General features: G+C 49.9%; 867 protein-coding genes, 22 tRNA genes, 6 rRNA genes, 2 other RNA genes, 9 pseudogenes, 1 CRISPR repeat array and 3 riboswitches (2 of these 910 running past the window's edge). Of the genes and pseudogenes, 483 read left to right on the top strand and 423 right to left on the bottom strand.

Going from position 1 to position 922746, the window contains the following annotated elements:
- From RRV97_RS11255 to murU, 24 genes are all read left to right on the top strand, one after another.
- Positions 1–820, top strand: the 3' portion of a protein-coding gene (locus tag RRV97_RS11255; RefSeq protein ID WP_036492804.1) for a nucleotide sugar dehydrogenase. It extends 488 nt beyond the left edge of the window; only the last 820 of its 1308 coding nucleotides appear in the window; its start codon lies beyond the left edge, outside the window; its stop codon occupies positions 818–820.
- Between the two features lie 168 nt (positions 821–988).
- The gene (locus RRV97_RS11250) at positions 989–2416 is read left to right on the top strand and encodes an oligosaccharide flippase family protein (RefSeq protein ID WP_315611558.1); all 1428 of its coding nucleotides are present in this window, start codon (positions 989–991) and stop codon (positions 2414–2416) included.
- Between the two features lie 42 nt (positions 2417–2458).
- Positions 2459–3769: an O-antigen ligase family protein gene (locus RRV97_RS11245; RefSeq protein WP_049322610.1), complete on the top strand. Its 1311-nt coding sequence runs from the start codon at positions 2459–2461 to the stop codon at positions 3767–3769.
- Entirely contained in the window at positions 3766–4836 is a 1071-nt protein-coding gene (locus tag RRV97_RS11240) for a glycosyltransferase family 4 protein (protein WP_315611557.1), read from the top strand. Before RRV97_RS11245 ends, RRV97_RS11240 begins: the two co-directional genes overlap by 4 nt.
- Before the next feature lie 13 nt (positions 4837–4849).
- Positions 4850–6022 carry a glycosyltransferase gene (locus tag RRV97_RS11235; RefSeq protein WP_314059974.1) on the top strand — a complete coding sequence of 391 codons (1173 nt, stop codon included), beginning with the start codon at positions 4850–4852 and terminating at the stop codon, positions 6020–6022.
- Entirely contained in the window at positions 6015–6632 is a 618-nt protein-coding gene (locus tag RRV97_RS11230) for a sugar transferase (RefSeq protein ID WP_036492790.1), read from the top strand. The genes RRV97_RS11235 and RRV97_RS11230 overlap by 8 nt, the downstream gene beginning before the upstream one ends.
- On the top strand, positions 6619–7593 hold the full coding sequence (locus RRV97_RS11225; protein ID WP_315611556.1) for an ATP-grasp domain-containing protein: 975 nt from the start codon (positions 6619–6621) through the stop codon (positions 7591–7593). Before RRV97_RS11230 ends, RRV97_RS11225 begins: the two co-directional genes overlap by 14 nt.
- Positions 7586–8278, top strand: a complete 693-nt coding sequence (locus RRV97_RS11220) for an HAD family hydrolase (RefSeq protein ID WP_036492784.1) — start codon at positions 7586–7588, stop codon at positions 8276–8278. The genes RRV97_RS11225 and RRV97_RS11220 overlap by 8 nt, the downstream gene beginning before the upstream one ends.
- A 13-nt stretch (positions 8279–8291) precedes the next feature.
- A complete protein-coding gene (locus tag RRV97_RS11215) occupies positions 8292–9071 on the top strand; it encodes a methionyl-tRNA formyltransferase (protein ID WP_049322614.1) in 780 nt (259 codons plus the stop codon).
- The gene (locus tag RRV97_RS11210) at positions 9064–10239 is read left to right on the top strand and encodes a DegT/DnrJ/EryC1/StrS aminotransferase family protein (RefSeq protein WP_315611555.1); all 1176 of its coding nucleotides are present in this window, start codon (positions 9064–9066) and stop codon (positions 10237–10239) included. Before RRV97_RS11215 ends, RRV97_RS11210 begins: the two co-directional genes overlap by 8 nt.
- A 109-nt stretch (positions 10240–10348) precedes the next feature.
- A complete protein-coding gene (locus RRV97_RS11205) occupies positions 10349–12250 on the top strand; it encodes a polysaccharide biosynthesis protein (RefSeq protein ID WP_188212277.1) in 1902 nt (633 codons plus the stop codon).
- Between the two features lie 43 nt (positions 12251–12293).
- On the top strand, positions 12294–13421 hold the full coding sequence (locus RRV97_RS11200; protein ID WP_070836772.1) for a polysaccharide export protein: 1128 nt from the start codon (positions 12294–12296) through the stop codon (positions 13419–13421).
- Between the two features lie 169 nt (positions 13422–13590).
- Entirely contained in the window at positions 13591–14040 is a 450-nt protein-coding gene (locus tag RRV97_RS11195; protein WP_004520878.1) for a low molecular weight protein-tyrosine-phosphatase, read from the top strand.
- A 26-nt stretch (positions 14041–14066) separates the two neighbouring features.
- On the top strand, positions 14067–16226 hold the full coding sequence (locus tag RRV97_RS11190) for a polysaccharide biosynthesis tyrosine autokinase (RefSeq protein ID WP_315611554.1): 2160 nt from the start codon (positions 14067–14069) through the stop codon (positions 16224–16226).
- A 135-nt stretch (positions 16227–16361) separates the two neighbouring features.
- Positions 16362–17351, top strand: a complete 990-nt coding sequence (locus tag RRV97_RS11185) for an NAD(P)H-dependent glycerol-3-phosphate dehydrogenase (protein WP_315611553.1) — start codon at positions 16362–16364, stop codon at positions 17349–17351.
- 74 nt (positions 17352–17425) lie between these two features.
- Entirely contained in the window at positions 17426–17749 is a 324-nt protein-coding gene (locus RRV97_RS11180; RefSeq protein WP_036492772.1) for a hypothetical protein, read from the top strand.
- Between the two features lie 11 nt (positions 17750–17760).
- A complete protein-coding gene (locus RRV97_RS11175) occupies positions 17761–18063 on the top strand; it encodes a cell division protein ZapA (protein ID WP_315611552.1) in 303 nt (100 codons plus the stop codon).
- Positions 18064–18070: 7 nt separating this feature from the next.
- Positions 18071–18251: non-coding RNA, 6S RNA (gene ssrS, locus RRV97_RS11170), on the top strand.
- A 178-nt stretch (positions 18252–18429) separates the two neighbouring features.
- Entirely contained in the window at positions 18430–18861 is a 432-nt protein-coding gene (rplM, locus tag RRV97_RS11165; protein WP_003684605.1) for a 50S ribosomal protein L13, read from the top strand.
- A gap of 12 nt (positions 18862–18873) precedes the next feature.
- Positions 18874–19266 carry a 30S ribosomal protein S9 gene (gene rpsI, locus RRV97_RS11160; protein ID WP_003681515.1) on the top strand — a complete coding sequence of 131 codons (393 nt, stop codon included), beginning with the start codon at positions 18874–18876 and terminating at the stop codon, positions 19264–19266.
- A gap of 94 nt (positions 19267–19360) precedes the next feature.
- Positions 19361–19870, top strand: coding sequence for a protein disulfide oxidoreductase (locus RRV97_RS11155; protein ID WP_315611551.1), 510 nt, complete (start codon positions 19361–19363; stop codon positions 19868–19870).
- A 340-nt stretch (positions 19871–20210) separates the two neighbouring features.
- Complete coding sequence (hpaR, locus tag RRV97_RS11150; protein WP_003681518.1) at positions 20211–20648, top strand: homoprotocatechuate degradation operon regulator HpaR; 438 nt, start codon at positions 20211–20213, stop codon at positions 20646–20648.
- Positions 20649–20658: 10 nt separating this feature from the next.
- Positions 20659–21159 carry a 4-hydroxyphenylacetate 3-monooxygenase, reductase component gene (gene hpaC, locus RRV97_RS11145; RefSeq protein WP_070625197.1) on the top strand — a complete coding sequence of 167 codons (501 nt, stop codon included), beginning with the start codon at positions 20659–20661 and terminating at the stop codon, positions 21157–21159.
- An 87-nt stretch (positions 21160–21246) separates the two neighbouring features.
- Positions 21247–21942, top strand: coding sequence for an N-acetylmuramate alpha-1-phosphate uridylyltransferase MurU (gene murU / locus RRV97_RS11140; RefSeq protein WP_315611550.1), 696 nt, complete (start codon positions 21247–21249; stop codon positions 21940–21942).
- An 89-nt stretch (positions 21943–22031) separates the two neighbouring features.
- On the opposite strand, the gene rarD is transcribed toward murU, so the two are convergent.
- The 5 genes from rarD to RRV97_RS11115 form a co-directional block, all read right to left on the bottom strand.
- Entirely contained in the window at positions 22032–22937 is a 906-nt protein-coding gene (gene rarD, locus RRV97_RS11135) for an EamA family transporter RarD (RefSeq protein WP_315611549.1), read from the bottom strand.
- 176 nt (positions 22938–23113) lie between these two features.
- A complete protein-coding gene (gene tsaD, locus RRV97_RS11130; protein WP_204788774.1) occupies positions 23114–24184 on the bottom strand; it encodes a tRNA (adenosine(37)-N6)-threonylcarbamoyltransferase complex transferase subunit TsaD in 1071 nt (356 codons plus the stop codon).
- Positions 24185–24283: 99 nt separating this feature from the next.
- Entirely contained in the window at positions 24284–25471 is a 1188-nt protein-coding gene (ccsB, locus tag RRV97_RS11125) for a c-type cytochrome biogenesis protein CcsB (protein WP_315611548.1), read from the bottom strand.
- Positions 25464–27416, bottom strand: a complete 1953-nt coding sequence (locus RRV97_RS11120; RefSeq protein ID WP_315612264.1) for a cytochrome c biogenesis protein ResB — start codon at positions 27414–27416, stop codon at positions 25464–25466. The genes ccsB and RRV97_RS11120 overlap by 8 nt, the downstream gene beginning before the upstream one ends.
- Positions 27417–27684: 268 nt before the next feature.
- Complete coding sequence (locus RRV97_RS11115) at positions 27685–28308, bottom strand: c-type cytochrome (RefSeq protein WP_003749030.1); 624 nt, start codon at positions 28306–28308, stop codon at positions 27685–27687.
- 215 nt (positions 28309–28523) lie between these two features.
- On the opposite strand from RRV97_RS11115, the gene yihA reads away from it, so the two are divergent.
- Both yihA and RRV97_RS11105 read left to right on the top strand, forming a co-directional pair.
- Entirely contained in the window at positions 28524–29165 is a 642-nt protein-coding gene (gene yihA / locus RRV97_RS11110) for a ribosome biogenesis GTP-binding protein YihA/YsxC (RefSeq protein WP_315611547.1), read from the top strand.
- Positions 29166–29510: 345 nt separating this feature from the next.
- Entirely contained in the window at positions 29511–29972 is a 462-nt protein-coding gene (locus tag RRV97_RS11105) for a PepSY domain-containing protein (protein WP_224783388.1), read from the top strand.
- Between the two features lie 104 nt (positions 29973–30076).
- On the opposite strand, the gene RRV97_RS11100 is transcribed toward RRV97_RS11105, so the two are convergent.
- Together RRV97_RS11100 and RRV97_RS11095 are read right to left on the bottom strand one after the other, a co-directional pair.
- Positions 30077–30295 (bottom strand): hypothetical protein, encoded by a 219-nt coding sequence (locus RRV97_RS11100; protein WP_315611546.1) that lies wholly within the window; start codon positions 30293–30295, stop codon positions 30077–30079.
- Entirely contained in the window at positions 30273–30506 is a 234-nt protein-coding gene (locus RRV97_RS11095; RefSeq protein WP_070496424.1) for an RNA-binding S4 domain-containing protein, read from the bottom strand. Before RRV97_RS11095 ends, RRV97_RS11100 begins: the two co-directional genes overlap by 23 nt.
- A 184-nt stretch (positions 30507–30690) precedes the next feature.
- On the opposite strand from RRV97_RS11095, the gene dnaE reads away from it, so the two are divergent.
- The gene (dnaE, locus tag RRV97_RS11090) at positions 30691–34125 is read left to right on the top strand and encodes a DNA polymerase III subunit alpha (protein ID WP_315612263.1); all 3435 of its coding nucleotides are present in this window, start codon (positions 30691–30693) and stop codon (positions 34123–34125) included.
- 270 nt (positions 34126–34395) lie between these two features.
- Here dnaE and RRV97_RS11085 read toward each other — a convergent pair whose 3' ends face one another.
- The 5 genes and pseudogenes from RRV97_RS11085 to RRV97_RS11065 all read right to left on the bottom strand — a co-directional run bounded on the left by RRV97_RS11085 (position 34396) and on the right by RRV97_RS11065 (position 38375).
- Entirely contained in the window at positions 34396–34695 is a 300-nt protein-coding gene (locus RRV97_RS11085; RefSeq protein ID WP_315611545.1) for a transporter associated domain-containing protein, read from the bottom strand.
- 183 nt (positions 34696–34878) lie between these two features.
- Positions 34879–35886, bottom strand: coding sequence for an IS5 family transposase (locus RRV97_RS11080; protein WP_315611544.1), 1008 nt, complete (start codon positions 35884–35886; stop codon positions 34879–34881).
- Positions 35887–35950: 64 nt separating this feature from the next.
- Positions 35951–37357, bottom strand: a pseudogene (locus RRV97_RS11075) (potassium/proton antiporter); the annotation flags it as partial.
- Positions 37358–37573: 216 nt separating this feature from the next.
- Positions 37574–37930 (bottom strand): hypothetical protein, encoded by a 357-nt coding sequence (locus tag RRV97_RS11070; protein WP_315611543.1) that lies wholly within the window; start codon positions 37928–37930, stop codon positions 37574–37576.
- Positions 37931–38039: 109 nt separating this feature from the next.
- The gene (locus RRV97_RS11065) at positions 38040–38375 is read right to left on the bottom strand and encodes a hypothetical protein (protein WP_003684489.1); all 336 of its coding nucleotides are present in this window, start codon (positions 38373–38375) and stop codon (positions 38040–38042) included.
- Between the two features lie 288 nt (positions 38376–38663).
- Here RRV97_RS11065 and RRV97_RS11060 point away from each other — a divergent pair, with 288 nt between their 5' ends.
- The 4 genes from RRV97_RS11060 to RRV97_RS11045 all read left to right on the top strand — a co-directional run bounded on the left by RRV97_RS11060 (position 38664) and on the right by RRV97_RS11045 (position 43135).
- Positions 38664–39158 (top strand): restriction endonuclease, encoded by a 495-nt coding sequence (locus tag RRV97_RS11060; RefSeq protein WP_315611542.1) that lies wholly within the window; start codon positions 38664–38666, stop codon positions 39156–39158.
- 21 nt (positions 39159–39179) lie between these two features.
- Positions 39180–40043, top strand: coding sequence for a mechanosensitive ion channel family protein (locus RRV97_RS11055; RefSeq protein ID WP_315611541.1), 864 nt, complete (start codon positions 39180–39182; stop codon positions 40041–40043).
- Positions 40044–40110: 67 nt separating this feature from the next.
- Positions 40111–40977, top strand: a complete 867-nt coding sequence (locus RRV97_RS11050) for a hypothetical protein (protein WP_315611540.1) — start codon at positions 40111–40113, stop codon at positions 40975–40977.
- A 121-nt stretch (positions 40978–41098) separates the two neighbouring features.
- Positions 41099–43135: a M3 family metallopeptidase gene (locus tag RRV97_RS11045; RefSeq protein ID WP_315611539.1), complete on the top strand. Its 2037-nt coding sequence runs from the start codon at positions 41099–41101 to the stop codon at positions 43133–43135.
- A gap of 180 nt (positions 43136–43315) precedes the next feature.
- On the opposite strand, the gene RRV97_RS11040 is transcribed toward RRV97_RS11045, so the two are convergent.
- Positions 43316–43579 (bottom strand): hypothetical protein, encoded by a 264-nt coding sequence (locus tag RRV97_RS11040; RefSeq protein ID WP_315611538.1) that lies wholly within the window; start codon positions 43577–43579, stop codon positions 43316–43318.
- Positions 43580–43813: 234 nt separating this feature from the next.
- Here RRV97_RS11040 and RRV97_RS11035 point away from each other — a divergent pair, with 234 nt between their 5' ends.
- Both RRV97_RS11035 and RRV97_RS11030 read left to right on the top strand, forming a co-directional pair.
- Positions 43814–44233, top strand: a complete 420-nt coding sequence (locus RRV97_RS11035; protein WP_036492713.1) for a CopD family protein — start codon at positions 43814–43816, stop codon at positions 44231–44233.
- 38 nt (positions 44234–44271) lie between these two features.
- A complete protein-coding gene (locus tag RRV97_RS11030; protein WP_070765232.1) occupies positions 44272–44742 on the top strand; it encodes a CYTH domain-containing protein in 471 nt (156 codons plus the stop codon).
- Positions 44743–44893: 151 nt separating this feature from the next.
- Here the strand turns inward: RRV97_RS11030 and ubiG are convergent, their stop codons facing one another.
- The 4 genes from ubiG to RRV97_RS11010 all read right to left on the bottom strand — a co-directional run bounded on the left by ubiG (position 44894) and on the right by RRV97_RS11010 (position 47926).
- Entirely contained in the window at positions 44894–45607 is a 714-nt protein-coding gene (gene ubiG / locus RRV97_RS11025; RefSeq protein WP_049333599.1) for a bifunctional 2-polyprenyl-6-hydroxyphenol methylase/3-demethylubiquinol 3-O-methyltransferase UbiG, read from the bottom strand.
- A gap of 162 nt (positions 45608–45769) precedes the next feature.
- Positions 45770–46303 (bottom strand): c-type cytochrome, encoded by a 534-nt coding sequence (locus RRV97_RS11020; RefSeq protein WP_315611537.1) that lies wholly within the window; start codon positions 46301–46303, stop codon positions 45770–45772.
- Positions 46304–46766: 463 nt separating this feature from the next.
- Complete coding sequence (locus RRV97_RS11015; RefSeq protein ID WP_315611536.1) at positions 46767–47039, bottom strand: GIY-YIG nuclease family protein; 273 nt, start codon at positions 47037–47039, stop codon at positions 46767–46769.
- Complete coding sequence (locus RRV97_RS11010; protein ID WP_315611535.1) at positions 47036–47926, bottom strand: LysR family transcriptional regulator; 891 nt, start codon at positions 47924–47926, stop codon at positions 47036–47038. The genes RRV97_RS11015 and RRV97_RS11010 overlap by 4 nt, the downstream gene beginning before the upstream one ends.
- 119 nt (positions 47927–48045) lie before the next feature.
- Here RRV97_RS11010 and RRV97_RS11005 point away from each other — a divergent pair, with 119 nt between their 5' ends.
- The 5 genes and pseudogenes from RRV97_RS11005 (at position 48046) to RRV97_RS10985 (ending at position 55021) form a co-directional block, all read left to right on the top strand.
- Positions 48046–48702, top strand: a complete 657-nt coding sequence (locus RRV97_RS11005) for an NAD(P)-dependent oxidoreductase (protein WP_315611534.1) — start codon at positions 48046–48048, stop codon at positions 48700–48702.
- Between the two features lie 91 nt (positions 48703–48793).
- Entirely contained in the window at positions 48794–50158 is a 1365-nt protein-coding gene (gene mnmE / locus RRV97_RS11000) for a tRNA uridine-5-carboxymethylaminomethyl(34) synthesis GTPase MnmE (RefSeq protein WP_315611533.1), read from the top strand.
- 1029 nt (positions 50159–51187) lie between these two features.
- Entirely contained in the window at positions 51188–52990 is a 1803-nt protein-coding gene (rmuC, locus tag RRV97_RS10995; protein ID WP_315611532.1) for a DNA recombination protein RmuC, read from the top strand.
- Positions 52991–53027: 37 nt separating this feature from the next.
- Positions 53028–53822: a glycosyltransferase family 8 protein gene (locus RRV97_RS10990; protein ID WP_315611531.1), complete on the top strand. Its 795-nt coding sequence runs from the start codon at positions 53028–53030 to the stop codon at positions 53820–53822.
- Positions 53823–54014: 192 nt separating this feature from the next.
- Positions 54015–55021, top strand: a pseudogene (locus tag RRV97_RS10985) (IS5 family transposase).
- Positions 55022–55212: 191 nt separating this feature from the next.
- Here RRV97_RS10985 and dapD read toward each other — a convergent pair.
- The 3 genes from dapD to fur form a co-directional block, all read right to left on the bottom strand.
- Entirely contained in the window at positions 55213–56034 is an 822-nt protein-coding gene (gene dapD / locus RRV97_RS10980) for a 2,3,4,5-tetrahydropyridine-2,6-dicarboxylate N-succinyltransferase (RefSeq protein WP_003749076.1), read from the bottom strand.
- Positions 56035–56296: 262 nt separating this feature from the next.
- Positions 56297–57043 (bottom strand): leucyl/phenylalanyl-tRNA--protein transferase, encoded by a 747-nt coding sequence (gene aat, locus RRV97_RS10975; RefSeq protein WP_315611530.1) that lies wholly within the window; start codon positions 57041–57043, stop codon positions 56297–56299.
- A gap of 77 nt (positions 57044–57120) precedes the next feature.
- Positions 57121–57618, bottom strand: a complete 498-nt coding sequence (gene fur, locus RRV97_RS10970; protein WP_079453813.1) for a ferric iron uptake transcriptional regulator — start codon at positions 57616–57618, stop codon at positions 57121–57123.
- A gap of 151 nt (positions 57619–57769) precedes the next feature.
- Between fur and RRV97_RS10965 the strand changes: the two genes are divergently transcribed.
- From RRV97_RS10965 to gyrB, 4 genes are all read left to right on the top strand, one after another.
- On the top strand, positions 57770–58165 hold the full coding sequence (locus RRV97_RS10965; RefSeq protein ID WP_311459078.1) for an outer membrane protein assembly factor BamE: 396 nt from the start codon (positions 57770–57772) through the stop codon (positions 58163–58165).
- A gap of 9 nt (positions 58166–58174) precedes the next feature.
- Positions 58175–58984, top strand: coding sequence for a 4-hydroxy-tetrahydrodipicolinate reductase (gene dapB, locus RRV97_RS10960; protein WP_315611529.1), 810 nt, complete (start codon positions 58175–58177; stop codon positions 58982–58984).
- An 89-nt stretch (positions 58985–59073) separates the two neighbouring features.
- Positions 59074–59961, top strand: coding sequence for a 50S ribosomal protein L11 methyltransferase (gene prmA / locus RRV97_RS10955; protein WP_315611528.1), 888 nt, complete (start codon positions 59074–59076; stop codon positions 59959–59961).
- Between the two features lie 194 nt (positions 59962–60155).
- On the top strand, positions 60156–62546 hold the full coding sequence (gene gyrB, locus RRV97_RS10950; protein WP_315611527.1) for a DNA topoisomerase (ATP-hydrolyzing) subunit B: 2391 nt from the start codon (positions 60156–60158) through the stop codon (positions 62544–62546).
- Positions 62547–62725: 179 nt separating this feature from the next.
- Here the strand turns inward: gyrB and queA are convergent, their stop codons facing one another.
- Positions 62726–63754, bottom strand: coding sequence for a tRNA preQ1(34) S-adenosylmethionine ribosyltransferase-isomerase QueA (queA, locus tag RRV97_RS10945; protein WP_315611526.1), 1029 nt, complete (start codon positions 63752–63754; stop codon positions 62726–62728).
- 355 nt (positions 63755–64109) lie between these two features.
- Here queA and accB point away from each other — a divergent pair, with 355 nt between their 5' ends.
- The 4 genes from accB (at position 64110) to katA (ending at position 68033) form a co-directional block, all read left to right on the top strand.
- Entirely contained in the window at positions 64110–64568 is a 459-nt protein-coding gene (accB, locus tag RRV97_RS10940) for an acetyl-CoA carboxylase biotin carboxyl carrier protein (RefSeq protein ID WP_315611525.1), read from the top strand.
- A 71-nt stretch (positions 64569–64639) separates the two neighbouring features.
- On the top strand, positions 64640–64831 hold the full coding sequence (locus tag RRV97_RS10935; protein WP_003680299.1) for a YqaE/Pmp3 family membrane protein: 192 nt from the start codon (positions 64640–64642) through the stop codon (positions 64829–64831).
- Positions 64832–64860: 29 nt separating this feature from the next.
- Positions 64861–66222, top strand: coding sequence for an acetyl-CoA carboxylase biotin carboxylase subunit (accC, locus tag RRV97_RS10930; protein WP_070822802.1), 1362 nt, complete (start codon positions 64861–64863; stop codon positions 66220–66222).
- Positions 66223–66518: 296 nt separating this feature from the next.
- A complete protein-coding gene (gene katA, locus RRV97_RS10925) occupies positions 66519–68033 on the top strand; it encodes a catalase KatA (RefSeq protein ID WP_315611524.1) in 1515 nt (504 codons plus the stop codon).
- A gap of 307 nt (positions 68034–68340) precedes the next feature.
- Here katA and groL read toward each other — a convergent pair whose 3' ends face one another.
- The 3 genes from groL to groES are packed head-to-tail and all read right to left on the bottom strand — an operon-like array spanning position 68341 to position 70702.
- Complete coding sequence (gene groL / locus RRV97_RS10920) at positions 68341–70044, bottom strand: chaperonin GroEL (protein WP_315611523.1); 1704 nt, start codon at positions 70042–70044, stop codon at positions 68341–68343.
- 46 nt (positions 70045–70090) lie between these two features.
- Positions 70091–70390, bottom strand: a complete 300-nt coding sequence (locus RRV97_RS10915) for a hypothetical protein (RefSeq protein WP_315611522.1) — start codon at positions 70388–70390, stop codon at positions 70091–70093.
- A 24-nt stretch (positions 70391–70414) separates the two neighbouring features.
- Positions 70415–70702 carry a co-chaperone GroES gene (gene groES, locus RRV97_RS10910; protein ID WP_003744509.1) on the bottom strand — a complete coding sequence of 96 codons (288 nt, stop codon included), beginning with the start codon at positions 70700–70702 and terminating at the stop codon, positions 70415–70417.
- 423 nt (positions 70703–71125) lie between these two features.
- Here groES and RRV97_RS10905 point away from each other — a divergent pair, with 423 nt between their 5' ends.
- The 7 genes from RRV97_RS10905 to RRV97_RS10875 all read left to right on the top strand — a co-directional run bounded on the left by RRV97_RS10905 (position 71126) and on the right by RRV97_RS10875 (position 79856).
- On the top strand, positions 71126–73138 hold the full coding sequence (locus RRV97_RS10905; protein WP_315611521.1) for a TonB-dependent receptor domain-containing protein: 2013 nt from the start codon (positions 71126–71128) through the stop codon (positions 73136–73138).
- Between the two features lie 114 nt (positions 73139–73252).
- Positions 73253–74215 (top strand): siderophore ABC transporter substrate-binding protein, encoded by a 963-nt coding sequence (locus RRV97_RS10900; protein WP_188212313.1) that lies wholly within the window; start codon positions 73253–73255, stop codon positions 74213–74215.
- Between the two features lie 181 nt (positions 74216–74396).
- The gene (locus tag RRV97_RS10895) at positions 74397–75365 is read left to right on the top strand and encodes an ABC transporter permease (protein ID WP_315611520.1); all 969 of its coding nucleotides are present in this window, start codon (positions 74397–74399) and stop codon (positions 75363–75365) included.
- Entirely contained in the window at positions 75355–76326 is a 972-nt protein-coding gene (locus RRV97_RS10890; protein WP_315611519.1) for an iron chelate uptake ABC transporter family permease subunit, read from the top strand. Before RRV97_RS10895 ends, RRV97_RS10890 begins: the two co-directional genes overlap by 11 nt.
- A 129-nt stretch (positions 76327–76455) precedes the next feature.
- Positions 76456–78321 (top strand): acyltransferase family protein, encoded by a 1866-nt coding sequence (locus RRV97_RS10885; protein WP_315611518.1) that lies wholly within the window; start codon positions 76456–76458, stop codon positions 78319–78321.
- Between the two features lie 65 nt (positions 78322–78386).
- Complete coding sequence (locus RRV97_RS10880; RefSeq protein WP_070836736.1) at positions 78387–79013, top strand: FmdE family protein; 627 nt, start codon at positions 78387–78389, stop codon at positions 79011–79013.
- 84 nt (positions 79014–79097) lie between these two features.
- Positions 79098–79856 carry an ABC transporter ATP-binding protein gene (locus RRV97_RS10875; RefSeq protein ID WP_003749115.1) on the top strand — a complete coding sequence of 253 codons (759 nt, stop codon included), beginning with the start codon at positions 79098–79100 and terminating at the stop codon, positions 79854–79856.
- 69 nt (positions 79857–79925) lie between these two features.
- Here RRV97_RS10875 and RRV97_RS10870 read toward each other — a convergent pair whose 3' ends face one another.
- Together RRV97_RS10870 and RRV97_RS10865 are read right to left on the bottom strand one after the other, a co-directional pair.
- Complete coding sequence (locus RRV97_RS10870; RefSeq protein WP_315611517.1) at positions 79926–81218, bottom strand: valine--pyruvate transaminase; 1293 nt, start codon at positions 81216–81218, stop codon at positions 79926–79928.
- Positions 81219–81331: 113 nt separating this feature from the next.
- Positions 81332–81631: a porin gene (locus tag RRV97_RS10865; protein ID WP_315611516.1), complete on the bottom strand. Its 300-nt coding sequence runs from the start codon at positions 81629–81631 to the stop codon at positions 81332–81334.
- A gap of 95 nt (positions 81632–81726) precedes the next feature.
- Here RRV97_RS10865 and RRV97_RS10860 point away from each other — a divergent pair, with 95 nt between their 5' ends.
- The 4 genes from RRV97_RS10860 to RRV97_RS10845 all read left to right on the top strand — a co-directional run bounded on the left by RRV97_RS10860 (position 81727) and on the right by RRV97_RS10845 (position 85641).
- Positions 81727–82557: a carbon-nitrogen hydrolase family protein gene (locus tag RRV97_RS10860; RefSeq protein ID WP_315611515.1), complete on the top strand. Its 831-nt coding sequence runs from the start codon at positions 81727–81729 to the stop codon at positions 82555–82557.
- Positions 82558–82567: 10 nt separating this feature from the next.
- The gene (ruvC, locus tag RRV97_RS10855) at positions 82568–83113 is read left to right on the top strand and encodes a crossover junction endodeoxyribonuclease RuvC (protein ID WP_036492619.1); all 546 of its coding nucleotides are present in this window, start codon (positions 82568–82570) and stop codon (positions 83111–83113) included.
- 93 nt (positions 83114–83206) lie between these two features.
- Positions 83207–84076: a lipid A biosynthesis lauroyl acyltransferase gene (locus RRV97_RS10850; protein ID WP_315611514.1), complete on the top strand. Its 870-nt coding sequence runs from the start codon at positions 83207–83209 to the stop codon at positions 84074–84076.
- Between the two features lie 770 nt (positions 84077–84846).
- Positions 84847–85641: a 3'-5' exonuclease gene (locus tag RRV97_RS10845; RefSeq protein ID WP_036492616.1), complete on the top strand. Its 795-nt coding sequence runs from the start codon at positions 84847–84849 to the stop codon at positions 85639–85641.
- Between the two features lie 85 nt (positions 85642–85726).
- Here RRV97_RS10845 and prmC read toward each other — a convergent pair whose 3' ends face one another.
- The 3 genes from prmC to tldD are packed head-to-tail and all read right to left on the bottom strand — an operon-like array spanning position 85727 to position 88486.
- The gene (gene prmC / locus RRV97_RS10840; protein WP_315611513.1) at positions 85727–86539 is read right to left on the bottom strand and encodes a peptide chain release factor N(5)-glutamine methyltransferase; all 813 of its coding nucleotides are present in this window, start codon (positions 86537–86539) and stop codon (positions 85727–85729) included.
- Positions 86529–86990, bottom strand: coding sequence for a hypothetical protein (locus RRV97_RS10835; protein WP_315611512.1), 462 nt, complete (start codon positions 86988–86990; stop codon positions 86529–86531). Before RRV97_RS10835 ends, prmC begins: the two co-directional genes overlap by 11 nt.
- A gap of 53 nt (positions 86991–87043) precedes the next feature.
- Positions 87044–88486, bottom strand: coding sequence for a metalloprotease TldD (gene tldD / locus RRV97_RS10830; RefSeq protein WP_315611511.1), 1443 nt, complete (start codon positions 88484–88486; stop codon positions 87044–87046).
- A gap of 265 nt (positions 88487–88751) precedes the next feature.
- Here tldD and RRV97_RS10825 point away from each other — a divergent pair, with 265 nt between their 5' ends.
- Positions 88752–89270 carry a DUF4189 domain-containing protein gene (locus RRV97_RS10825; protein WP_315611510.1) on the top strand — a complete coding sequence of 173 codons (519 nt, stop codon included), beginning with the start codon at positions 88752–88754 and terminating at the stop codon, positions 89268–89270.
- A 528-nt stretch (positions 89271–89798) separates the two neighbouring features.
- Here RRV97_RS10825 and RRV97_RS10820 read toward each other — a convergent pair.
- From RRV97_RS10820 to RRV97_RS10795, 6 genes are all read right to left on the bottom strand, one after another.
- Positions 89799–90641, bottom strand: a complete 843-nt coding sequence (locus RRV97_RS10820) for a hypothetical protein (RefSeq protein ID WP_004520957.1) — start codon at positions 90639–90641, stop codon at positions 89799–89801.
- A gap of 15 nt (positions 90642–90656) precedes the next feature.
- Positions 90657–92417, bottom strand: coding sequence for a bifunctional biotin--[acetyl-CoA-carboxylase] ligase/type III pantothenate kinase (locus RRV97_RS10815; protein ID WP_315611509.1), 1761 nt, complete (start codon positions 92415–92417; stop codon positions 90657–90659).
- Positions 92414–92920, bottom strand: coding sequence for an adenylyltransferase/cytidyltransferase family protein (locus tag RRV97_RS10810; protein ID WP_107723979.1), 507 nt, complete (start codon positions 92918–92920; stop codon positions 92414–92416). Before RRV97_RS10810 ends, RRV97_RS10815 begins: the two co-directional genes overlap by 4 nt.
- A 261-nt stretch (positions 92921–93181) precedes the next feature.
- Positions 93182–93257 (bottom strand) — tRNA-His (locus RRV97_RS10805).
- Between the two features lie 9 nt (positions 93258–93266).
- Positions 93267–93343, bottom strand: a tRNA-Arg gene (locus tag RRV97_RS10800).
- A gap of 27 nt (positions 93344–93370) precedes the next feature.
- Positions 93371–93448 (bottom strand) — tRNA-Pro (locus RRV97_RS10795).
- A gap of 200 nt (positions 93449–93648) precedes the next feature.
- Here RRV97_RS10795 and folD point away from each other — a divergent pair.
- The gene (gene folD / locus RRV97_RS10790) at positions 93649–94500 is read left to right on the top strand and encodes a bifunctional methylenetetrahydrofolate dehydrogenase/methenyltetrahydrofolate cyclohydrolase FolD (protein WP_188212325.1); all 852 of its coding nucleotides are present in this window, start codon (positions 93649–93651) and stop codon (positions 94498–94500) included.
- 84 nt (positions 94501–94584) lie between these two features.
- A complete protein-coding gene (locus tag RRV97_RS10785) occupies positions 94585–95658 on the top strand; it encodes an AI-2E family transporter (RefSeq protein ID WP_315611508.1) in 1074 nt (357 codons plus the stop codon).
- A gap of 66 nt (positions 95659–95724) precedes the next feature.
- Here the strand turns inward: RRV97_RS10785 and RRV97_RS10780 are convergent, their stop codons facing one another.
- Positions 95725–96729, bottom strand: a complete 1005-nt coding sequence (locus tag RRV97_RS10780; protein WP_315611507.1) for a DUF6236 family protein — start codon at positions 96727–96729, stop codon at positions 95725–95727.
- 209 nt (positions 96730–96938) lie between these two features.
- Between RRV97_RS10780 and RRV97_RS10775 the strand changes: the two genes are divergently transcribed.
- The 7 genes from RRV97_RS10775 (at position 96939) to RRV97_RS10745 (ending at position 103043) form a co-directional block, all read left to right on the top strand.
- Complete coding sequence (locus tag RRV97_RS10775; protein ID WP_315611506.1) at positions 96939–98180, top strand: aromatic amino acid transporter; 1242 nt, start codon at positions 96939–96941, stop codon at positions 98178–98180.
- A 93-nt stretch (positions 98181–98273) separates the two neighbouring features.
- Positions 98274–98726, top strand: a complete 453-nt coding sequence (locus tag RRV97_RS10770) for a cell surface protein (protein ID WP_315611505.1) — start codon at positions 98274–98276, stop codon at positions 98724–98726.
- Positions 98727–98737: 11 nt separating this feature from the next.
- Entirely contained in the window at positions 98738–99316 is a 579-nt protein-coding gene (gene gmhB, locus RRV97_RS10765; RefSeq protein ID WP_003749152.1) for a D-glycero-beta-D-manno-heptose 1,7-bisphosphate 7-phosphatase, read from the top strand.
- 75 nt (positions 99317–99391) lie between these two features.
- Entirely contained in the window at positions 99392–100123 is a 732-nt protein-coding gene (locus RRV97_RS10760) for a lysophospholipid acyltransferase family protein (protein ID WP_315611504.1), read from the top strand.
- Between the two features lie 49 nt (positions 100124–100172).
- Positions 100173–100868, top strand: a complete 696-nt coding sequence (locus RRV97_RS10755; protein ID WP_315611503.1) for a M48 family metallopeptidase — start codon at positions 100173–100175, stop codon at positions 100866–100868.
- Positions 100869–101039: 171 nt separating this feature from the next.
- Positions 101040–101411 (top strand): hypothetical protein, encoded by a 372-nt coding sequence (locus RRV97_RS10750; protein ID WP_036492581.1) that lies wholly within the window; start codon positions 101040–101042, stop codon positions 101409–101411.
- Positions 101412–101567: 156 nt separating this feature from the next.
- Entirely contained in the window at positions 101568–103043 is a 1476-nt protein-coding gene (locus RRV97_RS10745) for a surface lipoprotein assembly modifier (protein ID WP_315612262.1), read from the top strand.
- Positions 103044–103511: 468 nt separating this feature from the next.
- On the opposite strand, the gene RRV97_RS10740 is transcribed toward RRV97_RS10745, so the two are convergent.
- The 11 genes from RRV97_RS10740 to tssK all read right to left on the bottom strand — a co-directional run bounded on the left by RRV97_RS10740 (position 103512) and on the right by tssK (position 117801).
- A complete protein-coding gene (locus RRV97_RS10740; protein WP_315611502.1) occupies positions 103512–104741 on the bottom strand; it encodes a hypothetical protein in 1230 nt (409 codons plus the stop codon).
- A gap of 81 nt (positions 104742–104822) precedes the next feature.
- Complete coding sequence (locus tag RRV97_RS10735; RefSeq protein ID WP_315611501.1) at positions 104823–106151, bottom strand: phospholipase effector Tle1 domain-containing protein; 1329 nt, start codon at positions 106149–106151, stop codon at positions 104823–104825.
- Between the two features lie 49 nt (positions 106152–106200).
- Positions 106201–106833: a hypothetical protein gene (locus tag RRV97_RS10730; RefSeq protein WP_315611500.1), complete on the bottom strand. Its 633-nt coding sequence runs from the start codon at positions 106831–106833 to the stop codon at positions 106201–106203.
- Between the two features lie 45 nt (positions 106834–106878).
- The gene (locus tag RRV97_RS10725) at positions 106879–107373 is read right to left on the bottom strand and encodes a DUF3304 domain-containing protein (protein WP_128580293.1); all 495 of its coding nucleotides are present in this window, start codon (positions 107371–107373) and stop codon (positions 106879–106881) included.
- A gap of 47 nt (positions 107374–107420) precedes the next feature.
- Positions 107421–108194, bottom strand: a complete 774-nt coding sequence (locus tag RRV97_RS10720) for a hypothetical protein (RefSeq protein ID WP_315611499.1) — start codon at positions 108192–108194, stop codon at positions 107421–107423.
- A complete protein-coding gene (locus tag RRV97_RS10715; RefSeq protein WP_315611498.1) occupies positions 108194–110545 on the bottom strand; it encodes a type VI secretion system tip protein VgrG in 2352 nt (783 codons plus the stop codon). Before RRV97_RS10715 ends, RRV97_RS10720 begins: the two co-directional genes overlap by 1 nt.
- 143 nt (positions 110546–110688) lie before the next feature.
- A complete protein-coding gene (tssH, locus tag RRV97_RS10710; protein ID WP_315611497.1) occupies positions 110689–113508 on the bottom strand; it encodes a type VI secretion system ATPase TssH in 2820 nt (939 codons plus the stop codon).
- A gap of 71 nt (positions 113509–113579) precedes the next feature.
- Complete coding sequence (locus RRV97_RS10705) at positions 113580–114068, bottom strand: Hcp family type VI secretion system effector (RefSeq protein WP_107858381.1); 489 nt, start codon at positions 114066–114068, stop codon at positions 113580–113582.
- A gap of 70 nt (positions 114069–114138) precedes the next feature.
- On the bottom strand, positions 114139–115773 hold the full coding sequence (locus tag RRV97_RS10700) for an OmpA family protein (protein WP_315611496.1): 1635 nt from the start codon (positions 115771–115773) through the stop codon (positions 114139–114141).
- Between the two features lie 17 nt (positions 115774–115790).
- Positions 115791–116453, bottom strand: coding sequence for a DotU family type IV/VI secretion system protein (locus tag RRV97_RS10695; RefSeq protein WP_101756361.1), 663 nt, complete (start codon positions 116451–116453; stop codon positions 115791–115793).
- Between the two features lies 1 nt (position 116454).
- On the bottom strand, positions 116455–117801 hold the full coding sequence (gene tssK / locus RRV97_RS10690; RefSeq protein ID WP_315611495.1) for a type VI secretion system baseplate subunit TssK: 1347 nt from the start codon (positions 117799–117801) through the stop codon (positions 116455–116457).
- A gap of 159 nt (positions 117802–117960) precedes the next feature.
- Here tssK and tssB point away from each other — a divergent pair, with 159 nt between their 5' ends.
- Positions 117961–118461 carry a type VI secretion system contractile sheath small subunit gene (gene tssB / locus RRV97_RS10685; protein ID WP_070589491.1) on the top strand — a complete coding sequence of 167 codons (501 nt, stop codon included), beginning with the start codon at positions 117961–117963 and terminating at the stop codon, positions 118459–118461.
- Positions 118462–118499: 38 nt separating this feature from the next.
- Positions 118500–120035 carry a type VI secretion system contractile sheath large subunit gene (tssC, locus tag RRV97_RS10680; protein WP_188208735.1) on the top strand — a complete coding sequence of 512 codons (1536 nt, stop codon included), beginning with the start codon at positions 118500–118502 and terminating at the stop codon, positions 120033–120035.
- A 52-nt stretch (positions 120036–120087) separates the two neighbouring features.
- Here the strand turns inward: tssC and RRV97_RS10675 are convergent, their stop codons facing one another.
- The 12 genes from RRV97_RS10675 to RRV97_RS10620 form a co-directional block, all read right to left on the bottom strand.
- A complete protein-coding gene (locus RRV97_RS10675; protein ID WP_296117867.1) occupies positions 120088–120351 on the bottom strand; it encodes a PAAR domain-containing protein in 264 nt (87 codons plus the stop codon).
- 46 nt (positions 120352–120397) lie between these two features.
- The gene (locus RRV97_RS10670; protein ID WP_315611494.1) at positions 120398–121546 is read right to left on the bottom strand and encodes a hypothetical protein; all 1149 of its coding nucleotides are present in this window, start codon (positions 121544–121546) and stop codon (positions 120398–120400) included.
- Positions 121547–121595: 49 nt separating this feature from the next.
- Positions 121596–122249, bottom strand: coding sequence for an IS1595 family transposase (locus RRV97_RS10665; RefSeq protein WP_315611493.1), 654 nt, complete (start codon positions 122247–122249; stop codon positions 121596–121598).
- Between the two features lie 359 nt (positions 122250–122608).
- Positions 122609–124636: an excinuclease ABC subunit UvrB gene (uvrB, locus tag RRV97_RS10660; protein ID WP_315611492.1), complete on the bottom strand. Its 2028-nt coding sequence runs from the start codon at positions 124634–124636 to the stop codon at positions 122609–122611.
- A gap of 148 nt (positions 124637–124784) precedes the next feature.
- Positions 124785–125279: a type IV pilin protein gene (locus RRV97_RS10655; RefSeq protein ID WP_315611430.1), complete on the bottom strand. Its 495-nt coding sequence runs from the start codon at positions 125277–125279 to the stop codon at positions 124785–124787.
- A gap of 176 nt (positions 125280–125455) precedes the next feature.
- Entirely contained in the window at positions 125456–125743 is a 288-nt protein-coding gene (locus tag RRV97_RS10650) for a ComEA family DNA-binding protein (protein ID WP_049323884.1), read from the bottom strand.
- 380 nt (positions 125744–126123) lie between these two features.
- Positions 126124–126237: ribosomal RNA gene (rrf, locus tag RRV97_RS10645) — 5S ribosomal RNA — on the bottom strand.
- 95 nt (positions 126238–126332) lie between these two features.
- Positions 126333–129221 (bottom strand): 23S ribosomal RNA (locus RRV97_RS10640).
- 347 nt (positions 129222–129568) lie between these two features.
- Positions 129569–129644: transfer RNA gene (locus RRV97_RS10635), tRNA-Ala, on the bottom strand.
- A 5-nt stretch (positions 129645–129649) separates the two neighbouring features.
- Positions 129650–129726: transfer RNA gene (locus RRV97_RS10630), tRNA-Ile, on the bottom strand.
- A gap of 105 nt (positions 129727–129831) precedes the next feature.
- Positions 129832–131372 (bottom strand): 16S ribosomal RNA (locus RRV97_RS10625).
- Together the 16S, 23S and 5S rRNA genes with 2 tRNA genes alongside form the textbook arrangement of a ribosomal RNA operon.
- Before the next feature lie 449 nt (positions 131373–131821).
- Entirely contained in the window at positions 131822–132634 is an 813-nt protein-coding gene (locus tag RRV97_RS10620) for an inner membrane protein YpjD (RefSeq protein ID WP_315611491.1), read from the bottom strand.
- Positions 132635–132817: 183 nt separating this feature from the next.
- On the opposite strand from RRV97_RS10620, the gene ffh reads away from it, so the two are divergent.
- On the top strand, positions 132818–134188 hold the full coding sequence (gene ffh, locus RRV97_RS10615; protein ID WP_315611490.1) for a signal recognition particle protein: 1371 nt from the start codon (positions 132818–132820) through the stop codon (positions 134186–134188).
- A gap of 168 nt (positions 134189–134356) precedes the next feature.
- Here ffh and RRV97_RS10610 read toward each other — a convergent pair whose 3' ends face one another.
- The 13 genes from RRV97_RS10610 to RRV97_RS10550 all read right to left on the bottom strand — a co-directional run bounded on the left by RRV97_RS10610 (position 134357) and on the right by RRV97_RS10550 (position 145484).
- Positions 134357–135052, bottom strand: coding sequence for a thiol:disulfide interchange protein DsbA/DsbL (locus RRV97_RS10610; RefSeq protein WP_315611489.1), 696 nt, complete (start codon positions 135050–135052; stop codon positions 134357–134359).
- A 170-nt stretch (positions 135053–135222) separates the two neighbouring features.
- Positions 135223–137334: a TonB-dependent receptor gene (locus RRV97_RS10605; RefSeq protein WP_315611488.1), complete on the bottom strand. Its 2112-nt coding sequence runs from the start codon at positions 137332–137334 to the stop codon at positions 135223–135225.
- Positions 137335–137493: 159 nt separating this feature from the next.
- Entirely contained in the window at positions 137494–138027 is a 534-nt protein-coding gene (locus RRV97_RS10600) for an alpha/beta hydrolase (protein ID WP_315611487.1), read from the bottom strand.
- Positions 138028–138038: 11 nt separating this feature from the next.
- Positions 138039–138383, bottom strand: coding sequence for a hypothetical protein (locus RRV97_RS10595; protein WP_003749424.1), 345 nt, complete (start codon positions 138381–138383; stop codon positions 138039–138041).
- Entirely contained in the window at positions 138370–139149 is a 780-nt protein-coding gene (locus tag RRV97_RS10590) for an exodeoxyribonuclease III (RefSeq protein ID WP_003684015.1), read from the bottom strand. Before RRV97_RS10590 ends, RRV97_RS10595 begins: the two co-directional genes overlap by 14 nt.
- 44 nt (positions 139150–139193) lie before the next feature.
- Positions 139194–140507: an amino-acid N-acetyltransferase gene (gene argA, locus RRV97_RS10585; RefSeq protein WP_311477813.1), complete on the bottom strand. Its 1314-nt coding sequence runs from the start codon at positions 140505–140507 to the stop codon at positions 139194–139196.
- On the bottom strand, positions 140504–140899 hold the full coding sequence (locus RRV97_RS10580) for an MJ0042-type zinc finger domain-containing protein (protein ID WP_283121765.1): 396 nt from the start codon (positions 140897–140899) through the stop codon (positions 140504–140506). Before RRV97_RS10580 ends, argA begins: the two co-directional genes overlap by 4 nt.
- A gap of 99 nt (positions 140900–140998) precedes the next feature.
- Positions 140999–141640 carry an orotate phosphoribosyltransferase gene (gene pyrE / locus RRV97_RS10575; RefSeq protein ID WP_315611486.1) on the bottom strand — a complete coding sequence of 214 codons (642 nt, stop codon included), beginning with the start codon at positions 141638–141640 and terminating at the stop codon, positions 140999–141001.
- A gap of 145 nt (positions 141641–141785) precedes the next feature.
- On the bottom strand, positions 141786–142256 hold the full coding sequence (gene rlmH, locus RRV97_RS10570) for a 23S rRNA (pseudouridine(1915)-N(3))-methyltransferase RlmH (protein WP_036493712.1): 471 nt from the start codon (positions 142254–142256) through the stop codon (positions 141786–141788).
- A 161-nt stretch (positions 142257–142417) separates the two neighbouring features.
- A complete protein-coding gene (pyrH, locus tag RRV97_RS10565; protein ID WP_003708812.1) occupies positions 142418–143137 on the bottom strand; it encodes a UMP kinase in 720 nt (239 codons plus the stop codon).
- A gap of 220 nt (positions 143138–143357) precedes the next feature.
- A complete protein-coding gene (gene tsf, locus RRV97_RS10560) occupies positions 143358–144212 on the bottom strand; it encodes a translation elongation factor Ts (protein WP_036493709.1) in 855 nt (284 codons plus the stop codon).
- A gap of 123 nt (positions 144213–144335) precedes the next feature.
- The gene (rpsB, locus tag RRV97_RS10555) at positions 144336–145064 is read right to left on the bottom strand and encodes a 30S ribosomal protein S2 (RefSeq protein WP_002258397.1); all 729 of its coding nucleotides are present in this window, start codon (positions 145062–145064) and stop codon (positions 144336–144338) included.
- 177 nt (positions 145065–145241) lie between these two features.
- On the bottom strand, positions 145242–145484 hold the full coding sequence (locus tag RRV97_RS10550; RefSeq protein WP_063076190.1) for a hypothetical protein: 243 nt from the start codon (positions 145482–145484) through the stop codon (positions 145242–145244).
- Between the two features lie 78 nt (positions 145485–145562).
- Between RRV97_RS10550 and RRV97_RS10545 the strand changes: the two genes are divergently transcribed.
- Both RRV97_RS10545 and RRV97_RS10540 read left to right on the top strand, forming a co-directional pair.
- Positions 145563–146153 carry a 5-formyltetrahydrofolate cyclo-ligase gene (locus tag RRV97_RS10545; RefSeq protein WP_315611485.1) on the top strand — a complete coding sequence of 197 codons (591 nt, stop codon included), beginning with the start codon at positions 145563–145565 and terminating at the stop codon, positions 146151–146153.
- Positions 146154–146248: 95 nt separating this feature from the next.
- Positions 146249–146836 (top strand): GNAT family protein, encoded by a 588-nt coding sequence (locus tag RRV97_RS10540; protein ID WP_315611484.1) that lies wholly within the window; start codon positions 146249–146251, stop codon positions 146834–146836.
- 157 nt (positions 146837–146993) lie between these two features.
- Here the strand turns inward: RRV97_RS10540 and mnmG are convergent, their stop codons facing one another.
- Positions 146994–148889, bottom strand: a complete 1896-nt coding sequence (mnmG, locus tag RRV97_RS10535) for a tRNA uridine-5-carboxymethylaminomethyl(34) synthesis enzyme MnmG (protein WP_315611483.1) — start codon at positions 148887–148889, stop codon at positions 146994–146996.
- Between the two features lie 84 nt (positions 148890–148973).
- Positions 148974–149978: an N-acetylmuramate/N-acetylglucosamine kinase AmgK gene (gene amgK / locus RRV97_RS10530; RefSeq protein ID WP_003749406.1), complete on the bottom strand. Its 1005-nt coding sequence runs from the start codon at positions 149976–149978 to the stop codon at positions 148974–148976.
- A 69-nt stretch (positions 149979–150047) separates the two neighbouring features.
- Between amgK and RRV97_RS10525 the strand changes: the two genes are divergently transcribed.
- The 3 genes from RRV97_RS10525 (at position 150048) to RRV97_RS10515 (ending at position 154357) form a co-directional block, all read left to right on the top strand.
- The gene (locus RRV97_RS10525; RefSeq protein ID WP_410505874.1) at positions 150048–152447 is read left to right on the top strand and encodes an LPS-assembly protein LptD; all 2400 of its coding nucleotides are present in this window, start codon (positions 150048–150050) and stop codon (positions 152445–152447) included.
- Positions 152444–153433 (top strand): peptidylprolyl isomerase, encoded by a 990-nt coding sequence (locus RRV97_RS10520; RefSeq protein WP_101756329.1) that lies wholly within the window; start codon positions 152444–152446, stop codon positions 153431–153433. The genes RRV97_RS10525 and RRV97_RS10520 overlap by 4 nt, the downstream gene beginning before the upstream one ends.
- 114 nt (positions 153434–153547) lie before the next feature.
- The gene (locus RRV97_RS10515) at positions 153548–154357 is read left to right on the top strand and encodes an alpha/beta hydrolase (protein ID WP_101756328.1); all 810 of its coding nucleotides are present in this window, start codon (positions 153548–153550) and stop codon (positions 154355–154357) included.
- A gap of 233 nt (positions 154358–154590) precedes the next feature.
- Here the strand turns inward: RRV97_RS10515 and RRV97_RS10510 are convergent, their stop codons facing one another.
- Both RRV97_RS10510 and rsmI read right to left on the bottom strand, forming a co-directional pair.
- Positions 154591–155211 carry a DUF1269 domain-containing protein gene (locus RRV97_RS10510; protein ID WP_315611482.1) on the bottom strand — a complete coding sequence of 207 codons (621 nt, stop codon included), beginning with the start codon at positions 155209–155211 and terminating at the stop codon, positions 154591–154593.
- Between the two features lie 219 nt (positions 155212–155430).
- The gene (rsmI, locus tag RRV97_RS10505) at positions 155431–156318 is read right to left on the bottom strand and encodes a 16S rRNA (cytidine(1402)-2'-O)-methyltransferase (protein ID WP_315611481.1); all 888 of its coding nucleotides are present in this window, start codon (positions 156316–156318) and stop codon (positions 155431–155433) included.
- 65 nt (positions 156319–156383) lie between these two features.
- On the opposite strand from rsmI, the gene RRV97_RS10500 reads away from it, so the two are divergent.
- The 6 genes from RRV97_RS10500 (at position 156384) to RRV97_RS10475 (ending at position 160231) form a co-directional block, all read left to right on the top strand.
- Complete coding sequence (locus RRV97_RS10500; protein ID WP_315611480.1) at positions 156384–156731, top strand: YraN family protein; 348 nt, start codon at positions 156384–156386, stop codon at positions 156729–156731.
- 4 nt (positions 156732–156735) lie between these two features.
- Positions 156736–157329, top strand: coding sequence for a phosphoheptose isomerase (locus RRV97_RS10495; protein ID WP_315611479.1), 594 nt, complete (start codon positions 156736–156738; stop codon positions 157327–157329).
- A gap of 73 nt (positions 157330–157402) precedes the next feature.
- On the top strand, positions 157403–158014 hold the full coding sequence (locus RRV97_RS10490; RefSeq protein ID WP_070615178.1) for a BON domain-containing protein: 612 nt from the start codon (positions 157403–157405) through the stop codon (positions 158012–158014).
- A gap of 67 nt (positions 158015–158081) precedes the next feature.
- Positions 158082–158687: a hypothetical protein gene (locus tag RRV97_RS10485; protein WP_315611478.1), complete on the top strand. Its 606-nt coding sequence runs from the start codon at positions 158082–158084 to the stop codon at positions 158685–158687.
- 63 nt (positions 158688–158750) lie between these two features.
- Complete coding sequence (gene map, locus RRV97_RS10480; RefSeq protein WP_036493672.1) at positions 158751–159530, top strand: type I methionyl aminopeptidase; 780 nt, start codon at positions 158751–158753, stop codon at positions 159528–159530.
- Positions 159531–159934: 404 nt separating this feature from the next.
- Positions 159935–160231, top strand: a complete 297-nt coding sequence (locus RRV97_RS10475) for a helix-turn-helix domain-containing protein (RefSeq protein WP_003680641.1) — start codon at positions 159935–159937, stop codon at positions 160229–160231.
- 94 nt (positions 160232–160325) lie between these two features.
- On the opposite strand, the gene RRV97_RS10470 is transcribed toward RRV97_RS10475, so the two are convergent.
- Genes RRV97_RS10470 through RRV97_RS10460 form a run of 3 tightly spaced genes read right to left on the bottom strand, consistent with a single transcriptional unit; the run spans position 160326 to position 162715 of the window.
- The gene (locus RRV97_RS10470) at positions 160326–161276 is read right to left on the bottom strand and encodes a YheT family hydrolase (RefSeq protein ID WP_222571338.1); all 951 of its coding nucleotides are present in this window, start codon (positions 161274–161276) and stop codon (positions 160326–160328) included.
- A 12-nt stretch (positions 161277–161288) separates the two neighbouring features.
- Positions 161289–161915 carry a phosphatase PAP2 family protein gene (locus RRV97_RS10465; RefSeq protein ID WP_315611477.1) on the bottom strand — a complete coding sequence of 209 codons (627 nt, stop codon included), beginning with the start codon at positions 161913–161915 and terminating at the stop codon, positions 161289–161291.
- On the bottom strand, positions 161915–162715 hold the full coding sequence (locus tag RRV97_RS10460; protein ID WP_315611476.1) for a competence/damage-inducible protein A: 801 nt from the start codon (positions 162713–162715) through the stop codon (positions 161915–161917). The genes RRV97_RS10465 and RRV97_RS10460 overlap by 1 nt, the downstream gene beginning before the upstream one ends.
- Before the next feature lie 110 nt (positions 162716–162825).
- Between RRV97_RS10460 and argG the strand changes: the two genes are divergently transcribed.
- From argG to RRV97_RS10425, 7 genes are all read left to right on the top strand, one after another.
- Positions 162826–164169, top strand: a complete 1344-nt coding sequence (gene argG / locus RRV97_RS10455) for an argininosuccinate synthase (protein ID WP_036493659.1) — start codon at positions 162826–162828, stop codon at positions 164167–164169.
- Between the two features lie 43 nt (positions 164170–164212).
- Positions 164213–164428 (top strand): DUF4177 domain-containing protein, encoded by a 216-nt coding sequence (locus tag RRV97_RS10450; RefSeq protein WP_003749376.1) that lies wholly within the window; start codon positions 164213–164215, stop codon positions 164426–164428.
- The gene (locus RRV97_RS10445) at positions 164421–164636 is read left to right on the top strand and encodes a hypothetical protein (protein ID WP_049330864.1); all 216 of its coding nucleotides are present in this window, start codon (positions 164421–164423) and stop codon (positions 164634–164636) included. The genes RRV97_RS10450 and RRV97_RS10445 overlap by 8 nt, the downstream gene beginning before the upstream one ends.
- Before the next feature lie 129 nt (positions 164637–164765).
- Positions 164766–165215 (top strand): DUF3290 domain-containing protein, encoded by a 450-nt coding sequence (locus RRV97_RS10440; protein WP_315611475.1) that lies wholly within the window; start codon positions 164766–164768, stop codon positions 165213–165215.
- 14 nt (positions 165216–165229) lie between these two features.
- A complete protein-coding gene (locus tag RRV97_RS10435) occupies positions 165230–165862 on the top strand; it encodes a DUF421 domain-containing protein (protein WP_315611474.1) in 633 nt (210 codons plus the stop codon).
- A 130-nt stretch (positions 165863–165992) separates the two neighbouring features.
- Complete coding sequence (locus RRV97_RS10430; protein ID WP_315611473.1) at positions 165993–166178, top strand: hypothetical protein; 186 nt, start codon at positions 165993–165995, stop codon at positions 166176–166178.
- Positions 166141–166962, top strand: coding sequence for a hypothetical protein (locus RRV97_RS10425; RefSeq protein WP_315611472.1), 822 nt, complete (start codon positions 166141–166143; stop codon positions 166960–166962). The genes RRV97_RS10430 and RRV97_RS10425 overlap by 38 nt, the downstream gene beginning before the upstream one ends.
- A gap of 206 nt (positions 166963–167168) precedes the next feature.
- On the opposite strand, the gene RRV97_RS10420 is transcribed toward RRV97_RS10425, so the two are convergent.
- The 3 genes from RRV97_RS10420 to RRV97_RS10410 form a co-directional block, all read right to left on the bottom strand.
- Positions 167169–167540 carry a DUF488 domain-containing protein gene (locus RRV97_RS10420; RefSeq protein ID WP_315611471.1) on the bottom strand — a complete coding sequence of 124 codons (372 nt, stop codon included), beginning with the start codon at positions 167538–167540 and terminating at the stop codon, positions 167169–167171.
- Between the two features lie 64 nt (positions 167541–167604).
- Positions 167605–168387: an indole-3-glycerol phosphate synthase TrpC gene (gene trpC, locus RRV97_RS10415; RefSeq protein WP_315611470.1), complete on the bottom strand. Its 783-nt coding sequence runs from the start codon at positions 168385–168387 to the stop codon at positions 167605–167607.
- Between the two features lie 141 nt (positions 168388–168528).
- Positions 168529–170001 (bottom strand): malate:quinone oxidoreductase, encoded by a 1473-nt coding sequence (locus tag RRV97_RS10410; RefSeq protein WP_315611469.1) that lies wholly within the window; start codon positions 169999–170001, stop codon positions 168529–168531.
- A 431-nt stretch (positions 170002–170432) separates the two neighbouring features.
- Between RRV97_RS10410 and RRV97_RS10405 the strand changes: the two genes are divergently transcribed.
- The 4 genes from RRV97_RS10405 to RRV97_RS10390 all read left to right on the top strand — a co-directional run bounded on the left by RRV97_RS10405 (position 170433) and on the right by RRV97_RS10390 (position 174822).
- Positions 170433–170927, top strand: a complete 495-nt coding sequence (locus RRV97_RS10405) for a hypothetical protein (RefSeq protein WP_315611468.1) — start codon at positions 170433–170435, stop codon at positions 170925–170927.
- An 82-nt stretch (positions 170928–171009) separates the two neighbouring features.
- Positions 171010–171639, top strand: a complete 630-nt coding sequence (gene rsmG / locus RRV97_RS10400; RefSeq protein ID WP_036493627.1) for a 16S rRNA (guanine(527)-N(7))-methyltransferase RsmG — start codon at positions 171010–171012, stop codon at positions 171637–171639.
- A 67-nt stretch (positions 171640–171706) separates the two neighbouring features.
- The gene (locus RRV97_RS10395) at positions 171707–172477 is read left to right on the top strand and encodes a ParA family protein (RefSeq protein WP_049336841.1); all 771 of its coding nucleotides are present in this window, start codon (positions 171707–171709) and stop codon (positions 172475–172477) included.
- Between the two features lie 575 nt (positions 172478–173052).
- Positions 173053–174822, top strand: a complete 1770-nt coding sequence (locus tag RRV97_RS10390; protein WP_315611467.1) for a retron Ec67 family RNA-directed DNA polymerase/endonuclease — start codon at positions 173053–173055, stop codon at positions 174820–174822.
- Between the two features lie 40 nt (positions 174823–174862).
- On the opposite strand, the gene RRV97_RS10385 is transcribed toward RRV97_RS10390, so the two are convergent.
- The 6 genes from RRV97_RS10385 to RRV97_RS10360 form a co-directional block, all read right to left on the bottom strand.
- The gene (locus RRV97_RS10385) at positions 174863–177820 is read right to left on the bottom strand and encodes a DUF3418 domain-containing protein (RefSeq protein ID WP_315611466.1); all 2958 of its coding nucleotides are present in this window, start codon (positions 177818–177820) and stop codon (positions 174863–174865) included.
- Between the two features lie 66 nt (positions 177821–177886).
- Positions 177887–179464: a lipooligosaccharide phosphoethanolamine transferase gene (gene lpt3, locus RRV97_RS10380; protein ID WP_315611465.1), complete on the bottom strand. Its 1578-nt coding sequence runs from the start codon at positions 179462–179464 to the stop codon at positions 177887–177889.
- 138 nt (positions 179465–179602) lie between these two features.
- A complete protein-coding gene (gene hrpA / locus RRV97_RS10375) occupies positions 179603–180997 on the bottom strand; it encodes an ATP-dependent RNA helicase HrpA (protein ID WP_315611464.1) in 1395 nt (464 codons plus the stop codon).
- A gap of 108 nt (positions 180998–181105) precedes the next feature.
- Positions 181106–181492, bottom strand: coding sequence for a ribosome silencing factor (rsfS, locus tag RRV97_RS10370; RefSeq protein WP_002246503.1), 387 nt, complete (start codon positions 181490–181492; stop codon positions 181106–181108).
- A gap of 58 nt (positions 181493–181550) precedes the next feature.
- A complete protein-coding gene (gene nadD, locus RRV97_RS10365; protein WP_315611463.1) occupies positions 181551–182156 on the bottom strand; it encodes a nicotinate-nucleotide adenylyltransferase in 606 nt (201 codons plus the stop codon).
- 18 nt (positions 182157–182174) lie between these two features.
- Positions 182175–182759, bottom strand: coding sequence for a carbonic anhydrase (locus tag RRV97_RS10360; RefSeq protein WP_315611462.1), 585 nt, complete (start codon positions 182757–182759; stop codon positions 182175–182177).
- Between the two features lie 123 nt (positions 182760–182882).
- Here RRV97_RS10360 and RRV97_RS10355 point away from each other — a divergent pair, with 123 nt between their 5' ends.
- Positions 182883–183773, top strand: coding sequence for an NUDIX hydrolase (locus RRV97_RS10355; RefSeq protein WP_315611461.1), 891 nt, complete (start codon positions 182883–182885; stop codon positions 183771–183773).
- A gap of 15 nt (positions 183774–183788) precedes the next feature.
- Positions 183789–184730, top strand: a complete 942-nt coding sequence (locus RRV97_RS10350) for an ABC transporter ATP-binding protein (protein ID WP_315611460.1) — start codon at positions 183789–183791, stop codon at positions 184728–184730.
- Between the two features lie 76 nt (positions 184731–184806).
- Here the strand turns inward: RRV97_RS10350 and RRV97_RS10345 are convergent, their stop codons facing one another.
- The 8 genes from RRV97_RS10345 to RRV97_RS10310 all read right to left on the bottom strand — a co-directional run bounded on the left by RRV97_RS10345 (position 184807) and on the right by RRV97_RS10310 (position 194118).
- The gene (locus RRV97_RS10345; protein ID WP_315611459.1) at positions 184807–185379 is read right to left on the bottom strand and encodes a hypothetical protein; all 573 of its coding nucleotides are present in this window, start codon (positions 185377–185379) and stop codon (positions 184807–184809) included.
- An 88-nt stretch (positions 185380–185467) separates the two neighbouring features.
- On the bottom strand, positions 185468–185932 hold the full coding sequence (locus RRV97_RS10340; protein ID WP_315611458.1) for a hypothetical protein: 465 nt from the start codon (positions 185930–185932) through the stop codon (positions 185468–185470).
- A 97-nt stretch (positions 185933–186029) separates the two neighbouring features.
- Complete coding sequence (locus RRV97_RS10335) at positions 186030–186257, bottom strand: enterochelin ABC transporter (protein WP_315611457.1); 228 nt, start codon at positions 186255–186257, stop codon at positions 186030–186032.
- 66 nt (positions 186258–186323) lie between these two features.
- Positions 186324–189155: a valine--tRNA ligase gene (locus RRV97_RS10330; RefSeq protein WP_315611456.1), complete on the bottom strand. Its 2832-nt coding sequence runs from the start codon at positions 189153–189155 to the stop codon at positions 186324–186326.
- A gap of 96 nt (positions 189156–189251) precedes the next feature.
- Entirely contained in the window at positions 189252–190061 is an 810-nt protein-coding gene (gene zupT / locus RRV97_RS10325; protein ID WP_002224778.1) for a zinc transporter ZupT, read from the bottom strand.
- A gap of 179 nt (positions 190062–190240) precedes the next feature.
- Complete coding sequence (locus RRV97_RS10320; RefSeq protein ID WP_315611455.1) at positions 190241–191497, bottom strand: D-amino acid dehydrogenase; 1257 nt, start codon at positions 191495–191497, stop codon at positions 190241–190243.
- Between the two features lie 82 nt (positions 191498–191579).
- On the bottom strand, positions 191580–192971 hold the full coding sequence (locus tag RRV97_RS10315; RefSeq protein WP_049322442.1) for an alanine/glycine:cation symporter family protein: 1392 nt from the start codon (positions 192969–192971) through the stop codon (positions 191580–191582).
- A gap of 304 nt (positions 192972–193275) precedes the next feature.
- Positions 193276–194118, bottom strand: a complete 843-nt coding sequence (locus tag RRV97_RS10310; protein WP_315611454.1) for a glutathione synthetase — start codon at positions 194116–194118, stop codon at positions 193276–193278.
- 124 nt (positions 194119–194242) lie between these two features.
- Here RRV97_RS10310 and RRV97_RS10305 point away from each other — a divergent pair, with 124 nt between their 5' ends.
- From RRV97_RS10305 to RRV97_RS10285, 5 genes are all read left to right on the top strand, one after another.
- Positions 194243–195478 (top strand): FAD-binding domain-containing protein, encoded by a 1236-nt coding sequence (locus tag RRV97_RS10305; RefSeq protein WP_315611453.1) that lies wholly within the window; start codon positions 194243–194245, stop codon positions 195476–195478.
- A gap of 147 nt (positions 195479–195625) precedes the next feature.
- Positions 195626–196345: a septum site-determining protein MinC gene (gene minC / locus RRV97_RS10300; protein ID WP_004520214.1), complete on the top strand. Its 720-nt coding sequence runs from the start codon at positions 195626–195628 to the stop codon at positions 196343–196345.
- A 26-nt stretch (positions 196346–196371) separates the two neighbouring features.
- Entirely contained in the window at positions 196372–197187 is an 816-nt protein-coding gene (gene minD / locus RRV97_RS10295) for a septum site-determining protein MinD (RefSeq protein WP_315611452.1), read from the top strand.
- Positions 197188–197190: 3 nt separating this feature from the next.
- A complete protein-coding gene (gene minE, locus RRV97_RS10290) occupies positions 197191–197454 on the top strand; it encodes a cell division topological specificity factor MinE (RefSeq protein WP_003680625.1) in 264 nt (87 codons plus the stop codon).
- Positions 197455–197457: 3 nt separating this feature from the next.
- A complete protein-coding gene (locus RRV97_RS10285; protein ID WP_003749313.1) occupies positions 197458–198378 on the top strand; it encodes a hydrogen peroxide-inducible genes activator in 921 nt (306 codons plus the stop codon).
- Between the two features lie 63 nt (positions 198379–198441).
- Here the strand turns inward: RRV97_RS10285 and RRV97_RS10280 are convergent, their stop codons facing one another.
- The gene (locus tag RRV97_RS10280; RefSeq protein WP_003684747.1) at positions 198442–198654 is read right to left on the bottom strand and encodes a glycine zipper 2TM domain-containing protein; all 213 of its coding nucleotides are present in this window, start codon (positions 198652–198654) and stop codon (positions 198442–198444) included.
- A 254-nt stretch (positions 198655–198908) separates the two neighbouring features.
- On the opposite strand from RRV97_RS10280, the gene RRV97_RS10275 reads away from it, so the two are divergent.
- Positions 198909–199358: a CopD family copper resistance protein gene (locus RRV97_RS10275; protein ID WP_036493576.1), complete on the top strand. Its 450-nt coding sequence runs from the start codon at positions 198909–198911 to the stop codon at positions 199356–199358.
- Positions 199359–199391: 33 nt separating this feature from the next.
- Positions 199392–200366, top strand: coding sequence for a TerC family protein (locus tag RRV97_RS10270; protein ID WP_315611451.1), 975 nt, complete (start codon positions 199392–199394; stop codon positions 200364–200366).
- Positions 200367–200429: 63 nt separating this feature from the next.
- Here RRV97_RS10270 and RRV97_RS10265 read toward each other — a convergent pair whose 3' ends face one another.
- Positions 200430–200828, bottom strand: a complete 399-nt coding sequence (locus RRV97_RS10265; protein ID WP_003684724.1) for an Ag473 family lipoprotein — start codon at positions 200826–200828, stop codon at positions 200430–200432.
- Between the two features lie 183 nt (positions 200829–201011).
- Between RRV97_RS10265 and RRV97_RS10260 the strand changes: the two genes are divergently transcribed.
- From RRV97_RS10260 to cas2, 7 genes are all read left to right on the top strand, one after another.
- Positions 201012–201087: transfer RNA gene (locus tag RRV97_RS10260), tRNA-Lys, on the top strand.
- 299 nt (positions 201088–201386) lie between these two features.
- Positions 201387–202829 (top strand): aldehyde dehydrogenase, encoded by a 1443-nt coding sequence (gene aldA / locus RRV97_RS10255; RefSeq protein ID WP_049323417.1) that lies wholly within the window; start codon positions 201387–201389, stop codon positions 202827–202829.
- A gap of 178 nt (positions 202830–203007) precedes the next feature.
- The gene (lysS, locus tag RRV97_RS10250; RefSeq protein ID WP_315611450.1) at positions 203008–204519 is read left to right on the top strand and encodes a lysine--tRNA ligase; all 1512 of its coding nucleotides are present in this window, start codon (positions 203008–203010) and stop codon (positions 204517–204519) included.
- Positions 204520–204781: 262 nt separating this feature from the next.
- Complete coding sequence (locus RRV97_RS10245; protein WP_070814094.1) at positions 204782–206206, top strand: alanine/glycine:cation symporter family protein; 1425 nt, start codon at positions 204782–204784, stop codon at positions 206204–206206.
- A 269-nt stretch (positions 206207–206475) separates the two neighbouring features.
- Positions 206476–209724, top strand: a complete 3249-nt coding sequence (gene cas9, locus RRV97_RS10240) for a type II CRISPR RNA-guided endonuclease Cas9 (RefSeq protein WP_315611449.1) — start codon at positions 206476–206478, stop codon at positions 209722–209724.
- A 65-nt stretch (positions 209725–209789) separates the two neighbouring features.
- Entirely contained in the window at positions 209790–210704 is a 915-nt protein-coding gene (gene cas1 / locus RRV97_RS10235; RefSeq protein WP_315611448.1) for a type II CRISPR-associated endonuclease Cas1, read from the top strand.
- A complete protein-coding gene (gene cas2 / locus RRV97_RS10230) occupies positions 210697–211023 on the top strand; it encodes a CRISPR-associated endonuclease Cas2 (RefSeq protein ID WP_036493500.1) in 327 nt (108 codons plus the stop codon). The genes cas1 and cas2 overlap by 8 nt, the downstream gene beginning before the upstream one ends.
- Before the next feature lie 63 nt (positions 211024–211086).
- Positions 211087–212640: a CRISPR direct-repeat array (repeat unit 36 nt; unit sequence ATTGTAGCACTGCGAAATGAGAAAGGGAGCTACAGC).
- A gap of 111 nt (positions 212641–212751) precedes the next feature.
- Here the strand turns inward: cas2 and rplQ are convergent.
- The 48 genes from rplQ to rsmD all read right to left on the bottom strand — a co-directional run bounded on the left by rplQ (position 212752) and on the right by rsmD (position 246011).
- Positions 212752–213126 carry a 50S ribosomal protein L17 gene (gene rplQ / locus RRV97_RS10225; RefSeq protein WP_036493502.1) on the bottom strand — a complete coding sequence of 125 codons (375 nt, stop codon included), beginning with the start codon at positions 213124–213126 and terminating at the stop codon, positions 212752–212754.
- 24 nt (positions 213127–213150) lie between these two features.
- Positions 213151–214137: a DNA-directed RNA polymerase subunit alpha gene (locus tag RRV97_RS10220; RefSeq protein WP_315611447.1), complete on the bottom strand. Its 987-nt coding sequence runs from the start codon at positions 214135–214137 to the stop codon at positions 213151–213153.
- Between the two features lie 25 nt (positions 214138–214162).
- Entirely contained in the window at positions 214163–214783 is a 621-nt protein-coding gene (rpsD, locus tag RRV97_RS10215) for a 30S ribosomal protein S4 (RefSeq protein ID WP_003749296.1), read from the bottom strand.
- 19 nt (positions 214784–214802) lie between these two features.
- Positions 214803–215198 (bottom strand): 30S ribosomal protein S11, encoded by a 396-nt coding sequence (gene rpsK / locus RRV97_RS10210; protein WP_002216249.1) that lies wholly within the window; start codon positions 215196–215198, stop codon positions 214803–214805.
- A gap of 19 nt (positions 215199–215217) precedes the next feature.
- Complete coding sequence (rpsM, locus tag RRV97_RS10205) at positions 215218–215580, bottom strand: 30S ribosomal protein S13 (protein ID WP_003749295.1); 363 nt, start codon at positions 215578–215580, stop codon at positions 215218–215220.
- Positions 215581–215647: 67 nt separating this feature from the next.
- Positions 215648–215761, bottom strand: a complete 114-nt coding sequence (gene rpmJ / locus RRV97_RS10200; RefSeq protein WP_003697674.1) for a 50S ribosomal protein L36 — start codon at positions 215759–215761, stop codon at positions 215648–215650.
- An 18-nt stretch (positions 215762–215779) separates the two neighbouring features.
- The gene (gene infA, locus RRV97_RS10195) at positions 215780–215998 is read right to left on the bottom strand and encodes a translation initiation factor IF-1 (RefSeq protein ID WP_003684714.1); all 219 of its coding nucleotides are present in this window, start codon (positions 215996–215998) and stop codon (positions 215780–215782) included.
- A 4-nt stretch (positions 215999–216002) separates the two neighbouring features.
- Positions 216003–217298: a preprotein translocase subunit SecY gene (gene secY, locus RRV97_RS10190; protein ID WP_254343428.1), complete on the bottom strand. Its 1296-nt coding sequence runs from the start codon at positions 217296–217298 to the stop codon at positions 216003–216005.
- A gap of 13 nt (positions 217299–217311) precedes the next feature.
- Positions 217312–217746, bottom strand: coding sequence for a 50S ribosomal protein L15 (gene rplO, locus RRV97_RS10185; protein ID WP_254343427.1), 435 nt, complete (start codon positions 217744–217746; stop codon positions 217312–217314).
- Between the two features lies 1 nt (position 217747).
- Positions 217748–217933 (bottom strand): 50S ribosomal protein L30, encoded by a 186-nt coding sequence (gene rpmD, locus RRV97_RS10180; RefSeq protein ID WP_003684808.1) that lies wholly within the window; start codon positions 217931–217933, stop codon positions 217748–217750.
- Entirely contained in the window at positions 217926–218444 is a 519-nt protein-coding gene (gene rpsE / locus RRV97_RS10175; protein WP_003684704.1) for a 30S ribosomal protein S5, read from the bottom strand. Before rpsE ends, rpmD begins: the two co-directional genes overlap by 8 nt.
- A 17-nt stretch (positions 218445–218461) precedes the next feature.
- Positions 218462–218815 carry a 50S ribosomal protein L18 gene (rplR, locus tag RRV97_RS10170; protein WP_003749287.1) on the bottom strand — a complete coding sequence of 118 codons (354 nt, stop codon included), beginning with the start codon at positions 218813–218815 and terminating at the stop codon, positions 218462–218464.
- A 13-nt stretch (positions 218816–218828) separates the two neighbouring features.
- Positions 218829–219362, bottom strand: a complete 534-nt coding sequence (rplF, locus tag RRV97_RS10165; protein WP_003749285.1) for a 50S ribosomal protein L6 — start codon at positions 219360–219362, stop codon at positions 218829–218831.
- Positions 219363–219375: 13 nt separating this feature from the next.
- The gene (gene rpsH, locus RRV97_RS10160; RefSeq protein ID WP_315611446.1) at positions 219376–219768 is read right to left on the bottom strand and encodes a 30S ribosomal protein S8; all 393 of its coding nucleotides are present in this window, start codon (positions 219766–219768) and stop codon (positions 219376–219378) included.
- Positions 219769–219782: 14 nt separating this feature from the next.
- Positions 219783–220088: a 30S ribosomal protein S14 gene (gene rpsN / locus RRV97_RS10155; protein ID WP_003684736.1), complete on the bottom strand. Its 306-nt coding sequence runs from the start codon at positions 220086–220088 to the stop codon at positions 219783–219785.
- 2 nt (positions 220089–220090) lie between these two features.
- The gene (gene rplE / locus RRV97_RS10150) at positions 220091–220630 is read right to left on the bottom strand and encodes a 50S ribosomal protein L5 (protein WP_003684750.1); all 540 of its coding nucleotides are present in this window, start codon (positions 220628–220630) and stop codon (positions 220091–220093) included.
- A 9-nt stretch (positions 220631–220639) separates the two neighbouring features.
- On the bottom strand, positions 220640–220963 hold the full coding sequence (gene rplX / locus RRV97_RS10145; RefSeq protein WP_070850872.1) for a 50S ribosomal protein L24: 324 nt from the start codon (positions 220961–220963) through the stop codon (positions 220640–220642).
- A gap of 11 nt (positions 220964–220974) precedes the next feature.
- Positions 220975–221343, bottom strand: a complete 369-nt coding sequence (gene rplN, locus RRV97_RS10140) for a 50S ribosomal protein L14 (RefSeq protein WP_002215434.1) — start codon at positions 221341–221343, stop codon at positions 220975–220977.
- A 227-nt stretch (positions 221344–221570) separates the two neighbouring features.
- Positions 221571–221834 carry a 30S ribosomal protein S17 gene (gene rpsQ / locus RRV97_RS10135; protein WP_003749281.1) on the bottom strand — a complete coding sequence of 88 codons (264 nt, stop codon included), beginning with the start codon at positions 221832–221834 and terminating at the stop codon, positions 221571–221573.
- Positions 221834–222025 (bottom strand): 50S ribosomal protein L29, encoded by a 192-nt coding sequence (gene rpmC, locus RRV97_RS10130; RefSeq protein WP_315611445.1) that lies wholly within the window; start codon positions 222023–222025, stop codon positions 221834–221836. Before rpmC ends, rpsQ begins: the two co-directional genes overlap by 1 nt.
- The gene (gene rplP / locus RRV97_RS10125; protein ID WP_003749279.1) at positions 222025–222441 is read right to left on the bottom strand and encodes a 50S ribosomal protein L16; all 417 of its coding nucleotides are present in this window, start codon (positions 222439–222441) and stop codon (positions 222025–222027) included. Before rplP ends, rpmC begins: the two co-directional genes overlap by 1 nt.
- On the bottom strand, positions 222425–223117 hold the full coding sequence (gene rpsC / locus RRV97_RS10120) for a 30S ribosomal protein S3 (protein ID WP_036493507.1): 693 nt from the start codon (positions 223115–223117) through the stop codon (positions 222425–222427). The genes rplP and rpsC overlap by 17 nt, the downstream gene beginning before the upstream one ends.
- A gap of 9 nt (positions 223118–223126) precedes the next feature.
- Complete coding sequence (gene rplV / locus RRV97_RS10115; RefSeq protein ID WP_003749277.1) at positions 223127–223456, bottom strand: 50S ribosomal protein L22; 330 nt, start codon at positions 223454–223456, stop codon at positions 223127–223129.
- 8 nt (positions 223457–223464) lie between these two features.
- Entirely contained in the window at positions 223465–223743 is a 279-nt protein-coding gene (rpsS, locus tag RRV97_RS10110) for a 30S ribosomal protein S19 (RefSeq protein WP_002215422.1), read from the bottom strand.
- A gap of 5 nt (positions 223744–223748) precedes the next feature.
- Positions 223749–224582: a 50S ribosomal protein L2 gene (rplB, locus tag RRV97_RS10105; protein ID WP_003684813.1), complete on the bottom strand. Its 834-nt coding sequence runs from the start codon at positions 224580–224582 to the stop codon at positions 223749–223751.
- Between the two features lie 5 nt (positions 224583–224587).
- On the bottom strand, positions 224588–224902 hold the full coding sequence (rplW, locus tag RRV97_RS10100; protein ID WP_003749274.1) for a 50S ribosomal protein L23: 315 nt from the start codon (positions 224900–224902) through the stop codon (positions 224588–224590).
- Positions 224899–225519, bottom strand: a complete 621-nt coding sequence (rplD, locus tag RRV97_RS10095; protein WP_003684798.1) for a 50S ribosomal protein L4 — start codon at positions 225517–225519, stop codon at positions 224899–224901. Before rplD ends, rplW begins: the two co-directional genes overlap by 4 nt.
- Positions 225519–226163, bottom strand: coding sequence for a 50S ribosomal protein L3 (rplC, locus tag RRV97_RS10090; RefSeq protein ID WP_003749272.1), 645 nt, complete (start codon positions 226161–226163; stop codon positions 225519–225521). Before rplC ends, rplD begins: the two co-directional genes overlap by 1 nt.
- 249 nt (positions 226164–226412) lie before the next feature.
- Positions 226413–226724 carry a 30S ribosomal protein S10 gene (rpsJ, locus tag RRV97_RS10085; protein ID WP_002642322.1) on the bottom strand — a complete coding sequence of 104 codons (312 nt, stop codon included), beginning with the start codon at positions 226722–226724 and terminating at the stop codon, positions 226413–226415.
- Between the two features lie 17 nt (positions 226725–226741).
- Positions 226742–227926 carry an elongation factor Tu gene (tuf, locus tag RRV97_RS10080; protein ID WP_003684779.1) on the bottom strand — a complete coding sequence of 395 codons (1185 nt, stop codon included), beginning with the start codon at positions 227924–227926 and terminating at the stop codon, positions 226742–226744.
- 85 nt (positions 227927–228011) lie between these two features.
- Positions 228012–230117, bottom strand: a complete 2106-nt coding sequence (gene fusA / locus RRV97_RS10075; protein WP_036491326.1) for an elongation factor G — start codon at positions 230115–230117, stop codon at positions 228012–228014.
- An 18-nt stretch (positions 230118–230135) separates the two neighbouring features.
- The gene (rpsG, locus tag RRV97_RS10070) at positions 230136–230606 is read right to left on the bottom strand and encodes a 30S ribosomal protein S7 (RefSeq protein WP_002240962.1); all 471 of its coding nucleotides are present in this window, start codon (positions 230604–230606) and stop codon (positions 230136–230138) included.
- Between the two features lie 117 nt (positions 230607–230723).
- On the bottom strand, positions 230724–231095 hold the full coding sequence (gene rpsL, locus RRV97_RS10065) for a 30S ribosomal protein S12 (RefSeq protein ID WP_002218431.1): 372 nt from the start codon (positions 231093–231095) through the stop codon (positions 230724–230726).
- A 252-nt stretch (positions 231096–231347) separates the two neighbouring features.
- Positions 231348–235523 carry a DNA-directed RNA polymerase subunit beta' gene (gene rpoC / locus RRV97_RS10060; protein WP_315611444.1) on the bottom strand — a complete coding sequence of 1392 codons (4176 nt, stop codon included), beginning with the start codon at positions 235521–235523 and terminating at the stop codon, positions 231348–231350.
- Between the two features lie 155 nt (positions 235524–235678).
- Positions 235679–239857, bottom strand: a complete 4179-nt coding sequence (rpoB, locus tag RRV97_RS10055) for a DNA-directed RNA polymerase subunit beta (RefSeq protein WP_315611443.1) — start codon at positions 239855–239857, stop codon at positions 235679–235681.
- A gap of 189 nt (positions 239858–240046) precedes the next feature.
- Entirely contained in the window at positions 240047–240418 is a 372-nt protein-coding gene (rplL, locus tag RRV97_RS10050) for a 50S ribosomal protein L7/L12 (protein WP_003677916.1), read from the bottom strand.
- Positions 240419–240475: 57 nt separating this feature from the next.
- Positions 240476–240976 carry a 50S ribosomal protein L10 gene (gene rplJ / locus RRV97_RS10045; protein ID WP_049323748.1) on the bottom strand — a complete coding sequence of 167 codons (501 nt, stop codon included), beginning with the start codon at positions 240974–240976 and terminating at the stop codon, positions 240476–240478.
- A 223-nt stretch (positions 240977–241199) separates the two neighbouring features.
- Positions 241200–241895 carry a 50S ribosomal protein L1 gene (gene rplA, locus RRV97_RS10040; protein WP_003749260.1) on the bottom strand — a complete coding sequence of 232 codons (696 nt, stop codon included), beginning with the start codon at positions 241893–241895 and terminating at the stop codon, positions 241200–241202.
- Positions 241895–242329 carry a 50S ribosomal protein L11 gene (gene rplK, locus RRV97_RS10035; RefSeq protein WP_002220151.1) on the bottom strand — a complete coding sequence of 145 codons (435 nt, stop codon included), beginning with the start codon at positions 242327–242329 and terminating at the stop codon, positions 241895–241897. The genes rplA and rplK overlap by 1 nt, the downstream gene beginning before the upstream one ends.
- 105 nt (positions 242330–242434) lie before the next feature.
- Positions 242435–242968, bottom strand: a complete 534-nt coding sequence (gene nusG, locus RRV97_RS10030) for a transcription termination/antitermination protein NusG (RefSeq protein WP_003749258.1) — start codon at positions 242966–242968, stop codon at positions 242435–242437.
- Positions 242969–242970: 2 nt separating this feature from the next.
- The gene (gene secE, locus RRV97_RS10025) at positions 242971–243246 is read right to left on the bottom strand and encodes a preprotein translocase subunit SecE (RefSeq protein ID WP_003749256.1); all 276 of its coding nucleotides are present in this window, start codon (positions 243244–243246) and stop codon (positions 242971–242973) included.
- A gap of 133 nt (positions 243247–243379) precedes the next feature.
- Positions 243380–243455 (bottom strand) — tRNA-Trp (locus RRV97_RS10020).
- Between the two features lie 6 nt (positions 243456–243461).
- Positions 243462–244646, bottom strand: coding sequence for an elongation factor Tu (gene tuf, locus RRV97_RS10015; RefSeq protein ID WP_003684779.1), 1185 nt, complete (start codon positions 244644–244646; stop codon positions 243462–243464).
- Between the two features lie 48 nt (positions 244647–244694).
- Positions 244695–244769 (bottom strand) — tRNA-Thr (locus tag RRV97_RS10010).
- A 9-nt stretch (positions 244770–244778) separates the two neighbouring features.
- A tRNA-Gly gene (locus RRV97_RS10005) sits at positions 244779–244852 on the bottom strand.
- Positions 244853–244882: 30 nt separating this feature from the next.
- Positions 244883–244966, bottom strand: a tRNA-Tyr gene (locus RRV97_RS10000).
- A gap of 98 nt (positions 244967–245064) precedes the next feature.
- Positions 245065–245316, bottom strand: coding sequence for a YfhL family 4Fe-4S dicluster ferredoxin (locus RRV97_RS09995; RefSeq protein WP_003679513.1), 252 nt, complete (start codon positions 245314–245316; stop codon positions 245065–245067).
- A gap of 122 nt (positions 245317–245438) precedes the next feature.
- Positions 245439–246011, bottom strand: a complete 573-nt coding sequence (gene rsmD, locus RRV97_RS09990; RefSeq protein WP_315611442.1) for a 16S rRNA (guanine(966)-N(2))-methyltransferase RsmD — start codon at positions 246009–246011, stop codon at positions 245439–245441.
- 257 nt (positions 246012–246268) lie between these two features.
- Between rsmD and RRV97_RS09985 the strand changes: the two genes are divergently transcribed.
- A complete protein-coding gene (locus RRV97_RS09985; RefSeq protein ID WP_295863621.1) occupies positions 246269–246964 on the top strand; it encodes a hypothetical protein in 696 nt (231 codons plus the stop codon).
- Between the two features lie 73 nt (positions 246965–247037).
- Here RRV97_RS09985 and topA read toward each other — a convergent pair whose 3' ends face one another.
- The 11 genes and pseudogenes from topA to def form a co-directional block, all read right to left on the bottom strand.
- Positions 247038–249344, bottom strand: a complete 2307-nt coding sequence (topA, locus tag RRV97_RS09980; protein ID WP_315611441.1) for a type I DNA topoisomerase — start codon at positions 249342–249344, stop codon at positions 247038–247040.
- Positions 249345–249418: 74 nt separating this feature from the next.
- Positions 249419–249874 carry a DUF494 family protein gene (locus tag RRV97_RS09975; RefSeq protein WP_003749244.1) on the bottom strand — a complete coding sequence of 152 codons (456 nt, stop codon included), beginning with the start codon at positions 249872–249874 and terminating at the stop codon, positions 249419–249421.
- A gap of 24 nt (positions 249875–249898) precedes the next feature.
- Positions 249899–250054: pseudogene (locus tag RRV97_RS11505) on the bottom strand (DNA-protecting protein DprA); the annotation flags it as partial.
- A 104-nt stretch (positions 250055–250158) separates the two neighbouring features.
- Positions 250159–251089: pseudogene (gene dprA / locus RRV97_RS09970) on the bottom strand (DNA-processing protein DprA); the annotation flags it as partial.
- Between the two features lie 235 nt (positions 251090–251324).
- A complete protein-coding gene (locus tag RRV97_RS09965; RefSeq protein ID WP_254343405.1) occupies positions 251325–252599 on the bottom strand; it encodes a sigma-54-dependent transcriptional regulator in 1275 nt (424 codons plus the stop codon).
- Positions 252586–254712, bottom strand: a complete 2127-nt coding sequence (locus tag RRV97_RS09960; RefSeq protein ID WP_315095175.1) for a PAS domain-containing sensor histidine kinase — start codon at positions 254710–254712, stop codon at positions 252586–252588. Before RRV97_RS09960 ends, RRV97_RS09965 begins: the two co-directional genes overlap by 14 nt.
- 3 nt (positions 254713–254715) lie before the next feature.
- The gene (locus tag RRV97_RS09955; RefSeq protein WP_049322230.1) at positions 254716–255309 is read right to left on the bottom strand and encodes a DUF4390 domain-containing protein; all 594 of its coding nucleotides are present in this window, start codon (positions 255307–255309) and stop codon (positions 254716–254718) included.
- Positions 255275–256534: a 16S rRNA (cytosine(967)-C(5))-methyltransferase RsmB gene (gene rsmB, locus RRV97_RS09950; RefSeq protein ID WP_315611439.1), complete on the bottom strand. Its 1260-nt coding sequence runs from the start codon at positions 256532–256534 to the stop codon at positions 255275–255277. Before rsmB ends, RRV97_RS09955 begins: the two co-directional genes overlap by 35 nt.
- 46 nt (positions 256535–256580) lie before the next feature.
- A complete protein-coding gene (locus RRV97_RS09945; protein ID WP_315611438.1) occupies positions 256581–257099 on the bottom strand; it encodes an O-acetyl-ADP-ribose deacetylase in 519 nt (172 codons plus the stop codon).
- Positions 257100–257132: 33 nt separating this feature from the next.
- Positions 257133–258059, bottom strand: a complete 927-nt coding sequence (fmt, locus tag RRV97_RS09940; RefSeq protein ID WP_315611437.1) for a methionyl-tRNA formyltransferase — start codon at positions 258057–258059, stop codon at positions 257133–257135.
- Between the two features lie 135 nt (positions 258060–258194).
- The gene (gene def / locus RRV97_RS09935; RefSeq protein ID WP_003678675.1) at positions 258195–258698 is read right to left on the bottom strand and encodes a peptide deformylase; all 504 of its coding nucleotides are present in this window, start codon (positions 258696–258698) and stop codon (positions 258195–258197) included.
- Between the two features lie 234 nt (positions 258699–258932).
- On the opposite strand from def, the gene RRV97_RS09930 reads away from it, so the two are divergent.
- Entirely contained in the window at positions 258933–260198 is a 1266-nt protein-coding gene (locus RRV97_RS09930; protein WP_315611436.1) for a LysM peptidoglycan-binding domain-containing protein, read from the top strand.
- Positions 260199–260507: 309 nt separating this feature from the next.
- Here RRV97_RS09930 and RRV97_RS09925 read toward each other — a convergent pair whose 3' ends face one another.
- Together RRV97_RS09925 and pyk are read right to left on the bottom strand one after the other, a co-directional pair.
- The gene (locus RRV97_RS09925; RefSeq protein ID WP_315611435.1) at positions 260508–261923 is read right to left on the bottom strand and encodes an OmpP1/FadL family transporter; all 1416 of its coding nucleotides are present in this window, start codon (positions 261921–261923) and stop codon (positions 260508–260510) included.
- 176 nt (positions 261924–262099) lie between these two features.
- Entirely contained in the window at positions 262100–263572 is a 1473-nt protein-coding gene (pyk, locus tag RRV97_RS09920) for a pyruvate kinase (RefSeq protein WP_315611434.1), read from the bottom strand.
- Positions 263573–263793: 221 nt separating this feature from the next.
- On the opposite strand from pyk, the gene RRV97_RS09915 reads away from it, so the two are divergent.
- Entirely contained in the window at positions 263794–264297 is a 504-nt protein-coding gene (locus tag RRV97_RS09915; RefSeq protein WP_036491365.1) for a hypothetical protein, read from the top strand.
- A 65-nt stretch (positions 264298–264362) separates the two neighbouring features.
- On the opposite strand, the gene RRV97_RS09910 is transcribed toward RRV97_RS09915, so the two are convergent.
- From RRV97_RS09910 to pyrB, 5 genes are all read right to left on the bottom strand, one after another.
- Positions 264363–264488, bottom strand: coding sequence for a hypothetical protein (locus RRV97_RS09910; RefSeq protein WP_269428978.1), 126 nt, complete (start codon positions 264486–264488; stop codon positions 264363–264365).
- 23 nt (positions 264489–264511) lie between these two features.
- Positions 264512–265375 (bottom strand): GNAT family N-acetyltransferase, encoded by an 864-nt coding sequence (locus RRV97_RS09905; protein ID WP_003749223.1) that lies wholly within the window; start codon positions 265373–265375, stop codon positions 264512–264514.
- Positions 265376–265650: 275 nt separating this feature from the next.
- Complete coding sequence (locus RRV97_RS09900) at positions 265651–266316, bottom strand: hypothetical protein (RefSeq protein WP_315611433.1); 666 nt, start codon at positions 266314–266316, stop codon at positions 265651–265653.
- A gap of 193 nt (positions 266317–266509) precedes the next feature.
- Positions 266510–266968 (bottom strand): aspartate carbamoyltransferase regulatory subunit, encoded by a 459-nt coding sequence (gene pyrI / locus RRV97_RS09895; protein WP_315611432.1) that lies wholly within the window; start codon positions 266966–266968, stop codon positions 266510–266512.
- Between the two features lie 10 nt (positions 266969–266978).
- Entirely contained in the window at positions 266979–267899 is a 921-nt protein-coding gene (pyrB, locus tag RRV97_RS09890; protein ID WP_188213381.1) for an aspartate carbamoyltransferase, read from the bottom strand.
- On the opposite strand from pyrB, the gene RRV97_RS09885 reads away from it, so the two are divergent.
- Entirely contained in the window at positions 267898–268194 is a 297-nt protein-coding gene (locus RRV97_RS09885; protein WP_315611431.1) for a hypothetical protein, read from the top strand. The genes pyrB and RRV97_RS09885 overlap by 2 nt on opposite strands.
- A gap of 745 nt (positions 268195–268939) precedes the next feature.
- On the opposite strand, the gene RRV97_RS09880 is transcribed toward RRV97_RS09885, so the two are convergent.
- The 3 genes from RRV97_RS09880 to RRV97_RS09870 all read right to left on the bottom strand — a co-directional run bounded on the left by RRV97_RS09880 (position 268940) and on the right by RRV97_RS09870 (position 270785).
- Positions 268940–269434 carry a type IV pilin protein gene (locus tag RRV97_RS09880; protein WP_315611430.1) on the bottom strand — a complete coding sequence of 165 codons (495 nt, stop codon included), beginning with the start codon at positions 269432–269434 and terminating at the stop codon, positions 268940–268942.
- A gap of 176 nt (positions 269435–269610) precedes the next feature.
- The gene (locus tag RRV97_RS09875) at positions 269611–269907 is read right to left on the bottom strand and encodes a ComEA family DNA-binding protein (protein ID WP_315611429.1); all 297 of its coding nucleotides are present in this window, start codon (positions 269905–269907) and stop codon (positions 269611–269613) included.
- Between the two features lie 164 nt (positions 269908–270071).
- Complete coding sequence (locus RRV97_RS09870; RefSeq protein WP_315611428.1) at positions 270072–270785, bottom strand: helix-turn-helix transcriptional regulator; 714 nt, start codon at positions 270783–270785, stop codon at positions 270072–270074.
- Positions 270786–270987: 202 nt separating this feature from the next.
- On the opposite strand from RRV97_RS09870, the gene RRV97_RS09865 reads away from it, so the two are divergent.
- The 52 genes from RRV97_RS09865 (at position 270988) to RRV97_RS09610 (ending at position 305758) form a co-directional block, all read left to right on the top strand.
- On the top strand, positions 270988–271251 hold the full coding sequence (locus RRV97_RS09865; protein ID WP_079453753.1) for a helix-turn-helix domain-containing protein: 264 nt from the start codon (positions 270988–270990) through the stop codon (positions 271249–271251).
- Between the two features lie 43 nt (positions 271252–271294).
- Positions 271295–273322 carry a Mu transposase C-terminal domain-containing protein gene (locus RRV97_RS09860; RefSeq protein WP_315611427.1) on the top strand — a complete coding sequence of 676 codons (2028 nt, stop codon included), beginning with the start codon at positions 271295–271297 and terminating at the stop codon, positions 273320–273322.
- Between the two features lie 17 nt (positions 273323–273339).
- Positions 273340–274236: an AAA family ATPase gene (locus tag RRV97_RS09855; protein ID WP_315611426.1), complete on the top strand. Its 897-nt coding sequence runs from the start codon at positions 273340–273342 to the stop codon at positions 274234–274236.
- Between the two features lie 77 nt (positions 274237–274313).
- The gene (locus RRV97_RS09850) at positions 274314–274553 is read left to right on the top strand and encodes a hypothetical protein (RefSeq protein WP_049336928.1); all 240 of its coding nucleotides are present in this window, start codon (positions 274314–274316) and stop codon (positions 274551–274553) included.
- Positions 274554–274658: 105 nt separating this feature from the next.
- The gene (locus RRV97_RS09845; RefSeq protein ID WP_315611425.1) at positions 274659–274817 is read left to right on the top strand and encodes a hypothetical protein; all 159 of its coding nucleotides are present in this window, start codon (positions 274659–274661) and stop codon (positions 274815–274817) included.
- Positions 274814–274936, top strand: a complete 123-nt coding sequence (locus tag RRV97_RS09840; protein ID WP_256388733.1) for a hypothetical protein — start codon at positions 274814–274816, stop codon at positions 274934–274936. The genes RRV97_RS09845 and RRV97_RS09840 overlap by 4 nt, the downstream gene beginning before the upstream one ends.
- Positions 274937–275007: 71 nt before the next feature.
- The gene (locus RRV97_RS09835; RefSeq protein WP_004520475.1) at positions 275008–275175 is read left to right on the top strand and encodes a hypothetical protein; all 168 of its coding nucleotides are present in this window, start codon (positions 275008–275010) and stop codon (positions 275173–275175) included.
- Positions 275175–275615 (top strand): hypothetical protein, encoded by a 441-nt coding sequence (locus tag RRV97_RS09830; RefSeq protein WP_315611424.1) that lies wholly within the window; start codon positions 275175–275177, stop codon positions 275613–275615. The genes RRV97_RS09835 and RRV97_RS09830 overlap by 1 nt, the downstream gene beginning before the upstream one ends.
- A complete protein-coding gene (locus RRV97_RS09825) occupies positions 275612–276439 on the top strand; it encodes a hypothetical protein (RefSeq protein ID WP_315611423.1) in 828 nt (275 codons plus the stop codon). The genes RRV97_RS09830 and RRV97_RS09825 overlap by 4 nt, the downstream gene beginning before the upstream one ends.
- A gap of 1 nt (position 276440) precedes the next feature.
- A complete protein-coding gene (locus RRV97_RS09820; RefSeq protein ID WP_315611422.1) occupies positions 276441–276686 on the top strand; it encodes a hypothetical protein in 246 nt (81 codons plus the stop codon).
- A gap of 15 nt (positions 276687–276701) precedes the next feature.
- Complete coding sequence (locus RRV97_RS09815) at positions 276702–276902, top strand: hypothetical protein (protein ID WP_315611421.1); 201 nt, start codon at positions 276702–276704, stop codon at positions 276900–276902.
- Between the two features lie 11 nt (positions 276903–276913).
- Positions 276914–277060 carry a hypothetical protein gene (locus tag RRV97_RS09810; RefSeq protein WP_168162674.1) on the top strand — a complete coding sequence of 49 codons (147 nt, stop codon included), beginning with the start codon at positions 276914–276916 and terminating at the stop codon, positions 277058–277060.
- Positions 277053–277574, top strand: a complete 522-nt coding sequence (locus RRV97_RS09805; protein WP_315611420.1) for a host-nuclease inhibitor Gam family protein — start codon at positions 277053–277055, stop codon at positions 277572–277574. Before RRV97_RS09810 ends, RRV97_RS09805 begins: the two co-directional genes overlap by 8 nt.
- Positions 277574–277759, top strand: coding sequence for a hypothetical protein (locus RRV97_RS09800; protein WP_315611419.1), 186 nt, complete (start codon positions 277574–277576; stop codon positions 277757–277759). Before RRV97_RS09805 ends, RRV97_RS09800 begins: the two co-directional genes overlap by 1 nt.
- Positions 277756–277965, top strand: a complete 210-nt coding sequence (locus RRV97_RS09795) for a hypothetical protein (protein ID WP_315611418.1) — start codon at positions 277756–277758, stop codon at positions 277963–277965. Before RRV97_RS09800 ends, RRV97_RS09795 begins: the two co-directional genes overlap by 4 nt.
- 118 nt (positions 277966–278083) lie before the next feature.
- Positions 278084–278263: a hypothetical protein gene (locus RRV97_RS09790; protein ID WP_082815512.1), complete on the top strand. Its 180-nt coding sequence runs from the start codon at positions 278084–278086 to the stop codon at positions 278261–278263.
- Between the two features lie 14 nt (positions 278264–278277).
- Positions 278278–278874 carry a hypothetical protein gene (locus RRV97_RS09785; RefSeq protein ID WP_315611417.1) on the top strand — a complete coding sequence of 199 codons (597 nt, stop codon included), beginning with the start codon at positions 278278–278280 and terminating at the stop codon, positions 278872–278874.
- A 149-nt stretch (positions 278875–279023) separates the two neighbouring features.
- Entirely contained in the window at positions 279024–279428 is a 405-nt protein-coding gene (locus tag RRV97_RS09780; RefSeq protein ID WP_315611416.1) for a gp16 family protein, read from the top strand.
- A gap of 2 nt (positions 279429–279430) precedes the next feature.
- Complete coding sequence (locus tag RRV97_RS09775; RefSeq protein WP_315611415.1) at positions 279431–279868, top strand: Mor transcription activator family protein; 438 nt, start codon at positions 279431–279433, stop codon at positions 279866–279868.
- A gap of 146 nt (positions 279869–280014) precedes the next feature.
- A complete protein-coding gene (locus tag RRV97_RS09770) occupies positions 280015–280560 on the top strand; it encodes an N-acetylmuramoyl-L-alanine amidase (RefSeq protein ID WP_315611414.1) in 546 nt (181 codons plus the stop codon).
- A complete protein-coding gene (locus tag RRV97_RS09765) occupies positions 280557–280730 on the top strand; it encodes a hypothetical protein (protein WP_002245587.1) in 174 nt (57 codons plus the stop codon). The genes RRV97_RS09770 and RRV97_RS09765 overlap by 4 nt, the downstream gene beginning before the upstream one ends.
- Before the next feature lie 168 nt (positions 280731–280898).
- Positions 280899–281135 (top strand): hypothetical protein, encoded by a 237-nt coding sequence (locus tag RRV97_RS09760; protein WP_049343846.1) that lies wholly within the window; start codon positions 280899–280901, stop codon positions 281133–281135.
- Entirely contained in the window at positions 281107–281526 is a 420-nt protein-coding gene (locus tag RRV97_RS09755) for a hypothetical protein (RefSeq protein ID WP_254321199.1), read from the top strand. Before RRV97_RS09760 ends, RRV97_RS09755 begins: the two co-directional genes overlap by 29 nt.
- A complete protein-coding gene (locus RRV97_RS09750) occupies positions 281423–281740 on the top strand; it encodes a hypothetical protein (RefSeq protein WP_315611413.1) in 318 nt (105 codons plus the stop codon). The genes RRV97_RS09755 and RRV97_RS09750 overlap by 104 nt, the downstream gene beginning before the upstream one ends.
- Positions 281737–282066, top strand: coding sequence for a hypothetical protein (locus RRV97_RS09745; protein WP_070823971.1), 330 nt, complete (start codon positions 281737–281739; stop codon positions 282064–282066). The genes RRV97_RS09750 and RRV97_RS09745 overlap by 4 nt, the downstream gene beginning before the upstream one ends.
- 11 nt (positions 282067–282077) lie before the next feature.
- Positions 282078–282344: a hypothetical protein gene (locus tag RRV97_RS09740; protein ID WP_004520458.1), complete on the top strand. Its 267-nt coding sequence runs from the start codon at positions 282078–282080 to the stop codon at positions 282342–282344.
- Positions 282341–282538, top strand: a complete 198-nt coding sequence (locus RRV97_RS09735; RefSeq protein ID WP_004520457.1) for a hypothetical protein — start codon at positions 282341–282343, stop codon at positions 282536–282538. The genes RRV97_RS09740 and RRV97_RS09735 overlap by 4 nt, the downstream gene beginning before the upstream one ends.
- Positions 282539–282540: 2 nt before the next feature.
- Positions 282541–283047, top strand: a complete 507-nt coding sequence (locus RRV97_RS09730; RefSeq protein ID WP_004520456.1) for a DUF1804 family protein — start codon at positions 282541–282543, stop codon at positions 283045–283047.
- On the top strand, positions 283040–283861 hold the full coding sequence (locus RRV97_RS09725; protein ID WP_315611412.1) for a DNA (cytosine-5-)-methyltransferase: 822 nt from the start codon (positions 283040–283042) through the stop codon (positions 283859–283861). The genes RRV97_RS09730 and RRV97_RS09725 overlap by 8 nt, the downstream gene beginning before the upstream one ends.
- A 4-nt stretch (positions 283862–283865) precedes the next feature.
- Positions 283866–285506 carry a phage terminase large subunit gene (gene terL / locus RRV97_RS09720; RefSeq protein ID WP_315611411.1) on the top strand — a complete coding sequence of 547 codons (1641 nt, stop codon included), beginning with the start codon at positions 283866–283868 and terminating at the stop codon, positions 285504–285506.
- Entirely contained in the window at positions 285506–287062 is a 1557-nt protein-coding gene (locus RRV97_RS09715; RefSeq protein WP_315611410.1) for a DUF935 domain-containing protein, read from the top strand. Before terL ends, RRV97_RS09715 begins: the two co-directional genes overlap by 1 nt.
- Positions 287049–288338, top strand: a complete 1290-nt coding sequence (locus tag RRV97_RS09710; protein ID WP_315611409.1) for a phage minor head protein — start codon at positions 287049–287051, stop codon at positions 288336–288338. The genes RRV97_RS09715 and RRV97_RS09710 overlap by 14 nt, the downstream gene beginning before the upstream one ends.
- A 109-nt stretch (positions 288339–288447) precedes the next feature.
- The gene (locus RRV97_RS09705; protein WP_315611408.1) at positions 288448–288861 is read left to right on the top strand and encodes a phage virion morphogenesis protein; all 414 of its coding nucleotides are present in this window, start codon (positions 288448–288450) and stop codon (positions 288859–288861) included.
- 230 nt (positions 288862–289091) lie between these two features.
- Positions 289092–290162 carry a phage protease gene (locus RRV97_RS09700; protein WP_315612260.1) on the top strand — a complete coding sequence of 357 codons (1071 nt, stop codon included), beginning with the start codon at positions 289092–289094 and terminating at the stop codon, positions 290160–290162.
- On the top strand, positions 290162–291070 hold the full coding sequence (locus RRV97_RS09695) for a Mu-like prophage major head subunit gpT family protein (RefSeq protein WP_315611407.1): 909 nt from the start codon (positions 290162–290164) through the stop codon (positions 291068–291070). Before RRV97_RS09700 ends, RRV97_RS09695 begins: the two co-directional genes overlap by 1 nt.
- A gap of 61 nt (positions 291071–291131) precedes the next feature.
- Positions 291132–291503: a hypothetical protein gene (locus RRV97_RS09690; protein ID WP_315611406.1), complete on the top strand. Its 372-nt coding sequence runs from the start codon at positions 291132–291134 to the stop codon at positions 291501–291503.
- Complete coding sequence (locus RRV97_RS09685) at positions 291503–291931, top strand: gp436 family protein (RefSeq protein WP_315611405.1); 429 nt, start codon at positions 291503–291505, stop codon at positions 291929–291931. Before RRV97_RS09690 ends, RRV97_RS09685 begins: the two co-directional genes overlap by 1 nt.
- Positions 291915–292568 (top strand): phage protein Gp37, encoded by a 654-nt coding sequence (locus tag RRV97_RS09680; RefSeq protein WP_315611404.1) that lies wholly within the window; start codon positions 291915–291917, stop codon positions 292566–292568. The genes RRV97_RS09685 and RRV97_RS09680 overlap by 17 nt, the downstream gene beginning before the upstream one ends.
- The gene (locus RRV97_RS09675) at positions 292555–292749 is read left to right on the top strand and encodes a DUF2635 domain-containing protein (RefSeq protein ID WP_315611403.1); all 195 of its coding nucleotides are present in this window, start codon (positions 292555–292557) and stop codon (positions 292747–292749) included. The genes RRV97_RS09680 and RRV97_RS09675 overlap by 14 nt, the downstream gene beginning before the upstream one ends.
- Positions 292749–294164: a phage tail sheath subtilisin-like domain-containing protein gene (locus RRV97_RS09670; protein WP_315611402.1), complete on the top strand. Its 1416-nt coding sequence runs from the start codon at positions 292749–292751 to the stop codon at positions 294162–294164. Before RRV97_RS09675 ends, RRV97_RS09670 begins: the two co-directional genes overlap by 1 nt.
- Positions 294165–294226: 62 nt before the next feature.
- Entirely contained in the window at positions 294227–294604 is a 378-nt protein-coding gene (locus RRV97_RS09665) for a phage tail protein (protein ID WP_315611401.1), read from the top strand.
- A 3-nt stretch (positions 294605–294607) separates the two neighbouring features.
- Positions 294608–295009: a hypothetical protein gene (locus RRV97_RS09660; RefSeq protein ID WP_315611400.1), complete on the top strand. Its 402-nt coding sequence runs from the start codon at positions 294608–294610 to the stop codon at positions 295007–295009.
- Entirely contained in the window at positions 295006–295170 is a 165-nt protein-coding gene (locus RRV97_RS09655; protein WP_315612268.1) for a hypothetical protein, read from the top strand. Before RRV97_RS09660 ends, RRV97_RS09655 begins: the two co-directional genes overlap by 4 nt.
- A 338-nt stretch (positions 295171–295508) precedes the next feature.
- The gene (locus tag RRV97_RS09650; RefSeq protein ID WP_410505873.1) at positions 295509–297578 is read left to right on the top strand and encodes a phage tail tape measure protein; all 2070 of its coding nucleotides are present in this window, start codon (positions 295509–295511) and stop codon (positions 297576–297578) included.
- Complete coding sequence (locus RRV97_RS09645) at positions 297575–298906, top strand: DNA circularization protein (protein ID WP_315611398.1); 1332 nt, start codon at positions 297575–297577, stop codon at positions 298904–298906. Before RRV97_RS09650 ends, RRV97_RS09645 begins: the two co-directional genes overlap by 4 nt.
- Positions 298896–300104 carry a phage baseplate assembly protein gene (locus tag RRV97_RS09640; RefSeq protein ID WP_315611397.1) on the top strand — a complete coding sequence of 403 codons (1209 nt, stop codon included), beginning with the start codon at positions 298896–298898 and terminating at the stop codon, positions 300102–300104. The genes RRV97_RS09645 and RRV97_RS09640 overlap by 11 nt, the downstream gene beginning before the upstream one ends.
- On the top strand, positions 300101–300763 hold the full coding sequence (locus tag RRV97_RS09635; protein ID WP_315611396.1) for a phage baseplate assembly protein V: 663 nt from the start codon (positions 300101–300103) through the stop codon (positions 300761–300763). The genes RRV97_RS09640 and RRV97_RS09635 overlap by 4 nt, the downstream gene beginning before the upstream one ends.
- Before the next feature lie 117 nt (positions 300764–300880).
- On the top strand, positions 300881–301228 hold the full coding sequence (locus RRV97_RS09630; RefSeq protein WP_315611395.1) for a phage GP46 family protein: 348 nt from the start codon (positions 300881–300883) through the stop codon (positions 301226–301228).
- A gap of 13 nt (positions 301229–301241) precedes the next feature.
- The gene (locus RRV97_RS09625; RefSeq protein ID WP_315611394.1) at positions 301242–302294 is read left to right on the top strand and encodes a baseplate J/gp47 family protein; all 1053 of its coding nucleotides are present in this window, start codon (positions 301242–301244) and stop codon (positions 302292–302294) included.
- A 4-nt stretch (positions 302295–302298) separates the two neighbouring features.
- On the top strand, positions 302299–302874 hold the full coding sequence (locus RRV97_RS09620) for a YmfQ family protein (RefSeq protein WP_315611393.1): 576 nt from the start codon (positions 302299–302301) through the stop codon (positions 302872–302874).
- Complete coding sequence (locus RRV97_RS09615) at positions 302867–304972, top strand: hypothetical protein (RefSeq protein ID WP_315611392.1); 2106 nt, start codon at positions 302867–302869, stop codon at positions 304970–304972. Before RRV97_RS09620 ends, RRV97_RS09615 begins: the two co-directional genes overlap by 8 nt.
- A gap of 3 nt (positions 304973–304975) precedes the next feature.
- Positions 304976–305758 carry a hypothetical protein gene (locus RRV97_RS09610; protein WP_315611391.1) on the top strand — a complete coding sequence of 261 codons (783 nt, stop codon included), beginning with the start codon at positions 304976–304978 and terminating at the stop codon, positions 305756–305758.
- A gap of 646 nt (positions 305759–306404) precedes the next feature.
- Here the strand turns inward: RRV97_RS09610 and rrf (RRV97_RS09605) are convergent.
- The 9 genes from rrf (RRV97_RS09605) to RRV97_RS09565 form a co-directional block, all read right to left on the bottom strand.
- Positions 306405–306518, bottom strand: a 5S ribosomal RNA gene (rrf, locus tag RRV97_RS09605).
- 95 nt (positions 306519–306613) lie between these two features.
- A 23S ribosomal RNA gene (locus tag RRV97_RS09600) occupies positions 306614–309502 on the bottom strand.
- Positions 309503–309849: 347 nt separating this feature from the next.
- Positions 309850–309925: transfer RNA gene (locus RRV97_RS09595), tRNA-Ala, on the bottom strand.
- A gap of 5 nt (positions 309926–309930) precedes the next feature.
- Positions 309931–310007, bottom strand: a tRNA-Ile gene (locus tag RRV97_RS09590).
- A 105-nt stretch (positions 310008–310112) separates the two neighbouring features.
- Positions 310113–311653: ribosomal RNA gene (locus tag RRV97_RS09585) — 16S ribosomal RNA — on the bottom strand.
- Between the two features lie 457 nt (positions 311654–312110).
- Positions 312111–312527, bottom strand: coding sequence for an RNA polymerase-binding protein DksA (gene dksA / locus RRV97_RS09580; RefSeq protein WP_003747644.1), 417 nt, complete (start codon positions 312525–312527; stop codon positions 312111–312113).
- Between the two features lie 232 nt (positions 312528–312759).
- Positions 312760–313317 (bottom strand): YggT family protein, encoded by a 558-nt coding sequence (locus RRV97_RS09575; RefSeq protein WP_315611390.1) that lies wholly within the window; start codon positions 313315–313317, stop codon positions 312760–312762.
- Positions 313318–313319: 2 nt separating this feature from the next.
- On the bottom strand, positions 313320–314117 hold the full coding sequence (gene proC / locus RRV97_RS09570; protein ID WP_315611389.1) for a pyrroline-5-carboxylate reductase: 798 nt from the start codon (positions 314115–314117) through the stop codon (positions 313320–313322).
- 76 nt (positions 314118–314193) lie between these two features.
- A complete protein-coding gene (locus tag RRV97_RS09565) occupies positions 314194–314892 on the bottom strand; it encodes a YggS family pyridoxal phosphate-dependent enzyme (protein WP_295701159.1) in 699 nt (232 codons plus the stop codon).
- Between the two features lie 117 nt (positions 314893–315009).
- Between RRV97_RS09565 and RRV97_RS09560 the strand changes: the two genes are divergently transcribed.
- The 3 genes from RRV97_RS09560 (at position 315010) to yccS (ending at position 319677) form a co-directional block, all read left to right on the top strand.
- Positions 315010–316056, top strand: a complete 1047-nt coding sequence (locus RRV97_RS09560; protein ID WP_070822537.1) for a type IV pilus twitching motility protein PilT — start codon at positions 315010–315012, stop codon at positions 316054–316056.
- 86 nt (positions 316057–316142) lie between these two features.
- Positions 316143–317372, top strand: a complete 1230-nt coding sequence (locus RRV97_RS09555; RefSeq protein WP_070646398.1) for a PilT/PilU family type 4a pilus ATPase — start codon at positions 316143–316145, stop codon at positions 317370–317372.
- A gap of 163 nt (positions 317373–317535) precedes the next feature.
- Complete coding sequence (gene yccS, locus RRV97_RS09550; RefSeq protein WP_315611388.1) at positions 317536–319677, top strand: YccS family putative transporter; 2142 nt, start codon at positions 317536–317538, stop codon at positions 319675–319677.
- A 95-nt stretch (positions 319678–319772) separates the two neighbouring features.
- On the opposite strand, the gene RRV97_RS09545 is transcribed toward yccS, so the two are convergent.
- Complete coding sequence (locus tag RRV97_RS09545; RefSeq protein WP_036493913.1) at positions 319773–320951, bottom strand: phosphoglycerate kinase; 1179 nt, start codon at positions 320949–320951, stop codon at positions 319773–319775.
- Positions 320952–321145: 194 nt separating this feature from the next.
- Between RRV97_RS09545 and RRV97_RS09540 the strand changes: the two genes are divergently transcribed.
- The 4 genes from RRV97_RS09540 to RRV97_RS09525 all read left to right on the top strand — a co-directional run bounded on the left by RRV97_RS09540 (position 321146) and on the right by RRV97_RS09525 (position 324996).
- On the top strand, positions 321146–322495 hold the full coding sequence (locus RRV97_RS09540) for a pitrilysin family protein (protein ID WP_315611387.1): 1350 nt from the start codon (positions 321146–321148) through the stop codon (positions 322493–322495).
- A gap of 58 nt (positions 322496–322553) precedes the next feature.
- Positions 322554–323852, top strand: a complete 1299-nt coding sequence (locus tag RRV97_RS09535) for a pitrilysin family protein (protein WP_315611386.1) — start codon at positions 322554–322556, stop codon at positions 323850–323852.
- A gap of 128 nt (positions 323853–323980) precedes the next feature.
- Positions 323981–324376, top strand: a complete 396-nt coding sequence (locus RRV97_RS09530) for a DUF2628 domain-containing protein (RefSeq protein WP_410505889.1) — start codon at positions 323981–323983, stop codon at positions 324374–324376.
- Positions 324377–324528: 152 nt separating this feature from the next.
- The gene (locus RRV97_RS09525; RefSeq protein ID WP_036492498.1) at positions 324529–324996 is read left to right on the top strand and encodes a CinA family protein; all 468 of its coding nucleotides are present in this window, start codon (positions 324529–324531) and stop codon (positions 324994–324996) included.
- 78 nt (positions 324997–325074) lie between these two features.
- Here the strand turns inward: RRV97_RS09525 and efeB are convergent, their stop codons facing one another.
- The 3 genes from efeB to efeU form a co-directional block, all read right to left on the bottom strand.
- Positions 325075–326340, bottom strand: a complete 1266-nt coding sequence (efeB, locus tag RRV97_RS09520) for an iron uptake transporter deferrochelatase/peroxidase subunit (protein ID WP_063068633.1) — start codon at positions 326338–326340, stop codon at positions 325075–325077.
- 134 nt (positions 326341–326474) lie between these two features.
- Positions 326475–327641 (bottom strand): iron uptake system protein EfeO, encoded by a 1167-nt coding sequence (gene efeO / locus RRV97_RS09515; protein ID WP_315611384.1) that lies wholly within the window; start codon positions 327639–327641, stop codon positions 326475–326477.
- 12 nt (positions 327642–327653) lie between these two features.
- Positions 327654–328478: an iron uptake transporter permease EfeU gene (gene efeU, locus RRV97_RS09510; RefSeq protein ID WP_049349150.1), complete on the bottom strand. Its 825-nt coding sequence runs from the start codon at positions 328476–328478 to the stop codon at positions 327654–327656.
- 381 nt (positions 328479–328859) lie between these two features.
- Between efeU and RRV97_RS09505 the strand changes: the two genes are divergently transcribed.
- From RRV97_RS09505 to RRV97_RS09495, 3 genes are all read left to right on the top strand, one after another.
- Positions 328860–330035: a cytochrome-c peroxidase gene (locus tag RRV97_RS09505; protein ID WP_315611383.1), complete on the top strand. Its 1176-nt coding sequence runs from the start codon at positions 328860–328862 to the stop codon at positions 330033–330035.
- A 139-nt stretch (positions 330036–330174) separates the two neighbouring features.
- Positions 330175–330504, top strand: coding sequence for an FKBP-type peptidyl-prolyl cis-trans isomerase (locus tag RRV97_RS09500; RefSeq protein ID WP_094192864.1), 330 nt, complete (start codon positions 330175–330177; stop codon positions 330502–330504).
- Between the two features lie 125 nt (positions 330505–330629).
- The gene (locus RRV97_RS09495) at positions 330630–330878 is read left to right on the top strand and encodes a BolA family protein (protein ID WP_003686612.1); all 249 of its coding nucleotides are present in this window, start codon (positions 330630–330632) and stop codon (positions 330876–330878) included.
- A 66-nt stretch (positions 330879–330944) separates the two neighbouring features.
- Here RRV97_RS09495 and RRV97_RS09490 read toward each other — a convergent pair whose 3' ends face one another.
- Both RRV97_RS09490 and bioH read right to left on the bottom strand, forming a co-directional pair.
- The gene (locus RRV97_RS09490) at positions 330945–331751 is read right to left on the bottom strand and encodes a methyltransferase (RefSeq protein WP_314513172.1); all 807 of its coding nucleotides are present in this window, start codon (positions 331749–331751) and stop codon (positions 330945–330947) included.
- A 60-nt stretch (positions 331752–331811) separates the two neighbouring features.
- The gene (gene bioH / locus RRV97_RS09485; protein ID WP_222570629.1) at positions 331812–332558 is read right to left on the bottom strand and encodes a pimeloyl-ACP methyl ester esterase BioH; all 747 of its coding nucleotides are present in this window, start codon (positions 332556–332558) and stop codon (positions 331812–331814) included.
- On the opposite strand from bioH, the gene RRV97_RS09480 reads away from it, so the two are divergent.
- From RRV97_RS09480 to rnpB, 7 genes are all read left to right on the top strand, one after another.
- The gene (locus RRV97_RS09480; protein WP_315611382.1) at positions 332557–333273 is read left to right on the top strand and encodes a ComF family protein; all 717 of its coding nucleotides are present in this window, start codon (positions 332557–332559) and stop codon (positions 333271–333273) included. The two genes, bioH and RRV97_RS09480, sit on opposite strands and share 2 nt — an antisense overlap.
- Before the next feature lie 64 nt (positions 333274–333337).
- The gene (gene trmL, locus RRV97_RS09475) at positions 333338–333802 is read left to right on the top strand and encodes a tRNA (uridine(34)/cytosine(34)/5-carboxymethylaminomethyluridine(34)-2'-O)-methyltransferase TrmL (RefSeq protein WP_036492475.1); all 465 of its coding nucleotides are present in this window, start codon (positions 333338–333340) and stop codon (positions 333800–333802) included.
- Positions 333803–333850: 48 nt separating this feature from the next.
- On the top strand, positions 333851–334570 hold the full coding sequence (locus tag RRV97_RS09470; protein WP_315611381.1) for a septal ring lytic transglycosylase RlpA family protein: 720 nt from the start codon (positions 333851–333853) through the stop codon (positions 334568–334570).
- A 98-nt stretch (positions 334571–334668) separates the two neighbouring features.
- Positions 334669–335253, top strand: a complete 585-nt coding sequence (ruvA, locus tag RRV97_RS09465; protein ID WP_315611380.1) for a Holliday junction branch migration protein RuvA — start codon at positions 334669–334671, stop codon at positions 335251–335253.
- Between the two features lie 13 nt (positions 335254–335266).
- Positions 335267–335500: a hypothetical protein gene (locus RRV97_RS09460; RefSeq protein WP_049322987.1), complete on the top strand. Its 234-nt coding sequence runs from the start codon at positions 335267–335269 to the stop codon at positions 335498–335500.
- A 54-nt stretch (positions 335501–335554) separates the two neighbouring features.
- Positions 335555–336265, top strand: a complete 711-nt coding sequence (locus RRV97_RS09455) for a hypothetical protein (RefSeq protein ID WP_315611379.1) — start codon at positions 335555–335557, stop codon at positions 336263–336265.
- A gap of 53 nt (positions 336266–336318) precedes the next feature.
- Positions 336319–336680: RNase P RNA component class A (rnpB, locus tag RRV97_RS09450), an RNA gene on the top strand.
- 107 nt (positions 336681–336787) lie between these two features.
- Here the strand turns inward: rnpB and RRV97_RS09445 are convergent.
- On the bottom strand, positions 336788–338110 hold the full coding sequence (locus RRV97_RS09445; protein WP_315611378.1) for a murein transglycosylase A: 1323 nt from the start codon (positions 338108–338110) through the stop codon (positions 336788–336790).
- Between the two features lie 89 nt (positions 338111–338199).
- Positions 338200–338772, bottom strand: coding sequence for an RDD family protein (locus tag RRV97_RS09440; RefSeq protein ID WP_315611377.1), 573 nt, complete (start codon positions 338770–338772; stop codon positions 338200–338202).
- A gap of 240 nt (positions 338773–339012) precedes the next feature.
- Here RRV97_RS09440 and asd point away from each other — a divergent pair, with 240 nt between their 5' ends.
- A complete protein-coding gene (gene asd, locus RRV97_RS09435) occupies positions 339013–340128 on the top strand; it encodes an aspartate-semialdehyde dehydrogenase (RefSeq protein ID WP_049333106.1) in 1116 nt (371 codons plus the stop codon).
- A gap of 90 nt (positions 340129–340218) precedes the next feature.
- On the opposite strand, the gene RRV97_RS09430 is transcribed toward asd, so the two are convergent.
- The gene (locus tag RRV97_RS09430) at positions 340219–341016 is read right to left on the bottom strand and encodes a factor H-binding protein (protein WP_315612259.1); all 798 of its coding nucleotides are present in this window, start codon (positions 341014–341016) and stop codon (positions 340219–340221) included.
- Positions 341017–341212: 196 nt separating this feature from the next.
- Between RRV97_RS09430 and RRV97_RS09425 the strand changes: the two genes are divergently transcribed.
- Positions 341213–341695 carry a dihydrofolate reductase gene (locus tag RRV97_RS09425; protein ID WP_049349171.1) on the top strand — a complete coding sequence of 161 codons (483 nt, stop codon included), beginning with the start codon at positions 341213–341215 and terminating at the stop codon, positions 341693–341695.
- Between the two features lie 81 nt (positions 341696–341776).
- On the opposite strand, the gene RRV97_RS09420 is transcribed toward RRV97_RS09425, so the two are convergent.
- On the bottom strand, positions 341777–342043 hold the full coding sequence (locus RRV97_RS09420; RefSeq protein ID WP_003686685.1) for a DUF3079 domain-containing protein: 267 nt from the start codon (positions 342041–342043) through the stop codon (positions 341777–341779).
- Between the two features lie 167 nt (positions 342044–342210).
- On the opposite strand from RRV97_RS09420, the gene RRV97_RS09415 reads away from it, so the two are divergent.
- Entirely contained in the window at positions 342211–342666 is a 456-nt protein-coding gene (locus RRV97_RS09415) for a GNAT family N-acetyltransferase (protein WP_254343348.1), read from the top strand.
- Between the two features lie 68 nt (positions 342667–342734).
- On the opposite strand, the gene dinG is transcribed toward RRV97_RS09415, so the two are convergent.
- Complete coding sequence (gene dinG, locus RRV97_RS09410) at positions 342735–344885, bottom strand: ATP-dependent DNA helicase DinG (protein ID WP_315611376.1); 2151 nt, start codon at positions 344883–344885, stop codon at positions 342735–342737.
- Between the two features lie 164 nt (positions 344886–345049).
- Positions 345050–345268 carry a DUF2061 domain-containing protein gene (locus RRV97_RS09405; protein WP_152899936.1) on the bottom strand — a complete coding sequence of 73 codons (219 nt, stop codon included), beginning with the start codon at positions 345266–345268 and terminating at the stop codon, positions 345050–345052.
- A gap of 128 nt (positions 345269–345396) precedes the next feature.
- On the opposite strand from RRV97_RS09405, the gene RRV97_RS09400 reads away from it, so the two are divergent.
- A complete protein-coding gene (locus RRV97_RS09400; RefSeq protein WP_315611375.1) occupies positions 345397–346347 on the top strand; it encodes a D-2-hydroxyacid dehydrogenase in 951 nt (316 codons plus the stop codon).
- 158 nt (positions 346348–346505) lie between these two features.
- Here RRV97_RS09400 and RRV97_RS09395 read toward each other — a convergent pair whose 3' ends face one another.
- Both RRV97_RS09395 and RRV97_RS09390 read right to left on the bottom strand, forming a co-directional pair.
- Positions 346506–347351 carry a mechanosensitive ion channel family protein gene (locus RRV97_RS09395; RefSeq protein WP_315611374.1) on the bottom strand — a complete coding sequence of 282 codons (846 nt, stop codon included), beginning with the start codon at positions 347349–347351 and terminating at the stop codon, positions 346506–346508.
- Positions 347352–347464: 113 nt separating this feature from the next.
- Positions 347465–348466, bottom strand: a complete 1002-nt coding sequence (locus tag RRV97_RS09390; RefSeq protein WP_315611373.1) for a thiamine ABC transporter substrate-binding protein — start codon at positions 348464–348466, stop codon at positions 347465–347467.
- Positions 348467–348530: 64 nt separating this feature from the next.
- On the opposite strand from RRV97_RS09390, the gene RRV97_RS09385 reads away from it, so the two are divergent.
- The 4 genes from RRV97_RS09385 (at position 348531) to glmS (ending at position 352996) form a co-directional block, all read left to right on the top strand.
- The gene (locus RRV97_RS09385) at positions 348531–349178 is read left to right on the top strand and encodes a pyrimidine 5'-nucleotidase (protein WP_315611372.1); all 648 of its coding nucleotides are present in this window, start codon (positions 348531–348533) and stop codon (positions 349176–349178) included.
- A 61-nt stretch (positions 349179–349239) separates the two neighbouring features.
- Positions 349240–349524, top strand: a complete 285-nt coding sequence (locus RRV97_RS09380) for a membrane lipoprotein lipid attachment site-containing protein (RefSeq protein WP_188213326.1) — start codon at positions 349240–349242, stop codon at positions 349522–349524.
- 98 nt (positions 349525–349622) lie between these two features.
- On the top strand, positions 349623–350996 hold the full coding sequence (gene glmU, locus RRV97_RS09375) for a bifunctional UDP-N-acetylglucosamine diphosphorylase/glucosamine-1-phosphate N-acetyltransferase GlmU (protein WP_204788950.1): 1374 nt from the start codon (positions 349623–349625) through the stop codon (positions 350994–350996).
- A gap of 161 nt (positions 350997–351157) precedes the next feature.
- A complete protein-coding gene (gene glmS, locus RRV97_RS09370) occupies positions 351158–352996 on the top strand; it encodes a glutamine--fructose-6-phosphate transaminase (isomerizing) (RefSeq protein ID WP_315611371.1) in 1839 nt (612 codons plus the stop codon).
- 64 nt (positions 352997–353060) lie between these two features.
- On the opposite strand, the gene gnd is transcribed toward glmS, so the two are convergent.
- The gene (gene gnd / locus RRV97_RS09365) at positions 353061–354509 is read right to left on the bottom strand and encodes a decarboxylating NADP(+)-dependent phosphogluconate dehydrogenase (RefSeq protein ID WP_315611369.1); all 1449 of its coding nucleotides are present in this window, start codon (positions 354507–354509) and stop codon (positions 353061–353063) included.
- 483 nt (positions 354510–354992) lie between these two features.
- On the opposite strand from gnd, the gene ggt reads away from it, so the two are divergent.
- On the top strand, positions 354993–356762 hold the full coding sequence (ggt, locus tag RRV97_RS09360; protein ID WP_315611368.1) for a gamma-glutamyltransferase: 1770 nt from the start codon (positions 354993–354995) through the stop codon (positions 356760–356762).
- A gap of 235 nt (positions 356763–356997) precedes the next feature.
- Here the strand turns inward: ggt and lpxC are convergent, their stop codons facing one another.
- A complete protein-coding gene (gene lpxC / locus RRV97_RS09355; RefSeq protein WP_315611367.1) occupies positions 356998–357912 on the bottom strand; it encodes a UDP-3-O-acyl-N-acetylglucosamine deacetylase in 915 nt (304 codons plus the stop codon).
- Positions 357913–358564: 652 nt separating this feature from the next.
- Between lpxC and gap (RRV97_RS09350) the strand changes: the two genes are divergently transcribed.
- Positions 358565–359569, top strand: a complete 1005-nt coding sequence (gene gap / locus RRV97_RS09350; protein WP_070591971.1) for a type I glyceraldehyde-3-phosphate dehydrogenase — start codon at positions 358565–358567, stop codon at positions 359567–359569.
- Positions 359570–359664: 95 nt separating this feature from the next.
- Here the strand turns inward: gap (RRV97_RS09350) and tsaA are convergent, their stop codons facing one another.
- The gene (gene tsaA / locus RRV97_RS09345) at positions 359665–360339 is read right to left on the bottom strand and encodes a tRNA (N6-threonylcarbamoyladenosine(37)-N6)-methyltransferase TrmO (protein WP_315611366.1); all 675 of its coding nucleotides are present in this window, start codon (positions 360337–360339) and stop codon (positions 359665–359667) included.
- A 170-nt stretch (positions 360340–360509) separates the two neighbouring features.
- On the opposite strand from tsaA, the gene RRV97_RS09340 reads away from it, so the two are divergent.
- The 5 genes from RRV97_RS09340 (at position 360510) to RRV97_RS09320 (ending at position 364710) form a co-directional block, all read left to right on the top strand.
- Positions 360510–361145, top strand: coding sequence for a nicotinamidase (locus tag RRV97_RS09340; RefSeq protein ID WP_315611365.1), 636 nt, complete (start codon positions 360510–360512; stop codon positions 361143–361145).
- 46 nt (positions 361146–361191) lie between these two features.
- On the top strand, positions 361192–362160 hold the full coding sequence (waaC, locus tag RRV97_RS09335) for a lipopolysaccharide heptosyltransferase I (RefSeq protein ID WP_315611364.1): 969 nt from the start codon (positions 361192–361194) through the stop codon (positions 362158–362160).
- A gap of 184 nt (positions 362161–362344) precedes the next feature.
- On the top strand, positions 362345–363094 hold the full coding sequence (locus RRV97_RS09330; protein WP_003686610.1) for an electron transfer flavoprotein subunit beta/FixA family protein: 750 nt from the start codon (positions 362345–362347) through the stop codon (positions 363092–363094).
- Positions 363095–363104: 10 nt separating this feature from the next.
- Positions 363105–364037 carry an electron transfer flavoprotein subunit alpha/FixB family protein gene (locus RRV97_RS09325; protein ID WP_315611363.1) on the top strand — a complete coding sequence of 311 codons (933 nt, stop codon included), beginning with the start codon at positions 363105–363107 and terminating at the stop codon, positions 364035–364037.
- Positions 364038–364098: 61 nt separating this feature from the next.
- Complete coding sequence (locus tag RRV97_RS09320) at positions 364099–364710, top strand: YigZ family protein (RefSeq protein ID WP_315611362.1); 612 nt, start codon at positions 364099–364101, stop codon at positions 364708–364710.
- Between the two features lie 54 nt (positions 364711–364764).
- Here the strand turns inward: RRV97_RS09320 and RRV97_RS09315 are convergent, their stop codons facing one another.
- Positions 364765–365076, bottom strand: coding sequence for a DUF4298 domain-containing protein (locus RRV97_RS09315; protein ID WP_293187334.1), 312 nt, complete (start codon positions 365074–365076; stop codon positions 364765–364767).
- Between the two features lie 140 nt (positions 365077–365216).
- Here RRV97_RS09315 and purD point away from each other — a divergent pair, with 140 nt between their 5' ends.
- From purD to RRV97_RS09300, 3 genes are all read left to right on the top strand, one after another.
- On the top strand, positions 365217–366488 hold the full coding sequence (gene purD / locus RRV97_RS09310; protein ID WP_315611361.1) for a phosphoribosylamine--glycine ligase: 1272 nt from the start codon (positions 365217–365219) through the stop codon (positions 366486–366488).
- A 71-nt stretch (positions 366489–366559) separates the two neighbouring features.
- Complete coding sequence (locus RRV97_RS09305; protein ID WP_315612258.1) at positions 366560–367129, top strand: L-threonylcarbamoyladenylate synthase; 570 nt, start codon at positions 366560–366562, stop codon at positions 367127–367129.
- 187 nt (positions 367130–367316) lie between these two features.
- The gene (locus RRV97_RS09300) at positions 367317–368324 is read left to right on the top strand and encodes an IS5 family transposase (RefSeq protein WP_315611360.1); all 1008 of its coding nucleotides are present in this window, start codon (positions 367317–367319) and stop codon (positions 368322–368324) included.
- Between the two features lie 407 nt (positions 368325–368731).
- Here the strand turns inward: RRV97_RS09300 and RRV97_RS09295 are convergent, their stop codons facing one another.
- Complete coding sequence (locus RRV97_RS09295; RefSeq protein ID WP_049323011.1) at positions 368732–369172, bottom strand: surface-adhesin E family protein; 441 nt, start codon at positions 369170–369172, stop codon at positions 368732–368734.
- A gap of 210 nt (positions 369173–369382) precedes the next feature.
- Here RRV97_RS09295 and purB point away from each other — a divergent pair, with 210 nt between their 5' ends.
- A complete protein-coding gene (gene purB / locus RRV97_RS09290) occupies positions 369383–370753 on the top strand; it encodes an adenylosuccinate lyase (protein ID WP_070837262.1) in 1371 nt (456 codons plus the stop codon).
- A 622-nt stretch (positions 370754–371375) separates the two neighbouring features.
- Here the strand turns inward: purB and msrAB are convergent.
- Positions 371376–372944, bottom strand: a complete 1569-nt coding sequence (gene msrAB / locus RRV97_RS09285; protein WP_315611359.1) for a bifunctional peptide-methionine (S)-S-oxide reductase MsrA/peptide-methionine (R)-S-oxide reductase MsrB — start codon at positions 372942–372944, stop codon at positions 371376–371378.
- Positions 372945–373089: 145 nt separating this feature from the next.
- On the opposite strand from msrAB, the gene ftsY reads away from it, so the two are divergent.
- Positions 373090–374622 carry a signal recognition particle-docking protein FtsY gene (gene ftsY, locus RRV97_RS09280; RefSeq protein ID WP_315611358.1) on the top strand — a complete coding sequence of 511 codons (1533 nt, stop codon included), beginning with the start codon at positions 373090–373092 and terminating at the stop codon, positions 374620–374622.
- 158 nt (positions 374623–374780) lie between these two features.
- Here the strand turns inward: ftsY and RRV97_RS09275 are convergent, their stop codons facing one another.
- From RRV97_RS09275 to RRV97_RS09255, 5 genes are all read right to left on the bottom strand, one after another.
- Positions 374781–375677: a farnesyl diphosphate synthase gene (locus RRV97_RS09275; protein WP_315611357.1), complete on the bottom strand. Its 897-nt coding sequence runs from the start codon at positions 375675–375677 to the stop codon at positions 374781–374783.
- On the bottom strand, positions 375661–375888 hold the full coding sequence (locus tag RRV97_RS09270) for an exodeoxyribonuclease VII small subunit (RefSeq protein WP_003681131.1): 228 nt from the start codon (positions 375886–375888) through the stop codon (positions 375661–375663). Before RRV97_RS09270 ends, RRV97_RS09275 begins: the two co-directional genes overlap by 17 nt.
- 135 nt (positions 375889–376023) lie before the next feature.
- Complete coding sequence (locus tag RRV97_RS09265) at positions 376024–377880, bottom strand: ribonuclease catalytic domain-containing protein (RefSeq protein ID WP_315611356.1); 1857 nt, start codon at positions 377878–377880, stop codon at positions 376024–376026.
- Between the two features lie 108 nt (positions 377881–377988).
- Positions 377989–378909, bottom strand: a complete 921-nt coding sequence (locus RRV97_RS09260; protein WP_049333053.1) for a patatin-like phospholipase family protein — start codon at positions 378907–378909, stop codon at positions 377989–377991.
- A gap of 99 nt (positions 378910–379008) precedes the next feature.
- Positions 379009–379626 carry a tellurite resistance TerB family protein gene (locus RRV97_RS09255; protein WP_315611355.1) on the bottom strand — a complete coding sequence of 206 codons (618 nt, stop codon included), beginning with the start codon at positions 379624–379626 and terminating at the stop codon, positions 379009–379011.
- A 151-nt stretch (positions 379627–379777) separates the two neighbouring features.
- Between RRV97_RS09255 and rsgA the strand changes: the two genes are divergently transcribed.
- Positions 379778–380644 carry a ribosome small subunit-dependent GTPase A gene (gene rsgA / locus RRV97_RS09250; protein ID WP_315611354.1) on the top strand — a complete coding sequence of 289 codons (867 nt, stop codon included), beginning with the start codon at positions 379778–379780 and terminating at the stop codon, positions 380642–380644.
- 108 nt (positions 380645–380752) lie between these two features.
- On the opposite strand, the gene RRV97_RS09245 is transcribed toward rsgA, so the two are convergent.
- The 6 genes from RRV97_RS09245 to RRV97_RS09220 form a co-directional block, all read right to left on the bottom strand.
- The gene (locus RRV97_RS09245; RefSeq protein WP_315611353.1) at positions 380753–380947 is read right to left on the bottom strand and encodes a virulence regulator; all 195 of its coding nucleotides are present in this window, start codon (positions 380945–380947) and stop codon (positions 380753–380755) included.
- A gap of 27 nt (positions 380948–380974) precedes the next feature.
- Positions 380975–383029 carry a methionine--tRNA ligase gene (metG, locus tag RRV97_RS09240; protein WP_315611352.1) on the bottom strand — a complete coding sequence of 685 codons (2055 nt, stop codon included), beginning with the start codon at positions 383027–383029 and terminating at the stop codon, positions 380975–380977.
- A 127-nt stretch (positions 383030–383156) separates the two neighbouring features.
- Positions 383157–384410 carry a UDP-N-acetylglucosamine 1-carboxyvinyltransferase gene (murA, locus tag RRV97_RS09235; RefSeq protein ID WP_070814733.1) on the bottom strand — a complete coding sequence of 418 codons (1254 nt, stop codon included), beginning with the start codon at positions 384408–384410 and terminating at the stop codon, positions 383157–383159.
- 196 nt (positions 384411–384606) lie between these two features.
- Positions 384607–385524 carry a permease-like cell division protein FtsX gene (gene ftsX / locus RRV97_RS09230; RefSeq protein WP_003747810.1) on the bottom strand — a complete coding sequence of 306 codons (918 nt, stop codon included), beginning with the start codon at positions 385522–385524 and terminating at the stop codon, positions 384607–384609.
- Positions 385521–386171, bottom strand: coding sequence for a cell division ATP-binding protein FtsE (gene ftsE, locus RRV97_RS09225; protein WP_003681151.1), 651 nt, complete (start codon positions 386169–386171; stop codon positions 385521–385523). Before ftsE ends, ftsX begins: the two co-directional genes overlap by 4 nt.
- Positions 386172–386418: 247 nt before the next feature.
- Positions 386419–386901 carry a TlpA disulfide reductase family protein gene (locus tag RRV97_RS09220; protein ID WP_315611351.1) on the bottom strand — a complete coding sequence of 161 codons (483 nt, stop codon included), beginning with the start codon at positions 386899–386901 and terminating at the stop codon, positions 386419–386421.
- A 169-nt stretch (positions 386902–387070) separates the two neighbouring features.
- Here RRV97_RS09220 and arsC point away from each other — a divergent pair, with 169 nt between their 5' ends.
- On the top strand, positions 387071–387430 hold the full coding sequence (gene arsC / locus RRV97_RS09215) for an arsenate reductase (glutaredoxin) (protein ID WP_004519164.1): 360 nt from the start codon (positions 387071–387073) through the stop codon (positions 387428–387430).
- A 25-nt stretch (positions 387431–387455) separates the two neighbouring features.
- A complete protein-coding gene (locus tag RRV97_RS09210) occupies positions 387456–388112 on the top strand; it encodes a YdcF family protein (protein ID WP_049323693.1) in 657 nt (218 codons plus the stop codon).
- A gap of 71 nt (positions 388113–388183) precedes the next feature.
- On the opposite strand, the gene RRV97_RS09205 is transcribed toward RRV97_RS09210, so the two are convergent.
- Positions 388184–388435, bottom strand: a complete 252-nt coding sequence (locus RRV97_RS09205; protein ID WP_070826712.1) for a hypothetical protein — start codon at positions 388433–388435, stop codon at positions 388184–388186.
- A gap of 117 nt (positions 388436–388552) precedes the next feature.
- The gene (locus RRV97_RS09200) at positions 388553–389647 is read right to left on the bottom strand and encodes an ABC transporter substrate-binding protein (protein ID WP_315611350.1); all 1095 of its coding nucleotides are present in this window, start codon (positions 389645–389647) and stop codon (positions 388553–388555) included.
- A 159-nt stretch (positions 389648–389806) separates the two neighbouring features.
- Between RRV97_RS09200 and gltX the strand changes: the two genes are divergently transcribed.
- Positions 389807–391201 carry a glutamate--tRNA ligase gene (gene gltX / locus RRV97_RS09195; protein WP_315611349.1) on the top strand — a complete coding sequence of 465 codons (1395 nt, stop codon included), beginning with the start codon at positions 389807–389809 and terminating at the stop codon, positions 391199–391201.
- Positions 391202–391266: 65 nt separating this feature from the next.
- Here the strand turns inward: gltX and RRV97_RS09190 are convergent, their stop codons facing one another.
- Positions 391267–392223 (bottom strand): DUF2167 domain-containing protein, encoded by a 957-nt coding sequence (locus RRV97_RS09190; RefSeq protein WP_314595051.1) that lies wholly within the window; start codon positions 392221–392223, stop codon positions 391267–391269.
- Between the two features lie 443 nt (positions 392224–392666).
- Between RRV97_RS09190 and RRV97_RS09185 the strand changes: the two genes are divergently transcribed.
- From RRV97_RS09185 to RRV97_RS09145, 9 genes are all read left to right on the top strand, one after another.
- Positions 392667–393005, top strand: coding sequence for a hypothetical protein (locus RRV97_RS09185; RefSeq protein ID WP_315611348.1), 339 nt, complete (start codon positions 392667–392669; stop codon positions 393003–393005).
- Positions 393006–393064: 59 nt separating this feature from the next.
- Positions 393065–393400, top strand: a complete 336-nt coding sequence (locus RRV97_RS09180) for a zinc ribbon domain-containing protein YjdM (RefSeq protein WP_315611347.1) — start codon at positions 393065–393067, stop codon at positions 393398–393400.
- Between the two features lie 216 nt (positions 393401–393616).
- Entirely contained in the window at positions 393617–395926 is a 2310-nt protein-coding gene (recQ, locus tag RRV97_RS09175; RefSeq protein WP_315611346.1) for a DNA helicase RecQ, read from the top strand.
- Positions 395927–396149: 223 nt separating this feature from the next.
- A complete protein-coding gene (locus RRV97_RS09170) occupies positions 396150–396599 on the top strand; it encodes a DoxX family protein (protein WP_315611345.1) in 450 nt (149 codons plus the stop codon).
- Between the two features lie 109 nt (positions 396600–396708).
- The gene (locus RRV97_RS09165) at positions 396709–396981 is read left to right on the top strand and encodes a hypothetical protein (RefSeq protein WP_049333024.1); all 273 of its coding nucleotides are present in this window, start codon (positions 396709–396711) and stop codon (positions 396979–396981) included.
- Positions 396982–397067: 86 nt separating this feature from the next.
- A complete protein-coding gene (locus tag RRV97_RS09160) occupies positions 397068–397910 on the top strand; it encodes a DUF692 family protein (protein ID WP_315611344.1) in 843 nt (280 codons plus the stop codon).
- On the top strand, positions 397900–398586 hold the full coding sequence (locus tag RRV97_RS09155; RefSeq protein WP_315611343.1) for a DUF2063 domain-containing protein: 687 nt from the start codon (positions 397900–397902) through the stop codon (positions 398584–398586). Before RRV97_RS09160 ends, RRV97_RS09155 begins: the two co-directional genes overlap by 11 nt.
- 142 nt (positions 398587–398728) lie before the next feature.
- Positions 398729–399307 (top strand): sigma-70 family RNA polymerase sigma factor, encoded by a 579-nt coding sequence (locus tag RRV97_RS09150; protein ID WP_049349246.1) that lies wholly within the window; start codon positions 398729–398731, stop codon positions 399305–399307.
- Positions 399308–399319: 12 nt separating this feature from the next.
- Positions 399320–399493 carry a hypothetical protein gene (locus RRV97_RS09145; RefSeq protein WP_049323681.1) on the top strand — a complete coding sequence of 58 codons (174 nt, stop codon included), beginning with the start codon at positions 399320–399322 and terminating at the stop codon, positions 399491–399493.
- Between the two features lie 239 nt (positions 399494–399732).
- On the opposite strand, the gene RRV97_RS09140 is transcribed toward RRV97_RS09145, so the two are convergent.
- On the bottom strand, positions 399733–403881 hold the full coding sequence (locus RRV97_RS09140) for a translocation/assembly module TamB domain-containing protein (RefSeq protein ID WP_315611342.1): 4149 nt from the start codon (positions 403879–403881) through the stop codon (positions 399733–399735).
- Between the two features lie 78 nt (positions 403882–403959).
- Positions 403960–405801, bottom strand: coding sequence for an autotransporter assembly complex family protein (locus tag RRV97_RS09135; protein ID WP_315611341.1), 1842 nt, complete (start codon positions 405799–405801; stop codon positions 403960–403962).
- A 446-nt stretch (positions 405802–406247) separates the two neighbouring features.
- On the opposite strand from RRV97_RS09135, the gene sstT reads away from it, so the two are divergent.
- Together sstT and RRV97_RS09125 are read left to right on the top strand one after the other, a co-directional pair.
- Complete coding sequence (gene sstT / locus RRV97_RS09130; protein WP_315611340.1) at positions 406248–407471, top strand: serine/threonine transporter SstT; 1224 nt, start codon at positions 406248–406250, stop codon at positions 407469–407471.
- 227 nt (positions 407472–407698) lie between these two features.
- Positions 407699–409555, top strand: coding sequence for an ABC transporter ATP-binding protein (locus RRV97_RS09125; protein WP_315611339.1), 1857 nt, complete (start codon positions 407699–407701; stop codon positions 409553–409555).
- Positions 409556–409665: 110 nt separating this feature from the next.
- On the opposite strand, the gene RRV97_RS09120 is transcribed toward RRV97_RS09125, so the two are convergent.
- On the bottom strand, positions 409666–410394 hold the full coding sequence (locus RRV97_RS09120; protein ID WP_315611338.1) for a TIGR00730 family Rossman fold protein: 729 nt from the start codon (positions 410392–410394) through the stop codon (positions 409666–409668).
- A 141-nt stretch (positions 410395–410535) separates the two neighbouring features.
- Here RRV97_RS09120 and truC point away from each other — a divergent pair, with 141 nt between their 5' ends.
- The 35 genes from truC to murJ all read left to right on the top strand — a co-directional run bounded on the left by truC (position 410536) and on the right by murJ (position 446774).
- Positions 410536–411252 (top strand): tRNA pseudouridine(65) synthase TruC, encoded by a 717-nt coding sequence (truC, locus tag RRV97_RS09115; RefSeq protein WP_315612257.1) that lies wholly within the window; start codon positions 410536–410538, stop codon positions 411250–411252.
- A 97-nt stretch (positions 411253–411349) separates the two neighbouring features.
- Positions 411350–412453 (top strand): peptide chain release factor 2, encoded by a 1104-nt coding sequence (gene prfB / locus RRV97_RS09110; protein ID WP_039407069.1) that lies wholly within the window; start codon positions 411350–411352, stop codon positions 412451–412453.
- A 709-nt stretch (positions 412454–413162) separates the two neighbouring features.
- Positions 413163–414620, top strand: coding sequence for an oligopeptide:H+ symporter (locus tag RRV97_RS09105; RefSeq protein ID WP_003747865.1), 1458 nt, complete (start codon positions 413163–413165; stop codon positions 414618–414620).
- 325 nt (positions 414621–414945) lie between these two features.
- Positions 414946–415302 (top strand): NADH-quinone oxidoreductase subunit A, encoded by a 357-nt coding sequence (locus RRV97_RS09100; RefSeq protein ID WP_003747867.1) that lies wholly within the window; start codon positions 414946–414948, stop codon positions 415300–415302.
- On the top strand, positions 415293–415775 hold the full coding sequence (locus RRV97_RS09095) for a NuoB/complex I 20 kDa subunit family protein (protein ID WP_002215610.1): 483 nt from the start codon (positions 415293–415295) through the stop codon (positions 415773–415775). Before RRV97_RS09100 ends, RRV97_RS09095 begins: the two co-directional genes overlap by 10 nt.
- A gap of 12 nt (positions 415776–415787) precedes the next feature.
- A complete protein-coding gene (locus tag RRV97_RS09090; protein WP_315611337.1) occupies positions 415788–416381 on the top strand; it encodes an NADH-quinone oxidoreductase subunit C in 594 nt (197 codons plus the stop codon).
- Positions 416371–417627, top strand: coding sequence for an NADH dehydrogenase (quinone) subunit D (nuoD, locus tag RRV97_RS09085; protein WP_002231605.1), 1257 nt, complete (start codon positions 416371–416373; stop codon positions 417625–417627). The genes RRV97_RS09090 and nuoD overlap by 11 nt, the downstream gene beginning before the upstream one ends.
- On the top strand, positions 417627–418100 hold the full coding sequence (gene nuoE / locus RRV97_RS09080; protein WP_003750572.1) for an NADH-quinone oxidoreductase subunit NuoE: 474 nt from the start codon (positions 417627–417629) through the stop codon (positions 418098–418100). Before nuoD ends, nuoE begins: the two co-directional genes overlap by 1 nt.
- Before the next feature lie 82 nt (positions 418101–418182).
- Entirely contained in the window at positions 418183–418767 is a 585-nt protein-coding gene (locus RRV97_RS09075) for a cold shock domain-containing protein (protein WP_315611336.1), read from the top strand.
- Positions 418768–418946: 179 nt separating this feature from the next.
- Positions 418947–420245, top strand: a complete 1299-nt coding sequence (nuoF, locus tag RRV97_RS09070; protein WP_315611335.1) for an NADH-quinone oxidoreductase subunit NuoF — start codon at positions 418947–418949, stop codon at positions 420243–420245.
- A gap of 66 nt (positions 420246–420311) precedes the next feature.
- A complete protein-coding gene (locus tag RRV97_RS09065; RefSeq protein WP_315611334.1) occupies positions 420312–420782 on the top strand; it encodes a hypothetical protein in 471 nt (156 codons plus the stop codon).
- 338 nt (positions 420783–421120) lie between these two features.
- Positions 421121–423382: an NADH-quinone oxidoreductase subunit NuoG gene (gene nuoG, locus RRV97_RS09060; RefSeq protein WP_315611333.1), complete on the top strand. Its 2262-nt coding sequence runs from the start codon at positions 421121–421123 to the stop codon at positions 423380–423382.
- A gap of 2 nt (positions 423383–423384) precedes the next feature.
- Positions 423385–424461 carry an NADH-quinone oxidoreductase subunit NuoH gene (gene nuoH / locus RRV97_RS09055; protein ID WP_002216340.1) on the top strand — a complete coding sequence of 359 codons (1077 nt, stop codon included), beginning with the start codon at positions 423385–423387 and terminating at the stop codon, positions 424459–424461.
- Between the two features lie 81 nt (positions 424462–424542).
- The gene (gene nuoI / locus RRV97_RS09050) at positions 424543–425022 is read left to right on the top strand and encodes an NADH-quinone oxidoreductase subunit NuoI (RefSeq protein WP_070837200.1); all 480 of its coding nucleotides are present in this window, start codon (positions 424543–424545) and stop codon (positions 425020–425022) included.
- 11 nt (positions 425023–425033) lie between these two features.
- Complete coding sequence (locus tag RRV97_RS09045; protein WP_070624915.1) at positions 425034–425705, top strand: NADH-quinone oxidoreductase subunit J; 672 nt, start codon at positions 425034–425036, stop codon at positions 425703–425705.
- On the top strand, positions 425702–426007 hold the full coding sequence (nuoK, locus tag RRV97_RS09040; protein ID WP_003747881.1) for an NADH-quinone oxidoreductase subunit NuoK: 306 nt from the start codon (positions 425702–425704) through the stop codon (positions 426005–426007). Before RRV97_RS09045 ends, nuoK begins: the two co-directional genes overlap by 4 nt.
- Before the next feature lie 2 nt (positions 426008–426009).
- Positions 426010–428034: an NADH-quinone oxidoreductase subunit L gene (gene nuoL, locus RRV97_RS09035; protein WP_315611332.1), complete on the top strand. Its 2025-nt coding sequence runs from the start codon at positions 426010–426012 to the stop codon at positions 428032–428034.
- A gap of 70 nt (positions 428035–428104) precedes the next feature.
- Positions 428105–428410 (top strand): chorismate mutase, encoded by a 306-nt coding sequence (locus RRV97_RS09030; RefSeq protein ID WP_314591570.1) that lies wholly within the window; start codon positions 428105–428107, stop codon positions 428408–428410.
- A gap of 76 nt (positions 428411–428486) precedes the next feature.
- A complete protein-coding gene (locus RRV97_RS09025) occupies positions 428487–428807 on the top strand; it encodes a cupin (protein WP_036492304.1) in 321 nt (106 codons plus the stop codon).
- 178 nt (positions 428808–428985) lie between these two features.
- A complete protein-coding gene (locus tag RRV97_RS09020; protein WP_315611331.1) occupies positions 428986–430482 on the top strand; it encodes an NADH-quinone oxidoreductase subunit M in 1497 nt (498 codons plus the stop codon).
- Positions 430483–430491: 9 nt separating this feature from the next.
- Positions 430492–431934 (top strand): NADH-quinone oxidoreductase subunit NuoN, encoded by a 1443-nt coding sequence (gene nuoN, locus RRV97_RS09015; protein ID WP_315611330.1) that lies wholly within the window; start codon positions 430492–430494, stop codon positions 431932–431934.
- Positions 431935–432151: 217 nt separating this feature from the next.
- On the top strand, positions 432152–432451 hold the full coding sequence (locus RRV97_RS09010) for a DUF2818 family protein (RefSeq protein WP_039861891.1): 300 nt from the start codon (positions 432152–432154) through the stop codon (positions 432449–432451).
- Positions 432452–432632: 181 nt separating this feature from the next.
- A complete protein-coding gene (gene frr / locus RRV97_RS09005) occupies positions 432633–433190 on the top strand; it encodes a ribosome recycling factor (protein ID WP_003747893.1) in 558 nt (185 codons plus the stop codon).
- Positions 433191–433247: 57 nt separating this feature from the next.
- Positions 433248–433994: an isoprenyl transferase gene (locus RRV97_RS09000; protein ID WP_036492295.1), complete on the top strand. Its 747-nt coding sequence runs from the start codon at positions 433248–433250 to the stop codon at positions 433992–433994.
- Positions 433995–433999: 5 nt separating this feature from the next.
- Complete coding sequence (locus RRV97_RS08995) at positions 434000–434794, top strand: phosphatidate cytidylyltransferase (RefSeq protein WP_070646488.1); 795 nt, start codon at positions 434000–434002, stop codon at positions 434792–434794.
- Between the two features lie 33 nt (positions 434795–434827).
- A complete protein-coding gene (locus tag RRV97_RS08990) occupies positions 434828–435577 on the top strand; it encodes an SIMPL domain-containing protein (protein WP_315611329.1) in 750 nt (249 codons plus the stop codon).
- A 117-nt stretch (positions 435578–435694) separates the two neighbouring features.
- A complete protein-coding gene (ispC, locus tag RRV97_RS08985; RefSeq protein ID WP_315611328.1) occupies positions 435695–436876 on the top strand; it encodes a 1-deoxy-D-xylulose-5-phosphate reductoisomerase in 1182 nt (393 codons plus the stop codon).
- Between the two features lie 131 nt (positions 436877–437007).
- Positions 437008–438348 carry an RIP metalloprotease RseP gene (rseP, locus tag RRV97_RS08980; protein WP_315611327.1) on the top strand — a complete coding sequence of 447 codons (1341 nt, stop codon included), beginning with the start codon at positions 437008–437010 and terminating at the stop codon, positions 438346–438348.
- 3 nt (positions 438349–438351) lie between these two features.
- Entirely contained in the window at positions 438352–440754 is a 2403-nt protein-coding gene (gene bamA, locus RRV97_RS08975; protein ID WP_315611326.1) for an outer membrane protein assembly factor BamA, read from the top strand.
- A gap of 111 nt (positions 440755–440865) precedes the next feature.
- Positions 440866–441375, top strand: coding sequence for an OmpH family outer membrane protein (locus RRV97_RS08970; RefSeq protein WP_315611325.1), 510 nt, complete (start codon positions 440866–440868; stop codon positions 441373–441375).
- A gap of 101 nt (positions 441376–441476) precedes the next feature.
- Positions 441477–442517 (top strand): UDP-3-O-(3-hydroxymyristoyl)glucosamine N-acyltransferase, encoded by a 1041-nt coding sequence (gene lpxD, locus RRV97_RS08965; protein ID WP_070649350.1) that lies wholly within the window; start codon positions 441477–441479, stop codon positions 442515–442517.
- 73 nt (positions 442518–442590) lie between these two features.
- Complete coding sequence (fabZ, locus tag RRV97_RS08960; protein ID WP_003681704.1) at positions 442591–443040, top strand: 3-hydroxyacyl-ACP dehydratase FabZ; 450 nt, start codon at positions 442591–442593, stop codon at positions 443038–443040.
- 75 nt (positions 443041–443115) lie between these two features.
- On the top strand, positions 443116–443892 hold the full coding sequence (gene lpxA / locus RRV97_RS08955) for an acyl-ACP--UDP-N-acetylglucosamine O-acyltransferase (protein WP_315611324.1): 777 nt from the start codon (positions 443116–443118) through the stop codon (positions 443890–443892).
- Positions 443893–444050: 158 nt separating this feature from the next.
- Positions 444051–445226, top strand: coding sequence for a lipid-A-disaccharide synthase (lpxB, locus tag RRV97_RS08950; RefSeq protein ID WP_315611323.1), 1176 nt, complete (start codon positions 444051–444053; stop codon positions 445224–445226).
- A 9-nt stretch (positions 445227–445235) separates the two neighbouring features.
- Complete coding sequence (gene murJ, locus RRV97_RS08945; protein ID WP_049349283.1) at positions 445236–446774, top strand: murein biosynthesis integral membrane protein MurJ; 1539 nt, start codon at positions 445236–445238, stop codon at positions 446772–446774.
- 90 nt (positions 446775–446864) lie between these two features.
- Here the strand turns inward: murJ and thiC are convergent, their stop codons facing one another.
- Positions 446865–448754, bottom strand: coding sequence for a phosphomethylpyrimidine synthase ThiC (gene thiC, locus RRV97_RS08940; protein ID WP_315611322.1), 1890 nt, complete (start codon positions 448752–448754; stop codon positions 446865–446867).
- Between the two features lie 93 nt (positions 448755–448847).
- Positions 448848–448947, bottom strand: a riboswitch (TPP riboswitch).
- A gap of 109 nt (positions 448948–449056) precedes the next feature.
- Here thiC and RRV97_RS08935 point away from each other — a divergent pair.
- A tRNA-Met gene (locus RRV97_RS08935) sits at positions 449057–449133 on the top strand.
- Between the two features lie 158 nt (positions 449134–449291).
- On the opposite strand, the gene RRV97_RS08930 is transcribed toward RRV97_RS08935, so the two are convergent.
- A complete protein-coding gene (locus RRV97_RS08930; RefSeq protein WP_070837173.1) occupies positions 449292–450437 on the bottom strand; it encodes an FUSC family protein in 1146 nt (381 codons plus the stop codon).
- Between the two features lie 154 nt (positions 450438–450591).
- Between RRV97_RS08930 and rnhB the strand changes: the two genes are divergently transcribed.
- A complete protein-coding gene (gene rnhB / locus RRV97_RS08925) occupies positions 450592–451185 on the top strand; it encodes a ribonuclease HII (protein WP_314591617.1) in 594 nt (197 codons plus the stop codon).
- Between the two features lie 56 nt (positions 451186–451241).
- Here the strand turns inward: rnhB and RRV97_RS08920 are convergent, their stop codons facing one another.
- The gene (locus RRV97_RS08920; RefSeq protein WP_315611321.1) at positions 451242–452246 is read right to left on the bottom strand and encodes a quinone-dependent dihydroorotate dehydrogenase; all 1005 of its coding nucleotides are present in this window, start codon (positions 452244–452246) and stop codon (positions 451242–451244) included.
- A gap of 248 nt (positions 452247–452494) precedes the next feature.
- On the opposite strand from RRV97_RS08920, the gene RRV97_RS08915 reads away from it, so the two are divergent.
- Positions 452495–454504 carry an OPT family oligopeptide transporter gene (locus RRV97_RS08915; RefSeq protein WP_254343229.1) on the top strand — a complete coding sequence of 670 codons (2010 nt, stop codon included), beginning with the start codon at positions 452495–452497 and terminating at the stop codon, positions 454502–454504.
- A 348-nt stretch (positions 454505–454852) separates the two neighbouring features.
- On the opposite strand, the gene waaA is transcribed toward RRV97_RS08915, so the two are convergent.
- The 10 genes from waaA to RRV97_RS08865 form a co-directional block, all read right to left on the bottom strand.
- Entirely contained in the window at positions 454853–456115 is a 1263-nt protein-coding gene (gene waaA, locus RRV97_RS08910; protein WP_315611320.1) for a lipid IV(A) 3-deoxy-D-manno-octulosonic acid transferase, read from the bottom strand.
- A gap of 138 nt (positions 456116–456253) precedes the next feature.
- Positions 456254–456685, bottom strand: coding sequence for a plastocyanin/azurin family copper-binding protein (locus RRV97_RS08905; protein ID WP_070848976.1), 432 nt, complete (start codon positions 456683–456685; stop codon positions 456254–456256).
- 164 nt (positions 456686–456849) lie between these two features.
- Positions 456850–457617: an ABC transporter ATP-binding protein gene (locus RRV97_RS08900; protein ID WP_036492254.1), complete on the bottom strand. Its 768-nt coding sequence runs from the start codon at positions 457615–457617 to the stop codon at positions 456850–456852.
- A 10-nt stretch (positions 457618–457627) separates the two neighbouring features.
- Positions 457628–458674 (bottom strand): FecCD family ABC transporter permease, encoded by a 1047-nt coding sequence (locus RRV97_RS08895; RefSeq protein ID WP_254343220.1) that lies wholly within the window; start codon positions 458672–458674, stop codon positions 457628–457630.
- Positions 458675–458790: 116 nt separating this feature from the next.
- Positions 458791–459906, bottom strand: coding sequence for an ABC transporter substrate-binding protein (locus tag RRV97_RS08890; protein ID WP_315611319.1), 1116 nt, complete (start codon positions 459904–459906; stop codon positions 458791–458793).
- 517 nt (positions 459907–460423) lie between these two features.
- Entirely contained in the window at positions 460424–462187 is a 1764-nt protein-coding gene (gene ptsP / locus RRV97_RS08885) for a phosphoenolpyruvate--protein phosphotransferase (protein WP_315611318.1), read from the bottom strand.
- Positions 462187–462456 carry an HPr family phosphocarrier protein gene (locus tag RRV97_RS08880; RefSeq protein WP_188212848.1) on the bottom strand — a complete coding sequence of 90 codons (270 nt, stop codon included), beginning with the start codon at positions 462454–462456 and terminating at the stop codon, positions 462187–462189. The genes ptsP and RRV97_RS08880 overlap by 1 nt, the downstream gene beginning before the upstream one ends.
- 43 nt (positions 462457–462499) lie before the next feature.
- Positions 462500–462928, bottom strand: coding sequence for a PTS sugar transporter subunit IIA (locus tag RRV97_RS08875; RefSeq protein WP_003747942.1), 429 nt, complete (start codon positions 462926–462928; stop codon positions 462500–462502).
- A gap of 57 nt (positions 462929–462985) precedes the next feature.
- Positions 462986–463549 (bottom strand): hypoxanthine-guanine phosphoribosyltransferase, encoded by a 564-nt coding sequence (locus RRV97_RS08870; RefSeq protein WP_003747943.1) that lies wholly within the window; start codon positions 463547–463549, stop codon positions 462986–462988.
- A 110-nt stretch (positions 463550–463659) separates the two neighbouring features.
- The gene (locus RRV97_RS08865) at positions 463660–465189 is read right to left on the bottom strand and encodes an iron ABC transporter permease (protein WP_315611317.1); all 1530 of its coding nucleotides are present in this window, start codon (positions 465187–465189) and stop codon (positions 463660–463662) included.
- Positions 465190–465421: 232 nt separating this feature from the next.
- Between RRV97_RS08865 and RRV97_RS08860 the strand changes: the two genes are divergently transcribed.
- Together RRV97_RS08860 and pdxA are read left to right on the top strand one after the other, a co-directional pair.
- The gene (locus RRV97_RS08860; protein WP_315611316.1) at positions 465422–465952 is read left to right on the top strand and encodes a cytochrome b; all 531 of its coding nucleotides are present in this window, start codon (positions 465422–465424) and stop codon (positions 465950–465952) included.
- Positions 465953–466108: 156 nt separating this feature from the next.
- Positions 466109–467113, top strand: a complete 1005-nt coding sequence (pdxA, locus tag RRV97_RS08855; protein WP_063076560.1) for a 4-hydroxythreonine-4-phosphate dehydrogenase PdxA — start codon at positions 466109–466111, stop codon at positions 467111–467113.
- Between the two features lie 191 nt (positions 467114–467304).
- Here pdxA and RRV97_RS08850 read toward each other — a convergent pair whose 3' ends face one another.
- The 11 genes from RRV97_RS08850 to galE form a co-directional block, all read right to left on the bottom strand.
- On the bottom strand, positions 467305–468300 hold the full coding sequence (locus RRV97_RS08850; RefSeq protein ID WP_315611315.1) for a S49 family peptidase: 996 nt from the start codon (positions 468298–468300) through the stop codon (positions 467305–467307).
- A 54-nt stretch (positions 468301–468354) separates the two neighbouring features.
- Positions 468355–469377 (bottom strand): lysozyme inhibitor LprI family protein, encoded by a 1023-nt coding sequence (locus tag RRV97_RS08845; protein WP_315611314.1) that lies wholly within the window; start codon positions 469375–469377, stop codon positions 468355–468357.
- A gap of 105 nt (positions 469378–469482) precedes the next feature.
- Positions 469483–470697 (bottom strand): sodium/glutamate symporter, encoded by a 1215-nt coding sequence (gltS, locus tag RRV97_RS08840; RefSeq protein WP_315611313.1) that lies wholly within the window; start codon positions 470695–470697, stop codon positions 469483–469485.
- A gap of 216 nt (positions 470698–470913) precedes the next feature.
- Complete coding sequence (locus tag RRV97_RS08835; RefSeq protein WP_315611312.1) at positions 470914–472320, bottom strand: tetratricopeptide repeat protein; 1407 nt, start codon at positions 472318–472320, stop codon at positions 470914–470916.
- A 361-nt stretch (positions 472321–472681) separates the two neighbouring features.
- Complete coding sequence (locus tag RRV97_RS08830) at positions 472682–473941, bottom strand: capsule biosynthesis protein (protein ID WP_315611311.1); 1260 nt, start codon at positions 473939–473941, stop codon at positions 472682–472684.
- Positions 473942–474077: 136 nt separating this feature from the next.
- Positions 474078–476102: a capsular polysaccharide biosynthesis protein gene (locus RRV97_RS08825; protein ID WP_315611310.1), complete on the bottom strand. Its 2025-nt coding sequence runs from the start codon at positions 476100–476102 to the stop codon at positions 474078–474080.
- A 44-nt stretch (positions 476103–476146) separates the two neighbouring features.
- A complete protein-coding gene (locus RRV97_RS08820) occupies positions 476147–477268 on the bottom strand; it encodes a stealth family protein (RefSeq protein ID WP_315611309.1) in 1122 nt (373 codons plus the stop codon).
- A gap of 55 nt (positions 477269–477323) precedes the next feature.
- Positions 477324–477866 carry a dTDP-4-dehydrorhamnose 3,5-epimerase gene (rfbC, locus tag RRV97_RS08815; RefSeq protein WP_254343201.1) on the bottom strand — a complete coding sequence of 181 codons (543 nt, stop codon included), beginning with the start codon at positions 477864–477866 and terminating at the stop codon, positions 477324–477326.
- Between the two features lie 53 nt (positions 477867–477919).
- Positions 477920–478786 carry a glucose-1-phosphate thymidylyltransferase RfbA gene (rfbA, locus tag RRV97_RS08810; RefSeq protein WP_315611308.1) on the bottom strand — a complete coding sequence of 289 codons (867 nt, stop codon included), beginning with the start codon at positions 478784–478786 and terminating at the stop codon, positions 477920–477922.
- Positions 478787–478856: 70 nt separating this feature from the next.
- Entirely contained in the window at positions 478857–479924 is a 1068-nt protein-coding gene (gene rffG / locus RRV97_RS08805) for a dTDP-glucose 4,6-dehydratase (RefSeq protein ID WP_315611307.1), read from the bottom strand.
- 117 nt (positions 479925–480041) lie between these two features.
- Positions 480042–481058: a UDP-glucose 4-epimerase GalE gene (gene galE / locus RRV97_RS08800; RefSeq protein ID WP_315611306.1), complete on the bottom strand. Its 1017-nt coding sequence runs from the start codon at positions 481056–481058 to the stop codon at positions 480042–480044.
- Between the two features lie 221 nt (positions 481059–481279).
- Between galE and RRV97_RS08795 the strand changes: the two genes are divergently transcribed.
- From RRV97_RS08795 to RRV97_RS08785, 3 genes are read left to right on the top strand one after another with little or no spacing between them, the layout of a single operon-like run.
- Positions 481280–481510 (top strand): acyl carrier protein, encoded by a 231-nt coding sequence (locus tag RRV97_RS08795; RefSeq protein WP_003747973.1) that lies wholly within the window; start codon positions 481280–481282, stop codon positions 481508–481510.
- A 2-nt stretch (positions 481511–481512) separates the two neighbouring features.
- A complete protein-coding gene (locus tag RRV97_RS08790; RefSeq protein WP_315611305.1) occupies positions 481513–482952 on the top strand; it encodes an AMP-binding protein in 1440 nt (479 codons plus the stop codon).
- Between the two features lie 2 nt (positions 482953–482954).
- Positions 482955–484328 (top strand): XcbB/CpsF family capsular polysaccharide biosynthesis protein, encoded by a 1374-nt coding sequence (locus tag RRV97_RS08785; protein ID WP_315611304.1) that lies wholly within the window; start codon positions 482955–482957, stop codon positions 484326–484328.
- A gap of 227 nt (positions 484329–484555) precedes the next feature.
- Here RRV97_RS08785 and RRV97_RS08780 read toward each other — a convergent pair whose 3' ends face one another.
- Together RRV97_RS08780 and RRV97_RS08775 are read right to left on the bottom strand one after the other, a co-directional pair.
- A complete protein-coding gene (locus RRV97_RS08780) occupies positions 484556–485791 on the bottom strand; it encodes a hypothetical protein (RefSeq protein WP_315611303.1) in 1236 nt (411 codons plus the stop codon).
- A 9-nt stretch (positions 485792–485800) separates the two neighbouring features.
- Entirely contained in the window at positions 485801–489241 is a 3441-nt protein-coding gene (locus RRV97_RS08775; protein WP_315611302.1) for a CDP-glycerol glycerophosphotransferase family protein, read from the bottom strand.
- A gap of 494 nt (positions 489242–489735) precedes the next feature.
- Between RRV97_RS08775 and RRV97_RS08770 the strand changes: the two genes are divergently transcribed.
- From RRV97_RS08770 to RRV97_RS08735, 8 genes are all read left to right on the top strand, one after another.
- The gene (locus RRV97_RS08770; RefSeq protein ID WP_315612256.1) at positions 489736–490911 is read left to right on the top strand and encodes a polysaccharide biosynthesis/export family protein; all 1176 of its coding nucleotides are present in this window, start codon (positions 489736–489738) and stop codon (positions 490909–490911) included.
- Positions 490912–490922: 11 nt separating this feature from the next.
- Entirely contained in the window at positions 490923–492092 is a 1170-nt protein-coding gene (locus RRV97_RS08765) for a capsule biosynthesis protein (protein ID WP_315611301.1), read from the top strand.
- Entirely contained in the window at positions 492092–492889 is a 798-nt protein-coding gene (locus RRV97_RS08760) for an ABC transporter permease (protein ID WP_285070929.1), read from the top strand. The genes RRV97_RS08765 and RRV97_RS08760 overlap by 1 nt, the downstream gene beginning before the upstream one ends.
- The gene (locus tag RRV97_RS08755; protein WP_036492188.1) at positions 492886–493536 is read left to right on the top strand and encodes an ABC transporter ATP-binding protein; all 651 of its coding nucleotides are present in this window, start codon (positions 492886–492888) and stop codon (positions 493534–493536) included. The genes RRV97_RS08760 and RRV97_RS08755 overlap by 4 nt, the downstream gene beginning before the upstream one ends.
- 201 nt (positions 493537–493737) lie before the next feature.
- Positions 493738–494757 carry an FRG domain-containing protein gene (locus RRV97_RS08750; protein ID WP_315611300.1) on the top strand — a complete coding sequence of 340 codons (1020 nt, stop codon included), beginning with the start codon at positions 493738–493740 and terminating at the stop codon, positions 494755–494757.
- A gap of 74 nt (positions 494758–494831) precedes the next feature.
- The gene (locus tag RRV97_RS08745) at positions 494832–497105 is read left to right on the top strand and encodes a Tex family protein (protein WP_315611299.1); all 2274 of its coding nucleotides are present in this window, start codon (positions 494832–494834) and stop codon (positions 497103–497105) included.
- A gap of 144 nt (positions 497106–497249) precedes the next feature.
- Positions 497250–498317 carry a Fic family protein gene (locus RRV97_RS08740; protein ID WP_315611298.1) on the top strand — a complete coding sequence of 356 codons (1068 nt, stop codon included), beginning with the start codon at positions 497250–497252 and terminating at the stop codon, positions 498315–498317.
- Between the two features lie 130 nt (positions 498318–498447).
- The gene (locus RRV97_RS08735; protein ID WP_315611297.1) at positions 498448–498789 is read left to right on the top strand and encodes a hypothetical protein; all 342 of its coding nucleotides are present in this window, start codon (positions 498448–498450) and stop codon (positions 498787–498789) included.
- 57 nt (positions 498790–498846) lie between these two features.
- Here RRV97_RS08735 and RRV97_RS08730 read toward each other — a convergent pair whose 3' ends face one another.
- On the bottom strand, positions 498847–499737 hold the full coding sequence (locus RRV97_RS08730; protein WP_315611296.1) for a LysR family transcriptional regulator: 891 nt from the start codon (positions 499735–499737) through the stop codon (positions 498847–498849).
- A 128-nt stretch (positions 499738–499865) separates the two neighbouring features.
- Between RRV97_RS08730 and RRV97_RS08725 the strand changes: the two genes are divergently transcribed.
- Positions 499866–500261, top strand: coding sequence for a DoxX family protein (locus tag RRV97_RS08725; RefSeq protein ID WP_315611295.1), 396 nt, complete (start codon positions 499866–499868; stop codon positions 500259–500261).
- Positions 500262–500276: 15 nt separating this feature from the next.
- Entirely contained in the window at positions 500277–500882 is a 606-nt protein-coding gene (locus RRV97_RS08720) for a nitroreductase family protein (RefSeq protein ID WP_295696778.1), read from the top strand.
- 112 nt (positions 500883–500994) lie between these two features.
- Here the strand turns inward: RRV97_RS08720 and cysS are convergent, their stop codons facing one another.
- The 7 genes from cysS to RRV97_RS08685 form a co-directional block, all read right to left on the bottom strand.
- Positions 500995–502416 carry a cysteine--tRNA ligase gene (cysS, locus tag RRV97_RS08715; protein ID WP_315611294.1) on the bottom strand — a complete coding sequence of 474 codons (1422 nt, stop codon included), beginning with the start codon at positions 502414–502416 and terminating at the stop codon, positions 500995–500997.
- Positions 502417–502480: 64 nt separating this feature from the next.
- The gene (locus RRV97_RS08710; protein WP_315611293.1) at positions 502481–503095 is read right to left on the bottom strand and encodes a zeta toxin family protein; all 615 of its coding nucleotides are present in this window, start codon (positions 503093–503095) and stop codon (positions 502481–502483) included.
- A complete protein-coding gene (locus tag RRV97_RS08705) occupies positions 503076–503264 on the bottom strand; it encodes a hypothetical protein (protein ID WP_070452636.1) in 189 nt (62 codons plus the stop codon). The genes RRV97_RS08710 and RRV97_RS08705 overlap by 20 nt, the downstream gene beginning before the upstream one ends.
- A gap of 70 nt (positions 503265–503334) precedes the next feature.
- The gene (gene obgE, locus RRV97_RS08700; protein ID WP_315611292.1) at positions 503335–504489 is read right to left on the bottom strand and encodes a GTPase ObgE; all 1155 of its coding nucleotides are present in this window, start codon (positions 504487–504489) and stop codon (positions 503335–503337) included.
- A 143-nt stretch (positions 504490–504632) separates the two neighbouring features.
- Complete coding sequence (locus RRV97_RS08695) at positions 504633–505121, bottom strand: TlpA disulfide reductase family protein (RefSeq protein WP_315611291.1); 489 nt, start codon at positions 505119–505121, stop codon at positions 504633–504635.
- Positions 505118–505501: a thioesterase family protein gene (locus RRV97_RS08690; protein ID WP_315611290.1), complete on the bottom strand. Its 384-nt coding sequence runs from the start codon at positions 505499–505501 to the stop codon at positions 505118–505120. The genes RRV97_RS08695 and RRV97_RS08690 overlap by 4 nt, the downstream gene beginning before the upstream one ends.
- Positions 505501–505863 (bottom strand): VacJ, encoded by a 363-nt coding sequence (locus RRV97_RS08685; RefSeq protein ID WP_070823632.1) that lies wholly within the window; start codon positions 505861–505863, stop codon positions 505501–505503. Before RRV97_RS08685 ends, RRV97_RS08690 begins: the two co-directional genes overlap by 1 nt.
- A 432-nt stretch (positions 505864–506295) precedes the next feature.
- Here RRV97_RS08685 and RRV97_RS08680 point away from each other — a divergent pair, with 432 nt between their 5' ends.
- Genes RRV97_RS08680 through RRV97_RS08650 form a run of 7 tightly spaced genes read left to right on the top strand, consistent with a single transcriptional unit; the run spans position 506296 to position 516541 of the window.
- The gene (locus RRV97_RS08680; RefSeq protein WP_315611289.1) at positions 506296–509571 is read left to right on the top strand and encodes an ImcF-related family protein; all 3276 of its coding nucleotides are present in this window, start codon (positions 506296–506298) and stop codon (positions 509569–509571) included.
- 2 nt (positions 509572–509573) lie between these two features.
- The gene (gene tssA / locus RRV97_RS08675; RefSeq protein ID WP_315611288.1) at positions 509574–511196 is read left to right on the top strand and encodes a type VI secretion system protein TssA; all 1623 of its coding nucleotides are present in this window, start codon (positions 509574–509576) and stop codon (positions 511194–511196) included.
- A gap of 9 nt (positions 511197–511205) precedes the next feature.
- Positions 511206–512972, top strand: a complete 1767-nt coding sequence (gene tssF, locus RRV97_RS08670) for a type VI secretion system baseplate subunit TssF (protein WP_070765555.1) — start codon at positions 511206–511208, stop codon at positions 512970–512972.
- Positions 512936–514045 carry a type VI secretion system baseplate subunit TssG gene (tssG, locus tag RRV97_RS08665; RefSeq protein ID WP_128580432.1) on the top strand — a complete coding sequence of 370 codons (1110 nt, stop codon included), beginning with the start codon at positions 512936–512938 and terminating at the stop codon, positions 514043–514045. Before tssF ends, tssG begins: the two co-directional genes overlap by 37 nt.
- Positions 514046–514064: 19 nt before the next feature.
- Entirely contained in the window at positions 514065–514604 is a 540-nt protein-coding gene (tssJ, locus tag RRV97_RS08660) for a type VI secretion system lipoprotein TssJ (protein WP_049332881.1), read from the top strand.
- On the top strand, positions 514604–515017 hold the full coding sequence (gene tssE, locus RRV97_RS08655) for a type VI secretion system baseplate subunit TssE (protein ID WP_049332879.1): 414 nt from the start codon (positions 514604–514606) through the stop codon (positions 515015–515017). Before tssJ ends, tssE begins: the two co-directional genes overlap by 1 nt.
- Positions 515018–515062: 45 nt before the next feature.
- On the top strand, positions 515063–516541 hold the full coding sequence (locus tag RRV97_RS08650) for a hypothetical protein (protein WP_315611287.1): 1479 nt from the start codon (positions 515063–515065) through the stop codon (positions 516539–516541).
- A 406-nt stretch (positions 516542–516947) separates the two neighbouring features.
- Here RRV97_RS08650 and RRV97_RS08645 read toward each other — a convergent pair whose 3' ends face one another.
- The 10 genes from RRV97_RS08645 to rpmE form a co-directional block, all read right to left on the bottom strand.
- A complete protein-coding gene (locus RRV97_RS08645) occupies positions 516948–517955 on the bottom strand; it encodes an IS5 family transposase (protein WP_315611286.1) in 1008 nt (335 codons plus the stop codon).
- Positions 517956–518037: 82 nt separating this feature from the next.
- The gene (locus RRV97_RS08640) at positions 518038–518865 is read right to left on the bottom strand and encodes a VacJ family lipoprotein (protein WP_315611285.1); all 828 of its coding nucleotides are present in this window, start codon (positions 518863–518865) and stop codon (positions 518038–518040) included.
- On the bottom strand, positions 518862–519140 hold the full coding sequence (locus RRV97_RS08635) for a lipid asymmetry maintenance protein MlaB (RefSeq protein WP_036493932.1): 279 nt from the start codon (positions 519138–519140) through the stop codon (positions 518862–518864). The genes RRV97_RS08640 and RRV97_RS08635 overlap by 4 nt, the downstream gene beginning before the upstream one ends.
- Positions 519141–519203: 63 nt before the next feature.
- On the bottom strand, positions 519204–519794 hold the full coding sequence (locus RRV97_RS08630) for a phospholipid-binding protein MlaC (RefSeq protein WP_070823637.1): 591 nt from the start codon (positions 519792–519794) through the stop codon (positions 519204–519206).
- A gap of 32 nt (positions 519795–519826) precedes the next feature.
- Complete coding sequence (mlaD, locus tag RRV97_RS08625) at positions 519827–520321, bottom strand: outer membrane lipid asymmetry maintenance protein MlaD (protein ID WP_003681819.1); 495 nt, start codon at positions 520319–520321, stop codon at positions 519827–519829.
- 49 nt (positions 520322–520370) lie between these two features.
- Entirely contained in the window at positions 520371–521147 is a 777-nt protein-coding gene (gene mlaE, locus RRV97_RS08620; RefSeq protein ID WP_003748013.1) for a lipid asymmetry maintenance ABC transporter permease subunit MlaE, read from the bottom strand.
- Between the two features lie 65 nt (positions 521148–521212).
- Positions 521213–522013, bottom strand: a complete 801-nt coding sequence (locus RRV97_RS08615) for an ABC transporter ATP-binding protein (RefSeq protein ID WP_315611284.1) — start codon at positions 522011–522013, stop codon at positions 521213–521215.
- A gap of 222 nt (positions 522014–522235) precedes the next feature.
- On the bottom strand, positions 522236–523123 hold the full coding sequence (locus RRV97_RS08610; protein ID WP_315611283.1) for a hypothetical protein: 888 nt from the start codon (positions 523121–523123) through the stop codon (positions 522236–522238).
- A gap of 138 nt (positions 523124–523261) precedes the next feature.
- Positions 523262–524920 carry a glycosyltransferase family 39 protein gene (locus RRV97_RS08605; protein ID WP_315611282.1) on the bottom strand — a complete coding sequence of 553 codons (1659 nt, stop codon included), beginning with the start codon at positions 524918–524920 and terminating at the stop codon, positions 523262–523264.
- 235 nt (positions 524921–525155) lie between these two features.
- Positions 525156–525371, bottom strand: coding sequence for a 50S ribosomal protein L31 (gene rpmE, locus RRV97_RS08600; RefSeq protein WP_003681847.1), 216 nt, complete (start codon positions 525369–525371; stop codon positions 525156–525158).
- Between the two features lie 279 nt (positions 525372–525650).
- Here rpmE and RRV97_RS08595 point away from each other — a divergent pair, with 279 nt between their 5' ends.
- A complete protein-coding gene (locus tag RRV97_RS08595) occupies positions 525651–526166 on the top strand; it encodes an acyltransferase (RefSeq protein ID WP_315611281.1) in 516 nt (171 codons plus the stop codon).
- 79 nt (positions 526167–526245) lie between these two features.
- On the opposite strand, the gene RRV97_RS08590 is transcribed toward RRV97_RS08595, so the two are convergent.
- The 12 genes from RRV97_RS08590 to RRV97_RS08535 form a co-directional block, all read right to left on the bottom strand.
- Entirely contained in the window at positions 526246–526701 is a 456-nt protein-coding gene (locus RRV97_RS08590; protein ID WP_188208880.1) for a four-helix bundle copper-binding protein, read from the bottom strand.
- Between the two features lie 229 nt (positions 526702–526930).
- Positions 526931–527785: an amino acid ABC transporter substrate-binding protein gene (locus RRV97_RS08585; RefSeq protein WP_315611280.1), complete on the bottom strand. Its 855-nt coding sequence runs from the start codon at positions 527783–527785 to the stop codon at positions 526931–526933.
- A 76-nt stretch (positions 527786–527861) separates the two neighbouring features.
- Positions 527862–528593 (bottom strand): amino acid ABC transporter ATP-binding protein, encoded by a 732-nt coding sequence (locus RRV97_RS08580; RefSeq protein WP_315611279.1) that lies wholly within the window; start codon positions 528591–528593, stop codon positions 527862–527864.
- 1 nt (position 528594) lies between these two features.
- Entirely contained in the window at positions 528595–529263 is a 669-nt protein-coding gene (locus RRV97_RS08575; protein WP_315611278.1) for an amino acid ABC transporter permease, read from the bottom strand.
- A complete protein-coding gene (locus tag RRV97_RS08570; RefSeq protein ID WP_315611277.1) occupies positions 529253–529912 on the bottom strand; it encodes an amino acid ABC transporter permease in 660 nt (219 codons plus the stop codon). Before RRV97_RS08570 ends, RRV97_RS08575 begins: the two co-directional genes overlap by 11 nt.
- Before the next feature lie 164 nt (positions 529913–530076).
- Positions 530077–531294: an MFS transporter gene (locus RRV97_RS08565; RefSeq protein WP_315611276.1), complete on the bottom strand. Its 1218-nt coding sequence runs from the start codon at positions 531292–531294 to the stop codon at positions 530077–530079.
- Positions 531295–531594: 300 nt separating this feature from the next.
- Positions 531595–532023 carry a hypothetical protein gene (locus RRV97_RS08560; RefSeq protein WP_036492127.1) on the bottom strand — a complete coding sequence of 143 codons (429 nt, stop codon included), beginning with the start codon at positions 532021–532023 and terminating at the stop codon, positions 531595–531597.
- A gap of 8 nt (positions 532024–532031) precedes the next feature.
- Complete coding sequence (locus RRV97_RS08555) at positions 532032–532547, bottom strand: outer membrane protein assembly factor BamE (protein ID WP_049332857.1); 516 nt, start codon at positions 532545–532547, stop codon at positions 532032–532034.
- Positions 532548–533007: 460 nt separating this feature from the next.
- Entirely contained in the window at positions 533008–533646 is a 639-nt protein-coding gene (locus RRV97_RS08550; RefSeq protein ID WP_295696833.1) for an MBL fold metallo-hydrolase, read from the bottom strand.
- Between the two features lie 60 nt (positions 533647–533706).
- Positions 533707–534216 carry a DUF4189 domain-containing protein gene (locus tag RRV97_RS08545; protein ID WP_315611275.1) on the bottom strand — a complete coding sequence of 170 codons (510 nt, stop codon included), beginning with the start codon at positions 534214–534216 and terminating at the stop codon, positions 533707–533709.
- A gap of 55 nt (positions 534217–534271) precedes the next feature.
- A complete protein-coding gene (locus RRV97_RS08540) occupies positions 534272–534922 on the bottom strand; it encodes an HAD-IA family hydrolase (RefSeq protein WP_315611274.1) in 651 nt (216 codons plus the stop codon).
- Between the two features lie 10 nt (positions 534923–534932).
- Positions 534933–535919 (bottom strand): RluA family pseudouridine synthase, encoded by a 987-nt coding sequence (locus RRV97_RS08535; protein WP_070823151.1) that lies wholly within the window; start codon positions 535917–535919, stop codon positions 534933–534935.
- 515 nt (positions 535920–536434) lie between these two features.
- Here RRV97_RS08535 and RRV97_RS08530 point away from each other — a divergent pair.
- Positions 536435–539326: an Rne/Rng family ribonuclease gene (locus RRV97_RS08530; protein ID WP_315611273.1), complete on the top strand. Its 2892-nt coding sequence runs from the start codon at positions 536435–536437 to the stop codon at positions 539324–539326.
- Positions 539327–539407: 81 nt separating this feature from the next.
- On the opposite strand, the pseudogene RRV97_RS08525 reads toward RRV97_RS08530, so the two are convergent.
- From RRV97_RS08525 to fabI, 3 genes and pseudogenes are all read right to left on the bottom strand, one after another.
- A pseudogene (locus RRV97_RS08525) lies at positions 539408–539518 on the bottom strand (IS5/IS1182 family transposase); the annotation flags it as partial.
- 168 nt (positions 539519–539686) lie between these two features.
- Positions 539687–540130 (bottom strand): large conductance mechanosensitive channel protein MscL, encoded by a 444-nt coding sequence (gene mscL, locus RRV97_RS08520; RefSeq protein WP_070837090.1) that lies wholly within the window; start codon positions 540128–540130, stop codon positions 539687–539689.
- Between the two features lie 448 nt (positions 540131–540578).
- On the bottom strand, positions 540579–541367 hold the full coding sequence (gene fabI, locus RRV97_RS08515) for an enoyl-ACP reductase FabI (RefSeq protein ID WP_003748060.1): 789 nt from the start codon (positions 541365–541367) through the stop codon (positions 540579–540581).
- Between the two features lie 208 nt (positions 541368–541575).
- On the opposite strand from fabI, the gene ppk1 reads away from it, so the two are divergent.
- The 7 genes from ppk1 (at position 541576) to RRV97_RS08480 (ending at position 553370) form a co-directional block, all read left to right on the top strand.
- The gene (gene ppk1 / locus RRV97_RS08510; RefSeq protein ID WP_315611272.1) at positions 541576–543633 is read left to right on the top strand and encodes a polyphosphate kinase 1; all 2058 of its coding nucleotides are present in this window, start codon (positions 541576–541578) and stop codon (positions 543631–543633) included.
- Positions 543634–543735: 102 nt separating this feature from the next.
- Positions 543736–545751 carry a prolyl oligopeptidase family protein gene (locus RRV97_RS08505; protein ID WP_315611271.1) on the top strand — a complete coding sequence of 672 codons (2016 nt, stop codon included), beginning with the start codon at positions 543736–543738 and terminating at the stop codon, positions 545749–545751.
- 167 nt (positions 545752–545918) lie between these two features.
- Positions 545919–547904: a site-specific DNA-methyltransferase gene (locus tag RRV97_RS08500; RefSeq protein WP_315612255.1), complete on the top strand. Its 1986-nt coding sequence runs from the start codon at positions 545919–545921 to the stop codon at positions 547902–547904.
- A gap of 10 nt (positions 547905–547914) precedes the next feature.
- Complete coding sequence (locus RRV97_RS08495) at positions 547915–550560, top strand: DEAD/DEAH box helicase family protein (protein ID WP_315611270.1); 2646 nt, start codon at positions 547915–547917, stop codon at positions 550558–550560.
- Positions 550561–550850: 290 nt separating this feature from the next.
- Complete coding sequence (acpP, locus tag RRV97_RS08490; RefSeq protein WP_003679644.1) at positions 550851–551087, top strand: acyl carrier protein; 237 nt, start codon at positions 550851–550853, stop codon at positions 551085–551087.
- A gap of 162 nt (positions 551088–551249) precedes the next feature.
- Complete coding sequence (gene fabF, locus RRV97_RS08485) at positions 551250–552497, top strand: beta-ketoacyl-ACP synthase II (RefSeq protein WP_254345393.1); 1248 nt, start codon at positions 551250–551252, stop codon at positions 552495–552497.
- Positions 552498–552680: 183 nt separating this feature from the next.
- Complete coding sequence (locus RRV97_RS08480; RefSeq protein ID WP_315611269.1) at positions 552681–553370, top strand: hypothetical protein; 690 nt, start codon at positions 552681–552683, stop codon at positions 553368–553370.
- Positions 553371–553425: 55 nt separating this feature from the next.
- Here RRV97_RS08480 and RRV97_RS08475 read toward each other — a convergent pair whose 3' ends face one another.
- The gene (locus RRV97_RS08475) at positions 553426–553755 is read right to left on the bottom strand and encodes a rhodanese-like domain-containing protein (protein WP_315611268.1); all 330 of its coding nucleotides are present in this window, start codon (positions 553753–553755) and stop codon (positions 553426–553428) included.
- Between the two features lie 52 nt (positions 553756–553807).
- Positions 553808–554464, bottom strand: a complete 657-nt coding sequence (locus RRV97_RS08470) for a protein-L-isoaspartate O-methyltransferase (protein ID WP_315611267.1) — start codon at positions 554462–554464, stop codon at positions 553808–553810.
- Positions 554465–554646: 182 nt separating this feature from the next.
- On the opposite strand from RRV97_RS08470, the gene tpiA reads away from it, so the two are divergent.
- The 5 genes from tpiA to RRV97_RS08445 all read left to right on the top strand — a co-directional run bounded on the left by tpiA (position 554647) and on the right by RRV97_RS08445 (position 557025).
- A complete protein-coding gene (gene tpiA / locus RRV97_RS08465; RefSeq protein WP_003748082.1) occupies positions 554647–555420 on the top strand; it encodes a triose-phosphate isomerase in 774 nt (257 codons plus the stop codon).
- A 7-nt stretch (positions 555421–555427) separates the two neighbouring features.
- Positions 555428–555787, top strand: coding sequence for a preprotein translocase subunit SecG (gene secG / locus RRV97_RS08460; protein ID WP_036492092.1), 360 nt, complete (start codon positions 555428–555430; stop codon positions 555785–555787).
- A 15-nt stretch (positions 555788–555802) separates the two neighbouring features.
- Positions 555803–555888: transfer RNA gene (locus RRV97_RS08455), tRNA-Leu, on the top strand.
- A 90-nt stretch (positions 555889–555978) separates the two neighbouring features.
- The gene (locus RRV97_RS08450) at positions 555979–556536 is read left to right on the top strand and encodes a UbiX family flavin prenyltransferase (RefSeq protein WP_315611266.1); all 558 of its coding nucleotides are present in this window, start codon (positions 555979–555981) and stop codon (positions 556534–556536) included.
- 54 nt (positions 556537–556590) lie between these two features.
- Complete coding sequence (locus tag RRV97_RS08445; RefSeq protein ID WP_315611265.1) at positions 556591–557025, top strand: pyridoxamine 5'-phosphate oxidase family protein; 435 nt, start codon at positions 556591–556593, stop codon at positions 557023–557025.
- A gap of 52 nt (positions 557026–557077) precedes the next feature.
- Here the strand turns inward: RRV97_RS08445 and ppk2 are convergent, their stop codons facing one another.
- Positions 557078–558007, bottom strand: coding sequence for a polyphosphate kinase 2 (gene ppk2 / locus RRV97_RS08440; RefSeq protein WP_036492084.1), 930 nt, complete (start codon positions 558005–558007; stop codon positions 557078–557080).
- Between the two features lie 166 nt (positions 558008–558173).
- Between ppk2 and RRV97_RS08435 the strand changes: the two genes are divergently transcribed.
- From RRV97_RS08435 to RRV97_RS08385, 11 genes are all read left to right on the top strand, one after another.
- Positions 558174–559955, top strand: a complete 1782-nt coding sequence (locus RRV97_RS08435) for a bifunctional anthranilate synthase component I family protein/class IV aminotransferase (protein ID WP_315611264.1) — start codon at positions 558174–558176, stop codon at positions 559953–559955.
- Between the two features lie 101 nt (positions 559956–560056).
- Positions 560057–560914 (top strand): ParB/RepB/Spo0J family partition protein, encoded by an 858-nt coding sequence (locus RRV97_RS08430; RefSeq protein ID WP_070849077.1) that lies wholly within the window; start codon positions 560057–560059, stop codon positions 560912–560914.
- Between the two features lie 280 nt (positions 560915–561194).
- On the top strand, positions 561195–561548 hold the full coding sequence (locus RRV97_RS08425; RefSeq protein ID WP_188214028.1) for an ATP synthase subunit I: 354 nt from the start codon (positions 561195–561197) through the stop codon (positions 561546–561548).
- On the top strand, positions 561538–562404 hold the full coding sequence (gene atpB, locus RRV97_RS08420; RefSeq protein WP_315611263.1) for a F0F1 ATP synthase subunit A: 867 nt from the start codon (positions 561538–561540) through the stop codon (positions 562402–562404). The genes RRV97_RS08425 and atpB overlap by 11 nt, the downstream gene beginning before the upstream one ends.
- Before the next feature lie 64 nt (positions 562405–562468).
- Entirely contained in the window at positions 562469–562705 is a 237-nt protein-coding gene (gene atpE / locus RRV97_RS08415; protein WP_003748101.1) for a F0F1 ATP synthase subunit C, read from the top strand.
- A gap of 73 nt (positions 562706–562778) precedes the next feature.
- Positions 562779–563249, top strand: a complete 471-nt coding sequence (locus tag RRV97_RS08410) for a F0F1 ATP synthase subunit B (RefSeq protein ID WP_315611262.1) — start codon at positions 562779–562781, stop codon at positions 563247–563249.
- A 4-nt stretch (positions 563250–563253) separates the two neighbouring features.
- The gene (locus RRV97_RS08405) at positions 563254–563787 is read left to right on the top strand and encodes a F0F1 ATP synthase subunit delta (protein WP_003683778.1); all 534 of its coding nucleotides are present in this window, start codon (positions 563254–563256) and stop codon (positions 563785–563787) included.
- A gap of 10 nt (positions 563788–563797) precedes the next feature.
- On the top strand, positions 563798–565345 hold the full coding sequence (gene atpA / locus RRV97_RS08400; RefSeq protein ID WP_049331699.1) for a F0F1 ATP synthase subunit alpha: 1548 nt from the start codon (positions 563798–563800) through the stop codon (positions 565343–565345).
- A gap of 24 nt (positions 565346–565369) precedes the next feature.
- Positions 565370–566245, top strand: coding sequence for a F0F1 ATP synthase subunit gamma (gene atpG / locus RRV97_RS08395; protein ID WP_315611261.1), 876 nt, complete (start codon positions 565370–565372; stop codon positions 566243–566245).
- A gap of 38 nt (positions 566246–566283) precedes the next feature.
- Entirely contained in the window at positions 566284–567681 is a 1398-nt protein-coding gene (atpD, locus tag RRV97_RS08390) for a F0F1 ATP synthase subunit beta (RefSeq protein ID WP_003748111.1), read from the top strand.
- A 10-nt stretch (positions 567682–567691) separates the two neighbouring features.
- Positions 567692–568117, top strand: coding sequence for a F0F1 ATP synthase subunit epsilon (locus RRV97_RS08385; protein ID WP_036492070.1), 426 nt, complete (start codon positions 567692–567694; stop codon positions 568115–568117).
- Positions 568118–568492: 375 nt separating this feature from the next.
- On the opposite strand, the gene RRV97_RS08380 is transcribed toward RRV97_RS08385, so the two are convergent.
- The 5 genes from RRV97_RS08380 to RRV97_RS08360 all read right to left on the bottom strand — a co-directional run bounded on the left by RRV97_RS08380 (position 568493) and on the right by RRV97_RS08360 (position 573335).
- Positions 568493–570205 (bottom strand): flotillin family protein, encoded by a 1713-nt coding sequence (locus tag RRV97_RS08380; protein WP_295696875.1) that lies wholly within the window; start codon positions 570203–570205, stop codon positions 568493–568495.
- A 211-nt stretch (positions 570206–570416) separates the two neighbouring features.
- Positions 570417–571082, bottom strand: coding sequence for a YqiJ family protein (locus tag RRV97_RS08375; RefSeq protein ID WP_315611260.1), 666 nt, complete (start codon positions 571080–571082; stop codon positions 570417–570419).
- A gap of 214 nt (positions 571083–571296) precedes the next feature.
- Positions 571297–571959 carry a PspA/IM30 family protein gene (locus RRV97_RS08370; protein WP_315611259.1) on the bottom strand — a complete coding sequence of 221 codons (663 nt, stop codon included), beginning with the start codon at positions 571957–571959 and terminating at the stop codon, positions 571297–571299.
- Positions 571960–572001: 42 nt separating this feature from the next.
- Positions 572002–572763 carry a hypothetical protein gene (locus tag RRV97_RS08365; RefSeq protein WP_315611258.1) on the bottom strand — a complete coding sequence of 254 codons (762 nt, stop codon included), beginning with the start codon at positions 572761–572763 and terminating at the stop codon, positions 572002–572004.
- A 71-nt stretch (positions 572764–572834) separates the two neighbouring features.
- Positions 572835–573335, bottom strand: coding sequence for a hypothetical protein (locus RRV97_RS08360; protein ID WP_004518995.1), 501 nt, complete (start codon positions 573333–573335; stop codon positions 572835–572837).
- Between the two features lie 181 nt (positions 573336–573516).
- On the opposite strand from RRV97_RS08360, the gene polA reads away from it, so the two are divergent.
- The 6 genes from polA to RRV97_RS08330 all read left to right on the top strand — a co-directional run bounded on the left by polA (position 573517) and on the right by RRV97_RS08330 (position 585553).
- A complete protein-coding gene (gene polA / locus RRV97_RS08355; RefSeq protein ID WP_315611257.1) occupies positions 573517–576312 on the top strand; it encodes a DNA polymerase I in 2796 nt (931 codons plus the stop codon).
- Between the two features lie 83 nt (positions 576313–576395).
- Entirely contained in the window at positions 576396–579299 is a 2904-nt protein-coding gene (locus RRV97_RS08350) for an Eco57I restriction-modification methylase domain-containing protein (protein ID WP_315611256.1), read from the top strand.
- 237 nt (positions 579300–579536) lie between these two features.
- Positions 579537–582824, top strand: coding sequence for a DUF2339 domain-containing protein (locus tag RRV97_RS08345; protein ID WP_315611255.1), 3288 nt, complete (start codon positions 579537–579539; stop codon positions 582822–582824).
- A 273-nt stretch (positions 582825–583097) separates the two neighbouring features.
- Positions 583098–583478 (top strand): putative zinc-binding protein, encoded by a 381-nt coding sequence (locus RRV97_RS08340; RefSeq protein ID WP_003748129.1) that lies wholly within the window; start codon positions 583098–583100, stop codon positions 583476–583478.
- A gap of 342 nt (positions 583479–583820) precedes the next feature.
- Positions 583821–584729: a TauD/TfdA family dioxygenase gene (locus RRV97_RS08335; RefSeq protein ID WP_315611254.1), complete on the top strand. Its 909-nt coding sequence runs from the start codon at positions 583821–583823 to the stop codon at positions 584727–584729.
- Positions 584730–584752: 23 nt separating this feature from the next.
- Positions 584753–585553, top strand: a complete 801-nt coding sequence (locus tag RRV97_RS08330) for a sulfite exporter TauE/SafE family protein (protein ID WP_003748132.1) — start codon at positions 584753–584755, stop codon at positions 585551–585553.
- 68 nt (positions 585554–585621) lie between these two features.
- On the opposite strand, the gene uvrD is transcribed toward RRV97_RS08330, so the two are convergent.
- Entirely contained in the window at positions 585622–587829 is a 2208-nt protein-coding gene (gene uvrD, locus RRV97_RS08325) for a DNA helicase II (RefSeq protein ID WP_315611253.1), read from the bottom strand.
- Between the two features lie 100 nt (positions 587830–587929).
- On the bottom strand, positions 587930–588958 hold the full coding sequence (gene gap / locus RRV97_RS08320) for a type I glyceraldehyde-3-phosphate dehydrogenase (protein ID WP_315611252.1): 1029 nt from the start codon (positions 588956–588958) through the stop codon (positions 587930–587932).
- Between the two features lie 828 nt (positions 588959–589786).
- On the opposite strand from gap (RRV97_RS08320), the gene RRV97_RS08315 reads away from it, so the two are divergent.
- From RRV97_RS08315 to RRV97_RS08305, 3 genes are all read left to right on the top strand, one after another.
- Positions 589787–591268 carry a sodium-dependent transporter gene (locus tag RRV97_RS08315; protein ID WP_410505888.1) on the top strand — a complete coding sequence of 494 codons (1482 nt, stop codon included), beginning with the start codon at positions 589787–589789 and terminating at the stop codon, positions 591266–591268.
- Positions 591268–591360 carry a methionine/alanine import family NSS transporter small subunit gene (locus RRV97_RS08310; protein ID WP_036472778.1) on the top strand — a complete coding sequence of 31 codons (93 nt, stop codon included), beginning with the start codon at positions 591268–591270 and terminating at the stop codon, positions 591358–591360. The genes RRV97_RS08315 and RRV97_RS08310 overlap by 1 nt, the downstream gene beginning before the upstream one ends.
- 296 nt (positions 591361–591656) lie before the next feature.
- The gene (locus tag RRV97_RS08305) at positions 591657–592199 is read left to right on the top strand and encodes a hypothetical protein (RefSeq protein WP_315611250.1); all 543 of its coding nucleotides are present in this window, start codon (positions 591657–591659) and stop codon (positions 592197–592199) included.
- 80 nt (positions 592200–592279) lie between these two features.
- Here the strand turns inward: RRV97_RS08305 and RRV97_RS08300 are convergent, their stop codons facing one another.
- Together RRV97_RS08300 and RRV97_RS08295 are read right to left on the bottom strand one after the other, a co-directional pair.
- Positions 592280–592975 carry an LrgB family protein gene (locus RRV97_RS08300; protein WP_295698305.1) on the bottom strand — a complete coding sequence of 232 codons (696 nt, stop codon included), beginning with the start codon at positions 592973–592975 and terminating at the stop codon, positions 592280–592282.
- A 15-nt stretch (positions 592976–592990) separates the two neighbouring features.
- The gene (locus tag RRV97_RS08295) at positions 592991–593464 is read right to left on the bottom strand and encodes a CidA/LrgA family protein (RefSeq protein ID WP_003748145.1); all 474 of its coding nucleotides are present in this window, start codon (positions 593462–593464) and stop codon (positions 592991–592993) included.
- A gap of 14 nt (positions 593465–593478) precedes the next feature.
- Here RRV97_RS08295 and RRV97_RS08290 point away from each other — a divergent pair, with 14 nt between their 5' ends.
- The 5 genes from RRV97_RS08290 (at position 593479) to RRV97_RS08270 (ending at position 597998) form a co-directional block, all read left to right on the top strand.
- On the top strand, positions 593479–594372 hold the full coding sequence (locus RRV97_RS08290; protein WP_003748147.1) for a LysR family transcriptional regulator: 894 nt from the start codon (positions 593479–593481) through the stop codon (positions 594370–594372).
- A gap of 245 nt (positions 594373–594617) precedes the next feature.
- Positions 594618–596090 (top strand): magnesium transporter, encoded by a 1473-nt coding sequence (mgtE, locus tag RRV97_RS08285; protein WP_315611249.1) that lies wholly within the window; start codon positions 594618–594620, stop codon positions 596088–596090.
- A 146-nt stretch (positions 596091–596236) separates the two neighbouring features.
- Complete coding sequence (gene thiE, locus RRV97_RS08280; RefSeq protein ID WP_315611248.1) at positions 596237–596854, top strand: thiamine phosphate synthase; 618 nt, start codon at positions 596237–596239, stop codon at positions 596852–596854.
- Positions 596855–596896: 42 nt separating this feature from the next.
- Complete coding sequence (thiS, locus tag RRV97_RS08275; protein WP_315611247.1) at positions 596897–597091, top strand: sulfur carrier protein ThiS; 195 nt, start codon at positions 596897–596899, stop codon at positions 597089–597091.
- 118 nt (positions 597092–597209) lie between these two features.
- Positions 597210–597998: a thiazole synthase gene (locus RRV97_RS08270; RefSeq protein ID WP_314596130.1), complete on the top strand. Its 789-nt coding sequence runs from the start codon at positions 597210–597212 to the stop codon at positions 597996–597998.
- Between the two features lie 71 nt (positions 597999–598069).
- Here the strand turns inward: RRV97_RS08270 and RRV97_RS08265 are convergent, their stop codons facing one another.
- From RRV97_RS08265 to RRV97_RS08230, 8 genes are all read right to left on the bottom strand, one after another.
- Complete coding sequence (locus RRV97_RS08265; RefSeq protein ID WP_315611246.1) at positions 598070–598831, bottom strand: uracil-DNA glycosylase family protein; 762 nt, start codon at positions 598829–598831, stop codon at positions 598070–598072.
- Entirely contained in the window at positions 598825–599268 is a 444-nt protein-coding gene (rimI, locus tag RRV97_RS08260) for a ribosomal protein S18-alanine N-acetyltransferase (protein WP_315611245.1), read from the bottom strand. The genes RRV97_RS08265 and rimI overlap by 7 nt, the downstream gene beginning before the upstream one ends.
- Positions 599265–599939 carry a tRNA (adenosine(37)-N6)-threonylcarbamoyltransferase complex dimerization subunit type 1 TsaB gene (tsaB, locus tag RRV97_RS08255; RefSeq protein WP_315611244.1) on the bottom strand — a complete coding sequence of 225 codons (675 nt, stop codon included), beginning with the start codon at positions 599937–599939 and terminating at the stop codon, positions 599265–599267. Before tsaB ends, rimI begins: the two co-directional genes overlap by 4 nt.
- Positions 599940–600036: 97 nt before the next feature.
- Complete coding sequence (locus RRV97_RS08250; RefSeq protein WP_315611243.1) at positions 600037–600429, bottom strand: hypothetical protein; 393 nt, start codon at positions 600427–600429, stop codon at positions 600037–600039.
- Positions 600430–601596 (bottom strand): beta-ketoacyl-ACP synthase III, encoded by a 1167-nt coding sequence (locus tag RRV97_RS08245; protein WP_315611242.1) that lies wholly within the window; start codon positions 601594–601596, stop codon positions 600430–600432.
- A 19-nt stretch (positions 601597–601615) separates the two neighbouring features.
- Positions 601616–601861, bottom strand: a complete 246-nt coding sequence (locus RRV97_RS08240; RefSeq protein ID WP_254345353.1) for a GNAT family N-acetyltransferase — start codon at positions 601859–601861, stop codon at positions 601616–601618.
- Positions 601862–601895: 34 nt separating this feature from the next.
- Positions 601896–602804: a dialkylrecorsinol condensing enzyme gene (locus RRV97_RS08235; RefSeq protein WP_315611241.1), complete on the bottom strand. Its 909-nt coding sequence runs from the start codon at positions 602802–602804 to the stop codon at positions 601896–601898.
- Positions 602805–603112: 308 nt separating this feature from the next.
- Positions 603113–603188: transfer RNA gene (locus tag RRV97_RS08230), tRNA-Phe, on the bottom strand.
- 204 nt (positions 603189–603392) lie between these two features.
- On the opposite strand from RRV97_RS08230, the gene RRV97_RS08225 reads away from it, so the two are divergent.
- Positions 603393–603953, top strand: a complete 561-nt coding sequence (locus RRV97_RS08225; protein ID WP_315611240.1) for a hypothetical protein — start codon at positions 603393–603395, stop codon at positions 603951–603953.
- Positions 603954–604000: 47 nt separating this feature from the next.
- Here the strand turns inward: RRV97_RS08225 and coaD are convergent, their stop codons facing one another.
- The 3 genes from coaD to RRV97_RS08210 all read right to left on the bottom strand — a co-directional run bounded on the left by coaD (position 604001) and on the right by RRV97_RS08210 (position 605744).
- Complete coding sequence (coaD, locus tag RRV97_RS08220) at positions 604001–604513, bottom strand: pantetheine-phosphate adenylyltransferase (protein ID WP_315611239.1); 513 nt, start codon at positions 604511–604513, stop codon at positions 604001–604003.
- A 106-nt stretch (positions 604514–604619) separates the two neighbouring features.
- Positions 604620–605306 carry a Bax inhibitor-1 family protein gene (locus tag RRV97_RS08215; protein ID WP_315117987.1) on the bottom strand — a complete coding sequence of 229 codons (687 nt, stop codon included), beginning with the start codon at positions 605304–605306 and terminating at the stop codon, positions 604620–604622.
- Between the two features lie 162 nt (positions 605307–605468).
- Positions 605469–605744: an oxidative damage protection protein gene (locus tag RRV97_RS08210; RefSeq protein ID WP_003682648.1), complete on the bottom strand. Its 276-nt coding sequence runs from the start codon at positions 605742–605744 to the stop codon at positions 605469–605471.
- Positions 605745–605871: 127 nt separating this feature from the next.
- Here RRV97_RS08210 and glnE point away from each other — a divergent pair, with 127 nt between their 5' ends.
- Entirely contained in the window at positions 605872–608556 is a 2685-nt protein-coding gene (gene glnE / locus RRV97_RS08205) for a bifunctional [glutamate--ammonia ligase]-adenylyl-L-tyrosine phosphorylase/[glutamate--ammonia-ligase] adenylyltransferase (RefSeq protein WP_315611238.1), read from the top strand.
- A 106-nt stretch (positions 608557–608662) separates the two neighbouring features.
- Here glnE and RRV97_RS08200 read toward each other — a convergent pair whose 3' ends face one another.
- Positions 608663–608824: a cell division protein gene (locus RRV97_RS08200; RefSeq protein ID WP_314059133.1), complete on the bottom strand. Its 162-nt coding sequence runs from the start codon at positions 608822–608824 to the stop codon at positions 608663–608665.
- On the opposite strand from RRV97_RS08200, the pseudogene RRV97_RS08195 reads away from it, so the two are divergent.
- Positions 608789–608953: pseudogene (locus RRV97_RS08195) on the top strand (IS1595 family transposase); the annotation flags it as partial. The gene RRV97_RS08200 and the pseudogene RRV97_RS08195 sit on opposite strands and share 36 nt — an antisense overlap.
- A 38-nt stretch (positions 608954–608991) precedes the next feature.
- Here RRV97_RS08195 and RRV97_RS08190 read toward each other — a convergent pair.
- Entirely contained in the window at positions 608992–610419 is a 1428-nt protein-coding gene (locus RRV97_RS08190; protein WP_070837033.1) for a TIGR00341 family protein, read from the bottom strand.
- A gap of 362 nt (positions 610420–610781) precedes the next feature.
- Between RRV97_RS08190 and RRV97_RS08185 the strand changes: the two genes are divergently transcribed.
- From RRV97_RS08185 to RRV97_RS08170, 4 genes are all read left to right on the top strand, one after another.
- Complete coding sequence (locus RRV97_RS08185) at positions 610782–611876, top strand: FAD-dependent oxidoreductase (protein WP_315611237.1); 1095 nt, start codon at positions 610782–610784, stop codon at positions 611874–611876.
- 168 nt (positions 611877–612044) lie between these two features.
- Positions 612045–614108 (top strand): glycine--tRNA ligase subunit beta, encoded by a 2064-nt coding sequence (gene glyS / locus RRV97_RS08180; protein WP_315611236.1) that lies wholly within the window; start codon positions 612045–612047, stop codon positions 614106–614108.
- A 164-nt stretch (positions 614109–614272) separates the two neighbouring features.
- Positions 614273–615352, top strand: coding sequence for an iron-sulfur cluster carrier protein ApbC (gene apbC, locus RRV97_RS08175; RefSeq protein WP_315611235.1), 1080 nt, complete (start codon positions 614273–614275; stop codon positions 615350–615352).
- A gap of 59 nt (positions 615353–615411) precedes the next feature.
- A tRNA-Lys gene (locus RRV97_RS08170) sits at positions 615412–615487 on the top strand.
- Between the two features lie 195 nt (positions 615488–615682).
- Here the strand turns inward: RRV97_RS08170 and RRV97_RS08165 are convergent.
- From RRV97_RS08165 to RRV97_RS08145, 5 genes are all read right to left on the bottom strand, one after another.
- Positions 615683–616936, bottom strand: a complete 1254-nt coding sequence (locus tag RRV97_RS08165; protein WP_315611234.1) for an ABC transporter permease — start codon at positions 616934–616936, stop codon at positions 615683–615685.
- Positions 616933–617847, bottom strand: a complete 915-nt coding sequence (locus tag RRV97_RS08160; RefSeq protein ID WP_315611233.1) for an ABC transporter ATP-binding protein — start codon at positions 617845–617847, stop codon at positions 616933–616935. The genes RRV97_RS08165 and RRV97_RS08160 overlap by 4 nt, the downstream gene beginning before the upstream one ends.
- Positions 617848–617874: 27 nt before the next feature.
- Entirely contained in the window at positions 617875–618618 is a 744-nt protein-coding gene (locus RRV97_RS08155; RefSeq protein ID WP_315611232.1) for an SH3 domain-containing protein, read from the bottom strand.
- Positions 618619–618699: 81 nt separating this feature from the next.
- The gene (locus tag RRV97_RS08150; RefSeq protein WP_315611231.1) at positions 618700–619698 is read right to left on the bottom strand and encodes a BtrH N-terminal domain-containing protein; all 999 of its coding nucleotides are present in this window, start codon (positions 619696–619698) and stop codon (positions 618700–618702) included.
- 71 nt (positions 619699–619769) lie between these two features.
- On the bottom strand, positions 619770–620618 hold the full coding sequence (locus RRV97_RS08145; protein WP_315612254.1) for an RnfABCDGE type electron transport complex subunit B: 849 nt from the start codon (positions 620616–620618) through the stop codon (positions 619770–619772).
- A gap of 164 nt (positions 620619–620782) precedes the next feature.
- Between RRV97_RS08145 and RRV97_RS08140 the strand changes: the two genes are divergently transcribed.
- On the top strand, positions 620783–621250 hold the full coding sequence (locus RRV97_RS08140; RefSeq protein ID WP_315611230.1) for a YchJ family protein: 468 nt from the start codon (positions 620783–620785) through the stop codon (positions 621248–621250).
- 266 nt (positions 621251–621516) lie between these two features.
- Here the strand turns inward: RRV97_RS08140 and RRV97_RS08135 are convergent, their stop codons facing one another.
- Positions 621517–622305, bottom strand: a complete 789-nt coding sequence (locus RRV97_RS08135; protein ID WP_070645626.1) for an inositol monophosphatase family protein — start codon at positions 622303–622305, stop codon at positions 621517–621519.
- A gap of 164 nt (positions 622306–622469) precedes the next feature.
- Between RRV97_RS08135 and RRV97_RS08130 the strand changes: the two genes are divergently transcribed.
- From RRV97_RS08130 to RRV97_RS08115, 4 genes are all read left to right on the top strand, one after another.
- On the top strand, positions 622470–623195 hold the full coding sequence (locus tag RRV97_RS08130) for a 16S rRNA (uracil(1498)-N(3))-methyltransferase (protein WP_263340246.1): 726 nt from the start codon (positions 622470–622472) through the stop codon (positions 623193–623195).
- Positions 623196–623277: 82 nt separating this feature from the next.
- On the top strand, positions 623278–623568 hold the full coding sequence (locus RRV97_RS08125) for a phosphopantetheine-binding protein (protein ID WP_315611229.1): 291 nt from the start codon (positions 623278–623280) through the stop codon (positions 623566–623568).
- The gene (locus tag RRV97_RS08120; RefSeq protein ID WP_315611228.1) at positions 623565–624623 is read left to right on the top strand and encodes a beta-ketoacyl synthase N-terminal-like domain-containing protein; all 1059 of its coding nucleotides are present in this window, start codon (positions 623565–623567) and stop codon (positions 624621–624623) included. Before RRV97_RS08125 ends, RRV97_RS08120 begins: the two co-directional genes overlap by 4 nt.
- Positions 624605–625291, top strand: a complete 687-nt coding sequence (locus RRV97_RS08115; protein WP_315611227.1) for a hypothetical protein — start codon at positions 624605–624607, stop codon at positions 625289–625291. Before RRV97_RS08120 ends, RRV97_RS08115 begins: the two co-directional genes overlap by 19 nt.
- Before the next feature lie 109 nt (positions 625292–625400).
- Here RRV97_RS08115 and RRV97_RS08110 read toward each other — a convergent pair whose 3' ends face one another.
- The 3 genes from RRV97_RS08110 to cyaY form a co-directional block, all read right to left on the bottom strand.
- Complete coding sequence (locus RRV97_RS08110) at positions 625401–626945, bottom strand: hypothetical protein (RefSeq protein WP_315611226.1); 1545 nt, start codon at positions 626943–626945, stop codon at positions 625401–625403.
- A 184-nt stretch (positions 626946–627129) separates the two neighbouring features.
- Complete coding sequence (gene luxS, locus RRV97_RS08105) at positions 627130–627636, bottom strand: S-ribosylhomocysteine lyase (RefSeq protein ID WP_315611225.1); 507 nt, start codon at positions 627634–627636, stop codon at positions 627130–627132.
- Positions 627637–627690: 54 nt separating this feature from the next.
- A complete protein-coding gene (cyaY, locus tag RRV97_RS08100) occupies positions 627691–628014 on the bottom strand; it encodes an iron donor protein CyaY (protein WP_049323082.1) in 324 nt (107 codons plus the stop codon).
- A gap of 71 nt (positions 628015–628085) precedes the next feature.
- On the opposite strand from cyaY, the gene lptM reads away from it, so the two are divergent.
- On the top strand, positions 628086–628256 hold the full coding sequence (gene lptM, locus RRV97_RS08095; RefSeq protein ID WP_036472795.1) for an LPS translocon maturation chaperone LptM: 171 nt from the start codon (positions 628086–628088) through the stop codon (positions 628254–628256).
- A 16-nt stretch (positions 628257–628272) separates the two neighbouring features.
- Complete coding sequence (gene lysA / locus RRV97_RS08090; RefSeq protein WP_315611224.1) at positions 628273–629493, top strand: diaminopimelate decarboxylase; 1221 nt, start codon at positions 628273–628275, stop codon at positions 629491–629493.
- A gap of 102 nt (positions 629494–629595) precedes the next feature.
- Here the strand turns inward: lysA and RRV97_RS08085 are convergent, their stop codons facing one another.
- On the bottom strand, positions 629596–629823 hold the full coding sequence (locus RRV97_RS08085; RefSeq protein WP_004518924.1) for a SlyX family protein: 228 nt from the start codon (positions 629821–629823) through the stop codon (positions 629596–629598).
- 1 nt (position 629824) lies between these two features.
- A complete protein-coding gene (locus tag RRV97_RS08080) occupies positions 629825–631198 on the bottom strand; it encodes a Na+/H+ antiporter family protein (RefSeq protein WP_315611223.1) in 1374 nt (457 codons plus the stop codon).
- 349 nt (positions 631199–631547) lie between these two features.
- Between RRV97_RS08080 and RRV97_RS08075 the strand changes: the two genes are divergently transcribed.
- Together RRV97_RS08075 and adhE are read left to right on the top strand one after the other, a co-directional pair.
- Positions 631548–632867, top strand: a complete 1320-nt coding sequence (locus tag RRV97_RS08075; RefSeq protein ID WP_315611222.1) for an MFS transporter — start codon at positions 631548–631550, stop codon at positions 632865–632867.
- Between the two features lie 316 nt (positions 632868–633183).
- Entirely contained in the window at positions 633184–635799 is a 2616-nt protein-coding gene (gene adhE, locus RRV97_RS08070; protein WP_315611221.1) for a bifunctional acetaldehyde-CoA/alcohol dehydrogenase, read from the top strand.
- Positions 635800–636061: 262 nt separating this feature from the next.
- On the opposite strand, the gene leuS is transcribed toward adhE, so the two are convergent.
- Positions 636062–638782 (bottom strand): leucine--tRNA ligase, encoded by a 2721-nt coding sequence (gene leuS / locus RRV97_RS08065; protein WP_315611220.1) that lies wholly within the window; start codon positions 638780–638782, stop codon positions 636062–636064.
- Positions 638783–638992: 210 nt separating this feature from the next.
- Here leuS and dnaJ point away from each other — a divergent pair, with 210 nt between their 5' ends.
- From dnaJ to RRV97_RS08050, 3 genes are all read left to right on the top strand, one after another.
- Positions 638993–640150 (top strand): molecular chaperone DnaJ, encoded by a 1158-nt coding sequence (gene dnaJ / locus RRV97_RS08060; protein WP_254345310.1) that lies wholly within the window; start codon positions 638993–638995, stop codon positions 640148–640150.
- A 297-nt stretch (positions 640151–640447) separates the two neighbouring features.
- On the top strand, positions 640448–641026 hold the full coding sequence (locus tag RRV97_RS08055) for a TMEM165/GDT1 family protein (RefSeq protein ID WP_315611219.1): 579 nt from the start codon (positions 640448–640450) through the stop codon (positions 641024–641026).
- Between the two features lies 1 nt (position 641027).
- A complete protein-coding gene (locus RRV97_RS08050) occupies positions 641028–641687 on the top strand; it encodes a TIGR01621 family pseudouridine synthase (RefSeq protein ID WP_315117506.1) in 660 nt (219 codons plus the stop codon).
- Between the two features lie 63 nt (positions 641688–641750).
- Here the strand turns inward: RRV97_RS08050 and RRV97_RS08045 are convergent, their stop codons facing one another.
- A complete protein-coding gene (locus tag RRV97_RS08045) occupies positions 641751–642677 on the bottom strand; it encodes a LysR family transcriptional regulator (RefSeq protein ID WP_003748251.1) in 927 nt (308 codons plus the stop codon).
- A gap of 175 nt (positions 642678–642852) precedes the next feature.
- Here RRV97_RS08045 and RRV97_RS08040 point away from each other — a divergent pair, with 175 nt between their 5' ends.
- The 6 genes from RRV97_RS08040 (at position 642853) to RRV97_RS08015 (ending at position 647714) form a co-directional block, all read left to right on the top strand.
- Positions 642853–643602, top strand: a complete 750-nt coding sequence (locus tag RRV97_RS08040) for a Nif3-like dinuclear metal center hexameric protein (protein ID WP_315611218.1) — start codon at positions 642853–642855, stop codon at positions 643600–643602.
- A gap of 123 nt (positions 643603–643725) precedes the next feature.
- Complete coding sequence (gene petA / locus RRV97_RS08035; protein WP_004518903.1) at positions 643726–644307, top strand: ubiquinol-cytochrome c reductase iron-sulfur subunit; 582 nt, start codon at positions 643726–643728, stop codon at positions 644305–644307.
- A gap of 18 nt (positions 644308–644325) precedes the next feature.
- Positions 644326–645675, top strand: coding sequence for a cytochrome b (locus RRV97_RS08030; protein WP_003681866.1), 1350 nt, complete (start codon positions 644326–644328; stop codon positions 645673–645675).
- A 14-nt stretch (positions 645676–645689) separates the two neighbouring features.
- Positions 645690–646478 (top strand): cytochrome c1, encoded by a 789-nt coding sequence (locus RRV97_RS08025; RefSeq protein WP_003748257.1) that lies wholly within the window; start codon positions 645690–645692, stop codon positions 646476–646478.
- A gap of 214 nt (positions 646479–646692) precedes the next feature.
- A complete protein-coding gene (locus tag RRV97_RS08020; RefSeq protein WP_003685910.1) occupies positions 646693–647298 on the top strand; it encodes a glutathione S-transferase N-terminal domain-containing protein in 606 nt (201 codons plus the stop codon).
- A gap of 11 nt (positions 647299–647309) precedes the next feature.
- Positions 647310–647714 carry a ClpXP protease specificity-enhancing factor gene (locus RRV97_RS08015; protein ID WP_070850837.1) on the top strand — a complete coding sequence of 135 codons (405 nt, stop codon included), beginning with the start codon at positions 647310–647312 and terminating at the stop codon, positions 647712–647714.
- A gap of 139 nt (positions 647715–647853) precedes the next feature.
- Here the strand turns inward: RRV97_RS08015 and RRV97_RS08010 are convergent.
- The 3 genes from RRV97_RS08010 to RRV97_RS08000 all read right to left on the bottom strand — a co-directional run bounded on the left by RRV97_RS08010 (position 647854) and on the right by RRV97_RS08000 (position 649270).
- Positions 647854–647929 (bottom strand) — tRNA-Ala (locus tag RRV97_RS08010).
- A 6-nt stretch (positions 647930–647935) separates the two neighbouring features.
- Positions 647936–648012 (bottom strand) — tRNA-Met (locus RRV97_RS08005).
- A gap of 106 nt (positions 648013–648118) precedes the next feature.
- A complete protein-coding gene (locus RRV97_RS08000) occupies positions 648119–649270 on the bottom strand; it encodes a class I SAM-dependent methyltransferase (RefSeq protein WP_315611217.1) in 1152 nt (383 codons plus the stop codon).
- A gap of 402 nt (positions 649271–649672) precedes the next feature.
- Here RRV97_RS08000 and mraZ point away from each other — a divergent pair, with 402 nt between their 5' ends.
- From mraZ to ftsZ, 24 genes and pseudogenes are all read left to right on the top strand, one after another.
- Positions 649673–650128 (top strand): division/cell wall cluster transcriptional repressor MraZ, encoded by a 456-nt coding sequence (gene mraZ, locus RRV97_RS07995; protein WP_003748265.1) that lies wholly within the window; start codon positions 649673–649675, stop codon positions 650126–650128.
- Positions 650125–651087 (top strand): 16S rRNA (cytosine(1402)-N(4))-methyltransferase RsmH, encoded by a 963-nt coding sequence (gene rsmH / locus RRV97_RS07990; RefSeq protein WP_315611216.1) that lies wholly within the window; start codon positions 650125–650127, stop codon positions 651085–651087. Before mraZ ends, rsmH begins: the two co-directional genes overlap by 4 nt.
- Positions 651088–651149: 62 nt before the next feature.
- A complete protein-coding gene (gene ftsL, locus RRV97_RS07985; protein WP_003681879.1) occupies positions 651150–651413 on the top strand; it encodes a cell division protein FtsL in 264 nt (87 codons plus the stop codon).
- Between the two features lie 74 nt (positions 651414–651487).
- Positions 651488–653236: a penicillin-binding protein 2 gene (locus tag RRV97_RS07980; RefSeq protein ID WP_315611215.1), complete on the top strand. Its 1749-nt coding sequence runs from the start codon at positions 651488–651490 to the stop codon at positions 653234–653236.
- A 26-nt stretch (positions 653237–653262) separates the two neighbouring features.
- On the top strand, positions 653263–654741 hold the full coding sequence (locus RRV97_RS07975; protein WP_315611214.1) for a UDP-N-acetylmuramoyl-L-alanyl-D-glutamate--2,6-diaminopimelate ligase: 1479 nt from the start codon (positions 653263–653265) through the stop codon (positions 654739–654741).
- Between the two features lie 180 nt (positions 654742–654921).
- A complete protein-coding gene (locus RRV97_RS07970; RefSeq protein ID WP_315612253.1) occupies positions 654922–655443 on the top strand; it encodes a M23 family metallopeptidase in 522 nt (173 codons plus the stop codon).
- A gap of 24 nt (positions 655444–655467) precedes the next feature.
- On the top strand, positions 655468–656322 hold the full coding sequence (locus RRV97_RS07965) for a peptidase (protein ID WP_315611213.1): 855 nt from the start codon (positions 655468–655470) through the stop codon (positions 656320–656322).
- Entirely contained in the window at positions 656322–656852 is a 531-nt protein-coding gene (locus tag RRV97_RS07960) for a hypothetical protein (RefSeq protein ID WP_315611212.1), read from the top strand. The genes RRV97_RS07965 and RRV97_RS07960 overlap by 1 nt, the downstream gene beginning before the upstream one ends.
- A complete protein-coding gene (locus RRV97_RS07955) occupies positions 656849–658216 on the top strand; it encodes a UDP-N-acetylmuramoyl-tripeptide--D-alanyl-D-alanine ligase (RefSeq protein WP_315611211.1) in 1368 nt (455 codons plus the stop codon). Before RRV97_RS07960 ends, RRV97_RS07955 begins: the two co-directional genes overlap by 4 nt.
- A 2-nt stretch (positions 658217–658218) precedes the next feature.
- Positions 658219–658650: a hypothetical protein gene (locus tag RRV97_RS07950; RefSeq protein WP_070504278.1), complete on the top strand. Its 432-nt coding sequence runs from the start codon at positions 658219–658221 to the stop codon at positions 658648–658650.
- A 266-nt stretch (positions 658651–658916) separates the two neighbouring features.
- Complete coding sequence (mraY, locus tag RRV97_RS07945) at positions 658917–659999, top strand: phospho-N-acetylmuramoyl-pentapeptide-transferase (RefSeq protein WP_036493428.1); 1083 nt, start codon at positions 658917–658919, stop codon at positions 659997–659999.
- Positions 660000–660115: 116 nt separating this feature from the next.
- The gene (locus RRV97_RS07940; RefSeq protein ID WP_315611210.1) at positions 660116–660604 is read left to right on the top strand and encodes a group II truncated hemoglobin; all 489 of its coding nucleotides are present in this window, start codon (positions 660116–660118) and stop codon (positions 660602–660604) included.
- Between the two features lie 47 nt (positions 660605–660651).
- Positions 660652–661806, top strand: a complete 1155-nt coding sequence (locus tag RRV97_RS07935) for an SEL1-like repeat protein (RefSeq protein WP_315612252.1) — start codon at positions 660652–660654, stop codon at positions 661804–661806.
- Between the two features lie 89 nt (positions 661807–661895).
- Positions 661896–663662: an SEL1-like repeat protein gene (locus RRV97_RS07930; RefSeq protein ID WP_315611209.1), complete on the top strand. Its 1767-nt coding sequence runs from the start codon at positions 661896–661898 to the stop codon at positions 663660–663662.
- Between the two features lie 42 nt (positions 663663–663704).
- Entirely contained in the window at positions 663705–665042 is a 1338-nt protein-coding gene (gene murD, locus RRV97_RS07925; RefSeq protein ID WP_315611208.1) for a UDP-N-acetylmuramoyl-L-alanine--D-glutamate ligase, read from the top strand.
- Between the two features lie 13 nt (positions 665043–665055).
- On the top strand, positions 665056–665616 hold the full coding sequence (locus RRV97_RS07920) for a murein L,D-transpeptidase family protein (RefSeq protein WP_315611207.1): 561 nt from the start codon (positions 665056–665058) through the stop codon (positions 665614–665616).
- Positions 665617–665819: 203 nt separating this feature from the next.
- Positions 665820–667315 (top strand): annotated as a pseudogene (locus tag RRV97_RS07915) (amidase).
- A gap of 272 nt (positions 667316–667587) precedes the next feature.
- On the top strand, positions 667588–668850 hold the full coding sequence (locus tag RRV97_RS07910; RefSeq protein ID WP_315611206.1) for a putative peptidoglycan glycosyltransferase FtsW: 1263 nt from the start codon (positions 667588–667590) through the stop codon (positions 668848–668850).
- A gap of 4 nt (positions 668851–668854) precedes the next feature.
- Entirely contained in the window at positions 668855–669922 is a 1068-nt protein-coding gene (gene murG / locus RRV97_RS07905) for an undecaprenyldiphospho-muramoylpentapeptide beta-N-acetylglucosaminyltransferase (protein WP_315612251.1), read from the top strand.
- Positions 669923–670087: 165 nt separating this feature from the next.
- On the top strand, positions 670088–671497 hold the full coding sequence (murC, locus tag RRV97_RS07900; protein ID WP_036493406.1) for a UDP-N-acetylmuramate--L-alanine ligase: 1410 nt from the start codon (positions 670088–670090) through the stop codon (positions 671495–671497).
- An 88-nt stretch (positions 671498–671585) separates the two neighbouring features.
- Positions 671586–672500, top strand: coding sequence for a D-alanine--D-alanine ligase (locus tag RRV97_RS07895; protein WP_315611205.1), 915 nt, complete (start codon positions 671586–671588; stop codon positions 672498–672500).
- Positions 672490–673209 carry a cell division protein FtsQ/DivIB gene (locus RRV97_RS07890; protein WP_315611204.1) on the top strand — a complete coding sequence of 240 codons (720 nt, stop codon included), beginning with the start codon at positions 672490–672492 and terminating at the stop codon, positions 673207–673209. Before RRV97_RS07895 ends, RRV97_RS07890 begins: the two co-directional genes overlap by 11 nt.
- A 74-nt stretch (positions 673210–673283) precedes the next feature.
- A complete protein-coding gene (ftsA, locus tag RRV97_RS07885; protein ID WP_003682483.1) occupies positions 673284–674537 on the top strand; it encodes a cell division protein FtsA in 1254 nt (417 codons plus the stop codon).
- A 252-nt stretch (positions 674538–674789) separates the two neighbouring features.
- Complete coding sequence (gene ftsZ, locus RRV97_RS07880) at positions 674790–675989, top strand: cell division protein FtsZ (RefSeq protein WP_003682480.1); 1200 nt, start codon at positions 674790–674792, stop codon at positions 675987–675989.
- A 119-nt stretch (positions 675990–676108) separates the two neighbouring features.
- Here the strand turns inward: ftsZ and ispH are convergent, their stop codons facing one another.
- The 12 genes from ispH to carA all read right to left on the bottom strand — a co-directional run bounded on the left by ispH (position 676109) and on the right by carA (position 689919).
- Positions 676109–677077: a 4-hydroxy-3-methylbut-2-enyl diphosphate reductase gene (ispH, locus tag RRV97_RS07875; RefSeq protein WP_049331909.1), complete on the bottom strand. Its 969-nt coding sequence runs from the start codon at positions 677075–677077 to the stop codon at positions 676109–676111.
- 13 nt (positions 677078–677090) lie between these two features.
- Positions 677091–677597 carry a signal peptidase II gene (lspA, locus tag RRV97_RS07870; RefSeq protein WP_049331903.1) on the bottom strand — a complete coding sequence of 169 codons (507 nt, stop codon included), beginning with the start codon at positions 677595–677597 and terminating at the stop codon, positions 677091–677093.
- 148 nt (positions 677598–677745) lie between these two features.
- Positions 677746–678645, bottom strand: a complete 900-nt coding sequence (gene glyQ, locus RRV97_RS07865) for a glycine--tRNA ligase subunit alpha (RefSeq protein ID WP_003685919.1) — start codon at positions 678643–678645, stop codon at positions 677746–677748.
- Between the two features lie 81 nt (positions 678646–678726).
- The gene (gene yacG, locus RRV97_RS07860; RefSeq protein ID WP_003682475.1) at positions 678727–678909 is read right to left on the bottom strand and encodes a DNA gyrase inhibitor YacG; all 183 of its coding nucleotides are present in this window, start codon (positions 678907–678909) and stop codon (positions 678727–678729) included.
- On the bottom strand, positions 678906–679526 hold the full coding sequence (gene coaE, locus RRV97_RS07855) for a dephospho-CoA kinase (protein ID WP_315611203.1): 621 nt from the start codon (positions 679524–679526) through the stop codon (positions 678906–678908). Before coaE ends, yacG begins: the two co-directional genes overlap by 4 nt.
- Positions 679526–680413 carry an A24 family peptidase gene (locus RRV97_RS07850; protein ID WP_315611202.1) on the bottom strand — a complete coding sequence of 296 codons (888 nt, stop codon included), beginning with the start codon at positions 680411–680413 and terminating at the stop codon, positions 679526–679528. The genes coaE and RRV97_RS07850 overlap by 1 nt, the downstream gene beginning before the upstream one ends.
- A 1-nt stretch (position 680414) precedes the next feature.
- Positions 680415–681656 carry a type II secretion system F family protein gene (locus tag RRV97_RS07845; RefSeq protein WP_315611201.1) on the bottom strand — a complete coding sequence of 414 codons (1242 nt, stop codon included), beginning with the start codon at positions 681654–681656 and terminating at the stop codon, positions 680415–680417.
- Positions 681657–681736: 80 nt separating this feature from the next.
- A complete protein-coding gene (gene pilB / locus RRV97_RS07840) occupies positions 681737–683416 on the bottom strand; it encodes a type IV-A pilus assembly ATPase PilB (protein ID WP_315611200.1) in 1680 nt (559 codons plus the stop codon).
- 407 nt (positions 683417–683823) lie between these two features.
- Entirely contained in the window at positions 683824–687039 is a 3216-nt protein-coding gene (gene carB, locus RRV97_RS07835) for a carbamoyl-phosphate synthase large subunit (protein WP_315611199.1), read from the bottom strand.
- Positions 687040–687078: 39 nt separating this feature from the next.
- Positions 687079–688338 (bottom strand): endonuclease NucS, encoded by a 1260-nt coding sequence (locus tag RRV97_RS07830; RefSeq protein ID WP_049322554.1) that lies wholly within the window; start codon positions 688336–688338, stop codon positions 687079–687081.
- A gap of 56 nt (positions 688339–688394) precedes the next feature.
- Positions 688395–688652 (bottom strand): SemiSWEET family transporter, encoded by a 258-nt coding sequence (locus RRV97_RS07825; protein ID WP_288971045.1) that lies wholly within the window; start codon positions 688650–688652, stop codon positions 688395–688397.
- Between the two features lie 136 nt (positions 688653–688788).
- Positions 688789–689919, bottom strand: a complete 1131-nt coding sequence (carA, locus tag RRV97_RS07820) for a glutamine-hydrolyzing carbamoyl-phosphate synthase small subunit (RefSeq protein ID WP_315611198.1) — start codon at positions 689917–689919, stop codon at positions 688789–688791.
- A 481-nt stretch (positions 689920–690400) separates the two neighbouring features.
- Here carA and pilC point away from each other — a divergent pair, with 481 nt between their 5' ends.
- Positions 690401–693796 (top strand): PilC family type IV pilus tip adhesin, encoded by a 3396-nt coding sequence (pilC, locus tag RRV97_RS07815; RefSeq protein ID WP_315611197.1) that lies wholly within the window; start codon positions 690401–690403, stop codon positions 693794–693796.
- A gap of 274 nt (positions 693797–694070) precedes the next feature.
- Here pilC and RRV97_RS07810 read toward each other — a convergent pair whose 3' ends face one another.
- From RRV97_RS07810 to tal, 3 genes are all read right to left on the bottom strand, one after another.
- The gene (locus RRV97_RS07810; RefSeq protein WP_049348785.1) at positions 694071–694805 is read right to left on the bottom strand and encodes a LytR/AlgR family response regulator transcription factor; all 735 of its coding nucleotides are present in this window, start codon (positions 694803–694805) and stop codon (positions 694071–694073) included.
- A 239-nt stretch (positions 694806–695044) separates the two neighbouring features.
- Positions 695045–695932: a tRNA glutamyl-Q(34) synthetase GluQRS gene (gene gluQRS / locus RRV97_RS07805; protein ID WP_315611196.1), complete on the bottom strand. Its 888-nt coding sequence runs from the start codon at positions 695930–695932 to the stop codon at positions 695045–695047.
- Between the two features lie 153 nt (positions 695933–696085).
- Complete coding sequence (tal, locus tag RRV97_RS07800) at positions 696086–697141, bottom strand: transaldolase (protein WP_315611195.1); 1056 nt, start codon at positions 697139–697141, stop codon at positions 696086–696088.
- A 134-nt stretch (positions 697142–697275) separates the two neighbouring features.
- Between tal and RRV97_RS07795 the strand changes: the two genes are divergently transcribed.
- From RRV97_RS07795 to hpf, 7 genes are all read left to right on the top strand, one after another.
- Positions 697276–698250 carry a KpsF/GutQ family sugar-phosphate isomerase gene (locus RRV97_RS07795; protein WP_314574373.1) on the top strand — a complete coding sequence of 325 codons (975 nt, stop codon included), beginning with the start codon at positions 697276–697278 and terminating at the stop codon, positions 698248–698250.
- 66 nt (positions 698251–698316) lie between these two features.
- Positions 698317–698853 (top strand): KdsC family phosphatase, encoded by a 537-nt coding sequence (locus tag RRV97_RS07790; protein ID WP_254322320.1) that lies wholly within the window; start codon positions 698317–698319, stop codon positions 698851–698853.
- Entirely contained in the window at positions 698850–699431 is a 582-nt protein-coding gene (lptC, locus tag RRV97_RS07785) for an LPS export ABC transporter periplasmic protein LptC (protein WP_107792121.1), read from the top strand. The genes RRV97_RS07790 and lptC overlap by 4 nt, the downstream gene beginning before the upstream one ends.
- Positions 699412–699942: a lipopolysaccharide transport periplasmic protein LptA gene (gene lptA / locus RRV97_RS07780; protein ID WP_003748337.1), complete on the top strand. Its 531-nt coding sequence runs from the start codon at positions 699412–699414 to the stop codon at positions 699940–699942. The genes lptC and lptA overlap by 20 nt, the downstream gene beginning before the upstream one ends.
- A 70-nt stretch (positions 699943–700012) precedes the next feature.
- A complete protein-coding gene (lptB, locus tag RRV97_RS07775) occupies positions 700013–700747 on the top strand; it encodes an LPS export ABC transporter ATP-binding protein (RefSeq protein WP_003679854.1) in 735 nt (244 codons plus the stop codon).
- Between the two features lie 165 nt (positions 700748–700912).
- Positions 700913–702268: an RNA polymerase factor sigma-54 gene (gene rpoN, locus RRV97_RS07770; protein WP_315611194.1), complete on the top strand. Its 1356-nt coding sequence runs from the start codon at positions 700913–700915 to the stop codon at positions 702266–702268.
- Between the two features lie 49 nt (positions 702269–702317).
- The gene (gene hpf, locus RRV97_RS07765) at positions 702318–702632 is read left to right on the top strand and encodes a ribosome hibernation-promoting factor, HPF/YfiA family (RefSeq protein WP_003748344.1); all 315 of its coding nucleotides are present in this window, start codon (positions 702318–702320) and stop codon (positions 702630–702632) included.
- A 73-nt stretch (positions 702633–702705) separates the two neighbouring features.
- Here the strand turns inward: hpf and RRV97_RS07760 are convergent, their stop codons facing one another.
- Both RRV97_RS07760 and pgi read right to left on the bottom strand, forming a co-directional pair.
- Positions 702706–703983: an AmpG family muropeptide MFS transporter gene (locus RRV97_RS07760; RefSeq protein ID WP_315611193.1), complete on the bottom strand. Its 1278-nt coding sequence runs from the start codon at positions 703981–703983 to the stop codon at positions 702706–702708.
- Between the two features lie 204 nt (positions 703984–704187).
- Positions 704188–705828, bottom strand: coding sequence for a glucose-6-phosphate isomerase (pgi, locus tag RRV97_RS07755; RefSeq protein ID WP_315611192.1), 1641 nt, complete (start codon positions 705826–705828; stop codon positions 704188–704190).
- Between the two features lie 257 nt (positions 705829–706085).
- Here pgi and RRV97_RS07750 point away from each other — a divergent pair, with 257 nt between their 5' ends.
- The 8 genes and pseudogenes from RRV97_RS07750 to RRV97_RS07720 all read left to right on the top strand — a co-directional run bounded on the left by RRV97_RS07750 (position 706086) and on the right by RRV97_RS07720 (position 716019).
- On the top strand, positions 706086–707129 hold the full coding sequence (locus RRV97_RS07750) for a LacI family DNA-binding transcriptional regulator (protein ID WP_049348777.1): 1044 nt from the start codon (positions 706086–706088) through the stop codon (positions 707127–707129).
- Positions 707130–707324: 195 nt separating this feature from the next.
- Positions 707325–708647, top strand: a complete 1323-nt coding sequence (locus tag RRV97_RS07745; RefSeq protein ID WP_315611191.1) for an MFS transporter — start codon at positions 707325–707327, stop codon at positions 708645–708647.
- A 207-nt stretch (positions 708648–708854) separates the two neighbouring features.
- Entirely contained in the window at positions 708855–711158 is a 2304-nt protein-coding gene (gene parC / locus RRV97_RS07740; protein WP_315611189.1) for a DNA topoisomerase IV subunit A, read from the top strand.
- A gap of 69 nt (positions 711159–711227) precedes the next feature.
- Positions 711228–712814: a HAMP domain-containing sensor histidine kinase gene (locus tag RRV97_RS07735; protein ID WP_315611188.1), complete on the top strand. Its 1587-nt coding sequence runs from the start codon at positions 711228–711230 to the stop codon at positions 712812–712814.
- Positions 712807–713257 (top strand): annotated as a pseudogene (locus tag RRV97_RS11500) (response regulator); the annotation flags it as partial. The gene RRV97_RS07735 and the pseudogene RRV97_RS11500, both read left to right, overlap by 8 nt.
- Before the next feature lie 164 nt (positions 713258–713421).
- Positions 713422–714432 (top strand): annotated as a pseudogene (locus RRV97_RS11495) (sigma-54 interaction domain-containing protein); the annotation flags it as partial.
- A 48-nt stretch (positions 714433–714480) separates the two neighbouring features.
- Positions 714481–715233, top strand: coding sequence for a class I SAM-dependent methyltransferase (locus RRV97_RS07725; RefSeq protein ID WP_315611186.1), 753 nt, complete (start codon positions 714481–714483; stop codon positions 715231–715233).
- 102 nt (positions 715234–715335) lie between these two features.
- Positions 715336–716019, top strand: a complete 684-nt coding sequence (locus RRV97_RS07720) for a 2,3-diphosphoglycerate-dependent phosphoglycerate mutase (RefSeq protein ID WP_293199373.1) — start codon at positions 715336–715338, stop codon at positions 716017–716019.
- A 138-nt stretch (positions 716020–716157) separates the two neighbouring features.
- Here RRV97_RS07720 and RRV97_RS07715 read toward each other — a convergent pair whose 3' ends face one another.
- A complete protein-coding gene (locus tag RRV97_RS07715; RefSeq protein WP_188213342.1) occupies positions 716158–716949 on the bottom strand; it encodes a DsbC family protein in 792 nt (263 codons plus the stop codon).
- A gap of 135 nt (positions 716950–717084) precedes the next feature.
- On the opposite strand from RRV97_RS07715, the gene RRV97_RS07710 reads away from it, so the two are divergent.
- The gene (locus tag RRV97_RS07710; protein ID WP_315611185.1) at positions 717085–719274 is read left to right on the top strand and encodes a primosomal protein N'; all 2190 of its coding nucleotides are present in this window, start codon (positions 717085–717087) and stop codon (positions 719272–719274) included.
- Positions 719275–719354: 80 nt separating this feature from the next.
- On the opposite strand, the gene RRV97_RS07705 is transcribed toward RRV97_RS07710, so the two are convergent.
- The 3 genes from RRV97_RS07705 to RRV97_RS07695 form a co-directional block, all read right to left on the bottom strand.
- Entirely contained in the window at positions 719355–720029 is a 675-nt protein-coding gene (locus tag RRV97_RS07705; protein ID WP_315611184.1) for a hypothetical protein, read from the bottom strand.
- Between the two features lie 335 nt (positions 720030–720364).
- The gene (erpA, locus tag RRV97_RS07700) at positions 720365–720703 is read right to left on the bottom strand and encodes an iron-sulfur cluster insertion protein ErpA (RefSeq protein WP_003680162.1); all 339 of its coding nucleotides are present in this window, start codon (positions 720701–720703) and stop codon (positions 720365–720367) included.
- A 131-nt stretch (positions 720704–720834) separates the two neighbouring features.
- The gene (locus RRV97_RS07695) at positions 720835–721521 is read right to left on the bottom strand and encodes a helix-turn-helix transcriptional regulator (protein WP_003680158.1); all 687 of its coding nucleotides are present in this window, start codon (positions 721519–721521) and stop codon (positions 720835–720837) included.
- A 261-nt stretch (positions 721522–721782) separates the two neighbouring features.
- Here RRV97_RS07695 and RRV97_RS07690 point away from each other — a divergent pair, with 261 nt between their 5' ends.
- The gene (locus tag RRV97_RS07690; RefSeq protein WP_003748371.1) at positions 721783–722058 is read left to right on the top strand and encodes a hypothetical protein; all 276 of its coding nucleotides are present in this window, start codon (positions 721783–721785) and stop codon (positions 722056–722058) included.
- Between the two features lie 76 nt (positions 722059–722134).
- On the opposite strand, the gene argC is transcribed toward RRV97_RS07690, so the two are convergent.
- Positions 722135–723181, bottom strand: a complete 1047-nt coding sequence (gene argC / locus RRV97_RS07685) for an N-acetyl-gamma-glutamyl-phosphate reductase (protein WP_315611183.1) — start codon at positions 723179–723181, stop codon at positions 722135–722137.
- 170 nt (positions 723182–723351) lie between these two features.
- Here argC and RRV97_RS07680 point away from each other — a divergent pair, with 170 nt between their 5' ends.
- Complete coding sequence (locus RRV97_RS07680; RefSeq protein WP_315611182.1) at positions 723352–724359, top strand: IS5 family transposase; 1008 nt, start codon at positions 723352–723354, stop codon at positions 724357–724359.
- Between the two features lie 418 nt (positions 724360–724777).
- Here RRV97_RS07680 and RRV97_RS07675 read toward each other — a convergent pair whose 3' ends face one another.
- Both RRV97_RS07675 and RRV97_RS07670 read right to left on the bottom strand, forming a co-directional pair.
- Entirely contained in the window at positions 724778–726481 is a 1704-nt protein-coding gene (locus RRV97_RS07675; protein ID WP_315611181.1) for an ABC transporter ATP-binding protein/permease, read from the bottom strand.
- 129 nt (positions 726482–726610) lie between these two features.
- Entirely contained in the window at positions 726611–728806 is a 2196-nt protein-coding gene (locus RRV97_RS07670; protein WP_315611180.1) for a TonB-dependent siderophore receptor, read from the bottom strand.
- Positions 728807–729356: 550 nt separating this feature from the next.
- Between RRV97_RS07670 and serB the strand changes: the two genes are divergently transcribed.
- Entirely contained in the window at positions 729357–730187 is an 831-nt protein-coding gene (gene serB, locus RRV97_RS07665) for a phosphoserine phosphatase SerB (protein WP_003748382.1), read from the top strand.
- Positions 730188–730258: 71 nt separating this feature from the next.
- Here serB and lpxH read toward each other — a convergent pair whose 3' ends face one another.
- The 6 genes from lpxH to rpsT all read right to left on the bottom strand — a co-directional run bounded on the left by lpxH (position 730259) and on the right by rpsT (position 737046).
- A complete protein-coding gene (gene lpxH / locus RRV97_RS07660; RefSeq protein ID WP_410505887.1) occupies positions 730259–730969 on the bottom strand; it encodes a UDP-2,3-diacylglucosamine diphosphatase in 711 nt (236 codons plus the stop codon).
- 153 nt (positions 730970–731122) lie between these two features.
- On the bottom strand, positions 731123–732508 hold the full coding sequence (locus RRV97_RS07655) for a PIG-L deacetylase family protein (RefSeq protein WP_003748388.1): 1386 nt from the start codon (positions 732506–732508) through the stop codon (positions 731123–731125).
- A 239-nt stretch (positions 732509–732747) separates the two neighbouring features.
- Positions 732748–734556, bottom strand: a complete 1809-nt coding sequence (gene aspS, locus RRV97_RS07650) for an aspartate--tRNA ligase (protein ID WP_070625059.1) — start codon at positions 734554–734556, stop codon at positions 732748–732750.
- A 64-nt stretch (positions 734557–734620) separates the two neighbouring features.
- On the bottom strand, positions 734621–735322 hold the full coding sequence (locus RRV97_RS07645; RefSeq protein WP_315611178.1) for a DUF502 domain-containing protein: 702 nt from the start codon (positions 735320–735322) through the stop codon (positions 734621–734623).
- Between the two features lie 152 nt (positions 735323–735474).
- Positions 735475–736614 carry a phospholipase A gene (locus RRV97_RS07640; protein WP_315611177.1) on the bottom strand — a complete coding sequence of 380 codons (1140 nt, stop codon included), beginning with the start codon at positions 736612–736614 and terminating at the stop codon, positions 735475–735477.
- Positions 736615–736782: 168 nt separating this feature from the next.
- Positions 736783–737046, bottom strand: a complete 264-nt coding sequence (gene rpsT, locus RRV97_RS07635) for a 30S ribosomal protein S20 (RefSeq protein WP_002212556.1) — start codon at positions 737044–737046, stop codon at positions 736783–736785.
- 308 nt (positions 737047–737354) lie between these two features.
- On the opposite strand from rpsT, the gene RRV97_RS07630 reads away from it, so the two are divergent.
- Positions 737355–738497 carry an extracellular solute-binding protein gene (locus tag RRV97_RS07630; protein WP_315611176.1) on the top strand — a complete coding sequence of 381 codons (1143 nt, stop codon included), beginning with the start codon at positions 737355–737357 and terminating at the stop codon, positions 738495–738497.
- 75 nt (positions 738498–738572) lie between these two features.
- On the opposite strand, the gene RRV97_RS07625 is transcribed toward RRV97_RS07630, so the two are convergent.
- Positions 738573–739004, bottom strand: coding sequence for an EamA family transporter (locus RRV97_RS07625; RefSeq protein ID WP_003680126.1), 432 nt, complete (start codon positions 739002–739004; stop codon positions 738573–738575).
- Between the two features lie 176 nt (positions 739005–739180).
- On the opposite strand from RRV97_RS07625, the gene RRV97_RS07620 reads away from it, so the two are divergent.
- Positions 739181–740857, top strand: coding sequence for a formate--tetrahydrofolate ligase (locus RRV97_RS07620; protein ID WP_049321972.1), 1677 nt, complete (start codon positions 739181–739183; stop codon positions 740855–740857).
- 65 nt (positions 740858–740922) lie between these two features.
- On the opposite strand, the gene RRV97_RS07615 is transcribed toward RRV97_RS07620, so the two are convergent.
- Positions 740923–741852: a glycosyltransferase family 2 protein gene (locus tag RRV97_RS07615; protein ID WP_049321973.1), complete on the bottom strand. Its 930-nt coding sequence runs from the start codon at positions 741850–741852 to the stop codon at positions 740923–740925.
- Positions 741853–741979: 127 nt separating this feature from the next.
- Positions 741980–743044, bottom strand: coding sequence for a class II fructose-bisphosphate aldolase (gene fba, locus RRV97_RS07610; RefSeq protein WP_003748401.1), 1065 nt, complete (start codon positions 743042–743044; stop codon positions 741980–741982).
- A 150-nt stretch (positions 743045–743194) separates the two neighbouring features.
- Here fba and RRV97_RS07605 point away from each other — a divergent pair, with 150 nt between their 5' ends.
- Entirely contained in the window at positions 743195–743623 is a 429-nt protein-coding gene (locus tag RRV97_RS07605; protein ID WP_315611175.1) for a thioesterase family protein, read from the top strand.
- Between the two features lies 1 nt (position 743624).
- The gene (locus RRV97_RS07600; RefSeq protein WP_036492017.1) at positions 743625–744521 is read left to right on the top strand and encodes a tyrosine recombinase XerC; all 897 of its coding nucleotides are present in this window, start codon (positions 743625–743627) and stop codon (positions 744519–744521) included.
- A 216-nt stretch (positions 744522–744737) separates the two neighbouring features.
- On the opposite strand, the gene RRV97_RS07595 is transcribed toward RRV97_RS07600, so the two are convergent.
- Positions 744738–745745, bottom strand: coding sequence for an IS5 family transposase (locus tag RRV97_RS07595; protein ID WP_315611174.1), 1008 nt, complete (start codon positions 745743–745745; stop codon positions 744738–744740).
- A 346-nt stretch (positions 745746–746091) separates the two neighbouring features.
- On the opposite strand from RRV97_RS07595, the gene RRV97_RS07590 reads away from it, so the two are divergent.
- The 6 genes from RRV97_RS07590 to RRV97_RS07565 all read left to right on the top strand — a co-directional run bounded on the left by RRV97_RS07590 (position 746092) and on the right by RRV97_RS07565 (position 751116).
- Positions 746092–747015, top strand: coding sequence for an energy transducer TonB (locus tag RRV97_RS07590; protein WP_315611173.1), 924 nt, complete (start codon positions 746092–746094; stop codon positions 747013–747015).
- A gap of 102 nt (positions 747016–747117) precedes the next feature.
- Positions 747118–747777 carry a MotA/TolQ/ExbB proton channel family protein gene (locus RRV97_RS07585; protein ID WP_049337031.1) on the top strand — a complete coding sequence of 220 codons (660 nt, stop codon included), beginning with the start codon at positions 747118–747120 and terminating at the stop codon, positions 747775–747777.
- A 3-nt stretch (positions 747778–747780) separates the two neighbouring features.
- On the top strand, positions 747781–748218 hold the full coding sequence (locus RRV97_RS07580; protein WP_003748410.1) for an ExbD/TolR family protein: 438 nt from the start codon (positions 747781–747783) through the stop codon (positions 748216–748218).
- A 132-nt stretch (positions 748219–748350) separates the two neighbouring features.
- Complete coding sequence (locus RRV97_RS07575; RefSeq protein WP_315611172.1) at positions 748351–750012, top strand: electron transfer flavoprotein-ubiquinone oxidoreductase; 1662 nt, start codon at positions 748351–748353, stop codon at positions 750010–750012.
- A gap of 83 nt (positions 750013–750095) precedes the next feature.
- Complete coding sequence (gene folP / locus RRV97_RS07570; protein ID WP_070615488.1) at positions 750096–750947, top strand: dihydropteroate synthase; 852 nt, start codon at positions 750096–750098, stop codon at positions 750945–750947.
- 93 nt (positions 750948–751040) lie between these two features.
- Positions 751041–751116 (top strand) — tRNA-Ile (locus RRV97_RS07565).
- Positions 751117–751715: 599 nt separating this feature from the next.
- On the opposite strand, the gene RRV97_RS07560 is transcribed toward RRV97_RS07565, so the two are convergent.
- On the bottom strand, positions 751716–752174 hold the full coding sequence (locus RRV97_RS07560) for an RrF2 family transcriptional regulator (RefSeq protein ID WP_049337024.1): 459 nt from the start codon (positions 752172–752174) through the stop codon (positions 751716–751718).
- 146 nt (positions 752175–752320) lie between these two features.
- On the opposite strand from RRV97_RS07560, the gene RRV97_RS07555 reads away from it, so the two are divergent.
- Both RRV97_RS07555 and RRV97_RS07550 read left to right on the top strand, forming a co-directional pair.
- Positions 752321–752701 (top strand): hemerythrin domain-containing protein, encoded by a 381-nt coding sequence (locus RRV97_RS07555; protein ID WP_315611171.1) that lies wholly within the window; start codon positions 752321–752323, stop codon positions 752699–752701.
- A gap of 87 nt (positions 752702–752788) precedes the next feature.
- Positions 752789–753946 (top strand): NnrS family protein, encoded by a 1158-nt coding sequence (locus RRV97_RS07550; RefSeq protein ID WP_315611170.1) that lies wholly within the window; start codon positions 752789–752791, stop codon positions 753944–753946.
- 102 nt (positions 753947–754048) lie between these two features.
- On the opposite strand, the gene RRV97_RS07545 is transcribed toward RRV97_RS07550, so the two are convergent.
- The 3 genes from RRV97_RS07545 to ispB form a co-directional block, all read right to left on the bottom strand.
- Positions 754049–754123: transfer RNA gene (locus RRV97_RS07545), tRNA-Arg, on the bottom strand.
- Positions 754124–754141: 18 nt separating this feature from the next.
- Positions 754142–754588 (bottom strand): DUF441 domain-containing protein, encoded by a 447-nt coding sequence (locus RRV97_RS07540; RefSeq protein WP_315611169.1) that lies wholly within the window; start codon positions 754586–754588, stop codon positions 754142–754144.
- A gap of 4 nt (positions 754589–754592) precedes the next feature.
- Positions 754593–755567, bottom strand: coding sequence for an octaprenyl diphosphate synthase (ispB, locus tag RRV97_RS07535; protein WP_315611168.1), 975 nt, complete (start codon positions 755565–755567; stop codon positions 754593–754595).
- Between the two features lie 263 nt (positions 755568–755830).
- Between ispB and rplU the strand changes: the two genes are divergently transcribed.
- From rplU to ubiM, 3 genes are all read left to right on the top strand, one after another.
- On the top strand, positions 755831–756139 hold the full coding sequence (rplU, locus tag RRV97_RS07530) for a 50S ribosomal protein L21 (protein WP_002216394.1): 309 nt from the start codon (positions 755831–755833) through the stop codon (positions 756137–756139).
- A gap of 27 nt (positions 756140–756166) precedes the next feature.
- Positions 756167–756439 carry a 50S ribosomal protein L27 gene (gene rpmA / locus RRV97_RS07525; protein ID WP_002212328.1) on the top strand — a complete coding sequence of 91 codons (273 nt, stop codon included), beginning with the start codon at positions 756167–756169 and terminating at the stop codon, positions 756437–756439.
- 274 nt (positions 756440–756713) lie between these two features.
- Positions 756714–757898, top strand: coding sequence for a 5-demethoxyubiquinol-8 5-hydroxylase UbiM (gene ubiM, locus RRV97_RS07520; RefSeq protein WP_004518804.1), 1185 nt, complete (start codon positions 756714–756716; stop codon positions 757896–757898).
- 68 nt (positions 757899–757966) lie between these two features.
- Here the strand turns inward: ubiM and RRV97_RS07515 are convergent, their stop codons facing one another.
- Positions 757967–758644 carry a 7-cyano-7-deazaguanine/7-aminomethyl-7-deazaguanine transporter gene (locus tag RRV97_RS07515; protein WP_070814256.1) on the bottom strand — a complete coding sequence of 226 codons (678 nt, stop codon included), beginning with the start codon at positions 758642–758644 and terminating at the stop codon, positions 757967–757969.
- A 100-nt stretch (positions 758645–758744) separates the two neighbouring features.
- Positions 758745–759218: a preQ(1) synthase gene (queF, locus tag RRV97_RS07510; protein ID WP_003748427.1), complete on the bottom strand. Its 474-nt coding sequence runs from the start codon at positions 759216–759218 to the stop codon at positions 758745–758747.
- Between the two features lie 3 nt (positions 759219–759221).
- Positions 759222–759266, bottom strand: a riboswitch (PreQ1 riboswitch).
- 147 nt (positions 759267–759413) lie between these two features.
- Between queF and rfaQ the strand changes: the two genes are divergently transcribed.
- Positions 759414–760496, top strand: a complete 1083-nt coding sequence (gene rfaQ, locus RRV97_RS07505) for a putative lipopolysaccharide heptosyltransferase III (RefSeq protein WP_315611167.1) — start codon at positions 759414–759416, stop codon at positions 760494–760496.
- 6 nt (positions 760497–760502) lie between these two features.
- Here rfaQ and RRV97_RS07500 read toward each other — a convergent pair whose 3' ends face one another.
- On the bottom strand, positions 760503–761483 hold the full coding sequence (locus RRV97_RS07500) for a hypothetical protein (protein WP_315611166.1): 981 nt from the start codon (positions 761481–761483) through the stop codon (positions 760503–760505).
- Positions 761484–761845: 362 nt separating this feature from the next.
- Here RRV97_RS07500 and RRV97_RS07495 point away from each other — a divergent pair, with 362 nt between their 5' ends.
- Positions 761846–763141 carry a M23 family metallopeptidase gene (locus RRV97_RS07495; protein WP_003748435.1) on the top strand — a complete coding sequence of 432 codons (1296 nt, stop codon included), beginning with the start codon at positions 761846–761848 and terminating at the stop codon, positions 763139–763141.
- Positions 763142–763234: 93 nt separating this feature from the next.
- The gene (gene pncB, locus RRV97_RS07490; RefSeq protein WP_315611165.1) at positions 763235–764455 is read left to right on the top strand and encodes a nicotinate phosphoribosyltransferase; all 1221 of its coding nucleotides are present in this window, start codon (positions 763235–763237) and stop codon (positions 764453–764455) included.
- A gap of 39 nt (positions 764456–764494) precedes the next feature.
- Here pncB and mtgA read toward each other — a convergent pair whose 3' ends face one another.
- Positions 764495–765196: a monofunctional biosynthetic peptidoglycan transglycosylase gene (gene mtgA / locus RRV97_RS07485; protein WP_003748438.1), complete on the bottom strand. Its 702-nt coding sequence runs from the start codon at positions 765194–765196 to the stop codon at positions 764495–764497.
- Positions 765197–765198: 2 nt separating this feature from the next.
- Complete coding sequence (gene aroE, locus RRV97_RS07480) at positions 765199–766008, bottom strand: shikimate dehydrogenase (protein ID WP_315611164.1); 810 nt, start codon at positions 766006–766008, stop codon at positions 765199–765201.
- A 175-nt stretch (positions 766009–766183) separates the two neighbouring features.
- On the opposite strand from aroE, the gene RRV97_RS07475 reads away from it, so the two are divergent.
- The 16 genes from RRV97_RS07475 to RRV97_RS07400 all read left to right on the top strand — a co-directional run bounded on the left by RRV97_RS07475 (position 766184) and on the right by RRV97_RS07400 (position 787677).
- The gene (locus tag RRV97_RS07475) at positions 766184–766570 is read left to right on the top strand and encodes a surface-adhesin E family protein (RefSeq protein ID WP_315611163.1); all 387 of its coding nucleotides are present in this window, start codon (positions 766184–766186) and stop codon (positions 766568–766570) included.
- A gap of 238 nt (positions 766571–766808) precedes the next feature.
- Positions 766809–768227 (top strand): type I glutamate--ammonia ligase, encoded by a 1419-nt coding sequence (gene glnA, locus RRV97_RS07470; protein ID WP_315611162.1) that lies wholly within the window; start codon positions 766809–766811, stop codon positions 768225–768227.
- 210 nt (positions 768228–768437) lie between these two features.
- The gene (locus RRV97_RS07465; RefSeq protein ID WP_315611161.1) at positions 768438–769676 is read left to right on the top strand and encodes a hypothetical protein; all 1239 of its coding nucleotides are present in this window, start codon (positions 768438–768440) and stop codon (positions 769674–769676) included.
- 72 nt (positions 769677–769748) lie between these two features.
- Positions 769749–770399 (top strand): site-2 protease family protein, encoded by a 651-nt coding sequence (locus RRV97_RS07460; protein ID WP_315611160.1) that lies wholly within the window; start codon positions 769749–769751, stop codon positions 770397–770399.
- Between the two features lie 131 nt (positions 770400–770530).
- On the top strand, positions 770531–771535 hold the full coding sequence (gene dusB / locus RRV97_RS07455; RefSeq protein WP_070836975.1) for a tRNA dihydrouridine synthase DusB: 1005 nt from the start codon (positions 770531–770533) through the stop codon (positions 771533–771535).
- A 44-nt stretch (positions 771536–771579) separates the two neighbouring features.
- Positions 771580–771951: a toxin gene (locus RRV97_RS07450; protein ID WP_315611159.1), complete on the top strand. Its 372-nt coding sequence runs from the start codon at positions 771580–771582 to the stop codon at positions 771949–771951.
- 108 nt (positions 771952–772059) lie between these two features.
- Positions 772060–772683: a LysE family translocator gene (locus tag RRV97_RS07445; RefSeq protein WP_315611158.1), complete on the top strand. Its 624-nt coding sequence runs from the start codon at positions 772060–772062 to the stop codon at positions 772681–772683.
- 264 nt (positions 772684–772947) lie between these two features.
- Complete coding sequence (locus RRV97_RS07440) at positions 772948–773187, top strand: Fis family transcriptional regulator (protein WP_003684241.1); 240 nt, start codon at positions 772948–772950, stop codon at positions 773185–773187.
- A gap of 43 nt (positions 773188–773230) precedes the next feature.
- Complete coding sequence (locus RRV97_RS07435; RefSeq protein ID WP_315611157.1) at positions 773231–773965, top strand: glutamine amidotransferase-related protein; 735 nt, start codon at positions 773231–773233, stop codon at positions 773963–773965.
- A 76-nt stretch (positions 773966–774041) separates the two neighbouring features.
- Positions 774042–774917, top strand: coding sequence for a DMT family transporter (locus RRV97_RS07430; RefSeq protein WP_315611156.1), 876 nt, complete (start codon positions 774042–774044; stop codon positions 774915–774917).
- Between the two features lie 63 nt (positions 774918–774980).
- Positions 774981–775799, top strand: coding sequence for a hypothetical protein (locus tag RRV97_RS07425; RefSeq protein ID WP_315611155.1), 819 nt, complete (start codon positions 774981–774983; stop codon positions 775797–775799).
- A 108-nt stretch (positions 775800–775907) separates the two neighbouring features.
- A complete protein-coding gene (locus tag RRV97_RS07420) occupies positions 775908–777077 on the top strand; it encodes a chloride channel protein (protein ID WP_315612250.1) in 1170 nt (389 codons plus the stop codon).
- 163 nt (positions 777078–777240) lie between these two features.
- Entirely contained in the window at positions 777241–778821 is a 1581-nt protein-coding gene (gene purH / locus RRV97_RS07415; RefSeq protein WP_315611154.1) for a bifunctional phosphoribosylaminoimidazolecarboxamide formyltransferase/IMP cyclohydrolase, read from the top strand.
- Positions 778822–778894: 73 nt separating this feature from the next.
- On the top strand, positions 778895–779410 hold the full coding sequence (locus RRV97_RS07410) for an SMI1/KNR4 family protein (protein ID WP_315611153.1): 516 nt from the start codon (positions 778895–778897) through the stop codon (positions 779408–779410).
- 200 nt (positions 779411–779610) lie between these two features.
- Complete coding sequence (locus RRV97_RS07405) at positions 779611–779739, top strand: hypothetical protein (protein WP_256388401.1); 129 nt, start codon at positions 779611–779613, stop codon at positions 779737–779739.
- A 765-nt stretch (positions 779740–780504) separates the two neighbouring features.
- A complete protein-coding gene (locus RRV97_RS07400; protein ID WP_315611152.1) occupies positions 780505–787677 on the top strand; it encodes a YadA-like family protein in 7173 nt (2390 codons plus the stop codon).
- A 308-nt stretch (positions 787678–787985) separates the two neighbouring features.
- Here RRV97_RS07400 and RRV97_RS07395 read toward each other — a convergent pair whose 3' ends face one another.
- The 6 genes from RRV97_RS07395 to RRV97_RS07370 form a co-directional block, all read right to left on the bottom strand.
- Positions 787986–788993, bottom strand: a complete 1008-nt coding sequence (locus RRV97_RS07395) for an IS5 family transposase (protein WP_315611151.1) — start codon at positions 788991–788993, stop codon at positions 787986–787988.
- Between the two features lie 105 nt (positions 788994–789098).
- A complete protein-coding gene (gene ilvC, locus RRV97_RS07390; RefSeq protein ID WP_315611150.1) occupies positions 789099–790112 on the bottom strand; it encodes a ketol-acid reductoisomerase in 1014 nt (337 codons plus the stop codon).
- A 60-nt stretch (positions 790113–790172) separates the two neighbouring features.
- Positions 790173–790466 (bottom strand): putative quinol monooxygenase, encoded by a 294-nt coding sequence (locus RRV97_RS07385; protein ID WP_003748478.1) that lies wholly within the window; start codon positions 790464–790466, stop codon positions 790173–790175.
- A gap of 66 nt (positions 790467–790532) precedes the next feature.
- A complete protein-coding gene (gene ilvN / locus RRV97_RS07380) occupies positions 790533–791024 on the bottom strand; it encodes an acetolactate synthase small subunit (protein WP_296116250.1) in 492 nt (163 codons plus the stop codon).
- A gap of 10 nt (positions 791025–791034) precedes the next feature.
- Positions 791035–792762 (bottom strand): biosynthetic-type acetolactate synthase large subunit, encoded by a 1728-nt coding sequence (ilvB, locus tag RRV97_RS07375; RefSeq protein ID WP_070625001.1) that lies wholly within the window; start codon positions 792760–792762, stop codon positions 791035–791037.
- A 389-nt stretch (positions 792763–793151) separates the two neighbouring features.
- A tRNA-Leu gene (locus tag RRV97_RS07370) sits at positions 793152–793236 on the bottom strand.
- A gap of 283 nt (positions 793237–793519) precedes the next feature.
- Between RRV97_RS07370 and RRV97_RS07365 the strand changes: the two genes are divergently transcribed.
- From RRV97_RS07365 to hisD, 4 genes are all read left to right on the top strand, one after another.
- Entirely contained in the window at positions 793520–794182 is a 663-nt protein-coding gene (locus RRV97_RS07365) for an SCO family protein (RefSeq protein ID WP_049349096.1), read from the top strand.
- A gap of 82 nt (positions 794183–794264) precedes the next feature.
- The gene (hisG, locus tag RRV97_RS07360) at positions 794265–794918 is read left to right on the top strand and encodes an ATP phosphoribosyltransferase (protein WP_315611149.1); all 654 of its coding nucleotides are present in this window, start codon (positions 794265–794267) and stop codon (positions 794916–794918) included.
- Positions 794919–794973: 55 nt separating this feature from the next.
- Positions 794974–795699, top strand: a complete 726-nt coding sequence (gene nfsA / locus RRV97_RS07355; RefSeq protein WP_315611148.1) for an oxygen-insensitive NADPH nitroreductase — start codon at positions 794974–794976, stop codon at positions 795697–795699.
- Between the two features lie 71 nt (positions 795700–795770).
- Complete coding sequence (hisD, locus tag RRV97_RS07350) at positions 795771–797063, top strand: histidinol dehydrogenase (protein WP_070825920.1); 1293 nt, start codon at positions 795771–795773, stop codon at positions 797061–797063.
- 112 nt (positions 797064–797175) lie between these two features.
- Here the strand turns inward: hisD and RRV97_RS07345 are convergent, their stop codons facing one another.
- Complete coding sequence (locus RRV97_RS07345; protein ID WP_293197841.1) at positions 797176–798057, bottom strand: prephenate dehydrogenase; 882 nt, start codon at positions 798055–798057, stop codon at positions 797176–797178.
- Between the two features lie 297 nt (positions 798058–798354).
- On the opposite strand from RRV97_RS07345, the gene RRV97_RS07340 reads away from it, so the two are divergent.
- The 4 genes from RRV97_RS07340 to RRV97_RS07325 all read left to right on the top strand — a co-directional run bounded on the left by RRV97_RS07340 (position 798355) and on the right by RRV97_RS07325 (position 803346).
- Positions 798355–798849 carry a MarR family transcriptional regulator gene (locus RRV97_RS07340; RefSeq protein WP_003748495.1) on the top strand — a complete coding sequence of 165 codons (495 nt, stop codon included), beginning with the start codon at positions 798355–798357 and terminating at the stop codon, positions 798847–798849.
- A 49-nt stretch (positions 798850–798898) separates the two neighbouring features.
- Positions 798899–800305: an efflux transporter outer membrane subunit gene (locus tag RRV97_RS07335; RefSeq protein WP_315611147.1), complete on the top strand. Its 1407-nt coding sequence runs from the start codon at positions 798899–798901 to the stop codon at positions 800303–800305.
- A gap of 222 nt (positions 800306–800527) precedes the next feature.
- Positions 800528–801718 carry an efflux RND transporter periplasmic adaptor subunit gene (locus tag RRV97_RS07330; RefSeq protein ID WP_315611146.1) on the top strand — a complete coding sequence of 397 codons (1191 nt, stop codon included), beginning with the start codon at positions 800528–800530 and terminating at the stop codon, positions 801716–801718.
- Positions 801719–801819: 101 nt separating this feature from the next.
- Positions 801820–803346: a DHA2 family efflux MFS transporter permease subunit gene (locus tag RRV97_RS07325; RefSeq protein ID WP_315611145.1), complete on the top strand. Its 1527-nt coding sequence runs from the start codon at positions 801820–801822 to the stop codon at positions 803344–803346.
- 326 nt (positions 803347–803672) lie between these two features.
- Here RRV97_RS07325 and RRV97_RS07320 read toward each other — a convergent pair whose 3' ends face one another.
- From RRV97_RS07320 to RRV97_RS07295, 6 genes are all read right to left on the bottom strand, one after another.
- Positions 803673–804131, bottom strand: a complete 459-nt coding sequence (locus RRV97_RS07320; RefSeq protein ID WP_315611144.1) for a pilin — start codon at positions 804129–804131, stop codon at positions 803673–803675.
- Positions 804132–804233: 102 nt separating this feature from the next.
- Positions 804234–804683 carry a pilin gene (locus tag RRV97_RS07315; protein WP_315611143.1) on the bottom strand — a complete coding sequence of 150 codons (450 nt, stop codon included), beginning with the start codon at positions 804681–804683 and terminating at the stop codon, positions 804234–804236.
- Positions 804684–805472: 789 nt separating this feature from the next.
- Positions 805473–808031, bottom strand: a complete 2559-nt coding sequence (glnD, locus tag RRV97_RS07310) for a [protein-PII] uridylyltransferase (protein WP_315611142.1) — start codon at positions 808029–808031, stop codon at positions 805473–805475.
- A 19-nt stretch (positions 808032–808050) separates the two neighbouring features.
- The gene (locus RRV97_RS07305; RefSeq protein WP_003680870.1) at positions 808051–808347 is read right to left on the bottom strand and encodes a helix-turn-helix domain-containing protein; all 297 of its coding nucleotides are present in this window, start codon (positions 808345–808347) and stop codon (positions 808051–808053) included.
- A 422-nt stretch (positions 808348–808769) separates the two neighbouring features.
- Positions 808770–809210 carry a TIGR01244 family sulfur transferase gene (locus RRV97_RS07300; RefSeq protein ID WP_315611141.1) on the bottom strand — a complete coding sequence of 147 codons (441 nt, stop codon included), beginning with the start codon at positions 809208–809210 and terminating at the stop codon, positions 808770–808772.
- A 78-nt stretch (positions 809211–809288) separates the two neighbouring features.
- Positions 809289–811040 carry a M61 family metallopeptidase gene (locus RRV97_RS07295; RefSeq protein ID WP_315611140.1) on the bottom strand — a complete coding sequence of 584 codons (1752 nt, stop codon included), beginning with the start codon at positions 811038–811040 and terminating at the stop codon, positions 809289–809291.
- Between the two features lie 332 nt (positions 811041–811372).
- Here RRV97_RS07295 and ccoN point away from each other — a divergent pair, with 332 nt between their 5' ends.
- From ccoN to ccoP, 4 genes are read left to right on the top strand one after another with little or no spacing between them, the layout of a single operon-like run.
- Complete coding sequence (gene ccoN, locus RRV97_RS07290; protein ID WP_003748780.1) at positions 811373–812806, top strand: cytochrome-c oxidase, cbb3-type subunit I; 1434 nt, start codon at positions 811373–811375, stop codon at positions 812804–812806.
- Between the two features lie 24 nt (positions 812807–812830).
- Positions 812831–813442: a cytochrome-c oxidase, cbb3-type subunit II gene (ccoO, locus tag RRV97_RS07285; protein ID WP_003748778.1), complete on the top strand. Its 612-nt coding sequence runs from the start codon at positions 812831–812833 to the stop codon at positions 813440–813442.
- A 4-nt stretch (positions 813443–813446) separates the two neighbouring features.
- A complete protein-coding gene (locus tag RRV97_RS07280) occupies positions 813447–813644 on the top strand; it encodes a cbb3-type cytochrome oxidase subunit 3 (protein ID WP_003748776.1) in 198 nt (65 codons plus the stop codon).
- Positions 813644–814990: a cytochrome-c oxidase, cbb3-type subunit III gene (gene ccoP / locus RRV97_RS07275; protein ID WP_315611139.1), complete on the top strand. Its 1347-nt coding sequence runs from the start codon at positions 813644–813646 to the stop codon at positions 814988–814990. The genes RRV97_RS07280 and ccoP overlap by 1 nt, the downstream gene beginning before the upstream one ends.
- Positions 814991–815143: 153 nt before the next feature.
- Here ccoP and RRV97_RS07270 read toward each other — a convergent pair whose 3' ends face one another.
- From RRV97_RS07270 to RRV97_RS07205, 14 genes are all read right to left on the bottom strand, one after another.
- The gene (locus RRV97_RS07270; RefSeq protein WP_003748771.1) at positions 815144–815590 is read right to left on the bottom strand and encodes an SCP2 domain-containing protein; all 447 of its coding nucleotides are present in this window, start codon (positions 815588–815590) and stop codon (positions 815144–815146) included.
- Positions 815577–816494, bottom strand: coding sequence for a U32 family peptidase (locus RRV97_RS07265; RefSeq protein ID WP_315611138.1), 918 nt, complete (start codon positions 816492–816494; stop codon positions 815577–815579). The genes RRV97_RS07270 and RRV97_RS07265 overlap by 14 nt, the downstream gene beginning before the upstream one ends.
- A 10-nt stretch (positions 816495–816504) precedes the next feature.
- Entirely contained in the window at positions 816505–817512 is a 1008-nt protein-coding gene (locus RRV97_RS07260) for a peptidase U32 family protein (protein ID WP_003748766.1), read from the bottom strand.
- Positions 817513–817846: 334 nt separating this feature from the next.
- On the bottom strand, positions 817847–818467 hold the full coding sequence (locus tag RRV97_RS07255; protein ID WP_315611137.1) for a DUF2238 domain-containing protein: 621 nt from the start codon (positions 818465–818467) through the stop codon (positions 817847–817849).
- A gap of 108 nt (positions 818468–818575) precedes the next feature.
- Entirely contained in the window at positions 818576–819565 is a 990-nt protein-coding gene (locus RRV97_RS07250) for a phosphatidate cytidylyltransferase (RefSeq protein ID WP_049348281.1), read from the bottom strand.
- Positions 819562–820269 carry a lysophospholipid acyltransferase family protein gene (locus RRV97_RS07245; protein WP_315611136.1) on the bottom strand — a complete coding sequence of 236 codons (708 nt, stop codon included), beginning with the start codon at positions 820267–820269 and terminating at the stop codon, positions 819562–819564. Before RRV97_RS07245 ends, RRV97_RS07250 begins: the two co-directional genes overlap by 4 nt.
- Before the next feature lie 62 nt (positions 820270–820331).
- On the bottom strand, positions 820332–820706 hold the full coding sequence (locus RRV97_RS07240) for a hypothetical protein (protein ID WP_315611135.1): 375 nt from the start codon (positions 820704–820706) through the stop codon (positions 820332–820334).
- A gap of 2 nt (positions 820707–820708) precedes the next feature.
- Complete coding sequence (locus RRV97_RS07235) at positions 820709–821995, bottom strand: phosphatase PAP2/dual specificity phosphatase family protein (protein ID WP_315611134.1); 1287 nt, start codon at positions 821993–821995, stop codon at positions 820709–820711.
- Between the two features lie 64 nt (positions 821996–822059).
- On the bottom strand, positions 822060–823802 hold the full coding sequence (locus RRV97_RS07230; protein WP_315611133.1) for a bifunctional alpha/beta hydrolase/class I SAM-dependent methyltransferase: 1743 nt from the start codon (positions 823800–823802) through the stop codon (positions 822060–822062).
- Between the two features lie 113 nt (positions 823803–823915).
- Complete coding sequence (locus RRV97_RS07225; protein ID WP_315611132.1) at positions 823916–825907, bottom strand: DUF262 domain-containing HNH endonuclease family protein; 1992 nt, start codon at positions 825905–825907, stop codon at positions 823916–823918.
- Positions 825894–826850: a hypothetical protein gene (locus RRV97_RS07220; RefSeq protein ID WP_315611131.1), complete on the bottom strand. Its 957-nt coding sequence runs from the start codon at positions 826848–826850 to the stop codon at positions 825894–825896. Before RRV97_RS07220 ends, RRV97_RS07225 begins: the two co-directional genes overlap by 14 nt.
- A gap of 105 nt (positions 826851–826955) precedes the next feature.
- Positions 826956–827963, bottom strand: a complete 1008-nt coding sequence (locus tag RRV97_RS07215; protein ID WP_315611114.1) for an IS5 family transposase — start codon at positions 827961–827963, stop codon at positions 826956–826958.
- 61 nt (positions 827964–828024) lie between these two features.
- On the bottom strand, positions 828025–828435 hold the full coding sequence (locus RRV97_RS07210) for a DUF262 domain-containing protein (RefSeq protein ID WP_315611130.1): 411 nt from the start codon (positions 828433–828435) through the stop codon (positions 828025–828027).
- 41 nt (positions 828436–828476) lie between these two features.
- Positions 828477–829229, bottom strand: a complete 753-nt coding sequence (locus tag RRV97_RS07205) for a PP2C family protein-serine/threonine phosphatase (protein ID WP_315611129.1) — start codon at positions 829227–829229, stop codon at positions 828477–828479.
- Positions 829230–829463: 234 nt separating this feature from the next.
- On the opposite strand from RRV97_RS07205, the gene RRV97_RS07200 reads away from it, so the two are divergent.
- Positions 829464–829748 carry a PepSY domain-containing protein gene (locus RRV97_RS07200; protein WP_003684382.1) on the top strand — a complete coding sequence of 95 codons (285 nt, stop codon included), beginning with the start codon at positions 829464–829466 and terminating at the stop codon, positions 829746–829748.
- A gap of 166 nt (positions 829749–829914) precedes the next feature.
- Complete coding sequence (locus tag RRV97_RS07195; RefSeq protein WP_315611128.1) at positions 829915–831777, top strand: Pycsar system effector family protein; 1863 nt, start codon at positions 829915–829917, stop codon at positions 831775–831777.
- Positions 831778–831916: 139 nt separating this feature from the next.
- On the opposite strand, the gene RRV97_RS07190 is transcribed toward RRV97_RS07195, so the two are convergent.
- Complete coding sequence (locus tag RRV97_RS07190; RefSeq protein WP_315611127.1) at positions 831917–832516, bottom strand: CDP-alcohol phosphatidyltransferase family protein; 600 nt, start codon at positions 832514–832516, stop codon at positions 831917–831919.
- A 71-nt stretch (positions 832517–832587) separates the two neighbouring features.
- A riboswitch (PreQ1 riboswitch) is annotated at positions 832588–832633 on the top strand.
- A 3-nt stretch (positions 832634–832636) separates the two neighbouring features.
- Here RRV97_RS07190 and queC point away from each other — a divergent pair.
- Positions 832637–833326, top strand: a complete 690-nt coding sequence (gene queC / locus RRV97_RS07185; protein ID WP_315611126.1) for a 7-cyano-7-deazaguanine synthase QueC — start codon at positions 832637–832639, stop codon at positions 833324–833326.
- 61 nt (positions 833327–833387) lie between these two features.
- Here the strand turns inward: queC and RRV97_RS07180 are convergent, their stop codons facing one another.
- Positions 833388–834449: a L,D-transpeptidase gene (locus RRV97_RS07180; protein WP_315611125.1), complete on the bottom strand. Its 1062-nt coding sequence runs from the start codon at positions 834447–834449 to the stop codon at positions 833388–833390.
- Between the two features lie 139 nt (positions 834450–834588).
- Between RRV97_RS07180 and rlmD the strand changes: the two genes are divergently transcribed.
- The 9 genes from rlmD (at position 834589) to RRV97_RS07135 (ending at position 843070) form a co-directional block, all read left to right on the top strand.
- Positions 834589–835914: a 23S rRNA (uracil(1939)-C(5))-methyltransferase RlmD gene (gene rlmD, locus RRV97_RS07175; RefSeq protein WP_315611124.1), complete on the top strand. Its 1326-nt coding sequence runs from the start codon at positions 834589–834591 to the stop codon at positions 835912–835914.
- A gap of 124 nt (positions 835915–836038) precedes the next feature.
- A complete protein-coding gene (locus RRV97_RS07170; protein ID WP_315612249.1) occupies positions 836039–837526 on the top strand; it encodes a 23S rRNA methyltransferase in 1488 nt (495 codons plus the stop codon).
- Positions 837527–837549: 23 nt separating this feature from the next.
- Positions 837550–838653 carry a response regulator gene (locus tag RRV97_RS07165; RefSeq protein ID WP_315115773.1) on the top strand — a complete coding sequence of 368 codons (1104 nt, stop codon included), beginning with the start codon at positions 837550–837552 and terminating at the stop codon, positions 838651–838653.
- 10 nt (positions 838654–838663) lie between these two features.
- Positions 838664–839200: an ATP/GTP-binding protein gene (locus RRV97_RS07160; RefSeq protein ID WP_315611123.1), complete on the top strand. Its 537-nt coding sequence runs from the start codon at positions 838664–838666 to the stop codon at positions 839198–839200.
- A 1-nt stretch (position 839201) separates the two neighbouring features.
- A complete protein-coding gene (locus RRV97_RS07155) occupies positions 839202–839843 on the top strand; it encodes a peptidase M23 (protein ID WP_315611122.1) in 642 nt (213 codons plus the stop codon).
- 39 nt (positions 839844–839882) lie between these two features.
- The gene (locus tag RRV97_RS07150; RefSeq protein ID WP_003679682.1) at positions 839883–840242 is read left to right on the top strand and encodes a roadblock/LC7 domain-containing protein; all 360 of its coding nucleotides are present in this window, start codon (positions 839883–839885) and stop codon (positions 840240–840242) included.
- Between the two features lie 98 nt (positions 840243–840340).
- A tRNA-Asn gene (locus RRV97_RS07145) sits at positions 840341–840416 on the top strand.
- Positions 840417–840661: 245 nt separating this feature from the next.
- Positions 840662–841057: a hypothetical protein gene (locus RRV97_RS07140; protein ID WP_036494005.1), complete on the top strand. Its 396-nt coding sequence runs from the start codon at positions 840662–840664 to the stop codon at positions 841055–841057.
- A 453-nt stretch (positions 841058–841510) separates the two neighbouring features.
- Positions 841511–843070: a TerC family protein gene (locus tag RRV97_RS07135; protein WP_315611121.1), complete on the top strand. Its 1560-nt coding sequence runs from the start codon at positions 841511–841513 to the stop codon at positions 843068–843070.
- A 64-nt stretch (positions 843071–843134) separates the two neighbouring features.
- On the opposite strand, the gene RRV97_RS07130 is transcribed toward RRV97_RS07135, so the two are convergent.
- Positions 843135–844238 (bottom strand): anhydro-N-acetylmuramic acid kinase, encoded by a 1104-nt coding sequence (locus RRV97_RS07130; protein WP_315611120.1) that lies wholly within the window; start codon positions 844236–844238, stop codon positions 843135–843137.
- A gap of 153 nt (positions 844239–844391) precedes the next feature.
- Here RRV97_RS07130 and RRV97_RS07125 point away from each other — a divergent pair, with 153 nt between their 5' ends.
- Complete coding sequence (locus RRV97_RS07125; RefSeq protein WP_003748724.1) at positions 844392–845966, top strand: inorganic phosphate transporter; 1575 nt, start codon at positions 844392–844394, stop codon at positions 845964–845966.
- 341 nt (positions 845967–846307) lie between these two features.
- Here the strand turns inward: RRV97_RS07125 and RRV97_RS07120 are convergent, their stop codons facing one another.
- From RRV97_RS07120 to secA, 3 genes are all read right to left on the bottom strand, one after another.
- The gene (locus RRV97_RS07120) at positions 846308–846748 is read right to left on the bottom strand and encodes a ProQ/FINO family protein (RefSeq protein WP_314060533.1); all 441 of its coding nucleotides are present in this window, start codon (positions 846746–846748) and stop codon (positions 846308–846310) included.
- Positions 846749–846865: 117 nt separating this feature from the next.
- The gene (gene aroC, locus RRV97_RS07115) at positions 846866–847966 is read right to left on the bottom strand and encodes a chorismate synthase (RefSeq protein ID WP_315611119.1); all 1101 of its coding nucleotides are present in this window, start codon (positions 847964–847966) and stop codon (positions 846866–846868) included.
- Positions 847967–848098: 132 nt separating this feature from the next.
- A complete protein-coding gene (gene secA / locus RRV97_RS07110; RefSeq protein ID WP_315611118.1) occupies positions 848099–850852 on the bottom strand; it encodes a preprotein translocase subunit SecA in 2754 nt (917 codons plus the stop codon).
- Between the two features lie 154 nt (positions 850853–851006).
- On the opposite strand from secA, the gene RRV97_RS07105 reads away from it, so the two are divergent.
- The 10 genes from RRV97_RS07105 (at position 851007) to RRV97_RS07060 (ending at position 859321) form a co-directional block, all read left to right on the top strand.
- The gene (locus RRV97_RS07105) at positions 851007–851429 is read left to right on the top strand and encodes a DciA family protein (RefSeq protein WP_036493295.1); all 423 of its coding nucleotides are present in this window, start codon (positions 851007–851009) and stop codon (positions 851427–851429) included.
- Between the two features lie 291 nt (positions 851430–851720).
- Positions 851721–852299 carry an azurin gene (gene azu / locus RRV97_RS07100; protein ID WP_003748712.1) on the top strand — a complete coding sequence of 193 codons (579 nt, stop codon included), beginning with the start codon at positions 851721–851723 and terminating at the stop codon, positions 852297–852299.
- A gap of 92 nt (positions 852300–852391) precedes the next feature.
- Complete coding sequence (locus RRV97_RS07095; RefSeq protein WP_315611117.1) at positions 852392–852901, top strand: hemerythrin domain-containing protein; 510 nt, start codon at positions 852392–852394, stop codon at positions 852899–852901.
- A gap of 33 nt (positions 852902–852934) precedes the next feature.
- Positions 852935–853555, top strand: coding sequence for a glucose-6-phosphate 1-dehydrogenase family protein (locus tag RRV97_RS07090; RefSeq protein ID WP_004519621.1), 621 nt, complete (start codon positions 852935–852937; stop codon positions 853553–853555).
- 111 nt (positions 853556–853666) lie between these two features.
- On the top strand, positions 853667–854800 hold the full coding sequence (gene dapE, locus RRV97_RS07085; RefSeq protein ID WP_314060520.1) for a succinyl-diaminopimelate desuccinylase: 1134 nt from the start codon (positions 853667–853669) through the stop codon (positions 854798–854800).
- A 106-nt stretch (positions 854801–854906) separates the two neighbouring features.
- Positions 854907–855392, top strand: coding sequence for a hypothetical protein (locus RRV97_RS07080; RefSeq protein WP_315611116.1), 486 nt, complete (start codon positions 854907–854909; stop codon positions 855390–855392).
- A 173-nt stretch (positions 855393–855565) separates the two neighbouring features.
- On the top strand, positions 855566–856321 hold the full coding sequence (locus tag RRV97_RS07075) for a methylated-DNA--[protein]-cysteine S-methyltransferase (protein ID WP_315612248.1): 756 nt from the start codon (positions 855566–855568) through the stop codon (positions 856319–856321).
- 143 nt (positions 856322–856464) lie between these two features.
- On the top strand, positions 856465–857460 hold the full coding sequence (argF, locus tag RRV97_RS07070) for an ornithine carbamoyltransferase (RefSeq protein WP_315612247.1): 996 nt from the start codon (positions 856465–856467) through the stop codon (positions 857458–857460).
- An 87-nt stretch (positions 857461–857547) separates the two neighbouring features.
- Complete coding sequence (locus tag RRV97_RS07065) at positions 857548–858201, top strand: IS1595 family transposase (protein ID WP_315611115.1); 654 nt, start codon at positions 857548–857550, stop codon at positions 858199–858201.
- 112 nt (positions 858202–858313) lie between these two features.
- Entirely contained in the window at positions 858314–859321 is a 1008-nt protein-coding gene (locus RRV97_RS07060; RefSeq protein WP_315611114.1) for an IS5 family transposase, read from the top strand.
- A 183-nt stretch (positions 859322–859504) separates the two neighbouring features.
- Here the strand turns inward: RRV97_RS07060 and RRV97_RS07055 are convergent, their stop codons facing one another.
- From RRV97_RS07055 to hemN, 4 genes are all read right to left on the bottom strand, one after another.
- The gene (locus RRV97_RS07055) at positions 859505–860491 is read right to left on the bottom strand and encodes a TraB/GumN family protein (RefSeq protein WP_315611113.1); all 987 of its coding nucleotides are present in this window, start codon (positions 860489–860491) and stop codon (positions 859505–859507) included.
- A 33-nt stretch (positions 860492–860524) separates the two neighbouring features.
- Positions 860525–860770, bottom strand: coding sequence for a DUF1289 domain-containing protein (locus RRV97_RS07050; protein WP_003748694.1), 246 nt, complete (start codon positions 860768–860770; stop codon positions 860525–860527).
- Positions 860771–861135: 365 nt separating this feature from the next.
- On the bottom strand, positions 861136–861468 hold the full coding sequence (locus RRV97_RS07045; protein ID WP_049323937.1) for a hypothetical protein: 333 nt from the start codon (positions 861466–861468) through the stop codon (positions 861136–861138).
- A 131-nt stretch (positions 861469–861599) separates the two neighbouring features.
- Entirely contained in the window at positions 861600–863021 is a 1422-nt protein-coding gene (hemN, locus tag RRV97_RS07040; protein ID WP_315611112.1) for an oxygen-independent coproporphyrinogen III oxidase, read from the bottom strand.
- A 161-nt stretch (positions 863022–863182) separates the two neighbouring features.
- On the opposite strand from hemN, the gene fnr reads away from it, so the two are divergent.
- Positions 863183–863917, top strand: coding sequence for a fumarate/nitrate reduction transcriptional regulator Fnr (fnr, locus tag RRV97_RS07035; protein WP_039862092.1), 735 nt, complete (start codon positions 863183–863185; stop codon positions 863915–863917).
- 86 nt (positions 863918–864003) lie between these two features.
- On the opposite strand, the gene RRV97_RS07030 is transcribed toward fnr, so the two are convergent.
- Positions 864004–864954, bottom strand: coding sequence for a CysB family HTH-type transcriptional regulator (locus tag RRV97_RS07030; RefSeq protein ID WP_070503716.1), 951 nt, complete (start codon positions 864952–864954; stop codon positions 864004–864006).
- 442 nt (positions 864955–865396) lie between these two features.
- On the opposite strand from RRV97_RS07030, the gene RRV97_RS07025 reads away from it, so the two are divergent.
- Positions 865397–866158 carry an OmpA family protein gene (locus RRV97_RS07025; protein ID WP_315611111.1) on the top strand — a complete coding sequence of 254 codons (762 nt, stop codon included), beginning with the start codon at positions 865397–865399 and terminating at the stop codon, positions 866156–866158.
- Positions 866159–866292: 134 nt separating this feature from the next.
- Here RRV97_RS07025 and RRV97_RS07020 read toward each other — a convergent pair whose 3' ends face one another.
- Positions 866293–866721 (bottom strand): DUF4149 domain-containing protein, encoded by a 429-nt coding sequence (locus RRV97_RS07020; RefSeq protein ID WP_315611110.1) that lies wholly within the window; start codon positions 866719–866721, stop codon positions 866293–866295.
- Positions 866722–866818: 97 nt separating this feature from the next.
- Positions 866819–867295: a transcription elongation factor GreA gene (greA, locus tag RRV97_RS07015; protein WP_003684304.1), complete on the bottom strand. Its 477-nt coding sequence runs from the start codon at positions 867293–867295 to the stop codon at positions 866819–866821.
- A gap of 344 nt (positions 867296–867639) precedes the next feature.
- Here greA and RRV97_RS07010 point away from each other — a divergent pair, with 344 nt between their 5' ends.
- On the top strand, positions 867640–869049 hold the full coding sequence (locus tag RRV97_RS07010; RefSeq protein ID WP_315611109.1) for a PepSY domain-containing protein: 1410 nt from the start codon (positions 867640–867642) through the stop codon (positions 869047–869049).
- A gap of 214 nt (positions 869050–869263) precedes the next feature.
- Here RRV97_RS07010 and rplS read toward each other — a convergent pair whose 3' ends face one another.
- The 9 genes from rplS to RRV97_RS06965 form a co-directional block, all read right to left on the bottom strand.
- The gene (rplS, locus tag RRV97_RS07005; protein WP_003679470.1) at positions 869264–869629 is read right to left on the bottom strand and encodes a 50S ribosomal protein L19; all 366 of its coding nucleotides are present in this window, start codon (positions 869627–869629) and stop codon (positions 869264–869266) included.
- Between the two features lie 14 nt (positions 869630–869643).
- Positions 869644–870393: a tRNA (guanosine(37)-N1)-methyltransferase TrmD gene (gene trmD / locus RRV97_RS07000; protein WP_315611108.1), complete on the bottom strand. Its 750-nt coding sequence runs from the start codon at positions 870391–870393 to the stop codon at positions 869644–869646.
- Positions 870393–870902 carry a ribosome maturation factor RimM gene (gene rimM, locus RRV97_RS06995; RefSeq protein WP_315611107.1) on the bottom strand — a complete coding sequence of 170 codons (510 nt, stop codon included), beginning with the start codon at positions 870900–870902 and terminating at the stop codon, positions 870393–870395. Before rimM ends, trmD begins: the two co-directional genes overlap by 1 nt.
- 15 nt (positions 870903–870917) lie before the next feature.
- Positions 870918–871166: a 30S ribosomal protein S16 gene (gene rpsP, locus RRV97_RS06990; RefSeq protein ID WP_003684452.1), complete on the bottom strand. Its 249-nt coding sequence runs from the start codon at positions 871164–871166 to the stop codon at positions 870918–870920.
- A 75-nt stretch (positions 871167–871241) separates the two neighbouring features.
- Positions 871242–873632 carry a GNAT family N-acetyltransferase gene (locus tag RRV97_RS06985; RefSeq protein WP_315611106.1) on the bottom strand — a complete coding sequence of 797 codons (2391 nt, stop codon included), beginning with the start codon at positions 873630–873632 and terminating at the stop codon, positions 871242–871244.
- Positions 873633–873687: 55 nt separating this feature from the next.
- Positions 873688–875085 (bottom strand): HAMP domain-containing histidine kinase, encoded by a 1398-nt coding sequence (locus tag RRV97_RS06980; protein ID WP_315611105.1) that lies wholly within the window; start codon positions 875083–875085, stop codon positions 873688–873690.
- 15 nt (positions 875086–875100) lie between these two features.
- Positions 875101–875778: a two-component system response regulator MisR gene (gene misR, locus RRV97_RS06975; protein ID WP_003748666.1), complete on the bottom strand. Its 678-nt coding sequence runs from the start codon at positions 875776–875778 to the stop codon at positions 875101–875103.
- A gap of 206 nt (positions 875779–875984) precedes the next feature.
- Positions 875985–877817, bottom strand: a complete 1833-nt coding sequence (locus RRV97_RS06970; protein ID WP_315611104.1) for a PglL family O-oligosaccharyltransferase — start codon at positions 877815–877817, stop codon at positions 875985–875987.
- Positions 877814–878170, bottom strand: coding sequence for a DUF2069 domain-containing protein (locus RRV97_RS06965; protein ID WP_308904303.1), 357 nt, complete (start codon positions 878168–878170; stop codon positions 877814–877816). Before RRV97_RS06965 ends, RRV97_RS06970 begins: the two co-directional genes overlap by 4 nt.
- A gap of 217 nt (positions 878171–878387) precedes the next feature.
- On the opposite strand from RRV97_RS06965, the gene hisC reads away from it, so the two are divergent.
- The 15 genes from hisC (at position 878388) to RRV97_RS06890 (ending at position 889327) form a co-directional block, all read left to right on the top strand.
- Positions 878388–879473 carry a histidinol-phosphate transaminase gene (hisC, locus tag RRV97_RS06960; RefSeq protein WP_315611103.1) on the top strand — a complete coding sequence of 362 codons (1086 nt, stop codon included), beginning with the start codon at positions 878388–878390 and terminating at the stop codon, positions 879471–879473.
- A gap of 18 nt (positions 879474–879491) precedes the next feature.
- Complete coding sequence (gene hisB / locus RRV97_RS06955) at positions 879492–880448, top strand: imidazoleglycerol-phosphate dehydratase HisB (protein ID WP_315611102.1); 957 nt, start codon at positions 879492–879494, stop codon at positions 880446–880448.
- Positions 880449–880616: 168 nt separating this feature from the next.
- Positions 880617–881261 carry an imidazole glycerol phosphate synthase subunit HisH gene (gene hisH / locus RRV97_RS06950; RefSeq protein WP_315611101.1) on the top strand — a complete coding sequence of 215 codons (645 nt, stop codon included), beginning with the start codon at positions 880617–880619 and terminating at the stop codon, positions 881259–881261.
- 73 nt (positions 881262–881334) lie between these two features.
- Positions 881335–882072, top strand: a complete 738-nt coding sequence (hisA, locus tag RRV97_RS06945) for a 1-(5-phosphoribosyl)-5-[(5-phosphoribosylamino)methylideneamino]imidazole-4-carboxamide isomerase (RefSeq protein ID WP_315611100.1) — start codon at positions 881335–881337, stop codon at positions 882070–882072.
- Between the two features lie 164 nt (positions 882073–882236).
- Positions 882237–882554, top strand: coding sequence for a hypothetical protein (locus tag RRV97_RS06940; RefSeq protein ID WP_036493171.1), 318 nt, complete (start codon positions 882237–882239; stop codon positions 882552–882554).
- A 40-nt stretch (positions 882555–882594) separates the two neighbouring features.
- On the top strand, positions 882595–883362 hold the full coding sequence (hisF, locus tag RRV97_RS06935) for an imidazole glycerol phosphate synthase subunit HisF (protein WP_315611099.1): 768 nt from the start codon (positions 882595–882597) through the stop codon (positions 883360–883362).
- 43 nt (positions 883363–883405) lie between these two features.
- Positions 883406–883813: a phosphoribosyl-AMP cyclohydrolase gene (gene hisI, locus RRV97_RS06930; protein WP_410505872.1), complete on the top strand. Its 408-nt coding sequence runs from the start codon at positions 883406–883408 to the stop codon at positions 883811–883813.
- A 31-nt stretch (positions 883814–883844) separates the two neighbouring features.
- Positions 883845–884168, top strand: a complete 324-nt coding sequence (locus RRV97_RS06925) for a phosphoribosyl-ATP diphosphatase (protein ID WP_070712264.1) — start codon at positions 883845–883847, stop codon at positions 884166–884168.
- Positions 884169–884286: 118 nt separating this feature from the next.
- Entirely contained in the window at positions 884287–884610 is a 324-nt protein-coding gene (locus RRV97_RS06920; protein ID WP_049348603.1) for a histidine triad nucleotide-binding protein, read from the top strand.
- Positions 884611–884651: 41 nt separating this feature from the next.
- Positions 884652–884855, top strand: coding sequence for a Sec-independent protein translocase subunit TatA (gene tatA / locus RRV97_RS06915; protein ID WP_003679438.1), 204 nt, complete (start codon positions 884652–884654; stop codon positions 884853–884855).
- Positions 884856–884858: 3 nt separating this feature from the next.
- Complete coding sequence (gene tatB / locus RRV97_RS06910) at positions 884859–885521, top strand: Sec-independent protein translocase protein TatB (protein ID WP_004519655.1); 663 nt, start codon at positions 884859–884861, stop codon at positions 885519–885521.
- 15 nt (positions 885522–885536) lie between these two features.
- Positions 885537–886313: a twin-arginine translocase subunit TatC gene (gene tatC / locus RRV97_RS06905; RefSeq protein WP_070712267.1), complete on the top strand. Its 777-nt coding sequence runs from the start codon at positions 885537–885539 to the stop codon at positions 886311–886313.
- Positions 886314–886385: 72 nt separating this feature from the next.
- Positions 886386–887039: an oxygen-insensitive NAD(P)H nitroreductase gene (gene nfsB, locus RRV97_RS06900; RefSeq protein ID WP_315611098.1), complete on the top strand. Its 654-nt coding sequence runs from the start codon at positions 886386–886388 to the stop codon at positions 887037–887039.
- Between the two features lie 292 nt (positions 887040–887331).
- A complete protein-coding gene (locus RRV97_RS06895) occupies positions 887332–888717 on the top strand; it encodes a GntP family permease (protein WP_049322781.1) in 1386 nt (461 codons plus the stop codon).
- A 91-nt stretch (positions 888718–888808) separates the two neighbouring features.
- Positions 888809–889327 carry a gluconokinase, GntK/IdnK-type gene (locus RRV97_RS06890; protein WP_315611097.1) on the top strand — a complete coding sequence of 173 codons (519 nt, stop codon included), beginning with the start codon at positions 888809–888811 and terminating at the stop codon, positions 889325–889327.
- Positions 889328–889386: 59 nt separating this feature from the next.
- Here RRV97_RS06890 and dtd read toward each other — a convergent pair whose 3' ends face one another.
- The 6 genes from dtd to RRV97_RS06860 all read right to left on the bottom strand — a co-directional run bounded on the left by dtd (position 889387) and on the right by RRV97_RS06860 (position 892771).
- Complete coding sequence (gene dtd, locus RRV97_RS06885) at positions 889387–889848, bottom strand: D-aminoacyl-tRNA deacylase (protein ID WP_315611096.1); 462 nt, start codon at positions 889846–889848, stop codon at positions 889387–889389.
- Positions 889849–889945: 97 nt separating this feature from the next.
- Positions 889946–890710, bottom strand: coding sequence for a peptidylprolyl isomerase (locus RRV97_RS06880; protein WP_315611095.1), 765 nt, complete (start codon positions 890708–890710; stop codon positions 889946–889948).
- Between the two features lie 44 nt (positions 890711–890754).
- A complete protein-coding gene (locus RRV97_RS06875; protein ID WP_315611094.1) occupies positions 890755–891627 on the bottom strand; it encodes a peptidyl-prolyl cis-trans isomerase in 873 nt (290 codons plus the stop codon).
- A 51-nt stretch (positions 891628–891678) separates the two neighbouring features.
- On the bottom strand, positions 891679–891951 hold the full coding sequence (locus tag RRV97_RS06870) for a BolA family protein (protein WP_070814802.1): 273 nt from the start codon (positions 891949–891951) through the stop codon (positions 891679–891681).
- The gene (locus RRV97_RS06865) at positions 891948–892238 is read right to left on the bottom strand and encodes a YciI family protein (protein WP_004519663.1); all 291 of its coding nucleotides are present in this window, start codon (positions 892236–892238) and stop codon (positions 891948–891950) included. Before RRV97_RS06865 ends, RRV97_RS06870 begins: the two co-directional genes overlap by 4 nt.
- Positions 892238–892771: a septation protein A gene (locus RRV97_RS06860; RefSeq protein ID WP_315611093.1), complete on the bottom strand. Its 534-nt coding sequence runs from the start codon at positions 892769–892771 to the stop codon at positions 892238–892240. Before RRV97_RS06860 ends, RRV97_RS06865 begins: the two co-directional genes overlap by 1 nt.
- A gap of 353 nt (positions 892772–893124) precedes the next feature.
- On the opposite strand from RRV97_RS06860, the gene RRV97_RS06855 reads away from it, so the two are divergent.
- From RRV97_RS06855 to RRV97_RS06810, 10 genes are all read left to right on the top strand, one after another.
- Positions 893125–895044, top strand: coding sequence for a FimV/HubP family polar landmark protein (locus tag RRV97_RS06855; protein ID WP_315612245.1), 1920 nt, complete (start codon positions 893125–893127; stop codon positions 895042–895044).
- 227 nt (positions 895045–895271) lie between these two features.
- Positions 895272–896117, top strand: a complete 846-nt coding sequence (gene truA, locus RRV97_RS06850; protein ID WP_315611092.1) for a tRNA pseudouridine(38-40) synthase TruA — start codon at positions 895272–895274, stop codon at positions 896115–896117.
- Between the two features lie 313 nt (positions 896118–896430).
- Positions 896431–897513 (top strand): trimeric porin PorB, encoded by a 1083-nt coding sequence (gene porB / locus RRV97_RS06845; RefSeq protein ID WP_315611091.1) that lies wholly within the window; start codon positions 896431–896433, stop codon positions 897511–897513.
- Positions 897514–897983: 470 nt separating this feature from the next.
- Positions 897984–900278, top strand: coding sequence for a 4Fe-4S binding protein (locus RRV97_RS06840; RefSeq protein ID WP_315611090.1), 2295 nt, complete (start codon positions 897984–897986; stop codon positions 900276–900278).
- A 109-nt stretch (positions 900279–900387) separates the two neighbouring features.
- The gene (gene nosZ / locus RRV97_RS06835) at positions 900388–902355 is read left to right on the top strand and encodes a TAT-dependent nitrous-oxide reductase (protein ID WP_070646250.1); all 1968 of its coding nucleotides are present in this window, start codon (positions 900388–900390) and stop codon (positions 902353–902355) included.
- 198 nt (positions 902356–902553) lie between these two features.
- The gene (locus tag RRV97_RS06830) at positions 902554–903933 is read left to right on the top strand and encodes a nitrous oxide reductase family maturation protein NosD (protein ID WP_371460289.1); all 1380 of its coding nucleotides are present in this window, start codon (positions 902554–902556) and stop codon (positions 903931–903933) included.
- Positions 903934–903989: 56 nt separating this feature from the next.
- The gene (locus RRV97_RS06825; protein WP_003748608.1) at positions 903990–904889 is read left to right on the top strand and encodes an ABC transporter ATP-binding protein; all 900 of its coding nucleotides are present in this window, start codon (positions 903990–903992) and stop codon (positions 904887–904889) included.
- Complete coding sequence (locus tag RRV97_RS06820; protein WP_036493197.1) at positions 904886–905716, top strand: ABC transporter permease; 831 nt, start codon at positions 904886–904888, stop codon at positions 905714–905716. The genes RRV97_RS06825 and RRV97_RS06820 overlap by 4 nt, the downstream gene beginning before the upstream one ends.
- A complete protein-coding gene (locus tag RRV97_RS06815) occupies positions 905713–906207 on the top strand; it encodes a nitrous oxide reductase accessory protein NosL (RefSeq protein WP_003748604.1) in 495 nt (164 codons plus the stop codon). Before RRV97_RS06820 ends, RRV97_RS06815 begins: the two co-directional genes overlap by 4 nt.
- 117 nt (positions 906208–906324) lie before the next feature.
- The gene (locus RRV97_RS06810; RefSeq protein WP_315611089.1) at positions 906325–907344 is read left to right on the top strand and encodes an FAD:protein FMN transferase; all 1020 of its coding nucleotides are present in this window, start codon (positions 906325–906327) and stop codon (positions 907342–907344) included.
- 581 nt (positions 907345–907925) lie between these two features.
- Here the strand turns inward: RRV97_RS06810 and RRV97_RS06805 are convergent.
- The 5 genes from RRV97_RS06805 to ybeY form a co-directional block, all read right to left on the bottom strand.
- Positions 907926–908837, bottom strand: coding sequence for a MetQ/NlpA family ABC transporter substrate-binding protein (locus RRV97_RS06805; protein WP_036493205.1), 912 nt, complete (start codon positions 908835–908837; stop codon positions 907926–907928).
- A gap of 189 nt (positions 908838–909026) precedes the next feature.
- Complete coding sequence (locus tag RRV97_RS06800; protein ID WP_315611088.1) at positions 909027–909713, bottom strand: methionine ABC transporter permease; 687 nt, start codon at positions 909711–909713, stop codon at positions 909027–909029.
- 1 nt (position 909714) lies between these two features.
- Complete coding sequence (locus RRV97_RS06795; protein WP_315611087.1) at positions 909715–910452, bottom strand: methionine ABC transporter ATP-binding protein; 738 nt, start codon at positions 910450–910452, stop codon at positions 909715–909717.
- The gene (locus tag RRV97_RS06790) at positions 910449–911291 is read right to left on the bottom strand and encodes an HlyC/CorC family transporter (protein ID WP_003748594.1); all 843 of its coding nucleotides are present in this window, start codon (positions 911289–911291) and stop codon (positions 910449–910451) included. Before RRV97_RS06790 ends, RRV97_RS06795 begins: the two co-directional genes overlap by 4 nt.
- A 1-nt stretch (position 911292) precedes the next feature.
- Positions 911293–911808, bottom strand: a complete 516-nt coding sequence (ybeY, locus tag RRV97_RS06785) for an rRNA maturation RNase YbeY (protein WP_070836898.1) — start codon at positions 911806–911808, stop codon at positions 911293–911295.
- 118 nt (positions 911809–911926) lie between these two features.
- Between ybeY and hemC the strand changes: the two genes are divergently transcribed.
- A complete protein-coding gene (hemC, locus tag RRV97_RS06780) occupies positions 911927–912862 on the top strand; it encodes a hydroxymethylbilane synthase (protein WP_107810756.1) in 936 nt (311 codons plus the stop codon).
- A gap of 63 nt (positions 912863–912925) precedes the next feature.
- On the opposite strand, the gene yegQ is transcribed toward hemC, so the two are convergent.
- Positions 912926–914281: a tRNA 5-hydroxyuridine modification protein YegQ gene (gene yegQ / locus RRV97_RS06775; RefSeq protein WP_003748589.1), complete on the bottom strand. Its 1356-nt coding sequence runs from the start codon at positions 914279–914281 to the stop codon at positions 912926–912928.
- A 327-nt stretch (positions 914282–914608) separates the two neighbouring features.
- Between yegQ and RRV97_RS06770 the strand changes: the two genes are divergently transcribed.
- Positions 914609–915355, top strand: a complete 747-nt coding sequence (locus tag RRV97_RS06770; protein ID WP_049336696.1) for an amino acid ABC transporter permease — start codon at positions 914609–914611, stop codon at positions 915353–915355.
- 75 nt (positions 915356–915430) lie between these two features.
- Here the strand turns inward: RRV97_RS06770 and nagZ are convergent, their stop codons facing one another.
- The 6 genes from nagZ to lnt form a co-directional block, all read right to left on the bottom strand.
- Positions 915431–916516, bottom strand: a complete 1086-nt coding sequence (gene nagZ, locus RRV97_RS06765; RefSeq protein WP_315611085.1) for a beta-N-acetylhexosaminidase — start codon at positions 916514–916516, stop codon at positions 915431–915433.
- Between the two features lie 96 nt (positions 916517–916612).
- A complete protein-coding gene (locus RRV97_RS06760) occupies positions 916613–918133 on the bottom strand; it encodes a Na+/H+ antiporter NhaC family protein (RefSeq protein ID WP_315611084.1) in 1521 nt (506 codons plus the stop codon).
- Positions 918134–918266: 133 nt separating this feature from the next.
- The gene (locus RRV97_RS06755) at positions 918267–919766 is read right to left on the bottom strand and encodes a DegQ family serine endoprotease (protein ID WP_254345130.1); all 1500 of its coding nucleotides are present in this window, start codon (positions 919764–919766) and stop codon (positions 918267–918269) included.
- 240 nt (positions 919767–920006) lie between these two features.
- On the bottom strand, positions 920007–921260 hold the full coding sequence (gene hemA, locus RRV97_RS06750; protein WP_036493228.1) for a glutamyl-tRNA reductase: 1254 nt from the start codon (positions 921258–921260) through the stop codon (positions 920007–920009).
- A 149-nt stretch (positions 921261–921409) separates the two neighbouring features.
- Positions 921410–922273 carry an RNA polymerase sigma factor RpoH gene (gene rpoH / locus RRV97_RS06745; RefSeq protein ID WP_004519690.1) on the bottom strand — a complete coding sequence of 288 codons (864 nt, stop codon included), beginning with the start codon at positions 922271–922273 and terminating at the stop codon, positions 921410–921412.
- A 280-nt stretch (positions 922274–922553) separates the two neighbouring features.
- On the bottom strand, positions 922554–922746 hold the end of the coding sequence (lnt, locus tag RRV97_RS06740) for an apolipoprotein N-acyltransferase (protein WP_315611083.1). Its footprint extends 1355 nt past the window's final position; only the last 193 of its 1548 coding nucleotides appear in the window; its start codon lies off the right edge, out of view; it ends in the stop codon at positions 922554–922556.

The following is a 922746-nucleotide window of genomic DNA, read 5'->3' as shown; positions in this document are numbered from 1 at the left end:
GCGTGAAGACCCGGGTAACCCTAACTTTGAAACCCGTACCATTCCAAAAGTCATCGGCGGCCATACCCCTGCTTGTTTGGAAGTCGGCCTTGCGCTGTACCAACCTGCCATCGATAAAGTTGTTCCAGTAAGCTCCACCAAAGCTGCCGAACTGACCAAACTTCTGGAAAACATCCACCGCGCCGTAAACATCGGTTTGGTGAATGAGATGAAAATCGTTGCCGACAAAATGGGCATCGACATTCACGAAGTCATCAATGCCGCTGCAACCAAACCGTTCGGCTTCGTTGCTTATTACCCAGGCCCTGGCTTGGGCGGCCACTGTATCCCTATCGACCCGTTCTACCTGACTTGGAAAGCACGCGAATACGGTGTAAACACACGTTTCATCGAGCTGGCCGGCGAAGTGAACTCCCACATGCCCGACTACGTTATCGAAAAAGTCGGCCTGGCTTTGAACGACCACAACCGTTCCATCAAAGACAGCAAAATCTTGGTATTGGGTATCGCCTATAAGAAAAACGTGGACGATATGCGTGAGAGCCCGTCTGTGGAAGTAATGGACCGCCTGCACAAACTGGGCGCAGTGGTTTCCTACTCCGACCCGCACGTTCCAGAGTTCCCACACATCCCCGGCCACCACTACTTCGACTTGAAGAGTGAAGCGCTGACCCCTGAAACTGTCGCCCAATACGACTGCGTGGTTCTGACCACCGATCACGACAAATTCGACTATGACATGATTACCGAACATGCCAAACTGATTGTCGATACGCGCGGCAAATTCCCAGTGAAAAATCCTAAAGTCATCAAAGCATAATCTTGCTTCAGACGCATCCGGCTGCCTCCGGTTTCCCCGACCGGGATGGCGGCCGGTTTCCCAAGGCCATTTGTTTTTCAGACGGCCTTGGGAAACCGGCAACGGTAACAACGCATCTCTTACGAAAAACGCTCAGCTCGAACTTCCGGCCGTCTGAAAACAAATAATATGAACGCGAAAAAAATCCTCGGCTACGCATTGGGCCCGATAGGAAGCGCCGCTTTCGGCCTGCTTTCCCTGCCGCTCATCTCATGGTACTTCCCTGCGGAAGACATCGGCCGTATCGTACTCTTGCAGACCATTGCCGGACTGAGCATCCTGTTGCTGGGCCTGGGGCTGGACCAATCCTATATTCGCGACTATTACGCTGTTAAAGACAAGGCCGCGCTGTTCAAATCCGTTTTTTTATCGCCATTGATTCTGACGGTGGCGGTTGTGGTTTTAGTGTTGCTGATAAACGCATCATGGCCGTCTGAAATCATTTTCGACATCCCCAGTGCGAATTTGGGGATTCTCTTCCTGATTTTCTTGGCCACCACACTGATTATCCGTTTTTTAGCCTTGATTTTGCGGATGAAAGAGCAGGCACTGGCTTTTTCACTCAGCCAGCTTGCACCGAAATTTTTGATTTTGGTGTTGGTTTTTGCCGTGATTGCTTCCGGCCTGCCCGCCAATACCACTTCGCTGGTTTTTGCCTACACCGCCGCCCAAGTGCTGACCGTTGCGCTGTTGATCTATCAACTGCGCCGAGACCTGCAAGCTGTTTCCCATGCGAAATGGTCGCCCGAGCTGCATCGGGATGGCCTGCGCTACGGCCTGCCGCTGGCATTCGGCAACTTGGCCTATTGGGGTTTGACTTCGATTGACCGTTTTGTCCTCAAAAATATCTCGGGCTTGGACGAGTTGGGTATTTATTCGATGGCGGTCAGCTTTGGCGCCGTCGCCTTGATTTTCCAAAGCGTGTTTTCCACCATTTGGGCGCCTTTGGTGTTCAAATGGGTAGAAGAAAAAACCAATCTGGACAAAATCGGCGACATCACGCTTTCCATGACCGTCCTCATCAGCGCAATGATTTGCCTCATCGGGATTTTCTCGCCGATGGCGACTTGGATACTGCCGGAAAAATACACGCAGGTTCAATTTATCCTGCTCTCGTGTATGCTCTTTCCCCTGTTTTACACGCTGACCGAAGTCAGCGGCATCGGTTTGAACGTCGTCCGCTCGACTTGGCTGATTACCGTCATCAACATCGTTGCCTTTATCGCCAATACCGCCCTGCTCTATCTGCTGGTGCCGAAATTCGGTGCAAAAGGTGCGGCTATGGCCAGCGCAACGGCTTTTTGGCTGTTTTTTATCTTGAAAACCGAATTCTCTTCACGCCTGTGGCAACCTTTGCCGCGCCTGAAGATTTATACCAACTCAACGCTCTGCCTGATAATCTGCCTTGCCTACACTTGGCTGGGTACGCGAGACAACTATATTTGGTTTGCGCTGGCATGGGCAGTCGGACTGGGTTTCCTGTTCCTAAAATACAAACACGCATTATTTGCCGCGACCGAAAAAATCAAAGCCAAATTAAACCGTTCGGCAAAATAGCCAACCTGAGATTCACGTCTCTACGATAACAACAGCACGACTATGAAAATAAAACGTCTGAACTTATACACTTACATCCTCTACATCATGCTCGCAGCCTATATGCTGGGGCCCGCGCTGTCCTTTAAGGTCGGCGTGCCGCGTATCGACAACCCCTTGACCCTGATATTTGTACTGCTTGGTTTTGTCGTATTTTTTCTGGAAAGCAAGCATATTCCGCGCAAGATTTTTGCCATGCTCTGCGCCCTGACCGCCATGTGTATCTGGCCTGCCATCCACATGGGCATTACGTCGCTGACGCCGACGCAGTACATGGATATTTTGTTTTTTATGGCGGTTCCGGCTTTCTTCTACTTGTTTTACCAAGTATTGAAGCGCGCCGACGACCCTCTGAGGACAATTCAGAAGTTCCTCGTCGTATTTACGCTGTTTATCGCCGTGCCGCCGTTTGCAGAGCTGGCCACCGGTATTCAGTTTGTGAGTGCCAGCGATGAGTTGGCTATTGATGAAGGCTCGCTCAAAGGCTTGTTCTTTAACCCGAACAACCTTGCCGCCACCGCAGTCTGCCTTGCGCCTGCCATTTTGTTTTTCTTCCAACTCCAAGGACGGAAACACAAAGAAAAACTGCTGGGCTGGGGCTTGTTCCTGCTGTTGGGTATGGCCATTTTCGCCAGCGTATCGCGTACCGCCATCGGCTGTTACCTGTTGATTTTGCTGGTTTATACGGCCTATCGCAAAAACGGTTTTATTACGGTCGGCGTCGCAGGTTTGCTGGCGTTGGTGTTGTCGATGATTCCGTCACGCGCGATTGCGGAATTTTTGCTGTCGCTCAACGGCAACCAGTTTTTGGAACGCTTTTCCAGCCGCGTGTACCTCTTCCTGTACGACTTGGGCAGCGACAACTCCGTGTCCTACCGTCAGGAGATTTACAACTACTTTTGGAACAACCCGCCCCTGCTGCTGACCGGCTACGGCCCTAAAAACTTCCGCGAATATTTCGGCGGCCATTTGAGCGGCAGCTTGGGCTTTGAAAACCCGCACAGCTTCATCATCGAGCTGTATTTGGGTTTCGGCATGATTTCCTTACTCGGCTTTATTGCCTTTGTGGCGTGTTATTTCCTCTACACCGCCTCAAACCGCGCAGTAACCGGCAAATCACGCGTTTTGGCCTGGGTTGCCTTGGGCATTTTCCTTCTGGCCGGTTTTATTCCGTCCACCATTTTGCGTATGCCGTTTATCTGGCTGCCCTGCCTGCTGATTTTTATTTACAGCGTATTTGTCGCGCCCAAGCTGAAAGATATGGCTGCTTACGCATACAACGAAACACTATACGATACGAAGAAACCATCATGAAAATCATCCTGACTACCTCCATGTCCGGCCTCGGTGGCACTGAAAACGCCACTTTCCGCCTCGGCCGCCTGCTCAAACAACGCGGACACGATATCGTATTGGCCTCTTCAGACGGCCCTTTGATTCAGGAAGCGCAAGCATTGGGCATCCGTTGGCAGCCGATTGATTTTTACCAAGGCGGGCTTTTGGGTTACATCAAAGGCATGTTTGCCTACATGAAACTGCTGAAAAAAGAGAAACCCGATGTGATTCACTGCCAAATGGCGCGTATCGTTCCGGCCTGCGCCATTGCTGCCAAGTTCGCTTCGCCGAAAACCAAAGTGTTCTACCACGCGCGCGGCCTTGATCCGGAAACTTATCCGAAAATTGCCAAGCTTTTCGACAAGCTGGGCGTGTACATCATCGGCAACTGCAAACACGAACGCGAAAAACTCATCCGTTACGGTTTCCCTGCCAACCGCATCACCTACACTTACAACGCCCTGCACAAAGCGGATTACGTTCCCGAAAAAACAGTCAAAGACTATGTCCAACTGGGCACGCTTTCCCGTTTGGACACCGTCCGTGCTGTGCATCTGATGTTGGACATTCTCAAGAAAATGGTTGACCGCGGTATGCCTGTACGCCTCAACGTTGCAGGCATCGGCGAAGAAATGGACAACCTCAAAGCCCAAGCCAAACGTTTGGGCATCGAAGACAAAGTTACCTTCCTCGGCGGCGTCCGCGACTTGACCGGCTACTTCAAAGAAGTTGATATTTTGGTAAACACGCCGCATTGCGTGGGCGACCACGGTGCAGGCGTCGGCAACAATATTTTGGAAGCCGGCCTCTACGACACACCTGTCGTGACCTACAACATGGCGGGCATTTCCGAAATGGTCATCACCGGCCAAACCGGCTACTGCATTCCTTTCGGCGATGAAGAAGCGTTTATCGAAGCCGTCGATACACTCATCAAGCATCCAGAGCTGCGCAGTCAAATGGGCAAAGCCCTGCACAAACACGTCGAAACTTTATGCTCCGACGACGAAATCTACCGCACCACCATGGCTGCGTACGAAATGTAAGGCCGTCTGAAACATGAACATTACCATCGTCGCCCCTTATTGCTCGCTGCCGTCCGAGCCGCATTTCAACCGCTTCTGGTATCTTGCCGAGCTGTTGTCGCAGTCGCATGACGTATTGCTGATTACCAGCAACTTCAAGCACTACGACAAATCTTTCAGACGGCCCGAAGATGCAAAGGCCGCCTCACAAGGCCGTCTGAAAGTGATGTTGTTGGAAGAAAGCGGATACAGCAAAAACGTGTCTTTAGGGCGCGTGACCAGCCATCACCGCTTCGTCAAACATTTTGAAAAATGGTTGGAAAACTGCCGTCCGGGCGAGCAAGACGTCGTCTTTTCCGCCTATCCGCTGATTGCCACCAACCTGCTGTTGGGCAAACACAAAGCGCGTTTGGGCTACAAGCTGATTGTCGATGTGCAGGACGTATGGCCGGAGTCCTTCTCTTCGGTCGTACCGTTTTTGAAAAAAGTACCGCACAACCTGCTGCCCTTTGCTTCGCGCGCCAACCAGGCCTACCGCTACGCCGACGCGCTGGTTGCCGTATCGCAGACTTATCTCGACCGCGCCAAAGAAGCCAATCCGAACGTACCCGGCGAAGTCGTCTATATCGGCGCGGATTTTCCCAAACTCGATGCCGCGCCTGCCAAAGATTTTGGCGACGACAAAACCCGCTTCTTCTACTTGGGCACGCTCAGTTACAGCTATGACGTGGAAACCGTGTGCAAAGGCGTTCGGAAACTGTTGGATGCCGGCGAAAACGTCGAATTGCACATCATGGGCGGCGGCCCCGATTTAGACAGGCTCAAACAATACGCCTGCGACGGCATCAAGTTTTACGGCTACATTCCTTACGCCGAAATGATGTCGGTCGCCAAAGGCTGCGACATTTCCGTCAACGCCATCCACTCTTACGCCATGCAGTCGATTACCAACAAACTTTCCGACTATATGGCTTTGCAAAAACCAATTCTGAACAGCCAGGTCAACGACGAAGTTGCCGAAGTCCTTACCCTGCTGCCGCACGCAAACTACCGTTCCGGCGATGTGGACAGCTTCGTTCAAGCCGCCAAAGATATTTTGAAGCGTAAAGACGATCCTGTTCAGTCCGAAGAAATCGTCCGCCGCTTCAAGCGCGACGTTGCCTATCAAAAAATCGTCAACCTGATTGAAAGATTAGCTCATGAATAAATTTTTCAAACGCCTGTTTGACATTGTTGCCTCCGCCTCAGGGCTGATTATCCTGTCGCCTGTGTTTTTGATTTTGGTGTACCTCATCCGCAAAAACTTAGGCTCGCCCGTGTTCTTCATCCAAGAGCGGCCGGGCAAAGATGGCAAGCCGTTTAAAATGATTAAATTCCGCTCTATGCGCGACGCAATCGATAAAGACGGCAACCCGCTACCGGACAGCGAGCGCCTGACCGATTTCGGCAAAAAATTACGTGCCACCAGCTTGGACGAACTTCCTGAATTATGGAATGTCTTAAAAGGCGAGATGAGTTTGGTTGGCCCTCGCCCGCTGCTGATGCACTACCTGCCGTTGTACAACGACTTCCAAAACCGCCGCCACGAAATGAAACCGGGCGTAACCGGTTGGGCGCAAGTCAATGGCCGCAACGCTATTTCATGGGACGAAAAGTTCGCCCACGATGTTTGGTACATCGACCACTTCAGCTTCTGGCTGGATATTAAAATTTTGTTCCTGACGGTTAAAAAAGTCTTCGTCAAAGAAGGCATCTCAGCCGAAGGAGAAGCCACTATGCCTTATTTCACGGGTAATAAAACTGATGAAAAAAAATAACATACTGATTCTGTCGGCAGGCCGCCGCGTCGAATTGGTGCAGGACTTCCAAACCGAAGCCGCACGTTTTTCAGACGGCATCGGCGTATTTGCCACTGACCTCAATCCCCACATGTCTTCAGCCTGTCATGTCGCCGACCGCGCTTTCAGCGTACCGCGCATCGACGCAGCCGAATACATCGACAGCATTTTCAAACTGGCCAAACAACACAACATCGGCCTGATTGTGCCGACCATCGATACCGAACTGCTCAAGCTGGCCGAAGCACGCGACCGTTTTGAAGCCGAAGGAATACACATCGTCATTTCCGACGCCAAACTGATTACCCTGTGCCGCGACAAGCGCCTGACCGCAGGCCTGTTTGCACAATACGGCATCCGTTCGCCTGAAATTTACGAACGAGACCGCCTGGCCTTCCCGTGTTTTGCCAAGCCTTATGACGGCAGCCGCGCCATCGGTGCGAAAAAAATCAACACTCCGGCCGATCTGACTGCCGACATTGCAGAAGATCCGAAAATGATGTTCGCCCAATACATCGATATTGAAAATGCTTTTTCCGAGTTTACCGTCGATATGTATTACGACCGTCAAGGCCGTCTGAAATGCGCCATTCCTCGCGAACGTTTGGAAGTGCGCACCGGCGAAGTCAGCAAAGGCGCAACCCGACGCAATACCCTGTATGAAGAGTTGGTTGAAAAAATGGCCGTATTGGAAGGCGCACGCGGCTGCATTACCGCGCAATTCTTCGTCAGCAAAACCGACAATACGACCTACGGCGTGGAAATCAACCCGCGTTTCGGCGGCGGTTTCCCACTGACTTACGCCGCAGGCGGCAACTATCCGGGCTGGCTGATTCAAGAATATATCGGCGGACAAGACATTCCCTTCTCCGACGACTGGGAAAACAATTTAATCATGCTTCGTTATGATGCTAAGGTTTTGGTAAGAGAACATGATTAAGCCGGAAGAATCCGTCATCGTTTTTGACCTTGACGATACGCTTTACTCCGAACATGACTACAAATGCTCCGGAATACGGGCAGTTGTAGAGATGATTACGTCGCTTTATCCGCAATACAATGCCGGCGTACTATATGAAATTGCCGACAATAAAAGTAAAGACTGGCTCGACAATTTGTGTCATCATTGCAAATTAAACGAATCAGAGAAACAATCACTCTTGTGGCAATATCGGCTGCATCGGCCTGCCATCCGACCCTATGTCGAACCGTCTTTTTTACGGAAGCTGATGCGCCCTTTTGCCGCACGCGCCCTGATTACAGACGGCCGCAGCCTGACACAGCGGTTGAAAATACAGGCCTTGGGCCTGACCGATTTGTTTGACGACATTTTGATTTCGGAAGCCATGCAATCGGAAAAGCCCGACGACAAGCGTTTCGTTTTCCTGCAAAACAAATATCCGGCCGCAAAACGTTTTATTTACATCGGCGACAACATCAAAAAAGATTTTGTCGCCCCCAACAAACTGGGTTGGCTCTCCATAGGCATCATGCCTAAGCCGCACAATATTCATCAAGCCGAGCCCGAGCAATACGGCCGTGAATACCAGCCCACCCTTTGGATAAACACCCTGGAAGAATTGACTACACTGACAACTTCCGCCACCGAAAAAGCAAATGCATAAGGGACATTTCTCCATGAAAATCTTATTTATGGGTCGTAAACAGGTTTCCGCCAACCTGCTTCGTTTTTTGACCAAACAAGACCATATCGAAATCGTCGGCGTTTTGACCGACAGCCATCTGCAAGGCTCGCCGACCACGGCTGCCGCGCAGGAATTGGGCCTGCCCCTGTACACCTTCGATACGGCTTTGGAAGCAATGCGTGAAGGCCGTCTGAAATACGATTTGGGCTTGTCCGTCCTTTACTGGCGCAAGCTGCGTGATGAATTCCTGAGCATTCCGACTTTGGGCACGATCAACTTCCACCCTGCGCTGCTGCCCGAATACAAAGGCACAGGCGGCTACAACCTGGCCATCATGGATGAGCTGAACGAATGGGGCAACACCGCCCACTACGTCGATGCCTCCATCGACACCGGCGAAATCATCGAAGTGGACCGCTTCCCCATCGACGCCGAAACAGAAACCGCCCAATCGCTCGAACGCAAAACCATGCAGGCGCTGGAGCCGTTCGCACAACGCATCATCGCCCGCGCCATCGAGTCGAAAACCAAATTGCCGACCACGCCCAACATCGGCGGCCGCTACGTCAGCCGCGACGAAATGGAAGCCATGAAGCAAATCCTCGACGGCGACAATATCGAGAAGAAAATCCGCGCCTTCTGGTTCCCTCCTTACGACGGCGCATACGTCGAAATCAACGGTCAGAAATACACCCTGATCAACCGCCAACTGCTGGAAGAAATCGCCCCCAAAGGCTCAACCAGTCTTTTCGCAGGAAAAACAAATGCTTAATACATCACTCTCCCCATGGCCAAGCTTTACTCAAGAAGAAGCCGATGCCGTTTCCAAAGTCCTGCTGTCCAACAAAGTCAACTACTGGACAGGTACGGAATGTCGCGAATTTGAAAAAGAATTTGCTGCCTTTGTCGGCACGCAATACGCCGTCGCCCTTTCCAACGGTACGTTGGCTTTGGACGTAGCCCTCAAAGCAATGGGCATCGGCCAAGGCGATGATGTGATTGTCACTTCGCGCACCTTCTTGGCTTCAGCGTCCTGTATCGTGACCGCCGGCGCCAATCCGGTTTTCGCCGATGTCGATTTAAACAGCCAAAACATCAGTGCCGAAACCATCAAAGCCGCGCTGACGCCAAACACTAAAGCCATCATCGTGGTTCACCTTGCCGGCATGCCTGCCGAAATGGACGACATCATGGCTTTGGCCAAAGAACATAACTTGTGGGTTATCGAAGACTGCGCCCAAGCGCACGGTGCGAAATACAAAGGCAAATCTGTCGGCTCTATCGGCCATGTCGGCGCTTGGTCGTTCTGCCAAGACAAAATCATGACCACCGGCGGCGAAGGCGGCATGGTCACCACCAACGACAAAGAGCTGTGGAGCAAAATGTGGTCGTACAAAGACCACGGCAAAAGCTACGATGCCGTGTACCACCGCGAACACGCACCCGGTTTCCGCTGGCTGCACGAAAGCTTCGGTACCAACTGGCGCATGTTGGAAATGCAGGCGGTCATCGGCCGCATCCAGCTCAAACGCATGCCTGAATGGACGGCGCGCCGCCAAGAAAACGCCGCCAAACTGGCTGAAAGCTTGGGCAAATTCGCCAGCATCCGTTTGGTTGAAGTGGCCGACTACATCGAACACGCGCAATACAAGTTCTACGTTTTCGTCAAACCCGAACACCTCAAAGAAGGCTGGACGCGCGACCGCATCGTCAGCGAACTGAACGCGCGCAAAGTCCCCTGCTATCAAGGCAGCTGCTCCGAAGTGTATTTGGAAAAAGCCTTCGACAACACGCCTTGGCGTCCGAAAGAGCGGCTGAAAAACGCTGTCCAACTGGGCGACACCAGCCTGATGTTCTTGGTACATCCGACCCTGACCGATGAAGAAATTGCGTTCTGCAAAGAAAACATAGAAGCCGTATTGACTGAAGCCACGGCATAATCATTTTCAGACGGCCTGCAACTTCAGGCCGTCTGAAAAAAGCAAAACAGCCTGCTTCAAACAATCCGTACCAAGCCACATTACAACACTCAGACACAAGAAATATAAAATGAACTTGGAAACCCTGCTGGCTCTGCCGCGCAATCTAAAAAAAACCTTCTTCGTCATTCACGATATCTTGATGATCTTCGTGGCGTTTTGGTTTGCCCAAAGCCTTAAAGTGCAATACTCCGACGAATGGTTGAGTATCGCCAACTGGCTGGCTTTCGGCAGCACCGCGTTGCTGACCATCATCCTTTTCATCCGTATCGGCCTCTACCGCGCCGTTACGCGCTTCGTCAGCGTCCGCGTCCTGACCGCCGCCGCATTCGGCAGCATTATTTCAGCGGTCTTGTTCTGCCTGACCACCCTGGTTTTTGAACAAAAACTGCACCTTGCCCTGCCCATCGTCTATTTCTTGGTCTTGGTGGTCGGCGTGACCAGCTCGCGCATGATCCTGCGCGCGATTCTGACCGACCACCACCGCAAACAGATGACGCCCGTCATCATCTACGGCGCAGGCCAATCCGGCCGCCAATTGTTGGAAGCCATCAAACAGGTTAACGAATACTCGGCCATCGCCTTTGTCGATGACAACCCGAAAATCCAACGCACCGTCATCTATGACCTTGCCGTCTACAACCCCAACGAAATCCCGATGCTGATCAGCCGCTACGGCGTACGCAAAATTCTGCTGGCGATTCCAAGTTCTACGCCTGAAGAACGCAAAGACATCATCCGCCGCCTCGAAGCCTACAAATGCGAAGTCCTGACTATTCCGGGCATGAAAGATTTGGTGGACGGCAAAATCAGCGTCAGCTCATTGAAAAAAATCTCCGTGGTCGATTTGCTCGGCCGTGCCCCTGTGGCACCGCGCCCTGAATTGATGAGTGCCGACATCAGCGACAAAGTCGTGATGGTGACCGGCGCAGGCGGCTCTATCGGCTCCGAACTTTGCCGTCAAATTCTCAACTGCCGTCCGACCAAACTGCTGTTGTTTGAATTGTCCGAATTCGCCCTGTACAGCATAGACAAAGAATTGCGCGAAACCCAAGCCGCGCAAGGCAGCCAAGTCGAAGTCGTACCGCTTTTGGGTTCGGTTCAAAACAAAGAACGCCTCAGCAGCGTCATGAAGGCCTATCACGTCGATACCGTCTATCATGCCGCAGCCTACAAACACGTCCCTATGGTCGAGTTCAACACCATCGAAGGCATTCAAAACAACGTGTTCGGCACACTCTGCTGCGCGCAGGCTGCCGTAGATGCGGGCGTTTCAACCTTTGTTTTGATTTCCACCGACAAAGCCGTCCGCCCGACCAATACCATGGGCGCCAGCAAACGCATGGCCGAACTCTGCCTGCAAGCCCTTGCCGCCGAGCCGGAACAAAAAACACGCTTCTGCATGGTGCGTTTCGGCAATGTATTGGGTTCGTCCGGCTCCGTTGTCCCAGTATTTGAAAAACAAATTGCCGAAGGCGGTCCGATTACCCTGACCCACCAAGACATTACCCGCTACTTCATGACCATTCCCGAAGCAGCGCAACTGGTTATCCAAGCCGGCGCAATGGGTAAAGGTGGCGACGTCTTCGTCCTCGACATGGGCGAATCCGTCAAAATCATCGACCTTGCCCGTCAAATGATTGTCCTCAGCGGCCTCAAAGTCAAAGACGAGCAACACCCGCACGGCGACATTGAAATCAAGATTACCGGCCTGCGCCCGGGCGAGAAACTTTATGAAGAACTGCTCATCGGCGACGAGGTGCAAAAAACCACTCATCCCCGGATTATGACCGCCAGTGAAGTAATGCTTCCATGGACGCAATTATCTGACATACTGTCGGAACTCCAAACCGCTTGTCTCCAAAGCGACCAAAACAGCCTGCGCCAGCTTCTGCTGCGCGCACCGACAGGCTTCGTACCTAAAGACGGCATCTGCGACTTGGTTTGGCAACAAAACAACAAGGCCGTCTGAACATTTTCAGACGGCCCGGACACCATACTGCAAGGACTACTACATGAAAAAAACGCTTTCCCTGCTTACTCTATTTGCACTGGCTGCCTGTAACAGCACGACAGTCATTCCCGGTTCGACCATCAAAACCCGAACCAAAACCATTGTTTACACCGACAACGACACCGCAGCCGATACCAACCTCGACAGCCGCGTTGCCGTTTACCCCATCACGCCTAACCTGATTGAAAAAATGCGTACGCCGCCCGTACTTTCCCAAGCCAACCAAGGTTTGGAGCAAAGCAAGAGCGCTTACCGCTACCGCATCGGCAGCGGCGACGTCCTCAACATCATGGTTTGGGCGCATTCCGACCTCAACTCCCCCATCCAGCAAAGCAACCCGCAAACCAACCAAGTCAGCCGCGGCGCTTGGGTGGATGAGGGCGGTTACATCACTTACCCATTGGCAGGCAAAATCCAAGCCAAAGGCAAAACTTTGGACGAATTGCAAAACATCTTGACCAACCTTTTAAGACGCTACATCAAAAACCCTCAAGTCGCCATCAACGTTACCGAGTTCCGCTCGCAACGCGTTTCCGTTTCCGGCGCCATCAACCAAGCCGGCCAATTGCCGATTACCAATATCCCGATGACCATTTTGGATGCCATCAACCAAGCCGGCGGCGTTACCCAAAGCGCCGACACCCAGCACATCAAATGGACGCACAACGGCGTCGACCGCACCATCTCCCTGCAAAACATGCTGCAATACGGCGATATGTCGCAAAACCACCTCCTCAGCCATGGCGACATCGTTTACGTTCCTAACAGCAGCAACAACAAAATCTACATCATGGGCGAAGTCGGCAAACAAGCGACCCTGCCGATCGGCAACCACGGCCTCAACCTGACCCAAGCGCTCGGCGAAGTGGGCGGCATGAACCAAGCCTATGCGGATGCAACCGGCGTATTCGTAATCCGCCGCGTACCTGAAGATGCGGCCAAACCTATCCACATCTACCAGCTCAACCTGAAAGATGCGACCTCTTACGCGCTGGGCAGCGAATTCAAACTGCGTTCCGAAGACACCGTTTACGTTACCTCCGCCCCGGTTACCCGTTGGAACCGCGTAATGTCACAAATTACCAACTCCATCAGCAACGTCAACACCCTCGACAATACGTTTAAATAAGCAGTGGTTCCTGCTGTCAGACCCCGTTTGACAGCAGGATACAAAATCACGCACAATCCGACCAAATTACATAAACGGCATATAAAAGCCGTACACACCGCACAAACGGAAAAGCAGTACCTTATAGTCTGACTCACGCTTTTTTCAGACCATAAACCGAAACAATATCATGTACCACAACATACTCATTGTCTGCCTAGGCAACATCTGCCGCTCCCCCACCGCAGAGCGGATTATGCAGAAAAAACTACCCGGCCACCGCATCAGCAGCGCCGGCATAAAAGCACTGGCAGGTAAGGATGCCGATTTCCAAGCCATCAAAACCGCACTCAAACACGGCGTTATCGTTGCAGGCCATACGGCACGCCAACTGACTGCCCAAATGTGCGAACAGGCCGATTTGATTCTCGTCATGGAGCCCTGTCAAATCGACATGGTGGCCGACATCCATCCGCCGGCACGCAGCAAAACCATGCTGTTTGCCCAATGGTTGCCGAAGAAAACCGTACCTGACCCATACAAACAAAGCAGCGAAATGTTTGAAGCCGTTTTCGAACAGCTCAATGCTGCCGCAGACACTTGGAAAACCAAACTAAACGGAAAAACTCAACCGGTATAAAACCGGCATGAACAAGAAAGCAAGCAATGAAAAAAACGACCTACACACCTTATAGCGCAGACAACGACGAAATCGACTTCGGCCAACAGCTCCGCGTCATTTGGATGCACAAATACAAAATCCTCGCCGCCCTGCTTGCAGGCGGCATACTCGGCGCGGCCTTCAGCCTGGCATCCACCCCGCAATACCGCGCCGACGCCATGTTAGAAATTGAAACGCGGCAAAACCAAATCCTGACCGAAATCAACAACATCTTCAACAACCAAACCACGCCGTCTGAAGCAGAAGTCGAGCTGGTTCAATCACGCCTGGTGCTGGGTAAAACCGTTGACGACCTCCAACTCGACCAAGAAGTCAAAGCCAAATACACGCCCGTTATCGGCAGCCTGATGCACAATCTCAGCGGCAACCCCGATCCCAAACTGACCGTCGGCAACTTTACCGTACAAGAAGAATGGTTCAACAAAACCTTCACGCTGACCGTCAAAAACAACAAAGCCTATACCCTCACCCTGCCTGACAAACGCGTCGTCGAAGGCAAGGTCGGCGTACCTCTGAAAATCAACAACCAAACCATCCTCAAAATCGATCAAATCCTGGCCGATCCGGGCCAAGAGTTTGCGTTGACCAAATTCTCACGCATCAGCGCCATCGAAAACATCCAAAGCAAACTGGCGGTCATCAGCAAAGGTAAAACCAGCCCCATCATCAACCTTACCTTTACCGGTACCGACCCTAAACGCACCAGCGTCATCCTCAACAGCATTGCCGACAACTACGTTGCGCAAAACCGCGAACGCGACGTCCAAGTCGCATCCAGCGGCTTGGCTTTCATCAGCGAAGAATTGCCACGCCTGAAAGAAACCTTACAAGACGCTGAAAACAAACTCAATGCCTACCGCCAACAATCAGGCTCCCTCGACATCCCGCTCGAGTCCAAAGGCGCATTGGAAAGCCTGACCGGCATCGAAACCCAAATTACCCTGCTCAAAACCGAAGAAGCAGGGTTGGCCGAGCTGTACACGCCGGAACACCCTTCCTATAAAGCCGTATTAGACAAACTCTCCGTCCTCGAACGCGCCAAAAACAAAATCAACCAACAAATCGCCGAATTGCCCAATACCCAACAAGAAGTCATCCGCCTGACCCGCGACGTAGAAACCAACCAAGCAACCTACGTCCAACTGTTGAGCAAACAACAAGAGCTCAACATCATGAAAGCCAGTGCGCAAGGTAATGTCCGCATCGTCGATTATGCTTACGTCCCTGAAAACCCGGTTGCACCGCGCAAAGCCGTCATCACGCTCCTGAGCGCACTTGCCGCAGGCTCGTTGACCGCTTTGTGGCTGATGATCCGCAACCGCATGAAAAACGGCATTACTTCATCCGAAGAAATCGAAAACCTCAACTTAGAAGTCGTTGCTCTTGTTCCGCACTCCAAAACCCAGCAAAAACGCGACTTCTTCAAAAACAAATTCAAGAAAACCGGCGGCCGTTCCAACTATCTGCTGGCCAGCGAAGACCGTACCGATACGGCCGTCGAAGCCATTCGCGCCCTGCGCACCAATATCTACTTCTCCATGCTGGACGCGCCCAACAACGTCCTCATGATTACCGGTGCCGCGCCTGAGGCAGGTAAATCCTTTATCTCCGCCAACCTCGCCGCCGTAATGGCGCAATCGGGCAAACGCGTCCTGCTTATCGATACCGATATGCGCAAAGGCTACCTCGACCGACTCTTCGGCCTTACCCCCGAGTTCGGCTTGTCCGACATCCTAAGCGGCAAGGCGGCTCCGGCCAAAGCCGTACAAGAGACCGGCATTGAAAACCTCCACCTCATCAGCAGCGGCAGCTATCCCAGCAATCCGTCCGAGCTTTTGATGGACAACCGCTTCAACGAGTTGCTCGCCCACGCGCGCCAACGCTACGATTACGTCATCTTGGACACGCCGCCCGTATTGGCCGTGACCGACGCCGTCATCATCGGCCAACATGCCGGCACCGTCCTGATGATCAGCCGTTATGCACACACCCGTGCACGAGAGCTTGAGGCCAGCGTCGAACGCCTCAAACAAAACCACATCAACATCAAAGGTGTCGTCCTCAACGGCATGAAGCGCGAAGCCAACAACAGCTACGACTACTACGCCTACGATGCCTACCATTCCGGCAACAATAAATCATAAACCGAAGCAGGCCGTCTGAACTTTCAGACGGCCTGAGGCTTTTTAAACGGCACAAAATGTTTTTCACAAACGCCGCCCTTGCACCCCAAAGCCGTTTGTTTTAAAGTAAGCCCCGTTCCCATATGGAAGAAAAACATGAAAATTACCGTCATCGGCGCAGGTTCGTGGGGTACAGCTCTCGCGTTGCACTTTGCGCACCACAACAATGAAGTCGCCCTTTGGACACGCAATCCCGACCAAATCCGCACCCTGCAAGCAGACCGCGAAAACAAACGCGGCCTGCCCGGCTTCCCTTTCCCCGAGTCCCTGACCGTTTATGCCGATTTGGGCGAAGCGCTGAAAGATAGCCAACTTGCCTTGATCGTTACCTCCGTAACCGGCCTCAGAAGCAGCGCCGAGCTGCTCAAACAGCATAACGCCGCCGACATTCCCGTTCTCGCCGCCTGCAAAGGTTTTGAACAAGATACCGGCCTTTTGACTTTCCAAGTACTGAAAGAAGTCCTGCCAAACAATAAAAAAATCGGCGTTCTCTCAGGCCCGAGCTTTGCCCAAGAACTGGCCGCCCAACTGCCTTGCGCCGTCGTTCTCGCCTCCGAAAACAAAGAATGGGTGGAAGAAACCACCGCCCAACTGAACACCAACGTAATGCGCCTGTACGGCAGCACCGATGTCATCGGCGTTGCCGTGGGCGGTGCCGTTAAAAACGTCATGGCGATTGCCACCGGCCTTTCAGACGGCCTCGAATACGGACTCAATGCACGCGCAGCCCTAGTAACGCGCGGCCTCGCCGAAATCACCCGCCTTGCTATCGCCATGGGCGCGCAACCCAAAACCATGATGGGTTTGGCCGGCATCGGCGACCTTATCCTGACCTGTACCGGCGCACTCTCGCGCAACCGCCGCGTCGGCCTCGGCCTCGCAGAAGGCAAAGAATTGCATCAAGTGCTTGTCGAAATCGGCCACGTTTCCGAAGGCGTCAGCACCATCGAAGAAGTCTTCAACACCGCCGCCAAATACCAAATCGATATGCCCATCACCCAAACCCTGCTGCAACTCATCCGCAAAGAAATGACCCCGCAGCAAGTCGTTGAACGACTGATGGAACGAAGCGCGCGCTTCGAATAAACGGTCGCACCGTCTGCCATTCAGACGGCCTGACGCACAATATGACGGCCATCAGGCCGTCTGAAGGGAAACACATGAACCAATCACTGAACAATCTGGAAATCAACGTTTACCAACTTGTCCAAAAATTTGAAACGCTGGTATCAGAAAACCGCCGTCTCAACGAAGAAATCGACAGACTCAAACTTGAGCAAGAGCAACAAAAACGCCAACACGACGCAGCCATTGACGAACTCAGCGAAGCCTTGCTGGTTCAAGTCGGCAAACTCAAAGAAGACCTGCAAAGCAAAATTGACAGCCTGACCGTCGAAAAAGAAAACTACCGCAACGCACTGGCCCAAAGCGCAGACCAAATCCGCAGCCTCATTGCCCGACTGCCCCAAGAAACACAACAATAAAAGGACGCCCCGTGAGTATCGAACAAGTCAATCTCGACATCATGAATGTCAACTTCACCATCAACACGCCGAGTGAAGAAAAAGCCACCCTCCTGCAAGCCGTTGAAATGCTCAACAAAAAAAGCGACGCGATTAAAGAAAGCGGCCGCATCGTCGGCACGGACAAAATCGTCGTCATGGCAGCCCTCAACGTCGTACACGACCTTTTGAAAACCACCCTCAACGACGATTTGGCAATCGGTGAATTTGAGCGTAAAATAACCGACATGAGCAACGCGTGCCAAAAAGCACTGGCGCGCTTGGAGCAAAACTAATTTCCCCTTTTCCCTGCGGTGTTCGCGAAGGCATATATTCCTTTGAACCAATACGTTCGCTTTAGGTTGCCGGGAGTTGTAGTGGGCGCGAGCGTCCGTTTGCCGGACGCACCCGAAACTACCCGAGGTGACCGCCTTGTCAGCAAGGTTCAAGCGGATTCAGCCCAAACGGCACTCGTGGGGATTCCCTAAAAAAGCCATACCGAAAGGTGTGGCTTTCCCCTTTCCGAGTAAAGACTTTCGTAAAGATTTCCGGCCGTCTGAAAAAACCGCATATTCATGCATCAAACACGCTCAATTAAGATTGACAAAAACCAATCTCCTCTTTAAAATCCATAACTTTCTATATATATCTGGATTCCAACCATGAAAACCTTCTCTGCAAAACCCCATGAGGTGAAGCGCGAATGGTTCGTCATTGACGCAGAAGACAAAGTTCTGGGTCGTGTCGCAGCCGAAGTCGCACACCGTCTGCGCGGCAAACACAAACCCGAATACACCCCTCACGTTGATACCGGCGACTACATCATCGTCATCAATGCAGACAAACTGCGCGTGACCGGTGCTAAATTCGAAGACAAAAAATACTTCCGTCACTCTGGTTTCCCAGGCGGCATCTACGAGCGCACTTTCCGCGAAATGCAAGAGCAATTCCCTGGCCGCGCTTTGGAACAAGCCGTAAAAGGCATGTTGCCTAAAGGTCCTCTGGGCTACGCCATGATCAAAAAACTGAAAGTGTACGCCGGTGCCGAACACGGCCACGCTGCACAACAACCTAAAGTTTTGGAACTGAAATAATAAGGACACGACATGAACGGTAAATACTACTACGGCACAGGCCGCCGCAAAAGTTCAGTGGCTCGTGTATTCTTGACTAAAGGTACCGGCCAAATCATCGTAAACGGCCGTCCCGTTGACGAATTCTTCGCACGTGAAACCAGCCGCATGGTTGTACGTCAACCTCTGGTTCTGACTGAAAATGCCGAATCTTTCGACATCAAAGTTAACGTAACCGGCGGCGGCGAAACCGGTCAATCCGGCGCTATCCGTCACGGCATCACCCGCGCCCTGATCGACTTCGACGCAGCCCTGAAACCAGCTCTGTCTCAAGCAGGCTTCGTTACTCGCGATGCTCGTGAAGTTGAACGTAAAAAACCAGGTTTGCGCAAAGCACGTCGTGCAAAACAATTCTCCAAACGTTAATACGTTTTCAGAATCGAATCAAAAGCCTTGCTCTGCAAGGCTTTTTTCATTTATCAAACAAACAATCATTCAATCTTTTTTCACGGCACAATACATGAAGAAAACCCTGCTCCACTACACCAAATCATTGCTTCAGGCCGTGATTATTTTCATTTTTCTCTCCTTGATTGTCGACTGGGTACGCAAACCCGACCAACCCTTACAATCAGCAGCGCAAACCCTCACGCTAACCAACGGACAAACCACTTCCCTCCAATCCTTCAGCCAGAACCGTGTTGCCATTGTTTACTTCTGGGGTAGCTGGTGCGGTATTTGCTCGTACACATCGCCGACCATAGAAAAACTGCATCAAGACAATATTCCGACTCTGGGCGTAGCCTTACGCTCCGGAAGCAACAATGATATTGCCCGCCATATGCAAGAAAACAATCTATCCTTTCCAAACGTCAACGATTCAGACGGCCTGATGGCCCAAAAATGGAATATCGCCGTCACACCGACCATTATCATATTAAAAGATGGAAAAATGATTCATCACACATCCGGACTTTCCAGCTACATCGGCTTAAAAATCAGAATTTACTTAGCAGACATCTTCGGCTAAATTCATTGAAAATCCACTAAAAATAGAAAATCCAAAGAATCATCTCCGCCGAATATATTTACCCTATTCCACTTCATAAATAAATAAACTATCTCTTTCCCGATAACATATGATTTTGTTGAGATTATAAAGAAAATAGACTAAGATATAACCATAAGAACAATTGGAAACATTATTATCAAAACAAACTGTTAGAGATCTTCATCTAATATTGTGGCCGTGATGCTTTTGTTCCCATAGACCCGGTTGCCGACGGCAGCCTTAAAACAGCAATATTCGCCTTTATTAATTTACCTCACGCTTCAACGGTTTGATTTTTGATAACCCCGGAGACTTAGTAATGCCCAACCAATCTAAACATGCATCTATCAATATCGGTCTGATTCAGGCAAGGGAAGCATTGATGACCCAATTCCGCCCTATTCTGAACCAAGCCAATATTACTGACCAGCAATGGCGTATCATCCGGCTCTTAGCGGAAAACGGCACACTCGACTTTCAAGACTTGGCCAATCAGGCCTGCATCCTCCGTCCCAGCCTGACCGGCATTCTGACCCGCTTGGAAAAAGCAGGTTTGGCCGTGCGCCTGAAGCCTTCCAACGACCAACGCCGCGTTTATCTGAAACTGACGCCCGAAGGCGAGAAACTCTATGAGTCCACCGGCGCATTGGTTGACGAGCGCTATGACGCAATTGAAAAAGTCCTTTCCAAAGAAAAAATGGCACAACTCAAAGAACTCTTGGCAGAGCTGGCAAAAATCGAACAGGCATTAAAATAAAGCGAGCCGGATGACAGATTCAACACACACACTCAAGAGATCCTTCCGAGATGCCATGGCCTCCTGTGCCGCCGGTGTACACGTTATCACGACAGACGGTGAAGCAGGGCGCTATGGCATTACCATGACTGCCGTCACCGCCGTTACCGACGAGCCGCCGACGGTCATGCTGTGCATCAACCGCCAATCCGCCATCATCCCCATCCTGCAGGGCAACCGCGATTTGTGTATCAACACGCTCAACGACAGCCAGCAGGATGTCGCCGAACACTTTGCCGGACTGACCGACCTCTCGCCCGAAGAACGCTTCGAATACCATATTTGGCACAGGGGGCAAACCGGACAGCTCGAAGTCGAAGGCGCGCTGGCGCACCTGCACGGCAGCATTGTCGATCAACGCGAAATCGGCACGCATTACGTCTTTTTCGTTCAGATCAACGAAATCCGCAATACCGACACGCAAGCGCCGGCATTGCTGTATTTCCGTAGGCAATTCAAATCTTTGGCATAAATAAAGGTCTCAGACCGTCTGAAACATCGGTTTCATTTTTTCAGACGGCCTGAGACTTTTTCTGTTTCATACATTATAGGCACACCCATGAAAGCAATGATATTGGCCGCCGGTCGCGGCGAGCGCATGCGCCCCCTGACCGACCACACGCCCAAACCTTTACTCGAAGTAGCAGGTACGCCGCTTATCGGCTGGCACTTACGCCGCCTGCGGAAAGCAGGTTTCACTGAAATCGTCATCAACCATGCCTGGCTTGGCCAGCAAATCGAAGAGACATTGAAAGACGGTTCAGCCTACGGCGTACACATTGCCTATTCTCCCGAACGCGCCGGAGGCCTGGAAACTGCCGGAGGCATTGCCACCGCCCTGCCGCTTTTGGGCGACGAGCCGTTTTTGGTCGTCAATGGCGACGTATTGACCGACATTGATTTCCAAGCTGCACGACTGGCTGCCCAGCGCATACAGGAACACAACCTTCTCGCCCATTTGTGGCTGGTGGACAATCCGCCCCATCATCCCGAAGGCGACTTCGGCCTGCTTTCAGACGGCCTGGTATCCGCATCATCCACAAACGGCCAAGCCATGACTTTCAGCGGCGTGGGTGTTTATCATCCCGCGCTTTTCAAAGACACACCGGCACACCAGGCTGCCAAGCTTGCCCCTCTGTTGCGTCAAGCCATGAGCCAAAACCAAATCAGCGGCGAACACCATAACGGCCTTTGGTTGGACGTCGGCACAGTCGAACGCCTGCAAGAAGCCGACCGTATCGCCCAAAGCTGGTAAAACAAAAGGGACGTATCCGATACGCCCCTTTTAATATTCAAGGCCGTCTGAAAACATTGATCAAATCATTTTCAGACGGCCTCAATCCATCAATCAAATTTTGCCAATTTCTTTTCTTTCTTCATTCCCAACAGGCCATTGGCAATCATCACGCACAATCCCGACCAAATCAGTCCGTAGCCGATCAATGCGCCGCCTTGCACCGGCTCGTCCAGCCACACAATCGACACAATAAAAAGCAATACAGGCTCCAAATAGCTCAACATACCGAACACCGCCACCGGCAGCAACTGATTTGCCTTCAAATTCAAATGCATGGATATTGCACTATTAAAACCCAGCAAAACAATAAAAAAGATTAAAACCGGTTTGGCCGCAATCATCGCCGGCGTATCCGTTGCCAGCACAATATACGCCAACGCAAACGGCGTAATCATCATCAAATCAAAGGTCAGCCCGATTAAGGAAGGCACGCCCAGCTTGCGGCGCAGCAGATAATAAAACGGATAAGTACCGAACACCCATACAGTCGTCCACGAAAACGCACCCGACCGTAACAATTCACATGCCACGCCTGCACATGCCAATACAACGGCAACCATCTGCAATCGGTTTAAACGCTCTTTAAACCAAATCCGCCCACCCAGCATCATCGCCAAAGGAAACAGGAAATAACCCATGGCGATGTTTACCCCCTCCCCATTGACCGGCCCCCAGACAAACAGCCACAACTGGCTGGCAAATATCGGCGTCGGCAATACAATCAACAGCCACCGCTTCCAATCGCGGCCGACGCCATAAGCAAAACGCATTGCCGCCTGCCAACCGTTGACCATGGTCATCAGCACGCACAAAGCCGACAGCATGGCAACCATGCGCCAGGCAAACACCTCCGTCCCCGTCATCGGCCTCATCCACATGCCGTACAGAAACAGCATGGAAAACAACAAATTGGACGCTACCGCAGCCAGCAAACCTTTGGATAAATTCGTCATTTCAGACGGCCTTTTGCAATCAATCAAAGTTAATATTGTAGAAAAAACGGATGAAAAAATTACTCATCTTTTTGAATGAAGTTTTACCGCAAACATCTATTTCATTAAAGGCCGTCTGAAAACCCTGTCTTCAGGTTTTCAGACGGCCTTTCATTACATCGAAGCAGTCTAATGCATCAACCCTGCTTCACAATATCCGACAGCGGCCAGCGCGGCTTGACATTGAATGCACCGACAGCCTGACGCTCGGCAAGACGCATCGCGCCGGCAAAGGCAATCATTGCGCCGTTGTCGGTACAATATGCCATCGGTGGGAAATAGACATTGATTTTTTCTTCCTGCGGCTTGGGTTTGCCTTTTTCAGACGGCATCTTGACGGTCAAGCGCGAAAATTCATCGCGCAGTTTCCAGTTTGCACCCACACCGCCGGCAACCACCAAAGTTCTGAAACCGGTATCCAACAATGCTTTTTTGGCTTTGGCCGCCAACACATCGACTACCGCATCTTGGAAGGCGCGGCAAATGTCGTTGCGTGTTTGTTCCGGAATTTCATCGCTGCCGGTTTCGGCGCGGACTTTTTCGACAGCGGTCAAAACGGCGGTTTTCAAACCGGAAAAGCTCATCTGCAAATCGTGCGAATGCAGCATGGGGCGTGGGAACGTGAAGGCATCAGGCGTGCCGAGTTTGGCCAACTCGGATAATTTGGCACCGCCGGGATAAGGCAGCCCCAACAGCTTGGCCGTTTTGTCGAACGCCTCGCCTGCCGCATCGTCCACGCTCTCACCCAGCAAGGTGTAATCGCCGATACCGCGTACAGCCATAAATTGCGTATGTCCGCCCGACACCAGCAAAGCGACAAATGGAAATTCAGGCTTGTCGTCTGCCAACAAGGGTGAGAGCAAATGGCCTTCAAGATGGTGGACGGGGATAACGGGCTTGCCGATGGCAAATGCCAACGCATTGGCAAAGCCTGAACCGGCCAGCAATGCGCCGCCCAAGCCCGGGCCTTGCGTAAAGGCAACCGCGTCGATGTCGGCATAGCCTACGCCTGCTTCCTTCAAGCAACCTTGCGTCAACGGCACCACACGGCGGATATGGTCGCGGCTGGCCAATTCGGGGACAACGCCGCCGTATTCGGCGTGCATCGCCATCTGGGTGTGCAAATGATGCGCCAACAGGCCGCGCTCGGTATCGTAGAGCGCAACGCCGGTTTCGTCGCAAGATGATTCAATTCCTAATACCAACATGGTTTGAGGCCGTCTGAAAAAATGATTAAAAACGATTCAGACGGCGTTTTCTCCGAAAACGGAAAAAGGCCGTCTGAAATAAAGTGCGGAATAAGCGGTTTACAAAGTGCCGTAAGAGTGCAGGCCGCTCAAGAACATATTCACGCCGATAAAGGCAAAGGCGGTAATGACCAGGCCGATGACCGCCCACCAAGCCAACACTTTGCCGCGCCAGCCTGCCACCAGCCGCAAATGCAACCAGACCGCGTAATTCAGCCAAACGATGAATGCCCAAGTTTCTTTCGGGTCCCAGCTCCAATAGCGGCCCCACGCGTCGGCCGCCCACAATGCGCCGAGAATGGTGGCAATCGTGAAGAACAGGAAACCGACGGCAATCGCTTTGTACATGACTTCTTCAATGACTTGAGATTGCGGCAGCCATGATTTTTTGCCCGCATCTTCTTTTCTGAGCGCCAACAGTTCGGCAATACCCAGCATGGCGGCGATACAGAATGCACCGTAGCCGATAAAGTTGGCCGGAACGTGGATTTTCATCCACCAAGACTGCAAAGCAGGAATCAGCGGCTGAATGGTATGCGCCTCGCGCGAAACGCTGTACCACAAGACAAATCCGACCACGACCGCCATAAAGCTGAAGACAAATCCGCCCAGTTTTTGTACGGCAAAACGGCCTTCGTAATAGAGATACATCAGCGCCGTAATGACCAAGAACAAGATGAATACTTCGTAAAGATTGGAGACTGGAATATGGCCGGCATCGGGACGCAGCAGATAGCTTTCATGCCAGCGTACCAGCAGGCCGACAAAGCCCGCCATCGCGGAAACCCAGGCAAACACGCTCCCCATGCCCAAAAGCGTATTGGTCGGCACATTCTTGCGCACCGCCGCTATCGCGCCGACGATATAGGCAAACAAGGCAAAGAACACAAACGCGCATTGCCACATAATCGCCGACTGGCTGCTTAACAGGTATTTGAGCAGGAAGCCGTCTGCGCGTTTGATGTCGCCGCCATACAAATCAACGGCAAAATACGCCAGGCACACGCCCACAGGGATAAACCAGCGCATCGGTTTGAAAAACCAACCCAGAAAAACGGCAATACCGGCACTCGCCCACAAAATCACCATTTCGTAGATGTCCATGTGCAGACCGGCCTGGGTTTGGGCAATAAACGCACCGATGGCAATCAGCAGTGCGAATGCCCAGTCGAAGAGGTTGAGGTTTCGGATAAATGATTTGTGTGTCAGAAGCTCATGCTCGGGCAAGGCCTGATGTTTGTTATTCATGGTTCAAATCCTTGGCAAGCTGCTGCAATTGCCGTGTGTGTTGCGGAAATTCTTTCTGCAAGTCGCGTTCGTTGCGGCTGGAAGACATGGCAAAACGGATACGGCCGTCTGAAAACAGCAGCCAAGCGCGTTTTTCACGAATATAGAACATAAACACCGTACCCAACACTAGCAATACCGAACCCAGATACACCAAGAATGCGCCCGGCGAACGGGTCATCTGCAATCCGGAAGAGCGCACTTCGGAATAGCCGTCCAATTGCAGCAACATCGGCGCAGGATACTCGGTCAAGCCGGTGTAAGCATCCATTGCATGCAGCAGGAAGCGGTTGCGCTTTTCGTCTTGCGGCCAAGCCGGCAGGTTGTATGTACTGATCGTGTCTTCCAAAGCGGCGTTCATCACGCCATAGAGCATCTCGTAGAAATAGCCCTGCATTTTTTCCTGCTGGTCTTTGGGAATATTGGTGGTAACAAATTTGTCCAAAGCCAAATAGCCGCCTTTGGCAAAAATCGACAAGGTATTTTCCGCCGCCGCCATGAATTGCTCGCGGATTTCGGCGGGCGCGCCTTTGACGGCGTTGGCAACAGTTTTACGGCGTGCCGCATCGTCTTTCAAATATTGGCGCAAAGCCATAAAGGTATCGATTTTACCGTTTTTATCCATCGGAATGCGCAACCAGCGGTATTGCTGCGCCAAGCCGCTGCGCGTGCCGGTAATGAAGAAATAGTCTTCATCTTGTTTCAGCGGCAACATATAGTTTTTATATTCGACCGCCTGCCCCGCTTTGTCGCGGATGCGGTAAACGATAGACGGGCCGATATTGGTGTATTTTTTGTCCTCCTGACGGACGGAGCGAACATCGTTGAGGGCGGATTTCAGGTTTTGCTCTTTTTCAGACGGCTCGCTCATGTCTTCGACGTTCATCGAAGTAAACTGGTCGAATTCCAGTTTATAAGAGGTCTTGCCCAAATCCAGCGGAAACTCGCGCATGGAAGTCGCTTTGAGTTTGACCGGAGTGCGGTCGGCATCGGCCAGATTCCACGCTTTAAACGTCAAGTCCGAGCCGCCGTCGGCGAAACTTGCCTGATAAACCGTAATACCGTGCAACGTCAAAGGATGGTTGACGCGGATGGTGTGTTCGCTGACTTTGCCGGTCGCCTTGTCCGTGACTTCCAAGTCGCTGGCGAAATCGCGCGGCATACCGGTATCGTAAAAATCAATATGAAATTTCTTCAATTTGACGGAAAACGGCAAGTCTTGCACGAGTATGCCGTTATCCGCATTCAGAAACACTACGTCCGCGCTCTGCCCTTCCGAAATATTGACATTGCCCCTAAACGACAAATTGGACGCACCCAACACGCTTTCGGGCTTAAAGTCTTTGGCGTAAACCGCCGTATTGTCCGGCACGACCCGGCCGGTGAGCATGCCGATTTTCAGCAGGATGTTGCTGTCTATCAAACCGCCCAAACAAATCACAATCAGCGCGGCATGGGCAAAGATATAGCCCCATTTGTTCATCGCGCCTTTTTTCGCCGCCACCAAAACCGAACCGTCTTCACGCGTAACGGTTTTGCAGCCGTAGCCCTGCACTTCCAAATAACGTTGTGCAACTTCGGGCGTTACCTGTCCGTCTAAAACGATGGAATGACGCATTGCCGCCAGCGATTTTTCCTTGGCGTTTTCACGGAAGGAACGAATCTCGCGCAAAAACGGCGGAACATTGCGAATCAGGCACAATCCGGTGGAAATCACCAAAAACATCATGATGACAACGAACCACGCCGAGGCGTACACGTCGTACAGGCCCAAAAAGCCGAAAATCTGCGACCAAAACGGGCCGAATTTCACCAAATAATCGACTTGCGGCTGGTTTTGCTGCAAGACCGTACCGATAATCGAAGCCACGCCCAACAGGCTGAGCAGGGCGACGGCAAAACGCATGGAGCTGAAAAAGGCAAACCACGGTCTGCGGATGAGTGGGACGGATGATGAAGATTTACTCATGTCTCAAATGTCGGCTTGGGGCAACCCGATTGATGGAACGGACTGCAATGACGTGTGATGCGAAAGGAAGAATACTGCATATTGCAGTAAAAATCTTGCCGTCGCTATTTGAAAAAACCAATCAGGCTTATCGGTTTATATTGGCTAAGGCCGTCTGAAGGGTTTTCAGACGGCCTGTATCAATAAACTCGTTTCAGAACGAAATTTAGTGCAAACCTTGAATAAAGTTGGCTACTGCGTTCAACTCTTCTTCGCTCAGGCGGTTGGCAATATCGGCCATGATGGCGTTTTTACGTTGGCCAGATTGGTAAGCTTTCATTTGCTCGACAACGTAAGCTTTGTGTTGGCCGCCCAGACGAGGATAGGCTTGGATTTCAGTACCGCCGCCAGGGATACCTGCGCCGCTAGGACCGTGGCAAGACATACATGCCGGCAGTTTTTTAGCGCTCAGGCCGCCGCGATAGATTTTCGCGCCCAGCTCCGGGTTTTCTTTAGGATTGGCTTCGCCCGGTTTGCCTTGTTGTTTGGCGTAGTAGGCGGCAGCGTCGCGGATGTCTTGTTCGGACAAGTTCATCACCATCGGTTTCATCACGCCGGCAGCACCGTGGGTACGGGTACCGTCTTTGATGGCCATGGTTTGGCCGTAGACGTAGGCCGCAGCCTGACCTGCCAGTTTAGGATAAGTTGCGATACCGCTGTTACCATCGGCTGCGTGACACGCCGCACAGATAGTAGTCGCTACCTGTTTGCCTTTTTCAGCATCTGCTTTAGGTGCAGCGGAAACCGCACCGGCAGCCAATACCAAGGCCAATAAAGTCAATCGTTTCATGGAGTGCTCCTGATTACAGCATTGCGTACCGCGTCAATGCCTTTTTTATACTCAAATACCGGGGAATTTTCCCGATTAAAACCGATAATTCTATAAACGTGCTATTCTATACCAAGTTTACATTAAATTACTACTCAAATTACCAAACTGCTGCAACATAAATGCCCGATACAAATTATGATGTTGCAGTTTTGTTTCCATGCAAGGAAATACTGATGAACCTTTTTCAAAACGCCAAATTCTTTACAACGGTCAACCATCTGAAAGACCTGCCCGACACGCCGGCCGAAATTGCCTTTGTCGGCCGAAGCAATGCCGGCAAATCCAGCGCCATCAATACCTTAACCAATCATGTGCGCCTTGCCTATGTTTCCAAAACACCGGGCCGCACCCAACACATCAATTTCTTTGAGCTGGAAAACGGCAACTTCATGGTCGACTTGCCCGGCTACGGCTACGCGCAAGTACCGGAGGCCATCCGTGCGCACTGGGTCAAACTCTTGGGCGATTACCTGCAACAACGCCGCCAACTGATCGGCCTGATTCTGATTATGGACTCGCGCCATCCGCTCAAAGCTTTAGACATTCAAATGCTGGACTTTTTCCACATCACCGGCCGCCCTGTGCATATCCTGCTGTCAAAAGCAGACAAGCTGTCTAAAAACGACCAGATTAAAACTTTGGCGGCGGTAAAAAAATCACTCAAACCCTACACCGACCGCCAAAAAATCAGCGTTCAACTGTTTTCCAGCCTGAAAAAGCAAGGTATGGACGAAGTCAATCAAGTGGTCGGCTCATGGTTTAACGCGCATCGCGAAGAAATCGAGAATTTTGCAGGAGAAACATCGCCTGAATGATTGTAAAACAAGGAGGAATAAGATAAGTTGACCAACCGCAAATCTTATTCCGTCATTTGGTTTCTCAACATCGCGTTTACCATTTAATTCGGGGCATGTCTCACACATGCCCTTTTTTTTCATCACGCTTTTTTGTTTTCACACGCAAACCACAATCTCCACCAAATATACCATCACAATATATCAGCAAGACCGTCTGAAAGCGCGGCTTCAATCTCCATTATTATTAAAGTGTTAATTTTAGTATTGCAACTAATTACACATCTTAGCATTTTGCTCATATTCAGCTAATTGTTGAGGCATAGAATGCATTCATCGTTCAACAACACAGTAGGAAAGAAAATCATGAAACGCATTAATGCTTTTATTTCAAAAAAACTCATCATTGCCGGTATTATTGCTTCAAGTTTGGGCGTTGCCGGTGCTGCGGGTGCCGTGGCTTTTAAAGAAGGCATGTTTGCGCAGGTTTCCGGTCAGCAAGCGGCAGCAACGGCAGTGGCGCAAGTTGGCGGCGTGGCCAAAGATGTTGATTATAAATACAAACAGCATTTGGGTGGCCGTTATAAGGTGGAAATTTTAAAAGACGGGGTCGAATATGAGGCTCTGGTTGATGCTCAAAGCGGCAAAGTATTGGCGGTAGCGCAAGATAACGATCAAGACAAACGACACTTTGATAAGTATGATAAGCATCATAAACATGACAATGCTGAGCCCTCTTCATCGCAAAATACAGATTATCAGGCTCCTGCCGATGCTGCACCTGGCACACCTGAAAATGCAACCGCTTCCGAGGTAACAAAATCTTAATTTATTTAAACTTTAAAAAAGCCAATGCCGTCTGAAACTTTCAGACGGCATTGGCTTTAATGCAGCATTGTTTGAAACACAGCTCCTATCAAGCCCAATCGTTTTCAGACGGCCTTTGCCTCATCTTCGCCATCAGTCCAACCCGCTTCTTTCAATTTCCGCTGTTGCGCATCATATCTGGCTTTTTCCGCCCAATACATTGTCTGAATACAGGCATCGCCGCACTCGCTGCTGCAACATTCCCACGACTCGGGACGGACGGGTTCGTCTAAAAGCGGCTCGCCCAAGATGGCTTCGGCCTTATTCTTCAGGGTCGTATCCATCGGCGATTTCCAAGCACGCACCGTCAAACTCAATCACTTCGCCGCCTCGTATCTTGGCGGTTTTACGCGTTTCGGTTTCGCCGTTGCGCAACACCAGCCCTTCGGCGATAAACGCTTTTGCCTGTCCTCCGCTTTCGGCAAGTCCGGCCAGTTTCAACAGGTCGCATAAGGCGATGTATTCGTTGTCTTCAAGATAGACAGTGGCTTCCATAATTCAATCCTTTTTAATGATGGCAATATTTTAACATGGCCGTCTGAAAGAAAATCCTCCTCCTGTTTTATTCATTCTGATAAAACTTGCTACGCTTAATTTTAGCGAAACTCGCTTCTCTCATTTCAGACGGCCTTTGTCAACCCTGCTACAATACAGCTTTTCTTTTTCCGCCGATTTTGCCATGACCGAGCCGACCTATATCCCCCTGCGCCTACATACCGAGTTTTCGATTACCGACGGTATGGTGCGGATTAAAAAACTGATCGCCAAAGCGCAGGAATACGGTTTGCCTGCTTTGGGCATCAGCGATTTGATGAACGAATTCGGTTTGGTGAAATTCTATAAAGCCTGCCGCAGCGCAGGGATTAAGCCCATCGGCGCGGCGGACGTGTGGATAGGCAATCCGAATGCGCCCGACAAGCCGTTCCGCGCCATGCTGATTATCCGCAACGATGCGGGCTATCTGCGCTTGAGCGAGCTTCTGACGGCGGCTTATGTCGGCAAAGACCGCAATGTCCATCATGCGGAACTCAATCCCGAATGGCTGGAAAACGGTGACAACAGCGGCTTGATTTGTTTGAGCGGCGCGCATTACGGCGAAGTGGGCGTGAATCTCTTAAACGGCAATGAAGACGCGGCGCGTGCGGCAGCGTTGAAATATGCGGCGTGGTTTCCCGATGCGTTTTATCTGGAGCTGCAACGCCTGCCCGAACGTCCCGAATGGGAGGCTTGCGTTTCGGGCAGCGTGAAGCTGGCGGAGGAGTTGGGTTTGCCGGTGGTGGCGACGCATCCGACGCAGTTTATGAGCCGCGACGATTTCAACGCGCACGAGGCGCGGGTGTGCATCGCGGGCGGCTGGGTGCTGACGGACAAAAAACGTCCGCGTGATTTTATGCCGAGCCAGTTTTTCATTCCGCCGGAAACGATGCTGGAGCGTTTCGCCGATTTGCCCGAGGCCCTAGAAAACACGGTGGAAATCGCCAAACGCTGTAATCTGCACATCACATTGGGCAAAAACTTCCTGCCGCTCTTCCCTACTCCGGGCGGCCTGTCGCTGGACGATTATTTGGTGAAACTGTCCAACGAGGGCTTGCAGGAACGCATGGTTCAGCTTTATCCCGACGAGGCGGAGCGTGCGGCAAAGATGCCGGAATATCAGGAACGTTTGGATTTTGAGCTGAACATCATCATCCAGATGAAATTCCCCGGCTATTTCCTTATCGTACAAGACTTTATCAACTGGGCGAAAACGCACGGCTGCCCGGTCGGGCCGGGCCGTGGTTCGGGCGCAGGCTCGCTGGTGGCGTATTCATTGAAGATTACCGACCTTGATCCGCTCAAATACGCACTGCTGTTCGAACGCTTCTTGAACCCCGAACGCGTTTCCATGCCCGACTTTGACGTCGACTTCTGTCAGGCAAACCGCGGCCGCGTGATTGAATATGTGCGCGAGAAATATGGCGCAGATGCGGTGAGCCAGATTGTTACCTTCGGCACGATGTCGTCCAAAGCGGTGATCCGCGACGTGGGGCGCGTGCTGGAACTGCCGTTTATGCTGTGCGACAAACTGTCCAAGCTGATTCCGTTGGAAGCCAACAAACCCCTGAGTTTGGAAAAAGCCATGGAGGCCGAGCCACAGATTCAGGAATTGATTGAAGCGGAAGAAGCGGATGAACTGATTACGTTGGCGAAAAAGCTGGAAGACCTGACGCGCGGTCTGGGTATGCACGCGGGCGGCGTGTTGATTGCGCCGGGCAAGATTTCCGATTACAGCCCCGTGTATCAGGCGGACGAATCCGCCTCGCCCGTATCCATGTACGACAAGGGCGACGTGGAAGACGTGGGTTTGGTGAAATTCGACTTTTTGGGTCTGCGCAACCTGACCATTATCGAAATGGCGCAGAACAACATCAAAAACACCACCGGCGATATTGTCGATGTCGGCAAAATCCCGCTCGACGACCAGGCCGCCTACCAAATCTTCCGCGATGCGAACACCACCGCCGTCTTCCAGTTCGAGTCGACCGGCATGAAAAAAATGCTGAAAACGGCGCACACCACCAAGTTTGAAGAACTCATCGCCTTCGTATCGCTCTACCGCCCCGGCCCAATGGACAACATTCCCGACTTCGTCGCTCGCATGAAGGGGCAGGAATTCCAATACATCCACCCGCTGCTGGAAGGTATCCTCGCGCCGACCTACGGGATTATGGTGTATCAGGAACAAGTGATGCAGGCGGCGCAGATTATCGGCGGCTACTCGCTCGGCGGTGCGGACTTGCTGCGTCGTGCCATGGGTAAGAAAAAGCCCGAAGAGATGGTGAAACACCGCGAAATCTTCGCCGAAGGCGCGGCAAAACAAGGCATTTCGCGCGAAAAATCCGACGAAATCTTCAACTACATGGAAAAATTCGCCGGCTACGGTTTCAACAAATCCCACGCCGCCGCCTACGCCCTGATTTCCTACCAGACCGCATGGCTCAAAGCCCATTACCCCGCCGAATTTATGGCGGCGACCATGTCGTCTGAATTGGACAACACCGACCAGCTCAAGCATTTCTACGACGACTGCCGTGCCAACGGCATCGAGTTCCTGCCGCCCGACATCAACGAATCCGACTACCGCTTCACGCCGTATCCGAACATGAAAATCCGCTATGCACTCGGCGCGATTAAAGGCACGGGCGAAGCCGCCGTCGAATCCATCATCGCCGCGCGTCAAAGCGGCGGCAAGTTTACCGGCCTCTTGGACTTCTGCGAGCGCGTCGGCAAAGAACACATGAACCGCCGCACCCTCGAAGCCCTGATACGCGGCGGCGCGTTCGACAGCATCGAACCCAACCGCGCCATGCTCTTGGCAAATATCGACCTCGCCATGAACAACGCCGACCAAAAAGCCGCCAACGCCAATCAGGGCGGGCTGTTTGACATGATGGAAGACGCCATCGAACCGGTGCAGCTCATCGACGCGCCCATGTGGAGCGAATCGGAAAAACTCGCCGAAGAAAAAACCGTCATCGGCTTTTACCTGTCCGGCCACCCGTTCGGCCCGTATGCCCAAGAAGTCCGCCAAATCGCCCCGACCAAATTAGGCCGTCTGAAACCGCAAGACAGCGTGCGCCTCGCCGGATTCGTGACCGCCGTGCGCACCATGATGGGCAAGCGCGGCAAAATCGCCTTCGTCGGCCTCGAAGATTTGAGCGGACAAATTGAAATCATGGTCAGCGGCCAGACGCTGGAAAACTGCGCCGACTACCTCAAGTCCGACCAAGTGCTGATTATCGAATCCAAAGTCAGCCGCGACGACTACGGCGGTGGCGACGGTCTGCGCATCATGGCAAACCAAGTCATGACCCTGCAAATGGCGCGCGAACGCTACGCCCGCAGCCTCAGCCTCGCCCTCGCACCCGGCCACGACATCACGCGCCTCGCCGCCATCCTCACCGCCCACCGCCTGCCCGATACGGCGCACATCCCACTGCAACTGTCGTACAGCAACGGCAAAGCATCAGGCAAATTGAAAATTGCGCCCAAATGGATGGTAACGCCAAGCACCGCTTTGTTTGAAGAACTGGAAACATTGCTCGGCAGCAGGGCAGTCCGCGTGAATTGGTAACACTAAAGGCCGTCTGAAACCATACGTTCAGACGGCCTTTTTCAATTTCATTACAAAAGCTATTTTCCTTTATGATTTTTCTAGAATGAAAGTATTGCCATAAAATAAATACCCTGTAGTTTTAACAAATTCTATCCGGCGTATTCATTCCTAAATCAAAATATTGTGCCCAAACATAAGACCGTACCATCACCGCAATAAATATTGCAAGCACCAATATACAGAAAATCTGTCGTCGTTTGGTCTTTTATGTAGAAATCACGACATAGCCTAGCTTTCCCGACGTGGTACTTTCAACCCCATACTCTTCACGACACCGTTCTGATCGGTTTCTTTAACCGTCAATGAAAACCCGTCAACGACAATGCGGTCGCCCTCGACGGGCTGCGCGCTGCCTCCTCTGGATTGAAACCATTCGAGCAGGCTCATACCGGCTTCGCCGTCTTCCAGCTTCAACCCGTACGCCGCTGCCAAATCGCCGGTATTGACATACGGGTCGACGGCAAATTCGCCGAAGAAATCAAAATTTTCGCGCACATTCTGCCCGGTTTCACTGAAGTATTTCGCCATTTTGTCCACTTGGCTGTCAGGCAGGATATACCAAGCCGAGACCTTTGCAAAATTCCTTTCCTTCCGACAGCCGAGATCCAAACAAAGATTTTCGGCTGTTTTTGTTTCAAATATGCACTGCTTCTACTCAAATCCCCCCTTAATCCCCCTTGGATACCTGATAATCAGGCATCCGGCCGCCTTTTAGGCGGCAGCGGGCGCACTTAGCCTGTTGGCGGCTTTCAAAAGGTTCAAACACATCACCTTCAGATGGCTTTGTGCACTCACTTTAATCAGACCGAAATAGGCTGCCCGGGCATAGCGGAATTTACGGTGCAGCGTACCGAAACTTTGTTCGACCACATAACGGGTCTTCGACAAATATCGGTTGCGTTTGGTTTGCGCTTCCGACAGCGGATGTTTGCGGTGGGCTTTGCGCATAATACCGTCCTGCAGCCGATGCTCTTTCAGATGTTGCCGGTTTTCCTTACTGTCGTAGCCTTTGTCGGCATAGACGGTCGTGCCTTCGGCAATGCCCTCCAACAAAGGGGAAAGATGGTTGCACTCATGGACATTGGCGGGGGTGATGTGCAGTTTCTCGATATAGCCTTCCTCATCGGTACGGGTATGTTGTTTGTAACCGAGTTTGTAGAGGCCGTTTTTCTTTATCCAACGGGCATCGCTGTCTTTACTCGGTGTGGCTTGGCCGCTGACTTGTCCTTCCTCGTCGACTTCTATGGCCTGGCGCTGTTTGCTGCCGGCGGTCTGAATAATAGTGGCATCAACGACGGCGGCGGATGCTTTCTCTATTTTTAGGCCTTTTTCGGTCAGTTGGCGGTTGATCAGTTCCAGTAGTTCGGACAGGGTGTTGTCTTGCGCCAGCCAGTTGCGGTAGCGGCATAAGGTGCTGTAATCGGGGATGCTCAGTTCGTCAAAACGGCAAAACAGGTTGAAATCGATGCGGGTGATGAGGCTGTGTTCGAGTTCGGGATCGGAGAGGCTGTGCCATTGTCCGAGCAGGACGGCTTTGAACATGGACAACAGGGGATAGGCGGGACGGCCGCGGTGGTCTCGGAGGTAACGGATTTTTTGACGATTCAGGTATTGTTCGATCGGTTGCCAATCAATCACCTGATCCAACTTCAATAGCGGGAAGCGGTCGATGTGTTTGGCAATCATGGCTTGTGCGGTTTGCTGGAAGAAGGTACTCATGAAAAATCCCCTAAATGTCTTTGTGGGAATTTAGGGGATTTTGAGGAATTTTGCAAAGGTCTCAAGCCGTATCGCCTTCCCTCAAAACCGTATCATTCTGCATTTCGATTTTCCGCCCGTCACGTATCAGCGCGAAACAGCGCAAGTCAAACGACTCCGAAATGGGGGTGACGGCATCGGGATGCTTGCCTTCCGCCTCAGATTCCTTCGTTACCTTAAAAGAAAACAAAGCCACGGCTTCGTGTTCCGACAGCCAAATGTCGTGCATTCCTTCCGGCTCGGGTTTGGGCGGCATGGCGACCTTGAGCAGACGCGCCATGACGGGTATCGTCGTTCCTTGAATCAGCAGGGAAAGTACGACGACGGCAAAGGCGACATTGAACAACAGTTCAGAATTCGGCACGCCCATGACCAAAGGCATCATCGCCAAAGAAATCGGTACTGCGCCGCGCAACCCGAGCCAACTGATGTAGGCTTTTTCACGCACACTGTATCCGAATTTCCACAAGCCGCTGAAAACGGCAAGCGGACGGGCGACCAGCATGAGGAATACGGCGATAACCAAGGCATCGACGCTTTTTTCCCAAACGCTGCTGGGCGTTACCAACAAACCCAGTACGACGAACAAAGTCGCCTGCGCCAGCCACGCCAGGCCGTCCATCACACGCCAAACGTGTTCGGTTGCGCGGGTATGCTGGTTGCCGACGATAATCCCCGCCAGATAAACCGCCAAGAAGCCGCTGCCACCGATGGTATTGGTAAATGCGAATACCCACAGGCCGCCTGACACAATCATCAGCGCGTACAATCCTTCCGCAAGGTTCAGACGACGTACGAGTTTCGCCAACACCATTCCGCCCGCCCACCCCATCAGCAGGCCGAAGCCGATTTGGAGCAGCAGCATCCATAAAAATGCCAACACACCTGATTGTTCGGGGTTAGTAATCATGGTAATCAGGGCGGTAACTAAAAAAATCGCCATCGGATCGTTCGCACCGGATTCGATTTCCAAAGTCGCCTGTACCCTGTCATTTAGGCGCACGCCGCTGTGGCGCAGCAGACTGAACACGGCCCCCGCATCGGTTGAGCCGACAATCGCCGCCATCAGTACACCGAATTTCCAATCCAAACCCAAATAAAATGTGGCGAACAATCCCAAAGACAACACGGTGGCAAACACGCCCCATGTCGCCAATACCGCAGAAGGCTTCAATGCAATTCGGAAACTTGAAAGCTGGGTCCGCAACCCGCCGTCAAGCAAAATGACGGCTAACGCAAGCTGACTGATGACGTTGGCCAAAACGAAATTGTCAAAATCGATGCGCCCGATACCGTCCTCACCCGCCAACATTCCAACCGCCAGAAACACTAACAAAAGCGGCATCCCCAGCCTTGCCGACAAAGTGGTCGAAACCACGCTTAAAAACAATAACGCCCCGCCGAGCAAAAACAGATTGTTCATCCAGTCCACGTTGCAAAAGTCCTACCGTTAATAAAAACGAGGCGAAATTGTATCATAAAATCAATAAGATTTACTGAAGGCCTACCCATTATACAGAAATAAAAAAACCGTCTGAAAGACGGCTTCGTTCATACAACAAACCGCTTTACCCAAACGGCTTTTTCTGCCAATAAAACTTACCCCTTCTCAGACGGCCTTATTGAATAGAGCAATTATCTGAAAAGTTTACTGCAAAAAGCCTTTGACTAATAAGGAAAGATAACCCACAACAAAGGGGAGCGACAATGCCGAAAGAATGCCAAGCACCCAGTAAATACATTGGTTCAGTACAGTTTTTGAGGCGGTAAGCCGCAGCAGTTTGAAATACAGAGAGAACCAGGCGGATGACAAGACAATAATCAGCACAAAGCTGACTAGGGAGAAGGAACCGGAGAAAACGTATCCCAGCATTGTCCCTATCGCGGCATAAAGCATGCCTGCGCCTAGCGCCCATTTCCAGATGGGATAAAGCCTATCGGGGAAATTCAGTGTTCCGGAGGCTTGGAGCCTGCCGAATACCAATACAAATATGATGTCAAACATGATAATGGCTGTTTTAGTGTAGGGTACGACAATATATATGAAAAGGGGGTGAAAATACACCCCCTTTCCCTACAGATGCCCCATATCAGAGGCCGTCTGAAAAACAGTTTTATTTAACGATTTCAACCGGACCGTGGTCGTCGCAGTGGTCGCCGTGTTGGTGATGCAGGCGGCCGTTGACGATGTAGTCGACGTGATCGCCGTGCGGTACGGCTTCATGGCCGCAACCTTCGCCGTGAACGTGGCCGTGGCAGGTGTCAACCGGATGGCAACCGTCAGGATTGGTTTCATTGACGCTCAGGGCGTGCTCGTCGTAGTGGCCGTTGTGTTCATGGTGCAGGTGGCCGTCGTGCAGATAATCGACGTGGCCTTCGTGTTTGATGGCAGTGTGGCCGCAGTTTGCGCCGTGAACGTGGTCATGATGTTCGTGGGTTTTACAGGTCATTTTTTCTCTCCTAATGTTCAGTGAATAGCAATCTTTCGCGATTGATTTTTTATCTTATCTTTTTTTGATGCAAACGTAAAAAATTTTACAGTTATTAATATATTGTTACGATATATCATCTGTTGATATATCAGCCTATTTTATTTTTCAGACGGCCTTTTATTTATCATTCATTTATTTTCAGTGGGTAATTTAACCCTTTCCGCCTATGCTGAATATCGAATTTTTCAGCCGTAACGGGTAATATTGAAACCAAGGGATGAATCCTTCAAACAAACAGGTACTGCAATGGGAAAACAAGCCAGACTTTATATGGTTCGCAGCACGCAAGGTGCGCTTTATGATGTATTTTTTGAACGCGGCGTGGCGGCGTTGGCCTGGCCCATGCTGGCCGAAGCGGCGGCCAAGGGTTTTGGCCGAGAGGAACTGACGGATATTTACCGTTCGGCCGTGCCGGATGTGAAGTTGAGAACGGCGCAATCGGGTGCGGCTCAGATGTGGCGGTTTGTTAATGAGTTGGCCGATGGAGATGCCGTACTGACCTACTCGCCTGCCCTGCGCCGTTATCGGGTCGGCAGGGTTACGGGCGGCGCGGTGCATTGTCCGCAATGGGACGATGAAAAAATGTCGCTGGTGCGGCCGGTTGAGTGGCTGGGCGAAGTGTGCCGCGACGATTTGAGCGCGGCGGCGCAACGGGCTTTGGGCAGCGTGGCGACTTTGTTTGCGGTATCGGAAGCGTGTGCGGCAGAAATTTTTGAACGCATGGGTTTTCAGACGGCCTAAGAAGGGAAAGGAAACAGGATTATGTGGAACACCATGCATGAATGGCTGAACGCTTTGCCTGTCAGTGAAGAAATCATTAAATCGGCATTGATGTCGGTATTGATGATTGTGGCCGTTATTGCCGGACGCAGCATTTTGCTCTCGGCGCATTTTCGCAGCCATCCGGATTTGAGCATTGAAAACAAACGCCGCTCGCTGGTGTTCAGCCGCAACGTAACCATGCTGCTGATCCTGCTCGGGCTGGCGATGATTTGGGCGGCGCAGATTCAAACTTTGGCGTTGTCCATGTTTGCGGTAGCCGCAGCGATTGTGGTGGCGACCAAAGAGCTGATTATGTGTTTGTCCGGCAGCATCCTGCGCTCGGTAACCAAACAATACTCCATCGGCGACTACATCGAAATCAACGGCCTGCGCGGACGGGTGGTCGATATCAATATGCTGAACACGCTGATGATGCAAATCGGCCCTAATCCGTTGATCGGCCAGCTTTCCGGCAAAACGCTCTCGTTTCCCAACAGCCTGCTTCTAAGCCACACCGTGCGCCGCGACAATATTTTGGGCGATTATGTGATTCATACGGTGGAAATCCCCGTACCGATTCATTTGGATTCGGACGAAATCATAGGCCGTCTGAAAGATGTTCTTGAACCCTTGTGCGAGCCTTATGTCCCTGCCATCAAGCAGCATTTGGAAAACGTGCAAACCCAAAAATTGTTTATCACGCCCGCCGCCCAGCCGCGTGTATCCCGAGTGCCACATGATGACAAAGTGTACAACATCATCGTGCGCTTTGCCTCGCCCGTAGCCAAACGCTTGGAAATCCAACAGGCGGTTTTGGACGAATTCTTACGCACGCAATGCCGATTACTCAATAAATTAAAATAGTCCAGTTTATATATACTATCAAATACCTTACAATACCGAGGTTCACAATAAACAATAAGGAAAACTCATGTTGCCCGAATCAGCACTTGCCGAAATGTACCCAGTCATTATGACCCCCAGCCATGACGGCAAATATTTCCACAACTACACCCTCTCGCTTCTGAACATCGTCCACACCAACGCCGCACACGGCCTGCCGCTTCAAGTAATGATGCAGCGCGGCGAAAGCCTGATTACGCGCGCGCGCAACAACTGCGTGGCCAGATTTTTGGAAAACAAAGAATGGACGCATTTATTCTGGATTGACTCCGACATCGGTTTCTCTCCCGACTCATTCTACCGCCTGCTCTTGGCAGACAAAGACGTTGTAGCAGGCATTTATCCGCTCAAACGCGACAACTGGCCTGAAGAAGGCGTTCCGGCTGGCACAACCCAAGCCGACTTCGAGCGCATGTACACTTCTTATACCATCAACACCAACGACAAAGACGAAAACGGTGAAATCGTACTGAAAGTCGATGAAGACGGTTTTATGAAAGTCCATGACGCGCCAACCGGCTTTATGGTTATCAAGCGCAGCGTATTTGAAAAAATGATGGCAGCCTACCCCGAGTTGAACTACATCTCCGACAGCGACTACAACAGAGAAGACAAAGGCCTACACTACCGCTTCTTCGACTGCATGGTTGATCCGAAAAGCAAACGCTACCTGTCCGAAGATTACACCTTCTGCCACCTCTGGCGTCAAATCGGCGGCGAAGTGTACGTCGATGTACAATCCAACCTGACCCACCAAGGCGCAAAAGTATATCGCGGCTCGTTTGCCGAATCCCTGCAAACCAATGTTGCCAATGCCGTATTTGCTCCGAAAGGCACACCGATGCGCCTCGAACTGGCCGCCCCGTTGCACGCCAATCCGCGCGGTCCGGAATAAGGTTGGCCGACAGGCAGGCAAAACACTTTAATTCTGCCTGTCTGCCACCATATAACGCCTATCGTTTTCTTTTCAGACGGCCCAAAGGCCGTCTGAAACCATCTTATTCAGGAGAAACCATATGAGCGACAACGTCCTGCTCCACTTGGGCGAAGAACCCCGTTTCGACCAAATCAAAACCGAAGACATCAAACCCGCCCTGCAAACCGCCATTGCCGAAGCGCGCGAACAAATCGCCGCCATCAAAGCGCAAACGCACACCGACTGGGCAAACACTGTCGAAAAACTGACCGACATTACCGAACGCGTCGGCCGCATTTGGAGCGTGGTTTCCCATCTCAACTCCGTAGTCGACACGCCCGAGCTGCGTGCCGTATACAACGAATTGATGCCCGAAATCACCATTTTCTTCACCGAAATCGGTCAAGACATCGAGTTGTACAACCGCTTCAAAATCATCAAAAATTCTGCCGAATTCGACACCCTCTCCCCGGCGCAGCAAACCAAGCTCAACCACGACTTGCGTGACTTCGTCCTCAGCGGTGCCGAATTGCCGCCCGAACAGCAGGCAGAACTGGCGCAATTGCAAACCGAAGGCGCGCAACTGGGTGCCAAATTCGCACAAAACATCCAAGACGCAACCGACGCTTTCGGCATTTACTTTGACGATGCCGCGCCGCTTGCCGGCATTCCCGAAGACTCCATCGCCATGTTTGCCGCCGCCGCGCAAAGCGAAGGCAAAACAGGCTACAAAATCGGCCTGCAAATTCCGCACTACCTCGCCGTCATCCAATACGCCGACAACCGCGAACTGCGCGAACAAATCTACCGCGCCTACGTTACCCGCGCCAGCGAATTGTCCGACGACGGCAAATTCGACAATACGGCCAACATCGACCGCACCCTCGAAAACGCATTGAAAACCGCCAAACTGCTCGGTTTCAAAAACTACGCCGAGCTGTCGCTGGCAACCAAAATGGCCGACACGCCCGAACAGGTTTTAAACTTCCTGCACGACCTTGCCCGCCGCGCCAAACCGTTTGCCGAAAAAGACTTTGCCGAAATCAAAGCCTTTGCGCGCGAGAGCCTGAATATCGAAGATCCGCAATCTTGGGATTTGAGCTACGCCGCCGAAAAACTGCGCCAAGCCAAATACGCCTTCAGCGAAGCCGAAGTGAAAAAATACTTCCCTATCAGCAAAGTATTGGCAGGCCTGTTTGCCCAAATCAAAAAACTGTACGGCATCGAGCTGGCTGAAAAAACCGTCCCAGTTTGGCACAAAGACGTGCGCTATTTCGAGCTGAAACAAGACGGCCAAACCATCGGCGGCGTTTACATGGACTTGTACGCACGCGAAGGCAAACGCGGCGGCGCATGGATGGACGGCTACAAAAGCCGCCGCCGTTTCGCCGACGGGACGCTGCAACTGCCGACCGCCTACCTCGTCTGCAACTTCACCCCTCCGGTCGGCGACAAAGAAGCGCGTTTGAGCCACGACGAAATCATCACCCTCTTCCACGAAACCGGCCACGGCCTGCACCACTTGTTGACCCAAGTTGACGAAGTGGGCGTATCCGGCATCAACGGCGTCGAATGGGACGCGGTCGAGCTGCCTAGCCAATTCATGGAAAACTTCGTTTGGGAATACGACGTATTGGCGCAAATGTCCTCGCACGAAGAAACCGGCGCAGTATTACCGAAAGAGCTGTTCGACAAAATGCACGCGGCCAAAAACTTCCAACGCGGTATGTTCCTCGTCCGTCAAATGGAATTTGCCCTCTTCGACATGGAAATCTACCATCAGGAAGATGAAGGCCGTCTGAAAGAATGGTCGCAAATCTTGGAAAAAGTGCGTCAAGAAGTCGCCGTAACCCAACCGCCGGCATACAACCGCTTTGCCTTGAGCTTCAGCCACATCTTCGCCGGCGGCTACGCCGCAGGCTATTACAGCTACGCATGGGCGGAAGTTTTGAGCGCAGACGCTTACGCAGCGTTTGAAGAAAGCGACGATGTGGCCGAAACCGGCCGCCGCTTCTGGAAAGAAGTGCTGGCCGTCGGCGGTTCGCGCAGCGCAGCCGAATCCTTCAAAGCCTTCCGCGGCCGCGAACCAAGCTTGGATGCCCTGCTCCGCCACAGCGGTTTCGACAACGCAGCTTGATTTGAAAACCCGCCGTTTTAATTGCTGATTCAACGCTAAAGGCCGTCTGAAATGTTTCAGACGGCCTTTCGGTTGGCACAATTAATGAGGAACAATAAATACGTCCAATCTCTAACAATTTTTTCGGGAGAACTTGAAGCACGTATTTCAAAACCCAATCTCCCCGGCCCATCACTAAAATTAGTTTTTGCCCTTTTTATCGCCGGTGGCCAAACGCATATTGATAAATTCCATCATCAAATCTTTTTTCGTCCAGAAAAAGGTTTTCATTTTTTCCAAAGAATAGATTTTCCGAATCATCGCCGGCAATCCTGCGTGAACGATGGCCGCGACTTCGCCATTGGTTGTTTCATTGTCCATGGCGGCTTTGAGGTTTAGATTGCGCGTATTTAGGTAGTCGCAAAGCGCTTTTCTGACGCTGCTGCTGATTTCAAATTGTTTCATGTTTTCCGTCCATAATGCTTTTATAGTTAAATAGCATAGGATTCTAGCAAGTTTTTTGCATTGTGCATATCTCAATGTGCATATTATTGCGGAATTTACAATTTGGCTTTTGGGTAAAATCATGCCTGCAACACATTGTTGCGGCGCACCTTGTCGGATTGTTTTGACTATTTTGTTTCGGCTTGGGCCGCATTGCGGATAAAATAACGGTTTTAGGTGTTGAGGCCGTCTGAAATGTATTTGTGGTTTAAGCTGTTACACATATTTTTTGTAATTTCTTGGTTTGCCGGACTGTTTTATCTGCCGCGGATTTATGTGAATCTGGCACAATTGGAACCCGGCAGCGCGGAATATGTACGGCTGACGGATATGTCCCGGCGGCTGTACCGCTTTATGTCGCCTTTGGGCTGGGGAACACTGATATTCGGCGCGGCCATCGGCTTTGTCAACAATTGGTGGGGCAACGGCTGGCTGGCGGTTAAATTATTGTGCGGCCTGCTGCTCTTGGCTTACCAGCTTTATTGCGGCCTGCTGCTGCGCCGTTTTCAAAACGGCAGCAATGTGTATTCGCACCGCTGGTATCGGGTATTCAACGAACTCCCCGTATTGATGATGGTGGCCGCGCTTTATATGGTGGTTTTCAAGCCGTTTTGATCTTCAGACGGCCTGTTTGGTAAATAAGGAAAGAATTCATGACGGTCGAAATCGAACGCCGCTTTTTGCTGGCGGATGACAGTTGGCGCGAAGCGGCAAGCGAGCCGCTGGTGTTGCAACAGGGCTATTTGAGCGTGGAAAAAGAGCGCACCATCCGTGTGCGGATTATCGGTTCGCAAGCCTGGCTGACCCTGAAAGGCTATATTTCCGACATGACGCGCAGCGAGTTTGAATACGAAATCCCGTTGGCTCACGCGCAGGCGATGATGGCGGATATGTGCCCGTTTAAAATGGAAAAATACCGCTATCGTGTCGAATTTGAAGGCTTTGTGTATGAAATCGACGAATATTTCGGCGACAATGCGCCCTTGATTGTGGCGGAAATCGAATTGCCGTCTGAAGATACCGAGTTCCCCAAACCGTCTTGGCTGGGCAAGGAAATCACGTCTGACGGTAAATTCACCAATGCGTATTTGAGCAAACATCCGTATTCGTCTTGGACGGAATAACGAGTACGACCCACATACAAAAAAGGCATGTATCGCACATGCCTTTTTTCTTTTCAGACGGCCTGATTTGCCTTACCGATATTTGCATCGAGCTGCTTTCGACATACCGTTTCAAATATCGGGCAAGCCCGTGTATTTTATCCGTTGAACCTTATGCCGGACGGCAGGCCACCATGTAGTTGACTTCGGTCGAATCGCACAGGGAATAACGGCCGCTCAACAAATTGTAGGTCATGCCCTTGCTGCCGACGGTATCCAATCCGGCTTGGCGGCACATGCGCGCGAGTTCTGCCGGCGTGATGAATTTTTTCCAGTCGTGCGTGCCTTTGGGGACAAATTTCAACAGATATTCCGCGCCGACAATCAGATGCAGATAAGATTTGGGATTGCGGTTGATGGTGGAGAAAAACACCATGCCGTCTGGTTTGACCAGTTTCGCACAAGCTTGAACGATGGCGGCCGGATCGGGAACGTGTTCCATCATTTCCATACACGTTACCACGTCAAAGCTATGCGGCTGCTCGGCGGCGAGGTCTTCGACGCGGATGCAGCGGTAATCGATATTGGCAACGTGTTGGGCGGCCGCATGGGCAGCGGCGGTTTGCAGGGATTTTTCCGCCATATCGATGCCGGTAACGTGTTCTGCGCCGCGTTTGGCCATGCTTTCCGACAAAATACCGCCGCCGCAGCCTACATCCAGCACGCGTTTGCCCGCCAATCCGGCATAGCCGTCGATATAGTCGAGGCGCAAGGGGTTGATGTCATGCAGGGGCTTGAATTCGCCGTTTTTATCCCACCATTTGTCGGCAATTTGGCTGAACTTGGCGATTTCGCCGGCATCTACGTTGTCGTGTTGATTGCTCATGGTTTGCTCCTGCATAAAATCATTCGCCTGATTTTAGCCGATTGCGCTTCAAAATAAAATGTTTCAGACGGCCTTTGCCCGTTTATCGGCCCTATTTCAACTTTCATCCGCCTGCCCATAAAAAACGCACCTTGTGACAAGGTGCGTTTCAATCGGCATGATTTAGAATTTAGCGCCGGATTCGTTGGCCATGTAGTCAACTGCGGCTTTCACTTCGTCGTCGCTTAAGCTGCCGTTGCCGCCTTTGGCAGGCATGGAATTGAAGCCTTCGAGGGCGTGTTTGTGCAAGGTGTCTTTGCCTTGTTTAATGCGAGGCGCCCAGTCTTCTTTTTTGCCTACGGCCGGAGCGCCGGGAATCAAGCCGCCGTGGCATGCTTTACAGTTCGCTTCAAAAACAGCTTTGCCGTCCACTTTGGCGGATTCGGCAGGCTTGGCTTCAGTGGCAGGCGCTTCGGCTTTCTCTTCGGGCTTGGCGGCTTCTTCAGGTTTGGCAGCTTCCTCTGCTTTGCTGGCAGCGGCTTCAACCTTATCAGCTGCTTCTTGAGCGGCAGATGCAGTCGCATCGGCAGCAGAAGCGGCTTCGGTTTTCACTTCAGATGCAACGGCTTGAGCAGTCTCTTGTGTCTCCTGTTTAGCCTCTTGGGAACAAGCTGTCAAACCAGCCATCATCATTACGGCAATCAGTAATTTGTTCATGTTCTGTCTTTCCTTAATTTTATTTAAATCACTGTTTTATATAAACAGCTCAAAAATTCTAACACAGAAACTAATACTTTCGACCTACACTATAATAAATATTGGTATAAATCAGATTTTGTCTCAAAAACTGAAAAACATATTGACACCACCTCTCTACTCGGATAGAAATTCACCCCATTTGTCATGAATCGAGATAACTTTCATTTTATTGTTCAAGCAGTTACTAATCTTATTTTCAAAGTTTCTTTTAGAATTCAACTTTTTACAAACTTTCCAGATAATACCACAAGCATTAAAACATCTTTTATCCTAAAAAGGCCGTCTGAACCCCAATCAGGTTTCAGACGGCCTTTTTGAATCATGTTAATAAACATTTGCCGCTTGGCCATGCAAAAGACACCGGCAGGCCTACTTGTTTATAGAGTTTTTCATATTCCGACTACGATTTAATCCAATACCATTAGCCTTTTGCCAAGGTTTCAGCTTCAGCCCACAAGTCCCGCTTCTGATCCGCCGTCAATTTCTTAATCCCAATTTCCCGTTTCAGCGCCTCACTTTTAGTCAGGCCGTCTGAAACGATGCGCATCTCGACAGGCTTGTTCAAACGCGTGTATTTCGCGCCTTTTCCTGACAAGTGCGCCGCAAACCGCTCTTGCGGACGGTTGCTGATGCCGCAATAAAACGCGCCGTTTTCGCACAAAATCAGATAAACACACCAATTTTCCGCGTTCATAAATCCCCTTCCTTGGCAAAACTCTCAGTAAAAATGCGCACGGCGGCTTCGGTTTTGGCAGACTGCACACGATAAGGCGTAACCAAATAAAGGCTGACCGGCGGCAATGTCCATTCGGGTAAAACGCTTTTCAGACGGCCTTGGGCGATTTTCTCCCTCACTTCGCCGCCCACCTGCAAAGACAAACCAAATCCGCTTTCAGTCAGATTGCACACGGCGGCGAGATGCGTGCAGGCAATGCTGTCGGCGACGTCGAGGAAATAGCTTTCCTCACCGTTTTGCAAGGTCGTGCGGACAGGTAAAAAATGCAGCCAGCGGTGCGCATGAAGCTGCGCGGGATGGGTAATGGGCGGATGGCGGTCGAGATAATCGGGCGCGGCGCAAATGATGTACGGCCAGGTAACGAGATGGCGCGCGACCAGATTAGCATCGTCCAAAGCGCGGTCGCCGCCGCGTATGGCGATGTCGGTCTGATTGTGTTGCAGGTCGTCCAAAGTATCGCTGAAATTAAGGATAGGACGGATTTTAGGGAACTCGGTTTGCAATCGCGAAAAGGCTGTCTGAAAAGCGCGGGATTCGATGACCGTAGAAGTCAGGGCAATCCGCAATTCGCCGACGGGTTCGGTTTTCAGATTGTCGATAACGGTACGCGTATCGGCAAGCGTGGCGGCGAAACGGCGGCAGTATTCGCCCAAGGCGCGACCGGCATCGGTAGGCGCAAGGCTGCGCGTGCTGCGGTTTAACAGCTTGATGCCGTGCAGGGTTTCGAGGCGGTTGATGTGCTGGCTGACTGCCGACGGGGTCATGCCCAGCGCGGCAGCGGCGGCGTTCATGCTGCCGTGTTCGAGGACGGCGGCGAAAACGAGCAGGGGTTTGATGTCTTGCATTTCGACTGATTATGTAGTTCAACTTCACAATCATAACAGCAAAACAGGGATTATCAAGCGTTTCAGACGGCCTTACAATGCACTCATCTAATCAATCACATCCCCACAAGGAGTCAAACATGAAAATCGCAGTCATCGGTGCAACTGGTTATGTCGGCAACGCAGTCGTGCAAGAATTGGCAGGCCGCGGTCATGAAGTAACCGCTTTCGCCCGCAATACAGACAAAGTGTTCCAAGCGCAAAATGTTGCCGCCGTCTCCGCAGATGTCAACGCGGCGGACTTCGCCGACAAGCTGGCCGGTTTTGACGTCGTGGTCAGCGCGTTCAATCCTGGCTGGACCAATCCCAATATCGGCGCGGATTTCACACGCGGCGCAAACAGCATCGTCGAAGCGGCAAAAGCAGCGCAAGTGCCGTATCTCTTGATTGTCGGCGGCGCGGGCAGCCTGTATGTCGCGCCCGGTTTGCAAGTTGTCGATACGCCCGACTTCCCGAAAGAAATTTACGACGGCGCCAATGCCGCACGCCATCTCTTGGCAGAACTCCTGCCGCGCCGCGACGTGAACTGGTCTTTCGTTTCCCCTCCGGCACGACTGGGCGCGGACGGCGGTTTCAACGAAGACAAAACCGGCAAATACCGCTTGGGCAAAGACGATTTGCTGATGGACGGTGAAATTCCGGCAGGCATCAGCGTGGCCGATTTAGCAGTCGCCATCGCCGACGATGCGGAAAACAAAGCGCATTTGTTTGAACGCTTTACCGTCGCCGCCGCTTAACTGCCTTCATTTAAAGGCCGTCTGAAACCCAAAGTTTCAGACGGCCTTTTGCTATAATACGCCCATTAAATTTACCTATACGCGAGTTCTCATGTCCGCATCCCAACCCACCATCGCCGCCATCGCCACCGCACCCGGACGCGGCGGCGTCGGCGTGATCCGTCTTTCCGGCAAAAACCTGCTGCCTTTGGCGCAAACCCTCAGCGGCGGTAAAACACCCAAACCGCGCACCGCGCTTTACACGGACTTTCTCGGCGGCGACGGGCAGCCGATAGACAACGGCATCCTGCTCTACTTCGCCGCCCCCGCCAGCTTTACCGGCGAAGACGTGATTGAATTGCAGGGACACGGCGGCCCCGTCGTGATGGACATGCTGCTTTCGCGCTGCCTCGAACTGGGCGCGCGTATGGCGGAGCCGGGCGAATTTACCAAACGCGCCTTCCTCAACAACAAACTCGACCTTGCCCAAGCCGAAAGCGTCGCCGACCTTATCGACGCCTCCAGCAAATCCGCCGCACGTATGGCGTTGCGTTCGCTCAAAGGCGCGTTTTCCCAACACATACACGAGCTGGTGGACGACCTTATTACCCTGCGGATGCTGGTTGAAGCCACGCTTGACTTCCCCGAAGAAGACATCGACTTTCTCGAAGCCGCCGACGCGCGCGGCAAGCTCCAAGCCCTGCAAGGCCGTCTGAAAACCGTGCTCGCCAGCGCGGAACAAGGTGCGATTTTGCGCGAAGGCATGAATGTCGTCCTCGTCGGTGCGCCCAACGTCGGCAAATCCAGCCTGCTCAACGCCTTGGCGGGCGACGATATCGCCATCGTGACCGACATCGCCGGCACCACCCGCGACACCGTGCGCGAACAAATCACCCTCGACGGCGTACCCGTCCACATCATCGACACCGCCGGCCTGCGCGAAACTGACGACGTGGTCGAACAAATCGGCATCGAACGCAGTCGCAAAGCCGTCTCCGAAGCCGATGTCGCCCTGATTCTGATTGACCCGCGCGAAGGCGTGAATGCCAAAACCCAAGCTATTTTGAACAGCCTGCCCGAAGGTTTGAAAAAAATCGAAATCCACAACAAAGCCGACCTGACCGGCGAACCCGTCGCCGTCCGTTCAGACGGCCTCGCGCAAACCGGCGCGGACACCGTTATCAGTCTGTCCGCCAAAACCGGCGCCGGTCTCGATTTGCTCAAACACGCGCTGTTGCAAGAAGTCGGCTGGCAGGGCGAAAGCGAAAGCCTGTTCCTCGCCCGCAGCCGCCATCTCAACGCCCTGCACGAAGCCGAAGCCGAGCTGGAAAACGCCGCCCTCTGCAACAACAACCAAATCGAGCTTTTCGCCGAACACCTGCGCCTCGCCCAAAACGCGTGCAGCGAAATCACCGGCGAATTTACCGCCGACGATTTGCTGGGCGTGATTTTCTCGCGCTTCTGCATCGGCAAATAAAACGGTTTGCCATCAAATACAAAGGCCGTCTGAATGTTCAGACGGCCTTTTTTATCACCAAAACAAACTTAATTTCACTTGCGTTTATTTATTGGCAGCTTCTGCCATATTTTTTGCGATTTTGGTCGCGCCAACTGTCAAACCGGACATGCCGATCAGAGAAGCCGCGGCCAATTTGATTAATGTTTTCATTTTAACTCTTTTCTGTGTATTTAAGGGTGTGTTGTGTATTTTTTATTTGTCGGCATCAGCCATATTGTGGGCGATGTTGGTTGCGCCGACGGTCAGGCCGGACATGCCGATTAAAGAGGCTGCAGCCAGTTTGATTAAAGTTTTCATTGTTTGTCTCACTTTCTTGTCTGTTGGCCGAAAAACGGCCTAAGTTGCGTTTTCTAAGGTATTGTAATTGCTTCGTTTATAATTGAATTATTTGTGTACAGCCGTTTCGATATTACGGGAGATGCCGATGGCAGAAGCGGATATTCCGGACATACCAATTAAAGAAGCGGCAGCAAGCGTTATTAAATTTCCCATTTTAAGTAGTCCTTTTTCATAGAAACAAAATGTTATTTAACAACATACACATTTTTTTCATCGGCATCTGCGCTACCGACAGGGCGAATCATACCGTTTTAAATGTAAACTAATGCAGCTTAATCGTAAATATATAGCGCAAAAATCAAACATACCAATATTTTTTGTTAATTTTCATTATGTTTTGAAAATGACACCGATGTCTTACCAAATGACACCGATGTCTTGATTACATGCGCACTACAAACGTGTTTCATTTCCCCCATAAAATCGCGCTTTTTTTGTTGCAAAATTGCACTCTAAATAAAATATATTTTAAAATTCAATATCTTATAAATTTATATTTATTGCTACAAAAATAACTATTTAGCCAAAAACAATACCCTTGATAGCTTCTTTTAAAAGAAAACCCACGTTACCCGCACACATCCGACCATAAAATGCGTTGCAAATATATGATATAGTGAAACATTCCGCATATTGACTATTTCCAGCATGAACACCACCCTAATCCTGACCGGCGCGGCCGCATTTTTAATCGGCGCGCTGTTTGCTTGGCTGATGACACGCTACCAAGCCCAAAGCCGACACTTTACCGTTTTGCAAGAATTGGCCGAAGCCCGCCGCCTGCATGAGTTTGCCGAGCAGGTGCAGGCTCAAACTGCGGCAGACTTGGCGCAAAGCCGCCATACCGTGCAGGAATTGCAAGACGAATTGCAGGAGACGGGCAACCGCTTTGCCGCAGCCGAAAAACAGATTGCCTATCTGCAAGATTGCGAGGCCGAAGCCGAAGCTTTAAAACACGAATGTGCAAAATGGCAGCAAAGCGCGCAAAACCTGCAAATCAACAATGAGCGCCTAAACACTCAGCTGGTTCAAGAGCAGGCCTTGAGTGCGGATAAAAATACGCTTTTACAACAGCAGGAAACGGAAAAAGGCCGTCTGAAACAAGAATACGACACGCTGTTAGAGCAAAACCATGCGCTGCAAGTCCAAAACGAACGCCTCTCCACACAACTGACCCAAGAAAAAGCCAATATCGACGACAAAAACAGCCTTTTACAGCAACAGGAAGCCGAAAAAGGCCGTCTGAAACAAGAATACGCCGCCCTTTTGGAGCAAAACCACGCGCTTCAAGTCCAACACGAGCGCCTCAGCACCCAATCGGAAAAAGACCGTCAGGCCGCCGAAGAAAAATTGGCCCTGCTGGCAGATGCGCGTCAAAACCTGAGCGACCAGTTCCAAAACCTCGCCAACACTATTTTGGAAGAGAAAAGCCGCCGCTTTACCGAGCAAAACCACGACCATCTCCAACAACTGCTCAATCCGCTCAACGAACGCATCCACGGCTTCAGTGAGCTGGTGCAACAAACCTATGAAAAAGAAGCCAAAGAACGCCTGACCATCGAAAACGAGCTCAAACGCCTGCAAACCCTCAACACCCAGCTCCACCACGATGCCAAAGCGCTGACTACCGCGCTGACCGGCACGCAAAACAAAACCCAAGGCAACTGGGGCGAGATGATTTTGGAAAGCGTATTGGAAAATTCCGGCCTGCAAAAAGGCCGCGAATACATCGTCCAAGCTTCCAGCGTCCGCCATGAAGCAGACGGCACCCAACGCCGCCTTCAGCCCGACGTCCTCATCAATCTGCCCGACAACAAACAAATCGTCATCGACTCCAAAGTATCGCTGACCGCCTACGTCCGCTATACGCAAAGCACCGGCGCAGAAGCAGAACGCGAGCTTGCCAACCACGTCGTCAGCATCCGCGCCCACATCAAAAGCTTGGCAGCAAAAGATTACACCGACCTTGAAGGCGTCAAAACGCTGGACTTCGTCTTTATGTTCGTCCCTGTCGAACCTGCCTACCTCCTCGCCCTGCAACACGATCCGAACCTCTTCCAAGAGTGTTTCGACAAACGCATCATGCTGACCGGTCCCAGCACCCTGCTCGCCACCCTGCGCACCGTTGCCAACATCTGGCGCAACGAGCAGCAAAACCAAAACGCGCTGGCGATTGCCGAAGCCGGCAGCAAACTCTATGATAAATTTGTCGGCTTTATCGAAAGCATGGACGGCATCAATAAAGCGCTTGGCCAGGCACAATCCCAGTTTCAGACGGCCTACAGCCGTTTGGTTTCAGGCAGGGGCAACCTCATCAGCAGCACTGAAAAACTGCGCAAATTGGGCATCAAAGCCGGCAAACAGCTGCAACGGGATTTAGTAGAAAAGGCCGTGTCGGAAACCGAAGACTACGCCGCTTTACCCACCACGCAAAATCAAGAAAATAACTGACCAACTCCAAAACATTGTAAAAAAGGGAATTTAATCAATGAGCGACATCACCATCGTCCTTGCCGCCGATACCGGCTACGCCGAGCAGGTTCATACCCTGATGAAGTCCGTCTGTACGCACAATACAGGTGTCAATTTCTACCTCATGCACAACACTTTCAGGAAGGAATGGATCAACTATACCAACCAAAAACTCGCCGCCAGCGCCAGCCGTCTGAATGATGTCAAAATTGAAATGGACTTCAGCCAATATCGCCGCCTGTCCCATATTTCGGATGCCGCATTTTTCCGCCTGATGATGCAGCACCTGCCGGTCGATCGCGCCCTTTATCTCGATAGCGATATGGTGGTTACCCAATCCTTACACAATTTGTTCAACCTCGATATGCGCGGCTATCCCGTTGCGGCGGTACAAGATTCCTTTCTTGCCCGTACCGAATGGAATCACCCGACCGGCCTGCACACCACGCCCTATTTCAATTCCGGTATGTTGTTGGTAGACCTGGCGCAATGGCGGGAACACAATATCGCGGCGCAACTGCTGCAAACTGCTGCCACCATTGATAAATCCGTTCCCTACGGCGACCAATGCTTTCTAAACACCGTATTTCAAAAAAACTGGCTGCAATTGGAAGAATCTTGGAATTTCCAAACAGGCGCAGTCGAATACTTCCAAAAACGAAACCTCGGCGAAGTATTCCCCAAACCCGACACCGTTCCGCCCGTTATCCACTACACCACACGCGCCAAACCGTGGTTGTGCGATTACGGCGAAATTCCTTTTATCGAAGTCTATTGGCAATACTATTGCGCCGACTGGCCGGAAGCGTAGTCTCAGACAGGGAATACCCTTCCCTTGCCTCAATTGACCTTAAAACACCCTATCATCAAAAACAAAAGGCCGTCTGAAATCGTTTCAGACGGCCTTTAAACCATAAAAAACAGGCAGAACATTCTGCCTGAGACCTTTGCAAAATTCCTCAAAATCCCCTAAATTCCCACAAAGACATTTAGGGGATTTTTCATGAGTACCTTCTTCCAGCAAACCGCACAAGCCATGATTGCCAAACACATCGACCGCTTCCCGCTATTGAAGTTGGATCAGGTGATTGATTGGCAACCGATCGAACAATACCTGAATTGTCAAAAAATCCGTTACCTCCGAGACCACCGTGGCCGTCCCGCCTATCCCCTGTTGTCCATGTTCAAAGCCGTCCTGCTCGGACAATGGCACAGCCTCTCCGATCCCGAACTCGAACACAGCCTCATCACCCGCATCGACTTCAACCTGTTTTGCCGTTTTGACGAACTGAGCATCCCCGATTACAGCACCTTATGCCGCTACCGCAACCGGCGGCGCAAGACAACACCCTGTCCAAATTGCTGGAACTGATTAACCGCCAACTGACCGAAAAAGGCCTAAAAGTAAAGAAAGCATCCGCCGCCGTCGTTGACGCCACCATTATTCAGGCCGCCGGCAACAAACAGCGCCAGGCCATAGAAGTCGATGAGGAAGGACAAGTCAGCGGCCAAACCACACCGAGTAAAGACAGCGATGCCCGTTGGATCAAGAAAAACGGCCTCTACAAACTCGGTTACAAACAACATACCCGTACCGATGAGGAAGGCTATATCGAGAAACTGCACATCACCCCCGCCAATGCCCATGAGTGCAAACACCTGTCGCCTTTGTTGGAAGGTCTGCCCAAAGGTACGACCGTCTATGCCGATAAAGGCTATGACAGTGAGGAAAACCGGCAACATCTGGAAGAGCATCGGTTACAGGACGGCATTATGCGCAAAGCCTACCGCAACCGTCCGCTGACGGAAGCGCAAACCAAACGTAACCGATATTTGTCGAAGACCCGTTATGTGGTCGAACAAAGCTTCGGTACGCTGCACCGTAAATTCCGCTATGCGCGGGCAGCCTATTTCGGGCTGATCAAAGTGAGTGCGCAAAGCCATCTGAAGGCGATGTGTTTGAACCTGTTGAAAGCCGCCAACAGGCTAAGTGTGCCTGTTGCTGCCTAAAAGGCGGCCCGGATGCCTGATTAATCAGGTATCCAAGGAGGATTAAGGGGGGGATTTGGGTAGAATCAGTGGATATTTGAAACAAAAACAGCCGAAAATCTTTGTTTGGATCTCGGCTGTCGGAAGGAAAGGAATTTTGCAAAGGTCTCAGGCTTTTTCACCTACCCTCAACCGGCGTCATCGTTATCCGATTAAATACCGCGCAACAATTCATTCACGCTGGTTTTCGCACGGGTTTGCGCGTCCACACGTTTGACGATAACGGCGCAGTAGAGGCTGTGGCTGCCGTCTTTAGAAGGCATACTGCCGGATACGACAACCGAACCAGCCGGTACGCGGCCTTGATAGATTTCGCCGGTAGTGCGGTCGAGGATTTTGGTGGATTGACCGATGAACACACCCATAGAAATCACGCTGCCTTCTTCGACAATCACGCCCTCAACGATTTCAGAACGCGCACCGATGAAGCAGTTGTCTTCAATGATGGTTGGGCTGGCTTGCAGAGGCTCGAGTACGCCGCCGATGCCGACGCCGCCGCTCAAGTGGACGTTTTTACCGATTTGCGCGCAAGAGCCGACAGTCGCCCAAGTGTCGACCATCGCACCTTCGTCAACGTATGCGCCGATGTTGACATAAGAAGGCATCAACACGACATTTTTCGCCACAAAGCTGCCTCGACGGGCAACCGCACCCGGAACTGCGCGGAAGCCTGCGCTGCGGAATTCGTCTTCCGACCAGTCGGCAAACTTGGTCGGCACTTTGTCGAAGTATTTGTTCACACCGTCGTTGAGGATTTCATTGTCCTGAATGCGGAAAGACAGCAATACGGCTTTTTTCGCCCATTCGTTGACTTTCCATTCGCCCACGCCCAAGCGTTCGGCAACGCGCAGTTTGCCGGAGTCGAGTTGATGAATGGTTTCCAAAACCGCTTCACGCACTTCCGGAGTAACGGTATTCGGATTGATTTCGGCACGGTTTTCAAAAGCCGTTTCAATGATGTTTTGCAAAGACATGTTGATTCCTTCAAGAGATCAGGGCCGTCTGAAACCTATTCAGGCCACCCCATTACAAATATTTAACTCGTTATTTTGCCATGTAAAAGCGATTTCGTCAGCTATTAACATGATGAGCGCCGCGCGTTACACGGCCAGATTTCGGCTAAGCCAAGATTTTCAGACGGCCTGTTCAAGAGAATGGAATGGCGTTTATTTTCCAACTGGTTTCCCAATCACAATATGCAGACTGTCGATTCTACCGACACGCCGTGCCGATAAATCAATCTTCGCCGCCAATCTTTTGTAGAAGATTTTCAGCCACCACGCCGCATTCGATATTCCGCTTTAACGGTTTCGCATTTAAATCCTTCAAGGCCGTCTGAAAGTCGGCAAAATCCATCAATCGCGAACCGAAACGGCGCATATGTTCCGTATCCTGCTGACAGTCTATCAGCGCAACGCCCAAATCCGCCAAAAACGGGACGGCGCAGGCAAACGCAATCTTGGACGCATCGGGACGCAAGGCAAACATCGACTCGCCATAAAACACGCAGCCGATTTGCACGCCGTAAAACCCGCCGGCCAACTGCATTTCGCCTTGCTCATCCGGCAGCCAACATTCAAACGAATGCGCATACCCCTGATGGTGCAGCTTCAAATAGGCCGTCTGAAACGCAGGTTCTATCCACGTTCCGTCCTGCTCCGGACGCGGCACATCGGCACAATGGGCAATCACTTTTTCAAAACAGCGGTTGACCGTTACCCGATACGGCTTGTGGCGCAAAGTTTTGGCGAGCGAACGGCCGATATGCAGGCTTTCCGGCACAATCACGGCTCGCGGCGCAACCGCATACCAAAAAAACCAACCGTCGCGGCTAAACCACGGAAAAATCCCCTGCCGATACGCCGACAACAGCCGCCCCGTATCCAAATCGCCGCTGACGCCGACCAAGCCGTCGCATTCGGCCAAAGCGTAAGACGGGTCGGGGAAACGATAATCCCGTGGCGCAAGTAAAGGAATCTTCATCGCAAAGCCCATAAAGTTTCAGACGGCCTCAAGCTGAAAATGCCCAAGGCCGTCTGAAAAATCAACATCCAAACTGATTAACGTTTGGTTTTGGTTTGGCAATCGCCGCATACGCCGTACATATACAGCGCGTGGTCGACAATGCGGTAGCCGTTTTCTTCGGCGATTTTGTCTTGCAGCGCTTCGATTTCCGGATTGTGGAATTCGGTTACTTCGCCGCATTTCACGCAGACGATGTGGTCGTGGTGGTCGCCTTTGTCCAATTCGTAAACCGCTTTGCCGGTTTCAAAATGGTGGCGTTGCAAAATGCCGGCCTGTTCAAACTGGGTCAGCACACGGTAAATCGTCGCCACGCCGATTTCCACGCCCTCTTCCAACAGGATGCGGTACACATCTTCCGCACTCAAATGCTCCTCGGCATGAGTTTCAAACAAGTCCAAAATTTTCAAACGCGGACCCGTAACTTTCAAACCACTGTCTTTCAATTGCGCAATGTTGCTGAATTTTTCCATAATATTCAATATCCCTGTAAGGTAATAACCGTTATAATACGCACTTTCCGCCCGTTTGCCCACTATTGGGCCGTTAAAGGACGGCAATCTGCCGCCGGTCTTGCAATTGAAAATCGGCGAAAAGAAAAATTAAGAAGATGATTATCGTTTGCTTTTTAAAAATATTCAAGCGATGATAAACATCTTTTCCGAAATGACACAGAAAGGTAAGCCCGTGAATAAAGCCTTATGCCTTGCCATCGCCGCTATTTTAGGTCTGGCCTCATGCAGTGCCGAGCGCGTATCCAACTTTCCATCCTACAAACTCAAAATCATTCAAGGTAACGAGCTCAATCCCCGCGCCGTGGTTTCCCTGCGCCAAGGTATGACCCGCGACCAAGTCCAACTGCTGCTCGGTACGCCGCTCCTGCGCGACGCCTTCCATGCCGACCGCTGGGATTACACTTTCAACACCAGCCGCAACGGCATCATCAAAGAACAAAGCAACCTGACCCTGTACTTTGAAAACGATGTCCTCGCACGCGCCGAAGGCGATGCCATTCAAAAATCCATCGAAGCCGTTCAAGCCGGACAAAACATCGTTCCGACCACCGAAACCAACGCGAAATAAGGAAGTCCCATGAGCGCATTGAAAATCGCCATTGCCGGCGTCAACGGCCGCATGGGTCGCGTTTTGGTTGAAGCGGTCAACAACCATCCCGATGCCGTCCTCTCCGGCGCACTCGAGCATTCCGGTTCGGAAGTATTGGGTTTGGATGCAGGCTTCGCCTCCGGCCTCAAAACCGGCATCGCCATTTCAGACGACGTGGATACCGTGCTGGCTCAAAGCGATGTCCTCATCGACTTTACCCGTCCCGAGCCAACCCTGAAACACCTGCAAAAATGCGTGGAAAAAGGCGTCAACATTATCATCGGCACCACCGGTTTTGACGACGCAGGCAAAGCCGCCATCCAAGCCGCAGGCGAGAAAACAGGCGTCGTCTTCGCCGCCAACTTCAGCGTCGGCGTCAACCTGACCTTCCACATCCTCGACACCGTCGCCCGCGTGTTGAACGAAGGCTACGACATCGAAATCATCGAAGGCCACCACCGCCACAAAGTCGATGCCCCAAGCGGTACCGCATTGCGTATGGGTGAAGTCATCGCCGACGCCCTCGGCCGCAACCTCAAAGAATGCGCCGTTTACGGCCGCGAAGGCCATACCGGCCCGCGCGATCCGTCCACCATCGGTTTTGCCACCGTCCGCGCAGGCGACATCGTCGGCGACCACACCGCCCTCTTCGCCACCGACGGAGAGTGCGTGGAAATCACCCACAAAGCCAGCAGCCGCATGACCTTTGCCGCCGGTGCCGTACGCGCCGCAGTTTGGGCAAACGGCAAAAAAGGCCTGTACGATATGCAAGACGTATTGGGTTTGAAAAACCGATAAACCCGCATTATCAGGTTTCATCCCTGACAAGGCCGTCTGAAAGCACAACGTCGATTTTCAGACGGCCTTATTAAAAAGAAAGCCCCACCATGTCCTATCAACAAATCACCATCAACGTCAACGATGCCGTCGCCGAACGCCTTGCCGACGCGCTGATGGAACACGGCGCATTGTCCGCCGCCATTGAAGATGCCTACGCCGGTACAGAAAACGAGCAGGCCATTTTCGGCGAGCCGGGCATGCCGACCGAGCAAATCTGGCAACAAAGCAAAGTCATCGCCCTTTTCGGCGAAAGCGACGATGCCGCTTCCATTATCGAAGCCGCCGCGCAGGAATGCGGTTTGAACGATTTGAAATACACCGGCGAAATCCTTGAAGATCAAGACTGGGTACGCCTGACCCAAGCGCAATTCGACCCGATTCAAATTTCCGACCGCCTGTGGATTACCCCGTCTTGGCACGAAGCGCCCAACGGCAACGCCGTCAACCTGCAACTCGACCCGGGCCTTGCCTTCGGCACCGGCAGCCATCCGACCACCCGCCTCTGCCTCAAATGGCTCGACACGCAGCTCAAAGGTGGCGAAAGCGTATTGGACTACGGCTGCGGCTCCGGCATTTTGGCCATTGCCGCCCTCAAACTCGGCGCAGGTTCCGCCATCGGCGTAGACATTGACGAACAAGCTATCCGCGCCAGCAAAGACAATGCCGCGCAAAACAACGTCGACGCGCAGTTCTACCTGCCGGACGGCCTGCAGCAAGGCCAATTTGATGTCGTTGTCGCCAACATTCTGGCCAACCCGCTGCGTATGCTCGGCGAAATGCTTGCCGCACGCACCAAACAAGGCGGCCGCATTGTCTTGTCCGGCCTTTTGGACGAACAAGTCGAAGAACTCAGCGGCATTTACAGCCAATGGTTCGACATCGAGCCTGCCGAAATCGAAGAAGGCTGGGCGCGATTGAGCGGCGTCAAACGCTAAAGCTGTTTTCCGATACAAAGGCCGTCTGAAATTTAAGCTTTCAGACGGCCTTTTTGCACTTAAAACGCTGAATATTCCAGCAAAATCAGGTATAATTGCCTATTATTTTGACCTTTCGGAACACATCCGCCGCGCCCGTTTGACATTTCATTGCGCGCACGAAAAATTTCCTTGAAATTCAGCAAGAAAAGACCATGACTGACCAAAAACACGAAGAATACGGCGCCGACAGCATACAAGTGCTGGAAGGCTTGGAAGCGGTACGCAAACGCCCTGGTATGTATATCGGCGACACGCAGGACGGCAGCGGCCTGCACCACATGGTGTTCGAGGTGCTCGACAACGCCATTGACGAAGCGCTCGCCGGACATTGCGACAAAATCACCGTAACCATCCATGCCGACAATTCCGTCAGCGTGGCCGACAACGGCCGCGGCATGCCGACCGGCATCCACCCGAAAGAAGGCCGCTCCGCCGCCGAAGTCATCATGACTGTCTTGCACGCAGGCGGCAAATTCGACAACAACAGCTACAAAATCTCCGGCGGCCTGCACGGCGTGGGCGTCTCCGTCGTCAACGCACTGTCCGACTGGGTAACGCTGACCATCTACCGCGACGGTAAAGAACACTTCGTCCGCTTCGTACGCGGCGAAACCGAAGAGCCGTTGAAGGTTGTCGGCGATTCCGACAAAAAAGGCACGACCGTGCGCTTCCTCGCCAGCGCGGAAACCTTCGGCAATGTCGAATACAGCTTCGACATCCTTGCCAAACGCATCCGCGAGCTTTCCTTCCTGAACAACGGCGTGGACATCGAACTGACCGACGAACGCGACGGCAAACACGAAAGCTTCGCCCTCTCCGGCGGCGTGGCCGGCTTCGTGCAATACATGAACCGCAAAAAAACGCCGTTGCACGAAAAAATCTTCTACGCGTTCGGTGAAAAAGACGGCATGAGCGTCGAATGCGCGATGCAGTGGAACGACAGCTATCAGGAAAGCGTGCAATGTTTCACCAACAACATTCCGCAACGCGACGGCGGTACGCACCTGACCGCATTACGCCAAGTGATGACCCGTACCATCAACAACTATATCGAAGCCAACGAAGTGGCCAAAAAAGCCAAAGTGGAAACCGCCGGCGACGATATGCGCGAAGGCCTGACCTGCGTGTTGTCCGTCAAACTGCCCGATCCGAAATTCTCATCGCAAACTAAAGACAAACTGGTTTCCAGCGAAATCGGCCCCGTTGTCAACGAAGTCATCAACCAAGCCCTGACCGACTTCCTTGAAGAAAACCCGACCGAAGCCAAAATCATCACCAGCAAAATCGTTGATGCCGCCCGCGCGCGCGAAGCCGCCCGCAAAGCCCGCGAAATCACCCGTCGCAAAGGCGTGATGGACGGTTTGGGACTGCCGGGCAAACTCGCCGACTGCCAAGAAAAAGACCCTGCCCTGTCCGAACTCTACCTCGTCGAGGGCAACTCCGCAGGCGGTTCCGCCATGCAGGGCCGCGACCGCAAATTCCAAGCGATTTTGCCGCTCAAAGGTAAAATTTTGAACGTCGAAAAAGCACGTTTTGAAAAAATGCTGGCCAGCCAAGAAGTCGCCACGCTGATTACCGCTCTAGGCGCAGGCATCGGCAAAGAAGAATTCAATGCCGAAAAACTGCGCTACCACCGCATCATCATCATGACCGATGCCGACGTGGACGGCGCGCACATCCGCACCCTGCTCCTGACCTTCTTCTACCGCCAAATGCCCGAGCTGGTCGAACGCGGATACATCTACATTGCCCAGCCGCCTTTGTACAAAGCCAAATACGGCAAACAAGAGCGCTATCTCAAAGACGAATTGGAAAAAGACCAATGGCTGCTCGGTTTGGCCTTGGAAAAAGCCAAAATCGTTTCAGACGGCCGCACCATCGAAGGCGAAGAGCTTGCCAATACCGCCAAACAATTCCTGTTGGCCAAAACCGTCATCGAGCAAGAAAGCCGTATCATTGACGAACTCGTCCTGCACGCCATGCTGCACGCTTCGCCGGTTGACCTCAGCACTGCAGAAAGCGCAGACCGCGCCGTTGCCGAATTGAGTGGCCTCTTGGACGAAAAAGAAGTCGCACTCGAACGCATCGAAGGCCACGAAGGACACCAGTTCATCAAAATCACACGCAAGCTGCACGGCAATGTGATGGTGAGCTACCTCGAGCCTAAGTTCCTCAACAGCAAAGCCTATCAAACCCTTACCCAAACCGCCGCCGCACTCAAAGGCATGGTCGGCAAAGGGGCGAAGCTCTACAAAGGCGACAACGAATACGACATCGACAGCTTTGAAGCCGCTTTGGACATCTTGATGAGCGTTGCCCAAAAAGGCATGTCCATCCAGCGATACAAAGGCTTGGGCGAGATGAATCCGGAACAACTTTGGGAAACCACGATGGATCCTACCGTCCGCCGCCTCCTGAAAGTCCGCATCGAAGACGCCATTGCCGCCGACGAAGTGTTCGTCACCCTGATGGGCGACGAAGTTGAACCGCGCCGCGCCTTCATCGAAAACAACGCCCTGCTGGCACAAAACATCGACGCCTAAGCATGGAAAGATAAAAGGCCGTCTGAAAAACCATTTTCAGACGGCCTTTTTGTTTTTGTACTTTGTTTCTTACAACTCAAATCCCAACAACTTCACGTATTTTAGTAGAACGTTCCAACTGATTCAGATTCGGGTCAATCCCAAATAACCCGTTTGAAACGCCCCAATCCGCTTCCGATTTATTCCGCTTTTCCCAAAATCATCGCATCGCCATAGCTGAAAAAGCGGTATTCCTGTTCCACGGCATGGCGGTAAACGCTGCGGATATGCTCCATGCCCGAAAACGCGCTGACGAGCATCAGCAAGGTTGATTTGGGCAGGTGGAAATTGGTAATCAATCGGTCGGCAACATTGAAGCGGTAGCCCGGCGTAATGAAAATATCGGTATCGCCGCGACCTGCTTTCAGACGGCCTGTTTCACGTGCGGCGGATTCCAAGGCGCGCATGGAGGTTGTGCCCACTGCCCACACTTTATTGCCGCGCGCTTTGGCGGCTTCAACGGCGGCAACGGTCTCGGCCGGTACGTCAAACCACTCGCTGTGCATTTTGTGTTCTTCAATTTTATCGACGCGCACGGGTTGGAAGGTACCGGCACCGACGTGCAGGGTTACTTCTGCGGTTTCTACGCCTTTGGCTTTCAGACGGCCCAATAATTCATCGGTAAAGTGCAAGCCTGCCGTCGGTGCGGCCACTGCGCCTTGATATTTGGCGTACACGGTCTGATAGCGGCTGTCGTCTTCATCATCGGCCGCGCGTTCGATATAAGGCGGCAAGGGCAGATGGCCGTTTTGCTCTAAAAGTTCGTAAACGGTTTGCTCGCCTTCAAATTTCAGGCAAAACAATTCTTCCGCACGCTCCATCATGACGGCACGGATATCGCCTTCAAAAATCAATTCTGTACCCGGTTTCGGCGATTTGGACGAACGGATATGCGCCAATGCGGTATGCGCGTCCAATACCCGTTCAATCAGGGCTTCAATTTTGCCGCCGCTGGCTTTTTGGCCGAACAGGCGCGCCTTCATCACTTTGGTATTGTTAAACACCAGCACATCGCCCGATGCGACATAATCGGGTAAATCGCCGAAATGTTTGTCTTCAATCGGCAATGTAGGCAAGGCAACCAGAAGCCTGCTGCTGCCGCGCACTTCCGGCGGATGCTGGGCAATCAGTTTTTCGGGCAATTCAAAATCAAAATCGGAAATATCCATTGTCGTGCATAATTTAAAAAAACAGGCGCCATTATACGCGCAAAGTGGGTTTTCAGACGGCATGTTTTGTCGAAAAACCAATAAATTAGAATAAACGCTCTTGGGGAAATCTCTTTTTAACGAAAATCAGCGTTCCTTTCTTTTTTCGCCGAAAAACGCCTTTTTTCTATCTTTTACTGGACATTTACCGACAAGTTCGGGAAAATAACCAGATTCATTTCTCAGGCTCCGCCCTGTTCCGACATTATTTAAACGCCGGATGGCAAACCTGCCTTCCGACGTCTCAGGAAATCATCTAAAACCACAGCGGCGCATACCCAATATGCACTTTATGCCGCGCTAAAAAGGAAAAGCAATGGATTTGCGTAAATTAAAAAAACTGATTGATTTGGTCGAAGAATCAGGCATTGCAGAAATTGAAGTTACCGAAGGCGAAGAAAAAGTCCGCATTACGCGCACCACTGCCGCCGCAGCTCCCGTTTATGCTGCTCCGGCACCTGCCGCAGCTCCGGTTGCCGCCCCTGTTGCTGCTGCTCCGGCCGCAGCCGCTCCAGCTGCCGCCCCTGCCGCTCGCGATTTGTCCAACGCGCAAAAATCGCCTATGGTCGGTACGTTCTACCGCGCCCCCGGCCCGAACGCCGCCGCTTTCGTCGAAGTCGGCCAACAAGTCAAAGCCGGCGATACTTTGTGCATCATCGAAGCCATGAAGCTGATGAACGAAATCGAAGCCGAGAAATCCGGTGTCGTTAAAGAAATTCTGGTTGAAAACGGTACTCCGGTCGAATACGGCGAGCCGCTCTTCATCATTGAATAATCCGCTTTTTCAGACGGCCTTTATCTTCAAGGCCGTCTGAAATTCCTTTTTCTGTTCATTAAGGACAAACCATGCGTCTGATTTTGGCTATTTTCTTGCCATGGTTGCAGTTTTTCACCATCGGCCGTCCGTTTGCAGGCATCATCTGTCTGATTCTGCAATGTACGCTGGTTGGCTGGATACCGGCAGCCATGTGGTCGGTTTACGCCTTGAGCCAATACAAAACCGACCAAAAAATCCGCAACGCATTAGGCGGCCGCTGAGGCCGTCTGAACCATCCGGAAAGATTATCATGCTGAAAAAAGTATTGATCGCCAACCGGGGCGAAATCGCCCTGCGCGTCCTGCGTGCCTGCCGTGAAATGGGCATCGCCACTGTCGCCGTCCATTCCGAAGCCGACAAAGACAGCCTGCACGTCAAACTCGCCGACGAATCCGTGTGCATCGGCCCTGCCGCATCCGCACAAAGCTACCTCAACATTCCCGCTCTCATTGCCGCTGCCGAAGTAACCGAAGCCGACGGCATCCACCCCGGCTACGGCTTCCTCGCCGAAAACGCCAATTTTGCCGAACAAGTCGAACAATCCGGCTTTGTCTTCATCGGCCCTAAAGCCGATACCATCCGCCTGATGGGCGACAAAGTATCCGCCAAACACGCCATGATCGAAGCCGGCGTACCTTGCGTTCCCGGCTCTGACGGCGCATTGCCGGACGACGGCGAAGAAATCCTCAAAATCGCCGATAAAGTCGGTTATCCCGTCATTATCAAAGCCTCTGGCGGCGGCGGCGGTCGCGGTATGCGCGTCGTCGAGAAAAAAGAAGACCTCCTCCAGTCTGTCGAAATGACCAAAGCCGAAGCAGGCGCGGCATTCGGCAACCCGATGGTTTACATGGAACGCTACCTGCAACGTCCGCGCCACGTCGAAATCCAAGTGATTGCCGATGAACACGGCAACGCCATCTACCTCGCCGAACGCGACTGCTCCATGCAGCGCCGCCACCAAAAAGTCATCGAGGAAGCACCGGCTCCGTTCATCACTGAAGAAGAACGTGCCAAAATCGGCAAAGCCTGTGCCGACGCTTGCAAACGCATCGGTTATCGCGGCGCAGGTACGTTTGAATTCCTGTACGAAGACGGCGAATTCTTCTTTATCGAGATGAACACACGCGTTCAGGTTGAGCATCCGGTTACCGAGCTCATCACCGGCGTGGACATCGTCCAAGAGCAATTGCGCATCGCATCCGGCCTGCCTTTGCAATACAAACAGGAAGACATCCAAGTTGAAGGCCATGCGTTTGAGTGCCGTATCAACGCCGAAGACCCGTACAACTTCATTCCAAGCCCGGGCCTGATTGAAAGCTGCCACCTGCCCGGCGGCTTCGGCGTCCGCATTGACAGCCATATTTATCAAGGCTACCGCATCCCTCCTTACTACGACAGTCTGATCGGCAAAGTCTGTGTCGTCGGTAAAGACCGCGACCAAGCCATGGCCAAAATGCGCGTTGCCCTCGATGAGCTGGCAATTACCGGCATCAAAACCAATACGCCGCTGCACCGTGACTTGTTCAGCGATCCGGGTTTCCAAAAAGGTGGTGTCAGCATCCACTACTTGGAACACTGGCTGGAAGAACGCAAAGCCAAACAGGCTAAATAATCCCTTGTTTTGACTAAAAATCAGGCCGTCTGAAACGCAAAATAAAGTTTCAGACGGCCTTTTTTATAACACTATCATTTATAAAAACAAACAATATTAGATTATTAATTAATAATATTTATTCTAAATCGGTTTCATAGTTCCAATAGTGAAAATCTTTCTGTATAGTTTGATTCATAGCTTGAAACAAACTATATTTAAATATCGATATTGAAAATTTATTATATTTTGTATAGAAGCATTCCGTCTTGGAAACCATTTCATCAACCTATAACAACTTCACAAAGGAAATCACTATGTCTATCTCCAAATGCCCAGTCACCCATCTGACCATGAACAACGGCGCGCCCGTTGCCGACAATCAAAACAGCCTGACGGCTGGTCCGCGCGGCCCGTTGCTGGCGCAGGATTTGTGGCTGAATGAAAAACTCGCCGACTTCGTGCGCGAAGTCATCCCCGAACGCCGTATGCACGCCAAAGGTTCGGGCGCGTTCGGTACGTTTACCGTGACACACGACATCACAAAATATACCCGCGCCAAAATCTTCAGCGAAGTCGGCAAGCAAACCGAGATGTTCGCCCGTTTCACCACCGTAGCAGGCGAGCGCGGCGCAGCAGATGCGGAACGCGACATCCGCGGCTTTGCGTTGAAGTTTTATACCGAAGAAGGCAACTGGGACATGGTCGGCAACAACACGCCTGTGTTCTTTCTGCGTGACCCGCGCAAATTCCCCGACCTGAACAAAGCCGTCAAACGCGACCCGCGCACCAATATGCGCTCCGCCACAAACAACTGGGACTTCTGGACGCTGCTGCCCGAAGCCCTGCACCAAGTCACCATCGTCATGAGCGACCGCGGTATCCCTGCCAGCTACCGCCATATGCACGGCTTCGGTTCGCATACATACAGCTTCTGGAACGAAGCGGGCGAGCGTTTTTGGGTGAAATTCCATTTCCGCAGCCAGCAAGGCATTAAAAACCTGACCAACGAAGAAGCCGCAAAAATCATCGCTGACGACCGCGAAAGCCACCAGCGCGACCTGTATGAAGCCATCGAGCGCGGCGAGTTTCCGAAATGGACGATGTACATCCAAGTCATGCCTGAGGCCGATGCGGAAAAAGTGCCGTATCATCCGTTTGACTTGACCAAAGTTTGGCCGAAAAAAGACTATCCGCTGATTGAAGTGGGCGAATTCGAGTTGAACCGCAATCCCGAAAACTTCTTCGCCGATGTGGAACAATCCGCCTTCGCACCGAGCAATCTGGTTCCCGGCATCGGCGCCAGCCCCGACAAAATGCTGCAAGCCCGTTTGTTCAATTACGCCGACGCGCAACGCTACCGCTTGGGTGTGAACTTCCGCCAAATCCCCGTCAACCGCCCGCGTTGCCCTGTTCACAGCAACCAGCGCGACGGACAAGGCCGCGCCGACGGCAACTACGGCAGCCTGCCGCACTACGAACCCAACAGCTTCGGCCAATGGCAGCAACAGCCCGACTTCGCCGAACCGCCTCTGAAAATCAACGGCGACGCGGCGCACTGGGACTACCGCCAAGACGATGACGACTACTTCAGCCAACCGCGCGCCTTGTTCAATCTGATGAACGACGCGCAGAAACAGGCTTTGTTCGACAACACCGCCGCAGCCATGGGCGACGCCCCCGACTTCATCAAATACCGCCATATCCGCAACTGCTACTATTGCGACCCGGCATACGGCGAAGGCGTAGCCAAAGCCCTTGGACTGACTGTCGAAGATGCCCAAGCGGCACGAGCCAACGACCCGGCTTTAGGTCAACCTGGTTTACTGTAAGGAGGCATTATGTGGATAGAAATTGAAGAAATCTTGTCTCAAGCTGTCCGATACAGCCGTTCAAACAAAAAGTAACGGTTTAGATTATTAAGCAGGCCGTCTGAAACGCAAAATAAAGTTTCAGACGGCCTTTTTTGATGATGAAGTTTATTTGATTGCTTCTGATTCAATGGAACTTGGCTATCCTTATTTCTCTGTAAATCATGGCATGCCCTCTGCACCATCTCACACCTCTACCGGCAAATAAAAAAACCGCACGGCTGCTTGCCGTGCGGTTTTGCTTTTTATCTGAAGGTTTCAGACGGCCTTACAGCATGCCGCCCATACCACCCATGCCGCCCATATCAGGCGTAGCAGGTTTTTCTTCAGGGATTTCAGCAATCATGCAGTCTGTGGTCAGCATCAGGCCGGCGATGGATGCGGCGTGTTGCAGCGCAGAACGGGTTACTTTGGCAGGATCGAGTACGCCCATTTCGATCATGTCGCCGTATTCGCCGGAGCCTGCGTTGTAACCGTAGTTGCCTTTGCCTTTCAACACTTTGTTCACAACTACGCTAGGCTCGCCGCCTGCATTGGCAACGATTTGGCGCAGCGGAGACTCAATTGCTTTAAATATAATCAAAGCTCCTGCAAGTTGATCGTTATTAGTTAACATCAAATGTTCAGGTAAGATTTCTTTTAATTTAGAAGTAATCTCTGACAACTCTTCTGCATCTGGTTTTATTTTCTGAATTATAGCTTGATAAGCACGCAACAGGGCGACGCCGCCGCCTGCAACCACGCCTTCTTCAACGGCTGCACGGGTAGCGTGCAACGCGTCTTCCACGCGGTCTTTTTTCTCTTTCATTTCCACTTCGGTAGCGGCACCGACTTTGATCACTGCCACGCCGCTGGCCAGTTTAGCCACGCGCTCTTGCAGTTTTTCTTTGTCGTATTCGCTGGTTGAGGTTTCGATTTGTTGGCGGATTTCGGCAACACGCGCTTCGATTTGGGCTGCGTCGCCGAAGCCGTCGATGATGGTGGTGTTTTCTTTACCGATTTCGATGCGTTTGGCTTGACCCAAGTCGTCCAAAGTCGCTTTTTCCAGAGACAGGCCGACTTCTTCGGAAATCACCACGCCGCCGGTCAGGATGGCGATGTCTTGCAACATGGCTTTGCGGCGGTCGCCGAAGCCAGGGGCTTTAACGGCAACGGTTTTCAGGATGCCGCGGATGTTGTTCACGACCAAAGTCGCCAAGGCTTCGCCTTCTACGTCTTCAGCGATAATCAACAGCGGACGGCTGGCTTTGGCCACTTGTTCCAAAACAGGCAGCAGGTCGCGGATGTTGCTGATTTTTTTGTCGAACAACAATACAAACGGATTGTCCAGCGCGGCGATTTGTTTTTCCGCGTCGTTGATGAAGTAAGGAGACAGGTAGCCGCGGTCGAACTGCATACCTTCAACCACGTCCAGCTCGTTTTCCAAAGATTTGCCGTCTTCAACGGTAATCACGCCTTCTTTGCCGACTTTTTCCATCGCTTCGGCGATAATTGCGCCGACTTGTTCGTCAGAGTTGGCGGAAATAGAGCCGACTTGGGCGATTTCTTTAGAAGTGTCGCAAGGTTTGGCGATGTTTTTCAGCTCGTCAACCAAAGCGGCAACGGCTTTGTCGATACCGCGTTTCAGGTCGGTCGGGTTCATGCCGGCGGTCACGTATTTCATGCCTTCGGCAACGATGGATTGTGCCAATACGGTTGCAGTAGTGGTACCGTCGCCGGCTACGTCGTTGGTTTTAGACGCCACTTCTTTCACCATTTGCGCGCCCATGTTTTCGAATTTGTCTTTCAATTCGATTTCTTTTGCAACAGACACACCGTCTTTAGTGATGTGCGGGCCGCCGAAAGCGCGGTCGAGCACCACGTTACGGCCTTTAGGGCCCAAAGTTACGCGTACGGCGTTTGCCAATACATTGACGCCGTTTACCATTTTTTGGCGAACTTCATTGCCGAATTGTACGTCTTTTGCTGCCATGTTTTATCTCCAGAAAATATAATTAATTTTCAATGCACTATAACTCTTAGAGCCGTGCTTCTTGCAATTTCATTTCTTGTTGCTGTTCTTCACCAAATGCTGTGCTTTGGATATGAATATCACCATTAATCAAACCTTGGGAAATGGAAATAAACCCAACCACTTGTTCATCTGATTGATTTTGCAAATCAGGAAAAATTTGTTTCATTTGCTGAACTGTAACACCTGCTTTGTCAGCTCGTGCTAAAGTTGCAGCACCTGATAGCAGCCTTGCAGTACCTGCTGGATTTGAAAAAGTATTGATTGTGGCATCAATAAATTGTTTGCCAGTTTCTTTAATAGACATTCACTTTATCCTCAAAAATCAGGTTTATTCCACAATCCCGAAAATATCTTCTTCACGCATTACCAACAGCTCTTCGCCGTCGGCTTTTACAGTTTGGCCGCTGTATTTGCCGAAGATCACTTTGTCGCCGACTTTGACATCCAGCGGACGGCGCGCGCCGTCTTTACCGATTTTGCCCGCACCCACGGCGATTACTTCGCCCATGTCGGGTTTTTCAGCGGCCGCACCCGGCAAAACGATGCCAGAGGCGGTTTTTTCTTCAGCTTCCAAGCGTTTGACGACGACGCGGTCGTGTAAAGGACGGATAGTCATGTTTTATGCTCCGATAAATAGTTTGAAAACAATCATCTACCTTCATCCGGCAGATACGGTTTGAAAAAGTAGGCGGCAAGTTTGTCGACAAACTTACCTGAACACAGCGACAAATTAGGGTTTGACCCGATAAATTCAAGAGAATAATGTAAAAATTTTCCATTTAAGGCCGTCTGAAAACAGACACGATAATTTCGCACCCTCTTTCCCTATTTGCAACGCCGGCCAAACTGGCAAATATTTTCAGACGGCCTCTTACCAAAAGCAAACGCCAAACGTCCCAATCAGAAAAAGACACTGTTAAGTACAAACCTATGCACACCTTTACAAAATGATATCCTAACTTTAAAATAATAAATAGAAATTATTATTAATAAATATTTTTTGTTGAAGAACTAAACTTATCCCCAAAAGGAAATTTCTATGACTTCACCCCTGTTCCGATTCAGCCTGCTTTCACTGGCACTCGCCGCCGGCTTTGCCCACGCAGAAGACGAAGCGAAAGAAAGCGTTACCCTTGATACTGTTACCGTGAAAGGTCAGGCTACAAGCGCCACACACCGTGTAACGACGAAACGTATGGAAGAAACGACTTCCACTGATTTAAAAGACGTATTGTTCAACGAGCCTTCTATCAGTTTCGGCGGTGGCAACGGTCAGTCGCAATGGGTAACCATCCGCGGCATGGGGCAAGACCAAATAGACTATAAAGTTGACGATACCTACACCGACAGCCAGATTTTCCACCACAACGGCCGCTTTATGCTTGACCCTGCATTGGTAAAAGTCGTTGCCGTGCAAAAAGGTACAGGTTCTGCCTCCGCAGGTATCGGTGCAACCAGCGGCGCGATTGTTGCCGAAACGGTTGAAGCCAAAGATTTGCTGAGAGAAGGTCAAAATGTCGGTTTCAAAGTCAATGCCGGCATCAGCAGCAATAAAGGCTATTCTCGCGGCGTAAGCGTTTATGGTCAGGCAGGCGGTTTTGACGCTTTGGTTTCAGGCAATTTCGTACGTGAAAAAGAATACACGGCAGGCAAAGGCTACCGTAATCTGCTCGGAGGCGATAAGGTTTTGAACAGCGCATTGGGTTCGCGCGGTTTGCTGGGCAAAATCGGCTATCGTTTTAACGAAGACAACCGCATTGAATTGAGCCACCGCCAAGAAAAACAATATGGAGAACGCGCCCTGCGTGAAGAGTTCGATTTCTCGCAAGTCTTCCAAACCGACCGCAAGGGTCAATACGTTTTGGATGCCAACGGCAACCGCATTCCGAATACCGCCAACAACGCGCCGCGTTACCGCACGCTGACCCAAGACACCACCAACTTGGAATTCAAAGGCGGAAACTTGGGCTTTATCGACAAAATCAAAGCCAATGTTTACCGTTTGAATACCAAACGTGACGAAGTCCCCAATCCAAATTATGAATTGGACGGCGAAGTACGGACATACGGAGCCAATCTGAATCTCGACAGCCGTCTATTTGACCGCCATACCCTGAAATACGGAGTAAACTGGCGCACTCAAAAAAGCAGCTCAAACGGAGAAGGCGGCGAGAAGAAAAACGATGCCGGCGTATATGTAGAAGGCATTTGGGATTTCTCTCCGGTTACGCTGACCACAGGTTTGCGCTATGACCGTTGGAAAATGAAAACCAGCAGTAATACAGAAAATTCAGACGGCAACCTCAATCCAAGCATTGGCTTAGTTTATGACATTACCCCTGATTTTTCCATCAACACCAGCCTGAACTATGCAACCCGCAGCCCTCGCCTGTACGAAGCAGCTTTAGCAAACAACAGGCCGATTGTTGCATCGCCTGACTTGAAAGCAGAACGCTCGCGAAATGCAGAAATTGGCTTTAACTACCACTGGAATTCTGCCCTGACGCTCTCCGGCAGCTATTTCCATCAGCAAATCAAAGATGTACAGGCCATCCGTCAAGAAGGGCGAAACTACGTCTGGTATAACGGCGGCAAGCTGAAAAACAGAGGTTACGAACTGAACGCCGCCTACCGTTGGAAAGGTCTGACCGCCCGCGCAGGCGTAGCTTACAGCAGACCGAAGCTGAACGGCGATACAGCCGACATCGTGACAACCGCCATCCCGATGGGACGCACATGGACAACCGGCCTGTCTTACCAATTCGACAATCCGAATCTGGAAATCGGCTGGCGCGGACGTTATGTCCAAAATGCAGGCTATGCCCCGACCTCGCGTGGCTCTGATGTGGCTCTGAATGTCGTCCGTGCAGGCTACGGCGTCAACGATATCTTCGCCAACTGGAAACCGACAGGCAAAGACGACTTGAACGTCAACTTCTCCGTCAACAATGTCTTTGATAAAAACTACAAGCCGCACAGCCAGCGCGCAGGTGCCAGCGCCCTATCTGAACCAGGCCGCGATGTCCGCTTGAGCGTAAACTACCGCTTCTAAGCAATCAGCTTGAAAAGCCGTCTGAAAACAAAAGTTTTCAGACGGCATCTAGCTTTATAATCCGATACAAGTTATCATTTCGATTTACTTTATTCCCGACCACGGAGAAACCCTATGTTACGTTTGACCGCTTTAGCCGTATGCTGCACCCTTGCTTTGGGTGCGTGCTCACCGAAAGATTCTGCTTCCAACCAAGCCCAAACTGCTTCCGCTTCTGCCGCCCAAACCGAAGGCGCAGGCCTGACGGTGAAAACCGCGCGCGGCGATGCGAAAGTGCCGCAAAATCCTGAACGCATCGCTGTTTACGATTTGGGCATGCTCGATACTTTAAACAAATTGGGTGTGAAAACCGGTTTGTCCATCGACAAAAACCTGCTGCCTTATTTGGACGAATATTTCAAAACGACCAAACCCGCCGGCACGCTGTTTGAGCCGGATTACGAAGCACTCAATGCCTACAAGCCGCAGCTCATCATCATCGGCAGCCGTGCAGCCAAGGCGTTTGACAAGTTGAACGAGATTGCGCCGACCATCGAAATGACCGCCGAAACTGCCAATCTGAAAGAAAGCTCAAAAGAGCGTATCGACGCGCTGGCGCAAATCTTCGGCAAACAGGCCGAAGCGGACAAGCTGAAAGCAGAAATCGACGCTTCGTTTGACGCGGCGAAAACTGCGGCACAAGGCAAAGGTAAGGGTTTGGTGGTATTGGTCAACGGCGGTAAGATGTCGGCTTTCGGCCCTTCCTCACGTTTGGGCGGTTGGCTGCATAAAGACATCGGCGTTCCCGCTGTTGATGAATCAATTAAAGAAGGCAGCCACGGCCAGCCTATCAGCTTTGAATACCTGAAAGAGAAAAACCCTGATTGGTTGTTCGTCCTTGACCGCGGCGCGGCCATCGGCGAAGAAGGCCAGGCGGCAAAAGATGTGTTGAACAATCCGCTGGTCGCTGAAACGAATGCCTGGAAAAAAGGACAGGTGGTTTACCTTGTTCCTGAAACCTATTTGGCGGCCGGCGGCGCGCAAGAATTGCTGAACGCTTCCAAACAGGTTGCCGACGCATTCAACGCGGCGAAATAGTTGTTTCGGCGGGCGGCAATGCCCACCCTTCCGTTTCACGGCATCCGGACGGCCTTTGCCCGAGCTGTATTTTGGTTATCAGGCCGTCTGAAACGGGCATTCTTGCCCGTTTGCTTCGTTATCTTTGAAAACGATACAACTATAAAATAATGCCTTTGTTTCTTTTACGACCTTATCGTTTATGTTTCACAAGCCCTTTTATTTGAACCTTATCAACGGCATCGCGCTTCTGATATTGTTTGCCGTCAGCCTGTCGGTCGGGGTCGCCCAATTCGACTGGTCCGCCCTGTTTTCGCTCTCCGACAGCCAACAGGTTATGTTCATCAGCCGCCTGCCGCGCACGTTTGCCATTGTGCTGACAGGCGCATCGATGGCCGTGGCCGGCATGATTATGCAGATTTTGATGCGCAACCGTTTTGTCGAACCGTCGATGGTGGGCGCAAGCCAAAGTGCGGCTTTGGGTTTGCTGTTGATGTCCTTGCTGTTGCCGGCCGCGCCGCTGCTGGCAAAAATGTCGGTTGCCGCCGTTGCCGCGCTGATCGGGATGTTGGCCTTTATGCTGCTGATCCGCCGCCTGCCGCCGACCGCGCAGCTGATGGTGCCTTTGGTCGGGATTATTTTCGGCGGCGTGATTGAGGCGGTGGCCACCTTTATCGCGTATCAAAACGAAATGCTGCAAATGCTGGGCGTGTGGCAGCAGGGCGATTTTTCCGGCGTGTTGCTCGGGCGGTATGAGCTGTTGTGGGCAACGGGGGTTTTGGCTTTGTTTGCCTATTTGATTGCCGACCAGCTGACGATTTTGGGTTTGGGCGAAACGGTGAGCGTAAACTTGGGGCTGAACCGGACGGCGATTCTGTGGTCGGGGCTGATTATTGTGGCGCTGATTACGTCTTTGGTGGTCGTAACGGTCGGCAATATTCCGTTTATCGGCCTGGTCGTGCCGAACATCATCAGCCGCCTGATGGGCGACAAGCTGCGCCAAAGCCTGCCGGCGGTGGCCTTGCTGGGCGCGTCTTTGGTGTTGCTGTGCGACATTGTCGGACGCGTGATTGTGTTTCCGTTTGAAATCCCTGTATCGACTGTTTTCGGAGTCATGGGTACAGTGTTGTTTTTGTGGCTTTTATTAAGGAAACCTGCTCATGCCGTCTGAAAAAAATATCGATTTTATGGCAGGAAGCAGCCGTCCGTTGTGGGTGGCTTTTGCGCTGTTGCTGGTTTCCTGCGCCCTATTTATGACGCTCAACGTCAAAGGCGATTGGGACTTTGTTTTAAACCTGCGCCTGACCAAACTTGCCGCGCTGCTGATGGTCGCCTATGCGGTCGGCGTGTCCACGCAACTCTTCCAAACGCTGACCAACAACCCGATTCTGACCCCTTCGATTTTGGGTTTCGATTCACTGTATGTGTTTTTGCAGACCTTGCTGGTGTTTACGCTCGGCGGCGTGGGCTATGCTTCCCTGCCGTTGACGGGCAAATTCGGCTTTGAGCTGGTCATCATGATGGGCGGCTCGCTGCTGCTGTTTTACACGCTCATCAAACAGGGCGGACGCGATTTGTCGCGCATGATTTTAATCGGCGTGATTTTCGGGATTTTGTTCCGCAGCCTGTCGTCTCTGCTTTCGCGCATGATTGACCCCGAAGAATTTACCGCCGCACAGGCGAATATGTTTGCCACCTTCAATACCGTCCACTCGGAATTGTTGGGTATCGGCGCAGTCGTGTTGCTCATCAGCGCCGCCGTGATCTGGCGCGAACGCCACCGCCTCGATGTTTACCTGCTCGGCCGCAATCAGGCCATCAATTTGGGCATCAACTACACGCGCAATACCTTATGGCTGCTGTTGTGGATCGCCGCACTGGTTGCGACCGCGACCGCCGTTGTCGGCCCGGTAAGCTTTTTCGGCCTGCTGGTGGCCGCGCTGGCCAACCATTTTTCCCCGTCAGTCAAACATTCCATCCGCCTGCCGATGACTTTTTGTGTCGGCGGCATCCTGCTGGTCGGCGGGCAAACCATCTTCGAACACTTCCTCGGCATGCAGGCCGTATTGAGCGTGGTCGTCGAATTTGCAGGCGGCTTAGTATTTTTATATTTGGTGTTGAAAAAGAAATAAATTAAACGCGCCCAAACAGCTTTAAGCCGTCTGAAGCCCGTGTTAAAAAATATTTAACCATTGAAATGAAACTAAATTTCTGACATGTACTCATAGTAAACATCACTAAATTTACTAAAATTACAAAAAATGAGTACGACATTAAAATACCGTCCCGACTTAGACGGCATCCGAGCTTTGGCTGTCTTGGCCGTTATTATTTTCCACATCGACGCCGCTTGGCTGCCCGGCGGCTTTCTCGGCGTGGATATGTTTTTCGTTTTGTCCGGCTATCTGATCACCTCCATCATCAGCCGCGAAATGCAAAACGGCAGTTTTTCGTTTTTAGAATTCTACAAACGCCGCGCCAAGCGTATTTTGCCCGTTTTCGCCTGCGTATTGCTGTGTACGAGTTTGGCCGCCGCAATCTTTTTCTTGTCGTTTGACCTGCGCCAATACGTCAAATCGGCAGTGTTTGCGTTGCTGTTTTCGGCTAACCTGTTTTTTGCACGGCGCGGCGGTTATTTTGATGCCGACGCGGCGGAAAAACCTTTGCAACACATTTGGTCTTTATCGCTGGAAGAGCAGTTTTACTTTGTTTTTCCGGTTTTGCTGATTGCCTTTTTCCGCTTCAGCAAAGGACGCAGCATCCGCCAATTCATCCTTTTGCTGATTGTATTGAGCCTGCTGTCCGTCTTTTTGCCCACCTTCGGCATGGACCCTTATTTCCTGCCTTATGTGCGCGCATACGAGCTGCTGATCGGCGCACTTTTCGCCTTTATTCCGCCCTCGCAAAACAACGACCGCTTCAGCACGCCTTTGGTCGGCTGGGCGATGATGGCGGTGATTGCCGCCATGCTGCTGCTTCCTTACGGCGTGTTGCCCGGTGAAGGTAATATCGAACGATTGCTGTGCTGTACGGCGGTCGGCGGCTTGATTTACTCGGGCAAAGCCCTGCAGACGCAAAACGGCTTCAATACCGCCAAACTGTTGAGCCTCAAGCCTGTTGTGTTTATCGGTTTGATTTCCTATTCGCTGTATTTGTGGCATTGGGTGGTCTTGGCCGTCATGCGCTATGTTTACATGGACAACGCTTTACCGATGTCCGCGATTGTATTGGCCGTGGTGCTGATGTCAGGCTTGTCCGTTTTGTCCTATTACTTCGTCGAAACACCAGCGCGACGGATAAAGAATTTCACCACCCCAAAATTCATCGGGGTAATCGCCGCCTATTTCGCCCTGCTGATTCCTGCCGCCGGCTACCTGCTGACTGCCAAACCGGCCGCATACGAGGCAAACCTATATACGGTTGATGAAAGTAAAATCTGCGCGGATACCTTGACCAAAACCGACTGCGCCGTCGGCGCGGAAAACCAAAGCAGCAAAGTCCTGCTGATGGGCGATTCCCACGCCGCCCACCTGACGCCCTTTATCGATATAGTGGGCAAACGGGAAGGCTTTGCCGCCGACGTTATCTCGTCCAACAGCTGCGGCGTTGCCTTCGGCTTTATGTTACCGCAAAGCGACCGCCGTGCCGACCGTTGCAACCCTTACAACCGCTTTATCGCACAAAAGATCGAAAACTATCCGGTGGTCTTTATCTCGCAACGTTGGTTCCTGCATACCGAAAAGCCCGGTTTTACGGAGCATTTCGGCAAAATGCTCGACACCCTGATTCAACAGGGCAAGCAGGTTTACGTCTTTGCCGACACGCCGATGAACGCGCAACTGCCCCTGCGCCATTACTACCTGAAACAACGCCTCGGCCTCGACATGCAATACGTTTCCGAGCATAAAAAAGCCGAAATCGCCCGCTCCGCCGAAGCCGACAAGACCATAGAAAACATTGTCAAACAGCGGCCTGCCGTGCATTGGGTCAACATCATGGGGCCGATTCCGGCAGACAAAACCATAGACGGCCTGCCGATATATTTCGACACCAACCACCTCAACACCCACGGCGCGACAAAACTGGCCGAAAAATTTATACAGGACAAACAAATACTCTTAAAATAACATCCATGCCAAAGGCCGTCTGAATATTTCAGACGGCCCGGGCAAACCCGCAAAGGACAACCCTCATGACACAAGAACATTTCCCATCATTCTTCAACCAAGCCCCGACCATCACCGTCCAAGACGCATTGGCCGACTTCCTCGGTGCAGCCGAAAACGGCATCCTCACTTACCACTACGCCGATGCCGTACGCCTGTGCGGCCACTCCTGCCCGACTGTCGCCGGTGCCTACCTGATGGTCATCAAGGGCCTGAAAGCCCTTTACGGCGAAGAGCTGCCGCAACGCGGCGACATCGAAGCCTTTATGCAGGGCGAGCGTGACGAAGGCACGACCGGCGTTACCGCTTCCGTTGTCCAACTCCTTACCGGCGCAGCACCCGAAACCGGCTTTGGCGGCGTAGGCCCTGCCGGACGCTTTGCCCGCCGCCATTTATTGTCCTTTGGTGCAGGCGAAATCAACGGCACACTCGCACTCCGCCGACGCGATACCGGCAAAACCGTTGCCGTCAGCCTCAACGCCGCACTCCAACCCTTCGCACCGCAAATGCGCGACATCATGCCCAAAGCCGTCAGCGGCAGCGCAAGTGCCGACGAACTCAAACAATTCGGCGAGCTTTGGCAAGAACGTGTCCGCGCCTTCCTGATCGATCAAGCCGACAATCCCGAATTTGTGACCGTCAGCGAAATCTAACCACTCCATACAGAAATAAAATTCAGACGGCCTCACGCTGAAAGGCCGTCTGAAACCCCAAGTTTTCCATACTCGAATCCGCCTATGATTACCATCCGCAACGTCAGCCACACCATCGGCAGCAACCCCATCCTCAACGACGTCAGCCTCGACATCCCCGAAGGCGGCATTACCGCGCTAATCGGCCCGAACGGCGCAGGCAAGTCCACCCTCCTCTCCTTTATGGCGCGCCTACAGCCCTTGGTACACGGCGACATCAGCTACGCAGGCAAAGACATCAAAACCACCCCCACCGCCGAACTCGCCCGCACGCTCTCCATCCTCACCCAAGAAAACAGCATCATGAGCCGCATTACCGTGCGAGACCTGCTCATGTTCGGCCGCTATCCCTACCACCAAGGCAGGCCGTCTGAAACGGATAAAACCATCGTCGAAGAAGCGCTTGCCGAGTTCCACCTGCAAGGCTTTGCCGACCGCTACCTGACCGAGCTTTCCGGAGGTCAACGCCAACGCGCCATGATTGCCATGGTGTTCTGCCAGCGCACCGACTACGTTTTATTGGACGAGCCGCTGAACAACCTCGACATGTATCATGCCCGCTCCCTCATGCAAATCCTGCGCCGGCTGACCGACGAGTACAAACGCACCACCGTCGTCGTCCTGCACGACATCAACCAGGCCGCCGCCTACGCCGACCACGTTGTCGCCATGAAAAACGGCCAAGTCGCCATGCAGGGCGCGCCCAACGATATTTTTACCGCCGAAAACATCAAATCCCTATTCGATATGGACGTCAACGTCCTCGATTACGAAGGCAAAAAACTGGTTATCCACCACGTTTGAATCCAATAAAAAAGGCCGTCTGAAACCCGATTCCCCACGTTTCAGACGGCCTTTGCCTATTCAAAAAATTTATTTTTTATCGTACAAACCGCGCACTACCCTGCCGATGGCGGCGATGCCTTTTTCCAGCGTTTGAGCATCCTGAGCGATGCTCATGCGGATACACTCGCGGGCGTGCGGGTAATCCCGCGTGTCGATGCCGACGAAGAAATGTTCGCCCGGAATAATCAGCGTGCCCTCGGCCTTGAGCATTTCGTACAAGGTTTGCGACGAAACCGGCAGGTTTTCAAACCAAAGCCACAAGAAAATCGCACCTTCAGGCTTGTGGATTTTCAACGGATACGCACCCAATTCGCGTTTGAGCAGGGAAACCGCCGTTTGCGCCTGCTGACGGTAAAACGGCTGAATCACTTGGTCGGCCAACTGTTTCAGACGGTCGTCGTTTAACAGCGGCGCCGCAATCGCCGCGCCAAAACGGGTTGGCGACAAATTCACAATCGCATTCAAACTGCTGACGGCTTTGACCACTTCCGGCGCGGCGACAATAATGCCGGTACGCACGCCGGGCAGGCCGATTTTAGAAAGGCTGAAGCAGAGGATGATGTTTTCGTGCCAGTTGAGCGTTACATCGCTGTAGATAATATTCGGGAACGGCATTCCATAAGCGTTGTCGATAATCAGCGGAATCCCGTGTTCCTGCGCCAACGCGTCCAAACGCGCCATTTCGTCGTCGGTCAGCACATTGCCGGTCGGATTGGTCGGGCGCGAACAGCAAATCGCACCGATTTTGCCCGCTTTCAATTCAGGCAGGCTCTCCAGCGCGTCAAAGTCCACACGGTATTTGAAAAAGCCCGCTTCACCTTCGTGTTCGACATTTTCGATTTTCGGTTTTACCGAAATAAAATGCTGCCCTTCGACATGCACGTCGGCATAACCGATATATTCAGGCGCAAGCGGCAACAAAATGGCTTTTTCAACCGTTTGGCCGTCTGAAAGATTGAATTTGCCGCCGAACAGGTTGAACAAATAGAAAAACGCGTTTTGCGAACCATTGGTCAGCGCAATATTGTCCGCCGTCAGATTCCAGCCGTATTCGCGGTTGAGAAACTCAGTCAAAGCCGCAATCAGCGCCGCATCGCCCTGCGGATTGGAATAATTGCCAATATTCTCAACCGCGTGTTCCGCCGCCAGTTTAGAAAACACATCGGCGAACACCGCATTGACTTCCGCAATCTTCGCCGGATTGCCGCCGCCAAGCATATTGACGGGCTTGTCGCTTTTGAGCGCGTCGCCCAAATCGTCCATCAATTGCAAAATGCCGCTGTGTTGCGTGAATTTTTCGCCGAATGCTGAAAACTGCATGGAAACTCCGTTGCTGGGTGCGTGAAAACAATAAACCGCTATTATAAGAACAAAGGCCGTCTGAAAACCAGTTATCCTGATTTTCAGACGGCCTTTACTATTCAATCTTTCCTTTAACGGCCAAAATTGTCTCGACGTTCACGCCAGTCTTGGCGGATGGAGCCACTTTTGCCGACCGGCGTGTCTTGTTCGACTTCCCAAATAAAATTCGTTCCGCCACCTATCGGATGAGAACCGCGCAAGCCGATGTGGCTGCCTTGGTCGGCAATGGCAGTGCTGCTGTGTGTTTGGCCGCCGAAACGGGTTTGCGAGGTTTCGATGCCGCTTTTGATGCTGCCATAAAGCTGTACGTCGGCATGTGCGGCGAGTGCGGCGGTGGAAAGTGCGGCAGTGAGGAGAAGTTTCAAGTTCATGGTTTATCCTTTTTTTGGAGAGGAATTGTGAGGCGATTGTATCGGCCTTGTGCGTAAACAAGTTACAATTCTTGCAAAATCTGACAGGAGTTTTGATGATGCGCTCTTTACGCGCCGCCGCTGTGCAAATGGTGTCGTCCACCGACCCCGAAACCAATATTGCCACGATGAAACGCCTTGTTCGCGAGGCGGCCGAACAAGGGGCGGATTGGGTGTTGCTGCCCGAATATTGGCCGCTGATGGGCAAAAACGATACGGACAAGCTGGCATTTGCCGAGCCTTTGGACGATGGACGCGTTGGCGAAACCTGCGACACCCTTTTTCAGACGGCCTTAAGCGAAACAGCAAGGGAATGCGGCGTGGTGTTGTTTGGCGGTACGATTCCGCTGCAAAGCCCAAACGCGGGCAAGGTGATGAATACAATGCTTGTATATGACCGCAACGGCAACCGAATCGGGCTTTACCACAAAATGCACCTTTTCGGCTTTTCCGGTTTGGGCGAACGCTACGCCGAAGCCGATACAATACTGGCAGGCAGCGATGTGCCGAAGCTGAGCGTGGATGATGTTCCGCTGGCAGCCGGCGTCTGCTACGATTTGCGCTTTCCTGAGTTTTTCCGCGCCCAGCAGCCGTTTGATGTTTTGCTGTTGCCGGCCGCGTTTACCTACACGACCGGCAAGGCGCATTGGGAATTGCTGCTGCGCGCCCGTGCGGTGGAAAACCAATGCTACGTCATCGCGTCGGCACAAGGCGGACTGCATGAAAGCGGCCGCCGCACATTCGGCCACAGTATGATTATCGACCCTTGGGGCGATGTGTTGGCGACGTTGCCCGAAGGCGAAGGCGTGATTTGTGCCGATTTGGATACCGCGCGCCTGCAAAGCGTGCGCACGCGCCTGCCTGCCCTGAAACACCGATTACTTTAAAACACGCACTATGTCCCACTCCCAACCTACACGCATTCTCGGCATCGACCCCGGCAGTCGCGTGACCGGCTTCGGCGTTATCGATGTCCACGGCCGCGAGCATCATTATGTTGCTTCCGGCTGTATCAAAACGCCGACCGGCGCGTCGCTTTCCGAACGCATCGCCGTGATTGTCCGCCATATCGACGAAATCATCCGCCACTATCAGCCGCATCAGGCGGCCATCGAACAAGTGTTTGTCAACGTCAACCCGGCCGCGACGTTAATGCTCGGTCAGGCGCGCGGTGCGGCGATTGCCGCTTTGGTCATGCACGATTTGCCCGTGTTTGAATACACCGCGCTTCAGGTCAAGCAGGCGGTGGTCGGCAAGGGCAAGGCCGCCAAAGAGCAGGTGCAGCATATGGTGGTCCAAATGCTCGCGCTTTCAGGCACGCCGCAAGCCGATGCCGCCGACGGACTCGCCGTCGCCCTCACCCACGCCCTGCGCAATCACGGATTGGCTTCGCAACTCAATCCCGACGGCCTGCAGGTCAAACGCGGCCGTTTCCAATGGTAAGCCAACATTCAGGCCGTCTGAAATCGTGTTCCAGCCCGTTTTCAGACGGCCTTTCGGTTATAATAGCCCTTTGCCCACATACAGCGAGCCTTCATGAAAGCCGCCTTCCTTTTTCTCTACCTCATCCGCCTGCTGCCTTTTTGCGTGTTGCACAAAATTGCCGACGCGATCGGTATTCTCGCCTATTACGCAGTCAAACCGCGCCGCAAAGTCGGCGAGGTCAACCTCAAAAAATGCTTTCCCGAGCTGAACGACAGCCAGCGCACCGCCCTGCTCAAACGCCATTTCCAACACATGGCCAAGCTGATGCTCGAATACGGCCTCTACTGGTACGCGCCTGCGGACAAACTGCGCTCGTTGGTGCGCTATCAAGACAAACACCATCTTGACGAAGCCCTCGCCGCCGGCGAAAAAGTCATCATCCTCTATCCGCACTTTACCGCATTTGAAATGGCGGTTTACACGCTCAATCAGGATGTACCGCTGACGAGTATGTATTCGCACCAAAAAAACAAAGCCCTGGACGAGCAAATCCTGAAAGGCCGCCACCGCTACAACAATGTTTTCCTGATCGGCCGCACAGAAGGCCTGCGCGCCATCATCAAACACCTGCGCAAAAGCGATGCGCCCTTTCTTTATCTGCCCGATCAAGACTTTGGCCGCAACGATTCCATTTTCGTCAATTTCTTCGGCATTCAGACGGCCACGATTACCGGCCTCAGCCGTATCGCCGGCATGACCAAAGCCAAAATCATTCCCGCCATCCCCACGCGCGAAGCCGACAATACCGTAACCCTGCGCTTCTATCCGGCTTGGGACAATTTCCCGACCGAAAATATCGAAGCCGACACCCAGCGTATGAACGACTTCATCGAAGAGCGGGTACGCGAGCATCCCGAACAATATTTCTGGCTGCACAAACGCTTCAAAACCCGTCCCGAAGGCGAAAGCAGCTTTTATTGACTACATAAAATTACAATTTAAGCATGAAAAAGCGGCAAAACATTTCTTTTGCCGCTTTTTCATTTTAATTGTATCAAACCCAAGCTCGGCTTCAATTTCAAACAATCAAATCAAATTCCACTTTAAATGCTTTAAAAACAACTTTTTTCAGAGCAATTGAAACTTTCAAACAACCTTATATTTTTTCTCAAATAAAAATTGCTCTATTCAATACCCTTTTCATTTATATGTTAAATTTAATTTAATTTAAAAACAAAATGTTATAGAATAACTTTTAAAATAAAACAAATTTTAATCATTCGAAATATGAAATTAAATTAAATTTAAAGCAAGAAATACAAAATAAACATCTAATTTTAAATTAATTATGAAATTTAATTGCAAAAATATGACAATAACTGCAATTCACCCCGAACCAAACCTTCAGAAAAAAATACTTGGCAAACTGTAAAAATTCGCGTAAATTTCACTACATCAAATTACAAAGCATTCAGACGGCCTAGGCCGGTTTTAAATGTTTTTGTAAGCAGTTTTCTGATATTGCAAGCAATTGCAGTATTTTTAGAGGATTTCGGTGCAATACCCGAAATGAAAGTTTACCGGTGCAGAGTTGAGCTGCATCTGTAAAGCCGCAGGTGAAAGCCTGTATTGTTTGTGAAGCGTAAATCTCTGATTTGAGGTATTGGGGCAATCCTGTGGGGGATTGCCTCTTTTTTTATCTGCGCCGTCATGCCACAATGGCATCATTCCTTATCCAACCCGATCACGCCATGACCCCGATACTCGCCTTCGACATCGAAACCATTCCCGACGTAAACGGCATCCGCCTGCTTTACGATTTGCCTGCCGATTTGCCCGACAACGAAGTTGTCCTGTTTGCCCAACAGCAACGCCGCGCCAAGACCGGCAGCGACTTTATGCAACACCATCTGCACCAAGTCGTCGCCATCTCCTGCTGTATGCGCTGGGGTCAGGACAAAATCCGCATCAGTACCATCGGCGATCCTGAAGACAGCGAAGAAGTCATGATTGCCAAGTTTTTCGAGGTCATTGAAAACTATACGCCGCAACTCGTCAGCTGGAACGGCGGCGGTTTCGACCTGCCCGTCCTCCACTACCGCGCCCTGATACACGGCATCAGCGCCGCCCGCTATTGGGATATGGGCGACGGCGATTTTGGCGACAGCCGCGACTTTAAGTGGAACAACTACATCAGCCGCTACCACACCCGCCATTGCGACCTGATGGATTTGCTCGCCCTCTACCAACCGCGCGCCAGCGTGCCTTTGGACGATATGGCCAAACTCTGCGGCTTCCCCGGCAAACTGGGCATGGACGGCAGCAAGGTTTGGGACGCTTATCACGCAGGCCGTCTGAAAGACATCCGCGACTATTGCGAAACCGATGCCGCCAATACCTACCTGATGTACATGCGCTTTCGCATGATGAGCGGCGCGCTCGACGCCGACGAATACGAAGTCGAAATCAAACGCATCAAACACTATCTGGCCGCACAAGCCGAAGAAAAACAACACTGGGCGGAGTTCGTCGCCGCTTGGCGTTAAACCAGGCTGTCTGAACAGCTAAACAAAAAAAACCAAAAGGGCGTGATTAACACGCCCTTTTTTATATTCAGACAAACCATGCCCACTAAGTAGGCAAACGCCCCAGCGTGACCCTGTCCAATCCTGCCAAATCCTGTTCGGTTGCCACTTCGACAAAACCGTTCTCCAGCATAATGTTCCGCACTGCTTCGCCTTGGTCATAGCCGTGTTCAAACAGCAGCCAGCCGTTGGCCTTCAGGTATTTGGGGGCTTCTTGGGTAATGTGGCGGATATGGCTGAGGCCGTCTGAAAAGTCGGTCAGCGCGTTTTGCGGTTCAAACCTCAAATCGCCCTGCGACAAATGTTTATCGCCGTCCTCAATATACGGCGGATTGGAAACAATCACATCGTATCGGCCTTCAGACGGCCTGTCGGTATCAAACCACGAACCCTGCGCAAACTCGACTTTTGCGCCCAATTTGGCCGCATTTTGACGGGCGGTATCCAAAGCACCGGCGCTGATGTCGGATGCGCGAACATCGGCATCAACGCGTTCAAGCGCGATGGTCACGGCAATGGCGCCGCTGCCCGTTCCCAAATCCCACACGCGGCCTTGCTGTGGCAAGAGTTTAAGCACAGCTTCCACCAAATGCTCGGTTTCAGGGCGTGGAATCAGCACATGGGGATTGACGGCAAAGCGTCGTCCGTAAAACTCGCGTTCGCCCAACAGATAGGCCATCGGCTCGCCTTGCAAACGGCGTTGCGTCAAAATCTCCAAGGTTTGCAGGGCGGATTCTGCCAAATCGTCCGTACCGCGTGTCACTAGCTGCGCGCGCGTATAACCCAGCGCATATTGCAACAACATCCGCGCTTCATTTTTGGGCAGTGCCGATTGGCGCAACCATTCATCAAGCGTCATTTTTCGTCCCATCTGCCAGCATTGCGGCTTTTCTTTCCTTATTCTTTCCGGCAAACGTGCCGATGGTGGCAACCGCAAATGCGGCATACCACAAATAAAACCCTGCACCGTAACGCACGATATCCGCTGTATTCCCTGCTTCATCGACGTGTACGGCTTTCACACTGAAAGCCACCAACGCCAAACCCCAAAGTGCCGCATGGACAGGCACGACCTTCTTCCGCAACGCCAGCAACACAATGGCCGCCAACCAAACATAATTGGCATAGGCCGCACAATACCTGATATCCAAAGAAGCAAATATCGACCCCAAAATCAAAACGGTCACACCCTTCATGCTTTCATGATTGCCCAAATAAAATGCAACATTGGATAAAGACGCTATCCACAGGGCAACCGACACCAGCAACGTCACTATAGGAAAACTTGATTTCCGATTCTGTTCCTGCATGGTTTTATCCTAATGTAAAAGGCCGTCTGAAAACCTTTCAGACGGCCTGCCGTTTAAATTTCGCTACCGCCGACGGTCAGTCCGGCATCAATCCTCAGGGTCGGCTGTCCGACGCCGACAGGAACACTTTGCCCTTCTTTGCCGCAGACGCCGATGCCGCTGTCGAGCGCGGAGTCGTTGCCTATCATGGAAACGTGTTTCAGCACTTCGGGACCGTTGCCGATGATGGTCGCGCCTTTGACAGGGTATTGCAACTTGCCGCCTTCCACCCACCACGCTTCGGATGCGCTAAACACAAACTTGCCGCTGGTAATGTCCACTTGTCCGCCGCCGAAGTTAACGGCGTAAATGCCCTTGTCGATGGACGCGATGATTTCTTCCGGCTCATAGCCGCCATTTTCCATAAAAGTATTGGTCATGCGCGGCATAGGTGCGGAGGCGTAACTTTCGCGGCGGCCGTTGCCGGTCGATTGCGTACCCATCAGACGGGCGTTGGTTTCGTCCTGCATATAGCCGACCAAAATACCGTCTTCAATCAATACAGTGCGGCGGGTTTCATTGCCTTCGTCGTCGATATTGAGCGAACCGCGTCTGTCGGCAATATCGCCTTGATCCACAACGGTAACGCCTTTGGCGGCGACACGCTCACCGATTCGACCGGAGAAAACGCTGGTTTCTTTACGGTTGAAATCGCCTTCCAAACCATGTCCGACCGCTTCGTGCAGCAACACGCCCGGCCAGCCGTTGCCCAAAACGACGGTCATCTCGCCGGCAGGCGCAGGACGGGATTCGAGATTGGTCAGCGCTTGTTTGACGGCGGAATCGACAAACCGATGCACCAAGTTTTCATCGAAATACGCCAAATCATAACGCCCGCCGCCGCCCGCGCTGCCCTGCTCGCGACGCTCGCCCTGCTTGGCAATGACGGTAACGTTCATGCGCACCATCGGGCGGATGTCGGCAGCGTGTTTACCGTCCAAACGGGCGATGTACACCATGTCGTATTCGCAGGTCAAACCGGCCATCACTTGCATGATACGCGGATCGGCGGCTTTGGCCAGCGTTTCGACTTTGTTTAACAGCGCGACCTTGGCGGCGGAATCAAGACTGGCAATAGGGTCAATCGCCATGTGGACAGGTTTGCCGTAGGCAGGTGTCGGTACTTTGACGCTGGCCTCGCCGCCGGCCGCACCAATCACGCGAACGGCTTTGGCAGAGCGGTTGATCGAATCGATACACAGGCTGTCGGCGTAGGCAAAAGCAGTTTTATCGCCCGAAACGGCACGCACGCCCACACCCTGATCGATTTGGAAGCTGCCCGATTTGACGATGCCTTCTTCCAAATGCCAGCTTTCATAGGCAGTACGCTGACAATAGATGTCGGCATAATCGACATGGTTGGCGCCGATAATGCTCAGGCTTTGGGCGAGCAAATCGGGGGAAAGGTGGTTGGCTTCGAGCAAATCTCGCTGTACGGCGGCATAGGTTTGTTGCATAATTTTTCAGACGGCCCGACAAGCAGGCAAAGTTAATTTGGCCTTGATTATACGGTATTTTATATGGCTTTGGATATGTTGATTGCTTGGGTTTATGAGTGATTGAAACAAATCAAAAGGCCGTCTGAAATATAGGAATATAGGGTTGAAATGTTTGCCTTGCCCTATTTCAACGTCAGCCGCGTAAAGAAGATAACAAATCATCGTATGATTGATGCAGCGGCAGACTGATAAAAATTTAAATCATAAATAGATCGGACTTGAAATGAAAAAATTACTTGTTGTATTGTTGGGACTGATAAGTCTTAATGTTTATGCCAACGGCTGTGGTGGTGAATACCAGCCTGCAACTGGAACCTGTCGCATTATTGACAGCTCCGGTAGACAAATTTTATATAACGTTCCATCTCAATCAAATACTCATACACAACCTAAGAAAATTATTTATTATGATGTAAAAGTTCCTTCCAAATTTGGAGCTTTAGCTTTTGATGCAAGGTCTGGGAATATAGGTGGAGCATTAAATCAAAATTCAAAAGCTGAGGCACAGAGAGCTGCGATTAAACAATGCGGTGCTGGAAATAAAAATATTCATTGTAAAGTACTCAGTTGGGTTCGAAACGGATGTGTAGCTGCCGCTACTGGAAAACTGAATAAACAAACTAGAGTCATAGGAGGTGCTGCAGAACAAGGAGCTGCAGAAAAGACTGCTTTATTAAATTGTAAGAATGAAGGAATGACTGAATGCAAAATTGTTATGCCTGAAGGTTGTTCTCTGCCTTAGTAGTTAGATAAAAGTGTACTGTCTGAAATTTCAGATTTAACGAGTACAACACGATAAAACGCTTATCCAGTTTTGTTTTAACTGCGACACTGTTGCCATTTTCTGTCTCTGCCGGCAAGCTGCCGACAGGAGATGCCAAATATGCTTGTAGGTCATCAACGGCCTTTTCAATCACAGCAAAACCAACACTAAAACTTAATTTCCATACAAAACAAACTATTATAGAAAAATCCCTTATTTTTTCAATTTTGCTATTGATAATAGTTATTATTAGCGTATAATCAAAACCACTCGGAAGACGTCCTAATCCGAGCCATTAAACGACAGATTTTATCCCCCTCTTCCCCATTATCTCTTGATACTCGGAGTGCGCATATACGAAACATACCTGTTCCCCTTTATATCAGATACTCAAAACCGAAAAACATGAAACCCACTGCCGATACAGTGGGTTTCGTGTTTTACGGCGTTCGGTTTATCAGGCTTTTCCGGCTGCTTATCAGGCCGTCTGAAACCGAATAGGCCTGATCATCGACAGGTTTTCATGTTCAATTTGCCATAACGGCCGACAATGTTTCTGATGTCTTGGGCATCGCGCTCGTCAACCGCCATAAAGACCACGGTCATGCGCGCCACGCTCAAACCGGTATCGGGTGCGCTTCTGTCTTCCTGTTCGACAATACGCGCGCCGCCGAAACCTGCGCTGGACAAGCGTGAAATCAAAACTTGGGCGGAAGAGCGGCTGCGTGTTACGTCAATGCTGATTTCGCCGTTGTGAATGCTGCCGCTAAAGCCGCGGCTGCCCAAGGCGTCAAGCTGGGCAGAAGTGTCGCCGTCGGCAGGCAAGACCACGCGGAAGGTTTTGGAAGAAGTTTCACCACCGGATGCGCCGTTGCGTTTTTCGATACTGCGGCTGGCCGCATGGGGCCATTTGCCCAACAGGCCTTTGATGCGGTGGTAATCGTCTTCGTCCATTACCACGGTGGCGCTGCTGGTACACAAGCGTTCCACGCCGGCCGCGTCCATCTCTTCTTCGGCGGCGCGGCGTTCTTGCGCTTCTTTCTCGCGGCGCATTTTTTCTTTTTTCTCTTTCAACTGCTGCGCTTCTTGTTTTTTACGCAAGGCTTCTGCTTCTTCGGATTCGGGTTCGGCCATGATCAGGCCGTCTGATTCATCCGCCACCCAATCGGGCTGCGATGCCTGCTGCGGCTCGGCTTTGGGTGCGTCCAAAGAAGACGGGCGCAATAATTCGTGCGTGCCGCCTTCCAAGGCCGATTCGGGTTTGGCGGTTTTATGCTGTGTCCGATAGGCAACCATGCTGCCAAAAACAATGATGTTGAGTGCGACCAAGACCGCAAACAGCCATTTCATGATGCGTTTTCCTTTTTATTGTCCGTTGCGATGGGCAATCCAATGCAAGAGCCCGTGAATCACGAGATTATCGACGATTTTCACTTGATTGTCATGAACAAATGCCTCGGGCAAGGCCTGCACGACTCTGGCCGCACCGCCGCCCGTGATAATAATATCGACCGGTTTGCCCCCGCCCGTTTTGTCTTTCAGACGGCCATGCATCATCATCAGCGCGCCGCAAACGGCATCCATCATGCCGCTGGCAATGGCGTTCGGCGTTGTGGTCGGGAAAGGATATACTTTGCCGATGGGGCGGTTAAGGTTGGCGGTTTTAAGCGCCATCGCCTCTTTCATCAAGTGGAAACCGGGCATGATGGTGCCGCCGAGATAATGATTGTCTTCCGTCAGCGCGTCGGTGGTTACGGCGGTGCCGCAGCTGACGACGACGCAGGCGTTTTGCGTGAAGCGGCGGCTGCCCAGCGCATTAAACCAGCGGTCGGAACCATGTTCTTCAGGGCGGCGGTAATGATTGCGGATACCCAAAGCCTGCGGCATGGAAGACAGCCATTCGACTGGACGGGTTAATTGTTCTTCAACCATCGCTTTTTTTACCGAACCGCACACGGCGCAACCGACAATCTTCACATCATCATCGGCAAATTGCAGCCATTCTTCGCCCAGCTTGGCCAAATCACGATACGGCGCGCGGCTGACTTCGGTAAATGTGCCGTTCTCCACCCACGCCCATTTCAACTGGCTGTTGCCGCCGTCCAGCAGCAAAAAGCGTTCCGGCTTGGCGGCGGCAGGTTGTGCCGGGCGGTTATCCGGGCGCAAGCTGATTTCGCCGCTGACAATGGTTTTCTCGCCCTTGTCCGTCAGTAAACGCAACGCGCCTTGCGCGTCCACGCCTTTGACCACACCTTCGTGGACAACGCGCCCTTCTTGAAGCAGCAAGACCGGCCTGCCTGTGTCGCGGTTGGCGGCATCGTATTCGCCGACACATGATGCAAATCCGTTTTGCGCGTACTCGTTCAACAGCGCATCGAGTTGCGCCAACACCGCATTCAATAAGGCTTCGACGCTTACGCCCTGCTTAGAGGCCGTCTGAAACAAAGCCTGTACGGAAGTAGCGTTTTCCACTTCTTTCGGCAATACAAAATTAATGCCGATGCCGATGACGGCGACGGTTTTATTTTCCACCCGCGTCGTTTCAATCAACACGCCGGCCAATTTATCGTTGGCCACGACCAAATCGTTCGGCCACTTGATGTTCACGTCCAAACCAATATCGGCAAGCGCACGGCGGCAAGCCAATGCCACCACCAACGCCAGCGACCCCAACTCATACTGCGGCTTGTCAAACGCCCAGCCCAGACTGAACATCAAGCATTCGCCCTGTCGGTTGACCCAGCTTCGCCCCTGCCGTCCGCGCCCTTTGGTTTGAAAATGCGCCACACACAAGGCCTTGTGCGCCAAATCTGCCGACTGGCGCGCCAACGCCATGATTTCATCGTTGCTAGACGAACATTCGTGTTTCAACTGCGCGCGAAAACCATGTTTCCCGGCCATTTGTTGCAGAGATTCTTCGGCAAACACAGCCAATGGGCGCACCAAGCGCCATTGCCCGTCATGCTGGCGCAGCAAACCGCGGATATGCCCCGGCATCTGCTGCCAAAATCCGTTTAATTGTTGCGGCTTCATCCCGGCCGCACGCGCCAACTGAGAAACGTGTTGCGGCAGGCCGTCTGAAAGCGCGGCGAGCAAGGCCCAATGGCGGCTGTTCAAATCCGTCATGCGCCTCCTCCGGCTTCGCGGATTTTCGCCAAAGTTTTAGTGGTCGAAGTCTGATGTAAAAACGGAATCGAAAATACTTTGCCGCCGCGCGCAAACGTTTCGGCCGCACCGACAATTTTATCCACAGGCCAATCGCCGCCTTTAATCAACACATCGGGTTTGACCATTTCAATCAACGCGGCCGGCGTGTCGTCATCAAACCATGTAACCAAATCCACGCTCGCCAATGCCGCTGCCACTGCCGCGCGGTTTTCCAAAGGATTAATCGGACGGTCGTCCCCTTTGCCCTGACGGCGCACCGAAGCATCGGTATTCAACGCCAATACCAAAGCCGCACCGGCCGATCGTGCCTGCGCCAGATACGTTACATGGCCTCGGTGGAGAATATCGAAACAGCCGTTGGTAAACACCAGCGGACGGGGCAATGCCGCCAAACGCTCCGCCAGCTTTTCGGGCGGACAGATTTTGGATTCGAATTCTGGAGCTGACCATTCGGACATGATGCGGTTCCTTTGGGAATAAAACAGAAAATAATCGGGGTATTATAAAGGATAACGGCGAAACGCCATAAAAAGATACCGAACGGTACAATATTTGGGCTTGACTGCGTATTCATCGGCATCTGACAGACACCGAAGACGCCGTTTTTGCCGCTGCCATGATGAAACAGTTTGATGAATACTGTTTTTGAAACCCAATAAACTTGAATTAAAATTCAGGGCATAAACGGGAAAAAGCCTGCATACAATATGCAGGCTTTCATCTGGGGTGGCTGATGGGGCTCGAACCCACGACAACTGGAATCACAATCCAGGGCTCTACCAACTGAGCTACAGCCACCGTAAAAATTGGCACGCCCGACAGGAATCGAACCTGTAACCCCCGACTTAGAAGGTCGGTGCTCTATCCGGTTGAGCTACGGGCGCTCATGCCGATTCGTGCTTAGAATTTTGTGGTCGGGGCGGTGGGATTCGAACTCACGACCCTCTGCTCCCAAAGCAGATGCGCTAACCGGGCTGCGCTACGCCCCGACTGAAGACCCGAACTATACAGACCCTTTTCAATCCGGTCAACACTTACTTTGCTTTATTTTTCTATTCTTTATTTATCTTATTATTTTTAATCATTATTTATTTTTATGTTTCGTCATTGGGGTCACTCTTTTGTGTCAGGCCGTCTGAAAAATGCGATAATTTGAACGCAATATTTGTCCCTATTTAGAAGGAAAATCATGACTGCTCAACTTATAGACGGAAAAAAAATCTCTCAGCAACGCATCGAGGCGGTCGCGCAGGCGGTAAAGGCGCGTCAGGAAAAAGGTTTGCACACACCTTGTTTGGCGGTGGTATTGGTCGGCGACGATCCTGCCAGCGCGGTTTATGTACGCAATAAAAAACTGGCCTGCCAAAAAAGCGGCATTGAATCGCGCTCTTACGAGCTGCCGTCTGAAACCACGCAAGACGATTTGCTGAAACTGGTGGACGAATTGAACGGCGATTCTGCCGTTGACGGTATTTTGGTGCAACTGCCGCTGCCGGCCCACATCGACAGCCAGGCGGTTTTGGAACGTATCGTGCCGCATAAAGATGTGGACGGCTTCCACCCTTACAACGTCGGCCGCCTGGTCGTCAAAATGCCGCTGATGCGCCCGTGCACGCCCAAAGGCGTGATGACTTTGTTGGAAGCCTACGGCATCGACCCGAAAGGCAAAAAAGCCGTGATTGTCGGCGCGTCCAATATTGTCGGCCGCCCGCAGGCGTTGGAATTGCTGCTGTCCCGCGCGACGGTAACTATCTGCCACAGCGCCACGCAAAACCTTGCCGATGAAGTTGCCGCCGCCGATATTTTGGTGGTCGGCGTGGGCATTCCGAATTTTGTTAAAGGCGAATGGGTCAAACCCGGCGCCGTCGTTATCGATGTGGGCATCAACCGCTTGGACGACGGCAGCCTGTGCGGCGACGTGGAGTTTGACGTTGCCAAAGAACGCGCGTCCATGATTACGCCCGTTCCCGGCGGCGTCGGCCCGATGACGATTGCCACTTTGTTGGAAAACACGCTACACGCGGCCTCATTGCACGATTAACCGCCGTCATTAAATTAGGCCGTCTGAACATGGTTTTTCAGACGGCCTGACCTGTTTTTTGTTTTTTTACCTTATCGGCTTCACATGTCCTTACTCGCTTCCCACACCGACAACCCGACTTTCCGCAACGCTTCCTATATCCTGATGGGTTTGGCTTTGCTGATTGTCTTGCACTACCATTTGCTGCCGCTGCTGCTGTCGGTTATCCTGACCTATATCTTTATTACGCGCACCAACGGCGTCATCCTCAAACTCCGCCGTCGTGTTTTACCGCGCAACACGCGGCTGCATAAATCGCTCAATGCGCACAATATCAACCTGATTTCCACCACGCTGACGCTGGCCATCGTGTTCAGCATCATTGCGATGATGTCTTTGGGCATTTACCACCTGATACACGGCGGTCATGTTAGCTTTATGCTGGCGAAGCTGGCGGCGATTTTGGAAGATACCAAAAACAGCCAAGACCTGCCTGCAGCTCTTCTCAATATGCTGCCCAACAATATGGCCGAAATCAAAGCCTCGGCAATCAAGCTGATTGAAGAATACCGCGCCGCACTGACCCGCATCAGTAAAAACAGCATCACGTCCTTCGTGTACATCCTCATCGGCATCATCATCGGCGCCATGCTCAGTTTCCACCGCCTGAAAATGCGCAAAAACCGCCACAAAATGCCTCTGTTTAAAGCCGAATTGATGCGGCGCATCGTCAATTTTGAAACCAGCTTTGAACGCGTGTTCCTCGCCCAAGTCAAAATCTCGCTGATCGACACCTTCCTGACCGGTCTGTACCTCTACTTGGTTTTGCCGCTGTTCGGCGTTGACCTGCCGTTTAAAATGACCGTCCTGATCGTCGCCTTTATCGTCGGCCTGATTCCGGTGGCGGGCAACCTGATTTCCAACACCATCATCATTATTTTGAGCCTCGGCGCATCGCTTTACGTCGCACTCGCCTCGCTGGTGTTCCTTGTTGTCATCCACAAGCTCGAATATTTCCTCAACGCCAAAATCATCGGCTCGGAAATCGAATCCAGCGCATGGGAATTGCTGGTGGCGATGGTCGTCTTTGAACGCATTTTCGGCATCGGCGGCATCATCGTCACGCCGGTTTATTACGCCTATTTGAAAAACGAATTGAAACTGAGAAAATTGATTTGAGTGTTGACACGGTAATACAGAAAAGCCGTCTGAGAAATTTTCAGACGGCCTTTTTATATTTTTATATTATGAGTTTGTCTTAAATTCACGTCCCATTTTAAAAGTATAAGCAAAAGGACTATTTTCTACTGATTGTACAATCGGAGGACTTTTTAGCCATTTAGAACTAAAACAAAGCATTGCTCCTGCTGCTAATTGAACACCGATATCAGGAATATATGGAGCTAATAGCGGTATTTCTTTAGCAATGCTTGCAATAGTGGGAGGTGTAGCAAAAAGGCTATATTTATCTGTTGGTAATATATTTTGAAAATGTGCTTTCATCGAATCTAGTCGAGTACGTATTTTATTTTCATTAAATAATCTATTTAAGTCATATAAATCTTTTTGAATCTCCTGTATTTTTTTATGATAAGTTTTTTGCATCTCTTCAGATTGAATGATAGAATTATAAATAGTATCTAAATGTTCACGAAGCCTAATTAACTCATCTCTTCTTCGATATTTAAAGTCAAGAATTTCATAAATTGGTGTACTATCAATAGGAACAGGTAGTGAATTTATTAAATTAAACTCTATAATTTGCTTTTTATTATCTTCATTTATCAAAGGAAAGTATAAATCATCTGTCTCAAAAATATCTTGAGCAAGAGTCCATTGTCCTTTAGCTGATTTTATATGTTGCTCTAGAGCCCATAATTGTGATTTTAAAAATAAATCAGGATTAATTCCATTATTATAAAATGGATACATGGTTCTAGTAAGAATACCTTGCGCTTCTAACATTATTAAATCTGGATCAGCCAATCCTATAAAACATTGTGAATTTGCGGGATAATCGATTTTATCCCAATAAACTAAATATTTAATAATATCTGAAGCTCGTAAATTCTCTTTAAACGATAAACCACTAATTTCCTTTAACTCAAAAAAAGTCTCTCTCGGCGGAATCAGCAGTTTATTCCTGTAAGATATAAGACCTTCTACATGATTGGAGGGTTCTTTGGTTGAAGTTACTTTATATATTGGTTCGAATATATCTGAAATAACAACTCCACGCTCTACACACATTTTTGTTACCTTTCAAAGCTAGGAAGTAATTTAAGGTAGTAATTATATTGGGAAGTAATGATACATTTACAAGGATATTTTTAATTTTAATCTGATATAAAAAAGGCCGTCTGAAAACGACAATCGGGTTTTCAGACGGCCTTTGCTTTACCTTTTCTTACACTTTACGGCATAATGGCAGCCACGCATTTCTAGAAGAAAGATAAACAATGTCAACCAAAACCCCATCCCTATTCGGCGGCGCGATGATTATCGCCGGTACGGTTATCGGCGCAGGCATGCTTGCCAACCCGACCGCCACCTCCGGCGTATGGTTTACCGGCTCGCTGGCCGTGTTGCTGTACACCTGGTTTTCCATGCTCTCCAGCGGCCTGATGATTTTGGAAGTCAACACCCATTATCCGCACGGTGCCAGCTTCGACACCATGGTCAAAGACCTGCTCGGCCCGACTTGGAACGTCATCAACGGCGTTGCCGTCGCTTTCGTTTTATACCTGCTCACTTACGCCTACATCTTCGTCGGCGGCGACCTGACCGCCAAAGGCATCGGCAGCGCGGTAGGTGGCGAAATTTCGCTTACCGTCGGCCAACTCGTCTTCTTCGGCATTCTCGCCTTTTGCGTTTGGGCATCCGCACGCTTGGTTGACCGCTTCACCAGCATCCTCATCGGCGGCATGGTACTCACCTTCATCTGGGCAACCGGCGGCCTGATTGCCGATGCCAAAATGCCTGTCCTGTTTGACAGCCAAGCCCCTGCCGGCACCAGCTACTGGATTTATGTCGCTACCGCTCTGCCCGTCTGCCTTGCCTCATTCGGCTTCCATGGCAACGTCTCCAGCCTGCTCAAATACTTTAAAGGCGACGCGCCCAAAGTGGCCAAATCCCTGTGGGCAGGTACGCTGATTGCCTTGGTAATTTACATCCTCTGGCAAATCGCCATCCAAGGCAACCTGCCGCGCAGCGAGTTTGCACCGGTTATCGCCGCTGATGGACAAGTATCTATCCTCATCGAAACACTATCAAAATTTGTTCCTACCGGTAACATGGCATTAATACTGTCTTTCTTTTCCTACATGGCAATTGCTACATCCTTTTTGGGCGTAACTCTCGGACTATTTGATTACATTGCTGATATATTCAAATGGAACGATAGCCCCTCAGGACGCACCAAAACTGCAGCTGTTACTTTCCTCCCTCCCTTGATTTCCTGCTTGCTTTTTCCTACTGGCTTTGTCACGGCCATTGGCTATGTTGGACTCGTTGCTACCGTATGGACCTGCTCTACACCAATCTTATTACTGTTCCATTCCCGTCAGAAATTTGGTAAAAGCAAAACTTACACTGTTTATGGAGGTGCATGGCTAATTTACTGGGTAGCTCTCTTCGGTATCGTCAATATACTGGCATGGAGCTTAAACAAAATGGAGCTCGTTCCCGTATTTAAAGGTTAAATTCCCTTAAGGCCGTCTGAAACACCCTCTTTCAGACGGCCTAATTCATTATTTTCCGCTACAATACCCCCTTTCCCCCAACGAACACCGTCCATGTACGACAATATCCGTTTCCATCTCGACGAAGACTATCCCGACCAGCTACCGCCCGAAAACGCCGCCACCCACATCGGCATGTACTGGCAGTGGGCGGCAAAATCAGGCCTCGTCAACCCCGTCTGGCAAACCGCCCCCGAAACCGCGGCCGACTTCGCCGCCATGACCGCAGGCACAATCAGCGGACGGCACTTCCTGCTCAAACACATGGACGGCGCATTGACGGCGGACGACTTTACCGAACTCGGCCAACGGTTTACCGAGTTCTACTACACCGACGAAGAAGACGGCTACGGCGCATTTATGGAAGACTACGTCCTCGCCCTCGACACGCCCTCGCTCGGCGGCTTCTACCACGTCAAAAACACCCCGGAAACCTTCGCCAAACTGACACCCGTTTTTCAGACGGCCTTTGAAAAATGGCAAAGCAGTTTGAAAGCAGAAAAATAAGGGCCCGAACCATGAAACTCATCATCCTCGACCGCGACGGCGTCATCAATCAAGACCGCGACGATTTCGTCAAATCCGTTGACGAATGGATTCCCATCGAAGGCAGCATGGATGCCATCGCCTTTTTAACGCAGGCAGGCTACACCATCGCCGTGGCCACCAACCAATCCGGTATCGGCCGCAAATACTTTACCGTGCAAGACCTGACTGAAATGCACGCGAAAATGCACCGTCTTGCCGTTCAAGCCGGCGGCACCATCGACGGCATATGGTTTTGCCCGCATACCGCCGTCGATAACTGCGAATGCCGCAAACCCAAACCCGGCATGATTCTCGACATCATCGAACGCTTCAAGGCCGATGCCGCCGAAACCTGGCTGGTCGGCGACAGCCTGCGCGACCTGCAGGCCATTGATGCCGCAGGTGGCAAATCCGCGCTCGTCCTGACCGGCAAAGGCAAAAAAACGCTGGCCCAACATGAGCAAGACCTGCCCGAACACACCCAAATCTTCGACAACCTGCTCGCTTTCTCGCAATACATCATGCGCGAAAACACACAAATCGAAGAAACCGCGCAAGCTATCTTATAAACAAACAACAAGGCCGTCTGAAACCTGATCACACCGGCGTTCAGACGGCCTTCCAACGACAGACTTTTCCACGATATGCTGATTATCCGCAACCTGATTTACTGGTTCATCCTTTCCTCCAGCATTATTTTGCTGTTCCCCTTTATGCTGCTTGCCCTGCCCTTCCAAGGCGGCGCGCACAAAATGGCACAAGTTTGGGTACGCATCCTCAACTGGTCGCTCAAACACGTCATCGGTTTGAACTACACCTTAAGCGGTGCAGAAAACATTCCCGACCGCCCGGCCATCATTTGTGCCAAACACCAAAGTGGCTGGGAAACCCTCACCCTACAAGAAATTTTTCCGCCTCAAGTCTATGTTGCCAAACGCGAACTTTTCAAAATCCCTTTCTTCGGCTGGGGCTTGAAACTGGTTAAAACCATCGGCATCGACCGCAGCAACAGCCGCGAAGCCAACAGGCAGCTGATAGAGCAAGGCCTTGCGCGTAAAAACGAAGGCTATTGGATTACCATTTTCCCCGAAGGCACACGCTTGCCGCCCGGCGAAAAAGGCCGCTACAAGCTCGGCGGCGCGCGTATGGCAAAAATGTTTGAGATGGACATCATCCCCGTCGCGCTCAACAGCGGCGAGTTTTGGCCACGCAACTCCTTCCTCAAATACCCGGGCACCGTCAGCGTCATCATCGGCAAACCCATTGCCTACGGCAGCGGCAACGAAGCCGAAATCATGGCTCAATGCGAGCAATGGATAGAAAGCCAGCAGCCCCTGATTACCGGACAAGGTCCGTTCGCGCCACAAACCAAATAAATTATTCCATCGGGTGGGCCGCCATGCCCTCCCCTTTCCCTCAAACACCATGCCCCGCCTCCATACACACACTCTTTCAGACGGCCTAACCATTCATATCCAGCTCAAACGCAGTGCCAAGAAAAACCTCATCTTGCGCCCCGTTTCCGCCGATACCGTCAGCATCAATATCCCGCCGTTTGTGACCCAGCGCAACTTTACCCAATGGCTGAACGACAACGAGGCCATCCTGCGCCGCACCCTAAACAAAACACCTACTCGGCAAACACCTACCGACACGCTTCCCGAATGGATTTGGTATCAAGGCGTTCAGACGGCCTTGTCCGTCCACACAGCAAACCACATCCAAATCAGGCCGTCTGAAATCCTGTTGCCCAAAAAAGAAACCGCCGCCCAACTCACCCATTTGCGCCGCTTCCTGCACGAGCGTGCGCGTGAGTATCTGCTGCCGCGCCTCGAAAGCCATATCCGAACCACCCGCCTGACCCCGAGCGCCATTTCCCTTTCCAACGCCAAAACCTTCTGGGGCGTTTGCCGCCACACCACCGGCATCCGCCTCAACTGGCGGCTTATCGGCGCACCCGAATATGTCGCCGACTACGTCTGCCTGCACGAACTCGCCCACCTGCGCCACCCCGACCACAGCCCTGCATTTTGGGCGCTGACCCACTCGCTCACACCGCATGTTGACCAAGCCGAACAATGGCTGAAGGCGCACGGCGGCGAATTGTTCCGCCTCGGCTAAGTCTTTCCAGCAGCATTTTTCTGCAAGCAAACACCAGCCCAAAGCAAAGAATCAACGCCCTCCAAACAAATCATGTAGCCGCGCGTAAAATCAGGTTTATCCGCTTGCCGCCCCTCAGTCATGCCGATAAGATGATGCCGTTCTCAAAACCCTTTTCAGAAAGGAAAACCGATGACCAAAGCAAAATCGTTACTGGCCACCGGCATTTTGGCTCTTTTCTCTGCCACGGCATTCGCCTCCCCGCTGCCTTCCGAAATCTACCGTCCGGCAGGCGCGCACACCATCAAAGCCGACCATCAAGGCGACGGTGAGTTTGAATACGAAGCCGAACTTTCCGGCCGACACAATTCCATTCCTTCCCTGGCCAAAAAAGTGATCGCCCACGCGCGCAGCAAAGGTTTCCATGTGGTCGAGTCCGAAATCAAACACGACGATGCCGATCTGAAATTCAAACGCGGCAAACAAGAGCTGGACGTTTCCATCGAAGACAAAGGCCAAGGCCGTATCGAGTACAAAGCCGATTTGGACTTGGACAAAAACTAAATCCGATCCGCAAACAAAGGCCGTCTGAAATCCCATCGGGTTTCAGACGGCCTTTTGTCGTCTTTATCAGATAAAATGGCAATCGGTTTGCAAAATTTCCGACTCAAAACATTGTACAATCTGCCCACTTATACCGATAACATCCCCAACATTGCCATGAAAAAACGTCTGCTCCTGCTTGCCATCCTTCCCCTTTCCCTTTACGCCGCCGATGTGCCGCCCAACGTAAAACCCGAGCTTCAAGTCAACACTGCCGAACCTCAACAACCCGAAGCGCACAACATCCCTGCCGAACAGACAAACAGGCCGTCTGAAAAAATCATCAACGTCGATGCCGACACCCTGCTTGCCAACACCGAATTACTGGCACGCGCCATGTATTCCGCCGTCGTCACCCACAACATCCCCGGCATCAAAGCCGTTTTGCCCATTTACGAACAATGGCCCGAACACGACCGCGCCATGGCACGCTATGCCAAAGGTTTGCTTGCCCAATCCGAAGGGCGCGCCGCCGAAGCCATCGACCATTACCGCCGCTTTATCGCCGAGCAGCCCGACGCTTCCGCCGTCCGCTGGCAGCTTGCAACCGCCTTATTTGAAGACAAACAAAACGAAGCCGCAGCCGACCAGTTTGACAAACTGCAAACCGAGTCCCTCCCGCCCGCCTTGCAAGAACGCATCGAAACCTACCGCAAAGCCCTGCGCGAACGCGACTCATGGCAATTCAACGCCGGCCTGAACATCACGCGCGAACAAAACATCAACCAAGCCCCCGGCCAACGCCGTCTGGGCAACCACCTGAGCGACGAACAATGCCGCGCCGTGCGCCTTGTCTATCCCGACGACGACTGCTTCCGAGGCTGGACCTTCCCCGAGCCCATCGATGCCACCGCCGTCCACTACCAAATCGGTGCAGAAAAAAAATGGTCGCTGCCGCGCGGCTTCTATGCCACGGCAGGCGCAGACCATTACGGCAAAATCTATCCCAAACACACCAACTACAACGACCTCACCACACGCCTCTCGGCAGGCCTCGGCTATGCCGACCAGCGCAGCGATATCGGCATTACCCCGTTCCACGAACGCCGCTTCTACGGCAACGACCCCTACACCTACACCAACGGCGCACGCCTCCACTACAACCATTGGTGGCAACCCAAGCTGCAAACCCTCAGCGCATTTGAAGCAGGCCGTCTGAAAAACAGCCGCCGCGAACATTCCGACAATACCAGTCAACTGCTCAGCAACTCCATCGTGTACTACCGCAACGCGCGCCAATACTGGGTAGCCGGCATCGACCTCTACCGCGAACGCAACCGCGACGACAAGAGCGACAGCTTCAACCGCTACGCCCTGCGCACCACATGGGGACAAGAATGGCCCAAAGGCCTCTCCACCGTCCTACGCCTCAGCGCCGCCCAACGCCGTTACCAAGCCCCCGGCTTCTTCAGCAACGAACAAAACCGCCGCGACAAAGAAGCCTCCGCCTCCCTGAGCGTATGGCACCGCGCCCTCCATTTCAAAGGCATTACCCCGCGCCTGACCATTGCCCACAACAAAACATGGAGTAACGATAAGTTCTACGAATACGGCAAAACCAAAATGTTTGTCGAATTGAGCAAAACGTTCTGACAAGTAGAACCAATCTGTAGATAAAGCAAAAATGCCTGTCCTGCATACTGATTTACAAGACAGATTCAAACTTTTACAGATACCGGATAAATAGATCTTTTAAGGCGTAATTTCTTATTAAATTCATATTTATCAAATAGATGAAATTTAAGCCCATATTACTTTACAATGTAACGTACAACAATACATAACGTTACAAAAAAATCAGGCCGAGACCTTTTATTATTAGATTTCTAAATTTATCATAATGTCTATATTATAGATATATATTCAATATAACATTCACTCAAAATTTTTAAATTAACCCTTTATTATCAACACTAACTCATAAATAAAAGCCTAAAATTTAAAAATACATTTTAAATTTAATATCTTGGAATAAATTTTTAAGAATAAAATCAATAAAAAAGTAGTAAAGAATTCCTCATCAATTAAACCTGGTGGGGATCTACTTCCCAAAACAAGGAATTATATATCTAAAACAGAATGAAAAAAATGTGTCCCGTATCGTCCATCTATCTGTGTAATAGCTAATTGATTACCTTTTCCTGCCCCAACAAATTTTGCCGCACTAACTAAATTAATCCACCCTTGAATTGGTATCAAGTTACCACACAACATATCTAAATTATTCATTGAATGAGCAGAATCTAACGAAATCAAATCAATATTATGTTTATATAATACCTGTATCAACTCAGCCTGACTATTCGAATCCATATTACTTAACCACAATCCCAAAGGTGACTGTTTATCCAATTGATATTGGATTATTTGTTCAAGCATTTCATTTAAGTTTCCCTTAATCGTACTATTGGATCGAAGCATACGAATTTTAATTAATTCTTCTCGAATTAATGTTTTTCCAAGTAACAAGGAACATGCTGCTTCATTAGCATTAGTACTATTTACAGATAAAGCAATGATCAAAGCATGTTTAATTTTTTCTTTTTCCAACCAATCCTGAATTTCGTCAGGTTGAAAATCTGCAGCATTTTTTAGTAGGATATCAGGCATTTTTTGACAATTTTGTTCCTTTAATAAACGGATTACTAAATCAACGCTATTTTCCCCTAAACGACGATTTATCAGATCTTTCTCACTATGAAATTTGTCCTCCACAATAATAATTTTTAGATTTTCACCCTCTAAATCCTGTATTTTTTCTAAATCAGGCAAATGATGGAAAAGAATTTTTTCCAAAATAATTTCTTTCTTATCATAACGTTTGGCAAATAAATCCTTTCCCGTATCAAAAAATGAAAAAGGAGTAATTACTTGCTGAAAATTATGACGGATTTTTCCACTACTAACAGCCTCTATTAAAGGAATTTTAGTAATATCTATATTATCTGGCAAAATAAGAGTGTAATCATTAACATACCAATACATCTGCGCCCACTGCTGCCATTTCCGGTGAATATTTTCTTTTTCCACTTCCCATGATTCATGTTGCTGCTGTTTATTATATTTATAACTGAACTGCAAATAGAAAAATACTAAGCACACGAACAAAGGAGGAAGTGCAGCAATACCTAATCCAGTAATCAATGGGATACCAGAGTAGGTCATACTTATAGCAACCAATACACCAACAATAGAAATAACTATAAGAATAAGTAACCATTTCTGCCAATTTATTGGTTTGGGGGCTTTGAATTCTGGAATTTCAGGGATTGCCCAACGGGTTCGTTTCATATTTTAAAAATTTTAAAAAATTAAATAACAAAGATGCCGAAAACGGATATCTCCATTTCCGGCAACTCTTTCAGATATGGGTTAATTCGCTTTACCATTCAATCCAATATGTTGAGAAATATCTCCTTCGGGTTCGTATTTCATCCAAGTAGCTGTATTGCCCTCAATACGATAAATTCCCCGATAGCGTGCAAGTCCTTGACCATTACCAAAAACAAAGGTCGGCCAATAACTACTGCCTATCCTAACCCTACCACTATATTCCAACAATCCCATACCAATATAAAAACTAGCTTGAGAGTCATGAACATAGTCATTATAAAACAGTTTTATAGCTTTCTCCCCATATAAATCTTTTTCGTATTCATCATTTTTTTCATCAAGATATATACGAGGCCTCTCCCGATATTTTTCCAAAATACCTTTTACAGTTGGATGATAGCTATGTTTAACTCCAAAGGTAGATAACCACCGACGATTAAAAACACTCAAACCTTCTTCCAACAGATCATTAACCACCTTAAGCCCAATCACAGAATTAGAATTTGGCGGCTGTCTCTCCAAATGCTGCTCCAATTTATCTGGATCAAATTCATTCTCACGTTTTTTCTCTGCTTTACTGAGCGACATCGCAGGCACTTCGGAAATTGGTTTCTTAGTCGACTCTTGAGCTTGCGTCCTCTCTGCATCACCATTTGCGCGAAGATAAAAATCCTGCCACTCAAAACGAGGAACACTCTGTGAGCTACCATACCAAGTTTTAGTTTGAGTTTGATATTTAGATGGAGTCTTATTTGAAAGGGAAATCTTACGTAACATAATGCCTCGGTACACTAAATAACTTTGGTTATACTGAGCAATATTATTAGCATGAGTACAAACATCTCCTCCTTCTTGCGCAACGCCAATCCCTTTAAGCATCTTACTCATATCATCTTTTATTACATTAAACGCTGTGAAAAAATCATGGTGCGCTAATATCTCACCATAATCAGTATGTACATCATCTAATTTCATCTGGTTGATATTGTAAGGCATTAGATCTTTAAATGGAGTACCTCCACTAATAGCTTCATCATACATTTCTCTACCGGGTATAACAGACATATCGTATTTACCCTGCTCCATAAACCCATAACCACCACCTACATCCGAATGGGCTCCAGGATAAAGTTTAAGAGTATGATTACCTTGATGCTCCGTCATAGTCAATGGAAAACAGGCTCGAGCCTCATTACCGGCAATATAGTGTACACAGCGAATATTATCCGGTACAACTAGATTTTCAGGAGAAGCCCAAGACCAATGACCATCCACTAAACTACCAAACCAACGAGGCAGAATACCGTTACCACGGAATGACTTGATATCGACCATGCCTACCGAGGCTACAGTGTCGAAAATACCCATAAACTTTACTTCAACATCAATGCCACCAAATTTCAACTGCTCAGGCGAGCTACCACTCAATCGGGAAAGGCGGTTGACAAAACTGCGAGCCTCTGCTGCACCGCGCGAAAAGCCGAACACATACAGGATGATTTTGCTGACCTTGCTGGTTTTCTTCCTTTTTTTTTCCTGACTTTTCAATAGTTTCCCTTAAGTGCTTATTCAGATATTCAGGAAAAGTATCAACATTATTTTCAATTTTGTCTGGACGCTTGCTTTGTTCCCAATTAATCCCATTCTCAAGCCCTTCTTTATTCATTATAATTGAATAAAGTCTCCAAAAAGCATAACAAAGTCGTGCATTTCCTCCGTAGCCAAGTGCGGAGCCCAAAATACTACCTGCCCCCTCATTGGGATTACCTTCTTCATTTTCAGAAAAGGGAGTGCCTACGCCAGGAATATATTCTTTATATAAAGAGTTTTCATTATTCTCATCAAACAACAAAAATAGTTTCGCTACATTGCTTAAATAACTAGTAATTTTTTGCAACTGCTGCGAATCATAATTATCAACATTAAGCCTTTTAAGATATACTCTGGTTTTCTTCTCATCAGTAAATCTATTATTTCCCGTACCGTCAAAAAATAATCCAAATCGGATTTCTTTCTGGCAGGAAAATTTTTGTACTACTCCTGTCGGCATTTTTCTGTTCCTTTCTTAACTATTCCCAAACTCAATGACATTTACCTATTTTCTTTTCCGTTTAGGATCATCATTTTCTGCCCAGCCGTAAGGATAATCAGGGTAATCAGGCGTCTTAGCAGTTACAAAAGCTTTAATGGTGTCATTAGGAAAAAAGTGTATCGCCAAATAAAATAAATCTTTATCCTCATATTTCGGCAGTTTGACAAATGCCCGTTTCGGTTTGGTATAGATCTCATCATTACCCGCCCATTGGAAAAAAATGGTGTAATTGGGATCCCATTTATCGGGTACCCTCCACCCACTCCCTGAAGTTGAATGGTATGCAGATACTCCTCCACCATTTGCTCCCCATTCATAGCCTAATTCCCCCCCTTTCCAGTCTTTTTTAGTTGCATCAGTCATATTGAAATTAATAGCTTTAGACGTATGGTTATATACTTTGACGGAAAGGCCAATAGTATTGGAATGGCTACTGCATGCAGCAAGCAGGGCAGATAATCCCATGAACAATAAAGTAATAAGCTTTTTCATATTCATTGTTTACTCCTTAATTTCTTACAGTTAAATTTTTCAAAATGGCGTGTTCAAACATCTTTGATATTTTTTCGGATAAACTGAACCAAATTAGTAAAGCTTCCCTGTATTACATCCGTTTTCTCCAACAATTCAAAAATCCTGCTATATATTGCTGCAGAGTCCGTACTGTTGCCTGGATTATTTTTCTGTATTTTTGCCCAAATCTGATCGGGCAGACTTTGACTGTACAGCATTTCCAATTGATGATCATTTAAAATTAACGCGGTTGCCACCTGATTACTATAGGCAGGGGTATAACTGCAAAATTTCCCAAAGCGGTTTATCCATGCAAATTTCTCGATCGCACCAGCAATAGCAGCTTCTTGTGAAGCAGTAAAAAATTTATTCTGTGGATTAAATATGATGGAAAGTACCCGGGTATCAAAATACCTTAATAACAATGCTAATCCTTCTTCTGTATGTACATTTGCTATCCAAGTTAAAATATCTGGCCACTTATTGGGAGCGTTGTTTTTTATCCGTATAAAACTGATAAGGGGTAATTCTGCCGCATAATTCTTCAAAATCCCCCTCAACCATCCAAAATCATCCAAAGATAAGTGTTCTGCACGAATAAAAAGTGGCCCTAATTCTTCTACGTCGGAAAATATGTGTCCGCGCTGCCATAATCGCGAAAAACCAGCTAATTCGAAAATTGCCCGCTCATCATCATTTAACATAGAACCATCTATCAAGACGATGGTTTCGTTAGCTTTCTGCCCAACCCAACTAATTGCCTCCTCAATTACCTCTATATCAGGAGCTGAATGTAAATAATGCATTATTCCCTCCCTGCCAGCGGACTTCCGTTTTCCAAGGCTTTCTTCAAACATTCTTTACAAACTGCTTCAGAAAATTGGGGATAACTATAATCCAACGTATTCACACCTGTTTCTATGAGGCCTCCACTTCTATGCCAAATCTGATTTGGAGATCCCATTTCAATTGTCCCATCCTTGATACGGATATAAGCTGTACCACTAGTCAATAAAATCTCTTCCTTCCCTGCCAAAACGATTTTATTATCGGTACTCATCAACGTCATCTGCCCTTTAGAAGTTTGCTTTAATTCTCCACCTTGAGCCTGAATATCAATATCTTGTCTCGACGAGTAAATTTGCATTCCACCGTTATAACTATATAAACTGATTTTTTCTTTTGCAGAAGCAGTTAGATTATTCATGGACTGCAAATCGGTATTATTCTGACTAACTTGTAAAAGATTATTTTCTGTTGTTAGCTGTATACTACCCGAACTAACTGCAGCAATCCCATCAGGCGCACTCAACACGATAGCTTGTTGTTGCAATTGTTGATAGACATTTGTTAACTGGTTTTTTTGATCCTCTATATCGGCTAACTCCGCTCTAGCAGCCTGTATTGCATTATTAAGGTTTTCAACCTCTTCAACAGCTCGACGCAACTTCTCTAATGCTTTGTCCATATCCAATACTTTATCGTCAGGACTTTTACTATCGGTGCTAATAAAGATACCTTTACCCGCCCTTACCGCACCCCAACCGTCGGTTCTGAGTTCGAAGCCTTCGCCGTTCTCTCCGCGTTTGTTGCGGTTTGAGTCGACGATGTGGCCGAGGTTAAGTTGGGATTTCTGATAGTCGGTGGCGAGTTTGATGTGTTCCTGACCTTTTTGGTCTTCCATCCTGAGTTTATTGTTCGCCCAGGTACGGATGACGTTCCTTGTGTTCCAATCGGCAGGGATATGGTCGGGATGGGCGCTGTCGTGCATGACGCCGGAGATATACGGGCGGTCGGGATTACCTTGGACGAAGGAAAGCATCACTTCGGTGCTTTCGTGTAATGGGAAGTGGATGCCGTATTCGGGACCGGCATAGGGTTTGGCCAGCCGGACGGGACGGCTTTCGCCGCCGGGACTCCATTCGTCCAAATCAAACGGCAGTTTGACCCGGTAGCGGCCCATATCGTCGATATAGGCATAGGTGCAGTTCTCCGCCGCGGTTACCCGTGCGGGCAGTGTGCCGGCGATGTGCGGACGCGGGGTGGTGCGTTTGGGACGGTAGGCGAGTTGGGCGGGAATGGCGGTAAAGGTATGGCTGTAGGCGGTATCGCGGCTGCCGCTGTGTTCCATACTGAGCACCAGCCAGCCGTCGGGTGCTTCGGGGAAGGAGACATCGGTTTGGAACACCTTCATCGGCGTCATGGAGACGACGTTGCCGCTGCCGGCTGCGACGGTTTGGCGGCAGAGGACGGCTTCGTTCAACAGGGTCGTCTGAACTTGGGCTTCGTCGGGGGTTTTGGGATGAAGGCCCCAATGCTGCCGTTTGCCCAATAAGACGGTATTGTCGGCAGACTCTTCGGACTGTTTGTTGTTGGTTTCGGCAAAGAGGTCGGTATCGGCGCTGCGGTAGTTGTAGTCGGCCGTGCGTATGCCTTCGACGATGGGGTTGTGGCGGATGCTTAAGTTGAACAGTGCTTCGGTACCGACGCTTTCCAATCCGGCATGGGGGCGGTAGGAAACGGGCAGACTTTGGTCGCGGAAGTAGTGTTCGGGACTGTCGCCGAAGACGACTACGTCGCCATGTTGTTCATTCTGCTCGAAAGCATACCAAATACCCTCTTCTTCACACAGACGGTTGATAAAGTCGAAGTCGCTTTCGAGATACTGGGTCACATACTCGCGGACGCTGTAGTTGCGGCTCTTTTGGAAACGGTAGTCGACACCGGAGAAGCCGTGGTGTTTGAAGACCGCTGCAACGATGTCGGGGACGGTTTGGTGTTGGAACAGCCGGGAGGTTTGGAAATGTTTCATTGCCGCGAAACGCGGCTCTAAAACAAAGCGGTAAACGGTTTCATCCTTGGAAACGGACAACTTCTCGCATGAGGTGATAATGCCCTGCCATTGCCTCGCCGGAGGATCGTCTGAAGCAGACCCGAATGCACTGACCACTTCCGACAGTAAGCCTTCCTGCGGACGAATCTCAAACGCTGCGCGTTGGTTGAGGTAGGAAGAGAGAGGCAGCGAGGAATCGGTCGAGGTGGCGGTGATTTCGACACGGTAAGCGGTATTGGCCGCTTCGGATGCGCTGAAGGAGCGGACTGAAAGTGAAGGTGAGAAACGGGTAAAGGTGAGGTGGTAGGATTGGCGGGCGGTCATGACGGGACAATTTTAGAATGACAATGAATTTGATATATTAACTTGGATTATGACTATGGTAAAGCGAATGGGATAAATGGAAATAAGGCCGTCTGAAAGGCATCCGACCCATCGGCTCCCCTTCAGACGGCCTTTACTCCGCCTTATTCAAACAAAACGTCTATACCTTCTTCTCCAACCTCCAAGCTCGCTCGCTCCGGCATATGACCCGCCGTCTGCTGCCATTGTAAAAAGCTTTGGGCTATCGCCGGCATCACCTGACGGTTCAGCAGGTGGTCGATGTTGCGCGCACCGCTGTCGCCGGTCGTACAGGAATCGGCCAGCAGCGCCGCAAAGTCCTCACTGTAGCTGAGGCGCGTTTGATGGGCTTCATACAGCCGGTCTGCTATTTTATCCAACTTCAATCTGACGATTTGGGCCAATGCTTCTTTTTCCAATGGACGGTAAGGAACGACCTGCATGCGCGCCAACAATGCGGCCTGGAAGTGGTCTGTCAGTATCGGACGGATGGCTTCCGCCAGTTCTTCCAAGCTGTATTCGGGTGCTTCTTCTGCTTCGGCAGGGCCGTCTGAAACCTCGGTGTGCTCAGGGGAGGTTTCCGGCATTTGTGCAGAAAGTTCTACTTTGGTATCGGCGATCTGTTCTTGTCCATTTGCTTCTTGGTTTTCTTCTGCAGCGGCTTCTTCTGCCTCTTCTGGCTCTTGCGGTTTCAGCAACTGGGTCAGTTCGTTTGCGCCCAAGTTCGAAGTCATCAGGATAACGGTGTTTTTGAAGTCGATTTCCCGGCCCTCGCCGTCACGCATCATGCCTTTGTCGAAGACTTGGTAGAAGAGGTTGAGGATGTCTTTATGGGCTTTTTCGACTTCGTCCAGCAATACGACGCTGTATGGTTTTTGACGTACGGCTTCGGTCAATACGCCGCCTTCGCCGTAGCCGACATAACCCGGAGGCGAGCCTTTAAGTTGGGAAACGGTGTGTGCTTCGCGGTATTCGGACAGGTTGATGGTAATCAGTGATTTTTCACCGCCGAAGAGTGCGTCTGCCAATGCCAGGGCGGTTTCTGTTTTGCCGACACCGGATGGGCCGCTCAACAGGAATACGCCCAACGGGGAGTCGTTGGTTTTCAGGCCGGCTTTAGCGGCCCTTAAACTTTGCGCAATCGCATGGATGGCTTCGCTTTGTCCGACTACGCGTTGCTCAAGAAGGCTTTCGAGCTGCAGCAGGTTAGCCAGTTCGTCTTTGAGTACGCTGCCTGCGGGCACGCCTGTCCAGTCGGCGATAATGTCGGCAATCACGGTTTCATCGACGCTGGTAAAAATCAGCGGTTTGCCTGCGACGACGGCATCCAGCTGTTGCTGTTTCTCGGTCAGGCTTTGTTGTGCGGCTTCCCGCTCTTCGGAAGTCAATTCTGTATTTTTGGCGGCTTCCATTAAGGATTGGATTTCGTCCGCCAATTGTTTTTCTTCCTGATAGCGGCGGTTCATTTCTTCGCGTTGTTCGTTCAGCTGGGCAATTTCCTGCTCGACTTGTCGGATGTTTTCTTCTTGCGATGCGTTCAGACGGCCCAGTTGTTTGTCGGCATCCAATGCTTCCAATTCCCGTTGCAGCGAGGAGGCCTGTGCCTCCATCAAGCCGAAGATATGGGGAACGGTATCCAAGCTCATGCGGACACGGGCGGCGGCCGTATCCAACAAGTCTACGGCTTTATCGGGCAGCTGGCGGCCGGTAATGTATTTTCTGGAGAGTTGCACGGCTGCGATGACTGCGGAATCCTGAATATGGACTTTATGGTAGGCGGCATAACGCTGTTTCAAGCCGCGCAGCATGGTAAAGGCTGATTCGTCATCGGGCTCTTCTACTTTGACCATTTGGAAACGGCGCTCCAATGCGGCATCTTTTTCAAAATATTGTTTGTATTCGCTCCAGGTTGTGGCGGCAATAGTGCGCAATTCGCCGCGTGCCAAGGCCGGTTTTAAGAGGTTGGCGGCATCTGCGCCACCGGCGCTGTTGCCGGCGCCGATTAAGGTATGCGCTTCGTCAATAAACAATAAGATGGGTTCTTCGGAATTTTGAACGGCTTCAATCACGTTACGCAGGCGTTGTTCGAATTCGCCTTTGACACCCGCACCTGCCTGCAGCAGGCCCAAGTCCAAGACCAATACCTGTGTGTTTTCTAATATTTTAGGCACTTCGCCTGAGGCAATTTTCAAGGCCAGGCCTTCTACCAGTGCGGTTTTGCCGACACCTGGTTCGCCGACCAAAATCGGATTGTTTTTACGGCGGCGCGATAAAATATCCATCATTTGGCGGATTTCTGTTTCGCGGCCAAATACGGGGTCGATACCGCCTTGGGCTGCTTTTTCAGTCAGGTTGACGGTAAAGCGAGCCAATGCATCGTTTTGTCCGGTTGCTTTAACCGGTTGTGATTTGGATTCTGCCTGAGTGCCGTCCTGGCCTTCTTCGGCAGAAATTTGGGCAAACGTATTGTTGGTGCCTTCGATGGAGACTTCATCCAACCATGTTTTCAGACGGCCTATTTGGGTCTCCGTCAGACTCAACAGCGGCCATGCATCCTGCGTCATCAGACGGTAAGGGGATTTCAACAATGCCTGATACAGATAAGCGGAACGGATTTCCGATGCGCCTTCATCACTTGCCAGCAGCCATGCGTCTGACAATAGGCTGACCAGTGATTTGGACAGTGAAGGATTACCGCGGACATTGCGCGGCAGTTTGTCCATCGTGTCCAGCAAAGGGTTCCAGATGTTTTCCGAATCAATTTCGTAACGTCTCAATAAGGCGCCGACATCGCCATCCCCTAATTCCAATAACTTGATAAACAAATGGTCAACCGTAATTTCGGCATGACCCCGTGTTTGACATAAACCGGCGGCGGCTTCCATTGCCTGTTGGCAATGCGTATTCAGACGACGTAATAATAAGGCTTGATCATGTGCAGACATTTGATATCCCTGATGTAAAAATGTGTTATAAAAAAGTGCTACCTTTATCAGGCAGCACTTTATGTGGATGATTAAGCGCGGCTTTCGTTCCAGCTGTCGGAATGAATGATGTTGCCGTCTTTATAAGTCCAAGTGATTTTTTCGTAGCGCAATTCAACGCGTTCCAAGTGGTTGTAACGCTCGCGTGCAGGGTCTTTGATATTGTGCATTACAGGACCTACTGCGACAACTTTAACGTTGTCCAGTTTGGTATTGAAGTACTCTTTCTCTTGACCAGATGCATCAATTTGATACCACTTGATTTCTACTTCTTTTAAAGTTTGACCGGTGGTTACCGCTTTGTACAAGTATGGAGAAGACGCATCGTATTCTTTGTACAATACGATAGGTTCATGAACGCGGGTACCTGTCAGTTTGCCAGTATTGGCATCTGTAGGAATGCGGACGTTGTGTTGGAACTCAACGATCTCAACACTGTCTTCACGGCCGTGAACGTCAACGGAACCTTTAATAGCGGAACCGCCATCGTCTTTCAGCCACATATAAGCAGGAATTGCCATATTTTTACTCCTTAGTTTTATTAAAAACGCTTTAAGTTTTAAGGCTTAAAGCAACTTGTGCTGCATTGAATTACTGTGTTGCCGAGGGAATAAGGATAATCTCAACCCTACGGTTCTTGGCCTTACCGTCTTCTGTTTGATTGTCTGCAATCGGTTTGGTATCGCCCAAACCTTTGACTTCAAACCTGCCTTCCGGAACATTGGAAGAAATCACCAACCAATCTTTGACGGATTGAGCCCGTTTTTCTGACAACTGCTGATTGGAAACAGGATTTCCAACATTATCGGTATGACCTTCAATTAAAATGCGGGTATCCGGATGTGATTCGATTGCCTTCAATACGCCAATTAATGCTTTATTGGCATTATTTTTTAATTCAAACTGTCCGGTTTCAAAAAGTGCCAAACTGTCCAAGGTAAGAACTACCGGATCCGGCTTCTTAACAGGCTTGGGTTCGGGTGCTTTAGGAATTTCGGCAGGGATTAAGGCTTTTAATTTTGGGATATAGGCCTGCGCACGATACAGTCCCAAACCCAAATATGCAGGAACGCCGTGATCACGGTATCCTTCAAGCAATTTCAAGTCCTGCTTCAACAACCCTAATTTTCTATCCTGTTCGGCTTTATCCGTTTCCATACGGAAGTCCGCTATATGCATGCCAATTTGTTCCAACAAACGGCTGTTATTGACGGTTGAAAACGACGTAGCCAGAAAAAAACCGGCAACACCAACGAATAATACCTTAAAAATCATATCTGAAATATGATTTCTATGATAAACGGCATATTTATCCAGATATTCGGATAGGATGTATCTTACCGAATCATGTTGAACGCTTTTTGCCGTCGGAATAAGACCATCTGTATTTTTTATAAGATAAGCAGCCCATTCAGATGTATTTTGAAAATTTCCGCCATCGGCAAGGCTTAAACTGCATATGTCTACATACTCCCATCCGCTATCTGTATTTTTTAAGAATTTTTCTTCTAAAAAATTCAATGCTTCCATCAGGTAAATATATTGATGACTGTACCGAGCATTGCTGTCATGCAGGAATTTAAGGGACAGGGCATTTTTCAGATTCTTTAAGAATTCGTTTATCTGCAGTCGATTGTGTTCTTTCTTATTGATGATAGAAAAAACAGAATGGCTGTTTTTTCTATCAAACAAAAAAGATACCGGCGTTTGAATCAACCAGTGAACCGGGATAGTCAACCCCGTGTTCTTCTGCAGAAAAAGTATGTTACGCAACCATGTGCGTAAAGTGGTCGCAATATCAGTATTTTCCGCCAAGGAAAGCCACAGCTCCAGACTCACAGAAACATACTTATGGGATGTATTTTCAAGTAAATTGGAAACGACCGGATACAGATTTTCCGAACCCGATATATTGATATAGACGGTTTCATTTACCCTCTCCACCAACTTTCTCGGCGCAGAAGAGTCATGCAGACGAATGGTATAGCAACCCAAATCTCCGTTGGAATCCAATTCCCCTGAGATTTTCTTCCAAAAATCCGTATTGATTTGTTCGTGTTTTTTCTTTAGATAAAAACGCCAATAATAAAAGGCAGCCCCAACGGACAATGCCCAAGCACAGCCTTTGATTATCCAACCTGCCTGCCAATATACTGCGAACACATACAGTAAAACGAGCTCAAAAACAGCCAAGGTCGCCAGAACCGAAATTTTCCGATAAGTCATTATATAAACACTTGAAATTACAATGCTTGTATTTGCTCAACCAAACCATCCAGATAATATCTAAATGCAAAGTATGCAACCGCTGCTACAACAATGCTTCCTACAAGCAGCCAGGCAGGACGGAGGCTGAATGCTTTTTTCAGCGGCGTTCCCTTTTGATCTATATAAAACAACTTACCGTCTTCCGATACGGCATTGCTTGGGAAGGCAGGTGTGATTTTTTTCAACTGTTCCTGTGCGGTGTGCAATGCATCTTCATCCAGAACATATCGGCCCCTGAACCCCAAATTAATCACACTCAGATAGGTTTCTGCCACCAAGGGGCTGGCATCTTTGTGGTTTTTACACAAAGATTCGATTCGGTCACACAGGATATCCCCTGCATTATATGATTGGAAAAAACAAACCTGCATAGGGTTTCTTTCCCATACTTCCCTGTCGTTACCTTTCAGCGTGCGCAGTGCAACCTCATCCAAAAGGGCACATTGTGCATATGAAACTTCTTCAATATCCGCCTCTTTCCATCCAAGCTCGGCTAATTTTGCCTTTAAATCTTGAATCAGATTTTTGCAATGGGCATACCATGATTCGGAATGGTCAGGTGTAAAGCCGGCAGATAATGCGGATACCGCCAAAGCAGTATCTCTCAAAACGGTTCTAATTAAGGGTTGATTATTCATATTAAATACTCACTACTGCAAATAGGCTTAAATGTAAATCAGAAATAGAGGCCGGAACATAAATGCTGCATACTTGTGACTGCATCATCCTGTCAAACGCGACATGCCGTTTATCCAACCTGAAATACACATTGTCCATTCTAAAAGGCAGGCCCGGCGGAGTCTGATGGAGGTGATGTAAAGGTACGCCGACCACTGCCGTATTAATTACACGCTCCACATCATCGGGTGCACCGATTTTGCTGACCAAAGGCAGCTGTTTTTGCAATTCCAAGAAGTCGACGGAGTCGGAATGGGCGGAAAGGTAAAACTCTGCATCTGCATTGATTCGGTCATCAAATATCTGAGCACGCCAATGTGTCGATTTAAGATGCTCCAGCGACAATTCGATAACAGGGGAAGGAATAACTTCATCCAGCAAATCACGGATCTTTTGTTCCAAACGGTTGAATGTTCCAAACAAGTCAAAGTGATCATATGAGTCTATTTCTTTAACAGACTCGTTGGCTCTAAAGGTATACAGCATACCCAGCAGGCGTACCAAGAGTTTATAAAACTCTTCCGGATGTTTCTGCGGGTAATCATTCAGATGCTTCAATTCCGGATAAATGGTATTTAAGCCATGCAAAAACCAAAACAGCATCGAATCGGAAACTGAAAAATCGACAACACTTTCGCTCCGAGAACGGCGGCGGACAGACAAATTCTCTATACGAGATAATACCATCAAAGTGATGCGGTTAAGACAAGAGAATAAGGTTTCCGACCCCGTTATGGATAATAATGGCGGGATATAGTTTTTAGCCCAAACAAAAGCACCCGTCTCATCTTTCTCTATTGCACCGATAGGGCAGGTAATATAGTCGTCATTTTGCTCAAAGTCGAAACGAATGGAGAGATTCAATCCCTCTACCGCAAATTCTGTTTCTTCGGTAGAGAAAATATCCTCCACCTTCTCAAAGCTTTTAACAAAACGTTTGGGTGTATCTTTAGTTTCATTTTCATCTACCAAGTTTGAAACATGTGCCTGATAGACTGGCAGTGCCAACAATACAACATTTCGTTGCTGTAAAGGCAGACCTTCAATATTGCGCACATTGACGTGGCGTCCGCCGGCCTGCAAATCAATTAAGGTGCCATCCGGCAAGCATGCCTGAAGTGTATCTAATTTGATTTTTCCAACTTCTAATGCCTGACGGTCAAATTCACATTGAAAACAGCCCCATCTAAAATCCCCCATCATTCTCATTAACAGGGTATGCATATGATTGTTGAATTTGTCTTGTTGTTGAAAATGTTGAGGAGATAAGAGTACCCCTTCTTCCCATAATGGCTTGTGAAATTTCACTGAAAAACCTTTTTCCGGTAAATTTGAATACGATAGACAAGCTATCTGTCTAACATTTATACTAACCAATCAGGATATTTCCTGATCCCATACCTTGCATTTTATTTGAAAAAATGACATAAGTGTCATTTAATCTATCAAAAAAGGATAAATTTCATCGTGAGCAAAAGTTTTCAAAACGAAGTTCCGCCTTCCCGCATCAATATTAAATTGGATTTGCACACCGGCGGTGCACAAAAAAAGGTTGAGTTGCCGCTTAAGCTTTTAGTAACCGGCGATTATAGCAACGGTCAAGATAAACGCGACCTTGCCGAAAAAGAAAAAGTCAATATTAACAAAAACAACTTTGATTCAGTATTATCCGATTTCAATCCTAAAGCCAATCTGACCGTCAAAAACACACTTTCTCCTGCCGGCGGCGAGATGAATGTGAATTTGGATTTCAAATCTATGCGTGACTTCCATCCGGAGCAAATTGCCCAAAATGTACCGGAATTGCGTGCCTTGCTGGCTATGCGCAACCTGCTTCGCGATTTGAAATCCAACTTATTGGACGACTCTGCTTTCCGTCGCGAATTGGAAACCATTCTGCGTGACGAGAACCTGTCTGCAGAACTACGCGACCGTCTTGAAAAAATCGCACCTATCAATAATAAGTAACATTAAAGGCCGTCTGAAATACCCGTAAGGATTCAAATATGCAAAAAAGCCAAAAGGCCCAAGCCCAAACTACAGTGATCGAACAAGAAAGCACAAACAGTGTTTATGAAGATCTGTGTAAAAAAATCAATCTGAACGCCGTTGACTCCGTCATTGATATCGAGCAATTCCAAAGTGCCGAGAAAATGTCGGAAGCCTCTGCCGACGAACGTATCGCGGCAGCTGTCAGCGTCTTCATGAAAATGATCCAAGACTCCTCTCAAAAGGTGGAGCGCCTGGACAAAAGCCTGCTCGATTACCACATCGCACGTATCGACGAACAACTCAGCCGTCAACTGGATGAAATCCTCCATAACGAAGAATTTCAAAAAATTGAATCTGCATGGCGCGGTTTGAAATTCTTGGTTGACCGAACCGACTTCCGTCACAACGTTAAAATCGAAATCCTCGACGTCTCCAAAGAAGATTTGATTCAAGACTTTGAAGATGCACCTGAAATCGTGCAAAGCGGACTGTACCGCCACACTTACAGCAACGAATACGACACCCCGGGCGGCGAACCTATCGGCGCCGTAATTTCAAACTACGAATTTGACCGCAGCCCCCAAGATATGGCTTTGTTACGCAATATCTCGCGTGTTTCCGCTTCTGCACACATGCCCTTTATCGGTTCGGTTGGCGCATCCTTCTTCGGCAAAGAAAGCATGGAAGAAGTGGCCGCCATCCAAGATTTGGCCAACTACATGGATCGTGCCGAATACATCAAATGGAAAAGCTTCCGCGAAACAGACGATGCACGCTATATCGGCTTGACCCTTCCCCGCTTCCTCGCCCGTCTGCCGTACGGCAGCGATACCGTGCCTGTCCGCAGCTTCAATTACGAAGAACAGGTAAAAGGTACGGAACATAACCGCTATTTGTGGGCAAATGCATCATTCGCCTTTGCCGCCAATATGGTGCGTAGCTTCATCAATAACGGTTGGTGTGTTCAGATTCGCGGCCCGCAGGCCGGTGGCTTGATTGAAGACTTGCCTATTCACATGTATGACTTGGGTACCGGCAATCAAATGAAAATCCCGACAGAAGTCCTGATTCCGGAAACCCGTGAATTTGAATTTGCCAATCTGGGCTTTATTCCATTGTCTTTCTATAAAAACCGCGATTACGCCTGTTTCTTCTCCGCCAACTCGACACAGAAACCTGCGTTGTATGAAACCAAAGAAGCAACTGCAAACAGCCGTATCAACGCCCGTTTGCCTTACGTCTTCCTGCTTTCCCGTTTGGCGCACTACCTCAAACTAATCCAGCGTGAAAACATCGGTACCACCAAAGACCGCCGCATGCTTGAGTTGGAACTGAATACTTGGATTAATACCCTGGTAACGGAAATGACCGACCCGAGCGATGAGCTGCAGGCCACACATCCGTTGAGAGAAGCAAAAGTATTGGTGGAAGATATCGAGGACAACCCGGGCTTCTTCAAAGTCCGCCTGTTTGCCCGCCCACACTTCCAAATCGAAGGCTTGGATGTCAACTTGTCATTGGTATCTCAAATGCCTAAAGAAAAGAAATAAGCAATTTAGCAAGCTTGAAAAATCCTCTTTCCTTTTGGGAAAGAGGATTTTTTCAATCACTTCCAACACTGGGCAGGCTACTAATCAAAGCACATCCACACGCAGTCTTACAACCATCGACAGCAACTGCTTTGCCCTCAAAAATCATATACTGACTGCCTTCAATAATCGGATTATCACCATGACCGGGTATAGGGCAACTAACCAAATCGCCAACCAGGGCCGCAGGTTTTCCTTCAATAGTCATTTGAGAAGATGCTTGAATGACCATGCCACCATGCGTAGTAGAATCACCCAATCTAATAATACCCTTCATCTTTACATTCCTTTTTCTTCAAAATTCCTATAGGTCAGTTCTAGACTCAGACATTACTATAAGCCTGAATCAAACGCCCCATATAAAAACCCTTATCCGTATTCCAACCAAATAACTGATTTTTCTGCTCAGTATTCTCAACAGCCAAACCTAACATGAGCAATTGATTTTCCGAAGCAAGAGGTCCCATAAAAAGTCCAGGATTATGCCTTAAAATACTATTTCTGTCATAATGCCAGTCTCCTCCTGCTGCCTTAATACCATCCATATATTGCTGAATTTCCTCATAAGAGGAGGCAAACCATACCGCATCAACCGCTTCACCATGCAGTCCATAATCCACATATTTTTTCAACAACTGTGGCTGTTTTCCATCTTCCAACGTAATAGGTCGTTGTACCCATGCACGAATTGGTAGGTTATTCTGTTTAGCCAAATACAGAGAAGAAAAAACCATCCAAGTGACTGTCTCAGTAAATTCTAAATCGTCTATATCTGGATTTAACCAAGCAGACAAGACAGCATGGATACCTTCAGGTTCGGATTTCTCAAACCAATTATCGATAAATTCACTCATATCCTGCAGAGGCATTATGGCTAGATCCAAGTTTTCTATACCAATAGTTTCCGACATATTAATTAGCTTATTTTGCCAGGCTTCATAAATATCATTGTCAGGAGTATGGATATGCACAGTCAATTTTTTTGAAAACCCAGCCAAAGACTTAATTCTTTCTTCTAGTTGCCACACCGTTGTTTCATGACACAATGGTCGTTCAAAGCTATCTTCTTCATCATCAATAAAAGCAATGCAATCAAATCTCTCATTACCTTTAGTTTCAGCAATGACATCATTTAGTGCAATTTCAGACGGCAGAGCTACATAAGCGTCTATTACAGCAACCCTCTTACTAGCCCACTCTGTCCACTTCCTACGAATATTGTCTTTTTCTTTCTGCCATGCCTCCATAGCGGCATAACGATGGACTGAAGAAATATAGCGGTAAGAAAGTGCTGCAAACCATATAACAGGAAATACCAACGAATAAATTGCATACTTTTTCAGCAATAAAATCCATAGCAATGAACAGCAACATGCAAATGCCAAAGTAGCGGCCCACATCCATGGTTTTCCCCACTTATTTTTGACTTCTGGAACTAATGTTGCGGGAACTTCAGGAATATTCCATTGCATTTTAAATAGCCTTATACTCAAAAAATCAAGGGGCTGACGTAGATTAGCCCTAAATTCCACACCAATCCCGCAGAATTTTTAGTTGCCGGGACGGTGTGCCGAAGTTAAACCGAAATTCGCATTCTTTCAAGAACAGCGGGAAGGATTTGCGATCGATTCCGTTGTATTTGCGTAAGACGCGTTTTGCCTGATTCCAAAAATTCTCAATGCCGTTAATGTGGTTCTGACGGTCTGCAAATTCCTTGGAATGGTTGATGCGGTAATGAATAAAACCACTCACGTCCAACTTGTCGTAACTGCTCAGACTATCGGTATAAACAATACTGTCCGGCATAATTTCCTGTTTGATAACAGGCATCAAAGTATCGGACTTAGCATTATCTACGACAACGGTATAGACTCGTCCGTTGCGTTTCAGGATGCCAAAGACAACTACTTTTCCTGCTGCACCGCGACCACGTCTGCCTTTACGCCGTCCGCCGAAATAGCTTTCGTCCAGCTCAACAGAGCCCTCAAAAACCTCATCGGCAGCCAAGGCCAAATGATGGCTGATGACCATACGGATTTTACGGTAGAACAGGATGGCGGAGTTGGGCTGAATGCCCAAAATATCGGCAGCGGAACGAGCGGTAACTTGGAGTACAAAAAATTCAAGCAGTTTCTTTTGAAATCTCTTGCTTAATTTACAATTGGTTATCTGCATTTTCGTAGCCTAGCATAACTGCTAATCTACGTCAGCCCCAAAATCAATTATATATAAAAATAACCATATTGGTTAAACATTAGCACATAGATTCTTAATATTATCTATGTAACTATCTAGTCGTTTATTAACTAATTAAACGTTTAATATAGAACTATACAAGCTCTTCTAAAAAATTTTCACATCCTATATACAAGTTCATTTAACCATGGGCTTAACTATATGCAATATATCAAATTTATTCTAAGCTTCAAAAGACTTCCAAATAAAAGTCCAACCTGCTATAAAACAAAGCATTTTAAAATATTATCTTCAAACTAAAATACTTATGCGAAAAAACAGATAATTTCCCACTAAACTTATTCCGCTCCAAACAACAAATTCTCCTTGATCCCCCTAATCCTATCCCTTAACACCGCTGCTTCTTCAAACTGCAAATCCCTAGCCGCTTGCTGCATGGCTTTTTCCAGTTTGGCGATTTCTTTAATCGCGTCTTCTTCGTTGTGAATCTCGCCGACTTTAACCTTGTTTTTACCTTTCAGACGGCCTTTGCTGCTATCTTCTTCGTGGTACACACCGTCGATGATGTCTTTAATCTGTTTTTTAATCTGCTGTGGCACGATGCCGTGTTCTTCGTTGAATTTCATTTGTTTTTCGCGGCGACGTTCGGTTTCGTCGATGGCGGCTTTCATGGAATCGGTGATTTTGTCGGCGTACAGAATGGCGACGCCGTTTACATTGCGCGCGGCGCGACCTATAGTTTGAATCAGGCTGCGGTGGGAGCGCAGGAAGCCTTCTTTGTCGGCGTCTAGGATGGCAACGAGGGAGACTTCGGGGATGTCCAAGCCTTCGCGCAAGAGGTTGATGCCGACGAGTACGTCAAACAGGCCGAGACGCAAATCTCTAATAATTTCAACGCGCTCGACGGTGTCGATATCGCTGTGCAGGTAACGCACTTTGATACCGAGTTCGCTGTAATAGTCGGTGAGTTGCTCCGCCATGCGTTTGGTGAGGGTGGTAACGAGTACGCGTTCGCCTTTTTGGATGCGGTCGTTGATTTCGCTCATTAAATCATCGACTTGGGTGGCGACGGGGCGGATGATGATTTTGGGGTCGACCAGCCCTGTGGGGCGGACGACTTGTTCGACCACTTGTCCGGCGTGTTCTTCTTCGTATTTGGCGGGGGTGGCGGAAACGAAGATGGTTTGCGGCATGACTTTTTCAAATTCGTGGAATTTGAGCGGTCGGTTGTCGCGGGCGGAAGGCAGGCGGAAGCCGTAGTCTACGAGGTTTTGCTTGCGCGATGCGTCGCCTTTGTACATGCCGCCGATTTGGGTAACGGTAACGTGGCTTTCGTCGATGAACATGATGGCGTTGTCGGGCAGGTAGTCCATCAGTGTAGGCGGTGGTTCGCCTTCTTTTTTGCCGGAGAAGTGGCGGGAGTAGTTTTCGATGCCTTTACAGAAGCCCATTTCGTAGAGCATTTCGAGATCGAAGCGGGTGCGCTGTTCGATGCGTTGTTGTTCGACGGGGCGTTGTTCGCGGGCGAAAAATTCGATGCGTTCGCGCAGCTCTTCTTTGATGGACGCGCAGGCGCGCAATACGGTTTCGCGCGGAGTAACGTAGTGGCTGGACGGGAAGACGGTGTAGCGGCCGACGCGTTGGATAAGGCTGCCTGAAAGCGGGTCGAACATATCGAGGCGGTCGATTTCGTCGTCGAACAGGCTGATGCGCAAGGCGTTTTCGGAGCTTTCGGCGGGGTACACGTCAATCACGTCGCCGCGTACGCGGAAGCTGCCGCGTTTGAAGTCCAAATCGCCGCGTTCGTACTGCATAGAAACGAGCGTGGCGATGATGTCGCGCTGCTCGATGGTGTCGCCTTCTTTGACGGACAACACCATTTGTTGGTATTCGGTCGGGTCGCCGATACCGTAAATGGCGGACACGGTAGCGACGATAATCACGTCGTCGCGCGTCATCAGGTTTTTGGTGGCGGAAAGGCGCATTTGCTCGATGTGTTCGTTGATCGCGCTGTCTTTTTCGATGAACAAATCTCGGCTGGGCACATAGGCTTCGGGCTGATAATAGTCGTAGTAGGAGACGAAATATTCCACTGCGTTTTCAGGGAAAAACTCGCGCATTTCGGCGTAGAGCTGGGCGGCAAGGGTCTTGTTGTGCGCCATGATGATGGCGGAGCGGCCGCTTTGGGCGATGACATTTGCCATGGTGTAGGTTTTGCCCGAACCGGTTACGCCGAGCAGAGTTTGATAGGCCAGGCCGTCTGAAAGCCCTTCGAGCAGGCTGGCAATGGCGGTGGGCTGGTCACCGGCGGGCGGGAAGGGCTGGTGGAGTTTAAACGGAGAATTGGGATATTGGATGACTTCCATAAGACAGCCTGTTTTATATTCTGGGAAAGAGAAGATTATAACAAAGGGCCGTCTGAAAATTGATAGTAACCAATCTAACAAGACTAAATTTCATCTCCTCTCTTTGCTACTTGAGGCTTATTCTGTTGAATCTCTCCTCTTCATTCCCCTACCCCATAAAAGGCTTACACTCCGCATCATTACCCCTAAATATCTCCTCGCCGTCCGTACAACTGCCCTTCCCCTTCATCTTCCCGCACACCACCGCCGTCAACGACTCGTTCAAGCGCAGCACCCTCGGCTCCGCCTCCCTGTCCAGCGCCACCGCCTTCAAGGTAAACTTACCCTCCAGAATCCCCTTAGCCTGACCGCTCATCCTGATACAGAAACCGCCCGCCTCCTTCACCGGCAATTCCGGCCACTTCGTCGACGTCAGCTTAAAGCTGCCCTTTTTCGCGTAGAACTGCTCCATAAAGCGCGCATTTTCCAGCAGCGCGGCATGCGCCGCACGCAGGTTGGCCGAGCGGACCGATTCCCGATAGGCCGTAAAGGCCGTCATCGCCAAGATCGAAACCAGCAGCATCACCACCAACAGCTGTACCAAAGAATACCCCCTCTGCACAGTTGCTCCATTCCGTTTTCCGTCAAATGCTTTTAAGTACATATCTTTATTCCCTTTATCTTTTATATCCCCCATCCAACAAGAGGCTATCCGTTTGTCCCTTAACCCAATGTAAAGCCCCCACTGGTTCAAGCTTTATTCCCGCCCCAAACAAAGCCGCCCCGGGGCCCAACCGGCAAACGGTTCGGCCGCAGGGCGGCATACAGGCAGAGTCCGGCTTATTTTTTCACGGCAGGTTGGGCGGCCTTAGGCGCGGCAGAAGAAACCGTCGCCTCCGCCTTCAACTTGTTCAGCACCGCATCACCGATGCCCTTCACGTTTTTCAGCTCCTCCACCGATTTGAACGCACCGTTCTTCTGACGGTATTCCACAATCGCCTTCGCCTTAGCCGGGCCGATACCCGGCAATGCCTCCAGTTCCGCAGAAGAGGCCGTATTGACGTTCACGGCAGCCAAAGAGAACGCCGTACAAACGGCGGCAACTACACCAAATAAAAATTTCTTCATCAGGGTTTTCCTATAACGTGTCAGATTGAATCAACCGGGCCGTCTGCAGGACGGTTTTCCCCACCCCGCCGACACTGCCACACGACAGTAGAACACGGCCCCATTCCATATAAATGCATACGACATATTAACGCAAATACCGTTCGATTTCAAACATTCCAAACGGTTAACCGTAACTTTCGGTACTTTTGTGCAAGAATAACAACAGGATAAATATTTCTAATTCAAATGCCAAGATGCACGAATACTCCATAAACACCGGTACATCACTATCCCAATGTTTGACCCCAACACCTGTTATCCCAATTCTGCCGCCAAACCGATAGAAACGACAGGCATATAAAAAGCCCCCGACATCAGTCGGGGGCTTCGGAATGGGTGTTTGGCGGTGACCTACTTTCACATGGAAGAACCACACTATCATCGGCGCTGAGTCGTTTCACGGTCCTGTTCGGGATGGGAAGGCGTGGGACCAACTCGCTATGGCCGCCAAACTTAAACTGTTACAAATCGGTAAAGCCTTAATCAATTATTCGGTGATGACTGAATCAGTCAGTAAGCTTTTATTATTTGAAGTTCTTCAAATGATAGAGTCAAGCCTCACGAGCAATTAGTATGGGTTAGCTTCACGCGTTACCGCGCTTCCACACCCCACCTATCAACGTCCTGGTCTCGAACGACTCTTTAGTGTGGTTAAACCACAAGGGAAGTCTCATCTTCAGGCGAGTTTCGCGCTTAGATGCTTTCAGCGCTTATCTCTTCCGAACTTAGCTACCCGGCTATGCAACTGGCGTTACAACCGGTACACCAGAGGTTCGTCCACTCCGGTCCTCTCGTACTAGGAGCAGCCCCCGTCAAACTTCCAACGCCCACTGCAGATAGGGACCAAACTGTCTCACGACGTTTTAAACCCAGCTCACGTACCACTTTAAATGGCGAACAGCCATACCCTTGGGACCGACTACAGCCCCAGGATGTGATGAGCCGACATCGAGGTGCCAAACTCCGCCGTCGATATGAACTCTTGGGCGGAATCAGCCTGTTATCCCCGGAGTACCTTTTATCCGTTGAGCGATGGCCCTTCCATACAGAACCACCGGATCACTATGTCCTGCTTTCGCACCTGCTCGACTTGTCGGTCTCGCAGTTAAGCTACCTTTTGCCATTGCACTATCAGTCCGATTTCCGACCGGACCTAGGTAACCTTCGAACTCCTCCGTTACTCTTTGGGAGGAGACCGCCCCAGTCAAACTGCCTACCATGCACGGTCCCCGACCCGGATTACGGGTCTGGGTTAGAACCTCAAAGACACCAGGGTGGTATTTCAAGGACGGCTCCACAGAGACTGGCGTCTCTGCTTCAAAGCCTCCCACCTATCCTACACAAGTGACTTCAAAGTCCAATGCAAAGCTACAGTAAAGGTTCACGGGGTCTTTCCGTCTAGCAGCGGGTAGATTGCATCTTCACAACCACTTCAACTTCGCTGAGTCTCGGGAGGAGACAGTGTGGCCATCGTTACGCCATTCGTGCGGGTCGGAACTTACCCGACAAGGAATTTCGCTACCTTAGGACCGTTATAGTTACGGCCGCCGTTTACTGGGGCTTCGATCCGATGCTTGCACATCTTCAATTAACCTTCCAGCACCGGGCAGGCGTCACACCCTATACGTCCACTTTCGTGTTAGCAGAGTGCTGTGTTTTTAATAAACAGTCGCAGCCACCTATTCTCTGCGACCCTCCAGGGCTTACGGAGCAAGTCCTTAACCTTAGAGGGCATACCTTCTCCCGAAGTTACGGTATCAATTTGCCGAGTTCCTTCTCCCGAGTTCTCTCAAGCGCCTTAGAATTCTCATCCTGCCCACCTGTGTCGGTTTGCGGTACGGTTCGATTCAAACTGAAGCTTAGTGGCTTTTCCTGGAAGCGTGGTATCGGTTACTTCATGTCCGTAGACACTCGTCGTCACTTCTCGGTGTTAAGAAGACCCGGATTTGCCTAAGTCTTCCACCTACCGGCTTAAACAAGCTATTCCAACAGCTTGCTAACCTAACCTTCTCCGTCCCCACATCGCATTTGAATCAAGTACAGGAATATTAACCTGTTTCCCATCGACTACGCATTTCTGCCTCGCCTTAGGGGCCGACTCACCCTACGCCGATGAACGTTGCGTAGGAAACCTTGGGCTTTCGGCGAGCGGGCTTTTCACCCGCTTTATCGCTACTCATGTCAACATTCGCACTTCTGATACCTCCAGCACACTTTACAATGCACCTTCATCGGCCTACAGAACGCTCCCCTACCATGCCAGTAAACTGGCATCCGCAGCTTCGGTTATAGATTTGAGCCCCGTTACATCTTCCGCGCAGGACGACTCGACCAGTGAGCTATTACGCTTTCTTTAAATGATGGCTGCTTCTAAGCCAACATCCTGGCTGTCTGGGCCTTCCCACTTCGTTTACCACTTAATCTATCATTTGGGACCTTAGCTGGCGGTCTGGGTTGTTTCCCTCTTGACAACGGACGTTAGCACCCGCTGTCTGTCTCCCGAGGAACCACTTGATGGTATTCTTAGTTTGCCATGGGTTGGTAAGTTGCAATAACCCCCTAGCCATAACAGTGCTTTACCCCCATCAGTGTCTTGCTCGAGGCACTACCTAAATAGTTTTCGGGGAGAACCAGCTATCTCCGAGTTTGTTTAGCCTTTCACCCCTATCCACAGCTCATCCCCGCATTTTGCAACATGCGTGGGTTCGGTCCTCCAGTACCTGTTACGGCACCTTCAACCTGGCCATGGATAGATCACTCGGTTTCGGGTCTACACCCAGCAACTGTTCGCCCTATTAAGACTCGGTTTCCCTACGCCTCCCCTATTCGGTTAAGCTCGCTACTGAATGTAAGTCGTTGACCCATTATACAAAAGGTACGCAGTCACACCACAAGGGTGCTCCCACTGTTTGTATGCATCAGGTTTCAGGTTCTATTTCACTCCCCTCCCGGGGTTCTTTTCGCCTTTCCCTCACGGTACTGGTTCACTATCGGTCGATGATGAGTATTTAGCCTTGGAGGATGGTCCCCCCATATTCAGACAGGATTTCACGTGTCCCGCCCTACTTTTCGTACGCTTAGTACCACTGTTGAGATTTCGAATACGGGACTATCACCCACTATGGTCAAGCTTCCCAGCTTGTTCTTCTATCTCGACAGTTATCACGTACAGGCTCCTCCGCGTTCGCTCGCCACTACTTGCGGAATCTCGGTTGATTTCTTTTCCTCCGGGTACTTAGATGGTTCAGTTCTCCGGGTTCGCTTCGCTTATCCTATGTATTCAGATAAGGATACCTCCTAAGAGGTGGGTTTCCCCATTCGGACACCGCGGGATCATAGCTTTATTGCCAGCTCCCCCGCGCTTTTCGCAGGCTTACACGTCCTTCGTCGCCTATCATCGCCAAGGCATCCACCTGATGCACTTATTCACTTGACTCTATCATTTCAAGAACCTCTCTGACTTTGTTTACCTACCCGTTGACTAGGGAAGCAAACTTGAAATTCCTACTTTGATAAAGCTTACTGCTTGTTGTGTCTTAATCCTGCCTTTTGTGTTTCAGGATTAAGTCGATACAATCATCACCCAAATACTGTGTTTGTTTTCTTTTCTCTTGCGAGAGATTTTTTATCCTTTGCAAAGAATAAAAAATCAAAACAAACTCATTGTCTTTGTTTGTTGATTTCGGCTTTCCAATTTGTTAAAGATCGATGCGTCGATATTTCACTTCGCAAATCAAAATAAGCTGCTAAGTATAGCAGGCTTCCTTTGATTTGTAAAGTGCTTGGTGGAGGCAAACGGGATCGAACCGATGACCCCCTGCTTGCAAAGCAGGTGCTCTACCAACTGAGCTATGCCCCCGTTCTTGGTGGGTCTGGGAGGACTTGAACCTCCGACCCCACGCTTATCAAGCGTGTGCTCTAACCAGCTGAGCTACAAACCCGGATTCTCTTCTTAAGCGAATCTTGTCTTCACTCAAGCTTTTCTCTTCCGCATCTTTTACAGTTTACCGATAAGTGTGAATGCATCAGTCCTCTTCTTTCTCTAGAAAGGAGGTGATCCAGCCGCAGGTTCCCCTACGGCTACCTTGTTACGACTTCACCCCAGTCATGAAGCATACCGTGGTAAGCGGGCTCCTTGCGGTTACCCTACCTACTTCTGGTATCCCCCACTCCCATGGTGTGACGGGCGGTGTGTACAAGACCCGGGAACGTATTCACCGCAGTATGCTGACCTGCGATTACTAGCGATTCCGACTTCATGCACTCGAGTTGCAGAGTGCAATCCGGACTACGATCGGTTTTGTGAGATTGGCTCCGCCTCGCGGCTTGGCTACCCTCTGTACCGACCATTGTATGACGTGTGAAGCCCTGGTCATAAGGGCCATGAGGACTTGACGTCATCCCCACCTTCCTCCGGCTTGTCACCGGCAGTCTCATTAGAGTGCCCAACTTAATGATGGCAACTAATGACAAGGGTTGCGCTCGTTGCGGGACTTAACCCAACATCTCACGACACGAGCTGACGACAGCCATGCAGCACCTGTGTTACGGCTCCCGAAGGCACTCCTCCGTCTCTGGAGGATTCCGTACATGTCAAGACCAGGTAAGGTTCTTCGCGTTGCATCGAATTAATCCACATCATCCACCGCTTGTGCGGGTCCCCGTCAATTCCTTTGAGTTTTAATCTTGCGACCGTACTCCCCAGGCGGTCAATTTCACGCGTTAGCTACGCTACTAAGCAATCAAGTTGCCCAACAGCTAATTGACATCGTTTAGGGCGTGGACTACCAGGGTATCTAATCCTGTTTGCTACCCACGCTTTCGAGCATGAACGTCAGTGTTATCCCAGGAGGCTGCCTTCGCCATCGGTATTCCTCCACATCTCTACGCATTTCACTGCTACACGTGGAATTCTACCTCCCTCTGACACACTCTAGTCACCCAGTTCAGAACGCAGTTCCCAGGTTGAGCCCGGGGATTTCACATCCTGCTTAAGTAACCGTCTGCGCTCGCTTTACGCCCAGTAATTCCGATTAACGCTCGCACCCTACGTATTACCGCGGCTGCTGGCACGTAGTTAGCCGGTGCTTATTCTTCAGGTACCGTCATCAGCTGTCGGTATTAGCAACAGCCTTTTCTTCCCTGACAAAAGTCCTTTACAACCCGAAGGCCTTCTTCAGACACGCGGCATGGCTGGATCAGGCTTGCGCCCATTGTCCAAAATTCCCCACTGCTGCCTCCCGTAGGAGTCTGGGCCGTGTCTCAGTCCCAGTGTGGCGGATCATCCTCTCAGACCCGCTACTGATCGTCGCCTTGGTAGGCCTTTACCCCACCAACTAGCTAATCAGATATCGGCCGCTCGAATAACGCAAGGCCCGAAGGTCCCCTGCTTTCCTCCTCAGAGAATATGCGGTATTAGCTAATCTTTCGATTAGTTATCCCCCATTACTCGGTACGTTCCGATATGTTACTCACCCGTTCGCCACTCGCCACCCAAGAAGCAAGCTTCTCTGTGCTGCCGTCCGACTTGCATGTGTAAAGCATGCCGCCAGCGTTCAATCTGAGCCAGGATCAAACTCTTATGTTCAATCTCTAACTTATAACTTCTGGTCTGCTTCAAAGAAACCGACAGGACAATGTCTAAAACATCATCTTGTCTGTCTTTCAAACAGTGTGAGGCCTAATGCACTCACACTTATCGGTAATCTGTTTTTTAAAGAGCGAATCGAATTATACAGTACAATTTTCAAAAGTCAACTAAAATTATCGAAAATTTCAACCAACTGTGTTATACTGTCTGCTTCGTTTTCTTCACCGCGTCAGCAGCGAAGAACCGAACTATACGCCTCCCAACAAAACCAGTCAACACCTTTCTCGAAATTATTTTCGAAAATTTAATCACTCCCCTGTTTTAACAGGTTTTTTATTTTTCTAAAAACATTCAAATCTTCCCTATTCGCTTCCAAAATCCAACCCGATTCAATACTAAGGCCGTCTGAAAGAGTATTTCAGACGGCCTTTTTGTATGGTTTCTATTTATCCAATACGATGCAGGATAATTTCTAAGACAAATTTACTGCCTATATAGGCAAAAATCAGACTGACAAATCCGACAATGGTCCAAACGGCGGCTTTTTTACCCCGCCATGCGGTCATGCTGTGTTTCAACAATAATGCGCCATAAATCAGCCACGACATAATACTGAAGATGGTTTTATGCGTGAAGGTCATGGGTTTGCCGAAAACGGCTTCTGCAAAAAACGTACCGCTGATAACGGAATAGGTCAATAAAATGAAACCTGCCCAAATACCTTGGAACATGAGTTTTTCCAAACTCAATAATGGCGGCAAGAAGCTGACCAATGCGGAAAAACGGCGTTTGTGCAGATTGCGGTCGAGCAAAAGGATTAGGATGGCAAATAAGGTAACGATGCCAAATAGTCCGTATGCAAGCAATGATGATGCGATGTGCGACAGCGGCAATAAGTCTACGATTTGACGGCCTGTGAAATCTCCCGGGAAAAGGAAACCCAGCAATAAGGTCAATGTGGCACAGGGATACAATAAGAGTTGCACTCCGCGCAGACAATAAAAGAAGCTGCCCAAGCAGTACATCATCAGCATCAGCCAGACTATCAGACTGAGTGAATAACCAAAACCGGTAATCAATACCCTATCCTGCAATACCGGGAACATCAATGCTGCGCCATGTACCAATAATGCGCCACTCAAAATCAGCAGCTCGGTTTTCAGCGGGTAAGATTTATTATTGTGCTTTTTATGTTGCAACCAGGAAAATGCGCCCAATCCGGCATACACCAGCATCAGGCAGATTAAGACAATCGGCATAAATATCTTTCTCAATAGATACTATGAACACTTGACGTACGGCCGGCAGGGTTTCAGACGGCCTTGGTGTACGTGTTTGTGTTCTTGAAGCATAACTTCGGACTATCGTGTAAAATAATCCCAATTTTATTTTAACAAAGAATGCCCTGTATTGGGCAGCTATTCTCATTATCAAGGATAAGTATGTTAGACAACCTGACCAACCGCTTCAGCAAGGTACTTAAAAATATTCGCGGCCAATCAACGCTGACCGAAGACAATATTAAAGAAGCCTTGCGCGAGGTTCGTCTTGCCCTGCTGGAAGCCGACGTTGCATTGCCCGTCGTTAAAGAATTCGTCAACACAGTCAAAGAACAGGCTCTCGGTCAAGAAGTCGTCGGCAGTCTGACGCCTGACCAAGCCTTTATCGGCGTGGTCAACCAAGCCTTGATCGAATTGATGGGCAAGGAAAACAAAACGCTGGATTTGTCGGTTTCACCGCCTGCCATCGTTTTGATGGCCGGTTTGCAGGGTGCCGGTAAGACAACAACCGTCGGCAAACTCGCCCGCCTGCTGAAAAACGATCAGAAGAAAAAAGTTTTGGTGGTATCTGCCGACGTTTACCGCCCGGCCGCGATTGAACAGCTGCGCCTGTTGGCCGAACAGGTCGGCGTGGACTTTTTCCCGTCCGATACCAACCAAAAACCGGTTGAGATTGCAACTGCCGCTGTTGATTACGCCAAAAAACATTTTTACGATGTCTTGATGGTCGATACCGCCGGCCGCCTGGCAATCGATGAAGAGATGATGAACGAAATCAAAGCGCTTCATGCGGCGGTCAACCCGGTTGAAACTTTGTTCGTCATCGATGCCATGCTGGGTCAGGATGCGGTAAACACTGCTCAGGCATTTAATGAAGCCCTGCCGCTGACCGGTGTTGTATTGACCAAGATGGACGGCGACTCGCGCGGCGGTGCGGCATTGTCCGTACGCCATGTAACCGGCAAACCGATTAAATTTATCGGTGTCGGCGAGAAAATCAACGGCCTCGAACCTTTCCACCCCGACCGTCTTGCCAGCCGTATCCTCGGCATGGGCGACGTATTGACCCTGATTGAAGACGTTCAAAAAGGTATTGATGAAGAAGCCGCCGCCAAAATGGCGAAAAAGCTGCAAAAAGGCAAAGGCTTCGACCTCAACGACTTTAAAGAACAAATTCAGCAAATGCGCAATATGGGCGGCTTGGAAAACCTGATGTCGAAAATGCCGGGCGAACTGGGTCAAATCTCGAAACAAATCCCCGAAGGAACGGCTGAAAAAGCGATGGGCAAAGTAGAAGCCATCATCAACTCGATGACCCCTAAAGAACGCGCCAACCCTGCCCTGCTCAAAGCCAGCCGCAAACGCCGTATTGCGGTGGGTGCGGGCACGACCGTGCAGGAAGTGAACAAATTACTCAAACAGTTTGAACAAATGCAACAAATGATGAAGATGTTCAGCGGCAACGGTTTGGGCAAACTGATGCGTTTGGCCAAAGGCATGAAGGGAATGAAAGGCATGTTCCCGGGTTTGTAAGCTAATTTGACAGAAAACGCCGTCTGAAAAGTTTCAGACGGCGTTTTGGTTTTGTATTCAGATTTAAAACCAGAAGGCTTTAAGCAACCATCTATTCTATAAATCCTAAATATAAAAGGCCGTCTGAAATCCTATTTTCAGACGGCCTTTACTTATTCAGCCTTCAACTTATTGCGGTTTTTTCTGCTCTTCGCGTACTTTGTCCACCAGTTGGTCAATCGTGGTCATGCCGGACTGCCAGTCTTTAAATTCGACTTGGTATTTGCCGCCGACGATCACGGTCGGTGTGCCGCTGATTTGGAATTTATTGGTCAATTCTTCCATTTGAGCCGCACGTGCTTGGCTTTCGGGCGCTTCAAATGCAGCCAATACTTTTTTGCCGTCAAACGCTGTTTGCTCGGACAACCATTTTTTCAGGGTATCGGTATCGGCCAGATTGATTTTTTGGTTAACCATCGCATCGAAAATATGGCTGTTGGCTTTATCTGATTCACCGGCTATTTCCACTGCGGCCGCCAAACGTGCCAGAGGTTTCATTTCATCACCCCAAACGACATGCTCCCGGCGCATATAGGTATCGTCTTTAAACGTTTTGATGTGTTCACTCAAGACCGGCTCCAAATGGGCGCAATGCGGGCAGAAGTAGCCGAAGAATTCCAATACTTCGATTTTGCCGGCCTGCTGTTGCGGAATCGGGTTGGACAAGACGGTGTAATTGACACCTTCTGTCAATGCGGCAGGGGTTGCCGGGGCGGATGTGCTGCTTTGGGCGCTGTCTGCCGGAACGCTGGTTTCCGCCTGTTTGCCGCAAGCGGCCAATACCAACAGGGTTAATGAAGTCAAGGCTAAGGTTTTCAGTTTCATAGGTATCTCTTTACATTCAAATCAATGGGCGGATTTTATGGCATTTTGTTGGAGGTGTGTTCGATTTGAGTGAAAAAATGTGTTTAGTTTTATTTCGACCTTTATAAAAGGCCGTCTGAAATATGGCTTAGATCATAGCCTTATTTTCAGACGGCCTTTGCCTGATTTCATCAGAAACGGTAATTTACCCGGGCAGTATAGCCGTGCGGATTACCCGGCATGGCGTCCGAACGCCAATATTTTTGATTGAGCAGATTGGCTGCGGCAAAGGTAACGTTGACGTTTTTATGGTTCCAGCCGAGCATGGCATCAACTCGGGCAAAGCCGGGAAGCGTAGTCACTTCTTTGTTTCTTGAGTCGTAGCCGTAGCGTTTGCCCGTACCGGTTACGCCGATTTCGCCGTAGAGGTTTTCGGTCGGCGTGTAACGGAAGAACAGGTTGCCGGTAACGTTGCTGGTGTTGTCCAAATGAATGCCCACTCGGTCGGGATTTTCTTTGTCTTCAACGACTTTTGCCTGCATCACGCCCAACGATCCGCGCAGATAAAGTTTTTTGGGGATGATTTGTCCGATGGCGGACAATTCCACGCCACGCGAACGGTGTTTGCCGCCGACTGCCCAAGTGTAGGGATCATTTTGCGCGTCGGGACGGTAGCGGATATTAAAGCGTTCGATTTGGTAGGCGGACAATGTGGTGCTGAGGCGGTCGTCCAGCCAACTGCTTTTCACGCCGGTTTCGTATTGGCGGGTGTACTCGGGGTCGGCGTTGAACACGGCGGCAGACGACGTGTCGATACTCAAATAGCCGCCGCGTCCGCCATAAGGCGCGAAGCCTTTGTTATACGAGGCGTAAAGCGTGTGGGCGGGTGTTACGTTCCACACTGCGCCGATATTGGGGCTGAACGAATGGCCGCTGTATTGGCGGCTGCTGCCGGTGAGTTTATTTTCGGAATTAAAGGTGTACTTATCGTAACGGCCGCCGAGGACGAATTTCAAATCGGGCGTGGCAGAGAAGATGTTTTGCACAAAGATGCCGTAGGAGTCGGCTTTGTGGCGATTTTGGGTCAGGATAGGCTGCAATCTACCCGAAGCCGGCCAGCTTGCGCGGTCGTAGGGGTCGATGGAAGCGGAAAAGGCGCGGCTGTAACCCAATGTCGGGTTGCGGTGTTCGCGACTGTAGTCCATGCCTACGGTCAGGTGGTTTTCAAAACGCCCGATGTTGTAGTCGCCGTTGAGTGTGAAGTTGGACGACAGGGTTTTGTTGTCGGTCTGCTGCCAGGCGTAGTTACGCTTGATTAGGCTGCCGTTTTCGCTGCCTGCATAGAAATGGTCGAAATCCTGCGCCGCCGTGCGGTGGGCGAGCTGCCATTGGGCGCGCCATTTGTCGTTGAAGGCGTATTCGAGGTCGGAACGCCAAACTTGCAGCTTGTCTTTGACAAAATCGTTCGGGTGGGCGAAACCCATGCGGTAAGGCAGTCCGAAGCGGTCGTACACAGACTTGGTCGGACTGCGGTCAGGCGTGCGCTCCACATTGTCGTAGGTGTATTGCCCCGTCCACTTCAAGCCGTTGTCGAGTTTGACGGTAATACTGGGCGAAACCATGACGTTTTTGCTGTCTATGCCGCTGCGGAACGAATTGGCGCGCCCGACTTCGCCGGTGAGGCGGATGGCGACGTTTTTGTTCAGCACTTCGTTAATGTCCATATTCAGGCTGCGGTTTGCCCACGAGCCGTAAACTGCACCGATGTTGCGGCTTTGTTTGAAGTTGGCGTATTTGCTGACCATATTGATGACGCCGCCGCCGTTGGTACGGCCGTAAAGGACGGAAGACGGGCCTTTCAGGATTTCCACGCGCTCGATGTTGGCGGTACTGCGGCGGACCTGTCCGCTTTCGCGCACGCCGTCGCGGTAAATATCGGATGCGTCGGCTTGAAAACCGCGCAGGAAAATGCTTTCGCCGCGCATATCGTAGGCAGCGTCAATGCCGGCGTTGCCTTCGAGGATGGAACTCAAATCGTTCGCGCCGTAGTTTTTGTTTTTCTGGATGTTAAGCGTATCGACGGTTTGCGGCGTTTCTTTGATGAGCTGGCCGTTGCGGGTAACGGCGGCTTCGTCGTAGTTGATGTAGCCTTTGAGTACGCTGGTGTCGGACTGCCCAACCACGGAAACGGTGGGCAGCGTGGCGGTGTAATGTTCGCCATTATCCTGCGTATCGGCGGCAGCAACAGGGAAGGAAGCGATAATCAACGTGGGTAATAAAGCCAAATGAGATGGTATTTGCATTTTTATACTCAATTTAACGAAACAACCGAATTATATTGCTTCTAAAAAGAAATGAGAATAGTTTCTTTTAATTATATTTAACATGATATTTGCAAACAAAGGCCGTCTGAAACACATATCGGTTTCAGACGGCCTCTCTTCTTGATAGACACTTCTAAACTACTTACTCAACAGCATTTCCTGCATCAGCTTCATGCCCCATTGCCAGCCGCCGAGCGCGCCGTTTAACCGGCCGGAATGCGGCGATTGAAGCAGGCGCGCCTGCCAGCGGTCGGCCTGTTCTTGCGCCCAATCGCGTGGCGTGCCGTTTGTTTCAGCGATGACCAACGCCGTACGGCAAGGACAGCGGACGCGTTGGAACGTATGGATTTCGTCTTCGGGAAAAGCTTCGGGACGCGGCGAGACCAAAATAATATTTGTCAGGCGTTTTTGCGTCAGGATGTCGGTTTGATACAGCCATGCCAAAAATGCAGACACACCGACACCATGAGCCACGACGGCAATATTTCTGCTGACGATATGCTCAAAGGCCGTCCGAATGGCGTGTTGCCATTCGGAAACGGTTTGCCGACCATCGGCTTCGGCGGTTTGAACAATCGGATAGCTGACCGCCCAGCGGTCTATCCACATTTCCGCTTCATCCGCATCGCGTATCAGAAACAGTGCCATTTCTTCGAGTTCGAAGCTCTGCATTTTCAGACGGCCTATTTGAGCAAGTCGTTGAGTGTAAATGCGATCAACAAGGCGGCAGGCACGCTGAGAATGGCACAAGTCGCCAGACACAGTACGATGTTGGCAATCAGCCGCCAGCCCTTCCAAGCAAAGCATTTGGCCGCAATCAGCAGGCAAGGCAATGAAAACAGCAGCCACACCAACGCCCAAGTCGGATTGGCCTTGGTCGGCGCAACCCAGCCGGACATCCGCGCCAGCATAAATATTGCCCACACCAGCATAGGCAGCACAAATGCCGCCACAACCCAAACCGCACCTACGCCGGTTTTACTGTTTATATTCCAGTCGTACTTACCAAAAAACTTATTCGGCAACATAGTCATACTCCACAACTAAAGGGGCGTGATCCGAGAATTTTTCATCTTTATAAACATGTGCGGAAACGGCTTTGGCGGCCAGCTCCGGCGTAACCATCTGATAATCGATACGCCACCCGACATCTTTCGCATACGCTTGTCCGCGGTTGCTCCACCATGTATAGCCCGGCACATCGGGATAAAGTGTGCGCCACATATCCGTCCAACCGAGCTTGTGGATGACTTTGCCTATCCATTCGCGCTCTTCAGGCAAAAAGCCCGAATTTTTCTGATTGCCCTTCCAGTTTTTCAAGTCGATGTTTTGGTGGGCAATATTCCAGTCGCCGCAGACGACGATGTCGCGTCCTTCGTTCTTCATGGCTTCGAGCATGGGATAGAACGCGTCTAAAAAGCGGTATTTCACTTGTTGGCGCTCTTCTGCGCTGCTGCCGCTGGGCAGATACAGCGAAATTACCGACAACTTGCCGAAATCGCAACGGACAAAACGGCCTTCCCTGTCAAATTCTTCAATGCCCATGCCGATTTGCACATTGTCGGGTTTGCGTTTGCTGTACACCGCCACGCCGCTGTAACCGCGCTTTTCGGCGCAATGCCAGTAGCCGTGCATACCGTGCGGATTTTTCATATCGTCTGACAGGTCGGCTTCTTGAGCTTTCAGTTCCTGCACGCAGACAATGTCCGCGCCCGATGCGGCGATGTATTCGTAAAAACCTTTTTTATAGGCGGAGCGGATGCCGTTGACGTTGGCAGAGATGATTTTCAACATAAGATTTGAGTGATGTTTAAAAATAGATAATAGGATTGCAGTTTTCAGACGGCCTGCAAGTCATAAACAAATACTTTGGAATTGCGGCCGTTGGCATTGTATTCCTGCCGGCGTTCGGCAGGCAGGTCATCGGCCGAGGCCGTCTGAAAGCCCCGTTCGACAAACCATTCGCCCGTGTGCGTGGATAAGGCGAAAAGCGTTTTGATATTTAAGGCGCGCGCTTTTTGGAATAAATGTTCCAACAGCAATTCGCCGTAGCCGCCGTCACGAGCTTCGGGCGACACCACCAGGCAGGCCAATTCGCCGCAGTCCGGCTCGGCAAAAGTTTTCAGCGCCACGCAGCCGTAAATGTTTTGATCGTGTTCCAATACGGAAAAACTGGAAATATGGTTTTCCAAATACTCGCGGCTGCGGTGTAACAAGATGCCTTGTTCCGCCAGAGGACGGATTAAGGCGATGATGTGCGGAATGTCGTCGCTGCGTGCCTGACGGATGGAAACAAACGGCCCTCGGGCAATAGACGTACCGCTGCCCTCGCGGGTAAACAGCTCGCGCAACAGGCTGCCGTCTTCGCGGCCGTTGAGAATCTGCACCCGCGATACACCGTTTTCCAGTGCGCACACTGCCGCATGGAGTAAATCAACCGGCGCATCGGGATTGCCGCGCACCAATTCCTGCACTTCGCCGACAGACAACGTATTGGCCAACGAACCATCGGCGCGGCGGATACCGGCTTCTTCGGTCAGGAAAACCAGTTTCTCCGCCTGCAAAGCCATGGCCACTTCCTGCGCGGTTTCACACATACTCAGATTGAAGGTTTTGCCGCTGTACGAATGCCCCAAAGGACTGATCAGCACCACCGCGCCGCTATCCAAGCGCAAACGGATCTCTTCCGCGTCGATTTTGCGGACGGTACCGGTATAGCCCATGTCCACGCCGTCGATAACGCCTAACGGGCGGGCGGTAATAAAGTTGCCGCACGCGATAACCGGCGGCTTGCTCCGTTGCTGCGCAGATACGCTGCTGAACAAAGCTGCTTCGACATCGCTGCGGATAATCCCCGCCACCTGCTTCACTTCCATCAGGGTCGCTTCATCGGTAATCCGTCGGCTGCCGCTGTATTTCGGAACAAAATTCCGACCCGAAGCCAATTTGTCGAGCAAATGCCGCGAACCGTGCACCAAGACCAAACGCAAGCCCAAGCTGGCCAACAGGTTCAAATCTGCGGCCAAACGGATCAGGGTTTCGCCTTCCAACAGGCTGTCGGTCACGCCGACCACCATGGTTTTGCCACGCAAATATTGAATATAGGGCGCGGCTTCGCGAAAGCTGGCAACAAAATGAGCGATGTTACTCATAGCAGGGCAAGATAAAAGAGTTGCATAATCAAAACCGTCAGCGCAATCAGCGATGCCAGCGTCCAGTTGAAACCGTCCTTGCGCGTTTTGACCGCCGCCTGCTCTTCCGCCTTGGGCTCTTCCTTGAGCGCGCTGTTGAGCAAATCGGAAATTTCTTTGCGCGAAAGTTTGGAATGCTTGAGGATTTGCGCGCCGATGTTATGCACGAGGCGCACATCCGTTACCGCCACAGGCAAATGGGCAGGATCGGCCGGAAGGTTGCCCGACAGATAATCCTTGGCCTTAAACATCCCCGAACAACGCGTGCAGACCACGAAACCCTGCGCCACGTTCAATTGGGTATCTTTCACCCAATGCGGCGTTTTACAATGAGGACAAGAACAAGCAGGCATGAGTATTTTCCGTAAGTGTATTGAATCAAAAATATATTTTAGCCAATGCTTCAGGCCGTCTGAAAACTGTTTCAGACGACCTGAGCATGATGTTATGGTTTAAACCGCGCCGTAACGTTCGCGATAGGCTTTGACCGGCTCGAAGAAGCCGCCAAATTCGGCATTGTTTTGCAAGAGCGTGAACAAGTCGTTCAAGTTGGCAATCGAAACCACCGGCAGGCCGTATTGTTTTTCCACTTCCTGCACCGCCGACAATTCGCCTGTGCCTTTTTCCATGCGGTCGAGCGCAATGGCCGCTGCGGCAGGCGTTGCGCCTTCGGCCTCAATCAGTTTGACCGACTCGCGCACGGATGTACCGGCGGAAATCACATCATCGATGATCAGCACGCGGCCTTTCAAAGGCGCGCCCACCAACACGCCGCCCTCGCCGTGGTCTTTGGCTTCTTTGCGGTTGTAGGCAAACGGTACGTTTACGCCTTTTTCCGCCAACATCATCGCTGTTGCCGCCGCCAAAATAATGCCTTTATAGGCTGGGCCGAACAGCATATCGAACTTTACGCCGCTGGCAATAATGGCTTCGGCGTAAAACTTCGCCAGCTGCAAAGTCGATGCGCCGTCATTGAACAAACCGGCATTGAAAAAATAAGGCGACTGACGGCCGGCCTTGGTCGTAAATTCGCCGAATTTCAACACGTTTTGTGCCAAAGCGAATTTGAGGAAGTCTTGACGGAAATCGGACATTTGGGTTCTCCCGAAAGATGTTGATTTATCAAAGAAACGATTATAAAGGATTCATGCGGAAAAATCAGGCCGTCTGAAAAACGGGTTCGCCCCACTTTAAACCGACAAGGCGGCATTGCCGTCTTATCACGGCAATCAAAGCGAATTATTCCCGATGATAAGGATGGTTGTGCAAAATCGAAACGGCACGATAAAGCTGCTCGGTCAGCAAAACGCGCACCATGCCATGCGGCAGGGTCAGGCTGGAAAGGCGCATCATCATGTTTGCCTGCTGTTTCAAACGGTCGGTCATGCCGTCTGCGCCGCCGATAATAAAGCAGACGTGTTCGCCGTTTTGCTGCCAGCTTTTCAAATGTTGCGCCAATTCGACCGAAGTCGGCGCTTTGCCGCGCTCGTCCAATACCACCAAAAACGCGCCTTGCGGGATGGCTTCCAGCAGGCGTTTTTCTTCAGCCGCCATGCCCTGAGCCGCATTCACACCCGCGCCTCGTTTTTCAGGCTTGATTTCTTTCAGCGCATAATTGACATCGCGCCCGAAGCGTTTGGCGTACTCGCCGACGGCCTCATCTACCCAACGCGGCATTTTCGTGCCGACAGCCAAGACGGTGATATTCATGGAGTATCCTTTGTTATCGAATTGTCGGTTGGGCATTATGGTTAAACAAGTTCTCAACCTTTTCAAACCATGAGCCAATGCCCACGCAACCGACTGAAAATAAAAGGCCGTCTGAAAGCCGAATGTATCCCGTTCGGCTGTTTCAGACGGCCTTTCAATGATTAGCAGTGAACCAGCGTACCTTCGTTTTCGCCGGTTACCACGCGTTTGAGCGAGCCTTCTTTAGCAATGCCGAATACCACGATATTGAGCTTGCGTTCGCGACAGAGGGCGAAGGCGGTGGCATCCATCACTTTGAGGTTTTTCAACAAGGCTTCGTCAAAAGTAATGGTTTCGTAGCGTGTTGCCGATGGGTCTTTTTTCGGGTCTGCGGTGTACACGCCGTCAACGTTAGTGGCTTTGAGCATCACATCGCAGTTCATTTCCGCACCGCGCAATGCGGCAGCAGTGTCGGTTGTGAAGAACGGATTACCGGTACCGGCGGCAAAAATCACGACTTTGCCTTCTTCCAAATATTGAATGGCTTTAGGACGGGCGTATGTTTCAGCGATTTGCTGCATAGACAGTGCAGATTGAACACGCGCTTTGATGCCCAAGGTTTCAAATGCGTCTTTGAGTGCCAAGGCGTTCATCACGGTTGCCATCATGCCCATGTAGTCGGCAGTGGCGCGGTCCATGCTGCCTGCTTGTGCAGATACGCCGCGGAAAATGTTACCGCCTCCGACAACGATACCGACTTGCACGCCCATTCTCACGATTTCGGCAATTTCGCCGACAGTTTGAACGATGGTATCGTGATTGATGCCGAATGGATCAGAGCCCATCAGGGATTCGCCGGAGAGTTTCAGTAATACGCGTTTGTATTTGATTTGCTGTGTCATGGGATACCTTGCTTTCTTGAATGTCGTCGGTCGGGGGGCGGGCCGTCTGAATTTTCAAACGGTCGGAATATTAATGATAGGGTGTGTCGGTTTATTATTGTTTTGGTTTTCAGACGGCCTGAATATTCGGCCGTCTTAAATTAGGTACCGTAAACGGTTTTCTCAAAAAAAAGCACCCTGATTCGTTTGGAATCCAGGTGCTTTCTTTTTCATAAGTGCCTTACACTTTAGCAGCGGCAGCAACTTCGGCCGCGTAGTCAACAACGGCTTTCTCGATACCGTCGCCTACTTTGTAGCGTACGAAGCTGATCACTTCAGTGCCGTTTTCTTTAGCGAATTGGGCAACAGTTTGGTCAGGGTTCATCACGAACGCTTGGCCGTTCAGAGTGATTTCAGCCAAGAATTTACGGATACGGCCTTCGACCATTTTAGCGGCGATTTCAGCAGGTTTGCCGGAAGCAATGGCTTGCTCGGTGTAGATGTGGCGTTCTTTTTCGATGGTTTCGGCATCCACTTCGGCTTCAGATACGCATTGAGGTTTGGCGGCAACGATGTGCATACCGATTTTGCGTGCTACGTCTTCAGAGCCTTTGTACTCAACCAATACGCCTTCGGTAGCCAAAGCACCGTGGATGTAGGCAACCAGTTGGTTGGCAGTGTCGATCACTTGGAAGCGGCGAACAGACATGTTTTCGCCCAATTTAGCGATGATGGCTTTACGTTCTGCTTCAACCAATTCGCTCAGTTCTTCAACGGTAGCCGGTTTTTTCTCGGCAGCAGTTTTAGCAACGAAGTTAGCAAATTCTACGAAGCCGGCGTCTTTAGCAACGAAGTCGGTTTCGCAGTTTACTTCAACCAATGCGCCGACATTGCCGTTGATCGCGTAAGCCAATACGCCTTCGGCAGCAGTACGGCCAGCCAGTTTACCGGCTTTCGCACCAGATTTAATACGCAGGATTTCTTCGGCTTTGTCGAAGTTGCCTTCAGCTTCAACCAAGGCTTTTTTGCATTCCATCATACCCAGGCCGGTAGCGGCGCGCAGGTCGGCAACCATTTTTGCAGTAATTTCTGCCATTTTGAATCTCCTAGATTTTTGGGAACACGGCCATTGCCGTGTTTGGAAATAGTGGCCGTCTGAAACGGATTTCAGAACGGGATTTGAGAAAAGGGGCATAACGCCCCTCTTCCGTGTACCGAATTACTCGGCAGCAGCTTCTTGGGCAGCGGCTACAGTTTCTTGCAGCGCTTGGTTTTTGCCTTCCAAAACTGCGTCGGCGATGCCGCGGCAGTACAGGCGGATGGCTTTGGCGGAGTCATCGTTACCAGGGATAACGTATTTCACGCCGTCAGGGCTGTTGTTGGTATCGACTACGGCGATAACAGGGATGCCCAGTTTTTCAGCCTCAACCAGAGTACCTTTTTGGTAGCCGGTATCGATAACGAAAATCGCGTCAGGCAGGCCTTTCATGTTTTTGATACCGCCCAAAGAACGTTCCAGTTTTTCAACGTCGCGTTGCATTTCCAGAATTTCTTTTTTGTTGAAACCGCCTTCAGCAGCGTTTTCCAGGGCAGCAGTTTTTTCTTCCAGGCGTTTGATGGATTGCTTAACGGTTTTGTAGTTGGTCAGCATACCGCCCAACCAACGGTGATCAACGAAAGGCATACCGGCACGGGTAGCTTCTTCGCGGATGATGTCGCGGGCTTGGCGTTTGGTACCTACGAACAACACTGTACCTTTGTTGGCAACCAGACGGCGTACGGCTTCTTGCGCCTCCTGGAACATCGGCAGGGTTTTTTCCAAGTTTACGATATGGATTTTGTTGCGCGCACCGAAAATGTATTGGGCCATTTTCGGGTTCCAGAAACGGGTTTGGTGACCGAAGTGAACACCGGCTTCAATCATCTGACGCATAGTAATTTGAGACATGTTATTTCCTTGAAAGGGTTAAAGAGCACACATTCAATCGCATAGAACTTGATAGGCGGCGCCTATTGTCAAGCACCCTTCGGCGAAAGTGGGCATAAGTTTTAAAAAATAAAAGAGTGTTTCCGAAATGGAAAACTGACGGATTATAGCGGATAAGAGGCCGTCTGAAAAGGGATTTTATACCTTTCCGTCCTGTTTTTCATCCGCCTGTACCGCCTTTTGGCGGGCCGCTTCAAACTCCGCCTGCTCCTGCCGTTTCATCAGGCGGTTGCGGCGGCGGATGGTCACGACAAAGACCGTAAACACAGTGGGCAACACTGCCCAAAAAACCAAATAAATCAATGCGCGCGCAATACTCGGCTGCGCGGCGGAAAACATCACGGCAACAAAAAGATAGCCGATGGCGACAATGTGCCACATCGTGTGCGTCCTGTTTGAATGTTAACAAAATCGTTATAATCGCAACATTCTACCGCAATCCCGAAAGGCCGTCTGAAAATGAGGAATCCCGAAAAATCGGCACTACGCAAACAGTTCCGCCGCGCACGCGCCCAAATGAGCGCCGACGAGCGAAACGCCGCCACCGAAACCATCAACCGCCTGCTCAAACCCTACATCAAAAAAGGACGGAAAATCGGCGTGTATTGGCCGATGGGCAAGGAATTGCGATTGGACGGCTTTGTCCGTGCCGCACAAAAACGCGGCGCAAAACTCTACCTGCCCTATATCGAACCGCACACGCGGCGGATGTGGTTCACCCCCTACCCTGCCGACGGCGCCAAACAAGAACGCAAACGCGGCCGCGCCAAATTGCACGTCCCCCAATTCACCGGCAAAAAAATCCGCATCCACCAACTCAGCCTATTGCTGGTCCCCATCGTCGGTATCGACAAACGCGGCTACCGCCTCGGACAAGCCGGCGGCTATTACGACGCCACCCTCTCCGCCACGAAATACCGCCTGCAAACCAAAACCCTGGGCGTAGGCTTCGGCTGCCAGCTGACCGACACACTGCCGACCGAACCACACGACCTGCCGCTGGACGGGTTTGTATCGGAGTCGGGCGTGCTGATGTTCAAACATCATTAATCAATAGCTTTCAGAAGACCTCAGAGATGCCGTCCGTTAAGACACTATAAAAGGTCGTCTGAAAACTCAAACCATCAAATACAAAGGAAACCTCCATGACTGATTTCTCATCCACTCCCGTTTTATCCTTCGACCGCGTCCGTCTCGAACCTTTAACAACGGCACACGAAGCCGGTTTGCGCGAAGCAGTTTGCGACGGCGAAGTTTGGAAGCTGAACGTAACCACCGCGCCCGAACCCCACCAAGTAGCTGACTATATCCGCATCGCCATACAAACCCGCCTCGCCTTTGCCGTCATCGACGAAGACACGGGAAAAATTGTCGGCTCAACTTCGCTTTACCACATCGACCCCGCCATCCCACGCCTCTACATCGGTTTCACATGGTATGCCCTGTCGGCACAGCGCACGCACATCAATACCGCCTGCAAAATCATGTTGCTCGACTACGTTTTCGACACTTTAAACTGCCGCTGCGTCTGCTGGCAGACCGACAACCTCAATACCGCCTCCCAACGCGCCATCGAACGCTTGGGTGCACACCAAGACGGCATCTTGCGCTGCCACAAGCTGCGGAAAGACGGCAGCGTGCGCGATACGGTTGAATACAGCCTGCTGCGTGAGGAATGGCCGCAGGCAAGGGTAAAACTGCTCGAAAAAGCGGCAGCTTATGACGCGTCCTGAAAAAACGTTTTCTTCTTCATTTTTTCATCAGAATACGCCCATCTTGCTGACAATCCGAACTCTTTAAAAAATTAATGAAATAAGGTGCAACACCATCAATCCCCTGATAAATAAAGGCCGTCTGAAAGTTTCAGACGGCCTTTATTCGGATTAAACCTTACTTGGCATCCTTAAATCCACGCTTCAAATGCACCATCAGCAATGCGACGGCGGCAGGCGTTACGCCGGAAATGCGGCTGGCTTGGCCGACGGTTTCGGGTTTGTGTTGGTTGAGCTTTTGCTGCACTTCGGCGGATAAGCCTTTGACTTTGCTGTAATCGATGTCGTCGGGCAGCTTTAAGGTTTCGATGTCGCGGCGGCTGTCGATTTCTTCGTTTTGGCGGTCGATATAGCCTTGGTATTTGACTTGGATTTCGACTTGTTCGACCACGCTGTCGGCAAGTGCGGTTTCAGGTTGTGCGTCGGGCAGGGTCATCAGCGCGGCGTAGTCGAGGTTCGGGCGGCGCAGGAGGTCGTGCAGGTTGGCTTCGCGGCTGAGTTTTTGGCCGAATACGCGCAGCTGCTCTTCTTCGGCGAGTTTTTGCGGCGTGTACCACGTTGTTTTCAAACGTTGGATTTCGCGTTCGATGGCTTCGCGTTTTTCGTTGAACATGCGCCATTGTTCTTCACCCACCAAGCCGATTTTGTAGCCGTCTTCGGTCAGGCGCATATCGGCGTTGTCTTCCCTGAGTTGCAGGCGGTATTCGGCGCGGCTGGTAAACATGCGGTAGGGTTCGTTCACGCCTTTGGTGATGAGGTCGTCCACCAATACGCCGAGATAGGCTTGTTCGCGGCGCAGCAGGAGCGGGTCTTGTTCGCGGACGTATTGCACGGCGTTTGCGCCTGCAAGCAGGCCTTGTGCGGCGGCTTCTTCGTAACCGGTTGTGCCATTGATTTGTCCGGCGAAGAAGAGGCCTTGGATGGTTTTGGTTTCGAGGCTGGCTTTGAGGTTGCGCGGGTCGAAGTAGTCGTATTCGATGGCGTAGCCGGGGCGCAGGATATGGGCGTTTTCCAAACCTTTCATGCTGCGCACGAGGGCGATTTGAATATCGAACGGCAGGCTGGTGGAGATACCGTTTGGATAGTATTCGTGTGTGGTCAGGCCTTCGGGTTCGAGGAAAATCTGGTGGCTGTCTTTGTCGGCGAAGCGGTTGATTTTGTCTTCGATAGACGGACAATAACGCGGGCCGACGCCTTCGATTTTGCCGGTAAACATCGGGCTGCGGTCGAAGCCTGAGCGGATAATTTCGTGGGTTTGCGTGTTGGTATGCGTAATCCAGCAGGACACTTGGCGCGGGTGCATATCGGCGCTGCCGCGTACGGACATTACAGGAACGGGTATGTCGCCGGGCTGTTCGGTGAGCTGGGAAAAATCAATCGTACGTCCGTCGATACGCGGCGGTGTGCCGGTTTTCAGACGGCCTTGCGGCAGATTCAATTCGCGCAAACACCCGCCCAGCGATTTGGCGGCGGGGTCGCCGGCGCGGCCGCCTTCGTAGTTTTCCAAACCGATGTGGATTTTGCCGGACAAAAACGTGCCGGCGGTCAACACAACGGCGCGTGCTTTAAACTCCACGCCCATCGCGGTAACCACGCCGCTGATGCGTTCGCCATCAAGCGTTACGTCTTCGACGGCTTGTTGGAAAAGCTCCAGATTTTCTTGGTTTTCCAACATTTCGCGGATGGCGGCTTTATATAGGATACGGTCGGCCTGCGCGCGCGTGGCTCGCACTGCCGCGCCTTTACTGGCGTTCAAGCGGCGGAACTGGATGCCGGATTTGTCGGTGGCCAACGCCATCGCACCGCCCAATGCGTCGAGTTCGCGCACAAGGTGGCCTTTGCCGATGCCGCCGATGGAAGGGTTGCACGACATTTGACCGAGGGTTTCGATGTTGTGTGAAAGCAGCAGGGTTTGCGCACCCATGCGTGCGGCAGCAAGCGCGGCTTCGGTACCGGCATGGCCGCCGCCGACGACAATCACGTCGTAGGTTTTGGGGTAAATCATGTAAGTCATTTTTATGTGTTCTGTAAAGGTTTCAGACGGCCTTTTGTTGATCAGGCCGTCTGAAAAGTGGAATCAAATCTTAAAAAACCAAGCTTAGAAGGTATAGCCTGTTTCCAATTCGTCATCGCCGACCAATTCGACCAGCAACGCATATAGCGGCGCCAAATCGTTGTAACGGCGGGATACGCGGCGCAAATAGTTCAAGAAGCGCGGGATTTCCGGGCGGTATTTGTCTTTGCCGTCGCGGTAGTACAGGCGGGCAAAAATACCGGCCACTTTCAAATGGCGTTGTACGCCCATCCATTCAAACCAGCGGTAGAACTCGTCAAACTCGGCAGGCACGGGCAACTCGGCAGCGCGTGCTTTTTCCCAGTAACGGATGACCAAGTCCAATACAAATTCTTCTTCCCATTCGATAAACGCATCGCGCAACAGCGACACCAAATCATAGGAAATCGGGCCGTAAAGCGCGTCTTGGAAGTCCAATACGCCCGGGCGGCCTTTTGCCAGCATCAGGTTGCGGACGATAAAGTCGCGGTGGACATACACTTTGGGCTGCGCCAACAGGGGCGGCAGCAGCGTATCGACAGTTTGCTGCCACAACTGGCGTTGCTTGAAGGTCAGCTCGCGGCCCAATTCTTTGGCCACAAACCATTCGGGGAACAAATTAATCTCACGCAGCATGACTTCGCGGTCGTATTCCGGCAGTTTGCCGGGTTGGCTGGCTTTTTGCAGCTCGATCAGTTCGTCGATGGCTTCGAGCAGCAGGGCTTTGTGGGCGGTTTCACTGTTTTCCTGATTCATGGCAGTCAGGAATGTGGTGTTGCCCAAATCGTTCAACACCATAAAGCCCAACGCTTCATCCACATGAAGCACTTGCGGCACATTGACCATATTAAACAGTTTTTGCACTTTCAAATACGGCGCAACACTCATCTTCTCAGGAGGCGCGTCCATACAGATGACAGTCTGGCCGTCTGAAAACGTCGCACGGAAATAACGGCGGAAGTCGGCATCGGCTGCCGCAAAGCTCAATTCGAACGGCTGGTTCGGGTAAACAGACTCCAGCCAGTTTTGTAATTCGGTTTGTCGTTGCATAGCGGTATCGCAGAATTTCAGGTTACAATAACCGCTATTCTAACTGGCAAACCGATTTAAGGGGCGATTTTGGCTCGTTTATTTTCACTCAAACCCTTGGTACTCGCCTTAATTATGGGCTTTGGCGCAACAGCCGTGCGCGCGGAAGATGCTTCCGTTCCGCGGGCGGAAGACTATACCCCTGCCCACACCGCCGAATCCAAACCGGCAAAAACCGGCCAAAGCGAAGCCGATCCGCTTTCCTTGGGCAGCACTTGCCTGTTTTGCGACCACGAAGATGCCAAGCCGGCCGAAACCGCCGAAATCAAACGCAGCGGCGAGCCTGCCCTGCCTGCCGATTACACCCGCGTCAACGCCGATAAAATAGAAGGCCAGACCCAAGTCGGCGTCCGTGCCGAAGGCGACGTCATTGTCGAGCGCAATGCCGATGTTCTCAACGCCGATTGGGCGCAATACGACCAAGCCGCCGATACCGTTACCGCCGGCGACCGCTTTACCCTGTATCAAAACGGTTCGACCGTATCCGGCGACCAATTGGTTTACAACCTCAAAAACCAAACCGGTTCCGGCACTGCCGTGCGCCTCAATACCGAACAAGGCGGCCGCCGCCTTCAAAGTGTCAGCGAAAAAGCCGAACTCAAAGGCAAAGGCCTCTACAAACTCATCAATACCAAATTCAACACCTGTTCGCCCGGCGATGCCAGCTGGTATATCCAAGCGCAAAGCATCGAAGCCGATGAGTCGACAGGCATCGGCGTAGCCAAACACGCTTCACTGGTATTCGGCGGCGTCCCCGTCCTCTACACGCCTTGGGCGGACTTCCCCATCAACGGCAACCGCAAAAGCGGCCTGCTCGTTCCGACCATTGCCACCGGTTCAGACGGCCTTGAGCTGAGCCTGCCCTACTACTTCAACCTTGCGCCGAATTTGGATGCCACCATCCGCCCGGGCATCATCAGCAAACGCGGTGTGCAACTGGGCGGCCAAGTGCGTTATCTGCAACCGAATTACAGCGGCGAAGTCGATGGCGACTGGATGCCGAACGACCAAAAAAGCGTCCACAACAACCGCTACCAGTTCAAATGGAAACACCAGCAGCAGCTGAACAGCAAAATCAGCGGCGGCATCAACTACAACCAAGTTTCCGACGACGATTACTACCGCGACTTCTACGGCCGCGAGGACATCGCGCGCAACGTCAACCTTGACCGTCAGGCATGGCTCAATTACAGCGACAAACTGTTGGGCGGCAGCTTCGACGGCTCGTTGCGCGTACAAAAATATCAAACGCTTGCCAACCAAGACGGCTATAAAGACGAGCCTTATGCCATCATGCCCCGTCTGACCGGCCGTTGGCAAAGCCATCTCGGCAAAGCGCAACTCAACGTATTCAGCCAATTCACCCGTTTTGACCACGATACCAAGCAAGACGGCAGCCGCGTGGTGCTCTACCCGAGCGTCAAATGGGACTTCCACAACCAATGGGGCTACATCCGGCCTAAAGTCGGCGTACACGCCACTTATTACAGCCTCAACAGCTTCAACGGCCAAAGCAGCCGCAATGTCAGCCGCGTCCTGCCGATCATCAACGTCGACAGCGGCCTGACTTTCGAGCGCAGGGCCCGTCTATTCGGCGGAGAATACCTGCAAACGCTCGAACCACGCCTGTTTTACAACTACATTCCGACCAAGTCCCAAAACGACCTGCCCAATTTCGACAGCTCTGAAAACAGCTTTACCTATTCGCAGCTGTTCCGCGAAAACCTGTATTCGGGCAACGACCGCATCAATTCGGCCAACAGCCTGACGCTGGCCACACAAAGCCGTATCCTCAACCCCAACACCGGTGCGGAACTCTTCCGTGCAGGTATCGGCCAGAAGTTTTATTTCAAAAAAGACAACGTCCTGCCTGACGGCAACGTCAGCCGTTATCCGCGCAGCCAGTCCGACTGGGTAGCCTTTGCACACGGCAACATTACCCCGAGCATCCGCATCGACTTGGACATCCACTACAACCAAAACCAAAGCCGTGCCGAAAGCTACGCCGCAGGGATCGCCTACAACCCCGAACCCGGCAAAGTCTTAAGCGCGCGCTATAAATACGGACGCAACGAGCGCATCTATCTGCAAGCCAACGGCGACTATTTCTACGACAGGCTCAGCCAAATCGACCTTGCCGCCCAATGGCCGTTGAGCAAAAACCTGTACGCCGTTGCCCGTTACAACTACGAAATCGAAGCCAAAAAACCGCTGGAAATGCTCATCGGTGCAGAATACAAAAGCAACTGCGGCTGCTGGATCGCAAGCTTGGTCGGCCAACGATATGTTACCGGCGAAAACAGCCACAAAAACGCCGTATTCTTCAACCTCCAACTCAAAGACTTGAGCAATATCGGCAACAACCCATTCGAAAAACTCCGCTTAGCCATCCCCGGTTACAGCAAAACCAACGAGGTAGTCAAACAATGAACTTCAAACCCCTGATTCTCGTCGCCGCACTCACTCTCGCAGTAGGCGCACACGCCGCTCCTAAAGCCAAAGCAGGCAAAGCGCGCGCAGCCAAAGTAGCTGCCGTCAGCGCCACCACCATGCCTGCCGTACAAAGCGGTGTACATCTTTCAGACGGCATTGCCGCGGTTGTCGACAACGAAGTCATTACCCACCGCCAAGTAGCACAAGCCGTAGCGCAAGCGCGTCAAACCATGCCTAAAGGTACACAAATGGACGCCAACGAGCTGCGCCAACAGGTTTTGGCACAAATGATCAACCAATCCCTGATCCTCCAAGCAGGCAAACGCCGCAACATCCAAGCGACCGATAGCGAAATCGAAGCCGTTATCGCGCACAACCCCAACATCAAAAACCCATCTGCCGCCGTCCGTCAAGACATCGCCGACAGCATTATTGTTGAAAAAGTGCGCCAACAGGCCATCATGCAAAACAGCCGCGTCAGCGACTCCGAAGTAGCACGCTACATCGAGCAGGCCAAACAACAAGGCATCACCCTGCCCGAAGCCGACCCTGTGCGCCAATATCATGCCCAACACATCCTCATTAAAGCCGACAACGATAACGCCGCTGTCGGAGCAGAAAGCACCATCCGCAAAATCTACTCACAAGCCCGCAGCGGCGAAGATTTCGGCGGTTTGGCACGCCAATACTCTCAAGACAGCAGCGCCGGCAATGGCGGCGATTTGGGCTGGTTTGCCGACGGCATGATGGTTGCCCCATTTGAAGAAGCCGTCCACAAACTCAAACCCGGCCAAATCAGCGCCCCTGTCCGCACCCAATTCGGCTGGCACATCATCAAGCTGAACGACGTCCGCGAAGCAGGTACGCCTGAAGAGCGCCAACAAAACGCCGTCCGCCAATACCTGTCCCAACAAAAAGCGCAACAGGCGACCACCAACCTCCTGCGCGAACTGCACAGCAGCTCCTACGTTGACGTACGCTAATCGCGCGTATTGTTAAAAAGGCAGAAATCCGTACAATAAGGCCGTCTGAAATCCATTGTTCAGACGGCCTTTTCTCCTTTTCCTCACGCAACCCATTGATTAAAGCACCCCATCATGCCCATCCGTCCCAACTGGCAAACCGCCACCCTGCTGCAAGCCGAAGAAACCGCCCTGACTTCCGCCCATACCGGCCGCACCTACCGTATTCAAGCCGCTGCACTCGGCAAGCGTCCGGCAGGCGGCTATCCCGTGCTGTATATTCTTGACGGTGATGCCTTTTTCCCCGCCATCCTTAATATGGCGCAATCCCTGCTCATCAACCCCATCACCAAAAGCCATGCCGCCTGCCTGATTGTCGGCATCGGCTACACCGGCGGCACCATCCGCGACTTAAGCCAACGCGCCCTCGACTACACGCCGCCGCTGCCCGACAACGCGCCCGAATCCGAACGCAAACAATACGGCCAAGCCGACCGCTTCAGCCGCTTTATCGATGACGAACTCTCCGCCCTGCTCGACAGCAAATACCGCATCGATGCCCAAAACCAAGCCGTCTTCGGCCATTCATTCGGCGCACTGTACGGCCTCTATTCCCTGTTCACCCGCCCCGAACGATTCCGCCATTATTTACTGGTTTCGCCGTCTATCTGGTGGCAAGACCGCCGCGTACTCGATTGGCTGCCCGACACTTTGCCGCAAGGAATCGGCATCCGCCTCAGCGCAGGCGAACATGAGGGCAGAAACAACCGCCCCGACCAAACCAGCCGCGGCATGGTCGCACAAGCCAAAATCCTTGCCGGCACTTTGCACCACCTCGGCGCAGATGTCCGCTTTACCCTCTACCCCAACGCCAATCACGGCAACGCCCCGTTTTACGCCCTGACCGACTGCATCGAATATTTGCGTAGCGCATGGCAGCGTTGAAGCAGGTTTGCCAAACATCGCGGCCGTCTGAAACGCAAACTTAGAAGCGTATTGAACCTATTGGATCAATCTAAAATCCAATTATAAAAAGGCCGAGACCTTTGCAAAGGTCTCGGGGCATGAAAAAGGGAGAGGCTACCTGAAAAATAGATTTTCAGGTAGCCTCAAACTGGTTTGGCATGCATCCGAAACGGAAAATTTGAGCGGTTACATACCTTGGGTTGGTGGCAGTGTTATTTCAACTTGGCTGCCAATTCGTCGAATTTTTGTTTGATGTCGGCCTTGAAGGCTTCCACTTTCTCTTTGCGTTCGGCTTTGCGCTGTTTTTTCCACGCTTCGTGTGCCTGACGTGCCACTTCTTCCTGCGCTTCTATTGCTGCCAATACGTCCCGTTGGGCAACGGCTACATCTTGTCGGAGAATAACGGTTTTGAAACGGTGGAAGAAAGCATCCAATACAGCTTCGTTGGATTCTTGCGCCAAAATAATGATCGCAGTACTGCCGTTATCCAGTTTTTTGGCTGTATTTTCTAGCAACGCCCCCTCTCCCAATGTTTGGGCAGTGCCTACATCACTGCCGATGAGTGCGCCAGTAGCTCCACCCAACAGAACACCGATAGGACCGCCGAGGATGCCGACCAGCGAACCAATGAGGCCGCCCGTCCATGTGCCTTCGACCGTATTGGCGGTAAAGTCGGTGCTTTCTGCTGGGATAATCAGACCATTTTCCTTTTTAACCAAAACGGCTTGTGCCACCAAAGCATCTGTTGTCTGCGAGTAAGCTTTCAATTCAGAAAAGGCTTGATAAGCTTCGCTGGAGATGTTGAATAAGGCAACGATGATGTTTTGTTTCATAAGTCCACTCCCGTAGATTGAAAGATTTAAGAACATACTAGTTGTATGCAGTGTCATTGTAAATTACAAGGGGGGGGGGAGCAATGTGGCAAACAGAACTTTACCTATATAAAGCCTGTAGAACCGGCAAACGGATAACGAACAATACCCAGCCTTTTGCCTGTAGGAAATCGTCGCATTGTTCACACCACAAGTTGAGAAAAATAAGCCTGCAAGACCTCAAGCGTCGTCTGAAATCCGTTTCCACTCCAACGCTAAATCGTACAAGGTTTTTTTGCTTTCGCCGGTAATCTTGGCGGCAAGCTCGGCGGCTTGTTTGGTCGGCAACTCGGCCGCAAGGATTTTCATCGTGTTTTGCGCCGCCTCGGGCAAATCGCTGTGTTTCTCTTTCACGGCAGGGTGCAACACCAGCACCATCTCGCCGCGCGTTTGGTTGCTGTCGTTTTTAAGGGCGGCTTGGATTTCGGCAACCGTGCCGCTGAGGAAGGTTTCAAACGTTTTGGTGATTTCGCGCGCCAAAGTCAAACGGCGTTCGGGGAACTGCGCGACCATATCCGCAAGGCTTGCTTCGATACGGTGCGGCGTTTCAAACATCACAATCGGAAAATCGGCTTCTGCCCATTTGGCCAGCAGCTTTTGGCGCTCGCCGGCCTTAGGCGGCAGGAAACCGTTGAAGTAAAAATCGGATTCCGTCACACCAGCCACGCTCAACGCCCCCATGACCGCGCTTGCGCCGACCACAGGCACTACTTTAAATCCGGCTTCGCGCACGCGGGCGGCAAGTTTCGCACCCGGATCGCACACCGCTGGCGTGCCCGCATCCGAAACTTGGGCGACGCTCAGGCCGTCTGAAAGATGGGCGATGATTTTATCGGCCATTTGCTGCTCGTTGTGTTCGCGCACGCTCACGAGTTTGCCCTGAATGCCGTACGCACTCAAAAGCTGGGCGGTAACACGGGTATCCTCGGCGCAGATCATGTCGGCCTTTTGCAGCACGGCCAGCGCACGCAGCGTTATGTCGGCTAAATTGCCGATGGGTGTGGCGACAACGTATAATGTCTGTTTTTCGATGCTGTCGACGGCTTTTTGCAGGTGTTTTGTGTACATAGATTCAAGGCCGTCTGAAACGGCGTTTCTTTAAAAACAATAATTATATAACGGGTAAACTTTTCATGCGCTTAAACCACAAACAGGGGGCGGCGGCCGAAGATGCGGCACTGGCGTTCCTACAGACCAAAGGCTGCTCGCTGCTGGCACGGAACTGGCATTGCGCCTACGGCGAAATCGATTTAATCGTCAAAAACGGCGGTACGATTGTGTTTGTTGAAGTAAAATACCGCAAAAACCGAGGTTTCGGTGGTGCCGCATACAGCATCTCGCCGTCCAAATTATTGAAATTGCAACGAAGTGTAGAGTATTATCTGCAAAAGCACGGGTTAAACCATGCGCCCTGCCGCCTGGACGCGGTACTGATCGAGGGCGACGGCCCGCCCGAATGGATTCAAAATATTACAGGTTAACCTCATGACAACATTACAAGAACGCGTTTCCGCACATTTTGCCGAGAGCATCCGTGCCAAGCAGGAAGCTGAAAAAGTACTGGTCGAGCCGACCGCACAGGCAGCCGAGCTGATGCTGCAATGCCTGATGAACGACGGCAAAATCCTGGTCTGCGGCAACGGCGGTTCGGCTGCCGACGCGCAACACTTCGCCGCCGAAATGACCGGCCGTTTTGAAAAAGAGCGCATGGAATTGGCCGCTGTCGCGCTGACAACGGACACTTCCGCCCTGACCGCCATCGGCAACGACTACGGTTTCGACCATGTATTCAGCAAACAAGTGCGCGCACTCGGACGTGCCGGCGACGTATTGGTCGGCATCTCCACCTCCGGCAACTCCGCAAACGTCATCGAAGCCATCAAAGCGGCACACGAACGCGATATGCACGTCATCGCCATGACCGGCCGCGACGGCGGCAAAATCGCCGCCATGCTCAAAGATACCGACGTTTTGCTCAACGTCCCTTATCCGCGCACTGCCCGCATTCAGGAAAACCATATTTTGCTGATACACGCCATGTGCGACTGCATCGACTCCGTCCTGCTTGAAGGCATGTAACCCTTTCTTTTCAGACGGCCCATCCCTTAAAGGCCGTCTGAACGCCCACCCGTCCATACCCAAGGAAAAGGATATGAAGAACATCAAACGCTACGCCCTCCCCGTTCTGACAGCGACCCTCTTGAGCCTGAGTCTGAGCGGCTGCGTCGGCGCACTGATCGGCGGTGCAGCCGTCGGCACCAAATCCGCCGTCGACCGCCGCACCACCGGCGCGCAAACCGACGACAACGTTATGGCCTTGCGCGTCGAAACCACCGCACGCTCCTACCTGCGCCAAAACAACCAAGTCCAAGGCTACACGCCCAAACTGAACGTTGTCGGCTACAACCGCCACCTGCTCCTGCTCGGCCAAGTGGCCACCGAAGGCGAAAAACAATTTGTCGAACGCATCGCCCGTTCCGAACAAGCCGCAGAAGGCGTGTACAACTACATTACCGTCGCCTCGCAAGCGCGTTCGCTCGGCGACGTGACCAACGACACTTGGGGTACATCCAAAGTCCGCGCCGCCCTGTTGGGCCTCAGCCCGGCCACCCAAGCACGCGTCAAAATCGTAACTTACGGCAACGTGACCTATGTCATGGGCATCCTCACGCCTGACGAACAAGCTCGCGTGACCCAAAAAGTCAGCACGACCGTAGGCGTACAAAAAGTCGTCACCCTCTATCAAAACTACGTTGCCAACTGATTCACAGGCAACCCGGGGCCGTCTGAATATTCAGACGGCCATTCCTCCAACAATTACCTGCCACGTCATGTCCAAGAATAATAAAACCCCTTTCCAACTTAAGCCCAAACACCTAATCCGCGCTTTATTCCTTGTCAGCTTTATCGCCGTCGCAGCCCTTGTTGCCGGCGTATTCAGTACCCTAAACTCCAGTAAAACCGATGTACCCGAAAAAAGCCCTGCCGAACAAACCGACACACGCATTGAAGTTTGGCGCCCCAACGGCGCAGTCGAACCTGAAACCGTTCAGCCTGCCAAAGACGGCGACGCAAAAACCATCTCCGGCAATCCTGTCGTCCCACAGGACGAAAAAGGCGAAAAAGCGGAAGAAGGTGTAAAAACCGACCGCCCCGCTGCACACCGCAGCAAACGCACAGAAAACAAACGCGCTGAAGCCGACAAATCAGAAAACACACCATCTGACAACAACAGCCCTGCCGCTCAAAACACACCTCAAACAGACAGCCAGCCGGTAGCAAACAAAGCCGCAGAAAACAAACCGGCCGCACAAGCAGCAGAAAACAAACCGGCAAAAGCCAAAGCCCCCGAGTCCAAACCGACTCCCAAAGCCGAGCCTGAGGCCAAACCACAAACCAAACCGCGCAATAAAGACAATCTCGACAACCTGTTTTAAACAGACGGCACACCCGTCCCGTTCAGACGGCCCCCATGCCGTCTGAAACAAGAAGGAAACCTCATGGACAAAGTCATCATCAAAACCCCCGAAGAAATCGAAAAAATGCGCGAACTCGGCCGCTTGGTCGCCGAAGCCCTCGACTACATCGGCCAATTCGTCAAACCCGGCGTCACCACCAACGAAATCGACAAACTCGTTTACGACTACCACGTCAACGTCCAAGGCGGTTATCCGGCTCCCCTCAACTACGGCAACCCGCCCTACCCGAAATCCTGCTGCACCTCCGTCAACCACGTCATCTGCCACGGTATTCCCGATGACAAGCCGCTGAAAGAAGGCGACATCGTCAACATCGACCTGACCATCAAAAAAGACGGCTTCCACGGCGACTCCAGCCGCATGTTTACCGTCGGCAAAGTCTCCCCGATTGCCCAGCGCCTGATCGACGTGACCCACGCCTCCATGATGGCGGGTATCGAAGCAGTCAAACCCGGCGCCACCCTCGGCGACGTCGGCTATGCCTGCCAACAGGTTGCCGAAAATGCCGGCTACTCCGTAGTGCAAGAATTCTGCGGCCACGGCATCGGCCGCGGTTTCCACGAAGCGCCGCAAGTGGTCCACTACGGCCGCAAAGGTCAGGGCCTCGTCCTCAAACCAGGCATGATTTTCACCATCGAGCCGATGATCAACCAAGGCAAACGCCACCTACGCATCCTAAACGACGGTTGGACAGTGGTCACCAAAGACCGTTCCCTCTCCGCCCAATGGGAACACGAAGTCTTGGTTACCGAAACCGGCTACGAAATCCTCACCATCAGCCCTGCCACCGGCAAGCCTTAAACTTGAAAAATTTTCAGGCCGTCTAAAAATACAGATTCAGACGGCCTGAAATTTATCCGTTTTCCCGACCCGTCAAACCGAATAAAAGCTCAAAATTAAGTTTTTACCCATAATGAATTGTTTAGTTATGTAAAAATTTGCCCACGCCATATTTAAGATAACCGCATAATTTGATGATTTATATGCCAAAAATTATACGAAATAATGAATTAAGAAATATTTACACAAATTATGGCAAACAGCGGCAAACTTCTTTCGAATATACTGTCTAATTATCTAGATCAGTCATTTGCAATACGCCCACATATCACCCCAAAAGCCTACAGGAAAAGGGATGCCGGCATTCTTGCAGACCCATTTTTATGCCTAGAGGCATGCAACAAATACCACAATAAGGAAGATTCATGAAATCGTTCGAAAAAATTGAAAACATCCGCGATATCCGTAAAAAACTCGGCCTGAACCAAATGGACTTCTGGAGCCGCATCGGTGTGACTCAATCCGGTGGTTCCCGTTACGAATCCGGCCGCAATATGCCAAAACCTGTACGCGAATTGCTGCGTTTGGTACACATCGAGCGCGTCGATTTGGCTAAAGTAAACCGTGACGACTTGGCCGTTGCGTCCTTGCTGAAAAACCGCGACCCTGAGTTGTACGCTTCTCTGAAAAAAGAAGCCAAAGCCGACAACAAAGGCAAATAATCAAGCCATTCAAAAGGCCGTCTGAAATTCGTTTTCAGACGGCCTTTTTACTTTCTACACTCTAAGGGCATGTCGCATACATATCCTTTCTCCTTTACGGCTGATACTGCTTGAAATAGTCCAACACCGTTTGCGGCAGCCATTGCAGATTCAGACGGCCCCGATCGCGGCTGACAAAGCCGACATGACCGCCGTATGCCGGTTGCAGCAGCGTAACGGCCGAGGACACGTCCCGCCCGGTCGGCAGGGCTTCCGGCGGCAAGAAGGGGTCGTTGACGGCATTGAGCAGCAGCAACGGCGTATCCACGCCTTTCAGAAACGGTTTGCAGGAATTGCGGCGGTAGTAATCGTGGCGGTCGGCAAAACCGTGAAGCGGCGCGGTAAAGCGGTCGTCAAAATCGCCAAGCGTTTTGCAGTTTTGCCGGCTCAAGGCCGTCTGAAACTGAGGAATCGCTCGGGCTTTCGGCAGCAGCGAATTCAAAAAATAACGCGTGTAAATCAGTCGCGTCATGCCCTGATCAAAACGCGTACCGGCCGCCACGGCATCAACCGGCGCGGAAACGACGGCAGAAGCGCGCGGAACGGCATTACTGCCCTGCTCGCCCAAATATTTGGCCAAGGCATTGCCCCCCAAAGAAACGCCGACGGCGTAAATGGTTGAATAGCGTCGGGCCAGCGTGTTGAGCATAAAGGCGATTTCAGTCGTATCGCCGAGGTGGTAGAACACGGGCGCGGTGTTTGCGATGCCGCCGCAACTGCGGAAATGGGCAACCACGCCGTTCCAACCGCGCTGCTGTACGGCTTTCATCAGCTCGACCGCGTAATGGCTCTCGCTGCTGCCTTCCAGTCCGTGGAACAAAACCACCAGCGGCGCATCGGGGTCTGCGCTGTCGACAAAATCGTAGGCAACTTGGGTTTTGCCGGTGCTGTCGGGCAGAAGCTCGCGGCGGTAGTCGGGCGCCTTGCCTTGCAGCAGTTTGGCAAACAGGGTATCGGCATGGCCGTTTCTGAGCCAATAAGGCGTGTTGGGTGAACGTGTATTCATAATTCGTTTCTTCTATTTTTCAGACGGCCTGAAGATAAGCATATACACCAGCAAGGCAGTCAGCGTGCCGTTTGTCCAACCTGCCCAAACATCGGTGGGATAATGCACGCCCAAATAAATGCGTGAAAACCCGGTCAACAGGGCAAAGGCAATACCGACCACCCAAGCGGCGCGGCGGTAGCGCGTGCGGCGGCAAAGCAATATCAACATGACGGCAATGGCGGCGGAAAACGTGCTGTGGCCGCTGGGGAAGGAAAAATTGCTCTCTTCAATCAGGCGTGGCCAAAGCAGCGGACGTTCGCGGGCAAACCATACCTTCACAATCAGCATGTTCAAAGTCGGCACCAATGCCGCCAACACGCAAAACAGTGCTTCGCGCTTCTTATCGGCGAAATACAGGGCTGCGGCGACTGCGCCGATCAGCGGCACGGCAATCGCGGTTTTGCCCAGATAGTGCAACACGGTGGCAATCGGGTCAAACCATGTTCCCGCGTGGGCATGGACGGCGTGCATCAGCGGCGGCTCAAAAGCGAAGCCGCCATATTGCGCCAGCCAAATGCCGATAACGAGGGTCGGCGGTAAAAACAGCAAAGAGGCAAAAGTCAGTGCGCGTTTGGCTTGGGCCGGAGACAAGTGCATTATTCCACCGTTTCTTTCAAAGTCGCGCCAATTGCCTGCAAACCCTGCAATGCATCTGCCCACGCTGCATCCAGCAAGCGGCAGGCCTCGCCTTCCGCTTTGATGCCGAACTCGATATGCGGCGGAATATAACGGCCGTCTGAATCGGTACGACCCACGGTGGGCAGGCTGTACGAACGGACACCGGCGTAGGTGCGCTCAAGATGTTCCATAATCGGCGTAATGCGCGATTCGGGTTGGTCGAACACATACACGCTGCGGCTGCCGCGTTCGGTTTGGTTGAAGCGGTCGGCGTAATAAGTTTCCAATACCCATTCGGCCATCGGGTGCGCCATCACAGGGAAGCCGGGGAAGAAATAATGCCCGCGGATGGAAAATCCGGCGATGTTGTTAAACGGATTGGGCACCAATTCCGCGCCTTCGGGAAAATCCGCCATTTTCAGGCGTTGGGCGTGTTCCGGCGAATCAAGCGGCTCGCCGCGTTTCAAGGTTACGCCTTCGATAAACTTGGCGGCCTCAGGATGGCGGACGACGGGCAAATCCAAAGCAGCCGCTGCGGCTTGGCGCGTGTGGTCGTCAGGTGTAGAGCCGATGCCGCCGGTAACGAAAGTCGGCAAGCCGTCTGAAAAGCTGCGGCGCAGCTGTTTGACCAGCAAATCAGGTTCGTCAGGCAGATATTGCACCTGATTGAGCTTCAGCCCGCGCGATTCCAATAAAGATTTGAAAAAGGCGAAATGCTTGTCTTGACGGCTGCCGTGCAGGATTTCGTCGCCAATGATAATGAGGTTAAAAGCGTTCATGATGAAGTTTCTTTAATACGGCCCTCCGAACATTCAGACGGCCCAATTGCTGACAATGTATTCCATTTATAAGATAATGGTTTCAACTTTTCAAGTCTGGAGAAATTCCCATGAGCCAAAACCATACCATTTTACAAAATCTCCCCGTCGGTCAAAAAGTCGGCATCGCCTTCTCCGGCGGCCTCGATACCTCCGCCGCACTGTTGTGGATGAAACTCAAAGGCGCGCTGCCTTATGCCTATACTGCCAACCTCGGCCAGCCCGACGAAGACGATTACAACGCCATTCCTAAAAAAGCGATGGAATACGGTGCGGAAAACGCCCGCCTGATCGACTGCCGCGCGCAGTTGGCACACGAAGGCATCGCCGCCATCCAATGCGGCGCGTTCCACGTTTCCACCGGCGGCATCGCCTATTTCAACACCACGCCTTTGGGCCGCGCCGTGACCGGCACCATGCTCGTTTCCGCCATGAAAGAAGACGATGTGAATATCTGGGGCGACGGCAGCACCTACAAAGGCAACGACATCGAGCGTTTCTACCGCTACGGCCTGTTAACCAACCCGGCGTTGAAAATCTACAAACCTTGGCTCGATCAACAATTTATCGACGAACTCGGCGGCCGTCACGAAATGAGCGAATTTCTGATTGCCAACGGCTTCAACTACAAAATGTCGGTTGAAAAAGCCTACTCTACCGACTCCAATATGCTCGGCGCGACGCATGAAGCCAAAGATTTGGAGTTCCTCAACAGCGGCATCAAAATCGTCAAACCCATCATGGGCGTTGCCTTCTGGGACGAAAACGTCGAAGTCAAACCCGAAGAAGTCAGCGTGCGCTTTGAAGAAGGCGTGCCGGTTGCATTAAACGGCAAAGAATACGCCGACCCCGTCGAACTCTTCCTCGAAGCCAACCGCATCGGCGGACGCCACGGCTTGGGCATGAGCGACCAAATCGAAAACCGCATCATCGAAGCCAAATCGCGCGGCATCTACGAAGCCCCGGGCATGGCATTGTTCCACATCGCCTACGAACGCTTGGTCACCGGTATCCACAACGAAGACACCATCGAACAATACCGCATCAACGGCCTGCGCCTCGGCCGCCTGCTCTACCAAGGCCGCTGGTTTGACAGCCAAGCCCTCATGTTGCGCGAAACCGCCCAACGCTGGGTCGCCAAAGCCATCACCGGCGAAGTCACCCTCGAACTGCGCCGCGGCAACGACTACTCGATTCTGAACACCGAATCGCCTAACCTGACCTACCAACCGGAACGCCTGAGTATGGAAAAAGTCGAAGACGCAGCGTTCACACCGCTCGACCGCATCGGCCAACTGACCATGCGCAACCTCGACATCACCGACACCCGCGCCAAACTGGGTATTTACTCGCAAAGCGGTTTGTTGTCCTTGGGCGAAGGCTCCGTATTACCGCAATTGAATAATAAGGAGTAGAATCAGGGGGCTTTAAAGCCCCCTGATTTTTCAAAGGAATAAAATGAAAGAATATAAAGCCGTCATTTATCAAGAGAACCTGCTTTCCAGTTTGGTTTTCGGCAGCGCCAAAATCAATCCGGTCAAATTCAGCGATTTCCTCAACAGCCATGCTTCACAAGGCTGGAAGGTCGTTACCATGGAAAAAGACCAGCGCCGCATGCTGCTGTTTTTCGTGCGTGAAGCCTACGTCGTCATTTTGGAAAAAGAACGTGTTTAAACTCGGCGTCTATGCCTGTCTCGGATTGTTCGTCAGCTGGGTGTTGCTCTTGATTTTGCAACTTTGGTTTTCCTTCGTCGATGCCGATTTGTTTCTCAAAATCACCCTGACCATGGCAGGTCTTTTCATTATTATTCTGGCCAGCTTACTGGTCATCAGCCAGTATTTTTCCGAAAAGAAAATGAAAGACGACGGATTTATCAACTGATACTACTTCGGGAAGCGCCATGTATGCTTTATCCGAAACCTTGACGCAACATCCTTGTTTAATAGACAAGGCCGTCTGAAATGTAAGTTTCAGACGGCCTTATTACCCTTCCCAAATTTATCAAATACCATGAAATTCTTTTCTCACTTTTATCTTGAAAATCATATGTATTTCAACGACTACTTGAAATACATCCTGATTTTCGCCGCCCTCGTCATCCTCCTGCTCGCCGTATCGCAATACCTGCGCCACCGCATGGACACCAAATACCGCGACCTGAGCATAATTGCGCTGTTGCTGCTCATCCTCATCTGCGGCACGCAATATCTTTCGTACAGCGAGCGTCAAAACTTTGCCGCCGATACTTCGCACATGGTTGGCTTTCTCAATGCCTTGATTGAAAACCAAAAAGTCGAAAAACAAGACATCATCGTCAACAGCACGCGCCTGTTCAACGGCATGATTATTGGCATCAAAAACCAATACTACGAAGTCCATTTCAATCAAGACTTCTCCGCCTACACGCTGACGCCCATCAATTTGGTCAACAACAATATCAAACTCATCGATAAAGAATAACAGGATACACACACATGGAAGCATACTCCCTGCTCGCCCTCAAACTGCTGATGGGTATTTTAGGTTTGATTTTGCAAATCAACCTCTTAGGTAAAGGCAACCTCGCGCCGACCTCCGCCATGGACCAAGTGCAAAACTATGTACTCGGCGGCATCATCGGCGGCGTGATTTACAGCGACAGCGTCGGCCTGTTGCAATTTTTCCTCGTGCTGATTTTGTGGACGCTGTTGGTCTTGAGCCTGAAATTCATCAAAAACCACAACCGCTGGGTCAAATCCATCATTGACGGCAAATCCGTCTGGGTTATCGTCAACGGCAAAATCCAAACCGATGAATGCATGAAAAACGGCATCAGCGCACACGACCTCATGTTCAAACTCCGCGCCGCCGGCATCTACGAAATCTCTGCCGTCAAACGCGCCGTGATGGAACAAAACGGCCAGCTCACCGTCATCCAGTACGGCGACGAGAGCCTGCGCTATCCGCTGATTACAGACGGCCAAGTCGACCCCGACATCCTCGAAATCATTAAGCGTGACGAAGAATGGCTGCAACAAGAGCTTGACCGCCTCCACCTTGAAGCCTCACAAGTCTATATCGGCGAATACATAGACGGAAAATTGGTGGCACACCGTTATCCTTCTTGATTTGAAAATAGCAGGCCGTCTGAAACCTTGATTTCAGACGGCCTTGACAGTATCTCTACTCCACTTACTATTTACAGCTATAGGAAATTAAGTTATTGTTAGAATACCTTTTAACTGGTAGGAGATCGCCATGTTTTTGAAAAATTTGAAAAAGGCTGTTTCCAAACAAGTAAAAACTCCTAAAACAGCTCAGCGTATAGAGCAAGCTTTTAATGAGGCAGAAAAAAGTAATGCTGCTTTTGAAGCTAAAAAACAACGGATTATACAGGAAATGAGAAATGGCACACGACGAAGTAGTGGGAAACTCCCTATATGACTTTATTTATATTAATCATGAAGCCCTATCTTTATACAATGCTCAACTGGATAAAGATGGGCTTTTAACTCATCAAGTCATTACTAAATCTGTTAGTGATCAACAAAAAAACCAATTGGGAGCCAGTGCAAAAATTATTTCCGGAGGACTTGAAAATCAAAGCTCGGTATCAGAATCAATGCAAAGTAACTTTGATGCTAGCCGTGCAATGCCTCTAAATGTTATTCGGGAATTAAATCGGCTAGGATTGATTCAGAAAGATATAGAAAAAGCTAAGCTTGGTCAGATCGTTTTGTTTTCAGGAAGACTTCAAATTGTGGATTATGCTCTAATGGCTTCGCTTATTCGGCCTGCAATGCATATGCACATCCATGAAATGCCCTCAAAAACTCCTAACGATAAAATTAATAAAAAAAGCAAACAAGCTGAACTTGATGCTTTTGCTAACTTAATTGAACAAATGCCCAAATTAGTACAATTTCGATTATTTGATGATAACAATTCAGCTTGGGGAACAATTTCGGCAGGTAACCTAATGGTACATTCATTAGACTTTGTGATGAAACATTCGATCACAATTCCCGGCCAATGGCATATTTTAGCAGTTTTAGATGCAGTACCTGACAAAGACGATGAGGCAGAAATTGATAGTGCAGCTTTAAAATATATGACACAGATGGAAAGTGGCTATGTTGAAGCCTTTATGCATCTACGTGGCATGATGGGGCGACGCCTAAAAGAATATGGTGTGTCTCCACTAGCGATTTTTCGTAAAGTGGAATAAGTACGCAAATACAGGTCATCTTAAATTTCTTAGATGGCCTTTTTTCTACCCCAAAACTCTGTTTTCCCCATATAAACAACCTAAAAGTAGGTACTATCTTAGATTCTTTTAATAAAAACAAGTACGAAAAATAGCAAAAAGTTAGTAATGCTAACTTCCGTTTACTACAAAAACCACCTAAATCAAGATTTCCATCTATACCTTACCTAATCGCGATATTCAAACGTTGTGCCCAAAAATTGAGTCAGTGCAGAGACGTGGGAATGTCGGGGGTCTTTGACGGCGGTCAGCAGCAGGATATTGCCGTGTTGCCGCTCCAAATCCAGCAGCCGCTTAATGGCGGCTTGTGCAGTTTCATTGTGCAACTCTTCGTGATAACGGCTGACAAAACCGTCAAAATTTTGAGCCGGATTTTCATGATACCAGCGGCGCAGGTTTGCACTGGGCGTAATGTCTTTCAGCCAAAGCGCCGTAGCGAAAACTTCTTTATGGACGCCGCGCGGATAAAGGCGGTCGATAAAGACGGCGGTTTGTTTAGAATCGGGTTGATAGGCGTAAATGCGCTGTACGGTAAACATTTTTTCTCGTCTCCAATGGATTCAGGCCGTCTGAAAATTCAGACGGCCTGATGTTTTTTAGGGTTTAAAACAGTTTTTTGACTTCGGCTTCGATATCGTCGGCTCGCATAAAGGTTTCGCCGATCAGGAAAGTATGCACACCGTGGCCGCGCATGAAATCGACGTCTTCTTTGTTGCGGATGCCGCTTTCGGTAACAACGGTTTTGCCGTTTAATTCGGGCAAGAGGTCGAGGGTTTGTTGCAGGCTTACTTCAAACGTACGCAGGTTGCGGTTGTTGACGCCCCACAACGGCGTGGTCATGTTGCGGCATTTTTCCAGCTCGGACGCATCGTGCAATTCCAACAATACGGTCATGCCCAATTCGTGGGCAACGGCTTCAAAACGCTCAAGCTGCCCGGCTTCCAGTGCGGCGGCAATCAGGAGAATTGCATCCGCACCCCACGCGCGCGCCTGATAGATTTGGTATTCGTCGATGATGAAATCTTTACGCAAGACCGGCAGCGCCACGGCCGCACGCGCCTGTTTCAAATACTCGGGCGAGCCTTGGAAGTAAGGTTCGTCCGTCAACACGGACAAACAGGCCGCGCCGGCTTTTTCATAGGCGGCGGCGATTTCGGCAGGATGAAAATCAGGACGGATCAGGCCTTTGCTCGGGCTGGCTTTTTTGACTTCGGCAATAATGGCGGGCAGATTCTGCGCGTGTTTTTCACGGATCGAGCCGATAAAGCTGCGAACCGGCGCGGCTGCCTGCGCTTGGGCTTTGATGTCTTCCAAGGAAACGGCGGCTTTTTGGGCGGCCACTTCTTCTGCTTTGGTGGCAAGGATTTTGTTGAGAATATCGGTCATGGCGTTTTTCTACTGGGCTGATTTTCGGGTTTGAATCGTGCAACATGCCGTTGCCGATTAGGTTTCAGACGGCTTGAATGCCGTTATTTTAATGGTTTGAAAAAAGGCGGGCAAGAATGCCCACCTTTGTGCTTGCTTCAATTAGTGGTGTATGCCCAAAACGGTCGCGTTGTGGCTGATGATTTCGTCTGCCAAAGACGGATTGTCGTTCAGCTTGATACCGTAACCGGGCACCAATTCTTTCAGACGGCCTGACCATGATTCGGCATGATCGGGGAAGCATTGGTGGACAAGTCTGATCATCAGCGGAACTGCTGTCGATGCACCGGGAGACGCACCCAGCAATGCGGCCAGCGAGCCGTCGGCATGGGCGACGATTTCGGTACCGAATTGGAGTACGCCGCCTTTTTTCGGGTCTTTTTTGATGATTTGCACACGCTGACCGGCGGTAATCAGTTCCCAATCGTCAGGGTTGGCTTCGGGATAGTAGTCAAGCAGCGAGGCGAAGCGTTCTTCTTTGGTTTTGCGCAATTCGCCCAAGAGGTATTTGGTCAGCGGCATATTGTCCCAACCGGCGCGGAGCATAGGATAGAGGTTGTCCATGTGGATGGACATCGGCAAATCCATGAGCGAGCCTTGTTTGAGGAAGTTGGGGCGGAAGCCTGCATACGGGCCGAACATCAGATGGCGTTGGCCGTCCACGTTGCGGGTATCCAAGTGCGGAACGGACATTGGGGGCGCGCCGACGGAGGCTTGGCCGTACACTTTGGCGTTGTGTTGCGCGGCCGTTTCGGGATTGCTGTTGCGGAAGAAGAGGCCGGAAACCGGAAAGCCGCCGTAGCCTTTGCCTTCGGGGATACCGGATTTTTGCAGCAGGGTCAGTGCGCCGCCGCCTGCGCCGAGGAAGACGAAACGGGTGCGGAGTGTCAACGGGTCGTCATCGTCTTTGGTGCTGCTGGTTTTCAGCACCCATGCGCCGTCCGATTCGCGGTTGAGGTCGTCGACATGGCGGTTGAATTTGATTTTTACGCCTTTGTCGCTCAAGTATTTGACCATCTGGCGGGTCAGGCTGCCGAAATCGACGTCCGTACCTTCGGCGGAGTAGTTGGCGGCGATGGATTGGTTTTCATCACGGCCGTTGATGACCAGCGGCGCCCATTCGGTGATTTTGGCGCGGTCGGTAGAAAACTCCATTTTTTCAAAGAGTTTTTGGTTTTTGAACACGTCGAAACGTTTTTGCAGATAATCGCAATGATCGGCGTTCATCACCAGCGACATATGGGGGACGGAATTGATGAAAGAGCGGTCGGCCAGTTTGCCTTCTTCGACCAAACTCGCCCAAAACTGGCGGCTGATGTGGAATTGTTCGGCAATATTGAGGGCGCGGGTCGGATCGATCGTACCGTCGGCAGTCAGGGGGGCATAGTTCAATTCGCACAGGGCAGAGTGTCCCGTACCGGCGTTGTTCCATGCATTTGATGATTCCAACGCCACATCTTCCAAGCGTTCAATCAGGGTAATTTCCCAAGATGGTTCGAGCTCCTTGAGCAATACGCCCAAAGTGGCGCTCATAATGCCGCCGCCTACTAATACGACATCGGTTGCTTCAGCCATGGTTTTACTCCTACTAAAGTCAGGCATGGTTTGCCTTGTGGTTATCTATCATTATAAACAACTGATTTCAGAGGAATTGTTTTGTTTTTGTAGTGTGTGAAACTTTTTTGCCTGCTGAGTTTCCGAGCGTAAAGGGCGGGAGGCAGTTTCGGTTTGGGTTCCAGATTTCAGGTCTTTATAATATGTTATTGAGAATTTAGTAGATTTTACGGAGAAATGCAAAGATTTTCTGTTCGGTTCATATAAAAATAAGAGATTAGGCCGTCTGAAAACGTTTTCCTACCCTTTATCTGCCAAGGTTTGCCAAGAAAAAAGAATTTTTCATTTCTTTTTTAATTGACCGTTTTTGTCAGCAATTTCAGCGCTAACAAACGTGAATCAACCGCCAATCTGCTATCATTTCGACTTATCCCACAACAAGGCAAACCGCCATGTATCTGACACAAGAAAAACCCTACCGCCCCCTATTGGTGGCACTGATGTTCCTCACCCTGCCGCTGGCGATGATATTGCACAATATCGTGCAAATCGCCTTTTCAGACGGCCAAGGCCTGCTGATAACGGTCAAAGACGGCGCATGGGCATGGCAAAGCGGCTGGCAGGATTCCGTCGCATGGTTTGTCTGCGGCATGTTTGCCTTCCTCAACCTGCCGATTGCCGGCGGACTGACCAAGCTGGCGTATAAAAAAATGATGCGCCGGCATTCGCGTTACGCCCTATTCCTTGCCGGTGTCGCAGCGTGTGCCTCGGCGGCGACAGGCTTGATTTTTGAATCCATCTTAGGCAATGCCGCATTGGCCGGTATGCGCGGGCAAGGCGTGTTCTACTACACCCTCTCCGTATGGATCATCGCCATGCTGACCCTGCCCAAACAGCTCACGCGTGCGCCGGAGCAGCCCATCGTCTTTCACAAAATGAAACGTTGATTCAACAGGCGCAAACATTTTCAGACGGCATGCTTTCCGTTACCATTACATCCAACGCGTTTTAACCAATAAGGAATAACAAATGAATCAGGCGCAACAGCTCCGCGACGGCATACAGGCACTGGGTTTGGACATCGACGAAGCCAAACAGGCCAAACTGCTAGACTATGCCGCCCTGCTGCAAAAGTGGAATAAAACCTACAACCTGACCGCCCTGCGCGATCCCGCCCAAACCGTCAGCCACCATCTGCTCGACAGCCTGACCCTCTTGCCCTATATCGAACACGCGCAAACCATGCTCGACGTCGGCTCCGGCGGCGGACAGCCCGGCATACCCACCGCCATCTGCCGCCCCGACCTCGACATCACCCTCCTCGATGCCAACACCAAAAAAACCGCCTTTTTACAACAAGCCGTCATCGAACTCGGCCTTAAAAACGTCCGCGTCATCAGCGGCCGCGTAGAAGCCGCCGCCGACTGCCGCGCCGACGTCATCACCAGCCGCGCCTTTGCCGAACTCGCCGACTTCGTCAACTGGACCGAGCACCTCCTCAAAGACGGCGGCTACTGGGCGGCCATGAAAGGCGTATACCCACAAGAAGAAATCGACAAACTGCCCGAAAGCGTCGCCGTCGAAAAAGTCGAAGCATTGCACGTCCCCCAACTCAATGCCGAACGCCATATCGTCATCATCCGCAAAAAGGCCGTCTGAAAACAACCCAAGCATACCGAATAACGGTACAATCCAGCCATCCACACTTAACACGACAGCAAAGCACATGAGCGCACAAATCCTCGCCGTCGCCAACCAAAAAGGCGGAGTCGGCAAAACCACCACCACCGTCAACCTAGCCGCCTCCCTGGCCTCCAAAGGCCGCCGCGTCCTCGTCGTCGACCTCGACCCCCAAGGCAACGCCACCACAGGCAGCGGCATCAACAAAGCCACCATCGAAAACGGCGTTTACCAAGTCGTCCTTGGCGAAACCGACATCCCCAACGCCGTCGTCCGCAGCAAAGAAGGCGGCTACGACGTATTGGGTGCCAACCGCACACTGGCCGGCGCAGAAGTCGAACTCGTCCAAGAAATCGCACGCGAAATCCGCCTCAAAAACGCCCTGCAGCTCGTTGCCGACGACTACGACTACGTCCTCATCGACTGCCCCCCGTCCCTGACCCTGCTCACCCTCAACGGCCTGGTCGCCGCCAACGGCGTCATCGTCCCCATGCTTTGCGAATACTACGCCCTCGAAGGCATTTCCGACTTAGTGGCCACCGTCCGCAAAATCCGCCAAGCCATCAACCCCGACCTCGACGTAACCGGCATCGTCCGCACCATGTACGACAGCCGCAGCCGCCTCGTCGTCGAAGTCAGCGAACAGCTCAAACAACACTTCGGCAACCTACTCTTCGATACCGTCATCCCCCGCAACATCCGCCTCGCCGAAGCCCCCAGCCACGGCCTCCCCGCCCTCGCCTACGACGCCCACGCCAAAGGCACCCAGGCTTATCTCGATTTGGCCGACGAACTGATTGCACGGTTGGAAAAATAAACAGAAATATGAATATAAAAAGGCCGTCTGAAAGTGGAGAAATACTTTCAGACGGCCTTTGGTTTGATTGGAAAGAATATTTCTTAAAGACCGCGTGCGTGCGTACCGCACACACCCTACGTATAAATTTCAAACTCTTTATGATTCATAGGTAGGGTGCGTGCCCAAAGGCACGCACGCGGTTTGATGTAGGCTACAGCTTGCTGGTTCAGGCGACGTTTGGGGAGAGGGTAGAGGGAAGATTTGTTTGGCAAAGAGGCAAAAGGTCGTCTGAAAATGGGTTTCAGACAACCTTTAGGAAAAGAGATAGCCAGTTAGCAATCCAACAGATAACAATCTTGTCAAATGAGATTTTAACAACTTAAATTGTGTTTTTTAGGAATTTCTGTAAAATAACAGTTTGAGGTATAAATAGATTTGTTGTCCTGCTTCGGGATAATTTAAAACAATGTGCCAAGGGTAACGCGTCTCGTGCAGTCTGCACTCGTCGCTAATTACCCTTATCTTTCTTGACTGCATGAGAGTATTTATGCCTCTTCTTAACGATCCAATAACCATTTGAAACTTATAAAGTCATGTCTAACTACTTGAAAAAATTAAAATCATGTAAAACAGGCATCGATTTAGTCAATATTTTTTCTAATGAACTAGGAGTTCCTACCAAACTCTTTTGGGATACCATATATTCTCTTAATCATTTCTCACAATATACATCATTTATTATCCCCAAAGCATCAGGCGGAGAAAGAACTATCCTTATTCCTCCTCAACCGTTAAAAGACTTACAGAAAAAGTTTGCAACTATTTTAAATTTTTGCATACAAGAGATACAACAAGAAAATCCAAGCTACTTAGTCTGTAATCATGCTTTTGAAACAAAAAAATCTATTATAACAAATGCACAAATTCACAGAAATAAAAAATATATATTAAACATTGATTTATCTAATTTTTTTGGAAGTATTCACTATGGAAGAATTAGTAACTTTTTTAAAGCAGACAAATATTTTAAATTAAACGATAAAGTTGCAAAAACTATCGCTCAATTAGCATGTTTTCGCGATAAAAATAATAAAACTTTTTTGCCGCAAGGTTCACCGTTATCACCAATAATAGCTTCTCTCATTGGTAACTTGTTGGATGCAAGGCTAGTAAAAATTTCCAAAGAATACAAATTAACTTATAGTAGATATGCTGATGATTTAACATTTTCATCCAACAAACCAATTCATGAAGATTTAGTAAGGTGGAACAGTGAGAATTCTATATGGGAAGCTGGTGATAGATTAAGAAGAGTAATAGAGGATTCAGGGTTTAAGATAAACGACAAGAAAACCAGATTATTTTCTGCTAAACAACGTCAAACTGTTACAGGTATTATTGTTAATAAAACTCTTAACATATCTGAATATTACCAGAAGTACAATAGAGCAATGTTGTACAGTTTATTCACTAGTGGGAAATTTTCAATTGGTGATAAAGAAGGAACAATAAATCAGCTAATTGGGCGACTTAATTATGTCGCGTCAGTTAAATATCTAAAACAACACCATGATATGTCTATTCAAGAATGGGAAGAAGAAAGAAGGAAATTTGCTTATTTGTGCGCTTTTAATAACAAAGAAAACTCAAATCGCAGCATTAGACTATTAAGACAAGCAATTTTCTATAAATATTTTATTGGAAATGAGAAGCCAATAATTTTTCCAGAGGGAATAACAGACTCAATATACTTTAAATTAGCAAATAAAATCCTTAATCCAAATGAATATAAAGAAAACTATATTATTCAGTCAATAAACTCAGAACTTACAAAAATAAGCTTAGGTGGTGGAACTGCTTTAATTAATAGTTTTCTTTCACACGCATATAATGATTATTTTATAAACTTAAAAAATCTGAAAATTAAAAGCAAACATCCTGTTATATTTGTTCTTGATTATGACCAAGGGTTAGATGTTAAAGATAAAAATGGGAAATCAAAAAACAATATTCCTGAGACTCACAACATGAAAGATGGGCAACAATGGGTTCATGTTAGAGAAAATATTTATTTAGTTCTATTAAGACCATTAACCTTAGAAAATAAAAAACCAACATTCAGGAATATATCAGAGATGACTTGTATTGAAAATTTATTATCTCATATTTCTGTTGGAAAAATTAAAGTAGATGATGAAAATCATGAAAATATAAAATTTAGGAATAAAGTATATCCCAAAACCGTTTTCGCAAAATACGTTACGAAACACTCTACTCATTTTAATTTTTCAGAGTTCAAGAAAATATTTGAAATACTAGATGAAATCAAACAACATTTTTATCAAAATAGTGCTTCTGTTTAGAACCGAAAGGTCATCTGAAACTTTCAGACGACCTTTCTTTTTACCCTTTATCCAAACTCCCCCACTCCTTCAACAACCGCTTCACCGACACCGGATACGGTGTCTTCAATTCCTGTGCAAACAGTGACACCCTCAATTCTTCAATCATCCATTTAAACGCAGCGAGGTCGTCTGAAACGGGTTGTCCTTGTTTTATCAAGCTATCCGTTTTTTCCTGCCACATTTGTTCCAACTCCTGTATATCGGCTTCGCGGGCGGCGTCTCGTGATGGGTTGCCGCTGTATTTTTCGAGGCGCAGGGTCATGGCTTTGAGGTAGATGGGGAGGCGCGGCCATTGTGCCCACGGGGTTCGGGTGGCGAAACCGGCGGCGAGCAGGGTTTGCAGGCGTAGTCTTAGAAGGTGGGTCAATGGGTGTTTGCCGAGTTTGCCGTTCAGTTCGGCGTAGGCGGCGGCGGTTTCCTGCAAGTAGCGGCTGAGGGCTTCTTTGACGGCGGGCAGGCGGCTGCGGGCGCGTTTGATTTGTTCTTTGAAGGCTTTTTCGTTGCGTGGCAGCTCGTCTTCGCCGATAAAGGCGCGGTCGCAGACGGTCTGGGTGAGGTCGTCGCGCAGGGTGTCGGCGTTGATGTGTTTGAGCAGCATGGCGGCTTGGGTGAAGCCTTGGATGCCTTTGTTTAAATCTTTTACCTGCTCTTTTAATTGCAGCTTCATCAATTCGATCACGCCTTGACGGTGTGCCTGTTCGGCGGCTTCTATGGTGTCGAACAGGCGCAGGGCGATGCGGCCGTCTTTTTCTTTTTGCAGGCCGAGGTAGCCGGTGAGCTGTTGTTTGCCGCGTGCGAACTTGATGGATTCGGGCAGGGTGCCGATGTCCCATGCGGTAACGTTGTCGCGCTCGAATTCTTGGGTGTTGTCGCGGAAGGTAACGGCGGCGGCTTGGCCGAGCTGTTGTTGCAATTCGTGCAGTTTGCGACCGCCGGCAAGCTCTTGTCCGCCGTCGTCGATAATGCGCAGATTCAGATAGCAATGTTCGGGCAATTCTTGCGCCGCCCATGCGTCTTGGTCGATTTGCTCGAGAATCCGCATATCGCCTGCGCTTTTGGCGATAAAGTGCGCCAACTGGGGAATGATGGCCGCTTGACGGTCGGGATTGCTTTCGAGGAATTTGGTGATGAAATCGGGTACGGGCACGCAAATGCGGCGGATTTGCTTCGGCAGGGCTTTAATCAGCAGCTGGATTTTTTCGCGCAACATACCAGGCACCAGCCATTCGAGCGACGGCGCGTGCAGGCGGTTGAGGACGGTCAGCGGCACGGTCATGGTCACGCCGTCGAGCGGATGGTGCGGCTCGAAGCGGTAGGAAAGTTTGAACTTGCCGTCTGCGGTTTGCCAGAATTTGGGGAACTGCTCTTCGGTAATGTGCGCGGCGGCGTGTTGCATCAGATCGTCGCGGCTGAGGAACAGCAGGCGCGGATTGTCGCGCTCGGCGGTTTTGAGCCAGGCTTCAAAGGTGCGGATATCGGCAAGGGGCAATGGTTTCAGACGGCCTTTTTGAGATGCTGGCTGCTTTTTGGGTTTGGGGTCGTCTGAAACATTTTGTCGGGTATGTGAACTCGGTTCGCGCTCGCGGTTGTCCGCATCTTTGGAATCCGCGTGCGCGGCTTGCGCCACACGCCCTGCGTTTCGCTGGTTTGCTTGTCCGTTTTGTCCGGTTACATTATCCGACTGGGTTTGTTCGCCCTCTTCGCTTCCCCAAACGCCGCCTTTCGCGTCTTTCCACACCAGCTCGGGCAGCCGTTCGTTATAAAACGCAAACAGGGCTTCGTCATCGACCAATACGTCTTGCTTGCGCGATTTGTGTTCGAGTTCGGTAATTTCTTTAATCAGCTTTTTATTGTGAACAAAAAAGGCCGTCTGAAGATTGCTTTCCTGTGCCACCAATGCGCCGCGGATAAAGATTTCGCGCGCTTCTTCGGGCGCAACTTTGCCGTAAGACACGGGGCGGCGCGGCAATACGGTCAGGCCGTAAAGCGTCACGCGTTCGCTGGCGACGACTTCGCCGCGTTTTTGTTCCCAGTGTGGCTCGAAATAGTGGTAGCGGACGAGGTGCGGCGCTTCCTGCTCTATCCATTCGGGCTGGATAACGGCGACGTCGCGCGCGTAAAGGCGCGTGGTTTCAACCAATTCTGCCGCCATCACCCATTTGGGTTTGGCTTTAAACAGGGCTGAGGCGGGGAAAAGGTGGAAGCGGCTGCCGCGCGCGCCGGTGTAGTCGTTGCCGTCGGGCGATTTCATACCGACGTTGGCGATAAGGCCGGTCAGCAGGGCGCGGTGGATTTGTTCGTAACCGGCTTCTTTGGCGGCGCGGATTTGGGCGCGGTGTTGTTTCTTGTCCAGTTGTTTTTGTTTGAGTTTGGCCGCCAAATCTTGGTCGCCTTGACTTTCAGACGGCCTTAATTGTTCTTGGGAAGGAGGTTGTCTAAACGCGGCTTCTTTGGTGGTCAAACCCATTTCAATCGCGGTTTGGGCAAGCTGGTGGTGCAGCTCGCGCCATTCGCGCATCCGCAGGTGCGACAGGAAATATTGGCGGCACCACTGCACCAGCTGCTTGTTGGACAAACCTTTATCACGCTCGCGCTGGAAACTGTCCCAAATGTTCAGATAGGCAAGGAAATCGGATTGCTTGTCGGTAAAGCGCTCGTGTGCCTTGGCGGCGGCATCGCGCGCTTCCAAAGGCCGCTCGCGTGGGTCTTGAATCGACAGCGCGGACGCGATCACCAATATTTCTGCCATGCAGTCGTGTTTCTTCGCCGCCAACAAAATACGCGCGATTTTCGGGTCGATGGGCAGACGCGCCATTTGTTCGCCGAGCTTGGTCAGGCGGTAGCGCGTATTGGCACCGATATGGCCCGAACTGTTTTGCAGGCCGTCTGAAACATTGGCTGGGTTGGATCGGGCATCCGTGCCTGATCTGCGTGCTTGGTTTTTCATATTTTGCATAGTCTTGTCGGTCGGGCATCTATCCCCGACATCATCTAAATTTATCTTTATTGGTTTTCACGCCGCTTATTGCGGATAAACATACTCCGCCTTGCCGTCGCGAATGTTCAAGCTGCCTGCATCGCCTGTAATCAGGTTGCCCGTTACCGAGCCTTCGCTACAACCTGAAACCGGCATATCGTAGCCCAGTGTGTGAATCAGGAACGTTGAAAGCTGCTGATGGAAGGCAATCTCGCAAGGTGCAAAAGCTTGGTTGGCAGCCTGTTGCACGGCCTTATCCGGGCTGTACAACACCAGTGGCACAAGATAGCTGTCGGGCTGCACCGTGCCTTGATTGTAGGTATCTTGGCGCACATACTGACCATGATCGGAGGTATAGGCAAACAGCCAGTTGCCGTCAGGCTGCTTTTGCAGCTGCTCGAATACGGTTTGAATCATTTGGTCGGTTTTGTGGATGGTGTTGTCGTATTTATCCACAATATTGGCTTCGCCGAATACTTTATCTTGAGGCTGCAACAATGCGCCGTATGGAACGTGCGAACCGCGTTGGTGCAACACGATAAAATGCTTGCCCTGCTGCAAATTGATTTTGTCAAACAGCGGCAGCAGTTTCTCATCAGGCATATTGTCGCTGTTGCCGTAGCCAAGCTGCGTCGGCTGAATCAGATGGTCTATCCATTTCTTACCGATTAAGTTCAAAATTGCCATCTCGTTTTCCGCCTGCGCGCTGTAAAAATACGTTTCATAGCCCTGCTCTTTGGCGAGGCGGAACATATTGGTATCGCCGCTGCTGATTTGCTCGTAGCCGTTGGCATGCGGTATCGCATTGAAAAAGCTGGGCAGGGACACAGCCGTCATCAAAGCGGCGGAATAGCTTTGTTTCACAATCGGCTTAAATTCGGCTTGCGACAGCTGGGTCAAAAACGGCGAAGTCTCACGCCCGTAGCCAAACAGTTTCAAATGCGCCGCGCTTTCGCTTTCGCCCATAATCAAAACGATATTTTGAACACTGCCCTGCCCGATTTTGCTTGGCGCAGGCTGTTTGAACACAGGAATCTTGCTTAAATCAAACAACTGATACGGCAATACGCGCCCGACAAAATAGCCGAAGCTGAAATAATTGGCTTTGATACGACTGTATGTCGGTTTGGGCGAAATACCGTGTTCCTGCGTCGTACTGAATGAACGTCCAAAAATCAGCAACATCGCCGCAATAAACACAATATCGGCGGCAAAATGCGTCTTACGGCGGAACTTGGCAAGGCTGCAAAACAGCACGACTTCCAACACGCCCCACACCACAGGCAGCCACAACTTATCCAACATCGACGCGCCCGCGCTGCCGACTTCGGTAACCTCTTTCAGCATCAGCCAATAATTGATGCCCGTCATCCAACTTTGATAAACCGCATAATGCACATTATTGGCAATGATGCTGAACGCGAAAAACACCGCAATCAACAAACGCGTCGCCTTATAACGCGCAAACAGATACAGCGCAGCAATTACAAATGTCAGCGCAAACGTTTCCGCAATTTTCGCCGCAGGTAAGGTTTCAATTCCGAATACAAAACGATAGGCAATTTCGCTGGCAGTCAGTAAAGACGAATACAGAACAAGCGTGAGGAAAGATTTTTTCATCATTAATATTTCACAATAAAAAATTTACCGATTGAGTTTTAAAACCCAATATTCCCTTTTCAATAGTTTTTAGTTTCTCAATGATTTAGGCCGTCTGAAAATGAAACATGGCCTGCCTTTTTATGAAGAAAGTTTTTATTTTCAGACGACCTCTACCGCTCCCAATTCCAGCAACACCTGAAAACCGTCATTGATATACCGTGAATCGGGCATTTCTAAAAACGGGAATGCCGCCACATCGCCCAGGTTCAGCGATGCCATGCGCAGGATGACGGCGGCGAGGTTACTGCGGACGATTTCGGGGTCGGTGAATTCGGGGCGGCTGTTGAAATCTTCTTCTGAAAACAGTCGGATACATACGCCTGCGGAGACGCGGCCGCAGCGGCCGGAGCGTTGGCGGGCGGCGGCTTGGGAGATTTTTTCGACATGAAGCTGCTCCACTTTCGCCCGTGCGGAATAGCGTTTGACGCGCGCGAGGCCGGTGTCGATGACGTATTTGATGCCCGGCACGGTGAGCGAGGTTTCAGCGACGTTGGTTGCTAACACGATGCGGCGTTTCGCGCCTGAGGGGTGGAAGATTTTGTGCTGTTCGGCGTGCGACAGGCGCGCGAACAGGGGCAGGATTTCGTCGTTGCGGCGCAGCGTGGACTTGCGCAGGGCTTCTGCCGCTTCGCGGATTTCGCGTTCGCCCGGCAGGAACACCAAAATATCGCCTTCGCCGTAGCGCGCCAATTCGTCGGCTGCATCGACAATCGCGTCGGTCAGCTCGACTTCTGCATCGTCTTCGTCTTTGCTGGTCAGCGGTCGGTAGAGGATTTCGACGGGATACGTCCGTCCGCTCACTTCCAGCACGGGCGCGCCGTTGAAGTGTTGTGAGAAGCGTTCTGCGTCTATGGTTGCCGAGGTGATGATGACTTTCAAGTCGGGGCGGCGCGGCAGGAGCTGTTTCAAATAGCCCAAGAGGAAGTCGATGTTCAGGCTGCGCTCGTGCGCTTCGTCTATGATAATCGTGTCGTAGGCGGTGAGATAACGGTCGGCCTGGGTTTCTGCCAACAGGATGCCGTCGGTCATCAGCTTGATGCAGGCATCGCGCGAGGTGTGGTCGGTAAAGCGTACTTTATAGCCGACCGCGCTGCCGATTTCGGATTTCAGCTCTTCGGCAATCCGCTCTGCCACGGAGCGCGCGGCCAAACGGCGCGGCTGGGTGTGCCCGATTAGCCCCGCTGCCCCGCGTCCGAGTTCCAAACAAATCTTGGGCAACTGCGTGGTTTTGCCCGAACCGGTTTCGCCGCAAATAATCGTTACCTGATTCTCGGCAATGGCTTTTTTGATTTCGTCGAGTTTTTCGTGAACGGGCAGCGTGTTGTCGAACTCAGGTTTGGGCAGTTTGGACAGGCGTTGCAGATAAAGATCGTGCGATTTTTTGTATTTTTCTTCAACCTTGGCCAAGCCGCCGTATTTTTTTGGGTTTTTAAAGGCGGATTGCAGAAAATAGCGGTCTTTGGAGAGGGTTTGGGCGAAATCGGGTTGCGGCATGATGGTGCAATGAATTAAATAATGTGAAAAGAATGGAATTATAGCAAAAGGCCGTCTGAAACTTGCTTGCTTTCAAGTTTCAGACGGCCTTTGTATGGATAAACCGTTTTAGTCGGCGGCGTGCCAAGGTTTTTGCATACCGGCGTGGAAACTCGGTTTTTCTCCGCCCCACAAGGTGTCGATGTCGTAGAAGTCGCGCACGGCAGGGAGCATGACGTGGACAACGAGGTCGCCTGCGTCGACGAGCGTCCATTCGCCGCTGTCGCCTTCGGTGCTGAGGATTTCGAAACCGGCTTCTTTCAAATCGACGGCAACGTTGTTCGCCAGTGCTTTGACTTGGCGTGTGCTGTCGCCGCTGGCAATAATCATGCGGGCGAACAGGGAGGTTTTGTCTTGGGTTTCCAAAACGGAGATGTCTTTGGCTTTGATGTCTTCGAGGGCGTTTACGGCCACTTCGACCATTTTTTGCAGGTCTTGCAATTCTTGTTCGTTCATTATTTTCCTAGTTGAAATGTTTTCAGACGGCATTATAGCTTATCTGCCTGAATAAACGCTATTTTTCATAGAGTTTGTGTTGGCGGATGTATTGGGCGACAGGTTGCGGCAGGCCGTCTGAATGGTGCGTTTTGGAGAGATCGGCACGAATTTGGGTTGAGCTGGTGTTGTGCAGCGGCGCGTTGAGGATGCGGACGCTGCCGTTTTGCAGTGCTTCGCCGAGCCATGCGTGCAATTCGCGCGGTGTTTTGTTGAGGTTGTCGCCTTGTCGCATGGCGATGGCGATATGGGTCTGGCGCACGAGGGTTTGCCATTTTTTCCATGTGTGCAACTGCATCAGGCTGTCGCTGCCCATCAGCCACCACAGTTGCGCACCGGGAAATTGCTGGCGGAAGATTTGGACGGTGTCAAACGTATAAGTCGCGCCGTCACGGACGATGTCGCAGTCGCTGGCGGCGAATTTCGGCTCGTCGGCGATGGCGAGTTCGACCATAGTGAGGCGCTCTTGTGCCGGCGTGCGCGTGCTGTCTTTGTGGTACGGGTCGCCTGCCGGCAGGAAGACGACAAGGTCCAAACCGATTTCGTCGGCAAAGGCGCGGGCGATGTGGAGGTGGCCGTTGTGTATGGGGTCAAACGTGCCGCCGAATAATCCGATGTTTTTCATTTCGTGGTGGTGTCTGCGTTAGATGTTTTGGCCGTCTGAAGCAGGCAGGCTGCCGTCAACAATCAGGTTGAGCTTGCCTGTGGTCGGATGGATGACCAGGCCGTGGATGGCGATGTTGTCGGGCATCAGCGGATGTTTGCGAATCAGCTCGACGGTATGGCGCACGCTGTCTTCGACATCGTCAAAACCGGTCAGCCAGCCGTCCAAATCGATACCGGCATTGCGCAGGGTTTCGATGCGGTCTTCGGGGATATTGCTGTCGTGTACGCGTTGGAGGAACTCTTCGGCATGCAATCCGCGCATACCGCAGTCGTGGTGGGCAATGACCATGATTTCTTTCACTTTGAGTTCAAATACGGCCACCAACAAACTGCGCATCACCGAACCCCAAGGGTGGGTCACCAGCGCACCGGCGTTTTTGATGAGCTTGGCATCGCCGTTTTTTAAGCCCAAGGCATTGGGCAGCAATTCGATAATGCGTGCGTCCATGCAGGAAAGAATGGCCAGCTCGCGGCCGGGGTATTTGTTGGTGAAATATTTTTCGTACTCTCCCGATTCAACGAAACGTTGGTTGTAGGAAAGGATATCGGTCAATTCACTCATGATGATGTGCTCGTTTCGGATGATTTACTCTATTATAGCGGTTTTCAGGGGGTATGGTTGTTTTGCAAATTCGCCGTAAACGGCTAAAATCGACGTATCTTTAGTTCTTTTGGAGGATGCGCCATGTCTCAGTCTTTCCGTTTTGAACAGGTATTCACTCCCGATGTCCACGACGCATTGTGGGATTGGGCGCAGACAAGCTATGGCGCATCCGACGATTGGTGCATTCTGTATCTCAACGGCCTGCCTTTAGGCCGTCTGAACCCATTATGGCGCGAACGCCTCGGGCAAGATTGGACAGGCAGGAAGTCGACGCTTTCAGACGGCCTGAATTTGAAAACAGACAGCTGGCCGGAAATGGGCGACAGTTTACAAACACTGGCGCAACAATGGCACGATTGCGGTTGGCTCAAAGGTTGGCGCGGTGAAAAGTTCGACATCTGCGACCAGTCGGGCAAGCCTTTATGCACACTCGAACGCGCCGCCTTCCGTCCGTTCGGCCTGATGAGTCAGGCAGTTCACTTAAACGGATTGGTCGAAACAAAAGACGGTTTGCGCTTTTGGATAGGCCGCCGCAGTCCGCACAAAGCCGTTGATCCGAACAAACTCGACAACCTGACCGGCGGCGGTATCAGCAGCGGCGAGAGGCCGTCTGAAGCCGTCTGCCGCGAGGGCGAAGAAGAAGCTGGTATTCCCGCTTCTCTGACACCCCATATCCGACCGACTGCCCAAATATATAGTTTGCGCCCTGTTAATCGCGGTGTCCACAACGAAATCCTGTATATCTTCGACATCGTCCTGCCCGAAGGCTTCCAACCCGCCAACCAAGACGGCGAAGTCGCCAGTTTTGAACTGATGGACATCCCCACCCTGCTCGATGCCATGTTGGGCGGACATATGATGCACGATGCCCAGTTGGTCACGATCGAAGCCTGCCGGCGATACGGCCTGATCGACCCCAAACATCCGCTGTCCGCATGGCTCGACAGCATCCGTTGCCGCCCCCATTTTTAAAGGCCGTCTGAAACCATGTTACAACTCAAAAACATCAACAAACGCTTCGGCAGCAAAACCGTTGCCCAAGACATCAACCTAAACGTCGAAGCAGGCGAAATCCTCGCCGTGCTCGGCCGCTCTGGCTGCGGCAAATCCACCCTGCTCAAAACCATCGTCGGCCTGGTGCGTCCCGACAGCGGCGAAGTCTGGCTCAACGGCGACAACATCACCGACATGCCGTCTGAAAAACGCAATATCTCGCTGATGTTTCAAGACTACGCCCTTTTGCCGCATTTAACCGCCCTCGACAACGTCGGCTTCGGCCTCAAAATGCGCCGCCTGCCCAAAGCCGAAATCGAAGAACAATCCATGCAGGCCTTGCGCGACATCGGTTTGGAACACGAAGCGCAACGTAAACCCGAAAGCCTCTCCGGCGGCGAACAACAACGCCTCGCCCTAGCACGCGCCCTAATCACGCGCCCGTCGCTGTTGCTCTTGGACGAAGCCTTCTCCAGCCTCGACACCCACCTGCGCCACCACCTGCGCACCCTGACCGCCGAACGCATCCGCAGTCAAAACATCCCCGCCATCCTCGTGACCCACTCCGCCGAAGAAGCCTGCACAATGGCCGACACCATCGCCATCATGCACGAAGGCCGCATCCTCCAACACGGCACGCCGGAAACCCTTATCCGCCGCCCCGTCAACGCCCAAGCCGCCCTACTGCTCGGTTTGGCCAACACCGGCGACACACGCTACATCCCCCAACACGCCATCCGATTCGACCCGAACGGCACAGCCGTCCGCATCAGCGAAGCCGTCCCCCTCGCCGAAGGCACACGCCTCACCCTCGCCCATCCGCAATACGGCGATTTGATTTGGTATCCCCACGCCGACCACGATACGGACAAACCGCAAACCGGACAGGAAATCCGCATCAGCGTGGATGAAGGTCAAATTGTTTGGTTTGATTGAATTTGATGGATTGAGAAAAAGAAAAAGGCCGTCTGAAATTTAAGTTTCAGACGGCCTTTGTTATTATCAAGAACAATTAAGAGACCTCGTGTATAGTCACACAAGGGATGCCTGCAAATTCAGCAATTTTCTTGCACAAGCTGCTAGATGACACTTTGCCGACATCCGGGAAAACAACAGCAAAATCGGAATATGCCATATCGGCATAAGTGGTATTCGACGGTAAAAAGCAATAATACAAATCTTCAGTTCCACAAACAGAACAAGTGAGATGGCCACCTTCGTCATCAAAATCAAACGAAGGCAATAGCTCTTCTATATTCATCTCTTCACCTCGAGCATAATGTTGACTGCAATGCGGACAAACAAGCTCGCCTTCTCCAAAGTTTTCCAAAGCAGTGAACAGCGTCGGCTCATCTTCAATCTGAAAGTAGATGCCGTAGGAATATTGGGCATTTTTTTCACCTAAAAATTCAATAATTCCTTTATTGGTAAACGTATAACCTAGTTCTCCATAATAAAAAACTTCTTGCAACTCAGGATAAATCCAACCTTGCTCCAGCATATAATTTCGGATCTGTTCTGCAAGCTCCTTTTTTTTCTCCCCTACGGGAGATACAGGAACTATATAGTAGCGATGTTCAGACATTATTTTCCTTTCTTAAAAGAGGCTGTTTCAAACGGCCTTTTTTATTTATCCAGCAATCAGACAACACCATCTAACCGACGGTTGCTTTTTACTTCACTTTCGTACATACCTCACGGGCAGTCCCGTCTTCAGACACCAATTTGCCTGATTTATCCAGTTGATACACATCATCTTTTCCGGGTTTGTCCATCTCCGCGACCAATCCGGTGTACATCATGCTTTCCAAGAGTCGTCCATCCTCCGACTTTTCCAACCACGCCAGCGTTTCGGGGCTGTGCTGTCGTGAAACTTCGCTATATTTGATTTGGCTTTCCGTCAAGGCATTGTTTTCAAAACGCCATTTCCCTGAACCGACAACACGGTATGCTAAGATATTGCCGTCATCATCGATTTTGAATATAGCGTCGCCACGGAAACTGCCGTCCTGAAGATATTCGACTTTTGTATCACTGTGAATGTTTTCATCAGAGCCAACGCAATGCCATGTACCGACAATCGGAGAAGCCAGGGCAGTTGTTGCGGATAAAAGCATCGGCAAAATAAAGAGTTTCATCTATTTTCTTTTTTAAAGGGGCCGTTTGAAAAGTTGCAACGACATTGAGGCTGCATTTTCAGACGGCCTTTGCGGGTATTTTACTGCAGGCAGACGTTCAAGAAATATAAATCACGAGCCCGGCAATCAGCACCAGCTGGACACCCAACTTCATCAGCGCAGTACGACTGACAAAATAGATAAACCAAGTGCCGGTCAGAATCAACAGTAGAATAATCAGCCATGGCCGCCATTTGTTGAGGTGGACGGCTTCGGTAAAGCAGGTATGAATATGAAGTACGACGATGGCAACGATGGGCAATATAGGCATAATGAAGTCCATCATTTGATTTCCTTTTGATGAGGCCGTCTGAAATTTAAGTTTCAGACGGCCTTGTCTATTCAATCAAAATCAGTCTTTCAACTTCGCCAACTGAGTTTGAACTTTCGCCATTTTGTCTTCCAATTCCGCCAAATCGGCTTTGTCTTTTTCCACCAAATGCGCGGGGGCTTTTTCGGTGTAGCCGGGTTTGGAGAGTTTGGCGTTGAGTTTGTCCAAGGCTTTTTGCAGCTTCTCGGCTTCTTTACTCAAACGGGCGGTTTCGGCGGCTTTGTCGATTTCGACTTTCAGCATCAGGCGCGCGCCGTTGCAGACGGCGACAGGTGCGTCTTCTGCTTCGGGCAGGCTGTCCACCAGCTTGGCTTCGGTCAGTCGGGTCAGCGACGGCAGGTATTTGAGCAAGCCTTCGAGTTCTGCGCTGCCTTCGACGAAGAGCGGCGCTTTGACGTTTGGCGCGATACCCATTTCGCCGCGCAGTTTGCGCACTTCTTCCACCAAGTCTTTCAATGCGGCCATTTTGTCGAAGGCCGTCTGAACGATTTGTTCTTTATCGGCTTGCGGATAGGCGGCCAACATGATGCTGTCGGCGGTTTTGGCATTCGCCAGAGGCGCAACGACCTGCCACAACTCTTCGGTAATGAACGGCATAATTGGGTGCAGCAGGCGCAGGATGGTTTCGAGTACGCGCACGAGGGTTCGGCGTGTGGTGCGCTGAGTTGTCGGGCAGCCGGTTTGGATTTGCACTTTTGCCAGCTCGATGTACCAGTCGCAATATTCGTTCCACACAAATTCGTACAGCGTTTGCGCGGCAAGGTCGAAGCGGTAAGTTTCAAAGGCTTCGGCAACGGCGGCTTCAGCTTGTTGCAGTTTGCCGATAATCCATTGGTCGGCTAAAGTAAACGCCAACGGCTGCATTTCGTCTTGACCGCAATCTTTGTCTTCGGTGTTCATCAACACGAAGTTGGTTGCGTTCCACAATTTATTGCAGAAGTTGCGGTAGCCTTCGGCGCGTTTGAAGTCGAAGTTGACGCTGCGGCCGAGGCTGGCGTAGCTTGCCATGGTGAAGCGCAATGCGTCCGCGCCCATGCTCGGAATGCCTTCCGGGAAAAGTTTTTTGGTTGCTTCTTCCACTTTCGGCGCGGTTTCGGGTTTGCGCAGGCCGGTGGTACGTTTTACCAGCAGTTTTTCCAAGTCGATGCCGTCGATCAAATCCACAGGGTCGATGACGTTGCCTTCGGATTTGGACATTTTTTTGCCTTCGTGGTCGCGCACGATGCCGTGGATGTACACGTCTTTAAACGGTACTTTGCCGGTGAAGTGGGTGGTCATCATAATCATGCGCGCCACCCAGAAGAAGATGATTTCGTAGCCGGTAACCAAGACATTGGACGGCAGGAAAGCTTTGAGTTCGTCGGTTTCAGACGGCCAGCCGAGCGTGGAGAACGGTACGAGCGCGGAAGAGAACCATGTATCCAATACGTCTTCTTCGCGGGTCAAACCGGTTTTGCCGGCTTGTTTTTCGGCTTCTTCTTGATTGCGGGCGACGTAAACATTGCCTTCGTTGTCGTACCATGCAGGGATTTGATGACCCCACCACAGTTGACGCGAGATACACCAGTCTTGGATGTTGTTCATCCATTGGTTGTAGGTGTTGACCCAGTTTTCGGGGATAAAGCGCACTGCGCCGCTGTCGACGGCTTTTTTAGCTTTGTCGGCGAGGCTCAAGCCTTTGAATTCGCTGTCGGGTTCGCCGCCGTTTGGCGTTGCGGACATGGCGACAAACCATTGGCTGGTCAGCATCGGCTCAATCACTGAGCCGGTACGGTCGCCTTTCGGCGTCATCAGCGTGTGCGGTTTGATTTCGACCAAGAAACCTTGTTCCTGCAAATCGGCAACCATTTGTTTACGCGCGGCAAAGCGGTCTAAACCTGCGTATTTTTCAGGCAGGGCAAAGCCTTGTTGCGCTTCGCCTTTGAAGTTGAACACTTCGGCGTTTGCCAACACTTTGGCTTCCAAGTCAAACACATTAATCAGGCGCGTGTCGTGGCGTTTACCGACTTCGTAGTCGTTGAAGTCGTGTGCAGGCGTGATTTTCACGCAACCGGTGCCAAAATCTTTTTCAACGTATTCGTCAGCAATCACGGGGATGGTGCGGCCGGTCAGCGGCAGGATCAATTCTTTGCCGATCAAGTGGGTGTAACGTTCGTCTTCGGGATTGACGGCAACGGCAACGTCGCCCAGCAGCGTTTCGGGACGGGTGGTCGCCACGATAACGGCTTCGGCAGGATTATCCGCCAACGGATAGCGGATGTGCCACATAGAGCCTTGTTCTTCCACGCTTTCCACTTCCAAATCCGATACCGCCGTGCCAAGCACGGGATCCCAGTTCACCAAGCGTTTGCCGCGGTAAATCAAGCCTTGTTCAAAAAGGCGCACGAACACTTCGGTCACGGTTTCGGCGCGCACGTCGTCCATCGTGAAATACTCGCGCGTCCAGTCGGCAGAGCAGCCCACGCGGCGCATCTGCTGCGTAATCGTGCCACCGGAAACTTCTTTCCATTCCCACACTTTTTCCAAGAATTTTTCGCGGCCCAAGTCATGACGGGACACATTTTGCGCGGCAAGCTGACGCTCGACCACGATTTGCGTGGCGATGCCCGCGTGGTCGGTGCCCGGAATCCAGGCAGTGTTGCAGCCTTTCATGCGGTAGTAGCGGGTCAGGCCGTCCATAATGGTTTGGTTGAAGGCATGGCCCATGTGCAGCGTGCCGGTTACGTTGGGCGGCGGCAGTTGGATGGAGAAAGACGGTTTGGTCAAATCCATATCAGGCTGGAAATAGCCCTGCTTTTCCCAGTTTTGATAATGTTTGGATTCGATTTCGGCTGGATTGTATTTGTCTAACATGATGGAACTTTGTGAAATTAAGGTTATTTTTGATGTGCGGATTATAACGCAAAAAGGCCGTCTGAATCATTTCAGACGGCCTTTGGCATACGGGTTTTAAAAATGGAACAATACCAGACTGACGGCAATCACCGCCATGCCCGTTGTCAGGCCGTAAACGGTTTCATGGCCGTCTGAATAGCGTTTGGCGGCCGGCAACAACTCGTCCAACGCCAAAAACACCATCACGCCGGCTATCACGCCAAACACCGAACCAAACACGGCAGGCGATAAAAACGGCTGCAAAACCAAATAGCCCAAAGCCGCCCCCAAAGGCTCGGCCAAGCCTGATAGCAGACACGCCCATACCGTTTTCTTACGGCTTCGGGTGGCAAAATAAACCGGCGCGGCGATGGAAATACCCTCCGGAATATTATGGATGGCAATCGCCAAGGCCAAAGGCATCCCGACCGCCGGATTTTCCAAGGTGGCAAAAAACGTCGCCAAACCTTCGGGGAAATTGTGCGCCGTAATCGCAAACGCCGCCATCATGCCGACTCGCGCGATATGGCGGCGTTTACTTTCTTGAAACGACGGGTCTTGCGCGTCTAATGTTTCATGCGGGTTCGGCACCAGGCGGTCAATCAGCGCGATGCCGCCCATCCCGGCCAAAAATGCCATGGTCGCCGCCGCAAACGCGTGGTCTTTATCATAAATTTCAGCGAACGCCTCGCTGGACTTGCTGAAAATCTCCGTCAGGGAAACATACACCATCGCACCGCCGGCAAATGCCAAACCAAACGACAACACGCGCGGATTGGGCGTTTTGGAAAACATCACCAAGCCGCTGCCTAATACGGTAAACAAACCGGCAGCCAGCGTGATGGAAAAGGCAACGGCCAAATTGGACATCGAAAAATCGGGCATGAGAAAACCTGCGCTAAAAGCTGGGACAGGTTCAGACTAACACTTTTTAATGCATATGATAATAGTTATTATTTATTTTATTGATTGGATACCGGATTTTGAAACAAAAGACCGTCTGAAAAATGGTTTTCAGACGGCCCTTAAGTTTGAAATATCACCAAACCTTATCGCTTTCCAGCTTAAGCCTGATAGCGCGACAGGCTCAAGTCGTCGCTGCGGATTTCGGTGTCTTTGCCGCTCACGATATCGGCGGTTAATTTTGCCGAACCCAGCGACATGGTCCAGCCTAAAGTACCGTGGCCGGTATTCAGGAACAGGTTTTCAAAGCGGGTGCGCCCGATTAACGGCGTACTGTCGGGCGTCATCGGTCTGAGGCCGCTCCAGAACAATGCCTGATTCAAGTCGCCGCCTTCGGGGAACAAGTCGTTGACGACCAAAGCCAGCGTTTCGCGGCGTTTTTCGGGCAGTTTGATTTCGTAGCCGGACAATTCCGCCATGCCACCGACGCGGATTCTGTTGTCGAATCGTGTGATGGCGACTTTGTAGCTTTCGTCCAAAACGGTGGACACCGGCGCGCCGTCGGAATTTGTGACCGGCAGGGTCAAGGAATAGCCTTTGACGGGATAAATCGGCAGATTGAGATCCAACTGCGCCAACACCGTCCTGCTGAAGCAGCCGAGCGCGCAGACGAAAGCATCTGCTTCAAACCGTTCTGTTTCGGTTTCCACTGCGCTGATGCGCTGGCCGTTGTGGTCGATGCGGCGGATGGTTCGGTTGAAATGGAACTGTACGCCTTTTTCCAGACACAGTTTGTACAGGTTTTCGGTGAAGAGGTGGCAGTCGCCGGTTGCGTCTGCAGGCAGGTGCAGGCCGCCGGCAATTTTTGCGGTAACGCGTGCCAGCGCAGGCTCGAATTCTGCGCATTCTTCGGGCTTCAGACGGCGGTATGGCACGCCGTAGCGTTCCAAAACGGCAATGTCTTGTTCTGCCGCTTCGACTTCTTTGGTTTGGCGGAAAATCTGCAACGTCCCTTTTTTGCGCCCTTCAAAATTCATGCCGGTTTGCGCTTCAAAACGGCGGAACATTTCACGGCTGTATTCGGAAATCCTGACCATGCGCTCTTTATTGATTTGATAGCGCGCTGCCGTGCAGTTTTGCAGCATTTGCCACAGCCATTCGATTTGATACAGGCTGCCGTCAGGGCGAAACAGCAAAGGCGGATGGCTTTTAAACAGCCATTTCAGCGCTTTAGTCGGGATACCGGGTGCAGCCCAGGGCGTGGTATAGCCGTAAGAAAGCTGGCCTGCGTTGGCAAAACTGGTTTCCATCGCCACGCCCTCGGCGCGGTCGATGACCGTTACTTCATGTCCTGCCTCTGCCAGATACCACGCGGAAGATACGCCGGCAACACCAGCACCTAAAACAAGCACTTTCATTTTTCTCCTCCTCTGACTTTTTTCAAAACAAACTGATATACATCGGGCCGTCTGAATATTCAGATTCAGACGGCCTTGGACATCAATGCGGCAATTCGCCGTTTTTGATTTTTTGTTTGAAGTCTCGCGTTTCATTGACGATGACTTTCGCCATCAACAAAAGCGCAATCAGGTTGGGCAAAGCCATCAAGCCGTTGAATGTGTCCGAAGCCAGCCACACCAAATCAAGGCTCAACACGGTACCCAGCATGACGGAAGAGACGTAACCCACGCGGTAGAGGGCGGCAAAGCGTTCGCCGAAGACGTACACCGCGCATTTCTCGCCGTAATAACACCAGCCGAGAATGGTTGAGTAGGCAAAGAAAATCAGGCCGATGGTGACAATCCAGCCGCCGATGCCGGGCAGCATTTTTTGGAACGTGACGGTTGTCAGCGCCGCGCCGCTCAATTCCGGTTTGACAAACTCGCCGCCTGCGCCGAGCAGACCCATGACCAACACGATACCGGTAATCGAGCAGACAACGATGGTGTCCAAAAACGTACCGGTCATGGAAACCAAAGCCTGACGGACGGGGTGGTCGGTTTTCGCGGCGGCAGCGGCAATCGGCGCAGAACCCATGCCCGCTTCATTGGAGAACACGCCGCGTGCCACGCCGTAGCGGATGACCGTGCCGATGGCGCCGCCGGCCACAGCTTGCGCGCTAAACGCATCGGAGAAAATCAGTTTGACGGCGGGCATCAGCGCGTCAGAATTCACGACAATAATGGAAATACCGCCCACTACATAAAATACGGCCATGGCAGGCACGATAAAGGACGCGGCTTTGGCAATGCCTTTAATGCCACCTAAAAGCACGATGGCCGTTAATACGGTCAATATCACGCCGGTGTAGGCAGGTTCGACACCGAAGCTGGTTTGCACTGCCTGCGCAACCGAGTTGGACTGCACCGAGCTGCCGATACCGAAGGAAGCGAATGTGCCGAACAGCGCAAATGCGACGGCCATCCATTTCCAGTTTTTGCCCAAGCCTTTTTCGATGTAATACATCGGGCCGCCGGACATCTCGCCTTTGGAGTTGGTCACGCGGTATTTCACCGCCAACACGCCTTCACCGTATTTGGTGGCCATGCCGAAAATAGCGGTCATCCACATCCAAAATACCGCGCCCGGGCCGCCGGTTACCACCGCAGTCGCCACGCCGGCGATATTGCCCGTACCGATGGTGGCCGACAGCGCGGTCATCAACGCCGCGAAATGGGAAATATCGCCTTCGTGGTCTTCGCCGTCTTCATGCTTCTTTGACGGCACAAACGCCTGTTTCAGTGCATAACCCAACATGGTGAACTGCAAGCCTTTCAGCAAAACGGTCAGCAAAATGCCCGTACCGACCAGCAGCATCAACATAATAGGCCCCCAGACCCAGCCGCTGATGGTTTCAAAAAAGGCTTTGAGATTGTCTAAAAGCAATTGCATGGTTTTTCTCCTTTGTCTGTTTTATTTTTTTAAAACACCACTTTTTTGTAGTGTCCTGTAATTTCAGCACAGAATGTTTAAGATTACAACATATTTATTTTCAAAAACTTTTCGTATTTTTACCCTAAATAAAACCCAATCAACACCAAGAAAATTGTTTACAATCCAGAGCAGGCCTAGACCCCAGCCCAATTAAAATGACAAATAAAAGCATGCTTTAAAACATCTTCCTGCCAACTGTTTAAAAAAATTCAGGCCGTCTGAAAAAAATCTTTCAGACGGCCTGAATGTGCGTGCCGCAATCCTATTTCAGCAACCCGGCCAACACTCGGGCAAAACGCTCCGCCGCACCTTCGCTGGTGTGCAGGTACAGGGCGGGTTCGATGAGTTCCAACTCATTAAGCAGGAAGGTGTCGCCAATCAGTGTGCCGTCCACGCGGGCATAAACCGGCATTTGCGGCAAAGCGGCCAGTACGTCTTGCGCGGCACGGACGGCAAACTCGGGCGGCTCGATACCGAACACTGACACGCCATAGGCCGAGTTGGCGCGCCATTCGCCTTGCGGCGGCTGACGGCGCACGGCATGGCTGAATGTGCCGTTGAAAAACACCAGCGAGGTTTCGCCCGCTGTTTCGATTTCGCGGATATACGGTTGAACCATCATGCCTTGCGGATAATCCGCCATATCCACGTCCAATGCTTCCGCACAAACTTTAACCACGCCTTTGCCGCTCTGACCGAATGCGGGCTTGATAACTGCTTCCGTCCAGCCTTGTTGTTTCAGAATATCGGCCAATTTGTCTTTATGCGCGGGAACGAACACGCTGGGAATTACTTGCGCGCCGCGCGCCGCCAAATCGCACAAATAAGTCTTTTCCATATTCCAAGCCATCAATTCGGGCGGATTGATAAAACGCTGCCCCGCCTGCCCGGCTTGCTCCAGCCATTGGCGGAAGGCTTCGGGTTCGGCGGCATAATCCCATGCGCACAAAGGCAGCAAAAACGGCGCGGACGGATGGTTTTGCCACGTATCAAATACGGTTTTCACACCCATGGTTTCCAAATGCGCCGCCAATGTTTTCAGGTTGTCCGACGGTTCGGGATAGGTTTGGCAGGTAATGAGTGCCAAAACGGTTTGCTCGGTCATGGTTGCATCTCGTTGCTAAAACCAAAATTATATAGCGAAATCAAACCAAAAGATTTTTCAGACGGCCTGATACATAAGGCCGATTCTGATAAAATGGTTTCCCCTTTTCCGTCGGAACATGCTCATGAAATCTGCCCACGTCCTTGTCTGGTTCCGCCGCAACCTCCGCCTGCACGACAATGCCGCGCTTAATGCTGCCGTTGCAAGTGGTTTGCCCATCGCCTGCGTCTGGGTCAGCCAAAGGCCGTCTGAACACCACAATCCGCGTCAAAGCCTGTTCCATTATCAAGCCGCGCAAGAGCTGCATACCCGTCTGGCGGCACACCATATTCCCTTATATGTCGTCGCTTCTGACGAAGACCTCCTCCCCTTGGCTGCTGCGCTCCATGCACATACCGTCATCACTGACGAAGCCTACACCGAAGCCGAAATCCGCCAAGACAACCTCCTCTGGCACAATTTCGACCGCGCAGGCATTGCCCTGCAACACGCCAACGACCGCGGTATCTTGGCCAAAGCCCCCCTCATGGATGCCAACGGCCTGCCCCACACCGATTTTGCCGCCTATAAACAAGCATGGTTGCAGGCCTATTCAGGACAAAGGCCGTCTGAAACCGAATTGCCTGTTCAAATTGGACAAAACGTTCCACTGTTTCCAGCCCATACCGGCGCAGTATTGCCTGCCTATCAACAGGGCGGCGAAACCGCGGCCTTAACGCAATGGCACGCGTTCAAACAAAATTTGGTTCACTACCCGATTACCCAAAACTTTCCGGCACGAAAAAACACCAGCCTCCTCAATGCCTATCTGTCCGCAGGCTGCATTTCACCGCGCCTGCTGGCTGCCGAAGGCTTGGCAAACCGACATTTCGAGTGGCTGGACAAGCTTATTTTCCGCGACTACTGCTACCAGCTCGCCTACCACCGCCGCCTACCCGAAACAACCGATGCCGCCCCGGTGCGCGAATACTGGCGCAACGGCCGAACCGGCGTACCCGTCATCGACGCCTCCATCCGCAGCCTTGAAGCCACCGGCCACCTACATCCTGTTCTCCAGCAGCTGTGCGCCCACTATTTCTGCCACGCCCTCAACCTCGACCCCAACCAAGGCATCGCGTGGACAGCCTCCGTCCAAACCGGCACCGACCCTGCGCTCAACCAAGCCAACTGGCACCTTGCCGCCCAAGACACAGCCACCGTCCGCTATGCCCACCGTTCGCACCAAATCGACCCCGACGGCAGCTACATCCGCAGTTACCTCCCCGAATTGGCACACCTGCCGTCCACCCTCATTCACACACCGTGGGCGGCCGCCGATGACATCGACACACACGGCTACCCCTTCCCCAAGGCCGTCTGAAACAGAGCTTCACACCAAAAAACCACACTAAACACAACTAAAAAACGCCCAAACAAAATATTTTGGTTTCAGACGGCCAAACAGATTGAATAGCCAAGATTTACACGGTAAACTTACGTCATTAAAAAATTTTATTATTTCATTACAATGAAACCCGCATTCGACATAAAAACGTCACGTTTGGACGTCTTATCCATCCATCTGCACACCGCAGATCTAACCGAATTGGAAGAATTCCTGCGCCAACTAGCAGGCCAGTCCCAAGACGAATTCGTTCCCTTCATTTTAGACGTACAAGATTTCGACCATCCCGAATCCATCGATTTGGGTGGCATGATTTCCCTGTTTGCCCGTTACGGCATGCAAATTTTAGGGCTGCACCACACCAGCGACACATGGGCGGCAGCGGCAGCGCGTTACCACTTGGTCTTCAAACAAGGCAACTCCACACAGGCAGCCGACACACAGGCAGCGCCCACCCCGCGCCAAGCCCCACAGCCGCAAGACGTACAGGCCACCGTCATCAACAATCCGACCGTATTGGTCAGCACGCCCGTGCGTACCGGCCAGCAGGTGTACGCTGAAAACGGCGACCTCATCGTTACCGGCATCGTCAGCCAAGGTGCAGAACTTATCGCCGACGGCAACATCCATATTTACGCCCCCATGCGCGGCAGAGCGTTGGCCGGTGCAAAAGGCAACACCAACGCGCGCATCTTCATCCATTCCATGCAGGCCGAGTTAGTCTCCGTTGCCGGCATCTACCGCAACTTCGAGCAAGACCTGCCCGAGCATCTGCACAAAAAACCCGTACAAGTATCATTGCAAGACAACCGACTGGTTATCAGCGCAATCGACGCCGAATAAACATCAGTACTTAAAAAGGAAATATCGTGTCCAAAATCATCGTAGTAACTTCAGGTAAAGGCGGCGTAGGCAAGACCACTACCAGCGCCAGCATCGCAACCGGCCTGGCCCTGCGCGGCCACAAAACCGCCGTAATCGACTTCGACGTCGGTTTGCGCAACCTCGACCTGATTATGGGTTGCGAACGCCGCGTCGTGTATGACCTCATCAACGTCATCCAAGGCGAAGCCACACTCAACCAAGCCCTGATTAAAGACAAAAACTGCGAAAACCTCTACATCCTGCCCGCCTCGCAAACCCGCGACAAAGACGCGCTGACCCGCGACGGCGTCGACAAAGTGATGCAAGAGCTGTCCAGCGAAAAAATGGGCTTCGAATTCATCATCTGCGACTCCCCTGCCGGTATCGAACAAGGTGCACTGATGGCGCTCTACTTTGCCGACGAAGCCATCATTACCACCAACCCGGAAGTATCCAGCGTCCGCGACTCTGACCGTATCTTGGGCATTTTGCAAAGCAAATCCCGCAAAGCAGAACAAGGCAGCACTGTTAAAGAACACCTGCTGATTACCCGCTACTCCCCTGAGCGTGTGGCCAAAGGCGAAATGCTGTCGGTACAAGACATCTGCGACATCTTGCGCATCCCGTTGATCGGCGTGATTCCTGAATCACAAAACGTCCTGCAGGCCTCCAACGCCGGCGAACCTGTCATCCACCAAGACAATGCCGCCGCCGCAGAAGCCTACAAAGACGTTATCGCCCGCCTCTTGGGTGAAAACCGCGAAATGCGTTTCCTCGAAGCTGAGAAGAAAAGCTTCTTAAAACGACTGTTCGGAGGTTAATACATGTCACTGCTCGATATGCTGTTCGGCAGAAAGCCGAAAACCGCCACCGTCGCGCGCGACCGCCTGCAAATCATCATCGCGCAAGAACGCGCACAAGAAGGCCAAGCTCCGGACTATCTGCCGACCTTGCGCAAAGAGCTGCTGGAAGTCCTGTCCAAATACGTCAACGTATCATTGGACGACATCCGCATCTCCCAAGAGAAACAAGACGGCTTGGACGTTCTTGAGCTGAACATCACCCTGCCGGAACAAAAAAAGGCTTAACACATGACCTTGACCGAATTGCGTTACATCGTAGCCGTCGCACAAGAACGTCACTTCGGACGTGCCGCACGACGCTGCTTTGTCAGCCAGCCCACCCTCTCCATCGCCATCAAAAAGCTGGAGGAAGAGCTGTCGGTATCCCTGTTCGACCGTAGCAGCAACGACATCATCACGACCGAAGCGGGCGAGCGCATTGTCGCCCAAGCCCGCCGGGTTCTGGAAGAAGCCGAACTCATCAAGCACCTTGCCAATGAAGAGCAAAACGAATTGGAAGGCGCGTTCAAACTCGGCCTGATTTTTACCGTTGCCCCCTACCTTCTGCCCAAGCTCATTACCGCGCTGCGTGAAACCGCGCCGAAAATGCCGCTGATGCTGGAAGAGAACTATACCCACATCCTGACCGAGTCGCTCAAACGCGGCGATGTCGATGCAATCGTCGTTGCCGAACCGTTCCAAGAGCCGGGCATCGTAACCGAGCCCCTGTATGACGAACCTTTCTTCGTCATCGTTCCCAAAGGACATCACTTTGAAGAACTCGATGCCGTTACGCCTCAACTTTTGAGCGAAGAACAAGTGTTGCTGCTGTCCGAAGGCAACTGTATGCGCGACCAAGTGTTGGCAAGCTGTTCCGAATTGGCTTCCAAGCAAAAAATCCAGGGCTTGACCAATACCCTGCAAGGCAGCTCCATCAACACCATCCGCCACATGGTTGCCAGCGGTCTGGCCATCAGCGTCATGCCTGCTACCGCATTGACCGAAAACGACCACATGCTTTTCAGCATTATCCCGTTTGAAGGTACTGCACCGCACCGCCGTGTCGTTTTGGCTTATCGCCGCAACTTTGTCCGTCCGAAAGCACTGACTGCCTTGCGCACTGCCATTTTGCAATCGCAACTGACCGGCGTAACCTTCGTCAACGAATAAACCGCAAAACAAAAGACCGTCTGAACATTCAGACGGCCTTTTTATTTTTAACCGAATAAAGGATTAGTAGCGGGTATGAACTTGACTGCCGATAACGCCACCCAAAGCCGCGCCACCCAAGGTAGAGCCGGTATCGCCACCAATCAAATTACCTGCCACGCCGCCCAATACCGCACCAGCAGCAGTGTTGCGTTGGGTTTGAGTCATATTGGCACACGCGCCCAAAGAAGCGGCCAGCATGATCAAGGTCACAGTTTTTGCAAAAGTTTTCTTCATGGTTTGATTCTCCATCAGGGGTTAAGCTTTATGTGGAACAGTATGGCACAACCTTTCATTAATATATTTTCTGATAAGTAAAGACAGATTAAACTAAGATAACGCTCTTAATGAACGGTTAAATGCAAAAATAAACGGCAATTCCAAAGGAATATTTATAAAATTTAATATGTTTGGCATAAAATTGCGCATACATCAACCGCATTCGGTAGTGATACAATGACGACTTGTCTGAATTACCGGAAACACCCGTCATGAGTATCTACGCACTGGCACACATCATCCACGTTTATTGCGCGATTGCCTTTGTCGGCGGCGTATTTTTCGAAATGCTGGTCCTCTCCGTTTTACACACCGGCCGCGTTTCGCGCGAATCGCGCCGCGAAGTCGAACGTGCCATGTCCTATCGTGCCGTCCGCGTGATGCCGCCTGTCGTCATTACCCTGTTCATCAGCGGCATCGTGATGGTGTACAACCGCTACCTGCCGATACTGCACCACCCATTCGACAGCTCCTTCGGCATCATGCTGAGCATCAAAATCCTGTTGGCAGTGAGCGTTTTGGTGCATTTTGCCATCGCCGTTGTCAAAATGGCCCGGCACACCCTCACCGTCGGCTGGTCGAAATACATACACGCCGTTGTATTCAGCCATATGCTGTTTATCGTCTTTTTTGCCAAGGCGATGTTCTACCTGTCTTGGTAAACCTTACCCATACCCCACACACAAGGATTGTTTATGACCCAATACCCGTCCGTCGGCTCGCCGATGTTTTACGGCATCTTCTTTATTGCCGTCTTAATCATGATCGCCATCGATATGGTATCGCTGAAAAAAAACGGCGCCCACAAAGTCAGCATCAAAGAAGCCCTCGCCTGGAGCGGCATTTGGGTGGCCGTATCCTGCGCGTTTGCAGGCTGGCTCTATTTTGAACTGGCGGGCAACCCGACTTACGGGGCCGTTGTCGCCAAAGAAAAAGTCCTCGAATTCTTCACCGGCTATGTACTCGAAAAATCCCTCGCCGTCGACAACATCTTCGTTTTCCTGATGATTTTCGGCTATTTCAAAGTCGAACCCAAATTCCAACACCGCGTCCTGCTCTATGGCGTATTCGGCGCCATCGTCCTGCGCGCCATCATGATTTTCATCGGCGCGGCACTGGTACAGCAATTTGAATGGATTCTCTACCTTTTCGGCGCATTCCTGCTCTATACCGGCATCCACATGATGAAACCCGAATCGGACGAAGAGGAAGACCTTTCCCAAAACAAAATCCTGACCCTGCTCAAAAAAGTCATCCCGACCAGCCCACAGTTTGACGGTGAAAAATTCTTTACCATTGAAAACGGCAAACGCATCGCTACGCCGCTTTTACTGGTATTGATTATGATCGAATTGAGCGACGTCATCTTCGCCGTGGACAGCATTCCCGCTATTTTTGCCGTCACCACCGACCCTTTCATCGTCCTCACTTCCAACATTTTTGCCATCTTGGGCCTGCGTGCCATGTACTTCTTACTGGCAGACTTTGCCGAACGCTTTATTTTCCTCAAATACGGCTTGGCTTTCGTGTTGAGCTTTATCGGTATCAAGATGCTGATTATGCACTGGGTGCATATCCCGATTTCCATTTCCCTGTCCGTCGTCTTCGGCGCACTGGGCGCGTCCATCCTGACTTCTTTGGTGTACACGCGTCAGCAAGAGAAAAAATAATCTGCCGATATAAAAAGGCCGTCTGAACATTTCAGACGGCCTTTTCAAATATCAAACACCAGCTTATTTAGCAGCGTCTTTCAATTTATCGGCAGCTTCTTGAGTCGCATCGGCTGCTTTACCCATAGCGTCTTTAGCTGCGTCTTTGGCAGCATCTTTAGCATCAGAAACTGCATCTTTAGCTTCTTCAACCGCTTTACCTGCAGCATCTTTAGCGTCAGAAACCGCTTTATCCGCAGTTGCTTTAGCATCTGCAGCAGCGTCTTTAACATCAGAAACAGCTTGCTCAGCCGCACCTTTGGCTTCAGAAGCAGCAGCATCAACAGCAGACGCTGCATTTTCAGCAGCAGCGTTTACATCGGAAGCAACAGCAGAAGCCGCCTCTTGAGTTTCTTTTTTCGCTTCTTGTGTACACGCAGCCAGACCGGCTACCATCATTGCAGCAATCAATAATTTTTTCATATTGTATATCCTTTGGTCTAAAAAATATCTGCCAAAGCTGACAGACCCAAAAATCATAACATAATAAACGCTCAAAAAAGGGAGAATTAACGCCAAATAACAGCCGGTTTACGTTTTTTGAAAAAAAAATTCAAAAAAACAGTTGACGGAAAGAAACAAGCTCCCTATAATGCACAGCTTATCGGGTCGTTAGCTCAGTCGGTAGAGCAGCGGACTTTTAATCCGTTGGTCGAGCGTTCGAATCGCTCACGACCCACCAGATATGAAAACCTGCTTTGAAAAAAGCAGGTTTTTTTATATTCTCCATCAAGCCTCTCTTCACTCGATACCTTTCTCATCATCAAAATCAAGCAATATCCGAGTTTGTCACAATGCTGTTATGGACTCAACTCAAGGTATCACACCCGCACCAAACTCTATATCCAACTCCCCCACCCATCATCTTTTTCTAAAAGCTTCCAAACACCTACCATCAAACTACGCCAAATCCTCTTGTATGCCAGACAATTTAGGCATAGACTAAAACTACATCCAACTACAACAACAGGAGAAGGTTTGATGAAACAACTGTCTATGTATATCAACGGCCGCTTTGAAACCGATTTTAACGGCACATGGCGCGATGTATTGAATCCGGCAACCGAAGAAGTCATCGCGCGCGAGCCTAAAGGCGGAAAAGCCGATGTTGACCGTGCCGTTGCCGCCGCCAGAGAGGCGCAAGCCGCATGGGAGCGTTTGCCTGCCGTTGAACGCGGCGCATACTTGCGCAAAATCGCCCAAGGCATCCGTGAACGTGCCGACGAGCTGACCGACACCATTGTCGCCGAAGGCGGCAAAACCAAAGACTTGGCACGCATAGAAGTTATGTTCACTGCCGACTATCTCGATTATCAAGCCGAATGGGCGCGCCGTTATGAAGGCGAAATCATCCAAAGCGACCGTCCGCGCGAAAACATTTTATTGTTCAAACGTCCTTTGGGCGTAATCGCCGGCATTTTGCCGTGGAATTTCCCCTTCTTCCTGATCGCCCGCAAAATGGGCCCGGCTTTGGTAACAGGCAATACCATCGTCGTCAAACCGAGCAGCGTCACCCCAATCAACTGCCACATCTTTGCTGAAATCGTTCACGCTTCAGGCTTACCGGCCGGCGTATTCAACGTCGTCAACGGCCCGGGTGCAGAAATCGGCAATGCCTTGGCATCACATCCGCAAGTCGACATGGTCAGCCTGACCGGTTCTGTAGAAGCAGGCCGCCAAGTAATGGAAGCCGCCGCCACCAACATTACCAAAGTCTCATTGGAACTCGGCGGCAAAGCCCCTGCCATCGTTTTGAAAGACGCGGATTTGGACTTGGCAGTGAAATCCATCTTGGCTTCACGCGTCGGCAACACCGGCCAAATCTGCAACTGCGCCGAGCGCGTGTATGTCCACAGCAGCCTGAAAGACGCGTTTATCGAAAAAATGACTGCCGCCATGAAAGGCGTTCGCTACGGCAACCCGGCCGAAGCCGAACCCGGCGCGCTGGAAATGGGCCCGTTGATTGAAGAGCGCGCCGTCAAAGCCGTTGCCGAAAAAGTGGAACGCGCCGTCAAACAAGGTGCGACACTGGTCTGCGGCGGCAAACGTGCCGACGGCAAAGGCTACTTCTTCGAACCTACCCTGCTGACCGATACCGACAACAGCATGGACATCATGAAAGAAGAAACCTTCGGCCCTGTCCTGCCGGTTGCCACTTTCGACACGCTCGACCAAGTCATCGCTTTGGCAAATGACAGCGAGTTCGGCCTGACAAGCTCTGTCTATACCACCAATCTGAATGAAGCGTTTTATGTAACCCGCCGCCTGCGTTTCGGCGAAACCTACATCAACCGCGAAAACTTCGAAGCCATGCAGGGCTTCCATGCCGGTTGGAAAAAATCAGGTATCGGCGGCGCGGACGGTAAACACGGTTTGGAAGAATATCTGCAAACCCAAGTCGTCTATTTGGAAACCGATATCTAACCGCCGATACTGCCCTTCATGAAACAAAAGGCCGTCTGAAACCGATTTTTCAGGTTTCAGACGGCCTTTCTGCCTTTATAGAAAAAAACACCGACATCGCGTAAAATAGAGCCAATTTTTCACTTTATTCAGGCCGTCTGAAAACTCCGGCAGCCTGACTTATTTTCCGGAAAACACCATGAGCGAACAAAACAATCCTCAAATCGAGCCGCAGTTGGACGAAAACCAAATCATCGCCCTGCGTCGCGAAAAACTGCACAACATCCGCAAAGAACGCAACGCTTACCCTAACGATTTCAAACGCGACAGCTTTGCCGCCGACCTGCACACCCAATACGGCGAAATCAGCAAAGAAGAACTCGACCCGCAAGGCATTCCCGTCAAAGTGGCCGGCCGTATGATGCTCAAACGCCAAATGGGCAAAGCCAGCTTCGCCACCATTCAAGACGTGACCGGTCAAATCCAACTTTATCTGAACAACAAAGGCGTGAGCCAAGAAGTTTTGGACGACTTCAACCACTGGGACTTGGGCGACATCGTCGGCGCGGAAGGCACTTTGTTCAAAACCAACCACGGTGAGTTGACCGTGCGCGTGTCCAACATCCGCCTGCTGTCCAAATCCCTGCGTCCGCTGCCGGACAAACACAAAGGCTTGAGCGATCAGGAAACCAAATACCGTCAACGCTACGTCGATTTGATTGCCAACGAAGAATCGCGCAATACCTTCATCAAACGCAGCCAAATCATCCAATCCGTGCGCAATTTCATGGTGAACGAGCATTATTTGGAAGTTGAAACCCCGATGATGCACCCGATTCCTGGCGGTGCGACGGCGAAACCGTTCGTGACCCACCACAACGCTTTGGACATCCCGCTCTACCTGCGCATCGCCCCCGAGCTGTATCTGAAACGCCTGGTGGTCGGCGGTTTGGAGCGCGTGTTTGAAATCAACCGCAGCTTCCGCAACGAAGGCATGTCCGTGCGCCACAACCCTGAATTCACCATGATCGAATTCTACGAAGCCTTCTCCGACTACGAACGTATGATGCAAATGGCGGAAGACATCATCCGCAACGCTTCCCGCGCGGTAAACGGCACGGCAAAAATCAGCTACAACGGCAAAGAAGTCGATTTGGAAAGCCCGTTTGAACGCCTGACCATTCTCGAAGTCATCAAAAAATACAATCCGCACTATACCGACGAGCAGTTGAACGATGAAGAATGGCTGAAAAAAGAAATCGTCAAACACGGCGAAAGCCTGCCACCGTCCCCCGGTATCGGCAGCCTGCAACTGGCCCTGTTTGAAGGTTGCGCCGAGGGCAAACTGTGGAACCCGACTTTCATTATCGACTACCCTGTCGAAGTGTCGCCATTGGCACGCGCATCCGACAGCAAACCGGGTCTGACCGAGCGTTTCGAATTGTTCGTTGTCGGCCGTGAGCTGGCAAACGGCTATTCCGAGTTGAACGATCCCGAAGACCAAGCCGAACGCTTCAAAGCGCAAGTAGCACAAAAAGACGCCGGCGACGACGAAGCCATGCACTACGATGCCGACTACATCCGCGCCATGGAATTCGGCCTGCCGCCGACAGGCGGCTGCGGTATCGGCATCGACCGCTTGGTAATGTTGCTGACCGATTCGCAAACCATCCGCGACGTGATTCTGTTCCCGCAAATGCGTCCCGAATAACGCATTGAAATAAAATCAAGGCCGTCTGAAAACAAGACTCTGTTTTCAGACGGCCTTTTTGTTCAAATATGTAAAACGGAAGAGTTTAAATCGATAAATCCTTTACACCATAATAATAAAATTACATGATAATCAAAAAGATAATATAAAAAAGAATATGTAAACGTTTTTCAGTTTGTTGACAGTCTGCTAGAATACATCCAGTTACAGACAGCCTCCACACACAGGCCGTCTGAAAATACAGAAACTCTGAAAGGTTTGTATGGATCAATTTTTCGAACAGCTTCACGGCTTGGTAAACGCCATCAACGACCAAATGTGGTCGGGATTGGTATATATGCTTTTAGGCGCAGGCCTATTTTTCACCGTTACCACCGGTTTTGTACAATTCCGCCTCTTCGGCCGTAGTATCAAAGAAATGTTGAGCGGCCGCAAACAAGGTGATGATCCGCACGGAATCACACCGTTCCAAGCATTCGTTACCGGCTTGGCCAGCCGCGTAGGCGTAGGCAACATCGCCGGCGTGGCGATTGCCATCAAACTCGGCGGGCCGGGCGCGGTATTCTGGATGTGGGTAACCGCCTTAATCGGCATGAGTTCGGCGTTCGTCGAATCTTCACTGGCCCAACTCTTTAAAGTCCGGGACTACGACAACCACCACTTCCGCGGAGGTCCTGCCTACTACATAACTCAAGGCCTGGGACAAAAATGGCTGGGCATTTTGTTCGCCCTGAGCCTGATTTTCTGTTTCGGCTTTGTATTTGAAGCCGTACAGACCAATACCATCGCCGATACCACCAAAGCGGCATGGGGCTGGGATCAACACTATGTCGGTGTCGCCCTGGTCATTCTGACTGCCCCTATTATCTTCGGCGGTATCCGTCGCGTATCTAAAGCCGCGGAAATTATCGTTCCGCTGATGGCGGTTTTATATCTCGTCATAGCACTCTTCATCATTGCTACCAATATTTCCCTGATTCCTGACGTGTTCGGTCAGATTTTCTCCAACGCGTTCAACTTCGATTCGGCTGCAGGCGGTTTCCTCGGCGGTCTGATTTCGACCACCATGATGCAGGGTATCAAACGCGGCCTGTATTCCAATGAGGCGGGTATGGGTTCCGCGCCGAACGCCGCAGCCGCAGCCGAAGTGAAACACCCCGTCTCCCAAGGCATGATTCAAATGCTGGGCGTTTTCGTCGATACCATCATCGTCTGCTCATGCACCGCCTTTATCGTCTTGACCTATCAACAGCCTTACGGCGACCTGAGCGGTGCGGCGCTGACCCAAGCGGCAATCGTCAGCCAGGTAGGCGAATGGGGAGCGGGCTTCCTTGCCGTCATCCTGTTTATGTTTGCCTTTTCAACCGTTATCGGCAACTATGCCTATGCCGAGTCCAACGTCCAATTCATCAAAAGCCATTGGCTGGTTACCGCCGTTTTCCGTATGCTGGTTTTGGCATGGGTCTACTTCGGTGCAGTTGCCAACGTACCCTTGGTATGGGATATGGCAGACATGGCCATGGGCATCATGGCATGGATTAACCTCGTTGCTATCCTGCTCCTGTCCCCACTTGCCTTCCTGCTGTTGAAAGACTACACAGCCAAGCTGAAAATGGGCAAAGACCCAGAGTTCAAACTCTCTGAACACCCGGGCTTGAAACGAAAAATCAAATCCGATATCTGGTAAAACCAAAGGCCGTCTGAAATTTCAGACGGCCTTTTTAATCCCTGCCATTTAGACAAAACGATGCCCCTTAAAGCAGAAGCCTTAAGGGGCAGAGCGTTGCGGCACATCTTTTCAGACGGCCTTATTGTAGCAACGTTTCTCATTTCGCAGTGCAACAATATGGACAGATTCTAATTCCAAATCGGTACCTAGTCAAGTATTTCATTTGCATGGTAATACTTACCTAGGATATATTTATACTTACCAAACATCACATTACGGAGAAACTGATGGCTGCATTCAAACCCAATCCAATCAACTACATCCTCGGCCTCGATATCGGCATCGCATCCGTCGGCTGGGCGATGGTAGAAATTGACGAAGAAGAAAACCCCATACGCCTGATTGATTTGGGCGTGCGCGTATTTGAGCGTGCCGAAGTCCCGAAAACAGGCGACTCTCTCGCAGCGGCAAGACGCTTGGCACGCAGTGTTCGCCGCCTGACCCGCCGTCGCGCCCATCGCCTGCTTCGGGCCCGCCGCCTATTGAAACGCGAAGGCGTATTACAAGCCGCCGATTTTGATGAAAACGGCTTGATCAAATCCTTGCCGAATACACCATGGCAACTTCGCGCAGCCGCATTAGACCGCAAACTGACGCCTTTGGAGTGGTCGGCAGTCTTGTTGCATTTAATCAAACACCGCGGTTATTTGTCGCAAAGAAAAAACGAGGGCGAAACTGCCGACAAGGAACTTGGCGCTTTACTCAAAGGCGTAGCCGACAATGCCCATGCCTTACAAACAGGCAATTTCCGCACACCGGCTGAATTGGCTTTAAATAAATTTGAGAAAGAAAGCGGCCATATCCGCAACCAGCGCGGTGATTATTCGCATACGTTCAGCCGCAAAGATTTGCAGGCAGAGCTGAATTTACTGTTTGAAAAACAAAAAGAATTCGGCAATCCGCATGTTTCAGACGGCCTTAAAGAAGGTATTGAAACCCTGCTGATGGCGCAACGCCCTGCCCTGTCCGGCGATGCCATTCAAAAAATGTTGGGGCATTGCACCTTCGAACCGACAGAGCCGAAAGCCGCTAAAAACACCTACACAGCCGAACGTTTCATCTGGCTGACCAAGCTGAACAACCTGCGTATTTTAGAGCAAGGCAGCGAGCGGCCGTTGACCGATACCGAACGCACCATGCTTATGGACGAGCCATACAGAAAATCCAAATTAACTTACGCACAAGCCCGTAAGCTTTTGAATCTAGACGATACGGCATTCTTCAAAGGCTTGCGTTACGGCAAAGACAATGCCGAAGCCTCAACACTGATGGAAATGAAGGCTTACCACGCCATCAGCCGTGCGCTGGAAAAAGAAGGTTTGAAAGACAAAAAATCCCCATTAAACCTTTCTCCAGAATTACAAGATGAAATCGGCACGGCATTCTCCCTATTCAAAACCGATGAAGACATTACAGGCCGTCTGAAAGACCGTGTACAGCCCGAAATCTTAGAAGCGCTGTTGAAACACATTAGCTTCGATAAGTTCGTTCAAATTTCCTTGAAAGCCTTGCGCCGAATGGTACCTCTAATGGAGCAAGGCAAACGTTACGATGAAGCCTGCGCCGAAATCTACGGAGACCATTACGGCAAGAAAAATACGGAAGAAAAGATTTATCTGCCACCGATTCCCACCGATGAAATCCGCAACCCCGTCGTCTTGCGCGCCTTATCTCAAGCCAGAAAAGTCATTAACGGCGTGGTTCGCCGTTACGGCTCCCCTGCTCGTATCCATATTGAAACGGCAAGGGAAGTAGGCAAATCGTTTAAAGACCGCAAAGAAATCGAAAAACGCCAAGAAGAAAACCGTAAAGACCGGGAAAAAGCTACCGCCAAATTCCGAGAGTATTTCCCCAATTTTGTCGGCGAACCCAAATCCAAAGATATTCTGAAACTGCGCCTGTACGAGCAACAACACGGCAAATGCCTGTATTCGGGCAAAGAAATCGACTTAGGCCGTCTGAACGAAAAAGGCTATGTCGAAATCGACCATGCCCTGCCGTTCTCGCGCACATGGGACGACAGTTTCAACAATAAAGTGCTGGTATTGGGCAGCGAAAACCAAAACAAAGGTAATCAAACCCCTTACGAATACTTCAACGGCAAAGACAACAGCCGCGAATGGCAGGAATTTAAAGCGCGTGTTGAAACCAGCCGTTTCCCGCGCAGTAAAAAACAACGGATTCTGCTGCAAAAATTCGACGAAGACGGCTTTAAAGAACGCAATCTGAACGATACACGCTACGTCAACCGTTTCCTGTGCCAATTTGTTGCCGACCATATGCAGCTGACAGGTAAAGGGAAAAGACGTGTCTTTGCCTCAAACGGACAAATTACCAATCTGTTGCGCGGCTTTTGGGGGTTGCGCAAAGTGCGTGCGGAAAACGACCGCCATCATGCTTTGGACGCCGTCGTCGTTGCCTGCTCGACCGTTGCCATGCAGCAGAAAATTACCCGTTTTGTACGCTATAAAGAGATGAATGCGTTTGACGGTAAAACCATAGATAAAGAAACAGGAGAAGTGCTGCATCAAAAAACACACTTCCCGCAACCTTGGGAATTTTTCGCACAAGAAGTCATGATTCGCGTCTTCGGCAAACCGGACGGCAAACCCGAATTTGAAGAAGCCGATACCCCCGAAAAACTGCGCGCGCTGCTTGCCGAAAAATTATCTTCCCGTCCCGAAGCCGTACACGAATACGTGACGCCACTGTTTGTTTCACGCGCGCCCAATCGAAAGATGAGCGGGCAAGGCCATATGGAGACTGTCAAATCTGCCAAACGACTGGACGAAGGCATCAGTGTGTTGCGCGTACCGCTGACACAGTTAAAACTGAAAGACTTGGAAAAAATGGTCAATCGGGAGCGCGAACCCAAACTATACGAAGCGCTGAAAGCACGGCTGGAAGCACATAAAGACGACCCGGCCAAAGCCTTTGCCGAGCCGTTTTACAAATACGATAAAGCAGGCAACCGCACCCAACAGGTAAAAGCCGTACGCGTAGAGCAAGTACAGAAAACCGGCGTATGGGTGCGCAACCATAACGGCATTGCCGACAACGCAACCATGGTGCGCGTAGATGTATTTGAGAAAGGCGGCAAGTATTATCTCGTACCGATTTACAGTTGGCAGGTAGCGAAAGGGGTTTTGCCAGATAGGGCTGTTGTTGCTTATGCAGATGAAGAGAATTGGACGATAATGGATGATAGTTTTGAGTTTAAGTTTGTACTTTATGCGAATGATCTGATTAAGCTAACTGCTAAGAAAAATGAATTTTTAGGCTATTTCGTCAGCCTAAATAGAGCCACAGGAGCAATTGATATTCGTACACATGATACGGATAGCACCAAAGGGAAAAACGGCATTTTCCAAAGTGTTGGTGTCAAAACCGCCCTTTCATTCCAAAAATACCAAATCGACGAACTAGGTAAAGAAATCAGACCATGCCGTCTGAAAAAACGCCCATCTATCCGTTAAATTAATCTATCCCTGTTTCAGACGGCCTGAAGCAGGGATTTTTTATATAAAAATAAGGGAAAAACATGACTTGGCGCAGCCTGCTCATTCAAAACGGCGGCAAACTATCCTTGCAACGCCGGCAACTGCTGATTCAACAAAACGGCGAGTCCCATACCGTACCATTAGAAGACATCGCCGTTATCATCATCGAAAACCGCGAAACCCTGATTACTGCCCCGCTCCTATCTGCCTTAGCCGAGCATGGTACAACTCTGCTGACATGTGACGAGCAGTTCCTCCCCTGCGGACAATGGCTGCCTTACGCCCAATATCACCGCCAACTTAAAATCCTCAAGCTGCAGCTGAATATAAGCGAACCCTTAAAAAAGCAACTCTGGCAACATATCGTCCGCCAGAAAATCCTAAATCAAGCATTTGTCGCAGACGAAACAGGCAATGATCTTACAGGCAAACGGCTGCGCACTTTGGCAGTCGAAGTCCGTTCGGGCGACACCGGAAACCGTGAAGCCCAAGCTGCCGCCCTCTACTTCCAAGCCCTCTTTGGAGAAAAGTTTACCCGTAATGACAACAATGCCATCAATGCCGCATTGAACTATACCTACGCCGTACTCCGTGCAGCAGTTGCACGCGCCCTGACCTTATATGGTTGGTTACCTGCATTAGGCTTGTTTCATAGAAGCGAACTAAATCCATTCAACCTCGCCGATGACTTTATCGAACCCTTACGCCCATTGGCCGACCTGGTCGTTATACATTTGCATGAACAAGGCCGTCTGAAAACTGATCTGACCCCTAACATCAAACAAAACCTTATCAAGACCCTTCACTGTCAAATCTGCATCGAACGGCAACACTTCAGCACCTTGGCCGCTATCGACAAAATGATTTCTTCATTTCAAGCCAGCATCACCGACAAAAACGCCAAACAGCTGAAATTGCCTGAAATCTTGCCATTGAAAGAATACCAATATGAGTGAGGCCAAATTTATGAGGATTATCGTCTTCTTCGACCTACCGGTTACCACGGCGGCCAAGCGCAAAGCCGCCAATCAATTCCGCCAGTTTCTATTAAAAGATGGATACCAAATGCTCCAACTTTCCGTATACAGCCGTATTGTCAAAGGTCGAGATTCGTTACAAAAACACCACAATAGGCTATGTGCAAACCTACCGCAAGAGGGTTCAATCCGCTGTTTGGAAGTAACAGAAAAGCAATTTGCCACCATGAAACTGCTGTTGGGAGAGCTAAAAACCCAAGAAAAAAGGGTCAATTCAGACCAACTATTATTATTTTAAAGCCACTTTTTTAGTCAAAATAAAACGGGAAACCCTTATAGAATAAGGATTTCCCGTTGGAGTATTGTAGCACTGCGAAATGAGAAAGGGAGCTACAGCGATTCCACAGGTGTGCAATCAGGTCGGGTTATTGTAGCACTGCGAAATGAGAAAGGGAGCTACAGCTAATGCCGGTGGCTTGGCTCACGGATTTAAATTGTAGCACTGCGAAATGAGAAAGGGAGCTACAGCAACCAGTGGCATGATTGCGCCACAGGCTAAATTGTAGCACTGCGAAATGAGAAAGGGAGCTACAGCGACACTTTCAAATTTGCCAAAGACAGAATAATTGTAGCACTGCGAAATGAGAAAGGGAGCTACAGCATACATATCATATTCAACAGTTCCCGTCACATTGTAGCACTGCGAAATGAGAAAGGGAGCTACAGCTTCTACAATTTCATCAACCATTTGGTCAATATTGTAGCACTGCGAAATGAGAAAGGGAGCTACAGCAGCAGCAGACTTAAGCACATCAGCGGGAATATTGTAGCACTGCGAAATGAGAAAGGGAGCTACAGCTTGAATTTGTTGGAAATTCAGGCCACGGCGATTGTAGCACTGCGAAATGAGAAAGGGAGCTACAGCAAGCCGTGAGACCATCTCGTTAAAGTGTCTATTGTAGCACTGCGAAATGAGAAAGGGAGCTACAGCAAACAGCGTATCGGCTTGGCTGTCCTGTTTATTGTAGCACTGCGAAATGAGAAAGGGAGCTACAGCTGGTAGAGTAAAAACAAAAGATGGATGTTTATTGTAGCACTGCGAAATGAGAAAGGGAGCTACAGCATTTATTGCGCTCCAACGCCTCGACTTTCTATTGTAGCACTGCGAAATGAGAAAGGGAGCTACAGCGAGAATCTGCTTGGTCTTGTTCCGCGCTTCATTGTAGCACTGCGAAATGAGAAAGGGAGCTACAGCAAACAGGAGCATTGGCGCAAACAACGACACATTGTAGCACTGCGAAATGAGAAAGGGAGCTACAGCGTGTCGTCATTGATTGGCGTGATTAGCTCAATTGTAGCACTGCGAAATGAGAAAGGGAGCTACAGCATGAAAGCAGACAGCGGCTTCGACCGCGTTATTGTAGCACTGCGAAATGAGAAAGGGAGCTACAGCGTAGGCGTTTCCGTTATCTCCTGCGGTTGCATTGTAGCACTGCGAAATGAGAAAGGGAGCTACAGCTTTCCTTTAATGATTTTCGTCTCGCTGACTATTGTAGCACTGCGAAATGAGAAAGGGAGCTACAGCTCTAAAAGCTGACGCTGGTCTTCCTTATCCATTGTAGCACTGCGAAATGAGAAAGGGAGCTACAGCATGACTATGCTCACTTCTGCCAAGTCTGTGATTGTAGCACTGCGAAATGAGAAAGGGAGCTACAGCGACGAGGGCTGTGTAACGGCGGTTGCACTTATTGTAGCACTGCGAAATGAGAAAGGGAGCTACAGCAAAGGTTTGAGTGTGTCCGCCAGATGCAGAATTGTAGCACTGCGAAATGAGAAAGGGAGCTACAGCCTTCTTCTTGGTCTCGCCCGCCTTACCCTTATTGTAGCACTGCGAAATGAGAAAAGGAGCTACAACTATATTCACCCCATTGAATGAAACAATAAAATTGTAGCGTTGCAAAATAAAATAGAGACTTCCTAAATGAAAAAAGCACTACCTAAACAGGTAGTGCTTTCATATAATTGCTTATTCAGCAGAATCAGCTGCTTTATCAACCAATTCAACCAATGCCAAAGGAGCATTGTCACCTTTACGGAAACCGTATTTCAGTACACGAACATAGCCGCCGTTACGAGCAGCAAAGCGTGGACCCAATTCGTCAAACAATTTAACTACAACATCGCGATCGCGAGTGCGGTTAAAAGCCAAACGACGGTTTGCCAAAGAAGGTTTTTTACCCAAGGTAATCAAGGGCTCAACTACGCGGCGCAATTCTTTTGCTTTAGGCAAAGTTGTCACGATGGTTTCGTGAGTCAACAAGGAATTCGCCATATTGCGCAGCATCGCAGCACGGTGGCTGCTAGTACGGTTTAATTTGCGGTTGCCATTACGATGACGCATGTCATTATCCTTTAATCTTCAAACTTACGGCTTTTCTAAGCCTACAGGCGGCCAAGCTTCTAATTTGGAACCTAATGTCAGACCTTTAGAGGCCAACACTTCTTTGATCTCATTCAAAGATTTACGACCCAAATTAGGGGTCTTGAGAAGCTCGGTTTCAGTACGTTGAATCAAATCGCCAATATAGTAAATATCTTCAGCTTTCAGACAATTAGCTGAACGTACGGTTAATTCCAAATCATCTACAGGACGCAGCAAGATAGGATCGATAGGAGGTGCTTTTTCTTCAACCTCTTCAACCGGAGTACCTTGCAGATCTGCAAAAATAGACATTTGGTCAATTAAGATACGTGCGGCACTACGTACAGCTTCTTCTGGATCAATAGAACCATTGGTTTCAATATCCAAAACCAATTTATCCAAATCCGTGCGTTGCTCTACGCGTGCAGGTTCAACTTCAAAGCTAACACGACTGATGGGCGAAAAGCTCGCATCCAACTGAATCGCACCAATCTGTTTGTTCTCATCACGCAATACGCGACGACCTGAAACAGATTGATAACCACGACCTTGCTCTACTTTAATTTCCATGTCGATTTGACCATTGTCGGACAAGTGGCAAATAACATGTTCAGGATTGATGATTTCCACATCATGTGGCAAATCAATATCACCGGCTACAACAGCACCGGCACCTGCTTTTTTCAAAGTCAACTGAACGTGATTACGACCGTGAAGCTTAAATACGATACCTTTAATGTTCAAGAGAACGTCAACAACATCCTCTTGAACACCATCAATAGTAGAGTATTCGTGCAATACGCCAGAAATAACTACTTCAGTTGGGGCAAAGCCATTCATGGATGACAGTAAGATACGACGCAAAGCATTACCTAAAGTATGACCAAAACCACGCTCAAATGGCTGCATAGACACCTTAGCTCGAGTAGAAGACAAGGTATCTACATCGATTTGACGAGGTTTCAAAAATTCGGTTGTGCTATTTTGCATTTAACTGTCCCTCATTGAGCTAGCATTATTTAGAGTAGAACTCTACCACCAGCTGTTCATTAATATCGCCAGACAATTCTGAGCGATCCGGCATATTTTTGAATACGCCTTCCAATTTGTCGGCATCAACAGATACCCAGCTTGGCAAGCCAATTTGAGTAGCCAAGCTCAATGCCTCTTGGATACGTACTTGTTTCTTAGCTTTTTCACGAACAGCTACAACATCGCCTGCTTTAACTTGGAAAGAAGGGATATTAACAACCTGACCGTTTACAACGATAGCTTTATGAGAAACCAATTGACGTGCTTCAGCGCGGGTAGAGCCAAAACCCATACGATAAACGACATTGTCCAAACGGGACTCCAGCAATTGCAACAGCAATTCACCGGTAGAACCTTTACGACGATCAGCTTCCGCAAAGTAACGACGGAATTGGCGTTCTAACACGCCATAAATACGACGGATTTTTTGTTTTTCACGCAATTGCAAACCGTAGTCTGACAAACGTGGTTTTTTCGCACCGTGCTGACCAGGTGCAGAATCCATTTTACATTTTGAATCCAAAGAGCGACGTGCACTCTTCAAAAACAGATCCGTACCTTCGCGACGTGCTAATTTACATTTAGGGCCAATATAACGTGCCATGTTTTAAATCACTCCAATATTAAATACGACGTTTTTTAGGCGGACGGCAACCGTTATGAGGCAACGGGGTAACGTCAGTAATGCTGGTAATCTTGAAACCAAGAGCGTTTAAAGCACGTACAGAAGATTCGCGACCAGGGCCAGGGCCTTTAATGCGGACTTCTAAATTTTTAACGCCATACTCTTGGGCAACTTTACCAGCTGCTTCTGCTGCAACTTGTGCTGCAAATGGTGTACTTTTACGAGAACCTTTAAAACCAGCGCCGCCAGAGGTAGCCCAAGACAATGCATTGCCTTGACGGTCAGTGATTGTAATGATGGTATTGTTGAAAGATGCATGAACGTGCACAATACCTTCGCTTACGGTTTTACGTACTTTTTTACGTACACGCGAAGCTGTGTTTGCTTTAGCCATTAATCAAATTCCTTAAAATTTATTTCTTACCGGCAATCGCTTTGCGCGGACCTTTGCGGGTACGAGCATTTGTGCGAGTGCGTTGACCACGACAAGGCAAGCCACGACGATGACGGAAGCCGCGATAGCAACCCATATCCATCAGTCGTTTAATGCTCATCGTTACTTCACGACGCAAATCGCCTTCAACTTCATATTTAGCAACTTGCTCACGCAAAGCGTCTAATTGAGCCTCGTCCAAATCTTTTGCTTTAGTAGTAGGAGCAATATTTGCTGCCTCACAAATCAATTTAGCACGAGTCGCACCAATACCATAAATAGCCTGAAGGCCAATTACGATATGGGCATTATTAGGGATATTTACCCCTGCAATACGAGCCATATTTTTTCCTTTTTAGGGCAAAGTATGTCACTATACCACAAAATCAATAGTTAAGAAAACTAGCTTCTTAACCTTGACGTTGTTTGTGACGTGGGTCAGTACAAATTACGCGAACTACACGATTACGACGAATAATCTTGCAATTGCGACAAATTTTCTTTACAGAAGGTTGTACACGCATTTTATTTCCTTTTATCGTTTATCTTGCTCGGAAAACAATCCGAGCACGGGTTAAATCATAAGGAGTTAATTCAACTGTTACCTTATCACCTGGAGAAATACGGATATAGTGCATCCGCATTTTGCCAGATATATGACCAAGTACTACATGATCATTTTCCAGTTTTACTTTAAATGTTGCATTGGGCAAAGTCTCAAGGATTTCGCCCTGCATCTGTATGGTATCTTCTTTAGCCATAAGCCTACTTACGTGACAAAGATTTCATATCTGGACGACTCATCAAGTCTTCATACTGACTACTCATTATGTATGAATTAATTTGCGTCCTAAAATCCATTGTAACAACGACCAAAATAAGCAAAGATGTACCACCGAAATTGATAGTAACATTCCATGCAGTTGTTAAAATTTCAGGTATCAGACAGATTGTAGTAATGTACAAAGCACCAAATAATGTCAACCTTAGTACCACTTTTTCCAAATATCTAGAGGTTTGCTCACCTGGTCGTATACCTGGCACAAATGCACCACTCTTCTTCAAATTTTCTGCCATCTCTTTAGGACTGAATACTAAAGCAGTATAGAAATAGCAGAAAAAAATGATTGTTGACGCAAATAATACGATAAATAAAGTTTTACCATGCTGTAGTTGAGCTGCAATCTGATATAAAACAGAATTTGTATTATTGGAACCAAACCAACCTAAAAGTGTAGATGGAAACAAAATGATACTGGAAGCAAAAATAGGAGGAATAACACCCGCCATATTTAGCTTAAATGGCATATGAATGCTTTGTCCTGACATCATTCCCGAGCCAAACTGTCTCTTCGCATAATGAACAGGAACTTTACGCTGAGCACTCTCAAAATAGACTACAACATATATTAATAGCAACGTACCTAAAGCTATTAATACGGCAGTATGCGATTTCTGATCTAATAATTTAGTAATCCCTGATGGGACACCAGATACAATACCTGCTGTAATAATTAAGGAAATACCATTACCAATACCACGCTCGGTAATTTGCTCCCCTAACCACATCAGAAACATAGTACCTGTAACTAAACAGACCACTGTAGAAATATAAAACTCAAGCGCAGTCGTTACAACAACACCTTGTTGATAAACAAATGATGCAGCCGCAAAGCTTTGCAATACAGCCAACAATACCGTTCCATACCTAGTATATTTCGTAATTATTTTCCTACCAGCCTCACCTTCCTTCTTTAAAGCTTTTAAAGAAGGAATAATCTCCGAAGCAAGCTGTACAATAATCGATGACGAAATATAAGGCATAATGCCAATTGCAAATATAGTAAAGCGCTCCAACGAACCACCCGAGAACATATTTAACATTCCGAATATGCCGTCACGAGCGCCTTCGAATAATTTAGCTAACGCAACAGCATCTACGCCCGGTACAGGTATATGAGCACCAATACGGAAAACGACTAAAGCCCCTAAAAGGAACACTAGACGCTTTTTCAGATCACCAAATTTGGATAATCCTGATAAAGATTGTTGATTAGCCACTATAGTGCAAGCCTTATTCTTCTACTGTGCCACCGGCAGCTTCAATAGCAGCGCGTGCACCTTTAGTAGCTTTTACACCTTTCAAGGTAACTGCTTTTGAAATTTCACCAGAAGCAATAACTTTTACATTAGAAGCAGTTGCAGGAATCAGACCAGCTTGTTTAAGAACCAAGACATCAATCTCGTTCACAGCAATCAGATTTAATTCACTCAAACGAACTTCAGCATTAGCGGCAGCAGTCAAAGATTTGAAACCACGTTTCGGCAGACGGCGTTGCAAAGGCATTTGACCGCCTTCAAAACCTACCTTGTGGAAGCCACCAGAACGGCTTTTTTGACCTTTATGACCACGACCACCTGTCTTACCCAAGCCGCTACCAATACCACGGCCTACACGACGGCTAGCGTGAGTAGCACCCTCAGCAGGTTGAATAGTATTCAAAAACATATTAAGACTCCACTTTCAACAAGTAGCTGATCTTATTGATCATGCCACGGTTTTCAGGGGTATCCAAAACCTCTACTGTATGCTCACGGCGACGCAAACCTAAGCCACGAGCACAAGCACGATGAGATTCAATTGTACCAATCAGGCTCTTAACCAATGTAACTTTAATCTTTTTTTGCTCAGTCATGGTTAGCTCCCAAAATATCTTCTACTGTCAAACCACGTTTAGCAGCAATATCAGCAGGGGTATACAGTTTAGACAAACCGTCTAATGTAGCACGTACAATATTGTAAGGGTTAGTAGAACCATGCACTTTGGCTGAGATATTATGGATACCCATAGCATCAAATACTAAACGCATTGGACCACCAGCTTTTACACCGCTACCTTCTTTAGCAGGTTGCATAAATACCTTAGTAGCGCCATGACGACCAATAACTTCATGATGAATAGTACCATTTTTCAAAGGTACTTTAATCATAGAGCGGCGTGCTTGATCCATTGCTTTTTGAACAGCAACTGGCACTTCTTTTGATTTACCCTTACCCATACCGATGCGACCATCGCCATCACCAACAACAGTCAGTGCAGAGAAAGCCATAATACGGCCACCTTTAACTACTTTAGTCACGCGATTAACTGCGACCATCTTTTCAATCAGGCCATCACCGCGTTCTTCAATTTCATGTTTTGCCATCTGAAAGTCTCCAAATATTAGAAGCTTAAACCATTTTCACGTGCAGCTTCAGCCAAAGCTTTCACACGACCGTGATATTGGAAACCTGAACGGTCAAAAGCAACTTTTTCAACACCTACTGCTTTAGCTTTTTCAGCAATACGCTTACCAACTACAGCTGCTGCTTCAACGTTGCTACCTGATTTCAGGCTACTACGTACTTCAGCTTCCAATGTAGAGGCTTGAGCCAATACTTTATCACCTTCAGCACTAATTACTTGAGCATAAATATGATTATTGCTGCGGAACACACATAATCTTACCATTTTCAAGTCCGCAATACGCGCACGGGTTTTGCGTGCACGACGGAGTCGGGTTGTATGTTTATCCATTAGTGAACCTCAATTATTTTTTCTTGGCTTCTTTCATCACTACCACTTCACCTACATAACGAACACCTTTGCCTTTATAAGGTTCAGGAGAACGGAATGCACGAATTTCAGCAGCGACTTGGCCAACCACTTGTTTATCTGCACCAGTCAAAACGATTTCTGTTTGGCTAGGAGTTTGAACAGAAACACCTTCAGGCATTTCGTATACGATTGGATGAGAGAAACCCAAAGACAAGTTCAAAACTTTGCCTTGAGCTTGGGCACGATAACCCACACCAATCAATTGAAGTTTTTTCTCAAAACCTTCAGAAACACCCTTAACCATGTTATTAACCAATGCACGAGCAGTACCAGACATAGCATTAGCCTGTTTACTGTCATTCTTTGCAGCAAAAGTCAATTTACCATCGTTTAGTTCAATAGCAACATCGGAATGCAAAGGAAAAGACAATTCGCCATGTTTACCTTTGATTACCAATGCATCTGTTCCGAATTTTACTTCTACACCAGCAGGAACAGTCACTGGGTTTTTTGCGACGCGTGACATTTACATTTCTCCACTAGGCTACGATGCACAACAACTCACCACCAACACCCTCAGAACGGGCTTTGCGATCAGTCATCACACCTTTAGAAGTACTAACAATAGCAACACCCAAGCCATTCATTACGCTAGGGATCTCGCTTGATGCTTTGTAAATACGCAAACCAGGACGTGAAACACGTTTAATTTGCTCAATCACAGGGCGACCTGCATAGTATTTCAATTGAATTTCCAATACCGGTTTTGCATCAGCAGAAACCGTAAAATCCTCGATATAGCCTTCATCTTTCAGAACTTTTGAAATTGCACATTTCAATTTTGAAGAAGGCATGGCAACAGTTGCTTTATTAGCACGTTGCGCATTGCGAATACGAGTCAACATATCGGAAATAGGATCATGCATACTCATTATTTATACTCCTATTACCAGCTAGCTTTAACAACACCAGGAATCTCGCCACGCATAGCGATTTCACGGATTTTAATACGACCCAAACCAAATTTACGGAAAGTGCCACGAGGACGACCTGTTAAAGCACAACGACGACGTTGACGTACAGGTGCTGCATTACGAGGAATGGATTGAAATTTCAAACGTGCTTCAAAGCGTTCTTCTTCAGTCGCATTAGCATCATTAATAACAGCGAAAATTGCCTCACGTTTAGCTGCAAACTTTTTCGCCAATGCTTGACGTTTCAGCTCACGATTAATAAGTGCTTTCTTAGCCATGATTATCCTTTAAACGGAAACTTGAACAGTGACAACAAAGCTTTCGCTTCTTCATCAGTTTTTGCAGTAGTTGTAATAGTAATATTCAAACCACGCAAAGCATCAATCTTATCGTATTCAATTTCCGGGAAAATAATTTGCTCACGAACGCCCATATTGTAATTGCCCCGACCATCAAATGATTTACCGCTTACACCACGGAAGTCACGCACGCGAGGCAATGCAATAGTAATCAAACGATCTAAGAATTCAAACATTTGATCACGACGCAATGTTACTTTGCAACCAACTGGATAGTTATCACGGATTTTAAAACCTGCGATAGATTTACGGGCAACAGTAACAACTGGTTTTTGACCAGCAATTTTCTCTAAATCAGAAACAGCGTGCTCCATAACTTTTTTATCAGCAACAGCTTCACCCACACCCATATTCAAGGTGATTTTCTCAATACGTGGAACTTCCATTACTGATTTGTAGCCAAATTGTTTAACCAATTCAGGAACAACTGTATCTTTATAAAACTCTCTCAAACGAGCCATGTTATCTCCTTATGCTCCAATGATAGAGCCATTTGATTTGAAGAAACGAACGCGTTTAACTTTGCCTTCATTTTCAATCAGCTTAATACCAACACGGTCTGCTTTATTAGTTTCCGGATTCAGGATTGCAATATTAGAAATATCCAAAGGCATTTCTTTAGTAACAATGCCACCCTCAATACCACGCATTGGATTAGGTTTTTGATGGCGTTTTACAACATTCACACCCTCAACCACAACTTTATCACCCAACACTCGAACTACTTGACCTTGCTTACCTTTATCTTTACCGGCAATCACTACAACCTGATCGCCTTTAATGATTTTATTCATCGCGCTATTCCTTATAATACTTCAGGCGCCAATGAAACGATTTTCATAAATCGCTCAGTACGCAATTCACGGGTTACCGGGCCAAAAATACGAGTACCCAGAGGTTCAAGTTTATTATTCAACAACACAGCAGCATTGTTATCGAATTTAATTAACGCACCATCAGGACGACGCACACCTTTAGCAGTACGAACAACTACTGCATTGTATACATCACCTTTTTTGACACGACCACGTGGGGCTGCATCTTTAACTGCAACTTTAATAATATCGCCAACAGAAGCGTAGCGACGCTTAGATCCGCCTAATACCTTGATACACATCACGCGACGCGCACCAGAGTTATCAGCCACATCTAAGATGGTCTGCATTTGAATCATATTAGTACCTTTAAATTAACCAACTTAATTTACCACTTTCATATAACTTGCACCTTACTTTAAGCTGCTTATTAAATGAAACCATCATGGTTCTAGTAAACCAGTCTTGGATCCCGAAGGGAGAGAAACTTCCATAAGAAGCTGGAAGATAAGAAACGAAGTTTACACGCAAATTAATTTTGCTGCAAGACTTCGTTTCTTATTAAGCTGCATTACTGTATTTTAAATCAAACAGTACGTGCTTTCTCAACCAATTCTTTGACAACCCAAGACTTGGTTTTTGACAAAGGACGAGATTCTTCGATTACCACTACATCACCGATGCCATATTGATTGCTTTCATCATGTGCATGGATTTTAGTTGATAAACGAATGATTTTACCGTACAGAGGGTGTTTAACTTTACGCTCAACCAATACTGTAACAGTTTTGTCCATTTTGTCGCTTACCACTTTGCCTTGCAAAGTACGAACATTTTTAGCTTCGCTCATTACTTAGCACCTTTTTCAGTTAAAATGGTTTTAATACGAGCAATATCGCGACGTACACGTTTCAACTCGCTAGATTTACCCAACTGACCGGTTGCATTTTGCATGCGCAAGCCAAACTGAGCTTTCAACAAGTTCAACAAATCAGAGTTTAATTGCTCAATAGATTTGTCTTTCAATTCATTTGCTTTCATTATTGACCCACCTGTCTTACCACAAAGGTTGTAGGAATAGGCAATTTGGCAGCGGCCAATTCAAATGCTTCACGAGCTAAAGACTCAGGAACACCGTCCATTTCGTACAATACTTTGCCTGGTTTAATTTCAGCAATGTAATATTCCACATTACCTTTACCGCCACCCATACGAACTTGGATAGGTTTCTCAGTAATTGGTTTATCAGGGAATACACGAATCCAAATGCGACCGCCACGTTTAATATGACGAGTCATAGTACGACGAGCAGCTTCGATTTGGCGGGCAGTCAAACGACCACGGCCTACGGCTTTCAAACCGAACTCACCGAAACTTACTTTGTTACCGCGAGTAGCAATACCGGTGTTACGACCTTTTTGTTGCTTGCGATATTTCAGTCTAGTTGGCTGCAGCATTACGTCCACCTGCCTTTCTTTGTTTCTTCTCATGCTCAGGTTTAGCAGATTTAATATTACCTTCTGTATAAACCCAAACTTTCAGACCCAGTACACCATAAGTAGTATGCGCTTCGCTAGTTGCATAATCTACGTTCGCACGCAAAGTATGCAAAGGCACACGACCTTCACGGTACCATTCGCTACGAGCGATATCTGCACCATTCAGACGGCCTGAAGTCATGATCTTGATGCCTTTAGCACCAGAACGCATTGCATTTTGCATTGCGCGTTTCATGGCGCGTCGGAATTGAACACGTTTTTCAAGCTGCTGGGCAATACCATCAGCAATGATTTGTGCATCCAATTCAGGGCGACGGATCTCTTCAATATTTACATGAACAGGCACACCCATTAGGGCTTGCAAGTCACGTTTCAAGATTTCGATATCCTCGCCTTTTTTACCAATAACCACACCTGGACGAGCAGAGTGAATGGTAATACGTGCAGATTTAGCAGGACGCTCGATTACTACGCGACCAACTGAAGCATTTGCCAATTTTTTGCGCAAGTAATTACGAACATCAATATCTTGTTTCAAAACGGTTGAAAAGTCTGTGCTTTTAGCAAACCATTTTGAAGCCCAGTCTTTAGTTACCGCCAGGCGAAAGCCTGTAGGGTTAATCTTTTGTCCCATAGCTTTTCCTTAGTTGCCCACTGTCACATTAATATGACAAGTTTGTTTCTCGATGCGGTTACCGCGACCTTTGGCACGAGCTTGGAAACGTTTCAAGCTTGGGCCTTTGTCAACAAAGATAGTTACCACTTTCAGTTCGTCAATGTCAGCACCATTGTTATGCTCGGCATTGGCGATTGCTGATTCCAATACTTTTTTAATCAGCTCAGCACCTTTTTTAGGGCTGAATGCCAAGATATTCAAAGCTTGGGCAACGTCTTTACCACGAATCAAATCAGCTACCAAACGAGCTTTTTGAGCTGAAATACGGGCATTTTTATGTTGTGCACTTACTCTCATGATTCACCTTATTTCTTTTTAGCCTTTTTATCGGCCAAGTGGCCTTTAAAGGTACGGGTCAATGAGAACTCACCTAATTTATGACCAACCATGTTGTCACTGATAAACACAGGCACGTGAGTGCGACCGTTGTGCACAGCGATAGTCAGACCAATGAAATCAGGCAAAATGGTAGAACGACGTGACCAAGTTTTAATTGGGCGTTTGTCGTTGCTTGCACGAGCAGCATCTACTTTTTTCAGCAAATGCAGGTCTACATATGGGCCTTTTTTTAATGAACGAGCCATACTAATTAACCTTTATTTGAGTAACGACGACGAACAATCATGTTATCCGTGCGTTTGTTATTACGAGTGCGGTAGCCCTTAGCAGGAGTACCCCATGGGCTAACCGGTTCGCGAGCTTCACCAGTACGACCTTCACCACCACCATGTGGGTGATCGACAGGGTTCATGACAACACCACGAACGGTCGGACGAATACCACGCCAGCGGTTAGCACCAGCTTTACCAATTTTTTTCAGGCTTTGTTCTTCGTTACCAACCTCACCGATAGTTGCACGGCAATTTACGCTAATTTTGCGTACTTCACCAGAACGCAAACGAACTTGAGCGTAAGCACCTTCTTTTGCAAGCAATACCGCAGAAGCACCAGCCGAACGGGCAATTTGTGCACCTTTACCTGGTTTCATTTCGATACAGTGAATAGTTGTACCAACTGGAATATTGCGAATCGGCAGAGTGTTACCTACTTTGATAGCAGCTTCAGCACCGGAAACCAATACTGCGCCGGCTTGAATACCACGAGGAGCAATGATGTAGCGACGTTCACCATCTGCATAGCACAACAGCGCGATAAATGCAGTACGGTTAGGGTCATACTCGATACGCTCTACTTTTGCAGGGATACCGTCTTTGTTACGTTTAAAATCTACAACACGGTAATGGTGTTTATGACCACCACCTTTATGGCGGGTAGTGATATGACCATTGTTGTTACGACCGGCAGTAGAATTTTTCTTTTCCAGCAGAGGTGCATAAGGTGCACCTTTGTGCAAACCTTCTGTTACCACGCGAACCATGCCGCGACGGCCTGCAGAGGTCGGCTTCATTTTAACGATTGCCATTTTGTTTATTCCTTATCTGCAGCTGCAGCAGCGGCTTCCAAATCCAACTCTTGACCGGCAGCCAGGCTTACGTAAGCCTTTTTAACATCGCTGCGACGACCTAAAGTGCGACCAAAACGTTTAATTTTACCTTTAATGGTAACAGTAGTAACGTCTGCAACTTGAACACCGAACAACAACTCAACTGCTGCTTTAATTTCAGGTTTGGTTGCATTTGCCAAAACTTTAAACGTCATTTGGTTACGTTTTTCAGCCAATACGTTGCTTTTTTCAGAAACGATAGGTGCCAAGATTACTTGAGTCAAACGTTGTTGATTCATACCCATTGCTCCTCTAATTGTGCAACTGCATCTTTAGTGATAACGACTTTTTTGTAACGCAGCAAGCTGTAAGGATCAACTTGTTGGGCTTCCAAAACCAATACGTTAGGCAAGTTGCGTGAAGCCAAGTAAACATTCTCGTCGAGCTGTTTAGTTACAAACAAAACTTGCTCCAAACCCAAGTTTTTTACCTGTTCGGCAAAAACTTTGGTTTTAGGAGTTTCAGCAGTCAATGCTTCGATTGCAAACAAACGTTCGTCACGAGCCAATTGGGACAGAATAGTCGCCATACCGGCACGGTACATTTTACGGTTCACTTTTTGAGTAAAGTTTTCGTCAGGTTTGTTTGGGAATGCACGACCACCTTTACGCCACAGCGGAGAAGAAGTCATACCGGAACGAGCACGGCCGGTACCTTTTTGGCGCCATGGTTTTTTAGTAGAGTGATTTACTTCGGCACGAGTTTTTTGAGCACGGTTACCAGAACGGGCATTTGCCAAATAAGCAGTAACCAGTTGGTGAACCAGAGCTTCATTGTATTCGCGAGCAAACAAAGCATCAGAAACAGCCAAGCTGCCAGATACTTGTCCTTTAGCGTCAATTACTTTCAATTCCATTACGCACCTACTTTCACGCTAGGACGAACCACGACGTCGCTGTTAACCGAACCCGGAACAGCACCTTTAACCAACAAGAGTTGGCGTTCAGCATCAACACGTACAACTTCCAATTTTTGAACAGTTGCTTTAGTGTTACCGTATTGACCTGCCATACGTTTACCAGGGAACACTCGACCAGGGTCTTGTGCCATACCGATAGAACCAGGAACACGGTGTGAACGGGAGTTACCGTGGGAAGTACGTTGAGCACCGAAGTTGTGACGTTTGATCGTACCAGAGAAACCTTTACCTTTAGAGGTACCGGTTACATCCACTAATTGACCAACTTCAAACATGGAAACGGTAATTTCATCACCGGCTTTCAATTCAGCCAGCTTCTCTTCAGTTAAAGCAAATTCAACCAAACCACGGCCGGCTTCAACACCTGCTTTCGCAAAGTGACCAGCTTCAGCTTTGTTGACACGATTAGCTTTTTTCTGACCAAAGGTAACTTGTACAGCAGTGTAGCCGTCAGTATCTTTGGATTTTACTTGTGTAACGCGGTTGGCAGACATATCCAAAACAGTTACCGGAACAGAAACACCCTGTTCGTCGAACACGCGAGTCATACCAACTTTGCGTCCAACCAGACCTAAAGTCATGATTATTTTCCTTTTTAAGTAAAGGGGCGGGCTACGATTGGCCTGCCTTTCAGACAAAGTTAAACTTGATACGAATGTACCAAGTCCGCCATTATAATTGACAACTCAAAGAAATATCAACAAAAATTTCAATTTAACTTCTTAAGCCCCTCTTTTTTTCTGACAAATACTACAAAATATCAGAAATTTTCAGACGGCCTAAGAATTTTATAAAAAACCGAACAGCTAAGCTGTTCGGTTTTCCAGTTCTTATTGAACTTTAATTTCTACATCTACACCTGCTGGAAGATCCAGTTTCATCAGTGCATCAGTAGTTTTATCAGTCCAGTCCACAATGTCCATCAGACGCAAGTGGGTGCGGATTTCCAATTGTTCACGAGAAGTTTTGTTCACGTGAGGAGAACGCAAAATGTTGAAACGTTCGATTTTGGTTGGCAAAGGAATCGGACCTTTAACAACAGCACCAGTGCGTTTAGCAGTTTCAACGATTTCTTGTGCAGAACGGTCAATCAGACTGTAGTCATAAGCTTTCAGGCGGATACGGATTTTTTGGTTTGCCATTTATCAATATCCCTCAATTAAGCGATGATAGAAGAAACCACACCTGCACCTACGGTACGGCCACCTTCGCGAATCGCAAAGCGCAGACCTTCTTCCATAGCGATAGGTGCAATCAGTTCTACAGTAATGGTTACGTTCTCACCCGGCATTACCATTTCTACGCCTTCTTCCAAAGTAACTGCACCAGTTACGTCGGTAGTACGGAAGTAGAATTGTGGACGGTAGTTAGCGAAGAATGGAGTGTGACGGCCACCCTCTTCTTTGCTCAGTACGTATACTTCTGCTTTGAATTTGGTGTGAGGAGTGATGGTACCCGGTTTAGCCAATACTTGACCACGCTCTACGTCTTCACGTTTAGTACCACGCAGTAATACGCCTACGTTGTCACCTGCTTGACCTTCGTCCAGCAGTTTGCGGAACATTTCAACGCCGGTACAAGTGGTTTTTTGGGTTTCTTTCAGACCTACGATTTCGATCTCGTCACCAACGTGGATGATACCGCGCTCTACACGACCGGTTACTACTGTACCACGGCCAGAGATAGAGAATACGTCTTCGATAGGCAACAAGAAAGGTTTGTCCACAGCACGCTCAGGTGTTGGGATGTAGCTGTCCAAAGCAGCAGCCAGTTCGAAGATTTTTTCTTCGTAAGCAGCATCACCTTCCAAAGCTTTCAATGCAGAACCTTGTACGATTGGGCAATCGTCGCCTGGGAAGTCGTAGCTTGACAGCAGGTCACGGATTTCCATTTCAACCAGTTCCAACAGCTCGGCATCGTCAACCATGTCGCATTTATTCATGAACACGATGATGTAAGGTACGCCTACTTGACGGGCCAACAGAATGTGTTCGCGAGTTTGCGGCATAGGACCGTCGGCTGCGGAACATACCAAGATAGCGCCGTCCATTTGGGCAGCACCGGTAATCATGTTTTTAACGTAGTCGGCGTGGCCCGGGCAGTCTACGTGTGCGTAGTGGCGGGTTTCGGTTTCGTATTCTACGTGAGAGGTATTAATGGTAATACCGCGGGCTTTTTCTTCAGGAGCATTATCGATTTGGTCGTAAGCTTTTGCAGCGCCACCGAATTTTTTAGCCAAAATAGTAGTCAATGCAGCAGTCAGAGTGGTTTTACCATGGTCAACGTGACCGATAGTACCAACGTTTACGTGCGGTTTGCTACGTTCAAATTTTTCCTTAGCCATGAGCTAATTCCTTTACATATAAAGATCGATTAAAGAACAATGGCCGTCTGAAAATTTATTTTCAGTTTCAGACGGCCTTTTCTGATTAGCCTTTACGGGCTTCAGTTACAGCAGCAGCTACGTGAGCAGGAGCTTCAGCGTATTTTTTGAACTCCATGGAGTAAGTAGCACGGCCTTGGGTTGCAGAACGCAGGTCGGTTGAGTAACCGAACATTTCTGCCAGAGGTACTTCGGCACGGACTTTCTTACCGCCGATACCGTCATCATCCATACCCAATACGACACCACGGCGACGGTTCAAGTCACCCATTACGTCACCCATGTATTCTTCAGGTGTTTCCACCTCAACTGCCATGATTGGTTCCAACAGAGCTGGATTGGCTTTACGCATACCTTCTTTGAAAGCTTGAGACGCAGCCAATTCGAAGGCCAGTTGAGAGGAGTCAACGTCGTGTGAAGAACCGAAGATCAGACGTACACGTACATCAACTACTGGGTAACCGGCAACGATACCGTTAGGCAAAGTATCGCGAATACCTTTATCGACAGACGGAATAAATTCGCGAGGAATCACACCACCTTTAATTTCGTCGATAAATTCGTAGCCTGCACCACCTGGTTCCATAGGTTCCATTTTGATCACAACGTGACCGTATTGACCTTTACCACCAGATTGTTTGGCGTGTTTGTATTCAGCTTCAACTTCTTTGCGGATGGTTTCACGGTAAGCCACTTGAGGTGCACCGATATTTGCTTCCACGCCGAATTCGCGTTTCATACGGTCAACAATAATTTCCAAGTGCAGCTCACCCATACCGGAAATAATGGTTTGACCGGATTCTTCGTCTGTACGAACGCGGAAGGAAGGGTCTTCTTTCGCCAGACGGTTCAGGGCAATACCCATTTTCTCCTGGTCGGCTTTGGTTTTCGGCTCAACGGCAATGTGAATTACCGGCTCAGGGAATTCCATGCGTTCCAAGATGATCGGTGCACTTTCTGCACACAAGGTCTCACCAGTGGTTACGTCTTTCAGACCGATAGCGGCTGCGATGTCGCCAGCACGTACTTCTTCAATTTCAGTACGGTCTGCAGCAGTCATTTGCACCAAGCGACCGATACGTTCGCGAGTACCTTTTACAGAGTTCAATACGGTATCACCGGATTTCACCACACCAGAGTAAACGCGGATGAAAGTCAGCTGACCAACGTATTTGTCGTTCAACATTTTGAATGCCAACGCAGAGAATTTCTCTTCATCGCTGGCTTGACGGCTGTCAGCTTCTTCAGTGTTAGGGTTAACACCTTGAACTGGAGGAATGTCGGTAGGAGCAGGCAGCAATTCTACAACTGCGTCCAACATACGTTGAACACCTTTGTTTTTGAATGCTGAACCGCACAACATTGGTTGAATTTCGCCGGCCAAAGTACGTTGACGCAATGCGCCTACAATTTCTTCTTCAGTCAGCTCATCACCGCCCAAGTATTTGTCCATCAATTCTTCGCTGGCTTCTGCTGCGGCTTCAATCATGTTTTGACGCCATTCTTCGGCAGTCTCAACCAATTCAGCAGGAATATCGCCATAGGTAAAGGTTGTACCTTTATCGGCTTCATTCCAAATAATGGATTTCATTTTCAACAGGTCAACAACACCGCTGAAGCTGTCTTCCGCACCAACCGGAATCACGATAGGTACAGGATTTGCGCGCAAACGGGTTTTCATTTGCTCAACAACGCGGAAGAAGTTAGCACCTTGACGGTCCATTTTGTTTACAAATGCCAAGCGAGGTACTTGGTATTTGTTAGCTTGACGCCATACGGTTTCAGATTGAGGTTGAACACCGCCTACTGCACAGTAAACCATTACTGCGCCGTCCAATACACGCATAGAACGCTCTACCTCTACGGTGAAGTCAACGTGTCCCGGGGTGTCGATGATGTTGAAACGGTGCTCAGGGAACTGTTTCGCCATACCGGACCAATAAGAAGTCACAGCAGCAGAAGTAATGGTAATACCACGCTCTTGCTCTTGTTCCATGTAGTCGGTAGTAGCTGCGCCGTCATGCACTTCGCCCAATTTGTGAGTCAAACCTGTATAGAACAAAATACGTTCTGTTGTGGTTGTTTTACCCGCGTCAATATGGGCAGAAATACCGATATTGCGATACAGGCTGATAGGGGTCTTACGAGCCATTTTGTTAGCCTTTCGATATTAGAAACGGAAGTGAGAGAATGCTTTGTTAGCTTCAGCCATGCGGTGTACTTCTTCACGTTTTTTCAACGCACCGCCACGACCTTCAGCCGCATCAATCAATTCACCTGCCAAACGCAGGTCCATAGATTTCTCACCACGTTTACGGGCCGCATCGCGAACCCAGCGCATTGCCAAAGCCAGACGACGTGAAGGACGAACTTCAACAGGAACTTGGTAGTTTGCACCACCTACACGGCGGCTTTTCACTTCCACGATAGGTTTGGCATTTGCAATGGCTTCGTTAAATACTTCGATTGCTACTTTGCCGGTTTTTTTCTCAATTTGCTCCAGCGCACCGTAAACGATACGCTCTGCAACAGATTTTTTACCGTCAATCATCAATACGTTCATGAATTTAGTCAGCTCAACGCTGCCGAATTTTGGATCTGGCAGTACGTCGCGCTTAGGGACTTCTCTACGTCTTGGCATTTTAATTTCCTTTAGTCTATTCAGTTGGGTCTATTCCCATGAATACCCAATTAAGTATTCACTTACTCGGCCGTTGTTCAGCTTAGGCGGCCGACGTGCCTATTTGAGTCCCGATAATTATTTAGGACGCTTAGCACCGTATTTAGAACGGGCTTGTTTACGGTCTTTAACACCTGCAGTATCCAAAGAACCGCGTACAGTGTGGTAACGTACACCTGGCAAGTCTTTTACACGACCGCCGCGGATCAATACGACGCTGTGCTCTTGCAGGTTGTGGCCTTCACCACCGATGTATGAAATGACTTCAAAACCGTTGGTCAGGCGAACTTTACATACTTTACGCAATGCAGAGTTAGGTTTTTTAGGGGTAGTTGTGTATACACGGGTGCATACGCCGCGTTTTTGCGGGCAAGCTTCCAGTGCAGGCACTTTGTTTACGTACACGGGCTTTTGACGGCCTTTGCGTACCAATTGGTTAATAGTTGGCATATTTTCTCGTCCTGTTGAGTTAAATACTTGCCGACACCATGTCGACAAGATTGGAATTATATTTTTATTGCAAGGGTTTAGTCAAGCAAATGACTGATAAAGTTTAGTGTTTTTCTATTCATCTTTAAAATTTTGGAAGCAATGGCCGTCTGAAAGATTCAGACGGCCTCGCTCTCTACCCTATTTAAGCCCTCTATAAAATAAAACTGCAAAACTGGCTTGCGGTTTTATTTTCACGAAAATCCTTCCGGATTATTCGTCTGAAGCTTCGATTTCAGAAGTTTCTTGATCGGCTTGCTGCCATTGTTGGTGACGGCTACGGTGGTAGGTCAAACCTGTACCGGCAGGAATCAATCGACCGACAATCACGTTCTCTTTCAAACCGCGCAGCTCGTCTTGTTTGCCCATGATAGCGGCCTCGGTCAAGACGCGGGTTGTTTCTTGGAACGATGCAGCAGAAATGAAGCTGTCGGTAGACAAGGAAGCTTTGGTAATACCCAACAACACATTTTCATAACGTGCCGGCTCTTTGCCTTCAGCGATGGCTTTCTCATTGGCAAGCATCACATCGCTACGCTCGACTTGTTCACCGGTAATAAACTCTGTATCACCAGCATCCACAATGTTCACACGGCGCAGCATTTGGCGGATGATGACTTCGATGTGTTTATCGGAAATCTTCACACCTTGCAGGCGGTAAACCTCTTGTACCTCTTGAACAATGTAGCGAGCCAATGCTTCGATACCTTGAAGGCGCAGAATGTCGTGCGGATCTACGGCACCGTCCACAATGGTTTCACCGCGGTTTACCACTTGACCGTCGTGTACCAAAATCTGTTTCTCTTTAGAAATCAGCGTTTCGTATGCTACACCGTCTACGTCGGTAATAATCAGACGCTGTTTACCTTTGGTTTCTTTACCGAAGGAAACGGTACCGGTAATTTCAGCCAACATGCCGGCATCTTTCGGCACGCGTGCTTCAAACAACTCAGCAACGCGCGGCAAACCACCGGTAATATCGCGGGTTTTAGAAGACGCTTGAGGAATACGCGCCAGCACATCACCCTTACCGACTTCCTGACCTTCACGGACAGTAATCACTGCACCGACCGGGAACGCCATAGAAACCGGCGTAGTCGTGCCTGGGATACAGATTTCCAAACCATTTTCATCCAACAATTTGACAGTCGGACGCAACAGCTTAGAAGCACCGGAGGAACGACGTTTGCCGTCGATGACCACCAAAGTAGACAAACCGGTTACATCATCGGTCTGTTTCGCAACGGTTACACCCTCTTCTACGTTTTCGAATTTCACCAAACCTGCATGTTCGGTAATCATCGGACGGGTATGCGGATCCCAAGTTGCCAAAGTTTGACCGGCTTTAATGGCTTCGCCGTCTTGTACCAACAGGATTGCACCGTAAGGTACTTTGTGGCGTTCACGCTCACGGCCGATTTCATCGTGAATCACAACTTCACAAGAGCGGCCAATGACAACCAATTCGCCTTTGTTGTTGGCAACGTAACGCATTTGGCTGCTGAAACGAGCTGTACCGTTGGATTTGGCTTCCACTTGGCTGGCAGCAGCCGCACGAGATGCCGCACCACCGATGTGGAACGTACGCATGGTCAGCTGAGTACCTGGTTCGCCAATAGATTGTGCAGCAATGACACCTACTGCCTCACCGGCGTTAACCAGTTTACCGCGCGCCAAGTCGCGACCGTAACAGTGTGCACACAAGCCATGGCGGGTTTTACAAGTAATCGGAGTACGGACTTTGACTTCATCGACACCGGATTGGTCAATCATATCCACCAGTTTTTCAGTCAACAACGTACCGGCTTCAACTAAGGTCTCGCCACTTGATGGATCAACAACGTCAGACGCGGTAACACGACCCAAAATACGATCGCGCAACGCTTCAATTACGTCACCGCCTTGTACTACTGCTTTCATGACAAAGCCGTCTGAAGTACCGCAATCGTCTTCAACAACGACCAAGTCTTGAGTTACGTCTACCAGACGACGGGTCAGGTAACCGGAGTTCGCGGTTTTCAACGCGGTATCCGCCAAACCTTTACGCGCACCGTGGGTCGCAATAAAGTATTGCAATACGGTCAAACCTTCGCGGAAGTTAGAGGTAATCGGCGTTTCGATAATAGAGCCGTCAGGTTTGGCCATCAAACCACGCATACCGGACAACTGTTTAATCTGAGCCGCAGAACCACGGGCACCAGAGTCGGCCATCATGTAAATAGAGTTGAAGGACTCTTGATCAACTTCGTTGCCGTCACGGTCGATGACTTTTTGTTTGGACAAGTTGTCCATCATCGCTTTAGCGATTTTATCGCCGGCACGACCCCAAATATCGACTACTTTGTTGTAGCGTTCGCCGTTGGTGACCAAACCTTGACGGTATTGGTCTTCGATTTCTTTAACCTCGGCATTGGCTTCAGCCAACAAGGCTGCTTTTTCTTTTGGAATTTCCATGTCGTCAACAGCAATGGAAATACCGCCTTTAGCCGCAAAACCGAAACCGGTATACATCAAGTGGTCGGCGAAAATAACTGTCTCACGCAGGCCGCACAAACGGAATGATGCGTTAATCAGTTTAGAAATTTCTTTTTTCTTCAGCGCTTTGTTGATGTACTCGAACGGCAGGCCTTTAGGCAGGATTTCGCTCAACAATGCACGGCCGACTGTTGTTTCGTAACGGTTAACAACAGGTTCAAACTCACCTGCTTCGTTTTTCACCCATTCGCGCAGGCGTACGGTAATTTTCGTACCCAATTCAACCTGTTTGGTATGGTATGCACGATGTACTTCTTTCACATCGGCAAACAGGCTGCCTTCGCCTTTGGCATTGATACGGTCGCGGGTCATGTAGTACAGACCCAATACGATGTCTTGGGAAGGTACAATGATTGGTTCGCCGTTAGCTGGAGACAATACGTTGTTTGAAGCCAGCATCAAAGTGCGCGCTTCCATTTGTGCTTCCAAGCTCAATGGAACGTGCACGGCCATTTGGTCACCGTCAAAGTCGGCGTTAAATGCGGCACATACCAATGGGTGCAACTGAATCGCTTTACCTTCAATCAGGATGGGTTCAAACGCTTGAATACCCAAACGGTGCAGGGTTGGCGCACGGTTCAGCATAATCGGATGTTCGCGGATCACTTCTTCCAAGATGTCCCATACTTCCGGTACTTCTTGTTCTACCAATTTTTTCGCTGCTTTAACGGTTGAGGCCAAACCTTGTTTTTCCAATTTGTGGAAAATGAACGGTTTGAACAGTTCCAAAGCCATTTTCTTCGGCAGACCGCATTGGTGCAAACGCAGGTATGGGCCTACGGTAATCACGGAACGACCGGAGTAGTCCACACGTTTACCCAGCAGGTTTTGACGGAAACGACCGCCCTTACCTTTAATCATGTCGGCCAACGATTTCAGCGGACGTTTGTTGGCACCGGTCATGGCTTTACCGCGACGGCCGTTATCCAACAGCGAGTCAACTGCTTCTTGCAACATACGTTTTTCGTTGCGGACGATGATGTCAGGCGCATGCAGTTCCAACAGACGTTTCAGACGGTTGTTACGGTTGATGACGCGACGGTACAAATCGTTCAAATCGGAAGTGGCAAAACGGCCGCCATCCAATGGAACCAAAGGACGCAAATCAGGTGGCAATACCGGCAGCACATCCATAATCATCCATTCCAGTTTCATACCGGAACGATGGAAGGCTTCCAACACTTTCAAGCGTTTGGCAATTTTTTTAATTTTGGTGTCAGAACCGGTAGATTCCAGCTCTTGACGCAGGATTTCGATCTCGCCGGCAATATCCAAGGTGCGCAGCAATTCACGGATACCTTCCGCACCCATTTTGGCATCAAAGTCGTCGCCGTATTCATCCAGCTTATTGTAGTAATCGTCTTCAGTCAGCAATTGACGGCGTTGCAACGGAGTCATGCCGGGATCGGTCACCACGAATGCTTCAAAGTACAATACGCGTTCGATATCACGCAACGTCATGTCCAATACCATACCCAGGCGGGAAGGCAGGGATTTTAAGAACCAGATGTGGGCAACAGGTGCAGCCAATTCGATATGGCCCATGCGTTCGCGGCGCACTTTGGACAGGGTCACTTCCACGCCACATTTTTCACAGGTTACGCCTTTAAATTTCAAGCGTTTGTACTTACCGCACAAACATTCATAGTCTTTGACCGGGCCAAAGATTTTGGCGCAGAACAAACCGTCGCGCTCTGGTTTGAACGTACGGTAGTTGATGGTTTCAGGTTTTTTAACTTCGCCATAAGACCATGAGCGGATGGTTTCGGGAGAGGCAATACCGATTTTGATGGCATCAAACTCTTCTTCCATGCCGGCGGTTTGCAACGGATTAAATAAGTTCAACAAATTCATTTTTGCTCCTTGAAGGAAGTATTTTTACCGCGTGGCGGATTTTCGATATTGGAAACGGTACTTTTGATTTCAGACGGCCTAAATGCCGATTGCTTTATTCTTATTCTGAAACCGCTTTTTTAGACGACCTTAAAAGGCCGTCTGAAAACTTCTGTTTAGTAGCGTTCCAAATCGATATCCAAGCCCAGTGAGCGAATCTCTTTAACCAATACGTTGAAGGATTCAGGCATACCGGCATCGATTTTGTGTTCGCCTTTGACGATGTTTTCGTACATTTTGGTACGACCGTTCACATCGTCCGACTTCACTGTCAGCATCTCTTGCAACGTGTATGCTGCACCGTATGCTTCCAGTGCCCAAACCTCCATCTCACCGAAACGTTGGCCACCGAACTGGGCTTTACCGCCCAGAGGTTGTTGGGTAACCAGACTGTACGGACCGGTAGAACGGGCGTGCATTTTTTCATCAACCAAGTGGTGCAGTTTCAGATAGTGCATCACACCGACTGTTACCTTTCGGTCAAACGGTTCGCCAGAGCGTCCGTCATACAGCGTGATTTGGGTTTTGCTGTCGTTAAAGCCCAATTTTTCAACTTCTGGATCATCGCTTGGATAAGCCAAGTTCAACATTTCGCGAATTTCAGACTCTTTCGCACCGTCAAATACTGGGGAAGCGAAAGATGCGCCTTTACGCAAGTTAGAAGCCAATTCAATGATTTCTTCATCTGTCAGGCTGTCTAAATCTTCTTTCTTACCGCTGCTGTTGTAGAGTTTGTTCAAGAACTCGCGCAGCTCGCTGGCTTTGCGTTGCTCTTTCAGCATACGGTCGATGCGCTCGCCGATACCTTTTGCCGCCCAACCCAAGTGAACTTCCAAAATCTGACCGATGTTCATACGGGAAGGTACGCCCAACGGGTTCAGTACGATGTCCACCGGACGTCCGTCAGCCATGTAAGGCATGTCTTCCACCGGCAGAATGCGTGATACCACACCTTTGTTACCGTGGCGACCCGCCATTTTGTCACCGGCTTGCAGACGGCGTTTGATGGCGATAAATACTTTCACCATTTTTTGTACGCCCGGTTGCAGCTCATCGCCTTGAGTCAGTTTTTTCTTCTTAATCTCATACAACTCGTCCGCTTCTTCGCGTTTTTGTTGCAGGCTTAATTTAATCAGTTCCAACTGTTTGGCCAAATCTTCGTCAGACAGGCGGATATCGAACCAATCATGTTTGCTGGACAGGCTTGCCAGATATTCAGTAGTAATCTCGCTGCCTTTAGCCAGCTTCATCGGGCCACCGTTGGCTTTTTGGCCGACAATCATGCGCTCAATACGGTCAAATGCATCGTTATCAAAAATACGCAACTGGTCGCTCAAGTCTTGACGGTAACGTTTCAGCTCAGAATCAATAATGGATTGAGCACGTTTGTCGCGTTGGATACCTTCACGGGTAAAGACTTGAACGTCGATAACGGTACCGCTCATACCGGTAGGCATACGCAATGAAGTATCTTTTACGTCAGATGCTTTTTCACCGAAGATGGCACGCAGCAGTTTTTCTTCAGGAGTCAGTTGGGTTTCGCCTTTAGGCGTTACTTTACCTACCAAGACGTCACCAGCTTCTACTTCCGCACCAATGTAAACAATACCGGATTCATCCAAACGGTTTTGCATACGCTCAGACAAGTTCGGAATATCGCGGGTAATGTCTTCCGCACCCAGCTTGGTATCGCGGGCAACAACGTTCAATTCCTCAATGTGAATCGAAGTATAGCGGTCGTCTGCAGCTACTTTTTCAGAAATCAGAATCGAGTCTTCGTAGTTGTAACCGTTCCACGGCATAAAGGCGATGGTCATGTTTTGACCCAGAGCCAATTCGCCCAAATCGGTGGATGCACCGTCGGCAATCAAATCGCCGCGTTGCAAAACATCGCCTGCTTTGACAGCCGGACGTTGGTTGATGTTGGTAGATTGGTTGGAACGGGTAAATTTAACCAGGTTGTAAATATCGACACCTACTTCACCGGCAGTCGCCTCATCATCATGGACACGAATCACCACACGGTTGGCATCTACATACTCAACCACACCGCCGCGGCGGGCAACGATTGCAGTAGCAGAGTCAACGGCAACGGAACGCTCAATACCGGTACCAACCATCGGTTTTTCAGGGCGCAGGCAAGGTACGGCCTGACGTTGCATGTTGGCACCCATCAATGCACGGTTCGCATCATCGTGTTCCAAGAACGGAATCAGGGATGCCGCTACGGATACCACTTGACCGGTTGCCACGTCCATATATTGTACACGGTCAGGCGTTGCCATAATGGTTTCGCCTTTTTCACGACAAGTAACTAAATCGCCAATCAAATTGCCGTCTTTGTCCAAATCAGCATTCGCCTGTGCAATCACATAGCGACCTTCTTCGATGGCAGACAAGTAATCGATTTCTTCAGTTACCTTACCATTAACAACGCGACGGTAAGGTGTTTCCAAGAAGCCATAATCATTGGTGCGCGCATAAACGGACAATGAGTTGATCAAACCAATGTTCGGACCTTCAGGTGTTTCAATAGGACATACACGGCCATAGTGGGTCGGATGTACGTCTCGCACCTCAAAGCCTGCACGTTCGCGAGTCAAACCACCCGGGCCCAACGCAGATACACGGCGTTTATGGGTTACTTCAGACAATGGGTTGGTCTGATCCATAAACTGGCTCAATTGGCTAGAACCGAAGAATTCTTTAATCGCAGCAGAAACAGGTTTCGCATTAATCAGGTCATGCGGCATCAAGTTCTCAGATTCCGCTTGATTCAAACGTTCTTTAACGGCACGTTCTACACGAGCCAAACCACTGCGGAATTGGTTTTCTGTCAACTCGCCTACGGAACGAACGCGACGGTTGCCCAAATGGTCAATATCATCTACTTCGCCATGACCATTACGCAATTCAACCAATGTGGCAATGGAAACTACAATGTCTTCTACGCTCAGAACGTAACCGCCTTTTTCAGCTGCGCCGGCCAAAGTCTCATTCAACAGACGGCCATACCAAGAGTTTTGTTGTGCTTCAGACAATTTTTGCTCGTATGTGCGCGTATTGAATTTCATACGGCCTACACGAGACAAGTCATAGCTGTCTTCACTGAAGAATAAACGGTTGAAGAGCTGCTCGACAGCTTCTTCGGTAGGGGGTTCGCCAGGACGCATCATGCGGTAAATTGCTACACGCGCAGCTTGTTGGTCGGCAGTTTCATCTGTACGCAGAGTGCTGGAAATATAACCGCCTTGGTCCAATTCATTGATATACAGGGTAGTAATTTCTTTTACGCCGTTAATATCAAGTTTGGCCAACAGATCTTCTGTGATTTCATCGTTAGCAGAAGCCAATACTTCTCCGGTTTCCGGATCAATCAGATCAGTAGCCAATGCTTTACCCAACAGGCTTTCTGGTTCCACATCCAGTCGAGTCAAGCCTGCATTGGTAATATCACGGATATTTTTCGCAGTAATACGTTTACCTTTGGCAACCAATACATTGCCTTCTTTATCCAAGATATCAACTTTGGCAGTTTCGCCTTTCAGACGGCTTGCAACCAGATCTGTTTGAACACCGTTTGAAGACAAATAGAAAGTTTCTTTATCGTAGAAAATATCCAAGATTTGTTCATTGTTGTAGCCCAAAGCTTTCAACAAAATCGTAACCGGCATTTTACGGCGACGGTCGATACGGAAATACAGCAAATCTTTTGGATCAAATTCAAAATCCAACCATGAACCACGGTAAGGAATAATGCGGGCAGAGAACAACAGCTTACCAGAAGAATGAGTTTTACCACGGTCATGCTCAAAGAACACACCTGGAGAACGGTGCAACTGGGAAACAATTACACGCTCTGTACCATTGATGACAAAAGAGCCACTTGGCGTCATCAACGGAATTTCACCCATATATACTTCGTTTTCACGAACTTCTTTTACAGTCGGTTTAGACGCTTCTTTATCCAAAATCACCAAACGGATACGTGCACGCAATGGAGCCGCATAAGTAATACCGCGCAATTGACATTCAGGAATATCGAACAAAGGTTCGCCCAATGTGTAATGCACAAACTCCAATCGTGCATAACCATTATGGCTCACAATCGGAAAAATAGAATTGAATGCTGCTTGCAGACCATCATCAGTACGTTGGTCAAAAGCGTTTTCCAGCTGCAAAAATTTCGCATAAGAATCAATTTGGGTTGCCAGCAGGAAAGGAACATCCAAGACATTCTCTCGCTTTGCAAAACTCTTACGGATACGTTTTTTCTCGGTAAACGAATAGCTCATATACACTCCGAAAAGCAATTTTAAATAATAGGCCGTCTGAAACAACGGCATGCATCAATCTAATATTTACATTTATTTGCAATGATTTTATAAAGACTATGCAAATAAATGTAAACAATACCTGATGCTTATTTTAAGAAGCAAAATAAGGCTGGCAGAAAACTGCCAGCCTTCATAGGAAGCATCAAATTATTTGATTTCGACTTTAGCGCCGGCTTCTTCCAGTTGTTTTTGGATGTCTTCAGCTTCAGCTTTAGAAACACCTTCTTTCAGAGTTTTAGGTGCACCGTCAACGATGTCTTTAGCTTCTTTCAGACCCAAGCCAGTGATAGCGCGGACAACTTTAATCACGCCAACTTTTTGATCACCGGCAGAAGCCAATACTACGTCAAATTCAGTTTTTTCTTCAGCAGCAGCTGCACCAGCACCTGCAGGACCTGCAACTGCAACAGCAGCAGCAGAAACGCCAAATTTCTCTTCAAAAGCTTTAACCAAGTCGTTCAATTCCATTACGGTCAAAGAACCAACGGCTTCCAAAATGTCTTCTTTAGTAATAGCCATGCTATTTTACTCCAAATATTGTATTAAAAAATAATTGATTAAATGAAACAAAATCGATTAAGCGGCTTCTTCGCCGGCTTTTTTCTCTGCCAAAGCAGCCAAACCACGTGCAAAGCCTGATACAGGAGCTTGCATAACGAACAACAGTTTGGACAACAGCTCTTCGCGGCTTGGAATAGAAGCCAACTCAGCAACCTGAGCAGGATTCATCACTTCGCCATTGTAAGAACCGGCTTTGACGATGATTTTGTCATCTTTTTTCGCGAATTGGTGCAGCACTTTAGCAGCAGCAACAGCATCTTCAGAAGCAGCATAAACCAATGGACCAACCATTTGATCGGCCAAAGCTGCGAATGAAGTACCCTCTACTGCGCGACGAGCCAGAGTATTTTTCAGAACACGCAAGTAAACGCCTTCTTTACGTGCATTCGCACGAAGCTCAGTCATGCTGGAAACACTGATACCGCGATATTCAGCGACTACGAGAGTTTGAGCGTTAGCAATTGCTGCGCTAATTTCCTCTACGGCCACTTTCTTGGTTTCAATATTGAGACTCAAGGTCTACCTCCCACTGTTTATAAACAGGATACCGAAATGATATCCCACCAGCGCGGTAACCTAAAAAGACATCTTACAAGCAATCTTGCAATGTGTTTCAGGACTACCGTCTGCGTAGGGCAGTTACGATTAAATCTTACGATCCCTACGGTCTTGGACATCTACTTAATTTTAAGTAGCCCAAATTCAGGCAATCCAGAAAGCCGGATCACCTGAAAATTTCTTAGTTGTTCACGCTTGCAGTATCAACGCGAACACCCAAACCCATAGTGCTGGATACAGCAACTTTTTTCAGGTACTGACCTTTAGCAGCAGCAGGTTTGGCTTTAACGATAGCATCCAGTAACGCATTGAAGTTTTCTTTCAAGTCAGCTTCAGCGAAAGAAGCACGACCGATAGTTGCATGAACGATACCGGCTTTATCTGTACGGTATTGTACTTGACCTGCTTTTGCATTTTTAACTGCTTCAGCAACGTTAGGAGTAACAGTACCTACTTTAGGGTTTGGCATCAGGCCACGAGGACCCAAGATGGTACCCAATTGACCAACGATACGCATTGCATCAGGAGAAGCAATAACAACGTCAAAGTTCAGGTTACCAGCTTTGATTTCAGCGGCCAGATCTTCAAAACCAACGATATCTGCACCCGCTTCTTTAGCAGCTTCTGCATTTGCACCTTGTGTAAATACAGCTACGCGAGTTGTTTTACCGGTACCTTTAGGCAGAACGACTGAACCACGAATAACTTGGTCAGATTTACGAGGATCAACGCCCAAGTTGAAAGATACGTCAACAGACTCGTCAAATTTAGCGGTAGCAGCTTTTTTAACCAAAGCAATTGCTTCGTCGATTGCGTACAGTTTGTTAGCTTCAACAGAAGAGCGAAGAGCTTTCAAGCGTTTAGATACTTTAGCCATTATACAACACCCTCCACGTCCAAGCCCATTGAGCGAGCAGAACCTGCGATAGTACGAACAGCCGCATCCAAATCAGCAGCAGTTAAATCAGGCTCTTTAGTTTTAGCAATTTCTTCCAACTGAGCACGGGTCAATTTACCGACTTTGTTAGTCAGAGGATTAGAACTACCTTTTTGCAGACCAGCAGCTTTTTTCAACAAAATAGAAGCTGGTGGAGTTTTCATCACAAATGTGAATGATTTATCTGCAAATGCAGTAATCACGACTGGAATTGGCAAACCAGGCTCCATACCTTGGGTTGCAGCATTAAATGCTTTACAGAATTCCATAATGTTCAAACCACGTTGACCCAAAGCTGGACCTACTGGGGGAGATGGATTGGCTTTACCTGCAGGAATTTGCAGTTTAATGTAGCCGATAATTTTCTTTGCCACTTAAAGGACTCCTAAAAACGGGTATAACGCGGAACCATTCCGCTTCCCAAACAGAATTCGCGATTATATCCGCTTAAAAAAAAATTTTCAAGCGAATTAAACCACTTAAATCTTTTCAACCTGACCGAACTCTAATTCAACCGGTGTTTCACGACCAAAAATCTGAACTGAAACACGCAGTCTATTACGTTCGTAATTAACTTCATCAACAATACCGTTGAAATCAGCAAATGGGCCTTCGTTTACTCGAACTTGCTGACCAACTTCAAACTCAACTTTTGGTTTTGGCTTCTCAACACCTGTCTTAGCTTGTTGCAAAATAGCATCCGCATCTTTTTGAGAAATTGGGATCGGGCGATTTCCACTACCGCCTACAAAACCATTTACTCGAGGAGTGCTCTTAACCAAATGCCACGAGTCATCAGTCATTTCCATTTCGACCAATACATAGCCTGGATAGAATTTACGCTCACTGATGGTTTTTCGACCATTCTTGATATCTACTACTTCCTCGACGGGCACAAGAATCTGACCGAAATAATCTTCCATGTTTTCACGAGCAATACGCTCTTTCAATGTTTTTTGGACATTTTTTTCAAAACCGGAATAGGCCTGCACCACATACCAACGCTTTGACATCTTTACCCTTTCCTATTTAATAAAACATCAAAAAACAACCATGAAATAATTGTATCTGCCACATAAATGAAGGCTGCCAAAATCGCAACAAAGATAATTACAAATACAGTCATTTTGACCGCTTCATCCCGACTCGGCCAAACCACCTTCTTGAACTCGGTCCAAGAGCTCTTAAAATATGCAAACAGACCTTCTTTCTTTTCAGGAGCTGGCTTACTACTTACCACCACTTCCTTTTTCTGATGGCCTTCTTTGTGTCCAGACGAATGTTCTGTCATCTTTACTCACTTATCAATGCCCCACCCACCATCCATTTTAGATAGCAGCATTGATCCATATAATTAATTCTAGATAATCTTAAAACTTAAGTACAAAAAAATTAACCGGCACAAGGCCGGTTAATTTTTTATTTGGCAGGCCAAGAGGGTCTCGAACCCCCAACCCTCGGTTTTGGAGACCGATACTCTACCAATTGAGCTATTGGCCTCTAAACTTAAGCGATGATAGAAGAAACCACACCTGCACCTACGGTACGGCCACCTTCGCGAATCGCAAAGCGCAGACCTTCTTCCATAGCGATAGGTGCAATCAGTTCTACAGTAATGGTTACGTTCTCACCCGGCATTACCATTTCTACGCCTTCTTCCAAAGTAACTGCACCAGTTACGTCGGTAGTACGGAAGTAGAATTGTGGACGGTAGTTAGCGAAGAATGGAGTGTGACGGCCACCCTCTTCTTTGCTCAGTACGTATACTTCTGCTTTGAATTTGGTGTGAGGAGTGATGGTACCCGGTTTAGCCAATACTTGACCACGCTCTACGTCTTCACGTTTAGTACCACGCAGTAATACGCCTACGTTGTCACCTGCTTGACCTTCGTCCAGCAGTTTGCGGAACATTTCAACGCCGGTACAAGTGGTTTTTTGGGTTTCTTTCAGACCTACGATTTCGATCTCGTCACCAACGTGGATGATACCGCGCTCTACACGACCGGTTACTACTGTACCACGGCCAGAGATAGAGAATACGTCTTCGATAGGCAACAAGAAAGGTTTGTCCACAGCACGCTCAGGTGTTGGGATGTAGCTGTCCAAAGCAGCAGCCAGTTCGAAGATTTTTTCTTCGTAAGCAGCATCACCTTCCAAAGCTTTCAATGCAGAACCTTGTACGATTGGGCAATCGTCGCCTGGGAAGTCGTAGCTTGACAGCAGGTCACGGATTTCCATTTCAACCAGTTCCAACAGCTCGGCATCGTCAACCATGTCGCATTTATTCATGAACACGATGATGTAAGGTACGCCTACTTGACGGGCCAACAGAATGTGTTCGCGAGTTTGCGGCATAGGACCGTCGGCTGCGGAACATACCAAGATAGCGCCGTCCATTTGGGCAGCACCGGTAATCATGTTTTTAACGTAGTCGGCGTGGCCCGGGCAGTCTACGTGTGCGTAGTGGCGGGTTTCGGTTTCGTATTCTACGTGAGAGGTATTAATGGTAATACCGCGGGCTTTTTCTTCAGGAGCATTATCGATTTGGTCGTAAGCTTTTGCAGCGCCACCGAATTTTTTAGCCAAAATAGTAGTCAATGCAGCAGTCAGAGTGGTTTTACCATGGTCAACGTGACCGATAGTACCAACGTTTACGTGCGGTTTGCTACGTTCAAATTTTTCCTTAGCCATGGCAATATCCTATAATCTAAGCTTTTGAAAGAAAGGGTAATAATGAGATGGTGCCCATGGGCAGATTTGAACTGCCGACCTCTCCCTTACCAAGGGAGTGCTCTACCCCTGAGCTACATGGGCGAAATTGTTTGGAGCGGGTGAAGGGAATCGAACCCTCACCGTAAGCTTGGAAGGCTTCTGCTCTACCATTGAGCTACACCCGCATACTCACTATTTGCTCCAAGTAAGAATTTTGGTGGAGGGAGAAGGATTCGAACCTTCGAAGCTTACGCAACAGATTTACAGTCTGCCCCCTTTGACCGCTCGGGAATCCCTCCAAAAGAGAACGTTAGTTTATTTGCAACTCAGATTTCCGTCAAGATTTTTTTTCACTTATTTCTTTAAAAATATCCAAGTTTTTGCTTTTAAACATTATTTACTTAAACTGAATGATTTTTTCGTACTTGGCCATCAGTTCTTCGTGCGTTTCAGGATGTTCTTCATCGATCAAGATACAGTCGACAGGACATACCTGTTGGCACTGCGGCTCATCGTAATGGCCCACACATTGCGTACACAAATTTGGATTGATTTCGTAAATTTCTTCACCTTGCGAAATGGCATCATTAGGGCATTCCGGCTCGCACACATCGCAGTTAATGCACTCATCTGTAATAAAGAGCGACATTTCTATTTCCTTTTTTCTTAAATTATCAAAACCGATTGGGCGCGGATTATAGCACAAATGACGTCGGAACAATCCGTTTGAAAGAATGTTTTACACCTTGGGAATGATTCTCAAATTCCATACTATTCAGCAACTTGCGAATAGAGCAACAATTCAAACTTACTCATTCCCGCCTTTCCTTCCCGATAAGTTTCCAGCCAATCCGGTTTTTCAGGCAACTTCCCTGCTTCAATATAGACCATTGCCCCATTTTTCAAGTGGCTTTGCAATCGGATAAACAGATTTTGCCAATCTTCCCATGCAAACGGCGGATCAAGAAATACGACATCAAATTTTTCAGACGGCCTTGTCAGATAAATCATGCCGTCTGAACACTCGATTTCTGCCTGTTTCAAACCTAATTCACGAATATTTTTCTGAAGCGTTTGAACAGTTTGGCGGTCGTTATCGACCATTACCACTTTTTTTGCATTACGAGAAGCAGCCTCCATTCCCAAAGCACCACTGCCGCTGAATAAATCCAATACCGTTTTGCCGGTTAAATCCTGACCCAACCAGTTAAACAATTTTTCACGCACGCTGTCAGGTGTCGGACGCAAACCATCTGCGGACAGAAAAGTTAACTTTCGTCCCCTACATTGCCCGCCAATGATGCGTACTTGATTGGTGTGTTTGGAATGTTTGTTATTTGCCATAATTTTTTAAAAGATGCCAAGTTTTCAGACGGCCTCAATTATATAGTGAAACTGCTATCAAACCGTATTTCGATCTCTGCTTTTAGAGACAAAAGGTCGTCTGAAAATTTTTCAGACGACCTTTTCAGTTTGAATTTGACGACATGAAATACTGAACTATGTTTCACCGTGAAGTGCGTTTTAAACTTAAACTAGATAAATTACATTTACTTATTTATAATGAGTATTTCTCTGTGAAATGTTTATATAAGGTTATTATCATGTCAGACCTGAATCTCAGTAACAGTATATTCCAAGGTTACAACGACAAACATGGTTTAATGATTTGTGGGTATGAGTGGGGTTGGAGTAAAGCCGATGAGGTTGCTTATGTAGCAGGTGAATACAAACTCCCTGAAAACAAAATCGACCATACATTTGCAAATAAATCCCTCTATTATGGTGAGCAGGCAAAAAAGTGGCGTTACGACAATACGATAAAAAATTGGTTTGAAATGTGGGGACACCCCTTAGACGAAAATGGATTGGGCGGTGCTTTTGAAAAATCCCTAGTGCAAACCAACTGGGCAGCTACTCAGGGTAACAAAATTGACAATCCAAACAAATTTCTCCAACCCGAACACGTCGATAATTTTCTCTACCACATTGAGAAACTACGTCCTAAATTGATTCTCTTCATGGGAAGCAACCTGACAAATTATCTTAATTGCGCAAATGTATTGCCGCGCTTCGAGCAGCTTGTCGGAAAACAAACTCAACCGCTCCGAGTAGTACAAAAAGATTTTAGCGGTACACGTTTCAAAATCAGATTCCAATCGTTTGAAAATTGCGAAGTCGTCTGCCTGCCTCACCCCAGTGCCAGCCGCGGTCTATCTTACGATTACATAGCCTTATTTGAACCAGAAATGAACCGTATTTTATCGGACTTTAAAACGACACGCGGATTCAAATAAACCAATCACAGAAAAGCAAAAGGTCGTCTGAAAATTTTTCAGACGACCTTTTCTCTTTTAAACCGACCTAATCTCACTCTTTCGGTGCAGGCGGTTCAATCTGCTCTTTCCAGCCGCATTCTTTTTGCGGGCAGACTTTTTCCACGCCCCAGCGTTTGGTAGTTTTGATGGTCAAGACCGGCCAATGGCAGTTCGGGCATTCTTCGGCGACGGGCGGGTTCCATGTGGCGTAGTTACAATCCGGATAGGTACTGCAACTGTAAAACAGTTTGCCGTAGCGGGATTTGCGCTCGACGAGGTTGCCTTTTTTGCATTGCGGGCATTGGACGCCGGTGTCTTTGGGTTTTTCCAGCGGCTCGACGTGTTTGCATTTCGGATAGTTGGCACAGCCGATGAATTTGCTGCCGGTACGGCTGTATTTGTACACTAGGCGACCGCCGCATTTAGGGCATTCACGTCCGTCAAGTTCGGCTTGTTCGGCCTCGGCTTTGGCGATGCGCTCAGCGGCTTCTTCGGCGGTTTCGTTAACGTTGCGGGTGTAGCTGCACTCGGGATAGCCGGCGCAGGCGACGAAGCGACCCATTTTGCCGAATTTGATTTGCAGTTTATGTTCTCCGCATTTCGGGCAGGTTTCGTCGAGTTCCTGCGTGGTAAATTTGGCGCGTTCGATACCCTCTTTTTCTTCCACTTGCTTGATAAACGGCTTCCAGAATTTGTCCATAACAGGAATCCATTGGCGTTTGCCGTTGGCAATTTCGTCAAGCTGGTCTTCAAGTTTGGCGGTAAAGTGGTAATCGACATATTGGGCGAAGTGTTCGGTCAGGAATTTATTGACGATGTCGCCTGTGTCGGTAGGCATGAAGCGTTTTTGCTCAAGGGTAACGTATTCGCGGTCTTTGAGCGTGGAAATAATACTGGCGTAGGTAGAAGGACGGCCGATACCGTATTCTTCGAGGGCTTTAACCAGCGTGGCTTCGTTGTAGCGCGGCGGCGGAGTGGTAAAGTGTTGTTCTCCGTAAAGTTTGTCCACGGGCAGTTTGTCGCCTTCGCTCATTTCGGGCAGTTTTTTGCTGTCTTCGCCTTCTTCATCATCGCTGCTTTCTTCGTAAACGCTGAGGAAGCCTGCGAAGGTTTGCACTTGTCCGGTTACGCGGAATACGCCTTTGCCGACGGTAATATCGACGGTGGTTTGGTCGAATTTGGCGGGCGTCATCTGACAGGCGACAGTGCGCTGCCAAATCATTTGATAGAGTTTGAACTGGTCTGCGCTCAGGAAGGGTTTGACGCTTTCGGGCGTGCGGTACACGGAAGTCGGACGGATGGCTTCGTGCGCTTCTTGGGCGTTTTTGGATTTGGTTTTGTATTGTTTGGCGGCACTCGGCAGATATTCTTTGCCGATTTTGTTTTCGATGTAATGGCGGATTTCGGTTAGCGCTTCATCGGCCAAATTCACGCTGTCGGTACGCATATAGGTAATCAGACCGATGGCGCCCTGCCCCACGTCTATACCTTCGTAAAGCTGCTGGGCGGTACGCATGGTGCGGTCGGTGGTAAAACCGAGTTTGCGCACGGCATCCTGCTGCATGGTAGAAGTGGTGAACGGCGCGGCGGGATTGCGGCTGCGCTTTTTCTTTTCAATGGCGGTAACGACTGCCTCTTTGCCTTCGAGTTCTTTCAATATGTCGGCTTGCGCGGTTTCGTTCGGCAGGTCGAATTGTTCGAGTTTCGCGCCGTTGTATTGGGCGAGTTTGGCGGTGAACTTGCTACGGCCTTTGTGGCTGTCGAGATGCACCGTCCAATATTCCTGCGCTTCAAACGCGCGAATTTCGTTTTCGCGTTCGCAAATCAAACGCAGGGCGGGACTTTGCACGCGGCCCGCGCTCAAACCGCGGCGGATTTTTTTCCACAACAATGGCGAGAGGTTGAAACCGACCAAATAATCCAAAGCTCGGCGGGCTTGTTGTGCATCGACCAAGTCCATTTCGATTTCACGCGGATGGGCGACGGCATCGAGGACGGCGTTTTTGGTGATTTCATGGAACACGACACGCTGCGGCTTGATGTTTTTCAGACCGCGTTTGGATTTGAGGATTTCCAAAAGATGCCAAGAAATGGCTTCGCCTTCCCTATCCGGGTCGGTTGCGAGGTAGATGTTTTCGGCTTCTTTGGCACCGGCGACGATGGCATCGACGTGTTTGCTGTTGCGGCTGATCAGCTGGTACTTCATGGCAAAGCCGTTATCGGGATCGACTGCTCCGCTTTTGGGTACCAAGTCGCGGACATGACCGTAAGACGCTAAGATTTCAAAATCACCGCCCAGATATTTTTTCAGGGTTTTGGCTTTGGACGGGGATTCGACGATTAATAGGTTTTTCGCCATTGTTGTTCTCTTTTGGATGTATTGGGTTTATGTTTCAGACGGCCTTTATGATTGAGGCCGTCTGAAAAAAAAGTTTAGTGCATCACGTTTTGTCCGGTCAACGCACTCATCAAGTCGTCGCCAATCAGGACGGGCAACTCGCTCTTGTGCATCCACAACACCAGCAATACCAACACTTTGGCGGTATCGAGGGTGATTTCGTCTGATGGAATGTGCATCAGGGCGTGAATGACGATTTCGCGCTGCTCATAAGTAATTGCGTGTTCGGCAACCAAATACTGCATCAAGCCCATGACTTCCTGCGGCAGGTTTTCAGCTTCTTCACGGCAGAATACGCGCAGGGAATCGCTGTTAAACGGCTCGGCATAAAATTCGGATGTATTGAACAAGACTTCCATCATCATCAATGTGTTGCCGATTTCCGTAGCGTCAAAACCTGCATCTTCCAGCAGGCGACCCAAATCCTCCGGAGGCGGACAGTTGTCGAAATCTTGGAAGTGTTCGATTAAATAGGCAATGACTTCGGTCATGCTGGTTCCTTAAATATAGATAATTTATGCTTTGATGCGCTGGTAACGGCCGCCCGGCAAAGCGGCAACGATACCGTCGAGTTCGTATTCCAAAAGCTGTGCGTACACGTCTGCCGCCGCTGTATTGGTTTGTTGCGCCAAAATATCGGGGTGTATTGGGTCGTAGCCCATTGCTTCCAATAAAGCGCTTGTCGATGGGGCGGCAGATAGGTTTTCAGACGGCCTTTGCGGTTCATCCGCTATTGTTTTGGGTTGCAGACGTTTGGTTTGATCGTTTTTCGGTTTTACCGTCTTATTTATAGAATATGATGGAACAGGCGTATTTTGCAATAGCTGCGGACATTCGTGAAGAATATCGTCCAAACATTCCACCAATTTTGCCCCGTCTTTAATCAGCTTGTGGCAGCCTTTGCTGTGCGGATTGTCTATCGAACCGGGTACCGCCATCACTTCGCGTCCCATCTCCGCCGCCAGCTTGGCAGTAATCAATGAGCCGGATTCCAATGCCGCTTCGACCACCAATGTCAGCTGCGACAACGCGGCAATCAGACGGTTGCGGCGCGGAAAATTGCCTGCAAACGGACGCGTGTCTAAAGGGAACTCGCTGACAATCAATCCTTTTTCAGCGATTTCATAAGCAAGGTTTTTATTGGATGGCGGATAAATGCGGTCTATACCGGTTCCCCAGACGGCGATGGTACCGCCATCTGCCTGCAATGCGCCCTGATGGGCGGCGGTATCGATACCCGAAGCCATACCCGATACGACGGGAATGCCTTTTTCACTCAACGCCCTGCCGAAATCTTTGGCAATCCGCATGGCCTGCGGTGTGGCATGGCGGCTGCCGACAATCGCGGCAGAAGGTGTGTGCAACAGTCCTGCATTGCCGCGCAAAAACAAAACCGGCGGCGCGGTAATGCCTTGTGTCAGCATTTCAGGGAAATCATCATCTTGCAGCAGCAACAAACGGCAACCGTCCTGCATTTCCCATTGTAAAGCGGCTTCGGCAGACTGCTGCGCCAAAGCCCGTTTGTCCGCATTGCGCCATGACTCGGCCGCCTGTTTATGGCGTACCAGGGCGGCAATTTTTTCTGCCGGCGCATTCAAGGCAGCTTGTACACTACCGAATTGCTGCAACAGCACCAAAAAACTTTCTGCGCCGATATAGGGCGTAAATGCCAGTTGCAACCAAGCAAAACGCTCGTTTTCCGTCATCAATCTGTTCCCTTTTCGTAATGTTTTTTCAGACGGCCTGAAGTAAATAAAGGCCGTCTGAAAATTTTATTGGTATAAAACTTTTGTCGGCCCAAAATGCAAAACAACAATGCCGGGCCATATCATTATTCTTTATCAAATATTGCTTATCCAAGCAAACCGTCAAATGACGATGCCGTCTGAAAAACCTGATGGCTTTCAGACGGCCTCTTTTGTGTTTGAACCGATATTGCGCTTATTCTTCGGATTTGTCGGCGCTGCGGCGCGATACGCTGATACCGAGTTGTTTGAGTTTGCGGTAAAGGTGTGTACGCTCCAAACCGACCTTTTGCGCCACGCGGCTCATATTTTGGCCTTCTTGGGCGATGTGGTACTCAAAGTAACGGCGCTCGACTTCTTCCCTCAATTCGCGCAAAGGCATATTGAAATTGAAGCCACCGATGATTTCTGTCGCCGTCGCGTTTTCCTTCTGACCCAAAGCCACGGCAACGGCCTGCTCGTCCACTTCTTTGCCGTCCGATTCCAACATGATGTTTTTCACCGTTTCGGCAAGCTGGTCGTAATTGCCCGGCCAATCGTATTGGCGCAAAACCACCAACGCGCTGTCGCTGAATTTTACCGGCTGGATTTTTTGACTTTCGGCCAAATCGGTCATGATGCGGTTGATTAAAAAGACGATGTCGTCCGGTTGGCTGCGCAAAGAAGGAACATTGATGCGCTCTTTCAACAGCTCCGCCAGTCGGCCAGCAACGACGTCATCGGCGCTCTCACCGCGTTTAAAGCCGCATGAAGCAATCACACGGACATTGTAGCGGTCGGCTTTTTCCAGCAAGAAAGCAATGCCGTTTTGGATGTTTTTGCTGTAACGGGCAATATCGCCGACATACAAAATACCGCCCGATGCTTTTTGCAACAGCTCCAACGGCGTATCGACAATGTGTTCGACACGGTCGGTTGCCACCCAAGGCGTACCGCTTTTGTGCAGATAGCGGGCGACAATCTCAAACGGCGAGCCTGCCTCACCGGCCAACAGCAGCGGGCGGTTGTGTTTGGCGGCCGCTTCAATGCTGCCGTTCATTTCTTGAATGACGGGGCTGTTGCCAAGTTTGTCCAAAGTCATGCCGGAGGCCGTCTGAACTTCGCCATGTTTCAAGGCGCGTTCTACTGCGGACAAGAGTTTTTGCAGGGCAATCGGTTTTTCCAGAAAATCGAGTGCGCCGATTTTGGTGGCTTCAACCGCGGTGTCGATGCTGGCATGGCCGCTCATCATGACCACGGGCATATTGAGTTGGCCGTTTTTCGCCCACTCTTTCAACAAAGTAATGCCGTCGCAATCGGGCATCCAAATGTCCAGCAATACCATGGCCGGACGCGTTTGGTAACGCAATTGGCGCGCTTCTTCGGCATTTTCGGCCAAAGTAACGGTATAGCCTTCGTCTTGAAGGATTTCGGAGAGCAGGTCGCGGATGCCTACTTCATCATCTACAATCAAAATATCACTGCTTCGCATAAGTTTCTGCCATTTCCGGTAAAGCTATTTTGACGCACGCGCCGCCGCTGTTCTGATTGCTCAGGCTGATGCGGCCGCCATGCTCCTCGATAATTTTTTTCACAACGGGCAAACCCAACCCCGTTCCTGTCGGTTTGTCGGTAACGTACGGCTCAAAAGCATTGTGCAGCATTTCTTTGCTGAAACTTTTGCCGTTGTTGCAGACAGTCAGGAAAACCTGTCCGCCTTCGCGTCCTGTTTCGATGTTTACTTGCGGCGCTTCGTCCGACTCCGCCGCTTCTGCGGCATTCTTAAATAGGTTATGCAACACTTGGCGCATGGCCGTCGTATCGGCGGCAATCGGCAGGGCATCCGTGTTGAGCCGTGCATTAAATTTGCACGCGCCTGCCTCATATAATACCAATACTTCCGACACCAAACCGTTTAAATCTTGTTTTTCTAAATTCAGCGACGGCGCACGCGCATAATTGCGGAACGCTTCGACCATTTCTTTCAGCGCGGCAACCTGTTTGACGATGGTATCGGTTGAACGGCTGAGGATTTGGGCGTCTTGCTCGTCAAGTTTATCATGCAATTTCCATGCCAATCTCTCAGCGGAAAGCTGGATGGGTGTAAGCGGATTGCGGATTTCGTGCGCCAAACGTTTCGCCACTTCGCCCCATGCAGCCTCTTTTTGCGCGCGTATCAAGACGGTAATGTCATCAATCACCATCACCACGCCGTTATCGTTGTCTTCCGGCAGGATGGTGGCTTTGCCCAACAAGATTCGGGCATCGTCGGGCGCGGCGTATTCGACTTGGACGGGTTTGTCGCTGTCGGCGGTTTCATTGATGGCGGCAAACACATCGGCCAACAGGGTTTGCTGCGGCGATTTGCCGTGCCATTGATGCCAGTTGCTGCCCCACAAAGACACCAGCGAAACGCCCAAAATCTGTTCGGCGGCTTTGTTAAAGGTTTTCAGACGGCCGTCGGCATCCAAAGTAATCACACCTGTGGTCAAACTTTCCAACACGCATTCCAAATAATGGCGTGCGGCTTCTTCGCGCAAACGGTTGCGCTCGTCCGCCTCTTTGGCAATCGCCAATTGCTCGGTCATGTGGTTGAACAACTGGGTCAAACGGCCGAACTCGTCATTGCGGAATACCGGCCGGGTCTGGCTGAAGTCACCCTGAGCCACCGCCCGTGCACCCTCTGCCAGCGATAACACCGGCGCCACAAAACGGCGGGCAAAATACAAAGCCATCACCAGCGCCAAAAAGATGGCCAACAATGTCGCGACCAACAGCGTGGACAGGAAAAAGGTTTGCAGGCCTTTTTTGGTATAACTCAGCTCAGCGTATTTGGCGCGGGCCGCTTCGATCAGCGTCGCATCTTGGGCAACATCTTTCGGAATCGGCTGACGGAAAAACAACGCATAATCCTGATTTTTATGCGTACCGATCAGCATCCAGCCTTGAGCATACAGCACGCCGCCGATATTTTCCAAGCTGCGTACCGAGCCGGTCTGCTCCAGCTGCTCCCATCCTTCTTTGTTGAGCGTCGGTTGATTCAGTTTCAGGGGATTGATGCTTTTCTCGGCTTTATGGGTAGTCGCGTTGTAAAGCGCCAGCTGGGCAAATTCGGAAGTAGGCGCGGATTGGGTCAGCGTTTGCCCCAAGTCGCCGTCCAGCGAAGCGGCGCTGATTAAGTCGATTTGCACCGGCGTGGCGTTGCTGACCGCGTTGTCCACCGCCAAATTCAGCGCGGATTTGCTCAAATTTAAGCTGCGCTCCAAAGCCTCATGGGTGTCGTTGCCAAACCAAGAATTAATCGTGCCGTTAATAAACTGGGCGGAAATACCGAACAAAAACACGCCCGGCAATACGGCAACCAAGGTAAACATCCCTGACAGCCGGCGCGCAATCTGCGAGCCGAACACGCTTTTGCTGTTGTCGCGCATCAAAAGCACGACATAGCGCACCAACACCGCGGCCAACACCAGCAACAGCAAGCCGCACAAGGCGACAATCCACCAGAAATAATCGGACAATACGTTGCTGCTGCCCGTTGCAACAGTCAGACCGTACAACAAAACTACGGCGAATACAGCGGCAATCAGGAGAAAGCGGCGCATGGTTTACTCCTGCACGACCGACAAGGATTTCCACCCCGAATCCAAATGCCAATTTTTAGAAGTCAGGGCATTGATTTGGAACGGTTTGGGCAGCTTGGCGGTTGTCAGCAGCAGGCGGATTTCAGCCTTCGTGTCTTTGGCGGCCACATCACTCAGCGCGCCCTTGGACAAAACCTTCCAATTCGCAACCGCGCCCACTGCGCGCAAGGCGGCTTCAAGCGTGTCGTACTCGGTAGAAAACGTACCGACGGTAACGCGATAGCGGTTGGTCAGCGGATGGAAGGACAGTTTGTATTGAATCGTGCTGTCGTTGTTGAGCAGCTGGTCAAACTTGAATTTATAAGACGCCACGGACGGTGCCGACAGCTGCCAACTTAAATTGAAATGCAGGGGGACGCCCTGTTTGAGTGCTTCTTTGAGCTGATCGGGCAGGTCGGTGCGGAAACGGCTGCTGACGGAAAGCTGTCCGGCATGGGTCAGCTTTGCCTCGGCACGGGTCGCACTGATGCCCTCGCCCGCCGCGTTCAGCGACACGGCGAGCAAGAGCGGTACAATCAGCGTTTTACTGCTTTTTAATAAGCGCGTAATAAAAGCCATCTTGATGTTTGTTCGGTAAAAGCACATGCGATTCGATCAACTCGGCATCGGCATGGCGGTTAAGGAATTTTTGCAATTGACCGTCGTTTTCTTCGACAAAGACCGAGCAGGTAGCCAGCAACATCCTGCCGTTTTTCGTCAGGGTCTGCCACAGCGCGTCTAATAATGCTTCCTGTTGGCGTGCGGTTTTGACGGCATCGGTCGGTCGGCGCAGCCATTTGACGTCGGGATTGCGCCGCGCCACACCCGAAGCGGTACACGGCACATCGGCCAAGACAGCGTCAAAGGCCTTGCCATCATACCACGCTGTCAAGTCCTGCGCATCGGCACAAGCCAAAGAGGCCGTTTGAAAGCCTAAACGGTCAAGATTGCTCTTCACCCTGTTCAGACGGCCTTCGTCTATATCCAAAGCAGTAACATGACAATCTGCCAGTTCCAAGATATGGCCTGTCTTACCGCCCGGCGCCGCACAGGCATCGAGGATGCGTTCTCCGTCTTTCGGGTTCAACAAATAGGCAGCACGCTGCGCACCAAAATCCTGCACAGACACCAGGCCGTCTGAAAAACCGGGCAGGCAGCTTACCGGCACGGCTTCTTCCAACATCACGGCGTATTCGTCCAACGCCCTGGCCGCAATACCTTCCGCAGCCAGTTTTTCCAAATAACTTTCGGCATTGCCGTGTCGGCGGTTGACGCGCAAAGTCATCGGCGGATGCGATTGCAGCGCGGTGGTGATGTTGTGCCAATGTTTCGGATAATGGTTTTTCAAGTAAGCCACCCACCACAGCGGCAAATTGTGTTTCGCCACATCGTCTTTTTTGCAGGAAGCCGCGAGCTTGTCGCGTTCACGCAAAAAGCGGCGCAAAATCGCATTGGCAAACGAGCGGAACTGGCCGCGGCCGATTTTGGCAATGCTTTCCACCGCCTCATTGACCACGGCATGAGGCGCGTTGCGCGTGTAATGCAATTGGTACATCGCCGCCAAAAGCAGGCTTTCAAGCTGCGGATTGTCAATCGGCTTTTTCAGCATCTGCGCGAGCATATATTTCAAACTGCCCAAATAACGTTGGCAACCGTAGGCAATATCCTGCAACGCACCGTTTTCCTGCGCCGTCAGCTGCGGATGCGCCGCGCGGATTTCCGCCAAAACATCCTGAAGATTGCGCCCTTCGGCAACCGCGGCAACGCTGTCGGCGGCCAGTTTTTGGGCGAGGGACATACTCATATTTTTGCTTTCTGATTTATATTTGATTTCAAGTGTTCGGCGGATTTCAGACGGCCTGTTCGGCAGCCAGCAATGCCCGATAATATTCGGCATCTGTTTTGGAAAAACAGCAAAAGATGATTTTTTCCACTGCCGGACATTGCGGCAGGGTTTGCTTCAAACTCTCCAAAGCGATACGCGCGGCGGCTTCGGCCGGGAAGCGGTACACACCGGTGCTGATGCACGGAAAGGCGATGCTGTGAAGATCGTGTTTCTGGGCAAGCAGCAAAGAATTGGCATAAGATTGTGCCAATTTGGCCTCTTCATTTTGTTTTCCGCCAAACCATACCGGCCCGACCGTATGAATGACAAAACGCGCAGGCAAACGGTAGCCTTTGGTTATTTTGGCTTCGCCTGTGCGGCAACCGCCCAAAGTGCGGCACTCCTCCAGCAGCTCTTTGCCCGCGGCGCGGTGTATTGCACCGTCTACGCCGCCACCGCCCAACAGCGATGAATTGGCGGCATTGACAATCGCATCGACTGCCAATCGGGTAATATCGCCCTCAACCACTTCAAAAACAGCCATTATTTTCTTTCCTCTGCGTTGATTTCCAGCCTGTTACAAAACCGTTCCGACTTCAATCGTCCGGCCTGCCGCAAATGCCTGTATGCTCATGCGTTTGCTGCCGGAAGGCTGCAATTCGGTGATGTTCAGCGCGTTTTCACCGCACGCCACCAGCAGGCCGTCTGAAGTGCAGGACAATACTTCGCCTGCCTTACCCTGTTTGGCCACGACTTCGGCACGCCAGATTTTCATCGGTTTGCCTTGATACTCGACCCACGCGGCAGGGACGGGGTTAAAGGCGCGGATTTTGCGCTCGATAATGTCCGCGGACTCGTTCCAATCGATACGCGCCTCTTCTTTGCTTAATTTTTGGGCGTAGGTAACGCCTTCTTCAGGCTGTTTGACCGCGTTCAGACGGCCTTCCGCCTGCAAACGCTGCAAGTCGGCCACAATCGCTTCGGCACCCAAACCCATCAGCGCATCATGCACTTCGTTTGCAGTATCTGTAGGTTGGATGGCATAGCGGTGTTCGCTGACCACAGCGCCGGTGTCCAAGCCGATGTCCATCTGCATGATGCACACGCCGGTTTCTGCGTCGCCGGCTTCAATCGCACGTTGAATCGGTGCCGCGCCGCGCCAACGGGGCAACAGCGAGGCGTGGATATTGAGGCAGCCGTGTTTGGGCGTATCCAACACTTCCTGCGGCAAAATCAAGCCATACGCGGCCACCACCATCACATCCGCGCCCGTATCTTTGAGCATTTGCAGGGCTTCGGCGTTATTGCGCAACTTTTCCGGCTGCGCCACGGTCAAACCCAATTCCAAGGCAGCCTGTTTGACCGGCGATGCGGTCAACTGCATGCCGCGGCCTTTGGGGCGGTCGGGCTGGGTCAACACCAGCGGAATTTCAAAACCTGCGGCGGCGATGGCTTTCAAGGCGGCGGCGGCAAAATCGGGCGTACCGGCAAAGATGACTTTCATGTTGTGTCCTTGTGGAAATGGTTTGAATGGGCGCATTGGGCAAACTGTTTCAGCTGAAAAGGCCGTCTGAAAGATTGAAAACCGAAGTCTGCCTTCTGTTTTGTCTTTTCAGACGGCCTTTAAGCGATGCTTAGGTCAGATGGTGTGTTTCTGACGTTTTTTCAGTTTGGTTTTGATGCGGCCTTGTTTCAGCTGCGACAGGTGTTCGACAAACACGATGCCCATCAGGTGGTCCAATTCGTGCTGCACGCAGATTGCCAACAGGCCGTCTGCTTCCAGCGTGAATTTCTCGCCTTTTTCGTTCAAGGCTTCGACTTTGACGCGCTCGGCACGGGTCACGGTATCGTAAATGCCCGGCACGGACAGGCAGCCTTCTTCATAAGTTGTCTCGCCGTCTTTTTCGACAATGACGGGATTGATGAACACGCGCGGCTCGCTGCGGTCTTCGGTCAAATCCATCACGACAATGCGCTCGTGTACGTCAACCTGAGTGGCCGCCAAGCCGATACCGCGTGCTTCGTACATGGTTTCAAACATATCGGCAACCAATGTCTGGATGCGCTCGTCTATTTTCTCAACAGGTTTGGCGACCGTGTGCAAACGCTCGTCAGGGTATTGGAGGATGTTCAGTAAAGCCATAATATTCTCGTTTTATAAAGCTGATGTGTGATTTTCATACAGATTTGGTTTCCGCCGCCACAATCTCCTGTCATGACAGCAACATTCAATGCTAAAATAACGCCGAAAAATGTTAAGATAGCGCGACAGAGGCCGTTCGTTATCGTATTGATGGATGGGCGGCAGTTTCGCAAACTCCGGCCTTCTCTGTTTATCATCTGAAGACAAACCAAACCGATTTCAAGGGGAACGGTTATGCAACAACGTATTATAACCCTGCTTTGCATGGCAGGCATGGCTATTTCTGCCCACACTCAGGCAGCTTCTTTAAAAATCCGCCCCAATGCGCCGCAACGCTACGTCGTTAAAAACGGCGATACCTTGTGGGGTATTTCCGGCAAATATCTGTACAGCCCGTGGCAATGGAACCGCCTTTGGGGCGCCAACCGCAACGCCATCCGCAATCCACACCTGATCTATCCGGGGCAGGTGTTGGTTTTACGCTACGTCAACGGCCAGCCGCGCCTGGGTTTTGAACACGCCCAAACCCGTTCAGACGGCATTCCTGTGATCAAACTGCATCCGCGCGTACGCGAAACTTCCGGCTACGGTATTCCGACTGTCAACGTCAACCTCTACCGTATGTTCATGAAACATCCGCAGATTATCGCTCCGGAAGAAACCGCCAACGCGCCGCGCCTGATTGCAGGCCCCGACAACCGCGTCCTCTACACGCAAGGCAACCGCGTGTACGCATACGGCCTGACCGAACCCGGCCGCTACCTGACCTACCGCGTCAATAAAAACATCACCGATCCGGAAACCGGCAAATTCCTCGGCCAAGAAGTCGTGTTCAGCGGCATCGCCAACACGCTGCCTTACACCGACTCCGCCTTGGAACACCGCACCCGCGCTTCTGACGAAAAACTCAAAAGCAACGAGTATTACACCCAAGTCAACAAAGTCATGAAGCTGCGCACCCAGTCCGCGCAACCTTTGGTTATCGAAGAAGCCGTTTCCGAAATCCGCAAAGACGACTATCTGCTGAAACTGCCCGAAGGCCTCGACAGCTTCAATGTGATGCCTCACGCCCCTGCCCGTCCGATTCAGGCCAAAGTCGTTTCCATCTTCGACGGCGTGGGCGAAGCCGGCCAGTTCCAAACCATTACGTTGGATAAAGGCGAACTCGACGGCTTGGACAAAGGCACGGTGGTCAGCCTCTACAAACGCGGCCGCCAAGTCCGTGTCAATCTGTCCAACAACCTGATTCGCAAGCCGAAAGACAAAGATACGGTTGAATTGGTTTCCATTCCGGCGGAAGAAATCGGTTTGGCAATGGTGTACCGCACATCCGACCATCTGGCCTCAGCCATTATTTTGGAAAGCCTGAACAGCGTTTCCATCGGCGATACCGCCTCCGAGCCCGGCCGCGATTTGGACAATATGGCCGATGAAAAAACCATGGACAAACCGACCGAAGACGAACAGGAAAGAGAAATCGAACTGGAAGTCCGCAGCTGATTGAGCTTTTTTAGCAGCGATTCGGCAAACAAAGGCCGTCTGAAAACCTGTTTTCAGACGGCCTTTTGATTGCCTATCAGAATAAAGAAATCGGTAACACGTTGTTTAAAGCGCAAACAATATCCCATGTCTCCAGCCTTTAATCGGCTGCTCCCCTTTTCTATTGTCTTGCCGTTCTGCCATTCCAATCAGAAATATGAAAAGCCCGACACGCTATTTATTGCCTATTGATTGTTTCATCTGTTCCTGCCAATCAAAAAGGCCGTCTGAAATCTTCAGACGGCCTTTTTATCCACCACTCAAATCCGATTATTTGAATTTGTAAGTGTATTGCAAGCCCAAGATGTCCGCTTTGTTTTTGAAGCGAGCAGAGGATGCACCGCGGCTGTCCACGTCGTTGCCGCTGGCTTTGCCGGTACGGTAAACCGTGTCATTGATGTGGATATGGCTGTACGCCGCATCGATGACATGGTTTTTGCCCAGTTGATATTTAGCGCCGACGGAGAACCAAATACGGTTGCCGTCAGGCAGGCTGTTCATGCGGTCTTCAGCACTTTTAACCGGTGATTTGTCGAAAGCGATACCGGCACGCAGTTGCAATGGTTCGGTAACTTGGTAAGAGCCGCCGAATGCAACTTTATAAGTGTTGCGCCAGTTAGGCGTAATGACGGTACGGTCGGATTTGCCGTTGACAACGTTTTTGGTATTTTCAAACACCAGCTCGGCTTTGTTGAAGCGGCTGTGGCGCGTCCAAGTCACATCGCCGAACAGGTTAGTTTTGTCAGTGGCGCGGTACATACCGTGAACAGACAAAGACTCAGGCGTGACGATTTTTACGCTGGCTTTTTCGTTCGGCACATAACCGCGTGCAGCCATTGCACCCAAATCCCATGCGCGTTTTGCATATGCGCCGTCAGCTTCCCAATCGGCAGTACCTTTCAGCGTATGCGATACTTTGGAACGATAGTTCACACCCACGCGTGCGCGCTCGTTAATGTCCCACATCCACGCCAGTTGATAGCCGAAGCCCCAATCGTGGCCTTTTACATCGGCATGACCGTCAGCTTTGCCGGTCGCATCGACAGCAACGGGACGGCCTGCTTGACGGGAAGCCAAGCCGCTGGCCAACTGGCTGATGGCGCCGGAAGCATCCCAGTCGGAGTATTTGCGCAATTCGGCTTTAGAATATTGGGCAATCAAACCGGCACCGACAGCGTGCTGCTCATTCAGTTTCCACGCGACTACCGGCTCTATGGCAATGGTGGTCAAACCCAGTTTGTTGATGTTGTGGCGCAATACGGAATCTTTTTCGTATTCGGTTGCAGAGCCGAAGGGAACGTACATGCCCAAACCCAAAGTGATATCGTCGCTGGCTTTGTACGCGCCATAGATGTGCGGAGCAACGGTGGTTTCGGTAATTTTGCCGCTGGTCGAGCCGCTGACATCGGCACCCGTGCGGAAGTGTTTCGCAGATTCTGCCTCATAGTGAATGCTTGGGAAAACGATATTGGCGTTGACGGAAATTTGACTGCTGTCAATTTTGCTCAAACCGGCCGGGTTGTAGAAAATGGTTGATGCATCGGCGGCTTCGGCGGCGGCGGCGTTGGCCGTGCCTTGTGCGTTAACGGATTGTGTACCGAAGTGGTAGCCGGAGGCTTGGACGGCGGTAGATAACAGTGCTGCGCTTAAAATAAATGCTGTTTTTTTCAGATTGAAATGAATCATTTTGGTTTACCGTGAAAGTAGCGGACAAAGAAAAAGGCCGTCTGAAACGTCCTTTATTGATTTAGTATAGGTACTCAATTCTATACTACATCATTATTTTTGCCTAATCTTTTCTTTTTTTACACAAAAAAAGCAGGCTAAAACAGCCTGCTTTTCCAATCATCGGATCACTGCAATTATTTGACCTGCAACACTTCCAGCGTATTGGTCGAACCGGATTCGCGCATTTTCGAACCGCTGGTGATGATGTATTGGTCGCCGCTTTGGAGGATTTTGTGTTCTACCAACATGGCTTCCACTTCGTTCAGCGCGGTATCGTGGTCGGTACTGGTTGCCAAAATCAACGGACGCACGCCGCGGTACATCGCCATACGGCGTTGCGCTGAAACACTCGGCGTCAGGGCAAAAATCGGCAGGGTGATGTTGTGGCGGCTGACTTCGAAGGCGGTCGAACCGCTTTCAGTCAGGGCAACAATGGCTTTGGCGTGAACCGCGCGCGCCACGCTGACCGCGCCGCCGGCAATCGCCAAGTTGGTGCTGACGGCTTCGGGATAATCGACCTGTTCGGCAACGCCGTTGAGCGAATCTTGTTCTTTTTCCGCAGCCGCACAAATAATCGCCATTTGGCTGACGGTTTCAAACGGATACGCGCCGACGGCGGTTTCGGCGGAACACATCACCGCATCGGTACCGTCCAATACCGCGTTGGCTACGTCACTAACTTCCGCGCGGGTCGGTACGGGGTTGGTAATCATCGATTCCATCATTTGGGTTGCGGTAATGCTGAAGCGGCGCAACTCACGGGCGCGGCGGATCATGCGTTTTTGCAGGGCAGGTACGGCGGCATGGCCGACTTCCACTGCCAAGTCACCGCGGGCAACCATAATACCGTCGCTGGCAAGAATGATTTCATCTAGGTTTTCAATGGCTTCTACGCGCTCGATTTTGGAAACCAAACCGGGGCGTACGGCGGTGCTGCCTTTCATTTCTTCTTCGACTTTGGCGCGTGCGATGTGCAAATCTTCGGCAGATTTCACAAAGCTGATGGCCAAGTAGTCGCAACCGATGGCAATCGCGGTTTTCAAGTCGCGGAAGTCTTTTTCGGTCAACGCTCCGGCAGACAGGCCGCCGCCGCGTTTGTTGATACCTTTGTTACTTTTCAGCACATGGCTGTTTTCTACCCTTGTAATAATCTTACTTCCTTCAACCGCTTCAACGGTCAAAGTCAACAGGCCGTCGTCTAGCCACAAAACATCGCCGGCAGCGACGTCATTGGGCAAATCGCGGTAGTCCAGGCCAACCGCTTCGCGTGTGCCTTCGCCTTCAAGCGCGGCATCTAAAATCAAGGTTTCACCCTTATTCAGCTCGATGCTGCCGCCTGCAATTTTGCCCACGCGGATTTTAGGCCCTTGCAAGTCGGCAAGAATGGCGATTTCCTGACCCGCACGTTTCGCGGCTTCGCGTACGATACGGGCATTTTCTTCATGAAACTCCGGCGTACCGTGGCTGAAATTGAAACGGACGACATTAAGGCCGCCGACACGGATCATGTCTTCCAACAATTGTACATTGTTGCTGCCCGGACCCAGTGTGGCGACAATTTTGGTATTGTGGCTGATACGGGTTAAATCACGTTGCAATTGGCTCATGTAAACGTCCTTTCCTGTTGATTTCACGTTTGATAATGAAGAGGATTGTACTCTTAATGCAATAATGTTGGCGTAAAATTACATCATTTTCTGACTTAAACTAAATTTATTTTTGCATTAACCTACTTTTCTATCGGATACAATATACCCTCACGTCGTCATGTTTAATTTTCAGACGGCCTCACTCATCCGAATAGAATACTGAAATATCCGACCGATCCATGAAACGTTTTTTGACTCCTCTGCCCATCGGCATCGTTTTGGCCGACCTGATATACGGTTTCGTCCTGAATGTGATGCAAGGCTTAAACTTGCAACAAACTGCATCCAACCAGTCCGGCACGCTTTCCGTTACGCCCGACATCGCCTTCAACAGCCTGCAAATCGTTGCCAACGGCGGCATGGTCTGCATCATCGGCTTCGGTTTGATTGTTTTGTTCCAACTCAACCGCGCCGTATTACGCCGACAAATCCTGCCCATCGGCATTTTCCGAACCCTCGGCCTGTTGGCTGTTTTGGCATTCAGCATTTCGTCTTTGTGGGAATGGTTGCATGCCGCTTTGTCGCTGCTTTCCGGCCGCAATGTTTTAAACTTCAGCAACCCGCGTTATCTGGTTACCGCAGCCTGCATGCCCATTATTGCTTTCTTGTGCATCTTGCGCCTGTACAATTGGTATCGCCTGCATCGGACTGTTGCCACCGACGACACCTCCGCTACCCTCTAATTAAGCTGCAAAAAGGCCGTCTGAAACAGAAAAACCTATTTCAGACGGCCTTGTCATTATATATCTCAACGTTGATGGCTGGTTTCTACACCGGCCTTAATCTCGCCATACATTTGCGAGCTGCCTCCGCTGCCTGATGCGCAAGCCGCCAAACTCAGTGCCAAAACAGCCGCAGTCAAAATCTTCAACATGGGATTCCCTCTTTCTACAACCATTATTTCGGATCGCAACGGAAATGGTAGGCGCAAATTTCAAATCCGTTTTTGAAGTAGAGACGATGCGCATCTGCGCGGTCATGGTTCACATGGACATTCAGATGGATTTTGGTTGCGCCGGTTTCCGCACCGATTTTGCGTACTTCTTCCAACAAGCGCGAAGCATAGCCTTTTCGGCGGCTTTGAGGCATGGTTACGATGTCGTCAATATGGATGTGGTAACCGCTGGCCAAATTGTACGCGGCATGGAAACCGCATACGGCTACGGCATTTTGTTTGCCTTCTTCAAAAATACCCAACAGGCGGTAGCCGGTTTTGCGCTGATGCTCGTTGATTTGTTCGACAAAACGGTGAATATCGGTCAAAGAAGAACGCAAAATGCTCAATGCCGCAAAAGCGGTCGCAGTTTCTTCCGGCGGAATTTCACGCAATACGCCGACCACAGGCGCGGCAGCTTGAGGCTCGGGCTGGGTATCGGCCGCTTCCGCACGCTCGGCGGCGTGTTTTTCTTCAATCGCCTGCGCCAACAAAACGCGCTCGACCGGCACTTCGCCCTGCTGCTTGCTTTCTTGCTCTTTAAGTAAGGCTTTACAGTCAATCACGCGCAAATCGTTATCCGCTGCAAAATCCATCAAGAAACGGAACATTTGCGGATTGTCTTCTTCCAGTTTTTTATCGACTGCCACACAACGGACATTGTCCACCAAAATCGGGCGCACCCAATTCGAATAGGAAAGGCGGTTGTCTTTAGTGAAGGAAGACAAAATACCGCACAGGCGCTCCGCCCAGTCGCTTGGTCGGAAAATCTTGCCTTTGCTGGTCGTACCATGGATCACAACTTCATAAGGATTACACACTAACATAAGCAGCTTCCTGAGAGTAAATGGCTGAAGGAATATTTCGCCGCTGCCGACATCAGAAAAAGTTCCGATACATAGCAACAGATTATTGAAAAAATATCAGTAAGGTTTTGAAATACGACAATGATGAGACGGCTTGCCGATCCTGACAATCCGTTTCGAATTCTTTGATTATTATACCCGATACGCCTCTTTTTCTTCAAAAATCATTTGAAAAATAACAACAGGCCGTCTGAAAACAAGTATTTCGGTTTCAGACGGCCTGCATATTTTGAATATCAATACAACAATTTCTTGCGGGGCTTTTGCTCGCCACTGGATCTAATTTCTAACAAATTGAAATTCAATATGCTCAAATCCAAAACGCTTTCAGAAGTGCATTGATCGCCAAAGGCATTTTCATAAGTGGCTTTCAGTTTCAACACGCCGCCAAATGTCTGATCCGGCAATTCGGCAGCCAGCGCCAACATGCTTGCAAACACGCCGCCATACAATTCGCCCGATGCCAGCATATCCACGCCGCCGGAAAACATCTCCAAGCGCATAACCGCATCGGCAACCAGCTTGCTCGGCAAGTGATCCGGCAAAGCCTCAGCCTCAAAACGCACATTCTTCGCCAAGCCCTTACCGCTATTGCGGACAACCAAAACCAATAAATCTGTTTGCCCGTCAGAACGCTGCAACGTTGCATGCAAAACAGGATGAATGCTCTCTTTTTGAATCAGCTGCTCACGGTGCAACATCTTGCTTTTTGCTTTGGATCGCGCAGAGACGACAGCCCAAATCAACCAAACAAATGCAACGGCAGAAATGGCTGTAACCAAAAGGGGAAGGTTGGCCAAATAGGCTTGCTGATTAAACCAAACTTGTGCTGCTAAAAATCCGACAAAGAAAATCAAGACGTATAAAATTGGGGCAAACCGGCTTTGTATGGATGAGTGCATGAGTTTTCCTACATTTCGTATCATGTTATTAAAAAATAATGCCTTTCGGGCGAATAATGTCATCAACCCGGAAGGCATTATTTTAACGTAATTTTAACGCAATTTGCTTAATATCTTGCTTTTTATGAAACTAATGTATCAAGCAGACAACTCAAACCGTATAGCTGTATTTTCAGACGGCCTGAGATTTTTATCAGGCTTCGGCAACCGAATCACGCGAGAAGGTTTTTTCGCAATAATGACATTTCAAACGCGTCTGCCTATGATGTGAGCGGACATAAAAACGGCTGATGACCGGCTCGCCATGACTGGCGCAATTGGTATTCGGACAGCGGAATACCTCCGAAATTTCATCCGGCAATGATAAATGCTGTTTCTCAACGACCTTAAACCGATCGATTTTGTTGACCACTGCCTCAGGGGCAAACAAAGCCAAACGGTTTGCCGCATTGGCATCCAACCATACGCCGCTGATTTTAATAATGTCTTTGCTGCCCTGCGTTTTGCTGGGCAAATTGAAGCCAACCGTTACTGCATTGCCATAATGCAACAGCTTGAACTGCCTTAAAATGGCCAAGCCTTTACCGGCAGGAATATGGTCAATGACCGTACCTTGTTCGATCGCTTCCACGCTGAGTTTTGAGTTTTCCATCTTTCGCTCCTTAAACTTCTTCGTTCAATACCAAAGACAAAATTGCCATCCGTGCATACACACCGTTGGTTGCCTGTTCAAAATAATAGGCATGAGGTGTTTTATCCACATTCGGATGAATTTCATCTACCCTCGGTAAAGGATGCAAGACGCGCAAATTAAGTTTGGCATTTGCCAACATTGACGCATCAAGATTGAATTTACCCTGGATTTTGGCAAATTCCTGCTCATCAAAACGTTCGCGCTGAACGCGGGTCATGTACAAAATATCCGCCCATTCGACCGCTTCTTCCAAGCCGGGCAAAATTTGATAAGGGCAACCGGCCTCTTCCAGCTCTTCAGTGATATAGTCCGGCATCGCCAAGCTGGGAGGGGAAACAAACGCAAATTCACAACCCCAACGTTTCAGCGCCTGACATAATGAATGTACCGTACGGCCATATTTTAAATCACCGGCCATCGCAATCTTCAAATTGCTCAAACTGCCCTGCGTTTCATAAATCGTGACCAAGTCCAAAAGCGTCTGACTCGGATGTTGGTTGGTACCATCGCCGGCATTAATCACGGGCACGCTCGAAAACTCGGCCGCCACACGGGCCGCACCGTCTTTCGGGTGTCGCTGAATAATCGCATCCGTATAGCTGGAAATAATCCTCGCAGTATCCGCAAGCGTTTCACCCTTTTTCGCACTGGTATTCGCGCCATCGGAAAAACCGATAACTTTCCCACCCAAACGCTGTACCGCCGTTTCAAAAGACAAACGCGTACGGGTGGACGGTTCAAAAAAGCACGAACCAATCAACTTGCCTTCAAGCAAATCTTCACGAGGCTGCTTTTTCAACTTCAAGGCCGTCTGAAGCAGCAATTCGAGCTGCTCCGTCGTCAAATCTGAAATTGAAATAATATGTTGCCGATAAAGCGGATTAGGCATGACCATTCCTTCCCATAAAAAAACCCGCAAAGCGGGCGTTTCAAGCAAACCGATTCCATCGTTGTCCGGCATGATTCCAACCGGACAGTTTCAACCATGTTTCTACCACACCCATGAAATCTTCCGCATTATCGCATATTTAACAGACGACTGCTTCTATCAAATTTTCAGACGGCCTGATACCTTTGCAAAAAATCCTTCATCCTCAACAGCCAAAATTCAAACACAGGGATTTGACGGTTTCCTTTTATCTTCCCAATACTCGCATCTTGTAGGAGCAAACAAGCGCAAGTAAGCTGTTAACCACTTCAACGATTCAAACATATCGCTTTCGAATAGCGTTGCACACCCATGTTGCCTAAAGCAAATTAGGTTCACAGCCTGATTTACAGTAAAACGTAACAAAGCTTTGTTCAACTACATAACGGGTTTTTCAACAAATATTCGGTTGTGTTTGATTTGCGTTTCCGTCAATGAGTTGTTGCAAAGGGCTTTGCGATAATGTAGGTCTGTAGCTGATGTTTTTCTATGTGCTATCTGTTTTGCTGCCGTAGCCTTTGATCGAGCATTCTGCCATACCTTATCTCGTAGACATTGACGGAGTGATGTGCAGTTTCTCAATATAGCCTTTCAAAATAGATACAGATATATGTTTGCTGTATCAACCAGCTTTTTACCCTGCAGACAATGCTATCTTTGCTTGGTGTAATTTGTCTGCAGCCTTTATCTTTTATTGTCCTTACCCATGACCGCTCGGGCCGTCTGAATAATGTTGCATCAATAACTTAAACTACCGCTTTCTCTACTTTTAAACTTTTCCACTCCGTTTACAGTTAATTCCCAATAGTTCTGACCAGGGCATTACCTTCCGATGGCTGGTTGCAGTGTCAACATAAGGTACTGGATTTGAAATATTCAGTTCGTCAAAATAATAAAACGGATTAAGACAATAATGCTGTACTCGAGGTTGAGATCAGCCCTACCAAAAGACGTGCCCGCGCACGTCCTTTTTCTTCTCCTTTATCCATTCCACCCTATTGTTACCCCATAAAAGGCTTACACTCCGCATCATTACCCCTAAATATCTCCTCGCCGTCCGTACAACTGCCCTTCCCCTTCATCTTCCCGCACACCACCGCCGTCAACGACTCGTTCAAGCGCAGCACCCTCGGCTCCGCCTCCCTGTCCAGCGCCACCGCCTTCAAGGTAAACTTACCCTCCAGAATCCCCTTAGCCTGACCGCTCATCCTGATACAGAAACCGCCCGCCTCCTTCACCGGCAATTCCGGCCACTTCGTCGACGTCAGCTTAAAGCTGCCCTTTTTCGCGTAGAACTGCTCCATAAAGCGCGCATTTTCCAGCAGCGCGGCATGCGCCGCACGCAGGTTGGCCGAGCGGACCGATTCCCGATAGGCCGTAAAGGCCGTCATCGCCAAGATCGAAACCAGCAGCATCACCACCAACAGCTGTACCAAAGAATACCCCCTCTGCACAGTTGCTCCATTCCGTTTTCCGTCAAATGCTTTTAAGTACATATCTTTATTCCCTTTATCTTTTATATCCCCCATCCAACAAGAGGCTATCCGTTTGTCCCTTAACCCAATGTAAAGCCCCCACTGGTTCAAGCTTTATTCCCGCCCCAAACAAAGCCGCCCCGGGGCCCAACCGGCAAACGGTTCGGCCGCAGGGCGGCATACAGGCAGAGTCCGGCTTATTTTTTCACGGCAGGTTGGGCGGCCTTAGGCGCGGCAGAAGAAACCGTCGCCTCCGCCTTCAACTTGTTCAGCACCGCATCACCGATGCCCTTCACGTTTTTCAGCTCCTCCACCGATTTGAACGCACCGTTCTTCTGACGGTATTCCACAATCGCCTTCGCCTTAGCCGGGCCGATACCCGGCAATGCCTCCAGTTCCGCAGAAGAGGCCGTATTGACGTTCACGGCAGCCAAAGAGAACGCCGTACAAACGGCGGCAACTACACCAATGTGGGGGACTGTTAGTTTTTGCACAAATAGATAGGAACAAAAATCGGTGGAAATTCTTTTGATATAAGGATTTCCACCGATTTTTTCATTGAAAACGGAAAAATAACTTCTGCACAGAAATAGCAGGATTTGTGACAACTTTTGCACAAAAGCTATCGAAAAATGAACAGGTTTAAATAGGTTTTAAATCAGTTTACGGTACGGCCGAACCATTCGACGCGACCGACGATGGCAATGTCGTCGTCTGTATGGCTTAGGTCTATTTCAAAGGGGGCGTAATGTGGGTTGGCTGATGTTACCAATAGCTTGCCCGGTATACGTTGCACGCGTTTGACGAAAAGGTCGTTTCCTATGCGTAGGACGTACAGGCCGTCGCGCGGCTCGGTTTCGGCGTGGTTGATTAGGATGTTGTCGCCGTGGTTCAGGATGCCTTCCATTGAATCGCCTTTGACGGCGATTACGGAGAGCTTGTCTGTCTGCCGGGTAACGTAGTTTTCTATCCAGTATCTCCGGAAAGCCATGCAGAATAATGGTTTTTCATCATTCACCGCTTGTCCATGCCCTGCCGCCGCTTCCACGCTGTATCGCGGGATAAAGACAAACTCACGCAGATCAACCGGATTGCCCAAGGTATCTACCGCGCCCGAGCCGGTATTGGATACCGGGAAGGCTCCAACGTTTTCCGGTCTTGATTTGTCAGCAAACGGCAAACCTTTGCCGGTCAGTAACCAGTTTAAATCACAGCCGGTAACTTCTTGAATTTTTATAAGTGTTTCAGCCTTTGGCAAACCATCTTTAGCAAATACCTTATTCAGTCCCATGTAGGACATATCTATCTTGGAGGCTATATCCTCCAATGTCGAATCCGGCCATAAAAGCTGAAGTCTGCTTTTAAAAGTCATGTGTTTCTCTCTAACAAAAAGACTAACCAAAAAACCTTCCCTTTTGGTTAGAAATAATCTTAATCAAAAACAAAAGTTTATAAAATAATCGCCATTTGTTTGTAAATTAACTAACCAAAAGGGTTTACAACTATCCTTTTAGTTAGTATTATTCGTTTCACTAAGTCAAATGACTTAGCAAACAAACCCAAAAGGAATGTGTATGGAAACCCTAAAAGAAAGATTAATGGTAAAAATTGAAGATGCGGAAAGACAAAAACAAGATTGGCATCGTGCGGAAATTGTGGCAGCAGTTCGTAAACGCGGGAAAACAATTACTGCACTATCAATCGAATCCGGGTTAAGCGCGAATACATTAAAAAGCGCGTTGCAATTTAAATATCCAAAAGGCGAACGGATTATTTCAGACTTTCTCGGCATTCCACCTCAAGAGATTTGGCCTAGCCGTTATCCCAAACAGGTTTAACTTACTCAAAAGAGTAAACAAAAGTTTATATCAGGAGCAGTAAATGAGCAACACCATATCCTTAGAGGAGCTGAAAAATTTAAGTTTGCCCTGTCTTCCCAAGAACCTAGAAAGCATTAGATATCGTGCCAAAACGCAGGACTGGCCGTACATCGAAGAAGTTGGCAAAGCGCGTGGAGGCCGTCTGAAAAAATACTTGATCGCTTCCCTTCCCGCCGAAATCCGAGCGGAAATCATGAAACGGCAGGCTGACGAGATACTGGCTAAGTCTGACCCTCCGCCTTTACCCAGTACGACGAAGGTGCAACGGCAGAAGATGTTGCAGTTGGGGCTGCCAATCAATGAGTTGGCGGGGAGGTTGAACGATAAACAGCAGGATGTAAGCCATGCGCGGGCGGTGTTTGTGGCGGAGGTTTGCAAAATGCGCGATACCGCGGGAATGAGCTTAAGGGCTGCCGCGGTGTATGTTGAGAATCAAATCAAAATGGGGCTTTTGCCCGAGCAGTTGATGCGGTATGTGCCGATTGCTAATGCTAGAAGCAACGGTAAGCGCGGTATCAGCTGGCGGTCTTTAATAAATTGGGTGAAGGAATTGGAAGGTGTCGAACGCGGCAGTGCGGTTTTGGTGGCTCTGGCACCTAAAAAACCGCATGAGGAACGCAGTTTGATGGCGATTGAGTGGCTGCCGGCATGGTTGAGCGTGTGGGCAGACCCTAATAAGCCGAGCCTTAAACGGTGTTACCGGGTTTTTGCCCACCGATATGCGATGAAACATGGTGCCGATGCGGTGCCCAGCGAGGGTCAGGTTGCTTATGTACATAAGAAGCTGCCTGAGGTGCTGAAACGCCGCGGACGTGATACCGGTGCTGCCTATAAGGCGATTATGCCTTATGTCAGCCGTGATTGGCTGATGTTTGCGCCGAATACGATTTGGGTCGGAGACGGCCACGGTTTTAAGGCGAAAGTGGCCCATCCGATACACGGCGCTCCCTTCCAGCCTGAGATTACGGCGATTATCGATGCTTCGACCCGTTTTGTGGTCGGCTGGACGGTGTCGCTTGCGGAATCGACGGTTGCGCATGCGGACGCTTTGAGGAATGCGATGACGCACAATGAACCGCCCCTTATGTACTACACGGACAATGGCTCGGGCCCTACGGGCAAGATGTTGGACGATGAGGTAACGGGGATTTTGACCCGGCTTGGGATTGAGCATCCGACCGGTTTGCCGGGGAATCCGCAGGGTCGGGGCATTATTGAGCGGTTGTGGCAAACGGTAACGATACCTTTGGCACGCACTTATGAGACTTTTGTGGGCGATTCGGCTGATTCTTCTGTGAAAACGTTGAATATCAGGAAGTTGAACAGTGCGATACATGCGGAACGCCAAGGCAAGGATTTGTCGGAAGAGCAGTTGCGGTACCGTAAGAAGTTGCCGTCTTTTGCACAATTTTTAAGGGATTTGGAAAACGCTTTTAATGATTACAACTTGAATCATCTGCACTCGGAGCTGAAAAAGGTCGCCGGAGCGGAATTTGCGACACCTGCGGCTTATCGTGAGATGAGGTTGTCGGAGGAGCAGATGACGAATACGCCTTTGAGTCATACGGAGCTGGAGCTGATGTACCGGCCCGAGGTTGAGCGGACGGCTTCGCGCGGCTTAATCAGCCTGTTCGGCAACAGTTATTTCAGTATGGAGCTGGCTGAGTTTCACGGGGAAAGTGTCCGTGTGGGTTATGACCTGCATGATGCGAGCGAGGTCATTGTGAAGCGGATGGACGGTTCTTTCATCTGTAAGGCCCGATTCGAGGGGAATAAGGTGCCGGGTATGCCGGTAACGCGGATTGAGCAGCTTAAGGCGGAACGTGTCAAGAATGCTGTCAAACGGCATGAGGACAAGATTGCGCTGGCTAAGGCGGAGCTTAAACCTGCGCTTGAACATCAGCCTGATTACGGCCTTTTGGTCGGCAATGGGATGGTTATTGAGGCGGATTATGAGGTTGTACAGGCTGCCAAGGCGGAACCTGAAACGAAGAAGTATGTGATGTTTGAAAGTGATTTGGAAGATTAATCAATAGGAGTATGAAAATGAAAATGAATTTGCAAGTACGTTTGAGTCAGTTTTTAGAGGCTTCCGGCTACTCCCAAGTGGCAGTCGGCAAGGCTATCGGTATGACCAGCGCGGTTATCAGTGCTTATCTGCGCGGTAAATATACGGGTGATGTGGCGAAGTTGGAACGTAAATTGGAGGCGTTTTTAACGCTGGAGGAAAACCGCCGCAATGAGCGTAAGCTGAACATTGATTATGTGCGTACGAAAAGCGGCAAGCGTGTGGCGGATATTTTGAGACTAGCCCATGCGGATGGCCAGGCTGTGGTGGTAATCGGTCAGGCCGGTTTGGGTAAGACTAGCGCGTTGCGTGACTATGCGGTGCGTAATCCGGACGTGGTGTTGATTGAGGCTGATCCGACTTTTACGGCAAAGGTGTTGCTTAAACGTGTGGCTGAGAAGCTGGGCTGCGACAGTAAGGGCAATTTGAATGATGTGATGGAATCTATTGTGGACAAGTTGACTGATTCCGGCCGTCTGATTGCTGTCGACGAGGCGGAAAGCCTGCCTTACCGTGCGCTTGAGTGTCTGCGACGTATTCATGATAAGGCGGAGGTCGGCCTGGCTTTGGTGGGTATGCCGCGTTTGTTGGTAAATCTGCGCGGCAAGCGCGGTGAATTCAAGCAGCTATACAGCCGTATCGGTTTCAAGCTTGATTTGGGTACGGAACTGAGTGATGAGGAGTTGACGGAGATTGTGGTCAAGAATCTGCCCGAGGCTGACGATGAGACGATTGCGGAGCTGGTGGTCGCTGCGAATGGTAATACCCGGCGATTGGTCAAAATGCTGCATGGTGTAAGCCGTATGGCGAAAATTGCGGGCGAAACGGCAAATGCGGAGATGGTTAAGCAGTTTAAAGAGATGCTGATTCATTAAAGGATATGAAATGAGTGCGCAATAATTTTTTTGCCTTAAGGAAATATTAAGTAATTGATTTATAAGGAAATAGGAAAATGTCTAATTTGTTTTGCGAACGGAAAACCAAGTGGATCGGTTTGGCTTTTTGGTTGTTGTTTTGGGCGGTTTTGGCGGGAACGATGCTGCACAGCTGCTCTAAGCCGGTGGTGTCGGCGGCGAAATTGGAAATGTCGCGTCGCGAGCGGATGGCGGATTTGGAGGCTCAAGCCTTGGGCGAGCAATACGAATCTATGAGTACGGAAGAAAAAATGAAAGGGATTGTTTATGAGCGATAAGCCAATTTTATTGAACCCTGCGGCGAAAAAAGAAGCTTTGGCACGGGCGGTAAAGGAAATCCGCGCGAAATATGGCGATAAGGCGATTGTGAAAGGATGTGTGAAATGAGTTTCGGACGACGTAATACGGATTGGCAGGCTTGGGGACAACACCGCAGGCGTGCGACGGCGCGAATAGCGCAAAAAAGCCGGGAGCGTGAAATCGAGGAATATCAGGCGCGTTTTAAACGGCCTGCCGATGAGAAAAAGGAGGAGAAAAAATGATTTGGTTTGTTGTCGGATTGGCGGTGTTGGTGCTGCTGGGGATTTGGCTTGAAATGCTGGCCAGAATTGTCGTGTTGCACATGATCGGCGAAGGCCATGACGGGTATGACGACAATTAAGGCATTGATGTCGCTCTATATTTTTTTGCCTTATTAAAAATATAAGATATTGATTTAAAAGGATTTAAGAAATGAATCAAAAAGAAATTACCGAATGGCTCGAAGACCGTGGCGAGCTGATGATTATGAAAAAGGACGGCGAAGGCTTTGTGATTGCCGCGCGTGCGCCGGACGGGATGTGGAAAACGGCGGAGGCGGAAACTTTGGCCCGGGCGATAACTTTATGGGAGGAAGCGTGATGGACATTGAGCAATACAACCCTAAAAAAGACCCTAAATACATTGGCTATATTTTCCGATTTTTGAAGAAAAAAGCCAAACTGCTCGAAGCTTCAGGAGCTTATCCGCGAATTGTTAAGTTTAAAGATGGGTTCGGCTGGTATATCGGCTGGTTTATTGAAGACGGTCTTGGAGACTTTATTGGCAGCAGGATTTATTACGGCTCCGAAAAAGTTGAGACATTTTGTTTTGTTAAAACCCCTGAAACAGAGGTGGTTGCCGAAGTTAAATGGGACGAATACGAACGTATCGGAGGGTGTGCATTAACTGAATGGCATCATAAATGGATTTATGCCAATAAACAAACACGCAAATGCCGCCACTGCGGAAGATGGGAACGGAAAGTCGTCAAGACCGTTAAGACGATTGAACGTCGAACATTATGGGAGAGTGAGTCATGAACGTGAAATGCCCGAACTGCGGGGCGGTGCATAGCCTGGACGCCTTAATCAATGATGCAGAGGCTTCGGCGGTATTAAAGGCTGTGTTGGAGATGGATGCGGAATTGGGCAAGGCGGCGATACGGTATATCGGTTTGTTCCGTCCTGCGAAATCCCAGCTCTCTTGGGCGCGTACCGCGAAACTGCTGAACGAGTTGATGCCGATGATTAAGGCACAGGAGGCGGCACGCGACGGGGTTTGTTTCCCCGCTCCTACCGAGGCTTGGATTCATGGTTTTAACGAGACGGTCAACGCACGCGACCAAGGCCGTCTGAAACTGCCCTTAAAGTCGCATGGTTATTTGCTGGAGATTGTCAGCCAGTGGCAGGGTTCGAGGGTGCCCTCTCCCCAGTCCTCTCCAACAGGGAGAGGGGGCGAAGGTGGTGCGCCGTCCAAGCTGCGGCAGGGTGTGGCAGCCTTGGGCGAATGGGCAGGAGAAGATTGGGCGAAACGAGAAATCGCTTCAGGGTTTGCATTGCTCGCCGCGCTCAATCTGCCCGACCGCCCCGCAGCGCAAGACCTGACGGTAGTCGCAGAAATTTGGTATCGGCAACTGAAGGAAGCCAAGGAAATCGTCTCGCCGAAGTATGACCCGATACGGATTCAGACGGGGTTTAAGGTGTTGCAGGCGGCAGAAACATGGCCGCAACCCGCCGAACTGCGCCGCAACCTACCGCCACGGTTGATACCGAGGGCGATGTTGGCGAAGCCCGCGCCGGACAAAGAAAAAGGCCGTCAGAAAATGGCGGAAGTGAAAGATGTTTTAAACAAGAAAGGTAAGTGAAATGAAAGAGTATGTTTTTAAAATTATTTCGGAAAATGGGAAGTGTCGCGTCGAGTTGCCCGAAATCAAGCTAAACGGTGAGTATCAAGCTCCTGACCTGATGGCTGCGTTGACAATTGAATTTTTAGACAGCGTATGCAGTGATGCCGCCCGAGATACGGAAGGATTTATCAAGGCTGCTGTCACTAATTTAAAAGCATTGCAACTGGCAAGACAGTTGAGAGATGCGGAACGAAAGGTAAATTAAGGAAGGAAAAAGAAAATGGCTAAAGTCATTATTACTATTAAAGATAGTACCAAAAGCTTATTTGATTTTGAAATCAAAGGATTGGGAGACGATAGTGAAAAAACTCCTGCAATATTTGCCGGACATGCTGTAGCAGGCTATCTGAGAAAAAGGCAAACAGCCCTCCACGAGAATTTTTTAAGTCAAATTTTACGAGACTTATCAGATCAAGATTAAAGGAAAACATCATGATTGAACCGCACGAATACCGTCTATTGGACGAATATTTAGAGCAGGACTGGGATGCCTTTATCAGTTTTGCTGAAACTAAAGGATTTGAAGCAAGCGAAGTATATCAACTACTCAACAAACTGGAGGAAAAAGCAAATGGCTAAAACCCGAATCAAACAGCCCGCTATCGAAGCGGCACAAGACAAAGCGGAAGTTACTGCGTTTATCCGCAAAATCGGCGATTTGCAGCGCGAAGTCAAACGCCTGGAAACCGAAGCCGGAGACAAAAAAGCGGTTATCGAAGAAGAATATGCCGCCAAAGCTGCGCCGATGTGTGCCGAAATCATGAGCCTGACCGAACGTGTGGCCGCCTACTGCGAGGCACATAAGGACGAGCTGACGGAAAACGGTAAAACCAAAACCGTGGACTTTACCACCGGCCTGATTAAATGGCGCATCCGTCCGCCATCCGTCAAGGTAACGGGCGTGGCCGCCGTCTTGGCGTGGCTCTCGGAAAAATCCGCCTTTGCCGAGTTTGTCCGCACTAAAAAGGAAATCGACAAAGACGCCATCCTGAATCAAAAAGAGCGTTTTTCAGACGGCCAAGTGCTGGGAATTAAGATTGTGTCGGGGCTTGAGGATTTTGTGATTGAGCCTACTGAGCAGGAGTTGGCGTGATGGCGAAAATTGTAATTGAAATTGAAGATTTGCCTAATGGTAAAGTTAGCTATGTACCTCATGGAGATCTCCTTATCCGAGATGGCGGCACTCCTGCCCAATTAACTTGGATTGCTGTGCAAGATGTTATTGATATGCTTGGAAAGATTGGGGCTATACAAGGTATGTCAAAGGATGAATCATGAAGCAATGGGTCATCGAAATCATCCACAATATCGATATTTTGTGTAACGTTGCTTTTTGGATATCGGCTATGGCGCTATTTGCTTTGTCTCTTAATGGCGATCAATCTGCTAAAGAGATTGCTGGATTTTGGTTGAAAGTCTTTCTGGTCTCGTTATTTGGTGTTGTGGTTATACCGTCGAAAGAGGTATTAGAAGCAATGCTTTAAAAGGCATTTAAAGGCCGTCTGAAATGGGGTTTAAAACCTGTTTCAGACGGCCTTTTAGTTTATAGTCATACTGCGTATAATCAAACAACATTTTGACTATATCATATGAGGATAAATCATGAAGAAACTATTAATTGCCTGCGTCACTTTGGCTTTGGTGTCGATGCCTTTAACTGTACAAGCTAAGGGCCGTCAGCCTTGTTCGGGTAAAAAAGGCGGTGTGTCGCATTGTGCGGGGGATAAGTTTGTATGCCAAGACGGCAGTATTAGTAAATCAAAACGTATTTGCGGCCGTTAATTAAGGGGTTGGTCATGAAAAAATATTTAATGGGTATTGCGGTAGGACTGGCTTTAGCCGCTTGCGGGCAGCAGCAGTCGGAAACTCATCCGGCTCAACCTAAGCAGGAAATGACGGCAGAACAGGCAAAGTATGTGTTGTGCGGCCAAGCTTTGGATTTGACGGCAGAACAACTGTTGAAGAATATGGATGAGGGATTGCGGGCTACTAAGGCGTCACCTGCGATACTTGATCAGAAGCTCACTGCCAATGATTGCGGCTATACGTTGGAAATGGCCATGACTTACGGCACTATCCGTCTGGAATTGGATGAGCAACAGAAGGTGCGCAATTTGGCTGTCGGATATCAAAACATCAGCGGTCAAGAGGGATTGCTGAAAAATATGAATAATGCCTTTGCCTCTTTGCAAACGGTAATGTCGGTTAATGGGTCAACCAAATTCGGTGAAACGGAATTGGGGAAAAAGCTGTTTACTACTTTGATCGATTTGATGGCTGAGAATAAGAATTCCGCCGGTGCGGCTACCAGGGATGTTGATTTTGATGGTAAGCGTTATACTGTTGGTATTGAAGGCCGTACTGTGGCGATAGTTGTGCGGAAGATACCTTAAGGTTTTTGAAATTTGGGCTGTCTGAATTATTCAGACGGCCTTTTTTGCGTCTGTCGGTTTCGCAAAAAAAACATCGACTTAATACTACATATTGTATTTTATTGGTATAATATGCGCTAATTTATACTATATGTTGTATTGGAGAGATAATGCGCCGGGCGTTGATTGCGAAAATTAAGATTGCTCAAAAGGAGCTGGGCTTGGACGACGGTACCTATCGTGCGGTGTTGGAGCGCGTGACGGGCAAGCGGTCTTGCACCGAGTGCAGTATCCCTGAGCTGGAACGCGTGGTCGAGGATTTGCGCCAGCATGGGTTTACGCCTAAAGCTAAGGGGAATCCACATGGGAAACCCCATTTGCAGCGTACATCTGCTAAGGCGATGTTGGGCAAGGTGGAAGCCTTGTTGGCGGAAGGCGGATTGCATTGGAACTACGCGCATGCGATGGCTCGACGGATGTTTGGTAAGGATAAGGTCGAGTATTTGGACGATAAGGAGCTGCATAAGCTGGTAGCGGCCTTGCAAATCAATGAGAATCGGAAGAAAAAGGTGTAGCGATGGCGGATGCGGATTTGAGTCGGGTGCAGCATTTATTGCCTGAATCAATGATTGAGATTGTTGATGTGATTGGTATTAAAGCTGCTATTGAGTTGGTTAAAGCCATTGGCGGGGCGCGTTTTAAGTTTGGGCGCGGCCGGCGTGATACGGAGCGGCTGAATATTTTGTTTTCGGCCATCGGGGAACCTAAAACACATGCGTTGCTTAAGGTGTTTGGCGGTGAGGATTTATATGTGCCTCGGTGTGAGGAAGCGTTGCGCGAACTGAGGAACGAGCAGTTTTGTATGGAGTTCCGCGATTTGACTGAAAATCAGGGGGTCAGCCGTCTGATGGCGATGTCTAGGCTTTGCCCTAAGTATCAAATCTCGGAGCGAACGGGATATACAATTATCCGTAATCATTACGAGCCGGTAACTCGTCAAATTAGTATGTTCTGACGGAGATCTATTTGCCCTGCATTGTGCAGGGCTTTTTTTTTGGGTGTCGGGAATAGGGGTGAAATGCGTGCGGTTCTTTTAGGTTGATTGATAGAGGTTAAATAAGGTTTTGAAAATAAATTGTGATTTGATTTTTGGAGATGTTTATGGGCAAAACTGTAACTTTAACCGCCGGACACAGTAACACCGACCCGGGCGCGGTCAACGGCTCCGACCGGGAGGCGGACTTAGCGCAGGATATGCGCAACATCGTGGCATCTATCTTGCGCGATGACTACGGCTTGACTGTTAAAACCGACGGCACGGGCAAAGGCAATATGCCGCTGCGCGAAGCGGTCAAACTGATTCGCGGCTCGGATGTGGCGATTGAGTTTCACACCAACGCGGCGGCGAACAAAACGGCCACTGGCATTGAGGCGTTGAGTACCGTCAAAAACAAACGCTGGTGTCAGGTGTTGAGCAAGGCTGTTGCCAAGGCGACCGGCTGGAAACTGCGCGGCGAAGACGGCTTTAAGCCGGATAACGCAGGCCAGCATTCGCGCCTGGCTTATGCGCAGGCCGGCGGCATTGTGTTTGAGCCGTTTTTTATCAGCAATGATGCGGATTTAGCCTTGTTTAAATCTACTAAATGGGGCATTTGCCGCGCGATTGCGGACGCGATTGCGCTGGAATTGGGAGCGGCGAAGGTATGAAAAAGTCTTTGATTGCTTTGGCTCTGTCTGTCTTGAAACCGCAGATGCCTGAATTTGAGATTAAGCCTGCCAGTATTGGCTATTTAAAACAACATCCGTCTATGCGCCTGGGCAAGTCGGGCGTGGCGGCTGCCAAACGTGCGGCGCGTAAACGCAAGAATCGTCGTTAATCATGGGACAGGTTGAGTTTTACGAAAAGATGATTGAGCTATGGTCGCGCAAAAGCCGTGAGGCAAGCGAACGGGCAGACTTGCCTGCGTTTGAATTTGCGGAGGCGAACTGGCCAATTATCGGGAAATGCTGCAACGGCACCTACAAACCAAAACTATGGAATAGCAATGCGTATTTTGGATATTTTTAAAAACCCGGCTACCGGTAATGTGTCGCACTCTAAGCTGTGGGCAAACGTTGCCTGTGCGGCTGGGACGTTTAAGTTTGTGATGTTGCCCGACCCTTCGGCAGAGGTTTGGGCGGTTTATTTGGGCATCGTGGGCGGCTATGCGGTGGCACGCTCGCTGGTCAGCGTGAAACGTCAGGAGGTCGAGAATGAATCTCGTGAAACTGCTGGCGAATAACTGGCAACCGATTGCCATCATCGCGCTTGTCGGCACGGGCTTGGCTGTGTCGCACCATCAAGGCTACAAATCGGCGTTTGCGAAGCAGCAGGCGGTCATCGACAAGATGGAAAAAGACAAGGCGCAAGCCCTGCTGTTATCGGCTCAAAACTACGCTCGCGAACTGGAACAGGCACGCGCGGAAGCGAAAAAATATGAAGTCAAGGCGCACGCCGTCGGCATGGCTTTGGCGAAAAAACAGGCGGAAGTCAGCCGTCTGAAAACGGAAAATAAAAAGGAAATCGAAAATGTCCTTACTCAAGACCGTAAAAATGCAAGCGGTAATTGTATTGACGGCTTTGGCCATCACGGCCTGCAGCTCTACAATCGCGCCCTCGGCTACGGAAATTAAGGTTGTCGAAAAGGCGGTCATGCCGATGCCGCCTGCCGCGTTGATGGTCGCGCCGGTACGCCCGAATCCGCCGAAAGACGGCAAGACGGCCACGCTGTTGGAACACGCCGCTGAGTTTGGCGGCTATGTTTCGGAGCTGGAAAACCAAAATCAGGCGTGGCGCGACTGGGTCAACAGTCAAGCGAAAGTTGACGGTTCGGAGGGCGCGCGATGACGACTTATCGTGAGTTGGTACAACGCACGGTCGCCTGCCGCCATGCGGATTTAGAGCTGGGATTGAGCCGCGCACGCGAACAAGAGCCGTTTGTCATTCATGTTTCCAATCTGCTGGATAAGGCAGGATTTGAATATACGGTACGGATGAATAAGGATTTTCAGACGACCTTTTGTGTGGAGTTTTCCGCGACCGCTCCTGCTGATGTGATTGGTATTTTGCGGAAATATTACTCAGTCTTTTTTGACGGCCAAAAGGTTGAGGTGGCAAGTCGTCATCCCGAAGGCTATGCAGTGCGTATCGTATTCGGCGACGTGCCGGTTTAAAGGGGTTTTAAATGGACTTTGAATTTGGGTTTAAAACCCTGTGGCCGATTGCAACGGCGGCGTTTTGGTTTTGGGTCAACGGCATTTCAGGCCGTCTGAAAGAGGCGGACAAGCGTATCGACGACCTTAAAGAGGAGCTGCACGCAGTCAAGCTCTCTTATCACACCAAGGCGGACGCCAAGGCAGACAGCACTAATATTGCGGCGGCGTTGGAACGCATCGAAAACAAGTTGGAAAAAGTAAACGAAAAACTGGACAGGAAAGCGGACAAATCATGAGCGACCCGATTTTGGATGCCTTGGCGCGTATTGAAAACAAGACTGATCAAACTCTGAAAAATCAGAAGGAAATGCAGGCGGAAATTGCACAAATCCGCCAAGACACGAAACGCACGGCCATTACATTCGGCGCGATCGGCGGCGGTGTGATTACGGTCGGCTGGGAATTGCTTAAAGCGAAAATGGGACTTTAATTATGGCTCACCCGCAAGAAATCCGTGAAAAGTTACGCCGGCTCTATGTGAGCGGAGAGCAAACTTTGGAAACGGCGGCCTTGATGTGCGAAATCCCACAGGCCACTGCGCGTGCGTGGAAACGTGCGGATAAGGAAAAAGGCGACGACTGGGATAAGATGCGCGCCGCCTACACTTTGGCCGGCGGCGGTATTGAGGACTTGAGCCGTGCGATGTTGGCCGGTTTTATGGTGCAGTACAACAGCACGATGACGATGCTGCAGGATTCGAGTACCGAAGATTTGCCGCCGTCCGACCGCGCCAAGCTGTTGGCCAGCCTGGCCGATGCGTTTACGAAAACCGTATCGGCCAATGCCCGCGTGATGCCGGAAACGTCAAAACTGGCGACGGCTTTGGAATTGATTGAGTTCTTGATGGCGTTTGTGCAAGAAAAACACCCCAAACATTTGCCTGCCTTTGTGGAGGTATTGGAGCCTTTTGGGGCGGAAGTGGAGAAGAAGTTTGGATAAGCAAAAACCTACCGTCGGAAGCCTTTTTGCAGGTATTGGCGGGTTTGATTTGGGATTTGAACAGGCTGGTTTTAACACTGCTTGGCAAGTAGAGATTAATCCTGTACCCCGTGCAGTTTTGACCGACCGCTTCCCACACGCAAAACAGTTTGAGGATGTCAGAACGGTATTGTCAGAATTATGGCCGGTAGATGTGATTATTGGCGGATTCCCATGTCAGGATGTATCAATAGCCGGTAAGCGTAAAGGGCTTGCCGGGGAAAGAACAGGTTTATTTTATGACGCAATGCGCATTGTCGACCAGCTTAAACCCCGCTGGATTGTCCTTGAAAACGTTACGGGTTTGCTCAATAGCAACAATGGCGAAGACTTTCAAACAGTCATCCAGTCCCTTGCCGAATGCGGGTATGTGGGATACTGGCGCGTGCTTAATGCAGCATATTTCGGAGTCCCCACGGCACGCCGTCGGGTTTTCTTGGTCGCTGGCTTGGGAGAGTACCCCCCCTATGAGTTTATGGCTGACGCCGGCTCAATTGGAGTCTTACCTCGCGCGGTTGAGACGTATGGGCTACAAAAGCCACATGGTACTTTGCTTAGAGGGATTTCCAAGGGAGCCATTGACCGCTCAGGCGCAAATATTCTCGTTACGCCCAACGGACGGGGTGCGATGGTTGAGCGGCAAAGAGCGTCTAACGATGATGGGCTTTGCCTCGGAATGGATGAGGCCAACATTGCGGAGGCTCAAGCTGCGGGAAACGCCGTCTGTCCGCCGGTCTCACGCTGGATTGCCGAAAAATTGATTAAGACGTTTTAAACGCATGAAAACAAAAGAATTTCTCAAGTCTCTTGCCGAACTGGCCTCCAGCCTGCGCCAAGTCATCGAAGCGGAAGTGGACGGCTTCGATACGTCGCCTAAGGCTATTACTGCACGCCGTGCCAAGGTATTTGACCCGGTAGGCGGTTACGAATATTTCGTCAACACCTACTTCCCCCATTATATCCGCTCGCCTGAGAAATCCGAACTGCATGCGTTTTTATTCAGCCGTCTGCCGGAGATTATCCGCTCCCCAAAAGGGGAAAATGAGGCGGTGGGCGCGCCGCGCGGCGAGGGTAAATCGACGCAGGTTACCCAGCTGTTTACGCTGTGGTGTATCGTGACCGGCCAAAAACATTATGCCGTTATTGTGATGGACAGCATAGACCAGGCATATCCAATGCTCGAAGCCATCAAGGCGGAATTGGAATTTAATCCGCGTCTGAAAACCGACTTCCCGGAAGTATGCGGACAAGGCCGTGTATGGCAGGCCGGTACGATTGTGACGGCCAATGACGTTAAGGTGCAAGTGGCCGGTAGCGGTAAAAAGCTGCGCGGTTTGCGTCACGGCCCATACCGCCCTGACTTAACTGTTTTGGACGATATTGAGAATGACGAGCAAGTCCGCAACCCGGAACAGCGCGACAAACTCAATGCGTGGCTGACTAAAACGGTATTGCCTTTGGGCGGTGTCGGTCAGAAATACGATGTGATTTATATCGGCACGATTTTGCATTACGACAGCGTACTTAACCGCACTTTGAATAACCCGTTTTGGCACGGTATTAAGTTTAAGGCGATGAAACGCTGGCCCGACCGCATGGATTTGTGGGACAGATGGGAGGAACTTTTCCGAAACGACGGCGAGACGGTGGCCGAGGCGTTTTATCTCGCCAACAAAGACGAGATGGAGCGCGGCGCGCAAACAAGCTGGGCGGCTCGCGGCGTGTTGGCGTTGATGAAAATCCGCGCCCGTGACGGTCATGCGACGTTTGACAGCGAATACCAAAACGACCCGGTCAGCGGCGAAGATGCGCCGTTTGCCAATGCAATGCAGTTTTGGACGAGTTTGCCGGATGATTTGATTTACTTCGGTGCGCTTGATCCGTCTTTGGGTAAGGCAGGCTCAAGTCGCGACCCCAGCGCGATTATTATCGGCGGCTATCAGCGCGGCAGCGGCAAGCTGTTTGTGGTCGAGGCGCAAATCAAGAAGCGTTTGCCCGATTTAATCATTGAGGATGTCATCCGCCTGCACATGAAATATCGGTGCAAGCTTTGGTTTGTGGAGACTGTTCAGTTTCAGGAATTTTTGAAAGACGAATTGGTGAAACGCAGTGCCGCCCGTGGTGTTCCTGTTCCTGCGCGTGCAGTCAAGCCTCTGACGGATAAGTTGCTGCGTATCGAAACGCTGCAACCGCATATGGCTAACGGGCTGATTCTTTTACATGACAGCCAACAGGCCCTTATTCAGCAGTTTCGGCATTTCCCTAAAGCAGACCACGATGACGGCCCGGACGCGGTGCAGATGGTTTGGGCAGGTGCTGTGGCAAACTCTGCCCCAATAGAATGGCAGAGTGTTAAAGATGATGCGGATTTCGATGACGATGCGGATTTCGATAATATTAGAAGTAAGTGGGCTAAATAATGGCTAAAAAAGACAAAAAACTACGTCCTGATGCGGAGCTGCAAACCGATGTGGCGCAGATGACGGCTACCGGCCGGGTAATTGCGGAACATCCGTCGACTTTTATTACGCCTCAAAAAATGCGCAGCCTTTTTGAGGAGGCGGAAACGGGCGATATTACTGCGCAGCATGAGCTGTTTGCCGACATCGAAGAGCGCGACAGCGATATCGGTGCAAATATGGGGACGCGAAAACGTGCTCTATTAACTTTGGACTGGCGTGTATCGCCGCCGCGTAATGCTACTGCGGAAGAAGAGAAATTGACCGAGGCTGTCTTTGAAATGATGGATGGCTTGGCCGGTTTCGATGATTTGTTGATTGATCTGATGGATGCTGTCGGACATGGTTTTGCCGCGCTTGAGATCGAATGGAGGTTTTCAGACGGCCTTTATCTGCCGCATCACTTTATTCACCGTCCTCAAGGCTGGTTTCGATGGAGTAAGGATGACGAGCTGTTGTTAAAAACGCCCGATAATCCGATGGGTGCGCAGTTGTGGCCTTTGGGCTGGATCGTCCACAGTCATAAGTCACGCAGCGTTCAGCAAGCGCGTAACGGTTTGTTCCGCTCGCTGGCGTGGCTGTATATGTTTAAGCATTATGCGATACATGATTTTGCCGAGTTTTTAGAGCTTTACGGTATGCCTATCCGTATCGGCAAATACGGCGCGGGTGCGACCAAGGAGGAAAAGCGCACGCTCTTGCGCGCGGTGGCGGAAATCGGCCACAACGCGGCAGGCATCATGCCCGAAGGAATGGAAATCGAGTTGCACAATGTGGCCAATGGTACGACTGCTACCAGTAATCCGTTTTTGCAGATGGCGGACTGGTGTGAGAAATCGGCTGCTCGCTTGATTTTGGGGCAAACGCTCACCAGCGGAGCCGATGGTAAATCCAGCACGAATGCGCTGGGGATGATCCACAATGAGGTGCGCCGAGATTTGCTGGTGTCGGATGCAAAACAAATCGCGCAAACCATTACGCAGCAGATTATCCTGCCGTTTTTACAGGTTAATTTCGGCGACACCAGCCGTACGCCGCGATTTGAGTTTGATACGCGAGAAGCGGCTGATATTGCTGTGTTTGCCGAGGCTTTGCCGAAATTGGTGGACGTGGGTGTGCAAATCCCTGAGGGCTGGGTGCGCGATAAGTTGGTAATTCCGGAAGCGGCCGAGGGGGAGAAAGTGTTGTCTCGCGTTGTAACGGATAATCCAATCAACCGCACGGCTTTGGCGGCGTTGTCGGCGCAAAGGCCGTCTGAAACACGCGCAATCTCGCGCGAACAGGCAACACTGGATGCGGTGTCAGACGAAGCGTTTGCACAGCCCGACTTTAATGCCCAGCTCAACCCGATTATCCGCCAAGCTGTGGCCGCGCTGGCTGCCTGTGGCAGCTATGAAGAGGCTGATGCTGCATTGACTGCCCTGTATCCGGAACTAGACAACCGCGAATTGGAAATTTATATGCGTAATGCGTTGTTTTTGAGTGATTTGCTGGGGCAGGCTAATGTCAAAAATTAATTTTGTCCTAGGACTGGCTCCTGAAAAGGCTGTCGAATGGCTGAAAACCAAACAGGTAACGGCGGAAAGCTACCGTAATTTGACTGCCTCTGAAATAGCCAAGGTGTACACGATTGCGCGTATGACCGATTTGGATATGCTTAACGATATTAAGCAGAGCATGGTTAAGGCTGCATCGGACGGCCAGTCATATAATGATTGGCTTAAGGATATTTTACAGCACCTGCAAAACAAAGGCTGGTTGCACCCGAACGGCCATGACGGCAAGGTCATTATCGATCCGGGCAGCGGAGAAGTCTTCGGTGCGCCGCGCCGCTTGGAAAACATCTACCGCACCAATATGCAGATGGCTTACGGTGCAGGACAGTATCAAGGTTATATGGCCAATATCGACAGTCGCCCTTATTGGATGTATGACGCGGTGGGCGACCATCGTACCCGCCCTGCTCATGCGGCCATGGACGGCTTGGTATACCGTTATGATGATCCGTTTTGGACAACTTTTTACCCGCCCAACGGCTACCGTTGCCGATGTTCGGTTATTGCCTTGAGCGAACGCGATATGCAGCGCGATGGTAAGGTGTTGAGCGAGTCGGGCGAGCATAACTTAGTTGAGACCCATAAGGTGTACAACAAGAAAGGCGACAGTTATCTGACTATGGCTTACAAAGCCCCTGACGGCAGCCTACATACCACCGACAGGGGCTTTAATTATAATGCCGGCCGGATGAACTACCGGCCTGATTTAGACCAATACAACCGTGGACTGGCGCATCAGTTTGCGAAATCGGAAATGGGCGGTGCTGAGTTTAAAGCGGTTTTTAAACAGCTTTCGAGTGAGTTTTATGAAGTGAAAGACCGCTTGAAGATAGATGGTAAACCGAAAAAGGATGAGAAAATTGATATCCGCAACAAGCTGTCCCGTCAGGTAAAATTCGCCGCCGGCGTATTGGCCGATGATGTGCAGAAGGTTGCCGGGCTTAAACGGGCAACCGTATGGCTGTCGGATGATACATTGATTAAGCAGGTGGACAGCCGTGAAGGTCAGGATTTTGGAGCGGATTATTATGCGTTCCTGCCTGATTTTTTAGGGAATCCGGAACATATCGTCAGGGATGGCAGGGAGTTGGTTTTTACGACCCGTCAAAACGGCGAATATTTATGGGCGGTTTTGAAATATATCGATAAGGTTGAAGAGATATATTTACAGTCGTACCGAATCAGCAATGAGAAAGAAATCAGAAAACTGATGGAAAAGAAAGAGGTGTTGAAGTAAGACATCGGGCAAGGCTCGAAATCACTTGCACACGCTCTCGGTCTCCCTGATGGGAAGGCTGCGGTATCGAGATTGTCACCGCTTTTCCGATGTCTTGGGATGATTATAGATGATTGAAGTTCAAATCGACAACCTGTTCGTGGTTCAAAATCAGCTTGAACGTTTGGGGGACGGCGTACAAAACCGCTACTTGCTGATGCGCCGACTGTCGGAAACGATGCACAAGGGCGTGCGGGATAATTTTCGCGCCGGCGGCCGTCCAAATTGGCTTGGGCTGAAGTATCGAAACGGTAAGCCGTTAAATGACACGGGTGCGCTGCGCAACAGCTTCAGTACGCTCTCGGACAACGATACGGCATTGGTCGGTACGAATTTGGTTTATGCCGCCATCCATAACTTTGGCGGTATGGCCGGACGCAACCGGAAAGTACATATCCCGCAGCGTGAGTTTCTGGCTTTAACCAATACGGACAAACAAGCATTGATGGATGATGTTCAGGATTATTTCAGTAGTTTGATTTAAAGATTTCCAAAGGCGGCCAAAAACGCGATTTTACGCGTTTTAAGTGCTTAGATAGGCAAACCCCTATAAAGAGAATTTAAAGCTATCTGTGTGTGGCTTTAAAGGGTCTTTAAAGGGGTTTTGTTTTATTGGTTGCCTTGCTGGGAATATTTACGTTATTCAGGTTGAAGCACCTACTCTCCATGCGGTTTTATGGAAGGCGGAAAATTGAGGTATTGAAGGGAGTAGATATGCCAAAACACAAACAAAAGTTGATCTTGGCTGCATGCAGCTTTGAGGTGCAGCCACATGACGGCCGTATTCAGTTATTGCCGTATGGTGAGTTTCGTGCGATTGACGGTCGCCCGACGGATGCGCCGGCTTGGTATTTGACCGAGGAGAACGGCCGTGACGTGGTGGATTTGGCTAATGCTTCGCGCAACCAACTGGTGGTCGATTACGAGCACCAAACATTACACAAGGAAAAAAACGGCCAACCCGCCCCTGCGGCCGGTTGGATGACTTGGCTGTCTTTTACCCCTAAAGGTATTTTTGCCGATGTGGAATGGACAGACAAGGCCGCGGCTGCGATTGCGGCAAAGGAATACCGTTATATCTCTGCTGTGTTCTCGTACGACACAAAAGGTTATGTACGCAAAATTTTTCATGCCGCGCTGACGAACTATCCGGCGTTAGACGGTATGGACGAGGTGCTGGCGGCAGCGTCGGCGCAGTTTTTAAAACCGGAAACGGAGAAAAAACCGATGAATGAGTTGTTGCAACAACTGTTCGGTATGCCTGAGGCATCCGAAGAAGAACTGACGGCTGCCTTAACCGCGCTGTTAAAAGATAAACCTGAAAATGTTGCCTTGTCTGCCGACGTATTTGCCCAATTGGCCGAGAAGGACGGCAAGATTGCGGCTTTGTCTGCTAATTCGCCTGAGCCTGATTTGACAAAGTATGCCCCGGTTCAGGTTGTGCAAGATTTGCAACGCCAGGTTGCCGCGTTGACTGCGGAACGTGATCAGGAGAAAGGCGCGGATCTGATCCAGGCCGCCTTATCTGCCGGCAAATTGTTGCCAGCCCAAAAGGAATGGGCCGAAGGCGTACTGAAGCAAAGCAATGGTCTGGCATTTTTAACCGGCTTTATCGAATCGGCACAACCGGTCGCCGCACTGACCGGTATGCAGACAGGTGGTCAAGACCCGAGTCATACGCATGTTGCCGCACTGACTGCCGAGGAAAAACATGCGGCAAAAATGTTGGGTATGACCGAAGCGGAATATACCCTGGTTAATCAATCAAAAAAGGAAGGTAATTAATGGATAAGGCTGCAATTTTGGTGGCGTTGACTGCGGCATTCCGCAAAGAGTTCCAAGATGGCTTGGATGCTGTGTCAACGACATATAAACAGGTCGCAATGACTATTCCGAGCACTACTGCCACGAATACTTATGCCTGGCTCGGCAAGTTCCCGAAAATGCGCGAATGGGTAGGCCAACGCCAGATTAAGAAAATGGGCAATCAGGCAATGAGCTTGGCCAATAAAAAGTTTGAAGCAACCGTCGGTGTCGAACGCACCGACATCGAAGACGATCAGGTCGGTATGTATCGCCCGATGATGAAGGCGATGGGCGAATCAGCCGCCGAGCTGGCCGACGAGCTGGTATGGCCCCTCTTGCCCAAAGGTAAATCGACCGTTTGTTACGACGGCCAGTATTTCTTCGACACCGATCATCCGGTTTTTGCAAATGCCGATGGTACCGGTGCGAATACGCCTGCTTCCAATATCACTACCGGTACCGACAATACTGCGCCAACCTGGTATGTGATTGACGACACGAAAACGCTGAAGCCTTTTATTTTCCAAGAACGCACTGCCGCGGAATTTGAGACGAAATTCGACCCGTCTAAATCCGACAAGGTGTTTATGGAAGACATCTATTTGTATGGCTCACGCCGTCGTTGTAATGCCGGTTATGGTTTGTGGCAATTGGCCCATATGGCGGAAAAGACGGCTCTTAATCGTGCAAATTTGGCAAAAGTTGTTGCGCGTATGCAGACCATCAAATCAGACGGCGGTTATGTTTTGAATGTTAAGCCGAGCCTGCTGGTGGTTCCGCCGGAGTTGGAAGATGCCGCCCGTGAATTGTTGGAAGCCGACAAAATCAACGGCACAACCAATACCTTCAAAGGCCGTCTGAAACTGCACGTTTCCGTTCACCTGTAAACCAATCAACTTTAGGCGGTCTTTAAATCCTGTTTAAAGGCCGTCTAAAACGGAGAGAAAAATGGCTAAAACCACTGAAAATATTGAAACTGCGGCATCCGATGATGTTGTCAATGAAGTACAGGCACAACTGGATGCGGCAAAGGCAGAGCTTGAGGTCGTAATTACTGAAAACGAACGTTTGAAAGCAGAAATTTCCAGGTTGAATGCTCAATTGGCTCAAGTTCCGGCAGGTGCAACACAGGAAAACACGCAGCCTGCAGGCCGCGAAGATGATGAAATGCTGGTGTGTGCTGCCAACGGTACTGAATTTTGGCGTTGCGGCATCTTGTTTACCGGCCAATGGCAGATCGTGAAACGCGCCGATGTCGGCGAAGAGGCATGGGGGCGTATCTTGGACGAGGCCATGCTGAAAACCAAGAAGGTTAAATAATGGCTTACGCCGATGTAGCAGATATGGTGGCGCGCTTCGGTGATTTGGATGTGATTCAAATTACCGACCGCAACCAAGACGGTCTTGTTGATGAGGACGTGGCTTTAGTGGCGCTTGAAGATGCAACGGCGGAAATCGACACTTATTTAGGCCGCTTTAAACGTCCTTTCAAAGATACTCCGCCGATTTTGGTGCGCTTGTGTTGCGATATTGCCCGTTACCGGCTGACTGCGGCTTCGGGTGTATTGATTACCGAAGAAATCCGCAACCGCTACAAAATCGATGTGCTTGATTTGTTGCGCGCTTTGGCCAAGGGCGAAGTACAGCTCGGCTTGGATGATGATGGCGGACAGATTGAGGCAGATTCAGACGGTATTGTGTTTATGAATGCAAAAAATAGGATTTTTTCCCGTGATAACACGAATTGAGCAAGCTATTACCGACCGTCTAAAGCGCGGCTTGGGACAGATGGTTCGTACTGTTAAAAGCTACAACGGCGAAGCCGACGACTTGGCAGGACAAATCCATACCCTGCCTGCGGTGTGGGTAACATTCGGCGGCTGTAAGGTGGAAAAGGCCGATAGCGGCAATTTCCGCTACCGCAACAGCGGCGAGTTTGTGGTGATGTGTGCCACGCGCTCGTTGCGCAATGAGCAGGCTTTACGTCAAGGCGGCATCGATATCCGCGAGGTGGGCAGCAATGATTTGATTACCGCCGTGCGCCGTCTGCTTGATGGGCAGCGTGTGGCCGGTGATGATTCCCGTGGCCTGATCCCTAATGCGATACGTCCGATTGCCAATCATGTATTGGTGACGAATGCAGCGGTGTCGATTTATGCGGTCGAATATACATTGCACTGGAACAGTATGGCTTTAGAAAACGGCCGCTTCCCCGAGGAAGCCCGAGACCCTGCCGACCCCGATTACCTGTTTACCAAATACAAAGGCGAATTGTCCGCACCGTATCCGCCGTTTGAAATTATGGACGGCTTGATTATTGACCCAAAACGCGGCGCAAAACTGCCGCACCATTTTGATTTGAGGAAATCCGATGGACAAGATTAAAGTCAAGGCCGCCGACGGCCTGAATGTGCCGATGGCGCATAACCCTTATGAATATATCGGCGATATGCCGGTAGAAGTGGACAACGCGCTCTACTACCGCCGTCTGATTGCCGAGGGTGATTTGATTCAGGTTGCGAGCAGTGTTGAGTCTGAATCAGATAAAAAGAAAGGTGCTGAATAATGGCTGAAAAAATCTCTTTCGATACGATCCCCGGAGCTTTGCGCGTACCGGGTCAATACATCGAATTTAATACCCGTACTGCGGTACAGGGGTTGCCTCAGAATCCGCAGAAGTTGCTGATTCTCGGCCCGATGACGGCAGGCGGTAAACAGCCTGCACTGACTCCGGTGCAGCTTTACAGTGATGCGCAGGCGGGCGATTTGTTCGGTCAAGGCTCTTGGGCGCAGGCTATGGTCAAGCAGGTATTTTCCAATAATGCTTATTTGGACGTAACTGTTATCGGTGTGCCGGATCATGAGGCTGGCGTGGCTGCCGTCGGCAGTGTGGTCGTATCCGGCAATTCAACTTCTGCCGGTGCGGTAGATTTAATTATTGGCGGCGTGGAATACAGTATCGCTGTGCCTGCCGGTATTAGTGCCGAGGCGGTGGCCGATAAGTTGCGTGCCAAGCTGACTGCCTCCCCTGCCTGTCTGGTGGCCGGTGGCGGTTCAGGTGCAACGTTGTCGCTGACGGCTAAAAACAAAGGCGAAATCGGCAATGAAATCAGTGTTAAGGTTCAATCCGGTGCCGCGGGTCTGAATTTCAAGGTAACGGCAATGGCCAATGGTCAGAAAAATGCCAATATTAGCGAGGCGTTGGCCGTTGTCGCCGGTAAGCAATATCACGTTGTGGTGTGCCCGTTTGTCGATGATGCCAATGCCAAAGCGTTAAGCACTCATTTGACCGATGTATCCAATGCCATTGAACAGCGCGGCTGTATCGGTGTATTGGGCTGGCGCGGTACGCTGGCCACCGGTATTGCGTTTGCGGCAAAAATCAATGACGGTCGTGCGACCTGTGCCTGGTATAAAGGGGCGGTAGAAGGCAATGCTTTGATTGCCGCCGGGTATGCGGCTCAATTGGCCGCCGAGCAAGACCCTGCCAAGCCGTTGAATACGCTGGAAGTACGTGGTTTGACTGTTACGCCTGATGCGGATTGGCCGTTGTTCACCGAATGCAATAATGCACTGTACAACGGTATGACCCCGCTGACTGTGGTTAACAACAAGGTACAGATTATGCGTGCGGTCTCCACGTATACTAAATCGGCGGCTAATGTCGACGACCCTAGCCTGTTGGATATTACGACTATCCGCACGTTGGATTACACGCGCAAGGCTGTAAAAGAGCGTATTGCTCTGCGTTTCCCACGATCCAAGCTGTCTGACACCTTGGTACCTAAGGTCAAGTCGGAAGTTTTAGACGTGTTGATTAAACTTGAAGAAGCCGAAATCATTGAAAATGCCGAAGCCAATAAAGGTAAATTGCAGATGGTTCGTGCAGAAAATGACCCAAACCGTTTGAATGCGGTCATTCCGGCTGATGTGGTCAACGGCTTGCATGTTTTTGCCGGCCGCATTGATTTGATTTTGTAACCCTTTCAGACGGCCTTTAAGGCAATCTAAAGGCCGTCTGAGAATGAAGAAAAGGATATAGCATGAGCGACGCTACTTATGCAGGTGCGATTGTTATGGAGGTTAACGGTGCGGAAGTTGAAATCATCAGCCTGAAACCTCAAACAACGACAGGCCGAAAGCCAGTTAAAACCATGAACCGTAAAGGCCGCGTGTTGGGCTATGCCGACGGCGTGACCGAACATAAACTGTCTGTGACGGCCGCAATCCCGATCGATGGCACGGAAATTGATTGGGACAACATCACTAAAGCCAAAATCACAATCTATCCGATTAACAAAGAAGACCGCCGTACGTCTTATCTCGACTGCTTCACGATTGAAACATCGGAACAGTATGAGGCGGACAATGAAGCTCGTATCGATATCGAAATGCAGGCTTTGCATAAGGTTTTGGAGTAATACATGAAGCAGGATTTAGTTTTGACTTGGGGATTGCCATATCAAGACGGTATTTTTAAAAACGTCGTTGTCCGTCCATTGACCATTGGCGGCGAGTTGAACGCGTTGGCCGCTTTTGATGATTTTGCAGACGGTAAAGAGTTGGATAAAAACTCGACATCGGTTGCCATGACTTTGGCTTATTGGACTCAGCAGGTTGAGTTCGGCGGTGTCCCGGCCGAGGCGTTAACGGTGGATTATTTGATGAACAATCTTGTCGGCGAAGATTATCGTTTGATTATGGAGGCTATGGACGAGCTGCGTGCAAAATCCGCCGCCGCTACGGTGAACCGCGAAACCACCGCGGCGGCAGAAACGAACCATATAGCTACCGGACAGTCCACGGAAACTACCGGCGAATCGTGATACTGATGGCAAAAGCCGGCTTGACCGCTTGCGAAGTATCCTCTATGAGCCATGCCGAAGCCGCAGCATGGGCCGACGATGTCCTGCTCAGTATGGGTATCAAGCCGGAACGGGGCGATGTGATTATTTCGCAGCGACGTAAAAAGCAGGAACAGGAATAAGCCAGGCTGTCTGAGAACTTCAGACGGCCTTTCTCAGTTATGGGGTTGAAAAGCTTTAAATCCTGATTTAATAAGCCTTTGAACGATAATTGACCTTGAGTTAATTTAAGTTCAAGGGCTTTTTTATGGCTGACGGAAACATGAAGCTTTTGCTGCTGTTGCAAGGTAAAGACGGTGGCGCATTGCGGTTGATTAAGGATACCGAATCCCATCTTAAGCGGTTTGGCCCGGCATTGCGGGATTTAAATAAGCAAAGGATGGCAAACGCCCAATTGGGTATCCGCTCCGAAAAGGAGATCCGACGTGAGATCCAGCAGACTCAGGCAGCTTATAACCGGTTGGCGCGCAGCGGTCGTGCGACAGGTAATGACTTGCAGCGTGCGGCACTGGCGACGAAAAACCGTATCCGCGAACTGAATCAAGAATTAAAAGACGGCGTTGGATTGCAGGGTAAATTCGGCAAGGGGTTGGCCGTTGGCGGCGCGTTGATTGCCGGTGGAGCGGCCGCTTACGGTGTGCTAAAGCCTGCAATGGATAATGCCAAGCAACTTGATGCCAATATAACACAGGTTGCCTTCCAGGCTTTTGGTGAGGATAAGGATAAATCGGCGGGTTGGATTGCTACCCAAGGCAAGGCGGAAATTAAGGCATTGGCAACCGAGCTTGTCGATAAAAACGGCGGTACCGCAGATGCTGCCTTAGGTCTGATTAACAGCATGATGGCCAACGGCATGAGCTTCGAGCAGGTTAAAAATAATGCCCACTCGTCTCATCGGCAAATGTTGGTATCTGCTGAAAGAATCGGCGAATACAACCCTGATGAAGCGGCAAAACTGATGAAAGTTTTAGGGGATTTCGGATTCAAGGGCAATGATTTGGCCAAGGCTTTTGAGTACGCGATGAAGTCGGGGATGCAGGGGAACTTTGAAATTGCAGACATGGTCCGTGAGTTGCCTGCACTCCTCCCTGCTGCCAAAGCGGCAGGTATGGACGGATTGGAGGGCTTCGGCTTCCTGCTGTCAACTTTGCAATCTGCCGCGAACAAGGCGGGGTCAAACAGTGAGGCGGCAAATAATGTGCGCAACCTGTTGGAAAAAACATTATCGGCAGATACGGTAAAGCGGTTGAAGAAGATGACTAATCCAAGCGCGGATGGCAAGACAATAGACTGGGAAGGGTCTGTGTTGCGCGGTAAGGAAAAGGGCGAAAGCGCGGTGCAGGTATTGTCGCGTTTGGCGAATGCTATGCTGGAAAAGGACGCTCAATATCAAGCCTATAAAAAACGTGCGGATGCCGGTGATAAAACTGCCGAAAGCCAAATGAATATCATGAAGGGCTTTGTGTTGTCTTCTTTAATGCCGGACATCCAAGCTAAAGGCGGCTTATTGGCCGCCACCGATATGGCGCAAATCCAAGAGTATATGCAAGGGCTGATGGGGCTGGATCCTGCCGACAGCTTAGTCGATAAAAAGTGGCAGGTCATGAAGAGCTCTGCAACATTCCAACAGGAGCAATTAGACGCTAAAACTATGCTCGGACAAGATCCAAGTGTGGCTATTGAGGCGGAAACTGCTTTAAAACGGCTTTCTGCGGAGTACCCTAATGCGGCTCTTGCCGTTAAAACTTTGGCTGCGGCGGCAACGGCCGCCGCCGGTGCTTTGGGCATTATGTCTATTGCGAATATTGGCGGTATGGGCGGGATGATTGGGGGCGGCCTCCGTGGTGTTGGAGGGATGATCGGCGGAGGCATTCGTGGTGCTGGAGCGATGATTGGTGCCGGTGCGAGTGCAGTTGGGGGTTTTGCGATTCCTCTTGCCGCTGGTACTGCCGGTGGTTGGGCGGTATGGGACTCGCATGACCGAATCAACCGAAATGAGGGTAAGAAGTTCTTCGAGGGCGGGTGGGATAGCCGTGGCACTGGCTATTTGCAATCTACTGCGGGCGGTGCCGCTATTGGTGCGGCTATTGGTTCTATCGTCCCCGGTATCGGCACTGCCATTGGTGCGGCTATCGGTGGGGTTGGCGGATTGATTCATGCCGCGATTACTGATGCGGTGCGCGATACCCCACCTAGTACCCCAGTCGCTCAACCGGTTGCTCCTCCGCCTCCTCCTGCTGTTCCTATGCCTCCTATTCCTGCAGAGCCGCCTGAAAAGCTTTCTCCGTTCATTGTCCAGCAAACCGCTACTTATCAGGCCGCGATTATGCAACAGACGGGCGAGTACACGGCGGCGGTGCAGGCAAATGCGGAGGCCGTCGGTTCGCGTATCGACCAAGTGTCGGCAGCGTTGGCGGCAGTCAATCCGACGATTACTAATAATATGACGGTAAATCTTGATGGCCGGGTAATCGCCAATGAGGTGGCGCGTTATCAGGTGGCTATGTTTAGTCGGGGAGCAGGTCAATGAGTGGTTGGCATACTGTTTTACAAGAGGCTTCGTTTAAAGGTGTGCCTTTTGAGATTGAACGTATTGAAGAGCGTAACGCCAAGGATTTGGCCGCGCATGCCCGGCCTTTTACATCGGGTGTTGATTTGGAAGATATGGGCAACACCGGGCGTGAGGTTAATATCAGTGCGGTATTCTTCGGGCGGCAGTATTCGAGCCGACTGCTGAAGCTTTTGGAAGTATTGGAAGAAAGCGGCGGCGGTGTGCTTGTCCATCCTGTTTGGGGGCGGATGCAGAACATGATTCCGGCAAGTTGGAATTACCGTCATGAGGCCGATAATGTTGATTGGGCGGCGATTGACATCACGTTTCGCGAAGCCACGGAAGCGCAGCCGATTTTGGTGTTTGAAAACTCATTTTTAATGTCTTTGGAGCGTCTGATTGCGCGTATCGACTCTTACCGCAGTGTGGCTGAGGGATTTATTGACGCTATATTTGCGGTAAAAGGCGGTGTGTCGGATTTATGGGGCAGCGCACAGGGGCTGTTGAGCGGACTATCGGGGGTATTTGCATCTATCCGCTCGCTCTTGGGTTTTGATGCCATCGGTTGGCCTTTCAAGGGTGGGAGTTATAGCCAGGCTGCTTTCCACGTGGGGGCGAAAAATTCGGTGAAACAAATCGGCGAATTGATTGAGGCTGGTTTGCGCCAAGCAACCGATGTCGGCACGGCTATTGATGTTCAAATGGGCGGTTTTTCCGTGCGCCAACGGTTTGACGAGGCGGTTAAGGCCGGTGAATCGGTATTGGCAGTGCCAAACCGCTTGCGCCAAGACCACCGCGGCAATGCTGTATCGGATTTGAGCCGCCTGACGGACAGACAGCTACAGGCAATACGGCTTGTGCTTGAACTATCTGTTACCGGCGTGCTGGTGGAGATCGCGTCCGAAATGATTGAGGATTACGGCGAGGACATGAGTGCTCCGGACTTGATGCAACTCAACCGATCTGTGCGCTTGCGCGTACAGGCTGCAATTGATGCTTTGCGTGAGACTGAGAAGGCGGCTTTGTCTGAACAGTTGTCGGCGGAATCTGTTTATAGCACCTGCCATCAAACCATTGAGGCTATGCGTGAGACGGTAGGCCGTCTTAATGCGCTGGTGGTGGCGGCTATTGATCAAAAACCACCGCTGATTGTGCGCCGTGCGCCTTCGGACGGTACTATCCATCAAATTGCGTTTGCTTTTTATGCCGATATCGGTCGTGCGGATGAGTTGATGCGGCTGAATCCGCATATTACCCATCCTTCTTTTATCCGTCGAAATACTTTGGTCAATGCTTATGCAAAATAACAGTTATAAAAACACTATTTCCATCCGTATTGGCGGCAATGAGCACCGCGATTGGGAGGCTTATAGTATCGACAGTGATTTCTTGATTCCTGCCGATGCTTTTGATATGACGGTCGGCCTGCACTACGGTGCCGCTGAAATCCCTGATTTATCGGGAGAATCCTGCGAGGTATTGATTAATGGGCAAGTCGTCCTGACTGGCATCGTCGATAATCAAAGCGACGATAAAAGTAAAGGCCGTCGGGATTTGCGCTTGTCCGGTCGGGATTTGGCCTGCTTTTTGGTCGATTGTTCCGCCCCTCAACTCAATGTTAAAGGGATGACGGTATTGGCTGCGGTGAAGAAGCTGGTTGAGCCGTGGCCGCAGATTGCCAGGGTGGAACTTCGTGCGGAAAAGAATGAAACATTGGACAAGATTGACATTGAGCCTGGCGAAACGGTATGGCAGGCTTTGACGCATATCGCCAATTCGGTCGGCCTGCATCCTTGGTTTACGCCTGACGGCATATTGGTAATTGGAGGAGCAGATTACAGCAGTGAGCCGGTGGCAACGCTATGCTGGAGCCGTGATGATAAAAGGCGTAATGTGGAACAAATCAATATAGAACGCGGCGTTGAAAACCGTTATTCGGAGGTAACGTTTTTGGGGCAAAGCCATGCCAAGCGCGGTGACAGTAGTAAGCATGATTTGAAGTGGGTTCATAAAGACCCGACAATGAGCCTGCACAAACCTAAAACCGTTGTTATTCATGATGCCGAGAATTTGTCTGCCTTGCAAAAGCAGGCAAAAAAGCAGCTTGCCGATTGGCGGTTGGAGGGTTTTACGTTGACTATTACTGTTGGCGACCATAAGACCGAAGGAGGCGTGCTGTGGCAACCCGGACAGCGTGTTCATGTTATTGATGAGGAGGAAGGCATCGATGCTGTGTTTTTCTTAATGGGCAGGCGTTTCGGACTAAATCGGAGTAATGGCACGATTACTGAACTGCGCCTGAAGGAAGATGGTATATGGACACCTGATGCTTATCAGGTAAAAGCCGAAAAAGCGAGAAACCGCAAGGGTAAGAAAAAAGGCGTAACCGATAAGGGTAAAAAGGCGGCTGCCAATAAGCGCACTCAGGCACGCAAGACCCGTGCAACACAACGCAAGGCGGCTAAATCAAAATCAGGATTGGGCGGAACGGCGGTGTTTGAATGAGTTTGGCAAAAATGGCAAGGCGTGTCGGCCAAGTGGCGCGTGATATTGGCGATACCGTGCGTGCGGCGTTCCGCGGCAAGGTTACTTTAGTGGTTTCTTCGGAGCCGGTTCAACGCATACAGTTGAGCGGTCTGGCCGACGAGATGCTTCAGGACTTGGAACACTTGCAGGAGTTCGGGTTTACGAGCTGTCCGCCCGAAGGTACGGAGGCTGTGGTCATACCGTTGGGCGGCGATACTTCGCACGGTGTGATTGTGGCTACGGAGCATGGCAGCTTCCGGATTAAAAACCTGAAGCCCGGAGAAACGGCAATTTATAGTAACGAAGGCGCGAAAATCGTTATTAAGAAGGGGCGTATTATTGAGGCGGATTGTGATGTTTATAAGGTTAATTGTAAAAGTTACCAGGTCAATGCCAGCTTAGGCGCTGAATTTGACACGCCGAATCTGAGTGCGACCCAGCAAGTGACGGCGGCCGGACAAATCAACGGCAACGGCGGTATGGCCATTCAGGGCGGTAGCGGTACGTCTTTTACCGGAAATGTGAATATGGCCGGGGATTTGAAGACTACCGGTGCATTAACCAATAATGGCAAAGATGTCGGCAGTAATCACAAGCACTTCGAGACCAATGGCGCGCAAACCGGCGATGTTATTTAAGGTTCTTTTAAAGGCCGTCTGAAGCAGTATTTAAAGCTGTTTCAGACGGCCTTTTTACGCTTCGGGGTTGAAGGACGTTTTCTCTATCTGGTTATTTAGCTTGAATAAAATGATGAGATGGAAAAAGAACTTGATACGGTAACGGGTGATTACACCGGCCGCTCCATCAACAATTTGAAGAATGCTGTCTATATTCGCTTAAAAACGCCATTAGGAAGTTGGTGGGCCGATAAAAAAATAGGCTCCCTTCTGCACCTGCTTGAGCGTGAGAAAGACATCGATCGTGTTGGTCTGCTTGCTAAACAATATGCTGAAGAGGCTTTGCAGCCGATTATTGATGATGGCCGCGCTGAAAGTATTACGGTTGAGGCGGAGCAGCCACACAACGGCATTTTGTATCTGAATATTAAAGTGGTCACGGCCGATGGCGGATTTGACTACCGGCATGGTGTTTCGGTGATTTAAAAGAGGTTTAAAGATGTTTCAAATTCCGACTTTTGACGATGTGCGCTCTAGTATTCTGCGCGATACGAAGTCTTTAGATCCGTCAGCCGACATCAGTAATGACAGTGACCATTTTGTTCATGCTAGTCGGTTGGCAAGCGTTGCCGTCGGTCAATATGCTCATCAGGCATGGATTGCGCGACAAATTTTCCCTGACACGGCGGACAGTGAATATTTGGAACGTCACGCCAACCTGCGCGGCATACGTCGCCGAAATCCTACGGCGGCTGCCGGATATGCATCCGGTGAAGGTGCATTGGCCGATGCTTTGATTGAGGCGGGTATCCAAATCAAACAAGGCGAACGGTTCTTTATGACAACCGAGCAGGCAGTCGTGCAGTCAGACGGGCGTTATCGCGTGGCGGTAAAGGCGGTTGATGAAGGTTTGGGGGGTAATGTGTCAGACGGCCCGGCTCAATTTATGGCCGCGCCTGCAGGTGTGCCGAGTGGATGTGTGATTAATGCGGAAGGCGGTACCGATGCTGAGAGCGACGGTTCATTGCTGACACGTTTGCTGGCTCGAATCAGACGGCCTGCTGCCGGAGGAAATAAATACGATTTCCAAGACTGGGCTCTTGAGGTGGACGGGGTGACGAGTGCTTATGTTTATCCGTTGCGCCGTGGGCTGGGAACGGTCGATGTGGTGATTACCAGCGGCAATAAATTGCCTACGCCGGAAACTATTAAGGCCTGTCAGGATTATATCGACAGTGTGCGTCCGGTTACGGCCAAGAATGTGCTGGTAATGGCACCTAAGGCGGTAGAGGTTGATGTGGTCGTTGATGTGGTGATGCCCGGTATCGATGATGTGCAGACCCCTGTTGAACGTGCGATCAGTGAATATTTCGACATGCTTCTGCCGGGAGAGGATTTGGTTAAATCTCAAATTGAGGCAGCTGTCAGTGCGGTATCGGGTGTGGAAGACCGAATCTTGTATGAGCCGTTACGCAATATGTCGGCAGACAATGAAAACGATGATGTTATTTGGTTTCGTTTAGGTGATGTTGTGATTAACAGTATGGGTTGATGGGATGAATATTCAAAATACTCTGCTGGGGCTTTTGCCGCCTGTTTCTTATGCGCGAAATGCTGAATATGTAGTCAGACAGGCAAGGACGGATGGCCGGGTATTGCAAAATGTAGCCGATACGTCCGGCACGGTATCGGGCGCGGTCACGCCTGAGCAATCGAATGAATTGTTGAGTAGTTGGGAGCGCGTACTGGGGCTTGATAACTCTAATAAGCCCTATCAATACCGAGTTGCTGCGGTTGTTGCCAAGATTAACGATACGGGCGGTTTGAGTATTCCTTATTTTTTAAATCTGGCCGAGCAGGCCGGGTATGAGATTTACATCGACGAAGAGGATGTATTCCGCGCAGGAACCAGCTGCGCCGGAGATGAGTTGAACATCGAAGAGGCAGAATATCGATGGTGTGTCCAGGTGGTTAACGGCGATGTCAGTACATATCTATTCCGCGCGGGAGAGGCACGAAGCGGCGACCTTGTGTCGTGGCAGGCTGATCCGATAATCGAATCTATATTTAACGATCTTAAGCCGGCATGGACATATTGCCGTTTTGAATACCGAGAGGAAATTCATGCATAAAATTGGAAGTAAAACCGGATTGTTTGAGAACGGTACGCGTCGTGTTCCGGGTACGCCTGTGACGGCGGATTGGCTGAATGCCGTTCAGACCGAATTAATTAATATTATTCAAGAAGCGGGAATTGCGCCGGATAAGGAAGACCAGCGTCAGCTTTTAGGCGCGATAAAGAAAATTGTCGCTAATACGATTCAGGGGTTGGCCGGGTTGAGTTCGCCAAGCTTTTCGGGCGTGCCTGAAACTCCTGAGCCGGATGGGGCGAATAAGAACCAGATTGCGAACGTCGCTTATGTTGAGAAATTGTTGTCCGAAGCGTTGTTGAAGTTTGCGACTGAAAATCCCGGCTCTATCGAAGAGCTGCAGAAACTGCTTGCGAAGTCTGATAAGACTGATGCTATTGCGCTGTTGCAAAGTTTAATTAATCAATTGATGGCGCAGATGTCGGGGATTGGTGTTCACAATGTGGATATGTGGCTGGCTCAGGCCGTTACCGATGTTAACGGACAGGTGGCTTATGGTGTGACCCATGGCGGCGATTTTTATCAGCCGTCGGCGACTATTCAAAATAATGACAATTTCCCCGGCTGGGCTATGGTTGATCGTCGAAATCACTTGCTGTTTGGTTTCCATGCGCCCAACGGGGAGATGATGTTGCCCGGCGGTCATATCGGCCTGCATGAGGATACTGCTTATGTGGTAACTGACCAGGATGGCCGTGCGGCCACACATATCAAACCGGATGGTTCGGTTCATTTTTCGGGGGGTGTGGCAGATGATTCCGGTATGGTTTACCTCAAAGATGGTGATGTTTTCCGACAAAAAGGCGGTGTGACAACACGTATTACCCAGCGTGGCGATGTGGAGGCCTGTCAGGCATACGGCCAATCTATACGTTATGTTGCGCCACGTCGCGGCGTGATGCTGACATATGAAGTCACGGGCGGTAAAACTAAACAGGTCTTTGAGGAAAGTTCGACTGACGGCTATATCGTGACCGGCCAGTCATTGGCTGAAGGTGGTGCGAATCAGGCAGTCACTAAAACTCCTGTTGCCGTCGGCAGAGCCTATATGATGGATACTGGACCTGTTCCTAATCAATCCCGATCCGCAGGCAGTCGTCCGGTTGACCTGAAAGAGCAAGTGTACGAGACGATTTGCAGTTCTTTTGCCGCCTGTGATTTGAAAAGCCATGATCGCCGATTAATGATGATTGGGGCGGCTCACGGCGGCATGGTTTATAGCCGCTTGAAAAAAGGTGGGAATACCGGGACTTACGAGAAAATCATCAAGCAACTGAAAACAATGATGAACTTCCCTTTTAAGCCGACTTATAAAGCTTTATTCGTTATTCACGGTGAAGGCGATGGCAATATTAGTAATACTGCCTATGATAAGAATTTGATTGAGTGGCTGAACGATTTTACTGCCGACATCAAGGCTATTACCGGGCAAGAGGAGCAACCTGTAATGCTGACCTGCCAAACAAGCAGTGCGGCCGGTTATAAAGGTACGGCGGAAGGCCGGCATCAGTTTACAACTCCATTTTTACAACTCAAGGCATCCGAAGAGCATCCGCGTATTTTCTTGGTTTGTCCAAAGTATCAGTTCAACTATAAAGACTATGCGCATATTCTTGCTCCGGATACTAAATATTTGGGGGAATACTATGCGAAGGTTAAGAAAATCGTAGTGGACGAAGGTGGGGATTGGCTTGGTTTAAGACCTAAGACATTGACTAAGGTTGATGCCCGTACTGTAGATATTGAATTTCATGTGCCTGTTGCGCCATTGGTATTGGACGAAGAACAAGTGGTTAATCCCGGCAACTATGGTTTTGCGCTGTATAACTCGGGTACTGCCTCTATACATTCGGTTAAATTGCTGGCCAATCAAAATAAAATACGTATCACCTCAACCGAGGATATCCCGTCCGGAGCCAAGATTACGTATGCTTTTGACAACGGCGTTGGCGGTAAGAGCGGCAGAGCGGAGGGTTCTCGCGGTAATTTGCGGGATTCTGATACGGCAGTTTCTTCAGACGGCCAATTTAAATTATATAACTGGGCTTTTGCTTTCGAGCTGCCCGTCAATCAGGAGTAAATTATGGGACAACTTGTTCGTTTAAATACTGTATTCGGTAATAAAAAACTGCCGGTAATCATTGACCGCGATATTTCGGCGTTGGAAGCTGAAATCCGTGCCTTGCCAGGATTGCGAGCCTTTTGGGATATGAGCGATCCTGCAGTCCGCAATGTATCAGGCGGGCGTATTGTTAAAATTACCGATAAATCAGCTCTCGGCAACCATCTGACGGCGACACCGGAACAGGCTCCCTTACTGGATAACAGTATTTTAGGTGGGGTTTCATCTGCTTATTTTGACGGATCTAAGGGCATGGTTTCGGATACTGATGCCTTCAAAGCCTCAATGAATAACATGACGATTGTCGTGTTTGCTATGAAGAGTGAGGCAACTACTCCGGTAAGTTCGATTTTGGTTTCTGGAAAAGAAAATGCATTCGTTTCTGTTTATGCTCGTAATACAAGTATTTCAATCAACTCTGCCAATTTGGATTTGAATAAGGGTAATCTTATCGGTAAGCCGTTGTCTTTAATTGCTTCAACTGATTTCTCGGCAAACCGCAGTACCATCCGTGATGATAAAGGCTTTAATTCGGGAGCAAATTTAACGCCGCGAAAACTGAAAGACGAGCCCGCGCTTGTGGGTAAATGGCCTGCTTCTGCGAACCCGGAGAATGCTGTTGGCTGGAAAGGTTATGTCGGTCATGTAATGGTTTTTGATGGTTATATTGCAGATAATCAATATACCAGCGACTTGCTCCTTGAATATGCCCGCCGTAAATACAATACTCCGGCTTGGGAGTAATAATGCAGCCGCTTACCTGTAAACAGCGTTAAAATCCGTAGCAACTTCGATAAGGCAAAACAGTCTATCTATCTGTATGTCGAAGAGTGGAGTAATTAAGCGAATGTTTACTGGTTTTAAAACTAATAAAAGACCCATTTAAATCATTTTTAAATGGGTCTTTTGTGCAAAAGTTATTATCTTTGCTGTGCGGCTAGTTGTGTAAAAGTCGCCAATTAGGTGTGCAAAAGTTTTTACCGCCTTACACCAAATAAAAATTTCTTCATCAGGGTTTTCCTATAACGTGTCAGATTGAATCAACCGGGCCGTCTGCAGGACGGTTTTCCCCACCCCGCCGACACTGCCACACGACAGTAGAACACGGCCCCATTCCATATAAATGCATACGACATATTAACGCAAATACCGTTCGATTTCAAACATTCCAAACGGTTAACCGTAACTTTCGGTACTTTTGTGCAAGAATAACAACAGGATAAATATTTCTAATTCAAATGCCAAGATGCACGAATACTCCATAAACACCGGTACATCACTATCCCAATGTTTGACCCCAACACCTGTTATCCCAATTCTGCCGCCAAACCGATAGAAACGACAGGCATATAAAAAGCCCCCGACATCAGTCGGGGGCTTCGGAATGGGTGTTTGGCGGTGACCTACTTTCACATGGAAGAACCACACTATCATCGGCGCTGAGTCGTTTCACGGTCCTGTTCGGGATGGGAAGGCGTGGGACCAACTCGCTATGGCCGCCAAACTTAAACTGTTACAAATCGGTAAAGCCTTAATCAATTATTCGGTGATGACTGAATCAGTCAGTAAGCTTTTATTATTTGAAGTTCTTCAAATGATAGAGTCAAGCCTCACGAGCAATTAGTATGGGTTAGCTTCACGCGTTACCGCGCTTCCACACCCCACCTATCAACGTCCTGGTCTCGAACGACTCTTTAGTGTGGTTAAACCACAAGGGAAGTCTCATCTTCAGGCGAGTTTCGCGCTTAGATGCTTTCAGCGCTTATCTCTTCCGAACTTAGCTACCCGGCTATGCAACTGGCGTTACAACCGGTACACCAGAGGTTCGTCCACTCCGGTCCTCTCGTACTAGGAGCAGCCCCCGTCAAACTTCCAACGCCCACTGCAGATAGGGACCAAACTGTCTCACGACGTTTTAAACCCAGCTCACGTACCACTTTAAATGGCGAACAGCCATACCCTTGGGACCGACTACAGCCCCAGGATGTGATGAGCCGACATCGAGGTGCCAAACTCCGCCGTCGATATGAACTCTTGGGCGGAATCAGCCTGTTATCCCCGGAGTACCTTTTATCCGTTGAGCGATGGCCCTTCCATACAGAACCACCGGATCACTATGTCCTGCTTTCGCACCTGCTCGACTTGTCGGTCTCGCAGTTAAGCTACCTTTTGCCATTGCACTATCAGTCCGATTTCCGACCGGACCTAGGTAACCTTCGAACTCCTCCGTTACTCTTTGGGAGGAGACCGCCCCAGTCAAACTGCCTACCATGCACGGTCCCCGACCCGGATTACGGGTCTGGGTTAGAACCTCAAAGACACCAGGGTGGTATTTCAAGGACGGCTCCACAGAGACTGGCGTCTCTGCTTCAAAGCCTCCCACCTATCCTACACAAGTGACTTCAAAGTCCAATGCAAAGCTACAGTAAAGGTTCACGGGGTCTTTCCGTCTAGCAGCGGGTAGATTGCATCTTCACAACCACTTCAACTTCGCTGAGTCTCGGGAGGAGACAGTGTGGCCATCGTTACGCCATTCGTGCGGGTCGGAACTTACCCGACAAGGAATTTCGCTACCTTAGGACCGTTATAGTTACGGCCGCCGTTTACTGGGGCTTCGATCCGATGCTTGCACATCTTCAATTAACCTTCCAGCACCGGGCAGGCGTCACACCCTATACGTCCACTTTCGTGTTAGCAGAGTGCTGTGTTTTTAATAAACAGTCGCAGCCACCTATTCTCTGCGACCCTCCAGGGCTTACGGAGCAAGTCCTTAACCTTAGAGGGCATACCTTCTCCCGAAGTTACGGTATCAATTTGCCGAGTTCCTTCTCCCGAGTTCTCTCAAGCGCCTTAGAATTCTCATCCTGCCCACCTGTGTCGGTTTGCGGTACGGTTCGATTCAAACTGAAGCTTAGTGGCTTTTCCTGGAAGCGTGGTATCGGTTACTTCATGTCCGTAGACACTCGTCGTCACTTCTCGGTGTTAAGAAGACCCGGATTTGCCTAAGTCTTCCACCTACCGGCTTAAACAAGCTATTCCAACAGCTTGCTAACCTAACCTTCTCCGTCCCCACATCGCATTTGAATCAAGTACAGGAATATTAACCTGTTTCCCATCGACTACGCATTTCTGCCTCGCCTTAGGGGCCGACTCACCCTACGCCGATGAACGTTGCGTAGGAAACCTTGGGCTTTCGGCGAGCGGGCTTTTCACCCGCTTTATCGCTACTCATGTCAACATTCGCACTTCTGATACCTCCAGCACACTTTACAATGCACCTTCATCGGCCTACAGAACGCTCCCCTACCATGCCAGTAAACTGGCATCCGCAGCTTCGGTTATAGATTTGAGCCCCGTTACATCTTCCGCGCAGGACGACTCGACCAGTGAGCTATTACGCTTTCTTTAAATGATGGCTGCTTCTAAGCCAACATCCTGGCTGTCTGGGCCTTCCCACTTCGTTTACCACTTAATCTATCATTTGGGACCTTAGCTGGCGGTCTGGGTTGTTTCCCTCTTGACAACGGACGTTAGCACCCGCTGTCTGTCTCCCGAGGAACCACTTGATGGTATTCTTAGTTTGCCATGGGTTGGTAAGTTGCAATAACCCCCTAGCCATAACAGTGCTTTACCCCCATCAGTGTCTTGCTCGAGGCACTACCTAAATAGTTTTCGGGGAGAACCAGCTATCTCCGAGTTTGTTTAGCCTTTCACCCCTATCCACAGCTCATCCCCGCATTTTGCAACATGCGTGGGTTCGGTCCTCCAGTACCTGTTACGGCACCTTCAACCTGGCCATGGATAGATCACTCGGTTTCGGGTCTACACCCAGCAACTGTTCGCCCTATTAAGACTCGGTTTCCCTACGCCTCCCCTATTCGGTTAAGCTCGCTACTGAATGTAAGTCGTTGACCCATTATACAAAAGGTACGCAGTCACACCACAAGGGTGCTCCCACTGTTTGTATGCATCAGGTTTCAGGTTCTATTTCACTCCCCTCCCGGGGTTCTTTTCGCCTTTCCCTCACGGTACTGGTTCACTATCGGTCGATGATGAGTATTTAGCCTTGGAGGATGGTCCCCCCATATTCAGACAGGATTTCACGTGTCCCGCCCTACTTTTCGTACGCTTAGTACCACTGTTGAGATTTCGAATACGGGACTATCACCCACTATGGTCAAGCTTCCCAGCTTGTTCTTCTATCTCGACAGTTATCACGTACAGGCTCCTCCGCGTTCGCTCGCCACTACTTGCGGAATCTCGGTTGATTTCTTTTCCTCCGGGTACTTAGATGGTTCAGTTCTCCGGGTTCGCTTCGCTTATCCTATGTATTCAGATAAGGATACCTCCTAAGAGGTGGGTTTCCCCATTCGGACACCGCGGGATCATAGCTTTATTGCCAGCTCCCCCGCGCTTTTCGCAGGCTTACACGTCCTTCGTCGCCTATCATCGCCAAGGCATCCACCTGATGCACTTATTCACTTGACTCTATCATTTCAAGAACCTCTCTGACTTTGTTTACCTACCCGTTGACTAGGGAAGCAAACTTGAAATTCCTACTTTGATAAAGCTTACTGCTTGTTGTGTCTTAATCCTGCCTTTTGTGTTTCAGGATTAAGTCGATACAATCATCACCCAAATACTGTGTTTGTTTTCTTTTCTCTTGCGAGAGATTTTTTATCCTTTGCAAAGAATAAAAAATCAAAACAAACTCATTGTCTTTGTTTGTTGATTTCGGCTTTCCAATTTGTTAAAGATCGATGCGTCGATATTTCACTTCGCAAATCAAAATAAGCTGCTAAGTATAGCAGGCTTCCTTTGATTTGTAAAGTGCTTGGTGGAGGCAAACGGGATCGAACCGATGACCCCCTGCTTGCAAAGCAGGTGCTCTACCAACTGAGCTATGCCCCCGTTCTTGGTGGGTCTGGGAGGACTTGAACCTCCGACCCCACGCTTATCAAGCGTGTGCTCTAACCAGCTGAGCTACAAACCCGGATTCTCTTCTTAAGCGAATCTTGTCTTCACTCAAGCTTTTCTCTTCCGCATCTTTTACAGTTTACCGATAAGTGTGAATGCATCAGTCCTCTTCTTTCTCTAGAAAGGAGGTGATCCAGCCGCAGGTTCCCCTACGGCTACCTTGTTACGACTTCACCCCAGTCATGAAGCATACCGTGGTAAGCGGGCTCCTTGCGGTTACCCTACCTACTTCTGGTATCCCCCACTCCCATGGTGTGACGGGCGGTGTGTACAAGACCCGGGAACGTATTCACCGCAGTATGCTGACCTGCGATTACTAGCGATTCCGACTTCATGCACTCGAGTTGCAGAGTGCAATCCGGACTACGATCGGTTTTGTGAGATTGGCTCCGCCTCGCGGCTTGGCTACCCTCTGTACCGACCATTGTATGACGTGTGAAGCCCTGGTCATAAGGGCCATGAGGACTTGACGTCATCCCCACCTTCCTCCGGCTTGTCACCGGCAGTCTCATTAGAGTGCCCAACTTAATGATGGCAACTAATGACAAGGGTTGCGCTCGTTGCGGGACTTAACCCAACATCTCACGACACGAGCTGACGACAGCCATGCAGCACCTGTGTTACGGCTCCCGAAGGCACTCCTCCGTCTCTGGAGGATTCCGTACATGTCAAGACCAGGTAAGGTTCTTCGCGTTGCATCGAATTAATCCACATCATCCACCGCTTGTGCGGGTCCCCGTCAATTCCTTTGAGTTTTAATCTTGCGACCGTACTCCCCAGGCGGTCAATTTCACGCGTTAGCTACGCTACTAAGCAATCAAGTTGCCCAACAGCTAATTGACATCGTTTAGGGCGTGGACTACCAGGGTATCTAATCCTGTTTGCTACCCACGCTTTCGAGCATGAACGTCAGTGTTATCCCAGGAGGCTGCCTTCGCCATCGGTATTCCTCCACATCTCTACGCATTTCACTGCTACACGTGGAATTCTACCTCCCTCTGACACACTCTAGTCACCCAGTTCAGAACGCAGTTCCCAGGTTGAGCCCGGGGATTTCACATCCTGCTTAAGTAACCGTCTGCGCTCGCTTTACGCCCAGTAATTCCGATTAACGCTCGCACCCTACGTATTACCGCGGCTGCTGGCACGTAGTTAGCCGGTGCTTATTCTTCAGGTACCGTCATCAGCTGTCGGTATTAGCAACAGCCTTTTCTTCCCTGACAAAAGTCCTTTACAACCCGAAGGCCTTCTTCAGACACGCGGCATGGCTGGATCAGGCTTGCGCCCATTGTCCAAAATTCCCCACTGCTGCCTCCCGTAGGAGTCTGGGCCGTGTCTCAGTCCCAGTGTGGCGGATCATCCTCTCAGACCCGCTACTGATCGTCGCCTTGGTAGGCCTTTACCCCACCAACTAGCTAATCAGATATCGGCCGCTCGAATAACGCAAGGCCCGAAGGTCCCCTGCTTTCCTCCTCAGAGAATATGCGGTATTAGCTAATCTTTCGATTAGTTATCCCCCATTACTCGGTACGTTCCGATATGTTACTCACCCGTTCGCCACTCGCCACCCAAGAAGCAAGCTTCTCTGTGCTGCCGTCCGACTTGCATGTGTAAAGCATGCCGCCAGCGTTCAATCTGAGCCAGGATCAAACTCTTATGTTCAATCTCTAACTTATAACTTCTGGTCTGCTTCAAAGAAACCGACAGGACAATGTCTAAAACATCATCTTGTCTGTCTTTCAAACAGTGTGAGGCCTAATGCACTCACACTTATCGGTAATCTGTTTTTTAAAGAGCGAATCGAATTATACAGTACAATTTTCAAAAGTCAACTAAAATTATCGAAAATTTCAACCAACTGTGTTATACTGTCTGCTTCGTTTTCTTCACCGCGTCAGCAGCGAAGAACCGAACTATACGCCTCCCAACAAAACCAGTCAACACCTTTCTCGAAATTATTTTCGAAAATTTAATCACTCCCCTGTTTTAACAGGTTTTTTATTTTTCTAAAAACATTCAAATCTTCCCTATTCGCTTCCAATATCCAACCCGGTTCAATACTAAGGCCGTCTGAAAATCATATTTCAGACGGCCTTTTTGAGGTTTTATGTCTATTATTTTAGTCGGCAAACTGTTTTTTCATTCGTTCGCGTCGCTCTTGCGCTTCTACGGACAGTGTCGCGGTCGGACGTGCCAGCAGGCGTTTGAGGCCGATGGGTTCGCCGGTATCGGCACAGAAACCGTAATCGCCTTCGTCAATGCTGCGGATGGTCGCTTGTACTTTGCTAAGAAGTTTACGCTCGCGGTCGCGGGTGCGCAGTTCTAAAGCGTACTCTTCTTCTTGGGTGGCGCGGTCGGCAGGATCGGGGGCGGATTCGTGCTCTTGGAGATGGCCGGTAGTGGTGTTTGCATTTTCAATCAGCTCTTCTTGCATTTTAACCAGTAGTTCGCGGAAGAAGGCCAATTGGTCGCTGTTCATGTAGTCCTCTTCGGGACCATCCCAGTTTAAAATATCTTGTTCTGTCAGCTTTGCCATGGTGTCTGCTTTCGGTTTATGTTAATGATTTGGATGCTACGGGTTTGCTTTTATTGGGTTTTCTTGAATTTCCGTTTTGGAAATTGGGCGAATCATATCATGTTTTACCTATTCATTTGTTCTTTATATTTCGATTTGCACTTTTTTGCACTACCTTACGCCTAAATATATTAATGCGCTTTTTAGGACGTTGTATTTTTGGTCGTTAATACCTGCTGCGCTTTCAGACGGCCTATTGGAGCAACCATATATTCGTTTGCTGGATAAGCTGGGGAAACCATCGTGTCAGCCACAACCATAATAAGAGTGCCAGCAAACTGCCTGAAAAATCGTATCGCCCTGCGCGTAACAGGGAAAACGGTTTGAGCAATGGCTGCAGGATTCGTTCGATGGCATAGGTCAACGGCGAATAGCGGTCCTGTATACTGGACACCATTCTGATAATCAGAGCGATAAGTAATGTATAGGCTGCGGCTTTCAGCATATGGAGTGCGGCAAACCAGAAGTTTGCCAGAATCAGCTTATTGCTGATGGATAATGCCGGCGAGATGAAAATAATGGCGGTACAGGCAAGGTAATACACCAGAAAACCTGCGGGCAGGCAGTACCAATCGGTTTTCTCGCCGCTTGGAAATGCTTTTTGCCAAGGTTTGGTCAGCCAGCCTGTTGCCTGTATGCTGAATTTGAGCAGGGGATGTTCTGCCGCCAATCCTGCGTATCGGAGCAAAAAGCGTGTGATACACAGGATGGCAATTGCGTCTGCCAATAATAGGAGCAAGTCGCCGCGCATGTTCAGACGGCCTTGTATTGTTGCGCCATTTCTTGCGAACGTTTGACGCAGGCTTCCACGCCCTGTTCGATGGCCTCGGCAACGTGACGGGCTTTGAAGGTTTCGATGGCTTCGTGTGTCGTGCCGCCTTTAGAAGTTACGTTTTGCTGTAATTGTGCGAATGCTTCGCCGGTTTGTTCGGCCAAAGCCACTGCGCCTTTAAATGTGGCGAGGCTCAGTTCGCGTGCGTCTTGCTCGTTGAAACCTTGTGCCAAAGCCGCATTTTGGAGCGCGCCCAAAAGATAGAAAACATAAGCGGGGCCGCTGCCGCTGATGCCGGTAATATTGTGGAGTTGCTCTTCCTCGTTCAGCCAAACGGTTGTGCCGACAGAGCGCATGATGCCGTCTGCGGCTGCGCGGTCGGCTTCTGAAACACTTACATCGGCAAACATACCGGATACACCCAGGCCGATTTTGGCCGGCGTATTGGGCATGATGCGCACGATACGGCGTGTGCCGCCCAGATAATGGCTGAGGGTATCGATGGACAATCCGGCCGCTACGGACAACACCAGCGCGCCATTCAAACGGATGTTTTGACAGGCTGCCTGCATGTCTTGCGGTTTGACGGCGAGAATGAGGACGTCGTCCGCGCTCAATTCGGGCAGGTTTTCAGAAGTGGCTACGCCCAATTCTTGAACCAGCTGCGCCCGTCTTTCGGCGCCGCGTTCGACAATGTGGACACGATAGCCGTCTTGTTTGACCAAACCGCCTGCAATGGCAGTCGCCATATTGCCGCCGCCGAGAAAATAGATATTCATAATATATGTCACTCCTTTGTGATATCGATCAGGCCGTCTGAAACTGCTGTCTGCCCTGTTCAGACGGCCATTAATTTTACGCTTGAGGATAATGCCGCTTGCCGAAAATCGCGCTGCCGATGCGGACATGGGTTGCGCCGCATTCTACCGCGATTGGCATATCGCCGGACATACCCATAGACAAAACATCTGCTTCTACGCCTGCCGCGTTCAACTCAGCCAACAGCCGTTGCATGATGTGAAACTGGCTGCGCAACTCATCGTCGCTGCTGTCGGCCTTGGCCACACACATCAATCCGCGCACTTGAATATTCGGCAACTTGGCCACTTCAAGGGCCAGCCCGACCGCTTCATCGGGCGCCACGCCGTGTTTCGCCTCTTCCGCGGCAATGTTCACTTCAATGCACACCTGCAACGGCGGCATTTCAGACGGCCTTTGTTCGCTCAAGCGCCGCGCCGTTTTCAGACGGCCTATCGTATGCACCCAATGTGCGCGCTCGGCCACAAATTTGGTTTTATTAGACTGCACATCGCCGATAACGTGCCAAACAATATCCGGCAAATCGGCCAGCGTTTCCGTTTTTTCAAACCATTCCTGAATATAGTTCTCGCCAAAATCGCGCTGACCGGCCGCATACACTTCGCGGATATCGTCTGCCGGAAATGTCTTACTGACCGCCACCAGCTTTACCGCATCCGCAGGCCGCCCTGCAGCCTCAGCCGCCTGTTCAACCGCCCGGCATACGTCCCGATAGTTTTGTTGCAATACCGACATGGTTTTCTCCTTTAACCCGTTCATCACTCGGCATTTTGAAAATTTTACTTGGTCGAACGGATTTATCTATTTAAAATAAAGCGATTTTATTATTCTAAACCAAAACAAGGCCACATTATGCAGATTACCGACTTACTCGCGTTCGGCGTGAAAAACAAAGCCTCCGACCTCCATTTGAGTTCGGGCATTTCCCCTATGATACGCGTACACGGCGACATCCGCCGCATCAACCTGCCCGAGATGAGCTCGGAAGAAGTCGGTACCATGATTACCTCGGTCATGAACGACCACCAGCGCAAGCTCTATCAACAAGATTTTGAAGTCGATTTCTCATTTGAGCTGCCTAATGTTGCCCGTTTCCGCGTCAACGCCTTTATGACCGAACGCGGCCCGGCCGCCGTATTCCGTACCATTCCGAGTACCGTCCTGACGCTGGAAGAATTGCGTGCGCCGCGCATTTTCCAAAAAATTGCCGAAAATCCGCGCGGTTTGGTCTTGGTAACCGGCCCGACCGGTTCGGGTAAATCCACCACGCTGGCGGCGATGGTCAACTACATCAACGAAACCCAACCGGCCCACATTCTGACCATCGAAGACCCGATTGAGTTCGTCCACCAAAGCAAAAAGGCGCTCATCAACCAACGCGAGCTGCATCAGCACACCCACAGTTTCACCAACGCCCTGCGTTCCGCCCTGCGCGAAGACCCCGACGTGATTTTGATCGGCGAGATGCGCGACCCTGAAACCATCTCCCTCGCCCTGACCGCCGCCGAAACCGGCCACTTGGTTTTCGGCACGCTGCACACGACCGGCGCCGCCAAAACCATCGACCGTATTGTCGACGTATTCCCAGCCGGCGAAAAAGAAATCGTGCGCTCCATGTTGTCCGAGTCCTTGCGCGCCATCATTTCCCAAACCCTGCTGAAAACCCGCGACGGCAACGGCCGCGTCGCCGCGCACGAAATCCTGATTTCCACACCGGCCGTGCGCAACCTCATCCGCGAAAACAAAATCGCCCAAATCAACGCCGCCCTCCAAACCGGTCAGGCCCACGGTATGCAAACCCTCGATCAAGCCCTGCAAACCCTTGTCCGCCAAGGCACCATCAGCCCCGAGATGGCACGCAGCAAAGCGCAAAACATCGAAAACCTCTCTATTTTCTAAACTATACTCAGGCCGTCTGAACCCCATCATCCCGTTTTTAGACGGCCTTTGAGCCTGACCGAATACCCGTTTTAAAGAGAATCATCATGAGCGACCTCGCCCCTCTGCACGACCTGTTAAGCGAAATGGTGCAAGCCTACTCACAAAAAAACCAAGCACCGCACATCCCCACACCGGCCGAAATCGGCACGCATCTTCACCCCCTGCTCGACCGCATGTGTGAAGAGGCTGAAAAACGCAACGCTTCCGACATCTTCATCAGCGCAGGCTTTCCCCCTGCCATCAAAGTCGGCGGCACCCTCACGCCCATGCCCCACAAAGCACTGACCGGCGCGGACACCGCCGCCATCGCCGAATCCACCATGAACCCCGACCAGCTCGAAGCCTTCAACCGCGACTGGGAAATCAACTATTCCGTCCAATCGCGCAGCAACACGCGCTACCGCGTCAACGCCTACCACGAGCAAGGCCGCGTCGGCATGGTATTGCGCCGCGTCAGCCAAGACATTCCCGAAATGAAGACCCTCGGTTTGCCCGAAAAACTCCAAGAGCTCGCTCTTGCACCACGCGGCCTGCTGATCCTCGCCGGCCCGACCGGTTCGGGCAAATCCACCACCATGGCCTCCATGCTCAACTACCGCAACCAAAAGCTGCCCGGCCATATCGTTACCATCGAAGACCCCATCGAGTTTATCTACAAACCTTGCCGAAGCATCTTTACCCAGCGCGAAATCGGCATCGATACCGACAACTGGAAAACCGCCGTTCAAAGTGCCATGCGTCAAGCACCCGACGTCGTCTGTATCGGCGAAGTCCGTAGCGAAGAAAGCATGGAATACGCCCTCCAACTGGCTCAAACCGGCCATCTGTGCGTTTTCACCATCCACGCCAGCACAGCCTCCCAAACCATCGAGCGCATCATTAACTTCTATCCGGAAGACCGCCGCCAACAGGTTTTGATGGATTTGGCGTTAAACCTCGTCGGCATCATCGGCCAACGCCTCGTCGTCAAGAAAAACCGCCAACGCACGGCCGTTACAGACCTCCTGCTCAACACTCCGGCCATGCAGGACTTGATTTTCAAAGGCGAATTGCTGGAAATCCGCGACCTGATGGCACGCTCCGGCAGCAACGGCATGCAGACGTTCGACCAAAACCTCTTCAACCTCTATGCACAAGGCCAAATCGAACTCAGCGAAGCCCTGCGCCAAGCGTTTTCCGCCAACGATTTGCGCCTGCGCATTCAAATGCACGACGAGGGCAACAATACCGAGCGTCTCTACGACCGCATCAGCGACCTCAACCTGATGACCTGATGACGCAGGCCAAACAAGGCCGTCTGAACAGATGCGGAAACGAAATCAAGTATTTCGCCGTATCCGTTCAGACGGCCTTATCTCATTTAAAGCATTCTGAAACCGACTGAAAATCCTGTTAAAATCCAATCATTCATCTCATAACAAATAAAACAACCCAACCATGAACACCCCGCCGCTCAAACCTCTGATCATTGCCTCCCTACCCGTCTTCGCCAGCGTATTCATCGCCGCCACACTCGTTTGGCACTTTAACACCCCCAAACTCGCCATGCCCTTCGTACTCGGCATTATTGCCGGCGGTTTGGTCGATTTGGACAACCGCCTCACAGGCCGTCTGATAAACATCGTTATCACCGTCACCCTGTTTACCCTCTCCTCACTGCTTGCCCAAAGCACCATCGGCACAGGCGTTCCCTTCATCTTGGCCATGACCCTGATGACTTTCGGCTTCACCATCCTCGGCACCGTCGGCCTCAAATACCGCACCATCGCTTTCGGTGCGCTCGCCGTCGCCACCTACACCACGCTGACCTACACCCCCGAAAGCTACTGGCTGACCAATCCCGTCATGATTCTGCTGGGCACAGTCCTATACAGCGTCAGCACCCTGATCTTCCAAATCATCCTGCCCCACCGCCCCGTCCAAGAAACCGTTGCCAACGCCTACGATGCACTCAGCAACTACTTCGATGCCAAAGCCGACTTTTTCGACCCCGACGAAGCCGCATGGTTGGGCAACCGCCAAATCGACCTGGCCATGAGCAACACCGGCGTGATTACCGCCTTCAACCAATGCCGTGCCGCACTTTTCTACCGATTACGCGGCCAACACCGCCATCCGCGCACCGCCAAAATGCTGCGCTACTACCTCAGCGCGCAAGACATGCACGAACGCATCAGCTCCGCCCACGTCGATTACAGCGAAATGGCCGAGCAGCTCAAAAACACCGACCTCATCTTCCGCATCCGCCGCCTGCTCGAAATGCAGGGTCAGGCGTGCCGCAACATTGCCGCCACCCTGCGCAACAACAAACCCTACACATACAGCAAACGCCTCGGCCGCGCCATGGAAGGCTGCCGCCAATCCCTCGGCCATTTTGCCGAAACCCACGCCGACAATGCCAACCTCCACAATATCCGCCGCCTGCTCGACAACCTCAGCAGCGTCGATTACCAACTGCGGCAACTGCAAAACGATGCGTCCCTTGCCGAAAGCGACAACACCGACACCCGCATCGCCGCCCTTGAAAACACCAAGTTCCGCAACATCGGCGAAACCGTCCTCAGCCAGCTCAATTTCGAATCCGGCGTCTTCCGTCATGCCACCCGCCTTTCCATCGTCGTGGCCGCGGCCTGCATCATCGTCGAAATCCTCCATCTCAACCTCGGCTACTGGATTCTGCTGACCGCCCTCTTCGTCTGCCAGCCCAACTACACCGCCACCAAAAGCCGCGTGTACCAACGTATCGCCGGTACAATTCTCGGCGTGATTGTCGGTTCGCTCGTCCCCTACTTCACCCCGTCCGTTGAAACCAAGCTTTGGATTGTCATCGCTAGCACCACCCTGTTTTTCATGACCCGAAGCTACAAATACAGCTTCTCTACCTTCTTCATCACCATCCAAGCCCTGACCAGTCTCTCGCTTGCCGGTTTGGACGTGTACCACGCCATGCCCATCCGCATCATCGACACCATCGTCGGTTCCGTTATCGCATGGGCCGCCGCCACCTACCTCTGGCCCGATTGGCGTTACCTCACCCTCAGCCACACCGCCGCCCAGACCATCACTGCCAACGGCCGCTATCTCGACGCCATCCTCGACCAGCTGCAAAACGGCAGCCGCGACGATGTCGACTACCGCCTCACCCGCCGCCAAGCCCACGAAAGCACCGCCGCCCTCAGCAGCACCTTATCCGACATGAGCAGCAACCCGAAAAAATACCAAGACCGCCTGCAAGACGGTTTTACCCTGCTCAAAACCAGCTATGCGCTGACCGGCCACATTTCCGCCCTCGGCGCATACCGCGACCAGGTTCATCACGACGGCAGCGATACCTTCGCCCCATATGCCCGCCTGACCCACCACATCGCCGAACTCCTCAAACAAATGCCGCAGACCGAACCGGCCACCTTCGATGCAAGCATCGAAGCCATCCGACAGGAGTTTGCCGATTTGGAGCAGACCGACAAAGAGCAGTCCCAACAAAACCAAATCCTCAAACACCAGCTCGACCTTATCATCCGCCAGCTTGCACCGTGTTATCAGGCATTGCACAGACAGTCGGATACGCAAACCGCCTAAACCGATAACACATTTCAACAAAATAAATAAGGCCGTCTGAAACCTGATTTCCAGATTTCAGACGGCCTTTATTCAGCCATCGAGATTAAAACCGATTATGCGCCGCGTTTTTCCAAAGCGGCTACGGCAGGCAACTCTTTGCCTTCCAAGAATTCGAGGAACGCGCCGCCGCCGGTGGAAATGTAGCTGATTTGGTCGGTTACGCCGAATTTGGCAATCGCCGCCAGAGTGTCGCCGCCGCCGGCAATCGAGAACGCATCGCTTTGGGCAATCGCTTCGGCCAATACTTTGGTACCGCCGGCAAATTGGTCAAACTCAAACACGCCGACCGGGCCGTTCCATACGACAGTGCCTGCGGCTTTGAGCAGCTCAGCCAAAGCAGCGGCGGATTTCGGGCCGATGTCCAAAATCATGTCGTCTTCAGCAACGTCGGCAATGTCTTTCACCACAGCTTCCGCATCGGCGGCAAAGGCTTTAGCAACGACGACATCGGTCGGCAGCGGAACAGAGCCGCCTTTGGCCGCCATTTTCGCCATGATTTTTTTGGATTCTTCCACCAAATCGTGTTCGGCCAAAGATTTGCCGATGGCTTTGCCTTCTGCCAACAGGAAGGTATTGGCAATGCCGCCGCCAACGATGAGTTGGTCGACTTTGTCGGCCAAAGATTCAAGGATGGTCAGCTTGGTGGACACTTTGCTGCCGGCAACGATGGCAACCATCGGATGAGCCGGTTGTTTCAGGGCTTTGCCCAAAGCGTCGAGTTCGCCCGCCATCAACACGCCGGCGCAGGCAACCGGTGCGGCTTGGGCAACGGCTTCAGTCGAAGCTTGGGCGCGGTGGGCGGTACCGAATGCGTCGTTAACGAATACGTCGCACAAAGAAGCGTAGGCTTTGCCCAGCTCCAAGTCGTTTTTCTTCTCGCCTTTGTTGATGCGCACGTTTTGCAACATCACGACATCACCGGCGTTCAAAGTCGGTTTGTTTTCACGCCAGTCGTTCAATACTTTCACGTCTTTGCCCAACAGTTTGCCCAAATGCGCGGCAACAGGCGCTACATCGTCTTCAGGATGGAATTCGCCTTCGGTCGGACGGCCGAGGTGGGTCATCACGATCACAGACGCGCCGTTGTCCAAGCAGTATTTGATGGATGCGAGCGAAGCACGGATACGGGTGTCGTCGCTGATGTTGCCGTCTTTAAACGGTACGTTCATATCGGCGCGGATCAGAACGGTTTTGCCTTGAACATTTTGTTCGGTCAGTTTCAAAAATGCCATGATGATTCCTTTGTGATGGTTGGGAACGGGAATGTTTGGGATTATCCGCGAATGAGGCGCGACGGTAAAGATTGGCAACGGCCGTGCTTGATGTGAATCAGCAGATAAGGCCCGGGCCGTCTGAAACATTCGGCCAATCTTTGCAAATTTTCCGCTATACTTTGGCGATTGATTTTCATTTTACGGATTGAACCATGTTACGCCGAATTGCTTTAATGCTTGCCTTCGCACTGCCTGCCGCTTCATGGGCGCAGACGCTTTCTGAAACCCTGCCCAACGGTCTGAAAATCATCGTCAAAGAAGACCACCGCGCGCCAGTGGCCGTTTCGCAGATTTGGTACAAAATCGGCAGCGTGGATGAAAAACCGGGCAAAAGCGGCCTGAGCCACGCTTTGGAACACATGATGTTTAAAGGCACGAAAGATGTTCCCTCCGGCGAGTTCAACCGCCGCGTGTCCGAGCTGGGCGGGCAAAACAACGCCTACACCAACCGAAATGAAACGGTGTATTACGAAAACGTCGCCGCCGCCAACCTGCCCGAAATTCTGAAGCTCGAAGCCGACCGCATGCACAACCTCAACTTCAGCGACAAAGAATTCCTCAACGAGATGAACGTCATCCGCGAAGAACGCCGCCAACGCACGGAAGACACCGCCGACGGCAAAATGTGGGAGCAAGCCTATCTTGCCGCCTTTACCCAACCGTCTATGCGCGCCTCCGTCATCGGCTACATGAAAGATTTGCACACCCTCAAAGCCGACGACTTGCGCGCGTGGTACAAACAATATTACGCGCCCAACAATGCCGTATTGGTCATTGTCGGCGATGTCGATGCCAAACAAACGCTTCAGACGGCCGCCAAACTCTTCGGCGATATTCCCGCCAAAGCCCAGCCGCCGCGCAACAAACTGAATACCGAACCCTATTTGCGCAAGCCTGTTACAGTCAAAGCCACTTCTCCGGTCACACACCAGCCGCTGATTGCCATCAACTTCCGTGTGCCGAAACTCCAAAAACTCGATGACACGATGCCTTTCGCCCTCGACATCCTCTCCGATATTTTGGCAGGCAACGCGTCCAGCCGTTTTGACAAAAACCTCGTGCGCGGCAAGCAAACCGCATTGAGCGCAGGAACGCATTACGACATCATCAGCCGCGAAATGCCGCTGTTCAGCGTAATAGCCATGCCTGCCGAAGGCGTGAAAACCGATACTCTGATTGCCCAGCTGCGCCAAGAAATCAAAGACATTGCCGACAACGGCGTTTCCGAAGAAGAATTGCAACGCGTCAAAACCCAGGCAACGGTCAACGAAATCTACGCCAAAGACTCCATGTCTTCCCAAGCCTCCATGATGGGCCGCCTCGAAGCGCGCGGTTTCCAATATACCGACGAACAAGAAATCCACCGCCGCCTACAGGCAGTCAGCGCGCAAGAAGTACAGGCCGCCGCCCGGATGTTGACCGACGAGCGCATGAGTACCGTCATCATCGAGCCGCAAAAACCTGCCGCCGCGCCAAGCAAAAAAGCTGCCAAACGCCGATAAACATCAGGCCGTCTGAAAGCCCATACCCTTTCAGACGGCCCTAACAGAAAGCCACAACATGAAACCCACCCTGCTCGCCCTTGCCCTCCTCCAGCCCTTAAGCGTCCAAGCCGCCACCGACATCCAACGCTGGCGCAACCGCGACGGCACCCAAATCCTCCTTGTCGAACGCCACGAAAACCCCATCATCGACCTTGAAGTCAGCTTCAAGGGCGCAGGCAGCGTCGCCAATCCGGACGGCAAAAGCCAAGTTGCCGAATTTACCGCCGCCCTCCTGACCGACGGCACCCAAGAGCTGGACGAAGAAGCCTTCAATGCCGAAGCCGACAACATCGGCGCACAAATCAGCAGCGACAGCAATGCCGAGAGCGCGTCCGCAGGCTTCCGCAGCCTCAGCAAAGCCGACATCCGCGACAAAGCCGCCAACTTGCTCAACCACTCGCTAACCCGTCCGCGCTTTGACGAAGCCGTTTTCCGCCGCCGTCAAACCCAATCCATTACCGGCTTGCAACAACAAGAAACCACCCCCGACTACACCGCCACGCGCGAACTGACCAAACTCATCTACCCGAACCACCCCTACGGCAGCGGCGCAAACATAACCGTTGACAGCCTCAAACGAGTTAGTCTGGACGACATCCGCGCCTTCCACCGCACCCACTACGGCAAAGACAACGCCATCGTCGCCATCGTCGGCGACCTCAACCGCAAACAGGCAGAGCAACTGGTCGAACGCGTCCTCAAAGACCTGCCGGCCAAAGCCACTGCAACCCACGCCATCCCGCCCGTTTCCAAACAAACCGCCCAACGCCGTGACATCCCCTTTGCCGGCACACAAGCACAAGTCCTGCTCGGCACCTCCCTCATCAAACGCCACGACCCCGACTACTACGCCCTCGTTGCCGGCAACTACATCCTCGGCGGCGGCGGTTTCGACAGCCGCCTCATGAAAGTTTTGCGCGACCAACACGGCTACACCTACGGCGTATACAGCAGCCTTGCCCCGGCGACAGAAGAAGGCACGTTTGCCGTTTCCTACTCCACCCAAAAGAAAAACACCAAAGCCTCACTGGCCGATACCCAAGCCGTCATCGAACAGTTTATCGCCGAAGGCCCGACCGAAGCCGAACTGAAACAGGCCAAAGCCAACATCGTCGGCAGCTTCCCCCTGCGCTACGACTCCAACGACAAACTGCTCAACTACCTGAGCCTGATCGGCCTCTACGACCTGCCCAACGACTACTTGGAAGCCTACCCCAAAGCCATCAACAGCCTGACCGTCGAACAAGTCCGCGACGCATGGCAACGCCGCGTCAAATTCAAAGACCTCAACACCGTCGTTGTCGGCGCAGAATAAAACGCTTTAAAACAACAGGCCGTCTGAAAGATTTTTCAGATGGCCTGTTGTTTGACAATTATTCAGATTACTTATGCACTATGATACAATTTCTTACTTTTCAAATATTAATCATAAAAGGGGTTTTCATGAAAGTATATAAGATATTTAAAGATTCAATAGGCCAATATGAAGCGGTCAAACAAGGCTGGTCTTGGCCTGCATTTTTCTTTGAAGGTATCTGGGCATGTGTGAAGAAAATGTGGGGGGTGGGTATCATCCTTATTATTCTATCTATAATTTTAAGTTTTTTTAATTTTGGAGCTGAAAAACTGGTAAGTATGAACCCCGCCTTCGCAATCTTTCTCCCCTTTCTATTTCTTATTGGTATTACCATTAAAATCCTAATGGGTGCATACGGTAACAAACTACGTGAAAAAAATTTGATAAACCGCGGCTATCAATATCAAGAGGATGCCAAAGTTATCTTTGCTCAAAATCCTCAAGCTGCTGTCGCACAATATATTTCCGAATACAAAAAATAAATCAGGTTCTTAAAACATAAAGGCCGTCTGAAACCTTGAAATAGGTTTCAGACGGCCTGAGCCTTTGCAAAACTCTTTACATCTCAAACCTTTCTGAAATCCGGCGGGCCAAGCGCCTGCCCGGTTTTACCCTTTTCTATTAAGGAGCCGCCATGTCCCATCTGCAAACCATCGCCGAACACCTGACCAGCCGCCGCCAAACCGTTACCTGCGCCGAGTCCTGCACCGGCGGCCTGCTTGCAGGTGCGCTGACCTCCGTTCCCGGCAGCTCGCAGTGGTTTCACCAAAGCTTCGTCACATACAGCAACCAAGCCAAACAAGACCGCCTCGGCGTCATGCCCGACACCTTGCTGAAACACGGCGCAGTCAGCCGCGAGACCGTCTATGAAATGGCACGCGGCGCAAAAGCCGTCGCGCAGGCAGATTACGCCTTGAGTATTTCCGGCATCGCCGGCCCCGGCGGCGGCAGCGCGGCCAAACCGGTCGGCACAGTCTGGTTCGGCCTAGCCACGCCCGAAGGCTCGTTTGAGCAAACCGCGCTATTCACGGGCGATCGCGAAGCAGTAAGGGCGCAAGCCGTCGAATACGCATTGGCTTTCTTGGCGGAACATTTGGTTTGATAGCAAAAACTCAGGCCGTCTGAAATCTGGAAATCAGGTTTCAGACGGCCTTTTTATCTATTCAAACCATCGGCGGATTTATACGCCCAAAAGCTCTTTGCCGAGGAAGCTGCCTTTTTCGACACCCGGCAGGACGAAGAAATAGCCGCCGCCAAACGGGCTGATGTATTCCTCCAGCGGCTCGCCGTTGAGCAGGTTTTGCACGAAGATGAAGCCGTCGGCCAAGTTGGCCTGATAGCAGATAAACACCAAGCCGACATCGAGCTGGCCGTTGGCGGCGAGGCCGCGCGAGTAGTTGAAGGCGCGGCGGTAGAGCAGGTGTTTTTTCATGAACTCAGGATCGCGCGGATTGGCAAGGCGCATATGGCTGTCTTTGGGTGTGATTTTGCCGTCGGGGTCTTTGGCGAAATCGGCGGTATCGCCCTCTTTTTTACCGTCCATGGGCGCGCCGCTGTATTTGCGCCGACCGAAAATATCGGTTTGTTCCTGCATCGGGGTGCGGTCCCAAAACTCGACAAAGTGGCGGATGAGGCGGACGGCCTGATAGCTGCCGTTTTTCGTCCATGCCGGTTCGTCCAAGCTGTTGGCGGCAACGCCCGTCCAGAGGACTTGATCGGCGACTTTGGGATCTTCGACTTTAGGATTGCCGGAGCCGTCGCGGAAACCTAAAAGGTTGCGCGCGGCAATGGCACCAGGTTCGGCTTTAGGCAGCCAACCGTCTATGCTCCAACGGATGACGGCAAACTGGGCGGTATTTTTGATGATGTCACGCAGGGCGGCTTGGCAGGTTTCGGGGGAGAATGCGCAAATTTGCAGGCTGAGGTCGCCGTCGCACCAAGATTTTTGGAGTTTGTCGTTGGGGAAGTCGCGCATTTCCTGCAGGTGTTTCGGCTTTTTGTCTTTGAGGCCGAAGCGGTCGTCAAAAAGGCTGCTGCCGACGCCGACGGTAACTGTCAGTCCGTCGGGGCGGAATTGTTTGCCGAGGATGCCGCTGCCCGCAGGCGGGAGCTTGTCGTCGCCGTCTTGGTATTCGCCGCCTTGGGTGAGGAATTCGATGCGGGCGGTCAGGGCGCGGAACAGGTTTTCAAGTTGTTTGGCGTCTTTGGCGGTAACATCAAAGGCACACATGATGCCGAAGAGCTGGTGTGGCGTAACGATGCCTGCCTGATGCTCGCCGTAACACGGATAGGCCAGCTCGGAATGTTGGTTGTTTTGGGTCTCGGCGGCGGCTTCGCCTTGTTTTTTGCCGGCAAAATAACCGGCAACGCCGATGGCGCCGGCGGCAAGGGCAGTTTTGAAAAGGGTTCGTTTTTCGGGTTGTGCCGGTTGTTTGTTTTGGCTCATGGTCTGCTCCTTGGCAGGGAACGGAAAGATTGCAATCGTGTGAAGTAAGGTCGGTTTTCAAGCATATTTGTGTGGGCGGCAATAAGATTCAGACGGCCTTTCAATATCCAAAGGCCGTCTGAAAACGCGTTATCTTATTTCAAACCCAAAATGCCGCGCAGTTTGGCCAAGTCTTCTGCCAAAGCATTAATCGGCGCTTGCAGGGCTTTGCGGTCTTCTTCGCTCAGTTTGTCGTACAACTCGAAGCCGTCTTGTTTTTTGTATTTCGCCAAAATGTCTTCAACCTGTTTGAAGTTGGCATCGGTTTTTTCCAACAGCGCTTTGTCTTTGGCTTCAATCAGCGGACGGAACAAATCAACGATTTTTTTGGAGCCGTCTATATTCGCTTGGAAGTCGCTCAGGTCGGTATGGCTGTAACGGTCTTCTTCGCCGCTGATTTTGCTGCCGGCCACTTCTTCGATCAAAACAGCCGCGCCGCCAACCACTTTGCTTGGCGGGAAGGAAAGGGCGTCGATTTCTTTTTGCAGGGATTCAACGTCTTTCATCAGCTTGTCGGCAGTCTCTTTCACGCCGGATACGTCTTTTTTCACCCACAGGGCGTGTTCGATGCGGTGGAAGCCGGTAAAGGCCGCGTCGTTTGCGCCGTCTTTGAAATCGTCTTCACGCGCGTCGATGGCGGGGTCGAGTTCGTTAAAGAGTTCGGCAATCGGCTCGATGCGTTCGTAGTGGGTGCGGGTGGCGGCAAACAGGGATTTGGCTTTTTCGATGTCGCCGGCTTTGACGGCTTCGGTAAAGGCTTTGGTTTTAGCGACCAACTCTTTGGCTTCTGCCTGAACATAAGCTTTATAGTCGGCCAGAGGTTGTGCCAGTTTTTCCAAATCGGCTTCGTTGGCCGTGTCTTTGAAGCCGCTGTCGGTAACAATCAGCTTACCGCGCGGATTGGTCAACAGACCGCAAGTCATTTCGTATTCGCCCGGCAGCAGGGTAACGGTCATTTTGTCGGATAAACCCGGGGCGATGTTTTCACGCTCGTCCACCACCATCACGCCTTTGAGGATTTCCCATTCCAGCTTGCGGCCGCTGTCGTTTTTGATGTTAAACACGACTTGGCCGCTGGGGACGGTCAATTCCATCGGTTCGCAGGCAATATCGTTCACACCGATATTGACCGAACCGTCGGCATTGGCGGCAGCGGATGCGCCTGAAGCGGCAGGCGCGGCTTTTTCGGCTTCAGGCGGCTGACACGCGGTCAAACCCAGAGCCAACATTACGGACAAAGCAGTCAGATTGAATTTTTTCATTTTCATTCCTTTTTATTTAGTTAACGTTTTTGCCGGCGCGCTGCCGCGCAAAAACCAAATCATGACGGGAACCAGATACAGCAGCCAAATCAGGACTTCGCCTTCGGTCGGGTGGTCGGTATAGCCGAAGAAACCGCCGAGCAGCACGCCTAAAGGGCTGTCTTCATGCAAATATTTCGATGTGTCGAAAGCAATGTCCTGCATCACATTCCATACGCCGGCCTCATGCAGCGCGCGAAACGAACCGGCCAACAGACCGGCCGCCACCACAATCAGAAACGCGCCCGTCCAACGGAAAAACTTCGCCAAGTTCAGGCGCATACCGCCCTGATAAATCAGCGTACCGATGACAACCGCCGCCAACAGTCCCAACACTGCGCCTATCGGCATAGACCACGTCGGGCTTTGCTGGAACACGGCCAGCAGGAAAAACACACTCTCCAAACCTTCGCGCGCCACGGCCAAAAACGCCATGCCGACCAAGGCCCATCCCTGGCCGCTGCCGCGGTTCAAGGCCGTCTGAACAGAATCCTGCAGATGCTGTTTCATCGAACGCGCGGCCTTTTTCATCCACAAAATCATGTACGTCAGCATGGCCACGGCCACCAGGCCGATGACGCCGACCACCAATTCCTGTTCCTTCTGCGGAATCTCGCCCGTTGCCGAATGGATGCCGTAACCGATACCCAAACACATGACCGAAGCCAAAAACACGCCCAGCCAAACCTTCGGCATCAGCTCGCTGTGTCCCGACTGTTTCAAAAAACTGGCAACAATACCGACGATCAGGGCGGCTTCGATGCCCTCGCGCAGCATAATCAATAAAGCAATCAGCATAAAAAACTCTAAAGTGAAACGTTCATTTATTAACGCATTTATAACGCTTTATATTTAATAACGCAAATTATTTTCATTTTTTAATAACCCCATATTTCTTAAGATTTTTTAAAAGAAAATAACGGACGTAATCAATAAAAATTAAAAGGCCATCTGAATTTTATTTTTTCAGACGGCCTTAAAAACAGTAACTAATTGTAAATAAATAATAAAAAAGTTCCATAGTATAAATTTCCCTATCAGTGATATTTTCAAAATTTATCAAATTTAAAAGGTTGATTTACAACAAAAATTAAAACCGCCTTATCTTTTATAGTTGGTATATTGCTGGTGCAATCAGCAATCCATTACATAACAAACGCATAACAAAGGAACCCTCCTATGCCACGTTTAAAACTCCACCAAATCGCTTTGGCTTTGGCCGTTTCTGCCGCGCTGACCGCCTGCGGCGAGAAAACGGCTCAAACAACCGAAACCCCTCAAGCGGCTTCTGCCGCGAGCGCTGCCGATGCTGCCGCAAGCACCGCCGCCGTTTCAGCCCCTCAAAATTCCGCCGATGTTTCTGCCGAAGACAAAGCCCTGTTGGAACGCGCGCAAGCCGTGTTCAAACCTCTGCCTGATGCGGCCGAAATGCAAAAAATCCGTCCGTTTACCGAAGAGCAGGTCAAACTCGGCCAACAACTTTGGTACGAAACCCGCCTGTCCAAAGGCAATACCGTCAGCTGTAACTCTTGCCACAACTTGGCAACGGCCGGCGTAGACAACATGCCGACCAGCGCGGGCCACAAAAGCCAATTCGGCGCCCGTAACTCCCCAACTGCCCTGAATGCCGCCTTGTTGGGCAGCCAATTCTGGGACGGCCGTGCCGCCGATGTGGAAGAACAAGCCGGCGGCCCATTGCTCAACCCGGTTGAAATGGCCAACGCGACCGAAGCCGATGCCGCCGCCAAAATCGCCGGTATTCCCGAATACCAAGAGAAATTCAAAGCCGCATTCCCTGAAGACGGCGCGGTTTCCTTCAAAAACATCACCGCCGCATTGGGCGCGTTTGAACGCACCCTGCTGACCCCGACCCGTTGGGACGACTACCTCAAAGGCAACGTATCGGCCCTGAGCGAACAAGAACGCAAAGGCGTACGCGCATTTATGGACAACGGCTGTATGTCCTGCCACAGCGGCGTCAACTTGGGCGGTACCATGTTCCAAAAATTCGGTTTGGTGGACGGTCCTTACTGGAAACACATCGACGATCCTAAACACGACAAAGGCCGTGCGGACGTAACCAAAAAAGCCGAAGACGAATTCTTCTTCCGCGTTCCCGGCTTGAGAAACGTCGAACGTACCTACCCATACTTCCACAACGGCAGCGTTTGGGAACTGGATAAAGCCGTCAACATCATGGCGAAAGCGCAATTGGGTAAAACCCTGGCTCCGGAAGACACTGAAAACATCGTTGCCTTCTTGAAAGCCCTCTCCGGCAATGTTCCGGAGTCTGCCCGAACCATGCCTGAGCTGCCCATCTCCCACGATGTCAAATCCCAACCTGACAACAAATAAGGGTTAGCATAAAACAAAGGCCGTCTGAAAATCCGTTTCAGACGGCCTTTTTGCTGCCGGCCATATGGGCGGCTTTGTTTCACGATTGCGCACAATATGGTAATCTTGAGCCGATTTTCACCATACATCCGAAAGGAACATCATGAGCCTGATTATTGAAGACTTGCAAGAAGGCCACGGCAAAGAAGCCGTCAAAGGCAAAGAAATCACCGTACATTACACCGGCTGGCTGGAAGACGGCACCAAATTCGACTCCAGCCTTGACCGCCGTCAACCGCTGACCATCACCCTGGGCGTCGGCCAAGTGATTAAAGGTTGGGACGAAGGCTTCGGCGGCATGAAAGAAGGCGGCAAACGCAAGCTGACCATTCCTTCCGAAATGGGCTACGGCGCACACGGTGCCGGCGGCGTGATTCCTCCGCACGCGACTTTGATTTTTGAAGTCGAGCTGCTGAAAGTGTACGAATAAGCATTTGACGCTCCCAAAGGCCGAGGCCGTCTGAGACCCGAAGTTTGGTTTTTCAGACGGCCTGTTTTTATCAAGATTCGGTATAATGCCTGTTTTACAAACAAACCATTTCCCAAGGAACCCTCATGCTTTTACCCGAACAAGTCAAAACCCTGATTGAAGGCGTTACCCCTTGCGAACACGTCGAAGTCGAAGGCGACGGCCATCACTTCTTCGCCGTAATCGTTTCCTCTTCCTTTGAAGGCAAAGCCCGCCTCGCCCGCCACCGCCTGATTAAAGACGGCCTCAAGCCGCAACTCGAAAGCAACGAATTGCACGCGCTGTCGATTTCCGTTGCCGCCACGCCGGCCGAATGGGCGGCCAAACAGGCTTAATTCGGAATCAAACAAAAGGCCGTCTGAAACTTCAGACGGCCTTTTTGCATTCAAACCCAAGCAGCCTCAGCTTCCGGCCTGCATCTGTTTTTTCGGGAAAAACTGCACCACGTTCTCTCCTTGCGGCAACACCAATTTCTTCACGGCATGGCCGTACACGGTTTCAAGCGTGATGTTCAGACGGCCTTCGTTGGCAAAAATCTTATCCACAGCTTCCTTGGCCGCTTGCGGATTGCTGAACTTCAACGCATTCCACAATCCCAAAGTTTCCATGTCCTGCCAAAACGTCCCGGCTTTTTTATAGCTCAACTCAAGCTTGGCCGTGTCGGTTACCGGATCGTAAAAGCCGTTGTCGGCGAGCATATCGCCCAAGTCGTGCATATCAATCAGCGTGGGCGCTTCGCATTCGATGCCTTCATGGTTCAGACGGCCTGTCAGCTCGGTCAGGCTGTCGCGGCCAAAGTGCGTGAAAAACAATAATCCGTCGGTTTTCAAGGCAGCGGCCCAGTTTTTCAATACCGGCAAAATATCGTCGGCGCGGCTGAGGCTGAGGTTGGCCCACAACATATCGGCGGCTGCTTCAGGCAGCGGCGCGGTCAGGGCTTGGCAATGTTGCGGAATGGTTTTGCCGGTCAGCTTCTGCCAGAAACCGCCTTTGCGCGCGGCCGCTGCGGTTTTCAAAAAGTCGGCATTCGGATCGTATTCTTCAAACACGGCGTCGGGATAACGCGCGGCCAGCAGGCTGCGGCTGATGTCGGCATCGGCACCAATCAGCATGATGCGTTTGGGTGCATTGCGGACCAGCTGCAGGCGCTCGTCGGTGTCTTGGGCGAGATGGCGGTGAATTTGCCAGCGTTTGTCTTGTTCGGTCATGGTGGGTCGTGTCAGCGGGCTTTGCCCGACAATATTCTGTTTTTATGGTTGATGTTTGTTTCAGACGGCCTTTTCAACAAAATTACGGTAGGTTTCGGCAAATTCGTCGGCATGGCTTAAAAAGGGCGCGTGTGCGGCTTTGTCGATAAGGACCAGCTCGCTGTTGCTCAAATGGCGGTGTAAATATTCGCCCATGCGCGGCGGCGTAATGGCGTCTTTCTGTCCAAACACCAGCAATGACGGCGTTTGAATCAGCGGCAACAGCGGACGCGCATCGGCATGGTTGACCGCTTCAAGCGCGGCCTGTAAGGCGGAAGGCGTGCCGCAGCGCGCCAAATCGGGCAGCACCCGGTTTAAGATTTCGCCGGAATGGGGCGTGTGCAGCAGTTGCAGTTGTAGAAACTGTTTAATATGTTTGGCATAATCCTGCTGGAATGCGCCGACCATCTTGCCCAAGGCAGGTTGTGCCAAGCCTTCGGGATAATCCGTGTCGGCAGTCAATCGGGCAAAACTTGCCGTCAGGCAGAGCGATTGGATTTTGTCGGGATAAAGCGCGGTCAGATACAGGGCAACCAGTCCGCCCAGCGACCAGCCGAGAATGTGTGCCGGCGTGTCGATTTGTCCGGCGAAGGCTTCGGCAACGGCGGCAATATCAAACGGTTCGGCAAAAGGCGCATCGCCGTGTCCGGGCAAATCAAGCGCGCGGACGTCCCAACCGGCAGGCAGGCGCGGTATCAAATCGTCGAATACATGGCGGTTCGCCGCCCAACCGTGTATCAGATAAACTTTTTTGGCGGAGTGTGGCATGAATGTTCTTTCTTGGTGGCGCAATTTGAAACGGCTCAATGCGCGACGTTGCGTATTATGCCACGATTCCGTTTCAGACGGCCTTTGCCGAGGCTGCGCAAACGATTTGACGGAATATTTTATCGACGCGGCACAAAGCTGTCCTTTGTGTTTCCGCCATGTCGCGGGCGGGGCGGTGTGCGGCAGTTGTCAGAAAAAGCCGCCCGCATTTGATAGAATGTGGGCCTCGCTGTATTACGAACCGCCCGTCAGCAGCATGATACGCGAGCTGAAACACTTGGCCGACTTGGGCATGAGCCGTCCGTTGGCGGATTTGATGAGCCAAAACGCACCGGACTGGCTGGCGACGGAACACTTCGATTTCGTCCTGCCCATGCCTTTGAGCAAAGAGCGGCGGCTCAAGCGCGGATTCAACCAAAGCGAGGCGTTGACGGATATTTTGGCGAAACGTTACGGCTGGACGCTGCTGCCGCGCCACGCGGTTTTCAGACGGCATGGCGAGCCGCAAAGTACGCTGAAAAGCAACGAACGTCGGCGAAATATCAAGAATGCATTTAAAATCAAAGCCGAATTGCCGAAGGCGTGTAATATTCTGTTAATTGACGATGTCTTTACCACCGGCTCGACTTTGGACGAATTGGCAAAAACGCTGAAAAAATCAGGCGCAGGCCGGATTTGTTGTTGGTCTTTAGCGCGGCCGCCAATGAAAAAATAGCTTAAAGTTTTTGACACCCATGGAACATTTCGGCATTATGCCACTCTATAAGTGATTGATTTATATGTTTACCATAGTTTTGTACCAACCCGAAATCCCGCCCAATACGGGTAATATCATCCGCCTGTGCGCCAATACCGGTGCCGATTTGCACTTGGTTAAGCCGCTTGGTTTCCCGCTGGATTCGTCCAAAATGAAACGCGCGGGTTTGGATTATCACGAGTTTGCCAAACTGACGGTACATGAGAATTTCGAAGACTGCCTCAAGGCACTCGAAGGCCGCCGCATTTTCGCGCTGACCACCAAAGGCTCTACCCGCCCCGACGAAGTTTCCTTCCGCGAAGGCGACGTGTTGCTGTTTGGTCCCGAAACACGCGGCCTGCCTGCCGAAATTCTCGACAGCCTGCCTGCCGGACAAAAAATCCGCCTGCCGATGATGCCCGGCAGCAGGAGCATGAATCTTTCCAATACTGTCGCCGTTATTCTGTTTGAAGCATGGCGACAAAACGGTTTTGCCGGCGGCGTATAGCAGGCCGTCTGAAACCGCTGCGTTATCAACTCAAGAACGGAACCCGTTTTGACTTTTACCAAAAAAACCCTCCTTTCCTTAGCCGCCGCTACCATCGGCGTCCTTTCCATCAATGCCGCCGTTGCCGACAGCGTGGTCCGAGTCGAAAAACTGCATCCTTCTGCCAACCGCAGTTACAAAGTTGCCGGCAAACGCTACACGCCGCTGACCCAAGTTTCCTCTTTCAGCCAAACCGGCAAAGCCTCATGGTACGGTAACCAATTCCACGGCCGTAAAACTTCCAGCGGCGAGCGTTACAATATGAACGCCCTCTCCGCCGCCCACAAAACCCTCCCTATTCCCAGCTACGCACGCGTGACCAATATGCAAAACGGCAAAAGCGTCATCGTCCGTGTCAACGACCGCGGCCCTTTCCACGGCAACCGCGTCATCGATGTTTCCAAAGCCGCCGCCCAACAATTGGGTTTCATCAACCAAGGCACGGCCAACGTCAAAGTTGAGCAGATCATCCCCGGCCAAACCGCCGCTCAAACCATTATTTCCCCAAACAACAAAGAATTTTTTGTTGATTTGAAATCCTTCGGTACCCAACGCGAAGCACAGGCTTATCTGAACCAAGCCGCACAAAGCCTGCCGTCAGACAGCAAAGTCATGCTGGAAAAACGCAACTACGAATACGTTGTCAAAATGGGTCCGTTCAGCAGCCAAGAACGTGCCGCCGAAGCAGGCGAACGCGCCCGTCATCTGAATCTGGTGTCCGCCATCTGATTTCGTCCGCGTTAGCGCTGAAGTTTGATACAATACAAGGCCGTCTGAAACTCGATTGCAAGGTTTCAGACGGCCTTTTTTAATCACAGGGGAACACTATGATCAGCAGGCTCACAGGCAAATTGATTGAGAAAAATCCGCCGCAGGTCGTTATCGACGTCAACGGCGTCGGTTATGAAGCCGACGTTTCCATGCAGACTTTCTACAACCTGCCCCCCGTTGGCGAAATCGTCCATCTCTACACCCAGCTTGTCGTCCGCGAAGACGCGCATTTGCTGTTTGGATTCGCCTCAGCCGAGGAACGCGCCACCTTCCGCCAACTGGTCAAAGTCAGCGGCATCGGTGCCAAAACCGCATTGGGCATTTTGTCGGCCATGAATGCCGACGAGCTGGCGCAAGCCGTCGCCGAAGAAGACGTCAAACGCCTCTCCTCCGCCCCCGGCATCGGCAAGAAAACCGCCGAACGCATGGTGTTGGAACTGCGCGGCAAACTCGTGTCCCATACCGTTTCAGACGGCCTGTTTGCCCCTGATGCCGTTGCCGACGAAAGCCAAGACATCATCAACACCCTGCTTGCCCTCGGCTACAACGAACGCGAAGCCAAAGCCGCCACCAAAGGCATTCCCAAAGGCACGGAAGTCGGCGAAGGCGTGCGCCTAGCCTTAAAAAACCTGCTCAAATAAGGCCGTCTGAAACATGAAAACCGCCGTCCTGAGTGCCGCCTTGCTTCTAAGCGCGTGCGTTTATACCGAGACTCCGTACGGGCGCACCGCCGTCTTAGACCTGCCCGTCCACGCGCAAACCACTGTCAACAAAACCGTGACCATCAACGCTCCACCCGGGACGACCGTTATCTATCAAGACAGCGAACCCGTCCGCAATTACCCGGCCTATCCCGTTTATCCCCGCCGGGTTTATCGTTATCGATAAACAACGCTGACCGTTTGAAACCATAGGTTCAGACGGCCTGTTGAGAGACCAACCATGAAATACATCCTTCCCCTGCTTTTACTCCTGAGCGCCTGCACACCGGACACCAAGACCACCACGGATGCCGCATCCGCCCCCAAAACACACGGCTTCGCACACCGCCTGACCGAAGGCGAAAAACTGCTGACCCAAGCCCTCATCAAACAAGACCTCGCCGCCTACTTCAAACACGAAACCGGCGGCGCATTTGCCGAACAAGCCCCCTTATTCTCGGCCCAGCAACTTGCCGAACAGAAAAACATCCCCAAAAACGATGCCATCGGCGTTTACGGCAAAATCATCAAAACCCAAGGCCGCACCGCCTGGCTGCAAACCGACAAGCAAACCCTCAAACTCGATTTGGCCGAACCGCTGCAAGAAGCAGAAGGCGAAGTTACCCTCGTCTGCCAACATGAAAACACCGCATTCCAAGACTGCCAAACAGAAGCAAACTTCGCCCGACGCTTTACCGAACAAATCTTCTCGGCGGTCGAGTCCGGACGCGTATCCGCCCAAACAGACGCACCGGCCGAAGAAATCATGGCCGGCCGCCTCATCCCGTTTTTGAGTGCCGCCAGCGACTTTACCGGCAACTTCAAAGCCTGCGCCACCACCATGACCGAATACTGCACCAGCCGCCTGGCACGCGAAATGCCCGAATCCGCAGTCCGCAAAAAAGCACAGGAATTGGGTTTGACCGAAATAGCATTTAAAAAGAAAAAATAAATATTTAGGCCGTCTGAACCCTATGGCGGCTGTGTTATAATCCGCACCTCATACAGGTCGGACAGACAGTCGCCGCGTATCGCGTAAGGCATACGGGGAGGAAAGTCCGGGCTCCACAGAGCAGAATGCCGGCTAACGGCCGGGCGCGGCAACGCGACGGAAAGTGGAACAGAAAGCAATACCGCCGATGATTGCCTTCGGGCAAAACAGGTAAGGGTGAAAAGGTGCGGTAAGAGCGCACCGTGCATTTGGTAACAAAGCGCAGCAGGCTAAACCCCATTCGGAGCAAGACCAAACAGAACGCGATGACGCTGCTCGCCGAGCGTTCGGGTAGGTTGCTTGAGCACACCAGCAATGATGTGCCTAGAGGAATGACTGTCCGCGACAGAACCCGGCTTACCGTCCGAGCTGTATGTCCCCATACCGCGGCAGGTTTTTAAAACCTGCCGCATTTTTATAGAAATAAAAAGGCCGTCTGAAACCTGAATCTTGGTTTCAGACGGCCTTTTTTAAAACCGCTGTTTATGGGCGGTATTCCGGTTTCATGCCGTTGGGCAGAAGCTGCCATACATAGCCGGTGGTTTTCATTTTGCCGGCCACTTCGCCTGCCTCGTCGCCATAGCCCCAGAAATAATCCACACGGACCGCGCCTTTGATCGCGCTGCCGGTGTCTTGCGCCATAATCAGGCGGTTGAGGGCTTTTTTGGTAATCGGATGGGCAGTGGCGACAAACAGCGGTGCGCCAAGCGTGATGTAGTGGCGGTCAATGGCACCGGCGTATTCGCCCATCAACGGCGTACCCAATGCGCCCACCGGGCCGGAATCGCCGCTGCCGGTCAGCTCGCGGAAGAAAACGTAGCTTGGGTTTTGTCCCAAAACTTCGGCAAGGCGGCCGGGGTTTTGCTTCATATAGGCCTTGATGCCCTGCATGCTGGTCTGACCCAGCGGCAGATAGCCTTTGTCCGCCATATAGCGGCCGATGGAAACATACGGATGCTCGTTTTTATCGGCAAACCCGACACGGATGTATTTGCCGGACGGGGTTTTCAGACGGCCTGAACCTTGAATGTGCATAAAGAAAAGTTCGACCGGATCATCTGCATAACCCAAAATCGGCGCTTTGCCGTTAAGCGCGCCGCCGTTGATTTGACTGCGGGTGTAGTAAGGAACGAAACGGCTGCCTTCAAAACGGCCTTTCAGCGCAGTGCTGCGTGCTGTAATCGGGAATCTGGACAAGTCGGCCGTGTATGTGCCGCTGTTGTCGATGACGCCGCTGTTTTGGCCGGTTTGGCGGATGCGGACGGTGGCTTTGCTGCCCCTCAAGTTTGCAGCCAGCGGAACGGAAACAAAATCGTTCGGAATGCCGTAAATAGGGAAGCGGGATTGGCTTGTAGGCTTGTCGTCGCCGTGCAGGACCGGTTCGTAATAGCCGGTAATGGTACCGGCAGGATTGCCGCCGTTATCGACGCGCCATGCGGTGAAATAGCGCTCGAAAAAGTGTTTGGCTTGGAAATGGTGCGCCGGCGTTTGCATGGCTTGGATACAAACGTCCTGCCAGCCTTGGCGGTTTTTAAGTTTTTCACAGCCTAAACGGAAAGACTGCAGGCTTTTGGTAAAGTGTTGGAGGTCCCAGTGCGGCAATTCGTTGTAGGAAACTACGGTGTAGTTTGCTCCTCCCCCGCTCACTGTCGTACCGACGGGATCGGGCGTGCCGGTGGGGCGGTCGGGGCCTTTGATAACGCTGGTGTCGGTTTCGGGGAGGTTTTTAATGCTTTTGCTCGGACAGGCGGCAAGAATGGCCGCGGCAATGCTGACGAGCGTAATGCGGTACAAATGTTTTTTCATGGAATCAATAGCGTGTCGAAAGGCCGTCTGAAAGCGATTTTTCAGACGGCCTATGTTGGAAAGTGCTGATTTTAACACAAAAAAGCGTTTTATCGGCGCGGCGGCAATTTGACGACAACCGTATCGGCCAGCATATCGTAGAGCGTGCGGCGGTCGCGTTTGACGGAGAAGAGCATGATGAAGTTGATGAAGACTATAAGCAGAGAAATCAGGTTTCCACCCGTGTCGCTTATTGCCAATGATACAATAGTTACCACTACACCAACAGCAAGCGCCCAAACAACTTCGCGGATTAAAACCGTTCCTTCAAAACCTGGATTATTCCCGTCACTTTTTAACACGCGGATGCCCATAATTTTTTTACCTAAAGACTGACCGTCCCGGCTCATGTAATACAGTTGGAAGATACCAAAAACCAAATAGACAGCCAAAGAAATAAAAAATGTTATGACTGCATAGTCAGGGGTATTAGAAAGAGAAGACTCCGAAACTAATTCTTTGCTTTCATCAAAAGTGAAAACTACCATCACAATGAATGGTACCCATATCAAAAAAGTAAACAGATTATTCAACAAATATGCCGCAACCCTCACCCCCGGCGAAGCAATATGGACATCTACTATTTCTGTTTTAGGCAAATCCGACAAATTGATTTCGCTCATTTAATCTTCCTCTGTACCATTAATGAAATGTAGTTTCATTATTATTTTAACCTATTTTTCCATCATTCTAAAAAATTTCGATAAAAACCTTTACATTTTCCGCAGACGGCGTTAAAACGTTTGTTTTCCCCTTTTTTATAGTGGGTTAACAAAAATCTGAACAAAGCGGCAGGCGATGCCGTTCCGATTTTTGTTAATGCACTATAAACTTATCCGGATTTTCTTTGTAAGGAGTAACACATGAAAGTAGGTTTTGTCGGCTGGCGCGGTATGGTCGGCTCTGTTTTGATGCAGCGTATGAAAGAAGAAAACGACTTCGCCCACATTCCCGAAGCGTTTTTCTTTACCACTTCCAACGTCGGCGGCGCCGCACCTGATTTCGGTCAGGCAGCCAAAACATTGTTGGATGCTAACGATGTTGCCGAATTGGCAAAAATGGACATCATCGTAACCTGCCAAGGCGGCGATTACACCAAATCCGTGTTCCAACCCCTGCGCGACAGCGGCTGGAACGGCTACTGGGTTGACGCGGCTTCTTCCCTGCGCATGAAAGACGACGCGATTATCGTCCTCGACCCTGTCAACCGCAACGTCATCGACAACGGCCTTAAAAACGGCGTGAAAAACTACATCGGCGGCAACTGCACCGTTTCCCTAATGCTGATGGCTTTGGGCGGCCTGTTCCAAAACGATTTGGTCGAATGGGCAACCAGCATGACCTACCAAGCCGCTTCCGGCGCGGGTGCGAAAAACATGCGCGAACTCATCAGCGGCATGGGCGCGATTCACGCCCAAGTGGCGGACGAGCTTGCCGATCCTTCCAGCGCGATCCTCGACATCGACCGCAAAGTGTCTGATTTCCTGCGCAGCGAAGACTATCCGAAAGCCAACTTCGGCGTACCGCTCGCCGGCAGCCTGATTCCGTGGATTGACGTGGACTTGGGCAACGGCCAGTCCAAAGAAGAATGGAAGGGCGGCGTGGAAACCAACAAAATCCTCGGCCGCAGCGACAATCCAACCGTAATCGATGGCTTGTGCGTGCGCATCGGCTCTATGCGCTGCCACAGCCAAGCCATTACCCTGAAGCTGAAAAAAGACCTGCCTGTTTCTGAAATCGAAGCCATCTTGGCAGGCGCAAACGACTGGGTAAAAGTCATCCCCAACGAAAAAGAAGCCAGCATCCACGAGCTGACGCCCGCCAAAGTAACCGGCACGCTGTCCGTCCCCGTCGGCCGTATCCGCAAACTGGAGATGGGCGGCGAATACATCAGCGCGTTCACTGTCGGCGACCAACTCTTGTGGGGTGCTGCCGAGCCGTTGCGCCGCGTATTGCGCATTATCTTGGGCAGCCTGTAATTGAGGTTGGCATGAAAAAAGCAACGGTTTGAGCCATTGCTTTTTTTGGATAATAACAAGGCCGTCTGAACCTTTCAGACGGCCTTTTTCCTATTCTTTCTTACCGGCCAAACCGATTTCTTTGGTGGAATCGCCAACTTTGATTTGCGCCTTACCGGCAATTTCTTCAGCCTGCGGGCCGAAGAGTTTCAAATCGTAACGGCCGTTTTCGATACCGTTCAAACTGGTTTTACCGCTGATGGCGGCTTTGCCGTTGTTATTGGCAATGCCTGCGGCAAGCAGGTCGACATTATTGTGGGAAGCCATGCTGCTGATGTTGCCGTAACCTTGTTTTTTATCGAAATCAACGGTGTATTTCAGACGGCCGCTGCGGTCATCGCCGTTAAACGCGATGCCCGAATACTGATAGCTGCCTTGTTTGGGCAAATTGCGATACGCAGTTTCATCGCCTTGGACTTCGCCGACGGTGAATGTGTATGTATCGAGGTTTTGCAGCTTGCCTGCATCATCGGCTTTTTGTTTGGCGTAACGCGCGGCAACAGTGGAATAATTTTGTTTATACACTTGAAAGTCGCCTGTTTCCAAAGTGATGACTTGGCCGTTTACCTTGATTTTTTGGGCGTAGTCGTAAGAGGATACTTTATCGGTTTTCAAAAAGCCGGTATCGAGTTTGTCACCTTTTTGCAGGGTTTGCGTTTTACCGTTGGCCGTCAGATCCAACGTACCGTTTTCAGGGACGGATTCGTTTAATTCAACGGACAACACGCCTTTCGGATGCGGATTGAGCGGCTCGGTAACGGCATTCGACAAGCCGCTTGTTGCGCCGCCGCAGGCAGCCAACATCAAAGACAGGGAAGCCGTCAAAGCAGAAATGCGGAGGGTTCTCATCATTTTTTCCTTTCCTTTTTATTTGGTATGATATTTATCATATCCCTAAAAAAATGAACAATAAATGATTTTTGTCAAAATCAAGCATTTTGAATATTGATTTTATAAATATTGAAACATTTTTAAAATATCGGGTATTCAGTCTATTCAAAGTCCCTTCCGCTATAATCATTTTATTTTACAAACGGATTTCATCATGCCGAAAATTACCCTTATCGCCGCCTACGCCGCCCGCCGCTGTATCGGCATCAACAACACCATGCCTTGGCATTTGCCCGAAGATTTTGCCTTTTTCAAATCCTACACCACCGGCAAACCCGTCATTATGGGCCGCAAAACATGGGAATCGCTGCCGCGCAAGCCGCTGCCCGGCCGTCAAAATATCGTCATCACCCGCCAAGATTATCAGGCCGAAGGCGCACAAACGGCGGCTTCTTTGGAAGATGCGCTGGCTTTGTGTCAGGGGGTTGAAGAAGTCATCATCATGGGCGGCGCGCAAATTTATGCACAAGCCCTGCCGATTGCCACCGATTTGCGCTTGACCGAAGTTGGTTTGGATGTGGACGGCGATGCGTTTTTTCCTGAGTTTTCCACAGAAACATGGCAAGAAGCCTCTCGGGAAAACCATGTTTCCGCCAAAGGCATCGAATACGCGTTTGTGCATTATGTGAAGGCATAATCCGACAACACAAAGGCCGTCTGAAACCCTGTTTTCAGGTTTCAGACGGCCTTTTTATTTCGTTTGTTTACGGCATACCGTTTAAGCTGTTTTGTTTTTCAAAGGCAGTTTGATATGCGGTTTGGCCGGCTTGGGCGCTTCTTTCAGTCCAAGTTCGATTTGCTGCTCTTCGCTCAACAAATTGCTCCAGTCGCCTTTTTTATACCAGTCGCGGCCGTCCAATTCGATAGGGTGTTGGATACGTTCGCAACCGTTGCCGCATTGCAAATCGTCTTCTTTGCAGTATTTGTCGCAACCCCAGCAGATACGCTCGGGATTTTTCGGAAAAATGGGAAATTTCTTGGCCATGATGTTCTTCTTTTGTTTGTGTGCGGTATGGGCAGAATTATAAGTGATTTGAATGGGGCTGGCGGCGGGTTTATCGTGTTTTACGCTGATTTTTTAAGATGTGTTAACCTTTCAGACGGCCTATACTGTAAAAACTATCTCTATTCGGTACAACAAGAGGACCCAATATGAACATATGCCGTCTGAAGCCTGAATTTGTCGAGCCTTTAGCCCTCGCGCTGTTTGAGGAATGGCACGATTTTGCGCCGTGGTCGTCTCTGGACAAAATCCGTGCGTATTACGCGCAATGCCTCGATGGGGATAACTTGCCGCTGGCGTTTGCGGCTGTGGATAAGGAAGGGCGGCTGATGGGTTCGGCGGCATTGAAGCGGTTTGATATGGCGTGTTTTCCCGAATACGAATATTGGCTAGGCGATGTGTTCGTTTTGCCGCAGTTTCGAGGTTTGGGCGTAGGCAGGCAGCTGGTTTTGTTTTGTCTGGATAAAGCACGCGAACTGGGTTTGCCGCATCTGTTTCTCTATACGCCGGATGTGCAGGCTGTGTATGAAAAGTTCGGCTGGAAAGAAATCACGCAGACTTGGCACAACGGGGAAACCGTATCCGTCATGAAATTGGATTTATAGCTTGAAAAGAATAAAAGGCTGTCTGAACATTTGGTTTCAGACGGCCTTTTATTTTAAATTATCCACAACTACCCTATCCGTTTAAACGGCGGCAGACAGGCCAATAATTGCTGGCCGTAGCGTTGCGTTTTGACGCGGTTGTCGAGGATGGTCACGCGGCCGTAATCCTGTTCGGTACGGATAAGGCGGCCGACGGCTTGGATCAGTTTGATGCTGGCTTCGGGTACCGTAATTTCAATAAAGGGATTGCCGCCGCGTTGTTCAATCCAGCGGTTTTGCGTTTTCTCGATGGGGTTGTCCGGCATGGCAAACGGCAGCTTGGCGATAATGACCTGTACGCAGGCCGCACCGGGCAGGTCGAGGCCTTCGGCAAAACTGTCGAGGCCGAAAATAATGCTGGCTTTGCCTTCGGCAATGGCTTGATGGTGCCTTTGTAAAAGAACAGCCTTGGGCAACTCGCCCTGCACAAGCAGAAGCGGCAAGTATTCGTCAGGTAGGCGCAAGGCGACGTCCTGCATTTGTTTGCGCGAGGAAAACAACACCAGCGTGCCGATGGCTTCAACCGGCGAAACCAGCTTCGGCAACCATTCGACAATGGCGGCCGTATGCGCATCAGGGTCTTTGGGACTGGCATGTACGGGCGGAATATATAGCTCGCCTTGCGCATCGAAATTAAACGGGCTTTCCAATGCAAGCGTGGTGGTTTCGGGCAGCCATAATAGGCCGGTTTGGCGCAAAATCAGGTTGAAGCTGCCGAGCGATTGCAGGGTAGCCGAAGTCAACACCGCACCTGCCGCGCGCCGCCACAGGCTGTTGGCAAGGTGGGATGCGCTGCTGATGGGGCTGGCGTTGAAAATATAGTCGTTTTTGTCGTCGGCACGGCGGGTTATCCATTTTGCCAACGGCTCTTCGCCCTCAATGGGAACGGTGGAGAGTAAATCCCAAACCGCGCTGATTTGTTCGATACGGGCGATAAAAAGGCCGAACTCGCTGGTCAGGCGGTCGATGAGCGCGCCGTCCTGCTCTTTTTCGCGGCGGGCGACGGAAAGCGCATCGTTCAGCCCGATAACGTGTTTGAGCAGGCTGCGTGCAGCAATGGCCGTATTGGAAACTGTGGTTTCCAGGCCTTCGGGGATTTTGCCGTCTTCCCACAGCCAAGTCGGTTCGTTGTGTTTCCGCCTGTCGTTTTCAGACGACCCCAGACTTAAAGACGGCTCTTCCGCCAAGTGAAACTGCCATTCGTGCAGGCTGTCGAGCAAGGATGTGGCAGCTTCGTCGGCAAGGTTGGCAAGTTCGGCTTTATCGGTGAGCGCGGCAATTTTGCCGGTCAGCTGCGGCAATTTTTCCAGCGTCCAAACGGCAATATTCCATGAATGTTCGGCGGCAAAACGACTGAGGGCTTTTTTGGGCAGGTGGTGCGCTTCGTCTATGCAATAAAAACTGTTTTCGGGCGCAGGCAGAATCACGCCGCCGCCCATGCTGATGTCGGCAAGCAGAAGATCGTGGTTGGCAACGACGACATCGACGGTTTCCAAAACATCGCGCGCCAGGTAAAACGGGCATTCCGGACGGTTGGGACAGGCGGATTTCAGGCAGCCGTGGCGGTCGTTGGTCACTTTGAGCCAAATCGCGTCATCGATTTTTTCCGGCCAAGTGTCGCGGTCGCCATTAAAGCGGCGGGCGGAAAATTCATCGGCAATGTCGCGCAACAGGTTCAATTCTTCCGGCTTGGGTTTGCTGTCCCACAACACTTCCAGCGCTTCAAAACCAAGCAGGTTTTGCTGGGCGTTGTTTTGCGTCAGTTGATAGAGTTTGTAGGGGCAAAGATAACGGCCGCGCCCCTTGGCAAGCGCAAAGGTCAGCTCCAAACCGCTTTTTTCCACCAGAAACGGCAAATCGCGGTCAACCAACTGCTCCTGCAAGGCCACCGTCGCGCTGCTGACAATCAACCGTTTGCCGCGTGTTTGCGCCATGATGCCGCCGGCCAAAAGGTAGGCCAACGATTTGCCCACGCCGGTCGGCCCTTCGATCACGGCAATGCTCTCACCCTCGCGTTTGGGCGCTTCTTCGCCTTCTTCACGCGTCAACGTCCGCGAAAAAGCGTTGGCAATCGCCGCAATCATTTCCCGCTGCGAAGCGCGCGGACGGAAACCGGGTAGGTTTTTGCCGATGTTTTGGTAATGGTCGCGGATGGCGTTTTTTTCTAAATCGGTGAGCATTGAGGCCGTCTGAATGGGTTTGCAAGAATAGCGTATTTTAGCATTTTTACCTTCATGAAGCCTTCGTAAAGTCTTACTCTATTTTAGGGTTTGGCATTTTGATGGCAATGGCCAAACCGAAAAACCATAATCGGTTTTAATCAAGCAAAAGGCCGTCTGAAACTTTAGCCGCACTGATGCAGAGGCACCCACAATTTTTGCTTCTCGGATTTGTTTTTCTCGTAGCGGTTCCACGTTTTTTCGTGAAAATAAAAGACGACGGTATTGACGATGGGTTCGACCAAAGCCACCGCGCTGGAAACGCCGATACTGCCGGTCAGAATATAGGCGACACTAAATGCAACGCTGAAATGCAAAATAGCAAATGTAATGGTTTTAATCATTTTGTTTTCCTGATACATTGATGTTTTAATAGCTACATAATAATTATTATCAACTAAATCGTATATTTTAAATCCTTTTTCCTTATTTAGATTTTATAAATCGATATTTTATTTTTGATAGGAATTTTATGAATCCGCTCCAAATTGTCGTCCTCGACCGCGATACCCTCGTCAACCGCCCGTTTGACTTTGATTTTCCACATACATTAAGCAGCTACGGCACAACCGAAGCGCACGAAACGCTGGCGCGTATCCGCGGTGCGGACATTGTGATTACCAACAAAGTCGTGATTTCCGCCCAAGCATTTGCCGAAAATCCACAACTCAAGCTAGTTGCCGTTACCGCGACAGGCGTCAACAATGTGGATGTTGAGGCCGCCAAACAAAACGACACGGCAGTGTGCAATATCCGCGCTTACGGCAATGAATCCGTGGCGGAACACGCGTTTATGATGATGATTACCCTGATGCGCAACCTGCCTGCCTATCAGCGCGACGTTGCGGCAGGCTTGTGGGAAAACTCGCCGTTTTTCTGCCACCTCGGCGCACCGATGCGCGATTTAAACGGTAAAACGCTGGCGATTTTCGGTCGCGGCAATATCGGTAAAACGCTGGCAGCTTATGCACAGGCTTTTAAAATGAATGTCGTGTTCGCCGAACACAAACATGCCCAAAGCATCCGCGACGGCTATGTTTCCTTTGACGAAGCCATCCGCTCCGCCGATGTCGTGTCGCTTAATTGTCCGCTCACGCCGCAAACGGCCAACATGATAGGCGAAGCCGAATTGCAGCAAATGAAACCCGGCGCCATCCTCATCAACTGCGGGCGTGGCGGCTTGGTTGATGAAGCCGCTTTGGTTGCGGCGTTGAAATACGGCCAAATCGGCGGGGCAGGTTTTGACGTATTGACACAAGAGCCGCCACGCGACGGCAACCCTCTGCTGAAAGCCCGACTGCCCAACCTCATCGTCACGCCACACATTGCATGGGCAAGCCAAGAAGCCGCCAACCGCCTGTTTGACATCCTTTTGGACAACATCAACCGCTTCGTGGCCGGCAATCCGCAAAATCTGGTTTAATCTATGGAAAACCTGTTGATAAGGTTGTGAACAATTTTAAAGGCCGTCTGAGATATTCAGACGGCCTTTATTAATCTTTATTTATTTCATAAAGTTATCTATCAAATACTATAAATTGTTTCATTCTTTATTGTGGATAACCCTATAAAAAGCTGAAATCAGGCTTTCGGCTGAATGAGGTGGACATCACATTGTGGGAATGGGATGTTGATGTTGGCTTCGCGCAGGTTTTCGACGACCTGCTCGTTCAAACCAAATCGGAATAAGGCCAAATCCGCTTCGTTCGTCCATGCCCAAAGCGTGATTTCGATGGCGCTGTCGCCAAGGTTGGTAATGTATACGACGGCAGGTCGTTCTTCGGTTTGAACACACAATGGATGCTCGGTTGCCGCTCTCAATACGGCGTCTTTGGCAACTTTTAAATCACAGGCGTAATCGACGCCGACCACGACTTGGGCGCGACAGAGGGATAGGGAGGAGCGGTTGACGATGCTGTTGCTCATGACCATGCTGTTGGGCAGGACGACTTCTTCGTTGTCCGGCGTACTCAAAGAGGTCTGCACCATTTTGATTTCGCGGACGATGCCTTCAAAACCGTTGACGCGGATAAAGTCGCCGACTTTAAACGGGCGGAACAGGATAATCAGCGCGCCGGCGGCGAAGTTGGATAGTTGGTCTTTCAAAGACAAAGCCACGGCCAAGCCTGCGCCACCGATCAAGGCGGTAACGGAAGTGGTCGGGATGCCGAGTTTGCCCAGTGCGGCGATGATGATGAGGATCAGCAAACCGATATTGGCGACGTTGCCGAGGAAGCTGACCAGCGTTTTATCGATTTTGGCGCGAGTCAGCGCGGCTTTCATCAGTGTCACCACGCGTGTGGCGACCCAGCGGCCGATAAAGTAGATGGCTAAGGCGGCCAGCAGGTTCGTGCCGAAAGACATGCCGGTTTGGGCGAGTTGTTCCCAGCCGGAGAGCGAAGAGAGGGCTTGAAGATCGAAATTCATAATTGTGTGTACGTGTGAAGTTGTTTAAAAGGTCATTGTAAAACAAGGCCGTCTGAAAAACTAATGATTTGGTTTTTCAGACGGCCTTTAATCTTTCTTAAATCTTTTTCAGCTTAACGTAAAACGGTTTTGCTCCAACGGCTCACCCATTGTTTTTGTTTGGTGTTGATGTCGGCGCGGTTGGGGGAATCGCTGTGTTTCGGGGTTTGGGCAAACTCGAATACTTTGGGCAGCGACGTGTTTTTGACTGCCGGATAGACCCACATTTCGGCAGGCAGGGCTTTTTGCACGTCGCCGCTTTGCAGCCAGCTTACCAGTTTGGCCGCCAGCTCGGGTTGTTTCGCGCCTTTCAAAACGGCCGCGCCTTCAACTTGGCGGAATGTGCCGCCTTTGAGGAAGAGGTTGCCGGTGGGCGGGGTGCTGTATTTGCCTTTGGAGTAGTGGACTTCGGCCGCCGGGCTGGTGGCATAGCTGACCACGAGAGGATAGGCGCCGCCGTTTTGGGTGAAGTCGGTATAGTAGGCTTCGCTCCAGCCTTTGGCGATTTTCACGCCGTTTTGGCGCATTTGCGCCCACCATTTGAACGCGCCTTCTTCACCCATGCCGCCGATGTTGGCCAAGAGGAAGGAGAGGCCGGGCGAGGATGTGGCGGGAGACGGGGTCACCAGAAGGTTTTTATATTCCGGTTTGGTCAGGTCTTGCAGGGTTTGCGGCAGGGGCAGTTTTTTCTGTTCAAACCATTTTTTGTCGTAGTTGATGGCGACATAGGCGTAATCGACAGCCAGCGCATCGGGCAGGGAAGCGGTTACGGGCGCGGATTTGGGTTGGTTGGCGGCGAGGATGCCGGCGGCTTTGGCTTTGCCGATGTTGGCGTTGTCCAAACCGTAAACTGCATCGGCAATCGGGTTGGCCTTGCTCAAAATCAGCTTGTTGAGCATTTCGTTGCCGCTGCCTGCCTTGATGACGGACACTTTGGCATCGTTGGCTTTTTCAAATTGCGCGATGACGGATGGGGGCAGGCTGAAGGATTTGTGCACGGCCAAACGCACTTCGGTTTGTGCGTACAGGTTTGCCGAAGCCAGCAACAGGGCGAGGGCGGACAATTTCAGTTTCATTCTCTTTCCTTTGTACGGGTAAAATACGAAATATCATAACAAAATCTGCATATCAAGGCACGATATGAATCATTCCCCCGTTTGGCTGTTTGACCTCGACAATACTTTGCACAATGCCGAAGCCGGTATTTTCTACATCATCAACCGCGCCATGACCGAATACATGGCAGGCCGTCTGAAGCTTTCCGAAGAAGCCGCCTCCCAACTGCGCCAAGATTATTGGCACCGATACGGCGCGACGCTTGCCGGTTTGCAAATCCACCATCCCGAAGTCGATATCGATGAATTTTTGCGTGAAAGTCACCCGCTTAAGCAAATTTTGGCAAAGGTGGAGGGTATGGATGGAACTGATGATGTTTTAGGCCGTCTGAAAGGGCGAAAAGCCGTATTTTCCAACGGGCCTTCATTTTATGTCCACGCATTGGTTGAGGCGTTGGGCTTGGAAGCGCATTTTGACGGCTTGTTCGGCACGGACGACTTCGGCCTGCTCTACAAACCCAATCCGCAAGCCTATCTCAACGTCTGCCGCCTGTTGGGCGTCAATCCCGAACAGTGCATCATGGTGGACGACAGCGCCGACAATCTGCACCAAGCCAAAGCCTTGGGCATGAAGACCGTTTGGTACGGCGAAAAAGCCCATCCGTTGTCATTTGCCGACGGCATAGCAAAAGATATGCAGGGTTTGCTTGAATTTTGCACAAAACTGCCGTGAAATTTTTAAAAATCAAGTACAATACACGGTATTGACGACATTTAAAAACAAGGACAACATCATGCGTAAACTCGCTTTAATCCTGACCGCCGCCGCCGTTTTGGCCGGTTGCTCTTGGGAAACCTACACCAACGAATCCGGCCGTACCGCCGTACGCCAAAAATATGCTACCGGCACGCCTATCGTTTATCAGGACGGTACTTATTCTAAAAACATGAATTACAACCAGTTCCGCCCAGAGCGTCGCGCCGTCCAATCCAATCAAGCGGATCATGCTGAACACGGCGAACGCGGCCAACACTGGCAAAAACCGCAATTTGCCAACCCACAGCCAGCAACCGAATAACAATATCCCCAAGGCCGTCTGAAACGGAGTGAAAAACAATCAACACTTGTTGCCCCACTTTTCAGACGGCCTCAAACAACGACAACGGAAACCGTATCATGGCTCAGACAGCTTTAAATATCGTCATCCTCGCCGCCGGCAAAGGCACGCGCATGTACTCCAAAATGCCCAAAGTGCTGCACCGCATCGGCGGCCTTCCCATGGTTGAGCGCGTTATTGACACCGCCGCCTCCCTGAATCCCCAAAACATCTGCGTCGTCATCGGCCACGGCAAAGAGCAAGTCTTGGACACCGTCAAACGCGATGTCGTTTGGGTTGAACAAACCGAACAGCTCGGTACCGGCCACGCCGTCAAAACCGCCCTGCCGCACCTGTCCGCCGAAGGCCGCACGCTGGTGTTGTACGGCGACGTCCCCCTGATTGACGCAGCCACCCTCGAAACCCTGCTCGAAGCCGCAGGCAACGAAGTCGGCCTGTTGACCGACGTGCCCAACGACCCGACAGGCTTGGGCCGCATCATCCGCGACAGCAACGGCAACGTAACCGCCATTGTCGAAGAAAAAGACGCCGATGCCGCCCAAAAGGCCGTAAAAGAAATCAACACCGGCATTTTGGTTCTGCCTAACGCCAAACTTGAAGCTTGGTTGAACAGCCTTTCCAGCAACAATGCCCAAGGCGAATACTACCTGACCGACCTCATCGCCAAAGCCGTTGCCGACGGCATCAAAGTTCATCCCGTCCAAGTGCGCGCCTCCCATCTGGCCGCCGGCGTGAACAACAAACTCCAGCTTGCCGAACTCGAACGCATCTTCCAAACCGAACAGGCGCAAGAATTGCTCAAAGCAGGCGTCACCCTACGCGATCCGGCACGTTTCGATTTACGAGGCCGTCTGAAACACGGACAAGATGTCGTGATTGACGTCAACGTCGTCATCGAAGGTGAAGTCGAGCTCGGTGACAACGTCGAAATCGGTGCCAACTGCGTGATCAAAAACGCCAAAATCGGTGCCAACACCAAAATCGCCCCATTCTCCCATTTTGAAGGTTGCGAAGTCGGCGAAAACAACCAAATCGGCCCATACGCCCGTCTGCGTCCGCAAGCCAAACTGGCCGACGACGTACACATCGGCAACTTCGTCGAAGTCAAAAACGCCACCATCGGCAACGGCACCAAAGCCAACCACCTCACCTACATCGGTGATGCCGAGATCGGCAGCAAAACCAACTTCGGCGCAGGCACGATCATCGCCAACTACGACGGTGTGAACAAACACAAAACCGTCATCGGCGACGAAGTGCGCATCGGTTCAAACTGCGTCTTAATCGCCCCCGTAACGCTGGGCAACAAAGTCACGACAGGCGCAGGCAGCGCGATTACCAAAAACGTCGAAGACGGCAAACTCGTCCTCGCCCGTTCGCGCCAAACCGTCATCGAAGGCTGGGTGCGTCCGGAAAAAGGCGATAAGAAGTAAAACCGGCCTTTTATTTATTTTCAGACGGCCTTGAGAAACAACAGGCCGTCTGAAATCCAGATTTGCCGTTTCAATGAATATAAAACGGCGTTTTCCGACTGCCGCTTTCGGGAGCCGGAGCAGCAGTCATTTTCTCAAACTTTTGATACTAAGGAACTTATATGTGCGGTATCGTAGGTGCTATTCGCGCCAATCACAATGTAGTCGATTTTCTGACCGACGGTCTCAAACGCCTTGAATATCGGGGCTACGATTCGTCAGGTATTGCCGTAAACATGGACGGCAAAATCAAACGCGTCCGCCGCGTCGGCCGCGTGCAGCTGATGGAAGATGCAGCACGCGAAAAAGGCGTGTTTGGCCATATCGGCATCGGCCATACCCGTTGGGCTACCCACGGCGGTGTAACCGAGCCTAACGCCCACCCCCACATTTCCGGCGGCATGATTGCGGTTGTCCACAACGGCATCATCGAAAACTTCGAAGCCGAACGCGAACGCCTGCAAGCTTTGGGTTATACCTTCGAATCGCAAACCGATACCGAAGTCATCGCCCACAGCGTCAACCACGAATACACACAAAACGGCGGCAAACTGTTTGAAGCCGTCCAAGCTGCGACTGCCCGTTTCCACGGCGCATACGCCATTGCCGTTATCGCACAAGACAACCCTGAAGAAATGGTTGTTGCGCGCATGGGCTGCCCGCTGTTGGTGGCCTTGGGCGACCAAGAAACCTTTATCGCTTCCGACGTATCCGCCGTGATTGCCTTTACCCGCCGCATCGCTTACTTGGAAGACGGCGACATCGCCCTGTTGAATGCAAACGGTATCGAAAAACTGCTCGACAAAACCGGTGCGCAAACCGAACGCGCGGTTAAAGTATCCGAATTGTCTCTGGCTTCTTTGGAGTTGGGCCCATACAGCCACTTCATGCAAAAAGAAATCCACGAACAGCCCCGCGCCATTGCCGATACTGCCGAAGTCTTCTTGGACGGCGGTTTTGAACCTGAAAACTTCGGCGCCAACGCCCGAGAAGTGTTCGACGATATCCACAGCATCAAAATCCTTGCCTGCGGTACGTCCTACTATGCCGCGCTGACTGCCAAATACTGGCTCGAATCCATCGCCAAAGTGCCGACCGATGTGGAAATCGCCAGCGAATACCGCTACCGCGACGTGATTGCCGATCCGAAACAATTGGTCATCACCATTTCCCAATCCGGCGAAACCCTGGACACCATGGAAGCCCTGAAATACGCACAATCCTTAGGACACAAACACAGCCTGTCTATCTGTAACGTGATGGAATCCGCCCTGCCGCGTGAAAGCGAATTGGTACTGTACACACGCGCCGGTGCAGAAATCGGCGTCGCCTCTACCAAAGCGTTCACGACCCAACTGGTTGTCCTATTCGGCTTGGCTGTTACCTTGGGCAAACAACGCGGCCTGGTTTCCGACGAGCAAGCAGCTGCATACGTTGAAGAATTGCGCCAACTGCCGGGCAGCATTCAGCACGTTCTCAACCTTGAGCCGCAAATCGCCGCTTGGGCGCAAAAATTTGCCAAGAAAACCAGCGCACTCTTCCTCGGCCGCGGCATCCACTTCCCAATCGCCCTTGAAGGTGCATTGAAGCTGAAAGAGATTACCTATATCCACGCCGAAGCTTATCCTGCGGGTGAGTTGAAACACGGCCCGTTGGCCTTGGTGGACGAGAACATGCCCGTTGTCGTGATTGCCCCGAACGACAGCCTGTTGGACAAAGTGAAAGCCAATATGCAGGAAGTCGGCGCACGCGGCGGCGAACTCTTCGTCTTCGCCGACCTCGACAGCAACTTCAACGCCACCGAAGGCGTGCACGTCATCCGCGCCCCACGCCACGTCGGCGTACTCTCGCCGATTGTGCACACCATCCCCGTGCAACTCCTGTCTTACCACGCCGCCCTCGCACGCGGTACAGACGTGGACAAACCGCGCAACTTGGCTAAATCGGTAACGGTTGAGTAAGTAATTGACCGGTTAAAAAAGGCCGTCTGAAATACTCAGACGGCCTTTTGTTTGCCCAGGCAAATTAAATATCGTATGTGGTTGAAGCGGTATCGCCGCCTTTACCTGTCCAGTTGGTATGGAAGAACTCGCCGCGCGGTTTGTCGGTACGCTCGTAAGTGTGCGCGCCGAAGTAGTCGCGTTGGGCTTGCAGCAGGTTGGCAGGCAGGCGCGCGGAAGTGTAGCCGTCAAGGAAGGTAATGGCGGAAGCCATGCAAGGCATCGGAATGCCACATTCGATGGCTTTGGCAACGACTTTGCGCCATGCAGGCAGACAGGTTTCCAACACGCCTTTGAAATAAGGATCGGAACCCAAGAAGACCAAATCAGGATTGGCTTCGTATGCGTCGCGGATGTTGCCCAAGAACGCGCTGCGAATGATGCAGCCTTCGCGCCACAAGAGGGCGGTGTTGCCGTAATTCAATGCCCAATCGTTGTTTTCACTGGCTTCGCGGATAAGCATAAAGCCTTGTGCATAAGAAATGATTTTGGATGCCAACAGGGCTTGGCGCAACGCATCCACCCATGCGGCTTTGTCGCCTTCAATCGGGGTAATGATTTTGCCAAACAGGCTGTTTGCTTGGACGCGTTGGTCTTTGAACGCAGAAACGCAACGTGCAAACACGGCTTCGGAAATCAGCGTCAGCGGGATGCCCAAATCGAGGGCGTTGATGCCGGTCCATTTGCCTGTGCCTTTTTGACCGGCAGTATCAAGGATTTTTTCGACCAAAGGTTCGCCGTTTTCATCTTTGTAGCCCAAAATCGCGGCGGTGATTTCAATCAGGTAGGAATCCAGCTCGGTTTTGTTCCACTCGTTGAAGATTTGGTGCATTTCGTCATAAGACAGGCCCAAGCCGTCTTTCATGAATTGGTAGGCTTCGCAAATCAACTGCATATCGCCGTATTCGATGCCGTTGTGCACCATTTTGACGAAATGGCCCGCGCCGTCGCGGCCGACCCAGTCGCAGCAGGGTTCGCCTTGCGGGGTTTTGGCGGAGATAGCTTGGAAAATCGGTTTAACTGCAGGCCATGCGGCTTCGTCGCCGCCAGGCATAATGGACGGGCCGTGACGCGCGCCTTCTTCGCCGCCGGAAACGCCCGCGCCGATAAAGCGGATACCTTTTGCCGCCAGCTCGTGCGTGCGGCGGGTGGAATCGGGATAATTGGCATTGCCGCCGTCAATAATGATGTCGCCTTCGTCCAAAAACGGAACGAGTTGTTCGATAAAATCGTCAACAACAGAACCGGCGCGTACCATCATCATGATTTTGCGCGGTTTTTCTAATTTATCAACCAAATCTTGCAGTGAATATGCGCCGATAATATTGGTATTTTTGGCTGCGCCGTTTAAAAAATCATCTACTTTGCTGGTCGTACGGTTGTATGCGACAACTTTAAAGCCGTTGTCGTTCATGTTGAGAATCAGGTTTTGCCCCATTACGGCAAGGCCGATTACGCCAATGTCGCCTTTCATTTCGTGAAACTCCGTTATTGATTAATTTTATCAAGCGTAACTCTAGCTGATTTACACGTTTTTAACAATCCTTAACTTTTTAATTTTTTGAAAAGATGCCTTTACGTTTCAGACGGCCTTTGCCTTCGGGAAAACAAACTATAAATAAGATTTTAAACAATAAATAGAAGATGATATTGAGTATTGCCACAGCTTGTTGATAACTTTGATTAAAACAATTTTTCAAATACTTAGCTGATATTTTTTGATGAGGATAAAGTATGGTTGGCCTTGTTTGCGTATGTGGGTAAAAATTTTCTGCCGCTTCATTCTGTGGGTAACTTTTTGCCTGTGCACAATCTTAGCTTGTTTTATACTTCTCCAATCGGAACTGATTGAGTAGGGAAATAGTCAAATGGTTTTTTATTTCTGAATATTTTCATATTTCCTCTTGTTCAAGTTGGGAAAAGGCCGTCTGAAAATATTTAAATTTATGGAGTGAATATGAAATTTTCCTTTAGTATTAAATTGTTATCTGTTTTGGTATTGGCTGCTTGTGCGCAACAGCCGGCTCTGAAACCTCAAGTTGCCCTGCCCTCTGTATCTGTGGATAACCATGCGCCGGAACAAGGGACGGGGCTGACTGAGCAGAAGTTAATCCGCGCCAAGCATTATATGGCGGCGTCTGCCAATCCGTTGGCGACCGAGGCGGGATATGAGGTTTTGAAACGCGGCGGCAGCGCGATAGATGCGATGATCGCCATGCAGACGACCTTAGGTCTGACCGAACCGCAGTCTTCTGGTTTGGGCGGCGGCGCGTTTTTGGTGTATTGGGACAATAAGGCGAAAAAGCTGACGACGTTTGATGCCCGAGAAACGGCGCCGAAAGCGGCAACGCCGGCGCTTTTTTTGGATGAAAACGGCAAGCCGATGGGCTTTATGAACGCAGTGGTCGGCGGCCGTTCGGTCGGTGTGCCGGGGATTCCGAAGCTGCTGGAAGATGTCCACAAGCGTTACGGCAAATTGCCTTGGGCAAGTCTGTTTGACAAACCGATTGCTTTGGCGGAACAAGGCTTTACCGTTTCACCGCGCATGGCGAAATCCATCGAGCAGAATCTGGAGCCTTTGAAACGTTATCCGCAAACCGCCGCGTATTTCCTGCCCGACGGCAAGCCTTTGGCAGCGGGAACGGTGTTGAAAAACCCTGAATTTGCCCGCTCCGTACGCCTGTTGGCGGAAAAAGGCAGCGCGCCGTTTTATCAGGGGGCGCAGGCGCAGAATATTGTCCGTGCCGTTACCGGTGCTGTGGATACTCCCGGCAAAATCAGCATGGCGGATTTGAAAAACTACCGCGTTATCGAGCGCGAACCGGTTTGTGCGCCGTATCGTGAATACGAAGTCTGCGGCATGGGCGCGCCAAGTTCGGGTGCGATTGCTTTGGGCGAGATTTTGGGCATATTGCAGAATCAGGATATGAAGGCGTTGGGTGCGGAAAATATCCACAGTTGGCGCTGGATAGGCGATGCGTCGCGGATTGCTTTTGCCGACCGTGATTATTATGTCGGCGATCCCGCGTTTGTCAACGTCCCGGCCCGCGCCCTGATTTCTCAGGCTTACCTGAAACCGCGCGCCGAAGAAATCCGCAAAGCTGACAAGGCATTGGAAAACATTCAGGCGGGCAAGTTCGGCAAGGCATACGCGCAGGGTATGGCGGTCGAGCTGCCGTCCACCAGTCATTTGGTGGTTGTGGATAAAGACGGCAACGTCGTGTCGATGACGACTTCAATCGAAAACGCATTCGGTTCGGGACTAATGGCAAACGGCTATCTGCTCAACAATGAATTGACCGATTTTGCTTTCAACCCTGTCGGCGCGGACGGTAAAACGGTGGCCAACAGCGTGGCAGGCGGCAAACGGCCGCGTTCTTCGATGGCGCCGACCATTGTGCTGAAAGACGGAAAACCTTATATGGCGGTCGGTTCGCCGGGTGGCAGCCGCATTATCGGTTTCGTCGCTAAAACGCTGGTGGCGCATATCGACTGGGGCATGGACATTCAGGCGGCAATCTCCCTGCCGAATATGCTCAATCGCGGCAGCCAGTATGAAATTGAGGAAAAAACCGCAGCGACGGACAAAGCGCCAGCATTGGAAAAACTGGGCTATAAAGTCCAAATCCGCGATTTGAATTCCGGCGTACAGGGCATTGTGATCGGCAAAGACAGTTTGCTCGGCGGTGCCGACCCGCGCCGCGAAGGCAAGGTTATGGGCGATTGATATTGTCGGTTTGACATGAAAAAGGCCGTCTGAAACCAAGTTCAGACGGCCTTTTTAGTTTGGGAAAATATATGGATAAGATGTGTATAAGAATAACGTTAAATTTTAATATTTTTATTTTTCAATAAGATAAAAAGAATGAATATGTGGATAATTAATTGTGGAAAATGACATGATTTAGGCCGTCTGAAAGGTTCAGACGGCCTTTTCATTGGATTGCTTTATCTACTTTCTATCAGGCTGCCGGCAGCTCGTGAAAAGCGGTGGGCAATTCTTCGTCATCGGCAAACTCAACCCATTCATAAGCCGTTTCGTCTGCCAAAACGGCACGCAACAGCGCATTATTGATGGCATGACCTGATTTGTAACCTTCAAATGCGCCGATAATCGGATGGCCGACAATGTACAAATCGCCGATGGCATCCAGGATTTTGTGGCGGACAAATTCATCGGGATAGCGCAAACCTTCCGGATTCAAAACGTCTATGTCGTCAATCACAATAGCGTTGTTCAAATTGCCGCCCAATCCGAGATTATGGGCGCGCATCATTTCCACTTCGTGCATAAAGCCGAAGGTACGGGCGCGGGCAATTTCATCGATATAGGATTTTCCTGCAAAATCAATCTCGAAAGTAGGTGCGCTGCGGTTGAACACGGGGTGGTCAAATTCGATGGTTAAAGTAACTTTAAAGCCGTCGTAAGGCGTAAAGCGCACCCATTTTCCGGTTTCTTTGATTTCAACAGGTTTGAGGATTCTCAAAAAACGTTTTTGGGCTTTTTGATCGACAACGCCCGCATCTTGCAAAAGATAAATAAACGGCAGGCTCGAGCCGTCCATAATCGGGATTTCGGGTGCGTTCAATTCAATCAAGGCATTGTCGATGCCGTAGGCAGACAGAGCCGACATAATGTGTTCAATCGTACCGATGCGCACGCCTTTATCGGTAACAATGGTTGAAGAGAGGCGGGTATCGTTGATCAAATAAGGATTCAATTGGATGACTTCGCCCATTTCCCCGCTCAAATCAGTACGGCGGAACGAAATACCGCTGTTTTCTTCGGCAGGATGCAAAGTCAGAGCGACCCTTTCGCCCGAATGCAGGCCAACGCCGGTAACGCTTACTGATTTGGCTAAAGTCCGTTGCAGCATAATTGCTTCCTTTTAAAAAGTCTAATGGGCAAATGATACGTTAAAAAGGAAAAAACAAGCCATCATTTTTAATAGTATTTGCCAATATGGATGTTTTGCAGGGATGAACTTCACGTTTTGAATTATCCACAAAGGTGTGTGAAATTGAAGTGGGTAATTTGGTTTTTATCCATAGATAAATAGGGAAACTAAGATTTTATCCTTTTTTATTCCGACATTCAGTTGGGGTTTGCCTCAAAGATAAAAAGTAACTATCGAATTGGTTTTAAAGAAAGTTATCCCGTTATCCACAGATAGTTTGGTTCTTCATCAAAATCATCATTTTAAAAATTAAAATATTATGATTTGAAGAAAACACTGAGTTATCAACACAAAAAAGGCAAAATACGGAGGAAATAGAACTAAATTTATGAAAATCATAAACTTATAAAAAAACTAAAATAAAAAAATGAAATTTATGAAATAAAATACCAAAAAACAGGATTATTTAGACAAATTCGATATTTTCCTACAAACAAGAATTTCATGTTTTCTTTATTTAAATCAAACAACTTAAAAGTAATTATCTGTAATCCTAGAAAGTAATTTTGTTTCAGGATACAATGGCCTTACTGAAAAATTTTTCCCATTCCATCTAATTAGGAGTAGCAAAATGAGTATTAAAGTAGCGATTAATGGTTTTGGCCGTATCGGTCGTCTGGCATTGCGTCAAATTGAAAAAGCCCAAGGTATCGAAGTCGTTGCTGTTAACGACTTGACTCCTGCCGATATGTTGCTGCACCTCTTTAAATACGACAGTACTCAAGGCCGCTTTGAAGGCTCTGCCGAATTGAAAGATGATGCGATTGTTGTGAACGGCAAAGAAATCAAAGTATTTGCCAATCCTAATCCTGAAGAATTGCCTTGGGGCGAGCTGGGTGTGGACGTCGTCCTCGAATGTACCGGTTTCTTTACCAGCAAAACCAAAGCTGAAGCCCATATCCGTGCCGGTGCGCGCAAAGTTGTGATTTCTGCCCCAGGCGGCAATGATGTGAAAACCGTTGTATACGGCGTAAACCAAGATATTTTGGATGGTAGCGAAACTGTTATCTCCGCCGCTTCTTGTACGACTAACTGTCTGGCTCCTATGGCTGCGGTATTGCAAAAAGAATTCGGTATTGTTGAAGGCCTGATGACCACCATCCACGCTTATACCGGCGACCAAAATACCCTTGACGCACCACACCGCAAAGGCGACTTCCGCCGCGCCCGTGCCGCTGCCTTGAATATCGTACCGAACAGCACCGGTGCCGCTAAAGCCATCGGCTTGGTTATCCCTGAGTTGAACGGCAAACTTGATGGTTCTGCCCAACGCGTTCCCGTAGCTACCGGTTCTTTGACCGAACTGGTTTCTGTTCTCGAACGCCCTGTTACCAAAGAAGAAATCAATGCAGCCATGAAAGCTGCCGCCAACGATGCTTTAGGCTACACTGAAGATCAAATCGTTTCTTCCGACGTCATCGGTATTGAATACGGCTCACTCTTCGATGCCACTCAAACCCGCGTGATGACCGTAGGCGACAAACAATTGGTGAAAACCGTTGCTTGGTACGACAATGAAATGTCTTACACTTGCCAATTGGTTCGTACCTTGGAATTCTTTGCCAGCAAAATCTAAAGGATAACAGGCTGAATCAATCAGTCTGTGGATAACTCAAAGGCCGTCTGAACATTTCAGACGGCCTTTCGTTTGTAGAAAATTTCAATCTACAATCAGATTGTGGATAGTTTAATCACTGTGGCACATTTGTTTTCTATCCTAAACTGCACTTCATAATCCGCAATATTCATTACATAAATCCGTTCGGGAATATCTTGGTAGGCAGGACGGGGATCTTGGGCAATGCTTTGCTCAATAAGATGTTTTTCTTCTGTGGATAAATGTTCCGCAAGCGTACTTTCTGCCCAGACTACGCTCAATTCTTCAGGTTTGCCGCTGACAAAGCCCGATGATGCGTCAGGTTTGGATTCGACAAACGGGATGTAGGGTTTGATATCCACTACTGGAGTACCGTCCAACAGGTCTGCGCCGCTGCAATAAATGCGGACAGGTTTGCTTGTTTCGATGCGTTCGAGTTTTAGCAGGGATAAACCGAGATGATTGGGGCGGTGTGGGCTGCGCGTGGCAAATACGCCCATTTTTTGTTTGCCTCCGAGCCGTGGCGGACGCACCATTTGCGCCCAACCTTCATCCAATACGCCGTGGAAAATAAAACTTATCCATACATAATCGAAATCTTCCAAGCCCCGAACGCTGTCTGCGGTAAATTCAGGAGTGAGTTCAATGCAAATTTCTGCTGCAGGAACCAAACCGGGTTGGCGGGCAATACCGAATTTTTGCTTGTAGGGGGAATGAACGGTTGCAATAGGCGTAATCGAATAGGACATAATTTGTGGATAAATATACTGTGCAAATTGTCATCATATCACAGATGTTTTCCCACATTTTGCAGTCGTAATTTGTTATAATACAAAGCATTTATTCCAAATGTCCGAACATTGGCAATAAATGTAAAATTTAAATTATTTAAAATAAAATCAATAGGTTATATTAATCCATGATTGTTTCTATCGATGTAGATGCACAAAAAACGTTTACGCCTTTGTGTCCGAAAGAATTGCCTGTTGCCGAAGGTCATCTGATTGCGGATGAACTCAATGCCCAAGCCGCATTGGCGGATTTACGCGTGATGACGAAAGATGCGCATCATGTCGCGGCAAAATGGCTTGTGGATAATCCTGTTGATATGTTAAAACCGACGGGTTTACCCGATGCGGATTTGACTTGGGTGTCACATGCGATGGTTGGAACATATGGCTATGAATTGTTGGATGGCCTGCCTTCAGCCAAAGAATACGATTATTGTGTTTGGAAAGGCGTTGATCCTGAATTACACCCTTACGGCGCATGTTTTCACGATATTGAAGAAAAGCTCAGTACAGGTTTGATCGAATGGTTGCGCTGTCAAAATGTAGATACAGTTATTATCGGTGGCTTGGCTACGGATTATTGTGTGAAGACAACAGTTTTACAGTTGCTTAAAGGCGGGGCTTGGAAAGTTATCGTCAATCAGGCGGCTTGTCGCGGTATTGCTCCGGAAACGGTTGAATCCGCATGGCAGGAAATGCGTTCCGCTGGAGCTATTATTTTAGAAAACGCCGAAGAAATAAAAAAATACATTAATAATCAATAAAATATATTTTAAATTCTATTGTTTCACGTGAAACATCTTTCAAAATATGAAGATTTTACTTGTCCGCTTGTCCAGTATGGGCGATTTAATTCATACGTTGCCTGCAGTTGAAGATTTGGCGCGACAATGTCCTGAGGTAGAGCTCCATTGGCTGTGTGAGGCAGGATTTGCAGATATTGCCCGCTTACATCCTTTTGTCAAAAAAGTTCATGTAATGAAATGGCGGCAATGGCGCAAGCACCTTTTTCAGGCTGAAACGTGGCGTGAAATAGGCCGTCTGAAAACGGATTTACAGGCTGAATCTTTTGATTTTGTTTTAGATAGTCAAGGACTGATTAAAAGCGCATGTTTTGCCAAAATGGCGAAATCCCCTATTTACGGTTTGGATAAACACAGCGCGCGTGAAAGTTTGGCTGCTCTTGCGTACAGCAAAACGTTTGCCGTGCCGAAAGGTAAAAATGCGGTCTGGCGAAACCGTGAATTATTCGCCCAAGTTTTTGGTTATACAATGCCTGAAACGCAGGTGTTTGGTTTGTCGGTTCCTGAATCAGGCCGTCTGAAAAATGTGCAATCTCCCTATTATGTTGCTTTGCATGCAACCAGTCGCGACAGTAAATTATGGCCGGTAGAACACTGGCGTGCATTATTGAAGAAGTTGAATGAAAAACAACGATGCACCGTATATCTGCCGTGGGGAAATGAAACCGAAAAAATGCGTGCCGAACAGATTGCAAGCGATTTACCGTTTGTTTTCGTCTGCGACAAAATGAATTTATTACAGGCCGCATTTTTATTGAAAAACGCAGAAGGTATTATTGGAGTAGATACCGGGTTGCTGCATCTTGCCAATGCATTGGAAAAGCCTGTCGTTGGAATTTATACAGATACAGATCCGGCTAAGACCGGCGTTCAAGTTTCGGCTTATGCAAAGAATTTAGGCGGTATTGCTCAAATTCCCAATGTTGACGAGGTTTACCAAACCTTAATGGATTGTGTTGCAGCATACGGTAAATAATTGCTGGGGAGTTGGATTTATTTTCTGAGTAAATGCTTTAGAAATGATATAATTCCGCTCTATTTGCCAAGATTTATATAAATTTGGTTTTGTCATGTTGGTGAAAACTAAATTGGATTTTATATAAAGAATGTATCAAAAGCAGTATGCTTGATTTGATGGACATTCTTTTTAGGAGAATTGAATGAAAGCACTGGTCGCAGTAAAGCGCGTAGTGGACTACAACGTCAAAGTTCGTGTGAAAGCCGATGGTTCCGATGTGGATATCGGTAATGTCAAAATGTCGATGAACCCGTTTGATGAAATCGCGGTAGAAGAAGCTGTCCGTTTGAAAGAAGCCGGAAAAGTAAGCGAGATTGTTGCTGTTTCTCTTGGTGAGAAAAAATGCGAAGAGACGTTGCGTACTGCTTTGGCGATGGGTGCCGACCGTGCGGTTCATGTTGAGACTGATGCGAAATTGGAGCCTTTGGCCGTTGCAAAATTGCTGAAAGCTGTTGCGGATAAAGAAAATCCGCAAATTTTACTGCTGGGCAAACAGGCAATTGACGATGACGCCAACCAAGTTGCCCAAATGCTGGCTGCGTTGTTGAATGCGGCTCAAGGTACTTTTGCATCAAAAGTGCAAATTGAAGGCGAAGAAGCATTGGTAACCCGTGAAATTGACGGCGGCGAAGAAACTGTTGCGTTGAAGTTGCCTGCGGTGATCAGTGCGGATTTGCGTTTGAACGAACCACGCTTTGTCAAACTTCCTAATATCATGGCGGCAAAGAAAAAGCCTTTGGAAAAATTAAGTCCTGCCGATTTGGCTGTGGATATTTCTCCGCGTTTAAATACCGTGAAATTTGCCGAACCTAAAGCACGTCAAGCCGGTGTGAAAGTGGCTGATGTTGCCGAATTGGTTGAAAAGCTGAAAAACGAAGCCAAAGTGATCTAAGGAGTATGAAATGAGCGTATTGATTATTGCGGAACATAATAACCAACATTTGAATCCTGCTACTTTGCATGCGGTAACGGCTGCCGCCAAATTAGGGAATGTAGATTTATTGGTCGTCGGCAGTAATGCTGCTGCGGTGGTTGAAGAGGCAAAACAGGTAGCAGGCGTGGCGAAAGTTTTGGTAGCCGATGCGCCCTATTACGCTGAAGGTTTGGCAGAAGAATTGGCGCCTTTGGTTGTTAAACTGGCTGCGGATTACCGCTATGTGGCTGCGACTGCAACTGCGTTTGGCAAAAATCTTCTGCCCCGAGTAGCAGCCCTATTGGATGTGCCACAAGTTTCCGATTTAACCGAAGTTGTGGATAACTTGACATTTGTCCGTCCGATTTATGCCGGTAATGCGTTTGAAACTGTTCAATCCAATTCTGAAAAACTGGTGCTGACTTTCCGCGCGACAGCATTTGATGCTGCTGGACAAGGCGGTAATGCAGAAGTGGTCAATGTTGAAGCAACGCCTGCTCAAAACCTGAGCCGTTTTGTAAACCGTCAACTTTCCCAATCTGACCGTCCTGAATTGACTCAGGCTAAAGTAATTGTTTCCGGTGGCCGTGCGTTGGGCAGTGCTGAAAAATTCAATGAAGTATTGACTCCTTTGGCAGATGTTTTGGGTGCGGCTATTGGTGCGTCCCGTGCGGCAGTGGATGCCGAGTATGCGCCAAACGATGCCCAAGTAGGTCAAACCGGTAAAGTAGTTGCGCCGCAACTGTACTTCGCTATCGGTATTTCCGGTGCTATCCAACACGTTGCCGGTATGCAAGACAGTAAAGTAATTGTTGCCATCAACAAAGATGCTGACGCGCCTATTTTTAATGTGGCAGACTACGGCTTGGTTGGTGATTTGTTTGAAGTTGTGCCTCAACTGACTGAAGCACTGAAAAACTGATGTTTCACGTGAAACGTTCAGACGGCCTTTTATAACAAAGGCCGTCTGAAAATATTTTGGCATGATTACGACCTATAAAACCATTATCACACCGACACAGGCTGAATTTAAAGATAAAGGCAGCCGGTTCATTGCATACGCCTATCCGATTCGCACTTTGGCTGATGTGAAGAAGTATCTCGACCCATTAAAGGAAGAGCATCACAAGGCACGACATTGGTGTTACGCCTATCGATTGGGTATAGATGGAATGCAGTTTCGCGCAAACGATGATGGAGAACCGTCTGGAAGCGCAGGCCGCCCTATTCTGGGGCAGATTGATTCTGTCGGCGTAACGGATGTGTTGGTTGTGGTTGTGCGTTATTTTGGCGGTACGCTATTAGGCGTTCCCGGTTTGATTCATGCCTATAAGGAATCAACGGCTCAGGTACTGGCGATAGCTGAAGTTGTTGAAAAGAATGTTGAAAAAACGGTTTGGTTGAAGTGTGAATATCCGGTTTTGAATGAGGCGATACGGATTGCCAAACAATATCAGGCCGATATTGTGGAACAGGATTTACAGCTGGATTGTAAGTTGACAGTGAAAATAGCATTGGCCGATTATGAAGCTTGTATTACTGCTTGGAAAAATACGCGCCAAATTGAAGTAGATACTGAGAAACCGTTTGAATAAAAGGTCGTCTGAACATATTTGAGAAATCAAAAGTTTCAGACGGCCTTTGATGTTTTAGCCTTGGTATCTGTCTAAAGCATTTACGCTTGAGCGTAGGTGTTCCCAAGCCAGTTGATGAAATTCCCCCAGTGCGTTCCATAGGGCATCTTCGCTCATAATGCTGTATTCGCCCTGTGTGCGCAAATCAACATCTGCTCCTTCTTCAATGGCTTGATGGTATGCTTGGTATTCGTTGGTATAGAAGTCATCCATGTCTTGCATGAGGCTTGCAGCATGTTTCCAGCGGGCGATATCTGCTTCCAGTTGCGGCAGTAATTCGCACCATTCGCGGTATTTGCTTTGAATTTCGTCAATACGTTTTTGCATGATTTGTCCTTTCGTTGTTTGAAATTAGAGTATGGTTGTCTCGGTGCAATATTATTCTTAATTTGAAACAGCTATGCAAGATGGAACAATATTCCATCGATTGAATTTTATTTACAACATCTATTCTTCAAGGAGACGGTATGAAATTGCTCGTTATTGGTAATGGTGGACGTGAACACGCACTGGCTTGGAAATTGGCGCAGTCGTCTAAAGTAGAAACTGTCTTTGTTGCACCTGGTAATGCCGGAACGGCAATTGAACCTAAACTTCAGAATATCGCATTAACGGCGCATCAAGATTTGATTGATTTTTGCCGTAATGAAAATATTGCTTTTACTGTAGTCGGCCCTGAAGCGCCTTTGGCTGCAGGTGTGGTCAATGACTTCCGTGCTGCCGGATTGAAGATTTTTGGCCCGACTCAATACGCGGCCCAGCTGGAGAGCTCAAAGGATTTTGCTAAAGCGTTTATGGCAAAATATAACATTCCAACCGCGCAATACCAAACCTTTGAAAATGCCGATGCGGCACATGATTACGTCAACCGAAAAGGTGCGCCGATTGTTATTAAAGCGGATGGTTTGGTTGCCGGTAAGGGCGTGATTGTCGCCATGACTTTGGATGAGGCCCATGCCGCTATCGACGATATGTTGTTGGGCAACAAAATGGGCAATGCAGGCGCGCGCGTCGTGATTGAAGATTTCCTGCAAGGCGAGGAAGCGAGCTTTATCGTTATGGTGGACGGCAATCATGTTTTGCCGATGGCAACCAGTCAAGACCATAAACGCCTGCTGGATGACGACAAAGGCCCTAATACTGGCGGTATGGGTGCATACAGCCCTGCTCCGGTAGTAACGCCTGATGTGTACGAGCGTGCGATGAATGAAATTATTTTGCCGACTGTGGCCGGTATGAAAGCAGAAGGTCATGAGTTTACCGGCTTTTTATACGCGGGCTTGATGATTGATAAAACCGGTGCGCCTTATACCATCGAATTTAACTGCCGTTTCGGCGACCCTGAAACCCAGCCGATTATGAGCCGTTTGAACAGCGATTTGGTGGATTTGGTTGAAGCGGCAATCGACGGCAAACTGGATAGTGTTACCGCCGAATGGAATCCGCAGACTGCCGTAGGCGTGGTGTTGGCCGCACAAAACTATCCTGACTCTCCGAAAAAAGGCGATGTGATCTTTGGCTTGGATAAGGCCAATCAAATTGGTAAAGTTTTCCATGCCGGTACTGCAACGAATGAAAAAGGCGAAGTGGTAACCAACGGCGGCCGTGTGTTGTGTGTCGTCGGTTTGGGCGATGATGTTGCACAAGCTAAAAGCAAAGCTTATGAGGCATTGGAAACCATCCGTTTTGACGGTATGCAATACCGTAAAGACATTGCCGATAAAGCCATCAACCGTTAATAATGAATAGAAATAGGCCGTCTGAACACAGATTGTCTGACAATCGCAGTTTCAGACGGCCTTGGTATATGATGATGTTCCCCAGAATTTTATCGGCTGCAGCCCAACGCAGGTTGCAGGTGCATCTTAAAAAAGGCGGTTTGGTCGCCTATCCTACCGAGTCTTGCTATGGCTTGGGCTGTGTCCCTACTTTGCCTAAAGCACTCAATCAACTGATTCATCTGAAAAAACGACCGCAACACAAAGGCATGATTGTCATTGGCCATAGCTTGGAACAGTTGCAACCTTTGCTGCAAAGGCCGTCTGAAAATATCCAAACCATGCTGCATGAAGCATGGCCGGCTCCGAAAACTTTTTTATTGCCGGCCGGCAAAAAAGTATTGCCCTCATTGCGGGGAAAAAGACGCAGTAAATTGGCTGTCAGGGTTCCAGCGCATGCAGGTGCAAGGCGTTTGTGTCAGGTTTTGGAAATGCCTTTAGTCTCTACTTCATGCAATCGCGCAGGCAAACGGGCGTGCAAAACGGAAAGGGAAGTCAGAAGACAGTTTGGCAGGAAAGTATGGGTTGTAGGCGGATTGATAGGTAAGCAGAAAACGCCCAGCCAGATTATTGATGGAGAAACAGGGGCAAGGCTGCGTTAAAGAAGGGCTGCATCATCAAAGGAAAGGTATTCATTTGGAGAAGCAAATTTTTTCCAAAAGATTGGAATACCTGTTTGAAAAGTATTTAATGCAGATCCAGTTTGATACATAGCAGTCTGTAAATACAGATCGAGACTTTTGCAAAACTCCCCCCTAAATTCCCATCAAGACATTTAGGGGATTTTCCATGAGCACCTTCTTCCAGCAAACCGCACAAGCCATGATTGCCAAACACATCGACTGCTTCCCGCTATTGAAGTTGGATCAGGTGATTGATTGGCAACCGATCGAACAATACCTGAATCGTCAAAAAATCCGTTACCTCCGAGACCACCGCGGCCGTCCCGCCTATCCCCTGTTGTCCATGTTCAAAGCCGTCCTGCTCGGACAATGGCACAGCCTCTCCGATCCCGAACTCGAACACAGCCTCATCACCCGCATCGATTTCAACCTGTTTTGCCGTTTTGACGAACTGAGCATCCCCGATTACAGCACCTTATGCCGCTACCGCAACTGGCTGGCGCAAGACAACACCCTGTCCGAACTACTGGAACTGATCAACCGCCAACTGACCGAAAAAGGCCTAAAAATAGAGAAAGCATCCGCCGCCGTCGTTGATGCCACTATTATTCAGACCGCCGGCAGCAAACAGCGCCAGGCCATAGAAGTCGACGAGGAAGGACAAGTCAGCGGCCAAGCCACACCGAGTAAAGACAGCGATGCCCGTTGGATAAAGAAAAACGGCCTCTACAAACTCGGTTACAAACAACATACCCGTACCGATGCGGAAGGCTATATCGAGAAACTGCACATTACCCCAGCCAATGCCCATGAGTGCAAACACCTGTCGCCTTTGTTGGAAGGTCTGCCCAAAGGTACGACCGTCTATGCCGATAAAGGCTATGACAGTGAGGAAAACCGGCAACATCTGGAAGAGCATCGGTTACAGGACGGCATTATGCGCAAAGCCCACCGCAACCGTCCGCTGACGGAAGCGCAAACCAAACGTAACCGATATTTGTCGAAGACCCGTTATGTGGTCGAACAAAGCTTCGGTACGCTGCACCGTAAATTCCGCTATGCGCGGGCAGCCTATTTCGGGCTGATCAAAGTGAGTGCGCAAAGCCATCTGAAGGCGATGTGTTTGAACCTGTTGAAAGCCGCCAACAGGCTAAGTGTGCCTGTTGCTGCCTAAAAGGCGGCCCGGATGCCTGATTAATCAGGTATCCAAGGGGGATTAAGGGGGGATTTGGGTAGAATCAGTGGATATTTGAAACAAAAACAGCCGAAAATCTTTGTTTGGATCTCGGCTGTCGGAAGGAAAAGAATTTTGCAAAGGTCTCAGATCGATTAAGCAGATATTAAGTCAGTAAATAGAGTAGAAAGCAGTATTTTGTGAAATGCTCTGGCAAAGAATGAAGCAAATTTTGAGCGTAAATGAATCGCTGTAATAAATTATTTTTGAATAAACAAATTTTGTGGATAAATTTGAAGATAAATTTCCATAAAAACATAAAAAGGCCGTCTGAAACTTGATATTCAAAGCATTCAGACGGCCTTTTAAATATTTAAACTGTGGATAACTTTGTGAATAAGTGTGGATTAAAGCTTATGTCCGCACACTGTTTCGTATTGTTTTTCAGTAATCGTGCCGCTCATGACGCTCATTGGGCGGATGCTGGTCGGTGTATAGCTTTGGTTGGAAATCACCCGGCCGTGTTCGTCCATCAGTTGCAGTGCTGCCAAGCGATAGGTTTTGTTTGAGCAATGAATTTCCCAGCTGCCGATGGCCGTTTTATAGGCAGGTGTGTTGACGAAACGTTCCTCTTTCAGTTTGGAAACGGTTTTTTTATCGCGGAAAGTAACCAGTGCGCCATTTCTTTTAATGCTGCTTTTATCAATGGCCACTTTGATATTGCCTTCAGAGATGGTGCCGATGTTGGTCCAGCTGCCACCGCCGCTCGATGTGGTGGTTGTTTCACAGGCACTCAACATCAAAGCCGCAAATACGGTTGCAGCTAGGGAAAAACGTTTGATATTCATAAAACCTCATTATTTACAGAAAGTCAGCCGATATTATCCGTGAAGATGGCATATATCGTAAATCGATTTTGCAAAGTTGAACCTCTGAAAAGAATTTTATGAGAAATACGCTGAAAAGGCCGTCTGAAACCTGTCTTTCAGACGGCCTTGAAGTGTAAAATCATGTATAATTGCAAACAATTTGGTTTTCATCCCATAGGAAGATCCGACATGATTAACCCTATCGCTGCACTTTCCCCATTAGATGGCCGCTATGCCAAATCCGTTGAAGCATTGCGTCCGATTTTCTCCGAATACGGCCTGATGCGTGCACGTGTCAAAGTTGAATTAAACTGGCTCAAAGCCCTTGCCGCCGAGCCTAAGATTGCAGAAGTTCCTGCTTTCAGCGATTTTACGCTTGCTGAAATCGACAAAGTGATCGAAAACTTCTCGCTTGAAGATGCCGCCGCCGTCAAAGCCATTGAGGCGACCACCAATCACGACGTCAAAGCCATCGAATATTGGCTTAAAGAACGCTTCTCCGGCGTGCCTGAAGTGGCTGCTGCCAGCGAATTCATCCACTTTGCCTGCACCAGCGAAGACATCAACAACCTGTCCCACGCTTTAATGTTGCAAGAAGCGCGTGAGACTGTTTTGCTGCCGAAACTGGCCGAAATCATCGAAAAACTGACCGGCATGGCGCATGAGTTGGCTGCCGTCCCTATGATGAGCCGCACGCATGGCCAGCCTGCTACACCAAGCACATTGGGTAAAGAAATCGCCAATGTCGTGTACCGCCTGCAACGCCAGTTTAAAAACCTGCAAGCGCAAGAGTTCCTCGGCAAAATCAATGGCGCAGTCGGCAACTACAATGCCCATATGGTCGCCTATCCCGATGTGGATTGGGAAACCCATTGCCGCAACTTTGTCGAAATCAGCCTCGGCCTGACCTTCAACCCCTACACCATTCAAATCGAGCCGCACGACTATATGGCGGAATTCTTCCAAGCCATCAGCCGTGTCAACACGATTCTGATCGACTTCAACCGCGACGTTTGGGGCTATATTTCTTTGGGTTACTTCAAACAAAAAGTCAAAGCAGGCGAAGTCGGTTCTTCCACCATGCCGCACAAAGTCAACCCGATCGACTTTGAAAACTCTGAAGGCAACCTTGGTATGGCCAATGCCGTATTGGGCTTTTTGTCTGAAAAACTGCCGATTTCCCGTTGGCAGCGCGACCTGACCGACAGCACCGTATTGCGCAATATGGGCGTAGGCGTGGGCTATACCGTATTGGGTTTTGCCGCCCATCTACGCGGTCTGAACAAGCTTGAGCCGAATCCTGCCGCCCTTGCTGCCGATTTGGACGCTACTTGGGAGCTGTTGGCCGAGCCGATTCAAACCGTAATGCGTCGTTACGGCGTAGCCAATCCTTACGAGAAGCTGAAAGACCTGACACGCGGTAAAGACGGCATTACGCCTGAAGTATTGAAATTCTTTATCGAGTCGTTGGAAATTCCGGCAGAAGCCAAAGCCAAATTGCTTGAGCTGACCCCTGCGTTGTATGTGGGCAAAGCCGAAGAGTTGGCAAAACGAATTTGATTTATAAAAAAGCCATTTGAATCTTCAAATGGCTTTTTTTGAATTAAATATATATTATGAAAATAATGAAGGAAGTTTTAAATGTTTAAATACTTTCCAAGTAAGGAAAATTTGATTGTATGGTTACCAATCGGCTTGTTAGTCAGTATATTACATTTTCATGGAAAAATTCCTTTTAAAAATATATTTGATACTTTCATGGGTTTGACTCCAATATATGTATTATTGGCATATCTTCATTTTCTTAGGTTTCTACAATTATGTAATTTTTCGTATCTTGTTTCTATTCAAATAGAGGCAAGGATTATTGATGTTTTAAATAGCATTGTCTCTTTTCTAATCGGATTCTCGATATGTACAAGTTTTTTTATACCCTTTTGGAAAGAAAGTTCTAAAGGATATCTCTTTCTTTTATGTTTTAATATTGCGGTTCTAGTGTTTACGATGCTTCCTATATGCTTGCATTTATGGAAAGAAATTAGAGATAAAAAAATTAAATATATTTTGATATCAGTAATGTATTTAATATTTTCTATTGCATCATTTTATGACATGACTAAATAAATTATAAATTTAAGGCCGTCTGAAATCTTTTTCAGACGGCCTTTTTCGATTCAATCCGTTATTTCACTTTGTCTTTCAATGCGCCGTAGCCAGCAGCGTCCATTTCTTCCAAAGGAATAAATTTCAAACTTGCGCCGTTGATGCAATAGCGCAGGCCGCCTTTGTCTTGCGGGCCATCGGGAAAGACATGTCCCAAGTGCGAATCAGCGGCGTGGCTACGCACTTCGGTGCGGCGCATGTTGTAGCTGAAATCGTCGTGTTCGGTAACGGCGGCGGCGTTAATCGGGCGGGTGAAGCTCGGCCAGCCGCAGCCGGAATCGAATTTGTCGGCGGAAGAAAACAGGGGTTCGCCGCTGACGACGTCTACATAAATGCCGGGTTTGAACAGATGGTCGTATTCGTGGCTGAAGGCATATTCGGTCGCGCTTTTTTGGGTTACTTGGTATTGTTCTTCGGTCAGGATGCGTTTGAGTTCGGCATCGCTGGGTTTTTTATACGTCGCCGCGTCGAAGCCTTTGCCTTGCGGGGCGGCTTTGGTTTTGCCCGGCAGCGGTTCGTCGGCTTTACGGATATCGATGTGGCAATAGCCGTTGGGGTTTTTAATCAGGTAGTCCTGATGGTATTCCTCGGCGTCGTAGAAGTTTTGCAGCGGCTCGTTTTCGACGACGAGGGGCTGTTGGTATTTTTGCTGCTCGCGTTTGAGCGCGGCGGCGATGACGGCTTTTTCGGCGGGATCGGTGTAGTACACGCCGCTGCGGTATTGCGTGCCGGTGTCGTTGCCTTGTTTGTTGAGGCTGGTCGGGTCAACGACGCGGAAATAGTATTGCAGGATGTCGTCTAGGCTGAGTTTGTCGGCATCGTAGGTGACTTTGACGGTCTCGGCATGGCCCGTGTTGCGGTAGGACACATCTTCGTAGCTTGGGTTTTTCGTTTTGCCGTTGGCATAGCCGGATACTGCGTCAACCACGCCGTCTATGCGTTGGAAATAGGCTTCCAAGCCCCAGAAGCAGCCGCCGGCGAGGTAGATGGTGCGCGTATTCATGATTTTTGAATCCTTTTTCTGTGTGTCGGGTTTGTAGAACGAATTTTTCAGACGGCCTAAATCGGCATTCGGGTCGCGGATTAACGCCAATGCCTGCGCTTCGTTGATGCTGCCTTTGACGATGCGCTGCACGTCGCCGTCTTTACCGATTAACGCCCAAGAAGGGTAAACACTGATATTCAGGCTTTGGGCGATGGTGCCGCCGTTGTCGGTCACGACGGGCAGCTTGGGATAGTTCAGACCGGCATACCATTTTTGGAAGTCGCCGTCTTTTTTCTCGTGTAGAAAACCGGGCGAGGCAACGGTAATCAGGTTGGCAGAACTGAATTTTGTATCTTGCGCCCATTTTTCGGTTTGTCCCAGTTCGGACAAACACAAAGGACACCAACTTGCCCAAAATTTAATCAGGGTTGGTTTGTCTTTTTTCAGATAAACACTGGCAGGGCGGTTGTCAGGAGTTTTCAACGAGGACAATGCCTGCGGTACAGTTGCGGCTTCGGTATCCATCATTTTGGATGAGCAGGCACCCAGCGCAAGCAGGCAGCCGAACTTGGCACAAAGGGAAAAGAAGGTACGGGGTTTCATCTCTATGTTTCCTGTATGGATGGTTTGTCTCGTTAGACGTTGGAAATGCCAAAACCTGACAACCTTGATTTTCAGACGACCTTGCCACGTAAAATACGCTACAATACTCCCTATTTCAAGTTTCTAAAATTAAAAGGAAAATTTAATGTTCAGCTTCTTCCGTCGCAAGAAAAAACAGGAAACTCCGGCTCCTGAGGAGGCTCAAGTTCAGGAAACCGCAGCAAAAGTAGAATCTGAAGTTGCTCAAGTAGTTGAAAATATTAAAGAAGATGCCGAATCTTTAGCGGAAAGCGTCAAAGGGCATATTGAATCAGTTGTCGAATCGGCTGTTGAAACTGTCAGCGAAACCGTCGAGCAGGTGCGGGAAACTTTGACCGAAACGCCGTCTGAAACAGTCGAAAAAGTGGAAGAACACGTTGAAGCGGCAAAAGAAACGGCCGTTGAAACCGTCAGCGAGGCTGTTGAACAGGTTCAAGAAACCGTTGCCGAGATGCCGTCTGAAGCGGCTGAGGCTGTTGAGGAAGCAGCAGAACAGGCTGAGGCGGCAAAAGAAACGGCTATTAAAACCGTCAGCGAAGCTGTTGAACAGGTTCAAGAAACCGTTGCCGAGATGCCGTCTGAAGTAGCTGAGGCTGCTGAAGAAGCAGCAGGACAGGCCGAAGCAGTCAAAGAAGAAGCTGTTGAAGCATTTAGCGAAGCTGTCGAGCAAGTTCAAGAAACCGTTGCGGAAAAACCGGTTGAAGCCCCTGCTCCGGTGGAAGAACCCAAGCTCAGTTGGGCTGCGCGTTTGAAACAAGGCTTGACCAAATCGCGTGACAAAATGGCGAAATCGCTGGCCGGCGTGTTCGGCGGCGGACAAATCGACGAGGATTTGTACGAAGAGCTGGAAACCGTGCTGATTACCAGCGATATGGGCATGGAAGCCACCGAATACTTGATGAAAGACGTGCGCGACCGTGTCAGCCTTAAAGGCCTCAAAGACGGCAACGAATTGCGCGGCGCGCTGAAAGATGCGCTGTACGACTTGATTAAGCCTCTGGAAAAACCTTTGGTCTTGCCGGAAACCAAGGAGCCTTTCGTGATTATGCTTGCCGGTATCAACGGCGCAGGCAAAACCACATCTATCGGCAAATTGGCCAAATACTTCCAAGCGCAGGGCAAATCTGTGCTGTTGGCGGCAGGCGATACTTTCCGTGCCGCCGCGCGTGAGCAGCTTCAAGCTTGGGGCGAGCGCAACAATGTAACCGTGATTTCGCAAACCACAGGCGATTCCGCAGCCGTTTGTTTCGATGCTGTCCAAGCCGCCAAAGCACGTGGCATAGACATTGTGCTTGCCGATACAGCCGGCCGTCTGCCGACGCAGCTTCATTTGATGGAAGAAATCAAAAAAGTGAAACGCGTGTTGCAAAAAGCCATGCCTGATGCGCCACATGAAATCATCGTCGTGCTTGATGCCAACATCGGTCAAAACGCCGTCAACCAAGTGAAAGCCTTTGACGAAGCATTGGGTTTGACCGGCCTGATCGTCACCAAGCTAGACGGTACGGCCAAAGGCGGTATCCTTGCCGCCCTTGCCTCTGACCGCCCAGTTCCTGTCCGCTATATCGGCGTAGGCGAAGGCATCGACGATTTACGTCCGTTTAATGCCAAAGCGTTTGTGGATGCCCTATTGGATTAAACAGATAGGCTGAGGCTTTGTGAACGCAGTTTGCGGGGGATTTCTGAGCCGTATTTTGAAAGACTCCGTATTTGGTTGATACCAGCCAAACAGGCTGTTAAAAAGGCCGTCTGAAACCTAAAATTAGGTTTCAGACGGCCTTTATTTTATTCGCAGGTTCAGTTTTTCCGTGCAGTAACAAACTCTGCCAGTTGGCGCAGGCGCAGGGCTTTGCCGCCGAATGGCTCGATTAGGGCAACGGCTTCTGCAATCAGCGTTTCTGCGTAAGTACGCGCGGCGTGCAGGCCCATCAGTTTGACGTAGGTCGGTTTGTCGTTGTCCGAGTCTTTGCCGGCGGTTTTGCCCAAGGTGGCGGTATCGGCTTCGCAGTCCAATACATCGTCGATCACTTGGAAAGCCAGGCCCAATTTGGCGGCGTAGTAGTCTAAGGTTTGGATTTGCGCCGGTGTTAAGTCCGGGCAGGAAAGTGCGCCTAAGGCCACGGCCGCGCGGATGAGTGCGCCGGTCTTGAGGCTGTGCATCTGTTCCAGTTCGGCCTGATTCATGGCTTTGCCGACATTGGCCAGGTCGATGGCTTGTCCGCCCGCCATGCCGAGGCTGCCGGATGCCTGGGCCAGTGTGGACAACATGGCAAGCTGGCGTTCGGCAGGCAGGCCTGTCGGACGGCTCAATACATCAAAGGCTTGGGTTTGCAGCGCATCGCCGACCAAAAGGGCGGTGGCTTCATCGTATTGCACATGGCAGGTCGGTTTGCCGCGGCGCAGGCTGTCGTTGTCCATCGCCGGCATATCGTCGTGAACCAGCGAATAGACGTGCACCATTTCAATAGCCGCCATCGCCTGCTCGACGGCATTTTGGTTTGCTTCGCCCAATTCGGACGCGGCAAGCACCAAGAGCGGGCGCAGCCGTTTGCCGCCGCCGAGGGTAACGTAACGCATGGCTTCGTGCAGCGTGTGCGGCACTTGGCTTTCAGACGGCAAGAAATGCGCCAGCAGCAATTCGGTTTGCGCTTGGGCTTTTTGCTGCCATGTTTTAAGTTCATTCGCCGGGTTCAAGGTTTAACTCCTTCAGTTCGCCGGCATCCAAGACTTGCAGTTTCTGCTCGACTTCCGCCAATTTGGTTTGGCAGTATCTGACCAATTCGTTGCCTTCCTGATAGGCGGCCAGGGCGTCTTCCAGTGGCATTTCGCTGCTTTGCATGGCCTGGGTCAGGGTTTCGAGGCGGGATAAGGCTTCTTCAAAGGATTGGGGGGCGTTTTTTTTCATGGTTTGAAATGATGGGCAGAAAAGGGGAATTGTAGCATTTTTAGATGATGAAGGCCGTCTGAACAGGGATGAAAACGAAATCAAAGATTTCTGTTTCTGCGTTCAGACGGCCTTTTTTCAAACGGAATAACGTTATCAGCCCGGTAAAACGGCTTTTTGATAGTTGAGCGCGATAAACTGCTTCTCGGCATCCAATTCAGTGATTTTGAACAATGCCTGCGATTTGGGCAGCGCGTCAAACGGAATACCGGTCGCGCGCGTTACCAGCGGCAGCCCCTCAATGCGGACGAGGTCTTCTTTGAGGATGGTGGCCGTCAGCTCGCTCGTACCTTGCTGTTGCAGGTAGACGAGGCTCCAGTAGGCTTCCATTTGGCGTTGGAAGTCGGCGTAGGCTGTATAGGCGGCATCGAAGTCGCGCAGCGCGGCGAAAAGCTCGGCATCGCTGTTTTGATACAGCGGCTCGGCAGTGTCGTCAATCAGGCTGATCAGTTGCTTTTGGTTGATGTAGTCGGCGGCGCGGCGTAGCGGTGAGGTAAACCAGCCGTAATGCTGCACGCCCATGCCGATGTGCGGCTCGGATTTGGTACTCATGCGCACTTTGCCTGCCGGTTGGACGCGGAAAAGGCCGGGCAGCTCGTTTTCGTCCAGCATTTGCGCCCAAGTGCTGTTGGCAAGAATCATCATCTCGCTGACCAGCGTATCGATGGGCGAACCGCGTTCGCGGCGGACGACGGATACGTTGCCTTCCTCATCCAATTCGATGCTGTAATCGTATTGCGGCGCGCGGTCGGGTTCGTATTTGCCGCGCGCTTTTTGCAGGGCGATGGCGAATTGATAGAACCAAATCAGGTCTTGATGGTGGGCAAACATCATTTCGCCGGCTTCGTCCAAGCCGGTTTCGGCGTTGAAATGCGGCTCGATGGCTTGAATGCGCAGGTTTTCGGCGATGTTGACGGCTTCAATTTTGCAGGTTGGTGCGCCGATGTTGAACTCGCTGTCCACATCGAAATAAATGCTGACGGCAGGGCGGTACGCGCCTGCATCAAGGCTGAACGCGGCAATCCAGTTTTCGGGCAGCATGGTGATTTTGCCGCCGGGGAAATAAACCGTGCTCAAGCGTTCCATGATGTTTTTTTCCATTTTGTCGCCCGGTTTAACGGCAAGCGACGGCGCGGCGATGTGGATGCCGACGCGTTTCATGCCGTTGCCCAAGTCGGTCAGGCTCAAAGCATCATCGACTTCGGTGGTCGATTCGTCGTCAATGGAAAAGGCGGTAACATCGGCTTTGGGCAGATCGGGCATTTCAGGAAGCGGAAGATCGGGGAAACCTGTTCCTTTGGGGAAGTATTTGATTTCAAATCCGTCTTGCAGGTATTGCGGAATGGATGTAATGCCGCCCGTTTTTTTTGCCAATTCGTAGGCGGAGGTTTTCAGCGCGTCGGCAGCTTTGGTAAAGGCTTTGTAGGTCAGCGACTGCTTGTCGGGCGCGTGCAGGATGGTTTTCAAATCCGCCGCGATTTCAGACGGCATCTCGCCGCGTTTCAAGGCTTCCGCCCAAGCGTCGATTTGCGCGTCTTGCTGTTTTTTGCGTTCGATGGCGGCAAGCGCTTGTTTCAAAGTTTCTTCAGGCGCGGCTTTGAACACACCTTTGGCTTTTTTGTAGAAATACATCGGCGCGGCGTAAAGCGCAATCAAAGTTGCCGCCAGCTCGGTTTTGGTCGGTGCATGGCCGTAATATTCTTCGGCAATCGCTTCGGCGGTAAACTCCTCTTCGCCGCATACTTCCCACAATAAATCGGTGTCGATGTCCGCCACCTGCGCCTGCGCGTTCTCCAAAAACGCCGCCATATCGCCGTCAAACTCGGCAAAGACATTGTTTGCCTTCACTTTGGTGCGTTTGCCGTGTTGGGTATCGACTTGGTAGGTGGCGTCGTTTTTTTGGACGATGGAGGCAACTTTGAATTGGCCGGACTCTTCGTAAAAGATATTCATTTTTTTAGGATTTTATGATTTGTAGGAAACGCGTGATTTTAGCAGATTTGCACAAGAAAGGCCGTCTGAAAAACATACTTTCAGACGGCCTGTTCAAACGGCGGATGATTAATACTGATATGCCGCCAGTTTGCGTTTGATTTCAGGCAGGGCGGCGCGTGCGGCCTGTTCGCCCAATTGGATGGCGCGTTGTTTTTGGTCGAAACCGCCAACCGAACCCAGCTCCAAAACCTGCGGTTTGATGACCACATTGGCTTGGCCCAATTCTTGGTGTAAGGCGGTTTGACTCATTACGTTGAAGGTTTGGTCAAGATAGGAGAACATGCCTTGGCTGACGTTTTTGGCCGGACGGGCGGAAATATCGACGGCAATGATGAAGTTTGCCCCCAGTTTTTTCGCCGCGCTGACCGGTACGGGCTGAGACAGGCCGCCATCCACATATTTGCGGCTGCCGATAACGACAGGTTGGAACACGTTCGGAATCGAAGCAGAAGCGCGGACGGCCTGTCCGGCATTGCCTACGTTGAACACCACCGGTTTGCCGCTTTCAAAATCGGTCGCAACCGCGGCAAATTTGATGGGGAACTGCTGCATCGGGCGGTTGCCGACTTTGCGGTTGATGTAGTTTTGCAGTTTTTCGCCTTTGATAAAGCCGCTGGTGGACAAGGTCAAATCCACCAAATCGGTTTTACCCAAAATTTCCGCTTCCAATTCGAGGCGGTCGGGCGACATTCCCGAAGCGTACATACTGCCGACAATCGAGCCTGCGGATGTGCCGGTAACGATTTTGATCGGAATATTGTTTTCTTTCAAAACCTTAATAATCCCGATATGGGCAAAACCTTTGGATGCGCCGCCGCCCAAAGCCAGCGCAACCGTGGCTTTCGGTTTGGGTGCAGTATGAGAAACCGTATTTTGACCCTGCGTAGAAGGTTTGGATTGCGGCGCGTTGCCGCTCGGACAGGCAGCCAATACCAAGACGGACGAAGCGGCTAAAAACGTTTTGAATGTGGAAAAAAGTTTATTCATGTTCAGACAGCCTTTAATATGTCGAAAGGGTTATTTTACTCTGAAATTAAGTCGAAAGGCCGTCTGAAATTAGGATTCAGACGGCCTTTTAAATCCGGCTTAAGCCAATTCGAGCTGTTTTTCCAAACTTTCGACCAGCTGGTCGTCCAAATTCAAAGCTTGGGACAAACGGCTCAGGAACACGATTTCCTTGCGCGACAAGTCTGCGCAGACCAATCGGGCCGCCAGATAAGTTTCGGCTGCCAAAGCCTCGTCATTGCCGACAGAAGCGGCAATTTGCTCGATAGAGGCCGGTTGTGCATATTCCGCCTGCAGCCATGCCGCCGTTTCCGCATCGCTGCCACTTTCACGCTCAATGGCCGCGCGTTCCGCATCGTCAATCAGGCCGTCCGAAGCCGCCGCCGCAATCATTGTTTGCAAAATCACACGGCTGTGGTTTTCACCAATCAGGCCGGCAGGTTGGAACGCACTTTGCGGCAATTCGTCCTGCTGGCGGTTTTGTTTCCAGTTTTGATAGCCTTTATAAGCCAGAAAACCCAAAGCGGCAACCGAGCCGGCCTTGACCAGCTTCTTTGCGTTTTTCTTTTTCAACAGCATCGATGCCAAAGCACCCGTCAGCGCGCCGCCGCCGAAAGAATTGAGCGGGCTTTCCGCCACCGCTTTGCCGCCTTTTTGAGCCGCACCCAAAACCTGATTGAGCAACTGACTGAAATCCATAAAAAAATCTCCTGAAAACCAACACATTGCAAATATAGAGTAGAAACACCCAAAAACCAAGCCAAAGAAAGTTAAAAGGTGCAAACAAGTTTTCAGACGGCCATAGCCGACTTTCGGTACAATCACACCATTCCAAACAATAAACCCCATCATGACCGATACCGCCCAAATCATTACCAGCTATGGCCGCCGCTATATTGTCCGCACCCCTGACGGCCAAACATATGACGCTACCACCCGCAAAAAACGCGTCGATTTCGCCTGCGGCGACCAAGTCCGCATCAGCCCCATCAACGGCGAACAAGTCGTGATTGAAGACTACCTCCCGCGCGAAAGCCTGCTCTACCGCCAAGACGCGTGGAAAACCAAACTGATTGCCGCCAATGTTACCCAACTGCTCATCGTAACCGCCGCCAGCCCCTCACCCAGCGAAGCCCTGTTGCAACGCGCCCTCCTCGCAGCCGAAGCGGCCGGCATTAACGCCGTCATCGTCCTCAACAAAGCCGACCTCCCCGAAACCGCCCAATGGCGCGAGAAACTCAAATTCTACGAAACCCTCGGCTACCCCGTGGTCGAAACCAACGCATTGGAAAACGCCGACATCCTGCGTCCCATTTTAGAAGGGCAAACCAACATCCTGCTCGGACAAAGCGGCATGGGCAAGTCCACCCTGACCAACTCCCTACTCGGCAACCAAGCCGCCCGAACCGGCGACATTTCCACCGCGCTCGATTCCGGCAAACACACTACCACCCACGCCCAACTGTACGATTTAGACGCAGAAACCCGACTCATCGATTCCCCCGGCCTGCAAGAATTCGGCCTGCACCATCTCCAAGCTGCCGATTTATTACAATACTTCCCCGACCTGCGCCACCTTATCGGCCAGTGCCGTTTCCACAACTGCACCCACCGCGCTGAACCCGGCTGCGCCGTCAAAGCCGCTGCCGAATCAGGCGAAGCCAAACCCGAGCGTATTGAGTTTCTGCAACGCGTTACCGATGAATTGTTGAGATAAAGTTTGAGTGGAAATAAGCGTTTGGATAAATAAAAAGGCCGTCTGAAACTTTCAGACGGCCTTTTGTTGAAGTATAACCAAATTTACCTTTCAACCAGTATCGGTACCTTAGCGGGAAAGAGACGGTGCTTTTCGTGGCGGATTGATCATGAGAAGAACGGCTTCTTCAATTTGTTTGCCCTCCCGATCATGGAGCTCTACCGGAAACTTCAGACGCAATACTGTCACAATAGCGCCAACCGATAAGCCTGCATCATTAAGCAACTCAATTTCTTTAAGTACCGGAGCGGAAAGGTTTAACATGGTTTCTCCTTATGGTTTGGCTAAGCCTTAGCCCACTTTATCCCCGGGCTGCGCGCCTGCGTCAACGTCGAGGAGCTTCAGTTTGCCCTCTGCCGTGGCGGCGGAGAGGATCATGCCTTCGGATACGCCGAATTTTGCCATTTTGCGCGGGGCGAAGTTGGCGACGGCGATGACCATGCGGCCATTCAATTCGGCAGGATTTGGGTAAGACGCGGCGATGCCGGAGAAGATGATGCGTTTTTCAAAACCGAAATCGAGGTCGAATTTTAAGAGTTTGGTGCTGCCTTCGACGGCTTCGCAGTTCAATACTTTGGCGACGCGCATGTCGATTTTCATAAAGTCGTCGAAGCTTGCCTGTTCGGCAACTTTTTCGTATTTACTTTCTTCGGCGGCAGGCGCGGCGGCGGCGATGCTTTGTTTGTTGGCTTCGATCAAATCGTCCACTTGTTTTTGCTCCACTCGTTGCATGAGATGTTCGTACTTGTTGATGGCGTGTTCGCCCAAGGTTTCGCGTGTATTTGCCCAAGTGATGGCTTCCAAATTCAGGAATTTGGCGGCGTTTTCGGCCACTTTCGGCAATACGGGGGCGAGGTAGGCGGTCAGCATGGTAAAGGCGTTGATGAGCTCGCTGCATACTTCATGCAGGCGTGCGTCTTGGCCTTCTTGTTTCGCCAGTTCCCACGGTTTGTTGGCATCAACGTATTCGTTGACAATGTCTGCCAAGGCCATGATGTCGCGCAGGGCTTTGGCGTATTCGCGGCTTTCGTAGCATTCGGCAATGGCTTCGCTTTGCGCAGTCAGTTTTGCCAGCAATTCGCTGTCGGCAACGTCTTTCAGACGACCTTCAAAACGTTTGGCGATGAAACCTGATGCGCGGGCGGCGATGTTGACGTATTTGCCGACGAGGTCGCTGTTGACGCGGCTGATAAAGTCTTGCAGGTTCAAATCGATGTCTTCGATTTTGCTGTTGAGTTTGGCGGCGATGTAGTAGCGCATCCACTCGGGGTTCAGGCCTTGTTCCAGATAGGATTTGGCGGTAATGAAGGTGCCGCGCGATTTGGACATTTTTTGTCCGTCCACGGTCAGGAAGCCGTGTGCGTACACGCCGGTCGGGGTGCGGTGGCCGGAGAAATGCAGCATGGCAGGCCAGAACAGGGCGTGGAAATAGAGGATGTCTTTGCCGATGAAGTGGTACATCTCGGTTTGGCTGTCGGCTTTGAAGTATTCGTCGAAATCGATGCCGATGCGGTCGCACAGGTTTTTAAACGAGGCCATGTAGCCGACGGGCGCATCCAGCCAAACGTAGAAATATTTGCCCGGTGCGTCGGGGATTTCGAAACCGAAATACGGCGCGTCGCGGGAGATGTCCCAGTCGGAAAGCGTGGTTTCTTCGCCTTCGCCCAGCCATTCTTTCATTTTGTTGAGGGCTTCGGCTTGCAGATGGGGCTTGCCGTCGTGCGGGTTGTTGCCGGAAGTCCATGCTTTGAGGAAGTCGGCGCATTCGCCCAGTTTGAAGAAGAAGTGTTCGGATTCGCGCAATTCGGGTTTGGCACCGGAAACGGCGGAATATGGATTAATCAGTTCGGTCGGGGAATAGGTCGTGCCGCAAACTTCGCAGTTGTCGCCGTATTGGTCTTGGGCGTGGCATTTGGGGCATTCGCCTTTGACGAAGCGGTCGGGCAGGAACATTTGTTTTTCAGGGTCGAAAAGCTGCTCGATGACGCGGCTCTCAATCTTACCGTTGGCTTTCAATGCGCGGTAAATATCTTGGGAAAACTGTTTGTTTTCAGGGGAATGGGTACTGTAATAATTATCGTAGCCGATGCCGAAACCGGTAAAGTCGGCGAGGTGCTCTTCGCGCACTTTGGCAATCATGTCTTCAGGCGCGATGCCTTGTTTTTGCGCGGCCAGCATCACGGGCGTGCCGTGGGTGTCGTCGGCGCAGCAGTAGTAGCATTCGTGGCCGCGCAGTTTTTGGAAGCGTACCCAAACGTCGGTTTGAATGTGTTCGACCATGTGGCCGAGGTGGATGCTGCCGTTGGCATACGGCAGCGCGGAAGTGACAAGGATTTTGCGTGTCATGGTTTGTGCTTTTAAAAACAATGGATAAAGATGTCGGGAATTATACCGCAAAACAATACGCAAAGGCCGTCTGAAACCCGATTGCCGGTGTTTCAGACGGCCTTTTATTTATCGGCTGCGTATGGAATCAACCGCGTACACGTTCGATTTTTGCGCCTACGCCGCCGAGTTTTTTCTCGATGTATTCATAGCCGCGGTCGAGGTGGTAGATGCGTTCGACGATGGTTTCGCCATCTGCGACCAAACCGGCCATGACGAGGCTGGCGGAGGCGCGCAGGTCGGTTGCCATCACAACGGCGCCGGAGAGTTTTTCCACGCCTTTGATGTAGGCGGTGTTGCCTTCGGTGGTGATGTCTGCGCCCATACGGTTGAGTTCGGGAACATGCATGAAGCGGTTTTCAAAAATGGTTTCCACCACGCGGCTGCTGCCTTCGGCAATGGCGTTCATGGCCATAAACTGCGCCTGCATGTCGGTTGGGAAGCCTGGGTGGACGACGGTGCGGATGTCCACGGCTTTGGGGCGTTGTTGCATGTCGATGGAAATCCAGTTGTCGCCTGCTTCGATGATGGCGCCTGCTTCGGTCAGTTTGTTTAGCACGACTTCCATGGTTTTGGGGGCGGCATTGCGCAGGACGACTTTGCCGCCGGTCATGGCGACGGCGCAGAGGAAGGTACCGGCTTCGATACGGTCGGGAACGACGCTGTGTTCGCAGCCGTGCAGCTCTTTTACGCCTTCGATGGTCATGGTTGCTGTACCGATGCCGCTGATTTTTGCGCCCATTTTGACGAGGCATTCGGCCAAATCGACGACTTCGGGCTCGATGGCGCAGTTTTCGAGGATGGTGGTGCCTTCGGCGAGTGTGGCCGCCATCAGCAGGTTTTCGGTACCGCCTACGGTTACGACGTCCATGGTGACGCGTGTGCCTTTCAGACGGCCTTTGGCTTTGACGTAACCGTGTTCGATGGTGATTTCCGCACCCATGGTTTCGAGGCCTTTGAGGTGTTGGTCAACCGGGCGCGAACCGATGGCGCAGCCGCCGGGCAGGCTGACTTGGGCTTCGCCGAAACGGGCGAGGGTCGGGCCTAAAACCAAGATGGATGCGCGCATGGTTTTCACCAGTTCGTAAGGTGCGCAGGTGTTGTTGACCGTGCCGCCGTTGATTTCAAATTCGGAAATGTTGTCGGTCAAAACGCGTGCGCCCATGCCTTGCAGCAGTTTTTGGGTAGTTTTGACGTCGGCGAGCATGGGTACGTTTTTCAGGCGTAAAGTGCCGGAAGTCAGCAGGCCGGCACACATCAGCGGCAGGGCGGCGTTTTTCGCGCCGGATACGGTGATTTCGCCGTTGAGGGGGCCGTTGGCAGAGATTTTGAGTTTGTCCACAGGATGTCTTTCGTTATTTGTCTGCACGACTTATGCCGCACAAATGAAATGAGATGGGTAATAAACCATCAATTATAAGGGATTATGCCCTTGCTGTTAGATTTGGCAGTATTAAATTTTCACAAGGTTTGTTTACGTTGCGAAAGGATAAGATTTCAGGCCGTCTGAATGGTTCAGACGGCCTGTTTGCCAAGGTTTATTTTTTGGCTTTGAAGCCTAAGAGGTGTTGCGTGGTGGCCAGCCATGCGCCGAATACGCCCAGCGCGATGACGAAGCCGAATACCAGCGACACTTCGCTAAATGTGAAGAAACGCCAGCCGATGTTCAGACCGTAGGGTTTGAAAATCGCGTCCACCAGCGGCCGTACTTCGGCCAAAAGCCAGGCCGACAAGCCCAAGCTGACGGCGGCAGAGAAAATACTCTGCCACATTGCCTGATAAAGGAAAGGACGGCGGATGAAGGAAGCGGGCGCACCCAATAGCTTGGTGATTTCCAGCTCTTCCTTGCGGCTGAGGATTTGCAGGCGGATGGTGTTGTGTGCCACCAAGACAAAGGCCATGCCCAATGTCAGCGAGAGGAACCACAAAATCTTGCGGATAAATTCGTTAATACGATACAGGGTTTGTACCCATTCCGTATCCATGGTTGCCGATTCGACGCGCGGCAGCTTGGTAATGTCTTTATAGATGGCCTGCATCTGATCCGGAGAAGTGGCAGGGTCGGGCGTAACGATAAAGACGTCGGGCAACGGGTTGCCATCGAGCATGGAAACGAGGTTTTGGTCGAGATTGGTCTGCAATTCTTCCAAACCTTCCTGCTTGCTGATGAAGCGGACTTTATCGATACGGCTGTCGCGTTGGAGCAGGTTTTTCACCGTATCGGCATCAGAACTTGCCGCATCGGTGTCCATATAGACCGTAATTTGCGGCGACTCGTTGAGTTTGCCCAACACGCTTTGTCCGCTTTGGATACCCAAATACATAAACAGCGGCAAGGTCATGGCAACGGCAAGCATGAGCAGGGTCAGCAGCGTGCCGATGGGTTGGCGCAGAAGCTCTTTGAGCGCGGCGCGCGCCGATTCGACGTGTAACGAGATGTAGTGAATCATGCTCATGCGAGGCGTCCTTTCTGTAGGCGCAAGACGCGATGGCCGTAATCCGCCATCAGTGTTTCATCGTGCGCCGCCACGATCACGGTCGTGCCTGCTTCATGGAAGGTTTTAAACAATTCCATAATATCCAGCGCGTAGGCGCGGTCAAGACTGGCGGACGGCTCGTCGGCAATCAGCAGGCTGGGTTGGTGAACCACTGCACGCGCGATGCACAAACGCTGCTGTTCGCCGCCGGACAAAGTGATGGGCATATCGTTTTCGCGGCCTTTCAAGCCGACTTTCTCAATCGCAATACGCGCACGCTCTTCCGCTTTGCGCGGCTGATAGCCGCTAATCCGCAAAGGCAGGATAACGTTTTGCAAGACATTGCGGTCGTAGAGGATTTTGTGGTCTTGGAAGACAATGCCGATATGTTGGCGCATAAAGCCGATCTGATTGTCGCTCAAGGTGCCGAGGTCTTGGTTGTTGAACCAAACCTTGCCTTTGGTAGGCTTGGTAATGCCTGAAATCAGCTTCAAAATGGTGGATTTGCCCGAGCCTGAATGGCCGGCGATAAAAATCATCTCACCTTTGTTAATCTGGAAACTGACATTTTTCAGGGCTTCGAAACCGCCGGGATAGGTTTTGGAAACTTGTTCGAAACGGATCATGGGTTTTCCTGAAAATAGGGATTCAGACGGCCGGCGTCATCGATAGGCAACATGCCGTCTGAAAAAATGGGGATATTCACAGATTATAAATATTTCGGCTGCTTTTTGATAGTGAAACCCCGGTTCTGCCGGCGGATACACTGCCGGTTTGCAACACAAAACAACATGGTTTGAAAAAAGGCCGCCTGAACGGTTGGGTTTCAGACGGCCTCGGTATCAGCATAGGTTAAGCACCCTATCCGCTGTTTTATTTACATTTTGTTTTGGCCAAATTCACGGCGGCAGTCAGGCTTTTTTCGTTGACTTCTCCGGTGATGGTTTGTTTGTAGCCGCATTTCGGCGCTTCAACGACAGTGAAAGGCAATACGCCGACGTTGTTGCCGTGGGCTTTCATGAAGTTGCGGCTGTTGGCGCCGGTGTAACGCCAAATCGGGTAGCTGACCGGCGTTTGTTTCAGGAATTTGCCGATATTGTCGGTCGTATCCAGTGCGATGCCGACCATATCGACGCTGCCTTTTTTCTGCGCTTTGTACCATGCGGACATGGCAGGCATTTCTTTACGGCAGGGGCCGCACCAGGTTGCCCAAAGGTTGACCACGCGCACGGGGGCTTTGAGCGATTCTAGGCTTTGCGGTTTGTTGTCCTGCCAACCTGCCGTTTCATCGGCGGCAAAGACCGGTGCAGCGGTAAAAACGGCGGCGGACAAGAGAAGGGCGGTTAAGGCTTTCATGGTTGTATCCTTGAGGTTGCCAATCGAAATTGGGTTTATTGTAAAACGGTTTAGTGGGTATGCCTACCGATTCGTATCAAGATATCAAGTAAAAAGTTTGAGTAAAAATCAGTTGCAGACGATAATAACCGCCATCATTGAATGATTTTGCAATAATACGGAGAGTTTCATGCCGTCTGAATTCACACTTTATCACAACCCGCGTTGCAGCAAATCGCGTGCCGCGCTGGCTTTGCTCGAAGAAAAAGGCGTTGCCGCCGACGTGGTCAAATATCTGGATACCGCGCCCGATTTGGCGACTTTGCAGGATATGTTTGCCAAACTCGGTATCGAATCGGTGCGCGGCATGATGCGCACGAAAGACGATTTGTACAAAGAATTGGGTTTGGACAATCCCGATTTGGACAATGCCGCTCTGCTTCAGGCAATCGCCGAACACCCCGCCCTGCTCGAGCGTCCCGTTTTGGTAACGCCTACGCGCGCAGCCATCGGCCGTCCGTTGGAAAACATTGCCGCCCTACTCGGCTGATAGGGTTGGATAAGGCCGTCTGAAGATGATTTCCCTGCTTAAAAGCCGCAATGGCCTGCGATATTACCTGTTTCGCGGCCTTGCTTTGAGCGTTTTGCTGGTGTGCGGTATTTTTTTGAGCGGCACATGGCAGATTTACCGGACAGGTTCGCACACCTTGCCGAAGGACGCTCATGCCGATGCGGCGGTGGTGTTGGGTGCGGCGGCGTGGGACAAACGCCCGTCGCCGGTATTCCGTGAGCGCATCAACCACGCCATCACGCTCTACCAAAGCCATCGGGTTGGCAAAATCATTTTCACCGGCGGCACGCCCAAAAAGGGATTCATGACCGAAGCCGAAGTGGGGCGCCGATACGCGCTCAAGCAGGGCATACCGGCGCACAATATCCTGTTTGAAAACACTTCGCGCAACACTTACGAAAACCTGCGCAATATCGTCCCCATCATGCACGCCAACGGAGTCGGCAGCATTATCGTTGTCAGCGACCCGTATCATTTGGCGCGCGCAGAAGAAATGGCCGCCGATTTGGGCTTGTCGGACGCGCAGTTCTCCGCCACCCCGACCACGCGCTTTGACGAGCGCAACAAGAAAGCCAAGTTCCTGATGCAGGAGAGCTATTCCTTGTTTCTCTACCGTATCGGCAAATGGAGCGATGCGGTTTGGAATTGGATAGGTGGTTGAGCCTTCGGTAATCCATGTTAAAAGGCCATCTGAATCCTTTTAGGTTTCAGACGGCCTAAATGTATGCTTACTTATTGATATTGATTTGCAGCTGCACTGCCAAAAATGACTACAGCTACAGCCAGTACCAGATAGATGACAAACAGAATCAAGGCAGCCTTGAAATAATTGGCTTTATTCGGATTGGTGTTTGAGCCGAATGCCCATACAAGCGTCATAACTATATTGACTAGCGGAATCATCAAAATCAAGTTTGTTAGCAACCATTCTTTGATGCTGACGACCGGAGCCTGAGGCTGGTCGATTTGGTTTTGTCCGTTCATACGTACCCAGTAATTTTGTTGAAAGAACAGTAATTATACTCATTAAATCTTTATCGGCATAGCATGTTCAGGCCGTCTGAATCTTCAGACGGCCTGAGCCTATGATTTTTGCAGCCGCTATTTCAATCGGATGTAAAACGTACCGTCCGGCATGACGGGCAGGTATTTGCGGTAGAAGTCCAGATAGGTCTTGTTTGGGTCTATGTCGGCAAACTGCTGCGGATACAGGGTTTTGGCGATAAATTGCGCGCTGGCCAAATCGGTGAGCGAGCGGGAGGCGGTGTGGTAGATGCCGTAAACGCGTTTGTTTTTGACGGCAGGAATGTCTGCCCAGCCTTTGCGTTTGACAAATCCGGCCAGGCGGCGTTGCGCATCGGCCTGGCTGATGCCTATGCCCATCGCCATAATGTCAGGCTTGTCTTTATGGCCGTTTTCCGTCCCCGAAATGACGATGACGTCGGGTTTGGCCGTCAGGAATTTTTCAGGGTTTACCGGTCCCCAGTTTTTAACGTAAGGCGCGGCGATATTGTTGCCACCTGCTGTGTCGGCAATCGCGCCCCACATATCTTTGCCGAAGGTGTAGCTGTATTCGGACGGGCCTTTGTCGCCGAACTCGATATAGATTTTCGGTTTGGACTGCTTGGCGCGCGCGACGCGTTTTTGGATGTCGGCAATGCCTCGGGCGTATTCGGCGGCAATTTTTTGGGCGCGCGCCTGCGTACCGTTGAGTTCGCCGAAAATTTCCGCACTGCGCGTGTGCCGCGCGACGGTTTCGGCGTTGAAATCGACCACGACGACGGGTATGCCTGCCGCTTCGATACGCGGCAGGTGGGTGGCGACGGCCTTATACTGCCAGTCGGCCAGAATCAATACGTCCGGCTTGAGCGCGAGCGTTTTCTCCAGTGAAAACGTGCCGGTGTTGATGTTGCCGATGTCCGCAATGTTTTGCAGCGTAGGCAGCTTCTGTTTGAACATCGCCCAGCTGCCGGGATTGAATTTCTCCCAAAACTCACGCGAAATGCCGATGACGTTTTTAAATTTGTCCGCGCCCGTTACCGCGATATAGTCGGGGTAGTAAAACGCCAAAACCGCGCGTTTGACAGGGACATCGACTTTGACTTCGCGTCCCAATACGTCTTTGATAGTTTTGATTTCGGCTTGGGCAAAAAGGGGCAGGAGGGCGAGGGCGGCAAATAAAGCGCGTTTGTTCATGAGCGGATACTTTCAAAGAAATGATTATCATTTGTTTTGTTTTTAGGAGAAAAGTTCCCAGACGGTCCTTCTGCGCCGACATTATTTTCAGACGGCCTTACATTGTTTAAACCTTGCCGAAAAAGTAAAATAACCGTTTTAAAAGATTTTGGAGCCATCATGACCGTCAAAACCCGTTTCGCCCCCAGCCCCACCGGCTACCTGCACATCGGCGGCGTACGCACCGCCTTGTTTTCATGGGCGTTTGCCCGCCATCATAAAGGCGAGTTCCTATTGCGTATCGAAGACACCGACTTGGCGCGCTCTACTGCCGAATCCGTCAACATCATCCTCGACGGCATGAAATGGGTCGGCCTGGACTACGACAACGCCGACAACGTCGTGTATCAAACCCGCCGTTTCGATCGCTATAAAGAAGTCATTGCCGAACTTTTAGAAAAAGGCCATGCCTACTACTGCTATTGCAGCAAAGAAGAGCTGGAAGCCATGCGCGAGAAAGCCGAAAAAGAAGGCACGGCGACTTACGACCGCCGCTGGCGTCCGGAAGAAGGCAAAACCCTGCCAGAAAACCCTGCCGACGTGCAACCCGTCGTCCGCTTCAAAACACCTTTGGACGGCGTGACCAAATGGACGGACTTGGTCAAAGGTGAAATCTCCATTCCCAATGAAGCGCTTGACGACCTGATTATTGCCCGCGCCGACGGCACACCGACCTACAACTTCTGCGTTGTCGTGGATGACTACGACATGGGTGTTACCCACGTTATCCGCGGCGACGACCATGTGAACAACACCCCGAAACAAATCAACATCTTAAAAGCCATTGGCGCCACCCTGCCCGAATACGGCCACCTGCCCATGATTCTTAACGAACAAGGCAAAAAAATCTCCAAACGCAGCGGTGATACCGTTGCCATTACCGACTTCGGCGCAATGGGCATCCTGCCCGAAGCCATGCTCAACTATTTGGCACGCTTGGGCTGGGCGCACGGCGACGACGAATTCTTCACAATGGAACAATTCATCGAATGGTTTGATTTGAAAGACGTTTCCCCGTCTCCAAGCCGTATGGACTTGAAGAAACTCTACTGGATCAACGGCGAACACATCAAAATCACGCCCAACGAAAAACTGGCTGAACTCGTTAAACCCCGCCTCGCCCTGCGCGATATCCATGAAACCAGCAAGCCTGCTTTGGAAGACGTGTTGGCATTGGTCAAAGACCGCGCCCAAGACCTGAACACCCTCGCCGACGAGTGCCTCTACTTCTACGTCAAACAAACGCCTGCCGAAGCAGATGTGCAGAAACACTGGGACGATGAAGCTGCTGCCCGTATGCTGCGCTTTGCCGAACGCCTCGAAGGGCTGGAAGACTGGAACGCCGAAGCCATCCACGACCTCTTTAAACCTTTCTGCGACGAAGAAGGCATCAAAATGGGCAAACTCGGTATGCCTCTGCGCCTCGCGGTCTGCGGTACGGCGAAAACCCCAAGCGTCGATGCCGTATTGGCATTAATCGGCAAAGAAGAAGTGTTGAAACGGATTCGTTCGTAAGGCATGAATGATAAAAGGCCGTCTGAAATGTTTCAGACGGCCTTTTTATTTTGAACAGGATTTATTTATTCTTCTTCGTTCGGTTTGTTTTTATCTTTTTTGCGCCATAGGCCTTTAAACAATGCGCCTGCTGCAACAGCACCGAAAATAATCAGTTTGCCGAATTTAGCCAGTAATGCGCCGGCCAAGGCCAATAATCCCAGTTTTTTTGCAGCGATACCGCCAACCAAGGCAGCCAGTCCGTATTCGGCCACTTTGTCGGTTGCGGCATTGAAATCGCTGTAACGCTTGCCTTCATTGAATTCGATATTACCCAACAATTCTTGCACAATAGGTTTGTATTGATCTATGCTTTTCAAATCGGTGATCATAGTCAATTCAATATAGCCTTCGCGTCCCAGCTGGAAAGTATTGTAGTTGATGGTAGGATTGGGGTCGGGTTCGTTTTTATTCAGAATGTCAATCGACCAAATCAGACGATGGGTCTTTGCATCATATTGCGGTTTTTCTACCCAGCCGCGTGTTTCTATTTCCGGTATGTTGCGGGAGGCTCGCTCTTTGTTTTGTTCCTCGGTGCCTTCTTTCAGCTGCTCGAGCATGGCTTCAACATCCCATTCTTTGGCATCATCATCTTTGATGTAGCCGGAATCGGTAAAGGTCAGGTCTACTATCCAATTGGTGTCACCGTCCTCGTTTTCCGACTCGGGGAGAATCAGGCCGTAGCGGTTGGGATCTGTGGCGTTGCCTGCTTCCCTCATCATGGCGTTGGCGCGATTTTTTTTCACAAAGACCATTTTTGCAGGCAGTTTCAGTTTGGCCTGATTGCCCAAATCAACGGTTGCCGGGCCTTGGACGATCTGGTCGTCAACATAGTTTGTGGCAGAATCCGGAGCTTGTTGCGCTTCTTGCTCAGATGCCTCAACGGCAGAAGCAGTGTCAGCTTTGGCAGCAGACGCAGGTAAGGTTTGGATAGATAAGAGGGCGGCCAAAACAGCGTAGGCGAGACGGTTGCTTTTCATCATAGGGTTCTCATGAAAGAAGAATTAAAAAAGATGCAGACAGCCGCAACACCATATGCTCCGGCATGACTAAAGGGTAAATTTTACAATAAATAAATCATATTTACATATCTAAATATGACTGTAATTTAAAAAATACAGGAAAGTTTTTTGAGGGGAGGCAAAGTAATCGTTTTGAAATTTAAAAAGGCCGTCTGAAAATTTTCAGACGGCCTTTTCTAATAAAACCAGAAAATAATGGAATAAGGCGGAGAATATGAGAAAATAATAGCCGCCTGCCTGTCACAACTGCTGATCGAATTAACTTTTATCAGCAGCCTGAATGTCCGGATTGGATAAAATAAGCCATCAAGAACAAAGACCAATAAGCCTATTATGTAAACTTGGCGGCTGAAAAATCGGCTCTGCGCTTTACTTTACAAATCAAACAACTTTAAAGGAAACCCATGAAAAAAACCTTACTTGTCCTGATGATGTTATCCGCCGCCGCAGCGTATGCCGGTGAGGCGGAAGACCGTTTGCTGTCCGTCCAATCGGTTTACCGCGCTGCTTTGCATGAGCAAAACAGCAACGATAGCAAAATCATTTCCCTGCAAAGTGATTTGGAAAGCGCGCAGCGCCGTTTGCAGGCTGCGCAATCCGATATTGACCGTTTGAAAGGCGAAATTCAGACGGCCTTGGCTCAGAAAGAGCAGCAAAATGCCAAGCTGCAACAAGCCGGCCAGATGTTGGACGCGGCGTGGAATGCCGTTTACGGCGCAGGCGGCAGCAAGGCGAATCAATAATTTAGACATTGTATTATTTACGTTTTACGCTTCTTTTATCATATTTATAAGGAAACCTCATGTCCCTACCTCCCTGCCCGAAATGCCACTCCGAATACACTTACGAAGACGGCGCTCAATACGTTTGCCCTGAGTGCGCCCATGAGTGGAACGAGGCCGATGCTGCGGCTGCCGGCGATGATGTATTGGAAGTCAAAGATGCCAACGGCGCGGTCTTGCAAGATGGCGATACGGTTGTCTTGATTAAAGATTTGAAAGTCAAAGGCAGCTCTATGGTCATCAAGCAAGGCACCAAAGTCAAAGGCATCCGCCTGCAAGAGGGCGACCACAATATCGGTTGCAAAATCGATGGCAGCGCGATGAACTTGAAATCTGAGTTCGTCAAAAAAGCCTAAAGATTTTATTTTTGAAAGGCCGTCTGAAATCCGAAGATTAGGATTCAGACGGCCTTTATACATCTCATTCAAAATAAAATAAATCTTTATTTAAAATTAAATAAATTTAATAGGGTTGAATTCCAGGCCGTCTGAAAAAGCGGCGGCAAAATGTTCCACACATACGCGGGTGTAAAACCGTTAAAATAACGCTTTCCCCTATTCTACGGAACCATGATGCCTCAGCCGACCGCCAAACAGATTTTGCACGAAGTATTCGGTTATCCCGAATTTCGTGGCAAGCAGGAGGCTATCGTCAATGCTTTGGCCGGCGGCGAGAGTTTGATGGTGCTGATGCCGACGGGCGGGGGCAAGTCTTTGTGTTACCAGATTCCGGCGCTGATGCGCGAAGGCGTGGCGGTTGTCGTATCGCCGCTGATTGCGCTGATGAACGACCAAGTGGCCAGCCTGCATGTGGCCGGGATTGAAGCGGCGGCAGTCAACAGCAGCACATCGGCAGATGAGGCGCGTGAGATTGCCGACAAGCTTGCCCAAGGCCGTCTGAAACTGCTTTATGTTGCGCCGGAACGCTTGGTTACCGACCGCTTTTTACGTTTTCTCGACCAACAAACCGTCAGCCTGTTTGCCATTGATGAGGCGCATTGCGTCAGCCAATGGGGACACGATTTCCGCCCCGAATATCAACAGCTCGGCATGCTTGCCGAACGCTATCCGAACGTCCCGCGCATCGCCCTGACCGCTACCGCCGATGCGGCCACGCGCGCCGACATCAAGCATTATCTGCACTTGGACAATGCACCCGAATTTATTTCCAGCTTTGACCGTCCGAATATTTATTATCAGGTTATCGAAAAAAATAATGGCAAAAAACAATTACTGGATTTCATCCGCAAGCAGATGCATGGGCAAAGCGGCATTGTGTATTGCCTAAGCCGCAAAAAAGTCGAGGATGTGGCGCAGTTTTTGTGTGAAAACGGCTTGGAGGCGATTCCGTATCATGCCGGTTTGAGCATGGATGTGCGCGAGGAAAACCAACGCCGCTTTACGCATGAAGACAATATTATTGTGGTGGCGACCGTGGCGTTCGGCATGGGCATAGACAAACCCGACGTGCGCTTTGTCGCCCATCTCGATATGCCCCAAAGTGTCGAACATTTCTATCAGGAATCTGGGCGCGCCGGCCGGGACGGGCTGCCTGCCGTGAGCTGGCTGTGTTATGGCTTGAACGATTGGGTGTTGCTGCGCGAACGGATTGCCGAAGGCAACAGCGACGAAGTGCAAAAGCAAATCGAAATGCAAAAACTTGATGCCATGCTTTCCGTCTGCGAAACCGCCGCCTGCCGCCGCGTACTGCTGCTCAAACATTTCGGCGAAGAATCCGAACCCTGCGGCCATTGCGACAACTGCCTGCATCCGCCCGTGCGGTTTGACGGCACGGTGTTGGTGCAAAAATTACTCAGCTGCGTGTACCGCGCCGGACAACGTTTTGCCGCCGGTTACATCACCAACCTTTTACGCGGCAAAAGCGACGATTGGATACAGCGCAACGGCCATGACAAGTTATCCACATTCGGCATCGGCAGCGAACAGACCGACAAAGAATGGCGCAGCGTCATCCGCCAGTGCATCAGCTTGGGCTATCTCACCGTCAATGTCGAGCAACATCAAGCCCTGCAGCTGACCGAAGCGGCAAAAAAAGTCCTCAAGGGCGAAACCGAAGTCATGCTGCGTCCCCTACGCCGCGAAAAAACGGCCACCCAAAAGCCGAAAGACGATTGGTTGCGTACGGAACGCGAAGAGCGTTTGTGGCAGGCATTGCGCCAATGGCGGCAACAACGCGCCCGGGCAGAGGAAGTGCCGGCCTATGTGGTTTGCGGCGACAAAACCCTGCGCGATATTGTCGAAAAAATGCCCCGAAGTTTGGAAGATTTACATCAAATTTACGGCTTGGGCGAGGCGAAAATCAATAAATTCGGTTTGGAGATACTCGACGTTTGCGAAACGGCCGAAGCCGCTACGGTTTCCACAGACAGCGCACAAGTTATCTACAGCTTGGGCGAGCGCGAACAAGCCTTAAAACAGGCTTTGGAAACTTGGCGCGAGCAGCAGGCAAGTGCTGATCAAGTCACGCTGGGAACGGTATTCTCCAACGAGAGCATGGACGATTTGCTGACCAATACGCCTGCCGAACCCATCGACCTTTTGGGCGTGTATAAACTCGGCGAAAAACGCATCGAACAATACGGCGAGGGCATTTTAAACATCTGCCGCCCGTTTTCAGACGGCCTGAGCGAAGAGGACAAACGCAAACGCCGCTTGATGCGCCGCCTGCTTCAGTGGAACATCGATACTGCCCGCCATGAAGGCCTCGAAGCCTATCAGATATGCAGCAAAGTTACCCTGCGCGCCATTGCCGCCCGACGGCCGCAAGATTTGGCGGAGCTGGCGGAAATCCACGGCATGAATGAGGAAAAAACTGACAAATACGGCGCGGAAATTGTTGAATTGTGCAAACAAGCGGATTAATGGATTGCAATTATCATCAAAGGCCGTCTGAAACCCAATCAAACATGGTGTTTCAGACGGCCTTTTTGAATTTTTAATCTTTATAAAACAATGAATAAGAAAATATCTTCATTTGTTTTGTCAGTTTTTTAAAGCTGCCGCGTCTAAACAGGCATGAAAAATGGGATGGTGTCGATGGATTTTTCGTCCCATCCCATTCGACACACATCGATTAGGAAAATAAATGAACACCTCATCCAACCCCTCTTGGCAGGCCGCTTTCGGTTTGTTGGCACTCAGGCTTTTTACCGCGTATGAATTTCTTGAATCCGGCCTGGAAAAATGGAACGGGGAAAACTGGTTTGCAGAAATAAACAGTCAATTTCCCTTTCCGTTCAATTTGTTGTCGGATACGGTCAACTGGAATTTGGCGATGTATGCGGAACTGGTTTTGCCTGCGCTGCTTATCGTCGGCTTGGCAACGCGGCTGTCTGCGTTGGGATTGATGGTTGTAACGGCTGTCGCATGGTCTGCGGTACATGCCGGCTTGGGTTACAATGTGTGCGACAACGGTTATAAAATGGCACTGATTTATTTGGTGGTTTTATTTCCTGTCCTGTTACAGGGCGCTGGCCGTCTGTCTTTGGATGCACTGCTGAAGAAACGCTGTTGCCGCATCAAGCATTTTCTTTAAGGATTATCTTTAAGGATTATCTTTAAGGATTAATGGTCGCGGGCCGACTTTAAATGCCCGATATTATCCCTTGATTTATTTAAACCCATATTTTAAAAAGGAAGTTGAAATGAAAAAAAATGTAGCTGCTGCTTTGGCCGGTGCACTGTCCCTGTCTTTGGCTGCCGGTGTTGTTGCCGCTGATAAAGCCGCCAGCGACGTGGCCGTTGAGAAAACTGTTAAAGCTGCCGAAGGTACTTGCGGCGCGGCTGCCAAAGCCGGTGAAGGTTCTTGCGGCGCAGCCATGAAAAAAGCACACGCCAAAAAAGGCAAAGCATCTAAAGCCAAAGCTGCCAAAGTAGTAGAAGGCAAATGCGGCGAAGGTAAATGCGGTTCTAAATAATCCTGCAACATACCTTTAACAAAGTCGCATTTTACAAACGAAAATGCGACTTTGTCGTTCATACGGCACCATAACAGGACATCACCATGATTCAACATGCAGGCTTGGGCTACCGCCGCGACTTAGCGGAAGACTTCCTCTCGCTTTCAGACGACAGCCCGATATGCTTTATCGAAGCCGCCCCCGAAAACTGGCTGAAAATGGGCGGCAGGGCGCGCAAACAGTTTGACCACGTGGCAGAGCGGCTGCCGCTGGCATTGCACGGATTATCCATGTCGTTGGGCGGACAAGCCCCGCTGGATACCGCCTTGATAGACGGAATCAAAGAAATGATGCGCCGTTACGATTGCACGTTTTTCTCCGACCATTTGAGCTACTGCCACGACGGCGGTCATCTCTACGACCTTTTGCCGCTGCCCTTCACCGAAGAAATGGTGCAACATACCGCGCGCCGTATCCGCGAAGTGCAAGACCGGTTGGGCTGCCGCATTGCTGTAGAAAATACGTCCTACTACCTGCATTCCCCGCTTGCCGAGATGAACGAGGTTGAGTTCCTTAACGCCGTTGCACGCGAGGCCGACTGTGGCATTCATCTCGATGTGAACAATATTTACGTCAACGCCGTCAACCACGGCCTGTTGTCGCCCGAAACCTTTTTAGAAAATGTGGATGCAGGGCGCGTGTGCTATATCCACATCGCCGGACATGATGTGGAAACACCGGAATTGTTGATTGATACCCACGGCGCGGCGGTTTTACCGACCGTTTGGGATTTGCTCGAACTGGCCTATGCCAAACTGCCGACGATTCCGCCCACCCTGTTGGAACGCGATTTCAATTTCCCGCCTTTTGCCGAACTCGAAGCTGAAGTCGCTAAAATCGCCGACTATCAAATGCGTGCCGGAAAGGAATACCGCCGTGCAGCCTGAAACCTCCGCCCAATACCAACACCGCTTTGCCCAAGCCATACGCGAAGGCGAAGCCGCCGACGGACTGCCGCAAGACCGCTTAAACGTCTATATCCGCCTGATACGCAACAATATTCACAGCTTTATCGACCGCTGCTATACCGAAACGCTGCAATACTTTGACAGCGAAGAATGGGGCCGTCTGAAAGAGGGTTTCGTCCGCGACGCGCACGCCCAAACGCCCTATTTTCAAGAAATTCCCGGCGAGTTCCTCCAATACTGCCAAAGCCTGCCGCTTTCAGACGACCTTTTGGCATTGATGGACTTTGAACACACCCAGCTGCTCGCCGAAACCGCTCAAACCGACAGCGAAGCCTCGTCCGCCGATTCAGATGATTTGGCGCACACCCTTTCTCCCGCCGCTTTTGTGCGCCGTTATCAGTATGACGTGACGGACGAATTGCAGGAGGCGGAAACCGCCGTTTTGGTGTGGCGCGATAAGGAAGACGACGTGATGTATCAAACGCTTGATGGATTCGACGCCTTATTGCTGGAAACGCTGGCAGAGACGCCCACTTCCCTAAACGGCCTGCAAACCATGCTGGCAGAGTTCATGCCGTCTGAAAACGTTTGGCAGGACGCATTAAGGCAGAAATGGACGGATTGGCTGGAACAGGGCATTTTGGTTGCGGCATAAATCAAGGCCGTCTGAAACGGGCGCAGTCGGTTTCGGTAAAACAAAAATACTACTGAAATCGTTTATAGATTCAATCGCATGCTCTTGCCGTATCAGCGTAAAATCAGAAGCATATTGATCATTCCTTTCATACTGATACATTATGGCCCTACCCGAACTGACCGATGCCGAGCTTGCCGAATCCCGCAAACTGCTGCTGCGCTTTGCCCATATCCAGCTGCCCGACCGCCCCGATTTGGCGGAAGACCTCGTACAGGAAACCATGCTTTCCGCCTACCGCGCGGCCGAAGGTTTCAAAGGAGATGCACAAGTGAGCAGCTGGCTGTTTGCAATCTTAAAAAACAAAATTACCGACTGCCTGCGCCAAATCGGACGGCAACGCCAAGTTTTCGTCACGCGCGACGAGGAAGCCTTGGATGAAGCCTTTGAAGGACATTTTGCCGCAGACGGGCATTGGACGGACGAAGGACAGCCTCAGGGTTGGGACTCGCCCGAAGCCAGTTTGAACAATAAAGAGTTCTACCAAGTTTTGCAGACCTGCCTCTACCACCTGCCGGAAAACACCGCCCGCGTGTTCACCATGAAAGAGATTCTCGGATTTTCAAGCGATGAAATCCGCGAGCAATGCGGCATCAGCCATGCCAACTACCACACTATTATGCACCGCGCGCGCGAAACCTTGCGCCAGTGCCTGCAAATCAAATGGTTCTCCCATGTCTGACAGGAAAACGCCATGAAAAAATGCCGCAAAATAACCGATCTGATTTCCAAACAGCAAGACCAAGTGCGTCTCAGTCTTTTTAACCGCATTGCCCTTGCCGTGCACCTGTCGCTCTGTCCCCGTTGCCGCGAATATAAGAAACAGCTCGAATTAATCAGCAACGCCATGCACAAGATGTTTCGATGATTCAAAAAAAGGCCGTCTGAAACCTGCCCTGTCAGTTTCAGACGGCCTTTTTGTGTTCGCTTGATTTATCGCTAATCTTGAATAAGCCGTGGCTGGCCGCTCACTTTTTTAGTTGCCTTTATTTTCAAACTTGCGCCGTTGGCCTTTGTCTTTTGAGGCATGGGAGAAAGATTCTAATACGGTAGAACAAGATAAAGGCCGTCTGAAAGATGAATTTCAGACGGCCTTTTTCACGGCTTTTAGTGTTGTTCTTCCGGCTCGGGTTCGTCTTTGCCGAACCAGTTGTCAAAGCGGATGGTGTATTTCAATTCGCCGCCGGATGAGCGTGTGCCGATGCGGGCAATGGCTTGGATGGCGCGGGTCAGTTGGTACACGAGTTTGACGGATTGTTCGGCGCTGGAGATGCCATATTCGTAACCTACGTAGAGGTTGTTGGTGAGCTGTTTGCCGACGGTCAGGACCTGCTCGGCAGGGTTGAGCTCGCCGGTTTGGGCGTTGCGGCTGCGTTTGCTGGTAAAGCCCAAATCATCGACAAGGCCGATGCGGTCGTTGACTTGGCCGGCAAGCAACGCGCTGGCGGCGGCGGAGAGCGTGGCGTTGTCGCCGTCGCTGCCGCTGCTGGCACGGTTGAGGATGAGCCAGGAGAGTTTGTCTTTTTCGCTCATGGCTTCTTTGGCAACCAGGGTTACGCGCGGATTGGTGAGGCTGCCGAGAACTTCGACACCTGCGCCGACCGGGGAGAGGCGGCGTTCGGCACGGATGTTGAGATTCGGATCGGTCAGCGGGCCGACGAAGGAAACCGCGCCTTTGGTGATGTCGAGGTCTTGGCCGTAGGCTTTGTAGCGGCCTTTGACAACGCGCACGGTGCCGACGCCTTGGACGGCTTCGCCCGGGCGGGACGTGATGGTTAGTTTGCCGCCGATGGTAACGTCTGCGCCGTAGCCGACAAAGCGGACATTGTCGTTGATGTTCAAGACAAGGTTCAGATTAATCGGCGTGGTGGCCGTTGCTTCTTTTTTGGTTTCGCCCAGTACAACCACGTCGTCATCGAGGGTCGGCATGGAGGATTTTTGCGAACCAAACCTGCCGTAGTCGGTGTTGAGCGTGCCGTTGAGCGATACGCCTTTTTCCGGATTGTAGAGGACTTTGGCCGCGCCGGAGAGCTGCAGTTGGCGGTTTGGACGCGAGAGGGTGCGGTATTTGTCGAAGACGATGTCTACGTCGACATCGGGGTTGGCGTTGGCAAGGTTGACCGCGCCTTTGAGTTCAATCGTGCCGCCTCGGTGGAATTTGAGGCTGTCGATGACCCATTTTTGACCCTGCAGGCGTGAACGCAAGACGCCGTTATCGAGAATCAGGCCTTGGGTTTGATGGCGGTAATAGAGGTTGTCGCCGTTAATCAGTCCACTCAGTTGCGGATCGTTCAGACGGCCTGCCAAGTTGACGGCGGCGTTCAGACGGCCTTTGAGGGTTTGGCCGACGGGCAGGAAGTTGCGGAAGACTTCGAGGTTGGCAACGTTCAGGTTGAGCTTGCCGCTCAGAGGGGCGGTATCGAAGCTGGTACCCTGACCGATGTTGACAATGCCGTCTGCTCGGCCGTAATTGGTTTGGAGGTCGAGGTTGCTGTTGACAGTGGGCGAACCGAGTCGGCCGCCGATGGTGGCGGTCGCGTTCAGACGGCCTGCAATGCCTTGGGCTGTGGCCGGCATAAAGGATTTGAGCGAGCCCAAATCGGGAACGCTGATATTGACCTTGCCGCTGACAGGGGCGTTGTTGATGTTGTTGCCGAACTGTTGGGCGATGCCGAGCGTGCCGTCAACTTTGCCGAAGCGGGTGTTGCCTTCCAGCGTGCTGTCGATGCGGCCGTTTTGGAAACGGGTGCGCAGGGCGAGTGCGGAAAGTCCCAAAGGCTGTTTGTTTTTCGGGTCTTTGTTCGGCAGGATGATGTCGCCGCTTTGTCGGCTGATGTTGAGGAAGCCGTGCGCGTTTTGACTGTACGCCAAATCCCAGTCGCCGCCCAAGACGAGGTTGTGTTCGATGGGCGGGGTGTAGAAGTTGTGCAACTCGGTAATGTGCAGATTTTGTGCGCTGCCTTTGCTGGTAATGCCGGCTTTTTTGTCCCAAACGAAATTTTGCAGGTTGAGGCTGCCGCCCATGGCCGCCCAGCGTGCGCTGCTGAGGGAGACGCGTTCGCTGCCGGCTTCGAGGTTGAGGCGGTTTTGCAGTTTGAGGTTGAACGCGCCGCTGATGTCGAGCGTGTCGACCGTGCCTTTCCATTGGGTTTGGTCTTTGTTGAGGCCGCCGGCGGCGTCGAGGTCGAGCTTGTAGCGTTTGTTGTCCACCGCCATGTTGCTGTTGCCGCGGATGTGGTGGTGCGAGCCTGTGCCGCTGATAAGCAGGTTGACGTTGTCAATCATGGCTGCGCCGCCGGATACGGCGATGTGTTCGCCTTTGATATCGGCACTCAACGGACGGTTGGTGTCGGGCGAACCCTTAAGCTTGAAGTCGAGGGTGCGGATGTTGACGGCATCGGCGACTTTGAAGTTGCGCGCTTCGCCGTTCAAATCGGCTTCAAGGGTTTTGAGGCCGTCTGAAAAGCTGCCGGAGATGTAGCCGCGCGCGTTGAGCAGGCCGCCCAAGCCGAAGCCGAAACGCGACAAATCGGGGGCGGTAATGTTGAGGTTGAGGCGGTCGCCTTTTTTGCCGAAGCTGCCGTTGGTTTTGACGATGTTGCTGCCGAGGGTCAGGTCGGTCAGGGCGCGCGAGAGGTGTTTGTTTTCATAGGCGACGTCGGCTTTGCCGCTGAGCGGAACGCCGTTGAGCGTACTCGGTGCAAACTGCATTTTGCCGGCGAATTTTTCTTGCGCCAGTATGCCGGTCAAGTTGATGTTGCCGTTGACGCTGCCTTGCGGAAGCTGCGGATCGATACGCGCAGGGTTGAAGGCTTTGCTGACGATGTCCAATTGCAGTTTGCGGTCTTTGAAGAGCTCGAGCGAGCCTTTGGCGTTGAGTTCGCCGCCGTTTTGCGGAACCAGGCGGACGTTGTCGAGCTTGAGTGTGCGCTGGCCGAGCTGTTTGTCGGTTTGGAAAAACAGCATGCCGTCTGTACGCGCAAATCCGCTGTCGAGATTCCAGTTGACGACGGGGGAGGAGGTTTCACCTTTGACGTCGATGCTGCCGTTCAGACGGCCTGCGATGTTTTGACGGACAAAGTCGTCCGCGCCGGTATTGTTGATGCCCAGTGCGAGTTTGAGCTGGTCTTGGGCGGTGTCGATAGAGCCGGATACGTCAATGCTGCCGTCTTTGAGCAGGCCGACGCCGATATCTTCGATTTTGACCGTGCCTTTGTCGTCGACGATGAATTCGCCGAGGATGCGTTTGACGGGGATATGGTTTTCATCGGCAAAACCGGCTTGGTCGTTTTCCAAGTCTATCGAGCCTTCCAGCGCAACGCCGTCTGTAAAGGACGGAATGGTGGTGGCGTCGAAATTCAGACGTGCTTTGGGCAGGGTGGGCAGGAAGGCCTGCGGATTGATGTTGGAACCTTTAACCAGGATTTCGCCGACGGTTTCGTTGAGGCTGTCGGCGAATGGGTGGATGGTGGATTTGGCAGACAAATGAACGTTGTCGCCGTCGAGCAGCAGGTCGGTGTACACGTCTTGCAGGCTGCCCCACAGGCGCACCGTGCCGTGTATGGTTTCGCCCTCAAGCTGGCCTTTGGTGTAGATGGCGGTATTGAGGACGTAAGGTTTGTTCAAACTGAGCACCACCGCGCCTGTCGAGCTGCTCCAGGGCGTATCGGCGGTTTTGATGTGGAGGCGGTGTTCTTTTTTGTCGTAATGGTAGGCCGCGTGCAGATGGTCGAGATAGACGGTCTGCTTGTCAAAACGCTTGCCCACGCTGATTTTGCCGGTTTCCAAACGGTCGAGATAGGCGGTAACGGGCAAGTCTATGCTGTCGGGCAGGCCTTTTGACGGCTCTTCTTCTTTGGGCGGCGTGCGCTTGGTCACAATGGCGATGTCGCCGGCCACGACTTCGGTAATATGCAAAGACGGACGGAACAGCTCGGACGGTTTCCAATCAAAGCGGAAGCTGCTGATTTTGATGTCCGCACCGTCTGTTTCAATCAACCATTTGTCGCCTTCAAAACCTTCAATCAGCGTGCCCTTCAGTGTGTCCGAAGAGATTTTGACGCCGAACCATGACGGGATTTTGTACAAACCGAAACGCAAACCCGATTCCGTACCGACCAGCCAGCCGATCGCGCCGGCGGAAACGGTCAATACGCCCAGGGCGGACAGGACAAAGCCGCGCAACAGGCGTTTTTTGCGCTTTGGCGGGGCGGGCTGTTGTTCAGACGGCGTGGAAGTGTTTGCAGTATCGGTCATGATATTTTTCTGTTTGTCTGTTGTTCAGACGGCCTGGAATGGCTGAGGCCGTCTGAAAGAATGGATGGTGTATGTTTGTTAAAACCTTGTGCCCAAGCTGATGTGCCAGCGGATTTTTTTGTCGTGGTGGCCGTAGGCAATGTCGAAGGAGAACGGCGCAACCGGGCTGAACCAGCGCACACCCAAGCCGGTACCGTGTTTTAAGGTCATGTGTTTGAAGTTGCTTGCCGCGTCGCCGACATCGTGGAAGATGGCGCCGGAGAAGCTTTTGGTAACCGGGAATTGATATTCGAGGCTGCCGACCACCAAGGCGCGTTGCGGCAGGACGGAGCCGTTGGGGCCGGCCAAACCGATGCTGTCGAGTTCGTAACCGCGTACGGAAGTCGCGCCGCCGGTGCGGAACATCAGGCTGGACGGCACTTCTTCGCCTTCGCGGGCATAAACGTAGCCGGCCTGTCCGCGTACGATGAATGTACCGATTTTTTTGTTTTCAGGCGTGAAGAAATAGCCTGCCCGTGCCGTGGCGCGTGCCATTTGGGTGGAGGAGAGGAGTTTGCCCAAAGTCGTGCCGATTTTTCCGTCGAGGTAGTAGCCGTTTTGAGGGTGCAGCTCGGTTTCGATGCTTTGCCGTTTCCATGAGGCAGTCAGCATGGTGGCATGGCTTCGGCCCAAATCGTAGCTGGTGTCGGGGACTTTGCGGTCTTCGGTAATGAATTCGAGGCCGAAGCGGGCATCGATATTGTTGCGGTCGCGGACATACCAAATGCCGCTGGACAGGGCGCGTTTTTCAAGGTTTTGCGTGGTCGAGCGGTTGTAGGAAACGTTGCTTGTCCAGTAGTTGCCGCGGTTGTTGCGCGGCTGGCTGATACCGGCGGCCAGCGTGGTTTCGTATTTGTCCATGTCCCAAACGACCGAGCCGATGTAGCCCTTGTTAAAGAGGTTGTAATAGTCGTAGGCGATGCGGCCGCCGATTCCGTATTCGGAGTCGTAGCGGATACCGGTTTCCAGTTTGTGGCGTTTGACTTCGGTCACGTTGATTTTGACGGGAACGCGGTCGCCTTGCAGTTGATCGAAGTCGGCCTGTACGGACGCGCCGGAATAGTGGCCGTTTTGCTCGAGCGCCTGTTGCAGGTCGAGGATTTTGTCTAAGTCGTAAGGCGAACCGGGTTGGAAGCGCGCCATGCCGGAAACCACGCTCTCAGGGTAGCGGCGTGTGCCGGTGATTTGGAACTCGCCGAAGTAAATCGGGCGGTTGCTCTCCACGATGACGTTCAAGTCGGCTTTTTGGGTATTGGGATTGATGGTGGCTTGGGTGGTGGTGAGTTTTGCCAACGGATATTTTTTGCGTGTTACCGCGCTGAGGACGGAGGTTTTACTCGCACTCCAGCCGTCTTGGTCGAAGTTTTCGCCGACGGGCTGCTGCCAGTTTTCCATCGCATTTTGGTAGTACCCGGCCAAGTTGTCGTCATTCAATACGTCGCCGAGGATGGCCACGCTGACGTTGTCGACTTTGGTGCGCGGGCCGGGGGTAACGTTGACGGTGTAGCTTTCGCCGTGGTCTTGAATATTGACGTTGCTGTTGAAGTAGCCTTTGGTCCGGAGCATGGTTTTGACGTTGTCGGGCGCCTCTTCGGCGAGGAAGCCGACCTGCTCTTTGTCCAGCTCTTCGTCCTGCTGCTGGGTAATCAGCGGCAAGTATTCTTCAAGCATTTCTTTGACTTCGCTGTCTTGAGTGTCGATTTTGACGGGGAATTTGGGCTTGAGTTTGCCTGTTTGGTCGTCTTTGGGCTGCTTGGGCATTTCGGATTCGGGGACGGCCTCGTAGTCTTCCGCTTTGGGAACGGAAGTATCTACTGCCAACGCGTGTCCGTAGGCGAGCGCCAAAGATGCGAATAAAACAGGGTAGGTCAGTTTGGTCATGATGTTGTTCGACAGCGACAATTCTTCAGTCTGTGGATTTTAACATTATTTCTGCAAGGTTTCAGGCTATGGTTATAAACGGAAATTTAGCGCGATAATGTTGCCAAATGCGACTTAAGGGAAGATTTTGGTTTGTTTCTATACGATTGTAATATTTATGTTTTTGTGTTTTTACTGATGAAGTTGCCTTTGTCTTCGGCCTTATGGCGCAGATTTCAGGCCGTCTGAAATCAAGATACAGAGGGATAAGGCAATGGTATGGGTATGCTTTAAATTAGGGTTTGAGTGGGTTTGACTGTATTTTTGGCATAAAGTGCCAATTGTGTTATAAATGTTAAACTTTAATGCTGTTTTTGTGAGGTGTGCATGAAAACCTCGCCGACAAATGATTTTTTATTTTAGAATGTAAGACTTTTTTAACATATCTTTAAATTGAAGGAACGGATATGGCAAGTGGCAATCCGCTTTTGAACGCGCTCAACAGCGTCAGCCTGGTGGCACAAATCGCCATCGGCTTGGTTTTAGGTATTCTTGTGGGTGCAGTTGCGCCGCAAGTCGGTATCAGCGCAGGACTGCTGGGCAGCCTGTTTGTCGGTGCGCTTAAGGCTATCGCGCCGATTTTGGTATTTGTTTTGGTGACTGCCGCCATTGCGCAACACCAAAAAGGCAATCAGGCCCACATCAAACCGATTTTGATTTTGTATATTTTCGGTACGTTTGCAGCGGCTGTGGTGGCGGTTGTCGCCAGCATGGCATTCCCGACCACGCTGATTCTGCGTGCGGCCGGCGATGTATCCGTTGCACCGCCTTCCGGCATTATCGAAGTGTTGAAAACGCTGCTGATGAATTTGGTGGCCAACCCGATTAATGCGCTGGCCAATGCCAACTATATCGGCATTTTGGCTTGGGCCCTGATATTGAGTGCAGCTTTGCGCCATCACGGTTCGGATACGACCCGCCAAGTGGCGGCTGATTTGGCCGATACCGTTTCGACCGTTGTGAAATGGATTATCCGTTTTGCGCCGCTGGGTATTTTCGGCTTGGTGTCCTCTACCATTGCGGAAACCGGTTTTGAAGCGCTTGCCGGCTATATGCAGCTGTTGGCCGTATTGCTCGGCTGTATGCTGTTTATTGCGTTGGTGGTCAATCCGATTATTGTGTGGACGCAAATCCGCAGCAATCCTTTCCCGCTGGTGTTTACCTGCCTGCGCGAAAGCGGCGTGTATGCCTTCTTCACCCGTTCTTCCGCCGCCAATATCCCTGTGAACATGGCATTGGCGAAAAAACTGGGTCTGCACGAAGACACTTACTCTATCTCCATTCCATTGGGTGCAACCATCAATATGGCCGGTGCGGCCATCACCATTACCGTTTTGGCGATGGCTGCGGCGCACACGCAAGGCATTACGGTTGACTTCGCCACCGCCTTGCTGCTGAGCCTGGTGGCTACCGTCAGCGCGTGCGGTGCATCCGGTGTGGCCGGCGGTTCGTTGCTGCTGATTCCTTTGGCGTGCAGCCTGTTCGGTATCGACAACGATGTGGCCATGCAGGTGGTTGCCGTCGGTTTCATCATCGGCGTGATCCAAGACTCTGCAGAAACTGCGTTGAATTCTTCCACCGACGTTTTGTTTACTGCCGCTGCCGATTTGGGTCGTCAACGTAAAGAGTAGTTTTTAGGGTTAAGCCCAATCCGGCAAAGGCCGTCTGAAAAGTTTCAGACGGCCTTTGTTTTGGGCAAAGAAAAGGGATTTTTAGATGGCCAAGCCGATAGATTGGTTTGGTCGGACTGACGGTATCTGCTGTCATCAGTCGGATTTTTCCCGTAAAATACAGCCTTGAATGTATTTGAGTTATCCTTTTCAGACGGCCTGGCCGTCTTATCAAATTTGCAAAAACAATGATTAAAAAAATATTCTCATGGTTCGAGTCCCGCATCGACCCTTATCCCGAAGCTGCCCCGAAAACGCCAGAAAAAGGGTTGTGGCGGTTTATTTGGAGCAACATTGAAGGCGTGCGCAAATGGATCGCCGTGTTGGCCGTGTTTACGGTCGGCGTCGGCATCATGGAAGCCTTGATGTTCCAGTTTATGGGCAAGGTGGTCGACTGGCTCGGCACTTATACGCCGCAAACGCTTTTTGTTGAAAAAGGCCATGCATTAATCGGCATGATGGCCATGGTGGCATTTTTTGCCGTTTGGACCTTTTTCGCTTCCAATGTACGCCTGCAAACCCTGCAAGGCGTGTTCCCCATGCGTCTGCGCTGGAATTTCCACCGCCTGATGCTGGGTCAAAGCCTGGGCTTTTATCAGGACGAGTTTGCCGGCCGCGTGTCCGCCAAAGTCATGCAAACCGCGCTGGCGCTGCGTGATGTGGTGATGACCGTTGCCGATATGGTTGTGTATGTGTTGGTGTACTTCATCACTTCCGGCGTGATTCTGTCCTCATTCGATGCCTGGCTTATCGTGCCGTTTATCTGCTGGATGATTGGATTCGCGATGATTATGCGTTTCCTGATTCCTAAGCTCGGCAGAACCGCTGCGCGTCAGGCCGATGCGCGCTCGCTGATGACCGGCCGCATTACCGACGCCTACTCCAATATCGCCACCGTCAAACTCTTCTCCCACGGCGCACGCGAGGCCGCTTATGCCAAGCAGTCGATGGAAGAGTTTATGGTAACCGTCCATGCCCAAATGCGTTTGGCAACGCTGCTGCACACCTGCAGTTTTATCGTCAACAGCTCGCTGACCGTCGGCACGACCGCCTTGGGTATTTGGCTTTGGTATCACGGCCAAGTCGGCGTGGGTGCGGTCGCCACCGCTACGGCCATGGCATTGCGCGTGAACGGTTTGTCGCAATACATCATGTGGGAATCCGCCCGATTGTTTGAAAACATCGGTACCGTCAACGACGGCATGGCCACCCTGTCCAAACCCCACACCATCCTCGATAAGCCGCAAGCCCTGCCGCTGAAAGTTACCCGAGGCGAAATCAAGTTTGAACACGTCGATTTCTCCTACGAAGCAGGCAAACCGCTCCTCAACGGCTTTAACCTGAACATCAAACCCGGCGAAAAAGTCGGCTTGATCGGCCGCAGCGGCGCGGGCAAATCCACCATCGTCAACCTACTCCTGCGCTTCTACGAACCGCAAAGCGGCACGATTTCGATCGACGGCCAAAACGTGGACAGCGTGACCCAAGAAAGCTTGCGCGCCCAAATCGGTCTGGTGACGCAAGACACTTCCCTGCTGCACCGCTCCGTGCGCGACAACATTATCTACGGCCGCCCCGACGCCACAGACGCCGAAATGATTTCCGCCGCCGAACGCGCCGAAGCCGCCGACTTCATCCCCAACCTTTCCGACGCCAAAGGCCGGCGCGGTTATGACGCACATGTCGGCGAACGCGGCGTGAAACTTTCCGGCGGTCAGCGCCAACGCATCGCCATCGCCCGCGTTATGCTTAAAGACGCGCCGATTCTGTTGCTTGACGAAGCCACCAGCGCGCTCGACTCCGAAGTCGAAGCCGCCATCCAAGAAAGCCTCGACAAAATGATGGAAGGCAAAACCGTGATTGCCATCGCCCACCGCCTCTCCACCATCGCCGCGATGGATCGCCTCATCGTCTTGGACAAAGGCCGCATCATCGAAGAAGGCAGCCACACCGAGTTGCTCGAGAAACAAGGCCTGTACGCCAAACTTTGGGCACACCAAAGCGGCGGTTTCTTGAGTGAGCATGTCGAGTGGGAAAACAATTAAACGCTTTGAAAGAAGATAAAAGGCCGTCTGAAAACATTTTCAGACGGCCTTTATTCATGAAGCAAAGGGCAGGCGGGATAACCGCCCTTTTCAGTTGAAACCTTAGTTTTTTACAGCCCCAGCGACCAAGCATTTTGGTGTTCGGACAAATCTTCCAAGCGGTTTTCGTAATGGGCGAAGATTTCTTCGATGATTTCGTCTTCGTCGTCGATGACGCGGATCAGGTTCAAGTCCTCTTCCAAAATCAGGTTTCTGCCCAGCAACTGCTCGCGTATCCAGTCCAACAGTCCCGCCCAAAATGCTTTGCCTACTAAGATAATCGGGCGGTCGGGCGTTTTGCCGGTTTGCACCAAAGTCAGGCTTTCAAACAATTCGTCCAACGTGCCGAAACCGCCGGGCATGACGACATACGCCACGGCGTGTTTGACGAACATGACTTTGCGCGGGAAGAAGTGTTGGAATTTAATCGACAAATCTTGATACGGATTGGCTTTTTGTTCGTGCGGCAACACGATATTCAGCCCCACCGCCGGACTTGCGCCTGCAAACGCGCCTTTGTTGGCCGCTTCCATAATGCCCGGCCCGCCGCCGGAAATCACGGAAAATCCGGCATCCGACAGCTTGCGTGCCAAGCGCAATGTGAACGCGTAGTCGGGATGGTTTCCAGGTGTACGCGCGCTGCCGTAAATGCTGACGGCCGGCTGAATGGCGCGCAATTCTTCGCCGGCTTCGACAAATTCGGAAATAATCTTCAATACATGATACGACTCGCGCGCCTGAATATCGCGGCGTGTTTCGTCGGGCAGCATGGGTTTGGGCAGTTTTTTGAGCAGGCTCACGGCTTTTCCTTCGTGTTTTTATGTGCCGTATTGTAACCCGAAAGGGGCGGGCCGTCTGAAAGTCGGGTTTCGGCGGCAAGTGTGCCTGCTACATTTTCAAAAGCCCGTTACAATATCTGCTTTTATTCCGACTGCTCCGCCATGCTCGATATTATCCACCGCGACAGCCGCACCATCGCCGTCAACAAACCTGCCGGAATGCTGGTGCACCGAAGCTGGTTAGACAAACACGAAACCCGTTTTGCCGTGCAGACCCTGCGCGACCAAATCGGGCAACACGTCTATCCCATCCACCGCCTCGACCGCCCGACTTCCGGCGTTTTGCTGTTTGCCCTCGATACGGAAGCCGCACGATTATTAACGCAGCAGTTTGAAAACAAAACCATCGAAAAAACTTATTGGGCGATTGTTCGAGGTCATCTGCCTTCAGACGGCCTGATTGATTACGCCCTCAAATATATGCCCGACAAAATCGCCGAAGCGCAGACCGAAGCCACTTTGCAGGAAGCGCAAACCGCCTACCGCTGTCTGGCGCAAACCGAGTTGCCGTTCCAATCCGCCCTGCGTTACCCGACCTCTCGTTATTCGTGGGCCGAACTCACGCCGCACACCGGCCGCAAACACCAACTCCGCCGCCATATGAAACACATTTTCCACCCCATCGTCGGCGACACCAACTACGGCGATTTGCGCCAAAACCATGCCGTTGCCGAACATATCGGCACGCAACGCCTGATGTTGCACGCGCGAAGCCTCAGTTTTCAAAGCATAGGAGACGGCAGCCGGATGACCGTACAAGCACCGATAGACTATGACTGGCAGCTTTGGTTGGAAAAATTCAAAACCGAGGCCGTCTGAAAACCCAAACCGCACATTTTCAGACGGCCCGGTCATGGAAAAAAACAGGCAAATCCCTTACAATACGCCCCTAAAATTTTGAAAGAACACAAGAATCATGGAAGCCGAAGTAATCAACCAGCTTAACAACACCCTAAACGACTTGGAGAAGCGCAGCGAAGACATCCGCGTCTACATGGACTATCAAGGCAAGAAAGACCGATTGGAAGAAGTCATCGGCCTCTCCGAAGACCCGGAACTCTGGAACGACCCCAAACGCGCCCAAGAAATCGGCAAAGAGCGCAAAATCCTCGAAGGCATCGTGTTGACGCTCGACAACATCGCCTCAGGCATCGAAGACAACCGCATGCTGATCGAAATGGCCGTTGAAGAAAACGACGAAGAAGGTTTCGCCGCCGTGCAGGAAGATGTAGCCGGTTTGGAAAAACAAATGGCCGACCTCGAATTCAAACGAATGTTCAACCAGCCTGCCGACCCGAACAACTGCTTTATCGACATCACCGCAGGCGCGGGCGGTACCGAAGCCGAAGACTGGGCGGGCATGCTGTTCCGCATGTACAGCCGCTACGCCGAGCGCAAAGGCTTCAAAATCGAAATCCTTGAAGAAGACGACGGCGAAATCGCAGGCATCAACCGCGCCACCATCCGCGTGGAAGGCGAGTACGCCTACGGCCTGCTGCGCACCGAAACTGGCGTTCACCGCTTGGTGCGCTATTCGCCGTTTGACTCCAACAACAAACGCCATACGTCGTTCTCGTCCGTGTTTGTTTACCCTGAAATCGACGATTCCATCGAAATCGAAATCAACCCGGCCGACTTGCGCATCGACACTTACCGCGCATCCGGTGCCGGCGGTCAGCACATCAATAAAACCGACTCCGCCGTGCGTATTACCCACGAGCCGACAGGGATTGTGGTGCAATGTCAAAATGACCGCTCGCAACACGCCAACAAAGCCGCCGCGATGGAAATGTTGAAATCCAAACTGTACGAATTGGAAATGCGCAAACGCAACGAAGAGAAACAGGCGTTGGAAGAAGGCAAGTCCGATGTGGGTTGGGGCAGCCAAATCCGTTCGTACGTCTTGGACTCCTCGCGCATTAAAGACTTGCGCACAGGCTACGAAGTCGGCAACACCAAAGCCGTATTGGACGGCGACTTGGACGGCTTCATCGAAGCCAGCCTGAAACAAGGTGTGTAAACCGTAAGAGATAAACAGGCCGTCTGAAAGATTTCAGACGGCCTGTTTGTTAGTAACTATACCTACGACTACTGAAAAAATTAAATTGAAAAAAAAATCTAAATCTATAAAATATAGAAACGGAAATAAAAGTCCGTGTATCTGAAAACTTAAGTATAGAATGGAGCAATAATGGCAAATAATCAGACAGGCAACAGTAACCCAAACTGGCCAAGCAAAACAGGTAATCCGTCAGGCGGCGGACGTGGTAACAATCCCCCGTCAGGTAGCGGAAAATCTGGTGGGGGCAAAAAATAAACAATTTCTTTAAGCCCTACTTTTTTAAGTAGGGCTTTATTTTATCTGTTATTTGTATCACATAGTTTTCAGGCAGCCTGAAACTACTCTAAAGTCTTATCAGCCTAAATGGAATACCGAACGCAGTAAATATATCCGTTTTCGGCCACATGAAAAATACAATATAGAAAATCTAAAAATTAATGGGTTTTTGAATATGTAGGGCATGACGGAGATGGCCGCGATATCCTTGTTATGTAGCTATTGAGTTCTTTTTAGATACGAATCTTAATCTTTCTGTAAAAATATGCTTTTTAATGTTTTGCAAATGCAAAGATTGGCGGTAATATATAGTTTCTATAAAAATGATTGGTAGGTGCAATAGGCCGTCTGAAGCCTGATCCTGTCCAATATAATTAGGAGAACTTATTAAATGTCCGGTCAAAAGCTGTCTTCTGCCGAGAAAACTTTCTTCGGCCATCCTTTGCAATTATCCACCCTATTCCATATTGAGCTGTGGGAGCGTTTTTCCTTCTACGGTATGCAGGGCATCCTGCTGATTTATCTGTATTACACCGCGAGTCAAGGCGGTTTGGGTATGGATAAAGCCTTGGCCGGCGGCATTGTCGGCGCGTACGGCGGCAGCGTTTACCTGTCCACCATTCTCGGTGCGTGGTTGGCCGACCGCATTTGGGGTGCGGAGCGTACCCTGTTTATCGCCGGCATCGTCGTGATGACCGGCCATATTTTATTGGCGATCGTACCGGGTTTGATGGGATTGCTGCTGGGCTTGGTGTTTATCGCGCTGGGTAGCGGCGGCGTGAAATCGTCTGCCGGTTCGATGGTCGGTTCTTTGTATGAACGGGAAGACCTGCGCGAATTGCGTGATGCCGGTTTCTCTATTTTCTATATTTCTATCAATATCGGCGGCTTCTTAGGCCCGTTGTTGACCGGTATTTTGCAAGACAGGATGGGTTTCCATTACGGTTTCGGCGCGGCGGCCGTCGGCATGGCATTCGGCCTGCTGTGGTATTCGCGCGGCCGTAAAAACCTGCCGCATACGCCGGTTCCCAATCCGTTGCGTCCTGAAAAGGTGCAGACCGCCATGGCTGTCGGCGTGTTGCTGGTTTTGGTGTTGGGCAGCGTGATTGCTTCCGGCGCGCTCACCCTTGAAAACTTCTCCCGCTGGCTCTTGGGTGTGGTTATCGTTACCGTCGTCGCTTATTTCGCGCGCCTGTTGGGCAGCAGTCACGTTGAAGCAGCCAATAAACGCTATATTGTGGCCTATATTCCGCTGTTTTTGACCATTTGTATGTTCTGGGCGGTTTGGTTTCAGGTGTACACCGTTGCGACGGTCTATTTTGACGAAACGGTGGACCGTACTTTCTTCGGCTTTACCGTGCCTGTTTCATGGAAAGATTCGATACAGGCCATGTGGGTGGTCCTCTTTTCCGGCGTGATGGCGGCGGTGTGGACGAAAATGGGCAAACGCCAACCTAAAACGCCGTTGAAGTTTGCACTGGCCATGTTGGTAACCGGCGTCTCTTATTTGAGTTTTATTCCGTATATTTCATCCGGAACCCCGATGCCGATTATCGTGTTTATGCTGGTGTTGCTGGCGATTACGATAGGCGAGCTGATGCTGTCGCCGATTTCGCTGTCGTTTTCTACCAAAATCGCACCGAGCATGTTTAAAACACAAATGGTTGCTTTGAATTTCTTGGCATTGTCCATCGGCTTTACCTTGGGCGGAGTGTTGTTTAAAGACTACTACAATGCTCAGTCGCCATTGGACTTCTACTGGATGCTGGCCACCATCGGCGCGGTAACCTGCGGTATCCTGTTGGTACTCGCCCCGGTATTGAACCGCATGCTCAAAGGTGTCGATTGATTTTTCCATTTAAATGGATGTGATGTACGCAGGCCGTCTGAAAATAATCTATTTCAGACGGCCTCATGCTTTATTGGGAATTGGAAAGAGGGTGGATTCGGGGCATAAATCGGATAGGCGGAGAATCCGAATGAAATGATACATGATTAAACCGAAATTAAAATTTGGAAATATTAAATACAAATAAGAATTGTTCTCATAACTTTATTGAATTTATTGAGGTTTTTTTGCTGATTTGCTGATATTTACCTTTAAATGGCTTTTGAAATTCGATAAAATGGTAATCTATTTTTAAGATTTGTCTGTCAACCAGTTAGGTACGACCATGTTGGCCAGTTATTTTCCCGTCCTCGTATTCATCCTCGTCGGCCTTGCGGCCGGTGTGCTGTTTATCCTGCTCGGCACGATTTTGGGTCCGAAACACCACTACGCCGAGAAAGATGCGCCTTACGAATGCGGTTTCGAAGCCTTTGAAAACGCAAGGATGAAATTCGACGTACGTTATTACCTCGTCGCCATCCTCTTTATCCTCTTCGATTTGGAGGTTGCGTTTATGCTGCCGTGGGCAGTGGTATTTAAAGAATTGGGTACATACGGCTTCTGGTCTATGCTGGTGTTTATCGTCGTTTTGACGGTAGGCTTTGTTTACGAATGGAAAAAAGGTGCGCTGGAATGGGAATAGAAGGCGTTTTGAAAAAAGGTTTCATCACCACCAGCGCGGATACGGTGCTGAACTATATGCGTACCGGTTCGCTGTGGCCGGTTACTTTCGGTTTGGCCTGTTGCGCCGTGGAAATGATGCACGCGGGTATGGCGCGTTATGACCTTGACCGTTTCGGTATCATTTTCCGTCCGTCCCCCCGTCAGGCCGACCTGATGATTGTGGCGGGTACGCTCACCAACAAAATGGCGCCCGCACTGCGCCGCGTGTACGACCAGCTTGCCGAGCCGCGCTGGGTATTGTCTATGGGCTCGTGTGCCAACGGTGGCGGCTATTATCACTATTCTTATTCCGTCGTGCGCGGTGCCGACCGCGTCGTGCCGGTAGATGTTTATGTGCCGGGTTGTCCGCCGACTGCGGAAGCCCTGATTTACGGCCTGATTCAGCTCCAACAAAAAATCAAGCGCACTTCCACCATCGCGCGTGACGAGTAAGGAGAGGACGATATGGCAAGCATTCAAAACTTATACGAGACCGTCGTCGGCGTGCTCGGCGAGCAGGCAAGCAAAGTCATTTCCGCTTTGGGCGAGATTACCGTCGAGTGTCTGCCCGAACACTATATTTCAGTCATGACCGCATTGCGCGACCATGAAGATTTGCATTTCGAGCTTCTGGTTGACTTATGCGGCGTCGATTACAGCACTTACAAAAATGAAGTATGGCAGGGCAAACGCTTTGCCGTCGTCAGCCAGCTGCTTTCCATTAAAAACAATCAACGCATCCGCGTACGCGTCTGGGTTTTAGACGACGACTTCCCCGTGGTCGAATCCGTAGTCGATATTTACAACAGCGCGGATTGGTACGAACGCGAAGCCTTCGATATGTACGGCATCATGTTCAACAACCATCCCGACCTGCGCCGCATCCTGACCGATTACGGCTTTGTCGGACATCCGTTCCGCAAAGACTTCCCGATTTCCGGCTATGTCGAAATGCGTTACGACGAAGAGCAAAAACGCGTGATTTACCAACCCGTTACCATTGAGCCGCGCGAGATCACGCCGCGTATCGTCCGTGAGGAGAATTACGGTGGCCAATAAATTAAGAAACTACACCATCAACTTCGGTCCGCAACACCCTGCGGCGCACGGCGTATTGCGTATGATTTTGGAGTTGGACGGCGAACAAATCGTCCGTGCCGACCCGCATATCGGCCTCCTGCACCGCGGTACTGAAAAACTGGCTGAAACCAAAACCTATCTGCAAGCCCTGCCCTATATGGACCGCTTGGACTACGTTTCCATGATGGTCAATGAGCAGGCGTATTGTTTGGCAGTAGAAAAACTTGCCGGTATCGACGTGCCTATCCGCGCCCAATACATCCGCGTGATGTTCGCCGAAGTAACGCGCATCCTCAATCACTTGATGGGCATTGGTTCCCACGCCTTCGACATCGGCGCGATGACCGCCATCCTTTACGCTTTCCGCGACCGCGAAGAGCTGATGGACTTGTACGAAGCCGTGTCCGGCGCGCGTATGCACGCCGCCTACTTCCGTCCCGGCGGCGTTTACCGCGACCTGCCCGACTTCATGCCCAAATACGAGAGCAGCAAATTCCGCAACGCCAAAGTATTGAAGCAGCTCAACGAATCCCGCGAAGGCACCATGCTCGACTTTATCGACGCCTTCTGCGAACGTTTCCCGAAAAACATCGACACACTCGAAACCCTTCTGACCGACAACCGCATTTGGAAACAGCGTACCGTCGGCATCGGCGTTGTCTCTCCTGAGCGCGCCATGCAAAAAGGCTTTACCGGCGTCATGTTGCGCGGTTCGGGCGTGGAATGGGACGTGCGTAAGAAACAGCCTTACGAAGTGTACGACAAAATGGATTTCGACATTCCCGTCGGCGTCAACGGCGACTGCTACGACCGTTACCTCTGCCGTATGGAAGAAATGCGCCAATCCGTACGCATCATCAAGCAATGTTCCGAGTGGTTGCGTGTCAATCCGGGTCCGGTCATTACCACAAACCACAAATTCGCTCCGCCCAAACGTACCGAAATGAAAACAGGTATGGAAGACCTGATTCACCATTTCAAACTCTTCACCGAGGGTATGCATGTTCCCGAGGGCGAGACCTACACCGCTGTCGAACATCCGAAAGGCGAGTTCGGCGTTTACATCATTTCAGACGGCGCAAACAAACCCTACCGCCTGAAAATCCGCGCACCCGGCTTCGCCCACCTGCAAGGCATGGACGAAATGGCAAAAGGCCACATGCTGGCCGACGTCGTTGCCATCATCGGTACGCAGGACATCGTATTCGGGGAGGTTGACCGATAATGTTATCCGCAGAATCCTTAAAACAAATCGACATCGAGTTGGCAAAATATCCTGCTGACCAACGTCGCTCCGCCATTATGGGCGCATTGCGTATTGCCCAGACCGAAAAAGGCTGGCTTGCTCCCGAGACCATCGCTTTTGTCGCAGACTATATCGGCATCTCGCCTGCGCAAGCCTACGAAGTCGCTACTTTCTACAATATGTACGACCTTGAGCCTGTCGGCAAATACAAACTGACCGTCTGCACCAACCTTCCTTGCGCCCTGCGCGGCGGTATGGATACCGGCGAATATCTGAAGAAAAAACTCGGTATCGGCTACGGCGAAACCACGCCCGACGGCAAATTTACCCTTGTCGAAGGCGAATGCATGGGCGCATGTGGCGACGCACCGGTCATGCTGGTCAACAACCACAGCATGTGCAGCTTTATGACCGAAGAAGCAATTGAGAAAAAATTAGCAGAATTAGAATAGATCGTCTGAACATATTCGGTTTGTAATCAAACTTACTAGTTATTCCAAAATTTTAAAGTAACAATAAAAAGGGAAGCGGTTAATGAAAGGGATAATTGTTAAGTGGGATGATGAAAAAGGTTATGGTTTTATACGGATAGATGGTAGTAAACAAGAAATTTTCTGCCATATTTCTGACTTTTCCCAAAGAAGCCCTCGTCCTGAACTTAATGAGGCGGTTGGCTTTGAAGTATCTTCTAACGGAAAAGGAAAAAATGTTGCTAAACAGATTCGTTACTTGAATCGTGAGGCAAGAGATTTTAAGCAGAATCATAACCATTGTTCGAGTGCAAAGAAAAAATCATTTTTTGCCTTAGATACGTCGTCTTCCATATTGACGAAATTGGTAGGGTTGGCACTTTTCGGGTTAATTGGTTATCAGATATATCAATTCGCCGCAGCAAAATTAGTTCCTAAACAAACTAATGCACCAGTAGAGCTTAATGATCCAGCTGCGATACAAGCTAAAAAAAGCAATAGTAATAAATATCGTTGTGATGGTAGGCAATATTGTTCCCAGATGGTGTCATGTGAAGAGGCTAAATGGTTTTTACAGAATTGTTCTGATACCAAAATGGATGGTGATGGTGATGGTATTCCATGTGAAGATAAATGCGGTGGATGGTAATAACTTCAGCAAAGTAGGCTAGGTCTACAACCATGAAAACGAAACACAAGGTCGTCTGAAATATCAATTTTATAAACCAATATTTTTATTTAGTCGGCATGTAATCGATATACAAAGGTATATTAGGCCGTCTGAAACAACGGCTGCAACTTATACGAAAACGAACAGGCACACCAAAAATGGCTATTTACCAATCAGGCGTGATTTTTGACCAAGTGGATACCGCCAATCCCGATTGCTGGACATTGGACGAATACGTCAAACGTGGCGGTTATACCGCCCTGCGTAAAATCCTGTCCGAAAACATCTCGCAAAGCGATGTGATTGACGAGGTCAAAGCCTCCGGCTTGCGCGGTCGTGGCGGTGCGGGCTTCCCGACCGGTTTGAAATGGAGCTTTATGCCCCGTTCCTTCCCAGGCGAAAAATACGTCGTTTGCAACACCGACGAAGGCGAGCCGGGTACATTTAAAGACCGCGACATCATTATGTTCAATCCCCATGCCTTGATTGAGGGCATGATTATTGCCGGTTACGCGATGGGTGCGAAAGCGGGCTACAACTACATCCACGGCGAAATTTTCGAAGGCTACCAACGCTTTGAAGCTGCTTTGGAGCAGGCGCGTGCTGCAGGCTTTTTGGGTAAAAATATTTTGGGTTCGGATTTTGAATTTGAACTCTTCGCCCATCACGGCTACGGCGCATATATTTGCGGTGAAGAAACCGCATTGCTCGAATCTCTGGAAGGCAAAAAAGGCCAGCCGCGCTTTAAACCGCCATTCCCTGCTTCGTTCGGCTTGTACGGCAAACCGACCACCATCAACAATACCGAAACGTTCTCCTCTGTCCCCTTCATTATTCGTGACGGCGGACAGGCCTTTGCCGACAAAGGTATTCCGAATGCAGGCGGTACCAAATTGTTCTGTATTTCCGGCCACGTCGAGCGTCCGGGCAACTATGAAGTGCCATTGGGTACGCCGTTTGCCGAAGTCTTGAAAATGGCGGGCGGTATGCGCGGCGGCAAAAAACTTAAAGCCGTTATTCCCGGTGGTTCGTCCGCGCCAGTTTTGCCTGCCGATATCATGATGCAGACCAATATGGACTATGACTCGATTTCCAAAGCAGGCTCGATGCTGGGTTCCGGCGCGATTATCGTGATGGACGAAGACGTGTGCATGGTGAAAGCCCTTGAGCGCCTGAGCTACTTCTACTACGACGAGTCTTGCGGCCAATGTACGCCTTGCCGAGAAGGTACGGGCTGGCTCTACCGCATCGTCCACCGCATCGTAGAAGGCAAAGGCCGCATGGAAGACTTGGATTTGTTGGATTCTGTCGGCAACCAAATGGCAGGCCGCACCATCTGTGCCCTCGCCGATGCCGCCGTCTTCCCTGTCCGCAGCTTTACCAAGCATTTCCGTGATGAGTTTGTGCATTACATCGAACACGGCGGACCGATGAAGCCCCATAAATGGGGCAGCTAGTAAAGTGTAGACTGCCTAAACGCTTCGGATGGCACGAACGCTTTGATTAATCCAAGGAACAGACTAATGAAAAAGACAGCAGCATGTATTCTATTTACTGTATTTACCGCATTGAACACGCAACAGGTATCGGCCAAACATCATGACGATGCCCAAAAAATTGCAGTGGTCAAGGGTTTTTTGGATTGTAATGCCAAAGGCATTTGTGTTAATGAGAAAACTGCCGATGCGGCTACTAAACGCTTTCTCAGTAGGACGGCTGTCGCCGTGCTGAATCAAGAAAAAAGGCGTTTTCAGGCGGAAGATGATTGTAACGCGGTAGTTCCCAGATGTTACAGCAGCCTTTGGACGGAACCAGGCAATGGCGGCTTTGAGTGGCATACACCCAAATTTACGGTTCAGGGCAACACGGTATCTGCTGATTTCGGTAAAAAGGACGGCGTGGCCCGTTTCAAGCTAGTCAAGGAAAACGGGCGGTACAAAATAGATAACTCCATTCATGTTTTGCCTGCTTATCAAACAGTGTGGTGGAGATAGCGCTGTGCAGGCTACCTGAAACAGGAGTCAATATATGGCAGAAATGAGTGGTTGTTATTCTCGGTGTGATGGTCTGCTATATGGCCGTCAGCTATATTAATATTAGAGGGCTAAGGCGCGGTCAGACGTAGACAAAATCGTCACTATATTGCTCGGTAAACCCGAAGTTGCCGCATGGCTCGAACAGAATTTGACGGGCAGCAACGTGGTTGACAAAGGTTGTCCACCCGCAATTCGGGCTAGCACTGAGGGAAGTCGAAGCCCTGTTTAGACAAATATCAGGCGTAATGAAAGCAGCCTGCACCCCTTTTCAAAAATCCAGTAACTAGGAACGAACCATGTTACAAATCGAAATCGACGGCAAACAGGTATCTGTGGAGCAGGGCGCGACGGTGATTGAAGCCGCGCACAAGCTCGGTACTTATATCCCGCATTTCTGTTACCACAAAAAACTTTCCATCGCTGCCAACTGCCGTATGTGTTTGGTAGACGTGGAAAAAGCCCCCAAACCTCTGCCTGCCTGTGCCACACCGGTTACAGACGGCATGATTGTGCGTACGCATTCGGCAAAAGCCCGAGAGGCGCAAGAAGGTGTGATGGAGTTCCTGCTCATCAACCATCCGCTTGATTGTCCGACCTGCGACCAAGGCGGCGAATGCCAGTTGCAGGATTTGGCGATGGGCTACGGCAAAACCACCAGCCGTTATACCGAAGAAAAACGTTCTGTCGTCGGCAAAGACATGGGTCCTTTGGTTTCCGCCGAGGAAATGAGCCGTTGTATCCACTGTACCCGTTGCGTGCGTTTCACTGAAGAAATCTCCGGCGTGCAAGAAATCGCTATGGCCAATCGCGGCGAACATTCCGAGATCATGCCTTTTATCGGCAAAGCAGTGGAAACTGAATTGTCAGGCAACGTCATCGATTTGTGCCCGGTCGGCGCATTGACCAGTAAACCGTTCCGCTTCAACGCGCGTACTTGGGAATTGAACCGCCGCAAATCCGTTTCCGCCCATGACGCTTTGGGCAGCAACCTGATTGTACAAACCAAAGACCATACCGTCCGCCGCGTGTTGCCGTTGGAAAACGAAGCCATCAACGAATGCTGGCTGTCCGACCGCGACCGTTTCGCCTACGAAGGCCTGTATCACGAAAGCCGTCTGAAAAACCCGAAAATCAAACAGGGCGGTGAGTGGATGGACGTGGATTGGAAAACCGCGTTGGAGTATGTCCGCAGCGCGATTGAATGTATCGCCAAAGACGGCAACCAAAACCAAGTCGGCATTTGGGCCAATCCGATGAATACGGTTGAAGAGCTGTATTTGGCCAAAAAACTTGCCGACGGCTTGGGCGTTAAAAACTTTGCCACCCGTTTGCGCCAACAAGACAAACGTCTTTCAGACGGCCTTAAAGGTGCGCAATGGTTGGGACAAAGCATCGAATCTTTGGCTGACAACGATGCCGTATTGGTAGTCGGTGCGAACTTGCGCAAAGAACAGCCACTCCTGACCGCCCGCCTGCGCCGCGCCGCCAAAGACCGCATGGCCTTGAGCGTATTGGCCAGCAGTAAAGAAGAATTGTTTATGCCGCTGCTGTCTCAAGAAGCCGCACATCCCGACGAGTGGGCAGGCCGTCTGAAAAACCTGTCTGCCAATGCGGAACACGCCGTTACCGCCAGCCTGAAAAACGCTGAAAAAGCAGCGGTGATTTTGGGCGCGGAAGTGCAAAACCATCCCGATTACGCCGCCATTTATGCCGCCGCGCAAGAGCTGGCAGATGCGACCGGCGCAGTGCTAGGCATTTTGCCGCAAGCCGCCAACAGCGTTGGTGCGGATGTCTTGAATGTAAACTCCGGCGAGAGCGTTGTCGAAATGGTAAACGCACCGAAACAGGCAGTTTTGTTGCTCAACGTTGAGCCTGAAATCGATACGGTTGACGGTGCAAAAGCCGTAGCTGCCTTGAAACAGGCGAAAAGCGTGATGGCGTTTACGCCGTTTGTCAGTGAAACGCTGCTGGACGTGTGCGACGTATTGTTGCCGATTGCGCCGTTTACCGAAACCTCGGGCAGCTTCATCAATATGGAAGGCCGTCTGCAATCTTTTCACGGCGTGGTACAAGGCTTCGGCGATTCGCGTCCGATGTGGAAAGTGTTGCGCGTATTGGGCAACCTGTTTGACCTGAAAGGTTTTGAATACCACGATACCGCTGCGATTCTGCAAGACGCGCTGGACGCGGAAAGCCTGCCGTCCAAACTGGACAACCGCAGCACATGGGCAGGGGAGGGCGTTCAGACGGCCTCAGACCGCCTCGTCCGTGTCGGCGGCGTCGGTATTTATCACACCGATCCTATCGTGCGCCGTTCCGCACCGTTGCAAGAAACCAGCCATGCCGCCGTGCCTGCCGCGCGTGTAAATCCGAACACATTGGCGCGCTTGGGCCTGCAAGACGGACAAACCGCTGTCGCCAAACAAAACGGCGCAAGCGTATCGGTTGCCGTCAAAGCCGATGCCGGACTGCCTGAAAACGTGGTGCATCTACCGCTGCATACCGAAAATGCCGCGCTGGGTGCGTTGATGGACACTATTGAACTGGCGGGAGCTTGATCATGCAAGAATGGTTCCAAAACCTCTTTGCCGCAACGCTCGGTCTGGGCGATTTGGGCATCACCGTAGGCTTGGTGGTATCCGTCATCGTCAAAATCGTGATTATCTTGATTCCGCTGATTCTGACCGTTGCCTATCTGACGTATTTCGAACGTAAAGTCATCGGCTTTATGCAGCTTCGCGTCGGCCCGAACGTAACCGGCCCGTGGGGTCTGATTCAGCCGTTTGCCGACGTGTTCAAACTCTTGTTTAAAGAGGTAACCCGTCCGAAGCTGTCAAACAAAGCCCTGTTCTATATCGGCCCAATTATGTCGCTTGCCCCGTCTTTCGCGGCATGGGCGGTGATTCCGTTCAACGAAGAATGGGTGCTGACCAATATCAATATCGGTCTTTTGTACATCCTGATGATTACCTCGCTGTCGGTTTACGGCGTGATCATCGCGGGCTGGGCTTCCAACTCCAAATATTCGTTCTTGGGCGCAATGCGTGCTTCCGCGCAAAGCATTTCCTACGAGATTGCCATGAGTGCCGCGCTGGTGTGCGTTGTGATGGTATCGGGCAGCATGAACTTCTCCGACATCGTTGCCGCGCAAGCCAAAGGTATTGCCGGCGGTTCGGTATTCTCTTGGAACTGGCTGCCGCTCTTCCCCATCTTCATCGTTTATCTGATTTCCGCCGTTGCCGAAACCAACCGCGCGCCGTTTGACGTGGCAGAGGGTGAGTCTGAAATCGTTGCCGGTCACCACGTTGAATACTCCGGCTTCGCATTCGCACTGTTCTTCCTTGCCGAATACATTTTCATGATTCTGATTGCCGCGCTGACATCGCTGATGTTCCTCGGCGGCTGGTTGTCTCCGTTCCCGCAAAGCTGGGGCTTTATCGGTACGCCTTCCGCATTCTGGATGTTCGTGAAAATGGCGGCAGTGTTGTACTGGTACCTGTGGATTCGTGCAACCTTCCCGCGCTACCGTTACGACCAAATCATGCGTTTGGGCTGGAAAGTGCTGATTCCGATCGGCTTTGCCTACATCGTGATTTTGGGCGTGTGGATGATTTCACCGCTGAACTTGTGGAAATAAGTTTCAGACGGCATCTTGAGGCCGTCTGAACAAAGCGATTTTGAATACCTAACGAAATCCCTGTTTTGAGGGAACATAAATATGGCTAACTTAGTAAAAACCTTTCTGCTTGGCGAATTGGTCAAAGGCTTGGGCGTAACGCTCAAAAACTTTTTTGCCCGCAAAGACACAATTTATTTCCCCGAAGAGAAAACGCCGCAATCCGTGCGTTTCCGCGGCCTGCACGCGCAACGCCGTTATCCGAACGGCGAAGAGCGCTGTATTGCGTGTAAATTGTGTGAGGCAGTTTGTCCGGCAATGGCGATTAACATCGAATCGGAAGAACGCGAAGACGGCACCCGCCGCACCAAGCGTTACGACATCGACCTGACCAAGTGCATCTTCTGCGGTTTCTGCGAAGAGGCCTGCCCGACCGATGCGATTGTGGAAACCCATATTTTTGAATATCACGGCGAGAAAAAAGGCGACTTGCACATGACCAAGCCGATTCTTTTGGCCATTGGCGACAAATACGAACCCGAAATCGCCAAACGCAAAGCCGCTGACGCGCCGTATCGTTAAGGAGCAGACGAATGACTTTTTCCGCGATTCTGTTCTATATCCTTGCCGCCATCGTTTTGTACGGTGCGGTTCGTACCGTTACCGCTAAAAACCCTGTCCACGCCGCTTTGCATCTGGTGCTGACCTTCTGCGTAAGCGCGATGATTTGGATGCTGATGCAGGCCGAATTCTTGGGTGTGACGCTGGTGGTGGTTTACGTCGGCGCCGTGATGGTGTTGTTCCTGTTCGTCGTGATGATGCTGAATATCGACATTGAAGAAATGCGTGCCGGTTTCTGGCGTCATGCGCCTGTTGCCGGCGTGGTCGGCACATTGTTGGCGGTTGCCCTGATCCTGATTTTGGTCAACCCGAAAACCGACCTTGCTGCATTTGGCCTGATGAAAGACATTCCGGCCGATTACAACAATATCCGCGATTTGGGCAGCCGTATTTATACCGATTACCTGTTGCCGTTTGAGCTGGCGGCGGTATTGCTGCTGTTGGGTATGGTGGCGGCGATTGCGCTGGTTCACCGTAAAACTTTCAATCCGAAACGTATGGATCCTGCAGACCAAGTTAAAGTACGTGCCGACCAAGGCCGTATGCGTCTGGTGAAAATGGAAGCGGTCAAACCGCAAGTCGAATCTGCCGAAGAAAGCGAAGTTTCAGACGGCCTCAAGCCGGAAGGGGAGGGCAAAGCATGATTACCTTGACGCATTATCTGGTATTGGGTGCGCTCCTGTTCGGTATCAGCGCAATGGGTATCTTTATGAACCGCAAAAACGTGCTGGTATTGCTGATGTCCATCGAGCTGATGCTCTTGGCGGTGAACTTCAACTTTATCGCTTTCTCCCAATATTTGGGCGATACTGCCGGACAGATTTTCGTATTTTTCGTACTGACCGTTGCTGCTGCTGAATCCGCCATCGGTTTGGCGATTATGGTACTGGTGTACCGTAACAGAAAAACAATCAACGTTGCCGATTTGGATGAGTTGAAAGGGTAATCATGAACGACATGACTTTATATTTGGTAATTGCCCTTGTGCCTTTGGCAGGCTCGTTGATCGCGGGTTTGTTCGGCAATAAAATCGGTCGTGCCGGTGCGCATACCGTAACAATACTCGGTGTGGCGGTGTCTGCCTTGCTGTCGGCTTATGTGCTGTGGGGATTCCTCAATGGCAGCCGTACCAAGTTTGACGAGAACGTTTATACCTGGCTGACAATGGGCGGCTTGGATTTCTCCGTCGGCTTCTTGGTCGATACGATGACGGCGATGATGATGGTCGTGGTCACCGGCGTATCGTTGATGGTACATATCTATACCATCGGCTATATGCACGATGAAAAAGTCGGCTACCAACGCTTCTTTAGCTATATTTCTTTGTTTACTTTCAGCATGTTGATGCTGATTATGAGCAACAACTTCATCCAGCTCTTCTTCGGCTGGGAGGCTGTGGGTTTGGTATCGTACCTTTTGATCGGTTTCTATTTCAAACGTCCGAGCGCAACATTTGCCAACCTGAAAGCCTTTTTGATCAACCGTGTCGGCGACTTCGGCTTTTTGCTCGGTATCGGCTTGGTGCTTGCCTATTTCGGCGGCAGCCTGCGCTATCAAGATGTATTCGCTTATCTGCCTAATGTTCAGACGGCCACTATCCAACTGTTCCCCGGTGTGGAATGGTCTTTGATTACTGTAACCTGTTTGCTCCTGTTTGTGGGTGCGATGGGTAAATCGGCGCAGTTCCCGCTGCACGTTTGGCTGCCTGATTCGATGGAAGGCCCGACACCGATTTCCGCATTGATTCACGCCGCAACCATGGTTACTGCCGGTCTGTTCATGGTATCGCGTATGTCGCCGATTTATGAGATGAGCAGCACTGCGTTGTCTGTCATCATGGTAATTGGTGCGATTACTGCCCTGTTTATGGGTTTCTTGGGCGTGATTCAAAACGACATCAAACGTGTGGTGGCGTATTCCACCTTGTCGCAACTGGGCTACATGACCGTGGCTCTGGGCGCGTCTGCCTATTCCGTGGCGATGTTCCACGTGATGACCCACGCTTTCTTTAAAGCCTTGTTGTTCTTGGCCGCAGGTAGCGCGATTATCGGTATGCACCATGACCAAGATATGCGCCATATGGGCAACCTGAAAAAATACATGCCGATTACTTGGCTGACCATGCTGATCGGTAACTTGTCGCTGATCGGTACGCCGTTCTTCTCCGGCTTCTATTCCAAAGATTCGATTATCGAAGCAGCGAAATACAGCACCCTGCCGGGCAGCGGCTTTGCCTATTTTGCCGTCCTCGCCAGCGTGTTCGTTACCGCATTTTACGCGTTCCGCCAATACTTTATGGTGTTCCACGGCGAAGAAAAATGGCGCAGCCTGCCTGAACATCATGACGATCATCATGGCGAAGAACATCACGGCTTGGGCAAAAACGACAATCCGCACGAAAGCCCGCTGGTCGTTACCCTGCCGCTGATTCTGCTTGCCATTCCGTCCGTCATCATCGGCTATGTTGCCATCGAGCCTATGCTTTACGGCGATTTCTTCAAAGACGTGATTTTCGTCAATACCGACGCGCATCCAACCATGCACATCATGAAGGAAGAGTTTCACGGCGCATTGGCAATGGTGTCACACAGCCTGCATTCGCCTGTACTCTACCTTGCTATCGCAGGCGTGTTGAGCGCATGGCTCTTGTACGTCAAACTGCCGCACCTGCCTGCGAAAATTGCACAGGCGTTCCGTCCGATTTACGTTTTGTTTGAAAACAAATACTACCTCGACGCCCTGTATTTCAACGTCTTTGCCAAAGGCACGCGTGCATTGGGTACTTTCTTCTGGAAAGTCGGCGATACCGCCATTATCGACAACGGCATCGTCAACGGCTCTGCCAAACTGGTCGGCGCGATTGCCGCGCAGGTACGCAAAGTCCAAACCGGCTTCATCTATACCTATGCCGCCGCTATGGTATTCGGCGTATTGGTACTGCTCGGCATGACATTCTGGGGATTGTTCCGATAAAAGCGGGATTTCAGACGGCCTGTCTATAGTTTGTGTATAGGGCCGTCTGAAAAAGAAAATTTGAGCAACAATGATTGAAGACAAATTACCGCAAACCCTGGACGAAGTCCGCGAAGTCATCGATGGTTTGGATAAGGGATTAATCGAATTACTCGCCCGCCGGCAGAAATTGGTACGGCAGGCTGGTCGTCTGAAACCTAAAAATGATGTCCAGGCGGTTTCCGCGCCCGAACGGGTGGCTCAAGTGATTGCCTCTCGCCGCGCTTATGCCGAAAAGGCCGGTTTGTCGCCCGAAGTAGCAGAAGCAGTTTGGCGCAGCATGATTGATGCGTTCATTAAACTTGAGATGGACACCAACCGTACCGACGGAGCGTAGTCAAAATCTTCGGATAACGGTTTTGACAAGAAAAATAGGGAAGAGGCCGTCTGAAATATAAAGGCGAGAAAAAACCATGTCGGACACACAAATCATCTGCTCCGCCGAATTTACCGCTTCCCGCGCATGGGGCGCACTCGATATCGCCAATATGAACGGCATCACCGTGCGCCTGCACTGGACGAACCAGCCCTACACATGGCACATCAACGACGGCGAGGAAGTGTTTGCTGTGATGGATGGCGAAGTTGAGATGCACTACCGAGAAAACGGCGAAGAACACATCGTTCGTTTGAAAAGCGGAGATATCTTCTACGCAGGAATCGGCACGGAACACGTCGCCCATCCGTGCGGCGAAGCGCGGATTCTGGTGATTGAGAAAGAGGACAGTGTTTGAGGCCGTCTGAAAAGAAGGTTTGAGACAGCAACAGAATAAGAGAATGACGGCAGATATACATTTTTCTTGATTTTGCCGTACACAAAATACACAATCTTTTTCAGACGGCCTCCTGAAATGTCGTCTGGAAACCAACCCATACAACTATATTTTTTATTTTAACCACAGGTTAACCACTATGTTTTCCAACTACCTACTCAGCTTGGCAATATGGATACCCATCGCCGCAGGTGTGCTGGTTTTGGCGACCGGTAAGGACAGCCGTGCGCCGCTGGCGCGTGTGCTTGCCTTCATGGGTGCGCTTGCCGGTTTCTTGGTAACGCTGCCCCTGTTTACCGGTTTCGACCGTTTGAGCGGCGGCTATCAGTTTACCGAGTTCCACGAGTGGATTCCGCTGCTGAAGATCAACTACGCATTGGGCGTGGACGGTATTTCAGTGCTCTTTATCATCTTAAATGCGTTTATTACGCTGTTGGTGGTATTGGCCGGTTGGGAAGTCATTCAGAAACGTCCGGCGCAGTATATGGCCGCTTTCCTGATTATGTCGGGTTTGATTAACGGTGCGTTTGCCGCGCAGGATGCGATTCTGTTTTATGTGTTCTTCGAGGGTATGCTGATTCCGCTGTACCTGATTATCGGTGTATGGGGCGGTCCGCGTCGCGTCTATGCTTCGGTCAAGCTGTTCCTCTATACGCTGATGGGTTCGCTTTTGATGCTGGTTGCCATGGTTTACCTGTACTATCAGACAGGCAGCTTCTCTATTGTCGATTTCCAAAACATCAAACAGATTCCGTTGGGCGTGCAACAGCTTTTGTTTGCGGCATTCTTCCTGTCATTTGCCGTAAAAGTGCCGATGTTCCCTGTGCACACTTGGTTGCCGGATGCCCACGTTGAAGCGCCGACCGGCGGTTCGATGGTGTTGGCGGCCATTACGCTGAAGCTGGGTGCGTATGGTTTCTTGCGCTTTATCCTGCCGATTATGCCGGATGCAGCACGCTATTTTGCCCCCGTTATCATCGTATTGAGCCTGATTGCCGTGATTTACATCGGTATGGTGGCTTTGGTGCAAACCGATATGAAAAAACTGGTGGCATACTCTTCCATCAGCCACATGGGTTTTGTTACTTTGGGCATGTTCCTGTTCGTGAACGGCCAATTGAATGACTGGGCATTGAAAGGCGCAATCGTTCAAATGATTTCCCACGGTTTTGTGTCTGCCGCGATGTTTATGTGTATCGGCGTGATGTACGACCGCCTGCATACCCGCAATATTGCCGACTATGGCGGCGTGGTCAATGTAATGCCTAAGTTTGCGGCGTTTATGATGTTGTTCGGTATGGCCAATGCCGGTCTGCCTGCGACTTCCGGTTTCGTGGGCGAGTTTATGGTGATTATGGGCGCGGTTAAAGTGAATTTCTGGGTAGGCGCGTTGGCTGCCATGACCTTGATTTACGGTGCGTCTTATACCCTGTGGATGTACAAACGCGTTATTTTTGGTGCGATCCACAATCCGCACGTTGCCGAAATGAAAGACATCAATTGCCGCGAATTTGCGATTTTGGCGATTTTGGCGGTTGCTGTTTTGGGCATGGGTCTGTATCCGCAAGCGTTTATCGAAGTGGTGCATCAAGCGGCAAACGATTTGATTGCCCATGTGACACAAAGCAAGATTTGAGGTGTGTAAATGAACTGGTCTGATTTGAATTTAATGCCTGCCATGCCCGAAATCGTGCTGCTTGCGCTATTGGGTGTCGTATTGCTGGCAGACTTGTGGATTTGCGATAAAAACCGCTATCTGACCCATCTGATGAGTTTGGGAACAGTCATCATCATGGCCGTTACCCAGTTGGCGGTATGGGAGCAGGGCAGTGTCGATGCCTTTCACGGTATGTATATTGCAGACGGCATGTCCCGTTTGGCAAAACTGGTGCTGTATGCGCTGACTTTCGGTCTGTTTATTTACAGTAAACCGTACAACCAAGACCGCCAAATCTTTAAAGGCGAGTTTTACACCCTGTCGCTGTTTGCCCTGTTGGGTATGAGCGTCATGGTCAGCGCGGCACATTTCCTGACTGCGTATATCGGTTTGGAATTGTTGTCTTTGTCACTGTACGCCATGATTGCCCTGCGCCGCGATTCCGGTCGCTCTGCCGAGGCTGCGCTGAAATACTTCGTATTGGGCGCGTTGGCCTCCGGTTTGCTGCTCTATGGTATTTCCATGGTTTACGGCGCCACCGGTTCCCTCGATTTTGCTTCCGTCTTGGCTTCTGCTTTCAATGAGCAGGCCAATGAATGGTTGTTGAAATTGGGTATGGTGTTTATTGTGGTTGCCATTGCATTTAAATTGGGTGCGGTTCCATTCCATATGTGGGTACCCGATGTGTACGATGGCGCGCCGACATCCGTTGCCGCCTTTGTGGGTACGGCTCCGAAAATTGCCGCCGTTGTCTTTGCGTTCCGTATTCTTGTGACCGGCATGGGTACAGTACATTCAGACTGGGCACCGATGTTAGCCATCCTTGCCGTTGCTTCTTTGGTGGTCGGTAACCTTGCCGCCATCATGCAAACCAATATCAAACGTATGCTTGCCTACTCCACCGTATCGCACATGGGCTTTATCCTGTTGGCGTTTATGGCAGGCGCAGTCGGTTTTACCGCAGGCCTGTATTACGCCATTACCTATGCTTTGATGGCGGCAGTCAGCTTCGGCGTTTTGATGGTATTGTCCACCAAAGACATTGAATGTGAAAACATCAAAGACCTCGCAGGCCTTAACCAACGCCATGCATGGTTTGCCTTCCTGATGTTGCTGTCCATGTTCTCCATGGCGGGTATTCCGCCGCTGATGGGCTTCTACGCCAAATTCGGCGTGATTATGGCACTCTTGAAACAAGGCCATGTTTGGTTGTCCGTATTTGCCGTCATCATGTCGCTGATTGGTGCGTTCTACTACCTGCGCGTGGTCAAAGTCATCTACTTCGATGCACCTGACCATGACCAGCCGGTCGGCAGCAACTATGCCGCCAAATTTGTCCTGACGGTCAATGCCTTCCTGCTGCTCCTGTGGGGTATCATGCCGCAAACCGTTATCGACTGGTGTGCCAAAGCATTGATAAATACCCTGTAAGCTTCAAACAAAACCAACGGCGGCTGTTCCAAAGTCGCCGTTTTTGTTAGGATTCGCATTCGGATGAAATATACCCAAAGGTCAGACGGCCTCAAGCCTTTGAGCAATCATCAAGCGGGCATCATCGAGATATTGAATATTCCACGAATGATGGGTAAGAATGCCCGTTCAACATGTTAAAATCACACACAGGCCGTCTGAAAACAGAAAGACCACCATGACCGCATCCATGTACATTCTTTTGCTGTTGGCACTTATCTTTGCCAACGCCCCCTTTATTACCACCAAATTTTTCGGCATCGTCGCCCTGAAACGCAAACACATCGGCCATCACTTGATCGAATTGCTGGCGGGCTTCCTTCTTACCGCGATCCTCGCCTATATCCTCGAATCGCGCGCCGGTGCCGTACATGCCCAAGATTGGGAGTTTTACGCGACCGTTGTCTGCCTCTACCTGATTTTTGCCTTCCCATGCTTTGTATGGCGTTATTTTTGGAATGAGCGAAATAGAGAGTAGGAATCGGATTTGAATAGGGAAAAGGCCGTCTGAAAGATTTTCAGACGGCCTTTATTTTGTTTGATGTTAAATATCGGTTAGAAAACAAGGCTGTTGGGGCGTAAAGCCTTGTCGTGAGGGCGGTTTAACGGTACTATTCTCGGTTAATCCTGTTTTATTCCTATGAAATTGAAAGTATAAGATGATTAATGATATTCAAAAGACAGCTGAAGGCAAAATGCAGCGTTCTCTGGAAGTATTGAAAGAAAACTTGGCTAAGGTGCGTACCGGCCGTGCGCATACCGGCCTGCTTGACCAAGTGGAAGTGGAATACTGGGGCAGCATGGTGCCTGTGAGCCAAGTGGCAAACGTAACGCTTTTGGATGCGCGTACGATTGGTGTGAAACCTTTCGAGAGCAATATGGCTTCAAAAGTCGAGAAAGCGATCCGTGATTCTAACTTGGGCCTGAACCCTGCTTCTGTCGGCGATTTGATCCGTGTCCCTATGCCTATGCTGACTGAGGAACGCCGTAAAGATTTGATCAAAGTGGTACGCGGTGAGGCGGAAGAGGGCCGTGTGTCTATCCGCAATGTGCGCCGTGATGCAAACGACCACATCAAAAAATTGTTGAAAGACAAAGAGATTTCTGAAGACGAAGCCCGCCGCGGCGAGGAAGCGGTTCAGAAATTGACCGACAAATACATTGCTGAGGCAGACAAGCTCTTGGCTGCCAAAGAAGAAGATTTGATGGCGATTTAATCCTGTGTGCAAACCGTTCAGACGGCCTTTGGACGGTTTGCTCCCTGAAAGGCAGACATGAAAAGCAGTACGCAGACGATTTTGGAACACTCTGCCATCCCCCGACATATTGCCGTGATTATGGACGGCAACGGACGTTGGGCAAAGAAGCGTTTTCTTCCCCGTGTGATGGGGCATAAGCGCGGCTTGGATGCGCTGGAGAACATGGTGAAGCATTGTGCTGAGCTGGGTGTGCGGTATTTGACCGTGTTTGCTTTTTCGACTGAAAACTGGCGACGCCCCGAGGAAGAGGTTTCTTTTCTGATGGGGCTGTTTTTGCAGGCTTTGCAAAAGCAGGTGCGCCGTTTGCACGATAACAATATGCGCTTGAAAGTCATCGGCAGCCGTGAGCGGTTTAATGCTGAAATCCTGAAGGGGATTGAGGCGGCCGAGGCGTTGACGGCAAACAATACCGGTTTGACTTTGAGCATTGCCGCCGATTATGGCGGCCGCTGGGATATTTTGCAGGCGGCAAATCAGTTGATTGCCGAGGGTGCAACCGAGATTACGGAAGAGGCGTTGTCACGCTATTTGATGTTGGGCGATGCACCTGAGCCGGATTTGTTTATCCGCACCGGCGGCGAGACGCGCATCAGTAATTTCCTGCTGTGGCAGATGGCGTACGCGGAATTGTATTTTACGGATACGCTGTGGCCTGATTTTAATGAGAAATCGTTGAACGAGGCGATTGCTTCGTTCCAAAAACGGGAACGCCGCTTCGGGCGGACTTCCGAACAGCTGCCGCTTGAGCAGCAACGGGGTTGAGAATTATGTTGAGACAACGGATTTTAACGGCGCTGTGGCTCTTGCCGCTGATGCTGGGTATGCTGTTTTATGCACCTATGTGGCTGTGGGCGGCGTTTTGCGGCCTGATTGCTATGTTGGTTTTGTGGGAATATGCCCGCATGAGCGGCTTGGACAAGCTGAAAATCAATCATTATTTGGCGTCAACGCTGGTGTTCGGCGTGATTGCCTATGCCGGCGGTTGGCAGCTGCCCAATTTGGTTTGGTGTGTCGTATTGGCGTTTTGGCTGATTGTCATGCCTTGGTGGCTGAAAGCGAAATGGAAGCTAAACGGCGGCTGGCAGGCTTACACGGTCGGTTGGTTGTTGGTGATGCCGTTTTGGTTCGCACTGGTTTACCTGCGCCCTCAGCCTGAAGACGCGCTGTCTTTATTGGCGATTATGGGCTTGGTGTGGGTGGCTGATATTGGCGCGTATTTCTGCGGCAAGTCGTTTGGTAAGCGCAAAATTGCGCCGACCATCAGCCCGGGTAAAAGCTGGGAAGGTGCGATCGGCGGCGCATTGTGCGTTGCCGTGTACATGACCATCGTATGGAAAGCCGGTTGGCTGGCTTTTGAAGCCGGTTGGTTCAAAACGATTTTGATCGGCTTGATTCTGACCGTGGTCAGCGTGTGCGGCGATTTGCTGGAAAGCTGGCTCAAACGTGCGGCCGGTATCAAAGACAGCAGCAATCTGCTGCCGGGGCACGGCGGCGTGTTCGACCGTGTGGACAGCCTGATTGCCGTTATCAGCATTTATGCCGCCTTTGTATATTTGTTTTAAACCGCCTGTCTCACATGGCTGGAGGAGCTGATTATGTCCGAACAAAAACAGATTTCATCTTTATCGATTTTGGGCGTATTGTTGGCACTGGGATTGATGGCTGCGGCGTTTATTTTGGGCGTGCAGTTTAAGAATCTGCGTCAACCGGGGACGATTACCGTAAAAGGTTTGGCGGAGAAAAACTTCCAATCCGACAGTGCGACGTGGAATACGGGCGTAAATGCGCACGGCGAGAGCTATCAGGAAGTTTTGGATTTGCTGACGGCAAGACGCAAGAAGCTGTCTAAGTTTTTGGGCGAGCAAGGCTTTACGGCGGCTGAAATGAAAGTGGGCCTGCCCGAAGTGTCGCGCGTTTTCAATGAAACCCGCGACGAACTGGGCAATGTAACCCGCACGCCCAACGGCTACGACGGCGACCTCAATATTGTGGTCAACACCAAAAAACTGGACAAAATCCAAGCCGCCCAGCGCGCCATTTTGAATTTCCGTGCGCAAAATGAATTTATCCACTTCGACAATCCGCAATATTTGCTGGGCAATTTGGAAACCATCAAACGCGATTTGATTACGCAGGCGACTGAGGATGCGCAGAAACGCGCGGCCGAATTTGCCAAAACCGGCGGCGGCAAAGTGGGCGCCATGCGTTCTGCTTCACAAGGCTCGTTCAACATCTATGCCGACACCGGCAGCAGCGAGGATGACGAGTACGGCGGTTCTTACGATAAAAGCACCGTCGGCAAACAAGTCCGACTGGTTGTTACCATCGAATACGGCATTGAGTAATTCTTTCAGACGGCCTGTTTAGCCGGGAGGCAAAAGGCCGTCTGAAAATTGGAAACGGCAAAGAAATCTATTTCAAATACAATGAATACCGTTTGCACAGCACACAAAGAACACACCATGACACAACAAGTTCTGACCATATTAGGCAGTACCGGCAGCATAGGCGAAAGCACTTTGGACGTTGTTTCCCGCCATCCCGAAAAATTCCGCGTGTTCGCGCTGGCAGGGCATAGGCAGGTAGACAAGCTGGCGGCGCAATGCAAACAGTTCCGCCCGGAATATGCCGTTGTCGGCGATGCCGGCCATGCGGCCGAGCTGGAAAAGAAACTCAAACAAGAAGGCATCGATACGCAGGTTTTATATGGTGCTCAAGCCCTGATTGATGTGGCTTCGGCCGATGAAGTCAGCGGCGTGATGTGTGCCATTGTCGGCGCGGCCGGTTTGCCCTCGGCTTTGGCCGCCGCTCAAAAGGGCAAAACCATTTATCTGGCCAACAAAGAAACGCTGGTGGTTTCCGGCGCATTGTTCATGGAAACCGCCCGTCAAAACGGCGCCACCGTCTTGCCGATTGACAGCGAACACAACGCCATCTTTCAAGTATTGCCAAGGGATTACACAGGCCGTCTGAATGAGCACGGCATCAATTCGATTATCCTGACCGCATCGGGCGGCCCGTTCCTTAACACTGATTTAAGTACATTTGACAGCATTACGCCCGAGCAGGCGGTCAAGCATCCGAATTGGAGCATGGGTCGCAAAATTTCCGTCGATTCCGCGTCAATGATGAATAAGGGCTTGGAGTTGATTGAGGCGCATTGGCTGTTTAATTGTCCGCCGGAAAAACTGGAAGTCGTCATTCATCCGCAATCCGTGATTCACAGCATGGTGCGTTATCGCGATGGTTCGGTATTGGCGCAGTTGGGTAATCCCGATATGCGTACGCCGATTGCTTATTGCTTGGGCCTTCCCGAACGTATCCATTCCGGCGTGAGCGAGCTGGATTTCGGCGCATTGTCCGCGTTGACCTTTCAAAAGCCTGACTTTGACCGGTTCCCATGTTTGAAACTTGCCTATCAGGCCATGAATGCAGGCGGCGCCGCGCCTTGCGTGTTGAACGCCGCAAACGAAGTGGCCGTGGCCGCTTTTTTAGATAAACGCATTAAGTTTACCGATATTGCCAAAGTCGTTGCCCACTGCCTTGCCCAAGATTTTTCAGACGGCCATCATGATATTGAAGGTCTGCTGGCGCAAGACGCGCAAACACGCAGGCAGGCAGAAGCCTTTATCGGCAAACAATAAAGCTTCAATGACAGGCCGTCTGAAACGTCAACCGCTTGGCATTTAGGCAGACAAAATGGAACAACTGCCTTTATAATCGGTTTTCAGACGGCCTTATCCGTTGATTATCACATTCCACTCAGGGGATTTTTTTGCAAACCTTTTTAGCCTTTATCGTCGCCATTCTGATTTTGGTCAGCCTGCATGAGTTCGGACACTATATTGTTGCCCGCTGGTGCGGCGTTAAAGTCGTGCGCTTTTCCGTCGGCTTCGGTAAGCCCTTTTTCACCCGAAAACGCGGCGATACCGAGTGGTGTCTCGCCCCGATTCCGCTGGGCGGTTACGTTAAAATGGTCGATACGCGCGAAGGCGAGGTGGCAGAGGCAGATGTGCCCTACGCCTTTGACAAGCAGCATCCGGCCAAGCGTATCGCCATTGTCGCCGCCGGCCCTTTGACCAATTTGATTTTGGCCGTTTTGCTTTACGGTTTGAGCTTTTCCTTCGGCGTAACCGAGTTGCGCCCCTATGTCGGCATGGTCGAGCCTGCCAGTATTGCCGCCAAAGCAGGTTTTCAGGCAGGTGATAAGATTGTATCGGTCAACGGAATCGCCGTTAAAGACTGGAGCGATGCGCAAACCGAGATGGTGTTGAACCTTGAAGCCGGTCCTGTAAAAGTCGCTGTTCAGACGGCCTCAAATACCCAAGTCGTCCGCATAATTGATGCCGCCGGCACGCCTGAAGCAGGTAAAGTTGCGAAAAACCAAGGCAACATCGGCCTTTTGCCTTTTAGAATTACTAACCGCATCGGCAAAGTCTTGGCTGATAGTCCGGCCGAAAAAGCAGGCTTGAAGGAAAACGACAAACTGCTGACCGCCGATGGGAAGCCCATCGAAAGCTGGCAGGCATGGACGGAACTCTTCCGCGCCAGCCCCGGCAAACGAATCGAGCTGACTTACGAGCGCGACGGCAAAGTGCTGGCGACCGCTATCCGGCCGGACAGCGTCGAGCAGTCGGCTGGCGTGCTGGTAGGTAGAGCAGGGCTTGCCGCCCAGGCGGATAAAGAGTGGGATAAAACCATCCGCTACCGTTATACGCCTTCCGTTGCCCAGGCCTTTGAATTGGGTTGGAACAAAACCGTCAACTATTCGTGGACGACCCTCAAATTTTTCGGAAAACTGGTTACAGGCAATGCCTCTTTGAACCATATTTCCGGCCCCCTGACCATTGCCGATGTCGCCGGACAATCCGCCAAACTCGGATTGCAGAGCTATCTTGAATTTCTGGCCTTGGTCAGCATCAGCTTAGGCGTATTGAACCTTTTGCCCGTACCCGTTTTAGACGGCGGACATTTGGTCTTCTATACCGCCGAATGGATACGCGGAAAGCCTTTGAGCGAGCGCATACAGGCAGTCGGCCTGCGCTTCGGACTGGCAGCCATGCTTTTGATGATGGCTGTGGCTTTCTTTAATGACATCAACCGTTTGTTTGGATAATTTATGAAACTGAACCAGATTGCTTCCGCTTTAATGGTATTGAGCCTGTCGCCAATGGCATTGGCTGACTTTACCATTCAGGACATCCGCGTCGAAGGCCTGCAACGCACCGAGCCGAGTACCGTCTTCAACTACCTGCCCGTTAAAGTCGGTGATAATTTCAATGATGCGCGCAGTGAAGAAATCATCAAAAAACTCTACGCAACCGGTTTCTTTGACGACGTACGCGTCGAGACCATGGACAATCAAGTCCTGTTGACCGTAATTGAGCGTCCGACCATCAGCTCGCTCAATATTACCGGCGCGAAAATGCTGCAAAACGACGCCATCAAGAAAAACCTTGAAGCCTTCGGTTTGGCGCAATCCCAATACTTCAACCAAGCAACGCTGAACCAAGCCGTTGCCGGTTTGAAAGAAGAGTATTTGAGCCGCGGCAAACAGTCGGTCAAAATCACTCCGACCGTTACCAAACTCGCCCGCAACCGCGTGTCTATCGATATTGCCATCGAAGAGGGCAAATCTACCAAGATTACCGATATTTCCTTTGAAGGCAACGAAGTTTATTCCGACCGCCGCCTGCTGAAACAAATGTCCCTGAGTGAAGGCGGCATGTGGACTTGGGTGACCAAGAGCAACCAGTTCAATGAGCAAAAATTTGCTCAGGACATGGAAAAAATCACCAATTACTACCAAAACAACGGCTACTTCAACTTCCGTATTTTGGATACCGATATCCAAACCAACGAAGACAAAACCAAGCAGACCATTAAAGTAACCGTCAGCGAAGGCGACCGCTTCCGCTGGGGTAATGTACGCATCGAAGGCGATACGCTGGAAGTGCCGAAAGAAGATTTGGAAAAACTGCTGACCATGAAGCCGGGCAAATGGTACGAGCGTGCGCAAATGTCCAATTCGCTCGAAGCCATCCAAAACCGCATGGGTCAGGCAGGTTACGCATTCAGCGAAATCAATGTCCAACCGATTCCCAATGCCGAAACGCATACCGTTGATTTTGTGCTGACCGTCCAACCGGGCCGCAAAATCTATGTAAACGAAATCAACATTACCGGCAACAACAAAACCCGCGACGAAGTCATCCGCCGCGAGTTGCGCCAAATGGAATCGGCGCCTTACGACTCTGCCAAACTGCAACGTTCTAAAGAGCGCGTTGAATTGTTGGGCTACTTCGACAACGTTCAATTTGATGCCGTTCCTGTGGCCAATACCCCCGACCAAGTTGACCTGAACATGAGCCTGACCGAACGTTCAACCGGCTCGCTCGACTTGAGCGCAGGTTGGGTTCAGGATACCGGTTTGGTAATGTCTGCCGGCGTGGCTCAGGACAACCTGTTCGGTACGGGTAAATCCGTTGCCCTGCGCGCGTCCCGCAGTAAAACCACAGTAAACGGCTCGTTGTCGTTTACCGACCCATACTTCACACCGGACGGCGTAAGCTTGGGTTACGATATTTACGGCAAGACTTACGACCCGCGTAAAGCTTCTTCCAGCGCGAAACAATATAAAACCACGACTTTCGGCGGCGGTTTGCGTATCGGTATTCCGGTTACCGAATATGACCGTGTGAACTTCGGCCTGGCCGCGGAACGCTTGACTGTGAACACCTACAAAGGCGCGCCTAAACGCTATGCCGACTTTATCAACCAATATGGTAAAGGCGACGGCAGCGGCGTGGGTAACTTCAAAGGCTGGTTGTACAAAGGTACCATCGGCTGGGGCCGCAACAAAACTGACAATGCCTTGTGGCCGACCCGCGGTTACCTGACCGGCGTAAACGGTGAAATCGCACTGCCGGGCAGCGACCTGCAATACTACACCCTGACCCACAACCAAACTTGGTTCTTCCCGTTAAGCAAAGATTTCACATTGATGCTGGGTGGCGAAGTCGGCTATGGCAACGGCTACGGCAAAACCAAAACCATGCCGTTCTTTGAAAACTTCTACGGCGGCGGCTTAGGCTCTGTCCGCGGCTTTGAAAGCGGTACGCTGGGCCCGAAAGTCTATGACGAATACGGCGAGAAAATCAGCTACGGCGGTAACAAAAAAGCCAACGTTTCCGCAGAGTTGCTCTTCCCGATGCCGGGCATTAAAGACTCGCGTACCGTCCGTCTGAGCCTGTTTGCCGATGCGGGCAGCGTGTGGGACGACAAAACTTACAACGACAGCAGCAGCAATACTTATTACACCAATGGCGCGCTCCAAAACGTGTACGGCGTAGGCAAAACGCACAAATCGACATTCAAAAACGAATTGCGTTACTCTGCCGGTGCTGCCGTGACCTGGCTCTCTCCGCTGGGTCCGATGAAGTTCAGTTATGCTTATCCGATTAAGAAAAAAGAAGGCGACGAAATCCAACGCTTCCAATTCCAACTCGGTACGACATTCTGATGATGTTTAGGCCATCTGAAACCGGGTTTGTCCGTTTCAGACGGCCTCATGGCAGATTGGCGGCAGGCTTATTGCCAACCGCCCGTCTGTTTTCAAGCAAGGATTTTTATCATGAGTAAAATAGCCGACACCCTCCGTGTCCTCGCCGTAGCCCTGCCGGGTTTCGTGCTTTTGCCGCAAGCGGCGGCGGATGGCGTACAGAAAATCGGTTTTATCAATACCGAGCGCGTTTATCAGGAATCCAAGCAGGCGCAAAACATTCAGACGACTTTGGAAAAAGAGTTCAAAAGCCGTCAAACCGCCTTGCAAAAGCTGCAGCAGGAAGGCGAGGCTTTGGAGCAAAAACTGAGCAGTGACAAGCTCAGCGACAGCCAAAGGGAAGCGGAAACCCAAAAATGGCGCAATCTGGTACAAAAATTCCGCAAGGAGCAGGCCGAGTTGGCTGAAGACTACAACCTGCGCCGCAATGAAGAATTCGCCGCGCTCCAGCAAAATGCCAACCGCGTCATCGTCGATTTGGCCAAACGCGAAGGTTACGACTTCATCTTGCAGGACGTAATTTACGTCAACGGCCGCTACGACATTACCGACAGCGTTATCAAAGCCTTAAACGCACACTGACCCTGCTCGGCAGCGAATGCAACCATACAGACAAACCTAAGGCCGTCTGAAACCCAAACCGGCAACTTTCAGACGGCCTGACATCTTGACGGCAGATTATCATGACTTCACAAGCATACACCCTGTCCCAAATCGTTTCCCAACTCGGCGGTGAATGGAAAGGCGAAGACATCGCCATTACCGCCGTCCGTCCGTTGGATCAGGCGCAGGCGGAACACATCAGCTTTTTGGCCAACCCGAAATACAAAGCCGAAGTACACGACAGCCAGGCAGGCGCAGTGATTGTGTCGCCGAAAGCCGCAGACGAATTTGCAGGCCGCAACTTGATTGTGGCTGCCGACCCTTATCTTTATTTTGCCAAAGTGGCACGATTGTTCTCGCCGATTGTCAAAGCACAGGGCGGCGTACATCCGACCGCCGTTGTCGAGGCAAGCGCCAAAGTGCCGGCAAGCTGCGAAATCGGCGCAAATGCCTATATCGGCGCGAATGCCGTATTGGGCGAAGGCTGCCGTATTTTGGCCAATGCCGTTGTCCAACACGATTGCACGTTGGGCGATGAAGTCGTGCTGCATCCCAACGCCGTCATCTATTACGGCTGCACTTTGGGCAACCGTGTCGAAATCCACAGCGGCGCCGTCATCGGCGCAGACGGTTTCGGCTTGGCCTTTGCCGGCGATTCATGGTTTAAAATTCCGCAAACCGGCGCAGTCACGCTGGGCGATGATGTGGAAATCGGTTCGAACACCAATATCGACCGTGGCGCGATGAGCGACACAACCGTCGGCAACGGCACCAAAATCGACAACCAAGTCCAAATCGGCCACAACTGCAAAATCGGTTCGCACACCGTGATTGCCGCCAAAACCGGTATTTCCGGCAGCGTCACCATCGGCAATTATTGCATTATCGGCGGCGGCGTCGGCACGGTCGGACACATCGAAATCGCCGATAAAACCACCATCGGCGGCGGCACATCCGTTACCCACAGCATTACCGAAAGCGGCCAGCATTTGGCCGGTATTTTCCCGATGTCGGGCTACAAAGACTGGGCGCGCAATGCCGTTTATATCCACCGTTTGAGCGAAATGAACAAACGCCTCAAAACGCTGGAAAAACAGCTTGCCGACAGCGACGAAGCCTAAAGGCGGTGCAAACAGTCCGCGCCCCGCATCCGAATACGTTTAAACCCAATACAAACAAGGAAAGACGAACATCATGGACGTACAACTCCCGATCGAAGCCAAAGACATTCAAAAACTTATCCCACACCGTTATCCGTTTTTGCAACTCGACCGCATTACCGCGTTCGAACCGATGAAAACCCTGACTGCAATTAAAAACGTCACCATGAACGAGCCGCAGTTCCAAGGCCACTTTCCCGACCTGCCCGTGATGCCCGGCGTGCTGATTATCGAAGCCATGGCGCAAGCGTGCGGCACACTCGCCATCCTCAGCGAAGGCGGCCGCAAAGAAAACGAATTCTTCTTCTTTGCCGGTATCGACGACGCCCGTTTCAAACGCCAAGTCATCCCCGGCGACCAACTGGTTTTTGAAGTCGAGCTGTTGACCAACAAACGCGGTATCGGCAAATTCAACGCCGTTGCCAAAGTCGACGGCCAAGTTGCCGTTGAAGCCGTGATTATGTGCGCCAAACGCGTGGTGTAAGAATGGGACAGGCCGTCTGAAAGCTTCAGACGGCATCTTGCAGGCAATACCTGTATCAGACAGCAAGGAAACAGCATGACCCGTATCCATCCGACCGCCGTCATCGACCCTAAAGCCGAACTCGACTCCAGCGTCAAAGTCGGCCCGTACAGCATCATCGGCCCCAATGTGCAAATCGGTGCAAATACTGAAATCGGCCCGCACGCCGTCATCAACGGCCATACGACCATCGGTGAAAACAACCGCATTTTCCAATTTGCCAGCCTCGGCGAAATTCCGCAGGACAAAAAATACCGCGACGAGCCGACCAAGCTGATTATCGGCAACGGCAACACCATCCGCGAATTTACGACGTTCAACCTCGGTACGGTTACCGGCATCGGCGAAACCCGTATCGGCGACGACAACTGGATTATGGCCTACTGCCACCTCGCCCATGACTGCGTGGTCGGCAACCATACCATCTTCGCTAACAACGCCTCACTCGCAGGTCACGTTACCATCGGCGACTACGTCGTCTTGGGCGGCTACACGCTGGTGTTCCAATTCTGCCAAATCGGCGATTACGCCATGACCGCGTTTGCCGCCGGCGTACACAAAGACGTACCGCCGTACTTCATGGCCGCAGGCTACCGCGCCGAACCGGCCGGCCTCAACAGCGAAGGTATGCGCCGCAACGGTTTCACCGCCGAACAGATTGCCTCCGTCAAAGATGCGTATAAAACCATTTACCATCGCGGCATTCCGTTTGAAGAAGCCAAGGCAGACATTCTGAAACGTGCCGAAACCCAAAGCGAATTGGCGGTATTTAAAGACTTTTTTGCACAATCCACACGCGGCATTATCCGTTGATGGATGGATTGAAGGCCGTCTGAAACTTTTTCAGACGGCCTTTGGATTGCAAAAATCCGCGCAGTAGGGCAGGTTTCCTGTCCGTTTGCCGCAGATGCCGTCTGAAAACGGGTGGGCAAATATCTGCCCAAAATCTTTTAGCGTTTAAACCTCAACACATGAACTCCAATCCTTCCCCCCTTATCGCCATCAGCGTCGGCGAAGCTTCCGGCGACTTGCTTGGCGCACATTTAATCCGTGCCATTAAGGCGCGTTGCCCGAATGCGCGGTTTACCGGCATCGGCGGCGAGCGCATGAAGGCGGAGGGTTTCGAAAGTTTGTACGATCAGGAAAAGCTGGCGGTACGCGGTTTTGTTGAGGTCATCAAACGCCTGCCGCAAATTTTAAAAATCCGCAAAGGGCTGGTGAACGATTTAATCCGCCTCAAGCCGGATGTGTTTATCGGCATCGATGCGCCGGACTTTAATCTCGGCGTGGCGGAAAAACTCAAGCAGGCAGGCATTCATACCATTCATTACGTCAGCCCGTCGGTTTGGGCGTGGCGGCGCGAACGGGTCAATAAAATCGTGCATCAGGTCAACCGCGTGTTGTGCCTGTTTCCGATGGAGCCTCAGCTTTATATCGATGCCGGCGGCAAGGCCGAATTTGTCGGCCATCCGATGGCGCAAACCATGCCCGTGGAAGCGGATAGGGCGGCGGCGCGGCAGAAGCTGGGCCTTCCTGCGGATGTACCCGTGTTTGCCATTTTGCCCGGCAGCCGCGTGAGCGAAATCGATTACATGGCGGCGGTGTTTTTTCAGACGGCCTTATTGCTGCTGAAACGTTATCCGCAGGCACAGTTTTTGCTGCCTGTAGCGACGGCCGCAACGCGCAAACGCATTAGCGAAATTTTGGCGCAGCCTGAGTTCGCCGCCCTTCCCATCACGTTGACCGACAAGCAGTCGGATACGGTTTGCACCGCTGCCGACGTGGTATTGGTCACCAGCGGTACGGCGACTTTGGAAGTGGCCTTGTGCAAACGGCCTATGGTCATCAGCTACAAAATTTCGCCGCTGACTTATGCGTATGTGAAAAACAAAATCAAAGTGCCGCATGTCGGTTTGCCCAATATTCTGTTGGGTAAAGCTGCCGTTCCCGAGCTGCTGCAACACGATGCCGTCCCTGAAAAACTGGCGCAGGCCGTGGCAGACTGGTATGACCGCCCTGAAGCCGTGGCCGCGTTGGAACAGGATTTCCACGCCTTGCATCTGCTGTTGAAAAAAGATACGGCGGCATTGGCGGCGGCGGCAGTATTGGAGGAAGCCGGATTTTCAGACGGCCTGAAAGACAAGTAAGGAAAATACATGAATTTATTGGGAGCCTTGGCCAAGGTTGGCAGCCTGACGATGGTGTCGCGCATTTTGGGCTTTGTGCGCGATACGATTATCGCCCGTGCGTTTGGTGCAGGCATGGCGACGGATGCGTTTTTTGTCGCGTTCAAACTGCCCAACCTGTTGCGGCGCGTGTTTGCAGAGGGCGCATTTGCCCAAGCCTTCGTGCCGATTTTGGCGGAATACAAAGAAACCCGCTCTCCTGAAGCCACGCAGGCGTTTGTGCGTCATGTGGCCGGTATGTTGTCGTTTGTGTTGGTCATCGTTACCGCGCTGGGCATCCTCGCTGCGCCGTGGGTGATTTATGTTTCCGCGCCCGGTTTTGCCAAAGATGCTGATAAGTTTCAGCTCTCCATTGACCTGCTGCGGGTAACGTTTCCTTATATTTTATTGATTTCACTATCCTCTTTTGTCGGCTCGATACTCAATTCCTATCATAAATTCGGCATTCCCGCCTTCACACCGACATTTTTGAACATCTCCTTTATCGTCTTTTCCCTGTTTTTCATACCGTATTTTGATCCGCCTGTTATGGCGTTGGCGTGGGCGGTGTTTGTCGGCGGCGTGTTGCAGCTGGTGTTCCAACTGCCTTGGTTGGCGAAATTGGGCTTCTTGAAAATGCCCAAACTCAGCTTTAAAGACGCAGCGGTCAACCGTGTGATGAAACAGATGGGGCCGGCTATTTTGGGCGTGAGCGTGGCGCAGATTTCCTTGGTTATCAACACCATTTTTGCCTCGTTTTTGCAGTCCGGCAGCGTGTCGTGGATGTATTACGCCGATCGACTGATGGAATTGCCGACCGGCGTTTTGGGCGTGGCACTCGGTACGATTTTGTTGCCTACCTTGTCCAAACACGCAGCCAGTCAGGATACCGAGCAGTTTTCCGGTCTACTCGACTGGGGTTTGCGCCTGTGCATGCTGCTGACCCTGCCTGCCGCCGTCGGCCTTGCCGTGTTGTCTTTCCCTCTGGTTACGACCTTGTTCATGTACCGTGAATTTACGCTGCACGACGCGCAAATGACCCAATATGCGCTGATTGCCTATTCCTTCGGCTTGATCGGTCTGATTATGATTAAAGTGTTGGCGCCCGGTTTCTACGCCCGCCAAAACATCAAAACCCCCGTTAAAGTCGCTATTTTCACGCTGATTTGCACGCAGTTGATGAACCTTGCCTTCATTTCGCCGCTCAAACACGTCGGTCTGTCCCTAGCTATCGGTTTGGGCGCGTGTCTGAATGCAGGCTTGCTGTTTTTCCTTTTGCGCAAACACGGCATCTACCGCCCCGGCAAAGGTTGGGCTGCATTTTTGGTCAAAATGGCCATCTCTTTGGTCGTCATGGGTGGCGGTTTGTGGCTGGCGCAATATTATCTGCCGTTTGAATGGGTACACGTCGGCGGCTTTAAAAAAGCAGGCCAACTCTGCGTCCTGATTGCATTAGGCGGTGGCCTCTACTTCGTTTCCCTCGCCGCGCTCGGCTTCCGTCCGCACCATTTCCGCAGGGTGGAAAAATAAGCAGCTGCAGGGCGTATTGCTTGGTTTAAAGACTATTCGCTAAAAAGGCCGTCTGAAAATGTTCCAGACGGCCTTTTCTTATTTTACGTTTTAACTGTAAAGCTTCGCTCCTCTTTTGACGAACTCAATCGCTTTTTCTTCCATACCTTGCTGTTGGGCTTTTTGCTTGTCGGCATAGTCGCGCACTTCCTGCGTGATTTTCATCGAACAGAATTTGGGGCCGCACATCGAGCAGAAGTGGGCGATTTTCGCGCCTTCGGCGGGCAGGGTTTCGTCGTGGAAGCTCTCGGCGCGTTCGGGGTCGAGGCTTAAGCGGAATTGGTCGCGCCAGCGGAATTCGAAACGCGCCTTGCTCAGGGCGTTGTCGCGCAACTGTGCGCCCGGCCAGCCTTTGGCGAGGTCGGCGGCGTGGGCGGCGAGTTTGTAGGTGATGATGCCGGTGCGCACGTCTTCTTTGTCGGGCAGACCCAAATGCTCTTTCGGGGTAACGTAGCAGAGCATGGCTGTGCCATACCAGCCGATATTGGTTGCGCCTATGCCCGAGGTGATGTGGTCGTAGCCGGGGGCGATGTCGGTAACGAGTGGGCCGAGGGTGTAGAAAGGCGCTTCAAAGCAATGTTGCAGCTCTTCGGTCATGTTTTCTTTGACGCGTTGCAACGGCACATGGCCGGGGCCTTCGATCATGACTTGGACGTCGTGTTCCCATGCTTTGGCGGTCAATTCGCCCAAGGTGTGCAGCTCGGCAAATTGGGATTCGTCGTTGGCATCGGCAATGCAGCCGGGGCGCAGGCCGTCGCCGAGGCTGAACGATACGTCGTAGGCTTTCATGATTTCGCAGATTTCGTCGAAATGCGTGTAGAGGAAGTTTTCCTGATGGTGGGCGAGGCACCATTTTGCCATGATAGAGCCGCCGCGCGATACGATGCCGGTGAGGCGTTTGGCCGTCATCGGCACATAACGCAGCAACACGCCTGCGTGCAGGGTGAAATAGTCCACGCCTTGTTCCGCCTGCTCGATTAAGGTGTCGCGCACCAAATCCCAAGTCAAATCTTCGGCGATGCCGCCGGTTTTTTCCAAAGCCTGATAAATAGGTACGGTGCCGATGGGGACGGGCGCGTTGCGGATAATCCATTCGCGCGTTTCGTGGATATGCGCGCCGGTGGACAAATCCATAATCGTGTCCGCGCCCCAACGCAGCGACCACACCATTTTTTCGACTTCTTCGGTCAGGCTGGAAGTGACGGCGGAGTTGCCCAAGTTGCCGTTGATTTTGACGCGGAAGTTGCGACCGATAATCATCGGTTCGAGTTCGGGGTGGTTGATGTTGGCAGGGATAATCGCGCGTCCGGCGGCGATTTCTTGGCGCACGAATTCAGGCGTGATTTGGTCGGGGTGGGTTGGGATATTCGCGCCGAAACTTTGCCCTGCGTGTTGTTTCAAGAGTTTGGCGTATTCAGGCCGTCTGAAAAGCTCATCCAACTTCATGCGTTCGCGTATGGCGACAAACTCCATTTCGGGCGTAATGATGCCTTGTCGGGCGTAGTGAAGCTGGGTTACGTTTCGGCCTGCTTTGGCGCGGCGCGGACGGGTGATTTGGTTGAAACGCAGATGGGCGGTTTTCGGATCGTGCGCGCGTTCGGTGCCGTATTCGCTGGAGAGCTTGGGCAGGATTTCGGTATCGCCGCGTTCGTCCAGCCATGCTGTGCGGACGTGCGGTAAACCCTGTTTCAAGTCGATGTGTGCCGCCGGATTGCCGTATGCGCCGCTGGTGTCGTACACCGGAATCGGCGGATTGGCTTCCGTGCCTTGCGCCGTGTAGGTGTCGTCCTGACGGATTTCGCGCAAAGGCACGCGGATGTCGGCGCGGCTGCCCGGGATATAGACGCGGTCGGAGTTGGGATATTGGAAGCGGATGCCGATGTCTTCGCTCAAGTCGGAAAGACGGCGCGCCTCATCGCCGGTTTTTTTAGCGGTAGTCATAAAAATTGCTCCTGTTTCTCGGTTATGAAATGGAAACAGGAGCATTGCTTTTTTTCAGACGGCCTTGCGGATATCTTCAATCGACCGTCTAAAATCACCTTTGCCGAAACTCCCCACGCAGGTATTATCCTGTTCGGGTGTAAAGGGTATTTCTCAGCCGCTCGGTTTGAAAGCAGCACCCCTGTTTCTTTATTAACGAAAATTAAACCACGCGGCCGGTTTTTTGTAAAGCAACGTTTGGATATTTTCTGTCAAAAACGCTTGACAGCAATTCCGCCTTTCTGTATAGTTACAACTTCTGACGCGGGATGGAGCAGCATGGTAGCTCGTCGGGCTCATAACCCGAAGGTCGTAGGTTCGAATCCTGCTCCCGCAACCAAATATAAAAATCCCCTGCAATCGCAGGGGATTTTACTTTATGCGGCATGTGTTGCGAATTGCGGATGAATTGATGGAAAGGCCGTCTGAACCATTGAGCTTCAGACGGCCTTTTGCTGTCTTGCGGCGGGGTTTGGGTAAAAATACGACAGACTTTTTTCAGACGGCCTCTTCCGATTTGGGCTTGTTGTCGTTGCGCAGGTGTTCTTTGAGGCGCTGCAACTCTTTTTTGTCCAACCATTTATTGCGCGAACGTTGCAACAGGATTACCAATGCGGCGATTTCGTTACGCATATTGGTGCTGAGCCAGAGGAAGCCTTGCCAGTCGTAATGCAGGCGGGCGGCCGGTTTGCTTAGTTCGGCATTGAGCGAAGTATCGATGCGGATGCGGCGGGCGTAGTGGCCTTTGATGAGGCGGACGGTCAGGCGCAGTTCGCGTTGGAGCTGGTTGAAGTGGCGGTCGAGCAGGCGGATTTCGCTTTCGTTGAGCGTGGGCGCACGCAGTTTGGCGGCGGTGGTCAGGAGCAGCTCGGTGGTGTTGACGATTTTGCGGTGGGCATGCTGCATGGCTTCCATCATATTGTTGCTGATGTGGCTTTCGCCGGATGTGGCGGCCAGATGGCTGCGGCTTTTGACCATGCGGGCGTTGATTTGGCGCATTTTAATCATGTTTTGTTCCAAACGCTTGCGCGTCATGCGCTTGCCGTTGCTGATTTCGGCAATCATTTTGGCGCAGTCGGTGAGGTTGTCGGCAAGCATGAAGCGCCACATGAGTGTGGAGCGCAGGGGCAGGAGTTTGGCGGCGGCAATAGCGATGGCGGCACCAATCAAAACGTTCATGGCGCGCATCAGGCCGCTGTCGAGCCAGTGGTGGCTGCTGTCGCCGATGAGCATGCACATGGTCAAACCGGCAAGCATGGCGACATAGCCGTTTTTGCCGACCGCAGACCAACCGGCCACTGCGCTGGCGGCACCGATAATCAGATAGAAGAAAACGCCGTCTTGCAAATAATGCTGGTTCAACCATAAAACGGCCAAGCCGACGCCCAAACCGATGGCCGTGCCGAGCATGCGTTCGACTGCTTTGGAGTAAATCGCGCCTTGGAATTGCAGCATGCCGAGGACGACAAAGACGGTCATGCCGATCCACTCGCCGTGTTGCAGATGGAAGACTTTGGCCAAGAGGGTGGAAAACACGATCGCCAAGCCGAGGCGGAAGGCGTGGATATGGCGGCGATAGCGGTAGCGTTCGTAGGCGTTGAGCCAGCGTTCGGAAAAATGGAGGCGTTCGGATTGGGCAGGCATGTTGTAAGACGTATGGGTATGTGGGGATGTAAATTATAACTGATTGGTAAAGCAGATGAAATTTGAACTGCTTCCCAACGGTTTGAACTATTGCAGAATTTCTCTGCCGCAAGCGGATATAATGGCGGCTTTGAATCAGACAGGCGGTGAAGAAATGGCGACGGTTTTAAGCGCAGGCGTGGACGAAGCGGGGCGCGGCCCTTTGGTCGGCAGCGTATTTGCGGCGGCAGTGATTTTGCCGGAACATTTTGATTTGCCGGGTTTGACTGACTCAAAAAAACTGAGCGAAAAAAAGCGCGATATGTTGGCGCAGATGATTAAGGAGCAGGCGGTTGCGTGGAGTATTGCCTTTGCCGACCCCGACGAAATCTTGAGACTGAACATCCTGCACGCAACCATGGCCGCGATGAAGCGCGCCATCGAGGGGCTGTCGGTCATACCCGACAAAGTGTGGATAGACGGCAACCGCGTGCCGAAAGATTTGAATGTCCCTGCCGAAGCCGTAGTCAAAGGCGACAGCAAAATCATCGAAATTTCCGCCGCTTCGGTTTTGGCCAAAACCGCGCGTGATGCGGAAATGTATGAATTGGCGAAACGCTATCCGCAATACGGGTTTGACCGCCACAAAGGCTACGGCACGGCGCAACATTTGGCCGCCTTGAAACAATACGGCGTCTTGCCGGAACACCGCCGCGATTTCGCACCGGTCAAAACCTTATTGGCACAAGGCAATCTGTTTGAAGAATGAAAGCACATCAAAAGGCCGTCTGAAAGATTTCAGACGGCCTTATTTTTGGAAAAGTATTATTTCAACGCAGCCAAACACTCTTTAATCAATTCGGGGCCGCGATAAATCAAACCGCTGTACACCTGAACCGCACTGGCGCCCAAGCGGATTTTTTCTGCCGCGTCCGCGCCGTTCATGATGCCGCCGACGCCGATAATCGGCAGTTTGCCGTCAATGCGTTCTGCCAAAAGTTTCAACACCTGATTGCTTTTCTCGCGCACGGGCAAGCCGCTCAAGCCGCCTTGTTCGCCTGCGAGCGGATGGCTGCCCAAGCTTGATTTGTCAATGGTTGTATTAGTGGCGATGATACCGTCCATTTCCACGGATTTGACCACATGGGCGATGTCGTCGATTTGCGCTTCGTCTAAATCCGGCGCGATTTTGACCGCCAGCGGCACATATTTGCCATGCGCGGCCGCCAGTTGCGCCTGTTTGTTTTTCAAGGCTTCCAACAATGCGCTCAATTCGTCGCCGCCCTGCAAGGCGCGCAGGTTTTTCGTATTGGGGGAGGAAATATTGACCGTGATGTAGCTCGCGTGGGCGTAGGCTTTTTCCAGGCAAATCAGATAATCGTCGGCCGCGTTTTCAATCGGCGTAACGGCATTTTTACCGATGTTGATGCCCAAAATGCCGTTAAATCGGCTGTTTTCAATGTTGCGGATCATCGCATCGATGCCGTGGTTGTTGAAACCCATGCGGTTGATGATGCCTTGGTGTTCGGGAACGCGGAAAAGGCGCGGCTGCGGATTGCCCGGTTGCGGCTTGGGCGTTACCGTGCCGATTTCGACAAAGCCGAAGCCCAAAGCGGCAAACGCATCGATGCACTCACCGTTTTTGTCCAAACCCGCCGCCAAGCCCACCGGATTGGGCAGCTGCAAACCCATCAGCTCGGTTGGCCGGGTGTGGCTGTCCACCTTGGACAGCAGACCGAGTTTTTCGGCGGTACGCAAACTGTTGAGCGTGAAATGATGGGCCTTTTCAGCATCGAAACGGAACAGGATGGGGCGGACGAGTGAATACATGGCGGCGGCTTTCTGAACGGTTGATGAATTTGGCGTTATTTTACCTGAAACCGTCAAACTGCCCCAAACGTCTGTATCGATATGATTTTATGGTTTGGCGGCAAATGAAAATAAATAGGGCTTTTGCGTGTATTCGGATAGTTTATTAAAATGGCAAAAGAGAGGTTTTTCAGACGGACTGATGGATGTATCAAAAGGCCGTCTGAAAAGTTTCCGGTTCGATTGTTTACCTGAAAAGGAATATTTTTATGAAACAGGCGGTTGATCCTTATGCGAGTTTCCGTGAGCTGACGTTGCGGGGGATGATACTCGGCGCGTTGATTACGGTGATTTTTACGGCATCCAATGTGTATTTGGGCTTGAAGGTGGGTTTGACTTTTGCGTCTTCGATTCCGGCTGCGGTGATTTCGATGGCGGTTTTGAAGTTTTTTAAAGGCAGCAATATTCTGGAAAATAATATGGTGCAGACTCAGGCTTCGGCCGCGGGTACGCTCTCCAGTATTATTTTTATTTTGCCGGGTTTGCTGATGGCCGGTTATTGGGCGGGCTTTCCGTTTTGGCAGACAACGCTGCTGTGTATGTCCGGCGGTATTTTGGGCGTGATTTTCACTGTGCCTTTGCGTTATGCGATGGTGGTGAAGAGCGATTTGCCTTATCCGGAAGGCGTGGCGGCGGCCGAGATTTTGAAGGTCGGCGACCATGATGCGGACAAACAGGAAGGCGGCAGCGGTATCAAGGAGTTGATGTCGGGCGGCGCTCTGGCCGGTTTGATGAGCTTCTGCGCAAGCGGTTTGCGCGTGGTGGCGGACAGCGCGAGTTTTTGGTTTAAAGGCGGCGCATCGGTGTTTCAAGTGCCGATGGGTTTTTCGCTGGCTTTGCTGGGTGCGGGCTATTTGGTCGGACTGACCGGCGGTATCGCGATTTTGCTGGGTATTTCGATTGCCTGGGGCGTGGCCGTGCCTTATCTGTCGGCGCATATTCCGCAACCTGCCGATATGGAGATGATTCCTTTTGCGATGTCTTTGTGGAAGGAAAAAGTCCGTTTTATCGGCGCGGGTACGATCGGTATCGCGGCTATTTGGACGCTGTTGACTTTAATGAAACCGATGGTCGAGGGCATGCGCCTGTCTTTCCGCAATTTCGGCGGCGCGCAGATGACCGAGCGCACGGAACAGGATTTGTCGCCTAAGGCGATGATTGCCTGGGTGTTGGCGATGATGCTGGTGTTGGGCGTGTCTTTCTTCCACTTTATCGGCGACTCGCATATTTCCGGCGGTTTGGCTTGGCTGTTGGTGGTCGTATGTACGCTGCTGGCTTCGATTATCGGCTTTTTGGTGGCGGCGGCCTGCGGTTATATGGCCGGTTTGGTCGGTTCGTCTTCCAGCCCGATTTCGGGTGTGGGCATCGTCTCTATCGTCATTATTTCGCTGGTGTTGCTGTTGGTCGGTGAATCTGGCGGCTTGATGGCTGATGAGGCAAACCGCAAATTCCTGCTGGCGTTGACGCTGTTTTGCGGCGCGTCTGTGATTTGTGTGGCTTCGATTTCCAATGACAACCTGCAGGATTTGAAAACGGGTTATCTGGTAAAGGCAACGCCTTGGAAACAGCAGGTTGCGCTGATTGTCGGCTGCGTTGTCGGTGCATTGGTGATTTCGCCTGTGTTGGAGCTTTTGTATGAAGCCTACGGCTTTACCGGCGCGATGCCGCGTGAAGGCATGGATGCGGCTCAAGCCCTTGCCGCGCCTCAGGCAACTTTGATGACCACCATCGCCCAAGGTATTTTCTCGCACAATCTGCAATGGGATTATATTTTCACCGGCGTGGGCATTGGCGTGGCGTTGATTGCGGTCGATTTCACATTGCGCAAATCTTCCGGCGGCAAGCGCGCTTTGCCGGTATTGGCCGTGGGCATGGGCATTTACCTGCCGCCGTCTGTGAATATGCCGATTGTAATCGGCGCGGTATTGGCGGCGGTGTTGAAATCCGTTATCGCCCGCCGTCAGGAAAACCGTGAAGGCCGTCTGAAAAATGCGGAACGTATCGGTACGCTGTTCTCCGCCGGTTTGATTGTAGGCGAGAGCCTGATCGGTGTGATTATGGCGTTTATCATCGCCTTCTCCGTAACCAACGGCGGTTCGGATGCACCTTTGGCCCTGAACCTGGAAAACTGGGATACGGCCGCCAAATGGCTGGGCTTGGCGTTTTTTGTCTTCGGTATGTTCGTGTTTGCACGCCGCGTGTTGAAAGCAGGACGTTAAGTTTGTAGGTTGAGAAAAGGCCGTCTGAGACCCAAAACATTGGGGTTTCAGACGGCCTTTTCAGTGGAAATTTGTTTGGAATGATTTTAGAAAGTTTGGGTATAATTGTTGCGGGGCTAGGTAGTGAAACAGCCCCATGGCAGTGGGGCTGTTTTATTTGAACCTCCCTAGAAAGGAGAGTTTCAACATGAAACGAACCAAGCCGAAAGGTCGTTCATGGCTGAGACTGCGGACAGTCGTTAGGATTATCTTAACCCTGTTCCTGCTCTTAGTCAATTAAACGGCTGAAAACAAAAAACTGTTTTTCAGTTTCCGCCTGTTTGTCATGAACGGGCGGTTTTTTATTGTTTAACGCTGGTTCAAACAATCTGCAATCGCTTTAGCAATTTTGGCACTGGCGCCTTGGTGTTGCGAAATGAATTGATCGGTGTGGCTGATCAGCTGTTGGCGCAGCGTTTCGTCGTCGAGGTATTGGCGCGTGGTTCTGTACCAGGCTTCGGCGGTTTCGACGCTGACGGCGGCTTTGGCTTCGACTGCACCTTTGCAGGCTTGGGCGAAGTTGTAGTTGGAGTAGCCGAAGAGGGTGGGGACGCGGCAGGCGATGGGTTCGATGATGTTTTGGCAGCCTGCATCGACGAGGCTGCCGCCGACGAAGGCAATGTCTGCGCTGAGGTAGTAGGCGGCAAGCTCGCCCATGCTGTCGCCTATCCAAACCTGTGTATCGGGGGAAACGGGTTGTCCGTCGCTGCGTTTTTGGACGGTATAACCAAGCGATTTGGCGGTATCGTAGGCCGTCTGAAAATTTTCAGGGTGGCGCGGGACGATGACCAGCAAGGCATTGCCGCGGTAGCCCTGCCATGCTTTGAGGAGCAGCTCGGCTTCGTCTGTGCCTTTGTACACGCGCGTGCTGGCGCAGACGACGACGGCTCGTGCGCCGATGCGTTCTTTAAAGGCGGCGGCAAGCGGACGCAGGTCGTCGGGGGGCGTGATGTCGTATTTGGTGTTGCCGCAGACGTGGACGTTGGATGCGCCGATGAGGTGCAGGCGTTCGGCATCGGCGGCGGTTTGGGCAAAGCAGCCGGAGAGGGTTTGCATGGCAGGCTCGACCAGCTTGCGGATTTTAAGATAGCCACGTTGGGATTTTTCGGAGAGGCGCGCGTTGGCTAAAAAGAGGGGAATGCCTGCTTCTTTGCAGCCGTGCATCAGGTTGGGCCAGATTTCGGTTTCCATCAAAATGCCGCAGATGGGGCGGTGTTCGGCTAAAAATCGGGCGACCCATTCGGATTTGTCGTAGGGCAGGTAACGGCATTGCGCATCGGGGAACAGGGATTGCGCGGTGGCGCGGCCGGTCGGCGTCATTTGGGTAATCAGAAACGGCGAGTCGGGAAAATGGCGGCGCAATGCCTGCACCAAAGGCTCGGCCGCACGCGTTTCGCCGACCGATACGGCGTGTATCCAAATCGGGCGTTGCACGGGATTGGGATACGCCTGCCCGAAACGCTCGTCCCAATGCTCGAGATAGGCTGGGGATTTGAGGGCGCGTCGGCGCAGGTGGCGGCGGATCAGGAAGGGGGCGAGGTGCCACAGCGTGGCGTAAAGGCGGCGTATCATGCTTACGGGTCTTGTGTCGGAATAGGCCTATTTTATCGGAAACTGAAACGGAAGATATAGCTTTAATGCGGGTTTTACGCAAAGGAAATAGGCCGTCTGAAAGGTTTCGGACGGCCTTTGGTTCAGACGTAAACGCTTTTACTTCACTTGCGCCATGTATTTTTTCAGACGGCCTTTGCTTTGCATGGCGCGGTTTTCCATTTCATCGACAACGGCTTGCGCTTTGGCTTTGTTCACCGGTTTGCCGACCTGAATCACACCGCTCATGTTCATCATGCGGTGCGGCGGGCAGGTATAGACGTATACGCCTTCTTTATCGAGTTTGAGGGTGAAGTCTTTACCGTCTTCAGAGAGGAAGTCGGCAACGCCCTCGGGCAGGGCTTTGCTTTGCACCCAGTGGCCGCTGTTGGTGGCTTTGAAGGTTACGGTGTCGCCGACTTTGGCGTTGACGTAGCCGGGTTCGAACACCATACTGCCGTCTTTGCCGTTGTCGAGCATTTTGACTTCGTGGTTGGCGGCGTATGCGCTAAGGGACGCGGTCAGCATCAGGAGGAAAAGGGATTTTTTCATGGGGGAGTCCTTTCTAAGGATAAAAATATGGGTCGGGCTGATGAGTCGGAGAGGCAAGCCTTGGGCTTACCGCCCTCTCCCTAACCCTCTCCCACGGGAGAGGGGATGAGTTGCAGGGAGTTCGCAGGCCGGATGCTCAATCCGACATTTCAGGAGCGGTTAGGTTACGCACTCTGCCGCATCGGGCGGATAACGGGCAGACCCTTGCTGTCGTATAAGAGTTCGATATCCACTTTATACAGTCTGCCGATCATGTCCGCCTGCAACACGTCCTGCGGCGCGCCCTGCGCCTGTACTTTGCCTTCTCCGAGCAGAATCACGCCGTCTGAAAACTGCGCGGCGAGGCTCAAATCGTGCAAGACCATCAGCGTAACCAGATTGTGTTCGTGCGTGTATTGCACCACACGCTCCAAGAGGTTCAACTGGTGGTGCATATCCAGCGCGCTGACCGGTTCGTCCAGCATCAGGATTTCGGGGCGGCGCAGCATGACTTGGGCAAACATGACGAGCTGCCGCTGTCCGCCGGAAAGCCGCATGACGTCGCGGTGCGCCAGATGGCCGATGCCCAGTTCCGCCATGATACTTGCGGCTTCGTGCAGCAGTTCGTCGCCGACGTGCATGTGCAGCGCGTCCATGCGGCCGAGCAACACGACTTCCAGCGCGGTCAGCGAGGCTTCGGCGGCGGTGTCCTGCGGCATATAGCCTATGCGTTTGCGCCAGCTTTGCAGGTGGATTTTGCTCAACGCTTCGTCGCCGTAGCGGATGGTGCCTTTGTGCGCCACTTCGCCGAAAATCGTTTTCATCAGCGAGGATTTGCCCGTACCGTTCGGGCCGAGCACGGAATAGACTTTGCCTTGTTCCAGCGTCAAATCGATACTGTCGGCGACCACATAATCGCCGCGCCGGATGTGTACGTTTTCAAGTTTCAACATTTCAGACGGCCTATCGTTTCGTTAATACAATCCAGAAGAAGAACGGCACGCCGACAAACGACGTAACAATCCCCACCGGAAACAGCGCGCCGGGGATAATCACCTTGGACAACACGCTCGCGACCGATAAAAACGCCGCCCCCGCCAGCATCGCGCCGGGCAGGAAAAAACGTTGGTCTTCGCCCAAAAGAATCCGCGCCACATGCGGCGCAACCAGTCCGATAAAGCCGATGACGCCGACGAAACTGATGGCCGTCGCCGTCATCACCGCCACCAACACCAGTGTTTTCAGGCGCAAAAGTTGCAGATTGATGCCCAGCCCGACGGCGCGTTCTTCGCCCAAGCGCAGCGCGGTCAGCTTCCACACGTCGCGCGAAAGCAGAAACACGCATACCGCCGTAACCGCCGCCGTAACGATGACCGTCTCCCAAGTTGCCTTGGTCAAACTGCCGAACAGCCAAAATAGAATCTGCTGCGAAATCTCAGGCGCGGCGATAAACTGAATCAGCGACAGAATCGACTGAAACAGAAACAACAGCGCAATCCCCACCAACACCAGCATCGCCGAGTTGAAGCGGCGCGCCGAGGCAAACAGAAACAAGATGCCCGAAGCCAGCATGGTCATCACAAACGCGCCGATGGGGACGGCGACCGTTTCAGGCAGTCCGAAACCGCCGAACGCAATCACCACCGACGCGCCCAAACCTGCCGCCGCCGCCAAGCCCAGTGTATAAGGGCTGGCCATCGGATTGTTCAAGAGCGTCTGAATCTCCGCACCGCCGACACCCAAAGCCGCACCGACCACCAGCGCCATCACCGCGATCGGCAGGCGCAAATCCATCACAATCAGGCGGTTCATTTCATCGACTTCGGGTTTGCCCAGCAAAACATTGACCACTTCGCCGACCGGCAGCGTGTCCGTCATCGCCGGGCCGGTGGCGATGTCGAATAAAAAACTGACCGCCGCGATGATTAAAAACATCAACACAATCAACCAACGCTTGCCTTCCAACTTGCGCTGGTTTTTCACAATCTCGGCGACAACCGAATCATTCATGTTTCAAACCTTTAAAAAAGAGTGTTGTGAAAAGGGAGAACGGGTTTGCCTTTTTCTTCCGCAAAAATTTCAGACGGCCTTCCGATTTAAAAGGCCGTCTGAAAATCTAAACTACCTTATTGTCCTTTCGGATAGAGGTAGAACGTACCGTTTGGTACAACAGGCAGGTTTTGGCGGTAGAAGTCCAGATAGGTTTTCTCAGGGTTGAAATCCTTAAACAACTGCGGATAAATCGCTTTGGCCATAAACTGAATCGACGCGCTGTCGGACAGCGTGCGCGAGTTGGCGTGGTAGGCGGCGTAGAGGCGGTTGTTTTTAATCGCAGGCAGGTTGGCCCAGCCGGCGCGTTTGGCAAAGCCTGCCAAGCGTTTTTCCGCTTCCGCTTTTGGAATGCCCCAGCCCATCACCATGGCGGCAGGGTTTTTCTTCAATTCGGTTTCGCGGCCGGTAATCACGATCACGTCGGGTTTGGCAGCGAGGACTTTTTCAGGATTGATCGGGCCGTAGAATTCGACCGAAGAAGCGGCGATATTGTTGCCGCCGACCAGTGTCGCCATCGAACCCCACATGCTCTTGCCGAAGGTTACGCTGTGTTCGGCAGGGCCTTTGTTGCCGAACTCGACATAGACTTTAGGCTTGGGCAGGTTGGCTTTTTGCACGCGCGCTTGGATGGTGTCGGCAACGCGTTTGTAGTCTGCCGCCAGTTTGTCGGCTTTTTGCTGCTGGCCGGTCAATGTGCCGATGAGTTTGGTCGATTGAACGTGTTTGGCCACTGTTTGCGCGTTGTAGTCCAACACGACGATGGGGATGCCGGCTTTGTTGATGCGGTCGAGATCGGAACCCAGAGCCTTGTATTGCCATTCGGCCAAAACCAGCAAATCGGGTTTCAACGCCAATACTTTCTCAATCGAGAATGTGCCGACTTCCACTTCGCCCACGTCGGCAAGCTGGTTCAACTTAGGCACGGCTTTGCTGAAGGCCGCCCAGCTTGGCGGCGCCCAGTCGGCCCAAACCGCTTTGGAAAAACCGACGACGTTGTCCAGCGCGGTTTTGCCGCCGATGGCCATGTAGTCTTGGTAGTAGAAGCCCAAAACCACGCGTTTGGCAGGCAGGTCGACGGTTACCTTACGGCCGACGGTATCGGTCAGCTGAACGGGTTTGGCAAAAGCGGATACGGAGCCGACTGATAAAGCTGCGACGGCAATCAAAGCAGAAAGTTGCGTAAATCTCATGAATCATTCCTTTAAAATATGATGATAATTACTATCTTTTTATAAATTTACAAGGTATTGAATCTTTTTTCAAGTGAATGTAGGGATAGACATATTTCGAAATAAAAAGTTTCATCATTAAAACGAAGGGATAGTGTTTATATAGGGATTGGGTATGCTGAAGAATTAGTGAAAAGGAATGATATGGTGTGTCTAAAGCCATAGTGGGCAGTAGCAGGAAGGGATAGGTAAAGGGTTTTTTATTGCAAAAATAAAAGGTATCCGGTTGAATACAGCAGGCCGTCTGAAACCTTGCAATCGGGGTTCAGACGGCCTTTGGTGTGGGCATAAAAGTTTTATTTCACTTGCGCCCTATATTTTTCAGACGGCCTGTAAGCAGTGTTTGGGAAAAGTGAAAAAGGTTGGTTTTTGAAATGGCGAAATAGGGAAGAAGAGGGCTTGAGGGAGAATCGGGCATAAACTAAAAATGGGGACGAATAAAAAGGGCGTGTATCGAAACACGGCCCTTTTTAGAGATTCAGACGGCCTTGTCTTCGTTCTGCTCGCTTTGGTTGAGGATTTTAATCAGTTTCTCGGCTTTTTCCGGGTCTTCGCAGCGCAGGATTTTGGCGGCATCGTTTTCAAGATGGCCGGTGTGGCTGTGCAGGATGATGTTTTTAACCGAAAGCAGGTTGTTGGGATTCATGGAGAATCGGCGCAAGCCCATGCCGAGCAATAGGCGGGTAAAGACGGTATCGCCGGCCATTTCTCCGCAGATGGAGACGCCTTTTTCCATACGGTTGGCGGTGCGGATGATGTGCTGCAGCGTTTTGAGGACGGCAGGGTGGCCGGGTTGGTAGAGGTGGCTGACGCTGTCGTCGCCGCGGTCGACCGACAAGAGGTATTGAATCAGGTCGTTGGTGCCGATAGAGATGAAATCGACGAGCTTGAGGATGCTGCCGACGGTCATGGCGGCGGACGGGATTTCGATCATGCAGCCGATGCTGACCGGGCCGAAGGTTTCGCCGCGTTCGGCGAGTTGGCGTTGGGCCGTGTCCAGATGGATAAGGCATTGGCGCACTTCGGAAATGGACGTAATCATCGGCCACATCATGCGCACGGGGCCGTGGGCGGCGGCGCGGAGGATGGCGCGCATTTGGGTGCGGAACATGACGGGCTCGGCGAGGCACAGGCGGATGCCGGTCAGGCCGAGTGCGGGGTTGAGGCTGCCGTTGGGCGTACTGTTTTGGCCGAACCAGCGCGGATTTTTATCGACACCCAAATCGACGGTGCGGACGGTGATGCTTTTGCCTTTCATCTTTTTCACAATCGCGCTGTACACTTCGTATTGCTCGTCTTCAGACGGCATGGTGTCGCGGTTGAGATAAAGAAATTCGCTGCGGAACAGGCCGACGCCGTCTGCGCCGAAGTTGTGCAGGGCTTTGATGTCTTCGGCGGATTCGATGTTGGCCAAAAGTTCGATGTTGATGCCGTCGGCCGTGGTGGCGGCGGTTTTTTTGATTTTGTTGAGTTCGCGCTTGTGGCTGCGGTATTCGCGGGCAAGGCGGCGGTATTCGTTGAGGACGACTTCGTCGGGATCGATGATGAGGATGCCGTTGATGCCGTCGACGATGACGATTTCGTTTTCGGTGATGAGTTTGCGGGCGTTGTGCAGGCCGATGACGGACGGGATGTCGAGGCTGCGGCCCAAGATGGCGGTATGGCTGGTCGGGCCGCCGGCATCGGTCACGAAGGCGGTAATGTGTTGCTCTTTGAACAATACGGTATCGGCAGGCGAGAGGTCGTGCGCGATGAGGACGGTGTCGTCAAACAGGTTGCCGGCGAGGTTGATTTCGTTGCTTTGGCCGACAAGGTTGTTGTGGATGCGGCGGACGACTTGGAGCATGTCCTGTTTGCGTTCGCGCAGGTAGTCGTCGTCGATGCTGTCAAACTGGGCGGCGAGCTTGTCGCTTTGCAGTTTCAATGCCCATTCGGCGTTGATTTTCTGTTCGCGCAAAATGTCGATGGGTTCGCGCGAGAGGGTGACGTCGGTCAGCAGCATCAGGTGCAGGGAGATGAACGCGCCCAATTCGGTCGGGGCATTTTCGGGAATCGCGCCGCGCAGCTGTTCCAGTTCTTTGCGCGTGGCTTTGATGGCGTTGTCGAAACGGGCAACTTCGGCATCAAGTTTGTCGGGATCAATGTCGTATTGGGGAACTTCCGCCGCGCCGCGCGTGATGAGGTGGGCGTGGCCGATGGCGATGCCTTTGCCTGCGGCCACACCGTGTAGGACGATGCTCATTATTCGCCCTCGCCGAAGTAGTCGTTGATGAGGTCGGTCAACGCCTGCATGGCGGCGGCTTCGTCTGTGCCGTCTGTTTCCAGCTCAATCACGGTGCCTTTGGCGGCGGCCAGCATCATCAGGCCCATGATGCTTTTGCCGTTGACGCGGTTGCCGTTTTTGGTAACCCAGACTTCGCTTTGGAATTGGGAGGCGGTTTGGGTGAATTTGCTGGAGGCGCGCGCGTGCAGGCCGAGTTTGTTGATGATTTCGATTTCTTGTTTGAGCATGGATTTCCCCTAATGGTTGTAAAGTGAATGGTTTCAGACGGCCTTAGCCGTTTTCTTTGCACACCAGGTCTTCGGGTGCGGATGTAATGGCGAAAATGCCCCGGATGGCGGCTTCTTTGACGGTTTCGGTGAAGTCGGAGAGGTTTTCGGCTTGTGATGAGTATTGGATAGCTTTAATCATCATCGGGGCGTTGAGGCCGGTCAGGATGGCGGATTTGTTTTCGCGCACCAGCCGGCGTGCGGCGTTGCACGGGGTGGCGCCGAAGATGTCGGTCATGATCAGTACGCCGCGGTTGTCGGGAAATTCCTGCAAGGCGGCGATGGCGTTGTTGATGATGTCGTTTTGGTCTTCATTGGGCTGAACGCCGAGAATACGGACGTTTTCGGGAAAGCCGTTGGGGAAGAAATGGTGGGTCAGCCCTTGGTAGGCTTCGCCTATGGTTTCGTGCGTGATGATAAGCAGGCCGATCATGATGTGTTCCTAGTGTTGGTTTGAGGCCGTCTGAAAACCTTTCAGACGGCCTTGGTTTTATTTGTTGTTTAAGGCGTAGATTTCGCCGAGGTTGCGCCAGCAGCCGGCGGCATCCATGCCGTAGCCGAAGACGTAGCGGTTGGGCACGTCCAAACCGATATAGTCGGCTTGGGTCGGTTTTTCTTTATCGATCAGCTTGTTGGCAAATACGGCCGCACGGCAGCTTGCCGCGCCCATTTCCAACAGTTTTTCCTGAATGGCGGCCATGGTGTGGCCTTCGTCCAAGATGTCGTCCAAAACGACGACATGACGGCCTTTGATTTGCTCGGGGTCGGGCATGCGTTTCCAGTTGAACGCGCCGCCTGCGAGTTTGTCGCCGTAGCGGGAAACGTGGACGTAGTCAAAGTCCAGAGGGAAGCGCAACAGCGGCAGCAGCTGTCCTGTAAACACCACCGCGCCACCCATCACAGGCAAGAGCAGGGGATATTTGTCGGCCAAGTCGCGGGTAATGTCGTCGGCAACTTTTTGTAAGGCCGCGCGGCATTGTTCTTGGTCAAACAGCAAGTCGGCATTGTCCAGCATGGCTTGGGTTTCAAGGCGTTTGGTTTCTAAGTCGGTCATGATAGGTCGTGTTGGGTACGGTTAAAAACAAATTATATAGCGGATTCAATCAATTTTCGATACAGGCCGCAATGGCGCATGGGAAGGGAGAAAATTGAAACCGAACGCGTTCAGACGGCCTTTTGCCCTTCCGCTTCGTCCACCAGCAAAAATGCAGCCAAAGCCAAAGCGGTCAATACCGCCGTCAACACCATCGCCCGTCCGTAATTGTCCGCACCGGCGCGTCCGAGATAATCGTAAATCAAAGTGGTCAGCGTCTGCCATTCGGGACGCGACAGGAACAATGTGGCCGCAAATTCGCCGATACACGTTGCCGAAGCCAAAGTCAGGCCGCGCCGCAAGGCCGGTTTCAATAAAGGCGCGGTTACATAACAGGCCGTCTGAAAACCGTTTGCGCCCATGGTGCGCGCCGCTGCCGCGTAATCTTTGGGCAAACCGTCCCATGCGGCCAGTACGTCTTTGGCCACAAACGGATACGCCAACAGCGCATAAGTCGCCGTCAGCAGCCACAGCGAAGCCGTCCACTGCGGATAGAGCAGCAATACGCCAAACGCGATGCACACGGGCGACACCATAAACGGCAAAAACATCAGCGCGCGCAACCACGCCATTTGCCGCGCCGCCGCCGCATACAGCACGCCCAAAACCGTCGCCGCCGCCACCGCTGCCGCAGAAAAACGGACGGTGTTCCACGCAGCCGACCACGTTTGCGCTTCCAGCAAAACCGCCCACGAAGAGCCTGCCGCTGCCGCCTTGAGCCACACCGCCGCCAAAGGCAGCAGGCAGCACAGTACCAACATGGCCAATACCGTTGCCGTCAGCCATTTTTCCCAAGCCCGTACCGGCGCGCGCGGAGGCAAAGGTGAGACCGACTTATCCACAGCCACGCGCTTGCTCCAATACGCATACAAACCGCCTGCCGCCGCCGTAGCCGCCAGCACCAACCACACCAACACCGACGCACGCGCCATGTCCAACTCATACGCCACCAGCCGGTAGATTTCCACTTCCACCGTTGCAAAACGTTCGCCGCCGAGCAGTAAGGCCAGTCCGAAGCCTGAAAAACAATATAAAAACACCAGGCACGCGCCGCCGGCGACCCATGCACGCACCACCGGCCATTCGACCCAGACAAACCGCCGCCACGCGTCCGCGCCCAAAGATTGCGCCGACAGCAACCGCGCCTGCGGCACGCGCACAAATCCCTGATACGCCGAGCGCACCAAAACCGGCAGGTTGAAAAACACGTTGCCGTAAATCAGCAGCCACGGCGTGTCCTGCCAACCTGCCGCCAGCATGCCGTGTGCGCCAAACAAGGCCAGCACGCCCATGCCCGCCACCAAAGTCGGCATCACGAAAGGCAGCATCAGCAGACGCAAAACCATACGCCGTCCGGCAAAATCCATCCGCGCCAGCACCCACGCTGCAGGCACGCCCAAAGCTGTAACCAAGACGCAGGTCAAAACTGCCTGCGCCACCGTCCAGCCCAAGCGCAGGCGCATATAGTCATCAGCCACCACTTCCGCCCAAGCACCCTCGCCGTCGTAAAACGCCAGCGACAGCAAAGGCGCGGCCACCATGACCGCCAAGAAACCCAAAGGCAGCAGCAACAGCGCACACCGCCGAATCCAAACCTGCATCGATGCGTACCCGAGAATAAAAACGTCTATTTTAGCCCGAGTTCGGCATAGAAGGTGGTATTCCTACCCTTGTTTTCAGACGGCCTGGGCAGCCTGACGGATAAAACTGATGTTTATTCAAAATTTTCAAACATTTACGAAATGTCTTCAAAAAGGCAACATAATTGGTTGGGCATTTTTGATACAATCCGCCGCTTCAAAAAATCAAATAAATCAAAAACAAGGAAACATTATGACCACTACACGCCCCCAAACCTACGATACCGTCTCGCGCGCATTGCACTGGCTGACCGTACTCGGCTTCATCGGCATCCTGACCACCATCGCCATCTGGACCATTTATGACGGCGAAGAATGGGTCGGCGCACTCTTCGGCGTGCACAAATCCATCGGTTTCATCACGCTGCTGGTGATTATCGTGCGCATTGTTTGGGCCTTGCTCAATGCATCCAAACGTCCTGCCGCCGACAGCTTTGCCGCCAAAGCCGGCCACCTTGCCCTTTACGTCCTCATGCTTGCCGTTCCCGTTATCGGCATGATCCGCCAATACGGTAGCGGCCGCGGCCCTTTGAAAGTATTCGGTGTCCAAGTGATGCAGGGTTCGCCTGAAAAAATCGAATGGATGGCCAACCTCGGCAACATGGCGCACGGCAAACTCGGCTGGCTGCTCTTCGCGCTGGTCGCCGGCCACATCGCCATGGTCGTCGTCCACCGCATTCAAGGCCACGACGTTTTGTACCGCATGGTCGGCCGCCGTCCTTAAGTGTAAAACGGTAAACAGACAAGGCCGTCTGAAAACAGTTTGACCAAGCAAAACTGTTTTCAGACGGCCTTTTTGTATTTGTGTTAATCTGCAAAAGTAGAGTAGGCATTTCGCCTGACTGTTGTCTAAATACTGTAAACCGTACCGAGAAACACCATGACTGCTCCCATCCTCGCCATCACTTCCGGCGAACCGGCCGGCATCGGCCCCGACATCTGCCTTGATTTGGCTTTCGCCGACCTTCCTTGCCGCCCCGTTGTTTTGTGCGATAAAAACCTGTTGGCGCAAAGGGCCGGACAGCTCGGCAAGTCCGTCATCCTGCGTGATTTTCAAGCCCAAGCGGCCGATCCGTTGCCCAAGGGCGAACTCGAAGTCCTGCATATTCCCTTAGCTGCCGAATGTCGGGCGGGCGAACTCAATCCTGCCAATGCCGCGTATGTCCTCCGGCTGCTGGATACGGCGTATCAAGGCATTTCAGACGGCCTGTTTGCCGGTATGGTGACTGCGCCGCTGCATAAAGGCATCATCAACGATGCCCACGCAGGCAACGGCTTTTTCAGCGGCCATACCGAATACCTCGCCGAAAAAAGCCATACCGAACAAGTCGTCATGATGTTGACCGGCGGCGGCCTGCGTGTGGCGCTGGTCACCACCCATCTGCCGCTGAAAGACATTTCCGCCGCCATCACGAAGCCTTTAATCGAGTCGGTTGTCCGCATTCTTGAACACGACCTGCGCCATAAGTTCGGCATAGCCAAGCCGGTCATCCTCGTTACCGGCCTCAATCCCCACGCCGGCGAAGGCGGCCATTTGGGACACGAAGAAATTGACACCATTATTCCGGCGCTTCATGCCCTGCAGGCCGAAGGCATAGACGCACGCGGCCCTTATCCGGCCGATACTGTGTTCCAACCCTTTCTGCTCAAAGATGCCGATGCCGTCCTCGCCATGTATCACGACCAAGGGCTGCCGGTACTCAAATATGCCGGTTTCGGCGAAGGCGTGAATATCACCCTCGGCCTGCCCTTTATCCGTACCTCCGTCGATCATGGCACGGCCTTGAGCTTGGCCGGTACGGGCAAAGCCGATTCCGGCAGCCTGATGACCGCCGTCCGCGCCGCGCTCGATATGGCGCACAATATGCAGAAACAGGCCGTCTGAAGCGTGGAGGTTTGATCGTTTGTCGGCGTAAAGTGTTCCTGTAAGAGCATCATCAGGAAATATTTATCTGCCGATTTGATAAAGCCGATGAGTGTTTGGACAATAATCAGCGTTTTATTGTAAAAACCATATCAAAAGGCCGTCTGAAACCCCGATGTTTAGGGTTTCAGACGGCCTTTGAGTTTTTTGGTTTACCAAATTTCAGACAAAGTTTCTTTGACTTTGGCCTTCACTTCCGCACCGAAGCGGCGGCTGAGCATTTTGCTGAAATCGTCTTGCGGCGTGTAGTTGACCAGCTCGGGGGCTTTGACGACATCGCGGGCGACGCTGTAAATGCTGCCGAAGTCGTCAATCAGGCCGACCTGTTTGGCTTCTTTGCCGGTGTAAATACGGCCGCTGAAAACGTCGGGATACTGTTTGTCTTTCAACCTTGCACCGCGGCCGAGTTTGACGGCTTTGATGAATTCTTGGTGGATATCGCCCAACATGCTTTCCCAAATTTGGGTTTGTGCCGGGGTTTCAGGCGTGAAAGGGTCGCCCATGCCTTTGTTGCTGCCGGCGGTTTTCAGACGGCGTTTGACACCGGCTTTGTCCATCAGGCCGGTAAAGTCGAAACCGCCGCCGATCACGCCGATGCTGCCAACGATGCTGGAAGGGTCGGCGTAGATTTTGTCGGCTGCGGCGGCAATGTAGTAGCAGCCGGAAGCGCACATGTCTTCGGCAACGAGGTAAACGGGGATGTCTTTGTGTTCGGCCTTGAGGCGGCGGACTTCGTTAAAGGCTGTGTTGGATACGACAGGCGAACCGCCGGGGCTGTTGGCGCGGATGATGATGGCCTTGGCGTTGCCGTTTTCGTAGGCGGCTTCCATGCTGTCACGCAGGATTTGAACTTGGTCGTCGATGTCGTTGCCGATTTCGCCGGTCAGGTCGATAACGGCGGTGTGTTCGCTGCGGGCTTGGACCGACGTGGTTTTTCCTTCTTCTTCTGCAAGGCCGAAAATCAGGCTGAGGAAGATGAGGACGGCGACGCCGCGCCAGATATTGCGCCAAATGCGGGCGCGGCGTTGTTCTTGGTAGGCGGCGAGGAGGACTTCGCGCAGGGTGTTGCGCTCCCAGTTGTCAACGGGGGTGGAGGCGGAAGAGGGTGTGTTTTGGGCATTGCCTTCACGGTGGATTCGGTATTGCATGATGTGATGTGCTTTCGTGCAGGCCGTCTGAATGTTCAGACGGCCTTATCGGTTTTAGTTGATGGAATAGCCGCGCAGGTATTGCGTGCGTTCGCGGGTCATGCGGGTTTCACACTGCAGGCGCAGGTATTCTGCTTGTGCGGCATTGTCTGCGGACGCGGCGGCTTGTTGGCAGTTGAGTTTTTTGCTTTGAATCCAGGCGCGTTGCTCGCCGAGGATTTGTTGTTTGACGTCGCTGTCCATGCCGCCCCAGAGGTCGTTGATCTCGCCGTCCGCCTGACGGTTTTGCGCGCGCGCGTTGTCAAGTTCGCTTTGGCTGAGGCCGGGCGGCTCGTTGCGTTGGGTTTCATGGTCGGGGCGCAGGACTTCGTAATCTGAATCGTCGCCGTCATCGGTCAGGCCGGCAGCCTGGCTGGCGGCGTTGTTTTCAAGGATGTCTTGCGGATTGGGGGTGGGCGGTTCTTCCGTGTTTTGGTTTTGCAGCAGTTTGATGGCCTGCTCTTTGGACACGGGTTTGCCGTCTATCATGACGATGCTTTTCACGCCGTAGGGCAGCAGGGTGGCGGAAAGGGTTTGGGCGGTGGAACTCAGGGTATTGTCTTCGAAAATCGGTTTGCCGTCTTTGTCGGGGGTGTAGAGCAGGGTGGTGCTGAACGTGTTGTTTTCAAAGGTCAGGTTGCTGCCCATCAGTTTTTGTTCGAGTATGTCGGCCAACGGGGTGCTGCCGTAAATCAGCGGACTGTTGTCTATGGCTGTTTTGAGGATGGTGTCGGGAATGCGGATTTTGAGGTTGGCGCGGCAGATGGCTTTGCCGTCGTCTTCGGTTTCTTTGGGGTCTTCAAGCAGGGTTTCTAATTCGAGGCCGGCGGCGATGATTTTATCGGCGTCGACGAATTGGCGGTTGTCATTGCGGGCGAAGGAGCGCGCTTGTTGTTTGAGGGTGTCTTCGATGGTGGTACGGATGTTTTGCAGTGTGGCCGGTTGGGCGCAATCAAGTGCGGCTTTGGGCTCTTCTTTGCTGCATGCGGCAAGCAGAATCGTGCTTAAAATCAATACGGAAGCGGTTTTTTTGTACATAGGTACTCCTGAAGGTGACGGCCTTTCAGACGGCCTGACGTGCCTATCATAGCAAAAGCACTTGCAGCAAGTAAATGCGGCAAGTGCTTTTCTATGTCGGACGTATCAGCCTTTGATGACGCTGACGAAGCCGGAGAGGATGGCGGCGTTGAGCAGGTCAACGAAGAACGCACCCACCATAGGCACAATCAGGAAGGCTTTGTGCGAAGGGCCGAAAGTTTGGGTAATGGACTGCATATTGGCAACGGCAGTCGGGGTGGCGCCCAAACCGAAACCGCAGTGGCCGGCTGCCAAGACGGCGGAGTCGTAGTCGCGGCCCATGAAGACGTAGGTAACGAAGGTTGCGTACAAAATCATGACGACGGTTTGTACGGCCAGGATGATGGTTACCGGGCCTGCCAGACCGGTCAATTCCCACAGTTTCAGGTTCAGAAGGGCCATGGCGAGGAAGAGCGACAGGGAGGCGTTACCGAATACGTCGATGGCGCGGTCGAACATATTGACTTTGAAGGTTGCAGTCAGGACGTTGCGGATGACTACGCCGGCAAACAGACACCATACGAATTTAGGCAGGTCGAAGAAGGCTTTGTCGTAGCCGTCGACGATTTCGGCAAAAGCCAAACATGCGGCAAACATCGCGAGCGTTTCGACAGCGGAGTCAGCCGTAATCAGACGGGTACGTTGTGCTTTTTCGAAGACGTCGTCGGTTTGGTCGTTGTCAACTGGTTTTTTGTTTGTTTCCAGAGGTTTGCGACCCATTTTGTTGATCAGGCGACGGGCAACGGGACCGCCGATCAGGCCGCCGAATACCAGGCCGAAGGTGGCGGAAGCCATACCCAAGCCGGTTGCGCCGGTCAGGCCGAATTTGCTTTCAAAGTCAGGACCCCATGCGCCGGCGGTACCGTGACCACCGGTCAGGGTAATCGAACCGGTAATCAGGCCAATCAGTGGATCCAGATTCAATGCTGTTGCCAAACCGACACCGACGAAGTTTTGGACGATGATGAATGCACCCACCACGGCGGTAAAGATAACCAAAGGCAAACCGCCTGCTTTCAAACGGGAGAAGTCGGCGCTCAAACCGATGGATGTAAAGAAGATAAGCATGAACGCATCTTGCAGCGGTTTTTCAAATTTGAAGCTGACGCCGTAGGCTTCGTGCATGGCGAACAGGACGATAGCGGCAACCAGACCGCCGGCGACCGGCTCGGGAATATTGAAGTCTCGTAAGAATTTGATTTTTTGAACCAGAAATTTACCAACCAGCAACACGAGCGTGGCGGCAATCAGTGTGTAATAACTGTTGAATTCCCATTCCATGTTGTTTCACCTCCTAGAAATGTTTTTCCGAGTATCCGTTTCTTTCCGGATGTAGTGTGTTTCAACGCTTGGCGTTATCCGCCGAGTGTCATGGTATTGATGCGCGGACAAGGTGTTTCCGGAAAGAAATGAAAACGATGGCTTGTCCGTGAAAAATAACTGGCAAATATTAGGGGAATAGTTAAAGATTGTCAAAAAATGCGTGTGTAAATCTTTTCAGACGGCCTTTTCCCCGATGGCATGATGCGCTTCGCGGCGCCATTGTTCTAAGAGGGATGTTAATAACCCGGCCGAGGTATGCCCGTTGCCGATGGCGGCCTGCAGCCAGTAGCAGGCAGTCGGAACATGGCAGCTTACACCTTGCCCGTGATAGTAGAAACAGGCGAGGTGGTATTGGGCGGAAGGGTGGTTTTGTTCGGCAGCGATGGCGTACCAGTGGGCGGCTGCACGAGGGTCTTGCGCCGTACCGAGGCCGTAATGGTAGATGCGGCCTAAGGCCGCCGCCGCATTTTTATGATGGAACTCGGCCGCTTCCATGTAATTTTTGCGCGCGGCATTGTAGTCGGCAGGACGGCCGATGGCGCGGGCTTGTGCTTCCGCCAAACGGTATGCAGTCTCGGTTTGTTGCTGTTGCAGGGCGGCTGTTTTGATTTGTTCGTATTGTTGCGGATGGTACAGCGCGGCATCGCTGATGAGTTTTTGTGCGGCGGCGGCAGAACCCAGCGCGGCGGCACGGTGGTAGTAATCATGTGCGACATGGTTGTCGGCTTTGATGCCGAGGCCGTAGCGGTAGAGGTCGCCCATGATTTTCAAGGCTTCGGGATGGTTTTTCTCGGCGGCGGCTTTGGCGTAGCGTGCCGCTTGGAACGGGTCTCGTTCGGAAAGTTCTCCGGTCAGGGCGTATTGTGCCAGCTTGGTTTGAGCTTCCGCTTGTTCCTTGTCGGCGGCACGATGATACCATTCCAAGGCTTCGGGTCGGCGTTGGGCGGCAAGAAGGTCGGCCAGCAGGGTTTGTGCGGCGATGTGGCCGGCTTGCGCGGCTTGTTCGAGGTATTGTTCGGCTTGTGCGTGGTCGGGGCTGATGCCTGTGCCGTAGAAGTAGATTTGACCGAGTTGCCAACAGGCGGCAGTCACGCCGAGGGCGGCCGCTTTTTCGTATTGTTCGACGGCTGTCGCAACGTCGCCTTGGCGTTGATGATGGCGCGCCAGATGGTAATACGCGGGCGCGGCATATCGGGCGGCAGCAAGCTCCGCCCAGTAGAGGGATTGTGGGTCGTTACGTTGCGCGTGGTAACGCATGAGGATTAATTGGGCTTCAGGGTGTCCCTGCTCACCCAGCCAGGCATAGTCGTTAAGAAGCTGTCCGGTCGGGGTGCCGTTGTGTTCGCGCTGTTGCAGCAGGGAGAAGAGCGCTTTGGGATGGCGTTGGGCCGCGGCGGCTTCCAACCATGAAAGTGCCTGTTCCGGTTGGCCGTTTTGTAGCAGATGGTTGCCCAATACGAAAGCAGCTTCCGCATAACCTTGCTCTGCCGCCTGTTGCAACAGGGGCAGGGCTTGGGCGGTATGGGATTGTTCCAAAAGGGCGGCGGCTTGCCGGTAGAGGATTTCAGGAGCGGCGGTCATGGTTTGCGGGCGGATAAAGTGGAAGACGGGTGCTGCGGCATATAGACGGCGATGCCGGTCGATGGCTTTGTAAAAAAATAGGGTTCGGCACAGTTTTTCAGTTGCCTTAGCGGCCTGCCTTTAAAGATGTTTGGCTTGTTGTATTATTTTCCTGGGGAAACATCTCTATTCAGTACGTTACAAAGCTTTCGGCTTGAGTCGGCATGCGTTCATGACAGCTTGGTCATTATACTGTTTTTGTAATTTATTGTTAATGATAAATGCGGTTTTTTATGGTTTGTTTACATGACGGCGGCTGGGATGTTGATTGTTTCAGGCCGTCTGAAATGTTTTTCAGACGGCCTGAATTATTTTTGCTAAGTCAGGTTGTCGGAGTGGAAGAGTCGGAGGTTTTTTTGTCGGGGAAAAACACCTGGCTGTAGAAGTTGCCGTTAATTTGGGTTACGTTGAGGTGGTACATACGGTAGGCATGGAACAGGTCGCTGTCAGGCGGTGTCGGATGATTCCAAAATTCTGCCAAGGTATTTTGGTCGGTTATGCCGGGAATGTCGTAATGGGCGCGGCCGAGGACTTTGACAGGCATGTTGTGGATCAAGCCGGACAGGCCGCTGGTGCTGTTGATGGTAACCATGCCGAGGCCGTGGCGCAGGAAAACGGGCAGGGGGACATCATGGACGTAAGTGATACGGCCTTTGAGTTTGGGGTGTTTTTTGATAAAGCGTTTGATGTCGCGCGAGTAGTCGATAAAGCCGCGGTCCATCGGATGATGCTTGATGATGAGGTTGGTATCGGCAGGCGCGTGCGCGGCAAAGGAGGCCAAAACATGGAGCAGGAAGCTGCGGACGCTGGAAAAGTCGCAATGGATGCGGACTTGGCTGTCGTTGAATACCTGCAAGGGAACAATAAAAAACTTGCCGTATTTGCCCGCCTCCACGCGTTTGGCGATTTGGATGTCTTCAATATAGTAGTTCAAACGCTTGAGGATGGAGATTGACCACAGTTTGAGGTAATGGCCGGCATTGGATGCGCGGTGGTGGATGTAGTTCGGGTACTTGTTCGGGTTGCGGAACAATTCGATATAGTAACGGACGGCGTTTTTGGCCATAGGCGTAAACCCGCCGCGTACCGGTGTCGGCGCTTTGTATTCTTGTTGGGCCAGCTTGGGGAATTGTTCCAGAAAAAAGTCGGTACGGCGCGGCAACGGAGAAAATGCGTTGACGCCGTCTTTTTCTAATGTGATGTAGTAGGGGCGGAAATAGCCTTCTTCAAATGCCCAGAAACTGGCTTGGTTTTCGTTTGCAATGCGTTTTGCAATGACGTGATAAGGGCGTGTGTCGCCAAAGCAGACAACGGCTTGGATGTGATGTTGAACGATGTATTTTTGCAAAAATTCGGGAAAGGCATCGTAGCTGTCGTTAAACGCAACGGTATGCGCTTGAGTGGGCGGATAAAAATAGTCGTCGCCTGCATTAAAGTTGAATTTATGCACGGTTTTGCCGTTTGCGGTCAGCCAGCCGGCGAGGCGCTGAAAAAAATCGCCGACAGGGCCTTGAAGCAGCAGGATGTTTTCTGCGCTTTCAAGTAAGTTTTGCAGGTTGTTTGGGAGGACGGGCTGTTTCATGTCGCAATGTGATTTTGTTTTTTGTGTAATAGTTTTGGGTTGAACTTTTAAGCATACGCCAAGCGTATTAACGATGCAAAAGCAATGATGCCGCAATTGAAGCCGGTTTATGACGTATTGTTAATTTTGATGGCATTTATTTAAAAGATCGATATAGTTGTTTGATTTTACCTAATTTTTTGGCAAAGTACCCGCGATGTAATCCGTTGTTGTTTTTTTGCATATTTTTTTGTCGTATCAGGATTTGGGCAGCGGTTTCCGCATTGATGGCCTGATGGGTTTCGGGATGGATGTAGTCGGGGTAGTGGATGAGCGTGCCGGCGATCAGCTGCCAAAGTTCAAGCCTGCGGCTGCGGCGCGGAATAGGGAGCAGATCTTGGGTAAGCCCCCAGCCTGCGTAAAAAGGCAGGCCGTAGCAGCTGATTTTTTTGCCGCGCAACAAGGCTTCAAAACCGGTCAGCGAAGTCATGGTGTGAACTTCGTCTGCGTGTTGGAGACAAGTCAGGATGTCGGCCTGTTCGGCGGTTTGGTCGGCATATCGTGCCGTATCTTCAGGGGAGATATGGCCGATACGGTTACCGCTGACTACATCGGGATGCGGTTTGTAGATGATATAGGCGTCGGGGTTTCGTTCGCGTACGGTACGGAGCAAATCCAGATTGCGGTAGATTTTGGGCGAACCGTAGCGGATAGACGCATCGTTTTCAACCTGACCGGGAACGAGGATTACGGTTTTGTCGGTTGATGGGGCGGTAAAGTCCGAGCTGCCGACGTTGTATTTGCTGATGTGGTTTTCGGTCAGCATTTTTTGCAGCTTCAAGGCCGTCTGAAAGTCTTGATTGTCGAAGTCTTGGTTTTGCAGGATATGTTCAAGACGGGACGGGGTTTCGGCGTTGAAATAAATGCCCATATCGTCGGTAACGAGCGACAGCGGTGGGACTAAATTAGAACCAAGCCCGACCGAACGGATAAAGCCGTCTTCCATGCGCAACAGGGGGATGTGGTGTTGTTCGGCAAAACGGACGATGGCCTCTTTGCCGTTGCCCCAGGCGAGGATGCGTGCATCGTCGGATAGTTTGACCCCGGCCAGTTTTTGGGTGGAGGAGATAAATTTCAGACGGCATGAGGGTACGTTAAAGAACGGTTTGGCAACTGCGCGTTTCCACAAAGACATGCCGACGCAATACAACTCGCCACGCAATTTGTCGTTTTTGCGTTTGACCGTCGCCAGATAGTCGATGACATCAAAGAGGCTACCTGCTTCGCCGGTATTGGGGTTGAGGTAGCGGCTGTATTGCAGATAGGCCGCGGCGAAGAGCTGCAGCAAGTTGCGGGGGGTGCGGCGTTGGGTTTGAACAAGGCTGTCGATTTGTGGGTGGCGGTCGTCGCTCACTCCCCATCCGGCGTACCACGGCAGACCGAAAGTGGTCAGCGGTTTGCCGCACAAAAGCGCCTCAAAACCCATTTGCGAGGTAACGCAATAAACTTTATCGACGTTTTGCAACAAAGAAATCGGATTGATGTCTTCTGCCAGAAGATGGACGCGGTGTTGCTGCACCAGCCGGGTTAGATAGCCTTGTTTTTTGCCGCACAAAACATCGGGATGGGTTTTAACCCAAATATCGGCTTGCGGGTTTTCATTCAAGGCCGTCTGAAACATCAATTCAAACGTAGAGGCGTCTGCGCCGCCATACTGGATGGCCATATCGCCGAAGGTTTGGTCGATGATGAGGACGGTTTCGGGCTTGGATGGGGAACGCAAAGGATGATCGTCTGAAAGTTCGGGCGCGTGGTTGTATTTGGACAGGTGGTGTTGCAGGATGAAATCCATCGCCTGCTGCGCTTGAGCCAAGGTTTCAGACGACATAGTATCGGCAGCGAGAATCAGTTGTTCCAAACGCGAAGGACGCGTGGTGTCGTAGTAGATACCGATGTCGTCATAGACGATGGAGTAGGGCGGATAACCGGAGACGCCCAGTCCGACTGAACGTAAAAAGCCGTCTTCAAGATTGAGCAGGGGCAATCTTAAGATATGTGCTAATTTTCTGCGTTTGGGATGTTTCTTGCCCCAAAATAATGCGGTCTTATCCGTTGAAATTTTATCTAAAAATTTGGTTAGCAAGAGACGTTGTCTAAATAGGCCGAATGTTGAAAAAATCATTTTAAATTATTATGTTATCTATCAAATGTCATTAATGTAAGAATTTATTCTGCCTCTATTTCAAAGTAAGTGTCCATAAAATTTCGGAAATGTAGGGCATAGTTTTTATCCGCATTATTACTGCTTGAATCGTTAATGCAGAAGGAGTGGGGCATATGAAGGTATTTCTTCTTGAATAACAATTTCTTATATTGAGTCTGGGCGTGTGAACTGCGTATATTGAAATAGTAGCAAATTTCACGTTTCGGTGTGGCATATCCGTCAAGGTACATCAACCAAGGTACTAAAAAACTGGCCATATTAAGTTCAGAATTATGGCGTACCTTGTTATTTAGAAAAGAATTTATTTCATCTTCAAATAATGACCATGCTTTTTGAAAGGATGTTTTTCGTAGTGGAACGTAAGTATGTACTAGCGGTGTATTGATATTAATTGTCGGATAATGTCTTTTTAAGAGCTTTAATGCGTGTTCTGATGCGGTCAATGTCGGTGTGATTAGACCCCGTTGACGCATTTTTTGAAAACTTTTATTGGCAACAAATAGGGAAGCCAAGCCATTATTTTCAAAAAAGTGGTTAGGTGTCAGTGGTCTTGCAACGAAAACATCATCATTGAAATAAATAAAATGTTCACTTAAATCTGGAATTTTATATAAGTTTGCTTCAATGACGTGGGAATTGAACGTTGGTAAGTATTTGGCGTCAATAATTTGCGAATGATTGATTAATTTAATTTTAGAATGGGTGTTTTCATCTAACCATTTGGGTTTTTGATCCGCCGTTACAATAAAAATATTGCGGACCCACGGCATAAACTTCTGTACGGCCTGTACTGAATAAAAAAGTTCATTATGGTTGGAAAAGCGGGCAGGGTCGGTCGCATACAGGCCGATATCTTTCTGATCAATGGGCTGCAGGGTACGGTAATACTGTTCTTGCCATGCTTTATCGGTATTATCGACCCAAGTAAAAACAACATCGATGGGAAAGTTTGGCAAAACGTTTTCTGTGAGCGATGCAAGATTGGCATCTGCATTGATCAGAGTAAATTCTTCAGTTTCAGGAATAGGCTGTTCTACATTATAAGGAGGAAAGCGTTTATTTAGAAAATCCCTAAAGAAAATATGGGGCTCTCTAAAAAATTTTCTAATTTTATTTAAATTCATTTGAAACTTTCTAATACTACAAAATAGAAACAGTTGATTCTGTTATGTTTTGAAGTCATTCAAACGTGACGGCTTCGGCCAATACTTTGCCTGCCAAGTCTTTAGGCGACAGGTTCGGCTCACCTTGCAGCGGCCAGTCGATACCGACGGTCGGATCATTCCAAATCAGCGAGTGTTCGGCTTTGGGATTGTAATAATCCGTGCATTTATAGACGAACTCGGCTTCGTCACTCAGTACATAGAAGCCGTGAGCGAAACCTTCGGGTACCCACAGTTGGCGTTTGTTTTCTGCGGACAAGATCTCGCCTACCCATTTGCCGAACGTGGGGGAGTCTTTACGCATATCGACGGCTACGTCGAATACTTCGCCGACAACCACGCGCACGAGTTTGCCTTGTGTGTTTTCAGTTTGATAGTGCAGGCCGCGCAATACGCCTTTGCTGGATTTGGAGTGGTTTTCTTGCACGAAGGTGCGGTCGCAGACTTGGGTTTTGAACCACTCGTCGCGGAAGGTTTCCATAAAAAAGCCGCGCGCGTCGCCGAAGACTTGCGGCTCAAGCAGTTTTACGTCAGGAATGGCGGTATCAATGATGTTCATCGTTTTATCTTTCATCTAAAGGCCGTCTGAAAAGTTTCAGACGGCCTCAAACATTATTTTTTCAACAGGCGCAGCAAATATTGGCCGTATTGGTTTTTCGCCATCGGGCGTGCAAGCTCTTCCAGTTTTTCATCGGAAAGCCAACCGTTGCGCCAAGCGATTTCTTCCAGGCAGGCGATTTGCAGGTCTTGGATGTTTTGCACGGTTTGGACGAATGAAGCGGCTTCGTGCAGGCTCTCGTGGGTGCCGGTGTCCAACCATGCGAAACCGCGTCCCAAAAGTTGTACCGACAATGAACCGTCTTCCAAATACATTTGGTTGAGATCGGAAATTTCCAATTCGCCGCGGGCGGACGGTTTGATTTGTTTGGCGAACTCGACGACGCGTTGGTCGTAGAAGTACAAGCCGGTTACCGCCCAATCGGATTTGGGCTGTTGCGGTTTCTCTTCGATAGACAGAGCGTTGAAGTTTTCGTCAAATTCGACTACGCCGAAACGCTCGGGGTCTTTGACCTGATAACCGAATACGGTTGCGCCGTGGGTCTTGGCGGCGGCCTGTTTCAATGTTTGCGTAAACGATTGGCCGTAGAAAATATTATCGCCCAAAACCAAGCAGACATTGTCGTTGCCGATAAATTCTTCACCGATGATAAATGCCTGTGCCAAGCCGTCCGGACTGGGTTGCACGGCATAACTGATGGAAATACCGAAATCGCTGCCGTCGCCGAGCAGACGTTTGAAAGAGGCGTTGTCTTTGGGCGTGGTAATCACCAAAATATCGCGGATTCCTGCCAGCATCAATACGGACAGGGGATAGTAAATCATGGGCTTGTCGTACACGGGCAGCAGCTGTTTGGATACGCCGCGCGTGATGGGGTAGAGGCGTGTGCCGCTGCCGCCGGCAAGGATGATGCCTTTCATAAGTTTCTCCTGAAGGGGTGTGTTTTTAATTTTCAGACGACCTCTCTGACTGAGAAGGCCGTCTGAAAACTTATTTTCCTGTTCCTAAACGTTCCAAACGGTAGCTGCCGTTCAATACGTTTTGCCACCAGGTTTTGTTGTCCAAATACCATTGCACTGTTTTGCGGATGCCGGATTCGAATGTTTCCTGCGGTTTCCAGCCCAGCTCCCTGCCGATTTTGGCAGCGTCGATGGCGTAGCGCACGTCATGGCCGGGGCGGTCTTGTACAAAAGTAATCAAATCTTCATAACGCGCCACACCGGCCGGTTTTTCAGGAACAAGCTCTTCCAGCAGGGCGCAGATGGTTTTGACGACTTCAATATTGGCTTTTTCATTGTGGCCGCCGATATTGTAGGTTTCGCCGACAACGCCTTCGGTAACAACCTGATACAGCGCGCGTGCGTGGTCTTCGACAAACAGCCAGTCGCGAATTTGCATTCCGTCGCCGTAAACAGGCAGCGGTTTGCCGTCAAGCGCGTTCAGAATCATCAAAGGAATGAGTTTTTCCGGGAAATGGTAAGGGCCGTAGTTGTTGGAGCAGTTGGTTACAATGGTCGGCAAACCGTAAGTACGCAGCCATGCGCGGACGAGATGGTCGCTGGACGCCTTGGAGGCAGAGTAGGGGCTGGACGGCGCGTATGGCGTGGTTTCGGTAAACAAATCGTCTGTGCCGTGCAAATCACCATAGACTTCATCGGTGGAAATATGGTGGAAGCGGAAGGCTTCGCGCTTTTCAGACGGCATTTGTTGCCAATAGGCGCGTGCCGCTTCAAGCAGATTGAATGTGCCGACGATATTGGTTTGGATAAACTCGCCTGCCGAATCGATAGAGCGGTCGACATGGCTTTCCGCTGCCAAGTGCATCACGGCATCCGGCTGGTGTTGTGCGAATACGCGGTCGAGTTCGGCTCGGTCGCAAATATCCACTTGCTCAAAAGCATAGCGAGGATTATCGGCTACCTCGGCCAAAGATTCCAAATTGCCGGCATAAGTCAGCTTATCGACATTGACGACAGAGTCTTGGGTATTTTGGATAATATGACGGACAACGGCAGAACCGATAAAGCCAGCGCCGCCGGTAACAAGGATTTTTTTCATAAGTTTCAGAGGATAGTCAAAATAATATAAACGGATTATAGCAGACAGAATGTATGTTTTTCAGATTAAAGAAGCCGTCTGAAAACATCTCTTTCAGACGGCCTGTATCAGGTCAACTCAATCGTCGTAGCCATTTGGGTTGTTGCTGACCCAGCGCCATGAGTCTTCCATCATCTGCGCCAAATCGCGTTTGGTTTCCCAACCGGTCTGCGCTTTGGTGTAAGCAGGGTCGGCGTAGAAACAGGCCAAATCGCCATCGCGACGCGGTTTGATTTGGAACGGAATGGTCAAACCGGATGCCGCCTCAAAGGCACGGATGATTTCCAGTACTGAATAAGCACGCCCCGAACCCAAATTAAACAAGTGTACGCCCGAAACATCACTTTTTGCCTGCATCGCCGCCACATGGCCTTCCGCCAAATCCATCACATGGATATAGTCGCGCATACCCGTACCATCGGGAGTAGGGTAGTCGTCGCCGAAAACCGACAATTGCGGCAGCTTGCCTGAAGCCACTTGGCAGATATAAGGCAGCAGATTGTTTGGAATACCGTTTGGCTGCTCGCCGATCAAACCGCTTTCATGCGCACCGATAGGGTTGAAATAGCGCAACAAAATCACGCTCCAACGCGGATCGGCCTTTTGGATATCCGTCAAAATGCGCTCCACCATAGACTTAGACGTGCCGTAAGGGCTGGTCGTATCCCCCGGTTGCATATCTTCCGTATAAGGCACTTTACCCGGATCGCCGTAAACCGTAGCCGATGAGCTGAACACAATCTTAAATACACCGGCACGCGCCATTTCTTCAGCCAAAACCAAGCTGCCCGACACATTGTTGTCATAATATTTCATTGGTTCGGCCACGCTTTCACCGACTGCCTTCAAGCCGGCAAAATGAATGACGGCATCAATATCGTGTTCTGCAAAGATTTGACGCAACACTTCACGATCACGGATATCCCCTTGGTAAAAAGGCACAGACTTGCCGGTAATCTTTTCCAAGCGCGGGAGGATGTTGGCAGACGAATTGCATAAATTATCCAAAATCACGGCATTAAAGCCTGATTTCAGCAGGGAAACAGCGGTATGAGAACCGATAAAACCGGTACCGCCGGTAATAAGAATAGTCATTGGTTTCCCTTAATTAAAATTGTGTTTGGAAGTCGTGAAACCGGTTGGCTGAAAATACAAACGCTTTCAGCTGACCTGATGTAAATGTTGTCAAAGAGGGACTGTTTTATTTGGATATTGTATATTTAGTTACCTGAAAAGTTAAAAAATATGGGATAATTACAGTGTTATGCACAGGGTGCAAAGCGTTATCATTTCAATTTTAATAAAAGGATCTTACCATGTCAGTATCTAACGAAGTTTTGGCGTTGATTTCACAAGTTGCACAAAAACAAGTGTCAGCAAATGAAGAATTGTTGTCTACAGGACTTATTGATTCTGTGAGCGCAATGGATTTGGTTATGGCCATCAAACAAAAATTTGATGTTGATTTGCCGTTTGAGCAACTGGTTGATATTTTGGCAAACTCAGCCAATATTATTCAATATGTTGAGAATAATTATAAAGGCTAATCATGAAACAATTAAATGAATTCCAAAATCTTGATGATTTTTTGGAATACCGTTTCAACCAAACTTCGGGAAAAGCGTTAGTTAATGATACTCAGGAATGTTCTTGGGAAGAGTTGCGTGTAAAAATAGCCGCATTTATCGAGGCTTACAAAAGCATAGCAGATATTACCAAAAACATTCCTCTGGTGTTGCACGGCCATAAAGAAATTGATTTTGCAGTGGCAATTTATGCCTGCTTATTAAACAAAATCCCTTTTATTCCGGTGGATAGTATTTATCCTGAAAGCCGTCTGAACAATATCTGCCAACTGTCAAAAGCACGCTTTGTATACCGTTCGGCAACGCAAACTTTTGAAAAGCAGACTGACGAAGAAGTAGAGCTGGCTGAAAAAGATTTGGCTTACATCATGTTTACTTCAGGAACAACCGGCGCACCTAAGGGTGTGCAAATCGGTCGTGAAGCCGTGTTTAACCTGATGAAATGGATGAAAGAGCAGCTTAATTTAGCCGCACCTAATGTGTTTATGAATCAGGCTCCGTTTGCGTTTGATTTGTCAATGTACGAAATCTTTGGCAACTTGGCTTACGGCGGTTGTATTGTCATGAACAGTCGTGATGCTATTTCTAATCCTGTCACCTGGATTGATTTTTTGGCCAAACAACAAATTACTACTTGGGTTTCCACGCCTTCTTTTGCCATGCAGCAGCTGCTTAACCCTAAATGTAGTCAGGCTACTTTACCGAGTTTGAAAGAATTTTTGTTCTGTGGCGAAAAACTTGGCAAACCGGTAGTAAATATGATTTTTCAAAAATTTCCCGGTGTCCGTGTTATCAATACCTATGGTCCGACTGAGGCTACTGTAGCAACAACTTACGTTGATATTACACCTGATATGCTGGCGGCAGAAGAAGAGTTGCCTGTAGGCGTTGCCGTGCTTAATTCCAAATTAGAGATTGTTGACGAAGAGATTTGGATTAGCGGTAACCATGTAATGCGTGGCTATCTGAACAACGAAACTGAAAATGCCAAACGCTTGGTCGTACACAGTGCAGATAACCGTACTTATAAAACAGGTGACTACGGTTTTGAAAAAAATGGATTGTTCTATGTACAAGGCCGTAAAGACGAGCAGATTAAGCTCAATGGCTACCGTATCGAACTTTCAGAAATTGAAGAAAAAGTCCTTAACCTTAAGGAATTTGCCTTTGATAATGTGGCAGTAGTGGCTTTGAAACGCAACACAGGCGCAGTATTGCGTTTGGTGTGTTTCTATACAGCCAAGCAAAGTGCCGATACTCAGGAGATCAAAGACGCATTAGTACAAAATTTACCGTCTTACATGATGCCGTCTGAATTTATTCACATTGATGAAATTACAGTCAGCACCAACCACAAAACCGACAAAAAAGCATTGTTGGAAAAATATCAGCGAGGTTTATAAAAATGGATTTATATAAAATTCAGCAAAACATCTTACGAAAAACCAAGATTGATCCTCAAAAGGTTAACGCTTGGATTTATGACAATCAAAGTATAGTGTTCGATTTTCTGTTGAACGACTATTTTGTCAGCATCAGCTATTCAACATCAGGGCAAACTTTTAACTTTATTGAGCGTAATAAGAGCAAAGTTTCTAAAATTTCTATTTTTCCAAAATTCCTGAAATATATTTCAGAAGTTTATGGAAGTTACCCACAATCGGTTAATCAAGAAAAGACAGTATTGTCTTTTAAATTTGCTGAAGCCGATTGGGCAAAAATCGAGGATAAATTTAGTGAGATTTTAGAAGTTACTTCCATTTATCTTGGCAGCGAACTGTGCTACATCCTGAATGTTGAAAAACATAAAGGCATTAACTTAGCCGAGTACTTGAATAAGCCGGAAGTTGAATACATTGGTGTTAAAGGCGACAGTAATGAGTTTTTTCTAACCTATGCTCGGAAACATGGTTTAAGTAATTATGTTTATGAGCTAAATAATAGAGGCTTTTTAGCTGTTGAACACAAAATGGGCGTAAGTATGTTCCGTCGTGTGAATAAGCACAGTTATAAAGATCTTTTAGCCTATTTCCCAGACTCTTTCCATGAATTGGAAAATGTACTTTATACTGTTGAATCACCTAAATCCATTAACGCTAATAAGAAGAACTTATTAATATTATTTTCACATACGCATAAAAATAATGAAAATATGCTAGATAGGTATTATAGTCATCCATTTCCATTTATTGCTAATAGTATTATGCCTAATACCTATATTATCCGTGTAACTGATATAGCAGGTGCATTTGGTAGTCATGGTTTAAATACTAAGTTTGATGAAAATATTGAAGATAATATTCAGCGGTTTATCAAGAGTCTAATGAATATTTATGGAATAGAAAAGGAAAATGTAATACTCTCAGGATTCTCTTCAGGAGGTACTAGTGCTATCTATCATGGATTGATTGGGGGGTATAAAACTTTTGCTATTGATCCTTTTTTAGGTAATCATAATAGTTACTATAATGGGAAGGATCCTGTGTATTTATATTCAATCCGCAAACCGATTATGGAAACATTTAAAGAACTGCCTACCAAAATCAATCATAATTTTGAGAGTCAAGTGGTTATCTCCTCTGCTAAGGTTTCTGAGTTTTATCCAGATATTAAAGAATTTAAACGATCTTTGCCTGCAATCGTATTATATGAATTTGATTTTGAGAAGATCCAGAAACATACTGATTTCCCAAGTAATGCTTTATTCTTAATAAATACTATTATTAATAATCTACTGCTAGGAATTCACATCACTGATTCAGACATTAATTTGAATTAAGATCTGAAGTAAATGGATGGTAGAATTTGATTAGTTCAGCTATCCAATAGTAAAGGCCGTCTGAAAATATTTCTTTCAGACGGCCTTTATCAGGTCAACTTACATCTGCGCCAAATTAAGAATGTTAATACCAATCAAGAAATAGAGTATTTTTTAACCAGCTTAAAATCCTGCAAGTCTATAACAGTATCATGTATAAAAAAAATGAATTAAACTTTTTCAAAGCCTTATTCTTTAAATATTTCAAGTATTGCCAAAGATGAGTTACTGTTAAAATTAAAGGTATCAGAGGATTTTGTTAATGTTTTTTGCGAGCTTAATGCCAGTTTTGAATAGTACTCTCCAGATTTAATTGCAATATACAGTTGATATTCTGCTTTGGGTAAGTCAGAAATATCGATGCCTTTTAAATCAAGTGTTGTGAAATAGCCTTTGTCATAGATTACAAAATCACCATCAAACAGCTCTCTAGTCAGGTGGGGACGATGCAGTTTTGCTAAACCTTTGGTGTATGTTTCTCGAGTACGAGTATTCTGAAGAATCAGTTCATACTGTACATCGCTGTAATTGGATATGTGTACCCCTTTTAATACCGCAACACCTTCTATAAATAGAATCTTGTCTTTATATTCACAGTTTCTAACATCTACATAAGGAGTCGGATTCGCTACATTCGGTTTTGGTATTGGTTGAGTGCCAAAGAAATTGACTTCGCCTTGATTAAATCGGGGAGTCGCTTCCGAAGCTAATGCATAATAAATTCCAAGCAACAATGCGGTATGATGCGATGTAACCTGATTATGCTCTCGGACAAATGCCGAATAAGTTTTTAACAAGTTGAAATTCCGATATTTGCGGAAATCATCTAAATGCGGTTGAATCTCGGTTGGAAATTGGATATCGGCTTCCGAGGTCAGTAAATAAATATTCTTGTCTAAATCTTGATCTTTTTTCAATAGGTTTACTATTAGTTTATCAAGATAATCTATTTGTGCATTGTGATAGTTTTTTCCCATCATGTGGGTAGCAACTGATTTCCAGAAATTATCTACATAATTTCCGATATGAAGCTGAGGTACAGTAACCACAATGTTTTTAATATTCATGCTTAGGGCATGATAAAGGGCCGCACTCCCTCCTTTAGAAAACCCGGTAAAGGTGACATTTTCAGGAGATAGATTACGCTGATCTATTTGAGATTGGATGAATTCCTGTACGGCTTCTTTAACCCGAAAATCCATATCTATACACAGATAATAGGTATACATTCCTTGGAAATTATCATTAATCCAAATAACGTCAGCAGGACAGTCCGTCATAGCATTAATAAAGTCATAATTGCCAGGCGTTGCATTGAGAAAACCTGAAAATACGACGATTAAATGTTTAAAGTCATATTTACTGGGTTTATGTCGGTAAATAACTTCGATGCCATTACTGGCAGTAAAAATTTGTTCGTTCATTTTTCTTTCTTAACGGCTGGCTGCCTTATATGAGGCAATAGTTTTACTATCCGGGTACTTTTCTGTAAATTGTTCGAGCAATGTCTTTTCAGTTGTTGTGTTGCCTTGATTATGCAGTTCCTGCAGGTAGGCGGGAACCAGATCTTGCGGCATCATTAATAAATCTTGGCCAAAGGCACGGTTAATCTGAGTAAACAGTTTTTCACCGTTTTGACGCAGTTTTGCCAAACGTGCAATGGCAATTCGACATGCAATATCACCTCTTTGGTACTCTTCATAACGTACTAGATATTTATGAGCTTGTTGGAAATTGTTTAAGCGCATACAGAGATAGCTTGCTAAAAGTTCCAGCTTAAAGGTCTTTTTATCTTCAACTGTAAAAAATTTAGCCAATAATGTTTCAACCAGGGCAAGAGCAACAAAATACTCTTTTTTAAGAATTTTTTCAGCTAATAATTGAATTAGACGGTAATGTTCCGATAGCCCGGATGAAATATATTGGTTCAGTTTTTTTACTGATTTGACATTATTCTCTAAAGAGGCTGCCAGCATAGCAATTAATTTATCTTCTAAAGTACCAATATTGTTTTTAGAAAAATATTTAATTCCTAAAGTAGGTTTGCCAATTTGGAGGCTGACTTTAGCTTTCCAGTAGTCGGCATCAAAGGTAGGATGTTTCTCCAGCCAATTTAGTAATTCTATGAATCTATTATGTTTAAACAATATATTTGTACATTTGTTTTCATAATATATTCTTTCTTTCTGAGTTAGATCAGAATTTTTTTCAAGTAGAATTGAAATATGCGAAGCTATAATGCCCCAGTTATTAAATCGCTCAGCATTTACAATTTTATTCATAAGCACTGATTGGCTATAAGTACTTTCTGGTTTATCTAGATCGATAATAGCTTGATAGACTCGTTCGCAGTTACCACCTTGCTGGAATGGGAAAGTTTCCTCAATACGTTGTAAATATTCAGGCCTTGCTCTTCCGTCTTTCATAATTATACTTAATTCAGACAAGGTCTCTTCTTTGGTGAGGGTAACAGGCCCAAAGCCATCGTCTTCATAAGAAAAATAGCCTTTTTGATAGGTGTGGTTACCTGAAAAGAAAGACTCTTTATCAAATTGATAATAAATTATTGCTTTATTTAAATAAGCCATATCGAATGCGACAGATGAGTAGTCGGTAACTAATATGTTACAACGTCCAAAAAGGTTTTGAATGCTTTCTGTTTCATGTAAACCACTCCAAATTTTAATGTATTTAGGGACATCAAAAATTGCTAGATAAGGCTCAATATTTGGATGGGGAGCAAAAATTACTTCATAACCATATTTTTCAGTTAGCGCTTTCAGTTCGGATGAGTGTAGAAAAGTATGCCATTGCTGTGCATATTCTGTCTGCATGAAAGAATTATTTAATGTCCGAGTATTGCTGCCAATACCAATATTCTGACCAACAATATAGCTACGCCACGTCGGCATAATCAGAATTTTTTTGCTATCTGGTTGGTTTTTTTGTAATAATCTATCGTATCGAGGTAGGCCTGTTAATACGACTTCTTTTGCAGTCAATTTATATGGACCAAAATCAGCCTTTATTGATTCATATTCTGGTTTCGTTGTAGTAACAAAGCAATGCAAGTTTTTCTTAGTATTTATCCAAGCAGATAAGTTATCTTTAATAACTCCATGCTGTAAGAAAACAAATTTTTTGCTGTAATCATATAGATCATCAAAATAGTTATTGATGTGTTTTTCTAAGTGACTGGAAACAATTTTTTCCGCTTGACGTAAGCGTTTCTCAAATTCTTTACTACCAAATTCAACCAGTTTAAAACCTTCCTGTTTGAGACGATCCCAATCAGGAGCTGTTTTATTTAATGCAAAATAGCATGTTTGCTCAGGATGATTTTTCATCATATAACGATAGAAATGTTCAGCGTTATCATCCGCTTTAGTTTCTCTATCCATTAATAGCCAACTGCCATCTGACTGATATTTTTCAGACGGCGTAAATAAGCCAGTTAATTCTTCTATGGTAATACCCTTGGCAAAATTCTTTCCTCGGATGGAAATTCTCATCTTTTTTTGGTTTAAAAAGATGTTTAGGATAGCCGAGTGTTCAATATTCTCATATGAAACCCATAATCGTTTCTCATAAGCAAATAATTGTTCATTTAGAGTGTTAACAACTGTTTTCTCGTGAGTTGGAATAAGTTCATTATTGTCTGCTTTAATAGAATAGGGAAAGTCATGATGCGTGAAATAGCTGATTAAAAACTGTTTACGCTCACGATCAATATTTTCAATGTAGGCAATTTGGAAAGAAGGTTCTGCATTTTTAAATGCGCCTAACATACCAATTTTATGGAACATCCAAACGCCAGCTAAGTTAAACTCCATAACGGTTTTTTCATGGATGTATGAAAAAACAGTATTCATTAAGTTATAGAATTTTTGTTTTTGTACTTCGCTCAGAAAGTTAATTCGTTCAGGACGATTTAATAGGTATTGAACATACCAACTCATATCATAAAGTGCAGTTTTTTGAATAGAAGCAGGGACGGCTCCAAACCGTTCTTTATAGTTTTGGAGCATCGGGATGAAACCAAATTCAAATACATCTGAGTATTTTTCAAATTTTTGCCAAGAAGTATCGAGAGTTGACGTGCCATCATCTCGTTTACGGTAAAAATAGATTGCATCTTTATCAAAAATTACCTCGGAGTTCTGTAGTCCGAGTAGATAGTCAGCAATAAATTTACCATCTTCAAAATTTGGTTTAACTCTATGGTCAAACTGTAGTTGTTTTTCTTGGATTTTTGAATATCTGAAGAACGTAGAGGCTGCTGATAAATTAATAAATTTATCTAAATTGGCTACTTTAATAGCACGTGTTTTTTCAAATCGGAAACGTAAAGGATGTGTTGCTTTTATAATATTTTGATTTTCAATAAAGAATTCCATATTTGTTGCTAAAGCAACAGCAGATGGATTTTTACTTAAGTTACGATCTATTGATTTGAAATAGTCAGGGTGAAGAAAGTCATCAGGGTCTGTAAAAACAACCCATTCGGTTTCGACATATTGCAAGCCTAAATTACGCGCAGAGGCTTGTCCGCCGTTTTCTTTATAGAAATAGCGAATATTTTGAGGAAACTTCTGTTGCCACTTTTGAATAATCTCAGCTGATTTATCGACTGAGCCATCATCAACTAAAATAATTTGAATATGCTTTTTAAAGTTTAGTCTTTGTTTTGTCAGGCTGGAAAAGAAGTCATCTAGATATTTCTCAACATTATATACTGCAGAAACAACAGTATATTGGTTTTTCCCGGCTCGTTTAATTGGTAGATATCTTTTTACTTGTTTAATTCGTTTTTTATACATATCTACAAAAAAAAGTTTTGGGTCACGAAGAAGTTTTCTAAGCTTTCTATTCATTGTACGTTATCCAATATGCGTATTAATGTTCTTAATAGTTATTTAGATCAAATAGATCTTATTTGGGAAATTGTTGGTGTCGAAAAAGTAGAGTATTTAACCAAATTCTTCCAAAAAATTAATATGTTATACAGAGAATTTACTATAATGATAACATATTTTACAATGTGGTATAGGTGGAATAGCTGGCTTCTTGGCGTTATTTGGTATGGAATTTGTGGGGAAGGAGTGTTTCGCTATTTTTAACGAAGCTACATACCGTTTTGAAACTGCCGGTTTTAATAATGGAATGGTGAGTCAAGGAAGCGCATCGACAATTGTGATAAGGTATGATTTGCGAGGAGATTGCGGCCAGCAAAGAGGATGCTAGGTTTTTTAAGTCGTTTCATTTTTGCAATGTGGTAAAAATCGGACGTCGTTTTTCAGACGGCCTAAATTGATTTTCAGATGTTATAATGATGGAATTGAATTCCAAGTATATTAGGATTTTATCTGTGTTTAAAGCTAAATTTTTTGGTCAGCGCGGGATGTTGCTGATGTTCAGTACAGTATTGTCGGCGTGTAGTCTTCTTCCTGCTTCCGGTCCAAGTACTGGTAAAGTTGTTGCGTTGGGGCAACAGAATGAGGCAAATATTCCCGATGTGGAATTAGTAGATGTTAATGCTGATGTGGCTGCTTCTCTTTATCAAGCTCAAGTTGGTCAATCCTTGGCCCAGCTGGGAGAGGGCTATGCTTCTGTCGGTGCCATTGACGTCGGCGATATGTTGGATATTACGATTTGGGAAGCTCCTCCGGCTGTGTTGTTTGGCGGGGCTTTGTCGTCTACCGGTTCGGGTAATGCGCAGCAAACGAAGCTGCCCGAACAGATGGTCAGCTCTTCAGGCACGATTTCTGTGCCATTTATTGGCGATGTGTCTGTCCTTGGTAAAACACCGGTTCAGGTGCAAAACATTATTAAAGGCCGTCTGAAAAAAATGGCGAACCAACCGCAGGTCATGGTGCGCATGGTACAAAACAATGCGGCGAATGTATCGGTTATCCGTGCGGGTAACAGTGTACGTATGCCTTTGACGGCTGCAGGCGAGCGTGTGTTGGATGCGGTGGCTGCGGTGGGCGGTTCGACTGCGAATGTACAAGATACGAACGTACAGCTGACACGCGGTAATGTTGTGAGAACGATTGCTTTGGAAGATTTGGTGGCGCATCCGCGTCAAAATATTTTGTTGCGTCGCGGTGATGTAGTCACAATGATTACAAATCCGAGCACATTTACTTCTATGGGTGCAGTCGGTCGCTCACAGCAGATCGGTTTCTCTGTGAAAGGCTTGTCTTTGGCCGAGGCTGTGGGACGTATGGGCGGTCTGCAGGATTATAGTGCAGATGCGCGCGGCGTATTTGTATTCCGTTATGCGCCTTTGTCTGAGTTGCCGCCGGAAAAACAATCTAAATGGGCCGAAAAAGGCTATGGCGATCGCGCGGAAATTCCTGTGGTTTACCGTTTGAATTTGACAGATGCGAATTCTATGTTTTGGATGCAGCGTTTCCCTGTGAAGGATAAGGACGTGGTGTACGTATCGAATGCGCCGTTGGCTGAAGTACGTAAGTTCTTGTCATTTGTGTTCTCACCGGTGGTTAGCGGTGCGAGCAGTATTAGTAATTTAACGAATTAATGGGGAAAATAATGTCTGAACAAGTTTCTGCAAATGTGGATGTGAAACCGGAACAACCGGCTCCTGAAAAGAAAAAGACCAAGAAGTCTTGGTTGCGTAAGATTAATCCGTTGCTTTGGGTAACGGTTATCGTGCCGACTTTGTGTTCCGGTGTGTATTACGGAATATTTGCTTCTGATCAGTTCACATCCCAGTCTAGCTTTGTGGTGCGTTCTCCTAAGAGCCAATCATCTTTAAATGGTTTGGGTGCCATTTTGCAGGGTTCGGGTTTCTCTCGTGCTCAAGACGATATTTATACCGTGCAGGAATATATGCAGTCGCGTTCGGCTTTGGACGCGTTGCGTAAGAAAATGCCCGTTCGTGATTTTTATGAAAAAGAAGGCGACATTTTCAGCCGTTTTAATGGTTTTGGCCTGCGTGGCGAGGATGAGGCCTTTTATCAATACTACCGCGATAAGGTATCCATCCATTTTGACTCTGTCTCAGGCATTTCCAATTTGAGCGTTACATCGTTCAATGCCGGTGAATCTCAAAAGATCAATGATGCTTTGCTCAAACAGGGTGAGGTATTGATCAATCAGCTGAACGAGCGTGCGCGTCAAGATACGATTCGTTATGCTCAGGAAGTGGTCAACTCTGCTGAAGAGAAAGTTAAAGAAGCTTCTGCCCAATTGACAAAATTCCGTGTGTCCAACGGTATTTTCGACTTGAAGGCGCAATCTGATGTGCAAATGGGTTTGGTGTCCAAATTGCAGGACGAGTTGATTGTCATTCAAACCCAGCTTGACCAGGTAAAAGCCGTTACGCCTGAAAACCCGCAAATTCCAGGTTTGATTGCGCGTGAGAAGAGCTTGCGTAAAGAAATCTCGCAACAAATGAAAGCGATTTCCGGCGGCGGCGAGGGTTCGTTGTCCAATCAGGCGGCGGAATATCAGCGCGTGTATTTGGAAAACGAATTGGCCGAGAAACAATTGGCTGCGGCGATGACTTCTTTGGAAAGTGCGAAAGCGGAAGCAGATCGTCAGCAATTGTATTTGGAAGTGATTTCCCAGCCGAACAAACCTGACTTGGCGCATGAGCCAAACCGTCTGTACAACATTGTGGCAACGTTTGTCATCGGTTTGATTGTCTATGGCATTGCTGTGTTGCTGTCTGCAAGTATCCGTGAGCATAAAAACTGATGAAAGAGCTACATAAAACATCGTTTTTGGAGTCGCTGCTTATCCAAAAAAGGGTAATCGGCGCACTCTTAATGCGTGAAATTATTACTCGCTACGGTCGTAATAACATTGGTTTTTTGTGGTTGTTTGTCGAACCTTTGCTGCTGACTTTGGTTATGGTGTTGATGTGGAAATTCTTCCGCATGAACAACGTGTCAGCTTTGAATATCGTGGCTTTCACGCTGACAGGCTATCCGATGATGATGATGTGGCGTAATGCTTCCAATCGTGCCATCGGTTCGATTGCGGCCAACACAAGCCTGCTGTATCACCGAAATGTACGCGTTTTAGATACCATTTTTGCGCGTATGTTGTTAGAGATTGCCGGTGCCACCATTGCGCAGGTTGTGATTATGTTTGCATTGGTCCTCATCGGCTGGATTGATGTACCGGCAGATATTTTCTATATGTTGTTGGCTTGGCTGCTGATGGCAATGTTTGCCGTTGGGTTGGGATTGGTCATCTGTTCGGTGGCGTTTCACTTTGAGCCGTTTGGCAAGGTTTGGAGTACCATCAGTTTTGTGATGATGCCTTTGTCCGGCGTGTTTTTCTTCGTACACAACCTGCCTCAGCAGTTGCAACATTATGTATTAATGCTTCCGATGGTGCATGGTACAGAAATGTTCCGTGCCGGATATTTTGGTAACAGCGTTACGACTTACGAAAATCCTTGGTATATTTTGTTGTGTAACTTGGTTTTGCTGCTGCTTGGTTTGGCGATGGTGGCGAGATTCAGCAAAGGGGTTGAGCCGCAATGATTTCAGTTGAACATGTTTCCAAACGCTATCTGACCCGCCAAGGTTGGCGGACAGTCTTGCACGATATCAACTTCAAAATGGAGAAGGGCGAGAAAATCGGTATTCTCGGCCGCAACGGTGCAGGTAAATCGACGCTCATCCGTTTGATCAGTGGCGTTGAGCCGCCGACTACGGGCGAAATCAAGCGGACAATGAGTATTTCTTGGCCTTTGGCATTCTCCGGTGCGTTTCAAGGCAGTCTGACCGGTATGGACAATTTGCGTTTCATCTGCCGGATTTACAATGTCGACATCGATTATGTGAAGAACTTTACCGAAGAGTTTTCCGAGCTGGGTCAATATCTTTACGAGCCGGTCAAGCGTTATTCTTCAGGTATGAAGGCGCGTTTGGCATTTGCTTTGTCGTTGGCGGTAGAGTTTGATTGCTATCTGATTGACGAAGTGATTGCGGTTGGCGACTCGCGCTTTGCCGATAAATGTAAGTATGAGTTGTTTGAAAAGCGCAAAGACCGTTCCATCATTTTGGTGTCGCACAGCCACAGCGCCATGAAGCAATATTGCGATAATGCGATGGTGCTGGAAAAAGGGCATATGCACCAGTTTGAAGATATGGACAAAGCCTACGAATATTATAATTCGCTGCCTTAAAGCGATTGTTTTTAAATCAGGCCGTCTGAAATTTCAGACGGCCTGTCCGTTGGAATTCTATTGATGAACATTACTCAAATTCTCTCCCAAGAACTTTCGGCTACCGCCGCGCAGTGTCGCATTGGAAAAGTTTTGAAATGGTTGGTTCATTCAATATGAAAAATTTAATCCTAAAAATTTAATGTTAATAGAAGGCACCAAATGACCGAACAATCCAATGAAATCCAAAGTATTAGCGACTTAACTCAAATTCTTAAAGAATTGGGAGAGCCAATACATGGCAAAACACGCTTCTTTCGCGGGCATGCAGTACAAACATGGCAAATTCTTCCTAGCATTTATCGTGAGCAATACTTAATTGAGAACGAAGATAAAATCATCAAAGATGCTCTAACCAACTGCCCTGATGACTTTTCACCAAATGATACGTTATTTGAGAAACTAGTTAAGTTGCAGCACTATGGATATGCCACACGATTACTGGATTTAACAACAAATGCATTGGTTGCCTTGTATTTTGCTTGTAATAAAGAAGAACATCATGAAGAGCTTGGGGAGTTTATTATTTTCGACATTCCCGATACAAAAATTAAATATGGGGATAGTGATACCGTAGCTATCTTGGCTGCACTATCCCTTCGAAATAAAGATTTTGATTTCTCAGAATATATGAGGAATTCAGATATCATTTCTAATAGAGAGATAAAAGAAAAAGCTTTAGATGAGATACATCTTACAATTCAAAGAATGGAAACTCTTGAATACCTAAAAAAACAAGCACCAGATATAGAAAAATTTCTTCAACTAGATGGAACTAAACAACTATATAATCTTGATGCTATAAAATTAGAAAACTTCAATAACCAGAATGAGGTCATTTCATTGATACATGATGTTCGCACTGATAAACCTAGTTTTCGCCCAGTTATTGAACCAGAAGATTTAACCCAAGTTTTATGTGTCCGTGCCAAACTCAACAATATCCGGATTTCTAGGCAACAAGGTTGCTTTTTACTTTTCGGTATTAATAATGAAAAATGCAATCCTGCTGAAATTTCAGATGATTGGAAACGGCTTCCAACAAAAGGAAAAAGGTTTATCGTTAGAAATAAAAAACAAATCATGCAGGAGCTCAAAGCATTCGGTATTAGCAGGCAAACCCTCTTCCCCGAGCTCGAAAGCCAAGCTCAAGAAATCATGTCGCAATACAAGCCAAAATAACCTTTTAGGCTACCTGAGAATTTTACTTAAATCTATACCTAAAAAGCAGTTTGAACACATCAATAAGATCCCCCATGGACATCACCCAAATCCTCTCCCAAGAACTTTCGGCTACCGCAGCCCAAATCACCGCCGCCATCGAGCTGTTGGACGAGGGCGCGACCGTCCCCTTTATCGCCCGCTACCGCAAGGAAGCCACAGGCGGGCTGGACGATACGCAGTTGCGCCAGCTTGCCGAGCGGTTGCAATACCTGCGCGAGTTGGAAGAGCGCAAAGCCGTTGTTTTAAAAAGCATTGAAGAGCAAGGCAAGCTTTCAGACGACCTCAGGGCGCAAATCGAAGCTGCCGACAACAAAACCGCGCTGGAAGACCTGTATCTGCCCTACAAGCCCAAACGCCGCACCAAAGCGCAAATCGCGCGCGAACACGGTTTGCAGCCGCTGGCGGACGCGCTGCTTGCCGAGCAGCCGCAGGACGTGGAAGCCGCCGCGCAAGGCTACCTGAACGAAAACGTCCCCGACACCAAAGCCGCGCTGGACGGCGCGCGCGCGATTCTGATGGAGCAGTTTGCCGAAGACGCGGAACTCATCGGCACGCTGCGCGATAAGCTGTGGAACGAAGCCGAAATTCACGCGCAAGTCGTTGAAGGTAAAGAAACCGAAGGCGAAAAATTCAGCGATTATTTCGACCACCGCGAACCTATTCGCACCATGCCCAGCCACCGCGCGCTGGCGGTGTTGCGCGGCCGCAACGAGGGCGTGTTGAACATTGCGCTCAAATACCAGCCCGACGACACGCCGATTACGCAGCAAAGCGAATACGAGCAAATCATCGCCCGCCGCTTCAAGGTTTCAGACGGCCACAAATGGCTGCGCGACACCGTGCGCCTGACTTGGCGCGCGAAAATCTTTTTGTCGCTGGAACTTGAAGCCTTAGGTCGTCTGAAAGAAGCCGCCGACACCGACGCGATTACCGTGTTCGCCCGTAATCTCAAAGATTTGTTGCTCGCCGCGCCTGCCGGAAGACTGACGACTTTGGGTCTCGACCCCGGCTACAAGAACGGCGTGAAATGCGCCGTGGTGGACGACACAGGCAAGCTGCTGGATACGGTCATTGTCTATTTGCACCAAGAAAACAATATGTTGGCAACGCTGTCGCGCCTGATTAAGCAGCACGGCGTGAAGCTCATCGCCATCGGCAACGGCACCGCCAGCCGCGAAACCGACAAAATCGCGGGCGAACTGGTGCGCGGAATGCCGGAAATGGGGCTGCACAAAATCGTCGTTTCCGAAGCCGGCGCGTCGATTTATTCCGCGTCCGAACTGGCGGCGCGCGAGTTCCCCGACTTGGACGTTTCCCTGCGCGGCGCGGTGTCCATCGCCCGCAGGCTGCAAGACCCGCTCGCCGAGTTGGTCAAAATCGACCCCAAATCCATCGGCGTGGGGCAGTATCAGCACGACGTGAACCAAAGCCAGCTCGCCAAATCGCTGGACGCGGTGGTCGAAGACTGCGTGAACGCCGTCGGCGTGGACGTGAACACCGCGTCCGCCCCGCTCTTGGCGCGGATTTCCGGTTTGAATCAAACCCTTGCCCAAAACATCGTCGCCTACCGCGATGAAAACGGCGCGTTCGACAGCCGCAAAAAATTGCTGAAAGTACCGCGTTTGGGCGAAAAAACCTTCGAGCAGGCGGCGGGCTTTTTGCGGATTAACGGCGGCAAAGAGCCGCTGGACGCGAGCGCCGTCCACCCCGAAGCCTATTCCGTCGTCGCCAAAATGCTGGCGCAACAAGGTATTACCGCCGCCGAACTCATCGGCAACCGCGAGCGCGTGAAGCAAATCAAAGCGTCCGACTTCACCGACGAACGCTTCGGCCTGCCGACTATTCTGGACATCCTGTCCGAACTGGAAAAACCCGGCCGTGACCCGCGCGGCGAGTTTCAGACGGCCTCATTCGCCGAAGGCATCCACGAAATCAGCGACTTGCAAGTCGGCATGATACTCGAAGGTGTGGTCTCCAACGTCGCCAACTTCGGCGCGTTCGTGGACATCGGCGTCCATCAGGACGGTTTGGTGCACATCTCCGCCCTGTCCAATAAATTCGTCCAAGACCCGCGCGAAGTGGTGAAAGCCGGCGACGTGGTAAAAGTGAAAGTGCTGGAAGTCGACGCCGCACGCAAACGCATCGCGCTGACCATGCGTTTGGATGACGAACCGGGCGGCTCAGTCAAAGGCAACAGGCCGTCTGAAACCCGACATCAGGAACGCCGCGACCGTAAACCCCAACGCAACGACCGCGCCCCGACCAATTCGGCGATGGCAGATGCGTTTGCGAAGTTGAAGCGGTAACAGTAGTCGAAGTGCTATTTAAAGTAAAAACGTTTTAAAACAAATAAATAAAATTAAATTGTAAAAAAAATCCCGTTTTTTTATCATATCGAAGCGATATAGCAAAAAAACAGGATTTTTTTATCATTTAACCGAAACCCTAAAATGTACTCGATCGAACAATTCCCTCCCGAAATAGATTTCGAAACTGTCGCCGTCTTGAAAAAACTGGCTTCCGCCCATCGTTATCTGGCCGAATTAAAAGGCATCTGCCGCAGTATTCCCAACCAAGGCATTCTGATTAACACGCTGTCTTTGCAGGAAGCCAAAGACAGTTCCGAAATCGAAAATATCATTACCACCCATGACGAACTGTTCCGCGCAGGAATATCGGCAAGCCCGTCTAGTCCTGCCATCAAAGAAGTGCAGAATTATGCTTCAGCACTGCATTGTGGCTTCGAACTTATCCAAGAACACGGAATGCTAACCAACAATCATATTTTGACAATACAGGCCGAGTTGGAAAAGAACCGTGCCGGATTCCGCAAACAGTCAGGAACGATGCTGAAAAACGACCGTACAGGCGAAACCGTCTATACGCCGCCGCAACATATAGACGACATTATTTGCCTGATGAGCAGATTGGAAGCATTTATCAACAACGACAACACGGAAAAACCTATCGATCCGCTTATCCGTATGGCGTTGCTCCATCACCAGTTTGAAAGCATTCACCCGTTTTACGACGGCAACGGCAGAACAGGCAGGATTATCAATGTGCTGTATCTGGTTTTAACCGGATTGCTGGATATCCCCGTCTTATACCTCAGCCGCTATCTGGTACGGAACAAAAGTGAATATTATCGCCTGCTGCAATACGTACGCGATACGGGTGAATGGGAAGGTTGGCTGTTGTATATGTTGGAAGCCGTGGAACAGACCGCCAAGGACGGCATCGATACCGTGCAACATATCCATCAGGCAATGCTGGACTACAAACATCGTATCAGGCAAAAATTTAGCTTCTACAGTCAAGACCTGATTAACCATCTGTTCAATCATCCCTACACAAAAATCGATTTCCTGATGAAAACGCTGAACGTTTCTCGACCAAGTGCCGCTAAATATCTGGACGAACTGACAGAAGATGGGTTCCTTCACAAAGAAAAGATAGGCAGAAGCAACTACTATATCAATATCGCGCTGATGAATATCTTACTGCCAACTAATTGATAATATTTGAAATTTATATAATATTAAATCAATATATTATTTGCCATCATACTTGATGGCTTGCCGATATAAACAAGCGTATAGTTCCAAATATTACAAACTCATCATCACAACTTTAGGAGTTCAAACCATGAAACCTGTTTTGTTTGCCGCGCTGATTTCCTGTTTCTCCGTTGCGGCTTATGCGGCTTGTACCGACAGCCAGCAGCAGTGCGTGATTTATAAAAACGGTAATGTTGCGACAGAAGGTGGCTGTACAGTCAATAAGTGTCAGAATGCCGATGCGCAAGTGTTGAAATGGAAGCTGAAAAACGGCAAAGGCGTAACCATTGAAATCGGTAAAAACGGTAAGGTTTTGGTGAACAAGAAACTGGGTGCGAAAGCGAACAACAGCAATGCGTCAGGCATGGGTTTGACATGCTATGCCGCCGATGCGGACAAACGCGAACAGTTCTGCTCGACCAATTATTGATTGGATTGTTACTTTGATTAAAGGCCGTCTGAAAAGTGTTTCAGACGGCCTTGATGTTTATCCTTCCGATATTTTTTCATTGAGAAAGTCGATAAAGCTGCGCACTTTCGCGCTGAGAAAGGCCCTGTCGACATAGGTGGCGTTCAGTTGGTCTGTCCAGATGGTGTAATCGGGCAGGAGTTGGACCAATGTGCCGTCCTTCAATTCCTGCTGGACCGCCCAAAGGGGCTGATAGCCTATGCCTGCACCTGCTTTAATCAGCTCGCGGATCATCAGCGTGTTGTCGCTGCGGATAACCGGGGAGAGATGGAGAATGGCTTTTTCTGCGGTAGCGCGGTGGGTAATTTCCCAGTCTTGTTGACTGGTATAGGAAGGCAAGATGGCTTGGTGCTGCATGACGGCTTCGGGTGTATCGGGTGTGCCGTGTTGGGCAAGGTAGTCGGGGGCGGCAAGTAGGACGAACTCAATTTTGGCCAGCGGTTTGACGATCAGCGAAGGGGAGGGGGTTTTGGAAACGCGTAAGGCGAGGTCGAAACCTTCGGCGATGAGGTCGATATGGCGGTTGTCGAGGACGAGGTCGAGCGTGACTTTGGGATAACGCTGGCGGTATTCTGCCAACCATGCGCTCATATTGCCACCTGCAAACCACAAGGGCATGGTAACGCGCAACATACCTTGCGGCGTGTCGGCACCGCCTGCCGCTTTTTGGGCGGCGGTGTCCAAAGTATCCAGCGCGTAGCTGCATTGGCAGTAGTATTCTTCGCCTGCTTCGGTCAGATGAAGGTTGCGGCTGTTGCGGTGTAAGAGCTTGGCTTGAATGGTGTTTTCCAGATGGCTGACGTGTTTGCTGGCCATGGCGGTGGAGATTTCGAGCTGATCGGCGGCACGGGTAAAGCTGCCGCTTTGAACAACTTGGCGGAAAACTTTCAGGCTGAATAGGGTGTCCATGATTTCTTATTAGGAAACGTTGTATCAATAATTCGAGTATATATCTCTTGCTGGGAATTATCTATACTGTACTTATTGAAATTGCTCCCTACCTCTTTCAGGTAGCCATTAAAATAAGGATTATGAAGATGTCTGCCCTCAAATCATTCCAACCTGTTGTATTGTCCGTCTTGCGCATTGTGACGGCGTATCTGTTTTTGCTGCATGGTACGGCCAAGTTTTTCAGTTTTCCGATGTCCATGGGCGGAGCGCCCGAAGGCTTGATGCTGGTGGCCGGTATTTTGGAAATTGTCGGCGGTATCTTATTGATATTGGGCCTGTTTACGCGTCCGGCCGCGTTTGTTTTGTCCGGTCAGATGGCAGCCGCCTACTTTATGGCGCACGCGTCTTCTGGTAATGTTTTGTTTCCATTGGTCAACCAGGGTGAATCTGCCGTTTTGTTCTGCTTCGTGTTTTTGTACCTGGCAGTAGTCGGCGGCGGAGCGTGGGCTTTGGATAACGTTTTTGTTAAAGATAAAGATTAATTTAAGGAAAAGATCATGACTTATTCTGTTTTGCAACAAGCTGCTGAAACCCGTCGTTCTATCTATGCATTGAACAACACCCTGCCTCTGTCCAATGAGGAAGTAACTAAAATCATCGAACACGCCGTTTTGCATACGCCGTCTTCTTTCAATTCGCAATCTGCCCGAGTGGTCGTATTGTTTGGCGAAGAACATGCCAAAGTGTGGCATTTTGTCGAAGAAGCTTTGCGTGCGGTTGTCCCTGCCGAGCAATTTGAAGCCACTGCGCAAAAACTGAACTTGTTTAAAGCAGGCGCGGCGACAGTTTTGTTCTTTGAAGATCAAGATGTTGTCAAAGGCTTGCAAGAGAAGTTCCCATCTTATGCGGCCAACTTCCCGATCTGGGCAGATCAGGCAAATGCCATGGTTCAATATGCTGTTTGGACAACATTGGCGGCTGCCGGTATCGGCGCCAATCTGCAACACTACAATCCGCTGCCGGATGCGGCTATTGCCAAAGAATGGAACTTGCCGGAAAGCTGGTTGTTGCGTGCGCAAATGGTGATTGGCGGTATCGCGGCTCCTGCCGGCGAAAAAGCCTTCCAACCAATCGAAGGCCGTCTGAAAGTATTCGGCGCATAAATGAAATGATGTTTTAAACAAAGGGCACGATGTTTGCGCCCTTTTTGAAATAGCAAAATTAAAAAGGCCGTCTGAAAACAGTTTCAGACGGCCTTTTATCTATGACATAAAATCAACCGCGGCGCCAAGTCGTACCGCCGGCGTTGTCTTCCAGAATGATTTTGTGTTCGTTCAGAAGGTCGCGGATACGGTCGGATTCCACCCAGTTTTTATCCGCACGTGCCTGTTTGCGTCGGGCGATTAAGTCTTCGATTTCTTCGTTGGAGAGGCCGTCTGAAACCGCGCCGCCTTGCAGGAACTCAATCGGATCACGTTGCAACAGGCCGATGATGCCGCCCAAGGCTTTCAGGCAGCCGGCGAGGTGTGCGTCGTTGGTTTTGTTCACTTCGCCTGCCAGCTCAAACAACACGGCAACCGCTTCGACCGTACCGAAATCGTCGTTCATGGCGGCGTAGAAACGGCGGGTGTAGTCGTTGGCGTTTTCAGATAAATCAAACTCAGCCGCTGGTGTGTTTTTCAACGTGGTGTACAGGCGGGTCAACGCACCTTTTGCGTCGTCCAAATGCGCGTCGGAGTAGTTCAGTGGGCTGCGGTAGTGGGCGCGTAGGATGAAGAAACGCACAACTTCAGGGTCGTATTGTTTCAACACTTCGCGGATAGTAAAGAAGTTGCCCAACGATTTGGACATTTTTTCGCCGTCCACACGGATGAAGCCATTGTGCAGCCAGTATTTGACGTGGCTGGCGATACTTTGATCGTGGTGGGTTTGCGCGTGGTCGTGGCCGCAGGTATGCCCTGTCGCGCCGACACTTTGGGCGATTTCGTTTTCATGGTGCGGGAATTGCAAATCCGCACCGCCGCCGTGGATGTCGAAAGTATCGCCGAACAGGTTTTCACTCATGGCGGAGCATTCGATGTGCCACCCCGGACGACCATTGCCCCACGGGCTCTCCCATGCCGGTTCGCCTGCTTTGGCGGCTTTCCACAACACAAAATCAAGCGGATCGCGTTTGAAACCGTCCACTTCCACACGCTCGCCTGCGCGCAGGTCGTCCAACGATTTGCCCGATAATTGTCCGTAAGCGGCAAACTCACGCACGGCATAATAAACATCGCCGTTTGCTGCAGGATAAGCCTTGCCGTTTTGAATCAGGGTTTCAATCATGGCAATCATTTGCGGAATGTTTTCCGTCGCCTTCGGCTCAATATCCGGACGCAACACGCCCAAAGCATCGGCATCTTCGTGCATGGCCTGAATGAAACGCGCAGTCAGTTCGCCGATGGTTTCGCCGTTTTCAGCCGCACGGGCAATGATTTTGTCGTCGATGTCGGTGATATTGCGCACATAAGTGAGCGGATAACCACACTTGCGCAGCCAACGGGCAATCATGTCGAATACAACCATCACGCGGGCATGGCCTAAGTGGCAATAGTCGTAAACAGTCATGCCGCAAACGTACATACGCACGTTTTTAGGGTCAATGGGGGAAAAGGGTTCTTTTTGACGGGTAAGGGTGTTGTAGATGGTGGTCATGGAATTTTCAAATTTTGTGTAAACAGAGGGAAATTATTTTGGATTTTTTGTGCAGGCAAATTCTTTATTCATAAGTTAAAAAAGAATCAAAAATTAATCCATTTGAAATTATGGTTTGCTCGATTGGATTTACCCAATCGGCTAAATGTTTGTTTTTTAAATATTGATATTGATTTATCCATATTTGCAGCTGTGGATAAACCGATGAGTTATCAAAAATAAAACTTTCATCGGCAAACGGTAATGCGGTATGAAGGTTTTGCAGGCTCACATGGTAGCGTTTGAGGATTAACTCAGGATCTATCCAGTGTCCGCCGCTTGCGACGCGCTCCTGCATACGGCGGATATTTAATTCGGGCGTCGCAAGACCGATATAGTTGAGTATGACGTAGAATCCGGCATTGCGGGCCGTTTGAATGCGGGTAAGGGCGGATTTGCCGGATAAGGTCGATTCCATGGAAAAAGAAATTCGATTATCCAACGCTTGACGGAATAAGCGCAATGCAGTTTTTCCCGCTTCCATATCGGCTAAGCGAGGCATTTCAGGGTTAATTTCCGCTGCGATATGGTCAGAATCAATCACTAATGAGACACGGTCTTGATTGAATTGGCGCAGGGTAGATTTGCCCGAACCGTTAGCACCACAGTAAAAAATCGCTTTAGGCCGGTTGTTTGACATGGCCTACTGTTCTTTGATTACCGGAAGGATGATATTCGATCAGATTGCCTTCATTATCGACTACCGTGATTACGGCGTATTTCCGTTTTTCTGCTAGCCATGCCTGATACAAAATTTTAAGCATGGCTTGCTTTTTCGCCAACTCGGTACGTTGTTTATCAGAAATCATGCTCTTCCTTGCTTTTTATTCCTGTATTCGGACAGCCCTATATTATATTAAAAAGGCCGTCTGAAATTTTTTACTCCGGCTTAAATACGCCTGTATCTGTTTTAGGCTGCTGCTCAGTAATTTCGGCTTTTGCGGCTGCTTGTTCCGCTTCGGCTTTCTCCGCTTCGATGCGTTTTTTCTCGGTCAGGTATTGGTTGATTTGGTGTACCAATTCCTGCGTGCCTTGGTGGGTTAGGGCGCTGATTTGGAAGAGGCGCGGGGTTTCCATGTCGAATTGGAAGCGGTCGTCTGGTTTGGGGTAATCCCAGCCGATGGCTTCTAGGAAGGCAGCAGTACGCGCTTGGGCTTCTTCTTCGTCGAGCATGTCGAGTTTGTTCAGCACCAGCCAGCGTGGTTTATCGTAGAGTTCTTCGTCGTATTTGCGCAATTCGTTGATGATGGCGAGGGCTTCTTCGGCGGGATTGACGGTCTCGTCGAAGGGGGCCAAATCAACAACGTGCAACAGCAGGCCGGTGCGCGATAGGTGTTTAAGGAAGCGGTGGCCGAGGCCTGCGCCTTCTGCTGCGCCTTCAATCAGGCCGGGGATGTCGGCCATGACGAAGCTGTGGTTTTCGTCGATGCGCACGACGCCCAAGTTTGGATGCAGGGTGGTGAAGGGGTAGTTGGCGATTTTGGGGCGCGCGGCGGAGACAGCGGTAATCAAGGTGGATTTGCCGGCGTTGGGCATGCCCAATAAGCCGACGTCGGCGAGGACTTTAAGCTCGAGTTGCAGGGAACGGGTTTCGCCTTCTTCGCCGGGCGTGGATTGTTTTGGGGCGCGGTTGACGGAGGATTTGAAGTGGATGTTGCCCAAGCCGCCTTTGCCGCCTTTGGCGAGGCAGACGCGCTGTCCGTGATAAGTCAGGTCGGCGACGATTTCGTCTGTATCGAGGTCGCGGATAAGGGTGCCGACGGGCATTTTGAGGACAATGTCGTCCGCCCCTGCGCCGTAGCGGTCGGAACCGTGGCCTTTTTCGCCGTTTTTGGCTTGGTAGCGTTTGACGAAGCGGTATTCGACGAGGGTGTTGGTGTTTTCGTCGGCTTCTGCCCAAACGCTGCCGCCTTTGCCGCCGTCGCCGCCGTCAGGGCCGCCGCGGGGTACGAATTTTTCGCGGCGGAAACTGGTTGCGCCATTACCGCCTTTGCCTGCGGCGACTTCGATTTTTGCTTCGTCGATAAATTTCATGGTGTTCTCTTATGGGTATTCGGTTGTTTCAGACGGCCTTTGTTAATAGAGGAGCTTGGTGTCTGAACGGATAAAATGTTGCTTATTATAAAGGATATTTCGGTTTTAGGCCGTCTGAAATGTGGTTTCAGACAGCCTTGGATTTATTGGGCGAGAGCCTGGTCGATTTCTTGATAGAGTTGGGTGAAATTGGGTTCGCCAACGTAGGTTTTGAGGATGTTGCCGTTTTTGTCGATCAGGACGGAAGTCGGGTAAACCTGTGTGCCAAAGGCTTTTGCAGCAGTTTTGTCGGCATCGTACATGACGGTGAAGGGAAGGCCGTATTCTTTGACGTACTGATGGACGCTCTCAATAGGGTCGATGGGCTGGGCAATGCCGAGGACTTGGAAGTTTTTGCCTTGATAATCTTGGGCGGTTTTGATGATTTTAGGCATTTCGCTCACGCAGCCGGGGCAGGAGGGAAACCAGAAGTTAATGAGGGTAACTTTGTCTTTCAAATCGGCATTGGTAATGGTTTTGCCTTGCAGGTCGGGCAGGGCGAACTCAGGGGCGGCTTTGTTGCTGGGGATAAGGACGAAGGTAAGAAGCGCGCCAATTGTGGCAATGACAAGGAGTGTGAGTATTTTTTTCATGATTCGAGGTTTTGAATGGCGTGTGCTAAGGTTTGGGGAACGCTGATGCTGCGGCCGCTTTCGCTGCTGACGGACATAAGGGTCACTTCGGCTTCGATGGCGGCTTTGCCGTTGGGCAGGGTCGCGGTTTGGCTGAGGATGATGTGGCGTGTGCCGATGTCTTTCAGACGGCCTGTGAAGGTTAAAACATCGCCTTCAAGCGATGGGCGGCGATAGCGGATATCAACGCGTGCAACAACGAACATGATGCCTTTGAGTTCGGACAGAAGGTCATGTTCTTGAAAAAACGTCCAGCGCGCTTCTTCGAGAAATTCAAGATAGCGCGCATTGTTGACGTGGCCGTAGCCGTCGAGGTGGTAGTTGCGGACGGTCAGTTTCATCAGTTGAGATTGATGGGTTGGAACTCTTCGCGTGCGATTGGTTCGTGTTCGAGGTCGGTAATCACGGTGGAGAGCTGGATGTCGAACCATTCGTTGAAAATGTCGGCGTCCAAATCCGGCCATTCGCTTTCGTCTTCGCACCAGTCGGCCAATTCGGCAGCAAAAATGTCTTCAAAACGCGCTTCGATTTCGTCCCATACTTCGTCGGCGGTTTCGCACGGGCGAACGAGGTAGGAATTGGCATCGGCTTGGATATCTTCAAGCGTCAGGCCGTCCAAGTGATTGCCGGGCAGGGATTTCAGCCAGTTCCAAAAAGGCTCGAGGGGGATAAGCAGGAAGACGCTGCGGTTGACTTCGTACATGGTGTTTTCCTTGGTTTCTGTATAGTTGAATGATATAGCAAAGGTGGTGGACTGGCTATCTTTTGGGGGATAAAGGCCGTCTGAAGAAGAGAAGTACAAAATTAAGGTATATCTAGATAGAGTTTGAGGTTCAATTTCACCAGAAAATACGAATCTTTAAAAACTCAGAGGAATTGTTTTCCAAATCTGTTGTGTAAATAACACGGGTATTTTCTGTATCTATATGGTATTCGTAGGATGATGTCGGTTTGGTTGATTTTATGTGCGCAGAATGAATTGTTTCTATGAGTCAGGGGCTGAAGCAAAATTGAAAGGTGAAGATAAATATTGGGTTAAATGAATATTTATTCAAATAAGATTTATATGTAATAATGACGGAGAGGAAATATCCTATTATAATCCATCCCTTATCTTTTTCGAGAAAACTCTACTATGAAGCCTATTACAACAGGGGTAATCATCTTTATTGGAAGTGCCATCAGCGCAATCCTATTATACTTTTTTGGCCAAAATCTTGGCATTACGTCGACTATTGCAAAAATTGTGGTCTGGGCATGTGTATCAATTGTGATCTCATTGATACTCCTTACTCCTTTGATTACGAGATTTTTTTGGGCTAGGAGCTCCGATAAATACTCCGGTTTGAAACATTTAAATCCTGAAGATTTAAGTGGGGATAATGGAGAGTCTTCGACTCTGATTGGTATAGCGGAACGTTGGGAGCAGCTACGCCATATTTACTTATTGACTAGACAATATAAAAAACATCGTAAGCCTTGGATTTTCGTTGTAACGCAAGAACCAATGCTCTTGGATAGAGTTTTGCCTAATATTCGCCCGCAACTGTGGGTAGAAACGGCTTCTGCGATTTGGATAGATGCTCAGGCAATGGAACCTGCGAATGGTTGGCAGTATCTGAGGGGTGTGGGAAAACGTCCTGCAGAAGGTATTGTTGAGCTTCAAGGGGAGTTTTCAGTTCAGGAAAATACCGCTCAACTGCTTGAGTTAATGAAAAAACTTGGCTGGAAACTTCCAATTAATCAAGTTCATTTTGTAAATGATGCTAATGAAATGCCATCAGCAGTCAGTCATGCTTTGAAATATGGTTCAACAGTATCTTCAGCAGAGTTGATGAAAGAGTTGGATCAATTTGCCAATCAGTTGGCAGCTGTGGGCACACGATTGATTGAAGCCGATTTAGAACAAACACCCATTGCGAAATTGTCCGCCAAACTGCCGTCACAAACTCAGGCTTTGGCTGATTATATTGCTGCAGAAAAGCGGGGACTGGGCAAACTGGATACTGTTGCTGGTATTTCTTTTATCCAATCAAATCAACCTGAACAATCAGGAGATTTGATTTTCCGTGCATTCAACGATTTATCTGTTTTGGGTTCCGGAAAGAAACTGCGTTTTTCTAAAACGGAAAAAATTTATTTGGGCTTAAGTGCAGTTGCCTTGCTTGTCGGTGGTGCGTTTGCAGTCAGTGCGTATAGCAGCTATCAAGAAATCAGCCGTTTGAAGACCGATTTTGAAAGCGTACAGAAAGTAAAATCTCGTGCTGAGAAAGTAGCTACACTTATTCGATTGCAACAAGATATTACAGATTTGGAGTCTCGTCGAAGCTTCTCACAATATGCAGTTAAGTTTTTGGGGTATGAGCATCGACAAGAGCTCTTGGCCGTTGCTTACCGTAAATATAATAATTTGGCAAAAGATGTTATCAGCCGTCCTGCTACTGCATTCTTTGAGAACAAGTTAGATGAATTGGTAATGTTGGAAGGCAGAATTCCTGATGACTTTGAACTTCAGGATAGTGCTTATCAAGACTTAAAAGCATATTTGATGTTGACGTCTCATGTTGAGAAAACAAAAAGCACAAAAGATGCGGAATTCTTAGTAACCAAGTTGACACAGATGTTGACAACGCAAAATGTAGCGGAAAAAGATGCGCAAACGTTGGCACAATTTTTTGTGTCGCGTATGTCACAGAAAAATAATTTGGCAGAGCCTGAACAAACTGAATTGGTATCAAGAAGCCGTCAGGTCTTGGTGGACTGGATCAATCGCGACCAAGGCAGTGAGCAATTGTATAAACGCATTATTCAGGGTACGAATGCCAAATTGCAAACCATTACCTTAGACAAATTGCTTAATAAGGATTTGAAAGGTATTTGGAATGTTGGAAAACCTTTGCCGCGTATATATACGGTTGAGGGTTGGGAAAAATATATTAAGCCGGGATTAGAACAGGCAATTAAAGACAGCAAGAGCAATGATTGGGTATTGGGCGGTAATGTGTACCAAGCTTCGGTAACAGAAGCGGCAATCAATAGCCTGAAAGAACGCTACTTTAAGGAATATGCTACCGCTTGGTATAACATGATGAACAGCATTACATGGCAACCGAGAACAACCAGCTTGGATGCAGTTAATCAGCTTCACGTCTATGCGGATCCTCAACGTTCGCCATTGGTGGCATTATTTAATGCAGTGAAAGAAAGCAGTCAGCTGGATAGCAAGAAAGTTGATGTCAATCCTGCTGTTGCAGATGCAGCAAAACGTGTAGCCGCAAGACAACTGTCCACTCGTTCGCGTAAGGTTGCAGATGCGGTATTGAATTCTCAATCTGAAAATATTAATGCTTTGGAAGATAAGGTAAATGATTATCTGGCAGGGCCGTTAGAAGCGGAATTTGAAACTCTGTTGCAATTGATTGATGCACAAATTAATCCAAAGAGTGATTTGAGCCTGCAGCGTTACCTTGAACGTGTAACTACTGTGAAGCAGCGTTTGATTCAAATGACGGCATCCTCTGATACTGGAGGTGCGGCAAGAACAGCCGTGCAAGGTGTTTTAAACGGTGGTGATAATGAGTTCCTTGACGGTATACAGTACGCACGTTTGATTGAGGCCGGCGTGGGTGACAGATTGTTGCCGTTTGCACGAAATGTTTTTGTATTGCCGTTTAATTCCGTATGGGATTCAATTGCTGGTGTTGCTCAAAAAGACATCAATAATTTGTGGGCAAGCAATTTTGTCAATCCTATGCAGTCTGAACTGGGTGGCCGATATCCATTTGCTCGATCAGAAATTGAAGTTTCGATTCCGGTATTGGCAAAATATTTGGATGTTAACAAAGGTGCACTTAATCAGTTTGTCACAACCCAATTGGCAGGTGTTTTAACCAAACAGGGTAACCAATGGATTGTTGCGCCCGGAAGTGAATTGAAGGTTAATCCGGGATTGCTGCAACAATTGAATAAATTGAGTGCTATTTCTGAAGACTTCTTTGTTAACGGAGAGGGCGGTTATAGCTTTGAGCTGAAACCGACATCTACTCAAGGTATTGTTCAGTATGATTTAATTATCGACGGTCAGTCTTTAGATTATTTCAATCAACAAACAGAGTGGAAGACATTCAAATGGCCTGGAGATGTCAGCAATGCCGGTCTTCGTATTTCTTGGGAAACTGAGGCAGAAGGTATGCGTAAGACTCAAGAAATTAGTGGTCGCTTCGGTTTTATCCGTATGCTTGAAAAATCTAGGGTTACACCGATTGATAGCGGCACTTATTTAGTCGAATTCCCATTGGAGAAAGACAAATTGATGAGGTTCTATATGAGAACTAATTCCGGTAAAGGACCTTTGGGATTGTTGGAACTGAAGAATATCCATCTGCCGAATAAGATTTTTGAGGTTAAATAATCATGACATTACCCCAATGGGTAAAGCCGATACTTGGTGATGAGGGTACATCAATCACAGATAACAATATTCATCGCTGGCAAGAGTGGCTGGAACCTGTTTCAGACGGCCACCCTTGTGGCGAGGATGTTGCATATGCCGATGATTTTGAGGCTATTAAAATTGAATTGGCCAAGCTTTCAGGTATTGATTGCCGATTGATTTTGGATGCTTCTGAACGCTTGTTAAAACGTCAATCTAAAGACTTGAGAGTAGCAACTTATTATATTTTTGCCGCTTTGCGAGACCGGGGATTGGCAGGTTTTTCAGATGGTTTAGAAATTTTATGCGGATTGCTGCAAAAATTTGATCAATCACTATGGCCGAAAAAGCCGGTACAAAAACGCAATGCATTAAATTGGCTGTCTGGGGAAAGAGTATTGGATACGCTCAAAGGGACTGAATTATCTAATTCGGTAGACCTTAAGCGGACATTATCGGCGTTAATGTCGTTGCAACATCATTTTGAGGGATGGGAAGAATCAGTACGCCCCAGTCTGTTTCCGTTATTGCAATATTTTGAAGAGTCATCTGTTCGTTTTTCATCACCTCAGACAAGTACAAGTCAAAGTCAGGAAGTTAGTACGCCTATTGACCAGGAAGTTGTACCACAGATTCGTCAAGAGGGTCAGAGGCCGTCTGAAAGTTTAGCTGTCACTCAAGTTAACTCTTCTAAAGCATTACTCGATCAAGTTAGGATTAATGCCGCCTATTTAAGAGAGCAGGATGATGGATATTGGCCTGCATATAAGATGATTCGTGCTGTACGTTGGGGTGGGCTAAATGGTATCCCTCCTCATCAAAATGGTCAGACTCGTTTGAAAGCTCCAAGGACAGATTTATTGGCAACTTTAAATCGTTTGGTTAATGAGCAGCAATGGCGGGATTTGCTTGATAGAGTAGAAGCGGCTTTTTTAGAAGGTGCTAATCAGTATTGGCTCGATTTGCAATATTACGCGTGGCAAGGACAGCAGGCGTTGGGTGGTTTATATCTTTCTCAGGTTGACTCATCATTATTTGAGCTGAAATCTTTACTGACCAGATGTGATGGCTTGATCGGATTAAGTTTTGATAACGGATTTCCGTTTGTCTCAGCCGATACGCTTACGTGGTTGGAGCAAAAGGTTATGTCATCCACGCGCAAGCAGACTAGTAGTCGAACAGTTCAAAAAGCAGTAATAGAATCATCATCTCAGGTAGAAAACCAAGAAAGTCAATGGCAACAGGCTTTGTTAAAAACACAAGAACAAGGCTTGGATGCTGCTTTTGCTTGGTTGGAAACATTACCAGAGTTGCAGTCAGGTGCAGGGCAGGTTAAAAAGTGGCTGATGATGGCCCGTTTGGCTGCAAACAATCAAAAAGTAGATTGGGCCTTGAAACTGTTGGAACAGGCTTCACGGCAGATGCAGGTTTTGACAGTAAAAGAGTGGGATAAACATTTTGCATTTGATGTATATGCTTTATGGTATCAATTGTTAAATGAAAATTTTGATAAGAAAGATACTGAAGCTACTGGGCAACTTGAATTTTTACGAACTGAATTAATGCAGGCTGATATTGTCCGTGCATTAGAATTAATCGATTAAACATATATTATGTCAGATCCCACATTACGTTATTATGAAGAAGAGATGCGGTATCTCAAGGAAGCAGGGTTAGAGTTCTCAAAAGCTCACCCTGATCGTGCCGCAATGCTGAATTTAGACAGAGTAGGTACACGCGATCCTTATGTGGAGCGCTTGTTTGAAGGCTTTGCTTTCTTAACAGGAAGAATCAGACAAAAACTTGATGATGACTTTCCAGAATTGACTGAGGGTTTGGTCAATATGCTGTGGCCTCATTATCTGAGGATGATTCCTTCTTTAACTGTTTTAGAGTTAATTCCAGATGATAACAAGTTGCAGGGCGGGCAGCTTGTTAAAAAAGGACTATCAGTACAATCTGAGCCCATTAATATTAATGACAGGTTGACGAGATGCCTGTACCGAACTACAGGTGATGTTAAACTCCAACCCTTGAGTATCTTGCATACGTTATTGGATTATGATGCAAATGGTCAAAGTGTCATCAAATTGACTTTTGGTATTCACAGGCAGACGCAGAAAGACAATTTGGATTTTTCTAAAATCAGAATTTATATTTCTGCTGATGAACCAGTCGCTTTCGCATTACGTCATGCCTTGTTAAATCAGGCTGCTCAAATCAGTATCCATCATGCCGAACTACCATCTGGAGGTAATATACGGTTTAAGGCCGTCGGATTTGCCGAAGATGAGAGATTGTGGGAAAAAGTAAATAACAGTTTCAGTGGATATCAATTACTATTGGAATATTTTTGTTTTAAACAGAAGTTTTTCTTTATTGATTTGATTGGTATTGATGCCGAAGAATGGTCGGAACGCATTAATGAGTTTAGTATTAATGTAGTTCTATCCAAACAATATCCTTCAGAGCTTAGATTTCCTCCAGATTGCCTGAAATTAAACTGTGTTCCTGCCATTAACCTCTTTGACATGGAGGCTGAGCCTATTCGGGTGGATCACAAGGCATTTGAATACCCTGTTAAGCCTTTGTTGCATGAAGGTATGGCAGTAGAGGTGTATTCAGTAAATGAAGTGGAAGCTGTAAATCATGAGACAGGCAAGCGCTACTCATATATTCCTTTCTCGTCATTCCAACATCGTGGTGGGTTGATGAAATATGATGCTCCGGAACGGTATTACCATACGAAGGTAAAACGAGGAGTATCTGGAAAGCATGAAACATTTATTATGCTTGGAGGATTGTTGTGGGATAGAAAAGATATTCTGCCTACTGAAACACTTTCTCTAAAAGTAGTAGGGACCAATGGTGCTTTGCCACGTAAGAGTTTGAGGGAAACCCAGATTCAAGACACTGATATAGCCGAGCCCAATATTAAAATGGTAAGAAACCTTACGACTCCGACGTTGTCATGCTATCCTCCAACAGAAGACAGATTTCAATGGCGTATCTTGTCCCATTTGTCACCAAATTATCTATCATTACTAAACGTTGATAGTTTGAAAGGTGCATTGTCGATTTACGATTGGACCGAAGATGAATTGAATAAGCGCAGATTGAACGGGATTGTTGACGTTAAGCATGAAACGGTACAAAGAATCGAGCGTGGTGCAGTTCATCGTGGAGTTCATATTACAGTAACATTTGATTCAACTGCATTTAATGGGGAAGCAGAAATTTATTTGTTCGGAGAATTATTGAACGAATTTTTTGCAATGTATGCTGATTTGAACCTATTTACCCGGTTCAGCATAGTTTCTCTGCCATCCGGGAAAACATATACATGGAAAGACAGCAAAACAACTATCACACGGTTTTAGAAACAGCGCATAAAAGTGCTAAAGAAAATAACGGCAGACAGACACTTCCTCTATGGGAGATTCCCAGAAATAAATCTCATCGCGAAGGTATAGCATCTGAAATTTTTCAAGAGAAATTGGGAGAGTTTATTGTACGCAATGCAGCAACAATGAATTTTTTCCAATTTTGTCGGGTTTTGGAAACGCTTGCCGATAGTGCTGAAGAAAAAGCTGTAGAGTCAATGGTAAGATTCAGAAGGGTGAAGTCTCTATCTTTCCCTTCTGGGGAAATTGCATCGGTTGAATATGATGCGGAAGCCGAGTTACCAACTGTAAGAACAACATTTTTAGGTTTGTATGGCGTAGATGCTGTCTTGCCGGATTATTTCCTGAACGATATTGCAACGCATAAAGACGGTAGTGAAAGCTTAGCTGCATTTTTGGATATTTTTAACCATAGAATTACAACCCTGTTTTTTCAGGCATGGAAAAAATACCGCTATCCGTTTTTGTTTCAAAATGAAGGGCAAGATGATTTATCTCGCTCTCTTCTGCACCTTATTGGGCAGGGGATGGTAAACGGTAAATTTATACATCCTTTGCTAGATAGTAGAATCTTGGGATTGTTCAGTGTTTTTTATCAGCGCACCCGAACAAAAGAAGGTATTATCAGTATAGTTAGATATTTGTTACCTTTTGCAGATGTAAAAGTAAAAGAATTTCAGCCTCAGTGGGTAATATTGGAAAAAAATCGTGAGTTGGGGAAAGCCGGTTTGAGATTGGATGGAGGAAGTGCATCTTTAGGCAGTAGAATAAAAGATCATAGTCATCTGATACGTATTGAGATTACACCAGATACATTTGAGAATGCACAACTTCTATTACCAAAACAAACATTACACCAAAAATTACTTGAATTATTGAAGCTCTATTTGGGTTGCCGTTTTGATGCAAGCATTTACCTAAACATCAAGAAGCAATGGATACCTCAAAGCCGTTTGGCAAAAAAACAAATGTTGGGGATTAATACCGGTTTAGGTACGATGCATCAAGACAAACAAATAAAAATAGCGAACTATACATATTCAAACTAATTTAAGAAAACGGAAAATCATGAATAAGAAAACTAGAATTCAGTCAGTCTGTGCATTAGCCTTATTGTGCGCGGTATTATCAGGTTGCGGGGTTTTGCAAGGCGTAAAAGATGGTACGACCAATGTAACTAAAAGTATCTTTTATACTAAGTTAAAGATATTAAAGATTGACTTGGTTGCTCGTAATGGTTTGAATCAAAATGAACGGGGTCAATCGTTATCGACAGTTGTTCGCATTTATCAGCTTAGAGATAAGCAGAATTATGAAGTTGCATCTTATCGTGACTTGCTTAATCAAGATAAAACCATTTTGGGCAATGATTTGGTAGAAGGGTATAAGCAATATACCATTCGACCTGGTGAAACTATCAGCTTGGATGAAACCTTGGATAAAGAGACCAAGTATGTTGGTATCGTGGCTTTTTATAATCGGGTAGGAGAGGATCAACCGTGGAAAATGCTTCTATCCAAAAAACAGCTGAAAAATAAAAAGCCTTTAGTTGTTGAGTTGGTAGATAATAAAGTTGTCATTCAAGAGACCGAAAAGAAAGTCAAATAATGGATGCAGCCCTCTATGAGAAATTGACGGGGTTTTATTCTGATGGCTTGCCACTAGATGGGCTTCCAGATGGTTTCCAGTTAGTTAGGAGTGTTTTAGATAATATCCAACGCATTCTCAATAGTCGGAGTGGTTCCTTGAAGCATTTGCCTGATTATGGAATCCCTGACCTTAGTATGGTTTATAAGAATTTACCGTCTAGTGCACATGATTTACGATATTTCATGCGGAAGACCTTATTGAAATATGAACCCAGATTGAGAAATTTAGACATTCGACTGACTGAGTCTAAAGACAATATTATGGTTTTATGCTATCAGCTTGAATGTGAAATTGAAAATGCTGGTGCTGTAGTCATAGACACTTATTTTATGCCTGAAGGAACGGTTTCTGTTAAACGCAGCCGAGCGTAACTTTTTAGGTATCAACAGATTACTTTAAAATTAAGAACTAAATATATGGTTAAACACTTTTTTCTTACTTGCAGTGTATTGCTTTCAGCAGCTGCCCAGACAGCCTTAGCTAAAGAGTATGATTTAGAAGGTACATTAGTTACTCAAAATAATTATGTACGAATTCAGAGTTGTAATCTGAAAAATACTTATGCTTTATTACCCGGTAGTGGAAATGGCTATGAAGCGACAGCAGAGATTGTCAGTGCCAGAAAAAATATGCCTGAAAGCACGCCAATCTATGTTGCTTTAAAAGGAAAATTAGAAAGCTCCAATTTTTTAGTTTCTGGAATTGAACTCATCAAAATAGGGGAAAATTGCCATACCGCCAAAACTAAATCCTCATCTCCTGAAAAAGCTGTTCAGAAATATCCAAGCGAAAACCAGCAGCCAGATTTAGAAGACAAAAATTCTAAGGCTGAGCCACACAATCCTGCATTGAAGCCGGTGGAAGCAGAACCAGCGGTGACAGAACCAGAAAATCTGAAACAAACAGCAGAAGAACCAGGAACAACGATATCAGTTGAGCCGGCTCATCATTCAAAAATTACACAAGCTGAAGACGGTAAAAAGTCTAAAGATAATCAATATTCTTCTGATAATCTTCTTGATAAGCAGGTTAAAACAGAAGATGCTAAACAGGCAGATATTGAAAAATTGGATAGAGGAAATGCTACTCCAGTTGATCCTGCAACGTTAAATACATCTAAGCCAAATGTTCAATCTGTAGAGACTCCTGAAAAGGTAGAGCAACCTGCAGTAGATGAATCTAAGGCTGTGGAAGAATCAGTAGTTGAAGAAACTAAGTCCGTAGAGCAGTCATCTATGGTAGAAACACCTGAGGCAGTAGAACAACCAATAGCAAGTGAATCTAAAGCTGCAGAACAACCAGTGATTGTAGAAACTAAGACTGTAGAACAGCCATCTGAAGCAGATATGCCTGCAGTAGTGGCGCAACCTATAGTGGATGAGTTTAAAGTTGAACAGCCAGTGGATTCAGCAACGGCTAAGACTGTAGAACAGTCATCGGCAGTAGAAGCATCCAAGGTAGTGCAACCACCGGTAGTAGATGAGCATAAAGTTGTAGAACAACCTGAGGAAGTCAAAGCATTTGAACAGACTGGAGCTTCTGAAACGGTACACAATCCTATAATAGAAGAGACTTCTATAGAGGCCGATCATAGGGTAGAAGAGAAACCGTTTGTACCAGAGGTTGTTACTCCAGCATTGTCCTCTGTGGAAGATCGTGTAACGGTATTTGAAACTCAGCCTAAAACTGATAATCAAGAATCTACACAATTAGAGGGTATTCCGTCTGTAGGTACGCAAGCCGACCAGGTAACAGAAGAAACTCATTCTACACACGATACTTTATCGGGAACCGAAGCATCCGCACCAATAACTGATTCATTATCGAATGAAGTTTCTGCACAGCCAGTTTATGTGAATCACATTATTGTGCATGAAGATGATGTGGCTGAGTAAAAGGTAACCAATATAGTCGAGTTAGTCTTCAGTTATGAGAAAAGGCCGTCTGAAGAATCTTAGTTTTAAGTTAAATGGATTTTGATTCTTCAGGTAATTGTAAAAGGTCTTAAGAAATTCGTTCTCGTGAATAAAAAAGCTTACTTAAATCATTAAGTAAGCTTTTTTGTATTTAATAGGCAGTAAGCATATGAATTATTCGTAGCTTTTGTAAAACTTCAAAATCTAGATTTCCAAAACACTACAAAGGTCATAGCTTGAGACCTTCGCAAAATTCCTTTTCCCCCGACAGCTGAAATCTAAACACAGGTTTTCGGCTGTTTCTATTCCAAATCACTCCTGACTCTACTCAAATACCCCCTTAATTTCCCTTGGATACCTGATTAATCAGGCATCCGGCCGCTTTTTAGGCAGCAACAGACACACTTAGCCTGTTGGCGGCTTTCAACAGGTTCAAACACATCGCCTTCAGATGGCTTTGCGCACTCACTTTGAGTAGCCCGAAATAGGCTGCCCGGGCGTAGCGAAACTTACGGTGCAGCGTACCGAAGCTCTGTTCGACCACATAACGGGTCTTCGACAAATGTCGGTTGCGTTTGGTTTGCGCTTCCGACAGCGGATGTTTGCGGTGGGCTTTGCGCATAATGCCGTCCTGCAGCCGACACTCTTCCAGATGTTGCCGGTTTTCCTCACTGTCATAGCCTTTATCGGCATAGACGGTCGTACCTTCGGGCAGTCCTTCCAACAAAGGCGACAGGTGTTTGCACTCATGGGCATTGGCAGGGGTAATGTGCAGTTTCTCTATATAGCCTTCCGCATCGGTACGGGTATGTTGTTTGTAACCGAGTTTGTAGAGGCCGTTTTTCTTTATCCAACGGGCATCCTTATCTTTGCTCGGCGTGGTTTGGTCGCTGACTTGTCCTTCTTCATCGACTTCTATAGCCTGGCGCTGTTTGCTGCCGGCGGTCTGAATAATGGTGGCGTCAACGACGGCGGCGGATGCTTTCTCTACTTTTAGGCCTTTTTCAGTCAGTTGGCGGTTAATCAGTTCCAGCAGTTCGGACAGGGTGTTGTCTTGCGCCAGCCAGTTACGGTAGCGGCATAAGGTGCTGTAATCGGGAATGCTCAGTTCGTCAAAACGGCAAAACAGGTTGAAGTCGATGCGGGTGATGAGGCTGTGTTCGAGTTCGGGATCGGAGAGGCTGTGCCATTGTCCGAGCAGGACGGCTTTGAACATAGACAACAGGGGATAGGCGGGACGGCCGCGGTGGTCTCGAAGGTAACGGGTTCTTTGACGATTCAGGTATTGTTCGATCGGTTGCCAATCAATCACCTGATCCAATTTCAATAGTGGGAAACGGTCGATGTGTTTGGCGATCATGGCTTGGACGGTTTGCCGGAAGAAGGTGCCCATGAGAAATCCCCTAAATGTCTTGATGGGAATTTAGGGGATTTTGGGGAATTTTGTAAAGGTCTCAGCTTTTATACCCAGAAAATCAGAGATTTTCTGATGGTGTTTGATACAGGCTTTGGGGATTGGCTGTATCGGGGATTTCTGCCGGAGCGGTTTGGGGTGCTGCTACCGGCTCGGAAGTGGCGTTGCTGTCCACTAAGTCATCAATGTCGATGTTGTCGTCTTCGCTTTGAGGGAGCGTGCCGCCGGTTTGTTGGGTGCGGACTTTCATGTAAAGGTCGCGTGTGTAGCTGTATTTGTCGATGGCTGCGCCTTCGAGGCTGTCGGTCAGGTCGAGCAGTTCTTCACGGGTGTTGATGGCCTGCAGGCCGATTGTGCCCCAGCGTCCTGCTCTGGTGTGGAAGACGGCGTTTTTAACTGGGTAGACGGTGGTAACGGCGTTGCCAATGGTATCGCGTACGGTAGATGGGCCGAACAGGGGGACAACGAAGTAGTTGCTGTTTTTCCAGCCCCATGAGGCGAAGGTGTCGCCGAGGGTGTTTTTATTGCTGGGTACGCCGCCTGCACCGGCTACGTCGATTAAACCGCCAAGGCCGAAGGTGGTGTTGATGCCGACGCGGACGAGGTCTTCGCTGGCGCGTTTGACGTCAAGGCGCAGAACATTGCTGCCGAAGCTGACGACATCGCGCAGGTTGTTGAAGAAGTTGCTCACGCCGGTACGCACTGGTTTGGGCGTTACTTTGCGATAACCGCGTACGACAGGGGAAAGGACGTATTTGTCTGCTTTGTCGTTGAACTTGGAAACGGTACGGTTGTAGCCTTCATAAGGGTCGGCCGGATTGCGTTCGGCCAGTGCGGGCGCGGAGGCAAGGCTGATGAGAAGGCAGAGGGAAGCGGTGGTTTTTTTCATGATTGCAACCAGTCTTTGATTTCGTAAAGTTCGGCCAGTGCGCGGACGGAATCGGGAATATTTTGAATGGTCGGTTTTTTGTCTGTCCGGCGCAGAGCGTTGAGCAGCAGGGAAACGCAGGCTGAATCTGCTTTGCCTACTTGGCTGAAGTCTATGCTGTCTGTTTCTTTCAGACGGCATTGTTGTTCGTAGCGCGCAAAGGCGGAGGCAGTCAGGGTTTTGACGGTAACGTCGCCGCTGATGTAGAGCGTGCCGTTGCGGATTTCTGTTTGCATGGTGTCTTTATGATGTAAGGCACCATGCCGTCTGAACATCAGGCGGCATGGTGTGTGGGTGGATTATTTACCGCCGTTTTTGGCTTTCAAGTCGGCAATCAGGCCATCGATGCCTTTGGCCTTGATGGTTTCGCCAAATTGGTTGCGGTATACGGTAACCAAGCTTGCGCCTTCGACTGCGACATTGTATGCGCGGTATTTGCTGCCGCTTTGGTAGGTGGTGAAGTCCATGTTGACCGGTTTTTGGCCGGAAACGTTGATTTCGGCGCGGACAACGATTTCTTTACCGCCTTTGTTTACGACCGGGTTGTCTTTGATGTTGACCTTGGCGTTTTTGAATTTCAGCATGGTGCCGGAGTAGGTGCGGATCAGCAGGGTTTGGAACTCTTTGGTCAACGCTTGTTTTTGTGCGTCAGTCGCAGTACGCCATGGGTTGCCGACGGCCAAAGCGGTCATGCGTTGGAAGTCGAAGTAAGGGATGGCGTAGGCTTCGGCTTTTTGGCGTGCGGTGTTGGCATCGCCGCTGTTGAGGATTTTCAGCACTTGAACGGAGTTTTCACGGATTTGGTTGACTGCGTCGGCAGGAGAGGCAAATGCCATGCTGATGCTCAATACGCCGATGCTCAATGCGCTGATGAAGGAAGTTTTTTTCATGGGAGTGTCCTGAATATTGGGTTGATATGTGTTTATTGTTCGTTTTGACCAGCAGATTCACTGTCTGCGTTTTTTTCGGCAAAGCTGGTCATGAATTTGCCGATAAGGTTTTCCAAAACCATGGCGGAGCTGGTGACGGTAATGGTGTCGCCTGCCGCCAAAGAATCAGTATCGCCGCCTTGTTGCAGGCCGATGTATTGTTCGCCCAACAGGCCTGAAGTCAGGATTTGTGCGGAAACGTCGCTGCTGAACTGATATTGGCTGTCCAGATTAAGGGCGACTTTTGCCTGATAGGATTTAGGGTCGAGCTGAATGGAGGCAACGCGGCCCACCAGTACGCCTGCGGATTTGACCGGCGCGTTGGTTTTCAAGCCGCCGATGTCGCTGAAATCGGCATAGACGGTGTAGGTTTGAGAGGATTTGCCGAACGATTGTCCGCCGGCGGCGCGGAAGGCGAGAAAGCCGATGGCGGCCGCGCCCAATAAGACAAACAGTCCTACCCAAAATTCCAAAGCATTTTTTTTCATGTGCTATTGTCCTTGTTTCATTCTTTTTAAGTGTCGTTTCAGACGGCCTTTAGTCGGTAAACATCCATGCGGTCAAGATGAAGTCGACGGCGAGGATGGTCAGGGCGGAAGACACTACGGTGCGTGTACTGGCGCGCAAAATACCTTCGGAGGTCGGTACGCAGTGGAAGCCCTGATGTACGGCGATCAGCGTAACGGCTACGCCGAAAGCGGCGGATTTGATTAAGCCGTTGAGTACGTCGTAATGGAAGGTAATGTTGTTTTGCATTTGCGACCAGAAAATGCCGCCGTCCAAACCCAGCCATTCGACGCCGACCAAATACGCGCCGTAAATGCCGGCAACGTTGAAAATCGACGCCAGCAAAGGCATGGAAAACACGCCCGCCCAAAAGCGCGGCGCAACCACACGCGCCACGGGGTCGACCGCCATCACGTTCATCGCTTCAAGCTGCTCGGTGGTTTTCATCAAACCGATTTCGCTGGTCATGGCACCGCCCGCGCTGCTAGCAAACAGAATGGCCGCCAATACGGGACCCAATTCGCGCAACAGGGAAGCGGCAACCATATAGCCCAAAATATCGGCGGATTTGAATTTTGCCAGTTGCGTATAGCCCTGCAAGCCTAATACCATGCCGACAAACAGGCCGGAGACGGCGACAATCAGGACGGACAACACGCCTGCAAAGTAAATCTGGCGGATGCTCAGGCGCGGACGGGCAAACGCCGTGCCTGATTTGGCCAGGATCTGCAGGAAAAACAGCGTAATGCTGCCCAGCGATTGGATGAAGCCGAGGGTTTTTGCCCCGACGGAACGGATAAAATTCATAGGTTTCAGTTGATTGGTTAAATGGTTTTCAGACGGCCTTGTTTAAAATTCAGGCCGTCTGAACATCAGCCCAGCAAGTCTTGTTTTAAAGTCGTTTGCGCCGGATAGCGGTAGGCGACGGGGCCGTCTGCCAAACCGCCGACAAACTGGCGCACCCAAGGCGAGTCGAGTTCGCGCATTTCTTTGGGCGAGCCGGAGAACATGATTTCGCCGTGTGCCAAGAAAATGACTTGATCGACGATTTCCAGCGATTTTTCGATGTCGTGCGTTACCATCACGCTGGTGGAGCGCAGGGCTTTGTTAGCGCGGCTGATGAGGTGGGCGATAACGCCCAGCGAAATCGGGTCGAGGCCGGTGAAAGGCTCGTCATACAACATGATTTCAGGGTCGAGCGCAATCGTACGCGCGAGGGCGACGCGGCGCGACATACCGCCGGAAAGCTCGGAAGGCATCAGGTTTTCAATGCCGCGCAAACCGACTGCATTCAGTTTCAGCAATACTAAATCGCGAATGACTGCTTCGGGCAAATCCGTCAGCTCGCGCATGGGGAAGGCGATGTTGTCGAAGACGGATAAGTCGGTAAACAATGCGCCGTGTTGGAACAAAACGCCCATGCGGCGGCGGTGTTCGTACAGCTCCTGCGCCGAAAATGCGGCCAAATCGTGCCCTTCAATCAGCACTTTGCCCGATTGCGGGCGGATTTGACCCGTAATCAGGCGCATCAGCGTGGTTTTACCGCTGCCCGAACCACCCATTACGGCGGCGAAGTTGCCTTGTGGAATGCTGAAGTTGATGTTGTTCAGAATCGGACGGTCGCCATATGCGAAGGCAACGTCTTTCATTTCGATGAAGGGTGTGGAACTCATGCAGGAGGGGAGTGTCGAAAAATGTATTTTAATTACGGGTATTGTAAAGGGTATTGGATATTCGGGCAATTTTCAGACGGCCTGCGCTTAGGAATAACGGGTAAAAACGTGTGAAAGAATGCAGAAGTGTTGGTGCTACGGTCGTTTTGCAGCGTGTTGTGTCAAACATACAGACAGTTGTGTAGGTAAATAAAAGGGCGGGTAAATATGCCCGCCTTGTTTTTAATATTTCTGCAAACCTTCTACCTTGATTTCTTTGGCATTGGCATTGATGAAGGCTTGAGTCGCTTTCATCGTGGCTTGGATGCGCGGATCGTTCCAGCGCACGATTTGGTTGTTTTCATCGCGCTTGTCCGACCAGATAATCACGCCGTCGGTGTATTTTTTGCTGATTTCAAGCATTTTGCGCCAGCGGACGGGGTCGATGAACTGTTTGAAATAAGGGCTGTTGGTGGCCGAATAATATTGCGGCCAGATGTAGCCGATGATTTTTTTGTTGGGAAAGCGTTGATGGATGTCGTCAACGGCGGTTTTGACGTCTTTTTCCCATTGCACCAAATCGGGGGAAGTGATGTAGAACACAGGATTGGCATAGTCGCTGATGGCGGCGGTGGGCGCACGGCGTTTGCTGACTTGCCGCCATTTGGCCAAGATGGCTTCGTTGTCAACGTTGGGGCGGTAGTGGCGGATGCCGTGCAGGTGTTCGGAAGGCATGCCGTAGTTGCTGATGACGGCGCGCGGGTTTTCTTCTCTGAAGATTTGGTACATCCGGGCGAAGTCGGTTCTCAATTCGTCGGGTGTCAGCAGCTGGCCGTCTTTTTCGGCAAACCAGCTTTCGATGTCGGTGGAAATGGTGCGGTAGCCTTCGCGGCGCGATTGTTTGGCCAATTCGCGGATACGCGCTTCGTTGAGTACGCCGTGCTTGCGTTTGCCCGTCGGATCGGGTTTGACCAGCTCGCTTTCGTAAACCAAGAACACTTTGGAGAGTTTGTCGGCAGTAAGGTCGGGTTTGCCGACGTAGTCCATGAGGTCGTAGATGATGAAATCTTTGGCATGGGCGGAGAAGGCGGTCAATAAGAGGACGAGGGGCAAAAGGCGGTTGGGTTTCATGTTTTTAGGCAGATAAGGGAAAAGGGCCATTGTACGGGAAGCGGTGTTAAAGTGAGTCAAAGGCCGTCTGAAAGGATAAAAGTTCTTTCAGACAGCCTTTGTTGGATTGGGGGGATTCAGTTTTGAGGCTGGTGTGATTTACTGTACCGCAGTTTTTTCTAGTAATAGGAAAGTCTCGGCTTTATTGCGCGGTCTTGCGCCTTGCCACAAGGTTTGCCAGCCCGAAGGTGCGCCGATGTTGGCGGCTTGGCGGATGAGGCGGTAGCGGCAGGACGGGTTGTCGGTCGTGGTTTTAATATGGCTGTATTGTGTCCACGCAATGCGTGTGCGTTGGTCTTGGCTGTCGATGCTGATACATTCGAGGCCGTCTGAAAGCTGCTGTTTCAATTCGGAAGAAAGTGCGGCTTCCATTTGGTGTACGACCGGCGCATGGCTTTTGGCGGCGTTGAGCCACGGTAAAAACAGGGTCATCAGCAAGGCCCAGGCCAAGGTAACGCCGGCCGCCCAGTTGGTGACGGCTTGGCGGCCGCGGATGTTTTTACGCGTAATCGCCCAGAGCCACAACGGGGTAAACAGCAGGGCGACGGCCATCGGAATCGGGTCGATGTCGGGGATGTAATACGGGCTGAAATAGGCGGCGCGTTCGGCCAGTTTGGCGGGCCAGCCGTAGTTCATGGCGAAGAAGCCCAGCCACAGGAAGACGGCAATCAAACCGAATGCCATGATGCCGAACCAGTTGATAAATGCCGCTGCGCCGCGGCGCAGGCCGTCCAGTTGTGCCGCGCCGAGCAGGGCGAGTGGCGGCAACAGCCAAACGAGGTTGTCTTGTAGGCGTTGCGGGTTGATGGCGAGCAGAGCTGTCATGATAACCAGCCACGACAGGCTCAAAATGCCCCAGTTTTTATCATGGATACGCGTACGGCTGAGCGTCCATGCCGCCAGTGGCCAAGCAGGCAGGGTAAACCACAGCAGGTTTTTCAGATAATAGGGTAGGTTGAAGGCCGTCTGAATTTGATGGAAGCCGCCGAATACGCCTAAGGAATAATGGTTGAACCAAATATCAAACCATTCGGGATTGGTTTTGGATAAAACCAGCGGATACAGAATCAGCAGGGGCAGGGAAACGACGATGGCGCCAATCAGGGTCAGCAGATAGCGTTTGCTTTGCCAAGTGGAATGGAACGACAGGGCAAGTGCCAAAAACATCATGGCTGCGGTCAGCAGGTAGCCTGAGGAAAGGGTGAGTAAAACCCAGCCGCTGCACAACAGCAAAATGGCAATAATGACGCGGCGGCATGCCAGTGAAAAGCCGCACAGAATCAATCCAAACGCGGCAAAAGCGGCCGACATGGGATTGAGGAAGTGGGCGATGGGCAGTAAACCGATGCTGCCGATAAGGATCAAGACAACACTGCGGCCGTGGTGTCTGCCGAGAAAGTTGAAGCCGGCAAAACCGCAGGCGGTCAGTCCGATGGCGGTAAATACCACGCCGGCAAAACGTGCGGCATCATAGGCATCGGCCGCCCAAGGCGAAAACAGGGTTTGGAATGCGGTTGCCGCCCATAAAAAAGCAGGGGAGAGGGTGAAATCGGGTTGGCCGAAGATTTGTGCAACCAACAGGCTGCCGCCGTTTTTCATGGATTCGGAGGCGGTAAAGAGGGAGGGTTCGGCAGGGTTCCACAAGTCATGCGAGAACACGCCCGGCCACAGCCAGGCAAAGGCCATCAGCAGCAGAAGCCATGGTTTTTCATGGGTTTTTTGGGGACGGCGCGGATCGGGCGGTGTGTAAGTCAGCATGGAAGGTCAAAAAACGGTTGGTTTGAATAGCAATGGTACAGGGTTTGACGGGTTTGCGCGATATGCCGGACCGGAGAGCTTTGTAAAATAATGCTTACGGCTCGTTTTTATCGGGTATTTGGAATAATATGGCATTCGGTTGACGACAAAAAGCTTAGGCCGTCTGAAAGAAATATTTCAGACGGCCTGAATGCAAAAAAGACTGCACGAAGCAGTCTTTTTGACAAAGTGGCAATTAGCGTTTGAACAGGTTGCCGAATTTGTTGTTGAATTTGTCCACACGACCGGTAGTGTCGACGATTTTTTGAGTACCGGTGTAGAAAGGGTGGCACAGAGAGCAAACCTCAACGTTGAAGCTGTCTTTTTCCATTGCGGATTTGGTCACGAATTTGTTGCCGCAAGAGCAGGTAACGTTGATTTCGTGGTAGTTCGGGTGAATACCTTGTTTCATTTGATTTCCTTTCGATTAAGCGGGCACAGGGGTTTTGCCTGTACTTCAGTTAAGCGTGGAATTTTCGCTATTTTTGGCTGTTTCGTCAAGAGGATATTTTGTAGCAGGGCAGTTTCGCAACAGACAAGAACAGTTTAGAATAGACTCTCGAACCAAATATTATGCGGTCAGATTGTAATCTCACTGAAAAGAGGATGTAAAACCTCCTCTGATGTGAAACTTTAAGAAGAATAATAGTCTGAATAATATTTACGCTTGTACGAACAGGAGACGGAATCAATGTGGAAAAGGATATTGACGTGCATTTTGCGTGTTTGGGGAGGAATGTTGCCTCCGTCTTATTGCAAACCATTCGGCCGGATTGCGCAAAAATTCCGTGCTGCTTTGGCTGCGTGCATTTCTCCAAACATCGGTAAAAACGTCAATATTGAAAAAGGCGGATACGTTTTTCCGGATACGGTAGTCGGCGATAATTCGGGTATCGGCGTAAATTGCGAAATCTGCCGCGGTTTGACCCTTGGCAAGAATGTGATGATGGGGCCGGAATGCCTGTTTTATTCGACCAACCACAAATTCAACCCTGAAACCCGCCGTTTTGAAGGTTATACAGACATCCGCCCGATTGTGATTGAAGATGATGTTTGGATTGGTCGGCGTGCGATTATCATGGGCGGTGTTACCATCGGAAAGGGCGCGGTAATCGGCGCAGGTTCGGTGGTTACCAAAGATGTGCCGCCTTATTGCGTGGCTGCGGGCAACCCTGCGATTGTTCGGAAAAAACTGCTGGATGAGTAAGAGCTTGCAGCCGAATAGCGTAAACAAAATAGTAAAATAAAAGGCCGTCTGAAATTCAGACGGCCTTTTTTAATATTGATTAAGCGGCAATTTTTTGGCATTCTTTAATGCAAGCCAAGCAAGATTCGTAGCAGGCTTTGCATTCAGCGTGGTGGCTGGCGTGTTCTTTGCAGGCGGCAGCACATTGTTTGCAGGCTTCGATGCACACTTTTGCTAAAGACGGGGTCAGGCGTGAATTTTGGGCAGCGAGGTTTTGCAATGTGCCGCACAGTGCCAACATTTGGTTAGCGCCGGCTGCGCAGTCTTTCATGGAGGTATCGCCTTCGCTCAACAGGGCGATGCAGTGTGCCAGACAGATTTGACCGGCTTCAACGCAATGTGCGGCCGCTTTGCGCGCAGCTTCGTAGGCGCGCGGTGCAGAATGCGCGTGACCAGCATGGTGTGCATGGCCTGCGTGGTCGTGAGCGCGGGCGAAAGAAGCGGCGGCGGTGAGGGAAACAGCAGCAGCGCTGCCGATAAATTGACGACGGTTCATAAGATAGAGTCCTTTTTGCTTTGTAGAAATATTTGTAGAAATATCGGACGAATTATTTCATCCATTATTAAAAGGTTACCATGTTATTCGTTTTTAAACAACAGGCCGTCTGAAGGTATCGATAGCACGTTCAGACGGCCTGCTGTTAGGTATGATATTTGTTTAAATCAATCACAAATCGGATAGCTGAAATACGGCCAAGTGACTTTTTGCCGAGAAAATAGTCGGTTTATTCCGCCAACAATTCTTCCGGTTTGACTTTCTCGCCATACACGGGCAAGAGGGTTTTTTCATAGGCGGCTTTCAGACGGCCGTCTTTTTTCATGGCGGCGATTTCGCCGTTGACCCAGTTCAGGAGGTCGGTGTTGCCTTTTTGAACAGCCGGGGCGATGAATTCGGCAGGGCCGAGGTTGCCGATGGCGACTTCAAAATTCGGGTTTTCTTTTGCCCATGCCCACAGCAGGGCGTTGTCGTGGGCGAGTGCTACGCCGCGGCCGTCTTTCAGTGCGTCGAAGGTTTCGGTATTTTGGTCGAATTTCAGCAGTTTGACTTCAGGATGGCTTTTGGTGAAGAAGGCGTCGGCGGTGGTGCCTTTGTTGACCAGAAGGGTTTGGTCTTTCAATTGCGCAACGTCGGTAATCGGCTTGTCTTTGGGGGAAACTACGCCCAAGGCCACTTTCATGTAAGGGTCGGCGAAATCGACGGCTTCGGCGCGTTCGGGTGTTTTGGTGAAGTTGGCGAGGATGAGGTCGACTTTGCCGGAACGGACGTATTCGACGCGGTTTGCGGCCTCGGTCAGGACGAATTCGACTTTGTCGGGGCTGCCGAGCAGGTCTTTGGCCAGGTCTTTGGCGATTTCAACGTCAAAGCCTTGGTTTTTGCCGTTGGCGTCAACATAGCCGAACGGAGGCTTGTCGCCGAATACACCGATACGGATGACGCCTTTTTCTTTGATGGAGGCAACGGTCGCCGCGCCGCTGCTTTGTGAAGATTGGGCATCGCCGGAGCTGCCTCCGCAAGCAGTCAGGCCGACGGCGATGGCGGCAGAGGCGAGGAGGGCTTTGAATTTGGCATTCAATTGCATGAGTGTTTCCTTTTCAAAATGTTTGGTTGAAAGTGGAGGCCGTCTGAAAAAGGGTTCGGACGGCCTGAAAATAAAATCAGTAGTCCATGCCTGCCAAGAATTGGCGGGCGCGTTCGCTTTTGGGGGCGGAGAAGAAGGTTTCGGGGTCGGACGACTCGACGATGCCGCCTTTGTCCATGAAGACGATGCGGTCGGCAACTTTGCGGGCAAACCCCATTTCATGGGTTACGATGAGCATGCTCATGCCTTCATGGGCGAGTTCTAAAACCACTTCCAAGACTTCGCGCACCATTTCGGGGTCGAGTGCGGCGGTGATTTCGTCCAGCAGGATGACTTCCGGATTTAGGCACAGGGCGCGGACAATGGCGATGCGCTGTTTCTGGCCGCCGGAGAGTTCGCGCGGATAGGCGTTTTTGCGGTCGAGCAGGCCGACGCGTTCCAGCAGTTTGTCGGCTTGTGCCTCTGCTTCGGCACGGTTGCGGTTTTGTACTTTCACTGGGCCTAAGAGGATGTTTTCGATGACGGTCATGTGGGCAAACAGTTCATAGCTTTGAAAAACCATGCCGACTTTTTGCCGGGCGGTTTGCCAGGAAACGTCTTTGCCGAATTCGCCGACACCGTCCATCACGATGCTGCCGCCTTGGTGTGGCTCCAAACCGTTTACGCAGCGCAGGAGGGTGGATTTGCCGCAGCCGGACGGGCCCAGCAGTACGATGACTTCGCCTTTTTCCAAGTCCAAGTCTAAGGATTGAATGGCGGTTACGTTGCCGTATTGTTTGTACAGGTTGCGGATGCTCAGTAAAGCCATGTCAGTGTTCCCATTTTTGTTCAAGTTTTGCCGCCAGCAGTGACAGAGGCCAGCAACAGAAGAAATACAGCATAAAAATCAGGCCGTAAACCCAAAATGAAGCATTGGGTTGCGTCAGCAGCGAGTTTTCGATGATTTGCTGGCCGACTTTGACGACTTCGATGACGCCGATAAGGGAGGCGAGCGAGCTGGTTTTGATCATGCGCGTAAACAGATTGACGGCACCGGGCAATACGCGGCGGATGCTTTGCGGCAGCTCGATGTAGCGGAATACCTGCCCGCGGCTCAAGCCGAGTGCCAGGCCTGATTCAACCTGGTGTTTTTCAATCGATTCCAATGCGCCGCGGACCAAATCGCCCATTTCGGCGATGCCCCACATGGTAAATACCCAGACGCAGACCCAAAATCCGTCGATGTGGATGCCTGTCCAGACGGATAGGCCGAAATACAGGCCGAACAGCCACACCAAAATCGGCACGATTCGGATGGTTTCGAGATAAAACCGTCCGATAAAGCGGATGGGCCGGTTGCGCGAACGCAAAACCAAGCCGAACAGCGTACCTAATACGCAGGAAGCGGCAACGGAGGCCAGGGAAATTTGCGCTGTCAGCAATAGGCCTTCGCCCAAGCGTGCCGCGTTTTGTCCTTCAAATAGCCAGTCAAACACCATATTTTGCACTCCGTACGCGGTTTTCTGCCCAGCGCGCCAGAAGCGAAACGGGCAGAAGGATGATCAGGTAGCTGGCAAACAGCAGGAACAAGGCTTCGTTGGTTTTGTAGTCCATGCCGATGATGTCTTTGGTAACGAACAGCAATTCCGCAATACCGACCGCGCTGACGATAGATGTTTCTTTCATTAAAAACAATACGTTTGCGCCGATGGCGGGAACGGCGACCGCCCATGCCTGAGGCAATTCGACATAGCGGAACACTTGAAAGCGGCTCAAACCGATGGCCTTGCCCGCTTCGATCTGCCCTTTGGGGACGGCCAAAATACCGGCGCGGATGGCTTCCGCCATATAGCTTGCGCCCAAGAAAACCAGTGCGATCACGCCGCAGGTGAAACCGTCCCATTTAATGCCCATTTTCGGCAGGCCGTAATACAGAAAAAACAATTGGATCAGCAGGGGCGTATTGCGCGACAGCTCGATATAGGTACGTGCCAATGCGTAGAAGGGGCGGATGCGGTATGCCGTAACCACGGCAACGGGCAGGCCGAACAGCAACGACAAAACGACGCCATATACCGACAATTCCAGCGTCAGCTTTGCCGCATCGACAAATTTAGGGATGGCAGCGATCAGATAAAACCAGTTCATCAGAGTCAGACAATCAGCATGATAAAGGCAGTATTTTAACGGGTTTGTAAGAGAGTGTTAAATAATGGATAGGAATATCGATTGTGGATAAAACACAAAAAATGGAATAAGGCAAAGGCCGTCTGAAACGTTTCAGACGGCCTTGAAATGTCAAGGTTTCCGCGTCAGGCGGCAGCCGGTTTCCGTTCATGAATCAGTAAATTCAACAGGGCGGCTGCGCCTGCCAAGACTGCGTCGGCGTACCACATCCAGCCGTAATCGTTGAAGCGCGTGATGACGATGCCGCCGATGTATGAACCCAAAAAGCCGCCAATTTGGTGGCTCAACATGGTCAACCCGAAGAGGGTGGACAAGTAGCGCGTGCCGAAAAGTTTGCCGGTAATGGCGGCGGTGGGGGCGACGGTTGCCAGCCAAGTGAAACCGAGTCCGGCGGCGAAAAGATAGAAGTTCAAATCGGTTTTAGGGGCGGCCAGATAAATCAATATCATGGCGACACGCGAAGCATATAAACCGAAGAGGACGTATTTGCCCAAAAATCTGCCGGTACACCAGCCTGAAAAAATACAGCCGGCGATGTTTGCCAAACCAATAATGGCAATGGAGGTCGAGGCGACCGTAGCGGGGAGGCCGCAAAGTGAAATTTCGGTTGGCAGGTGGGTAACTAAAAAGGCGATGTGGAAACCGCAGGTAAAGAAACCCAAATGCAGCAAGATATAGCTGCGGTTGTTGAAAGCCTTGCAGACGGCCTGCTTCAAGGTTTGGCCGCCGTCGTCGGTATGGACGGTGTGAGAAGCATGTTTGCCGCCGGCCAGCCACCAAGAAATCGGCAAAATCAAGATGGCAATGACTGCCCAAACATAAAATGTCCCTGTCCAGCCGATGCGGGGCAGGGCAATCAAACCTTGAACCAGCGGCGCGAACAAAAATTGCCCTGCGGACCCGCCTGCATTGACCAAGCCGGAAGCCAAGCCGCGCCGATGAGTCGGCGTTTTGGCGGCGACCTGTCCCATAATGATGGAAAATCCGCCCGAACCCGTACCGAATGCCAACAATAAACCGATACCCAGCATCAGTCCCCAATAAGTCGGCATTTGCGGTACCATCAGACAGGCGGCAATCAACAGAACCGTACCGCCGGCTAAAACCTTAAACGCGCCGAAGCGGTCGGCTAACGCGCCGGACAAGGGTTGCGATATGCCCCACATCAATTGGAAAACGGCAATAATCAGGCTGAACTGGGTCATGCTCAACTCGGTCGAGTTGACGACGGGCAGGACAAAAAGCCCTAAAGTCATCCTCATGCCGATGGTAATCAGCAGGATGGAGGCGGCAGCGGCAATCAGCAGCCACAAATTGGGTAATTTGGCAGAAGAATCGGTCATGATGTTTGTGTGTGTAAGGGACAGGGAGCAAAAGCTATTCCTGCCGCTATATTATTTATTTGATTTCTCGGCGGGCCGATATATAAACGCGCGATTCTAGCATTGGGCAAGAAACGGCATAAATAACCGTTGGTTCTTTGGATATGGTAAAAAGTGATATGGCTTGAGGATGAGTAGAGAATGAAGCGGTCAAATATTCTTCGTTTGGCTCTGACGGAGCAAGCAAATGCCGTTGAATTTTCGTTTGAGAAGAAAGGCCGTCTGAAAAGTTTCAGACGGCCTTTGTTTGACTGACTTACATCAGATGATTTCCAAAATGAAATACTGACGCAGTTTTTCGTACACATTATTTTGTACGTTGATACAACCATTGGTTATGATGCGGTCGGCCACATTGGGAGAAGCGATGCGTTCCATGCGTCTTTCCTGCGGTTTGAGCGTCCATACCCTGTGTAACGCAAACAGAAAGTCATTTTCTTCTTTGAAGCCGATAACCTCGCCACCGTAACCCGGTTTGCTGGTCATCATCGGCGTCATATTGAATTTGCCTTTCGGCGTGGTCTTGCCAATCAGTACCGGATGGCACTGACCGTCATCGGCAAAGCAAAGCTCCGCCTTAGCTGTATTGACCACAACTTTTTTACGCTGGATATAGTCACTGACAGCATCGGCAGCGGCCAAAGAATTCAGACCTGCTGCCAAGGCTATACCCAATAGGATCCGTTTCAAATTTGTCCTTATTGACGGATGCGTTTAGGAGCTTCTTTAATGATCTCGCGGATGATCACTTGAGGCTCTTGTTTAGGTGTAGGTGCTGGAGGAGGACATACGGCATCTTTAGGGAATACTGGATTCCAGAAGAAGCTGCGTGCAAATTTGTCTTTGTCGAAGATCACTTTGTATTGGCAAGTAGTGATGCCTTCAACGCCGGAAGTGTTTTCAGGGTCAACACCTACGCCCGGGGTGTAGAAGTGGAACAGGTAGTCCCATTCACGCACGCCAACCATGCCTTCGTCGTAGTGAGGACGGCCGAGGATTTTGTAGATGTCGTCTTTGGTCAGGCCAGGACGCATTTGATCCAGCTCGTCAAAAGTCGGGAATGTACCGCGGTCTTTGTTGAAGGTCAGGGAGTAAGGTTTAGGGAAGCGTGGCTCGTCTGTAGTGCCTTCAGGAGTGATTTTGCTCTTAGTAGCACAGGCGGCCAGCAGGCCGGTAGCCAGCAGGACGAAGCCCACTTTTGCGATTTTTTTCATTTGATAATCCTTTTATTGATTTTACCGGCCGAACTTTTCAGACGGCCTGTTAGTGCCGGCAGCGAGTTTGCCGGTTTACCCAAATAATGTTGTGCTTCTTTAAAGATGTACCCGACGGTTTGACAAACAGAACATCGGCACATTCCGGCAGAGCATTGCGCCCCATCTCTGCTGTATCCGCCTGAATCGGCAGAACCGTTCAGACGGCCCGACTGACATTTATTGTCACTTTGTAACAATTTCACTGCGAGTAAGGCTTGGGGTTTAGAGATATCCGGTTTTCGATAAATCAGGTTGTATTGCGTAATACCTTGTTATCTTTGTGCTTTAGTTCATTTTGGCATTTGCCGGAGATTAGGTACTTAATCTTTCGGGTGTTATCCTTGCAAATTGTATGCCAGTTTTCCTTGATGCGCATAATTTGTGTATGCCGGAATGTTGGCTTTATACAACATTCATATTAACGAACCAGAAACGGATTGTACCTTTTCTCATGCCCGATGCTGGTCATGCGGCCGTGTCCGGCGATAACTTGCGTGTTTTCAGGCAGGGTTAATAGTTTAGCGCAGATATTGTTTATGAGGTCATCATGATTGCCGCGCGGGAAATCTGTGCGACCAACGGTCTCATAAAACAAAACATCGCCTGCGACTAAAAGCCCGTTTTCAGCGTTGTAAAAAACGACTTGTCCGGGAGTGTGGCCGGGAATATGGAGGACTTGGAAGCTGTGGTTGCCGACCTTGAGCGTTTCCCCTTCTTCCAACCAGCGTGTCGGCGTGAATGACGGAGAAACGGGGAAACCGTATTGCGCCGTTGTTTGCGGAAGGGCTTGGAGCAGGAATTCGTCGTCTTTGTGCGGGCCGAGAACAGGTACGTCGCAGGTTTTCAAAAGCTCAACCACGCCGCCTGCATGGTCAAGATGGCCGTGGGTCAGCCAAATGGCGGTCAGCTTGAGGCCTTTGTTTTGGACTTGTTGCAATAAATAGGGTACGTCGCCGCCGACATCGGTCAACACGGCTTCTTTGGTTTCGTCATCCCAAATCAGCGTGCAGTTTTGACGGAAGGGGGTAACGGCGTTGATTTCAAATTGGAGTGCCATGGGTGTTCCTGGGAAATGCTTATTTAATGTTGTTTACGTTTCAGACGGCCTTTGGTCTATTTAGAATCTAGGCATTGAGCAACCTTCAGGAGTTGTAATTTTACACTGAATTCCTCCTGAAGCTTGGCATTTCCTCAATGCTTCCACTTCAGCAAGACCGGGGTCGTTTATACCGAAAAAAAGTCTACCATCTTTTCTTTGAGCAGCTGCAATACAGCCATTACGAACCCAAGCACCAATTTTACACGGTTTATTTTTTCCACCTTGTTCGCAGGTTTTAATAGCCTGTTTTTTGGCTTCTTCAAGTGAATCCATCTCTAGTGCTCCACCTGATATACCTGTTTTAGAATTGATTGCCCATGCTCCATATTTTGAAGGGACTTTAATATGAATAATTTCTGTAGGCTGATTTCGTTGATTTTGACGAGACGAACCACAATTGGGGTTGTATCCGTATTGGCATAGGCCAGGGTCATTTTGCAACGCGCCTCTGGTTGCATCATAAGTAGGGTTGGCAACGCAGACATTAAGGCTTGCCAGCCCCAATAACACAAAAAACAATTTTTTCATTTCAAATCCAATCTATTAGTTATTTAAATCTGTGTCAGTTGAAGCATACCGTCATTTATAAGGTTTCCAATACGTCAGGCAATTCGGCCAGGCTGTTGAGCATGGCGACATGGGGTAGGGCGGAAAGCTGTTTGGCGGTATGTGCGCCGGTGGTGACAGCGATGGCGCGGATTTTGGCGTTGGCGGCCATTTCTAGGTCGTGGGTGGTGTCGCCGACGACGACGGCCTCTTCCGGCTCAACGCCCAGTCGGTCGCAGAGGGCGAGTACCATATCGGGCGCAGGTTTGGACGGATATTCGCTAGCGCAGGCGGTTTCCAGCCAAAAGGCTTGGGTGTCGGTTTGTGCGATGGCTTTGTCCAAGCCGCTCCGACCCTTGCCGGTCGCTACTGCAAGCCAATAGCCTTGTTGCTTCAAGCGTTGCAGGCAGGGCAGGGCTTCGGGGAACAGGGTCATGTTGCGGTTGTTGGGATTGAGGTAGTGCGCGGCATAGGTCTCAATCAGGGTTTCCTGAACGTGTTCGCTGACGTTGTGGGCAAGGCGGCGGATGATGCTGGAGAGGCTGTATCCGATGAGCGGGCGGATTTGGTCGGCTTCGGGAACGGGCAGGCCGCAATCGGCAAAGCTTTGTTGGAAGGTGTGGATGATGGGGTTGGTGGTGTCGGCAAGCGTGCCGTCCCAGTCGAAAATAATGAGTTTGGGTTTCATGAGTTTCCTTTCAGACGGCCTTTTCCTGATTTTCCAACATTAAAACGAATTGCGCCAATTCTTGCGGCAGGGGGGCTTTCAGAATCAGTTTTTCGCCGGTCAGCGGATGGGCGAGGTGTAGCTCGGAAGCGTGCAGGAACATTCTTTTCAAACCGAGTTTCTGCAGGCGTTTGTTGGCTTGATAGTCGCCGTAGCGTTCGTCGCCGGCAATGGGGCAGTCTTGCGATTGCAGGTGGACGCGGATTTGGTGGGTGCGGCCGGTTTTCAGGGTGGCTTCGACAAAGGTCAGGTCGGACAGGCCGACTTGGTGCAAAAGGCCGTCTGAAAAACGGTTTAATACGCGGAAGATGGTGTGGGCGGATTGGCCGTCTTCGCTGACGCGCACCATTTTTTCGCCTTGTGCGCCGGTGTATTTGAACAGGGGGAGCTTGACGTGGAAGCGGTCGTTCGGCAGCCTGCCGACACCCAGCGCGAGATAGATTTTTTTCGGATGGTCGTTGCGGATGGCTTCGTGCAGTTTCACCAAGGCGCTGCGTTTTTTGGCGATCATCAAAAGGCCGCTGGTGTCTTTGTCGAGGCGGTGGACGAGTTCGAGATAACGCGCTTCGGGACGGGCGCGGCGGATTTGTTCGATGACGCCGAAGCTCACGCCGCTGCCGCCGTGGACGGCAACGCCGGACGGTTTGTTGATGACCAAAAGCGCATCGTCTTCGTAAACGATGTCAAATTCGCGTGCCGGCGCGGCCTGACTTTCAGACGGCCTTTGTTTTTCGGCGGTGCGTATCGGCGGAATGCGGACGGTATCACCTGCCTGAATGCGGTTGTCGGGTTTGCAGCGTTTTTTGTTCAGCCGCACTTCGCCGGCGCGGATGATGCGGTGGATATGGCTTTTCGGGACGCCTTTGAGGATTTTTATCAGATAGTTATCAAGGCGTTGGCCTTCCTCGTGTTCGGCAACGGCAATCAGGCTGACTGAATCTTTGCGTATTGCGTGCATTTTCTCTATAATCCCAAACGTCCGTTTCGGGACTTGAACCTGCCGTCGCAGGCCGTCTGAAACGGATTTATTGTTAAAACGAGATTTTATATTAAAAACGCACTCCGCAAAGCATTTCCTTGTGTTTGTTCAAAGCCGGCAAACGCAATCCCGTAATTAAGTTTGAATTGAACCTGCCGTCCGGCCGGGCGTAAGACGCAGTCCGCGCAGCACCGTCCGAAATTACCGGCGCTACGATAATAAGAAGATGTAGGCTGCCTTCATTTTGTCCGAAACATCAGCATTCGGACGGCAGCGGAACCATCAACCTTTCCGCCGCATTGTTCTTTATTTCCTTCTTTATCCGAATCCGTCCGCACATGGCTTGAGTTTAAGCATGCAACCTTGCGGATTTCAAATCAAAAACTGGTTACACAGGGGTTCCCCCATCTTGCCTTTGCAGAGTGCCAACCGGACAGACAGGCCGTCTGAAAAAGATATTCACAAATCAAACGGCCGCTGTTCACGAGGTGACTATGAAAAGAATGTTATTCAACGCAACGCAGGCCGAAGAGCTGCGCGTTGCCATTGTCGATGGCCAAAACCTTTTGGACTTGGACATCGAAACGCTGGGCAAAGAACAGCGTAAAGGCAATATCTACAAAGGTATCATTACCCGCATCGAGCCGTCGCTGGAAGCGTGTTTCGTCGATTACGGAACCGACCGCCACGGCTTTTTGCCGTTTAAGGAAGTGTCGCGTTCGTATTTCCGCGACTACGAAGGCGGCAGGGCGCGTATTCAGGACGTGCTCAAAGAAGGCATGGAAGTCATCGTCCAAGTCGAAAAAGACGAGCGCGGCAATAAAGGCGCGGCGCTGACCACCTTCATCAGCCTGGCTGGCCGCTATCTGGTATTGATGCCGAACAACCCGCGCGGCGGCGGCGTATCCCGCCGTATCGAAGGCGAAGAGCGTCAAGAGTTGAAAGCCGCCATGGCAGAACTCGACATTCCGAACGGCATGAGCATCATTGCCCGCACCGCCGGCATCGGCCGCAGCGCGGAAGAGTTGGAATGGGATTTGAACTACCTCAAGCAACTCTGGCAAGCCATCGAAGAAGCAGGCAAAGCGCATCATGACCCTTACCTGCTCTTCATGGAAAGCTCGCTGCTGATTCGTGCGATTCGCGACTATTTCCGTCCCGACATCGGCGAAATTTTGGTGGATAATCAAGAAGTTTACGACCAAGTTGCCGAGTTCATGAGCTACGTCATGCCGAGCAATGTAGGCCGTCTGAAACTCTATCAAGACCACACGCCGTTGTTCTCCCGCTTCCAAATCGAACACCAAATCGAAAGCGCGTTCTCACGCAGCGTCAGCCTGCCGTCAGGCGGCGCAATTGTGATCGACCACACCGAAGCCCTGGTTTCCATCGACGTCAACTCCGCGCGCGCCACACGCGGCTCGGACATCGAAGACACCGCGTTCAAAACCAATATGGAAGCCGCCGAAGAAGTCGCCCGCCAAATGCGCCTGCGCGACTTGGGCGGTTTGGTCGTCATCGACTTCATCGACATGGAAAACCCGAAACACCAGCGCGATGTTGAAAACGTCTTGCGCGACGCGCTCAAAAAAGACCGCGCCCGCGTGCAAATGGGCAAACTTTCGCGTTTCGGCCTCTTGGAATTAAGCCGCCAACGTTTGAAACCGGCTTTGGGCGAAAGCAGCCATGTTGCTTGTCCGCGCTGTGCCGGTACCGGCGTCATCCGCGGCATCGAATCCACCGCCCTGCACGTTTTGCGCATCATTCAAGAAGAAGCAATGAAAGACAACACCGGCGAAGTACACGCACAAGTGCCTGTCGATGTTGCCACCTTCCTGTTGAACGAAAAACGCGCCGAGCTGTTTGCGATGGAAGAGCGTTTGGATGTGAATGTCGTCCTGATTCCAAACATCCACTTGGAAAATCCGCACTACGAAATCAACCGCATCCGCATTGATGACGTAGAAGAAGACGGCGAACCGAGCTACAAACGCGTTGCCGAGCCGGAAGAAGACGAATCCGCCAAACCTTTCGGCAGCGAAAAAGCCAAAGCGGCCCGTCCTGAGCCTGCCGTCAAAGGCGTGCGCCATACCCAGCCTGCGCCGACTGTCGCCACTGAGAAAAAAGCCTCTTGGTGGGACAGCTTCAAAGCCTGGTTGAAACGTATTTTCGGCGGCGAGCCTGCGCCTGCCGCAGTCGCTCAAGAGCCTGCCGAAAAACGCACGGCAAACAACCGCGGCCAAAACGGCAACCGCCGTTCGAGCAGCCGCCGTCAAAATCCGCGCCGCAACAACAAACACGACGGCAGCAAAGTCGAAGTGCGCGAAGTAGGTGCCGAAGCCGCCGACAGTAAGTTTGAAGAAAGCAGATCAAACGAAAGCCGCAACGACGAGCGTAAAGAAAGCCGCCGCAGCCGCAACCGCAACAACCGCCGCGATGAGCGCAACAACGAGCGTAACCGTGTTGAGGAAACGGTTGAAGACGTAAACGTTCAAGAAATGGCCGCACTGGCTGAGATGCCGTCTGAAAACCAAGCGGAACAAAACGGCAATAAACGCCGCCGCAACAACAGTCGCAACGAGCGCAACCGTAACCAATATGCGGAAAGCCATGTTGAAGACGCAAACGTTCAAGCCGATGGCGAACAGGCGCAAGTTGAAGCAGACGACAACGCCCGCAGCGAAGAGGGTGTGAAAAACAACGGTCGTCAAGGACGCGACCGCAACAACCGTCAGCGCAACAACCGCAACGACCGCCGTTCCAACAGCAAAAAACGCAATATCCCGTCTTCGGCAAAAATCGAGCAATACCTGAACATTACCGATACCGCCGACAAAGTCCTCTTTGCCGTAGCGCATGTTTTAGGTTTGAACGAAACCGCCGAAACTGAAAATGTGCCTTTGCCGCAGGAAGATGATCATGCCGAGCCACTGGTGATTGTGGTATCCGAGCCTGAAGTTGCCAGCGCAGAGCCATTCGTATTTGCCATTGAAAGCGAAGACGAGCCTGCCGTCGCGCAAACTGAAAGCGCCGATGCCGAGCAAGCCCTGTTGGCTTCTGCGGTCAGCAACGTCAAAGAAGCTATTTCCGCGGTATTGTCTCCGAATGAAACAGCCGTTGCAGAAGTCGCAGAACCGGTTGAAGCGGCAACTGAAACTGTGGCGACACAAACTGAGGCCGAAGCTGAAAAAGCGCCTGTTGCCGCTGTTTTGCCGGAAGGTTTGGGTGATTTGATTTTCGTTGAAACCGATCCGCAAGCCGTTGCCGCTTTTGCCGCGCAGCCGCAACCCGAACCGGTTGCCAAAACACGCCGTTCGGATGTGCCTAAAGTAGAAGTGGAAGACGTAGCAGTCGAAATGATTTTGGTGGAAACACGCAAAGACTAAGATTGGTTTTCCAGTTAAAAGCCCGATGTTGAACGCATCGGGCTTTTTATTGGTTGAGAGGGAGTGAGCCACTTATTTTTTGTATAGTGGATTAACTTTAAACCAGTACGGCGTTGCCTCGCCTTGCCGTACTATCTGTACTGTCTGCGGCTTCGTCGCCTTGTCCTGATTTAAATTTAATCCACTATATTTGCCATGAGTGGTTGCTTCATGGTTAAAAAGCAGGATAGCTTGCTGAGAAAGGGAGGGGCGTTATTTTCTCAAAGGGAAAGGCTTGACGATAAATAGATCGGTATGAAAAAAGGCCGTCTGAAATGGTTTCAGACGGCCTTGGCTTGTGTGTATGTTTGGGTATTGTGATTATTTTTTGTTCAGAGAGTCACGGATTTCGCGCAACAACAGAACTTCTTCGCTAGGCTCTGCCGGTGCTTCTTCAGCAGGAGCTTCGGCTTTTTTCACAGAGTTGATGGCTTTAACCACGCAGAAGATGGCAGCGGCGATGATCAGGAAGCTGATCACGGTGTTGATGAACAGACCGATATTCAGGGTAACGGCACCGGCTGCTTGAGCGGCCGCCAGGTTGGCGTAACCTTCTGCAGGAGCGGTTTGTGCGCCGTTTTTCAGGGTGATGAACAGGTTGGAGAAATCAACGCCGCCGATCAACAGGCCGATAGGAGGCATGATTACATCGTCAACCAATGATTTGACGATGCCGCTGAATGCTGTACCGACAACCATACCGACTGCGAGGTCGACAACGTTACCACGCATAATAAATTCTTTAAATTCTGAAGCGATTGACATAATTAATCTCCTGTATGTGTTTGAGTCAAAATCAGATGTGATTCAATTAATCGGCAGGCATCTTAACGCTTTATTAGTTAAGAAGAATTCAATAATGTTAAATTTTGTATTTTATGCCAAAAATGTCCTGCTTCTATGCCTTCTGTATGAAAAACAGGCCGTCTGAATTTTTTCTGTTACTTTTTTACACCACTTTTATCAGTAGCTAAGTATCAGATAATATGAATGTTATCTTTGGAATCAATGCTCTATCTTACTTTTTAAATGATATGAAATGATAATGTTGTAATGTTAGTAACATAATGCGCCAAAGTATACGACAATTTATGTTTCATGCTTGTATTTGAATTTCAGACGGCCTTATCGGCTATGCCATCATTCAAACCATAATGTAATGGCCATAAAAAACGCACTTTCATGATGAAAGTGCGTTTTGCGTAAAAACCGTTTAGTTCTCTTCGTCGTTCAGCGCGTTGATGCTGTAACCGCCGTCAACGTAGGTAATCTCGCCGGTGATGCCGGAAGCGAGGTCGGACAGCAGGAAGGCGGCTGTGTTGCCGACTTCTTCGGTGGTAACGTTGCGACCCAATGGGTTGTGGGAAGCGACGTGGCCCAAGAGTTTGCTTAAATCGGCGATGCCGGAAGCGGCCAGGGTTTTGATCGGGCCTGCCGAGATGCCGTTGCAGCGGATGCCTTCTTTGCCCAGGCAGGCGGCGGTGAAGCGGATGCCGGCTTCGAGGCTGGCTTTGGCCATGCCCATAACGTTGTAGTTAGGAATAGCACGAACGGCGCCCAAGTAGCTCAGGGCGACGATTGCGGCGTTGCGGCCCTGCATCATCGGACGGGCGGCTTTGGCCAGCGCAGGCAGGCTGTATGCGGAGATTTCGTGAGCGGTGTTGAACGCTTCGCGGCTGATGCTGTCGAGGAAGTCGCCGCTCAAGGCTTCTTTAGGGGCGAAGCCGATGGAGTGGACGAGGCCGTCCAAGCCGTCCCAATGTTTGCCCAAGTCAACGAACACTTGGTTGATTTCGTCGTCGCTGGCAACGTCGCAGCGGAACACGAGTTCGGAGCCGAGTTCGGCCGCCATTTTACGGACGCGCTCTTCCAGTTTGTCGACAACATAAGTAAATGCCAATTCCGCGCCTTGTTCGCGGCAGGCTTTGGCGATGCCGTAAGCGATGGAACGCTCGGAGATCATGCCGGTAATCAGAATTTTTTTGCCTTGCAAAAAGCCCATTTTCTTATCCTTTAGCAGTGGTATTGCGGTTGCATTAAACTGCGCATTATAGCAAAAACCGCTGTTTCGGCATAGAAAAAAACGGATAACCCTTTGTCTTGCCTCAAATAGGGATAAGGTTTTCTGCCAAGGCCGTCTGAAACCTGACGGAACGGCGGCAAAACGTTATACTTGATAGTCTTAATGACCGATGTTTCAGGAGTGAACCATGCCCGAGCAAAACCGCATTCTCTGCCGAGAACTCAGCCTGTTGGCGTTTAACCGCCGTGTACTGGCTCAGGCGCAGGATACGAAAGTTCCTTTGTTGGAGCGTTTGCGTTTTTTGTGCATTGTTTCTTCCAATTTGGACGAATTTTTTGAAGTGCGCATGGCGTGGTTGAAACGCGAAAACAAACTGCGTCCGCATCAGCTGCTCGACAACGGCAAAACCGCAGCCGAAACCATTGAGGCGGTGGCGAAAGAGGCGCAGGCTCTGATCCGAGAGCAATATGATTTGTTTAATAATGTGCTTCAGCCCGAACTTGACCGTGCAGGCATTCATTTTTACCGCCGCCGCAATTGGACGGCCGCGCAAAAGAAATGGATTGAAAACTATTTCGACAACGAGCTTTTGCCCATTCTCACCCCCATCGGCCTCGATCCTTCGCACCCGTTCCCGCGCCCGTTAAACAAATCGCTCAACTTTGCCGTCGAACTCGAAGGCACGGATGCGTTCGGCCGTCCGTCCGGAATGGCAATTGTGCAGGCGCCGCGCATTTTGCCGCGTGTCGTCCCCATGCCGTCTGAAATTTGCGGCGGCGACGCAGGCTTTGTGTTCTTATCGTCTATTTTGCACGCACATGTCGGTAAACTTTTCCCCGGCATGAAAGTGAAGGGTTGCCATCAATTCCGCCTCACGCGCGACAGCGATTTGACGGTGGATGAGGAAGATTTGAAAAACCTGCGTGCTGCGATTCAAAACGAATTGCACGACCGCGAATACGGCGACGGCGTGCGCTTGGAAGTGGCGGATACTTGTCCGGCATACATTCACGATTTCCTGCTCGCCCAGTTCAAACTGACTTCTACCGAGCTGTATCAGGTCAAAGGGCCGGTCAATTTGGTGCGCCTCAATGCCGTCCCCGATTTGGTGGACAGGCCGGATTTGAAGTTTCCTCCGCGCAACGCAGGCCGTCTGAAAGCCTTGCGCAAAAACGGCTCTGTATTCAAACTGGTCAAACAGTCGCCGATTTTACTGCACCACCCGTATCAGTCTTTCGATCCGGTTGTCCAAATGATACGCGAGGCTGCGGCCGACCCGGATGTATTGGCCGTCAAAATGACCATCTACCGCACCGGCAGCAATTCCGAGCTTGTGCGCGCATTGATGAAGGCTGCACTGGCGGGCAAGCAGGTTACCGTTGTCGTCGAACTGATGGCGCGTTTTGACGAAGCCAACAACGTCAACTGGGCGAAGCAGCTTGAAGAGGCGGGTGCGCACGTCGTGTACGGCGTATTCGGCTACAAAGTCCATGCCAAAATGGCTTTGGTTATCCGTCGCGAAGACGGCGTGCTCAAGCGTTATGCCCACCTCGGTACCGGCAACTACCACCAAGGCACATCGCGCATTTACACCGACTTCGGCATCATTACCGCCGACGAACAAATCACTGCCGATGTGAACACCCTGTTTATGGAAATCACAGGTTTGGGTAAGCCGGGCCGTCTGAACAAGCTCTATCAAAGCCCGTTTACCCTGCACAAAATGGTCATCGGCCGCATCAAGCAGGAAACCGACCACGCCAAAGCCGGCAAACCGGCGCGGATTACCGCCAAGATGAATTCCCTCATCGAGCCGAGCGTAATTGATGCGCTGTATCAAGCCAGCGCGGCAGGCGTACAAATCGACCTGATTGTGCGCGGTATGTGTACCTTGCGCCCGGGTGTCAAAGGCTTGTCCGAAAACATCCGCGTCCGTTCCATCATCGGCCGCCAACTCGAACACTCGCGCGTGTACTGCTTCCATAACAACGGCGCAGACGATACCTTTATCTCCAGCGCCGACTGGATGGGTCGCAACTTCTTCCGCCGCATTGAAGTCGCTACACCGATTACCACGCCCGAACTCAAAGAACGCGTGATCCGCGAAGGTTTGGAAATGGCCTTGGAAGACAATACCCAGGCTTGGCTGATGCAGCCTGACGGCAGCTACGTCCGCACCCAGTCGCAAGACGGCGAGCCTGCATTTGGTTTGCAGGAAGGTTTGTGGAAAATATACGGACGTTAAATTGAATAATGTCTCAGGCCGTCTGAAATGCAGGTTTCAGACGGCCTTTTTTGATTTTGCCGTTATAATTCCGTTTCACAATCTTTCAGACGGCCTTTTCCTATGAAATCTTACCCCGATTCCTATCTCCATTTTGAAAACCTCGAATCTCCCGAAACACAAAATTTTGCCGCCGCGGCGCATGCCGAAACGCGTGCGCGTTTTTTAGAAAACGACAAAGCGCGCGAATTGTCTGACGGCATTTTGGCGCAGTTGCAGGACACGCGGCAGATTCCGTTCTGTCAGGAACACCGCGCGCGGATGTACCATTTCCATCAGGACGCGGAATATCCGAAGGGCGTGTACCGCGTGTGTACGGCGGCGACTTACCGTTCGGGCTATCCTGAGTGGAAAATCCTGTTTTCAGTGGCGGATTTCGACGAATTGCTCGGCGACGATGTGTATTTGGGCGGCGTGTCGCACTTGGTGGAAAAGCCCAACCACGCGCTGTTGACCTTGAGCAAATCGGGCGGCGATACGGCTTATACGCTGGAAGTGGATTTGGAAGCAGGGGAGTTGGTAGAGGGCGGTTTTCATTTTCCGGCAGGCAAAAACCATGTGTCGTGGCGCGATGAAAACAGCGTGTGGGTGTGTCCGGCTTGGGACGAACGCCAGTTGACCGAATCGGGCTATCCGCGCGAAGTGTGGCTGGTGGAGCGCGGCAAGAGTTTCGAGGAAAGCCTGCCGGTGTACCAAATCGATAAAGGCGCGATGATGGTAAACGCGTGGCGTTACCTTGATCCGCAGGGTTCGCCGATTGATTTGATTGAAGCGTCGGACGGTTTTTACACCAAAACTTATTTGCAGGTGTCGGCCGAAGGCGAGGCGAAACCGTTGAACCTGCCCAATGATTGCGATGTGGTCGGCTATCTGGCGGGGCATCTTTTGCTGACGTTGCGCAAGGATTGGAACCGCGCGAACCAAAGCTATCCGAGCGGCGCGCTGGTGGCGGTGAAGCTGAATCGGGGCGAACTCGGGGCGGCGCAGCTTTTGTTTGCGCCTGATGAAACGCAGGCATTGGAAAGCGTGGAAACGACCAAGCGTTTTGTGGTGGCGAGCCTTTTGGAAAACGTACAAGGCCGTCTGAAAGCGTGGCGCTTTACCGATGGCAAATGGCAGGAAGTCGAGTTGCCGCGCCTGCCTTCGGGTGCGTTGGAAATGACCGACCAACCGTGGGGCGGAGACGTGGTTTACCTTGCCGCCAGCGATTTCACCACGCCGCTGACGCTGTTTGCGCTGGATTTGAACGTGATGGAACTGACCGTCATGCGCCGTCAGCCACAGCAGTTTGATTCAGACGGCATCAACGTGCAGCAGTTTTGGACGACTTCGGCCGACGGCGAGCGCATTCCTTATTTCCACGTCGGCAAAAACGCTGCCCCCGACACGCCGACCTTAGTCTATGCCTACGGCGGTTTCGGTATTCCCGAATTGCCGCATTATCTGGGCAGCGTCGGCAAATATTGGCTGGAAGAGGGCAATGCCTTTGTACTGGCAAACATCCGCGGCGGCGGCGAATTCGGCCCGCGTTGGCATCAGGCGGCGCAGGGAATCAGCAAACATAAAAGCGTTGATGATTTATTGGCAGTCGTGCGCGATTTGTCCGAACGCGGCATGAGTTCGCCCAAACACATCGGTTTGCAGGGCGGCAGCAACGGCGGCCTGATTACCGCCGCCGCCTTCGTACGCGAACCTCAAAGCATAGGCGCGCTGGTGTGCGAAGTGCCGCTGACCGATATGATCCGTTATCCGCTGCTGTCCGCCGGTTCAAGCTGGACGGACGAATACGGTAATCCGCAGAAATACGAAGTCTGCAAACGCTGGCTGGGCGAATTGTCGCCGTATCACAATCTTTCAGACGGCATCGATTATCCGCCCGCACTCATCACCACCAGCCTCAGCGACGACCGCGTTCATCCCGCCCATGCGCTCAAGTTCTACGCCAAACTGCGCGAAACCTTGCCGCAATCGTGGCTCTACTCGCCTGACGGCGGCGGCCATACCGGCAACGGCACCCAACGCGAATCCGCCGACGAACTCGCCTGCGTGTTGCTGTTTTTGAAAGAGTTTTTGGGGTAGAAGCAAGCAGCAGACTGACCGTTTTGTAAAGTTGGGAAACAAAATACTCTTGTTTCGGTAAGTGAAAAGAAGGCCGTCTGAAAAACGAATATTAAAGTTTTTCAGACGGCCTTCTTTTCTTTTAACTTTCAACATATCCCGATAAAATGGATACTTCGTAAGTAATCATTGATGGAAGACGCAATTATGGCAACCGAACCGAACCGAACCGAACCGAACCGAACCGAACCGAAATTATACACGATTTAGAAAATAATTTCAAACAAAACAACATATTAAAACTCAAACAACTCTTTCCCGAAGTCTTTTGCGAAGACCAAATCGACTTTGAGAAGCTCAAACTCGTCCTCGGCGCCGAAAACCTTGCCGACGCGGGCGAACGTTATCAGCTCGATTGGGCGGGCAAAACCGCCGCATATCTCAACCTGCAAAGCCCCACTTCCCGCACCCTCGTCCCCTGCAAAGAAGAATCTGCAGATTTCGACGGCACGCAAAACGTGTTTATCGAAGCCGAAAACCTCGAAGCACTGAAAATTCTGCAAAAATCCTACGCCGGCAGCGTGAAGATGATTTACATCGACCCGCCCTACAATACCGGCAACGATTCCTTTATCTATCCCGACAAATTCTCCGAAAGCCGCGAAGAATACGCCCGCCGAGTGGGCGATACCGATGACGCAGGCTACCTGAAACGCGACGGCGTATTTCAAGGCGCGTGGCGCAAAAACGGCAAAGACAGCGGCCATTACCACAGCAACTGGCTCTCCATGATGCTGCCGCGCCTGCATCTGGCAAAAACCCTGCTGCGCGAAGACGGCGTGATTTTCATCAGTATTGACGACAACGAACAGGCGCAGTTGAAACTGTTGTGTGATGAAGTGTTTGGGGCGGAGAATTTTGCAGGCCAAATTACAGTAGTAAATAATCCACGTGGCCGTGATTATGGTGGCATAGCAAAAATGCACGAGTATTTAATTACTTATACGAAGACATTAGAAGCTGAAATAAATAATTTAGAAAATAGAGATAAAGAATTTCCATTTAAAGATAGCTTGGGTGGGTTTGAATTAAGGGAATTGAGAAATCGTAATATTGCTTTTCATAAGGAAAATAGACCAAATTTATATTACCCATTTTATGTGAATGAAAACAGTGAGTTGGATAATGGTTTGTTGGAAATTTCACTAGAACCCAAATCAGGATTTCAAGCAGTCTATCCAAAAGTTTCTCAGGGTTTTCATACTGTATGGCGATGGGGAAAGGAAAAAGCTCAACAAAATTTAAATGTGGAAATTGCCGCTAAAAAAATGACTGATGGTGGTTTTATGATTGTGGAAAAATACAGAAAGACGAGTCAAATGGCACGTTCAGTATGGGCAGGGAAGGAAGATAATTCAGAAAAAGGCACTCTACTTGTCAAAGAATTATTTGATGGAAAGAAATTTTTTGATTTTCCGAAGTCAGAAGAAATGATTAGGAAAATTATTCAAATGGGTTCAAATAAAGACGACCTAATCCTAGACTTCTTCTCCGGCAGCGGCACCACCGCCCATGCCGTGATGCAACTTAACGCCGAAGACGGCGGCAGCCGCCGTTTCATCTGTGTGCAACTCCCTGAAGAAACCGACGAAAAATCCGAAGCGCGCAAGGCGGGTTTTGCCAACATCGCCGAAATCGCCAAAGAACGCATCCGCCGCGCGGGCAGGCAGATTTCAGACGGCCTTCAAGACGGATCGAAAATAGATACGGGCTTTAAAGTCTTCAAACTTGCCGAAAGCGGTTTCAAACAATGGCGGCAGCCCGCCGGCACCGATGCCGAAAGCCTACAAGGTGAATTGTTGTTGAATATCGATTCCGTGCTGTCTGAAACATCGTCTGAAAACCTGCTCTACGAATTGATGCTGCGTATGGGCTTGAAGCTGACTTGCAAGGTTTCGTTTTCAGACGACGTATATTTCGTGGAAGACGAGGATACGGGCGGGCTGTACGCTTTCCTGCTGGAACGCGTGGATCAGGGTTTGATTGATGCCGTGCTGGAGAAGCACCCCGTCAAGGTGGCGGTTTTGGACAGGCTGTTTGAGGACGACGACGCGCTCAAAAGCAATACTGTGTTGCAGATGAAGGACGCGGGCGTGATGTTCGAGTGTGTGTAGGGAGAAAACGATGGAACTGAAATTTGAAGAACTGCCCTATCAGCTTAATGCGGTAAATGCCGTTGCGAATCTTTTTGCAGGGCAGCCGAACCATGCCCGGACATTTGATTTGACCAGTCAGGGGACGGGGCGGTTTGTCGGCAACGGCTTGGATTTGGATTGGGAAACGCTAGGCCGGAATTTGAATGCGGTACAAAAGCAAAACGAACAGCCTGAAACGGAAATCGGCGCGCACGGGCTGAATTTTTCTCTGGAAATGGAAACGGGTACGGGCAAAACCTATGTCTATCTGCGTACGGTTTACGAATTGAACCGCCGCTACGGCTGGAAGAAGTTTGTGATTGTCGTGCCGGGCGTGCCGATACGCGAAGGCGTGTTGAAAAGCCTGGAAATTATGAAGGCACATTTTGACGGGGTGTTCGGCAGGCCGGTAATGCGTTATTCGGAATATTCAAGCGGCCGGCTGTCGGACTTGCGCGCTTTTGCGGTAAACGACCATATCGAGATTTTGGTGATCAACATCCAGTCGTTTGAAAAAGATGGAAACGTTATCAACAAGGTAAATGAAAGCGGGGAAGCACCGATTAAGTTTATTCAGGAAACATGTCCCATCGTCATCATTGACGAGCCACAAAATATGGAAACGGAAGGCCGTCTGAACGCATTGGCATCGCTCAATCCGCTCTTTACCCTGCGCTATTCGGCAACGCATAAAAAACCATACCACAAGGTTTACAGCCTGAATCCCGTGCAGGCATACAATTTGAAGTTGGTCAAACAGATCGAAGTTTTGCCGGTATTGGCGGAAAACGATGTGAACGGCGCATTTGCAGAGCTGCTGGAAGTAAAGCAGGCGGCCAAAGGTCGTCTGAAAGCCGATTTGAACATTCATTATCAGGATAAAAAGGAAACCAAGAAGAAAAAGGTATCCGTCAAATCGGGAGACGATTTGTTTGAAAAATCGGGCGGCAACGAAGCCTACCGCCACGGTTTTATCATTGACGGCATGGATTTCGAGAATCAGGAATTGGCGTTCTCAAGCGGTAAAACCATTACGCGCGGCGGAGACGGCGATGCGGTGCGCGATGAAATCATGAAAAACCAAATCCGCGAAACGGTAAGGGAGCATTTGGCGAAGGAGAAACGGCTGAATCCGCTGGGGATTAAGGTGTTGTCGCTATTCTTCATCGACCGCGTGGAGAACTACCGTGCGGCAGACGGAACAGCAGGCAAGTTTGCCCTTTGGTTTGAAGAAATCTATCGAGAGCTTGCAGGCAATACCGATACGACAGGCGTACACGGCGGCTATTTCTCGCAAGACAAGAAAGGTCGTCTGAAAAACACCGACGGCACAACGCAGGCGGACAACGATACCTACCGCCTCATTATGCGCGACAAGGAAACCCTGCTTTCCTTCGGCAGCCCGCTGCGCTTTATCTTTTCCCATTCCGCGCTGAAAGAAGGCTGGGACAACCCCAATGTATTCCAAATCTGCACGCTCAACGAAACCCGCTCGCCGCTGAAAAAGCGGCAGGAAATCGGGCGCGGGCTGCGTATAGCCGTTAATCAGAAAGGTCGTCGCGTGCGCGATGAAGATGAAAATGAAAAGGTGAACATACTGACCGTGGTGCCGAACGAAAGCTACGAATCGTTTGCCGCCAACCTGCAAAAGGAATACGAAGACGAATGCGGTATTAAATTTGCCGCCGAAAACATCAAGGACGGCAATAAGAAGAAAAAACAGCTATTCCGCAAAGATTTTCCGCTCGACCCCGAATTTCAGGCAATTTGGGACAAGTTGAAATACAAAACGCGCTACCGCGTGCGCTTCAATACGGAAGAATTGATCAAACAGGCTTCGGCGGCAGTGGCAGGCCTGCCCGAAATCCAAAAGCCGAAAATCCGCATCCGCAAGGCGCAATTGAAACAATCCCAAACCTACGGTATCGAAACAGTCGAAATTGCCAGCCGCAGCCGCGATATGGAAACCACATGGGAAATTCCCGACATACTCGGCGAAATCCAAAGAAAAACGGGGCTGACGCGGCGCACGGTGTACGAAATCATCACACAGTCGGGTCGTCTGAAAGATGTGGCAGGCAACCCGCAACGCTTCATCGACCTTGCCGCCGAAGCGGTAAACCGCAGCCTGTACGCACTGATGGCGGCAGGAATCGAGTATGAGCAAACCGGAGAAGTGTATGACCAAAAGTTGCTGGAAGACATGGAGCGCGAAGGCATCGAGTTTTACGAAAACGGTTTTACGTTCACAGTAAGCAATCCGCAAAAAACCATTTGCGAAAACTACATCCCTTTGGATTCCGGTACGGAAAAAACCTTTGCCGCCGATTGCGAGCATTATGATGCTGACCATGAAGGTGGTGTAGCGTTTTATTTCAAACTGCCCGGCTGGTTCAAAATTCCTACCCCACTGGGCAATTACAATCCCGATTGGGCAGTGGTAAAACAGGTTCAGGGCAAAGTGTACTTTGTTGCAGAAACCAAAAATACTGGCAAAGGCATTCAGGCTGGTGTGGATACGGACAAACTACGCCAGAATGAGAGGCTGAAAATCGAATGCGGCAAGCGGCATTTTGCAGCATTGGACGGGCTGGAATATCGTGAGACGGATGATGTGGGCAGTTTGGAAATATAATTGGAGGAAATATTTGAAATTGCATTAAAGCCGTTTGAGAAGCCGATATTAGGGTTTTCAGACGGCCGAGATTCACAATAATCAAACTTAACCCTATGATATCAAATAAAAACAATTTCCTGCTTGTAGGTTAAAATCAGCCTATGCTAATATGCGCAACAACAGGTTTTTACTGAATAATCTGTGCTAAAATGCAGGATTAGATGGAAAACTCTATCCGAATTCGGTACAATACCGACGAATTATTTCTCTTAAACAACCTGCCGCAAGGCGAAAAGGAACGACTAATTATGTCAAACATCGAACAACAAGTTAAAAAAATTGTTGCTGAACAACTGGGCGTAAACGAAGCCGAAGTGAAAAACGAATCTTCTTTCCAAGACGATTTGGGTGCTGACTCTCTGGACACCGTGGAACTGGTGATGGCTTTGGAAGAAGCTTTCGGCTGCGAAATCCCTGATGAAGACGCTGAAAAAATCACTACCGTACAATTGGCTATCGACTACATCAACGCCCACCAAGGCTAATCGGTCGCCTCAAACACCCAGCCTCTGCTGCGCCATCGCAATAGAGGCTTTTACCTTATTATTAAACCCCTGAAATTTCAGACGGCATGAGTTTTGCCCGTTTTCACGAAGAAAAAGAGCAAGGCTGCCGCGAAAATCCCGACAACCAACAGCGAGATTATCATGAGTCAGAGAAGAGTAGTCATCACAGGTCTTGGCCAAGTATCACCGGTCGGCAACGACGTCGCCACCGCATGGAGCAATCTGCTCGCAGGCAAAAGCGGCATCGGACGGATTACCCGCTTTGACGCATCCGACATCAACAGCCAAATCGCCGGCGAAGTGCGCGATTTCGATATCGGCCAATACATCAGCGCGAAAGAAGCGCGCCGCATGGACGTGTTCATCCATTACGGTATCGCCGCCGCCCTGCAAGCCATCAATGATTCAGGTTTGGACGATTTGGAAACCCTCGACAAAGACCGCGTCGGTGTCAACATCGGTTCCGGTATCGGCGGCCTGCCGAGCATCGAAGCGACCGGCAAAGCCGTTATCGAAGGTGGCGCGCGCAAAATCAATCCTTTCTTTATCCCAGGCTCGCTGATTAACCTGATTTCCGGCCACGTAACCATCCTTAAAGGCTACCGCGGCCCGAGCTACGGCATGGTTTCTGCCTGTACAACCGGCGCGCACTCCATCGGTGACTCTGCGCGACTGATTAAATACGGCGACGCAGACGTGATGATTGCCGGCGGTGCGGAAGGCGCGATCAGCACTTTGGGCGTTGGCGGTTTTGCCGCCATGAAGGCACTTTCCACCCGCAACGATGATCCTGCTACCGCTTCCCGTCCGTGGGACAAAGGCCGTGACGGTTTCGTTATCGGCGAAGGCGCTGGCGTGCTGGTGTTGGAAGAATTGGAACACGCGAAAAAACGCGGTGCGAAAATTTACGCCGAAATCGTCGGCTTCGGCATGAGCTCCGATGCCTACCACATTACCGCGCCTAACGAAGAGGGCCCTGCATTGGCAGTTACCCGTGCGCTGAAAGATGCCGGCCTGAACCCTGAAGACGTCGATTACGTCAATGCACACGGTACATCGACTCCTTTGGGCGATGCCAACGAAACCAAAGCCCTCAAACGCGCTTTGGGCGACCATGCGCACAAAGTCATCGTCAACTCCACCAAATCCATGACCGGACATTTGCTCGGCGCGGCCGGCGGTGTGGAAGCGTTGTACAGCGTGTTGGCGGTACACGAGCAAAAATCTCCGCCGACCATCAACATTTTTGAACAAGACGTTGAAGCCGGTTGCGATTTGGATTACTGCGCCAATGAAGCACGCGACGCGAAAATCGACGTTGCCATCTCTAATTCCTTCGGTTTTGGCGGTACCAACGGCACATTGGTATTCAAACGCTTTACAGGCTGATATAGCTTTTAAACCAGATTGGAAAGGCCGTCTGAAACTTGGTTTTCAGACGGCCTTTATATTGTCCGTATTATAAATATTGTTGATAATCTGTATCATTTATAGAATAATATGGTTTCGTCTAAAATTTGTCCGAGTTTTTCGGATGAATAGTCTAACCATATTCTACATCAGGAGTGAGCGATGAAACGCATCGGTATTTTGACATTGGCCGCTTTGGCCGCCATACCTGCATTTGCGGCTGATTTCGGCCATGAACAAGCATTGGCCATAGACGGCAAACCTGCTTATCTGGCAGAAACATCGGCCCGTATTTTGGCAAATGAAGATTTGGCTGCGCCGCAGTTGGTTGAAGATATTGCCGATGGGTTGGGTTCGAAAAAAATTCCGGGCTATAAATTGATGATTATGGGCCGTACTTATTCGGTAGCGGCGGAAACCAAACCGCCGAGAGAGGGCCAAACTCAGTGGCGGGACAATACGTTCATTCATCGCGGCGTAAAACTGTTTGTCGGTATTCCAGTTAAAAACGGCAAGATGGATTTGGCAGCTGCCCGATTGATTAATATCGGCGTGGTTGACGATAACGGTGGTGCCGCGCCTCATGATGAGGGTGAAAAAATCCGTCCGGTCGGCAAGCAGCTGATGTCTCCCGATACCAAAGTGGAAAATGTGAAACTCAATATTGCCAAACTGACGTTCCCAAATATGAAATTGGGCGAAACCAGTGGCGGTGGCGTGAAATTGGAAGCGTCGGCAACATTGGACGGTAAACCGATACAAACCAAAATCGACAGCACTTTCTCCCGCTTCTATTCGGCCAAACCAGCCGCTACACGGCCGTTTATGGCAGATGCACGGTTTGTGAAATAATCGCAAAGGCCGTCTGAAATCCAGTTTCAGACGGCCTTTTATTTATAAAACCGATTCAATACCGCATCATTTTACTGTCAACCTGCATTGCCCAAGCATCAATACCGCCTTGCAGGTTGTAAAGGTTTTCAAATCCGACATCTTCCAAATACATTGCCGTATGCAGGCTGCGGATGCCGTGGTGGCAATAGACGACGATGGGTAAATCATCGTCGGGCAGCTCGTTTTGGCGCAGGGGGATGAGGTTCATCGGAATATGAATGGCAGCGGGCAGGGTGCAGATGGCGCGTTCTTCATCAGTTCGGACGTCGAGCAGGTGAAATGCGCGGCCTTCGTCCTGCCATTGTTTCAATTCGGTGGGCGGGAGTTGGATGATGTCGGTCATAGGGTAGGGGATGAAAGCATGAGGCCGTCTGAATTTTCAGACGGCCTGTTGTTTAAAAATCGAAATCGCCGAACGGATTAGCCGATTTATCTTCCAAGTGGGTCACGACGGTGTCGAACAATACCTTTTCGGAAAACTCATTGCCGTTGCGTGTCAGCAAAAGCGCGTGTTGTACCGGTTTGCGGCCGACAATGATGACCATGCGGCCGTCGTCTTTCAATTGCTCTTTTAAGATTTCAGGCACTCGGTCTACTGCGCCGCCTACATAAATCGCATCAAAAGGCGCGCCTTGCGATGCTTCGGTCAGGCCGTTGTTTTGCACATAATCGACGTTGGCAAAGCCCAATTCGTCCAAGACTTTTTTGGCACGTTGCTGTTGCTCGGCATCGATGTCGTCGGTAATGACTTTGCCGGCCAGTTTGGACAGCAGGGCGGTTGCATAGCCTGAGCCTGTACCGATTTCTAAGACGGTTTCGTCTTTTTTCAGTTTCAAACCTTGAGCCAGGCGGGCAACGACTTTGGGTTCCAACATCTTATGGCCGTTGGCCAGCGGCAGCTCCATATCCGCATAGGCTAAGCCTTGAAAAGCCTCGCCGACGAAATGCTCGCGCCCGATCTCCTCCAAAGCATCCAAAATGTCGAAATCCAAGACATCCCACGGACGAATCTGCTGTTCAACCATATTGAAACGCGCTTTTTCAAAGTCCATATTTGTGCTCCGTTCAATTCTTAATTTTATCGAAACATACATTATAAATCCTTGTCGGAGAGTGTGCCATCTTTCAGACGGCCTCAAGGCTTGTTAATAATTGCCAAGCGCACATATATCCACTAAACTTTCACATTACACCACGCTACAACAAGCAACAACCAACACACGGAGCAATAAAGATGTATCACCAAATCGGAATGTGGGATCAAAAATGGGTTATCGGCAATTGGAAAATGAACGGCCGACTCCAAAACAACAATGCACTTATGCACCGCTTCCGCGTCATGCCAACCGCCGAACGCGTCCTCATCGGCCTGGCCGCCCCGACCGTGTATCTGTTGCAACTGCACAACGCCATGCAAATCGTTTTGAACAACCGCATCTTGACCTGTGCGCAAGACGTGAGCCGTTTCCCGAATAACGGCGCATACACAGGCGAAGTGTCCGCCGAAATGCTTGCCGACATCGGTACAGACATCGTCCTCATCGGCCACTCCGAGCGCAGCCTTTATTTCGGCGAGAAAAACGAAATCCAACGCCGCAAAATGGAAAACGTCCTCAACGTCGGCCTGATTCCATTGTTGTGCGTCGGCGAAAGCCTGGAAGAGCGCGAAGCCGGTAAAGAACACGAAGTCATTGCCCATCAGCTTTCCATCCTGCAAGGTCTGAACACCCAAAACATCGCCGTTGCCTACGAGCCGGTTTGGGCGATCGGTACAGGCAAAGTCGCCACCGTCGAACAAATCGCCGACATGCACGCATTTATCTACAAAGAAATCTTGTCTTTGTGCGGAAGCGATGTTAAAATCCGCGTTCTTTACGGCGGAAGTGTGAAAGCAGATAACGCAGCCGACATCTTCGCAGTACCTCATGTAGACGGCGCATTGGTTGGTGGCGCGTCATTATCCTATGACTCCTTTACCGCCATCATCAACGCAGCACAAGCCTCGTAGAAAACATATGGAAGCCTTTAAAACCCTTATCTGGATTATTAATATTATTTCCGCTCTATTCGTAATCGTGTTAGTATTGCTGCAACACGGTAAAGGTGCGGATGCCGGCGCAACATTCGGTTCCGGCAGCGGTAGCGCGCAAGGCGTATTCGGTTCTGCCGGTAATGCCAACTTCCTCAGCCGCTCGACTGCCGTTGCTGCAACATTTTTCTTTGCGACCTGCATGGCAATGGTGTATATTCACACCCACTCCAATAAGCACGGTTTAGACTTCAGCGATGTGAAGCAGACCCAACAGGCTCCTAAGCCTGCAACGCCTGCACAAAACAATACAACTCCTGTTGCTCCGAATCCTCAGCAGCAGTAAGACAATTTGATTTATGCCGACATGGTGGAATTGGTAGACACGCTATCTTGAGGGGGTAGTAGCCGTAGGCTGTGCGAGTTCAAATCTCGCTGTCGGCACCACATTAGAAAATCTAACCGCTTTTTAGCGGTTATTTTTTCGTCTTGAGAATCTGCCTTTCATTTATCTTTAGGCCGAGACAGGGAAATACAATGAAGCGTTTGGTTGTCGGCATCAGCGGTGCCAGCGGTTTTCAGTATGGCGTGAAGGCTTTGCAGCTTTTGCGTGAGCATCAGGTAGAAACGCATTTGGTGGTTTCGCAAGGGGCGGAGATGACCCGCGCTTTGGAAACGGATTACACTAAAGAAGACGTTTATGCTTTGGCGGATGTCGTGCATTCTAGCCGTAATGTCGGGGCAAGTATTGCCAGCGGTTCGTTTTTGACGGACGGAATGTTGATTGCGCCGTGTTCAATGAAAACTTTGGCTTCGGTTGCTCACGGGTTTGCCGATAATTTGCTCAGCCGTGCGGCGGATGTAACGTTGAAAGAGCGGCGCAGGCTGGTGTTGATGGTGCGTGAAGCGCCGTTAAACTTGGCACACATCGACAATATGCGCCGTGTAACAGAGATGGGCGGTATTGTGTTTCCTCCTGTTCCGGCTCTGTATCAGAAGCCCGAATCCATTGATGATATGATTACGCACAGCGTGTCTCATGCTTTGGACTTGTTCGGTATTGTTCAAACCGATGCGCCGCGCTGGCAGGGCTGATGTTTCAGACGGCCTGAAAATAAATTTAATACACTGAGAAAGAGGATAAAAATCATGCAAGCGATTCCTGCCAATATCGTTAAATTTTTGAGCAATCATCATGTCGTCAGTATTGCTGCGGCGGCAGACGGCGAAGTTTGGGCGGCTTGTTGTTTTTATGTGTTTGATGAAGCCAATGCCCGCCTGATTGTGCTGACTTCTTTGAAAACAAAGCATGGCGGACTGATGAGCCGTTCTGCCAAAGTAGCCGGCACCATCGCCGGTCAGCCCGACAGTATCACGAAAATCAGCGGTGTTCAGTTTGCGGCGACTGCCGCTTTGATTGAAGATGAAGCGGATTTGAAAGCGGCGCAGTCTTTATTTTACAAAGCGCATCCTGCTGCTCGAGTGATGAAAAGTGATGTTTGGGCATTGAATTTGGACAGTGTGAAATTCACTGACAATAAATTGGTATTCGCACAAAAAATGTACTGGAATCGCGAGGATTAAGAAAAGGCCGTCTGAAAGATGAAATTTCAGACGGCCTTTGATGCTTTAAGAATTAATCGTGTCCGATGTCTACGGTTTTTTCTTTGTAACGTGTGTCGGGAATCAAAACAATTTTATCGTCCACTTTGCCGATGGCTTTCACGTCTTTGCCCGGATAGTCCAGCTGGTGCAGGAAGTAGCGGATACAGTTCAAACGTGCGCGTTTTTTGTCGTCGGAGCGGATGATGACCCAAGGCGCGTCACCGGTGTGGGTGTGGAAGAACATGGCGTTTTTGGCTTCGGTGTAGTCGTCCCAGCGGTCGAGCGACTGGATGTCCACGGGGGACAGTTTCCAGTGTTTCAGGGGGTCGTCACGACGGGAGATGAAGCGGCGGAGTTGTTCTTCACGGGATACGGAGAACCAGAATTTGAACAGATGGATGCCGCTGGCAACAAGCATGCGTTCCAATTCAGGGGTTTGACGCATGAAGAGCAGGTATTCGTTAGGTTCGCAGAAGCCCATGACGCGTTCTACGCCGGCACGGTTGTACCATGAGCGGTCGAAGAATACCATTTCGCCTGCGGTCGGCAGGTTTTGGATGTAGCGTTGGAAATACCATTGGCCGCGTTCGGTAGTGGTCGGTTTTTCCAGTGCGACAACGCGTGCGCCGCGCGGGTTCAAATGTTCCATAAAGCGTTTGATGGTACCGCCTTTACCGGCTGCATCGCGGCCTTCAAACAGGCTGACGATGCGTTGGCCGGAATCTTTAACCCAGCTTTGTACTTTCAATAATTCGATTTGCAGCTTCTGTTTTTCTTTTTCGTAAACAGAACGGCGCATACGTTGTTTGTACGGGTAGTTGGCAGGAAGCGGTGCGCTGCTGGAATCCTCGTCAGTGCCGCGTCCTTCGTGTTCCAAAACAGCCTTTTCGAATACTTGCAGCTGGTCTTGTTTCTCGCCCAGTTCAACATTCTCGAATGGTTCTAGTTGGTGGTCTGCCATAAAGTCTCCTTATCGATTAAGTTTTAAATGATATAGTGTGGTATGGTTTGATTCTACCCTTTTATGCCTCGTTCGACTACATAAAATTACATTCGAGTGCTTTTTTTGAATTTGTCTGCTAACTTATGTAAAAGCAGCGTATAATCAGCCTATTTGTACAGCAATCATGCCTTATTTCGCCCTGTTTGACGATGCCGTGAGCGGCCGAGCAAAATTCTATCAAAATCATGTAGAAAGCCATCGGTTTTATCATAACGAACTGGATTCGTTAACAAGTATTTTGCAAGCCGGCTGGAAAAAGGGTTTGCATGCAGTGTTGTTTGCAGACTACGAATTCGGGTTGCCGCTGATGGATATTCCGTCTGGCCGCAGTGGCAGTCTGCGTTTGCACTGGTTTGCCGATTATTCCGAAATCGATGCCGAAAACTGGCTGGCCAATCATTCAGACGGCCTTGAGGCAGGCATCTCTACTCCCCGATTCTCTGTATCCGAAGCCGATTATCTCGAGCATATCCATCAAATCCACGAAGCCATCCGCCGCGGCGATACCTATCAAATCAATTACACCGCACGCCTGCACCTGCAAACTTACGGCAATCCGATTCAACTTTACCGCCGCTTGCGCCAGCCTGTGCCGTATGCCGTTTTGTCTTGTCTGCCTGACGGGGTAGGGCAGGACGCGTGGACTTTGTGTTTTTCTCCCGAACTTTTCCTCAAAATCGATTCAGACGGCCTGATTACAACCGAGCCGATGAAGGGCACTGCGCCGATTCTTCATGACGGACAAGATGAACGCCGCGCCGTTGAATTGCGAAACGATCCGAAAAACCGCGCCGAAAATGTGATGATTGTCGATTTGTTGCGCAATGACCTCGGCAAAATCGCGCAAACAGGCAAAGTACGCGTGCCTGAACCGTTTAAAGTTTCCCGTTTCGGCAGTGTTTGGCAGATGACCAGTGCCATCGAAGCGCAGGCGCTGACTGGTGTTTCGGTTGCCGATATTCTCCGTGCAGCCTTCCCGTGCGGCAGTATCACCGGCGCACCCAAACGCATGAGTATGCAGATTATTGAGTCCCTTGAATCCGAACCGCGCGGTTTGTACACAGGCAGCATCGGCTTTTTGCATCCGTGTGATACGGGTTTGGGGTTTGAAGGCGTGTTTAATGTCGTGATCCGCACCTTATCTCTGAAGCCGGTTTCAGACGGCCTTTATCAAGGTGTTTATGGTGTGGGTTCGGGGATTGTGATTGATAGCGATCCTGAAGCCGAATATCGCGAGTGCGGTTGGAAAGCGCGTTTTCTCAATGACTTGCGGCCTGATTTCGGTATTTTTGAAACCATGCGAGTGGAAGACAAACAATGCCGTTTGCTTGATTTGCATTTGGGCCGTCTGAAAATTTCGGCGCAAGCGTTTAACCTGCCTTGGCCTGAAAATGCAATAGAGCAAATCCAACATTATATAGATGCGTTGCCAAATGGGTTGTTTAGAGTCAAAGCCGCTTTGTTTTCAGACGGTCTTGCATTGAGCCATGCGGCTGTTTCTGAATTGGATGGGCAGCAATACGTCATCCTGAGTGAGCACACATTAAGCCAACGCGATTATCTGCGCCGTTTCAAAACCACACGCCGTGAAATTTTTGACCAAGCGTGGAAAACGGCAGAAGGGCAGGGTGCATTTGACAGCCTGTTTTTCAATTCAGACGGCCTGTTGTTAGAGGGTGGAAGAAGCAATGCGTTTATCAAATATCAGGGACAATGGCTTACGCCGTCTTTGGATTTGGATATTTTGAACGGGGTAATGCGCCAAGCGGTATTGAAGCAGCCGTGGCTTTTAGGTGCGGATACAATCAAAGAAACCCGCATCACGCGTTCTATGTTGGAAAATGCGGAAGAAATCCGCTTAAGTAATGCTTTAAGGGGCGTGTTTGCGGTTTCGCTCCGTAAATAAATGGCAATAGTCAAATCATCGTGATTCAAATTGTCGTAAAGCGGCAATATCCGATAGAATACGTCATTTCAACATTGAGGCCGTCTGAAAGGGAAAACAATATGGCAAAAGCAAAAGGATTGGGACGCGGTTTGGATTCGCTGATATCCAATGCGGTGGACAGCAGCAGTAGCGACCGCCTGACAACGGTTGCCATCGCCGATATTCAGCCCGGCCGCTATCAGGCGCGTGTGCAAATGGATGACGAAGCCTTGCAGGAATTGGCCGATTCCATTAAGGCGCAAGGCATTATCCAGCCGGTTATTGTGCGCGAACGTGGTCTGTCTCAATATGAATTGATTGCCGGCGAACGTCGTTGGCGCGCTTCCCAGTTGGCCGGCTTGACCGAAATTCCCGTCGTCATCAAAACCATCAGCGACGAAACCGCGTTGGCCATGGGTTTGATTGAAAACCTGCAACGCGAAAACCTCAATCCGATTGAAGAGGCGCAAGGTTTGAAACGCCTCGCCGACGAATTCGGCCTGACCCACGAAACCATCGCAAAAGCCGTCGGTAAAAGCCGCAGCGCCATCTCCAACAGCCTGCGCCTGTTGAGCCTGCCTGAGCCGGTTCAGGAAATGCTTTACCAACGCCGTCTGGAAATGGGTCATGCCCGTGCGTTGCTGACCTTGCATGTAGTTGACCAATTGGAATTGGCGCAAAAAGCTGTCAAAAACGGCTGGTCGGTGCGCGAGGTAGAGCGCCGCAGCCAATTGGCGCATCAAAAAGCCAAGCCCGAAGCAGCCAAAACCATCAGCCCGGATATCCGCCGCATCAATGATGCATTGACCGAGCATTTGGGTGTTAATGCCGAAGTCAAAACCAGCAATCAGAAAAAAGGCAAAATCGTGCTGCATTTTGATACGCCGGAAACATTCGAATATTTGCTGAAACAGTTAGGCATCAATCAAGCGTTCTAACGGCTTTATAAATAGAACAGGCCGTCTGAAAAAAGCTTTTCAGACGGCCTCAATTTTTGAAAAAGCGTAGAGCGTATAAATGTTTACAATACAAATCAAAATCTTCTGTAAAATCTATGTAACAACATGTAATTTGTGTTAAACTCCATTCCAGCAAAGATTTGTTTTATATGTGTTAATCATTTATTTGTGAAAGGTTCACAAAGATTAACATATTGCTTGACGTTAACAAACTTCTTGATTATATTAGCCTGCCTTGCTTTTTGGGGTACAAAGTACAATGAATCAGATAGTCCCATTGCAAGTGATTGTATTATTAATAATTTCAGTTGTTTGTGCATTATTTTCCGGATTGCCCGGCTTCCTCTCTGCTTTGGCGGGAGGATTTTCGTACATTGTGCCTACCCTTGTTGCAGTTTTACTTTTAAAGTTTTCCCGACGAAATCCCGATCTGCAAAGTTCGATGTTTATCGGCGGAGAGGTTTTAAAAGTAGTGCTGTCGCTGGTATCTATGTTGGTCGTTTTTGCGATATGGCATCGATCACTGGTATTTTACCCATTTTTATTGGCGTTTCTTGGCGTCAGTCATTTGGTTTTTTTAGTATTGTTGAGAGTAAAACACTATGGCAGGTGAAACTATGACCGCTGCCGACTACATCAAGCACCACTTGCAAAGCTTGACCAGTATGTCGGATGTTACTCAGGGTCAAGGACTGAAAAACATTGCTGATTTTTCGTTCATTAACCTTGATGCAATCTTTTTTGCCGTTCTGTTGGGCGTAATCGGCAGCTTCCTTTTGTGGCGCGGTGCCAAAAAAGCGACGGCTGGCGTGCCTGGTCGTTTTCAAGCGGCTGTTGAAATTCTGTTCGAATTCGTGGATAACATGTGTAAGAGCATTATCCATAATGAACAATCGCGTAAAGCTGTTGCGCCTTTGGGTTTGACCCTGTTTGTCTGGATTTTCCTGATGAACGCCATGGATATGTTGCCGGTTGATTTGCTGCCGATGGTATGGCAAGGCGTTACTGGTAATCATCACGCACTGTTGCGCGTTGTACCGACTGCTGACTTGAATACGACTTTAGCCTTGGCAATTGGCGTATTGTTGGTATGTATTTATTATAATATCAAAATCAAAGGCTTTGGCGGTTGGATTCACGAATTGTTCAGTGCGCCTTTCGGTCCGATGCTCGCTCCGGCCAACTTCCTGCTCAACTTGGTAGAGTTTTTGTCCAAAACCGTATCCCACGGTATGCGGTTGTTTGGTAATATGTATGCCGGTGAGCTGGTGTTCCTGTTGATCGCTCTGTTGGGCGGTGCATGGGCGTCAACCGGCAGTGTCGAAACTTTGGATCCGATTTTATTTGTGTTCCACCTGATTGCCGGTTTGGCTTGGGCGATTTTCCACATTTTGGTCATCACCTTGCAGGCATTTATTTTCATGGCGTTGGCGTTCGTATATATCGGACAGGCGCATGATGCACACTAATCAAGTAGTTTTTTCGTAGTTTGTTTTTTGTAGTTTAACCTTTACTATTTTAAGGAGTTTAAAAATGGGTTTGATTGCTATCGCATGTGGTTTGATCGTTGCCTTGGGCGCATTGGGTGCCTCTATCGGTATCGCAATGGTTGGTTCTAAATACTTGGAATCTTCTGCCCGCCAACCTGAGCTGATCGGTCCTCTGCAAACCAAACTGTTCTTGATCGCTGGTCTGATCGACGCGGCTTTCTTGATCGGTGTGGCTATTGCCCTGTTGTTCGCCTTCGTTAACCCGTTTGGTGGTGCGTAATCAAGACGGAGCGATCCGTTCAGATACAGGCTTGCCGTCTGTTTGATTAACCCAGATACGAAGGTTAAGTAACGTGAATATTAATGCAACCTTATTTGCGCAAATCCTAGTTTTCTTTGGCTTGGTTTGGTTTACGATGAAATTCGTATGGCCTCCGATTGCCAAAGCATTGGATGAGCGTGCCGTAAAAATCGCCGAGGGCTTGGCTGCCGCCGAGCGCGGTAAGAGCGATTTTGAGCAGGCAGAGAAAAAAGTTGCAGAACTTATGGCCGAAGGGCGTAATCAGGTAACCGAAATGGTTGCCAACGCCGAAAAACGTGCTGCGAAAATTGTAGAAGAAGCCAAAGAGCAAGCTTCTCATGAAGCAGCACGCATTGCAGCCCAAGCAAAAGCTGATGTAGAGCAAGAAGTTAACCGTGCACGCGAAGTGTTGCGCGAACAGGTCGCTTCATTGGCTGTTAAAGGTGCGGAATCTATCCTGCGTAAAGAAGTCGATGCTTCCAAACATGCAGATCTGCTCAGTGCCTTAAAACAGGAGCTGTAATCTTATGGCAGAGTTCGCAACGATTGCCAGACCTTATGCGAAAGCATTGTTTAGTCTGGCTCAGGAAAAAAACCAAATCGAGTCTTGGTTGGGCGAACTGAAAGAACTCGCAGCGGTTGTTCAGGATGAGAAAGTCATTGCTTTCATCGAGCAGCCGGAAACGGGAGCTTCCGAAAAGGCAGAAACGCTCAAAGGTCTTGTCGGTATCAAAAATGTCGAATTGGCAAATTTTATTACCGTTTTGGCCGAGCAAAAGCGTTTGCTGGTATTGCCGGAAATTTATGCCCAATATCAAGATTTGACCTTGATACACAACAATACGAAATCGGCAGTAATTTACAGCGCGTATGAGCTCAGTTCTCAGCAGCTGGCCGATGTTACCGATATCCTGACAAAACGCTTCAACAGCAAATTGGATGTGGTAACTAAAGTTGCCCCTGAATTAATCGGCGGCATCAAAGTAGAAGTGGGTGATCAGGTCTTGGATTTGTCCGTACAAGGCAAACTGAATGCTTTGTATGCGACTATGACAAATTAGGAGAGTTTTCATGCAGCTTAATCCTGCTGAAATTAGCGATTTGATTAAAGCCAAAATCGAAAATCTGTCCGTCAATACAGAAGTGCGTACCCGTGGTACTGTTGTTTCTGTTACAGACGGCATTGTGCGCATTCATGGCTTATCAGACGCGATGCAAGGTGAGATGCTCGAATTCCCCGGTAACACTTTCGGTCTGGCCATGAACTTGGAGCGCGACTCCGTCGGTGCCGTAGTGTTGGGTGAGTACGAACACATTAAAGAAGGCGATACAGTTACCTGTACCGGCCGTATTTTGGAAGTGCCGATCGGTCGCGAATTGGTTGGCCGCGTAGTTGATGCATTGGGTCGTCCTATCGACGGTAAAGGTCCAATCAATACAACTTTGACTGCTCCAATCGAAAAAATCGCACCGGGTGTGATTGCGCGTAAATCGGTTGACCAACCCATGCAAACCGGCCTGAAAGCCATTGACTCTATGGTTCCGGTTGGTCGTGGTCAACGTGAGTTAATCATTGGTGACCGTCAAACCGGTAAAACAGCCGTAGCACTGGATGCCATCGTTAACCAAAAAGGTACAGGCGTTATCTGTATTTATGTGGCTATCGGCCAAAAAGCATCTTCTATTGCCAACGTAGTACGCAAATTGGAAGAGCATGGCGCGATGGAACATACTATCGTGGTAGCTGCGACTGCTTCTGAAGCCGCTGCGCTGCAATACATTGCTCCTTACTCCGGTTGTACCATGGGTGAATTCTTCCGTGACCGCGGTGAAGATGCACTGATCGTATACGATGACTTGTCTAAACAAGCCGTTGCATACCGTCAAATTTCCCTGCTGTTGCGCCGTCCTCCTGGTCGTGAAGCATATCCTGGCGACGTATTCTATCTGCACTCCCGTCTGTTGGAACGTGCGGCTCGTGTCAGCGAAAACGAAGTTGAAAAACTGACCAATGGCGAAGTAAAAGGCAAAACCGGTTCTCTGACTGCGTTGCCGATTATTGAAACCCAAGCCGGTGACGTATCAGCATTCGTACCAACCAACGTAATTTCGATTACAGACGGCCAAATCTTCTTGGAAACCGACTTGTTCAACGCCGGTATCCGTCCTGCAATCAATGCCGGTATTTCTGTATCGCGCGTAGGTGGTGCAGCACAAACCAAAGTCATCAAAAAACTGGGTGGCGGTATCCGTTTGGCGTTGGCACAGTACCGTGAATTGGCAGCGTTCTCGCAATTTGCTTCCGATTTGGACGAAGCAACACGCAAACAGCTGCAACACGGTGAAGTGGTTACTGAATTGATGAAACAAAAACAATTCAGCACATTGAACACTGCCGAAATGGCATTGACTTTGTGGGCGATCAACAACGGTTCTTACGCAGATGTTCCGGTATCCAAGGCCTTGGCTTTCGAAGCAGAATTCTTGAGTTTCGTACGTACGCAACATCCTGAGGTTCTGGAAGCGATTAATGCATCAGGCGCAATGTCTGACGAAAGCGAAAAAGCATTAACCGAAGCCATGAAATCTTTCAAATCTTCTTACGCTTACCAAGCATAAGTATTGAGATGAAAGGAGTCTGAAATGGCAGTCGGAAAAGAGATTCTCACCAAAATCCGTAGTGTTCAAAATACCCAAAAGATCACTAAAGCGATGCAAATGGTGTCGACCTCTAAAATGCGGAAGACTCAAGACCGGATGCGCTTAGCGCGTCCGTACGCCGAAAAAGTGCGTACAGTGATGAGCCATCTTGCACAGACCCATGCCGATCATGGTATCAAATTGTTGGAGCCGCACCGCGAAGTGCGTCGTGCCGGTTTCATTTTGATTACCTCGGATAAAGGTTTGTGCGGTGGCTTGAACGCAAACGTACTGAAAAAGTTTTTGGCGCAAGTTCAAGAGTATCAGGAACAAGGCATCGAAGTCGAAGTCGTGTGCCTGGGTAGTAAAGGTTTGGCTGCATGCCAAAGCATCGGTTTGAATGTTATTGCCAGCGCAACCAATTTGGGCGATACCCCAAAAATGGAATTGCTGCTCGGACCTCTGACCGAAATCTTCCAACGTTATGGGAAGCATGAATTAGACCGTATCCATATGGTTTACTCACGTTTTGTCAATACAATGCGCCAAGAGCCGCGTATGGAAGTTTTGCTGCCTATCGGTGAAAACGTTATTGACGACGAAGCGGGTCATTCTTCATTTACTTGGGAATACCGCTACGAGCCGAGTCCTATCGCCGTATTGGAATATTTGGTTCGCCGCTATTTAGAGTCTGTGGTTTATCAGGCATTGAGCGACAACATGGCATCCGAACAAGCCGCGCGTATGGTAGCGATGAAAGCCGCAACCGACAACGCAGGCAATGCCATCAAAGAATTGCGCTTGGTGTACAACAAATCGCGTCAAGCCGCGATTACCACAGAATTGTCAGAAATTGTAGCAGGTGCAGCGGCAGTTTAATGCCGTCTGAAGCCTGAACAGGAAATTAGGATACGATAATGAGCCAAGGCAAAATCGTACAAGTTATTGGTGCGGTGGTTGACGTGGAATTTCCACGCGACGCTATCCCGCATGTTTACGATGCCCTGAAATTGGACGAGAACGGTCTGACTCTGGAAGTTCAACAGCTTCTGGGCGACGGCGTTGTCCGTACTATTGCAATGGGTAGTTCAGACGGCCTGAAACGCGGCATGTCTGTAAGCAATACTGGTGCGCCAATCACTGTGCCGGTAGGTAAAGGTACATTGGGTCGTATTGTCGACGTATTGGGTACGCCTGTTGATGAAGCAGGTCCGATCGATACCGACAAGAGCCGCGCCATTCACCAAACTGCTCCGAAATTCGACGAGTTGTCTTCAACTACCGAATTGCTGGAAACCGGTATTAAAGTGATCGACTTGCTGTGTCCGTTTGCTAAGGGCGGTAAAGTAGGTCTGTTCGGTGGTGCCGGTGTGGGCAAAACCGTGAACATGATGGAATTGATCAACAACATCGCCAAAGCGCACAGCGGTCTGTCCGTGTTCGCAGGTGTGGGTGAGCGTACCCGTGAAGGTAACGACTTCTACCACGAGATGAAAGATTCCAACGTATTGGATAAAGTAGCCATGGTGTATGGCCAAATGAACGAACCTCCAGGCAACCGTCTGCGCGTTGCTTTGACCGGTTTGACTATGGCCGAATACTTCCGTGACGAAAAAGACGAAAACGGTAAAGGTCGCGACGTATTGTTCTTCGTTGACAACATCTACCGTTACACTCTGGCCGGTACCGAAGTATCCGCACTGTTGGGCCGTATGCCTTCTGCAGTGGGTTACCAACCGACATTGGCTGAAGAAATGGGTCGTTTGCAAGAGCGTATTACCTCTACCCAAACCGGTTCCATTACTTCCATCCAAGCCGTATATGTACCTGCGGATGACTTGACTGACCCGTCTCCAGCGACAACTTTCGCTCACTTGGACGCGACCGTCGTATTGAGCCGTGATATTGCCTCTTTGGGTATTTACCCGGCAGTTGACCCGCTTGATTCTACTTCACGCCAATTGGATCCGATGGTATTGGGTCAAGAACACTACGACGTAGCGCGCGGTGTACAGTCCACTCTGCAAAAATACAAAGAATTGCGTGACATTATCGCCATTCTGGGTATGGACGAATTGTCTGACGAAGACAAACTGACTGTAATGCGTGCCCGTAAAATCCAACGCTTCCTGTCTCAACCGTTCCACGTTGCAGAAGTGTTTACAGGTTCTCCAGGCAAATATGTCGCCCTGCGCGATACCATTGCCGGCTTTAAAGCCATCTTGAACGGCGAATACGACCATCTGCCTGAACAAGCGTTCTACATGGTAGGCGGCATCGAAGAAGCAGTTGAGAAAGCGAAAACCTTAAACTAAGGAGGTCGGCATGAGCGTCATGCAAGTTGAAGTGGTCAGTAGCGAGCAAAACATCTATTCGGGCGAAGCCAGCTTTGTGGTGGTTCCGACCGTTCAAGGTGAGCTTGGTATTTATCCACGACACGAGCCGATTATGAGTTTGGTACGCCCCGGCGCATTGCGTTTGACTGTTCCGGGTGAAGCTGAAGAAGTGCTGGTTGCTGTTTCCGGCGGTGTTTTAGAAGTACAGCCTGACAAGATTACCGTATTGGCAGACGTTGCCGTTCGCAGTACCGAAATGGATCAGGCGCGTGCTGAAGAAGCTAAGAAAGCAGCCGAGGCAGGTGTTTCTGCAGCCAAAGATGATAAATCTCTGGCCGAAGCGCACAAAGCATTGGCAGCAGCCATTGCCCAGCTGAAAACTTTGGACTACCTTCGTTCGCAAAAAAACAAGTAATGTGGGTTCATTAAGAAAAAGCACAACGAAATGTTGTGCTTTTTTATTTGCCTGAAGATAAGCAGCTTGGTATTGAAATGTCGATAGATGAGTAGATGGCAAACTTGAAATCGAAACGGTAGAATCAGTTTTTATGACTCAATTGTTGATGGATCATTGTCAAAGCAGTTAGCCTTGTTATTTGGCTAAGAATAGCCCACTCAATCTTTTTTAACCACAAAAAGCAGGTTGGATAATTCCTAATTTATTGCAACCGCAACAGATCTGAATTGGTGAGTATTGAAAATATTAGAATTTGTGGAAGTTTTTGTATAAACAAAAGGCCGTCTGAAAACCTGTTTCAGACGGCCTTTAAACCATTATGACGGCATTTGTTTATGATTGGTCGATGGTTTTATCTAGTCCTTGGGTCAGACCGTTGATGTCGCCACCATTCAGTCCCAATTCTTTTAAGAGACCGTCAACCAGCGGGGCTTGGCTGCGGTAGCGCAGGGCGCTGTTGACCATTTGGTCGGCGAGGCTGGCTTGTGTGGTTTGGCCGTCTGAAGCACCTTCCGCGCCGTTTGCACCACCGGCAAAGCCACCCAGACCATTGACTTGCAAAATCTTGATGTCTTCGATTTTTTCCATTGGGCGGACGGATTCGCGGATGATGTCAGGCAGGTGTTTCAAGAGGGCAAGGCGGACTTGCATTTCAACCTGCTCGACGCTCAGCACGTTAGCGGCTTCGTTGACGGCGCGGGTACCTTCGGCATCAACTTTATATTGTTGCTCTTGCGCTTGAGCCAACAGAATTTTGGCATCGGCTTCACCTTTGGCTTGCAGGCGTTGTTTCTCGGCTTCGGCTTCGGCGGCGATGCGCACGGCTTCAGCTCGGTCTTGTGCAGCTTGTTTTTCGGCTTCAGCGGCGACGGTGAGCGAAATCGCGTCTTTTTGTGCGGCTTCTTCGGCGGCAATCAATTCCACCGCTTTGGCGCGCTCTGCACGTTCGGTTTCGCGTACGGTAATCACGCTCTCTTCTTCACGAACAGCGGCAGCGCGGGCTTTGTCGGCCTCGGCTTTGGCTTCGGATTCGGCACGCGATTTCTCGGCAACGGCGATGGCGCGGTCTTGCTCAGCAAGCTCGATGGCTTTGCGGCGTTCAACCTCTGCCTGTTCAACGGCTTGGGCTTTGCGGATGTCTTCGTTTTTAATGTCGCGTTCGGCGGCAATGCGTTTCAAATCCACTTCGCGTTCGGCGGCAATTTTCGCTTCTTCCGCCTCACGTTTTTTCTGAGATTCTTGTTCGGCAATGCTGGCCTCTTGTTCGGCGCGGCGCACGGCGATCTCACGCTCTTGTTCGAGTTTGGCGTATTCTTCTTCGCGCGAGATTTTCAGGCGTTGCTGCTCGGCTTCGAGGTTTTTGGTTTTAATCGCCAAATCGGTGTCTTGTTCGATTTCGTTGCGTTTTTTGCGGCGGCCTTCGATGGTTTCGGTCAGTTTGGTCAAACCTTCCGCGTCAAAGGCGTTTTGCGGGTTGAAAAACTCAAAGCTGGTTTGGTCGAGGCCGGTCAGGGAAACGGTTTCGAGTTCGAGACCGTTTTTGAACAAGTCTTCGCTCACGACTTGTTGCACTTTTTGAACGAAATCAACACGTTTTTCATGCAGTTCTTCCATCGCCATTTCGGCGGCAACGGCGCGCAGGGCGTCAACGAATTTACCTTCGACGAGGTCTTTCAGCTCATCGGGGGACATGGTTTTCATACCCAGCGTTTGTGCGGCGGTCGCAATGCTCTCGGCGCTGGGTTTGACGCGGACGTAAAATTCAGCCATCACGTCAACGCGCATCCGGTCGCGGGTAATTAATGCTTGTTGGGCAGCGCGGCGCACTTCAAGGCGCAGTGTATTCATGTTGACGGGGATGATTTCATGCAGCACGGGCAGCACCATCGCGCCGCCGTTCATGATGACTTTTTCGCCACCGAAACCGGTGCGTACGAAGGAGACTTCTTTGCTGGCGCGGCGGTACAGACGGGTCAGGATGAGGCCGAGTACAATTAGCGCGACGAGTATGACGCCGGCGATGGTGCCGATGGAGACCAAGTTCATGGTTTTTCCTTTCTTCTTGTTAATATGCCTTTGAGGGCGGTGGATTCAGAAGGCTTTGAGGGAAAGAGGCCGTCTGAAAGGGTTAAAAATATGGGTTGAAATAAGAGGGTGGTTGTTTTTCTAATTGTTATTTCAAATTTCCAGATGGTGAGGATAGGGCAGTAAAGTATCTATTTTTCCCGTATCGATGAATCAGCGGTTTCAGACAGCCTCAATCCACCAAGCTTCCGCTCGGATTTAAAATTGCTTTAAATGTATTTCCGTCCAACGACACCAGCAATACCGCATCGCCTTGTTTCAATACATCATCAGAGTCAGGCTCTACCATCACATAATGCTGTTGGCCGTAAGCATCTTTCACGCGCACCTGTGCCGCATTGCCTACCCGAGCTTCGCCCAACACCACTGTGCCGACGCGGCCGATTAAACTTTCCTGCGAAACGGCAGTGGTTTCATCTTTCGGCATAATTTTGTACAAACCGCCAGCCGTTACGCGCACTAAGGGTAAGGAAAGAAACCAAACGATGACTGCTGCCAGCGTGCCATTCAGATAACTGCCGAATACAGTGGCAAAGGCCGTCTGAAACAGATAACCCGTTAATCCGTATACGGCAAGAAACACCACCATCAACATCAACACCGGGATACGTCCGACATACAGCCAGCTCAGGAAACGCACGAATATGCCTGCGTCCGCCACATCCAATCCGACCTCGGCGTGTGCAGTTTCGGTCAGGCTGTCGGGCAACAGGTTGTCCAACCAGTCGCTAATACCGCCTGCCAGCATGGAAATGACTTCAAACACACCGAGCAAAACCATCAGCGCAATGGCAATGCCGAAGATTTCAGTTTCGGGGGCGTTGATTAAATTCCACATATTGCATTTCCTTATTCTTTTTAATTTTCAGACGGCATATATTTTATTTTAAAGTTAAGTCGATTGGATATGGATATTTTTATTAATTTGTTATAACTGACAGGATTTTTCCCAATCCGGCATCTTTTTGTTATTGAGGTGTGTATGGTTTTCTTTTTTCAGACGGCCCCATGAAGATAAAGGCCGTCTGAAACCGCGATTTTCTCAATATGGCTTATGATTTCGCCTTCAGCGCCGCCAATCGTTCGGCAATGCGGTTGTTGCGGCTTAAGTCTTCCAGTTCTTTCAGCTTGGCTAACTGTGCCGCATCGGTGCTGCTGTGTACCGAGTTTTGGCGCCCCATCACGCGGTCGAAAGCGTTGCCGCTTTTTTCGGCATCACGGGCGATACGGTTGAGGTCGCTGCCGCCTGAAGCTTTGCCTGCACCAGTATTTTGTTGCGCGGCACGCCAGTCTTGCAACTGCTGCTGCATCTCGCGTTTTTTTGCCTGCAGGGCGGCGATAAAGCCTTCGAGCTCTTTTTCTTGTGCGGCACAATCGGCAATGGTGTTTTCCAAGATGGGCAGACGCGCTTCGATGTCCATCTGTTCGGCGATGCCTGCCTCGGCAAGGTCGTCGCGACCGGCATCTACGGCGGCTTGCAGATTGGCGTCGATGGCTTCGTGGCGGTTGCTCTCGTCCGCCATTTTCTTGGCGGCAAGGTGTTTCTGCGCCAACACTTTGCCCAACTCGGCGCGTACTTCGTCCACCGCCCGCTCGATTTCGCGGATGCTCTCGTTCATGACCGCTTCGGGTGCAAGGTTTTCCGCCGCATCAATCAGGGCATGAAAACCGCCGCTTACCAGACGGCCTACTCGGCGGGATAGGGTTTCGCTCATTTGGATTTTCCTTTCTTTATGAAATCATGAGAAATATTGTGTTTAACCGGCATTCGATTGCGCCAACCAGTCGTAACATTGCTCCCATAACAATGTTTCGTTTTCGTCTTCTTTGCCTTCCAGCAGGGCTTGTTCTAAAGCCCGTCTGAATGTGGCGCGGGTATCCGGGTGGGTAAACCAAGCCGACAATCGGGCGGCGAATTGCGTTCTATTCGGACAATGATCGGGCAGATAGCAGACTTTGTACCAATCCGGCTCATCGCTTCCATACGGAATTTCTAAATACAAGTCGACAAATTCGCGTAAAGCTGCCGTTTTATCCGCCTGCTTCATCCACACTGCCAACAGTTCGTCGACAACATCCAATCCGGCGAATTGAAACATATTCAGCCAAACGACCAAGCAGCCTTCGTAGCGGGGCGCAGTCAGTTGCGAGTCAAACCAAGCGACGGCGAAACGTTTTAACCAATCGATTTCTTTTTCTGTCCAGCATTCAGGTAAATCACAACGCAACTTATCGAGCAACGTTTCATCAAGCGGTCGGACGTCTTCGTCGTTGACCAAAGCCTGCAAAATACGCGGCAGAAAATGTTTCATGTCTAAAGCCGTCGCGGCTGCGTTATCTAAAGGCACGCTGCCCAAATAAGCCTGCAACATATCGACAGGAATCTCGTGTAACGGATATTCCAACAACGCCTGTTGGAAATCTTCGGGAGAGCAGCTATTGCAAGTACAGATATTCAGCGGGAAGCGCACGCTGTAAGGTGCAAATAATTCGTATGCTTCTGCTATCCATTTTTCCATCTTGTCGCTTCAGTCTTCGATGTTGAGCATTGGTATTTAGAAATGGGGGAAGGGGCGTTGTTCAGACGGCCTTAAACTTCATTTGCCTGTTGCACAATCTTTGCCAGTTTCAAAGTATTTTCAAGCTGTTGCAACACGCTGTCGTCGTATGCCGCGCCTTTGCCGGTTACGGCGAGTTGCAAGATGCTGTCGGTCAGGCGGACGATGCGCCACATCAGTTCGCGTTCGTATTTTTTCAAATCGTCGAGGTCGGCTTCTTCGGGCAGGTCGGCGGCGAGCGTTGCGCCTAAGTCGGGAAGCTGTTCAAACAACCTCGCCACGATATGCGAATGCACTCCGGCCTGTTTTTCAGCGTGCAAGATTTCGTGTTTCGCCGCTTGGAAAAATTGCTCCTGCGCCGTCAGTGCGGAGCTGTAATCGCGTGTTTGCGTATGCGCCAAGCGAGCCAGTTTGAGCAGTTCGCGGATTTTTTCAGACGGCGTATTCGCACCTTCGATTTTGAGTTCGGCAATAAAATCAGCATCTTCCTGAGTGATGCGCACGCTGATTGGGATACGGTTCGTTGCATTCATATTCGTCTGTTTTGGTTTGTATTCATTTGAATACAAATATACAAGATGGGATTCTGCGGCGCAATACCTGAAACCGTATATTTATGTAAACATCAGGCCGTCTGAAACTTGATTTTCGGTTTTCAGACGGCCTTTTCCTTTATAATCCGTACATTATTTTCATACACACAGCAGGTTCTCCATGTCCAACAAACCCACACTCCTTCTCGTTGACGGCTCTTCTTATCTTTACCGCGCCTATCATGCCATGGGGCAGAATTTGTCTGCGCCCGACGGTGCGCCGACTGGGGCGATGTATGGCGTGTTGAATATGCTGCGCCGGCTGCGTGCGGATTATGTGCATGACTATTGCGCGGTGGTGTTTGACGCGAAGGGTAAGAATTTCCGCCACGAGATGTTTCCCGACTATAAGGCGACGCGTCCGCCGATGCCGGACGATTTGCGCCCGCAGGCGGAAGCCTTGCCGGATTTGGTGCGCCTGATGGGCTGGCCGGTGCTGGTGATTCCGCAAGTGGAAGCGGACGACGTTATCGGCACTTTGGCTAAGATGGCTGGCGAAGCGGGTTGGAACGTGGTGGTGTCCACCGGCGATAAGGACATGGCGCAGCTGGTGAACGAGCGCGTGACGCTGGTGAACACGATGAGCGGTGAAACGCTGGACATTGAAGGCGTGAAAGAAAAATTCGGCGTGCGCCCCGACCAAATCCGCGATTATCTCGCGCTGATGGGCGACAAGGTGGACAATGTGCCGGGCGTGGAAAAGTGCGGCCCGAAAACGGCGGTGAAGTGGCTGGAAGCCTACGGCTCGCTGGCTGGCGTGATGGAACACGCTGCGGAAATCAAGGGCAAGGTCGGCGAAAACCTGCAAGCCGCTTTGGAACAACTGCCGCTGTCGTATGACTTGGTAACGATTAAAACCGATGTGGACTTGCACACCGAGCTTTCAGACGGCCTCGAAAGCCTGCGCCGCACTACGCCGAAATGGTCGCAGCTGGTTGTCGATTTCAAACGCTGGGGTTTCCGCACTTGGCTGAAAGAAGCAGAAAGCCGTATGCACGAAGCGCAAAACACAGATTTGTTCGGCAGCGAGCATATCGGCGAACAAGCCGCATTGGCGATGGAAACACAGCCTGAAAAACAACCCGAACTCGCCCCAGCCCCTGAAAAGCTGGATTATCAAGCCGTTACCACCGAAGCGCAGTTTGCCGCTTTGTTGGACAAACTGGCGCAGGCGGAAAAAATCGGCATTGATACGGAAACCACGTCATTAGACGCGATGAACGCCGCGCTGGTCGGTATCAGCATCGCGTTCCAAGCAGGCGAAGCGGTTTACATCCCCGTAGGACACAGCTTGACTGCTGCACCTGAACAACTTGATTTGCAAGACGTATTAGGCCGTCTGAAATCACATTTGGAAAACCCCGCCCTGAAAAAAATCGGGCAAAACCTCAAATACGACCAACACGTTTTCGCCAACTACGGCATCGCCCTGAACGGCATTGCCGGTGATTCCATGCTTGCTTCCTACATCATCGAGAGCCATCTCGGACACGGCTTGGACGAATTGTCCGAACGTTGGCTCGGCTTGGAAACCATTACCTACGAATCGCTGTGCGGCAAAGGCGCGAAGCAAATCGGTTTTGCCGATGTCGCCATCGGGCAGGCGACAGAATACGCCGCCCAAGACGCCGATTTCGCCCTGCGCCTCGAAGCGCACCTGCGCGCGCAAATGGACGCCAAACAGCTTGAAATGTATGAAAAAATGGAACTGCCCGTCGCGCAAGTATTGTTTGAAATGGAACGCAACGGCGTACAAATCGACCGCGCCGAACTCGCCCGTCAAAGCGCCGAACTCGGCGCCGAGCTGATGAAGCTCGAACAAGAAGCCTACGCCGCCGCAGGCCAGCCGTTCAACCTCAACTCGCCCAAACAGCTTCAAGAAATCCTGTTCGACAAAATGGGCATCCCCACCAAAGGCCTGAAAAAAACCGCCAAAGGCGGCATTTCCACTAACGAAGCCGTGCTCGAACAGCTCGCGCCCGACTACCCGTTACCCAAAATCATCCTGCAAAACCGCAGCCTGGCGAAACTCAAATCCACCTACACCGACAAACTGCCCGAAATGATTTCGCCCAAAGACGGCCGCGTGCATACCACCTACGCCCAAGCCGTCGCCATTACCGGCCGCCTCGCCAGCAACAACCCCAACCTGCAAAACATCCCCATCCGCACCGCCGAAGGCCGCCGCGTGCGCCGCGCCTTCACCGCACCGCAAGGCAGCGTCATCGTTTCCGCCGACTATTCCCAAATCGAGCTGCGCATCATGGCGCACCTCTCCGGCGACAAAACCCTCATCGCCGCGTTCCAAAACGGCGAAGACGTACACCGCCGCACCGCCGCCGAAGTATTCGGCATCGCCCCCGAAAACGTTTCGTCCGAACAACGCCGCTACGCCAAAACCATCAACTTCGGCCTCATTTACGGCATGGGCCAATACGGCCTCGCCAAATCATTGGGCATCGACAACATCTCAGCCAAAAACTTTATCGACCGCTACTTCGCCCGCTACCCCGGCGTCGCCGAATACATGCAGCGCACCAAAGAACAAGCCGCCGCGCAAGGCTTCGTCGAAACTCTGTTCGGCCGCCGCCTCTACCTGCCCGACATCCACAACAAAAACGCCAATGCCCGCGCCGGAGCCGAACGCGCCGCCATCAACGCCCCCATGCAAGGCACCGCGTCCGACCTCATCAAACGCGCCATGATAGACGTATCCCGCTGGCTGGTTTCAGATGACCTGCAAAGCAAACTGATCATGCAGGTGCATGACGAATTGGTGTTGGAAGTCCCCGAAGCCGAACTGGATTTAGTGAAAGAAAAACTGCCGCAGATTATGGCGAAAGTGGATGAAGGGATGTTGAACGTGCCGCTGGTGGCGGAGGTTGGTGTGGGGATGAATTGGGAAGAGGCGCATTGAGTTCAGGAAAGTCCCCCTACCTCATGTAGTCTGAAAAATAAATTCAACCGTCTGAGAAAAGATCAACTAAACAGGAAAAAAACATGCTGGAAACCGCTCATCAACAAGTTGTACAACTAATTGAAGACTTCAAAACCAACGCTGATTACTACCTTTCACCAAGTTATACCGAAGCTGCTGTCCGTCAAGATTTTATTGATAAATTCTTTACGGCATTAGGCTGGGATGTGGCACATAATCATCAGAAAAATCCATATCAGCAAGAAGTTAAAGTAGAAAAAGCCCAAAGACAGGAAGGTTCTCAGGCACAGAAACGTGCCGATTACGCTTTCCACCTTGCGCCAGATTATCGAACCGTACAATTTTTTGTCGAGGCTAAAAAACCAAGCCGTACATTGCGGAAGAATCAAGCTGACTATTTTCAGACGGCCAAATACGGCTGGAACTCACAAACAGGAGTATCCGTACTGACCGATTTTGAGGAATTTGTCATTATCGACTGCCGACACAAACCTGACTTTGATACTGCCTTATCTACTGAAATTAAATACTATACCTACACCGATTTTCTCAACCAAGATACATTTGCCGAAGTCTTCTGGCTATTTTCCCGCGAAGCCGTAGCTGCAGGCAACCTGCAAGCCTATATCAGCAATCTGCCCAAACCCAAAGGTAAAAGCGGCAAACAAGGCAATTTATTCGGCGGCGGTGCATCTATTGATGATAGTTTTCTTGAATACATCGACGAAATCCGTCTGCAAATGGCGCAAGCCTTTTACACCGGCAATCCTAACCTTGACAACTATCAATTGACCGAAGCTACTCAGCGCACTATTGATCGTCTTGTTTTCATGCGTTTCTTGGAAGACAAACAAATTGAGCCTGAAAATCTGCTACATAATATTGCCAATGCAGCCAAACCGTGGAAAAAATTTATTGCAGAATGCCGCCGCCTCGATATCAAATACAACGGCATTGTGTTTAAGCCGCATTTCATGGATAAAGATGGTTTTCTCGGCGCGGATGAAGCTCAATTTCGAGAAATTGCAGCTGATCTTGACCATACCAACACCCCTTACGATTTCAATTACATCCCCATCCACATTCTCGGTAACATTTATGAACGCTTTTTAGGTAAAGTTATCAGTATTCAAGATGGTAAAGCTCTTATTGAGCAGAAACCTGAAGTCCGTAAAGCAGGTGGGGTGTTTTATACGCCCAAATACATTGTAGATTACATTGTCGAACACACTGTTGGCCCATTGTTAGAAAAGGCGCGGTATCCATCCAAAGTTGCCGAACTGAAAGTCGCCGATATTGCTTGTGGTAGCGGTAGCTTTTTGATTGGAGTGTACGGTAAACTTTTGGATTGGTATCGCAGCTATTACAATCAGTACCCCACTGCTGCTAAAGAAGCAGGCTGCCATTGGGACGAAGAAAACGGCGTATGGGTATTGTCAATTCGTCAGAAACAACAAATCTTGCTTGATAATGTCTATGGTGTGGATATTGATATGCAAGCAGCCGAAGTAACCCAAGTTTCCCTCTTTCTCAAGCTTTTGGAAGATGAAACTATGGTGACTGCCAACGAAATGAACGTCTTGTTTGCCGAAAAAATCCTGCCTGATTTGAGCGGCAACATCAAATGCGGCAATGCTCTCATCGGCTACGATATCATGGACAATCTGCCCGATTTTGACCGTTCACACCAACGCAGTATCAACCCATTTGAATTCGAACAAGCCTTTCCCAAAGTTTTCAGACGACCTCAAAAAGGCTTTGACGCAATAGTCGGCAATCCACCCTACGTCAAAGTCAGCAGCAAAGAGCAAAAAGATCAACGTGCTTATTTCGAGCAACATTATCAACATCAAAACTACCAATACGACCTCTATTTGCTCTTCCTTGAGCGTAGTGGCGCACTTTTGGCGGAAAATGGCAAAATTGGCATGATTGTGCCGAATACATGGCTGCAATCTCTCACTTACACTGAAATCCGACGTTATCTACTCAACGATTACCGATGGCAGAAAATTTTGCACGGCAAAGAACACATTTTTGATGCTGTTGTCGATACCCATGTCTTGATTTTTGAAAAAGGCCGTCTGAACGGTAAAAATCTATTTGACGTAGAAATGGCAGAAAACTGCCAAATTTCGTCTTACCAGCGGCTTGACCAGAACCACTTCGATAAACAAGGCGGCATCATCAACATTCTTGCCACTCCCGAAGAAACTACACTGTTTGAGAAAATCAAAAAACAGTCTATTACTCTGAAAGACTGCACATTTTCAACTGTCGGAGTAAAACCTTTTCAAACAGGCAAAGGTAAACCTCCACAAAGTAAAGAAACCGTCAAAGACAAACCTTACGTTAAAGAAGATTGCCCCAAGCCCGAAGGTGAAAACTGGAAGCCGCTGATGCGTGGCAGTTTGATGAACAAATACATCAGCTACTGGAACGAAGACTCGTGGATACAGTACGGTGAATGGCTGGCAGAACCACGTCAACCGGAAATCTTCTCCGCCACCGAGAAAATTATTGTGCGCCAAACTGCTGACCGTATTATCGCTACACTTATCGGTAAAGACATTATTTGCCGTGATAACCTATACATAGTGATTCCGACAACTGTAAATGCAAAATTTGCCTTGGCAGTCTTAAATTCTAAGCCAACCGACTTTTGCTATTACCAGCTCAACCCTGAAAGTGGCGAAGTCTTGGCACAAGTCAAAAAAGCCCATGTTGAGCAGCTTTTGCTGCCGAAAGTGAACCAGGCAAACCAAACCTTGCATAATCAACTGGTCAAACTCGCCGACCAAATGCTTCAAGCCAAACAAAACGCAAAAACTGCTGAAACCGAATCTGACCAAACCTTCTATAATCAGCACATTGCCTTTTTAGATGACAAAATCAACCAAACTGTCTATCAGATGTACGGTTTGAATGATGAAGAAATTGCTCTGATAGAAAAGCGTGCGGGATAAACAAAAATATCGATTTGTCGCGTTGGTATCTCAAGGCAAGTATGCGATAGTTGAAACTCAAAACACATCCAAGGCCGTCTGAAAATCCTTAAACATTTTCAGACGGCCTTTTTATGCCGATTCTTTATATCCTATTTGCCGTATGCTTTTGTTCTCTGCCGTTTGTCTCTTTTTTTCATGAATAATGTTGCCGGTGTTACAATCGGCATATTCTTATTGTTATCAAACAGGTGTTTCATGCAGTTTTTCGGCCTGCTTATTCCTATTATTATCGGCTATTTTCTTGATGAGATGGCCACGGGCGTGATTATTGGGTCGTTGTTTTGGCTGGTTGCTTGGTCGATTGCCAAACAGCGTCAAGAAGAGCGTTTGGCTGAATCTGCTACGGCAGGCGACAGGATGCAGAAGCTGGAGCAGGAAATCGAGCTGCTGAAACGGCGTTTGTCGGTGTTGGAGCATGAGGCTGTCCGTGATGAGGAGAAGGTAGGGCAGGGGCTTGAGGCTCGGGCTGTTGCCGATGTTCAGACGGCCTCTGAGCCGCGTCATGTCCGGGTTGAGCCTGAGGCGGAAGCTGCGCCTGTTAGGCAGAAGATTGAAGAGGCGTTTGCTCCTTCTTTTTCTATACCTATTGATCCTGTTTCTACCAAGGCTGCTGCTTCGTCTGAGCCTGTTGCGGAAGAAGTTGTCGGGGCGGTTGCTCCGGTTGTTGCTGAACAAGCAGGGCTGCCTAAGGAAGAGGTTGTTGTTGCTTCGATGCCGTCTGAAAAAGAAGAAGCGCCATCGCGTCAATTCGTTATCCATAAAGTTCAGTCGGAAGGCGGAGAGTACAAGTTTTCCGACAATCCGATTGTTGCTTGGTTCTTGCGCGGCAATCCGCTGTTGAAAACCGGTATTGTGGTGCTGTTTCTCGGCTTGGCATTTTTGCTGCGCTACGCTTCCGAGCGGGTTCATGTACCGGTGGAGCTGCGTTATTTGACTGTGGCAGGCGCGGGTTTGGCAGCGGTGGTCGGCGGCTGGAAGCTGCAAAGCCGTAAGCGTGAATATGGCTTGGTGTTGCAGGGTTTCGGCGTGGCGGTGATGTATTTGACGGCGTTGGCGGCGTTGAAACTGCATCCGCTGCTGCCTGTGTCGGTCGTGTTCGGGCTGATGGTGGCGATGGTTGTGCTGATGGCGTGGCTGGCGGTAAGGCAGAATGCGCAGATTATGGCGCAGGTTGCTTTAATCGGCGGTATGGCCGCGCCTTTGCTGACTTCAGACGGTAGCGGCAATTATTTGGTGCTGTTTTCTTATCTTGCCCTGCTCAATGGCGGTGTGGCCGCGATTGCTTGGTTTAAGGCATGGCGTCCGCTGAACCTGACGGGTTTTGTCGCTACTTTTGCCATTGCCGCGCTGTGGGGCATGCGAAGTTATACGCCGCAACATTTTGCCACTACCGAGCCTTTCTTGATTTACCACTGGCTGCTCTATACCTTTATCGCGTATCTGTTCGCACGCCGTAAATTGACGGAAAACAGCGAAGACGGCGTTACGCCGATTGCCGACAATGCGACTTTGGAAGAAATCGGCAAGAGTATTTATACACACGGCCTGCGCGTGCATGTCCTCGACCATACTTTATTGTTTGGCACGATGGCGGCGGCGTTCGGCCTGCAATACCGCATGGTGGAGCATTGGCCGTCTGCGGATGCGCTTTCCGCATTGGGTTTTGCCGCGGTTTACGGACTGGCCGCGCTACTACTGAAACGTCAGCAGGGTTTGTATATTTTGCGTCAGGCGTTTTTTGCGTTGGCGGTGTTGTTCCTCACGATTGCTGTTCCGCTTTATTTTGAACCAAGCAATACGGTTATCTTGTGGAGTGCCGAATCCGCATTGGTTTATTTCTTCGGTCTGCGCCAACAGCGTCCGCATATCCGTTTGGGTGCGCTGATGGTTTATCTCTTGGCGGCACTGATTCAGTTGGGCAATTATCAGGGCTTCGGCACGGATACCGTTCTGGAAGGGCAGTGGTTTACGACGGTTGTGGTGTTGCTTGGCGGAGCGGCGATTTATTTATTGTGGAATTTCTTGCGTCGCGAAGGTTCGGCGCAATGGGAAAAATCCGTTCAGACGGCCGTGTTGTCTGCCGCCTTGCTGTACATCTCTATTTTGCCTTTGCTTTTCTTGGCCGAACAAGGCAGCATTGTCGCTCTTTCCGCTTTGGCGGCGGCGTGGGCATTCTGCCGACGCAAACACGAGCCGAATGTGTTCATCACATTTGCCTTGGGCAATGTATTGTTCGCCCTGTTGCTGCAATCCAGCATCATTTATGAATCCCAAGGCTTCCTGAGCCATCTGTACCTTATTGCTGCTACGCCTTTGCTGTTTGCGGCTGCCTACGCGCTGCAATATCCGCGCATGCCGGTTGCAAGTGAAAAGCCGGAAGGAAACGAGGTTTACTTTGCGCAGGTTTCAGGCTGGATCATCCTGCTTACTGCGTTGGCGACAGGCAGCTACGCCCTCTATATGCAATGGACAGGCGAGGAAACCCTGTTTATCGAGTTGTGGCTGTGGCCGATATTTGCCGGCTTGCTGCTGTTTGCCAAACGTTTGAAATGGGAAGAATTGCTACAGGCAAACTTGGCATTCCTGCCCGTGTTTGCCCTGCATTTTGTCTTCTACCATACCGAACACGCATGGACAGCCGCCGCAGCCTTGCCGCTTGCCGCCGCTACCGTGTTGAACTTCATCATTCTGAACAATTATCCGCGCCCTGATCTGATTTGGTTGCACAAACTCAATATCACGATACTCGGTGTACTTTGGACGCTTTGGACCGCGCTGTATGTCGGCGGCCTCCTCTCCGGCGTTTGGTCGCAGCTCTCATGGCTGGTCGTGCCTTTGGCGATGTGGATTGTTTTCCATACGCAGCGCCAACGCGAATTTTTCAGAAGGCATCAAACCATTTATCAGCATTTTGCCTTGCCGTTGTGCGCCCTTGCCGCCGCTTGTTGGATGCTGTGGACCAACTTTTCCACGCCGTTCCAACCTTCGCCGTTGCCGTATATTCCCGTGCTTAACCCATTGGAACTCGCCAGCGCCGGCATGCTTTGGTTTGCCCTGAAATCCCTGCCCGAAGCCTTGCCACCCGACCTTCGCCGTACCACGGCAACCACAGTCGCCGCCTTGGCATTTATGCTGATCAGCGCAGGCGTGATGCGCGCATGGCATTTCTACGACGGCATCACTTGGCGTCTCGACATCATGCTCCAATCCTTCGGCCTGCAAGCCAGCCTCTCCGTCGTTTGGGCAGTAACCGCCATCATCTTGATGGTACTCGGCAACCGCCGCAAACAGCGTTCCTACTGGATGACAGGCGCGACGCTGATGGGCATCGTAGTCGTCAAACTCTTCCTGATTGAGCTTTCCAACAGCGGCGGTATCGCGCGCATCGTCTCCTTCATCATCGTCGGCCTGCTGCTGCTTTTGGTCGGCTGGTTTGCCCCCGTTCCGCCCAAAGCAGAGAATGATGGCGAACACAAAGCCTAATCATTAACTTCAAATAAAAAGGCCGTCTGAAAAAGCAGCGTTATCTGTTTTCAGACGGCCTTTATTTTTTAGAAGGTAGCATCTGCTTTGTTCTGGAATGTCTAATTGTATTGAGTTATGATGTCTTTTAATATATAAATGGATACGCCGTAGGCCGTCTGAAAAAAGCAAACGGGTGCAACCCGAATATCCGCATACCACGCATGATGCGCCCGACAGACTGACCATGGGCGGACACATAAAGATAAAAACCGCTACCGAAGGAAATAGAAAATGCCTAACCGCAATGAGCTTCCCTTAATTTATTCTTGTTCCGGATGTTCCGATGTGGCGCAGCTGGCCAACAACACAGCCGTGGCGCTCGACCATGCCGGAGAATTTGAAATGTCGTGCATTTCCGGCGTGGGCGGCAAAGTCGCACCGTTGGTACGCAAAGCGCAGTCCGGACGGCCGATGTTGGTCATTGACGGCTGTCATCTGCATTGCGCCAAATCGTGTTTGGAAAATGTGGGCGTCGAAATCCCAGAAGGGCATCATGTGAAACTATACGAACTGGGCTACAAAAAACGCTTTGGCAAAAGCTATGACGAAGCTACGGTAGAAGAAGTTTATCAATATGTTTTGACGAAGAAGGGCGATGTATTGAGCAGTTAACAACTTTTATTTGCCTGATTGTCCCCAGAATATCGGTTGAGAATCTAATCCATGGGACTGTAAGTTTTACATATACATGATTTGGGACGTGAGAAAATAAAGATTTTAGGCCGTCTGAAAAACCATTTAGTTTTCAGACGGCCTTAATTTTTAGAAGTTGTATATGGTCCACAATCTGCTTTGTTCTTGCATGTTTTATTCGATCTGTTTTTTTGAAAAAAAACAATTCAGGTTATTAATTTATAGAATATCCTTACAAATTTTAATACTGTTGACAAAATTAGAAGTGATAATTAATATGCTGAATCTTTCTTTAGTTATTATTTTTTAAAAAGGGTAAAGATGAATACAAATTCGGAGCTTTATTTAAAAGCAATTCAACGTATGAATGAATTACGTTTTTCGGGAGAATATCATGAGGATAGAGAAGTTTTAGCTAATAAAGGGTTTGTTGTTTCTGAATTAAAGATTGATTCAAATCTACCTTTGACTCCAATCCGAACTGGGTTTACAAAAAATTCAGAGATACCTGAATCAGCAATAAATCTGTTAGGATATGTATGTTTACTAGGGATGTATCCAGTCGTTTATCAGGGAGAAAATGATGGTCGTTTAATCAGACATGTTGTTCCGAGAGTAGGTTTAGAAACACAGATTAGCTCTTATGGTTCTTCTTTGGACTTTTATCCTCATGTAGATAACCCTGATTTAAGATTGCGTGGAGAGGTTGATTTTCGTAGTCCAGTGCCTGATACATTAAGCCTATTGTGTTTGAGACAGCAAGATAACGTTGCAACTAGTATTTTAAAATTAGATGACATTTTGGATGAATTATCAGAGGAAGAGATTAAACTCTTAGAAGAAGCTGAGTTTACAGTGAATAGACCTGCATCTTTTGAAAAACAAGAATCTATAGATAAATTACCTTTATTATTTAAAGGTGATGACGGCTTGTATGTTTCAAGATTTGATTATCATAATGTTAGGGCAAGTAGTCCTAAATATGATTCAGTATTGGAAAAGTTTAAAAGAGCGAGTTTAGATCCTAAAAAGTGGGTATCATTATATCTTAAACTAGGGCAAGTTGTAACCTTTGATAACCAAAGAACGCTACATACAAGAAATGGATTTAAACCCAAATTTGATGGCAATGACCGTTGGTTGCTAAGGGTATTCGGATTATTTGAGAAATGCCATGATAAATATTTCTTAGATACTTCGTGCAAACATCACCTGCATACAAAAATTTAAAATTAATCAAGAGGAAACAATCCATGGAACAATTATTTATTCCCGGCAGCATTATTGCCGATTATTTTTATCTCGGCCTTTTCCTGCTGGTTGCCGCGTCTTTGATTGCGGGCTATGTCGATGCTATTGCGGGCGGAGCCGGGCTGATTTTGATTCCCGCATTTTTGATGGTAGGTTTACCGCCTCAGGTCGCGTTGGCACAGGAAAAATTGGTGAGTACCATCGGTACGGTGGCTGCGATTAAAAATTTTATGAAGAGCAGTTCGATCGTATGGCATATTGTGCCGGTTGGCATTGTTGCGGCTTTAATTGGGGCATTTGTCGGTGCAAAAGTCATTTTGATTCTTCCGGTGGAAACCATCAATTACATTATTCTTGCGTTTTTGCCCATAGGCTTGCTGGCAACTTTGTTTAAAGGTGTTTTGCTGAAAAAAGAAGACGAGCGTGGCGAGATAAAAAAATCCGTTATCGCGGTATTTTTAACTTGTCTGATTGTTGGTTTTTATGACGGTTTTTTTGGCCCGGGTACAGGTAGTATTTTCATCATTGCTTTGTTTGTCATTAACAAATTGTCGTTGTTGCAGGCTTCGGCTACTTCCAAGATTTTCAATTTTGCTTCTAACATCGGGGCATTTGTTGCCTTCTTGATAGCAGGGAAAATGGCGTTCCTAATCGGAATCCCGATGATTTTGGCAAATTTGTTGGGCAACCATTTTGGCAGCCTCCATGCTATTAATTCAAACGGAGAAGTTATTCGTAAGGTTTTGGTCGTAACGGTTTTGCTGATTATCGTTTCAATGGCATATAAGGCTTTTTCGGCTTAATAGGTAGATGTTAAAAGGCCGTCTGAAAATTTTTCAGACGGCCTTTATCATTCCAAGTCTTCTAATTTCTAAATCTCCTCCAGTTTCGCAAACTTGGTGTCCAGCTCTTTCACGCCCTGTTTGCCGAAGTTAATGGTCAGTCGGGCGGATTCGCCTTTGTCCACGGCATCGATGATGACGCCGGTGCCGAATTTGGCGTGGCGGACGTTTTGGCCGATACGGAAGCCTGCGTAGGTTTGCGGCTGTTTGTAATCGTCGATGATTTTGTCTTTTGGGGCGGCGGTTTGGCGCGGGCTGCCGTAGCTGTCGTAGGCGGGTTTTTTGACGGACAGGTAGTGCAATACTTCGGGCGGGATTTCTTCGACGAAGCGGGAGACGATGCCGAATTGGGTTTGTCCGTGCAGCATGCGTTGTTGCGCCATGGTGATGTAGAGGCGTTTACGGGCGCGGGTGATGGCGACGTACATGAGGCGGCGTTCTTCTTCGAGGCCGCCGTGTTCGGCAAGGCTCATTTCGCTGGGGAAGCGGCCTTCTTCCATGCCGGTGAGGAAGACGGCGTTAAATTCCAAGCCTTTGGAGGCGTGGACGGTCATCAGTTGGACGGCTTTTTCGCCTGCGCCTGCTTGGTTTTCGCCGGATTCGAGGGCGGCGTTGCTGAGGAAGGCGAGGATGGGGAAGGCGGGGTCGTCTGAAATGTTTTCGGGCAGGGTTTCAAAGTTGCTGTCTTCGGGTTTGAACTCGATGGCGGCGTTGACGAGTTCGTCGAGGTTGTCGAGGCGGTCTTGGTTGTCGCCTTTTTGGGTTCGGTAGTGTTCGGTCAGGCCGCTGTCTTTGAGGATGCCGACGATGATTTCGGACAGGGGCATTTGTCCGACTTGGTTGCGCAGGGCTTCAATCAGGCGGACGAAGGCGGCGATTTTGGTGGCTTTCGCGCCGGCATTGCAGGCTGCCTGCCAGAGGGTGATGCCTTGTTCGTTTGAGGCCGTCTGAAGGTTTTCGACGGTGCGTGCGCCGATGCCGCGCGGTGGGAAGTTGATGACGCGCAAGAGGGCGTTGTCGTCGTCGGGATTGACGGCGAGGCGCAGGTAGGCGAGGGCGTGTTTGATTTCTTGGCGTTCGTAAAAGCGCAGGCCGCCGTAGATTTTGTAGGGGATGCCGCTGCGGAACAGGCTTTGTTCGATAACGCGCGATTGGGCGTTGCTGCGGTAGAGGACGGCGATTTCGTCCAAATCCCAGCCTTCGCGTTCGAGGGCTTTGGTTTCGTCCACGATGAATTGGGCTTCTTCGAGGTCGGTAAAGGCGGAGTAGTAGCGGATTTTGTCGCCTGCTTCGGCGTCGGTGCGCAGGTTTTTGCCGAGGCGTTCGTCGTTGTTTTCGATAACGGCGTTGGCGGCGGCGAGGATGTTGCCGACGGAGCGGTAGTTTTGTTCGAGTTTGACGGGCGCGTCGATGTGGAATTCTTCCATCAGTGCGGTCATGTTGCCGACGTGCGCGCCGCGGAACCGGTAAATGCTTTGGTCGTCGTCGCCGACGGCAAAGACGGCGGCGTGGTTGCCGGCAATCAGTTTCAGCCAGGCGTATTGCAGCTTGTTGGTGTCTTGGAACTCGTCAACCAGAATGTGGTTGAAGCGGTTTTGGTAGTGTTGGCGCAGGATTTCGTTGTTTTGCAGCATTTCGTAGCTGCGGAGCATGAGTTCGGCAAAATCGACCACGCCTTCGCGTTGGCAGATTTTGTCGTATTCGGCGTAGCACTCAATCATGCGGCGCGTGTGCGGGTCGGGCGCGCTCAACACGGAAGCGCGCAAACCGGATTCTTTTTGCGCGTTGATAAAGCCTTGCAATGAACGCGGCGCGATGATTTCTTCGGCGATGTTGAGGCTTTTGAGCAAGCGTTTGATCAGGGAAAGCTGGTCGCCGCTGTCGAGGATTTGGAAGGAAGAGGGCAGGCCTGCGTCGCGGTGGTGCAGGCGCAAAAAGCGGTGGCAGAGACCGTGGAACGTGCCGAGCCACATGGCGCGGACGTTGACGGGAATCATCGCGCCCAAACGGGTTTGCATTTCTTTGGCGGCTTTGTTGGTAAACGTTACCGCCATAATGCTGTGTACGCTGGCTTGCCCGCTTTGCAAAAGCCATGCGATGCGCGTGGTCAGTACGCGCGTCTTGCCGCTGCCCGCACCTGCCAAAACGAGAGCGGATTGCGGCGGCCAGGTTACGGCGGAGAGTTGTTCGGGGTTTAAGCCTTGCAGGAGGTTGGGGGCGGATTCGTTGGGAAACATGAAGAGGCCGTCTGAAAATAAATGGGAATGCGCTATTTTAAAGGAAATACAAAAGGCCGTCTGAAAAGATGTTTCAGACGGCCTTTGTGTTGGAAGCCGATTAGAACGGACGTACTTCCAAACCAAACATACGGCGCGCGGTGTTCAGCATTTGGCAGCTGAAGCCCCACTCGTTGTCGTACCATGCGAACACTTTAACCATTTTGCCTTCGGTTACTTTGGTCAGCGTAGAGTCGAATGTGCTGGCTTGGGTGGTGTGGTTGAAGTCCATAGAAACCAGCGGCAGGGTGTTGTAACCCAAAACGCCTTTCAGACGGCCTTCTTTGGAAGCGGCTTTCATCAGCGCGTTGATTTCTTCGACAGAAGTCTCGCGGCTTGCTTGGAAGCTCAAGTCAACCAGGGAAACGTTGACGGTCGGTACGCGGATGGCGAGGCCGTCGAGTTTGCCTTTGAGGGCAGGCAATACCAAGCCGACGGCTTTTGCTGCGCCGGTTTTGGTCGGAATCATGTTTTCCACGCCGCTACGCGCACGGCGCAGGTCTTTGTGGCGTACGTCGGTGACGGTTTGGTCGTTGGTCAGCGCGTGGATGGTGGTCATTACGCCGTTTACGATGCCGATGTTTTCGTTCAACACTTTGGCCACGGGTGCCAGGCAGTTGGTGGTACAGGAGGCATTGGAAATAACGGTCATGTCGCCGGTAATCACGTTGTCGTTTACGCCGTAAACGATGGTTGCATCAACGTCATCGCCGCCGGGAGCGGAAATCAGTACTTTTTTCGCGCCGCTTTCCAAGTGGATTTTGGCTTTCTCTTTGCTGGTGAACGCGCCGGTACATTCCATTACCAAGTCAACGCCCAATTCGCCCCATGGTAATTCGGCTGGGTTGCGGGTAGAGAAGTAAGGGATTTTTTTACCGTCGATGATGAGGTGTTTCTCATCGTGGGAAACATCGGCGTCAAAGCGGCCGTGAACAGTGTCAAATTTGGTCAGGTGGGCGTTGGTCTCGATGCTGCCGCTGGCGTTGATGGCAACGATGTCGAGTTGGTCTTGCAGTTTGTAGTCGAAAATAGCGCGCACTACTTGGCGGCCGATGCGGCCGTAACCGTTGATGGCAACTTTGATACCCATGGCTTTTCCTCTTCTTTTGGGTTTGGGTTGTGGATTGAATGGCGGCAATTATAGCAAAAATGTAGTGCTGTGTAATTAATGTTTTATTGAAATTTTTTGGTTTGATTATTTTTGATTGTGGATGATTAGAGTAGAAATACGGGTTTAAAATTAATATTATTTTTGGTTTTTTGTCATTTTATTTTTTATTCATTTTATTTTTAATATTTTATGCTTATTTTAAATGATGGTGATGAATAGTGTAGAAAAAGGCGGATTGTTTTTGTTTATATTAAACAGAATTTGAGGACGGTTTCTTGATTACAACATGTAACAGTTAAATTTCAGACGGCCCGGATTGGACGAAGGAAAACAGGCCGTCTGAAACATTTTGATGACGGGGGATTTGAATGCGTTGGGTTGCCGCTTTTCCTTACGGGATAAGGGAAAGGCGGTTTGCGGCAAGGGCGGTTGTCAGTGGGAAGGGGAGGGGGAAACGGGGCTTGTGTGTTGCGTTTGGCTTGTATATAAAGAAGTGTATGAAGATTTTAGTCGTAGTGCATGAAGATTTTCCTTGCGATTTTAATGCAATACTGACTTGCCAACAGTGTTAAATTTTTTTACGATAAGGTCAGATTATGTTTGCATGGCCATAAGCGGTGCATTCTTTAAATACCGGATATTATCCTTGTCCGAATATCTATTTTAACCGGCCGCTTTGTCCGGCCTGATTTCTAAATATATACGCGCAAGGCCGGGAGGCCTTGACGACACTCGATTTTTAAGAGGTTCATTGTGTCAAATTCTCAATCCAGCGAACGCGCGACGTTTAGCAGTCGCCGTGCCTTTATGTTTGCCGCCATCGGCTCGGCCGTGGGCTTAGGCAACATTTGGCGTTTCCCTTACATCGCCTTCGACAACGGCGGCGGTGCTTTCGTCCTCCCTTACTTGGTTGCGCTGTTGACGGCAGGTATTCCGCTGTTGCTGCTCGACTATGCCATCGGCCACCGTTACCGCGGCTCGCCACCTTTGGCCTTCCGCCGCCTCGGCCGTTGGTTTGAGCCGGTGGGTTGGTGGAACTTCCTGACCAACGTCATCATCTGTATCTACTACGCCGTGATTGTCGGCTGGGCGGCAAGCTATGCCTATTATTCTTTGACTTCGGCGTGGGGTGCGGATCCGCAGGCATTCTTCTTCAAAGACTTCCTGCAAATGGCCGATGCCAAAGACTTGGGCTTGGACTTTGTCGGTAAAGTTGCCGGCCCGCTGATTGCCGTGTGGGTGTTTACGCTGGCGATTATGGCTTTGGGCGTGCAAAAAGGCGTGGCCGGTGCGTCCACATTCTTCATGCCTTTGTTGGTGGTGATGTTTGTCATCATGGTGGGCATCGCCCTGACCCTGCCGGGCGCGGCAAAAGGTTTGGACGCTTTGTTTACACCTGACTGGAGCCGATTGTCCGATCCGAAAGTCTGGGTAGCCGCATATGGCCAAATTTTCTTCTCGCTCTCCATCTGCTTCGGCATCATGATTACTTATTCTTCTTACCTGAAGAAAAAAACCGACTTGGGTGGCACAGGCTTGGTTGTCGGTTTTGCCAACAGCAGCTTTGAGTTGCTCGCCGGTATCGGCGTATTTGCCGCATTGGGCTTTATGGCTCAAGCAGCAGGCAAAGAAGTCAGCGAAGTGGCATCCAGCGGTATCGGTTTGGCGTTTATCGCGTTCCCGACCATCATCAACCAAGCCCCTATGGGTGCGTTGATCGGCGTGTTGTTCTTCGGCTCGCTGGTGTTTGCGGGGGTAACTTCCATGATTTCCATCGTTGAAGTGATTGTGGCCGCGATTCAAGACAAAATGAACATCGGTCGTGTCAGCGCAACGCTGATTGCAGGCGTGCCAATGGCGATTATTTCCACCTTGCTGTTCGGTACGACCACCGGCCTGCCTGTGTTGGACGTATTGGACAAATTCATCAATACCTACGGCATTGTGGCTTCTGGTTTTGTTTATGTTTTGGCGATTGTCCTGTTGCACAAGCTGCCGGAACTGCGCAACCACTTGAACGCGCTGTCTTCCATCCGTGTCGGTAAAGTGTGGACAGCCAGCGTGGTGGTTACCGTCGCTATGCTCGGCTATATGCTTTATCAAGATACCGCCGGCCTCTTAAAAGAGAATTACAGCGGCTATCCTGACAGCTTCCTCAATATCTTCGGTTGGGGCATGGTGGGCGCCCTCTTGGTATTGTCTGTCCTGCTGTCTTTCTTGCCGTGGAAACATGGTCAGAACTTCAACGTCAAAGACGAACATGAACACGAACGTGAAGGAGACGAATAATGAGTACTTCAGCCATTATTATGATGCTTGTCGCATTGATCGTCATTTGGGGCGGATTCATCGTCTCCGTCCTGCGCCTGCCTAAAGAATAAGGCTTGAGCAAATGAAAGGGCCGTCTGAAAGTCATTTTTCAGACGGCCTTTTTGCCGCACAGCAAGGGGACGGAAGAGGGTGAATTATCTTGGTGGACGTTTTTAATAATGGATGACCGGGTATGATGTATAAATTATATCTATTTGTTTTAAAAAGATTTAAATCCAATTATCGTGTTAAGAAACCGTTGTTCCCTTCAATCTTTGCCCGCTGTTTTCTTTGTTCTAGAATAGAGTCCGCAATGTCTTTATGAGGCATTAGGTACAGTATCCGTTTATTTGTTAAGGAGAATTTCATGGCTAAAGTACATCAACCAAGTAAAGAAGGTGATTCTGAAGATTTTGTTATCCGCCTCGATCCGCGCGAGTGGGATGGCACTTTTTCAGGAGAAGGCAAAGGACCTAATGACAGCTATGATGATGACCATACCATCCGCCTTGATCCACGCGAATGGGACGGTACTTTTTCAGGGGAAGGCAAAGGGCCTAATGACGGCTATGATGATCATACCATCCGCCTCGATCCGCGCGAATGGGACGGTACTTTTTCAGGAGAAGGCAAAGGGCCTAATGACGGTTATGATGATGACCATATCATCCGCCTTGATCCGCGTGAGTGGGAAGGTTTCGAGCCTGCGCAGCCGGCCGCGAAGCCGATATTGGAATCCAAAGCTTTCGATGGTGATGAACTTTTGAGCCGTGCCTTTGGTGAGGCTGATCCTCTTGATTCTTCTGCCGGTCTTTCCTCAGACAATGCGACCTATTCAAGCAATGGTACAGGTTCATCTGCGTTGGATACCATTCATGATTTAGCAGAGGCTTCTATTTTCAAACTGTAATCGTTCCATAATATAAAAGGCCGTCTGAAACCGATATATGTTTCAGACGGCCTTTTTGTGTATGGTCGTCGGGACGACGCCTAACTCATCATCCAAATTACCAAATGCACCATGGTCGGGCCAAACAATACCATAAACAGTCCGGCCAAAATCATGGTCAGGCTGGCCATCACGCCTTCGGTTTCGTGGCGTTGTCCGGCGCGCGATGTGCCGAAGCCGTGGGCGGCATTGCCGAATGCCACGCCGTTGGCGGTGTGGAAACGGATGCGGGTAAAGGCCAAAAACAGGTCGCCGAATATCATGCCGACAAAGCCGGTGATGATGGTGAACAGGGAAACGAGCGAGGCGGAGCCGTGGATTTCGCTGGCAAGGACGACGGCAAACGGCGTGGAGATGGAACGCGCCATCAGGCTGTTGGTCACTTCGTTGTTGAAATGGAACATATGGCTCATGAGGAATGCGCTGACTACGCCGACAAACATGCCCACCATAATGGCGATGGAGAGGATGGGCAGTTGGCGGCGGATGACTTCGCGGTTTTCATAAATGGGGACGGCAAAGGCAACGGTAACCGGAGTGAGCAGAAAGACGATGCCTTGGGTATATTTGTGGTAGGTGTCGTAATTGATGCCGAATGCCAGCAGCAGGAGGATGGTGCTGACGGAGACGGTAACGACGGGGGAGAAAATCATTAAGGGTTTTTTGCGGTGGATTTTTTTGGCAACGACATAGGCAAAGCAAGTCCAGATGAAGCAGGCGAGGGCGGTGTAGTCCATTTTTATTCTCTATTTTTAGGAGTGGAGTTTTTTGTAGAGGCGGCGTTTCCAGCGGTAGCAGAAATCGAGGGTCAGGGCGGTGCTGATCATCACGAGCGCGGTGCCGACGGCGATGGTCAAAATCAGCTGCCAGCCTTCGGACATCAGCAGGTCTTGATATTGCAAGACGGAAACCATGATGGGGATGAAGAAAAAGACGAGTTCGCCCAATGCCCATTTTGCGCCGCGGTCAACCATGCCCGGGCGGATGATGCCGAGCCCCAAAAGGGCGAGCATGAGGAACAAGCCCAATACGCCTGAAGAAATAGGCAGATGCGTGAAGCGGACGATAAGGTCGGAGACGCCCCATACTGCGCCGATGATGGCAAGCTGCAAGGCCGTCTGAAAAAATCTGGTGAGGGAATCCATGATGTGGGTGTGTGTTGAATGAAAGGCTTGATTATAGAAACCTGGTTTCTGCATAATATGAATTATTAAACGAATAATCATGCCTTAGAGGAATAATGGACTTCAAAAGCCTGTATTGTTTTGCCGAACTCATCCGCCTGCAAAGTTTTTCGGCCACGGCTTCCGCGTTGAATTTGACGCAGCCGACGGTCAGCAAAATCATTCAGGCTTTGGAAGAAGAATTGGGCGTGCCGCTTTTGTGCAAAGAAAACGGACGCAAAAAGCGGCAGGTGCAGCCGACCGCAATCGGCGAAGAAGTCTATCGCCACGCGTTAAACCTTTTACACGAACGCGATTTGCTGCTGGCCCGCATTGACGATTACCGCCATGTCAAAAGCGGGACGCTGCGTTTGGGCTTGGCTTTGTTTGGCAGCGATTTGCTCAGTCATGCGCTGTTTGATTTCCACCAAAAATGGCCGGACATCGAATTGTCGTTTTTGGAACAAGGCTCGCTCGCCATCGAGCAATCATTGCGCAACAACGAACTCGATGCCGGACAGCTGCTCGCGCCGGTTCACGAAGACTTCGACAGCATCACGTTGTGCGACTATCCGCTGGTGGTCTTGATGCCGAAAAATCGGGCGAGACACGATGCGCTGACGCTCAAAAGCCTGCAACACGAGCCCTTCATTCTGTTTGGCGCAGGCTTTTCCCTCAACGAAACCATTCAGACGGCCTGCCGCAATCAGGGTTTTACGCCTAACGTTGTCTGCCGTACAGGACAATGGAATTTGGTCGCCGATATGGTGGCGCACAATATGGGCATTGCCCTGCTGCCCGAATACTATGCCCGAAAAATCAATCCCGATGTCTTTGCCGCCATTCCTTTGGTCGAACCCGAAATCCGCTGGCAGCTCACCATGGCATGGAAAAAACACCAACGCCCGACGCCGGCCTTAAGGGCTTGGTTGGACGTGGTCAGGGAAGCGTTCGGCAGGCGAAACAAATAAAATCAAATCATCAGGCCGTCTGAAAAAAAGGAGTGTCGTTATCACCCGGTTTCAGACGGCCTTTCCCGTTAAAAATGGTAAAACGGCCTAAAAAAGAGTAGAATATGCACCGTTTACAACTCTGCGCCTCTCAGCAGGCTCGAATTATGGACCTTCCCAGTTCGCCTTTGAACTTCCCATCAGACACACAACAACCATAATCATCCCGCCGAAATGCCTCCCCGCGTCCGGCGGGCGGAGCATTTATGAGCATCGAACAAACCCCTCCGAATCTCGACCATACCCCCGACAATGAAGCGGTGGAAGACCGCATTTCTGACGATCGCATCTCTGACGATATCGACCGCATCCACGCCTTATGCGAAATCCTCGAGCCGTCCTTCGAACAAATTGAAGCAGGCGTGCCGATTGAAGACGAAAGCCTGCGCGACAAGTTCACCGAGCTGACCGTCCTCTTGGCCGAGCTGCACCCTGCCGACGTGGCCGCCGTCTTGGAATCCCTGCCGCCGCGCGAGCGTAACATCGTCTGGCTTTTGGTCGCCCCGGAAGACGACGGCGAAGTGTTGCTGGAAGTATCCGACGCCGTACGCGAAACGTTGATCGAGTCCATGGACAAAGACGAGCTGTTGGCCGCCGTCGATGATTTGGACGCAGACGAATTGGCAGAGCTGGCAGACGACCTGCCGCACCAAGTAGTGTACGAAGCGCTGCAAACGCGTGATGAAGAAGAACGCGAGCAGGTCAAAGCGGCGATGTCTTACGAAGACAACCAAGTCGGCGCGATTATGGACTTTGAATTGGTCAGCATCCGCGCCGATGTGGCGTGTGAGGTCGTGTTGCGTTACTTGCGCCGTTTCGACAGCCTGCCCGACCATACCGACAAGATTTTCGTAGTCGATGAAAACGACGTGTTGCAAGGCGTGCTGCCCATCCGCAAACTCTTGGTCGCCGACCCCGAAGACATGGTGGCGGACGTGATGGCCACCGATGTCGTGCGCTTCCGTCCCGAAGACGACGTGGAAGAAGCGGCGCAGGCGTTTGAACGTTATGACTTGGTGACCGCGCCGGTTGTCGATGAAAACAAAAAGCTGATCGGCAGGATCACCATTGACGAAATGGTGGACGTGATCCGTGAAGAATCCGAAGCCGACATGTTTAACATGGCCGGTTTGCAAGAAGAAGAGGACTTGTTCGCCCCAATTTGGGACTCGGTGAAAAACCGCTGGATGTGGCTCGCCATCAACCTGTGTACCGCCTTTATCGCCAGCCGCGTGATTGGCGCATTTGAAGGCAGTATCGAGAAAATCGTCGCACTGGCCGCGCTGATGCCCATCGTCGCCGGCATCGGCGGCAACTCCGGCAACCAAACCATCACCATGATCGTCCGCGCCATGGCAATGGGACAAATGACCAGCACGCAGGCAGGCCGCCTGCTGAAAAAAGAAGTCGGCGTCGCCCTCGTCAACGGCATTATTTGGGGCACCGTGATGGGCGTGATTTCATGGCTGCTCTACGGCAACATCGGCATCGGTCTGGTCATGGTGGCCGCGATGACCTTGAACCTTTTGCTGGCTGCGACCGTCGGCGTCCTCATTCCCGTTATGATGGACAAAGCCGGGCGCGACCCGGCATTGGGCAGCTCAGTGCTGATTACCGCAGTTACCGACTCCGGCGGCTTCCTGATTTTCTTGGGATTGGCCACATTGTTTTTGTTGTAACAACCTTTATCCCAATCAGCAAAAGGGTGGGTTTGTAACATCCTTCTTGATTGTTCAAAACCATTTGATAAGGCCGTCTGAAAACAAATATTATTCAGACGGCCTTTCTGATAACATGACAACAATTTTTCCGATTCGGAGCCGCCATGAATTTCCCGCCACTCAAATCCCCCCTGAAATTTTATGCCGTCGTTCCCACCGCCGACTGGGTCGAGCGCATGGTCAAAGCAGGTGCCGACACGGTGCAACTGCGTTGCAAAACCTTGCATGGCGATGAATTGAGACGTGAAATCGAACGTTGCGTCGCCGCCTGTCAAAACAGCGCAACCCAGCTTTTCATCAACGACCACTGGCGCGAGGCGATAGAAGCAGGTGCATACGGCGTACATCTCGGACAGGAAGACATGGACACTGCCGACCTTGCCGCGATTGAAGCCGCCGGTTTGCGCTTGGGCTTGAGTACGCACTCCGTCGCCGAACTCGACCGCGCCCTGTCCGTACACCCCAGCTATGTCGCCAGCGGTGCGATTTTTCCGACCACAACTAAACAAATGCCGACCGCCCCGCAAGGTTTGGACAAACTGCGCGAATACGTCAGACAGGCAGGCGGCACGCCCGTCGTTGCCATCGGCGGCATCGATTTGAACAATGCCGAAGCCGTACTTGCCACCGGCGTTTCCTCGCTCGCCGTCGTCCGCGCCGTGACCGAAGCGGAAAATCCCGAAGCGGTGGTTAAAGCGTTTCAGGCTTTGTGGGACCAATAAGGCCGTCTGAAAATAAGAAGTCTGACAAGAGGAGCAAACATCATGAAGATTATATTGAACAATGAAACCATTACATTAAACGGCACAACCATCGCCGACCTTATCTCCCAAACTTCGCCGCAAAAACCGTTTGCCGTTGCCGTCAATACCCAGTTTGTATCCAAAGGCGCGTATGCGGAAACGGTTTTGAACGAAAACGATAAAGTGGACATTGTGCGCCCCGTAGTCGGCGGATAAGAGATTTGTAATCAACAGGTCGGGTATTTGCGCCCGACTTTTTCCTGTTTGAATATCGGGCAGGGTTGCCCGATTGCCTTATGCTTAAAATCTAAAAAACAATACAAAGGAATCCATCATGTTTACCCTATACGGAGAAACTTTCCCTTCACGGCTGCTGCTCGGTACGGCTGCTTATCCGACGCCGGAAATCCTCAAGCAGTCTGTCCAAATCGCGCAACCGGCGATGATTACCGTTTCATTGCGCCGTGCCGGCAGCGGCGGCGAAGCGCACGGGCAGGGTTTTTGGTCGTTGTTGGAAGAAATGGGTGTGCCTGTGTTGCCCAATACCGCAGGTTGCCAAAGTGTGCAGGAAGCCGTGACCACTGCGCAAATGGCGCGCGAAGTGTTTGATACCGACTGGATCAAGCTTGAACTTATCGGCGACGACGATACCTTGCAGCCGGATGTGTTCCAACTCGTCGAAGCGGCGGAAATCCTGATTAAAGACGGCTTCAAAGTGCTGCCTTATTGCACTGAAGACCTGATTGCCTGCCGCCGCCTGCTTGACGTGGGTTGTCAGGCGTTGATGCCGTGGGCGGCGCCGATTGGCACGGGTTTGGGCGCAGTTCATGCTTATGCGTTGAAAGTCTTGCGCGAACGTCTGCCCGACACGCCGTTGATTATCGATGCTGGTTTGGGTTTGCCTTCGCAGGCGGCGCAAGTGATGGAATGGGGTTTTGACGGCGTGTTGCTGAATACCGCCGTTTCCCGCAGCGGCGATCCGGTCAATATGGCACGCGCTTTTGCGCTTGCGGTCGAGTCGGGTCGTCTGGCATATGAGGCGGAACCTGTGGAAGCGCGTGAGAAAGCGCGCGCCAGTACGCCGACGGTGGGTCAGCCTTTCTGGCATTCGGCGGAATATTGAAAAACATTAGGGCGTGTTGAACACGCCCTTTTTTATTGGTGGAAAACCTGATTTCAGGTTAAACAGAATGTTCAGACGGCCTTGGCCAAAAGCTGTTTCAATGGCTTTAAGATTTGCCATGCCTGCACTTTGAGTTGCGGCTGCATCAGCAGGCGGGCGGGGTGGGGAATGACGAAATGCGGCCGCTTCCCGCACAATTCGTTCATCAGTCCGATCATGTCGGGGCTGTCGAAGATTTTGCCGAGAAACAAGACTGCGCGCGCTTGCGAAGCGGTCAGCTCGTTTTGCATTTCGGCAAGCTCGGCGCGGATGTGTTCGGCATCGGGCAGGGCGGTGAACACGGGCGCGGTTTTGACCCATGCGGTTTTGTGCGCCTGCTCGGGTTTGAGGCCGATGGCGGCGAGGATGTTGTCGAGAAGCGTGCCGACGTCGCCGCTAAACAGCGTACCGTGCAGGCTGTCTTCGGTGGACGGGCAAATGCTGACCACCATGATTTCAGACGGCCTGATGGTTACGTCAAGACGGGGCAAATTGTCTGAATGCGCGGCTTTTTCTGTTTTTGCCGGTGTTTCGGCCATGGCTTTGGGAGCCGTTTCGGGAACGCGGACAGCAGGTTTGGCCGTTTGCGCAGTGGCGATGGCGGTGGTGCGTGCCTGATGGGCGCCTGCGGATAAAGTGCGCACGGCTTGCGCGGTATCGGCGGCAATGGTTTTGGGGCGGACGGGTGCGGCTGCGGCTTGAGGCGCGGCATGGATGATTTTGGCGTTTCGGTTCAGCCACATCGGGCCCAAGCCCAAGGCTTCGTGCAGGTGCAGGTAGCGGCTGCTTAACATGATTTCTCCATCAATACGGCATCTTCGCTGCCACCGTCGGGCAGGGCGTAGTAGTTTTTGCGGCGGCCGCAGGTTTGGAAACCGTGTTTGCGGTAGAGCTGTTGCGCGGTTTCATTGCTTGCGCGGACTTCGAGCAGCAATCGGGTTGCGTCTTGCCGTTGCACTGCGTTTTGCCAGTGTTGCAGCAGGGCGGACGCAATGCCTTGGCGGCGGTATTCGGGCGCGACGGCAATCAGGTGCAGTTCGGATTCGTCAAACACGGTTTGCCACACGATAAAGCCGGTAATTTGGTGGTCTGCCTGGCTGAGCCAAACGCTGTCGGGATGGTGTTGAACCGCCGATTCAAACTGCTGCGCCGTCCACGGCGAAGGATTGCCTTGTGCGTCGATGGTGGCAAGGGTGGGGCAGTCGGCAAGTACGGCTGGGCGCAGGTTCACGATTTGGCCTTTTGTTGGGCTTGCTCTTGCGCGGTCAGGGCAATTTTATTGCGGACGTAGAGCAGCTCGGCATGCGCCGCATCGGTGGCAACATAGCGGCTGCTGCGGGCAAGTTTGAGATAGTCGGCAGCGGTCGGTATATCGGCCTGACCGTCAAAAGGCGGTTTGTCGGCGAGGGCAAAGGCATTGCCGATGCCGCCGCTAGGCATTTTGTCCTCGGGCGCGGTAATGGCGGCGGCTTTGCCAACCGTGTAATCGCTCAAGCGGACGTGGTTTTGCGTATCAAACCATGCGTAGAACACTTCGCCCATACGCGCATCGGTGGCCGCCAGTACACAGCTTGATGGCGGCAGCAATGAAGCGGCGGCATCGAGGCAGGGAATGCCGATCATGGGCGTGTCAAACGGCGTGGCCAAACCTTGTGCAACCGCCGCGCCGATACGCAGGCCGGTAAATGCGCCGGGGCCCTGTGCATAAACGATGCAGCCCAAATCGGCGGCCGTGATGCCCGCTTCTTTAAAGAGGCGTTCGATTTGCGGCAGGATTTGTTCGGATTGCTTGGTGCCGACGTTTTCGTGAAACAGGCGGATTTCGCCTTGATGTTCCAATGCGATGGACAGAAAGGATGTGCTGGTGTCGATGGCGAGAGTCGGGCGGTTGTCGGTTGGCATGATGTTATTTTTTTAGAAGGATATGGGTTGCCATTATAGTGGAACGGCGAGGGGGAACAAAGCATTCAGGCCGTCTGAACATTCAGACGGCCTATTTTTATTCGGGCTTTTTCAGGCCTTCGATGTCGGTTTGGCAGGCATCGGCGTATTTTTGCAGGGTTTTGGCCGGTAGTTTGGCGAACACTTCGGGGCGGAAATGCCGGCGCAGCTGCCATTTCCATACGCCTGCCGCCATGGCCAAGCCGGTTTCATCATAACGGCAGCGGAACATATGGTAGTACAGCGGCGAATATTCGCCTTTTTCGACGGCTTCGCGCGCGGCCTGTGTTTGGGCATCGAGTTCGCACACCGCCATTTCGGTGGCGTAGGCTTCGTCCTGCCAACCGTTGCTGGTGGCCGCTTCGTAGTGGCCGTCGCGGGTGCCGTAGATGACTTTGCGGTGCCCGTGGTAGCTGGCGCTGTTGTCTTGAGGGATGTCGTCAATCTTCATTCAGACGGCCTTTACTGCTTCCAAAAGCATGAAACATGTTGAAAAACGACCGCTTTCCGGAACGTAACACAGGATTTTTTGGCCGTGTTCGATGGGGAAGGTGCGCATAAATTCTTCAAGGATGATGTAAATCGAGGCCGAACCCGTGTTGCCCTTGCTGTGCAGATTGGTAAACCATTTTTCCTGCGGAATGTCGAAGCCGATGTTTTTCAGGCCGTCTGAAAGGCGGTCGCGGAAAAAGCCGGAAGAGTAGTGGGGCAGGAACCAATCGATTTCTTCGGCGCGGATGCCGTGTTTGGCGGCGATTTGGGAGAGGGGTTTTTCCACCGTGTAGCGGACGATGTTTTCGTTCAGCAGTTTGACGTCCTGCTTGACCGCCATCAGGCTGTGGCGGCGTCCGTAATCGGCATCGGCGTGTTTCCAGCCTTCAAAGACTCCGTCGCGGAATTCTGCACCGGCATACATGCAGGGCGGCATTTCGTTGGCGTAGGAAAGCAGGTCTATCCAATGGATTTTCAGGCTGAGGCCGTCTGAATTGGGACGGTCGGACAGATACACCGCGCCTGCGCCGTCAGACAGCATCCAGCGCAAAAAGTCTTTTTCAAACCCGATTTCGGGGGACGCGTTTTCCAGTTTTTTATGGTCGGTTTCACTTTGAAACACTTCGCCGCGCATGACCGCCGAGGCGTTTTCGGAAGCAACGGAAACCGCATGTGCGTGTTCGCCAGTACGCACGGCGTTGTAGGCGTGTTTCATCGCCGCCATACCTGCCGCGCATACGCCTGCCATGCTGAACACTTCGCAAGGCGGCATATCCAGCAAGCCATGCACCATCACGCCGTGTCCAGGCATGGTTTGGTCGGGATAGGAAGTGGCGCAGGCCAGGCTGCCGACGGCTTCTGCAGGAACACCTTGGGCAAACAGGCCGTTGACCGCTTCGGCGGCTAGTTCGGCATTGGTGTGCGTCGTACGGCGGCTTTCGGGGTCGATGGCGTAATGTCGCGATAAAATGCCGTTGGAGCGCAAAATCATACGGCGCACGCGTGACGGTACATCGCCTGCCATGCCGAGGACGGCTTCCATTTCGTCATTGCCGATGGGGGCATTGGGCAAAAAGGCAGAAACGCGGTTGAGATAAACGTCTTTGAGTGTGTTATTCGATGTCATGATGTGTTTGTCAAAATAATCAACCGATAAACCGCGCCGCGTAGTCGCAGCTTGCAGTCAACGGGATGTGGTGTGCTTCGGCGTATTCCATCAGTGCGTCTACCAGCAGTTTGGCAATGCCGCGATGACGGAAGTTGGGCGAGACCTCGGTATGGTTTACGTCCCAGCCGCCGTTGTGTTCGGTATAGCTGATGTAGCCTGCTTCCAAACCGTCAATATCGATTTGAAAGCGACGGCGTTCGGGGTAGTGGATAACTTCGGGCATGATGGGTTCCTGGTTTGAGGCCGTCTGAAAAGTATTATCTGCCTGACGGTTGCGCATAATAGTCCGCCAGCTTTTTCAGACGGCCTTTAAGCAGCGGATGCAGCAGCTTTTTCAAAATCACGCTGACAGGCAAAACCACCAAAATCATCACCAATAAAAAGACGATGTAAAAGCACAGCAAGGCACGGCGCAAAAGCGGAGAAATCCTGCCTGCCGCCATCAAAAGCCTGCCCCAGACGAAGAAGCTGCGGCCGGCAGCGCGTTCGCTGAAAATCAGTTTTTCATTAACCGTCACTGCGCCCATGTTTTGAAACAGGGTTTCGTCCAAAGGCTGTTGGTTTAACAGCGTATCGCGTAATTTCGCACCAAACCGCGCCGCATCCGCCAATTCTTCTTCAGCAATGCCGGCGGAGGGCAGGGAGCGGAAATAGCGTTTGTCACCGGTCAGCATCCAGGCAGGCGTGGTAATGAAACTGGCCGCGCTGTTGCAGGCATCGATTTTTACGATGTTGCCGATGAGTTTTGCGCCGTTTTGTTTCAGCAAAGATTTCATTTTTTCCTGCGCGCCCAGCCACATATTGCGGCAGCCGATAAGCGTGATGACCGGTTTGCCGTCCAGCAGCCGGCGCGTTTCTTCGCGTTGCAAAAAGGCGGTCATCGGTTGCGAAGGAGAGAGGAACCAAACAGTGTAGGCAATGACCACCACATCGTAATCTTCGGATGGGATTTGCGGCGGCAGAATAGGAGCGGGTTTTAAATGGACGGTTTCAGGAAAGGTATCGAAAAAACGCCAAAACGGCCATGGAAACGGAAATGCCTGCTCCGGTACGATATTGACGCAATCGACCTGTATCCCGGCTGTTTGCAACGGTGCGGCAAAATTTCGAGCCAGGCTGGAGAGCTGCCCCGTTTGCGAGTAATGTACAATCAGCACTTTTTTCATTATCTTCCCTGCAATGAGTAAGTTATGGTTGGTTTGGACGGTATTATATAGTAAACCGACCGGCCTTGAACTTTATTCATATTCAGTATGTTCGCGAAGGTTTCAGCCGATTTGGATGGAAGCGCCGTATTTTGTCGGAATGGGGCGGTAAAGCGGATTTTTATGCCATGCCAACATGAACAACGGCCGTCTGAAATTTTTCAGACGGCCTTGTGTGGAAATCGGGACGCATGGTCTGGAACGGGATTTGCGCTAAGTATGGCGTGCAAATCGTATAGATAAAAAAATAACCGCTTCAAGGCGGTTGGTGGTGGCCAGAGGCGGAATCGAACCGCCGACACACGGATTTTCAATCCGTTGCTCTACCAACTGAGCTATCTGGCCTTCGCGTGTTTCGTTGCGAGATGTGAATTAAACCAAATTTCGTTGCCTTGTGCAAGCGTTTGTAGGCTTTATTTTTGAGGCGGTAAATTAAGATTTTGTTTTGTATTGAATTATTTTTCGTTTTAATTGGCGGTTTTTAAGTTTGCCGGTTTGATTTTCAGACGGCCTAAGATACAATCGGCTTTTTTGCTTTGGATTTATGCCATGCTGTATGTGTTTGTTCGTGATATGTGGGATGTTTTGCGTTTGCGCTATCGTTCGCCGGAGACGTATTTGTATTCGCCTTTGGTGATGGCGGCGGTGTTGCTGCTGTTGGGTGTGGTGAACGCGGCCAATATGTCGCCTTTGTTTGGCAGCGGCGCGGCGGCGGTGTGCCTGTCGGTGATTTTGGTGATGGTGAAATGGTTGGTGTTGAGCCGCTCGATGCGCAAGGTGCTGCATTATTACGGTGCGCCTCGGCTGCCTTTGTGGGGCTTTATTTTGGTGTCTGAGGCTTTGCTCTTGCCGCTGTTACTGGTGTTGTATGTGCCGGCGTTGGCTGCGTTTGCGCTGTTGTGGCAGGCTTGGGTGTTTGTGGTGCAGGTGCGCGGTTTGATGTGGATGGGGAATGCGACGGTAGGCCGTGTTTTAGTGGGTTATGTGTTGTATGGTATCGGCATGTTGTGCGTGGGTACGGTGATTTTGATGTTGTTTATTAACGCCGGTTGGTTGGACATGGAAACGTTAAAACAAAACCTGCAGGCGGTGATGTCTGCCCGTCAATAATCAATGAAATTTGGAAGGCCGTCTGAAATGTTCGGACGGCCTTTGTTTTATGTGTTTGTTTCGTGGTCTTGCAGGATTTTTTGATAGACGGGTTCGGGGAGGTAGCGGCCTATCATGTCGCGCCAGCCTTGTGGACCGACCAAACCTTTGACCATGGTGGAGGATACTTCGGCGATTTCGCGCGGCGGCATCAGGAAGACGGTGGAGATTTCGGGGGCGATGTCGCTGTTGATGTAGCGCATCGAGCGTTCGTATTCGTAGTCGGCGGCGGAACGGATGCCGCGGACGATGAAATTGGCGTTGGCCTCGCGGGCGTAATCGACCAAAAAGCGGTTTTCAAACACGCTGATGCGGACGTTGTGGAAGGGGTGGGTAATGGCATCGAGCATGGCGCGGCGTTCTTCTATGGTGTAGGTGCTGCGCTTTTCGGGATTGGTGCCGATGGCGACGATGAGTTCGTCAAAGAGGGATTGGGCTTCCTGTATCATCCACAGGTGACCGAGAGTGGGTGGGTCGAAGCTGCCTGCGTACACGGCACGGCGCGGAGTGGTCGTGGTCATTTTGGGTTGGGAATGGGGTTTGTGTGCGTTCAGGATAGGGGAGTTTGCCGGTGATGTCAAAAATCAAAAAGGCCGTCTGAAATTTCAGACGGCCTTTGCGGCTTGATCAGTCGTCACCGCTGAGAGAGATGAGGATTCTCAAGAGGCTGCTGAAAATATTGTAGATGGAGATGAAGATGGTCAGCGCCGCGCTGATGTGGCTGTCTTCGCCGCCGTCGATGACGGTACGCACCTGCCACATAATCATTAGGGAACTGAAGACAACGAAGCCGGCCGCGATGGTCAGGCTCAGGGCAGGGATGTTGAGGAAGATGTTGGCCACAACGGCAATCATGAGCACGATGGCACCGGCGCCGAGGAAGCTGCCGAGTTTGTTCATGTTCATTGTGGTGCGGCGTGCCATGGCGGACATGGTGAAGAATACACCGGCGGTCATGGCGGCGGCCGTACCGACGATTTGCGCGCCGTTGTTAATCGCCAGGGCGTATTGCAACATAGGGCTGATGGCAAGGCCCATACCGAAAGTGAAGATCATCAACAGGGCGACGCCGACGTTGCTGTAACGGTTTTTCTCGATCAGGAAGGTCATGCCGTAGAAGAAGCCGAAGAAGGCGGCCAGGGCAACATAGTATGAGCCGAATATGGCAAAAATGTTAAAGCCTGTTTTGGCGGAAAAGAATGCGCCGGCAATGGCAGGAATGAAAGACAGGCCGAGCAGGCGGTAGGTTTTTTGCAGGACGGTATTTTTGGCAACCGAGCCTTGCGAGGTATAGTCGTAAACGTCGTTTTGCATGGCGTTTGCTCCAGTGTGGATTGAAATGAATGAAATTTGGATTTTAACAGAGAATCATGGGTTTGTATGATTTATCTGTTCTATTTGTCTAATATGTGGGGCAATCGGGAATTTTAAAGGCCGTCTGAAAATTGGGTTTCAGACGGCCTCGGCGTTTAATGCTTATTTAGGCTCTTGCGGAACGTAGCCTTGTACGGCATCTGCGCCGTCGCCGAAGAAGTATTGTTCCATCTGCTGGGCGAGGTACTCGCGCGCGCGCGGATCGGCAAGGCTTAAGCGGTTTTCGTTGATGAGCATGGTTTGGTGGCGGGTCCAAGCCATCCATGCTTCTTGGGAAACGTTTTCAAAAATGCGTTTGCCCAGCTCGTTGGGCAGCGGCGGAAATTTCATGCCTTCGGCTTCTTTGCCGAGTTTGACGCAGTGAACCATACGGGTCATGGCGGTTTCCTTATGATGGGTTGCAAAGTTGGTATTTTAGCCGATTGCACGGATAGGGGAAAGCGTGGCTTTCAGACGGCCTGAAACCTTGCTATGATGGTCTTTTCTGTTTATTCAGGCAAAGATTATGAACCGCCTCGATACTGCCCGCCGTTATTCCCTTTTTCTCGCCCGCAACCTTGATTCAGGCAAACTCAAGCCCGAAATTTTCCTGCCCATGCTGGATAAGGTGTTGACCGAAGCGGATTTCCAAGCCTTTGCCGACTGGGACAAAATCCGCGCGGAGGAAAACGAGGAAGAGCTGGCACGGCAGTTGCGCGAGTTGCGCCGTTATGTGGTGTCGCAGATTATCGTGCGCGATATAAACCGCATCAGCGATTTAAACGAAGTAACCCGCACGATTACGCTGTTTGCCGATTTTGCCGTCAATACCGCGCTGGACTTTGCCTACGCCTATTATCGGGACATGTACGGCACACCGATCGGGCGTTATACCAAATCGCCGCAGCATTTGAGCGTGGTGGCGATGGGCAAGGCGGGCGGCTATGAGTTGAACGTGTCTTCCGACATCGATTTAATTTTTATCTACCCTGAATCGGGCGATACCGACGGCAGGCGCGAACGGAGCAATCAGGAATTTTTCACCAAAGTCGGGCAGAAACTGATTGCGCTGCTGAACGACATCACCGCCGACGGGCAGGTGTTCCGCGTCGATATGCGGCTGAGGCCGGACGGTGATTCGGGCGCGCTGGTGTTGAGTGAAACCGCGCTGGAGCAATATTTGATTACGCAGGGGCGCGAATGGGAACGCTACGCGTGGTGCAAAGGCCGCGTGGTCACGCCGTATCCGAACGACATCAAATCGCTGGTGCGCCCTTTCGTGTTCCGCAAATATCTGGATTACAGCGCGTATGAGGCGATGCGGAACCTGCACCGCCAAATCCGCAGCGAAGTCAGCAAAAAAGGCATGGCGGACAACATCAAACTCGGCGCGGGCGGCATCCGCGAAGTCGAATTTATCGCCCAGATTTTCCAGATGATACGCGGCGGACAAATGCGCGCGCTGCAACTGAAAGGCACGCAGGAAACGCTGAAGAAACTTGCCGAGCTGGGCATCATGCCGTCTGAAAACGTCGAAACCCTGCTTGCCGCCTACCGCTTCCTGCGCGATGTTGAACACCGCCTGCAATACTGGGACGACCAGCAAACCCAAACCCTGCCGACTTCGCCCGAACAGCAACAACTGCTCGCCGAAAGCATGGGTTTCGACAGCTACGCCGCTTTTTCAGACGGCCTCAACGTTCATCGAAACAAGGTCAATCAGTTGTTCAACGAAATCTTGAGCGAACCCGAAGAACAAACGCAAAGCAACAGCGAATGGCAATGGGCATGGCAGGAAAAACCCGACGAAGAGGAACGGCTAGGCCGTCTGAAAGAACACGGGTTTGATGCCGAAACTGTCGCCGCAAGGCTAGACCAAATCCGGCACGGCCATAAATACCGCCATCTCTCCGCACACGCCCAGCCCCGTTTTGACGCCATCGTGCCGCTGTTCGTACAGGCAGCGGCCGAGCAACCCAACCCGACCGATACGCTGATGCGGCTGTTTGACTTCCTCGAAAACATCAGCCGCCGCTCCGCCTATCTCGCCTTCCTTAACGAGCATCCGCAAACCCTGGCGCAACTGGCGCAGATTATGAGCCAAAGCTCATGGGTGGCGGCGTATCTGAGCAAATATCCGATTCTGCTGGACGAACTCATCAGCGCGCAGCTTTTGGATACAGCGTTCGACTGGCAAGCCCTCGCCGCCGCTCTTTCAGACGACCTCAAAGCCTGCGGCGGCGATACCGAAGCGCAAATGGACACCCTGCGCCGCTTCCAACACGCCCAAGTCTTCCGCCTCGCCGTCCAAGACCTCGCCGGACTGTGGACGGTAGAATCCCTTTCCGACCAACTCTCCGCCCTCGCCGACACCATCCTCGCCGCCGCCGTGTCGTGTGCGTGGGTGGATATGCCCAAAAAACACCGCGACACGCCGCAATTTGCCATTATCGGCTACGGCAAACTGGGCGGTAAAGAGCTCAGCTATTCCTCCGATCTCGACCTCGTCTACCTCTACGACGATCCCCATCCCGACGCAGGCGACGTGTACAGCCGCCTCGCCCGCCGCCTGACCAACTGGCTTTCCGCCGCCACCGGCGCAGGCAGCCTCTACGAAACCGACCTGCGCCTGCGCCCCAACGGCGACGCCGGCTTCCTCGCCCACAGCATCGCCGCCTTCGAAAAATACCAGCGCGAAAACGCCTGGACGTGGGAACACCAATCCCTCACCCGCGCCCGTTTTATTTGCGGTACGCCTGATGTTCAGACGGCCTTCGACCGCATCCGCACCGAAATGCTGACCGCCGAGCGCAACCCAACCGTTTTAGCAGGCGAAATCATCGAAATGCGCGAAAAAATGTTCCCCACCCATCCGCCGGTCGATAGCAACGTCAAATACGCGCGCGGCGGCGTGGTCGACGTCGAATTTATCGTCCAATACCTCATCCTTGCCCATGCCCGAAAATATCCGCAACTTCTCGACAACTACGGCAACATCGCTCTCCTGAACATCGCCGCCGACTGCGGCCTCATCGACAAAACCCTCGCCGAACAAAGCCGTACCGCCTACCGCTTCTACCGCCAGCAGCAACACAACACCAAACTGCGCGATGCCAAAAAAACCGAAGTAACGGACGAATTGCTGACCCACTACGGCAATGTGCGAAAACTGTGGCGGGAAGTATTCGGGGCAGAAGTGAAGTTCGGATAAGTAGCCATTTATCCGATTAAGGCATACTTTCGGGCATAAAAAAACGTTGTTTGGTGAACCTAATAAAAAGGCCGTCTGAAACTTTTCAGACGGCCTTTTATGGTATTTATTCTTCTTCCTCTTCCTGTTCTGCCTCTGCAAGTTTTTCAAGGAAGTTGCCTGCCAACCACAGTAAAGCGCCACTACCCGTAATGCCTGCTTTAATCCATAGGGCGGTATCTTCGACCCATTCGTAAATCCAGGCCAAAACTTTTGGTACCGCGTTCATATAATTCAAACCGAATGCCAAATCGATCGCAAATCTTTTCCGCTGTTCTTGAAAGAATGCGAATTTCGGTTTAACTTCGGCATACCGTCTCAACGGTTTAAAATCCTGCGGGATTGGTGTCGAATTTAGAGCTAATCTACGTTAGCCCCAAATATTTTGGAGAATGGCTATTTGTCCAAAACTTTAGCATTGACTAACAAGCGCACCGCTGTACCTTCATAACGCTGGTTCAACCACGCCTGTAAGCGTTCGTGATCTTTGGCAGGCAGAGGCTCCTTAAATTCGAGCGAGACCACGACGATATCGTTACTTATGTCTGCCTGTTTGTTTTGACTGCTTTCAGGTTGCTCCTGTGTAGTGGGTGCCGTTTGCGCTTTCTCCCAAACCAAGCCGCGTCCGACAACGATTTTTTCCGCTTCCGGATATTGGGCTTTTAATTCCTTGAGTACCGCAGCATCGTCAGCACCTGCAGTTTTACCTGCAAGCACGGTATCTATGTAGGCTTGTTGCTCTTTCAACTCATTTTGCTGCTGCGCCGAGTTGTTTCGGCTTGCCAGCAATTCTTCGATTTTAGCATCGTCCCCTCCCGCATAGACCACGTTGACCTTCGGCGCTTTCACACCTGACACTTCAAGGCTCTTCACCAATAAGGCAGAAATTTTCTCAGCATTGCCCGTTCCGTTGACAATCAGACCGACCATATTTTCTCTGTGGTTCAAAATCTTACGCAGCACGAAAAAACCTTCCTGTTGCTGTGCGGTGGCAATGGCGGAATTGGCTTTGGTGTTGAAGATCTCCTGACGCACCAGTCCTGATGCCATATAGCCGCTCGGAATCATCACAGCCAGTACGACGGCGGTAATAATGATACTTTGCAACCGGCGTTTGGATTCCGTTACCAACCCCCTGCGCGGCAGCTTGAGCAGCTTGGAAAACAACAAGGTCGAAAAAGCGATGAACACGCAGTTGATGGCAAACAGATAAAAAGCGCCGAAAAAAAATTGCCAGTTGCCATGAGCCAGTCCGTAGCCCGCGGTACACAGTGGCGGCATCAATGCGGTCGCAATCGCCACACCCGGTATGGCATTGCCTCCTTCTTTTCGGGTCTGCGCCACAATGCCCGCACTACCGCCGAAGAAGGCAATCAACACATCCCAAAGAGTCGGCTGAGTACGCGCCAAAAGCTCACTTTGCGCCTCTTTAAGCGGGGTTAACAGGAAATACAACGTAGCGGTAATCAAGCTGATGACGACAAATATAATAATATTGCGTGCCGCTTGGCGGATCAGCGTAGTATCGCCGACCGCCAAACCATAACCCATACCGACTATCGGCCCCATCAACGGCGAAATCAACATTGCGCCGATCACTACCGCCGTGCTGTTGACATTCAGACCGATACTCGCCACAGCAATGGCAAATATCAATACCCACATATTGGTTCCGGACACCCGAGTATTGGCACGAATGACGGAATCGATTTTGTCAGGATGAGCTTGGTCATGTGCAAGATTGAACACATCTTGCAACTTGGTCATGGCAACGTTGTCTGCTACTTCCTGTTTTTTACTATTTTCTTGTTCTAGTTCTTGCATGTTCTTACCTTTATGCCGAGGATAAATAACGTACTGCCCAAGCTTTTCATTATTATTCCTTATAAAATTAAATGTGTGCATCAAAGCCAATCAGCGGGGCAATGATGCTGAGTGAACGTGAATATATCAAAAGATGGCATTATAGTAGGTTTTATATTAAGGAAGATATTTCTTATAAAAGCAGATTGGCAGCTTGAAGCGGTTAACTGTCGGACGCGGAGGGAAAATTTTTGTTTACTTATTACTGATTTAGCTTGAGCATAATCTGCAAAAACTGTTCTCATTTTCCATCGATATTGTGATACAGCCAAACAAGTTCTAAAATATGCACTCATTTATGTATTAAAAACAAGGAGAAACTGATGCCTAAGATTGCGGTACTCGGCGGCGGCCTTTCCGGTCGCCTTATTGCGTTCCAATTGGCGGAGCAGGGTGTGTCGGTAGAGTTGTTTGAGAAAGGCGAACGTAACGGCGCACAAGCCGCAGCCTATGTTGCCGCCGCCATGCTGGCGCCTTCTTCCGAGGCGGTGGAGGCAACGCCTGAAGTCATCCGTTTGGGCAGGCAGAGTTTCGCGCTGTGGCGCGGTATTTTAGGCCGTCTGAACACGCCGGTGATGATGCAGGAAAAAGGCAGCCTGATTGTTTGGCATACACAGGACAAGCCGCTTTCTGCCGAGTTTGTCCGTCATTTGAAGCGCGGCGGCGTGCCGGAACACGAAACCATACGTTGGAACGCGGACGAAATCGCGGCCAACGAGCCGCAACTGGCAGGGCGGTTTTCAGACGGCCTGTATCTGCCGGCGGAAGGACAGTTGGACGGACGGCAGGTATTGAATGCGCTGGCCGATGCTTTGGCGTCGATGAATGTGCCTTGCCATTGGTCGTGCGAACGCGAAGTCGAAGATTTGGCGGTGCAATACGATTGGGTTATCGACTGCCGCGGTTATGGTGCAAAAGCAGCGTGGAACAGGCCGTCTGAAAGCCAATTGCGCGGCATACGCGGCGAAGTGGCGCGCGTTTACGCACCCGAAGTCGAGCTGTCCCGCCCCGTGCGCCTGCTGCATCCGCGCTATCCTTTGTATATCGCGCCGAAGGAAAACCATATTTTTGTGATTGGTGCGACCCAAATCGAAAGCGAAAGCCAAGCGCCGGCAAGCGTGCGTTCCGGTTTGGAACTTTTGTCCGCCCTGTACGCCGTGCATCCGGCATTTGGCGAAGCGAACCTTTTGGAACTGGCCACCGGCCTGCGCCCGACGTTAAACCACCACAATCCCGAAATCCGCTTCAACCGCGAACGCCGCCTGATTGAAGTCAACGGCCTGTTCCGCCACGGCTTTATGATTTCCCCGGCCGTGACCGGCGCGGCCGTGCGTTTGGCCGGTGCGCTGTTTGCCGGAAGCGACATTCCCGAAAGCGACGAAACCAGTGGTTTGCCGTATATCCGCGCTGCGAATTGAAGCCGTTGCGGACGAAGTTGCTTGAAAATCGGGCAAATTGTTTGTGAAAGACAGCCACAGGCCGTCTGAAAATGATAAAATCGCCGTCAATTCAATCAACCTTGCGTCTGAAAACCGCATGATGCCGTTTTCAGACGCCAAACCAATTTCCTATTTAACGATAAGCACATGACAACCCAAACCCTCTTAATCGAACTTCTCACTGAAGAACTCCCGCCAAAGGCCCTCAATAATTTGGGCAACCATTTTGCCGCTTCCGTTGCCGAAGGCTTGGAAAAGGCGCAACTGATTGACGGCGCAGCCGAATACACTGCCTACGCTTCTCCGCGCCGCTTGGCCGTTCAAGTTAAAAACGTGAAGGCCGTTCAAGCCGATCAAAAAATCGTGAAAAAAGGCCCGGCTGTGGCGAATGCCATGAAAGACGGTGCGCCGACTAAGGCTTTGGAAGGTTTTGCACGCGGTGCGGGTGCGAAAATCGAAGACCTGACCATCGTCCACGACGGCAAGCAAGACGTGTACGCCTACGAATACGTCCAAACCGGCAAACCCTTGGGCGAGCTTTTGGAAGACATCATCAATGCCGCAGTGAAAAAACTACCGATTCCTAAAGTCATGCGTTGGGGCAGCAGCACATTCACCTTCGTGCGCCCTGTACACAGCCTGATCGTGCTGCACGGCGGCGACATCGTCAACGTCAGCGTTTTGGGCCTGCAAAGCGGCAACAAAACGCTGGGGCACCGCTTCCTCTCCAACGGCGAAATCGCCATCGAAAACGCCGACAGCTACGCCGCACAAATGCGCGAACAAGGCAAAGTCGTCGCTTCGTTTGCCGAGCGCAAAGCCGCCATTCAGACGGCCTTGAACGAGCAGGCAGGCCGTCTGAACGCGACCGTTGCCGCCGATGAAGCATTGTTGGACGAAGTGACCGCATTGGTCGAATGGCCTGTGGTATTGGAAGCCGGTTTTGAAGAACACTTCCTCGCCGTACCGCAAGAATGCTTGATTTTGACCATGCAGCAAAACCAAAAATACTTCCCGCTGCTCGACCAAAACGGCAAGTTGATGAACCGCTTCCTGCTGGTGTCCAACCTGCAAACCGAAGATCCGTCACACATCATTCAAGGCAACGAACGCGTTTTGCGCGCGCGCCTGTCTGATGCCGAGTTCTTCTACAAACAAGACCAAAAAGCGACTTTGGAAAGCCGTCTGCCGAAATTGTCCAACGTGGTTTACCACAACAAAATCGGTTCGCAAGCCGAGCGCATCGAACGCCTGCAAAGCATCGCCGCCCATATCGCCAAAGCATTGGGCGCGGATGCCGCCGCAGCCGAACGTGCCGCACGTTTGGCCAAAGCCGACTTGGTAACCGAAATGGTCGGCGAGTTCCCAGAATTGCAAGGCACCATGGGCAAATACTATGCCTGCTTGGACGGCGAAACCGAAGAAATCGCCGAAGCCGTCGAGCAACACTACCAACCGCGTTTTGCCGGCGACAACCTGCCGAACGGCAAAGTGGCCACTGCCGTTGCGCTGGCCGACAAGCTGGAAACCTTGGTCGGCATTTGGGGCATCGGCCTGATTCCGACCGGCGACAAAGATCCATACGCCCTGCGCCGCGCCGCCTTGGGTATTTTGCGGATGCTGATGCAGTACGGTTTGGATGTAAACGAACTGATTCAGACGGCCTTCGACAGCTTCCCCAAAGGTTTGCTTAACGAAAAAACGCCGTCTGAAACCACCGACTTCATGCAGGCACGTTTGGCCGTGTTGCTGCAAAACGATTATCCGCAAGACATCGTTGCCGCCGTACTCGCCAAACAGCCGCGCCGTTTGGATGATTTGACCGCCAAACTGCAAGCCGTTGCCGCGTTCAAACAGCTGCCTGAAGCCGCCGCATTGGCCGCCGCCAACAAACGCGTGCAAAACCTGCTGAAAAAAGCCGATGCCGAGTTGGGCGCGGTTAACGAAAGCCTGCTGCAACAGGACGAAGAAAAAGCTCTGTACGCCGCCGCTCAAGGTTTGCAGCCGAAAATCTCCGCCGCCGTTGCCGAAGGCAATTTCCAAACTGCTTTGTCCGAACTGGCTTCCGTCAAACCGCAAGTCGATGCCTTCTTCGACGGCGTGATGGTGATGGCCGAAGATGCCGCCGTGAAACAAAACCGTTTGAACCTGCTGAACCGCTTGGCAGAACAAATGAACGCAGTTGCCGACATTGCGCTCTTGAGCGAATAAGGCCGCGTTTCAGTTGACCCGCTTTTCAGGCTGCCCGATGATTCAGGCAGCCTGAAGTTTTTCGGGCGTATCCCTTACATGGCGTTCAAGGGTATAATTCAGCAGATTTGTCAGGCAGGCAAATCGCGCACATCAAACAATTTCCCACATTCAAGAGGCAGATTATGAATATTCCAGCCATCCGAACCGCACTCGATGCCGTGTTGATTCCCACCACAATACGCACTTTGGGCAGCGAAAAAGCCGTTTCGCTTCTGGAAGAGCGTTCAGACGGCCTGCATATCGGCCTGAAATTTGCGTTCCCGGTTGCCCATATTGCCGCAGACATTGCCAACGCCGTTCAAGAAGCCGTCATTTCGCATACCGGCGAGGCCCACATTCACTTGAGTATCGATACCGAAATCGGTACGCATAAAGTCCAACCCGGCGTAGCAACCATCAAAGGCGTGAAAAACATCATCGCCGTTGCATCCGGCAAAGGCGGCGTCGGCAAATCAACGACCACAGCCAACCTTGCCACCGCAATGGCCAGAATGGGCGCGCGCGTCGGCGTACTCGATGCCGACCTGTACGGCCCAAGCCAGCCCACCATGCTCGGCGTACAAGACCGCAAACCCGATCAACAAAACAAAAAACTCATTCCTGTTGAAGCCGAAAGCGGCATTCAAGTGATGTCCATCGGTTTTCTGGTCGATACCGACCAAGCCGTCGTTTGGCGCGGCCCGATGGTCAGCCAAGCCTTGCAACAACTTATGTTCCAAAGCGAATGGGACAATGTCGATTATCTCTTCATCGACCTGCCGCCCGGTACCGGCGATATCCAATTGACCCTGTCGCAAAAAATCCCCGTGACCGGCTCCGTTGTCGTCACCACGCCGCAAGACATCGCCCTGATTGATGCACGCAAAGCCGTGGATATGTTCAACAAAGTCAATATTCCGATTTTGGGCGTTTTGGAAAACATGTCTGTCCATATTTGCACCAACTGCGGCCATGCCGAAGCAATCTTCGGCGCAGAAGGCGGCAAAAATTTGGCAGAGCGTTTGAATGTACCGTTGCTCGGCCAACTTCCATTGAGCCTGCCTGTACGCGAAGCCATGGACAGCGGCACATCTTCAGCCTTGTTTGAAAACAACCAAACCATCGCCGACATCTACACCGAAGCCGCCTTCCAAATCGCACTGGCCATTGCCGATAAAGGCAAAGACTTCAGCAGCCGCTTCCCAAAAATCGTCGTCGAATAAAAAAGTTTAAAAAAGGTGTTGACAGCTGTGCGCCCCGTCTCTATAATGCACAGCTTATCGGGTCGTTAGCTCAGTCGGTAGAGCAGCGGACTTTTAATCCGTTGGTCGAGCGTTCGAATCGCTCACGACCCACCAAATATAAAAAACCTGCTTTGAAAAAAGCAGGTTTTTTTGCGTTTGGATTTTAGTATTTTGTTGAGCATATTTTGTTATTGAAACAATCCATAGCACATCAAACTTCAGGCCGTCTGAAAATATCTTTCAGACGGCCTGAAGTTTTATAGGAATGGTTTTGAGAAATAAGTTTGTCTACCTAGGGCAGACAAACGTTTAAAACCTAACCTGCGTCTGCAACTGCCTACGATAAACCAATACGGCAGCAGTCAGTGTGGCAAAAGAGAACGCAGACAGTAGAAGCAGATAACGGCCAATTCCGTCCAAGCCGCTACGGTTGAGCAGCAGTTCTTGAAAAGCTTTCAAGCCCCAAGCCATTGGGGAAATCCAAGTGAGTTGTTGCATGGTTTCGGGCATGACGTGTGCAGGCACCATAATGCCGCCGATTGCCGCCATCAGGATAATGCCGCCGCCGCCGAGGACGACGGCGTGTTCGGTGGATTTGGCGCAGACGCTGATTAATAGCGCGTAGCCGAGTGCGGCGGCGCTGACGGCGGCGGACAACAGCGCGTAGGGAACAAGGCTGCCGTTGAGTATGAGGGCGGGCACGCCGATTTCGGGCAGCAGGTAGCGGCCGAGCAGCAGCATTCCGACAAATTGGAGCTGGTTAATCAGGAAATAGGGGACGAGTTTGGTGGCAATCAGGCCGGACGCGGAGGCGCGGGCGAGACGAAGGCGGGTGATGGTGTTGGTCTGGCGTTCCAGCGCCATGACGTTCGACAGCGGTATCATGATGAAAAACATACCGAAAATCAGCCATGCAGGTACGCTGTGCTGTACGGCGTTGGGTTTTTCCACCGTGCCGCTACCTGCGCTCAGATAGTGTTCTTCCAGCATTTTGTTATCTAAAAAGCTGCGCACGGCGGCGAATTGTTCGTCGTTTTTTTCATCCACTTTTTTCTGGATGTCTTTGCGGATGGAGCGGGGCAGTTTTTTATTGTCGATTTTGATGCCGTCGTTGTTGTCGAAATAAGCGTCCAGCCGCGTTTCGGTGTAGTGCTGCTGCAAAACGCCTTTAACCGCCGCCAGCCATGAAGGCTCGGTATCGGGCGGTACATAGATTTGCAGGGCTTTGTTGTCGGCGATTTTACCGGAAGCGGGGTTCGGGTTGTGCAGCACCAGTTGGAAACGTTTGTCGTGCAGGCCGTTTTGCGCGTCGGTCAGTTTTTCAGACGGCATCAGCGTAACATGAATCTGCTCTTTTTCCAGCGCGGCGGCCAGCGCGGTATTGACGCTGTCGTCTGTCGCGCCGACCAGCGCGATGCGGCTGTCGGTGTGCGGATCTTGGTCACGGCTCAGCGCCAACGACATAATCAGCATGAAGGCGATGGGCATCACAAACAACACGGCCAAACCGTGCAGGTCGCGGCAGAGCAGTTTGAGTTCTTTGAGGAGGGAGGAAGTCGTCATTGTGGATTTTGCTTATCTGTTGCTGGCTCGTCTTTGCGCAGGAAATCAAGGTAAAACGTTTCCAGCGAACCGTGTCCCTGCTGGAAGTAGCGGATTTGCGCGCCGCTTTGTTGCAGGGCGGCGTAAACGGCGGCGGCATCGTGCGCCGTTTCCATCATGCCGCGGCTGTCCACTTGTTTGGCACCCAACGCAGCCAGCGTCTGAGGCGGCAGCGGCGGTTCGACGGTAAAGCGCACGACACCGGTTTGCGTGCTTAAGAGCTCATCCAAACCGCCGTGGTACACCAGCTTGCCGTGTTGCAGCAGCGCAATTTTGCCGCAAAGCTGTTCGATTTCCGACAGATAGTGCGAGGTGTAAACCACCGTTACCCCCTGCCGCGTCAAATCCGCCACGCTGTCGAGGATAAAGCGGCGCGACTGCGGATCGATGCCAACCGTGATTTCGTCGAGGAACACCAGCTGCGGCGTATTAATCAGACCGATGGCAAAATTCAGACGGCGTTTAAGCCCGCCCGAAAGATGCTTTGCCGCCTTGTTTTTGTGGGCGGTCAGGTCGGTCTGTTCCAACAGCGTGTTCAGACGGCCTTTGTCGCGTACTTTGTAAAGCGAGGCGAAAAACAGCAGGTTGTCCCACACAGAAAGCTGCGGATAAAACGCGAAATCCTGCGGCACCAAACCGATTTTCTGCCGCTCGCTGCGGCCCAACAGGCGCAAAGGTTTGCCGTCAAACAAAATTTCGCCCTGCCGTACTTCCTGCAAGCCGGCCAAAAGCGACATCAGCGTCGTTTTCCCCGCACCGTTGTGACCGAGCAGCCCCAAACATTCGCCGTCTGCAATGTCGAACGACACATTGTCCAGCGCGGCGGTTTCGGCTTTGGGATAACGGTGGGAGAGGGATTGGATTTGAATCATGGTTTCAGACGGCCTTTCGAGCGATATTTAAATCGCAGCATTCCATAAATAGCGGCGCTGGAATTTGCCGTCCTTAAATATAAAGCAGACATCGAAACTACCGGCTCCCGAACTTTGTCTGCCGAACAGATAAAGCGTCTTGTCGGTGTGGCGGTAATAGGCTTCCCAGCGTTGATATACATTGCTGCCGCGTGCGGTGGAGGCAAAATCGGGCGAGAACAGTCCTTGCAGTTCGGCAGCGGGAACCGCTTGACCGTTTAGCGTGATACGTTCAAGCGCGAACACGCTTTTGGGAATGTCGTAGTCTGTACCATAGAAAGGTTTGCCTTGATAGAGCCGCGCGGTGTATTTGTCTTTGTTGATGCCCGAGAAGTCGCTGAGTTTTGGATGGATGCGGCGGGCAACGATGTGTACCGTTTGTCCGCTACCGGACAAAGTCAGAGTATCGTCGCGACCGGATTGTTCGCGCAGGCGGACGAAGTTTTTGTCAGCGGCGGGAAATATCAGACGGCTGTAATGGATGAAACCGTAGTCTTCTGCGGCAGGTTGTTGCAGCTGGGCAGTACAGAAAGTCAAACTGCCTTCGCCGCCATCACCCAAACATTTCAACGGCGTACCGTTGGGAATTTTTGCTAAGACTTTGGCATTCAAATCGGGGCTTTCGCGTAAGTTGGTGTGTCCGTCGGCATCATGCACCAAGGCAAAGCCGTTCGGCGGCGCAGCATGGGTTAGGGCGGAACACAATAATAGGAGTGTGGCTAAGTAACGCATTTTTATCTTTTCTTTGAGTTTTCAGACGACCTGATTTCAAAACGGTGCGCGGCGGATTGAGTTATGCCGCATGATTCCCCATTATTTCAACAATCCCCGCCACAACGCTTCTTCATCATCCGCAATCTTGCGCAAAAATGCGGCGATTTCGCGGCAGCCATTTTCGGACGGTTTTTTGCACTGCTTCACGCACATGGCTGCGAATTGGCGCCATTGGTCGCCGATGGCGGTCATTTGTTCCGAGGCCGTCTGAAACGCAGGTTCGTTGCAGATATGGGCGGCTTGTTCGAGGAAGTAGGCGTAGATATAGCGGAAACCTGCGCCGCCGGTGCCGATTTCTTCCTGCATCCGCACGAGATGGCCGAGAAACAGTTTTTGGTATTTTTCATTTCGTTTGGCGGGCAGGGCTTCGATGTTTTTTGCCAACGTGCGGATGCCTTTTACGCCGACGAAAAAAACGGGCGGGAGCATTTGTTTGGCGTTTTTGCGTATGGCTTTGCGGATGATGGCGGGCAAGTCTGCCATGATTTGTTCAGACGGCCTGTTGTCTTCCAAGGTGTACATCATACCTTTTGCCGCCAATACGCCTTTGGCAAAGCGCGCCCGTTGCAAATCTTCGGTGGCGCAGCGTTGTACGGTTTCAAATACGGGGTCGCTGATGAGGTAGTCGTTGCCGTCTTTGCCGTACACTAAAAGATTGTGTGCGTTGAAATGGAAGCGCATTTGCGGCGGGAAGTAGGGCAGCCAGAAGACGGAGGTTTGCAAACCGGCCAGTTTGCCTGAAGACAGCGCGGCATCCAATGCGGCTTGTCCGCTTTGTGCGTCGGAAAATTTGCGGACGGATAATTTCAGCCCCAATGCTTTGCAGGTGTTTTTGATGATGCTGCGTGGCGCGGTACGGTAGGAAACCAGCGGCATGCCGTTTAATTTGATCAGCGGCATCCAGACAAACGTCAGCGCGTGGGCAATGCCGAAAATCATGGCTTCGTCTAAATTGTGGCCATGGTATTTGAGCAGGGTGGACATCACACCGCTTTCGCAATGGGCAGTATGCTGGTGTGGAAATTCTTGTGTGGTCATAAAGTTATTGGTTTTCGTGCAATGTTTTCAGACGGCCTGAAGCGGTCGGAATGGGTTTGTTGTTTTGGAAATCAGCGGGCTTCTTTGGCCGCTTCCTGCTCGGCTTTATAGCGGCGCAGAAATTCGATGGCGGCGACTTTTTCGGCTTCGTTGCCGTATTTGGCATCACGTTGGGCGCGGCGCAGTTCGGCACGTTCTTTGGCTTCTTCAATTTGGCGCGCTTTGAAGTCTTTGCGGTTGTCGGAGGAGACGAGTTTGTCCTGTTGCGATTGCGCTTTGGCCATGGCTTTTGCAATCAAATCCATGGGGTTGAATGCGGCGCTTGGTACGGCTGTTCGGGTTTGTGCCTGTGCGGCCTGTTTGGCTTTGACGGCGGCTTCGCGTTGCGCCAGCAGGGCTTTGCGTTCGGCATCGTCGCGCTGTTTGCGCGCGGTATGGCGTTCAAAACGGCTTTGCGCGTGTTCGGAGGCGGCAAAGCGCGGTTCGGCAGAGGTGCTGAAACGGCGTGCGGACGGCAGGAAGGGCTGCGATACGGGAACCATGTCGATGCAGTCGACGGGGCAGGGGGTAACGCATAAGCCGCAGCCGGTGCATTCGTCGCTGATGACGGTGTGCATCAGTTTGGACGCGCCCATAATGGCATCGACAGGGCAGGCGCGGATGCAGGCGGTACAGCCGATGCAGGCGGGTTCGTCAATCAGGGCCACGGCTTTGATTTGTGTTTTTGCCGGCGCGAGGTAGGGCTTGCCCAACAGGTCGGCCAGGTCTTTCATGACGGTTTCCCCACCCGGCGCACACAGGTTTACCGGTGCTTCTCCTGCCGACAGGGCGCGTGCATAGGGTAAGCAGCCTTCATAGCCGCACTCACGACATTGGGTTTGCGGCAACAGGCGGCTGATGCTTTGGATGGGAATGGTCATCATGGATAGTCAAAATCGAAAAGGCACATTATATCAGATTGTTGCGTTTATTTTGGCGAAACCCGCTTTGCTTATTTTAGCGAAACTCGCTACGCTCGTTTTCAGACGAGCCTGAGTCGAGTTTGCGTTATAATTTTGAAATGGATTTATTCAGGTAATTAGGAATGATGGCTACACTTTGCCCTTGTCAGTCGGGGCGCGTATATACGAAATGTTGCGCACCGTTTCATGCGTGTGAGGCGGCGGCCTTGACGGTGGAAGAGTTGATGCGTTCGCGTTACAGTGCGTATGTTTTGCAGGAAATCGACTATATCGTGGACACGACCGTCCCTGCGCAGCAGAATTTGTTGGACAAGCAGGATTTGGCGTCATGGAGTAGGCAGACACAGTGGTCGGGATTGAAGGTTATCCGTCATGTTCCGTTTGGCAAGCTGCATGCTTTGGTCGAGTTTGAGGCGTATTTTGAAGAGAACGGGCAAACTGAGTGCTATCATGAATTGTCGGCGTTCGTGAAAATAAACGGGCATTGGTACTTTATTGATCCGACCGTTGCTTTGCCGACAATGAAACAGCCTTGTTTGTGCGGTTCGGGCAAAAAGTTTAAGGCGTGTTGCGGACAGTTTTTCAAATAGTAGTGTAAACAGGCCGTCTGAACGTTTAGACGGCCTGAGCTGTTTTTTTTCAGATAAAAAAAACCATTCATACTAAGGGAGAAGTATGAATGGCCAATACATTGCGGGAAAACGTCTTACTTGCTGCACCGCCCAAAAGGGATGAAAGAGCGGTGTTGTGTCAGCGATTGATATTCTACCGTTTTTAGTATTAAATGCTGTTAAGAAGTGAAATAATTTCAATAAGTTGCAAGATAATCGTGATATTTTGAAGATAAACGGTATTTTTACTGATTTTCTCGAATCCATTTCACCCATTGTTGAAACAGCTCGGGTTGCAATGCGGCGATGACGGAACGCTTGAAAACGTGCTCGCCGCTCCAAAAATCGTCGCCTTCCAGTGTGGTCAGGCAGCCGCCAGCTTCTTCAAAAATCAATGCGCCGGCAGCGTAGTCCCACAGCTTTTGTCCGCCGTGGATGTAAATATCGTAGCGGCCGCTGGCAAGGTAGCACCAATCGAGCGTGCTGCTGCCCATGCTGCGGATTGTGCCGAATGGGGCAAGGGTATTCATGCGGCTGGCGAGTTTGCCCGAACGCAGGTATTTGATTTCCACGCCGGCAATGGATTCGTTGAGTTTTTTGTTTTCCGAACGCAGCGGTAGCGGCGTGCCGTTGAGGAATGCGCCTTTGCCACGTTCGGCATAGAAACATTCGCCGCTGACCGGATTGTAAATCACGCCTAATTCGGCGCGGCCGTTTTTAACCAGAGCGACGGATACGGCAAAATGCGGCAAACCGTTGACGAAGTTGTTTGTGCCGTCTATGGGGTCGACAATCCACAGGCCGTCTGAATGTTCGTTCCACAAACGGGTTTGCTCCTGAACGCTCATCTCCTCGCCCAACATCGGACAATCCTCCAATAAGGGCAGGGCGGCGGCAAAAGCGGTTTGTGCGGCCAAATCTGCTTCACTCAAAACCGAGCCGTCTTCCTTGCGTCGTGACGGCGTGTTCAGAAAACGCGGCATGACTTCGGTTTGGGCGATGTGGCGGACGACTTTCTGTAAACGGTATAGCACGGCGTATCCTTGTTTTTTGCAGTTTTGCGTGACAGTGGATTAAAATTCGGGAAGTTTTCAAATTATAGTGGATGAAATCGAAATCAGGCAGGCAAGTGTATGTCGCCGTGTTTCAACTTCGTTCACGAAAGTTCAAATTATATACATGAATAAAGCAGGAAACCATGCCCCGATTTTACGTTGATTTTGCCTTAAGCCCCGACAGCGTGGTCGAATTGCCCGATAATGTGGTGCGCCATCTGAATGTATTGCGCGTGAAAAATACGGAAGAAATCGTGTTGTTCAACGGCAATGGCAAGTCATATCCGGCTTTGCCCGAAGTTTTGGAAAAACGCCGAGCCAGCGTGCGGATTTTGCGTGAAGAGGCAACGGACAACGAATCGCCGCTGAACATTACGTTGGTACAGGCGGTATCCGCCGCCGAGCGCATGGATTTCACTTTGCAGAAAAGCGTGGAATTGGGCGTGGCAGAAATTCGTCCGGTCATCAGCGAACGCTGTGTCGTCCGCTTGAGCGGAGAACGCGCTGAAAAGCGGGTGGCGCGTTGGCAGGAAATCGTTGTTTCGGCGTGTGAACAAAGCGGCCGCAATATTGTGCCGAAGGTTTTGCCGCTGACGACTTATGCGCAGGCATTGCAGCAGTTGCCGCAGGAAACGACCAAACTATTAATGAGCTTGAACCGCGCTCAAAAACTGAGCGATGTTCAGCCGCAATCCGGCAAAGTCGTGTTTATGGTCGGCCCGGAAGGCGGATGGACGGAGAAGGAAGAGCAACAGGCGTTTGATGCCGGTTTTCAATCCGTTACGCTCGGCAAACGGGTGTTGCGTACCGAAACCGCCTCACTTGCGGCCATCGCCGCCATGCAGACGCTTTGGGGCGATTTTGCATAAAGTTCGGGCCGTCTGAAAACGAGCGTAGCGAGTTTCGCTAAAACGAGCTGTTGCTTCATGAGATAAAAATGGGAGTTTGAAAATGTCGTACACCTTTACGCTGGCCGAGCACGAGCTGGAAGCGGAATTGAAAAAGTTAATCGTGCAAGAGGCCGATAAGGCCGACGATGTGGATATGGATGATTTCACCGACGATGCGCTTTTGTTTGGCGATGACAGTCCGGTCGGTTTGGATTCGCTTGATGCGCTGCAAATCAGCGTTGCCTTGCAACAGTATTTTCAAGTGCGCCTGCAGGGCGACCGTATGGTGCGCAAACATATGATGTGCGTACGCGATTTAGCGGCGTTTATCCGCGCGGAGCATAGCGCGTGAGTTGGGTTTGCGGTACGGCGGCCACTTCTGCTTTGAATCCGCAAACGGATTTCAGACGGCCTGATGCGGTGTCTTATACGTTTTTAAACCAGCCGCAGCAGGCTGCTTATTTTCGTGCATTCGCCGGCGACAGTTTGGGGCGGAAGGAATTTGCGGATATTGCCGAACAACATTTGCGCCGAGCCGCCGAACATGCAGGCTGGCCGTCTGAAAGCTGGCATGATGCGCCGGTGTTTATCGGGTCTAGTTCCTATTCCATCTCCGAATATGAAAACCGCCATTTTGCGGGTAATAGGGCGGTAGAGGAACACAATCTGCTTTATCTTGCCGAAGATTTGCACCGGCGCAGCGGCAATCGGCAGATTTTCAGTTTCGCTACTGCCTGCACTTCATCCGCCCATGCGCTGATTCAGGCAGATAATTGTTTGCGCGGCGGGGCGGAGCGTGCCTTTGTACTTGGTATTGAAAACCTCAACCGGCTGACTTTGCTGCATTTTCACAGCTTGGGTTTGCTGACCGAACAGTATCAGCCTTTTGGCGGAAACGGTTTGATTTTAGGCGAAGGGGTTGCCGCGCTTGCCTTATCTTCCGTCGCGCCCGAATCTTCTTCAGGCCGTCTGAAACTTATCGGACACGCCACCAATACAGGCAATGACTTGATTCAAAGTGATGGCCAAGCGCAGGAGCAAGTGATGCGACGCGCTTTGGATGTTGCAGGCATCGCTCCTGAAAGCATTGCAGCCGTTAAAACACACGGCATCGGCACGGCTGACAGCGATGCCGCCGAATTGGCCGCACTGGAAAATATATTCGGTACACTGCCGCCCTTGATGGCGTTCAAACCGCAAATCGGACACACGCTTGGCGCAACGGCAGCCCTTGAAACAGCCCTGCTTTTATCCGCTTTAAAACAAGGCGGAAGCAACGATTATCAGGGGCGGGAAATTTGTTTTTCCGAGTGCGCGGCTTCACAAAAAGGCGGCTTTTTCTGTTTGGCCAATCAGTTTGGTTTTGGCGGCAGCAACACATCTTTGGTATGGCAATGGCAACTGTAAATCCTAATATCCGCATTACCGCCGCTGTGCGTTTTGATACGGACGCCGACACCGGCGGCAAAATCCTCAAACAAACGTTAAAGCAGCAAAGCGATATAGACACCCGCCGTCTCAGCCGCTTGAGTTTGATTGCCGCGCTTGGCGCAGGGCAACTGAAGGAACAAAGCGAAATCCGCTCTGATTGCACCGTTTTTCTCGGTACGCCGTTTTCTTCGCCATCCGTGTTTGAAAAAATGGCGGATAATGTATTGAACCATCACGCCGCGATGCCGTTTGACTTCATTGCCAATCTGCACAATTCCCCCGTTTTTCATGCCGCGCAAGCGTTAGGCACGCATGGTGCAACTTTGGTCGTTGCTACCGACAATAATATGGATACCTGCTTTCATCCATTGTTGCTGGCGATGCAGTCTTTGCAAAATGGCGGTCAAGCTGCGGTTGGCTGGACCTATGAGCATCAAGCAGCCCATACCGATGCTCGTGAGGGCAGTATTTGGATTCTACTTGAAGTCGGTGTAGAACAGGGTGTTCCCGTTGTGTTGAATGATGAAGGGGTGCAGGCTGATAGGCCGTCTGAAAAGACGCGATATTATTGGCAAGATATCGCCGATTGGATAGAAAAAGTGATGGCGTGCGAGGGTAGGGATGTGAAGAAGTGTACTTTGTGATGGGAGAAATGATTTTAACGAAAGGGTTTGTATGTTGAGATAAACAGGTTTACGCCATTAAAAAGGCCGTCTGAAAAACTTTCAGACGGCCTTTTTTCATTACAACCAATCAACGGGACATCTCGCCTTGAATTGCACGGATATTCGCTTTACGGGCGTTGATGGTGCGGGTCAGCTGTTGGATTTTAATTTGGTCGCCTTTTTGTTTGGCCGCATTCAGCTGTGTTTGAAGGCGGGTAATAGCGGCCTGTTCGTTGCGTACTTCGGTCTGCAATATTTGTTTGCGGGTTTCCTTAGGACTTGGCTTAGGTGCCGGCGTAACCACAGGGGCAGTACGGATAACAGGGGCTTTGTATTTGCTGTATGAAGAAGCGCGTGATTTGCCCGGACGGTTGCGCAAGATAATATTCAGACGCGGATTGGCGGCTTCGGCTGTGTTGGTCACGCTGGTAATCGGTACGTTCGGCAGAATTTTAATATCGCTGTCGTTATTTCCTTTATCCAGCAAAATGTCGGCTGCCGGTTTGTATGCTTTAGGGAAAGGTGTAGGGGCTGTGGTTTTACCATGCTCTGCCGGAGTAGAGGTTGCCGGTGTGCTTGGTTCGGATGAAGCCGTGGTAATTGGTTTGGCAGCTTGTTCTTCAGATGAATGAACAACGTCAATCTTGTCGGCTTTGCTGCGGCTGAACTTGGCTTTGCGTCGAGAAGATGTTTTGGCATAAGTTTTGCCTTTGCGCTTAGTCTCAGCTTTGGCTGGTGTTTTATCGAGCGCTTCATCTTGAGTTGTTACCGCATGGCTATTTTGGCTAGCTGAAATTTGCGGCTGAACAGTAGGATTTTGAACAATCTCTTGTGGGATTTGAATTGCAGGTACGATAGGTTGATCAACTGTTGTTTCATTAAGAATGGCGAGGCCGTCTGAAACAGTTTTTTCGGTAGAAGCAGTAGGTTGGGCAGGGGCGACAGGAGTTGTATTGCGGACAGTAGTATCGGCAATATAGTCTTCAGCTTTTATTGTGGGCGGCACTTCCAGAGTAGGCGTATTGTTGGGAACGATTACGCCGTCTGCAATGGCTTTGTCGGTTGCAACGGTAGGTTGGGTTTGCGCGGCGAGCATTGGAGGAACAATAGTGTTGTCCTCTTGAACGGCAGTTGTCTGCGTTTGTACGGCAGAAGTTGTGTTGTGGGTAGCAGTATCAACAACATAGTTTTCAGGTTTTGCAACGGCTGATATTTCCAAAGCAGGCGTATTGTTGGGAACGATTACGCTGTTTGCAATGGTTTTATTTGCTGGCACAGCTTGTCGAGTTTGTGCCATCGGAATGGAAATAGGTGCCGGAATACCGTATTCATTTCGAGCAACAACGACTGGGGTTTGTACCGCGGGCGTTGCTTGAGAAGCATGAACGTAGTCAGCGGCAGATGCTTTAAATTCTGTTGTTTGTACCGTTTTTAAAACCGGAGTGTCGCCCGGAATCGCAACGACGCTGGTTTCTGTTACATTGTTTGTTTCAACTATGCGACAGGCGTCATTGATCTGGTATGAAGCATAAACGGTGATGCCTTCAACATTGCAGACATACTCGGCAGCGTTGGCGGCGGCGGGGAGGGTCAGGCTGAAGGCAATGGCGGTTTTGCAGAAAAACGGTTTCATAAAAGCAATAGAATCAGGTTGTTTGTTTAAAGTGTAATTATACTATGTACACTGTCAGCATCCGCCAACTTATTTTTAGGCGGTGTAAAACTGTGGCTGAAAGGTTGAAAATTGAAATAAAAGGTCTTAGGCCGTCTGAAACTTGTTATATAAAGTTTCAGACGGCCTTTGCTGTCATAGCGGATTAAGCGTTCAACAGGCTTTCGTCCAATGTCAGCTCTTCGTTTTTATTGACGGCTACTTTGCGTGCCAAAACGTTTTGGGCGATTTCGTGCGCTTCGGCGAGCGAGTGCATCAGATAAGTACCGCATTGGTATTCGTTCAACTCGGGGATTTTGCTTTGGTCTTTGACGTTGACCACATCCTGCATCGAAGCGAGCCATGCGTCGGCGACCTGCTGCTCGTCGGGCGTGCCGATGAGGCTCATGTAGAAACCGGTGCGGCAGCCCATCGGGGAAATGTCGATGATTTCGACGCCGTTGCCGTTCAAGTGGTCGCGCATAAAGCCTGCGAACAAATGCTCCAGCGTATGGATGCCTTTTTCGGACAGGATTTCTTTGTTGGGAACGCAAAAGCGCAGGTCGAATACGGTAATGGTGTCGCCTTTCGGCGTGGTCATGGTTTTCGCCACACGCACGGCAGGGGCGTGCATACGGGTGTGGTCGACTTTGAAACTGTCTAGTAGGGGCATTTGGGTATCCTTTGAGGTAAATAGATTTTTAGCGGGTGAGATTTAAAGATTCAATCACAATTCGGCAATATTGACTGCTTCGCCCGAAGCTGCACTCAGTGCTTCGTTCAAAACATCGTAGAAATCCCGTCCGTCGCGTGTTGCCAGCCATTTGCCGTTTTGTTCGGCGAAATGGTAGCCGCCGCTTTTGGCGGCAATCCACAATTCTTGGTTGGGTGTGTGGCGATTGACGATGATTTGCGTGCCGTCTTCGGCTTCGATGGTCAGGACGTTTCCGGCAAACTGGCAGTCGAAATCCCAGCCGTTTTCATCGATTTGATCTTCAATGTGTTCAAACAATTCTTCGCTCAGGCGGATGAATTCGCTTTCGGTCATCATGGCTTTTTGTGTGGTTTTTGTTTAAGATACCGAATCTTGCCACATTCGTAATGATGAAGAAAGTTTTACTGATGAAATACGGCGTATTTTTTGCAGCGGCAACGGCTCTGCTGCTCTCTGCCTGCGGCTACAAAGGCGACCTCTACCTGCCCAAAGAAGGCGACAAGGCGCGCTTCGGCGTGATTCAGACCGGCTTGAAATTCGATACGGCCAAAGAGCCGACCACTCAAACCAACGATTAAAAAAGACTTCACAAACATGACCTTATCCTGCGAACACATCCCTTATTCCCACCTTGCCGAGGAATTCGGCACGCCGCTTTATGTGTACAGCAAATCTGCGCTGACCGAGGCGTTTGACAACTACCAAACCGCGTTTGCCGCTTTGAACCCGCTTGTCTGCTACGCGGTTAAAGCCAATGGCAACCTGAGCATCATCAAACACTTTGCTTCTTTGGGGAGCGGTTTTGACATTGTGTCCGGCGGCGAGTTGGCGCGTGTTTTGGTGGCCGGCGGCGATGCGGCGAAAACGATTTTTTCCGGTGTGGGCAAGAGTGAGGCAGAAATTGAATTTGCGCTGAATGCAGGCGTGAAATGTTTCAATATGGAAAGCATTCCCGAAATCGACCGTATTCAGAAAGTTGCTGCGCGTTTGGGTAAAGTCGCTCCGGTTTCCCTGCGCGTCAATCCTGATGTCGATGCCAAAACCCACCCTTATATCTCCACCGGTTTGAAAGCCAACAAATTCGGTATTGCTTATGCCGATGCGCTTGAGGCCTATCGTCATGCTTCCCGACAAAGCCATTTGAAAATCGTTGGTATCGACTGCCACATCGGCTCGCAACTGACCGACCTTAGCCCTCTTATCGAAGCCTGCGAACGTATCTTGGCCTTGGTCGACCAACTGGCAGACGAAGGTATTGTGTTGGAACACTTGGACTTGGGTGGCGGTGTAGGTATTGTTTACCAAGACGAAAATGTGCCTGATTTGGGTGCGTATGCCAAAGAAGTTCAAAAACTGATCGGTACACGCCGTCTGAAACTGGTCCTCGAGCCCGGCCGCAGCTTGGTTGGTAATGCCGGTGCGTTGTTGACGCGCGTCGAGTTCGTCAAACATGGCGAAGAGAAAAACTTTGTGATGGTCGATGCGGCGATGAATGATTTGATGCGTCCGGCACTTTATGATGCCTATCATCACATCGAAGCGGTCGAAACCAAAGACATTGAGCCTCTGACGGCCAATATCGTCGGCCCGATTTGCGAAACCGGCGACTTCCTCGGCAAAGACCGCACCATCGCCTGCGAAGAAGGGGATTTACTGCTTATCCGCAGCGCAGGTGCGTATGGTTCAAGCATGGCGAGCAACTACAACACGCGTAACCGTGCGGCGGAAGTATTGGTTGACGGCAGCGGATACAAACTTATCCGCCAACGTGAAACCGTCGAGCAGCAAATGGCCAACGAATTGGTTTGTTTGTAAGGTTGGATTGTTTAAAAGGCCGTCTGAAAGCTTGATTGACTTTCAGACGGCCTTTGCTATAAAAGAAAAGGGCATGTATCCAACACGCCCTTTTTCAGTTTATCAATAATGCGGCGGAATCTCGTCGCGCAGGCTGTACGGTTCGCGTTCGCCGTTTGCTCCTTTGTCCTGCATCCGTTGATACAGAAGCCGCAACTGGCCTTGTTGCAAATCCAAAGCCTGCTGCATCTTGGCGATGGTATCGTTCAGGCTGCCGATTAAATCCTCCTGCAAGGCAGTCTGAATTTCCAGCTCTGTGACGCGGTGTTCCAATTCCTGAATATCGCTCATATTACAGTACCATCGCGGCAATCCAGCCGGCAACCATCAGCGGGATATTGTAGTGGATAAAGGTCGGGATAACCGAATCGCGGATGTGGTCGTGCTGACCGTCGGCATTCAAACCCATGGTCGGGCCGAGCGTTGAGTCGGAAGCGGGAGAGCCGGCATCGCCCAGCGCGCCTGCCGTGCCGACGATGGCCACGGTAGCCATTGGGGAGAAGCCCAAGCTGATGCACAAAGGCACATAAATCGCGGTAATAATCGGCAAGGTGGAGAAAGACGAGCCGATGCCCATGGTTACCAGCAGGCCGACAAACAGCATGGTAAAGGCGGCCATGCCTTTATTGCTTCCGAACAAAGCCATGCTGCGTTCGACCAAAGGCTGGATGTCGCCGGTCGCGTTCATAACGGCGGCGAAACCTTGTGCCGCAATCATAATAAAGCCGACCATCGCCATCATTTTGATGCCTTCGCCGAACACATCGCTGGCGGCGGAACGGTTCATCACGCCCAACATCATAAACACGGCAAAGCCCAACATCGCGCCCAATACCAATGAGTTTTCATACAAAAGCTGAATGGCAAAGCACACGGCAATCGCTACGGCCGCCACCAAGCTGCGATAGGTTGACGGCTCTTGCTGCTGCACCGCTTCACGATTGTCTTCCGTATCGGCGGCGTTGTTTTGATAAATGCGCGGCTTGCGGTAGTGCAAAAAGGCCAGCAGCAAGCCGGACACCATGCCCAAAGCCGGAATCGCCATTGCGTGCATCACATTGATGTTGCCGGTGTCCATGCCTGCCGAGCGGATATTGCCCAACATGATGTCGTTCAAGAAGATGGCGCCGAAGCCGTAAGGCAGGAACATATAAGTCGTTACCAAGCCAAACGTAATCACGCAGGCCACCAGGCGGCGGTCGAGTTTCAAACGGTTGAACACCAACAGCAGCGGCGGAATAATCATCGGGATAAATGCGATATGAATCGGCACAACGTTTTGGCTCATCACGCCCATGCACAAAATAATCGCCAGCAGCATCCATTTGACCGCGCCTTCGCCTTTCGCATTGCCTTCGCCGCCGTTGAGTTTGCGGATAATCATGCCGGCGAGCTGTTGCGGCAGGCCGGAATGCGTGATGGCCATGGCAAACGCGCCGAGCATGGCATAAGACAGCGCGATTTGCGCCCCGCCTTTCAGGCCTTCGTTAAAAACAGGAATAATCCCTTGCTGCACCACATCGCCGGCCGCGTTGGTTACATTCTCCAAAGGCATACCGGCCACCAAGCCGCCGACAAACGCGCCGACAGCCAAGCTGAGCACCACATGCACGCGCGATAAAGACAGCGCCAGCATGATGATGACCGCAATTACAACCGCATTCATATCGTTCTCCGTTGTTCAGACGGCCCGTTATGTAAAAACAGGCAATCGTCTGTTTACATATTACAAATAAACATCATAACCCAAGCATGAAACCTTTGCAAAAAACGGCAGGCCGTCTGAAAACCAAACCATCAACTTTCAGACGGCCTGCTGTGAACCCTTATTCAGCGTTTTAATATGACGTGCGGTTTTGGCGATAAAAATAGCCAAAAAACACGCGCTTCCTATTCTTTGCATAGGGTACCAATGTTAAAATCGGCACAATGCTCTATTTTTAGGTTTGTAGCTGAAACTAAAGCAGTTATTGCTAAAACTCAATTCAATCATACACAAACAAAGGAAAGAAGTGATGGATATTCTGACGCGGCTGCACAATCTGCCGCCCTCCCGCTTTCATTACAAACTTCTGGTTTTGGTCGGCATAGGCTGGCTGTTTGATGCCATGGATACAGGCTTGGTGTCGTTTGTATTGCCGGCTTTGGGCAAAGATTGGGCGTTGGCTCCGGCGCAGTTGGGTTGGATTGTCAGCATTGCCTTTGTCGGCATGGCTCTGGGTGCGGTATTCAGCGGCTGGCTGGCGGACAGGTTCGGACGGAAAACCGTTTTTGCCGGCACGATGGTGGTGTACAGCATTGCCACAGGTTTGTGTGCGCTTGCGCCTGATTTGACGGTTTTGCTGGTGTGCCGCTTTTTTGTCGGCGTCGGTTTGGGCGGCCAACTGCCTGTCGCCGTGTCGCTGGTCAGCGAATATGCGCCGCCGAAAGTACGCGGCCGTTTTATTGTGTTGCTGGAAAGCTTTTGGGGCTTGGGCTGGCTTTCGGCCGCGCTGGTGTCTTATTTCTTTATTCCGCAAACCGGCTGGCACAGCGCGTTTTTATTCGGCGCCTTGCCCCTGTTTTATGTGCCGTTGGTGTTGAAATTCGTTCCCGAATCCGTGCCTTACCTGCTTTCCCGTGGCAAAACCGACGAAGCGCACCATTTGGTATCCGCGCTGGAAATTCAATCGGGCATCACGCCGCCGATAGAAGCCGTTGCCGCACCGGCCGCCCCGCGCGAACGCATCCGTTTCTTCCAGCTTTGGCAACATCCGTTTGCACGGCGTACGCTGATGCTGTGGCTGGTTTGGTTCGGCATCGTGTTTTCGTATTACGGCATTTTTACTTGGTTGCCCAAATTGCTGGTTGAGCAGGGCAATACCGTGGTCAAAACCTTTGAATATGTGCTGGTGATGATTGTTGCGCAACTGCCCGGCTATATAGCCGCCGCGGCCTTGGTGGAAAAAATCGGCCGCAAAGCAACGCTGGCAGGCTTCCTGGCCGCGTGCGCCGCGTGCGCATGGTTTTTCGGGCAAAGCACCACTGCGGCCGAAGTCATGGTCTGGGGCAGCCTGATGTCCTTCTTTAACTTGGGCGCATGGGGCGTTTTGTACACCTACACCCCCGAACTCTACCCCTTGCGCTTCCGTGCCTTCGCATCCGGCTGGGCAGGCGCCATCGGCCGCATCGGCGGCATACTCGCGCCCATGGTGGTGGCGGCGATGGTGGGCAACAGCGGCGGCTTCGGCAATATCTTTATGATGTTTGCGCTGGTTATGCTGCTGATTGTGGCGGTAATCTTGGTATTGGGTGAAGAAACCAAAGGCCGTACGCTGGAAGACATCAGCCAATAAAAGATAGATATGAAAAGGCCGTTTGAAAAATATTTTCAGACGGCCTTTTTCATTTACGCTTGTAATTTTAATACATCGATTTTCTGTTTTTATCTTAATTACCGAGGAAAGCGACGAAGAATAACCGTTTTTGTTTTCGTGTGGATAAAAATATTATACTTCAAAGAATTAAAATGAATAAACGATAAAATGGCCGTCTGAAAAGTTCAATCATGGTTTGTGATGTAGGTCAAAGCAAAATGTAACTAAATTACCTATAGTTATCGTAGTGAGAATTTATTGACCTTATTGCCACCTTTTATTAAGGAGATACACCATGAACGCATCAGCCGACAACGTCGTCAGCCCAGCCGTAGCCGAGGTAAACAGCCTGGTTGACAAGGGTTTACGGGCATTGGACGAGTTTCTTAAGCTCGATCAGGAGCAGATTGACTTTATTGTTGCCAAAGCCTCTATCGCCGCGCTGGACAAACATGGTGTACTCGCCATGCACGCGGTTGAAGAAACGGGACGCGGCGTGTTTGAGGATAAGGCGACGAAAAACCTGTTTGCCTGCGAAAACGTCGTGCGCCGCCTGCGCGATTTGAAAACCGTGGGCGTCATCAGCGAAAACGATGTAACCGGTATTACTGAAATTGCCGATCCGGTCGGCGTGGTTTGCGGTATTGTGCCGACGACCAATCCGACTTCCACCACCATTTTCAAATCCCTGATTGCGCTGAAAACCCGCAATCCGATTATTTTCTCGTTCCACCCGTCCGCCCAGCAGTGTTCCGCCCATGCCGCGCGTATCGTGCGTGATGCGGCGATTGCGGCCGGTGCGCCGGAAAACTGTATCCAGTGGATTGAAAAGCCGTCTATGGAAGGCACTTCCGCGCTGATGAAGCATCCGGGCGTGGCAACGATTTTGGCGACCGGCGGCAATGCGATGGTGGAAGCCGCGTATTCTTGCGGCAAACCTGCGCTCGGCGTCGGGGCGGGCAACGTACCTGCTTATGTTGAAAAAACGGCGGACATCAAACAAGTGGCACACGATATTGTGATGTCGAAATCTTTCGACAACGGCATGGTGTGCGCCAGCGAGCAAGCGGTAATTGCCGATAAAGAGATTTACAAAGAGTTGGTCGAAGAGTTCAAATCCTACGGCGTGTACTTTGCCAACAAAAAAGAAAAAGCCATGCTCGAAGAGTTTATCTTCGGCGTAACGGCGAATTGCGCCAGCTGCGGCGGCGCGAAACTCAATTCTGCGGTAGTGGGCAAACCGGCAGCATGGATTGCCGAGCAGGCCGGGTTTAAGGTACCTGAAAAAACCAACATCATCATCGCCGAATGCCGCGAAGTCGGCCCGAACGAGCCGCTGACCCGCGAAAAACTTTCTCCTGTGTTGGCCATGATTAAGGCGGACTCGACCGAACAAGGTTTGAAGTTCGCAGAAGAAATGGTTGCCTTTGACGGCTTGGGGCACTCCGCCGCCATCCATACCGCTAACGAAGAATTGGTCAAAACGTTCGGCTCCCGCGTCAAAGCGCTGCGCGTGATTTGGAATTCGCCTTCCACCTTCGGCGGCATCGGCGACGTGTACAACGCCTTCCTGCCTTCTCTGACCCTCGGTTGCGGCTCTTACGGTAAAAACGCCGTCGGCGGCAACGTCAGCGCAGTCAATCTGTTAAACATCAAAAAAGTAGGCCGTCGGAGAAACAACATGCAATGGTTCAAAGTGCCCGCCAAAATCTATTTTGAACGCGATTCCATCCAATATCTGCAAGACATGAAAGACTGCGAAAAAGTTATGATTGTGACCGACCGTTCGATGGTTGATCTGGGCTTTGTCGATAAAATCACCCACCAACTGCATCAACGCAAAAACAAAGTGACCATCCAGCTGTTTACTGATGTCGAAGCCGATCCGAGCGTCCAAACCGTCTATAAAGGCACGGATTTGATGCGCAGCTTTCAGCCGGACACCATCATCGCACTGGGCGGCGGCTCGCCAATGGATGCGGCAAAAGCCATGTGGCTTTTCTACGAGCAGCCGCAAGTCGATTTTGAAGATTTGGTGCAAAAATTCATGGACATCCGCAAACGCGCGTTCCGCTTCCCTGAATTGGGCCGCAAAGCCAAATTTATCGGCATCCCTACCACATCGGGCACAGGCTCCGAAGTCACGCCGTTTACCGTCATCAGCGACGGCGACAAAAAATATCCGATTGCCGACTACTCGCTGACACCGACCATTTCGATTGTCGATCCTGCGTTTACCATGACCGTTCCGGCAGGCGTAACCGCCGATACCGGTTTGGACGTACTGACCCACGCCGTAGAAGCATACGTTTCCGTACTGGCGAACGACTTTACAGACGGCCTTGCCCTGCAAGCCATCAAGCTCGTGTTCCAATACCTCGAACGCTCTTACAAACACGGTGCAGCCGACCCCGAAGCGCGCGAGCATATGCACAATGCTTCCACCATCGCAGGCATGGCGTTTGCCAATGCGTTCTTGGGTATCAACCACTCGATGGCACACAAAATCGGCGGCAAATATCACGTTCCGCACGGTCGCGCCAACGCCATCCTGCTGCCGCACGTCATCCGCTACAACGGCACGCGCCCGCAGAAAACCGCCACTTGGCCGAAGTACAACTACTACAAAGCCGATCTGAAATATCAGGAAATCGCCCGTACTTTAGGCTTGCCATGCAGCACACCGGCAGAAGGTGTCGAATCCTTCGCCCGCGCCTGCCATGAACTGGCGGTCAACGTTGGCATCAAAATGTCGTTGAAAGAGCAGGGCATCGATGAGAAAACCTTCCTCGACGGCAGAAAAGAGCTGGCCATGATGTCTTTTGAAGACCAATGCACCCCGGCCAACCCACGCCTCGCCATGGTGGCCGATATGGAAGAAATCCTGACCAAAGCCTATTACGGCGAATAAAATCGGGCAGTTAAAAAGGCCGTCTGAAACCTGAATATAGGGTTTCAGACGGCCTTTCTTTATTCGGCTAAACCTTGTTTTTATCAAAGCTAAGGTTTTCATTTGAATACGATGGTTCAAAAAATATCTTTATGATTTTGATTTAATTGAAAACCTTACGTTTAAATAAAATAACGGTTGGGCTTGAAAGCTAAAATAAAAGGCCGTCTGAAAACCAAGTTTCAGACGGCCTTTATCCGTATGGCTAAACCTTAAAAGTGGTTTAGACGACGATATTCACCAAGCGTCCGGGAACGACGATGATTTTCTTCGCAGGTTTGCCTTCCATGAATTTCACTGCGCCTTCGTTGGCAAGGGCGGCGGCTTCGAGGTCGGCTTTGGATGCGTCGGCGGCGACGGTGATTTTGCCGCGCAGTTTTCCGTTGACTTGAACCATCACTTCGATTTCGGATTTGACCAAGGCGGCATCATCGACTGTCGGCCAGCCTGCTTCCCACAGTTTCGCGCCGTTCAATTCGCTCCACAGGGTTTCGCAGATGTGTGGAACAATCGGCCACAACAGGCGTACGGCGGCTTCCAATACTTCTTGGGCGACGGCGCGGCCTTGTTCGTTGCCGGTGTCGGTTTTGTCGTATTGGTTGAGCAGTTCCATCACGGCGGCGATGGCGGTGTTGAACTGCTGGCGGCGGCCGTAGTCGTCGCTGACTTTGGCGATAGTGGAATGCAGTTTGTGGCGCAGGTCTTTGAGTTCTTTAGACAAACCGTCTTGGCTGCCTGCGAACGCTTTGACTGCTTCGCCTTGCTTCAGGTATTCGTAAACGGTACGCCACAGGCGGCGCAGGAAGCGGTGCGCGCCTTCGACGCCGCTGTCGCTCCATTCGAGGGACTGTTCGGGCGGTGCGGCAAACATCATGAACAGGCGGGCGGTGTCCGCGCCGTAGGCGTTAATCAGTTCTTGCGGATCAACGCCGTTGTTTTTGGACTTGGACATTTTTTCCGTGCCGCTGATGACGACGGGCAGGCCGTCGGCTTTTAGAACGGCGGAAACAGGGCGGCCTTTGTCGTCGAAAGTCAGCTCGACATCGGCAGGGTTGATCCAGTCTTTGCCGCCTTTGTCGTTTTCTCGGTAGTAGGTTTCGCAAACGACCATGCCTTGCGTCAGCAGGCGTTCAAACGGTTCGTCAACATTGACCAAACCTTCGTCGCGCATCAGTTTGGTGAAGAAACGCGCGTACAAGAGGTGCAGAATCGCGTGTTCGATACCGCCGATGTATTGGTCGACCGCACCCCAGTATTTCGCGGCTTCAGCCGATACCATGCCTTCTGCGAACTTGGGCGACATGTAGCGGAAGAAGTACCAGCTCGATTCCATGAAGGTGTCCATGGTATCGGTTTCGCGTTTCGCCGCGCCGCCGCAGCATGGACAGGTGGTTTCGTAAAATTCGGGCATTTTTGCCAGCGGCGAACCCATGCCGTCGGGTACGACGTTTTCAGGCAGGACGACCGGCAGTTGGTCGGCTGGGACGGGTACGTCGCCGCATTTTTCGCAATGGATGATAGGAATCGGGCAGCCCCAGTAGCGTTGACGCGAAATACCCCAGTCGCGCAGGCGGTATGTGACTTGTTTTTCGCCTAAGCCTTGTGATTCTAAATCCTCTGCAATTTGCTCCATTGCTTCAAAAGAACTTAAACCATCATATTTTCCTGAATTTATCAGATTGCCATACATTGAAAAAGAAGGGTTCCAGCCTTGTTCCCATAACATTTCCAAAGGCATTGCTGCAGGGGGATGTGAATTATTTAAATGATCTTGATCTTTTTGTTTTTGCCATTCGGCTTTAGAAGGTGGGTTATCACCATATGGCATAATAACAGGTTTGATAGGTGGCAATTTATCAGCATATTTTTTAGCGAACTCGAAATCGCGTTCGTCGTGCGCCGGAACCGCCATCACAGCGCCGTCGCCGTAGCCCCACAATACATAGTTGGCAATCCACACTTCCAGCTTGTCGCCGTTGAGCGGATTGACGACGTAGCGGCCGGTCGGTACGCCTTTTTTCTCCATCGTCGCCATGTCGGCTTCGGCAACGGAGCCGGCTTTGCATTCAGCGATAAATGCCTGCAATTCGGGTTTGTCGGCGGCTGCGGCGGTTGCCAGTGGATGCTCGGCGGCAACGGCAACATAAGTCGCGCCCATCAGTGTGTCGGGACGGGTGGTATAAACTTGCAGGAATTTCGCGTAATCGCCTTCCAAGCCTTGTTTGCTGTCGTCTGAAACGGCGAAGCGCACGGTCATACCGCGAGATTTGCCGATCCAGTTGCGTTGCATGGTTTTGACTTGTTCCGGCCAGTGTTCCAGCTTGTCCAAGTCGTTGAGCAGCTCTTCGGCGTAATCCGTGATTTTGAAGTAATACATCGGGATTTCGCGTTTTTCGATCAACGCGCCCGAACGCCAGCCGCGTCCGTCGATGACTTGCTCGTTGGCCAATACGGTTTGGTCGACAGGGTCCCAGTTTACCGTGCCGTTTTTGCGATACACGATGCCTTTTTCAAACAGCTTGGTAAACAGCCATTGTTCCCAGCGGTAGTATTCGGGTTTGCAGGTGGCGACTTCGCGCTCCCAGTCAATCGCAAAACCCAGGCTTTTGAGCTGGGTTTTCATGTATTCGATGTTGTCGTACGTCCAAGCGGCGGGGGCGACGTTGTTTTTCATCGCCGCATTTTCCGCAGGCATACCGAACGCGTCCCAACCCATAGGCTGCATGACGTTGAAGCCGTTTAAGCGTTTGAAGCGGCTCAATACATCGCCGATGGTGTAGTTGCGCACATGCCCCATGTGCAGTTTGCCGCTGGGATAGGGGAACATGGAGAGGCAGTAGTATTTGGGTTTAGAAGCGTCTTCGGAGACGTTGAAAATACGCTCGTCGTCCCATTTTTTCTGCGCCGCAGGCTCGATGGCGGCGGGCTGGTAATGTTCTTGCATGGTCATTCTGTTTTTCGCTTGAAAACGTTGGAAAAAATAAAGATGGGATTATAGCAGGTTGTCGGGCCTGTCGGTTTGACAAAGGCCGTCTGAATGTTTGGATGTCGGAAAAGCACAATTTCAGACGGCCTTGAAAATACTGACTTGAGTTTTTGATACTCGCCCACATATCCCACCCAGTTTGAATTCATTCTTAACACTATCAAAATTATGAGCAATAAAGATTTTTACGAAACACTTGGTGTTGCCCGCAGCGCTAGCGACGATGAAATCAAAAAAGCCTACCGCAAGCTGGCAATGAAATACCATCCCGACCGCAACCCTGACAATAAAGAAGCGGAAGAAAAATTTAAAGAAGTCCAAAAAGCTTACGATACCTTGTCAGACAAGGAAAAACGCGCCATGTACGACCAATACGGCCATGCCGCGTTTGAGCAGGGCATGGGCGGCGGCGCGGGCGGATTCGGCGGTTTTGGCGGGTTCGGCGGCGCGCAAGGCTTCGATTTTTCCGATATTTTCAGCCAAATGTTCGGCGGTGGCGGCAGCGCAGGCGGCCGTCAGCCGGATTACAGCGGCGCAGACTTGAAGGTCGGCATAGAGATTTCGCTTGAAGAAGCCGCCAAAGGCGTGAAAAAACGCATCAACATTCCGACTTACGAAGAATGTGATGTTTGTCACGGCTCAGGTGCCAAACCGGGCACATCCGCATCGACTTGTTCGACCTGTCACGGCTCAGGTACGGTACAGGATCGCATAGCCATGTTCCAAATGCAGCAGACTTGTCCGACTTGTCACGGTACAGGCAAAGAAATCAAAGATCCCTGCGTCAAATGCCGTGGCGAAGGCCGCACCAAAACCAGCAAAACGGTTGAAGTCAACATTCCGGCAGGCATCGACGACGGTCAACGCATCCGCTTGAGTGGCGAGGGCGAGCCGGGTCAACACGGCGCGCCGGCAGGCGATTTGTACGTCAATGTCCGCGTGAGACAGCACAAAATCTTCGAGCGCAACGGCTTGGACTTGCATTGCGAACTGCCGATCAGCTTTGCCATTGCCGCATTGGGCGGCGAAGTCGAAGTGCCGACTTTGGACGGCAAAGTCAAACTGCACATCCCGAAAGAAACGCAAACCGGCCGCCGCATGCGCGTGAAAGGCAAAGGCATCAAGTCCCTGCGTTCCAGCTCGACCGGCGATTTGTACTGCCACATTTTGGTTGAAACTCCGGTTAACCTGACCGACCGTCAGAAAGAGTTGCTGGAAGAATTTGAAAAAATCTCCTCCGGTCTCAATCTCAGCCAAACCCCGCGCAAGAAATCGTTTTGGGAAAAAGTAGGCGAAAAAGTAGGCGATTTGTTCTCCGATAATTAATCGCTGTGAAAAAGGCCGTCTGAAACCTGATTGAATGAGGTTTCAGACGGCCTTTTGTTTTTCTTTTTGTTGCTTCAAGCCATGGTTTGCCTTACAATGCGCGCTTCACTCTTACGGGAGTAGCCATTCGGCGCAATGCCGAAACCGTTGTCAACATAATCGGCTTGTGCGGCCGTGGCAGCGGTATCTTCTCTGCTTTATCGGAAGACAGGCAAGACGTAAGCGTTGTCCATACCCTTGCGGGCGGTATGCACAGCGCTTTTTGTTTGCTCGCTTTTCGGTTGAGTATCTTAAATCATGGAAGCTTTTTTCTCCTCGACGCTGGGCGTTGCCATTGCCGAAATCGGCGATAAAACGCAATTGCTGGCGCTCTTTTTGGCAGCACGTTTTGCCCACAAAAACGCGATTGTTGCCGGTATCTTTGTTGCAACCCTGTTGAACCATCTTGTTTCAGCCGCACTCGGCGTCTGGCTGGCATCCGCTATTTCGCCCGAAGTCATGAAATGGGTGGTCGGCGGCAGCTTTATTGCGGTCGGTTTATGGCTGCTGTTGCCGGACAAAGACGAAGACCCTGACGGCAAGTGGCTGAAATACGGCGCATTTACGGCGACTGTCGTCCTGTTTTTCTTGGCGGAAATCGGCGACAAAACGCAAATTGCGACGGTTCTTTTGGCCGCAAAATACCAATCTATCCTGTTCGTCGTGGTCGGCAGTATTGCCGGTTTGATGATTGCTTCTGTGCCTGCCGTGTATTTGGGCGAAATGCTGATGCGCAAAATTCCGGCCAAAGCAGTGCGCATTGCCGCATGTATCTTGTTCTGCCTGCTGGGTATTTTGACCCTGCTTGGCGACGGTATCGTGTTGAAGGCCGTCTGAAATGTGGGACCTTGTTTTTGAACACAAAGACTTTGTGGTCATCAATAAGCCTTGCGGCATATCGGTGCACAGCGAATCGGAAGGGGAGGTTTGCCTGACCGCATCGCTGGCGCAGCAGCTCGGCGTTGAACGCGTGTGGCTGGTTCACCGTTTGGACAAAGCCACCAGCGGCCTGTTGTTGCTTGCGCTCAACCGTGACAGCGCGGCCGCTTTATCGGCGCAGTTTGCCGAGAAAACCATGCGTAAAACTTATTTGGCACTCGGTACGCACAAGCCGGCGAAGAAGCAGGGTTGGGTGAAAGGCGGTATGGCGCGTTCGCGGCGCGGTACATGGAAGCTGACGCGTGACGAGGATAATTTTGCCGTTACCCGTTTCAGCAGCCAAAGCCTGAAGCCCGGTTTGCGCCTGTTTGTGTTGCAACCGTTTACCGGCAAAACCCATCAGCTGCGCGTGGCCATGAAAAGCATAGGCAGTCCGATTTTGGGCGATACGCTGTATGGCGGCGATGAGGCGGAACATCTGTTTCTGCACGCTTGGCGTTTGGTTTTCGACTATCGCGGTGAGCATTTCGATATTCGGGTCGCGCCCGATAAAACATGGCCGTCTGAAATCGATTTGTCGGCGTGTTTGGGTTCGGATGAATCCGAAGAGAAGCAGTGAAATTTTTGTATATTGAAAAGGCCGTCTGAAAATTGTTCAGACGGCCTTTTGATTGTTTCAAGTTTACATTTCCAATTCGCTCAAGCCCGGCAAGTCGGCAAAACAGCGGTCATGCGTGATTTGGCAGAAGTTGTCCAGATAGCCTTTGTTGGCGTCTTCCGTGCGAATGGCGGCATAAAGTTTGCTTTGCAGGCCGTCTGAAGTGATTTTGCGATGAACGACGTAGCCTTTTTCCAAATACGGCATGACCGTCCAGTAGGGCAGGGCGGCGATGCCGCGTTTGCTGGCAACCAATTGAATAATGGCAATGGTCAGCTCGCTGTGGCGGCGCGGCGGATTAATGCCTTTGGGCAGCAGCACTTTTTTGGGCAAATCCAGCATTTCGTCGGGGACGGGATAAGTAATCAGGGTTTCGTCGATAAAATCTTCCGCTTCCCAAACGTCTTTGTCGGCAAGCGGGTGGTCTTCTGCGCAGATGCCGACCATTTCATAGGCAAACAGAGGGCGGTAGCTGATGCCGTTGAGCGGCTCGGCTTCGGAAACGATGGCAAGGTCGGCGCGGTGTTGCAGCAGCAGCCCGACCGGATCGGCTTGGAAACCGGAAACGATGTCCAATTCGACTTGCGGCCATAAGGGGCGGAACTCGCCCATGGCAGGCATCAGCCAATCAAAGCAGGTGTGGCATTCGACGGCAAGTCTGAGTTCGCCGGCTTCGCCTTCGATAATCCGCACCAAATCACGTTCGGCGGCGGCAACCTGCGGCAACAGTTCACGCGCCAGTTGCAATAGGCGCATACCGGCAGGGGTGAAGCGCAAAGGTGTGGATTTGCGTTCAAACAACGGCGTTTCGTAATAATTTTCCAAGGCGCGGATTTGGTGCGACAGGGCGGATTGGGTCAGGAAAACCCGTTTGGCGGCAAGGGAAACGCTGCCGGTTTCTTCTAAAGCCAGCAAGGTTTTGAGATGACGCAATTCGATAATAGAGTCCATGTGTTTTCAGACGGCCTGTGGGTAAGGTGGCGTATATTAAAATAATTCATGATGATGTGCAAATGATTAATGTTGGGAATGATTGCTGAAATCGGAATGTAAGAATTTGAGGCATAAACAGATTTTGCGGTTAGAATGCGAAGCTGTTTTTGAAGATAGATATAAGGAGCGGAATATGGCTTTACGCCGCGAAATTCTGGCTTGGTGCGATGAGACTTTGCAGGTCGGGCTGTTTAAGGACTATGCGCCCAACGGTTTGCAGGTCGAAGGCAAAGAAGAAATTGCCAAAATCGCCACTTCGGTTACCGCCAGCAAAGCGGCAATTGATTTTGCCGTAGAGCAGGGGGCGGATCTGCTTTTGGTTCACCACGGTATGTTTTGGAAAAGCGAGCCTGTCACGATTACCGGTTGGAAAAAAGCACGCATTGAAACCTTGCTGCAACACCAAATCAATATGGCGGGCTACCACCTGCCACTGGACGCACACCCGCAATTGGGTAATAACGCGCAGTTGGCCGAGAAACTCGATTGGGTACTCGAAAAACAATTCGGCGAGCAAAACCTGTTGAATACAGGTCGTCTGAAAACCACGCAAACGCTGGCGCAATTGTCTGAACGCATTGAGGCGGTATTTGACCGCAAGCCGACCGTTATCGGCGATCTTGAGCGCGAAATCAAACGCATTGCCTGGTGCAGTGGCGGTGCGCAGGGATTTTTTCAGACGGCCGCAGACGAAGCTGTCGATGCGTATCTGACTGGTGAGATTTCCGAAGCGCAATATCATCTTGCCAACGAAACGGGTGTGGCATTTATCAGCGCCGGACATCATGCGACAGAACGTTACGGCGTCCGCGCCTTAGGTGATGCCGTGGCAGAAAAATTCGGTATCGAAGTGGTTCACTTTGATGAAAACAACCCTGCCTGAGTATTGAGCAATATCATAAAAACTTTACCTTATTTTAAATAATGCTTTGAGTATTACAACAAACTAGGTAGAATTACGCTGTTTAATGGCTCGGTATTCCCAAAAATTTAGGACGACTGAATAATGGATAATCAAGAAATCAACAACGGCCGCCGCCGTTTCCTGACACTGGCTACTTGCGGTGCAGGCGGTGTGGCGGCTCTGGGCGTAGCTACGCCCTTCGTGGCCAGCTTCTTCCCATCGGAGAAAGCTAAGGCTGCCGGTGCTGCTGTCGAAGTAGATGTCAGCAAAATCGAAGCAGGCCAAATGCTGACTGCCGAATGGCAGGGTAAACCGATTTGGCTGGTCAACCGCACAGATCAACAGCTCAAAGACTTGAAAAGTTTGAATGGCGCAGTTACGGATCCTAATTCCGAAGTGGATCAGCAACCGGAATACGCTAAAAACGAGCACCGTTCGATCAAGCCGAACCTCCTCGTCGCTATCGGTATCTGTACCCACCTGGGTTGCTCTCCGACTTACCGTCCCGACATTGCTCCCGCCGACTTGGGCGCAGACTGGAAAGGCGGTTTCTTCTGCCCTTGCCACGGTTCGAAATTCGACATTGCAGGCCGAGTATACAAAGGTGTTCCTGCACCGACCAACTTGGTTGTACCGCCTTACAAATATCTGAGCGATACAACTGTTTTGGTGGGCGAAGACTAAAAATAAGGAACGATAATTATGGCAAACCAAACCAATAGCAAAGCAAAAGCATTGTTAGGCTGGATGGACGCTCGCTTCCCTCTGTCTAAAATGTGGAATGAGCATTTGGCTCAATACTATGCGCCGAAGAACTTCAACTTCTGGTATTACTTCGGCTCTTTGGCCCTGCTTGTCCTTGTGATTCAAATCGTCAGCGGTATTTTCCTGACCATGAACTACAAACCGGACGGCAACCTGAACGCCTACCATCTGCCTGCTGCCTTTACCGCAGTAGAGTACATCATGCGCGACGTGTCCGGCGGTTGGATTATCCGCTACATGCACTCCACCGGCGCATCTTTCTTCTTCATCGTCGTTTATCTGCACATGTTCCGTGGTCTGATTTACGGTTCGTACAAAAAACCCCGTGAATTGGTGTGGATTTTCGGTTCCCTGATTTTCTTGGCATTGATGGCAGAAGCCTTTATGGGTTACCTGTTGCCTTGGGGTCAAATGTCCTTCTGGGGTGCGCAGGTAATTATTAACCTGTTCTCCGCCATCCCTGTTATCGGTCCTGATTTGTCCACTTGGATTCGTGGTGACTTCAACGTTTCCGACGTTACTTTGAACCGCTTCTTCGCCCTGCACGTTATCGCAGTACCTCTGGTATTGCTTGGCTTGGTCGTGGCTCACATCATCGCCCTGCACGAAGTGGGTTCTAACAACCCTGACGGTGTTGAAATCAAGAAAAACAAAGATGAAAACGGTATCCCACGCGATGGTATCCCATTCCATCCTTACTACACCGTTAAAGACATCTTGGGCGTCGTTGTATTCCTGATTGTCTTCTGTTCTGTGTTGTTCTTTGCGCCTGAAGGCGGTGGCTACTTCCTCGAAGCGCCAAACTTTGATGCAGCGAATGCGCTGAAAACACCTCCGCACATTGCGCCGGTATGGTACTTCACTCCGTTCTACGCAATTCTGCGTGCGATTCCTTCCTTTGCCGGTACTCAGGTATGGGGCGTAATCGGTATGGGTGCAGCAGTTGTCCTGATTGCCCTGTTGCCTTGGTTGGATAAAGGCGAAGTTAAATCTGTCCGCTATCGCGGCCCAATCTTCAAAACTGCGTTGGTTCTGTTCATCATTGCCTTCATCGGTTTGGGTATTTTGGGTGCAATGGTAGCAACTGATACTCGTACTTTGGTTGCACGTATCCTGTCTTTCGTCTACTTTGCATTCTTCCTGGGTATGCCGTTCTATACCAAACTGGATACTAACAAACCAGTTCCTGAACGCGTAACCATGAGCACTACTAAACAAAAAATTATGTTCTTTGTTTACGTCGGTATTACCGTTGTTGGTGCTTACTTGTTTGCAACCAATATCTGATGAGGGCAGCGAAAATGAAACAAACTCTGAAAAACTGGTTTGCTGCCTTATTGCTGGCAGTGCCTATGAGTGCAGCCGTAGCCAGCGGCGGCCATGCAAACTATGAAAAAGTCGATATCGACCTGCGTGACCAAGTCAGCCTGCAGCACGGTGCGCAAATCTTTACAAACTACTGTTTGTCTTGCCACTCTGCAAGCGGTATGCGCTTCAACCGTCTGAAAGACATCGGTTTGACTGAAGATGAAATCAAGAAAAACCTGATGTTCACAACAGACAACGTTGGTGATGTCATGGTAGCGGCAATGGATCCGAAAGATGCTTCCAAATGGTTGGGTGCACCTCCGCCAGATTTGACCCTGATCGCCCGTTCTAAAGGTGCGGACTACCTGTACGCTTATATGCGCGGCTTCTATAAAGACCCAACTCGTCCGACCGGTTGGAATAATACCGTTTTGGCCGGCGCGAGTATGCCTCACCCATTGTGGGAGCAACAAGGTGTTCAAGCCGTTGAATTGGATGCCAAAGGTCAGCCCGTTATGATTAAAGACGAGCATGGCAACCTGACTCCTAAACTGTATTGGGAATCTACCGGTCTGCACAGTCGTCGTCTGCCTAACGGTAAAGTAATCCAAAAAGAGTACGATGCTTATGTGCGCGATTTGGTAAACTACCTGGTATACATGGGTGAGCCTGCTCAATTGCAACGTCACCGTATCGGTTACATGGTTTTGACATTCCTGTTTGCCGTAATGTTGCCGTTGGCGTACTTCCTGAAAAAAGAATTCTGGAAAGACGTTCATTAATTCTTTTGAATCAAAAAGGCAAACCTGTTTCAGGTTTGCCTTTTTTGTTTGCTTGATTAATTTATGTCGAATTAATGAAAATCTAAAAATTACTTAATATAAACAGCGCATTATTTTAAATTTCTGGATTAAGTATTTGAAATTATGTATAATTCTTTCTGAATTTTTATAAGGCTTAAGGCCGTCTGAAAAGATTGATCAGGAGTAGAAGATTATGATGACTTTGTATTCGGGTATTACTTGTCCATTCAGCCAACGTTGCCGTTTTGTGCTGTACGAAAAAGGCATGGATTTTGAAATCAAAGATGTGGACGTGTTCAATAAACCTGAAGACTTGGCTTTGATGAACCCGTATAACCAAGTACCGGTCTTGGTTGAGCGTGATCTGATTTTGCACGAATCAAACATCATCAATGAATACATTGACGAGCGTTTCCCTCATCCTCAATTGATGCCGGGTGATCCTGTTATGCGCGGTCGCGGCCGTTTGGTGCTGTACCGTATGGAAAAAGAACTGTTCAGCTTGGTGCAAGTGTTGGAAAACCCTGAGTCCACCAATAAAGAACAAGCTAAAGCGCGTGAAGCCATTGGCAATGGCTTGACTCTGCTGGCACCGTCTTTTGCTAAAAACAAATATATTTTGGGCGATGACTTCTCTATGATCGATGTTGCCTTGTCCCCGCTGCTGTGGCGTTTGGACTATTACGACATCAAGCTGGGCAAATCTGCCGCACCTTTGCTGAAATACGCGGAACGTATTTTCCAACGCGAAGCCTTCATTGAGGCATTGACTCCGGCTGAAAAAGCCATGCGCCGTTAAAGGATGGGTTTATGGCAACTTCAACCAAACCGTATTTGTTGCGCGCTTTGTATGAATGGTGCTTGGATAATAACCAAACACCACACATCGTCGCTTGGGTAAACGAACATACCCGCGTTCCGATGCAGTATGTGCGCGATAATGAGATTGTTTTAAATATTGGCCCTACTGCCAGTCATAATTTAAATATCGACAACGAGTGGGTCAATTTCTCTGCGCGTTTTTCCGGCGTAGCGCACGAGATTTGGATTCCGGTCGGTCATATCGTCAGTATATTTGGCCGTGAAAGTGGGGAGGGTATGGGTTTCGAGGTAGAACCATATCAGCCTGCTTCTACCAGTCCTGCTGCAACGGAAGATAAAAAAGCTGAATCTGCGGAAGAAAAACCGAAAAAAGTATTGAAGCTTGTGAAGTAATCAAAGATAAAAGGCCGTCTGAAATGTTTCAGACGGCCTTTATTGATTAGGTATTGAAGGGAAGCTCTGATGCCTTATCTGGTTATTAATTAAGCCAAACAAAAAAGCCCTTGTGTTTAACAAGAGCTTTTTTGTTTAGTGGTGGAGGTAAGCGGGATCGAACCGCTGACCTCTTGCATGCCATGCAAGCGCTCTACCAACTGAGCTATACCCCCGAAATTTGGTGGCGAATCAGGGATTCGAACCCCGGACACAAGGATTATGATTCCTCTGCTCTAACCGACTGAGCTAATTCGCCGTTTCGTGAAGTCGCTATTATAGTTTTTTTTGAATATTTAGCAAGCGCTAATTTTGGTTTTTTTTATTTCTTGTTGTTTTTAAAAAATAAAAAGTAGATGGTCGAGTTATAGTTTATGGCAAATATCGCCGTGAACGAAGCCTGTCCAATCAATATCGATGTCTCTGCCGAAAGCGATTACTTTAAAAAGCTCGCCCATTTCGTGCTGATGGATCAGTTTTTGTACTGCGGCGGCGGCTTGGATGTATTCAATTGAGTCCGGACTGCCGATTTGAGCCAGTAGATCAGTGATGCCGAGATTGAGCAGGAAATAAGATTGGGGCAGGTAGCCGATTAAATCCAAACCTGATTCCGTGCTGGCGCGTGCAATATCGGTGAAATTGACATGTGCAGTCAGATCGGTCAGGCCGATGTTGAAAAATGGGTCGTGGATGGTGTGGTGGCGATAGTGGCCGATAAATGTGCCTTCTTTGCGTTGCGGATGGTAATACTGGGCGGCATCGAAGCCGTAATCGATAAATATCATGCCGCCGCGCTGCAATTTGGCGGACAGGGTTTGGATAAAGGCATATTGTGCCGGATGCAGCTCGCTTGTGTATGAAGGGAGGGGAGGGAAATACAAGGCGGCTGTTTGTATCAGTTCGGCTTGGGCCAATGGTCTGATGGCTTCGATTAGCTTGTCATTCTCTAAGCTGACACCGATTTGTTGAAACCCTTCATCTTGATAAATCAAGCGTTCCACCGGCATGGCATCCAATACTTCGTTGCCGATAATGATGCCGTCAAAGTGTTCGGGTAATGCGGTGAGGTGGATGACTTTTGCAGCTGCTTCGGGAGATGTGTGCTCAAGAATATGTTGACGTTGTCTTTCTGCAAGCTCTGCCGACAGCTCAATAATGTAGTAATGATTTAGGCCGTCTGAAAGATTTTGTAACAAAGTAGCGGCAAGATGGCCTGTGCCTGCACCAAATTCGTAGATATTGCCTGCTGTTTGCGGCAGTAATTCGGTAAGTTGTCTGGCAAGGGTTTGTCCGAATAAGGGGGAGAGGGTGGGGGCGGTAATGAAGTCGCCGTCAGTACCGATTTTATGGCTGCCTCCGCTGTAATAGCCGTATTTAGGTGTGTAAAGGGCAAGCTCCATGAAACGGGAGAAAGGTATCCAGTTTTGATGTTGTTCAATTTCGTTTTTTATGAGCTTAGTCAGGTGTGCTGAAGAGGCTTGTGCATCAGGGGAAGGGAGGGGGAGTTGTAGCTTCATGACTGTTAGATAATGTAAAAAAATTGAATTTGTTTGTATATTATAGCCCCTTGTAAGAGGGGTGGTAATCGGGTATAAAAATACTATATGTAGTATTTTTATATTATAAATACTACTACATGTAGTATTTAATGCTAAATGGGATACTTAATAAATCTATATGTCATGCATTATTACATATATAACTAATTGAATTTAAAGTATTTAGTGTTTTATTTCAGATAAAAAACAGATTTGACCTAGTTGCCAAAATTTCTTATAGTGTCGGTTAGTGGGGCATAGTGGGTGAAAGTGGTTACTTTTTCCTAAAAAGTGTTCCGTGAAAGTGAAAACGAAATATTTTAGGAAGGTGGGATTTTTAATCCCACTCTGTTTATATTTTAATCGAATTTGGGGTGTGATGTGTTTGGCGGTGCTCATGAATTGAGTATGGACAGTAAAGGGCGGTTGGCGATTCCTGCCAAATTCCGCGATATTTTGCTGCGCCGTTATACGCCTGCAATTGTGGTCACACTGGATTCCCGAAAAAAATTATTGATGTACCCGGAGCCTGTTTGGGAAGAAAAAGCCGAGCAGATTTTGAAGTTGAAAGTAGCCGGCAATGAATCTTTGCAACGGTATCAGAATCTGCTGCTGCACAATGCGGAGATTTTGGAGTGGGATAGCGCCGGACGCGTTTTGATTCCGGCGAATCTGCGCAAACGCGTGGATTTTGAAAAAGAAGTTACTTTGGTTGGCCGTGCAAACCGTATGGAGTTGTGGGGCCGCGAACATTGGGAAGAGGAAATGAATCAGGCTTTGGATATCGATCCTGACGAATTGGCTTTCCAATTGAGTCAAACGGATTTGCAATTGTGAGTAAAGTTGAAAATTATCAGCATGTTACTGTCTTGTTGCATGAGGCGGTGGACGCGTTGGCAATCCGTGAAGACGGGATTTATGTGGACGGTACGTTCGGTAGGGGAGGACATTCCCGGCTGATTTTGTCGCGTTTGGGTGAGCAGGGTCGTTTGGTTGTTTTTGATAAAGACCCCGAGGCAATTGCGGTAGCCAATGAGTTGGCAGCGCAAGATAAGCGTGTCAGTGTCGTACACAATGGTTTTGAAACATTTCAGACGGCCTTGGATGAATTGGGCATCGATAAGATTGACGGTGCGCTTTTTGATTTGGGGATTTCGTCGCCGCAAATTGACGATGGCAGCCGCGGATTCAGTTTCCGCTTTGATGCGCCGTTGGATATGCGGATGGATCCGACTCGCGGGATGTCTGCGGCAGAATGGATTGCAACCGCATCCGAACAGGATTTACACGAGGTAATTAAGAATTATGGTGAAGAGCGGTTTAGTCGCCAGATTGCGCGCGCCATTGTTGCGCAACGCGAGGAGAGTCCCATTGATACAACCCGCAAGCTGGCGCAGCTTGTGGCGCAAAACGTCCGTACTCGTGAGCGCGGACAAGACCCTGCAACGCGCACCTTCCAAGCAGTTCGCATCTTTATTAACCGAGAGCTTGAAGAGGTAGAGGCAGTTTTGCCGCAAGTTGCAGGCCGTCTGAAAGAGGGTGGACGCTTGGCTGTCATTGCGTTCCATTCACTGGAAGACAGAATTGTGAAGCAGTTTATTAAAAAATATTCGCAACATGCGCCATTGCCCCGTTGGGCAGTGGTTAAGGAAGCAGATTTGCCTCAGCCGCCTTTGAAGGCTGTGGGCAAGGCAATCAAACCGGGTTCGACAGAGACTGAAGCTAATCCGCGTGCGCGCAGTGCAGTTTTGCGTGTGGCGGAGCGAAGCAGTGGCAAATTTTCGGTTGTCGACTAGGGAAAGCGTTTCGGCATTGTCGCAAGGGATGTTTCTGTTGGCAGGCCGTCTGAAAGTTTGAAATGGGTAAGTTGAATATTTTATTACTGGTTTTGGTGACGGTTTCGGCCTTTGCCGTAGTGTTTAAGCAAAACCAGTCGCGCTTGCACTTTATCGAGTTGGATAAGGCGCAAAAGCGGGAAATTCAGTTGGAACAGGATTACGCGCGCTTGAAGCTGGAGCAGGCAAGATTGGCCAACCACAAACTGATTAAAGTGGCGGCCGAAAAGCAACATCTGCTTCCGCCGGGTGCGCATAATACGGCTATGCTGGAACGCAAAAAATAAGAATATAGCCTTGTTTTCAAGGTGTTTACGGGAATTAATAGCTCACTGAGCAGCTAAGTCATGAGAAGTCCAACATGTTAATTAAGAACGAATATAAACCTCAAATGCTGTCTGGAACCACAAAAACAAAAAAACCGCTGACAAGTAACGGACGTATCGGTTTGGTGCTGGGTGCTGTTGCGCTGGCATTTACCGGTCTGTTGGTGCGCGGGGTTTATCTGCAAACCAGTCAGCATGAGTTTTTGAAAAATCAGGGCGACCAACGTTTTGTGCGCACGCTTCCGCTGCCTGCATCACGCGGTATGATTACCGACCGCAATGGTGCTACATTGGCGTTGAGTGCGCCTACCGAATCATTGTATGCCATGCCTTCCGGTATGGAGGAAATGCCGACTGACGAGCAGTTGGAGAAACTGTCTGCCATTGCCGATGTGCCTGTTGAAGTGTTAAAAAATAAATTGTCTAAAAAAGACAAAGGCTTTATCTATCTGAAACGTCAACTCAGCTACGAGAAAGCAGAAGAAATCAAAGTATTGGGCATTAAAGGCATCGCCTTCCAAAAAGAATTGAAACGCCATTACCCGATGGGCAATCTGTTTGCGCACGTTATCGGTTTTACCAATATCGACGGCAAAGGTCAGGAGGGCTTGGAGCTTTCCCGTGAAGACAGCCTGCGCGGTGAAGATGGCGCGAAAGTCGTATTGCGCGACAATAAAGGCAACATCGTAGACAGCCTCGACTCTCCGCGCAACAGCGTGCCTAAAAACGGCCAAGACATGATTTTGTCTTTGGATCAGCGCATTCAGACGCTGGCTTATGAGGAGTTGAACAAAGCTGTGGCTTATCACAAGGCCAAAGCGGGTACGGTTGTGGTATTGGATGCGCAAACCGGCGAGATTTTAGCGTTGGTCAACAGCCCGGCTTACGATCCAAATCAACCGGGTCAAGCCAATAGCGAACAGCGCCGCAACCGCGCCGTAACCGACATGATCGAACCTGGTTCTGCCATGAAGCCGTTTACTATTGCCAAAGCATTGGATTCCGGCAAAGTGGATGCAACCGATACATTCAATACCCTGCCTTACAAAATCGGTCCGGCTACCGTACAAGATACCCACGTTTATCCTACTTTGGATGTGCGCGGCATTATGCAAAAATCTTCCAACGTTGGTACCAGTAAACTTTCTGCCATGTTTACGCCTAAAGAAATGTACGATTTCTATCATGATTTGGGTGTGGGCGTGCGCATGCATTCAGGCTTTCCTGGTGAGACTGCAGGTTTGTTGAGAAGCTGGCGCAGATGGCAAAAAATCGAACAGGCAACCATGTCTTTCGGTTATGGCTTGCAATTAAGCCTGTTGCAATTGGCGCGTGCCTATACTGTCTTGACCCATGACGGCGAATTGTTGCCGGTCAGCTTTGAAAAACAAGCGGTTGCCCCTAAAGGCAAGCGCGTCATCAAAGCCTCTACTGCGAAAAAAGTGCGCGAGTTGATGGTTTCCGTTACTGAAGCCGGCGGTACCGGTACTGCCGGTGCGGTAGATGGTTTCGACGTAGGTGCAAAAACCGGTACGGCGCGCAAACTGGTCAATGGCCGCTATGTGGACAACAAACACGTCGGTACATTCATCGGTTTTGCTCCGGCTAAAAATCCACGCGTGATTGTGGCCGTTACCATCGACGAACCGACTGCCAACGGCTATTACGGCGGCGTGGTTGCCGGTCCTGTATTCAAAGAAGTCATGAGCGGAAGCTTGAACATCTTGGGCGTTTCTCCAACCAAGCCTTTAAGTAATGCCGCTACTGTCAAAGTACCGTCATAATCCAAACAATCAAAGAGATATTGTTTATGTTCAGCAAGTTAACCCCCTTGGCTGAAACCAACTTTCCGCCTCTGCTGTGTGAAAACGCAGCAGGGCGTTTGTTGCATTCAGACAGCCGACAAATTAAACAGGGTGACATTTTCGTTGCCTGTCAGGGCGAATATACAGACGGCCGCAGCTATATTCCTGCTGCCATTGCCAACGGCGCGACCTTTGTTTTTTGGGATGATGACGGAAAATTTGCGTGGAATCCCGAATGGAACGTTCCCAATCAAGGCATTAAAGATTTAAAACATCGTGCCGGTATGTTGGCGGCGCAAGTTTACGGCAACGTTTCAGACGGCCTCAAAGTTTGGGGCGTAACCGGTACCAACGGTAAAACCTCCATCACACAATGGCTGGCGCAAGCTGCCGATCTATTGGGCGAAAAAACCACCATTATCGGTACGGTCGGCAATGGCTTTTGGGGTGCATTGGAAGAAACCACGCATACCACCCCCGCCCCCGTCGATGTCCAAACCCTGCTCTACCGTTTCCGTCAACAAGGCGCAACAGCCGCCGCGATGGAAGTCTCCAGCCACGGCCTTGACCAATCGCGTGTCAACGGCGTGCCATTCTGCAGCGCAATCTTTACCAACCTCACCCGCGACCACCTCGACTATCACGGCACCATGGAAGCCTATGGCGCCATCAAGTCGCGTCTGTTTTACTGGCATGGCCTGCAACACGCCATCATCAATGTCGATGATGAATACGGTGCGGAACTCGCAGGCCGTCTGAAAAAAGACTGTCCCGATTTAGCCGTTTACGGCTATGGTTTCAGCGAACACGCCGATATCCGCATTACCGATTTCACCGCTTCTTCAGACGGCATGGAAGCCGTATTCCAAACCCCATGGGGCGAAGGAAAATGCCGCACTCGTCTGCTCGGACGGTTCAACGCGCAAAACCTCGCCGCCTGCATCGCTTTGCTTTGTGCCAACGGTTATCCGCTTGATAAAGTATTGGCTGTACTGGCAAAAATCCGTCCCGCCTCAGGCCGCATGGACTGCATCATGAACAGCGGCAAGCCCCTGGTCGTCGTCGATTACGCCCACACACCTGACGCATTGGAAAAAGCACTCTCCACCTTGCAGGAAATCAAACCTCAGGGTGCGGCTTTATGGTGCGTATTCGGCTGCGGCGGCAACCGAGACCGTGGTAAACGCCCATTGATGGGCGCAGCAGCCGTGCAGGGCGCAGATAAAGTTGTCGTAACCAGCGACAACCCACGCTTGGAAAATCCGCAAGACATCATCAACGATATTTTGCCTGCCGTCCCTAATCCTGAACGCGTCGAAGTTGATCGTGCCGTTGCCATCCGTTATGCAGTTGAGCAGGCTGCCGAGAATGACATCATCCTGATTGCCGGTAAAGGGCATGAAAACTATCAGGATGTACAAGGCGTGAAGCACCATTTCTCCGATTTTGAAATCGCAGAAAAAGCATTGGCAGAGCGCGGATAGACCATATCACAAATGTTCAGACGGCCCGAAACCTTAAGGCCGTCTGAAAAAGATTTAACCATACAAAACAAAAGCAAAACGATACACGCATTACGGCACGTCAGCCATTAAACCCATCACAGTTGTTTGTTCCAGAAGACTTTTTAACAAGGCCGTCTGAACAACAAGGAGACCGATTTGATGCTGAAAATGCCGACAAAAACCTTATTAATCAGTGCAGCCGTAGTTTTATTCGCTGGCTGTGCCACCAAACAACTTCCGCGCCCTACTGCCGAAATCGAACAATTGAGGGCGCAACAACCTCCGGCCGAGCAAAGCCTGCCCAATCCTGTTAAAGGCAAACGGTTTGATGATACTTGGGGTGCGGCGCGCAGTCAGGGGCGCAGGCATGAAGGTGTGGATATTTTTGCTAAGAAAAACACGCCGATACGCAGTACCACGCCCGGCATAGTCACCAAAATCGGGCGCAACCGATTGGGCGGTAAAGTCATCGGCATCCAAGGGCCGGGTGCGTGGCATTATTATGCCCACCTGAATAAATTTGCCCGTATCCGCCTGTATGAGCGAGTAAAAGAAGGGCAGGTCATCGGCTATGTCGGTAAAACCGGCAATGCCAGAACCACACCGGCCCACCTGCATTACGGCGTGTATCTGCCAAACGGCGCGGTGAATCCGTATCCGCTGATTAATCAGAGCAGATAGGCCGTCTGAACAATATTTGAGAGTATGAACGCAAAGAAATTGGTTAAGGCAACGAATATCGTCGGCATGGTGGCAGTCGTGCTGCTGGTGTACTGGGTATTTGTTCTGATTCTATCCAATGTTTTCGGGCTTAAGGTATTCCGCGAATACATTACGGAAATTTTCCTGATGAGTATTTTGGGGATTTTTGCCGTGATGGCGGGTGCTTTGATATTGAACATCATGCTGAATTTGACCCGTATTGCCGAGCGAGGACAAGAGGAAGAAAGCAAAGGCGGTCGGAAAACCTTATATTTGTTGTTGGCCGTATTTCCTGTTTTGGCCGCTTTGCTATTTGGTGGAAATTATCTGACGGTTCAGAAAAAACGTCAGATTTTGACGCAATCGCTAGAGCGTATCGTCAAGGACAATCCATCGCAAATCAATGCCTTGACAGATTATCGTTTTGATTCGGCGTACATCAAAAAAGCGGCGTTAATCCTGGAGTTGATGTCGAAGGAAGATTCTGCCTTTAAAGCGGCTACGGTGATTGTGCCGGATACAATAGGTAATAAACAGGTTTATTTGGCTTTCTCAGCTGATTCCCAGTTAAGTGGGATTGATGAGCAGGCACCTGATACTCAGGGAGTAGGTGATGATAATGGTTTTGTCGTTACTCGGAATGGCAATAAAGAAACAATCAGTAAAACGCAATATCTTTATGCTCCGCATTTGAGCGAGCGTGAATACTTGCAAAGAATATTTGCCGGACAAACAAATGAAATACGTTATGAGGCAAAAGACGGCAATTACAGCCTTTGCCACCCCTACCGCCAAAACAGTAAAACCATTGTATTGTGTTTTTCCGATTACCAGCAGTACGGGAAAATCGGCAGTTGATGAAAGAAATTTATAAAATGAAAAGTTGGTTTTCCAATACATTTCCTGAATATAAAAAATTGCCCCAAAGCGGCAAATTTATGGCATGGCTGACTTTTGTACAGGGCGTGGTTTGGTTGATTCTGGCATCAATTCAGAGTGTGCAGGGACTGATTAACAACATGGCATGGGCTGTGTTTTTTGGGATTTTACTTTTCATTTTGGGTGTATTGGCGTTGTCTGCAGCATGGAATGCGTTTAAATTCCGTGAAGTTGGTTTTAAGAGAATGATATATGTGTACACGCCATGCTTATTGCAGATTGCTTTTGCAAGCGATGTATTTTCTTTTGTATTTTATATAGATAGTGTATTGAAACTATGGTTCAGCCTTACGGTAAATAAGCTTTCTATCGGTATAAATTTTGCCGCTATTCTTTTTATTGTGCTGGCAGGACGCAATTGTCGTCATTTAAAAATGGTTTCCCAAAATACGGATAAAAATGTGGAACCGTTAGAACAAGTAGAACAAGGACAAGAAACACAATCATGAAACCACTAGACCTAAATTTCATCTGCCAAACCCTCGACCTTCCGATGCCGTCTGAAAATCAACCCGTTTCGCGTATTGTTACAGACAGCCGTGATATTCAGGAAGGCGATGTATTTTTCGCGCTTGCCGGTGAGCGCTTTGACGCGCATGACTTTGTTGAAGATGTATTGGCAGCGGGGGCAACGGCAGTTGTGGTTTCGCGCGAAGATTGTGCGGCTTTGAAAGGCGCGCTGAAGGTTGACGATACGCTTGTGGCTTTGCAAAAACTGGCGAAGGCGTGGCGTGAAAATGTGAATCCGTTTGTCTTTGGTATTACCGGTTCTTCCGGAAAAACGACGGTTAAAGAGATGTTGGCCGGCGTATTGCGTCATCGATTCGGTGACGAAGCTGTGTTGGCGACTGCCGGCAATTTCAACAATCATATCGGCCTGCCGCTGACTTTGTTGAAATTAAACGAAAAACATCGCTATGCCGTCATTGAAATGGGTATGAACCATTTTGGCGAATTGTCTTTGTTGACCCGAATCGCCGGTCCGAATGTTGCTCTGGTCAATAACGCCTTGCGCGCGCATGTCGGTTGCGGTTTTGATGGTGTCGGCGATATTGCCAAAGCCAAAAGTGAAATCTACGAAGGTTTACTTTCAGACGGCATTGCGCTGATTCCGTGTGAAGATGCCAATATCGCTACATTTGAAGCGGCTACTGCGCAATTGAACGCTCAGACTTTCGGCGTTGCCAGTGGCGATGTCCATGCAGAAAATATTGAGTTGAAACCGTTGTTTTGTACGTTTGATTTGGTGCGAGGTAATGAACGTGTTGCCGTGGTCTTGCCAGTCCCAGGCCGCCACAATGTACATAATGCCGTAGCGGCTGCTGCTCTGGCTTTGGCAGCAGGTTTGAGCCTTGCTGAAGTTTCAGACGGCCTGAAGAATTTCAGCAATATCAAAGGCCGTCTGAATATCAAGCAAGGCATTAAAGATGCAACTTTGATTGACGATACTTATAATGCCAACCCTGACAGCATGAAGGCCGCCATTGATGTGCTCGCCGCTATGCCTGCGCCGCGTATTTTTGTGATGGGCGACATGGGCGAATTGGGTGAGGACGAAGCCGCAGCCATGCACGCCGAAGTTGGCGCGTATGCACGGGATAAAGGTATCGAGGCCGCATATTTTGTCGGCGACAACAGCGTTGAAGCGGCAGAGACGTTTGGCGCGGAAGGTTTGTGGTTTGCAGACAAAGATCCGCTGATTCAAGTGTTGAGCCACGATTTGCCTGAACGCGCTACTGTATTGGTCAAAGGTTCACGTTTTATGAAGATGGAAGAAGTGGTTGAGGCACTGACGGATAAAGAGGTTGTCTGAAAATGGAACAGAAAAGGAAACGGCCTATACTGTTGCAGGTTATCGTTGGGATGATGGTAGTGGCAGCAGTTTTATGGCCGGTTGTAGTGTGGCAGTACATCAAAGATGTAGGGTTTGAGGCAATAAGCGAAGCATACGAAAGTACAAGTGGACGTTGGGGGTGGTTTGAATTTTGGTTAGGAAATTTTCATTTCCTTGTGCAAGTGATATTGATGCTGGTTAGTGCTGTTGGGCTATGGAGAGGTAAGGATTGGGCGCGTAGGTTGTGGCTGTATGGCTGTATACTGTATATCGTCTACAATATGGTCGGTTATTTGGTTTCCCCTAGGAACGGTTTTCCATTGTTGGATGTCATCATTCGTGTTGCAATTTGTTACAGCTTGTTTTGTTTACATCCCAAGGATTATTTTCAAACCCAAGAAAATAAAACTTGAAAAGGCCGTCTGAAATATGAAAAAGATTTTTCTATTGGCTGGTTTGCTGTTTGCCGCGTTTTATGCCGGAATGAAAGTATAGGCATTTATCTATGAAGATACCTGCTTGGACTTGGGCGGCGGAAAGAATCCCGGAAACTATCCGATTTGCGTGGTAGAGAAATAATCTTAATCAATAAGGCCGTCTGCAATTTCAGACGGCATACCGATTGATGTTTAATTGGGCATAAGCCCGCTGTAACAACAAAAACAAAAAAGGAAGTTCCATGTTTTTATGGCTCGCACATTTCAGTAACTGGTTAACTGGTCTGAATATTTTTCAATACACCACATTCCGCGCCGTCATGGCGGCTTTGACTGCTTTGGCGTTTTCCCTATTGCTTGGTCCGTGGACCATCCGCAAACTGACTGCGCTTAAAGTCGGCCAGGCAGTGCGCACCGACGGCCCGCAAACCCACCTCGTCAAAAACGGTACGCCAACCATGGGCGGCTCGTTGATTTTGACCGCCATTACCGTATCCACAATCTTGTGGGGCAACTGGGCAAACCCGTATATTTGGATTCTCTTGGGCGTATTGCTTGCCACGGGCGCACTCGGTTTTTACGACGACTGGCGCAAAGTGGTTTATAAAGACCCTAACGGCGTGTCTGCCAAATTCAAAATGGTGTGGCAGTCCAGCGTTGCCATCATTGCCGGCTTGGCGTTGTTCTACCTTGCGACAAATTCCGCCAACAATATCCTGATTGTTCCCTTCTTCAAACAAGTTGCCTTGCCGCTTGGCGTAGTCGGCTTCTTGGTATTGTCCTACCTGACTATCGTCGGCACATCCAATGCCGTTAACCTGACCGACGGTTTGGACGGCTTGGCCGCATTCCCCGTTGTACTTGTCGCCGCCGGTCTTGCCATTTTTGCTTATGCCAGCGGCCACTCACAATTTGCACAATACCTGCAATTGCCTTACGTTGCCGGCGCGAACGAAGTCGTGATTTTCTGTACCGCCATGTGTGGCGCATGTCTCGGCTTTTTGTGGTTTAACGCTTATCCCGCGCAAGTCTTTATGGGCGACGTCGGCGCGCTCGCGCTTGGTGCGGCACTCGGTACTGTTGCCGTCATCATCCGCCAAGAATTTGTCCTCGTCATCATGGGCGGCCTGTTTGTTGTTGAAGCCATTTCCGTTATGTTGCAGGTTGGTTGGTACAAACGCACCAAAAAACGCATTTTCCTGATGGCGCCGATTCATCACCATTACGAACAAAAAGGCTGGAAAGAAACCCAAGTCGTCGTCCGTTTCTGGATTATCACCATCGTTTTGGTGCTGATTGGTTTGAGTACCCTCAAAATCCGCTAAATCTCCAAAGGCCGTCTGAAAGTTTCAGACGGCCATTATGTAGGATAAGCATGTTTGTCTGAATCCTCTATTTCAAAAATAAATCCAGCAATAATCCACACAGAAAGTCCCCAAATATGTACCAATCTTTCGGTGGCGCAACCGGCATCCGCACCCTGACCGACCGTTTCTACGACTTAATGGAGCTTGAGCCGAAATACCAAGCCTTGCGCCAAATGCACGGCGAAGACATGACCCTGATACGCGAAAAGCTCTACGAATTTTTCAGCGGCTGGCTCGGCGGCCCGCAACTCTTTGTCGAAAAATACGGCCATCCCCAACTACGCGCCCGCCATATGCCGTTTGCCGTCAACGTACAAGTCCGCAACGAATGGATCGCCTGCTTTGCCCAAGCCATGAGCGAACTGGACATCGACAAAGCACTTGCCGAACCTGTTTTAATCCAAGTTTTTGCCATGGCAGATTGGTGTCGTAACCAAAACGAAGACGGTATCGAACCGCCTATGCCGCCGATGGCGGTTGATCCTTGGGTACGCGCACCGGAATTACAGCAGATTTTGAGTAGCTATGGTGTAAATAGCTTTTTTAAGGAATTCGCTAGTTAAGACCGTCTGAAAAACTAGGATCAAACAGAAACAATAATTTGAGTGTGATGGATTTTAGAATGAAGGTTTCGGTAAAAAAAATAATAATGGGCGTGTTGGCTTGCTTTGGGTTAGGACAAGCAGCTTTAGCTGAGAGTATTCCAGATTTTAAGAATATGCTGAGAGCTGCGGAGCAAGGAGATCCAGAAGCTCAATTAAGTATTGGAGCAATGTATGCCAATGGACAAGGTATTAGTCAAGACCACAGACTAGCAGTGCAGTGGTTTCATAAGGCAGCAGAGCAAGAGAATGCTCAAGCTCAATTTAACTTGGGTGTAATGTATCAGCTAGGGCAGGGTGTTGGTCAAGATTATGTACAGGCGGCAGAATGGTATCGTAAGGCTGCTGAACAGGGTGATACTGGAGCCCAAAATAATTTGGGTATGCTGTATCAAAATGGACAAGGTGTTAGCCAAGACTATGCTCAGGCTGCAAAATGGTTTTATAGGGCTGCAGATCAGGAAAACACAGCTGCTCAGTTAAATCTAGGTTTGCTGTATGCTAATGGGCAAGGTGTCGAGCGAGACTATGCACAGGCGTTAAAATGGTTTCGTAGAGCTGCAGAACATGGGGATGCGGCAGGTCAATATAATTTGGGTTTAGCATATGCAAATGGTAAAGGGGGACGTCAGGATTACACGCAGGCTATAGAATGGTATCGCAAGGCAGCAGAGCAAGGGAATGTAGATGCACAATATAATTTAGGTGGTATGTACGCTAGCGGAAAAGGTGTAAGACAAGATTATGTACAGGCGATTGAGTGGTACAGAAAGGCAGCAGAGCAAGGTGATATGGTTGCGCAATTAAATGTGGGTGTACTGTATGCTAATGGCCAAGGAGTTGAGCAAGACTACGTACAAGCTGTGAAGTGGTATCGCAAGGCGGCAGAACAAGGAAATGCCAAAGCTCAATTTAATTTGGGTGTAGTGTATGCCACTGGGCAAGGAGACCGTCAAGACTACGTACAAGCAGCACAGTGGTACCATAAGGCAGCAGAACAAGGCTTAGCTGATGCTCAATATAATTTGGGCGAGATGTATTATTACGGACGAGGCATTCGTCAAAATCATACTCTTGCCAAGGAGTGGTTTGGTAAGGCATGCCATAATGGATCGCAACAGGGCTGTGATGCTTATCAAAAATTGGATCAGACAGGATATTGAATCTTTTTAAAAGCCGTCTGAAAATTAGGATAAAACAGAAACAATAATTTGAAAGAAATGGATTTTAAAATGAATAAATTATTAAAAAAATGATGGTAGCCCTGTTATCTTTGGGCTTGGCGCAAGCGGTTTTAGCAGATAATGTGCCGGATTTTAAGGAAACGCTTCAAGCTGCGGAGCAAGGGGATGCAGAAGCTCAATATAATTTGGGTAATATGTATGCCAATGGGCGAGGAATTCATAAAGACAATGTACAGGCAGTACATTGGTATCGCAAGGCGGCAGAGCAAGGATATGCAGATGCCCAATATAATTTGGGTACGATGTATGACCAAGGGAAAGGAGTCCGTCAAGACGATGCACAGGCAGTACATTGGTATCGCAAGGCGGCAGAGCAAGGGGATGCAGAAGCCCAATATAATTTGGGTAATATGTATGCCAATGGGCGAGGAGTTCATCAAGACTATGCACAGGCAGTACATTGGTATCGTAAGGCGGCAGAGCAAGGATATGCAGATGCCCAATATAATTTGGGTGTGATGTATGACCAAGGGAAAGGAATTCGTCAAGACAATGCACAGGCGGTGCAGTGGTATCGCAAGGCGGCAGAACAAGGATATGCTGAAGCCCAATATAATTTAGGTAATATGTATGCCAGTGGGCAAGGAATTCATAAAGACAATGCACAGGCGGTGCAGTGGTATCGCAAGGCGGCAGAGCAAGGATATGCAAAAGCCCAATATAATTTGGGTTTGATGTATGACCAAGGGAAAGGAATTCGTCAAGACAATGCACAGGCGGTGCAGTGGTATCGCAAGGCGGCGGAACAAGGGGATGCTGCTGCACAATTGAATTTGGGCGTGCTGTATGCCGATGGGCGAGGAGTCCCTAAAGACGATGCACAGGCGGTGCAGTGGTATCACAAGGCGGCAGAGCAAGGATATGCAGAAGCACAATATAATTTGGGTCTGATGTATACCAATGGGGAAGGAGTCTCTAAAGACGATGCACAGGCAGTGCAGTGGTATCGTAAGGCGGCAGAACAAGGGGTTGTAGAAGCCCAATATAATTTGGGTGTAATGTATGGTAAAGGGCAAGGAGTTCGTCGAGACAATGCACAGGCAGTGCAGTGGTATCGCAAGGCTGCGGAACAAGGGGTTGCAGAAGCTCAATTTAATTTGGGTTTGATGTATGACCAAGGGCAAGGAGTCCATCAAGATGATGTACAGGCGGTGCAGTGGTATCGCAAGGCAGCAGAACAAGGGGTTGTAGAAGCCCAATATAATTTGGGTAATATGTATGCCAATGGGCGAGGAGCTCATCAAGACAATGCACAGGCAGTACATTGGTATCGCAAGGCGGCAGAACAAGGATATGCTGAAGCCCAATATAATTTAGGTAATATGTATGCCAGTGGGCAAGGAATTCATAAAGACAATGCACAGGCAGTGCAGTGGTATCGGAAGGCGGCAGAACAAGAGTATGCACAAGCCCAATACAATTTGGGTTGGATGTATGCTCAAGGGCAAGGCGTTCGTCAAGACTATGCACAGGCAGTGCAGTGGTATTGGAAGGCGGCAGAACAAGGGGATGCGGAAGCCCAATATAATTTGGGTGTGATGTATGCTCAAGGGCAAGGCGTCCGTCAAGATGATGCACAGGCAGTGCAGTGGTATCGCCAGGCGGCAGAACAAGGGTATGCACAAGCCCAATCTAATTTAGGTGTGATGTATTACAATGGGCAAGGTGTTCGTCAGAACTATAAGATCGCCAAAGAGTGGTTTGGTAAGGCTTGTGATAACGGATTACAACAAGGTTGTGATGCTTATCGCGAATTAAATCAGGCAGGATATTGAATTTTTCTAAATGCCGTCTGAAAAATTTAGGACAAAACCAAAATGACTTTCCAAAACAAAAAAATCCTCGTCGCCGGACTCGGCGGCACGGGTATTTCCATGATTGCCTACCTGCGCAAAAACGGCGCGGAGGTTGCCGCGTATGATGCGGAGTTGAAACCGGAGCGCGTGTCGCAAATCGGTAAGATGTTTGACGGACTGGTGTTTTACACGGGGCGTCTGAAAGATGCGCTGGACAACGGTTTCGATATTTTGGCGCTTAGTCCCGGCATCAGCGAGCGACAGCCGGATATTGAGGCGTTCAAGCAAAACGGCGGGTGCGTGTTGGGCGACATCGAATTGCTGGCGGACATTGTGAACCGTCGCGGCGACAAGGTGATTGCGATTACCGGCAGCAACGGCAAAACCACGGTAACGAGCCTGGTCGGCTACCTCTGCATCAAGTGCGGGCTGGATACCGTCATCGCGGGCAATATCGGTACGCCTGTTTTGGAGGTGGAATTGCAGCGCGAAGGCAAGAAGGCTGATGTGTGGGTGTTGGAGCTTTCCAGCTTCCAACTGGAAAACACTGAAAGCCTGCGCCCGACTGCGGCGACGGTGCTGAACATCTCCGAAGACCATCTCGACCGCTACGACGACTTGCTCGACTATGCGCATACCAAGGACAAGATTTTCCGTGGCGATGGCGTGCAGGTTTTGAATGCGGATGATGCGTTCTGCCGTGCGATGAAGCGCGCCGGGCGCGAGGTGAAATGGTTTTCGTTGGAACACGAAGCCGATTTTTGGTTGGAACGTGAGACAGGCCGCCTGAAACAAGGCGATGAAGATTTGATTTCTACGCAAGACATCCCGCTGCAAGGCTTGCACAACGCCGCCAACGTCATGGCTGCCGTCGCCTTGTGCGAAGCCGTCGGTTTGCCGCGCGAAGCATTGCTGGAGCACGTCAAAACCTTCCAAGGCCTGCCGCACCGCGTGGAAAAAATCGGCGAGAAAAACGGCGTGGTATTCATCGACGACAGCAAAGGCACAAACGTCGGCGCGACCGCCGCCGCGATTGCCGGTTTGCAAAATCCGCTCTTCGTGATTTTGGGCGGCATGGGCAAAGGGCAGGACTTCACGCCCCTGCGCGACGCGCTTGCCGGCAAGGCAAAAGGCGTGTTCCTGATCGGTGTCGATGCGCCGCAAATCCGCCGCGATTTGGACGGCTGCGGTCTGAATATGACCGACTGCGCCACTTTGGAAGAAGCGGTTCAGACGGCATACGCCCAAGCCGAAGCGGGCGATATTGTGTTGCTCAGTCCCGCCTGCGCGAGCTTCGATATGTTCAAAGGCTATGCGCACCGTTCGGAAGTGTTTATCGAAGCGTTCAAAGCTTTGTAAGGCCGTCTGAAAGATGAAAGTCGGGTTGAAAATCGGCTTGGCGGTAGCTGTGCTTTCGGCTGTCGCCGCTTTGGTGTTTTGGTTTGCCGCGCCGATTCGTTCCACGACAACCGTTGCCGAGCCAAGTGAAGCGCCGTTGCCTGAAAATGCCGTTATCGACAGATTGGTCGTACATAAAAGCAAGCGCACCATGTCGGCGTACTCGCAAGGCAGGTTGCTGAAAACCTATCCCATTTCGTTGGGCAAGCAGCCGGTCGGGCATAAGCAGTTTGAAGGCGACGGCAAAACGCCCGAAGGGAAATACCGCATCAATGAGCGTAATCCCAACAGCGGCTACCATAAAAACCTCGGCGTTTCCTATCCCAACGAAGCCGACAAAGCCTACGCTGCGGCACAAGGCAAAAGCCCGGGCGGGCTGATTAAAATCCACGGCATAAAAAACGGCTGGGGTTTTATCGGCAAAAAACACCTGCAAAAAGACTGGACCAACGGCTGTATCGCGGTAACGGACGAAGAAGTCGATGAACTCTACCGCAGCGTGAAACACAACGCAGAAATTGAAATTCTGCCGTAAGCCTCGTGTGCCATTGCCTCAAAGGTCGTCTGAAAACGTTAAGGCGGTTTCAGATGACCTTTTTGCAGCAACGGTAAACTTGTTCCTTGCCTTTATCCGGTGTTACTGTTTCTTAAAATTTGCCTATGCGGGCAAACAGCGAGGCGGCGGGCAGCTATGCCTGACCGACAAAACGTGTGTTTATCAATCCGAAAGGAAAACCCATGAATTTTCAAGACTACATCCGTTACGATGCCGTCGGTTTGGCAGAGCTGATCCGTAAAAAAGAAGTGTCCGCCGATGAAGTGTTGCAGGCTGCTTTAAACCGCTTGGACGAAGTCAATCCCAAGCTCAATCTGTTGGCGCACGATTTGCGCGAACGCGCGGCGGCGTGGCAGGGGTCGTCTGAAAATGCCGATACGCCGCTGGCGGGCGTACCGTTTTTGCTCAAAGACTTGCTGGCGGATTGGGAAGGCGCGCCGACATGGTCGGGTTCGCGTATGATGCAGCATTACATTGCCAAACAAAACAGCGATTTGACCCAAGCCTATCTCGATGCGGGGCTGCGCGTGTTCGGCAAAACCACTACGCCGAATGGGGCGCGTATCCTGTTACCGAAACCGAAATTTACGGCATCACGCGCAATCCGTGGCATTTAGATTACACCGCGGGCGGCAGCAGCGGAGGCGCGGCGGCGGCAGTGGCTTCGGGCGTCGTACCCGCAGCGCACGGCAGCGACGGTGGCGGCTCCATTCGCTTACCCGCGCACAACTGCGGCGTGTTCGGGCTGAAACCCACGCGCGGCCGCAGCAGTTACGCGCCGAACGCATCGGAGGCATGGCAAGGTTTGGTATGCGACCATGTCTTGACCCGCAGCGTGCGCGACAGCGCGGTTTTGCTGGACATCGCCGCCCAAACCCAAGCCCGCGCCCTGTATGCCTGCCCGCCGCCGCCCGAAAACGGTTTTGCAGACAGCCTGAAACTAGAAACAGGTCGTCTGAAAATTGCTTTTTGGAAACAGACATGGTTTGGCGGCGGTAACGACGAAGGCACGGAAGCCGCGTTCGCCCATAGTTTGAAACTGATGCAAGACGCAGGACACGAATTGGAAGAAGCCACGCCCGATTTCGCGCCGCCCGAACAGCTCAACCGTGCCGCCCGCATCATCGTCATGGGCGAAACGGCAAAACTGTTCTACCAATATCAATACGAAACCGGACAAAAACTGCCGCACTGCCTGCTTGAACCAACAACGTGGGCAATGATTGTGCAGGGGCGGCAAATCAGTGCGGGCGAAATGGCATGGGCGCGCGACGTGATGCTGGCGCAGGAACGTGCCGCCAAAGCATTTTTCACACGCTACGACGTGTTAATGACGCCCGTCTGCCCGCGCACCACGCCGAAAATCGGCGAGATGATGCCGCCGCCCGCCGCACAAAAAGCCATGCGCCTGCTGTTTGGCACGCTGCGCTTGGGTTTTCTGTTGAAAAACAACCCGTTTTTAGAAAAAGAAGCCGCCGCCGCGCTGCAATACGTCGGTTATACGTCGCCGCTGAACATGAGCGGCAACCCCGCCATGAGCGTGCCGCTTTACTGGCATAACGGGCTGCCCGTCGGTACTCAGTTTGCCGCCGCTCACGGACGCGAAGACACGCTGCTCCGCCTTGCAGCGCAGTTGGAACAGATACAGCCGTGGGTGGAAATACCGCAGTTGGCTTAGGGTTTGTATTGGATAAAAAGTAGCCTATTTTTCTGAAGAAAAAATTTATACAAGGCCGTCTGAGAACATAAAAGCGTTTTCAGACGGCCTTTTGCCGGTATCAAAGGGTAGGGGAGGGCGCAAAGAACGTCGGAATCCGGCATCTTTAAAGATTCTGAATTGTTGGTTTGGAAATAAACCTTTAAAATAACGTTAATTCATTTTTTTCAGACGGCCTCTTGCCCATTTGCAGGCCGTCTGAATATTTTATTCAAGCCGTTACGGATGTTTTCATGATTAGTCTTTCCAAAATGCTTGACCGGCCGATTGCGCGCGATGGTTGGAAGTTTGATGTTTCTCTCTTGTGGATGGTCGTTTTGATGACGACCTTCAGCTTGGTAATGATTTATTCGGCCTCTATTGCATATGCGGCATCGGATGGGGGTAGCCAGTTTTCTTTTGTGTCCAAACAGGCAATGTTTATCCTGTTTACGGTGGCTATGTGCTTGCCGCTTTTTCTGCTGAAAATGAGCTTTTGGCGGCGGATTATTCCGTTTTATTTTGTCGTTTCCGGTTTGCTGTTGTTGCTGGTTTTGTTTGTCGGCCGTGAGATTAACGGCGCGACGCGCTGGATTCATATCGGACCGCTCAACTTGCAGCCAACCGAGTTTTTCAAATTGGCAACGGTTTTGTATTTGTCCAGCCTGTTTACGCGCCGTGAAGAAATGTTGCGCGATTTGGATTCTTTGGGTTGGTCGTCTTTGTTTACCGGTATTGGCGATTTGGTGTGCAGCCCTTTTAAAAGTGAAGCTTGGGTAAGGGTGAAGGAGCGCTTCCGTAAGTTTAAAACCCTGATTCTGCCGATTATGTCGGTGGCGGTCGGTTTGGTTTTGATTATGGGCCAGCCGGATTTCGGCTCGTTTGTCGTGATTGTCGTGATTACCATGGGTATGCTGTTTCTGGCAGGCTTTCCGTGGAAGTATTTTGCCGTATTGGTGGCGACCGTTGTGAGCGGTATGGGTTTGCTGATTTTGGCCGCGCCTTACCGCATGGCGCGTGTGGCGGCGTTTTTGGACCCTTGGAGCGATCCTTTGGGTAAAGGCTATCAGCTGACCCATTCCTTGATGGCGATTGCGCGCGGCGGCTGGTTTGGCGAGGGCTTGGGTGCGAGTTTGGAAAAACGTTTCTACCTGCCTGAAGCGCATACGGACTTTATTTTTGCCGTTATCGGTGAAGAATTCGGCTTTTTAGGGATGCTGGTTTTGGTGTTCTGCTACGGCTGGCTGGTGTGGCGCGCGTTTTCCATCGGCAAACAGGCGCGTGATTCGGGCTTGATGTTCAGCGCGTACATCGCCAACGGCATCGGCATTTGGATTGGTATTCAAAGTTTCTTCAATATCGGTGTAAACATCGGTATCCTGCCCACTAAAGGCCTGACTTTGCCGTTTATGTCTTACGGCGGTTCGGCTGTCTTTATCATGCTGGTGTGCGTTACTTTGTTATTGCGCATTGATTATGAAAACCGCCAAAAAATGCGCGGTTATTCAGTGGAGTAAAACCATGAGCGGTAAAACTTTTATGCTGATGGCCGGCGGTACGGGCGGTCATATTTTCCCTGCATTGGCGGTTGCTGAGTCGCTGCAAAAGCGCGGCCATCATGTGATTTGGCTGGGTAGTAAAGATTCGATGGAAGAGCGCATCGTGCCGCAATACGGCATACGCTTGGAAACGCTGGCCATTAAAGGCATCCGTGGCAACGGCATCAAGCGTAAGCTGATGTTGCCGTTTACGCTGTACAAAACCGTCCGCGAGGCGCAGCAGATTATTAAGAAACACCGTGTTGAATGCGTTATCGGTTTTGGCGGTTTCGTGACTTTCCCCGGCGGCTTGGCGGCAAAAATTTCCGGGGTGCCGATTGTGATTCACGAGCAAAATGCCGTAGCCGGTTTGTCCAACCGCCAACTGTCGCGCTGGGCAAAACGTGTTCTGTACGCTTTCCCCAAAGCCTTTCAACATGAAGGCGGATTGGTGGGTAACCCTGTCCGTGCCGATATTGCGGCATTGCCTGTTCCTGAAGAACGCTTTGAAAACCGTCAAGGCCGTCTGAAAGTTTTGGTGGTGGGCGGCAGTTTGGGTGCGGATGTGTTGAATAAAACCGTTCCGCAAGCTTTGGCATTGTTGCCTGAAGCGGCCCGTCCGCAAATGTATCATCAGTCCGGCCGCAATAAATTGGGCAACCTGCAGGCGGATTACGATGCGTTGGGTGTGCAAGCCGAGTGCGTGGAATTTATTACCGATATGGTATCCGCCTACCGTGATGCCGATTTGGTAATTTGCCGTGCCGGCGCGCTGACGATTGCCGAGCTGACGGCTGCCGGTTTGGGTGCGTTGCTGGTGCCGTATCCGCACGCAGTGGATGACCATCAAACAGCCAATGCGCGTTTTATGGTGCAGGCCGAAGCCGGTTTGTTGTTGCCGCAAACTCAACTGACGGCAGAAAAGCTGGCCGAAATCCTCGGCGGATTAAGCCGTGAAAAATGCCTGAAATGGGCGAAAAATGCCCGTACCTTGGCGTTGCCGCACAGTGCGGACGATGTGGCGGAAATTGCCATCTCCTGTACTGAATAAGCAGGCAGACTTCGTTCAAGGCCGTCTGAAAAGTTAATTAACGGCATTTCAGACGGCCTTTATTGCTTTTGTTAAAATTCCTTTACAATAAAAGCATAGCGCAGAAGCGGATAGCCCTTTAAAATAACGCCTTTACGCACTAAAAACCAACCGGAACGCAACGTTATGATGAAAAATCGAGTGACCAACATCCATTTTGTCGGAATCGGCGGCGTCGGCATGAGCGGTATTGCCGAAGTCTTACACAATTTGGGCTTTAAAGTTTCCGGTTCGGATCAGGCGCGTAATGCCGTTACCGAGCATTTGAGCGCTCTCGGCATCCAAGTTTATCCCGGTCATACTGCCGAACACGTCAATGGCGCCGACGTGGTTGTTACCTCTACCGCCGTCAAAAAAGACAATCCCGAAGTCGTCGCTGCGCTGGAGCAGCAAATCCCTGTCATTCCGCGCGCCCTGATGCTGGCGGAACTGATGCGCTTCCGTGACGGCATCGCCATTGCCGGTACGCACGGTAAAACCACAACTACCAGCCTGACTGCTTCTATTCTCGGCGCGGCAGGACTCGACCCGACTTTCGTTATCGGCGGCAAGCTCAACGCCGCTGGTACCAACGCCCGTTTGGGTAAAGGCGAATACATTGTTGCCGAAGCCGACGAATCCGATGCTTCTTTTCTGTATCTGACGCCGATTATGTCCGTCGTAACCAATATCGACGAAGACCATATGGACACTTACGGCCACAGCGTTGAGAAACTGCATCAGGCGTTTGTGGACTTCATCCACCGTATGCCGTTCTACGGCAAAGCCTTTTTGTGTATCGACAGCGAACACGTCCGCGCGATTTTGCCGAAAATCAGCAAACCTTACGCCACTTACGGCTTGGACGATACTGCCGATATCTACGCGACCGATATTGAAAACGTCGGCGCGCAAATGAAATTTACCGTTCATGTTCAAATGAAAGGACATGAGCAAGAGCCGTTTGAAGTTGTTTTGAATATGCCCGGCCGCCACAACGTCCTCAATGCGTTGGCGGCTATCGGCGTTGCGCTGGAAGTTGGTGCATCGGTTGAAGCCATTCAAAAAGGCTTGCTCGGCTTTGAAGGCGTCGGCCGTCGTTTCCAAAAATATGGCGACATCAAATTGCCAAACGGCGGAACCGCGTTGCTGGTGGACGATTATGGTCACCATCCTGTCGAAATGGCGGCAACTCTGGCCGCCGCACGCGGCGCATACCCTGAAAAACGCTTAGTCTTGGCTTTCCAACCGCACCGCTATACCCGCACGCGCGATTTGTTTGAAGACTTTACCAAAGTCCTCAATACTGTCGATGCGCTGGTGTTGACCGAAGTTTATGCCGCAGGCGAAGAGCCGATTGCCGCAGCCGATTCCCGCGCTCTGGCACGAGCCATCCGCGTATTGGGCAAACTTGAACCGATTTACTGCGAAAACGTTGCAGACCTGCCGCAAATGTTGCTGAATGTTTTGCAGGATGGCGATGTCGTACTGAATATGGGTGCCGGCAGCATCAACCGCGTTCCGTCTGCATTGGTGGAATTGTCGAAACAATCATAATAAACAGGCATATTTGCCTTTGAGGACACATAGGTCGTCTGAACAATATTTCAGACGGCCTGTATCAGTATTTAAGAAAGTAGAAATTATGCAGAATTTTGGCAAAGTGGCCGTGTTGATGGGCGGCTTCTCCAGCGAGCGTGAAGTTTCTCTGGACAGCGGCGCCGCTATTTTGGCTGCCTTGAAAAGCAAAGGCGTCGATGCCCATGCGTTCGACCCCAAAGAAACCCCGTTGTCTGAATTGAAAACCCAAGGTTTTCAGACGGCCTTCAATATTTTGCACGGTACTTTCGGCGAAGATGGTGCGATTCAGGGAGCGTTGGAACTGATGGGTATTCCTTATACTGGCAGCGGTGTGGCCGCTTCCGCGCTGGGTATGGACAAATACCGCTGCAAACTGATTTGGCAGGCCGTGGGTTTGCCTGTTCCTGAGTTTGCCGTATTGCATGACGACAGCAATTTTGATGCTGTTGAAGAAAAATTGGGCCTGCCGATGTTTGTGAAACCTGCCGCAGAAGGCAGCAGCGTCGGTGTGGTAAAAGTCAAAGAAAAAGGCCGTCTGAAAAGCGTTTACGAAGAATTGAAACATTTGCAGGGTGAAATTATTGCCGAGCGCTTCATCGGCGGCGGCGAATATTCTTGCCCGGTATTGAACGGCAAAGGCTTGCCGAGCATTCATATTATTCCGGCTACCGAGTTTTACGATTACGAAGCCAAATACAACCGCGACGATACGGTTTATCAATGCCCGTCGGAAGATTTGAGCGAGGCGGAGGAAAACCTGATGTGCGAACTGGCCGTGCGTGGCGCTCAGGCGATTGGTGCGGACGGCTGTTCGCGCGTGGACTTTCTAAAAGATACGGACGGTAAGCTGTATCTTTTGGAAATCAATACCTTGCCTGGTATGACCAGCCACAGTTTGGTGCCAAAATCTGCAGCCCATACCGGCGTAGATTTTGCTGATTTATGTATTGAGATTTTGAAGACCGCTCATGTGGGATGATGCAGGCGCACTGGGTCGGCTGACCCGCCGGCTATTGTTGCTGATGGCCTTTCTGCTGATAGGTTCGGGCATAGCTTGGCTTTACAATTCCAAATATTTCCCTGTGAAACAGATTGCCATTCAGGGCAAGCTGAAATATGCTTCCGGCAAAGAATTACAAACTGTTGCAAGAGAGCATATCAGGGGCAATATGTTCCGCGCCGATATTGATGCGGCGCAGGCCGCTTTTCAGGAGTTGCCTTGGATTGACTCGGCAATGGTACGCCGCCGTTTTCCGGAAACCGTGGAAATTATCCTGACCGAGCGCGTGCCGGTTGCACACTGGCGCGCTGGCGGCTTGGTGGACAGTAAGGGCAATGTGTTTGCCGCAAGCCTGAAACAGGACCTGCCTATATTTGAAGGGCAGCAGGGAACAGGCAAAGACATGGTCAAACATTATGCGGACTTTTCCGGTATTTTGAGTCCGTTGAAACTGACCATCAAAGAATTGATCTACACGCCGCGTTCGGCATGGCTGCTTGTATTGAACAACGGCATTACCGTGCGTTTGGGGCGTGAAAACGAAATCAAACGTTTGCAGCAGTTTGCCCAGATTTGGCCGTCGCTGCTGCGTAAAAAACAAAGTCGTATCGAGTATGTCGATATGCGTTATAAGGATGGTTTTTCAGTCCGTTACAGGCCGTCTGAAAACCCTTCCGACAGTGAATAGCCGATTAGACGTGAAGCAATCTTGTTTCAAAAATAATCAAACCGTCAGTCAGACAACATAGCGAACGAGCAATTATGGAACAACAACAAAATAAATATATCAGTGCCTTAGACATTGGTACGTCCAAGGTCATCGCCTTAATCGGCGAGATTCGGGAAGATAATGAAATCCACATTGTCGGCTTGGGCCAAAGCCCTTCACGCGGCCTGCGTGCAGGTATGGTGACCAATATCGACGCTACCGCGCAAGCCATTCGTCAGGCGGTAGAAGATGCCGAGTTAATGGCAGATACCAAAATTTCCCACGTTGTTACCGGTATTGCCGGTAACCATATCCGCAGCCTGAATTCACAAGGCGTGGTCAAAATTAAAGATGGCGAAGTATCGCAAGCCGACATCGATCGTGCCATCGAAACTGCCAAAGCCATCAATATTCCGCCTGATCACAATATCTTGCATACCGTGGTTCAAGAGTACATCATCGACAACCAACCCGGTGTGAAAGAGCCTATCGGCATGAGCGGCGTGCGTTTGGACACCCGTGTACACATCATTACCGGTGCGAACACTGCTTTGCAAAATATCCAAAAATGTATTCAACGCTGCGGCCTGCAAATGGATCAAATCATGCTTCAGCCTTTGGCAAGCGGTCACGCCGTTTTGACTGAAGACGAAAAAGATTTGGGCGTGTGCGTCATCGATATCGGCGGCGGTACGACCGACATCGCGGTTTATACCAATGGCGCAATCCGCCATACCGCGGTTATTCCCGTTGCCGGTGATTTGATTACCAAAGACTTGGCACAAGCCCTGCGTACGCCGCACAGTGCCGCCGAGTACATCAAAATCCATTACGGCGCCGCCATTCCGACTATGGACGGCTTGGATGAAATGATTGAAGTTCCTAGTGTTGGCGACCGTCAATCACGTCAAATTTCACGCCGCGTATTGGCTGAAATCATCGGTCCGCGTGTAGAAGAGATTTTGGAATTGACGCTGAACGAATTGCGCCGTTCCGGCTTCCCAGAAGAAGTGTTGACTTCCGGTATTGTTTTGACCGGCGGTGCCTCTATGTTGACCGGTATTGTTGAGTTGGCGGAAGAAGTCTTTAATTTGCCGGCCCGTATCGGTGTTCCGCAGGAAATGGGCGGCGTATCCGAGCGTATCCGCAATCCACGCTATTCAACAGCAATTGGCCTGCTTCAGACGGCCTATGCTGCCGAAGAGGGTGAACAAACCAGCCGAACCGGTGCGATTGCCCTGAATGATTCAGGTAAAAAAATGGGTCTGTGGGAAAAAATCCAAAGATTCTTCAGAGACAATTTCTGATAAAAGTGTTCAGGGCAGGCGGTGTAGAATCCGTTTGTCCTGAATATTTAAGTAGAATTAAACGGTTTTAAATAATTGCCAAGTGAATAATTTAAAACTTGTATATTTTCTGTTAAAAATTGTAGTAAAAATATAACGCCGACAGTCGGATGATAAGAAGATTTTTGCCAGTATCAGGATACTTCTTATATAATACGGATAATAAGTTATTTTTGAACCGTCCTTATAAAGCGGGGCGCGGAGGATTATTGAATGGAATTTGTTTACGACGTAGCAGAATCAGCAACAAGCCCTGCTGTTATTAAAGTTATCGGTTTGGGTGGCGGCGGCTGTAATGCCATCAACAACATGGTTGCCAACACTATTCATGGTGTTGAGTTCATCAGTGCCAATACCGATGCGCAATCATTGGCTAAAAACAATGCGGCCAAACGCATTCAATTGGGTACAAACCTGACTCGCGGTTTGGGTGCCGGCGCAAATCCTGAAATTGGCCGCGCCGCAGCCCAAGAAGATCGCGAAGCCATCGAAGATGCCATCCGCGGTGCAAACATGCTGTTCATCACTACCGGTATGGGTGGCGGTACAGGTACCGGTTCTGCTCCTGTTGTGGCTGAAATCGCTAAAGAAATGGGTATTCTGACCGTTGCGGTTGTAACCCGTCCGTTTGCTTACGAAGGTAAACGCGTACACATCGCTCAAGCAGGTTTGGATCAGCTCAAAGAGCGCGTTGATTCCCTGATTATTATCCCGAATGATAAATTGATGACTGCTTTGGGCGAAGACGTGACCATGCGCGAAGCTTTCCGTGCAGCCGACAATGTACTGCGTGATGCGGTTGCCGGTATTTCCGAAGTAGTGACTTGCCCGAGCGACATGATCAACTTGGACTTCGCCGACGTGAAAACCGTGATGAGCAATCGCGGTATCGCCATGATGGGTTCAGGTTTTGCGCAAGGTATCGACCGTGCCCGTTTGGCTACCGATCAAGCCATCTCCAGTCCGCTCTTGGATAATGTTACTTTGGATGGCGCACGCGGTGTATTGGTAAACATTACCACCGCTCCTGGCTGCCTGAAAATGTCTGAGTTCAACGAGATTATGCGTATCGTCAACCAAAATGCACACCCTGAAGTGGAATGCAAATTTGGTGCTGCCGAAGACGAGAGCATGAGCGAAGACGCTATCCGTATTACCATTATTGCTACCGGCTTGAAAGAAAACGGTACTGACAACCAACTGCGCGCTGCTGCCCGTACCCAACAATTGGTACGCGGTGCGGAAGAAGCACCTCAAGCTCAAAGCCAAAGCAGCGCTGAAAGCCTGGTTCGTACCAACCGCAATATCCGTTCTATGAATCTGACTGCGGCTGATTTCAGCAACCAGTCTGTATTGGATGACTTTGAAATTCCGGCTATCTTGCGCCGTCAGCAACATACTTCTGAGAAATAATCAGGATCATGTATGAAAAGACCTGCCTTAAAGGCGGGTCTTTTTTATTGGCAAAATAAACTTAAGGCCGTCTGAAAGTTTTCAGACGGCCTTAAGTTCAAATAAAGTAAATAATAAACTTACCCTTTATTTAGGATTTGCTTGTTTTCGCCCTCCCGGCGCAATTCTTTAGGCAAGACAAATACAATGCTTTCTTCTGCGCCTTCTCCTTCACGTATGGTCTCATGTCCCCAGTCTTGAATGGTTTGTAAGACTTCTCGAACCAAGACTTCAGGCGCAGATGCGCCGGCAGTTACACCAACCTTGGTTTTGTTTTCAAACCATTCTTTTTTTAGATAGGAAGCATTATCGACCATATAGGCATCAACTCCGCGCAATGCGGCTACTTCACGCAAGCGGTTGCTATTGGAAGAATTGGGCGAGCCGACAACAATCACGAGATCGCATTCTTCCGCCAATTCTTTAACGGCAGTTTGGCGGTTGGTTGTGGCGTAGCAGATGTCTTCTTTGTGCGGATTGCGGATATTGGGGAAGCGTTGATTCAAAGCTGCAATGATGTCTTTGGTTTCGTCCACCGATAAAGTGGTTTGGCTGACGTAGGCCAGCTTGTCAGGGTTTTTGACGTTCAGTCCGGCCACATCTTCCACTGTCTCGACCAAAAACATTTTACCCGGAGGCAATTGTCCCATCGTGCCTTCTACTTCGACGTGGCCTTTGTGGCCGATCATGATGATTTCGTAATCTTGGGCATCAAGGCGGGCTACTTCTTTGTGGACTTTGGTTACCAAAGGGCAAGTGGCATCAAAAACGCGGAAACCGCGTTGTGCTGCTTCTTCCTGTACGGCTTTGGATACGCCGTGAGCCGAGTAAATCAGCGTGGCACCCTTTGGGACATCCGCCAAGTCATCGACAAAGACGGCACCTTTTGCCCGTAGATTGTCCACGACGAATTTGTTGTGAACGACCTCATGGCGGACGTAAATAGGTGCGCCGAACTCTTCGAGTGCACGTTCAACAATGCTGATGGCGCGGTCAACGCCGGCACAAAAGCCGCGGGGATTGGCAAGGATAATGGTTTTTTGAGTCATGTGTGTTCCGTTTTCAGACGGCCTTTGTGTCGTTTGAAGGTGTTTTTTTGTGCAGCAAACCATCTAATACCAAGCAAACCGCGCCAACGCAGATAAAGCTGTCGGCAATGTTAAATGCTGGATAGAACCAGTTTTGCCAATAGAAAAGCAGAAAATCGACAACGTGGCCGTGAATCAGACGGTCAACCACATTGCCAATTGCGCCGCCGATAATCATGGCTGCTCCCAGTTTGCCCCAGCGTCCAAACTCATCGCGCCAGATGGCACGGGCCAAATACAGGCTGATGACGACGGCCAGACCTAAAAAGAAGAATTTTTGCCAGCCGCCTTGGTCGGCCAAAAAGCTGAATGCCGCGCCTGGATTATAGGCAAGCGTCAGGTCAAAAAAGTCTGGAATGATATTGAGGCGTTCGCCTTCGGTAAAGTGTTTCAAGATTTCCCATTTGCTCAGTTGGTCAAGAATGATGGCAACGAGGGAAAGTAAGAAAAAGGGTGTTTTTGCAGAAGAGGATGAACTCATGTTTTCAGACGGTTTATGTAATAAAGGGTTTATTTTACCTGAAAGCAGGCAGGAAGTGTTTGCGATGGCAGCGATGTTAAGGCCGTCTGAAAATAGAAACGCCGCCACTTGAATGTATCAAAGGGCGGCGTGGTAAGCATGTGCGGGCTTATTGGTTTTTAAGCAATGGGAAGCCCAGTTTCTCGCGGCTTTCAACGAATTTTTGAGCAACGATACGGCTCAGTGCACGAATGCGGCCGATGTAGGTTGCGCGTTCGGTAACGGAAATGGCGCCGCGTGCATCCAAGAGGTTGAACGTGTGGCCGGCTTTGAGTACAAGCTCGTAAGCAGGCAGGGCAAGACTGGTGTCTTCAACTGCAAGCAGGCGTTTGGCTTGTTCTTCGTAGTCGTTGAATTGGCGCAAGAGCCAATCGGCATCGCTGTATTCGAAGTTGTAGGTAGATTGTTCGACTTCGTTTTGATGATAAACGTCGCCGTAAGTGACGATGTTGCCATCAAGGGTTTTTGCCCAAACGAGGTCGTACACGTTTTCTACGCCTTGCAAATACATGGCGAGACGCTCGATGCCGTAGGTGATTTCGCCGAGTACGGGGGAGCAGTCGATACCGCCGACTTGTTGGAAGTAGGTGAATTGGGTTACTTCCATGCCGTTGAGCCAAACTTCCCAACCCAAACCCCAAGCGCCGAGAGTAGGGTTTTCCCAGTCGTCTTCGACAAAGCGGATGTCGTGTACTTTAGGGTCGATACCCAATTCGCGCAGGGAATCAAGGTAGAGGTCTTGAATATTGGCTGGTGCAGGTTTGAGCGCAACTTGGAATTGATAGTAGTGTTGCAGGCGGTTGGGGTTGTCGCCATAGCGGCCGTCTTTGGGGCGGCGGCTGGGTTGAACGTAAGCGGCAAACCACGGCTCCGGGCCTAAGGCGCGCAGACAGGTGGCAGGATGGGAAGTACCGGCACCGACTTCCATATCGAAAGGTTGGATAACGGTGCAGCCTTTGTCTGCCCAGTAGTTCTGTAATTTGAAAATAATTTGTTGGAAGGTGAGCATGGTGGATGGAATATGTTGGAATAAAGAGGGTATTTTACTGTTTTGAGCCTGTTTTGGATAGGCTGAAGGAAGCGGCGTAGGTTATTTGCCGTCCAATAGGTCTGAAAAAGGGTCATCTTCCGAAGAAACGGTGTATTTTTCTTGTGCCCATTCGCCTAAATCAATGAGTTTACACCGTTTGCTGCAGAAAGGGCGGTAGGGGCTGTCGGTATTCCAAACGACTTCTTTGTGGCAGGTCGGACATTTTACAACAGGAGCGGTCATGCAGTTTCTTTCAGTGATTGTGCAATGGATTGATAGTATTGATGCAGGCGAAAAACCTTGATTTTTGCTTCTTCCAAGCTATGAGTATTGTCCAATACGTCGTCGGCATGAAGCAGCCTGTCAGATTGGGAAGCTTGGGTAGCCATGATTTGGCGCGTCTGTTCTTCTGAAAAACCATTGCGTTGATATACGCGTTCGATTTGGACGGATTCTGGAACATCTACAACTAAAATGCGGTCGGTCTCCGCTTTAAATGCCGGATTCTCAATTAAAAGCGGTACATCGACAATGCCGTAAGTAGAGGAAGCAAGCTTTTGTTTCTGCTGTTGGATTTTGTTTAAGATTAATGGCAGAAGCAGCTTTTCCAGTTGTTTTTTGGATTGAGGCCGTCTGAAAACCTCTTCCCGTAAAGCCGTACGATTCAGACGGCCTTCGTTGTCAAAAACCTCATCACCAAAAAGCTGACGGATGGCTGGAAGCGCTTCGCCGTTTTCAGCGGTCAGTGAGCGGCTGATGGCATCGGCATCGATAATGGGTACGCCAAGTTCGGCAAACATTTGGGCGATAGATGATTTGCCGCTGCCGATACCGCCGGTCAAGCCTATCCATAATGTCATTATCGGAATCCTGATTGTACGAGCCACCATTGTACCAGTTGGGTAATAGGTGCATTGGCAACCAAAATAATCCATCCTGCTACAGCAAGGCTGGGACCAAAAGCAAAATATTGGCCTTTACCGACGCGGGCGATGAGTGCGCACACCAGCCCGACTAAGGCAGCCATGAAGATCAGAACAGGCAAAATTCCTACGCCCAGCCATGCGCCGAGCGCGGCCAAAAGTTTGAAGTCGCCATTGCCCATACCGATTTTACCGGTCAGAAGTTTATAGACGGCGCATAAAGTATAAAGGCTCATATAGCCTGCGATTGCACCCCAAACGGCTGAATGCAGGGGCACGAACGTATCGTTCAGATTAAACAGCAGGCCGATCCAAATTAGGGGTTGAGTCAGGCTGTCGGGCAAATATTGCGTATCGGCATCGATAAAGGTCAGCGCAATCAATATGGCAGTCAGAATCAATCCACCAATAGTTGCCCATGACCAGCCGTATTGCCACGCGACAATACCGAATAAGACGCCTGTCAGCAGCTCAATCAACGGATAGCGTATGCTGATATGGGTTTTGCAGGCGTGGCATTTCCCACCTAGGAAAACATAGCTGAGGATGGGTATATTTTGCCAAACTCTGATCGGACTTTCGCATTTTGGGCAGCGTGAATCCGGTTTACGCAGATTAAATGGCTGTTTTTCTTCGTCTGTCAGCTCGATGCCCAAATGCTCTTTGGAAAATTGTGTCCATTCACGCTCCATCATTATCGGCGTGCGATAAATGACGACGTTCAGAAAGCTACCAATCAGTAATCCTAAAATAACGGCTAAAGGAATGGCGAATGGTGCAAGAACGGAGAGGGCGTCGATGGCAGAGTAAATACTATCAAGCATATCAACCTACGACATTACCCAAGTTAAACAGCGGCAGATACATGGCAATCAGCAAAATACCGATGAGCGAACCCAATACTACCATGATGATAGGCTCCATCAAGTGAGACAATCGGGTGACGGAGTTGTCTACTTCATCTTCGTAGAATTCGGCTGCTTTGTTCAGCATATCATCCAAAGAGCCTGACTCTTCGCCGATGGCCGCCATTTGGATCACCATGTTGGGGAACATATCTGTACTTTGCATACTGGATGTCAGCGACAGACCTTGGGTTACCTTGGCGCGGATGTCTTGAGTGGCTTCTTCATAGAGAATATTGCCGGATGCGCCTGCAACTGAATCTAATACTTCCACCAAAGGAACGCCGGCTGCGAAGAGGGTAGAGGTCGTACGCGCCCAACGGGCGATGGTTGCTTTTCGGACGATGGTGCCAAAAACAGGGAGTCTCAAAACCAGAGCATCGATTCGTTTTTGGAAGGTAGGCGATTTTTCATGGAGTTTGTACAGGCCGAAGACAGAAACAATCAAAAGGATGATCATAATCCAGCCGTAGTCGACAAATAAATCGGACAAGCTCATGACGAGTTGGGTAAGGCTTGGCAGCTCTGCGCCCATATTGGCATAAACTTCTTTAAAGGCAGGCAGTACAAACATCATCATGATGAAGATAAGCGCAATCGCCACCACGATAATGGCAATCGGGTAGGTCAGTGCGGTTTTGACTTTTTTCTTAATGGCTTGGGTTTTTTCTTTATAGACAGCCAGTTTGTCCAATAGGCTTTCCAGTACGCCGCCGGACTCGCCTGCGCTGACCAGATTGCAATAGAAACGGTCGAAATATTTTGGATATTTGGAGAACGATTTGCCCAATGCGCTACCTTGTTCGACATCGGAGCGAACCTGCATCAGCATTTCGGTCATGCTCGGATTGGAGTGGCCGCGAGCAACGATTTCGAAAGCCTGCATCAGCGGCAAGCCTGCCTTCATCATCGTTGCCAGTTGGCGCGTAAACACTGTGATGTCTTCTTGGGTAATACGGCGTTTGCGTGCGGTTTTGACTTTGCTGATACGCAAAGGGCGAATGCCTCTGCGCTGGAGTTTTTTGCGCGCCTCTTCTTCATCTTTGGCAACTACTTCGCCGCGGACAAGACGTTCGGTCTCGATGTTTTTTCCTTCAAATGTAAAACGCTTACCTTTGCTTCTTGAACCGAACAGACTTCTTTTTTGCTCTGCTTGAGCCATGAGTTATCCCTTGTTAGTAAGAAATAAAGCGGACTGTTTCCCCGTGCCGCTTTATTGTAATTTTCGAAAATATGGCAATTTTAGTCATTGGTATGAGCAGTTACTTCTTCCAACGAAGTCAGGCCCTGCATGACTTTCATGAGGCCGGCGCGACGCAGGTCTACCATGCCTTCCTGATAGGCCATGTTCATGATATCAACTTCTGTACCGTTGTTCATAATGACTTTTTGCATTTCATCGCTGACCGGCATGACTTCATAAATACCGATGCGGCCTTTAAAGCCTTTGCCGCGGCAGCTGTCGCAACCAACCGGGCGGTAGAGCTTCCAATTTTGAGCCAAGTCCGCATCGGTAAAGCCGGCTTTTTTCAATGCCGGAACCGGCGGGCGCTCCACTTCGCGTTTGCAGTTTGGACACAGTCTGCGCAACAGCCTTTGCGCCATAATCAGGCTGACCGAGCTGGCGATATTGAAAGGAGCGACACCCATGTTCAAAAGGCGGGAGAGCGTGGCCGGTGCATTATTGGTATGCAGGGTCGAGAAAACCATGTGGCCGGTTTGGGCGGCTTTAATGGCGATGTCGGCGGTTTCCAAGTCGCGGATCTCACCGACCATAATAATATCAGGATCTTGACGTAAGAAGGATCGGAGTGCGGTGGCAAACGTCAGGCCTTGTTTTTCATTGACGTTGACTTGGTTGACGCCCGGCAGGTTAATCTCGGCCGGATCCTCTGCCGTTGAAATGTTGACATCTTCCGTGTTCAAAATGCTCAGGCAGGTATAGAGCGAAATGGTTTTGCCCGAGCCTGTCGGACCGGTAACTAACACCATGCCGTAAGGGCGGTTGATGGCCTCAAGCAGCATTTCTTTTTGGAAAGGCTCTAAGCCGAGCTGGTCGATATTGAGCGATGTACCATCGGAATTTAGGATACGCATCACCACTTTTTCGCCAAACAGCGTTGGCAAAGTGCTGACACGGAAGTCAATCGGACGGCCGTGTTTGTGGAAGGCAATTTGAATTCTGCCGTCTTGCGGAATACGTTTTTCAGAAATATCCAAACGCGCCATCACTTTGATGCGCGATGCCAACTGACCGCGTACGGCGACAGGCGGCTGTACGACTTCGCGCAACTGTCCGTCCACGCGGAAACGGACGCGCGCCATTTGCTCGTAGAATTCAAAGTGGATGTCCGATGCGCCTGCGTTTAGGGCATCGGATAAGGTTTTGTGGATAAAGCGTGGGATAGGGCCGTCTTCAGCCTCTTCATTATCGATATAAAGCGATTGAGATTGCTGCGTTGCTTCATGTTCTTCGTTGATTTCTTTCAGAATGGTTGTTGAACGCTGACCCAACCATTCCAGCAAGGAGCTGAGTTGGTCATCGGGAACCACTACCAAATCAACACTTAAACCTGAAGAAAAAGCGATTTTTTGGAAGTTTTGGATTTGAGTCGGATCGGATACGGCGAAATAAACCTTGCGTCCGCGTTTGAAAATTGGAACGCAACGGTTTTGCACCATTTGCTCTTCCGTCAGAATGTCGCTGACTACATTATTGCGCGGGTAGTAGTGCAAATCCAAAAGGGGATAGCTGAATACGCGCGCAACTAACTCTCCCAAAGCTTTAGGGGAGATGATGCCGTCTGAAAACAGGTTGGGCAGGATTTCTTTACCCGATTGTAAAAGGCTATTGTAATGTTCCGCTTGTTGATTTGAGATGGTTTGGCTTTGAACCAAAACACGCAATAATCCGACACTCATTTATATTTTCCGTTTCTTGTGCAGTTTTCCCTTTAATTTAGAGGAAAGCCGTATTATTTTATCATTATTATGATTAAAGCATATGTTTAATTATGCAAATCTGCTTAAGTTGCAAAGACATGCTTCTGCTTTAATTGTATTTTTCTTTCAGACGGCCATTATAAAGCAAGGAGAATAGGCGTTAAACTCAATATTTTGGAATGATGATGAAAAAACAACAATTTTGTCATATGAATCCAATCAATAACGAAATTATATTTCATGTTGCTATCGCTTGTTGGGAGACGGCAGAAAAGGTTGTTTTGATGGACAGACGGTTGGAATTTGAAATATGAAAAGGCCGTCTGAAACTGAGTAATCAGGTTTCAGACGGCCTTTTAGCTACTATTTAAATCCGATAGGATTGATTAGGCTTTGTTTTTCAGGCGGCCATGCAATTCCTGTACGCTGTACACGCCCAAGTGTTCGCGGCTTTTTGCGCCTTCGCTCATGGCTTCGCCGCCGGCTATGGTGGTGTATTGCGGTACGCGTTGGGTGAGGGAGGTGCGGCGGATGCTGTGGCTGTCAGTAACAGATTGTACTGTGCTGCCGACGGTGTTGACCACCAGTGCGATTTCGCCGTTTTTAATGGCGTCCACGATGTGTGGGCGGCCTTCCTGCACTTTATTGACCGCTTGCACGATGATGCCGTGTTCTTTCAAGTATTCGGCGGTACCACGTGTGGCGCAGACACCGTAGCCGAGTGCTTGGAAGTTTTGTGCGGTTTTGACGATGAGCGGTTTGTCTTCGTCGCGTACGGCAAGGAAGATTTTGCCGGTTGTGCTCAAGCGTTCGCCTGCGCCGAGTTGGGCTTTGAAGTAGGCTTCGCCGAAGCTTGCGCCCACGCCCATCACTTCGCCGGTGGAGCGCATTTCGGGGCCGAGAATGGTGTCCACACCCGGGAATTTGATGAATGGGAACACGGCTTCTTTAACGGCGTAGAAGTCCGGGATGACTTCTTTTTCTACGCCTTGCTCTTTCAGCGAAATGCCTGCCATTACGCGTGCGCCGACTTTGGCGAGCGGTACGCCGGTGGCTTTGGATACGAACGGTACGGTACGGCTGGCGCGTGGGTTCACTTCCAGTACGAAGACCACGCCGTCTTGTACGGCAAACTGTACGTTCATCAAGCCGACCACGCCCAGTGCGTATGCCATGGCTTTGGTTTGGCGGCGGATTTCGTCTTGAATCTCTTCGCTCAAAGAGTATGGAGGCAATGAACAGCCGGAGTCGCCGGAGTGGATACCTGCTTGTTCGACGTGTTGCATGATGCCGCCGATCACGACGTCTTGGCCGTCTGAAACGCAGTCTACGTCCACTTCGATGGCGTTGTTCAAGAAGAAGTCGAGCAATACAGGGCTGTCTTCGGAAACTTGTACGGCTTCGCGCATGTATTTTTGCAACTCTTCGGCAGAGTGAACAATCTGCATGGCGCGGCCGCCGAGGACGTAAGAAGGACGGACAACCAACGGATAACCGATTTCTTCGGCTTTAACGAGGGCTTCTTCTTCGTTGTGGGCGATGCGGTTGGGCGGTTGACGCAGGCCTAAGTCGTTCAACACTTTTTGGAAGCGTTCGCGGTCTTCGGCGGCGTCGATACTGTCGGCGGATGTGCCGATGATGTTTACGCCGTTTTCAACCAATGCGTTGGCGAGTTTGAGCGGGGTTTGACCACCGTAATGCACAATCACGCCCCACGGGTTTTCGGTGCGGACGATTTCCAACACGTCTTCCAGCGTCAGCGGCTCGAAATAGAGGCGGTCGCTGGTGTCGAAGTCGGTGGACACGGTTTCGGGGTTGCAGTTGACCATAATCGTTTCAAAGCCCGATTCGCGCAGGGCGAGCGCGGCGTGAACGCAGCAGTAGTCAAACTCGATGCCCTGACCGATGCGGTTCGGGCCGCCGCCGAGAATCATCACTTTTTTACGGTCGGAAGGACGCGCTTCGCATTCCTCTTCGTAAGTAGAGTAGAGATAGGCGGTTTCGGTGGCAAACTCGGCGGCGCAGGTGTCGACGCGTTTGTAAACCGGATGCAGGTTCAGCGCGTAGCGGTGTTCGCGGACTTCTTTTTCGCTTACGTTCAATAATTGTGCCAAACGCTTGTCAGAGAAGCCTTTGCGTTTCAGACGGCGTAAAGCGGCATAATCCAAGTCTTGTAATTGGCCGTCTGAAACTGATTTTTCTTCTTTCACCAAGTCTTCGATTTGCGCCAAGAACCAAGGATCGATGGCGCAGATCTCGTGGATTTCTTCCAGCGTGAAACCCGCGCGGAACGCGTCCGCCACAAACAGCATACGTTCAGGGCCTGGGTTGGCCAGTTCGCGGCGGATTTCGGCTTTGTCTTCGCTGCGAGGGTTGAAGCCGCACAGGCCGGTTTCCAAACCACGCAAGGCTTTTTGGAAACTTTCTTGAATGGTACGGCCCATTGCCATCACTTCGCCCACCGATTTCATCTGCGTGGTCAGGCGGTCGTCTGCGGCGGGGAATTTTTCAAACGCAAAACGTGGGATCTTGGTTACCACATAGTCGATGGAAGGCTCGAACGACGCGGGCGTGCGGCCGCCGGTGATGTCGTTGCGCAACTCGTCCAGTGTAAAGCCGACCGCCAGTTTGGCCGCTACTTTGGCAATCGGGAAGCCGGTTGCTTTAGATGCCAACGCGGAAGAACGGCTCACGCGCGGGTTCATTTCAATGACAATCATCTCGCCATTTTCAGGGTTTACCGCAAACTGCACGTTTGAGCCGCCGGTATCCACGCCGATTTCGCGCAACACTGCCAACGAAGCATTACGCATGATTTGGTATTCTTTGTCGGTCAATGTTTGTGCAGGCGCAACAGTGATGGAGTCGCCGGTATGCACGCCCATCGGGTCGAAGTTTTCAATCGAGCAGATGATGATGCAGTTGTCGTTCTTGTCGCGCACCACTTCCATCTCGTACTCTTTCCAGCCGAGAACAGACTGCTCAATCAGCAACTCATGCGTAGGCGACGCATCGAAACCGCGTTCGCAAATCGCCAAGAACTCGTCTTTATTGTAGGCAATACCGCCACCCGAACCACCCATGGTGAAAGAAGGACGAATCAGGGTAGGGAAGCCGACCTGTTCTTGCGCTGCCAATGCCTCGTTCATGGTGTGGCAGACAAAAGATTTCGGGCAAGACAAACCGATTTTTTCCATCGCTTCTTTAAAGCGGCCGCGGTCTTCCGCCTTGTCAATCGCATCTTCCGTCGCGCCGATCAGCTCGACATTGTATTTCGCCAGCACACCGTTGCGCGCCAAATCCAGCGCACAGTTCAGCGCAGTCTGACCGCCCATCGTGGGCAGAATCGCATCGGGCCGCTCTTTGGCGATAATCTTCTCCACCGTCTGCCACATAATCGGCTCGATGTAGGTAACATCCGCCATTTCAGGGTCGGTCATAATCGTGGCGGGGTTGGAATTCACCAGAATGACTTTATAGCCTTCTTCACGCAAAGCCTTGCAGGCCTGTGCGCCCGAATAGTCAAATTCGCAGGCCTGACCGATAACGATAGGGCCGGCGCCGATGATAAGGATAGATTTTAGGTCGGTACGTTTAGGCATTTTTACTTTCTCACAAGATATTCAGGTTTTTAAATTTCATTATTGAGCAACTATTTCATAACCAAGAGTCTGCTTAACATGTTCAATAAAATTGTCAATACTATCTTTTCTCCATTGGGAACAAACTGATATTTGTTCACCATTTTTTAATTGAATGATTTCTTTATCCTTAATATAAAATCTACCTTCTTTTTGATAATCTTTAAGCTCGCTAAATATATTCAATACACCATTTGAGCCTTGTAATTTTTTAGGGAAAATTTGACTCAATTGGGTAAAGTTGGTTTCTGGGTTGTCTTTGCAATATTTTTTAACAACTTCCAAAACCAAACGGCCTTTTGTTAGGTTAGATTCACCATTAAATATATATTTTGTATAATCTCTGCTGTTAAATTCACGTTTTATTTCTTGATCTGAATTTTTCTTTTCTTTGATTTTTAGCTGATATTCTTCGGTCTCTTTAACAGGAATGATAGTATCTACATCCCAAATCAGGTCATTGTTTATTTCATATTGAGTAATCTTGATACATTTGATATCCAAGCCCTGCTCATTTAACCATAATACAGAATTGGTTAATTCTCTAGAGAAGTCTTGATTGACCAGAATAATTCTAATGTTATCAAAATCTAATTTGTCGATTTCTTGGTCTAAGAAATAGGTAATATCTTCCTCTGCATTTCCCTGTGCGTAATCTTGGTAATGCCTTATAACGTCTTGGATACTAAATAGCCTAATCATTGAGGCATAGCGGATGGCTTGTAAGTCCATGTGGAAACCGTCGTCATTCCGCTTCAGTTCTATTACAACCAGTTTCCCAGATTTATCCAGTGCTAATAAATCTAACCGTTTCTTAGAATCTTCACATGGGGACAGTTCTTCGCTGATAATAAGTAAATCTTCGCCTAAAATTTTAGGATTGGATTTAATAATGTTCTGTACATCCCGCTCTTTTATGTGATTGTCTTTGAATGCTATTAAATTCTGTACAGTAGCAGTTTGATCAATTTTATTAATTTTAAAGATGCTCATATGGTTAATTTCGTTCCGCTGTTTTAGTGTTGTTCTATTATCTGTAGTAAGCGTAGCAAGCCCCGTAGCCCGCATGTAGGGTGTGTGCGGTACGCACGCACGCGTTCTCCATTTTCCCTGCAACCTCAACCCACCGCGTGCGTACCTTGCGGCACACACCCTACCGACGGGTTCAAAGGTCGTCTGAAAAAACGCTCGCGGCGTTTGTTCCATATGCCTTGCGATAAAGGCCGCCTGAAAAATTCCTGCTGTTGATATTTCGGGCATTCTTTTTCAGACGACCTTTTGCGTTTTTATGTTGCACAGGCCGTCTGAAAACTTCCTTAAAAACTAGTGACAAACGTAATCAAACCCAAAATGATACCGGGGGCGTTTGCCAGTATGATGGGGTAGTCGCGTTTTTCTTTCAAAAAGCCGTAGGCAAACCATAATGTGCAGTTGATGGCGGCGACGAGGGGTTGCAACGGCGAGCCGGGGTTGCCGGCAAGGTTGTTTTGGATTTGCGGGATATAAGAAACGTACATACCGACGCCGGCCAGGGTGGCGGTGACGGAAAGAATGTGCATTTGTTTTTCAGTCATTGGTTTTCCTTTCTGATTAGACGATTGGGTTTTCAGGCTGTACAGATGTTGAGAGGGGGCTGAATTTATATTTTTGAAGTTTGGTTTTCAGACGGCCTGTTGTCGAGTTGAGTGTGGCCGTCTGAAAAAATCAGCTTTATTGTTTTGCTGCTTTGATATTGTCAATGAATTTGTCGAATAGATAGCCGACGTCTTGCGGGCCCGGGCTGGCTTCGGGGTGGCCTTGGAAGCAGAATACAGGTTTGTCTGTCAGTTCGATGCCTTGCAAGGTGTTGTCGAACAAGGATTTGTGGGTAATCCTTGCGTTGGCGGGCAGGGTGTCGGCATCGACGGCGAAACCGTGGTTTTGGCTGGTGATGACGACTTTGCCGCTGTCCAAGTCTTGTACCGGATGGTTGGCGCCGTGATGGCTGAAGCGCATTTTCAGGGTTTTTGCGCCGATGGCGAGGCTGATCAGCTGGTGTCCCAAGCAAATGCCGAAAATCGGTTTGCCGCTTTCCATTAATTTCTGTACGGCTTTGATGGCGTAGTCGCAAGGCTCGGGGTCGCCGGGGCCGTTGGACAGGAATACGCCGTCAGGATTGAGTGCCAATACTTCTTCCGCACTGGTTTGGGCGGGAACGACGGTCAGGCGGCAGCCGCGAGAGGCGAGCATGCGCAGGATGTTGGTTTTAACGCCGAAATCGTAGGCGACAACGTGGTAAGACTGTTCGGAAGGGGTAACGAAACCTTTGCCCAATTCCCATTCGCCTTCGGTCCATTCGTAAGTTTCTGTGCAGGAAACTTCTTTTGCCAAGTCTTTGCCGACCATGCTGCCGAATGCGGCGATGAGTTCTTGTGCTTTTTCAACGGTGGCATCTGCACCGGTCAAGATTGCACCGCCTTGCGAGCCTTTTTCACGCAACAGGGTGGTCAGGCGGCGGGTATCGATATCGGCGATGGCGACGGTTTTGTTGCGTACCAAATAGTCGTGCAGGCTTTCGGATGCGCGGAAGTTGCTGTGCAAGAGCGGCAGGTCGCGGATAATCAAGCCAGCGGCGTAAACGCTGCGGCTTTCTTCGTCTTCGGCGTTGGTGCCGGTATTGCCGATGTGGGGGTAGGTGAGGGTAACGATTTGTTTGCAGTAGGAAGGGTCGGTCAGGATTTCTTGATAGCCGGTCATGGAAGTGTTGAACACGACTTCGCCGGAAGTCGAACCTTCGTAACCGATTGATGTGCCGTGAAATACGCTGCCGTCAGCGAGAACGAGAAGAGCCGGAGTGGTCATGATGGAATCCTGTTTGCCTGATGATGGTCGGTTCGAAAAAAATGGGTCGGGCCGTCTGAAGAATAAAATTGTTTACAAAAAAGACAGCCTTCGGAAATCTCGGCTAAAAAAAAACACGCTCCGCAGCTTTGATTTTGCTGTGTAACGTGCTTTTTCAGACATAGCGGTCTATGCCGTAGAAGCAGTGTATTTTAAGTCAAAATGATAGGAATTTCAAGCATAGAGCAAGGAGTCGATAATTTAAAAATGTTTTACCTTTACGGGACAATCCCTTGCTTTTGGAATGCTTGATGAGTAAGGTTGAACTAAATATCCAGTCGGGCCGTCTGAAAACTGATTAGGCAGATTGTTTCATTTTTGTTGTGTTTGAAATGCGGGCGTAGGGAAATTCAGCCGAATCAAACATGGAACAGGCTGTTTATGCTAAAATCGTAGCCTTATAAAAAATAAAAACAATGTCATTTTTAGCTGAGATTATCCGATGAAAAAAGAACACATTATGCAAAACGCTCCATCAGGCCGCCATCGCCTCATTCATGCAAGCGTCGCTTCCGCTTTAGCGCTTATCAGCTTTTCCGTTCAGGCAAATACGCAGCAATTTGCCCAAACTCCTTTTTACCTGCAAAACAAAACCGACGTCAGCGGCCAACCCAAAGTCAAACACAATATTATGTTTTTGATTGATGACTCGGGCAGTATGCAATGGAATGTGCAAGGTAAGGAAACATCTGTATTGGCTGATAAAAGAATAACGATTACTAAGGAGGCCCTAAAATCGGTATTGAAAGAGTATGGCGAAAAACAACGGTTCCAATGGGGTTTGCAAACCCTGCATAATAATGGTCGTACTGATATTCCAGATGAGAAGGGCTTTACCGATGATTGGCAGGACGTTCAAAGGAGGGTAGATGGTATCGACCCTGGTCATGCTACGCCAATCACGCGCCGTTATTATGAAGTAGTCAAAAACTTTGTGATGCCCAATATCAAATACCGTTGTCAGAAGTCTTATGTGATTGTGATGTCGGACGGTGATGCTAATATGAGTTGTAGCAATCAGAGTTATGGGGAGGATCCGAGAGAGTCGCGTAATACCAACTTTAACTACGATAGAAATTATTATTATTCAGGTTATTACCGTGATATTGAGCATAGTGCAGATACGCCTGCATACCAATATTTCGGTCCGTCTGAGGCAAAAGCTTATGAGAATAATCATAAGCAAGGCGAAAAATTTGGCTATTTTGATTTGCCGATTTATGACCCGACGCAGAATATTCCGGAAGGGGAAAAAAAATTCCAATGTCAAAATACAAGGTATAGAAAAGATGCATCTGGTAATTGGGTTTTTTTGCCTGGTTATAAGAATGGTAAACGTGAAGTCGAAGGTATTGGCGAAATCATTGTTCCTTATTGGGATAGGAACTATATGGATGAAAAACGCGGTATGCGTTTCTTCAGTCAAACTTTGGCAGAAAAAGACATTAAAACAGCAAAAGACGGTTTAGATACTGCGGGTAAAAGCTGGGATGGTGATCCAAGTGATCCCAAAGGCGTAGATTACAGCAAGCAATTGGTTCAGACTTTTACTGTGGGTTTTGGTGAAGGAATTTCTAAAGTCGGGAGAGAGTATCTGGAAAAGGGTGCGAGCCGTCCAGACTGGTATTTTAAGGCTGAGAAAAAAGAAGATTTGCTTGAAGCCTTTAAAACCATTGTCGAGAATATTGAAAGCGACAGTAAAAATGTAAAATTTGAAGGAGTATCCTCTACTGCTCCGGCAACGACCAGTACAGGTATTCCCGATATGGCGGCAACGGTTCATTTGAATACCGGCTCTTGGAGCAGTCAGCTACGTTTCTATAAATTAAATCGAGACGGGACGGTAGCTAGCTCTTCTGAATTTTCGCAGCCATCATTTGCAGGCCGTCTGACTTTGGTTAATGATGGCAGGAAAACCTATTTTATCGATAGCGTTGCAGATAATGAGGCTGAAAATTCTGATTTTGGCATTTCAGACGGCAGTGCAAAAGATAAGTTGGAATGGAAAAATGCATTGCTGAAATGGACTGGCCGAGCAGGGAGTGATGAAGCCATTAAAGCGGATGCAGGAGCAAAAGATTATAGCCAGTCTTATCGTATCCGTCCGACTGACCCTAATGATTCAAATAAAGATGAACGTAATTTAGGCGATATTTTAGACGGTTCGGTTGCAGCTATTGGGGATAAGGATAAAGGCCGTCAAGAGTTTTTGGTCGCCGCTGCTAATGACGGCATGGTACATATTTTCCGTCGTAATGATACGTCAAGCAATCCTTATGACCTGAAACTCAGCTATATCCCGGCAAGCATGGAGCGCGAGGACGAGAAAGGTCAAGCAACAACTTTGGGCAAAGTTCTGAAGGATATTGCTCGTGAGGGCTATGGTTCCACAAAAGGACAACCACACCGCTATATGGTCAATGGTGGTTTTGTTCTCCGTCAAACGCCTGATAAGAAGCAAACCTTTATGTTTGGTGCGATGGGTCAGGGCGGACGCGGTGCGTATGCGTTGAATATTGGTGCAGTGGCTGACAGTGTTCGTAGTAGTAGTTGGAATACGACTGTACCTTTGTTTGAAACAAAAAAAGGCACAGATAATAAGCTGGGTTATACCATTGGTTCGACACAAATCGGCCGTGTGTCTATCAAGCGCGATACTACTCCGGTTAATCTGGAATCTGATGTGCGTTATGCAGGCTTCTTGGCCAGCGGCTATCGTACTGAAGATGTGAACAGTGCCGATAATGAAACGGCTTTATATGTCTATGATATGACAGGCAAAGAGGCTGGGACGAAAGGTACAGGAAGTAATGTTTCTGACGCCGGTAAGCTCTTGGCTAAAATTCCTGCACCGGATGGCAAAGGCGGCCTCTCTACCCCTACTTTGGTAGATACCGATTTTGACGGCATTGTCGATATTGCCTATGCCGGCGACCGTTACGGCAATATGTTCCGTTTCGACTTGAGTGGCGAAACACCTTCCAAATGGTCTGCGCAGATGATTTTCCAAGGTTCGGGTAATCAACCGATTACGTCTGCGCCTGCGGTATCGCGCCGCAGCAAAGATAAGTATGTTGTTATTTTTGGTACAGGTAGCGAGATTTATCAGAATGAATTGAATAATACCAACGGTCAAATCAATGCCGTTTACGGTATTTACGATGATGTATCTGATAAAGCAGTTTTGGCAAACAGCAGTGAGTTGGAACAGCAAACCAGAGAAAGTGACGGCGAACACATTTACGTCAGCGACAATAAGGTTGGTGAAGGTAAAAAAGGCTGGAGTCTGACTTTAGATCCGAATGAACGTGTGACTGTCAAACCGACGATGATTTTGCGTACAGCCGTTGTGACCATCCGCAAGTATGAAACCAAAACAATTCATACTGACTCTTCCAGTGCCGATGTTTGTTTGCCTGACAGTACGTCCACACAAACGACTGCGAAAACGATTATTCTGGGCGTCAATGCGGAAAACGGTGGCCGTTTGGGTTTGCGTGATGCGCGTATTTCCGATAAAAATCGCCGATTCATCATCAAACGTGAAAACAACGGTCAAGTTTATTACGCCAGCGGTATGGTGTTTGACGGCGTGGTCAACTTTACTTATCTGAACGGCTCTAAGGCCGATGATTCTCCGGTAACCGCCGATGGCGATAGCGGCGGCACGGGTACGGATAAAGAGTTGAACGCTACGCCGAACGTGCCAAACAATAAATGTTTTGCAACCCAAGCCGAGCGCAGTCTGTTGACCAACTCTGATAAGATGCACAGTCTGAAAGTAGAAGGCCGGAAATGCGGACTCAAACGCATCAGCTGGCGTGAATTGTTCTTTTAATCGGTAAGGCTTGAGTATCGAGGCCGTCTGAATTGTTCAGACGGCCTTTTCTGTTGAGTGATAATAATTGAGAGATGTTAGATTAAAAAATAGAAAACCTTGTTTGTGGGTAAAACGGTTTGATTAAATTAAAAGCCTGGATAAGTCCAGACGGTAGGTTTTAGTCGTTTCTTTTTTCTGTTTTCTGTTATTGAAATGAGAAGTTAAAAGGCCGTCTGAAAATATCTTTTCAGACGGCCTTTGATTTAAAAAGAGCTAGTTAAAGAGCGCATTGTTAGATGCTGTTTTTAATGATTTTCCGCAGGGTGGATAGTTGTCGGCGGCTGACGGGCAACGGGGTTGGGATATCGAGAATTTTTGCGCCCCATGTGGATGCGTATTCGTCGTTTTCGTCATCGTCCAATCGAATCAGGCTGTCGAGGGTGTGGCGGAAGACGAGGGCGTTGCGGTGGATGCGGATGACTTTGTCGCCCAGTAATTCTTCCCAGTAAACCAATGTTTTCGGTAATTCGAAGCTTTGACCGTCGCCGGTAAACAGATAGACGGTTTTGTGTTCCGCCATCAGGTAACGCGCCTGTTGCCAGGGGATTTCAACCATGCGCTCGCGGTTGTACACTTTGAAATGGGTGAAACTGTCTGCTTTTTCGCGGTTTTTCTCGATGATGCGGTCAAGCGCGGTTTGCAGGCGGGTCATTTTGATCGGTTTGAGCAGATAGTCTGCAGCAGCCAGCTCGAACGCGCGCAGGGCGTGTTCTTCGTAGGCTGTGGTGAAGACAATCTCCGGCTGGCGTTTGGCGGTACGCTTGATGCGTTCGACAAACTCGAGACCGTCGATTTCCGGCATGCCGATGTCGGCAAAGACAATGTCGACTTCGTGGACGCTCAGCCATTCCAATGCTGGCATGGCATGGTGAAAGACGTTGAGCAGTACGACATTGCATTCTTCCAATAATACACGCAAGCGTTCTGCTGCTAATACTTCGTCTTCTACAATAATGGCACTTGGCATAGCGGTATTTCTTTTTGTTGTATCGTGGGAGATCTGCCGCGCTTTGTCATCCTCAATAACGCGCCAGCCGTATGTTGTTGCAACCTTGAAATTATCAGTTTGTGACAATTTTAGGAAATTTTTGAAATATACATGATTTTTCGCTTCTTGGGCATGGTTTGGAATGAATCGGAAGATTACTTACATAATTTTATGAAATATTGTAATACCTAGAGTAATTTTGTTGTAACCATGCTAATTTAGTCCGTGATAATGGACGATTTTGGGATTTTGTCCATTTGCCAGTGCGCTACCACCCAATCGAGTAATTCTTGCGGACGGTTTACGGTGGGGGCATCGGGTAGGTTGAGGTAGGTTAGGACTTGGCGTAGGAGTTGTTCTTTTTGATTCAAATCCAAAGCCGGGGCAAGGGTTTGTTTCGACCATTTTTGCCCTTGATTGTTGGTCAATAGGGGAAGGTGGGCGTAGGCCGGTGTGGGAACGCCGAGGCATTGTTGCAGATAGATTTGGCGCGGCGTGGAAACGAGCAAGTCCTGACCGCGGACAATATGGGTTATTCCTTGATCGGCATCGTCGGCAACCACGGCAAGCTGATATGCCCAATAGCCGTCGGCACGAAGCAGGACAAAATCGCCGATATCGTGTGCCAGATTTTGTGCGTAATGTCCGACAATGCCGTCTGAAAAACCGATCATGCGATCAGGAACTTGAATGCGCCATGCCGGAGTTTTGTTTTGCGTGTCAGGTCTTTGCTGAGGATTGCGGCAACGGCCGTTATATACAAATCCGTCTGCGCCATGTGTTGCCGCCGCCTGCCAGTCTTTGCGGCTGCAATAGCAGGGATAGACCAGTCCGGCGGTTTGCAGACGGCATAGGGTTTCTTCATACAGGGCGTAACGGCGGCTCTGATAGGCGACTTCTCCGTCCCACTCGAATCCGAATGCCTCAAGCGTGTGCAGGATATGGCTTGCCGCCCCCGGCATTTCGCGCGGCGGATCGAGGTCTTCCATGCGGACCAGCCATTTGCCGCCGTTTGAGCGTGCATCGGCATAGGAAGCGACGGCGGTCAGCAGCGAGCCGATGTGGAGCAGCCCGGTAGGGCTGGGGGCGAAACGTCCTATATACATGGCAGGGTATTTGTGTAGGGCAGGGCATTATGCCTGCACGGTATTCAAATCGTGATAGAAAAGGGCGTGCCGTACACGCCCGAATTTGGTTTTCAGACGGCCTGAGACTTTTCAAAATGATTTAAGTTTCAATCGGCCGTCTGTTTAATCCGCTTAAGCCAAGGGAGCCAGCAGTTTGGCGAAAGCATCTTCAAATTGTTTCAAACCGTCTTCCTGCAAACGCGTTGCCAAAGTTTCGACATCAATGCCGAGTTTGGCGGTTTCGGCAAGCTGCGCTTGGGCTTCGTCCACACCTTCGGTCAACGTGGCTTTGGCGGTACCGTGGTCGATAAAGGATTTGAGTGTCGCATCGGGAACGGTGTTGACGGTATGGGCACCAATCAGGCTGTCAACGTACAACGTGTCAGGATAGGCAGGGTTTTTTACACCGGTAGATGCCCACAAAAGTTGTACGCGGTTGGCACCTTTTTCGGCAAGTGCGGCAAATTCGCTGCTGCCGAAGTATTGTGCCCAATCTTGATAGGCGGCTTTGGCCAGCGCAATAGCGACTTTGCCTTTGAGGTGGTCGGGCAGGGTGGCGTCCAATGCGGCATCGACACGGGAAATAAAGAAGCTGGCGACAACTTGGATATGGGAAACATCATGTCCCGCTTCCAAACGTTTGGCAATGCCGCGCGCGTAGGCCGCATAGGCTTTGAGGGTTTGGGTACGGGAGAAAAGCAGGGTCAGGTTGACGCTGATGCCGTCTGAAACGAGGGTTTCGAGTGCTTCGATGCCTTCGTCGGTTGCCGGTACTTTAATCATGGCATTTTTACGGCCGATGGCAGCGTGCAGGCGGCGCGCTTCTTCAACCGTGCCTTGTGCGTCTTTGGATAATTCGGGCGAAACTTCGAGGCTGACGAAGCCGGTTTTGCCGCCGGTGGATTCGTGTTCGGCAAGACATACGTCGCAAGCGGCTTGTACGTCGGCAACCGCCATGGTTTCGTAGCGTTGTTTAGGGGTCAGGTCTTGCTGTTTGAGTGCGGCTACTTCGTCGGCGTACAGGGCGTCTCCGGCAAAGGCTTTTTGGAAAATGGCAGGATTGGAAGTTACGCCGCACACGCCCTGTTTCAGCATTTCGGCCAATTCGCCGCTTTGTACCAGCGAACGGGAGAGGTTGTCCAACCAGATTTGTTGTCCTAATGCTTTAACGTCCGATAAAATAGTCATCTCTGATTCCTTTTACATAATAGGTTTGTTTGTGAAGTGGCGGTAATGCTACGCCGATTCGATGAATTTGAACAGTTTACAGCTGATTAATTTGGGCAAAACAAACCTAAATTCAAGCATGAAAGGCGGCTTTGATGGCGGAAAACACACTTTATCTCGACTGGGCGCGCGATGTATTGGATACGGAAGCCGAAGGTTTGCGTGAAATTGCGGCGGCTTTGAACCATGATTTTGTCCGTGCGGCGGAAGCGTTGTTGCACTGCAAGGGCAGGGTGGTCATTACCGGTATGGGCAAGTCCGGACACATCGGCCGCAAAATGGCGGCAACCATGGCTTCGACCGGTACGCCTGCGTTTTTCGTCCACCCTGCCGAAGCGGCGCACGGCGATTTGGGCATGATTGTGGACCACGATGTCGTGGTTGCGATTTCCAATTCCGGCGAAAGCGATGAAATTGCAGCGATTATTCCGGCGTTGAAACGCAAAAACATCACGCTTATTTGTATCACTGCCCATCCGACTTCCACCATGGCGCGCCATGCCGATATCCATATTACCGCGGCGGTTTCCAAAGAAGCCTGCCCGCTCGGTCTTGCGCCGACTTCCAGTACGACTGCCGTCATGGCGTTGGGCGATGCGCTGGCGGTGGTATTGTTGCGTGCACGCGCGTTCACGCCCGACGATTTTGCTTTAAGCCATCCGGCCGGCAGCTTGGGCAAACGCCTACTGTTGCGTGTGGCGGATATTATGCACAAAGACGAAGCCCTGCCTGCCGTTTTGTTGGGTACGCCGTTGAAAGAGGCCATTGTCCGCATGAGTGAAAAAGGCTTGGGCATGTTGGCGGTAACCGATGCCGAAGGCCGTCTGAAAGGCGTATTTACCGATGGCGACTTGCGCCGTCTGTTTCAAGAACGCGACAGCTTTGCCGGTTTGAAAGTGGATGACATCATGCACGCTTCGCCGAAAACCATCTCTGCCGACCGCCTGGCCACCGAAGCTTTGAAAGCCATGCAAAGCGGCCATGTGAACGGTTTGTTGGTGGTCGAAGAAAACGGCATGCTGATTGGCGCGCTGAACATGCACGATTTATTGATGGCACGAATTGTCTGAATCGACGGCAAAAACGTTTTCAGACGGCCTTATGCTAGAATAGGCCGTCTGAAATAAGGAAACCTTATGCAAAACCTCTCTTCCGACCTGCAACAACGCGCTTTAGGCATCAAACTGCTGATACTGGATGTGGACGGCGTTTTGACCGACGGCCGCATTTTTATCCGTGACAACGGCGAAGAAATCAAATCGTTCCACACTTTGGACGGACACGGTTTGAAAATGCTTCAGGCCAGCGGCGTGCAAACGGCGATTATTACCGGCCGCGATGCGCCTTCCGTCGGTATCCGCGTGAAGCAGCTCGGTATCAACTATTACTTCAAAGGCATTCACGACAAACGTGCCGCCTACGCCCAATTGCGCGAACAGGCCGGTGTGGAGGAGCATGAGTGCGCCTTTGTCGGCGACGATGTTGTCGATTTGCCAGTGATGGTGCGTTGCGGATTGGCGGCCGCCGTCCCCGAAGCGCATTGGTTTACTTTGCAATACGCCCATTATGTAACCCGACGTTCCGGCGGCGCAGGCGCGGTGCGTGAAGTGTGCGATTTGATTATGCAGGCGCAAGGTACGCTTGAACCTGCTTTGAAAGAGTATGTACGATGAAAATCAGATGGCGTTACGGAATCGCCTTTCCGCTGGTGTTGGCCGTTTCACTCGGCGCACTGGCGGCGTGGCTCGGCCGCATCAGCGAAGTGCAGGTCGAAGAAGTTGTCCTCAATCCGAATGAGCCGCAATATTCAATGAAAGGCATCAACGGCAAACGTTTTGACCAAGAAGGCCGTCTGAAAGAAGACCTGAGCGCGGCCGATGCCGTTCAATATCCCAATAGCGCGGACGTGCATTTGGACAAACCGCATCTTTCGTTTTACCGCGACGGCAGCCTGTTGTACGAAGTCGGCAGCGACAAGGCCGTGTACAATATCCAAAACAAAAAAGTCGTTTTTGAACAAAATGTTGTCTTAAACAAAGCGGCAGATGCCAAGCGTTTGGCCGGCATCGTCAAAACCGAACGTTTGAATGTCGATACCGAGGCGCAATACGCCCATACCGACAGCCCCGTTACTTTCCAATACGGACAGTCCGGCGGTCAGGCAAACGGCATGACTTATGACCACAAAACCGGTTTGCTGAATTTCCCTTCCAAAGTGAAAGCCACAATTTATGATACAAAAAATTTGTAAAACCTTAGCCCTTGTTGCCGTTTTTGCCGCCAGCCCGGCCTTTGCCCTGCAAAGCGACAGCAAGCAGCCGATTCAAATCGAAGCCGACCAAGGCTCGCTTGACCAAAACAACCAAAGCACCACCTTTTCCGGCAACGTCATCATCAAACAAGGCACGCTCAATATCCGTGCCGGCAGCGTAACCGTTTCGCGCAACGACAAAAGCGAACAGTTGATGAAAGCCACCGGCTCGCCCGTCAAATTCAGCCAAGAGTTGGACGGCGGCAAAGGCGTGGTCAACGGCCAAGCCAATACCGTGACGTATTCTTCCGCAGCCAACCTCGTTACCCTGTCCGGCAATGCCAAAGTACAGCGCGGCGGCGATGTGGCCGAAGGTGCGGTCATCACGTACAACACCAAAACAGAGGTTTACACCATCAACGGCAGCGCCAAATCCGGTGTGAAATCCGCCGCGAAATCCGGCCGCGTCAGCGTGGTCATCCAGCCGTCTAGCACGCAGAAAAACAAATAAGAAAACACACAAAAAGGCCGTCTGAAAAAGGTTCAGACGGCCTGAGGTCAATATCGAAAGTCAACAGAATATGAGCGCAAACAACAGCCGTCTTGTGGTTCAAAACCTGCAAAAAAGTTTCAAAAAACGCCAAGTCGTCAAAAGCTTCTCCCTTGAAATCGAAAGTGGCGAAGTCATCGGCCTGCTCGGCCCCAACGGCGCGGGTAAGACCACCAGCTTTTACATGATAGTCGGCCTGATTGCCGCCGATGCAGGCAGCGTAATGTTGGACGGCCAAGAATTGCGCCACCTGCCCATTCACGAACGCGCCCGCCTCGGTGTCGGCTATCTGCCGCAGGAAGCCTCGATTTTCCGCAAAATGACCGTGGAACAAAATATCCGCGCTATTTTGGAAATCAGTATGAAGGACAAAAGCCGCATTGATGCCGAACTGGAAAAACTGTTGGCCGATTTGAACATCGAACGCCTGCGCAACAACCCTGCACCGTCCTTGTCCGGCGGCGAACGCCGCCGTGTCGAAATCGCGCGCGTGTTGGCCATGCAGCCGCGTTTCATTTTGTTGGACGAACCTTTTGCCGGTGTTGACCCGATTGCCGTCATCGATATTCAGAAAATCATCGAGTTCCTCAAATCACGCGGTATCGGCGTATTGATTACCGACCACAACGTGCGCGAAACCCTCAGCATCTGCGACCGTGCATACATCATCAGCGACGGTACGGTATTGGCTTCAGGCAAGCCGGATGATTTGGTCAACAATGAACAAGTCCGTTCGGTTTATTTGGGCGAAAATTTCAAATATTGAATGCATATTTGACGGTATATGAAGCCCTCATTTCGATTGAGGGCGGCTATAAATATTGGAATAATCACTAAAAATACAAATATAATACCGATAACCTAATCTTTCAGACGGCCTGCCGTATAAAGGCCGTCTGAAAAACTATCCATACATTTCGAATCAAACACTATGTCTTCACTCGTCCTTAAACTCAAACAGACCCAGCAGCTCAACCAGCGGCTGCAGCAGTCTCTGCGCATCTTGCAGATGTCGGGTCTTGAGCTTGAGCGCGAAGTGGAAGACTGGTTGTCAGACAATCCTCTGCTTGAGCGTCCGGAAAGCGATGAGTTTGCCGATAGCGGGCTCAACCGTGCCGTTACCATGCCGCGTGCCGGTCAGCAGTTGGGCGGCGACGATGCCGAAGATATTTGGAGCAACATCGCCGAAGAAGAGGATTTCAAACACTATCTGCATGCCCAAGTGTGCGAGCATCCGCTCTCGCAAGTGGAGGCGGCCTATGTTCATGTCTTGATTGATTTTTTGGACGAACAAGGCTACCTCACCGACAGCCTCGAAGAAATCATCGACCACACGCCGTTGGAATGGATGCTGGACGAAGAAGCCCTGCAAAATGCGCTGGACGTATTGCAAACCTTTGACCCGCCCGGCGTGGCGGCGGCCGATTTGACCGAGTCGCTCATGCTGCAGCTGATGCGTTTGCCGGCTTCTCCGGCCAGACAAATGGCCGCGCATTTGGTGCAAAGTTCGCTTCAAGATTTGGGCAAAAACCGTAAACAAAACGTTCTGCGTTTCCGCAAACTTTATCCCCAGGCCGACAGCGAAACCATAGAAGCCGCACTTGATATGATTGCCAGCTTGAATCCTTATCCGGCTTACGGCTTCGCTTCTGCCACCCCTACGCCTTATATTCAGCCTGACGTTTGGGTGAGAGAGGGCAAGGACGGCTGGGAAGTCATCAGCAACGAAGCGGCCTGGCCGAAGCTGCAGCTCAATCAGGAATATTGCGACCTGATGAAGGCGGCGGAAGAGGGCGCGCCGGAGTGGAAGGAAAAAATCAGTGAAGCCAAACAGCGCATTGATTCTTTGGAACTGCGCAAAAGCACAGTCCTCCGCCTTGCCGAGTATATCGTCAAGAATCAGGAAGATTTTTTCATCTTCGGAGAAATCGGCCTGTCGCCCATGCTGATGAAAGATGCCGCCGCCGAATTGGGTTTGGCGGAAAGCACCATTTCGCGCGCCGCCAATCAGAAATATTTGTCTTGCCCGCGCGGCCTGTTTGCGTTACGCTATTTCTTTACACAGGCAGTCAATGCCGACGATGAGGGCGAAGGGTTCAGCCAAGGCGCAATCAAAGCCGTATTAAGCCAGCTGATTGAAAGCGAAGACAGCAGCAAACCCTATTCGGACGAGACCCTCGTCAAATTATTAAAACAACGCGGCATTGAAATTGCCAGACGTACAGTTGCTAAATATAGAGAATCATTAGACATACCACCGGCACACAAACGAAAATTTACCGAGTAGATATATTCCGATCCGTTTTGACGGACTAACCAACCGAAGGAGCTGTATCATGAATCTGAAAATCACCGGTCTGAATTTTGATGTTACCGAAGCCATCAAAAACTACGTTTCCGACAAGTTGGCACGAATCAGCCGCCACGCCGACAACATCATCTCCGTGACCATTACGCTCTCGGTGGAAAAAGTCAGCCAAAAAGCCGAAGCCGATGTCCATCTGGCAGGCAAAGATTTGCACGTTGAAGCGATTGAACAGGATATGTACGCCGCGATTGATGTTTTGATGGACAAACTCGACCGCGCTGTTTTGAAACATAAAGAAAAAAGCGGCGATGTCCGCAGCACTGTCAAACCTGAAGCAGAATAAAGTTTTTGTATGATAAAGGCCGTCTGAACATTCAGACGGCCTTTTGTTTTACTAGAAGTTTTAGACTGGCAATCTAGTTACTCACTTTTTCGCCATTCCATGGTGCCACTTTAAACAGCAGCAACATGCCCGGTATGCCCAAAGCGAAACACAGCCAGTAGAAATTAAAGTAACCCATCGCTTCAATCAGATAGCCTGCCGAAGCATTGATAAATGTACGTGGAACGGCTGACAGGCTGGTAAAGAGGGCTAATTGTGTGGCCGTAAATGCAGGATTGGTTTCACGAGCCATATAGGCAACAAACGCCGCTGTACCCAGACCTACGCCTGCTGCTTCTGCACCAATCACGGCCGCAAGCATCATTTGCTCTGTCAGTGTGATGGTTTCAAACTTGCCAAAATTTGCCAACCAGGCAAAGCCTAGAATAGTAACCCATTGCGCCACGCCGAAAACCCACAAAGCCCTGTTGATACCAAGTTTCAACATCCAAATGCCGCCTACAATACCGGCAATGACGGCAGGCCATAAACCGGCATTTTTGGCAATGAGGCCGATGTCGGTTTTGCTGAAGCCCATGTCCAGATAAAACGGCGTTGCCAGGGAAGTCGCCATACTGTCGCCCAGTTTGTAGAGGAAGATAAACAGCAATACCAATATGGCCTGTTTGATTCCTTTGCGGGAGAAGAACTCACTAAAAGGGTCGGAAACCGTTTGGGCAAATGTACGCGACACAGATGGTGGAATGTCAGGCTCTTTGGCTAAAAACAGGGTCATCAGCAGACCGGGCAGCATAAATAGTGCAGTAATGATGAATACGTTGTGCCAAGACATCAAGTCGGCCAAAATCAAGCTGAGCGAGCCGGGTACCAAAGCGGCGATACGGTAGGCGTTGACGTGGATAGAGTTGCCTAAGCCTAATTCTTCATCTGACAAAATTTCGCGGCGAAATGCATCCAATACAATGTCTTGGCTGGCAGAAAAAAAGGCGACCACCAACGATAAGCCCATAATTACATATAAATGCTGAGCAGGATTTAGGAAGGCGTAAATGAGCAAGGTCAGCAGCAAACCAATTTGTGTCACCAGCATCCAACCGCGCCGCCGTCCTAAAAAAGGTAATCTGACCAAATCAATGACGGGAGACCAGATAAATTTCCAAGTGAAAGGCAGCCCGATAAGTGCCATCAGGCCGATGGTTTTCAAATCGACATGTTCGCTGCGCAACCATGCCGGAATCAGGTTGATCAGAAAATAAAGCGGCAGCCCCGAAGTGAAGCCTGTAAAGATACAAATCAGCATACTGCGCGAGAAAATCTTGCGCCAAGTGCCGGATTGGGGTGCGGTTGTCATAGTGAAATCAATAAAAAAGAAAAGGGATATTGTAGCAAAGATGGGGGATATGGCGAATGAACTTCTGTTATCTTTATCGAATAATGAGAGGCCGTCTGAAACTGAATGGATAAAGTTTCAGACGGCCTTTTGTTGGAACAAGCCGATAGAGTTTTGAAATATCCGTAAGACAGGCAGAGTGCTTGTCTTACGGATATTTTATTTTCAGACGGCCTTCGATGCTGCGTTGCAGTTGCGGTAGAAGGCGATCAGACCGTTGGTGGAGCTGTCGTGTGCCGGGGTGCCGCGTTCGAGTTCGGGTTCGATGGTTTTGGCCAGCTCTTTACCGTATTCCACGCCCCATTGGTCGAAGGGGTTGATACGCCAAATTACGCCCTGAACGAAGGTGCGGTGTTCGTAAGCCGCCATCAGCATGCCGAGGTTGAAAGGTGTCAGGCTGTCGATGAGTAGGCTGTTGCTCGGGCGGTTACCGGGGAATTCTTTTTGCGGTGCAAGGCGGTCGCGTTCGTCTTGGGGCAGGGCGGCCAATTCGATTTGCACTTCGTCTAAGGTTTTGCCTTTCATCAGCGCTTCGGCTTGGGCGAAGGCATTGGCAACGGTAAAGCGGTGTTGGCGGTGGTTGCCGTAGACTGTGGTCATGGGGACGATGAAGTCGACGGGAATCAGACGCGTGCCTTGGTGCAGAAGCTGGAAGTAGGCATGTTGGCAGTTGACGCCTTCATCGCCGAAGACAATGCCGCCAGTGGTGCAGGAAACGGGTTGGCCGTCTGAAGTACGCTGTTTGCCGAGGCTTTCCATATCGAGCTGGTTGAGCCATGGTGTGAAGAGGCGCATGTTGTGGCTGTATGGGACAACGGTTTGGCCGTCTGAATGTTGGAAGTTGTTGTACCAAACGTTGATGAGTGCCATCAGGACGGGAATGTTGTGGCGGAATGGCGTTTCGAAGAAGTGGGTGTCCATCGCGTGTGCGCCGGCCAGCATTTTGCGGAATGCTTTTTCGCCGACGGCAACCATCAGCGGCAGGCCGATGGGCGACCAGACGGAATAGCGGCCGCCGACCCAGTCGGACATGGCGAAGACTTTGTCGGGGGAAATGCCGAAGTTTTGGGCTGCGGCCACATCGGCGGAAATGGCACAGAAGTGTCGGTAGATGCCGGAATCGGGCAAACCTGCATCGCGGTACCAAGTACGCGCGGCGTAGGCATTGAGCAGGGTTTCCGGTGTGCGGAACGATTTGCTGGCAATGCTGAATACGGTGGTTTCAGGGTTGAGGCCGAGAAGGGTTTGGGTCAAGTCGGCATCATCGGAGTTGCTGACAAAATGGACGCGGATGTTTTGCCAATAGGGTTGCAGCGCCTGTGTGGCCATACGCGGGCCCAAATCGGAGCCGCCGATGCCGATGTGAACCAAGTCGGTAATCGGTTTGCCGGTAATGCCTGCGTGGGTGCCGTCCAAAAGTTGGCGTGCGAACTCGAGGGTGCGGTTGAGTTCGTGATGAACTTTGGACACGATGTTTTCGCCGTCAACGTAAATGGGTTGGGCATTGGCAGGCAGGCGCAGGGCGGTGTGGAGGACGGCGCGGTGTTCGCTGGTGTTGATTTTTTCGCCGTTGATCATGGCCTGCATATATTGTGGCAAATCGGCTGCTTCGGCCAGTCGGCACAATAAATCAAGGGTATTTTCATCCAGACGGTTTTTGCTGTAATCAAATAACAAACCGTGCAGAATTTCGTGCATATTGTTGAAACGTTCGGCATCTGCAGCGAAACGTTCGCGCAGGGTAACGTGTTGCGTATCGGCATGATGGGCTTCCAAGGCCTGCCATGCGTCTGAGTATGCGGTCATCTCGTTTCCTTAGTATGTAACGGTAAAATAAGCAGGATAGATAGGTATTTTCTGCTTTTTTGTAGTGACTTGTAGTTTAACAAATTTGAACAGGTTTTGGGAGGTGGCGGGGGTGATTTTGTTTAAGAAATGTATGCAAAATGAAAAAGAAATGATTGATTATCATCAAGTTTCTGTAAAAAAAGGGGTATGACACCGATGTCTGCTGTGTTATCCTATGTAACATTATTGAAATCCTGTCGGGGCGGGTTCGTAAGATGGCTACAATTTATGATGTCGCTGCTTATGCCGGAGTATCTCCCAAGACGGTCAGCCGGGTGATTAACGGCGATGCGCCGGTCAGCGATAAAACCCGTTCCAAAGTAGAAACAGCGATTGCCGCTTTGGGCTATATCCCGTCTTCTGCGGCGCGGATTATGCGGTCCCACCGTTCCGGCTTGGTCGGCCTGATTACCGGCGCCATTTCGCGGACGGGCGAGAATACGGGCGGACACGGCATTCCGGATATGTTCTTGATTAAGGGCATTCAGCAGCGGATTCGCGCACAAGGCAAGATTTTGATGATTGCCGACATCGACAACAAGCCGGGTCAGCCCGGTCAGATGGAGCCGCTGATCCGTACCTTTATGGAACACCGTGCCGAGGGGATTTTATATGTGGCCGGTTTCCATCAGGAAGTATTGCTGCCGGAGGTGCCCAACCGCTGCCCGATGGTGTTGGTCAACTGCTTTGATTTGGCAGGTACGCCGTCGGTTTTGCCGGACGACGAAGCAGGGCAGTATGGCTTGGTGCGCCGGATTATCCAAAGCGGACACAAACGGATTGCTTATGTGACTTTGCAGCCGGGCGTGGAAGCGACGAGATTGAGATTGGCCGGATACCGCCGGGCTTTGGCGGATGCGGATATTGTCTTCGATCCTGATTTGGTGCAAACTGGTTATCCTGACTTCAGCAATGACAGCGGATCTTTGATTTCGGCTATTTTGAAATTGCTGTCTTTGCCGATTCCGCCGACGGTAATTTGCTGCGGCAACGATGAAATGGCCGTGCGCGTTTACGGGATTTTGAGGACGCGCGGCGTGCGGGTTCCCGAGCAAGTCTCCGTTGCCGGATATGATAACCACAGCGCGATTGCGGAAACGCTGTTTCCGCCGTTGACCAGCACCGAGCTGCCTTATCTGCGCATGGGCGAAATGGCGGCGGATTTGCTGTTCCAATACATCGAACATCCGGCCGGTACGGCTCAGCCCGTCAAGGTCGTTGGGGAAACCATCTGGCGTCAGTCTGTAATGAATAAATAGTTTCAGACGGCCTAAAAATAAGCTTTAAACAACACAAACACACATCAAAACAAGATTATATAAACGGTCAAAATAAAGGCCGTCTGAAAACAGGGTTGCCTCATTAAAAAAGGCGGCCCAATACAATAAGAGCGTCATACCGCTGAAATTGGAGTTTGTTGTTTCCATAGTTTATTATCCAGGAGTAGCCTTCCTATGAAAATCTCCCCACAAGTGGCGATGACACTTCGCCAGATTATGCTGATGAACTTCGGTTTCTTCGGTATTCAATATAGCTTCGGGTTGCAGCAAACTGCGATTAACCCGATTTTCAGCTTTCTTCATGCCGACCCGAGCCAATTGCCGATTTTGAATATGGCAGGCCCGATTACCGGTTTGCTGGTGCAGCCGATGATTGGTGCGATGAGTGACCGCACTTGGGTGCCTGGATTGGGCCGCCGCCGTCCGTATTTCTTGATCGGTGCCATCGGTTGCAGCCTCTGTCTCTTTATCTATCCGCATGTTACCGCCTTGTGGGTGGCCGTATTGCTGCTGTGGCTCTTGGACATCAGTAACAATACTGCAATGGAACCTTTCCGTGCCTTTATTGCCGATACTGTGCCTGAACACCAGCAATCTACCGGTTTCTTGATGCAGTCTGTGTTTACCGGTTTGGGTATTACACTGGCCAACCTTTCCCTCTTCATCTTCCAGCAAATCGGCTGGTTGCAACAAACTTCCGAAGCGGGTATCCCGTATTGGGTATTCGGTTCGTTTTATATTGGTGCGGTCTGCTCCATCGGTTCGGTTTTGGTTACCGTTTTATCAACGGCCGAACGCGAGCCCAGCCCTGAAGAAATGGCGGCCATTAAAGCCCAGCCGAGCGGTCCGGCTCATGCTGTTAAAGATATTGTCGTTGCCGTGCGCGAAATGCCGACTGCCCTGTGGCAACTGGCTTTGGTATATCTCTTCCAATGGTACGCGCTCTTCATCTACTGGCAATATATTTCCCACAGTATCGTCCAATCCGTTTGGAATTCGACTGTTGAAAATACCGAAGCGTATAGTCAAGCGGTTGCATGGACCGGCCTGGTAAACGCTTCCTACAACGTTGTAACCTTTATCTCTGCCTTCGGCCTGATGTGGATGGCGCGCAAATACGCCGCCAAATATGTTCACGCCTTTGCCGTAACCCTTGCCGCGCTGGCCTTGCTCACCATTCCGCACATTGGCAACAAATACCTGATGTTTGCGCCGATGATTGGTTTCGGTGTCGGCTGGGCAAGTATGATGGGCGTGCCGTTTATGATTGTGGTCGGTTCTATTCCGAAAGAACGTTACGGCGTGTACATGGGTATTGTGAACATGATGATTGTGATTCCAATGCTGATTGAAACCGTATCTTTCGGCTGGGTGTACAAAACCTTCTTGGGTTCAAACCCTGCCAACGCGATGACTTTTGCCGGTGTTTCTCTGGCCATTGCCGCCGCGTTGACCTTAACCATTAAAACTGCGGCCAAACCGGCTACTGCAGAATAACGAAGTTTTGATTTAAAACCAAAATGAAAAGGCCGTCTGAAACATGAAAGGGTTTCAGACGGCCTTTTTGGTCGAAACAAATCATATTTGCCGACTTGATTCGGTAAGCCTTATTGCCGCCGAGCTACCGTTCATCACTCAAATTGGCTATGACTACCGATTTTGCTTTACAATATCCTCTTTAATTTATTTCGTTTTACCATCCTGATGACAGAACACATTTCCGCTCCAAGCCCATCTCCTATCGGCGAAGACTACCTGCTGTTAGGTCAATACGCCGAACGCGCTTATCTCGAATACGCCATGAGCGTGGTCAAAGGCCGCGCGCTGCCTGAAGTTTCAGACGGCCAAAAGCCTGTACAACGACGTATTTTGTTTGCCATGCGCGATATGGGTTTGACGGCGGGGGCGAAGCCGGTGAAATCGGCGCGCGTGGTCGGCGAGATTTTGGGTAAATACCATCCGCACGGCGACATTTCTGCCTATGAGGCGATGGTGCGCATGGCGCAGGATTTTACCTTGCGCTATCCCTTAATTGACGGCATCGGCAACTTCGGTTCGCGCGACGGCGACGGGGCGGCGGCGATGCGTTACACCGAAGCGCGGCTGACGCCGATTGCGGAATTGCTGTTGTCCGAAATCAATCAGGGTACGGTGGATTTTGTGCCGAACTACGACGGCGCGTTTGACGAACCTGTACACCTGCCTGCCCGCTTGCCTATGGTCTTGCTCAACGGCGCGTCGGGCATTGCGGTGGGCATGGCGACCGAAATTCCATCGCACAATTTAAACGAAGTCACACAGGCGGCGATTGCGCTGTTGAAAAAGCCAACGCTGGAAACCGCCGACCTGATGCAATATATTCCCGCCCCCGATTTTGCCGGCGGCGGTCAAATCATCACGCCGGCGGACGAATTGCGCCGGATTTACGAAACCGGCAAAGGCAGCGTGCGCGTACGTGCGCGTTACGAAATCGAGAAATTGGCACGCGGACAATGGCGCGTGATTGTGACCGAACTGCCGCCGAACGCCAACTCCGCCAAAATCCTTGCCGAAATCGAAGAGCAGACCAACCCGAAACCGAAAGCGGGCAAAAAGCAGCTCAACCAAGACCAGCTCAACACCAAAAAGCTGATGCTGGATTTAATCGACCGCGTGCGCGACGAGTCGGACGGCGAACATCCCGTACGCCTAGTGTTCGAGCCGAAATCTAGCCGCATCGATACGGATACCTTCATCAACACGCTGATGGCGCAGACTTCGCTGGAAGGCAATGTGTCCATGAACTTGGTGATGATGGGTTTGGACAACCGCCCTGCGCAGAAAAACCTGAAAACGATTTTGCAGGAGTGGTTGGATTTCCGCGTCGTGACCGTAACACGCCGTCTGAAATTCCGTTTGAACCAAGTGGAAAAACGGCTGCATATCCTTGAAGGCCGTCTGAAAGTCTTTCTGCACATTGACGAAGTGATTAAAGTCATTCGCGAATCAGACGACCCGAAAGCCGATTTGATGGCGGCGTTCGGGCTGACCGAAATCCAAGCCGAAGACATTTTGGAAATCCGCCTGCGTCAGTTGGCGCGTTTGGAAGGTTTCAAACTCGAAAAAGAATTGAACGAATTGCGCGAGGAACAAGGTCGTCTGAATATCCTTTTGGGCGACGAAAACGAGAAACGCAAGCTGATTATCAAAGAGATGCAGGCGGACATGAAGCAGTTTGGCGACGCGCGCCGCACGCTGGTGGAAGAAGCCGGACGCGCCGTGTTGACGCAGACTACCGCCGATGAGCCGATCACGCTGATTTTGTCGGAAAAAGGGTGGATACGCAGCCGTGCCGGACACAACCTTGATTTGAGCCAAACTGCGTTCAAAGAAGGCGACCGCCTCAAGCAAACCCTTGAAGGGCGCACCGTTTTACCTGTCGTCATTCTCGACTCATTGGGCAGAACCTACACGCTCGATGCCGCCGAAATCCCCGGCGGGCGCGGCGACGGCGTGCCGGTTTCATCCTTAATCGAGCTGCAAAACGGCGCCAAACCCGTCGCCATGCTTACCGGCCAGCCCGAACAGCACTACCTGCTCTCAGGCAGCGGCGGCTACGGCTTCATCGCCAAGCTGGGCGATATGGTCGGACGTGTGAAAGCGGGCAAAGTGGTGATGACTGTGGACAGCGGCGAAACCGTCCTGCCGCCGGTTGCCGTCTATGCTTCTTCACTGATTAATCCCGACTGCAAAGTTGTACTGGCCAGCAGCGACCACCGCCTCTTGGTGTTTTCCATCGGCGAACTCAAAGTCATGCCCAAAGGGCGCGGTTTGCAGTTGATGTCGTTGGCCGAGGGTGCATCTTTGGAGCACATTATGGTGACGACCTCTCCTGAGTTTACCGTTGTATCGGTCGGCCGCCGCGGCGCCGAGCATCAGGAAAAACTGCGGATTGCCGATATTGACGGCAAGCGCGGTAAAAAAGGCAAGGTATTGGAAATATCAGGCCGTCTGAAAAGTTTGTCCTGAAACAAGAACAAATATATCTAAATAAATTAAATTTATACGACATTGCATGAAAATAAAAAAGGTTCATTTATGAACAGAGCCAATCTTCAAGAACTGGGTAATCTGAGGGAGCGGATTCCCGGTGTAATCAACATTGCCCGAATAGCCATTGTCTTACCGCTTTTGGTTTTGCACGCTTTCGGCAGCTACACAGGCGGCAACCTGATTGGCATTTCGTTGCCGGACGTTGAGTTTTATATCTGGGTAACGCTGTATTTCTGCCTGATTATGCTCTCCGTGTTCCGCCCGGGCTGGCAGTGGCAGTCTTTGGATTTGCCCAATGCCAGTGCCGTGGTCGACATCACCATGATGATGGTTTTGGTGTATATCTCCGGCGGTACGGCTTCCGGTTTCGGGATTTTGGTTTTGCCGTTTGTCGCCACGTCGTGTCTGCTCAGTTATGGCCACTATCCTATGCTGTATGCAGGCTATACGGCAATGTTGTTTATTTTGAACATGTTTTTAGATGGCAGTATGCGTTTCGATTCATTTAATTGGGACGCAAAATCAATGGTGAATTCTTCGATGCTGATCGGCGCAGGCTATCTGGTGGCGATGCTGACATCGTTTGCCGCCCGTTATTTGGAGCAGGCCACAGAGTCCGCCAGCCGCCATCAACTGGCCTACCGCCGTATCAGCGGCTTGAACCATTTGGTTTTGAACCGCGTACAGGAAGCGGTGGTGGTGATTGATGCGACCCAGCGCGTGTGGCTGTTTAACAAACAGGCAAAAATCTATTTTCCCAGCCTGATTATCGATCAGCAGGAAATCGTGTTCGGCGAACTGGTGGCCCGCTGGCAGCGCCAACCCGACAAACCTTTTGAAACCGATATCCATATTTTCCAACACGCCATGCACGTCCGAGCCGTTCCATTGATTCAGGAGCAAACCGAGCTACTGATGCTGTACGTCCGCTCATTGCGTGAAGTGGCTGCGGAGGCCATGTCCACCAAGCTGACTTCGCTCGGACAGTTGACTGCCAACCTTGCCCACGAAATCCGCAACCCGATGTCCGCCATCCGTCATGCCAGCGATTTGTTGCAAGAGGGCGATGAGGCAGACCCGCTCAAGGCCAAGCTCTACAACATCATCGACAGCAATATCCAACGCATCGACAAGATGTTGGAAGACGTATCCCTGCTTAACAAACGAGACAACATCAGCCGCCAGCCGATTAATCTGATGAAATTCTGGTTGGAGTTCAAGCAGGAATTTACCTTGAACAATCCCGATGCCATCGGCTGTCTGCGTATGAATATGGACGGCAACAACCTGACCGTATTGGTTGACCCCATGCACTTGCAGCAAGTGATGTGGAACTTGTGCAACAACGCTTGGCGACATAGCCGTCAGGACGAAAACGCCATTACCGTCCTTATCCGCTCTAGCGGCAGGATGCATATTTCCATCGTAGTGGCGGACAACGGCAAAGGCGTGCCGCCGGATGTACGAAATCATCTGTTCGAGCCGTTTTACACCACCGAAAAACAAGGCACCGGTTTGGGGCTTTACGTCGCACGCGAGTTGGCACACGCCAATATGGGACAGCTGCATTATCACCCTGAAATGAACGGGTTCGAACTGATTTTACCGAAGGAGCAAGCGCAGGATGAATAAATTGCAAGAGCTGGTTTTGATTGTCGATGACGAGGCAGACATCCGCGACCTGATGGAAATGACCCTGATGAAAATGGGTCTGCGCGTCGATACTGCGGCGGGTGTTGAAGAAGCCAAAGACAAGCTGGACAACAACGATTATTCGCTGGTGTTGACTGATATGCGTATGCCCGACGGCTCCGGCCTCGAGGTGGTCCAATACATCGACGAGTTGATGCTCGACACGCCCGTTGCCGTGATTACGGCTTTCGGCAATGCCGACCAAGCCGTTGAAGCCTTGAAAGCAGGGGCGTTTGATTATCTGCAAAAACCGATTACGCTGTCGCAGTTGCGTTCATTGGTTAAATCGGCAGTATCGGTTTCCGATAATACTGCCGAACCTACGCCGTCTGAAAAAGTCAAATCGCAGCCTGCGCCTGTTTCTGCCGCCCTGTATAAACCCGAACCTCAGCCGGTCAAGCCTGTCGTTATGCCTCCTAAGAGCGTACAGAGCGAATTTAACCGGCCTTTGACTGTTCCGGAAGGGCTCAATTCCTTAAAAGAGCGGTTTTCAACCGGCAACATCAATCCTGCTTTGCAAGAAGAGCCTATCCTGAAAGGCGACGACGATATGCCGCGCCTGTTGGGTACTTCGCCGCAAATGGTCGAAGTACGCCACCTGATTCGCAGATTGGCCCACAGCTTTGTTCCCGTTTATATCTCCGGCGAGTCCGGTACGGGTAAAGAGCAGGCGGCGCGCACGATTCACGAGCTGTCCGACCGCGCCGACAAACCGTTTATTGCCGTCAACTGCGGCGCGATTCCTGAAAACCTGATGGAAAGCGAATTTTTCGGCTACAAAAAAGGCAGCTTTACCGGCGCGGATCAAGACCGTTTAGGTTTTTTCCAACACGCTGACGGTGGCACTTTGTTCCTTGATGAAGTTGCCGATTTGCCGCTTGCCATGCAGGTCAAACTCCTACGCGCCATTCAAGAAAAAGCCGTGCGCCGTATCGGCGATGCGCGGGAAACCTTTGTGGATGTGCGCATTATTTGTGCAACCCACAAAAACCTCGAAGCTTTGGTTGAAAGCGGCGCATTCCGTCAGGACTTGTATTACCGCCTCAACGTTGTCACCCTACACATGCCGCCTTTACGTGAAATGCGCGAAGACTTGGGCGCGCTGATTCTGTATCTGCTGTATAAACACCGTCACGGCAATCAAACCTACAAACTCAGCCCGAAAGCCCAAGAAGCCCTGTTGCATTACAGCTATCCCGGCAACTTTCGTGAGCTAGAGAATATCCTCGAACGCGCCGTTGCATTGACGGTCGGTCAAGTGATACAAGTGGACGACTTGCAGATTCAAAATGCCCCACAGGTTAAGGCAGAACGCAGCGGCTTCTCTTTTGACGATATTGCCGAACCTGACGCGCGCGAAACCACGCTCAATCACAGCCCCATTCCGCCGTTTGATCCGCGCACCATGCAGATACAGGATTACCTCGACCAAGTGGAACGCAGTATCATCGAACAGGCCTTGCAGCAAACCCGTTACAACCGTACCCAAGCCGCCAAACTTTTGGGCATCAGCTTCCGCTCTATGCGCTACCGCATGGAACGCTTGGACATCAATTAAAACGTTCAGACGGCCCAAGTTTTCCAGGCCGTCTGAAACATAAGCCTTATGTACAAGATTTATTTTGACGAAACCGCATCTGCCGAACTTCGCAGCCTTGCCGCGCCTTTCGGACTGACCGTTATCGACCGGCAGCCTGAAGCAGGCAGTTTCCTTATTGCTGACGAAAGCGGCATCAGTTTGTGCCGCGCCGGTGAAAAAGGCCGTGTCCGCGTTTATTTTGATGGCGGTGCCGCCCATTATCGGCGCACCAAAGGCGGAGGCGAGTTGATTGCCAAAGCCGTCAACCACACTGCACAACCGACTGTCTGGGACGCTACCGGCGGACTGGGGCGCGACAGTTTTGTGCTTGCCTCGTTGGGTTTGAATGTACACACTTTTGAACAAAATCCTGCGGTTGCCTGTCTACTTTCAGACGGCCTCAACAGGGCGGGGCAAAGTGAAGAAACACGGGAGATTGCCCGGCGAATTACTTTGCACTTTGGCAATGCCGTTGATTTGATGCAGGAATTATCTGTGCAAAACGGCAGGCCCGATGTGGTGTACCTCGACCCGATGTACCCGGAACGCCGCAAAACCGCCGCCGTGAAAAAAGAAATGGCTTACTTTCACGACTTGGTCGGCGCGGCACAAGACGAAGCCGAGTTGTTGGAGGCGGCATTGGATACCGCCAAAAAGCGCATTGTCGTCAAACGCCCGCGCTTGGGAGAGTTTCTCGACGGGCGCAAACCGGCATATCAATACACCGGCAAAAGCACGCGGTTTGACGTTTACCTTCCGACAAGGCCGTCTGAAGACTAGAAGCAAACTTGCAACATATCAAAAGAAACCGCCGACGTTATCAGCGTGGCGGCAAAGTGTGCTATAAATACCTTTTCCCAAACTTCATTGGAGCAAACTATCATGGAATTAGTATTCATCCGTCACGGACAAAGCGAATGGAACGCGAAAAACCTTTTCACCGGCTGGCGCGACGTCAAGCTGAGCGAGCAAGGTTTGGCAGAAGCCGCCGCAGCAGGTAAAAAGCTGAAAGAAAAAGGCTATGAATTCGACATCGCCTTTACTTCCGTCCTGACCCGTGCCATCAAAACCTGTAACATCGTTTTGGAAGAATCCGACCAACTGTTTGTTCCGCAAATCAAATCATGGCGTTTGAACGAGCGCCACTACGGCCAGCTGCAAGGTATGGATAAAAAACAAACCGCAGAAAAATACGGCGACGAGCAAGTCCACATCTGGCGCCGCAGCTACGATACCCTGCCTCCGCTGCTCGATCCTAAAGACCCGCATTCCGCCCACAACGACCGCCGCTATGCCAACCTGCCTAGCGATGTTATTCCCGATGGCGAAAACCTCAAAGTTACCCTCGAGCGCGTCCTGCCTTTCTGGGAAGACCAAATCGCTCCGGCCATCCTGAGCGGCAAACGTGTTTTGGTTGCGGCACACGGCAACTCCCTGCGCGCGTTGGCCAAACACATCGAAGGCATTTCAGACGAAGACATCATGGGCTTGGAAATCCCGACCGGCCAGCCGCTGGTGTACAAATTGGACGAAAACCTGAAAGTGGTTGAGAAATTCTACCTGTAAGGTAAAGGGAAAAGGACGTGGCGGACACGTCCTTTTTTGTATTTGTCTGTTTGAGGCCGTCTGAAAGCAATTGATGGCGTGCGACATGAAAAAAGGACGCGTAAAGCGTCCTTTATGGAGATTAAAACCTGAAAAGTATTACTGGTTTTTCTCGATGACTTCTTTGAGGTGGGGCATAGGGCTGTAACCGCTTTGGCTGCGGCCGTTAGGGAAGACCAGGGTCGGCGTGCCGTTGAAGCCGAATTGTTCGCCCAATGAAGTGGTTTCCGCAACAGGGTTTTCGCAGTTTGCTTTGCCGCTTGGGAGTTTGCCTTTGCGCATCCAGTCGATCCATGCCTGGGTCGGATTAGGTTGGCACCACAACAGCTCGGCTTTGCGCGCGGCATCAGGGTGCAGGCTTGGAATCGGCATCATGAAGGTGTAAATCGTGATGTCGGTCATTTTTTCAAATTCATGCTCCAAGCGTTTGCAGAACGGGCAGTCCGGATCGGAGAAAACGGCGACTTTCAGTTTGCCGTTGCCGCGCACTTCTTTGATGGCTTTGTCCAAAGGCAGGGAAGCGAAGTCGATTTTGTTCAAGTCGGCGGCGCGTTCTTCAGTCAGGCTTTGTCGCGTGTTGACGTTGATGAGGTCGCCGACGAGCATATAGTCGCCTTTGGCATCGGTATAGATGATTTGTTTGCCGCTGACAACAACTTCGTAAATGCCTTTAATCGGTGTTTCACTGACGCTCAAAACTTTCAAATCCTGGGCGGCATAGACTTTTTCCAAACGCGCTTTCAAAGAAGCGGCAACGGATTTGTCGGCAGGCGCTTCCGCTTTGGCAGCCGGCGCAGGCGCGGCGTTGGCGTTGGATACGGCAGGTTGACCGCATGCCAGCAAAGGAAGGACGGCAAACGGTGTTAAGATTTTGATTAACTTGGTTTTCATGCGAGAGACTTGCGTGTGTTAAAAGTAAGGCATTGTATCAAACCTCTGTCATGCCTGCATTGTATTGAGGCTCAAATTATCGTCTGAAAATAGCTTTCGGCTGTTAAAATACGAAAAAATGATTTGATTGTTTGTATGATTTACCACCGCATCGCTGTAAATGTGCCGCTTTCAGACGGCCTTTTGACTTATTCGCATTCCGAGCCGCTTCCTCCGGGAACGCGGGTGCTTGTGCCTTTCCGCAATAAAACTGTGGTCGGGATTGTGTGGGAAACGGATATTGCGCCCGATATGGATGCGGCGCGGATTTTGGGTGTTCAGACGGCCTTTGTGGAAGAAAAGCCGTTGCCTCAAAGCTGGCGTGATTTGTTGGCGTTTACGTCGCGTTATTACCACTATCCGACCGGGCAGGCTGTATTTGCCGCGCTGCCGCAGGGTTTGAAGGAAACGCGCGCGGTGGAAATGCCGCAGCCGCCGTTGTTTTATGCTTTGAACGAAGCAGGCAGGGCGCAAACGCCGCCGCCGGCGCGGTTCAACAAAAAAGCGGCTTTGTGGGATGCGCTGCTGTCGGGCGGGATGACGATGGCGGCGTTGAAGCAGGTGAACGCGCAGGCGGCGAAGTTAATCGAAGATTGGGCGGAACAGGGCTGGATTGAAACGACGGAAGCGGCGAAGTCCGTTTTAAGGCCGTACCACGGGCAGGCTTCGCACTCTGAATTTGTATTAAACGCCGACCAGCAGAAGGCTTCCGATGAAATTCAGACGGCCTTCGGTAAATTTCAGCCGTTTTTGCTGTACGGCATTACCGGCAGCGGCAAGACCGAGGTGTATTTCGATGCGATGGCGAAAGTGTTGGCGCAGGGGCGGCAGGTGTTGTTTTTGTTGCCCGAAATCAACCTCACGCCGCAGCTTTTGAAACGGGTGGAAAACCGTTTTGCCGACGTGCCGATCGCCGTGTTGCACAGCCAGATGGCGGCAGGCAGGCGCACGCAGGATTATTTGCGCGCGATGTTGGGGCAGGCGAAATTGGTCATCGGTACGCGGCTGGCGGTGTTCACGCCTTTGCCTAATGTCGGGCTGATTGTGGTCGATGAGGAACACGACGGCTCGTTCAAACAGGACAACGAATTGCGCTACCACGCCCGCGATTTGGCGGTGTGGCGGGCGAAGCAGAGCGGCTGTCCCATCATATTGGGCAGCGCCACGCCCAGCTTGGAGAGCTGGCACAAAGCGCAAAGCGGCGCGTACCGCCTGCTGCAACTGACCGAACGCGCCCATACCGCCGCGCAACTGCCGCAAGTAGAAATACTTAATGTAGGCCGTCTGAAACTCGACAACGGCTTCTCGCCGCAAGCCTTGCAGCTTTTGGAACAGAACTTTGAAGCAGGCGGCATGTCGCTGGTGTACCTCAATCGTCGCGGCTTCGCGCCCGCGCTGTTTTGCGGCGACTGCGGCCATACCTTCGGCTGCCCGAACTGTTCCGCCAAAATGGTGCTTCACCAACGCGCCCGCCAACTGCGCTGCCACCACTGCGACCACCGCGAACCCATCCCGTTCAAATGCCCCGACTGCGGCAACCAAGACCTGACCGCCGTCGGCCACGGCACGCAGCGCGTCGAAGAAACCCTGCGCGCCTTCCTGCCCAAGGCTGCCGTCGTCCGTGTTGACAGGGACAGCACTGCGCACAAAAACGACTGGGCGGATTTGTACCGCCGCATCGCCGACAACGAAATCGACATTCTGGTCGGCACGCAGATGCTTGCCAAAGGCCATGATTTCGCGCGGCTCAACCTCGTTATCGTGTTGAACGCCGACGGCAGCCTGTACAGCGCGGACTTTCGCGCGCTGGAAAGGCTGTTTGCCGAGCTGATGCAGGTGTCCGGCAGGGCGGGGCGCGCCGACAAACCCGGCAAGGTGTTGATACAAACCCAACTGCCCGAACATCCTGTCTTCGCCGCCGTCAAAGCGCAGGACTACGCCGTGTTTGCCGAAAACGAATTGAACGAACGGCAAATGTTCGCCATGCCGCCCTTCGGTTTCCAGACCGCCGTCCGAGCCGACGCGCCGCGCGTTGCCGATGCGATGGAGTTTCTCAACGCCGCCAAAGAAACCCTCGCCCCGCTGTTGCCCGAAAGCGTTTCCCAGTTCGGCGCGGCCCCAATGCTGATGGTGCGCCTCGCCGAACGCGAACGCGCGCAAATCTTCCTCGAATCCCCGTCCCGACAGGATTTGCACCGCGCCGTGAGTTTGTGGGTGCAGGTGTTGCAGCAAAACCGCGACGGCAAAATCAGATGGTCGGTGGATGTGGATGTGCAAGAGGCTTGATTGGAATGATGCAATCAATATAAATATAAAAGGCCGTCTGAAAATCTGTTTTTCAGACGGCCTTAAGTTTTGAAATCAGTTTAGAAGAATTTTGCAGCGATATAGCCGAGAGCAAGCAGGCTTAAAACGGCGAATACGATAGCCATTGTAAGCAGAAACTGTGTTTTCTTCCTCGCTGCCAGCGCAGCAAGCTCTGGATTTTGGCCTAACTCTTCGCGTAGTTGGGATTCTAATTCGGCGCGGATTTTCTTACGCAGTTTTTTCTCTTCCTGTTCGCGCTCATATTTGAGCTTGTGGGCAATTTCGGTTTGTTTTTTGTGCTCGAAAGAGATTTTTTCCTGCCATTCAATGCGCTTGCGCTGGATGGCCAGCTCATTTTTTTCTGTCAAATCAAAGTGGCAGGTCTTACATTCCTGTGCATCGAGTTCGTCAATAATCGTCATGCAGACGGGGCATTGGATGGGGTCGAGGATATTGACTGCCGATACGGGTTCTTCTTCGAGCGCCTCCAATTCCATGGCCTGACGGACAATGACGTCCAAACCTAAATAGCTGAAGTAATGCTGCGCATTTTCGCGCTCGTCTTGGGTGCATTTCTCGGCCACAATGGCTTGCGGACGCTCCGCCAAGGCTTGAATCAGGCTCTCGGCTTCGTTTTCGGGCAGGTTGTCATACAGGCAGGCGTGGATGCGCTCCCTATCCGTGTTCGGCGGATAGGAAACGTATACGTCGAAAAATTTTTCTTGTTTGCTCATTGATATCCCATGAATATTTCGACTGCGTCAACCAAATGGGTTGGGCCTGAGGTTTTGTTATTGTGTTTGAGCTGTTTTGGCTTGCGATGCAGGCAAAAACAGAGGCCGCAGTCTGAGGCAGACCGGATAGGGGGTGCCTTTGTGTCGTTAATCGGCTGGACAATGATTTTTTATTTATATGGCAATATGCATGTCCAATGTTATGTCTATTGTAGAGTAAATATTCACGCCCGATATTATTATTATAAGATAAATCCAATATTGTTTAAAATAAATTCACACAAAAGGCCGTCTGAAGATACAGACGGCCTGTTTTTCATGAAGAAACGGATTGTTTATACGGAGAAGGACGAGCCGCAACCGCAAGTCGTTTCGGCATTCGGATTGCGGATGACGAATTGAGAACCTTGCAGGCTTTCGGTGTAGTCGATTTCCGCACCAACCAGATATTGGTAGCTCATCGGGTCGACCAAGAACGTCAGGCCGTTTTTTTGGATTTCGAAATCGTCGTCGTTTTTGATTTCGTCAAAGGTAAAACCGTATTGGAAGCCGGAGCAACCGCCGCCGTTGACGAATACGCGCAATTTCAGGTCGGGATTGTTCTCTTCGGCAATCAGGTCGGCAACTTTGGTGCAGCAGCTGTCAGTAAAGATAATAGGGCTTTCGTCTGACATGATGTGATTCCTTTTATATGAATGTTTTTACTATTGTCGCGCAAACCGTTGGCCAAAGCAAGTTTGTGCAGACAGGTCTGCCAGCTTACATGGAGGGCATGGCAGAAATTTCAAGCGCCAGTATGTCAGATTTAGATGCTTCTGCCAAACCATTCGACTCGGCCGATGATGGCAACGTCGTCGGTCGGGTTTTTCAGGTCGATTTCAAAAGTGGGGTAGGCTTCGTTGGCGGAAATGACGTTGACGATGCCGCCGGGTATCAGTTGCAGGCGTTTGACCAGAAGGTTTTCGTTGAGGCGCAAAACATAGAGGCCGTCGCGCGGCGTGGTTTGGCCGTGGTTGATGAGGATGGTGTCGCCATCATTCAGCACGCCTTCCATTGAGTCGCCTTTGACTGAGATAACGGAAAGGTTTTTGATGTCGCGCGTTACATAATTTTCTATCCAATAGCGTCGGAACGCCATGGCGAACATGGGCTGTTCATCGCCGACGAGTTGGCCGTGTCCGGCCGCTGCTTGGATGTCGTAACGCGGTACGAAGACAAATTCGTCTATATCGACAGGGTTGCCCAGCGTATCTGTGGCCGTGGCTTTTGGGGCTTCGGAATCGGGGAAGGGGGAGCCTTCGCCGGTCAACAGCCAGTCTATGCTGCAGCCTTTAAGTTGTTTGATTTTTTTTAGTGTTTCCGATTTCGGCAGGCCGCCTTCGTTCCAGATACGGCTGAATCCGGCGATGGTCATATCGATGTCGGCGGCGATTTTGGCTTGGCGGGCTTCATCTTTCCATAAGAAAGCCAGGCGGTCTTTAAAGGTATCCATGTTTATGCCTTTATGGAGGTATGTTTTTTATATGGTTTGGACGATTTGAGTGTATTTTACCTTAGTTTTTATAAAATTGTAAGAAAAAAATTACTCAATCTAAGAAAAAGTATTGCATATTTTATTTTTTCTTAGTATTATTCGTTTTGTCTTAGATAAATCGATATTTCTAATTTTCTATTCGATTTTTCTTAGTTCAATTTTATTTGGTTTAGTTTTTCTGACTCAAACCTGCTATGTGATTATGATGAGAGGTGTAAAATGACTCGTTCGCGTAAAAATATTTTTTGGGTGCTGCTGGCGTTGGTGCTGGGTTTTTTTGCCCTGCCTTTCGGATCTTCGGAAGCGCATGAAGCGGACGGTAATCTGACGGCTTCAGAATGCGAACGCTTGGGCAGTTTGAGTCTGGATCAGATGGACGGCAGGCTGCTTGCCTTCGCCAAAGAATGCGATATGGTGGAGGCCACCCACGATTGGGAACAACAGTACGGCAACTTGAATGAAGAAGAAATGCTTGCCGGCGTGGTGTATGAGTGATGTTTGCGTATGAATTAATGAAGGCCGTCTGAAAACCATTGTTTCAGACGGCCTTGTGTTTTTAATAAGGATGACGTTAAGGCATCAAAGGTGCATTGGTCAGGCCGGTGATTTCGGGCAGGCCGAACATAATGTTCATATTCTGCACGGCTTGACCGGCTGCACCTTTAACCAAGTTGTCGATGACGGAAAGAACAATCCACACATCGTCTTGATCGGGCGCTCTTTGAACGCTGATACGGCAGAGGTTGGCGCCGCGTACGCTGCGGGTTTCAGGTGTTGAACCTGAAGGCAAAATATCGACAAAAGGACTGTCGCGGTAGTATTCGCGCAGCAAGGCTTCAGGATCGGTGTGTTCTTGCAGGTGCAGATACAGGGTGGCGTGCATACCGCGTATCATCGGAACAAGGTGTGGCACGAAAATCAGGCCGTCTGAAACCTGGTCTTGCAGTCCGGACAGGGTTTGTCGGATTTCAGGCAGATGGCGGTGGCCGCCGACGCCGTAGGCTTTGAAGTTGTCGCCTGCTTCGCACAACAGGGCGTGGGTGCTGGCTTTGCGGCCTGCACCGGAAACACCGGATTTACAGTCGGCAATCAGCGGCGCGTTGGCTTTCAGACGGCCAGCCTGAAGCAGCGGCAATAAGGGCAGGGAAACGCAGGTGGGGTAGCAGCCCGGATTGGCCACCAACATGGCTTTGGCGATGTCGTCTTTGTGAAGTTCGCACAAACCGTACACTGCTTGGGAAACGAGTTGCGGCGCGGCATGGGTCATTTTGTACCATTTTTCCCATGTGGGGATGTCGCGGATGCGGAAGTCGGCAGACAGGTCGATCACGCGTACGCCTTTTTCGACAAGGGCCGGTGCTTCTTTCATGGCCACGCCGTTGGGTGTGGCGAAGAATACGAGGTCGCAGCGGTCAAGCCCGGCCTCTTCGGGCGTTTGGAATGTAAGGTCGTAAATGCCGCGCAGGCTGGGAAAGTAGTCGGCAACGGCAATACCGGCTTCGCTTCGGCTGGTAACGGCGGTGACTTCTGCGTTGGGGTGGCTGCTGAGCAGGCGTAACAATTCGACGCCTGTGTATCCGGTTGCACCGACAATACCGATTTTAATTTTTGTGGTCATGGTGTGGCTCCTTTGTAGGGATGACGATGCGTTTGATTATATAGTAATTGATTGCCGTCGGTCAGCGGTGCTTGTGCCAAGCTTTGCAAGGGACGGTTAAACAGGCCGAGACCTTTGCAAAATTCCTCAAAATCCCCTAAATTCCCACAAAGACATTTAGGGGATTTTTCATGAGTACCTTCTTCCAGCAAACCGCACAAGCCATGATTGCCAAACACATCGACCGCTTCCCGCTATTGAAGTTGGATCAGGTGATTGATTGGCAACCGATCGAACAATACCTGAATCGTCAAAAAATCCGTTACCTCCGAGACCACCGCGGCCGTCCCGCCTATCCCCTGTTGTCCATGTTCAAAGCCGTCCTGCTCGGACAATGGCACAGCCTCTCCGATCCCGAACTCGAACACAGCCTCATCACCCGCATCGATTTCAACCTGTTTTGCCGTTTTGACGAACTGAGCATCCCCGATTACAGCACCTTATGCCGCTACCGCAACTGGCTGGCGCAAGACAACACCCTGTCCGAACTACTGGAACTGATCAACCGCCAACTGACCGAAAAAGGCCTAAAAATAGAGAAAGCATCCGCCGCCGTCGTTGATGCCACTATTATTCAGACCGCCGGCAGCAAACAGCGCCAGGCCATAGAAGTCGACGAGGAAGGACAAGTCAGCGGCCAAGCCACACCGAGTAAAGACAGCGATGCCCGTTGGATAAAGAAAAACGGCCTCTACAAACTCGGTTACAAACAACATACCCGTACCGATGCGGAAGGCTATATCGAGAAACTGCACATTACCCCAGCCAATGCCCATGAGTGCAAACACCTGTCGCCTTTGTTGGAAGGTCTGCCCAAAGGTACGACCGTCTATGCCGATAAAGGCTATGACAGTGAGGAAAACCGGCAACATCTGGAAGAGCATCGGTTACAGGACGGCATTATGCGCAAAGCCTACCGCAACCGTCCGCTGACGGAAGCGCAAACCAAACGTAACCGATATTTGTCGAAGACCCGTTATGTGGTCGAACAAAGCTTCGGTACGCTGCACCGTAAATTCCGCTATGCGCGGGCAGCCTATTTCGGGCTGATCAAAGTGAGTGCGCAAAGCCATCTGAAGGCGATGTGTTTGAACCTGTTGAAAGCCGCCAACAGGCTAAGTGTGCCTGTTGCTGCCTAAAAGGCGGCCCGGATGCCTGATTAATCAGGTATCCAAGGAGGATTAAGGGGGGGATTTGGGTAGAATCAGTGGATATTTGAAACAAAAACAGCCGAAAATCTTTGTTTGGATCTCGGCTGTCGGAAGGAAAGGAATTTTGCAAAGGTCTCAGGCCGTCTGAAATATGGAATGAATAATATTCGAGAGCGGGTTTCAGACGGCCTGGGTGTTTGGAAAACGCAGTTTGCGGTTTGATTTGTGGTGGGTGTTTCGTCTTTATCCTATCCATACGAACACACAATAAAAATGTAAAAAAATGCCCCCGGGTTGGAGGACCGGAGGCAAGTATCCAAGGAGTAGCTCTCATCAATAAGAACTAGTTACTTGGTACTATATCCCTTGTTAGGATGGAAAGCAAGCGTTTTGCACATTTTAACGTTTAAATAATTTTTTCATTCAAATTCAGCGAACTATCAAACAGGGTTTGAATCTTGGGTTGGTGGCTGATGCCGATGACCAAAGTGTCGGGCAAATATTGTTTGAGGGTCTGCATCAACATCAGGGCGGATTCGTCATCAAGCTGGTTGGTGGCTTCGTCGAGGAACAGGATTTGCGGTTTGTGCAGCAGTGCGCGTGCGAGGCTAAGGCGTTGCTGTTCGCCGCCGGAGAGGATGCCGTGCCATTCGTATGGGGTGTCCAAATCGTTGATCAACGTGTGCAGCCTACCCGTGGGGCTGTTTAGGCCGACTTGTTCCAAAACGGTTTGAATCAAATGGTCGTCTTGGCAGGCTGAGTAAGGGTAGCTGACGGTTTGACGCAGGGTATCGGTAGGCAGGTAAGGGCGTTGCGGGAAAAACAGGCGGCTGCCTTCGAGTGAAAAACTGCCTTGATAATACGGCCATAAACCGGCCAGCACGCGCAACAGCGTGGATTTACCGATGCCGCTTTTGCCTTCGAGCAATAGCCATTCTGGGGCATGGGCTTCAAGGTTGATGCCGGAGAGCAGGGGGGTGCCGGTTTGGGTGTGGACGGTAAGGTTTTGCAGGACTGCCTTGCCGTGATGATGCGGCAAATCTGCTTGGTGTGGTTGAAGGACGGTGCTTTTGTGTTCTGCTTGTTCTAAGGCCGTCTGAAAACCGGAAAGCCGCTCGATGACTGCCGCCCATTCAATCAGGCGACGGTAGGAGTCGGTAAACCAGCCGAAGCTGTCTTGGACGCGGGCAAACGATGTGCGCGTCTGCATCATGTCGCCGAAGGTCATGGTTTTGGCGAGGTACATGGGCAGGGTGGCGAGGATGGGGATGAAGATGCTGATGCGGACATAGGTCGCCCAGAAGGTTTCTTGGCGGAATTCGCAGTTGGTCAGTCGCCGCCAGTTGTCGCGGATGCGGAGGTAACGTTGTTTCAGACGGCCTGTTTCCGCTTCGCCGCCGTTGTAGAAGGCGATTTGTTCGGCATGGTCGCGCACGCGCAGGAGGGCGGCGCGGTAGTCGGCTTCGCGGTGCTGGCGGTCGATATTGAGGTTTTTCAGTTTGCGGCCGACAAGGTGGGCGATGACGGTGCTGAAGATGGAATAAATCAGGGCAACCCAGACGAGGTAGCCGTGTATGGTGATGTTGTGTCCGCCGATGTTGAAGGTCTGCACGCCGGAGAGCGTCCACAGTACGGCGACGAACGCGCTGAATTTGGCAACGTTGTTGATGAAGGAGCGAAAGAGGCCGATGCTTTTGTCGGCAAGCAGGTAGATGTCTTCGGCGATACGCTGGTCGGGGTTGTCTGGTTCGCCTGTCAGGCGCAGGCGGTAGTGTTTGTGGCCTTCGAGCCAGTTTGTTTGGAATTGCTCGGTCAGGTGGGTGCGCCAGCGGAAGATGAGGCGTTTTTGCAGCCAGTCGCCGCAAACGATGCAGCCGATGATCATCGCCATGTAGCCGAGGTATTCGACGATGAGCGCGGGCATGGACGCGCCGTCAAATGCGGCCAGCGCGTCGTAGAAACGTTTGTCCCACGCGGCGATCCAAACGCTGATGGTGATGGAGCAAAGGGTAAAGCCGATGAGGACGGCGAGCATCAGCCATTGGAGGCGGCCGTGCGCCCCCGACCAGAAAGGACGGGCGAGGTAAAAGAATTTTTTGAGTGTTTTCATAATGCTTGAGAATGCGTGCGAATGGCCGTCTGAAAGTGAAATTGTACTTTCAGACGGCCTTTTTATCAGCAATAGTTGGTTTATGCTTTTAAAAAATGAGCGGTCAACCCGTGCTTGCTATGCTGCTATTTACATCTTCCACTTCAGGCTGAACACGGCGTTGCGCGGTTCGCCGTAGAAGTTGCCGTAGTTTTTTGTACGGTTGCTGTTGTTTTCATAGTAGCGTTTGTCGGTCAGGTTGTTGACTGCCAGCCCCAGTTGCAAATTGTCGGTCGGACGGTATTGCAAACCGGCATTCCAAACGGTATAGCCGCCTTGGGGCAGCTTGCTGCCGGTTTTGCTTTGACTGGACAAGCCTATACCGATACTTAACTTACCGCTTGCAAACGGCGGCGTATAGCTGCTGTAAGCGCGGAGAATGTGTTTTGGGGTCCAGTTGGCAAAATCGCCCTCGGTATGGGGATGGTTTTCTGTTTTGCGGATATTGTAGGTATAGCCGGCAAACAGCTTCCAATTTGCGCCGATTGCTCCGGAAATTTCTGCATCTACACCGCGGCTACGTTCTTTTGCGGGAACGTAGTAGAAAGTCTGTTTCCTGTTGCCGCTGGCCGGAACGTTGACACGCACGCCGACGTTGGTGTTATCAGTTTGGAACAGGGAAACGGCCGTATTGAGTTTGCTCTGCATCCATTCGCCTTTCCAACCAAATTCGTAGTTTTTACCGACTTCAGGCGCGAGATAGCTGTTGTCTGCATTTGTTTTCAGAGTCGGTTTGTAGATGGATGTATAGCTTGCATAGAGGCTTTGCCCCGGCATGAAATCGTAAGTGATGCCGATGTATGGAATGAATTTGTTGTTTTTGACCGAATAGGTTTTTGCATCATTGTCCGGAGCACCTGCATAACGGGACCAGTTGTAATCGAAGTCGCGTTTCCAATGGGTATAGCGCCCGCCTGCCAACAGATGCAGTTTTTCCGTAGGATTGATGCGGGTACCTGCTGCAAGGGCGTGCGTATAGAAGTGGTTGTCGCTGTCCATGATGCTGTATGGTTCTGCAGCCCAGTCCGGCTGGGGGATAACGGCAGAAAATGGATCGTAGCTGCCGGTTGCCTGCATACGGGTATGGTGCAGGTTATTGCGCTCTTTCGAATAATTATGAGTCAGGAAGATGTCGTGGGTTTGACCCAACGCTTCAAACTTGCCGCGCAGGTTGTTTTGAATATGCAGATGTTTGCTGTCGTGCTGATAGCGGAAAGCCTGTTGGTCTTCAATACCGATGGATTGATTGGCTTTCAACCCGCTTTTGTCTGCCATTAAGAAAGCATACCTTTGGTCGGAGTGGCTGTTTCGCCAATCGATTTTGCTGTTCCATTTCCAGTTGTCGTTGAAGTAGTGGTCAAATTCTGCAAAAACACCGTTTTTGATGAATCGCCCATGATTCCAATCGGCACCGAAATAGCTGTCGCGCGGCAGACTGCTTCCATCTTCCCATAAAGGTAAGCCGTTGAGATTGGGGGTGTTGCGCTGGGCGATACGGTACGCGCCGACAGAAACCTTGCTGTTTTCTCCGATGTCTTTTTCCAAAATGCCGTAAAGAAGGCTGTTTTGCCCTTTCACTTTATCCTGAAAGGTTTTGTCATGATCAAAACTGCCGACAATACGCCCGCGGAGTTGGTTTTCTGAGCTTAAAGTGCCCGAGGCATCCAATTCGATATGCCGTTTGCCGAAACGGTCGGCTAAACCATTCATACTGATTTGTTTTTTAGCCGTCGGTTTTTTGCGTACGGCATTAATGGTACCGCCGGGCGCACTGTTGGATTGGGTCAGCCCGGCCGCACCGCGCACAACTTCAATGTGGTCATACATGGCAAGGTCGGTGATGTTGTGCCCGTCTCTGACAGGGCTGCCAAATATGCCCGGCGCGCCAATAGTGGTGGCCATGCCGTCTTCTTCCAATTTTTCAATATAGAATCCGCGGCTTTGGAAATGGGTGCGGTTCCCTTGGCGAACGACATTTACGCCAGTCGTTGTTTTCAACGCATCTGCCAGCGTAGTAATACCTTGATCGTTAATTTGATTTTTTGTAATAACGCTGACGGATTGCGGCGTCTCGCGCGGAGTCAATGCCAGTCCTGTGGTAGAACTCATAGCCGAAGTCGTATAGTCATTTCGATTTTCGGTACGCAGGCTGCGGTTTTTGCCGACCACATTGACCTGCTTTAATTCCACCTGTTGCACTTCTTCCGCAGCGTTAACGGCTTGCGGCAGTGCGGCAAGGCAGAGGGCAAGTGTGCTCAGTTTGAATAGTTTTTCAGAATGATGCATTTGATGAGATCCTTGATCAAGAAAAGTCTGTTTGTTTTTAAATATTGGCAGCAATATCTGTTTAAATTGAGTCGTTGTTTTTTATAAGCCGTTTTTTTTAAAATTAAATATAAGTCCCCGAATCATTTTATTTGATTTAATTTCGATTTTGCCAAACCATCGGGTCAAAAAAAGGTTGCCACCGGAAAGGGAGCCGTTGGCAACGAATGGAGGTGGTAATGCAATGAAAGCTAGATATAAGGGATAGTGCCAAACTAGCCATAAATAACTATATCGAAACGGTGAAAAAAATCAACAGAAAGTTATCTGTTGCTTGCAAAGTTTTTCAAACAGCTTGTCCCAAATCAAATTTTTGAGTAATTGCTTGGTTTGTTGATGTAAATATTGGTATTGACAGCTCGAGCTGAATTTGTTTCCAGGCCGTCTGAAAATTGCCGGGGTTGTTCGGCTATAATGCTGTTTTGGTTTTTTAAGGCATTCGCAAAAATACGGTTTCGGGGTTTTAGGCTGAATGTGGTTTGTAAGGGTTTTGGGGTATGAGGAGAAAGAGATGAAGAAGGTTTTGGTGTTGCAACATGGGGATTTGGGCGCGTGCGACTGGTCGGCGTTTGGCGGTTTGGTGTCTGCGCCATCAGGGAAGTCGGTGTTGCGTGTGCCGGTTGATGATGATTTTGAATTGACGGACGGGATGCGTGCGGCGTTGATTGCGCAGCAGATAGATGGAGCGGTGTTGCCGGATGTGGCTTTTGCCGATTTGGGGCTGATTGTCAGCGATATGGATTCGACGCTGATTACGATTGAGTGTGTGGATGAGATTGCGGCCGGTGTCGGGCTGAAGGATGAGGTGGCCAAGATTACGGAGCAGTCGATGCGCGGCGAGCTGGACTTTGAGCAGTCTTTGCGCAAGCGTGTGGCCTTGCTGGCCGGTTTGGACGAGCGCGTGTTGGAAGAGGTGTACGAGAATGTGTTGCAGCTGTCGCCGGGCGCGGAATTTTTATTAGAAGCGTGTAAACAGAATGATGTGAAGTTTATGCTGGTGTCGGGCGGATTTACGTTTTTTACGGAACGCCTGAAACGGCGTTTGGGCTTGGATTTCCATTTTGCGAATGTGTTGGAAGTGGAAAACGGCAAGCTGACAGGCCGTCTGAAAGGGCGGATTATCGATGCACAGGCTAAGGCGGATTTGTTGCGCGAATACCGTGAGCGTCTGGGTTTGGCTCCGTGGCAGGTGGTGGCGATGGGCGATGGTGCGAACGATATTCCGATGATACGGGAAGCGGGATTCGGCATTGCTTATCGGGCGAAACCGAAAACTGAAGCGAATGCGGATGCGTGTGTGCGCTTTGGTGGTTTGGAGCGGATACGCGGTTGGTTTGCGTAAACCGTTTGAGGATGTTTGTCAGTCAGGCCGTCTGAACAATCGGGAAACCGGTTTTCAGACGGCCTGATGTTTTATAAGGCAATAAAACGGTAGCCTTCGGCATCGACTTCGAGAATGGAGGCGTAATTGTCGCGCCAGTCGCCGAGTACGATGCGGGTGTAATCGGCGTTGCGATGGATGTTTTCGCGGTGGGTATGGCCGTGGATGAGCAGGGGTGTGTGGAAGCGTTGGACGGTTTCGTGGGTAAAGGCCGGATTGACGTCCATAATGTCGGCGTTTTTGTATTGTTTGTCCTGTTTGCTCTGCTTGCGGATTTTGGTGGCGATGTTCAGCCGGAGTGTGAGTGGCAAAAGCAGGAACAGGCGTTGCAGCCATTTTTGATGGACGGTACGACGGAATTTTTGATAAGAATGGTCATCGGTGCAGAGAGTGTCGCCGTGACAGAGTAGGGTGGGTGTGCCGAACAGGTCGATCACGGCGTACTCTGGCAGTAAGGTCATGTCGGTATCGCGGGCGAAGGTTTTACCGATGAGGAAGTCGCGGTTGCCATGGATAAAATAGCAGGCGACGCCGCGCTCGGTCAGGCTACGGATGGTTTGCTTGATGGTTTGAACCAAAGGGCTGTTTTCGTCATCGCCGATCCAAAAATCGAAAAGGTCGCCAAGAATGTATACGGCTTGGGCATGGACGGCTTTTTCTTGGATAAATTTTTGGAAGAGTGCGGTCAGCTGAGGATGAGATTCGCTCAGGTGCAAATCGGCGATGAAGTAAATCGGCATGATGATGTGGGGCGTATGGGAAGGGTTTTATTATAACTTGGGTTGTCGCGTTTGGATTTGGGCTTGGTGTTTTTCGTTTGTAATGCGGTGATTTTGTTGTTTTGATTGGATGTGATAAAGGCCGTCTGAAACATCTTTTCAGACGGCCTTTATGGTTTATTGGGCTTTGCCCTGATAGGTGATTTTTTTCAGCGTCTCTTCTTGGTACAGGTCGGTAATGGGGACGCTATAGAAGAATTCGTTGCTGCGGACAAAGCGGTTGACCAAGTCTTTGTCGATGTGGAGGATGTGGTGCCGCAGTTTGTTTAGGCCTTTGAATATCATGGTGTTCCAACGCATATAGCCGTCTGAATTGGGGCGGATGTCGTTCATGGCATCAAGGGCGAGGAGTTTGCGGTTTTGTTCCTCTTTGTCCAAAGGATGGGAATAGATGCTTTGGAAGTAAAACGGCTGTTCGGCAAGCGGCGGCAGGCTGAGGGAAGAGCCTACTTTGCCGATTGGGAAGTCGTCGCTCAGATAATGGATGGTGTGCAAAAACAGATTGCCGCGGCGGTAATCGATTTTACGCAGGGCTTCGATGGCGGCGAGCGTTGTGTGTTGGTGGTCGGGATGCGTGTCAATATTGGGTGAAGGCGACACGATAATGTCCGGCTGGAATGTTTCTATCAGATAGCCGAGATTGTCTACCAAGCTGTTCCAGGTTGAGCCGGGCTTGAGTTGTTGCGCCAATGGGGAGGTGTTGGCATGGCGGAAAATATCGACGTCGGCCGTATCGATTTTGGTCGATTTAATCTCTTTTTCCGGATTTTGGCGCATGGCGGTCAATGTGCTGTCGAAGTAGCCCAGTTGCAGGATGTGTTCAGACGGCACGCCGGCCAAAAGGGGGACGGTCAGGCTGTTCCAAACGCGCATCCGGCCTTTTTGCAGATATTGGGCCTGAGTGTCGCAGTCGCATTGGCCGTAAAGGTTGCCATAGTGGAAGCTGCCGCCTTCGCTGGCGGTTAAAGTGCAGATCATTGAATTGGCGGCGTGTTTTTCGTACAAACCGTATGCGCTGAGTTCGGCATCGTCGGCATGGGGCGCGAGGACAAGGATTTTTTTGCCGTCGAGGTTTTCACGCGGATAAACAGAGAGTTCGATTTCTTGATCGGCCAAAGTCAGGTATTTGCCTTCCAAACGGACGGTTTTGTCGCTGTCGGAGAAGGTGTCGCTCAGATTGATATAGCGCACGCCTTTTGCACCGTATTCGAAATATTGCTTCCATTTGCCTTTGGATGAAATGGTTTCGACAAAAGGCAAGAACAGCAGTCCCATCCAGTTGGACTTGATGCGGATTTTGGCAATGACGGTATCCCGTCCGCTGACAGTGGCGGGCAAGGTCAGGCTGCCGCCTTTGAGGGTTGCATGCGCGGTAGAGGGAAGGGAGGGATAGTTATAGTCTTGGTGCGTGTTATAGGCAAACTGTTTTTTATGAATAATTGAAGTAATAATAAACAACAAAACAAAAAAAGTCAGTATCAGCCCCGTCAGTATTAGAAACATTGTTGGGTTCCTTTATTGTTGTAACAGTCATGATAGTGCTTGTGGAGCTTATTTGTTTGTTTTTCTTACAAACGGTTGTTTTTTATACTCTAACGTCATTAAAGTGAACGTTTAAAATAAAACAGTTTATAAGTTGATTATATATAAACGACTAAAATACAGAAAGGCCGTCTGAAAAATTTGAAAGAAATTTCAAATTTTTCAGACGGCCTTGATATTTTAAAGGTTAAGCCGATAAATTATGCTTCTTTTGTTTCAACTGCTTTCTGACGCAGACGCAGGCTCAACTCGCGTAACTGTTTGTCGTCGACCACATTAGGCGCATTGGTCAGCAGACATTGGGCGCGTTGTGTTTTCGGGAAGGCAATCACGTCGCGGATGGACTCGGCACCGGTCATCAGGGTAACCAGACGGTCGAGGCCGAATGCAAGGCCGCCGTGAGGAGGTGCACCGAATTTCAAGTTATCCAAGAGGAAGCCGAATTTCTCTTGTTGCTCTTCAGGGCTGATTTTCAGCGCGGCAAACACTTTCTCTTGTACGTCTGCGCGGTGGATACGGATAGAGCCGCCGCCGATTTCCCAGCCGTTCAATACCATGTCATAGGCACGGGCCAGGCAGTTTGCAGGATCGGAAACCATCAGGTCTTCATGACCTTCTTTAGGCGCGGTAAACGGATGGTGTACGGCAACGTAGCGGTCGGCTTCTTCGTCGTATTCGAACATTGGGAAATCGACAACCCACAAAGGTTTCCATTCGTCTACGAAGTAGCCGTTGTCTTTGCCGTGTTCCAAGCCGACTTTGATACGCAGCGCACCGATGGCTTCGTTCACGACTTTGGCTTTGTCTGCGCCGAAGAAGATGATGTCGCCGTTTTGCGCGCCGGTACGCGCGATGATTTCTTTCAGGGCGTTTTCAGACAGGAATTTGACGATTGGAGATTGCAGGCCGCTGTCTTCGCCGTTGGAGAGGTTGCTCACATCGTTCACTTTGATGTAGGCCAGACCTTTCGCGCCGTAGATGCCGACAAATTTGGTGTATTCGTCGATTTCTTTGCGGCTGAATTTCGCGCCGTTCGGCACGCGCAGAGCGACTACGCGGCCGCCTTTCATGTCGGCTGCGCCACGGAAAACTTTAAATTCTTCCGTTTTCATCAGGTCGGTCAACTCGGTGAATTTCAAGTTGATGCGCATATCCGGTTTGTCAGAGCCGTAGTAGAACATGGCTTCAGAGTAAGGCATGCGTGGGAAGTCGCCCAAATCTACGTTCAAGGCATCTTTGAAGACTTGTTTGGCCATGCCTTCAGTGATGTCCATGATTTCATCCTCGTTCAAGAACGAGGTTTCCAAGTCGATTTGAGTGAATTCAGGTTGGCGGTCGGCACGCAAGTCTTCGTCACGGAAACATTTGGTGATTTGGTAGTAACGGTCGAAACCGGCAACCATCAGCAATTGTTTGAACAATTGTGGAGATTGCGGCAGAGCGAAGAATTCGCCCGGATGAACGCGGCTTGGTACGAGGTAGTCGCGCGCGCCTTCTGGAGTGGAGCGGGTCAGCATCGGCGTTTCGATGTCGATGAAGCCTTGCGCATCCAGATAACGGCGAACGCCCATAGCCACTTGGTAACGCAGGCGCAGGTTGCGTTGCATGGTAGGACGGCGCAAGTCGATAACGCGGTTGGTCAGGCGAACGTTTTCGCTGATGTTTTCATCGTCGATTTGGAACGGAGGCGTAGCGGCGGCGTTCAAGACTTCGATTTCTTTGGCGAGAATTTCGATTTTGCCGGAAATCATTTTGTCGTTGGTCGTACCTTCAGGACGGTTGCGCACGCGGCCGGTAATGCTCAAAACGTATTCGTTGCGGGAAGAGTCGGCAGCGGCAAATGCTTCCGGAGTGTCAGGGTCAATCACGACTTGGACGATACCTTCGCGGTCGCGCAGGTCGATAAAAATCACACCGCCGTGGTCGCGTCGGCGGTGTACCCAGCCTTTGACGGTAACGGTTTGGTCTAAGTATTGCTCGCTGATAAGGCCGCAATAGTTGGTACGCATAAAATCACCTTTTTATATTGTTCAATTTGAAAAAGAAGGAAAGGCCGTCTGAAAAAAGAAGACCTTAATTGTTATGTTCGGTATCACCGTCTTTAGACGGTTTTTGGGCGGGCAGGGCTTTAACCGGCAAGTCGTCCGGCATGACCATGCCCAGTGAAATTACATATTTCAATGCCTGATCCACACTCATGTCCAGCTCGCGAACGTCGCTTTTTTTAACCATGATGTAATAGCCGCCGGTCGGGTTGGGCGTGGTTGGGACGTAAACGGAAATACAGTCGTCATCTTGCGGCAGGCTGCCTTTGATTTTATCGGGGATATGGCCGGAAACAAAGGCTATCGTCCAAATGCCCGGTTGAGGAAAGGGAACCAGTACGGGGGTTTTGAACGAGCGGCTGCTGTCGGAGAGCAGGGATTCGGAAACTTTTTTAACGCTGGAGTAGATGGATTTGACGACGGGAATGCGTCCTAAAAGGCTGTCCCATGCGCCGAGAATCCGTCTGCCCAATACGTTGGCAGCAAATACGCCGGTAACGAACAAGACGACTGTGGCGGCGACGATGCCCAAGCCGGGAATGTTGAACCCCCAGAAATGCTGGGGCTGCCAGCTTTCCGGCAATAGGCTGATCAGTCTGTCGGCGGCGGATATGATGTAGGTCATCGCCCAAATGGTTACGGCAATCGGTAACCAAACCAGCACGCCTGTAATCAGGTATTTCTTTAAAGCCTTGGCGATTTTTCCGCTTTCGGCTGCGGCTTCTGTCATCTTTGTTTCATTCCGGCAAGTTTTGCCCAAACTTCGCATTATACGCGTTTGGACGTTAGGAAACGAGTATTTTAAACGAATGGCTTGTTTTGTTTTATTGTTTCAGACGGCCGCCTTGATTGCGAAGGCCGTCTGAAACAATATGGGGTCATTTAGATGCCGTCCCAGTCGTTGAACATCAGGCCGAAGCCGATGCCGTTTTGTTTGTGGTTGTAGTCAATCAGGCTTTCGCCATAGCCGTGGAAACCGCGGACAACGCCTTTGAGTTTGCCTTTGATGGGGAAAGTATAGGCCGCTTCAACGGCGCCGCGTCCGCTTTTTGGATTGTAACGCAGGACGGAATAAACATTTTGTTTGTCATTGAAGCGGTATTGGACTTTCAAGTCGCCGTAGCCCATGTATTTGTTGATGTCCGGATTGTCATCGTCGTCTCCTTTTTGGTCGAAGGCGCGCATCCAAACTCTAGGAATAATGGTCAGCTTGCCCCATTCCATGCCTGCCATGGCGTAAACCCGGTTCCATGATCGCGATTCCGGGCGGCTTTGACCGTTGGATTGGTGAACAAAACCTGCGCCAACCATACGCAGTTTGCCACCGAAAGGCAGGTCTGCTTTAACGGGTTGGGTAATGAAGATTTCGGGCTCGTAGTCGGTATTGCGGAACGGAGCGGATTTGCGGCCTTGGTTGAAGATTTGCCAGTCGGATTTTTGGGTGTAGCCAAACCATACGTCGGCACGGGTTTTGAATAAATCTTCGGCAATCTTGCTTTTGAAGGAAACCTGCATTTTGGTTTCGAGGCGTTTTTGCTCGCTGAATTTTTCCTGCGTGGTTACGCCGCGGCTGGGGGATTCCGGGTAATAGTTGGGGCTGCTGTTGTACCAAACAGGCATGAGGTACATAGGGTTGTGTTCGCGTACGCTCAATAGGCCGCGCGTGTCGTTTTTATCCAAATCGTACATCAGGCTTAGAGGTGTGTAGCTGTCGGCAGTTTCGCTTAATACGTCGTCTGAAATATTTGGGTGGGTAGGATTGTCGAATACAATGGCCGCTTCTTTTTTCTCAATGCTCTTGCGCACGCTTTTTTCGAGGTCAACCGGTGTTTTGGCCGTTTCGGTTTGTGCTTGCGGTAGTGGGGATTGAGGGGGGAGTTGCGCCGAGTAGATGTTGTCATAACACGCCAAACGGGTGGCGTTGTCTTGAATGGTGGTGCAGTGTAGGGCGGTATCGGCGGCAGCCAGCGGGGCGGCGGCAATGAATCCGATACTTAGGGAATGTTTCAACATCTTGTTCATGAGAGTTTCCGTTATTTTTCAGACGGCCTGATGAGAGGTAAATAGGTTTATTTAGTCGGTTTGGGTTGTGAATACGGCAATGCCCCTGAAAGGCAGGACCTCAGGGGCATCGTATCAGCTCGATTCATCCTGTTTTGATTGTCAGGATTTTCGGCATTTGCGTCAGTATTAAGCCAAAGCTTTTACTTTAGCAGACAGACGGCTTTTGTGACGGGCTGCTTTGTTTTTGTGGAATACGCCTTTGTCAGCGATGCGGTCGATGACTTTAACGGATTCTTGGTAAACTGCTTGAGCAGCAGCTTTGTCGCCGGCTTCAACTGCTTTCAACACTTTTTTCACAGCGGTACGGAATGCAGTACGCAGGCTGGCGTTGTGGGCGCGTTGTTTAACCGACTGGCGGGCACGTTTGCGGGCTTGTGCGCTGTTTGCCATATTGAATATCTCCTGAAAAATAAATTCTGTAAACGCGCAATTTTAAAGACAGATTTCCTTGTATGCAAGCTTTTTCTCTATAAACGCGCGCAAATCAGCCGTATTTTGCCCAAAAACGACAGCCGGTGCAACGCTTTTGGTAAAAAGATGGTGTTGCTTTGCCTTATTTCAATAAAAATCAGATGGATATTGCTTTGCGTTTGCTTACGTTTCCATTACAATAGCCTAACTCTGCGCCGGGGTGTTTATGGGGTGCAGGGTTTCTTATTTATTGACATTAACCACTCTTTCATCAGGAATCTGCCCGTATGAAAAAATCTGTATTAGCCGTATTGGCCGCATTGTCTTTGGCCGCTTGCGGCGGTGGCGAGAAAAAAGCCGAGCAACCTCAAGCAGGCAGCGCGCCTGCTGCCAATGCCGAAGCAGCCGCCACCGATACTTTGAATATCTACAATTGGTCAAACTACGTTGACGAAAGTACAGTCGAAGACTTCAAAAAAGCCAACAATTTGAAGCTGACTTACGATTTGTATGAAAACAACGAAACGCTGGAAGCCAAAATGCTGACCGGCAAATCCGGCTACGACTTGGTTGTACCCGGTATTGCCTTCCTGCCGCGTCAAATTGAGGCGGGTGCATACCAAAAAATCAATAAGGACTTGATTCCGAACTACAAAAACATCGATCCTGAATTGCTGAAGATGTTGGAAACCGCCGACCCGGGCAATCAATACGCCGTTCCATACTTCTCAGGTGTGAATACGATTGCGATTACGGCGAAGGGCAAGGAGCTTTTGGGCGGACAATTGCCTGAAAACGGCTGGGATTTGCTGTTCAAACCTGAATACACCAACAAGCTGAAATCTTGCGGCATCGCTTTGTGGGATACACCGAGCGAAATGTTCCCAATCTTGTTGAACTACTTGGGTAAAGATCCTAAAGGCTCGAATCCTGAAGATTTGAAAGCGGCGGCGGAAGTGTTGAAGTCTATCCGTCCTGATGTAAAACGTTTCAGCCCTTCCATCATTGATGAATTAGCGCGCGGCGATATCTGCTTGGCGGCAGGTAACGGCGGCGACTTGAACTTGGCCAAAGCGCGTTCCGAAGAAGTGAAAAACAACGTCGGCATTGAAGTGTTGACGCCGAAAGGCATGGGCTTCTGGATTGAATCTTGGCTGATTCCGGCCGATGCGAAAAACATCGTCAATGCCCACAAATACATCAACTACACACTTGATCCCGAAGTGGCTGCGAAAAACGGTATTGCCGTAACCTTCGCACCGGCCAGCAAACCTGCACGCGAAAAAATGCCTGCCGAGCTGGTGAACACTCGCTCTATTTTCCCGAACGAGCAAGACATGAAAGACGGTTTCGTGATGCCTCAAATGAGCGCAGATGCGAAAAAACTGTCTGTCAGCTTGTGGCAAAAAATCAAAGTCGGTTCAAATTAATTGTGAGCTGATTGTTTGAAGTAAAGCAAAGGCCGTCTGAAATTTTTCAGACGGCCTTTTTTGATGTCCCAATCTTTATCGTTTCAAAGCCAAAGTCAATACGCCTGCGGTTACCAGGCCTAAACCTATCCATTCCTGTGTACTTGGGCGTTCGTCTAAGAAAACGACGGCCATCAGGGCGACCAAGACCAGGCTGAATTTGTCGACGGGAGCGACTTGCGAGGCATTGCCCAGTTGCAGGGCTTTGAAGTAGGCGAGCCAGGATGCGCCGGTAGCGAGGCCGGATAGGATGAGGAATGTCCAGTTGCGGCCGGTAAAGCCGTTCACGCCCTGCCATTTGCCGGTATAGGTCAGAAACAAGACCAAAGCGGCGAGGATGACCAAGGTGCGGATAAAGGTGGCAAAATCGGAATCTATTCCTTGTAAACCCATTTTGGCGAAGATGGCGGTCAATGAGGCGAAGCCTGCCGATGCCAATGCCCAAAACAGCCATGCGTTGCTACTCATGTTTTTTCCTTTTGTTTTGAATTGTTGACAATATGAATCCGCTTGTTGATGAAATATCGAAATTTTCACTGCGGTTTATTCTTGGAAAACGTTATAATAGAACGAATATTCTTTTTCTTCCAGCCGTCTCTTGAGATTGTTTCAGACGGCCTTCCCTCACTCAATAAAGGAAAATCATGAGCTTCAAAACCGATGCTGAAATTGCCCAGTCTTCCACCATGCGCCCGATTGGTGAAATTGCCGCCAAGCTGGGTTTGAACGTTGACAACATCGAGCCCTATGGTCATTACAAAGCCAAAATCAATCCTGCCGAAGCATTCAAGCTGCCGCAAAAACAAGGCCGTCTGATTTTGGTTACCGCCATTAATCCGACTCCTGCGGGTGAGGGTAAAACCACCGTAACCATAGGTTTGGCGGATGCATTGCGCCATATCGGCAAAGACTCGGTTATCGCCCTGCGCGAGCCTTCTTTGGGTCCGGTGTTCGGCGTTAAAGGCGGTGCGGCGGGCGGCGGCTATGCCCAAGTTTTGCCGATGGAAGACATCAACCTGCACTTCACCGGCGACTTCCACGCCATCGGCGCGGCGAATAACTTGCTCGCCGCCATGCTCGACAACCATATCTATCAAGGCAATGAGTTGAACATCGATCCGAAACGCGTGCTGTGGCGTCGCGTGGTCGATATGAACGACCGTCAGTTGCGCAACATCATCGACGGCATGGGCAAACCTGTTGACGGCGTGATGCGTCCTGACGGTTTCGACATTACCGTTGCCTCCGAAGTGATGGCGGTATTCTGTCTTGCTAAAGACATCAGTGATTTGAAAGAGCGTTTGGGTAACATCCTTGTCGCCTATGCCAAAGACGGCAGCCCAGTTTACGCCAAAGATTTGAAAGCGAATGGCGCGATGGCGGCATTGCTCAAAGATGCGATTAAACCTAACTTGGTACAAACCATCGAAGGCACGCCTGCCTTTGTACACGGGGGCCCCTTCGCCAACATCGCCCACGGTTGCAACTCCGTTACCGCCACACGTCTGGCGAAACACCTTGCCGATTATGCCGTAACCGAAGCAGGCTTCGGCGCAGATTTGGGTGCGGAAAAATTCTGCGACATCAAATGCCGTCTGGCGGATTTGAAACCTGATGCGGCTGTTGTCGTGGCCACCGTCCGCGCGTTGAAATACAACGGCGGCGTAGAACGTGCCAACCTCGGCGAAGAAAACCTTGAAGCCTTGGCAAAAGGTCTGCCTAATCTCTTGAAACACATTTCCAACCTGAAAAACGTATTCGGCCTGCCTGTGGTGGTTGCCATCAACCGCTTCGTGTCCGACTCTGATGCCGAATTGGCCATGATTGAAAAAGCCTGTGCGGAACACGGCGTCGAAGTTTCCCTGACCGAAGTATGGGGCAAAGGCGGCGCGGGCGGCGCGGATTTGGCGCACAAAGTCGTCAACGCCATCGAAAATCAACCGAATAACTTCGGCTTCGCCTACGATGTCGAATTGAGCATTAAAGACAAAATCCGTGCGATTGCCCAAAAAGTGTACGGCGCGGAAGATGTTGATTTCAGCGCGGAAGCGTCTGCCGAAATCGCTTCACTGGAAAAACTGGGCTTGGACAAAATGCCGATCTGCATGGCGAAAACCCAATACTCTTTGAGCGACAACGCCAAACTGTTGGGCTGCCCCGAAGGCTTCCGCATCACTGTGCGCGGTATCACTGTTTCCGCAGGCGCAGGCTTTATTGTTGCGTTGTGTGGCAATATGATGAAAATGCCGGGTCTGCCGAAAGTTCCGGCCGCTGAGAAAATTGATGTGGACGCAGACGGCGTGATTCACGGCTTGTTCTGATTTGGATTGCTCTTGAAATAGACAAAGGCCGTCTGAAACTTAGGTTTCGGACGGCCTTTTATGATTTAAGTGAATTTTAACTGACTTTTTAAGAAATTGAAGAACTTGTCTATCATGTCGAACATGGTATTGCGGTCTTCGCCAAACAATGAAATGCTGCGGTCTTTGCTGATTCTGTCATAGGCGGCAAAAATGGTTTTCAGCTCTTCAGTGGTCAAGCGCAGTTGCTTTTCGTACAAGATGCGGCTTAAGAGCGTTACTTCCGTCGCGTTCAAATCAGGGAAGAGATGACTGATCCACAACTCCATGGTGTATTGGACGGATTTGTTGATTTTGTCTCTTTTTTTGCTTTCTTGAGTTTGGTGTATCCTGTAAAACAACAAAGGTTCGGGCAGATTGGCAAAGGTTTTGCCATGTAGGGCGCATTGTACCCACATATGGAAATCGGGCGCGGTTTCCGTTGCGGTGTAGTTTATTCCGAGATTTTTAATGCTGTCGTGCCGCCACATGGTGGTGGGGTTAAACATATTTTGAGCGGCCCTGGAGAAAAAGGCTTTAATGTCTTTGTCGAGCAAGGGTAGATCGCTTAAAACGGGTTCTCGTCCGGTTTGGTCGTCGAAAAAGATGGTGGCTTGGCTGCCGACAATATCGATTTCGGGATGGCTGTCTAAAAACTGAATTTGTTTTTCAAAACGATCCAGGGTGCAGATATCGTCCGCGTCCATCCGCGCCACGTATTCAACCTCTACATCTTTGAGCATATCCATGGCAAATTGGCAGACAAACGGTTCGCCCCTGTTTTCCGGAAGGTGGAAAACCTGCAAACGTGAATCTCTGGCTGCGTAAGCCTCGAGGATTTCGCCGGTTTTGTCTTTTGAGGCATCGTTGACGGCGATGACGAAAAAGTCGCGGAATGTTTGATTCAATACCGAATCCAAGCATTCGGGCAAATAAGCTTCGGCACAATAGGCCGGCAAAATAACGGCGAGTTTCATGTTTGCTTTCGATGTGTTTTGATGGGTAGTCGGCGGGGGATTTTACTATAAGTTTCCAAAAGCCAAGGCCGTCTGAAACCTTATTGCCAAGTTTTCAGACGGCCTTAGTATCAATCCAATGTACAGATTATTTGATGATTTGGTTCAATTCGCCTTTGGCGTATTTGGTTGCCATTTTTTCCAAAGAAATCGGTTTGATTTTGTCGGCTTGGCCTTCGCAACCGAATGCGAGGTAGCGGTCGAGACAGATTTGTTTCATGGCTTCGACGGTTTTGCTCAAGTATTTGCGCGGGTCGAATTCGGACGGGTTTTCTGCCATGAAGCGGCGGATGGCGCCGGTAGAGGCAAGACGCAAGTCGGTGTCGATGTTGACTTTGCGCACGCCGTGTTTGATGCCTTCGACGATTTCTTCTACGGGTACGCCGTAGGTTTCACCGATTTTGCCGCCGTATTCGTTGATGACTTTCAGCCATTCTTGCGGAACGGAGCTGGAGCCGTGCATCACGATGTGGGTGTTGGGCAGGGCTTGGTGGATTTCTTTGATGCGGTCGATACGCAATACGTCGCCTGTGGGCGGACGGGTGAATTTGTATGCGCCGTGGCTGGTGCCGACGGCGATAGCCAATGCGTCAACGCCGGTATCTTTAACGAAACGTACGGCATCTTCGACGCTGGTCAGCATTTGGTCGTGGGAAAGTTTGCCCACTGCGCCGACGCCGTCTTCTTCGCCGGCTTCGCCGGTTTCGAGGTTGCCCAATACGCCGATTTCGCCTTCAACGGACACGCCGCAGGCGTGGGAGAAGTTAACCACGGTACGGGTGGCGTTGACGTTGTATTCGTAGGTGGACGGAGTTTTGCCGTCTTCGAGCAGCGAGCCGTCCATCATCACGGAGGAGAAACCCAGTTGGATGGAGCGTTGGCACACATCGGGCGATGCGCCGTGGTCTTGGTGCATCACGACAGGGATGTGTGGGAATTCTTCGACTGCGGCCAAAATCAGATGACGTAGGAATGGGGCACCTGCGTATTTGCGTGCGCCTGCGGATGCTTGAACGATAACGGGGGCGTTGACTTGGTCGGCCGCCTCCATAATGGCGCGCATTTGTTCGAGGTTGTTAACGTTGAATGCGGGCAGACCGTAGCTGTTTTCGGCGGCATGGTCCAACAGTTGGCGCATGGATACGAGTGCCATGAGAAGCTCCTGAAGTAGTGAAGGGTAAATTTATCCGATAAATTATAATGTTTTTTGCCATGAAAAACTACAAGCCGCTACATTGTTTTTATATATTAACGAACAGGGTCTCGGTTTATAATGGCAGAGTATTGAAAACGGGTGTGCAAAATGGATAGGATTTCGGTGGCCGAATGTGATAAGCCTTTGTTTCAGACGGCCTTGACGGTGCAGGTGGGCGATGTGAACTATGGCGGCCATTTGGCGAACGATGCAGTGTTGCGTTTGTGTCATGAAGTGAGGATGCGTTGGTTGGCGACGCTGGGTTGGAGTGAAATGGATGCCGGCGGGGCAGGCCTGATTATGGGGGATGCGGCGGTACAGTATTTGGCGCAAGGTCATCATGGCGATGAGCTGTCGGTGGAGATAGGGGCGGCAGGCGTGGTCGGTGTGGGTTTTTCTTTGCTGTACCGTGTCCGCAGGATTTCAGACGGCCTTGTGTTGGCGAAAGTACAGACAGGCATGGTGTGTTTCGACTATGGCAAACAACGCGTCTGCCGTCTGCCTTCGGCCTTGAAAGCAGCATTGGAGGCCGTCTGAAATGGCGGAATCAAATCATTTTGCGCTTCATCTTGAACGTTATCTGAAAACCTTGTCGCAACAAGGTAAGTCGCAGCATACCGTTTCCGCTTATCGGCGCGATTTGAGTGAATTGATGCGCCTGTTGCCCGATAATCTGAAAAACGGCCTGCCGACGCGCCGTGATTTTGTGGCTGCATTGAAAAAACTGTCGCAAAAGGGTTTAAGCGAAAGCAGCTTGGCGCGGAAATTGTCGGCGTGGCGGCAGTATTGCAGTTGGCTGGTGCAGATAGAAGTCATGGAAAGCGATCCGACGTTTAATATGAAAGCGCCGCGCCTGCCCGAACGCCTGCCCAAAGCGCTGCCGCAGGAACCTTTAAACCATATCCTTGATCATGCGCCGGTTGATGACGAGTTGGATGTACGCGATAAGGCCATGTTTGAATTGATGTATGGCAGCGGTTTGCGCCTGAGCGAGATACAAGGGTTGAATCTGAACAGTATCGTCTTGGACGAAGGCTGGGTCAGTGTGAATGGTAAAGGCGGCAAGCAGCGGCAAGTGCCTTTGGTGGGCAAAAGCATTGCGGCATTGCGCGATTATTTGGCAGTGCGTATTGCCAAAGAGGGCGAGCAGGCCTTATTCACCAATAAGAACGGCGGCAGGCTGGGGCAGCGTCAAATCCAAAAACGCCTACAGGCGTGGGCAGTGCGTGTGGGCAGCGCCAGCCATATCTCGCCGCACATGATGCGCCATAGCTATGCAACCCATCTTTTGCAGGCATCGGGCGATATCCGCGCCGTGCAGGAATTGTTGGGACACAGCAATCTTTCCGCCACGCAAGTTTATACCAAGCTGGATTTCGACCATTTGGCGCGCGTTTATGATGAGGCGCACCCAAGGGCGAAACGGAAAAAATGATTTTGTTTGAATCAGGCCGTCTGAAGAGCGTTTTCAGACGGCCTGATGTTTTATGGAAAAAATACAGATGGAGACCTTTGCAAAATTCCTTTCCCCAAACAGCCGAAACCTAAACACAGGTTTTCGGCTGTTTTTGTTTCGAATATCCACTGATTCTACTCAAATACCCCCTTAATCCCCCTTGGATACCTGATTAATCAGGCATCCGGCCGCCTTTTAGGCAGCAACAGGCGCACTTAGCCTGTTGGCGGCTTTCAAGAGGTTTAAACACATCGCTTTCAGATGGCTTTGCGCACTCACTTTACACAGACCAAAATAGGCTGCCCGGGCATAGCGGAATTTACGGTGCAGCGTACCGAAACTTTGTTCGACCACATAACGGGTCTTCGACAAATATCGGTTGCGTTTGGTTTGCGCTTCCGACAGCGGATGTTTGCGGTGGGCTTTGCGCATAATACCGTCCTGCAGCCGATGCTCTTTCAGATGTTGCCGGTTTTCCTCACTGTCATAGCCTTTGTCGGCATAGACGGTCGTACCTTTGGGCAGCCCTTCCAATAAAGGCGACAGGTGTTTGCACTCATGGGCATTGGCAGGGGTAATGTGCAGTTTCTCGATATAGCCTTCCGCATCGGTACGGGTATGTTGTTTGTAGCCAAGTTTGTAGAGGCCGTTTTTCTTGATCCATCGGGCATCGCTGTCTTTACTCGGTGTGGTTTGGCCGCTGACTTGTCCTTCCTCGTCGACTTCTATGGCCTGACGCTGTTTGCTGCCGGCAGTCTGAATAATGGTGGCATCAATGACGGCGGCGGATGCTTTCTCTATTTTTAGGCCTTTTTCGGTCAGTTGCCGGTTAATCAGTTCCAGCAATTCGGACAGGGTGTCGTCTTGCGCCAGCCAGTTGAGGTAGCGGCATAAGGTGCTGTAATCGGGGATGCTCAGTTCGTCAAAGCGGCAAAACAGGTTGAAATCGATGCGGGTGATAAGGCTGTGTTCGAGTTCGGGATCGGAGAGGCTGTGCCATTGTCCGAGCAGGACGGCTTTGAACATGGACAACAGGGGATAGGCGGGACGGCCGCGGTGGTCTCTAAGGTAACGGATTTTTTGACGATTCAGGTATTGTTCGATCGGTTGCCAATCAATCACCTGATCCAACTTCAATAGCGGGAAGCGGTCGATGTGTTTGGCAATCATGGCTTGCGCGGTTTGCTGGAAAAAGGTGCTCATGAAAAATCCCCTAAATGTCTTGGTGGGAATTTAGGGGATTTTGGGGAATTTTGCAAAGGTCTCAGATGATTTGAAACCATTTGAATTTTTATTGGTCTGATGAGGTTTCAGATATTGGCTTAATGTGCGGATAGCATAAACGCTGGAAGAATAGGCTGTTTTGTCTTACCGCTTATCTTCCAAAACAGCCTTTTATTTGATAATATTAGTAATGAGAGCTAATATCATATTATAATACGCGACCTCTAAAAAGCAGGCCTATAAACTTTTTATATAGGCATTAATGCTTATTTTGACTGTAAAACGGCTTGCAAACAGGAATTGTTTCTATTAACATAACGGAATTATGGATAAAAAACGAATTTTAACTCCAGCCGTCGTGACTTCCGTTGCGTTGATCCACGTCGGCTTGGTTGCACTTTTATGGCACGCGCACAAACCGCCTCCTGTCGAAATGGCGAATATTGAATTTGTCGATTTGGGCGATTTCGGCGGTGGCGACGGCAGCCCTGAAGGCGAAGGCGCACCTGCCGCCCCCGAGCCTGTCCCCGAACAACCGAAGCCGAAACCTAAACCTAAGCCTGTCGAGCCGCCTAAGCCTGTTATCAAACCTGTGGTAACGAAAAAAGAAAAAGCGGATATCGTACAGCAAAAGGAAAAACCGAAACCTATCGAGAAACCTAAGCCCGAGCCTAAGCCGGAACCCAAACCTGAGCCGAAGCCCGAGCCAAAACCTGAACCAAAACCAGAGCCGAAGGCAGAACCTAAACCGTCTCCTAAAGCATCTGAATCCTCAGGCAGCAAAACCGGGCCGAATACTGCCGAAAACGGTAAAGGCAACGGTGAAGGCAAAGCCTTGGGCGGAGAAGGAAAAGGCAACGGCGGCGGTACGAAAGGTACAGGCAGCGGCCGTGGCGAAGGCAGCGGATCCGGCAGCGGTGGTGCGAAAGGCGAACATGGTTCCGGCACCGGCGGTGGCGGAGGTGGTAGCGGTACAGGTGCCGGCAGCAGTAAAGGCAATCCTGCAAAAGGAACGTGCCATATTCCGAGACCCCCATATCCGACAATGTCAACTGAAAATGGCGAAGAGGGCTTGGTTGTTTTGAAAGTCTTGGTTGGTCCCGGCGGTAAAGTGGATTCAATTAGTGTGAATAAATCAAGTGGTTATAGTCGTCTGGATAATGCAGCGCGTAAAGCCGTTAAAGATGGTAGCTGTCATGCAAGTGTTTGGACTGAATTTAAAGTACCTGTCAAATTCACGCTCGAATAAGCATCCAGGCACAAGCTGATGGATTAGAAAATATATGCTATTGGGAAATGGTTTTAAATGACCCGATAGAAATTTTAATTTTATTTTTAACTTGGAAAAATTATGGATTTAAGTTTAGTTTTCAAATCAGGTGATGTGGTACTGATTGGTGTATTTGTCCTGATGTTGTTGATGAGCGTGGTAACGTGGAGCGTTATCGTGATCCGCTGCATCAAATACTGCAAAGCGAAAAAAGGCAATGCACAGGTAAAAGAGCTGATGTTGAATGCGTTTACGCTGGCCGATGCCGTACAGAAAGCCAAAGCGGTAGAAGCACCGATGAGCCGTGTCGCCGATGAATCTCTGTGTGCATACCAAAACTACCGTCAAACAACAAGCAAATCGCTGATTGACGAATTGCCTTTGAACGAATACTTGGTTGTCCATATCCGCAACAGCATGTCCCAAACCATGCGTCAGTTCGACTACGGTATGACCGCGTTGGCCTCTATCGGCGCAACCGCTCCGTTTATCGGTCTGTTGGGTACTGTTTGGGGTATTTACCATGCCCTGATCGGCATCAGCGAAAGCGGTCAAATGAGCATTGCTGCGGTAGCCGGTCCGATTGGCGAGGCTTTGGTATCGACTGCTGTCGGCCTGTTTGTGGCGATTCCGGCCGTATTGGCGTACAACTTCCTCAATCGCGGTACAAAAACCATCGCGCAAGATATGGACGCATTTGCACATGACCTGCATGTCCGCCTTCTGAACCAAAAGGATTAAACCATGGCTTTCGGATCAATGAATTCCGGCGATGATGCGCCGATGTCGGATATCAACGTTACGCCTTTGGTGGACGTGATGCTGGTGTTGCTGATTGTATTTATGATTACCATGCCGGTGCTGACCCACTCGATTCCTTTGGAGTTGCCGACTGCTTCGGAAAAAGCGGCGAAAGAGGATAAGCAGCAGCCTAAAGATCCTTTGCGTTTGAGCATTGATGCCAGTGGTGCTTATGTCGTTGGCGGTGATTCTGATGCCAAAGTGGATTTGGCAACGGTAACTGCCAAGCTGAAAGAAGCCAAAGCGAAAAACGAAGATGTGATTGTGGCGATTGCGGCGGATAAGGCGGTTGAATACGATTACGTCAACCAAGCCCTGCAAGCGGCGCGCGAAGCCGGTATCAGCAAAATCGGTTTTGTAACGGAAACCAAAGCGCAATAATCTTTTGAATACAGTCAAGGCCGTCTGAAATTTGAGTAAAGTTTCAGACGGCCTTTTGTTGTATTTGGTAACTATATGTCTAGGCTGTATAATTAGCGGATTAAATTGAATAATGACAATACAGGAACCACTATGACAGAAACCATCGAACGCGACAGTATGCAATACGATGTCGTGATTGTCGGCGCAGGCCCGTCGGGTTTGTCTGCCGCCATCAAACTCAAGCAGCTTGCCGAAAAGAATGGACGCGAAATCAGCGTTTGCGTGGTGGAGAAGGGTTCGGAGGCCGGTGCGCACTCGCTTGCAGGCGCCATCATCGATCCGATTTCTTTGAATGAGCTGATTCCTGATTGGAAAGAAAAAGGCGCGCCGCTGACGCGTACAGTGACGAAGGACAGGGTTTTGTTCCTGACCGAGAAAAAAGCCTTCAACCTGCCGGTTACCCCGAATTTCGACAACCATGCGAACTACATTGCCAGCTTGGGCGAAGTTGTCCGCTGGCTGGCGGAGCAGGCGGAAAATTTGGGCGTGGAAATCTATCCGGGCTTTGCCGCCGCCGAAGTGCTGTATCACGAAGACGGTTCGGTCAAAGGCATCGCTACCGGTAATATGGGTGTGGGCAAAGACGGCGAACCGACCGATTCATTCCAGCCCGGCATGGAGCTTTGGGCGCAGCAAACCCTGTTTGCCGAGGGCTGCCGCGGTTCGCTTTCCAAGCAAATCATCGAGCGTTTCCAACTCGACCAAAACAGCCAGCCGCAAACTTACGGCTTGGGCATTAAAGAAATTTGGGAAGTGCCGTCTGAAAAACATCAGCCCGGTTTGGTCATGCACAGCGCAGGCTGGCCGCTAGACAGCAAAACCTACGGCGGTTCGTTTATTTATCATTTTGACGAAAACAAAGTCGCTGTCGGTTTTGTAGTCGGTTTAGATTATCAAAACCCTTATCTGTCGCCGTTTGAAGAGTTCCAACGTTTCAAAACCCATCCCGAAATCCGCAAAACCTTTGAAGGCGGACGCCGTATCGCTTATGGCGCGCGTTCGCTGATTGAAGGCGGTTTGCAAAGCCTGCCGAAACTCTCGTTCAAAGGCGGCGTTTTGGTCGGGGATGCCGCAGGTTTCCTGAATATGCCGCGTATCAAAGGCATCCATACGGCCATGAAATCCGCCATGCTCGCCGCAGAAGCAGTGTTCCCCTTGTTGGAAAACCTCGAAGAAGTGGAAAGCTTCGACAGCGGCAAAGAGGCGGCTGATTATCAGCAACGCTTTGAACAAAGCTGGCTGTATCAAGAGCTTTACGCCGCGCGCAATGTCCGTCCGTCATTTAAATGGGGCGTTTACCTCGGCTCGCTTTATACCGGTATCGACCAGATGATTTTCAGAGGCAAAGCCCCGTGGACTTTGAAACATCACGGCAAAGACAACGAGCAGCTCAAAAAAGCAGCCGAATGCAAACCGATTGATTATCCGAAGCCCGACGGCGTGTTGACCTTCGACCGCTTGAGCAGCGTGTTCCTTGCCAACCTTGCGCACGAAGAAAACCAGCCCGACCATTTGGTACTGAAAAATCCGCAGGTCATGATAGACGTAAACTACAAAGAATACGCCTCGCCCGAAACCCGCTATTGTCCGGCCGGCGTGTATGAAATCGTCGAAGAAAACGGCAGTCCGCGCCTGCAAATCAACGCCGCCAACTGCGTGCACTGCAAAACGTGCGACATCAAAGACCCGACGCAAAACATCACTTGGATTTGCCCCGAAGGCGCAAGCGGGCCGAATTACGGCGGAATGTAATTGACTGTTTGAAGTCAAAAACTAAAGGTCGTCTGAAAAATTTCAGACGGCCTCTATCCTATTATTTCATCAATGGAAGCATTATGAATACACGCATTTGGCAGGCAGGCCGATTTGAAATCGCCTTGGACAAACCGAAAATCATGGGCATCGTCAATCTGACCCCCGATTCATTATCCGATGGCGGCACCTATTCGCAAAATGTCTCAATAGCATTGGCACATGCCGAGCAGCTGCTGAAAGACGGCGCGGATATTCTCGATATCGGCGGCGAATCTACCCGTCCGGGTTCGGATGGTGTTTCTCTCGAAGAAGAATGGGCCAGGGTGCAGCAGGTTTTGGCGGAAGTGGCCAAGTGGAATGTTCCCGTCAGCTTGGATACGCGCCACACGGCAATCATGGAAAAAGCCTTGGCGCAAGGCGGCGTCGATATTATCAACGATGTTGCCGCATTGAGTGATGAAGGCGCAGTCGCATTATTGGCGCAACAGCCGACGACAGGCATGTGTCTCATGCACATGCAGGGTTTGCCCAAAACCATGCAGCTTAATCCGCAATATCAAGATGTCGTCGAAGAAGTCGCGCGTTATTTAAAAGCACGCGCGGCAGAATGCGTTCGAGCAGGCATTGCCCCTGAACGCATCACGCTCGACCCCGGCTTCGGTTTCGGCAAAAACCTGCAGCACAACATTACCCTGATACAACATTTGCCTGAGTTGATGGAAGCAACCGGATTTCCACTCCTGATCGGCATATCGCGCAAAAGTATGATTGGCGAGCTGACAGGCGAACAAGATGCCGCCAAACGCGTACACGGCAGCGTCGCAGCCGCTTTGGCCACAGTCGCCCGAGGCGCGCAAATCATCCGTGTTCACGATGTCAAAGCAACATCGGACGCTTTGAAAGTTTGGGAAGCATTGGGCATATCGGCATAATGCCCGAATAGAAAACCGACAGGCCGTCTGAAACATTTGCCCGGCATCTTGAACAAGCAACAAGTTATGCTATAATCCGCTTCTACTCTTGACGGGTCTGTAGCTCAGGGGTTAGAGCAGGGGACTCATAATCCCTTGGTCGTGGGTTCGAAACCCACCGGACCCACCAAATATTAAAAATGCCCGAGGCTTTTGGCTTCGGGCATTTTTGTATTCATTGGTTTGCGAAAGATTGGAATATAATGTCGATAATAGCAATTCGGTTATGTCGTCTAATATGTTTTTTAGGAAAAATTCTTTTTAAAAAAGAAGGAGTAGTTTGGTGGAGTTATTGCCTTATTTTCTGTTTTTTTTAGTATTTGTGTATTTTATTGTAATTATAATTAATCTAGTAATGCTATATAAAATATCAAAATTAGAAGGGATGAATGCGGGTTTTTTTGAATATCTGTTTATTGCTAGAAGAATGCAATTTAATTTTTTCAAGGTGCTGTTTGGAATGCAAAAAATCTCCAATAAATTTTATTTGAAAGTATTAAGAATAAATTTTACGGTTGCTATGATTATTCTTATTTTAGGTTTTTTTATTGTCTTATATTCGACATATTTAGTATAAAAATTAACCTATCGAATGAAAGTCAGCTATTTAAGCTGTAGAGTGTTTTATAAAAAAATGCCGTCTGAAAATCTCCATTTCAGACGGCATTTTTTATTATTTCAGTAATACCATTTCAGTATGGCTGGATTGTTTTCAGATGGCCTGAAGATTTAGTCGGCCGTTCCGCGTATTTCGTTGATCGGGATGCGCGGTGTATAAAGTATGTCGTAAGTCGGCTTGTCCAGCAGATCTTGCAGTGAGTATTGATCTAAGTGACTGAAAAAAGCTTTGATGGCGCCGGTGATGATACCGGTCAGTCGGCAGGAAGGGGTGATGAGGCATTCATTGTTGTCGCCCATGCATTCGACGACCTGCATCGGCTCAAGATGGCGTACAACTGCACCGATATTGATGTTTTCAGGATTGTCTGCCAAGCGCAAACCGCCGCCTTTTCCGCGTACGCTGACCAGAAAACCGCCTTTGACTAATGAGGTAACCACTTTCATCAAATGGCTTTTGGAAATATTGTAAGTCTCGGCAATGGTGCCGATATTGACGAGGGTGTCGTCGTTGATGGCGGTATAAACCAATACGCGCAATCCGTAATCGGTATGTTGGGTCAGATACATGGCTGGCTCTTTAGATATTTTTATTATATGTCAAAAGGGTAGTGTTTGGTAAGGGGTTGTTTGACTTTATGTGGGATTGGGTTTCATAATATCTGAAACATTTAAATTAATCCAGTTTGACAAACTGTTGCCATTATAACGAACTTATGAAGCCCTTGAAACGCCACCCTGCCTTAATAGAACTTTCCCGCGAGCATCATGGCTCGTTGTCGTTGTGCGTCCGTCTCCTGCGTACGCCCGAGCAAAGCCATCAAGCGGAGCTGGATCCTCATTTTGTGGAGCTTGAGCCACATTTTTTGGAGGAGGAAACTATGTTTGCGCCGTATTGGGATAAGGTTGATCCGGCGTTGAGGCAGCGTTTTGAAGGCGATCATGCCAAGCTGCGTGCGATGATGGCTCATCCTGAATATATGAATGAATCATGGAATAAGGATTTTGCGCTAACTTTGCGCGATCATGCGCGTTTTGAGGAACGCGAGCTTTTTCCTGCGATTGAACCTTTTTTGCCTTTGCCTGAGAATGTGTAATAGGGAAGGGAATTGATGGCCGTCTGAAAAAGTTTCAGACGGCCTCTGTTGCTGTTTTATGATGATATAAAAATTGAAGGAACCACCATGAACGATTTGTTCAAACATCCTGTATGGGCAATGGCCTTCCGCCCGTTTTACTCGTTGGCGGCTTTGTATGGCGCATTGTCTATATTGCTTTGGGGCTTCGGCTATCAGGGTACGCCTGAATTGCCGGGTTTTTATTGGCATGCCCATGAAATGATTTGGGGCTACGCCGGATTGGTCGTCATTGCATTCTTGCTGACGGCCGTGGCAACTTGGACTGGCCAGCCGCCCACACGCGGTAAGGCGTTGGCAGGTTTGACTGCATTTTGGCTGCTTGCGCGTTTGTGTGCGTTTATTCCCGGCTGGGGTGCGACGGCAAGCGGTATATTTGGTACGATCTTTTTCTGGTATGGCGCGGTATGCATGGCTTTGCCGGTAATCCGTTCTCAAAACAAGCGCAACTATGTTGCCGTATTTGCTATTTTTGTTTTGGGCGGTACCCATTTCGCGTTCCATATGAAAATGCAGCCGTTTGATGCCATCGCGCTGATGACCGGTCTGCAATCCGGTTTGATTATGGTGGCCGGTTTTATCGGTTTGATCGGTATGCGGATTATCTCGTTCTTTACGTCTAAACGTTTGAATGTGCCGCAAATTCCCAGCCCTCAATGGGTAGCGCACGCATCGCTTTGGTTGCCTATGCTGACTGCTATGATGATGGCGCATAACATATTGCCGGGATTGGCTGCTTTGTTCTCTTTTGCTGCCGGTGTGATTTTTACCGTGCAGGTGTACCGCTGGTGGTATAAAGCCGTACTGAAAGAGCCTATGCTTTGGATTTTGTTTGCCGGCTATCTGTTTACAGGCTTGGGCTTGATTGCTGTCGGTCTTTCTTATTGGATTTCAAGTTTCCTGAATTTGGGCGTACACCTTATCGGCGTTGGCGGTATCGGCGTGCTGACTTTGGGAATGATGGCGCGAACTGCGCTTGGCCATACCGGCAACTCTATTTATCCGCCGCCTAAAGTGGTTCCTGTCGCCTTTTGGCTGATGATAGCCGCAACGGTTATCCGTGTTTTGGCTACCTTTGTGAGCGGTACGGCATACACGCACAGTATCCGTTGCTCCGCCGCTTTGTTTGCCGTGTCACTGCTGTTGTACGCATGGAAATATATTCCTTGGCTGATCCGTCCGCGTTCGGATGGTCGTCCGGGTTAACGGTTTGGCAAAATGAAAAGGCCGTCTGAAAAGTTTCAGACGGCCTTTATTTATTGATAACAAAAAAGCCTTTCAAAGTATGAAAGGCTTTTATTGAAATTATGGCCTCGCCAACAGGAATCGAACCTGTATTTTACGCTTAGGAGGCATACGTTCTATCCGTTGAACTATGGCGAGGCGGTAAAGGAGGGGATTTTAAACCTTTCCGGCAAAAAAAGACAATAAGCCGGCGGCAATCAAAGGGCCGACCGGAATGCCGCCGACAAAGGCAACGCCGATGACCGTGCCGATTAATAATCCGGTTACCAAAACAGGCTGCTCGCTCATCAATGGAACGCCGCGTCCGGCAAGCCAGGCAACCAAAATGCCTATAAGGACGGCGGCAATCATTTTGAAATTGATAAACTCGGAGACCGGCGGAATCTGTATTTTGCCTGAAACCAACGGACTCAATACGCCGATGGTCAGCATAATAATGCCCACTTGCAAGCCGTGTTTTTCCACGAAGGGAAGATATTGCGACAAGGCCGTTTGCTGCATGAGCAGCAATACTGCTGCCGAAATCGTAATCGAGTTGTTGTTGCTGACGACGCCCAAAAAAATCAGCGTAACCAGAAACAAAGGGACAAAGCTGAAATTCATCGGATTAAGATACTCGGGCCAAAGATTCTTTTGCCAGTTGGATCATGGCTTCTTTGACTTCGCTGTCCGGCAACACGTTCAATGAAGCGATGGCTTTGTCGACGGCTTTTTTCGCTTCGGAAATCGAATACGGCAAAGCGTCGGAATTGACGACATAGTCGTGGATTTTTTCAAAATAGCTGCGGTCGGCATTTTCCAAAGCGTGGCGCACATCGTTGGCGGCCTGCTCGGAGCCGTTTCGCATCAGGTAAATCAATGGCAGGGTGGGTTTGCCTTCTGCCAGATCGTCGCCGACGTTTTTGCCGATTTCTTCGGTTTCGCCTGAATAGTCCAATACATCGTCAATGATTTGGAAAGCCGTACCGACGTACATGCCGTAGTCTTTCAAGGCTTGCTCGTGTTCGGGGGTAGCCTTGCCCAGAATTGCGCCGACTTGTGCGGCCGCTTCAAACAATTTTGCTGTTTTGTATTGGATAACTTGGACGTATTGCTCTTCGGTAATATCCGTATTGCCGATGTTCATCAGCTGCATGACTTCGCCTTCGGCGATGATGTTGGTCGCATCGGCCATCACTTCCAAGATACGCATGCTGCCCGAACCGACCATCAGTTGGAAGGCGCGTGTATAGAGGAAGTCGCCGACCAAAACGGCCGCCGCGTTGCCGAAGAGGTTGTTTGCGGTTTTACGGCCGCGGCGCAATTCACTTTCGTCAACGACATCGTCGTGCAGGAGGGTGGAGGTGTGGATGAATTCCACCATCGCCGCCAGCGAATACAGCTTTTCATCGTCATGCCCGACTGCTTTGCCTGCCAAAATGGTAATAATCGGACGCAGTCGCTTACCGCCCGCGCTGATGATGTATGTGCCGATTTGCGAAATCAGCGCGACATCGGATTGAACAGCTTGGTTGATGACCGCGTTCACTTTGGCAAGGTCATCGGGCAGGTGGCGTTGGAAGTAAGGCAGGTTTTCGAGCATAAAACATTCTCTGTTAATAAAACGGAGCGGAGGCTCCCATGAATTTGTTTAAACCCGTACATTCGGTCGGGGTAATAATGTTGCATAAAGATATCAGCAATCCAGCGCGTGATTATATCAGTTAAAAAGCATGCAACATATCTTTCAGACGGCCTTTTCAGTTGTAAATAAAATAAATTTTGACAAAACAGGCAAATAGAAATAGAATAGCTCGTTTCGCACATGGTGTGCGGAATGTTAACCTAATTCTCATGGAGTTGAGTATGTACGCGGTCGTAAAAACCGGCGGTAAACAATACAAAGTTTCCGTTGGCGAAAAATTGAAAGTAGAACAGATACCAGCCGAACTCGACAGCCAAATCGAACTGACTGAAGTTTTGATGATTGCTGACGGCGAATCTGTAAAAGTAGGCGCACCTTTTATCGAAGGCGCAAAAGTAACAGCTAAAGTCGTTGCTCATGGTCGTGGCGAGAAAGTACGCATTTTCAAAATGCGTCGTCGCAAACACTACCAAAAACGCCAAGGCCATCGCCAAAATTTCACCCAAATCGAAATCGTGGCAATCGCCTAATTTCAAGTAAGTTCAGGAGTATTACAAATGGCAAGTAAAAAAGCAGGCGGTAGCACCCGCAACGGTCGCGATTCAGAAGCCAAACGCTTGGGCGTTAAAGCCTACGGCAACGAGCTGATTCCGGCAGGCTCCATCATCGTTCGTCAACGCGGTACTAAATTCCACGCAGGTGACAACGTAGGCATGGGCAAAGACCACACTTTGTTTGCTAAAGTCGACGGTTACGTTGAATTCAAAACCAAAGGCGCGCTGAACCGTAAAACCGTCAGCATCCGTCCTTACACCGGTTCTGAAGAATAATCGTTTTACGATTGAAAGCCGCATTCCCTTTTCGGAATGCGGTTTTTGTTTATTTGACTGTTTGTCCGTTTGATAAAATCCGTATGTCGTGAAGCTTGATTTATATTAAGGCCAAAGTAAAAACGCGCTTACAAATGATAACATTTATTTTATTCTATCAATGCTTTCTATATAATCTATCAAATGCCTTTGATTTACCCTCATGTAGCTAAACACAGTAAACTTAAGGCCGTCTGAAAAAATCCGTATCAGTTGAATACAAGGAATTCCTCCCATGAGCTTACACAGTGATATTCTCGTCGTCGGCGCAGGCCCTGCCGGATTAAGTTTTGCCGCAGAGTTGGCCGGAAGCGGGTTGAACATAACCCTGATTGAAAGAAGTCCTTTAGAAGTGTTGCAAAATCCGCCGTATGACGGCCGTGAAATCGCACTGACGCACTTGTCGCGCGAAATCATGCAGCGATTGGGTATGTGGGATTTGATTCCGAAAGACGAAATTTATCCTTTGCGTGATGCCAAAGTGTTGAACGGTCATTCCGATTACCAGCTCCACTTCCCGCAACCGACTGAGGCGCGCGGCGAGCCTGCTGATTGCTTGGGTTATTTGATTTCCAATCACAACATCCGTAAAGCCGCTTATGAAGTCGTGTCCAAATTGGACAATGTCAAAATCTTGACCGGCACCAATGTTAAAGAAGTTAAAACTTCCGACAATGAGGCGCAAGTTATTTTGGAAAGCGGCGAAGTATTGACCGGCCGTCTGTTGTTGGCCGCCGATAGCCGTTTCTCGCAAACGCGCCGTCAATTGGGCATTTCTTCCGATATGCACGATTACAGCCGCACCATGTTTGTGTGCCGCATGAAACATACTCTGTCCAACCTGCATACCGCATATGAATGCTTCCACTACGGCCGCACCATTGCGTTGCTGCCTTTGGAAGAGCATTTGACCAATACGGTGATTACGGTGGACAGCGATAAAGCCGAAACGATTAAAAACATGTCGCCGGAAGAATTGGCAGCCAGCGTGAAAGAGCAACTCAAAGGCCGTTTGGGTGATATGGAATTGGTCAGCACCATTCACAATTATCCTTTGGTCGGCATGATTGCCCAACGTTTCTACGGCAAACGCAGCGCGTTGATCGGCGATGCCGCGGTCGGTATGCATCCGGTTACTGCGCACGGCTTTAACTTGGGTCTGGCAAGTGCCGATCTTTTGGCTAAATTGGTTCTCGAAGCCGAGCAACGCGGTCAGGATATTGGTGCGAAGAGCCTGCTGGAAAAATACAGCACCAAGCATATGCTCCACGCCCATCCGATTTACCACGGCACCAATATGCTGCTGAAACTCTTTACCAATGAAACTGCTCCGGCGAAACTGCTGCGCGGTTTGGTATTGCGTGCAAGCAATAACTTCCCGCCGCTGAAAAAACTGATTACCAAGCAATTGACCGGTTAATCATTTGAAAACATAAAAGGCCGTCTGAACGATTAAAGTTTCAGACGGCCTTGTTTTTTATCTATTGCTTATTCGGCTAAAACCGATTCGGGCATTTCTTGACGGACGTTTAAGGAAGTCAGTTTTTTGGTCAAGATGCTCAATACGATGCCGTAGGCAGGCAGGAAGAAGAGGGTGCAGATGGCGAGTTTGAACAGATAATCGACAAATGCGATGCCCTGCCAATTTGCCGCCATAAATTCATCGTTGCTCGCGTAAAAGGCGACGGCAAAAAACACCAGCGTGTCCAAAGCGTTGCCGACGACGGTGGAAGCAGTAGGGGCAGCCCACCATGATTTCAGACGGCGTAATCTGTTGAACACGAAAATATCGAGGATTTGCCCGAGCGCATAGGCGGAAAAGCTGGCCAATGCGATGCGGCCGACGAAGGTGTTAAATTCGGCCAAAGATGCCCAGCCTGTCCAGTTGCCGTCATGAAAGAGGACGGAGAAGACGTAAGAGAGCAGCAGGGCGGGGAACATCACCCAAAAAATAATCCGTCTTGCCAACGGCGCACCGAAAATGCGCACGGTCAGGTCGGTGGCGAGGAAGATAAAGGGGAAGGAAAATGCGCCCCAGGTGGTAAAAATACCGAAAATCTGAAAGGGGAACTGCACCAGATAGTTGCTGGCGGCAATAATAAAAATATGGAAAAGCACCAGCCAGAAGAGCGCTTTCTTCTGCTGTGCGGCGGTAAATTCGTACATGGAAATCTTTCGGAAGTTTTTCAGACGGCATGAAGCCTTGCGAGACTGTGCAATAAATAAAGTCTTGCAATGAAAAAGGTGTTAGGCCGTCTGAACGGGATTATTGTGCGTCGTGCTCAAACAGGCGTTTGCGTGCCAAAGCTTCAAACTCCGTACCTGCTTTGCCGTAGTTGGCAAACGGATGAATGGCGATGCCGCCGCGCGGTGTGAATTCGCCGAATACTTCGATGTATTTCGGATCCATCAGGGCGATGAGGTCTTTCATGATGATGTTGACGCAGTCTTCATGGAAGTCGCCGTGGTTGCGGAAGCTGAAGAGATAGAGTTTCAGTGATTTGCTTTCCACCATTTTGATATGGGGGATGTAGCGGATGTAGATGGTGGCAAAGTCGGGCTGGCCGGTCATCGGGCAGAGGCTGGTGAACTCGGGGCAGACGAATTTGACGAAATAGTCGTTGTCTGGGTGTTTGTTGTCGAACGCTTCCAAAATTTCAGGCGCGTATTCGCTCGGGTATTGGGTTTTCTGGTTGCCCAAAAGGGAGATGCCTTGCAGCTCTTCGTTGTTGCGGGACATGAGGTTTCCTTAGTTTTTTAATGTGGGAGGTTTTCGAACCACGGGGTGCGGATTGTAATATAAATTGCATGGCTTGTGCGGATTTTATAACGATGAATCAGCAGGATAGCTTTCAGACGGCCTGTTTTGTATTTTATGAAACCTGTTTTCCGCTTTACAATAGCAGCCAATCAACAGGCCGTCTGAAAGTTTCGTATGTCTTTATCCCAACCCAAACGCATCCTGATCATCAAATTGCGCCATCATGGCGATGTGCTTTTAAGCACGCCGGTGGTCGATGCGCTGAAAACCCGTTTCCCCGATTGCGAAATCGATATGCTGGTGTATGCCGGTACGGAGCAGCTGATTGCCGATAATCCGCAGATTGCGCAGATTTTTACTATTGATCGAAATTGGAAGAAACTGGGTGTATTCAAGCAGTTGAAGTGTGAGAAAAACCTTTTTTCAAAGCTGAAGGCACGCGATTACGACTGGGCTTTCAATCTGTCCGACCAATGGCGCGCGGCAATAATCGCCAAACTGTGCGCCCGTTGCAGCGTGGGTTTGGACTGCATCAAGCGTGACGGTTTCTGGTGGCGTTTCTGTCATGATTTTATCAACCATGAGCTGGATCCCAGCCATCATATCGTTGAAAACCAGTTGAATATCCTCGCGCCGCTTATCCAGCCGGAAGACGTGGCCGATGCGAAAGTACGCCTTTGGGTGGCGCAAGATGCAAGGGAAAGCATGCGGCAGAAATTGCGTGAGCAGGGTTGGAACGGCGAAGATTATGTATTGATGCACCCGGGTGCGCGTTGGCATTTCAAATGTTGGGAAGACGGCAAAAACGCCGCTATCGTACAGCTTCTGCTCAACAGCGGGCAGAATGTCGTATTGACCGCTTCCCCCGACAATGTCGAGCAATACATGCTTCAGGAAATTATAGGCCGTCTGAATATTCCTGAAGGCGGAAAAATTTGGGTGTTGTCCGGATGCTTGAGCCTGCGTGAATTGGCGGCGGCCATTGAGGGCGCCAAACTGTTTATCGGTGTCGATTCCGCACCGATGCACATCGCCGCTGCTTTGGATAAACCGCAAATCGCTTTGTTTGGCGCGTCATGGGTGGATAAATGGCGTCCGTATTCCGAGCAGGCCGAAGTTATTTATGCCGGCGATTATGCCGAGTTGCCCAACCCCGACAGCATCGATACCAACGATCCGACCCGTTTGTTGAAAGCGATTCCGTTGCAGGATGTGTGGGATAAAATTTCGGCCAAATTGGAGGCGTTGGAGGTTTAAAACCGCTTACCACGATCCGTTAAACGTTTTAGCTTTGCGCCAAAATGCCCATTTGGAACGGCGGCCGATTTCCAGCGTGCCGCCGTTTTCGCCGTCTGTGGCAATGCACACGGCTTTCAGACGGCCTGAAGCGAGAGCGTCCCATAAAGGCGCAAACCAACGGGTTTCCCAGCTTTCCAAAATATCTTTGTATGCCCAAACATCGCCTGTCTGTAAGGTGGAAACCAAGTCGTCCAAAAAGATAAGGCCGTCTGAAACCGTGTTGCCTGTTTCTTGAACCATCTCAAACCAAGCCTTCAAATCATACGGCGCATCGAGTTTGGGCGTATCCGAAAAACGCGCCCATGCGCTGTCTGAAGCGACAATATCCGCAGACTGTGTACCGTCCGCATCATTCCACAGCCACAAACCGTTGATTTCCGGTAATCCTTGTTGTTCACGCGCTTGGTTAATCGGATGCGTGTGGAGAAACATTTGGATTTCCGTCTGCATGGCCAACCAAGATACCGCATCTTCGCCGTGCGCCTGACCGTCCATTTCCGGCTGCCCGCATACATCCAAAACACATTCCGCCCCCCAATCTTCTATCGTCGGCATACTGAGCAGCCACATGCTTTCGCAAAGCGGCTCGAATTGCCAATCTTTATCTTGATAAAACGCCGACAAATCCGCACATAACCGTTGCGCCTCTTCTTTTTGGATGCCGATAAACTCGCCGCTGATAATGTTGACATGGTGCATGCCCATCTGTTGCCAAACCGGAGAGGCAAAAGCGGCCGCGCGTTTTTGGCTTGTGTGGCGTAAACGTTGCACTTGGGCAATGAGGCTGCCGCCCCACAAATGGCGTCCGTAAAATTCAGACGGCCTGAGTGTTTCTTTGCGTAATGTGCCATAACGCAAAAGACGGTTAAAAGCAGGTAAGGCAAGTTCAGGGACGGATTCGTCGGCAAAGCGGTTGAGCGAGGGGAGGGCGAGGGTCAGCTTCATAAGCGCAAATAGATAGGAAAACCGTTATTTTACGCGACAAATGATGCGTTTCGGAACCTTGCCCTCACGTACTCAAAAAGAGCCGTTCAGACGGCCGGTTTGGAAAAAACGGGCTGTCATGCTAAAATGCGTGGCGTAAATTTCAGAAAAACAGGGTGTAAATCAACGCAATAGCCCTGATAATAACGTCAATCTCAAACACGACCTCATTCATTCCGAATGAAAACCTGATTTTCAGATCGGAAAAAAGACTCAAAGTCCTTTATCCCCAAAACTGTTTAAACCAGCAGGCGGTCGCGGCAGGCCGGATGTGCCGGCATTCTGCAAACCTCAAAAACAGACCGCCCCATTAAGGATAACGCGTGATTAAAAACAAATATTCCACTCGATTCAAAGCAACCCTCTTAGCGTTTCTGCTGCCGGCTTCAGGCATCATGACCGCATACGCCATTACCGACCCTCAACCAGCACAGACCGATTTCAAAGTCGAGCGTATTTCCGAAGAGCTGCCTGCCGTTTATGTGGAAACCAATACCTACCAATCCAGCTATTGGGCGCAAGAAGCCGTCCAAGCCGGCGATTCTTTGGCAGACGTTTTGACGCGTATGGGTGTCAACCAAGAAGACATCAAGCAAATCATGGCGAAAAACAATGCCAACCTCGACATGAAAAACCTGCGGACCAACCAATCCGTCAACATCCGCATCGATTCTTCAGGCCAAGTGACCGACGTTCAATTCTTTACCGATGAAGAATTGGAACGCAATTTGGTGGCTTTGGAAAAAGTCAAAGGCAAATGGCGCATCTCCAATGCCGAAATCGACATGAAAACCATGCCGACCCTGCGCTCCGTGCAAATCCGCACTTCCGCCATCGGCGATATGCTCCGTGCCGAAATCCCTTCCGAAGTGTATATCCAGCTCAAAGAAATCTTTGCCGACTCGTTCAATATGAGCGATTTGAAAGAAGGCGATACCGTACGCCTTTTGTACAACAGCATGTATTTCCGCGGCCAACAAATGGCGGTCGGCGATATTTTGGCGGCTGAAGTGGTTAAAGACGGCAAAACTTATCAAGCCTATTATTACAGCCAAGGCAAAGGCGACGAAGAAAGCGGCAGCTACTACGACCAAAACGGTAAGTCCCTGCAACAAAAAGAAGGCTTTAATACCGAGCCTGTTGCATACACACGCATTTCTTCTCCGTTCGGCTACCGTGTCCACCCGGTTCTGCATACCGTCCGTATGCACACCGGTATCGACTATGCCGCGCCGACCGGTACGCCGATTAAGGCCGCTGCCGACGGCGAAGTGATTTTCAAAGGTTGGAAAGGCGGCTACGGTAATACCGTGATGATTCGCCATGCCAACGGCGTGGAAACCCTGTACGGCCACATGAGCGCGTTCAGCCCTGCCGACGGCAGAGTCCGTGCCGGCGAAGTGATTGGTTTTGTGGGTACAACCGGCCGTTCTACCGGTCCGCACCTGCACTACGAAGCACGCGTCAACGGCCAGCCGGTCAACCCGACTACCGTCGCCCTGCCGACGCCGAAATTGACCCCGACCAATATGGCCGCGTTCCGCAAACAGCAAAAAGATGCCAGCACGATGTTGTCTACCATCCGCTCTTTGCCGGTTTCCGTAGCGCAGCTGGATTAAATAAGATAAAGGCCGTCTGAATAAGGTTTCTTTCAGACGGCCTTTTCCATTAAAATCGATACCTCAACGCCCACGTTTACTCAGAGAAAGCTTATGTCTGCTCATCAGCCCATTATCCAATCCCTGCTTGATACCGACCTGTACAAATTCACCATGCTGCAAGTCGTGTTGCATCAATTCCCGCAAACCCACAGCCTCTACGAATTCCGCTGCCGCAACAAAGAGATGGTATATCCGCTGGCCGATATTCAAGAAGAATTGGAACGCGAACTCGACGCCCTGTGCCAGCTGCGCTTTACGCATGACGAACTCGACTACTTGCGCAGTCTGCGTTTCATCAAAAGCGATTTTGTCGATTATCTCGAACTTTTCCAACTCCAACGCCGCTTCGTCAAAGTCAGTCCCGACGATCAGGGCCGTCTGAATATCCGCATCGAAGGCCCGATGATACAGGCGATGTTCTTCGAGATTTTCATTCTTGCCATCGTCAACGAACTCTACTTCCGCCGCTTGGAAACGCCAGCCGTCATCGAAGAAGGCGAGCGCCGTTTGCAGGCCAAAGCGCAACAGCTGAAAGAAATCGCAGCCACTCAGAATCCGAATGATCCGCCGTTCCTGATTTCTGATTTCGGTACGCGCCGCCGCTACACCCTCGCATGGCAGGAACACGTTATCCGCACCTTATTAGGAGCTGCACCCGATATCGTGCGCGGTACCAGCAACGTTTATCTGGCCAAAAAACTCGGCATCACACCCATCGGCACCATGGCGCACGAGTTCCTCCAAGCCTTCCAAGCCTTGGACGTACGTTTGCGCAATTTCCAAAAAGCCGCGCTGGAAAGCTGGGTACACGAATACCGCGGCGACCTCGGTATCGCCCTGACCGACGTGGTCGGCATGGATGCCTTCTTGCGCGATTTCGACCTTTACTTCGCCAAACTCTTCGACGGCCTGCGCCACGACAGCGGCGATCCTTATGTTTGGGGTGACAAAGCCTACGAGCATTACAAAAAACTCAAAATCGACAGCCGCACCAAAATGCTGACTTTTTCAGACGGCCTTGATATTGAGCGTTCATGGGCGTTGCACCAATACTTCAAAGACCGTTTCAAAACCAGTTTCGGTATCGGTACCAACCTGACCAACGATTTGGGACACACGCCTTTGAACATTGTCTTGAAGCTCGTCGAGTGCAACGGCCAATCCGTTGCCAAGCTCTCCGACTCCCCGGGCAAAACCATGACCACTAACAACACCTTCCTCGCTTACCTGCGCCAAGTGTTTGACGTACCGGAGCCGGAAGAGAAAGCCTAAAAATAAAGGCCGTCTGAAATGTTCAGACGGCCTTTTGAATTAATCCATATCGCTTTCGGGCAATTCTGCCGAACCCATGCGGCGCAGGATGATATTGGTTTTGTTGTGCATCCGTTTGCTCTTAGGGTGGTCTGCGTAAAACAGCGGAGCCGGAACGCGCGCCGTGAGTTTGGCGGCTTGTTGGCGGGTGAGGGCGGAGGCAGGTTTCTTGTAGAAATACTGGGACGCCGCTTCCGCGCCGAATACGCCGTAGTGCCATTCGATTGAGTTTAAATACAGCTCAAAAATGCGGTCTTTGTCGGTAACCGCTTCCATCATCGCCGTAATCGCCGCTTCTTCGCCTTTGCGGATGTAGCTGCGGCTTTCGTTGAGAAACAGGTTTTTCGCCAGCTGCTGACTGATGGTCGAACCGCCGGCTTTGACTTCGCCGCTTTGCTTGTTGCGTTTCATGGCGTATTTGATGCCGTTCCAGTCAAAGCCGCTGTGTTCGGCAAAATTGGCGTCTTCGGAAGCAATTAGGGCTTTTTTGAGGTTGACGGAGATTTGGTCGTAAGGCACCCAGCGGTAATCAAGTTCGACATCGCGGCCTTCGCTTGCAAACTGGCTCATGCGCATGGACATGAAGGCGGTTTTGCTGGGCGCGACGGCGCGGTAGGTAATGATGTTGCCGTACACATAAGCGTTGAAGAAAATGAAGATGCCGATGGGCAGGGCAATCAGCCATTTGATGATGCGGAACATGGTTACAGGGCTTTCATGTATTCGATAACAGGGCGGATATCGGGCGTAAATCCGCGCCAAATATGGTAGGAGGCGGCAGCCTGACCGACCAGCATGCCCAGGCCGTCTGAAACTTCGGCCGCACCGTTGCTTTGGGCAAAGTTCAAAAACGCCTGCGCCGCGTCGCCGTAAACCATATCGTAGGCAAGGCGGCAGCCGCGGAAAATTTCAGGATTGACGGCAGGAAGCTGTCCGCTCAAGCCGCCGGACGTGCCGTTGATGATGATATCAAAACCGCCGTTCAAATCCGCCATCGGGACGGCTTCAATACCGAAAAGCTGCGCCAATTCCTCGGCTTTGGCATGAGTACGGTTGGCAATAACGATACGGGCAGGGCGGTGTTCTTTCAAAACCGGAATCACGCCGCGCACCGCGCCGCCTGCACCCAAAAGCAAAATGGTTTTGCCTTTGATGGCAATGTTTTTGACCTGCGTGATGTCGTTGGCCAAGCCGATACCATCGGTGTTGTCGCCGCGTATCCTGCCGTCTTCCAACCACACCAGCGTATTGACCGCGCCTGCAGCCAAGGCGCGGTCGGAATGTTCGTCCGCCAGTGCAAAGGCTTCCTGCTTGAACGGGACAGTTACATTCGCACCTTGCCCGCCCTCGGCGCGAAACGCCGCAACAGCCTCGGCAAAACCGCCGATTTCGGCACAAATGCGCTCATATTCGATGGCCGCGCCTTCTTGCAGCGCAAATTGCTGATGGATTTGCGGCGATTTACTGTGTGTAACGGGATTGCCGAAAACGGCGTAACGGGGGAGGGTAGTCATGGTCGTGTTCCAAAAGACGGGAAGGCTATTTTATAACGGCGGCGTACAGATGGAAACGATGCCGTCTGAAACGGTTGTCAGATAGCATGATGGAATATTTATTTCTTGAAAAAAAGTCGTTTTTTTTTTGTTACAATTTAACTTTATTTTGTTGACAAGGACGAAAGGGGCGGACATGAAAAAAGTGTTGTGCTTGGCAGTATTTGCATTAGGGTTGGCAACGCCGGCGGTGGCGGCGGATTGGGTGTTGGTAAGTATTGACAGTGACAATAATACCACGTTTGGTGATGCAGACAGCCGTACGGACAATAGAGCATGGTTTGAAACAAGGTACGCCAAGCCGAAAAAGATTGGCGATGGAAAATTTTTTAATAGAATTAAAGGGTTGGTAGAAATGGATTGCCGTGGTAAACGTAGTAGGACTTTGACGGCAACGGCGTATTCCAAATCGGGAAACTCTATCGGCTCTGATACACCATCCTATGCTAAATGGGATTATGTTATTCCCGGTACGGCTGGAGAGAATGAGTACAAATTTGTCTGCAACCACGATCCTCGTTGACCATTTTCAAATCAAACAACAGATGCCGTCTGAACTGCTTTCAGACGGCATCTGTTTTGTCGGCATTCGGATAAAAGGGCGGGCATTCCGCTTTTGAACAGACAAATCGAAGCATATTGTTGACAATCTTGCCGTCTGAAACTATATTTCAGTGCGTAAAAACGGGCGCCCTGATGTATTTCAGACGGCCTTACCGTGATAGAATAACAAATTATACCCAATCCCTCAGGAGCTGAAGATGTCCATCAAAGACGCTGTAAAACTGATTGAAGAAAGCGAAGCCCGCTTCGTAGATTTGCGCTTTACCGATACCAAAGGCAAGCAGCACCACTTTACCGTGCCTGCCCGCATCGTCCTCGACGATCCCGAAGAATGGTTTGAAAACGGTCAGGCGTTTGACGGTTCGTCCATCGGCGGCTGGAAAGGCATTCAGGCTTCCGATATGCAGCTGCGTCCCGATGCATCTACAGCCTTCGTCGATCCTTTCTACGACGATACCACCGTTGTCTTTACCTGCGACGTCATCGATCCGGCCGACGGCCAAGGCTACGACCGCGACCCGCGCTCCATCGCCCGCCGCGCCGAAGCCTATTTGAAATCTTCCGGCATCGGCGACACCGCCTACTTCGGCCCTGAGCCTGAATTCTTCGTTTTCGACGGCGTAGAATTTGAAACCGACATGCACAAAACCCGTTACGAAATCACGTCCGAAAGCGGCGCATGGTCAAGCGGCCTGCATTTGGACGGTCAAAACACCGGCCACCGCCCAGCCGTCAAAGGCGGTTACGCCCCCGTCGCCCCGATTGACTGCGGTCAAGACCTGCGTTCTGCCATGGTGAACGTTTTGGAAGAACTCGGCATCGAAGTGGAAGTGCATCACAGTGAAGTCGGTACCGGCAGCCAAATGGAAATCGGCACCCGTTTTGCTACTTTGGTCAAACGCGCCGACCAAACCCAAGACATGAAATACGTCATCCAAAATGTTGCCCACAACTTCGGCAAAACCGCCACCTTCATGCCCAAACCCATCATGGGCGACAACGGCAGCGGCATGCACGTCCACCAATCCATTTGGAAAGACGGTCAAAACCTGTTTGCAGGCGACGGCTATGCCGGCTTGAGCGACACCGCGCTCTACTACATCGGCGGCATCATCAAACACGCCAAAGCCCTGAACGCGATTACCAATCCGTCCACCAACTCCTACAAACGCCTCGTGCCGCACTTTGAAGCGCCGACCAAACTGGCCTACTCCGCCAAAAACCGTTCCGCTTCCATCCGCATTCCGTCTGTGAATAGCAGCAAGGCACGCCGCATTGAAGCGCGTTTCCCTGACCCGACCGCCAACCCATACTTGGCATTTGCCGCTTTATTAATGGCCGGTTTGGACGGTATTCAAAACAAAATCCATCCGGGCGACCCTGCCGATAAAAACCTCTACGACCTGCCTCCGGAAGAAGATGCATTGGTGCCAACCGTTTGCGCCTCTTTGGAAGAAGCACTGGCCGCCCTCAAAGCCGACCACGAATTCCTCCTGCGCGGCGGCGTGTTCAGCAAAGACTGGATCGACAGCTACATCGCCTTTAAAGAGGAAGATGTCCGCCGCATCCGCATGGCGCCGCATCCGCTGGAATTTGAAATGTATTACAGCCTGTAAAACAGCTGAAACATTTTAAATAGGAAATTAAAGGCCGTCTGAAACTGGATTTGAAGTTTCAGGCGGCCTTTAGATTTGAATTGGCTAGGGTATTCTGATTTGCCATAATAGCGAGAAGCAATGAATCATGCTGTTTGAAAGCCTTTATGGAATCAGTTCCTTGTGTTAAATTGTGCTAATAAAATCATTTCGTCAAAAAGGTTGGGCAGAATGAAGAAGATAATTGGTTTGGCCATTGCTGCGGCATTTGGTTTGAGCGCGTGCAGTAATTTGGATCACAAAACCGCGCACGAGGTCATGTCGATTTCCAATGACCGTATTTTAAAAGAAGACCACAGCTTTAACATCACAGGCAGCTCCAGGGTATATATCAGTCCATTGGCTGAAGCTGTATTGGCAGATGAAAAGGTAGAAGAGAAAGCAAAAACAGAGGATGCCAAAGTGAAAGCGGAGGATGCGGCAGCCTCTATGGAAGCTACTCAAGAAGACGACGCTGCTTTGAAGCAGGAGTTTTCTGAACGAGAAGAGGCCGAGTTCCGCAATGCAATGCTTAATGCCTTGCCGGACGGCAGTATCGCACAAGTTGCCGTCGATTATCTGGATAAATATCCTGCCATATCCAGTTACATGGAAGGGGTTCATCTGAATTATGAGGTAGCTGTTGACCTATCAACGCGTCAGTTTGAGATGATTCCTGAATTGGCCATCAACAACCACAATGAAAAACTTAGTATCAAACTTCCTATGAAACTGGATGCGGCAAAATGGGAAGTCTATGTTGATCCGCCTGCCAGCGTGTCTGCCATTGTTAATGCGTACACCGATGAGAAAATCGGCAAACGTTTAATCAAAGAACCTTTAAAATTGAGTTTGAAAGAAATCGGTGATTCGAAAGGCGTGCCTTTTGATCATATTGCAGAGGCAGGGGTGCGTGCTTTTTTGAGTGCTAATAAGGCTATGCCTGCTGATGCACATGTATTTAAAGAAATGGATGCCTTTGGTAAGGCAAACCATGCACGCTATCGTGTACGTCATGTCATGAAACCAGAGTATGATTCAGTCGTAATGAAGGCAGTGGCTAAGGCTTTTGATGAAGAATTGTCGAAATTACAGAAAACGCCCCAACCAGGGTCAACAGAAGAAGATTATAAAAATGCGCGGGAATTTTTCAGTATGTTTGTCAGCATAAGTGATAACCGGCCACTTAGCTTCCAGCGTATAGTCGGTAACAATCCTGTTGTCGACTATTATCTTGACCGCAAAGGCCGTATGTTGGCTTCCCGCATGTATATACAAATTAACGGTACGCATAAGGCCATCAATATTATCGGCGACAACGTGTACAGCAATTACGGCAAACCGGTCTTCAAATTTAATCCTCAAGGTAAAGGCATTACTTGGAAAGAGCTGAAAGAGTCTTTCAGTTCGAATAAAAAAGAAGACGATTAAAGCCTCAGGCCGTCTGAAAGGATATTTAAGGATATTTTTTGTTTTCAGACGGCGTGTTTGATAAGGAAAAACATGTTTGCAAATTTTGATTTAGGCGTATTTCTGTTGGCAGTATTGCCCGTGTTGTTGGCCATTACCGTGCGCGAAGTGGCACGCGGTTATACGGCGCGTTATTGGGGTGACCATACCGGCGAGCAGCTTGGGCGTTTGACGCTCAATCCGCTGCCGCACATCGATCCTGTCGGTACGATTGTCGTGCCGCTGGTGTGTCTGATGATAGGCAGTTTCCTGTTCGGCTGGGCGCGCCCCATGCCCATCGATTCGCGCAATTTCCGCGATCCGCGCCGTGCGTGGCGTTGGGTGTCGGTTTCAGGCCCGATTGCCAATCTGATTTTGGCGTTCTTTTGGGGTTTTGTGGTCGTACTTGCCGCGTATGTGCCTGAATCGTATCAAGCACCGTTGGCGCAGATGGCCGGTTACGGCGTGATGGTGAACTCGATTTGGGTCGCATTCAGCCTGATTCCGATTTTGCCTTGGGACGGCGGTATTTTTATCGATACCTTCCTCAATGCCAAGCAGTCCATGCAGTTCCGTAAAATCGAGCCATACGGCACATGGATTATCCTGATCCTGTTGTTTACCGGCCTGCTGGCCAAACTGATTTGGCCGATTATCGAAATGATTCAGACCGCAGTGCAGATGGTTGTCATGTTGTTTATTTAAATGTTTTGGCTGAAAAGGCCGTCTGAAACCCAGTTTCAGACGGCCTTTTTCATTGTGCAACATGTAAATACGATTGGAAAAGTTGCTTAAAAATTGTACAATTTCAGCCCCTTCAATTCGGCGCACACATCATGCACATCGGCGGCTATTTCATTGACAACCCCATCGCACTCGCCCCCATGGCAGGCATTACGGACAAACCGTTCCGCCGGATTTGCCGCGAGTTTGGCGCAGGGTGGGCAGTGTGCGAAATGCTGACCAGCGACCCGACGCTTAGAAATACCAAAAAGACTCTGCGCCGCAGCGATTTTGAAGGCGAGGGCGGAGTGGTGGCCGTCCAGATTGCCGGCAGCGATCCGCAGCAGATGGCGGAAGCCGCGCGGTATAACGTCGGCTTAGGCGCGCAGGTGATTGACATCAACATGGGCTGCCCGGCCAAAAAAGTCTGCAATGTGCAGGCAGGCAGCGCATTGATGCAAAACGAGCCTTTGGTTGCCGAAATCTTGGCAGCCGTTGTCAACGCGGTGGACGTACCCGTTACCCTTAAAACCCGTTTGGGCTGGCACGACGAACATCAAAACTTGCCGACCATCGCCAAAATTGCCGAAGAATCAGGCATTGCAGCCCTTGCCATCCACGGCCGCACACGCACGCAGATGTACAAAGGCGAAGCGCGTTACGAACTGATTGCCGAAACCAAAGGCCGTCTGAACATCCCCGTTTGGGTCAACGGCGATATTACTTCGCCGCAAAAAGCCGCCGCCGTCCTCAAACAAACCGCTGCCGACGGCATCATGATAGGGCGCGGCGCACAAGGCAGGCCGTGGCTCTTCCGCGATTTGAAACATTACGCCGAACACGGCGTTTTGCCGCCGGCCTTGAGCTTGGCAGAATGCAACGCCACCATTTTGAACCACATCCGCGCCATGCATGAATTTTATGGCGAAGTCGCCGGCGTGCGCATCGCCCGCAAACACATTGGCTGGTACATCGACGAAATGCCCGACGGCGAGCAAACACGCCGGGACATCAACCGCTTGGACAGCGCCGCGGCACAATACGATACCCTTGCCGCCTATCTTGAGGCGCTTTCGGAGAAAACCGACCGCTGGGTATGCCACTATCGGGAAGGCTAAAGAGTTTCGAATTTCAGACGGCCTTTTTCTTTTTGAAAGTAAATATGAAATTGACGCCACGTCTCAAACGCTTCGGCATAGCCGCGCTGTTGCTGACAGGATTCAGCATTTACGCTTATGACTACAATCTGATAGCCTGTAAATTAATGAATCGCTATTGGAATGAAGACAAAGGCAGGTGCATGAATCCCGATTGCCGTCAACATGATGCTTGCGTGATGAGTGCATTTGAGAGTAAAGCAACATGCGAAACCATCCGCCCCGGTGACAGTTTAGACAAGGCTTGGTATGTACTGGGCGAACCTTGGTATGAGGAAAACGGGCGTTTCTTTTGGGATGATAAATATGGAGATCATGTAGCGGAAATCGAATCGGACGGAGAAAAGGTTGGCAAGATTACCTGCTTGGGGGAGTAGGTTGCGTGGACTGTAATCCGGCATGGAGAAGGCTTGATGGTTAATCTTCATTCTTAAAGGCTGATGCGCCTTTCTACAGCTACTCTCTTTAATACAAAAGGCTTCAGTATGACTTTTTGGCATGGCTTTTGGATTATCACCGGCGTGCATTTTTTGGCGTGCATGTCGCCCGGCCCCGATTTTGTACTCGTTTCGCAGCAGGCGTTGAGCAGGGGGCGGGCTGCCGGAATGTTGACCGCGCTGGGCATTGCGTTGGGATTCGGTATCCACATTATTTATTCCGTACTCGGCTTGGTCACGCTGGTGGCTCAGTCCGCCCCGCTGCTGACCGCAGTCAAAATCGTCGGCGGCCTGTATCTGCTGTATATCGGCTATAAAGGTTTACGCGCGAAAGCTGCGGGCGGGACGGTCGAAATCCGTAAGGACCATTTGGCGGACGAACCGACATGGAAAACGATATGGCGCGGGGTGTTGTGCAATGTGTTGAACCCGAAGGCGGTCGTGTATATGCTGTCGCTGTTTACCGTCGTATTGTCGCCGGAGACGCCGATGTGGCAGATGGGGGTTTACGGCGTATGGATGGCGCTGATGCTGTTCGTTTGGCTCGGCCTTGTCGCGCTGATGTTGTCTGCCCCTGCCGTGAGCAAACGTTTTCAGCGTTTCGGCCATTGGATAGACCGATTTTGCGGCGGAGCGTTAGCTTTGCTGGGGATTAAGGTTATCAGCGGGTAGAGTATTGCGGAAAACCTTATGTTTCAGTCGATTAAACGTCTATTTTCTACAAAGCATCAAGCTGATTCCATGTTTCCGCGCAATCGTTTCGAATATGTGGATTGGGACAGTAAATTACAGAAATCCATTTCAAAATAAGCTATTGATAGCTAATCAAAATAAATATAAATCGGATAGGGCGAATTCAAACAAATCAAATAAACGTCGTCTGAATGTTCAGACGGCCTCATCATTTAGAAACAAATCTAAAGAAAGACAATCACGATGAATCAAACGACGACTGACATTGCGCAATGTATTGAACAAAACTTACGACAATATTTCAAAGACTTGGATGGTACGGAACCTTGCGGCGTGTATGATATGGTGTTGCATCAAGTGGAAAAGCCGATGCTTGCCTGCGTGATGGAGCAATGCGGCGGCAACCAGTCTAAAGCGGCGGTCATTTTGGGTTTGAACCGCAATACCCTGCGTAAAAAATTACAACAGCACGGTATGCTGTAATGCGGCAGGGCAACCCGTCCTGACGGTTGAAGGAGAAATAAGAATGCAAAATCCGAATAAATTAAATATCCATTTCATCCTGCACGAGGCATTTGAAGTGCCGGGTGCATATTTGAAATGGGCGCAATGGCGCGGGCATAACATCAGTGCAACCAAAGTGTACGAAAGGGAAGCCCTGCCTGACAATGTGGACGATATAGATTTTTTGATTGTGATGGGCGGGCCGCAATCGCCTGATGAAGACAGGCAGGCATTCCCGTATTACGACCCCGAATCCGAGCTGCACCTGATGCGTCAGGCGATGGCGGCGGATAAATATATTGTCGGCGTGTGTTTGGGTGCGCAGCTTTTATCCGTTGCCTACGGCGCGCGACACACGCGCAGTCCTGAGCGTGAAATCGGCATTTATCCAATTGAGCTGACGGCGGAAGGTTTGGCGGATGCCCATGTTTCCCTGTTGGGCAAAACCCTGAATACCGGCCATTGGCACGGCGATATGCCCGGTTTGACGGATGAGGCGGTTGTGTTGGCAACCAGCAAAGGCTGTCCGCGCCAGATTATCCGTTTTGCGCCCAAACATTATGCCTTCCAGGCTCATTTGGAGTTTGACCGCGAAGCCGTCGGGCTGCTGATTGCGGCGGACGGGCGCGAAAATGTAGCCGAACAAAGCCAAGCGCAAACTTATGTTCAGCATCCGGATAAAATCGAAGCGGCGGATTTCAGTGAAATGAATGCCAAACTCTTCGACTTTTTGGATTCGCTGACGCAGACAAAATAAAAAAAGCCAACCCTCCAGGCCGTCTGAATAATAAATATAGAGAAGAAACGATTAACCCTTTTTAAAAGGTCGGACCATGTTCTATCAAATACTTGCCCTGCTGATTTGGGGCAGCTCTTTTATCGCAGCCAAGTATTCTTACGAGATGATCGACCCGGCGCTGATGGTCGAGGCGCGGTTGTTGATTGCCGCGTTGATGGTGTTGCCGTCATGCCGCCGTTATTTGGGCAGGATTCCAAGGAGCGAGTGGAAGCCCTTGTTGTGGATTTCCTTTGTCAATTACGTTGTCGTTTTGATGCTCCAGTTTATCGGTTTGAAATACACATCTGCCGCCAGCGCGATTACCATGGTCGGGCTGGAGCCTTTGCTGGTCGTCTTTGTCGGTCATTTCTTCTTCAACGACAAAGCCAAACTGTACCACTGGATTTGCTGCGCGGCGGCGTTTGCCGGCGTGGGCATGATGGTAATGGGCGGCGCGGAGGAGGGCGGTACGATTGACTGGTTCGGCTGTTTGCTGATTTTGCTCGCGGGATTCGGTTTCGCCGGCGTGATACGCCCGAGCCAAAAAATGATTGCCCGTATCGGTGCGCCCGCATTTACTGCGGCTTCCATGGCGGCGGCGGCGCTGTTGTGTCTGCCGTTTTCGCTGGTGTTGGCAGACAGCTATCAAATCAACTGGTCGTGGGGCGGTACGCTGTCGGTGTTGTATATGGGGATTGGCTGCAGCTGGCTCGCCTATCTGTTGTGGAACAAAGGCATGAACAAAGTTCCTGCCAATGTCTCCGGCCTGCTGATTTCGCTTGAGCCTGTCATCGGCGTTATCATGGCGGTGTTGATTTTGGGCGAACATTTAAGCAGCATGGCCGCGCTGGGCATTACCGTCGTCATTTCGTCCACTTTTGTCGCCGGTGTGTTGGCGCGTATCGGCAGCAAACACAAAAAGGCCGTCTGAAAACAGTTTCAGACGGCCTGAAGTCGCCGTACTTTTTCAATAAAACATTTTGGGAAAATTTCTATGAAACGCATCATCTCCCTGCTTTTGCTTGCCTGCCCCGTTTTGGCGTCGGCCGCACCCGATAACGACAAAGCCGCCGTACAGGCCGTTATTGCCAAACATTACAACCGACCGCTTGCCGCGCACAAATGCCAGCTTACCGAGCCGCCGAAAGACGGACAGGCACCATCTAACAACATCATGTATTGCATGAAACCTGTTGCCGACCATACCGTAACACGCAACGGCAAAGCCGCTCGTTATGTGTTGTACACAGGTTTTGCCTACGATATGGAACAAAAAATAAAACAGGACGCCCATGCTTCTCCCGGCCTTGTAGAATTGTTTGTTTTGGAAAAAACAGACGGCAAGTGGGCAATCAAACAGCACGGAAGAGATGAAATCGGCGCATGGGGCGAGTCGCCGGAGAATAAGGCGTGGAAGTTTGTTCAGGTGGGCGCGCAAAACTGGGGCTATGTTGCCGAGTCAAGTTATACAGGCCAAGGCGACACGACGACTTCGCAAAACTTCCTGTTTACCGATGATAGCAACCGCATCCGTAAAAGCTTTATTCTCAGCGGTAACGATAACGGCGCATATTTTGGCGATTGCGATGAATTGAAAGGGCGTGAAAAACGAGACTGCAAAGACAGATATACCAGCCTGGAAGCCAAAATTGCTTTTGACAAAAGCCGTCCTGCCGTATCCGGCGTATGGGCGTTGACTGCAAAACTCAGCGGCGTATCAGGAAAGAAAAATTATAAAAATCAGAAATATATTTTCCCTTATAACGGTAAAACCCACGTTGCCCCCAAAAACTATCCCTTGGGCGGACAATAGTTCCCCCGAAAAACGCTTTGATCAAACCATTACTACCTCAAGTCAAATCCCGTGAAAGACACTCATAAACTCTGGGCCGCCCTCATCATTACCGGCATCATCGGCGGCATGGTCGGCATTGTATTAACCGAAATCATGCATACGATTCAACATCTTGCCTATGGTTACGGTTCAGACGGCCTATATGTTTCATTCCGAGAGGGCGTAGCGCAGGCAAGTCCTGCGCGGCGTATCGTGGTCGTGGCCTTTTGCGGCGTGGTGGTCGGCTTGGGGTGGTGGTTGCTCAAACGCTACGGCAGGCCGCAACCGGGTATCAAAGCCGTGGTTAAAAATCCGCTTGCCGGTTTTCCGTTTTTTGAAACCGTCAGCCATGCCCTGTTGCAAATCATTACTGTCGGGCTGGGCTCGCCGCTCGGCCGCGAAGTTGCGCCGCGCGAAATGACCGCCGCTTTCGCCTCGGTCGGCGTCAACCGTTTCGGGCTGAGCGAAGACGACGCAAGGCTGGTCATAGCTTGCGCCTCGGGTGCAGGTTTGGCGGCCGTGTATAACGTGCCGCTTGCCTCCACACTTTTCATCCTCGAAGCCATGCTGGGCGTATGGACACAGCAAGCCGTCGCCGCCGCATTGCTGACTTCCGTCATCGCCACCGCCGTCGCACGCATCGGCTTGGGCGACGTGCAGCAATATCATCCGGCCAACCTTTCCATCAACACATCATTACTTTGGTTTTCCGCCATCATCGGCCCGATACTGGGCGCAACCGCCGTCTTTTTCCAGCGCACCGCCCAAAAATTCCCCTTCATCAAGCGCGACAACATCAAAATCATTCCCTTGGCCGTCTGTATGTTTGCACTCATCGGCGCGATTGCCGTTTGGTTTCCCGAAATTTTGGGCAACGGCAAAGCAGGCAACCAACTGACCTTTGGCGGATTGACCGACTGGCAACACAGCCTTGAGCTGACCGCCGTCAAATGGCTGGTCGTCTTGATGGCGCTGGCGGCAGGTGCATACGGCGGCCTGATTACCCCGTCCATGATGCTCGGCAGCACCATCGCCTTTGCCGCCGCAGCCGCGTGGAATACTTTCTTTCCTGCCATGTCGTCCGAAAGCGCGGCCGTTGTCGGTGCCGCCGTTTTCCTCGGCGTTTCCCTCAAAATGCCCCTGACGGCCATCGTCTTTGTTTTAGAACTCACCTACGCCCCCGTTGCCTTACTCATGCCCTTATGCGCAGGCATGGCAGGCGCAGTATGCGTAGCGAAGAAAATGGGATTTAAATAGGCAAAAACATCAGGCCGTCTGAAACCAAGTTTCAGACGGCCTTTTACAATAAAATTGTCAACAATATCTATAAAAACCTACTGCCAAAAAGGCGAAAATAGCGGATAATACCGCCCTGAAAATTCATCCCATATCGATTAAACCTTCAACAAAGGAAATCCAAATGTCTTCCATCAAACGCGCCCTGATCAGCCTGTCCGACAAGACAGGCGCAGTCGAATTTGCCCAAACCCTGACCAAGCTCGGTGTAGAAATCCTCTCTACCGGTGGTACAGCAAAGCTCTTGGCTGATGCAGGCGTTCCCGTTATCGAAGTTGCCGACTATACCGGTTTTCCCGAAATGCTCGACGGCCGCGTGAAAACCCTGCATCCGAAAATCCACGGCGGCATCCTCGGCCGTCGCGATTTAGACGAACACGTCGCCAAGATGGAAGAACACGGCATCGGCAATATCGATTTAGTGTGCGTCAATCTTTACCCCTTCGCCGCCACCATCGCCAAACCAAACAGCACACTGGAAGATGCGATTGAAAATATCGACATCGGCGGCCCGACCATGGTGCGCTCTGCCGCGAAAAACTGGAAACACGTCGCCATCGTTACCGACACCGCCGATTTCCCGGCCATCGCCGCCGAACTCGAAGCCAACAACGGCGCCTTGAGCGACAAAACCCGTTTCAACCTCTCACGCAAAGCATTCAGCCATACCGCCCAATACGACGGCATGATTTCCAACTACTTAACCTCGCTTTCAGACGACGTCTTGAGCGGTCAGCCCCAAATCGGCGAATTCCCAAGCCAGTTCAACCAAAGCTGGATTAAAGTGCAAGACATGCGCTACGGCGAAAATCCGCACCAACGCGCCGCGTTCTACCGCGATATTTACCCCGCCGCAGGCAGCCTTTCCGCCTACAAACAGCTGCAAGGCAAAGAATTGTCTTACAACAACATTGCCGATGCCGATGCCGCCTGGGAAGCCGTCAAATCTTTTGACGCGCCGGCCTGTGTGATCGTGAAACACGCCAATCCGTGCGGCGTTGCCGTTGCAGCCGATACATTGACCGCCTACAAACTCGCCTACGCCACCGACACCACCAGCGCATTCGGCGGCATCATCGCCTTCAACCGCGAAGTGGACGGCGCAACCGTCAAACAAATTACCGAAAACCAATTTATGGAAGTCCTCATGGCGCCGAAGTTCACCGCCGAAGCCCTCGAAATCGCCGCCGCCAAGAAAAATGTACGCGTATTGGAAGTGCCGCTCGAAGCAGGTGCCAACCGCTTTGAACTCAAACGCGTCGGCGGCGGACTGTTGGTACAAACCCCCGACATCCACCGCATCAACCGCGCCGATTTGAAAGTCGTCTCCAAACGCCAACCGACCGAGCAAGAATGGAACGATTTGCTGTTTGTCTGGAACGTCGCCAAATACGTCAAATCCAACGCCATCGTCTTCGGCAAAGGCGGCCAAACCTACGGCATCGGCGCAGGCCAAATGAGCCGAGTGGACAGCACCCGCATCGCTGCCCGCAAAGCGCAGGACGCAGGCTTAGACTTAAACGGCGCATGTGCCGCTTCCGATGCCTTCTTCCCATTCCGCGACGGCGTAGATGTCATTGCCGAGCAGGGCATCAAAGCCATCATCCATCCCGCAGGCTCCATGCGCGACCAAGAAGTCTTTGACGCAGCGGACGAACACGGCATCGCCATGGTCGTAACCGGCATCCGCCATTTCCGCCACTGATAAGCTGATATAAAATAAAGGCCGTCTGAAAACCGATTTCAGACGGCCTAAGTTTTAATATATGGGATAAGTCATGTCTTTTAGCCAAACCGAGTTGGCAGATTTTGCTGCCAATCTTTTTGTTAACTATGGCGAAGGTTTTGAAGGGGATACGCCGCTTACGGATGAGATTATTGCGCATGTGGAAGAGGAGCTGGGCTATTCTCTGCCTATTGACTATATAGCTTTGATGCGCCTGAAAAACGGCGGTAGTTTGAAACGTTATTTTTTTCGTTATACCGATACGGATGGATATGAATGCGAACTTATGGTTCGTGGTATATATGGAATTGGTTTTACGAATAATAATGCCCTGTGCGGTAAAATGGGCAGTCGTTTTTTGGAAGATCCTAAAAATCACGCATTACCGCATATTGGCGTTTACTTTGCCGAAGAAGATAGCGGACACGGATTTTTTGCGCTGGATTATCGCAACATAAATGCCGATGGTGAGCCACCGGTTATCAATATTTATTTGGATAATTTTCATGAAGAATATATTGCCGACAGCTTTGCTGCTTTTATTCGCCGTTTGACTGCAGATGAGTAAGCAGGGCGGATAAGTAGTTAGGATTTCAAATATTCTTGTTACTAATAAGCTGATATAAAATAAAGGCCGTCTGAAAACCGATTTCAGACGGCCTTTTTCAATACATTAAATCAAGACAAAGCAACAAAGCCATATCCATTCCGATTCATACGGCAACAAAACGTCCCAAGTCTAAAACCAACCCACTCAGAGAAAAAAACATGAAACACATCCTCCTCATCCTGACCCTCGCCACACTCACCGCCTGCGCCTCCAGCCATACCGGCGGCTACGGCTATGCCGGCAACAACGGCGCTTCCGCAGGCGTAACCCAAACATTCCGTTGGTAAGGCCGTCTGAAATACGGCATGGTGTTACACCATAGAAAACAGACCGATTCCAAACGTAAAGGCAAGTTTTACACTTGCCTTTTTAACGCTGTCCATCGGCTCAATAGCGCATAAATTCGTATCATTTGGTTACTATTTATATGTTAGGAAATGTCAAAGGCCGTCTGAAAACAGGCCATACAAACCCGTTACACGTTTCAAACTGATCTTCAATACAAATTTCATTAATTCTCTAAATAAAAGCCCACATTTAAATCTATCACTAAAGAAACTATTTAAATCATATATTATTTAGTAATCATTATTGTTTGAGAATAAAAAAGTAAAATCAAATAGCTAGAAAATCCGTTTAAAAAAGCAACAAGTAAATCTAACGGGCATGACCGTTGAGTCCGAAAAAATAACACTTTATCGGAAGAGTTGATTTACGAAACCAAACGCATATAAAATTTGGACAAGGATTCCGAATGCATTGAAAGAAGCTGACAAAAAGTGACTGGTTAAGAAACAAGCTGACAAAAAACGGCACATCGTTTCCCAAACTTCACAAGCTTCCCAAAATGTATCAGCATAAAATCCCATAAAACAGGCTTTTAGCTGTTATTCGGCCGAGTGGAGACTTTTGGCACGGGAATTGCATACAGGAGATTACGGCATGAAACCGCATAAAGGGGAAACTCTGAAATGCGGCAAATGTGTGGACAGGCGGTTTACAGCCGAGCAACACGTCCCAAAAGAAATCAAACCCCTTACAGGAAAATCGATATGAATAAAGTCTTTAAAGTCATTTGGAACCACGCGACCCAGACATGGACCGCGGTTTCCGAAATCAGCCATGCGCACGGCAAAAAATCCGCTTCTGACAAGCGTAAAGCCGTAGCTGCTGCAGTGGTTGCAGCAGGTGCTTTGATGGCATCTGCTGGAGCAGAGGCAAATGTGGATTTGCGTAATAGCGCAGTAAACATCACTCCTGATGGCACTTTAAACGGTTCTAACAGAAACGTTGGTGTGAACTCTGTTGTAGTGGGTTATCAAAATACTGCCAGCAGCCAAGATGGTACTATCGCTTACGGTGCTAATAACATTGCAGACAAAAACTCATCTTTGGCTGTAGGTAATAACAACCAAGCAACCGGCGGTGCTTCAACTGCAATGGGTGTAAGCTCTATTGCAAGTGGCGAAGCTTCTGTTGCAATCGGTAATGTAGCCCAAGCAACTCAAATTCGTGCGACTGCAGTAGGTAACCGTGCGACTGCTACTCAAGACTCCGCAAGTGCATACGGTAACCGTGCAAATGCATCAGCGCAATTTGCAACCGCTGTCGGTGATAATTCTCATGCAAGTGCTGCGGCTGTTGCAGTGGGTACTCACGCAAATGCATCACATCAAGATTCTATAGCTATTGGACGAAATGCTTCGGGTGCTTGGACAAATGCGATTGCTGTCGGTAAAGATAGCGTAGCAAAACAAGATCACGCGATTGCAATGGGTACTAGCTCAAATGCGTCAGGTGTTCAAGCTGTCGGTGTCGGTTCGTATACAAAAGCAGAAGGTAATCTGACAGTTGCGGTTGGTCCATATGCGCAAGCCAATAAAGAAGCTGCAATTGCTGTAGGTTCTAACGCTACTGCTGCTGAGTCTAATGCTATTGCTGTGGGTCAAACTGCTACTGCGGCTAACAATAATTCCATTGCTGTCGGTACTAAAACAGTTTCTAGAGGCGATAACGCAATTGGTATCGGTGCTTATGCTGAATCAACAGGTTTGCGTTCTACAGCTGTCGGCGTGTTGTCTCAGGCTAATGGCGCAGGCTCATTTGCCGGTGGTGCATCTGCTCATGCTACAGGTGAAAATTCTGTAGCTATTGGCGGTGCGCTGGATGGTACTTTGGGTAATAAAGCAGGTTCTGCTGCTAAAGCAACCGGTAACAACTCTATCGCTTTGGGTACTCAATCTAAAGCTATCGGCGACAACTCTGTTGCCCAAGGTACTGCTTCTAATGCTATTGGTAATAACTCTATCGCTCAAGGTAACGGCGCAACTGCAAACAAAACTGCTGACGTTGCTGTAGGTTACAACGCTCAAGCCAATGGTACTTCAACTGGTTCTGATGGCGACGGCGTAGTGAATAATGCCGGTTCTGCAATGGCAGTCGGTACAGAAGCTCAAGCAACCGGTATCGTAGCAACAGCTATCGGTGAGCGTTCTAAAGCTCTGGCAAACGGCGCGGTAGCATTGGGTGGCGACGCTCAAGCCAAACAAGGTTCTGACGTAGCAATCGGTCGTGGCTCTGTAGCTGATGGTACTTCTGCTGCTGCATTCGGTCCTGCTGCTACAGCGACTGGCAAATACTCAGTAGCTTTGGGTGTACAAAGTAACGCTGCTTCTAAACAAGCGATTGCATTGGGTCGTGGTGCTCAAGCTAATGGTGGCGAATTTGCAACTGCCCTGGGTAACGGTGCTCAAGCAACAGCCAAAAACACTCTGGCTTTGGGTACAGAAGCTAAATCTACTATCGAAAACAGCGTAGCCCTGGGTAACGGCTCTACAACCAGCGCATTCGCACCTACTAACAGCGCTACTGTTGGCAACTACACTTACGGTGGTTTCGCAGGTGCAACCAGCAGCTTGAATAACGGCGCAGTATTGTCTGTAGGCTCTGCAGGTAACGAACGTCAAATTCAAAACGTTGCCGCAGGTCGTATCAATGCAACTTCTACCGATGCAATCAACGGCTCTCAATTGTTTGCCGTAGCAAACCGCATCGAAAACCTGAATCCGTTCGTATTCTCAGGCCACAATGGCAGCGGTAGCTCACCTGCTGAAGGTACATTCAAATACAATCCAAATTCAACAAACAATCCTCTGAAACTGATCGCTGGTGAAGGTCTGAAAATGACTTCAAACGGCACTAACGAATACACCCTGAGCGTAGTAGGCGGTGGTTCTACTGGTGCTTCCGGCGCTACTGGTCCTAAAGGCGAAAAAGGCGATACTGGTGCAACTGGTGCTAAAGGCGAAAAAGGCGATACTGGTGCAACTGGTGCTAAAGGTGAAAAAGGCGATACTGGTCCTGCTGGCCCTAAAGGTGATACCGGCGCTACTGGTGCAACCGGCGAAAAAGGCGAAAAAGGCGGTAGCCTCACTGTTGAAACTGTAGATAAAGAAGACGGTACCCATGTAATCACTATTACCGAGACGGATACTGGTACAGTTACTACTGTCACTGTAAAAGACGGTAAAGACGGTAAAGACGGTGCTACTGGCGCTAAAGGTGAAAAAGGTGACACCGGCGCAACTGGCGCAACCGGCGACAAAGGTGAAAAAGGTGACACCGGCGCAACTGGCGCAACCGGCGACAAAGGTGAAAAAGGTGACACCGGCGCAACTGGCGCAACTGGCGACAAAGGTGAAAAAGGTGATACCGGCGCTAAAGGTGATACTGGTGAAAAAGGTGGCAGCATCACAGGTGAAGTTGTAGATAATGGTGACGGTACCCATACAATCACTATTACTGATCTTGAGACCGGTTCAGTCACTACTACTATCGTTAAAGATGGTAAAGATGGTGTAGATGGTAAGAACGCTAAAGCCGAAGTTAAAGACAATGGCGACGGTACCCACACTGTAACCATCACTGATGGTGAAGGTAACACCACTACCACTATCGTTAAAGACGGTAAGAACGCTGAAGCTGAAGTTAAAGACAACGGTGACGGTACTCACACTGTAACCATCAAAGACGGTAACGGTAACACCACTACTACCATCGTTAAAGACGGTGCAACTGGTGCCAAAGGTGACACTGGTGCAGATGGTAAGAACGCTGAAGCCGACGTTAAAGACAACGGCGACGGTACTCACACTGTAACCATCAAAGACGGTAACGGTAATACCACTACTACCATCGTTAAAGACGGTGCAACTGGTGCCAAAGGTGACACTGGTGCCGACGGTAAGAACGCTGAAGCCGAAGTTAAAGACAACGGCAACGGCACTCATACTGTAACCATCAAAGACGGTAACGGTAATACCACTACTACCATCGTTAAAGACGGTGCAACTGGCGCTACCGGTGCAACTGGTGCAGACGGTAAGAATGCTGAAGCCGAAGTTAAAGACAATGGCAACGGTACCCACACTGTAACCATCAAAGACGGTAACGGTAACACCACTACTACCATCGTTAAAGACGGTGCAACTGGTGCCAAAGGTGATACCGGTGCAGACGGTAAGAATGCCAAAGCCGACGTTAAAGACAACGGCAACGGTACCCACACTGTAACCATCACTGACGGTGACGGTAACACCACTACCACTATCGTTAAAGACGGTGTAGATGGTAAGAATGCTAAAGCCGACGTTAAAGACAACGGCAACGGTACCCACACTGTAACCATCACCGATGGCGAAGGTAACACCACTACCACTATCGTTAAAGACGGTGCAGACGGTAAGAACGCTGAAGCCGAAGTTAAAGACAACGGCAACGGTACTCATACTGTAACCATCAAAGACGGTAACGGTAATACCACTACTACCATCGTTAAAGACGGTGCAACTGGCGCTACCGGTGCAACCGGTGCAACTGGTGCCAAAGGTGATACCGGTGCAGACGGTAAGAATGCTAAAGCCGAAGTTAAAGACAACGGCAACGGTACTCACACTGTAACCATCACCGATGGCGAAGGTAACACCACTACCACTATCGTTAAAGACGGTGCAGATGGTAAGAATGCTAAAGCCGACGTTAAAGACAACGGCAACGGTACCCACACTGTAACCATCACTGATGGTGAAGGTAATACCACTACTACCATCGTTAAAGACGGTAAGAACGCTGAAGCCGAAGTTAAAGACAACGGCGACGGTACTCACACTGTAACCATTAAAGATGGTAACGGTAACACTACTACTGCCATCGTCAAAGACGGTGCAACTGGTGCCAAAGGTGATACCGGTGCAGACGGTAAGAATGCTAAAGCCGAAGTTAAAGACAACGGTGACGGTACTCACACTGTGACTGTTGTTGACGGTGACGGTAAAACTACTACCACCATCGTTAAAGACGGTAAAGCCGCCGCGAAAGGTGATACCGGTGCAGACGGTAAGAATGCCAAAGCCGACGTTAAAGACAACGGCAATGGTACTCACACAGTGACTGTTGTTGACGGTGACGGTAAAACTACTACTACCATCATTAAAGACGGTAAGAACGCTGAAGCCGACGTTAAAGACAACGGCAACGGTACTCATACTGTAACCATCAAAGACGGTGACGGTAAAACTACTACTACCATCATTAAAGACGGTAAGAACGCTGAAGCCGACGTTAAAGACAACGGCAACGGTACTCATACTGTAACCATCAAAGACGGTAACGGTAACACCACAACCACCATCGTTAAAGACGGTGCAACTGGTGCTAAAGGTGACACCGGTGCAGACGGTAAGAATGCTAAAGCCGAAGTTAAAGACAACGGCAACGGTACCCACACTGTAACCATCACCGATGGCGAAGGTAACACCACTACCACTATCGTTAAAGACGGTGCAGACGGTAAGAACGCTAAAGCTGATGTTAAAGACAACGGCAACGGCACTCACACTGTAACCATCACCGATGGCGAAGGTAATACCACTACTACTATCGTTAAAGACGGCGTAGATGGTAAGAACGCTAAAGCTGACGTTAAAGACAACGGCAACGGTACTCATACTGTAACCATCACCGATGGTGAAGGTAACACCACTACTACCATCGTTAAAGACGGTAAGAACGCTGAAGCCGAAGTTAAAGACAATGGCAACGGCACTCACACTGTAACCATCAAAGACGGTAACGGTAACACTACTACCACCATCGTTAAAGACGGTGCAACTGGTGCCAAAGGTGACACCGGTGCAGACGGTAAGAACGCTGAAGCCGAAGTTAAAGACAACGGCGACGGTACTCACACTGTAACCATCAAAGACGGTAACGGTAATACCACTACTACCATTGTTAAAGATGGTACAGCTGCAGCTAAGGGTGATACCGGTGCCAAAGGTGATAAAGGTGATACCGGTGCTAAAGGTGACCAAGGTATTAAAGGTGACCAAGGCGAAAAAGGTGTCAAAGGCGACAAAGGCGATAAAGGTGACCAAGGTATTAAAGGTGACCAAGGCGCTAAAGGCGACAAAGGTGACACTGGTGCTAAAGGTGATACCGGTGCTAAAGGTGACACTGGTGCAGACGGTAAGAATGCTAAAGCCGAAGTTAAAGACAACGGCAACGGCACTCATACTGTAACCATCACCGATGGCGAAGGTAAAACCACTACCACCATCGTTAAAGACGGTGTAGATGGTAAGAATGCTAAAGCCGAAGTTAAAGACAACGGCAACGGCACTCACACTGTAACCATCACTGATGGCGAAGGTAAAACCACTACCACTATCGTTAAAGACGGTGTAGACGGTAAGAATGCTAAAGCTGAAGTTAAAGACAACGGTAACGGCACTCATACTGTAACCATCACTGACGGCGAAGGTAATACCACTACCACTATCGTTAAAGACGGTGCTACTGGTGCTAAAGGTGATACCGGTGCCAAAGGTGACCAAGGCGATAAAGGTGTCAAAGGCGATAAAGGCGATAAAGGTGACCAAGGTATTAAAGGTGACCAAGGCGCTAAAGGCGACAAAGGTGACACTGGTGCTAAAGGTGATACCGGTGCTAAAGGTGATACCGGTGCTAAAGGTGACACTGGTGCAGACGGTAAGAATGCTAAAGCTGACGTTAAAGACAACGGCAACGGCACTCACACTGTAACTATCACCGATGGCGACGGTAATACCACTACCACTATCGTTAAAGACGGTGTAGACGGTAAGAATGCTAAAGCCGAAGTTAAAGACAACGGCAACGGCACTCACACTGTAACCATCACTGATGGCGAAGGTAATACCACTACCACCATCGTTAAAGACGGTGCTAAAGGTGATACTGGTGATCAAGGCGCTAAAGGTGATACCGGTGACAATGGTAAGTCAGCTGAAGCTGAAGTTACACGTGATGATGCTAAAGGTGAAACCACTATCACTGTTAGAAACCTGGATAAAGATGGCAAAGTCATCGATACCACTTCTAAAGTTGTGAAAGATGGTGAAAACGGTAAGTCTGCTGAAGGTAAAGTTGAGCGTGATGAAACTCAAGGTACTTCTACCATCACTATCAACAACTTCGATAAAGACGGTAAAGTCATCTCTACTTCTACTGCAACCGTGAAAGATGGTAAAGACGGTAAAGACGGTAAAGATGCTGATGGCACCTTCGGTCTGGTTGACGAGACTGGTACTACTGACGGTTCTATCTCCAAAAAACTGAATAACACTATTCAGATCAAAGGTGATGCCGGTACTAAGTTCACTGACAAAGTGACAGGTAAAGAGAGAGTAGTTCAAAACATCTTCGTTAAGAAAGACGGCGATGCGCTGAAAGTCAGCTTGAACCGTGAACTGACCGTTGACAGTGTTACTGCTAACAGTGTTACTACTAACGAACTGAAAGCAGGTCCTGTAACCATCAACCAAGGTGGTATCGATGCCGGCAACACTACTATTAAAAATGTTGCTCCAGGTAAGAACGGTACCGATGCGGTTAACGTTGACCAGCTGAACCAAAAATTCGGCGATGTGAACAGCAATGTGAACAAGGTTGACAACAACGCCCGCGCAGGTGTGGCTCAAGCCTTGGCTACTGCCGGTCTGCCACAAGCTTACTTGCCAGGTAAGAGCATGTTGGCTATCGGTGGCGGTCACTACCGCGGTGAAACCGGTTACGCTGTCGGCTTCTCTAGCATCTCCGATGGTGGTAACTGGATCATCAAAGGTACTGCTTCCGGCAACTCACGTGGTCACTTCGGTGCTACCGCAGCAGTTGGTTACCAATGGTAATCTGACTTTCAGACGGCCTGAAAAGGCCGTCTGAAAAGACGAAGCAAAGTAAATGCGGCCTATTTAGGCCGCATTTTTTTATGCTTAGATTATGTTTTGAATTTATTTGATGAATTAATCAGGACAGTAGCCAAAGATAAATGAATATATCTTTAGCAGTCTGAGACCTTTGCAAAATTCCTTTTCCCCAACAGCCGAAACCTAAACACAGGTTTTCGGCTGTTTTTGTTTCAAATATCCACTGATTCTACCCAAATCCCCCCTTAATCCCCCTTGGATACCTGATTAATCAGGCATCCGGCCGCCTTTTAGGCAGCAACAGGCACACTTAGCCTGTTGGCGGCTTTCAACAGGTTCAAACACATCGCCTTCAGATGGCTTTGCGCACTCACTTTGATCAGCCCGAAATAGGCTGCCCGGGCGTAGCGGAATTTACGGTGCAGCGTACCGAAGCTTTGTTCGACCACATAACGGGTCTTCGACAAATATCGGTTGCGTTTGGTTTGTGCTTCCGTCAGCGGACGGTTGCGGTGGGCTTTACGCATAATGCCGTCTAACAACCGATGCTCTTTCAGATGTTGCCGGTTTTCCTTACTGTCGTAGCCTTTGTCGGCATAGACGGTCGTGCCTTCGGCAATACCCTCCAACAAAGGGGAAAGATGGTTGCACTCATGGACATTGGCGGGAGTGATGTGCAGTTTCTCGATATAGCCTTCCTCATCGGTACGGGTATGTTGTTTGTAACCAAGTTTGTAGAGACCGTTTTTCTTTATCCAACGGGCATCGCTGTCTTTACTCGGTGTGGCTTGGCCGCTGACTTGTCCTTCTTCATCAACTTCTATGGCCTGGCGCTGTTTGCTGCCGGCGGTCTGAATAATAGTGGCATCAACGACGGCGGCGGATGCTTTCTCTATTTTTAGGCCTTTTTCGGTCAGTTGGCGGTTGATCAGTTCCAGTAGTTCGGACAGGGTGTCGTCTTGCGCCAGCCAGTTGCGGTAGCGGCATAAGGTGCTGTAATCGGGGATGCTCAGTTCGTCAAAACGGCAAAACAGGTTGAAATCGATGCGGGTGATGAGGCTGTGTTCGAGTTCGGGATCGGAGAGGCTGTGCCATTGTCCGAGCAGGACGGCTTTGAACATGGACAACAGGGGATAGGCGGGACGGCCGCGGTGGTCTCGGAGGTAACGGATTTTTTGACGATTCAGGTATTGTTCGATCGGTTGCCAATCAATCACCTGATCCAACTTCAATAGCGGGAAGCGGTCGATGTGTTTGGCAATCATGGCTTGTGCGGTTTGCTGGAAGAAGGTACTCATGAAAAATCCCCTAAATGTCTTTGTGGGAATTTAGGGGATTTTGAGGAATTTTGCAAAGGTCTCTGCCTGATTGCTCGGGCAGGTTTTATTTGATTGAAAGACAGATTAGTTTTTGTCTTGGTCAACCAGTTTGTTTTTGGCAATCCAAGGCATCATAGAACGCAGTTGAGCGCCGACTTTTTCAATTTGGTGATCAGCAGTCAGACGGCGACGGGCTGTCATGCTGGCGTAGTTGACGGCACCTTCTTGGATGAACATTTTAGCGTATTCGCCGGTTTGGATGCGTTTGAGGGCATTGCGCATGGCTTCGCGGGATTTGTCATTGATGACTTCGACGCCGGTCACGTATTCGCCGTACTCTGCATTGTTGGAAATGGAGTAGTTCATGTTGGCGATGCCGCCTTCGTAAATCAGGTCAACAATGAGCTTCATTTCGTGCAGGCATTCGAAGTAGGCCATTTCTGGGGCGTAGCCTGCTTCGGTCAGAGTTTCGAAGCCGGTTTTGATCAATTCGACCACGCCGCCGCACAATACGGCTTGTTCGCCGAAGAGGTCGGTTTCAGTTTCTTCGCGGAAGTTGGTTTCGATTACGCCGCCTTTAGTGCCGCCGTTGGCTGCTGCGTAAGACAGAGCGATGTCTTTGGCTTTGCCGCTTTTATCTTGGTAAACGGCGATCAGGGAAGGTACGCCGCCGCCTTTCAGGAATTCGCTGCGTACGGTGTGGCCTGGGCCTTTAGGGGCGATCATGATAACGTCGAGGTCGGTGCGAGGTACGATTTGGTTGTAGTGTACGTTGAAGCCGTGGGCAAACGCCAATACTGCGCCTTCTTTCAAGTTAGGCTCGATTTCGTTTTTGTATACGATAGGTTGGTTTTCGTCAGGCAACAGAATCATTACAACATCGGCTGCTTTGGTTGCTTCTGCAACGGTGCGCACGTCGTGGCCGGCTGCTTCGGCTTTTTTCCAAGAGCCGCCTTGGCGCAGACCGATGACGACATTTACGCCGGAGTCTTTCAGGTTTGCTGCGTGTGCGTGACCTTGTGAGCCGTAACCGATGATGGCAACGGTTTTGCCTTTGATCAGAGAAAGGTCAGCGTCTTTATCGTAATAAACTTGCATTTTATTTCCTTAGTGTAAGAGGGTTCCGGACAATCCGGGTTGAGTTAAAAGTAATAGGGGTTAAGCGGGGACTTGGTTCATCAAGACGATTTCCAATGCTTCGGTTTTTCCTTCGATGGATTTGACGAAGTTTTGGAAATGTTCGCTGGCATTGTGTTCGTCAATAGCTGCTTGGGATTTCCAATTTTCTACGAATACGAAACGGTTGGGTTTGCCGATTTCTTGGTGCAGGTCGTAGCTGATGTTGCCTTCTTCTGCACGGCTGGCTTTGACCAATTCTTTAAATTGGGCAGCCAGAACCTCGGTGTATTCGGGTTTGACGGTAACTAATGCAACGATTTGGATGCTTGACATGTTTGTCTCCTGCTGTTTTTCAGACGGCCTTTGTTGAAAGTAACAGGCCGTCTGAACGATACAGCGTTAAATTTTCAAAATACGCTCGCCGCGGCCGATGCCGGCTGCGCCTGTACGTACGGTTTCCAAAATTTGAGCACGACCGACTGTTTCGAGGAAAGAGTCGAGTTTTTCGGTAGAACCTGTGATTTCGATGGTATAGCTGCGGTCTGTTACGTCAATAATGCTGCCGCGGTAGATTTCGGTCAATCGCAGGAATTCGTCGCGGTCTTTGCCGACGGCGCGGACTTTTACCAACATCAGTTCGCGTTCGACAAAACGGCTTTCGTTCAAGTCAACCACTTTGACAACTTCAATCAGTTTGTTGAGTTGTTTGGTGATTTGCTCGATGACGTGCTCGTCGCCGTGGGTGACAATGGTCATGCGGGACAAGGTTTTGTCTTCGGTTGGGGCTACGGCCAGGGAATCGATGTTGTAATCGCGTGCGGAGAACAAACCTACCACACGGCTCATCGCACCTGATTCGTTTTCCATCAGAATAGATAAGATATGTCGCATTTCTTTCTCCTTACGCTTTTGCAATATCGCGCATGTGCGGCGGCAGAACCATTTCATCCAAACCTTTGCCGTTGCCGACCATAGGCAGTACGTTTTGTTTCTTGTCTGTCAAAAAGTCGAGGAATACCAAACGGTCTTTTTGGTTTAATGCTTCCAACAGGGCGCCTTCGACGTCGGATTTTTTGTCCACACGGATGCCGATATGGCCGTAGGATTCGGCCAGTTTGACAAAGTCGGGCAATGAATCGAAATAGGTTTCCGATTCGCGGTTGCCATAATACAGCTCCTGCCATTGGCGAACCATACCCAAATAGCCATTGTTCAATGTAACGACATTGATGGGGACATTATATTGGAAGCAGGTGGACAGCTCTTGGATATTCATTTGAATAGAGCCTTCGCCTGTGATACAGAAGACGTCTTGTTCCGGAGCCGCCAGTTTGGCACCGAGGGCGTAAGGCAGGCCTACACCCATCGTACCCAGACCGCCGGAATTGAGCCATTGGCGGGGACGCTCGAATGGATAATATTGAGCGGCAAACATTTGGTGTTGGCCAACGTCGGAAGTAATAATGGCTGAGTTTTTGGTAATTTCTGCCAGTTTTTGAACAACGTATTGCGGTTTGATGATTTCGCTGTCGTTTTCAAACCACAGGCAGTTGTGCGAACGCCATTCTTCGATGGTTTTCCACCATTTGTCCAATGAGTCGGCTGAAGGCGCAGTTTCTTGTTTGCCCCACAGATGAATCATTTCGGTCAATACGTTTTTGACATCGCCGACAATCGGGATGTCCACTTTAACGCGTTTGGCAATGCTGGACGGGTCGATGTCGATATGGATGATTTTTTTGGGTTTATCCAAGAATTTTGACGGTACGGAAACCACGCGGTCGTCAAAGCGAGCGCCGATTGCCAAAACGACGTCTGCATTTTGCATCGCCAAATTGGCCTCGTAAGTGCCATGCATGCCCAACATGCCCAAGAATTGGCGGTCGCTGGAAGGGTATGCACCCAAGCCCATTAATGTGCCGGTGCAGGGTACGCCGGTCATGCGGACAAATTGGGTCAGTTCATCTGAGGCGTTGCCCAATACCACGCCGCCGCCGAAGTAAACGATGGGGCGTTTGGCAGAAGCCAGCATTTGTACGGCTTTTTTAATTTGGCCGATGTGGCCTTGTACAACCGGTTGGTAGGAGCGGATGAAGATGTCTTCTTGCGGATAGCTGAATTTTGCCATCGCTTGAGTTACGTCTTTAGGAATATCGACGACAACGGGGCCCGGACGGCCGCTGGCGGCAATTTGGAAGGCTTTTTTAATCGTATCAGCCAGCTCGCCAATATTGGTAACCAAAAAGTTGTGTTTAACACAAGGGCGGGTAATGCCGACCGTATCCACTTCTTGGAACGCATCTGTACCGATGAGGGAGTTGCCCACTTGGCCGCTGATGACGACCAGGGGGATAGAATCGCTGTACGCAGTGGCAATGCCGGTCAATGCGTTGGTTACGCCCGGGCCGGAAGTTACCAAGGCCACACCGACTTTGCCGCTGACGCGGGCATAGGCATCTGCCGCATGTACGGCTGCCTGCTCATGGCGGGTCAGAATGTGCTTGAATTTGTTGAGTTGGAAAATGGCATCGTAGATTTCGATAACCGCACCACCGGGATAGCCGAATACATATTCAACACCTTCGGCTTTGAGACTTTGCACGACGATTTGTGCGCCTGATAATTGCATATTGACCTCTTTTATGCGGTTTCTAACCAATAGGAACAATCCGCCTCACCACAGCACCTGTAATGCAATTCCGCCAAGCAGCGATTTAGGGTACGCGCATTGAGGGAATACGGCGACAGTCAGACTGTCCAAACAATTGGAAAGGAACACAGAGTTTGTGAAAAAGAGTAGAAAAGATAACGCAAACCGACTGTTCAATCAAGATAAAATCTTTCATCTTTTAACATTTGAAATGGGAAAATAGATTGAAGGTTGATTTTAAAGAAATAAAAAAACAGTTTTATTGATCTTGGTGTGGATGGATTGTTGACAGTTTGAGTAAGGAGAAGGTTTTTGCAAATGACGAATGGCAAAAAACCTCTTGACTGAATCAAGAGGTTTTTTAAATTTGGTGCCCAGGGTCGGACTCGAACCGACACACCTTGCGGCGGGGGATTTTGAGTCCCCTGCGTCTACCAATTTCGCCACCTGGGCTAGCGAAGAAGTCGTCATTATAGCGAGTTCTTGAATCTTGTAAAGCGGTATTTGAAAAAAAATTGAATTATTTTTATATTTATTTGATTTTTAATGAATTAAACTTTTTAAGTTTAATGCCTGTCCAAATGGAAGGTAGGTTTTTAAAACAAAAAAACGGTATTTATCTGCAAAAAGGGCTACTTTTAATGTGTCAAACGCGTTAATATGAAGATGTTTTGTTTTTAGACTGGCCGGGTGGTTGTTTGGCCTTATTTATTTGAAACGGTTTTGGAGAAAATTTATGCTTTCCGTTACACGAACTTTCTTACTCAGTGCTATTGCGTTGGCCACCCTGGCTGCTTGTCAGCCTAAAGAGGAAGCCAAAGAGGCTTCTTCGGCGCCTGCCGCTTCTGCCGCACCGGCCGCTTCCGGTGAATCTACTGCCAAAGCGCAAGCGCGTGGTACCGATATGCGCAAAGAAGACATTGGCGGCGATTTTACATTGACCGATGGCGACGGCAAACCTTTCAGCCTGAGCGATTTGAAAGGCAAAGTGGTTATCCTGTCTTTCGGTTATACCCATTGTCCTGACGTGTGCCCGACCGAGTTGCTGACTTACAGCGATACTTTAAAACAATTGGGCGACCAGGCTAAAGACGTGAAAGTGGTATTCGTCAGCATCGACCCTGAGCGCGATACGCCTGAAGTAATCGGCAAATACGCCAAACAGTTCAACCCTGATTTTATCGGCCTGACGGCCACCGGCGATCAAAGCCTGCCTGTCATCAAACAGCAATACCGTGTGGTATCGGCTAAAGTTAACCAAAAAGAAGACAGTGAAAACTATTTGGTCGACCACTCTTCAGGTGCATATTTGATTGATAAAAACGGTGAAGTGGCGATTTTCTCGCCTTATGGCAGCGAGCCTGAAACGATTGCAGCCGATGTGAAAACTTTATTGTAAAACCGTAGTTGAGGCCGTCTGAAATAGGTTGTGGATTTCAGACGGCCTTCTTGCTTTTGATACGGCAAAGGAGAAGAAAAAAATGACCGACACACTTTTAACGATTGCTTTATCCAAAGGACGGATTTTTGAGGAAACCCTGCCGCTGTTGGCCGCCGCCGGTATTGTGCCTGCGGAAGAGCCGGAAAAATCGCGCAAGCTGATTATTGGTACCAATCATGACAATATCCGTTTGGTGATTGTGCGTGCGACCGATGTGCCGACTTATGTGCAATATGGTGCGGCGGACTTCGGCATTGCCGGTAAGGATGTGCTGATCGAGCATGGCGGAGACGGTTTGTATCAACCTTTGGATTTGCACATTGCTTCATGCCGCATGATGGTTGCAGTTAAAAAAGGTTTTGATTATGCCGCTGCTTCCCAACCCGGCAGCCGTTTGCGGATTGCCACCAAATATCCCGACATCACCGCCGAACATTTTGCCGGCAAAGGTGTGCATGTTGACATCATCAAACTGTACGGATCGATGGAGCTTGCGCCTTTGGTCGGTTTGAGCGACGCGATTGTTGATTTGGTTTCCAGCGGCAATACGTTGAAGGCCAATGGTTTGGAAGCTGTAGAACATGTGGCTGATATTTCCAGCCGCTTGGTGGTCAACAAGGCGGCGTTGAAAACCAAATATGCGCTGTTGAATCCGATTATTCAGGCATTTGAAAATGCCGCTAAGGCCGTCTGAAAATTTTGGATAGACATTGCAAACCTGTTTGCCAACCCAGTTTGAAAGCCCCGTCATGATGCAAAGCAAGCCGACACTTGATACGATTCTTTCCCATCGTTCCATCCGCAGGTTTACTTCCGAGCCGATTACCGATGAAATCCTCGATACGCTGGTGCGTGCGGGGCAGCAGGCTTCGACTTCCAACAACCTGCAATGCGTTTCCATCATCCGCGTATCCGACCTTGCGCTGAGGCAGGGAATACATGAAGCGACTGGAAGCGCACCTTATATTGTCCATTGTGCGGAATTTTTATTGTTTTGCATCGATTTTTCCAAACACAAGGCGATGTTTCCCGATGCGCAAATTGATTGGGCGGAAGTCACCCTGATTGGCGCGGTCGATGCAGGCATTATGGCGCAAAACGTATTGCTTGCCGCCGAATCGCTTGGGCTGGGCGGCGTGTATATCGGCGCATTGCGTAATGATGCGCAAAAAGTGTCGGAGGTATTGAGCCTGCCGGATTATTGTGTGCCTTTGGTGGGGTTGTGCCTCGGTTATCCTGACCAAGACCCGCCGTTCAAACCGCGCCTGCCGAAGGAAATGGTGTACGCCGAAAACGCTTGTCCGAGCCTGAATGTCGATGCGGTTGAAGCCTATAATCAGGCAGTAGCGGATTATTATGAATTACGCAAGGGCAGTCCGATCCCTTGGAAGGAATCGCTGGCCAAAACCTTGGGCAATCCCGTGCGGCCGCATATGTTGGCGTTTTTGCAGAAAAAAGGTTTTTTGAAAAGATAATGTTCAGACGGCCTGTGTGTGGCTGAGGCCGTCTGAAAACAATAGGAACGAAACAAGGAAGAGAGCAAACCATGAAGAAACTCGACACTCAATCCCCTGATTTTCAAGCCGAACTTAAAGCGTTACTTGCTTTTGAAACCGCGCAAAATCCTGAAATCGACCGTATTGTTGCCGACATCTGCGCCGATGTTCAAAAACGCGGCGATGCGGCGCTGATTGAATACACCAACCGCTTTGACGGTACATCCGCTCAAACCATCGACGATTTAATCCTGACGCAAGACGATTTGCAGTCTGCGTTTGAGCGTTTGCCCGAAAACATTCAGACGGCCTTGAAAACGGCCGCGAGACGGGTGGAAAGCTACCATAAACACCAAAAAATGGAGTCGTGGACTTACGAAGACGAAGACGGCACGCTTTTGGGCCAACAGATTACACCGCTTGACCGTGTCGGTATTTATGTTCCGGGTGGTAAAGCCGCTTATCCGAGTTCCGTCATCATGAATGCTATGCCTGCCCACGTTGCCGGCGTGAAAGAAATCATCATGGTCGTTCCCACTCCGAAAGGCGAGCGCAACGATATCGTGTTGGCGGCTGCTTTCGTGGCCGGTGTAACCAAAGTGTTTACGGTCGGCGGCGCACAGGCGGTTGCGGCTTTGGCCTATGGTACGGAATCCGTGCCTCAAGTCGATAAGATTACCGGCCCGGGCAATGCTTTTGTCGCTGCGGCCAAGCGACGCGTGTTCGGCGTGGTCGGCATTGATATGGTGGCAGGGCCGTCTGAAATTTTGGTGATTGCCGATGGTACGACGCCTGCCGATTGGGTGGCGATGGATTTGTTCAGTCAGGCGGAACACGATGAAATTGCACAAGCGATTTTGATCGGTACTTCCCAAGCGTATTTGGACGAAGTTCAGACGGCCATGAACCGCTTGATCGAAACCATGCCGCGCCGTGCGATTATTGAAGCTTCATTGGGCAACCGCGGCGCAATGATTTTGGCTAAAGACTTGGACGAAGCCTGCGAAATCGCCAACTATATTTCTCCCGAACACTTGGAATTGTCGGTTGAGAATCCGCAAGAGTGGGCGAAAAAAATCCGCCACGCCGGCGCGATTTTCATGGGACGTTATACCAGTGAAAGCCTGGGCGACTATTGCGCAGGTCCCAACCACGTTTTGCCGACCAGCCGCACGGCGCGTTTCTCTTCTCCTTTGGGAACATATGATTTCCAAAAACGCTCCAGTCTGATTCAGGTTTCAGAACAAGGCGCGCAGAAGTTGGGCAAAACCGCCAGCGTGTTGGCGCATGGCGAAAGTTTGACTGCGCACGCCAGGGCGGCTGAGTTCCGTTTGAAAGACTGAGTGAAACGTTGGTTAAAGTCGTAAGAAATCAAAAAAAGGGCATCTAAACAGATGCCCTTTTTATTGTGATGAAGGTTTGGCCGAGAAGGCATCAGGCCGTCTGAAAACAGGTTTAACGGTTTTTCAGCCAGTCATTACGCATTTGTGCGGCTTCTTCAAAATAGCGGTAAAGCTCGGTTTTGTTGCCGTCTGAAAGGAGCTGTTCCAATTTGGATAATTGTTCTTTCAAATCGCCGGTCAGCTTGAGCAGGGCGGGGCGGTTGGCCAGGCAGATGTCTGTCCAGACGGCAGGGTGGCTGGAGGCAATGCGGGTAAAGTCGCGAAAGCCAGTAGCAGCATAGGGGAGATAGTCTTTGCCGTGCGGATGGTCGAACAAAGCGTGGACATAGGCAAAGGCGGTCAAGTGCGGCAAGTGGGAAACGGCGGCAAAAATATTGTCATGTTCTTCGGCACTCATAGTGAAAATCTGCGAACCAACCGCCTGCCACAGGCTTTTCAACCGTCTTAGGCCGTCTGAAGCCTCTTGGCCGTGCAAGGTAATGATCAGGCGGCTGTTTTGAAACAAACCGCAACGCGCGGATTTTGCGCCGCTTTGATCCGAACCGGCAATCGGGTGGGCGGCAAAACATTGCGGCAGGCGCTCGGACAAGTGGGTGCGGAAGGCATCGAGTGCCGATTGTTTGGTGCTGCCGACATCGGAAACGCAGGCCGTTTCTTTTAAGAAAGGCTTGATGTCGCGGCATACGTCAGGCAGGACAGAGACAGGCGTGGCAATCAAAACCAAATCGGCATGGCCGATGCTTTCGGCGCAAATATTCGGGTAGGCATGGTCGATGATGCCGCAGTCGAGCGCGTAATTGAGGTTGTCGGCATTGGTGTCGATGCCGGTAACGCTTTGCACTAGCCCCAAGCGTTTGAGGTCCAGCATGAACGAACCGCCGATTAAACCGACGCCGATAAGGGTGATGTGGGGGAAAAAGGCGGAAGTGTTCATGGTTTGAATCCGGTACAAGTGGAAAAGCTTATTTTAATCCGTTATGGAGGTCATCTGAAAGTTGTCATCAAGGTTTCAGACGGCCTTTTTTTATGGTCGGATTTTCATGATTTAGGCATAGAAAAATCCGTTTAGTAGGATCATGTAACCGATTATCAGATTTTCATACACTAAAATAATCATCTGAATTAGTATAACGTCTTAAAGTAAGTAATTGGTATTTTAAAGTAAATTATTACATCATATTTTATTCTGATTGGTATCGGATAAAATAATTCACTCAGAAAGAAGGAATTTATGAGTTTTTCACAAACCGAATTAGTCAATGCAATGCATTTGCTTTCCACCCGCCTGCCTCAATTTCCCGAGCAGCAAAACCAAGTATCCCGCATGTTGCGCATTGTAACCGAACGTTTGAGCAGCCATTTGAATGAAAACTTGAAAGCGTTCGGCATCAATGAAAATCTGTGGTTTTCCCTGATGGCGGTTTACGTCAGCCCAAACAGCGAAATCCTGCCTTCGCGCTTGAGCGACTTGATGGACTTGACGCGCACCAGTGCCACACGCCTGTCGGATGACATGGTCGAGCGCGGCTGGGTGGAGCGTTATATCAATCAAAAAGACCGCCGTCAGATTGTGCTAAAATTGACCCCTTCGGGTGAGACCTTTATCCACGAAGTATGGCCGCAAATTGCCCGTCAGAGCGGCCAAGCGTGGGAAGATTTCACGAAAGAGGATTATGATACGCTGCAACACCTGTTGGGTAAACTGTTGAACCGTTTGGGCAATTGACAACAGACGGCCTGATGGTCTGCGGCAGGCACACATAAACGGAGTCTGTATGAAATTAGGTTTGGTCAAATCAAGCGTATGCGTTGCCGCAGTTTCGCTGTTGGCGGCATGTGCGCCCTTCGGTAAACAGTCGCCTTTGGATGAGACAACAGCCTATCCGCTGCCGCAAGGCCAATCTGCCGCTGCTGCCCAAGACGGCTGGTGGATGAAGCTGAAAGATCAAAAATTAAACAATTTGATTGCTTCCGCCATTCAGACATCTACCAATCTGCGTGTTGTCAAAGCAAGGTTTGAGCAGGCTCAGGCGCAGCTGGGAGTTGTAGGGGCCGCAAATAAACCTCAAATCGGCTTGGGTGTTACAGGTTTGGGTGCTTATGTTTCACCCAAACCTCAAGCCGGTATGGTCGATACCGACCATACATTGGTTTTGGCGAACGCAGCCTTGCAAGGCAGCCTGGTTTTTGATTTTTGGGGTAAAAACCGAGAGCAGATTCAAGCCGTTTTGGGAAAAAGCCGGGCTGCGGTTTATGAGGCGCAGCATATCCGCACCGAGCTGGCTCATGCTGTTGCCGCCCAATATTTTGCGTGGCAGATGGCGACAGAACAACTGGCGCTGTTGGATACGCGCATAGAGTTGGCGGATAAGGCATTAAAACTGATGCAACAACGCGTTAAAGCGCAGCTGGCGCCTGCCGATGCATTGCACGCTCTGGAAATGGCGCAACAACAATTGCAGCTTGAAAAATCGGCATGGACTCAGAAAAACGAGAAAATCCGCAACAGTCTGGCAGTGTTGACCGGCCGTGTACCGGGTGCATTAAATGGACAGGTTCCGGAAAAAATGGCCGCTGTGCCGTCATTGCCGGTTAGCCGTATTGAAGCGGATTTGCTGGCGGCCCGCCCCGATATTGCGGCACAAAAAGCCTTGCTTGAAGAGAAATGGCATATCGTCAAATCAACCGAAGCAGAATTTTATCCGAATATTGAGTTGAAAGTTTTGGCAGGCATGACGCATATTGATGCGTTCAATCTGATTCGCGGACGGACATCCGGTATGTTGGGCATTGTTCCGGCTTTGAATCTGCCATTGTTTACTTCCGGTGCGCTGCAGTCCAAATTGGCGGGCAAACGCGCCCAATATAACGAGCAGGTTGCCGTGTACGACCAAACTGTTTTGAACGCCATGCGTGCGGCGGCAGATGCCGTCGTGGACTATCAAAGCCTGAAAAGCCGACAAGATACTTGGAACAAGATGGTCAATATTACAGATAAATCTGTACAAAATGCGAAAGGACGTGTTCGTGCAGGCTTGGATAACGGCTTGACCGCTTTGCAAAAACAAGACGAAGCTGTGCGTACGAAAATGTCGGCAGTCCAATACCATGCAGAATATCTGACAGCTTGGAGTAACCTCAATGCCCAGTTGGGCGGAGGCTTTAAATTAAATAAGAAATAAACATTTGATTAAAACGGCAGGCCGTCTGAAAGGAATTTCAGACGGCCTTTTCCTTACCTGATTTACATTTGCTACCGGAAGAAATTATTGTAATGAATAGAGTGTAACTATAGAATATTACCCCTTAGCGCGTTTCGCGCGCGTATTGGGTTGAGGGTGGAGCCAGCAGCCCGGCAAGACAATAATATCGTTATCACATGTACAGAATTAAAGTTGGGACTTATGGATACTCAATCAGAAAAAAATAATGTCCAAAATGAAACGGAAGTAGCCGCGTCCGGCGCAAAAACGCATCGCAAACGCAATTTGGTTATCGTTACACTCCTATTCCTTATTACGGCAGCCATAGTTGCTTTGGCGTATTTCCTGTTTTGGCAGCATGAAGAAGAAACGGAAGATGCTTATGTGGCCGGTCATTTGGTGATGATTACGCCGCAGGTGAACGGCACGGTGCGCAAAGTCATGTATGACGATACGGATGTCGTGAAAAAAGGCGATGTGTTGGTGGCTTTGGACGACAGCGATTTTCAGCTGGCATACGATCGCGCGCAAAATGAATTGATTCAGGCCATCCGTCAAAACAAACAGCAAACTGCGGTCAATTCAAAAGCCAAAGCGCAAGTATTGTTGCGTAAAGCCGATCTGGCCCGTGCGCAAGCCGATTTGCGCCGCCGCGAATCTTTGGCGGGTACGGAAGCGGTTTCCGGCGAAGAACTCAGCCATGCCCGCGCCGCTGTGGTTCAGGCTCAGGCTGCATTGAAAGCGGTTGAGGCGGAAGAAGTTTCTGCTCAGGCAGCATTGGGCAGCAATATTCCGCTGCGCCAACAACCGGCGGTTCAGACGGCCATCAGCCACATCAAAGACGCTTGGCTGAATCTGCAACGTACGCAAATCCGTTCGCCAATCAGTGGCCAAATTGCCAAACGCAATGTCCAAGTCGGTCAACGTATCGCGCAAGGTACGCCGATGATGGCCGTTGTACCTCTGTCTGAATTGTGGGTGGATGCCAACTTTAAAGAATCGCAACTGCGTAAAATGAAAATCGGCCAGCCTGTTGAAATGACAGCCGATTTGTACGGCAGTAAAGTGGTTTACCATGGCAAGGTCATGGGCTTGTCGGCCGGTACGGGCAGTGCGTTCTCATTGCTGCCGGCGCAAAATGCAACGGGCAACTGGATTAAAGTCGTACAACGCGTGCCGGTGCGCATCAGTTTGGATGCCAAAGAATTGCAAAAAAATCCGCTCCGTGTCGGTTTGTCGATGACTGTTAAAGTCGATGTTGCCGAGAAGGGCAGCGGTAAAGCCATGACTGCCGAAGCAGAACGAAATACTGCGCTGCCGGAAACTGAAAGTGTGGATTGGAAAGCCGCCGATGCTTTAGTCGATAAAATCTTCGAGCAATACGCAAAATAATCTTTTCAGACGGCCTGGGGCTTTTATTGAAGGCTCAGGCCGTCTGAAATATTGATTCTCTTCAATTGACCGCTTTGGCGGTTGTCTTATAGTTTAAAAATATGAATTATCCGCCGTTACAAGGGTTTAAGCTGGTGTTGGCAACGTTGGCGCTCAGCTTGGCCGTATTTATGGAAGTCTTGGACAGCACCATCGCCAACGTCGCCGTGCCGGTTATCGCAGGGGATTTGGGCGCAGCGACCACGCAGGGCACTTGGGTGATTACCTCATTTGCCGTAGCCAATGCCATTTCCGTCCCCCTGACCGGCTTTTTGGCCAAGCGGTTTGGCGAGGTTAAAATCTTTATTGCTGCTGTGATCGGGTTTGTCGTAACGTCATGGCTGTGCGGTATGGCACATAATCTTCAAGCCTTGGTTTTTTTCCGTGTATTGCAAGGTTTCATTGCCGGGCCTTTGATTCCCTTGTCCCAAAGTCTTCTGATGGCTTCCTATCCGCCTGAAAAACGAACATTGGCATTGGCCTTATGGGCGATGACTGTCGTCGTTGCCCCTGTATTGGGACCGATTCTAGGCGGTTGGATTTCGGACAACTGGCATTGGGGATGGATTTTCTTTATCAATATCCCGATCGGGGTTTTATCCGCCTCCATTGCTTGGAAACAGCTTAGACACAGGGAAACCGAAATCATTAGGGCGCCGATTGATTACGTCGGGCTGGTGTTGATGATTGTCGGTATCGGCGCATTGCAAATGATGCTTGATAGGGGTAAAGAGTTGGATTGGTTTGCCTCGGGAGAGATTATCGTTTTGGGCGTTACCGCTTTGGTGTTTCTGACCTATTTTATTGTTTGGGAGCTGGGCGAGAAATACCCGATTGTTGATTTGTCATTGTTTAAAAATAGAAACTTTACGATAGGCGTTGTTGCGACATCCTTGGGCTTTATGGTCTATATGGGCACATTGACCCTGCTGCCTTTGGTGTTGCAATCAAATCTCGGCTATACCGCTACTTGGGCCGGTTTGGCTGCTGCACCGGTGGGTTTTTTGCCGATTATTCTGTCGCCGATTATCGGTAAGTTTGGTAATCGCGTCGATATGCGTCTGTTTGTCAGTGCCAGCTTCTTGGTGTTTGCCTACACATTCCATTGGCGAACCGATTTCTATGCCGGCATGGATATGAGCAACGTCGTTTGGCCGCAATTTTGGCAGGGTTTAGGCGTAGCCATGTTCTTCCTGCCTTTGACCAGTATCACGCTGTCGCATATGAAAGGCAATCAAATTGCCTCGGCCAGTAGCCTGTCTAACTTCTTGCGTGTCTTTATGGGCGGTGTCGGAGTATCCGTTGTCAGCACCATGTGGGAACGGCGCGAAGCTCTGCACCATACTCAGCTGACCGAACATATTAATTCATTGTCCTCAATCAGCAACCAATCTATTCAAGGCATGATGGCCAATGGCCTGAGCAAAGAGCAAGCCCTAGCTGCGATAAATAGTACCATTTCCCAACAAGGCTTTATTATTGGCTCAAATGAAATCTTCTTGGCAGGCAGTATCATATTTATCAGCATGATCCCCATTATTTGGCTGGCAAGACCACCATTTAACGGCTCCAACGGGGGAAGGCATTAAATAAAAGGTCTTGTGTTGACTTGGTTAAGGGGAAGGAAGATTTTGGCGAGAAGATGATATTCAGCATTTGAATAGGGTAGAGGGTTTTTACTTGGGAATGCTCAATAAAATTACATATTCTAATCCTTAGTGGATGTTAGATATAAAGAGGCCGTCTGAAAATGGATTTCAGACGGCATTTATTCTCGTAATGTGATGATTCAGGCTCTTAATGACCTTGTTTTGGAGAGTTTTGCTCTTTTGCTTTGATTCGTTTTCCGCGTTTGTATTTGGCTTTGCTTGGGATGTTTTCTTCGCAATGTATTTTTGTATTTTGGAAAATAAGCTTACAAGCTTTGTTTGCAGGATATGGGAAGGAAGTATGTATCCATGGTGCCGCCGCAAGACCAAACTGTTGTGCCTTTGGTATTACCTGTTTTCGCAAAGCTTGGTATTAGGTGAATTTCGGTATTCTTAACAGGTACGGCGGCTTGATTACCGATGGCGGCAACAATAGTGCCGTTATCTTCAATACGGACAATCTTTACATAGTTACCGACTTTATTATCGTCTGAAGCGAGTTGCTTGATGTTGAGGTCAAGCGGCAAGCTGCCTTTATCCGCATAGGCTTCTTCGACGTAGCTTTTCATACTTCCTGCCAGCATGATGCCTTCTGCTACTTGTGCTCTGGCAACATAGTTTTGGTATGCAGGAAGAGCTGATACTGTCAAAATGCTGATAATGCCGATAATAATCATCAACTCAATCAGGCTAAAGCCGGTTTGGGCTTTGCGTAGTTTTTTCATTTTTTAAGTATGTCGTTTTCCTATTTTATTTTATAAAGTAAATCCCATAATCATATTATGGGATTTACTTTATAAGCTTTTAAATTTGTTGGTAACAAATTATTAACGGCAAGAAGAAGGCAAGAATTTGCTATCAACAGTACCTTTCTTACAGGTCCAAGTGAAAGAACCTTTAGAAGAGGCAGCATTACCAGTCACATCAGGTGATAACACAACCGTTTTACCTTTAATGTCATTATTGACGTCTTTACCTTTCATTGTTGCAGTCAGGACACCATTTCTACTGACGACAACTTTTTCAACATATTTACCTTTAATGTCGGTAGGTGCTGCAATACCTGCTTCTGTATTACTAGTAGGCCATTTACCTTTATCTGCATAGTATTCAACAACAGCGGACTTTTGACCTTCCATCAAAGTGATGGCTTCAGAAACTTGGGCGCGTGCAGTGTAGTCTTGGTACGCAGGCAGAGCGATTACGGCCAGGATGCCCAAGATGGCGATGACGATCATCAATTCGATCAGGGTGAAACCTTTTTGGATTGCTTTCATTGATTAAAACTCCAGTTTGAAAGTGTGAATAATTATGTTTAAGTAAAAAGTCCGTAATGTGCTTGGCACTTTGTATTATGAGTAAACCATAAAGTAAGAAGGAATATACAGCTTCCGTCGGGCTTGCTGCTTTGAGGCTTGGGCCTTACCGGACGTGTTGTTTCAAGCAGTCGGTGTGCCAAGTGTGGAAAATGGGCTGAAAATTTTATTTTTTATTTTTTATTTGTTGTTTTTATTGAGTTTATTTTTCAATTTTTAAGTTTTGTGAGGTTTTGTTTGAAAGTTTCAGGATTTTAGAAAATAGGGCGGTTGACGTTTTTTGTCAGTTTTGTGTTTTTTGTGACAGGGAAGGGAGACAAGTTTGGGTGTGTGACGTTTTTTGTCAGAAATTAGTTTAATTTAATAATATGTTAATTGGTTTGGACAGGCGGTGTTTTTATGGCTTAATCGGTCGGTTTGATTTTTTGTGATTTTATTCTTTTGTTTTTTATGGGTTTTATTTTGGGTATGTATTTTGTGTGAATATTGATGGGGAAATGGTTTGGAAGGAGGGGATTTGAAAAGGGGTTTGGTGTAATAGGTGAATGAAATTTTGTATTTGGAATTATATTTATTTGGGTTATGATTTTGTAATGTAGTTTTATATCAGGGAGTGGTCTGGTTTTGATTTTTAAGGCTTTGGATTTCTTGAGTGTTTGAGGAGGGTATATTCAGGATGTTTATATATTGAATGCGATTAGGGTGGGCAAAAAATGCTCACCCTATGTTTTTAAGATGCTCAGACGGCCTTTATGGGGTCAAGACTTCGATCAATGCTTGTTTTAGGGTGTTTTGGGTCTGCGGGTCTTGTAGAGATGGGCTATAGGTGATGAAGCTATCCTCAATGCGCTGATCCAGGGTGGTGATTTTGGCGTAGCGCAGGCTGATGTTGTGTGCGAAGAAGGTCTCGGCGATGTCGGCGAGGAGGTGGGGTCGGTTGACGGCGGTGATGTCTATGGTGTGCCAGCCGGGATAATCTTCTTCGGGGGTGATGATCACGGTAGGCGGAATGGGGATATGGCGGATGCGGCGGCTGATGTGCGGGCGGCCGCTTTGTTTTTGGACGGTGGTATTGCCGTGGATGAAGCTGTTGAGTTCGGCTTCGAGTGCGCTTTGGCGGTCGGGATATTCTTCCGGCGGGAGATTGTCGGGAAGTTGGAGGATAAAGGTGTCGAGGATGTAGTCGTGCTCGGTGATGAAGGCGCGGGCGGCTTGGATGTCGAAGCGGTGGCTGCTGAAAATGCGGCAGAGGCGTGCGAAGAGGCGGTCGCCATTGGGCATGAAGACCATGACTTGAAGGCTGTTGCTTTGGGGAAGGATGCGGCTGCGGACGGCCGGACTTTGGGTATCGTAGGCGAGGTTTGCGGTGTGCCAAAGGATTTCCCGAGTCTGATGGCGGACGTAGTATGCGCTGCCGAGGATGCGGCGGAGTTTTTGTTGGTTTTTGAGGGGAACGGCCGCGCGCGTGAGTTGGTCGGCCGCGGCTTGTTCGCGTCGGTTGGGGAGGCGCTCGGGATCGTGGTTTTTGCTGTTTAAAACGGCGGCGGTGCTGTGGTAGAGGGTTTGGAGCAGACTGGCGCGCCATGTGTTCCAAAGTTTTGGGTTGGTACCGCGGATGTCGGCAATGGTAAGCAGGTAGAGTGCGTCGAGGTATTCGCGTGTGGGAATACGGCGGCAAAAGGCTTGGAGGACGTGCGGATCTTGGATGTCTTCTTTTTGGGCAACGGTGGACATGAGCAGGTGGTTTTCAACCAGCCATGCGAGGAGGTGGCTTTCTTCGTCGGTGTAGTAGTGGTCGGCGGCGAATTGCTGGGCGTCTTTGATGCCTTCTTTGGCGTGATCGCCGCCACGGCCTTTGGCGATGTCGTGCAGCAGGGCGGCGGTGTAGAGGACATACGGTCGTGGATAGGCCTGCATGATGGCGCTGGCCTCGGGCATTTCGTGGCTGTGGGTTTCGATGGCAAGACGGCGCATATTGCGGACGACGGTCAGGATGTGGTCGTCTACGGGGTAAATATGGAAGAGGTCGTGTTGGAGCAGGCCGGTGATTTTTTCCCATGCGGGGAGATAGCGGCCCAGTACGCCGTAGAGGTTGAGAAAACGGAGGGTTTGGGTAAGGCCGGTGCCGTGTTTGAAGAATTGGATGAAGCGGCGGCGGTTTTCTGGGTTTTGGGTGAAACGAGCGTTGATTTTCCGTGTGGCCGCCCACCATGCGCGCAGGGTTTGCGGCTCGATGGTGGTGATGTTTTGCTCCTGCATGGTTTGGATGATGGTGAAGATGTGTTCGGGGTTTTGCTCGAACAGGGCAAGGTCGTTGGCGGCGATTTGGTGGCCGATGCGTTTGTAGTGGCTGTCGATGGGATGGATGTGCTGGAGGCGGCCGGGGGTTTGATGGTTTTTGAGAATCGGAATGAGGATGCCGTTGAGTTGTTTGATGGCTTTGGTGGCGCGGTAGAAGGTGTGCATCAGGGCTTCGCTTCTGCCGCGGATGTCGGGTTGGGTATAACCTAAGCTTTCGGCGACTTGGGACTGGTAGTCGAAAAGCAGCCTGTCTTCGGGGCGGTCGGCGGTAAGGTGGAGGTGAATGCGGATGTTGGCGAGGCGGCGGTAGCCGTGGGCCAGCATGCCGGCTTCGGTGCGTGTGAGGACGCCGGCGGTAACGAGGGCGGTGGGGTTGCTGTCTATGCCTTGTGCTTTGGCTGTCCAGATAAGGGTATGGATGTCGCGCAGGCCGCCAGGGCAGGTTTTGATGTTGGGTTCGAGTTGTGCGCCTGTGCCTTGGGATTTGGTGTGGCGTTGCTCCATTTCGAGGAGTTTGGCTTCGATGAAGGCGGCTGTGTTGCGGCGTGTGTTGAGTTTGTTTAGAAGTTGGGCGGTAAGGTTGGCGTTGCCTTGGAGATGGCGTGCTTCAAGAAAGGCGGTTTCGCCGGTAATGTCGTTTTGGGTGCTTTGGAGGATTTCTTCTATGCTGCCGCTTTTGATGGCAGGATTGAGGTGTGCGTCCCAAAGGGTTTGGATAAATTGGGCGGTTTGCTGTTGCAAGCCGTCTGAAAATGGTGTGTTGGAAATAATCGCTAAATCCCAGTCGGAATGAGGATAGAGTTCGCAACGCCCAAAGCCGCCGATGGCAATCAGACTGATGTCGTCGCTGTCGGGAAAGTGGATTTGCCAGAGGGTTTGCAGCAGGGTTTCGGCAGCGGCGATATGGTCGCGGAAGTAAACGGTAGGGCGGTTGTTTTTGCGGTAGGCGGCTTCTGCTGTGGCTCTTTGCTGCCGGTAGGTTTGAATGGCGTGTTGGGCGGCGGTCATGATGGTGTCTGGTTGTGAATTAGGCTTGGGTATCGGCAGGCTCGGTCATTTGGCGGAGCATTTCTTGCGGCGGAAGGAGAAGTTTGTAAGGGGCGATTTTGAGTGCGGATGCGATTTTTTCGATGTTGGAAAGGGCGATGTTCCAGCGTTTGCGCTCGACGGCGGAGACGTAGGTACGGTCGAGTCCGCATTGGCGTGCGAGTTCTTCTTGCGACCAGCCGTGGTTGACGCGGTAGAGGCGCATGTTGTAGGCGATAACGGCGCGGAGGTCTTGGGGATCGGGCAGGCTGGGAGGGGGAGTGAGTTTGTTGACCATGGTGTTTTGGGTTTGTGGTTTGAACGATAAGGGGATTTTATACTATTTTTGCTAGGGGAAAGAAAAGGCCGTCTGAAAGTTTCAGACGGCCTTCAAGAGGGTAGGTATAAAAAAAGGGGGTGGCACTCAGCCACACCCAAACACACACACATCAAGAGGAAAGAAAAATCATTTAATAAGAGAGCTGGCTCTTATCGAGGAAACTGGAAGATTCGGGCATGGCCCTGAATCATTGGAAGGCATTATAAATGAAAATAGGATTGGGGTATTGACACAGGTCAATTCTGTTTTAATTTAGAAAATATATCTTTAAGATAGTGGAAATAAATTAAAAATAAGCTAAGGCCATCAGGCCGTCTGAATAATCGGTTTCAGACGGCCTGATGGCTTTAAGGGCTACTATTTACGATATAAATTAGGTATTAAGCCAAACCTTTATCTTTGGCTTCTTGCAGGCGGGCTTCAAAGTTGCTGAGATTGACGCCTGCCTGTTCGGCTGCTGCAACCACTTCGGCTACAGATGCGCCGTGTTGCACTTGATGATAACCCCAAAGTAGGGAGCAACGGGTGCCGGTACGGCAGAAAGCAAGGATAGGAGTCGGAGATTGTTGCAACAGATTTTGAAAGGCTGCGACATTGGCTGCGTTGATTTGAGGTGCGACAACGGGCTGGTGTGAGAATTGGTTGATGCCGGCCTCTTTAAACCAGTTTTGCACTTCGGTAAAAGCCGGTTGGTTTTCTTCTTCGCCGTCCGGACGGTTGCAGATGACGGTTTGGATGCCGAGGCGTACGGCTTCTTGAACATCGGCTTCGGTCAGTTGGGGGGCGATATAGAGGGAGTCGGTCAGCTTGCGGATGGGCATAGTTTTTCCTTTCTTTATATTGAATGGATATGTTGATTTCAGACGGCCTGTGAAGTAGCAGGCCGTCTGAAGTTTTATTTAATGATTGTACAACCAGTTTTCGAGTTTTTGGCGATCGATAATGTGCAGCAGGGCGGTATTGGCTTCAGCTGCTTGGACTGTGATGCTGGTTTCGCGCAACAAGCCTTGGCGGAAGAAATGGATGGTGGTGCGCGTGCCGATAGGCAGTTTGCTCCACTGTGCTGCAAGGTCGTTGCAGGCGTAGCCGCCTAAGGCGATGATTTTGTCTTGCGGGCAGAGTCCGGCATGTTCTGCGCTGCCGCCATTAAATACATGAGTCAGGATTGCATGGTCGCTGTTTTGTTTGAAACGTACGCCCAAATCGTTGGCTGGGGCAACCGATTGGGGTTCGCTTGCAAATGCTCCGCCATGTTGGCGGGGCAGGGGGATAAAGTCGAGTTTGACACCTACGCTTTGTAGGTATTCTGCGAGCGGAAGGTCTTCGGTGCTGTATAAGGCCGTCTGAAAGAAGGTTTCTAAATCTAAACCGGTTATTTCTTGGCAACGGGTTTGCCAGTATTTTTCAGGTATGCCTTGATGGGTGTTGCACCAGTCGCGATAGTGTTGCTGCATCACGCTGTCGAGGGTGTATTTGTCTTGGCTTTTTTCACGGATGATGAGGTCGAGGCAAAGTGCGGCCAGTGCGCCTTTTTGATAATAGCTGACGATGGCGTTGGGGCTGTTTTCGTCTTGTTTGTAGAACTTGTCCCATGCGCTGAAACTGGATTGGGCAAGTGTTTGTTTCAGACGGCCTTGTGTCTGCTGGACGCGTGTGATGCCTTGTGCAAGCAGGGTGAGGTAGGCTTCGGGGCTGATGGTTTTGCTTCTGGCAAGAAAGAGGTCGTCGTAGTAGGAGGTAATGCCTTCAAATGCCCAAAGTTGTTCGGTGTAGTTTTCTTGGTCGAGGTTGTAAGGTGCGAATACGGCCGGTTTGATGGATTTGACGTTCCATGCGTGGAAGTATTCGTGGGAGAAAAGGCCGAGCAATTCGGTATAGGCTTTGTCGGCCTCGCCCATATTATAAGGTGGCAGACTGTGGCGGTCGGCGAGTAGGGCAGTGCTGCTGATGTGTTCCAGCCCGCCGTAGAGGTTGTCGCCCAGATGTAGTAAGAAAAGGTATTCGGTAAACGGGGCGGGGGAGGGGAACATCGCCAACTCGGTTTCGCAGATTTTTTGAATATCGGCGAGGAAGCGGACGCGGTCAAAATCGGGATAGATGCCGCTTAATGCAATACGGTGGGGAATGCCTTGTGCTTCAAATTCGAGAAATTCGATGATGCCTGTTTCAACCGGGTGGTCGATAAGCTCGGCGTATGAGGCCGTCTGAAAAGTGGTTGCCGAGGTTTGGGGCAGGGTGGTGGCTATCTGCCATGTGTGCGGCAGGGTGGAAAATTCGATTTGATGTGGCCGGTATTCTTGTCCGTGGACTTTTAAGAATAGACACGCGCCGTCGAAAAAGCCGCGCTCGGTGCTGAGGAACGAGCCGCGAACTGACAAGTCGAATGCGTAAACAGTGTAGTAAATTTCCCACTCTCCACTGAGGGCAGGGGTTTGCCAATGGTTTTTGCTGGTTTGTGTCAGCGGCTGGGCTTTGCCGTTGCAGCGCGCGCTGATGTGTGTGATGTGGCGGGCAAAGTCACGGATGAGGTAGCTGCCGGGAACCCAGTTGGGTAAGCTGATTTCTGTTTCTGAATCATTGGTTTGAGTGAATGATAAGGTGATGTGCCATTCATGAGACAGAAAGTTGGGGGTAATTTTGTAATTAATCATGGCTATTGGTTAATTTGCTAAAGTTTATTAAGAATAAGGGGTTTTAAGGGGTGGGCTTAATCTATATCAATAAAACTGTATGAAAAAGGGGGCTTGAAAAAATACCCTGTCCGATTTAATGCGTATGTTTTAATAATTTATTGATTATAAAAGAAATGAATTTATGTCTTGCTAAATATTTTATGCAATTTGGAATGTAATTTTGCTTGGCATGTTGTGGTGTCTATGTTAAATTTAGAAAAATTTGAGCCTTGGCCGTATTGCGCTTTTCGTAAATGCAGGGGTTGGGGTGAGATAAAAATTTTTTATACCCATAATTTATGGAGACTTCCATGGACACACAAACTTATAACTACAAAGTGGTGCGCCAGTTCGCCATCATGACTGTAGTTTGGGGTATTGTGGGCATGTTGGTCGGCGTTATCGTCGCTGCCCAGCTTTTTGCTCCTGCCCTCGATTTATCCAATATCGGACCTTGGTTCCACTTCGGCCGCCTGCGTCCTCTGCACACCAATGCGGTTATTTTTGCATTCGGCGGTTGCGGTTTGATCGGTACATCATACTACGTTGTTCAACGTACATGTAATACCCGTCTGTTTGGCGGTTGGCTGCCTGCATTTACCTTCTGGGGTTGGCAGGCCGTTATCGTGGCTGCGGCCATCAGCTTGCCTATGGGTTACACCCAAGGTAAAGAATACGCCGAGTTGGAATGGCCTATCGACATTTTGATTACGCTGGTGTGGGTTGCCTACGCCATCGTATTCTTCGGTACGATTGCCAAACGTAAAATCAAACATATTTACGTTGCCAACTGGTTCTACGGCGGCTTTATCTTGGCTGTTGCGCTGTTGCACATCGTCAATAATATCAGCATTCCTGCCGGTTTGATGAAATCTTATCCGGTTTACGCAGGTGCGATTGATGCGATGGTTCAATGGTGGTACGGCCACAATGCGGTGGGCTTTTTCCTGACAGCCGGCTTCTTGGGTATGATGTACTATTTCGTCCCTAAACAAGCAGGCCGTCCGATTTACTCTTACCGCTTGTCCGTTGTCCACTTCTGGGCTTTGATTTTCACTTATATGTGGGCTGGTTCTCACCACCTGCACTACACTGCATTGCCTGACTGGACTCAATCTTTGGGTATGGTATTGTCTTTGATCCTGTTTGCGCCTTCTTGGGGCGGTATGATCAACGGTATCATGACTCTGTCCGGCGCATGGGACAAACTGCGTACCGACCCGATTTTGAAATTCTTGATCGTTTCTCTGTCTTTCTACGGTATGTCTACCTTCGAAGGCCCGATGATGTCTATCAAAACCGTTAACGCTCTGAGCCACTACACCGACTGGACTGTTGCACACGTTCACGCCGGCGCATTGGGCTGGGTGGGCTTTGTAACCATCGGTTCCGTTTACTATATGATTCCCCGCTTGTTCGGCAAAAATGAAATGTACAGCACCAAATTGGTTGAGGCGCATTTCTGGATCGCGACCATCGGCGTGGTTCTGTATATCGCTGCAATGTGGATTGCCGGCGTAATGCAAGGTCTGATGTGGGGTTCTTTGAATGACGACGGCACACTGACTTATTCCTTCGTTGAATCCGTAAAACGTACCATGCCTTACTACATGATTCGTTTCACAGGCGGTCTTCTGTACCTGAGCGGTATGTGCATCATGGCATATAACGTTTACCGTACTGCTATCAGTGGTAAAGCAGTTGATGCTGAGATTCCTGCGGTTTCTCAAACTCAACACCACTAATGACAAGAAAGATAGGCTACCAAAATGAAATTACAACAATTAGCTGAAGAAAAAGTCGGTGTACTGATTGTATTCACCCTGCTTGTAGTCAGCGTCGGCCTTCTGATCGAGGCTGTTCCGCTGTTCTTCACCAAGGCAGTTACCGAACCTGCTCCCGGCGTGAAACCATATAACGCCCTGCAAGTGGCCGGTCGCGATATTTATGTGCGCGAAGGCTGCTACAACTGCCACTCTCAAATGATTCGTCCATTCCGTGCAGAAACTGAACGTTACGGCCATTACTCCGTTGCCGGTGAGTCTGTTTATGACCATCCGTTCCAATGGGGTTCTAAACGTACCGGTCCGGATTTGGCTCGTGTCGGCGGCCGTTATTCCGATGAATGGCACCGCATCCACCTGCTGAACCCGCGCGACGTTGTGCCGGAGTCCAATATGCCTGCATTCCCATGGCTCGCACGCAATAAAGTCGATGCCGAGGCAACTGTGGCGCATATGAAAGCCCTGCGTAAAGTGGGTACACCTTACAGCGATGAAGAAATTGCCAAAGCACCTGAAATGCTGGCCAACAAATCAGAGCTGGACGCTGTTATCGCCTACCTGCAAGGCTTGGGCTTGGCATTGAAAAACGTAAGGTAACATCATGGACGCTAACTGGGCTCGCTCGCTCTTTACTGTTTGGGTATTCATCAGCTTTATTTTAGTCCTCTATATTGTGTTCAATAGACGCAATAAGAAAAACTATGACGATGCTGCCAGCAGTATTTTCGATAATGACGAACAAAGGCCGTCTGAAAAGGACGATCAAGCTCAGTCAGTCCGTGATCACGGAGCAAAATAATGAACACAACATCCCAATTTACCAGTAGTTTCTGGAGTATATATATTGCCGTTATCGTCGTGCTCAGCTTCATCGGCCTGGCTTGGCTTCTGCTTTCGCAAAACGTTGTGAAACGCCCTAAAAAAGGCGAAGAAGTAAAAACCACAGGTCATGAGTGGGACGGCATTTCGGAGTACAACAACCCTCTGCCACGTTGGTGGTTTTGGCTTTATGTCTGCACATGGCTGTTTGGCGTCGGCTACCTGATTATGTATCCAGGTATCGGCGATTACAAAGGCCTGTGGGGCTGGAGCAGCCATGGTCAATATGAAGAAGAAGTTGCCAAAGCCAATCAGCAATACGGTAAAGTGTATGCTAAATTTTCCAATATGCCGATTGAGAAAGTGGCTAAAGACCCTGAAGCCCGTGCTATTGCACAAAACCTTTTCAATACCTACTGTATCCAATGTCACGGCTCAGATGCCAAAGGCTCCAAAGGCTTCCCGAATTTGACCGACGACGATTGGTTGTGGGGCGGCGAACCTGAAAAGATTCAGGAAACCATCGAAAAAGGCCGTACTGCCTCTATGCCGGCATGGGGTCCTGCTTTGGGTGAAGAAGGCGTGAAAAACGTAACACATTATGTGATGTCCCTTTCTAAACCTAAAGGCCAATATGATGAGGAACGCGCCGAACGCGGTAAAGTCCTGTTTAGCGGCCCACCTGCCAACTGTTTCACTTGTCACGGCGACAAAGGTCAAGGTATCCAAGGCCTCGGCCCGAATCTGACCGACGATGTATGGTTGTGGGGCGGTACTCAAAAAGCGATTACCGAAACCATTACCAACGGCCGCAGCAGCCAAATGCCTGCTTGGGGTCACTTCCTCGACAAAGACAAGCTGCACATCATGACCGCTTATGTTTGGGGTTTGTCCAACAAAGACGGTAAAAAAGCTCCTGCTAAAAAAGCCGAGCCTGCTCCGGCAGCTCAACCTGCCGATGCTTCTGCTCCGGCGGCCGCTTCGGCTCCTGCTGCCGATAAAGCTGCTTCAGATGCCAAAGCTGCTCCGGTTGCTGAAGCCAAACCTGCTGAAAAAGCAGAAGCGGCTCCGGTTAAGGTAGATGGCAAAGCTGTTTTTGAAGCCAACTGTAAAACATGTCATGGCGGTATGATTCCGGGCGCACCTGTTGTCGGTAAAAAAGACGACTGGGCTCCTCGAATTAAGCAAGGTAAAGACACTTTGCACAAACATGCGCTTGAAGGTTTTAATTCAATGCCTGCCAAAGGCGGCAACAGCAGCTTGAGTGACGATGAAGTTAAAGCGGCTGTAGACTTTATGGCAAATGAGTCCGGTGCAAAATTCTAATTTTGAGTCGGATTGAAAAAAGCGTACCTAACAAGGTACGCTTTTTTTATATTTGATAAAACCAATAAGAAAAAACATATCAAAAAGAGGCAAAATATATAAGGCCGTCTGAAATATTCAGACGGCCTTTGCTCTTGTTTCAACCAAGATTAATCAATCCAAAGTGGACGTACTGCGTTTCAGGAACCATTCGCTGAAAGGCCACTCAACGCTGTCGAGTAAGTTTTTGGTAATTAACCCCAGTTCCGTATCGCCTTCAATTTGCAATTTACGGTTGAAAAATAAGGTGTCGGGATCTTCCTCGCGCATCATCATGCGCATGAAGTCTATGCCGTTGGCGGCCAATCTCAGATCAGGAGTGCCGCTGAAGTTATCGTCCAGGAATTTTTCCGTATCGGCACTAAACCGCACTTTGATACCGGCATCCAAGACTTCGATTTCGAATTTCCTTCCGGCAAAAAGTTCCATATCGGCAGGCAGTAAACCTTTTTTCAGCATGGTATTCAATACGGAGACCAAAACAAAGCGAGGAGGTTTGCCGGGAAGTTTGGTACCGATTTTCGCCATCCATTTGGGTAATATGATTTCAGGCAGCGCCATAATATGCCTCCTTCACGGTTTCAATACCGGGCTGACCGCGCCAATAGCCGTCAACCAGTGTTCCGGTAGTCAGTCGTTCCAATTCGGGGCGGACATCTTCCCATGTGGCTTTTCCGTCCAATACATCGCGGTGAATTTGGATAATTTCAGCCATGCCGTGCATTTGTGGCGACAGTCTGAGCATATTCACGCCGATTTTATTCAAATCTTCATGGTGGGGCAGTAGGTTTTGGCAGCCGTAAGACATGGTTTGGATGCCATTGATGGTGAGAAACGGCTGGTCTTCGCGCGTATTCATGGCCATGCCGTGCTCGTGATCGAGGCAGCGGAACTCGCAACTGTCTTTATTCAGATTGTAATGGCGGGCGGTAAAGCAACGTGATGAATAGGCGAGCGGCATTTTGCCCCAAGCAAAGAGTTCGGTTTCAATGCCGTCTGAAGCCTTAATGATTTCGGCAACCTTATCGCGGCTCAGCTCGGACGGTGCAATCCAGCGGAATGCCCCTAATTTTCGGAATACGTCCAAAGTGGTTTCATTGTAGATATTCAGGCTTGCACCGGCAACAAACGGGATGCCGTGTTCGCGTGCCAATTTGACCGCGCCCATGTCGTTGGCTTCAACTTTAAACTTTCCCTGCTCCGTGATTTTGCGCAGGCGTTTCAGATCGGATTCGCTTTCGAGCAGGACTTGTGAAGAAAGAATAATCTCCTTACCGCTTTCTGCTAGGTCTTCAGCCAGTCCGAACCAGTCGGCAAAGCGCATTTTCTGACGGCGTGAGCAGACTACCTCACCCAAATAGACCGTATCCAACGGCGTATCCAGCATGGAAACGTAAAATTCCAGCAGGGCTTCTTTTTGCCAGAAAAACAAAATAGGGCCCAGCGACAATTTCAATGAATTCATTTTTTCCCCCTTATTTCCATGGGCGGTTGTATGCGCCCAAAGTTGTCTGATGACCTTCCGAAACTTTGCTCAATGCATTGTTCCAGGACGGATTGACTTTGAAATGCGACGGGTCGGCTGCGGCTGCATCCAGTGCTTGGCGCAGGGATTTGGTTACCTGAGCCGTATACATCGGACTGCGTTGGCGTCCCTCGATTTTGATGGCGGATACACCGATTTTGATGAGTTCGGGCAACATTTCCAAAACATTCAGGCTAGTCGGTTCTTCCAAAGCATAGTAGGTTTCATCATTGACTTCAAAGCGGCCTTTGCACAAGGTTGGATAACCTGCCGGTTCATTGGGTTTGTATTGGTCTATCAATACCTGGTTTAGACGTACGTTCATGCGGTCGGGCAGTTGTTCCCAGCGGACGGATTTTGCCGGAGAGCAGACGCCTTGCATATTGGGTGATTCGCCTGTTGCATAGCTCGACAAGATGCAACGGCCTTCCACCATCACACACAAACTGCCGAAGCCAAAGACTTCAATTTCCACATCAGTATTGTCAATCACATGTTTGACCTGATCGATGGTCAGCACGCGCGGCAAAACGGCACGACGGATGCCGAACAGCTCTTTCATCATATTGATGGCTTCGTAATTGGTGGCCGAACCTTGTACCGACATATGCAGGCGTAAATTCGGATGTTTGTCTGCCGCATACGCCATGATGGCGGGGTCGGCAACAATAATCGCATCGGCACCCAAATCCGCCGCCGTATCCACAGCGGCGTGCCAACGCTCCACTTGGCCCGCTTGTGCAAATGTATTGATGGCCATCAGTACATTGCGCCCGCGCGCATGGGCGTAAGCTACGCCTTCCCGCGCCGATTTCATATCGAAATTCAGTCCCGGAAAGTTTCGTGCATTGGTCGCATCTTTCAAACCCATGTAAACCGTGTCCGCACCGTTGTCCACAGCGGTTTTCAGTGCAGGCAGGTTGCCGGCGGGGCAGACCAATTCTGGAATTTTCTGCATTTTGTGTTCCTCGTCTTAATGATAACCTCTATCGGGTTAATCAATATTTTGTAGAATTCCGGATATTTTATGGATTAATGACACAAGATATGCTGATTTAAATCAAATTGAAAAATTCAGGTTGACGTAGGCATATTGTTTACAAAATCTTAACAGACGTTGTTTTTTATATATTTCATGTGCTTAAAAATTTTGATGACGGATTTTGTTTCAAAATCGGCTTATGTTTTTAACTATCGTATTTATTAATTTTTACAATAATAGCGATAGAAAAATGAAAAAAGGCCGTCTGAAAATCTGGTTTCAGACGGCCTTTTGCTTTAAAGGGATGTATTTAAGAGAAACCCAAACGTTTATCGGGTCGGGTAAACACAAAAATAAACAGCGAGGTTAACGCGCCCAAAGTATCGGCAAGCATGTCTTTTTGCGCGTCCCAAATATCGCCTTGAGAACCCAAGAACTCCAGTCCGGCCTCTCCGCCGTCGATAACGGCATATTGCCATTCGATGATTTCATAGGCGGCAGCCACGCTCATGATGAAGAACAGGGAGAAAAACAAGGCCAGCGGCAGATTACACAGCTTGCGGCGCAGCAGCCATTCAGCCATTGGATAGGCGTAGAAGCCGATGATGTAATGAGCAATACGGTCGTAATGATTGCGGTTTTCGCCCAAAATCGGTTCGACAAAGCGGTTGATGGATTCAAACGGTACATCGGCAAAAGTATAGTATGCGCCGATGGAATGCATGATCAGCCAGAAGCTCATGAATAAGTAGGCCAAGTTGCTGAAGCGGAAAATGCGGTAAGTGGCAACCAGAAGGAAAAATACGGAGGCTACGGGGATGATTTCGGCGTACCAAACCGCGCGGTCATGGGGATTGATACCTGACCAAACAATGAGAGCGAAGATAATCGTAGCAAGAAAAATGGGAAAGATTGGAGAGGGTCTATTCATATTGTGTGTATGTAATAACAAGAGTTGCGTATTGTATAACGAATCGGCGGATTGGCGGTTTCGGATATTAAAGGCCGTCTGAAAAATAGTTTTCAGACGGCCTGAAGTTTAGCCGTTCCAGAAATAACGGGTGATGTGGAAAAATACGGGCGCGGCAAAGCAAATCGAATCCACGCGATCAAGCATGCCGCCGTGGCCGCGTATCATATTGCCCCAGTCTTTGACACCATAATCGCGTTTGATGGCAGACATAACCAGGCCGCCAAAGAAGCCCATCAGGCAGACGATAAAGCCGATAACGGCTGCTTGGCCGTGGGAGAACGGTGTAATCGGCGCCATCAGCGCGGCAATGGCTGTGGCCGACAAAATACCGCCGACAGTGCCGGAAATGGTTTTTGATGGCGAAAGCGAAGGCATGATTTTTGCACCACCAATCAGTTTGCCCCAAACGTATTGCAATACATCCGATACTTGCACCACGCCAATCAGGAAGATCAGCAACAGGATATTGTTGCTGTTATCGAAGCCGTCCAAGTCGAGAAACATCAGCGCCGGAACATGGGACAGACAGAAGATGCAAATCATCGCCATCCATTGTGTTTTGGCGGCGCGTTCCAAAAAATGCGCGGTTTGGCCGCTGAGGCTGGCAATAATCGGCAGTATCAAAAAGCCGTAAACCGGAATAAAAATGCTGAACATGCCGTACCAGCCGTCATAGACGAAATAGTATTGCACCGGCAGCAACAGGTAAAAGCAGACCACCATGCTGTAATAGTCGCTGCGGCGGCGATAGACGAGGGTCATGAATTCGCGCAGTGCGGCAAATGAAATCAGGAAAAACAGTACAACCGTTCCGATTTTGCCGAACCAAAACGCACCCAGCAACACCAGCGTCATCAGCCACCATGCGTAAATGCGGGCGTTGAGGTTGGCGATGGTGGCATTATCTGCACCGTTTTTGCGCTTGAGCCATTGTCCGATGATGCTGGCAAAACACAATACGGCAAATACGCCGACAAAAATATAGCCTGCTTGCGGAGTCAGATGAGCGGCGGCTTGTTCAACGATGATTTGTTGGGAAGTCGTAGAAAGGCTCATGCTTGTCCTCCTTTGTTTTGATGAATTTCGGATTCATTTTGACGAAGATCGCTGCGGTCGTTTTCAGACGGCCTGAGCGCCAGCAGCGCTTCACGGCTGCGTGTCAAAAAACTGTCTTTGTCTTCGTTTTCCTGCAAGGTAAGCGGCTGTCCGATATGGACTTCACACAAAAGCGGTATAGGCAGGATTTTACCTTTGGGCAGTACGCGGCTGATGTTGTCTATCCAAATCGGCACAAATTCGGTATTGGGTTTGCTTTTCGCCAGGTGATAAATGCCGGACTTGAACGGCAGCAGGATGGTGTTGTCGTCAGTGTTGCGCGTGCCTTCAGGGAAAATAATCAAGGAGTCGCCTGCGTTTAGTGCGTTTTTCATCTGTTCGGTAATCGCTTGCGGATTATCACTATGGCGCGGAATCAGCAAAGCGTTGAAAACGTTTTGAATGATGAAGCGTTTGAGTTTGCTTGTCAGCCAGTAATCCGAACCGGCGACAGGGCGCGTGGACAAGCGCCAGCGGCGGGGCAGGGAAATCCACACCAGCACAAAATCGCCATGGCTGCCGTGATTGGCGTAATAGACTTTTTGGTGCTGATTGAATGTCAGCTCGCGCGGACTTTTGGGGCGTACGCCCGTAAGAAAAGAGACCGACAGACACAAGGCTTGGTCAGTAAGCCAGGCAAGTTGTTTTTTGAGGAAGTTTTTCATTGTTTCTGCCTTTGGGAGTGAGATACCGCTAAGGATTTGATTTGGGTAAATCAGCAAAATAATCAAATGATTTGGATAAGCAAAATTAAAAATTGGGCGGCGGTCAGGTATAAGCTTTTGCGCCATAAGGAAAGTGCGCCATTTATCCGTTGGGTCAAAGTGCGGCTACCTGAAATTTGGCGCAAACCGTTTTGCTGTAAGGATTGGTCAAAGTCTTCAGGAGCGTAGTGGTTGTCGGCAAAGTCTTGGAACACGCGGCGGTCGAAGTGAATGCGGATATGGCAGTACAACAAAACCGCTGCTAAGACGAGTTGCACCGCAAACCATGTGCCGCCATATTTTGCCGATAAGGCAAGCAGCAGGGCATTGCAGGCGGCAACATAATGTGCGGTAGAGAGTAGGTGGGCAGTAATACGGCTATCGGTTGCGTTGTCCATTATCATCCTTGTTTTAAACGGTTGGCCGCAGCTTCGACTGCTTGGGCAGTGGCCGGCGATAATACCATTTGCGGCCGAGCCTGTTTGAGTTCGGCCTTCGCTTGCGCCAAGTCTTTGCAGCCACCATAGGCCAGCAGCCACGTCAGCACCACTGCGGCACTTCTTCCATAACCCAAAGCGCAACATACCAATACTTTACCGTGTTTTTGGCGCAAGGTTTCCAATATCAAGGCCGTCTGAACCAAATCGTTTTCAGACGGCGTTGCCATATCCAGTAAAGGCAGAGCGCGATATTCTCCTTGATACCTACGGCAGGGATATTCGGCGCATACATCCAATACTGCAGGCAGATGGTTTGAAATCCCTAAAACGCTGCCAATCCACACATCATGGCGGACTGGTACCGTTTTCGCTTTACCGCGTAACCAATACGTCATGTTTAGCCGTATGCCCACCAGATAAGGCAACAGCAAAACCGTCGCAGCTGCCGATAATTTACCGTTAGCCTGTTTTTGGAAGAAAGCCACATTTCCAGTCAAATAGGCAAAGGCCACCATCAACAAAGACATGCTAATCCATATCAGCCACAGCCACACACCACCCAACAGCGCTGGTAAAACCATCAAACACGCACCAAGTAAATACAGCAGCGCAATCTTTTGTGAGGGTGCATGACTCAAGCCCAGTTTTAACGGCGAAGCCATCTGACGCGGAAAAGCCCACAACACCAGCCAGCCGAGCAATGCTCCGGTTGGTACGTCGATAAAATGATGTTGATAAGTTGTCAGTACCGACAAAGCAATCAGGCTTTGCCATAAGAAAAGCGGCAGGCGGATTTTTGGAAAGCGCGTCCAATAAAACGCACCCACGATAATCGCCAACGCGATATGCAAAGATGGTGCTTGGTTGTACGGCAAATCAAATGCAGCCAATGAATCAAACAGCCAGCCCGACAGCCCATAGGCAGGCGGTTTGGACCACCCGAAACGCAGCGGAAACAGCACGAAGCAAAGAGTTGCAATCAGTTGAGCGGCTACAAGGTGCGCTACATATCGGTTTTGTTCATGTGTATCACGGCAAAGGAAAAATGCCGCAGCATACATCAGGTTTAGCGACCAATAAGGCACAATCGTCCATGCCCAAAACGGAATATTGCGCTCCCATGCAAAAGCGACTTCCTGCACATAGTCCAGCGATGCCGCGTAATGATTGGACAGACCGTAGCTGGTGTAGAACAGGATACCAACTAAAATCAGCTTGAGTAGGGAGGTTTTTAGGGAGGGTTTCATGGATAGGTACATGGTTTAAATAATGCCGTCTGAAAGTTAAAAAATGTTCAGACGGCCTTTATTTTTATTTCTTCACTGCCAAGCTCACGGTGAAAATACCGTCTTCGTCTATCCATTGATGGATTTTTTCAAAACCAGCTTTTTCAACCAACTGATCCATTTCCTGTTGGCTGCGGCGGCGCATTACCCAGTTTGGGCTGCCTGCTTTGTGGCTGGTCAGGGCGCGGGCAATCATTTCCAGTTGCGGATGCCACGGCTGGCCGGTATAGATCAGGTAGCCGCCGGTTTCAATGGCTTCGCCGAAGCCGTAGAGTGAGTTCAAAATCAAATCGTTGTCGGCAAACAATTCGTGCAGGCCGGAGACGATGCCCAGCGTTGGACGCGGCTGCAAATCGTGATAATTGGCGCGGTCGTAGGCATTGACTTCATTGAAGGTTACCGTCTCTTGCAAGCCGCGCTCGGCAATCAGTTTGCGTCCGGCTTCGACATTAATCGGGCTGTAATCGCGCAAGCGTACGGAATCAGGCAACGTATCGGTAGTCAGGGCATCCAATACATAGCGGCCATGACCGGATGCAATATCCAAAACGTGTACAGGTTTCCCTGCTTCACGCAGTTTGGCTGAGGCCGTCTGAATGGCTTTGCCGATATTGACTTTGCGTTGGCGGATGCCGCGCCAGCCGATGGCGTTGAGATAGTATTTGTCCACCCATACACCGAAAGCATTGCTGCCTTGCGGTTGATTGCGGTAGACGTAATCCAGCGTGCTGCCTGAATCAAAACCTGTTTCTTGACCGATTCTCAAGCCTTCACTCCAGCGCGAACCCAGTTTGAGCGAGGCTCGATATATTGCCCAAAATGCGCCGCGTGGCGAATAAATAGGCAAAGGCGTAGCCAGTTCGTCAGCTTCGCGGCGGCTGTCGCTGTGCAAATGGGCTTGGGTTAAATCAACTGGTTGCAAAGGTTGGTTGAAACGCTCGCGGATAAAACGGCGCATTTCTACAAACGCAATTTCACGGTCTTGCTCGCCTAGAGTATCGTGGTAGAAACCGGGCAGGATATGGCGCTCTTTAATATGGCTGCCCAAACGATTGTAGAAATCATGTTGCGGTTTGTGATGAACGACCCAATCGCTGCCTGAAATCAACAGTTGTACAGGCGTAGTAATCGCTTGTGCATCGGCGACTACACGTTCGGCCGCTTCATATAAACCCAGCAGGATACGAACGGAAATAGCGCGGGCGATAAGCGGATCGTTGTCGTAGCTTTTTTGACGTTCGACATTGTGGGTCAGATAGTGGGCTTTGACGTAGCTGTTGACAAAGAAATTGCCACGCCATTTTTGCATGAGTTTCAAACCGGTACGGGCAAACGGAACATAGAGTTTGACTTTGAACGCAGGCGAAGCCAATACGGCGCAACGGATTTTCGGCGCGTAATCGTGCAACCAAGTAGAAACCAATACCGCGCCGACACTTTGCGCAATCACGCAGATGTTTTCAGGTTTGATGCCGTATTCGCTTTGAATGTGTCGGATAAAATCATCTACATCGGCAACCGAAGTGCCAATACTCGGACTATCGCCACGTTCACCGGGGCTGTAACCATGACCGCGCGCGTCCCAAGCGAAATAGGAAAAATCATCAAAACCCAGCTCATCCGCCACAAACATCATTCTACCGGAATGCTCATGCCCACGATGAAACAGCACAATGGCTTTATCGGAAGAACCGTCGGCAGCAGGGCGATAGCGGTAGAAAAGCGAAGTCCCGTCTTGGGTTGAAAAGAATTTTTGCTGTTCGGACATGAGAAACTCCTAATAGTCATATTTTTTGAACAGTATCATGACATATCGAATAAATGCAATGATTATCCGATAGACGGACGAATGCAATGATGGAGAGAAATGTTAAGTGCCGATTATGGTTGATACGATGAGTCAGTCAGTGGTTTGTTTAAGATTTTTAGCATTTTTTTCTCATGATCTTTTATCTCGCTTTCTGTCCAGTTTTCGTAACTCATCATAATAGCTTGTTTTAAGCTATCATAAGTATCCTTTTCTTTGTAATACTGCCGTTTCCAATCTGGAAGTTTATTACTGAAACTGGAATTTTTACTTTGAGATAACAAATATAGATTGCCAAAATTATCTAAGACATTTGTATCTAATTTATCTAGACCAAAATCTTGAGAGGGATTTTGTGGGTAATGGTGCTCAACCGAGCTTCTAAAACTAAATCTAAAATTTTTCCAGATAGATTGTTTAGATTGGTCAATAGCTGAAAAGACCTCTACCTTGTCTTGATATTTCCATAATTGATAATCCAATCGATTAAATACAAAATTTGGGACGTTTACTCCATCATTCCAAGACTTATGTACTGAAGGGGCGGTGTAATTATCATGTAAGATAATTTTCATAAAATCCCTGTTTTCATTGCAGTTGTTTTCAAAATAAAATTTATCACAAAGATTTTCAAGAAACTGAATATATGTCTCTTGAGTAATACTTTTCTTATTCTCGAATAACCAACGCAATGTAGCATATAGCCAGTTTTTATAGATTCGGGATGGATTAGAAACATGAAACATAGAGAGCAACATTATTGCGTTCTTAGTTTTATCATTAGTTTCTTCAGTATCATCGGAATTATCGGAATCATCGGAATCATTATTATCGTCACTAAAAACATTTTTATAGTAATACTTATTTGATTTGTTTTTAATTTTCTGTAAAGACCAATGCTCATTTTCTGAGTGTGATGAATTTGATTTAATAATATATTTATCAAATAAATGCCGACAAGATAGCAATATATCTATGAAATTTACGATCTTTTCTTTGTTCCAGTCTTCATTGTCAAAAGCATGCAAAAGTTCTTTTTCATCTAGAGGAATTCCTTTAAAGGTAACTTTGTTAATGCCGGTAGGAAATTTTTCTAGATAAATTTTCAAGATATGCATTAAGAAGTTAGGGAAATCAATAACAGAATTAAAACGCCCATCTGTCAGCCCGTTTTCTTTTTCCTGTGAAGGGTGGGGATGCTCCTTATCGTCTATTATTAATTGAAGAATTGATTGTTCTTCATTTGCGGGGCCGTTATCTGAATGTTGAGTCTTTTCTGCATTAGCAATATTCTCAATAATTTCATTAAATTTTTTTGGGATAGTATTTTCCCAATTCTTGCCAAAAATATTTTCTCTAAGTGGCGGGTTAATTCCTATTACAACATATCGGCTCATGTCAGAACACGCATCCCAAATTTTGGCGAAAATAGAGCGTTCACTATCTGTGTCTAAAACCTCCATTAAAGCAGCCTTGATAATCTCATGTTTTTCTAATTGTTCTCCCCGCGTATTCATAATTTCAAAGTAATGATTGAGGTCGGTGTCTTCGGGTACTTCGGTTCTAATAATTTTGACGTTTTCTTGTAAGAACTCTGCCAAACACATTCCTTCTTTTTCTGTTCTCTCAGTTTCCCAATATTTTTTTATTGATTTTAAAGCATTTTTAAAAACATCAGGTATGGAGTCAGAGTCAAGATGTCCTAAGGCATAGTCGGAGTCATTTCTATGCTCAAAGTATACATTTCTAACAAAGGTATCTGATTTTAAGTAGTGCATTGATTTTAAGTAGTGCATTGATTTTAAGTAGTGCATGATTAAAGTCAGTGTGGTCAATCGTTGTTGTCCATCTATGACTTCTAAACCTCCATTTCCTCTTTTATAAATGACTAAGCTGCCAATATAATAATTATTCTTATTTTTTGCATTCCATAGGTCTTGAATAAGAAGGCTGATTTCATCATCTCCCCATGCGTAATTACGTTGATAAATAGGAATAATATATTTGTCTTTATTCAATAATTCATTTATGGTTAATGTTTTTACGTAATCATTATTTGTTTTCATCTTTAATTTCCAAAATCTCTTTTATTGTACTGTCTACATGTTCTGAAAATTTAACTTTTTCAGTTTTTTGAATAAAACTCATTACTTGTTCGGGAGTAATGGATCTTTCAATATAAGAAATTAATCCGGCTGGAGCATGAGCCTTCTTAATCTCAATGGTCGTGAAGGTGATGCGCTGATATTCTACCCGAGTACGGTAAGCCCATAGAAAAGCTTTTGTTATAAATTCTTCAAAATGGCTTTCTCCAAATTTATCAAAGTAGAACAATACGGTACATTCAAATAAATTTCTAATGTATTTATCACCAGTTCGATAGCTGTATTTATGATTGTTTAAAAAAGTCATTACTCCTTTTTCTAAATCAATTCCATTAATAGAATGAATTTTATCTAACAATCCATCCTTTTCTTTGAATAGTTTTTCATAGATGGCTGTATAATATTCAATATAATCAAAGAAATATTTTCCATTGATTAGCACTTGTGTGGCCTGAAATTCTGATATCGATCGATATAAAAATGGATTTTCATGTAATAATTTTTGTATGGTATGAGTAGCTAATATTCCGTGTAAGTAAGGATAATCAACTTTTTCATGAACGCCTTTAAATGTATCTAATTCATCTGATGTAAATATTTCTGCATTCTCTTTGTAATGCCAGCGGCGAAGTCTAAATAAGATATAGTTGATAATTTTATCTAAATTATTCATATCGTTAGACATTGCAGATTTTTCCCAGCGTTCGACACATTGGTGAATGACCTTCTCGTCTTTATCCCTCATGTCTCTTAAATGATAGGCTTTTAAGAGGTCATAAGATTCTAAAGGTTTGCCTCTGGCATTTTGTGAATCAAAAAATTGAAAAGCCTCATCTAAGTCATTTAATTCAATACAAACCGAGACCTTTGCAAAATTCCTTTCCTTCCGACAGCCGAGATCCAAACAAAGATTTTCGGCTGTTTTTGTTTCAAATATCCACTGATTCTACCCAAATCCCCCCCTTAATCCTCCTTGGATACCTGATTAATCAGGCATCCGGGCCGTCTTTTAGGCAGCAACAGGCACACTTAGCCTGTTGGCGGCTTTCAACAGGTTCAAACACATCGCCTTCAGATGGCTTTGCGCACTCACTTTGATCAGCCCGAAATAGGCTGCCCGCGCATAGCGGAATTTACGGTGCAGCGTACCGAAGCTTTGTTCGACCACATAACGGGTCTTCGACAAATATCGGTTACGTTTGGTTTGCGCTTCCGTCAGCGGACGGTTGCGGTAGGCTTTGCGCATAATGCCGTCCTGTAACCGATGCTCTTCCAGATGTTGCCGGTTTTCCTCACTGTCATAGCCTTTATCGGCATAGACGGTCGTACCTTTGGGCAGACCTTCCAACAAAGGCGACAGGTGTTTGCACTCATGGGCATTGGCTGGGGTAATGTGCAGTTTCTCGATATAGCCTTCCGCATCGGTACGGGTATGTTGTTTGTAACCGAGTTTGTAGAGGCCGTTTTTCTTTATCCAACGGGCATCGCTGTCTTTACTCGGTGTGGCTTGGCCGCTGACTTGTCCTTCCTCGTCGACTTCTATGGCCTGGCGCTGTTTGCTGCCGGCGGTCTGAATAATAGTGGCATCAACGACGGCGGCGGATGCTTTCTCTATTTTTAGGCCTTTTTCGGTCAGTTGGCGGTTGATCAGTTCCAGTAGTTCGGACAGGGTGTTGTCTTGCGCCAGCCAGTTGCGGTAGCGGCATAAGGTGCTGTAATCGGGGATGCTCAGTTCGTCAAAACGGCAAAACAGGTTGAAATCGATGCGGGTGATGAGGCTGTGTTCGAGTTCGGGATCGGAGAGGCTGTGCCATTGTCCGAGCAGGACGGCTTTGAACATGGACAACAGGGGATAGGCGGGACGGCCGCGGTGGTCTCGGAGGTAACGGATTTTTTGACAATTCAGGTATTGTTCGATCGGTTGCCAATCAATCACCTGATCCAACTTCAATAGCGGGAAGCGGTCGATGTGTTTGGCAATCATGGCTTGTGCGGTTTGCTGGAAGAAGGTACTCATGAAAAATCCCCTAAATGTCTTTGTGGGAATTTAGGGGATTTTGAGGAATTTTGTAAAGGTCTCAAACTATTTCACACCTGTTAAGGAGGTAATCCTTAAATTCATTTGTGAAATTATAGTTTTTAAGAAAATTATAGTTCGTTGTAATATTATTTTTGCTGATGCTATGATTCGGTTTTTCCTTTAAAAGAGACACATCCTTCCCCAGTTTATGAAGCAATAACGAGAGTGTAATAAGCCGCTGTTGGCCATCTACTATTTCAGATATTTTAGAACAGTCTTTATCCTTATTTAAAACAATTGTTCCGATGCGGTATATTTTTTTCCCCTCTCTAAAATTTTGGAGCAGGTCATCGATTAATTGTTGTACATTTTTAATTGTCCATTTGTATGGTCTTTGATAATTAGGGATACTCAAATTTAATTTAAATATGTCATCAATCTTGAGTATTTCTGCTTTTCCTATGCTCATATAGATACCCCTTAGTATGAAAAATAGGTAAACATTATAGACTACAATCGGCAAACTACTACCGACATATCATCATAAACTCTTTGTTTCGCCATTAATTTACGAAATACAGTCAGACGGGACTTATCGTTATCATATTGTTGCCAAATTTTTTCTCTTATTTCTTCTGAAAGAGCGTCACTTAGGCCGTCTGAACAAAGCAGCAGGCTTTCTCCTGCTTTAAGCGTAAGCTCGACATGGCACATTTTGTCTTGGAAATCGGAATAATCTGCTACTAGATAAGAAGAAACGCCGCCATATATGGTGGCAAACCCTTCTTCTTTTTTATCCGATAAACCATCCAGCAATTCGGAGAGTATCGAGTGATCTTGGGTCAGTTGCTTCCATTTTCCTTGTGTATCAATCAAATAGGCGCGGCTGTCGCCTACGCTGATGATTTTGGTTTTACCGGTGGTTTGGTCGATTTCGGCGGCAACAAAAGTGGTTGAGGAACCAAAATAATCCTCTGCCAACTCTTTAGATAAAGCGGTTTGTATATGATTGATGGTTTGACGGCTGAGTTTGGTTGTATGGCTTAATAGGTGCATGGCTGATTTGCTGGCTTTTTCGGGACGATTGCTATTGGAAATGCCGTCGGCTATCCCGATGATAAAGCGTGGACGGGTTTCAAAACGTGTTTCAGCGGTTTTGAGTTTATATTGAAACACTTGCTCTCCGTTAAAAAGGGCATCTTGGTTGTGTTGTTTGTTGCTGCCGATTTGTTGGCAAAAGGTGATTTCGCAAAAGTTGTTCATGGTTTGTCCATTTGTTGGGTGAATATTCGCTGCAGGCTTTTCATCGTTTCTAACCCTCCGGATTTACACTTGGGCAATACGTTTGAAATTTGACGATTAAGGTTGAAGGCCGTCTGAAAAATAGTTTTCAGATGGCCTTTACTGCGTTTAACCAAGCACTAATTAACTGCTAATTTTACTGTGTTTTAATACATCCATCGAAACCCGAATACACATTTGAAAAGGAAATCAAACATGAAAAAATTCTTATTGACCGCCATCGTTGCTTTGTCTGCCGCTACTGCCGGTGCCAGCGATTACATCGAACACAAAATCTACAGCGATAAAAACTTCGAGCAAAACCGTGCTAAAGCCGTAAAAATGTTGGAGCAACGCGGCTATCAAGTTCACGATGTTGAAGCCGATAGCCGTCGAGGCCAGCCTGTGTTGGATATCGAGGCTTTTAAAGATGGTCGTGAGTACGACATTGTTTTGTCTTATCCTGATTTGAAAATTATTAAAGAACGCATCGACTATTAATATTTTGATGCAAGGCGGATTGTCGCAGGGCTTTGGGGTTCTGCGGCAGTTTGCTATTTAGGTATTTAAAGAGTGTAAGCGGCATGTAAATTACCTAAAATAAATGAACTAAATATGCTTTTTATTTTCCATTTAATTCAAAGTGTTTGATGTTGGGAGTCATGATATGGATTTGAATGATTGGAAGGAAGACGGCCGGCCGAAGCAGATGGGCGACCGAGACAAACCTTTAAACGGCGGCGTATCTGCCGATTCCCAACAGAACGTTGATTTTTGGGATCGTAATCGAAACAATACTGTTGAAAACGAAGTTGAGGTTGCGGCTGAAACGGTAGAAATTCAGGAGGCGGTAGAAGGTCAGGAAGCAGTTGAACATTCTGAGATGCCGTCTGAAAAAAGTGAAAAGAAAGCCAAACGCAAAAAAGACAAGGCGAAAAAGAAAAAAAATAAAGCCGAAGATTTGAATGCACCTGATTTGTTGGGTACGAATAAGGGCGTGGAAACCATGTTCCGCAATGCCGTACGCTCGGAGATGGAATTGTTGGCGCTGGCGGCAACCAAAGCGAATATTATGATTTCGCTGAATGGTTTTATCGTGTCTGCTCTGATGATTTCGGGCGCGTTTATTTTTTCATCGTCGCCCGAATTTTTGATTCCGGCCAGTACGTTTATGATTACTGCCGCCGCGTCTATCGTGTTTGCATTGCTTTCTGCTTCGCCGGAACGTATCGGCAAAATGCAGGCGGCGCGGACATGGTTGAAGGATTTTATCCGTGGCCGTTCTAAGCTGCGGGATTTGAAAACCCGCCTCAGCAGTACCGAAACGCGCTTTTTTGGCGGCAGCCAACCCAATATTTTGATTTATGAAGACCGTGTGAAACTGCAAAAAGATCAATATTGGGAAATGATGCAGGAGATTATGGGCGACCGTAAACAAATCTATGAAAAGATGAGCGACCATCTTTATTGGCTTGGTTTGTTGGCGGACAAACAGTTCAAATACATCAATTTGTCTTACGCGGTATTCCGCTGGGGCTTGCTGGCTTCACTGGTGGCATTTATCGGCGTGAAAACATTGCCGTCATTGCTAATACCGCCGGCCAACAATGCGGCAGAGCTGCGTTCGCTGGGAATCAATATGTTTAACGGTGTGTATGAGCCTTCCGCCGTACAACAGCTTCCGGACGGCAATTTGTTGATTGCGGAAGACGAACCCAACCATGCGTTCAGTATTGTCAGCATTGATAAAACGGGCAAGTTTGTGGAAGACGAGGCATTGGATACGCGCGTGATTACCGGTTTCAAACGCCGTCTCAGTGACTTGGAGGCTTTGGCGCGCGATGATGAAGGCTTTATCTACGCACTGACTTCACATTCGCGCACCCGTAAAGGTAACCGTTCGCCCGACCGTGAACACTTGATGCGCTTTAAAATCCAAGACGGCAATGTGTTGGGGCTGACCAGCTACGACAATCTGACGCAGGTCTTGGAAACCGACCACAAGCTGCATGATTTGATTCGCGAGCGAACCAAGGCTGAAGTTTCTTTTGAAGAAATCAATATTGAGGGTATGGCGTTTGATCCGGTGAAAAAACGTCTTGTTTTGGGATTCCGTGACCCTGAGTTCAACAACATGGCTTTGGTTGCATTTATCAGCAATCCGAAAGATGTGTTTGAGCGCAATGCCAAACCTGAATTTGATGAAGTGGCCGTGATTGATATTGATGGTGGCGGTATCCGTTCCCTCAACTATGATCCTGTGTTGAAAACCTATGTGATTGCCAATGAAGTGAAGGATGAGAATGGACAGAAATTCTCGCAACTGTGGACTTGGAGCGGTAACCCGACCGACGAACCGCAAAAAATTTCTCTGCCTAATCTGCAACACATCACCAACGTCGAAGCCGTCGATTCGATTACCGTTAACGGCAAGCCGCAGATGATTTTGATGGGCGACGAAGGCAATGCTTCGCAGAAAATTACTGCCAAGTATATGTTGGTAGATTACAGTCAACTGGGTAAACAGTAAGTTATCTTCGCTGACGAATAAAAGGCCGTCTGAAACCGATAGTTTATGGTTTCAGACGGCCTTCTTGTTTTCAGTAAAACAGGTTGATGGGTTTAAATACTCTAATCAATGATGATTAACCCAAGAACGTGGATAAATTTCAGACGGCCTTCAAGCCATTGATGACACGTTTGTAGCAGGTATAAACCAATGCCGCGCAGGCCAGCCACATAAGGATATAGAAAGTCGAATGGAAGCTGCCGGCAATTGCATACCATACGGCCAGTGCGCCGATAAAGAATGCACGGTCGCTTTTGCCGAATGGCCCGTCATAACGCCGGCCGTTGCCATGAACTTGCCCCAAAACGCCGCAACACTCAGTCATTGCCGCCAACCAAATAAACAGGGCAATTTGTACGCCGCCGAAGGGCGCAATAAAGGCAAAAGGCAGATACAAAGCAGCATCGGCGACAATGTCGGTGATTTCATTCAAATAGCCGCCCAATGCCGATTGTTGACCGAACTCCCGTGCCAGCATACCGTCCATCGCATTCAGTGCCATACGGACAAACAACCAGATCGGCAGAAGCCAGAATAATGTGGATACACCTGCAAACAATGCTAAAAGTAAACCGATCAAAATGGAAACAGCGCAGGCAAACAGGGTGACCTGATTGGCAGTAATGCCTTTTTGATACAGTCTCTTAACAATGGGGTGCAACAGGTTTTGAAATTTTGGTTTCAGGGCGTAGATGCTCATAATTATGCTATATAAAAGAAAATGAAGTGCCGTGATTATAGACGAAATCCGTTATAATCCGTCAATCTTCAAATCACGCGGTTCGCAAACCTCCCGCGTTAACAAAACTAGGAATTTACTATGGAAAAACAGCAAGCCCTCGTTATTTTTTCGGGCGGGCAGGATTCAACGACCTGCCTGATTCAGGCAATTCAAACCTATGGCCGTGAAAATGTGCAGGCCATCACTTTTCAATATGGGCAACGCCACGCCATCGAATTGGAGCGCGCGCGTTGGATTGCCCAAGATTTGGGCGTGAAGCAGACCGTGCTCGATTTGAGCCTAATGCAACAGATTACGCATAACGCCTTGATGGATGATACGGCGGCGATTGAAACGGCTTCAGACGGCCTACCCAATACATTTGTAGATGGGCGCAATGCTTTGTTTTTGCTTTACGCCGCCATTTACGCCAAAGGGCAGGGGATACGCCATATCATTGCCGGCGTGTGCGAAACCGACTTTTCCGGTTATCCCGACTGTCGCGATGTGTTCGTCAAGTCGATGAATGTTACGCTGAATCTGGCCATGGATTACGCTTTTCAAATCCACACGCCCTTGATGTATTTAACCAAAGCGCAAACTTGGGCATTGGCGGATGAAATGGGTGTGTTGGATTATATTCGCGAGCATACGCATACTTGTTATAACGGCGTGGTCGGCGGTTGTCATGAATGTCCGAGCTGTATTTTACGCGAGCGCGGCTTGTCAGAATATTTGGAAAAAAAGCCGTCTGAATTAAGAGGGGCATCTATTTCCAATATCCAGTAATACGAAAAGGCCGTCTGAACAATTCGTTTCAGACGGCCTTTGGCTATGTGTTTTGTTCTGTTTAGAACAGCAAATCTTCCGGTTCGCTGCTTGCCGGAGCCTCTTTCACTGGCGCAGAGGCCGGGGCTGTAGCCGGTTCGGAAGCAGCTTTAGGCGCGGAAGCAGGAGCATCGGCCGGAGTGGTTGCCGGTTTGGCAGCAGGTTTTGCCGGTTTCACCGGAGTCGGACGAACGCTTTGTTTCGGTTCGGATGCTGCCTTATTTGTATCGTCGGTAGCATCAACTTCGATTTCAGTGCCTTGAGGCAATACCACATCTTTAGCAGGAGCCGGTTTCGGCATGACTTTAGGTTTGCTGTAAGCATCCGTGCCGCTGGTCCATGCCAAAGATTTCAAAGGCGATTTGAGTTTCACGCCTTTGGCGCAGGTCAGACAGTTTGCCGCACCGGTGCGTCCTTTCAGGATTGCATCCACACGCGCGGCAGGAATGGTTTTGCCGTGCGCTTTTGCCCAAGCGGCAATGCTTTTTTTCAGGGCAGCCGTATCAAGGTTTTTCTTGTCGTATGGGTCACGATAGGCAGCCAGCCACAAGTTTTGGTTGGCATCTTCGTTCAGGCTTGCCATTTGGTAGATAACGGAGGCGGGAGCACCTGTTGCGATGGTTTTGGCGAATTCCAATGCATCAGGCGATTTCATGCGCACGCAACCATGGCTGCGGACGCCGGGCACGCTGGCAGGGGCATTGGTGCCGTGAATGCCCAGGCTTAATTTGGGGTCGCCAAGACGGACAAATACGGGACCCAGCGGATTATTCGGGCCCGCCGGTACGCTTTTTACGCCGTCATTGCGTTCTTTTTGGATGGATTTAGGGATATGCCAAACCGGGTTGTAGGCTTTGGCGCCGATTTTGTGTTCGCCCAGTGTGGTTTGGGTCATGGCTTTGCCGACGGCAACAGGATAAATTTTGCTCAGTTTGCCGTTGTCGTAGAGGAACAAACGCTGTTGCGTAATATTGATAACGACGTGTTGTCCGGAAGAGGCGGGAGAGACGTCTGGAATAAGTGTGTTTGCAGCAGCGGCCGAGGTCAGAAGAGCGGCTGTCAGGCCAAGGAATAATTTTTTCATGTCGTCTTTTTTTGTAGGGATTGAAATGAAAGTTTTTGGCGCATGATACCTGAAACTCTGTGTTTTTGTGAGAAAATATGCGCTTTCGGTATTGAAAGACAGTCAGACGGCCGGTAAGCGGCTGTCTGACGGAAACGGTATGAGTGTGAAAGAACGGTATCAAGAGGCGGAAGTTTTTTCTTTGGATTATGAGGGCAGGGGTGTTGCCAGAGTCGATGGGAAGACTGTATTCATCGGCGGTGCGCTGCCCGGAGAGCGTGTAACGTTTGCTATTCATAAAGAAAAAAAGCAGTTTGCAGAAGCTCAGGTCGAAACGGTTTTAAAACCTTCTTCCGAACGCGTTGAACCAGCTTGTTGCTATTTTGATACATGTGGCGGCTGTTCGCTCCAACATGTTTCCTTTGGTGCGCAAGTTGCATTAAAGCAACGGATTTTGGAAGAGCAGTTGGAACGGATAGGTAAGGTCAAGCCGGAGATAATTTTGCCTCCTTTATATGGTTTCTCCTGGTATTATCGCGATAGGGCACGTTTAAGTGTTGCAATGGATAAAAAAGGCCGTCTGAAACTCGGTTTTCAGGCTAAAAAAAGCCATGATGTCGTCAATATCCGCCATTGTCCTATTTTGCCTAAACATGTTTCCGATAAATTGCCTGATGTCCGAAATTTGCTGCAAAAACTGCATGATGACGGTGTAAAAGTGAAATTTGTTGAGTTTTATTGCGGGAGAAATGTGACCGTACTCAACATTCGTTTCGTAAATCAACCGTTTGGACAAATATTAAGCGAATTGCGTAATTGGTTTGATAAGATATTGTCGGGTGCTGAAAAAGCATGGCAAATATGGCTGCAGAATCATGCCGAGTCCTTGCCGTTTTATCCCGAGAATGCGCCTGCTCTGAACTATAATTTTGCTCAATTTGACGTGGAAATGCCTTACAAGCCGGGTGATTTTACGCAGATTAATGCGCAATTGAACGAAGTGATGGTGGCAAGGGCCGTCAGACTTTTAAACCCTCAAAAAGGGGAGAGGATTGCCGATCTGTTTTGCGGTTTAGGCAATTTTAGTTTGCCGCTGGCGAAAAGTGGCGCATCGGTTGTCGGTATTGAAGGCGCCGATTATTTAGTAGATAGGGCAAGGGAAAATGCCCGCCTGAATCGTTGTGCCGAGAATATGACGTTTTCTGTTGCCGACTTGTTCGATACCGATGAAAAGACTGTCGAGTCATGGGGGAAATTTGACAAGATGTTGCTCGATCCGCCGAGAAGCGGTGCTTATGCTGTTGTCAAATCACTACACAAACCGTTTTTGCCTCAGAAGATAGTATATGTTTCATGCAATCCATCAACATTTGCACGGGATGCCGGTGTCTTGTTTGATAAGGGCTATAAGTTTAAGGTGGCGGGAATCATGAATATGTTTGCACAAACCTCGCATGTTGAATCCATCGGTGTGTTTGAGTTGTAAATTGGTATCAAGTCCTTTATGTGAGTAGGGTTTTTAATGTAAAAATGAGTGCATTCATGTTATCATCATTCGTTTGGGGAATTCATAACGTTGAAGTTGCGCGTAAAGCAACAGATGTTAATAAATACAGTTTGCAGCACAAGACCGGGAGGTGTTCTTGAACTATCAACTTTTAACTATTTTTTTGCTGGTGCTTTTTTTGCTGGTGTTGTTTTTTGTTCGTCATAAACAAAGTAGTGAACAAAGAGGCAACTCAGGCAAACAAAGCGCACATGCATCAAAAGGCGGCCATAAATCTGCCGCTCATACAGCCTCCTCTGAGGATGGAAACGACTGGATTGAGAAAGTCAACCAAACAGTTTCCAATGCGGATAATCAAGACTGGGAATGGGGCGGAAGCGGCTCAAGCAATGCTACGGCTTCTGTTTCTGCACAAGAAGTCGATCCATTGACCGAATACCAGGTTTATAAACAATTTGGTTATGAGAGTAAGGCTGCAGAGTCTTTAGCCGGTTATCTCAATACCTTGGAAGATGGTGCACCGGAAAAACTGGTTCATGAATTAATCGGTTTGAATCTGCGCGTCGGCAATATCGATATGCTGGCAGATACGCTTGAGCGCCATAGTGCTTCCCTTTCTGAAGACAGCGTAGCCGAATACTTGAAAGCCGGTTTGGCTTTGGATTCAACCAATCTGCGCTTGCGCGTTTTTGCCGAACATCATCTCGGTTGGAATATGCAGGAAGTGGATCGTCAAATTGGCGAACAAAGCGGTTTGGAAGTTGCTTCCGACGAACATATTGCCTTTGAGAACGATTTGGCCGAACGCATTGTCGTGCCAGGTATGGATAAACGCGCGCCTATCGTATTAGGCAAGAAAGACTTTGGCGAAATCAGCCCTGAAGAGATGGGCGCGGTGATTGGTTTTGCCAAGCCGGAGCGTAGTGCAAAAATCCTGAAAGACAAGATTAGTTACGAGACTGCTTTGCATCAATACAACAAAGCAATCCAAACTTCTGCGAAACCTGCTGGTCTCATTATCGATGCCTTGCGTCTGGATTATCAGAATGAAGAAGTAGGGCAGTTTGCCAAGCATCTGTGGAAGCTTTACCACTCTTTGGGCCAATATGGCCGTCAAGTAAAAGAACGTATGCTTGGTTGGGGTTATAGCCTTGGTTACCACGAAATTTTTGATGATTTGGAAAAAGGGCCGTCTGAACAGCAAATTAAAGAGATTGGCTTGAAACGCGGTTATATCCAGCCAAGTTCTTTGCAGATGAAAGCCAAATATCGTGAGTTGGTTCAAAAAGACTCTTCAGTCATCAGCGCGAGCTCTTCACCTGCAGATGAAGCCGTGAAAGAAGTCGAATCTTTGTTGGCCTATGGTCAGTTGGATTTGGCCATCGGTACTTTGGAACAGGCTGTTTTGCAGTATCCTCAAGAATCGCAGCTGTACATTATCTTGTTTGATTTGTACGAACGCGTTGAAGACTGGGGACGTTTGGAGCAATTCCTGCGCTTGTTGCGCGAGCGTGTTGTCAGTCTGCCTGAAGAGGTTGTCTTGGCAATGAGCCGTCTCTTGCAACGAATGAACCAATATTCAAAAAAATAAGATAATCGTAGAAAGTACGAGTAATGAATAATCATTTACCAAAAATTAAAACCATACGGGTTATGTTACAGGAGATGGGTGAGCAACAGCAGGCAGTATTCCGTATGGCATTTAAAATGCACAATACGACGAATTACGTCATCGTTTCTCCTGGTTCTGATGAAAAACCGGATTTGGTATTGGTTGATACCGATACGCCGGCAGGCGTAGAAGCTTGGAAAGAGTCGAAGAAAATTTATCCGGAAGTGCCTGTGGCAATGTTTTCTTCTGAATTGCCAACCGTAACGACTCCTTATTTAGCCAAGCCGGTTAAATTCGATACCTTGTTTCCTGTTTTGCGCAGCCTGGCTCAGGGCGGGAATGTTTTTGAGCCGTCTGAACAACAAGCGGCTGAAGAGAATAAAGGACAATCAAATTCCGATGGCGCAAGAAAAGCCACCATTCGCCGATTTAATCCAAATAAAGGCTTGTTGGGTGCGCTGAAATTTGCCAGTCAAGGACACCAAGATATTGCCGTCTTGCATGAAGGCAAGCCGATATTGATCGTGTTTCCCAGCATTCAACGTGTGCTGCTGACAGTCAGTGCTAATGAGTTGGAGAAATTGTGTAAAAACGATAACTTGGCAGTTGTGTGTAAGGCTGTTCCTGATAATCCGCAATGGAAAGAGAAAGCTAAAGTTACCATTATGTCATGCTTGTGGCAGATGGCTATTTGGACTGCATCAGGCCGTCTGATTTATCCGATGACGCCGCAAACTGTCTTTACGCTCAAGCGTTGGCCAAACTTAACCCGTTTGGCGCATGTTCCGGAATCTATGCGTCTGTCGGCATTTCTGACGAAGACATCCGTTAATCTGAATGTTCTTTATAAAGTCATGCCATTAGAGATGCCTGATATTTTGAATTATTTATCGGCAACATATATAACAGGCTTTTTGGCGACAGATACAGAGTTTGCAACAGATGCGAATAATACGCCTTCCTTGAATGAACAGATTGATGTGAATAGCAAAGACGTACCTGAAACAGCAATGAGCAAAGAGGCTCAAAAAGTTGCCGGTCCGTCTAAAGAACAACCTCGCGGCCTGTTGCAACGCCTGATGCGTAAGTTGCTGGGTAAATCGTAAAGGACACGTCATGAAAGAAAATAAAATTATCTTTACCGGTCCTGTTGGCGTAGGTAAAACCACTGCAATTTTAGCTTTATCTGATGAACCGCCGGTTCAAACCGATGCATCCGCATCCGATATGACACTTGTCCGCAAGGGGTACACAACTGTGGCAATGGACTACGGTGTCATTCATTTGGATGAGGAAACCAAGGTTCATCTTTATGGTACGCCTGGTCAGGAGCGTTTTAATTTTATGTGGGAAATTCTGAGCCAAGGCAGTATGGGCTTAGTGCTTCTTTTAGATAATACAAGAAGCAACCCATTGAAAGACTTGCAATTCTTCTTGGATGCGTTCCGCGAGTTGCTGAAAAAAGCGCCTTTGGTTGTAGGGGTAACGAAGATGGATATCCGCTCCTTGCCAAGCGTAGATGTTTATCAAAAATATTTAGCACAGAATAATTTTAATGTACCGGTTTTTGAGATTGATGCACGTCGTGAAGACGATGTAAAACAATTGGTTACTGCCATGTTGTTCTCAATTGACCCCGGATTAGAGGTATAAGATGGAAGCGACACTCTCTTTACAATCAAATTTATATCCTAAGATTACACCGGCAGGTGCGTATTATGCCGTTTCAAGTGATACGCCCAGCGCCAGCAGAACTTTATTGTATGGTTTGTTGCGCGCAGAGCCGTCTGAAACCATCAGTAGTGAAAAACTTTGGGCGTGGGCAGACACCAGCGATATCAATACCGCTTTAAACTTGTTGTATCGCCTCCAACGTTTGGAGTTTTTGTACGGTGACGAGGAAATCAGCACAGAGGACATCCATCTGACTGACGAGCAATTACCGACATTGTTGGAACAGTTGTCTAATTCTGGCAAAGCTTTGTTGGCTGATGAAAACGGTTTGTATTTTGCCAATGCCAATTTCCATCATGAGGCAGCAGAAGAATTGGGCCTTTTGGCGAGCGAAGTGGCCAAAATGGAAGACAATCACCGTCTTTTGATTCGCAATAACCTGCATATCAATAATAGCGCATGGGGTATTTGCGATCCTTCAGGCCAAAGTGAATTGACCTTTTTCCCACTGTATATTGGCATGACCAAACTGATTTTGGTAATTGGCGGAATGCCTGATTTAAATAAAGAGGCTTTTGTTACTTTGGTTAAAGTGCTGTACCACCGATACGGCAGCCGTTGATTTTTGCCTGACCGATATTTATTTTAGAATGGAGCGACTATGCAACAACTATTGATCTCTGTATTAAGCGATTTGAACAATACCTCTGCGGATATCACTGCTTCTGCAGTTATTTCTACAGACGGCCTGCCGATCGCAACCATGCTGCCTTCGCATTTGAATGCAGACCGTGTAGGTGCGATGTCGGCAACGCTTTTGGCATTGGGTAATCGTTCCGTACACGAGTTGGCTTGCGGTGAGTTGGATCAGGTAATGGTTAAAGGTAAAAATGGCTATATTCTGCTGAGTCAGGCAGGTGAAAATGCAGTGTTGGCATTGATGGCAAAAGAAAGCGGTAAATTGGGTTTGATTTTGTTGGATGCGAAACGTGCGGCCAAACAAATTGCTGAAATCTTATAAAAGTTTTATAAATTAAAAAGATATAAAAATATTTTTGTTTTTATATAGATTGTTGCTTGACAGGTTTCTGATATTTTCTATATAATCTCATTTTTAATTCCCCGATAGCTCAGTCGGTAGAGCGACGGACTGTTAATCCGCAGGTCCCTGGTTCGAGCCCAGGTCGGGGAGCCAGATTTGAAAACCACCATCTTGTATGGTGGTTTTTATTTTATCTATTGGTTAATATTTTAAGATATTTTGATGATAATTGATTAAATGATTACACTTAATTCATCAGCCTTTATAGGAACAAATCATCAAGGTTACATCACAACCATCCATGTGAAAAGTGGAAAAGAGTTTTGGAGAACTATAAATCGTAGCAATCCAAAAGATAAAACAATTTATGAAGTAAAATAATTTATGAAAGGTTAAAAATGATTTACTCAGCAAAGCTAAAAAAAATGGATGAAATAATTGAGGAATTTGCATATTTTTCTATAGAAAATAACGATCTATATTGTTTCCTCGATTATTGTCCAATGGCTATTGAAGTAAATAAAGTTTACAATGTGGAACTTGACTATTTCATTGTTGATAAGTTTATATTGGAAGAGGTTAATACAGATGAATCTGTTATTATTCCTTTTGAAAGAATAGGTGATAGTGCACAATATAAGATAACAGGTAGGCTAGATGGCAATACATTTACAGCTGGAAATATTTGCTTTGTAGATGATGCTCTTCAATTAAAATATTCTTATTTAGATGGCAGATTAATTACTTTAACTGTATGGAGATTAAATATATCCGTAATTTCTGAAAGAATATAATCGTTATATTTTCTAAGAAAATTATTGTCTATATAAACCGTGTCGTCTGAAAAAATCCCAATTTTCAGACGGCTTGAGACCTTAGTAAAAAAACCTAAGTTTTTACCCAGTCATTTAGGGGATTTCTTATAAGAATCTTCTTTCAGCAAACCGAACAAACCATGATCACCAAATATATCGACCGATTCCTTTTGTTAACGCTGGAGAAAGTGATTTGTTGGCAGCTGTAGGCTGTTTTTAAAAGAAAATATGCTGTCGGATTTTGCCTTTCTTTCGTCAAACTGATAAACTGTTTGCCATTATTTTTGACTGGGGCATAAATTTTTTATGAAAGACGCAGAGCAGAGTAGTTGTTATACCGCTTCTTTCCCTTTATTTATGCCCGAACTTTGGCAGTCTGTCCGTTTTAAGCGGAACGGCTGCCTTTTTGTATTTTAAAGGAACGCAATCATTATGGATTTCAGTTGGTTGGCCGAGCCGCATACTTGGATAGGCTTTGCCACGCTTCTGGTTTTGGAAGTTGTTTTAGGTATTGATAACCTTGTTTTCGTAGCAATTTTGGCAAACAAGGTCAAACCGTCGCAACGGGATAGGGCGCGGATAACGGGCTTGGGTTTGGCTGTCGTTATTCGGATGTTCATGCTGGGCTTTATGGCGCACATCATGACGCTGACGCGTCCTTTGTTTGAGCTGGGCGGCTTGGAGATTTCCGGCAAAGACATGATTATGTTTGCCGGCGGTATTTTCCTGCTTTATAAAGCGACTACCGAGCTGCACGAACGACTTGAAGGCCACAATCAATTTGCGGTTGCTGAAGGGCAGAAGAAGCATTCTTCTTTTTGGGGTGTTGTGGCACAAATCTTGATTTTGGATGCGGTTTTCTCTATCGATTCTGTTATTACGGCAGTGGCGATGGTGGATCATATTGTGGTGGCAATGGGTGCAGTGGTTGTGGCGATGACGGTGATGATTTCCGCCAGCAAACTGTTGACCGCCTTTGTGGACAAGCATCCGACCGTAGTGATGCTGTGTTTGGGTTTCTTGTTGATGATTGGTTTCAGCCTGATTGCGGAAGCCTTCCATTTCCATATTCCGAAAGGCTATTTGTATGCGGCGATCGGCTTCTCGATTTTGATCGAACTGTTTAATCAGGTTTCGCAAAAGAATGCCCGCAAAAATGACTACATCAGTACTTCTTGGCGTAAGCGCACCGCTGAAAATGTGTTGGGCATGATGGGTATCCGCGAAAGCATTTTGGCAAAAGCAGGCGATAATGGCGGCGATGACGAGCATTTTGAAGAAAACGAAAAATCCATGATTCGCAGCGTGCTGACTTTGGCGGAGCGTCCGATTATGGGTGTGATGATTCCGCGTCGGGAAATCGAGAAGTTGGATATTTCCCAAAGTCGGGAAGAACAAAATGCGCAGCTGAAAAATACGCCGTATAGCCGTTTGTTGGTTGTCGGTAAGGCAGGTGTAGATGAGCCTTTGGGCTATATCAGTAAAAAAGATTTGCTGAACCAGCTGCTTGAATCGGGAGAAATCAATATTCAGACGGCCTTGCGCCAGCCGTTGATTTTGCCGGACAGTACGACGGCGTTGAATGCGATTGAATTGTTCCGTCAAAGCAGCGCGGATTATGCTTTGGTGGTGGATGAGTTTGGTGCGGTGTTAGGCATGGTAACCATGAAAGATTTGTTGGAAACCATTGCCGGGGAATTCCCCGAGGAATTCGAGCGTGAGGAAGAAGAAGCTGCTCCAGCCAGTCAGGATGAAACGCTGTCTGTGGATGGTGCATTGGAGTATGTGGAATTGGCTTCTCAATTGAATCTGCCTGCCCAAGAGGAAGACGCTGACTTTCATACCGTTGCCGGCTTGATTATGGAAGAGTTGCAAAGTATTCCTGATGTGGGCGATTTCATCGATTATCACGGTTGGCGTTTTGAAGTGGTTGAAAAAGACGGACAACGGATTGCCCGTGTGAAAATCAACCGTTTGCCGGAAGAAGAATAAGTGAAGAGTTAGTATGGTAAAGGCCGTCTGAAAATGTTCAGACGGCCTTTTTATTTATCCGACTTTAGTTGCCGTAATGTCCGGAGCCTAAAATTCGGTGTGAATGTGCGCCGGTTGCATGGTGGGGATTGCTTGGAATTTGATTGCACCAACAGGCTGCAAGCCAGGCAAAAGCAGCGGCTTCGACCCATTGCGGGTCAAGATGGAGCTTGGCCGTGCTGTGCAATTGGGTGTCGGGAGAAAACAGGGTTTCCAAGTCATGCATTAACACCGGATTGCGGATGCCACCGCCGCAGATATAAAGATGATGAATCGCCGGGGCAGCTTGTTTGGTCGCGTTAAAAATGGTTTGTGCGGTATAAAAGACCAATGTGTGCATGACATCTTCCGGCTTTTCATCACCTTTCAGACGGCCTTGAAGCCAGCTTAGGGAAAACAACTCTCGGCCTGTACTTTTGGGATAAGGGCGGCTGAAATAAGGATGGTCGAGCAGGGAGGCGAGCAGGTCAGGGAGGATTTCGCCTTGTGCGGCTTTTTCCCCGTTTTTGTCGTAAGGCTGTTGCCAGATATGTTGCATCCATGCATCCATCAACATATTGCCGGGGCCGGTATCGAAGCCGAAAGAAGGGCTGTCGGGCGGGAGGATGCTGATATTGGAAATGCCGCCAATATTAAGTACGGCACGGGTTTCATTCGCATCTCGAAACAGTGCTTCGTGAAAAGCGGGGACGAGGGGCGCACCTTGGCCGTTGCAGGCAAGGTCGCGGCTGCGGAAGTCTCCGATCGTGAAGATGCCGATCAGCTCGGCCAATAGGGGGAGGTTGACCAGTTGAATGCTGTAACCGTGTTCAGGCGCGTGGCGGATGGTTTGTCCGTGGCAGCCGATTGCAGTAATGTCTTTGGCAGACAGGTTTTGTTCTGTCAACAGTTGCTGTACGGTTTGGGCGTATAGGCGGCTGAGTGTTTGCGCCAGGATATTGCTTCTGTGCAATTCATTTTCGCCTATGTCTTGCAGTGCCAACAATTCTTGGCGCAGGCCGTCTGAATAGGGTAGAAAGCTATGGGCGACGGCGCGTTGCCATTGTTTGCCCTGCATTTGAATCAGTACGGCATCGGCACCGTCCATGCTGGTTCCGGACATGATGCCGATATAGTATTGGGGTTGCATTTCGGTTACAGAAAGGGAAGGTAAAACGACATTTTAACGCCTTTTGACGTTTTTACGGGAATTTCGGCGTTTAATGTAAATAGTTGGTGCAAGAAAGATTACAAAGAGGTTAAAATAGCGCGACTCAACATGTTTTCCAAAAGGAAACTTTCCATGGCTCAAACTCAGTCGAGTGCGAACTTGAAGCTGATTAATACGGCTTTCGCCGCTATGCTTGTGAGCATGGTCGGCTATTTTATTTATTGGGGCCTGGGTTATACCCATTACAACCATTCCGGCCTGTTTATCCTTGCCACCTTTTTCGGCGTCTTCATGGCGTTTAATGTGGGCGGTAACGATATTGCCAACTCTTTCGGTACAAGTGTCGGCTCCGGCACATTGACCATTCCGCAAGCCTTGCTGATTGCGGCAGTATTTGAAGTCAGCGGCGCAGTGATTGCCGGCGGTGAGGTAACAGATACCATCCGCAAGGGTATTGTCGATTTGAATGCGATGCATTTGGATCCGATGCAGTTTGTCTTTATTATGATGTCTGCGCTTTTGGCTGCGGCATTGTGGCTGCTTTTTGCCTCGCACAAAGGCCTTCCTGTCTCGACGACGCATGCGATTATCGGCGGTATTGTCGGTAGTGCATTGTGCATGGCGACGTTAAACGGCGTAGATTCCGTTGCATTGATTCAGTGGGATAAATTGGGTGAGATTGCCTTGTCTTGGATTTTGTCTCCGGTTTTGGGCGGCATCGTTTCCTATCTGTTGTTTTCACGAATCAAGAAAAATGTTTTGGATTACAACTCTTGGGCCGGCAATACGCTGAAAGGCATCAAACTGGAGAAGAAAGCCTATAAAGAAGAGCACCGCCAGTTTTTTGAGGCCTTGAGTGAATCTGAAAAAGTCGAATACGCCACCAAAATGGCGCACGATGCCCAAATCTATGATGAGCCGGACTTTGATCCCGAAGAGTTGCAGTCTGAGTATTATCGCGGCCTGTACCGCTTTGACAGCCGTAAGGGCGAAGTGGATTCTTACAAAGCCCTGCATTCCTGGGTGCCGTTTATTGCTTCTGTCGGCGGTATGATGATTGCGGCCATGTTGATTTTCAAAGGTCTGAAAAATCTGCATTTGGGCATGAGCAATGTCAACAGCTTCCTGACCATTTTCATGATCGGTGCGGCTATTTGGATGGGTACATTCGTATTCGCCAAAAGTTTGAAACGCAAAGATTTGGATAAATCGACATTCCAAATGTTCTCATGGATGCAGGTATTTACCGCCTGTGGTTTCGCATTCAGCCATGGTGCGAACGATATTGCCAATGCGATTGGTCCGTTTGCCGCGATTATGGATGTGCTGCGTACCAACAGCATTACCGCTCAAAACGCCGTGCCGCCGATTGCCATGTTAACTTTTGGTATCGCTTTGATCGTCGGCTTGTGGTTTGTCGGTAAAGAAGTGATTAAAACCGTAGGGACCAGCTTGGCAGAAATGCACCCTGCGTCAGGCTTCTCAGCCGAGCTTTCTGCCGCCGCCGTCGTGATGGCTGCATCATTTATGGGCTTGCCTGTTTCTAGTACCCATATCTTGGTGGGTGCCGTTTTGGGCATCGGCTTGGTTAACCGCAATGCCAACTGGAAATTGATGAAACCGATCGGCCTTGCTTGGGTCATTACCTTGCCTGCTGCTGCCGTTTTGTCTGTTGTCAGCTATTTGGTTTTGCAGGCCGTGTTTTAATTGATTATTTGATTTCAAAAGGCCGTCTGAAAGATAGATTTCAGACGGCCTTTGCTTATCTTTATAAGGGGTGGCTTTCAGTTTGTTTTAAAGATGCATAAATAATACTGTTCAATATTTGAACTGGGGCATGAATCATCGGGTAATAAATACCTTGTTGGGAATAGCTTGGACAAGATTTTGGTTTCAAAAATTAGCTTAGTGAGAAAAAAGTAAAACTATTTTTAATCAGTTCACGATCAGATAAGACTCAGTAATAAAAACCCCGATTCAACGACATTAAAGAAAGTCATTGAATCGGGGTCTTTATTTAGAACAAGCTATAACAGGCCGTCTGAACATTATTCAGCAGCTTTGTTGGTCTCCTCAGCTTGAGTAGGAGCCGCTTCTGCTTCAGCGGCGGCTTTAGCTGCTTGGCGTTCGGCTTGTGCAGCCAATGCCTGTTGAACGGCAGGATGCTGTTGGGCGATGGTTTGCTCTTCTGCGCTGACCTCGCCTTTGAAGCGGTTGTTCAGGTCGAAACGTTTGCCGCCGCGGGCCAAGGCTTTCAGATAGCGTGGGCGGCGGCAGTGGTTGGCCAGTACGCGTGCAATCAGTGCAGGATCGTATTGGGGCAGGGCGGCAACCAAATCTTGGTCAATGCCGACAGCCAACGGTTTGAATCGTTTGAACACATCATATTTGCCGTAAATGTGGTCGGCAATCATGTCTGTTTGTTTTTTCTTGCTCATGGTTTGGACGGCAGATTTCAGTGCAGCGCCCAAAGCGGTTTCTTGTGCCATTGCGGTTGTATTCCTCTAATCTAAATCCGTATTTTCTTCATACGGCAATAAGGTGCTATTGTAGTATAAAGACTGTGATTTGGCTAAATTTTTCTGAGAATATTCAGAAATAAACGGTTATTTTCCCAGTTTGGCAATGTCCGGTGTATTAACCTGAACATCGGCATTTTGCGCACGATGGCGTAAGGCGTGGTCAATCAAGACCAATGCCAGCATGGCTTCGGCAATCGGAGCAGCGCGTAATCCGACGCATGGGTCGTGGCGGCCGTGTGTGGCAAGTTCGACAGAGTTGCACTCTATATCAATGCTCCGGCGCGGTGTGGCGATGGAACTGGTCGGTTTGATGGCAATATTCACATGGATATCTTGTCCGGTGCTGATGCCGCCCAAGATGCCGCCTGAGTGGTTGGATAGAAAACCTTGAGGCGTGAGCTCGTCTCCATGCTCGCTGCCGCGTTGCATTACGCTATCAAAACCTGCACCGATTTCCACGCCTTTGACGGCATTAATGCCCATCATGGCATAGGCAATTTCTGCGTCGAGACGGTCAAAAACCGGTTCGCCCAAGCCCACGGGGACGTTAACCGCTTCGATATGCAGTTTCGCGCCGACAGAGTCCAATGCTTTGCGCACGCTGTCCATATAGTTTTCCAAGTCCTCAATTTGGCTTTGGTTTGCGGCAAAAAAAGGATTTTGGGAAATATATTCGTAACCTTCAAACTGGATTTCTTTTTCGCCTACTTGGGTAACGTAGGCGGTAATTTCCGTGCCGAATTTTTCTTTCAGCCATTTTTTAGCGACTGCTCCGGCGGCAACACGTGCGGCGGTTTCGCGGGCGGAACTTCTACCGCCGCCGCGGTAGTCGCGTGTGCCGTATTTGTGCCAGTAGGTGTAATCGGCATGGCCGGGACGGAAACTGGTGGCGATATTGCCATAGTCTTTGCTGCGTTGGTCTGTATTACGGATCAGGAGGGCGATGGGGGTGCCGGTGGTTTTGCCTTCAAATACGCCGGAGAGGATTTCGACTTGGTCGGCTTCGCGGCGTTGGGTAACGTGGCGGCTGGTGCCGGGTTTGCGGCGGTCAAGGTCAAATTGAATATCTGCTTCGCTCAATTCTAATCCGGGCGGGCAGCCGTCAATGATACAGCCCAAGCCTGCGCCGTGGCTTTCGCCGAAAGTGGTAACGGTAAAGATTTGTCCGAAGGTGTTGCCTGCCATAGGGATACTCTTTTGAAATTGGGTTTGGAAATTTTTTGCTTGTTTGGATAATTCTCAGGCCGTCTGAACGGTGAAACGAGAATCTTTGATTTCGTTTTTACACTTGTTCAGACGGCCTTTTGAGATGACTGCTTAGTTCAATTTACCGTGGCACTGTTTGTATTTCAGGCCGCTACCGCAAGGGCAAGGATCGTTGCGGTGAACAATCAGGCCGTTTTGTGCAAGCGCTTCAGGGCTGAAGTCTGTGCCGTCAGGATCGAACGCTTCGGTAACCAAATCGGTTTGCGATTGACCGAGCAATTCTTCCATATCAGGCGCATCGGAGTGGACGGTTTGAACATCGCTGACGCTTTGTGCGGCAGTGTGGTCGTATTCACTGTTGCGCTCGATTTGAACGGCAGTCAGCAAAGCGGCAATGTTTTGTTTGATACTGCGCCACAGGTTTTCAAACATGGCGAAAGCTTCGCGTTTGTATTCCTGTTTCGGATTTTTCTGAGCATAGCTGCGCAGATGGATACCTTGGCGCAAGTAGTCCATGGCGGCGAGGTGCTCGCGCCATTGGTTGTCGATAACTTGCAGCATAACATTGCGTTCGAAGTCAGACATAGCCTGTTTGCCGACCAATTCGACTTTTTCGGCATACTCGTCTTCGATGCGCTTGATGAGGCGTTCTTTAATGTCTTGGTTGTCCAAAGTGCTGTCTTCTTTCAGCCAGCCTTTAATATCGACATGCAGGCGGAAATCGGCGGCAAGTTGGTGCTCCAGTGCCGGAATGTCCCATTGTTCTTCCATGCTGTCCGGCGGGATGTGGTAGTCAACCAAGTCGCTGACAACGTCGGCGCGGATTTCGCGGGTCAAATCGCTGACGTCTTTAGTCGTCAGGATTTCGTTGCGTTGATGGTAAATCACTTTACGTTGGTCGTTGGCAACGTCATCGTATTCCAAAACCTGTTTACGCATATCGAAGTTGCGGCCTTCGACTTTACGTTGTGCGCCTTCGATTTGACGGGTCAGCAGGCCGTGTTCGATGGCAACGCCACGCTCGGGTGCCAGGCGGTTGAGGATAGCGGCGGCACGGTCGAGAGCAAAGAGGCGCAATAATGGGTCTTCAAACGACAGGTAAAAACGGCTGGAGCCGGGATCGCCCTGACGGCCTGCACGACCGCGCAATTGGTTGTCGATGCGGCGGCTTTCGTGGCGTTCCGTACCGATAATGTGTAAACCGCCTGCGGCCACAACTTGGTCGTGTTCGGCTTGCCAACCGCTTTCAAGGGCAGAAATTTGCGCTTGTTTTTGCTGTTCGCTCAAGGTTTCATCGGCATGGATGGCTTCGATTTGATGTTTGAGGTTGCCGCCCAAGACAATATCGGTACCGCGGCCGGCCATGTTGGTGGCAACGGTAATTGCGCCGACTTTACCGGCTTGGGCCACAATCAATGCCTCGCGCTCGTGTTCTTTGGCGTTGAGGACGTTATGCGGCAGACCTGCTTCGTGTAATAAGCGGGAAACCAGTTCGGAGTTTTCGATGCTGGTGGTACCGACCAAAACCGGTTGGCCATTTTTGTGGCATTCGGCGATGTCTTTGACAACGGCTTCAAATTTTTCTTCGGCCGAGCGGAAGATTTGGTCGTTGAAGTCTTTGCGTTGTACCGGACGGTTGGTCGGGATGATGACGGTTTCGAGGTTGTAAATGCTTTGGAACTCGAAGGCTTCGGTGTCGGCCGTACCGGTCATGCCGGACAGTTTGCTGTACAGGCGGAAGTAGTTTTGGAAGGTAATGGAGGCAAGCGTTTGGTTTTCGCGTTTGATTTCTACGCCTTCTTTGGCTTCAACAGCTTGGTGCAAGCCTTCGGACCAACGGCGGCCGGCCATCAGACGGCCTGTGAACTCGTCCACAATCACGATTTCGCCGTCTTGAATGACGTAGTGTTGGTCTTTGTGGAACAGGGTGTGCGCACGCAATGCCGCCATGAGGTGGTGCATCAGGGAAATATTGGCGGCAGAGTAGAGCGAGTCGTTTTCCTGCAATAAGCCCATTTGGGTCAGGATTTGCTCGGCGTGTTCGTGACCGGCTTCGCTCAGAATAACTTGGTGTGCTTTTTCATCTACCCAGTAATCGCCTTCGCCTTCTTCGGTTTCTTGTCGGATAAGGTGGGCCGGAACGGCATCCATCACGCGGTAGAGCTGGATGTTGTCATCTGCCTGGCCGGAAATAATCAGCGGCGTACGCGCTTCGTCGATCAAAATGGAGTCCACTTCGTCGACAACGGCAAAGTTCAATTCGCGCTGAACTTTATCGTATTGGTCGGTAACCATATTGTCGCGTAGGTAGTCGAAGCCGAATTCGTTGTTGGTGCCGTAAGTAATGTCGGCACCGTAAGCGGTTTGGCGTTCGAAAGGTTGCAAATCGGCTACGATCACGCCGACGCTCAAACCTAAGAAATTGTACAACGGCTCCATAATGCCCGCGTCACGAGAGGCGAGGTAGTCGTTGACGGTAACGACGTGTACGCCTTTTCCTGACAATGCATTCAGGTAAACGGCAAGGGTGGCCACCAATGTCTTACCTTCACCGGTACGCATTTCGGCGATTTTGCCATGGTGCAGGACCATACCGCCAATCAACTGTACATCGAAGTGGCGCATGCCCAATACGCGGCGGGATGCCTCGCGGCAGACGGCAAAGGCTTCAACCAAAATATCATCTAGCGTTTGTCCGTCAGCGAGGCGTTGTTTGAATTCGGCGGTTTTGGCCTGTAAATCTGCGTCGCTCAACGCTTTCATCTGTTCTTCGAGTGCATTGATTTTAGCAACGGATTTACGATATTGTTTCAGCAGGCGGTCGTTGCGGCTGCCGAAGATTTTCTTAGCAATGTTTGTCAGCATGAATAATTCCTGCGCCTTGATATAATAGTGGGCGAAATTGGGATTTTAACACAAGCGCTTGTATAACGCGGTAATGCTGTTTGAAATAAAGGCGGTTTTGCTGTATTTCAATTGTAATTGTTTGGTTAATTTACTGAAAGGCCGTCTGAAATATATGGATTTAGCACAATTGGGCAAACGCGACCGCTTATTGGCGGGCTTGTTGCAACAATCGCAACAATGGCGGAAATTGGATGCAAAAATCAAAACGGTTTTGCCGGTCAACCTGCATCCGCATTTTCAGACGGCCTGTATTGAAGACGGAAGACTGGTTTTGCTGGCCGCCAACAATATGGCTGCTTCGCGTTTGAAAATGATCCTGCCCGCCATGTTGCCCAAGTTGCAAGCATTGCACGACGGAATACGGGAAGTGGCGGTCAGGGTGGTCCCCAAACCTCCGTCTCAGCCGAAAACCAACAGCTTGCGATTGAGCGAGGCCGCTTTGGATAGCTTCGATGCGGCTGCGGCCAAATTGGAAGGCAGGCATCCAGAATTAGCAGCGGCATTGGCAGAATTGGTACGCAAACACAGCCGCTAAAATCATGCCGAATGAGATTATGGTTAATAAATGTTAAAACTTATTTCATTTGACCGATAGCATCTAATACTAAAGAAATACGACCTAAACAGTAACTGTTTTCTTTTAGGTAAACTGATGTAAACTTGGTCTGAAACTTTGATTTCGTGCGAAGTTTGTAGCAAAATAACGCCTGAATTTCTTATCGCTCTGCGTGAATAAGTTTAAGTCTGGTATTTGCCTTTGTTAATATATTCGCGCGGGTTCTATTAATAGAACTTAACAAGACTCTCATCATTAGGAGATACATCAATGAAAGCTTATCTGGCTCTGATTTCCGCTGCCGTTATCGGCTTGGCTGCATGCTCTCAAGAAGCTGCAAAACCTGCTGAAGCACCTGCTGCTTCCGCTGCTTCTGAAGCTGCTCCTGCAGAAACTACTGCACCTGCCGATGCCGCTCCTGCCTCTGAAGCTGCTCCAGCCGATGCTGCCGCCGCTCCTGCTGCCGGCAACTGCGCAACTACTGTTGAAGCCAACGACGCTATGCAGTTCAACACTAAAGAAATCCAAGTAAGCAAAGCTTGTAAAGAATTCACCATCACTTTGAAACACACCGGTACCCAACCTAAAGAAAGCATGGGCCACAACATCGTCATCGGTAAAGCCGAAGACATGGACGGTATTTTCAAAGACGGTGCCGGTGCTGCTGCAACTGACTACGTTAAACCTGACGACGCACGCGTTGTTGCCCACACCAAACTGGTTGGCGGCGGCGAAGAAGCTTCCCTGACTCTGGATCCTGCTAAATTGGCCGGCGGCGAATACAAATTCGCTTGTACCTTCCCAGGTCACGGTGCTTTGATGAACGGTAAAGTTACTTTGGTTGACTAATCCGCTTTAAGCTTAAAAACAGACAGCCTGCCTTGCGCAGGCTGTTTTGTTATAATCTGGAAACATTAATTTAAGAATAAAACCTCAAAACCATGAATCCGTTTGAAACTAAAAGCGTTACTTTTGCCGAACCCATTGAAATGCTGTACGCCTGTCATGGCAAAGTGCGCCGTTTCTGCAGCCAGGTTGCCATGTTGTCGGACTATATTGCCGAAAACGGCTGCAATCAAATCGTTTTGCAAACCATCCGCCAGATTGCACAATATTTTAATGTTGCCGCGCCGTTGCACCATGAAGACGAAGAAGAAAATTTCTTCCCGCTTCTATTGCAATATGCGTCGCAAGCTCAAGAAAGCGTTGACGAGCTTTTGCGCCAACATATCAGCCTGCACAACAATTGGGCGGCAGTATCCGCCGAATTCGCCAAACTCGAAGCAGACAACGCCTATGTCCCCGATGCGGAAACGTTCAAACGCTTTGTCGCAGGATATGATGTTCATCTGGCGATTGAAGAGCCGCTGTTTGATATGGGCAAAACTTTTATCCCCAAAGAAAAACTGACCGAAATCGGCGAAATTATGGCCGCACGCCGCCGCAAATAAGGCCGTCTGAAACAATCGTCTCAAGGATATATTATGCTGACCCCAAAAAGTTGCGATTTGTTCAATATTCCCTTTTTCCAATTTTCCCAGCTTAAAAAATACCAGCCTGAAAGTATTCCGCAAATCAAGGCAGACTATAAAGAAAACTGGCAGGTATGGCAGCAGCTGATCCAGCAGGTTGCCGCCGAATTGGGTGCGCCGTTTGCACCGCCGCATATCGAACGCTGGTGTAACGGCTGGCAGGTCCGCGCCCATTTCTTTGCCTATTTCAAATACGAACAATATAAAAATTCCGCAGCAATTTTGTCGATTTTGCTCAACCGCCGCCGTTTGAGCGTCAGCTTGGATTGGCACTGCTATAAAGCCGATGTTTCCCCCATTGCGTTGCCCGATTACAACCGCTGGCTGGATAATTTTGATACTGAAAAATACGCTTCATTCGATATGTGGCACGGTGCGGAAAGCGAATATGACGATTATCGTACCGTCGCCCAACAAAGCGACGGCGATAGAAAGCTTCGAGACGACAAAGATTTCTTCTGTATCGGCAAACACATCGAACGCGATGATTTGGGCAAGCAGGATGTCGCGAAATGGATAGTGGAAACAGTGGAAGACTTACTGCCGCTGTATGAAGCTTGTCATGGAAAATAACTCAGGACGCAGAAAGACAAACTGCCCATTCAGTATCTTCAAATAAACTCAAGGCCGTCTGAAAATCATATTCAGAACGTTTCAGACGGCCTGTTTTTCAAAGTGAACACAATGACCGAAACCCAATCCCTAGAACTCGCCAAAGCGTTGATTTCCCGCCCGTCCGTTACACCGGATGACCAAAATTGCCAACAACTGCTGGCCGAACGCCTGCAAAAAATCGGTTTTGCCGTAGAAGAGCTTCATTTTGGCGACACCAAAAACATTTGGTTGCGCCGCGGTACACAGGCTCCGGTGTTCTGTTTTGCCGGACACACCGACGTCGTGCCGACAGGCCCTGTTGAAAAATGGGATTCGCCACCGTTTGAACCGACCGAGCGTGAAGGCCGTCTGTATGGCCGCGGTGCGGCGGACATGAAAACCAGCATTGCCTGTTTCGTTACCGCCTGCGAGCGATTCGTTGCCGAACATCCCGATCATCAAGGCAGCATCGCACTCCTGATTACTTCGGACGAAGAGGGCGATGCGTTGGACGGCACGACTAAAGTGGTCGATGTGTTGAAAGCGCGCGGCGAGTTGATTGATTACTGTATCGTCGGCGAACCGACTGCCGTGGATAAATTGGGCGATATGTTGAAAAACGGACGGCGTGGTTCGTTGTCGGGCAATCTGACCGTCAAAGGCAAGCAAGGCCATATTGCCTATCCGCATTTGGCCATCAATCCCGTACATACTTTTGCCCCGGCCTTGCTGGAGCTGACACAGGAAGTCTGGGACGAGGGCAACGAATACTTCCCGCCGACCAGTTTCCAAATTTCCAATATCAACGGTGGCACAGGCGCGACCAATGTGATTCCGGGCGAGCTGAACGTCAAATTCAATTTCCGTTTTTCTACCGAGTCCACCGAAGAAGGGCTGAAACAACGCGTCCACGCCATTTTGGACAAACACGGTGTGCAATACGATTTGCAGTGGTCTTGTTCAGGCCAACCGTTCCTGACTCAGGCAGGAAAACTGACCGATGTGGCACGCGAAGCCATTGCCGAGATTTGTGGCATTGAGGCCGAATTGTCCACTACCGGCGGTACTTCGGACGGACGCTTCATCAAAGCTATTGCCAAAGAACTCATCGAGTTAGGCCCATCTAACGCGACCATCCACCAAATCAACGAAAACGTACGTTTGGAAGATATTCCGAAGTTATCGGCGGTGTATGAAGGTATGTTGAAACGCTTGTTGAAGTGAAAAGGCCGTCTGAAAACGACAGAAAGAGTATTGCCTCATCAAAATTGGCATGTATTGTGGTAATGCCTTGATTGTCATTAATCGATTTATTCACTAAAGGTTTCCTATGCAGAAATTTATCTCAGCTCTTGTTGTATTGGGATTGTCATTATCTTTGACAGGTTGTCTTGAGTCCGAGCCAAAGCCTCAAGCAGTTTCAATTAATCAAGGAAAAATTTTAGAAAAAAATGCACTGGTGGGATTGTGGCATATTGACGAGTTGCCCATGGATAAGCCACAAAACGCATATTATCTCAGTCGGGTAGAAACAACCGGCTCTGACAATCACATTTATGGAAAGCACATTGAGTTTGATAAAGATGGCAGGTTTAGCAGCGGTTATTCAGCAGAATGCGGTAATGATTGTTTTCCGCATTCAGAAGGTCTTTATCGATTTGTAAATGATGATGAAGTGATTTTGCAAGCGACCAAGGTTGAGCAAAGAGGCTATTGTGGGGAAAATGGAGAGTTTAACAAGAGCGGCGAGTGGGTCTTGGGAAAATTTAAAATAGAAAAAGACAAAGAATTTGTTGTTTTAAAGAAAATTCTATAATTTCAACTTTTTGATTTTATAATTTTTTTTGGAGAGTTTCATTGATAGGGTAGGCGGAAATTTCCAGTCAACCTGCACATAAGTGGTTTAAAGCCGCCGTACTGGATGGTGGAACTTATCATTCATCGAATAATTTGGTTGTGGTGTTTGTTGATTATCGGGAGTAAATGCAGATGATTACTCTGCCTTCTTTAGATGCGCTTCCATCAAAGTGGAATGAAATCCGAGAGCAGTTGGAAACCGACTTTTCTGCTGACTTCAAAGCCTTGCTGCAAGAGCGGTTTACGGAACATGAAGCCAAGCAGTTTGAGCAGGATTTTATCGATCGTATCGGTTGCGCCCCTGAAGAATATGTCCGTACCCGCCGAACCATCCGACTGTTGGAAACGCGTTATCCGGATAGTCCGAACGAACTGACTGCAGCCGCGTTTGCCACGCCTTTGGGCGAGATGTTGGCGGTGTTCGGCGGCAAGGGCTTGTGTCTGCTGGAATTTGTCGGTCAGAAACAGCTAGAGCAGGAAATCACGGCTGTCCAAAAAGCTTTGCACGGACAGTTTATTTTCCAAGAAAATGAGCAAACGCAACTTTTGCGCCAAGAATTGGATTTATACTTCCAAGGCCGTCTGAAAGTTTTTGCGACGCCTTTGGAAACGATAGGCACGGCCTTTCAGCAGCAGGTGTGGAATGCACTGCTGACCATTCCTTACGGCGAAACGCGCAGCTACAAGGAGCAGGCGCAGCAGTTGGGTAATCCTAAAGCCGTCCGCGCCGTTGCCGCTGCAAACGGGCAGAACAAAGTGTCTATCCTGATTCCCTGCCATCGCGTTATCGGCAGCGACGGCAAACTGACCGGCTACGCAGGCGGTTTGAACCGCAAACAATCGTTGCTTGCCTTGGAGCGAGGCGAGGTTCAGACGGCCTTGTTTTGAGTTTTGATAGAGGATAAGGGGCCATGCTTCGGGCAGGCTTCGCACGTTAAAAAATTGAGCAGCAGAAGGTCGGTGGAAGCCCGACGAAATCTGCACGGAGAAAAATGTTGGGCAACGCCCACGCTAGAAAAGAGAAATACGACATGAGCCTGAAAAACCGCCATTTCTTGAAACTTCTGGACTTCATGCCCGAAGAAATCACCGCCTACCTCGACCTTGCCGCCGAATTGAAAGCCGCTAAAAAAGCAGGAAACGAGGTGCAGCGGATGCAGGGAAAAAACATTGCTCTGATTTTTGAGAAAACATCAACCCGCACCCGTTGCGCGTTTGAAGTCGCTGCGCGCGACCAAGGGGCAGGGGTAACTTATCTGGAGCCTTCTGCCAGCCAAATCGGGCATAAGGAAAGCATTAAGGATACGGCGCGTGTTTTGGGGCGGATGTTTGACGGTATCGAATATCGCGGTTTTGGGCAGGATGTAGTGGAAGAGCTGGCCAAGTATGCAGGCGTGCCTGTGTTCAATGGTTTGACCAACGAGTTCCACCCGACCCAAATGCTTGCTGATGCGCTGACGATGCGCGAGCATAGCGGCAAGCCTTTGAACCAAATTGCGTTTGCCTACGTCGGCGATGCGCGTTACAACATGGCCAATTCGTTGCTGGTGTTGGCTGCGAAACTGGGCATGGACGTGCGTATCGGTGCGCCGAAAAGTTTATGGCCGTCTGAAAACATTATCGAGACGGTGCAGGCTGTTGCCAAAGAGACGGGTGGACGGATTCTGTTGACGGAGAATGCTCAGGAAGCCGTAAAAGGTGTGGATTTTATCCATACCGATGTGTGGGTCAGCATGGGCGAGCCTAAAGAGGCTTGGCAGGAACGTATCGATTTGCTGAAAGATTACCGAGTTACGCCCGCATTGATGGCCGCGGCTGAAAATCCGCAAGTCAAGTTTATGCATTGCCTGCCTGCTTTCCATAATCGCGAAACCAAAGTCGGCGAATGGATTTATGAGACATTCGGCCTGAATGGTGTGGAAGTAACGGAAGAAGTCTTTGAAAGCGAAGCCAGCATTGTGTTTGATCAGGCAGAAAACCGGATGCACACGATTAAAGCGGTGATGGTAGCGGCATTGGGCGATTGATTTTGCGCTCAACATTGCTTACCGCTTCATTTAATAGAGATTAAATAAGGGGCTGACGTAGATTAGCAGTTATGCTAGGCTACGAAAATGCAGATAACCAATTGTAAATTAAGCAAGAGATTTCAAAAGAAACTGCTTGAATTTTTTGTACTCCAAGTTACCGCTCGTTCCGCTGCCGATATTTTGGGCATTCAGCCCAACTCCGCCATCCTGTTCTACCGTAAAATCCGTATGGTCATCAGCCATCATTTGGCCTTGGCTGCCGATGAAGTTTTTGAGGGCCCTGTCGAGTTGGACGAAAGCTATTTCGGCGGACGGCGTAAAGGCAGACGTGGTCGCGGTGCGGCAGGAAAGGTGGTTGTCTTCGGCATCCTGAAACGCAACGGACGGGTCTATACCGTTGTGGTGGATAATGCCAAGTCTGAAACGTTACTCCCTGTAATCAAAAAGAAAATCATGCCGGACAGTATTGTTTATACCGATAGTCTGAGCAGCTACGACAAGTTAGACGTGAGCGGTTTCATCCATTACCGTATCAACCATTCCAAGGAATTTGCAGACCGTCAGAACCACATTAACGGCATTGAGAATTTTTGGAATCAGGCAAAATGCGTCTTGCGCAAATACAACGGAATTGATCGCAAATCCTTCCCGCTGTTCTTGAAAGAATGCGAATTTCGGTTTAACTTCGGCACGCCGTCCCGGCAACTAAAAATTCTGCGGGATTGGTGTGGAATTTAGGGCTAATCTACGTCAGCCCCTTAAATAAAGGCCGTCTGAAAGAAAGACTGAGACCTTTGCAAAATTCCTCAAAATCCCCTAAATTCCCACAAAGACATTTAGGGGATTTTTCATGAGTACCTTCTTCCAGCAAACCGCACAAGCCATGATTGCCAAACACATCGACCGCTTCCCGCTATTGAAGTTGGATCAGGTGATTGATTGGCAACCGATCGAACAATACCTGAATTGTCAAAAAATCCGTTACCTCCGAGACCACCGCGGCCGTCCCGCCTATCCCCTGTTGTCCATGTTCAAAGCCGTCCTGCTCGGACAATGGCACAGCCTCTCCGATCCCGAACTCGAACACAGCCTCATCACCCGCATCGATTTCAACCTGTTTTGCCGTTTTGACGAACTGAGCATCCCCGATTACAGCACCTTATGCCGCTACCGCAACTGGCTGGCGCAAGACAACACCCTGTCCGAACTACTGGAACTGATCAACCGCCAACTGACCGAAAAAGGCCTAAAAATAGAGAAAGCATCCGCCGCCGTCGTTGATGCCACTATTATTCAGACCGCCGGCAGCAAACAGCGCCAGGCCATAGAAGTCGACGAGGAAGGACAAGTCAGCGGCCAAGCCACACCGAGTAAAGACAGCGATGCCCGTTGGATAAAGAAAAACGGCCTCTACAAACTCGGTTACAAACAACATACCCGTACCGATGCGGAAGGCTATATCGAGAAACTGCACATTACCCCAGCCAATGCCCATGAGTGCAAACACCTGTCGCCTTTGTTGGAAGGTCTGCCCAAAGGTACGACCGTCTATGCCGATAAAGGCTATGACAGTGAGGAAAACCGGCAACATCTGGAAGAGCATCGGTTACAGGACGGCATTATGCGCAAAGCCTACCGCAACCGTCCGCTGACGGAAGCGCAAACCAAACGTAACCGATATTTGTCGAAGACCCGTTATGTGGTCGAACAAAGCTTCGGTACGCTGCACCGTAAATTCCGCTATGCGCGGGCAGCCTATTTCGGGCTGATCAAAGTGAGTGCGCAAAGCCATCTGAAGGCGATGTGTTTGAACCTGTTGAAAGCCGCCAACAGGCTAAGTGTGCCTGTTGCTGCCTAAAAGGCGGCCCGGATGCCTGATTAATCAGGTATCCAAGGAGGATTAAGGGGGGGATTTGGGTAGAATCAGTGGATATTTGAAACAAAAACAGCCGAAAATCTTTGTTTGGATCTCGGCTGTCGGAAGGAAAGGAATTTTGCAAAGGTCTCAGACTTTCAGACGGCCTTGTTGTTGGATTGGGGTTTATTGCCAAATCAGGACTTTGGGTTCGGGCGTCACTTGATAGCCTTCTTGACGCAATAGTTCGATTAAGCCTTTTTCGCTGGGTAAATGGGCAATGCCGACGGCAAAGAGGGTGCTTTGTTTGGCGGATTGCTTGCGGATTTCAGGCAGCCATGCCTGGTTGCGACGGATCAGGAGGTCGTTTTTCAGCCAATCGGACATGGCTTTTGCGTATTTGGCATCAACACGTTTGAGGGTGCGTTGTTCGGTTTCTTCTAAAAGTGGGATGAGTTCTTCAAAGCGGCCGTCTGAATAGGCTTGATGGAGTTTTTTGACATCTTCGGTTTCTTCTTTATTGGTTTTAATGCTGGCTTTCAGAAAGTTGATCATGGTTTCTTCAGGCTGGGCTTTGAAAATCGCGGTAACATCGTCCAAACTTTCTAATGAACCACGCGGTTTGTTGATATTGACTGCTGCGTTGGTCAGCAACATATCTGCGCCGGTTTCTGCGCTATATCCTTGGGGAAATGCGCTGCCGGCAAAAACCAATGCTGCCCACGGGTGGAGTTTGTCGGCAATTCTGGCGATGGGTCGGCTTTCTTCATTTTTTGAATAGATTTCTTGTAAAAGATGGAAATCTGTTTTGCCAAGCTTGCGGCTGAGCGGTTCAGTACTCATGACTTCTTTGAAGTATTTTTGATACATTTTTTTTGTTTCCGGACTGCTGTCCGGTAATGCGTCAACTTCTGTGGTCAGTTGGTCGGTGGATTGTAATAGTTTGAGGGCATCGGAAGACAAGGTTTGATTGGTTTGCCCCATGTGGATGGTGCCGAGCAGATAGGAATCGGGTTGGCCTTCTTTGCTGATTTTCCAAACATTGCTGGTCAGTTTGGGCTGCTGCCAGTTGAGTTCGGCAGGTTTGCTGTCGGATGAGGTTGCGGCGGGTTTGCAGGTGCCCAGGGCAAGGGCGGTCAATGGCACAAGCAGGCAGGCGAGCAGTTTTTTCATGTTTTTCCTTTTGGTGTGTGCGGTAAGGGCGGTTTAGAAATCGAGCAGGTTTTGAACCGGTTGTTCGCCCGTGTCGGGCTTTTCTGTTTTGCGGTTGCGGATTTTGGTTTTCCTGAGGGCTAGGAGGTGCATGACTTGATGTTTTTGGCTGTCGGTCATCTGGTGCCAATACAAGCGCTCTTCTCGGCTGCGCAGGCAGCCTTTGCAATAGCCTTTGGCATTGGCTTCGCAAACGCCGATGCAGGGGCTGGGAATGGGGAAGAAATCGGGTTGATCCATATTTTAAAAGCGTTTGAGACCTGAGACCGGATAAACCAAAATTGCAGACTGCTTTCACTTCCGCCTAAACACGATCGGTGTATCCAGCAGGGTTCCTACCAATATTCAATTGAGTTGATCATTTCAATAAGTTTATATCTGCCACCCTAGGCATAAAAAACCTAAGAGAAACCATAAATGTATCGCAGATTATATCTTGTACTGCAATGGTATCGTATCGATTCCAAATGAGGGAGCAAAGTGTACAGTAAGGTCTTCAAGAACAATTACGGTATGTTTGGCAGAATCATGTTTTAATACAAATCTGGAGTTCCTCTATATTTTGATTTTCAGACGACCTATGCCCAGCTCCAACTATTTGCACTTTATGACTTAATCAGTTTACGCAAAGACTGATTGTTGTATTTGATACCGGCAATCAGCCGGTCATATTGGTGCATTCTACGGAGCGAGCGGGTAATCAGATAGACCGAGAAAATAATCAAGCTGATGTTCATCAGACTGACTAGTACGAGCAAAGGCCAAACATCAACGGCCTCGTACCATTTCGATGTCGCAATCAGCGCACTGAAAATAGACAAAGGGAGTGCGAAAACAGCAATGCCCGTACGCATGACAGCAAGTGCCGTGCGTTTTTCAGCAAGGAGAAGCTGTACTTGATTGATGCTGAGGATATCGTTTTGCTGTTCGGTAATCATAGGATACGCGCCTATACAAATTAACTTTGAATTCTGATAAAGCGGAAAATATGGTTTTATGTTACCCGAAAGTATTGAAAATAAAAACAAAGGTCGTCTGAAAATTTTCAGACGACCTTTTCCATTCCTGTTTATACGGTTTGCGAGTATTTGGCTTTGGTTTCTTTATGGCGCAGATGATAGTCGAACACCATGGCGATGTTGCGGATCAGGAAACGTCCCTTCGGCGTAACGGTCAGGCCGTGCGGTTTGAGGCGGACCAGGCCGAGGGTTTCCAGTTGCTTCATGTCCTCCAGTTCGACCGCGAAATAACGGCTAAACGGAATGCCGAACACGCTTTCGTAAATCCGATAGTCGAGCGAGAAGCGGCACATCAAATCCTGAATGATGTTGCGGCGCAAAATGTCGTCTTGATTGAGCTGGTAGCCGCGCATGATGGGCAGGTGTCCGGCATCGAGTGCGGCGTAATAGGCATCGATATCGCGCTCGTTTTGGGAGTAGGTGCTGCCGATTTTGCCGATAGAGGACACGCCGATCGCCACCAAGTCGCAGTCGGCATAGGTGGAATAACCTTGGAAATTTCGTTGCAGGAAACCTTCTTTGAGGGCGATGGAGAGCTCGTCGTCAGGTTTGGCAAAGTGGTCCATACCGATGAAAACGTAGTCGCGCTTAGTCAGGGTTTGGACGCAATATTGCAACATATCGAGTTTTTCTTCGCTGCCAGGGACAACATTGGTGTCGATACGGCGTTGCGGTTTGAAGATATGCGGCAGGTGGGCGTAGTGGTAGAGGGCAAGGCGGTCGGGATCGAGGGACAAGACCGTATCTATGGTGGTCTTGATGCTTTCGGTGTTTTGATGTGGCAGGCCGTAAATCAAATCGACGCTGACTGATTTAAACCTGGCTTCACGCGCGGCATCAATCACTTCTTTGGTTTCTTCGTAGCTTTGAATACGGTTGACGGCTTCCTGCACTTTAGGGTCAAAGTCTTGGATACCGACACTCATGCGGTTGAAACCAAGTTTGCCCAGTTTGAGGACAGTTTCGCGGCTGACTTTGCGCGGGTCGATTTCGATGGAGTATTCGCCGTTGGGAATCAGCTGGAAGTATTTGCGGATCATTTCGAAGACGCGTTCGAGTTGGTCGTCGCTCAGGAATGTGGGCGTACCGCCGCCGAAGTGGAGCTGCGCGAGCTGGTGTCGTCCGCCCAAATGCGGTGCCAGCAATTCCATTTCTTTTTCCAGATACTGGATATAGGCATCGGCACGGCTTTTGTCTTTGGTAATGATTTTGTTGCAGCCGCAGTAGTAGCAGATGGTATTGCAGAAGGGGATGTGGATGTAGAGCGAAAGGGGTTTGTTGAGCGCTCCCGTATTGCGCAGGCTTAAAGCTTGGATATATTCGGCTTCTTTAAAGCCTTCATGGAAGCGGTCGGCAGTCGGATAGGATGTATAACGAGGACCGCTTGATGGCAAACTGGCAATCAATTCACGGTCAAATTCCGGTAATTCATTGTTTGTGTTGGTATTATTTGAGATGGGGATAATTTTCATGGTCGGGCTTGTAGTATAAAGTAGGGAAATTAGGGAAAATTTTAGTCAAAATTTCGATAGTTTGGTAGAATGCCTGATAATGATATGTCGACTTTGACTTGGGTCAATAGTTATTCGGCTTCATTAGGGGTTGAAAAAATTAAGCAAATTAAAGGTGCGTTATGGCTACACACAATGCAACACATCAAATGAAAACCTTGTGTTCCACATGTTCTTTACGAGAACTGTGTTTGCCTGTCGGACTAATGCCTAACGAATTTTCACAATTAGATGCGGTTATTCGTCAAAGCCGCCGTCTGAAAAAAGGTGAATACCTGTTCCGTGCCGGCGAGCCGTTTACCTCTTTGTTTGCCATCCGTGCGGGCTTCTTTAAGACAACAGTCGCCAGCCAAGATGGACGAGATCAGGTAACCGGCTTTTTTATGTCGGGCGAGCTGATCGGTATGGATGGGATTTGTTCCCACATTCACAGCTGTGATGCTGTGGCTTTGGAAGACAGCGAGGTATGCGAGCTTCCGTTTACTCATATTGAGGAACTCGGTCAGGATATTCCCAGCCTCCGCTCCCACTTTTTTCGCTTGATGAGCCGTGAAATTGTCCGAGATCAGGGCGTTATGCTGCTTTTGGGCAATATGCGCGCTGAAGAGCGATTGGCGGCATTCTTGCTCAACCTGTCTCAGCGCCTCTATTCACGAGGCTTCGCCGCTAATGATTTTATCTTGCGGATGTCGCGTGAGGAAATCGGCAGCTATTTGGGGCTGAAGCTGGAAACAGTCAGCCGCACCTTGTCTAAATTCCATCATGAAGGCTTGATTTCGGTTGAACACAAGCACATCAAAATCTTAGATGCGACAACCTTGAAGAAAATGGTTTCCGGTTGTTCGCACGCCATCTGAATCTTAGGCCGTCTGAAATATTTCAGACGGCCTTTTTAACAAGAATTAAAGAATAATTGTTAAGTTACGAAAGTGATAGTCAGATATCAAATTGAAAAATCTTCAACAACCGGCGTGTACAGAATACGGTCGACTACTTCTCTGGTCAGTTTCGGTGCAAACATCTGGATAAAGTCATACGCGTAACCACGCAGGTAGGTATCAGTGCGTAAGGCTATCCAAGTGGGCGACGGTTCAAATAAGTGTGCCGCATCAATAAGCTGTAAATCTTGATCGACAACGGGATCGTACGCCATTTTGGCCATCAAACCAACGCCCAAGCCTAAGCGGACATACGTCTTCAATACATCCGTATCGGCAGCTGATAAGGCAACATCAGGTTGCTCAATATGCGCTTTATTAAATGTACGCGCGATACTGCTGCCGGAATTAAAAGCAAATTCGTAAGTAACCAGCGGAAAAGAAGCCAAATCTTCAAGGCTTAAAGGATTGCGGCAGTCCAAAAGAGGGTGGTCGTGCGGAACAATGACGGCATGGTTCCATTCATAGCAGGGCAGTTTGCCCAACTCAGGATGATCGTCAATGCGTTCAGTAATAATTGCCAAATCAGCTTCGCCGCTGCTGACCATTTGCGCGATGGCAGAAGGGCTGCCTTGTTTGATGGTCAAATTGACTTTAGGGTAGTTTTTGACAAATTCCGCAACGATTTTGGGCAAAGCATAGCGCGCCTGGGTATGCGTTGTCGCGATGGTCAGGGAGCCGCTGTCATGATCGGTAAACTCGCTGCCGATATTTTTAATGTTTTGTACATCACGCAAAATCCGTTCCGAAATCTCTAATACGGCTTTGCCCGGTTGCGAAACGGAAACCACACGTTTGCCGCTGCGGATAAAAATTTGAATACCCAATTCTTCTTCAAGCAGGCGGATTTGTTTGGAAATGCCGGGCTGGGATGTGAAAAGCGCATCGGCGGCTTCGGAGACATTCAGATTGTGTCGGTAAACCTCAAGGGCATAACGTAATTGTTGCAGTTTCATGGTAGCAGTACCGGATACGTTGTTAATGTGGATTTTGTGCGACAAACGGCATGTAATTTAACATATTTTGCCCAGTTTTGCCCCGAGTTTTGAAAACGGTTGTTTTTAATGAAAATATCTTTTAACAATATGAAAACGGGAAATTCAGGAAAGAATAGGGAAAGGGATTTTGTTGTTTTTGTACAACTTAAGGTGGATGAATTGTCTGATTTTGCCCTAAATTAATGACACAAGATTGATTTTTCGGCATGATTAACTACTAGGAAGCAGGCACTTCATGATTGTTTGAAGGCATCGAGTATTGACAGTTTGCCTTGCGCTTCTTTATAGTGCAACCTGATATATCCGATTTGCCGCTGTTTTGATACTGCGGCCTGTATATTGGTACTTTGCAGCGGTTGCTTTCCTAGTCCGCCGCATAACAATTTAATGAGGGAATAAAATGACCAAACAGCTGAAATTAAGCGCACTGTTCGTTGCCTTGGTTGCCTCCGGCACCGCTATGGCCAGCGAAGCGCACACCAAACACGGTTACACCGTAAGCAGCCAATCTCAAGAAATCGTCCGTAACAACTACGGCGAATGCTGGAAAAACAGCTACTTCGACAAAGCTACCCAAGGCCGTGTTGAATGTGGTGATCGTGAAGCAGTTGCTCCTGTACAACAAGCTCCTGAGTATGTTGATGAAACTGTTTCCCTGTCTACTAAAACTCTGTTCGGCTTCGACAAAGACAACCTGCGTCCTGAAGCTCAAGAAAACCTGGACGCTTTGGCTCAACGCCTGAGCAACAAAAACGTAGAAACTGTACGTGTTGAAGGTCACACTGACTTCATGGGTTCTGAAGAATACAACCAAGCTCTGTCTGAGCGTCGTGCTAACGTAGTGGCTAACTACTTGGTAGGCCGTGGCGTTGCTTCTAGCAAAATCTCTGCAGTAGGTTTGGGCGAATCTCAAGCTCAAATGACTGCTACTTGTGAAGCTGAAGTTGCTAAACTGGGCAAAAAAGTTTCTAAAGCTAAGAAACGTGCTGCTCTTATCGCTTGTATCGAGCCTGACCGCCGCGTTGACGTTAAAATCCGCAGCGTTGTTACTCGTCAAGTTGCTCCAGGCCAAACTATCGAAGGTCAAGGCGAATTGCCTGCTACTGATGAAGGTTGGATCCCAGCTCCTTACAATGGCGTTCACGGTTACGCTAAACCTTAATCGGTTTGTGAAAAATGCCCTGCAATATGCAGGGCATTTTTTTATGGTTTATATTTGAAGAGTCGGGGAATTTATGATTCAAAATAAAAGGCCGTCTGAAAGACTTTTTTCAGACGGCCTTTTATTAAGACAGATTAGTTTGGTTTGGGCCATTTCCATACGCAGATGGCTGCCAGTATCGTACAAATCAAAAAGATGATATTGGATAAGCCGTGCCAAACGCCGAATGTTCCACCTACTAGGGACAGCAGCCAGTTATCCAGCCCATATTTGTGTGCTTCGATAACAGGCGTAACCAAAAGATGGTTGCAGGCTAAGAGTAGCCAAAGTACCAAGATCCACCAAGAAAGTAAGGCCAGTTGCCGTCTGAAAAAGGCATAGGCTGCGCCAAAAATAACTAAGCCACATAGTGCTGTAATGGCAAATAAAATGCCGGCAATTTCTCCCGCCTGCATTTTAGGCAGAAGGCGGAACAGGATAGGAGCGGTAACATAACCTGCGGTCAGCTGCATACCGAGCCACATGGTGGCAGCGGTTTGGATAATTTTGTACAGTAGATTCATTATATTTCTCTTGGGAAGATTTCACTTTTTCTATTATGGTATTTTTAGGTACAACAAAAGGCCGTCTGAAAATGTTTTCAGACGGCCTTTTGTTTATTTAGATATATTGTACGGCAATGATGTCATATTCACGTACGCCGCCGGGTGCTTGAACTTCTGCAACGTCGCCTTCTTCTTTGCCGATTAAGGCGCGGGCAATTGGAGAGCCAACGTAGATTTTGCGTTCTTTGATGTCTGCTTCATCTTCACCGACGATTTGGTAGGTAACTTGTTCTTCAGTTTCCAAATCTTCCAGTGTTACAGTTGTGCCGAATACGATTTTGCCTTCGGCATGGATTTCGGCAGGGTTGATGATGTGCGCCATAGAGAGTTTGTGTTCCAACTCGGCGATGCGGCCTTCGATAAAGCCTTGACGCTCTTTAGCGGCTTCGTATTCTGCGTTTTCAGACAAGTCGCCGTGCGAACGTGCTTCGGCGATGGCTTCGATGACTTCTGGGCGTGCTACGCTTTTGAGGTGTTGAAGTTCTTGTTTCAATAATTCTGCACCGCGGACGGTCAAAGGGATTTTTTGCATAAGATTCTCCATGAAAGCATGATGATGCTTTTAAAATATTATCCGGCCACGCGCGGTAGCCGGATTGGAAATAAAAATACAAGCCGCCAAAGCTTGGCGGCTTGATGAATAAATAAGTAATGTCTGTATTCTACCAAATTCTGCCGAAACCGCAATGATTAAAACGGATTTTCAGTAAAGTGTTGTTTTCTGTCTATTTTGTTTTTTCAGACGGCCTAAAAACTAAATATTGAAGTATTTCAAAGCTGTATTGGAAAAACGGTTTCTTAAATGAATGTTTTTGATTAAAATACCTGTTACTAATCCGTAGTGATTAGTCTGCTTTAACTATATAAAGAGAAAATATGGAAACAAAACCAACTTCCCAAAATGAACAACAGGCTAACCGCCGTTATTTGACTGTTTGGCGATGGCATTTTTATGCCGGACTTTTAGTTGCGCCGTTTTTAACCCTGCTGGCTGTTACAGGGTTGGGAATGCTGCTATTCGCCAATATTACCGGTAAAGAAGGCGAACGCATACATATTACGCCGCAGGCAGTGGTGCAGCCTTTGTCGGCTCAGGCTGAAGCCGCCAGACAGTTTGTGAATCCGGAAACTTCTTCTGTAGTGCAATATATTGCGCCGCGCGCAGATGACATGGTCGCCGTATTCCGTGTGAACAATGACGATAAAGCCACTATGGTTGCCGTTGATCCCTATACGGCAAAAGTTGTGAATACGATGCCGCGCAGTCAAGGCTGGTATCACACGATGGACGAAATCCACGGCGATATGATGATCGGCCCGGTGGGCGACTATCTGCTGGAAACTGCCGCGTCGCTGACCATCCTGATGATAATCACGGGGATTTATTTGTGGTGGGCGAAACAGCGCAGCCTGAAATCCATGCTTGTGCCGAAAGCAGGCAAAGGACGCACATGGTGGCGTAGCATGCACGGCGCATTTGGTTCTTGGGTTTCTTTGATTTTGTTGCTGTTCTGTTTGTCAGGTATTGCTTGGGCGGGTATTTGGGGCGGTAAAGCGGTTCAGGCATGGAGTCAATTCCCAGCCGGTAAATGGGGCGTGGAGCCTAATCCGGTATCTTCCGTGCCAACCCATGGTGATGTGCTGAACGACGGTAAATCCAAAGAAGTGCCATGGATTTTGGAGCTGACGCCTATGCCGGTTTCCGGTACGACAATGGGCGAAAACGGCATTAATCCAAGCGAGCCGATGACTTTGGAGACGGTTGACCGCTTTGCACGTGAAATTGGCTTTAAAGGCCGTTATCAGCTTAATTTGCCTAAGGGTGAGACCGGCGTATGGACGCTGTCGCAAGACTCAATGAGTTACGATATGATTAGTCCAACTGCTGACCGCACGGTACATATTGATCAATACAGCGGTAAAATCCTGGCTGATATTCATTTCGACGATTACAACTGGTTTGGTAAATTCATGGCGGCAAGCATTGCTTTGCATATGGGTACATTGGGCTGGTGGAGCGTATTGGCAAATGTCTTGTTCTGTCTGGCGATTATCTTTATCTGTGTCAGCGGCTGTGTAATGTGGTGGAAACGCCGTCCTTCGGAAGCACATAGTTTGGTTCCTCCGGCGCAGAAAATCAAATTGCCGGTATGGTGGGCAATGGCTGTGCCGCTTTTGATTTTGGCTGTGATTTTCCCAACTGCTATTGCCGCAATCGCTGTGATTTGGATTTTGGATACACTGTTGTTGTCGCGTATCCCGGCATTGGCAAGATGGTTTAAATAACCGCCCGATGTGATTAAAGGCCATCTGAATCTTTTGTTTCAGACGGCCTTTTTATAAAGGTCAAAAGTAGGGGGTTATGATTCTGTTTAAGTTTATGCGTGAGATGGGATGGGAATTGTGATTGGCTTACAGGATTGTGTAATAAGAAAGACGAGGAGATCTTGTATAAAAACAAAAAACCCACTTCATTGAAGTGGGTTTTTGATAAAAGCGATTAGCCTTTGCGAGCAGGCAATTTTTCTTTAATACGGGCTGCTTTACCGGTCAGGCCACGCAAGTAGTACAGTTTAGCGCGACGTACGTCACCACGGCGTTTAACTTCGATTTTTTCTACGGTAGGAGAGTACAGTTGGAAAGTACGTTCTACACCTTCGCCGCTAGAGATTTTGCGAACGATGAAGTTGCTGTTCAGGCCACGGTTGCGGCGAGCGATAACCACACCTTCGTATGCTTGCAGACGGCTGCGGGAACCCTCAACCACGCGTACAGATACGACAACGGTGTCGCCTGGGGCGAATTCAGGGATTTCTTTGTTCAAGCGAGCGATTTCTTCTTGCTCTAATTGTTGAATCAAGTTCATTTGTTTTTCCTAAGTTATGATTGGATTTCCTGTTGCTCTTGCAAGATTTCTTTTAAGAGGCGGGATTCCTTTGGGATTAAACTGCGCTTTTCCAATAAATCAGGTCGGCGCTCTAAAGTGCGTTGTAGAGATTGTTTCAATCGCCACTCGGCAATCAAGCCATGATTTCCTGAGCGTAAGACATCGGGAACGATCATGCCTTGGAATTCTACGGGTTTGGTGTAATGAGGACAGTCTAAAAGGCCGTCTGAAAACGAGTCTTGTTCGGCTGACTGTATATCGCCCAATACACCCGGAACCAATCTTAAGACGGCATCCATCAACATCATGGCGGGTAATTCGCCACCCGAGACGACAAAGTCGCCAATGCTGATTTCTTCGTCCACACTGCTTTGCAGCAGTCTTTCATCTATGCCTTCATAGCGTCCACATAGAAGAATAAGATGGGGCAGTTCGGCAAGTTCTGCGGCCTGTTTATGTGTCAGCGGCTGACCTTGCGGACTGAGATAAATTACTTTGGCAGGTTTTTGCGAGTTTGCTTTGGCTTCTTCGATTGCCGCTTGAAGCGGCGGCGCCATCATAATCATTCCCGGACCACCTCCGAAGGGGCGATCATCGATATAGCCAAGTTTGTTGTCGGCAAATTTTCGGGGATTGATGGCTTGAAACTGCCAAAGATTTTGTTTTCTTGCTCTGCCTGTAACGCCGTATTCGACAATGCTGTCGAACATCTCCGGGAAAATGGTGATGGCTTGAATCAGCATCAGTAGTCCAAACCCCAGTCGGCGATAATGGTTTTGCTGTCGGTATCGACAGATTCGATATAGTTGGAGACAAAGGGAATCAGGGTTTGTCCGTGTTCGCCTTTAATCATCAAAACATCATTTGCACCGGTTTCCATCAGGTTGCTGACTTTGCCGAGGACGATGTTTTCTTTGTTGATGACGGTCATACCGACTAAATCTGCCCAGTAGTATTCGTCTTCCTCAGTAGGGGCGAATGACTCTCTGGGGATTTCAATGGTATAGCCGCGCAAGGCAAATGCTTGATCGCGATCGTCTATACCTTCAAATTTGACCTGAAGTTCGCCATTGACAATTTTACCTGCCTCAAGCACAACATTCAGGGTTTTGCCATCCTTGCACAACTGCCACTCGGGGTAGTCCAGCAGGCTGTCGGTATATTCGGTGTTGGCGGCAATTTTAAGCCAGCCTTTAATGCCAAATACGCCTTTGATGTAGCCCATGGCTACCCGTTTTTGAGTGTCTGTCATGGTCGTTTCGGCTGATTAAGCAGCGATTTTTTGCTCTTTAATCAGTTTGGCAACTGCGTCGCTAACTTTCGCGCCTTGAGCAACCCAGTGGTTGATGCGGTCTGCGTCGAAACGTACGCGTTCTTGTTTTTCGTTGGCAACGGGGTTGTAGAAACCTACGCGCTCGATGAAGCGGCCGTCACGACGGTTGCGAGAGTCAGTTACGACTACGTTGAAGAAAGGGCGGTGTTTTGAGCCGCCGCGAGCCAAACGGATAACTACCATTTTGAGTCCTTTTGAAAAATGCGGATATATAGAAACCGCTAATTTTAGGATATTTCACACGGGTTATGCAAGTTTTTATTTGTTTTTGTTGCTGTTTTGCCATTCGTTCAAATCGAGGCTGGCTTGATACAGGCCGCGGTCGGTTTCCGATGGGGTGACGGTAAATCCTGATTTTTCAGCGAGTTTGAGCATCGGTGTGTTTTCTTTGAGGATTTCCGCATTCATGGTTTGGTAACCTTGCTGTGTGGCAGTTTGGATAATCAGGCTCATCATTTTGCCGGCCAAGCCGGTTTTGCGTGCTTCAGGCGCTAAAGTAATGCCGAACTCGCACTCATTGCGATTGATGCGGCTGTAGCGGCTGACTGCGACGATACGGCCGTCTGAAGTGAAGGCTGCCCACGCGCATTCGGTATGGAAATCAGGGCGTGTCAGCCGTGCGAGCGTTGGCAGTGGCAACTCGTTGGTATGGGTCATGAAGCGCGTATAGCGGTCGGCCGCCGGTAATTGGCGGACAAATTTTTGTTTGGCTTCTGCATCTTCAGGCTCTAATGCACGGATGTGCAGTGTGTTGCCGTCGGGCAGGGTAAATGTATCGGTTCGGCTCGGATAGGGTGCGAGTACGTTTTGTATCTCGGGCGTTTCGGTTTTAGGGTGCAGCAGTTCGGAAGCGGCTTCGCCGGTGTTGCGTAGGAATTCGGCTGCGGTCGGATTTTTTTGCTGGAGGTAGGCGGCGGCGCTTTGCATTTTGGCGGCTGCCTGTTCCAAGGTTTGGACGGCTTTTTTTGGGATTTTGGTTGTTGGTGCAACAGGTTTTCCCATGATTTCGGGAATGATGGTGCTGGTGTATTGGTTGCCATTGTAGTTGAGGATAATGTCGCCGATATGCTGGTTATTGTGGATAAGCGTGTTTAGGGAATGCAGGAATTGATTGAGAACGGAAGTGTTGTCGAGTTCTGCAAACTGGCTTAAACGCTTGATATCGAGCGTGGTAAAGGGAGGTAATGCGGCTTCGGTTTTGCCGTTGTAATGGGCGGTAAGGATGTTGCCGTAAATGGCATGGCGGCTGAATCGGAATTGGACGGCATGGTGTTTTTGGGTTTGGCACGGAGGCAGGTATAGGGCTTCCGCCATTAGTTCGGTTTGGCCGGATGCAATGGCTTTATCGACACTTTTGCTTTTAGGTGTTTTCAGACGGCCTGTTTTGGCTGGGGCAGGGGTATTTTGCACTTGTTGCAAATAGGCGGTTTGATTGCGGAAATAAAGTGTCAGTAAGGCTTCTTCCGGGGTGTTAAACCGAGTCAGGCCGTCTGAAAAACGATAGCTGACGAGAATGGGCTTGCTGGTTTTTTGTGCCAAATTATCCAGAGTTTGATGAATGCTGTACGCATCCGGCGTATCTGGCGAAATAATGCCGAGCAGGGCTTGAGTATGCGGATTTTGTAATTGTTCGAGCGCCAGACGGTGGATGCGTGCAGGTGTGGGGTTGCTGCCGATGCAGCCTTGTTGGATGGATGGTGCGTCGGTTGGAAGGTTGAGAGTCAATTGGCAGGCATCGGCGGTGCTGCGCAGCCATTCTATCGGCGTATCGGACAATATGGTGGGATGGGTAATGACGGGAATGCCGGAAAGATGGGCTTTTAAGGCTGCTTCAAGTTCGTTGGTATTGAATACCGGCAGGAAGTTGCAATGGCGGCTGAGGCTGTGTAGGACGGCTTTGTCTGTGTCGTCGGTGTAATGTGTGGACAACAGGATAAGCGGGGTGTGGCGTGTAAAGTGTCGGATGGCGCTGAACAGCTCGCGTTGGTTTTCGGCCGGATTGTAGTGGATGACGGCAACTTTGGTATGGCGGTTGTGGCCGAAGCGGTTGAGCCAGTCGGCGGAGGTGGTGGGGCTTAGGTTGTAGTTGAGGCTGATGTGGCGCGATACGCCTTGATGCATTGTGTTCAGCAGATGGTTGATGTTGCGGCTGACAGTGCTGTGGCCGGTGAGTAATGCGATATGGCCGGCCGGATAGTCGGCTTGGGTGCCGATATTGAGATTGAGTGAGGGAAGTTGGACGCCTGCGCTGTTACACACGCTGATGTTTAATTCGTCGCCGTGATATTTTTGAATGATGGAACGGGCGTTTTTGCAGGATTCGGGCGGCAGGTTCTCCCAATCTTGGATCAGGATAATGTGGCGCAGGCCTTTTTTGCGGCAGGCTTTGAACAGTGTGTCGTAATGGTCGTGCGGGATGACGGCGACAACTAGGTCGGCCCGGCCTGGAATTTTGCTGAGGCTGGAGTAGGAAGGGAGGCCGGCGACGCTGCTGTGGCGGAGATTGACGGGCGTGATTTTGCCTTGATATGAGGAACCGAGCAGGTGGCTGAAAATGCGTTCACCAAGGCTGTGCGGACGTTCGCTGGCGCCGACAAGGATGATGTGTTCGGGCATGAAGAAGTAGCCGGTTTGGACGGTTGCATTCATGATGGTTCCTTATTTGTGTTTTGGGCCGTCTGAAGAGTTTCAGACGGCCTTATTTTTAGGCTTCTTTTTTGTCTCCGGCTTTCTTTTTGGGAAGGATGAAACGCATCCTCAGGCCGTTGGGTTTGATGTTTTCAGCAATGATTTTGCCGCAGTGCTGTTCCATGATGTGTTGCGTCAAGGCAAGCCCTAAACCTGTACCGGGCTTGTGTGCGCTGGAGTCGGCGCGATAAAAGGCAGTGAAAATATGCGGAAGCTGCATTTCATCTACGCCAGGCCCGTTGTCGGTAACATCGATAATCCAGTTTTTGCCGTCTTGTCCGATATGGGTTTGAATGGTGCTGCCTTCCGGACTGTAATTGATGGCATTGCGGATAACGTTGTCAAAGGCACGGTATAGATAGCCTTCGTTGGCGCTGACCACGGCATTTTCAGGGATTTTTGGGTCAATGCTCAGGGTAACGCTTTGGTTGTTTTGGTGAGCAATGCTTTGGTTGTCCTCAATCAAGTTGGTTAAGAACGGAACGAGTTTGAGGTTTTCTTTTTCCAAAGGAATATTGGAAGTCTCTAGGCGGGAGAGGGTCAATAATTCACCTACCAAAGTATCCATGCGCACCAATTCGCCTTCAAGCCGCTTGAGGTATTGCTCTTGTTTTTGCGGCTGAGATTGAATCAGGCCGACAATTGCCTGCATGCGCGCCAGCGGCGAGCGCATTTCATGAGAAACGTGGTGGAGCAAATGACGCTCTTTGGCCACAAGTTTTTCCAATTTTTCGGCCATTTTGTCGAACTGCACGGCAAGGTGGGACAATTCGTCGTCACGATCGTCAACTTGTTGGGAAATACGGGTTTCGAGTTCGCCGTTGGCTACTCTGTCCATGCCGCCGCCAAGAATTTTAATGGGCTTGGTGATGTTGTTGGCAAGGATATATGCCATCAAGAGGCCGACGATGATGATGAAAGACAGAATGATAAATTCGTGCCAAATCGGCGAGAGCGGCAGGCCGGGAATGAAAAGCGGGCTGGGCAGGCGTTGGGCTTGATGGTTGTCCCAGCCTTTAATGAAGAAGAGGTATTCTTCGCCGAAACGGTCGTATTCGATGTGTGCCAAATCAGATTCGGGGTTGTTGATGGCAAAGATACGGGCGCGTTCGATGGAGAGGCTGTCAATGTCGCGGCCTAAAATATCTTTTTTATCGTCGCCGGCAATGACATAAACGGCATTGGAAACCGGATTGTTTTTCCATTCGGAAAGAATTTCGCGCGCACCGCTGTCTCCGCGTGAGTTAAATGCGGAAATGATGCTGCTCATCAATGTGGTTTCGATGGTGCGGCGTTGGTTGAATTGGTTTTCGGCGAGGGTGTTTTGTACCAGCCAAAATGAAAAACTCGCCACAAAGATTGCGCAGACGATGACTGCGCAAAATGTGGCGAAGATGCGTTGAAACAGTTTCATTGATCTGTTTAATCTTTAGTTTTTAACAAACAGGTAGCCTAAGCCGCGTACAGTTTGAATCAGGGAAGCATCGCCCAATTTGTGGCGGATGCTGGAGATGTGTACGTCGATGCTGCGGTCAAATTTAGCCAGTTTGCGGTCGAGTGCCTCGATGGACAGGGTCTCTTTGCTGACGACTTGTCCGGCGTGGCGCATCAAAACTTCGAGCAGGTTGAACTCGGTGCTGGTCAACTCGAGCGGAGTGTCTTTGATGCTGGCTTGGCGTTTGGCCGGGTACAAAACGACGTCGCTGACAGAAATGCTGTTAGGCGCGTTGTTTTGTTCGTTGCTGTGTTGCGCACGGCGCAGGATGGCGTTGATGCGTGCCAAGAGTTCGCGCGGTGTGCATGGTTTCGGAACATAATCGTCCGCACCCATTTCCAGACCGATGATGCGGTCGATATCGTCGCCTTTCGCGGTCAGCATGATGATGGGTACGGTGCTTTGGGTGCGTACGTTTTTCAGTACGTCCAAACCGTTCATTTTAGGCATCATGGAGTCTAATACGACGACATCGTATTGTCCGGTCAGAATTTCTTGAACGCCGGCTTCGCCGTCGGGAACGCTATGAACGTTGAGGCCTTCGGCGGTCAGGTATTCGGTCAGCAATTCGGTCAAGAGAGCATCGTCATCTACGAGTAATACGCGACTCATGGGATTTCCTTTTCGTGATTGTATGCGCCGCGGTACTAAATGGCAGTACGGCGCTTAAAATAGAGTTGTGTTCAATCTTAACATGCAATCTGCTTTTGTTGATAGCGTAATTTTCTGTGCTTTTGCGCTTTTTTGCATAGAAACTCGCTGCTCTTTACATTTTCAGACGGCCTGTAAGGACAAACTGACAATTGAGTGTGTTTTGTTTAGGGTTTGTCACATGATTTGGCAGTTTGGTGTTTCGGTGCGTTGATGAAATCTTTGCAATCGGACAAAAGTTTGGGCAGCAGTGGGGCGAATGCCGGGTGGCTGCGTATTTTGTCGGCGTAGAAATACATCATATAAGGATAATAATATTGCACTGCCTGCATCCATTGCGCACCTTCTTCTTTTTTGCCTTGTCGGTAGAGGTAGAGGCCGACTTGATAGGCGCTGGAGTAGGGGCGGTAGGTCAGGGCTTTGAGTGCGGCTTCTTCTGCCCACGGGCGGATGTAGGCATCGGTCGGATCTGCACGTTTGCTCAAGCTCAAATCGGCGTAATAGGCAAGCATGGGGCTTTCTTTGGAAAGTCGTTGCAAGCCGTCGATCTTGTTTTGAACCGTTTGCTGATCATCGGTTTTTCCTACACGGCTATATTGGGTCAGATTTTGATATTCCCAGCTGAGGTTTGCTATGCCGATTAAAATCGATAAAGCAGCTATACCGCCTGTCCACTGTCTGATTCGGCTAGATAAAGGGCCGTCTGAAACATCTTTCGGATAAGAAGGTGTCAACGACAGAATCAGGCTGAATACGGTGAGGAAGTAGATATACCAAAGAGGATATTCAAGCATGCTGTGGCAAAGGCTGACGGCGGCGGCAGTCAGTAAAAACAGCGAGGCCGGCGTTTGGTTTTTGCCCAACAGCCGCCACACGGCTGCAAGCAGGGTTAAGGCTGCAAGCAAGGTGCCGGCAAAGCCCATTTCGGACAATAACTGCATGACGATATTGTGCGAATGGGTAAACAGTACGCCGAGGATATTGTTGGGGAAATATTGTTGCTGGGCATTGATCAGAAAGGTTTGCTGGGCAAAGCTGTTCCAGCCATGGCCGAACCAAGGTGCGGATTGAAAGGCAATCCATGCCTTGCTCCATTCGATTTGGCGCATGGAGCCTTCAAAACCGCTGGTGCCTGCGCGTTCGACAGCGGTTTCGTATTTGATGTTGCCAAACAAATCCAACAGGCTGCCCATGCCGAATTGGAAAGCGGCGGCCAGGATGGCGGTCAGAAGAAAAATGCACAATGCGCGTTTGTGTTGGAAACGGGTACGCCAGAACCATAACGGCGTAATCAGGAATAGGGCGGCAATGTAGCCTAAGATAGTGCGCGAGTTGACAAGGCCGAGGGTTGCAGTCAATGCCAATACGAACAGAAAACCTGCTACATTGGACATTTTACGCGCTGTCCATAAATAGGATGCCGCCAAAATGCCCCACATTAAATAATGTCCCAAATGGTTGCGCTGGCCGAGTTGGCCGTTTACGGTGCCGCTGCTTCGGGCAATGATGCCGTTCAACCATTCTACGTTGGACCAGCCTTTAAATTGCAGCCAGACGATGGCGGCCTGTATGGTTGCCCCTATCAATAAAGACCAAGCAAAGATGCTGACGATGCGTTCTTGCCCGTAAGCTGCTACCCAGCCGCGAACCGACCATGCGCCCAGTGCCAAAATGACAAAGGTCCAGGCAGTGATGTCGCTCATACCGGGGTAGGTGGAATGCATGAAGCGCGCTTGGAGCGACCAGAATGCGGCCATGGCAAACAAACCGATGCTGAGTGCGGGAAGGCGGATATTCAGCAGGCCTTTGTGTGCGCTAATCAATGTCAGTACCAATGAGCCGCTCAGTGAAATGGCTTCCAGATAAAAGCTGGGTAGTGGGCCGACTCGGTAGAGTGAGAGAAAAGGGACGGCGCAAATCCAAAGAAAACTGAGCCATAAAGGCCAAAAGGTTTTTACTGAAGATTCGGCCAGGCCGTCTGAAAGTGTGTGGTAGGTCATTTTGATGTATGTTTTTGTTGTTTGATAAATGCAAGGCAGCCGAGGAAAAAAGCAATGCACAATAATACGGAAATAGCGGCGCAAATCCGGCTGGCAACGGCTGTGTCTGCCAGGCGCATACAGGCTTCGGCAAAGTAAATCAGAATCAGCATGGAGCTGTATTGGTAAGTGTAGATGCGTTTTTTCAAAATGCCGGTCAACGGCAGGCACAAAGGTAGGGCTTTCAGTGCCAGCCATGAGCCGCCTTCGCGTAATGGCGCGATCCATAATTCCCATGATAAGGAAAGCAAAATCAAAAGGATAAGACTTATGGAAGTTGCAAGGTAAGGTAACGGGGAGCGAGTATTGTTCACAATATAAAGGGCGTAAGCCGTACTGGAAAACTTGAAATTATACCGCTAAAAATGCGGGGGCAGCCAAGAATATTGCTTAAGGATATTCAAGAAAGAATTTATTGTTTTTCTTTAAATTAATGAAACTTTATCCTGTTTTATAGTCTTATTAATATATTTTTCTAATAATAATTGTGCTATTATTATAAATGCTTTATCTTAGGAGGATAAGATAACCATGAATCGCGTTGCTGACGTTATCCGTGATGATATTAAAGTAATGACAGCTTATCAGGTTGCCGATTTGCCGGAAGGTTTTATTAAGTTGGACGCCATGGAGTGTCCGCATCATCCTTTCGCCGGATATGAATCTTTGTTGTCAGAATGGGCGGATATAGTAAAAGAAGCCCCGATTCATTTGTATCCTCATACGGCCAAGAGCGGGATTTATGAAGAATTAAGGGAAGTCTTCGGTATTCCCGGCAAGGCGGAAATCGCATTGGGCAACGGCTCCGACGAGCTTATCCAGTTTTTGACCATGCTGGTTGCCAAACCCAATGCGTGTGTATTGGGTATTGAGCCAAGTTTTGTTATGTATCGTCATAATGCCGCGCTTTATGGCATGGAATATGTCGGTGTTCCCTTAAATCCGGATTTCACTTTAAATCTTCCTGCCGTTTTGTCCGCGATTGAGCAACATCAGCCGTCATTAATTTTTATTGCCTATCCCAATAACCCTACCGGCGTGTGCTTTAAACGAGAAGAAGTAGAGGCGGTTGTTCGCGCGGCAACCGGCATTGTGGTTGTTGATGAGGCATATGGCGCATTTCATCATGACAGTTTCCTTCCGTGGGCGGGAGAAGTTGAAAATCTGGTCGTAATGCGTACTATCAGCAAAATCGGTTTTGCCGGATTGCGGATGGGGTATGCGGCGGCAAGCCCGAGCATTATTGGAGAGTTGGCTAAAATCCTGCCGCCTTACAATATGAATCAATTGAGTTTGGCGGCGGCGAAATTCTCATTGAAACATCATCCAATCATTCAGCAAAACATTGATACACTAAAAAACGAGCGTTCGCGCGTAATGAATGAATTGTTGAAAATAAACCGTTTGCAAGTTTTTCCGAGCGAAGCCAACTTTATTACCGTTCGCGTTCCTGATGCGGACGGACTGTTTGAAACATTGAAGCAAAACCGCATACTGATTAAAAAACTGCATGGAAGCCATCCGCTTTTAGATCAGTGTGTCCGCGTAACCATAGGCTCGGCAGCGCAAAATGATACCGTCTTGGCCGTTATTAAAAACCTTTACCCCAATCTTTGATTTCAAGGAACTATTATCATGAACAAAGCTCAACTGCATTTGACCAATTTTCTGTTGCTGGTTGAAGAAGCCGGCTCATTGACCAAACTCGCACGCGCGTGCGGTTATGAAAACTCCGCCTCCCTGTCTCAGCTCAAACGCCGTTTGGAACAACAAGCAGGTGATGAGTCTGCGCGCGGCATTCGTCCGAGCCTGGCTGCGAAGTTGGAATCCGGTATGCACAAACGCAAAGGCTGGCTGAACCGTGATCACAGCAAAGACCAAGAAAAAGCAGCAGCGGTTGAAGCGGCGCGTTTGGAAAAACAAACTGTCGAAGTGGCCGGAACTGGTGTTTCAACCGAAGGCCGTTTTGTTACCGTTACCCGCAATACCAGCGAAACCCAAATCACCGTCAGCCTCAATCTTGACGGTAGCGGCAAATACCGCTTTGACATCGGCGTTCCTTTCCTTGAGCATATGCTTGCCCAAGTAGCACGTCACGGTTTGATTGACTTGGATATTACCTGCAAAGGCGATTTGCACATTGACGACCATCACACCGTTGAAGACATCGGTATCGTGGTGGGTCAGGGACTGAAACAAGCGCTTGGCAATAAAGCCGGCATTACCCGTTACGGCCATGCCTATGTTCCGTTGGATGAAGCATTGAGCCGTGTGGTCATCGACCTTTCCGGCCGCCCCGGTTTGGTATACAACATCGACTTTACCCGCGCCCTGATCGGCCGTTTTGACGTCGATTTGTTTGAAGAATTTTTCCACGGCCTTGTGAACCACAGCATGATGACCTTGCACATCGATAATTTGAGCGGCCGTAATGCGCACCATCAAGCTGAGACTGTTTTCAAAGCCTTCGGCCGCGCCCTGCGCATGGCAGTCGAATACGATCCGCGCATGATTGGTCAAACGCCTTCTACCAAAGGCACGCTGAGCGAAGAATCTGTTCAAGAAGAAGCGGAAGCCGCATCTGAAGAATAAGGCAGCGTTTGAATGAATAAAGGCCGTCTGAAACCGATTGGGATTTCAGACGGCCTTTTATTATTCGTTTTGTATAGTGGCAATATTTTGTTTTAAACCATCTTTTGCTACAATCATTCTTATTATTATATTAATCATTAAATGGTTCAGACGGCCTGAGGAGAAGCAATGAAAGTAGCGATTGTCGATTATGGAATGGGAAACCTGCATTCAGTGTTGAAATCGGTTCAGGCGGCGCAGGTCTTGTCCAAGCAAAATGCCGAGGTTTATCTGACTTCGCAACCCGAAGAAGTGATGGCAGCGGATAAGGTTATCTTTCCGGGGCAGGGCGCCATGCCGGACTGTATGTCTGCGCTGAAGGCCAGCGGTTTGGGCGAGGCAGTTTCAGACGGCCTGAAAAACAAGCCGTTTTTTGGAATTTGCGTAGGTGCTCAATTATTGTTTGAACACAGCGAAGAAGGCGATACAGATGGTTTGGGTTGGTTTGAAGGCCAAGTCAAACGGTTTTTGCCCAATCAGACCGATGCGCAAGGAGGCCGTCTGAAAGTGCCGCATATGGGCTGGAATACAGTACGTCAAACCTGCCCGCATCCTTTGTTTCAAGACATTGGGCAGAACGAGTATTTTTATTTTGTTCACAGCTATTATTTTGCACCGAAAAATGAAGAGATTGTTTTAGGCGTCAGCGAATATCCGAATGAATTTGCCTGCATTGTCGGTCAAGACAATGTGTTTGCCACACAGTTTCACACGGAAAAAAGTCATCAGGCAGGATTATTGCTGCTGCGGAATTTTTTAAATTGGCAGATTTGAGGTTTTTAACATAAATCTGCTAAAAATCGCTAATTTGTGTAAAATATACTGAAACTGAATAGAGGAGAAAAAAATGCTGTTGATACCTGCCATTGATTTGAAAGAAGGACGTTGTGTCCGCTTGAAACAAGGTTTGATGGAGCAGGCGACGGTGTTTTCCGATTCGCCGGCGGAGATGGCTTTGCATTGGCGCAACCAAGGCGCACGCCGTTTGCATTTGGTTGATTTGAACGGCGCATTCGCAGGCGTTCCTCAAAATTTTCCGGCGATTAAAGAAATTTTGGCCGCCGTGGCCAAAGATATTCCAGTACAGCTTGGCGGCGGCATCCGTGATTTGGAAACCATTGAAAAGTATTTGGATTTGGGTCTGACTGATGTGATTATCGGCACGGCTGCGGTAAAAAATCCTGAATTTGTGCGCGAAGCATGCAAGGAATTTCCGGGGCAGATTATCGTCGGCTTGGATGCTAAAGACGGCATGGTGGCGATAGACGGTTGGGCAACGGTAACGGAACATCATGTCGTCGATTTGGCCCAACGTTTTGAAGACGATGGCGTCAACAGCATTATTTACACCGATATCGGCCGCGACGGCATGATGAACGGCGTGAATATCGAAGCTACCGTCAAATTGGCTCAATCCGTGAATATCCCGATTATCGCTTCCGGCGGTTTGACGAATTTGGATGATATTCGCGCATTGTGTGCCGTCGAAAAAGAAGGCGTGAGCGGAGCGATTACCGGCCGTGCAATTTACGAGGGAAGCATTGATTTTGCACAGGCGCAAAAACTGGCCGATTCTTTGGCTTAAGTGTGTCGGATTATGCGGATAAGACCTTGCAGGCCATTAAAACGCAGCGGCTGACGCAGCACACAAAAATGCACTCAAAGGGATTGCCTGTATAGGTCATGGGTTTATATCTATTTGAAATAATTATAAAAACAACCCAATCGATATTTTATTAAGGGATTAGTATGCTTGAAGCGTTTGTTTTGGGTTTTTGGATTATCTGGTCATCTGACCGAGAAGTGTATCCGCTAAGCGAAAGTTTGTGGTTTACATTGATTGCAGTGATATTGCGGCAGCTGACGGCGTTTGATTTGCCGATTATCGATACCTATTGGATGATTTTCAACGGGATAATATGGGCATTTGCCGGGTTGATTTTCGCCATTGTCGGCCGTATCGACAGCAATTTTATTATTTCCTGCGTGTTGGCGATGATGGCCGGTATCGGTTATTTTCAATTGTTGCAACATTTGCCGGATTGGTTGGGCAAATTTTTGGCCTGACGGTTTCAGACGGCCTGATAACGGATAAGAGGTATTGGGTATGGCATTGGCAAAACGAATTATTCCTTGTCTGGATGTAAAAGACGGCCGCGTGGTAAAAGGCATCAACTTTTTGGGTTTGCGCGATGCAGGCAATCCGGTTGACGTTGCCAAACGCTACAATGATGAAGGTGCGGATGAGTTGACCTTTTTGGACATTACCGCTTCCAGCGACAACCGCGATACTATTTTGCACGTTATCGAGGCGGTCGCTTCGCAAGTTTTTATTCCGTTGACAGTCGGCGGCGGTGTGCGTACGGTTGCCGATATCCGCCGCCTGCTCAATGCCGGTGCCGATAAGGCCAGCATCAATACGGCTGCCGTAACCAATCCTGATTTGGTCAACGAAGCGGCCGGTTTTTTTGGTTCTCAGGCGATTGTCGTTGCTGTCGATGCCAAAGCGGTCAACACTGAAAACACCCGTTGGGAAATCTTTACCCACGGCGGACGTAATCCGACCGGTTTGGACGCGTTGGAATGGGCTGTCGAAATGCAGCGGCGCGGCGCAGGCGAGATTTTGCTGACCAGCATGGACCGGGACGGTACCAAACAAGGTTTCAACCTGTCTTTGACACGCGCGGTCAGCGAAGCGGTCGATATTCCGGTCATTGCTTCCGGCGGCGTCGGTTCGGTTCAACACTTGGTGGACGGTATTAAAGAAGGGAAGGCCGATGCGGTATTGGCCGCCAGTATTTTCCACTTTGGCGAAGCGAGTATCCGCGAAGCGAAACTGGCCATGCGTGAAGCAGGAATCGAAGTGCGTTTGTGATTGCTATCCAAAGGCCGTCTGAAAATATGGGAGAAAAACGCGAATGTCGAACATAAACGAAACGCTGCTGAATGCCGTAAAATTTGATGAAAAAGGCTTGGTTTGCGCGATTGCCCAAGATTGGCAGACACGCCGTGTGCTGATGGTTGCCTGGATGAACGCAGAAGCCCTGCAAAAAACCGTAGAAACCGGTTTTGCCCACTATTACAGCCGTTCCCGCCAAAAACAATGGATGAAGGGCGAAGAGTCCGGGCATACGCAAAAAGTACACGAATTGCGCCTAGATTGCGATGGCGACGCTGTGGTTATGTTGATTGAACAAAACGGCGGCATTGCCTGTCATACCGGGCGCGAAAGCTGCTTTTATAAAGTTTGGCAAGATGGCGCATGGCAGACAGTGGATGCCGTGTTGAAAGACGAAGAAGCAATTTACGGACATAAACATTCTTAAGGCTGTCTGAAAGAAATAAGAGAAACCGACCATGACCGATACCATCCTTACCCAAATTCAAAACGTCATCGATTCGCGCAGAGGCGGCGATCCCGATGCTTCTTACGTTGCCCAACTGTTGCACAAAGGCGAAGACAAAATTTTGAAAAAAGTCATCGAGGAAGCGGGTGAAACCTTGATGGCCTCTAAAGATGGCGGCGGAGAACATTTGGTTTACGAAGTGGCGGATTTGTGGTTTCACACCATGGTTTTATTGGCGCATCACGGATTGCGCGCCGAAGATGTGGTCAACGAGCTTGCGCGCCGTCAAGGTTTGTCGGGATTGGTGGAAAAAGCTTCTCGCAAAGAATCTTGAATTTATATTACAATCCCGTATTTGACCTGTTTCAGAATCCGTCTCTTGGGGCAAAAACGATTTCACTTTGTTTGGCGAAACCCGTTACGCCCGTTTTCAGACGGCCATTGGAGCCATTATGGATAATTGTATTTTCTGCAAAATCGCCGCCAAAGATATTCCGGCACAAACCGTTTATGAAGACGATGAGATGCTTTGTTTCAAAGACATCCGCCCTGCCGCGCCGGTACATCTGCTGCTGATTCCGAAAGTACACTTCGATTCACTGGCACACGCCACTGCCGAACATCAAACCCTGTTGGGTAAAATGATGTTGAAAGTCCCTCAAATCGCCCGAGAGGCAGGTTTGACAGACGGTTTCAAAACCTTGATCAACACAGGCAAAGGCGGCGGACAGGAAGTCTTCCACCTGCATATCCATATCATGGGTACGCCCGCATAATTATTATCTCTTTTTAAATTAAACAAATTCAAGGATTTATCATGGGTAGCTTCTCTCTTTGGCACTGGATTATCGTACTGATTATCGTCGTTTTGGTATTCGGTACCAAAAAATTGCGTAACGTTGGCAAAGACCTCGGCGGCGCAGTGCATGACTTCAAACAAGGCCTGAACGAAGGTACAGACGGCAAAGATGCCAAAAAAGACGAAGTCATCGAACACAAAAAAGACGAAGACAAAGCATAATCCATGTTTGATTTCGGTTTGGGCGAATTGCTGCTGGTCGGCGTTGTCGCCCTGATAGTGTTAGGCCCCGAACGTCTGCCGCAAGCCGCGCGCACGGCCGGGCGTTTGGTCGGTAAATTGCAAGGCTTCGTCAACAACGTCAAGCAGGAGCTCAATACTCAGGCTGAGTTGGATGAATTGCGCAAAGTCAAGCAGGAATTTGAAGCCGCCGCTTCGGAGTTTCGCGACGGTATCAAAGACTTGGGCGATGATGCACAAAAAAATCTGAATGATATTTCAGACGGCCTCAAGCCTTGGGAGCGCCTACCCGAACAAAAAACGCCAGCTGATTTTGGTGTGGACGAGTTCGGTAATCCTCTGCCTGATTTGGCTTCAAGCAGCACTGAAAATGAAAGTGCGGCCCAAGTTCCTGAAGAGGGTGGGGCAGCACAAACTCAAGAGCCTGTCGGGGCTGAAAATGCCGAGTCCGAGCAAGACCGTGCTTGGCGTGAGTATTTGACCGCATCGGTTTCCCCCGCTCCGGCGGTTGAAGTCAGCTATGTCGAAGCTCCTGCCGCCGATGTTCCTCCGCTGCATACGACATCTCTGCGTAAGCAGGCGATGAGCCGCAAGCGCGATATGCGCCCGAAATTCCACGCCAAACCCAAACTGCGCGTCCGTAAGTAAAAAGTGAGTCAACCGGTGTCCGAACCTCAACACGAACAACCCGTCCAACCGCTTATCGAGCATCTTCTCGAGCTGCGCCGCCGCATGATGTGGATCGTCATCGGCATCGTCGTCTGCTTCTTGGGCATGATGCCGTTTGCCCAGCAGCTCTATACTTTTGTTGCTGAACCATTGATGGCCAATCTGCCTAAAGATACCAGCATGATTGCGACCGATGTGATCGCGCCGTTTTTTGTGCCGGTGAAGGTTACCTTGATGGCGGCGTTTCTGCTGTCCTTGCCGCACACGCTGTATCAAGTTTGGGCGTTTGTCGCCCCGGCCTTATACCAAAACGAAAAGCGTTTGATTACGCCGCTGGTGTTGTCCAGCGTAACACTTTTCTTCGTCGGTATGGCGTTTGCCTATTTTCTGGTGTTTCCCGTTATTTTCAAATTCTTGGCCGGTGTAACCCCTGTCGGCGTCAATATGGCGACCGATATCGACAAATACCTATCCTTTATTTTGGGCATGTTTGTCGCATTCGGTACGACGTTTGAAGTGCCCGTCGTTGTGGTATTGCTTGCAAAAATGGGCATTGTTTCGACCGCTCAGCTTAAGAACGCCCGTCCGTATGTTATCGTGGGTGCGTTTATCGTTGCCGCAATCATCACGCCGCCTGACGTGATTTCTCAAACCCTGCTTGCCGTTCCGTTGATTCTGCTCTACGAAGCAGGTATTTGGTTCAGCCGTTTTGCCAAGGCCAAAACGCAGCAGGAAGATGAGGATACACCGCAACCGCCGGCGGAAATTTGAGAATAAAGGCCGTCTGAAGGATTTTTCAGACGGCCTTTGTGTTTATGACAGTTTTAAATTTTAAGGAGCAACATGATGAATGTTCAGGATATCGTACAAAAACGTTACAGCACCAAATCTTTTGATGCCTCCAAAAAAATTTCAGCCGAAGATTTTGCCCAAATCGAAGCGGCACTGCGCTACAGTCCTTCCAGCGTCAATATCCAACCTTGGCATTTTGTGATTACAGATAATGAAGTAGGAAAGGCACGGGTAGCTAAATCTGCAGAAAATTTTCCGTACAACCTGCCCAAAATCATTAACGCTTCTCATGTAATCGTATTTGCGGCGCGGGTGCATGCCGATGAGGACTATTTGGCAGGCGTGTTGGAACAGGAAGATAAAGACGGACGTTTTGCTACGGCCGAAAATAAGCAAATGGGCGATAATGCGCGCCGTACTTTCTTGGGTATCCACCGCAAGCAAATGCAAGACGAAACCCAATGGTTGTCGAGACAAGTTCATATTAATTTGGGCTTTACCCTGTTTGCCACCGCGGCCTTGGGTGTGGATGCCGTTCCGTTGGAAGGGGTGGATATGGCTGTTTTGGATCAAGAATTTGGTTTGGCTGAAAAAGGTTATCGTGCTGTTGCCGTTGTCGCATTGGGCTATCGCGCCGAAGATGATTTTAATGCCAAATTGCCGAAATCACGTTTGGAAAACGAGGTAATTTTTACTAAGGTATAACCGAGGGGCTTGGTTTCAGATCATTGAAAAAAGCCATCTGTTTCTATCTTATTGAGAAGCGTAATGTCAGGCCGTCTGAAAATAAACTACTTTTCAGACGGCCTTTTTATTGTTCTTGTTTTTCTTTGTCCTCCTTATTTTCAAGCATCTTACAAAAAGGGTTTGGAAAAATAGGTGCTTATATTTTGGCCGGATTCAGCCGTACGATTTCATGGGTAAATGTGTTATCGTATTCATATATGTTAAAAAACATTAATAAATTTGTATTTTTCTTACAGAAAAAGGCTTCAAAATGGATGGTTGGACTCAAACGCTGAGTGCCGGTACTTTGCTCGGTATTGCGGCAGCAGCAATTTTGCTGATTTTGATTTTAATTGTGAAACTGCGTGTTCATGCTTTGCTGACGTTGGTATTGGTCAGCCTGCTGACTGCTATCGTAACAGGCCTGCCTATGGGCAGTATCGTCAATGATGTGTTGGTCAAAAACTTTGGCGGCACGCTCGGCAGCGTGGCGTTGCTGGTCGGTTTGGGCGCAATGCTCGGCCGTTTGGTAGAAACTTCCGGCGGGGCCCAGTCTTTGGCGGATGCGCTGATTCGGATTTTTGGTGAAAAACGTGCGCCGTTTGCCTTAGGCGTGGCTTCTTTGATTTTCGGTTTTCCGATTTTCTTTGATGCTGGTTTGGTGGTGATGTTGCCGATTGTGTTTGCAACGGCACGCCGCATGAAGCAAACTGTCTTGCCCTATGCGTTGGCATCTATTGGCGCATTTTCCGTCATGCACGTTTTCCTGCCGCCTCATCCCGGCCCGATTGCTGCTTCTGAATTTTATGGCGCAAACATCGGTCAACTGCTGATTTTGGGTTTGCCTGTTACCTTGATTACTTGGTATTTCAGCGGCTATTTATTGGGTAAAGTTTTGGGTCGCAGCATTCATGTGCCCGTTCCTGATCTGATCAGCGGTGGTACACAAGATAACGACCAACCGAAAGCGCCTGCAAAAGCATCTACGGTCATCGGCATTATGCTGATTCCTATGTTGTTGATTTTCTTGAATACTGGTTTGTCTACTTTGATCAGCGAGAAAATGGTTAGTGCGGATGAAGGCTGGGTGCAGTTTGCACGAATGCTCGGTTCGACACCGATTGCTTTGCTGATTTCTGTTTTGGTGGCCCTGTATGTATTGGGTAGCAAACGTGGCGAAAAAGCCAGCGCTTTGGAGAAAACCATTGATGGCGCATTGGGTCCGGTTTGTTCGGTTATTTTGATTACCGGTGCGGGCGGTATGTTTGGCGGCGTATTGCGTGCTTCCGGTATCGGTAAGGCTTTGGCTGACAGCATGGCTGACTTGGGTATTCCTGTTTTACTGGGCTGTTTCTTGGTGGCTTTGGCTTTGCGTATTGCGCAAGGTTCTGCGACCGTTGCATTGACTACCGCTGCCGCATTAATGGCACCGGCCGTTGCGGCGGCAGGTTTCAGCGATTGGCAGATTACTTGCGTGGTATTGGCGACGGCGGCGGGTTCTGTCGGTTGCAGCCACTTTAACGACTCAGGCTTCTGGCTTGTCGGCCGTCTGTTGGATATGGATGTGCCGACGACCTTGAAGACATGGACGGTCAACCAAACACTTATCGCACTCATCGGTTTTGCTTTATCGTCAGTGTTGTTTATCTTGGTTTAATCGAAAACGGCCGGCGGATAGTGTTTTTGAGATAACACAATCCGCCTGTTTTCAAATACCGTTAAAATCCAGATAAACAAGGAGTAGAAAAATGACGACACATTTTGTCATGATGGGCGTGTGCGGTTGCGGTAAAACCACGGCCGCACTCTCATTACAAAAATATCTTGATCAATGTCCCTATGCCGAAGGCGATGATTTTCATACCCAAGCTAACCGCGACAAGATGGGTGCCGGTATTCCGCTGACGGATGAAGACCGCTATCCTTGGCTAGGCAATTTGCGTGACTGGATGACGGAGCAGGCAAAAAACGGGGAAAAATATTCCATCGTTACTTGTTCCGCACTCAAGCATCACTATCGCGATATTCTGCGTGGTGTGGAAGGGAAAGTGGCTTTTATCCATCTGACTCCGCCTCAAGCAATCAATCTCGAACGTATGCTGTCGCGTCAGGGGCATTATATGAAAGCCGGAATGCTGGATTCGCAGCTGGAGATTTTGGAAGAGCTGGGTGCGGATGAGTACGGCGTTAAAATCGACAATCCGGGTACGCCTGAAGCCGTTGAGGCAGATATTGTGAACTGGGTAAAAGCGCAAGGCTTGATTTAGTGATGATCAGAAATGAAAAGGTCGTCTGAAAGATTTCAGACGGCCTTTTTTGATGGGGTTTAGAATGTTTTTTGCGAATCAAGCAATAAGGTAACCGGCCCGTCATTGCAAAGGGATACCTGCATATGGGTTTGGAATCTGCCGGTTTCGACTGTCAAGCCATGTTCGCGCAAAAGTTGTGCGGTGTATTGATAAAGTTTATCCGCTTGTTCAGCAGGAGCGGCATTGGAGAAGGACGGACGGCGGCCGATGCGCGCATTGGCGTAAAGGGTAAATTGGGAAACCAATAATATCGAGCCGCCGACATCTTTGAGCGATAAATTTAATTTGCCGTTTTCGTCTTCAAAGATACGCAGGTTGGCGGTTTTATCCGCAATGTATTTGGCGTCTGCTTCCGTATCGGCGTGGGTAACACCGAGCAATATCATAAATCCGTTGTCGATTTTGCCGCAGGTTTCGCGGGAGTTTTCGGACAAAACGTCAACTTTGGCTTGGGTAACTTTTTGAATAACGGCGCGCATGATGTTTTTGAATAAAAAAAGTTTGTAAAAAAGGGCGTAAAGACACGCCCTTTGGGTTTGAGTATGGTTTCAGACGGCCTGAAACCATTGAATTAATTTACGGATTAATGCCGTTGTCTTTCAAGATACGTTCGATCTGATTCTCGACTTTTTGTCGTTTGACAGCTTGGGCAAGCTGATTACGCACCAGTTCGAAAGGTTTGGCTTTAGGATCGCGTTCTACTGCACTGAGTTTAAACAGGTAAAAACGGTTTCCTATTACAACCGGTTCATGCGTTACATCGCCTCGGTTCATGCCGGCAAAAGCGGTAGCCAGTTGAGGTGCAAGCTGTTGCGGAGAGATGAAGCCGTCGAATTTTTGTTCGGGGTTGGGATAGCGCTTCATCAGCTCTTCGAATGACAAGCCTTTGAGCAGCAGTTCTTGCGCGGCGCGTACTTCGTCGGCTGAGGCAAAGCTGACTTGTTGCAGCTTGATAATGCGTGTTTGCTGGTCGTAGAAACGGCGCAACTCGGCATCGTCAACTGCGGTTTGACGTTCTAAATAAGCGGCGTATTGGTTGGCATAGAACTCAGCTTCAACGTTTTTAAATTGATTCTGTACTTCCGCATCTTTGTCCAAACCAGCTTTAAAGGCTTCATTTTTCAAGATTTCCAAAGTCTGCAAGCGTGTAACCACATCTTTGCGGATTGCCTGACCATCGGGTTTGGCAGTCTGGTTGGGATGCTGGTCGGCCTGTCTCAATACTTCGGCAACCATGCTGTCGATGCGGGCGGGATCGATTTCAGGTGCTTTGGCGGTTGCCAAGCCGACGGTTGATAGGGTGAGGATGGCCAAAACGGCAGTTTTGGGCTTGATGTTCATGTGAGTTCCTTATTGCCCGCCGCCATCACGGCGGGCACGTTATATTATTTGTTGACTTTGATGCTGGCTTTTTTCAGCAATGATTGAATGGCCGCATCAACACGGGCTGCCTGTAAGTCGCTGCCAATCTCGTTTTTAGCGGCTTCGTAAGAAGGTACGGTAACGTTGCGACGGTCATTGACGTAGAAAACGGCGTACAAATTACCGTTTTGCAGCGGCGTTTTAGTGTGCGCGCCTTTTTTCAGGTCTTTGACGGCTGCATAAAGCGGAGGTGCTGATTCTTGCAAATCTTTGAGCGGAACATAAGCTTTAGGGATGCCGCCGGCTTTTTTGGCTGCTTCATCAATTGAATACTGGTTCAATACCGAAGCAAAGCTTTTTTTCGCGTCCAAGTCGGCAATGGCTTTTTGGGCATTGCTGTTGCTGTCGGTTACGATTTCACCCAGTTGGACTTCTTGGGTGCCTTTATAGAAGTTGCTGAAATCATTGTAAGCAGCTTTGACGTCTTTTTCTTGAACAGGAAATTGGCGGATGATGTGTGCCGCGAAAGCTTGGCCTAGCAAGTCATTTTCAAAAGCCGCCCATTCGGTTTTGAATGTGGGCTTTTTATCCGCTCCTTGCTTGGCGGCATCGGCACGTGCTTGCTCCAATGCAGCTTTGAATTCTGCGCTTTGATCCAGTTTTAATTTTTTGGCTTCTTGGGTAACAACAGTGCTGATAACTTGGCGCTCAGTCAGCATTTGACGCAATTCAGGCGTATCTTGAATGTTAGGGTTGCTGGCGCGTACGGAAGCAACTTGGTCATCTATAACGCTGCTGTCGATGGCTTGGCCGTTGACGGTAACCAAAGTTTGGGCAAACAGGGTGCCGGAAGTCAGGGCGATCATCAAGGCTGAAGCAAAGTAGGTTTTTTTCATCGTATTTCTCTTCTAAATTAATGATTGGAAATCAAAGTTTGGGCGGTAATCTTAATGGAAGTATTCGTCCGGCGTGGTTGCTTTGATGCTGAGCGCATGAATCAGGCCGTCTGAAAACAAGTCTTGTAAAAGCTGCTTAATCATACGTTGCCGCTGGAGGCGGCCGATATTTTCAAATGCGTTGCTGACCACCAATATCGCATAATGCCCGCCGCCTTTATTGCCGGCATGACCGGCGTGCAGATGGCTCTCATCTTCAAAATCGAAGAACTCAGGCTCAAGCGTCCGCAGGCGTTCCTCAATAATTTGACGCATATTGCTCATTTGAACACGGCTTTAAAGGGTTTAATCAATACTTCTGCGTATACGCCGGCATCGACGTAAGGGTCTTGTTCTGCCCATTCTTGTGCAGCGTCCAAAGATTCAAATTGAGCCACAATCAGGCTGCCGGAAACGCGTTCCGGATTATCTGGTAAAGGATTGGGGCCTGCAGTCAGCAGACGGCCTTGCGCTTTCAATTCTTCCAAGCGTGCCAAATGAGCAGGGCGGGCCGCCATGCGTGCTTCGTGGACATCTTCGGCATCAGTGGCCAAAAGCATGAAATATTCCATTATTGATCCTCCTTAGGCTGGAAACGCATCAGATACATACCCTGTGCGATGGAAAAAATGATTGTGAAACCCAATGTGCCGAACAGTTTGTAATTGACCCATTGGTTTGGAAAATACGTAAAGACAAAGAGATTGGCAGCCCCCATAAAAATCAGGAAGCCAATCCATACATAAGTCAGGCGTGTCCATACAAAATCAGGGAGCTGCATTTCTTTGCCCATGACGGCTTTAAGCCCGTTTTTACCGGCAAGATGGCTGAACAGCATGACGATTGCGCCGATCCAAAACAGAACGGTCGGTTTCCACATGATAAAGCGGTTGTCTTTCAGCAGAATTGTTGCGCCGCCAAAAAAGACAATCAAAATCAGGCTGACCCATTGCATGGTGTCCAGTTTGCGGTGCTTCCAAAAGGTCAGCGCAGCTTGGGCTATGCCGACTACAACCGCAACAGCCGTTGCAGCAATCATGTCTTTGGTGATGATGTATGTAATGAAAAATAAGAATACGGCGAATAAGTCGCTCAAAACTTTCATATGTTAATGATGAAACTAATTGAGTAAATGCTAATCATACAGGCAGATGTGTTTTTTTGCACCTTCCCTCATGACTTTAATGCTGCATATATTTATATAAAATATTTGTTTTGGGTCGGAGAAATTTGTAAAAAAGAAACACAAGCATGCAAAAGTAATAGATTTACCAAGGAATTTCAGGCTGAATGGCCTCTATTGCTTGGCAGGAATGGGTTAAAAATATATCATGACGTAATATCTAGTAAATATATGGTTAAATGCGCGCACATTGGTCAGTACCATAATTTCCGAACAGGGGATCAGTTTTGAAAAAACATCACAATATTAAATTAATTACAGCTTCTATCGCTTTAATGACATCGCTCGGTGCTTCAGCGGGTTTGGGCGGCTTGAATGTCCAATCTCATCTGGGCGAACCTTTTACAGGCAGTATTACCGTAACAGGCGAGGAAGCCCAGGCTCTGCTTAACGGCGGCAAGGCCACTATTTCAAATGGCAATTTGCGCGCAGCGGTACGCAAATCAGGCGATAAGGCAGTCGTTACGATTCGTTCTTCCAAAGCCATTAAAGATCCTGTTTTGGTTTTCCAAGTAGGTGTCGGTGCGCAATCACGTGAATACACTGCCATCATCGATCCGGCCGGATACGACGCTAAAGATGCGACATCCGTCCACACCCGTCAGGCTGCCGAATCTCAATCCTCCGAGCCGACACGCAATGCCCAACAGCCTGCAACTAAAAACAATAAAGCAGCAGGTAATCAGGCAGCTCAAGCGCGTAAGGATGTGCAGCGTAAGGCTGAAAAAAAACAAGTTCAGACGGCCTCCGCTAAAAATGATACGGCCGTACGTTCAGGCAGACAGCATTTGGTACGTACGGGTGAAACCCTGATTGCCATTGCGTCCAGCATCCGTCCGCAAGGTATGACCTTGGATCAAACCATTCAAGCGTTGGTTAATGCCAATCCGGATGTGTTTATTGATAACAATGCCAACCGTATGTTGGCAGGTAAAGTGCTGAATATCCCGAGCCGTAGCGAATTGCAGCGCTTGGCCGCTTCTTCGCCTGTTAAAGCCGATACGGCGCCGGAAAAAGGCAATGAAGCCGCCAATACAACAGAAGCTAAAACAGAAAAACCTGTTACTCAGCCTGATGCTCAGCCTGAAACTCAGGTTAAAGATGCCGGCGCAAACCCTCAGCAACAGGAAGAAATGAAACAAGCTTCAGCTGCGCAAACAGAGCAAGCAGCATCTGCGGCTGTCAATGAAAATGCAGCATCAGCAGCTCCTGCTTCCGATGTTCAAGATGCTATGGCTTCCGATGCCCAAGAGAATGTATTGGCTTCAGAACCTGTTGCTACGACTGATTCTGCTGCAGAGCCGGCAGAAAATGAATCAGACGGCAATTTGTGGAAATGGTTGTTGGCAGGCGGCGCAGCCCTTATTGCTGCTTGGCTGTTGTTGAGAGCTGCCGGTAAACGTAAAGACGAGCCGAAAGCCGCGCCTGCAAGTCGTAAGGATGAAGAAAAGCCTGTACAGAAAAGTGCTGCTGCTTCAGCCGCTGCTGCGGTTGCCACAAGCAAAGTAACGCCGTCTGAAAAAACTCAAGAAGGTTTGCTTGTCGAAGATGATTTTGAAGATGATGTCGTTATCAATGAAGTAGAAGAATCTTCCAATGTTGACGATGTCAAACTCGACTTGGGCAAGATTGACCATAGTCAGGCAGGTATTCTTTCAGGTGCAGTAACGCATGATGCAGAAACAGAGCAACGCCGTCATGCTGATTGGGACAATATCGAATCAACAGAAAGCGTGTACGAGCCTGAGCCGGAGAATCCGTATCAGCCGGTATCTGTTGTTATGCCTGAGCGAAATGAAGAGCCGCTCGAGTTTACGGTAGATACCCCTGAAGATTCAGACGGCCATGTGCTGCCATTCGATATCAAGCAAGATCAAGACTTGCAAATTCAAGAAACTAAAGAAGAAGTAGAGAGAGAAGAAGCTGCTTCTGAGTTTGTGATTGAAGAAGGTGCATTGGAATGGGGAACTGAAGATGTTTCAGTGGCTGCCGATAAAAGCAATAGTGAAAGAGGCTTTGTTTCAGAATCAGTCGGAATGACTACACCGTTTGAAGCTAAATATGATTTGGCTAAGATGTATATCGAAATCGGTGATCCTGAAGCGGCTCGAGAAACATTGCAAGGGCTGATTGAAGAGGCTGAAGGCGATATTCTGCATAAAGCCCAAAAACTGATGAAAGAACTTGGCGCATAAGTGCCAGTCAAATGAAGATGCCGTTTCAGACGGCATCTTTTTTATGGTAAATTAAAAAGCAAGATTTTGGCTGAGCCTATTATCAGTTGAGTAAGATTTCAGCTTTATATGATGGTTGGAGATGAAGGCCGTCTGAAATACATAATGGAGGCGTGTGTTGATCACGCCTTTTTAATATTCGTTACTTGAGCGTAGGCAACAATATCAATTTACAAGAAGTATAAGAAATGACTGAACAAGCAAATACAACAGGGCATCTCGTGCAGCGTTGGGCTTTGACCCTCTCTTATGATGGAAGCCGTTTTTATGGTTGGCAAAAACAGGCCGGAGATTTGCCGACTGTTCAGACGGCCTTGGAGCAGGCGTTATCTTCAATAGCAGGGGAGCAAGTTAATACTATTGTTGCGGGAAGGACGGATACGGGTGTGCATGCAACTGCACAGGTAGTGCATTTTGATACATCAGTGAGTCGTCCAGAGCAAGCATGGGTACGAGGTGTCAATGCACATTTGCCTGATGGTGTTGCTGTGTTGGTTGCTCAAAAAGTTGCACCTCATTTTCATGCCCGATTTGATGCTTATGGCCGCCATTATCGCTATTTATTGGAATCCTCACCGGTTCGTTCTCCATTATTGGTTGGCAGAGTAGGGTGGACGCATTTGAAATTAGATTTAAATCTGATGAGGCAGGCTGCTGCCTTATTGGAGGGTGAGCATGACTTTTCTAGCTTTCGAGCGGCCGAATGTCAGGCGAAATCCCCTATAAAGACACTATATAGTACAAAGATTAGTGGAACTTCTCGCTATCTGTGCCTTGATTTGCATGGGAATGCATTCTTACATCATATGGTGCGCAATATTATGGGTGCATTGGTGTATGTGGGTAGTGGCAGAATCAGTGTGGATGAGTTTGAGTCGGTCTTTCATGCAAAAAGTAGATTGAAGGCTCCGCCAACTTTTATGTCAGATGGCCTGTATCTAACAGGTGTTGACTATCCTGATGAGTTTGGCGTGACGCAACTATCTTTGCCCGAGTGGATGAGCGTTCTAGGTAATGATTTTCAGACGGCCTAATTGCGGATTGTTGGTATAAAAGCAACAAAATAGCGTGATTGATGTGTAAATTGATAAAGTGTTGTAAAAATGCAAATTTTGGTTTTGAAGAAATTTATCATTGATTTTAAATAATAAATTTCCATTATTTGGGTTGTCTCTGCCTTTGTTTGGTTTCTGCGGTAGTGGAGGTTGGTCGAATAAAGTTTGTTTTTTTAGAAAGGAACAATTATAGTGACAGTCATGGAATCGCTGATTCCAGCGATAAAGTAAGCCTAAGCGGATTGTCCGGTCTGCTTAAGTTATTTCTTCACAATAGAAAAGGAATACAGCAATGAAAAAATCTCTGATTGCTCTGACTTTGGCAGCTCTGCCTGTTGCAGCTATGGCTGATGTGACTCTGTACGGTCAAATCAAAGCCGGCGTGGATATTTCTAAAGTAAAAACTGGAGACAAAGTAGTAGCTAAAAAGCAAGTTGGTAAGAAAACTGCTACTGAAATCGCTGACTACGGCTCTCGCATCGGTTTCAAAGGCCACGAGCACTTGGGTAGCAACCTGAATGCTATTTGGCAAGTTGAACAAAAAACTTCTATCGCCGGTGGTGATTCTGGTTTCGCTAACCGTGAATCTTTCTTGGGCTTGGAAGGCGGTTTCGGTAAAGTTCGTGCCGGTAACTTGAATACTGCTCTGAATGACAGTAGCGACAGCTTCGACCCTTGGGAGTCTGGTGCAGATAACGAAAACGCTCTGCAACTGGGTAAAATCAAACGTGTAGATGATCGTAAAGTATCTGTACGTTACGATACTCCTGTATTGGGTGGTTTCAGTGCAAGTGTACAATACCAACCTCGCGACAATGCTAACCCTGACGATAAATACAATCACGCTAAGAAAAGCCGCGATTCTTACGGCTTGGGCTTGAACTATGAAAACTCTGGTTTCTTTGGTCGCTATGCTGGTTCTTATGCTAAACGTGCATATTTGGATAATAAACACTTAAATGCGTTCAGCCACAACACTGGCCTAACTGCTGATATTTACAAAGATCACCAAGCTCACCGTCTGACTGCTGGTTACGATGCCAACAACCTGATGGTTGCTGTTGTAGGTCAATACGAAGGTTTCAAAGCTGACGTAGCTGGTGCTAAGAAAAACGAACGTACTGAAGTTGGTGCAACTGCTGCATACCGTTTCGGTAACGTAACTCCTCGTGTTTCTTACGCTCACGGCTTTAAAGTTAAAGAAGACGGCGAGAAACAAAAGAACAGCGCTTACAACCAAGTTATCGTTGGTGCTGACTACGACTTCTCTAAACGCACTTCTGCCCTGTTGTCAGCTGGTTGGTTGAAAGAAGGCAAAGGCGACTACAAATACGAGAAAACTGCTGGTACTGTTGGCCTGCGTCACAAATTCTAATCTGACTTAAGATTAGTCTGAAAAAAGAGCCTGTGTTATACAGGCTCTTTTTGTTTGTGTAGAAAGTACATTTGTTGTTGAAAGAGTGGAGTAAAGTATTTTCTGAATTATTTTCAGACGGCCTATTGAAATTAAAATCCAATCTTCGTATTCTGCTTTAATATATGCTAAATAGAATTTTGGGAATTGTTTTGAGTATTATTATAAACAAATTAATAATATAAGAAGATTTGTTGAAGCGGGTTGATTTTCCAGTGTTTCATGTCTACTAAAGATAGGATTGTTCAATATAGTTCTAAAGTATTATTAGCATATAGAATTTGGTTTTAAGATTTGTAAACTTGATTTTAATCAAATTATCGCCGATGGATGATTCATATAATATCAGTGTTTAGAGTATCGATATATCGGGAATAGCCATGTCCTGCCTTGAAGTAAAGTGTTTAAGTGGCATTTGGAAACGAATCCTTATGCTGTTTGCTGTATTTTTCGTGATGATGGTAAGCCTGCCTGCTTATGCGGAACGCTTGCCTGATTTCTTGGCAAAAGTTCAGCCGTCTGAAATTTTCCCAGGTGCTGACCGCTACGGTAAGCCTGAAGGTAAGCCTTTGGTTGCTCGCGTATATAAGGGCGAAGAGCAGCTTGGCTTGGTTTATATCACGACTGACGTGGTTAATACGCGCGGTTATTCGAGCAAACCGATCGATACGATGGTTGCATTGGCCAATGATGGCACTATTGCCGGTGCAAAATTGGTTGAGCACCATGAGCCGATTATGTTGATCGGTATCCCGCAATCCCGTGTCGATAAATTCATTGACAAATATATCGGCTTAAATTTTATTAAAAACCCGCCTCAACCAGGTGTTGCACCAGGAGATATTATTAGTGGTGCGACTGTAACCCTGATGGTCATCAATGACAGTATTCAGCGCTCTGTTAAAGCAGTAATCCATCAATATCATTTGGGTACAGATAAAGCAGTTCAAGCCGGTACGGCAGCTGCTTCCGGCGAACAGTCTGCCGAACCTGCCGTTCAAACTCGTCCGCGTCGTGTTGCCAATCAAGACAAACAAGATATCCTGTCATGGAATGCGCTTTTGGAACAAAAAGCCGTCGGTCATCTGCATATTTCTATCGACGAAATCAATAAACTGTTTGAGAAAAGCGGTAAAGCAGGTGTGGCAGATCATGCGGAGCAGGGCGATGGTAATGATACATTTATTGATCTGTATGTTGCCTTGGTCAGCCAGTCTTCCATCGGTAAAAGCCTTTTAGGTGAAGCCGGTTGGAACAACCTGCAAAAACGTTTGAAACCTGGCCAAGAAGCCGTGATGGTGGCCGGCGAGGGTCGCTATTCTTGGAAAGGTTCGGGTTATGTCCGCGGCGGTATCTTTGACCGTATTGAAATGATTCAAGGCGATACCAGCTTCCGCTTTACTGATGCGCAACATGAACGTGTAGTTGCTTTATCCGCCGAAGGTGCGCCTGCATTTAAAGAAGTTTCTTGGTTCACCATCCCCGAAGGTGTGGAATTTGATGGTGCCGAACCATGGCGTTTGCAATTGATGATTCAACGCGTATTGAGCGTAAATGATAAGGCATTTGTAACTGCCGATTTGGATTATGAATTGCCAAAAGGCTACTACGTTGACGATCCTAAAGCACCGCCGGTTGAAATCAGCGCACCGGTTGAGCCGGTGGCTGCGGCAGCCTCTGCTCCCGAAGAAAGTACAGGTATTGCAGAAGATGCAACGGCTGAGGAAGGTGTATCCAACCAACTTTGGAAACAGGTTTGGAAAGCCAAACAAGGTCAAATCGTGGTTGTCGGTATTGCTTTGACAATTCTTCTGTTGGTATTCCTGTTCCAAGACTGGATTGTCCGTTACGAAAAATGGTATGACCGATTCCGTCTTTGTTTCCTGACCTTTACGCTGTTTTATATCGGCTGGTATGCTCAGGCACAATTATCGGTAGTGAATACTTTGACGTTGTTCTCAGCCATTTTGACTGAGTTCCACTGGGAATTCTTCCTGATGGATCCGCTGGTATTCATTCTGTGGCTCTTTACGGCGGCGACCATGCTGTTGTGGAACCGCGGTACATTCTGTGGATGGCTGTGCCCTTTCGGTGCATTGCAGGAGTTAACTAACCGTATCGCTAAAAAATTGGGTCTGAAACAAATTACAGTGCCACACTTGTTGCATACCCGTCTGAGTGCGATTAAATATGTAATTTTCTTCGCCTTGTTGGCAATTTCCCTGTACGATTTGGGTACGGCTGAAAAATTTGCTGAAATTGAGCCTTTCAAAACTGCAATTATTTTGAAATTCATGCGTGAATGGTGGTTTGTTCTGTTCGCCGCCGCTTTGCTGATTGCAGGCTTGTTCATCGAACGTTTCTTCTGCCGTTATCTGTGTCCTTTGGGTGCAGGTATCGCATTGCCGGGCCGCTTCCGTGTGTTTGATTGGCTGCGCCGTTATAAAATGTGCGGTAACCCATGCCAGATTTGTACACACGAATGTCCAGTACAGGCAATCGCACCAGAAGGCGACATTCATCCGAACGAATGTATCCAATGTCTGCATTGTCAGGTAATGTATCATCACGATACGCGTTGTCCTCAAGTAGTGGCAACGAATAAGAAAAAACAAAAACAAGCGGCGGCAAAAGCTGAACAGCATGATGCGGCAGCAACGCAAAATGCCCAAGAACAAGTCGTCCAGTTTGTTAAAAAAGAATCGGCAATCAGTGTCGACAAGTAGTAATTTATCAATAAAAAAAGAGGGCTGTATCGGCAGCCCGACTTAGAAAGTTTTTCATCGGCAGGCCGTCTGAAAAATCGGCCGCCGGATTTTATCCAAGGAGTGTCGTATGTCAGACGAAAAATTAGAACAAAACGGCTTAAGCCGTCGTTCATTCTTAGGTACTGCCGCTGCTTCCGGTGCAGGTATTGCCGGTGCCGGTTTGTTGGGCTTGGCCGGTTGCTCTAACGGCGAGGGTGATAAAGCTGCTGCTTCCGGTGCTGCACCTGCGGAAAAAGCCGCTGCTCATTCTGCCGAGCCGGGTAAACAGACTTCCGAAGTCGGTCCGGGCGAGCTTGACCAATACTACGGTTTCTTGTCAGGCGGTCAATCAGGCGAAATGCGCTTGATCGGCGTACCTTCTATGCGTGAGTTGATGCGTATCCCTGTATTCAATATGGACAGCGCTACCGGTTGGGGTCGTACCAACGAGAGCCTGCGTATTTTGAATGAAAAAATTACGCCGGAAACCCGTAAATTCCTGCAAGACAGCGGTCTGCGCTGCTACCCTAACGGCGACTTGCACCACCCGCACTTGTCTTTTACCGATCAAACTTATGACGGCCGTTATGCTTACGCCAACGATAAAGCAAACACCCGTGTTTGCCGCGTCCGCTTGGATGTAATGAAAACCGATAAAATCATCGATATTCCTAATGCTTCAGGTATCCACGGTCTGCGTCCGCAACGTTATCCGAAAACCGGTTACGTTTTTGCCAACGGCGAACACATTGTTCCAGTTGACGGCGTAGGCAAATGGGATGATGCGAAAACTTGGAATGCCGTGTATACCGCAATTGACGGCGAAACCATGGAAATCGCATGGCAAGTTTTGGTAGACGGTAACTTGGACAACGGCGATGCCGACTACCAAGGTAAATACTCTTTCTCTACCTGCTATAACTCTGAACGCGCTCTGACTGTACAAGGTGCTTCTTCTAACGAGCAAGACTGGTGTGTAGTATTTAACCTGGCCGCTATCGAAGAAGGCATCAAAAAAGGCGACTTCAAAGAAGTTAACGGCGTGAAAATGTTGGACGGCCGTGCAGAAGCCAACTCTCCATACACCCGCTACATCCCTGTGCCTAACTCTCCTCACGGCTGTAACGCAAGCCCTGACGGCAAATACATCATGCTCAACGGTAAACTGTCTCCAACCGTTACCGTATTGGATGTCAGCAAACTGGACGATTTGTTTGCAGGCAAAATCAAAGAGCGCGATGTTGTCGTAGCTGAGCCTCAACTGGGTCTTGGCCCATTACACACTGCATTTGACGGTCGCGGCAATGCCTATACTACATTGTTTATCGACAGCCAAATGGTGAAATGGAACATCGATGATGCGATTAAAGCCTATAAAGGCGAGAAAATCGATCCGATTAAACAAAAACTCGACGTTCACTATCAACCGGGCCACAACCACACTACCATGGGCGAAACCAAAGAAGCCGACGGTAAATGGTTGGTATCTTTGAACAAGTTCTCTAAAGACCGCTTCTTGAATGCCGGTCCTTTGAAACCTGAGTGTGACCAATTGATCGACATCTCTGGCGACGAAATGCGTCTGGTGCATGACAATCCGACTTTTGCCGAACCACACGACTTGTGCTTGGTTGCTGCGTCTAAAGTGAACCCAAGCAAAACTTGGGACCGCAAAGACCCATGGTTCTGGCAAGAAGCTTTGGAACAAGCTCAAAAAGACGGTGTTGAGCTGGAAAAAGCTGCCAAAGTCGTACGCGAAGGCAACAAAGTACGCGTGTACATGACTGCCGTTGCGCCTGCTTACAGCGTTCCTCAATTTGAAGTGAACCAAGGCGACGAAGTTACCGTATATGTAACCAACGTTGAGACCATTGAAGACTTGACTCACGGCTTTACTTTGGAAGGTTATGGCATTGCTATGGAGATTGGCCCGCAAGCTACATCTTCTGTAACCTTCAAAGCTGTCCGTCCAGGCGTACACTGGTACTACTGCCAATGGTTCTGCCACGCATTGCACATGGAAATGTCTGGCCAAATGATTGTTAAACCAAAATAATTTCGGTTTGATGATTTAATTCTTCAGGCCGTCTGAAAAAACATTCTTTCAGACGGCCTTTATAGCAAAGTTGTTTGTCGGCCGATATGGCCACAAAATGAAAGCCATCATCAGACAGCTTTGCTATAACACCAAAATACCTGTTTCCGCATCGGTTTATCATGCGGCAAGCAGGCCGTCTGAAACAGAGATATGATTATGACGCACACACAAATCCATCGTTCCAAATGGCAACGTGCCGCACTCGTATTGCTGCTTGGCAGCATGGTTCAGACGGCCTTTGCCGCAGTCATCAACGTATCCGCACAAGACAATCTCAATGATGCTTTGGCGCGCGCCCAAGCCGGCGATACGCTCAAGCTTGCCTCCGGTACATACAAAACCAAACTCTATATCGACAAACCCATTACCATCGAAGGCCCTGCCGACCGTTCCGCCAAGATTGTCGGCGACCGGAGCGGGAGGACGGTTGCCGTTCATGCGCCTGATGTAACTTTGCGTAATCTGACCGTTTCCCATTCCGGCATGAGTTTGCCGGCAATGGATGCCGGTATCTATTTAGAAGAGACGGCAACGCGCGCGCTGGTGGAGCATAACAACATCATCGACAATTCCGTCGGCGTGTATATTCACGGTGCGGCAGAATCCATGGTGCGGGAAAATAAAATCATCGGCGATGCAACCCTGCGCGTCAACGAACGCGGCAACGGCGTAACCGTCTGGAATGCGCCCGGTGCGCAAGTGGTCGATAACGATATTTCCAAAGGCCGTGACGGTATTTTTTCAAATACCAGTACCCATAATACCTACAAAGGCAACCGCTTTAGCGACTTGCGCTTTGCCGTCCATTATATGTACACCAATGACAGCGAAGTCAGCAACAATATCTCCGTCGGCAACAATATGGGTTATGTGCTGATGTTTTCCGAACGCCTGAAAGTGTATGGCAACATTGCCGTTGGCAGCCGCGACCAAGGCATTATGCTCAACTACGTCAATTATTCCGAAATTCACGATAATGTGATCAACAAGGCAGGCAAATGCGTGTTTGCCTACAATGCCAACTACGATAAAATCTTTGCCAATCATTTCGAGAACTGCCAAATCGGTATCCACTTCACCGCAGCCATCGAAGGCACAACCCTGTACGAAAATTCATTTATTAACAACGAAAGCCAGGTTAAATATGTCAGCACCCGCTTCCTCGATTGGGGTGAGGGCGGTCGCGGCAACTATTGGAGCGATAACAGCGCCTTTGACCTTGACGGCGACGGCTTCGGCGACAGTGCCTACCGTCCCAACGGGATTATCGACCAAATCATCTGGCGCGCACCCGTCGCCCGGTTATTGATGAACAGCCCTGCCATCAGCATTGTCAAATGGGCGCAATCGCAATTTCCCGCCATCCTGCCCGGCGGCGTAATTGACAGCAAGCCTTTGATGAACCCCGTCCGCAATAAAACGACAACCAAATACGAAGCCATGAAGGACGAATTGCTGCATGAAGCAAAAACGCACCAATCCGAATGGGGTAATGCCGAAAACGGTGCGCTGACAGGCGGAAATGCCAATATGTAACCTTTCAGACGGCCCAATATCAAAGGCCGTCTGAAACATTCACTAGAGGAATATCCATGAGCAGTACCAACCATGTTGAATTGAGAAACGTGACCAAGCAGTTTGGCAGCCAAAAGGCCGTCAACCAAGTCGATCTGGTTCTCAAGGCTGGCGAGAGCGTCGGCATGGCAGGACACAACGGTGCGGGCAAATCTACCATTATGAAGCTGATACTCGGTCTGATTACGCCGACCGAGGGCGAAGTGATGCTTTTGGGAGAACCGACCGGAAGTAAAGCAGGGGCGCAGCGTCGCAGCCAAATCGGTTACCTGCCTGAAACGGTTGCATTGCATCCTTCATTGACCGGTATCGAAACCATGGATTTCTATGCCAAACTTAAAAAACAGCCCCTGAGTAAAAACCGCGAATTGCTCGAGCGTGTCGGCATTTCCCAGGCCGCACGCCGCCGTGTCGGTACTTACTCTAAAGGTATGCGTCAACGCCTCGCTTTGGCACAAGCCTTGTTGGGCGAGCCTAAAGTCTTACTGTTTGACGAGCCGACTACCGGCCTTGATCCGGCTTCGCGTCAAATGTTTTACGAAGTTGTGCGCGAACTCAATGGGCGCGGCGCAACCGTATTGCTCAGCACCCACGCACTGGCCGAGCTTGACGGCCACGCCGACCGCATCATCGTCATGAAAAACGGCGTGAAAGTTGCCGACGGCAGCATGGATGAGTTGCATGTTCAAAGCGGCCTGCCGCTGACCGTCAACGTCCGCTTGAAAGAAGCGCGCCCGCTGAGCGAGCGTTGGCATCCGCTTTCAGACGGCCTGTCATACCAAGCGCAATGTAAAGCAGAAGAGCGCATGGCTCTTTTGAGCGAATTGGGTGATTTGGGCAGTCTTGCCTACATCGATATCCACACGCCTACACTTGACGATATGTACGCGCAATTCTTGAAGAGGGAAGACGTATGAACCCCGTTTGGATTATTACCGGCAAAGAAGTCCGCGACAGCCTGCGCAACCGTTGGGTTCTTGCCGCCGCACTTTTGCTTGCCGCATTGGCACTGTCATTAGGCTTTCTCGGCAGCTCGCCTACCGGTTCGGTCAAGGTTGATCCCTTGACGGTAACCGTAGTCAGCCTGTCCAGCCTGTCTATTTTCCTGATTCCGCTGATTGCGATGTTGCTCTCTTATGATGCACTGATTGGCGAAATCGAGCGCGGTACAATGGCGTTGCTGCTAAGTTACCCCATCTCGCGCAACCAAATCCTTGCCGGTAAATTTATCGGCCACCTCATCATTCTTGCCCTTGCTACTACGGCAGGCTACGGATTGGCAGGTATTACCCTTCAGCTTGCCAACGGCGGTTTTGATATTGCCGCATGGCAGCCTTTCGCCCTTTTGATTGCTGCCAGCGTGATTCTTGGCGCAGCCTTTTTGTCCATGGGCTATTTGATCAGCGCAAAAGTTAAAGAACGCGGTACCGCCGCCGGTATCGCCATCGGCGTATGGCTGTTTTTTGTCGTTATTTTCGATATGGCGCTTTTAGGTGTTTTAGTTGCCGATACCGAACAAGTCATTACCGCGCCTGTAGTGGAAACCGTTCTTCTGTTCAACCCCGCAGACATTTATCGCCTGCTGAACCTGACGGGTTACGAAAATACAGCCATGTATGCCGGCATGGCGGGTTTGAGCGAACAAATCAGCCTGAGTATGCCTGTTTTGCTGACGGCTCAGGTATTATGGGTTATCATTCCTTTGATTTTAGCCGCCTGGATTTTCGGAAAGCGACAAATATGAGAAAAATATTATTGACTACCTTCACACTCATCGCATTGGCAGCCTGCAGCAAGCAGGACAACAGCCCTCCGCCTGCGCCCCAACAAATCAGCGACAGCGCGGTCGGTCATTACTGCAGCATGAATTTGACCGAACACAACGGCCCTAAAGCGCAAATCTTCTTGAACGGCAAACCTGAAAAACCAGTCTGGTTTTCCACCATCAAGCAGATGTTCGGCTATACCAAGCTGCCTGAAGAGCCGAAAGGCATTCATGTCATCTATGTTACCGATATGGGTAAAGTCAAAGATTGGGAAAAACCCAATGCCGACACTGAATGGATAGATGCGAAAAAGGCCTATTACGTTATCGAAAGCAGCTTTATCGGCGGCATGGGTGCGGAAGATGCGCTTCCTTTTGCCGACAAGGCACAAGCTGAAAAATTCGCCAAAGAAAAAGGCGGCAGAGTTGTCGGTTTTGCAGAAATGCCCGACGAATATATTTTCAAATAAAACAATCAATAAAGGCCGTCTGAAACCATTTCAGACGGCCTTTGTGTTGAAGGCTGCCGATTGATATTTAATGATGCAGACTTTCAATGTAAAAATAAAAAATCCAAGGAATACGCCATGTCCACCCCTTTAACGCGCCGCCGCTTCATTGCCATCGCCGCCACACTTGCCGCCGGTGTCGGCATTCCCTTTGTCATCAGCCGAAAAACCAATCAGCCGACTCATTCAGCCGGCCCGAATCAAGAAGGGCAGCCTGTTATCTGGAAAGGGATTGCATTAGGCTCGGGTGCGGAATTGCGTTTGTTCGGTGTTGGGCGCAGGCAGGCGGAGATACTGATCAACAAAGTATTGGCGGAAGTTTCACGATTGGAAAAAATCTTCAGCCTGTATCGGGATGACAGCCTGATCAGCCGCTTAAACCGAGAAGGCCGTCTGAAAAATCCGCCATCCGATTTTTTGCAGCTGCTTAGTATTAGCCGGGATATTCATCGGCTGACGCAAGGTGCATTTGATCCCAGCATTCAGCCTTTGTGGAATCTGTATGCCGACCATTTCAGACGGAATCCGAAAACCGAAACGCCACCGTCTGAACGCAGCATCAAAGATACGCTTAAATTGGTGGACTTCAACAAAGTTGATTTTGATACCAAAGAAATCCGTTTTGCCCAAAAAGGCATGGGCTTGTCGCTTAACGGCATTGCCCAAGGCTATATTACCGACAAAGTAGCTGAATTGTTGAAGCAGCAAGGCGTTTCTCAGGCATTGATTGATATGGGGGAGATTTACGGCTTTGATAATGCCAACCAGCGCGAGTGGAATGTCAGCATCCGCAATCCTGACCACGAAGACCAAATCCTGACCACCATTGCCATGAAAAATCAAGCGTTTGCCACATCGGGCGGCTATGGCACGGTAATGGACGAGGCAGGCAAATTTACCCATCTTTTTGACCCGCGCACAGGCGGAAGCCAGCCGCGCTATAAAAGCATGAGCGTTATGGCGGAAAGTGCGGCAGTTGCCGATGCCTTTTCTACCGCATTTTCTATTATGGATGAAGCGGCCATCCGAGCAGCCGCCCAAGTCAAAAATGCACAGGTTTGGCTGGTAATGCCGAATAATGAATTGAAGAAAATTTGAGGTGGGAAAAAGAATGGTTTTGCCAGTTGGTTTGAATATGAATAAGAAAATCTTAAGTTATTGAAATAATGGAGTATAAAAAAGAAGGGTTGTCCAAATAGACAACCCTGAAACTCTTGCAGCTGGGAGTAATTAGCAAGAGATTACGACACTTAAAACAAAAATTCACTCATTTCAAAGCACGAAGCTTTAACATCTAAGCAATACGGTATTTCGACCGCTCAAACCCCTTCGAAACGGAGAAACACAACATTATGGGAAAATCCGACAAAGTGGTTTAAAGCAATTAAGATGAGCGGTTTAAAAAGCAGATAACCGGATGTCTTTAGATAAACGGTATAATATCAGGATAAGCGGAACATTACCAGTGAATATTATAAAAAAGTAGAATAATTCATTTAGTGATTGATTATATTGAATAAAAACATGGATTTTTATTGAATATTTTTACAACAGTTGATTCGGTTTGATATAAGAAATTATATAAGTGATTGTTATCAATAAAAAATAGTTTTGACTTTGTGAGTGATGATAGAAAAAGGCCGTCTGAACGTTCAGACGGCCTTTTTTCAAAGAGCGATTTATTTGGTTGCGGAAGCAGTAGAGGCGGCTTCGGCTTGAGCACCTGCTGCTGCGTTTTCACCCCATGCCGCAGGGTATTTGTAACCGGCAAAGCGTTTTTGTGAGTAGGCTTTGAACTCGTCAGAGTTGTAGGCTTCGGTTACATCTTTCAACCATTGGCTGTCTTTGTCGGCAGTGCGGACGGCAGACCAGTTAACGTAGGCGAAGCTCGGCTCTTGGAACAGCGCTTCGGTCAGTTTCATGCCGCTGCTCATGGCGTAGTTGCCGTTAACGATGGCAAAGTCAACGTCGGCACGGCTGCGTGGCAGTTGGGCGGCTTCAAGTTCTACGATTTGGATGTTTTTAGGGTTTTCGGCAATATCTGCTTTAGATGCGGTCAGCGGATCAACGTCGGCTTTCAGTTTAATCCAGCCCAATTCGTTCAACATAACCAATGCACGGGCAAAGTTGGATGGGTCGTTAGGTGCAGAAACGCTGACGCCGTCTTTCAATTCGTCCAAAGATTTCAGTTTGCCAGGATAGAGGCCCAAAGGAGCAGTCGGTACTTGGAAGGCTTCGGTGATGTCCAGTTTGTGTTCTTTTTTGAAGTCGTCCAGATAAGGTTTGTGTTGGAAGATGTTGATGTCCAATTCGCCTTCAGCCAAAGCAAGGTTGGGGCGCACATAGTCGGTAAACTCGATCAGTTTGACTTTATAGCCTTTTTTCTCCAAAGCCGGTTGGATTTGGTCTTTTACCATATCGCCGAAGTCGCCGACGGTTGTACCGAAGACGATTTCTTTTTTCTCTGCGCCGTTATCGGCAGAAGAAGCGGCAGAAGCAGCAGGTGCGCTGTCTTTTTGACCGCCGCAGGCAGCCAATACGATGGCCAGCGCAGCGGCAGAAAGGGTTTTGAAGAATGGGTTGATTCGCATAATTTTGCTCCAGATGGATGATAAAACGGTTTCAGACGGCCTCAAGCTGCCGCTGTTAAAAAAAGAGGGATTGTAAATCTATTTTGGAAAGATGAGGATGTTTTTTGTAAACTTAATGGGAATATATGTCCTAAATAGAGAACAGGCCGTCTGAAAAATAGTAAGCCCATTTCAGACGGCCTGGTTTGTTTAACGTTTGTCCAGTTTGCGTGCCAATCTGTTACCAATACCTTGAATCAGGATAACGAGTAAAACCAGGATGGCAACAATGAAGATGATGACTTCCATTTGATAGCGGTAGTAGCCGTAACGGATGGCAAGGTCGCCCAAGCCGCCGCCGCCAATCATACCTGCCGCCGCGCTGTACGACAGAAGGCCGATAGCCAGTACGGTAATGCTGGAAACCATACCTGCGCGCGCTTCATTCAAAAGCACTTTGCAGATGATGCTCATGGGGGAAGCACCCATTGCGGAGGCCGCCTCAATCACGCCTCTGGGCACTTCGCGCAGGTTTTGCTCGACCAGACGGGCGAAGTAGAACAAGCCGGATACGCTCAATACCAATGAGGCGGCCACCGGGCCGATGGTCGTGCCGATGATGGCGCGTGTAATGGGAATCATGGCAATCATCAGGATGACGAAAGGGAAGGCACGCATCAGGTTGACAATGTTGTCCAAAAACAAATTCAGCTGTTTGTTGTAGTGCAACTGATGACTTGACGTCACAAACAGCAATACGCCCAAAACCGTACCGAAGATAACGGCGAAAGTAGTCGATAGGCCGACCATAATAAAGGTTTCGCCCAAGGCTTGGATAATTTCGCCCTTCATGCTGACGATGGTCTCAACAGCACTTTCAAATGTTAAATCTGCCATATTAGTCCTCTCGAATCAGCTCTTGCCCGATTTCGGATTGGGCATGGATTTGGTTGCCGTGTACTTCAACGATTTCCAGCAGACGGCCTTTGTCCAAGAGGGCGGCACGGTCGCACAGGCGGCGGATAACGCTCATTTCGTGGGTAACGATGACGATGGTTACGTTGAAACGTCGGTTGATGTCTTCCAAACACTTCAAAACGCTGCGCGTAGTGGCGGGGTCGAGGGCGGAAGTGGGTTCGTCGGCGAGGATGACTTGAGGTTGCGGCGCCAGCGCGCGGGCAATGCCGACACGTTGTTTTTGACCGCCGGAAAGTTGGGACGGGTAATGGTTGGCACGGTCTTGCAAGTCGACGATTTCCAAACATTCTTCAACACGCGCTTGGATTTTTTTAGATGGCCATTTGGCAATTTCTAAAGGAAAGGCCACGTTTTCGGAAACGGTACGGTTGCTTAATAGGTTGAACTGTTGGAACACCATGCCGATATTTTGTCGGGCGTGGCGCAGTTGCGTGGCGTTGAGCGCGGTCAGCTCTTGGCCGCACACGCTGACGGTACCTGTGTCGGGACGTTCCAATAAATTAATCAGGCGCAGCAGGGTGGATTTGCCTGCACCGGAATAGCCCATTAGGCCAAAGATTTCCCCCTGTTCGATTTCGAGGCTGGTCGGCTCGACGGCGACAAAGTCTTTGTTGTCGCGTGTTTGATAGTGTTTGGAGACGTGATCCAGAATAATCATGGTTTATCCGTGTTTTCTTTAATTCGTGTGGCCATCAGGGTGTGCAGACGGCGGTTGTCGGCGCGTGCGACGGTAAATTGCAGGTTGCCGATGATGACTTTTTCGCCGCGTACGGGCAGGTGCCCCAATTCTTGAATGACCAGGCCGCCGATGGTGTCGGCTTCTTCGCTGCTGTATTCCGTGCCGAAAAAGGCGTTGATGTCTTCGATCTCGGTTGCGGCGTGGATGCGCCAGCGTTCGGAAGAAACGGCGTGGATATTGTCGGCGCTGTCGTCTTCGTCAAACTCGTCTTCGATGTCGCCGACGATTTGCTCGATGATGTCTTCAAAGGTTACCAGGCCGGATGTGCCGCCGTATTCGTCGATGACAATCGCCATGTGGTTGCGTTGTTCGCGGAACTCTTTTAAAAGGGAGGCCAGTGATTTGCCTTCGGGAACGAAAACGGCAGGGCGCAAGACGGATTTCAGGTGGAACTGCTCGGGATTAAACATATATTTGAGCAGGTCTTTGGCGTGCAAAATGCCCAAAACCTCGTCTTTGTCTTCGCCGATGACGGGGAAACGCGAATGGGCGGTTTCGATGATGTAGGCTGTGATGCGCTCGATGCTGTCGTTTTCTTTCAATACGTTCATGCGGCTGCGCGTAATCATGGCATCACGCACTTCCAGTTCGGCAAAGTCCAATACTTTTTCCAGCCGGGTCAGTGTGTCGGCATCAAAAACTTCCTGTTCGTGCGCTTGGCGCAACAGGGTCAATACGTCTTCGGCGGAGTCGGGCTCGCCGGCAAGTCGGGAGATTAGGCGTTCGAAAAACTTGGGTTTCGACTGCGTACCGTCCATTTTAATATTCGTCCTCTTGGTAGGGGTTGGGGAAACCTGCCGCCAGCATCAGGCGGATTTCTTCGGCTTCCATTATTTCGGCTTCATCGTCTTCGATGTGGTCGTAGCCCATCAGGTGTAAAGTACCGTGTATGGTCAGGTGGGCAAAATGCTGCTCGGGTGTTTTGCCTTGTTCGGCGGCTTCTTTCAAAACCACTTGCGGACAAATCACCAAATCGCCATACAGGCCGTCTGAAAACTGGTCGGGCAGGATTTCGCCTTCGTTGAGCGCGAAACTCAATACATTGGTGGCGTAATCTTTGCCGCGGTAGTCGCGGTTGTAGGCGCGGGCTTCTTCTTCGTCCAGAAGAATCAGGCTGATGTCAGCGCGGCGGTATTCGTTTTTCAGGGCAGACCATGCCCAGCGGTAAAAATCGCGTTCGCTCGGAAGGTCGGCGGCGGAAGAGGCGTTTTCAAAGTTCAGATGAAAACGTTGCCGCTGTAAGGATAAAAAAGGATATTTTTTGGCGCGTTTCATGTTGTCCGGAAAATTTGGTTTTTAGGTGTAAATATAACATATTCACCCCCATGCCGTCTGAAAAACCGCCCAAAATATGATAGACTTCATGCCGTTTTCCATCTTTCAGGCAACCATTATGAACCCGAAAAAACTCGTTATCGCCAGTCGCGAAAGCCTGCTTGCCATGTGGCAGGCAAAACATATCCAAGGCCGTCTGAAAGCCCTGTATCCCGATTGCGAAGTCGAGATTTTGGGCATGACCACGCGCGGCGACCAGATTTTGGACAGAACTTTGTCAAAGGTCGGCGGTAAAGGCTTGTTTGTCAAAGAGTTGGAACAGGCTTTGTATGACGGCCGGGCTGATTTGGCCGTGCATTCGATTAAAGACGTACCGATGGATTTGCCTGAAGGTTTCGCGCTTGCAGCCATCGGCGAACGCGCCAATCCGTTTGACGCGTTTGTGTCCAACCAATACGCGCGTTTGGAAGAAATGCCCAAAGGCGCCGTTGTCGGCACATCCAGCCTGCGCCGCGAAGCCCAGTTGCGTGCGCGCTATCCGCATTTGGTTATCAAACCTTTGCGCGGCAATGTGCAAACCCGTTTGTCCAAACTCGATAACGGCGAATACGACGCGATTATTTTGGCCGCCGCCGGTTTGCAGCGTCTGGAATTGGACGAACGCATCCGCATGATTTTGTCGGAATCCGACAGCCTGCCTGCTGCCGGACAAGGTGCATTGGGTATTGAAATTGCAGCGCATCGCGAAGATTTGTACGAAGTCTTGAAGCCGTTGAACCACGATACCACACACGCCTGCGTGACGGCCGAACGTGCGTTGGCGCGTGCTTTGGGCGGAAGCTGTCAAGTGCCGCTGGCCGCATATTGCACTGAAGAAAACGGTTTGCTGACCTTGCGCGGCTTGGTCGGCCATCCCGACGGCTCGGTCATTTTGCAGGCGGACGCGCAAGCCCCAGCCGAATACGCCGATGCTTTGGGTCGCGCTGTCGCCAAAAAATTGGCAGATGATGGTGCAGAAGAATTGATTGCCGCCGTATTGCAAGAACAGGCTTAAAACAGTATAGATAATGTAAAAAGGCCGTCTGAAACTTTCAGACGGCCTTTGTTTTGATGATGCTTAAGGATTCATAATCCGCGCAACCAAAGCCTTTTCTTTGCCCTGCATATTGGGGATTTTGACCTGAATGCCGTTGCCGGGTGCTACATCGACAGGCTGGCCTTTGCGGGTCATTTGTTCCAATTTGATGGTTTGGTTGCCGCTTGGGTGGATGATTTCGAGTGAATCGCCGACTGCAAAGCGGTTTTTAACTTCGATGGTCGCCCAGCCGTTTTCATCGATTTCGGTAACGTGGCCGACATATTGGCTTTGTTTGGCGATGGAATGGCCGGTCAGGTAGTTTTGGTAATCCTGAGTTTGGTGGCGCTCGAGGAAGCCGCTGGTGTAGCCGCGGTTGGCAAGGCCTTCGAGTTCGCTCAACAGGCTGTAATCAAACGGACGACCTGCAACGGCATCGTCAATCGCTTTGCGGTAGGACTGGGCCACGCGTGCAACATAATAAAGCGATTTGGTACGGCCTTCGACTTTGAGGCTGTCCACGCCGATTTTGGCGAGTTTCTCAACCACTTCAATGCCGCGAAGGTCTTTGGAATTCATGATGTAGGTGCCGTGTTCGTCTTCCATAATCGGCATCATTTCGCCCGGGCGGTTGGACTCTTCAATCAGGAAGACTTTGTCGGCGTAGGGGTGGCGTTTTTGACCGTTGATGCCTTCGAAGTTTTGGTTGGCTTCTTCTTGGGCTTTTTCAAAGTTGAAACCTTGCAGAAGCTGGGCATCGCCCGCGTCGCTTTCGACGGCGTTGTGGACCTTGTAGTCCCAACGGCAGGAGTTGGTGCAGGTGCCTTGGTTGGGGTCGCGGTGGTTGAAGTAGCCCGACAATAGGCAACGGCCGGAATAGGCGATACACAATGCGCCGTGGATGAAGACTTCGAGTTCGATGTCGGGGCATTCTTGGCGGATTTCGGCGATTTCTTCCATGCTCAATTCGCGCGACAGAATAATGCGTTCGACGCCGATGTTCTGCCAGAATTTTACGCCCCAATAGTTGGTGGTGTTGGCCTGTACGGACAGGTGAATCGGCATTTCCGGCCATTTTTCGCGCACAGTCATGATCAAACCCGGATCCGCCATAATCAGCGCATCGGGTTTCATGGCAATCAAGGGCTCCATATCGGAAACGAAGGTTTTGAGCTTGGAGTTGTGCGGCAGCGTATTGACGGTCAGGAAGAATTTTTTGTTGCGCTCGTGCGCTTCTTTAATGCCTTGCTCGAGGACGTCGAGTTTGGCAAATTCGTTGTTGCGGGCGCGCAGGGAGTAACGCGGGCTGCCGGCATAAACGGCATCTGCGCCGTAATCGTAGGCGGCACGCATGCGTTCGAGGCCGCCGGCCGGTAATAAGAGTTCGGGTGCTTTCATGTTTTATGCTTTTTAAAATGTTTTCAGACGGCCTTTAAGGGAAGAGGGAAGGCCGTCTGAAAGATGTTTGAAGAATGGGCGAATTATCCGCTGTTTTTGTGTTTCAGTCAATTTTGTCTCGGGTTTGCGCTTTGTTTTTTATACGGAAAATGTCCTAGATGAGCAAAAGCGAAAAGGGGCTGCAATTCATTGGAAATGTAAAAAAAGCAGGGTTGGGCGGAATAATCTAACAAAAAACCGTTCAAGCAATGTATTTTCTTGTAAAATATCAAGCTTCATTTTAAAAAATATTCGGATTAGTTACCGATTTTGACCGACGGAAGATTTATGGATTTTCGTTTTGACATTATTTATGAATACCGCTGGATGTTTTTTTACGGCGTATTAGCAACGCTGGGAATTACAGTGGTTGCAACGATTGGCGGTTCGATTTTAGGTTTGCTGCTGGCATTGGCTCGTTTGGTTAATCCGGAAAAAGCCGGTGCGCCGATACGTGCATTGGCTTGGGTTTTGCGTAAGATTTCTTTTGTGTATGTTGCGTTGTTCCGCGGTACGCCATTGCTTGCTCAAGTTATTATTTGGGCTTTTGTTATTTTCCCATTTTTTGTACATCCTACCGATGGTGCATTAATCAGCGGAGAATCTGCAATTAATTTTCGTCGTTCTTATGGCCCATTGATCGCAGGTGTAATGGCTTTGATTGCAAACTCAGGTGCATATGTTTGTGAGATTTTCCGTGCCGGTATCCAGTCGATTGATAAAGGCCAAATGGAAGCCGCGCGTTCTTTGGGTCTGACCTATACTCAGGCGATGCGTTATGTGATTTTGCCTCAGGCTCTTCGCCGTATGTTGCCACCACTTGCAGGTGAATTTATCACACTTTTGAAAGATAGTTCTTTGCTGTCTGTTATTGCAGTTCCTGAACTTATGTCTGTTCAAAAAGCAATCACGGGTCAGTATTCGATATTCCAAGAGCCGCTTTATACGGTTGCATTGATTTATCTTGTATTGACGAGTGTATTAGGATGGGTATTCTTACGTTTGGAACGTCGCTATAACGTAAAAATTCATTAATTAGGAAGATAAAAAAGGAAGACTTTTTCAAGTCTTCCTTTTTTATTTGCCGTCAATGTTTCAGACGGCCTTGAATCAGAATGCTTCGCCGACTTTGACACCGCCTGCGATATCTTTGGGCGTTGCCAATTTGGCGGTTGCCTGTTGGGCGGCTTGGAATGCTTCGGTTGCCATGATGTCGGCAGCTTCTTGTACGGTCAATGTGTTGGCCATGTATTGCCAACGTGCGGCCAAGTCGGCGTTTGCCGGCGCGAGGAAGCCGTCTCGCAATTCATCGACCAAGTCCGGACGGTTGCATACCAATACAATATCGCAGCCTGCTTCAAAAGAAAGTCGGGCGCGTTCTTTAATACCGCCGACGCCGCATGCGCCTTCCATGGTCAGGTCGTCTGAAAAGATAACGCCGTTAAATCCGATTTCTTGGCGCAGGATTTGTTTCAGCCATTTTTCGGAGAAGCTGGCAGGTTGGCTGTCGATTTGCGGGTATACGACGTGGGCAGGCATGACTGCGGCCATGCCTGCCTGGCTCAGTGCGCGGAAGGGGATAAGGTCGGCGGCTTCGAGCGCTTCGCGGCTGCGTTCGTCGCAAGGCAGGACATGATGGCTGTCGCCTTCGACAAAGCCGTGGCCGGGGAAGTGTTTACCGCAAGATTTCATGCCGCCTTTGTTCAGGCCTTTTTGTAAGGCAAGGGCAAGCTGGGTTACGATGTTGGCGTCGCGGTGGAAACTGCGGTTGCCGATAACGGCACATTGACCCCAGTCCAAATCCAATACAGGCGTGAAGGATAGGTCGATACCGCAGGCGGAGAGTTCGGTTGCCAAAACCCAGCCGACTTGTTCTGCTTGGGCGCAGGCGGCTTCTTGGCCTTCGTTGTCCCAAATTTCGCCCAATACGTTCATGGCCGGCAGGCGGGTGAAACCGTCAATAAAACGTTGAACCCGTCCGCCTTCGTGGTCGACGGCGATGATGAGTTCAGGCGTGCGGACGGCTTTGATTTCTTGAACCAAAGCTTTGAGCTGGGAAACATTTTCAAAGTTGCGGCGGAACAAAATAACGCCACCGACGGCAGGGTCGAGCAGGCGTTGTTTTTCTTCTTCGGTCAGATGGTAGGCGGCGACGTCGGCCATGACGGGGCCGCGTGGAAGATGGGGCGTATTCATTGTTTTGTCCTGAATAATGGATATATGGGTAATTGCAATATTCATACGGCCTGAGCGTGTCGGAATATCTCAGGCCGTCTGAATATTGGTTTTGAATTAGGCAGTTGCTTTGTTCTTGTCTTTTAAGATGAAAATCAACACAACCATCACGATGCCGGTTACCACAAAACCTAAAGGCGCAGAGCCGGTCATGCCTAAAATCAGGTAGCCGATAGCGGCAGAGGCGGCAACGGTCAGTGCGTAAGGGAATTGCGAGGTAACGTGGTCGATGTGATTGCAGTGTGCGCCGGTAGAAGAGAGGATGGTGGTGTCGGAAATCGGCGAGCAGTGGTCGCCAAATACGGCGCCGGCCATGACGGCGGACATGCAGGGGATAATCAGCGCTGGTTCGACTTTGACGGCCATGGCGGCGGCAATCGGCAACATGATGCCGAATGTGCCCCAGCTTGTACCGGTAGCGAAGGCCATCACGCCTGCGAGCAGAAATAAAATCACGGGTAGGAAGCCTGCATGGATATTGCCTGCCACCAAGGTGGAGAGGTATTCGCCGGTGTGCATTTCGCTGACAACGGTGCTGATAATCCATGCCAAAATCAAGATGATAATGGCGCCGCGCATAGAGATGATGCCCTGCCAAACGGCTTTGGGATAATCGCTGGTTTTGATGGTGCCGATGGTGCAGAGGATGACGGCCAATACGCCGTAAGTGCCGCCGAACACGAGGGAAGTGTTCACATCGGTATTTTCAAATGCGCTGAGCAAAGAGAAGGTTTCAGAAGCTTGCGCGCCTGTGTAAATCATGGCGGAAACCGTGGCGGCGATCAGTACCAAAACCGGTACAATCAACGCGAATACGCGGCCGTTAGGATGGCCGGTGTCAACGGTTTCATCATGAATTTCGTTTAAGGCGGCGCGTTCCAAACGAGCCATTGAGCCGATATCAAAAGAGAACCAGGCAACGACAAACACCATAATTAATGCGAAGACGGCATAGTAATTCATCAGGCTCATGGCCACGAATGCGCCCATCGGTGTGTAGCCTGTGATGTTGTACGTTACCAAAAGGCCGGCCAAAGTAGCAATAATCGATGCGCCCCAGCTGGATACCGGCATCAAAACGCACATCGGTGCGGCAGTGGAGTCCAGGATGTAAGCCAGTTTGGCACGGGAAACTTTGAATTTGTCGGTTACAGGACGGGCAATTGCGCCGACGGCAAGGCTGTGGAAATAGTCATCAATAAAGGTAACGAATACCAGGCAGGCAGTCAGCAGCTTAGCACCACGTCGGCCTTTGATGTGCTGTTTCGCCCAATCGGCAAATGCTTGGTTACTGCCGGAATGCGTCAGCAGAGAAGTGAAAACCCCCAAAAGTACCAAGAAGAGCAGGATTTTGGGTTTGCCCAAAGACCAATCTCCGTCCGCCCAAGTCAGGCTGACGGCCATGTCTTTCAAGTGAACCAAGGCATCAAGCGGATTACCGCCTACCAGCAGGAATGAGCCGACGATAATGCCGACACCCAGGGACAGCAATACACGGCGCGTGGCAATGGCCAGGGCGAGCGCGATGGCTGCTGGAACAATGGATAAAATAGAATTCGAATAATTAATAAGTTGCATAATTATATTGTATATAAGCAGTGAAATATTTTCAGACGGCCTAGATTTGGAAAGCAGATAACAAAATACCCACCGCCTCTGACTGATGGGTATTTTATCATTTAACGCATCATCATGCCGTCTGAAAATCTTGCTATTGCAGATTGAGTGCGAGGAACAAGGTATTGCCGTCGCGTTGCACCAGAAGCGGTACGTTTTTGCCTGCGCTTTCCAAGGCGCTGCGGAAGGTAGATTCGTCATTGACGCTGATTTGGCTGACGGCAATGATTTCGTCGCCGCGTTTGAGGCCGGCACGTTCGGCCGCACCGCTAACGCGCAGAACGATTAAGCGTTGTTTGCCGTCTGCGTTTTCAACCTGCAAAGTCAGGCCTGCGTTTTCAACGGCAAAGCCGTCATGGCCGCCTTCGTGTTGCGGCTGTTCGTTTTCTTTGGCCGATGTTTCCGTTTGTTCGGCTGCGCTGCCAAGTTTGACTTTGACATCGGTTTGTTTGCCGCCGCGCCAAATGCTCAAAGTCACTTCTTTACCCGGCATCATCGAGCCGACCATGACCGGCAAATCGCTGGAAGCGCGGACTTCTTCTCCGTTTACGCTGCGGACAATATCACCGACTTGCAAACCGGCTTGTTGCGCTGCGCTGTTCGGCATGATTTTGGCAATCAGCGCGCCGCTTGCTTTGTCCAAACCGAAAGATTTGGCCAAATCGTAAGAAACTTCTTGGATAACCACGCCCAATTGGCCGCGTTGGACTTTGCCGTTGGCTTTCAATTGGTCGGCCACATTCATGGCAACATCAATCGGAATGGCAAACGAAATGCCCATGAAACCGCCACTGCGGCTGTAAATTTGCGAGTTGATGCCGACCACTTGGCCGCGGAGGTTGAATAACGGGCCGCCTGAATTGCCGGGGTTGATGGCAACGTCGGTTTGGATGAACGGAGTGTAGTTTTCATTCGGCAGGCTGCGGCCTTTGGCGGATACGATGCCTGAAGTTACGCTGTTGTCAAAGCCGAATGGCGCGCCGATGGCGGCTACCCATTCGCCCGGTTTCAAATCTTTCGGATTGCCGATTTTGACAACCGGCAAGTCTTCTTGCGGCTCGATTTTTAAGAGGGCAACGTCGGATTGGGCGTCTGAGCCGACCAGTTTGGCCGTGTATTCGCGTTTGTCGTTGAGCAGGACTTTGATGTTGCCCATGCCGGCAACCACGTGGGTATTGGTCAGGATATAGCCGTCTTTGCTGATGATAAAGCCGGAGCCGAAATTCAAATCATCGCTTTCGGCCTCTTCTTGAGGCATGTCGGGCATATTGGGAACGAGGCGTTTGAAGAACTCATAAAACGGGTCGTTGTCGGGGAATTGGCTCAGATCCATGCTGTGGTCGTCATCTGGTGTTGTAGTGCGTTTTGCCGGAGTTGCTTGAATATTGACGACGGCCTGTCCTTCGTTTTGTACCAATTGGGCGAAATCGGGCAACAGCATACCGACCTTACCGTCATCGGTATTGGTTTCTATGCGTTGGACGAGTTCTTTGCTTTCTTCTTTACCGAAAAAGGTGCTGACTTTGTCGCAACCTGAAAGAAGGGATGCTGAGAGGACAGCAAGGGCCAGATATGTGTTTGTTTTAATATGCACGAAAGTTCCTTTTGCCGGTGCCTATCTTATTGTCGGCATGTATTTGAGCCGGCAGGCAGTTTTATTGTTTGAATGTTGTTCAAATGTATAAAGTAGGATTTTTACACTTTAACGGTTTTTTTTCAAGCATTTCATTTTAAATGAAAAAATGATGATTGAAATTTGTTGCTTTGAGGCCGTCTGAAAACTTTGACATAGAACCTGTTGTCTCGCTTTTTTCAGACGGCCTTTAAATTAAGGTCAGTCGTGTTGGTCCAAGTGGTAGATCTGCGCCACGGCATCGATTAATTCGCTGTTGTCCGAGCCGGCTTTGTTGAGCGTGCGTGTCGGAGAGTGGAGCAGTTTGTTGGTCAACTGAATGGAGAGGCGTTCGAGGACATCCTCGGCCGATACGCCTTTTGCCAGTTGTTTCATGGCATTTTCCAGCACTTGGCGGCGTGCGCGTTCGCCTTCGTCGCGCAAGGCGCGGATAAGCGGAACGCTTTGACGGTTTTTCTGCTGGCGGATAAATTCGCTAACCTTTTCTTCCACCATGCTTTCAGCCGCCGCCGCTGCCTTTTTGCGCGCGTCTTTACCGCTTTGGACAATATCCATCATGTCGTCCACGGTATAGAGATATGCGTCTTCCAATTCGCCGACTTCGGCTTCAATGTCGCGCGGAACGGCCAAATCCAGCAGGAAAACGGGCATGTTGTGGCGTTTTTTCAATGCGCGTTCGACCATGCCTTTGCCGACGAGGGGCAGTTGGCTGGCGGTGGAAGAAACAACCACGTCGTAATCATGAAGAATATCGGGTAATTCATTCAGCAGGCAGGCTTCGGCGTTGACGCTGAGTTTGTCGCACAATTCCTGCGCACGCTGGTGTGTACGGTTGGCAACGGTGATGAGCTTGGGATTTTTGGCGGCAAAATAAGTGGCCACCAGCTCGATCATTTCGCCTGCTCCGATAAAGAGGACGTTAAGGTCGGAAATGGAAGGGAAGATTTGCTCTGCCATTTTGACCGATGCGGAAGCCATAGAGACGGAGTTTTCACCGACAGCGGTATCGGTGCGCACTTCTTTGGCAACGGCAAAGGTTTTTTGAAACAGGGCGTTTAAGTGGGTATTGATGCTTTCTTGTTCTTGCGCAACGCGGACGGCATCTTTGATTTGGCCGAGAATTTGCGGTTCGCCCAAGACCATGGAATCCAAGCCGCAGGCGACGCGGAAGGCGTGGCGGACGGTTTCGTTGTTGTCTAGGGTATAGAGGTAGGGGCGGATTTCTTCGACAGGCAGATTGTGATATTTTGCCAACCAGTTGATGATTTTTTCGGATTCGCCGACGCAGTAAAGCTCGGTGCGGTTGCAGGTAGAAAGAATGACTGCTTCTTCCGCCGCCTCGCTGCGCGCGAGGTTGGACACGGCATCCGGCAGATTTGCAGCAGCAAATGCCAGTTTTTCGCGTATGCTCAAGGGCGCGGTTTGGTGGTTGAGTCCGACGACGGTAAGTTGCATGGTTATGGTATGACCGGGTAGTGTGTGTGGTGGCTATTATAGCTTAAGTGGGCTTTAAAATGAATGTGTTGGGGGGATAAGATACGATGAGGTTTGCCATCGAAAAGGCCGTCTGAAAAGATTCAGACGGCCTTTTTATCAAGAAAGGCTTAAACGGCTTCTGCTTCTTCTGCCAAGAAACCGCGCAGTTTTTGCATGGCTTTGGCTTCGATTTGGCGGATGCGTTCGGCAGATACGCCGTATTCGGCAGCCAATTCGTGCAGGGTCAAACCGCCATCGTCTTGCAACCAGCGGCTTTCAACGATACGGCGGCTGCGGTCGTCCAGTTGCGCCAAGGCGTTTTGCAGACCTTCGGTTTGCAGGGCGTAGTGGGCTTGTTTGGACAACTGACGGCTAGGCTCTGCATCGTGGTCTGCTAACCAGTCGATAGGGGCGAAGTTGTCCTCGTCATCGTTGTTTTCTGCCATGATGCCGATGTCGTGGCCGGTCATGCGTTGTTCCATTTCCAAGACTTCGGACAATTTGACGCCCAAATCGTCGGCAATTTCTTGCGCTTCTTTTGGAGACAAGGCATTCAGGTTTTTACGCATGCTGCGCAGATTGAAGAACAGTTTGCGCTGCGGTTTGGTTGTGGCCACGCGGACCAAACGCCAGTTGCGCAAAATGAATTCGTGGATTTCGGCTTTAATCCAATGCACGGCAAACGAAAACAGGCGCGCACCGCGGCTTGGTTCGTAGCGTTTGACGGCTTTCATCAGGCCGATATTGCCTTCTTGAATCAGGTCGGCTTGGTTGAGGCCGTAGCCGTCGTAACCGCGTGCGATGGATACGACGACGCGAAGATGGGACAGAATAAGCTGTTTGGCGGCGTTGAGGTCGCCTTTTTGTTGACGTTCGGCCAGTTGCGTTTCTTCTTCGGCAGTCAGCATGGGAATGCTGTTGACTGTATGAATGTATTGCTCGAGGCTACCGTTGCCGCTGTGGATAACGGGTAATGCAAAAGCTTTATTCATAAAAGGATGCTCTCCTTGATTAGGCCGTCTGAAAACGGCTTTTTGTTTATTGTGTGACAAGCAGTATAACACTGCCTGTGGTTTGTTTTGTTATAGGTTGGATTTTTTCTGTAAATTAACGATAGATTCAATAGTTTTTACTGCTTAAATCGCAAGGGTTGATTGTCTTAGAAAATTTGAGTGATTTGCTAGGTTTTGGGTAAGTATATTACAAACATTTCTGTATGTAAATAGTTTTAGCAATAAAAAAGACCTTGTATAACAAGGTCTTAAAATTTTTTTATTCTGGTTTCTTCCGGTCAATCAGGATGAGGAATACGCCGATAACGGCCAAAATGCTGATAAGCCATGTTGAGCCGCCTGCCTTCATATAAGGCGTTTCGCCGATATAGCCTTTAACGTGGCCTTCGAGGACGGTTTCAGTATCCGGTTGGGCTTCGGCAACAATCGTACCTTTAGGGGAAATAATGGCG

This window comes from Neisseria sp. DTU_2021_1001991_1_SI_NGA_ILE_055 (assembly GCF_032342915.1).
Lineage (GTDB): Bacteria > Pseudomonadota > Gammaproteobacteria > Burkholderiales > Neisseriaceae > Neisseria.
The sequence above is the reverse complement of the archived record's forward strand: the minus strand, read 5'-3'. Positions and strand labels throughout refer to the sequence as shown.

What these genes read in the sequence shown, in the direction of transcription:
- RRV97_RS11250 (WP_315611558.1), top strand. Translation starts at nt 989, where the DNA reads ATGAACGCGAAAAAAATCCTCGGCTACGCATTGGGCCCGATAGGAAGC.
- RRV97_RS11245 (WP_049322610.1), top strand. Translation starts at nt 2,459, where the DNA reads ATGAAAATAAAACGTCTGAACTTATACACTTACATCCTCTACATCATG.
- RRV97_RS11240 (WP_315611557.1), top strand. Translation starts at nt 3,766, where the DNA reads ATGAAAATCATCCTGACTACCTCCATGTCCGGCCTCGGTGGCACTGAA.
- RRV97_RS11235 (WP_314059974.1), top strand. Translation starts at nt 4,850, where the DNA reads ATGAACATTACCATCGTCGCCCCTTATTGCTCGCTGCCGTCCGAGCCG.
- RRV97_RS11230 (WP_036492790.1), top strand. Translation starts at nt 6,015, where the DNA reads ATGAATAAATTTTTCAAACGCCTGTTTGACATTGTTGCCTCCGCCTCA.
- RRV97_RS11225 (WP_315611556.1), top strand. Translation starts at nt 6,619, where the DNA reads ATGAAAAAAAATAACATACTGATTCTGTCGGCAGGCCGCCGCGTCGAA.
- RRV97_RS11220 (WP_036492784.1), top strand. Translation starts at nt 7,586, where the DNA reads ATGATTAAGCCGGAAGAATCCGTCATCGTTTTTGACCTTGACGATACG.
- RRV97_RS11215 (WP_049322614.1), top strand. Translation starts at nt 8,292, where the DNA reads ATGAAAATCTTATTTATGGGTCGTAAACAGGTTTCCGCCAACCTGCTT.
- RRV97_RS11210 (WP_315611555.1), top strand. Translation starts at nt 9,064, where the DNA reads ATGCTTAATACATCACTCTCCCCATGGCCAAGCTTTACTCAAGAAGAA.
- RRV97_RS11205 (WP_188212277.1), top strand. Translation starts at nt 10,349, where the DNA reads ATGAACTTGGAAACCCTGCTGGCTCTGCCGCGCAATCTAAAAAAAACC.
- RRV97_RS11200 (WP_070836772.1), top strand. Translation starts at nt 12,294, where the DNA reads ATGAAAAAAACGCTTTCCCTGCTTACTCTATTTGCACTGGCTGCCTGT.
- RRV97_RS11195 (WP_004520878.1), top strand. Translation starts at nt 13,591, where the DNA reads ATGTACCACAACATACTCATTGTCTGCCTAGGCAACATCTGCCGCTCC.
- RRV97_RS11190 (WP_315611554.1), top strand. Translation starts at nt 14,067, where the DNA reads ATGAAAAAAACGACCTACACACCTTATAGCGCAGACAACGACGAAATC.
- RRV97_RS11185 (WP_315611553.1), top strand. Translation starts at nt 16,362, where the DNA reads ATGAAAATTACCGTCATCGGCGCAGGTTCGTGGGGTACAGCTCTCGCG.
- RRV97_RS11180 (WP_036492772.1), top strand. Translation starts at nt 17,426, where the DNA reads ATGAACCAATCACTGAACAATCTGGAAATCAACGTTTACCAACTTGTC.
- rplM (WP_003684605.1), top strand. Translation starts at nt 18,430, where the DNA reads ATGAAAACCTTCTCTGCAAAACCCCATGAGGTGAAGCGCGAATGGTTC.
- rpsI (WP_003681515.1), top strand. Translation starts at nt 18,874, where the DNA reads ATGAACGGTAAATACTACTACGGCACAGGCCGCCGCAAAAGTTCAGTG.
- RRV97_RS11155 (WP_315611551.1), top strand. Translation starts at nt 19,361, where the DNA reads ATGAAGAAAACCCTGCTCCACTACACCAAATCATTGCTTCAGGCCGTG.
- hpaR (WP_003681518.1), top strand. Translation starts at nt 20,211, where the DNA reads ATGCCCAACCAATCTAAACATGCATCTATCAATATCGGTCTGATTCAG.
- hpaC (WP_070625197.1), top strand. Translation starts at nt 20,659, where the DNA reads ATGACAGATTCAACACACACACTCAAGAGATCCTTCCGAGATGCCATG.
- murU (WP_315611550.1), top strand. Translation starts at nt 21,247, where the DNA reads ATGAAAGCAATGATATTGGCCGCCGGTCGCGGCGAGCGCATGCGCCCC.
- rarD (WP_315611549.1), bottom strand. Translation starts at nt 22,937, where the DNA reads ATGACGAATTTATCCAAAGGTTTGCTGGCTGCGGTAGCGTCCAATTTG.
- tsaD (WP_204788774.1), bottom strand. Translation starts at nt 24,184, where the DNA reads ATGTTGGTATTAGGAATTGAATCATCTTGCGACGAAACCGGCGTTGCG.
- ccsB (WP_315611548.1), bottom strand. Translation starts at nt 25,471, where the DNA reads ATGAATAACAAACATCAGGCCTTGCCCGAGCATGAGCTTCTGACACAC.
- RRV97_RS11120 (WP_315612264.1), bottom strand. Translation starts at nt 27,416, where the DNA reads ATGCGTTTTGCCGTCGCCCTGCTCAGCCTGTTGGGCGTGGCTTCGATT.
- RRV97_RS11115 (WP_003749030.1), bottom strand. Translation starts at nt 28,308, where the DNA reads ATGAAACGATTGACTTTATTGGCCTTGGTATTGGCTGCCGGTGCGGTT.
- yihA (WP_315611547.1), top strand. Translation starts at nt 28,524, where the DNA reads ATGAACCTTTTTCAAAACGCCAAATTCTTTACAACGGTCAACCATCTG.
- RRV97_RS11105 (WP_224783388.1), top strand. Translation starts at nt 29,511, where the DNA reads ATGAAACGCATTAATGCTTTTATTTCAAAAAAACTCATCATTGCCGGT.
- RRV97_RS11100 (WP_315611546.1), bottom strand. Translation starts at nt 30,295, where the DNA reads ATGGATACGACCCTGAAGAATAAGGCCGAAGCCATCTTGGGCGAGCCG.
- RRV97_RS11095 (WP_070496424.1), bottom strand. Translation starts at nt 30,506, where the DNA reads ATGGAAGCCACTGTCTATCTTGAAGACAACGAATACATCGCCTTATGC.
- dnaE (WP_315612263.1), top strand. Translation starts at nt 30,691, where the DNA reads ATGACCGAGCCGACCTATATCCCCCTGCGCCTACATACCGAGTTTTCG.
- RRV97_RS11085 (WP_315611545.1), bottom strand. Translation starts at nt 34,695, where the DNA reads ATGGCGAAATACTTCAGTGAAACCGGGCAGAATGTGCGCGAAAATTTT.
- RRV97_RS11080 (WP_315611544.1), bottom strand. Translation starts at nt 35,886, where the DNA reads ATGAGTACCTTCTTCCAGCAAACCGCACAAGCCATGATTGCCAAACAC.
- RRV97_RS11070 (WP_315611543.1), bottom strand. Translation starts at nt 37,930, where the DNA reads ATGTTTGACATCATATTTGTATTGGTATTCGGCAGGCTCCAAGCCTCC.
- RRV97_RS11065 (WP_003684489.1), bottom strand. Translation starts at nt 38,375, where the DNA reads ATGACCTGTAAAACCCACGAACATCATGACCACGTTCACGGCGCAAAC.
- RRV97_RS11060 (WP_315611542.1), top strand. Translation starts at nt 38,664, where the DNA reads ATGGGAAAACAAGCCAGACTTTATATGGTTCGCAGCACGCAAGGTGCG.
- RRV97_RS11055 (WP_315611541.1), top strand. Translation starts at nt 39,180, where the DNA reads ATGTGGAACACCATGCATGAATGGCTGAACGCTTTGCCTGTCAGTGAA.
- RRV97_RS11050 (WP_315611540.1), top strand. Translation starts at nt 40,111, where the DNA reads ATGTTGCCCGAATCAGCACTTGCCGAAATGTACCCAGTCATTATGACC.
- RRV97_RS11045 (WP_315611539.1), top strand. Translation starts at nt 41,099, where the DNA reads ATGAGCGACAACGTCCTGCTCCACTTGGGCGAAGAACCCCGTTTCGAC.
- RRV97_RS11040 (WP_315611538.1), bottom strand. Translation starts at nt 43,579, where the DNA reads ATGAAACAATTTGAAATCAGCAGCAGCGTCAGAAAAGCGCTTTGCGAC.
- RRV97_RS11035 (WP_036492713.1), top strand. Translation starts at nt 43,814, where the DNA reads ATGTATTTGTGGTTTAAGCTGTTACACATATTTTTTGTAATTTCTTGG.
- RRV97_RS11030 (WP_070765232.1), top strand. Translation starts at nt 44,272, where the DNA reads ATGACGGTCGAAATCGAACGCCGCTTTTTGCTGGCGGATGACAGTTGG.
- ubiG (WP_049333599.1), bottom strand. Translation starts at nt 45,607, where the DNA reads ATGAGCAATCAACACGACAACGTAGATGCCGGCGAAATCGCCAAGTTC.
- RRV97_RS11020 (WP_315611537.1), bottom strand. Translation starts at nt 46,303, where the DNA reads ATGAACAAATTACTGATTGCCGTAATGATGATGGCTGGTTTGACAGCT.
- RRV97_RS11015 (WP_315611536.1), bottom strand. Translation starts at nt 47,039, where the DNA reads ATGAACGCGGAAAATTGGTGTGTTTATCTGATTTTGTGCGAAAACGGC.
- RRV97_RS11010 (WP_315611535.1), bottom strand. Translation starts at nt 47,926, where the DNA reads ATGCAAGACATCAAACCCCTGCTCGTTTTCGCCGCCGTCCTCGAACAC.
- RRV97_RS11005 (WP_315611534.1), top strand. Translation starts at nt 48,046, where the DNA reads ATGAAAATCGCAGTCATCGGTGCAACTGGTTATGTCGGCAACGCAGTC.
- mnmE (WP_315611533.1), top strand. Translation starts at nt 48,794, where the DNA reads ATGTCCGCATCCCAACCCACCATCGCCGCCATCGCCACCGCACCCGGA.
- rmuC (WP_315611532.1), top strand. Translation starts at nt 51,188, where the DNA reads ATGAACACCACCCTAATCCTGACCGGCGCGGCCGCATTTTTAATCGGC.
- RRV97_RS10990 (WP_315611531.1), top strand. Translation starts at nt 53,028, where the DNA reads ATGAGCGACATCACCATCGTCCTTGCCGCCGATACCGGCTACGCCGAG.
- dapD (WP_003749076.1), bottom strand. Translation starts at nt 56,034, where the DNA reads ATGTCTTTGCAAAACATCATTGAAACGGCTTTTGAAAACCGTGCCGAA.
- aat (WP_315611530.1), bottom strand. Translation starts at nt 57,043, where the DNA reads ATGAAGATTCCTTTACTTGCGCCACGGGATTATCGTTTCCCCGACCCG.
- dapB (WP_315611529.1), top strand. Translation starts at nt 58,175, where the DNA reads ATGAGCGCATTGAAAATCGCCATTGCCGGCGTCAACGGCCGCATGGGT.
- prmA (WP_315611528.1), top strand. Translation starts at nt 59,074, where the DNA reads ATGTCCTATCAACAAATCACCATCAACGTCAACGATGCCGTCGCCGAA.
- gyrB (WP_315611527.1), top strand. Translation starts at nt 60,156, where the DNA reads ATGACTGACCAAAAACACGAAGAATACGGCGCCGACAGCATACAAGTG.
- queA (WP_315611526.1), bottom strand. Translation starts at nt 63,754, where the DNA reads ATGGATATTTCCGATTTTGATTTTGAATTGCCCGAAAAACTGATTGCC.
- accB (WP_315611525.1), top strand. Translation starts at nt 64,110, where the DNA reads ATGGATTTGCGTAAATTAAAAAAACTGATTGATTTGGTCGAAGAATCA.
- RRV97_RS10935 (WP_003680299.1), top strand. Translation starts at nt 64,640, where the DNA reads ATGCGTCTGATTTTGGCTATTTTCTTGCCATGGTTGCAGTTTTTCACC.
- accC (WP_070822802.1), top strand. Translation starts at nt 64,861, where the DNA reads ATGCTGAAAAAAGTATTGATCGCCAACCGGGGCGAAATCGCCCTGCGC.
- katA (WP_315611524.1), top strand. Translation starts at nt 66,519, where the DNA reads ATGTCTATCTCCAAATGCCCAGTCACCCATCTGACCATGAACAACGGC.
- groL (WP_315611523.1), bottom strand. Translation starts at nt 70,044, where the DNA reads ATGGCAGCAAAAGACGTACAATTCGGCAATGAAGTTCGCCAAAAAATG.
- RRV97_RS10915 (WP_315611522.1), bottom strand. Translation starts at nt 70,390, where the DNA reads ATGTCTATTAAAGAAACTGGCAAACAATTTATTGATGCCACAATCAAT.
- groES (WP_003744509.1), bottom strand. Translation starts at nt 70,702, where the DNA reads ATGACTATCCGTCCTTTACACGACCGCGTCGTCGTCAAACGCTTGGAA.
- RRV97_RS10905 (WP_315611521.1), top strand. Translation starts at nt 71,126, where the DNA reads ATGACTTCACCCCTGTTCCGATTCAGCCTGCTTTCACTGGCACTCGCC.
- RRV97_RS10900 (WP_188212313.1), top strand. Translation starts at nt 73,253, where the DNA reads ATGTTACGTTTGACCGCTTTAGCCGTATGCTGCACCCTTGCTTTGGGT.
- RRV97_RS10895 (WP_315611520.1), top strand. Translation starts at nt 74,397, where the DNA reads ATGTTTCACAAGCCCTTTTATTTGAACCTTATCAACGGCATCGCGCTT.
- RRV97_RS10890 (WP_315611519.1), top strand. Translation starts at nt 75,355, where the DNA reads ATGCCGTCTGAAAAAAATATCGATTTTATGGCAGGAAGCAGCCGTCCG.
- RRV97_RS10885 (WP_315611518.1), top strand. Translation starts at nt 76,456, where the DNA reads ATGAGTACGACATTAAAATACCGTCCCGACTTAGACGGCATCCGAGCT.
- RRV97_RS10880 (WP_070836736.1), top strand. Translation starts at nt 78,387, where the DNA reads ATGACACAAGAACATTTCCCATCATTCTTCAACCAAGCCCCGACCATC.
- RRV97_RS10875 (WP_003749115.1), top strand. Translation starts at nt 79,098, where the DNA reads ATGATTACCATCCGCAACGTCAGCCACACCATCGGCAGCAACCCCATC.
- RRV97_RS10870 (WP_315611517.1), bottom strand. Translation starts at nt 81,218, where the DNA reads ATGCAGTTTTCAGCATTCGGCGAAAAATTCACGCAACACAGCGGCATT.
- RRV97_RS10865 (WP_315611516.1), bottom strand. Translation starts at nt 81,631, where the DNA reads ATGAACTTGAAACTTCTCCTCACTGCCGCACTTTCCACCGCCGCACTC.
- RRV97_RS10860 (WP_315611515.1), top strand. Translation starts at nt 81,727, where the DNA reads ATGATGCGCTCTTTACGCGCCGCCGCTGTGCAAATGGTGTCGTCCACC.
- ruvC (WP_036492619.1), top strand. Translation starts at nt 82,568, where the DNA reads ATGTCCCACTCCCAACCTACACGCATTCTCGGCATCGACCCCGGCAGT.
- RRV97_RS10850 (WP_315611514.1), top strand. Translation starts at nt 83,207, where the DNA reads ATGAAAGCCGCCTTCCTTTTTCTCTACCTCATCCGCCTGCTGCCTTTT.
- RRV97_RS10845 (WP_036492616.1), top strand. Translation starts at nt 84,847, where the DNA reads ATGACCCCGATACTCGCCTTCGACATCGAAACCATTCCCGACGTAAAC.
- prmC (WP_315611513.1), bottom strand. Translation starts at nt 86,539, where the DNA reads ATGACGCTTGATGAATGGTTGCGCCAATCGGCACTGCCCAAAAATGAA.
- RRV97_RS10835 (WP_315611512.1), bottom strand. Translation starts at nt 86,990, where the DNA reads ATGCAGGAACAGAATCGGAAATCAAGTTTTCCTATAGTGACGTTGCTG.
- tldD (WP_315611511.1), bottom strand. Translation starts at nt 88,486, where the DNA reads ATGCAACAAACCTATGCCGCCGTACAGCGAGATTTGCTCGAAGCCAAC.
- RRV97_RS10825 (WP_315611510.1), top strand. Translation starts at nt 88,752, where the DNA reads ATGAAAAAATTACTTGTTGTATTGTTGGGACTGATAAGTCTTAATGTT.
- RRV97_RS10820 (WP_004520957.1), bottom strand. Translation starts at nt 90,641, where the DNA reads ATGAAATGGCTGTTTGCGGTCTTGGTCGCACTCAACATCATTGTTTTT.
- RRV97_RS10815 (WP_315611509.1), bottom strand. Translation starts at nt 92,417, where the DNA reads ATGACGGATTTGAACAGCCGCCATTGGGCCTTGCTCGCCGCGCTTTCA.
- folD (WP_188212325.1), top strand. Translation starts at nt 93,649, where the DNA reads ATGACTGCTCAACTTATAGACGGAAAAAAAATCTCTCAGCAACGCATC.
- RRV97_RS10785 (WP_315611508.1), top strand. Translation starts at nt 94,585, where the DNA reads ATGTCCTTACTCGCTTCCCACACCGACAACCCGACTTTCCGCAACGCT.
- RRV97_RS10780 (WP_315611507.1), bottom strand. Translation starts at nt 96,729, where the DNA reads ATGTGTGTAGAGCGTGGAGTTGTTATTTCAGATATATTCGAACCAATA.
- RRV97_RS10775 (WP_315611506.1), top strand. Translation starts at nt 96,939, where the DNA reads ATGTCAACCAAAACCCCATCCCTATTCGGCGGCGCGATGATTATCGCC.
- RRV97_RS10770 (WP_315611505.1), top strand. Translation starts at nt 98,274, where the DNA reads ATGTACGACAATATCCGTTTCCATCTCGACGAAGACTATCCCGACCAG.
- gmhB (WP_003749152.1), top strand. Translation starts at nt 98,738, where the DNA reads ATGAAACTCATCATCCTCGACCGCGACGGCGTCATCAATCAAGACCGC.
- RRV97_RS10760 (WP_315611504.1), top strand. Translation starts at nt 99,392, where the DNA reads ATGCTGATTATCCGCAACCTGATTTACTGGTTCATCCTTTCCTCCAGC.
- RRV97_RS10755 (WP_315611503.1), top strand. Translation starts at nt 100,173, where the DNA reads ATGCCCCGCCTCCATACACACACTCTTTCAGACGGCCTAACCATTCAT.
- RRV97_RS10750 (WP_036492581.1), top strand. Translation starts at nt 101,040, where the DNA reads ATGACCAAAGCAAAATCGTTACTGGCCACCGGCATTTTGGCTCTTTTC.
- RRV97_RS10745 (WP_315612262.1), top strand. Translation starts at nt 101,568, where the DNA reads ATGAAAAAACGTCTGCTCCTGCTTGCCATCCTTCCCCTTTCCCTTTAC.
- RRV97_RS10740 (WP_315611502.1), bottom strand. Translation starts at nt 104,741, where the DNA reads ATGAAACGAACCCGTTGGGCAATCCCTGAAATTCCAGAATTCAAAGCC.
- RRV97_RS10735 (WP_315611501.1), bottom strand. Translation starts at nt 106,151, where the DNA reads ATGGGTATTTTCGACACTGTAGCCTCGGTAGGCATGGTCGATATCAAG.
- RRV97_RS10730 (WP_315611500.1), bottom strand. Translation starts at nt 106,833, where the DNA reads ATGCCGACAGGAGTAGTACAAAAATTTTCCTGCCAGAAAGAAATCCGA.
- RRV97_RS10725 (WP_128580293.1), bottom strand. Translation starts at nt 107,373, where the DNA reads ATGAATATGAAAAAGCTTATTACTTTATTGTTCATGGGATTATCTGCC.
- RRV97_RS10720 (WP_315611499.1), bottom strand. Translation starts at nt 108,194, where the DNA reads ATGCATTATTTACATTCAGCTCCTGATATAGAGGTAATTGAGGAGGCA.
- RRV97_RS10715 (WP_315611498.1), bottom strand. Translation starts at nt 110,545, where the DNA reads ATGACCGCCCGCCAATCCTACCACCTCACCTTTACCCGTTTCTCACCT.
- tssH (WP_315611497.1), bottom strand. Translation starts at nt 113,508, where the DNA reads ATGTCTGCACATGATCAAGCCTTATTATTACGTCGTCTGAATACGCAT.
- RRV97_RS10705 (WP_107858381.1), bottom strand. Translation starts at nt 114,068, where the DNA reads ATGGCAATTCCTGCTTATATGTGGCTGAAAGACGATGGCGGTTCCGCT.
- RRV97_RS10700 (WP_315611496.1), bottom strand. Translation starts at nt 115,773, where the DNA reads ATGACTTATCGGAAAATTTCGGTTCTGGCGACCTTGGCTGTTTTTGAG.
- RRV97_RS10695 (WP_101756361.1), bottom strand. Translation starts at nt 116,453, where the DNA reads ATGAATAATCAACCCTTAATTAGAACCGTTTTGAGAGATACTGCTTTG.
- tssC (WP_188208735.1), top strand. Translation starts at nt 118,500, where the DNA reads ATGCAAAAAAGCCAAAAGGCCCAAGCCCAAACTACAGTGATCGAACAA.
- RRV97_RS10675 (WP_296117867.1), bottom strand. Translation starts at nt 120,351, where the DNA reads ATGAAGGGTATTATTAGATTGGGTGATTCTACTACGCATGGTGGCATG.
- RRV97_RS10670 (WP_315611494.1), bottom strand. Translation starts at nt 121,546, where the DNA reads ATGCAATGGAATATTCCTGAAGTTCCCGCAACATTAGTTCCAGAAGTC.
- RRV97_RS10665 (WP_315611493.1), bottom strand. Translation starts at nt 122,249, where the DNA reads ATGCAGATAACCAATTGTAAATTAAGCAAGAGATTTCAAAAGAAACTG.
- uvrB (WP_315611492.1), bottom strand. Translation starts at nt 124,636, where the DNA reads ATGGAAGTCATCCAATATCCCAATTCTCCGTTTAAACTCCACCAGCCC.
- RRV97_RS10655 (WP_315611430.1), bottom strand. Translation starts at nt 125,279, where the DNA reads ATGTACTTAAAAGCATTTGACGGAAAACGGAATGGAGCAACTGTGCAG.
- RRV97_RS10650 (WP_049323884.1), bottom strand. Translation starts at nt 125,743, where the DNA reads ATGAAGAAATTTTTATTTGGTGTAGTTGCCGCCGTTTGTACGGCGTTC.
- RRV97_RS10620 (WP_315611491.1), bottom strand. Translation starts at nt 132,634, where the DNA reads ATGCCGATTGTCTTAATCTGCCTGATGCTGGTGTATGCCGGATTGGGC.
- ffh (WP_315611490.1), top strand. Translation starts at nt 132,818, where the DNA reads ATGTTAGACAACCTGACCAACCGCTTCAGCAAGGTACTTAAAAATATT.
- RRV97_RS10610 (WP_315611489.1), bottom strand. Translation starts at nt 135,052, where the DNA reads ATGAAACTGAAAACCTTAGCCTTGACTTCATTAACCCTGTTGGTATTG.
- RRV97_RS10605 (WP_315611488.1), bottom strand. Translation starts at nt 137,334, where the DNA reads ATGCAAATACCATCTCATTTGGCTTTATTACCCACGTTGATTATCGCT.
- RRV97_RS10600 (WP_315611487.1), bottom strand. Translation starts at nt 138,027, where the DNA reads ATGCAGAGCTTCGAACTCGAAGAAATGGCACTGTTTCTGATACGCGAT.
- RRV97_RS10595 (WP_003749424.1), bottom strand. Translation starts at nt 138,383, where the DNA reads ATGTTGCCGAATAAGTTTTTTGGTAAGTACGACTGGAATATAAACAGT.
- RRV97_RS10590 (WP_003684015.1), bottom strand. Translation starts at nt 139,149, where the DNA reads ATGTTGAAAATCATCTCTGCCAACGTCAACGGCATCCGCTCCGCCTAT.
- argA (WP_311477813.1), bottom strand. Translation starts at nt 140,507, where the DNA reads ATGAGTAACATCGCTCATTTTGTTGCCAGCTTTCGCGAAGCCGCGCCC.
- RRV97_RS10580 (WP_283121765.1), bottom strand. Translation starts at nt 140,899, where the DNA reads ATGCCTGCTTGTTCTTGTCCTCATTGTAAAACGCCGCATTGGGTGAAA.
- pyrE (WP_315611486.1), bottom strand. Translation starts at nt 141,640, where the DNA reads ATGTCCGATTTCCGTCAAGACTTCCTCAAATTCGCTTTGGCACAAAAC.
- rlmH (WP_036493712.1), bottom strand. Translation starts at nt 142,256, where the DNA reads ATGAATATCACCGTCTTGGCTGTCGGCACGAAAATGCCGCGTTGGGTA.
- pyrH (WP_003708812.1), bottom strand. Translation starts at nt 143,137, where the DNA reads ATGACACAGCAAATCAAATACAAACGCGTATTACTGAAACTCTCCGGC.
- tsf (WP_036493709.1), bottom strand. Translation starts at nt 144,212, where the DNA reads ATGGCAGAAATTACTGCAAAAATGGTTGCCGACCTGCGCGCCGCTACC.
- rpsB (WP_002258397.1), bottom strand. Translation starts at nt 145,064, where the DNA reads ATGTCTCAAATTACTATGCGTCAGATGATTGAAGCCGGTGTTCACTTC.
- RRV97_RS10550 (WP_063076190.1), bottom strand. Translation starts at nt 145,484, where the DNA reads ATGTGGCACATTGTCGCCATCGGCTATCTTTTTGTTGCCGTGATGTTT.
- RRV97_RS10545 (WP_315611485.1), top strand. Translation starts at nt 145,563, where the DNA reads ATGAGGAATCCCGAAAAATCGGCACTACGCAAACAGTTCCGCCGCGCA.
- RRV97_RS10540 (WP_315611484.1), top strand. Translation starts at nt 146,249, where the DNA reads ATGACTGATTTCTCATCCACTCCCGTTTTATCCTTCGACCGCGTCCGT.
- mnmG (WP_315611483.1), bottom strand. Translation starts at nt 148,889, where the DNA reads ATGACTTACATGATTTACCCCAAAACCTACGACGTGATTGTCGTCGGC.
- amgK (WP_003749406.1), bottom strand. Translation starts at nt 149,978, where the DNA reads ATGCAACGACAAACCGAATTACAAAACTGGCTGGAGTCTGTTTACCCG.
- RRV97_RS10520 (WP_101756329.1), top strand. Translation starts at nt 152,444, where the DNA reads ATGAACTTCAAACCCCTGATTCTCGTCGCCGCACTCACTCTCGCAGTA.
- RRV97_RS10515 (WP_101756328.1), top strand. Translation starts at nt 153,548, where the DNA reads ATGCCCATCCGTCCCAACTGGCAAACCGCCACCCTGCTGCAAGCCGAA.
- RRV97_RS10510 (WP_315611482.1), bottom strand. Translation starts at nt 155,211, where the DNA reads ATGAAACAAAACATCATCGTTGCCTTATTCAACATCTCCAGCGAAGCT.
- rsmI (WP_315611481.1), bottom strand. Translation starts at nt 156,318, where the DNA reads ATGTACACAAAACACCTGCAAAAAGCCGTCGACAGCATCGAAAAACAG.
- RRV97_RS10500 (WP_315611480.1), top strand. Translation starts at nt 156,384, where the DNA reads ATGCGCTTAAACCACAAACAGGGGGCGGCGGCCGAAGATGCGGCACTG.
- RRV97_RS10495 (WP_315611479.1), top strand. Translation starts at nt 156,736, where the DNA reads ATGACAACATTACAAGAACGCGTTTCCGCACATTTTGCCGAGAGCATC.
- RRV97_RS10490 (WP_070615178.1), top strand. Translation starts at nt 157,403, where the DNA reads ATGAAGAACATCAAACGCTACGCCCTCCCCGTTCTGACAGCGACCCTC.
- RRV97_RS10485 (WP_315611478.1), top strand. Translation starts at nt 158,082, where the DNA reads ATGTCCAAGAATAATAAAACCCCTTTCCAACTTAAGCCCAAACACCTA.
- map (WP_036493672.1), top strand. Translation starts at nt 158,751, where the DNA reads ATGGACAAAGTCATCATCAAAACCCCCGAAGAAATCGAAAAAATGCGC.
- RRV97_RS10475 (WP_003680641.1), top strand. Translation starts at nt 159,935, where the DNA reads ATGAAATCGTTCGAAAAAATTGAAAACATCCGCGATATCCGTAAAAAA.
- RRV97_RS10470 (WP_222571338.1), bottom strand. Translation starts at nt 161,276, where the DNA reads ATGAATACACGTTCACCCAACACGCCTTATTGGCTCAGAAACGGCCAT.
- RRV97_RS10465 (WP_315611477.1), bottom strand. Translation starts at nt 161,915, where the DNA reads ATGCACTTGTCTCCGGCCCAAGCCAAACGCGCACTGACTTTTGCCTCT.
- RRV97_RS10460 (WP_315611476.1), bottom strand. Translation starts at nt 162,715, where the DNA reads ATGAACGCTTTTAACCTCATTATCATTGGCGACGAAATCCTGCACGGC.
- argG (WP_036493659.1), top strand. Translation starts at nt 162,826, where the DNA reads ATGAGCCAAAACCATACCATTTTACAAAATCTCCCCGTCGGTCAAAAA.
- RRV97_RS10450 (WP_003749376.1), top strand. Translation starts at nt 164,213, where the DNA reads ATGAAAGAATATAAAGCCGTCATTTATCAAGAGAACCTGCTTTCCAGT.
- RRV97_RS10440 (WP_315611475.1), top strand. Translation starts at nt 164,766, where the DNA reads ATGAAATTCTTTTCTCACTTTTATCTTGAAAATCATATGTATTTCAAC.
- RRV97_RS10435 (WP_315611474.1), top strand. Translation starts at nt 165,230, where the DNA reads ATGGAAGCATACTCCCTGCTCGCCCTCAAACTGCTGATGGGTATTTTA.
- RRV97_RS10430 (WP_315611473.1), top strand. Translation starts at nt 165,993, where the DNA reads ATGTTTTTGAAAAATTTGAAAAAGGCTGTTTCCAAACAAGTAAAAACT.
- RRV97_RS10425 (WP_315611472.1), top strand. Translation starts at nt 166,141, where the DNA reads ATGGCACACGACGAAGTAGTGGGAAACTCCCTATATGACTTTATTTAT.
- RRV97_RS10420 (WP_315611471.1), bottom strand. Translation starts at nt 167,540, where the DNA reads ATGTTTACCGTACAGCGCATTTACGCCTATCAACCCGATTCTAAACAA.
- trpC (WP_315611470.1), bottom strand. Translation starts at nt 168,387, where the DNA reads ATGACCGATATTCTCAACAAAATCCTTGCCACCAAAGCAGAAGAAGTG.
- RRV97_RS10410 (WP_315611469.1), bottom strand. Translation starts at nt 170,001, where the DNA reads ATGGCTGAAGCAACCGATGTCGTATTAGTAGGCGGCGGCATTATGAGC.
- RRV97_RS10405 (WP_315611468.1), top strand. Translation starts at nt 170,433, where the DNA reads ATGTATCTGACACAAGAAAAACCCTACCGCCCCCTATTGGTGGCACTG.
- rsmG (WP_036493627.1), top strand. Translation starts at nt 171,010, where the DNA reads ATGAATCAGGCGCAACAGCTCCGCGACGGCATACAGGCACTGGGTTTG.
- RRV97_RS10395 (WP_049336841.1), top strand. Translation starts at nt 171,707, where the DNA reads ATGAGCGCACAAATCCTCGCCGTCGCCAACCAAAAAGGCGGAGTCGGC.
- RRV97_RS10390 (WP_315611467.1), top strand. Translation starts at nt 173,053, where the DNA reads ATGTCTAACTACTTGAAAAAATTAAAATCATGTAAAACAGGCATCGAT.
- RRV97_RS10385 (WP_315611466.1), bottom strand. Translation starts at nt 177,820, where the DNA reads ATGCAAAATATGAAAAACCAAGCACGCAGATCAGGCACGGATGCCCGA.
- lpt3 (WP_315611465.1), bottom strand. Translation starts at nt 179,464, where the DNA reads ATGATGAAAAAATCTTTCCTCACGCTTGTTCTGTATTCGTCTTTACTG.
- hrpA (WP_315611464.1), bottom strand. Translation starts at nt 180,997, where the DNA reads ATGCCGCAACCCGATTTCGCCCAAACCCTCTCCAAAGACCGCTATTTT.
- rsfS (WP_002246503.1), bottom strand. Translation starts at nt 181,492, where the DNA reads ATGAACGAACAAGAATTGCAAGACCTGCAAAAAATGGTCGAAGTGGCC.
- nadD (WP_315611463.1), bottom strand. Translation starts at nt 182,156, where the DNA reads ATGAAAAACATCGGATTATTCGGCGGCACGTTTGACCCCATACACAAC.
- RRV97_RS10360 (WP_315611462.1), bottom strand. Translation starts at nt 182,759, where the DNA reads ATGAGTGAATTGACCGATATCCTTTCCTACAACCAACGTTTCGTTGAA.
- RRV97_RS10355 (WP_315611461.1), top strand. Translation starts at nt 182,883, where the DNA reads ATGTCTCAGTCTTTCCGTTTTGAACAGGTATTCACTCCCGATGTCCAC.
- RRV97_RS10350 (WP_315611460.1), top strand. Translation starts at nt 183,789, where the DNA reads ATGTTACAACTCAAAAACATCAACAAACGCTTCGGCAGCAAAACCGTT.
- RRV97_RS10345 (WP_315611459.1), bottom strand. Translation starts at nt 185,379, where the DNA reads ATGTCTGAACATCGCTACTATATAGTTCCTGTATCTCCCGTAGGGGAG.
- RRV97_RS10340 (WP_315611458.1), bottom strand. Translation starts at nt 185,932, where the DNA reads ATGAAACTCTTTATTTTGCCGATGCTTTTATCCGCAACAACTGCCCTG.
- RRV97_RS10335 (WP_315611457.1), bottom strand. Translation starts at nt 186,257, where the DNA reads ATGATGGACTTCATTATGCCTATATTGCCCATCGTTGCCATCGTCGTA.
- RRV97_RS10330 (WP_315611456.1), bottom strand. Translation starts at nt 189,155, where the DNA reads ATGTTAGACAAATACAATCCAGCCGAAATCGAATCCAAACATTATCAA.
- zupT (WP_002224778.1), bottom strand. Translation starts at nt 190,061, where the DNA reads ATGCCCGATTTTTCGATGTCCAATTTGGCCGTTGCCTTTTCCATCACG.
- RRV97_RS10320 (WP_315611455.1), bottom strand. Translation starts at nt 191,497, where the DNA reads ATGAAAGTGCTTGTTTTAGGTGCTGGTGTTGCCGGCGTATCTTCCGCG.
- RRV97_RS10315 (WP_049322442.1), bottom strand. Translation starts at nt 192,971, where the DNA reads ATGCAATTGCTTTTAGACAATCTCAAAGCCTTTTTTGAAACCATCAGC.
- RRV97_RS10310 (WP_315611454.1), bottom strand. Translation starts at nt 194,118, where the DNA reads ATGACCGAGCAAACCGTTTTGGCACTCATTACCTGCCAAACCTATCCC.
- RRV97_RS10305 (WP_315611453.1), top strand. Translation starts at nt 194,243, where the DNA reads ATGAAATCTGCCCACGTCCTTGTCTGGTTCCGCCGCAACCTCCGCCTG.
- minC (WP_004520214.1), top strand. Translation starts at nt 195,626, where the DNA reads ATGAAACCCGCATTCGACATAAAAACGTCACGTTTGGACGTCTTATCC.
- minE (WP_003680625.1), top strand. Translation starts at nt 197,191, where the DNA reads ATGTCACTGCTCGATATGCTGTTCGGCAGAAAGCCGAAAACCGCCACC.
- RRV97_RS10285 (WP_003749313.1), top strand. Translation starts at nt 197,458, where the DNA reads ATGACCTTGACCGAATTGCGTTACATCGTAGCCGTCGCACAAGAACGT.
- RRV97_RS10280 (WP_003684747.1), bottom strand. Translation starts at nt 198,654, where the DNA reads ATGAAGAAAACTTTTGCAAAAACTGTGACCTTGATCATGCTGGCCGCT.
- RRV97_RS10275 (WP_036493576.1), top strand. Translation starts at nt 198,909, where the DNA reads ATGAGTATCTACGCACTGGCACACATCATCCACGTTTATTGCGCGATT.
- RRV97_RS10270 (WP_315611451.1), top strand. Translation starts at nt 199,392, where the DNA reads ATGACCCAATACCCGTCCGTCGGCTCGCCGATGTTTTACGGCATCTTC.
- RRV97_RS10265 (WP_003684724.1), bottom strand. Translation starts at nt 200,828, where the DNA reads ATGAAAAAATTATTGATTGCTGCAATGATGGTAGCCGGTCTGGCTGCG.
- aldA (WP_049323417.1), top strand. Translation starts at nt 201,387, where the DNA reads ATGAAACAACTGTCTATGTATATCAACGGCCGCTTTGAAACCGATTTT.
- lysS (WP_315611450.1), top strand. Translation starts at nt 203,008, where the DNA reads ATGAGCGAACAAAACAATCCTCAAATCGAGCCGCAGTTGGACGAAAAC.
- RRV97_RS10245 (WP_070814094.1), top strand. Translation starts at nt 204,782, where the DNA reads ATGGATCAATTTTTCGAACAGCTTCACGGCTTGGTAAACGCCATCAAC.
- cas9 (WP_315611449.1), top strand. Translation starts at nt 206,476, where the DNA reads ATGGCTGCATTCAAACCCAATCCAATCAACTACATCCTCGGCCTCGAT.
- cas1 (WP_315611448.1), top strand. Translation starts at nt 209,790, where the DNA reads ATGACTTGGCGCAGCCTGCTCATTCAAAACGGCGGCAAACTATCCTTG.
- cas2 (WP_036493500.1), top strand. Translation starts at nt 210,697, where the DNA reads ATGAGTGAGGCCAAATTTATGAGGATTATCGTCTTCTTCGACCTACCG.
- rplQ (WP_036493502.1), bottom strand. Translation starts at nt 213,126, where the DNA reads ATGCGTCATCGTAATGGCAACCGCAAATTAAACCGTACTAGCAGCCAC.
- RRV97_RS10220 (WP_315611447.1), bottom strand. Translation starts at nt 214,137, where the DNA reads ATGCAAAATAGCACAACCGAATTTTTGAAACCTCGTCAAATCGATGTA.
- rpsD (WP_003749296.1), bottom strand. Translation starts at nt 214,783, where the DNA reads ATGGCACGTTATATTGGCCCTAAATGTAAATTAGCACGTCGCGAAGGT.
- rpsK (WP_002216249.1), bottom strand. Translation starts at nt 215,198, where the DNA reads ATGGCTAAAGCAAACACAGCTTCGCGTGTACGTAAAAAAGTACGTAAA.
- rpsM (WP_003749295.1), bottom strand. Translation starts at nt 215,580, where the DNA reads ATGGCTCGTATTGCAGGGGTAAATATCCCTAATAATGCCCATATCGTA.
- rpmJ (WP_003697674.1), bottom strand. Translation starts at nt 215,761, where the DNA reads ATGCGTGTACAACCTTCTGTAAAGAAAATTTGTCGCAATTGCAAGATT.
- infA (WP_003684714.1), bottom strand. Translation starts at nt 215,998, where the DNA reads ATGGCTAAAGAAGATACCATACAGATGCAGGGCGAAATCCTTGAGACT.
- rplO (WP_254343427.1), bottom strand. Translation starts at nt 217,746, where the DNA reads ATGTTTTTGAATACTATTCAACCTGCTGAGGGTGCTACTCACGCTAGC.
- rpmD (WP_003684808.1), bottom strand. Translation starts at nt 217,933, where the DNA reads ATGACTGAGCAAAAAAAGATTAAAGTTACATTGGTTAAGAGCCTGATT.
- rpsE (WP_003684704.1), bottom strand. Translation starts at nt 218,444, where the DNA reads ATGGCAAAACATGAAATTGAAGAACGCGGTGATGGCCTGATTGAAAAG.
- rplR (WP_003749287.1), bottom strand. Translation starts at nt 218,815, where the DNA reads ATGGATAAACATACAACCCGACTCCGTCGTGCACGCAAAACCCGTGCG.
- rplF (WP_003749285.1), bottom strand. Translation starts at nt 219,362, where the DNA reads ATGTCACGCGTCGCAAAAAACCCAGTGACTGTTCCTGCTGGTGTAGAA.
- rpsH (WP_315611446.1), bottom strand. Translation starts at nt 219,768, where the DNA reads ATGAGTATGCATGATCCTATTTCCGATATGTTGACTCGTATTCGCAAT.
- rpsN (WP_003684736.1), bottom strand. Translation starts at nt 220,088, where the DNA reads ATGGCTAAGAAAGCACTTATTAATCGTGAGCTGAAACGTCAAGCATTG.
- rplE (WP_003684750.1), bottom strand. Translation starts at nt 220,630, where the DNA reads ATGGCTCGTTTGAGAGAGTTTTATAAAGATACAGTTGTTCCTGAATTG.
- rplX (WP_070850872.1), bottom strand. Translation starts at nt 220,963, where the DNA reads ATGAATAAAATCATTAAAGGCGATCAGGTTGTAGTGATTGCCGGTAAA.
- rplN (WP_002215434.1), bottom strand. Translation starts at nt 221,343, where the DNA reads ATGATTCAAATGCAGACCATCTTAGATGTGGCTGATAACTCTGGTGCG.
- rpsQ (WP_003749281.1), bottom strand. Translation starts at nt 221,834, where the DNA reads ATGAGCGAAGCTAAAAATGTTCGTACTTTGCAAGGCAAAGTGGTAAGC.
- rpmC (WP_315611445.1), bottom strand. Translation starts at nt 222,025, where the DNA reads ATGAAAGCAAATGAATTGAAAGACAAATCTATTGAGCAATTAAACTCT.
- rplP (WP_003749279.1), bottom strand. Translation starts at nt 222,441, where the DNA reads ATGCTGCAGCCAACTAGACTGAAATATCGCAAGCAACAAAAAGGTCGT.
- rpsC (WP_036493507.1), bottom strand. Translation starts at nt 223,117, where the DNA reads ATGGGACAAAAGATTAACCCTACAGGCTTTCGCCTGGCGGTAACTAAA.
- rplV (WP_003749277.1), bottom strand. Translation starts at nt 223,456, where the DNA reads ATGAGAGTAAGTGCACAACATAAAAATGCCCGTATTTCAGCTCAAAAA.
- rpsS (WP_002215422.1), bottom strand. Translation starts at nt 223,743, where the DNA reads ATGGCTCGTTCATTAAAAAAAGGCCCATATGTAGACCTGCATTTGCTG.
- rplB (WP_003684813.1), bottom strand. Translation starts at nt 224,582, where the DNA reads ATGGCAATCGTTAAAATGAAGCCGACCTCTGCAGGCCGTCGCGGCATG.
- rplW (WP_003749274.1), bottom strand. Translation starts at nt 224,902, where the DNA reads ATGAATCAACAACGTTTGACTCAAGTAATCTTGGCACCTATCGTTTCT.
- rplD (WP_003684798.1), bottom strand. Translation starts at nt 225,519, where the DNA reads ATGGAATTGAAAGTAATTGACGCTAAAGGACAAGTATCTGGCAGCTTG.
- rplC (WP_003749272.1), bottom strand. Translation starts at nt 226,163, where the DNA reads ATGACTTTAGGTCTGGTTGGACGCAAAGTTGGTATGACTCGCGTGTTC.
- rpsJ (WP_002642322.1), bottom strand. Translation starts at nt 226,724, where the DNA reads ATGGCAAACCAAAAAATCCGTATCCGCCTGAAAGCTTATGACTACAGT.
- tuf (WP_003684779.1), bottom strand. Translation starts at nt 227,926, where the DNA reads ATGGCTAAGGAAAAATTTGAACGTAGCAAACCGCACGTAAACGTTGGT.
- fusA (WP_036491326.1), bottom strand. Translation starts at nt 230,117, where the DNA reads ATGGCTCGTAAGACCCCTATCAGCCTGTATCGCAATATCGGTATTTCT.
- rpsG (WP_002240962.1), bottom strand. Translation starts at nt 230,606, where the DNA reads ATGCCAAGACGTAGAGAAGTCCCTAAGCGCGACGTACTGCCAGATCCA.
- rpsL (WP_002218431.1), bottom strand. Translation starts at nt 231,095, where the DNA reads ATGCCAACTATTAACCAATTGGTACGCAAAGGCCGTCAAAAGCCCGTG.
- rpoC (WP_315611444.1), bottom strand. Translation starts at nt 235,523, where the DNA reads ATGAATTTGTTGAACTTATTTAATCCGTTGCAAACCGCCGGCATGGAA.
- rpoB (WP_315611443.1), bottom strand. Translation starts at nt 239,857, where the DNA reads ATGAGCTATTCGTTTACCGAGAAAAAACGTATCCGTAAGAGTTTTGCA.
- rplL (WP_003677916.1), bottom strand. Translation starts at nt 240,418, where the DNA reads ATGGCTATTACTAAAGAAGACATTTTGGAAGCCGTTGGTTCTTTGACC.
- rplA (WP_003749260.1), bottom strand. Translation starts at nt 241,895, where the DNA reads ATGGCTAAAGTATCTAAACGCTTGAAAGCTCTTCGCTCTTCTGTTGAA.
- nusG (WP_003749258.1), bottom strand. Translation starts at nt 242,968, where the DNA reads ATGTCAAAGCGTTGGTATGTGGTGCAGGCCTATTCCGGTTTTGAAAAA.
- secE (WP_003749256.1), bottom strand. Translation starts at nt 243,246, where the DNA reads ATGACAGAACATTCGTCTGGACACAAAGAAGGCCATCAGAAAAAGGAA.
- tuf (WP_003684779.1), bottom strand. Translation starts at nt 244,646, where the DNA reads ATGGCTAAGGAAAAATTTGAACGTAGCAAACCGCACGTAAACGTTGGT.
- RRV97_RS09995 (WP_003679513.1), bottom strand. Translation starts at nt 245,316, where the DNA reads ATGTCGCTCTTTATTACAGATGAGTGCATTAACTGCGATGTGTGCGAG.
- rsmD (WP_315611442.1), bottom strand. Translation starts at nt 246,011, where the DNA reads ATGGCAAATAACAAACATTCCAAACACACCAATCAAGTACGCATCATT.
- topA (WP_315611441.1), bottom strand. Translation starts at nt 249,344, where the DNA reads ATGGCGAAAAACCTATTAATCGTCGAATCCCCGTCCAAAGCCAAAACC.
- RRV97_RS09975 (WP_003749244.1), bottom strand. Translation starts at nt 249,874, where the DNA reads ATGACCGAAGTCATTGCCTATTTAATCGAACACTTCCAAGATTTCGAC.
- RRV97_RS09965 (WP_254343405.1), bottom strand. Translation starts at nt 252,599, where the DNA reads ATGCGAAGCAGTGATATTTTGATTGTAGATGATGAAGTAGGCATCCGC.
- RRV97_RS09960 (WP_315095175.1), bottom strand. Translation starts at nt 254,712, where the DNA reads ATGCGCCGCTTTCTCCTGATTGCCGCTGTATTCGCCGTAGTTTTGTTG.
- RRV97_RS09955 (WP_049322230.1), bottom strand. Translation starts at nt 255,309, where the DNA reads ATGGCTTTTATTACGCGCTTATTAAAAAGCAGTAAAACGCTGATTGTA.
- rsmB (WP_315611439.1), bottom strand. Translation starts at nt 256,534, where the DNA reads ATGAGTATGTCCCTCGCCCAAAAACTGGCCGCCGACAGCGTTGCCGCG.
- RRV97_RS09945 (WP_315611438.1), bottom strand. Translation starts at nt 257,099, where the DNA reads ATGGCTGTTTTTGAAGTGGTTGAGGGCGATATTACCCGATTGGCAGTC.
- fmt (WP_315611437.1), bottom strand. Translation starts at nt 258,059, where the DNA reads ATGAAAGTCATCTTTGCCGGTACGCCCGATTTTGCCGCCGCCGCCTTG.
- def (WP_003678675.1), bottom strand. Translation starts at nt 258,698, where the DNA reads ATGGCTTTACTGAACATCCTCCAATACCCTGACGAGCGTTTGCACACG.
- RRV97_RS09930 (WP_315611436.1), top strand. Translation starts at nt 258,933, where the DNA reads ATGCAACAACGTATTATAACCCTGCTTTGCATGGCAGGCATGGCTATT.
- RRV97_RS09925 (WP_315611435.1), bottom strand. Translation starts at nt 261,923, where the DNA reads ATGATTCATTTCAATCTGAAAAAAACAGCATTTATTTTAAGCGCAGCA.
- pyk (WP_315611434.1), bottom strand. Translation starts at nt 263,572, where the DNA reads ATGAGCCAATTGCAACGTGATTTAACCCGTATCAGCCACAATACCAAA.
- RRV97_RS09915 (WP_036491365.1), top strand. Translation starts at nt 263,794, where the DNA reads ATGAAACGTTTTTTGACTCCTCTGCCCATCGGCATCGTTTTGGCCGAC.
- RRV97_RS09910 (WP_269428978.1), bottom strand. Translation starts at nt 264,488, where the DNA reads ATGTTGAAGATTTTGACTGCGGCTGTTTTGGCACTGAGTTTGGCGGCT.
- RRV97_RS09905 (WP_003749223.1), bottom strand. Translation starts at nt 265,375, where the DNA reads ATGTTAGTGTGTAATCCTTATGAAGTTGTGATCCATGGTACGACCAGC.
- RRV97_RS09900 (WP_315611433.1), bottom strand. Translation starts at nt 266,316, where the DNA reads ATGCACTCATCCATACAAAGCCGGTTTGCCCCAATTTTATACGTCTTG.
- pyrI (WP_315611432.1), bottom strand. Translation starts at nt 266,968, where the DNA reads ATGGAAAACTCAAAACTCAGCGTGGAAGCGATCGAACAAGGTACGGTC.
- RRV97_RS09885 (WP_315611431.1), top strand. Translation starts at nt 267,898, where the DNA reads ATGACCATTCCTTCCCATAAAAAAACCCGCAAAGCGGGCGTTTCAAGC.
- pyrB (WP_188213381.1), bottom strand. Translation starts at nt 267,899, where the DNA reads ATGCCTAATCCGCTTTATCGGCAACATATTATTTCAATTTCAGATTTG.
- RRV97_RS09880 (WP_315611430.1), bottom strand. Translation starts at nt 269,434, where the DNA reads ATGTACTTAAAAGCATTTGACGGAAAACGGAATGGAGCAACTGTGCAG.
- RRV97_RS09870 (WP_315611428.1), bottom strand. Translation starts at nt 270,785, where the DNA reads ATGACTTTTAAAAGCAGACTTCAGCTTTTATGGCCGGATTCGACATTG.
- RRV97_RS09865 (WP_079453753.1), top strand. Translation starts at nt 270,988, where the DNA reads ATGGAAACCCTAAAAGAAAGATTAATGGTAAAAATTGAAGATGCGGAA.
- RRV97_RS09860 (WP_315611427.1), top strand. Translation starts at nt 271,295, where the DNA reads ATGAGCAACACCATATCCTTAGAGGAGCTGAAAAATTTAAGTTTGCCC.
- RRV97_RS09855 (WP_315611426.1), top strand. Translation starts at nt 273,340, where the DNA reads ATGAAAATGAATTTGCAAGTACGTTTGAGTCAGTTTTTAGAGGCTTCC.
- RRV97_RS09850 (WP_049336928.1), top strand. Translation starts at nt 274,314, where the DNA reads ATGTCTAATTTGTTTTGCGAACGGAAAACCAAGTGGATCGGTTTGGCT.
- RRV97_RS09845 (WP_315611425.1), top strand. Translation starts at nt 274,659, where the DNA reads ATGAGTTTCGGACGACGTAATACGGATTGGCAGGCTTGGGGACAACAC.
- RRV97_RS09840 (WP_256388733.1), top strand. Translation starts at nt 274,814, where the DNA reads ATGATTTGGTTTGTTGTCGGATTGGCGGTGTTGGTGCTGCTGGGGATT.
- RRV97_RS09835 (WP_004520475.1), top strand. Translation starts at nt 275,008, where the DNA reads ATGAATCAAAAAGAAATTACCGAATGGCTCGAAGACCGTGGCGAGCTG.
- RRV97_RS09830 (WP_315611424.1), top strand. Translation starts at nt 275,175, where the DNA reads ATGGACATTGAGCAATACAACCCTAAAAAAGACCCTAAATACATTGGC.
- RRV97_RS09825 (WP_315611423.1), top strand. Translation starts at nt 275,612, where the DNA reads ATGAACGTGAAATGCCCGAACTGCGGGGCGGTGCATAGCCTGGACGCC.
- RRV97_RS09820 (WP_315611422.1), top strand. Translation starts at nt 276,441, where the DNA reads ATGAAAGAGTATGTTTTTAAAATTATTTCGGAAAATGGGAAGTGTCGC.
- RRV97_RS09815 (WP_315611421.1), top strand. Translation starts at nt 276,702, where the DNA reads ATGGCTAAAGTCATTATTACTATTAAAGATAGTACCAAAAGCTTATTT.
- RRV97_RS09810 (WP_168162674.1), top strand. Translation starts at nt 276,914, where the DNA reads ATGATTGAACCGCACGAATACCGTCTATTGGACGAATATTTAGAGCAG.
- RRV97_RS09805 (WP_315611420.1), top strand. Translation starts at nt 277,053, where the DNA reads ATGGCTAAAACCCGAATCAAACAGCCCGCTATCGAAGCGGCACAAGAC.
- RRV97_RS09800 (WP_315611419.1), top strand. Translation starts at nt 277,574, where the DNA reads ATGGCGAAAATTGTAATTGAAATTGAAGATTTGCCTAATGGTAAAGTT.
- RRV97_RS09795 (WP_315611418.1), top strand. Translation starts at nt 277,756, where the DNA reads ATGAAGCAATGGGTCATCGAAATCATCCACAATATCGATATTTTGTGT.
- RRV97_RS09790 (WP_082815512.1), top strand. Translation starts at nt 278,084, where the DNA reads ATGAAGAAACTATTAATTGCCTGCGTCACTTTGGCTTTGGTGTCGATG.
- RRV97_RS09785 (WP_315611417.1), top strand. Translation starts at nt 278,278, where the DNA reads ATGAAAAAATATTTAATGGGTATTGCGGTAGGACTGGCTTTAGCCGCT.
- RRV97_RS09780 (WP_315611416.1), top strand. Translation starts at nt 279,024, where the DNA reads ATGCGCCGGGCGTTGATTGCGAAAATTAAGATTGCTCAAAAGGAGCTG.
- RRV97_RS09775 (WP_315611415.1), top strand. Translation starts at nt 279,431, where the DNA reads ATGGCGGATGCGGATTTGAGTCGGGTGCAGCATTTATTGCCTGAATCA.
- RRV97_RS09770 (WP_315611414.1), top strand. Translation starts at nt 280,015, where the DNA reads ATGGGCAAAACTGTAACTTTAACCGCCGGACACAGTAACACCGACCCG.
- RRV97_RS09765 (WP_002245587.1), top strand. Translation starts at nt 280,557, where the DNA reads ATGAAAAAGTCTTTGATTGCTTTGGCTCTGTCTGTCTTGAAACCGCAG.
- RRV97_RS09760 (WP_049343846.1), top strand. Translation starts at nt 280,899, where the DNA reads ATGCGTATTTTGGATATTTTTAAAAACCCGGCTACCGGTAATGTGTCG.
- RRV97_RS09755 (WP_254321199.1), top strand. Translation starts at nt 281,107, where the DNA reads ATGAATCTCGTGAAACTGCTGGCGAATAACTGGCAACCGATTGCCATC.
- RRV97_RS09750 (WP_315611413.1), top strand. Translation starts at nt 281,423, where the DNA reads ATGTCCTTACTCAAGACCGTAAAAATGCAAGCGGTAATTGTATTGACG.
- RRV97_RS09745 (WP_070823971.1), top strand. Translation starts at nt 281,737, where the DNA reads ATGACGACTTATCGTGAGTTGGTACAACGCACGGTCGCCTGCCGCCAT.
- RRV97_RS09740 (WP_004520458.1), top strand. Translation starts at nt 282,078, where the DNA reads ATGGACTTTGAATTTGGGTTTAAAACCCTGTGGCCGATTGCAACGGCG.
- RRV97_RS09735 (WP_004520457.1), top strand. Translation starts at nt 282,341, where the DNA reads ATGAGCGACCCGATTTTGGATGCCTTGGCGCGTATTGAAAACAAGACT.
- RRV97_RS09730 (WP_004520456.1), top strand. Translation starts at nt 282,541, where the DNA reads ATGGCTCACCCGCAAGAAATCCGTGAAAAGTTACGCCGGCTCTATGTG.
- terL (WP_315611411.1), top strand. Translation starts at nt 283,866, where the DNA reads ATGAAAACAAAAGAATTTCTCAAGTCTCTTGCCGAACTGGCCTCCAGC.
- RRV97_RS09715 (WP_315611410.1), top strand. Translation starts at nt 285,506, where the DNA reads ATGGCTAAAAAAGACAAAAAACTACGTCCTGATGCGGAGCTGCAAACC.
- RRV97_RS09710 (WP_315611409.1), top strand. Translation starts at nt 287,049, where the DNA reads ATGTCAAAAATTAATTTTGTCCTAGGACTGGCTCCTGAAAAGGCTGTC.
- RRV97_RS09705 (WP_315611408.1), top strand. Translation starts at nt 288,448, where the DNA reads ATGATTGAAGTTCAAATCGACAACCTGTTCGTGGTTCAAAATCAGCTT.
- RRV97_RS09700 (WP_315612260.1), top strand. Translation starts at nt 289,092, where the DNA reads ATGCCAAAACACAAACAAAAGTTGATCTTGGCTGCATGCAGCTTTGAG.
- RRV97_RS09695 (WP_315611407.1), top strand. Translation starts at nt 290,162, where the DNA reads ATGGATAAGGCTGCAATTTTGGTGGCGTTGACTGCGGCATTCCGCAAA.
- RRV97_RS09690 (WP_315611406.1), top strand. Translation starts at nt 291,132, where the DNA reads ATGGCTAAAACCACTGAAAATATTGAAACTGCGGCATCCGATGATGTT.
- RRV97_RS09685 (WP_315611405.1), top strand. Translation starts at nt 291,503, where the DNA reads ATGGCTTACGCCGATGTAGCAGATATGGTGGCGCGCTTCGGTGATTTG.
- RRV97_RS09675 (WP_315611403.1), top strand. Translation starts at nt 292,555, where the DNA reads ATGGACAAGATTAAAGTCAAGGCCGCCGACGGCCTGAATGTGCCGATG.
- RRV97_RS09670 (WP_315611402.1), top strand. Translation starts at nt 292,749, where the DNA reads ATGGCTGAAAAAATCTCTTTCGATACGATCCCCGGAGCTTTGCGCGTA.
- RRV97_RS09665 (WP_315611401.1), top strand. Translation starts at nt 294,227, where the DNA reads ATGAGCGACGCTACTTATGCAGGTGCGATTGTTATGGAGGTTAACGGT.
- RRV97_RS09660 (WP_315611400.1), top strand. Translation starts at nt 294,608, where the DNA reads ATGAAGCAGGATTTAGTTTTGACTTGGGGATTGCCATATCAAGACGGT.
- RRV97_RS09645 (WP_315611398.1), top strand. Translation starts at nt 297,575, where the DNA reads ATGAGTGGTTGGCATACTGTTTTACAAGAGGCTTCGTTTAAAGGTGTG.
- RRV97_RS09640 (WP_315611397.1), top strand. Translation starts at nt 298,896, where the DNA reads ATGCAAAATAACAGTTATAAAAACACTATTTCCATCCGTATTGGCGGC.
- RRV97_RS09635 (WP_315611396.1), top strand. Translation starts at nt 300,101, where the DNA reads ATGAGTTTGGCAAAAATGGCAAGGCGTGTCGGCCAAGTGGCGCGTGAT.
- RRV97_RS09630 (WP_315611395.1), top strand. Translation starts at nt 300,881, where the DNA reads ATGGAAAAAGAACTTGATACGGTAACGGGTGATTACACCGGCCGCTCC.
- RRV97_RS09625 (WP_315611394.1), top strand. Translation starts at nt 301,242, where the DNA reads ATGTTTCAAATTCCGACTTTTGACGATGTGCGCTCTAGTATTCTGCGC.
- RRV97_RS09620 (WP_315611393.1), top strand. Translation starts at nt 302,299, where the DNA reads ATGAATATTCAAAATACTCTGCTGGGGCTTTTGCCGCCTGTTTCTTAT.
- RRV97_RS09615 (WP_315611392.1), top strand. Translation starts at nt 302,867, where the DNA reads ATGCATAAAATTGGAAGTAAAACCGGATTGTTTGAGAACGGTACGCGT.
- RRV97_RS09610 (WP_315611391.1), top strand. Translation starts at nt 304,976, where the DNA reads ATGGGACAACTTGTTCGTTTAAATACTGTATTCGGTAATAAAAAACTG.
- dksA (WP_003747644.1), bottom strand. Translation starts at nt 312,527, where the DNA reads ATGGCAAAGCTGACAGAACAAGATATTTTAAACTGGGATGGTCCCGAA.
- RRV97_RS09575 (WP_315611390.1), bottom strand. Translation starts at nt 313,317, where the DNA reads ATGCGCGGCGACTTGCTCCTATTATTGGCAGACGCAATTGCCATCCTG.
- proC (WP_315611389.1), bottom strand. Translation starts at nt 314,117, where the DNA reads ATGAATATCTATTTTCTCGGCGGCGGCAATATGGCGACTGCCATTGCA.
- RRV97_RS09565 (WP_295701159.1), bottom strand. Translation starts at nt 314,892, where the DNA reads ATGTCGGTATTGCAACAAAACTATCGGGACGTATGCCGGGCGGTTGAA.
- RRV97_RS09560 (WP_070822537.1), top strand. Translation starts at nt 315,010, where the DNA reads ATGCAGATTACCGACTTACTCGCGTTCGGCGTGAAAAACAAAGCCTCC.
- RRV97_RS09555 (WP_070646398.1), top strand. Translation starts at nt 316,143, where the DNA reads ATGAGCGACCTCGCCCCTCTGCACGACCTGTTAAGCGAAATGGTGCAA.
- yccS (WP_315611388.1), top strand. Translation starts at nt 317,536, where the DNA reads ATGAACACCCCGCCGCTCAAACCTCTGATCATTGCCTCCCTACCCGTC.
- RRV97_RS09545 (WP_036493913.1), bottom strand. Translation starts at nt 320,951, where the DNA reads ATGGCATTTTTGAAACTGACCGAACAAAATGTTCAAGGCAAAACCGTT.
- RRV97_RS09540 (WP_315611387.1), top strand. Translation starts at nt 321,146, where the DNA reads ATGTTACGCCGAATTGCTTTAATGCTTGCCTTCGCACTGCCTGCCGCT.
- RRV97_RS09535 (WP_315611386.1), top strand. Translation starts at nt 322,554, where the DNA reads ATGAAACCCACCCTGCTCGCCCTTGCCCTCCTCCAGCCCTTAAGCGTC.
- RRV97_RS09530 (WP_410505889.1), top strand. Translation starts at nt 323,981, where the DNA reads ATGAAAGTATATAAGATATTTAAAGATTCAATAGGCCAATATGAAGCG.
- RRV97_RS09525 (WP_036492498.1), top strand. Translation starts at nt 324,529, where the DNA reads ATGTCCCATCTGCAAACCATCGCCGAACACCTGACCAGCCGCCGCCAA.
- efeB (WP_063068633.1), bottom strand. Translation starts at nt 326,340, where the DNA reads ATGAGCCAAAACAAACAACCGGCACAACCCGAAAAACGAACCCTTTTC.
- efeO (WP_315611384.1), bottom strand. Translation starts at nt 327,641, where the DNA reads ATGAAAAAATTCAATCTGACTGCTTTGTCCGTAATGTTGGCTCTGGGT.
- efeU (WP_049349150.1), bottom strand. Translation starts at nt 328,478, where the DNA reads ATGCTGATTGCTTTATTGATTATGCTGCGCGAGGGCATCGAAGCCGCC.
- RRV97_RS09505 (WP_315611383.1), top strand. Translation starts at nt 328,860, where the DNA reads ATGCCACGTTTAAAACTCCACCAAATCGCTTTGGCTTTGGCCGTTTCT.
- RRV97_RS09495 (WP_003686612.1), top strand. Translation starts at nt 330,630, where the DNA reads ATGCTTTTACCCGAACAAGTCAAAACCCTGATTGAAGGCGTTACCCCT.
- RRV97_RS09490 (WP_314513172.1), bottom strand. Translation starts at nt 331,751, where the DNA reads ATGACCGAACAAGACAAACGCTGGCAAATTCACCGCCATCTCGCCCAA.
- RRV97_RS09480 (WP_315611382.1), top strand. Translation starts at nt 332,557, where the DNA reads ATGAATGTTCTTTCTTGGTGGCGCAATTTGAAACGGCTCAATGCGCGA.
- bioH (WP_222570629.1), bottom strand. Translation starts at nt 332,558, where the DNA reads ATGCCACACTCCGCCAAAAAAGTTTATCTGATACACGGTTGGGCGGCG.
- trmL (WP_036492475.1), top strand. Translation starts at nt 333,338, where the DNA reads ATGTTTACCATAGTTTTGTACCAACCCGAAATCCCGCCCAATACGGGT.
- ruvA (WP_315611380.1), top strand. Translation starts at nt 334,669, where the DNA reads ATGATCAGCAGGCTCACAGGCAAATTGATTGAGAAAAATCCGCCGCAG.
- RRV97_RS09460 (WP_049322987.1), top strand. Translation starts at nt 335,267, where the DNA reads ATGAAAACCGCCGTCCTGAGTGCCGCCTTGCTTCTAAGCGCGTGCGTT.
- RRV97_RS09455 (WP_315611379.1), top strand. Translation starts at nt 335,555, where the DNA reads ATGAAATACATCCTTCCCCTGCTTTTACTCCTGAGCGCCTGCACACCG.
- RRV97_RS09445 (WP_315611378.1), bottom strand. Translation starts at nt 338,110, where the DNA reads ATGAAAAAACATTTGTACCGCATTACGCTCGTCAGCATTGCCGCGGCC.
- RRV97_RS09440 (WP_315611377.1), bottom strand. Translation starts at nt 338,772, where the DNA reads ATGAGCGAAATCAATTTGTCGGATTTGCCTAAAACAGAAATAGTAGAT.
- asd (WP_049333106.1), top strand. Translation starts at nt 339,013, where the DNA reads ATGAAAGTAGGTTTTGTCGGCTGGCGCGGTATGGTCGGCTCTGTTTTG.
- RRV97_RS09430 (WP_315612259.1), bottom strand. Translation starts at nt 341,016, where the DNA reads ATGAGAACCCTCCGCATTTCTGCTTTGACGGCTTCCCTGTCTTTGATG.
- RRV97_RS09425 (WP_049349171.1), top strand. Translation starts at nt 341,213, where the DNA reads ATGCCGAAAATTACCCTTATCGCCGCCTACGCCGCCCGCCGCTGTATC.
- RRV97_RS09420 (WP_003686685.1), bottom strand. Translation starts at nt 342,043, where the DNA reads ATGGCCAAGAAATTTCCCATTTTTCCGAAAAATCCCGAGCGTATCTGC.
- RRV97_RS09415 (WP_254343348.1), top strand. Translation starts at nt 342,211, where the DNA reads ATGAACATATGCCGTCTGAAGCCTGAATTTGTCGAGCCTTTAGCCCTC.
- dinG (WP_315611376.1), bottom strand. Translation starts at nt 344,885, where the DNA reads ATGCTCACCGATTTAGAAAAAAACGCCATCCGCGACCATTACCAAAAC.
- RRV97_RS09405 (WP_152899936.1), bottom strand. Translation starts at nt 345,268, where the DNA reads ATGATTAAAACCATTACATTTGCTATTTTGCATTTCAGCGTTGCATTT.
- RRV97_RS09400 (WP_315611375.1), top strand. Translation starts at nt 345,397, where the DNA reads ATGAATCCGCTCCAAATTGTCGTCCTCGACCGCGATACCCTCGTCAAC.
- RRV97_RS09395 (WP_315611374.1), bottom strand. Translation starts at nt 347,351, where the DNA reads ATGAATTTCGATCTTCAAGCCCTCTCTTCGCTCTCCGGCTGGGAACAA.
- RRV97_RS09390 (WP_315611373.1), bottom strand. Translation starts at nt 348,466, where the DNA reads ATGAAACTGAAATTGTCCGCCCTCGCCCTGTTGCTGGCTTCGGCAAAC.
- RRV97_RS09385 (WP_315611372.1), top strand. Translation starts at nt 348,531, where the DNA reads ATGAATCATTCCCCCGTTTGGCTGTTTGACCTCGACAATACTTTGCAC.
- RRV97_RS09380 (WP_188213326.1), top strand. Translation starts at nt 349,240, where the DNA reads ATGCGTAAACTCGCTTTAATCCTGACCGCCGCCGCCGTTTTGGCCGGT.
- glmU (WP_204788950.1), top strand. Translation starts at nt 349,623, where the DNA reads ATGGCTCAGACAGCTTTAAATATCGTCATCCTCGCCGCCGGCAAAGGC.
- glmS (WP_315611371.1), top strand. Translation starts at nt 351,158, where the DNA reads ATGTGCGGTATCGTAGGTGCTATTCGCGCCAATCACAATGTAGTCGAT.
- gnd (WP_315611369.1), bottom strand. Translation starts at nt 354,509, where the DNA reads ATGAAAGGCGACATTGGCGTAATCGGCCTTGCCGTAATGGGGCAAAAC.
- ggt (WP_315611368.1), top strand. Translation starts at nt 354,993, where the DNA reads ATGAAATTTTCCTTTAGTATTAAATTGTTATCTGTTTTGGTATTGGCT.
- lpxC (WP_315611367.1), bottom strand. Translation starts at nt 357,912, where the DNA reads ATGCTGCAACGGACTTTAGCCAAATCAGTAAGCGTTACCGGCGTTGGC.
- gap (WP_070591971.1), top strand. Translation starts at nt 358,565, where the DNA reads ATGAGTATTAAAGTAGCGATTAATGGTTTTGGCCGTATCGGTCGTCTG.
- tsaA (WP_315611366.1), bottom strand. Translation starts at nt 360,339, where the DNA reads ATGTCCTATTCGATTACGCCTATTGCAACCGTTCATTCCCCCTACAAG.
- RRV97_RS09340 (WP_315611365.1), top strand. Translation starts at nt 360,510, where the DNA reads ATGATTGTTTCTATCGATGTAGATGCACAAAAAACGTTTACGCCTTTG.
- waaC (WP_315611364.1), top strand. Translation starts at nt 361,192, where the DNA reads ATGAAGATTTTACTTGTCCGCTTGTCCAGTATGGGCGATTTAATTCAT.
- RRV97_RS09330 (WP_003686610.1), top strand. Translation starts at nt 362,345, where the DNA reads ATGAAAGCACTGGTCGCAGTAAAGCGCGTAGTGGACTACAACGTCAAA.
- RRV97_RS09325 (WP_315611363.1), top strand. Translation starts at nt 363,105, where the DNA reads ATGAGCGTATTGATTATTGCGGAACATAATAACCAACATTTGAATCCT.
- RRV97_RS09320 (WP_315611362.1), top strand. Translation starts at nt 364,099, where the DNA reads ATGATTACGACCTATAAAACCATTATCACACCGACACAGGCTGAATTT.
- RRV97_RS09315 (WP_293187334.1), bottom strand. Translation starts at nt 365,076, where the DNA reads ATGCAAAAACGTATTGACGAAATTCAAAGCAAATACCGCGAATGGTGC.
- purD (WP_315611361.1), top strand. Translation starts at nt 365,217, where the DNA reads ATGAAATTGCTCGTTATTGGTAATGGTGGACGTGAACACGCACTGGCT.
- RRV97_RS09305 (WP_315612258.1), top strand. Translation starts at nt 366,560, where the DNA reads ATGATGTTCCCCAGAATTTTATCGGCTGCAGCCCAACGCAGGTTGCAG.
- RRV97_RS09300 (WP_315611360.1), top strand. Translation starts at nt 367,317, where the DNA reads ATGAGCACCTTCTTCCAGCAAACCGCACAAGCCATGATTGCCAAACAC.
- RRV97_RS09295 (WP_049323011.1), bottom strand. Translation starts at nt 369,172, where the DNA reads ATGAATATCAAACGTTTTTCCCTAGCTGCAACCGTATTTGCGGCTTTG.
- purB (WP_070837262.1), top strand. Translation starts at nt 369,383, where the DNA reads ATGATTAACCCTATCGCTGCACTTTCCCCATTAGATGGCCGCTATGCC.
- msrAB (WP_315611359.1), bottom strand. Translation starts at nt 372,944, where the DNA reads ATGAAACCCCGTACCTTCTTTTCCCTTTGTGCCAAGTTCGGCTGCCTG.
- ftsY (WP_315611358.1), top strand. Translation starts at nt 373,090, where the DNA reads ATGTTCAGCTTCTTCCGTCGCAAGAAAAAACAGGAAACTCCGGCTCCT.
- RRV97_RS09270 (WP_003681131.1), bottom strand. Translation starts at nt 375,888, where the DNA reads ATGAAAAAAAACGCCCCCCAATCCTTTGAAGAAGCCTTATCCCGCCTC.
- RRV97_RS09265 (WP_315611356.1), bottom strand. Translation starts at nt 377,880, where the DNA reads ATGAATATCTTTTACGAAGAGTCCGGCCAATTCAAAGTTGCCTCCATC.
- RRV97_RS09260 (WP_049333053.1), bottom strand. Translation starts at nt 378,909, where the DNA reads ATGAATAAACTTTTTTCCACATTCAAAACGTTTTTAGCCGCTTCGTCC.
- RRV97_RS09255 (WP_315611355.1), bottom strand. Translation starts at nt 379,626, where the DNA reads ATGGATTTCAGTCAGTTGCTCAATCAGGTTTTGGGTGCGGCTCAAAAA.
- rsgA (WP_315611354.1), top strand. Translation starts at nt 379,778, where the DNA reads ATGACCGATACCGCCCAAATCATTACCAGCTATGGCCGCCGCTATATT.
- RRV97_RS09245 (WP_315611353.1), bottom strand. Translation starts at nt 380,947, where the DNA reads ATGTTAAACCTTTCCGCTCCGGTACTTAAAGAAATTGAGTTGCTTAAT.
- metG (WP_315611352.1), bottom strand. Translation starts at nt 383,029, where the DNA reads ATGACACGCAAAATCCTTGTCACTTCCGCGCTGCCGTATGCCAACGGC.
- ftsX (WP_003747810.1), bottom strand. Translation starts at nt 385,524, where the DNA reads ATGAGCATGATTCACTACATCTCGTTACACGTCGAATCGGCGCGCGCC.
- ftsE (WP_003681151.1), bottom strand. Translation starts at nt 386,171, where the DNA reads ATGATCCGTTTCGAACAAGTTTCCAAAACCTATCCCGGCGGTTTCGAA.
- RRV97_RS09220 (WP_315611351.1), bottom strand. Translation starts at nt 386,901, where the DNA reads ATGAAAGCCTTAACCGCCCTTCTCTTGTCCGCCGCCGTTTTTACCGCT.
- arsC (WP_004519164.1), top strand. Translation starts at nt 387,071, where the DNA reads ATGCCGTCTGAATTCACACTTTATCACAACCCGCGTTGCAGCAAATCG.
- RRV97_RS09210 (WP_049323693.1), top strand. Translation starts at nt 387,456, where the DNA reads ATGATTTCCCTGCTTAAAAGCCGCAATGGCCTGCGATATTACCTGTTT.
- RRV97_RS09205 (WP_070826712.1), bottom strand. Translation starts at nt 388,435, where the DNA reads ATGAACGGACAAAACCAAATCGACCAGCCTCAGGCTCCGGTCGTCAGC.
- RRV97_RS09200 (WP_315611350.1), bottom strand. Translation starts at nt 389,647, where the DNA reads ATGAACAAACGCGCTTTATTTGCCGCCCTCGCCCTCCTGCCCCTTTTT.
- gltX (WP_315611349.1), top strand. Translation starts at nt 389,807, where the DNA reads ATGACCGTCAAAACCCGTTTCGCCCCCAGCCCCACCGGCTACCTGCAC.
- RRV97_RS09190 (WP_314595051.1), bottom strand. Translation starts at nt 392,223, where the DNA reads ATGATGAAAAGCAACCGTCTCGCCTACGCTGTTTTGGCCGCCCTCTTA.
- RRV97_RS09185 (WP_315611348.1), top strand. Translation starts at nt 392,667, where the DNA reads ATGAAAAAAACCTTACTTGTCCTGATGATGTTATCCGCCGCCGCAGCG.
- RRV97_RS09180 (WP_315611347.1), top strand. Translation starts at nt 393,065, where the DNA reads ATGTCCCTACCTCCCTGCCCGAAATGCCACTCCGAATACACTTACGAA.
- recQ (WP_315611346.1), top strand. Translation starts at nt 393,617, where the DNA reads ATGCCTCAGCCGACCGCCAAACAGATTTTGCACGAAGTATTCGGTTAT.
- RRV97_RS09170 (WP_315611345.1), top strand. Translation starts at nt 396,150, where the DNA reads ATGAACACCTCATCCAACCCCTCTTGGCAGGCCGCTTTCGGTTTGTTG.
- RRV97_RS09165 (WP_049333024.1), top strand. Translation starts at nt 396,709, where the DNA reads ATGAAAAAAAATGTAGCTGCTGCTTTGGCCGGTGCACTGTCCCTGTCT.
- RRV97_RS09160 (WP_315611344.1), top strand. Translation starts at nt 397,068, where the DNA reads ATGATTCAACATGCAGGCTTGGGCTACCGCCGCGACTTAGCGGAAGAC.
- RRV97_RS09150 (WP_049349246.1), top strand. Translation starts at nt 398,729, where the DNA reads ATGGCCCTACCCGAACTGACCGATGCCGAGCTTGCCGAATCCCGCAAA.
- RRV97_RS09145 (WP_049323681.1), top strand. Translation starts at nt 399,320, where the DNA reads ATGAAAAAATGCCGCAAAATAACCGATCTGATTTCCAAACAGCAAGAC.
- RRV97_RS09140 (WP_315611342.1), bottom strand. Translation starts at nt 403,881, where the DNA reads ATGACCGATACTGCAAACACTTCCACGCCGTCTGAACAACAGCCCGCC.
- RRV97_RS09135 (WP_315611341.1), bottom strand. Translation starts at nt 405,801, where the DNA reads ATGACCAAACTGACCTACCCTGTTTTATTCGCATCTTTGGCGCTCGCC.
- sstT (WP_315611340.1), top strand. Translation starts at nt 406,248, where the DNA reads ATGGCAAGTGGCAATCCGCTTTTGAACGCGCTCAACAGCGTCAGCCTG.
- RRV97_RS09125 (WP_315611339.1), top strand. Translation starts at nt 407,699, where the DNA reads ATGATTAAAAAAATATTCTCATGGTTCGAGTCCCGCATCGACCCTTAT.
- truC (WP_315612257.1), top strand. Translation starts at nt 410,536, where the DNA reads ATGCTCGATATTATCCACCGCGACAGCCGCACCATCGCCGTCAACAAA.
- prfB (WP_039407069.1), top strand. Translation starts at nt 411,350, where the DNA reads ATGGAAGCCGAAGTAATCAACCAGCTTAACAACACCCTAAACGACTTG.
- RRV97_RS09105 (WP_003747865.1), top strand. Translation starts at nt 413,163, where the DNA reads ATGTCCGGTCAAAAGCTGTCTTCTGCCGAGAAAACTTTCTTCGGCCAT.
- RRV97_RS09100 (WP_003747867.1), top strand. Translation starts at nt 414,946, where the DNA reads ATGTTGGCCAGTTATTTTCCCGTCCTCGTATTCATCCTCGTCGGCCTT.
- RRV97_RS09095 (WP_002215610.1), top strand. Translation starts at nt 415,293, where the DNA reads ATGGGAATAGAAGGCGTTTTGAAAAAAGGTTTCATCACCACCAGCGCG.
- RRV97_RS09090 (WP_315611337.1), top strand. Translation starts at nt 415,788, where the DNA reads ATGGCAAGCATTCAAAACTTATACGAGACCGTCGTCGGCGTGCTCGGC.
- nuoE (WP_003750572.1), top strand. Translation starts at nt 417,627, where the DNA reads ATGTTATCCGCAGAATCCTTAAAACAAATCGACATCGAGTTGGCAAAA.
- RRV97_RS09075 (WP_315611336.1), top strand. Translation starts at nt 418,183, where the DNA reads ATGAAAGGGATAATTGTTAAGTGGGATGATGAAAAAGGTTATGGTTTT.
- nuoF (WP_315611335.1), top strand. Translation starts at nt 418,947, where the DNA reads ATGGCTATTTACCAATCAGGCGTGATTTTTGACCAAGTGGATACCGCC.
- RRV97_RS09065 (WP_315611334.1), top strand. Translation starts at nt 420,312, where the DNA reads ATGAAAAAGACAGCAGCATGTATTCTATTTACTGTATTTACCGCATTG.
- nuoG (WP_315611333.1), top strand. Translation starts at nt 421,121, where the DNA reads ATGTTACAAATCGAAATCGACGGCAAACAGGTATCTGTGGAGCAGGGC.
- nuoH (WP_002216340.1), top strand. Translation starts at nt 423,385, where the DNA reads ATGCAAGAATGGTTCCAAAACCTCTTTGCCGCAACGCTCGGTCTGGGC.
- nuoI (WP_070837200.1), top strand. Translation starts at nt 424,543, where the DNA reads ATGGCTAACTTAGTAAAAACCTTTCTGCTTGGCGAATTGGTCAAAGGC.
- RRV97_RS09045 (WP_070624915.1), top strand. Translation starts at nt 425,034, where the DNA reads ATGACTTTTTCCGCGATTCTGTTCTATATCCTTGCCGCCATCGTTTTG.
- nuoK (WP_003747881.1), top strand. Translation starts at nt 425,702, where the DNA reads ATGATTACCTTGACGCATTATCTGGTATTGGGTGCGCTCCTGTTCGGT.
- nuoL (WP_315611332.1), top strand. Translation starts at nt 426,010, where the DNA reads ATGAACGACATGACTTTATATTTGGTAATTGCCCTTGTGCCTTTGGCA.
- RRV97_RS09030 (WP_314591570.1), top strand. Translation starts at nt 428,105, where the DNA reads ATGATTGAAGACAAATTACCGCAAACCCTGGACGAAGTCCGCGAAGTC.
- RRV97_RS09025 (WP_036492304.1), top strand. Translation starts at nt 428,487, where the DNA reads ATGTCGGACACACAAATCATCTGCTCCGCCGAATTTACCGCTTCCCGC.
- RRV97_RS09020 (WP_315611331.1), top strand. Translation starts at nt 428,986, where the DNA reads ATGTTTTCCAACTACCTACTCAGCTTGGCAATATGGATACCCATCGCC.
- nuoN (WP_315611330.1), top strand. Translation starts at nt 430,492, where the DNA reads ATGAACTGGTCTGATTTGAATTTAATGCCTGCCATGCCCGAAATCGTG.
- RRV97_RS09010 (WP_039861891.1), top strand. Translation starts at nt 432,152, where the DNA reads ATGACCGCATCCATGTACATTCTTTTGCTGTTGGCACTTATCTTTGCC.
- frr (WP_003747893.1), top strand. Translation starts at nt 432,633, where the DNA reads ATGATTAATGATATTCAAAAGACAGCTGAAGGCAAAATGCAGCGTTCT.
- RRV97_RS09000 (WP_036492295.1), top strand. Translation starts at nt 433,248, where the DNA reads ATGAAAAGCAGTACGCAGACGATTTTGGAACACTCTGCCATCCCCCGA.
- RRV97_RS08995 (WP_070646488.1), top strand. Translation starts at nt 434,000, where the DNA reads ATGTTGAGACAACGGATTTTAACGGCGCTGTGGCTCTTGCCGCTGATG.
- RRV97_RS08990 (WP_315611329.1), top strand. Translation starts at nt 434,828, where the DNA reads ATGTCCGAACAAAAACAGATTTCATCTTTATCGATTTTGGGCGTATTG.
- ispC (WP_315611328.1), top strand. Translation starts at nt 435,695, where the DNA reads ATGACACAACAAGTTCTGACCATATTAGGCAGTACCGGCAGCATAGGC.
- bamA (WP_315611326.1), top strand. Translation starts at nt 438,352, where the DNA reads ATGAAACTGAACCAGATTGCTTCCGCTTTAATGGTATTGAGCCTGTCG.
- RRV97_RS08970 (WP_315611325.1), top strand. Translation starts at nt 440,866, where the DNA reads ATGAGTAAAATAGCCGACACCCTCCGTGTCCTCGCCGTAGCCCTGCCG.
- lpxD (WP_070649350.1), top strand. Translation starts at nt 441,477, where the DNA reads ATGACTTCACAAGCATACACCCTGTCCCAAATCGTTTCCCAACTCGGC.
- fabZ (WP_003681704.1), top strand. Translation starts at nt 442,591, where the DNA reads ATGGACGTACAACTCCCGATCGAAGCCAAAGACATTCAAAAACTTATC.
- lpxA (WP_315611324.1), top strand. Translation starts at nt 443,116, where the DNA reads ATGACCCGTATCCATCCGACCGCCGTCATCGACCCTAAAGCCGAACTC.
- lpxB (WP_315611323.1), top strand. Translation starts at nt 444,051, where the DNA reads ATGAACTCCAATCCTTCCCCCCTTATCGCCATCAGCGTCGGCGAAGCT.
- murJ (WP_049349283.1), top strand. Translation starts at nt 445,236, where the DNA reads ATGAATTTATTGGGAGCCTTGGCCAAGGTTGGCAGCCTGACGATGGTG.
- thiC (WP_315611322.1), bottom strand. Translation starts at nt 448,754, where the DNA reads ATGACTACCGCTAAAAAAACCGGCGATGAGGCGCGCCGTCTTTCCGAC.
- RRV97_RS08930 (WP_070837173.1), bottom strand. Translation starts at nt 450,437, where the DNA reads ATGCCTGCCCAATCCGAACGCCTCCATTTTTCCGAACGCTGGCTCAAC.
- rnhB (WP_314591617.1), top strand. Translation starts at nt 450,592, where the DNA reads ATGGCGACGGTTTTAAGCGCAGGCGTGGACGAAGCGGGGCGCGGCCCT.
- RRV97_RS08920 (WP_315611321.1), bottom strand. Translation starts at nt 452,246, where the DNA reads ATGTATTCACTCGTCCGCCCCATCCTGTTCCGTTTCGATGCTGAAAAG.
- RRV97_RS08915 (WP_254343229.1), top strand. Translation starts at nt 452,495, where the DNA reads ATGAAACAGGCGGTTGATCCTTATGCGAGTTTCCGTGAGCTGACGTTG.
- waaA (WP_315611320.1), bottom strand. Translation starts at nt 456,115, where the DNA reads ATGATACGCCGCCTTTACGCCACGCTGTGGCACCTCGCCCCCTTCCTG.
- RRV97_RS08905 (WP_070848976.1), bottom strand. Translation starts at nt 456,685, where the DNA reads ATGAAAAAATCCCTTTTCCTCCTGATGCTGACCGCGTCCCTTAGCGCA.
- RRV97_RS08900 (WP_036492254.1), bottom strand. Translation starts at nt 457,617, where the DNA reads ATGTTGAAACTTGAAAACGTACACATCCGGCGCGGCGATTATGTGGTC.
- RRV97_RS08895 (WP_254343220.1), bottom strand. Translation starts at nt 458,674, where the DNA reads ATGAATGATTCGGTTGTCGCCGAGATTGTGAAAAACCAGCGCAAGTTG.
- RRV97_RS08890 (WP_315611319.1), bottom strand. Translation starts at nt 459,906, where the DNA reads ATGAGATTTACGCAACTTTCTGCTTTGATTGCCGTCGCAGCTTTATCA.
- ptsP (WP_315611318.1), bottom strand. Translation starts at nt 462,187, where the DNA reads ATGAGCATCGTCCTACACGGTGTGGCCGCAGGCAAAGGCATCGCCATC.
- RRV97_RS08880 (WP_188212848.1), bottom strand. Translation starts at nt 462,456, where the DNA reads ATGCTCAAACAAGAAATCGAAATCATCAACAAACTCGGCCTGCACGCG.
- RRV97_RS08875 (WP_003747942.1), bottom strand. Translation starts at nt 462,928, where the DNA reads ATGATCGGCCTGCTTATCATCACGCACGAAACCATAGGCGAAGCCTAC.
- RRV97_RS08870 (WP_003747943.1), bottom strand. Translation starts at nt 463,549, where the DNA reads ATGACCGACTTAGAAACCAAACGCCTTGAAACCCAAGCCATGCTGGAC.
- RRV97_RS08865 (WP_315611317.1), bottom strand. Translation starts at nt 465,189, where the DNA reads ATGCAGGTTTGGATTCGGCGGTGTGCGCTGTTGCTGCTGCCTTTGGGT.
- RRV97_RS08860 (WP_315611316.1), top strand. Translation starts at nt 465,422, where the DNA reads ATGACCACTACACGCCCCCAAACCTACGATACCGTCTCGCGCGCATTG.
- pdxA (WP_063076560.1), top strand. Translation starts at nt 466,109, where the DNA reads ATGACTGCTCCCATCCTCGCCATCACTTCCGGCGAACCGGCCGGCATC.
- RRV97_RS08850 (WP_315611315.1), bottom strand. Translation starts at nt 468,300, where the DNA reads ATGCAATACCGAATCCACCGTGAAGGCAATGCCCAAAACACACCCTCT.
- RRV97_RS08845 (WP_315611314.1), bottom strand. Translation starts at nt 469,377, where the DNA reads ATGTACAAAAAAACCGCTTCCGTATTGATTTTAAGCACGATTCTGCTT.
- gltS (WP_315611313.1), bottom strand. Translation starts at nt 470,697, where the DNA reads ATGGAATGGGAATTCAACAGTTATTACACACTGATTGCCGCCACGCTC.
- RRV97_RS08835 (WP_315611312.1), bottom strand. Translation starts at nt 472,320, where the DNA reads ATGACCGCCGCTCCTGAAATCCTCTACCGGCAAGCCGCCGCCCTTTTG.
- RRV97_RS08830 (WP_315611311.1), bottom strand. Translation starts at nt 473,941, where the DNA reads ATGAAACAGCCCGTCCTCCCAAACAACCTGCAAAACTTACTTGAAAGC.
- RRV97_RS08825 (WP_315611310.1), bottom strand. Translation starts at nt 476,102, where the DNA reads ATGATTTTTTCAACATTCGGCCTATTTAGACAACGTCTCTTGCTAACC.
- RRV97_RS08820 (WP_315611309.1), bottom strand. Translation starts at nt 477,268, where the DNA reads ATGAATTTAAATAAAATTAGAAAATTTTTTAGAGAGCCCCATATTTTC.
- rfbC (WP_254343201.1), bottom strand. Translation starts at nt 477,866, where the DNA reads ATGAACATCATTGATACCGCCATTCCTGACGTAAAACTGCTTGAGCCG.
- rfbA (WP_315611308.1), bottom strand. Translation starts at nt 478,786, where the DNA reads ATGAAAGGCATCATCCTTGCCGGCGGCAGCGGCACACGCCTCTACCCC.
- rffG (WP_315611307.1), bottom strand. Translation starts at nt 479,924, where the DNA reads ATGAAAAAAATCCTTGTTACCGGCGGCGCTGGCTTTATCGGTTCTGCC.
- galE (WP_315611306.1), bottom strand. Translation starts at nt 481,058, where the DNA reads ATGACTATTCTTATTACCGGCGGTACCGGTTTTATCGGTTCTCATACC.
- RRV97_RS08795 (WP_003747973.1), top strand. Translation starts at nt 481,280, where the DNA reads ATGTCAGTATCTAACGAAGTTTTGGCGTTGATTTCACAAGTTGCACAA.
- RRV97_RS08790 (WP_315611305.1), top strand. Translation starts at nt 481,513, where the DNA reads ATGAAACAATTAAATGAATTCCAAAATCTTGATGATTTTTTGGAATAC.
- RRV97_RS08785 (WP_315611304.1), top strand. Translation starts at nt 482,955, where the DNA reads ATGGATTTATATAAAATTCAGCAAAACATCTTACGAAAAACCAAGATT.
- RRV97_RS08780 (WP_315611303.1), bottom strand. Translation starts at nt 485,791, where the DNA reads ATGAACGAACAAATTTTTACTGCCAGTAATGGCATCGAAGTTATTTAC.
- RRV97_RS08775 (WP_315611302.1), bottom strand. Translation starts at nt 489,241, where the DNA reads ATGAATAGAAAGCTTAGAAAACTTCTTCGTGACCCAAAACTTTTTTTT.
- RRV97_RS08765 (WP_315611301.1), top strand. Translation starts at nt 490,923, where the DNA reads ATGTCTGAACAAGTTTCTGCAAATGTGGATGTGAAACCGGAACAACCG.
- RRV97_RS08760 (WP_285070929.1), top strand. Translation starts at nt 492,092, where the DNA reads ATGAAAGAGCTACATAAAACATCGTTTTTGGAGTCGCTGCTTATCCAA.
- RRV97_RS08755 (WP_036492188.1), top strand. Translation starts at nt 492,886, where the DNA reads ATGATTTCAGTTGAACATGTTTCCAAACGCTATCTGACCCGCCAAGGT.
- RRV97_RS08750 (WP_315611300.1), top strand. Translation starts at nt 493,738, where the DNA reads ATGACCGAACAATCCAATGAAATCCAAAGTATTAGCGACTTAACTCAA.
- RRV97_RS08745 (WP_315611299.1), top strand. Translation starts at nt 494,832, where the DNA reads ATGGACATCACCCAAATCCTCTCCCAAGAACTTTCGGCTACCGCAGCC.
- RRV97_RS08740 (WP_315611298.1), top strand. Translation starts at nt 497,250, where the DNA reads ATGTACTCGATCGAACAATTCCCTCCCGAAATAGATTTCGAAACTGTC.
- RRV97_RS08735 (WP_315611297.1), top strand. Translation starts at nt 498,448, where the DNA reads ATGAAACCTGTTTTGTTTGCCGCGCTGATTTCCTGTTTCTCCGTTGCG.
- RRV97_RS08730 (WP_315611296.1), bottom strand. Translation starts at nt 499,737, where the DNA reads ATGGACACCCTATTCAGCCTGAAAGTTTTCCGCCAAGTTGTTCAAAGC.
- RRV97_RS08725 (WP_315611295.1), top strand. Translation starts at nt 499,866, where the DNA reads ATGTCTGCCCTCAAATCATTCCAACCTGTTGTATTGTCCGTCTTGCGC.
- RRV97_RS08720 (WP_295696778.1), top strand. Translation starts at nt 500,277, where the DNA reads ATGACTTATTCTGTTTTGCAACAAGCTGCTGAAACCCGTCGTTCTATC.
- cysS (WP_315611294.1), bottom strand. Translation starts at nt 502,416, where the DNA reads ATGACCACCATCTACAACACCCTTACCCGTCAAAAAGAACCCTTTTCC.
- RRV97_RS08710 (WP_315611293.1), bottom strand. Translation starts at nt 503,095, where the DNA reads ATGTCAAACAACCGGCCTAAAGCGATTTTTTACTGTGGTGCTAACGGT.
- RRV97_RS08705 (WP_070452636.1), bottom strand. Translation starts at nt 503,264, where the DNA reads ATGATTTCTGATAAACAACGTACCGAGTTGGCGAAAAAGCAAGCCATG.
- obgE (WP_315611292.1), bottom strand. Translation starts at nt 504,489, where the DNA reads ATGAAATTTATCGACGAAGCAAAAATCGAAGTCGCCGCAGGCAAAGGC.
- RRV97_RS08695 (WP_315611291.1), bottom strand. Translation starts at nt 505,121, where the DNA reads ATGAAAAAAATACTCACACTCCTTGTCATTGCCACAATTGGCGCGCTT.
- RRV97_RS08690 (WP_315611290.1), bottom strand. Translation starts at nt 505,501, where the DNA reads ATGAAACTGACCGTCCGCAACTACCACCTCGACGGCTACGGCCACGTC.
- RRV97_RS08685 (WP_070823632.1), bottom strand. Translation starts at nt 505,863, where the DNA reads ATGTACGAAGTCAACCGCAGCGTCTTCCTGCTTATCCCCCTCGAGCCT.
- RRV97_RS08680 (WP_315611289.1), top strand. Translation starts at nt 506,296, where the DNA reads ATGAAGCCTATTACAACAGGGGTAATCATCTTTATTGGAAGTGCCATC.
- tssA (WP_315611288.1), top strand. Translation starts at nt 509,574, where the DNA reads ATGACATTACCCCAATGGGTAAAGCCGATACTTGGTGATGAGGGTACA.
- tssF (WP_070765555.1), top strand. Translation starts at nt 511,206, where the DNA reads ATGTCAGATCCCACATTACGTTATTATGAAGAAGAGATGCGGTATCTC.
- tssG (WP_128580432.1), top strand. Translation starts at nt 512,936, where the DNA reads ATGGAAAGACAGCAAAACAACTATCACACGGTTTTAGAAACAGCGCAT.
- tssJ (WP_049332881.1), top strand. Translation starts at nt 514,065, where the DNA reads ATGAATAAGAAAACTAGAATTCAGTCAGTCTGTGCATTAGCCTTATTG.
- tssE (WP_049332879.1), top strand. Translation starts at nt 514,604, where the DNA reads ATGGATGCAGCCCTCTATGAGAAATTGACGGGGTTTTATTCTGATGGC.
- RRV97_RS08650 (WP_315611287.1), top strand. Translation starts at nt 515,063, where the DNA reads ATGGTTAAACACTTTTTTCTTACTTGCAGTGTATTGCTTTCAGCAGCT.
- RRV97_RS08645 (WP_315611286.1), bottom strand. Translation starts at nt 517,955, where the DNA reads ATGGGCACCTTCTTCCGGCAAACCGTCCAAGCCATGATCGCCAAACAC.
- RRV97_RS08640 (WP_315611285.1), bottom strand. Translation starts at nt 518,865, where the DNA reads ATGAAAAAAACCACCGCTTCCCTCTGCCTTCTCATCAGCCTTGCCTCC.
- RRV97_RS08635 (WP_036493932.1), bottom strand. Translation starts at nt 519,140, where the DNA reads ATGCAAACAGAAATCCGCAACGGCACGCTCTACATCAGCGGCGACGTT.
- RRV97_RS08630 (WP_070823637.1), bottom strand. Translation starts at nt 519,794, where the DNA reads ATGAAAAAAACTTCCTTCATCAGCGCATTGAGCATCGGCGTATTGAGC.
- mlaD (WP_003681819.1), bottom strand. Translation starts at nt 520,321, where the DNA reads ATGAAAAAAAATGCTTTGGAATTTTGGGTAGGACTGTTTGTCTTATTG.
- mlaE (WP_003748013.1), bottom strand. Translation starts at nt 521,147, where the DNA reads ATGAATTTTATCCGTTCCGTCGGGGCAAAAACCCTCGGCTTCATCCAA.
- RRV97_RS08615 (WP_315611284.1), bottom strand. Translation starts at nt 522,013, where the DNA reads ATGAGTTCCACACCCTTCATCGAAATGAAAGACGTTGCCTTCGCATAT.
- RRV97_RS08610 (WP_315611283.1), bottom strand. Translation starts at nt 523,123, where the DNA reads ATGAAACCCAACCGCCTTTTGCCCCTCGTCCTCTTATTGACCGCCTTC.
- RRV97_RS08605 (WP_315611282.1), bottom strand. Translation starts at nt 524,920, where the DNA reads ATGCTGACTTACACACCGCCCGATCCGCGCCGTCCCCAAAAAACCCAT.
- rpmE (WP_003681847.1), bottom strand. Translation starts at nt 525,371, where the DNA reads ATGAAACAAGGTATTCACCCGAACTACCACGAAATCAACGTTACCTGC.
- RRV97_RS08595 (WP_315611281.1), top strand. Translation starts at nt 525,651, where the DNA reads ATGTGGAAAAGGATATTGACGTGCATTTTGCGTGTTTGGGGAGGAATG.
- RRV97_RS08590 (WP_188208880.1), bottom strand. Translation starts at nt 526,701, where the DNA reads ATGAACCGTCGTCAATTTATCGGCAGCGCTGCTGCTGTTTCCCTCACC.
- RRV97_RS08585 (WP_315611280.1), bottom strand. Translation starts at nt 527,785, where the DNA reads ATGCAATTGAATGCCAAATTCAAAGCCCTCCTCGCCTCTGCCGCCATC.
- RRV97_RS08580 (WP_315611279.1), bottom strand. Translation starts at nt 528,593, where the DNA reads ATGGCTTTACTGAGCATCCGCAACCTGTACAAACAATACGGCAACGTA.
- RRV97_RS08575 (WP_315611278.1), bottom strand. Translation starts at nt 529,263, where the DNA reads ATGGTGTTTGACTGGCTATTTGAAGGACAAAACGCGGCACGCTTGGGC.
- RRV97_RS08570 (WP_315611277.1), bottom strand. Translation starts at nt 529,912, where the DNA reads ATGAACTGGTTTTATCTGATCGCTGCCATCCCTAAATTTGTCGATGCG.
- RRV97_RS08565 (WP_315611276.1), bottom strand. Translation starts at nt 531,294, where the DNA reads ATGACCGATTCTTCTGCCAAATTACCCAATTTGTGGCTGCTGATTGCC.
- RRV97_RS08555 (WP_049332857.1), bottom strand. Translation starts at nt 532,547, where the DNA reads ATGAAAAAAATCGCAAAAGTGGGCTTCGTCCTGCTGGCTACCGGCCTG.
- RRV97_RS08550 (WP_295696833.1), bottom strand. Translation starts at nt 533,646, where the DNA reads ATGGCACTCCAATTTGAAATCAACGCCGTTACCCCCTTCCGTCAAAAC.
- RRV97_RS08545 (WP_315611275.1), bottom strand. Translation starts at nt 534,216, where the DNA reads ATGAAAAAATTGTTTTTTGTGTTATTGGGGCTGGCAAGCCTTAATGTC.
- RRV97_RS08540 (WP_315611274.1), bottom strand. Translation starts at nt 534,922, where the DNA reads ATGAAACCCAAACTCATTATTTTCGACTGGGACGGCACGCTTGCCGAC.
- RRV97_RS08535 (WP_070823151.1), bottom strand. Translation starts at nt 535,919, where the DNA reads ATGCACGCAATACGCAAAGATTCAGTCAGCCTGATTGCCGTTGCCGAA.
- RRV97_RS08530 (WP_315611273.1), top strand. Translation starts at nt 536,435, where the DNA reads ATGAAAAGAATGTTATTCAACGCAACGCAGGCCGAAGAGCTGCGCGTT.
- mscL (WP_070837090.1), bottom strand. Translation starts at nt 540,130, where the DNA reads ATGTCAATCGCTTCAGAATTTAAAGAATTTATTATGCGTGGTAACGTT.
- fabI (WP_003748060.1), bottom strand. Translation starts at nt 541,367, where the DNA reads ATGGGCTTTTTGCAAGGCAAAAAAATTCTGATTACCGGCATGATCTCC.
- ppk1 (WP_315611272.1), top strand. Translation starts at nt 541,576, where the DNA reads ATGCCCGAGCAAAACCGCATTCTCTGCCGAGAACTCAGCCTGTTGGCG.
- RRV97_RS08505 (WP_315611271.1), top strand. Translation starts at nt 543,736, where the DNA reads ATGAAATCTTACCCCGATTCCTATCTCCATTTTGAAAACCTCGAATCT.
- RRV97_RS08495 (WP_315611270.1), top strand. Translation starts at nt 547,915, where the DNA reads ATGGAACTGAAATTTGAAGAACTGCCCTATCAGCTTAATGCGGTAAAT.
- acpP (WP_003679644.1), top strand. Translation starts at nt 550,851, where the DNA reads ATGTCAAACATCGAACAACAAGTTAAAAAAATTGTTGCTGAACAACTG.
- fabF (WP_254345393.1), top strand. Translation starts at nt 551,250, where the DNA reads ATGAGTCAGAGAAGAGTAGTCATCACAGGTCTTGGCCAAGTATCACCG.
- RRV97_RS08480 (WP_315611269.1), top strand. Translation starts at nt 552,681, where the DNA reads ATGAAACGCATCGGTATTTTGACATTGGCCGCTTTGGCCGCCATACCT.
- RRV97_RS08475 (WP_315611268.1), bottom strand. Translation starts at nt 553,755, where the DNA reads ATGACCGACATCATCCAACTCCCGCCCACCGAATTGAAACAATGGCAG.
- RRV97_RS08470 (WP_315611267.1), bottom strand. Translation starts at nt 554,464, where the DNA reads ATGGACTTTGAAAAAGCGCGTTTCAATATGGTTGAACAGCAGATTCGT.
- tpiA (WP_003748082.1), top strand. Translation starts at nt 554,647, where the DNA reads ATGTATCACCAAATCGGAATGTGGGATCAAAAATGGGTTATCGGCAAT.
- secG (WP_036492092.1), top strand. Translation starts at nt 555,428, where the DNA reads ATGGAAGCCTTTAAAACCCTTATCTGGATTATTAATATTATTTCCGCT.
- RRV97_RS08450 (WP_315611266.1), top strand. Translation starts at nt 555,979, where the DNA reads ATGAAGCGTTTGGTTGTCGGCATCAGCGGTGCCAGCGGTTTTCAGTAT.
- RRV97_RS08445 (WP_315611265.1), top strand. Translation starts at nt 556,591, where the DNA reads ATGCAAGCGATTCCTGCCAATATCGTTAAATTTTTGAGCAATCATCAT.
- ppk2 (WP_036492084.1), bottom strand. Translation starts at nt 558,007, where the DNA reads ATGGCAGACCACCAACTAGAACCATTCGAGAATGTTGAACTGGGCGAG.
- RRV97_RS08435 (WP_315611264.1), top strand. Translation starts at nt 558,174, where the DNA reads ATGCCTTATTTCGCCCTGTTTGACGATGCCGTGAGCGGCCGAGCAAAA.
- RRV97_RS08430 (WP_070849077.1), top strand. Translation starts at nt 560,057, where the DNA reads ATGGCAAAAGCAAAAGGATTGGGACGCGGTTTGGATTCGCTGATATCC.
- RRV97_RS08425 (WP_188214028.1), top strand. Translation starts at nt 561,195, where the DNA reads ATGAATCAGATAGTCCCATTGCAAGTGATTGTATTATTAATAATTTCA.
- atpB (WP_315611263.1), top strand. Translation starts at nt 561,538, where the DNA reads ATGGCAGGTGAAACTATGACCGCTGCCGACTACATCAAGCACCACTTG.
- atpE (WP_003748101.1), top strand. Translation starts at nt 562,469, where the DNA reads ATGGGTTTGATTGCTATCGCATGTGGTTTGATCGTTGCCTTGGGCGCA.
- RRV97_RS08405 (WP_003683778.1), top strand. Translation starts at nt 563,254, where the DNA reads ATGGCAGAGTTCGCAACGATTGCCAGACCTTATGCGAAAGCATTGTTT.
- atpA (WP_049331699.1), top strand. Translation starts at nt 563,798, where the DNA reads ATGCAGCTTAATCCTGCTGAAATTAGCGATTTGATTAAAGCCAAAATC.
- atpG (WP_315611261.1), top strand. Translation starts at nt 565,370, where the DNA reads ATGGCAGTCGGAAAAGAGATTCTCACCAAAATCCGTAGTGTTCAAAAT.
- atpD (WP_003748111.1), top strand. Translation starts at nt 566,284, where the DNA reads ATGAGCCAAGGCAAAATCGTACAAGTTATTGGTGCGGTGGTTGACGTG.
- RRV97_RS08385 (WP_036492070.1), top strand. Translation starts at nt 567,692, where the DNA reads ATGAGCGTCATGCAAGTTGAAGTGGTCAGTAGCGAGCAAAACATCTAT.
- RRV97_RS08380 (WP_295696875.1), bottom strand. Translation starts at nt 570,205, where the DNA reads ATGAACTTGGTCTCCATCGGCACCATCGCCGGCGTCATACTCGTCGCG.
- RRV97_RS08375 (WP_315611260.1), bottom strand. Translation starts at nt 571,082, where the DNA reads ATGTGGAATTTAATCAACGCCCCCGAAACTGAAATCTTCGGCATTGCC.
- RRV97_RS08370 (WP_315611259.1), bottom strand. Translation starts at nt 571,959, where the DNA reads ATGAGCGAAACCCTATCCCGCCGAGTAGGCCGTCTGGTAAGCGGCGGT.
- RRV97_RS08365 (WP_315611258.1), bottom strand. Translation starts at nt 572,763, where the DNA reads ATGGAAAAATGGATAGCAGAAGCATACGAATTATTTGCACCTTACAGC.
- RRV97_RS08360 (WP_004518995.1), bottom strand. Translation starts at nt 573,335, where the DNA reads ATGAATGCAACGAACCGTATCCCAATCAGCGTGCGCATCACTCAGGAA.
- polA (WP_315611257.1), top strand. Translation starts at nt 573,517, where the DNA reads ATGTCCAACAAACCCACACTCCTTCTCGTTGACGGCTCTTCTTATCTT.
- RRV97_RS08350 (WP_315611256.1), top strand. Translation starts at nt 576,396, where the DNA reads ATGCTGGAAACCGCTCATCAACAAGTTGTACAACTAATTGAAGACTTC.
- RRV97_RS08345 (WP_315611255.1), top strand. Translation starts at nt 579,537, where the DNA reads ATGCAGTTTTTCGGCCTGCTTATTCCTATTATTATCGGCTATTTTCTT.
- RRV97_RS08340 (WP_003748129.1), top strand. Translation starts at nt 583,098, where the DNA reads ATGCCTAACCGCAATGAGCTTCCCTTAATTTATTCTTGTTCCGGATGT.
- RRV97_RS08335 (WP_315611254.1), top strand. Translation starts at nt 583,821, where the DNA reads ATGAATACAAATTCGGAGCTTTATTTAAAAGCAATTCAACGTATGAAT.
- RRV97_RS08330 (WP_003748132.1), top strand. Translation starts at nt 584,753, where the DNA reads ATGGAACAATTATTTATTCCCGGCAGCATTATTGCCGATTATTTTTAT.
- uvrD (WP_315611253.1), bottom strand. Translation starts at nt 587,829, where the DNA reads ATGTTTCCCAACGAATCCGCCCCCAACCTCCTGCAAGGCTTAAACCCC.
- gap (WP_315611252.1), bottom strand. Translation starts at nt 588,958, where the DNA reads ATGGGTATCAAAGTTGCCATCAACGGTTACGGCCGCATCGGCCGCCAA.
- RRV97_RS08315 (WP_410505888.1), top strand. Translation starts at nt 589,787, where the DNA reads ATGTTTGCCGCCATCGGCTCGGCCGTGGGCTTAGGCAACATTTGGCGT.
- RRV97_RS08310 (WP_036472778.1), top strand. Translation starts at nt 591,268, where the DNA reads ATGAGTACTTCAGCCATTATTATGATGCTTGTCGCATTGATCGTCATT.
- RRV97_RS08305 (WP_315611250.1), top strand. Translation starts at nt 591,657, where the DNA reads ATGGCTAAAGTACATCAACCAAGTAAAGAAGGTGATTCTGAAGATTTT.
- RRV97_RS08300 (WP_295698305.1), bottom strand. Translation starts at nt 592,975, where the DNA reads ATGGACTACACCGCCCTCGCCTGCTTCATCTGGACTTGCTTTGCCTAT.
- RRV97_RS08295 (WP_003748145.1), bottom strand. Translation starts at nt 593,464, where the DNA reads ATGATTATTCGTTTAATAATTCATATTATGCAGAAACCAGGTTTCTAT.
- RRV97_RS08290 (WP_003748147.1), top strand. Translation starts at nt 593,479, where the DNA reads ATGGACTTCAAAAGCCTGTATTGTTTTGCCGAACTCATCCGCCTGCAA.
- mgtE (WP_315611249.1), top strand. Translation starts at nt 594,618, where the DNA reads ATGAGCATCGAACAAACCCCTCCGAATCTCGACCATACCCCCGACAAT.
- thiE (WP_315611248.1), top strand. Translation starts at nt 596,237, where the DNA reads ATGAATTTCCCGCCACTCAAATCCCCCCTGAAATTTTATGCCGTCGTT.
- thiS (WP_315611247.1), top strand. Translation starts at nt 596,897, where the DNA reads ATGAAGATTATATTGAACAATGAAACCATTACATTAAACGGCACAACC.
- RRV97_RS08270 (WP_314596130.1), top strand. Translation starts at nt 597,210, where the DNA reads ATGTTTACCCTATACGGAGAAACTTTCCCTTCACGGCTGCTGCTCGGT.
- RRV97_RS08265 (WP_315611246.1), bottom strand. Translation starts at nt 598,831, where the DNA reads ATGTTAAGCAGCCGCTACCTGCACCTGCACGAAGCCTTGGGCTTGGGC.
- tsaB (WP_315611244.1), bottom strand. Translation starts at nt 599,939, where the DNA reads ATGCCAACCGACAACCGCCCGACTCTCGCCATCGACACCAGCACATCC.
- RRV97_RS08250 (WP_315611243.1), bottom strand. Translation starts at nt 600,429, where the DNA reads ATGAAGATTGACGACATCCCTCAAGACAACAGCGCCAGCTACCACGGG.
- RRV97_RS08245 (WP_315611242.1), bottom strand. Translation starts at nt 601,596, where the DNA reads ATGACATCGAATAACACACTCAAAGACGTTTATCTCAACCGCGTTTCT.
- RRV97_RS08240 (WP_254345353.1), bottom strand. Translation starts at nt 601,861, where the DNA reads ATGCCCGAAGTTATCCACTACCCCGAACGCCGTCGCTTTCAAATCGAT.
- RRV97_RS08235 (WP_315611241.1), bottom strand. Translation starts at nt 602,804, where the DNA reads ATGAAAAAAGTGCTGATTGTACATTACTCGCAAACGGGGCAGCTCTCC.
- RRV97_RS08225 (WP_315611240.1), top strand. Translation starts at nt 603,393, where the DNA reads ATGCTGTATGTGTTTGTTCGTGATATGTGGGATGTTTTGCGTTTGCGC.
- coaD (WP_315611239.1), bottom strand. Translation starts at nt 604,513, where the DNA reads ATGACCACGACCACTCCGCGCCGTGCCGTGTACGCAGGCAGCTTCGAC.
- RRV97_RS08215 (WP_315117987.1), bottom strand. Translation starts at nt 605,306, where the DNA reads ATGCAAAACGACGTTTACGACTATACCTCGCAAGGCTCGGTTGCCAAA.
- RRV97_RS08210 (WP_003682648.1), bottom strand. Translation starts at nt 605,744, where the DNA reads ATGACCCGTATGGTTCACTGCGTCAAACTCGGCAAAGAAGCCGAAGGC.
- glnE (WP_315611238.1), top strand. Translation starts at nt 605,872, where the DNA reads ATGAACCGCCTCGATACTGCCCGCCGTTATTCCCTTTTTCTCGCCCGC.
- RRV97_RS08200 (WP_314059133.1), bottom strand. Translation starts at nt 608,824, where the DNA reads ATGAACGCGGTACCAAAAGTTTTGGCCTGGATTTACGAATGGGTCGAA.
- RRV97_RS08190 (WP_070837033.1), bottom strand. Translation starts at nt 610,419, where the DNA reads ATGCAAGAACTAGAACAAGAAAATAGTAAAAAACAGGAAGTAGCAGAC.
- RRV97_RS08185 (WP_315611237.1), top strand. Translation starts at nt 610,782, where the DNA reads ATGCCTAAGATTGCGGTACTCGGCGGCGGCCTTTCCGGTCGCCTTATT.
- glyS (WP_315611236.1), top strand. Translation starts at nt 612,045, where the DNA reads ATGACAACCCAAACCCTCTTAATCGAACTTCTCACTGAAGAACTCCCG.
- apbC (WP_315611235.1), top strand. Translation starts at nt 614,273, where the DNA reads ATGAATATTCCAGCCATCCGAACCGCACTCGATGCCGTGTTGATTCCC.
- RRV97_RS08165 (WP_315611234.1), bottom strand. Translation starts at nt 616,936, where the DNA reads ATGACGACTTCCTCCCTCCTCAAAGAACTCAAACTGCTCTGCCGCGAC.
- RRV97_RS08160 (WP_315611233.1), bottom strand. Translation starts at nt 617,847, where the DNA reads ATGATTCAAATCCAATCCCTCTCCCACCGTTATCCCAAAGCCGAAACC.
- RRV97_RS08155 (WP_315611232.1), bottom strand. Translation starts at nt 618,618, where the DNA reads ATGCGTTACTTAGCCACACTCCTATTATTGTGTTCCGCCCTAACCCAT.
- RRV97_RS08150 (WP_315611231.1), bottom strand. Translation starts at nt 619,698, where the DNA reads ATGACCACACAAGAATTTCCACACCAGCATACTGCCCATTGCGAAAGC.
- RRV97_RS08145 (WP_315612254.1), bottom strand. Translation starts at nt 620,618, where the DNA reads ATGACCATTCCCATCCAAAGCATCAGCCGCCTGTTGCCGCAAACCCAA.
- RRV97_RS08140 (WP_315611230.1), top strand. Translation starts at nt 620,783, where the DNA reads ATGATGGCTACACTTTGCCCTTGTCAGTCGGGGCGCGTATATACGAAA.
- RRV97_RS08130 (WP_263340246.1), top strand. Translation starts at nt 622,470, where the DNA reads ATGCCCCGATTTTACGTTGATTTTGCCTTAAGCCCCGACAGCGTGGTC.
- RRV97_RS08125 (WP_315611229.1), top strand. Translation starts at nt 623,278, where the DNA reads ATGTCGTACACCTTTACGCTGGCCGAGCACGAGCTGGAAGCGGAATTG.
- RRV97_RS08115 (WP_315611227.1), top strand. Translation starts at nt 624,605, where the DNA reads ATGGCAATGGCAACTGTAAATCCTAATATCCGCATTACCGCCGCTGTG.
- RRV97_RS08110 (WP_315611226.1), bottom strand. Translation starts at nt 626,945, where the DNA reads ATGAAACCGTTTTTCTGCAAAACCGCCATTGCCTTCAGCCTGACCCTC.
- luxS (WP_315611225.1), bottom strand. Translation starts at nt 627,636, where the DNA reads ATGCCCCTACTAGACAGTTTCAAAGTCGACCACACCCGTATGCACGCC.
- cyaY (WP_049323082.1), bottom strand. Translation starts at nt 628,014, where the DNA reads ATGATGACCGAAAGCGAATTCATCCGCCTGAGCGAAGAATTGTTTGAA.
- lptM (WP_036472795.1), top strand. Translation starts at nt 628,086, where the DNA reads ATGAAATACGGCGTATTTTTTGCAGCGGCAACGGCTCTGCTGCTCTCT.
- lysA (WP_315611224.1), top strand. Translation starts at nt 628,273, where the DNA reads ATGACCTTATCCTGCGAACACATCCCTTATTCCCACCTTGCCGAGGAA.
- RRV97_RS08085 (WP_004518924.1), bottom strand. Translation starts at nt 629,823, where the DNA reads ATGAGCGATATTCAGGAATTGGAACACCGCGTCACAGAGCTGGAAATT.
- RRV97_RS08080 (WP_315611223.1), bottom strand. Translation starts at nt 631,198, where the DNA reads ATGAATGCGGTTGTAATTGCGGTCATCATCATGCTGGCGCTGTCTTTA.
- RRV97_RS08075 (WP_315611222.1), top strand. Translation starts at nt 631,548, where the DNA reads ATGGATATTCTGACGCGGCTGCACAATCTGCCGCCCTCCCGCTTTCAT.
- adhE (WP_315611221.1), top strand. Translation starts at nt 633,184, where the DNA reads ATGAACGCATCAGCCGACAACGTCGTCAGCCCAGCCGTAGCCGAGGTA.
- leuS (WP_315611220.1), bottom strand. Translation starts at nt 638,782, where the DNA reads ATGCAAGAACATTACCAGCCCGCCGCCATCGAGCCTGCGGCGCAGAAA.
- dnaJ (WP_254345310.1), top strand. Translation starts at nt 638,993, where the DNA reads ATGAGCAATAAAGATTTTTACGAAACACTTGGTGTTGCCCGCAGCGCT.
- RRV97_RS08055 (WP_315611219.1), top strand. Translation starts at nt 640,448, where the DNA reads ATGGAAGCTTTTTTCTCCTCGACGCTGGGCGTTGCCATTGCCGAAATC.
- RRV97_RS08050 (WP_315117506.1), top strand. Translation starts at nt 641,028, where the DNA reads ATGTGGGACCTTGTTTTTGAACACAAAGACTTTGTGGTCATCAATAAG.
- RRV97_RS08045 (WP_003748251.1), bottom strand. Translation starts at nt 642,677, where the DNA reads ATGGACTCTATTATCGAATTGCGTCATCTCAAAACCTTGCTGGCTTTA.
- RRV97_RS08040 (WP_315611218.1), top strand. Translation starts at nt 642,853, where the DNA reads ATGGCTTTACGCCGCGAAATTCTGGCTTGGTGCGATGAGACTTTGCAG.
- petA (WP_004518903.1), top strand. Translation starts at nt 643,726, where the DNA reads ATGGATAATCAAGAAATCAACAACGGCCGCCGCCGTTTCCTGACACTG.
- RRV97_RS08030 (WP_003681866.1), top strand. Translation starts at nt 644,326, where the DNA reads ATGGCAAACCAAACCAATAGCAAAGCAAAAGCATTGTTAGGCTGGATG.
- RRV97_RS08025 (WP_003748257.1), top strand. Translation starts at nt 645,690, where the DNA reads ATGAAACAAACTCTGAAAAACTGGTTTGCTGCCTTATTGCTGGCAGTG.
- RRV97_RS08020 (WP_003685910.1), top strand. Translation starts at nt 646,693, where the DNA reads ATGATGACTTTGTATTCGGGTATTACTTGTCCATTCAGCCAACGTTGC.
- RRV97_RS08015 (WP_070850837.1), top strand. Translation starts at nt 647,310, where the DNA reads ATGGCAACTTCAACCAAACCGTATTTGTTGCGCGCTTTGTATGAATGG.
- RRV97_RS08000 (WP_315611217.1), bottom strand. Translation starts at nt 649,270, where the DNA reads ATGAAGCTACAACTCCCCCTCCCTTCCCCTGATGCACAAGCCTCTTCA.
- ftsL (WP_003681879.1), top strand. Translation starts at nt 651,150, where the DNA reads ATGGGTAAGTTGAATATTTTATTACTGGTTTTGGTGACGGTTTCGGCC.
- RRV97_RS07980 (WP_315611215.1), top strand. Translation starts at nt 651,488, where the DNA reads ATGTTAATTAAGAACGAATATAAACCTCAAATGCTGTCTGGAACCACA.
- RRV97_RS07975 (WP_315611214.1), top strand. Translation starts at nt 653,263, where the DNA reads ATGTTCAGCAAGTTAACCCCCTTGGCTGAAACCAACTTTCCGCCTCTG.
- RRV97_RS07970 (WP_315612253.1), top strand. Translation starts at nt 654,922, where the DNA reads ATGCTGAAAATGCCGACAAAAACCTTATTAATCAGTGCAGCCGTAGTT.
- RRV97_RS07965 (WP_315611213.1), top strand. Translation starts at nt 655,468, where the DNA reads ATGAACGCAAAGAAATTGGTTAAGGCAACGAATATCGTCGGCATGGTG.
- RRV97_RS07960 (WP_315611212.1), top strand. Translation starts at nt 656,322, where the DNA reads ATGAAAGAAATTTATAAAATGAAAAGTTGGTTTTCCAATACATTTCCT.
- RRV97_RS07955 (WP_315611211.1), top strand. Translation starts at nt 656,849, where the DNA reads ATGAAACCACTAGACCTAAATTTCATCTGCCAAACCCTCGACCTTCCG.
- RRV97_RS07950 (WP_070504278.1), top strand. Translation starts at nt 658,219, where the DNA reads ATGGAACAGAAAAGGAAACGGCCTATACTGTTGCAGGTTATCGTTGGG.
- mraY (WP_036493428.1), top strand. Translation starts at nt 658,917, where the DNA reads ATGTTTTTATGGCTCGCACATTTCAGTAACTGGTTAACTGGTCTGAAT.
- RRV97_RS07940 (WP_315611210.1), top strand. Translation starts at nt 660,116, where the DNA reads ATGTACCAATCTTTCGGTGGCGCAACCGGCATCCGCACCCTGACCGAC.
- RRV97_RS07935 (WP_315612252.1), top strand. Translation starts at nt 660,652, where the DNA reads ATGGATTTTAGAATGAAGGTTTCGGTAAAAAAAATAATAATGGGCGTG.
- RRV97_RS07930 (WP_315611209.1), top strand. Translation starts at nt 661,896, where the DNA reads ATGATGGTAGCCCTGTTATCTTTGGGCTTGGCGCAAGCGGTTTTAGCA.
- murD (WP_315611208.1), top strand. Translation starts at nt 663,705, where the DNA reads ATGACTTTCCAAAACAAAAAAATCCTCGTCGCCGGACTCGGCGGCACG.
- RRV97_RS07920 (WP_315611207.1), top strand. Translation starts at nt 665,056, where the DNA reads ATGAAAGTCGGGTTGAAAATCGGCTTGGCGGTAGCTGTGCTTTCGGCT.
- RRV97_RS07910 (WP_315611206.1), top strand. Translation starts at nt 667,588, where the DNA reads ATGATTAGTCTTTCCAAAATGCTTGACCGGCCGATTGCGCGCGATGGT.
- murG (WP_315612251.1), top strand. Translation starts at nt 668,855, where the DNA reads ATGAGCGGTAAAACTTTTATGCTGATGGCCGGCGGTACGGGCGGTCAT.
- murC (WP_036493406.1), top strand. Translation starts at nt 670,088, where the DNA reads ATGATGAAAAATCGAGTGACCAACATCCATTTTGTCGGAATCGGCGGC.
- RRV97_RS07895 (WP_315611205.1), top strand. Translation starts at nt 671,586, where the DNA reads ATGCAGAATTTTGGCAAAGTGGCCGTGTTGATGGGCGGCTTCTCCAGC.
- RRV97_RS07890 (WP_315611204.1), top strand. Translation starts at nt 672,490, where the DNA reads ATGTGGGATGATGCAGGCGCACTGGGTCGGCTGACCCGCCGGCTATTG.
- ftsA (WP_003682483.1), top strand. Translation starts at nt 673,284, where the DNA reads ATGGAACAACAACAAAATAAATATATCAGTGCCTTAGACATTGGTACG.
- ftsZ (WP_003682480.1), top strand. Translation starts at nt 674,790, where the DNA reads ATGGAATTTGTTTACGACGTAGCAGAATCAGCAACAAGCCCTGCTGTT.
- ispH (WP_049331909.1), bottom strand. Translation starts at nt 677,077, where the DNA reads ATGACTCAAAAAACCATTATCCTTGCCAATCCCCGCGGCTTTTGTGCC.
- lspA (WP_049331903.1), bottom strand. Translation starts at nt 677,597, where the DNA reads ATGAGTTCATCCTCTTCTGCAAAAACACCCTTTTTCTTACTTTCCCTC.
- glyQ (WP_003685919.1), bottom strand. Translation starts at nt 678,645, where the DNA reads ATGCTCACCTTCCAACAAATTATTTTCAAATTACAGAACTACTGGGCA.
- yacG (WP_003682475.1), bottom strand. Translation starts at nt 678,909, where the DNA reads ATGACCGCTCCTGTTGTAAAATGTCCGACCTGCCACAAAGAAGTCGTT.
- coaE (WP_315611203.1), bottom strand. Translation starts at nt 679,526, where the DNA reads ATGACATTATGGATAGGCTTGACCGGCGGTATCGGCAGCGGCAAATCA.
- RRV97_RS07850 (WP_315611202.1), bottom strand. Translation starts at nt 680,413, where the DNA reads ATGCTTGATAGTATTTACTCTGCCATCGACGCCCTCTCCGTTCTTGCA.
- RRV97_RS07845 (WP_315611201.1), bottom strand. Translation starts at nt 681,656, where the DNA reads ATGGCTCAAGCAGAGCAAAAAAGAAGTCTGTTCGGTTCAAGAAGCAAA.
- pilB (WP_315611200.1), bottom strand. Translation starts at nt 683,416, where the DNA reads ATGAGTGTCGGATTATTGCGTGTTTTGGTTCAAAGCCAAACCATCTCA.
- carB (WP_315611199.1), bottom strand. Translation starts at nt 687,039, where the DNA reads ATGCCTAAACGTACCGACCTAAAATCTATCCTTATCATCGGCGCCGGC.
- RRV97_RS07830 (WP_049322554.1), bottom strand. Translation starts at nt 688,338, where the DNA reads ATGCCCGAAATATCAACAGCAGGAATTTTTCAGGCGGCCTTTATCGCA.
- RRV97_RS07825 (WP_288971045.1), bottom strand. Translation starts at nt 688,652, where the DNA reads ATGACTGAAAAACAAATGCACATTCTTTCCGTCACCGCCACCCTGGCC.
- carA (WP_315611198.1), bottom strand. Translation starts at nt 689,919, where the DNA reads ATGACCACTCCGGCTCTTCTCGTTCTCGCTGACGGCAGCGTATTTCAC.
- pilC (WP_315611197.1), top strand. Translation starts at nt 690,401, where the DNA reads ATGAAAAAAGAACACATTATGCAAAACGCTCCATCAGGCCGCCATCGC.
- RRV97_RS07810 (WP_049348785.1), bottom strand. Translation starts at nt 694,805, where the DNA reads ATGCCAAGTGCCATTATTGTAGAAGACGAAGTATTAGCAGCAGAACGC.
- gluQRS (WP_315611196.1), bottom strand. Translation starts at nt 695,932, where the DNA reads ATGTATATAGGACGTTTCGCCCCCAGCCCTACCGGGCTGCTCCACATC.
- tal (WP_315611195.1), bottom strand. Translation starts at nt 697,141, where the DNA reads ATGACTATTTTATCGGACGTTAAAGCATTAGGACAACAAATCTGGTTG.
- RRV97_RS07795 (WP_314574373.1), top strand. Translation starts at nt 697,276, where the DNA reads ATGGCGGAAAACACACTTTATCTCGACTGGGCGCGCGATGTATTGGAT.
- RRV97_RS07790 (WP_254322320.1), top strand. Translation starts at nt 698,317, where the DNA reads ATGCAAAACCTCTCTTCCGACCTGCAACAACGCGCTTTAGGCATCAAA.
- lptC (WP_107792121.1), top strand. Translation starts at nt 698,850, where the DNA reads ATGAAAATCAGATGGCGTTACGGAATCGCCTTTCCGCTGGTGTTGGCC.
- lptA (WP_003748337.1), top strand. Translation starts at nt 699,412, where the DNA reads ATGATACAAAAAATTTGTAAAACCTTAGCCCTTGTTGCCGTTTTTGCC.
- lptB (WP_003679854.1), top strand. Translation starts at nt 700,013, where the DNA reads ATGAGCGCAAACAACAGCCGTCTTGTGGTTCAAAACCTGCAAAAAAGT.
- rpoN (WP_315611194.1), top strand. Translation starts at nt 700,913, where the DNA reads ATGTCTTCACTCGTCCTTAAACTCAAACAGACCCAGCAGCTCAACCAG.
- hpf (WP_003748344.1), top strand. Translation starts at nt 702,318, where the DNA reads ATGAATCTGAAAATCACCGGTCTGAATTTTGATGTTACCGAAGCCATC.
- RRV97_RS07760 (WP_315611193.1), bottom strand. Translation starts at nt 703,983, where the DNA reads ATGACAACCGCACCCCAATCCGGCACTTGGCGCAAGATTTTCTCGCGC.
- pgi (WP_315611192.1), bottom strand. Translation starts at nt 705,828, where the DNA reads ATGACCGCATACTCAGACGCATGGCAGGCCTTGGAAGCCCATCATGCC.
- RRV97_RS07750 (WP_049348777.1), top strand. Translation starts at nt 706,086, where the DNA reads ATGGCTACAATTTATGATGTCGCTGCTTATGCCGGAGTATCTCCCAAG.
- RRV97_RS07745 (WP_315611191.1), top strand. Translation starts at nt 707,325, where the DNA reads ATGAAAATCTCCCCACAAGTGGCGATGACACTTCGCCAGATTATGCTG.
- parC (WP_315611189.1), top strand. Translation starts at nt 708,855, where the DNA reads ATGACAGAACACATTTCCGCTCCAAGCCCATCTCCTATCGGCGAAGAC.
- RRV97_RS07735 (WP_315611188.1), top strand. Translation starts at nt 711,228, where the DNA reads ATGAACAGAGCCAATCTTCAAGAACTGGGTAATCTGAGGGAGCGGATT.
- RRV97_RS07725 (WP_315611186.1), top strand. Translation starts at nt 714,481, where the DNA reads ATGTACAAGATTTATTTTGACGAAACCGCATCTGCCGAACTTCGCAGC.
- RRV97_RS07720 (WP_293199373.1), top strand. Translation starts at nt 715,336, where the DNA reads ATGGAATTAGTATTCATCCGTCACGGACAAAGCGAATGGAACGCGAAA.
- RRV97_RS07715 (WP_188213342.1), bottom strand. Translation starts at nt 716,949, where the DNA reads ATGAAAACCAAGTTAATCAAAATCTTAACACCGTTTGCCGTCCTTCCT.
- RRV97_RS07710 (WP_315611185.1), top strand. Translation starts at nt 717,085, where the DNA reads ATGATTTACCACCGCATCGCTGTAAATGTGCCGCTTTCAGACGGCCTT.
- RRV97_RS07705 (WP_315611184.1), bottom strand. Translation starts at nt 720,029, where the DNA reads ATGAGCAAACAAGAAAAATTTTTCGACGTATACGTTTCCTATCCGCCG.
- erpA (WP_003680162.1), bottom strand. Translation starts at nt 720,703, where the DNA reads ATGTCAGACGAAAGCCCTATTATCTTTACTGACAGCTGCTGCACCAAA.
- RRV97_RS07695 (WP_003680158.1), bottom strand. Translation starts at nt 721,521, where the DNA reads ATGGATACCTTTAAAGACCGCCTGGCTTTCTTATGGAAAGATGAAGCC.
- RRV97_RS07690 (WP_003748371.1), top strand. Translation starts at nt 721,783, where the DNA reads ATGACTCGTTCGCGTAAAAATATTTTTTGGGTGCTGCTGGCGTTGGTG.
- argC (WP_315611183.1), bottom strand. Translation starts at nt 723,181, where the DNA reads ATGACCACAAAAATTAAAATCGGTATTGTCGGTGCAACCGGATACACA.
- RRV97_RS07680 (WP_315611182.1), top strand. Translation starts at nt 723,352, where the DNA reads ATGAGTACCTTCTTCCAGCAAACCGCACAAGCCATGATTGCCAAACAC.
- RRV97_RS07675 (WP_315611181.1), bottom strand. Translation starts at nt 726,481, where the DNA reads ATGAAAACACTCAAAAAATTCTTTTACCTCGCCCGTCCTTTCTGGTCG.
- RRV97_RS07670 (WP_315611180.1), bottom strand. Translation starts at nt 728,806, where the DNA reads ATGCATCATTCTGAAAAACTATTCAAACTGAGCACACTTGCCCTCTGC.
- serB (WP_003748382.1), top strand. Translation starts at nt 729,357, where the DNA reads ATGAAGAAGGTTTTGGTGTTGCAACATGGGGATTTGGGCGCGTGCGAC.
- RRV97_RS07655 (WP_003748388.1), bottom strand. Translation starts at nt 732,508, where the DNA reads ATGTTTCTAATACTGACGGGGCTGATACTGACTTTTTTTGTTTTGTTG.
- aspS (WP_070625059.1), bottom strand. Translation starts at nt 734,556, where the DNA reads ATGCGTACCAACTATTGCGGCCTTATCAGCGAGCAATACTTAGACCAA.
- RRV97_RS07645 (WP_315611178.1), bottom strand. Translation starts at nt 735,322, where the DNA reads ATGACAGAAGCCGCAGCCGAAAGCGGAAAAATCGCCAAGGCTTTAAAG.
- RRV97_RS07640 (WP_315611177.1), bottom strand. Translation starts at nt 736,614, where the DNA reads ATGAACAAGATGTTGAAACATTCCCTAAGTATCGGATTCATTGCCGCC.
- rpsT (WP_002212556.1), bottom strand. Translation starts at nt 737,046, where the DNA reads ATGGCAAACAGCGCACAAGCCCGCAAACGTGCCCGCCAGTCGGTTAAA.
- RRV97_RS07630 (WP_315611176.1), top strand. Translation starts at nt 737,355, where the DNA reads ATGAAAAAATCTGTATTAGCCGTATTGGCCGCATTGTCTTTGGCCGCT.
- RRV97_RS07625 (WP_003680126.1), bottom strand. Translation starts at nt 739,004, where the DNA reads ATGAGTAGCAACGCATGGCTGTTTTGGGCATTGGCATCGGCAGGCTTC.
- RRV97_RS07620 (WP_049321972.1), top strand. Translation starts at nt 739,181, where the DNA reads ATGAGCTTCAAAACCGATGCTGAAATTGCCCAGTCTTCCACCATGCGC.
- RRV97_RS07615 (WP_049321973.1), bottom strand. Translation starts at nt 741,852, where the DNA reads ATGAAACTCGCCGTTATTTTGCCGGCCTATTGTGCCGAAGCTTATTTG.
- fba (WP_003748401.1), bottom strand. Translation starts at nt 743,044, where the DNA reads ATGGCACTCGTATCCATGCGCCAACTGTTGGACCATGCCGCCGAAAAC.
- RRV97_RS07605 (WP_315611175.1), top strand. Translation starts at nt 743,195, where the DNA reads ATGGATAGGATTTCGGTGGCCGAATGTGATAAGCCTTTGTTTCAGACG.
- RRV97_RS07600 (WP_036492017.1), top strand. Translation starts at nt 743,625, where the DNA reads ATGGCGGAATCAAATCATTTTGCGCTTCATCTTGAACGTTATCTGAAA.
- RRV97_RS07595 (WP_315611174.1), bottom strand. Translation starts at nt 745,745, where the DNA reads ATGAGCACCTTTTTCCAGCAAACCGCGCAAGCCATGATTGCCAAACAC.
- RRV97_RS07590 (WP_315611173.1), top strand. Translation starts at nt 746,092, where the DNA reads ATGGATAAAAAACGAATTTTAACTCCAGCCGTCGTGACTTCCGTTGCG.
- RRV97_RS07585 (WP_049337031.1), top strand. Translation starts at nt 747,118, where the DNA reads ATGGATTTAAGTTTAGTTTTCAAATCAGGTGATGTGGTACTGATTGGT.
- RRV97_RS07580 (WP_003748410.1), top strand. Translation starts at nt 747,781, where the DNA reads ATGGCTTTCGGATCAATGAATTCCGGCGATGATGCGCCGATGTCGGAT.
- RRV97_RS07575 (WP_315611172.1), top strand. Translation starts at nt 748,351, where the DNA reads ATGACAGAAACCATCGAACGCGACAGTATGCAATACGATGTCGTGATT.
- folP (WP_070615488.1), top strand. Translation starts at nt 750,096, where the DNA reads ATGAATACACGCATTTGGCAGGCAGGCCGATTTGAAATCGCCTTGGAC.
- RRV97_RS07560 (WP_049337024.1), bottom strand. Translation starts at nt 752,174, where the DNA reads ATGTATCTGACCCAACATACCGATTACGGATTGCGCGTATTGGTTTAT.
- RRV97_RS07555 (WP_315611171.1), top strand. Translation starts at nt 752,321, where the DNA reads ATGAAGCCCTTGAAACGCCACCCTGCCTTAATAGAACTTTCCCGCGAG.
- RRV97_RS07550 (WP_315611170.1), top strand. Translation starts at nt 752,789, where the DNA reads ATGAACGATTTGTTCAAACATCCTGTATGGGCAATGGCCTTCCGCCCG.
- RRV97_RS07540 (WP_315611169.1), bottom strand. Translation starts at nt 754,588, where the DNA reads ATGAATTTCAGCTTTGTCCCTTTGTTTCTGGTTACGCTGATTTTTTTG.
- ispB (WP_315611168.1), bottom strand. Translation starts at nt 755,567, where the DNA reads ATGCTCGAAAACCTGCCTTACTTCCAACGCCACCTGCCCGATGACCTT.
- rplU (WP_002216394.1), top strand. Translation starts at nt 755,831, where the DNA reads ATGTACGCGGTCGTAAAAACCGGCGGTAAACAATACAAAGTTTCCGTT.
- rpmA (WP_002212328.1), top strand. Translation starts at nt 756,167, where the DNA reads ATGGCAAGTAAAAAAGCAGGCGGTAGCACCCGCAACGGTCGCGATTCA.
- ubiM (WP_004518804.1), top strand. Translation starts at nt 756,714, where the DNA reads ATGAGCTTACACAGTGATATTCTCGTCGTCGGCGCAGGCCCTGCCGGA.
- RRV97_RS07515 (WP_070814256.1), bottom strand. Translation starts at nt 758,644, where the DNA reads ATGTACGAATTTACCGCCGCACAGCAGAAGAAAGCGCTCTTCTGGCTG.
- queF (WP_003748427.1), bottom strand. Translation starts at nt 759,218, where the DNA reads ATGTCCCGCAACAACGAAGAGCTGCAAGGCATCTCCCTTTTGGGCAAC.
- rfaQ (WP_315611167.1), top strand. Translation starts at nt 759,414, where the DNA reads ATGTCTTTATCCCAACCCAAACGCATCCTGATCATCAAATTGCGCCAT.
- RRV97_RS07500 (WP_315611166.1), bottom strand. Translation starts at nt 761,483, where the DNA reads ATGAAGCTGACCCTCGCCCTCCCCTCGCTCAACCGCTTTGCCGACGAA.
- pncB (WP_315611165.1), top strand. Translation starts at nt 763,235, where the DNA reads ATGTCTGCTCATCAGCCCATTATCCAATCCCTGCTTGATACCGACCTG.
- mtgA (WP_003748438.1), bottom strand. Translation starts at nt 765,196, where the DNA reads ATGTTCCGCATCATCAAATGGCTGATTGCCCTGCCCATCGGCATCTTC.
- aroE (WP_315611164.1), bottom strand. Translation starts at nt 766,008, where the DNA reads ATGACTACCCTCCCCCGTTACGCCGTTTTCGGCAATCCCGTTACACAC.
- RRV97_RS07475 (WP_315611163.1), top strand. Translation starts at nt 766,184, where the DNA reads ATGAAAAAAGTGTTGTGCTTGGCAGTATTTGCATTAGGGTTGGCAACG.
- glnA (WP_315611162.1), top strand. Translation starts at nt 766,809, where the DNA reads ATGTCCATCAAAGACGCTGTAAAACTGATTGAAGAAAGCGAAGCCCGC.
- RRV97_RS07465 (WP_315611161.1), top strand. Translation starts at nt 768,438, where the DNA reads ATGAAGAAGATAATTGGTTTGGCCATTGCTGCGGCATTTGGTTTGAGC.
- RRV97_RS07460 (WP_315611160.1), top strand. Translation starts at nt 769,749, where the DNA reads ATGTTTGCAAATTTTGATTTAGGCGTATTTCTGTTGGCAGTATTGCCC.
- dusB (WP_070836975.1), top strand. Translation starts at nt 770,531, where the DNA reads ATGCACATCGGCGGCTATTTCATTGACAACCCCATCGCACTCGCCCCC.
- RRV97_RS07450 (WP_315611159.1), top strand. Translation starts at nt 771,580, where the DNA reads ATGAAATTGACGCCACGTCTCAAACGCTTCGGCATAGCCGCGCTGTTG.
- RRV97_RS07445 (WP_315611158.1), top strand. Translation starts at nt 772,060, where the DNA reads ATGACTTTTTGGCATGGCTTTTGGATTATCACCGGCGTGCATTTTTTG.
- RRV97_RS07440 (WP_003684241.1), top strand. Translation starts at nt 772,948, where the DNA reads ATGAATCAAACGACGACTGACATTGCGCAATGTATTGAACAAAACTTA.
- RRV97_RS07435 (WP_315611157.1), top strand. Translation starts at nt 773,231, where the DNA reads ATGCAAAATCCGAATAAATTAAATATCCATTTCATCCTGCACGAGGCA.
- RRV97_RS07430 (WP_315611156.1), top strand. Translation starts at nt 774,042, where the DNA reads ATGTTCTATCAAATACTTGCCCTGCTGATTTGGGGCAGCTCTTTTATC.
- RRV97_RS07425 (WP_315611155.1), top strand. Translation starts at nt 774,981, where the DNA reads ATGAAACGCATCATCTCCCTGCTTTTGCTTGCCTGCCCCGTTTTGGCG.
- RRV97_RS07420 (WP_315612250.1), top strand. Translation starts at nt 775,908, where the DNA reads ATGGTCGGCATTGTATTAACCGAAATCATGCATACGATTCAACATCTT.
- purH (WP_315611154.1), top strand. Translation starts at nt 777,241, where the DNA reads ATGTCTTCCATCAAACGCGCCCTGATCAGCCTGTCCGACAAGACAGGC.
- RRV97_RS07410 (WP_315611153.1), top strand. Translation starts at nt 778,895, where the DNA reads ATGTCTTTTAGCCAAACCGAGTTGGCAGATTTTGCTGCCAATCTTTTT.
- RRV97_RS07405 (WP_256388401.1), top strand. Translation starts at nt 779,611, where the DNA reads ATGAAACACATCCTCCTCATCCTGACCCTCGCCACACTCACCGCCTGC.
- RRV97_RS07400 (WP_315611152.1), top strand. Translation starts at nt 780,505, where the DNA reads ATGAATAAAGTCTTTAAAGTCATTTGGAACCACGCGACCCAGACATGG.
- RRV97_RS07395 (WP_315611151.1), bottom strand. Translation starts at nt 788,993, where the DNA reads ATGAGTACCTTCTTCCAGCAAACCGCACAAGCCATGATTGCCAAACAC.
- ilvC (WP_315611150.1), bottom strand. Translation starts at nt 790,112, where the DNA reads ATGCAAGTTTATTACGATAAAGACGCTGACCTTTCTCTGATCAAAGGC.
- RRV97_RS07385 (WP_003748478.1), bottom strand. Translation starts at nt 790,466, where the DNA reads ATGTCAAGCATCCAAATCGTTGCATTAGTTACCGTCAAACCCGAATAC.
- ilvN (WP_296116250.1), bottom strand. Translation starts at nt 791,024, where the DNA reads ATGCGACATATCTTATCTATTCTGATGGAAAACGAATCAGGTGCGATG.
- ilvB (WP_070625001.1), bottom strand. Translation starts at nt 792,762, where the DNA reads ATGCAATTATCAGGCGCACAAATCGTCGTGCAAAGTCTCAAAGCCGAA.
- RRV97_RS07365 (WP_049349096.1), top strand. Translation starts at nt 793,520, where the DNA reads ATGCTTTCCGTTACACGAACTTTCTTACTCAGTGCTATTGCGTTGGCC.
- hisG (WP_315611149.1), top strand. Translation starts at nt 794,265, where the DNA reads ATGACCGACACACTTTTAACGATTGCTTTATCCAAAGGACGGATTTTT.
- nfsA (WP_315611148.1), top strand. Translation starts at nt 794,974, where the DNA reads ATGATGCAAAGCAAGCCGACACTTGATACGATTCTTTCCCATCGTTCC.
- hisD (WP_070825920.1), top strand. Translation starts at nt 795,771, where the DNA reads ATGAAGAAACTCGACACTCAATCCCCTGATTTTCAAGCCGAACTTAAA.
- RRV97_RS07345 (WP_293197841.1), bottom strand. Translation starts at nt 798,057, where the DNA reads ATGAACACTTCCGCCTTTTTCCCCCACATCACCCTTATCGGCGTCGGT.
- RRV97_RS07340 (WP_003748495.1), top strand. Translation starts at nt 798,355, where the DNA reads ATGAGTTTTTCACAAACCGAATTAGTCAATGCAATGCATTTGCTTTCC.
- RRV97_RS07335 (WP_315611147.1), top strand. Translation starts at nt 798,899, where the DNA reads ATGAAATTAGGTTTGGTCAAATCAAGCGTATGCGTTGCCGCAGTTTCG.
- RRV97_RS07330 (WP_315611146.1), top strand. Translation starts at nt 800,528, where the DNA reads ATGGATACTCAATCAGAAAAAAATAATGTCCAAAATGAAACGGAAGTA.
- RRV97_RS07325 (WP_315611145.1), top strand. Translation starts at nt 801,820, where the DNA reads ATGAATTATCCGCCGTTACAAGGGTTTAAGCTGGTGTTGGCAACGTTG.
- RRV97_RS07320 (WP_315611144.1), bottom strand. Translation starts at nt 804,131, where the DNA reads ATGAAAAAACTACGCAAAGCCCAAACCGGCTTTAGCCTGATTGAGTTG.
- RRV97_RS07315 (WP_315611143.1), bottom strand. Translation starts at nt 804,683, where the DNA reads ATGAAAGCAATCCAAAAAGGTTTCACCCTGATCGAATTGATGATCGTC.
- glnD (WP_315611142.1), bottom strand. Translation starts at nt 808,031, where the DNA reads ATGACCGCCGCCCAACACGCCATTCAAACCTACCGGCAGCAAAGAGCC.
- RRV97_RS07305 (WP_003680870.1), bottom strand. Translation starts at nt 808,347, where the DNA reads ATGGTCAACAAACTCACTCCCCCTCCCAGCCTGCCCGATCCCCAAGAC.
- RRV97_RS07300 (WP_315611141.1), bottom strand. Translation starts at nt 809,210, where the DNA reads ATGCCCATCCGCAAGCTGACCGACTCCCTCTATATCGCCCCCCAACTG.
- RRV97_RS07295 (WP_315611140.1), bottom strand. Translation starts at nt 811,040, where the DNA reads ATGATTAATTACAAAATTACCCCCAACTTTCTGTCTCATGAATGGCAC.
- ccoN (WP_003748780.1), top strand. Translation starts at nt 811,373, where the DNA reads ATGGACACACAAACTTATAACTACAAAGTGGTGCGCCAGTTCGCCATC.
- ccoO (WP_003748778.1), top strand. Translation starts at nt 812,831, where the DNA reads ATGAAATTACAACAATTAGCTGAAGAAAAAGTCGGTGTACTGATTGTA.
- RRV97_RS07280 (WP_003748776.1), top strand. Translation starts at nt 813,447, where the DNA reads ATGGACGCTAACTGGGCTCGCTCGCTCTTTACTGTTTGGGTATTCATC.
- ccoP (WP_315611139.1), top strand. Translation starts at nt 813,644, where the DNA reads ATGAACACAACATCCCAATTTACCAGTAGTTTCTGGAGTATATATATT.
- RRV97_RS07270 (WP_003748771.1), bottom strand. Translation starts at nt 815,590, where the DNA reads ATGGCGCTGCCTGAAATCATATTACCCAAATGGATGGCGAAAATCGGT.
- RRV97_RS07265 (WP_315611138.1), bottom strand. Translation starts at nt 816,494, where the DNA reads ATGAATTCATTGAAATTGTCGCTGGGCCCTATTTTGTTTTTCTGGCAA.
- RRV97_RS07260 (WP_003748766.1), bottom strand. Translation starts at nt 817,512, where the DNA reads ATGCAGAAAATTCCAGAATTGGTCTGCCCCGCCGGCAACCTGCCTGCA.
- RRV97_RS07255 (WP_315611137.1), bottom strand. Translation starts at nt 818,467, where the DNA reads ATGAATAGACCCTCTCCAATCTTTCCCATTTTTCTTGCTACGATTATC.
- RRV97_RS07250 (WP_049348281.1), bottom strand. Translation starts at nt 819,565, where the DNA reads ATGAGCCTTTCTACGACTTCCCAACAAATCATCGTTGAACAAGCCGCC.
- RRV97_RS07245 (WP_315611136.1), bottom strand. Translation starts at nt 820,269, where the DNA reads ATGAAAAACTTCCTCAAAAAACAACTTGCCTGGCTTACTGACCAAGCC.
- RRV97_RS07240 (WP_315611135.1), bottom strand. Translation starts at nt 820,706, where the DNA reads ATGGACAACGCAACCGATAGCCGTATTACTGCCCACCTACTCTCTACC.
- RRV97_RS07235 (WP_315611134.1), bottom strand. Translation starts at nt 821,995, where the DNA reads ATGAAACCCTCCCTAAAAACCTCCCTACTCAAGCTGATTTTAGTTGGT.
- RRV97_RS07230 (WP_315611133.1), bottom strand. Translation starts at nt 823,802, where the DNA reads ATGTCCGAACAGCAAAAATTCTTTTCAACCCAAGACGGGACTTCGCTT.
- RRV97_RS07225 (WP_315611132.1), bottom strand. Translation starts at nt 825,907, where the DNA reads ATGAAAACAAATAATGATTACGTAAAAACATTAACCATAAATGAATTA.
- RRV97_RS07215 (WP_315611114.1), bottom strand. Translation starts at nt 827,963, where the DNA reads ATGAGTACCTTCTTCCAGCAAACCGCACAAGCCATGATTGCCAAACAC.
- RRV97_RS07210 (WP_315611130.1), bottom strand. Translation starts at nt 828,435, where the DNA reads ATGAGCATAGGAAAAGCAGAAATACTCAAGATTGATGACATATTTAAA.
- RRV97_RS07205 (WP_315611129.1), bottom strand. Translation starts at nt 829,229, where the DNA reads ATGAACAACTTTTGCGAAATCACCTTTTGCCAACAAATCGGCAGCAAC.
- RRV97_RS07200 (WP_003684382.1), top strand. Translation starts at nt 829,464, where the DNA reads ATGAAAAAATTCTTATTGACCGCCATCGTTGCTTTGTCTGCCGCTACT.
- RRV97_RS07195 (WP_315611128.1), top strand. Translation starts at nt 829,915, where the DNA reads ATGGATTTGAATGATTGGAAGGAAGACGGCCGGCCGAAGCAGATGGGC.
- RRV97_RS07190 (WP_315611127.1), bottom strand. Translation starts at nt 832,516, where the DNA reads ATGAGCATCTACGCCCTGAAACCAAAATTTCAAAACCTGTTGCACCCC.
- queC (WP_315611126.1), top strand. Translation starts at nt 832,637, where the DNA reads ATGGAAAAACAGCAAGCCCTCGTTATTTTTTCGGGCGGGCAGGATTCA.
- RRV97_RS07180 (WP_315611125.1), bottom strand. Translation starts at nt 834,449, where the DNA reads ATGAAAAAATTATTCCTTGGCCTGACAGCCGCTCTTCTGACCTCGGCC.
- rlmD (WP_315611124.1), top strand. Translation starts at nt 834,589, where the DNA reads ATGAGTGTGAAAGAACGGTATCAAGAGGCGGAAGTTTTTTCTTTGGAT.
- RRV97_RS07165 (WP_315115773.1), top strand. Translation starts at nt 837,550, where the DNA reads ATGAATAATCATTTACCAAAAATTAAAACCATACGGGTTATGTTACAG.
- RRV97_RS07160 (WP_315611123.1), top strand. Translation starts at nt 838,664, where the DNA reads ATGAAAGAAAATAAAATTATCTTTACCGGTCCTGTTGGCGTAGGTAAA.
- RRV97_RS07155 (WP_315611122.1), top strand. Translation starts at nt 839,202, where the DNA reads ATGGAAGCGACACTCTCTTTACAATCAAATTTATATCCTAAGATTACA.
- RRV97_RS07150 (WP_003679682.1), top strand. Translation starts at nt 839,883, where the DNA reads ATGCAACAACTATTGATCTCTGTATTAAGCGATTTGAACAATACCTCT.
- RRV97_RS07140 (WP_036494005.1), top strand. Translation starts at nt 840,662, where the DNA reads ATGATTTACTCAGCAAAGCTAAAAAAAATGGATGAAATAATTGAGGAA.
- RRV97_RS07135 (WP_315611121.1), top strand. Translation starts at nt 841,511, where the DNA reads ATGGATTTCAGTTGGTTGGCCGAGCCGCATACTTGGATAGGCTTTGCC.
- RRV97_RS07130 (WP_315611120.1), bottom strand. Translation starts at nt 844,238, where the DNA reads ATGCAACCCCAATACTATATCGGCATCATGTCCGGAACCAGCATGGAC.
- RRV97_RS07125 (WP_003748724.1), top strand. Translation starts at nt 844,392, where the DNA reads ATGGCTCAAACTCAGTCGAGTGCGAACTTGAAGCTGATTAATACGGCT.
- RRV97_RS07120 (WP_314060533.1), bottom strand. Translation starts at nt 846,748, where the DNA reads ATGGCACAAGAAACCGCTTTGGGCGCTGCACTGAAATCTGCCGTCCAA.
- aroC (WP_315611119.1), bottom strand. Translation starts at nt 847,966, where the DNA reads ATGGCAGGCAACACCTTCGGACAAATCTTTACCGTTACCACTTTCGGC.
- secA (WP_315611118.1), bottom strand. Translation starts at nt 850,852, where the DNA reads ATGCTGACAAACATTGCTAAGAAAATCTTCGGCAGCCGCAACGACCGC.
- RRV97_RS07105 (WP_036493295.1), top strand. Translation starts at nt 851,007, where the DNA reads ATGGATTTAGCACAATTGGGCAAACGCGACCGCTTATTGGCGGGCTTG.
- azu (WP_003748712.1), top strand. Translation starts at nt 851,721, where the DNA reads ATGAAAGCTTATCTGGCTCTGATTTCCGCTGCCGTTATCGGCTTGGCT.
- RRV97_RS07095 (WP_315611117.1), top strand. Translation starts at nt 852,392, where the DNA reads ATGAATCCGTTTGAAACTAAAAGCGTTACTTTTGCCGAACCCATTGAA.
- RRV97_RS07090 (WP_004519621.1), top strand. Translation starts at nt 852,935, where the DNA reads ATGCTGACCCCAAAAAGTTGCGATTTGTTCAATATTCCCTTTTTCCAA.
- dapE (WP_314060520.1), top strand. Translation starts at nt 853,667, where the DNA reads ATGACCGAAACCCAATCCCTAGAACTCGCCAAAGCGTTGATTTCCCGC.
- RRV97_RS07080 (WP_315611116.1), top strand. Translation starts at nt 854,907, where the DNA reads ATGCAGAAATTTATCTCAGCTCTTGTTGTATTGGGATTGTCATTATCT.
- RRV97_RS07075 (WP_315612248.1), top strand. Translation starts at nt 855,566, where the DNA reads ATGATTACTCTGCCTTCTTTAGATGCGCTTCCATCAAAGTGGAATGAA.
- argF (WP_315612247.1), top strand. Translation starts at nt 856,465, where the DNA reads ATGAGCCTGAAAAACCGCCATTTCTTGAAACTTCTGGACTTCATGCCC.
- RRV97_RS07065 (WP_315611115.1), top strand. Translation starts at nt 857,548, where the DNA reads ATGCAGATAACCAATTGTAAATTAAGCAAGAGATTTCAAAAGAAACTG.
- RRV97_RS07060 (WP_315611114.1), top strand. Translation starts at nt 858,314, where the DNA reads ATGAGTACCTTCTTCCAGCAAACCGCACAAGCCATGATTGCCAAACAC.
- RRV97_RS07055 (WP_315611113.1), bottom strand. Translation starts at nt 860,491, where the DNA reads ATGAAAAAACTGCTCGCCTGCCTGCTTGTGCCATTGACCGCCCTTGCC.
- RRV97_RS07050 (WP_003748694.1), bottom strand. Translation starts at nt 860,770, where the DNA reads ATGGATCAACCCGATTTCTTCCCCATTCCCAGCCCCTGCATCGGCGTT.
- RRV97_RS07045 (WP_049323937.1), bottom strand. Translation starts at nt 861,468, where the DNA reads ATGATTACCGAACAGCAAAACGATATCCTCAGCATCAATCAAGTACAG.
- hemN (WP_315611112.1), bottom strand. Translation starts at nt 863,021, where the DNA reads ATGAAAATTATCCCCATCTCAAATAATACCAACACAAACAATGAATTA.
- fnr (WP_039862092.1), top strand. Translation starts at nt 863,183, where the DNA reads ATGGCTACACACAATGCAACACATCAAATGAAAACCTTGTGTTCCACA.
- RRV97_RS07030 (WP_070503716.1), bottom strand. Translation starts at nt 864,954, where the DNA reads ATGAAACTGCAACAATTACGTTATGCCCTTGAGGTTTACCGACACAAT.
- RRV97_RS07025 (WP_315611111.1), top strand. Translation starts at nt 865,397, where the DNA reads ATGACCAAACAGCTGAAATTAAGCGCACTGTTCGTTGCCTTGGTTGCC.
- RRV97_RS07020 (WP_315611110.1), bottom strand. Translation starts at nt 866,721, where the DNA reads ATGAATCTACTGTACAAAATTATCCAAACCGCTGCCACCATGTGGCTC.
- greA (WP_003684304.1), bottom strand. Translation starts at nt 867,295, where the DNA reads ATGCAAAAAATCCCTTTGACCGTCCGCGGTGCAGAATTATTGAAACAA.
- RRV97_RS07010 (WP_315611109.1), top strand. Translation starts at nt 867,640, where the DNA reads ATGGAAACAAAACCAACTTCCCAAAATGAACAACAGGCTAACCGCCGT.
- rplS (WP_003679470.1), bottom strand. Translation starts at nt 869,629, where the DNA reads ATGAACTTGATTCAACAATTAGAGCAAGAAGAAATCGCTCGCTTGAAC.
- trmD (WP_315611108.1), bottom strand. Translation starts at nt 870,393, where the DNA reads ATGCTGATTCAAGCCATCACCATTTTCCCGGAGATGTTCGACAGCATT.
- rimM (WP_315611107.1), bottom strand. Translation starts at nt 870,902, where the DNA reads ATGACAGACACTCAAAAACGGGTAGCCATGGGCTACATCAAAGGCGTA.
- rpsP (WP_003684452.1), bottom strand. Translation starts at nt 871,166, where the DNA reads ATGGTAGTTATCCGTTTGGCTCGCGGCGGCTCAAAACACCGCCCTTTC.
- RRV97_RS06985 (WP_315611106.1), bottom strand. Translation starts at nt 873,632, where the DNA reads ATGAATGCAACCGTCCAAACCGGCTACTTCTTCATGCCCGAACACATC.
- RRV97_RS06980 (WP_315611105.1), bottom strand. Translation starts at nt 875,085, where the DNA reads ATGAAACTGTTTCAACGCATCTTCGCCACATTTTGCGCAGTCATCGTC.
- misR (WP_003748666.1), bottom strand. Translation starts at nt 875,778, where the DNA reads ATGAGTCGCGTATTACTCGTAGATGACGATGCTCTCTTGACCGAATTG.
- RRV97_RS06970 (WP_315611104.1), bottom strand. Translation starts at nt 877,817, where the DNA reads ATGACCTACCACACACTTTCAGACGGCCTGGCCGAATCTTCAGTAAAA.
- hisC (WP_315611103.1), top strand. Translation starts at nt 878,388, where the DNA reads ATGAATCGCGTTGCTGACGTTATCCGTGATGATATTAAAGTAATGACA.
- hisB (WP_315611102.1), top strand. Translation starts at nt 879,492, where the DNA reads ATGAACAAAGCTCAACTGCATTTGACCAATTTTCTGTTGCTGGTTGAA.
- hisH (WP_315611101.1), top strand. Translation starts at nt 880,617, where the DNA reads ATGAAAGTAGCGATTGTCGATTATGGAATGGGAAACCTGCATTCAGTG.
- hisA (WP_315611100.1), top strand. Translation starts at nt 881,335, where the DNA reads ATGCTGTTGATACCTGCCATTGATTTGAAAGAAGGACGTTGTGTCCGC.
- RRV97_RS06940 (WP_036493171.1), top strand. Translation starts at nt 882,237, where the DNA reads ATGCTTGAAGCGTTTGTTTTGGGTTTTTGGATTATCTGGTCATCTGAC.
- hisF (WP_315611099.1), top strand. Translation starts at nt 882,595, where the DNA reads ATGGCATTGGCAAAACGAATTATTCCTTGTCTGGATGTAAAAGACGGC.
- hisI (WP_410505872.1), top strand. Translation starts at nt 883,406, where the DNA reads ATGTCGAACATAAACGAAACGCTGCTGAATGCCGTAAAATTTGATGAA.
- RRV97_RS06925 (WP_070712264.1), top strand. Translation starts at nt 883,845, where the DNA reads ATGACCGATACCATCCTTACCCAAATTCAAAACGTCATCGATTCGCGC.
- RRV97_RS06920 (WP_049348603.1), top strand. Translation starts at nt 884,287, where the DNA reads ATGGATAATTGTATTTTCTGCAAAATCGCCGCCAAAGATATTCCGGCA.
- tatA (WP_003679438.1), top strand. Translation starts at nt 884,652, where the DNA reads ATGGGTAGCTTCTCTCTTTGGCACTGGATTATCGTACTGATTATCGTC.
- tatB (WP_004519655.1), top strand. Translation starts at nt 884,859, where the DNA reads ATGTTTGATTTCGGTTTGGGCGAATTGCTGCTGGTCGGCGTTGTCGCC.
- nfsB (WP_315611098.1), top strand. Translation starts at nt 886,386, where the DNA reads ATGATGAATGTTCAGGATATCGTACAAAAACGTTACAGCACCAAATCT.
- RRV97_RS06895 (WP_049322781.1), top strand. Translation starts at nt 887,332, where the DNA reads ATGGATGGTTGGACTCAAACGCTGAGTGCCGGTACTTTGCTCGGTATT.
- RRV97_RS06890 (WP_315611097.1), top strand. Translation starts at nt 888,809, where the DNA reads ATGACGACACATTTTGTCATGATGGGCGTGTGCGGTTGCGGTAAAACC.
- dtd (WP_315611096.1), bottom strand. Translation starts at nt 889,848, where the DNA reads ATGCGCGCCGTTATTCAAAAAGTTACCCAAGCCAAAGTTGACGTTTTG.
- RRV97_RS06880 (WP_315611095.1), bottom strand. Translation starts at nt 890,710, where the DNA reads ATGAACATCAAGCCCAAAACTGCCGTTTTGGCCATCCTCACCCTATCA.
- RRV97_RS06875 (WP_315611094.1), bottom strand. Translation starts at nt 891,627, where the DNA reads ATGAAAAAAACCTACTTTGCTTCAGCCTTGATGATCGCCCTGACTTCC.
- RRV97_RS06870 (WP_070814802.1), bottom strand. Translation starts at nt 891,951, where the DNA reads ATGAGCAATATGCGTCAAATTATTGAGGAACGCCTGCGGACGCTTGAG.
- RRV97_RS06865 (WP_004519663.1), bottom strand. Translation starts at nt 892,238, where the DNA reads ATGGAATATTTCATGCTTTTGGCCACTGATGCCGAAGATGTCCACGAA.
- RRV97_RS06860 (WP_315611093.1), bottom strand. Translation starts at nt 892,771, where the DNA reads ATGAAAGTTTTGAGCGACTTATTCGCCGTATTCTTATTTTTCATTACA.
- RRV97_RS06855 (WP_315612245.1), top strand. Translation starts at nt 893,125, where the DNA reads ATGACATCGCTCGGTGCTTCAGCGGGTTTGGGCGGCTTGAATGTCCAA.
- truA (WP_315611092.1), top strand. Translation starts at nt 895,272, where the DNA reads ATGACTGAACAAGCAAATACAACAGGGCATCTCGTGCAGCGTTGGGCT.
- porB (WP_315611091.1), top strand. Translation starts at nt 896,431, where the DNA reads ATGAAAAAATCTCTGATTGCTCTGACTTTGGCAGCTCTGCCTGTTGCA.
- RRV97_RS06840 (WP_315611090.1), top strand. Translation starts at nt 897,984, where the DNA reads ATGCTGTTTGCTGTATTTTTCGTGATGATGGTAAGCCTGCCTGCTTAT.
- nosZ (WP_070646250.1), top strand. Translation starts at nt 900,388, where the DNA reads ATGTCAGACGAAAAATTAGAACAAAACGGCTTAAGCCGTCGTTCATTC.
- RRV97_RS06830 (WP_371460289.1), top strand. Translation starts at nt 902,554, where the DNA reads ATGACGCACACACAAATCCATCGTTCCAAATGGCAACGTGCCGCACTC.
- RRV97_RS06825 (WP_003748608.1), top strand. Translation starts at nt 903,990, where the DNA reads ATGAGCAGTACCAACCATGTTGAATTGAGAAACGTGACCAAGCAGTTT.
- RRV97_RS06820 (WP_036493197.1), top strand. Translation starts at nt 904,886, where the DNA reads ATGAACCCCGTTTGGATTATTACCGGCAAAGAAGTCCGCGACAGCCTG.
- RRV97_RS06815 (WP_003748604.1), top strand. Translation starts at nt 905,713, where the DNA reads ATGAGAAAAATATTATTGACTACCTTCACACTCATCGCATTGGCAGCC.
- RRV97_RS06810 (WP_315611089.1), top strand. Translation starts at nt 906,325, where the DNA reads ATGTCCACCCCTTTAACGCGCCGCCGCTTCATTGCCATCGCCGCCACA.
- RRV97_RS06805 (WP_036493205.1), bottom strand. Translation starts at nt 908,837, where the DNA reads ATGCGAATCAACCCATTCTTCAAAACCCTTTCTGCCGCTGCGCTGGCC.
- RRV97_RS06800 (WP_315611088.1), bottom strand. Translation starts at nt 909,713, where the DNA reads ATGGCAGATTTAACATTTGAAAGTGCTGTTGAGACCATCGTCAGCATG.
- RRV97_RS06795 (WP_315611087.1), bottom strand. Translation starts at nt 910,452, where the DNA reads ATGATTATTCTGGATCACGTCTCCAAACACTATCAAACACGCGACAAC.
- RRV97_RS06790 (WP_003748594.1), bottom strand. Translation starts at nt 911,291, where the DNA reads ATGGACGGTACGCAGTCGAAACCCAAGTTTTTCGAACGCCTAATCTCC.
- ybeY (WP_070836898.1), bottom strand. Translation starts at nt 911,808, where the DNA reads ATGAAACGCGCCAAAAAATATCCTTTTTTATCCTTACAGCGGCAACGT.
- hemC (WP_107810756.1), top strand. Translation starts at nt 911,927, where the DNA reads ATGAACCCGAAAAAACTCGTTATCGCCAGTCGCGAAAGCCTGCTTGCC.
- yegQ (WP_003748589.1), bottom strand. Translation starts at nt 914,281, where the DNA reads ATGAAAGCACCCGAACTCTTATTACCGGCCGGCGGCCTCGAACGCATG.
- RRV97_RS06770 (WP_049336696.1), top strand. Translation starts at nt 914,609, where the DNA reads ATGGATTTTCGTTTTGACATTATTTATGAATACCGCTGGATGTTTTTT.
- nagZ (WP_315611085.1), bottom strand. Translation starts at nt 916,516, where the DNA reads ATGAATACGCCCCATCTTCCACGCGGCCCCGTCATGGCCGACGTCGCC.
- RRV97_RS06760 (WP_315611084.1), bottom strand. Translation starts at nt 918,133, where the DNA reads ATGCAACTTATTAATTATTCGAATTCTATTTTATCCATTGTTCCAGCA.
- hemA (WP_036493228.1), bottom strand. Translation starts at nt 921,260, where the DNA reads ATGCAACTTACCGTCGTCGGACTCAACCACCAAACCGCGCCCTTGAGC.
- rpoH (WP_004519690.1), bottom strand. Translation starts at nt 922,273, where the DNA reads ATGAATAAAGCTTTTGCATTACCCGTTATCCACAGCGGCAACGGTAGC.